Below are 922,746 nucleotides of genomic sequence, written 5' to 3' on the forward strand. Positions count from 1 at the left end.
GCCCCGGTTGATGAGCTGCCGGCCGCACGGGGGTGGGCTTACGAGCCGAAGTGGGACGGCTGGCGGGCCCTGGCGTTCTGCTTCCACGACCGGGTCTACCTGCAGTCCCGCAGCGGCAGGGCGTTGTCCAGCTACTTCCCGGAGATCACCCGCCTGGTCCGTGAACACGTGCCCGAGGGGACGGTCCTGGACGGCGAGTTGATCGTGTGGGAAGCGGACCGGGGCCGCACGAGCTTCGCCGCGCTGCAGCGGCGCGTCACCGCCGGACCGTCCGTGGTGCGGATGGCCCGGGAGTCCCCGGCCCACTTCGTGGTCTTCGATGTGCTGGCCGAGGCCGGCACAGTCCTGTTGGCCCAGCCGTTGGGCGAGCGTCGCGCCCGGCTCGAAGTGCTCCTGGCGGACGCTCCAGCGACGCTGCAGCTGTGCCCACAGACCACCGACCTGAACGTCGCCGACGAGTGGATGCAGTCGTGGCCCGCGGCGGGCGTGGAGGGGATCGTGGCCAAACGCCTCGACGGCCGCTACCAGCCCGGCCGGCGGACCTGGCGGAAGTGGCGGGCCAGGTCGACGACGGAGGCAATCGTCGGCGGGGTGACGGGCAGCGTCAGCGATCCGGCGACGCTGCTGCTGGGCAGGTACGACACCAACGGCCGGCTCCGGTACGTCGGCCGCAGCCACCAGCTCGTCGTGGTGCGGCGGCGCGAGCTCGCGCCGCTGCTGGCCCGCTCCCCGCAGCGACGGCGCGGTGGGATCGATCATCCGTGGCCGCAGCCGCTGCCGGCGTCGTGGTCGGGGCAGTGGGATCGCCCCGAGCCGCTGCCGTATGTCCAGGTGGAGCCCACGGTTGTGGTCGAGATCGCCGTCAACGGGGCGTTCGAGCATGGCCGTTGGCGGCACCCAGTGCACGTGGTCCGGCCCCGGCTCGACATGTCCGTCTTCGACGTGCCGCTTGGCACGCGTGACGAGCCGTGACCGCGCCTACGGTGCCGAGGACCCGCCCGGCGGCGGTACCATGCGGGCCTCAGGGTGCCGGACCTCATTTTTGTGGACGCCGCCCGGGGAAGGTCCCACCCAACGGTGTCAGGGATGTTGATATCTGGTCGTTTTCTTCGCGATCCCTGGCGCGGTTCCCGGCAGACAGGCCCGCTCAGCTGTAGGGCACACAGCTTGTGTGTCGGGTGGCGACATCGGGGCTGTTGAATGCCGTCGGCGGATGCTGGGCGGTCAGGAGTAAGACAGTGAACGCCATCGCTATAGCTGTAGGTACTACTCTCATTACAGTACGCGGCTGCGTGGTGGGTTAGACCGTCTGAGTCGTGTCGGTCCGGAGGTGGTAGGTGTGGCTCAGCCGTCGACTGCCCCGCCGCGCGGTGGCCGGACGCTTCTGGCGCTGTGGGGCTTTATCGCGGCCCTCGGGTTCGCGGGTGCGGCGTTGCTGTGTTCGGTGTCGTCGGAGGTGGCCGGCTCGGCGGTGTTCGGCTCTCCGGGCACCCAGGCGGTCCTTGCGGTTGCCCTGCTGATGACGTTGGCCGGGACCGTGGTCGCCTGGCGACCCGCTGGCTTTCCCGTTCGCGTACGGCAGTTCGCGGTACTGCTTCTGGCCGTCGTGTCAGGGGCTACGACGGTGGTGGCGGTGGGCTTCTTCGCCGGCGGGGAATGGGCGGACGTCGGGATTCTGCTGCTCCAGTCGGCGGTCTTCGCGGCTGTGATCGCGACCCGTATCTCCCGGCTGTCGACCGTCCGCGCCTCTGGTTTGGAGCGCCATGTCGCAGGAGATCCTGGGCAAGCTTCAGCGAATCCAGCAGCAGGCAGAACAGCTGAGTAACTTCGTGGCTAGCCTCCAGGCCGGTGCTCCGCAGGGCGCGGACGGGTATGACGCCACCGAGCAGGTTCGGGTTGAGGTGGGGGCCGATGGGCTGCCGACCGGGATCCGGGTTGAGTCCGGGTGGCAGGACCGGCTCGGCCCGCACGCGGTTGGGCAGGCGGTTGTGGAGGCGTTCGCGGCCGCGGTAGCCAACGGTATGCGGGCATGGTCCGACAGCCTGGCAGCGACGTCCTGGCATGCCAGGGCAGCAGAGCTGGACGCTCAGGGCAAGTTTCCTGCCGCTAGCAATCAGGTGGCGTTCTCGCCGCCTGCTGTTACTGGCTCCGCAGGTAGGCGAGACCCGCAAGAGGTGGCTGAAGACGTCCTACGTGCCAGTGAGCGCCTGCGGCAGCAGACAGCCGCGCAGGCGCTGGTCGGTGTAGGCACCGACGTGTCCAGGAATGTCGCCGTCACCCTGTCCCGGTAAAGGAGCGAGCCGATCCCGCGGTGCGGCTGCTGACGGCCGTCAACGAGGGCGACGGAGCGGCCGCCGCCAAGCTTTCGTGTTGGCCTCCCGGAGCCCTCACGACTCCGAACTCTATTGCGATGTGCTTTGCCGGCTCGACCTCGACGCGGTGCACGCCGCCGTGGCCGCCGGCAGGCCGAGGGCCATCGAAGTCGTGCGCGGGATGAGAGCACCTCCGGGCCGACCTGTCCCGGGAGGACGCTGTCCGGATCGTCACGTGGTTGCACTGGATCCAGGCGTGGGCGGCCGCCAACGGCGACCTTGACCTGCTGGAGGAGGCCGCTGAGGTGCTCCTGGCCTGGGACGCGCATTGGGACCGGTGGCAACCCCAACGGGAAATCCGGGCCTGGATGGCCACCCTGCACGGGGAGCCGGCCGCAGTGGTGGCCCGCCTACTCCGGCGAAACCCCGACGCCGCCCGGCATTTCACAGAGCTCAACGAAAACCGCCGCGTCGACGAGCGCATCCGCCGCGCCGTCCGATGAGGACTGAGCAGCCGTGCAGGGTCACCACGACTCTCGCCGCCGAGTGGTACTGAACGTCGACAGCGGACGCCGACAGGCGGCCAGCCAGGTCGTACGTCCGGATGCCACGGGTCTTCCATCCGACGCCGGACGGGCAGTACGCGGACTCCGCGAGCGGCCCAGACCAGCGCCATGAAGACGCACTTCGGACCGGGTGCTGCGTCCGACCGCGCCGGGGCGATCGCCGTCGTGTCGGGGCCATGGCCGCCTCAAGATCATGATATGAGGCCGAGGATGGCCTGATCAACTGGCGGCTGGCCCATCGGATGCCACGTCATCGAGATCGACGGGCTCGGCGACGGCGCCCGACCCGCCACCCAGACCATCTTCGGACCCGGCCCCGACGGCCGCGCGGTCCCACGGATGCACCCGCAACGCACCCGCGCCGAGCTGGCCGCCACCGGCTTCGACCTGCAATGGCTCAACCAGACCGGTGGCCTGTTCGCCAACGCCGCCTACGCCCGCCCGTACGGCGACCTGGTCGGGCAGCTGGTGTTGTTCGCCGCGATGCTACTGCTGGTCAGTCTGCTGGCCTGGATCCGGCGGCTGACCCAACCCGCCCGGCAGCACCGCTTCCTCAGCGCAGACGGCGGCGGTCGTGCCGGGCTGGGTGGCGCGCCGGCAGTGTTCCCATCCAGGCGGGAGGTGGCCGCGCGGTGAACGTCGCGACCATCATCGTCATCCTCGCCGGCGGCGCCACCGGCGACGGGCGCGAACGCGGCTTCATTGGGGGCCAGGCTCACCTGATCGGCAAGGCAACATCGCCCGATCTGCCTCATCCGATCGGGATATCAATGTCTTTCAACAAGTCATGACGGACGAACGACCGCACGTGCCGCCGCCCGTTGCGCCGTCACATCCGCATCCCGCCCGCCCGCGCCAGCCTGGGGGTCCTCGCCGCAGCCGCCGACGAACCGGCCGCCCACGAAAGGGAGCAACGCTGCCCCTGTTTTGACCGTCTTGGCGTGCCGGTGTCGGTCATCGCTCTGGTGGTATCTGCCGCAGCTTGGCTGTACCCGGACCGTTCCAAACGCGGCAGCTCCCCAGCCTTCATGAAGGGCCCGGGCTAAAGCCATCCTCTGGAGCCGAAGCCAATCGCTGGCCCGGCATTTGTTCAAGCGTGACGGGGTGCCGGCACAATGGTTAGAATCGGGGAAATTTATAGGGTCAGACGGATTTAGTGGACCAGCGCCGCACTGACCAAGGGAGCGTCGTCCTGGAAGGTCAACGGTTGTGGAAGGCCAGCCTGGGTTCGGCCCAGGTACCCGTCAACTCTACCCTGGCAATGTCATTCGTAGTGATAAACGTTGTTAGGTGACGGGTCGCACCGGTCGACCATCGCCGGATGTGGACTTGCACAGGCTGGTTCGCGCCGAACGGAATAAATTGGACAGTATTCCCTCCAATCCACGTCGAAGCGCTTCCTTGCGACGATATGAACCTGAGGTGTAAACCACCACCCTGAGAGTAATTAGCCCCTTCAAATCCGTTCGACTGGACGGAGTTATCGACGAACCTTGCTTGGGCGGGTGCACTGGTCGCAACCATCGCGCCTATAGCCGCGACGGTTGCGGCAAGGGCAACCATTAGTCGCCTGAATTTCGGCAGATCCTGCATAATTCCTCGTCTTTCATTACCGGTGTTGAGAGCTAAACAGTTTCCGACATCGCAAGATTCCGATCTTGCTGCATCAGCACGTCCGAGTGAACTCAACACATCGATTCCTTGGTTTGGGGCGGAGGTATCTCGTCCCGCTGTATTGGACACGATGTTCCTACGACAGGGTCAAGTTCGTGTGAAATTCCTAACGTCGCGCCCGGAGTGGTCGCACGGTGCGGGTGGGTAACAATTAGAGGATCAGATGCTCCCTTAACGCTCGCGACGCTCACGGCATGCCAGCGCTCACGCGACTCGACAACGGCATGGGTGTTCACCACCCATCTCATGCCGCCACCGGCGACTTCCTGTGCGAGACTGTCCTCTGCATACCAAGCGCTACCGAGCCATCGTCAGACCACTAGGACCTTTCCGCCAAACAAAGCGTCCTGGTGCCCGCGAACCCGGGCACAGGAGGTTTCCGATCTACCGACGTCATTTTGTTCGATATCCGGTTGCCCAGGACCGCAGGCGTGAGGGCGAGGGCTCGACGGTTTCACGTCAAGCCCTCACGCTCATCCGATACTTACCGGCAGGCTGCAACTGAAGTCAATTACCAGTAAAAGACATGCCCAGCGACGCGCCTAGGCGCAAGAGTTTCAACGGTAGGTAACTACAAAGCCGGGAAGGTCCCAAGTCCCAGACAAAACCACATATCGAATTTCGTCATTAATCATGACGAAATTCGCGATTGCGCGGTTTGCGCCGGTCGAATGGCGTTTAATGTGCACTTGCACCTGCTGCGCGGGACAATCACTCGGTACCGTGATGAGCCAGTGGCCTTTGGGAAGCCATGACGAAAAACCGGGGTTGTCAGTGCAGAAGTTCCAGACGAACCTGACGTGCAGGCCACCACCCTGAGAATTATTACGTACCTCGAGAAACCGCGCTTGGACAGAAATGTCGGTAGACTCGGCCCGGGCGGGCGGGCTTACCGCCACCATAGTTCCCAGAACCGCGACAATGGTGGCGAGGGCGATCAGCAGGCGCCTAAATGTTGGTACAATCTGCATGGTTTCTCTTTCTTTCGTTACGGGGAATAGCGGGTCGGACAGTATCGACATCGCTAGGTTGTTACTTCACGGCCTGAGCGCAGGCTAGTCAGGGAATTTTACGGCCAAGTCATCAAGTGTCTCACGCAGAAACGACGCCCTTTCGGAAACCTCCAACAATTGCGGTTCGGGACGAAGCATCTCGTCGCGCCTCATTGGACACGATGTTCCAAGGACAGGGTCAAGTCTGGTCGACGAAGGTGTCAAACCGGTCCAGGTAGATGTTCGACAGGATCGGTGACGCGACGCCGCCCTGCGGCGCACCGCTGAGCATGGCGTGCCACCGCCAGTCCTGCAGATACCCGGCCGTGAGCATGTTGGACACCAGCCGCAGGAACCGGCCGTCGTGGATCTTCTCCGCCATCGGCGAACTTCGGTGGTGGCTGCGGCTACGGATTTCGCTGCGTCTGCTGCGGCAATGCCGCACTCCTATGGCAGCGGTGAAGCTGTCCAGACCGCCGAAATGCGACAGCCAGCGGCGGGACCAACGGCGCGACAGCAGCGCGTTCGTGCTCGCCAGAGATCTTGGCGGCTACGCCGGAGGGCCGCGCGCTGTCGGCGGCATGTGCGGATACGTGGTCAAAGCCTGTCTGCGGCCGATGCGCCAGTTGCCGTGGCGGGTTCCTTCGGTCCGTGGGCGAGCGGCAGCCAGGGAGGACACGATCGTCCATCACGCCTCCGCGTCGGCCAGTGCCTCGGCCACCAGGTCAGCAATCTGCTGCGGGTGCACGTACCAGCATGTCACCCCCAACCACACCGTCCTCAGGTGTGACCCGTCCTTCGCCGCGAGGTACACGTTCCAGCTCTCCGCTTCACTCAACGACAGTTGCTGGCCCCCTGCGAGGTTCCACCGGGTCTCTGCATCAAAGACGTCTACGTCGGTGACCTCGATCCCATGGACCCGCAGCTGATCAGACACTTCGGCGATCAGCGTGTCCACGTCGAATGCAACGTCCGCGGTCGGCTGTTTGGTGCTCCGAGCACAACAGGCGGTCAGGGTGACGGAGCATTCGACCGAGGTGCCGCTCGCGGCGGCGGTCAGCGCATAGATTCCGTCGGTGAACTGAGCCGAGATCCGCCCGGCACGGTGAACGCCGAGTTCGGTCTCCACAACCGCTATTCATCGCCCGCGGGTGTCGCAGGTTCGAGCCCTGGGCAGGATTCGAACCTGCGACCCCGGCGGCCAAGTGACGATCAGGCAGAGGATCAAGCTGACACCAGCAAGGCATCTGGACCCAACGCGGGAGGCGGTTAACGTGGATCAGGCCGTGAGCGAGCTGCGCGACGTACAACACCGGAGAGGTTGCTAACCCTCGCCCGGTCCGTCAACCGGGCGCAGCCCACCGCGCGGAATCGCGTTTGGCGGCCCGCGACGTCGCGTCGTCGTGGGCCGTAGCCATGATTCGCGCCGCGACCAGATCGGCCGGTGACCGGACCCATGCTGGACGGGGTGCCCCACTGCCCCTACCATGCGGTTCGGGTATAGGTTCGGCGGGTGGATGTGGTTGCCGCCTGTCGGGCCTTCGTCGCCGTCAGCGGCCACGGCAGCTTCACCTCCGGCGCCGCCGCCGCCGGCATCCCTCAGTCGGTCGCCAGTCGCCGCATCGCCGCCTTGGAGGACCACTTCGGGGCGCGGCTGTTCGACCGGTCGTCCCGGGCGGTCCGGTTGACGTCGTTCGGGCGGGAGATGCTGCCCACGGCACGGCGCCTGGTCGACCTCGCCGACGCCATGGCCGACGACGCCGAGCGGGCACGGATGCGTCCGCTGCGGGTCGCCGTGCCCGAGATCTGCCCGCCGAACCGCCTCGCCGCCCTGGTGACCGCGGGCCGGCGGCAGCGGATCCACCTGCAGGTACGGCCGGCCGGTCCGCAGGAGCGCGCCCGGCTCTGCCAGACCCTGGAGGTCGGCGCCGGGATCGTGGCGGTCCCGGAAGCGACGGCGTCCTGGCGGGTTCCGCTCGGGCTGGCCGCCCGAACGCCCTTCCCGGCGCCGACGGTGTTCCTGGAGACGCTGCGCAGCGGCCGAGCCCGCACGCAGGCACGCCGGCGAATCCTGATCCAACCCGAGGACGACGTCGCCCACCTGCGTGACCCGCTGACCCGCGCCGGCCAGTCCGTCGGGCTGGCACCGGCTCAGGTGACGGTCGCACCGTCCCTCGTCGACGCCGCGGCGGCGGCCCTCGACTCCCCCGATCTGCTGCTCTGCTCCCGCCAGCAGGCCGAGGACTTCGCGCTGCACTGGTGCCCCCTCACCGAACCCCGGCTCCTGCGGGGATACGACATCGCCGCCGGCGTACGCGAGGACCTCGAACAACTCAGAACGGTCCTGTACGCGGACATCGCGCGATGCCTGGGCGCGCCTGACGGCCACCCGAGGTCGACCGGGGGTTCCCCACCCGGCCACCGCTCGGCGGGAAATCCGGCATGAGCGCCACCGCCGTCGTTCGCAGCGCGCGTGACTTGCTCGACGAGGCGGGGCTGCACGGAGCCTTCCTGGTCCGCAACCTCGACACCGGCGAGGAGATCGGCTTCGACGCGGACACGCCGTACCCGTCGGCGTCGCTGGTGAAGGTGCCGCTGGCGGTCGCCGTTCTGGAACGGGTCGCGCGTGGAGAACTCGACCCGGCGATGGCGGTCGACGTCCCGCCCGGCCGGATCACCACCCCGGGCCCGACCGGGCTGAGCCGCTTCCGCCACCCCGCGCGGCTCGCCGTGGACGACCTGCTCTACCTGAGCACCTGCATCAGCGACGGGGTCGCCGCCGACGCCCTGTTCGACCTCACCCCACCGGCCGCTGTCGCCGCCGAGCTGCGGCGACTGCGCGTCGAGGGCATCGCCGTGCGGCACCGGATCAGCGACCTCACCGAGACGCCGGCGGAACACCTCGGCCCCGAGGCGCACCTGGCGCACTCCCTCGCCATCGGTGCGGCAACCGCCGGGCAGGGCCACCCCGTCGCCCAGCTCGACGTCACCCGCGCCAACGCCGGGTCGGCTCGGGCCTTCGTCGACCTGCTGCACGCCCTCTGGCGGCCGTCGGCGATCCATGAGACCACCGCCGCGCGGGTACGCGCGCTGATGGGCGACAACCTGCTCCGGCAGCGGCTCGCCCCCGACTTCACCTCCGACGCGTCCCGCTGGTCGTCCAAGACCGGTACCCTGCTGCACCTGCGCCACGAGGTGGGAGTGGTGGACCACGCCGACGGACAGTCGTACGCGGTCGCCGCGCTCACCGCCTCCCGGGTGCCCGCCGTCGCGCAACCCGGTAGCGAGGCGACGATGGCACAGGTCGCGCGCACACTGCACGACTACCTGCGGACAGGCACCCTTCCGTGGTGGGGGTAGTCTAGTTTTCCTTTGGTCGCCGAGCGGAGCTGCTGCCTGCGCGCCACGCGTACCAAATGTCGAGCCCGATGTCCAGGTCTTGCCGTCCGGGCTGCGGATCTTCTGCACCGGAGTCGGCGCGCAGTACGTGCCGTCCGCGGCCAGGATCGCGTACGCGTTGGCCAGTTCCAGCTGATCTGGGGCGCGCGGGTCACCATCAGCTCGTTCAGGCCGCTTCAGCGCGGCGAAACCGGACGCCTCCGTGCCGACTGGTTGGCAACTCGGCGGCGGCATGGAACGCCCGCCCGGCGACGACCAGGCTTCCCGCCTCTCACCGACGTTGGCGTCGGCCGCATGTAATCAGGTAGTCCCGAGAAATCGGCCGAGGAAGTCTCGGGTGAGCTCGGTGACTCCTTCGAGGTCGCTCTCCAGCAGAAAGTGCCCACCGTCCAGAAGGTGGACTTCGGCGTCCGGCAGGTGTTCGCCAAAGGCCTTCGCGCCTTCCGGCGAGAAAATCTGGTCGTTGCGGCCCCATACCGCCAGCACGGGAACTCGACTGGCCCGCAGGTGCTCCTGGAGCCGGGGGTAGAGCGCGCGGTTCGTCGGGTAGTCGCGGAACAGGCGCAGCTGCACCTCGGCGTTGCCCGGCCGTTGGAGCAGTGCGTGGTCCAGGGTCCAGGTGTCGGGGCTGACCACGCTGGGATCCGGTACGCCGTGGGTGTACTGCCAGACGATCGCGTCGCGCTCCAGGGCGGTGCGTATGGCCGCCTCGGTCTGGGCGTTCGGGTTCTCGCCGTACGCCCAGACCGGTTCCCAGAAGTCAGGGACGAAGCCAGCCTCGTAGCCGTTGCCGTTCTGGGTGATGACGGCGGTGACCGGGGCGCCCGGCTGGAGGGCGAGCCGCCACCCGATCGGCGCGCCGTAGTCCTGGATGTAGATGGCGTACCGCTTCAGGCCGAGTTGCCCGAGCAGTCCGGCGGTGAGTCGGGCGAGCGAGTCGAAGCTGTAGTCGAACTCGTCGACCGTGGGGCTGTCCGACTGGCCGAAGCCGAGGTGGTCGGGTGCGATCACGTGATACCGGTCGGCCAGCCTCGGGATCAGGTCGCGGAACATGAAGGAACTTGTGGGGTAGCCGTGCAGCAGTACCACGGCAGGGGCGTCGGGTTCCCCTGCCTCGCGGTAGAAGAGCCGCTTCCCCTCGACGGTGACGTGCCGGTGAAACACTCGCATTTCTAACCTCCAAAACCTGTTCATGCCCTACAGCACCCGCCTGATCGACGGCGAGCCGCGGGATCTGCTTACTGACCTGTCGAGGCCCGTTTGAGACTGCGAGAGCTCGGCGAGACAGGCACCGGGAGTTGGACGCCGTACGTTCCGCCCTTTGCTGCAAGGGCGTGGCTCGCGGTGATTGGACGGCCGACCCCTCGCGCCACCCCTGACCTGCGTGCATCACGCCCCCGCCTGACGGCGACGCGACTGGGCGGTGTGCTAGTTGAGGGTTTCCCATGTGGGTTGGCTAGGTGAAGCCTGGGCCCAGCCGTCCGAACCGTCCACGCTGGCAACGTAGTTGCGAGGCGCGCCGCCAGAGCGGGGGTGCCCCGGGCCATCCTGGCCGGGGCACCCCCGTACGCGTCGGGCGTCGAGCCTGACTGGGTCAGCCTGCGAGCTGCTTCTGCAGGGCCTCGGCGTCGTGGATGGCGGACATGTGCAGGAACTTCCCGTCGCGAATCCGGTAGATGGCGTACTCGATAATCTCGATCGACTTGCCGGTGGGAGCCGCCCCGAGCCACTCCTTCGCAGGGGTGCCGGTGTTGAGCAGACGGGCGGCCAGGCTGTCGCCGTTGATGGCGAGTTCCTGGGTCTCCCAATGGAAGTCGGGGACGGCGTCGATGATGCTGTTCAGCTGTGCGACGAGGGCCGCGCGGGAACTCGGCTCGCTGTGCATGACGATGGACTCGTGGACGAACTCGTCCATACGGTCGAACTCGTGCGCGTTGAGGGCCTCGATATAGCGTTCGTAGAACTCGCGCAGGTTGGTGTCGGACATGAGTCTTCCCTTTCTGTGGCCTCGGACCGGGCTGGGGCCGAGGGGTATCTCGTCGTGAGGCTCGCCCGTGGAGGGCGTCTCGATAAGCGACAACGTGAGCCTCGCGAATTCTGTTCCGATCGGTACGGAAGAACGCCGAGGCTCCTCCCTGACCAGGCAGCTCGACGACGGCGTCAGCGCGTAGCCGCGCATGGCGCCGCACACGATCCGGCTCGGTCGGTTCGCACCCGGACGCGCGGCCGGTTTCTCGGCACCACCGATCTGTGAACGGCCGTGTGCCTCGCAGGCACCGCGGCCGGTCAAAGCTGGGCGATCACGACCTCCGCCGCTCCGGCGATGAGGGCGTTGTCGTAGCTGGCGTCCTTCTCGTCCCGGCTGGAGAGCACCGCGAGGACGATCGGCGCGCGATCCGGGGGCCAGATCACCGCGATGTCGTTGCGGGTGCCGTACCCGCCGGCGCCGGTCTTGTCTCCGACGACCCAGCCGTCGGGAACACCGGCCCGGATCAACTCGCCACCGGTGGTGTTGCCCCGCAACCAACCGTTGAGGATGTCGCGGTCCGCGGGTTCGAGGGCGTCGGCGACGGCGTACGCCCCCAGATCTTGGGCCAGGGCCCGGGGGTGCTGGTGTCCCGCGTGTCGCCCGGCGTCGCCTCGTTGAGCTCAGTCTCGTAGCGCGCCGCGTCGGTGACCTTGTCACCAATCTTGCGCAGTTCCTTCTCGAACCGCTGCGGTCCGCCGAGGTGACGCAACAGCAGGTTGCCGGCCGTGTTGTCGCTGTGCCGAACGGCGGCGTCGGCGAGAGCACGCAGCGTCATGCCCTCGGCGACGTGCTGCTCGGTGATCGGCGAGTAGGTCACCAGGTCGTCCGCCGAGTACCGCACCACCCGGTCCAGCTCGGCGTCCGTGGTCTCGTCGAGGACCTCGGCGGCGGCCAACGCCTTGTACGTCGAGGCGTACGCGAACCTCTCCTCGGCCCGGTACCCCACGGTCCGACCCGTTCCGGTGTCGATCGCGTAGACCCCCAGCCGCGCGTCGAACCTCTCCTCCAGCCGTCGGAACTCGCGGTCCCGGTCGGCGGCGGTGGACGCGGTGGCCGTCTTCTCACGGTCCCGCGTCGGCTGTTCAGCGGCGTCAGCGTACACGGCCAGGGACACCGCGGTCAACGCGGTCAACGCGGTCACCAGACGGTGTGTCGCAAGAACCATCATTGCTCCTTCTTGGTGCCGTGGACCCGACGCGGGCAGCGCCGCGTCGGCAGGACTCGACCCTGACAGGAATCCGGCATGCGGTCGAAGACCGAAGCGGCGGTCTTCATGCCGATCCGGCATCAGCCGACCCGACGAGGGACAGATCCACGTGGAACTGGCCTGATGTCTGGCGTCCCGGGATGATCCGTTCATCGATCTTGTCCTTGTCATCCGATGGCGAAGCCCAGCCGTCCACGCCATGGACCTGCCGGTGAAAATCCGCACGAACGCCACCGTTACCAGCGACGTACAGAGCACCGCCCTCGCCGAGCTGGGCAACGTACGGGTCAACGTGAGCTTCGACGGGTTCCGTCCCTCATCCCACGGCCGCTTCCGCACGGGCAGCCCGATGCCGATGTCGAGGAACTGGCGAACGCCGGCATCGACGAGGAACCGCACCACCCGGGCGAGAAACTCTCGGTTAGGCGAGCGGGTGTGGTTCACCGGTAAGGGCGGCCAGTGCGGCGGCGACCTCGTGGATGGTGGCCCGGATGTAGGTGGTGGTGGTGGTGGTGGTTCCGGCGTCGGCGCCACTGTCACTGTGGCCGGCCTAGGCTAGGGCGTCGAACGCCGACGCCGTCGTCATCGTCGCCGCGGCGTCCGCCGCCGCGCTGGTCGAGGCGTAGGGCCGGCCGTCAACCTGGCACCGCCAACGCTTCCCCGGCCTGACCGCCCTGCAGGTTCGTCAGGACCCGTCGTGTGTCATCGCGGCCGTGTCCGCGGGAGTGACCGCCGTTGCCGTAGAACACGAGGTCGTCCGGGTGGTTGGCGAGGTGGGGTCGCGCGGGGAGTGGTCTGTTCGGTGATCAGATCGAGGGCGCAGTCCGTGCGGGCCCAACCCGCCAGCGGCCATGGGGCGGGATGCTCGACGACGGTGCGAAACGCGTGGTCCTGACTGTACGGCGACTGTACGACGACTCACCCGACCGCCGGAACGTCAGGTTGCGGGGTTGAGGATGGTGTTTTCCAGGTTGGTGGCGGTTTGGCGGGCGGTGTCGGGGATGATGTGGGCGGCCGTCGTGGAGGGCGATCTCTGGCAGGTCGGTCTGGGCGGTCAGGGTCCGGAACCGTTCGGTGAACGTTCGCGGGTGGTACGGGGTGCCGTCGCCGTTGCAGAACACGTAGCCGTCGTCTTGGTAGTGCCAGCCAGCGTGCGCCTTCTCGCTTTCCTGCCGGGCCCGGTGGAGGTTGAGGATCTCGACCAGTGCTGGTCCGATGGCGATGGTGCGGCGGCTGCTGCCTTTCGGTTCTTTCTCGACGACGCCGCCGGCGATGACGCCAGAGGCGGAGGAGCGTTGCCAGTGCACGTGGATGGCGCCGCCTTTGAGGTCGATCTTGGGCCATTTGAGGCCGGCGAGTTCGCCGCGGCGTAGTCCGCAGACGACGACCAGGGCCCAGGCGGCATATAGCCGGTCGTTGATGGTGTGGGCGAGGAATCTGGCGCATTGGTCGGCGGTCCAGACGCCTTTGCGGCCGCCTTCGGCCTTGTCGGCGCGGGGTTGACGTACTCGTGGTCTTTCGATGTCGAGGTCTTTGAGGGCTTTCATCAGGACCCGGTGGATGTGTCGGACCATGGCGGCTGATAGGGATCCGCCGGTGCGGTTGCCGTGGTGGAGCAGGTGTCGGTACATGTCGTGGATCTGGTGGCGGTCCAGGGTGTGTAGTTGGTGGTCGCCGAGGTGGGGGATCAGGTAGCGGTGCACGACGGTGCGGTAGGCGGCCAGTGTGGTGAGAGCGACGTCGAGGTCGCGATCCCGGAGCCAGCGCACGAGTTCGCCGGCGACCGACCCGGCGGCTGGTAGGGGCAGGTCAGTGCCGGTGCGGCGGCGGGCGGCCTGCACGGCGAGGGCGGGCGGCCTGTTCGCTGGCGAATCCGCGGCGTCTTTGCTGCCGGCGTCTGCTGTCGGGGTCGAACACGTAGAACCAGGTTCCGCGTGCCGGGTCCAGGTACACGGTCATGCCGGACACCCCCAGGGTCGTGTAGGTGGTCGAATGAGCTGTGCCATAGCTGGGAGACGGGTGGTGGTCGGCGTCGATGACGGCGGGGGACCAGTAGTCACCCGGATGGGTGGGCGCCGTTGTCTTTCGGCGGTCGTCGCGTTGTGATGGACGTAGCAGCATGGGCGGTACTCGATTGAACGAGTCAACGAGGACGCTCACAGCAAAGATCAACTCGGGCTGGACGTGGCATCAGCGGACCCCACGGGTCGGCAGCCGGCGGTGTTAGCCTGTGCAGGTCCCTGTACGTGAAGGACATCGACCGACATTGGCCGGCACCATGCGGCAGGACCGGAAGAACACTGGCAGTGTGGAGCGGTAAGGTCTACGTCGCCTATGAGTCATTTTAGTATGTCGACAAGGGCTAATTGTGCGCAAAATTGTGCGTAGGTCGGTGCGGGCCATCCTTATCGATGAGGACGACCGCCTAGTTTTGATCAAGCGGATCAAGCCGGGCTCGTCACCGTATTGGACAACGCCGGGTGGTGGCCTGGAGTCCACGGATGCCACGCTGGAAGCGGCACTGCGTCGGGAACTGCGCGAAGAACTGGGTGCCGAAGCAGACGGGTTTGCCCAGGTGTTTTTGTTCACCGCGCCGGATGGTGATGGCGTTTCTGTGCAGCACTTCTTTGCGTGTCGACTGGTCCGCTTGCACGAGGCTGAGCGCACAGGGCCGGAGTACGCTGATCCGTCTCGTGGTGGCTACGAGCTTGATCGGGTGACGATCGACGAGTTGTCTGCCGTGGATCTTAAGCCGGATGTTCTGAAGGGGTTCATCGCGTCCAACGAGGAAGCCCTGCTGTCGGTGTAGATCGGGCCCAGACCCGTCGACGGTCCTATGCTGAAGTTTGCGGACTGTCTGGAATGGCTCTTCATGAGAGCGCGACCCACCCGCCGCGGCCGGCGGCTGCGGCGGCGCCGCGGAAGCTTTCGGCTTTGGCAAGGCGTGATCGGGCTGGACCATCAGCGCGGCCGGTGGCTGCGGATCCACCGGGCCGCGCCGTCGCCACTGAGCTCCCGTCGGCTGGCCTGGTCAGGTCAGGGCGGTCAGCACGGTGGCCATGTCGTCGTAGGTGCCTCGCACGCCGTCAACGTTGCCCAGGCGGTGACGCTCAAGGCGGATCCCACCGATGTGCCGGGCCTCGTAGATGCCAGAACGGAGCACCGAGGCCGGCGAATGATCCAGCGACCCGTAGGTCTCCCAGAACGCGTCCCGCTCGGTGCCCGGCTTTGCTGTCGCCATACGGATCGTCCAGTCCGCTGCTGGATCTCCCCACCACGTACGGTCCATGTCGAACACCCCGACGATCGTCGGCTCCGTCGCACGGTTAGCGAGCATCACGTTGACAGTCCACAAGTCACCGGGGAGCATGCGCGGCTCCGTGATCTCGTCCAAGGCGGCGTGGTGATGGCTGGCCACTGTGGCGACCTTGCGTAGGTCCGAGGCGTCCAAACCGACGCTGTCGAGGTCGTCGGCGATGTTCTCCAACGACGCAGTTACCGCTGCGCTCCACCGGTCGTAGACAGGGCCGGCGACGGGGCCAAAGTGCGGTCCACACACCGCATGCACCTGCCGGGCGATCACACCCATTTGGCGGAAGAAGCCCGGCCAGGTCGAACGGGGGTAGTCGCCAAGCCGCTTCGCGGCAGGAACGCCGTCAAGCAGGCTCTGGACCATGTAGTCCCGTCCGATCACCTTCTGAGACCAGTCCGCAGCGATGACCCGAGGCATCAACGGCGCCAGTGGCGCCAACCACGGCAGACTGGCGTACTCGTTACGCATCAACTCCCGCTCACTGCGGAACTGCCTGCCAGGCTCTGGCGCAACCCGCAGGACCACCGGGCGCTCCTGCCCAGCCAACGCCACCCGATAGGTGCTGTTGTACATGCCTCCGCCCAACTCGGTGGCTGAGGCGACACGGACGTCAGTACCGAAGACGCGACCGCAGATTGCCTGGATCTGCTCGGCGGTCACCGACTGCTGAAAGGTGTGCGGGGGACGCTCAATCGGGCGGAACTCCATACAACTCCCTGAAGCGGCAGGGGCACGTTCAGCCTTGCCGGCGATGAGCTCGGAGGTCCTCTCAGCCGCTCACATGAGCAGATGCCAGGCGCAATATAACTCGTGGATCACGAGTGGCGGACCAGTACGCTGCTCCCGTGGACAAGCCGGGAATTCGTGTTCGTTTCGCCCCATCGCCGACCGGGATGTTTCACGTCGGAAACGCCCGCTCGCTGCTGTTCAACTGGGTCTTGGCCCGGCAGTCGGGCGGGACGATGGTGCTGCGGATCGAGGACACGGACGCGGCGAGGAACCGGCCCGAGTGGGTGCAGGGGATCCTGGACGCGATGGCCTGGCTGGGGGTCGGCGTGGACGAGTATGAGGGGCCGCTGTTCCAGTCTGACTACGCCTCGCATCATCAGGACGCGATCTCGCGGCTGTTGGCGGCGGGGCTGGCGTACTACTGCGACTGCTCGCGGGAGCAGGTCGTTGCGCGTACCGGTAGTCCGCACAAGGGTTATGACGGCTTCTGCCGGGACCGTGGTCTGAGCGCCTGGCGAGGGCCGGGCGGTGCGGTTCCGGACCCCGGGCGATGGCGTGACCACGGTTGTTGACCTTGTTCGCGGGAAGCCGACGTTCGAGAACGGGTTGATTGAGGACTTCGTGATCGAGCGGGGCGACGGATCGCCGGTGTTCCTGCTGGCCAACGTCGTAGACGACGTGGTTATGGGCATCACCCACGTGGTCCGGGCCGAGGAGCACCTGCCGAACGCGCCCAAGCAGCAGATGCTGTGGGAGGCGCTTGGGGCGCAGCCGCCGATCTGGGTGCATGCCCCGATCCTGGTCAACGAGAAGCGGCAGAAGCTGTCCAAGCGCCGCGACCGGGTGGCGTTGGAGGACTTTCGCGCCGAGGGCTACTTGGCCGACGCGATGCGGAACTACCTGATGCTTCGCGGCTGGGCGCCCGCAGGTGACCGGGAGATCGTGCCCTGGGAAGACATCGTGGCGGAGTTCCGGCTGGAGGAGGTAAATCCGTCGCCGGCGTTCTTCGATGTGGCGAAGCTGCGGGCCTTCAACGGCGACTACATCCGCGCCATGTCGGTCGAGGAGTTCATTCAGTCGTGCCAGCCGTGGCTGCGGGGTGAGTCCGCGCCCTGGCCGGGGCAGCAGTACGACGATGGCGCGTTCGCGGCGGTCGCTGAGCTGGCTCAGACCCGGATGGCGGTGCTGTCCGAGGTCGTACCTATGGTGGACTTTTCTGTTCCTGACCGAGCCCGCGGTTGACGAAGCGGCGTGGGTGAAGGTGATGACCGCGACCGCCCGGCCGCTGCTGATGTCGGCCACAGCCGCTTACAGGACGGTTGAGTGGCGTGCCGAGGTGTTGAAGGCGGCGCTGGAGGCGATCGGTGCAGAGCAGGGGTTGAAGCTGGGCAAGGTGCAGGCACCGGTGCGGGTAGCGGTCACCGGCCGTACGGTGGGTTTGCCGCTGTTCGAGTCGCTGGAGGTGCTGGGACGCGACCGGACTCTCGGCCGGCTGCTGGCTGCGTTGGATCGGCTCGGCTGACACGTCGACGTGCTGACACGTGCTTCGCTGACGGCGGCGTGAGGCGTTCGGTGCCGAATGGAGCGTCGAGATCGCCGGAATCGGTGCCCAGGTGCTCGTCGCTGAAGCGAAACACCTCAGGGGCCAGGACCGCGAGCGGACCGTCGTCCGGTAGGAGAGCGCCTCAAGGTTGCCGTGACTAACCACCCTCGTACTGACGGAGCGATCGTGACGTGTCCCTGCTCGGGCGCATTCTCGGTGGCGACTTAGTGATCCCCTTGCCAGCGGACGCCGGTCCGGAGGTTGGCGGCGTGCGGCGGTACGCGCTGTGTGGACGGCGCGGCCTTTATCGGAGGTGAGCCGAGGTTGATGTCATCTACGGAGCTCGACCGCCGTTAGGCAGGACGTGGCCGATGCGACGAGCGCCCGCGATGTGACGGCCGAGGTGATGGCCGATTCAGCTGTTCGCCTGACCCCAGCTGCGCCTTCAGTGATCGGTGGGCTTGCCCGCTTTCTCCGGAGGAGAACCGGCTCGTCTCCCCGATCGAGGCTGGCGAACTGACGTATCGCTGATGGTCGGCTCGCGCCAATAGTTGATGAGGCGGCGTCAGCCGGCCGATGCCGGGCGGCGGGCGCCCCGCAGGAAGACGCCGGTCATCGCCGCGCTCGCCTCCTCGACGCCGAACCGGCCGCGCAGCACCCGCCGGACCGTCGCCTCGAGTAGGCCGATGTAGATCTCGACCAGGGTCTCGATCGGCAGGTCGGCCCGGAACGCCTGCTCTGCGTCGCCGCGCCGGAAGAGGGTGCGGATCGGCTCGATGAGGACCTGGTCGGCCTCCGCGAGGTCGCTCGGGCTCTTTTCAAAGAGGGTCAGCGCCCGGTACTTGCTGGTCGCGGCGAGCATCGCGCGGGTCAGCCGGGCGATCGCCTCGTCGATGGGGACGGTGTCCACCTTGGCGTCGGCGATCCGGCTCGACAGGTCGGCGAACGCGACCTCGGTGAGCGCCCGCAGCAGTGCCTGCCGGTTGGGGAAGTAGCGGTAGAGCGTGGCCCGGGAAACGCCGGCCGCCTCGGCGATGTCCGTCATGCTGGCCTGCTCGCCACGCTCGGCGAGCAGCGCCGCGGCCACATCGAGCATGCCGGCCGCGATGTGGTCGCGCAGGACGGGACTCCTGGTCATCGCGCTGAAGGCTACGCGTCGCCCCTCGGCGTTGACAATGCTGCGTCGAGATTGAGACAGTGTGTCTCGTAGACGAGTCGCGCTGTGCCTGTATCGATGGAGTGGAGTCTTACTCGTGGCGAGGTACCTGTACCGTCTGGGCCGGTTCGCATTTCAACGGCGGCGCCTGGTGGCGGCCATCTGGGTGGGACTGCTGGCGGTCCTCGGCGTCGCCGGCGCCACGATGGCCGGTACGCCGTCGGACGAGTTCGCCATCCCCGGCACCGAGTCGCAGCAGGCGATCGACCTGCTGGGCGAGCGGTTCCCGGAGGCCGCCGCGGACGGCGCGGTGGCGCGCGTGGTGTTCGCCGCACCGGACGGGCGGCGCCTGACCGACCCGGCGTACCAGCAGCAGGTCCAGCAGGTCCTCGCCATGCTGCGCACCGCGCCGCAGGTCTCCGCCGTGAGCGACCCGTTCGGTGGGGGAGCGGTCAGCCCGGACGGCAGCGTGGCCTTCGCCCAGGTGCGCTACGTGGTGCAGGACGCGGATCTCACCGAACCCGCCCGGGCCGCGCTGAGCGACGCCGCGGCCGCCGGCCGGGCCGGCGGCCTGATCGTCGAGATGGGCGGCGGCGCGGTCGAGCAGGAGGCCGACCTCGGCGCCGCGGAGATCCTCGGCATCGCGGTCGCGGCTGTCGTGCTCGTGGTCACCTTTGGCTCCCTGATCGCGGCTGGCCTGCCGCTGCTCACCGCACTGCTCGGCATCGCCATCAGCCTGGCGGCGGTCACCCTGGCCACCCGCTTCGTCGACCTCAGCGCGGACGCGCCCGCGCTGGCCATGATGATCGGCATCGCCGTCGCGATCGACTACGCGCTGTTCATCGTCTCCCGGTACCGGCAGGAGGTCCGCACCGGCCGGGACCACCTGGACGCGGCCGGTACCGCGGTCGGTACCGCCGGATCCGCCGTCGTCTTCGCCGGGCTGACCGTCATCGTCGTGCTCTCCGGCCTGACCGTCGTGAACATCCCGATCCTCACCCAGATGGGCCTGACCGCCGCCTTCGCGGTCGCGGTCGCCGTGGTCATCGCGCTGACCCTGCTGCCGGCCATGTTCGGCTTCACCGGCCGGCGGATCGCCGGTAGCTGGCTGCGGGGCCAGCGCGAGCCCGACCCGCTGACCGGCGTCCGACCGACCATGGGCGCGCGCTGGGCCCGGTTCGTCGTCCGTCGCCCGGTGGCGGTGCTCCTGGTCGCGGCCGTCGGCCTCGGCGTGCTGGCGGTCCCCGCGATGGACCTGCGGCTGGGCCTGCCCGACGACGGCACCGCCGCGCCGGACACCACCCGGCGCAAGGCATACGACCTGCTGACCAGCGGTTTCGGGCCGGGCTTCAACGGGCCGCTGACGATCGCCGTCGACGCGGCCGGCAACGCCGACCCGCAGGGCGCCGCACGGCAGATCGCGACCGCACTGGCCGAGGTCGACGGCGTCGTCGCCGTCGCCGACCCGGTCTTCAACCAGGCCGGCGACACCGCGCTGCTCACCGCCGTCCCAGCCAGCGGCCCGAGCAGCGCGGCCACCGAGGAGCTGGTCGCCGCCCTCCGCGAGACCGCCGTCGGTCTCGAAGCCCGCACCGGCACCGACATCGCCGTCACCGGGCAGACCGCCATCGACATCGACATGTCCCACCGGATCGGCGACGCCCTCCCGCCCTATTTGGCGATAGTCGTCGGCCTCGCCTTTATTCTTCTGATGCTCGTCTTCCGGTCGATCCTGGTGCCGCTCAAGGCGACCCTCGGCTTCCTGCTGAGCGTCGCGGCCACGTTCGGCGCGGTGGTCGCGGTCTTCCAGTGGGGCTGGCTCTCCGAGCTGTTCGGCGTGGCGGAGCCCGGCCCGATCATGAGTGCGCTCCCCATCTTCCTCATCGGCCTGGTGTTCGGGCTGGCGATGGACTACCAGGTCTTCCTCGTCACCCGGATGCGGGAGGAGCACGTACACGGCGCCGAACCCAGCCAGGCGATTGTGAGCGGCTTCACCCACAGCGCCCGCGTGGTCACCGCCGCCGCGGTCATCATGATCGCCGTCTTCTCCGGCTTCATGCTCGCGCCGAACCCGCTGATCAAGTCGGTCGGCTTCGCCCTCTCCGCCGCGGTCCTCTTCGACGCGTTCGTCGTCCGGATGGCCATCGTCCCCGCAGTCATGGCCCTGATCGGACGCGCCGGCTGGTGGCTGCCGCGCTGGCTCGACCGGCTCCTGCCCGACGTGGACGTCGAAGGCCAGCGGCTGGAGCGCCGGCCGGACCCGCTGCCCGAGCCCTACGTGCCACCACGCGAACCTGAGACCTCACTGCGCTGACCATGAATCCACAGTGGATGCCGAGAGTGCGGAAGGACAGGAACATGGACGAGACACGACAGGCGGACCAGGCCGTCGGTGGCGGTGTCACCCGGCGCGGCCTGCTCGCCGGCACCGCGGTCGCGGCCGGTGCCGCCGCCGGACCGGCCGGCACCACCGCCGCGCCAGCGGACCGGGCGGTGGACGTCACGCTGACGGTCAACGGGCGAGCCAAAAGCCTGCGGCTCGACCCCCGGGTCACCCTGCTCGACACCCTCCGGGACCGGCTGGGCCTGACCGGTACCAAGAAGGGCTGCGACCGCGGACAGTGCGGCGCCTGCACCGTGCACGTCGACGGCCGCCGGGTGCTGTCCTGCCTCACCCTCGCGGCGAGCGTCTCCGGCAGGCGGGTGACCACCATCGAAGGGCTCGCCGACGGTGGCCGGCTGCACCCGGTACAGCAGGCCTTCGTCGACTGCGACGGCTTCCAGTGCGGCTTCTGCACACCCGGCCAGATCATGTCCGCGGCCGCGCTGGTGACCGAGGGACACACCGGCTCCGACCACGAGATCAGGGAGTACATGTCCGGCAACATCTGCCGCTGCGGCGCGTACCCGAACATCGTCGCGGCGGTGCGGGCGGTGGCCGGCTGATGCGGCCGTTCGCGTTCGAGACACCCGCCAGCCTCGACGAGGCGCTGCGCCGGGCCGGCGACGACACCCAGTTCCTGGCGGGCGGCACCACCCTGGTGGACCTGATGAAGCTGGAGGTGATGACGCCGAGCCGGCTCCTGGACATCGGCCGGCTACCGCTTCGCGGCATCCGCGTCCACGGACACACCCTCCACATCGGAGCCGGCGAGCGGATGAGCGACGTGGCCGGGCACGACCTGGTCGTCCGCTCCTTCCCGGTCATCGCGGAGGCGCTGCGGCTAAGCGCCTCGCCGCAGGTGCGCAACATGGCCACCATCGGCGGGAACCTGCTGCAGCGCACCCGGTGCGGCTACTTCCGGGACACCGCCACACCCTGCAACAAGCGCGACCCCGGCAGCGGATGCCCGGCCATCCACGGCGAGAACCGCACGCACGCCATCCTGGGCACCAGCGACGACTGCGCCGCCACCCACCCCAGCGACCTGGCGGTGGCACTGGTCGCCCTCGACGCCTCGGTGCACCTGGCCAGCCGGGACGGTACCCGCCGCGTCCGGCTCGCCGATTTCTACCACCTGCCGGGCCGCACCCCGCACGTCGAACACGACCGGAGCCCGGGCGAGCTGATGACCGCGGTGACGGTGCCCGCACTGCCCTGGGCACGCCGCTCGACGTACGTGAAGGTCCGCGACCGCAGCTCGTACGAGTTCGCCCTCACCTCCGTCGCCCTCGCCCTGGACCTGCATGGCGGCACCATACGGGCGGCGCGGGTCGCCGCCGGCGGCGTGGCGACCAGGCCGTGGCGACTGTCCGCCGTCGAGCGGGCGCTGACCGGGAGACCGGCCCGGCTGGAGACCTACGAGGTGGCCGCCGCGCACGCCGCCGAAGGCGCCCGGCCCTTGACACACAACGGGTTCAAACCCGAGCTGCTGCGGCGCACCGTCGTCCGCGCACTCGTCGAGCTGGGCGGCCGCGCATGATCGCGCCAATCATGGGTACCGCGGTCGACCGCGTCGATGGCCCGGTGAAGGTCACCGGCGCGGCCCGGTACGCGGCGGACGTCGCGCCACCGCACCTCACGCACGGCTACCTGGTGACCAGCACGGTCGCCGCCGGCACCATCCGGGGCATCGACCTGAGCGCCGCCGGCCGCTCGCCCGGCGTCATCGCCATCTACACCCCGACAACCCGCTGCGCCTGAACGACCAGCCACCCGGCCTTTCCACGCTGCTCGGCGAGGCGCGGCCGCCGCTGCAGGACCACGAGGTGCGCTACCACGGCCAGATCATCGGCCTCGTCGTCGCCGCCAGCTTCGAGCAGGCCCGCGACGCCGCCGCCCTCGTCACGGTCGACTACGACGCCCGGACGCCGAACGCCTCCTTCGCCGGCAACCACGACCGCGCCGTCGCACCGCCCCCACCGGCCTGCCGCTCGGCCAGCCGGTCGACATCCTCGCCGACGGCGTCAGCTCGATCGACGAGGCCCTGCGCGCCAGCGACGTGACGCTGACCGGCACGTACGACCTGCCGCCGCGCCACCACAACGCGCTCGAGCCGCACGCCGCGGTCGCCATGTGGCGGGACGGCCAGGTGACCATCCACAGCGCCACCCAGGGACCGTCCGCACACGCGCTGGAGATCGCCGCGGCACTGGGCGTCGGCCCCGACGCCGTACGGGTCGTCTCCCCCCACGTCGGCGGCGGCTTCGGCGGCAAGGCATTCACCTGGGCGCCGACCCTGCTCGCGGCCGCCGCCGCCCGCGAGCTCGACCGCCCGGTCAAGGTGGTGACCACCCGCGAGCAGCTCTTCACCGTCACCGGGCACCGCTCCGCCGTGCACCAGCGCCTCACCCTCGGCGCCCGGGCCGACGGTCGGCTCAACGCCGTCAAACACGACTCCATCAGCGAAGCGATCGTGGAGGATCCCGGCATCCGCGCGACGCTGCATTTCTACGCCACGCCCAACCTGCACGCCGGCCTGCGGATCACGGCCGGCATGGACCTGCCGCGTACCACGATCATGCGGGCGCCCGGCGACGAGACCGGCTCGTTCGCGCTCGAGTCCGCCATGGACGAGCTCGCCGAACGGCTCGGCATGGACCCCATCGACCTGCGACTGGCCAACTACCTCACGCACGCCCACAGCGCCGACCCGGCTGGCCGGCTGCCGTACTCCAGCAAGCACCTCGACGAGTGCTACCGCGTCGGCGCGCGACGCTTCGGCTGGCATCGCCGCGACCCTCAACCACGCGCGGCCAGCGACGGCGACTGGTTCGTCGGCATGGGGATGGCCACCGCCGTCCTCGGCGCCGCGCGAGCCGAAGCGGCGATCCGCGTCCACTTCCACGCCGACGGCACCGCCAGCGTGGCCACCTCCACCGCCGACCTCGGCACCGGCATGTGGACGGTCCTGGCCGTCATGGGCGCGGACAGCCTCGGCATCCCCATCAGCCGGGTCCGGCCCGCGATCGGCGACTCCCGGCTCCCGGTCGGCGCGGGCAACGCCATCTACGGCGCGATCGGCTCCGCCGCCACGGCGACGGTCGCACCAGCCGTCGGCGCCGCTACCCGCGACGCGATCACCGCCCTGATCCACCACGCGGTGACCCACCGCCGCTCGCCCCTGCAGGGTCTGGACCCCGGCGAGGTGCGCTACCGGCACGGAACCCTCACCGGCGGCGGACGCACGGTCGGCTTCGGCGAGCTGCTGACCGCGACCCGCACCGACAACCTCGGCGCCACCACGGCCAGCGGCCCGCCGGCGACACAGCCGCACACCTTCGCCTCGTACGCCGCGCACTTCTGCGAGGTGCGGGTGCACCGGTGGACCGGTGAGACCCGGATGTCCCGACTTACCTCGGCAGTCGACGCCGGCGCGATCGTCAACCGCAAGGCCGCCAGAAACCAGATCATCGGCGGTCTCGTCTTCGGCACCGGTGCCGCGCTGCTGGAGGCCAGCCACGTCGAACCGGCAACCGGGCGGATCGCGAACGCCAACCTCGCCGACTACCTGCTGCACGTCAACGCCGACATCCCCGACATCGACGTGCACTTCCTCGACCACCCCGACACCGCCTTCAGCGCCGTCGGAGCCCGCGGCATCGGCGAGCTCGGCACGATCGGGGCCGCCGCGGCCGTCGCCAACGCCGTCTACAACGCCACCGGTACCCGCATCCGCGCCCTGCCCATCACCCCCGACAAGCTTCTCCAGTGAGTGGTCACGACGCCCGCGCCGATGAGCGTCTATCTGATCTTGTCCCGACCACGGTGCGCCGCGAAGCTCGAAAGACGGCGGCAGCGCCCGCCCGCGAACCGATCTGGTGCCCGCCCGGTGCGCGGGCGGAGCGGCTGACGGTACGAGGCTTGGCGGGACACGTCACGACGCGGGCCAGACGCCGGCCGCCACTCCATAGCCTGGCCAAGATGACAGGCGAAGAGGCGGTCAACGCACACTGATCACGGCGACCGGGAACTTCCGGTCGGTGTTCTTCTCGTACTCGGCGGCGTCCGGCCAGTACGCGCGCCACACGCCGTACAACCGGTCCCAGTCGTCGTCGCGGCCGGGGCGGACCACGCGGTTGTCCGCCTGCACCGTGTCCGTGCCCAGCTCGATGGTGACAGGGCCGTCGATGGCCTCCAGGTTGGCGATCCACTGCGGGTCGTGCGGCGCACCGCCGGCGCTGCCGCAGACGATGTACGAGTCACCGTAGGGCGCCGCGACAAGCGGGTGGACGTACTGTTTGCCGGACTTGCGGCCGCGGATGTGCAACAGGAGGGTCGTCTTGCCCTCCCAGTGACCGCTGAGCACGCCATCGTTGGTCCTGAAGCTCTCGATCACCGTGTCGTTGAAGGACGCCATGTCGCGTACGTTAGTTGACGGCGGGAATTTCCGCCCGTGCTGTGGTTCAACATGGTTCAGCGCACGACCCCAGCTGCGCCTTCAGTGATCGGTGGGCTTGTCCGTTGGCTCCGGAGGAGAACCGGCTGGTCGCCCCGATTGAGGCTGGTGAGCTGACTTATCACTGATGGCTGGCTGCGCGTTGGTGAGGCCCGGGTGACCTTTGCTACGGCAGTTCGAGGAATTCGCGCAATGCTGCTTCGACGGCGTTCATGGTCGTGTACGAGACGAAGCCGTGGTTGTCGCGCAGCGCCGTCCGGTCCAGGATCTGCACGACACTGTGAATTCTGACGTACGCGCCGGTGAGCGGGTCGTCGGCATCGAGACGGACGACCAGGTGGTTGGGGTGCGGTACGTCGCGAACGACGGTCAGGGCCCAGATAGCGAGTTCTTCGACGCTGTTGTACTCGTCGTTGCTGATCACCAGGACGCGATGCTGACTACCGCCGCGTAGGAGGGTCCAGACCTGCCCGCGCCTTACCACTGGGCGTCGCGTAGGGCGATGTCGTTGCTGTGTTCGATCATCGCCTGGTCGTCCTCGGCCTGCTGTGCCGACCGGCGGCGCATGTACTCTCCGTAGGCTTGAGCTGCCGCCCGCTGCCGCTCGCGGCGTGCCTGCGGCAGGACGCGCCGCACGGCGTCGACGATGGCGGCGGACGCGTTGCCCTGGCTTTGTAGGTAGGCGGCGACGTCGTCGGGCACGCTGATGCTGAGCTTGACGGTCATACTTTTATGCTACCGCTCGACCCGCCGAGGCGGGTGCCGTGCGAGGGCCCGCCATCGCCCGACGCGACAAGCGTGCCAAGGGTGACCGAACCAGCTGGTCGGAGGCCCGTCGCCAGCGTCTGGCCTCGCCGACGCTGTGGGCAGTCTTTCAACATTGTGATGCGTACAACCCACCTAGGGCCTTAAATCAATGTCCGACCCCTCGAGGCTGCGGCCGACTCGCGCGGAACAGCCTCGACCGGGGTGCACGACGCAGGCGTTCAGCTGGGGCCGTTGGCGCAGCTCGTACACGACGGCTTCGAGGATGCCTCAGTTGCCGCCATGGCCGTTGACAATGAGCAGGTTGCGGGCTGCTGTGGCGCGCATGTATTCGCCGCAGATTGCGTCGGCGAGTTCGGTAAGTACCCGGATGGGGGAGGTGACGGTGCCGGGCGACCGGGCGTGTTCGGGCGACAGGCCGTATGTGACGGCCAACAGTGCCTACAGGTCGTGGGTGTCGCCGAGCCGGTGCTCAGCACGGTGGAGATCCGTTGGTAGTGAGCCGGCCGATCTGCCAGGCCCGTGCTGCGGTCACAGTTGGCTCCGGCGGCCAATCCGAATGAGGAACTCGTTGTCCTCGTCGAAGGTGTCGTTGGCGCTGAACCTGGCTAGCACGTGGGTAGCAGCCGCTTCGAACTCGGCGAGCCGGTCGCCGAATAGGTGTGGCGCGGCGAAGGAGGTCGAGTAGAGGTAGCCGAGGATGCTCTCGGTGGACCAGGTCCGGTGGACGGGGACGCGTAGCTCGTCGACCTGGTTGAAGGTGGACTCTTGCATGATTTCGCTGTAGGGCCGGTTGTGGTGGTTGAAGACTGCGGCGCCGGCGCGGCGCTGCTCGCCTAGGAAGTCCTGGATGACTGCGCGCATGGCAGCCTTCCATGGGCTGCCAGCGGTCCAGAAGCTGTTGTCGCCGAAGATCGCTACGGCGCCGTCCGGAGCGACCTGGTCATCGAGTCGGGCGAGCACCGAGGGCTGGTCGAGCCAGTGGAACGCGCGGCAGATGGCCACCAGGTCGGCGCGCCAGCCCTCGGGCGGTGTGAACTCCTCGGCGGACCGGCGCTGCAGCACCATCCGCGTTCCCGCGGGTACTGCGGGGCGCACGGCTCTCTCAGCGGCGGCGAGCATCTCCGCATCGGTGTCGATGGCGATGATGTCATCGAACCGAGATAGAAGCGCCTCGACGACTAAGCCGGTGCCGGTGCCGACGTCAAGGAGCCGCCTTGGATGGCGTTCCGGGGCGGCGGCGGCCAGAATCTGGGCCACCTGGTCGGGGATTCCAGGCCGGTACTTGCGGTAATGCTCGACGGTGCCGGCAAACGTGCTCATTGGTGCCTCCTCGCGCATAGGTTACGGATACGTCCAGCGGCGGCTGCAAGGTCCACGGCCACTCGCACGTTGGACCTATCGAGAGGTGTAGTTGGGGAGTTTGGCCGGCCGCCAGCCACCGAGATAGCACGTGCCTCGGCCTGTGCTGCGCCGAGGCGGTCGCCAATATGCATGATCTGGCCGGCCGCTGTCAGCCAGGCTCCGGTAGAGCCGTTCGAACTCGGTGTGTTTCTCGCCAGTACGGATCATCGGCTGCCTCCCCATGCCACCGAGCCGGATCTGCTTAGTCGAAGAGCCGGCCCAGGAGTGCGCCTTGACCGGACTGCAGAATGTGCGCCGCCTCAAGCGGTACCCAGAAGCATTCGAAGTGGGTAGGCTCCCGCTCGCCGTCGTGGTCCTCCTGGCTCGCCCACCGCTCGGGCGCGGACTCAACGAGCTCCAGGTGGAAGACGTGACGCTTCTGAATCTCGAACCGGTACGGGCTGATGTCGTACTCGACCTCGCCCAGCTTGCCGACGACCTTGAACTCCTTCAGCCCGATCTCCTCGCGGGCCTCGCGCAGAGCTGCGTCCTCCGGAGTCTCACCAGCGCGGACACTGCCCGCCGGCACCTGAATGCCCGCTTCTTCGTAGCTGTAGTCGGTGTGCCGGAAGACGAGCAGCCGCCCGTCCCGCACGATGTAGCAGAGCACCTTGTCCTTCATGACCTTCTCAGGCATGCCGTCCTCTCGTTGTTGTCGGAGCGTGAGGCCAAGTCGGCCAGCCAGCCAGGTCTTGAACCGAAAGCGTCACGTCGGCCGCGTCCGTCGCGAACCGTGTGATCTGTCAGCTCAGATGTATCCGCCAGCCTCAACGCTCCACCTCGCCAGCTGTTAGGGCGCGGCGGCGCGGTGACCGTCATGGCGTCAGCTCGCGGCGTAAGACGGTGGCGACCGCACGGGTGTGGACGATGCCTTCGCGTGCGAGCTGAGCGTGAGCGGTTGTGCAGCTGATTATGGTCAGGTGGTCGGCGGTGGGGCAGACGCCGTCGTCGATGGCGACGGATACGTCGGCCCCCGATGCGGCGACGAACTCGCGGACTTCGTCGATGCTGATCGAGGGTCCGGGACCGTCGGTGCCGGAGAAGTTGGCGGAGGTCGCCGCGATGAGGGTCGGGGTGCGATTCGCCAATTCGCCGAGTAGGCCTGGGTCACAGGTGACGAGGGCGTCGGGTGTACCTGCCGCGGCGCAGGGCTCGCCTTCGGCCGTGTCCCGCCAGGGCAGCCGCAGTGCGAGGTCGCCGGGCCAGAATGCCCCTCGCTGCTCATCCGAAAGCGCTGCCGGGCCGTTGCCGTGGAAGGGGTGACCAATACGAGTGACTTGTCTGCTGGCCGCCGCTTCGCGGCAAAGATTCGGGCGCAGCGTCGGCGTTGGCCGCGTTGCAGCACAGCATGTACCAGCGGCGTGTGGGGACGATGGCTAGGCCGCCGGCTTCGATGGTGCGCGCCGCGAGGTCGAGTTCGGCCGCCGTGACTATCCGCATCGGCTGACTCCAGACGAATTGAGTTCTGCGACGGGAACGAGGCGTTCGGTGGCCAGACTGGCGCGTGCCAGCCTCGGCCAGGCCGTCGGTTGGGATGCGTTCCGTACCGCAGCAAGAAGCTGGTCTTCGCAGGCGTTGTGCGCGTCGCCCCACAGACGAATTGACGGAAACTGCGCGCTCCGCAGCGTTGCCATGATTGTGAGCGCCGCGTCTCGGACCAGACCGCATGGGATGTTCATGGGCTAGGGCCAGACCACGGTGGACCGGAGTCCGGTGTATTCCAGCCAAGGATCCCGGAGCGCCTGCAACCGCTGTCTGGCATGTGTTGCGTGGGAGACCCGGAAGTAGGCCATTATTCGCGGTACCGCAGAAGTGTTGTGGCCTACTGTATGTGGCACGAGGTGGTGCATGAGTAGAACGTCGCCGGGCATGCCGAGCAGTGGCGTGCCGTGCTCGGCGTCGATCTGTGGTGGTACCTGGTCTGTCAGGCCCAGTGACCACTCGGTTCGGAACCATTCGGCCATCCGCAGGTGCCCGCCGGGGACGTTCCGCAACGGACCAGCATGCGGTTCGGTGATGTCGGACAGGACGACGCCGACCAGGAGGGTGAAGGTCCGCAGTTCGTCCGGGTCGAGGTGTGGGCAGGCGACGCCGTCGACGTGCATGGCCTTTTCCGGCTGCACGATGCCCGCGTCCGACTCGGGAACGCGGATCTGGATCTGTGCGGTGGTCACGGGTTGGACGTCGTCGACGAGTGAGGTCACGAGGTTGGCGACGCCGGACTCGTGGAATAGCGCGTGCAGATCGTGGTGGTCTGCAAGCTCGGGTGCGAATGTCCGCTGGGTATAGGAGCCGATGAGGGCGGGCTCCATCTCGGCACGGTACCAGGCGTCGACCATCGACCGTGCGCGGTCGACCAGATGCGCGGGACGAAGCCGCGTCGGACGACGGCGCCGTCCCGCATAAAATCGGTCTTCTCCTACGAACTCAGAGCGGCGGCGAGCATTGTTCCTCCAGGCTCCCGTGGGGCTACGGGTCGGGTTTGGCCAGGCGGGCGAGGACGCCGGGGCAGCGGTCGAGTGCGCTGACGACGATCTGCTCGCCGAGCTCGGCGGTGGCCTGTCGCGGGTCACCACCGATGATTCCGAGTTGCGCCATCGACCGGTCGTCGGATTGCCACGGCCAGGTCACGCCCCGATCGAGGACGAGTCCCCGGATACTGGGAGCGTGTGCCGACCGTGCACGCCGAGGCGCGGCGCTGCCCCTCGCCCGGCGTAGGTGCGCGGCCGGGCGTCGTCGACCAGCCACCCGGTTTCCGGATACGCCGCGTCCGGCGCCAGCCGGTGCCCGGCCACCGACCCTCGTGTCCCGGGCAATCCGCGCCCCAGGTACTGGTCCGAATTTGTCGCCGTGGGCCTGATCTCCTACGCCGTTACGCCGTCAACGGCTTTGATTGAGAAGGAGACTCCAAGTTCGTCTTCGACGTGGGGCACGTCGACGGGGTTGCCTTCGGTGATCGTGGTGGCAAGAACCGCCTCGGCGATGGCCCGCTCGTGGCCGCGTACCGCGTCGGCTGTTTCGCCGTCTGCGCTCCAGACGAGGTGGATGCGATCGGTGATTGCGAGATCGGCTCGTTTGCGTGCCTCTTGGACCAGTCGGATCACTTCACGGGCTAGGCCGGCGCGTCGCAGTTCCGGGGTGATGGTGGTGTCCAACGCGATCGTGACGCCTCGGTCCGTGGTGACGGCCCAGCCGGTGCGTGGCGTCTGGGTGACGATCACGTCGTCGTCGGTGATGTCGACTGACTCGTTGCCGACCGCTAGGGACACGGTGCGGCCGTCGCGTACTGCCTCAGCGAGCGCAGCGGGTTCGGACTGCGCGATGGCGGCGGCTACCTGCTGAGTGAGTGAGCCGAAGCGCTTACCGAGCTGCCGGAAGTTGGCTTTGACGGTGATGTCGACGACCTCGCCGGCGCCGTCTAGCGCCGCGAGGTCGCGCACGTTGAGTTCCTCGCTGACATAGGCGAGCAGCTCGGGTGGTGGCATCTGGCGGTCTGATACAGCGATGAGCCCGGCGGCGAGGGGCTGGCGGAGGCGGACGTTGCTGGCCTTGCGCGCGGCGCGGCCGGCGTCGACCAGCGCGCGGACGGTGGTCATCTGGGTGCGTAGCTCGTTGTCGAGGGCGGTCGGGTCCGGCGTTGGCCAGGTGGCAAGGTGGACGGAGTCAGGCGCGGTGGGATCGCCGGGGCGGACCGCGTGCTGCCAGACGTGTTCGGTGATGAAGGGTACGAACGGCGCCATCAGCCGGGTTAGCACGTTGATCGCCTCGTGCATGGTGGTCAGGGCAGCGGGGTCGCCGTTCCAGAACCGGTTGCGGGACAGTCGCACGTACCAGTTGGACAGGTCGTCGACGAACTGGCTCAGCGCCCGTCCGGCGCCGGCGGTGTCGAAGTCCTCCAGGGCGGCATCCACGACATCGACGATGTGGTGCAGTTCGGCGCGTAGCCACCGGTCGAGCGGGCTCAGCTCCACAGTGGTCGGATCGGTTGGTGGAGTCCAGCCGCTGGCGTCGGCGTAGAGAGTGAAGAACGAAACGGTGTTCCAGTAGGTCAGCAGCACCCGACGGACGATCTCGTCCAGGGGCGTGTCACCGACGCGTCGGGACACCCACGGGGAGCCGGCGCAGAGCATGTACCAGCGCAGCGCGTCGGCGCCGTGCTTGTCCATGAACGGGATCGGTTCGATGACGTTGCCCAGATGCTTGCTCATCTTCCGGCCGTCCTCGGCCACGATGTGGCCAAGGCAGAGCACGTTCTCGTAGGACGACCGGTCGAACACCAGGGTGCCGGCGGCCATAAGGGTGTAGAACCAACCGCGGGTCTGGTCGATCGCCTCGGCGATGAACTGCGCCGGATAGGCGGAGGCGAACTCCTCCTCGCTGCCGGGCGCGAAGGGGTAGCCGAGCTGGGCGAAGGGCATTGACCCGGAGTCGAACCAGGCATCGATCACCTCGGGCACCCGCACCGCTTGCGCCTGGCATTGCGGGCAGCTGAAGACGATCTCGTCGATGTAGGGGCGGTGCGGATCCAGGTCGGAAAGGTCCCGTCCGGCAAGCGAGCCGAGTTCGGCACGTGATTGCACGCAGGTCAGGTGACCGGCCTCGCAGCGCCACAGCGGTAGCGGCGTGCCCCAGTAGCGGTTGCGCGACAGCGCCCAGTCGATGTTGTTGTCCAGCCAGTCACCGAACCGGCCGTGCTTGATGTGCTCGGGAAACCAGTTGGTGCGCTCGTTCTCCCGCAGCAGAGCGTCCTGGATTTGGGTGGTGCGGATGTACCAGGACAGTTGCGCGTAGTACATCAGCGGCGTGTGGCAGCGCCAGCAGTGCGGATAGCTGTGCTCGAACTCGCCAGCGCGCAGCAACAGCCCCCGCTGTTCCAGCTCCTTGACCAATACCGGGTCGGCGTCCTTGAAGAACCGTCCACCGACCAGATCAATGTCGGCGGCGAAGCGCCCGTCCGGACCGATCGGGTTGACCACTGGCAGTCCGTACCCGCGGGACGCGGCCAGGTCGTCCGCACCGAAGGCGGGCGCCTGATGGACCAGGCCGGTGCCGTCCTCGGTGCTGACGTAGTCGGCCAGCAGAACGAAATGCGCCCCGGGGATGTCCACCAGATCGAACGGACGGCGGTAGCGCACGTGCTCCAGGTCCCGACCGGGCAGGGCCGCCAACACCTCAGCGTCCTCACCCAGCACTGACCGCAGTAGGGGCTCGGCGACCATAAACGTCCCGGCAGGCACCCGGGCGATGGCATAGGTGACGTCGGGGTGCACGGCGACTGCGGTGTTGGACACCAGCGTCCACGGTGTCGTCGTCCAGATCAGCAGCTCGACACCGCTGAGGCCGGCGACTTCGCCCTCGACCGGCATCCGTACGAACACCGACGGGTCCTTGACCACCTCGTAGCCCTGCGCTACCTCGTGGTCGGACAGACCGGTCCCGCAACGTGGACAGTACGGGGCTACCCGATGATCCTCGGCCAGCAGGCCCTTGTCGAAGATCTGCCGCAGCGCCCACCACACGCTCTCGATGTACGCGGGCGTCATCGTCCAATAAGCGGCGGACATGTCCACCCAGTAGCCGACCCGCTCGGTCATCGCCTCGAAGTCACCGACGTGGCGCTGCACCGACTCCCGGCAGCGGGCGTTGAACTCGGCGATGCCGACCCGCTCGATGTCCTGCTTGCCGGACAGCCCGAGTTCCTTCTCCACCGCGATCTCGACCGGCAGCCCGTGACAGTCCCAGCCCGCCCGGCGCGGAACGTGATACCCCTTCATGGTCTTGAACCGGGGGAACACGTCCTTGAACACCCGCGCCTCGACGTGGTGCACTCCAGGACGGCCGTTCGCGGTCGGTGGCCCCTCGTAGAACACCCATTGCGGCCGGCCCTCGGTCTGGGCCAGGCTACGCCGAAACACGTCGTGCTCCTGCCAGAACGCGAGCACGTCATGATCGATAGCCGGCAGGTCGACCCGTGCGGGTACCACGGTGAAGGGGGAACGGTCTGACACCTGCTACTCCTCGACGAATCGGCCGCTCACGGCGAACGTCCGAGGCAGGATCGTAGCCGCAACCACCCGGTTTGACTGGTTCATTACCGCTACTGCGTTGCCGAACACCCGGATGTCCGGCTGCCGGGTTGGGCATGATCGAGCGTACCCGGGCAGTAGGACTGGCTCTGGGAAGCATCGCCCTGTTCGCCGGCCAGGTATCCGCGGCCCCGGCCGCACCCTTGCTCAGCGACTTTCAATGTCTTTGGTTGGGATGGCGGCCCGCATTTGTCGTGGGCGATAAGACTGGGGGTGGGACTTCGCGGTTATCAGTGCCGGCCGAAGGTCGCCACGTACAAGGGCGCTATTTCGTGATCGGCAACATCAAGCGCTTTGCACATGGCGATATCGTTCATCGCCGGTGTTTGGAAAGCCTTGAGACCAAGAGCGGACGCGATCAACAGGGCAGTTTGCATGAATGCGCCGCATTCGGTCAGGACAAAGCGGTAGGCACGTGAGAACCGGTACTTCCACATGTACTGCTGCCAGTCGACGCAGATGACGAGCATGATCGGTGCGTGGTTGACATAGCTCTGCCGCCACAGGAGTGCATCAAATTGGTCCAGTTCGGTCGCGGTACGGATGAGCCCGAGTTCGTGTGCGTTGGAGTCGTAGTGGTAAACGGCATAGTTCTTCCGCAGTTCCTCTGGGGCGCCTTCCATACCGGTGATTAGGTAGGCGTGGAACGGCGCGCCAAGGCTGTACGACTGGCTGGTGTAGAGGTACGGATCGCTTGCCGGAAATCTCGGCTTGAATGTCAAGCCGAGAATTGTTGCTACGTCATCAATGTTGATGCGGCTGGTACGAAAGTCGCGGCTGGTGCGGCGGCCGTCGTGTGCTCGCCAGTAGTCCACTCCGAGGTCGGTCGGCTCGGGAAGGCTCACCGTCTCGGTCCGCACTGGCCGCCGTCGCATCGGGCGGGGGGAGTCCGGCTGCACATTCTTTGTGACGTGGTATCTCGTCATGACCTGGGGATTGCCGCTGTAGTCGTGGCTCCAGATCATCCCGCGGGTAGCCATGTGGAGATCGAGCGCGTCTTCCCAACCCACGTCGAGCCAACTCCGTTCGCCCAGGGTGAGTATGGCTGGTTCTGGTAGCCAGTAGCCGTAGCTAACAAGGTGGCCGACCAGCGTGGCGGCCTCAACGGTGGAGGTGCGTAGTCCCTGTTCGAGCTGCCGGCGTGCATCGATCACGGTGGTGGTGCGCGGCATGGTAGCGAGCAAACCCGCGAGGTCGGCCGAGTCGGTGATGAAGTACTCGCGGTCCGAGCCCTGTCCCCAAGCGATTTGGTAGGCATCATCACGGGCGGCCCGCACAACAAGGTTGGGGCCAGGTGCAGCGCCGCCTGGTCGTCAAGTGTTTGTGGCACTATCGGACTCCTTCCGCACCGATGCCGATGGCGTATAGCGGCCCCTCACGGCAGTCGTCCTCAAGCCCGAGGAGTCCGAGAACCTCAGCGTCGTTGATGGACGGGCAGTGGTAGGCGCCCAAGCCGTGCGCGCCCGCGACCAGGTTGATCGTCTGGATGATGTGGCCCAGTTCGAGCAGGACCATGCGGTACGACCGGGGGTAGCGGTACTTCCAGTTGTGTCGTAACCATCGGCAGGTCAGCACAAGGACGGCAGGGGCCGTCACGATGCCGCCCTTGCCGAAGCACGCCTGGTCGATCTTTCCCGGGGCCCCGCTGTGAGGCAATGAGCGGAACGCATGGTGTACAGGGTCAAAATGGTAGGTCGCGGGCAGCAGCCCATCGACCGCTTTGGCGATCACGTAGCACTCGCACGGATGCCGGGCTCCGCCGGATGGATGCGCCTTGATCAGGTGGTCGCCAAGGACGCCGCCGACCATGCGCTGCACCCCGACGCTGCGCTGCAGGACCGCCTGCAGGTCGGAGAGGGCGATCTTGGGCTGACGGAACCGGTTGATCGGCGCGGCGCGGTCCAGGACGGCTGAGACTGTGATGGGCGGCGCCGCCGTCGCTGGGATCGCAAGGGCTACACCGTATCCATCGGCCGGCTTGATGGCCGCAGGCTGGGCGCCAATTGGGCCGGGGTCGGCCAGCAGTTGGCGATAATAGTCGGCATAGACCAGCTCGTTGAGGGTGTCCGGGTCAAACCTCTGACCGAAGGTGGCCGAGTGGAACGCTGCCGCATCGTCCCAGCCATACCAGGACCATTGCTCGGCCCGCGTGCGGGCCGGCTCGGTCGACTCCGGTTCAACGAGCACGGCTGCCTCGATCAGTTCGTGCAGGAGGTGCTTGGCGTCGTCGACCGCTACGCCGAGCCGCTTCTGCAACGACACCCTCAGATCCTTTTCCCAGGCGGGGGAGATGCGTCCGAGGACCCAGGCGACCAGCACCGAGGCGTTGTCACCGTTGACTTCAAGGTTCTGACGGTCGTCAGACCCGCCCCAGATCACGGCGGTGTTGTCGGGCCGGAGTCGGCTCACCCTGACGAGAGGAGAAAGTACGTACCTGCCTGAATACAAGACGTCTACACCTGACCTTTCAGCGAAAGCAGACTCCGGTCCCTACCTGTGTCGAACGTCGGTCAGTTGTTCTGCTGGATCGGACGCGCCGCCGACGAGCGCGAACGCTTGAGCGTGATCTTCCCGGTGCCCGTCTGAATCGTGGACTCAACAGTGGTGGCCTTGACACCGCCATCCTGGCCGGTGCTCGGCGTTGACTGAGCTGGTGCTGTCACTGGTACCTCCTTTCGAAAAATGAAGCGGAACTTGGCCGCGACCTGTTACCCGCGCGATGGCCGGCACGACCGCCCAACCACTACAATGCGGTTGGGTTGTCGGTGCCCGAAGTCGGACTCACACATCTTCGTCTCTCGAATGCGGCCACTACGAGAACCGTCGCGGCCGTCTGGCGAACACCCCGTGGGTGTCGACATAGGTCGGTCGATGGATTCCTTGCCGAATGGCCTGGTCGGCCAGCCGGGTCTTGAACCGAAAGCGTCGCGTCGGCCGCTTCCGAAACGCCGCGTCACCAGGCTCAGAGATGATCCCGCCGGTGGCGATAGGCCGATCCACCGGAGCCTCGGACAGCTCCTCGGCGCGAATCGTGTGATCTGTCGGCGCAGATGTATCCGCCAACGTCGGCCCTCCACCTCGCCTCTGTAGCCGCGACGCGCTAGACAGTTGGAGTCGTGAGTACATGGCCATCACTCTGCGTCCATGATTTCTCAGCACGCAGTCTCCTGGGAATGCCGACCTGCGGTCCGACCTTGTGTCCGACCTTTGGTCCGACCGGCCACCGAAGTGCGAAAACAGCGATCCACACCAAAGCTGCCGGAGAGCGATCAAGCCTGCTGTGTAGCATGCCGGAGCGGACATAGAGACGGCCGGATCGATGGTGACCTGCCCATTTTGCCAAGCCGCGAGCGCGCCTCCCGGGGGCCGTGTTTACGCGCGTACGGCGGTGACGGTGATGATGGACGGATGCGGCTGCTCATCCTCGGTGGTACCTGGTTCCTCGGACGCGCGCTTGGCGTGTTGGCGCTCGACGCCGGATGGTCCGTTACGACGTTCAATCGGGGCATCTCGGCGGCTGACCTTCCGGGTGTGCAGGCAGTCCGCGGTGACCGGGAGCGGCCGGAGGATCTGATCCGGCTCGCCGACTATGGCCCGTGGGACGCAGTCATCGACACGATCGGCTATGTGCCGCGTCAGGTTCTGGCTACGGCCACAACGCTGGCTCCGGCCGCGGGTCGGTACATCTTCGTCTCCTCCGTCAACGTCTACACCGGCTGGCCGGACAAGCCGTTGGACGACACGTCGCCGATCTTCGAGTGTCCAGCTGATGCCGATGCTGACTTCGGCGCCGACCTCGGCTATGCCGGCCAATACGGTGCGTTGAAGGCTGGCTGCGAACGTGCTGTAGTGGAGGCGTTCGGGGCCGGCCGTGCCACTATCCTCCGCCCCGGCGTGATCTTGGGACCCCACGAGTATGTCGGCCGCCTCACGTGGTGGCTGGCCCGTGCCGCCCGTGGTGGGCAGCTGCTGGTCCCCGGGCCATCGGACCGGCCGATCCAGCCCATCGATGCGCGAGACGTCTCCGCGTTTGCGCTCGGCTGCGCGTCCAACGGCCACGCCGGCTCGTTCAACCTCGCCGCACCGATTGGACATGCGACTTTCGCTGACCTTGTCAACACCTGCGTCGCCGTAACAGCAGCCGGCACTGAGCCGGTGTGGGCAGACCCTGTATGGCTGGTCCGGCAGGGTGTTCAGCAATGGACCGAGCTGCCGTTGTGGCGAACCCACGAAGGCGTGTGGAAGGTCGACAGCTCACGCGCCGAACACGCCGGGCTGCCAAGCCGGCCACTGCCCCAAACGGTCGCCGAGACGTGGGAATGGATGAACGGTGGCGGCACCGCAATCACCGGCACCGGCGAAGCCGGCCGTGTCGCGGATCATGGCCTCGCGGCAGAGCGAGAGCAAACGCTGCTACAGGCATGGATCAGACGCGACTAAGCCGGCGGCAGCTCCTGCGGCGCAGTCGCGGTAGCGACGAACAGTGCCGCCTCCTCGGCGCCATCCCGCGCCGCGAGCACAGGCTTCCAGCGGGCGGCGGAGAGCATGCCGTAGTCCTTCGGGGTTGTCTACATTTCGCCGCGGATTCTCATCCAGAGCTTGCCAAGCATATTTTGTCCAGAGCCGTCGGCGCCTTCGCCCCAGAAATAGTCGGTCGGTGAATCTTCAATAATTTCTTCGTGTCCGCTCTTGCGCAAGGCTTCTTGAGCCTCTGGGTGCTGCGCTAGCTTGGCTCGTAGGATTTCTTCCAGTACGGCCACTTTCTTTCTTCCCCAGTCGGGATCTTTAGCGGCCTCGTATGTTTCATTGGCTAGGAGCTTGGCTTCAATCGGGCTGCGAGCGTTACGGATTTCCTCCTGGCCGGCAGGATCAGTGCACTTGGCGGCCTGGTAGGCGTGCTCGGACGTTGGGTAGAGCTTCCCTCTAAATTCAATTGCATGCGCAGAGAAATTGTTGAATACGTAGAATTCGGGCGTGTAGAACCTGATTGGCATTGGCTAGGCGTCCTCGCTGTGTAGATCGTCTAGTAGGGCCGCAACGGGTTGCAGCGGTCGATGCGGCGCCAAGTCAGCACCGATACCCTTGATCTCCTCGAAGATGCGGTTCGCTCCACTGCTCCGAGCGATCGGCAGTGCGACGTGTGCGGTGCTGGCTGCTTGTTCCGGCTGGCCGTCCACAAGGTATGCCACGGCGAGGCGACTTAGCGCGGCTGCGCGATTTCGTTGGTAGACCGGTGGCAGGGTACGAAGGGCATCCTCGTACAGCCTGATCGCCTTCTTCGGCTTGCCGGTCGTCAGCCAGCAAGTCGCGCGCTCGATTTCGATGTGGCCGGGTGTGCAGTACGAGCCATGTCCCTCGTGTGCGTCCCCTACAGTGTCGCTAGCGGCCCAAGTGTGCGCCTCGTCAAGTAGCCGTTGTGAGGCGTACTCATCGCCGCCGAGCGCATGTCCGTAGGCTTCCTGGACGCGGATCGCCGCTCGTGTTGGTGTCGCCAGTTGTTCCTCATTGCGCCGCGCTGCTTGGGCGAGCCCGATGGCCTGTGCGGCGTTGGGCGTGGCGGCGGCCTGCTGAGAGCGCCGGAACATTGTCCAGGCCACCATGCGCTCGTCGTCGCCTTCGTGTGCCCACTCCATTGCGAGGTTCGTCCAGTACCGGGTCTGGGCTATGTTGCCTGCGTCCTCGTACAACCAGGCGGCAGATTCGGCGTACTGCGCGCCGAGTCGCACGACCTCGAGTCGCTGCTCGTCCCGCAGGACCGACCGCAGGGCCTCTACGACCGAGATCTGGTTGAGCACCCCTGCCAGCGCGAAACGTGGGCCAAGCAGGTTGTCGGTCTTGACCAACGCATGCCACTGCTCACGCAGGTGGAGCAAGATCTGCTCAAGGTGGGCAGGCGACGTGATCGCTAGGCGTTTTGCCGAACTAGGCTGCTGCGCATTAGGTATCGGTCGAATCGGTCGTGGTGCGAGCTGTGACGGGCGATGCACCCAGCCGCCAGGTGAACCATGAAAAGGCCCCTCCTGGACTCGGTCGCTGCGTCGTTGTACGTAGAGGCCGAGTTGGGTGTCGGTGGTGGCGCCGAGGACGTGGCGGAGGGCTGCGCGGCGTTGGTCGCTGGGCCAGCGGGTTTCGCCGCGTTCGAGTTTGCCGATCCAGCGGAAGTCGACGTAGTGGGCGGTGAGGTCCCGGCCGGGGTAGAGCCGGTCAAGGGCTGCGTTGATTGCGTCGGCCAGTTCGGGCCGGGACATGCGCTGGCCGGGCCGAAGCGGGGACGCCATCTGCAGGCGCGAGTCGCTGAGCAGGGTGTTCGGTGTGATCACCGCGTCGGGATGGCGAGGCATCTACTTCCCCAAAAACAGCCGGTCGAGCAGGGCAGATGCAAGCTGCCCAGCCATCGCTGCGGCGGGGTGCAGCCATGTATCAGCCTATCGGTCGCCTGGGATAGCGCGCACCCGCCTGGGCCGAGTCGACCTAAGCGATTTTGACTCGCATTGGTACCGCATCGGAACGCCGACTAAGCAGTCGGGTCGGAGATCGTCGCCTATTGGGGCGTTACGGCGGCCAACGCCGCTCGCCACGGGAAGGTCGCGAGATGCTGCCCGCCGGTTCCGCGTGGGTGGGCCACCCACTGCCCCGGGCCGTAGATGATCTGGACGCCTTCATCGCGTAATGCCGCTACGGCGCGTTCGAAGGGACGGCGGGCGGCTAGGGCCGAGTTGACAAAGGGCAAGATCGATACGGGCGTTCCGTATCCTATGGATTCGGCGATGACGTTGAGTGCGTATGTGTCGTTTACGCCGAGGGCCAGCTTGTTGATGGTGTTGTAGGTTGCCGGCGCGACGATGAGGGCGTCCGCAGTTGCGCTCGACCGGAGCCGGGGTGTGCCTGCCTGCTGGAAGTGTGCGCGGATGGGTGCGCCGGACTGCTGCTCAAGCGCGGCGGTGTCGATCATTTCGAGGCCGGCAGGGGTGGCGATCAGTCTGACGGTCCAGCCGTCGGCTTGCGCGAGGCTGACGAGTGTTGCGACATGGGGCGCCGGTCCTGCGCCGCACACGACGACGCACAGGTTCTTCGTGTTGCTCGGATGGCTCACGCCGTCGTACCCATCGTCGCTATGTACTCGCGTAGCTGTTGTCGTAGGTAGCGCGGTGAGCGCTGATAAAGGTCTTGCAGCATCCGATGAGTGTGCGGACGAGCTCGCACCTCTCCGGGTGCGTGACGCTCCGCTTGGCGGATGGTCGTAAATGCTTGCTCGAACTTGGCCCATTGCAGGTAGGCCCGTGCGGTGTCGAGCAGCAGCATCGCTTTGCGTTCTGGTACGGCCAGCTGATGCAGATCGACGGTTCCAGCCACGGCGATCGCCGTGTTGACATCACCGAGTTCCACCGCAACCGCAACCCTATGCACTCGGACGTTGGTAGGCCCGAACGCCGTCCAGTAGATGTTGGCGTCACGGCCGACGTGTCGGGCGGCGGCATCGGCCTCGCTGAGCAGTGCGTTCGCGACGTCGTGGTGCTTTCCCCGAGCGGCGGCGATGGCACCTCGAAGTAGCAGCGCTCCGTAGAGCGAGAGCGCCTTGTTGTTGCCCAAGGAGGTCTCGGTGGCCAATGCTGCTGCGGCCGACTCGGCAACGCGCGCAGCAGTATCCGGGTGACCTCCCACGGCCAGACCGTGCACGACTGCCCGCATACTGCTTGCCACCAACAGCGGATCTCCTGTGCTACGCGCTGCGGCGAGACTGCGTTCGGCCGCGACGGCGGCGAGCGTTGGTTCGTCGCACTTCAGCAGGAGCCCACTTGCTATTTGATATGCCTGCGCGCCCAGCGCCACGCCCGCGGTCGCCTCGCTGTCGCGTGCCTGGATGCCAATCTGGTTGATCAGCGGAGGAAGATCGTGAAGTGCTTGCCGATACCGGCCGTCCTGGTATGCCCGATGAACGGCGTTGGTGCGCGCCACGAGCGTTCCCACCTCTCGGTCACGAGCGGGCGTGTCAGTTGGACCGCTACCCGCGGTGGGCATGAGGGCAGCGATCAGCTCGGCCAGGGCGGGCGCTGCCACGATGCGGAGGGCGGTCCGGCGATCCACGTCCTCATCTTCACCGACGCGGGTTCCTGGCCGGGCGGCGCTGACGTCTACCCTCGGCGGTGGCGGTCCGTCGGTGCGGCGTGGGCTGTAGAGGTCAAGCTCGGTGTCGGTGGCGGCGCCGAGGACCTGACGCAACGCCGTACGGCGTTCCTCGCTGGGCCAGCGGTGTTCACCACGTTCGAGTTTGCCGATCCAGCTGCGGTACACGTAGTGGGCGGTGAGGTCCCGCCCAGGATAGAGCCGGTCGAGGGTCGCGTTGACGGCGTCAGCGAGCTCGCCACGGGACATGCACTGGCCCGGCCGCCGGGGTGAGGGCAGGCGTTCACGCGCCTCGCTCAGCACGGTATTGGGCGTGACGGGCGTATCCGGATGGCGCGGCACTCCAGCTTCCTCCCTTCACTGTCTCCTGACCGGGGCCCGGGTTCGGCGAGGCAATGCGGCTGTAGTGATGTCAGCCTATCGGCTGGTCAGTCCTGTTCCACACCGACGGCCACGATGTCAACACGGCAGGTTACGGCTGCTGCAGCAGGACCGCGAGGTGCTCGTCGAAGGCGTCGGCGAGGCTCGCCAGCACCGCGCGGCCCTTTTCGGCCGTGCCGGCGGATGGTCGGCCGATGACACCACTGTGGGTATAGGAGCGCATCCCATGCACCAGGAGCATCGGGCGTTCGTCGGCAGCGTGGTCGGCGTCGACGAAGTCCGCACCGACCGCGTCGGGTTGCACGTGCAGCAGGATGGAGACCTCCAGTTCACCGGCGTGCATGTCGTGGTGCGCGTCGGTGATGAGTTGCGCAGCGGCGCGTGCGTTGTCCCAGTCGGTACGTGTGGGGAACAGGGTCACTGAGCTGGGAGTCGAAGCGTTTGCGGTCTGCACGATGTTGCTGAGCACGTAGTTGCCGCCGTGGGCGTTGACGATGGCCAGGCGCGTGATGCCGGCGGCGGTAAGGGATGCCCGGATGTCCTCCACGACCGCGGACAAGGTTTGGTGGCTGATGCTGACGGTGCCTGGCCACGTGGCGTGCTCGTGGGAGCAGGACACGGTGATCGGTGGCAGCGCCAGAACGTTGTGCCGCTGGGCGATCGCGTCGGCGATCGCCGCGGCGACGATGGTGTCGGTTGCCAGCGGTAGGAAGGAGCCGTGCTGTTCGAAGCTGCCGACCGGCAGCACCGCGACGGCGGGCCGGCGGGTCTGGACGTCGGTGCTAGTGGTGCGCGGGAGGAGGTCCACGGACGCCATCTTGTCACCGGCCCGTGAGGGCGCCGCGGTATGAGGCGAGGAACGCGTTAACGATGTCCAGGTCACGATGCGGACGCAGGCCGACAGCGAGCGGCTGCGCGGCACGGATGATCCGGTACGAGCCGACCGCAAGCGCCATTCGCAGGGCTCGGGTGCCGTGGTGGGCCGCCCCCTCGGGGTCCGCGGTGAGGTAGCACTCGCCGAGGTACACATGCCACAGGCCGGTGTCCAGCACCGCCGCCGCGGTCTGATCGGCGAGGACTTCCTCCAGGATGGAGGCGGCGGAGGTGGTGTCGCCGAGCAGGTGGCGGCAGCGGGCATCAGCAGCGGTGACATAGCGCAGGTCGCAGTGCCGGGCAATCTGGTCGGTGGCGTCCACACCGGCCCTGCGCAGCTGACGGCGAGCGAGGGCGATGACGTTGTGTGCGTCGTCGTCGCCGCTGGCGGCCAGGCTCTCGGCCAGGCGGATAAGGCAGAGCACGTGGGTGCGTGGTGGAACCGGGCCGTGGGTGAGCGAGCGCCGGGACATGCGTATGGCGGTACGGATGTCGCCGTCGGCCAGGGCGCGCTGGCTGTGGCGCATGAGCGTGTAGGCGCCCAGGACTTGGGCGTCGATTTCGGCTGCCCGCCTGTGTGCTCGGGCGAGCCAGAGTCCGCCGTCGGGTTCGCCGGTGTTGTCGCTGATCCAGCTCATGAACTCCGACCAGTGTGCGTCGACGCCGGCGAGGTGGCGGCGTGCGCCGTCGACCTGCAGCCGGTCAAGGACGTCGAGGTATACGCGAATCCGGGTGCTCACGCCCGAGGCGACGGTCGCCGGGGTCAGGAGGGTGAGCTGGTCAAGCTCCCGCAGCCAGGCACCGACCGTCTCCGGCCCTCCCGATGCGAGTTCCTCTTCGATGCCTCCGAGGTGTGGCATCGTGGCCGGCAGGTTCTCGATGCGGGTTGCCGGCTCGCTGCTGATCGGGGTGGCCGAGCGGCGCGGGCTGAAGAGTCCAAGGTCATCGTCGGAGACGGCCCGCAGGACGTCGCGGAGTGCGGCCCGGCGTTCCTCACTGGGCCAGCGGTGTTCGCCGCGTTCGATTTTGCCGATCCAGGTTCGGTAGACATAGTGCGCGGTGACGTCCCGGCCCGGGTAAAGCCGATCCAGCGCCGCGTTGACGGCGTCGGCAAGCTCGCTGCGGGACATCCGCTGTCCGGGCCGGTGCGGCGATCCCAAGCGACCGCGGGCGTCGCTGAATGCGGTGTTCGGCGCGACGACCGTGTCCGGGTGACGAGGCATCTGAGCACTTCCCTTCCCAGCCCGGCATCGGCCGCCCACCCCCGACGGCCCAGCTATCCGCCGCTGCATCGATGATTGCAACACGGCGGCGGTCGTCGACATCCAGATAGTCGCAGATCGCACTGGCCAGATCTATGTCCGGTACGAGGTGCCCATTTTCCAGCGCACTGAGCCCGCTGGCGTGGAAATCCCACGGCACGCGCGAGCGGTTCGGCCAGTTGACCGCGCTCATCATCATGTAACCGCCGGATCTCGCGCCCTAGCCACTGCCGGCGCGCGTACGGACTGGGACAAGTCACCGACGGCCTCCAGCAGGGTCCAGTCGAGCTCAGCCGGCATCAGCCACCGACCGGGCACGGGCTGAATGTAACCCGAAATCCGCCGATGTGATCTCGAAATGATTGGCGAATCGACGAGAATAGGCAGCTCACGCCCCGGTCGGACCCAAAGTCGGACCGAAGGTCGAATCGCAAGTCGGTATTCCCAGCCGCCAGCCGTTCCGTGATCGTTGACTCGCAACAAGCTATTCGTCAATAGTTCCACAGCGCTCACGCGGCGACCGGCGATCCCGTTCGCCACACCAGAGCAAAGATCTACCCCCGTGCGCCTTGGCATGTCAGCCACCGGCGCTCGACGAGCAGACGTCGTGATCAGCGTCGCCCGTCGTCGCGGTCCAGACACGCAACGCATGTGCAAATGAGGGGGCCGAAGCGATGCGGCACATGGTCCTGCGCGGCCTTGACGGCATGGCGGACGCCGCTGGCGAGGAAGAGGCGAGGGCCTGACATGGAACAGCCAAGGCGGGACTTGCTGACGCCTGGCGTGCTGCTGCCGCACCCGCCGGTGCCAGAGACAGACCTGTCGCGTCCGAGCGCTGCGCGCGTGTACGACTACTTCCTGGGCGGGATGCATAACTTCGACGTGGACCGTCAGTTGGCCGAGCAGGTGCTGGCCGTGGCGTCCTGGGTCCGGGACGTCACGTATGCCAACCGGCGGTTTCTCAAGCGGGTGGTCGAGTATCTGGTTACCCGGGCGGGCATCACGCAGTTCCTCGACATCGGTTCCGGCATCCCCACTGTCGGCAACGTCCACGAGACCGCTCAACAGCATTTCGAGGATGCGCGGGTGGTGTATGTCGACGTCGATTCGGTGGCGGTGATGTACAGCCGGGGGCTGCTGGAGGGTGACAACCACACGCTGGTGGTGCAAGCGGACATACGCGATGTGGAAACGGTGCTTGACCGGGCGCGAGAGCTGCTCGACTTCTCGCAGCCGATCGCTGTGTTGATGGTGAGCGTGTTGCTGTTTGTGCCTGAGGACCAACAGCCGCTCGAGCTGGTGCGCCGGTACCTCGATCCGCTGGCGGACGGTAGCTATCTCGGCATTTCGCATGTCACGGACGAGCACGTCACAGGGACCCTACGCGCTCAAACCGAGGCCGTGACGTCCGCGTACGCGGCCGCCGGTACGCCGGTCGTAGCCCGCGCGTACGAACATGTCGCCGCCTTCTTTGCGGGTCTGGAGTTCGTGGAGCCGGGCGTTGTCGCTCTGGACGACTGGCGCAACGGGACGGATGTACGGCTGGCTGATCCTGCCATCGCCGCACTCAGCCTTGGCGGCTTGGCCCGTAAACCACTAGCAGGCCCGCAGCACTCTTCGCGGGCAGGGGAGGCGTGAACGTGGCATTGGCGACGATGCAGGTGGCATCGCATGCGGCGAGCGGCACGCGGCGTGGGCCGGGGCTGCAGCGGCCGGGTGGCTTCGACGCCGGCGTATCCGGTCACAACACGATTTCTTCAGAGCCGACGTTCACGCACATCGGGTCACCCCGTGACGCCTTCGAAACTCCAAGACCGAATGGATTCGGCTGGGTGGGTTGCCGTCGGGTCCGGACGAGACGTGTGCCTGAGAAACCAAGCCAGATCCGACCCAGAGCCAGCGCGAACTTGTGCGGCTCGACGAGCGCGAAGACGTGGAGACAGCAGCGATGAACGAGACCGTGCCCCGTACTCGGCGCGTCCGTACAGCGCGCCATCCGGTTGGTGGCGTGGACGTCCTCGCGGGTGGTGATGGCTCCCCGGCCGCAGGGGACGTGAGGTCCGTGCTGGCGGGTGAACCGGCGGGCGTGTCGCGAGATTTGGAGGGTGCCAGACCGCGACGCGCCCGCCTCGGGGCATGAGTGGGCGGGTGGTGTCGTGGTGAGGGCTCCGCGTGGTTTGGCTCGCCGGAGTGTGGGCGGGTGGTCGTTGTGGGTGGTGGCGGTGGCTGCGTCGAGCCCGATGATCGTGTTCGCCGGCGGTATTCCGACCCTGTATGCCCAGACGGGGGTGCGGGGTGTGCCGTTGGCGTTGCTGGTGACTGCCGCTGCGGTGGCGGTGTTGCTGGTCGGCTACGTCGCGGTGGCTCGCAGGCTGTCGCATAGCGCCCCGTTCTATGCGGTGTGGACGACGCTGGGCCGGCCGGCCGGGGTCGCGGCGGGGGTGCTGGGGCTGCTGGTGTACGCCGCTATCGGGGCCAGCATTCTGGGTCTGTCGGGTGCGGCGTTGGCGGCGCAGTTCGGTGGGCCGTGGCCGGTGTGGGCGGCGGTGACCCTAGCGCTGGTGGCGGTGTTGAACGGGTCGCCGGCAGCGTTGAACACCGGTGTGATCGCGGTGGTGCAGCTGTCCGCGATCACGGTCATCGCGCTGGTCGATGTGGTGGCGTTGCTGACGCCGGCGGACGGAGTGTTGAGCGCCGGGCCGTGGGCGCCGGCGAGCCTGCCGGTAGCCAGTCTCGGTCTGGTTGCCGCGTTCGGGATCGCCTCCTACCTGGGTTTGGATGTGGTTCCGGCGTTCGCGGAGGAGGCCCGGACCGAGTCCACGCTGGCGCGGGCGACCGCGGGTGCGGTGTTGTTCACCGGCCTGTTTTATGCGGTGTCCGCGTATGCGGCGGCGGTGGCGGTGGGGCCGGCCCGGGTCGCGGGCCTGGGCGGCGGGGTGGGGCAGCTGCTGCCGTTCGGGTTCTTGCAGGACCGGTGGTGGCCGCTGGGCGCGGTGTTGGCCGGCCTGGGTGGGGTGGTGCTGATCGCGAGTATCGCGGCCGCGATGGTGGCGTTCGGCACCGTGTTCGCCCGCTATGTGTACGGGTTGGCGCGCGATGAGGTGTTGCCGCGCCGGCTCGCCCGGGTCGGTGCCGGCCAGCGGGAAGGCGCCCCGGTCGGCGGAGCCGTGCTGTATGGGCTCGTCGGTGGGGTTCTGCTGGTGGTGTTCGTGGCGGCGGGCGCGGACCCGGTCACGGGCATGTTCACCTGGTTGTCGGTGATCGCGGCGGTGGGGCTGCTGGTGTTGCTGATCGGCGCGAACGTGGCGGCCTTGGCCTACTTCCATCGGAGGCGGGCTGGGGTGTCGTGGCGGGTCCGGGTCGGATTCCCGGTCCTGGCGGTCGTGGTGGGGGTCGCGGCGTTCGTGGTGACGGTGTCCCATCTGGACGCTCTGCTGGGTGTGCGGTCGGGGTCGCCACTGGTGTGGCTGGTGCCTGGCGTCTGCGCCATTGCGGTGGGGGTGGGTGTGGGGCGGGCGTTGCGGATGCGGCGCAGCAATCCTGTGGCGTTTGCGCGGGTGGGGCAGCGGCCGGATCCGTTCGCGGCGCCGGATCGGCAGTTGTCCGGGTTGGGGGTGTGATGAGCGTCGAGCAGCCAGCTGCGGTGTCGGGCCGGCCTTATGTGTTGCAGGGGCGGGCGGCGGCGGTGCCGCCGGTGCCCGTCGAGGGTGCCGGACGGCGGGTACAGCCGCCGCGGCATGCCCAGCCGGAGGTACCGCCAACCGCGGGACCGGTTTCCCCGCGCTCCATGCCGCCAGGCGGTGGCCGGGAAGGTCTGTCGCTGCATCGGGGTCCGTTGGGTGAGCCGCAGGTTCAGGTGGTGGTGCGTAACCGGGCGGTCGACCTGATGCTGCATGCCGGCGGCATGCACGCCCAGCACGTGTGGGAGGGGCTGCGGCCGGTGCCTGCGTCGCACGCGCTGATGTTCTTGTACGTGGATTTGCGGGCGGTGGCGGATCCGCGGGCGGTCAAGGCGGACCGGGTGGTGTTTGTGGCGCCTCGCTTTCAGGTTGCCGGCCCGGAGGCGGACGACCTTGTCGGGGTGTTGGACGGGGTGACCCGTAACGCGCTGCGGATGCGGGTGACCGAACGCGGTTTCGACGTGCGCACCCATCTGGCGACCAATCCGGGCCGGATGCCGGACGGGGTGGTCTACGCCGGTGTGGCGGCGTCCACGTTGGACACGCCGGCGGGCCCGTTCGCGCGGGCGCGGCAGGTGGCGGCGAATGCGTGGGAGGCGCCGAGCCGGTGTTTCGTGGAGTTGTTCGACGGCACCCGGATCCTGATCGACCGCAATCCTGCTGATCGGCAGAGCCGGGCGGTGATCAGGTCGACGCGGACCCTGGACGGTGCCGGCGGCTACACCAGCCGGCAATGGGTATCGGTGTCGGCGGCGGGCCTGGTCGGTGAGCCGCAGACCCGGAGCGTGTGGTGGTTGCTGCATCTGCTGCACCTGACGGTCGCCGGTCCGGAAGGACTGGCCGATGAACGCTGACGTGGACGCTGACGTCGATGCCAGCCTCGATGGGAGCCTGGATGCCGTCCTGGTCGGGTTCGCCGACCGGCTGCGGCAGGCGACACGGTTCAACATCGGGTTTCCCGGGGCGACGGATATCGACCACACGGATCTGCTGTCGTGGGCGGGTCGGTTGCTGAACAACGTCGGCGATCCGGATGTGGACGGGTTGGCCGCCAATCACAGCAAACTGTTTGAGCGGCGGGTGTTGCGGTTCGTCGCCGAGTTGTTGCGTGCCCCGGTCGGCTGGTGGGGGTATGTCACCTCGGGTGCGAGCGAAGGGACCCTGCACGCCCTGTATTTGGCCCGCCGCCGGTACCCGAAAGCCGTTTGTTACTACACGACGGCGGCGCACCCGAGTGTGGCCAAGGCTGTGGACATCCTCAATGTGGACACGGTTTTGGTCCGGACGACGGCGTGCGGCGAGATGGACTATCACGACCTGGCCACAGTTGTCGGCCAGCACCGGGATCGGCCGGCGATCGTGGTCGCGACCGCGGGTACCACCCTGACCGAGGCGGTCGACGACCTGCGCGAGGTCGAGGCGGTGTTGGACGAGCTCGCGGTGACCCGCCGGTGGGTGCACGTCGACGCGGCGTTGGCCGGCATCCCGTTGGCGTTGCTGAGCCCGGACGAGCGGCCGGGCCTGGACTTCGCCGACGGCGCCCACAGCCTGGTCATCTCGGGGCACAAGTTCTTGGGCGCGCCGATGCCGTGCGGGATCCTGGTCACCGCCACCCGTCCCAACCCTGCGCCGGGGTTGGTGCCGTACAGCGGGAGCCCGGACACGACCCTGCTGGGCTCCCGTAACGGCCACACGCCGCTGCTGCTGGCCCACACCGTGGACCGGCTGGGCTGGGAGGGGTTGCACGCCCGGGCGGGGCAGGCCCGTGCGGTCGCCGGGCACGCGGTACGCCGATTGTCCGGGATCGGCTGGCCGGCGTGGCGGCAGCACCCGCACGCGTTCACGGTGGTGATCCGCACGCCGCCGCAGGTGGTGCGGGACAAGTGGGTGCTGGCCGGCGACGGCCGCGACAGCTCCCACATCGTGTTCATGCCCGGGATCACCCTCGGCCAGATCGACGAGTTTGTGGCCGACCTGCACACTGCCCTCACCCCGCGCCCCACCGATCCCCGTCAATCCATTGTGGACGGCCGTGGGTCGGGTGTGGTGGTGCCGCCGCAGCGAGTACCGGCCAGAGCCGTGACGTGATCTGAACCCGGACGCGCATCGAACCCGGGTCGGCGGGCCGCCACCGACACGGTCTCGGGTCGCATCCGCCTGATCACCCGTTGTCCCAAACACCCCAATTCTCCGCTTTTTTGACCCGACCTTTGGAGGCAATGACATGGCGCCTGCAGTGCTGACCCGCCGAACACTGATGGCGGGCGGTGCCGGCCTGGCCGCCGCCCTCGCGGCCGGCTGCACCGCCGGCAGCCCACCCGGCACACCCGCGCCGGTGCCGGGTGGGTCGCCGGCGTGGACCGGGCCGGTGGAGAAGGTCAGCGTGCTGACCGGTGCCGGATTCGCAGGCCGCGAGGCGGGCCTGGCAGCGGCGAAAAGGCTCTTTTTCCCCCAGGTCGGGCTGGACGTGACGATGGTTGCAGGCCGGGGCACGAACGAGAACCTGAAGCTGCTGCGGTCCGGTGCGGCGACGTTCGCCACCCTGGACGTGTCCGGGGCGATCATGGCGAAGGCCAAGGGCGGGGCCGATGACTTCTGGCTCACCTGCCTGCTACACCGCCGCAACCTGGCCTGTTTCATGGCGCTGTCCGGCAGCGGAATCAACGCCCCGGCCGACCTGGCCGGCAAGAAGGTCAGCTTCGTGCCCGGCGGCATCAACCACCTGCTGTTCGGCGCCTACGCCGGCCTGGCCGGTTTCCCACCCGGCGGGGTGCAGTGGGTGCAGGCCGGCCCGGTACAGGCGGACCACGCGAAACTGTTGGCCGGACGGAAGGTCGACGCGATCAGCCAGTTCGTGCCAGCCCAGGTGGCAGTGGAACAGATCACCGGCCGACCGGTGACCGTGCTGCCATTCACCAAAGTCATGGGCGACATCCACGGTTCAGCGATCGCAGTCACCCAGCAGACGGCCGCGTCCAAACCGGACCTGGTCCGGCGGTTCAACGAGGCGTTGCTGCGCGGCCTACGCTACGCCCTGGACCACCCAGAGACGGCCGCACAGATGTTCCTGGAACTGCCGCAGGCCCGCACGCAGCAGAAGCTGGCGGTCGAAGGCGAGATCAAAAGCCTCGCCGGGTACGTGCACCTGACCACGGCCGAGCCGTCACCGGCACCGTTCGGCCACTTCGACAGAACCCGGCTGATGCAGAACATCGCCATTCTGCAAGGCGCCGGCCAGATCCCCGCCGGTTTCACCCCCGACCAGCTGGTCAAGTTCGACCTGGCCGGGAACCCCATCACATGAGCCCGCCACCCCAATCCAGCCCACCGCGCCGGCTGTGGCCGGCCCGAAAGCGGCACGCGGTCGCGTTCGTGGCCGGCCCGCCGCCCTGGGCCGCCCTCCACGACCCGGCCACGACGGCCGCCCCGCCGGCCGCGAACTTCATGCAGCGGCGGCGGCCACGGGGTGCGCGGACGTTTCAGGAGCGGTCATGACGGCACCACCACTACCCGCCCGGCGCCTCGGCCGGGTTCGGCGTGCCCGCAGGCGACTGCCCGCCCTGGCCGCACCGGTCGCCGGCATGTTGGGGATGGTGGGGCTGATCAGCGGGTGGTGGGCGGCGGTCGCCGTGTTCGGCATCGCCGACTACCTGATCCCCGCCCCACCCGCAGTTGCCGCCGCCTGCAGGCGTGGCCGGGCTACCTGGCCGGCCACACCTGGGCCACCCTCGCCGAGGCCCTCGCAGGGTTCGCGCTCGCGGCGGCCAGCGGGCTGCTGCTCGGTGCGGTGTTGGCCAGCTCCCGGCTGGTGGCCGCCGCGTTGATGCCGAGCCTCCTCGCGGTCGCCGCGGTCCCGAAACCCTCCCTCGCCCCCGTCTTGCAGAGCATGCTCGGGTTCGGGATGACACCGCGAGTGGTCATGGTGTGGGCGATGTGCCTGTTCCCGATCACCCTCGCCGCCCACGCCGGGCTGAGCCAAACCCCGGCCGAGCTCGCCGAGCTGGCCCGCGCCATGTGCGCGTCCCGGCTGCGGACACTGCGGACGATCCGGCTCCCGGCGGCGCTGCCGGCCGTGTTCGTCGGCCTCAAACAAGCCCTGCCGTTGGCCGTGATAGGGGCGGTCGTGGGCGAGCTGTTCGGCGGCACCGAAGGCCTCGGTTTCGTGATCGCGACCGCCGGCACCGACGCCGCCCTCGCGTTCGCCGCGATCGTGCTGCTCGCCGCGATGACGATCGCCCTGCACAGCCTCGCCAAACACGCCGAAACCCTCCTCGTTCCCTGGATCCGCCACACCACCAGCTAACCGTCCCTACCCGCCCCGCCCGTTCACCGTCCATTGAGGAGCATCAGAGATGGCCGCACCCACCCCGGGTACGTGTTCGAGGCCGCACCCACCGACGACCCCGACACCGAACAGACCAGATCGGTGATGATGCAGGCTCTGGCGGCGATGTACGACCCGTACAGCATCGCCCGGCTCGCCGAGCACACCATCCCAGAAACGGCGCGCTGCCTGGTCCTCGGCGTGGGTGCCAGCCGGATCGCCGCGCACCTGGCCGACCGGGCCCCCTACGGCGAGGTCGTCGCGACCGACACCGACCACACCCACACCGTCCGCCACCCGCGGGTGCGGCAGCTCACCCATGACATTGCCACCGATCCGCTGCCGCAGGGCCCTTGGGACGTGATCCACGCCCGGCTGCTGCTGGGCCACCTGCCCCAACGTGACACCCTCCTAGCCACCCTGGCCGACGTCCTGCAGCACAACGGCCTCCTCGTGGTCGAGGAACTCGCCGGGACCTGGCCGTTCAGCGTCCTGGACGCCCCGGATCTGCACGAGGCCGACCGCCTCTACGCCACCTACGGCCGCGCGTTCGGCGCTGTGCTGGCCGCGCAGGGCGTCGACCTGACCTGGAGCCGCCGGGTCCACGCCCACATGCGCAACCTCGGCCTGGACGTTGATACGCAAGTCCACGCCGCCACCTGGACGGGGAACAGCCCCGGCACCCAACTGCCGTGGGCCAGCGCCGGCCTGCTGCGGGACCAGCTGACCGCCCACGGCATGGCACGCGCCGACATCACAGCGTTCCGGGACCTGCTGCGCCGCCACGATCTGCGGGTGCTGGGCAATGCCGCCGTGTCCACCATCGGCCTTCGCACCCACTAACCGACCGGGCAACGGGCCGGCCAGGCCCGCGAGGAGCGTGCCCAAACCGGTTGGGGTGACTGGCGTCGCCGCCCGTCACCCCAACCCCTTGAACTGGGCCGCGGCCGCCCGCATCCGCCTCCGGTTGCGGCGGCTGGGCCCGACGGTGGTGTGCCGCCTACCCCCTATGGGCGGCACACCACCACCCCAACAAGCCTTTGTCTTGCCCGCTATCAGGACGCCCTGGAGAGCGATCGTGACGACCCCTGATTCCCCAGCCGCCCGCCGGCGCCCGCGGCGCGCCGCCTTGGCCACCACGGTCGTGCTGGCCGTGGCCGCCGTGCTTGCCGTGCCGTGGCTGATCGGTGCTGACCAACCTGCCCCGGCCCGGGTCGCTGCGCAGCCGGCCAGCCCACCCGCCACCGCCACCAGTGCCGCTGCGGGTCTGGGATGCCTGCGCGAGCTGGCCGCCGTAGTTGCGGCGGGTGCACCGGAGGCGGCCACGGCGGGCCGGTACGCGTTCGTGCATTCCCGCTGGTGGGGCGAAGACATCGCGTACAGCGAGACCACCGGGTCGACGCAGACGATGAGTACCTACGAGTCGAAGCGGTGGCGCGCCGCCGACGGCTCCGGCCGCGAAGACCAGATCGCCATCCCGGGCACCCACACCCGGCCCGACCAGACGTTCCACCACACGGCGGGCGGTATGCCCGGCATCGTGGCCGAGCCGATCGCGACCAGCCCAACCGTGCTGGCCGCCCAACTCGCGGTGCATGCCGGGCCGCCGGAACTGGGCCCGGTCGGGCTGCTACGGGTGGTCGCCGACGTGTACAAGTACCACACCGTTCCTCGTGATGCCCGGATGGTTTTGCTGCGCCTGCTCGCCAACCTGCCGGGCCTGCAATGCGAAGGACCTGCCACCGACCGGGAAGGCCGTAACGGGGTCGCGGTCGCCGTCGTCACCGATCTGACCCGGCACCGGCTGATCTTCGACGCGTTCACCGGGCGGTTGTTGGCCGAGGAGGAACTGTGGATCCGTAACCCGCCCGCCCTGCAAGGCCCAGTGCCGCGTGCGCGGTCCTACTGGCTGTTTATCGCCGACGGCCGCGTCGACACCCTTCCCCGGTAACGGCGGCCAGCCACGCGTGCAGGAGGGCGGAAGTGATCCCGACCCAAGTACCGGCCGGCACAGGACCGACCAGCGGCGAGCCGATGGAGGAGCGGATCCGACACCTGGTCCAGGCGGCCCACCCAGGCTATGGGCAACCCGTGCCGCCGCCCGAGGCGACCGCCGCCCAGTTGCGCGCCCGAACCCGGCGCCACCAGCGCCCGGTCGGCCGCCACCAGCCACTGGCTGCTTGGTCGCGGGATGTGATGGTGGCGGCCGCGCGGTCCGGCAGGTGGTGGGCCCGGTGGCTCGGCGGGTGGGCCGGGCTGATCGTGGCGGCGGTGCTGGCGCTGACCGCGCTGACTTTCGAAGGCCTTGCGGTGATCGGGCCGACAGGTCACGGGCCGGTACCCGGTGCGGTGGAGCAGCTGCTGGTCGCAGTAGCCACCGTGGTCAGCGTCGGCTGCGCCGGTGCCGTCCCGGCGCGGCGGCGGCGGCAGGGCTCCGCGGGCCTACACGACGGGATCGACCCGGGACGTGTCGCCGAGCCCCTGGACGGCGACCGATGACCACCAGCGCGCGGGGTGTCCCGCCCACCACATCTGCCAACCCTGCCGGCGGAGCGGGCGGCGTCGATGTAGTGGTGCTGGGTCCCCTGACCGCGAGCAGGCCGGGCCACCCGGCCGCCAGGGTGATCCCGGCGGCCAGGGCCGCCGTCGCCAGCGCCGCCACCGCACACGCGCTGGCCGCCTTAGCGCCACACGCGACCCGGCACCCGCCCAGCTCCACCGCCCTCGTCCTGCCCGGCAGGGTAGTCCGGCTGCGATGAAAGAAGACATGCGATGACGACACGTTCCGCGGCAACTGCCGCGAACAGCGCGGTTGTGCAGGTTCGGCCCGCCAACGCGGGCGAGGTCGACAGGATCGCCCGGGTTGTGCTCAACGCCAGCGTGGACACTGTGGACAGTGCCTGGCTGGTCGACGACCGCCCGGATCGGCTGGCCATGTTCGCGATCGTCTGGCCGGCGGTCGTCGACTACGCGTTGGCCCACGGGCGCGTCGATGTCGCCATCGACGCCCCGGGTGTAGTCGTCGGGGCAGCGATTTGGCTGCCGTCCGCGGTGCGCGATCTGGACGCCGAACGGCAGCTGCTGGCTCGCGCTGGCCGGTACGCGGATCGGTTCCGGCGGTACCAGGATCTGCTCATCGCGCAACAGCAGACGGTCCCGACCGGGTGGCAGCTGATCACGGTGGCGGTGCAGCACGGGCGCCGCAGCCAGGGCGTCGGTTCGGCGCTGCTGCGCTACCGGCACGTCGTCCTGGACCGGTACGGCCTGCCGGCCTACGTCGCGGCGGCCGCCGCCAGCCTTCGAAATCTCGCCCGACGCCACGGCTACCAGCCCGCTTCCGACGCGGTCCTGCTGCCCGATGGCGGACCTGCGTTGTGGCCGATGGCCCGCCAACCCGCACCGCCGGGTACCGAGCCCGGCACCGACGCGGGACCTCACCCGCTCCCCGACGACCGGACAGATGCTCCTCACCCCGGCCACGAACCAACCCCTGGATCACGACAGCGCGCTTGGCTGGCAGCCCCGCGCCCATCCCGTGGTGGGCGCCTTTGACAACCGACACGAAAACCGTGGACAGGAAAGAGGTAAGGATGAGAACCGCGTCGTCCCCACCGACGCAGACCACTCCCGCACAGCAGCGGCGGCTCGGACCGGCAGCCGGCGCGTTGGGCCAGGGCCGCGCTCCGCGCCGTCGCACCTCAGCTGTTCCCGCGCGCGGCGGGGGTGGGTCGTGACCAACCGGGCCGCTCGCAGTGCGGTCCGGGCATCGTCCGGGCCGGCCGGTGCGACAGCCGTGACCGGGCCGGACAAGGCCGATGCGCGGTGGCGGGTATGTCGGGTGCTGGAGTACCTGCACGGCGGGTGGGAGGTTTTCGAGGCCGACCGTGAGCAGGGCCGCAGGTTGGCGCGGGCGGTGCCGGGAGTGGCCCGCATGGTGGGGCAGCAGCGCGCGTTCACCGGCCGTGCCGTCCGATACGCGGTCCGGGGCCGGGGTGGACCAGGTCCTGGATCTGGGATGCGGTCTGTTGAGCACCGGCAGCGTCCACGAGGCCTTGCTGGACGTCGCGCCGGCAGTGCGGTCGGTACACGTCGACCTCGACGTCGTCGCGGTCGAACGCGCCCAAACCGTGATCACCGCAAGCGGGCGTAATGCGGTGGCCGCGGCGGTGCGGGGCGACCTGCGCCAACCGCGGCCGCTGCTACAGCAAGCCTCCGGCCGGCTGGACCTGGCCCGTCCCCTGGCCATCTTCGTCGTCGGGGCACTGGCCCACCTGACCGATGACGAGGCCGCCCGACTGCTGGCTGCACTCCGGCAGGCCACCGCGCCAGGCAGCGTGGTCGTGGTCACGCATGCCAGCGCTGACGTGCACCCACAGGCCGCCGCCCTCCAACCGACGGTCGGCGCCCAGCCACGCAGCCGCCGCATGCTGCGGTCACTGCTGACCGGCTTCGATCTGGTCGAGCCGGGCATCACCTGGGCCACCGACTGGCACCCCGACCCGCCCGACCGGCCCGAACCCGAGCCGATCAATCTGCACGCCAGCCGGTACCTCCTGGCCGCGGTCGCCCGCCAAAGGGTGGGCCAATGACCTCGGCGGCCCCCGCCGACAGCCGTACCGACGCACCACCCGCCCTCCTCGAGGAGGGCGGCAAACCGGCTACACCATGGGGTAAGCAGCGGCGGGCAGAGGCGCCGCACCGCGCCCAGATTGCTGACCTGCCCACCACTGGTGACGTGACCGACCCGGACTGGCCGTCCGCGCCCATGGCGACCTCGATCGACCGGTGGCGCTGGTGAAGCTGTGGTCGCATCAGGCCGAGGCGGTCGACGACTTCTGCGGCCAGGTCAGCGACGGCGAGCGCGGCACCGTCGTGGCCGCTTGCGGGACCGGGAAAACTCTTATGGCCGCGGAAACATCCAGGCGGCTGTCCGCCGATGAGGCGGTCGTGGTGGTGGTGCCGACCATCGACCTGTTGGCGCAGACGATCCGGGAGTGGCGTGCCTACCTAGGCCCCGCGATCGGCCCGGTCGTCGCGGTCTGCAACGCGGTCCAGATCAGGCAGGCGGCCCGGGTCGCGGGTATCGGCCTGCACGAGGGCGTCGAGGTCACCACCGACCCGGACCGGCTGGCCCAGATGCTGGGCCTGGGCCGGGTCACCGTGGTGGCCACCTACGCGAGCCTGCCGGTCATCACGGCCGCGCTTCGCCGACTGCCGGCCTGCCGGGTCGGTCTGCTGGTGGTGGACGAGGCACACCGCACCGCCGGCGCCCCAGGCAAACCGTGGGCGATGGTCCACGACGACCTGGCGGTGCCGGCACGGCGCCGCATGTATTTGACCGCCACACCGCGGATCGTGGTAGACGACGACCAGCCGGTCATCAGCATGGACGACGTCAAGGTCTACGGGCCGGTCGTGCATCGGATCAGCTTCGCCACCGCGATCGACCTCGGCCTGCAAGCCGACTACCGCCTGGTCGTCGCCGTCGTCACCCACGAGGAGTTGGCCGGCTGGAAACTCGACGACGACGAGGTCATCGCGGTACACGGCCGCACCCGACCCGCACGGATGCTGGCCAGCCAGGTCGCCCTCGCCCGCGCGATACGCCAGTACCAGCTCCGACGAGTCCTGACCTACCACAACCGCGTCGCGGCGGCGAACTGGTTCGCGACCACGCTGCCCGACGCGGTGGACCTACTCGGCGACGATGAACGGCCCGAGCAGCCGCTCACCGCCTGGTCGGTCAGCGGCGCTTCCAGCTTCGCCCACCGCGCCCGGGTGATCGCCGACCTGCGCGGCAGCGACGACCGCCCAGTCGTGGTCAGCAACGCCAAACTCTTCAACGAAGGCGTCGACCTGCCCGCCGTGGACGCCGTCGAGTTCGACGACCCACGATCGGCGATCAACGACGTGATCCAGGCGATCGGGAGGTCCCTTCGCCTCGGCAGCCAGCCAGGCAAGGTCGCCACCATCATCGTGCCGGTCCTGACCGCAGAGGCCCACCTGGCTCACGGACTGGACCAGCGTGCCTGGCGGACGGTATGGCAGGTGGTCAACGGCCTGCGCGCCCACGACGAACGCGTCGAGGACCAACTGACCACGCTGCGCCGAACCAGCGACACCATGCCGGACGGGCTCGAGCCAGGCTCTGCGGCGCATGATCCACCGAGGGCTCCGTCGTGGCTGACCACCATCGGCCCCCATGTCCCGGACTGGTTCGCCGACCAGATCCGGCTGCGGATGATCACCGCCACCTCGCTGGCCGACCTGTGGCGGCGCCAGTACGCCGCCGCGGAACGGTTCCACACCACACACGGCCACCTCGATGTGCCGGTCGACACCGACGACCCCGACCTGATCGCGCTAAACGAATGGCTGCACGATCAACGAAGCGCCTACAACGCTGGCCGGATGGGCGCGGACAGGATCGCCCTACTCGAGCGCATCGGCATGATCTGGAACCGCCACGAACACCGTTGGCAGACCATGGTCGACCGCTACCGGCACTGGCTCGCCGACGGCAACGGCCACGACAGGCTGCCTGAAGACCTTCGGCTGTGGCGCAACGTCGCGCGCCGGGACCAGCGGCTGGGCAAGCTGACGCCGCAGCGCAAGGCCCAGTTGGACGAACTGGGCATGCCCTGGCAGACCTCAGCGGCGATCCGATGGGTCGACGGGCTGGCCCACCTCCGCGCCTACCGGCGCCAGCATGGGCACCTGAGGGTGCCGATCGAGCACATCACCGAGGACGGGTACCCGCTCGGCGCATTTACCACGCAGCTACGCCAGGCCAAACGCCGCGGAGTCCTTCCCGCCGACCGCGAAGCGGTGCTGGACGAGCTCGGCATGGTATGGAACGTCAACGCCGACGCCTTCCAGCGCCAGTTCCCCAAAAATCTGGCCGTCCTCCGTAAGTTCCACCACGAGCACGGCCATATCCGTCTGCCCAGCACTCACCGACTGTACAAATGGCTTCGGTCGCTGCCGGACAAAGACCTCACCGCTGAACAGCAGGCTCAGCTCGACGCGCTCGGGACCACATGGCGAGGCAAGCCGATGCAAGACGAGGCCCGGAAGCCCCAGGGTCTCGGCATAGTCGCGGGATGTCCGGCTTGACGGGTTGGTGTAGACGCGCCTTTGCTGGTGTAGCAGGGCGGGCATGACCGGTTCGGAAGATCATCGCGGTTCTCGAAGCCTTGTTGATCTGTCCGAAGTGGAGTAATGCCCGCGCTGCCATCATCGCTGATCTCGTCCTTGTCGTTGGCCCCGGCTGGCCCGGTGCCTGAAACCGCCGCTGGGCTTCCCGCGGCACTGGCGGACCTGCCGGATCCTCGCGCCCGCCGCGGTATCCGGCATCGGTTGACGGTCGTGGTGACCGCGGCGGTCTGCGCAGTGTTGGCCGGCTACCGCTCATACGCGGCGATCGCCGAGTGGGTCAACGATGCGCCAGCACCGACCGCAGTTGCGCTGGGCATCGACCCTGACCGGCGGCCGTCCGAAGCGATGATCCGCAGGCTACTGCAGGCCCTGGACCCAGACCTGCTCACCGCGGCGATCGGCGGCTGGCTCGCCACTCGGGCCGCCGCAGCGCAACCTACGGCGAAGCGCGCGATCGCGGTCGACGGCAAGACCCTGCGCGGCTCACGCACCACCGACACAGCGGCCCGGCATGTGATGGCGGCCTGTGACCAAGGAACCGGCATCGTGCTGGCAAGCACCGACGTCAACGGCAAGACCAACGAAATCACCCGCTTCCAGCCGCTACTCGACCAGCTCGACGATCTACGCGACACCGTCGTCACCGTCACGCGCTGCACTGCCAGCGCGAGCACGTCGCCTACCTCACCGAACGCGGCGCGCACTGGATCCTGACCGTCAAGGGCAACCAGCCCAGCCTGCACGCCCAGCTTGCTGCCCTGCCCTGGCGCGCCGTCCCGGACGCCGTCCGCGACACCGACCGCGGCCACGGCCGCCGTGAGATCCGCACCCTCAAAACCCTGACCATCTCCACCGGCATCGGCTTCCCGCACGCCGCCCAAGCACTACAGATCCGCCGCCGGCGGCGCCGCCTCGACCAGCCGCGACGCTTCGCCACCGAAACGGTCTACGCCATCACCAGCCTGTACGTGCACCAGGCCAAACCCGCCCAACTCGCCGCCTGGATCCGCGGCCACTGGAGCATCGAGAACAAAATCCACTGGGTGCGGGACGTCACCTACGACGAAGACCGATCCCAAATCCGCACCGGCACCGGACCGCAAGTCATGGCAGCCCTACGCAACGCCGCCATCGGCGCGCTCCGCGCCGCCGGCATCACCAACATCGCCGCAGCAACCCGCCACCACGCCCGCGACAGCAACCGCCCACTACAGCTGCTCGGCATCATCTGACGCCTCTTGCCGCAGCCTGGGGGCTTCCCGGTCAAGTGTCGGCGTGCTCAGCGTCGGAGACCGGGGAAGACGGACGGCGCCGCCGCGGGCGCAGCCGGCTACTGACCCAGTGCACGGCGCCAATGGTCATGAGGAGGACGGCCGGCCAGATCAGATGCACCCAGCCGCCGCCGAGCAGCAACGCGGCACCGAGCAGGGCCTGACCGCCACCCTCCACTAGCACCAGCCGGCCGTCCATGCCAGTGAAATCACGGGCCGCTGTACCGCGGCGAAGCAGCAGCGTCGCGCCGCGCCACAGGCCGAGCCCTCCGAACACCAGGAACATCCAGCCCGCCACTATCGTCAACCAGCTGGGCATCCCCGACTCCCACATCGTCTTTGTCGCTGTATTGATCGACTGTAGGTCAGAGAAGTCGAAGCGAGAACCCGAAGGCGGCGGCCGCCGTGACGGAGCCCAGCCGGGCACACTCCCGCCGGCTCAGCCGCGTCGCAGCACCGGAGCCCACATCTGCGCAAACCAAACCAACCTGACCGGCGTCACGACTTTGCCGGGGCCCTGCCGGAAGCCCCGACACAGTCCCGCGACGCCCGGCAGCGGCCCCCGTCACCGACGACCGCTCCCGCAGCACCAACCGTCGTCCCGTTCCAGGTACCACGGACGGCATGAAGCCCGGATCCGCAAAGGGTCGGCGGCGAAGCCCAGTCACCAATGCCTGCCAGGAACCGCCTACAACAACCCATCTGCCCTTTGGAGAACCGTGCAGCAGCCCGACATCAGCGACGCCGCCCACAGTGGACGGCACCTGACCGCATCCGCCGTGGTGATCGACCCTGCCCGCCGGGTGGTGTTGCTGGCCGTCCACAACGTCACCCGGCTCTGGCAGTTTCCCGGCGGCCATCTCGAGCCGGACGAGAGCGGCGACGAGGCCGCGATCCGTGAGGCGCGAGAGGAGACCGGAATCCACGCCACCCTCTGGACCCGGGACCGGCTCGATGTACCTGCCGGCGTCTGGCAGCCCTCGCCGATCATGACCATCCAATATGTAGCGCCGGCCAACCCCCGCTGGGACGAACCCGAACATCTCCACGTCGACATGCTCTACCTCACCACCGCCGACAGCCTCGTCGTCCCCATCGCTCAACCCGACGAAGTCGACGACGCGCAGTGGATGCCGATCGACCAACTAAACGGCCCGGACGTGCGGCCTGACATACCGGTGATCGTCGCGGCCGCGTGGCAGCTGCTACAGCCGCGCCGCCCGTAGCAAGCATCCGTCCACCTGCACGGCGCCACCCAACTGATGCGACTGGGCTGGACCGCTTTGTGGCGAAGAAAGGGGCGTAACGTGACCGTCATGCCCGGTAGATCTGACCTGGGTGCGAACAAGCCGATCCCTCCGCCTGGTAGCACTCTTCGCTGCTGCCCGAACGGCGACGGCACCCCGGGGGCGGGCCTAGCGTCAGCTTGACGGCTCCTCGTGGGCATCGACCTGAATCATCGGCTCGCTAGGACGTTCGGCGCTGGCAAGCAGGATGCTGGTGTCGGCGCTGAGGAACCACTCACCGATCTCTTCCTCGGTCATGCTCCTGAAATCTGGCAGTTCACTCATAGCTGGATCCTCCGAGCCTGGTTGGGAACTTTGCTGCGCATAGCCGGGGCTTGACGTCTCGCGCCTGCCAGACGGACGAAACGTTATGACTGACCCACCGGCACGAGTACCAATGGCTCTCTGATCGGCGATCACAGAGTGGACCACGAACACGTTGCTTAGTTCCGCTGCACAGATGTTGGTGCGGATGCGCTTCCAACGCCTGCAGGTCCCGCAGCCGCGTCAGTACGGCGTGGCCCGACGTGGTATACCGATATGTCCACGATGGAGTGGGGGGCCATACCAGGCCCAAGGACGACGTTCCACTGCAGATAACGCCGTCAACGACGATGTTCCGCGGTAGCCAGCGACGTAGTAGCTGGGCGATGTCTGCTGACCCGCCCGCGATTGCAGGTACAGCCGATCCGGCAGGCAGAAGGCGATGATCCGGAGGCCGTCGTTCTCCGGACTTCGCGTGTCTCATGAGACATGTCGTCGCCACCGGCGTACCTTTTCTCAAGGGGCGATACGCCCGCTTCTGCGTGACATCGCGACATGCGGACCGTGAGCCGCTGCGCGCATGGCGCAGCGGTCGCCTGAGAGGCGCTCAAGCACGGTCTCCATATAGGGTCGACGACGTGTCGTGGTTTTGAACTGAACGTTTCATTCCGCCCCTTGCGCTTCTCAAGCGGTTGGTTCCTAATGCGCCCGTTGGTCCGAGGTGGTTCTGAACCCCTTTGTTCCGAGGGTCACATCAGCGACATATTTCTATACGCTTTGGCTTGACGTGGTTGTTGACACATGCCCTTCTCTGGATGGTTGGAGGATGCGGTGTTTCTAAACGCCCTTCGGCGTGACGTGGTTGTAACTCGTCAACAACCCCGCGCAGTGATGCCTGGTTTCTATACGCCCTCCGGCGTGACGTGGTTGTCGACCTCACCATGCACATTCGTGGAGATGGTGTCAGGTTTCTATACGCCCTTCGGCGTGACGTGCTTGTCGAGGTTATCAGGTTTTCTGTGCCTGTGACCTGCGGGAATGCGGGCGGCTTGCGCTGCACGCTCTGGCGGATCGACGCGCGTTCGAAGGATTGCAAGATCATGATTGTGTTTGTGCTGCTTAAGCGGCCTGCGCAGTCGAAGCCTTCCGCCTATGATCAGCCGCCCAGGCCGAAATATGTCGAATTGTTTACTATGGTCTTTTCATAATACTGCCCAGTGGAGTTGGTGTCGGCGGTGGCCTGTCCGAGTAGTGTGATGCCGTTCCAGCATGTGCCGCAGATCGGCGTGATGTGGACGGCGTCGGTGCGTGTGTCGATGATTCCCGTGACGCGCGTGGGTAGGTCGGTCAGGTCGGCGGGTTCGAGGGTGCAGATGAACGTACTGCGTTGGATGCGGTCTCCCCAGTTTTGTAGGGTGGCGGCGGCGCTGGCCCGGCTGTCGTCGCGGGAGATGTCGTAGCAGATCAGTACTGTCGGCATCGTTGTCTTACCGCCAGTTCCGCCCGGTCCACGGCTCGCTGCGTTCGACGTGGGCGGCTAGTCGCTGCGCCTGCCGGTTCAGGCTTCCGGTGTATCCGGGCAGGGCTGCACGGGTGGTGTGTCGTGTCCGCCGTACCCGTCGATGAGCGCCTCCCGCCCGGGCCTTGGACAACAGCACCGCGCGGCCGTGTTCGGTCCGGCCGTGTTCCGGCCTGAGCCGGCCGCTTCCGGGGGCGGTGACGACGACCCGGTCGACTATGAGCGGGCGGGATTCCTCGATGAGGTCCAGGGCAAGGCTGGGTCGCCGGTCGGCGGGGTGTGCAGCGGCCCGATCGCGGGGTCGAGCCCGGCGGCGGCCAGCGCCGCGGTCGCCTCGCCGCGAGCAGCAGCGTGTATCCGAAGGAAAGGGCTGCGTTGACCACGTGCATCGGCGGGCGGCGAGATCGGCTCTCGAACCGCAGCGGTTCGGGTACGAGCGCGTTCATGGCTTGGAAATGCCCCGGGCGGCGGCGCCTTCGACTCCCATGATCTCCTCTATGGCGGCCGCGGGTCAGGGGTTGTACCAGCACGACCTGTTTGCGGATCTTCGCCTCCAGCACCGCCCGCCCGAACGGGGAAGCCGACGTGCCGACCGCGGCTGACCCGTTCGGCCTTCTACGCGGCGATCGCCCCGTGCCATCACCCTTTCGATCGCAAGCGGGCTGGCACGCTTGCCGTCGGTCGGGAAGTCGACCGTGTGGATACGTTGACTGTCGGTCTGGGGCTGGTTGAGTTGAGGGATGGTGTCGCCTGTGGACCACCGGCTGTTCCCCTGCGGGCGGGGTTGATCGGATGGCGGATGTGGTGGTCCTTTCGTGGGAGCCGCAGCGCAGAGTGCTGGTTTATGTTCCGGTCGAGGCTGGCAACGGTGGATCGGCGGTTTCGTTGACGGTCCCGCCGGGGTCTGCGGCGGAGGTGTCGGCGCAGTGCGAGAAGGTGTCGCTGCCACGCGTGGGTGTTCTTGAGGTGGACGACGAGGTGTGTCTGCTGGAGTTGTCCGGTCCGGCGGCGACGCGGTGCTCTGCCAGGTGGCAGAGGGGATCCATCCGGCTGCGGCGCCGTGTCGGTGGTGATGCGGTGGGTGAAGTGCGGCCGGAGGCCGTGGGGTTGACCGACCCGGATCTTGCCGCGCAGGTGGAGCGGATCGGGTCGTTCCTGCTGTTCGAGCGGCCGATCGGCGGGGTTGTCGGCTGTTGGGAGTGCGAGGGCGGCCTGTCTGGCTGGCTGGAGCGGATGCGGGCGCGGCGGGTCGAGGCGGCGGCGCGGAAGGCCGCGCGGCAGGCAGCCGTCGAGGCGAGGCAGGCGCGGGAGGAGGCGGGGCGCCGGTTTATCAACCCCTACACCTTTGTGCCTTTCCCGGAGGCGGTTGTCCGCGAGCCGCCGGCCGGGCATCATCTGCTGGCGGCAGGCCGGTTGGGTGGCATGTTCCGGGTGCGGTTCGAGTTCGCTTCGCCGATGCAGGCGCCGGAGGGTGCGGTGTCCGGGCAGCATCTGCGGCTGCCTGGCGCGTCGGTGAAGGGTGCGGTGCGCTCGCTGCACGAGACATTGGCCGGTGGCTGCCTGCGGGTGCTGGACGAAGAGTTCGTGCCTTCGTACCGGGATGTGGCCGCGGCGCTGGCGGCGCGGTGGACGCTGGCCGTGGTGGAGGAGGTGACCGGGGATGGGCAGCCATTGACGGTGCGGCTGTGCGATCCGGTGGTGTGGGTGCGGGCCGGGCAGTTGCGCCAGGCGTGGGGCGGGCAGCTGGCCACCGGCTGCCGGGTGTCGTTCGACCCGCCAAAGCAGCTGACCAGCCTGCAGCGGTACGAGTTGCCCGAGGACGAGCCGGTCGAGCGCGGCGGCGATTGGGTGGTGCTGCTGACCGACGCGGGGGCACGTCGGCCGCAGACGACGCTGAAGAAGCCGGGGTCGTACTTCGCCGCCTGCGGCCGGGTCGGCGATGACAGCGCGGTGGGTGAGGTGGCCGAGTCGGCGTGGCGGGAGTTCCGGCGCGCGGTCGCGGGCGCGCGGGAGGTCACGCAGCGGCGGGCCAGCGCACGGACTGGTGAGGCCACGGCGGACTGGGTGCCGGTCGAGTTCCGGGGGCAGCAGATCGGCCGCCGTAAGGCGGTGACCGGTTTTTTTGACCGTGGTGACGTGCTGTGGGTCAGGCGCGACGGGTCCGGCACGGGTGTGGACGGGCTTCGGATGGCGGCGATCTGGCGGCATGTCGGCGCGGGGCCGCTGGGCGCCCGGGTGCCGGCGCATCTGCTGGCCTGCCCGCCGCAGCCGCCCGCCGTCCCGTCGGGGGCGGCCAGGCCCGAGCGCGGCCAGCCCGACGAGTTCGAGCGCGGGCACGGTGAGGCTGAGCAGGAGTTGCTGTTGTGCCCGTCGTGCCGGCTGTTCGGCGCGGCGGACACGGTGTCCCGGGAGGCGAGTGAGACGGCCCGGCAGCGGGCGTACGCCGGGCATGTACGTATCGGCGACGCGGTCTCGCCCGGCCCGGTGGAGCTGGCCGTGTTCTCGCGGGCGCCGTTGGGTGCGCCGCGGCCCGGGGCTGGGCAGTTCTATCTGGGGTACGACGACACGGCCGCCGCCTCGACCGGGACGGCGTTGCCGACTCGGGAGTGGGGCGCGCAGCCCGACGCCGGTGCTCCGCGGCCGGTGCGGGGCCGCAAGTTCTACTGGCACGCCGACCCGACGGTGCAGGACGTGCCGCGGCATGCGGCCCGCGACCATCAGGCCAGTTCGAGGATGCGGGTGGAACGCCACCTCGCCCCGGCCGGGACGGTGCTGGAATGCGAGGTGAGTTTCGACAACCTGAGCGAGGCTGAGCTGGGTGGGCTGCTGGCCACGTTTCAGCCCGAGGACGTGCTCGGGCGGGCGGACCGGCTGCGGCTGCACCTGGGTGGGGGAAGCCGCTGGGGTTGGGCAGCTGCCGTGCGTCGGTGTCGCAGCTGAGCGTGTGGTCGGCGGGCAGCCGCTACGGCGACGCGGACCCGGTCCCGGCCGAACCGGGCCGGTTGGTGGCGGCGTTCGTTGGATCGGTGCCGGCCGCGGTGACGGCGACGTGGCCGGCGCTGGCGGCCGTGCTGGCCGCTGACAGCGTGGACCCGGCCCGGGTGTGGTATCCGCCGGGCGCGCACTGGACGGATCAGCGCGATGACCTGAAGCGGTTCGATGAGCCGTTCGCGTTTTTCGTCGGCACTTCTGGGATGCATCTGGCCGAGGGCCCGCAGCGGCGGCTGCAGCCGTTGCCCGACCCGACCGCGCCGGATCAGTCGTTGCCGATCATCCGCAAAGAGGATCTGGGCAAGGGTTCGGAGTCCGGACGGTGATGACCTTTCTGGACGTCGGGGTGCGGCGGATCCAGCCGTATCTGGGTCGGACCCCGGATTTGAAGGGGCGCCGGGGCGCCTCGGCGTGGTTGAGCGACGCCACCGACCGGGACAAGCTGACCGGGTGGATTGATCGGAATCCGGTGTTGCGGGCTGCCGGTGTGCGGGTGAACCGGCAGGCGGGTCAGGCCGATGGGGTGGTGCCGCTGTGCCTTCCACCGGAGGGCGATGCGGGGGCGGTGGCGCGGGAGGTGTTCGACTACCTGCACGACCGGCTGCCCGCGCTGGATTTGGCCGCATCCTGGGCGACAGCTGATTCCTATGTGGAGGCCTACCACGCCTGGAGCACTCGATCAGATCTGACGGCAACATTGCGCAGCGGCCCGCCGGTCGTCGACTTCCCGCCGTTGGAAAGCTGCGGGCAGTGCCGGGTGGACCCGGGACTGCAGCGCAGCCAGATTCACGAGAAGCGGCCGTGGCTGTGCGCCGACTGTTTGCAGCGCTACCACGAGCGGTACCGGTCTGCGGGCCTGCGGGACGGGGCGGTGCCGGTGGGCGCCGAGTGGGACCTGCTGCAACGGTTGGGACGCGATTATCACGACGTGGTGTCGGACTTCGGCGAGCTGGCGGCGCTGGGCGACGAGCACAGCAACGGCAACCATTTGGCGACCGTGTTCGCCGACGGCAACAGCATTGGCGCGCTGTTCGACCGGGTGATCGCCAGCGGCGACCCGGACGCGAAAGCGCAGGCGTCCCGGGCGGTTTCCGAGGCGACCCGCGACGCCCTGCGCGAGGCGACCGCAGCGGTCCTGGAGTCCGGGGCCAGGGTTCCGGTGATCCCGCACGTGGTCGGCGGCGACGACCTGCTGGTGTCGGTGGTCGCCGACCGGGCGTGGCGGTTCGTCACCAGCTACCTGCGCGCGTTCTCCCGGCTGCTGGCCGCCGACCAGACGCTGCGGCCGTTCGTGGCCAGCGGAGCCGGGGAGCAGACCGGCGCGTCGGCTGGGGTGGTGTTCGCGCATAACGCGTTCCCGTTCCGCCGGGCGGTGGAGCTCGCCGACGAAGCCAAGGACACGGCGAAGCGGGCCTACGGGGCCGGCAGCCGGCCGTGCTGTGGCTGGACGTGACCCGCGACGGCGAGCGGGCGCCGGCAAACCGGGCGCCGTGGACGCTGGCGGATCTGGAGCAGCACGCTGAGGCGATCCGGACGCTGCGTACCGTGCCGCCGGCGGGCCGGCAGGTGCTGGAGCGGCTGGTCGACACCGACGATCCCGCCCTGTCCGCCGCCCGGATCCACGAGTACGTTCGGCGGCTGGACCGCGGCGATGTCGTCGAGCCGTTCCTGGACGGCGGCGCTGCGGCGGGGCGGATCGGTGACGCGTTGGCGCTGGCGAGGTGGTGGCGGTGAGGTTCCAGATCGCCTTTCACACCCCGTTCCGGGTGGCCACCGGCCGGGCCGGTGAGGGGGCGGATGCCACAGTGGACCGGCAGAACCCGTTGCCGGCGTCCAGCCTCAAGGGTGTGATGCGCTCGGCCGCCCGCGACGTGCTACAGGTCGCACCGGACTGGGTGGATGCGGTGTACGGCACCGCGTGGCAGCCGTCCGCGTGGAGTTGGTCGGACGCCGCGCCGCAGACCGACACGCCGCCGCAAGTGAAGGTTCGCGCCCGCATCCAGATCGCCCCGGACACCGGCACGGTCGTCGAGGGAGCCTTGGCCATCGCGGAGGAGGTGCACACGCCGCTGGCGCAGTTCACCGTCAGCCGGGTCGGCTGGGTCAACCCGGACCTCGTCGCCGCGCACGAGGCGGTCCTGATCGCCTCCGCCCGCGCGGTCACCGCAGTTGGGGGAGACCGCCGCCGTGGCCTGGGCTGGGTGTCCATCACCCCGACCGACCCGCCCTGGCCCACCGACAACGACCAGATATCGGCGTATGTGGATCGGCTCCTCGCCGTGTTGGCCGACCTGCCACCGACGGGTGAAACGCGGTGAGGCGGCAGGTGCTTCAGGTGACCGTCACCGCGCGGCAGCCGCTGGCGCTGGGGGTCTCCTCGGAGGTGTCGTTCTTCACCGACGGCCACCGTTTCGTACCAGGAAGCGTCCTTCGCGGGGCGCTGGCGGCGGCGTGGATCGCCGAGCACGGCACACCCAACGGCAGCGGGTCGACGGCCCGGTTCCGGGCTCTGTTCGACGGGCAGACCCGGTTCGGGCCGCTGCACCCGGACGGCAGCACTCGGATACCGCTGTCGGTGCTCTCCTGCAAGTATCCGCGCGACGAAGTATGCGCCGCCGCCGTGGTGGACCGGGCGTTCGCACCGGTCGTGGCCTGTCCGGGCTGCGGGCAACGGATGCAGGCCAGCAAAGGCGAACTGGGCCTGCCGGCCGACGCGGAACCGCGGCGGGTGGTGCGCACCTCCATCGACCCGCAGACGATGCGCGCCAAGGAGGGCGAACTGTACGGGCACGACGCGCTACCGGCGGGCACCCGGCTGACCGGCACCGTGTTCGGCACCGACAGCTGGCTGGCGCAGCCCCGCACACTGCGACTGGGTGGACGCCGCTCGGTCGGCGGCGCCGCCGACTACCACGCGACCGCAGCGCCGGCGCCGGCAGCGCCGCCCACCGGCGGGACCCTGGTGGTCCGGCTGGAAAGCCCAGCCGTCTTCGTGGATGTGGCCGGGCGGCCCCGCCTCGACCCGGACCCCGACCTGGACCTGCCGAACGGGGTACGCCTGGACGGGGCATGGACCCGGCCAATGTCGTGGTCCGGGTGGCACGCCGCATCACGACTACCCAAACCCGCCGACGTGTGCGCGATGCCCGGCTCCACCTACCGGCTGGTCGGCGAACCGGCCACAGTGGACGCGTTCGCGCAACGGCTGCTCGATGACGGCATCGGCCTGCGCCGGGCCGAAGGGTTCGGTATAGCGCAGATCGCTACCGGGCCGTGGCGGCCACCATCGGCCGGCGACCACACCCCAGCCCAGGCCAGGCCAGCGGGCGGGGCACACCGGCGGCTGCGGGTCCTGCTCGACCTCGACCTTGCCGCCCGGGAGCGGGCCTGGCTGGTCGGCGCGCTGCGCGGCCTGCAGGTCGAGCAGCACCGCGCCCAAACCACCCCCGGCGGCAGCGCGGACGTGGACGCCGTTCTGGACGCGCTGCTGGCCCAGCCCACGGCGGCCGGGCTGACCGGCCGGCAACGCGAAGGCATCCGGACCGCCCTGGCCGACATCGACCCGGCCACCCTGCGGGACCTGACCACCCTGGCCATCACCGCCTACGGGCCAGACGTCGCCCACGATGGCGAAGGACGACGCCAATGATCACTTTCCTGGTGGCGCAGATCGCCGTCGAACCGGGCTGGGCGGTCGGAACGGTGCCGCTTGACGACCCGACCTTGGACCGGGACGTGCTGGTGGACCTCGACGGCCGGCCGTGGGTGCCCGGCTCGTCGCTGGCCGGGTCGCTACGCGCCCACCTGCGCGCGCACGACGCCACGGCTGGCACCAGCCTGGAAACCACCCTGATGGGCAGCCGCCCCCCAAAGCAGCACGACGAGGCGGCCGACGCCTCCCGGCTGTGGCTGCTGGGCACCCGCTTCGACGCCGACCCCACACCCACCGGCAGGCCAGGCGTGGGCGGCGAGCCGCTGCTGGAGACGGTGGGCCAGACCGGCATCGACCGCCGCCGCGGCGCCGCCACAGCCACATCGTTGCGCTACAGCCGCACCGTGGCCTGCGGCGGGGTGCTCACCGCGTACCTACGCTTCGACGGCGAACTCGACGCCGCGCACCTGACGGTCCTGGCCGCGTGGCAGCCGGCCATCGGCCGTGACCGCAGCACCGGCGGCGGCCAGGCCCGGCTGTCCCGCCTGCGCCACGGCACCATCGACCCCTGCCTCGCCCGCGGTGCGCGGCTGTGGCTGACCCACCACGGCGAAGCGCTGGTCGCCGCGGTGGCCACCACCGACCTACCCATCGCCGCGGTGACGCCCGAAGCGTGGCTGGTAGAGGATTTGCTCATCGAGGACGCGCTGCTGGTCGGCGATCCCCGCCCGACCGGGCCCGCCAGCCCCCGCACCCGCGGCGGCCGGCCACTGATCCCCGGCTCGGCCTGGAAAGGCGTCATCCGGTCCCGGGTGGAGTACATCCTGCGATCCCTGTACGGCGCACACGCCGCCTGCACCCAGCCCGGCGGCTGCGGAACCTGCCCCACCTGCCACGTGTTCGGCCACCAGAAGGCACGCGGGCTGCTGGCCTTCGCCGACTCCACCATCGACACCACCTGGCAGCCGGCGACCTCAGTGCGCACCCAGGTCGGCATCGACCGGGTCACCGGCGGATCCCGCGACAGGATGCTGTTCCAAACCGACCCGGTCACCTCCGGCCGGCTGCAGCTGCGCATCGACGCCCTCGGCCCGGTCGAGGACTGGGTACGGGTAGCGGTCCGGCACGTGCTCCGCGACCTGCACGACGGGCTGATCGGCGTCGGCTCTCAGGTCACCCGCGGCATGGGCACCCTGCGGCTGGCCAACCCGCCCAACCCACCCGGACCGGTGAACGTGCCAGGCCTGACCGCCCCACCCGGCGAGCCGACCCGACCGGAGGTGCACGGGTGACCGAACGCCACACCGCCACCCTGCACGGCTACGGCCGCCTGCCCTGGCCCACCCTGGCCGCAGCCCTGCGCGCGGTACCTACCGCATGGGCCGACTACCACGGATTCCACATCGGCGCATGCCCGGACCAGGCTCCGCCGTACACCCACCTGTGGGCGTGGACCGACGCATGGCTGCTGCGGGCACGCATCGACGGCCCCTCGGCCATCGTCGGCGCCCTCGAGATCGGCCCTGCGGCCCCGACCGGCCTCACCGCGCTGCATGCCGAGCAGGTCCGGTACGTGACCCGCACCGCGCACACCTGGCCCGCCGGCGAAAAACGCGTCGGCCCGCTACCAGCACAGGTCGCCGACCAGCAGGTCACCCTGTACGAGGTGGGCGGGCCGCATCCGATCACCTTCGTCCGGATGGACGGGCGATGACCGCGCCACGGACAGCGGTCGCCCGCTGGTGGTGGCAGGCGCGCGGCACCGTGCTGGTCGCCACCGCGAACTTCGCCGTCGCCGCCACCCTGGCCGGCACCGCCGCGCTACTCGCCCTGGTCGTGCAGGACCTGCTGCCAGTGACCGGACCCCGACAGCTGTCGCCCACACGGGTGCTATGCCTGGCCGCCACACTCGCCGCGCTGTTCGCGGCCCTCGTCTGGCGCGGGTCAGTACACCAGCGCACCGGCACGCTGTTCTACGTGCGGCTGATCGACGACGCCTGGCCAGACTGGCACACCATCCCGCTGCGGGCAGCCAGCCGCCGCCGCATGTCGCTACGGTCGGTCACCCGCTGGGCAGACCTGCCCACCCATACCCGTGACGGGACCATCGACCTGGTCGACATGTGCGCCGACGTCGCCGCCGCACTCGAGGCGGTGGTCAACGGCGACCGGGACGACACCGCCTACACCATCGCCCCCAACATGCCCTGGCCGGCGGCGCTGGCCATCGGCGCCGAACTACCCATCGTGGACAACCTGCGCCTGCTGGAGCTGCCTGGCCGGCCGGATAGCGCCGGTGACGGCATGCCGGAGGTCGTGTTCCGAATGCCTCAACCGGCCACCGGCGGCGCCGCGCTGCCCTCGGCGACGACACGCCGCACCACCGGGAGGAGGGTCGGGCTCCTGCTCACCTTCACAGGCCGCGGTCTGGACCCGGACACCGTCTTCGACGGGATGGACGTCGGCGAGTTCTACGAACTCGGCCCGGCAGCCCTGGGCGTGGCCCGACACGCCGGTCCCGGGTTCACCAGCGCACAGCTGGCCACCCTCGCCCGGTCCCTGCCACCGGCCGTCGCCGCGATCAAACAGGCCACCACCGGGCGGGAGCTTGTCGTGGCCGCCGCCATGCCCAAAACCCTGGCCATGGCGCTGGGCTGGTGCCTGGCCCAAGGTGACTGCCGGTTCTTCGCCGGCACCCACCTGCTGCACTGCGTCGACACCAAATCCGGACACTGTATGCCGATGCGGGTCCACCCGGCACAACCGGTAAACTGCCGCACCGGTCAGGAGGCGTGAGATGCCCAGCCGCTGGCGTCTGCTGCTGCCCGGGATCGACCCCGCCACGGTGCGGCTGGAGCACCTGCACGCGGTCGTCTGCCGATGGCTGGACGACAGCGACGAAGCGCACCGGGCACAGACCAAGCCCTACTCGGTGTCCCCGCCGATCGCCGCGACCGGCGGGACCGCGGTCGAGATCGGGTTGCTCACCGAACCACCAGCCGACCGGCTGTGCCAGCAGGCCCAAGCCGGGACCCGGGTCCGGCTGGGCTCGTCCTGGTCGACCCTGCACACCGCGCCGCAACAGGTTACGGCCGAATCATGGCAGGCACTGGCCGACATCAGCGACACCAACGGCGACCAGGCGTGGTGCCTACGGTTCCTCACCCCGACCACGTTCCGGCGCGGCAACTCCTTCACCCCGGCGCCGACGCTGCCGGCGATCCTCGGCTCGCTGCGCCGCTCGTGGCGCGACTTCGCACCGCCAGACCTGCCACCGCTGGTGCTGGACCTGTCGGCCGATCCGGTGTGGTTGACCGACATCGACGTGGCCAGCCAGACCGTGCGCGTCAACGACCGGGTGATATCCGGGTTCACCGGCCGACTACGGTTCGTCTGCGACACCGACAGCCAGGCCGCCGCCAGCGTGGAAAGGCTGGTGCGCTTGGCCGCATACGCCGGCATCGGCGCCCACACCACCCGCGGGTTCGGGCTGAACCGCCGGGAGCCGACCTGGACACCGGCACCATCGCGCCGCCCCCAAGCCCGGCGGCCTGTCCCGCAGGGATGAGCCTGGGCGCCCTGCACGCGGCCGCGACCGCCGTCGAAGCGTTGACCGCGGCATGGCAGGAACTGCTCGCCGACGACCGAACGGACGGCATGGTCTCGCCCGGCACAGCCCGGGTGTCGTCGCTCACGGAATTCCCCGGGTCTGGGCTCACGTAATTCCCCAGGGTGTGGCCCTCGGTTGATGTTCTACTTGGTGCCGGTCGGTGTTGTCGAGCCGGCTCGGCCGGGTCGTTTGTTGGGGCGGTAGCTGGGTCCGTTCATGAAGACCTGGTGGCTGGTGTTGATGAGCCGGTCCAGCAGCGATTCGGCGACGACGGGGTTGGGGAACAGCGGATACCAGTCGGCCGGTGACCGGTTCGAGGTGGCGATCAAGGACCGGCCGGCCTGGGCGCGTTCGGAGATGAGTTCGTAGAGGTCGTCGGCCTGTTGGGCAGTCAGTTCGCGCATGGCGAAGTCGTCCAGGATCAGCAACGCGGGACGGGCGAGCTCGGCGAGGCGGCGGGGCCAGGTGCGGTCGGCGTGGCCGCCGGCGAGGTCGGCTAGGGCGCGGCTGGTTTTGGTGAAGCGGACGTCGGCGCCGCGGCGGATGGCGAGGTGCCCGAGGGCTTGCGCTATATGGGTTTTGCCGACGCCGACCGGGCCGTGCAGGATGACCGACTCGCCGGCCTGCAGCCAGCGCAGCGCGGCCAGGTCGCGGATCTGCGCGGCGGGCAGTTTCGGGCTGGTGTGAAAGTCGAACTCCTCCAGGGTGGTGGTCTGGTCGAAGCGGGCGCGGCGCAGCCGGCGTTGCATGCCCATGGTTTCCCGGCGGGTGATCTCGTCGTGGCAGAGCACCTGCAGGAACTCCAGGTGGCCGAGCTCGCCGGCTTGGGCTTGGGCCAGGCGGGCGTTGAGGGTGTGCAGCATGCCGGAGAGCTTCAACGCGCGCAGGCTGTCGTGCAGCGCGGTGTCGACGATGGTCACGAGGTCTCCTTGGGCTGGTAGAGGAAGTGGTGCAGGGCGGCCATCAGGTCGGCCCAGTCGGTGCCGGCCGGGCGGGGAAAACCGTTGCGCTGCAACACTTCGGCGACGTCGTGCAGCAGGCCGTAGGTGAACCGGGGATCTGCTCCGCCGGGCTGGGGCAGCGGGTAGGCCGGCTGCGGCGCCGTCGCCGTGGTGGTCTGGTCGGTCATGCCAGCACTCCCGCTGCGGCGCTGGGCTGCTCGTCGTCACCAGCGTCGCCGCGGTCGTCGTCCGCGATGACCGTGTCCATGTCGAGCGTGACGTTCGGGGTGGGCAGGGGGATGACGTTCGCGAACAGCTGCGAAGGGCCGTGCAGGTGCGCTGCGGCGCCGCCGTCACCAGCGGACGGTGGTGGCGGGTCGGTCTCGGCGCCGGCGACCAGGATGCCTTTGACCGTGCGGTAGGACGGGTCGCCAGCCGCGATCGCCTTGGTGCAGGCGGCCTCGAGACGGGCGGTGCCGTGCTTGTCGGCCAGTCCGAGCACGCCCTGCGCGGCGCGGAGCCGGAACAGAGCGTTGACCTCCAGAAGCCCGGCGATGACCTGAGCGCAGGCGGGGCCGATCTCGGCGGAGCGGGTGCGGCACCAGGTCGGCGTCCGCATCCGGAACGCGATCTTCTCGGGCGGATAGTGCCCGAAGTCGGTCTGCTTGCCTTGTGGCTTGCGGCCGTGCGTGGCGATCAGTTGTCCCTTGTGGAAGATCTGGACCACCAGCGGTGTCTCGCGGGCGTCGACACGCTGGCCGATGAACCGCCACGGCACCGAGTAGATCGTCTTACCGACCTTGGCGTGGATGTCCGGTCCCACCACCGCCGTCGACCACGTCGCCAACGCGAACGCCTTGCCAGGCAACGGTTGCAGCACTTCTGCTTCGACAGCCGCGAACACGGACGCCGGCGCCGCACCGCCCAGCGGCCGGCAGGACCTGCGGCCGGCGACCTCGGCGCACCACTGGGTCGCAGCGGCCTGCATCGCCTCCAGCGACGCGAACTGGCGACCGCGCCAGAAACTGTCCCGGATATACGGCATCGGCCGCTCGATGCGGGCCTTGTCCCGCGGCTTGCCGCGTCGGGCCGGGTCGACTAGCACCCCGTAGTGGGCGGCCAGTTCAGCATAGGAGCGGTTGATCTTCGGGTCGTAGAGGTCAGGCTTGTCCACCCCGGTGCGCAGGTTGTCCGGCACCAGCCGCCGCGGCGTGCCACCGAAGAACGCGAACGCCTCGATGTGTGCCTCGGTCCAGGCCCGCTGATCCATGGTCAGGACCGGCCGCACGAACATGTGCCGCGAACACGCAAGGACCATGGCGAACGCCCACACTCGACGCCGCTTGCCGGTCGCCGAATCTACCCAATGGCCCAGATGCCCGTAGTCGATCTGGGCCTCCTCACCCGGCGGGAAGTCCGTCTCATCGCGCAGCACCACGACCCGGTCCCGGCGCACCTGTTCCGGCAGGTTCGCCGCCACATACCGCTTCAACGACGCCACCGACGCGGTCAGGCCGTGCTCGTCCCGCAGCCGCTGGTGGATCGTCGCCTGCGTCACCCCCAACTTCAGCTGGGCAGTGATGTACTCGTGATGCTTAGCGATCTGCGGCCAGGTCACCTGCCGCAACCGGGTATCGGCCAACTGAGGGAACCACCGCGTCACCAGCGCCGCCCAGTCCTGCTGACTCATCGCCGGCCCACCCGGCACGAACCCAGCCGCGACCGCCGGGGCCAGGTACTTGCGGATCGTCTTACGATCCACACCCAGCGACGTGCCCACCTCGCTGATCGACCGGCCCGCGTACCAGTGGATGAAGATCTCGGTCACATCGACCACGTCGAACGTTCTCCTCGCCATCAGCTCCCTCACCCGTCACCCGGACAAGGGAGAACTCTTCAAGATCGCGAGGACCACCCCACTGGGAGCCCTAGGCGCCCAGGCGCCTCACCTGGGGAATTAGGTGAGCGAGCGGGTGGGGAATTACGTGAGCGTCAGACCGCTACAGGTGGGGAATTACGTGAGCGCCGACACGGTTCGCCGCCGAGGCGGACGAACGGATCGCACACCTCGCCGTCGCACTGGCCGACGACACCTTCCAGCCACGGCCATTGACCTCGGTCGAGATCCCTTAGGACGACGGCGGCGTACGCCGGCTCGCCATTCCTCCCGTGGCCGACCGCCTGGTCGAGAAGGCCATCGCCGCGGTCCTGTCCCCGGTGATCGATCCCTGGCTGGGGCCGTCGTCGTTCGCTACCGGCCAGGACTCGGGGTCACCGGCGCGGTGCAACAGGTGTGCCGGCTGCGCGGCGAGGGACTGGGCCTGGCACAGGGCGCACCGCTATCGCCGCTGTTGTCCAACCTGGCCCTGGAACAAACTCGACGACCAGGTACGCGACGCCAGGTTTCCGCTGGTCCGCTACGGCGACGACATGCTGCTACTGGCCAGCTCGCAGGCCGAGGCAAGGGAAGGGCTGAAGGTAGTGACCGAGGCTGCCAAACAGATCCGCATGGATGTCGGCGACGCAGCGGTGATGTCGTTCGAGACCGGGTTCTGCTTCCTCGGTGAGGACTTCGGGCCCCGGTACCCGCCAGTAATCGACGACCACCGCATCGTCGAGCCGGCCACCCGCACCGTCTACGTCAGCGTGCCCGGCGCTGGCGTACGCATCGAGGCCGGGCGGCTGGTCGTCGAGTCCCCGGACGACGATCGAGGCGATCATCTTCTCGGACGGGTACGGTCCGCGCTTCCGCTCAAGCCGCGCGTAGTAATCGGTAGACATGTGGCACAGCGAGGCCGCCTCTTCCCGCCGTAGCCCGTCGGTCCTGCGGCGCTGTCCGCGCGGAAGGCCGACGTCCTCGGGTTGCAGCCACTCCCGCCGGCGCCGAAGGAACTCAGCCAGACCGGCCCGATCAATCACCAATGCGCTGTCCTTTCTCGGTGCTACCCATTCCTACCGTCCGGCGCACTCGAGCAGCCACGGATTGCCGATCCCCCTTCTCGGCAACACGGCGGCCCCGCGATTTACGGACCAGCCAAGGCGCGTCACCATCGATCAGCGCAACGTCCTGTCCGGAGGTCGTGGATCCGGCGGCGGGCCCAGCGTCGCAAGCCCTAAGCCTGGGATCGACAAGTCCTGCCAGGCATCGGCGCCGGTGTTCACAGTGGGACGAGCACCCGGGCCGAGCGGCTATGCCGACGGGTTCCGGTGTGTCCCATCCGGCGGGCAAACCCGGGGAGAGTTGATGAATCCAGATGATGATGACGTCGGCCACAGCCGGTCGGGTGTGTCCCGGCGAACCGTGCTGGGTAGCACTGGCGCCGTTGCGGTAGCGGGGTCGCTGCTTGCGACGGCGACGGCGGCGGACGCGGCGGTGGCCCCTGACGCCGTCGGCGCGCCTGTGGTGACAGTACGGGTCAAGGTCAACGGCGAGCTGCGCACGGTGCAGGTGGACCCGCGGGTCACACTGCTCGATACGCTCCGCGAAAGGCTCGGCCTGCACGGGACGAAGAAGGGTTGTGACCGGGGTCAGTGCGGGGCGTGCACCGTGCACGTCGACGGTCGGCGCGTGTTGTCCTGCCTGACGCTGGCGGCGACGACCGACGGGCGTGAGGTCACCACGATCGAGGGTCTTGCTCGGGGTGACCGGCTGCATCCGATGCAGCAGGCCTTTGTCGAGCGTGACGGTTTGCAGTGTGGTTTCTGTACTCCCGGGCAGATCATGTCGGCGGTCGGCATGGTCCAGGAAGGCAAGGCAAGCTCCGACGAGGAGATCCGCGAACGTATGTCGGGCAACATCTGCCGGTGCAGTTGCTATCCGCGCATCGTGGACGCGATCAAAGACGCGCAGAAGGTGATGCGCTGATGCGGGCGTACTCCTTTACCCAACCGCGTTCTGTAGCCGAGGCCGTCGCGCACGGCGGGGCGGGTACCGCCTTCCTCGCCGGCGGCACGACTCTGGTCGACCTGATGAAGCTCAATGTGATGACCCCGGACCAGGTCGTGGACATCAACCGGCTTCCGCTGCACGGCATTACCCTTGACCGAGATGGGCTGCACATCGCTGCGCTCGAGCGGATGAGCGACGTCGCCGCCGACCGTACCGTGCGCCGGGACTATCCGATGATCGCTCAGGCGCTGCAGCTGAGCGCCTCCGGGCAGCTGCGCAACATGGCGAGCATCGGCGGGAACCTGCTGCAGCGCACTCGATGCGGCTACTTCCGCGATGTCACGACCGCCTGCAACAAGCGGGAGCCCGGCAGCGGCTGCTCGGCACTGGCCGGGATCAACCGCATCCATGCGATCCTCGGCACCAGCGACGACTGCGTGGCGACTCACCCGAGCGATCTGGCCGTCGCGCTGGTGGCGCTCGAAACCGTCGTGCATCTGGCCACGGCACAAGGCGCCCGCACGGTACCGCTCGACGCCTTCTACACGCTTCCGGGCACTACGCCGCACGTCGAGAACGTGCTGCGACCGGGCGAGCTCATCACCGGCATCTCCGTTCCCCGCTCGCCGTGGGCGGCGCACTCCCTCTATTTGAAGATCCGCGATCGGCAGTCCTACGAGTTCGCCCTCGCCTCCGCGGCCGTCGCACTCGACGTGCACCGCGGCATCATCCGGCAGGCCAGGATCGCCGCTGGCGGGGTGGGGACCAAACCGTGGCGGCTGACGAGCGTCGAACGGGCATTGGCTGGCCGGCCCGCCAACGCCGACACGTTCGAGTCCGCGGTCGGCAACGCCGCGGACGGCGCCCGGCCTTTGACGCACAACGCTTTCAAGCCCGCGCTGCTGCGGCGCACGCTGATCCGGGCCCTCATCACCCTGCAGGAACGCGGATGAACCAGCCGACCCCGACAGCCGGCAGAGGCGGCGGTCATGCTTGAACTCGCCGCCGAGCTGCTTAAACGCATCTGGGACCGAACCCCGTTCGTGACTGCCACCGTCACCAGGGTGGACGGCAGCGCTCCCCGCCAGCCCGGCGCGTCACTGGTCGTCGATGCGGACGGTGCCGTACTGGGCAACGTGTCCGGCGGCTGCGTCGACTCCGCTGTCTACCAGGCATGTCAGCAGATGCTGTCGGGGGACAGCCGGCCAAAGGTCCTTCGGTTCGGATACACCGACGATGACGCTATCGGCGTCGGCCTCACCTGCGGCGGGACGATCGAGCTGATCCTGCACCATCACGATCCCCGCACCGAGCCGGAACTCGGGCTGGCCTTCGCCGACGCCGCGCAGGACAAGCCGGTCGCCGTGGCCACGATCGTGGCCGGCCCGAGCGCTCACCTCGGGCGGATGATCGTCGTGCGGCCCGGCCGGCCGCGTGAAGGGACCCTCGGCGATGGGGCGCTCGATCGGGCGGCGGTCATCCACGCGACCGGCCTGCTAAACGCGGGGCAGACCGGCACCGTCGAGATCGGCGTGGCCGACGGCTACTGCCGAGAGCCGATGACGCTGCTGGTGGAGAGCAACACTCCGGCACCGCGGATGCTCGTCTTCGGTGCCATCGACCACGCCGCGGCGCTGGCCCGCATCGGCAGCTTCCTTGGCTACCGGGTGACGGTCTGCGACGCGCGGGCCACGTTCGCCTCGCGGGGCAGATTCCCTGACGCCGACGAGGTCGTCGTCGAGTGGCCGCACCGCTATCTGCGGTCACAGCGTCTCGACGGCGGCACGGTCATCTGCGTGCTCACCCATGACCCGAAGTTCGACGTGCCGCTGCTCACCGCCGCGCTGCGGCTGCCGGTTGGCTACGTCGGGGCCATGGGGTCGCGGCGTACCCACGAGGAGCGTCTGGTGCGGCTGCGCGAGGCCGGCCTGACCGACCGTGAACTCAGCCGTCTGCATTCGCCGATCGGGCTCGACCTCGGCGCCTGTACCCCACAGGAGACCGCGCTGTCGATCGCGGCGGAGATAGTCGCTCACCGGCATCGCGGCACCGGGGTGCCGCTGCGGACCGGGGTACCCATTCACCGTCGCGGCGTCCCGTCACCGGATGCCTTCTGGCCGGCGGTGCATCTCGACCAGGGTGTCGGCATCAACCTGCTCGGCGCCGAGGTGCCGTATCCGCAAGCCCTCTCCAGCAGTCAGGAGTCACGATGACCGTCTCACCAGTCGGACGCGAGATCGACCGGGTCGACGGCCGGTTGAAAGTCACCGGTGCCGCCCCCTACGCGGCCGACTATCCGATCTCGAACGTGGCGCACGCCTACGTGGTCACCAGCACGATCGGGCGGGGCCAGATCCTGGAGATGGACACCACCGCCGCGCGGGCCGCTCCCGGGGTTCTGGCCGTGTACAACCCGGACAATAATCTGGGACTGCTCGCGCCGCCGGCGGGGCCGCCGCCGGGGATCGTCGAGAACTACGCACCCCTGCAGGACCGCGAGGTCCGCTACCGCGGACAGGCCATCGCCGTGGTCGTCGCCGAAAGCTTCGAGCAGGCGCGCGATGCCGCGGCGCTGGTCACCACGACCTACCGGGAGGCGACGCCGAACACCTCACTCGAGGCCAACAGCCCCGGTGTGCCCGCCGTCGGGCCGCCCGGCTTTCCACCGCTCAACTTCACTGTCCTGGCACCCGGCGTCGCTTCGATCGACGCGGCACTGGCCGACAGCGCCGTCGTTGTCGAGGCCACCTTCCACCAGCCGATACAGCACCACATCGGGATGGAACCCCATGCCAGCATCGCCGAGTGGAACGCCGACCAGAGCCGGGTGACCGTCCACACCGGATCGCAGACGCCCATGAACTGCAGGCAGCTGATCGCGGCAAGGCTCGGCATCCCGCCCCAGGCTGTGCATGTGGTGACCCCGTACGTCGGCGGCGGCTTCGGCAGCCGGGTGATGGCGTGGAACGACGCCATCCTCGCCGCTGGCGCGGCCCGCAAACTGGGCCGTCCCGTCAAGCTCGTCCTGACCCGGGAACAGGTGTTCACCATGGTCGGACATCGGGGCCAGGTCAACCAGACCATCAGGCTGGGTGCCTCCCGCTCCGGGGTCCTCAACGTGCTCAGCCACGACTGCGACTCCGAGCTGCCGGCCGTCGGCGGATGGCCCACGCTTCCCGCCCATGACACCTCGGACGCGCTGTACAAGACACCGAACCTGCACATCGGCCAACGGTTCGTCAGCCTTGACCTTCCGCCGACCTGGGCGATGCGTGGACCCAACGAGGCGCCCGGGGCGTTCGCGCTGGAAACCGCCATGGACGAACTCGCCGTAGCCACCGGCGTCGACCCGGTCGAGCTGCGGCTGCGCAACTACGCCACCGTCATGCCCGGCGCGGGCCGGCCGTGGTCGAGCAAGCATCTCGACGACTGCTACCGCATCGGTGCACGACGCTTTGGCTGGTCGGCCCGCAGAGCCAAGCCGCGGAGCCGCACCGACGGGCAATGGCTGATCGGCATGGGGATGGCCACCGCCATCTATCCGACCAACCAGTGGCCCGCCGCCGCCAAGGTCGAGCTGCGCCACGACGACACCGCCGTCGTGTCCACCGCGACCAGCGATCTGGGTACCGGCGCGTTGACCGTGCTGGCGATCACCTGCGCCGACAGCCTCGGCATCCCCTTGCGCAAGGTGACACCCCAGCTCGGTGACTCGACGCTGCCGCCGGGCGCGACCGCCGCAGGCTCCGGGGCGACGACCAGCAGCGTGCCGGCGATCCAAGCCGCCGCCGCCGACGTGATACGCGCGCTCGTCCAGCTCGCGGTGACCGAGCCACGCTCACCCTGGCACGGCGCCGCTGCCAGGGATCTGACCTACGAGAACGGCCGCCTGCACGGGGAGGCCTCTCGATGACCTTCGGACGCCTCCTCACCACCGTCGGCAGAAGTGGCATCGAAGCGACGCAGCAGACCCAGCTCGACACCGAGGTGGCCGAACAGTACGAGCTCCACAGTTTCGGCGCCCACTTCTGCGAGGTCCGCGTCAACTGTTTCACCGGGGAACCTCGTGTCACGCGCTTCACCACGGTCGTGGACGCCGGGCGCATCGTCAACGCCCAGGCCACCCGCAGCCAACTCGTCGGCGGCGTCATCTTCGGCATCGGGCAAGCCCTGCTGGAGGACAACCCCCTCGAACTCGGCACCGGGCGCTTGGCCGCCGCAAACATGGCCGACTACATGGTCCCCGTCAACGCCGACATCCCCGACATCGACGTGCACTGGCTTGACCGACCCGACCCCTATATCGGCGGCCTCGGCACCCGCGGCCTGGGCGAACTCGGCACGGTCGGCTCGGCCGCCGCAGTCGGCAACGCCATCTTCAACGCCACCGGCATTCGGCGGCGCGACCTCCCGATCACCCTCGACAAACTGCTGTAGACCCCTTGCAGACCAACCCGACGCGTCGCGGAAGCGACCACGCCGAGTCGGGGGATCCGGAGGACCGTTCGGAGGAGTCCTCGGCGCGTAACCGGCTGCGGGGCATCGTCACCGCCGTCGTGAAGGACACGGTGATGGCGCAGGTGGACATCCAGGCCGGGCCGTTCAGGTGGTGTCGCTGATGAGTCGGGAGGCGGTCGACGACCTCGACCTGCGGGTGGGGTCGGTGGCCGTCGCGGTGATCAAAGTCGACCACGGTCGTGGTGGAGCGATCCGCCCCAGCCGTCGCTAATAGAGGGAGGACCAGCTAGTGAAACTAGGGATCCGGACCCGTCTGGCCGCGCTGCTCGCGGTGGCGGTGGTCGGCCTGGCCGGCTGCGGCGGCGACAGCGAGGACGCCGGGGCGCCGCAGGCCAGCGCCAGCGGATCGGGTGTGACCGGCGACGTGACGGTGTTCGCGGCGGCGTCGCTGACGGAGCCGTTCACGCAGATCGGCAAGGACTTCGAAGCCGCCAACCCGGGCACGAAGTTGACGTTCAACTTCGCCGGCAGCTCGCAGCTGGCCACACAGATCAACGAGGGCGCGCCGGCCGACCTGTTCGCGGCCGCCTCCCCAGCCACGATGAAGACGGTGACCGACGCCGGCAACGGTGACGGCACCCCGGTCACGTTCGTGAAGAACCAGCTCGTCATCGCCGTACCCAAGGGAAACCCGAACGGGGTGACCGGCCTCGCGGACTTCACCAAGCCGGGGGTGAAGGTCGCGCTCTGCGCGGAGCAGGTGCCGTGCGGCGCGGCGGCCAAGAAGGCGCTCGACGCGGCCGGCGTCAAGCTCACGCCGGTGACGCTGGAGCAGGACGTGAAGGCCGCACTGTCCAAAGTGAAGCTGGGTGAGGTCGACGCGGCGCTGGTGTACCGCACCGACGCCAAGGCCTCCGCGTCCGATGTGGACGGCGTCGAGTTTCCGGAGTCGGCGGGCGCCATCAACGACTACCCGATGGTCGTGCTCAAGAACGCGCCGAACAAGACGGCGGCACAGGCGTTCGCCACGTACGTCCAGTCGGACCTGGGCAAGGCCGTGCTGACCGCGGCCGGGTTCCAGGCACCGTAAATGACGATCGGCACGCACCCGCCCGCGCGGGCCGCCACACCCCGGCGGGTCGCCGGGCGGGTGCCGCTGCCGCTTGTCGTCCCCGCCGGCCTGGGCCTGCTCTTCCTCGTACTGCCGCTGGCCGGGCTGCTGATCCGCGCCGTGGACACGCTGCGTCCAGGTGGGCGGTATCCACCTGGACGTGCCCGCCGGGCCAGTCCGGACGCCTGCTGCCAGCGGAGCCATTTTTCGTGTCCGCTGGCAGGACCGACCTGACGCGACTCGTTTCTCGGCCTGACTACGGGTGAGGTGGCCCCGGTCGTGACTGTGCCCGCCCCAGCCTGGGATCGACAAGTCCTGGCAGGCATCGACCGCGAGTGGACAAAGTGGATCAGCACCTATGCCGGTCGGCCGTGCCGACGGTTCCGGTGTGTCCTAGTCCGGCGCCAACCAGGGGAGAACCGATGGGTCCAGATGATGATGCGGGCCACAGGTCGGTGTGTCGCGGCGAAGCATTCTGGGCGGTGGCGCCGCCGTCGCGGTAGCGGCCACGCTGCTGGCAACGGCGGCGGACGCCGCACGAGCCCTCGACACGGGAATTCGGCACCGTCGGCGCGGCCACCGCAGTCGGCAACGCCAGCTACAACGCCACCGGCATCCGGTCCGCGACGGCTCCTCACCGCGTACACGCAAGGGTGCGGTGTAGGGCACCGGCCCGGGCCGAAGGGTCGCCTTGAACGTTGTCCGCTCCTTTGGAGGAAGTATGAGACTACCGGACGGTGTCGTGGACGCTCTTTACCGGCACGCTTGCGAGCGACCTGAACAGGTCGCCTGTCGGTTTCTCGGTACCGGCGATGTGGACGGCCCGGTGGTCGAGTGGACTTACCGCCGGCTGTACCGGGAAGTGTTGGGCGTGGCGGCGGCGTTGCGCCGGGAACTGCCGGTGGGTTCACGTTGCCTGTTGCTGTATCCGCCTGGCTTGGACTTCATCGCGGGTTTCCTCGGCTGCCTGTGGGCGGGGATGGTGGCGGTGCCGGCGTACCTGCCCGAGGGCCGCCAGCAGCAGCCGCGGGCGCTGAAGCGCATGCTGCGGGTGATGCGAGACTCCGGAGCGGCGGCGGTGCTCTCCGCGCCGGACGAGGTTGGGCTGGCCGGACGCGCCTCAGAGTTCGATCCCGCCTTTGCCGGCCTACGCTGGCTCAGCGGTGACGGGCGGCTGCCGGAGCGGGATATCGCCCCGGTCGGCGGCGGCGAGGATGTGGCGTTTCTGCAGTACACATCTGGCTCGACCGGCTCACCCAAAGGCGTCGTCGTCTCGCACGCCAACCTCATCCACAACTTGCGCAGCCAGCACGCGGCTTGGCGGCAGCCGGCGGCGCGGGTGGTGTCGTGGCTACCGGCCTACCATGACATGGGTTTGGTCGGCAGCCTGTTGTACCCGCTGTTCGTGGGCGGCACGGCGACTGTGTTCGCCCCGGCGGCGTTCATCGAGCGCCCGGTGCGCTGGCTAGCTGCGCTGAGTCGGTTCGCCGGCACGATGAGCCTAGCGCCGAACTTCGGCTACGAGTTGTGCGTGCGCAAGGTGTCCGAGGTTGATCTGGCCGGGGTCGACCTATCGGCGTGGGCGGTTGCCGGCAATGGCGCGGAGCCGGTGCGGGCTACGACGCTGAGGGCGTTCGTGGACCGGTTCGCGCCGTCAGGCTTTGACCCGCGGGCCCTCATGCCCTGCTATGGCCTGGCCGAGGCGACACTGTTCGTCACCTCGGCGCGGCCGGGGAATTGGGCGGCCACCGGCATCGCCTCGTGCGGTATTCCGACGCTGGACACCCGGGTGTTGGTAGTCGACCCGGACACGGCTACGCCGTGCGGTGACGGCGAGGTGGGCGAAGTCTGGGTGGGTAGCCCGAGCAACGCCGTCGGCTACTGGGACCGTCCAGAGGAGACGGTGGACACCTTCCAGGCCCGGCTCGCCGACGGCGCGGGGCCGTTTCTGCGTACCGGCGACCTCGGCGCCTTCGACGCGGCTGGGCTGCACATCCGTGGCCGGCTCAAGGATCTCATCATCGTCGACGGGGTCAACCACTATCCGCAGGACATCGAGCAGACCGTCGAGGCCAGCGATCCAGCGGTGCGCCCTGGCTGTGTCGCAGCGTTCGCCATCGACGTAGATGGCCGGGAGCGCGTCGTAGTGGTTGCGGAGACGGCTGGCGATGAGATGGACCAGATCGTTGCGGCCATCCGGGCTGCCGTGCTCCGCGAGCATCAGGTCAGCCTCCACGCCGTGACGCTGGTGCGGCCGCGGACGATTCCCAAGACCTCCAGCGGCAAGATACAACGGCGGGAGACTGCCGTCCGGTTCGCGGCCGACACGCTGCATCGGCATGACGCGGGCGCTGCCGTCGCCGAACGCTCTACCGACGAGGTCCGCGGTTGGCTGGTAGCACACCTCGCTGCCGTGCTTTGCCTGCCTAGGGATCGGATCGGCGGCACTGAGCCGTTCGACAGCTTCGGGCTGACCTCGCGTGATGTCGTGGCGCTCAGCGTTGAGTTGAGTGCATGGCTGGGCCGGCCGGTCGCGCCGAGCGACGTCTACGGCCACCCTGCGGTGGACGCCCTTGCGCGGCACCTCACCATGGAGCCAGATGACACTGCGTCGGACTGGGACGAGCCCGCGCCCGCGATCCAGCATGATGTGGCGGCGCCGGCCGACGCGGTCGCGATCGTCGGTATCGGTTGCCGGTTCCCCGGTGCCGACGGTCCTGCCGGGTACTGGTCGCTGCTCAGCGGCGGGGTCGAGGCGGTGCGCGAGGTGCCGGCCGATCGCTGGGACATCGAGGAGTACTTTCAGCCCGGCGGCGCGGCGCCCGGGAAGATGTATACCCGCCGGGGCGGTTTCCTCGACGACGTCGCAGGCTTCGACGCGGAGTTCTTCGGCCTGTCGCGGGCGGAGGCAGGGTACCTGGACCCGCAGCAGCGGCTGCTGCTAGAGATGGCCTGGGCTGCGATGGAGGACGCGGGCGTGCCACCGGCCGACCTCGCCGGCTCCGCCACCGGGGTTTACATCGGCCTTACCACAGGCGACTACGGCCAGATGATGGCGGCTGCGGAGGTCAATGCCGGGCCGTACGCCGCGACCGGCAACGTCGCTTGCATGGCGGCTAACCGGCTGTCCTACACTTTCGACCTGCGCGGTCCGAGCCTAACCGTCGACACCGCCTGCTCGTCGTCGCTCGTCGCCGTCCACCAGGCATGCGCCGCCATCCGCGCAGGCGACATCGACGCGGCGCTGGCCGGCGGTGTCAACCTCATGCTGTCACCGACGACCACGGTGGCGCTATGCCAGAGTGGTGCACTGTCGCCCGACGGGCGCTGTTACACGTTCGATGCCCGGGCCAATGGTTACGTACGGGGCGAGGGCGCCGGGCTGGTGCTGCTAAAGCCCCTCGCCCGCGCATTGGCAGACGGTGACCGGATCTACGCGATCATTCGCGGCAGCGCCGTCAACCAGGACGGTCGCTCCAACGGGCTCACCGCGCCCAACCCTCAGGCGCAAGCCCGGGTCATCCGCCAGGCATACCGCAACGCGGGCATCGAGCCCGGTCGGATGAGCTACGTCGAGGCGCATGGCACCGGTACGGCGCTTGGCGACCCGATCGAGGCCAGTGCCCTCGGCCTGGTCCTCGGCGGTGCCCTGCCGCCCGGGCGGCGTTGCGCGATCGGCTCGGTGAAGACCAACGTCGGCCACCTAGAGCCCGCCGCCGGCGTGGCCGGTCTCATCAAGGTTGCGCTGGCCCTGCATCACAGGCAACTGCCACCGAGCCTTCACCACGCCACCACCAACCCGCACATCGACCTTGACCGGCTGGGGCTTCGAGTGTCTGACACGCTTATGCCGTGGCGGTCGGACGGCTCGCCGCGGATCGCCGGAGTAAACAGCTTCGGGGTCGGTGGCACCAACGCACACGTGGTACTGCAGGAGGCGTCGCTGCCCGCTGACCCTGCTGCCGACGGCACACCGGGCCTACTGCTGCTATCAGGGCGCACGCCCGAGGCGGTGGCCGGTCTAGCCCGACAGTTCGCCGAGTTCCTGCCCGGCGCCACCGCCTCCCTGGCGTCGGTGTGCCACACCGCGGGGCTGCGCCGTACACACCACGAGCACCGGCTTGCCATCGTCGCCTCGGCGATCGGAGCTGTCGTCGACAAGCTGGCGTCCGGCACCGCCGGCGGGGTCACCGGGCGGGCGCGGTCCGGCGCCGACGGCCGGGTTGTGTTCGTCTGCCCCGGCCAGGGCGCTCAGCACGTGGGCATGGCCCGCGTGCTGTACGAGCACGACGCGGCGTTCCGGGCTTCGTTCGACCAGTGTGCAGTCCAGATGCGACAGCACCTGGACTGGTCGCCGTGGGAGCAGCTGCACGCCGACGAGCCGGTTGCCCGGCTCGACGAGGAGGAGGTCGTGCAGCCGTTGCTGTTCGCGATCCAGGTCGCCCTGGCCGCCGCGTGGCGCGCCCGTGGAGTCCGGCCGGATGCCGTGGTGGGCCACAGCATGGGCGAGGTGGCCGCTGCTCATATCGCTGGCGTACTCGACCTGGCCGAGGCCGCAGAGCTGACCTGTGTGCGCGCCAGGCTGCTTGCCGAGGTGCGCGGCCAAGGCGCGATGGCCGTCGTCGGCTTGCACCACACGGCGGTGCGGGCGGAACTTCCCGCCTACCGGGGTCGGTTGCACCTGGCCGCAGCCAACGGGCCGGCGCTGTCTGTGGTTTCTGGCGACTGCGATGCCGTTGCCGCGTTCCAGCGCTCTGTCGAGGACCGCGGGGTATTCGCGCGGGCGGTACGGGCCAGCGGTGCCGGGCACTCCCCGGTCGTCGAGCCGGTGGCCGCGGCCGTCGCCCGACGCTTCGCCGGCCTGCGGCCGAAATCGGCCCAGATCCCGCTGTACTCGTCAGTCACCGGCGAACGTATCGCTGGCGAAGAGATGACCGGCCCTTACTGGGGCGCAACCTGCGCGACCCCGTGCTGTTCCACCCGGCGGTGGCTCGCCTGGCGGCCCACGGATATCGTCTGTTTCTCGAGATGAGCGCCAACCCGACGCTTGTGGTGCCGATCCAGCAGGCCCTCGACGAGGTGGGCGGCGATGGCCAAGCGATCGGGTCTCTTGTCCGCGGCAGGGACGATCGCGAGACGATGTTGGAAGCGTTCGGGGCGCTGCACGCCAGCGGTGCCGCAGTCGACCTGCGTCGGGTCCTGCAGCGGTCCGCGGCGGTCACCACGCTGCCGACGGCACCCTGGCAACGGCGGCGGTACTGGTTCAGCGAGGACGGCAGAGGCGAGCCGGCCGCGGTCGACGTGGGGCAGGCGGTGGCCGACGCGTTCGCCAGCGTGCTGCGTACTCCGCAGGTTCCACCCGATGCGAGCTTCTTCGAGCTGGGCGGTTCCTCGCTGATGGCTGCGCAGATGCTGTACGGGCTGCGCACAGCCTTGGCCCGCGACGTTCCCCTGCGTCTGTTGTTCGACAACCCGACCGTGGCAACGCTCACCCATGCCCTCGGCACGACGGCCGCCGATGCGATGTACACGTCGAGCCCGGTGCGCGTGGAGCTTTCCGACTACCCCGTTACCGTCAACCAGGAGCGCTACCTGCTCGCCGAGCTGCGTGGCCGGCCCGGCATCATTGTCACTCAGCACCTGTTGCTCAACGGCCCGATCGACATCTCGCGACTCCAGTACGCCCTGGGCGAGGTCATCGCGACCCACGACGGTCTGCGCACGGTCTTCGTGCAGCGAGGTTTGGGCGAATGGCGTCAACGCTTGACGGCGTCCGGCACGCCGCCGTTGCCGGTGCTCGACCTGCCCGCGTCCGGCGACCGGGACGTAGTCTTGTCCGCGTACTTGAACGAGGTCGAACAATCCTTCTCGCTGTTCGACGGCCCGTTGTACCGATTCGGCCTCGTCCGCCTGGCGCCCGAGCGGCACCTCTTCGCGATAGTCCTGCATCATCTCATCACCGATGGATGGTCGCAGGGCATCTTCTACCAGGATCTACTGAGGGCCTACAGCGGTGAAGAACCGCTGGTCTCCCCGCCCCTACGTCTGGTCGACTACGCACACTGGGAACGCGCCAAATATTCGGGCACTCACCTCGACGACCGCATCGCGTACTGGCGCAATAAGCTCTCCGAGGTTCAGCCACCGATCCTTCGGTTCGTACACGAAGACCGACGAGCGGTCGCACCCGCCTCGATGAAACTTATCGAGGTCGATATCGAACGGACCGTGGAAGCAGCTCTGGAGAACGCCGCCCGCCGCACGGACACAACCATGCAGATGATGCTGCTGACCAGTTTCCTTCTCACGCTGCGGCGCCACAGCGACCAGGACCAGATCGCAGTGCCGATCAACGTGTCGGCGCGCGAACAGCCAGACCTCGAACGCCTCATCGGGTTCCTGTCCCAGCTTCGCCTGGTCGACGTCGATTTCCATGAAAGCTCGACGCTACGGGACTGCCTGCTACGGGTGCGGAACGCCGTACTGAAGGCAGGCGAAGAGCAGGACGTGTCGATGAGCCAGTACTTCCACCTGGACGGCATCGGCCAGGAGGACATCCCGTACCGCGTATCTATGAACTTCCTCCCGTCCGTGGACCTACCCGACCGGCTCGGCGACGCGACGGTCACCATGGCCCCCGGCAGAGCGGGTACGTCCTTCCCCGCGACATTCTGTTGGTAGTTCGCCGTGTGAAGGACTGCCTTCGACTGTCCTTCGGCTACGCGTCCGGCGTCGTTGACGAACAGGGGATCACCGAATTCGTGGCAGACGTGCGGGAGTCGCTCGGCCGACTGGCCGGCGACCTCGACGAACCAAGCGATACCTCGGTTGGCCACCGCAAGGGGTCGCATGACACCACTGAGCCTGTCGACGACCTGATCGCGGCGCCGCCAACGTCGACAGACCAGGTCCACAGCTAGAGAAGGGAGTGCCCGTCATGCACGCTACGGCGTGGATTCTGCCCGCCGGCGACCCCGCCCGGCCCGGACCGGCCACCCTGCATAAGGGACGGGTCACCATCGGTCCGGCGGGACCCGAGGACGCGCTGGTCGAGCCGGTACTCGTCGGCTGGGAGGGCAACTGTTTTCACGCCGTGCAACGCCAGCCGATCGATATCGCGCGGCGCAGGGGCGAGACACAGGTGGTGCTGGGCAACAGCGGCGTCGTGCGGGTGCTGCGCCCACCCCAGCGGCACACCCACGAAATCCTGCGCGAGGGCGACATGTGCCTGGTGCAAGCCAACTGCAAGCCGGACAGGTTCGGCTACGCGCTCAATGGCGCGGCGTTCGGGTACGACGCGACCGGCACGGTCGGGCTGTTCGCCCGACGGACGGTGATCCCCGGCCGCTGCCTCGTGCCCCTGCCGGAAGAAAGCTCCTACACCATCGAGCAGTGGGCGGCGTTCTCCATCCGCTACGTCACCGCGTGGGCCAACTGGCGGGTCGCTTACGGCACCTGGCGGCTGCAGGTGACCGAGGAGGACCAAGCGGCGCCGTACGTGTGGGGGTGGGGCGGCGGGACCAGCTTCGCCGAGCTTACGCTGGCGGCACTACACGGTGCGGAGGCCACCATCATCACCTCCCACGAACGGCGGATCACGACAGCGAAAAATCGAGGTCTTTCAGCGGTCGACCGGCGGGCGTTCCCGAACATCGCCTTCGACGAGCGGCGCCACGAAGACTCCACCTACGTCGCCCGCTACCGTGCATCGGAGCAGGTGTTCCTGGCAGCCGTCCGCGACGCGACCCGGGGACTAGGGGTGTCCATCTTCGTGGATCACCTCGGCGGTTCGCTGCTGCGCGCGACGTTGAAGGCGCTGGCCCGGCAGGGCGTGGTCACCACCGCCGGATGGCGCGAAGGGCTGCGGACCACGTTCGTGCGGGCGGCCGCCTGCATCGAACGCCACCAACACATCCACACCCACTACGCGAGGCGCAGCGAAGTGCTCGACGCGATGGCCTTCGGCGAGCGGTGCGGTTGGATGCCGCCGCCCGAGGCGATCAGTCCGCCTTGGAACTACGACGACATGCCCGACCTCGTTGACGCGTACGCCGCGAACCACGTGGAGACGTACTTCCCGCTCGTACGCGTCAACCACTGACGACCCGCCGGGACAGCGCGCCGGAGCCAGACGACGACCGGGGGTCGCGGACCGCACTCAGGATGCGGATGTTCCATGGTGCTGAGCCTCGGCGTCGCAGGCGTGACACTGGCGGCGGGGCCGGCCTCACCCGCCCTACCCTCTACCGCAACCACCCCGATGTCGTAGCTGACTTCCTCGCCCGAGCCAGGCAGCACCAGACCGCACTCCGACCCCAAGGCCGACGCAGCGCCTCGTCGAGCGGATCGCGAAACTTCGCAGGGAAACGAAGAACTGCGGCTGCACGTCGAGCTTTACGAAGAACACATCCGGCGCCTCACCATCGAGAACAACCGGCTCAGTCAGCAGCCGGCGTTGCCAGACAACCTCACCGACCTCGACCGACACCGTCGACGACAACACGACCTCAAGCCTTGACGACCTATGGACCGTTGGTGTCGAGCCGAGCAAGCGCCACCAGGTACGACCGAACGTGCAACGTCTGTGACCAGCAATGCGGAACCGGCGAAGCGAACACGCAGACCGCTGATTCCGGCACCTTGATTGGGTACAAGTAGAGCAACAAGTTTGCGCACCGGCTGGAGGCTGGAGAGGTCGACGTCCAAGTTTGTCGATTAGGAAGATCGGCATGTTGTGTTGGCGCCGGCACTGGTGAGTGGACCTCCCGAGGGCTATCGAGACGCCGACGCCCTTGACACGTCCAGCTCTGACTCACCTACATGGCCCAGCGACCAGCGCTCGCGCCGAAACCGTGCAGCAGGGTATCGACAAGCCGGGTGGCCAGTGCGTCGGCATCCAGGTCCTCATCCGGTCCTGTCGCAGCCTCGTGGATGAGCGCGTAGTAGACGCGGCGTACCCAGTCGAGATCGGCATCCGCGCGAAGTAGGCCCGCATCCCGCGCCCTCCGGAACATCTCGTCGCACCGGCCTCGGACCTCACTGTGTACCCGCGCGACCTCGGGATCACGTGAAGTGGTCCGACTCATCGCGTATCCCCAGTCGATCTTGACGCGGAGCACGTTCGCGGTCACTTGGTGCAGCGTGACCGGAACCGGCGCCGTGGTTGTGTAGGCCGACTCCACGGCCTCGGCGAACCGCCGTGTGGCCCACGCGGCCATCGCGTCGATGAGCGCGTCGCGCGAGGTGAAGCGGCGGTGCACGGTGGTGCGTGCGACTCCGGCGGCCTCTGCGACCTGCTCCATGCTCGCCGCCGGGTTCCGACTGAAGGTGCGTTCGGCTGCCTCCAGGATCGTCCGCACGGTTCGTTCCGTGTCCGAGCGCAGCTTAGTCACGTGAACCAGGCTACACCGCTGTCCCATTGCAAACGGAGTTGCAACACGTATGACGCATGTGATAGCCTTCTGGCATCAACGTTGTTGCAAATAGATGGGAAGAGTTGCGATGGACTTGGGACTGGACGGCAAGACCGCAGTAGTGACCGGAGCCAGCCGGGGGATCGGCCTGGCGAGTGTGCAGAGGTTGATGAGCGAGGGGGCGCAGGTGGTCGCCGGAGCGCGCACGCTCACGGCCGAGTTGAAGGAGACGGGCGCACTCGTGGTGAGCGCTGACCTGGCCACCGCCGCAGGCGCCACCGTTCTGGCCGAGCGGGCGATAGCCGAGCTGGGCGGCATCGACGTACTGGTCAACAACGTCGGTGGCGGTGTGGGAGAGGGACAGACCGGCGGGTTCCTCCATTTCGATGACGAGCAGTGGTTGGGTACCTACGAACTGAACTTCCTCAGTGCCGTGCGCGTCACCCGGGCCACGCTGCCCAGCCTGCTCGATCGGAGGGGCGTCATCGTGAACATCTCCTCCAACGGTGCGCGGCAGCCGGGGTCGGGGCCGGTCCCCTACACGACCGCGAAGGCGGCACTGACAGCGTTCGGCAAGGCACTGAACGAGGAGTTCGGGCCGCAGGGCGTCCGAGTCAACACGGTCTCACCCGGCCCGGTGCGCACCTCACTGTGGGAGGGAGCGGAGCGATACGGCGCCGAGCTGGCCAGAACGCTGGGGCTACCGCACGAGGAGCTGCTTCGGGTCCTGCCGGGACAGGTCGGCATGACGACTGGCCGGTTCGTCGAGCCCGCCGAGGTGGCAACACTGGTCGCCTACCTGGCCTCGCCGATCACCGCCAGTGTCGCCGGGGCGGACTTCATGATCGATGGTGGCGCGGTCAAGACCGCCTGATCAACCGGCGGCAATCAGCGCGCGGGGCGAGGACTGGATACCCCTCCTCCTGGCGTTCTACCGGTACGAGGGGGCGGCCTGGCACCTGGTAGGCCGGCCGCCCCGCAGTCGGCTCGATGGCGCCCGAACAAGGTGCCGATCGTGACGCACGGCGACGTGGTGCCCAAAGAAGCTATAAACCACTGGCGTTATCCATCGATGTCTTGGCGCAGCCAGTGGTGCCCGAACCGTGGTTGGACCGCACAGTGCGCGCGTGCGCAGCCGCACGTGAGCAGCCGAACGTGGCTGCGGCGGAGCAACTATGGAGTTGTCAACAAACGCTCTGCCGCTGCTGGGCGGGCAATGCGCGGTCTGCGAGGCAAGTCCCGGGAGGGATGGTCGACATGAACCCGGGCGGGGCGCGAGGAACGGAACCGGTCAGAGGACCGGCCATGGACAACGGACAGGAGGAAAACCCGCTCCATAAGTGCGTGGGGAATCCGATCGAGTACTCCAGGCCGGCGTCGGTGATGTGGTGCAGAAACGCTTGCGAGCACGCTCCGGAGTCGGCCCGGACCAGTACCTGAGCGCGTTCGGCTGCTGGTAGTTGAGCGAGGGCGGCGTCCAACACCTGGATGTGGTCGGTCTTAGCCCACGGCGAGGCTTTGCCCGGCCGCAGTTGGGTGATTAGTGTTTCGCCGGTGCCGTACTCGCCGTGGTCGACGAACGCGCACATCGACACGAACCCGAACGTGCGTTTGAACGTCGACTGCGCACCCTGCTTGTCCGAATGCCCAGCCACGAAGGTGGAGTCGCAGCCGGCCCACTCGGCCAGCCGTGCGGCCCCCTCCATCGCCCGGTCGGCCGCGATGACTGACCCGGCCGCCGGCCGCGTCTCCACGAGCGAACTGCTGCACCGGGCGGACGAGGCGATGTACGCCGCCAAGCGCGAACGCAACACCGGTCAGTCCGCGGCCGAGACGGTGAGCAACGGCGCGCACATCTCGTCGGCGGTTCCCTCGCCCCAGACCACGTAGCGCGGCGGCAGTTCCCGCAGCTGTGGCAGCTGCCGGCGCAGGCCGGCGTCGTGCGTGCAGGTCGTGCGCAGCGTGTCTCCGGCCTTCAGGGGCACCGGCTCCGGGAGGACGTGCAGTGCCTGGTCGTCGAAGTTGAATTCGGGCACGTCCAGCAGGGTCTTCGCCTCCGGCGTGCCAGGGTTCAGCTCCACCTTGATGGCGCGGCCGAGCAGGTGCATGTGCCCGCGGGCGGCGTGCACGGTCATTTCGGCGGGGGCCGGTGTGTCGCAGGTCTGCGTGTTGCCGGGTCGCGGGGTGTCGTGTCCGCACCGCGCCAGCAGCCATTCCGACCACCGGCCAATCTCGACGCCGAAGCGCGTCGTCACGTCGGCCACCGCGGCGGCACGGTCGCACAGCGGTCCGGACTCGTCCGGTGTGCAGGGCAGCTCGATCGGGGCGGTCAGGCCCAGGGTGTTGAGCCGTAGTGTCTCCGGGGTGCCGTCGGTCTGCCGGAGCCGGACGCTGGACCGGTCGGTCACCCGCTCACCGCCGGTGGCCAGCAGGTTGTAGTGGATCTGGAGCACGAGCAGGCTGCCCGGCTCCAGCGGGTAGCCCATGTCGCCGTCGAACAGGGTCTCCCGAGCGCCCGGCGTCCAGGTGTCCACCCAGGACGCCGAGCTCACCCGGCCGTCCATACCGAAGCAGGTGTAGCCCTCCCCCGGCGACCGGGCGTCCAGGTCGCGGACCTGGTCGGCGGCCTCCGGAGGGACCGCATAGGTGATGGTGTGGTGGGCGATCGCCGGATTCTGCGGCTGGTACTGGACACCGGTCAGGAACACCGGCCTGGTGACCTGCGGATCGACGATCACGCAGCGGTATTCGTCGCTGCCCCCGTTCGGTGGGACGGGCGTGACCGGCCGCGCCATGGTCAGGTGGATGAACCGCTCGCCGTCGCGCAGCGGCAGGGTCGACGCGTCCGTGGAGGGGTGCTGGTGTGCCGGCGTCGCGGCGGGCTCCGCGGGCGCGTCGCCGCTGCAGGCGGCCGTCGCGGTCAGCAGGGTCGCCGCCGCGACGGCACCGGTCAGGAGTCGTTTCATGGTCGGCTCCCGCATCTCAGACGTAGGAGAAGGACACCTCTGCGAGTTCCTCGGACACCCGCCAGACCCGCTTGGCGTCCTCCTCGCTGGTGATCCGCGAGTAGAGCTTCTGCTCCGCCGGCGGCCCGCCGAGGTGCCCCGGCCCGCTCGGTCCGTAGAACCCGCCATCGACCGCGTTGGTCGCCGTCGCCGCGTAGATGGCCGGCAGCGCCGCGGACTCGGGCGTCCCGACCAGAATCCCGCGGGCGGACAGGAAGCCGATGAGACGCCGGCCCCCGGTCTGTCGGGTCCGGCCGAGCTCGGGTCGGGTGTTCAGCAGGCTCGTCGGCGCGATGCCCGGGTGCGACAGGTTGCTGGTGATGCCCCAGTTGTTGGCCCGGCTGCGCCGGCTCAGCTCCAGGCCGAACATCCCGAACGCGATCTTCGACTGGCTGTAGGCCCGCATCCCGTCGTACGAGCGCTCCCAGTTCAGGTCGTCCCAGTTGATGCTGTGCGAGTTCGCCGCGACGCTGATCTGGGAGGTGACCCGGGCACGACCGGCCCGCAGCAGGGGCAGCAGGTGCGCGACCAGCGCGAAGTGACCGAGGTGGTTGGTGCCGAACTGCAGCTCGAAGCCGTCTGCGGTGGTCTGCCGGTCCGGTGGCGTCATCACACCGGCGTTGTTGATGAGCAGGTGGATGGGCTCGTTCTCGCCGAGCAGCGTCTCGCCCAGGGCCGCCACCGATTCCAGTGACGACAGCTCGAGCGAGCGCAGCGACACTTTCGCGTTCGGGGTCTGGTCGCGGATCTTCGCGATCGCAGCCTCGCCCTTGCCGCGGTTGCGGACCGGAATGACGACCTCGGCTCCGGCCGCGGCCAGGCGGGACGCGATGTGGAGGCCGACACCGTCGCTGGCGCCGGTCACGACGGCGCGCTTTCCGGTGAGGCTGGGAATGGTGATGTCGGGTCGGGTGCGTGGCATGGTTTCACTCCTGTAATCGCTTGATCTGGTGATCTCAGGATGCGCCAGGAAACCGGGACATATCCACGGCCGGTCAATCCGAGGCTCGCCGGTCCACGTCCATCGGCGAAGGTGGGATCGGCAAGCCGTGTTTTGGCTGTGGCATCGGCGGTAGAACGGATGGGCACCGGAACGACCAAAGGGAAGAAACAATGATCGATCGAGCCGGGCTCGCCGCATTTCTGCGACGCCGCCGGGCGGCCCTGCAGCCCGAGGACGTCGGCCTCGCCCGAGGGCGGCGACGCCGAATCGCCGGCCTGCGCCGCGAGGAGGTCGCCGCGCTCTGCCGCCTGTCCGCCGACTACTACAGCCGGCTCGAACAGGGCCGCGGGCCGTTCCCCTCGGAGCGCCTGATCGCCTCGATCGCCCAGGGCATGCATCTCTCCCTCGACGAACGCGACCACCTCTTCCGCCTCGCCGGGCACCGCCCGCCCGCCAAGGACGCCACCAGTTACCACATCAGCCCCGGCCTGCTCCGCATCTTCGACCGGCTCACCGACAGCCCCTCTGAGATCGTCAACGAACTCGGCGAGACGCTGCGACAGACGCCGCTGGGCATCGCGCTGACCGGCGACAACACCCGGTATGCCGGGCCAGCCCGGAGCGCCTTCTACCGATGGTTCACCGATCCGGCAGAGCGGGCGCTCTACCACCCCGGCGATCACGATCACCAGTCCCGCGTCTTCGCCGCCGCGATACGGAAAGCGGTCACCCTGCGCGGGCCGGAATCGCGGGCTGCCCAGCTGGCCGATCTGCTGCTCGCCCGCAGTCGCGAGTTTCCCGCCCTGTGGCGCGAACCCACGGTGGACCTCGACCTGATCGGCGACAAGCGCTTCGCCCACCCGGAACTCGGCGCCCTCGAACTCAGCTGTCACACCCTGCACGATCCGGAGCAGGAGCACACGCTTGTCGTCTACACCGCCGTGCCGGGCAGTGAAAGCTACAATAAATTGCAGCTGCTGTCCGTCATCGCGCCTTTTTGACGGCGGTTTCGCTGTTGAGGAAATTGGGGTGGTTGAGCAGGAACTCGTCAATTCTCTCGGTGCGGATCGCGGCGAAGAGCTGGTCGGTTTCCGCTGTCAGTTTCTCGCCCATATTGGCGCCACCCGCCGGCCAGCTTGGTCGTGGTGATGTTGTCCGGCGGCGTGCCCTTGAGCGCGAACGCGTAGTCGAGCACGGACTTGCCCCGGCCGTTGAAGTCAGCGACCCTCCGGCCGCGGTGAGCGCCCTGTCCAGCTTCACCGGGTTGGCCACCACGTCGCCGCCGCTCGCCTTCTTCGCGATCGCCTTCAGCACCTGCTGCTGGTGGCGCTGCCGGCGCAATCGGTGCCCGCCAGACCGTAGCGTTGGCGCGAAATCGAGCGCCTCCCAGCCTGCCGCGCGGGCGGCGCCGCGGACCGACGGGCTCCGGCGGGAGGAAGTGACCAAGCTCTGCCATATGTCGACGAACTATTGTGCGCGGCGCGAGCGCGAGCGCGGCCCGCACCCGTCCGAGCAGATGATCGCCCCGATCGCACAGGGCCTGCACCTCTCGCTCGACGAGCGTGACCACCTGTTCCGCTTCGCCGGGCACCGCCCGCCGGTGCGGGGCGGGGCCCGGGAGACGCTGCGGCAAATGCCTTGAGCGTCGCGCTGATCGGCGATCTGACCGCCTTCCGCGGCCCGTCCCGCAGCATCGCCTATCGCTGGTGCACCGATCCCGCCGTCCGGGCGCGTTCTGCGCTCGGACTTGGGCGGCCCTTCGATGACTTGGTAGCCGACCATGGAGCGCTGTTGACAACGGTGAGCTGCCGGCGGTCCAGGTCGAGGTCCTGCCACCGTAGCCCGGCTGCTTCAGCGCGGCCTAGGCCGCGTAGGGCGACCAGCCACCGCAGCGCGTACAACGGGTCGTCCTGGACGTACTCAAGGAATGCGGCAGTCTGGGCGACGGTCCAGACCGCGACCGGCGGCCGGACGCCGTCGGTCTGCCAGGACTCGACCCGGCCGTCGGTCCACACCACCGCGTGCGGGCGGCGCGGCTGCGGCATCTCCACCCGCCGGGCCGGGTTGTCGCTCACCGGGCCGTCGCGGATCGCGGCGTTGTACGCCGCGCGCAGCGTGGCTCCGAGCCGCTGCATCGTCGACGCGGTCCGCGGGCGGCCGGTGTCCGGGCTGATAGCGGACTCGGCGAACATCGCGGTCAGGTGCCGGCCGGTCACCTCCGCCGGGCGCAGGTGACCGATCGTCGGGACCAGGTCCTTCTCCACGTGCCGGGCGTAGATGTGGAGCGTGGCGGGTCGGATCGACCGTCGGGTGGTCAGCCAGTACCGCAGCCACTGCGCCACCGTCCACGTCCGCCCGGCGAACTGCTTCCGCGACTGCGCCACCAACTCCACGCTCGACCTGCCCGCGACACCTGCGATAGACCCGCTTGCCCGTCTGCTCGTCACGGCAGCCGCACTGCTTGAAGCCCCCGCCCATCGTCGCCGCACCCCTCATCGCCTTCACCTTGAGACCACGATCGATGAGCCGGCGCGAGACAGCTGCTACCCAAGCGGGTGACGAAGGGCCAAGGCCAAGAAGAGGATCGATCTTCTCATGCCGAGACGAGCCGACCATCGTCGTGGCCGACGCAAGTCCTTGATCGACTCACTCATCTAGCCGATGTGCGGGCATCTGGCTCCTCCGGCCTGACCTCTACTGTGTGGGATAGGGGAGCAGAGTGGCGTCGATCGCTTCCCACGCGGCCCGGAGCGCGGCGAGGTCGGCGGGGCGCTTGCGGGCCAGGTTTGCGCATTCGCGTGGGTCCTGAGAGAGGTCGTACAGGAACGGCCGGCCCTCCGGGTCGCGGAAGTACTTCAGGTTTCCGCGGCGCAGGGCGTGGGCGTTGCGCCTGCGCCAGAACAGGTCGTGGCCGGGCGCTGCCTGCCCTCCCACCAGGTGCCCGGCCAGGCTCCTGCCGTCCAGGGGGTAGTCGGGATGCGGGCGGGCACCGGCGAGGTCGAGGAACGTGGCCGTGAAGTCCATGGTGATCACAGGTGTATGGCTGACTCTGCCGGAGGGCAGGGCGGCCGGCCAGCTGAGGATGGCCGGGACCCGGATGCCGCCCTCGCGGACCTCGCCCTTGAGGCCCGCCAGCGGCCACAGGTAGGAGAACCGTTCGCCGCCGTTGTCGCTGGTGAACAGAATGACGGTGTCGCGGCGCCGGCCGGTGCGCTCGAGCGCGCGCAGGATCTTTCCCACGGCGGCGTCCAGCGACTCCACCATCTCGGCGTATTTCTCCCGGTTGCCGCCATCGAGGTGGAACAGCGGGCCGGGGAAGCCGACCTCACCGGCCAGCAGCCGGGCGGTCAGTTCCTTGCTGGTCTCCTGGTCGTTCGGCCCTTCCCACGGACAGTGCGGCGTGGTGAAGTTGACGTTCGCCAGCCACGGCTCGGAGTGCCGTTCGGAGATGAAGTCAACGGTCTTCTCGGTGACGATGTCGGTGTAGTAGCGCAAGTCCTGTACGGAAACCTCGTTCTCGTACAGATCGTACTCACCATTGGTGTTGATCTTGGAGAAGTAGTCCATCTCGCCGTGGAAGCTGCCGAAGAACTCGTCCCAGCCTAGCCGGGTGGGACTGAACCATGGCAGGAAGCCACAGTGCCACTTGCCGAACATCCTGGTCCGGTAGCCGCGGTCCTTGAGCAGGCTGGCCAGCGTGGGATGTCCGATCGGGATGCCGTTCAGTTCGCTGGGCCTCTCGATCGGCTCGGCGAGGCCGCCGGGCAGCCGGCCCGGGTAGCGGCCGGTGTATAGGCCGATCCGGGTGGGCGAGCACATTGGGGACGCCGAGTAGCCCTGGGTGAACCGGATGCCGGACAACGCGAGCCGGTCGATGTTCGGGGTCTTGAGGTCCGGCGCTCCGTAGGACGACAAGTCGGCCCAGCCGAGGTCGTCGGCCAGGATCACCAGGATGTTGGGTCGTTCAGGGGCGGGACCGCGCTCCCGAGGGCGGAACTCGGTCTCCTGCGCCTCGTTGGCCGGCGCCCAGCCGGGCAGAACTGTCGCGCCAGCAGCGGCACCGGCGGCCGCCCCGAGCAGGCCACGCCGGGTGAACGACGCCGCATGTGAGGAATCCATCTTTTGGTACGACCTCTCGTCGATAAAGCTCTTCTCCGTTCTACCGACGTCGCCGGACCGTAACCACGGCCCAACAATCCCCCTCTACGCCGGGGTGGGAGGCGGCGCGCAACCTCATGACGCGCGCACATCTGCCGCAGACAATGCTCGCCGGGCCCTCCTCCTCGGCCCGTAACCGTGCGTGAGCGGAGGGTCCGGTTGTCCTGTGCCAGTTCAGCTGAGGCGGGCATGGTCCTCTGGGGGTGGGATGCCTCGGTTTTGGTGGCGGGCAGTGAGGTTGGGTTTGCCATTGAAGTTGAGGCAACCCGCGGGACTTGGCTGGTGGGATCTCGGTGGTTCGTGGACGTTCAGGGGTCAGCCGAGCTCGGCTTCGGTGATGAGTTGTGTGAGCAACGAACGGTGGTGGTGCGGGCGATTTCTTCGGCGAAGGGGCGGACGCGGATGCCGGTCCCAGTCGATGACGGCGTTGATGGTGTGGTCGGTCCAGATGATGTTGCGGTGTTGCAGGTCGCCGTGGGTCCAGCCGTAGGGTCCGGCGGGTTCGTCGCTGGTTGGCCGCTCGTGGGCGTGCTTGTCGATCAGTTGGATGCGCTGTTCGAGTAGTTCGATGACTTCGCGGTCGAAGGCGGCGTGGGCGGCTGCTGCGGCGGTGCGGAAGCGTTCGGCTTCGGCGAGGGCGTGGTCGGGCTGGATTACGCGTGCTGCTGGTGGCTGGCCGACCGGTGGTAGGTCGGCGGGCGTGTCGGGGTCGTTGAGGGTGCGGTGGATTTGGCCGATCACGGTGCCGAGGTGTTGTGCCTGCCAGACGGTGAGGTTAGGCCCGGTGGGATGGTGCCCGTCGATCCAGGGCAGGACGCAATACGCGCCGTCGGTCAGGGTGATCACTGGGTGCCCGCCACAGGTGAGCGCGGGTGAGCAGACGAGGATGCCCGCGCGGTGGAGGGCGGCAACCACACGGAGATTGCGGGTCGCGGTTTCGGCGGCGATGTCGCGGAGCCGTTTGATGGCGTAATCGCCGGTGGCGGTCGTGAGCCCCGCGATGTGATCAAGGTGTTGTTGCCTCAGCTGTCTTTGTTGCTGATCGACGAGGTGAGACAGGAAGGGATGACGGTGGTCGTGCGGGCCAGGACGCCATCGGTCGCGGTGGCCTGTCCGCAGTGCAGCCGGCCGTCGCGGCGGGTGCATGGGTATCACGTTCGCCGTCTGGCTGACCTGCCGGCGGCTGGCCGTGGCGTGGTCGTTGAGCTGCGGGTCCGGCGTCTGTTGTGCCAGAGCGGCGATTGCGGGCGGCGCACGTTCCGGGAACAGGTCCCCGGGCTGGCGCAGCGGTGGGCGCGACGGACGAGGCAGCTGACCGCCCTGATCGCAGACCTGGCCGTTACTCTGGCTGGCCGGGCCGGCGCGGCGGTGCTGGCACGGCTGGGTGTGGCCGTGTCGCGTACCACGGTGTTGCGGGTCCTCATGGGCCTGCCGACCGCGAGCGAGCCGGCGCCCACCGTGTTGAGCGTGGATGACTTCGCGTTGCGCCGCGGTCGCCGGTACGCGACGCTGCTGATCGACGCGGTCACGCACCGCCGTGTTGACGTGCTGCCCGACCGCAAGGCGGCGACCCTGGCCGCGTGGCTGCGTGAGCATCCGCAGGTGCGGGTGGTGTGCCGTGACGGGTCGGCTGCTTATGCCGAGGCGATCCGGGACGGTGCACCGCAGGCGGTGCAGGTCAGTGACCGGTGGCATCTGTGGGCCAACCTCGGCAAGGCGGTCGAGAAGACCGTGGTCGCACACAGCGGCCGGCCCGCCTCGCCAGACCCCTGAACTCGACGAGCGGACCCGGACGCGGCACGCCGCCGTCCATGCCCTGCTCAACGACGGGGTTGGCCTGCTGGAATGTGCCCGCCGGCTCGGCTGGGCGCTGAACACGGTCAAGCGCTACGCCCGCGCCGCCACCGCCGATGACCTGCGACGGCCTGCGAAGTACCGGCGCACGTTGGTCGACCCCTATCGTGACCACCTACGCCGCCGGCGCGGCGACGAGCCCGGCATCGCGGTCACCCGGCTGCTGGCCGAGATCCGCGAGCTGGGCTATACCGGCAGCGCGAACCTGCTCGTGCGTTACCTCAACCAGGGCCGTGCCGACGCCGAACGCATCCCGCCGTCACCGCGCCGGCTCGTCGGCTGGCTCATGAGCCGACCCGACAACCTGGTCGACGAGCACCGCAGCCACCTGGACGACCTGCTGGCCGTCTGCCCGCACCTGACCACCCTTAACCAACGGATCCACGAGTTCGCCGGCCTGCTCACCCACCGCCGCGGACAAGACCTCGACACCTGGATGACCACAGTGGACAACGACGACCTGCCAGCCCTGCACGCGTTCATCCACGGCCTGCGAATGGACCTGCCCGCCGTCGTAGCCGGCCTGACCCTGCCCTACAGCAACGGCCCCATCGAAGGCGCCAACACCAAGGTCAAACTCCTCAAACGACAGATGTACGGCCGCGCCGAATTCCCACTCCTACGCCAACGAATCCTGCTCGCATAGACCAACCACCACCACCGTCTCCGCGCCAGAGCCCAAAACCTGACAGGATGCGTCAGGGTTCGATAACCGCACGGCCGCCGCGGCGTAGGCCGTCGACAAGGACAGCGACGATGCGCTGGTTGTGTTCGGGCCCTCGCCCGGGTACGGGCCGGCACAGCGAAGTGATGGCGTGGAGCAGATCCTCGGCGCCGATGTCGTCGCGGACCGTGCCGTCGGCCACAGCGGCGTCGAGCAGTGCCGCGAGGGTTGGGCCGAGCCGCTGAAGGAAATAGTCGGGCAGCCCTTCGAACGCCGGATCGCCCGAGTGCAGCGCTGAGGCGAGTCCGCGTTTGGTCGCGAGCAGTTCGGTGAACCGGTGGATCCACCTGATGAGCGCTTCCGCCGGCGCGTGCCCGGCGCTCAGGGCCGGGCCCGCGTCGGCGACGGCGTCGATCCCGCTCTCCACCACGGCTTTGACCAGGTCAGAGCGCTGCGGGAAGTGCCGGTACAGCGTGCCGACTCCTACGCCGGCCAGGTCGGTGATCTCCTTCGCCGGTGCGTCCACGCCGGAGGTGGCGAAGACGGTCCTCGCGGCCTCGATCAACGCGTCGACGTTGCGTCGCGCGTCGGCACGCCGCCGCGGCGCCAGCGTCTTGTCCTGGGACACCACATCACCCCTGCTTGCATAAGCGGAAAGTCTTTCCGTATAGTTCCGGAATAGCTTTCCGTTTATCGCAGCGTACGGCATCCGCCCGGCGCCGACCACCACAGGGAGATCCCATGCACTACCGCACCCTCGGCCGGACCGGCATCCAGGTCAGCCCCTACGCTCTCGGCACCCTGATGTTCGCCACCGCCATGGGCAATGCCCCGGGGACTCGGCCCGCATCATCCACAAGGCGCTGGACGCCGGCATCAACTTCGTCGACACCGCCGACGCCTACGGCGACTCTGAGGACGTCGTCGGCAAAGCCTTGGAAGGGCGCCGGGACGATGTCGTGCTTGCCACCAAGTTCAGCCGCCCGACCGGGCAGGATCCCAACCACCAGGGCGCCTCACGGCGCTGGATCGTCACCGCCGTGGAGAGTTCGCTGCGTCGCCTGCGGACCGACTACATCGACCTCTACCAACTTCACCGCCCCGATCCGGGTACTGACATCGAGGAAACCCTCTCCGCGCTGACCGACCTGATCCGCGGCGGCAAGGTCCGCGCGATCGGCGCGTCGCAAACCCCTGTCTCCGGAATCGTCGAGGCCCAATGGGTCGCCGAGCGGCGAGGCCTCGCGCGGTTCCACACCGAGCAGCCGGCCTACTCGATCCTCAACCGCGGTATCGAGCGCGAGATCCTGCCCACCACCCAACGCTTCGGCATGGGCACCCTGGTTTGGGGTCCGCTCGGCCAGGGACTGCTGACCGGCCGCGTACGCAAGAACCAGGACAACGACCTACGGCGCGCCGGACTCTTCCAGCATCTCAACGACGAGCGCCGGCTCGACGCGGTCGAAAAGCTCATCCCGCTCGCCGCCGAGGCGGGACTACCCATGACCCACCTCGCGATGGCGTTCACCATCGCCCACCCCGGCGTCACCAGCGCACTGATCGGCGTTCGCACCATGGACCACCTCGACGCCCTGCTCACCGGCCTGGACGTCACCCTCACCGACGACATCCTCGACCGCATCGACGAAATCGTCCCGCCCGGCACCGACATCGGCACGCTCGACCAGGCGTACCAACCCCCGCGCTGGCGAACCCGGACCTGCGCCGCCGCCCAATCACCGCCCGCGCCGCAGCCTGACCGGCTGGGTTAGTGCATGCGACGCTGAACACCGAATCCACACCGGACACCGTCGGCGAGGTCGCCGAGATCACCGACCTACTACCCAACCTGAGCCACCGGCCAGCCGGACTACGGGTGTTGGCCCGATGCATCAAACCGCTGCGCGACACCACCGCAAAACCCTTGCCCGGCCCCGGACAAACTCGAACTCGACCTTCTGAAGCGCACTGGATCTTGTAGAGGGCGACAGCATATGTGCCAGATGCAATGACCGCCGAGGCGATCGGCCGTATGTGGCGAGGAGCGGCCGTGGCCCGGGGGTGGCGAGGATCAGGCCGTCGAACCCGTTGTGTTCGGTGGCCTTTGCGAGCCGAACGAACCGTCGGGTTCTGTGGTGGGTCCGAGCGCGATATAGAGCCGTACCTGCGCGATCACTGCTCTATTTTCGGCTTGAGGTCCGCCTTGGGGGAGCCCGTGTTCGCGACCCCGATTTGAATTCACTTCGGCTGCGTGCGGTACGGTCGCACCTAGCCGACGCGCTGGTCTCGCGTTCGAGTGCGATGCACCGCTCCTGGAACTGCCCCAGGTCGAGTGCCGTGCAACAGCTGGAATGGATTGGCAAGACCCGCGCTGCATCGAGTTCGGGTTCTGGCCGGCAGTTACTCGCGTTTGCGGATCTCCTCGGCGGCCTGCGGGACGACCTTGAACAGGTCGCCGACCACGCCGAAGTCGGCCAGCTCGAAGATCGGCGCCTCGGCGTCCTTGTTGACCGCGACGATCGTCTTGGAGGTCTGCATGCCGGCGCGGTGCTGGATCGCGCCGGAGATGCCCAGCGCCACGTACAGCTGCGGCGACGCGGTCTTGCCGGTCTGCCCGACCTGGAACTGGTGCGGGTAGAAGCCGGAGTCCACCGCGGCCCGGGACGCGCCCACCGCGCCGCCGAGCAGGTCAGCCAGCTCCTCGACAAGCTTGAAGTTGTCCGCGTTGCCAACGCCTCGGCCGCCGGAGATGACCACCGAAGCCTCGGTCAGCTCCGGCCGGGCCCCTTCGGCTCCACCTTGCGCTCGACCACGCGGGCCAGCTTCGCGGTGTCGTCCACGGCGACCTCCAGCGGCACCACCTCGGCGGTGGCCGGGGCCGGTACCGGGGACAGCGAGTTCGGTCGCACGGTGGCCAGCGGCAGCCCTGCCGGACGGCTGGGACAACCGGCAATGCGGATATCTGCTGTTCGGACCGCCGTACGACGCGATGGCCCGGCAGGCCCGCGAGCGCGGCTGGGACGTCGACCAGGTCCCCGGCCGGCACCTGCACCAACTCGTCGACCCCGACACGGTGACCAGACACATCCTCGCCATGACCGCCGGCTGGTCCCGCCCCGCCGACTGAGCCGACACTCAAACCGCGACCAACCAGCGCTACCTAACGCGCCAGCGACACCCGACGCACAGTCATGCCGATGAGCGGATGTGTTGAGGTTGCGGGGTGGTGATGCTTCGCGGTCCTCGGACGCGCCTGGTCGTAGCGTTTCCAGCCGGTAGGGTCGCGGGGTGACGACGAGTGCCGGTCCTGGGGCTAACCGTCCGCTGGAGCTGGGGCGGTGGAGGTGGGAGCATTCGGTCGGCCCGGGTTGGCTGCTGCTTGGTGATGTCGGCTTTGAGGGCTTCTACGAGGACGACATTCCGCTGGCGCTGTGCGCGCAGATCCAAGGACTGTTCGTCGACTTGCCGCCTCGGCCGCGGGAGCGGTTCACGCTCGTCGGCTGCGCCCCGGTCGGTGCGCTTGCCGACCTGCTCGATCGGCTGCCCGCCGAGGCACTCGGCACCGAACGAGCCTGGCTGGGTGACATCTCGATAATGGCGCCACCGCCAGACGTGCCGCCGGTCTGGTGGGGCGAGTACCTCGGCGACGTCGTCGTGGTCGCTTGCCGGCCGAGCATTACGATGCCGGAAGCCGTGGACGTCGATCTCGACGGGTTCGTGGACGTCTATGACCGCACGGAGGCGGTGGTACGTCCTGGCGACGTTGACGAATTCGTCCTTCTAGGCCGGAACGAGGCGCCCTACGGCACGTGTCGGGACGTCACGGGTGTGTTCCGCGAGCAGGCTGCACCGCCGGTGCCGCAGGTCCGGCTGCTCGGTTGCCGACCGGATACTCCGTTGCTGGCCGCGCTGGGCGCGGTCGGGCGGTCGACGGAGGCCGCCCGGCGTCGCCGCCGGATCCACGCCGAGGTGTACATGGTGGCCGCCGATGGTTCGGCCAGCCAGGTGATCGGCGCCGTGGTTTCTGGAACGGTCAATGCAGGTGAGCCGTCGCGGCTCGGTGCCGGACTGTTCGACGTGACCGTCGACAGCGACTCGCGGGAACCGCTGCCGCTAGGGATCCTCGGCATCCTGGAGCATTGGTACGCCCGACGGCCGGCTGAGAAGAATTTGTGGGCCGGCTACGACCGGGAGTTGCGCCACCACTGGGCCGCAGTGGCTCTGGCCCACCGGTCGGATGTGGCCGACCGGCCGGCCGGCGCCACGTATGACCTCGACGGCCGGTTCGTGACCGATATCGAAGGGTTCTACTGCGCGATCGGCGAGGCGATCAACGGCCCGGGCGGATACTTCGGCTGGAACCTCGACGCGTTCGACGACTGTCTCGCCGGGAGGTTCGGGGCGCGGGTACCGTTTCGGCTGGTGTGGCACGACTCGGCCGTTGCCCGCGAGCACCTCGTCGCCGGCTACGACCGGCGTCGCCTGGGTCCGGCGATCACCTTGGAGTACCTGCTGGACATGCTCGCGGCGCACCACGTCGAGATCGACTTGCGCTGAGGCATCAGCCGACGCCGACTACGGCTACGTCACCCGGTCAAACCGACGAACGACCGGAATCAAACGGTGTACTCGGCGGGTCCACCGATCCTCCGTATTAGCCGTCAACGGGGTGTCTCGTCGTCCTAGTTTGCGATCGGGCACGGTTGGCGGCAGGTGGGTCCGTTGGTTACCGCGCCGCACGATCACGGCGGTCTGCGAACCGGCCTAGCTCCGCATGGGCGGACGTCGCGATGATTGCCGTGTCGTGGCCCTTACCCGTTGACGCCTCGAAACCGTTCCGCTTCAAAGCGAGTTGGTTCAGCTTGTCAATGCGGTGCTGCAGGCGGGCGGGACTGACGAGGCAAGGTGGATCGAGTGGAAGGGCACGCTCGACCTGTCTTCTGCAGCGGGACAGCATCACCTTGTTCGCCAGATTCAAGGTTTCGCGAACCGGGACCCAGACTTCGCGGCACGCTGGGCTGGCGGCTACGCGTATCTGATCGTCGGTGCGGAGCCAGGTGTGGGACAGCCTGCTGGGGTGTCCACGGTCGACGCGGCGACGTTGGAGCCGCAACTCGGCAAATGGCTACCCGACGAGATCACCTGGAACCTGGACTACGTCCGAATCGGGACGCAGATGTTCTCGTGATCGCGGTTGACCCTCCTGCGCGGGGAGATCCGATCCATACCTTGCAGAATACGATCGGCAACCACGTCCCGGGAACAGCGTTCGTCCGTCATCAGGCCAGCATCGTCACCCCCACGCCAGCGGTACCGCGGGTGCCGACGAGCCAGAACGTGTAGGCGGGTGCCGTTGAGGATCTGGCTGTAGCTGCCCGCGGCCGAACAGGCCAGGGTGCTGGCGGTCTGGGCGGGCGCCGGGGCGACGAGCAATGCCGCCAGCGTGGCCAACCCGGCGACCACGGCGAGTTTGAGCTTCATGGCTGGGCAACGATATCGGTCAATGAATATCAACGGGTCGGGCTGTCGTTGCGCGGTCTCCTGCAATGTCTGATGTGGATGGCTGGCCCGGCCCCGCGGCCCGGGCCAGCCTGTCGCGTGCCGGTCGGTTCAGAAGACGTGGACGTCGTACCTGTCCAAGGGCTCGCTGATGGGCTGGAACCACATCTCCGGCGCCGGTGACGCGCAGCTACCGCGGCCGGCGGAGACGAGCCCCAGGGCGGTGGTGCCGGCGTAGACCGGGCCGCCGCTGTCGCCGGCCTCGGCGCAGGCGGTGGTGTGGACCAGGTTGTAGACGGTGCCTTCGTCCAGGTTGAGGGTCACGTTGGTCGCGAGCACAAAGCCGGCGCGCGTGCCGGTGGCCCAGCCGCTGCGGTAGATCTGCTGACCCTTGTACGCGTTGCCGGCCCGGGTGATGTCCTGGCCGTTGTTGACGACGCCGAAGTTGGAGGTGCGGCCGGGAACGAAGTGGTAGATGGCGTAGTCGTCGCCGGGGAAGTAGGCGCTGCTGCGGGTGCCGACCTGGTGGCGGCGCGCCGTGTCGCTGTACATGGTCCGGGTGTCGACTCCACAGTGTCCGGCGGTCAGGAAGAAGGACTTGCCGACCCCGTCGTGGACGTGGAATCCCAGCGAGCACCTGCCGTTCGGGCGGTATATGGGGTCGCCCCCGGCGATGCGGGTGCTGATGGCGCCGGGGACCTGTTCGATGTGGACGGCGTCGCCGAGGCGGGCCGCCCCGGCGCGGATCCGGGTGAGCGCGGTGCCGGTGACGGTGCTGTCGACGGTCAGCACGACCTTGTTGATCACCGGGTCGACGCCCCAGGACGTGCCGGGGATCCGGAACTCGCGGTCGAGCTTCCTGATCGCCGCGTTGAGCGTGGCCGTGTCGCGGGGCACGATGCGCGAGATCGCGCCGTAGGCCTTGACCCGGTTGGCCGCCGCCTTGTTGGTGACGGTGATGACCATGCCGCCGGTCTTGGCGTCGAGGTACACGCCGGGGCTGTCCAGCAGTCGCCCGAACTCCGTGGCCGACTCCCCGGTCACGGGCGCGGCGACGGCGGGCGGGGCGTGCAGTGTGCTGATCGCGGTGACGGTCAGGAAGGTGATCGCGGCGGAGCGGAGCAAAACTTGCAACATTTTCTCCTCAGAGTTCGCCGGGAGCCGGCGCGGGACTGCCCATCGGACTCCCGCTCAACGTCGGCGCGGCCGGCGGCGTTCAACGCGGGTCGGAGAAAGGTGCGATGAGGAAGCGTGCCGGCGTGGCCCTCGGCGCGGCGTTGGCGCTGGCCACGGGCTTGGTGGTCGTGGCGGCGGCGCGGGCCAGCGCGGCCACTGGCTGCCGGCACCAACGCGACGCCCACCTCGTTCTCGCTCAACGGGGTTGCCTGCACCGGGTCGACCTCGCCGGGTACGCCGACGACCAACCCGACGACCGCCGCGCCGCCCACGACGCGGCCCGCCGGGTGGGGTGGCCTGGACGTCCTCGACCAGTGGGGACGTGGACCAACGGTGGGTACACCCTCTACAACAAACATCTGGGGCAGCGGCGCGGGCAGCCAGACGATCTGGGCGAACTCGTACAGCCACTGGGGCGTGACGGCCAACCCACCCGGACACCGGGGGTGTGCAGGGCGTCCTCAACGTCGCGCTGCTGCACATGATCCGAGGGCTGAACGGATGCGGCCGGATCACCTCGATGGACTTCCCGCCCGCGACCGGCTGCTGGTCCACGTCGATCAGTCCGTACCGGCGCAGCCCGGTCAGGCCCTTGATCAAGCCCAGCCAGCCGAGGAGCCTCCTGAACGCCCGCATCGTGTCGACTGGCACTGGATGGCCAGCCCCCTCAGCCTGACCACGGTGGCGAGGGCGGCCTCGGCAAAGCGTGACCAGCACGTGTGAGCCGTCGTCGAACGGCGGCCGGCCGAGTGCTGGCGCAGGCGGTCTAGGCCCGCCCAGGCGACTTCGGGCCAGTTCGGCGGTCAGCCAGTGACCAGGCAGAAGGGGTGACCAGCCGGGTCCAGGAGCACCCGCCACCGGTCGCCGCCGGGCTGGTGGTCCGGCCTGACCGCGCCGAGCCCCAGCGCCAGCTTCTCCGCCGCGTCGAGGTCCCCAACCCTGAGATCCAGGTGGAACTGCTGCGGCACGTCCTGGCCGGGCCACCGCGGCGCCCGGTATCCCTCGACCCGCTGGAAGCCCAGGTCGCAGCCGGAACCACCGGTCAGGGCGACGAACCCGTCGGCGCTGTAGCCGAGCTCCATGCCTGTCATCTCTTGGTAGAACCGGGCCAGCGCTCTCGGGTCGGCGCAGTCCAGGGTCACGCCTCGCAGCGTGGCGATCGGCATCGTCCACTCCTCCTCATCCATGTCCGCTGGCCGTCCAGCGGCCGCAGGTCACCATCCAACCGCACTTGGTGGCCCGCTCCGCTCATTTTCGGGCGCTGGACAGCGCTCGTCCCGGGCAGCGGTTGTGCGCCGTCGCGCTACCACCCGAACGGGGCGGTTCCGGCCCCCGTGTCGCGGGCGCCGGCCGGCGGCATGCCTGTGTCGGACGGCGAGGATCGGGCACGACCGTCGCCGATCTTCGGGCCCGGAGGGCGCACCGCGACCTCCCGCCTACACGTCAACGGGTGACTTCAAGGCGCAGCAGGAATCGTCGCCCGTACAACGTCCCGTACATGTCCGCGACGTATTCGTGCAGGTCAGAACACTCTTGATCTTCAATGCGGTCGGAAAAGCCGACGGCACCTACCCCGCCTACAGCCCAGACCGCAACCTGCCCACCCTGCTCGGCTGGCCTGCGTGCCGCATCCGGTTGGGCCCCGCGAACGTCTGACTAAACCTTGGCGGGTGATCTTGCAAGGGTTCGGACCGTTTACTAGCTGCAGAAAATTTCAGCGCTTCGATACACGGCGCGTTGCTTCTGGTGCCGCGGGCCGCTGCGGTGTCGCTGAAGTGAGTACGGCACGCTAGCGGCATGACTGACGCGCTGTCGAGCGAGCTCGGCGAGCAAGACGATCAGCAGGCGAACCGCAATGCCGTCGCCATGATCACCCTGTGCCTGGACGATCCCGACGACACGGAGGCGGTCGCCGCATACCTGCGGCAGGTCGTCCAGGAACGCGGCCCGATGGGGATGCTGGAGTTGTTGCCGGCCCTGGTGTGGGTCAGCGCGAACGCGTTGACGATCATGGGCGAAGCGGCTGGCATCGACCCGCGCGAGACGCTACGTCAGGTTGGGCAATACCACGCGGACGACCGCAACTACGAAGACTGAAGCACCAGCGCCACCTGCGCCGTCCGGAACCTGCTTTGCGTGTGCAGGTCGCCGTCTTGGTCAATCTTCGGCCGGACGCGACCCCGTAGACCCTCACGCAGGAGTCCGCCGGACCGACACGCTTGCCTCCGTTCAGACGAACAGCATTGACAGGTCACGGCTGGCAGCAAAGTGTTCACCGGCAGCTTCGCCCGGCCGCGGGACGTCTATTGGCGGCCGATGGAGTGTCCTTGGCTGCGCAGTCGCCGTGCCCAGCCCGCGATGGTGTGCCTGGGTACACCGAAGTGTTCCGCGACGGCGGTGATCGAGCCGGTCTGCCGGTAGACATCCATTACCTGTTCCGGCTCGGGCATCCGCCGGTAGGCGCGTGCGGCTGGTGCGGGGTCGTGTCCAGCCGTCGCCGCCGCGGTGCTTTTCGCCGCGGTGGCCTTCTTCGCAGTGCTGGGTTTCTTAGCCGGCGCCTTGCGGGCCGCGGATTTGCTGCCGGTGGCCTTCTTGGCCGGCGCGGTCTGTGCGGCGGCCTTGCGGGCTCGCCGCCGGGGAGCGGCGCTGGTTGGTACGGGGGATGTCGGCGCGGGGTTTGCTGCTGGCGGTTCGGACGATTCGGCGACGCGGTCTGCTGCCGAGGTGGGCGTCGAGATCGGGGTGGCCGGTTGTAGCGCTTGGGGTTGACCGGCGACGGTCAGCGCGGTGATCAGCAGGCCCAGGTCGATGGGTGGCAGGTCGGTTGGGGCGAGTCCGCCGTCAGTTTGGGCCCGCACGGTCAGCTCAGTGATGCGGGCCTGACCGGTCGATGTGTCCACCCGTACGGTGGTGTACGCGCTGTCGGCGCCGCCAGCTGCGGCGTCGTCCGGCGTGATCGTGATGACGAATCTACTCATGAAAGCCTCCTTATTGGTCGGCTCAGCTCTCCCACACCATCGCGTCGACTGCTGCGATCACGTGCCATACCGGGGTTGGGAAGAGCCTGGCCCCTACTGGTCGATCACCAGAGCCTACATTTGAATCGGCCGTGCTGTGCCGCGAAAGGCTAGCCGAGGTGCGTGGCTTGGCCAAATCAGACGGCGCTTCTGACGCCCCGATGGGTCCGTGCCCCGGCCGAGGCAGGTGCGTCGGCCGTGCGGCAGAGATGCCGAGACCGACCGAAGTCGCCGTTGCGTCCGGGCCGCGGCTGTGGCATCAGTCATCCGCAGCCGGTGTGCTGTGTGGGCTGTAGAAACCCGGGGATCGGATCGCCGCAGGGTCTGCGCGGTGCGCGGCGGGCAGCGAAGTACAGCATCGCCGGCCCGACGAGCAGAGCCGTCTTGGCTGGCATGACCTGTTTCTTACGGACGGCACATCGGCACATCGGGCCAATCCCGACCACAATGGAGACGCCCCGTGAAAGGAACCACGTTCAAATGCTGCGGATGCCGCGACCCGCGGACCAGCCGGCAGCTCGGCCAGAAATGCCCGCGGTTGCGCCGCGACGGTGGTGCCTGGTCCCGCAGTCACGGCGACTGGTATTGGCAGTACGAGCTACCGGCCCGCGAGGACGGCGCCCGCCCGCCGGCCGCTGCGACACGGAACCTACGCCAGCCAGGACGACGCCAACACGGTCCTGGACCGTGTCCGTGCCGCGTTCGCGGTGCCCGACCCGGCTGACAAGAGTGCCGTGCGGCGGGTCGGCGACCTCATCGAAGCGGCCGTCAAGGCCGGGCACACCGTGCCCTCCCAGGACGAGGTACGCCGCGCTCTGCACCTGGACCTCGATCCGCAGGATCTGCCCACCATGGCGGACTACCTGACCCGCTGGCTGGCCGGTCGCAAGAAGATCAAGGCCGGTACCCGCCGCTCGTACGAGTCCCACATCCGCCTCTACCTGATCCCGTACCTGGGCCAGTGGCGCATCGATCACCTCCGGCCAGGCCACATCGACGCCATGTACGACGCGATCGAGGAACGCAACACCGCCATCCGCACCCTGCGCGCCGGCCGCGACCCCAGGCAACGGGACGAGGTCAAGGCGCAACGGGTCGTCGGCCCGGCCACCCAGCACCGCATCCACGCGACCTTGCGCAAGGCCCTCAACGACCATGCGCGGCCGCGACCGGCTCAGGGATACCAACCCCGCGCTCATGGTCGAGCTCCCGACCGCCAGGGCACCCAAGCCCATGCTGTGGACAGATGAACGGGTCAACACGTGGCGCGAGACCGGGAAGATCCCAGCCCGGTCATGGTGTGGACACCGCAGCACACCAGGGCGTTCCTGGACCACAGCCACGACGCCGACGACCGGCTCTACGCCTTCTACCACCTGACCGTGTTCACCGGGCATGTCGGCAGATCGAGGATCATTCGGCGGCGTGGCGCTCGCCTTGGGTGGTCCAGGTGGCCAGCAGTTGGCGCATCCGGCCGCGGACGCTGGGGTCGGGTTCGATCATGCTCGCGTGCTGCAGCGCGGCGACGACGTGGTCCGCAATGGTGTCTGGGGGCCAGGCAGTGAGGGCCCGGATGGCCATGTTGCGGTTGCGGATGGTGGGGTTGGCCAACGCGATTCTGATCAGCGACCAGCCTTTGCCCGGGTGGGCGTCGAGGCGGCTGACGATCAGGTCGAGGATGTGGTGTGGCTGGTCGGCGCGCAGCCCGACGTCGAGGGTAGGCCCGTTGGCGAGGTGGTCCAGGGGCAGCAGTTGGTGGGCGAGTACCAGGACGTCGTCGATGTCATCGGTGAGTGCCTGCCAGAGGTAGCCGTCGTCGGGATGCTGGTGCACGCGGGCGCGGATACGGGTGCGGGTCGGGATGCCCAGTTGCCGGGCCGGCCAGATCGCCAGCCGGAACTGGGGCAGGTCCGGGCTGTCCATGGCATGGTCGACGGCGAGCAACCAGTCGGATTGCTCGACCAGCCGGTCACAGGTACGCCGCATTCGCGCGCGGTGGGTGTCCGTCCAGTTCAGGCTCACGGCCTGGTCGGAGGTGAGGAAGCGGGCCAGCCGTAGAACGACGTCGACCCGGGTGAGGCTGGGTGGCCGTTGGGTGACGAGGGTGAGGTACTGGTCGATGGTTTCCGGCGCGGCGGGGTAGTCGGTGATGTCTTTGGCCGGCCCGCCGAGGCAGAGGGCGGCCAGGATGTCCCCGGCGCCGTCGAGGAGTTCGTCATCCACGGGCGGCGTCGTCAGCGCGGAAAGCAGGTCTCCGGTGGTGGCGGCGAGATGGGCGAGGTACTCGTCCATGATCCGGTTGCGGAAGCCGTGGCGCAGTAGCCACGCCTTGATCTGTGGGTCTTGGGTGCCGGCCAGTCGTCGAACGGTTTGGATGCGACCCCAGCCGGCTACCCGCGCGGCGAGGTCGAACAGCGCCTGGTCGCGGTCGGGTTGTGAGCGCGTCAATGCGACGGCGGCGTAGAGGCTGAGGTCTTCCAGGCTGCCCAGCAGGAGCAGCAGGTCCCGGTCGCGATGGTCGCCGGCCAAGCCGAGCAGCAGGATGCCCAGGGCGACCGCGTTGCGGCGGGTGCCGTACTCGGAGAGCCATCGCCCAATCTGGCGCAGATGTTCGGCGGGCAGGTTTCGCCCAGTCAGTTCGCTGGTGACGGCGTCCGCGATCGGTAACGGGTCCTGGTCGGCAGCGACGTCGTGCAGGTGCTGGAGTGCGGTGGTCGTGGGCGGGCCGGTCACCAGGTTGTCGATCAGGTGGGCGAGTGTCGTCGCAGCCGGCATGTCGGGGTTGACACCGGAGTGGTGGGTGCGGACGCCGTCGAGGACGGCCCCGGACATGAGCGTCCGTCGCCGGGCACGGTCCTCGTCGGGTAGTGGATAGCCACCGTGGGGCAAGGGGCCAGGTCCGTGCAGGGCTGTCAGTGCGATCGCGTGGGCGAGGTAGGTCGGACGCTGATCGTCGGCGGGTGGAAGCCGCCACGCTGCGGCCGTCATGCCACTGGGCGGTGGCCGCCCTTCACCTTGAGCATCATGCGATCATGATGGAGGACGAGGGTGCCGGCGCGCAACACGTGGTCTGCGGCCCGCGTGGCTCGGAGAGCCCCGCGTGACCCAGAACCTCGCTCGTTAGCCATTCGTACTGACCTGGCCGGCGTTGAGCCTGAGGTTGGGCATGCCGAGGTTGACGATGGTCTTGCTAGCGGCGGCCTCGCGCATCGCCTCCAGTTTCTGCGAGGCTGCGGCCTCGCAGATCCGGGCACACCGTCAGATGGGAGCGCGCTGATCCATCTCTACGGAGCGATGCGGCAGCTTGGCGGGAGTCCACGCCAACTCGTAGTCGCAGGTGGCGCTGGTGGCCAGAAATGGGGCCTTCAGGGTCCGGCAGGGGCGTCGATCAGCTGGCGTGTTTGGCGTGCTGGATGGAGCGTAGGACGCGGCCCCGATGCTGCCGCCCACCACTCACGGCCAGTTTTCATGTCAGGTGCTGGTGAGCACGCCGGCGGCGGGATCAGATTGTGGGCCATCGCGGCCAGGGTGAGCCAGGCGGCATTGGCGGCGCGGATTACGTGAGCGGGCCGCCTCGGCGGCCCGCCTTGAAGATGTGCAGAGGGTCTGCGGTGCCTCGGCGACACGCCTACAGCCTGCCTGGCACCGCTGTCAACCCGGCGGTGCAGTCGCCGCTGCTGCCGAGTTTCTCGCCAGGTCTCACCGGTGTTCGCGGCCAAATGTCGATCCGCGTGGGTCTCGCCTTCCTTTGGGAGCGCTGGGTGAGGGGGTGTGCGGCCGTATAGGTGGAGCGAATTCTGCGGTATGTGTTGCGCTGGGGGAAAGGCCATCTCATTTGGTGCCGTAGCATTGGCTGTGGCGGCGTAGTCGGCCATCCGCAAACACGGCTGCGCCGCCTTTGTCAGCGGACGCGAAATCCTGATGACCGTTGACACCTTTCGCGTGATGTCGACGTCCTGCCACCGCCGTCACGCTCATTCCGTACCGCACCTGAGCGCGGTATCGCTGCGCGTACGGGCCCGCGACACGGCCGGCAACGCGATCGAGCAGGCCGTGCTCCGCGCGTACGGGCTGCGGTGATGCGACCGGCCGGCGCTTGCCCGTTACTCCCGCTGGTAACAGGCGATCGGGCAAAGCGTTCAGCACCTCGTCGCCGACCTCATTAGGGTGCATCGGGTGCGCCCCTCCATTGACCGTCTGATTGCCAACCGGTACCGCCTTCAAGAGCTGCTCGGCGAGGGTGGCATGGGTCGTGTTTGGCGTGCCTGGGACGAAACTCTGCGGCGGGAGGTGGCGGTCAAGGAGTTGCTGGCGCCGGTCGGGCTCACCGAGCAGGAGCTGCGGGGGGCACGGGACCGGGCGATGCGCGAGGCACGGACGATCGCGCAACTGGACCATCCGAACGTCATCCGGGTGCATGACGTCGTGGTCATCGACGGTGATCCCTGGCTGGTTATGGAGCTGATCCGCGGCCGTTCCCTGGCCAAGGCCCTGGGGGCAGGCGGTCCCATGCCTCCCGATCGCGTCGCGGCCATCGGAGCCGGCGTCCTATCGGCCCTGCGAGCCGCGCATGAGGCGGGCGTGATCCATCGGGACGTCAAGCCCGCCAACGTTCTGCTCGCCGATGGCGGCCGGGTCGTACTGACCGACTTCGGACTCGCCATCGGCCACGATGACCCGTCCCTCACCAAGGTTGGACTGGTGATGGGGTCGCCCTCGTTCGTCGCCCCCGAGCGAGCGGCGGGCGGGATCGCGGGACCCGCTTCTGACCTGTGGTCGCTCGGCGCGACCCTGTATGCGGCGGTGGAGGGCAGGGCCCCGTACGCGCGGGACACAACGTTGGCGACGCTTGCCGCGCTGGCGAATGACCCTGCACCAAGACCGCGGAACGCCGGTCCGCTGACGCCGGTGCTCGATGGCCTGCTGCGCCGTGACCCGGACCAGCGGATAAGCGGCGACGTGGCGGAGAAGCTGCTGCGTAGCGCGGCGCCGCCCGCCGCCCCGGCGACCACCGACGAAGGGCCGGGGCCCGCGGCGACACCGCCGGCCATCTACAGCGTCCCGGAGAGTCTTCATCCCCGCGGTACGCCCGCTCCCATCCTCGGCGCCGCGGTCGGTGCCCCCGCGGGGCCGGGCATACCCCGACGTCCAGCGGAGCCCGCCGCATCGACGCCGCCAGTCGTGCCCGCCCCCATCTCAGGACGGCGAGCGTGGCGGCGGCTTGCGGTAGGCCCAGTGGTTTGGCCCCTGGCCGTGGGCGCGCTTGTGACCGCGGCAGTCGCCGTCCCCGTGGCGATCAGGCGGACCAGCGAGCCCGCGCCGCTGGCTCCGTCCCTGAGTCTCCCCGTCGCCGCACCGGACACCGCGGCGCCGCTGTTGCCGTCCAAGGGATCGCCCCTGCGGGAGCCCACCTCGACGCCGGCACCGGAGCGACCTTCCCCGTCCAGGACCAGGCTCCCGCCCCAGGACGTACCGCAGTGGCCTCCGGTCAAGCCAAGTCCATCGACAGCGCCGCCCGCCTCACCGCGCATGGTTAATGACACCGACCTGACCTATGAGCCGTACTGGCCGGCCTCGACGAAGCGCACATATGGCGACTACATGGGCGACGTGCACTACTCGAAGCAGGCCGGAGCGACGGCCACGTACGACTTCCGTGGCACGGGCGTGGAGTTCCTGACCGAACGCAACGACGACATGGGCATGGTCGACGTGTACATCGACGGTGCCTTCCAGGCGACGGTAAACCTGAAGGTGCCAGGTTCGCGGCAAGCCGCGCAGGTCGTCTTCCGCAAGAAGGGCATGCCAGAGGGACACCACACGATCCGGATCGTCAACAAATCCAACACCTTGGGGATGGTCGACGCCCTGCGCATCTTCCCGTAACACATCGCGGGCCGCTGCGACGTAGCGTCCATCGGATAGCGATGCGCCATCAATGATGCGCCATCAATAAAGTCGGGCGCCGTGAGCGACGAAGACCACAATGGACTGAGGAGGCGAAGTTTCCGCCGCTACGGTCACGAGCCATGGCCCGCAGGAGCTCGGTTTCACCCCACGCCGGCCGATCGGCTGGCTGGGCCCGCTCCTGCTGCTGCGCATCGGACTGCGTGCGGCGTTCGCCGGCCTGATCGGCGGGTACCTCGACAAGCGCGATCTGCAAGGTGTGCTACCGGCCGAGGTGTACAAGCAGCCGGGTGACGGCGAGTGGGCACCGGCAAGGTTGGCGCCCGTCAGGTCGCTGTCCGCCAGGTTCGCTTCGAAGAGTCCTGCGCCGGGAGGCGAGCGCCGGACAGGTCCGTGTCGATCAGTGATGTTCCGGTCAGGTCGGCGTTGGTTAGGGTCCATGCCGGACAGGTCTGCGGAGTTGAGGTTCGCGCCGGCGAAGTCCATGGGGGGTGTGGTGGCCGGTCGTCGGCTAAGTACTGCGAGCGCGGCTTGGACGTCGACGGATACCTTGGCGTTGGCGTTGGCGCGGAGGTTTCGTGATCTGTGCTCGCGGACGTAGGCGGAGAGTACCTCCACGATCGTCTCGGCGTCGCGGGGTGAGTCGTCGATCAGCCGTCCCAGGGAGTAGATCCCGCCGAGTCGCACGTCGACCTGGTCGGAGCCGAGCTGGATAGCTGCTGGTTCGGCCCGCGTCTCCCCGATCGCGGATCGGGGGCGGCGCGCGGTCACTGGCAGGTCGGCCTCAGATCGGGGGAATCGACTCCAGGCGGCGCTTTACCTCGGCGGCCAGTGGTAGGCCAAGCTCGTCGAGGATGCCGGATGCGGTGGTCCATGCCTCGTAGGCCAGCGCGAGTTCGCCTGAGGCGAGTCGGCTGTCGCCCAGGGCTACGAGGAATCGTGCCTGATTCGGGGGGTCGGTCATGTCGAGGGCGAGGGCGGCTGCCCGCTCGTAGGCTTCGGCCGCGTCGTCGTAGCGGCGCAGCTTCAGGTAGGCATCGCCGAGGTTGCCCCAGCAGTCCGCCACGCCGAGCGGGTCGTCCAACTCGGCGTAGATCGCCATGGCCTGCCGGCCGTATCCGATGGCGAGTTCGTGGTTGCCACGCTGGTTTTCCGACCAGCCGATCGCGGCCGTCGCGTTCGCCTCGCCGCCGCGGTGGCCCGCCGCGCGGTACAGCTCCAGGGCGCGGCGGTGGTGGCCGACGGACTCGGCGTGCCGGCCCTGCACGCCGGTGACCACGCCCAGGTTGCTGAAGGCGTATGCCTGTTCGGTCGTGTAGCCCAGCTGCTCGTACAGCTGCAGGGTGCGGTCGAGTTCGGCGCGAGCGTCGTCGTCGCGGCCGAGGAAATGGTAGGCGCCGGCCAGGCTCCTGCGGCTGTGCGCCTCGCCGACGACGTCACCGGCCCGCACGGCCGCGTCGAGCGCGATGCTCACGGTGCTCGCCCAGTCGGCGAGGTGGCCGCTGCGCTGGTAGAACTGCTGCAAGGTGAGGGCGATCCGCCAGGCATACTCCACCTCGTCCTGCTCCACAGCCAGGCGGACCACCTCGGCGAGCAGCCGGTGTTGGGCGACAAACCACGCCGTGGCCTGCCTGTAGTCGGTCGGACCGGGCACGGTCACTCCCGCGGCCGGGCGCAAGGCAGTCGGCATCTGGTGTGGGTGCAGCATCACCTGAGCCGCGTGGGCGCTGTGCAGGTGGTGGTGTTCCAAGGCGCGGATCAGCGCCTGCCGGCGCTCCCAGTCGCTGTCGTGGGCGGCGCACACCTCCGCCGCGTACTCCCGGATGAGGTCGTGCATGCGGTAGATACCGGGGTGGGTCTCGGTGATGAGATGGTTGCGGGCCAGGTCGTCGAGCTGCCGGTGGACGGCCTGGGTGTCCTCGCCGGCGAGGCTCGCGGCCACCGGCACCGACAACTCGTAGCCGGGATGCACCGTCAGCAGGCGAAACAACCGGGCCGTACCCGGTGCGAGCATGGCGTACGACCAGGAGAAGACGGCGCGGACGTCGATGCCGGACCCGCCGCCGCTGAGGGCGTCCAGCCGGCCGCGTGTTTGGCGCAGCTCGGCGGCGATGAGGCTGAGCGGAAACTGTGGGTGGGCCACCGCGCGGGCGGTGACGACGGCCAGTGCCAGGGGTAGCCGGGAGCAGGCTTCGATGATGCGGGTGACCGCTTCTGGGTCCTCTGTTACCCGGCGGTGTCCCAGCCGGCGCAGCAGGGCCCGTTCAGCGTCCGCCTGCGAAAGCGGGTCGAGGGTCAGTAGGTGGGCGCCATGCTCGGCGACGAGGCCGCTGAGACTGTGCCGGCTGGTCACGATCGCGAGGCACCCGGGGGAGCCGGGTAGCAGGTGGCGGACGTGTTCGGTGTCGCGGGCGTTGTCGAGCAGGATCAGGACCTTCTTGCCGGCCAAAAGGCTGCGGAACAGGCCGGCCTGTGCGCTCAGGTTTTCCGGGATGCGTTGTGGGGCGACGCCGAGGGCGTCCAGGAAGTCGCGTAGTACTTCGGTCGGCTTCACCGGCCGGGCGTCCGCGTCGAAGCCTCTCAGGTTGGCGAACAGTTGCCCGTCGGGATAGTCGTCGGCGACCTGCCGGGCCCAGTGCACGGCCAACGTGGTTTTCCCGGTCCCTGGCATGCCGTCGATGCCGACGATCGCCACGCTGCGCGGTGGCAGGTCGACAAGAGCCTCGGACAGCTGGGCGATTTCCGCGGATCGGCCGCCAAAGGTCGACAGGTCGGCTGGGAGCTGCGCGGGCCGGACCAATGGTTCGTGGTCGGTCGGTGCGGGCTCGTCGCCGCTGTTCTGCTGGCGTAGCAGCGCCAGGTAGGTCTCCTGAAGGTCCGCACCGGCGTCGACGCCGAGCTCCTCGGCCAGCCGTTTTCGCGTCGATTGATAAACGGTGATCGCGTCGGCCTGCCGGCCGGACATCCCCAGCAGCCGCAGCAGGCCGGACTGCAGCGGCTCGTTGAGCGGATCGACGTGGGCGGCCGCCTCGACGCCGGGGAGGGCCGCCCGGGCGCTCTCCACGTCGGCGCAGAGGTTGGCGAGGTCGATGGCGGCCGACGAGCGTTCCTGGTCGACGGTGGCGAAGGCAGGTACCGCGGATGGCGTCAACGCGACGTTGGTCGCGCACCGGCCCTGCCAGAGGCCGAGTGCCTGGACGTACAGCTGGACACCGGTGCGCCGGTCGTCCGCGCGTGCGGCGGCCCGGGCGCTGGCGACCGCGTCGCGGAATCTCAGCAGATCGACAGCCCGCCGATCGATCACCAGCCGGTACCCCTGCTGGTCACGGCTGAGGAACCGGCCGTGGTCCCGAGCCGGGAGTCCGGGCTCGAGGAGCCGTCGCAGCGTACCGATGTAGCGGTGGATGAGGTTGGTGGCGCTCGCCGGTGCGTCCGATTCCCACAGCGCGTCGATCATCTCGTCCACGCCGACCCGCTGCCCGGCGCGGATGAGAAGCAGGGCCAGGATGGTGCGCTGCTGCGGTGGCCCGAGGTCAAGGGTGGAGCCGCCCAGGGTCCCGGACAACGGGCCCAGTATGGCGAAGGTGAGGGCGGCAGGGTCAGTCACGGCACCCTCGTGCCGACCGGCAGGAATCGGCTGAACACCGGTAGAAGTGTAGACGTGCGGACATGTCTGCGTATGGCTGTCGTCCGCCGTGTCCGCTCACCGGGATCGTGTCGAGCACTGCCGCCATGCTGCGACTCGGCCGAATCACCCGAGAGGCTGGCGGTGCGTAAGCGACCCACCACGGTTGGTTGCATGCCCTCGGGCCTGGCGACGGGCAGAGGTGCCCATCGCCAGGCCCGGAGGTTGCCATCGGCTGTTGTGGTGTGGAGAGATCGCTAGGAAACGATGCGCGCCGACTTGATGACGTTGTCGAACCCGACCTCCGACAGGTCGCCGATGTCCTCGGTGAAGACCTTCAGCTCGCCCTTGCAGTCAGGCTGGGCCCACGTCCGAACGGTGCCCTTGAACACCTGAATCCCGGAGATGCCCTCGATCTTGTCGGCGAGGTTGACGCAGCCGGAGTCCCGCAGCGGGAACGACTCCCCGCCGTCGTTGAAGTTGAAGTCGGCGTAGAAGATGACCTTGATGCTGCGGTCCTCCTCGACCGGCGGCGCCGGCTCCTCCGGCTGCGGCGCCGAAGGCGCGGTCGGGCTGGGCTCCGGCGGCGGAGGGGCACCCTTGCCCTTGGCCTTCTTACCGTTGGGCGCGATGGCGAACCACACGCCGTCCACGCCATGTCCCTTGGCGTCACCGGGCTCGACGTCCTTGCTGAACTCGTAGAGCGCCCAGCCGTTCAGAGTGACCTGATAGACCTTCCTCTGCTTGCCGCCCGGCGTCTGGATCGAACCGCGCCGGAGGAAGCCCACCTTCCCCTTGATACCAACGAAGTGGACCGAGGATCCCTCCGTGACCGTCACCGGAGGCCAGACCTCTTCGCACTTGCCGGTGCAGTTGGACCGCGAGGGGTTCGTCGTGTCCTTGTCGAACCGGTAGAGGGTCCGCCCGGCACCGTCGACCACGACAGGGTTCAGGTCGCCGGCCCGGCTGGCGCGCAGCGCCACCCACTTCATCGCCGTTTCGCGGTCCTTCTCCGCGACCCGACCGTCCACACGGGGCACCCAGTCGCCAGTGCCCTGCTCGGCACCATTGAGCTTCGGCGTGCCAGACACCAGCTTGAGCGGTGCCTCGGCCGCGTCGACCGATGCGGTCGCCGCGGGGGCCGCGCCCGCCTCGCCACTGGAGTCCCCGCAGCCGGTGGCGACGATTGCCACCGCCACGAGCGAGGCCGCAAGCGCGACCATGCGCCTTGATGACATCAATACATCTCCGTCGTCGGCTGGTCCGGTATCTCCGAACCAGTTCGCCCCAGCAACGCCGGCCGCCGGGGATCGGTTCACCGACTTTGGCGCGAATGACAAGAATTTCGGTGTATGGCAGGGAAAACGGCCCTTGTGAAGGTGCCGCGGCACGGCAAAAGCCGGGGTGTGTGCACGCATCACACACCCCGGCTGGCATCTTCCGCGGCGCAGAGGAGGCAACGCCCGGACGACGCAGGCGTGGATGACGGGTCCCCTCGACCTGCGGCCACAGCCACCGCCCTCCCCGGCGCGGCTGTATTCAGCAAGGTAACGGGTGCCGGATATACGTCTGATACAAATCCGATGGATGCTCATTCACCTTGCGGCGACCCTCCGTCGATGGCGCCGGCATACCGTCGGACACGTGAACGCAGCTCAGAATCCTGCTACAACCGTCATACGAATCGCCGGCCACGCTGTGCCGCCGATCAGCGACGCGGTGATCCTCCGGCTTCTCGACGAGGTCAGCGCTGAGCTCACGAACGAGGAGAACAAGTGCGCGCGGGTCCTCGCGGCGCTGGCGGTCTCCAGTGGCGCCCTCGTGACGGGGGTACTGGCATCGGGCTGGTCGCCGTTCGGCCTCTCGGTCGCGGGCGCGATGGTGTGGTGGCTCGGCGCCAGCGCGGTGCTGGCGGCGGTCCTTCTCGCCGGCGTGGCCGTGGTGTACAGCGGCGAGCCGGATTCGGCGTTGCTCGCCGAGCCTCGTCCCGCCGGCTCGGATGCCCTGCCGCTGCAGCAGTGGGCGTTCGCACTTGCCGCGAGCCCCGCCCAGGCTCCGGTCACCCGCCTTTGGCGGGCCCGCCACACGGTCGGCTTCAAACGGCGACTGCTGAAGGCCAGCCTCGCCTTCATGGGAGCCGGCATCGTGGTGTGTGTCGTCAGCGCACTTCCCGCCGCCCTTCCGCATACGGCGGCATGACCTGAGCGCCACGGATAGAGGTGCCGGAACGGCTCCATGGGTGCCCGGCAGCCTCGATACCATGGACTTTTATGACCGGGTTGACAACGACGGAACGGTACCGCCGCGACCAGTTGAGGGATTTCCTGCGCTCGCGGCGGGAGCGGCTGAGGCCCGAGGACGTCGGGATTACGGCGGTGGGCCGGCGCCGGACGCCCGGGCTGCGACGCCAGGAGGTAGCCCTCCTGGCGGGCGTCGGCCTGAGTTGGTACACGTGGCTCGAACAGGGCCGTGACATCCGCGTCTCGCCGGAAGTGCTCGACGCGGTCGCCTCGGCGCTCCGCCTCAGCGAACCTGAGCGCACGCATCTGCACCTGCTCGCGGGTCTGAACCCGCCACGCCCGCTCGCGCCGCATCACCCCGACGTCACTGTTGAACTGCGGCGCCTGCTCGACGGCTGGTCGCCGCATCCGGCGATGCTGCAGGACCGACGCTGGAACGTGCTCGCGGTCAACGACGCCGCCCGTGTTCTGTTTGGCCTTGACGGCACTGACCAGAACTGCCTGGTGGCGTTCTTCGCCGACTCGCGGTACCGCAGCGTTAGGGACCATTGGGCGTCGGTCGCACCGCGCGTCGTAGCGGCATTCCGGGCCGACTCTGCGCGTTTCCCCGACGACGCGGGCTTCCGCCATTTGGCGGAACAACTCTGCCTCGCGAGCCCCGAGTTCGCGCAGATGTGGGGGCGGCACGATGTGGTGGAGGCCGTGCAGATGACGAAGGCCGTGCGCCATGCCGAGGCAGGCGACATTGTCTTCGACGCCACCGCGCTGGCGGTGGCCGACCCGGCTGGGCTGCGCCTGATGGTGTATGCCCCCGTCCGGGCACGGGCAGCGCGGAGAGGCTGCGGAGCGTGATGGATCCCCGGCTCGCGCCTTCGCCTCATCACGGCGACGTGGTCGAAGCCTGGTGGTGATGCTCCCCCGATAGGCAGGCGCTGGTTGGCCAAATCTCGATATGACACGGTCGCGGTATGACGCTTTCACGCTTCAACGACAAGGTCGTGCTCATCACCGGCGGAACGAACGGCATGGGCCTGGGCACGGCTCGTCGATTCCTCCACGAGGGCGCTCAGGTGATCATCACTGGGCGCGATCAGTCTCGCCTGGACGCCGCGGTCGACGAGCTCAGCGGCGGCGACCGCCTGCTCGCCGTGCGCGGCGACGCCGGAAGCTTGCCGGACCTCGACGCGTTGATGGCGGCAATTCATGACCGCTTTGGACGGCTGGACGTAGTGTTCGCGAACGCCGGTGTCGGTTCCTTCCTGCCGACCTCCGAGGTAACGGAGAAGGAGTTCGACCGCGTCGTCGACATCAACTTCAAGGGCGTGTACTTCACCCTCCAAAAATCGCTCTCCCTCGTACGCGACGGCGGCTCGATTGTCATCAACGCCTCGTGGACCATGTACCGCGGGCGCGGGGTGAACTCGCTCTACTCGGCGACGAAGGCCGCCGTGCACAACCTGGCGCGCACGCTCGCGTCCGACCTCGCGCCCCGGAAGATCCGGGTCAACTCGGTGAGCCCCGGCTACATCATCACCGGGATGTTCGACGCCATCCCGCCGAAGGACTACCCCCGCTACATCGCCGAGGTGGCTGCTGATCGGCTCGGTGTGCCCGACGACGTGGCCGGTGCCGTCGTGTTCCTCGCGTCCGAGGACGCAGGCTACATAAACGGGCAGGATCTCATCGTCGACGGCGGCCTGGTCACGGTGTATCCCCAGAAGCCTGAGCGTCTCCAGATCATGCAAACGCCGAAGGGAGAGCAAATGAGCGGGGCCTCAGTCGAGTACGACGTCGCGGTCGCAATGCGAGACGGCGCCGTTCTCCGCACCGACGTCTATCGTCCTCAGGGGGACGGGCCGTGGCCCGTACTCGTTGTGCGAGGGCCGTACAACAAGAAGAACCCTGTGCTTCGCAACTTGATTCAGCCGCTCGCCGCCACCGACCGGGGCTACATGGTCGTGATACAGGACACGAGATCGCGCTTCGCGTCAGAGGGCGGAGCGTGGCGGCCATGGGCCGGCGAGGGCCGAGACGGGGCGGACACGATCGAATGGGCCGCACGCCTGCCCGATTCCACGGGGAAGGTAGCGATTCTGGGCCCGAGCTACCAGGGGAACACCACCTGGATGGCGGCGATCGAGAACCCGAACGGCCTCGTGGCCATCGCCCCGACCATCACCTGGGCCGATCCGTGGGACGGGCTGTTCGGTCGGGGAGGCGCGATCGAGCTGGGGATCTCCCTGCCCTGGTCGCTCGGTCAGGGAGTTGATGTCCTCGTGCGGCGGCTGCGGGACGAGCCGCAGGAGCTGGGGCCGGCCGTAGGCCGCCTCTTCTCCGACTTCGACGGACTTGCGACCGGCGTGTATGCGGAGCTGCCCGCAGGCCGCCACCCGGCCTTCCAAAGGCACCAGATTCCCGACCTGGGTTACGAGGCGGCGACGGCGGACCCGTCGGTCGCGGACTCATGCACCGTGCGTGGACGTCACCACCTTGTCAAGGTGCCGAGCTTCAACACAGCAGGGTGGTTCGACATCTTCCTCCAGGGCAGCCTCGACAACTTCGTTGCGGCGTCACAGACGCAGCCCGCGCAGCTCATCGTCGGTCCCTGGAGCCATGCGGCCGAACCGCACGGGGCGCAGGTGCAGGGCGAGGTGAACTTCGGCTTTGGGGCAGGTATGCCCCTGATCGATCTGCGTCAGTCCTGGCACGACATGCAGCTCGACTGGCTTGACCGGTGGATGCGGCCGGAGAACGACGCGAACGCCGGCGACGTCGGGGCGAAGGTCAAGCTCTTCGTGATGGGCATCAACCAATGGCGCGACGAGGACGAGTGGCCCCTGAGCCGGGCGGTCGACACCTCGCTGTACTTCAGTGAAGGTGGTCAGCTCAGCTCGGCCCCGGACCCGGAACCATCGTCGGCGAGCTTCGACTACGACCCGATGAATCCAGTGCCCACACTGGGCGGCGCGCTGCTCATGTCCCCGGAGTACCCCGCCGGTGTCTTCGATCAGGCCAAGATCGAGGGTCGTGACGACGTTCTCACGTACACATCGGCGCCCCTTGAGGAGGACCTCGAGGTCACCGGCCGTGTCCGTGCGCGGCTCCACGCGGCAACTGACGGGCCTTCGACCGACTGGGTGGTGCGGCTGTGTTACGTCGACCCCGGCGGTGTCTCGAGAAACGTCACCGACGGCATCCTGCGCGTTTCGGCGGCATCCGACCAGGTGACCGAGTACGAGGTAGATCTCTGGTCGACGAGCATGGTCTTCCGCGCCGGGCATCGAGTTCGGGTTCAGGTAACGTCGAGCTGTTTTCCCCGCTGGGACCGAAACCTCAACACCGGGGAGTCGACCGCGACGGCGACGAGGCCGCGAGTCGCACACCAGACCATCCACCATGGCGTCTTTTCACCGTCGCAGATCATCCTCCCGGTGGTACCGCAGAGGGTTTGACCAACCGAATGCGCTTCAGCGCGCTCGAAAGCCGAAATGGACGGCGAGCCGCCTCAAGCTGATGCGGAAGCTGGCTGGACCGTCGGGCCCGCCGGCGGCGGAAATCGTGAGCCCCCGGCAGCGAAGACGGCAGCACACGCGACTACGACATCTCCCCGACAGGGGAACCGCGCCCGGCCGAAGCAGGGCCGGCGCCGTTGTGACCGGGGTAACAATCGAGTCGAGAACCCGCGTCCCGGGCCAGGTCGTCTAGCCGGGTGTGAAACGGGACCCGGCGACCGCCAGCGAGGAAGACCTCGTGCGGCGTGTCGCCCGCGGCGACACAGCGGCGTTCGATGAGTTCTACCGGCGTACCGCCGCGTGGCTCACCGTGCGGCTGCGGCGGCGCTGCGCCGACGACGACATCGTCGCCGACGTGCTCCAGGAGACCTACCTGTCGGTGTGGCGAGCGGCCCACACCTACTCGGGAGCGGCGGTGGGCGGCAGCGCGGTCGGCTGGCTGTGGACCATCGCCGCGCGGCGCCTGGTCGACGCGTTCCGCCGCCGCGCCCGTACCGCGGCGATCCCCGACGCCGCCGCCGAGCCGCTTGTCACGTCTTCGGCCGAGGACGTCGTGCTGGCGGGCGATGTCGGCGGCGAGCTCGGCGTCGCCCTGGCCGAACTCGCGCCCGAACTGCGCCAGGTGATCACGGCGATGGCGATCGACGGCATGACGGTCCAGGAGACCGCCTCCGCGCTGGGACTGCCCGAGGGGACCGTGAAGACCCGCGCCCGCCGGGCTCGGATCGCGTTGAGAAAGGCACTGTGATGGTGGCACGACGGGCGCCGCGGCCGGCAAACCAACCTGGCGGGCACGCCACGGAGGAACAGCTGAGCCGGTACGTGACCGACGCTTCGGCGCAGCTGATGTGGATCGAAGTACATCTGGATCGTTGTGCGCCGTGCCGGGCGCGACTGTCGACGCTTGTCCACGAGCGGGACCCCGGCACCGCGGGCCTGATCAACCGTGTGGGGGAGCGGCTCGCGGCGCAGGTCGCCGCCGAAGCGCCGCCGGCGGCACGCCGGAGGTCCGTGGGCTGGGCGGCTCGGTGGGCCGCGCCGAGCGCGCTGCCATGGCTCGCGATGAGCGTACTCACCATTGTGATCAGCTTCGGCTTCGACCTGCTCGCGCGGCGGTCCGGTGCCGCGAACCCACCGCTGTTGCTCCTACTCGCGCCCGTGGCGCCGTTGCTTGCGGTAGCGGCGAGCTGGGGGCCGCAGGTCGATCCGGTACACGAACTGGTGGCGACCTCCCCGCGCGCCGGCCTGGCGATGGTCCTGCAGCGGACGACCGCGATGCTGGCCGTGGTCCTACCGCTGCTGCTCGTGCTCGGCGCGGTCACCGGCACCTCACCGGCCCGCTGGCTGCTGCCCTGCGTGGCCTTCACCACCCTGACTCTGGCGCTGGGCAGCGCCGTGGGCCTGCCGGCCGCCGCGGGCGTGCTCGGCGGCGGCTGGCTGGTGCTGGCCGTCATCCCCGCCGTGGTGACCGAGCGCATGCCGCCGCCGATGGCCCACCGTGCCATGCCCCTGTGGGCGCTCGTCACCGTGCTGGCCGCCGCCGTCGTCGTACTGCGCCGGCAGGCCTATCACACGGGCTTGGCGCCGCGGCCGCCGGAAGCGATCCAGAACACCGCTCGGTACGAGAACGAACGATGACAGGAGGCCATTCGATGAGCTTGCCGGAGCAGCCCGCGCCGGATCAGGCATGGCACATCAGCGCCAGCTCGCTGACGGTACGGTACGGACGCCGGATCGCCGTCGACGGGTTGGACCTGACGTTCGGTGCCGGCGTGCACGGCCTGCTGGGCCCCAACGGCGCTGGTAAGACGACGCTGATGCGGGTCCTGGCGACGGCATCGCCGGCCACCGGCGGGTCGCTGCGGATCCTCGGCCGGCCGAGCGGCGACCGGCACCATCTGCGGGCGGTCCGGCGCCGCCTCGGCTACCTGCCGCAACGGTTCGGCTATTATGCGCGCTTCACGGTTCGCGAGTTCGTCGAGTACGTGGCCTGGCTGAAGGAGATGCCGGCCGCGGACATACCCGGCGCCGCGCAGCGGGTGATCGAGCGGGTCCAGCTCGGCGACCGGGCCGGGCACCGGATGCGTACCCTCTCCGGCGGGATGGTCCAACGGGTCGGGGTGGCGCAGGCCCTGGTCAACGACCCCGAAGTGCTGCTGCTGGACGAGCCGACCGTCGGCCTGGACCCGGAGCAGCGGGTGCACCTTCGGGCGCTGCTGCGCGACGTAGGGGCGCAGACCTGCGTGATCGTCTCTACGCACCTGGTCGAGGACATCGCCGCCGCCTGCTCCGACGTGGCCATCATCGACGAGGGGCGAGTCGCGTTCCGTGGCTCTGTCGACCAGCTCGCGGCCGCGGGAAGCCGGGAGGACTCCGGCGACAGCGCGGTCGAGCGCGGGTACACCGCATTGCTGCGGCAGCACCGCACACGGGTGGTGGCGGCACGATGACGGCGTTTCGCATCGAGTTGCGGCGCTCCAGCGCGCTGCTGCTGGCCGCTGCCACGGTCGTGGTGGGCGCGCTGCTCTTGTGGTTGCTCGCCGACGAGTGGACCGCCCGGTGGAGCGGCTTGGCGTACCTGATGCGGGCGTTGCTCTTCGCACTTGTCCCGGTCGCGCTGGCGGCCGGGGCATGGCAGGGTGGGCGCGACCGGCGCGCGGGGGTCACCGAGCTGTTCGGCACGGTCGCGCGGCCGTACCCGCAGCGGTTGTTGCCCGTCGCGCTGGCGATGGCCGCCGGCGTGCTCGTGGCCTACGCGGCCCTCCTCGCCGGCGGGTCCGTCCAGGTCGCGCCGTACGCCAGCTACGCCGGCGGGCAGTGGCCGGTGGTCGTCGCGGTAGGCGCGGTGGCGCTCGTCGCCGCCGCCTGGCTGGGGATGGCGGTGGGCCGGTGGGTGCCGTCGGTGCTGACCCCTCCCACGCTGCTGGTCTTCAGCTTCCTGGGCCAGATGCTGAGCCGGCTCGACAACGGCGTGTTGTTGCCCGTGCTGGCCACGCCGAGCGATCTGGCCACGGTGGCGCCGGAGTTTCTGGCCGCGCAGGGCGTGTGGTTTGGCGGGCTCGCCGCGGCCGCCCTGCTGTTGGTCGCCTCGGCGACGGTCTGGGCTCGGGCACTCGCGGCCGCGGTGGCACTCGCCGCCGCTGGTGTGTCGTCAGCCGTGGCACCCGCGACCGCCTTCGTGGTCAGTACCGACGGGGCGACGCTGGTCTGTGCGGATGGCGAGCCGCGCGTGTGCGCACCCCGGATACACGCGGCGGTCCTGCCGGCGTTGACCGAGCCGGCTCGGGAGGCGTTGCGTACGTTGGCGCCGATCCCGAACGCGCCCACCCGCGTTGTCGCCACTGATCTGGGTTGGGCACCCGTCGCTCCACAACGGACCACCGATGTTCTCGTCGTCGATCTGCGGTTCCGGCTGAACGCCACGGGCCGGTTCGAGGCGGCGCCGGCGGGGCTGCGCACAATCCTTCTGAAGGGTGCCGGAACGCAGTCCTGTCCGGACCCGGCATGGGGATTCGAGCGGGACGTCGCCGCGGATCAGGCGGCCACCGGCTGGGTGACCGGCCGCCCGGCGGGACCGGCCACCGACGAGTACGGCCGGCTGGGGGAGCGGACGCTGTCGGAGCTGAAGGCACTGCCGCGTCCCGAACAGCTCGCCCGGCTCGCCGCGTACCGGACCGCGAAGGTGCGGTGTGACCGCGACCCGCTGACCGCGCTCACCACGGGCGCGCCTCGATGAGCGGCCCGGGATGGGCCCGATGGGAGCTGCTGTACCTGCGGGCCCGTGAAGTACCGGCGGCGGCTGCTCTCCTGCCGGTGACCATGCTCGCTGTCGGGGTGCTGGCGAACGCCAGCGCCGGCCCGTCGAGCACGGCGCCGGCCGTCGTCGGGGTTTGCGCCGCACTGCTCGGAGTGGCGTTCGTCGGCACCACGCTGGGCTCGGCGGACGCCGTCCTGGAGCACACCGCCGCGATCAGGTGGTGGCCACGCCGGACCGTACACCTGGTGGCCGGCACGATCGCGGTGGTGCTCCTGCTCCTCGCGGTCGATCTCGCCGGTCCTTCACTGGCTACCACCGCTGAGCTCGTCCGAAACACCCTTGGCCTGATCGGCGTGACCGCGCTCTGTGCGTCGTTCACGGGATCGCGGCTGTCCTGGTGTCCCGCGGCCGCCTGGACTCTTCTGGCCGTCGTCGCGGGTCCGCGTTCGTCCGGAGCCGGACAGGTGTTGAGCTGGATGCTGCAGCCCGCCGATGCCAGGACGGCGGCCACCACCGCGGCTCTGCTGGCCGTGTCCGGTGCGGCCAGCTACATCCTGGCCGGCCCGGCAGGGCTACGGCGGGCGTGATCAGCACGCCCGCCGCGGCCCCAGTCGTGAGTACGACTGGGGCCTTGCGGCGTCACTGCCCGAGCGCGAGCTTGACCTTGTCGTAGCGCCGCAGAAGGGGCCGGCGGAGAAGCCGTACGACGCCCGGGAAGTTCGCGGACATGTCGGCGTAGCCCGGCACCCGTTCGGGATCCACCATGAGGCCGAACACCAGGTGCGGCCCGGTCTTCGGCGCACCGTCCACAATGGCCTTGCGCAGGCGGATGATGTCGTCGTCGGGGACCTGCTGGAACAGCTCCTGCAGCACCGGCTCCTCGGCGTCGAGGTGCTTGAGGAGCACCTCCTCGATCCGCTCGGCGGAGCGCAGCCCGGCGTCGGCCGCCCTGGCACCAGCGCGCAGCGCGTCGACCGCCGCGGCGAGCTTGTCGAGCTCCTCGTCCAGGACCTCGTGTTCGGCGGTGAGGGCGTCGAGGCTGGCGACCGCCTGCGGGAAGAGGCGGCGCAACACCGGCCAGAACAGCTCGTCCTCGCTCTGGTGATGATGATGTACGAAGCCGACGAACCAGCGGCTGGTGCTGATCAGGGTCTTGGCGTCCACCGGCTTGCCGGCGGCGCGTGCGTCGTACGCGTTGGTGATGAGACCCGATCCGCGGCGCATGATCGTGTGTACGGCGATGAGCTCGTTGTACATGCGCGAGCCTTGGCTCTCCGGTGAGCTTCGAGTAGCCATGTGAGTGCTCCTTCCAGGCGACTGCTCGTCCAGAAACGAGACGACCGCCAGCGGGACCTGGTTCAACGCCCGGCACGGCGAGTGCTTGTAGATCCGATGTCTACGGCAGCGCCACATGCTTCATGCGATCTGGACCACATGGCGGCCGTACGGCCGTTCACGGATAGGGAGGGTGGCCGGGTGGCTGCGGACAGCGTGCGGTTGAGCCTTGCGGAGGGGCCGGTGGAGAACGAGCCGCCTCGGCACCGGTCCGTGCTGCGGCGCCGGTGGACACGCGTGGTCGTCGGCGTGTTGGCGGGGCTCGTCACGCTCGTGTCGGTCGCGGTGCTGGCGCTGTATCTGTGGCCACTGGAGCGCAGCGCTCTGCAGCAGGCGACGGCCACGACGCTGGACTTCACCGCCGCGGAGGAGCAGGCCCAGCGGGCCGTGCTGGCGGACACGGCGGACGGCATGGTGACCAGGCAGTGCCGCACCCAACTGCTGTCGCACGGGAAGCGGACGGCAAAGGCGGTGTTGCTGCTTCACGGCTACCGGTCCTGCCCGAAGGCGTACGACGCGCTCGCGCAGGAGTTCTTCAAGCGTGGCTACAACGTCTACGTCCCCAGGGAGTCACGGCACGGCCTGGTCGACGACACGGCCTCCAACGACATCAAGGCGGAGGAGCTTGTCGAGTACGCCAACGATGGCATGAACATCGTCGCCGGTCTCGGTGTCGAAGCCGGCATCGTCGGTATCTCCGGTGGCGGCGTGCTGGCGACCTGGCTGGCGCATTACCGCGGGGACGCGGTCGCCCGGCTTCTCGTGCTCTCGCCCTTCTACCGCCCCGGGGCGAGCCGCGCGCCGGCCTTCGCGGTGCGACCGTTTACCCTGCTGTTCGGCTTCGGCCTCGTGCCGGATCGCATCACCGGTGAGAAATTCTCGTTCCGCGCCTTGGCGCAATACCAGCGGGTCGTGTTCAACTACGCCGACCGTCCACAGTGCCCGGTGCTACGGACGGTCGCCGCCGTGGTATCGCCCAACGACGAGCTCATCGACCGGCGGGTGGCCTTCGACGTGCCCACGGCGCTCGCGCAGGTGAATCCGAAAGCCTCCATCGAAACGCGGGAGCTTCCCGCCGGCTTCGGCCTGGACCACGACATCCTCGACCCGGACGTGGTGCCGCCGGATCGCCAGCCCGATATCTACCGCCTCTACGTGGAACTCTACGAGGGCACGGCGGGCTGACTCTTCCATCCATCTATTTAGTTGTGACATGCTTCGGGTGTCTGACGCCCTTCCGCGCAGTCCAGACGGAAACGCGGGAGGTATCGGTTGTACTCGAAGCGAAAAATTCTGGCGGCGTTTTGCGCCGCGCTGGTCATCGGCGTGGCGCCGCCCGCCTCGGCGGCTCCGCCAGCCGGCGCAGCCGCCACCCGGGACCCGGGAGCGGTGGCCCACACGGTCACGCTTGTCACCGGTGACCGGGTGACGATCCTTTCGTCCAAAGAGGATCGTCCGGTGGTGCGGCCGGGCAAGGGGCGCGAGGGGATGCGGTTCAGTGTTTACCGCGACCGCGGCGCGCTCATGGTCGTCCCGCACGACGCCCAGCGCCTGGTCCAGGCGGGGCGGCTCGACCGGCGGCTGTTCGACGTCATCGGCCTCGTCCGTGCCGGGTACCAGGACGGGGCTCGGGACAGCCTGCCGCTGATCGTGGCTGACCCCGCTGGGCCGGCAGCCGCGGCAAGGTCGCTGCCGTCCGGGATGAGCGCCAAGCGGGTGCTCCCCGCCATCGGCGCGGCGGCCATGGAGGCGTCGAAGGCAAAGGCCGGTGCGCTCTGGGATGAGGTGCGACGCCGGGCCGGCGCGGGACGGGTTTGGCTGGACGGACAGCGGTCCGTCCAGCTTGACCGCAGTGTGCCGCAGATCGGCGCCCCGGCGGCGTGGCAGGCTGGCTTCACGGGCCGGGGAGTGTCGGTCGCGGTGCTGGACTCCGGCATCGACACCGGTCACCCGGACCTGGCCGGCAAGGTCGCCGACCAGCGCAACTTCACCGACGAGGCGGACGGTGACGAGGTCGGCCACGGCACGCACGTGGCGTCCACCATCGCCGGTAGTGGAGCCGCGTCCGGCGGTCGCTACCGCGGCGTCGCGCCGGACGCGACGCTGCTGTCCGGCAAGGTCTGCGGCCTTCGCGGCTGCGCGGAGTCCGCGATGATCGCGGGTATGACCTGGGCGGCTGCCGAGAAGCACGCCGCCGTGGTCAACATGAGCCTGGGCGGTGGCGACGGGCCCGACATCGACCCGGTCGAGGAGGCGTTGAACACGCTGTCCGCCGAATACGGCACGCTTTTCGTGGTCTCCGCCGGCAACGCCGGGATGGATGGCTCGGTCGCCTCTCCGGCCAGCGCCGACGCCGCCTTGGCGGTCGGTGCCGTCGACCAGGACGAGCGGCTCGCCGGGTTCTCCAGCCGTGGTCCGCGGGTCGGTGACACGGGCATGAAGCCGGACATCAGCGCGCCCGGCGTCGGCATCGTGGCAGCCGGGGCCGGCACCGGAGGGTACGTGGGCATGTCCGGCACTTCGATGGCGGCACCACATGTCACCGGGGCGGCGGCGCTGCTGGCCCAGCAGCATCCAGAGTGGACGGCCGAGCGGCTCAAGGGCACGCTGACCGCCTCCGCCCAGGCGAGCGCCGAGATCAGCGGCTTCGCGCAGGGCGCCGGCCGGGTCGACGTGGCCCGCGCCATCACCCAGACGGTGACCGCCGTCCCGGTCGGTGTCTCCTTCGGACGGACACTGTGGCCGCACAACGACGACGAACCGGTGGCGCGGACCATCACGTACCACAACGACGGGCCAGCGGATCGCGTCCTCGATCTGCATATCCAGGCGCTCGGGCCGGAGAACAGGCCCGCCCCGCAGGGGATGTTCCAGCTCGCCGCGGACCGGATCACGGTACCGGCCCATGGATCGGCGCAGGTCACGGTCACCGCGGACACCAACGGTGACGGCCCGGACGGCCTCTACTCCGGCCAGGTGCTGGCCACCGACGGCGCGACCGGAACGAGCGTGAGCACCGCGATAGGCGTGGAGCGGGAGATGGAGAGCTTCGACGTGCGAGTGTCGTTCGTGGACGGTGCCGGGGCGCCGACATCGGACAACTTCTCCCTCTTCTTCTCGCTCGACTCCGACGACGTGTTCGCGCCGACGATCTCTGGCGATCAGGTCACCATTCGTCTCCCGCGCGGCCGCTACAACCACACCGCGGTGGTCGGTACGCCCCTTGCCGACGGCGGCTACGACCGCTCACTGCACGTACAGGCGCTGCTGGACCTGACGGCGGATACGGCCATCACGATCGACAGCCGCCGCGCGCGTCCGATCACGGTCACCGTCCCCGAACCCGACGCGGACAGCGTGCTGGCCGAGGTGTCGTTCAGCCAGGACGGGCTGCGGGCGCCGTACGCCGAGGTGGGCCCGACGTTCGACGGACTCTCCACCGAGTTCCTGGGAGAGCCGCGGCCGGCAGACGAGTTCACGGCACACATCGTCAGCCAGTGGGCGCGGCCGAGCGCGGACGGCACGTTCGCCGACAGCCCGTACCTCTACGCACTGGCCGAAGCGTTCGCCGGCCGGCTGCCGACCGGCTTCAGCAAGCACTACCGCAAGTCCGAACTCGCTACGGTGCACCAGCGGTTCGCCGCGGTGCCGCCCGGTGAGTACGCCCAGCGGAGCGTTTTCCCAGATCTGACGGGTTCCGCCGGCGCCGCCTGGCCGATTCCCACGAGCGCGCCGGGCAGCCGCGTGGAGTATTACACCACCGGCTCCACCTGGAGCACCTTCCTGGAGTTCGGACCGCGTGACGAGTCCGGGTTCCTGCAGTCGCGTGGGATCTTCGCCGACAGCACGCGTGAGTACCGGGCGGGCAGCCACAACCGGGACAGCTGGGCCGGCGCACCGTACGGCCCGGCGATACCTCCCATCGAGGGCGGCTGGGTGTCCCGGACCGGCGAAAACGTCAACGCCTTCATCCCCCTGTACGGGGACCGGGACGGTCACACCGGCTCGGTCGGCGTCGACTCGTCCTACTCGGCGCTCTTCCGCGACGGCGAGCTGGTGGGCGAGACCGACTTCTCCGGCGGCGGCTTCTTCACCACGCCGCCGGGGCCGGCGACCTACCGGCTCGTGACGCGGGACAGCGGCGGGCTCGGCGGGCTGAGCACCCGGGTCGACGCGGAGTGGAGCTTCCGTTCCACCGGCGCGGACGGCGAGCAGATGCCTGTCTCCGTCGTCCGCTTCACACCCGCGCTCGACCCGCACCACACAGCGCGGGCCGGGCGGCGGTTCGAGATCCCGGTCACGGTGCAGGCCCAGGCCGGATCGGCGGCCGGCCCGGTGCGGGAGATCACCGTCGACGTCTCGTACGACGACGGCGTGACCTGGCACCGGGCGCCGCTGCGGCGTACCGGCGCCGGTTGGACGGCCAGGGTCACCCACCCGTCCGGAGCCGGCTTCGTCTCACTCCGCGGCGAGGCCACCGATCGCGGTGGCAACACCGTGTCGCAGACCATCATCCGGGCGTACCGCATCGGGTAGTGGGCGGCACCCCTCCGGGCGTGGCGGGGGCACAAGGCCCGTTACGCCCGGAGGGGATTCCCCCTGATTCCGCTATGCCGAGGCGGGGCGCATGAACGCCAGGTACTGGTCTTGCATGTAATTCGGGTAGGCGGGGGTTGCTGGCGCGCTGGCGGCGTCGAGCTCCTCGATGTCCTTCGGCTCCAGCCGCACGTCGAGCGCGCCGAGGTTGTCGGCGAGCTGCGCGGGCCGCTTGGCGCCGAGCGAGACGCTCGTGACGCCCGGGCGGGCCAGGACCCAGGCCAGGGCCACCCGCGCCACGGAGGTCCCGTGCCGCTGAGCCACTGCCCGCAGGGCGTCGATGACGCTGTACGCCAGCTCGATGTCCACCGGTGGCTGCTGCGCCTTCGCCCAGCGTGCCGTCTCGTCGGTGGTACCGGTGCGGTCGAACTTGCCGGACAGCAGCCCGCCGGCGAGTGGGCTGTAGGTGATGTGGCCGATGTGCTGGTCCTGGGCCATGGGCAGGATCTCCGCCTCGATCTGCCGCCCGACCAGCGAGTAGTAGGACTCCAGCGCGGCCAAACCGGTCAGCCCCAGCCGCTGGACGACGCCGAGCGCCTTCATCGCCTGCCAGGCGGCGATGTTGCTGGCGCCGAGGTAGCGGATCTTGCCTTGGTGTACCGCGTCGTCAAGCGCGGTCAGGGTGTCTTCGAGCGCGGTGTGCTGGTCGAAGGTGTGGATCATGTAGATGTCGATGTAGTCGGTGCCGAGCCGGCGCAGGCTCCGCTCGATCGAGCGCATGACGTGCAGCCGGGACACCCCGAACTCGTTCGGCCCGCTGCCGACCCGCATCGCGACCTTCGTGCTGACCAGCACATCCTCGCGGCGGCTGCCGAGCGTGCGCCCGAGGATCTCCTCGGCTTCGCCGTCACCGTACGCGTCGGCGGTGCTGAAGAGGTTGACGCCCGCGTCCAGTGCCGCGTCGACAAGGTGCTGGCTCTCGTCCTGCGAGAGGGCGCCGACGGTGCTCCAGATCGGGCTCGACTTTCCGCCGAACGTCATCGTGCCCAACGAGACGGCCGATACGAAAACGCCCGTCCGTCCGAGCTCGCGATACTCCATCAGATTCCTCCGGTTGCTGGGCGCCCGGTGTCACCGGGCCTGTCGAACACGCTGTACAACAGAGTGTTCGGCAGGCTGGTGAAGTGCTCGGGAGGGTGCTGCCTACACTTGCCCGCATGCCGTCGATCACTCGCAGCGGTCCGTCCGGGGCCGACCGCCGGGCCGCCGTCGAGGCCCAGATCCTGGCCGCTGTCGGGCGGCTGCTGGCCCAAGGGTCGACGTACACGCAGATCAGCGTGCAGCGGATCCTGGACGAGGCGGGGATCGCCCGGTCGACGTTCTACGCCCACTTCCGTGACAAGTCAGAAATCCTGTCCAAGCTCGCCGAGACATTCCGGCAGCGGCTTTACCAATTCACCGCGAATTGGAGCCCGGAAGGCCCGGATGGTGGACTCGCCGGGCTCGAAAACGCATTCAGGCAGATAATCGCGTTCCATCGCGAGCATTTCCCGGTCCTGGCCACGTTCGCCGAGGTGGCCGCCTACGACGCGAGCGTCCAGGACTTCTACAACTCGGAGCTGCGCGACTTCGAGGCCAACGTCGTCGGCAAACTTCGCGACGAGCAAGCCGAGCGCCGGACGCCCGCGGACGTCGAAGCGGCTGCCGCCGCACGGGTCATCGTCTGGGGCGGGACGCGCGCCATCGAGCAGCACATCCGAGCCGATGACGGCACCGGTGACCACTCCTTCGCCGCCGAGCTCGCACGGATCTGGTGGTACGGCGCCTTCCGGCGGCCTTCATGATCTCGACATAGCCGAAGCCGCCGGGTGGCTCACGCGAGCCGTCCGCCCCCGTCGACGTGCAGGACGGTTCCGGTGGTGAACGGATTGGTGAGAGTGAACAGTGCCGCGTGTGCGAGGTCCGCGGGCGTACCGACGCGGCGGGTGGGCAGCCGGCGCGCGACGGAGTCGAGGAAGCCGGCCTTGTCCGCGCCCATGCCGTCCCAGGCACCGGAGTCCACGATGCCCGGCGAGATGGCGTTGACCCGGATGGGCGCCAGCTCGACGGCGAGCGCCGATACCAGATGACCTAGCGCGCCGTTGGCGGTCGCCATTACGACCCGTTCGGGCGCGGGGCGCCAGCCGACCACGCCGGAGAAGAACAGCATCGATCCGGCCGGGTCGATCCGCTCGGCGAAGTGCTGGGCGAGGAACAGCGGTCCGGACACCTTGGCGGCGAAGGCCTGTTCGACCGCGGCAGGGGTGAGTGCGGCCAGCGGGCCGTTCGCCGCGGCGCTGGCGGTGCTGACGAGGTGGTCGATGTGTCCGGCGCGGTCGGCGAGTGCCGCGATGCTCGTGTTGTCGGCGAGGTCGACGCTGGCGACATCCACCTTCGCGTGCGCGCCGACCTCGCCCGCGGTCCACTCCAGCTTGCGGGGGTCGCGGCCGGCGAGCACGAGGCTGGCTCCGGCCCGGGCGGCGGCGTGGGCGATGGCCCGGCCGATACCGGAGCCGGCGCCGACGATCACGATCCTGCGGTCGGCGAGTGCGACGTTGACTGTGGGTTGGGACATGGCTGGCCTCCAGATTTCGATCGGCCTCCACTCTCGCTGGGTTTACTGGCATGCGTCCAATGCCGGTATCGCCGCCAAGCCATAAGCTGAGTGCATGGCAACTGTCCGGCAGCTGGAGTGCTTTGTCGCCGTCGTCGAGTGCGGGAGCTTCACCGCCGCGGCCGAGCGGGTGCTGATGACCCAGCCGGCGCTCTCGCGCAGTATCCGCGAGCTTGAGCGGGTGGTCGGCGGCGCCTTGCTGGAGCGGCAGCCGCGGCGGGCGGTCCTCACACCGGTCGGCCGGGCCGTGCTACCGGCTGCCCAGGCGGCGCTCGCCGAAGTCAAGCGGGTCCGCGAGCTGGGCCGCCGCGCCGCCAACCTGGACGCGGGGGAGCTGCGGGTGGCGGCGGTGCAGTCGCTGACCCTCGCCGCGCTCCTGCCGGTGGTGCGGGAGTGGCGGCGCCGGCACTCAGGGGTCGAGTTGCGGCTCACCGAGTTCGCGAGCCTGGACCGGTTGGTGGAGGCGATGCGGGCTGGCGCCGCGGACGTCGCGGTGGCACCGCGCCCGGAGGGGTGGACCGGTCCACTGCGCGAGCTGGGTGTCGAGGAGTTCGTCGTGGTGCTGCCGGCCGGAGAAGAGGGGCCGGGGCCAGGCCGCCGGCTGGACCTGCGGGCGTTGTCCAACCGGGCCTGGGTGCACTACGAGCCCGCCAACGGACTCTCCACAGTGGTGGATGCGGCCTGCGCGGCGGCTGGCTTCGCCCCGCGGGTAGCGGTCCGTACCGCGCAGAGCAGCGCCGCCCCCGCCTCGCCGCCGCCGGCCTGGGTCCGGCTCTCGTGCCGGCAAACCTGCTGAGTCCATCGGACCCGGGCACGATCGTGTTTCCCAGGCCGGCGGTGCGGCGGCCGGTTGCCGCGTTCACCCGGCACCGTCCGGACCCGCTCACGGCCGCCTTCATCGAGCTCGTGTCGCGATACCTGGTGGTCGTACCAGATCATCTGCCGCTACCGGGCGAGGCGTGAGCGCTGGGGCGGTCAGGCGGCGACGCGGATGACGGACTTGCCGATGGCCGTCCGGTTGGCGATGCGGCTGATCGCGGTGGGGGCCTCGTCGAAGCCGAACACGGTGCCCAGCGGCGTCCGGATCTCCTTGTGGGCGGCGAGGTCAGCCACGCGGTCCATCGCCGCGGCGTCCACGTTGAGCGAGGCGAAGGCCCCGCCCAGCACGCCTACCAGCTTGGCGTTGCGGGTCAACAGGTCCATCGGGTCGATGGTCGGGAACGAGCCGCCCGCGTATCCGACGAGCATGAACCGGCCGCCGGGTGCGAGGAGCTTGCTGGCCTGGACGCCGAGCTCGCCGCCGACCGGGTCGAAGACCGCGTCCACCCCTGCTCCGCCGGTCAGCCGCTGCACCTCGTCGGCGAACGCCCCGTGCGTGTAGTCGACCGCGTGGTCGGCGCCGATGGAGGCGCAGAAGGCCCGCTTCTCGGCGCTGCTCGCCGCGGCGATGACCGTCACCCCCAGGGCCTTTCCGAGCTGGACGGCGGCCGCGCCGGAGCCGCCCGCGGCACCGAGCACCAAGAGGGTCTCACCGGGTACGAGCGTGATGTTGTCGACCAGCGCGTGATGCGCCGTCTTGAACGAGATGAGGAAGCCGGCCGCCTCCTCGTCGGTCATGCCCGCGGGGATGGGCCGGGCGAAGAACTCCCAGACGTAGGAGTACTCACTGAGCCCGCCGACACCCTCCAGGAACGGAGCGAAGCCCAGGATCCGGTCACCGACCGCGAACCGGGATCCCTCGGGCGCCGCCACCACTTCACCGGCCACCTCCTGGCCTGGTTCGGCCGGCAGCACGCTCGCGAACGGAAACGTGCCGGATGTGATGAGCACATCGGGGTACCCGAGACCCACCGCGCTGACCTTCACGAGAACCCGGCCGCTGGTGGGGGCGTCCCAGGTGGCATCGGTCAGCCGGAGTACGTCGCCTGGGGACCCGAAGTCGATCGCGCGCCAAGCCTTGCCAGAAAACATCCTGTGCCTTTCGGGTTTTGTCGGACCGGCGATGGAGCCTTCGCACGAGCGTGACGGCCCGACGTATGCGACGAGTCGACGCCGGATATACGCCGCGGCGTCGTCAGGGTTCGCAGCCCTGGATCACCCGCGCGTAGGCGTCCACCGCTTCGAAGTACACCTCTCGGCCGTGTGCCGTGATCTCGATGATGCGGACCTTCCGGTTCCCGGCCGTGAACAGCCGCCGTACGAGGCTGAAGTCCTCCAGGTGCTCGACGAGGAGGCGTAAGCCGGCGCGGGACGTCGGCGTGGGCAAGCTGAGCTGAAGGCTTGCCTCGGACAGTGGGGTCGCCGGTTGCTGGATCAGGCAGGCGAGCACATTGAACTGCGGCCGGGTGAGCCCGCAGACGCTGAGCAACGCCGCGTCCACCTGGGGAAGCAGTGCGGCGTCTACCCCCACCAGCAGGCGTAGCTGGCGGTCGCCCTCGTCAGCGCGTGCGGTAGCCATCGATGGCCAGCCATACCAGGTCGCGCAGCCTGTCCGCCTGCTCCGCGCTGAGCGTTGTGAGTACAGGCGAAACCTCGAAGATCAGTCTTGCTTCCCGCCGCCGCTGGAGTCCCAGGTCGGTCATCGCCAGGACCGCCGACTTCGAGCCGGGCAGCCGGTTGCTCCACACGACAAGGCCACCCTGCCGCATCGCGTTGATCACCACGTCGAGACTCGACGGCTCGATGCCAAGTCGTTCGACGAGTTCCGAGCGAGTGAGGAGCAAGTCCGGATCCAGCCGTACGAGGGTCTGGGCCTCAGCGGGGGACAGGTCGATCTCCGCGAACGCTTGTTCCGCCTCGTGACGCATGAGCGCCACCAGAGCCGCCAGACCCAGGAGGAGCGACCGAGTCCCCGGCGCGCTGCCGTTCGCCGTCATGCCAGCTGGGCGACGAGCGCCCCGACGAAGCCGAGGACGTATGCGATGCCGTAGTACCGCAGGATCGGCTGGCTCGGGCGACGCACGAGCAGGACGACGGTGAACGCCGCCACGGCCGCGACGACCCACAGGTCGAGGCCGATCTTCTCGAAGCCGAGGTTTGCCACGATTCCCGCGGCGATGAAGAGTGCGTTCAACACGAGCAGGGCATTGTCGACCCCGCTCGGCCGCCGGTCGTCGAGAAACACGATCTGGGTCAGGATGACCACCACGTTGATGACCATGAAGCCGACGAAGAACAGGTAGTGCGAGAACTCGTCGTCGTTGAAGGCGATGATCTCGCACTGCCGCCCGGTGTCACCGGCCGCGCAGAACCTGTTGTTCAGGTAGTTCGTTACCTCGTGCAGGCCGTACGAGGCGGAGTACAGGTAAGCACCGAGCTGGAAGACAAAACCCAGCCAGCGGTGGCCGGTACCGTCCCGCCGCGGCGAGTCGTACTCCAGCTGTCGCATCAGCAGGTAGAGCACCAACAGTGAGGCCCCGCCGAGGATGAGGTTGTTCAGGTCCACCCAGCGCAGGAACTCGTTGCTGGCCACGAATCCGGTCGTGGCGTCGCTCAGCCGGTTCACCGACACCAGAATGATGATCACGCTTTGTGCGCTGAGCAGTACGTGCATTCCCCTGCGCGCGGGGCGGCGGTGCGCGGGGGCGAGGTGGGTCCGTGGGTGCCCGCTCGCGGTCACGACGTTCACTCGGGCGCCTCCAAGGCGTGGTCAGACGGAAACAGCGGCGATGAGCCAACAGTGAACAGATAGCCCATCGCCACCGACGTTCGATTGATAGGCGATAGACGGGCAGGTAGCCGGGGACTCCGCCGGCCAAGGCCGCCCGTCAGCAGTGGATCGCCGCGACCTTGGTGCTGAGCGGCAAGCCCTCCAGCTTGGTCCGCGAAGCGGGCGGAATAGCCACGTCGAAGGAACTGTACGTCCAGTGGGTACCGGACGGCAGCCGGAAGGACACCGGGCCGGGCTCGCCCGTCTGGCGTAGCGCCGAGAGAACGCATTTGCGGTCGGTGTTGTTGACAAAGGACCTCAGGTTGCCGTCCAAGGGAGTGCCCGAGGGGAACACGAGCCCTTCGAAGTCGCGGACGTTGAACGGCTGCTGCGCCAGGCTGTGGAAGACGAACGCCTGGCCGTTGAACTCGTTGTTCTGGTACCCGCAGACTTTGCCGTCAGCACACGCGAAGTCGGGGTCGATGTCCTGCCGGGGCTTGACCGGCCGGCCGGAGTCGTCGAGAAGGGGCTCGGCCTGACAGACGACCGAGGAGAAGACGTTGGTCAGCCTGAACCGGGAGAGGTCCGACTCCTTGGTCCGGGGGAACAGCTGGAAGCCACCGACGTTCTCCCACGGCACCCCGGACTGGGTGTCCACGTCCGCCATGGCGGGATTGCCGTCCTGGCTGTTCGCGGTGAAGAGGCAGGCGAGGTCGGACCGGTTGCGGATCGAGACGATCCGGTCGTTGACCAGCTCGCCGTTGGGAAAAGTGTGCACGGTGAGATCCGTGAAGGTTACCGGCCTCGACCCTTCCAGCAGGACGTACTTCTCCGCGCTGAAGTTGGGTCCGGAGAAGACGCAGACCTGGCCCTTGTCGCAGTCTCCAGTGGGGTCTTCGGGGTTTGCGTCCAGGTCTTCGGGCAGGTCCAAGTCGAATGCGGTGTCAACTGCGGGGCCGCCGGGGCGGCGCCCACAGCGACCGGAGCGCCTGGCTCGGCGCTGGGCGTGACGCCCGACGGTGCTGGATCCGCGCTACACGCGGCCAGCGAACCGGCGGCGAGCCAGATCGCCACGAGTGACCCGACAAAAGTCAGCTTGCGCAACGTCGTTCCTTCCTGTGGTACCAACCAGATGGCTGGCACCCCAGGGACGTGCGGACTTCCGGGACAGTTCAACGAGTGCGCTCACACGGTGAGCGCGTTCACTTCCAGCGCGGCGCGGACACCCGACTCGAGCGCGCCCTCGATCCAGGAGTGCTTGAGCGAGGTGTGCTCGCCGGCGAAGTGCAGGGCGCCCTCGGCTGTCGGGATGGCGGGATGATGCTCGGTGAACTGGCCCGGCGCGAAGACGGCCGCCTCACCGGCGGCGTACGGGTCGCGGGCCCAGCTCTGCGTAGCGCCGCGGCCGGTGAAGAAGGGGCGGATGCGCTCGCCATGTAGCTGGCAGAGACCCAGCAGGGCCTGCTCGTAGCGGTCCTCGTCCGGCAGCGAGTCCCATCGGCGGGCGTCGTCGGCCCAGGTGTAGCTGGCCAGGACCACTCCACCAGGGCTGCCTGGCACCGGATGCGACGGGTAGTACACGAACCGGTTGGGCTGTCGGTGACCGAGCCGCCGCCGACGATCGCATCAGCGGGCCAAGGCGAGGTCGCTTGATAGTGGTCGTTCAGGCCGGGCCGGACGGCTTCCAGCTCGCGCTTCCAGTCTTCCTCAGTGAACTCCCACCACCGGCGATTGAACTCCAGCAACACCTTTGTCGCCGAGTCGTAGTGCAACTCGATGATCGCCCGGCGCTTCGGGTACGACAGCAACGGCTCGATCTGGACGTGCCGCAGCGCCGCGAAGGGCACCGTCACGATCGCGACGTCGCCCGTGAATTCGTGTACCTCGCTGGCGTCTTCCGTGGTCGCGCGCAGCCACACCTGGGGTCCGGCCGCGCTGACGTGTGCGTACGGCGCGTGCGGGCGGGCGGGGTCGTAGTGCTCGATGCTCACGACCTGGCGGTCGAGCTCGATCTTCACGCCCGAGGCGCCGGCGAGCGCGTACGGCAACCGCCAGCTGCCGCCCTCGATCTCCCAGTAGCGGGCACCAGGGTTGATCATCGCGCGGGTCAGGTAGCTGTGGATGAACGACAGCGGCATCCGGGACGTGATGTTCTCCAGCGTACCGATCGCGTCGACCGCCGCCGCGTCGAGGCCACCGTGCCGGGTGAGGAACTGGCTCATCGAGAGGTGGTCGAAGTCGTCGATCAGGCGCGCCCAGCCCTCGACCCGCCCGGCCGCAGGCAGCTCAACCCATCCCGTGGTGGACCTCGTGGAGTGGTACTCGTGCGCGGGCGCGAGCGCGATGTCGAAGAGATCACCGGCGGTCTGCCGTGCGTGCGGTCCGAGGCCGAAGCTGGCGTTCACGGCCGTCGGGTCAACGGCGTACTCGGCCCGGCGCACCCGGTGACCGTTGACGTCGATCCAGCTCATCAACGCCGGCACGGGGTGCACCGGGTCCGGCAGGTCCGGCCCGTTGCGCCATACCTCTCCCGTGAACGACCGATACACGACGGGTGGGACGACGGCCGGTCCGGAGCCCAGCGGGTCGACGTCGACGTTGTAGAACGGGCGCCGCCGCAGGCCGAGCTTGTCCGCGAGCGCGAGCGTGAGCGGGTGGGTGTCGGGGATGCGCATGCCGCCGGCCTCGGCGTACTGTGTCGGGTCCGCGAACGGCGAGCTGACCCCGCGTGCGGGGTCGTGCCGGAAGGTCTTGAGCCGGCCGCCGAGGCGGTTCGCGTTCGCCTCGATGACCCGTACGTCATGCCCGGCATCCTGCAACAGGTGGGCGGCGCTGAGGCCGGCCATGCCAGCACCGATCACCAGCACCCGCAGTGCCCGCCGAGCCTGCGGCAGCCCGTGGTCGATGAGCGTCTTGAGGTACTCGAGCTTCAGGTCGGTCCCGTCCGGCCCGATCAGCAGGAGCTCACGGGCGAGCCGCACGCTGGTGCGCTCCCGCGTGTCGTCGATTCTGTTCAGCTCCGTCACGCTGTGACCGTCCCTTCGTATTCACTTGATCTCGCGCCGCCGTCTCTTTGCACGACGAGTCGAAAGAAATTGAAGACTCGTCACATCGACGTCCGATCGACGGCGAGGTCACGCCCATCGCGTAGAGCTGATGTCCATCCGCTGTCGATCCCGCGAGGGCAGAATGCTCGCGTCCGGAACGGCCGTCCACTGTGGGCGCTCAATCGTCGAGAACGAGGACCTAGTGGTGGCGGCGACTAATGTGGACGGACCCGCCGGCGGGCAGCGGCGGGTGGCGGTGTCGTTGGTTGTCGGCATCGCGTCGTCGCTGGCCGAGCGCCAGGCGCTCGCGCAGTTGCTGGGTGACTCCGAGGCCTTGCTCATCGTGGCGAGCGTGGAGGCCGCCAGGGAGCTTCTCGAGGCGACCGGAAGGCTGCCCGCGGCGGCGGGTGGACTTGTGGACTCCCGCACGGCCGCGGTCGCGGCACCGATCCCGGAGCTGAACATCGACCCCGACCGGCGGATGCTCCAGTGGCTGGAACGCGAGGTCCCCCTGACCCGGCTGGAGCACGACGTGCTAACCCGCCTGCTGGGGGCGCCGGGACGGATCTGGACCTACGAGCGGCTGCATCTCGAGGTCTGGGGCGAGGAGTACGCCGGTCGCGGCTCGGACGTGCACTCGGTGGTGCGACGGCTGCGGCACAAGCTGAACCAGGTGGGAGCGGCGGCCACCGTCGACGTCATACGCGGTGTCGGGCTGCGGCTCGTGGGGCGGTGATCCGGCCAAGCCGGCGGCCCCGCCCGGTGGATCCGGACGGGGCCGTGTTCGGCTAGTCGCTGCGGGACGTCAACAGCGGGTCGGCGACAGTGTGAAGTCCTCCACGGTGGGCGCGCTGGTGCTGACCCTCACCTGCCGGGTCTGGGGTTTCCAGCCGTCCTTGGCGACGATCAGCGTGAGCGGGTTGTTGCGCCGGTCGATCCATTGGGCGTATCCGCCCTGGGCGTCGGTGGAGAAGGTCCACGACATAGCCCAGGAGTCGACCTGTACGGTGGCACCCCGCAATGGCACGCTGGTGCCGCCGCATTGGGCTCCGGTGACGGTACCGCTCAGCTTGGCCCAGGTGGACGGCGGCTGCACCTCCATCGTCGCCTGGAACGACGGCGCCTGGTACGGCGTGTCCTCCGTGAACTTGATCGGGGCCGTGTACGTGCCTGGCTGGTCGACGGTTGCGGTCATCGTCGCGGTGACCGTGACCTTCTCCCCGGGGGCCAATGTGAAGGCTGTCTTGTCGAGGCTCAGCCAGCCGACATCGACGTTACCGTCGTCGCAGTCGCCGAACGTGGGGAGCACCTCGGCGGCCGTGATGGCGTTGAAGGCGCCGGCGGAACCTCCGATCTTGTAGAACCCGCAGGCCGCGCCGCCGCGGTACAGGGGGTGTTGGCGTTGGGCAGGGCGGACCAGCTGTTGCCGGCGGGGTCGTAGGCGAAGGCCCGGTTGGTCACGGCCCCACCCTGCTGGCCGCCGGCCACCACCAGCTTGCCGTTCGCGACCGCGAACGAGCTCGCCCAGTGGTCCGCGGGGGCGTCGGCGATCGCGCTCCACTCGCCGGTGGCCGGGTCGAAGGCGAAGCCGCCCTTCTGCCCGCTGTTCCCGTCGTTGCCCCCGCTGCAGTAGACGATGCCCTCGATCCCGCCGCAGGAGGCGAAAGCGATCTGCCTCGGGTAGCCGGCCAGCCGCTCCCACGTGTTGGTGGCGAGGTCGTAGCGGACGACGTCCGTGGACATCGGCACGCAGCCCGAGGTCGTGCAGCCGCCGACGGCGTACAGGTAGCCGTCGACCACAGCCTGACCGGCGGCTGACCGTGGCGCGGGATTGTCGGCCAGCTTCGACCAGGTGTCCCCGTCTGGGTCGTACGACCAGGTGCTGCCGTCCGGCCCGTCCTCGGCCCAGCCGCCCGTCGCGATGATCTTCCCGTCGACGACGCCCACGGTCATGGCGTTGCGCGCCTCGGGAAGGTCGGCGATCGGCGCCCAGCTGAGCGTTACCGGGTCGTAGACGTAGTTTTTCCTACTCGAGCCGAAGCCATCGCCGCCGACGATCGAGTACACCTTGCCGTCCAGGTACACGACCCTGTTGTCCATGGTCGCTGAGGGATAGTCCGCGATATCCGTCCACGGCGCGGCCTGCGGGCCGGCGTCGAGCGGTCCGGCAGCGGACCTCTGGGCGGCACGTGCGGCGAACGACGTGGGTACGGTGAGCCGCTGTTCCGGCGCGCCGGCGGAGTCGAGCACCTGTGCGCTGGAGATCCGCGACCCGTCGGCACGCAGTATCTGGAAATCGCCCTCCCGTTCGACGAGGGTGGCCTGCGCCGGGGCGCTGCCGGTGTTGGTCACCGTGAACGTCTTGGCGACCTTGCCGGTCGGCATCCGGACCTTGCCGCTGACCGTGCCCGGCTGGACGGTGAGCTGCCCCGCGGGCAGTTGGAACGTCGCCGCGGTGGTCCCGTCCGCCTCGACCTCGACCGGCTTGGCGTCCGCGGCATATTGCTTCGCCGTGGCCTTGAACTCGTGCGTGCCGCCCAGTGAGGAGAACATCCAGAAGAAGCCGTCTTCGAGACCGGGGTCCTCGGGTGTCGCGGCGCTGGTGGCCCGCTCCGCCGGACGGTCGCCGCTGACGACCGTGGCGCCGTTGACGTAGCCGCCGGTGTTCTTGTCCCGGACGTGGCCGAGCACAAGTCCGCCGTCGACCGGTCCGCAGCTGAAATCGGTACCGACCAGCACGTTGTCGACCTGCCACCACCAGGCGTAGCTTGCCTCGTGGTAGTGGAACCGCACCCGTACCTTGTCCTTGCCCGCGGCCTGCGGAATCGGTACCTCGGTCACCGTCGGCCCGGGCACGTCCGCGTCCTGCTGCCGCAGCACGGTGGTCCAGGTGGCTCCGCCATCGGTACTCAGATCCACATCGGACAGATCGACCACGTGCCAGTTCAGGTCCTGGTTGAAGCGGATCACCGGCGCGGCGACGTCGGTGAGGTCGATGAGCGGGCTGACCAGCGAGGTGTCCTGGCGGCCGGTGGAGCCGTAGCGGTCGCTGTCGACCACGGCGAAACCGCCGGCGCCGCCGGTCCGGTTGCCGTGCTGGCCGTCATCGGTGAACGTCCACACCTGCTCCGTGCCGGCGTGGTCGACGACCGTCCAGCCGGCCGGTGTCGCGGTGGTGTCGAAGGTTTCGTACAGCCCGTCGGAGGCCCACCCGTATCCAGGCGTGCCGGTGCAGGACTCGGCCTCGGTCGGGAGTGCGAAGTTGCTGACGACGTTGCGGGTACCGGTGGTGACGTCCTTGGTGACCGGCAGGTAGCCCGGGTACTGCGGCTCGACCCGCACCGTGTAGGTCGTCCCCACTGGTAGGGCCAGGCTGTAGCGGCCGTTGGCGGGCGTGGTGTAGTCCACGGCACCTGGCACTCCCACCACGCTCACCTTGGCGTAGAGCGGCCAGCCGTGCTCTCCGCCGTCGGTGACCGCGCCGCTGAGCGTGACCCTCGGTATCGGCGACAGCGCCACATCGACCGTCGCGGTGGTGTCCACCGTTACCGTGGCGGTCACGGTCCTGCTCTGGTACCCGAAGGTCGCCACCGTGACCTCGTAGTCGCCGGCGAGCATCGCCGAGGAGTACTTGCCGTCGCCGCCGGTGGTCAGCTGGCGCTGCACCGGGCCGCTGACCGAGACCGTGGCGCCGGCCACCGGTGCGCCGGTCGCCGCGTCGGTCACCGTACCGGCGAGGATGCCCGTGTCGCCCACTGGGGCGGCGTCGAGCAGGGCGAGCGCGTCCAGCCGGCCCTCGCCGTAGACGTTGTTGTCACCTTCGGTGCCGCCGCATGAGCCGTCAGCCTGGTCGACGGCAGTGCCATCCAGCAGCGCGCGCGTGCCCGCGATGTCACCGACCAGGGTCGGGGCCGCCGACCAGAGCAGCGCGATCGCGCCCACGAGGTGCGGCGCGGCCATGGAGGTGCCGTTCGCGCTCCGGTAGCCGTCGCCCGGCACGCTCGAACGTACGTCCACACCAGGCGCGGAGAGATTGGGCTTGGTCTCGCCGTTCTGGCCCGCGCCGCGGCCGGAGAAGCCAGCGACGGTGTTGGCGGCGTCGTATGCGCCGACCGAGTAGTTGCTGACCAGGCTGCCCGGCGACCCGCTGGTCTGGCAGCCAGGGCCCGAGTTGCCGTTCGACCAGACCCCGAAGATGCCGGACGCGGCCCATGCCAGGGTCACGTCCTCCATGAACGGGTTGTTGGACGGACTGTCCGAGCCCCAGGAGTTGTTGATGATGTTCGGGCGCTTGCTGGCGTCCGGGTGCTGGCCGGCCAGGTCGGTCGGCTCGAGCATCCACTGGCCGGAGGAGATGAGCGCCTCGTCGCTGGGACAGCAGCCGTTCGCGACGATCCACTTCGCCCCGGGCGCGACGCCGATCTGGTTCGCGCCGTCAGCGCCCGCCATCGTGCCCATCGTGTGGGTGCCGTGCCCGTCCAGGTCGCAGGGGGCAGCGCCGCAGGCGCCCGCGGCGTCGAACCAGTTGTAGTCGTGGCTGAAGGTGCCGTTGCCGTTGTTGCCCCGGTAGGAGCTGACCAGCGCCGGATGGTCGAACTGGACCCCGGTGTCGATGCTGGCGACGGTGATGCCCTCGCCTCTGACGCCGTACTTGGACCAGACCGCATCGGCGTTGATGTTGGCGATGCCCCACTCGACGGCGTCGACCGTCGCCCTTTCCGCGCCTTCGGTGAGCTTCGGCTGCGTATAGGTGACCGGTGCGTACAGCCCTTCCACCTCGCCGCGAGCGGCCAGCTTCTGCGCCGTTGCCTGGGAGCCGCCGCTGACCTTGATGGCGTTGGTGGCCCAGAAGCTCTGGTACCGAAGTCCAACGGCGTCGAGCTCGGCGCGTATCGCGGCCTGGCTTTGCGCGGCGGTCTTCCGCAGGGCGGCGGCGACCGCGGCGCCGCGTGCGGCCCAGTCCTTGACGGCGCTCGCCTGGCTCAGATCGGCCCGGGGCTTGAAGTGGATCCAGAAGTCCGACTCGCCCTTGGCCTGAAACCGCTCGACCAGCTCGGGGCGGATCTTCGCGGTATCGCCTGCGGCGGCTGCCGCCCCTGACCCGGGTACGGTCACGGCGGCCAACGCGACGGCTATCGCCGCGCCGGCGCTCACCAGGGATCTGGCGAGGCGCCGTCGTTGGACACTTCTCGACATTCGGTGCTGCCTCCTTCGCTTGGGCCAGGGCATGTCTGGCCACAGTGGAGGGAGCAGGAAACCGCGTCCGCGGCTGTCCATACTCCGGGCCTCGTGCGGGTTACGCCGGAGGCCCGGATCGGACACTAAAGATCGAGAACGGTAGTCCTCAAGATCGCTGCATGAGCAATTCGTGACCAACACACGGCAACGAAATCACCAATATCGCGGCAAGCGCGTCAGCCTGGGTACAACGGGCCCGGGCTGCGCGGACGTCAGGACCAGCGACCCGGAACGTAGTCGCTCAGATGGCGGCGCTCGCGGCGTCGGGTGCGCATCGGGATCCTCGCCATGCGGGAGAGCCGCGTGGACATGTACCACGCGCCCTTCGCGATCAGGCGAACGATTGTGACCATCACACTGCTCCTCATCCACGGTCCGGGCATACCCTCGCCAGTGAACGATCGCGTGCTACACAGCCGTTCGACGGCGGATGGACGTACCGTCTAGGAGCTTTGGAGTCAGTGCCTCAGGTCCTGGATAGAGATTCAAAAGCAAGGAGATTGAGCTACCGCGACGTTCGTCGTGGTCCAGACCGTCGCTCCCGCGGCCTCACCCTTCGCGGTTGGCAAGCTCACCTCTTTGGGTCGCGGTCAGCCGAGCGCGACCCTTTGCCGCGGGGTCTGAGCGATCAAGCCCGGGTTGGGCTTGGACCGCGGACCTTATTAGGTCGGAGATCTCGGCGAGCGTCAGCGAGCCGCCGACCTCCGCGGTACCCGCGGGAGCACACGGTCGGCGACTGACTACGCGGACCGGGGAAATCCCCATCTCAAAACAGTAGGCATCCAGGTATCGAGCGGCGTGCGGGCGGGGCCGGGCTCGACCGGAGAATCACCGTCTGGGACGAGCAACGCGACGCCGGTGACGAGCGCCAGCACCGCGCCGCCGATCGCCCAGCCGCGCCGACCCGCCGGTGCCCGCACCTGACGACTCTCCTTCGTGTGAGGAATGCTGCCCTATTTGGCTGGATGACCCGCCAACTACGTCCCACACCGTGTCCGTCTTCACCCGGACCGCGTCGGCTCCGCAAACTAGGCCCGGCGGATACACGCCCGATGGACGCGAAGTCGATGAAACGTCGATCTCGCGCGGCCACTATCTCTGTCTGGGTGCGACGACAGGGGAACCAGGTGTACCACACAGTCACCGGCAGCGCGGATACGACGCGGCTTCGCCTGCGCGTACCCGTACTGCTGCCCTGCGACCCCACCTGCTCGGTCCTGCGGGACGCCGTCGTGGACGTCGGTTCTGACGGCCGGATCGTCTACGCCGGAGCCGCGGCCACCGCACCCGAGTTCCGCGGATCGACGCGGCAGCTCACCGGGATCCTGCTGCCTGGGTTCGTCAACAGCCACGCGCACAGCGCGATGACGATGCTGCGGGGCGCCGGCAGCGACCTGCCGCTCATGCGGTGGCTGAGCGAGGAGATGTGGCCCGCGGAGGCCCATCTGGACGCGAACGACATCTACGACGGCACGCTGCTGGGCGCGGTGGAGATGCTCCGCAACGGCGTGACCACCAGCAACGAGATGTACTTCCACCCCGAGGCGGTGGCGCGGGCGGTCGTCGCGGCGGGATCGCGGGCGGTCGTCGCGGGTGTCATCATCGACCTGCCCGGCAAGCCGTGGGCCGGCATGCTGAGCGCGGCCAACAGCTGGATCGACTCGGCGGGGCTGCGGCACGGCCCGGGCGAGCGGATCGAGATCGCGTATGGGCCGCACTCCGCCTACGCGCTGCCGTACCCGGCTCTGGAGGTGGTGGCCGAGGAGGCGCGGTCCCGGGGGCGCTGGTGCACATCCATGTCGCCGAGTCGGTAGGGGAGGACGACGAGCAGCGGAAGATGTATGGCTCGGTGCCACAGCTGCTCGCGGCCGCGGGCGTGCTGGACGGGCGGGTGCTGGCGGCCCACGGCGTCCATCTGTCCACTCAGGACATCAACCTGCTCGCCAAGCACCGGGTCGGCGTGGCCCATTGTCCGGGCTCCAACGCGAAGCTGGCCTCCGGTGTGGCACCGCTGCTCGTGCTCATGCGCTCCGGGGTGCCGGTGGGACTCGGCACCGACGGACCGGCCAGCAACGACGACCTCGACGTGCTGGAGGAGGCGCGGCTGGCCGCGACCTTCGCCCGCATCGGGGCGATGGACGCCGCCGCGCTGGGGGCGGCCGAAGTGCTGCTGCTCGCGACCCGCGGTGGTGCGGCGGCGCTCGGCCGGTCCGACATCGGCGCCGTGGAGGCGGGCCGGTGGGCCGACCTGGTCCATGTGGACATCGACGACCCGGCGTTCGCCACCGGCACCGACGGACCGGACGAGCAACTGCTGGCGAACCTTGTGTGGGCCGCGGGAGCCCGGCAAGTGACGGACGTGTGGGTCGCGGGGGAGCAGGTCGTGGCCGGCGGTGAGTCGACGCGGGTGGACCGTGCCCAGGCGCAGAGCGCGGTGGGCGCGATCGCGCGACAGCTTCGGGCGGTCCGGTAACAGTAGCGAGCAGTATGCCGGCGAGGACTTCTACAACAGCCGGTATCCGCGCCCGACGACGGTTTGGATGGGGTCCGGGGTGCCGAGCTTCTGGCGCAGAGTTTTCAGGGTCGTGCGTACCGCGGTGGTGAACGGGTCGGTGTGCTCGTCCCACACTCGGGTCAGCAGGTGCTCGGCGCTCAACACCTCGCCCTCGGCGCGCATCAGCTCGGTGAGGACGCCGAACTCCTTGCGAGTGAGCGTGATGGCGCGCCCGCCGCGCTGTACCTGGTGGCGTCCCACGTCGACGTGCAGGTCGCCCCGGCGCAGTACGGTGGGTACCCGGTCCGGCGCCCGGCGCCCGAGCGCGGTCACCCGTGCGATGAGCTCGGTGAAGGCGAAGGGCTTCGGGAGGTAGTCGTCGGCGCCGAGCATGAGTCCCTCCACCCGGTTGTCGAGTGAGGCGGCCGCGGTGAGCATCAGGATGCGCGCCGGGCACTGCTGCCGGATGAGCGCGCGGGTCACGTCGTCGCCGTGCAGCAGGGGCAGGTCCCGGTCGAGGACGATCACGTCCGGCAGCACCTCGGCGGCGCGCGAGACGGCGGCCACACCGTCGTTCACGACGTCTACGACCATGCCGTTTTCGCGTATGCCGGCGGCGATCAGCTCGGCCAGTATCGTGTCGTCCTCGACGACGAGCACTCGGAGCATGGCTGTCACCGGCTGGGCAGGGTAACGGTCGCCGAGAGGCCGCCGCCGACGCGCGGGGTGAGTGTCCAGGCGGCGTCGTGGGCGTCGACGATCGCGCCGACGATCGCCAGGCCCAGGCCGGCGCCGGAGGCACCGCCGCCGCGGCCCTGCCCGCGCTGGAACGGCTGCCGTAGCCCGGGTATGTCCTCGGGGTCGATTGTCGGGCCGGTGTTTTCCACCCGCACCCACGCGGCGCCGTCGCTGTGGCCGGTGGCGATCCAGACCTCACCACCGTCCACATTGTATCGCCTGGCGTTGTCCAGCAGGTTGCGCAGCAGGAGTTCCAGCTGTATCGGGTCGCCCACGCACCGGGCCGGCGCCAGCGACTGGCGCAGCGGCGGGCCAGCAACCGGCCACTTCGCGGCGGCTTCGGCGGCCACCTCGGCGACATCTACCGGCGCGACCGCCATGCCGACCTGCGTCCGGGCCAGCCGGAGCAGGCTGGTGAGCATCTCGTCGCTGCGGGTCGCCGCGGCGGCGACAGTGTCCAGCGCGCGCCGGTACTCCAGCTCGGCCCGGGTAGGGCGGGACAGCGCCATTTCCGCGGCGGTGCGAATGACGGTCAGCGGCGTGCGCAGCTCGTGTGAGGCATTGGCGACGAACAGCCGCTGCGCCTGGAACACGTGCGAGAGCCGGTCGAGCATGCCGTTGAATGTCTCGGCGAGCTTGCGCACCTCGTCGTGCGGCCCGTGCAGCGAGATCCGCGCGTTCATGTCCTCATGAGACAGTACGGCGGCGGTGCTCGTGATCTGCCGCAGTGGCCGCAGCGCGCGGCCGGCGACCAGCCAGCACAGCACCAGCGATACCACGGCCAGCGTGGCGAACACGGCCCCGGTCTCCACGATGATGGTGCGCAGTGCGTCGACGCGGGCGTCGGTCGTGGCGGCCTCCAGGGCGCTGGTCTGCGCCGGGAGGGCGGTGCCGACAGTGGCGCCCGCCGGCAGCGTCACCGCCGAGTCCACCGCGGTGAGCTCGGCCACCACGGTCTGGCTGGCGGTGATCAGCTCGCGGTGGATCAGCAGATACATCAACGTCAGGACCACCGCGCCGGTGGCCGCGAACACGGCCGAATACCACAATGTGAGCCGGGTGCGGATGGTGAGCCTGACCATCTCACTATTGTGCTCGACCCCGTGTGGCATCCGTGTGTTGCCGTGGGACACGCGGCTGCCGCCGCCCGGGTCCCAGGATGGGCGCCATGCTGAACCTCAGAACAGCGGTACCCGCGCTGGCGCTGTCCATCCTCGTACTGGCCGGCGTCGTCGCCTGTGCCACCGGCACGCCCGAGGCGGCCGCGCCGCCGCCCGCGACCAGCGATCGGGAGCAGGGCCTGAAGTTCGCGCAGTGCATGCGCGACCACGGCGTGGACATGCCCGACCCCGGGACCGAGGGAGTCGTCACCGGGCCCGGATCCGGCGCGCTACCAAGTCCCGGCGCGAGCGCCCCGACCCTGACCACCGGCGACGACTCCGCGTTCGAAGCCTGCCGCAAGTTCCTGCCCAACGGCGGCGAGGTGCGTAAGCCGACCGCCGCGGAGCGCGAACAGATGGTGCGGTACGCGGCGTGCATGCGGGAACAGGGCATCGACTACCCCGACCCGGGCCCCGACGGCGCGGCGCCGGTGGCCGGAGTTCCGGTCGGTGACACCGCGGCGATGCAGCGGATGGAGGCCGCCGCCCGCGCGTGCGAGGCGCAGGCGGGCAGCACGGCACCGGCCAAATGACCGCTCGGGTCGTCATCGGCCTCACCGGCGCCGCTGCTGCCGTCGCGGTCGTCGTCCTGGCCACCCTGGGGTACGGCGGCCGGGACGCCAGCTCCGAGGCACCGCTGGTACAGCCGCCGAAGACGGCGCCGGTGACCCGCGCCACGCTTGTCGACGCGGTACACCTCTCCGGAACGGTGGGGTACGGCAACTCCGAACCGTTCCCCGGGCGCCTCGCCGGCACCCTGACCCAGATTGCCGAACCGGGTGACGCCCTCGACCGCGGCGACGTCGCGTACCGGGTCGACGACCGGCCGGTCGTGGTGCTGATCGGAGAGCTGCCCGCGTACCGGCCCCTGGCGGTCGCGACCACCGGCGCTGACGTCGCGCAGTTCGAGCAGAACCTGCGGGCGCTCGGGTACGAGGGGTTCACGGTCGATGAGGAGTACAGCGAGGCGACCGCGGCCGCGGTGAAGCGGTGGCAGGCGGATCTGGGCCTGGACGAGACCGGGATCGTCGACCTCGGGCGGGTCGTCTACGTCCCGGCGCCGGTCCGCGTGGCGAAACGCGAGCAGCGTGCCGGCGATCAGGCCGCCCCCGGCACGCCGGTGCTGACCGTCACCGGTACCACTCGCACCGTCGCTGTACGGCTCGACGACAAGACGGCGGTACCGCTGAAGCCTGGAGCGAAGGTCCAGGTGCGGGCGTCCGGTGCGAAGCCTGTCGACGGCGTCGTCGCCGGGGTGCGGGCGGCGGAGGAGGGCGAGCAGCCCGGGAAGGTGGCGATGGTCGGCATCAAGGACCAACGCGGGTTCAAGGCTGCCGAGGGGGAGCAGGTCGACGTCGCCGTGGTCCGGGCGACCCGCAAGGACGTGCTGACCGTGCCGATCGTGGCGCTGCTGGCCGTCGCCGACGGCTACGGCGTGGAGGTCTTCGGCGCGGGCGGCCGGCGGGTGGTGCCGGTCACCGTCGGCCTCTTCGCGCAGGGGCAGGTGGAGGTCACCGCACCGGAGCTCGCCGAAGGGATGCGGGTCGGGGTGGCCGGACAGTGAACGTGCTGTCCCTTGTGGACGTCCACAAGCGATACCCGGGCGTCGTCGCCCTGGACGGTGTCTCGCTGGAGGTGGAGACCGGTGAGTTCGTCGCGATCGTCGGTCCTTCCGGCTCGGGCAAGTCCACGCTGCTGCACCTGGCCGGCACGCTCGACCGGCCGACCAGCGGCCGGGTCCGGATCGCTGGGTACGACATAGCCGGGCTCGCCGACCGCCACCTGGCGGCGTTGCGCGCGCGCACGATCGGCTTCGTTTTCCAGCAGTTTCACCTCGCGGCCGGGGTGGCCGCCGTCGACAACGTCGCCGACGGCCTGCTGTACCTGGGTGTGCCGCTGCGCGAGCGCCGGCGCCAGGCGCGTGGGGCACTCGAACGGGTGGGGCTCGGCCACCGGCTCACGCACCGGCCGCACGAGCTGTCCGGCGGGGAGCGGCAGCGGGTGGCGATCGCCCGGGCGACCGTCGGATCCCCGCCGCTGCTGCTGGCCGACGAGCCGACCGGCAACCTCGACAGCGCCGCCGGGGCCGGCATCCTCCAGCTGCTTCGGGACCTCAACGGGGCGGGTGCCACGGTCCTCGTCGTCACCCACGACCGCGATCTGGCATCCCAACTGTCCCGGCAGGTGGTCATGCGGGACGGCCGCGTAGTCGACGACACCCGGAACGATCGCGGCGGGCGAGGACCGGCCGTCGCCGCTGGCAGGGGAGGAGACGGGGTATGACCGGCGACTCAGGACCGCGGCGCCGCCAGCGCGGCGTCAACGCTCCGCGGCCGGCCCGGATGCGGTTGGCCGACGTGGCCCGCGTCGGCGTGATCGGCCTCCGCACCAGGCCGTCGCGGGCGGTGCTTTCCGCGGCCGGTATCGCCATCGGTATCGCCGCGATGATCGCCGTCGTCGGCATCACCACGTCCAGCCGGCTCGACCTCGCCAGGAGCCTCGACCGCTACGGCACCAATGTGCTGTCCGTGACCGCTGGCGTCAACCTTGCCGGCGATCCGGCCCGCCTGCCCGCGGAGGCGGTCCCGATGGTCGCCCGCATGTCCGATGTGGAACATGTCTCGGCCACCGGTGCCGTGGAGCGCGCCGTCTACCGTACCGACCACGTCCCCAGCGGCAACACGAACGGCATCGCGGTGCTCGCCGCCCAGAGGGACCTGCGTGCCCCGCTGGGCGCGACGCTCGCCGACGGCGTTTGGTTCAACGGCGCGACCGAGCGCGCCACCGCGGTGGTGCTGGGTGCCACCGCGGCCCGGTATCTGGGTATCCGCGGCGCCGGCCCCGACGTACGGGTGTGGCTGGGCGGGCAGTGGTTCACCGTCATCGGTGTGCTCGCTCCCGTACCGCTGGTGCCGGATCTGGACGCCGCGGCGTTCGTCGGCTGGCCGGCCGCCCGCACGTACCTCGGCTTCGACGGCTGGGCGAGTACCCTCTACACCCGGATAGCGCCGCACGCGGTCGACGAGGTGCGGGCGAAGCTGGGACGCACGGTCAACCCCGAGCACCCCAACGAGGTCCGGGTCGAGCGCCCGTCCGACGCGCTGCGCGTCAAGCGGGCCACCGACAGCACGTTCACCGCGCTGCTGCTCGGCCTCGGCGCGGTGGCCCTGCTCGTCGGCGGCGTCGGTGTCGCCAACACCATGGTCATCTCCGTCCTGGAACGGCGTGGTGAGATCGGCTGGCGGCGTGCGCTCGGGGCCACCAAGGGCCAGATCCGCATCCAGTTTCTCGCCGAGGCGTTGCTGCTGTCCGCCCTCGGTGGGGGCGGCGGTGTGCTGCTCGGCGTCGCGATCACCACCGGTTACGCGCTCACCCAGGGGTGGCCGGTGTCGGTGCCCGGCTGGGCCCAGGCCGGTGCGGTGCTGTCCACCCTCCTCATCGGCGGGCTGGCTGGCCTCTACCCGGCGATCCGGGCCGCCCGTCTGGCCCCCACCGAGGCGCTCACACTGCCGTAGGCCGAGTGCGGTGTCGCTGAGCAGCGCGTCGATCGAGCGTGGATCTGTTGTGTTTCGAGTACCGGTTAGTTGTGAGCATGATTCATAACCTATTGGGCGACCGGTGGGTGCGTCGTTGACCGACCACCGTCCCCGCGTGCGCGACGTGCTGCGGGTACGGGAGTTTCAGGCCATGTGCGCGGCGGAGTTCCTCTCCTACGCCGGTGACCAGATCGCCCGGGTCGGGCTCGCCGTGCTGGTGTTCAACCGCACCGACTCGGCGGCGCTCACCGGTCTGACGTACATGATGACGTTCCTGCCGAGCGTGGTCGGCGCGCTCGTCCTGTCCGGACTGGCCGACCGCAAGCCGCGCCGCGAGCTGATCATCGTGCTCGACCTGGCGCAGGCGGCGCTGGTGGTCGCGATGCTGACTCCCGGCATGCCACTGGCCGGCCTGTGCGTGCTGGTCGGACTCGTCTCGCTGCTGACGGGACCGTACAAGGCGGCCCACCTGGCCCTGCTGCGCGACGTGCTGGACGCCGATCTCTATCCGCTCGGCATGGCGGTGCGACAGAGCCAGAACAACGCCGCCCAGCTCATGGGGTTCGCCGGCGGTGGCGTCCTGGCCGCGAGTGTCAGCCCGCGACTGTGCATGTCCATCAACGCGTTGTCCTTCCTGGCCTCGGCGGCGATCGTGGCCGTCGGCGTCGTACGCCGCCCCGCGGCCAGGACTACATCCGGCGGGGGCGGGCTCCGCAGCGGCCTGGTCGTCGTCTGGGGTGATCCGAAACGCCGGGCCATCTTCCTGGCCACGTTCCTGAGCGCCTGCTACGTCGCCCCGGAGGCCCTCGCGGCCCCCGTGGCCGCCACGCTGAACCAGGATCCGATTATGGTCGGTCTGCTGCTCGCGAGCTGCTGCGCCGGCGCGGTGGTCGGTGTGCCGCTGCTCTCGCGGCTGCTGCCGGCACTGCGCCGGTCGGCCGCCTTCCCGGTGCTCCTGGTCCTCACCGGGTTACCGCTGGCCCTGTTACCGCTGCACGGCGACATCTACCTGGCCATGGTGGTTTTCGCCGTCGGCGGCGCCTTGTGGGCCATCCAGGTGGTCATGCTTTCGGCCAACCTCGTCGAGCTGTTGCCCGACTCGCACCGGGCCCAGGGCATGGGCGTCGCGGCGTCGATGAACCGGACCGCGATGGGCGTCGGCGCGGGGCTGGCCGGGCTGCTCGCCGAGGCGGTCGGTCCCGTACCGGCGATCGGTGTCGCCGGTGTCGCCGCGACACTGCTGGCCGTGGTGCCGGGCGCCTTGTGGATCAGGTCCAGCCGCTCAGCCACGGGCCTGCACGAACCAGCGGTCCACCTCGCGACGGAGCCGGGCGCATGACGCGACGCTGCCGCGGGTGGCCCCGCTCACACCGCCGTCAAGATCGCGTCGGGTTCGCGTAGGCATACTGTCAGCGCAGCCGGTTCTGCCGCCACGTGGGTGTTCACTGGACTCTTCACCCGCTTGGCGAAGGAGCTGTGGCGAACGTGGCCAACCCACCTCATGCCGCACCAGAGGTACCCACGGTCGAGGGATACCGGAACTTCCCGGGATCCCCGCCGGGGTTCGACTCGGTACCGCCGCCCGTCGGATCCGGGCCGGCCCTTCCGGGTGACGCCATCGTAGTGGTTGGCGAGGCCGTACAGCGGGCGGTGTCGCTGATCGCCGCCGCCGCGGAGATGGCCACGGAGGCCGGGGCGCGGATCCAGAATCACCTGGACCTGTCGGTACCCGCGCCGTGGGGCGACGACCCCGCGATGGGCAAGCCCTTCGAGGCGGCGTTCGCGGTACCGAGGGCCGCGCTGATCGAGTCGGCCCACCTGCTCCCGGAAATCCTGCACGACCTGGCGGACGACCTTCGGGAGGCGCTGACTGGATTCGCCGACGCGGAGCACACCTCCAGGCAGCTCGCCGCCTTCATACCGCCCGCATAGATGGCAACCCTCGACGCGCACCATGTGCCGCCGGACCTGCAGAACCTGCTCATGATGCTGGTCGGCAACAAGTGGCCCACCGGACACGAGGAACTCCTGCGCACCGAGTCACTGGCCTGGCACGAGGTCGCCGCGGCCGTCCACGAGTACGCGCCCCGGCTCGCCGAGGCACGCCAGGCGATCCAGGATGGGCTCGCCGGGCCGGTCCGGGAGGTGCTCGACCAGTACATGGCGGGTTTGGTCGGCTCCGGCGAGCACGACGAGCACGCGGTGCTTCCGGTGCTGGCGTCCTGTTGCGAGTCGGCCGCGCACACTCTCTGGGAGCTCGCCGCCGAGATCGAGCGGCTGCGCATCACCATCATCGTGCTGCTGATCATCCTCGCCATCCAGCTCGCGATCGACATGTTCTGGCTGCTGTTCGGCGGCGCAGCTGCGGCCGTCGAACACATGATCGCCACGCGCGTGACCATCATGCAGTGGATCCGGCGCGCGCTCGCCAGCATCCTGACGCGTGTCGCTGAGTCGGTGCTGGCACAGGTCGGTGTGGGTCTGCTGGCGGAAGTGATCCTGCTGGGCCGCGGACACATCACCGAGATCAAGGGCGAGGCGCTGCGTACCGCTGCGATGAACGGCGCGGTGGGCAGCGCGACCGGCTCTGTCTTCGGCCTGGCCGGTGGCGCGGCACGCAACAAGCTGCTCAAGGCGGGCGCGAACATTCGGTGGCTCCAGCACTCCGCCACGAAGTCCGCGATGACGGTCGCGTTCGGCCCGCTGCAGGGGATGATCGAGGCGATAGCGCAGGACGCCGCCGCGGGTATACCGCCATCCAACTGGGTCGCCGGCGCCGCCAACGGCACCTTCAACGCCGCCTGGGGCGCCCGGCACGCCGCCATGAACCCGGCCAACAAGACCCCGATCCAGCCCGGCGACTACTTGGAGGAGGCGCTACACCGGTACATCGCCAAGTCGGCAGGCCCGGCTGGCGCAGCCGGCCTCGGCGTTCCTCCACCGCCGAACGTGAACCCGACTCCGACCCCCGCGCCGGGGACGGCTGGTACGACGCCGCCGCCCAACCCGACGCCGGCCCCGCGGCCGGAGTCCCCTCCGCCGCCGGATGCGGGTCCGCGGCCGGATGGCGGCCCGCAGCCCGCGCCGGCTCAGCCGCCGGGCGCATCCGGGCCCGCGCAACCGGTGCCCGGCCAGACTCCTGTCGCGTCCGGCGCGGCCTCTCCGCCGCGCGGAGCGGCGGAGAAACCGCCGTCACCGGAACCGTCGCCCAGCGACCGGCCGCCCGCGGAGGCGCCGAGTCCGGTGGACGCGCTCCCCGGCAGCCCTCGCGACGCGACACCCGAGCCGTCGTCGCCAGCGGCGTCCACTGTGTACCTGTCGGCGGAGGGCGGATCGCAGATGCCGTCGCCGGACGGCTCATGGGCGTCCTCGCCCGCGACGTCTTCGGCGGACCTGCCGGGGGAGAGCGGCGGCGACGTCGGGGCGTTGCCGTCCGACGGCTCGGCTGGTTCGCCGGCTCCGTCGGTCGCGGCGGGGAGGGGCCGTCCGCGCCCGGGTCCGACGGATCGCCGTCGGCCGGGGAAGGTCCATCGGGATCCGTCTCGGACGGATTGCCGTCGGTCTTGGAGGGTCCGTCCGGGCCAGTCTCGGATGGATTGCTGTGGGCGGAGGAAGGCCCGTCGGGCGGATCGCCGGCCGACGGCAGATGGGCGGGACCGCAGGAAGGCCCCTCGCCATACCTGTACGACTCGCCGCAGGGCTCTTCGCTGTCCCTGTCCGAGCGGTCAGAGCACTCCACTGTGTACTGGTCTGCCGACGAAGGATTCGGTGCCTCGCCTCGGGAGTCGTCCATCTACCTGCCGGCCGACGACGGGTCGGACCTGCCGCCGGTCGCGGCGAGCCCGTCGCGGTCCGATTCGCCACCCGTCAGCCCGGTCCCGTCCCGGCCCGACACACCCACGGAGGCACCGCGGCCGGTCGCTGGCCCTCCGCGCTCGCCGACCCCGCCCCCCACGCCGGTGGAGCCTAGAGCGGTGCCGTCCGAGGACCTGCCCGATCAGGCACCGGCACCGGAGCCGGAGCCGCTGACGGCCCCGGCCGGCCTACCCGAAGCGGCCCGCGTCACGTAGCGGCGGGCGACCAGTCGGCAACGATTGAACCGGGTTTGGGCACTGGACCGTCTCGGGGGCAGGTACGCCAGGCAGCCCGCTGGCGAATGGCCGCAGGGCCCTTGTGCCGGCTGACATTCGACGAACCGGCCGCGTGCTCGTGGACAAGGCGCCCGGCGAACCAGGTCTGCTGGATGGCCGCCGAGAGGTCGAGAGCCTGGCCGGCGGCAAGCGCTCCCTGGAACGCCGGATCCGGGTTGCGGCGGGTAACCATGGTTCGATACTGAGCCACGGGTCAGGTACCGGCGCGGCAACGGGCCAGTCCGACCCCGCCGCCGCTCCGCTCGCCGCGAGTTCACGCAACGGCCAGATACGGCTTATGTACTGGTCCTGGACCTGCTGGGCAATGACCTCGTTCATGGCGTGCGGAAACCAGAGGGCCGGCACCGCGGCTGACGCGGGAAGGGCCCGGGAGCGTGACTGTTCTCCCGGGCCCTTCCGTCGTGGTTCTTACCGGCCGATCAGCTCCTGCAGCTCAGCGCGGGTGATGCTGGTGGTGGACGGCGGCGCGGGCTCGCCGGTCGGGTTCGGCTGCGGTATGGGGTGGCACCGCTTGTCGGACTGGTTGCCGTCCAGCCGCTGCGGCAGGGCGCCGGTCGCCAAGTACGCCGCAACCGTGTTGTCGATGCACTCCGCACCGTTGAGCGACCCGGCGTGCGTCGTGCCGCCGTACCCCTCGACCAGCGCTGAATTCGGGAAGCGCTTGCGTACCTCCAGACTGCCGGTGAACGGCGTTGCCGCGTCGTGCGTCTCGCTGATCAGCAGGATCGGCGGTGCCTTCGAGCCGTTGACCTGGACCGGCGTGCCGGCCTTGGCGCCCCAGGAGACGCACGGCGCGTTGTACCAGGCGTTGTTCCAGGTGGAGAAGGGGTGCTCGGTGTGGATCCGCCAGTTGTCCTGCTGCCAGGTGGACCAGCTTGTGGGCCACTGCACGTCGGTGCACTGCACACCGAGGTAGATGGCGTAACCGTTGTCCGCCCCCGGCGCGCCCGGCGGGGCGTACCTGGCCAGTAGCGGCTCCGTGTCTCCTTCGTTGACCCAGGCCGCGAACGTCGCGGCGGTGTCCTCCCAGCCGAAGACGTAGTAGGCGGCCGAGAGGAAGATGTCGTTCCACTCGGTCGGGCCGATCTTGCCGGCGGCCGGCGCCGTGCGCAGCTTCTCCAGGGTGTCGTAGTACTTCGCCTTCACCGCGTCGGCCGAGGCGCCGAGGTGGTAGACGGAGTCGTACTTCGCGACCCAGGCGAAGAAGACCTCGATGTTCTTGTCGAACTGGACGTCCTGGTCGAGGTTCGCCTCGTACCACACCCGGGAGGGATCAACGTTGCCGTCGAGCACCATGCGGCGCACCTTGTCGGGGTGCTGCGTGGCGTAGACCTGGCCGAGGTACGTGCCGTACGAGAAGCCGTAGAAGTTGATCTGCTCGGCGGCCAGCGCCTTGCGGATGCTCTCCATGTCGGCGACCGTGTCGGTCGTCTTCAGGTGGTCGAGCAGCGGGCCGCCGGCGCGGTCACACGCCTCGGCGTACGCGTTGGTCCTGGCCAGCCAGGTCTTTTCCAGCGACCCGGTGACCGGCACGAAGTAGGGCCGGTTGTACCCGAAATACTCCGTGTCGCAGGTCAGCGACGGCTCGCTGGATCCGACTCCGCGCGGGTCGAAGCCGATCCAGTCGTAGTCCTCACCGACGCCGTCCGGTACGAACTCGCCGAGTACCGCCCAGATCAGGCCGGATCCGCCTGGGCCACCGGGGTTGGTCAGCATGACACCCTGGTAGTCCGCAGCCGGCGACTTCGCCTTGATGCGCGAGATCGCCAGCTTGATCTTCGTGCCGTCCGGCTTGCTGTAGTCCAGTGGGACCTCCACGAAACCGCACTCGGCGCCGCGAGACGCCAGTACGGGGTTCTCGCAGATGCCCCAGGAGATGGGTGGCGGTGTGTACCCGCTGGAGCCCCGACCAGTGGCCTGCGCCGCGCCGGAGCTTACGCCGGCCGTAAGCACGAGCCCGATCGCTGAGGCGACGGTGGCCGCCAGGATCCTTCTCATCCCTTGCCTTTCGGTCCGTCTCGCCACCCGGATCCGGGTGGCGAGACGGACCATATAGATACAGGGATAGACGCGTATCTGGTCGTTTCGTCGACGCTGCGTATGCGCCCGTATCCGCGCAGCAGTCGGGGGAGATCCGTCAGCGAGGTGTGATGGTCAAACGGTCGATCAGGCCGTCGCGGAGAGCGTTGTCCATCAGTCGCCGATCGGATACGTATCCCGGCGGTGTTGGCTTGCCTGACCCTTGAACGGAAGGCGAGTGCTGGTGGACACGACCGGACCCCTGGAACGACTCGCGCTGGCGGTCCGCGCGCGGCGATACATCTCGGCCTGGTCGGCCAGCGCGCAGGCCCTGACGCTGTTGGTCGCGCTGGACGAGCGGGGCTGGACCCGTCTCCTCGCCGAGCCGCGCGACCTCGACGCGCTGGCGGACTTCTCGGGTCTCCCACTCAACCGGGTGCGTGATCTGGTGGCCGTCCTCGATGCGCATGGCATAGCCGAGTGGCACGACGGGAAGGTACGGCTGAGCCCGCCTTTCGAGGCGCTGTCCGCGGACGATGCCTGGGTCGGCCTGCGGGACGTGCTCGACCAGTCCATCGCCATGTCCCAGCTCGTCCGTAGTGCGGCCGTCATGCGCGAAGAGGTGTCGCTCACCGAGGCAGAGGCGTTGACCATCGCCTGCGTGGCGGGCGGGCGGACCACCCGGGTCACCGTGGCGACGTACGAAAAGATCCTCGCTGAGCTGCCCGAGCTGAGGGAGAAGGCCCGCGCCGGACGGTATCTGGACGTCGGCTGCGGCATCGCCGGGGCGACACTCACCATGGCGACGATGTTTCCGGAGATGCGGGCGGTGGCCGTCGAGATCGTGCCCGCGATCGCCGGAGAGGCAACGTGTCGCGCCATGGCGCTCGGCGTGTGGAAGTGCGATGCATGGACGCGCGAGACCTCGACGAGGTGAACGCGTTCGACGCGGCCTTCTGGGCCCAGCCGTTCTTTCGCGAACCCGCGCGGGTGGCGACGCTGCACGTGATCCGGCGCGCCCTCAAGCCGGGCGGGCTGCTCGTCGTGCAGGAACTCGAGCGTGAGCCCGAAGCCGCCGACCTGCCCGCGTTCACCCTGCGGCGGCTTGTCTACCAGGGCTTGGGCGTGCCGTTCGCGCTGAGCGCCGAGCAACTCGCGGTGGAGGCCGAGTCCGCCGGCTTCGAGCTGGCTCGTCAGGCCGCCACCAGCTTCGGCCGCTTCGCGGTCCTGCGCCGGCCAGCGGAGTAGTTGTTTTCGAAATCGAGAGTAGGGAAAGACGAATGGGTACTGTTACGCTGCGCGACGCCGTCGTCTTCGTCAGCGGAGCCAACCGGGGTATCGGGCGGGCGCTGGCCCGCGAGTTCGTCGCACGCGGCGCCGCCAAGGTCTACGGCGGGGCACGGGATCCGAAAAGCATCGAGGATCCAGGCGTGATCGCCGTACCACTCGACGTCACCGATCCGGACAAAGTCGAGGCCGCCGCGCGCGCCTGTGGTGACACGACGATCCTCGTCAACAACGCGGGTATCTTCCGCCGCGGTCCGCTGCTGGCGGCCGACTCGATCCAGGACGCGCGTGACGAGATGGCGACAAACTTCTTCGGAACCTTGCTCATGACGCGGGCTTTCGCGCCGGTGCTCGGGCGTAACGGAGGCGGCGCGATTGTCAATCTCCTATCCGTGCTCTCGTTCGTCAACTTCGCTCCGTGGGGTTCGTACAGCGCGTCGAAGGCGGCCGCCTGGTCGTTGACGAACTCGACTCGCGACGAACTCGCCGGCCAGGGCACGCATGTCATGGGTGTGCACTCTGCCCTCGTGGACACCGACATGACCGACGGCTTGAACACGATGCCGAAGCTGCCCGTGGAGGTGTTCGCCGGGCAGACGTTGGACGGTCTCGAGGCAGGCAGGAGCGAAATCCTGCTCGACGACTTCACCCGCGAGATGAAGGGCAAGCTCGCCTCGCTCCCGGCCGCCTGAACAAGGGCCGCGGCGAATTGCCTCGGGTCTCCGGACGTGAACCGCTTGCGCGGCGTGGACGTCTGGAGGGCGTGGGACCCATACCCACGCGGAACCCAGGAAAGGGAAACATGTTGCGAACTGCGTTCAAGCTATCTGGGATAAGAATCCTGATGGCTGGTCTGCTCGCTGTCAGTGCTCTCGCGGCGTGCAGTTCGGACCCGTCGCCATCGCAGTCGGCAGCGCCGAATCAATCTGCCGGTGCCGCGCCGCCAGCGTTTGCGCTGAATTCTGGCAGTGAGCTGAAGGAGCTTGCCGACTTTCGATGCTTTGCTGGACAGCTATGCGCCTTCTCGGCGAAGGACTTTGGGGGAGGGAAGGTGGTGGTGAACAGCGATGGTCCTGATGACGAGCTGGTCGACGTCCCGTTCAGTGCGAGGCAGGTCGATCTTTTTACCTTTGATTCTGGCGACCTGGTCAACGATGCGATCGTCTCTGTCGTCAACAAGACCGAGATGTACTGCGCCTTCACTGTGAACGCGCAGACCGGCGACACGAGCAAGGCCGACCTGGTAACACAAACCGGCACCCCGTGGGAGGCGGTCGGACTAACCGTAGTCTCGCCTGGTGCGTTCGTGGGCGACCTGTCCAGGTCCCGCCTTGACAAGCTGTTCTCCTCGGTGTTCTGCGACAGCGAGCCGATCGTGGACAAGGACAATCGGATCATCGATCGGAAAACCCCGCTTGACCCTGACTTCAAGTGCCCCGACAACAAGCTCTGCGTATACGAGACCAACGAGTTCGGTGGGAGGCACACGTATTCCATGAGTCGATCAATAGCCCGTTCGAGATCCTGGACGTGTCCCAGCTGGTGTTTCCTGGCGGGACACCTGTAAACGACCGCATCACCTCGGTCATCAACGGCACCAACCGTCAGTGCTTCCTTTCCGCGAGAGTTCAGTCCAAGAGCGGGACGAGCGGAAGCAATACGAGGACGCCGGCCGGCACGCCGTGGAATTTCGACGCCACGGACATAGCGATTCAGGCCAAGGACCTGGTGAAGCTGGAAGGGCGACCCATCAACAACAGCATCTCCGCGATCTTCTGCCAGTAGCCGCGCATCTCACCGTGCTGGGTCGCCGTGCGACGGCCCAGCACGGGCCTGTTCGCGGTCAGGCCTGGAATCGGGCCTTCTCGACGGCATCGGCGGCGTACGAGGCGCCCTCCTCCATTCGCATGGCGGCGGCGAGCGAGGCCGCCCGGCGCCGAGGCTCCTCCGCCATCAGCGCGCTGATCGCGTGCAGCAGCGACGTCTCGGTCAGGCGGGCGAACCGCAGCGCGCGTCCCGCTCCCATGCGCTCCAACCGGCTCGCCCAGAAAGGCTGGTCGAAGAAGACCGCGGCGACAACGGTCGGCAGTCCGGCTCCGACCGACGCGGCGGTGGTACCGGCGCCGCCGTGGTGGACGGCAACGCCGCATCGTGGCAACACCGCGGCGTGGTCGACCGCCGGCGTGACCCGGATCGGACCGTCCGGGTCGGGTGTGCCCGCGAGTTCGGTCCAGCCAGCACTGACCAGCGCCCGCGCGTTGAGCTTCCGGCTGACGTTGGCGATCATCTGGAGCATCGCGTCGGGGTCGAGCACCGGCATGCTGCCGAAGCCGAAGTAGATCGGCGGATCGCCCGCGTCCAGCCACTGATCGAGGCCGGGATCGGTGGTCGCATCACCGAGGGCCCTGCGTTGAGCCTCGGACGGCTGGATGAACCCAGAGATGGGACGCCGCAGGTCCCAGCCGGTCAGCTCAGGTGTCAGGTACCGGCTGTACGCCTGGATCTCCGTAGCGTTGACGCGCGCCAGCCGTACCGAGGTGGGCTCGAACACCGGCGGCAGATTCAGCAGCGAACGCAGCCGTGCGACGTCGCGGCTCATCGACTTCCAGGTGGCCCGCTCGACGTACCAGTGGCTGGCCGCGCGAAGCCAGCCGGGGAGCTGGCGGGTCGTCGCCAGCACCGCGGGGTACGCGGGATTGGCGCGCAACGGTGCGTGGTGCAGGGTGACGATCGGAACGTCGAGGGCCTCCGCGATGCAGGCCGCGTCGTCTTCGCTGTGCTTGCCCGCGATCAGCAGATCCGCGCCCTGAGCGAGTGAGATCATCTCCATCTGCACGGTCGGTGCGGCCTCGCTGCGGATGCTGGCCAGGTGCTTCAGGAACGCGGTGCCGCTGCCCGAGGCCATGAGCTGTTGTCCCTGCGGCGACTGGAAGATGCTCCTCATGTCGACACTGAGGGGAGCGGTCCGTACACCCAGCTTGGTGCCCAGCTCGACCAGATCGACGGGGGTGGCGAGCGTGACGTCATGCCCACGCATCCGAAGTTCGGCGGCCAAGACGGCCGCGGGTTGCACGTCGCCGCGAGTGCCCGCGGCATAGAACGCGATGCGCACGATCTCTCCTTCGACAGCCTCCCTGGCCTCCTAGGCGATCGTGACCGGATGACATAGATGCCTGGTCTACGAGCAGTGGAAGGGGCTGGCACGGCAAAGGCGCGGCGCAGTCGCCCGCGCCGCGCTTTTGGCCTGATTGAGCCGGCTCCGGACGGTCCCCACCGGGATGCCGCACGGCGTCGCGATCTGCTCGTAGGACGAAACGCCGCTGAAGTACCGCAGCAGCGTCACGAGTCGCAGGGGCTCGGACAGGTCTGCCAACGCGCGCCAAAGCCACTCCCGCGTGGCTTCCTTCTCGAGAAGCTCCTCCGGTGACGGCTCTCGTGACGGCAGCTCCGCCTCGTCAAACCAACCCAGGGGAGCCGCATGCCGCGCTCGCAAGCGAGGCCAGCAGATGTTGCGGACGACGGTGCGTAGCCACGCGCCGATCGCATCCGGATCGCGCACGTCCCCGATCCGCCGGAGAGCGATGACGGTCGCGTCCTGCACCGCGTCCTTGGCGTCCTCGGGATCCCGCAGAACGCTGAGCGCCGTGGCCATCATGCTTGCCCGGTGTCTTTCGATCAGCGCGCCAAGCGACGCGACGTCGCCGGCCTGCGCCGCGTACACCAGATCCCTCTCCAGCACGTGCATAGAACTCGCCTCCCGGGACTCCCTTCCGCGGCCGCCTGAGACAAGCGTGAGTATCGTCCATCGGGCGTAGACGCGATGTAGATGACACTTGGCTATGTTCCACAGTGGGCAGCTTGTGGGCACTGCCCGTCGCTGGCGCGAGGTGACTGCCTCTCTCGACCGCCGGTGACTTTCGCCGGCTCATGATTCCCCCCCCGACCTGGGCCGGCGTAGCGGCAGATGAGACACGCGTCAGCCCCCCTTTCGGGTGTCTCATCTGCCGTCCTTTATGCGTTGCCAACTCTGCCCCGGGCCAAACGAGGCTCTCCTTTCAGATCGGTTGAACCACCCCCGGGATCGGCTCGTCTGGAGGTCGTACGGGCCGGAGACGCCGGACCGAGGACACTGTGGAGAGTTAGAAGATGTTACGCAGGCGCATGTTCACGCTCGTCGCGACGATGGCGGCCGGCGCGATGCTGGCGGCGGGTTGCGCCGGCTCGAGCGACGAGGACACGGCAGCCAGCCGTCCGGCACCGAGCGGCGGAGCCAGTGAGGTCCAGCCGCTACTGAAGCTGGTCTCCGGCACCCCGGTGTCGAATCGGGCCAAGCAGGGCACCGGAGACTGGACACCCCGCCGTAACGGCAAGGTTGCCGACAGCGACCACGGGGCGGCACTGGAGTGGGTGGCGGTCCGGAAGGCGCGCGCCGGCGGCCTCAACCCGATCGTCGTCAACGGCGCGGGGCTGACGCTGTACCGGTTCGACAACGACACGGCGGGCGCGAACCCCAAGTCGACCTGCTTCGACGCGTGCGCGGTGACGTGGCCGCCGGTGCTGGTCACCGAGGACACCAGGATTCACCGGGCTGGCGTGAAGCGTTCGAACCTCGGTGCGATCCCGCGCGGGAACGAGAAGGACGCGCAGGGTCGCCAGCTCTACCAGCTGACCATTGGCAGGTGGCCGGTCTACACCTTCAACAAGGACGCCAAGTTCGGCGACGTCATGGGCCAGGGCGTCGGCGGCACCTGGTTCGCCGTGCGGCCGGACGGCGGCAAGTCGATCGCCAAGGGCGGCGGCCAGCAGCCGGAGCCGACGCAGCCGGCGCAGAGCGCCGCCCCCGAGCCGGCCCCGCCGGGTGAGGACCTGCGGGCCGCCTTCTTCGAGGACGTCGATTTCGGCGCACGTACCGAGGGGTCGAGCACCACCGTCGTGCCCCAGGACGGCTGCCGCACCCTGCCCATCGAGGTCTCCTCGCTGACGGTGACAGGAACGGTCCGTACGTGGACCGGGAGGACTGCAAGGGCGAGCTGCGCGTGTTCACCGACGACGTCGCGGACCTGTCGGAGGTCGACTTCGACAAGCGGATCCGGTCCGCCCGGGTCGTCAGCTAGGCGGCGCGCCATGGTGCCGGTCCACTGTGGTGGGCCGGCTACCGGGCGTACGGATTCCATTACCCCAGGCCCGTTCCCGGAAGGTAGAACATGCGTGTAGGAGTGGCGGTGGCGCTGTCGGTCGCGCTACTGGCCGGCTGTTCGAGCGTCGATCCAGTGTGGACGTTTCCGAACGGGAGCTGGACCGCGACCACGGTCGCCGGCCTCGCCGTGACCGATGGCGAGAGTGGGCCCAAGCCAGGCGTCCCCGACGCCGACATCAGGGTCCAGAACAAGAGCGACAGTGAGATCGACAGGCTGGCCGCCAACGCCGTGGCGGACGTGCAGGACTACTGGCGCGCGCAGCTGCCGGAGTCGTTCGGTACCGAGTTCGAACCCATCCGCCGGCTGCTGTCGTACGACTCCACAAAGGACGAGCTGGCGGTGTGCGGTGTCAGCACACGGGACCTTGTCAACGCCCTCTACTGCTCCGCGGACGACACGGTGGCCTGGGACCGCGGGCAGTTGCTGCCCCTCCTCAACGACTCCTTCGGCTCGATGGCCGTCGTGACCGTGCTCGCCCATGAGGTGGGACACGCCGTGCAGACGCGGCTCGGGCCAGCGGCCAACCTCGACGACAACACGCCTTCAATCGTCAAGGAGCAGCAGGCCGACTGCAATACGGGCAGCTTCTTCCGCTGGATGGCGGAGGGCCGGGCCGCGCACTTCCAGGTGTCGACCGGACCAGGGCTCAACCAGGTCCTGCAGACGCTGTTCTTCATCCGCGACTCGGCCGGATCGAGCTTCGAGGATCAGGGCGCCCACGGCAGCGCTTTCGACCGCGTATCGGCTTTCCAGCTCGGCTTCGGCGAGGGCCCGGATCGATGCGCGCAGATCGATCCGGCGGAGATCGAGCAGCGGATCACCCAGCGCACCAGCGACCGCGAAGAGGACCAGGGCCTGGGCGCGGGAAACCTGCGGGTCGACGACCGCGACGCCCTGGCCGACCTCCGGCGCAGCCTCGACAACACGTTCGTGCGCGCCGGTACGACCCGGCCGAGCATGGACACCGAGGAGTCCGGCTGCGCGGATGACACGCCCCGCACGAGCCCGGCCGCGTACTGCCGGGAGGAGAACGCGGTCCGGGTCGACATCGACGACCTGGTGCGGATCGGCACACCGGCGGCTAGCGGCCAGGGCGAGGGTATCGGCGACTTCGCGGCCTTCGCCGAGGTGGCGTCCCGGTACGCGCTGTGGCACCAGAACGCGGATGGTGACGAACTGACCGGGATGGCGGCGGCGCAGCGCACCGCGTGCCTGACCGGCGTCTGGGCGGCCAGTATCCAGCCCGAGCGGGAGGAGGCGTTGCTGCTGTCCCCGGGCGACCTGGACGAGGCGATCGCCGAGATGCTCCTGCCGCAGAGCCTGATAGCCGCCGACGTCACCGGGCAGAGCGTGCCGTCGGGGTTCGCCCGCGTAGCCGCGTTCCGGGAGGGCTTCAACGTCGGCTCCACGAGCGCATGCCGGGAGATGTTCGCGTGAACGGCGTGTATATCGGGGCGCTCTACCAACGGCGACCAGCTATCGATGCCGCGTTGCTTTGCTCGACCGGGCCGGTCCCTCGTCCGGCATCAGGTGAGCGCAGAAGGTGGTTTTCGATGAGGCAGTCCACTTCGCGGCGTCGGCAGGAAGCGGCAGGTGAGTTGCTCGTCCGCTCCCTGTACGAACATCACGGGCGGGCGATGCTGGCGTACGCCACTCACCTGACCCGGGACCGGAGCCAGGCGGAGGACGTCGTGCAGGAGGCGTTGGTGCGGGCGTGGCGGCACGCCGACCTCCTTTCCGGCGAGAACGTCTCGGTGCGCGGATGGCTGTTCACGGTGATTCGCAACATAGTGCGGGACATGGCCAGGGCTCGAAAGATTCGCCCAGTCGAGGTGAATGTCTCGCCGGACGTCATCCCACTCGAGGAGGACCACGCGGACTCGGTGGTCGACTCGATGGTGGTGGCCGACGGCCTGAGCCGGCTTTCCGACGAGCATCGGCAGGTGCTGGAGCAGATGTATCTGCGCGGGAGCACGGTCGTGCAGGCGGCGAAGGCACTGGGTATCCCGCCCGGCACCGTCAAGTCCCGCGCCTACTACGCCATCCGCGCGCTGCGCCAGATGTACCCCAACCTCGCCGGCGAAGGACAGGTTGCTTGATGAACGTCATCGAGCCTGAGGAAGTGTCCCATGTGGACTACGCATTGCTGCTCGACGACACCGGACTCGACCCGGCGGAAGAGAACCGGTCACGGGAGCATCTGACCGGGTGTGCCCCGTGCCGCGAAGAGCTTGCGGAGTCGCTTTCCGTCGTGCGGGCGCTGCGGGAACTGCCGCCGGAGATCCTGCTGGACGGGCCGCCCGAGGACGGGGAACTGCTGCGGCAGCGGGTCCTGCGCCGCGTGCGTACCGAAGCGACAGGTATGCACGGGCGGCAGCGGATGGCACGGGTCGCCGGGGTAGCCGCGGCTCTGGTCGCCTTGACCTCCGCCGGAGCTATCGTGGGACAGGCGGCTGGCGACGGGCCGCGCGAGGCCGCGCTCCCGCCCGCGTCGACCGCCCCGACGGGATCCGGAGCTCGCAAGGCGCGCCGCTCGGGTCCGCCCGGATCGTGGCTACCGTGACACCGTCTGACGGCTGGGTGCGAATCTCTGCGACGGTCTCCGGCCTGCTCCCCGGAGAGCGCTGCCGCCTGCTGGTCAGGACCGTGACCGGTGAGCGGATCCTGGCCGGCGGCTGGGTGGTGTCGCCGGCGGCGCCCCGGGACGACGCGGTCACGGTCCAGGCGACCGCGCTTGTCGCGCCGGAGGACATCGCGGCGATCCAGGTCGAGAACACCGAGGGCGTTCTACTCGCCAGCGTGCCGGCCTAGGGCCTGTCGATCCGCCGTAGATCGGGCATAGATGCGGGCGGCATACCGTGGTTGTGCCGTGCCGGCGGACCGTTCTGCGCGGCGCGGAAACCAAAGAAATGGATGAGGCACAAATGATCGTAGTTGATTCTGTGTACGACGTCGAACCGCAGCTGGCGAACAACCGGGACTACTGGCTCGGCTACGGCCGGGCGGGCCGGTTGGACGGCGACGTGACGCTCTACCGGAGCGATGTGCGGCACCCTCAGCTCAACGGCGTGCTGCGCGTCCGGGAGGGGGCGTTGGAGGCGGCCCTGACTGAGGTGAAGCGGCTCGACGGACTGCCGCGGATGTGGTGGGTTGGACCGGACAGCTACCCCGAGCTCGGCGACGATCTCGCCGCTGCGGGCGGGGTGCAGGTGGGCGCGATCCCCGTCATGGCGGTCGCGCTCGACCGGGTGACGGAGCTGCCGTCGCCGCCGGACCTCTCGATCGTGGAGGTGCCGGGCGTCTACAGCCTGCGCGAGTGGGTGGAGTCGTACGCCCCGTCGATGGGTGTCACCCCGGACCAGCTCGAGGTGGACCTGCTCATGGAGCAGGACCGGCCGGACGGCCCGGGTGAGCTGGTCCGATTCGCCGCCCTGCTGGATGGCAAGGTGGTCGGCACCGCCGCCCTCCTGGACCGGGCCGGCGTCGCCGGCGTCTACGTCGTCACCACCCGCGAGGAGTACCGCCGGCGGGGCATCGCCGCGGCCACGACGGCGGCCGCCCTCGACCTGGCCCGGCTGCGCGGCCTGCGGGTGGCGACGCTTCAGGCGAGCGAGGCCGGGGCCGAGGTGTACCGGCGGATGGGCTTCGAGACCGTGGCCACCTACCAGATCTTCGGTCTGTAGCGCGCTGCGCGGTCCGGTGCCGCCCGCGCCCTGACAGCCGCGATCAGCCCGCGGTAGGCAGGGCCGCTAGGGGTGATCCAGGGCCAGCGGGTCCGCGGTCCCGGGGCGCTCCCGGCGGACGGCCTCGACCAGGTTGGCGGCGGCGACCACCGCATGTTCCTGGTGCAGGCGTCCGGCAAGCTCACGGGCGCGTTCTCGTGACCGGTCCGCCAGCACCGCGCCCACGGTGGCCACGAGCCTCCGCGTGGTGACCGCCGCGAACGGCAGCGTGCGGCCGGCGCGTAGCCGCTCCAGTTGGTGTCCCCAGAACACCTGGTCCGGCCGGCTCGCACAGATCACCGTAGAAAGACCGGCCCGGATCGACGCAGCGGTCGTACCCGCGCCGCCGTGATGGACGGCGGCCAGGCACAGGGGAGTAACTGATCGTGGTCGACGCGCCGGACCACCCGCACGAGTGACGGGTCGAGGCCGGCCGTGTCCACGTCGAAGCGGCTGCTTCGCGTCCCCACCACGGCGCGTACCCCCAGCCTGCGGGTTGCCGCCTCGACTGTGGCGAGCATCGCCGGCACGTCCCGTACCGGCATGCCGTCGAGCCCGAAGTAAACCGGTGCGACCCCGGCACCGAGCCAGTCCCGCAGAGCACCCGGCAGGTCCTCGCCGAGGAGCCGGCGCTGTTCGCGGGAGAGCGAGATGGAGCCGATGGGTGGGCGGGACGGGGCTCGGCCGGCGTGGTCGGGCGCGAGGTGTCGGCTGTACGCCCGTAGCTCCAGCCTGCCCGACCGGGACAGTCGGGACGACCGCGGCAGGGTCGCGCCGCGAAACGGGTCGAGCGCGGTGTTGGGGCAGTACCGGCGGCGCAACGAGGGAAAGCGGCGGATTCCGCGTCCCGGTGAACGCCGTAGAAGGATCAGCGGGACGGCGCGGACTTCGGCGAGGTATGCGGCCTCCGCCTCACCGAGCTGACTGGTCACGATCAGGTCTGGGTTGCGCGTTCCCCGCACCAGCGCCGATTGTAGTTGATTGGCTACGCTGAGCCGGTATTCGATTGTCGGGCGCGAGTTTTGGTGCTTCGCTGGGTCGACAAGCGCCTCGGCCTTGATACCGATCGGCACGGTCCGCAGCCCGAGCGCCACCCCGAAGTCGACAAGGTCGACCGGCGCGACAAGGGTGACGGTGTGCCCCCGGACGGCCAGTTCGGCACCGAGCGCTGCCATTGGCTGGACGTCCCCCGGCCACCGACTCCGAGCAGCGCGATGCGCATCCTCCGGCACCTTCCTCCGTGATCAACAACAGGAAGGTTGCCCGGTCGCCATATACAGCCGATGGACGTGAGCAGGGCGTTGGTGGTCCCGGTGTGGTGGTGACGTCGACGGTAAGTCGATTTCCACTCCCGTCTGTCACGGTTTACGACGAAGGGGGCCGCCGCGTGTGCGGTGAGAGGGGAAAAAAATGGTGGCATCAGGTATCCGGTTCGCGGTATTAGGGCCGGTCCGAGCCTGGCGGGACGGCGTCGAGATCGACCTCGGCTCGCCACAGCAGCGTGCCGTTCTGGCGATTCTGCTGCTCAGGGAGGATGGGCAGGTCTCCCTGGACGAGCTGATCGACGGCGTGTGGGGCGACCAGCCGCCCCGGGCCGCGATCAGTATCGTCCGCACGTACATCTACCGGCTGCGCCGCATCCTCGGACCGGGCGACACGACCATCGCCTCGGTCGGCGGCGGCTACACGCTGCGGGTTCCCGCCGACGCGGTGGACCTGCGGGTGTTCCGGGCCGCGCTGGCCCGCGCCGAAGCCGCCCGTCGAGCGGGCGAGCTCGAGCTGACCGCCGCCTGCTTGCAGGAAGCGCTCGACCAGTGGACCGGACCGCCGTTGATGGGAGTGGGCGGACGCTTCCTGGACGGGCAGCGGGCCGCACTGGCCCAGCACCGGCTGGGCGTGCTTGAGGACCGCCTGGCGGCCGATGTCGAGCTGGGGGAGTACGTCCGCGCGGTCGTCGGGCTCTCCACCCTGGTCAACGAGAGCCCGTTGCGGGAGCGGCCGAGAGAGCTGCTCATGCTCGCGCTGTACCGCTCCGGGAGGCAGGCCGACGCCTTGGCGGTCTATCAGAAGACGCGCGAGCTGCTCGCCACGGAGCTGGGCCTGGACCCCGGCCCTGGCCTGCAGGAGATACATCGGCAGATCCTGGGGGCTGATCCGAGGCTGGCCGGCGAGGCCGCGTCCCAGGCAAGCGCGCCGGTTGTCGGGATGGTGCCGTCTCAACTGCCTGCGGCCGTGCCGGACTTCACCGGCCGCGAGGAGATCATCAAGGAGCTGACCCTGGCCGCCTCCGCACCGGACGGGCCGCGGGTGATTGGGATCACCGGTCTCGCCGGGGTGGGGAAGACCGCGCTCGCGACCCAGTTCGGGCACGCTCTGCGCGAGCGTTTTCCGGATGGCCAGCTCTTCATCAGCCTGACCGATGCGGACGGCCGGCCCGTGGAGACAGGTGAGGCGCTCCAGTTTCTGCTCCAGAGCATCGGCACACCGGCCCACCTCATCCCGGACGGGACGTGTCAACGGGCGGCGATGTGGCGCAGCTCGATCGTCGGCCGCAGGCTGCTGCTCGTCCTGGACGACATCCAGGACGGCGAACAGGCCAACTGCCTCATGCTGGACACCGGATCGCTGGTCGTGGTCACCGCCCAGCGCCGGCTGCCGGAGGTGGCCGGGGCCCGCTGGTTCACCCTCGAAGGCCTGGCGCCAGGGGAGGCGTTGCGGTTCCTACGCGCGATCGTCGGACCGGCACTCGACCGGCACGACCCGCAGGCGGTGGACGACATCGCAGCGGCCTGCTCGTACCTGCCGCTGCCGCTGCGGGTCCTCGCCTCGCGCGTGGCCGCGCGCCCGGACTGGGACCTCGGCCGGGCGGGGATCGGCCTTAGCAGCCGGGTGCCCAACATCGACCTGCGGATGCCGGACTGTGCGGCTGCGGTCCGACCGCTGGACCGCAGCTACGAGCGGCTGCCGCAGGCGGTCGCGCGGGCCTTCCGGCTGCTGGCCGGCGTGGAGGGGATCGATCTGTCGGTCCCCCTGGCGGCTTCGGTGCTCGGTCTGACCGAGGACGAGGCGGACCGGCTCCTGGAGATATTGGCGGACCTGCACCTGCTGCGCCGGGGCCGGCCCGGCCGCTACCGCTATCCGGATCTGGTGCGCTCATACGTGCGGTGCCGGTTCGGTATCGCCGACCACGAGCAGGGCCGCAAGCGGGGGCGCGGCGCGGTGCCCCAGCTGGTGGGAGCCGTCAGCGGGCGTGTCGCCCAGCCGGAGGCGGCCCCCGCCGGAGTCTGGTGAGGCGCGGGTCGCGCCCGTTCAGACCGTAACCGCCACCGGATGCGGAAACCGGTCGATGTTGTCCTCCACCCACAGACGCAGGGCGGCGAGCGGCGCGCAGGCGTCGCGGCCGAGCGGGGTCAGCGAGTACTCCACGTGCAGGGGCACGGCAGGGTAGATGGTGCGATCTACCAGGCCGTGCTCCTCCAACCGGCGCAATGTGTGGGTGAGCACCTTGGGACTGATGCCCTGCAGCCGGGCTCGGATGGCGCCGAACCGCTGCGGGCCCTCCTCGAGCGCGCCCAGGGCCAGCGCACTCCACTTGTTGGCGAGTAGGTCGAGCATGTCGCGGCAGGGGCAGGCGGCGGCGTAGACGTCCCGGGGCCCGCACTCCTCGATCGGAATTCGCATGCGCGCCATAGTACTTCCCTTCGGGAACTATGAGCCCTTGCGGGTTACTACCCACCAAGGGATAGCTTGCGGGCATGAGCGATGCCATGCGCGCGGTGGGATACCGCAAGAGCCTCCCGATCAGCGACCCTGAAAGCCTCGTCGACGTCGAGGTGCCGATCCCCGCGATCGGCCCGCACGACCTGCTGGTGCAGGTCGAGGCCGTCTCGATCAATCCGGCCGACACCAAGGTCCGGCTCGGCAACAACCCGGGCGGAAAGATCAAGATTATCGGGTACGACGCGGCCGGCGTCGTCACAGCCGTAGGGGAGAAGGTGACCAGGTTCACCGTCGGTGACGAGGTCTGGTACGCCGGCTCGGTCCGCCGCCAGGGCACCAACGCCCAGTTTCACGCCGTGGACGAGCACGTGGTGGGGCACAAGCCGGCCAGCCTGAGCTTCGCCGAGGCGGCCGCCCTTCCGCTGGCCACCATCACCGCCTGGGAGACCCTGGAGAAGTACCCACTGGAGTCCCGCAAGCGTGCTGGTGGCACGCTGCTCGTGCTCGGCGGCGCCGGCGGCGTCGGGTCGTCCCTGATCCAGCTGGCCCGCGCACTTACCGACCTCACCGTGGTGGCGACCGCCTCCCGCCCCGAGTCCGCGAAGTGGGCCACCGACCTCGGCGCCCACCACATCGCCAACCACCACAACCTCGTCGAGTCCGTCTTCGAGGTCGCACCCGAGGGCGTCGACTACGTACTGAGCCCGTTCTCGGAGCACGTCATCAACGACCTCGCCACGATCGTGCGCCCGGGCGGCCACGTCGTCGCGATCGACGAGCCGGAAGGGCTGGAGCTGCTGCCGCTGAAGGACAAGAGCATCAGCTGGCACTGGGAGTGGATGTTCACCCGCCCGGTGTTCGCGCCGACTGACCCGGCCCAGCACGAGCTGCTCGAGCAGGCCGCCCGCCTCGTGGACGAGGGCCGGCTGCGCACCACGCTCACCACCCAGCTCGGCCCGATCAACGCCGCGACGCTGCGCGACGCGCACGCACGCGTGGAGGGCTTCACCACCATCGGCAAGATCGTCGTCGCCGGCTGGTAGGTCGACGGTTCCGGGGGTACGGGCGCGGGGGTCGGTTGAACCGGCCCCCGCGCCCTGCCGTTGTGGTCCGGGAACCCGGTGGCGGTGCCGAGGAGGCAACCAGATGACGACCCCATCCGCGACGAGGGGCGGCCGGCTGGCCGTCGCGGCGGCCGTGGCGTGCCTCACCGCGGCCGGCGGCGCACCGGCCTCGGCGGCCGCCCGGGCGCCGGACCTGCCCAGCGCGTCCGACAAGTGTGTCGGCCCGTCACCACAGGTCGAGCAGGAGCCCTTCTGGGCACAGGCGCGGATGGAGCCGGAGCAGCTCTGGCCGCTCTCGCGCGGCCGGGGTGTGCTCGTCGCGCTCCTGGACACCGGCGCGGGCAGGCCGCCCGCGCTCCGAGACGCCCTACGCCCCGGGTTGGACGCCGTCACGGGACAGCCGGCGAACGGCGACTGCCGGGGCCGAGGCACCGCGCTGGCCGGCATCATCGCCGCCCGGCCGCAGACCGGCGCCAGCCCGGTCGGCATGGCGCCCGAGGCCACCGTGCTGCCCATCCGCGTCGTGGACGGCAAGGGAAACATGTCCAGGCAGGCGATCGTGGCCGGCATCCGCGCCGCGGTCGACGCGGACGCGGACGTGATCGTTGTCGGCGGCGGCGTCCCGACCGACGGCGCCGACCTGCGCGATGCCGTGGCCGAGGCGATCGACGCCGACGCCCTGCTGGTCGCCGCGGTCGCCCCCCAGCCCCGCAACGGGGAACCGCCGACCTGGTACCCGGCCGCGTACCCGCAGGCGCTCGCGGTCGGTGCGGTGAACGCGGCCGGCAAGGCGGACGCGGGCGGTCCGGACGCGGGGGTGGATCTGCTCGCCCCGGTGACCGGCGCGGTGGGCCCCAGCCCCTCAGGGCCTGGCCACTACGCGGTCGGCGGTCCCGCCGTCGCCGCCTCCTATGTGGCCGGAACCGCGGCCCTGCTGCGGGCGTACCGTCCGGAACTGAGCCAGGAAGAGGTGCGGCGCAGGTTGATCGCCACCGCCGAGCCCGCGTCCCCGGCCGCCGCCGGCACGGCCAAGCCAGACCTCGCGCCCGCGGATGGTGGTTCTGGCCTCGCGCCGGCAGAAGGCGGCCCCGTACTCGCGCCGGCGGAGGGTGGTTCCGGCCTCGCGCCCGCGGAGGGCCTCCCGCTGGCCACGGGCGCGCCTGGAATCGTCGACGCCTACGCCGCGCTGACCGCCGTCTCCATGCCCCCCGCCGCGGCCGGCGACGGCCGGCAGGCGCCGCTCGTGCTGCCCTCCCCGGTCCCTGGCGACCCGGCCCGCCGGGTCGCCGGCCTCGTGGCCGCGGCTGCCGCGGTCGCTACCGCGGCAGCCTTCGCGCTGATCGCCACTGTCATCCACGGCCGCCGGCGCCGGACCCGACAGCCGTAGCGGCCGGCTCCCGCCAGGCGGTCTGGATCAGCCGGCTGCCGCGCCGCGTGCACAGCTGCGCGCGGCCGGGCGGCAGGTTCCGCGCCTTCGTACCGCCCAGCAGCGGCCCCTCCGAGGGCGGGCAGGACAGTGCGACATCCGGGCTGTTCGTCTCCTGCAGCCGGCGGATCAGTGGATCCATCGACATCCGCATCACGTTCGCCGCACCCCGGGTCAGCACCAGGTGGAAGCCGATGTCCGCGCCCTGCGGCAGGAACGGGAGCAGCGGCTGCAGCGGGCTGTCCATCCCGGCGAGCAGGTCGTAGTCGTCGACGAGGACGAACAGCCGGGGACCCTTCCACCAGTCACGGCGGCGCAGCTGCTCCGGCGTCACATCCGAGCCCGGCATCCGCGGCTTGAGGCCGGCGACCGCGTCGGCCACCGTCGCCTTCGTCGCGTCCGCTGAGACCGAGTACCCCAGCCGGTACTCCTGCGGCACCGAGTCGAACAGCGCGCGCCGGAAGTCCACGATGAGGATCCGGGCCTCGGCCGGCGTGTACCGCTGCGTCACCGACAGCGCCAGATGGCGCAGCAGGTTGGTCTTGCCGCTCTGCGTGTCGCCGAGCACGGTCAGGTGTGGCAGCTCGCCGAAGTTGTGCCACACCGGCGCCATCCGCTCCTCGTCCAGGCCGAGCGCGATGCGGGTGTCCCCCTCCGGTGGCGGCAGCTCGGCCGGGTCGAGCACGCTGGGCAGTACGCGTACCGGCGGGGCGGGCGGCCCGGTCCAGTAGTCGGCGACCGTCGCGGCGAGGTCGCGCGCGCCGTCGGAAACGGACTCCGGATCGCTGTCGCTGTCGACCCGCGGCAGCGCGGCGAGGAAGTGCAGCTTCTCCGGTGTGAGGCCGCGCCCGGGCAGCTGCGGGACGGTCGCCGCGACCCGCAGGTCGATGGCCGAGTCCACCGGGTCACCGAGCCGTAGCTCCAGCCGGGTGCCGACCTGGTCCCGCATCTGGTGGTGCACCTCCGACCAGCGCGAGGCGGTCAGCAGCAGGTGCACCCCGAAGTTGAGGCCACGCGCGGTGATCTGGCGGATCGCCGCCTCGGCGAGCTCGAACTCCTGCCGCAGCGTGAACCATCCGTCGACGACGAGGAAGACGTCGCCGTACGGGTCGTCGACCGTGCCGGCCGCCCGCTGGCGCCGGTACGTGGCCATGCTGTCGATGCCCTGGGCGCCGAAGTCCCGCTCCCGCGCAGCGATCAGCCCGGTCACCTCGGCGACCGTCCGGTTCACCCGGTCGGCGTCGAGCCGGCCCGCGACGCTTCCCACATGCGGCAGCTCGGCGATCGAGGCGAGGGCTCCACCACCGAAGTCGAGGCAGTAGAACTGCACCTCCTGCGGGCTGTGGGTCAGTGCAAGCGCGCTGATCACGGTCCGCAGCAGCGTGCTTTTGCCGCTCCGCGGGCCGCCGGCCACCCCGAGGTGCCCGCCGACCCCGGCCAGGTCGACGGTCATCAGGTCGCGCGCCTGCTCGAACGGCTTGTCGACGAAGCCCACCGGCACCACGAGCCGACCCACTCCCGGCCACCCGCCGGCGTACAGGCCGCGTTCCGGATGGGGCTCGAGTGTCGGCAGCAGCTGGTCGAGGGTGGGCGAGATGCCCAGTGGCGGCAGCCAGACCTGGTGGGCGGGGGTCCCTGCCCGGTCAGCTGTTCCACGACCACGTTGAGCACGGACGGCACGTTCTCCTCGGCGGTCTCCTCCTGCTCCGGCGGCGCGGCCGGCTCGGCCTCCAGCGGCTCCTCCGGGGCACGCAGCGGCACCTGGTCCAGCAGGTACGGGACCACCTGGCGCTGCACCACTTCCTGGCCCACCCGGGCGGTACGGGTCCGGTAGGGCCCGAGACATAGGCCGCCTTGAACCGGACCAGCGTCGACACGTCCATCCGCAGGTAGCCGTTGCCAGGGGCTGGAGGCAGCTCGTACGCGTGCGGCACACCGATCACCGAGCGGGACTCCATGGCTGAGAAGGTCCGCAGGCCGATCCGGTACGACAGGTGCGACTCCAGCTGCCCGATCCGTCCGTCCTCGATGCGCTGGCTGGCCAGCAGCAGGTGTACGCCGAGCGACCGGCCCAGCCGGCCGATCATCACAAACAGTTCGATGAAATCGCGGTGCGCGGCGAGCAGCTCGCTGAACTCGTCCACGATCACGAAAAGGGTGGGCAGCGGGTCGAGCGGGGCGCCCTGTGCGCGGGCCTTTTCGTACTCCAGGAGCGAGGCGTAGCCGCCTACCGCGCGCAGCAGCTCCTGCCGGCGTACCAGCTCGCCGTGGAGCGCGTCGCGCATCCGGCCGACCAGGGCCGCCTCGTCGGCCAGGTTGGTGATCACGGCCGAGGTGTGCGGCAGCTGGTCCAGGCCGAGGAAGGTGGCGCCACCCTTGAAGTCGACGAGGACGAAGTTCAACGTCTCGGAGGAGTGGGTCACGGCCAGGGCGAGCACCATGGTGCGCAGCAGCTCACTCTTGCCCGAGCCGGTGGCGCCGATCAGGATGCCGTGCGGCCCGTTGCCGCCCAGCGCGGACTCCTTGATATCCAGCTCGACCGGCGCCCCGTCGCGGTCCACCCCGACCGGCACCCGCAACCGCTGCGGGGTGGGACGCGGCGCCCACTGCGCCGCCAGGTCCAAGGCGGCCAGGTCGGGGATCTGCAGCAGCGTGCCGAGGTCGAAGTCCGACTCCAGCGCCTCGCGCGTGGGTTCCGTGGCCACGCCGAGGCGGTACGGCGAAAGCACGCGGGCGAGCGCGGCGGCCCGGACCGCGCTCAGCCCGTCCGGGGAGGCGAGCCGGGTGCGGGTCTCCGCGCCGACCCGGTCCTGGCTGACCATCACCAGCCCGTCTTCGTCGCTCACCTCCAGGCAGAGCACTCCCCGGGCCGGCGCCATCTGCGGGTTGTCCAGATCGATCAGGACTGTGTTGCGGTACCCGCCGTTCGTGGCGCGATGGCCGTTCGGGATCCGGCCACCGTCCAGGATGAACACGACGTACGGCTCCTCGCGGCTAGCGGTGCTGCCCGGCTCGAACCGGGGCCGCTCGATGAACTCCTCGCCCAGCAGCGCCTCGAGCTCGTCCATTCCGCCCGCGGCGAGCCGCGCGGCGCCGGCGGCGTCGTATTCGGTCTGGTGCTGGGTGTGCGGCAGCCACTTCGCCCAGTCCCAAGCCGCCACGCCGTCACCGGCCACGCAGAAGGCCAGCCACACCTCCTCCGGCGCGTGCAGGCTCACCAGTTGGGCCACCAACGCGCGCGCCAGCGACCGTACTCGATCGATGTCGCCGGCCACCCGGACCTCCGAGAAGCCGGGCAGATACAGCGCGATCGGCTGGTCGCTGACCGTGCTGTACGCGCGGATGAAGCGCCGCAGTGACTTGGCCGACAGCGGCTCCAGATCCTCGATCGGCTTGGTCTGCAACGGTGTGATGCGCATCGCCAGCCGCTGCGACCCGGTGCCGGCCCGCAGCTCCAGAAAGTCCGGATGGCTGGCGCGGCGCTCCCACCGCCGCGGCGTCATCGCCAGCGACCACAGCGAGGCGGGATCGGGCTGGCGCCACAGGCTCGCCTCCCGCTGCTGGTACACCGAGCGCCGGACCCGCTTGCGGTGCTGCGCCAGATAGCGCAGATAGTCCCGGCGCTCCGCACCGATTTTCCGTTTCCGGTCGCCGCTGCTGGTCAACACGGTGCCCACCAGCATGCCGATCATCGCGACCCCGATGAGGCCGGACATCAGCCACATGACCGGTCCTCCGCGCGACGGGCCGACGAACAGCAGCATCATCACGCCCGACATCAGCGCCATGGGCAGGATCATCATCGCGGAGCGGAAGCCGTTGCCGCCCGATACGTCAGGCAGCTCCGGCGGTTCCTGCAACGAAAGCTCTCCGCCAGGTGCCTCCGGACCGGCCCGCCGAGCCGGCCGCCGGAACAAGACCGTTGCCATGTTCTGCCTTCCTGTCCGTAGCGGCCCATTTCCGCCCAGCCCTACAACGGCCGTTCCGGGCGCTCGGCTCAACCGCCGGCAAAAAAGTCCATCGCGTTGAACCAAACCTCACGGGGCTCGTTGCTAGGGGCGTGACCGCAGCTGGAACCGTGGGTGAGGCGTGCCGCCTGGTCGTGGTAGGACCGGAGCGGCAGGTGGAGGTAGCCGTACCGTCCCATGTCGCGATCGCCGACCTGCTGCCCACCTTGCTCAACCACCTGGGCGCCGCGCTCGCCGACGAAGGCCTGACCCACGGCGGCTGGGTGTTGCAACGCCTCGGCGAATCGCCATTGGACGAGGACGGCAGCGCCGCGTCACTGGGCCTGCGCGACGGCGAGACCGTCCACTTGCGACCCCGATCGGAGCAGCTGCCCGCGGTCGACTTCGACGACCTGATCGACGGCGTCGGTACAGGTGTATCAGAGCGCGCGAGCCGCTGGCGGCCAGAGATGACGCGATGGGCACTGCTCATCTCCGCCGCGGTGGTCCTCGCGCTGGGGCTTGTCGTGGTCGCGTTGCCCGGACCACAGCTCGGCCGGGCCTTGGCTGGCGGCGCGATGGCGATCGCCGGACTCCTCGGCGGTTTCGCGGTGGCGTATGCCACAAGTGAGCGGGTGCTGAGCGCCCTGCTGGCCGCCGCCGGCATGTTGTACGGCGCGTGTGCCGCCGCGGTGGTTGCCGGGGGCGAGGGAGTGCCCGCGGTCGCCGGCCCGACGGTGTTCGCCGGTGCTGCCGCCTTCACCGCGGTCGCCGCCGTGGCGTGCTACCTGCTCGGCGCGGCGCGACTGCTGTTCGCGCCGCTGGCGGTCGCCGGCCTCCTCGCGGTGCTGGGCGGCGCGCTGACGGCATACCTCGACCTGCCGCCGGTGGGATCGGCCGGGATCGTCGCCACGGTGGCGACAGCCACGGTGGTCCTCGTGCCGATGAACGCCTTCCGCCTCGCTGGCCTGCGGCTGAGCCCACTGCCCACCGAGCCGGAACACCTGCAGGAGGACATCGAACCTGTGCCGAGTGGGCCCTTACTCTCCGGCGCAGCCAATGTCGACCGTCTGATGACCGCGTTGTACTCCGGACTGGCGCTTCCGGCGCTGGTGGCGCTCGTCATCGTCGGACTCGACACGGGTTGGGCGGCGCCGGTCCTAGCTTCGCTGCTGGGTCTTGTGCGGCTGCTCGCCGCCCGGCCCATGACCAGCGGCTGGCACCGCCTTACCCACCTGGTCCCGGCGGCCGCGGGGCTGTGCGCCGCGAGCGTGGCCGGTGCCCGCGCGACGCCGGACGCGTTGCGGCCGGTGCTGCTTGTCGCGGTCGTCGTCGTGGTGTTCGGGCTCTCGTTCGCCACCCGGATACTGCCCGAGCGCCGGCTGATGCCGATCTGGGGCAGGGTCGGCGACATCACGCTCACCGTCGCGGCGGTGGCCGTGCTGCCGATCCTCTGCGCCGTGCTCGGCCTGTACGGCTACGTGCGGTCGTTGGGGGGATGAGCCGTGCAGTCCCGCCGTGACCAGGTCCAGGCCCAGTCCTATGTGTTGGGTCGGCTCACCGCGGCCCTCGTGGCCGCCGATCCCGAAGCGCTGGAGCATCCACATCGGAGGGTCGCCGCCGGCATCCTCGCCGGACTACTTGTGGCCGCACTCGTCGTCGCCGGCTTCGGTGTGTACGGATTCCTCGTGCCCGGCGGCTCCAAAGCCTGGCGCCAGCCCGGCGTTTTGATCCTTGAGCGGGAGACCGGAGCCCAGTACGTCTTTGCCAAGAACCAGTTACTGCCGGTCCGCAACTACACGTCGGCGGCGCTGCTGTTCGGCAAGCCGCCGAAGCTCGTCTCGGTGTCCCGCAAGTCCTTGGCCGGTACGCCGAAGGGGCAACCCGTCGGGATCCCGGAGGCACCCGATGCCCTGCCTTCGGCCGGTGGCCTGGGTGGCGCCGACTGGACCACGTGCGCGATTTCCCAGCGGGACAGCGCCGGTACGCTCGCGCTGGCCACCGTACTGGCGGTCGGGCGGGACAGTGGCGGCCAGTCCGTGCCAGACGACCGGGCGCTGGTGGTCCGCGCGGCCGGTGACGACGCTCGCGGCGGATACCTGGTCTGGCGCGGGACACGGCATCGCCTCACCGAGGAGTGGCTGCCGAGGGTGCTCGGCTACCAGGACCGGGCGGTCACTGTCCAACCACAGTGGATAGACCTGCTGCCGGCAGGTCCGGACCTGCGCCCGATCGACGTCCCCGGCCGCGGCGCCGCGGGCCCGGACATCGACGGCGCACCAAGCCGGATCGGCGAGCTGTTCCGCACCCGCCTGCCGGGCACCGCCGAACGCTACTACCTGCTGCGCCGGGACGGGCTCAGCGAGCTCACCGCGACCGAGTTCGGCGTGGTGTCCGGCGACCCGCGCACCGAGCAGGCGTACGGCGGAGGTCCCGTGGCGCCGCGCGAGCTGAGCCCCGCGGCGCTTGCCCAACTGCCCGTCTCCGACGAGCCCGGACTGCCGCGGAGCCTGCCGCCGGTACCGCCGGCGGTCGCCGGCACGGGTGGCGAACGCGCCTGGTGCGTGCGTTGGACACCAGGCGAAGGTGTGTCGGTGGTCGCCGACCCGGCACCCGCCGGTGTGCCATTGGCGACCGCCGGCGCGGCCGGCGGCTCCGCGGCCGCGGCCGTGCTGATCCAGCCGAACACCGGTGGCATCGTGCGAGCCGGCCGGGAAGGCCAGGCACCGGGCACGACACTCTTCCTGCTCACCGACGCCGGCCTCCGGTTTCCGTTGACGTCCCCGGACGTCGCCAAGTCTCTCGGTTACCCGACGGACGACGTGGTGACCGTGCCCCCGGCGCTCCTGCGGCTCCTGCCGACCGGCGCCACCCTCGACCCGGCACAGGCCGCGGGTTGACCTCTCGTCCACCGCACCAGCCCGTACCGCCGCCGCACGGCGGTGGTCCCGAATGGAGGAACTCATGACCATCAGCTCCGATGCACCAACTACACAGAATCTGCTGACCGCCTTCGCGGAGGCCTACAGCGACGCGCAGAACGCCCAACGCGCCGTCATGAACACCACCGACGAGCTCACCCGTACCTGGAGCGGTAACGCCGCGGCCGAGTACCGCAAGGGCCTCGGCGAGTGGCTGGAGGGCTTGAACCAGGTCATGACCGCGCTGAACACGCTGTCCACCAAGATGGCGGAGTTCGCCAAGGAATCCGCCGCCACCGAGGACAACAACATGCTGGAGGCTCTCGGCATCTCGGCGACCTGGACCTAGGAATCCGACAACCACCCCAACCAATTACGACCGATATCCAATTACGACTGATTAGGAGCTCACAATGTCTGCCACCTACTCCTACCGGCCCAACGGCATGCTCGACGCCGGGACCGAGCTCAACGTAATCCAGAGGGAACTGCGAGAGTCCCTGGGGAAGCTCAACGGCGCGGTCCTCACCTTCCGCCAGGCGAACCAGTCCGACGCCGTCGACGCGTACACGGCCGAGCAGCAGAAGTGGAACGAGGGCCTCGAAAAGATGGAGCACGGGCTGGCCAGCGCCCAAATGAGGCTGGAAAACATCCTCGCCAACTACCAGCTTGCCCAGAACCGCGGTGTCGGCCTGTTCGGCGGCCAGGTCTGAACTACGCCCGTAGCCCAACCTAGGAGGAACTGGAATGCCAGGCAAGAAGGTCGTCGTAGACGAAGCATACATCGAGCGTGTCCGAGCCGAGCTGCGAAACCTGGCCACGGACGCCGATGACGTACGCGTCGGCACATTGCCCGACCGGGCCGGTGGTCCTGCCAATCTTGGCCGGACGCCGGGAACGGTGCACGGGCCCGCGTTCGTCGCCGTCGCGTGCAAGGGTGCGGGCGACAGTGGCTTTCCAATTGGTGCCAAGCTGGCCACGAAGATTCCGACGGTCGGAGAAGCGCTCGACGCCCGCATCGTGAACCTGCGCGCCAGCTTCGCCCGGTTTGACCGTGACCTGGGCAAGTTCCTCGCCGAGAACGACAAGATCGAAGACCTCAACAGGGTCGACGCCAAAAAACTGGGCGACCAGATCAGCACACCGGATGCGGCGGCGCCACCGCCGCCAGCCAAGGAGTCGTGACGGCGTGCCGGACAACGACTACCGCAGCTACAACTGGGACGACCTGGTCAACAACATCCTGGGCCTGGGCGAAAAGATCAACCGCGGCGCCGTGACAGGTAAACCGTGGATATGGCTCGATTCGGCTGTCATCGTACCGGTGACAAAACAGACCGCCAAGGAACCCGCCGACGCGCACGGTGACAAGAACACGCTTGTCTACTACCGCCCGATCATCGACAAAAGCAAGAGGCATGCGGTGAACGCGGGAGACGTATTCCAATGGCAGGTCGTTAGGGTCAAAATCGACAGGGACCATCTCGATACGACCTTCCAAGCTTGGTGGAGCGGGATCCAGAATGCGGTAGCGCCAATCAGGGACGGGCGCTCGCACCCCAACATGAGCAGCCTCGACTTCGTCAACGCCGCATATGCGATGTATCATGTGCAGCAGCTTGCCGCATCGACTAGTGTCTATCTGGATCGAGTGGTCAAAGGTATTGACTCCGAGGCCTCCGGCTTCTCCGGTTCGGCGGCCGAGGTCTTCAGTCGGCAGATGGAAAACCTCGCGCACGACGCACGGGACCTCTTCAATGACGTCGGTGGCTGGTGGAAGGAAATGCTGGAAACGGCAAGGGCCATCGATCTGTTCAATGGGTACGCCCTGGCGATGGTGAATAGGGCGGCGGATCGGCACAACATTGTGGGCGACTGGTACGTCAACCCTTACACGATCATTGTCGAGATCATGAACGGCATCAAAGCATCTCCCGATGGTCAGTGGACTATTGAAACAATCGTAGAGAAGCAACGCGCGCACATTTGGAATTTCGGTGTCAATCTGGGCGCTGGCGCTGGCGGAGTTTACAGCCTCATCTCGCCCGACCAGTGGGCTCAGCTCAACCAGACCGCGCAGAAGCGCTGGACCGACGGCGTCGAGACCCAGTTCGACCGGATGGCGCAGAGTTTGGTACCGCTTCTGGGAAATAATCTTGAAAAGCTGTACCTCTCGGTAAGCGGTGACATCACCGCGCCCACACCGCAAAGCGCCATGCCGGATCCCAAGGACTCGGACGGCGATGGGATTCCGGACGACATCGAGAAGAAGGGTGGTGGTGACAACAACGGGTCGCTGGACTTGGACGACATTTTCAACAAGGGCAAGGGTGGTGGTGACAACAACGGGTCGCTCGACCTGGATGACATCCTCAACAACGGCAAGGGCGGTGGCAACAACAACGGGTCGCTGGACTTGGACGACCTCTTCAACAACGGCAAAGGTGGTGGTGACAACAACGGGTCGCTCGACTTGGACGACCTCTTCAACAACGGCAAGGGCGCTGGCGACCCCTCCGGCGGCGCCAGCGACTTCGACGACTTCCTGGACTCCCTCCGCGGTGGCAATGATGGCTCGGGCCTCCCGGGAGGCCTGCCACCCTTCGGCCCGTCCGGCGGCGGCAAAGACTCGGACCGTGACATCCGTCCCCCAGCGGCTCCGGCCTGGGTGACTTCGACGACTTCCTGGACGATTTCGTCCGCAACAACCCGTCCGATGACCAGTTCCCCTCCGGGATCGACCGGGACGACCTGCCCGCCGGCGGCGGAAGCGGCGGGCTCGGCGACATCGATGACCTGTTCAGCGGCGGCGCGTCCGGCGGCAGCGTGGCGGGTGGAAACCTCCTCGGCGGCCCGGACCCGGAGTTCAACTCCCCGTCCGACAACCCGATTCTCAACAGCCCCGACGCCGCCCAAGGCGACGGCCGGCTCGGCGGTGTAGCCGGGGCGGCCAACCTCAGCAGCGGGTATGGGAGCGGCTACCCGCCAATGATGCCGCCGATGATGGGCGGCGCTGGCGCTGGCGCCGGTGCGGGGCAAGAGAAGGAGCGCGAGCGCAAGACCTGGCTGGCGGAAGAGGAAGAGGTCTGGGGCACCGACCCAGACGACATCGCTCCCTCCGTTATTGGGCGCGACGAGGTCCCGGCGCATGCCGGCGACAACCGTCGGACTCCAGGGCCAGGTGCGCCGCAAACACCCCGCACAGGCACTACACGGCCCACCCAACGCCGGGCCTAGCAAGAGGAGGACGTTCAATGTCGATGCCGTTGTACAACGACCTGGAGAAGGCGTTTGCCGAGCTCGAGCGGCAGCGCGAGGCACTGACCGAAATGCAGCAGGAGCTGGCCGGTGCCGAGACCACCGTCACCTCGAAGAACCGTGCGGTGGCCGTGACGATCAACAGCCAGGGCCGCATCACGGAAATCAAGTTTCCGAGCGGCGCCTACCGGTCCATGGCCGCCCCCGAACTGGGCGCACTTCTGGTCGACACCATCCAGCTGGCGCGTGACGAGATGATGCAGGCCACCGCCGCCCGGTTCGAAGGGCTCATGCCCGGTGGGCTCAACCCGCTCGACATGATGCGCGGAAACCTTGACATCGACGCGATGATGCGCGATGCGCTCAAGACGATGAACGCTTCTCGGGCCGAAGATGCCACGGGTCGGAGGGACAGCAGTGGCAGCTGACCAGGTCTCCAACGGCGGCATCCCCCGACAGGCCTTCGACGTCCTTATCAGCCATGTGAGGGGGGAGCTGGAGACGTTCCAGCACGGAGTTGCGACCCACAACCCTCTTACCGGCGAAGAACGCGGCGAGATGGACAAGGTCGTCAATCAGACCGTACGGCCGGCCGAGGTCTGGCTTGTTGACTTCTATCACAGCCTGTTGAGTGCCGTGGGCGGCGACACGGACAACGTAGATATGTACGCGCAAGACCAGAACAACGTGGAAGAGCAGAACGCCGGCGTCGCCGGAGGCCGTCGCACGTAAGGGAAGACCCGATCTGTCCGGTGTGAAGCGCGATGTCCACACCGGACAGAACGGTCTGGGGGACCGAGCGGTATGGGTATCGAGATTTCGGATGAGTTGGCCAACTTGTTGTTGGTGTTGACTGGTGAGGAGTTTCCGAGGTCGGACGAGTCGCAGTTGTGGGCGTTGGCGGGGGTGTACGCGGATGCTGCGGCTGGGATCGATGACGCTGTCCCGTTGCTGGTGGCGGGCATTGGGGCGGTGCGGTCGGAGTCGGAGGGTCCGGCGGCTGATGCTTTTGTGAGTTCGATGGAAGCGTACATGTTGGGCGAGGATGGTTATTTGCCGTTCGCGTCGAGGTATGTGCGTTTGTTGGGGATAATCATGAGGACCTCGGGTTGGAGGTTTTTCATGCGAAGATGATGACGTTGGCGACGTTGATCCAGCTGCTGGCTCAGTTGTTGTTGGCGTTCGCGTTGGCGTGGGCTAATCCGGCTGGTCCGTTTATGGCGATGTTGATGGCCAGCGCGTTGTTGCGTTTTTTGTTGTCGTCGGTGCTGTTCAACTTGTTGTTGAAGTTGTTGGTCAGCGTGATGGCTGGTGTGGCGTTGCAGGTGCTGCTCGAGGTGCTGGTCCAGCGGTACGAGATAGACCAGGGCAAACGCGCAGCGTTTAACCCGGAATCTTTGAAAGCCGCGGCAGGAGTGGGCGCTCTCGGTGGTGTGATCGGACTCGGCCCGGACCTGCTCGGTGACTGGCTGGCAAAAGCACTGAAGAAGAAGGGCTGGCTGGGCCCGCCATCCCCGACCGGCAAACCTTCCACAGTGCTGCCTCCGCCGAGCAAGCCACCAGCGAGCGGGCCAGACGTCCCGAACCCGAAACCAGACCCGAAACCAGACCCGGGCCCGAACCCGGTGCCGGATCCGAAGACGGGTCCGGATGGTGTCCCGGGCAGCCGGGACGCCGGCAGCCCGCGGGGTTTGGACGTGCGCCCGGACGGGACGGTCCGGTTGCCGGGCGGGACAGTGCTACCCGCTCCGGGAAGCCAGCCGAACTGGCGGCAAACGTGGTTCGACTACCTGTCCCAAGCCGGCTCGGAAGCGTTGACCGAGTTCCTGACCGAAGGCAGCTGGCACGCCATCCAAGGCGAAGGCTTCAAAGCCAACGGCGCAGCCGCCGCATCAGGCCTAGCCTCCGCCACCGCCGACCACATCGGCAAAAACGCCGGCCGCCACGCCAACCACAAACTACCCCCACCATGGAACAGCAACAACCCACCCACCCACTCCGACAACCCCACAGGCACCAGCCCTCCCCCAAGGCCACCGGCACCGGCGGTCCCGCCGCCACCAACCCACACAACACCAACACCAACCCAGACAGCATCCACAAACCCCCACCCCCAACAGCTACGACAACCACGGCTCCGACAACGACGGCGGCAGCTACGGCAGCCCCGGCTACGGCGGCTACGGCTCGGACAGCGACAGCTCCGGCTACGGCTGGGATACCGATACCCTGGTCGATCCCGGCGATCCGGACACCAGCCTGCCAACCAGCCCCGAAACGGCCGACCCACCCACCACCGCCTGGCCGCACGCTGGACCTATCAACAGCCCGCCAGCCGGCACCGGACCTGGACACACGCCTGCCACGGCGCCGCCGCAAGCCAGCGCGGGTGTGTCATCGGCACAGCCGTCACCGATAGCCGCCAACCCGAACCCACCAACCACACCCAACACCGACCCGAGCCGACCAGCCTCCAACATGGACACCGGCCCGGCCACTGGCCCAGGCACCGACCAGAGCGTCGGTTCCGTCCTGGGAAGTGGTTCCGTCCCGGACGCAGCGCCCGCCTACAGCCCAGCCACAAACAGCCCGACCGCCAGCGGCCCAGCGGACAGCGGCCCAGCGGTCGGTGGGCCGGCTGTCGCACCCGCCACCCCGGCTACCTCGTCCGCTGGGACTGGTCCGGTTGGAACCGGCACCAGCACCACCCCAGGACCCGCCCCAACCACCGCGCCGAGTTCGGCAACGGGTGTCCGGCCCGGCCCCACGCCGGTGGCGGGTGCTGGATCCGTGCAGGCGCCTGCTGGCGTCCCGGACGGGTCCTCGCCACGGGGTGGCCGGGTGCCGGGTCCGGTCGCTGGGCTCGGCTCGTGGGCCAGCACCACCGGTGTCGTGTCCGATCGCGACAGCGCGCCCGGCCAGACGCAGGCCGACGCGGCCAGTGGGAACGACTCCCCGGCGGCGCGTGCGAAACCCGAACCGCGGAACGAGACTGCCGAGCGGGTGCGTCCCCGGCCGGCGCCGCCGCCGGCGGACTGGGCCGGCCTGGCCCCGGTCAGCCTGGACCGGAACCGGCTGCGGCAGGTAGCCGAATCAGTACGCCGGATGCCGGATGTGGACGCGGACACGGTGCAGGCGTGCTTGGAGCTGGTCCACCGCCTCTCGCGCGAGATATACGGGTCGCGGGTACGGCCGTTGGCCGCCGCCGACGACAGCGTGTCTGGGATGACCGGTGCCGCCGGTGCTCGGGGCCGGTTGGTCGGTGGTCCTGGCTGGGCGCAGGTCACCGATCTGGCGGCGCTGGAGGCGGCGCTGCCCGCGGTCGGGGACTCGGCCCTGCTGCTGGTACGCCGGCCCGCACAGTCCACCAGGTCGTTGAAAGACCCACGCAACCACGCGGTCATGGTGCACCGCACCAGCGACGCCGGTCTGCAATGGGTCGACATCACCCCCACCCAGCCGCCGGTACCGTCCTCGACACCGCCCCAAACCGTGCGGGACGGGGTCGATATCGAAGCGATCGTGATCGGCGCGAACGGCGCCGTACGGCCACCCGACACCTGGGCCAGACCGGCCCAATCAACCTCACTAGCGAGCGCACTCGTCGAAGCACCACGCAGCACCACCTACGGCAGCGGCGGCATCGAGGCCGAGATCCACTGTGGCACGGTGGTCGGAGATTTACCGGACGGCCCGGTACCGACGAACGACCGGCTCGGCCTCAAGCTGGAGTTCGACAAGGGCGCATTTGTGTGGTCGGACGGCGACTTCTATCGGGCGGGCGTACGGCCCGGCCGGGTACGGATCAGACCCATCCTGGAACTAATCATGATGTTGCCCGGTCCGATCTACCCCGGTGAGTCGCACGTCCTGTCGGTGGATATGCGGGAGGTACATGAGCACAACGAGGCCGCGCTAGGCCGTTTGAGGCAGCACGTCAGGGAGGTCTCCGGTAAGGGTCCCACCGAGCGTGCTATTCCCTTGTCGTCGATCTTCCGCCCCGAGGATGGATGGAATTACCCACCCGGCTGGGTTGACCTGCTTTTCGTTCCGGCGGATGAGGTATCCGATCTCGAGATTCTCCTTCAGGTCACCGCGGGTGTGCCGCTGGCGCGCTTCGCTAACTTTGTGCGAGAGCAGTCGCGGGTGCCGCATGACCCGGACTATTCGGAGCTGGAGCCGAGGCGAACCTATGCCCGGGCGCACATGGGGCGGCGCTTGAGTTCACCGACGAAGCTCTGGAGTTGCTGCGAGGCACGCTGACGGGTAAGGACCTGGCCCAGGTACGAGGTTTGCTGGCGCTGACTTATCTGCAGGTCGCTGGGTTCGTCACTGCCCAGATCTCGACGGCGCTGGTCAAGTTGCACACATCGCTGCTGTCCCGGGTCGACCTTGCGGTGGCCCGGCAGTCACTGTCACCGAGGGCCCAGGCGGTCCTGCGGGATCATGCCGACGATCTGCGGGCGGCGTTTGAGCGGGTCTTCGACCAGAGTGTTCCGCGTTACCGCCTGCTGTACACCCGTGAGCAGTTGACGCACATCCTGGATGCCCGGTCCGACGAGGTCACCGCGAGGGAGTACTTCGACTCGGCGGTGGTCGATGGTGTGGTCTCCCAGACGACCGTGTTCGGCGGCCTGACGCCGGTACCGATGCTCGACGAAACCCGTCCCGGTGAAGATCCCTTGGTCGTGGTCGAGATGCGGGATCGCCAGTACAAGCAGGACGGTGCCTATCTGGGAGTCGATGAGCTGCGCCCGGCCTGGGAGAAGGTCACCGCGGAGCTCAGGACGGTGGTCGGCGCCGAGCTGGACATGGGTAAGGCCGCGGACGCCATCGCCGATATCAGGACCGGGATGAGGCGGGGCGACGCGCGTGGCCCGGCATGGCGCCGCTTCGCTGACTGGGAACGTATCGCGGCGGCTGTGCGCAGCGAAGGCATCGGCGCGGCGGCGGTGGTGCCAGTCGGCCGATCCCGACTGGCAACGGGTGACGACCCCGGGCAGACGGTCATCATCTTCCATGACACGGATGGACTCGTCTGGGCTCGCAGCGGTACCGATCACACTCCCGAGGCGACCGGCAATGGCGTGCCTGACCTGCCGGTCCCGATCAGCGGCCTGGATAGCGTCATCATCGGGTACGACGGCACTGTACGGGAGCCGCACGAGGCAGGCCCGCCGGCAAGCGACCCTCTCACCCGTGACGAAACCTCCTGGCTTTTGGATGGTGCGCCGCTGACGGTCCGGCGGGCCGCTTATCGGCGCGGGCGGTCCGCGTTGTTCATCGATCGCAATATTGGGCACCGATCCCGGTGGGTGCTTCCCGCGCACGACGTGACCCCCGTATTGGTGAACGTCGCCGGGGACTTCGCCGAGGCTTCCGTTGTTCGGAACGGTCGAGTCGAAAAGGTGCGGCTGAGAGCCGAGCAGCTGGCCCGGATCGTCAAGGCCGAACTCGCCAACAATCCCACACCAAACGACAACGACCGCGTACAGCTGGTCCCCACCGGCAAGGGACGGCCATCACCCAGGTTCGTGGCGAATTTCGCCACCGCCTCAGGGCTGACCGTCGAACTACCACGCGCAGCTGACCTCGCACACGCCTCGGCGGTGGCGATCCGACGGCTGGCCGCGACTGCTGGCGATCGGCTGTCGGCCGTGCCACGCAGCGTTCGTCACCGTTCGATAGCCGGCCTGGCGGGTGCGAGACGGCGGGCCAGGGACGTGCTGCCGTGGGTGCGGTTGATCGTGAAGCCGCAACCGCGGCTGACGGATCTGCCGCCCGGTGCGGTCCCGGTCGCCCAGAAGTCGAATGTCGCGGAGCGTATGTGGCCGCTTAGGACGTTGGTGAAGCGCGGGCAAAGTGGCCACCTTGCGAAGGCGCCAGGCAGCCGGCCGCGCAAGGCGCACAAGTGGCTGGGTGAGCCGCGGCCGCGGCGGCGTGGTGGGGCGTCCATGAGTACCAGCTCTGTGCCGGCCAAGTCGTGGTGGCCTGGGTGGCGTAAGGCTTGGGGTGAGCCGCGGTGGGGTGGTGGACCGGTGCGGATCCAGGCCACTGTCCAGACCGGTGCGGTGTCGGACGATGCTGGATTGCGTGAGTGGCTGACGGCGGCTTTCGCGGCGGGAACTTCGAGCGGTTCCGGGACGGATTCGCCGGGCGCCGCGTTGATGGGCTTGCTGGGGTCGCACGAAGCGCGTGCTGTTCGTGAGTTGGTGCCGGCGTCGGGGGACGAGCCTTCTGCCGAGCAGGTCGCGGTATGGGCGCGGGAAGCACAGGACGCGTACGTGTTAGCGCACGAAAAGAAGCACCGAACCGATGCGTCGCGCCGTTCGGAGCTGCTTGAATCCGCCGAGGCGCGTTCGGCTGTGGCCGAGGCTGTGGAGCGGCGGCGGCTGGCTGCCCGGATCGACGCTGGTGACCAGGACGTGGTCGCCGCGATGGTCGAGTTCTTTGAGGCTGAGCAGATGCGAAGCCCGCGAGATGTAGCGCTTGTCGTCCTGGACGTGATGCGGTCGCGAGAACAACCCAGCACCGTCGTGGCCAAGCCGGCGTGGCGTTGGCGCCCGCTGGCCGGCCAGATCGGGAAATGGTCCCGCTCACAGCGCCCAACCAGACCCGCGCCCGCCAACCCGGCCGCGCCCGCCAACACCCCGGCGACGGCTGCCAACCCGGCGACACCTTGGGATGCGGCGGCGACCGCTGATTCGGCGACCCCCTGGGAGGCGTCGGCGGACGACGCGGCTGCCGGCCGCCAGGCCAAGCAACAGGACCTGGATCGCCTGAGGGCGCAGGAGTTGTTTCTGGCGTTGGAGGGGGGGCGCAGGATCGGTTGGGAACGACTGGGTGTGCTTGCGCCGCACGAGCAGGAGCCTGGACAGCCGCCGTGGTTTCAGCAACAGCTGCGTCCTCAGGAATCCGATGACCAGCCAGCGGTGGTTCAGCCGCCACCAGCGGTAAGCAACATCGAAACCAACACCAATACCAGTGCCCCGACGGCCCGGAGCGTACGCCGGCGGCTGGAACGGTTGGCGTCCCGCTGGCGGCGCACCCGCCCGGTCCCGGCACAATCAAGCCCGGACTCAGCGCCTGCCGGGCCACCCGCGTCGAGGACGAAGCGTCACAGGTTCGGGAAGGCCGCCGGGCGTTTGGGTGGCCGGCTCCGCGAGCTGGATCGGCCGGTCCGTCCACCTAGGACCAGCGTGGCGCGGGTCGTGCCACCACCGGTCGCCGAGGCGAAAGCACCGGCCGGGCGGGGTGCGGTGAGGTTGTCCCGGGCCGAGTTGGTGGACAGAATGCGCAGGCTGCCGGTCCGCTTGCCCGCAGCGGATCCAGACGGTCCGAGCCTGGCTGTTTGTGTCGAGATCGCGCGGTCGGCCGCGCGGCAGATCTATCCGGGCACGTTGCGTCCGATGCGGGCGACTGATGACAGCGCGGTGGGACTGGGTGGTACGGCTGGGGCGCGGGCACTGCTGGCGGCCGGGCCGGGTTGGCATCGGGCTGCTGGTCACCAGGCGATCGAGGCGGCTGTGCGGCAGGCTGGTGTAGGCGCGTCGGCGCTGGTGCTGATCCGGCGGCCGGGGCAGTCTGGCCGGGATCCGCGCGGCCACGCGATGGTGCTGCACCACACCACGGACGGGCTGGTGTGGGTGGACCCGCTGGCCGACCCGGAGCATCCACGCGCACGGGTGACGGAGGCGGAGAGCACACCCGAGCTGATCCGGCGGGCGGTCGACATCGACGCCACGATCGTCGGCCCGGATGGGAGGATCCGCCCGCCTGATCCCGACTGGGCCCGGGACGAGTCCGCTTCGACGGTGAGCGCGCTTGTCGAGGCACCCCGGAGTACGGCGTATGGGTACGGCGGCGACGAGGAGGAGCTTTACACGTACTTCTTCGTCCTGGACAACCACCGCGGGGAAGCCCTGCCGTACCTGGCCGAGCATCAGCGGCTTGGGCTCGAAGCCACCGCCGACCACGGAGACTTCGCTACGGCCGGCGGCGAGATGTATGCGATAGGCGGACATCAAGAGCCGGCCGGGGCGCGATCGGTCAACCGGGAGATCCTTGAGCTCAAGGCGAAAGTGCCGTTGCCGGTCCTTCCGTTCGAGCAGGACAAGCTCGGCCGTTCGCCAGAGATGGTGCGGGCGGAGATGAAGGCTGTCCATCTGCGGCTGGAGCGCTTGTTCGCGCCTCTGTCCGACCGGCCGCTCAGACAGCGACGCGTGCGGATGTCGGATGTGTTCAGGCAGGAAGATGGATGGAGGCTTCACCCGCAGGCGCAGACCGGCTGGATCTACAGCGCGCGTTCGGATCGGCCCCTCATCTCTCCACAAACGACAGTCGGCGTTGCTCTCGTCGGCATGCACACGTTTATCGCGGACATGGCCGCACAGCGTCCCCTGCCGACGAAATTCAGAGAGGGAAGCTCGGCGCTGTACCGGCGGCTGGGCTACCGTGGCGCCTTGGAGTTTGCCACCCGGGCAGAGTCGACATTGCTGGGACGATACCTGACCGCGGGTGCCGACCTACGCCTGTCGGCGTCGGACTTCGCCCAGTTGCGAGGTCTTCTCGCCCTTGCCTACATTCAGGTCTCCGCCTTCGTTTGGGCGCGGCTGGCGGCCGCCACCGCCAAGAACTACCTCGGTATCGCATCCAGAGTGGACCTGGCCGCGATCACAGCCACGCTTTCTCCTGATGGGGCCCGGCTCTTGGCCGAGTCCTCGGAGCTCGTCGAGGCGATTTTCCTGGAGACCTTCGGCGCGCTGCACCCGGAACACCGGCGGGTACTGCGTCTCGGCATGTATGCGAACGTGCTCGACCTCAAGAGCCGGGGCGAGCCAAGCGCGCGGGAGTACCTCGCCTCGATGATATTCGCCGGTCGGGACGGCGTCCGGAACATAGGCCAGAACGCGGCGTGGGGCAGGATGACCGTGCTCGCGCCCGAGTTCCTCCCGGGCGTGTCCGGAGCGATCATCCCGGTGGAGGTTCGTGATCTGCCCCTGCGGCCCGGCAAGGCGTTCGTCGACCTGGGCGGCCTCGACGCGATCTGGGAGAACATCACCGATGCCGCCCGGCGGGCGGCCGCGACCGCACCCGACACCACGACGATTGCGGTACCGCGGGTCGAAGTGACTGCCCCTGTCACCGCCTTTCCCGTCCCCACCGGGCACTTCAACTTGCTGCATGCCGTCGTCGCCGCCGATCCCGCAGCCGTACTGCGCCTGGTGCGGCTACGGACGCCCGCCCTGCCCTCCGGCGATCCGTCGGTGGCGTGGCTCAGTGATCCAGAGTGGGTTCGCGCGGAGTTGGCAGGGCTGGCCTGGCAGGCGGAGGCGGGCGCCGCGTCCGGCATCGCGGACCATGCTCAGCTCAGCCGGGCAACAGATCTCTTCCACGCCGCGGTGATAGCGGGCGACGCCAATCCCGCGTCGATCGGTACCGGCGAACCGGCCGCCGGTGCGGCGACCCTGTCCCGCATCGCCGACGCGCTCGGGGTCCGGATCCGGGTATTCGGGCCAGGATCCCCGCCAGGACGGGGTTTGCGGTCCGCTACCGAGGCGGGTCAACCCGGCAGGCCGCTCATCTACCTCACGCAGGACGCCAACGGTCACTACAGCGCGGCCAGTCCCAGGGTGCGCCTCAGCCGCAGCGACCTGAGCGCCATCGCGGACGAAGCACCGACCCGGCTTCCCAAGAACGCCCGCCTCGATGTGTGCGTGGCAGTGGCCAACGAGGTAGCTCGGGCGGTCTACGGCGCGCGGTACGACGCCCCGCAGCAGGGACCTGGCCTACGGCCGTTGCGCGCCGTCGATGACAGCGTGGTCGGCCTTACCGGCACCGCCGGCGCCCGGGCCCGTCTGATCAGTGGTGGCTGGCGGCGCGCGGCTGGCGTCGCAGCCGTGACCTCAGCGGTAAGAGATTTGGGGGTTGGCGCGTCCGCGTTGGTGTTGGTACGACAGCCGGGGCAGACGCCAGGAGACCAGCGCGGTCACGCCCTGATGCTGCACCACGCCACAGACGGTCCGATGTGGATGGATCCCGCTGGCGAGGGCGGCCTCAAGGTAGTCGACACTCCGCCGATCTTTCAGGCCGACGGTGCGGTGGATCTCGACGCGGTCATCATCGGCCCGGACGGCGCTGTCCTCGACCCAGACGACAGCCCCCATTGGCAGGCCGCGGAATCCGAAGCACCGCTGAGCGCGCTGACCGAGCGTACGCTCGACAGCCGTTACGGCATGTACCAGCCAGCAGGTGAGCCCACAGAACGCTCACATCAGGACCGGCGCCTCGGTTCCCCGAAGGCCAGCCACCCACGCCGGACCCGCAGGTGGGGGAGCCGGCCGCGTCCCATGGCGGGCAGTCGGCAATCGACGCGGGTGCCTCGGAAGCCATGAGGAGGGCGTTCGCGGAGGTCACCCCGTGGGTTCCCGGCGCCCTGAAGGACCCGCGGGACAGCGTCGTGCGGATCGGGGCGCTGATGACGGGGCTCGGTCTCGGGCACCGTGGGCGCCGGGCGCTGGACGACGGCATGGGTGCGTCCGACGCCGGCTACCTCGCGGCCCGGCTCGGTGGCCGCTTCCGGTACCTGCCGGACATGGACACGGTCGTGGACCACCTACGGAGTCTGCGGCCCGGCGAGGTGACGCCGGTGTGGCTGGACGAGCCGAACCGCGCCAGGCACGTCGTCTTGGTGGAGCGGGTCCGCGGCGACGAGGACGGGATGGATTGGTTCGTCCGGGTCGAGACCCAGGCGACCAGTGACACCGCGTTCCTGCGGTTCGGCCTGCCCCGCGAGGATCGGGGTCGATCAGCCGCCGCGCTCGGGGATTTCTTCCCCAGGGAGGTGCGGCTGCGGCTGGTCACGGACGACACGGGAACTCTCGCCCGGATCAAGCCGACGCCGCCTATCAGGCCCGCGCTCCGGCCCGCGATCGTGAGCCGGAGCGCGACCGCACGGGGTATCAAGCCCGCGCGCCGCGTGATGATCGCGCACCCCACCGCGACCCCGCTGCCCGGACACGATGCGCTTCTCCAAGTTCCGCGAGGCTCCCGGTCGAGGCACTACGCGCTGATCGCCGCCGATCCACGTGCAGTCCGGGACGGTTTGGTCGAGGCGTTGCCTCGCGAGCCCTCGCTCCAGCCGGACGCTCACCTGTTCGCGTGGCTCGGCGACCCGGAGGAGGTACAACGGGACGTCGCGGACCTGCTGAACGCTGGCGAGCCGGTCCCTACCGCGCACCCCCTGACACTGGCGGCACGGCTCATCGACGTCGCGACGGTCGGCTGGCTGCACGACCTGATCACGTCCCGCGTCAATCTGCCTGAGTGGCCCTGGCGACAGTCCGAAGAGCAGAAGCGGAAAGCCTCGGCAGAGCGGATGACCGACGCACAGGCTGCTGCCGCTTTGGCCGCCCTCCACGTCGCCGCACCCGAGCAGCACGCCGACGGCGCCCTCTTGCTGCATTGGGTCGAACAGGCCATCGGGTCGGTGATGGACCAAAAGACCAATGCGGTGCTGCTGGACTGGGTGGCCGACGCGCTCGGTCTGCGCGTGCTGACCCTCCAAGCGCCGCCGAACCTTGCGACGGCCGGCCAGCTCGTGGAACCGGCCGGCGCATCCGGTCCGCTAGTGACGATCTTCAGGGAACCCGGCGATCGCTTCTATGTATCCAGGCTCCTCGACACCTCGCAAGCGGCGGCGGCGGCTTTTGCCCAGTCGCCGCTGTCTCCAGTGGAGGAGGCTGGGCCGGCGGAGGCCGCTTCGCCTGCGGATGGTCCTGCTGCCGCGCCGCCGCCTCCGGCTCCGGCTCCTCTCGATCTGCCTGGATCGGTCCCGCCGGCGGGGGATGCCACCGGCCCGCCGTGGTTCGTCGAGGACAAAGGGCTGCTGGGCGACGGATATGTGGAGGCCGTCGGGCAGATCAAGAAGGATCAGCTCGATGGGATCCAGAAGAAGGTGCGCGAGAAGCTGGACACTTTGCAAGCGCAGCGGAACGCGCTTGCGGCGCTGCCGGGAAAGACGCCGATGATCTTGGGACCCGATCCCAGACTCATCCCGATGTCCTTGGGGCCGGAACCAAGCAAGGTGTCCGCCTGGCTGTCCAAGACGTTGAGCAGCAAGACGGCAACGGACTGGCAAAGGCTGCTGTCGGCCGGCGCGGGGACTGATGTCGACGGCACATTTATCCAGGTGCGGGCCAGGCTCGTCGGGCTTGACCGGAAACCAACGCCCTCCCGCGATCCCGAGGTTACCCCCTACAAGAGCATGTACGGCGACACGTCCAGCTCCCGCAAAAGGGAGACAGTCCAGCCGTGGGGTGCCTCGCTCACGTACAGCATGCTGCACTTTATTGGACATGACCTTGTCAGCTGGGTCGTCGGCCCGGCCATTCGCGCGACCTTTGGCGGGCATCGGGGCCTGGAGGACAAACAGACCCACGAGGTCCAGTCAGGCAACCGAGCCGTAGTCAACGACGTCGACTTGTACGACGCGGCAGTGGAAATCGTCGTCTCGGTCGACGGGGCGAAGCTGGCGCCGGTGACCCTGCCGAAGCATCTCGTCGTTGCGGCGCCAACCGCGTTCGCCCGGCCGCTTGGTGTCCCGCACTCGCCCTCGAAGCCGATCGAGGTGAAGAACTCGGCGGCGTTGCTGGCCGAAGACTTCGTCGTCGGCACGGTCGGCGCCGAACGGCTGTTGACCGACCTCAAGCAGCGTGTGCAACAGACCCTCAAGGTTAGTAAGGGCGATGCGGCCCGCATCGTGCAGAAGCTGGGTGAAAGGATCTTCAACGAGCAGGAGTTCAAGGATCGCAGTCAGTGGTGGACGGCGAACGCTTGGGCTCCACCGGAGATCGAAGTGGAGCTCAGCACCGGCCAGAAGTTGAAGTTCAGGCTCTTTGTCGGCGGATCTCTGAAAAGCCTGAACGTGGTGCCACAAGAGTCGTTGCCGGATGGCAAGCCGCGAAAGATACCACTCCGCAACGACATCGCCTCCACCTTCACCCACATGGTGCGGCAGACTCTGGCGCGGGGGATAGATGTCCGGGCGGGTGCTGAGGTGCCGATGGGCTTCAACCACAACAAGTACATCCTGGCTCCCCGGGTCGGCGGCCGGTACAGCGCGTCGAGCTCAGCAAAGATGTCCGAGGCTTTGCAGTCTCAGGAAAAGAGTGCATTAAGCCGCAACGAGCCTGTGCGACGCTACGAGACCCAGTTCCTGATGAACGTCGGCCTGGTCGTGGGCAGCAAGTCGATCACCACTGAGGTATCCCTTCCTGGTGAGATCTCGATACCCGAACGGCGGGCAGAGGTCTTCGAAGCAGAGCTGAGGAGGATGCCGGAAACCGCGCCGATTCTACATCCGCGCATTGGTGCACCGGACTCACGATTCACTCCGGCGAGATGGCGTCCGCGTAAGAGGAAATTTCTGTTTTTCTTCACGCGCGGCGAGGTCGAGACCAATCTCAGCCGCCCGGCCGCTCCGGCTCCTCCCAAGCCGGCGGGTGCGGGCGATGCTGCGGTGGCTGGGCGGGTCACTATCCCCAACTATTGGACGTTGCCGCCGGCGCCGTTCGGAAAGCGGGGGATCCGGGGACCTGGCGACCTTAAGGTGGAGGCCCGCCGGCGTCCTATCGAGGTCTTCATCGACAACGGCACCAAAGAGTCGCTCAACGGGACCGAATGGGCGTGGTTGGCAAGACATCCGAACGTGGACATCGTCCTTCCCGGCCAGCCAGGCGAACCCGACGAAGGTGCCAAGGGCCGATCCCAGTACCGCTACCTGCTGAAAGATGGCCGGATCGCTGGGGCCTGGCACCTGCACGACAAGAGGCCGCGCGGATTCTCAAAAGGCCCGGTCCCGGTCAGCTCGATGGAGCAGGCGAAGGAGCGCATCCGGCTCGGGCTGGACCAGGCAAAGAAGGGGATCGTTTCGGTCGGCTTCTGGATCAACCCGGCGCGCCTCTTCCGGCGTGGGAGCCCGCAGGCCACCGAAGTCGAGCGCCCTGAAATCAGGTACCGGTGGGAGACGACCTGGACCGACACCCACGCGCCCGGTCAGGAGCTCGCGGGCGGCACGCAGTCGCACCGCCTTGAGCCTGAGGTCGACGAGGCGGTGCTGCTAGCGGGTATGGAGGACGTGACACTCTCGCGGGCCCAGGGCCCTGGCCCGTCAACGGACGGCACGACTGCCACGAGCGGCGCCGTCACTTCGGAAACGCTCCGCGCGCCATGGCACCTGGAGACCAGGCATGGGCTCGGGCGTGGCGTTGTCAAGGAAATGGCAGGGGCGGAGGTGGTGTACAACGCGGCCCTGCAAATGGCGCTCCTCATGGCCGAGACGACCGGAAAGGACCCGAACCACACGATCCTGATCCCGCACGCCAGTGAGATGGCCACGAGGTTCGGTGTGGCGAACCTACGGGCACGCGCACGGTCGCTCTTCGACCGAGGTCCCGCACCCGAGGAACTCGAACCCGACATAGCGACGGGCAGCATCACGTACTCCATCAACGCCGGCAAATACACCTACGGGTTGAGTGTCACAGCGAGCCTGGACGAAGCCCACGTCGAAGAGAGACCACCGGTCGTGCCGAGCCTGCGGCCGGCGGGGAGGAGGAGGTTGTCGCCGGCTCGGAAGGGGTGCCAGGTGCGCTGCCGAGCCTGCGGCCGGCGGGGGAGCAGGAGGTTGTCGCCAGCTCGGAGGCGGTGCCGGGGGTGCTGCCGAGCTTGCGGCCGGCGGCGGAGGAGGCGGCGGAGGCGGAGGCGGAGGCGCTGGACCAGCAGGTGCTCTGGCAGCCGCTGGGGAAGGAGGAGCCGGCGACAACACTAGACAGACAATCCAAGCGGATGAACGACCACGGGGTAGGCAGCGAGCAAAAGAGCGACAAGGGCCCCGAGTTTGACGTCTCGTTCAAGGTCGGGCCGTCCGACAACTACGCCATTCGGGGAGAGCCCTGGAGGTCTCCGGGGGCCAACGAAAAAGCGCGAGCCAGGCGGCCGAGCTGACCAGCAAGGAGTACTGGCGGCGGCAGACGACGGGCAAGGCGGCTACATTCGACTACCGCACTACCTATCGAATCCTCGGCACCGCGAATAGCAAGGCTGACGGAGTGGAAATCGCGGCGGTGTTGCAGCTTCAAGGCAGCGCCATCCACACGGCGGTCCACGTCGCCGAGGTCGACCTCGCGCCTGCGCTTTCACCGCCGCCCCCGTTCGCCACGTCGCCGTGCTGTCCGACAACTGGGGCCCTATCGATGCGGAAAGGATAGAAAGATGGATCGCCGCTACTTCTGGCGGTAAGCGGATGAAAGCCTTCGAGAAAGGCATCCCCGGCGTCAGCGTATGGCTCAGCGGCCTAGGGCACGTAGCCGCCGTCGTGGAAAACCTTCTCCGCCATAACGGCAGCTACACCGAAACTGCCCCCTGGTACCTGCGCGCTTTCCATCGTGCCAACGATAGGCAGCACGAGCAGATGATCTCCCGAGGCTACGAGGCGGGGGCGCGACATTTCGCCACTGACAAGACGGCGGAGATTTTTACGCCGGAGTATCTACACTCGGTGGCAGCCGCTATGGCAAGCTCGGACGGCTACTACGTGCCCGGCCCGTTCGCGAAGATGAGCTCCAGCGAATCGCTGGAGATCAAGTTGCTAGCCTTCGGGGCGACTTTGGAGAATCTCACTTCAAGGGACGTAAAGCACGAACACTACCGCGAGGCGAACCGGCGATACAACGCGGCGAAGGGGCGTGAAAAATACCTCAATACCTTCCTCGGCCTCGGCCTTCTCGCACATTTCGGAGCGCACGGCAAGAGTGCGGACGACGTCCATTCGAGTGACCATTTCTCGGTGGCCGCCGGATACTCATACCTCGGGGCGCACGGCTTGCAGCGGAGCGTGCTCGGTGGCGGATTCGCAATGACTCTCTTCACCGAGAGTGGTGTCGGCGCGAACCATGTCATGGATGCCGTCTATCTGATCACCTACGTCAACAAGTCAACGAATACGAAGAGGCAGGTGGGGGTGTGGATTCCCGCAGGGATGCAGACCTCCGCGTCCGTGCCGCGATCCATGCGACTAGCGCTGCCGATTCCTCCGTCGGCGGAACCGAAGCTGGACCTCTCACCGCGAAAGCCGATCAACAAGCGAGCCGCCCTCGTCATCTCGCACATAACGCTGTACGACTCAGACGTGCTGAAAGTCGTAAACCAAGGGCTCAAAGACATGGGCGTCGACACCGAGCTGCCAGAAATACAGAGCGCGGTCAGGGCGGCCTTTGCCGCGGACAAGCTGGCGGCCCACCACCGCGTTCTTCGACACGAGGGCGTGTCACTGCTCTTGCCAATAAGCCGTAAGGCACCGGGGCTGCGGCGGTGGATCGGCGTGACCGTGACGCTCGAACAAGAGTCCTTCGGGTCGCATCAGGGGAATTGGCCTGGGACCCGAGTTACGGTCGGCGGGCAAGGACTGGCCCAAGTGCATTCGGCCGAGCAGAGCGCGGTTCAGCAGAAGCTCTCAGGAGATCTGCACTTTCGAAAGCGAATGGACGAGCACGCCCTGATCATCGGGCGTTTCGACGCGGGAGTGGAGTCGACGTCCGCCGAGGAGCACGTCGAGATCGAGACGAAACGGGATATCCGTCGTGCGGCCGCAATCGCAGATGGAACGAGCGAGTTCGACGTGGCGCTGACCTTCAAGATCACCTTTGCTGGCCGGAATGATTCGCCCGAGCCCATTGCTTCGGTCGCGAGTTGGCTGAATAGCCTCACGTCGGCGGTGAACTCCGTGACTAACGACAAGTTGCTCGCTGCCTGGCCCAGTATCTTCCCCAAGAAGTTTGCCGACCTCAAGGGCGCGGCCCATTTGCGCCTCCAAGTGAATGATTTTCTTACCAAGGCGCCAGCGAAGCCCGGCACGGCAGCCGCGGACGCTGCCATGGAGGCATTAGGAAATGGGGTGGAAAAGACCTACACATCCAGGCTGACCGGGTCGGTGCCCGCCGCCACGGAGGTCAGCGCCGCACTCGCCACCGAGTTCGGCAAGCGCTGGGTCAACGAGCCAAACCTGAACCGGCGCATCAGGTTTGGCAATGAGCTGGTCGAGTACATCCAGGTCTATGACGTGAGCTCGCTCGCCGAGCACACCAAATGGTTGCCCAGCCTGGCGATGGGGATCATGCCCAACCGGCCGACCGATCCGCCGCCGACAGTCGCTGCCTACGAGACGACCACCACCCCAGGCCAGGTGCTCGGCGCCGGGTTCAACTGGCAGAGCGTCGTAACCAACATCGCCGCTTTGCTGGGTGAGGGCTACGTCGTGCCCGCCCTCTCCGGCAAGGAGTTCGTCAGCCGGCTTGTACTTGGCCGGGCCAGATGGCTAACTCGGGGACCGATCGAAGCGCTCGCCTTTCCCGAGGAAAGCATCGAGCACGAGCATAAGACGGAGAAGAGCCGCACAAGACTCGTGAACGCCCAGCTGCAGTTCGGCAAGGCGGACGGACATGATGAGCGGCCGCTGGGTGGCTTCGGGTATGAGTCCGGCGTCGAGGGCAAAATGGCGAACGCGGAGTCGGCCGGTGACTACGTCGAACACAACCGTTTGCGGAAGGGGCAGTTCGACCTCTACTACTTCGACTTCGCTTTGATTACTTGGATGCGGCCGATTGGGAAGGCTGATTCGGTACCGGAACATCTGCTGGTGACAGAGTCCGAACAGGGCCTACTGGCGATGATCCCGGCGAGCGTCACCGAAATGCTTGTCACCCCACCCAGGACTACCGTTCTCGGCTCGCCCACTGATATTGCTTCTCCTATCGATATTGGTTCTCCCTCCGATAAGCTCCTTTCTCCGACTGACATTGTCTCTCCCGCGGACATTGTTGCTCCTACAGAGGTCGGTTCTCTTCCCGAGAAGCGCGTCTCGTTTGCCGACAAGGCCGGCTCGAGCGCCGACACACATAAAAAGTTCGACGACCTGCTGGAGGCACCGCCGGCAACCGTGTGGGCGATCCGCTCTGTCCCCGCGAGCCCGGCCACCGCGACCACCGAGCAGAAGAAACTATCGATCGGCCAAGCGCTGCAGCCGCCGCTGGGGCGCGAGGACCCAATAGACACGGTTCGGCTGAAGAATGCGATGACGACGTTGCAACCGTGGGATGGGTCCTCGCCAGATTGTGTGGGCCGCGTCGTCGAGGTGTTGCAACGGTTGGGTGCGTCGGCGTCGGCGCCGCTGGAGGAGGGGGTGTCAACTCGGGACAGACTGGCCGAGCGATATAGAGGGCGGTACCTGCCGACTGATCTGTTCGACGGGCTCAGCGGTTTGCGTCCGGGTGCGGCGACTCCCGTGTGGGTGGAGCCGCCGAACCGGCCGATGCATATGGTTTTGGTGCATCGACGTTCTGACAACGGCCAGCTTGTGTTGGTGGAGACGCAAAATGATGGGGACGACCGCCTTGTCGGATTCTCTCCGGCGAGGCTTGTAGCGGGCGAGATGGTCGGGCGATTGCCTGAGGCGCTGCGTGGGACGGTGCGCCTGTTGGTGGACGACGAAAGCCTGTTGCGCCAGATTGTCCTGAGTGGTGCGCAGCCGGGCAAGCTGATCAGCGAAGGGCCGGTGCTGACCCGCAACCGGCTGGCCGGCTTGCTGCTTGCCTCGTCGACTTCCAGTCCGGGGATGATGGTCAGCGGGGGGCCAGTGGCCACGGCGGCCGCGGGCCAGTCGGCGGACGCGGAGTCGGCGCCCGTGACCAACCTTTTCCCCGCAGACACAATCGCCGCGATCCAAGATCTGTACTTGGAAGTTCAGCCGACGTGGACGCCCGCGCGGGCCCTCGAATTCGCGACGCAACAGCTGATGCCTTTGACGAGCCTGTCCCAGGAACGGTTTCAGCTCGTCCTTCAAGCGCTCGAACGCGCACCACAGCTGGCCGCGCTATTTGCGTCCGTCCCTGAGCCGGTCAGCCAACTCGTCTCGCACTGGCCAAACGTGTTCCGAACAGCCACCACGAGTTATGCGGGCAACATGGGGTTGCTGGTGGACCTCGTGGACAGCCCGTACGGGACCGAGGTGCTTGAGCGAATCGAGGGCGACCGGGAGTTCCTGGCCGATCACACACCGTACGTCTTTAAGGCGATGAGGGATCTCGGTCCTCATTGGCCCATCATGCTGGACTTCAGGGAGGGGGCGCTGCTGAATTTGTTCCGCGGGATACCCGCGTTTTCAGATGCGCTCCGGTCATTCGACGGTGATGTCGAGTCGATTTTGCGAAAGTTGGCCGGCAGTACGGGTCTGCTGGAGAACCTCTACAACGCCGCGTGGGGGAGGTATTTGACGGGACCACAGTGGGGCCATGATCAGTTTAGGGCGCTGTTTGACCACCTGTGGGTTCTGGATGAGCTGCAGCGTTCGGTGGTGTTGACCTGGGCTGTGGCCAATGTTCCTGGAATGCTCGACGCTGTCGTTCGGGATAGCGCGAGGATTGTCGACTGGGTTCTGCTGTTGGAAAACAGCCGCGCCTTGGTGGACGTCCTCGCGGTGAGTCCTGACCTGAGCCAGCGCCTGACGCGTGACATCGGTCTTTTCCGTGAGGCAACCAAGAATCCGTCGGTTGTGGACGTCTTGTCGCTCGATCCCGAGCGGTTTGACGGGATCCCTGACGCGGAGCTGCCGGCCGCTTTCCACGCGGCGATCGCACCACGCCCGCCACAGGAGCCGAAGGGCCCTGGTCCCTTGATGGAGGCGCTGCGGAAGAACGAAACGTTCCGCTTGGCGCTACTGAGCAACGACCGGACGAAGGAGCAGCACAGGCGAGCCAGAGAAGCGTTCAAGGAAGCTGCCAACGCGAAGGACCCGGCGATCCAGGCGCTCGTCGCGACCTTGACCGAGCATCCTAAGCTGTTGACCTATCCCCACGAGTACCTGCACCTACTGAATCCCAAAAGCGGTAGCCCGTCACGGCTTCTTCTGAGTCTCCTGGACAAGGCTCGCTGGGAGCCGGAGGTGTGGCAGAGGCTGCCCGAGTCGGGCCTCGTTCCCACCGCACTTCGGAGCATCACTTTAACCACAGCTCTGGTCCCGCAGGAGTTGGGCGGGTCTCGCTACGACGAGACGGCAAAGAGTATCGCCTCGATATCGATGAAGAATCCAGACGCTCGAGATGCTCTGCGTTGGAGCGGCGCGTTGCGAGATCTGGTGGCTCGTGTGCCGGTCAGCGGGACGCAGATCCTGGAGAGCGGTCACGTCCTTCGCCTCCTTCGGCACGACGAGTCAATCCTGACATCCGCCGGCGATGTGTCTCGTCACCTCAAGGAGCTGCCGGAATTCGTGGACGTCCTGACCGCGCATGATGGCTTTCTGCTCCGGTTGTCTTCAGTGAGCCGCTCGTTCCGCCAGATACACGGGCTTGGGAGGGTCCGCCTTGCGAGCTTGTTCGGCGGAATGCGAGCTCTGGCAAAGCATCACGAAGCGACCCGGCTGTTCGTGGATCGGCCAGATGAGCGGCTGACTGTCGCGCATTGGGTCAGGCTGCTGGAGGGGCCGACGTTATTCGAGTACATGGCGCGGGATTCTGCTTTTGTCGCGGCTATGGCACAGATCCCAGATTGTTGCCAGAGATCGCGAGTCGGCCGTTTCCCGAGTCGTGGTCAGAGGTATTCGGAGCGCGGTCGGACGCCCAGGCATCGGAGGGTGGCGCGGCGCGAGACGAGGTCGGGAGCAGAGCCGATCAGATATGGAAGGCCCTCCCCGATTTAGGGAGTCCCGTCTTGCTGAAGGACGGTGTCCGGGTCAGCCTCGACCCCAAGCTTGTCGAGTATCTCTGGGTCGACGATGAATCCTACGCTAGCGGACTACTCGATGAAATCCTGACCTTCGCAGGCGCCCACACGGCGCCCGCGGACCTTCGGCGGGCGCGTGAGGTAGTTCGAGAAGATGGCGACCTGACCAGCCTGGTCGAGGCGAAGCCCGGTTTGGCGTACGGACTGCTACGAGCCCCGGATCTTGCCGATCTCTTTGCCGCGGACAAGAGACTCCAGGCCCTGTTCAACGGCCCGGACGCCGATCTCGTCTCCGGGACGCTGAATGAGTTGCCGCACGTCTTCCGCTGGATGAGAGACCGTCCAGAGATGCGCGCGGACTATGTGAGTTTCAGTCAAATGAGGTTCAACCTCTCTCACGCCGACGTGGCTGAGCTGGCCAGGCAAAATCCAGTCTGGTTCACGCTGGTACAAAGCTTCACGAGATTCGTGGTCAAGATACAGTCGGATCCCGTCGTAGAGATCTTGGTGCAAGGAAGCCGGTCGATCTCGGATGCGTTGATGCGTGATGGTGAGGCGGCGGCTGACTTGTTGCTGCCCCCGGAGGGAGATGCCAAGGTCAAGTTTGCTTCGGAAGGGCTGGCAAGGCTTCTGGAATTCTACGCCACGCCTGGTTCTCCAAACAGGAATGAAAATGTGGTCAAAGTGGTGGTCGGCAGTCTGTCGGCGATGCGGTTCTTCGCGGCGAATCCTCGACGTATCAGACAGCTCGCCTGGCAGCCTGGTCTGGCCGAAGTGTTGGCCGCGCTCCCGTACGGGTTGGAGTCCGTCGGGTTCGAGGCCGTCTTTGCTGATGATTTGTTGACGTCGTTGAGGCGTTATCCGGAGCAGGTGCGTAACGTCTTCGCGACGTTGGATGTGTTGCGTTTGGCGGTAGCGGTCCCTTCGGTGGTGCCAGCGATGGCCGAGGTGGATGGGCTGGCCGATGCCTTGCTGGAGAGTGAGGGCGTTCGTGGGTTGGTGCGGGAGCAGCCCAGGGTGCTCGAGGCACTGAAGTCATCCGCCGGGGACGAGCTGTTGCAGGCCATGCGGGGGTGGCCTGGGCTTGTATCGTTCCTGAGTAAGGACGAAGACCTGGGCTTGGTATTGGAGCGTCCGTTCCTCGTGCCGGTGCTGCGGCGTAACCGGAAGATCCTGTCGCTTCTCTCTGACCGGGCATGGCGAGCGGTGTTGTCGAACCGGGCGCTGGCGGAGGCGTTGGGGTCGGCCGAGCTCAGGCAGCTGCTGCGTCGGCCGGCGCTGCTGGAGGTGTTGTCGCGGACTACCGCAGATCCGGGGAGCGATCGCGCTCCGGGTCGCCACGGCCCTGTGGTGGGTAGCTGGCACACGGCGGAGTCGTGGCGTGATGTGTTGCGGAAGCCGTACCTGGTCGCTTTGCTCGATCGGTCTCAGGATTTCGCGACGCTGTTTTTGACCGACGCTCAGGTGTGGGGCTGGTATCAGAGTAATTCCGAGCTTTTGGTAGATGCGGTCAGCCGTGTGGGGCAGGAAGGCAGGCGGATCGACCGGGATTCGTTGCGGACAGCACTGGGACAGGCCCTCCCGGCGCCAGCCCGGGTCGCGGCGGTGTCCAGCAGACCGCGGGGCGTCGCGGCGGTTCCGGCGCGGCGGGATACGCCGGTCGATGTTTCTGCCGTCCGCGTCGAGTCGGCGGCGGGTAGCTCGGCGCTGGAGTGGTGGCTGCGGGATCTGGCGGGTTCGGAGGAGCTGAGGGAGCTGCTGGCGGCTCCTGGCCGGCGAGATGTGGTCGCGGCGGTGGTGGAGCAGCCGCATTTGTTGGTGCTGTTCGGGGCGCGGCCGGACATCGCGGCGGAGTGGGTTGAGGTTCCGGACTCCGTGTCTGCTTTCGGCTTTACGCCGTCCGACGCGGAACGGCGCGACTTCTGGCCGGCGTACGAGGATCTGATCAATCGTCGGGACCTGCAGATTCCAGACGTTTGGTCCGCTGTCATGCAGGAGCAGGCAAAGGTTTCGTGGGAACGGGCAGTGGTGGCGTGGCGCGGAGAGCAGGCGGCGGAGGCGGAGCGGCGGAGGCAGCGGTTCGCGCGGATAAATTGGGAGAGGCCTGATACCTGGGAGATGAGCGGGCGGATCCTGTTCGGAAACGGCCTTGGTCCTGAGTGGTTTTCGCAGGGCACGCGGAAGGAGGTTCTGGACCGGGCGGCTCAGGGTGTCGGTGCTCGGGAACGCGCCAAGAAGTTGTTTGTGGCTTTGCACGCGCATTTGGACAGCGGTAGCGAAGGGGTGACGTTTGTTTATGTGCTGGCGCCGGATGGGCGGGTGGACATCCTGGTTTACGGCGTTAGCGACAACCGAAGCGGCAACCGCTACGAGTGGTTGGGTACCGGTGAAGGTTTCACCGATGGGCCGCTGGACATCAGCTTTGTGAGTCTTGATCCGCAGTTCGTGCAGGCGCGGGAGCGGTGGGCGCGGCGGGAGGAGTTGGCCAGGGCCGACGGGCAAAGTTCTCCGGCGCAGCCCGAGCGCCACAACGCGGGCCGGTTGGATCGTGTGGGGCAGGCGCTGCTGCGCTACCGTGACGCGCGGGAGAAGTTGCGAGCGGCCGAGGCGGCCGCCCCGGCCGTGGCAAAGGGCAAGGGCAACGCCAAGCGGGCCAAGCAGCAGGCCAGGAAGGAGGCCGAGCTGCAGGCACTGAGGGACGCCGTGAGGCAGGCCGAGGACGAGCTACGGGCGGTTGGCCTGGCCGAGCTCGTCGACCAGCCCGCCACCACCTTCGAATCCTCTTCGACAGCGGGCAAGGACCGCGGATCCAGCGGGACCGCTCCCGACGCCCCAGTCCCTTACGCGCCCTGGGGATCCACCGCGGACACCGCGGGCACAGCGCCGGGCCCGCGCACCTATCGCGTACCGACACCTACTCCCGCGCGACCGGAGCCCGAGTAGACGCATTCACCTTCGCGTTGAACTGCCCACCACACACGGTCGTTGTGGGGGGCGGCAGCGGACTTCGTGGAGGGTGGGAAATGAGCCAGGTGTTGTCGGTGTCCAGGACGGAGCCCGGTTGCTATCCGAGCATCTCGGCGGCGTTGATGGAGGCCGGGAAGGGCGGCACCGTGGTTATCCAGCCTGGGACGTACCACGAGCGGCTGCGGCTTCCGGACGGCGTGACGCTGGTCGCCGAGGACGGCCGCGGAACGGTCACTGTGGACGGTGGCGACGAGGTGGCCGCCTTTGTCGGTGGCGGCCATGTGACGCTGCGCGGCGTCGTGCTCATCGGGGGCGGGGAGAGCTTCCCGGTGGTACAGGTCTCAGGCGGCGTGCTGGAGATCATCGAGGGCGAGGTCACGGCGCGCGGCATCGTGGCGATCCATGCCCGCGGCGGTGAGCTGCGAATGCGGGGCTGCCGGGTCGGCAGCCCGGACGGCGCCGCTTTCCTTTTCGAGGGGGATGCCACCGGCCACGTCCAGGGCACGACCGTGGACGGCACGGGACGCGGTGCGGTGATCATCACCGGGGAGGCTCGTCCGGCGTTCCAGGGCTGTACCTTCACCGACATCCGCGGGCCGGGTGTGCTCTCCAGCGCGCCTGGCGGGCGGTTCGACCGATGCGAGATCGGTCCGGTCGACGGGCCTGGCGTCGTGGTCGAGGCGGCCGGGGCGGTGGAGCTGCGCAAGACGACGATCCGGGATACCACCGGGGCGGGAGCGGCGGTCGCTGGCGGGCGGCCCTTGTTCCAGGAGTGTGTGATCCGGGCGACCGGCGGTCACGGCGTCGCCGTGGCGGGCGACGCCGCGCCGGTACTGCGTGACTGCACGATCGAGTCCGCCGCCGGCTTTGGGCTGCACCTGACCGGTGCCGCGCAGGTCACGGTGACCCGCTGCAGTGTCAGCGAAGCAGGCTGGGGCGGACTCTCCGCCACCGAGCGCGTAGCCATCACCACGAAGGGCGGCAGCTTCACGGCCCAGGCGGGCCAGACGAGCCTGCTTTTCTCCGGCGAGGCCCGCGGCACGCTGCAGGGCACCAGCGTTCACGGCGGCACCGACGGGATGGCGGTCCAGGATTCCGCCACGGTCCAGACGGAGCAAATGGTGGTGGCCGGCACGACCGAGGTGGCTGTACGGGTCACCGGGGGACCGTGTCGCTGTCGGACTTCCGCGCCGAGGGCGGCGGGCAGGCCGCGATAGCGGTCGAGGGTGGCCGACTCTCCGCGCAGAACTCCCACATCCGTGGCGGTGTCAACGCCCTCGTCGTCGAGGCCGCGGGCAGCGCCACCGTTACCGGATCCGACATCGCATTGGCCATGAACGACGGTGTTGTCGTGCGGGGCGGCAAGTTGGAGCTTCTCCGTACCCGTGTGGCAGACGCGAGTGGCGCCGCCGTCCGTTTCGGAGCCGGCTCGACCGGCCGCGTCGAAGGATGCGAGTTCATCAACTCCGCCGAAGGTCTGGCCGTCGAGTCGGACCGGGGTGTTTCCCACACGGGCAACACCACATCCGGCGGCGGCTTCAAACCGCCCAAGCTTACGGGCGTGCAGAAGGCCGAGGACTTCGCCGTCAACGCTCTGATCCCTACCATCCAGGCCGCCTCCGTCGTACCGGAAGGCGCGGCGGTGTCCGTGGTAGGCGGGGGAGGGGACGGCACGGACCCGGTCGGCTCGCTGCTGTCTGAACTCGAAGGGCTTGTCGGACTGGCCGGGGTGAAGCGGGAGGTGGCGACGCTCGTCGGTCTGCACCGGGTGAGCCAGCGTCGTGCGGAGGCGGGCCTGCCGGTACCGCCGATGTCGCGGCACATGGTCTTCGCGGGCGCACCCGGCACCGGTAAAACCACCGTCGCGCGCCTCTACGGCCGTATCCTCGCCGGGCTGGGAGTACTGCCGGGCGGGCAGCTCGTCGAGGCGTCCCGGGCCGACCTCGTCGCCGAACACATCGGTGGCACCGCCGTGAAGACGACGGAGAAGTTCACCTCGGCGATCGGCGGTGTGCTCTTCATCGACGAGGCGTACACGCTGTCCCCTGTGGACGGCGGCGCGGGCGGTGGTGGGCACGACTTCGGGCGAGAGGCGATCGACACGCTGGTCAAGCTGATGGAGGACCACCGCGACGCGGTCGTGGTCATCGTCGCCGGGTACTCGCCGCAGATGCGCGCCTTCCTGGAGTCCAACCCCGGGTTGTCGTCGCGGTTCGCCAAGACGATCGAGTTCGAGAGCTACTCCACGCCGGAGCTGGTCACGATCGTCGAGTCGTTGTGCCGCAAGCATCACTACGCGCTGGAGTACGACACCCGCGCCGCGCTGGGCGAGCTATTCGACGGGATGCCGCGCACGGCCTCGTTCGGCAACGCGCGGGTGGCCCGCCAGGTATTCGAAGAGATGATCGGGCGACAGGCGTTCCGGCTGGCCCAGTCGGCGACCTCGTCCGGTGTGGAGCTGGCCCAGCTGCTGCCCGAGGACCTCGGCGCTCCGGCGGACGGCGGCGCGGAGGAGGCGGCCCGGAACGGCGAAGTGGACCGGCTGCTGGCGAAGCTGCACGGGATGATCGGCCTGTCCGAGGTGAAGCGGGAGGTCTCGGAGCTGATCGACCTGCTGGAGAACGTACGCGCCCGGTTGCGGGCCGGGCTGCCCGCCCCGTCGGTCTCCCGGCACCTGGTCTTCTCCGGACCGCCCGGCACGGGCAAGACCACGGTCGCCCGGCTGTACGGGCAGCTTCTCGCCGCGCTTGGCGCGCTGCCGCGCGGGCAGCTTGTCGAGGTGGCCCGCCCGGATCTGGTGGGGGAGTACATCGGACACACCGCGCAGCGCACGAAGGAGGCGTTCGAGCGGGCCCGGGGCGGCGTGCTCTTCATCGACGAGGCTTACACGCTGGCTCCGCCGGACGCTCGGCAGGACTTTGGGCGGGAGGCGATCGACACGTTGGTCAAGCTGATGGAGGATCACCGCGACGAAGTCGTGGTGATCGCCGCCGGCTACGAGGAAGAGATGGCGGCGTTTCTGGCGGCGAACGCGGGCCTGCAGTCCCGTTTCACCCGCCGCATCCATTTCGCCAACTACGCCGCCGACGAGCTTGTTGCCATCTTCGAAGGGCTGGCGCGCCAGGCCGGCTACGAGTGCCGGGGTGACACGCTTGTGGCGCTCCGGGCCCTCTTCGAGGCCGCGCCGCGCGATCGCACGTTCGGCAACGGCCGCTACGCGCGTCAGGTGCTCGACGAGGTCGTCACCCGGCAGGCCGGCCGGCTGCGCACCGCTACGGCGCCCACTGTGGACGACCTGCGCGCACTCCTCATCGAAGACATTCCACTTGCCGCGACACGCCTTTGAGAGGGCGGATGAGCTGCTCGTATATCGAATGACGAGCTAATCTCTCACGTCCCGAGGCGACCGTGTACGCCATGTTGGCGCTCCCGCTGCGGGACACCCCTGCGAGCCTTGCCGCGACCTCGTCCGAGGGCCGGCTGCGCGCTATCTATGAGGCCCATGGCGAATCACTGCTTCGCTTCCTGACCAAGCGGAACCTGGGCGATGTCGAGCGCGCCAAAGACCTGCTGCAGGAGACCTTCCTGCGTGCATGGCGGCACGTCGACGACCTCCCGGACGAGCCGGGCTTGCTGCGGGCCTGGCTGTTCACGGTGGCACGGCACGTCACCATCGACGCCGGCCGGGCCAGCCGTATCCGTCCCGCGGAGGTCGGCGTGCCGGACCTGCGGGCTTTCGCGTCCGGCGAGGATCCGGCGGAACAGGTGACCGCGGTGTACACGGTCCGGGCGGCCCTGGCGCGACTGTCGCCGGCGCATCGGGAGATCCTGGTGGAGCTGTTCTTCCACGACCGTACGCCGCGGGAGCTCGCTGAGAGGCTGGGCATTCCGGCGGGGACCGTCAAATCCCGTACCTACTATGCGATGCAGGCACTCGCCGCCGCGGTCGAGGCGGACTGAGCCGCTGTTGAACCACAGCTGGGTCTCCGGCCGTTGTGTGGGCGTCGGGCACCCACGCGGCGGTAGAGGGAGGAAGACCCATGGTGGCGGAGACGCTCGTCGGCTCGGCCGTCGTCGCCGAGGTGGTGGCGCACGTGCTGCTGGTACGCACCACCGACGACGATCCTGAGCCCTACACGCTCCTGGCGAACGGATTGCCGGTGGAGACCGAGCGGCCGGCGGTGCTGTTCACACCCACCGTCAGCCGGCTCGACGGCATCTACTCCGTCCTGCCCGAGATCCTCGCCGAGCATCTGAAGGTCGCCGCCACGGCACTGCGGCTTGTGGCACTGAGCGACCCGGACCGGCCGGGCACCCTGTTGTCGTCGGTCTCCTTGCTGGCACGGCGCATCGGCATTGAGATACTCGCGCCGATCGGCCCACTCGTCCCGGGCGGTACCGGCACGCCCGCCTGGGTGCGGTACGGGCCGGACGGCTCGACGGGCTACGAGCCGGCGTGGACGCACCTGCCGGCCATCGCGCCACGCCGGGGCCCCACGAGCGTGTACGACGTTCCGGCGCTGCCAGAGCTGGACCAGCGCACGATGGTCTTGCCCGCGAACCCCGTGGTCGCGTACGACGTTCCGGCGCGGCCAGGCCTGGGCCAGCGCACGATGGTCTTGCCCGCGGACCCCGCGATACCGGCGGCGGGCCCCGCGCCCGCCGCGGCCTCGGCGGTCGCGGCGGCACTGCGGGCACCTGCCGCGCCGAGGGCCGAGGCGGCACCGCCTCGCCCGCCTGCTCCGGCCGCCGCCCGGGAGGAGCCGAGAGCGCCGGCACCGCCATCCCCCGAAACACCGCCCGCCACGAGCGGCCGCAGTCAACAGGCTGCTGCGGAGCGGGCCTGACGGTGTGGACGCCGCCGAACTCGAGCGCCTCACCGCCGTCGCCGGCGGCACGAGCCGGAGGGCGAGCTGCCGCTGCGGGTGCTGATGCGCGAGATCACCTGGTCGGTGCAGGCCAGCCGGCTGGAGCGGGTCCTGGTACGGCTGCGCGCCCCGGTGCCGAGGGCGGTCGTCAGCGCGGAGCCTGTCGACGCGGACATGGCCCCGGGCCTGGATGGCGCGGGACGTGTCTACGAATCACGAGAAGCAGCCGGATAGTTCGGCGACTGTACAATGTGGAGGGTTAGATGAGTGACGATTTCGATCCGGAATCGGATTCTGCGCTGGTGTTCCGCGCCGATTTCGTACACCAGGCCGAGTGGGAGGCGGTCCGGGCGGCGATCGAGGCACCGGAGGACGACGAGTTCCTCGCGTACGTCCAGTTCGTCGAGAACCGGAAGTACGAGGGGCTGACCGCTGCGCGCCTGCTGGAGATCGAGGCGGGGAAAATGGGCGGGTTCGCCTTCATCGTCGACACCGAGACGCTGACCAACCCGGAGCACCCGGTCCTGGTGGTCAACCTCAATAACTGGTCGGAGGACGATGACGACGACGCCGATGACGGCGACGATGACGAAATCCACGGCGAGCAGGATTCGCGGTACGGCGAGACCTTCCGCGTCATCCCCGATGCGATGTGGTCAGTAGAGAACAACCTGTCGTTGGCCAACATGGACTGGGAGGACTTCGCCGACAGCGTCGGGGCGGACGGCGTCTTCCGCGGCTTCTGAAGCCAAGCCGGGCGAACCGCCCGGCCCGACTCCCGCCCAGGCGGGTCAGCAGCTCGCGCAGGATCGCCAGCTCGCCGGGGGTGAGCCCGTCCGGGTCGCGGTCGAGGGCGGCGGCGAGCGTGATGGCCGCCGCCCGCCGTGACGTTGGCCTGGCCGCCGTCCCGCGCCCACCGCGGGGTGCGGCCAGCACCGCAGAGATCGCCGCCTCGCGTACCCGCTCGGCCAGGCCCACATCCCGCTCGCCCTCCGGCTGGGTGATGAGACTCAGCGTCACGCCAACGTTGGCGGCGTAGATCTGCGCGGCGGCATCGGCTGGCGGGACGCTGAGCAGCCGGTGCCCGGCCGCCCTTTTCAGCAGGCGGGTCAGCATCTCCATCGCCGGCGCCGTGACCGCACACGGCTTGCCGGGCTGGACGTCGCCGTAGAGCAGCGCGTAGAAGCTCGGATGGGCCAGCCTGAACTCGACGTGCCGGTCCCAGCCGGCGCGCAGGTCGGCGATCGGATCCGCGGACTCCTCGGGTGACCCGCTCGGCGAGACGTACTGTGTGAAGCCGTACCGCACGACGGCGTCGACCAGACCTTGCCGGCTGCCGAAGTGGTGGTACCTATAGCGCCGCTATCTCCGCTGCGCTGATCGCCTCGTGTGAGCGCCGTCACGACGAGCCCTCCGCGCCTCCTACGTTCACGTGATGCCGGGGCCGGTCAGAACCGGCCGCGCCGCGGGTCAGCGCGGCACTTTCCCGTTGTTCGCACGATCCGCGGGCACCCACCGCGGCGGTTGCATTGACGCCGTGAGCAACCACAACGAGAAGGGCTCTCGACGATGAGCGGCAACGGCAAGCCGACGGTGGTACTGGTACACGGGGCGTTCGCGGACACGTCGAGCTGGTCCGGGGTGATCAGCGAGCTGCGGCGCAACGGCATCACGGCGCGGGCGTTCCCGAACGGGTTGCGCACCGGCCAGGTGGACGGCGCGCACCTCGCCGACTACATCGGCTCGATCGACGGCCCGGTGCTGCTGGTCGGCCACTCCTACGGCGGCATCGTGATCACCGAGGCGGCCACCCGCAGCGACAAGGTCACCGGCCTTGTGTACGTCGCGGCGTTCGCGCTGGAGGAGAACGAGACTCCGCTCGGCTACCTGGGCCAGTTCCCGGCCAACGAGCTGGGCACGGCGCTGGTCGACCAGCACTTCACGACGCCGGAGGGCGCCGACGAGGTGGAGCTGTACCTCGCGACCGACAAGTTCCGCAAGATCTTCGCCGCTGACCTCCCCGCCGAGGTCACCGACGTCCAGGCCGTCAGCCAGCGGCCGATCCTCGCCAAGGCGTTCGGCACGCCGGCCGGCAAGGCCGCTTGGACCAGCACCCCCAGCTGGTACCTCGTGGCGGAGCAGGACGAGGCGATCCACCCCGACGCCCAGCGGGCCATGGCCGAGCGCAGCGGCTCGAGCACCGTCAATGTGCCCGCCTCACACTCCGTCGCCGGCTCCCAGCCGGCGGTGGTGGCCAACCTGATCATCAATGCGATCAAGCAGCTGGAGGAGAAGTGAAGATTCGTAAGCGTTGGGTCGCGGCGGCCGTCGCTAGCGCGGCCGCGGCCGCACTGGCGACCGGCGGTGTCGCGATCGCCAGCGAACGCCCGTCCCACCGTCCCAAGCCGACCATCGTGCTGGTCCACGGCGCGTTCAACGACGGCTCGTCGTGGAGTGCCGTCATCGACCGGCTGCAGCGGGACGGGTACCAGGTCATCGCGCCGGCGATCCCGCTGCGCGGTGTGCAGACCGACTCGCAGTACCTGGCCAGCGTCCTCGACAGCATCGAGGGGCCGGTGGTACTTGCCGGTCACTCGTACGGCGGCATGCTGATCAGCGAGGTCGGCGCCAGCGACCCCGACGTGCGCGCCCTGGTGTACGTCGCGGCCTTCATCCCCCGCGCCGGTGAGAGCGCCGGGCAGCTCAACGGGCAGTTCCCCGGCTCGCTGATCGGTCCGGACACCACCTTCACCCGCGAGTACCCCGGCGGCACCGACATCTACGTGCGGCCGGACAGCTACCGGAAGCTCTTCGCCGCCGGTACGTCGCAGGACGTCTCGGTCGCCGCCGCGGCCCAGCGCCCCATCAACGCGGCGGCCTTCGGCGACCTGGCCACCAAGACGGTGCCGGCCAACGTCCGCGAGTACGCGCTCGTCGCGACCGAGGACAAGGCGATCCCGCCGGCCGCGGAGCGGTTCATGGCCAAGCGGGCCGGTGCCACCACCGTCGAGGTGCGCGGCGCGCACAACCTGCCGGTCGCCCAGCCGCGGAAGGTTGTCGAGCTCATCGAGCGGGCGGCCGGGTAGTCACCCTCCCGGCCGCCGGCGGCCCGCGCGTGATCCGCGCGGGCCGCCATCCCGTTTTACGACTCGGCCCGATCAGACCCTTCGAGGGTACGGAGGACGACATTGGCCAGCTGGACCCGCGAGTTGACGCCGAGCTTCTGGAAGACCGCCCGCAGGTGCGAGTTGACCGTGCTGGGGGAGAGGAACAGCTCGGCCGCGGCGGACTTGTTGGTGTGCCCGTCGGCGACCAGCCGGGCGACGCGGCGCTCGGTCGCGGTGAGCGCGGCCCAGCCGGTCTGCGGGCGCGGCGCCGCCGGCTGCCGCCGCGCGCGAACCCCCGCGGCGCGCAACAGGCCGCGGACCCGGCCGGCGAAGGCGGGTGCACCGTGAACGGTGTATGCCTGCTCGGCGCGCCGCAGCGCGGGGACGCCGCTGTCCCGGTCGCCCGAGGCCAGCGCCAGCCGGCCGGCCTCCTCGTCCACCCGCGCGGCCAGCAGCGCCCGCGGCGCCTGGCCGAGCAGGACCACGGCCGGCGCGAGGTCGCCGGTGACCAGACCCTCGGCGAGCGCTGCGGCGCCAGCGAGGCTTGCCACGCCGTCGTTGCGGGAGGCGAGGTCGGCCAGCGCTTCAGCGGCGGCACGCAGGGTGGCCTCGTCGCCGGTACGGGCGGCCGCACAGGCCAGGTGGACAAGGATCTCGTCGCGCCACACCGCATCCGCGTATGCGGCAAGCTCGACCGTGGCGGGTCCGGCCGGCTTGCCCTCCGCGTCCGCGACAAGCGCCCGCAGCAGGGCGGCTGGATCGCCGCGCCGCTCGACGTTCGCCAGCTGCACGTGGGCGCCGGGCAGGTCGCCGCGCAGGAGTGCGACCTGGGCGAGCACGGTGCGGGCCCGGGCCTCCAAGGTGTGGTCGTGCAGCTCGTCCATCGCCCGGAGGGCGGCGGTGGCCGCGGCGGTCGCGGCATCGAGCTGCCCGGCGCCAAGCTCGAGGTGCGCCCGCACCCACGCCAGCTCCGGCGCCTGCCAGGAGTCGGCGCCCACCCCGCCGCCGGTGGGACCGTCCGGCAGCTCGCCGCGCGCCGCCGCGATCTGGTCGAGATGCCCGCGCACGACGAGCCGGCGCAGCCGCAGCGGTACGACGGGGAGCGCGCCGGTGGTGCCGGCCGCCCGCGCGGCGGCCTCCTCGGCGGCGTGGTAGTGCCCGAGAGCCGCGCGGTAGTACCCGCCCCGCTCGGCGCGAGATGCCTCAGCGGCCCGCGCGGCGGCCGTCGCGGCTGGATCACCGTTTTCGGCGATCTCGGCGCCGGGGGCCAGGAACGACGCGTACGCCCGCAGGCGGGCACGCAGTGCGGGCGAGGCGCCGGCGGCCCGCTCGTCCCGGGCCCGGTCGGCGAGCTCACCGAACCGGCCGGTGGACCAGAGGCCGGGCGCCAGGGACAGGTGGAGAGCGGCGGCGGTGTCGGGCGGCGGGCTGGCGTCGAGAAGCTGGTCGGCGAGCGCGGCCGCCTCCTCCCTCCGGTGGGCGTGCAGCAGCACCGACACGACCTCCTGACCGACGGCCGCCCGTTCCGGATGGTCCTCGGGAAGCAGCGCGAACGCCTGCCGGATCAGCTGCACCGAGGTCACCGACATCGTGTCGAGCAGGTCGTGTGCGGCGCGGCGCAACACCGCGGCGGCAGCCGCGTCGCCCGGGGTGGCGGTCGCCAGGACGTGCGGGGCCGCCTCGGCCGCGCCGCGCCCGGTGCGCACCAGGTGGTCGGCGATGGTGCGGTGGGTGGCTCGGCGGGCGGAGGGTGGTACGTCCTCGTACACCGCGCGCCGCAGCAGCTCGTGCCGGAACACGATGAAGGAGCCGTCGTCGACGAGCAGGCCGGCCCGGATCGCCTCGGCCAGTGCCTCGGTCAGCGCGGGTACCGGCTCGTGGAGCAGCCAGGCGGCGTCGTCCAGCGCGAAGCGGGCGCCGAGCACCGCGCCAGTGCGTACGAGCGCGGCGGAGCCGGCGGAGAGCGTGGCCAGGCGCTGCCGGACGCCGCCGACAAGCCCGGGCGGTACAGCCTCCCGGCGTCCTGGGCGGCGCCCGGCGCGAGGAGCCCGTCGACAAGCTGTACGGCCAGGAACGGGTTGCCCCCGGTCTGCCGCAGCGCCCGCGCCAGCGGGGGTGTGGCTGGCTCGCCGAGCCGGTCGGCGGCGATCGCCTGCAGCGCCTCCTCCGGCAGCGGGTGCAGCTCCAGGTGGTGGACCGGCAGGCCGGCGGCCGAGGCGGCGACAAGCTCCGCCGGCCCGCCGGGGATGTCGCGGGTGGCCACGAGCCAGACCACCGGCGCCGCCGCCAGCCGCGCCGGGACGATCCGCAGCATGAATATGGAGAGCGGATCCGCCCAGTGCAGGTCGTCGAGCACCACGAGCAGCGGATCCCGCTTGGAACGGCGGGTCAGCAGAGTGGCGAGGTGCTCGGCGAGCCACAGCGGCTGCTCGATGACCGGGGCGAGATCCAGGAACTCGGCCGAGGTGACCAGTGGGTCGGTGCCGGTGCGCAGGGCCGGGCCGAGCGAGGCCAGCGGCGCGATGCGGTCACCGTCGTGTGCGGCCGCCTGGCCCACGGTGTACCCGAGGCGGGTAGCCTGCGTCACGGCCTCGGCCAGCAGCGTCGTCTTGCCGATGCCGGGCTCGCCGCGGACGACGACAAGGGCCGCCCCAGACTCACGGCTCCGGCGCAGGGTCCGCAGGACGAGATCCAGCTCGCTGCCGCGGCCGCGAACGGCCAGCGCACCGGACACACTCACCTGCCCCACCAACGCCCTGTCACCTCGCCACTTTACGAGGTCAACCGCGCATGCGGCCGTTGCTGCGCACAAGGGGTGGTGGCGACTAGGCTGCGCGCGTGCTGGACCTCGTACGGGGACTGGTGATGGAGGTGAATGCGACGGACGGTCTTCGGCTAGGCGTACTGGGGCCGATCAGCGCCGTGCGCGGGACGGTCGCGCTCGACCTCGGGCCGCCCCAGCAGCGCGCGATGCTGGCACTGCTGCTGGTGCGCGCCGGCGGGGCGGTGAGCATCGAGGAGTTCACCGAGGCGCTGTGGGGGGCCGATCCGCCGTCCAGCGCGACAAACGTGGTGCACCGGTACATCGGGGCGCTGCGGCGGCTGCTCGAACCCGACCTGCCGCCACGGGCCAGCGGCAGATGGCTGGTCCGCGACGGCGCCGCGTACCGGCTCAAGGTGGACGCCGAGGTCAGTGACCTGCCGCGCTTCCGCGACCTGGTCCGCCGCGCCCGCAAGGCGGTGGAGGTCGGCGATACCGCCGCCGCCACCGCCGACTATGCCGAGGCCCTCGCGCTGTGGCGAGGGCCGTGCGGCGCCGGCGTCGCGGTGTCGGCGGGGCGGCGCTACTTCGCCGCAATCGACCGGGAGCGGTCCGCCGTCGCGCTGGGGGCGGCGGACGCCGCGCTGGCCGCCCGCCGCCCGCAGGAGGTGCTGGCGGGGGTGCGGGGCGCGGCTGCGGTCGACCCGCTGCACGAGCGGCTGCAGGCGCGGCTGGTGACGCTACTGTGCGCGGTGGGCCAGCAGGCCGAGGCGCTGCGCGTCTACGAGGACACCCGGGTCCGGCTCAAGGAGGCGCTGGGCAGCGCACCCGGTCCGGATCTGCGGGACGCCTACCTGCGGGTGCTTCGGCAGGACCAGCACCCGGCGCGCGAGGTGCGGGAGGCCACGGCCGGGCCGGACGAGTGGTACGCACCGTCCCGGCCCGCGCAGCTTCCCGCCGACCCGCCCGGCTTCGCTGGCCGGGAGAGCGAACTGGCCGGGCTGCGGCGCGCGCTGGACAGCGCCCAACCGGGCACTGCGGCGCTGGTCGCCATCGACGGCATGCCAGGCGCCGGCAAGACCGCGCTCGCGGTGCACTGGGCACACCTGGTCGCCGACCGGTTTCCGGATGGGCAGCTCTACGTCGATCTGCGCGGCTTCGGCCCCGGGGACCAGGTGAGTCCCGGCGCGGCGCTGTTCGGGTTCCTGCGGGCTATGGGTGTCCCCACGGGGCAGATACCGGCCAGCGTGGACGCGCGGGCTGGCCTGTACCGGAGCCTGCTGGCCCGCCGGCGGGTGCTTGCGGTGCTGGACAACGCGCGGGACGCACAGCAGGTGTGGGATCTGCTGCCGGGTGGGCCGGGCTGCCTGGCGATCGTGACGAGCCGGCGGAGCCTGGACGACCTCGTCGCCGCCAACGGCGCCTACCTGCGCACGCTCGATGCGCTGTCCATTGAGGACGCCCGTCGCGCGCTGGCCGGGCTCGTCGGCGCGGCCCGGGTGTCCGCGTGCCCGATGGCGGTCGAGCTGATCCTGAGCCACAGCGCGGGATTGCCGCTTGCGCTCGCCGCGACGGCCGCGCGGTTGCTGGCCGACCCGCGCGACTCGCTCGCCGGGGTCGCCGCCGAGCTGCGCGCAAAGGCGTCGATACTGGACGTGCTCCGCGGCGGCCTGTGCAAGTCCTTCAACTGGTCGTACTACCAGCTCGACGCGGCGACAGCCCGGCTGTTCCGCCTCCTGCCGCTGCACCCCGAGCCGGAGGTGACCGCGCCGGACGCGGCCCGCCTCACTGGCACGTCCACCCGGGAAGCGGGGCTACGGCTCGGCGAGCTCGCCCGGCAGCACCTTGTCGCCGAGACCCGTCCGGGCAGCTACCGCATCTCCGAACTGGTCCGCGAGTACGCCGCCGAGCTTGACCGCAGGGAGATCCCGAGGAGTGCGGGGCTCGCCGGCAGGATCGGCGTTCCCACCGCCTGAGGCAGCAGCGGCAGGATGCGGTCCCGCCGCTGCTGCGACTCATTCACCGAAGGGCGCGCAGGAACCGCTCCGCGACCGGCACCGAGCCGGTGCTGCTCTGGCCGCCCTTCTCGACGAAGACCGCGAACGCGAGGTCGCCCTGCCAGCCGATCCACCACGCGTGCGCGTTCTGCGGGTTATTGTCGAACTCGGCGGTGCCGGTCTTGCCGGACACCGGGCCGCCGGGCACGTCCTGCAGGGCGGTGGCGGTGCCGTCGGTAACCACCTCGCGCATCATCTCGCGCAGCGGCCGCACCGAGTCGGGCCTTAGCTGCGGGCCGGTGACGGCCGGCTTTGCCGGTGCGGGCTCCACGACGAGCGTAGGCTGCCGCCATTGCCCCGAGGCCACCGCGGCGGTCGCGGAGGCCATCGCCAGCGGGCTGACCACCGTGGTGCCCTGGCCGAATGCGGCGGCCGCCCGCTCGGCCTCGGAGCCGCCTGTGGAAATCTTCCCCGAGAAGGCGTCGAGGCCGAGGCCGAAGTCCGCCTCCAGGCCGATGCTGCGACCGGCCTGCGCCAGCCCGTCCGGGCCGAGCTGGGGAGCCAGCGCGGCGAAGGCGGTGTTGCAGGACTCGGCGAAGTCGACATGGAACGGGACGGCACCGAGCGAGAATCCCTTGGAGTTGCGGAATTCCCGACCACCGGCCGCGAACCGTGCCGGGCAGTCCACAATGGAGTCGGCACGGACCTCGCCGCGGTCGAGCACGCCGAGGGCGGAGACCATCTTGAAGGTGGAGCCCGGCGGTACCTTCGCCTCGAACGCGGCGTTGAACGACCCGCCGTCCGGCCCGTTGGCGGCCGCCACCACAGCGCCGTCGCTGAGCCGGACGGCGACCAGGGCGCTGACCGTGGGAATGCCGCGCAGGGCCGCGTCGGCCGCGTTTTGCACGCGCTGGTCGAGCGTTGTACGGATCGACTCACCCGGGGCGGGGTCGGTGCGGAAGACCTCGACGGGCTTCCCGGCCTCGCCGCCGCGGCTGACGACCACCGCCTGGCCGGGTTTGCCGCGGAGCCGGTCGTCGAATGCGCCCTGCAGCCCGCCGTGCCCGATGCGGTCATCCGCCGTGTACTTGCCGGGGTTCTTGTCGATGTCCTCTTTGGTCACCGCCGAGACGGAGCCGAGCAGCGCGCGGGCGAACTCCCGGGTCGGCGCGAGGTCCAGGTTGGACTCGACCGCGCTGAGGCCGGGCAGGTTGACGATCTGGGACTCGATCTGCTCGTACGCCTCGCGCCGCAAGGTGACCACCTCGACGGCGGTGCCGGGCTTGGCCCTGCGCCAGCTGATTCGGCAGGTCGGAGAGGTCGACGTTGGTGTCGATCGAGGCGAACGCGTCGCCCAGCTGCTGGACCGTCGTACCGGCATCGGTGACCTCGCCGGGCTCAAGCTGGATGTTGACCACCGGACGGGAGCGGACGATCGGTTCGCCGGCCGAGTCGAGGATGTTTCCACGGGGCGCCTCTTTCCGCCGTACCGCCAGGGCGTCTCCGGCGCCCAGGTCCTTGTGCACCGCGCTGGGTTCCCAGATAACGTCCCAGCCGCCGTCGCGCTCGCGCAGCCGCACCGACGTGTCGTACTTCCAGTGGGCGCCGCCGGGCAGCGTCCAGTCGACCTTCACCTTGGTTGTCGCCACGCCCGCGTTCACGGCGGCGCCGCCGTCGCGGTCCAGCGCGGGTGGTGTCTTGCCGAGCTCGCCGGAGAGGCTCTTGATCTGCTTCGCCACCTCGGCGGCCGGTATCGACCGGCCAGTCGGGTCGACGAAGGTGAGCGTATCCAGCTGCCCGCTGCGCCACCCGCCGAGAAAGGCGTCGGCGGCATCCTCGGCACCGCTACCGCCGCTGCAGGCGGTGAGCATCCCGGACGCCAGCGCCACACCCGCTACGGCGGCCCGGACACGCATTGGACGGCTTTTCCGGCCAGACATCGAACAGAGCTCCTGCCTGCTTCGTGGACACCCCCACAACGCATTCCCAGGGGATCCGGCTCAACCGGCGCCGGCGAAACCTCGGGTCCCGAGGCGGCGCGCCGGACGGCCCCGTTTCTGGCCGGCCAGCCAGCCCGTCTAAGGCCGGCCAGAGACGGGTCTGGACGACGTTTCCAGGCGGTCGTCGACGCCTGGTCGACATCCGATGTACGGCCTCGTCCGCCTCGCCCGCCGTTGGTCCACTTCATGGCGAGCCGGTGTCGACCCCTCGGCGCCATCATTCGGACCGACCGCGGCCAACGCCGCGCCGTCCATCCCGAGGAGAAGAATGCGACGCAATCCTTGGGCCACGCTGACTGTGCTGGCGCTCGCACAGTTCATCACCGTGCTCGACGTCACGATCGTGAACGTGGCCCTGCCCGACCTGAGCGCCGACCTGGAGTTCTCCCAGCACTCGCTGCCGTGGGTGATCAACGCGTACACCCTTCCGTTCGGCGGGCTGCTGCTGCTCGGCGGTCGCGCGGCGGACCTGCTCGGCGCCCGCCGGGTGTTCCTGGCCGGGCTGCTGCTGTTCGGCGTCACCTCGCTGGCGGCCGGCCTGGCCACGTCGCCGGAACTGCTCATCGCGGCACGGGCTGTACAGGGCGTGGGCGCAGCGCTGCTGGCCCCGGCGGCGCTCGCGTTGATCGTCCTCACGTTTCCGCCGGGCCGGCAGCGCAACATCGCGCTTGGCGTGTGGGGTTCGCTGGCCGGGCTGGGCGGCACCCTGGGCGTGGTCGCCGGTGGGTTGCTCGTCGACGGGGCCGGTTGGCGGTGGATCTTCTTCGTCAACGTGCCGGTCGTGGTGGCACTGCTCGTCGCCGGCCCCTTGCTCATATCCGCCGAGCGGCACCGGGCGGCTGGGCGCTCTTTCGACGTCGCGGGTGCGGTGCTGGGTACGGCCGGGCTGCTGGCTGTCGTCTTCGGTGTCATCCGGGCCGAGGAGCGTGGCTGGGGCGCGGCCGAGGTGGTCGGCTGCCTGGTCGGCGGTGTGATCGTGCTTGGCGTGTTCCTCGCTGTGGAGGCGCGTACGAAGGCGCCACTTGTCCCGCTCCACCTGTTCCGATCACGCGGGGTCGCCATCGCCGTCGGCTCCCTCGCGCTCAACGGCGCCACGTTCCTGTCGACCTTCTTCCTGACCTCTGTGTACCTGCAGCAGGGCCGGGGCGACTCAGCGGTCGAGGCCGGCCTGCACCTGCTGCCAATGGGTATCGCCGCGGTGCTCGGCGCTGTGCTGGCCGCGCGGCTGACGCACCGGATCGGCGCCCGCTTCGTCCAGCGAGCCGGGGCGCTGGCCAGCCTCGCCGGGCTGTTGCTGTTGTCCCGAGTGGACAGTGACGACTCGTACACCAGCTCGCTGCTGCCCGGCTTCGTGCTGCTCGGTCTGGGTGTGATCGGTGTCGCCGTCGCCGGCCAGATCACGGCTCAGGCGGGTGCCGGCGCCGGCGAGGCCGGCGGCGTGTCCGGGGTGCTCACGACCGGGTACCAGGTCGGCGGCGCGCTGGGCCTGGCGCTGGCGACCACCCTCCCGGCCGAGCACTCCGGCGGCGTTTCGGGGGTGGTATCCGCGGCGGTGGAGACCTTCCAGGACGGGATCCTCGTCGCCGCCGGGTTCGCGGCCGTCAACCTCGTGCTGGCTCTGCTGGCACCCGCCACGCCGCGGTCGCATTCATGACGGGGCGCGGGCAGTCCATGCACGACGACCCGGCACAGCACCCAACGCGGCCACGGCGGCGAGCAGATCCCTGGACGTCGCGGTAGCGGCGGGGGTGCGGGTCGGTGGTGAGCGTGCCGATCCAGCTCGGCGCGCCGCCACCTCCGGCCGACACCCCGGTGTGATCCAGCTCCGTGTGTCCGTGGCACGGCCCGCCTCCGGTCATAGTCATCAGATCGTCGCAGCTGGGGCGATGCCACATCACGTGCGATCCGATGCCGATCCGTTGTCGATCGGTTGTTGGTACGGCCCGGACCACCTTTGAAAGCCGTGTGAAACACATCGGAAAGGAAAACGTCATGTGGTCTGCCGTGACCCTCGCCGCGTTGGCTGCGGTCGGGTGGGGCATCGCCGAGTTCGTCGCTGGCATGTGGGCGCGCCGCCTGCCGGTACCCGTGGTGCTGGGTTGGTCCAAGGTCGCCGGCATGGTGCTGGCAGCGGCGGCCGTCGCAATTGTCGCGACCCCGTTCCCGGCCGATGCGCGGCTGCTGTGGGCGGCCGCGGCCGGGCTGTGCAGCGTACCGGCGCTGGGCTTGCTCTACCTGGCCCTGCGCCGGGGCTCGACGGCCGTGGTGGCACCGGTCGCCGCCGTCGCCGCGACCGTGCCCGTGCTGTGGGGCCTGGCCAACGGCGAGCGGCTCTCGGCCGAGGAGGCAGCCGGCATCGTCGCGGTCCTGGCCGGCGTCACGCTGGTGTCCTGGCCTTTCGGCGAAAGCATCGACCGGGCCCGCCGGCAAGGGGTGGCAATGGTGTACGCGATGGGGTCGGCGCTCGGTATCGGCATGTTCTACCTGCTGCTGCACGAGGCGAGCGCGGCGGACCCGCTCTGGGCCACGGCGGTCGCCCGGGTCGTCGGTGGTGTGGTCGGGCTGGGCCTGCTGGTCGGGATGTGGCTGCGGCGACGCCGCGTATCCCAGCCACCACCGCCGGCTCGGCGGCAGCCGCGCAGGGCGATCGTGGCGGCGGCCGCGGGGGTCCTGGGTATCGGCCTGGCCGACGCGGGCGCGGACGGGGCCTTCGCCTTCGCATCCACACTCGGAGAACTCGGCTCCGCATCCGTCATCGCTTCGCTGTACCCGGCCGTGACCGTCCTGCTGGGCGTCTGGCTACTACGCGAACGCCTGCACCGGCTGCACATCTGCGGCGTGTTCGCCGCCCTGGCCGGCGGAGCGGTGATGGCCGCGACGTAACGCCACGGCCAGGCGTGTCCAGCAGCGCCAAAAGGTCGCCACCTGAGGCGGCGTCGCCGCGCAAAGCGCGGCCGCGCACCCACTCGATTGTGGACGCTAGTGGTCGTCGGATCCATCTGTTGTATATGCGGTAGCGATGACGTTGGTTCAGCCTGTGTGCCCGAGAGGGAAACCGTCGAGGAGGGCACATGACGGCGTCGACGATGGCCGTGTTTCTGGTGGTGGCGGGCGCCCGCTTCCTGGTTCCGCTGCTCATCCCGCGGTTTCCCTTGCCGGCGATCGTGGCGGCGCTGGTCCTTGATGCCGTCGACCAGACGGTCTTCCAGTCCTTTGGCTACGATCCGCCCGGGTACCAGGGCTACGACAAGGCGATGGACGTGTACTACCTCGCGATCGCCTACCTCGCGACGATGCGCAACTGGACCAGCCAGCCCGCGATCAGGATCGCTCGGTTTCTCTACTTCTACCGTCTGGTCGGCGTGCTGTGCTTCGAGCTCACCGACTGGCGGCCGTTGTTGTTGATTTTCCCCAACACGTTCGAGTACTTCTTCATCGCGTACGAGATCCTCAGGCTGGGGTGGGATCCGGCGCGTCGCAGTGCCCGGTTCTGGGTCGTCACGACGGCTTCCATCTGGATCTTCGTGAAGCTGCCGCAGGAGTGGTGGATCCACATCGCGCGGCTCGACGTGACCGATCTGCTCGGCGAGATGCCTTGGCTGGGCCCGGTTGTGGCCGCGGCGGCCGTGGTTTTGGGGGTCGTGGCGTGGTTGGTGGCCCGGCCGCACGTGCCGGCTCGCGACTGGTCGTGGCGTGTCGCGGCCGAGCGGCTGCCGCTGGCGATGGACTCCGCGGACGAGCGCGACGAGTGGATCGCGGCCAATGGGCGTCTGCGCTCGGTGGCCACCATCGAGAAGGTGGTGCTCGTGGGTTTCCTGAGTGTGATCTTCGCGAAGGTCCTGCCCAGCCGGGAGGCGACCTTCGCCGGGCTGTTCTTCAGCGTCGCGGTTTTCGTCGTCCTGAACGCCGCCATCAGCCTGTGGTTCGCCAGGGAGTCGCGCAGCACGGAGTCGGTGCTTGTCACGTTCGGCCTGCGGACGCTGATCAACGTCGGGCTCATGCTGGCCGGCTGGCAGATGGGCGGTGGCGGCGATCTGAACTATGTCAACGCGTTCTTCTTCATCCTGCTGCTCAGCCTGATCACGCTGCTCGACGACCGCTATCGGCCGGTGTACGGTGCGCGCTTCCCACAGGCTCGTCCGGCGGGCCTGCGGGAAGCCGTGGCCGAGCCGGGGATCAGCCGCTGAAACGCTCGCGCAGGACGGCCAGTAGGGCGGTCCCATCGGGGACGCCCAGGCCGGTGTTGGCGTCCCACCCGGCGGCCGCGGAGTACGCCCCGTTGTTTCCGTCGATGACGTCGCGGAAGCCGGCGGTGACCCGATCTGGTGCGAGATCCCGGTAGATCAACGGCTGGAGCTGGCCGAGCGGCCGGCCAAGTGCCTGTGCCAGCCGGCAGACCAGCGCGGCCCACAGCGGGGTGCCGGCGCTGGTGCCACCGACCCAGCCCAGCTTGCCGTCCGCGTGTATCTGGTAGCCGGTTGCGGGGTCGCCATTGGCCGCCACGTCGGGCACGCCACGTCCTGGCTGATCCTGGCCGGGGCGGTTCGGTACCCCCGCGCCGGCCTGCCACGTCGGCAGGTCGAAAGCACGGCTGACGCCGCCGCCGGTGACGCCGGCAGCACCGGTGTTCCACACCGTCTCCGCCATGATCGTGCCGGTTTGCGGGTCGGCTAGGAGCGTGGTGCCGCCGCAGGCGAGCACATGCGGGCTGGAGGCGGGGAAGTTCACGTGGGATACGCCGTCGAACAGTCCGTTGCTGCTGCCGCCGTCGCCGCTGGCGGCCACCACGGTGACGCCGAGTGCGGCCGCCTCGGCGAAGAGGTCGTCCATCGCGTCCAGCAGTTGGCCGGAGGAGGCGACCTCGGACGCGCCCCAGCTCAGGCTGATCGCGGTGGGGGTCGGGTCGGCGTGGATCGCGGCGTGCAGCGCGTTGAGCGCACCGCGGTCGGAGTTTGGCGCGAAGTAGACGACGATCTGCGCTCCAGGCGCGAGCGCGCCGGCGATCTGGACGTCCAGAACCACCTCGATGGACCCGGCGCCGCCCGGCGTGTTGTCGACGCCGTCGACGGCGACGGTGCGGATCGCTGGCTTGGGCAGGCCCAGACCGGCGAAGTAGCTGTCCATGTCCTCGTCGCGGAAGCCGCCACCCATCACGACGATCGCCAGGGTCTGCCCGGTGCCGTCGGTGCCCTCCGGGAACCGGTACAGGCTGGCCAGCTCCGGCGGCGTGTAGACGACATTGGGCTGGCGCTTGATGGCCAGGAGCTCGGGGCGGTAGCGCGGGCGGGTGTCCAGGCCCAGCACGGCGAGTACGACGCCGTCCAGCTCCGTGGGCAGGTGCAGTTCGCCTTCACGCTCGCGGTACTCGCCACGGACTCCACTGAAATGGTCGAAGTCCTCGACGAGCGAGATCTTCGCGCCGAAGGCCTCAGCGAGCTCGGCGAGGGTGCCGGCGACCGTCACGCGGCGCGAGCCGGGATCGGTGTCGAGGACCTTGAGGCCGTACCCGCCCAGGACCCGCTCGGTCAGGGCCACGTCCGCGGGGTCCGCACCGTACCGCTCGGCCAGCTCCGCGCGGCGCAGGATGCCCAGCCCCGCGGCTAGGTCGCGGCGCAGGTCACGCCGGCGCCGCAGCAGCAACGTCACCTCAGCTCGCGCGTCCATGTCTGGCGCGGGCCGGCGCGCGGCGCCGGTATCGCTGCCGGGCAGGAGAGTGGTTGGCCGGTCGTCACCCATCAGGACCCTCGTCTCGCTCGTATGTCCACTCTGGATGGTCCCGCCCCGGCCGGCCAGCCAGGCCAGACGTGGCCGAGCCGGGAACGGGCCACGTCGATTTTCCCCTTAGCCCTTCGTCGCCTGATAGACGTCTGATACATGGGCCGCAGCAGGCCGAGACCGGCGGTGAACCCGCTTACGAACGGGATCGGGACAGCGGCGCACCTGGCCGGCCGAACCTGCCCGGTACCGGTTCTTGCCCGTGGGCGGCCGGATCGGCCCCGGCCGGGCGTAGGCCCGGGACCGGCTCGGCGCGCGTCGCGGCATCCTGCTCGGCCAGAGCGGTGCCTGCGCTCGGCGCGTCAGCTCGGAAAGCGGCCGACAGTCTCTTGAGTACCACGCGGCGCACGCTAACCGTTGTGAATAGATGTTCCGGCCTACAACCGATGGATGCCCAGAGAATCAGGCTCACCGAGGCTGTCGAGCCGTCGCCGCAGCTCGCCGGCGAGCGGGGAGTTGAGCCCGTCCAGCAGCCCCCACGCCGTTGTCCAGGCTTCCCAGGCGGCACATCGGCGGCCCGAAGCGAGCTGGCTGTCGCCCTGGTGTACCAGCGCGAGGGCCTGGTCCGCGCGGTGGCCGAGTGCCCGGAAGAGGTCGATGGCGCGGCCGTAGGCTTCGGCGGCCTCGGGGTACCGGCCGAGGCGATGGGTGACGTCGCCGAGATTTGCCCAGCAGTCGGCGACGCCCTGCTGTTCGGCGACCTCCTCGTAGATCCGCATCGCCGCCCGGGCGTCCGCGGCGGCCTGCGCCAACTCGCCGAGGCGGGCGCGGCACCAGCCGATCGACACGATCGCGTTGGCCTCGCCCACCCGATGTCCGGCCACTCGGAACCGTTCCCGCGCCTGCTGGTGATGGCCGATGGCTTCGACGAAACGTCCCAGGGCGCCGAGGACAGTACCGAAGTTGATGTCGACGTACGCCTGGTCCGCGGTGAGGCCGAGCTGCGCGTAGAGATCGCGGGTGCGGGCGAGTTCGGCGAGTGCCTCGTCGTACCGGCCCTGGAAGTTGAGGGCACCGGCCAGGCTCCGGCGGGTGTGCGCCTCACCGGTGACGTCACTGCCGGCCACCGCCCCGTCAACCGCGATCCGAGCCGTCGACTCCCATTGGTGCAGGTGCCCGCTGCGCTGGTAGAACGGCTGCAGGGCGAGCGCCAGGCGCCAGGCGTGTGACGGGAGCCCCTCGGTGACCGACCGCCCCACGGCGTCGGCCAGGACCCGGTGGTGGGCGGAAAACCAATCCATGGCCTGCGAGTAGTCGCTCGGCCGCAGGATCACCACCTCCGGCCGGGCTGGCGGCAGCGGGATCGGCTCGCGTTGCGGGCGGAGCAGAGCGTGTGCCGCGTGCGCCGTGTGCAGGTAGTGGTCGAGCATCCGGCCCACCGCGGACTGGCGGTCCTTGGCGCTGTCCAGTTCGGCGCTGAGGTCGAGGGCGTACCCGCGGACCAGGCCGTGCATCCGGTAGGTGCCGGGGTGCGACTCGGTGATCAGGTGGTTGCGGGCGAGCTCGGCGAGCTGCTCGCGTACCGCCGCGGGGGAGCCACCCAGCAGGCTGGCCGCTACCGGCACCGAGACATCCGGGCCGATGTGGAGCTGCAGCAGGCGGAAGAGGCGGGCGCTGGATGGGTCGAGCATCCGATATGACCAGGAGAACACCGCCCGCACGTCGGTGCCGCCGCGCAGCGCGTCCAGGGTGGGCTGCGAACGGGCCAGCTCGTCGGCGATCGCGTCGAGCGGAAAGCCGGGATGGGCGACCGCGCGGGCGGCGACGATCGCCAACGCCAGCGGCAGCCCGGCACAGTAGGCGATGATCTGGTCCACGGCCTGCCCGGCGTCCGCCAGGCGTGTGCTGCCCAGGCGCCGTACCAGCGTCTCCCGAGCTTCCTCGGGCGACAGCGGTGCGAGGGTCATCTGGTGCGCGGTGGCGAGGCCGGTGAGGCTGCGCCGGCTCGTGACGATTGCCAGGTTGCCCGGGGAGCCGGGCAGCAGGTGGCGTACGTGGTCGCTGTCGCGGGCGTTGTCGAGCACGACCATCACCCGCCGTCCGGCGAGCACTTCGCGGAACAGCCGCGCCTGCGCCTCGACGCTGTCCGGTATCCGCCGTGGTGGCAGTCCGAGCGCGTCCAGGAACCCGCGGAGGACCTCCGCCGGATCCAGCGGTGCCGCGTCGGGGGCGAACCCGCGCAGGTCGACGTAGAGCTGGCCGTCGGGGTAGCGCTCGGCCTGCCGCCGCGCCCAATGCACCGCCAGCGTGGTCTTGCCGGTGCCGGGCATCCCGTCGATGGTGATGACACCGGGGCCATCGGCGGAGAGCCGGTCGAGGACGTCCGCCAGTTGGGCCAGCTCGTGCCGGCGGCCGCCGAAGGTGCGCAGGTCCGTGGGCAGCTGAGCGGGACGGACGATCGGTCGGTCCCGGGTCGATGCCGACCGCTCGGTCTGGCGCAGTACCTCCATGCGCGCCTCATACATGACGGCGCCGGGTTCGATGCCCAGCTCGTCGGCGAGGGTGCCGCTCAGACCCCGGTACAGTCGCAGGGCCTCGCCCTGCTGCCCGACGGCGCCGAGCAGCCGCAGCAGCCGCGCCTGCAATGGCTCGTTTAGCCGGTCGGCCGCGGCAGCCGCCCGGACCGCGGGCAGTACGGCCTCGGAACGTCCGGACAGCAGCGCCGCGTCCGCCGCTGTCACGGCCGCCGCGGACCGTTCCTGGTCGATCGCCCGAAAAGGTGAGGGGTCCGCGATGACCGATTCCAGCCCGCTGGCGCAGGCGTTGGTCCAGAGGCCGAGCGCCTCGACGAAGAGCGTGGCGCCGCGCGCCGGGTCATCACGGTCGAGCGCCTCGTTGGCCTGGTCGACAAGCTCGCGAAATCGCAAGAGGTCGAGGTCTGCGGCGCCGACGGTGAGCCGGTACCCGTTGCCGTCCCGCAGGAGCCAGCGCCCTGGTGCCCGGGTCGCGAGATCGGGTTCGAAGACGCGTCGCAGCGTGCTGATGTGCCGGTGCACGAGGTTGGTGGCGCTCGGCGGCGGGTCGCTGGCCCAGAGCAGCTCGACGAACTCTGCCGCGCCGACCCAGCGGCCGGCGCGGACCAGCAGCAGCGCGAGGATCGCGCGCTGCTGCGGCGTGCCGAGGTCGATTGGCTCACCGTCCTGGGCCAAGCCGACCGGGCCGAGTACGGAGAACCGCAGCGGCGCCGTCCGCATCAGGTCGATCAGCTCCATATCGTCGCTCGACCGTGGATGCTGTCTCGACGCCCATGGTCGGGCCCGAAACCCACGATCAAGGAAAGCGTATCCGCGGACCCGTCGATGCTGCCGAGAGCTGGATCGAGGGGGGCCCGTGGTATCTGTTCAGGCCAGCACCCACTTCTGGTGGACCTGCCCGTTACAGCTCCAGATCTGTAGGGGCGAGCCGTTCGCCGTGCCCCACTGCTGCACGTCGACGCACTTGTCGGCGCGCAGGTAGATCAGGTCGTTCGCCTGGTTGAGGCGAAACTTCTGGGCGGTTGACCCGGTGCACGTCGTGAGTGTCAGCCGGGTGCCGTCCGCGGTCGATCCACCGGCCGCCGTCAGGCATTTGCCAAGCGATCGAATAGTACCGTCTGAGGAGAATATCCATTTCTGTCCGGCTCGGCCATCGCAGTCCCAGATTTGCAGCCGCACGCCCTCCGTGGCCGCACGCGATGGGACATCGACACAACGACCGCTGCCGACGCCGCGGATCGCGCGGCCCTGGGCTGGAGCCGTAGTCGGCGCGGGCGGTTTCACGCTCGCGGACCGAGGCGGTGCCGCCGCGGACGTCTGCGGGCGACCGCCCGGTTTGGCCGGCGGCGGGGGCGGCGGAGGCGGCACACCCTGGCTGGCCGGCCCGCCCGGTCCAGACGCCGGGGGAGCCTCGGCTCGTCCCGGTGGCGCGCCCTGCGGCATCGATACCCACCCGACCGGCCGGAAGCCGGCGGCGACGAGCCTGAACGTGTCGCCGTTGGCCGTCCAGTCGCGCTCGGCGCTGGACCAGGTGAGCAGGTACGTGGCATTCTCGCCGGACAACGCCCGGGTCACCGCGTGCATCGGGACGCCGTCCCCGCCGGTCCAGCTGCGCTCCCAATCGACCGCGGTGGCGGACTGCTCGACGAGTCCCACGTAGATCCGCCGGTAGTCCGGTAGCCCCGCCTCCGACCGCTCCCGGTCCAGGATGAGCTTGAGCACGTCCTGCCCGGCGGCACCCGCGCTCTCGACCGAGAACTCCCCACCCCGTCGGGGCGACGGAGCACGACGCGATCGCCGGTGTCCGTGATCTGCCAGGTGTCCGGGACGGGCAGCGAGACCCCCGTGTTGGCCTCGTAACGGCGCCAGCCAGCCGGGACGGCAGCGTTCTGCTCGGCGGCGGCCGGCTGGGTACCCGGATCCGGATCGCCGCTCTGGCCGACGAGGGCGGTCACGGACACGGTGACCGCGAGAAGCAGCGCCGCCGTCGCGGCCCCCGCCGCCCACCAGCGTCGCCGCGGCCGTCGGCCGCGGCGGTCGCCCGCCGATACCGGGAAGACCGCCGGGACGGCGGGCACCGCGTACCGCTTGGGCACTGGCCACGTCGCGGATTCCTCCGGGTGGGGCTCCGACTGCGCGGCGTGGCGCAGCAACTGCTCCGCGACCTCGGTGCTGATCCGCTGGTCAGGATCGCGGCGCAGGAGGCCGACGAGCGCCGGTGCCAGCGGGCCGGCGCGGACCGGCGTGGGTGGAGGCTCGGTCGCCAGCGCGGCAAGTGTCGCCATCGGCGTCGCTCGCGCGTACGGCCCCTTTCCTTCCACCGCGGCGTACAGGGTCGCGCCCAGCGACCACAGATCCGAGGCGAAACCGACCTCGCCGTCCGCCGCGCGTTCCGGCGGAATGAACGAGGGGGATCCGACGACGAGGCCTGCCTCGGTCAAGCTCGGGTCGGTGTCGGCTACGGCCAGACCGAAGTCGGTGAGCACCGCCCGGCCGTCCGTCGCCAGCAGCACGTTGGCCGGCTTGACATCGCGGTGCAGCACGCCGGCCTGGTGCGCGGCATCCAGCGCGGCAAGAATGTCGAGGCCAACCGCCGCCGCTCGCTGCGGCGACATCGGGCCCTCCGCGGCGAGCGCGTCGGCGAGCGAACGGGCCTCGACGTACTCCATGACGATCCACGGGTCGCCGTCGGACACCACGACATCGAGCACCCGAACGATGTTGCGGTGGTCGAGTTGGGCGATCGTCCGCGCCTCGCGCAGCGCGCGGGTGCGCAGCAGCTCCAGGTCCTCCATCGGCAGCGACTGGGCCGGCCGCAGCTCCTTGACCGCGACGTCGCGGTGGAGCATCTCGTCCCGGGCCCGCCACACGCGGCCCATGCCGCCTTCGCCGAGCAACGTGGACAGACGGTAGCGATTGTCAACCAATTGGTTGGCCCGGTCGGACACCTGGCAGAACGTACCGGCTGGGCCAGGCCCGGCGAAGCGCTGTTGCCCCGCAGGACGATACGGGATGGCCCAAAGGGCACCCGGCCCGCTCGCGATTCGATCCGCCGGCTGAACTACGCGCGGTATCCCGTCGTTGTTGGGGCGTCAGAGGTCGACAAGGGAGGGGAGCGGTCCCGATGAACGGCGACGCCGTACCGGTGGAGGCGCACGTCCTGGTCGAGACCGTCGGCCAGGTGCTCGTGATTCGCACGGCCGCGGAGCCCCTGGACGCCTTGGCCGCGATGGCCGACGCCCTGCCCGCTGATCCCGACCGGGCGGTGCTCATCGTCACGGTCGGCGCGGGACGGCTTCCCGGCCTGCCGGCGGTCCTGCCGCGGATCCTCGACGACCATATGAACGAGGCGAGTTCACTGCGCATCGTGGCACTCGGGCGGGCGGAGGAGCCGCCGCTGCTGCTGCCGGCGGTGCGCCAGCTGGCTTGGGATGTCGGTATGGAGATCCTCGTGCCGGCGGGTCCGCTGATCCCCGGGACAGCACCGCCGGTCTGGGTGCGCTACGGCGCGGCCGGCTCGATCGAGTACGAGCCGCCCTGGCCTCCCACACTTGTGCCACTACCCTCCAATGTGGATACAAGCCCACGAGCAGCCCGACCGGAGTCAAGTTCGGACTCGATCACCCGGGTGCTGTCGGTCCCGGCCACACCGCCGCCGGCGTCCGGCAGCCGTTCGCAAAGGCCGGGCCGGCGGGTCATCCGCCGCCTGACCGGCATGGGCTCCGTCCAGCCCGGTCCGGTGAATCCACCCGCTCCTCTTTCGGCCGTGCCGCCTCCGCCTGCGCTCCCGGCCATGAGACCCGCCGTCGCCTCGCCGGTGGCCGTGGCCCGGGCGTCCGTCCAGCAGCAGCGTCCTCCTACGCCCGCACCAACAGTGCCCCCCGTGCCGACCGCCGCTCCTGCGCCGCCCGCCCTCCGGTCCCTGCTGTGCCGCCGGAAGTTCCCGCGCCGGTGTTGCCTCCCACGGTGGCGGCACCCCGGCCGGTACCGGTCAATCGGGCACTGCTAGGCCGTGAGCGCCGCTGGCCGCATGCGGATTCCATCGGCGCGGCGGCGCCGAGGCGGAACCAACCTGGTCCGTCGGCCACGCCCCCGATGCCGCTCGCCGAACCAGTGCTGGCCGTCCCCCGGACACTCGAGCCCGCGCTGGACCTGCATCCGGTGGTGGCTGCTCTGTCCTCGGCCGCGCCGGATCTGCCGATGCCGGCACCGGCGGCGCCGCTTCTGCCAGTCACTGCGGAGGCGGCAGCGCTCGCGCCGCTTCTGCCTGCGACCGCGGAGGCGGCAACGCTCGCGGCGGGGGCGATGCCGGCGGTCGGCGCGCCGGTGAACGAGGTGGCGATGCCGCTCCGGCTGCCCACGAACGAGTGGGGAGCGGCCGACCACGCCGCGCTGCGCCGGGCGCTGAACGGGCGCTACGACGCGCACTCCCGCCAGATCTCCCGCATCCTCGCCGAAGAGCCTGGCCTGCGCGGTACCGGAGCCACGCCGGAGGTGGTGTCCGGCCTTGTCGCCTTACGCGCGTACCACTCCGGCGAACGGGACGCTGTCAACCAGGCATTGCGCACAGGTGGCGGTGGTGGCGCGCTCGACCGGGCGGTCACCATCGCCCGCGGTGCCGCGTACGGCCTGCGGCGACTTCCCACGGTGCTCGGCCCGGTTTTCCGCAGCGGCCGGATACCCGCCGCCACGCTCGCCGCGTACCGGCCGGGCCTCCGGCTCGTCGAGCCCGGATTCCTGGATGCGGAGGTGGGCGCCGTCCGAGAACGGGACGCCACCGTGGAGTTTCGTATCTGGTCTTCCAGCGCGCGCCGCCTCGGCTGGCTCGACATCGAGGACGCACCGGGCGCGATCTTCCCGCCGGCCACCTGGTTCGAGGTGCTCGCCGTCGACGAGCCGGAGAGCGGCCCTCGACAGGTGCTGATGCGCGACCTCACCGGTGGATCCGCCGCGACCCGACTGGAACGGATCCTTGCACGGCTGCGCGGTTTCGCCAGCGACCTCGAGCCGAGCGGCACCACGCTCGTATACGCCGTGCACGCCCCGGGGTGGACGAGCACGGCAACCCGTACCGGTTCGCGGAGGAACCGTAACCTCCCGGCGGCCTCGCCGATCGCCTGCCTATCAGGCGTAGATGCAGGCTAGCAAGACTGGAAGTGTTAATTGCCGACGACGGCGTCGGACAGAAAGGACCAAACGATGGTGGAGTTCAGCCCGGCGTTCGCGGAGTGGATGGCCACGGAACGGCTTGACCGCAGCCGCTCCGGATGGATGGATGAGGAGCGCCGCTCAGCTCGACGCAGGGCCATGCACGCCCGCCGGCAGCAAGGCAAGCGTGCAGAGGGCAGGTAGGGCACGACGCGCGTCCCGGCGGGCTGCGGCCAGCCCGCCGGTTCCGCCTTCACAGGGTTCAGGACGGGGAGGCGGCGTGGGCTCGGGCCAGATCGCGCGCGAACTCCGCCTCCCGCGCCTCGCGCATCGCCGTGGTGGTGAAACTGACGGCCGCCAGTGACTCTTGTGCGGCGTCAGCGATTCGGTTGAGGCCGTTGTAGGAGATGACACCCGTCTCGAACGCGTCTACCGCCGCCCCGACGTAGGTGTCGAAGAAGTAGATCTGGCGGTCGCGCAGCTCCTGCCGCCGCTGTGGCGGCGTGGGCTTGATGTCGTGGATGAACGCGGCTCGGATCGCGTGCGGGTGGCGCTGGTAGGCGCCGATGCTGAGATCAACGTCGCCTTGGCCGCTGTCCCCGACGAGCACAAAGCCGTATTCCGGAAACAGTTGTAGGTACTGGTCGAGGTTTTCGAGCTTCTTGGCGGCGATGCGCCTGTTGCCGACGAGGTGGAGCAGGCTGCCGGAGAGCATGACCGCGGTCGTCACGCCGTGCTGGCGCATGACTTCCAAGGTGATGTTCTCGACGAGTGTCAGGGGATCCTGGGGCCGGCCACTCAGGAACACGATGTTGCGCGGGTCGGCGCTCCGCGTGGCGCCCGGCCCTCTGGTCAGCTCGTCGTAGAACGCGAGGACGCCGGGGTAGACCGTGTCACGTGGATAGCGCCAGTCCTTGAGGCTGGCCAGAAACGTGTCGTCGATGTCGCTGATGACCTTGTTCTCGCCGGCCGGATGGGCGGCGGCCTCGGCTTGTATGTGAGCGAGGAGTTGGGTGCGTATCGCGGGATCATCGATGTCACGGAATACCAGCTGCTGTAGATCGTGGTGGTTGCCGCCAGCATCGACGAGGTTCTTGAAGTCCGTCAGCTCCCGGCCGCTCAGCCCGAGAAAGAGGTTGAGCAGCGCCTTCTCCTGCGGTTTGGGCGTGTGTCCAAACTGGAGTGCCGACGCCAGCGACACGCGCACCGGCAGCGACAGCTCGGCCGATCGGGTGACCGACAGCAGATCGAGCAACGGAGCGGACTCGTCGCTACCCAACAGGCCGCCGTCGAGCTTCGACAAGAGGTCCACAAGGTCGGTGTTGAGGAGGAAATAGTTGAGCTCCTCGTTCGACGCGTCTTTGAACATGTCGACAATCGCCGGTTCGAGTCGCTTGTCTGAGGCGTGCCGCAGGGCGCTTCGCAGAGCCTGCAACTTACTGGCCGCGATGACCTGGTTCATACACAGCTCCATGTTTCGACGGCCGCCACCGTGAGTGCCGGGCGGATCGACGCTAGGAGCCGGCTGTCTACATGAGATGGACGATCCATGGATCCCGGCACGAGTGGCCCACGGTTGCACTTTCGGGCAACGCGGCTGAACGCGAGGGAACTCCCGGCCAAGCAACTCGCGCGCCCGGACGCGATCCATCGCTATGGTCAGGAACGGAGCACAGTGGATGGTCGTGATGTGCGGCGTCCGGTCCGGCATAGGGATGGGAAACGAGTGTGGACGTAGCGGAGTTCTATGCCGTGGTATCCGGCATCAACTTCACCCTCCTCGGCCTCTGGTGGGTGGCCGTACAGGAGCGGCCGCAGCTGCGGGACACCAAGACCGGGACCGACCGCCTGGCGTACGCGGTGTCGCTGCAGTTCCTCCTGCCGGGCACGGCCGCGTTGTTCGCACTGGTGGCCGTGGACGCCCCGTTCCTCTGGCAGGCGGCCTTCCTGCTCGCCGGGGTCGCCGGGAGCGCCGGAATCCTGCTGCTGGCACCCGCGCTTCGCCGTGCGGGAGTCCGCGTGGTGCGGCTGCTGCTCTACCTGGTCGGCCTTCCGCTGTACCTCCTCGTCGCACTGACCGCGATTCTGCCGTTTGAGCTTGGCAACCTCAGCGGCCTGCACCTGGAAGCCATGCTCTTCGGCCTGCTCATCCTCGTCGGCACGCAGACCGCATGGACGGCGGCGATGTTCGTGCCGGAGGAACCGCCAGCCCCCTCGGGGGACGTACCGGCCGCCGCGGAACACGTACCCCCCACGACGGCCCACGGGCACGCACGCATCTACGGCCGCCCCCGCAACGACTGAACCCAGGGCGGTCAGGAATCTCTCAGCCGCCGATGCTGAACCCGGACCGTGAGCGGGGCGTCATGGGGTGTGACGGCGGCTCTACGTGCGGCGCCGCCGCTCGGACCACGTCAACAACTGGGGGAGAAGCTCGTGACCGCTCCGGAATACGTCGAGATCGAGGTCCCATGGCGCTGGTGGCGGGCTGAGCAGCTCGCCGAATCGCTGTGCCGGCAGGCGTTCGGCGAAGTCATGGCCGCTGCATTCGAGACTCGCGCCACGCGTGACGCGCTGGCCCTGACCTTGATGCTCAGTGGCGTGACGGGGGAGACCGCCCGGCCGTCCAGGGTTGTGCTTGGAATGATCCGTGATCGCCTCTCCGCGGTGGCGAGCTGGCGGAGTTGGAGCCAGGACGCGCTTCGGCGGTCCCCGGCGGACGACGTCGACATCAGGTTCGCCGCTGCGAGCTGGCAGTGGTTGATGCGTACCCGGCTCCTCAAAGGACGGTGCCCGACCTGCAGTGCGGGCCAGCGCGAACCGGTCGATGCGCTGGACGTGGGAGTGCGCGGGGCGCGCGAGGTCGTGGATGCGCTCTTGTGGTAGCCAGGAGTGACATGCCGTTGTCGCAGACCCGATGGTAGAGCGGTGAATGACAGAGCTACAGCTGAAGCCCGGTACGACGGCGGCTCGGATTCTGGGGTTGGGCACGTACCGCCCGACAACCATCGTCGGAAACGACACCGTCGGGGCGCCGATCAACTCCAGCGATGAATGGATCCGCCGCCGAACGGGTATCCTTAGACGTCGCCATGCGAACACGGCCGAGACAATCGTGGAGATGGCTGCCGCATCCGGACGCAAAGCGCTCGCCGACGCCGCGGTCGACCCGGGAGAGGTCGGCGTCGTGATCCTGGCCTCGATGTCCTACCTGGACCGAGCACCCACGGCGGCGCCCAGGGTCGCGTACCTCATTGGTGCCACGGCCGCGGCCGGAATGGACCTCGGCGCCGCCTGCGCCGGCTTTTCTCATGCGCTCGCGGTCGCCGACTCGCTCGTGCGCGGCGGGTCGGTCACCTATGCCGTGGTCATCGGCTCCGAACGGATGAGTGACATCGTCGATCGGACGGATCGCGGAACGGCCTTCCTGTTTGGCGATGGCGCCGGCGCCGTAGTCGTCGGCCCCAGCCACACCGCGGGCATCGGCTCAGTCGTCTGGGGCAGCGCCGGCGAGAGTCACGCTCTTCTCGGATACGACCGGGCATGGCGCGAGGTCGGCTATGGAGGCCGTCCGCCGACACTGCGGATGGAAGGGCGGGAGATCTTTCGCTGGGCTGTCCAGGCCATCCCAGAGGTGGCCAGTGAGGCCATGCGGATCTGCGGTGTCACGGCCGAGGACCTGACGGCGTTCATCCCGCACCAGGCGAACGCGCGGATCGTCGAGTCGGTCGCCTCGACGCTGCGACTTCCCGCACGCGTGCACGTGGCGTTGGATGTCACCGAGGTGGGGACCACATCGGCTGCATCCATCCCGCTGGCCATGGACGCGTTGCGGGCCGAGGGGCGTACGGCGCCGGGCGACCTGGCCCTGCTCGTCGGCTTCGGCGCGGGCCTGTCGTACTCCGCGCAGGTCGTCGCACTTCCCTGAACCCGTGTTGAGCCAGTCTCCGGCTACGAAAGACGAAGGGTGCGTAGTAGGTGGGTTTCAATGCCTGGGGTAGTCGTCTGCTCGTAGCCGTGACGGCGGTGACGTTGACCGCGCTGACCGCCTGCGGTTCCGGTACTGGCGGGGACACCGCGACTGGACCGTCAGGAAGGCCCGACCTCGCTGCGGGTGATGCCGCGAAGTGCCCGCCGGGCGCGGTGTGCGTCTTCTCGGAACAGAATCTTGGCGGCGCGATAGCTGTGCTCGACGCGCTGGCGGCGCAGCCATTCCGGATGCTTGACCTGCGTCGAGCCGGCCAGTTCTCCGACGGGTCGCCTATCAACGACAACATTTCCTCGTACGTGAACAACAGCGACAAGTTCTGCCTCTTCACCAACAACGTGCAGACCGGCGCGGCAAACAGGGGTGATCTGCGCGCCAGCGACGGTGCGGCGTGGGACGCCGGCGGTGACGACGGCAACAACATCGTCGAGGTGAGCCCTCAGCGCTCTGGGACGTTCAGTGGAGCGTTCGCCAGGTTCGACAACGTCTTCTCGTCGATCCTCTGCGAGCCGGAAGGCTTCATCGACAGGTCCACCAACGCGTTCGTCCGTCCGTTCGTCAGCCCGGACGGGAGGAAGAAGGGCTGCCCGGAAGACGCGGTGTGTCTGTTCTCGGCCATCGACTACAACGGCCAGATGGAGGTCCTGCCGGAGCTGGTCGGGTCCCCGTTCGAGATTCTCGACTTCACCGGCAAGACCTTCAAGGACGGATCCCGAGTGGACGGGGCGGTATCCTCGGTCGTGAACAACAGCGACCGGTTCTGCCTGTTCAGTACCGTGAAGCAGACCGGAGCTGTCGAGCCGGCGAATGCCATTACTGACAACCGCACCCCGTGGATGACCGGACCGGGCGTCACAGTGGTGAATCCCGGCAAGGCCTCCAATGTGGGCACCGATCCGGCGGCCAACGACACGTTCTTGTCGGCGTTCTGCTCACGGCAGGAGCCCAGGGCAATCCCGACACCAACCTCCTCGAGGGACTGACGCCCTCATCGGGCGGATCCACCACAGCTCGGCGGCGTGACCGGGATCGAACCCGATGTTCCGATCGCCCGTCCTGGGGTGCATGAAGACATTGCGAATTGGCGGTCCTGCTCTGCTGCTGCTCTTCCTGGCCGCCTGCGGCGGCGAGGATCCCACGGGGCTGACCGCCACCCCGAGCGCTCCTGCCACGCCAAGTCCGCCCGCGTCGAGCCCACCTGCCGCGTCGGGTCTGCCCGCGTCGACTTCCCCTGCGCCGAGTCGTCAGGTAGCCAAGCCGCCCGCCTCTGGTGGCTCGAGCCGGGGCGGAAGCGCCAGCGCCATCCTGCGCGGCGAGCGGCAGGTTGTCATCCTGCCGGTTGACTCGTTCGAATCGGTTCTGGCCCTCAATGACGCGGACCGGCTGACCCTGCTGGACGGCGACCCGGACCGCGACCTGTTCGTCCTGGCGCCGGTGGGCGGTGGCCGGTTCCAGATCAAGACGGCGAAGGCAGACCGAGGGGGCGAACCGTCGTGCATGCAGGTGAAGGAGGATGGCGTCAATCCCGCGACGGTCGTCGCCAGAGCCTGTGATGTGGGCGTGCAGAACCAACTGTTCACGATCGAGGAGGCGAAACAGGTGAAGAACGGACGCCCTAGCTACAACATCATGGTCGATGGAGGTGCCTACCTGCTGGAGGGCAGCAGCGGCGGCCTGATCGCTGAGCAACTCGGCGACGGATCGCCCACCAGCTTCACGTTCGTCGACAACGGCCCCTCCGCGTTGCCCAAACTCGGCGACTGAGGGGTCCGTCCAACCTTGACGTCATGAACGCCGAGAGGGTCGGCGTTCATGACGTCGCGGTCGGCGTCTCAGGAGCGAGGTGCGCTGGTCACGCTGAACGCGATGGTGCTGAGCGAATCCTGAAGGCCGCTCCAACCCTCGTTGGCGACGAGCACATCCTCGCCGAAGTCCACGTCCACGTAATCGGGCGTGCCACCGAAACCGTCCGCACCGACGCCGTACAAGCCGGTCCGGTTCCCACCCTGGTCCGAAAGCGTCACCGTGCTGTTGAAGGGCTCGGTGTGGAAGTTGCCGAACATGTGGCCCATCTCGTGGGAGATGAGCGTCGCGAGGGTACGGCCGACGAACCGCACCCGGTCGCTACCGGGGCCGAGGTACGTGTTTACGGACGCGGCGATCGGCGCGGGAGCACTCAGCCGGTCTAACAGCACGAGTGCGCTGTCTTCGGTCTCCATGTTGCCAGCATCGATGTACTGGCTGATCCCGATCGTCGGTATGCCGGACTCGGCAATCGTTCCGCCGACGATCCGGAGGGAGTATCTGGGATTCCCGCCCCGGGCGACGACGTCCGCCAGCAGGTTCTCCTCAACGCTGGCGATTGTGGCGTCGATGACCGCGCTTTCGTCGGCGTCGGTCAGGCCCCAGCCGGCGAGGAAGGAGCGCAGCGGGCTCAGGGCACGCGGTCCTGGCTCGACGCCGCCCGGGAAGGGAAAGATGGATGTGTCGAGAGTCGCACCATCAAAATCCAGGAAGATCGTCTGCTGGCGGCCAGCGCCTTCCAGGGCCGGGCGATACACGCCGATGGTCAGCTGGTACGCGCCCCCGTCGCCTTGCATCGCGACGGCGTACCAACCCGCCTCGTCGGCCACGTGGTCGGTGCCCGCCGTTCCACCCTGCGGCAACGGGCTGGCCGGCGCAAGCCATTGGGATGTGTCGACTACCGAGCCGTGTACCTCGCGCAGGCGCGGGTCGTAGCCGCTCACGCGCTTGCCGGCGCCGCTGACAGAGGCCCCGACGACGTCTCCCTTGTCGAGCCAGACGGCGAAGAAGTTGAAGCGGTGGGCAGTAGGAGGTCCGATCGACTGTCGATGGATTGGCAGTTCAGGGCCCATCTGGTGGTTCGTCGATCGGTTGCGTATCCGCAGTCGAGCTACTCGGTTCAACGTCACCGACGGGGACCTGGCTGGGTGTGCAGCCGACGATTCGGCGCGGCCGGCCGAGGTCCGGATGGTCCAAGCCTGACCTGGGCCAGCGGAACCCTGTGGTCAGGCGGGTGCCCAACTCTTACGCGGCTGGCTCTGACGTCGGGGTGTCGCGGACCGGCCTGTCGCGGGCGGGATCGACGTCGTTGGGTGTGGCTCTGTCCGACGGAGCGACCGTGATTGCCCAGTCTCCGAGTTGATACGCCGACCGTCCCGGCTCTGACTGCGTTGCCGATCGGCCCGGGGCGTGGCTGGGCGATGCGGATTCCACGGGCACCAGCGGGCCGATGGGTTGGGGTTCGTCGGTAAATGTAGTGTCCCCAAACCCCGGAGATCGGATCGTCTCGAGACGGTCCGAGCGCGGCTCAAGGAGTTGCTTGACGGCTCGTCGTAGCTTCTGTATTTGATTGATCAATTGGCTTTCGTCTTCGGCGGGGTCGCGCTGACGCGTGCCCCTCGGCATTTTCAGCCACACCCTGATGGCCTTGTCGATACGCAGCAGCTGCTCATTCCCGTTGCTGTCTGGTGTCCGTTGGACATAGCGTCGGACCGCATCATCGATTGCCTGCAGTTCCGCTGACCGAGAGGGTACCGAGGCGGTATCTTGTCGGAATTTACGCACCGTCTCATAGTTGGAGTCAGGTTCAGTTGCGCCCCCGATCACCGGCGTGGCAGCCCTTCCTGACCCAATGTCGAGAGGCGCGAGACGGCCACCCCGAACCGGGCCGACAAGGTCGGCCGGGTCGACGCTCTCAGGCTCGGTACTTTCGGATGCGAACGGATTCGAGAACTTCGGTGCGTCGGACCGGGAAAGCGAGGATGAGCGGGACGGTGCACTGGGAAAGAGGCGGGTCGGGTCGAAAGATTGGATGGAATCCGTCCGTCCCCGGCTACTGGATTCACTAAAAATTGACCCTTGGCGCTGTGTTCTCGGTTGGGAGATGGCACGGGCGAGATCTGTTGCCGATTGGGAACCGAGCGACCCGATGCTGTCGGTAGTCGACTCGCGACGTGGGAGTGTTGCGTTCTCCAAGGATGCCATCGATTGATTCCGTGAGGGTGTTCCCGATCTCGGAGGGGTAGTTCCGAAGAGGCTGAAGACCGACCCGCGAGACATGCGGCGTACGGATTCGAACAAGCCTGGTCTGACAGAGGATTGCTTGCGACTCGGCGGAGCCGACGTCGATGGTTGTGACGAGTCGGCGATTTCGTTGTCGATCGGAAAACGATGGGCCGCATCGACCGGACCGACCGTCTCCACAGGATTCATCGGTTCCTTGGTGTACGGCTCGCCGTCCCAGTCCACAAGCGATATTTCGGTAGCGGAGGGCGGCGCGGCGGGTGGCGGTGCGCCAGGTTCATGTCTGGACGTGTCTGGCTGGGCAAGCCCTCTTGTCGGAGTGAACCGGACAAGCGGTGCCCTGCCAGGTTGGTACTCTTCGACGATTTCGTTTCGGACCGCGATGTGGGACTGGTTGGTGGGCTGCCATGCCATGTGTGGCGGGTGCTCCACCGCCGCAGGGCGCAGCGTCGCGATGATCTCTTCCAGTCTTGCGCCGGCAACGCGTTCCCCGGTCCGGGCGTCCAGCACGTCGTACAGGTCATGATCTGCGGTCACTGGTTTCCAGGTGTACGTTTGGATCAGCTCTTTGGTTGGTCCCGCTCTGTTCAAGCCTGCCGGCATCCGCCGGTGCACGATTCCATTGATGTTAATGAGATCTGGTCCCAGCACAATTCCGGACGGCCCCGCGCCCGCCCCGTGGAGGCTGTGCTCCCTCTGCCGATACTCGAAGCGGTGCCGTAGCCCTTCGTCCGATGGCGACTGTGGGGATGTTGGATCGAAGATCCCCGCCAGTCCCGCGTAGCCACTGGGCGCACCGAGCTTGACGTCTCTGTCCTGTAGCGTCTTTCCTTTGTGCTCGAGCGGTTTGGGCGCGAAGCCTGCTTCCAGCCACGGTACCGCAGCCGGGTTCGTCGGCCGGACGTCTATTATCACGTCCTTTTCGTCGGCGATCTGCTGGAGCATCTCGCGGTTTTTCTTAGGGATCCCGTATTCCTTCTCCACCGCCTCGAGGGTTACTGGTGCACCCGATCGGATGACGCGCTGCCCCACGGCGGCGTACTGTTCGTCCTGCCGGGCGAGCCGCAAGTGGTATTTAGCGCCCGCTCGCAGCTGTATTGGCGCCTGGCCCGGCTGCTCGACGACGATTGACAGGTCAAACACCGCAGCAAGGGTCGGTACCAGTAGGTCACCGAGCCGCGAGTTCCAGACAGCGCCGTCCTGCAAACCATGGATGAGCAGTTGAAGAAGGGAGGGCAACTGACGCCTGCTTCGCACGAAGTTGTTTGCGAATTCGATGACCGCGGCGTCAGCCGAGGTGCTTCCCGCCTTCGCTGCTGCCGAGTTGCTTTCCCGCCGCGCGTCAGTCCAGATCGCGTGATCGGGATTCAACATGTTTGCTTCGTCGGCCGCAACGGACAATTGGTCAGGCGGCAGGTCGGCGAATAGTATGTAAAGCCTGTAGGCCGCGTCTTCCCCTTCCTCCAGATCTGCCAGTTCCCGTTGCACGGGCCCCTTCGGGAGCATTAGCCGATTCAATGCCTCATTTCGCAGATGCGTCACGGCGGCTGGATTGTCGATTGGCACGCCGATGATGCTCTTGACGAAATTTTCGAGCCCATGTGTACGTGCGCTCCGCAGCACTGCGTGGAGGAGCGCGTCACCGCCGCGTGGGACGGCGATGAGGCCGCGTCCGCTCGGTGACTGCTGTGCTGCGGACGAGGAGGTATCCGTACTTGCAACCGCACCAGACCCGCTCGGCTGCCCTTGGCCCTCCTCAGGTGTACCGGCCGGAATATCCGAGCGCCCGGCACCATACAGGCGCCGGTCGTACGGGCCGCCCGGGGTAGCACGCATCAACTGATCCGCCACCGCGCGAACTAGCGCCCGCTCGGTACCGCCCGGCGGTTGACCCACCACCTGAACCGCCTTTTGAACCTCCGCCTCGCTGTAACGCTCCGTCCAGTTGCGGCTCCTCAACTCGCTGTCCACCCAAACGATCAGATCCTCCATACGCATTGGATTAGACAGAGTGCCGACCGGCACGGGCTGGGATTTCGGACGCGGCACCGCAGGGCTGTCCCCAACGGTCGCATCGGCCAGCGTCTTGCGATCCGAGCCGTCGTCGGACGCGGTGCCGTCGGACATGCCGGCGCTGCCACCAGGGGTCTGCTGATCGCGGCTGCCGCTATTGGACACGGCATCGCCGTCGACGGTGCCGGCGGCCCAAGAGCCGAGCTCCGCGGCTGGGGTCTGGGTGTGGTTCTGTGTTGGCGGGGGAGTGTTGTGCGCACCGGCCGGGGTTTGGTGTTGCTTGCGGCTGGTGGGGGTGGGCCGCGGCTGGTCGGTCATCGGATTCCTGGGGGCGCAGCTGTTGTTGGAACCATGGTGGCTGTCCGGGGTCCTGCTCGTGTGGCGCGAGCACGCCCAGACGTTCCCATCCGGTCCTGCGTCCGCCCTCTAATGCCAGGAACAACTCCTGCGCTCTTCGGTGATCCAGGTCCTGTTGCTTGGCCTGGCGGCCGGCGGCCCCGTCGTCTACTGACGTCTCCCAGGGGGTCGCTGAATCGGCGGCCGTGACTGCTTCCCAAGGGGTCGCCGGGTTGATCGGCGTGGCTGTGGGTCTGGTTGGGCCGGCCAGCGGGCGCGGGCGTGATGTCGGCTTGGCCGTGGCGAGGTTGGGTTGTCCTCGCCCACGCATCGCGTCCAGGACGACAAGGGCTACGTCTCGCGAGCTGTGCATCTGCTGGGCCTCGAAAAACTCGACCACCGCAGCGACCACGTCCTGGTCACCACCGTCGATCCGGGCAGCCAACCGCCGCCGCTCTACCGCCTCAGCCACCGCCGAACGCGCCTGGGCGGATTCGAGTAGCTCCGGACGCCACGGCGCGTCGGTTCCACGTTCCTTTTCATACTTTAGCCGGTACGCGTCCTGCGCTTCCCGCACCCAAACCGCGACCTGATCGGCCGAAGGTTCGTCCGCCAACGGCGGCACCAAGTCACGAACAGCACGCGCTTCGTGCGACCCGAGCAACTCCATCAGCCCGGCACCAGGCGAACCCGTCCCGGACCCGCTCGAAGTCCCCGTTTCGAAAGCCGCCTTCACCCATTCCCGCAGACCAGCATCGTCCGACACACCGCTGGTCTGGACAGTGGCCTCGATCCGGACCGGTCCACCACGCCGCCGCCGACCCAACCACCCACGCATCCTGCCCGGCACAGACCCGGCACCCACAGGCAACACATCACGCCGGGGATGCCCTCGGCGGTTCACCAACTTCTTGAGCGGCCACCTGCGGTCCGGAGCCTTCGACTTCTGGGCGACCGAGACCGGGACCGCACCGGGCGGTAGATCCGTCAGCCGGGGTTTAGGTTTTGCTACTACCCGCACCCATGCCATCACGTTCCTCGGCCGCCGTGTCGCGGATGCCCGGCCGGCCGCCGATCGGTGGCGCACGCTGCGTGTCGCGGCGGATAGCCGGTCGGCATATGTCACGGCGAGCCGTCCAATCGCTGCTGCTTTCGCGCGTGCGAGGTCGGCGATGCCGGGTGGTTCGACCGCCAACTTTGAGGCGTGTGCGAAGTCGGCCAGAAACTTGGGTGATGGTCGGCCCCTGCCGGTGGGGACCAACTGTACGCGCTGTACGCGGTCGTTTCGTCTCGGATTGTTGTCGAGTTCGGTCCAGACGATCCGACCCAGCTGCGCGGCTGTCAGCCGCACCTTCTCGACTCGACCGTGCCGAATCACCGAAACCTCGGCGAAGTCTCCGGCGACTTTCACTATTACCGAGGTCGCTTTGCGTGCCGGAAGCACCCACCGGCTCCCGTAGCCGATGGGGCGACCGATGAACAGCGCGGACCGTCCGCCCCGATGAGCGGCCCTCCGGACAATCAACGGCGCACCGTCCACGAGCCAGGAGGTTTTGCCGAGCGTCAAACGGTCGCTTGCCGGCGGACCCGGGGCCGGACCGGGCCGATCTGCCGGTGGCGGCGCCGGCCGGGCAGGAAGCGGTTGCTGGGCGGTCTCGTTCCGCGGTTCGGGCTTTGTGCGCGCTGGGGGAGGATTGTTCCCACCGTCGGTGTCGGCCGGGCTTGGGCCTTCCGTGCTGCTGCGTTCGGGGAGGACGCCGTCGCGGTCAGGGACGGTGGCCCACGAGCCGGGCCCGGCGGCTCGATCCTGGACACGGCCACGCGGCGGCGAGGAACTGTCCGGGACACCGGCGGGCGCCTGCGTCGACCCGCTCCCGGCCATCGGTGTGGAGCCGGGTGGTGATACCGGGCTTGGGTTCCGGCCGGGCGGCGAACCCGTCTGCGGACCTGGCGTGGTGTTCGGCCCGCTGGTTGGGGCGGGTCCTGAGGTGTTGTTCGTGCCGGCTCCGCCCACCGGACCGCTCCCTGCGGCGGAAGTGGCGGCCGGTGGGCTCGCCAGCCCATCGACCGCCGGATCGCCGATGGTTGGGCCGGGAGCGGGTGCTGTGTCCAGGATGGAGCCCGTGCTGGGGTTGGTACCCGGTTGGCTGTCTGGTTTGGTGACCGGGCCCGTGTCCATGTTGGAGGCTGGTGGCTGGCTCGGATCGGTGTTGGGCGTGGTTGACGGGCTGGGACTAGCGGATGCCGGCGACGGCGGCACGCCAGCGCCGGTTTGTGGCGGCGCCGCGGCAGAGGTGGGCGTGTATCCGGCGGGTCCTGTGCTGGCTGGTGGGCTGTTGACGGGTCCGGCCTGCGGCCAGGCGGTGGTGGGTGGGTCGGCGCGCCAACCGGTGGGTGGGACTGCCGTCTGAGGGCTGCCCGCCCCGCTGGTGTCCGGACCGCCGGCACCGACCACGGTATCGGTATTCCAGTCAGAGCCGTAGCTGTCGCTGTCCGAGCCGTAGCGGTCGTAGCCGGGGCTGTCATAGCTGTCGACGTCGTTGTCGGAGCCGTGGCTGTCGTGGCTGTTGAGTGGTGTGGGTTCGTGAATACTGTCTTGGTTGGTGTTGGTGTTGGTGCTTTTGGGGGTGGGGTTGTCGGAGTGGGTGGGTGGGTTGTTGCTGTTCCATGGTGGGGGTAGTTTGTGGTTGGCGTGGCGGCCGGCGTTTTTGCCGATGTGGTCGGCGGTGGCGGAGGCTAGGCCTGATGCGGCGGCTGCGCCGTTGGCTTTGAAGCCTTCGCCTTGGATGGCGTGCCAGCTGCCTTCGGTCAGGAACTCGGTCAACGCTTCCGAGCCGGCTTGGGACAGGTAGTCGAACCACGTTTGCCGCCAGTTCGGCTGGCTTCCCGGAGCGGGTAGCACTGTCCCGCCCGGCAACCGGACCGTCCCGTCCGGGCGCACGTCCAAACCCCGCGGGCTGGCGGCGTCCCGGCTGCCCGGGACACCATCCGGACCCGTCTTCGGATCCGGCACCGGGTTCGGGCCCGGGTCTGGTTTCGGGTCTGGTTTCGGGTTCGGGACGTCTGGCCCGCTCGCTGGTGGCTTGCTCGGCGGAGGCAGCACTGTGGAAGGTTTGCCGGTCGGGGATGGCGGGCCCAGCCAGCCCTTCTTCTTCAGTGCTTTTGCCAGCCAGTCACCGAGCAGGTCCGGGCCGAGTCCGATCACACCACCGAGGGCGCCCACTCCTGCCGCGGCTTTCAAAGATTCCGGGTTAAACGCTGCGCGTTTGCCCTGATCTATCTCGTACCGCTGGACCAGCACCTCGAGCAGCACCTGCAACGCCACACCAGCCATCACGCTGACCAACAACTTCAACAACAAGTTGAACAGCACCGACGACAACAAAAAACGCAACAACGCGCTGGCCATCAACATCGCCATAAACGGACCAGCCGGATTAGCCCACGCCAACGCGAACGCCAACAACAACTGAGCCAGCAGCTGGATCAACGTCGCCAACGTCATCATCTTCGCATGAAAAACCTCCAACCCGAGGTCCTCATGATTATCCCCCAACAAACGCACATACCTCGACGCGAACGGCAAATAACCATCCTCGCCCAACATGTACGCTTCCATCGAACTCACAAAAGCATCAGCCGCCGGACCCTCCGACTCCGACCGCACCGCCCCAATGCCCGCCACCAGCAACGGGACAGCGTCATCGATCCCAGCCGCAGCATCCGCGTACACCCCCGCCAACGCCCACAACTGCGACTCGTCCGACCTCGGAAACTCCTCACCAGTCAACACCAACAACAAGTTGGCCAACTCATCCGATACCTCGATACCCATGCCGCCCGATACCCCAGCTCAGGCCACAGGCCACAGGACGGGTAGCAGCTCACCCACGCAGCCACCACCGTGCGGGAACCGGCCCCCGCCCGGTTCAAAAACGGCCATCAAGCCCCCCAACGCACCAGCACAGGCCCGGGCCTGGCCAGCCACTGGTCGTCTGCTGTTCAACAACGGGTCAGCCAACAACCCCGACATACCCAGGCCATCAACAACGGATAGACGCCCTGACCAGCGACGTCCCCCTTCACCGCTGCTCGGACCGCTTCACCCCGGCGTTTTGGTGCCGCTTCCCCCTAGACGAGCGAACCCAAAGGTTGGTTCAACCGACCCCTTGACAAACCAAAACCCGATGTTGCAGGCGCCGCCCCGGCGCGCCTGACCGCGCCTCAAACAACACCGCCACGCGGCTTGGCGGTGTGGGCGGCATCGAACCCGATCCTCCGATCGCCCGTCCTCGGGTGCATCAAGCCACTACGAATTGGCGGTCCCGCGTTGCTCCTGCTCTTCCGTGCTGGGCTACCGCGACGCAGGTCGCGGTGCCCAGCGGGAGCCGCCTCGGTCGCCGCTGTTGGCTGGCTGTGCGTCCATCGGTTGCGTATCCGTTGCGTGTCGTCGCTCACGGAATTCCCCGGGTCTGGGCTCACGTAATTCCCCAGGGTGTGGCCCTCGGTTGATGTTCTACTTGGTGCCGGTCGGTGTTGTCGAGCCGGCTCGGCCGGGTCGTTTGTTGGGGCGGTAGCTGGGTCCGTTCATGAAGACCTGGTGGCTGGTGTTGATGAGCCGGTCCAGCAGCGATTCGGCGACGACGGGGTTGGGGAACAGCGGATACCAGTCGGCCGGTGACCGGTTCGAGGTGGCGATCAAGGACCGGCCGGCCTGGGCGCGTTCGGAGATGAGTTCGTAGAGGTCGTCGGCCTGTTGGGCAGTCAGTTCGCGCATGGCGAAGTCGTCCAGGATCAGCAACGCGGGACGGGCGAGCTCGGCGAGGCGGCGGGGCCAGGTGCGGTCGGCGTGGCCGCCGGCGAGGTCGGCTAGGGCGCGGCTGGTTTTGGTGAAGCGGACGTCGGCGCCGCGGCGGATGGCGAGGTGCCCGAGGGCTTGCGCTATATGGGTTTTGCCGACGCCGACCGGGCCGTGCAGGATGACCGACTCGCCGGCCTGCAGCCAGCGCAGCGCGGCCAGGTCGCGGATCTGCGCGGCGGGCAGTTTCGGGCTGGTGTGAAAGTCGAACTCCTCCAGGGTGGTGGTCTGGTCGAAGCGGGCGCGGCGCAGCCGGCGTTGCATGCCCATGGTTTCCCGGCGGGTGATCTCGTCGTGGCAGAGCACCTGCAGGAACTCCAGGTGGCCGAGCTCGCCGGCTTGGGCTTGGGCCAGGCGGGCGTTGAGGGTGTGCAGCATGCCGGAGAGCTTCAACGCGCGCAGGCTGTCGTGCAGCGCGGTGTCGACGATGGTCACGAGGTCTCCTTGGGCTGGTAGAGGAAGTGGTGCAGGGCGGCCATCAGGTCGGCCCAGTCGGTGCCGGCCGGGCGGGGAAAACCGTTGCGCTGCAACACTTCGGCGACGTCGTGCAGCAGGCCGTAGGTGAACCGGGGATCTGCTCCGCCGGGCTGGGGCAGCGGGTAGGCCGGCTGCGGCGCCGTCGCCGTGGTGGTCTGGTCGGTCATGCCAGCACTCCCGCTGCGGCGCTGGGCTGCTCGTCGTCACCAGCGTCGCCGCGGTCGTCGTCCGCGATGACCGTGTCCATGTCGAGCGTGACGTTCGGGGTGGGCAGGGGGATGACGTTCGCGAACAGCTGCGAAGGGCCGTGCAGGTGCGCTGCGGCGCCGCCGTCACCAGCGGACGGTGGTGGCGGGTCGGTCTCGGCGCCGGCGACCAGGATGCCTTTGACCGTGCGGTAGGACGGGTCGCCAGCCGCGATCGCCTTGGTGCAGGCGGCCTCGAGACGGGCGGTGCCGTGCTTGTCGGCCAGTCCGAGCACGCCCTGCGCGGCGCGGAGCCGGAACAGAGCGTTGACCTCCAGAAGCCCGGCGATGACCTGAGCGCAGGCGGGGCCGATCTCGGCGGAGCGGGTGCGGCACCAGGTCGGCGTCCGCATCCGGAACGCGATCTTCTCGGGCGGATAGTGCCCGAAGTCGGTCTGCTTGCCTTGTGGCTTGCGGCCGTGCGTGGCGATCAGTTGTCCCTTGTGGAAGATCTGGACCACCAGCGGTGTCTCGCGGGCGTCGACACGCTGGCCGATGAACCGCCACGGCACCGAGTAGATCGTCTTACCGACCTTGGCGTGGATGTCCGGTCCCACCACCGCCGTCGACCACGTCGCCAACGCGAACGCCTTGCCAGGCAACGGTTGCAGCACTTCTGCTTCGACAGCCGCGAACACGGACGCCGGCGCCGCACCGCCCAGCGGCCGGCAGGACCTGCGGCCGGCGACCTCGGCGCACCACTGGGTCGCAGCGGCCTGCATCGCCTCCAGCGACGCGAACTGGCGACCGCGCCAGAAACTGTCCCGGATATACGGCATCGGCCGCTCGATGCGGGCCTTGTCCCGCGGCTTGCCGCGTCGGGCCGGGTCGACTAGCACCCCGTAGTGGGCGGCCAGTTCAGCATAGGAGCGGTTGATCTTCGGGTCGTAGAGGTCAGGCTTGTCCACCCCGGTGCGCAGGTTGTCCGGCACCAGCCGCCGCGGCGTGCCACCGAAGAACGCGAACGCCTCGATGTGTGCCTCGGTCCAGGCCCGCTGATCCATGGTCAGGACCGGCCGCACGAACATGTGCCGCGAACACGCAAGGACCATGGCGAACGCCCACACTCGACGCCGCTTGCCGGTCGCCGAATCTACCCAATGGCCCAGATGCCCGTAGTCGATCTGGGCCTCCTCACCCGGCGGGAAGTCCGTCTCATCGCGCAGCACCACGACCCGGTCCCGGCGCACCTGTTCCGGCAGGTTCGCCGCCACATACCGCTTCAACGACGCCACCGACGCGGTCAGGCCGTGCTCGTCCCGCAGCCGCTGGTGGATCGTCGCCTGCGTCACCCCCAACTTCAGCTGGGCAGTGATGTACTCGTGATGCTTAGCGATCTGCGGCCAGGTCACCTGCCGCAACCGGGTATCGGCCAACTGAGGGAACCACCGCGTCACCAGCGCCGCCCAGTCCTGCTGACTCATCGCCGGCCCACCCGGCACGAACCCAGCCGCGACCGCCGGGGCCAGGTACTTGCGGATCGTCTTACGATCCACACCCAGCGACGTGCCCACCTCGCTGATCGACCGGCCCGCGTACCAGTGGATGAAGATCTCGGTCACATCGACCACGTCGAACGTTCTCCTCGCCATCAGCTCCCTCACCCGTCACCCGGACAAGGGAGAACTCTTCAAGATCGCGAGGACCACCCCACTGGGAGCCCTAGGCGCCCAGGCGCCTCACCTGGGGAATTAGGTGAGCGAGCGGGTGGGGAATTACGTGAGCGTCAGACCGCTACAGGTGGGGAATTACGTGAGCGCCGACATTGCGTATCTCGGCGTTGTTGGCTTGTCTCGGGTGAAGGGAATTCCGGTGGTGCTGACCAGGCCGGATTCGTGGAGCGACTCGCACCGGGTGGGGTAGCGGGGAGACCACGCGGCCTGGTCAGTCGGGCTGCAAGGGGCCTTGCCACTGTTGATGGGGCTTGTTGCGCCGAGCCTGGATCGGCGGCAAGGGCATTCGAGGGGCCGCGCGTGGGTGACCGTACGTGGTTCACGCTGCTGGGGCCTGTCGGGGCGCGGCGCGGCCTGGTAGAGCTGGCACTTGGCTCGCCACAACAGCAGGCGGTACTCGTGTCATTGCTGCTGCAGGCGGGTGTTCCGGTCTCCATCCAGCAGCTGACGGCGATGGTCTGGGACGGTGAGCCGCCTCGCACGGCGGAGGCCGCCATCCGTACCTGCGTTTACCGGCTGCGCCGCGTGCTCACTCCCGAGGGGGCGGCCATGCCGGTGATCGCATCGGCTGGCGCGGGATACCTGGTCGACGTCGGGCCGGAGGAGCTGGACCTGGCGACGTTCCGGCAGCTTGTCGGCGCCGCGGAGGTAGCTCGGCAGCAGGCCGACACCGCGGGCGCCGCCGACCTGTTGCGTCAAGGGCTGGCGTTGTGGAAAGGCGAGCCGTTGGCCGGGCTGCCCGGGCGGCAGATGCAGCGGCACCGGGCCAACCTGGCCAAGCTGCGGCTCAACGCCATGGAAGCCCTGCTGGCCGCGGATATCGACCGCGGTGCGTACGTATCCGCTGGTGACGAGCTGGCCTCGCTCGTGGCTCAGCACCCGTTGGACGAGCGCTTCTGGCGCCTGCTCATGCTCACGCTCTATCGCTCGGGGCAGCAGGCCGAGGCGCTAGTCGTCTATCAGGACGCCCGCGACACACTGGCGGCGGAGCTGGGGGTGGATCCCAGCCCGCAGCTACAGGCGCTGCATCGGCAGATCCTGAGGGCCCAGCCGGACCCGCCCTCGCCGGCCCAACCCGTGGCTGTTTCATCGTCCCGGCATGCCGCGGCCGCGCCAGCGCCGTCGGTCAACAAGACGGCAACGCTCGCCCTACCGAGCAGCCGCCGGGCGTTCGCGACGCCCGCCCAGCTCCCCGCCGACCTACCCGACTTCACCGGTCGCCTGGCGGAACTGGCCAGCCTCGACGCGCTCCTGCCCACCGATGGCGACACAGCGCCAGCGATGCTGATCAGTACCATCCACGGGCTGGCCGGCACCGGCAAGACCGCGCTCGCCGTCCATTGGGGACACCGGGTGGCGGCGAGATTCCCGGATGGGCAAATCTACGTCAACCTGCGCGGCTTCCATCCTTCACGCGTGGTAATGGATCCGTTGGAGGCCCTGCGCAGGGTCTTTGACGCGCTTGGCGTCGACCCGGGTTGGCTTCCCGACGGCGTCGATGCGCAGGCCGCGCTGTACCGGAGCCTGATGGCCGGCCGCTGGATGCTTCTGCTGCTGGACAACGCCCAAGACGCCGGACAGGTCCGTCCGCTGTTGCCTGGGTCGCCCGGCTGCCTGGTGCTTGTGACCAGCCGGCAGCAGATGCCAAGCCTGGTCGCCATCGAACAGGCCCGGCCGATATCGCTCGACGTGCTGCTTGAGCAGGACGCGCGTGCATACCTGCGCCGCCGCCTCGGCCCCGGCCCTCGGGCCAGCGCGGCCAGCCGGGCCGACATCGACACCCTCGTGGACCGCTGCGGCGGGCTGCCACTGGCGCTCAGCCTGGTCGCGGCCCGTGACGTCCTCAACCCGCGAAACTCGGTCGCCGCGATCCCCGCGCAGCTGTCGACCGACCAGGGCACACTCGACTCGTTCGAGGACACGGACCCCACGGTCGACCTGAGCAGCATTTTCTCTTGGTCGTACGAGCGGCTCAGTCCACCCGGCGCCCGCGTTCTGCGCCTGCTCGCCCTGCATCCCGGACCTGAGGCGTCGGCAGCGACCGCAGCCAGCCTCGCCGGTATCTCGGCCCGGCAGGTTCGCCCACACCTGGACGAGCTGGTCCAGGCGAGCCTTGCCCGGCAGCCGTCGCCGGGTCGTTATCTGCTTCATGACCTGGTGCGTGCGTACGCCGCGCAGCAGGCGCAGGCCGTCGACCCCGAAGCGGACCGCAAGGCCGCACTTTGCCGCTTGCTCGACCACTACAACCAGACAGCGCGTGCTGTGGTGCACCAGCTGGACCCCGAGTCGGACCAGGCATCCGAGCCTTTATCCACCGAGGGCGTCGAGTCCGAGGACATCACGGACCCCGCGGCGGCCCTGATGTGGCTCACCGCGACACACCAGTCCCTTGTGGACGCCGTCAAGCTGGCCGCGCGGCATGGTCCCGGGGCCTACCAGCGCGCCATAGAGATGTTCCATGAGTTCGGCGACCGGTGCGACGAAGCGGATGCCCTGGTTCACCTGGGTTACTACCAGCAGAGCCTGGGCAATGTCGATGCGGCCCAGTGTGCGTGGGGTCGCGCGTTGCGGCTGCTTGAGATCCGCGAACACTCGGCCGCGCGGGAGGCGCGCCAAGCTCACAAATGAGCGGGTGTCCCGACAACGGATGAATGACCGTGGGTCTGTGAGGGCAAGGGCGCCGGTATCGCCGGGCAGGAAACGTATCAGGGTCGTTGTAAACGTATCCCGCGGTCGCCTTTACTTGCTGTGCTCTATCACACACGAGATGTGATCCCCGGCCGGAAAGGGCGTTCGGATAGATGGCAGTGCAGTACGTGGCGACCTGGGCCGATGGCCACCACTACGACCTGGGCAGCCCCGGCGACGTCGCCTCGCTACTGACGTCGCTGCAGCGGCGTCAAAAGCCGGTGGTCGTCACCCTCAAGATTCGCGGTGACGCGGCCGGCCTGTGTGTTGGCCGGGGGCTTCACCTCGGCGTCGGGCACCAGCGGCGGGGCTTCGCCTTTCCGATCGGGCAGCCGTCCGCTGGGTACGCGGTACACCGGGATGTGTGGCCCTGGGCGCGCGACATCTCGTTCGACTTCGACGGCACGCAGACGACTTTCCACCCCAACGAGACCCGCATCACCCCCGAGCATGTCTCGGCGCTGGCCCTGTCATACCTCGCCACAGGCCAGCCCACCGAAGCCGTGAGTTGGGGTTGCCCACCGGCGCGGCTCTGGTAGCGCAAACCCTAGGCGTCAGCTCGCGCACCGGTTCGAAGGCTCCGGGTGGCCGGGGGTGGATATCCCTGGCCACCCGAGACCTTTGTTTACCAGTCGACGCGGGTCGATGGCTTCATCTCCAAGCACCCCCTTCGAGGCCGTCCGTCGCGGCTCGATCGGCTCGCTGGGTCCGGTAAGGGCCAGCCGACGATCACGTGTCAAGTCAACCCGGAGCTCGTCGATGATCGATCATCATTCGATAGTCGTCGAGCCCAGGACGCTCATGCGGCATGCCGCGGCCACCTTCGCCGGTCTTTCGGCCCTGGGCGGAGAGACGGCGACCGGCCTGTCAAACGACACCGCCGTCGGCTGAACCCGCCAGGCCGGCCGGGCGTTTCACCGGCGTGATCAACGCACTTTCCGCCGACCAGCACGACACCGTTCTCGCACAGGGACTCGCGGTCCTCGTCTTCCGGACCGCCGAGAGCCGGGCCTGCCAAAACTTCCAGCCAGAGCTCGACAGCTTCGTGGCGCAGCACCCCGTCGTGCAGGTCTGGTGCGTGGATCCGACGCGTGAGGGCGACCTCGCCAAGGTGCACGGGCTGAGCGTCCTACCCACCATCGTGATCTACCGCGACGGCCTGCCTGCCCGGCGGTTCCACGGTGTCATCTCCGCCGCCGACCTCACCGAGGAAGTGGACGAGGTGGCCAACGCGGACATGGATGAGGAGTACAGGGACTGGATGGTCGAGTCGTTGCAGTCCGGTGTGGTCGGCTCACCCTTCCTGGGCGGGCCCTACTGACGGGTGCCAGCGTCGCGACCGGATCGCCCCGCCAGTGTCGCCAAAGGCGGCGCTGGCGGGCGGCCACAAGCCTCCGACCCGCGTCACGACCAGCATCAACGTGTCCGCGAGGGTTCGGCAGCAGGATCTTCGAAATATACATGTATCGATTCGCTGGCACTTAAGTGACATGGCGCCTTTGCGCGGCCCTGGCGCTAGTGAGGAGCGTGGATCTTGTCTGCATCGAGCCGAATCGCCGCTGTCTTGGTCGGCACGCTGGCGGCCGTCGCCACCGTCGTACCGGCGGGGGTCCACGCGGCGCCCCACCCCCGGTTGACCGAAAGGCGCCGGAGGCCGCGTCCGGCGTACGGGTCACGCTCGTGACCGGCGACATCGTGGATCTCAGTCCGGCCGGCGGCGGCCGGTTTGCCGCCTCCGTCCGGCCTGGACCGGGCCGGGAGCGGATGGTCTTTCACACTCAGGAGGTCGAGGGTGAGCTCCGGGTGCTACCCGCCGACGCGGTCGCGGCGGTCGCCGCCGGCGTGCTGGACGAGGACCTGTTCGACGTATCCGAGCTTGTCGAGGAAGGCTTCGGCGGCGACGCCGCGCTCCCGCTGATCGTCCAATATGGAGCGGGTGAGCGTAGCGGAACGCCGGCCACCGCGAGTGCCGTGCGGGAGCTGCCGAGCATCGGGGTGCCGCATTCCGGGTCGGTCCGGGCGCGCTCGGCGGCTTCTGGACATCGACCGGCCTCGCGCAGGCGCCTGGCGCGGCACGCGCGGCGGGCGCCGGGAGCGGCGTCGCCAAGGTCTGGCTGGATGGCCGGGTCCGGCCGGTGCTCGACCGCAGCGTGGCCCAGATCGGCGCACCGGAGGTCTGGCGGGCCGGGTACGACGGCAGCGGCATCGACATCGCCGTGCTGGATACCGGCGTCGACGCCAGCCATCCCGATCTGGCCGGCAAGGTGGACGCGGCGGTGAACTTCTCCGACAGTCCGGCCGCGGAGGACCACGTGGGACACGGCACGCACGTGGCCGCCATCGCCGCCGGCACGGGTGCGGCCTCTGGCGGCCTGCGCAAGGGCGTCGCGCCCGGGGCGCGGGTGCTCTCGGGCAAGGTGCTCAGCGACGACGGGCTGCACACCGAGCCTGTGCCGGTGACGGAGGACCTCGTCTACACGAACGCAGGACCGAACCCGACCACTGTGGACATCGCCGCGCCGCGTGGGATCGTCCCGTCGCTGACCCCGGTCACCGTGCCGGCCGGCGGGACGGCCACCGTGCCGGTCACCCGGCGCCCGCCAGGACGTGACGGCCGGCACCACCGGCGGTGAAGGCGTGTACAAGCTGGCGTTGAGCGTACGCCGCGGTGAGCCGGGCACCGAGATCCGTGACGAGTGGCTGTGGGGGAGCGCCACGGAAACGGTGTGGGAGTTCCGCTCCGACCGACCGCTGCCCGGGACAAGGGCGCTGCTTCCCCTGCTGCAACTGGACTACGCCCCGCCCACGGACCTGTGCGGCACGGTATCCGCAGGCCACCCACACCGCCTGCCGGTGACCGTGCGCCAGCAGCCCGGCCTGCCCGCGCCGCGCGGCGCCCGGATCACAGTGGACGTCTCATTCGACGAGGGGCTGTCATGGCGGGCGGCGCGAATCAACGGCACCGGACGCGAGGTGGTGGCCACGATCGCCGCCGGCGGCGCGCCAGGAGGCACGGTATCGCTGCGCGTACGGGCCCGCGACACGGCCGGCAACGCGATCGAGCAGACCGTGCTCCGCGCGTACGGACTGCGGTGATGCGGTCGGCCGGCGCTTGCCCGCTACTCCCGCTGCTAAGAGGCGATCGGGCAAGCGTTCCAACCGCGTCGCCGGGCCCATTAGGAGGAGATCCTCACCGGCCGGTGAAACCCTTCACGCGGGCTGAATCTCGGGCGGTAGCGAGCTGGGCGGTGGTGACCTTCGCGTCGGTCAGGTCGGCGTCGGTCAGTGTCGCATTCCTCAGGTCAGCGTCGGTTAGGTCGGCGTGGGAGAGGTTGGCGTATGTCAGGTTGGTTTCGGCCAGGTGGGCTTTGGTGAGGCTGGAGTAGCGGAGGTTGGCGCCTTCGAGACTGGAGCCGGTCAGGTCCGCCCGATCGAGGGTGATGAAGCTCAGGTTCGCTTCGAACAGGCTGATGCCGGTCAGGTTCGCGCTGGTCAGATCGGCGCCGGTGAAGTCGTTGACGGCCAGGTTGGCATGGGCCAGGTTGGCGCCGGTCAGGTCGATGTCCGTTAGGTTGGCGCCGGTCAGGTCTGTGCCGGGTAGGCGAGCACCGGACAGGTCCGCGTCGATCAGCGATGTTCCGGTCAGGTCGGCACTGGTCAGGTCCATGCCGGACAGGTCCGCGGAGTTGAGGTTCGCGCCGCCGAAGTCCATGCGAGGTGTGGTGGCCGGCCGTCGGCCAAGTACTGCGAGCGCGGCTTGGACGTCGACGGATACCTTGGCGTTGGCGTTGGCGCGGAGGTTTCGTGATCCGTGCTCGCGGACGTAGGCGGAGAGTACCTCCACGATCGTCTCGGCGTCGCGGGGCGAGTCGCCGATCAGCCGTCCCAGCGAGTAGATCCCGCCGAGTCGCACGTCGACCTGGTCGGAGCCGAGCTGGTCGGTTGCCCTCCCGAAACGATCCGTAATCTGGCCCTGCGTGTTGAGATCCTGCTGGGCGCGGTTGGCCTCGTTGGTGTAGTAGAGGCCGGCGGCGACGAGCAGGACGGAGACGACGCCGGCAAGGGCTGTCGCCGTCTGCGACCAATGTGGTCGTTGGCCGGCTTCGGGCCAGCGCTGCAGCGTTCGCCGGCGGCGTCCCAGCCGTGCGGAAAGGGTCCTCTGGACCGGGCGGCCCGTCCGTCGCGCGGTGGTCATGTCCTCAGTGGAGCGTGGGTCAATCGACGTCTCGTAGTCATTCGATAGCTGTTTGTTTGGCCCACCGCTATCGCCACATCGCGCGCGATCACCAGTCGGGCCGGCATCCCGATCGCGGATCGGGGTGACAGCGCGGGTCATGGCAGGCCGGCCTGCGGGTGACCCCTTCGAGCCGTCCCTCACAGACCGATCAGCTCGACGGTCCGATGGGCGGCCCCGCCGCCGCGGGCGCACGTTCTGAGAGCGACGTTTCACCTTTCGTGTGACCACGCCCACGTCGCCAAGCCTCGAACCGAATCGCCCCAGTGTGCGTGTCATCCGTGTTCGGCCGTCTCAACGATTGAAGGTCCGCCCCTCGACAGCGCACTGACTGCGCTTGCGGGGCAGGAAGAAGTAGAGAATGAACGGATACGACTACGTCGTAGTCGGTGGCGGTACCGCCGGGAGCGTGCTCGCCGCCCGCCTGTCGGAAGATCCCGCCGCGCGAGTCCTGCTGCTCGAAGCCGGGCCGGCCCGGCCCACCGAGGACGTCTCGACCCCCGGCAACTGGCTCAATCTCCGCGGCACCAGCGCTGACTGGGCCGACCGCACCGTCGAGCAGCCCGGGCTCGGGCGCGCCATCGACTGGCCGCACGGGCGAGGTCTGGGCGGCACCTCCAACATCAACGGCATGGTGTTCGCCCGGGGCCACCGCGCCAGCTATGACGCCTGGGCGGACGCGGGTGCCAAGGGCTGGGGATTCGACGACCTGCTCCCGTACTTCCGGCGGACCGAGACGGCAGTTGGCCGCGACTCGGCGGTGCGTGGCACTGATGGGCCGCTCATCGTCCAGCCGACGGCGAGCCGGCATCCGGCGACCGCGGCGGGACTCGCCGCCGCTGTCCAAGTAGGACACAGGTGGGCGGTCGACATCAGCGGCGGCCTGGAGGACGGGTTCGGTTGGGTCGACATCAACGTCGTCGACGGCCGGCGGCAGACGGCGGCCGACGCGTACCTGCGTCCGGTCCTCGACCGCGCCAACCTCCAGGTGATCACGGGCGCGCTGGTGACGCGTATCCTTGTCCACGATGGACGGTGTACCGGAGTGGAGTACACAGCCGGCGGGGTATCGAACCAGGTGAAATGTTCCGGCGAGGTCGTCCTCGCCGCTGGCACCATCGACTCCGCGAGGCTGCTGCTGCTTTCGGGCATCGGGCCGGCCGATCACCTGCGCGAGGTTGGCATCGATGTCGTGCTCGATCTGCCTGGTGTCGGCGCCAACCTGCACGACCACCCGTTGTCCGTCGTGGCATTCTCGGCCCGGCAACCGATCCAGGTCGGTACCGCCAACCACATCGAAGGGATCGGCCTGCTGCGCAGCGACCCCGGCTTGCCAGCCCCGGACCTGCAGACCCTGTTCATCACGCCTGCGTCCGGTGACAACGTGAACGCTTTCGCGCTTACCGTCGGCCTGCAGACCCCGCACAGTCGGGGAAGCCTGCGCCTGGCCAGTGCGGATCCCAAGGCGCGGCCGCTGCTGGACCCGGGCTACCTCGCCGATGAGCGTGACGTCGCCGCCCTGGTCAGCGGAGTGGAGAAGATCCGCGAGATCGGGTGGGCGTCGGCGCTCGACCCGTGGCGCGCGGGGGAACTCGTCCCCGGACCGAACGCGCGGGACCGGCGTGCGGTCGAGGCTTTCATCCGGGCGAGCCTGCAAAGCATCTACCACTACGTGGGTACCTGCCGGATCGGCACCGACCCGATGGCGGTGGTCGACACCGATCTGCGGGTGCGGGGGGTCGAGGGGGTACGGGTGGCCGATGCCTCGGTGATGCCCTCGGTTCCGACGGCGAACACCTACGCCTCGGTCCTGGCGATTGCCGAGCGGGCGGCGGCGCTGATGACTACGTAGCTTCGATCATTTCTACGCCGTGCTGTCGGTCGACGTGAGCCTCAGGGTCGCGGCCGAACCGCCTCGACGAACTGGCGGGCAGAACCTCTGACACCGGCTCGCCGCCCGCGTTGGATCGCGGGCGGCGAGCTGTTTTAGAGCATCGGGTCGATGATCGTGTCCGGGTTGGCGGGCCGGCGCGAGCGGACGAGCACGGTGGCCTTGGCGGAGGGAAGCCACCAGGGTGTGTTGACCACGGCGTGGACCGGGCCACGCGGGTCGTGGTTGGTGAAGACTGTGCTGCCGCGCTCGCGCCACTCCCACCGGACGGCCTGCCACAGGTGTCGCGCGTCATCCAGGTGTCCGGGGGCGAACCAAACCTTGTCTGCCACCACGTTGCGGAGGCGACCGTCCGGGGGATGACGTGGAGGACGCGGTTCGCCAGCCGGATCGAGAGTGGTGCGTGCCGTACCACGAGCGACTGCAGGCGGCCCTCCTCGCGTAGTCCGAGGCCGGCCAGCAGTCGGCCGGAGCGGTCGGTGGCGACGAGGTAGTGGTTGACCGGTTGTGGCAGCGGGCTGGCGGCCAGCCACGAGCGGAGCCGCTCCGGATCCCAGCGGTGGCCCAGGTCGTATCCGCGGCCGAGGAGCGCTGCGGCGATCTGCTCCAGGTCGGCCTCCTCGGCAGGTCGTATCAGCAGGTCCGGCCGCCCGCGCGGCGGACGGCGCCGCATCGGCACCGGGATGACCGTCATCTGGCCCGCGCTGCCGGTCGCCCACCAGCGGGCGGCAGCCGTCGATGCCTCGTTGCCGGCCTGGATGTTCGCAAGCACGAGCACGTCTTCGCCGGCCGACTCGGTGGCCAGCTGGATGCGGTGGCGGGCGAGGGCGGTGGCGACACCGCGGCGCCGGTGGGCCGGGTGCACCGCGAGCGCGCCGAGCAACCCGTAGCGGGTCCAGGCGCCGGCGAACCGGCACTCGCCGAGGCTGAGCTTGGCCGAGCCGAGCAGGCCGGGCTTGTCCGTTGCCTCGGCGACCACGGTCAGGACCTGGTCGTTGACCCCATCCGGCCCGTAGGCGCCCAATACGTGATGCTCCCGGTTGAACTGCACGGCGCCGCTGTCGGGCGCCGCGTTGGCGATCCGCTGGATCGCCGGATAGTCCTCGTTGCGCGCCGTGCGTACCCGAATGCCGCCCTGCTCCATCTCGATGGTCCTTCTCTCGCCGATCCCGTTCCGCCTGGGCAACGTGTGTTCTTGCGATCTGGTTCACGGTGACAGGGGCAACCACGCCGCCGAAAGACCGACGTGAGTATTCGTCCATCAGACGTAGACGGCGCTGGCCTACGCCCCACAGTGGGCGGGCCGTGGGCGCTGATCGATGTCACGCGTCGCCGATCGTCATCGTCACCCGCAGGACGCCTTCCGTGGCGGGCGTCAACGCAAGGCCGAGCCGTGCGGCCAGGCGCCGCGCCTTGATGTTGTCCGGGCGGATCCAACCTTCGACCGCCCGGGCGTCCATCGCCCTCGCGCGCTCAAGTTGACAGCGGGCGAAGGCCTCGCCGACACCGAGCCCCTGCCACTCGTCGACGAGGAACGTCGACGCCTCGACGATCCCGGGCGTGGCGGTGCGAAGCACACTGCCGAAACCGATGAGCCGGCCGGGGGCCGACTGCGGTACCAGCACGCCGGTCCAGCCCCGCGCCGGATCGGTCAGAAGCCGCCACTCCGCCGGCCGGAGTGCCTCCCGCGGTGAGTGGTACCGAGCCAGCCGGCTGCCGTGCGACGCGCGCCGGTGCAGGTCATTGATCATCGGCAGGTCGGCGACCCGGCCGGCGCGTACGAGCAGAAGCTTTTCGGGTGATCGGCCGCCGGGCAACGCGCACACGGCGGTCTCGGGTGCGGTGTCCGCGCCAGATCTGTACACAGCATCCAGACAAGACCGCCGGGTATCGACGTCGGATCGACGTCGGATCGACAAACGCTAGCCGGTGGCGCGTGGATCGCGCGTCGATCCGGTGTACATCCGGCGTAGACAGCGGCGCCATAGCATGGCCGGCGCCGTACCGGCGGATTCTCGCACCGGCCGGGAACCGAAGAAATGGATGAGGCACCGATGAACGTCGTGGACTCCGTGTACGACCTCGAACCGCAGTTGGCGAACAACCGCGACTACTGGCTCGGATACGGCCGAGCAGACCGGTTGGACGGCGATGTGACGCTCTACCGCAGCGGCGTGCGGCACCCTCAGCTCAACGGCGTGCTGCGCGTGCGGGAGGGGGCGCTGGACACGGCTCTGACCGAGGCGAAGCGGCTCGACGGGGTGCCGTGGATATGGTGGGTCGGGCCGGACAGCTACGTCGGTCTCGCCAGCGACCTCGTCGGCGTTGGAGCCACGCGGGTGGGCGCGATCCCTGTCATGGCGGTCTCGCTCGACGGGGTGAAGAATCTCCCGTCACCGCCGGATCTCTCGATTGTGGAGATACCTGGCCGGTACGGCCTGCGCGAGTGGGTGGAGGCGTACGCACCGTCGATGGGTGTCACGCCCGACCAGCTCGACGCCGACCTGGCCATGGAGGAGGAGCGCCCGGACGGGCCGGTTGAGCTGGTCCGCTTCGGCGCGCTGCTGGACGGCCGGATCGTCGGCACCGCGACGCTCTTCGACCGGGCCGGCGCGGCCGGCATCTACGTGGTCACCACGCGTGTGGAGTACCGCCGGCGGGGAATCGGCGCGGCGGCGACGGCGGCCGCACTCGACGTCGCCCGTTCGCGCGGGCTGCGGGTGGCGACACTGCAGGCGAGCGAGGCCGGCGCCGAGGTGTACCGGCGGATGGGCTTCGAGACCGTCGCCACGTACGACATCGTCGGGCTGTAGCGCGCTGTGCGGTCCGACAGCGAGGTCGCCCACCTGATCGCCGCTCTCTGTCCGGGTGACCGGGGCGCCGTCGACGGCGGTATGCGCCAGGCCGCCTCGTGCGCCGGCGACGTCACCGTCGCCGACCTTGAAAGGCTGCTGGACGGCCTGGTCCGCGCCGCCGCCTGGGACCCGGTGGCGCTGCGGCGGGCGGTGGCGCCGGTCGTCCAGAGCCTCGGCCCGGCCCTGGACGGCCATCAAGGGATCGGGGCGTGCCTGCACGGCCCGATCGGGTTCATGGTGCGGGCGGCGATCGGAGCTCCCCAGGCCATGCCCTGGCGGCCCGCGCTCTACCGAACTCGTGACAAGGCGACCGGACTGCCCGCGTCGCTGCCCGTCGACAGCGCCGTGGGCACGCTTCAGCGGTGGTGGATCCAGCGGATCGTCGAGGTGGGCATCCGGTTCGTGGACGGTCCAGTACCCGCTCTTCTCGCCACGCCCACCGATCCTTCCGGCGCGATCGACCCAGCGGTCCTGCTGGACCGGATCGCCGCCGCGGAGCGCGACGGCTGGGAACCGCCCCGGTACGACCTGGGACAGGCATTGCTGCGGCTGCCACGCGACGTGCCGGCGCCGGTGGCGGGGCAGGCGAGCAAGCTCGAGTCGCCGGCCGGACGGGCGCTAGCCGCCTGGATCGCCGGCGGCGGGCTGCCCGATCCGGTCGCCACGCGGCTGGCCGTGCTCGGGCCGCTGGGCCGCTACGACGGGCCGAACTGGGACTACCGCCGCCTGCCCAGCCGCCGGATGCTGGTCGACCTGGCCCCGCCGCCGGGGTACGAGGACGAGCATCAGGTCCTCACGTTGGCCGCGCCGGCTCGGCTGACCGGCACCGGTCGGCCGCACGGGTACCCGGTGCTGTGGACGGCGGTGCTTCCGGCGCATCGAGAGGTGGTGGCCGCACACGCCCTCGGCGCGGTCGCGGCCGCCGCCGACGCTGACGAGCGCGGTGCCGCCCCGATCTTGACGCAGCTCGCGCGCGCCGCGGGGCCACTGGGCCCGGCCGCGCACCTGGCACTCGCGTACGCCAGCGCCGCCCGGCACGGGACCGACCGGACCGCCGCCGCGGACGCCATCCGTGCGCTGGACGCGAGTGGCGAACTCGACGCCGCCACGGTCGGTAACGAGATCGGCGAGCTGGCCGCCGACCACCTGATCAAGCTGAAGGTCAACCGGATCGCCGGGACACTCGGGGCGGTGAGCGCGGCGGGGGCGCCCGCGCTCGCGTGGCGCGTGGTCGCCGCCGCACTGCCGCGACTGCTCACCGCCCGCGATGCCCGCGCCGGCCTGGCCGACCTGCTTGACCTGGCCATCCGCTGGTACATCGCGGCCGGTGCCCCACCCACCCGGCCGATCCCCGAGCTCGCGCGGCTGTCCGGCGGCGGGCGCACGGCGGCTGCCGGTCGGGCCTTGGCGGCCGCGATCGGTACGCGATAGCTGCGGGCCCGCCGCGGCTCTGCCGGCGAACTGTCGTGCGGGTCGGGCTGCCTTGCCCGCGAGAGATGACCGCGGGCAAGGCAGAACGTGCTTTCATCGCACCAGTTTGACCGGCTTCGCATCGACCTTTACGCGTGCCACCTGGTATGGCGGAATCCGGTGGTCAATGCCGTTGAACAGCGGGGCGCGCGGCAACTGGTTGAGGCTCACGTACAGGTAGCCGTCCGCGCCGAGCGACAGCGTGTCCGGCCAGAGCGCCCCGGGTGCGTGAAGCAGGGTCGACCAGGTGCCGTCCTCGGTCCGTTTGAGCACCGCGCTGTGCTCGTAGGCGGTCACATAGATCGCTCCTGCGGTGTCCGACTCGAGGCCGTCCGAGGCGCCCTTGTCGCCATGGTTGACGACCTGCGCCGCCACCTCGTCGTCGCTCAGGTCGCGATCGATCAGCGCCGCCGTTGGCACGCTGTACAGCTTGCGGCTGGACAGCGGGCAGTAGTACAGCCGCGAACCGTCGGCGCTGATCGCGATGCCATCCGCGCCGACCGCATAGTTCTCCCGCACGACGCCCTGCACGATGGCCCGGAAGCCCGGCTCAGCGTGGGTGCTGACGTGGCCACGCAGCTTCGCCCAGCTCTCGCCGGTGGCGAGGTCGACGACGATCAGTGCACCCTCGGCCTGTGAGTCGGTGATGTATGCGTATCCGCCGTCACCACGCGACAGGTCGAACCGCACGTCGTTCAGGTAGGTGGTCGGCGTGAGTGCCGCCGGCCGCAGGATCCGCAGCACCTGGTTGGTTGCCAGGTCCACCTCCACGAGCTTGGGGCCGTCCTCGACCCACGGGGCGAAGGCGACGCTGCCGGTATCGAGCAGCCACAGGCGCCCGTCCGGCGCCACCACGACGCTCTGTACCGAAACCAGGCCCTCGTCATTGAACTGCTGGCTCGGGTAGGCGATCGGCTTGCCATCGACGATCTCGGCAACGGTGAAGGGCGCCTCGTCACCCCAACGCGGCACGCTGATGAACAGGCGCCCGTCATCCGCGACGGTAACGCCGGTAAGCATAAGGTTTTCGAGGTTGGCTACGATTTCGAAATCGGTGGCCAGCCACGCGCCGAGGGGGTTCACTTCCCGAACCACGGAGTGATGACCGCGCGTGCCAAGGTGTGGCTGGCCATGTTGAAGCCGACAAAGGCCGGCGTGGATTCCTTGTCGACGCCGAGCGACTCGACGTCAAGGGCGTGTACCGCGATGTAGTAGTGGTGCCGGCCGCTGCCGGGCGGCGGGGCCGCGCCGATGTAGCGGCGCAGGCGCGCGTCGTTCGCCACCTGCCAGGAGCCGCCCGGCAGCTGCGCGCCCTCCGCGCCGGCGTCGGCCGGCAGCGAGGTCACGCTGGCCGGGATGTCGGCGACAACCCAGTGCCAGAACCCGCTGCCGGTTGGCGCGGTCGGGTCATAAACGGTGACCACAAAGCTCTTGGTAGCTTCAGGGAAGCCGCTCCAGCTCAGCTGCGGCGAGATGTCGCTGCCGCCCGCGCCGAATACGCCACTGGCCTGAGCGAGGGTCATTTCCTCGCCGTCGCTCACATCGGTGCTCGTGACGGTGAATGCGGGGACCTTGGCAATGTCGTCGTAGGGAGTACTCATTGCTTCTCCTCAAGCGGGCGCGTCGGCCCTGGTCGTCGATCGAGGGACACTGGGATCCCGAACGGCGACGAGGCTAACCGCACATCGGTAGTTACCCGCAAGGGCGCCAAGTTTCCACAAAGAAACCATCGCAGCTCAGCGTCGGGCTCTGACGCAGAAACGGCGGTGCGGCGAGCAAGACGGCGGGCCCGCTGCGGCGCAACCTGCGGCCTGCCCGGACGTGGCACCAGGACATCTTCTCCCAGACCACTGGCTGGGCTCAGGGTGTCCGGTCCGGAGGTGGAAGCTCACACGGACGTGGTCAAGGCGCCCCGTACGCCTGCCTGAACTGGGGTGATATCGGCCTCACCTTCAGTCGTTGCCTGCGGGGAAGAACCAGGCAGAGCTCACCGTTCAGGCTGGCGATGCGCTGATGCGCATGATCCAGAAGGCCTACGGGTACGACGACGAGAAGGCCTACCACAGGGTCGGAATCACCTCAATGATCGGCGAGTCGGACGAGCACGTAATTACGACCCTCGACGACATGCGCCGCATCACCGATTACGCCAAGCAGCACAGCATCGGGCGCCTATCCTTCTGGTCGCTCAACCGGGACCGGAAGTGCCCGGACGGCACCCGCGGGCCCGACGATTGCACATCCATCGACCAAGAGCAGTGGGCCTACACCAAGATTATCCTGGCCAAGATTCGGGTGAAGCGGGTCGGGGGGCGGCCACGCACCCGCCCGGACCGGGTGCTGGCCGGCAAGGCCTACTACCGGCAACGGCACGCCGTCGAGTGCGGCATCAACCAGCTCCAACAACACCGCGCCATGGCCACCAGATACGACAAACTCGCCGTCGGCTACGAAGCCACCGTCACCATCGCCGTGATCAACCAATGGCTATGAAGCCTTCCCAAACACGGCCTACACCCCGACCAAAACGCGGATCGTGTACTGCAAGGACGGTGACCGGCGCGGCGACCTCTTCGCCCACTGGGCATGGGCCCACACCCCTGGCAGTCAGGATGACAAGAGCTGGGGACGGGAGACTGTCATGCCCAGATCTGTGAGAGCCGGGAGGTGAGTCCCCTCCCGGCTACTCGCTGACGCTATGTTCCGCAATGCGTAGATGATCAAGCGGTGGCCGCCTCGCGTTCACTCTCCTCGCGAGCAAGATCTCGAATGGCGGCTGTGTACTAACTCTTGATCTGGCAGGTTGAGCCGCTATCAGTCCTGGTCAATCAGAAGCACGGTATCCGATTCACGCAGGGCCGTGCCGATCGGCTGATAGATCAAGGTGTCGGTGTCGGGGTCCACGCCAGCTCGTGAGCCGCTCGTCAGACCTTCCGCGAAGACTTCGTTGGTCGCAAAGAACGAGTAGACCGGGCCACCGCTGTCGCCGCTGTCGGCGACCACGTTTGCGATCGAGGCACCAACCAGCGGAGCCCCGCCCACGCGCACCTCGGCGTCATGTGCGGTGATCGGGCCGCATGTGTTGCCTGTGGTCTTGCCCTTCTTGCAGATCAGGGAACCGACTGGCGACTTGCGGATCCCCCGGATCGGTGCCTGGCTGTTGTCCGGCAGCAGGAATTGGTTGGTCTCTTGATCTGCGACCCGATTGGCGTCCAGCGTGCCCCAGTCCGATGATGAGAAGTTGTGACTTAGTCGGCTGCCGATCACGGCGCCTTGCGTAGCGTGACTCCAGGTTGTCTGTGGGCCGTCCTTGTCGACGCAATGGCCGGCCGTCATCACGACGGGGGTCGCGAAGCCGTTGGGGTTGAAGGACCTACCACGCACCCACCATCCGAGCGAACAGCGCGTAGCGGCGCTGCTGATCTCGTCTCCGGCGAACATTTCGGTGAACTCGACCCGCCGCTCGACGTAGCGGATCTGCACCCCGTCACCGAGGCTCTCCAGCGCCGCCACGGCGGCGGTCGAGAGGCTCTCCCTGGTCGCCTCGACGACTACCGTGTTTTCTTTGACAGCAATGTATGCGGTCGCCCAGCGAACGTCGTTTCGCCGAAGCTCCCTGCTCACCCGCGTCTGGATCTGTCGCAGCTCGGAGGTCGAGCGACCGACGACGCGCGTCTGCACGTCTTGCCCGCGAAACTGTGCGGCGCGCCTGTCACTGGTCACTGCCACGGTCAGCTTACCCGTGTTCCAGTCGATCCAAGTGCCCGCGGCCCACTCGTCGTCGAGACGACCACTGACGTCCTCATCGAGCTTCACCAGGCGCGACTGAAGTTTCAGCCGTTCGTCCTTCGTCGGGTCGTTCGTGAGGCTCGTGTCGGGGGACGGATTCGCCTTGTTGGCGGGCGCCTGCTCGTTGGAGGCGCCGCAGGCGCTGACAACGACTGTGGCGACCGTCGCGAGAGTGGCGAGAGCAATACGCCCAGCTCTAGTCGGCAATATCCACCTTTTCGGAACGCCCATGTGTCTTCCTCTTCTTCGACGGCTCGTCGCGCTGGCGGCAGCGAGCGGCTGCCCAAACTTGGGTCAGCCACGCCGGAACGTGCGGACGCGTCGACCGGTTCAGCCGCACGCTCGACCAGCCGAAACGTTGCGACATCTACAAGCTTCTCTGCAATAGAGGTAGGGATCGCTCGGAGGCTCAGACACGGGCCTAGTCGACATCCGGTCGGCGTACCTTGGTCGTCGGAGTCGCGCAGACCGTCGTACCCCAGCGGGTGGATGCGCCCAAGCGGCGGGCCAATGCAGCGCCGCAGCCTTAACCCACGCGTCGCCGGGAAAATCGATGTACGGAAAGTAGGGAGCGACGTCACTCATGGCAGACGCGATGCCCTCCACCCCACACGGGCGGAAGCCCAGTCGCCACACCCTCCGACTTTGCCGGCCTGTGCCACCGAGTTGGACGGGACAGCATCAACCTGCGCCCGGGTGGGTGCACCGTTCCAATGTGGACAGGCTCCCCACATCGGACTCGAAGTCCAAGGCGCAGAAGGGTTCAAGGTCGCGAACGAACCGTCTTGTTACAAATCACTATCTTGCGGCGAGCACTCGCCAGAGCACGGCAGCGTCGGCCGCTGACCTGAGCCGACCAACGGCATCGATCGAGGAGCATCTCGACCTCTCCCGCCGCTGAGATTCCACGATTTGAAACAGCCGCAGACGAACGCGAACCCCTCAGCAGCCCGGGGAACACCATCGTGGAAGCGATAGCCTCGCCCGCGGCGACGGCCATGCTCAGCGCGGTGGCGCGGCAGTGAAAGGCGTCCGCGAGATGCCGCAGGCTGGTGTGGGGGCCAGCGTCGGCGAGCACGCAGTACACCCGATGGACTCGTCGACCGCGGTCAGGGCCGCCTGGGCGCGTCCTGCGTGTATCAGAGACGCCGAGGCTGAAAGGGCGCGAAGTTGGGCAGGTCCACGGCGGCCAGGTGGCGGTGGATCGCGACGGCTTCCTGGACCAGGACCAGCGACGCTGAGTAGCGGACGCACTGACATGCCGCTGAGCGCGTGCCCGATCTTGCGGGCGGGTAGCGAAGTGATCAGGCATCGTGCCATCTCAGTAAGTGCTGACATGCAGAGCCGATGCCGCTCGGCCGTCTGAGCGTGCACGAGTACGCTCGCGGAAAGCTTGGCGAACCTACTCCTCTTCGGATGGAATCTGCGGGCTTAATCAACGACTTCATCGCTCGCTACACGAGAGGAGTTCGACTTCCGTAGTCGCCGACGGCAACGTCGTCAGCGAGACGACGCACGGCTTCAGTCGATGTGTGCACGATCGTGGTCGACCGGGCGTTGGGCAGACCATTCCGCGGGCGACGAGCACCGCAGATCTGCCATCCGGCATCCAGCTCTGCTACCAGTCGCGCCACTCGTCGGTAAGTTCACTGCCGTCGCGCCCACGGCGAGCGGTCAGTGCCTCCACATCGACGCCTGTGGCCGTCAGGACGTCGTCGATGTATTCGCACAGTTCCTCGCGGGTGATGGTGTCGATGTGGCCGCCGAAATCTTCGTCGACACCGTTCAGGGCGAGCACGACCCGCTCGACTGCGGCCCAGATGGCCTTGTCGGCCGGGGCGGTCCCCAGCTCAGCGACGTCTCGTTCATACGCCGCCAGCGCCGCGTCGACGCCGACAATGAACTCTGCAGGCCATGCCTTCGCCGCATACGCCTCATCACGAGGCAACGTCCCGGCAGCGACCGCCGCCTCCTGATCGGCCACCTCTCGCCGCCATCGGTCCGTCATTCGCTCGATCACGGGCGACAGCCTAGATGGCGCTCCTCGAACAAACTCACCGTTCTTATCGCACGACTGTCGGGCGTTGGCTGGCCAGTTCGGCCCTGGCCTGGCGGAACTGCTCCGTGCTCAGCGCCGGTTCCGGCAGGTCGTGCCGGTTGCCGGCGCGGAGCCCGTCGATCATCAGCTGTACGTGGCGCCGCCACGCGTTCGGCGCGACCTGGCGGGTCGCCTCGGTGATCCGGCCGTTCGCCCACAGCAGCGTCAGTATGTCGGTCATCGTGATGTCCGGGCGAACGACCCCGGCCGCTTGGGCCCGACCGAGGATGCTGTGCGTGAGCTCGCAGATGCGGCGGTACACCGCATCGCTGCGTTCGTCGCTCGCGAGGGGTTGCGTGATGAACTCGCTGAAGCCGCGATCGCATGCCTGAGTGCCGCACAGCGCGTTGAGGAATGCGCTGAACCCGTCCCACGGGTCAGCCAGGGCCACGGCCGTTTCGGCGTCGGCGAAGAACTGGGTCAGCTTCGGCTCGAACGCGGCCAGCAGCAGATCGCGGCGCGCGGGGAAATGCCGGTAGAGGGTACCGATCGCCAGACCGGCGTCGCGGGCAATCTGTTCCAGCGACGCGTCCATCCCGTTTCGGGCGAATTCCGCCCGCGCGTGCTTCAGAAACAGCTCACGATTGCGCCGGGCGTCCCGGCGAAGGAACGGCGGCGGGTCGGTGGCGGGCGGCACGGCCCAAGAGTACCCGAGGGCAGCCTCACCTTAATGTGAGGCGAGTCTCAGCTTAAGGTGAGGTGGCCCTCATGTAGCTATTGTTGCCCGGGTACTGACCTATCACCAGGAGAGACGCCATGACACAACTCGATGCGATCGGCGTCGGCATCGTCGGGCTCAGCGCCGGCGGCGGCTGGGCTGGAACCGCGCACGTACCGGCGCTGGCCGGCGTGAAAGGCTACGAACTGCGCGCGCTCACGGCGAGTACGCGGGAATCGGCGAGGGCGGCCGGCGAGCGGTACGAAGTGCCGCTGGTCTTCGACAGCGCCGAGGAACTGGCGTCGCACCCGGACGTCGACCTGGTGGTGGTGACGGTGCGGGTGCCGCACCACGAGGCGTTGGTCCGGCCGGCATTACAGGCCGGCAAAATGGTCCTGTGTGAATGGCCGCTGGCGGTCGACCTGCCCACGGCGCGACGGATGTCCGCGCTCGCAGGAGGTATCCGGACGGCAGTGGGTCTTCAGGCCCGCTCCGCCCCGGCGCTGCGGTATCTCCGCGACCTGATCGCGGACGGCTATGTCGGCGAGGTGTTGTCGACAACGCTGATCGCCGCCCACGGCGGATTTGACGGCACCTACAACTCCTCTACCCGGTACCTTCTCGACGCGGCCAACGGCGCCACCCTGCTGTCGATCCCATTCGGTCATGCGATCGACGCGCTGACGATGGTGCTGGGCGAGATCACCGACCTGTCGGCGACCACGGCCTTACGACGCCCGGTGCGGTACCACGCGGAAACCGGCGAACCTGCCACCGCGACCGCGCCGGACCAGGTCGCGGTCACCGCAACACTTGAATCCGGAGCGGTCGCGGTCGCGCATGTTCGGGGCGCCCGGTACCGGGCCGCAGACCTGCACTGGGAGATCAACGGCACCGAGGGCGTCGTCGTGGTGACGGCGCCGCAGGGCGGGCTGCTGGCCAAATCCCCGACCCTGCTGGGTGCCCGCGGATCGCACCCCGAGCTGGCCGAGCTTCCGGTGCCGCCGAGCTACGAGCTCGTACTTGCCGGCCACGCCGATCAGTACGCGTACCACGTCGCGCACGCCTACCGGCAGTTACGCGAGGACATCACCACCGGCAGCAGGACGATCCCGGACTTTGCGCACGCGGTACGACTACACGAGCTGCTCGACCAGATCATTCGGTCCAACTAGCTGGCGGCCTTGTCACGGATGGGTCGCGCGTGCTGGAAGGCGACCAGCAGGGCGGTGACTAGGCCAGCCACTAGCAGGATCCTTACCACGTTGAACAGCACTGTGTCGCCCGTGGAGTGGGACGGGAAGATGTCCTTGACGAGCCAGCCGACGCCGAACCCCAGCCCCAGGTAGGCGTGCATCGCGGCCCGCAGGCGCGGGAAGGATTGCAGGCGGCCGAAGATCCGGGGCGCCGCCGTGCCGCCACGGCTCTTGGCGAGCAGCACGGCGGCGACGGCCAGGTTGGCCACAGCGACCACGACGGCCAGGACCACGTCCGCGGATCTCATGGGGCCACACGCTATCGCACGGATGCCTGCGGCCGAGATCAGCGGAAGTTGAACTCATCGTAGTGGATCGACGCGGGCGGCTCGCCAATCCGGCAGGAGGCGCGGGACAGCGCCCGTGCCATGCGCCACGGGCCGGCCACTACCGCCGCCGCGGACAGCTCGTCCATTAACCGGCATCTACATAACGAACCCGGGCTGCCCTACTAGTACGACAGCCGTGGTTTGCTGAGGGCGCGTCTTCGCTGGTAGTGGCTGTTTTGGCACGGTACTGATGGCGGCGGCGCCATCGTGACCGTCGATCGATGAAGTCGCGGCAACGCCGCTCGGTGATCGGATGTGCCGCTGGCAATCCCACGGCGTGTGGCTCACTCTTCTGCCGCTGATCGATCATTGGACGGCGATGCCTTGCACGGGTCGTGCCGGCTCCGGCTCCGACACGGCATGCTCGTACACCTGGGATTGAACCGGGAGGTGGCGTCGCGACACCACCGTCCACAACAGATGCCAGCCCGTTGGCGGCGAAGTCACGACGTCGGGAACCACGCCCTCGGTCAGCCCGAACCGGTGCCTGGACACCATCACCGAGCCAGCCGTGTGACGGGGCAGCACGTACTCGGCCCGCACCTTCGCCAACACCGCCGCCGCGTACCCGGCAGGCATCGGAACCTCGCGCAGCAGTACCGCCGCGGCGCCGACCGCGACCCCCACGACGGCGGCCGGCTCGTCGACCAGCGGCGGCAGCCTTAGCTTGCTCAGGACGGCGCCTGCCGTGGCCACCGTCAAAGCCAGGTATGCCCGGCCGTGCCCGGCAGCGATCGTCGGCTCGTCGACGGCGTCCGGCCGCACCGCGAGCAGCTCGCTGACCACGCCGTCGGCGGCCAGGCGCCGGGACACCGATGTCACCAGATCCACCGCCCCGGGGTACAACCGGTCCACAAGCGACGATGCCTTGACCGCCTCGCTCTGGTGACTGGCCTCGACGAAGCTGAAGCGGCCCACCGGCGGATCGCCGACGTAGGTCGACAGGTCCGGCACGTCCGAATACTCCAAACCCGCCACCGTCACCTCCAGTGCGCCGAGCAGACGCTCGACCACCAGCGGCGGCAGCGCGCCCAGAGCGTCCACCGCAGCGGAATCCACGGGCGTACGGACGGCGACGTAGCCAGCGGGCACCGGCGCGCCCGCGACAGGCTTCGATCGAGGCCCGCCAGATGGCGCAGGCATCGCCTGGACACGCCGGGCGGCCGCCGGCCGGCGCATCCTTTCCACGACCCCCGCTGCCGGCCCCGGGATCAGGCCTGGATCGGGCGGCGACGCCAGCCGCCCCAACACCGCCGCCGGGATCGCCGGAATCAGGCCCATGACCACCCGCATCGCCGAAGCGACCGGCGCGGCCAGCCGCGCCACCACCATGCCAGGAACCTCACCCATGATGCCGGCCATCGTAGAGGGCTGGGAGCGCCAGCGCGGCCCTCCCACCGGCCGGCCTACAGAGTAGGTACAGGTAAAAAGACGCCGGCGGATAGCACAAGACTGACTGCACGGATCTGCCACGATCCGCTCGTGGCGTTCCTGCCGAGCTGGTCACGCTCGGTAGAGGTGGGCTTTGATTGGCTCGTTCAGTCGAGCGTGATGCGTTGCGCGTCTGCGGGTATCCAGGGGCTCGGCTCCGTGGTCCAGTTGGGATCGTGTTGCTGCACCGCGGCGATGAACGGACTGGGTGGCCGGTAGGCGTGGACCGTGACGTAGTGCACGATCAACGACGGCGCAGCGAACATCGTGTCGCGCCGTGTCGATGGCACCCTGATCTCGCTGTGGCCCAGGACCAGCGTGCCGGTGGCATGGTCGGCTGTCGGTATGGAGCTCATGGACCGTTGCGGGCAGAAGGAGCAGTCGTGATAGCCGCGCATCACGTTGGTCCGTGGTCCGGCGATGATGTCCAGCAAGGCAGCCGCGAACCCATCGGGGATTGGGCCTTGTTCGAACGGGTGCGGGGCGTCGAGCCAGCCTACGTTGATCCGGTCGTATCGAGGCCGAAAACTCAGCCAGCCCCAGTTGAAGCTGATGACGTCCATGTCCCGGTACTGATGCGCACTCAGATCTTCGAAGAACGCCACGCCGTCTTCCTAGCACGCCTGCGCGTCGCACACGCGGCTCTGGGAACGGGCGAGCGGATCTGCCGCTGATCGAGCAGGGACGCGGCCCTGCCCCGCTCGGTTGAGGTACGCGCGAACGGCTGGGTGGTAGTGGCGGCCCGCGTTTCATCGCTGCTCGGGTGGCTCCGAGGTGTTCCGGCCGGATGGGAGTGTCGAGACTTGGGCCAGCACTGCGACTGCGGGGAAGATCAGGGCTGCGAGGGTGTTCCAGACCAGATGCGTCGTCGACATTCGTGTCCAGTCCTGGGCCGATCCGGTTGCGCCGCCGGCTGCGTAGAGGGCGATGACGACGCAGGCGACGTATGCGTAGGCGGTGGCGGTGACGAAGCGGTTCGCGATCTGGTGGCCGGTGCCGCGGCGTGAGCGGATGGCAAGCGTCGCGGCGATCAGCAGGATGCAGGCGAGTAGGACCCAGCCGTATGCGCTGGCGATTCGGACCAGCCAGGGGGGCGTTGTGCCGTGGGCGGCGACGCTGTCGAGGTATTCGACTGCGGTCGCGCCGACGTGGTAGGTGACGATGATCGCGATGACGTAGGTGGTGGTGACGTAGAACCTTGTCATTCGGCCGGCGGTGGTGTCGCTAGTGTCGATGAGCCAGCAGATGCCGGCGAAGATTCCGAGGGCGCCAAGCCCGAGCAGGCCTGCGGCGTGCATCGTTTCGGTCCACGCGCGGGCGCATACGCGTTCGCCCGCGATGACGCCGAACAGGAAGGCGTCGAATGCGAGGACCAGGAAGGAGCTGCCGAAGATGACCAGGGCGTTGGTCCTGCGTACCTGGTCGCTGCGGGAGCTCAACAGCAGCACGATGCCGGCGAAGACGAGGCCGGCGAGGACGCCCGCGAATGCGGAATGCACTGGCGCCGAGGCGATGGGACTCCAATCCAGCGTGTCGCAGTCGCGGTCCACGGCAGAAGCATGACAGGCGCCTACGGTGATCGCGACTAGCCGATCGGACTGGCCACGCTGATCGTACGGTGTTGCCTGCGCGGCTTTGCAGTCGACGGGGTGTCATCTGGGCCGCTGGCTAACGCATGCAGTGGGGTCTTGGCGCCACTTGGTTCGATATGCATCAAGATGATGTCAGCGACGCTATGTTGATGTGCCAGCGACGTGGTCATTCAACCGCAAACACGGTACGTCGCCCCAGCAACGTACGGATCTGCCGATGTGCGTGCGTTCGCTAACCGGCGTATCGGCGGCTTGGCGAACTGGCTACCTATACTTCGCCAGTGGCATCAGTGACGGAGGCATGGGTTCGGATTGAGGACTGGATGCGACGGCACGCGTCAGCGAGCACCAGTGTGCTGGCCCGACCGGCGGCCCAGGAATCGATCGCCGCCGCCGAAGCCGAGCTCGGCCTGCCGTTTCCTGCGGAACTGGCTGAATCGCTGCGCCGGCACGACGGCCTCACGGAGTGGGCGAACATCCTGCCTGAAGCGGCTCCGCTCTCCGTAGTGGGCATCGTCGAGTATCGCCAGATGCGTATGGAGATCGCGCCCGATGTCGATGGTTTCGCTCGGCACGGTGCCGAGGCAGAGCCGTGGTGGCATGAACGTTGGCTTCCATTCGGGGACGGTGGCTCTGGTCTTCAAGTCATCGACTTGCGACCCGGGTCCGGATTCGGCCGCGTGGGCTGGGCGCCGACCAGCAACCCTGCGGACTTCTCGGACTCTTGGCCGTCGCTGGAGGCATACCTGACGACCGTCGCCGACGCCCTCGAAACCGGTGGCGCGGCAGGCGTCTGGTATCCGTACCTGACCATTGATGGCGCGCCCTGGTGGGGCCTAGGCGGAGAGGCCGAGCTCAACGGCGAGCCCTTGCGTGCTGCTCCTCAGCGTTGAATCAGATTAGCCAACCTGGTTGCAGGGGCTGCCCGGCCACGCAACAGCGGTTACCGTCCGCTCATGCCGCGACCCGGGCGCGACGCTGCGTCTATCCGGATGGCGCTCATCGAGTGTCGACGAGGGCGCTGCTTGTGCGGGCACTCCCGCGGGCCCTGATCAGGTGTCCATTCAGAATGGGACGATGAAAGAAGTTGGCGCGGTAGTCCACGATGGACGTGTCGACGAAGGCTGCAGCCTTTTGCCGCGTGCGCGCCCTCACTTGGTGATCTCTTCGCGGTCCGGGCGGGCGGTGACCGGTGGGTGGCCGGGCGAGACCGGGGCCTCGGCGGGCTTTTCGATCGGGAAGAAGAAGCCGCGGATGGCCGGGGCGAGTGCGCCGAGTCGGTTCATCTTCTTCGGGATCACCCAGCCGGCGTACTTCAGGGTGCCGTGGCCGTGCTCGTCGACCGGCGCGAGCGGCTGGTGCACCTCGACGAAGCGGCCGTCGGGCAGCCGCCGGATGATGCCGGTCTCGACACCGTGTGCCAGCACCTCGCGGTCGTGCTGCTGCAGGCCGAGGCATATCCGGTACGTGACGTAGTACGCGAGCGGCGGCGCCAGGAGCAGGCCGATCCGGCCGGCCCAGGTCATCGCGTTGAGGCTGATGTGGAACTTGTCGGCGATCACGTCGTTGCCGCCGGACAGCGTCAGGACGATCCAGAAGGCGATCGCCATCGCGCCGAGCGCGGTGCGCGCGGGCACGTCACGCGGGCGCTGCAGCAGGTTGTGCGACCGGTAGTCCTTGGTCAGCCTGGCCTCGATGAACGGATAGATCGGCGGCAACAGCATGAGGACGCCGGGCAGCACGGCAGCGGGCCACAGCATCGACGGGATGGTGTAGCCACCGAAACGTATCTCCCACGCCGGAAACAGCCGGATTGCCCCGTCGAGGAACATGACGTACCAGTCGGGCTGGCTGGCCGCCGAGACCGTGTACGCCTCGTACGGGCCGAAGAGCCAGATCGGGTTGATCTGGAAGAGACCGCCCATCAGCGCGATAACGCCGAAGACGATCATGAAGAAGCCGCCCTGCTTGATCGTGTACCGCGGCACGAAGCGCTCACCGACCACGTTGTGCTCGGTGCGCCCGGGGCCCGGCCACTGGGTGTGCTTCTGCTTGAAGACAAGGCCCAGATGGACGCTGATCAGCGCAAGTATCGTGAGCGGGATGAGGAACACGTGCGCGATGTAGAACCGGCCCATGATCACGGTGCCGGGAAACTCGCCGTCGAAGATCGACGTGGTCACCCAGGAGCCGATCACCGGGATCGACAACATGATCGCCGAGGCGATTCGCAGGCCGGTGCCGGAGAGCGCGTCGTCCGGCAGCGAGTACCCGGTGAAGCCCATCAGGAAGGCCAGCCAGAAGAGCAGGAGTCCGATGATCCAGTTGGTCTCGCGCGGCTTCCGGAACGCCCCGGTGAAGAAGATCCGGAACATGTGCACCACGATCGCGGCGACGAAGGTCAGCGCCGCCCAGTGGTGCATCTGGCGCATGATCAGGCCGCCGCGCACGTCGAACGAGAGGTTGAGGCTGGACGCGTACGCCTCGGACATGTGCACGCCGCGCAGCGGTGCGTAGCTGCCGTCATACGTCACCGTGGTGAGCGACGGGGTGTAGAAGAACGTCAGGAACGTGCCGGTCAGCAGCAGGATGATGAACGAGAAGAGCGCGATCTCGCCCAGCAGGAACGACCAGTGGTCGGGGAAGACCTTGTTGAGGATGTTGCGCAGGGGCGTGGCAGCTTGGAACCGGTCGTCCAGCCCACCGGCCGTCTTCGCGGGAATTGCGCTGACGTCTACCCTCCGGCGCTTCATGGCTGGGACATCAGCTTTTGTGATCTCGGCTCGCGTGCTACCCAACATTGTTGGCTCCAGGAATACGTCTTCCAGTTCGCGCCGCTCATGGTCCAGACGCGCGCGGCGGCCCTCTCGATCGGATCTGCCGCCGCCCGCCGCAGATCAGCAATGGCCCGTCGCCACTCGACTGTCTTCGATCTACGTTACTACGTCATGTAGTAGTTGTCGAGGTTCGCTCAATTTCCCTTGGTTGCTCGCTATCCGTCGCACCCACCGCGACGAACGTCGGTGTCGTCCTCGGCGGCTAGCTGATGGATAGGAGGGAGGATGACCAGGAAGGCGGTCAGCAGGGGTGAGGCGATGCTCAGCCCACTGATCGGGTTGCCCAGCAGCGGGGGCGTCGAGGTGGAGGCGGGCCTGGGCGTTCCAGCCACTCCTGGTCCGGGAGTCCGTTCTCCGGGTCGCCCAGCGCTACCTCCACCAGGCGAGCTGCGGCGGATCGCCGCGCCAGCAGCAGCGGCACGACGGCGGCGGCGAATACCGCGGCGAAGAACGCACATAGCCCAGGACCGCCGCGACCGGAAAGGTCTGCTCGTCCAGAGCGCCGGAGCTGATCAGGACGATCCGCAGCGCACCGCTTCCAACCCCGTCCCCAACGTCCGAGCGCCTGATCTTGGCGCCCTCATCTGCCGCAGGCAATGCGCGCGACCCTCCGAGCCTCGTCACGATCCGTGAGCCGAAGGATGGTCCGGCGCTTGGACGGCTCCTTGAGCTCGCGCCCCTGCTTGGCGTGAGGCGGCGAGCTACAGCTGGAGGAGCCGGTCGCTGACACTGCCAGAGCGGCGAAGGCGGCCAGGAAGAACGCGCCTCTAGGTGGGTGTTCGCCGCGGACGCTGGAGCGGTGGGTGACCAGGGCCATCCCGGCGTAGGCGGCAGGTGCCTGGCGGTGGGGAAGAAGGTGCCGACTTTGCTTGCGCCGGCATGGCAGAACCTGGCGATGGTGCACGTCAGTGCCCATGCTCGTTTATCGGCCTGTCCGCTCGGCCGCCCGCCGTGAGAACCCGTCTGGGAACTGGTTTATGGGCGGCGGGCGAGGCGTCGGCTCATGATGATGATCATTGACCATTGGACGAACGCGGCGTGGTGTTCGGGGAGGCGTTCGTAGTCGCGTACGGTCCGGCGGCAGCGGCTGATCCAGGCCAGAGTCCGTTCGACGACCCACCGTCGTGGTAGGACTTGGAAGCCGATTTGGCCGGCTAGTTTGGCTACGATCTGCAGGTGTTGGCGGGTAGGTATTGGCGCCATTGGTTGGGGGTGAGGTTTCCGGCGGTGGCGGTACAGATGTGGGTGATGGCGTTTTGTGGGCGTACGTCCCAGAGGATGAGGGTTCGGTCTGAACCGGTGGTGGCGAGGGTTTTGCCGTCGGGGCTGAACGCGAGGGCGTGGACGCGTTGGGTGTGGCCGGTGAGTCGAGCGGTGGCCGCGCGGCCTGGGATGTCCCAGAGGATGACGGTGGTTTCGCCGCTGGTGTAGGCGAGGGTGCGGCCGTCGGGGCTGAAGGCTGCCCCGGTGAAGTCGGCGTCGCTGTGATCGGTGATGGTGGTCAGCCGGGTGTGGGTGGCGACGTCCCACAGAATGATGGTCTGGTCATGACTGGCGGTGGCGAGGGTACGCCCGTCGGGGCTGAACCTGACGGCTCTGACCCAGCCGGTGTGGCCGGTGAAGGTGGTGAGCGTGGCGCCGGTCGCGGCGTCCCACAGTCTGACGGTCCCGTCGTGTCCGGCGGTGGCCAGCAGATGCCCATCGGGGCTGAACTCGACTCCGTTGACGGCATGGGCGTGACCAGCGAGCGTCTTGAGAACAGCACCGGTGCTCGCGTCCCAGATGATGACACTGCGATCGACGCTGGCGGTGGCTATACGGCTACCGTCAGGGCTGAACGCAAGGTCGAGTACCTGGTCGGTGTGTGTGGTGAGCCGGACGGGCGCACCAGTGTCGGGGTTCCAGAGGGTGAGCGTGTTGCCGGCGGTGCCGGGTGGGCAACAGGGCGAGGGCTGGGTGACGGTGGCCACCGTGCGCCCGTCGGGGCTGAACGCGACGGCGTTGGTGAACACACCACTGTCGATGAGGACAGTGTGGACAGTGCGGTCGGCGGTGTTCCACAGTGTCGTCTGGTCGGAGCTGGCGGTGGCCAGCAGCTGCCCGTCGGGGCTGAACGCGACGGCGCTGACCATTGTGGCGTGCTCGGTGACGGCCGGTTGACTGGGATCCCACAGCAGGATGGCGCCGTCTTCGCCGCCGGCGGCGAGCATAGAGGTGCGCGGGCTGAACGCCATCGTGTAGACGCCGGTGCGGGGTCCCATAAGCCGCGCGCGGAGCATCCGGTGGCGTGTGTCCCACAGCAGCACGGCTGTGTCGTCTCCGGCGGTGGCGAGGGTGCGCCCGTCCGGGCTGAACGCCAAGGTCATGACCCGCCCGTCAGGTTTGTGATGAGTGAAAGCGGCGGTACGGGTGCGGGTGACCACGTCCCACACGATCGCGGTCGTGTTGCCACCGCCGGTCGCCAGTGTCGAGCCGTCCGGGCTGAATCCGACGGCGTGCACGCCGTCGGTGTGACCGGTAAGGGTGGCCAGCCGCGCGGAGCGGGTGACGTCCCAGAGGATCGCGGTCGAGTCGTCCGAGGCGGTGGCGAGGGTGCGCCCGTCGGGGCTGAACGCCACCGCACGCACGGTCTTGGTGTGACCAGACAGGGTGGCCACCTGGGTGCGTTGGGTCACGTCCCAGAGGATCACTTCGGTGCCGGCCGCGGTGGCAAGGTGGCGGCCGTCGGGGCTGAACATAACCTCGGTTACCCGGCTGGTATGACCGGTCATCGTGGCGACGCGGGTGCGCCGGCCGAGGTCCCATATCGCGACCTTGGCGTCGTCGCCCCCAGTAACGGCCGTGTGCCCGTCCGGGCTGACAGCGGCGGCGGTCAGCCACGTGTCGTGTCCGGTGAGGACCGCGGTCCTGGTGCGCCGGCCGGTGTCCCATAGCGACACGGTGCGGTCGCGGCCGACGCTGAGCAGCGTGTTGCCGTCGGGGTGAAAGGCGATCTGGGAGACCGCGCCGGTATGGCCGAGCAGTTTGCCGAGGTGGCCTCGATAGGGCGACATACTCAGCAGCGCGCCGCGCGCCTCGATCGTGGGTGCGGTGCGGTACGCCTGCGCGGCGAGCAGCATGGCGGTGCTGGGCTCGGTGGCGGTCAGACGCGACGATTCGGCCGCGAGCTGGCGGGAGATCGCGACCTGCCGCTGCGCGACCGCGTCCCGGCGTTGCACCAGGGCGACCGTGCCGGCACCGACCATGGCCACCAACAGCACACTCAGCCCGGCGACAAGACAGCGCAGCTGCCGGTTGCGGCGGGCAGCGGCAGCGCGTTCCCGGTCGGCCAGCTCAACCGACGCGTCCAGGAATGCCCGCTCCAGCACGGTCATGGCGGCGGAGTGACCGTCGCGGGCGACCCATTCACGGGCCACCGCCAGCCGCGCCCCCGGTACAACGCCCCAGGGTCGCGGGCCAGCGACACCCAGGACTGCGCCGCCTCGGTGAGCTCTCGGTGGGTGCGCAGCCCATCCCGGTCGGTGGACAGCCAGCGGTGCAATCGCGGCCAGGCACGGATCAGTGCTTCGTGCGCGATCTCGACGGTGTCCTCGCCGAGCACGATGAGCCGGGCAACCGCGAACTGGTCGAGCACGCTGTCGATACCGGGCAGGTCCAGCTCTCCGCGCGGGACCCGGCGGCGGGTGTCCTCGACACCGTCACCGAACGCGACCAGCCGCACCAACGCCTGCCGGGCGGTGTCGCGCTGACCGCCGTCGAGCCCGGCATAGACCGCTTCCGCGGTCCGGGCGATCGCGCCCGCAACCCCGCCCGCGGCCTGATAGCCGGCCAGCGTGACCATGGCGCCCTGGCGGCGGTGCCACGCCTCGCGCAGCGCGTGCGCGGCCAGCGGCAACGCGCCCGGCGAGTCAGCCACCTCCGCGACGATCGTAGCCACCAGTGCGCCCTCCACCCGCGCGCCGCGCAGCTCGGCCGGTCTGGTCACCGCCTCACGCAGCTCTACCGGACTCATCCCACCGATCAGAACCTGCGCGTCCGCCAGCGCGGCCAGCAACTGTGGATGCTCGGCGAACCTGGCGTAGTGATCGGCGCGTGCGGCCAGCACCACCCGGGCCCGACCGTTCGGCTCCCGGCACATCGCCAGCAGCGCGGCCACGAAGTCGGTCCGCTCGGCCGGGTCGGCGCAGGTCGCGAAGGTCTCCTCGAACTGGTCCACCACCACCAGAAGATCAACGCCAGGCGATGCGTCGTCGAGGCCCTGCCGGACCGCCAGAGACGCCCGCGTCGGGTCCTCACGCAGCTCGTCCAGCAAACCGCCAGCCGGCACACCGGCATGCCGCGCCAGGTGCACCGCCAGCCCCGCCATCGGATGCGCCCCCGGCGTAAACACCACGACCGGCCCACCCACGGCCGGGACCATCCCCGCCCGCACCACCGACGACTTGCCCACACCCGACGGCCCGAACACGGCCAGGAAACGCCGCTGCCGTAGCCGGCGCACCAACTCGTCCACCACCACACCACGGCCGAAGAACAACTCCGCATCCTCCGGCTGAAACACCGCCAACCCCGGATACGGCGACCGCGCCTGCCCATTCAGCTCCGCGCCCGGGTCCTCGGCCGCAGCCGCGCTCAGGCGATCCGCCTCGCGCCAGCGCCGCTCCCACTCCTGTAGGTCACCGTCACACGCGGCGGCATACGCCAGGGTCACCTCCAACGTCGGCAACCGCCGGCCCGACGCCGCCGCCGAGAGCGTCGCCACCGAATAGTTCACCCGCGCGGCCATCTGCCGGTAGCCCGGCTTGCCAGCCTTCGCCCGCAACTGCCGCAGCCCGGCCGCCAGCTGCGTGACCGGGCCACCGTGCTCGTCCAAGGGTCGCTCCGGCCTCGGCATCCCCGACCTCCCCGTCACGCCGCGACATCCATCGTCCATCTTCGCTGCGCTGTCCAGAGTTGTTTGTCTGACCACCCACGCGGGGGCCAGACATCCCTTGCGCCGCTAAGGGATGTCTCGTAACTGGCGTGTCGTAGCGGGCCTGTCGATGGGTGGTCGTTGATGCTACCGGGGTGCAGGTGATCTCGGCGGCGGACGACCTCCGCCCGGGCCTGCGGCGCGACGGCCCGCGGCTCCACCGCGTGGAGGAGAACCTGCGCCGCGCCGCACGCGTGCAACTCCTCAGAGGGCCCGCCCAACGCCATAGCCCGCAATCGATGCGGCACGCCACGTCATTGATCAATCCAGCCGGCAGAACGCTGCCGCCGGCCGCAGGACCTGTCGCTGTCCCGGGGACGAGCCTCGCTCGCATGCGCGAGTCGATCGTGGCCTGGCGCAGCACGGTCACCCCGACGGCCAGGCCGGACAGGGCCAGCCGCGCGCGCCGCTGACGTGAGCGCGTCTCCCGGGTCTGCCGTTCGCGGCTGGCTTTTAGAAACTCCCGTTCCGCGCCGGTCAGGTCGATGACCTCGACGTCCGCCGCCTCCGACGCGGCCGACAGCCGCAGCCCCCGGTACAGCGCGCCCTCGTCGCGGCCCAGTGACTCCCAGGCGGCGGCCGCCTCGGTTGGCTGGCGGTGCAACCGGAGCCCGGCGCGGCTTTCCTCGACCCAGCCCTGCAGCCTCGGACCTCAGCCGATCTAAGCCCCTGCCCGAGCATCGCCGGACCGGCCGATCGGGTCAGTCGTCATCGTCGACCTCGCCGAGCGCTAGTCCACAACGCGCGAAGGGCCACCGTCGCATTCGGGCTGCACGGCCTGTGCGAGCGGATGGGCGTGGCCGTCTAATTAGGTGCTCGACGTCGAAGCTTTCGACGTCGAGTGGTTCGGCGAGGGTGGCGAGGTTCGGCTCCCGGTCTTGCGGGTCGTCGAGGTGGCGTTCAAAGGATGTCGCGCCGGTCCGGGGGTTCCCGTCATACCGGGTCAGCCTCACTTTTCCGGCCTTTATTGGACTGCGTCGATGGCAGGCACGTGGGCTTCGAGTCGTGGGCTGGAGCGTGATCACGCGATCCTGCTCGATTTTCGATTCCCAGGTTCGGGCGTTCGCGTCGCGGCGTGCGGCCGTGTGGTGGCGCGGGTGCCATTCCGGCCCGAGGTGGGGCGGCGAGGCCGGCCGGGAAGTCCCGGCCGGCCCACTTCGGGAACGTGCGGCTCCAGTTACCGCGGCGCCACCACCGTAGCCGCCACTCGCCGCGATTGCTTCGGCCGTCCTGTGGCTGCGTAGCCTTCTGACTTAGGCGCCACTCCCGCGCTATGCCGCTCGCGTTCTGCTGGCCCTCGCCGCCACGGCCATCCTGGTGGCTACCGTCCGTTTTGCTGGTCAACTCCGGCCGTCCTGATCGCCGCTGCGCTGGTCGTTCGCCGTTTGTCGTCGTCACCAACCATGGGCGGCATTCAGCCTGCTCGCCGATGCCGTGCTCATCGGTGGCGGCGTCGAAGTCATCCGTGCTGGAGAACCCCAAGCCATCGGCGGCGGGCCGGACGCACTCAGGGATACATCAACCACATCCGGCTGAGGTCACTGCTGCAGGGGGCGACGTACGCCTTCGTAGTCGTCCCTTCTTGAGCCAGGCACTGCGCGGACAGCCCGTTCTGGAGCCTATAGAGGCCGGCACCCAAGGAGGTCAAGGTCCACAACTGCTTCGGCTGACCGTTGCAGTATTCCGCGAACACCACGCTGTCGTTGCCGTTCGGAGCGGACAGGCACCAGCCGCTACGCGCGTTGACCACCGTCTCCCAAATGCCCGAATGGTGCTCCACGTACCACGTCTGGTTACCGGCGGAATGACACGGATCCCGCCACGCCCGGACCAAGGTCGTCGGCAGATTGTATGTGTCGTAGTGCTGGTCGAGGCAGTCGTCGGTCCACCCGTTCCAGATGAACGTTGCGTTCGCGGCGGCCGCCGGTGACGCCGTAACCAAGCTGCCGGCCAGGATGAGGACGGCGATTGCAAGCATCCTCCCCACCATGGTGACGACGGACCTCACCTGCCTCGAACTCCGCCGATACATCGGATCACCCCCGTTGACGGCCGGAAGCGGGGCCTTGGGTGTCTTCATTGTTTCTCCGTTTCTGAGTAGTCCCGCATGGCTTTACGAGGTCCGTGTCTAGCGGCGCAGAGATTGTCTGGCCCCTGCTCGTGCCGGTCAGACAAACAACTCTGGACAACACAGCGACGATTGACGATGGATGTCGCGGCGGTGCGAGGGGAGGGTTTCATCGAATGCCGGGGCCGGAGCGGCCCCTGGAGTACCCGGTGACGTCGGTGAGCAGCGGCGCGATGTAGGTGACGATCGCGTGTACCGGTGCCCAGCCCAGGGCCGTGATGGCCAGCGCGAGCCAGACATGGCGGCTGCGGAACACGCGAAGCTGCGGGCCCAGGCCGTCCTCGGGGCGTGCGGTGCGCGGGATGAGCGCCGCGATGCCGGCGAAGGCGAGCACACCGATCGCCGCGATGATCCAGAATGTGCCGCGCCAGCCGAGGTGCTGTCCGACGAGCGTGCCGAACGGGACGCCGAGCACGTTGGCGAGGCTGAGCCCGGCGAACATGGTCGCCAGCGCGCTGGCCCGCTGCTCCGGCCGGACGAGTTGGGCGGCGGCCACGGAGCCGACGCCCATGTAGGCGCCGTGGGCGAACGCGGCGACGATGCGCCCTGTCATGAGTGTCGCGTAGCTGGGTGCCAGGGCGGACAGCACGTGTGCGGCCACGAACAGAGCCACGACGCTCAGCAACATGCCCTTGCGTGGCGCGCGCACGCCGATCGCTGTCATCAGCGGGGCACCCACGACCACGCCGAAGGCGTACCCGGAGACCAGGAGCCCGGAGGTGGGGATCGAGGTGTCGAAGTCGGCGGCCAGGTCGGGCAACAGGCCGGCGATGACGAACTCCGTGGTGCCGGAGATGGTGCCGGCTCACGGGCGCAGGGATGGCGCACCTTGGCCGCGCTCAACGCCCGCATCGAGAGCCGCATCGACCAGGCGCTGGAGCAGGAGCACGGCCTGAGCGTCAACGAGTTCTGCGTGCTGCACCACCTCGCCGGGCCCGACGGGCGGCACATCCGGATGCAGCAGCTGGCGACCGTGCTGGTGCTCAGTCAGAGCGCCACGACCCGCCTGGTGGACCGGCTGGAGCGGCGCGGGCTGCTCACCCGGGTCCTCGCGCCGGAGGACCGGCGTGGGATCTACGCCGAGGCGACCGACGCCGGCCGCGCGCTGCTGGCCGAGGCGATCCCCACCCACAATGCCGCGCTCGACGAGGCATTGCAGGCAGCCGCCAGCCTGCCCGAGCTGTCGCCGCTGGAGACCTTGAGCATCAAGGCCGAAACCCGGTAGTACCCGGTGTCAGCACCCGATCCGGGCCGCGGCCTTCGACACCTGCCTAGACCGACCCGCGGTCCCCACCGGTTGGGCTGCCAGAGCCGGCTCATCACCTGAATGTTCCCGATCTTGAAGCCAGGCCGGCCGCGCTTGCGTTGCTCGCTGCTAACTGGGCGACGTGGGGAGAGGACTCTATTTGTCCCTGCTCGCGGGCCAGATGGGTTTGGTGGTCAGTCCGCCCCTCGACCGGCCCAGAGCGTGATCAGCGGGCAAGTGGTGCACGCCGCCGGGTGGTTCCTTCTGCGGATCCACCACTGTGCAACACGTCAAAGTCCGGTCTCGTAGGCGAGGATGACCGGTTGCGGGCGATCGCGGGCGTCCATGCACCCGTGAGCAGTGGCATGAAAAGGAAGGCGCGATACGTTGGCGGGTCCGAATTTTCAGACAGGGTCACATTCCGTGCTGGTGTGGCTACTATGAGCTTGACATCTTTGGTGTTAATGCATGTATGGGGTCATCGATGACCGCTGCTCGAGCGGACGATGCGGCCGCCGTGATGCCGGACCCGGGGCGGGCCCGCACTCTCGATGAGCTCGTTGGAGGGCTGCGGTCGTTGAAGGTCTGGGCCGGTAACCCGTCCTACGAATGGATCACCAGTAAGGTCAACGACGCGTGGCGGGCCGCTGGTCGCCCGATCGGCGAGCTGACCAAGCGGCCCACGGTCGTGGACTTCGACCCTGGAAGCGTGACGTATGTCCGTCCTCGATGATCGGACTCTTGAGGACCTCCGGTCACAGGATCCGTCCGACATTCGGAGATGGCTGCACCTGCATCAGCCGGCCAGTGGCGATGAACGAGGTTTCTGGTGGGAGAACGTTGCGACCCGAAGTCTCCAGGCGCTGTATCAGTCACAAGACGAGTCTGATCCGCGTCCGTGGGCCATGCTCGTCGCGGCGACCACGGATGAGGCCGTCGATCAGGGCGTACTGGAGCCGACCGACGGAGCGATCCGGCTCGCCAATCTCGCAGCTTTCTTGATCGAACGTGGTTCCGACGTATTTGATCCCAATGTGATCGCGGATCGGTGCCTTTCGCTAATTACATTGCCGTTCGAGGAGGTCGCACGAAAGTCGGGCGATTGGCGCTCGTTGCCGCGCGCAGAGATTGCGGAATTGAGGAAGATAAAGAACCTTGTTTCGCCGTTAATCCCGTTGGGAAACTGGGTCACAAACGCCACTATCCTGGAAGAGGTAGAGCAATGGCGTGGCCTCCGAGAGCTTCTGCCGTAGTGTGATATCGACAGCAACGAGCTCTGCTTCGATGGAGGCGACCCCGCCGCCGCGCGATGGGGCGGTCGCCAAGCGCGGTCGCCTACCGCGACCGCCCGACACGGCCCATTCCGACGAGGATGGTCGCCCGCCTGAACGACCTGCCCCCGGCCTCCGGCGAGCGCTACGACGCGGACAACATGGCCGCCATCGACCGCTGATCGAAGACGCACCATCACGCACGCCGCGAGTCGGCATCCGGGCGAAGAGTGCACATTCCCAATCGTGGCACCGAAACTCGCGAGTGGCGGCGGGCCCGACGAGAGTCTCACGCACCTCTTGACGCGGAGGTGTCAGGCAGCCACGTAAGAGTCCGTCACGGCGCGGACTATATGGGCACGGCATACCGGTGCGGAATACCTGGTCTCCGAATTGCGGCATGCCGACGCGACGTGGCGATGTGCCCGCGTCGGTGACAGGTGGTCACAGCCAGGATCGGCGGCTACCCCCGAAGTTTAGGGAGACTGCTCGGCGGATGCGGCGCTTAGCGTTGTGTCTGTCGCCGTCCTTTGTGCGGCGGAACCTCTCGGCGGTGGCGCCTTGGACCGAGTCCACTATGGACAGCCCCGGCGGGTTGTGTGGACGGCACCACCCTCGGACCAGATTGATTGGTGGTGTGGGAGTGTCGGGTGCGCTATCTGGTTGATGTCATCGGGACGTACCTGCGGATCCTTCTGGAGTTGGAGGAGGAGCAGGTGGTGCCTCGCCAGGCACGTGTCGCGGAGCGTGTGCGTCATAGCCTGGCCAGGGTGAACCAGGTGACGGCGCGGTTGGTGCGGTCCGGGTTGGTGCTTGCGTTGGATGACCGACGTTTGGTGTTGACGGAGGCCGGTCGCGTACACGCGGAGGCGGTGATGCGCCGGCATCGGCTCGCTGAAGCGTTCCTCGTGGACGTCGTCGGGGTGGCGTATGAGGACGCGCATGCCGAGGCGTGCCAGTGGCAGCACGTGTTGTCAATGCCTGCGGAGCGGCGGATCTACCAGTTGCTGGGGCGCCCGTCCCGGTCCCCGTACGGAAACCCGATTCCTGCTCTGGCGGCGCTGGGCGGGCCATCTGCTGTCCACGACGATCTCGACGGCGAGCAGACGTTGCTTGCGTACGGGCGTGGTGGCGAGTTGACCATCAGCCGGATCTGCGAGGGAGCCCAGCGGGATGCCGGGCTATTGCGGGCCTTCCGAGTCGCGGGTGTCGGCCCAGGGGTGCGGATGACCGCGAACTGGGTGGACGGCGGGGTTCTGGTGACGGGTAACGGCACGGCCTCCTACCTGAGCCGGAACATGGCTGGCCTGGTCTTCGTGTTGGCGCAGCGGCCGGCGGACGACTACTGACAGTCTTGGCCTTGTGGTGCTGGCGGTGTTACGGCGGAATGTCCACCAGCGGTAGAGCACGTAGTTGAACACCAGGTTGGTGGCCCCAGCGACGATCCGGGCGGCGATCAGCGGTAGACCGATGGCCTGCAGCGCGAGTACCGCGATCAAGGTCAGCAGGTAGTCGCCGAGCACCTGTGGCACGAACCGGGCCAGTTGCGGCCCGACGGCGTGGCCGTTGGCGCGGAACGCGAGGTGTCGGTTGAGGGCGAAGTTGAGTGTGTAGGTTGCCCAGAAAGCGAGCGTGACCGTTACCGGGCTCGGCAGGGGCGTGTACCGGTTCAGCAGGGTCAGCGTGGTCAGGTCGAAGGCGAATCCGACGGCCGCCAGGGCGGCGAACCGTGGGAACGGATGGTCCCAGACCACGGCGAGGCGCCGGCGATGATCCACGGGCGGCACCGTAGGCGGCCGATCCTGAACGTGGCCTGAACGCCCTGCTCCGGCGTGTTGGTCGCGGCCGTTTCAGCCGAGGTTCAGCTTGCCCTGGCGAGGATGGCCGGTTGTGCGGGTGTTGGTTGTGGAGGACGAGCCGCGGCTCGCCGAGGGGCTACGGGTGGGGCTGGTTGCTGATGGGTTCGCTGTGGACGTCGCGGAGACCGGGACCGATGGGCTGTGGTTGGCCCGCGAGGAGCCGTTCGACGCCATCGTGCTCGACCTCATGTTGCCGGGGCTGAACGGCTACCAGGTGTGCCGCATTCTCCGTGAGGAGCGGAACTGGACTCCGATCCTCATCCTTACCGCGAAGGACGGCGAGTGGGACGAGGTGGAGGGCCTCGACACCGGCGCCGACGACTACCTCACTAAGCCGTTCTCGCATGCGGTCCTTGTCGCCCGGCTGCGCGCGTTGCTGCGGCGTGGTGCGCGTGAGCGGCCGGCGGTGCTGTCGGCCGGGGACGTGCGCCTGGATCCCGCCTCCCGCAAGGCTTCTCGCGGTGCCGTCGCGCTCGACCTGACCAGCCGGGAGTTGGCGCTGCTGGAGTTCATGCTGCGGCGCCGCGGCGAGGTGGTCAGCAAACGGGAGATTCTCGCGCACGTGTGGGACTTCGACTTCGACGGCAGCCCGAACATCGTCGAGGTTTACGTGCGGCGCCTGCGGGACAAGCTGGACCGGCCGTTCGGGCGCGCGTCGATCGAGACGTTACGTGGCTCGGGCTACCGGCTGGCCGCCGATGGCGGCTGAACGGGTACGCCGCGCCGTGGGGGTTCTGCGCGGGTCGGTCCGGGTAAGGACGACCGCCGTCGCTGTCGCGGTGGTCGGCGTGAGCCTGCTGATCGGGGCGGTCGCGCTGGTGGTCAGCCTGGACGTGCTGCTCAAGCGGGAGCTGGGGGCGACGATGGCGGTGCGGGCGGCCGAGACCGCGCACGCGATCGGTTCCGGTGTGGACCCGGTGGTGTCGGTGGCCGGCGACGACGACCTGGTGGTCCAGGTGCTTGGCGGCTCGGGTGAGGTGCTCGCGGCGAGTCCCAACGCGGCTGGCCGGCCGGCGTTGGCCCGCATCGCTCCGGGGACGTCTCGTGAGACGCCGGTACCGTTCGACGACGACGAGTTTCTGGTTGTGGCGGCCGCCGCGGGCGACGGCCGGGTCGTGCTGGTGGGACACAGCATCGACGGTGTGACCGGGTCGACCCGGGCGCTGACCGCCCTCCTGGCGGTCGGCCTGCCCGCGCTGCTCGCCGTCGTCGGCGTCACGGCTTGGCGGGCGATCGGCCGCGCGCTGGCGCCGGTCGACGCGATCCGGGCCGAGGTCGACGAGATCACCGGCACGCGGCTGGATCGGCGGGTGCCCCGCCCACCGTCGCACGACGAGATCGGGCGCCTGGCCGACACCATGAACCGGATGCTCCATCGACTGGAACGCGCCCGCGACCGGGAGCGGCGGTTCATCGCGGACGCCTCGCACGAGCTCCGCTCGCCGATCGCCGCCATCCGCCAGCAGGCCGAGGTCGCGCTCGCCCACCCCGAGGCCCTACCGGATCGGGGCCTGGCCCGTGCCGTACACATTGAGGCTAGGCGTATGCAGACGCTGGTGGACGACCTGCTGCTGCTGGCCCAGGCGGACGAGGCCCGGCTGCCGTTCCGGCGTGCGGTGATCGACCTGGACGACGTGGCGTTCGCGGAGGCGCTGCGGATCCGGACGCAGGCGCCTCACCTCGTGGTCGAGGTGAGGGACGTGTCGGCGGTACGCGTCGACGGCGACCCGCCGGCCCTGCGGCGGGTGTTGCGCAACCTTGGCGACAACGCCGCGCGGCACGCGCGCGAGCGGGTCGCGTTCGGCGTGAGCGAGGTGGACGGCTGGGCGCTGATGTGGGTGGACGACGACGGCCCCGGTGTCCCGCCCGCGGACCGGCAGCGGATCTTCGACCGGTTCGTCCGGTTGGACGACGGCCGTGACCGCGCCGGCGGCGGCAGCGGCCTCGGCCTTGCCATCGTCGCGGAGGTCATCTCCGCGCACCGCGGCACGGTCACCCTCACCGGCAGCCCGCTGGGTGGCGCCCGGCTGACCGTGCGACTGCCCCTCGGCGCCGCGGCTGTGGCCGGTGCGGCGGATCGCGCGCGGGAGGGGTGACAGGTTCAGCGTCGCGTCAGGTCCTGCGGGCCATGCTTCCCAGCGCAAGGAAGACGGCACGAACAGGAGGACGTGGAATGAGAAGGCGCACACGATGGGTCATCGGCGCGGTGGCGGCTGGCGTCGTCGCCTCCGGCGCGGTCAGCGGCGTAGCGATCGCCGGCGCGGGCGAGGTCGACACGCCCATCACCGGAGACGCGCTGGCCAAGGCGGAGGCGGCCGCCCTCGCGTACGTCGGCGAGGGGAAGGTTACCGCTACCGAGGCAGGCGACGAGGACAGCTTCTACGAGGTCGAGGTGACCCTGCCGGACGGCGGCCAGGTCGATGTGCAGCTGGACGAGGCGTTCACGGTCGTCGGAAAGAAGGCAGACGCCGCAGACGGCGACGCCAGCGAGAACGCCAACGGCTGATCGGCGTGGCGGGCGGTTCTGGGCGGCCGGGCACCGTGGGTACCGGTCGCCCAGGCGCGACGCGGACAGCGGCTACGGCGACAGTGCCGGCACCGGGGCGGCTGTGGATGGTCAGGCGGCCGCCATCGTCCGCGACGAGCTGGGCCAATAAGCGAAGGCCGACATGGCCGGCCGATGGCGGTCGGTCCGGGTCGAAGCCGGCCCCATCGTCGCAGACGCTGAGTAGCAGCTCGCTGGTTTCGGTGGTGGTGAGGCCGATCCGTACGCGGCGGCGGGCGTTGGCGTGTCGCAGGGCGTTGCGCAGAAGCTCGGTGGCGATCTGGTGGAGCATTGCGATCGTCGCTGGGGCCACCGGTACCGCCGTGTCGACGGTGAGTTCGACTGGCGTGTCGTGGTCGGGGAGCTCGGCGTGCACCTGGGCGATCGCGTCACGCAGGGCTGCGGCGGGGTCGTCGCCGGCGGCCGGCAGCAGGTCGGTCAGCAAGGTGCGCAGTTGGCTCAGCTCGGCGGTCACCAGCCGGTGTGCGCGAGCGACCAGTTCGGCGCCGGCCGCGGTGGTAGCGGCGCGTTCCAACAGCAGGCCGGTGGCGGACAGGTCGGGGATCACCGTGTCGTGGAGACGGCGGGCGATCCCGTGCCGGGTGCGTTCGGCGGCGGCGAGCCCGTAGCGCAGGGCGGCGTGTCGCTCGTCGTAGTCCCGTCGGACGCGTCGGGCATGTGCGAGCGAGACGGGGAGTAGGGCGATCGTGGCCAGGCACAGGCCGGCCAGGACGATCGGGAGGGCGGCCAGGACGCCGCGCTGGGTGGTTCCGGTGACGTCGAGCGGCAGGTAGAGCTCGAGGCTGGCGTCGTTGCCGCCTGAGTCGCGGAAGCCGAAGAACACCTCCACGTGGGCGGTACGGCGACCAGGCCGACGCGCCGTCGCCGCCACCTTGCGCGCGACCGGCACCACCACCTTGCTGGTCACCCACGACCAGGCCGAGGCGATGACCCTGGCCAGCCGGGTCGCGCTGCTGCGCGACGGCGTGATCCGCCAGCACGGCACACCGCGGGACCTCTACCTGTGCCCGGCAGACCACGACGTCGCCGCCTTCGTCGGCGACGTCACCGTCCTGCCCGCCACCTTCCGTGGCGATACCGCCGACACCCCGCTCGGCCCGGTCGCGCTCCGCACCCGCCACGACGGCGAGGGTCTGGTGTTGGTGCGCCCCGAACAGCTCCAGCCATCCGTCGGCGGCGTCGAGGCCCTGGTCGCCGCGGTCGAGTTCCAAGGAACCAGCGGCCTGGTCCACCTCGCCCGCGCCGGCGATCGGTACACTGCGCGCTGGACCGCCCACCTGCTGGCCGCCCCCGGAACCACCGTTCGAGTCCGGGTACACGGCCCGGCCGTCCTTGTCACCGACACCGCGTCCCCCGACGCCGTCCGGTCCGCGGCCGGCCCAGTGCGGCAGGACAGCAACAGATGATCTCCACGTACTACCGGGCGGGGGTCGACGTTTGCTGGCGGCGGCGCCGCGAGCGCAGGGCCTGCACGGCGATGGGTGCCACGGAGACGGCGACGATGCCGACCAGGATCAGTTCGATGTTGTTCTTGACGAAGGCGATCTGCCCGAGGAAATAGCCCAGGATCGTGACGCCGGAGCCCCACAGGACGCCGCCGACGACGTTGAAGGTGACGAAGGTGCGGTAGGGCATGTGGGCGGCGCCGGCGACGATCGGCGTGAAGGTGCGCACGATAGGCACGAACCGGGCCAGTACCACCGAACGTGCTCCGTGGCGCTCGAAGAAGGCCTCCGCTCGCTGCAGGTGCTCGCGGCGGAACAGGCGGGAGTCCGGGCGTCGGAACAGTCGCGGCCCCAGACGCCGGCCGAACAGGTAACCGACCTGGTCACCGGCGACGGCCGCGACCGCGATGAGCGCGCACAGCAGCGGCAGTGGCAGGTTCAGGTAGCGGCCGTCCGCGACCAGCAGCCCGGCGGTGAACAGCAGGGAGTCGCCGGGCAGGAAGAACCCGATCAGCAGCCCGGACTCGGCGAAGACGATCACCAGGATGCCGAGCACCCCGAAGGTGGACACGAGCCACTGCGGGCTGAGCAGATGCATGCCGCGACGGTAGGAGCGGCGACCTGAAAGCAGCCTGAAGATGCGCTGTTCAGGCTCGCTTCAGGTACCCCTGGCCACGATGTCCCGATGCGATTTCCCTCGCCGAGGGTGATGGCGCGGACGGCAATCGTCGCAGCGGCCGCCTTCGTGATGCTCACCTGCATGGTGGCGCGGTACGGGGCGACAGTCGGCGGTGCCGACCGCGTGGTGAGCGATCACGCGCGGTCGTTCGCCCTGACGCACCCGGGGTGGCGGGTCTTCTGGTCTGCGGTCACGCACACCGCGGATCCGCCGGTGCTGCTGTGCGCGGTCGCCGCCGCGGTCGCCTGGCTGGTGTGGCGCCGCCGGTACCGGGCCGCGGCGTTCACGGTCGCCGCCACGGTGAGCGCGAGGATCGTACGACTCGGCGTGCTGTACGCGGTCGGCCGGCCGCGGCCAGCGGGGCGGCTCACCGCGTCAGCCGGCTGGGCGTACCCGTCCGGGCACACCACGAGCGCCACCGTCACCGCTCTGACCGTCGCGCTTGTGGCGCTACTGGTCGCCCGGAACGCGACGGTGCGCACGCTCGTCCCGCTGGTCGCGGTGGCTTGGGCGGTGCTGGTCGGGTGCAGCCGGGTCGCGCTGGTCGCGCACTGGCCCACCGACGTGGTCGCCGGCTGGCTGCTGGGCGCCGCCGCGACCTTTCTGCTCGGGTGGGCGCTGTCGGGTGCGCCGGGCCGGCCGAGGACGGCGCGGCGCAGCGGCGCGGGCAGCAGGCGCAGCCCAGCGGTCACCGGGCGTAGCGGGGCGGGGATGTAGACCACGCTGGCGCGGCCGTGCAGGGCCGCCGCCACTTGCACGGCCACCTGGTCCGGGCCGACGGTGAACGGCACGTCCGGCAGCCCCGCGGTCATCCGAGTGCGTACCTGCCCGGGCCGCACCACGAGCACCCGGGCGCCCGTGCCACGGACCATCTGACCCAGGCCGCGGGCGTACGCGTCGAGTCCGGCCTTGGCCGCCGCGTACGTGTGTACTTCGCACCGGGGCAGCATCGCGGCGACCGAGGAGAGCACCACGAGGTCGCCGTGTCCCTGCGTGGCGAGGTGGAGCGCGGCGGCGTGGGCGGCGACCGCCGGGCCAAGCAGGTTGGTGCGCAGCGCCCGCTCACTCCAGCGGGTGCAGCGCCGCGGCCAGCGGGACCAGCCGAGGCCGGGCGCCGGTGCGCGCAGTGGCCAGGCGTAGCCAGTTGGCGGCGGCGACAGCCGGCGAGGCGAGCAGGCCGCGCCCGGACAGCCGCGGCAGCGGCATGGCCCGCACCGGCCGGTACGCCCACGCATGGCCGCCGCTGTTGTGCGCGGCGTCGCCGTACGCGCAGCCGCCACCGCGTGGGATCAGGCCGCGTGGGCCAGCTTCGGCCAGCAGCCGCAGCCATTGCTCGTCGCTGTCGGGGCCGCCGTGACCGACCATCCGGCGGTCGCGCGTCCCCAGCCGGTTATCCGCTCGCGGGTGTCTGCCATCGGCTTACGGTCGCGCCTGGCGGGTAAGAACTGCCTGAACCTTCAGCCGCTTCTTATCCCGCGGGGCGTACCACGTGGGGGTGGTCGTAGCGATCCTGGCCCGTGCCGCGCCGCGGACGCTGCGCCGCGCGGCGGCCGTCGCCGCAAGCCCGTGGGCGCGCGGTGCGGTCCTGGTCGTCACGGTGGCCGCCGCGGTGTGGACGCTGAGTCGGCTGCCGGCCGCCTCGCCGTTGCCGCTGTTGCTGGCCGCGCTGCCGTGGATCGCCGGCAAGTACCTGCTGTGCCCGCTGCGCTGGCACGCGTTGGCCGGCAGCGGGCGCAGCCGGTGGTGGCACATCCGGACGTACGCGGAAAGCGAACTGCTCGGTCAGCTCTCGCCTGGCCACGCCGGCGCGGACGTGTGGCGGGTGCACCGGCTGCACCGGGCCGGCATCGGCAAGGCGCCAGCGGTGGCGGGGGTGGCGCTAGACCGGCTGGTCGGCGCGGCCGGGGTGGCGCTCGCCGTGCTTGCCACGGGCACCGCGCTGCCCGGTCCGGTGCTGGGCGTGGCCGGTGTCGTGGCCGCCGCCGTGCTGGCGGCCGCGGTCACCCTGCGGGCCCGCCGCCCGCAGGCACTGGCCGGGGTGCGGCTGCGGCCCGGCCCGATCGCTGCCGGCCTGCTGCTGTCGGTGGGCTACCAGGCGTCCATCGCGGGCCTTGTGTTCGGGGCGGTCGCGGCCGTGGGCGGTCCGGTCGACCCGGTACGGCTACTGGCCGTCTTCGGGGCCAGCCAGGTCGCCGGGATCCTGCCCGGGTTCGCCGGTGCCAGCCCGCGCCACGGCGCCCTCGCGGTCGGTCTCACCACGCTCGGGCTGACCTGGACGGTCGCGCTCGCCGCCGCGGCTCTGGTAGCGCTGCTGCCGTGGGCGCCCGCGCTGCTGCTCGGCGGCGGCAGCCTCGCGGCCAGCCGCCTCTCGGCCACCCGCGCCGCCACCGCCCGGGGTGACCGCCGGCCTGGCGGCGCCCGACCTGGCAGGCTTGGCGGGTAGCCGGGGCAGGAGGTGCGATGCGGGTACTCGTGGTCGAGGACGAGGTCAGCCTGGCCGAGACCGTGCGTGAGGGTCTGGTGGGGGAGGGCTTCGCGGTCGACGTCGTGCACACCGGGCCGGACGGGCTGTGGGCGGCGACCGAGCATCCGTTCGACGTGGTGGTGCTCGACCTCCTGCTGCCTGGCCTGAGCGGCTACGAGGTCTGCCGCCGGCTGCGTGAGCGCAAGGTGTGGACGCCGGTGCTCGGCGTCTGGAACACCACACCCAGCCGGCCCGGTGGCCGCATGGGTGGCCGCCAAGGCCGGGCCAGGCGGCCTCGCCGCTGCTGGGTGGCACCAGTCCGGCGATCACATGCAGCAGTGTCGACTTGCCCGACCCGGACGCGCCGGTGACCGCGATCCGGTCACCGACCTCGATGACGCAGTCGGCGTCGCGGACCGCCGGCACATCGACGGTGCCCTGCCGGTAGCCGCGGCACAGCTTGCGGCCGGTGAACAACGGCAACGAGGCCGTCACGCCGGCACCAGTACGCCGTCGCGAAGCCCGATCACCCGGTCCGCGAGTCGGGCAACCGGCGTGTTGGTCAGCTTCGTCGTCGCGTACGCCTCGATCGCCTGGCTGCTGCGCTACGTCTCCAGGCACTCGATCGTGGTGTTCGCCGGATACCGAGTCGCGCTCGGCCTGCTACTGGCGGCCGGGCTCGTCACCGGCGCGCTGTCCGCGACCTGAGCCAGCCACCCCAGGTTTAAGGGCTCTTTCAGCCGGCGGGCGGCACAGTGTGATGATGCGGATCCTGCTCGTGGAGGACGACGTTGCGCTGGCCGAGACGCTGCGCGGCGGCTTGGTCGACGCCGGCTACGCGGTGGACGTGATGCGCGACGGTGTGGACGGGCTGTGGGCGGCGGCCGAGCATCCATACGACGTGGTCGTGCTCGACATCATGCTGCCCGGCGCGAGCGGGTACGAGGTGTGCCGCCGCCTGCGCGAGCGGGGGATCGGCACGCCCGTGCTGATGCTGACGGCCAAGGACGGCGAGTACGACGAGGCGGACGCGCTCGACCTGGGTGCCGACGACTACCTGACCAAGCCGTTCTCGTTCGTCGTCCTGCTGGCCCGGCTCCGCGCGCTGGCCCGCCGCGGCGCTCCCGACCGGCCACCGGTGCTGACCGCTGGCGACCTGACCGTCGACCCGGCCCGCCACCGGGTAACCCGCGCGGGGCAGACCGTCGCGTTGACCCCGCGCGAGTTCACGCTGCTGGAGTTTCTCGTCCGCCGCCGTGGCACTGTCGTGCCGCGCGCTGAGATCGTGGCCGCGGTCTGGGACGTCAACGTCGGCGGCGACTCCAACCTCCTCGAGGTCTACATCGGCTATTTGCGCCGGAAGGTGGACGAGCCGTTTGGCCGTAACGCGATCCAGACCGTACGCGGTCGCGGCTACCGACTCGCCGCAGACGGCGGCTGAGACCACGGCGGCGCGCCCGAACGCACGGCTTCAGTCGATGTGTGCACGATCGTGGTCGACCGGGCGTTGGGCAGACCATTCCGTGGGCGACGAGCACCGCAGATCTGCCATCCGGCATCCAGCTCTGCTACCAGTCGCGCCACTCGTCGGTAAGTTCACTGCCGTCGCGCCCACGGCGAGCGGTCAGTGCCTCCACATCGACGCCTGTGGCCGTCAGGACGTCGTCGATGTATTCGCACAGTTCCTCGCGGGTGATGGTGTCGATGTGGCCGCCGAAATCTTCGTCGACACCGTTCAGGGCGAGCACGACCCGCTCGACCGCGGCCCAGATGGCGGCGATCGCCGGCGTGGCGATGGTGGGGCCGGTTCAACCGCGGCGAACGCATCGACGGCGTGGTGCTCAACAGGCAGCAGATGGCCGGTGCGGCCTTGGCCGGCGTAAGCGCGAGGGGCGTCGCTGCGGGCGACGGTCCTGGTCGACACCAGGCTCACCGGGGCGGATCTGCGCGGATCCGGATGCCGACGATGCATCCGCACATGCTTCGGCACAGATATGTGACGGCCGCGGACGCGCCTGGTCGTCGCGTCTCCAGCCGGTAGGGGTCGCGGGGTGACGATGAGCGCCGGTCCTGGGGCTAACCGTCCGCTGGAGCTGGGGCGGTGGAGGTGGGAGCATTCGGTCGGCCCGGGTTGGCTGCTGCTTGGTGATGTCGGCTTTGAGGGCTTCTACGAGGACGACATTCCGCTGGCGCTGTGCGCGCAGATCGAAGGATTGTTCGTCGACTTGCCGCCTCGGCCGCGGGAGCGGTTCACGCTCGTCGGCTGCGCCCCGGTCGGTGCGCTTGCCGACCTGCTCGATCGGCTGTCCGCCGAGGCACTCGGCACCGAACGAGCCTGGCTGGGTGACATCTCGATAATGGCGCCACCGCCAGACGTGCCGCCGGTCTGGTGGGGCGAGTACCTCGGCGACGTCGTGGTGCTCGCTTGCCGGCCGAGCATTACGATGCCGGAAGCCGTGGACGTCGATCTCGACGGGTTCGTGGACGTCTATGACCGCACGGAGGCGGTGGTACGTCCTGGCGACGTTGACGAATTCGTCCTTCTAGGCCGGAACGAGGCGCCCTACGGCACGTGTCGGGATGTCACCGGTGTGTTCCGCGAGCAGGCTGCACCGCCGGTGCCGCAGGTCCGGCTGCTCGGTTGCCGACCGGAAACTCCGTTGCTGACCGCGCTGGGCGCGGTCGGGCAGTCGACGGAGGCCGCCCGGCGTCGCCGCCGGATCCACGCCGAGGTGTACATGGTGGCCGCCGATGGTTCGGCCAGCCAGGTGATCGGCGCCGTGGTTTCCGGAACGGTCAGTGCAGGTGAGCCGTCGCGGCTCGGTGCCGGACTGTTCGACGTGACCGTCGACAGCGACCCGCGGGAACCGCTGCCGCTAGGGATCCTCGGCATCCTGGAGCATTGGTACACCCGACGGCCGGCCGAGAAGAATTTGTGGGCCGGCTACGACCGGGAGTTGCGCCACCACTGGGCCGGAGTGGCTTTGGCCCACCGGTCGGATGCGGCCGACCGGCCGGCCGGCGCCACGTACGACCTCGACGGCCGGTTCGTGACCGATATCGAAGGGTTCTACTGCGCGATCGGCGAGGCGATCAACGGCCCGGGCGGATACTTCGGCTGGAACCTCGACGCGTTCGACGACTGTCTCGCCGGGAGGTTCGGGGCGCGGGTACCGTTTCGGCTGGTGTGGCACGACTCGGCCGTTGCCCGCGAGCACCTCGTCGCCGGCTACGACCGGCGTCGCCTGGGTCCGGCGATCACCTTGGAGTACCTGCTGGACATGCTCGCGGCGCACCATGTCGAGATCGACTTGCGCTGAGGCATCAGCCGACGCCGACTACGGCTACTTCACCTGGTCAAACCGACGAACGACCGGAATCAAACGGTGTACTCGGCGGGTCCACCGATCCTCCATGATCGGGTACGTGCTCATGCCGCGATCCGGGCGTGCCAGTCACGAGTAGGGTATGCAGCCCGGCGGACGTTGAGTGGTTTGCCAGAGACGACCCCCGCAGACCGAAAGTGTCCGGTGCGCGCGGCGCACCGGACGATTCATGATCTTGTGGTCGCGCGACAGCGTACGGCTGCGACAGTCACAGATGGCCCCTGAACTGGGAAAATGCGGCCTTATTCTGCCATGTATGGTGCACACGAAACGCGGGGCAGACGCGCCCCGAACGCGGAGGCAGACGCAGGCCGGACTCTGCCGAGGTGCGCTGATCGCGTGGCTTATGCAAGCGGCGGACGGAGGACCCGCACGGGGAAGCCCCCGCCAGGGATCTTGGCGGGGCTTCCTCATGCGGCGGGCGCTCAGCCGGTCAGTTTTCCTTGGGCGGATCGGCGGCGCTGACCTCGACGACGACATCGAGGCCACCGGATGCCTGCTCGGCGGCCGACTCGTAGGCCTTGAGCTCCGCGGCGGGGACCTGCGCACCGCCGGCGAAGACCGTGACAACGACCTTGTCGTCCGCCGGCTCGTAGCGGGCGGCCTTGGCCCGGGCGTCGTAGTCGAGCGCTTTCAGAACGGCCAGTTCGACCGCATTACTCGACCCGTCGGGCTGCTCTGAGGTGACTGCGGGCGAACCCGGGGCCTCCTCGCCGCCGCCCGCGCACGCTGTCAGGGCGACCGTGACGGACAACCCGATCACCAGGCCGGCTATGAAACGTCTGACCACAGGTAACCCCAACTTTACGAATCTTTAGCTGATTTTCACGGACGGACAGCCGGAGATTGAGCACACCCACGCGATAGGTGTGATGTACGAGCCTCCGGAATTGCTGCCGGTCGTGAACGCATAGCCCGTATTCGCGACGAACCACGGGCCTCCGGAGTCGCCGCCCTCGGTCACCTTGTCGGCTGTGTAATAGAGGTTACACCATACGTTCCCCGAGGCGAACGTAACGCATCCGGCGAAGGACTCGACCGTTGTGCCGGAGGAGGTGTAACCGGTCGTCTTGCCGAACTTGAACAGCAGCGCTCCGGTGGTCACGATGCCGGTCGCGGTGATGGTCCGGTAGAGACCGAAGTTATACCGGAACTGGTTCTGCGGAGTGTCCCCGCTCAGCGTCGTGAAGCGTACGTCTCGGTTGTTGGATGCGACGAACGTCGCGCCGGTCGTGTCGCCGTCGTAGGTGGCCGGCTGCGACGTGCAGTGAGCCGACGTGGTGATGCCGTAGCTCGCCCCCCGGTTGGCGATGAACCCGCCGGTGCAGGTGGAGTAGTTCTCGCCGCCCCGCGTCGCGGCCTCGCGGGGCACGTCGTCCGCCGCCGCGTATTCGAAGGTCAGCGCCGGGCCGGTGTAGCTCGCGGCCGCCGGAGCAGCCAGGGCCCGGCTGACGGCGCGAGCGGACGCGGCTCGGTCATCGGTCCGGACAGTGACGACGACCCTGTCGATCGCAGGGTCGTACCGGGCCGCGAGATAGCCGGCGGATGCGGGCTTGAGCATCTTGATCGCTGCCAACTCGACGGAGGTACGGTCGACGTACGGTATGGCACCCGGCACGGAGGTCCGCACCTTCACCTTCACGGCGTTGGCACTGCTCGCGGCGTAACCGCGGACCGCGGCCTCCCCTGCGGGGAAGCGAGGACCACACCATGGTCTCCCGCCCATGAGAAGTCGACAACGTGCTGAGGTGCCTTCTCGAGCAGCCCTGTCAGAAAGTCGCTGAATTCCCGCTGCCCCGGGGTTGCGCGCTGTTCTGCGGCAATCACCTGCGACGTGACCTCGTCAGCGGCTGCGTTTCCCGTCGGGCTGGCCGGCGCCGCGCCGGGTAGCACGACGGCTGCGGCGACTACCGCGACGACCGTCACGGCGATTCCCCCGAGCCGCCGCCGTGCAGCAATAATGGTCATTGGGCCTCCTGGCATTGTCCTGGGTGTTGACATCCCCATGAACCGAAGCGCGGCCGAGGAGAACTGGTGGTCGCGACAGGTACCCCACGCCATGGCCGCGCCGATTGCATGTACCAACAGCCTGTAGTCAAGAGGCGACTTTTTGCAAGCCTCTCGCGGTGCCCTCCTGTGGACCACCCGTCGAGACGCCCGCGGGGAAATGGAAAGTAGCGACCCTCCTCAATGGCCTTCGGTGGCGCCTGACCAGTGTGGCGACAGGATCAAAATGCCGGCGGACCGCGCCCGGGAGTTACTGTCGGAGTACCTAACATTTCGATAACAGTCGATATTGAATGCCTGGCGATCACTGGGGCCAACTCGGGTTGGGTGCGTCTCGTGGTCGCCGCATCGTCCCTGGCAGATGATCACCGCTGCATTGGATAATGTTCGATTCGGCGTGGCCCGGAGCGGAGCTGGAGTCCGACAACCATCTCGTGGTCGATCTGCACCCGAGCACATACCGGGTCCGGGCGACGCACCGCACCGACGGCCACAACTGGATGATCCTGGTTCAGCTCCAACCCGTGACATGAGGACGGATGAACCTCTACGGCAAGGCACGCCGACGGTACTCATTTGCCGCGTCCGCGCGGCGCCGACTGCGAGAACCGGCGCCTGCCTATGCCGCTGGTGAGAGCGTTCGGCGCTCCCGCGGTGGGCGGCTGCCCGGCCGTCGTTGACGGCAAGCTGCCTGTCGGGATGGGAGCAGATTGGGAGCAGCGGCTCGCCTTCAATGGCTCTGAACGGTGTACAACTGCTCTGACCTGCCCATAATGGCGTGCCGTGACCTGCGGCTCCTGGAAAACCGCAGGTCACAGCAGTGCAGCCATTTCGTTGACAAGAAGCGCTCAACGGCTCTGAACATACTGAGCAGGCCCGCGACCGCGCCCGTCAGCTGGATCGGAAGGGGGATGTCGAGGTGGTCATCGGCGCAGGCAACTACCGGCTGGACAAGACCTTCCGGCTCGGTCCGAACGACTCTGGCGTCACCTACCGCGCGGCACCGGGCGCCGTTCCGGTCATCAGCGGCGGCCGGAGCGTCACGGGCTGGCAACTGGTCGATGCCAAGCGCAACCTGTGGAAGGCAACTGTCGGGGCTGTCGACACCCGGCAGTTCTATGTGGATGGCCGGCGTGAAACGCGTGCCCGCGGTGCCGACCATCCACCCGGCTTCAGCAAGACCGCTACCGGATACACGGCGACGGACGCCTCGTACGCGAGCTGGCGCAACCAGGATCGCTACCCGGCAACGTCATCCTGGCCGGCGGCGGCCGCGAGTTTCGGACGTACCTGCTCGGCGTGGGGATGGCCGACCTCGTCCAGGACTTCCAGCGCATTCTGCCAGGCCTTGCCCGCCGCGTGAGGATCGCCGGCGGCGTGGTGGACGTCGCCGAGGCCGGCCAGTATGACGCCCAACAGGGAACGGTCGCCGAGTTTCTGAAGCAGGTCGGCGGCGTGTTGATAGCAGGTCACGGCCTGTCCGTAGTCGGCCAGGCGGCTGTGGATGTAGCCGAGGCTGTCCCAGGTGACGGCGAGACCGTCGCGGTCGCCGACCTGCTGGAACAGGGCGAGGGCCTCGGTGCAGTACGACAGGGCCCGCCGGTGCTCGCCGAGCTGGGCGAGGCACCAGCCGATCCCGTTTAGGCAGCGCGCCTGCCCGGCGCGGTCGCTCGCGGCGCGGGACAGCTCCAGGGCCCGCTCCGTGACGCGGAGCGCCCGCTCGGGCCGGCCCTGCCCGAGGGCGGCCTTGGCCAACCCGATGAGCGTATGTACCTGGCCCGGGATGTCACCGGCCCTCGTGTAGGTGCGCAGTGCCCGCTCGAAGTACCGCTCGGCCTCCTCGTGGCGCCCCGCCCGACCGAGGCTCAGCCCCAAGCCGCGCAGGGCATAGCCCTGCCCGACGGGGTCGCCGAGGCGGCGTGCCGCGTCCAGGGCGAGGTGCTGCATCGCGGCCAGTTCGTCCAGGTACGAGCGGCGCATGAGGAACGCCGTGTGTGCCCACGCGAGCTGCCAGGCCTGCGTGTCGAAGCCGGTTGCCGCGGCCTGTTCGACGGCGGCCTGGAGCACCGGGTGCTCGGCGGTGAACCAGGCCATCGCGGCCGCGAGGGTGTCGAGGGCCTCCGGGCTGACACCTGGCCGCGCCGGCGGGAGCACCAGGCGCTCCCACATCGGATGCATCCACCGAGCGGCGGCGTCCGCGGTCCGGAGGTAGTGGTCGAAGAGGCGGTGGGTGGCGTCCTGTCGGGCGGTGGGTCCGTCGTGGGTGCGCGCCTGCTCGGCGGCGTAGGCGCGCAGTAGGTCGTGGAGGACGTACCTGCCGGGAAGGTATTGGGTGACGAGATGGGCCCGCGCGAGTTCGTCGAGGAGGTGGCGGGCGTTGTCCGGACCGGTCGCGGCGAGACTCGCGGCGGCCGCGGCGGTGACGTCCGGGCCGGGGTGCAGGCCGAGGAGGCGAAAGAGCTGGTTGGCGTCGGGGCTGAGGGTGCGCTGGGACCAGGAGAAGACCGCGCGGAGGTCCGTCGCCGGGTCACCGCCGTCGAGCGCGTCGAGGGTACTCGTGGCGTGGCGAAGCTCGTCGGCGAGCGCGGCGAGTGGGAAACCGGGGCGGGCCGCGGCGCGGGCGGCGACGATCGCCAGTGCGAGGGGCAGGCGGGCGCAGCGTGCCACGATGTCGCGGACCGCGTCGGGCTCGGCGGCGGTACGCGCGGCGCCGAGCCGGCGGGTGAGCAGGCCGTGGGCTTCGGTGGCGGTGAGCAGGTCGAGGGTGAGCGGGTGCGCGGCCTCGGTGGCGGCGAGGCCCGTGAGCTGGTCGCGGCTGGTGATGACGGCGACACAACCGGCGGTGCCGGGCAGGAGCGGTCGAACCTGTTCGGCGTCGCGGGCGTTGTCGAGCACTACGAGTACCCGCCGGCCGGCCAGAACGCTGCGGTAAAGGGCGGCCCGGGCGTCCACTCCGGACGGTATGCGGTCGACGGGAACGTCGAAGGCGTCGAGGAAGCCGCGCAGTGCCTCGGCCGGGTCGAGGACGGTGCCGGACGGATCGTAGCCGCGCAGGTTCACGTAGAGCTGTCCGCCGGGGAAATGCTGGGCGGCCCGATGGGCCCAGTGGACGGCGAGCGTGGTCTTGCCGATCCCGGCGGTGCCGGAGACGGCGGAGATCACCACGGCCCCGGCGTGCCGCAACCGTCATCCCGACCGGGAATAAGGCTGTCGAGTGTGGACAACTCGCGAATCCTGCCGGTGAACCCGGCAGGTGCCAGCGGCAACTGCGCCGGAATCGGCTTGGTCGCCGGCGCCGGGGCTACCCCGGTCCCTGCGGGCGCGGCTCGGGATGTTTCCGGCGGCGGCGGGTCGAGGGCCGGCTCCTGGCGCAGGATCGTGGCTTCGAGGTCGCGGATCGGCCGGCTCGGGGCGATGCCGAGGTCTTCGTCGAGTACGCGTCGCAGCCGCTGATAGACCGCGAGCGCGTCGCTCTGCCGGCCGGACCGGTAGAGCGCGAGCATCAGCTGCCCGTGCGCCGGCTCGTCGTGCGGGTCCTGCCGCACCAGGTCCTCGAGGTCCGGGATGACCTCGGCGCGCTCTCCCGCCGCGAGCCGCGCGTCGATGAGCGCGTGCCTGGCCCGCAGCAGCACCTGATCCAGCCGCTCTGCCTGACCGTCGAACCACGCAAGCCCGGTCAGGTCGACCAGCGGTCGATCCCGCCACAACGCGACCGCCGCCCGCAACAACGACACCGCGTGGCCCGGGTCCGTCGATCGGCGGGCCTGAGCGATCATCTCGTCGGCCACCTGTACGTCCGTGTCGCCGCCGTCGAGGTCCAGCAGGTAGCCCGGTGCGCGGGCCACGATCGACGGGCTCCCGGCCAGCACGCGCCGCAGGTGCGACAGGTGGCTCTGCAGTGTCACCGCCGCCGCCCGGGGTGGCGCGTCCTCCCAGACGACGTCGATGAGCCGGTCGGTGCTGACGATCTCGCCCGGCTGCAACGCCAACGCGGCGAGCACGGCCTTTCGCCGCAGGCCGCTGACCGGCCGCGGGACACCGTCCAGCACGACATCGATCGAGCCCAACAGCCGCACCCGCACGTGCCCGACCTCCGGCCCCCCAGGACAACAGGACCAAAGGTACCGCCGTACCTCGTTCCCCATTGAGCGCGTTTGTAGTGCTTGGCGCGCGGGGCCGCCGGCGTTGCAGCGCGACCGCAGCCCTGTTGCAGCAGGCGGTGCGAGCCTTTCCGCTTGGTGTGCCGGCCGTCCGGGCCGGCCACTCTCGGACGGGGGCGAGAGGCAGCGATGCAGATGGAGAAAGCGACGTGCGTGGACGGCCGCGCGCCGGCCTTGTTGAGCGACGGTCGTGTGGTCGGGCTCCAGCCGTTGCTCCGGGGCGGCACGCACGCCCTGTGGGCGGACGGTGATCGGCTGGCGAGCCGGGACTGGTTCGACAACGCCTACCGGATGGCCGAATCCGAGGGCGACTTGGAGGCGATGGCCTGGTCCGCCCTGGGCCTTAGTGGGCTGTGGCTGCACGAGCATCGCGACACCGCGGCCGCGGTACTGCTGGAGACCCGCCTGCGGCGAGCGCTTGCCACGGTCGCCCCCGACTCCTCGCTCGGCCTCCGCCTCGCGGCACGCCTGGCCGGGGAGGCCGACTACCGCACGAGCCAGCACGCCCGCATCCTCGCCGCGGTGCGGGAAGCCGGCAACGCCGATGATCCTGTTGCGCGGGCGGAGGCGGGCAGCATGGCCCACCAGTGCCTGCTCGGGCCGGAACACCGGGAAACACGCCACGCGCTGGCGCAGGACCTGGTCGCTGACAGCCTCCTGACCGCTCGCCGTGGCGACCTGTTGATCGGCCTGCTGTGGCGCACCGTGGACCTGTTCCTCGACGCGGATCCGCACGCCGAGCGGTACCTGGCCGAGCTGAAGGGCCATCTGGCCCAGGATCGCCACCTCGCGGTCGGGTTCGTGGTAGACGCGATCGACGTCATGCTGAGCATCCGGGCGGGCCGCATCGAGGAGGCCGAAACGCTCGCCGCGACCTGCGCCGAACGCGGCCAGGCAGCTGGGGACGCCGACGCGCTCGGCTGGCACGGGACGCACCTGGTGGCCCTCCGCTGGTACCAGGGCCGGATCGCAGAGCTGCTCCCGGCGTTGCGCGAGCTGGTGAACTCGCCGACATTGAGCGCGAGGGACGACTCCCATCTCGCCGCGCTTGCCTTGGCCGCGGCGGCGACCGGGGACCAACGGCAGGCCTCCGGCGCGCTGGCGAAGCTGGGCGGCGGCGACCTGGCCGGGCTGCCACGATCCAGCACCTGGCTGCTGACGATGTACTGCGTCGCGGAGGCCGCTCACCTGCTGCGAGACGGTGCGACGTCAGCGACGGTCTACGACCTGCTGCGTCCGTTCGCCCATCTCCCGATCATGGCTGGTCCAGGCGTCGCGTGTTTCGGCTCCGCGCACCACGCACTCGGCGTCGCCTCGTTGACCAGCGGCGACGCGGTCCAGGCGGTGGAGCATCTCCGCGAGGCGGTGCGGCACAACGTCGTCATTGGACACTGGCCGGCGGCGACGCTGTCCCGCGCCAGGCTGGCGCAGGCGCTCCGCGCCCGAGCACGCCCGGTGGACGCCGCGGAAGCGCAGCGGGAACTCAGCGTCGCCGCGCAGGACGCAGCGGGCTTCGGTATGGCGTTGCCTGCCTTCGAATGGCGGGCCGCCGCGCGGGCCCAGCCGCGGACCGTGAGCTGCCAGCGTCGCGGTAGCCGGTGGATGATCGAGTTGGGCGCCCGGGCCGCGGTCGTCGACGACCTCCTCGGCATGAGTTACCTCGCGGTGCTGCTGGCCAACCCGGGCTCCGAGATACCCGCGATCCAGTTGGCCGCCGGCCCCGGACTGCTCAGCGCGGCGGCCGTGGACAGAACCGCCAGCTCCCACCAGCCGGTCCTCGACGAGCAGGCCGTGCGCGCGTACAAGCGACGGCTGTCCAACCTGCAAAAGGAGGTCGATGGATACCACGCCAGAAATGACATCGCCCGCGCGGCCCGGGCACAGGAGGAGCTGGACTGGCTGATCGCGGAACTCAAGGCGAACTCCGGGCTCGGCGGGCGACCCCGGACATTCGCCAAGAGCGACGAACTCGCGCGCATTTCCGTCGGCAAGGCCATCCGCCGGGCACTGCAGCGCATCGCGATCGCCGACCCGGCCATCGGCCGGGAACTCCGCGACACCATCACCACTGGTGCGCAGTGCTGCTACCGGCCGAACCTCTCGCGTTGACCTCAATGGAACGGGACGGCACGCCTTTTGGGTATGAGCCGGGCACCGGACCCGGCGTGTTCTTAAGGGAGGAATCGACTTTGAGGCGACATCGACTCGGTGCGGTGTTCCTGGCGCTCGCCATGGCACTCGCCGCAGGCCTGGCGCTCACACCGCCGGCGTACGCGGACACCAGCGGGACAACTCAGAACTATGGAAACGGCCTGTGTCTGACGCCCGATAACGGAGTGACGGGTGCTCTTGTCAGGCAGCAACCCTGCGATCGAATCACCACCGGCGCGCGTAACCTTATGCAGGAGTGGGACCTCATCTGCAAGGACGCGAACTGCGGCGTGCGCCAATATCGCAACAACGGAAGCGGGCTCTGCCTGCGTGCCCGGGGGCCGGGCGGTCCCAGCAACGGCCTACAAATCATGCTGTGGGCCTGCAACCAGATCAGCGACCTCAACTGGATGAACCGGCCGGGTCCGGTCGCCGGGACGTTTGTACTCGAGTCGCGCATAGCCGGCTCGACGGGGTACTGCCTCGACGTTCCGGGCGGATCGTGGACGCCGGGCGTGGCCCTGCAGCTCTACCAATGCAACCAGACTCCGACGCAGGCCTGGCAGATGCTGTTCCCCGTCATCGAGTAGCCCGAGAGCGGTGACCGGGCAACCGCCCGGTCACCGCGCCGGTACCGCCGCCTGCAGGTCGTGATGCAGGGCTTCATCCGCCGGCGCATCCCGATGTTCCTGAGGTGCGGGCTCACGATGCTGCCTGCCCTGGTGGTGCTCGGGCTGGGCTTGCCGACCACCGACAGCCTGGTGATCTCGCCAGGTGGTGCTCTCGTTCGGCATCCCGTTCGCGCTGGTCCTGCTGCTGCTGACCCGCCGCGTCGACACCATGGGCACGTTCGTCAACAAACCGCGCCACGACGGCGGCTGGCGCGATCGCCGCGCTGATCATCTCGCTGAACGTGTACCTGCTCTACGTCACGTTCCTCGGCTAGGCCGATGCGATGCCGGCGCGGAGCGCCGCTCGGCGTGCCCTCAAAGCGTCGCCGTCGCGGCGATCCCGGCTAGGCCGAGCAGGGTGAGCGCGGCGCTCACCAGCAGGACGGTCCCCACGTTGGCGCTCCACCACTCGACCCGCACGCGAACACAACCGGGCACGTCTCGCGGATCGAGGCCGCGCAGCGCAAGCAGGTTGGCGGTCATGCTCAGGGTGGCCAGCGCGCCGATCCCGGCCGCCGTCTCGGCGAGGGTCCGCAACATGGCCGCGTCTATGTGGACTCCCTTGTCGCGCCGAACCTGATGACGCACCGGCTTTCCGGGTGACTACATGAGACCTCGGCCCAGGCCCGAAGCGCGTCTCAGCCTGAGACGGGTCGCCCGACCGCCGCATGCTCTACTGGTACTCCCGGCTCTCCGCACTGTACGGCGGTGCCGGAGTCAGAGGTACTCCATCACGGCCTCGCGCCATGGGCTGTCCTCATTGGACACGGCCGGGCCGTCGAACTGGCGAAACCGCTCGACGACCTCCTCACACAGCTCCCTGATCTCCGCGTAGAAGTCCGGTAGCGCCGCCTTCTCCTCCGGAGTGCGCGCGTTACCCCACGCGGTGGTCTCCTCTGCGCCAGCCCACGTCTGCTGTGCGGTCAAGACGGGCAGGAGCCAGTGCCAGCGCCAGGCGAAATCGACCAACCGCGCGACGCTGGAGTTCAGCAGGACCGGGCGCACGCCGTCCGGAAACATGTGCTGGAGCTGCGGGTGGACTTCGTCGTATGTGAACGTCGGCACGGCCAGCACCTCGCCCGAACCCGCGCGCGCGGCCACCCTGGCCTCGCCGAACCCCCGATCCCGTAGAGCCGGGAGCCGTCGGTCACCAACTCCGGCTCGCGGGCCGACTGGTAGTCAGCGACCAGCCCGTACAGCGAGTCGTCCCGGGCCGGCGGCAGTCCGTGGGACCACAGCGCCTCCCGGTCGGGGGCGGGCAGGTCCCACTCTCCCTCGGGGACGCCGGGGACGACTGAGAGGCGCCGACCTTCGGTCAGCGCCTCCAGAGGGGCGTCGAATATCCGCGATACCTCCGCCCGCGCCTCGTCGATGTCCATCACGGGGTCAGGCTAACAACGGCCGGGGCTCACCCATGTACGGCATTGAGGATCCCCGCCCATGCGTTCTCGCCTTTGTCGAAGCTCCATGAAAGGACCGCCCTCTGGTACTGGCCAACCCGTTTGGCGCACGCATGCTTGATCGCGGAGCAGAAGTTGCGTTCGGAATACCTGCGACGACGGCGGCGCAGCAATGTCAAGGCGAGTAAACCCGACCGCCTCTACGGTCCGTGCGCGCTCGGGCGCCGGGACGATGGCCAGGATGAGGGACAGGCTTGCGGCGGCGTCGACGACCCGTGCCGGCCCGTGGTGTCGGCGTGCACCGTAGCCGGCGCTCGGCATGCGGCCGGAAGACGGTGTCCTGGGGCCACCATGGACGTTGATCGTCTTAGGCGTAGCCGAGGGAAACCTGCTGCTCAAGGACGGGCAGCTGGCCGCCGTCATCGACTTCGGGACATGCGGCGTCGGCGACCCAGCCTGCGATCTGGCGATCGCCTGGACGTTGGTGACCGCCGACGGACGGCAGGCATTCCGGAAACGGTTATCCGTGGATGAGGCGACGTGGGCGCGGTCAAGTGGCCTGGCCACCTGGCCAGTGTTGGCTCGGCGATTCGGGCTATTCGTGGGGTGTGTCCTGGACGGTAGCATCCGCGCATGCCGTATGCGGCCATCGATGGCCAGGCCATCTACTACACGGACACCGGTGGCAGCGGCCCGGTGCTGATCCTGGCGCACGGCTTCCTGATGGACCACGAGATGTTCGCGCCGGTCACCGCGCAGCTGCGTGCGGCGGCCCGGGTCGTGGTGTGGGACCAGCGCGGGTTCGGCCGAACCCGGTTCGACGGTCGCCCGTTCACGTTCTGGGACTCCGCTCGGGACTGCCTCGCCCTGCTAGACCACCTGGGCGTGGAGCGAGCGGTTGTCGGCGGTATGAGCCAGGGTGGGTTCGTGGCGCTGCGGGTGGCGCTGACCGCGCCGCACCGAGTCCGTGGGCTCGTGCTGCTCGACACCGAGGCGGGGGCCTTCACCGCCGAGGAGCGCGCGGAGAACGACGAGATGTGCCGGCGCTGGCTCGAATCCGGTCCGGTCGATGAGCTGGCCGGCCCGGTGGCCGCGCACATCATCGACGATCCGGTCCGCCATCCGTACTGGATCGGCAAGTGGCGGCGGCGGCCGAAGGAGCTGTTCGCCGAACCGTACCGCGCGCTCGCCACCCGTGAGGACGTCACCGGTCGCCTCACCGAGATCGGCTGTCCGGCGCTCGTCGTGCACGGTACCGGCGACGTCGCGATCCCGTTGGAGCGGGCGCGGCTGCTCGCCGCCGGGCTGCCCGGGGCGGCTGACGTCGTCCAGGTCGCCGGTGCGCACGCCGCCGCCCTCACCAACCCGCTGCCGGTGGCGTCTGCGATCCGCGCGTTCCTGACCCGCCTGGAGCGGTAGCCGGCCGCCCGCCCATCCCCCGGCCGGGCGCGCAATGACCTGACCAATCGGCCGGGTAGAGATCCTCGGCGCCACCCGCCCCTCTCATCGACAGCTGCGCGAAGGTGCGCTGAAGTGCCCGGCTACCGGGCAATCCGTAACGTGTCGTTGCACAAAAATCACGAGACGGTAAATTAATTGGCCAGGTCACTTGATGATCGCTCGGACTCGGGCTTACGGTCTGGCCCTCGCCCTCGTCGCCCGGGGCGGGAACCCGAACTGAGGAGAGCACGCATGGTCAGCATCGCGGTCTGCGGGCCGAAGTGGGGAAGGCGTATCGCATTAGGTTTGGTGGTCGGGCTAGTCGCGGCGGTCGCCGCGTGTGGAAACACTGACAGCCCATCGGATTCCGCGGCGGAGGGCGCCAACGGCGCGACCGGCCCGGTCTTCTTCCTCGTCCCGAACTCGACCACGCCCGCGTGGCCGACGTACTACATGCCGGCCGTGCAGGAAGCGGTCGCCAAGCTCATGCCGAACGTCGAGTTCATCACGCAGAGCGCCGACAACAACCAGTCGAAGCAGCTCAGCCAGGTCGAGGCCGCGATCGCCCAGCAGGCGTCGGCGGTCATCGTCAGCCCACCCAACCCCGCCCAGGCGGGCGCCGAGCTCAACAAGCTCGCAGCCGCGAAGATCCCCGCGATCGGCTACCTCAACGACCCCAACGGCGGACCGGTGTACGCGTACGTGTGGGTCGACTTCACCACTGTCGGCAAGCACTGGGGGCAGTGGCTCACGGACAACCTCGAGAAGTCGGTCGGCCACACCCCGGTCAAGCTGGCCGCGATCTACGGCGACCCGACGTTCAAGGTCTACGACCTGTGGCTGGAGGGCATCAAGCCGGCCCTCGACAAGCTCGTCGCCGACGGCAAGATCGAGATCGTGTGCCAGGCCGACACGCCGGGCTGGGACCCGTCGGTCGCGCAGAAGGCGATGGAGCAGTGCCTGACCAAGACCGGCAACCAGGTCGACGTGACGCTCGCGATGAACGACTCGACATCCGACGGTATCTGGGCGGCGCTCAAGGCGCAGAGCCTCAACGGCAAGGTCAAGATGATCGGCGGTCACGACGGTTCGCTGACGGCGGTACAGCGCACGCTCGTCGGTGACCAGGTCGGCACGTTCCACCCGGATGGTGTGCAACTCGGCGAGTCGGTGGCCAAGCTCCTCGACGCCGCTTTGAAGGGGCAGGACGCGAAGAGCGCCGGTGTCGTCAACGGCACCTTCGACAACGGCTTCGTCAAGGACGGGGTGCCCACGGTCTTCGGCAAGGAGAACCTGGTCACCCCGGACAACGTCCAGCAGGAGATCGTCGACAACAAGATCTTCACGAAGGACGAGATCTGCAAGGGAATCGCCGCCCAGACCACCTTCTGTACCTCCTAGTCCGTCCCGATCCTTCGGCCTCGCTCCGGGTCTGCCGTGCGAAACCACCGCGGGCCCGGAGACCCCGCCCCGCCTGGGCGGAAGCCCTGGACAGAAGACGACGAAAGACCGGGAAGACCAGAAAGATCAGGAAGAAGTTGGTATAGGTGAACGCATCTCTACTTGAGGTCCGTGACGTCGCCAAGAGTTACGGCGCGGTGACCGCTCTCAAGCGGGCCAGTTTCTCGGTCCGGTCCGGCGAGGTGGTCGCGCTCGCCGGCGACAACGGCGCTGGCAAGTCCACCCTCATCAAGATCCTGTCCGGCTCGATCAGTGCGGACAGCGGCGAAGTCCGCTTCGCCGGCGAGCCGGTCTCGATCGGCAGCCCCAACGACGCGGCCCGGCTGGGTATCCAGACCGTCTACCAGGACCTCGCGCTCTGCGACAACCTCGACGTGGTCGACAACATCTTCCTCGGCCGCGAGCCCCGGGGGCCGTGGTGGCGGGGCTTCCGGGTGCGCCGGCCGCGGATGGAACGGCTGACGGCCGACGCGCTCGCCTCGGTCGGCATCCGGATCCAGCGGGTCGACGTGCCGATGGGACACCTCTCCGGCGGCCAGCGCCAGTGTGTCGCCGTCTGCCGGGCCATCCTCGGCGATCCCAAGGTGGTGATCCTCGACGAGCCGACCGCGGCACTCGGCGTCGCCCAGCGCCGCGAGGTGCTCGACCTGATCGTCCGGCTGCGGGACCAGGGCCGCGGGGTCATCCTCATCTCGCACGACCTGGTCGACATCCTCAAGGTCGCCGACCGGATCGTGGTACTGCGGCTCGGCGAGACCGTCGCCGACAAGCCAGGCGCGGAATGGACTGAGCACACCCTGGTCTCCGCGATCACCGGCGCGACGGCGGGGGAGCAGCGGTGAACCTCCGCGATGGCCGGCGCACGATCGCGACCGCACTGATGGGGCCCTGGCGCACCGCACCAATCATCATCTCGCTTGTCGCCATCGCCATCTTCTTCAACACCCAGAGCTCGCTGTTTCTGAGCAGCCGCAACCTGACCAACCTCGCCAACCAGATCGCCGTGCTCGCCACGGTCGCGCTGGCGCTCGTCGGACTGCTGGTGGTCCGGCAGATCGACCTGTCCCTGGCGGCGCTGGCCGCGGTCTGCGGCGGTATCGCCGCGAAGCTGTCGGTCGAGTCGAACCTCAACGTCGGCCTCGCCATCGTGGTCGCGCTCGCCGCCGGGGCGGCCGTCGGTGTCGTACAGGCGGTCGTGGTCAACGTTTTCCGGGCCCCGGCGTTCGTGGTGACGCTCGGCGGGATGTTCGTGCTCAACGCCGTGCTGCTCTGGCTGCTGCCGGCGACCTCGGTCATCCCGCTCGCCGACACACCGCTGGAGAAGATCGCCAACACGTTCGTACCAGCCTGGCTCAGCTATGTGCTCCTGCTCGCGGTCGTGCTGCTGTTCGCCGGCATGCGCTTTGCCCACCACCGGGCCCGGCTCGGCGAAGGCATGCCGTCGAACCTGGTGCGCAGCACGGTGATACCGGCCGCCGCGCTCGCCGCCGTCGGTCTCGTGCCGCTGATCTTCGTGTTCAACGCCTACCGGGGCGTGCCGACTCCGGTCGTCATCGTCCTGGCCCTCATGGCTGGCATCGCGTACGTCACCAGCCAGACTCCGCTCGGCCGACAGATCTACGCGATCGGCGGCAACCCCGAAGGCGCCCGGCGGGCCGGCATCTCCGTCCCGTTGGTGACCACCGTCGTGTTCGCCACCGGCGGGTTCCTCGCCGCCACCGCCGGCATCATGGCCGCCTCGCGCGAGTTGGGCGTCTCCTCGGCCAACTCCGACCTGACCCTGCTCCTGGAAGCGCTCGCCGCCGTCGTCATCGGCGGGGTCAGCCTCTTCGGCGGCCGGGGCACCGTCTGGGCCGCCCTGCTCGGCTCGCTGGTGATCGGCAGCATCTCCAACGGGCTGTACCTGCTCAACGCCAGCACCCAGATGCGCTGGACCATCGAGGGCCTCGTTCTCGTGGCCGCGGTCGCCATCGATTCCACCATTTCCCGCAAATCAGGCGCGCAACGGGATTCCTGAGGAGACACATGGACATCCAGGCACCGACCAGCCCGGCGACCGACGCGCAACGGGTGGTCATGGACTTCTTCGCCGCGCTAGGCGACACCGCCGCCCTCACCGGCGTCTTCACCGAGGACGCGACGTGGACCGTATGGGGTGACTCGCCGCTCGCCGGCATCCACATAGGACGGGAAGCTGTCGTGTCCGGCTTCCACGCCGAGGCGGGAAAGCTGTTCGACCCCGACTACCCGGGTGTGCTGACCGTCGAGCGGCTGATCGGCGACGGTCCGACCGTCGCCGCGGAGTTCACGTACCGGACGAGGACCGCGCTCGGGCGCCCGTACCACAACCACTACGTCGAAGTGTTCGAAGTGGACGGTGACCGGATCCGAGCCGTCCGCGAGTACATGGACACCGCGCACTTCGGGGCGGTGTGCTACTGATGGGCGCCACCAGAAGCGTCACCGTCGAGGTCGCGGTCATCGGCGCCGGACCGGGCGGGCTCGCCGCCGCCGCGATGGTCAAGCAAGCGGGCTTCCAGCCGGTCGTCTTCGAACGTGCCGCCGACGTCGCCTCCTCGTGGCGCGGCCACTACGACCGGCTGCACCTGCACACGGTGCGTTGGATGTCGAACCTTCCCGGGCTGCCGTTTCCGAGGAGCGAAGGCAAGTGGGTCTCGCGCGGCGGCGTCGTGTCCCACATGGAGACCTACGTCGCGCACTTCGGGCTCGACGTGCGTACCGGCGTCGACGTGACCCGCATCGACGCCGCGCCCGGCGGGTGGCGGCTGGAGACCTCGCAGGGGCCGGTCCACGCCTGGGCGGTGGTCGTCGCCACCGGCTACAACCGCGTCCCGATCGAGCCCAGCTGGCCGGGCCGCGACACCTTCCAGGGCGAGTTCGTTCGCGCCGCCGACTACAAGAACCCCACGCCGTACCGCGGCAAGAACGTCCTTGTCGTCGGCCCGGGCAACTCGGGCGCGGAGATCGCCACAGATCTCGCCGAGGGCGGTGCCCGTACCGTCTGGCTGTCCTACCGCACCCCGCCGAACATTATTTCCCGCGACCGTCCGCTGCCCCCGCCGGTGCTCGGCGTCGTCATGGAGAGACTGCGGGTCGGGCCCCGGCTCGGCGACTGGATCGCGGCCACCATCCAGCGCCGCACGATCGGCGACATGACCCGGTACGGATTTCCGCCGGCGCCGCGCAGCATCGGTACCCAGATGGTCCGCGACGAGGTCATCCCGATCATCGACCTCGGCCTCGTCAAGCAGGTCAAGGCCGGCCGGGTCACGCCGGTACCGGAGACGAAGAGCCTGGAGGGGCACGAGGTCGTGCTCGCCGACGGGCAGCGACTGGACGCGGACGTCGTGGTCTGCTGCATCGGCTACCGCCCCGGGCTGGAGCCGCTCGTCGGGCACCTCGGGCTCGTCGGGCCCAAGAAAGGCCACCCGATCGTGTACGGCGGCGACACCGCCCGAACGCGCCCCGACTGCATTTCGTCGGTATGCGCGCCGTGACGACTGGTCTGTTCCGCGAGTTCGGCATCGAAGCGAAGGCGGTCGCCGCCGCGCTCAAGCGTGCCAAGACCGAGAAAGGCTGACCCATGAACGACCTTCCCCGCGAGCTGCGGGATCTGCTCGACAAGCAGGCGATCCGCGACCACCTGATGCGGTACTGCCGTGGTGTCGACCGCTGCGACGCGGACCTGATGAAGAGCATCTTCCACGCCGACGGCACCGCGTTCGGCACCAACGCTTGGGAATTCTGCGACCACTTCGTACCCACCAACGAGGCCGACACCACGTTCACCGTCCACATGCTCGGCAACATCCTCGTGGACGTCGACGGCGACGTCGCCTACTCCGAGGCGTACTTCGTCACCTGGGTCGGCCGAGCCGAGGACGGCACCGGGTACATCGACGCGTTCTGCGGCCGGTACGTCGACCGCTGGGAGCGCCGTGCCGGCGAATGGGGTGTGGTGACCCGGCGGACAGTACAGGAGTGGAGCCGGGCGAATGTCGCCGGAACAGAAATGTTCCCGGTCCCGGCCAGCGAGGAGGGCACGTTCGTGACCCCGATCCGTGGCCGTGACGACGTGTCGTACCACGGTTAGGAGGCCCGGGTGCACGCGCGTTTGCTGATTGACGGTGAATGGGTCGAGGCGGACGGCGGCGGCCGGTTCGACGTCTGCGACCCGGCCACCGGTGCGACGGTGGGATCCGCCGCCGCCGGAAGCGAAGTCGACGTCCGCCGCGCGGTCGACGCGGCCGCGGCGGCATTGCCCGGCTGGCGGGCCACCGCGGCCGTGGACCGGTCGAAGATCCTGCGCCGGGCGGCGGCTGTCGTGCGGGAGCGGGCCGAGCAGATCGCCGCGACAATGACGGCCGAACAGGGCAAGCCACTGGCCGAGTCGCGCGGCGAGGTCGAGTACGCGGCAAGCTTCTTCGACTGGTTCGCCGGCGAGGCCGAACGCGCCTACGGCCAGGTCGTACCCGCGATGAACGCGGCCAACCGGGTGCTCGTGCTGCCGCAGCCGGTCGGGGTCGCCGCGGCGATCACGCCGTGGAACTTCCCGGCCGCGCTGGTCGCCCGCAAGCTCGCCCCGGCGATGGCGGCGGGCTGTACCAGCATCGTCAAGCCAGCCGAAGCAACCCCGCTGACCGCCGCAGCGCTGCTGGCGGCCGTCACCGACGCCGGCACCCCACCCGGGGTGGCGAACCTCGTCACGCTCGCCGACCCGCGACCGTTCTCGGCGGCCATCTTCGCCGACCAGCGGGTGCGGAAAGTGTCGTTCACCGGCTCGACCGAGGTCGGCAAACACCTCATCCGGATGTCCGCCGACCAGGTCAAGCGGGTCTCGTTGGAGCTCGGCGGGCACGCGCCGTACGTCGTATTCGCCGACGCCGATTTGGACCAGGCGGTCGACGGCATCATGGCGTCGAAGTTCCGCAACGCCGGCCAGACCTGCGTCTGCGCCAACCGGGTGTATGTCCAGCGACCCGTCTACGAGCAGGTGCTCGCCATGCTCGCCACCCGGACCGCGGCGCTGACCGTGGGACGCGGCACCGAACCCGGTGTCGAGATTGGACCGCTCATCGACGCCAAGGCGGTGGAGAAGGTCGACGCGCACGTCCGGGACGCGGTCGACAAGGGGGCGCGGCTGCTCGCCGGCGGAACCCGCCTGACCGATGGCGCGTTCGCGGAAGGCTCCTTCTACGCGCCGACGGTGCTCGACGGGATCAGCCCGGAGATGCGGATCTGGACCGAGGAGACGTTCGGCCCGGTCGCCGGGGTCACCGCTTTCGACAGCGAGGAGGAAGCGATCCGGCTCGCCAACGACTCCGTGTACGGGCTGTCCGCGTACTTCCATACCCGTGACTACGCGCGGCTGTTGCGGGTCGCCGAACAGCTCGAGTACGGCGTCGTCGGCGCCAACACCGGCATCATCAGCGCCGCCAACGTCCCGTTCGGGGGCATGAAGGAATCCGGCTACGGCCGTGAAGGCGGGTCACTCGGCATCGACGAGTACCTCGAACACAAGTACGTCCTGGTCGCCGATGTCAGCCAAACGAGGAGATGACCCCGTGGTGGGAGAGCTGTTGATCGGCGGCCAGTTCCGGCCGGCCGCCTCCGGAGACACGTTTGCCAGCATCAACCCGACGACCGGCGAACAGGCCGGTCAGGTGGCCCGCGCCGGCGCCGAGGACGTCGACACGGCGGTCGCCGCCGCCCGTGCGGCGTTCGAAGGGACCTGGCGCGACGCCAGCCCGCTCGCGCGGCAGAAGGTACTGCAACGCCTGGCCGGACTCATCGAGGAGAACGCCGAAGAGTTGGCACTGCTCGACACCGTCGACGTCGGTGTGCCGATCGCCCGCTCCCGCGGCAACGTCCTCGGCGCGGCCAACGCGATGCTCGCCTACGCCGCCGGTGCCCGCACCGTGCGCGGCAGCACCATCGAGAACTCCGTCTCCCGGGACATGTTCTCGTACACCCTCAAGGAGCCGGTCGGTGTCGTCGGCGCGATAATCCCGTGGAACAACCCGGTCAACACGATGATCGGGAAGATCGGGCCGGCACTCGCGGCCGGCTGCACGGTCGTGCTCAAGCCCGCGGAGCAGTCGCCGCTGAGCGCGGTCCGGGTCGCCGAGCTATGCGTCGAGGCCGGTATCCCGGACGGCGTCGTCAATGTGCTGACCGGGTTCGGCGACGCCGGCGCCGCGCTCTCCGCGCACCCCGGCGTCGACAAGATCTCGTTCACCGGTTCGGTGGAGACCGGCCAGGCCATCATCCGCGCCTCCGCCGGCAACATGAAACGCCTGACCCTGGAGCTGGGCGGGAAGTCGCCGGACATCGTCTTCGCCGACGCCGACCTCGACGCCGCGGTGGCTGGGGCGGCGATGGGCGCGTATCTGCTGTCCGGCCAGTTCTGCGCGGCCGGCACCCGCCTGTTCGTGGAGCGCAAGGTCTACGACGAGTTTCTGGCCAGGGTGGTCGAGTACGGCCGTGCATTGGAAGTCGGCGACCCGACGGACGAGTCGACCGTGCTGGGGCCGCTCGTCTCCAGCGAGCAGCTCGCCAAGGTACTGTCCTTTATCGACACCGGCGTGGCCGAGGGTGCCCGCCTGCTCAGCGGTGGTAGCCGCGACCCCGGACCCGGGTACTTCCTGCCACCGACCGTCTTCGGCGAGGTCGGCGCCGCGATGACCATCGCCCGCGAGGAGATCTTCGGCCCGGTGCTCGCCGCCATGCCGTTCGACGACATCGACGAGGTCCTGCCGGCCGCCAACGCCACCCGCTATGGGCTCGCGGCCGGCGTGTGGACCAGCGACGTCACGAAGGTGCACTGGCTGGCGCCGCGGCTGGAGTCCGGCATGGTATGGGTCAACACCTACGGCAACTACGACAAGGCGGTGCCGTTCGGCGGGTACAAGATGAGCGGCCTGGGCGTGGAGAACGGCGCCGAGGGCCTCGAGCAGTACCTGAAGTCCAAGTGCGTGTGGATCAACGCGGCCCGGCCGATCGCGTTCCGGTGACCGGCTACGCACCCGCCACCGGCTGGCGAGGATTCCTCGACACCGGCGTCACCTTCCACGGCGACGCCAACGCGGTCGCGGTCACCTCCCGTGATGAGGTGGTCGTGTTCAACCGCGGCCCCGTCCCGGTGACCGTGTTCGACCGGTCGGGTGCGCTGACCGCGGCGTGGGGGACGGGTGAGTTCGCCCGGCCCCACGCCGTCACCGTCGACCGCGACGACAACCTGTGGCTTGTCGACGGCCGCGGCGGCCACACCGTGCAGCAGCGCGCCCTCGACGGTGAGCTGCTCCTGCGCCTCGGTGGCACTCCGGCCGAGCCGCATTCGGGCCAGCCGTTCAACTGCCCGACCGACATCGCGATCCACGAGCCGACCGGCGACGTGTTCGTCTCCGACGGCTACGGCAACTCCAGCGTCCACCGCTTCGACCGGACAGGGCGGCACATCCTGTCCTGGGGAACGCCGGGCGGTGACCCCGGCCAGTTCTATGTCCCGCACAACCTCGCCTTCCTCGACGAGGAACACCTGATCGTCTGCGACCGGGAGAACTTCCGCCTACAGATCTTCACCGTCGACGGCGCGTTCGTCGCGCAGTGGCACGCCTTCCGGCCCTGTGCCATCACCGTCCGGGCCGGCCTCGTCTACCTCGCCGAGCTGGGACCGGCGCCGGCCTATCACGGCCTGCCCGACCTGGGCAGCCGGGTGCGCATCCTGACCGGTGACGGCCGGCGGGTCGGCACTGTCGGCGCCAGCCGCCCGGGGTACGGCGCGGACGAGTTCGTCGCGCCGCACAGCATCGCGCTCGACTCGGCCGGCAACCTCTACGTGGCCGAGGTCGCCCGCACCTGGGCCCGCGACACCCTCCATATCGACTGGCCGGGCACCGAGCCGGTCAGCCTCAAGAAGTGGGAGCTGACCACATGACCACCGGCTTCGCGCACGGCCTTACGTCCTACGGCGACCGGGGATTCAGCCGGTACCTGCGGCAGGCGTTCCTCGCGTCGGCCGGCTATGGCGAGGACGACTGGGACCGACCGGTGGTCGGCATCGCACACACCATCTCCGACTACGTCACCTGTCACCGGCAGATGCCCGAGCTGGTCGAGCGGGTACGGCGGGGAGTCGAGGCCGCCGGCGGGATCGCGATGGCGTTCCCGGTGACCCCCTTGGCGAGATCTTCCTGGCACCGACGTCGATGCTGCTGCGCAACCTGGCGGCGATGGAAGCCGAGGAACTCGTCCGCGCCCAGCCGATGGACGCGGTCGTCTTCGTCGGCGGCTGCGACAAGACGGTACCGGCCCAGCTAATGGCCGCCGCGTCAGCCGGCGTGCCGGCGGCGTTCACGGTCGCCGGGCCGATGCTGACCGGCTCGTGGCACGGCAAACGGCTCGGCGCCTGCACCGACTGCCGCCGGTACTGGAGCGAACACCGGGCCGGTCGGCTCGACGACACCGAGATCGCCGACGTACGCGACGAACTGTGCCAGACCGCCGGTACCTGCTCGGTGATGGGTACCGCGTCCACAATGGCCTGCCTCGTCGAGACGCTCGGGCTGATGGCGCCCGGTGGTGCCACCCACCCGGCCCCGTCGGGCGCCCGACTGCGGCACGGGCGGCTGACCGGACAGCTCGCCACCACTTTGGCCACCACCCCGAGAGAGGTACTCACGCCGGCTGCCTTCCGCAACGCGCTCGTCGTACTGTGCGCCCTCGGCGGTTCCACGAACGCGGTGATACACCTGCTCGCGCTCGCCAGGCGCGTCGGCGTACCGCTGTCGCTGCACGACTTCGCCGACGTCTCCCGGACCACGCCCGTGCTGGTCGACTGCAAACCGGCCGGTGACGGCTACCTGGAGGACATGGACCGGGCCGGGGGCGTACCGGTCCTGATGAAGGCGCTCGAGCCGCTGCTCGACCTGTCCACAGTGGGCATCACCGGTGAACCGCTCGGCGACCTGCTGGCCCGCACGCCGGCGCCGCAGCCGTGGCAGCGCACGATCCGGACCGTCGAGGACCCGCTGAAGCCGGCCGACGGCCTCGCGGTGCTGACCGGATCGCTCGCCCCCGACGGCGCCGTGCTGAAGACCTCCGCGGCCACGGCGTCGCTGCTGCGCCACCGCGGCCCGGCGGTCGTGTTCGACGGGCCGCAGGACCTGGAACGCCGGCTCGACGACGAGACCCTCGCCGTGACCGAGGACCACGTGCTGATACTGCGGAACGCCGGCCCGGTCGCCGCGGGGATGCCCGAGGCCGGTCTGATCCCGATCCCACGCCGGCTCGCCGCGGCTGGCGTGCGCGACATGGTACGGATCTCCGATGCCCGGATGAGCGGCACCGGCTACGGCACGGTGGTCCTCCACGTCAGCCCGGAGGCAGCGGCGGGTGGGCCGCTGGGCCTCGTGGCCGACGGCGACCTGGTCGAGCTCGACGCCCACGCCGGCCGGCTCGACCTGCTGGTCGACCCGGCGGAGCTCGCCGCCCGAAAGGCACGGTGGCAACCACCGGTGCCACCGCCGCGCGGCTGGCGCCGACTCTTCGCGGAACACGTCACTCAGGCCGATGCAGGTGCTGATCTTGACTTCCTGTAAAATGCTGGTTTTCGATCCCAACGCGCCTGCCGACAAGGAGCGTCCCCGTTGACCGTGACGCGAAACCCTCGTGACGCCGACGGGCCCGACAAAGCAGCGAAGTTCGCCCGGGTCACCCGCCGCGGTGCCACCGCTGAGGCGGTTGCTGGCATCCAGGACCTGATCCGCGGTGGCAAGCTCAAGGCCGGCGAGCGCCTGCCCACCGAGCGAGAGCTGGCCGAGGCCCTCGGCCTGAGCCGCCCGACGGTGCGCGAAGCAATCCAGGCCCTCGCCGCCATGAACATCCTCGACGTCCGGCACGGCTCCGGCATCTTCGTCGCCTCGCTGGACCTGTCCACACTCCTGGCCCCGCTGTGGTTCGCACTGGAGCTGACCGAGCCCGCGTTCGACCAGCTCTACGAGGTGCGGATCGTGCTGGAGCCCTACGCGGCCCAGCTCGCCGCCGCCCGTGCCACCCCCGGCGACCTCGCCGCCATCCAGGACGCGTTCAAGCCCATCAGCGATGTCGGCCTCGACCGCGACACCCGCTTGGCGGCGGACGTGATCCTGCACCGCAGCATCATCGAGGCATCACACAACGACCTGCTCGTCGGCGTCGTCGCGAGCCTGGGCGTGCTGGCCCGCAAGAGCCGCGAGCTGACCGTCGAGCTGCCCGATCGCGAGGCGCAGGCGGTCGAGGAACACCGCGCCCTTGTCGACGCGATCCTCCGCCGCGACCCAGAGGCCGCCCGCCACGCGATGCACCGCCACCTCAGCAACGTCTACCTCGACGCCCAGCAGCATCGCACCGAGATGTTCGGATCCGGGGAAGTCCTGGGGACGTCGCTACCCCCGCGCCACGCAACGTGACGAGCCCGGGGATCCTCAGCATCCACTTCTGTCGATGACCGGATGTTGGCTGGCATGCTCGAGGCGTGATTGCCGTCAAGGGACAGGTCGTGCTGGTGACGGGAGCGGGGCGGGGCCTGGGTGAGGCCTATGCCAGGCTCCTGGCCGCGCGTGGGGCACACGTTGCCGTGCATGACGCGGGCGTGGACCGCGACGGTAGCGGCACCGACCCGGCCGTCGCCCGCGCGGTTCGCGACGCGATCGTCGACGCCGGCGGTCGTGCCTCCGCGCACATGCAGAATCTGGCCACCCGATCGGGCTGCGAGGGACTGATCGATGATGTCCTTGCCGAGTACGGACGCGTCGATGCCTTGATCCACAACGCGGGTATCGTCCGCTACCACGGCATCGGCGACGCCCCGGTAGAGGAATACGACAGAACCATGGCGATCAACGCCGATTCCGCGTGGTGGCTGTGCCGGGCGGTATGGCCGTTGATGCGGGCGCAGGCCTACGGCAGGATCGTGCTGACCATCTCCGACTATGGGCTGCGCACGATCGACGGCGCTGACGTCGCCGCCTACAGCGTGAGCAAGGGGGCTCAGTTCGGCCTTATGAACGCTCTGGCTGGCGAGGGCCGAGTACACGGGATTCTGGTCAACGCGATCTGTCCGGTGGCTGCCACCCGAATCTTCCGGCGCGCCGTGCAGCCGCAGGAACTCACTCCCGCTTCGGTGGCCCCAGGTGTTGCCGTACTCGCGTCCCGCGATTGCCCCTTCACCGGATACGTTCTCAAGGCTGCCGGAGGTGCCTGGAGCATCCACCAGATCACCACATTGCGGCGGGCCGACCTCGGCGCCGACGCCTCCCCGGAAGACGTGCTCGCCTGGGCTACCCAACCCACGGACTGATCATTCACCCCTGCCGTCCGGCGGTCGACAAAGGCCGCGGTCCTGGAGCGGTTCGCCGCCGAGGGCGTCCCCGACGGGGTGCTGATGGACCTGACCGAGCTGGTCGCGGCTGCGGTCCGGCGCCCATACCGATGCAAGGACTGCCTATACGCCGGCCTCGTCGTGCATATCCCCGATGCTCTGCTGCGCAGGACGCTTGCGCCTTTGGTCGATGTCATCGACCCGGTTGCGCGGTTGCGCGTCCGGTTCCTCGTGGACCTTTCTGACGATCCGGAGCAGAGGGTGACTCGGACGAGTTGGCGAAGGTGGCTTGCCACGGGACGGAGCACCGGCCTTTATTGACGCGGACCACCGTCACGACCGGGTGGCGCGGCTCGGGCGGACGGTACCCAGATCTGCCGCCGACCGCGCTCGACCCGGTAACCGCTCCTGCGGTGCCTAGACCAGTTCCAGCAGGTATGCCGGTCGATCGCACCCGGACTCGCTCCGGACCGGTGCTGCCCCACGGCGATGTCGTCAGCTCGACCGCCGACCGTCATCTGTCGCCGGCCTGGCGACGCGGATGTCGTTGCAGAGACCGACGATGCCCGGGAGGTTTCGGACCGCGCGTGCAGCGGCCTCCCGCTGCCCGGTCACGGCCACCGCGCCCGAGAGCGTGAGCACGGAGCCACGCACGCCGGCCCGGACGGCACCGGCCGGGACTGCGGCGTCCGTGGCCAGCAGCCGGTTGGCGAGTTTGGTGAGGTCGGCGTCGGAGGCGCCGGGCTTGCCCGGCTCGCGTACCACCATCTCGTCCGCGACCCCGCGCACACCGAACACGCTCATCGCCGCCCGCCTGGTCTCCAGGCGTTCGGCGGCGCTGCCCACTTCGCCGAAGAGCAGCACCATCCCGCCCCGGACCGAGACGCCGACGTGCGCTGTCTCGCCCGCCATGCGCTTCAGCAGGTCAGCGATGCCCGCTTGAAGGTTCCGGTCCGTCCCCTGCGGGGTCTGCGCCATGAGGCTAACGATGGACCCCCGCCGGGAAATGCGCCAGGGCCACCGTCCGGCGGTGTTTTGTCAAATCGTGGTGGCGGCTGGCCGCCGCCGGATACCCGGGCCGTCATCTTCGGCCAGACCGGCTTCCTCGCTCACGGCGCCGGACACCGGCAGATCTCCGGTCCCGGCGCACCAAGCAACTCATCGGCTGCACACGATCGGCGGCCACGTACCGGTGGCGTAGGCTCCTGGTGCGATCATCGGCCCGGACCTCGCTGGGATCGCGGACGCGCAGGGTCAGTCCGCCGCCGCCGAGTGTGCCGCCACCGACCGATGATCGCTGAGGCGATTACAGGGGATGAGACCCTGCGCCCTGACTTGTGCCCGGTATTTCCTGGATCCCCGCGATTCGCTATGTCTATGGAGGCACGGTCTGTGTTCACGTTCGTGATTCCCGCCCGTAACGAGGAAGAGAACATCGCCACTATCGTCCGCCAGGCGTGTGCGGCCGCACAGCCGGGCGACCGGGTTCTCGTGGTGGACAGCGCGTCGAGCGACGCCACGGCGCGGCGGGCGGTGGCGGCGGGGGCGGAGGTGCTCCGCGGGCCGCGCGGCAAGGGAGCGGCCATGGCGGTGGCGATCGCGGCGAGCACGTCACCCTGGCTCTGCTTTCTGGACGCGGACCTGGTCTCGTCCGACGTCAACGTGCCGGCGATGTTGCGCCGGGCCGCCATGTCCGGCACCGCCGACCACGTCGTGGGCGACTACGAGTACGCGGACGTGGGGACTATCCTGAGCAGCACATTCACCATCTACGAGCCGTTGGTGGCCGAGTTCTTCCCGGAAGTTGGCGCGTTGGGCGCGAACTCCCTTACCGGATATCGGGCGATCCGCCGTCGCTACCTCGGCGGGGTGCTGCCGGCCCACTTCGGCGTCGAGTCACATCTCAACATCTCGATCGCTGTGGCCGGCGGCACCGCGACGGTCTGCCAGCTGGGCGTCATCGCCAGCCGGTTCAGGTATAAGCCGGACATGTGCCGGGAGATCGCCGGGTCGCTGCTGGACCTGGCGGTCGCCCACGATCGGCTGGACCCCGGCGACCGGCCGAGCTGGAACAGCTGGGTCGATGGGGTGCCGCCGCCATCGCCACGGTTACGGCCACCGGCGGCCGGTCGGCCGCTCTGGCACGGCTCTTCGCGGCGGTGCGCCGGCCGATGCCGTCCCGCGCGTCCCGTACCAGCCTCCCGGCAGCACCCGAGCCGGCGCCGGCGTGATGCACGGTCAGCGGCGTGCCGGCCGGTCGGGCAGGAGTCGTTCCTCGTGGTCGAGTTCGCGTTCCAGAGTGCGGAGGCCGTCGTCGGAGAGGCGGCCGGCATCGCGCCAGCGCAGTAGTTCTTCGCGTTGGGCGCCGATGGCCACGCGGCGGACGTGCAACGCGGCCTCGTAGCGCGGCGACACCGGCAACTCGGTGGAGTCGGCTTCGCGGAGCTGGTCGAGTCGGCCCTGGTAGCGGGCCAGGCGGGCGCGCAGCTGCCGGCGCATCGTGTCGATCACGTCGGCCTGGATGTCGTCGTGTTGCTGAGCCTCCAGCTCGTCGAGTGTGGCGAGTGCGGCCTCGACGGAGGCCGAACGTGCCTCGTTGCGCTGACGGGCCTGGTCGGTCTCGTTCGCGCGCAGCCCGAGGCCCCGGACGATCGGCGCGAAGGTCAGGCCCTGACCGACCAGGGTGACGAGCACGACGACGAATGTGCAGAACAGCAGCAGGTCGCGATCCGGAAACGGGGCTCCGCTGTCGGTGGTCAGCGGGAGGGTGAAGATGGCCGCGAGGCTGATCACGCCTCGGGTGCCCGACCAGGTCATGGCGACGACCTCGCGGCCGTTGAGCCGCTGGTTCCGGTGCTCCTCCGGCCGTTCCGGTGGCGTCTGGTCGCCGTCGGTGTCGTCCGCGTCCGTTCCTTCGTTGCCGAGCCAGGTGTGCAGCGAACGGGGCAGGGACTGGGTCAGTATGAGCCACAGCGGCCGCAGAAGCAGCACGACGCCGACCGAGATCGCGACCGCGATGACGATCGTGGAGGTGTCGTACTTCGCGAGCCCACGTACGACCGCGGGTAGTTGTTGACCTATCAGCAGGAACACGAAGCCTTCGAGCAGGAAATCGACCAACCGCCAGACGGCGCTTGTCTGCAGCCGGCTCGCGCCCGATGTCGACCGCGGCCGCTGGTGTCCGACGATCAGCCCCGCGACGACCACAGCCAGCACCCCGGAGACGTGGATCCGCTCCGCAATCAGGAAGGCGGCGAACGGAGTGGCCAGCGAGACGGCGTTGACCATCAGCGGATCACCGCTCAATGGCCGAGACAGCAGACGGACAGCGAACGCGACCAGCACACCCACGGCGATCCCGCCCGCCGCCGCGAACAGGAACAGGCCGAGCGCCGAAGGGAACGAGAAGCCGGCACCGGTGGCCGCCGTGACGGCGACGCTCAGGATCGTCAGGGCGGTGGCGTCGTTCAACAGCCCCTCACCCTGGATGAGGGTGAGGAGCTTGGGAGGCAGCCCCACCCTGCGCCCGACCGCCAGCGCGGCCACCGGATCGGGCGGCGCGGCCGCCGCCCCGACCGCGATTCCCGCGGCCAGAGTCGCGCCGGCGACGAACCATGCGAAGCCGAAGCCGATCACGAGCGCGGTGAGCAGGACCAGGACCACGGAGAGGCTCACCACGGTGCGCAGGTGGCGGCGAATCGCCAGCAACGAGGAGTCCAGAGCGGCGCTGTAAAGCAGCGGTGGCAGCACGAACGTCAGGATGATGTCCGGGTCGAGCGCCACATTCGGCCCTGGCAGCAGCGCGTATGCGATGCCGACGATCGGCAGCAGCGCCGCGGCCGGCAAGCCGATCCGATCGGCGACCCACCGCACCACGACGACTACCGCGACTGCGGCAAGGACGAAAACCAGAATCGACTCGACGCTCACCACGCCCATTCTCCCGACTGACGACGCCCGCCTCGCCCGGACGGCTGGTCGGCGTCCGACCGATCGCGGTGGAACGGATGCCGAACCGTGGAGTTTGCCGCAGAGATGGTCACGGCCCACTGCTTCGGTGAAGGCCGTCAGCGGTCGTGGCGTCCCGGGTGCGTCGGTCGTTCGCCCATCGGCCCGGCGCGTGGGATGAGCAGAGCCGCCTTGGCGGCGTCACTGTCGCCCGGTTGGTGGTAGGCGTCAGGCGCACGGAATGCATGTGGGCTCGCCGATTCGACCGTTGTCCACGATGGACGGACATCGTGACCTACGGACATCCCTCTGGCTTAGCCGGTGCGGCTGGCATCTGGGGCGGGATGTGGACCCGTTCCGGAAGGAACCCACCTGTACTCCTGTTCGGTCTGGACGGCCCCTCCGAACCCCACCGAGGGCGCTTTCCGCGGTGATCAGGCGTAGGGTGTTGGGCGTCACTGCGGTCCGGCAAGTGCTGACGGCAGCGAGCCCAGCCGCCCGGCATCGACGTGGGTTCCATGCTGGCCACCGGTTTCGAACTCGCCTCGTAGATAGCCGCCGGGGCCACGCCACGGAACGCACCGGCAGTTGGCTAAGGTGCGCGGCCTACCAGCACCCGAAGGAACGTGATGGTCAACAACGCCGACGGGCACGACACCCCGACCGGCGGCATGACGCCCAAGATGGCGAGCATCCCGCTGAGCCTGGTCCGGACACGGTCGGTGCCCGACCGACGAACCTTCGGGATCGGCACGAGTGGGCGACCACGATGAAGGCGATCGTCCAGGACGTCTACGGGTCGGCCGACGTCCTTGAGCTACGAGAGGTTAACAAACTCCAGACGACCGACACCGAGGTACTGGTTCACGTGCATGCGGCCGGGTAGACCGGAGTCTGCTGCACCTCATGACTGGCGTGCCTTATCCGGTGTGCCACCACGCGCCCCATCCCTGCGACGAAGGCAGCATTGATGCATATCGACAAATCGCAGATCATCGAGGTGCTGCGGTCCAAAGGACTGCACGACAGGGCCGACTGGGTCGACCGGGAGCTTCCCGAGGTCGTCGATACGAGCAAGAACAGTTCCCTGCTGCGGATGCTTCAGATCGACCCGACCGCGATCGGACGAACCGGAAGCTAGTCACCTCGCCAGGCTCAGGTCCGGAGAGATGCCCAGGGCGCTCGCCGCCGCGGAAAGTAGACCACGCTGGTTACGTATCCGTTGCGTTCGGTGTCGTTGGGTGCGAGCAGTGGCCGGGGGGTGGCCAAGGCACCCCTGCGCGAGCCGGCCTCAAGTGAGCGGTACGTCTGCGCGTACGGTTGGGTTCTCCGGGTACGGAAGGCGTACACCCGACCCACCCGGTCGCATTCTTTCGCAAGGGTCTGTGCCCTTCGCATCTATCTGTCTCGCATTGGAGCGCAAATGACTGGTAAGGCGACAACACCCGAGCCCGCCATCGAGGCGCCCGCCTCCTACGGAGAGCTTTTCCTGGCAGCGCCGGACGCGGACACATCGGGACAGCGCCAAACTCTGCCAGACGAGAGCGAGGCCGCGATGGAGCGACTCCGGACACCTTTTGACCTCGGCCCGATCAACGTGGCCAAGACCCGCGGCTGAAGCCCGCAGGCTCCTCCGCCGACCACGCGGCTTCGGCCCGGGCACCCGCTCCTCGTCCAGATCGCCGGCACGCAGCGACGCCAGCAGCGCGACAGCGAGCACGCCTTTTCGCCTGCTCGATCGTGGCGCCGAGGTCTGGAGCGAGCGAACTACCCAAGCTACACAGGCGAGCGCAGGGCGGCGCGGCGGTAGGCGCTGCGGCCTCAGATCGGAGCGGTCAGCGGTCGACCTCGTCGCTCTGGTCTAGGCCCGGGCCGCGTCCGTCTAGATCGCGCACCTGGCTTTCCACGTGCGCCCTGAGCCGCGAGCGGTACTCCCGCTCGAATGCCTCAAGGTCCTCGATCTGGTGCTGCGCCGCGGTGCGCTTGGCCTCTAGGCCGCTCATTGCCTCGTGGTGACGCTGTCTGGCGTCTTGCTCCAAGGCGTCGGCCTTGGCCAGTGCATCGCCGGTAATCTGCCGCGCTGTCGAGCGGGCGTCGGACAACAGGTCGCGGGCCTCGTGCTGGGCTTCGCCGAGGTGGGTGTCGGCGGTGCGCTCGGCCATGGTCAGCACCTCGGATGCCTGCTGACGGTCGCGGGCGGCCATTGGTGCGCCCTGCGTGTGTGCCCGCGCCAGCTCGGCTTGCGTCGCGCGGGCGGCTTGCTCCGCAGCTGCCTTTTCTCGTTGGACGCGGTCGAGCTGGGCGGTCATCTCGTCCAGGGCGGTGGCCAGCTGCTGGTCGGCGCCCGCGCCGGCCTGTGCGCCGTCATGCGCCATCAGGATGCGTAGGTCGTTGTTCTCCTCGATCAGGCGGATCAGCTCGTGTTCGAGCTCGTCCAGGAAGGCGTCGACCTGCTCCTCGTCGTAGCCGCGCTTGCCGATTGAGGGCTTCTTGAAAGAAATGTTGTGGACGTCGGCCGGAGTGAGCGGCATCGAGACTCCTTGGGTTGGTGCGGCCCGCGCGTCGACTGGTCACCGTTCCGCCCATAATCACGCCGCACCACGAGCCGTTAGCACGACAGAACCCAGGTCACGGCCGACACTACCAAGCCCGCAACGGTGGAATAGCCGCGCAAACATCACCAGACCGGCACATTATGTGATCCAGCATCTTGCGGCGCGGCCACCCGTAGTGCTGGTCGTCCCGGACCCGGATCTGGAGGTATCCAGAATCAGCGGCAACCTGCCCTTGCTTGGAGCCTGCTTCCGAAACCCTGCCCGGCGTCGCCCACACCCACCACGCGGGATGGTACGAGGCACGTCAACCAATAACACCTCCGACAAGACGCCTTCGCTGTCCGTTTCACTACACGAAAGCCCTCTATGTAAGCCGTGGGCCTGTACCTGGACAAGGGTCCGGTACGTCGATGGGCTGACGGTGCCCGGTCGATCGCCGTCGATGTTGATGTGGGAGCCGGCCTTCGTGTAGGTCGTCCGAGGCGGTGGAGCGGCCGCCCTTGTTGTCGGTGGCCAACGAAGTGACCCGAGTGCCGCCGGGTTCTCTTACCCAAGCGACACCTGTCGGAATGCCGCCCTTACGTCATGGTTACCGAGGTTGGGGCGCAACTGGGGCCGCTGACCAGCACGCCGCGGTGTTCACGGCAGAAACCGTATGGTTGATCTTGTAGCTATGCCTCAATATGGCAACTGTGCGGGGCCGGGTGGGCCCCCTCGGGGTGTAAGCGTGTCGCAGCCCCGTCGAGTGCCGGTGCGAGCGGTGTCAACGCGGTCCGGATGAGGGTCGGCAGTGACCCCGACGGCACCACGAACCCTTTCATCGATGTAGCCGCACTCGTCGAGTGCAGCCACTGTCGGAGCGCGAGCTTGGCGGCGGCGCCGACGCCGGCGGCGAGTACCTGGGCGGTCAGTTGGTCCACGGCCGGGCAGCGTTCGACGATGGCGGCGGCGAGCGGCTCCTCGATCGTGCTGACCGTGTCGAGGTAGCAGGCGCGCAGGGCGGGACTGGTCGTGATCATCAGTAGGGCGTCGCGGTGGCGGCACGCGCTGGAGTCGGACTACGTCTGGTCGAGTCCGCGGGACTGACCGGCGTGCAGGGTTGGGGAGTGGGTGAGGATGACCCGGGTGGGGTGTCCGTAGATGTCTTTGCGGACCTGCAGGGCGGTCAGGCCGCGGAAGCGTTGGCGGTGCCAGGTTGACGGCCGGCCCTACGCCTCGACCAGCGCGGCGGCGGACGCCGCGGCGACGATGACGACGGCGTCGGCGTTCGACGCCCTGGTGGCTCCACTGAGGACCCTGACGGTCGAGATCATCGTCCCCTTGGCGAGGTAGGCGTCGCAGGCGATGTACGTGGTCTGCCCGGCCGGCTTGCTCCGGTGGCAGTAGGCGACCCGCTGGTCGAGACCTGGGTAGGCGGGCAGGGTGACCTCGCCGAGCAGGGTCGTCTCGCCGTCCCAGGACTTGTACTTCGTGCAGGCCCCCAGGTTGGCCCGCACCTGCTGGACGACGTCGACGCCCTTGGCGGTCCCGTAGGCGTGCGTGATGTTCCGTACCCACAGCCCGGTCGCCGCCCACACGCGGATGTGACTGGCGTGCAAACGATCCGCGTCGGCCGCGGGGTACCTGCCGCACACGTCGGCGGTCCCGAACGTGTCTGCCTCGTCGAGTTTCGGCTTGCGCGCGCCGCCGAGGACGACCAGGCCGCCCGGAGGGATCTGCGCGGCGGCCGCCCGGCGGCGCAGCAGCGCCATGTCCACCACCGGCCCGCGGGAGGCCTCCGGCGTCGGGGTCGCGGCCGCCGGCGTGCCGCTCGGGGCCGTGGTCGCGCTGGTCGCCGGCGGTGAACCGGTCGTCGCGGATCCGACCGGGGAGCCGGCGTCGCAGCCCGCCGCCAGCAGGGCGCCACACAGGACGAGGGCCAGGTAGGCGAGGCGATCGGACATGCCGCACTCCCGTCGGTCGAGCGTGCCGCCAGTGTGGCAGGCGAGGGCGAGGCCGGCGGTTCAAGATTCGCTAGCTAGGTTCTCCCGGGAAGCCACACGCATCTGAAGGCGCTGCCCTGGGCGCAGGTGCCGGTCGGTGACCGGCGCCGCGACCACGGTCATGGCCGGCGGGAAACCCGCACCGTCAAAGCATTGACCGACCGCACCCCGGCGGGCTCGGCTTCCCACACGCCGAACAGGCCGTCCGGATCACCCGAACCCGCACCGTCAAAGGGAAAACCAGCCGCCAGACCGCGTACCTGGCCTTGTCGCTGCCGGTCGAACACGCCCGGCCCGATCAGCTCCAGGACTGGGCGCGGCTGGAGTGGCACATCGAGAACCGGCTGCACTGGATCCGCGACGTTACCTTGCGAGAAGACGCGCACCAGGCCCGGACCGGCAACGGCCCCGCCGTCGCCGCCGTGCTACGCAACACCGCCATCGGATACCACCGCAGCAACGGCGAAACCAACATCGCCAGAGCCACCAGACGCGCCAACCGCCGACCCGACGACCTCATCCACGCCGTGACCAGGAGCTACCCGACTACGCAATAGCCCTGCCACCTGAAACGCTCCGAAACGCCGGCCTTCTGGGGGGCCGACGCCGCGGCACCGGGTCTGGGGCGCGACGGTCGAAGGTTTGAGTGGGGACTGCGACTCGATGCCCGGCCGTAGTCGTGTACCAACCCGTAGCCTTCTCGGTAGGAGGGTTGTCGGGGACATGCGGAGTTTTCGGGTGGTCCTGAAAGGATTGGTGGTGCTGGATGGCGGGTAGGGGCAGGCCGCGGGAGTTCGACATTGATGAGGCGCTCGACGTCGCCATTGTTGTCTTCTGGCGGCAGGGGTACGAGGGGACCACCCTCGACGATCTGACTGGAGCGATGGGTATCAGCCGCCCAAGTCTGTACGCTGCTTTCGGCGACAAGGAAGCGACGTTCAAACGCGCCGTGCAGCGGTACACGCAGGTCGACATGCGCTACGTCGAGACGGCTCTGGCCCAGTCCACGGCTTTCGCCGTGGCGGCGGAGTACCTCCAGGGCAATATTCGGACCATCACGAATCCGGATCGGCCGCCCGGCTGCCTGACTGTTCAGGGCGGGGTCTCCGGCTCGCAGGCTGACCAGCGGATCGTCGAACTCCTCAATACGGTCCGGATTGCGGTCGAGGCGCGTCTTACCGCTCGCTTCAAGCAAGCTATTGCGGACGGCGATCTTCCCGAGACCGAGGACCCGGCAGACCTGGCGAGGTACCTGTTGACGGTGACAAGCGGCCAGGCCATCCAGGCGGGTGCTGGCGCGACTCGCGCTCAGTTGTCGCGCGTGGCCGAGCACGCGCTGGCGGCCTTTCGGCCTTTCGCATCGTGATCCCTGGGCCGCGGCAAGACTGACGGGGCCGCGGTGCGAACGCGCTGGGCTTCTCGCCGGCGGCGGTCGACGGCTCCCCGCGCCCGGGCGTGCAAGGGGGATTCAAGGCCGGGACGAAGCCCCGTCGACCGGAGCAGGACCGGCAGCGAACGGAATCTGATCACCGACGCGCCACCGGCATTCCACTCACCGCCACCCTCACCGGTGGCAACCGCAACGATCTCACCCCGCTCGTCCCGCTGCTACTGGCCGCGCCGCCGGTGCGGGCAAACGCGACCGGTCACGGCGCCGGCCTGGGTACCCAGTGCTGGGTCGTAGAGCGCGCCGTCGCCCACCTGCACTGGTTCCGTCAGTTCACTATCACGAGTACGGCGGTGTGGAGACCCTCATGGTCGAGCACGTGCCGGACCCGCATCCCGGGCCCGGCGAGATCCGCGTCCGCGTCGCGGCGGCCGGCGCCAATCCCGTCGACTGGAAGGTGCGTTCCGGTGCGGTGCAGGAGGTGTTCCCCGTGGACCTGCCCGCGATCCCTGGGCGTGATGCCGTCAGCGTGGTCGACGAGATGGGTGCGACTCGGGCGAGCACCTGAGACATCGTCCTGCGAGATTTGATCTCCAGGAGTGCATGGGTGAGCGCCAACGCAACACGCCGCCAGCGCTCCGATCCGATTCGCCGTGCGCCGCGAGGACCACATCGCACTGCGTCCCTGGCTCGCTCACACGGCTCGTCGTAGCCGGTGCGCCCGTCGTTGAGGGTTCGACTCCGATCGGCGCACCCTCTGGCTGGCGGAGCGAAGCCTTGGGGCCGTCCGCAGCACCCGACCACCCTTTCTGTACTGTGAGGAATAGAATTCGTTGGGCCGCGGTTCCTACCCACTGCAACGGCCGCCACAGCCAGACCGTGGAGGACGTCGCCACCCATCACCATCGCAGTGCACAACCCCCGGACCCCGGGGACAGGAAGGAAGACCACCATGTCCATGTCTGAGAGCGAGATCCGGGACGTCTTCGAGCGCTACATCGAGGCGCTCAACGCTCACGACTTCGACCGCATGACCGAGTTCGTCCACGACGAGCTCGTCGAGAACGGCAAGGAGGTGACGCGCGAGCACATCATCGCGGAGCTGAAGGGGCACGGCGACGCCGTGCCGGACTTCGAGTGGCGGCCCCAGGACATCGCCATCGACGGTGACCGCGTTGCTGCGCGTCTGTACAACAAGGGCACGCACACCAAGGAGTGGTTCGGCGTCGCTCCCACGGGCAAGACGTTCGAGTTCGCCGAGTACTCGTTCCACAAGGTGCGCGACGGTCGCTTCTACGAGATGAACTACCTAATCGACTCACAGGCAGTTCGCGACCAGCTCGACATCTGACACCGCGGCATCCGGCAGGTAGGGCCATCAGCCCTGGTCGGGTCCTGCTTCCCGAGTCGGTGCCGCCGGCTCGGGAAGCAGGACGAGCCTTAACGCTATCGATAGGTAGATATCGATGCGATTCGATTGATGAAAGGTGGAGGAGACATGGCGAACAAGGCTGTCCCGGGCCGGGTCACCCACGAGTACGAGGGGGAGCTGGTGGTGTTCCACATCGGTATGACGTTCAACAAGTGGTGGCGGCCAGACCTGTGGCTGCCCGTCTTTCTCGCCATGCCGGCGATGATGCGTGAGCTTGTCGAGGACCCGGACTCGGGGCTGCTCGGCTTCGAGCTCCTCTTCAACCGCAGAGGGCCGTTCGCCGTGCAGTACTGGTCCTCGGTCGACAAGCTCTACGACTACGCGTCCGCCGGCTCATTGAGCCACCGACCGGCATGGTCGAGGTTCAACGCGATGGCGAGGAAGCACCCCGAGGCAGTCGGCGTGTGGCACGAGACCTTCGTCGTCGAGCGAGCCGAGAGCATGTTCGTCGGAACACCGGCCATGGGCCTGCCCAAGGCCACGAAGGTGGTACCGGTCGGCAAGGGGCACCACAGTGCCCGCGCTCGCCTGGCGGACGGAGCGACGACGGTGCCCGGAAGCCCGGCAGGCCCGCGCCCGGCTGAGGATCACGATGGCCGCCACGGGGGAGTCGGTGCCTGATCTGCAGGCTCGACCCTCCGCTAGACCCCCATCCTCGATGCATTTGCGAACACCCCGAGCAGCCACCAACCCGTCGACTTCGATCGCAGACGAGGACGCGCTCATGTCGTTCAACTCGGTAGCTCCCCTGGAAGGGCGAATCGCCCTGGTGACGGGGGCCGGACGCCCCCGAGGAATCGGGCGCGGTATCGCGCGGGCCTTGGCCGAGGCCGGCGCGGACGTCGTCGTCACCGACGTCGGCGTGGGCCGGACCGACCTCGAGGCTGGAGGAGCCGGGCTCGGTGACAAACCTGAGGACCTCGAAGAATCCGCCCGGCTCGTCCGGGAGCGCGGCCGGCGGTCGATGGCGCTCAGCCTCGACGTCACGGACGGCGCGGCGGCCGCTACTGTCCTCGAGCGGGTGCGCGACGAGCTCGGACCCGTGGACGTGCTGGTCAACAACGCGGGCACCGGGGTCGGCACTGGCCCGTTCCTGGAGCTCTCCGACAAGGACCTTGCCATCTCCTGGCAGGTCAACGTCCTGGGCCAGGTCAATCTGGCTCGCGCGGTCCTGCCAGGGATGATCGAGCTGGGTCGTGGATCGATCGTCAATGTGGCCTCGACCCTCGGCCCCGCCGGAGTCGGCGGGTACGGGGGCTAGGTCCTGGCCAAGCATGCGATCGTCGGGCTGACCCGGCTGCTGGCGCGCGAGTTCGGGCCAAAGGGCGTTCGCACCAATGCTGTGGCACCTGGCTACATCTTCACCGATCTGGGTGAGGCGGAGCTGAGGCTCACCGCGTCCCGGCTCGGTATCGACCAGGAGAGCGCGCTCGACACGATGCTCTCCGAGATCCCTCTCGCCAGGGTCGGCCAACCTGACGACGTCGGCTCGGCTGTGGCCTGGCTCGCGGGCGAGGGCGCGAGCTTCATCAACGGAGCTGTCCTGCCGGTGTCCGGCGGGCAGCCGGCAGGACTGAACTAGCTCCGAAAAGTGCGCGAGGAGGAGTTGTCGGCCGCGTCTGCACGGAGCGGGCTACTCACCCAGTTGCGCTGAGTAGGACGCCCTGGGCTGGACGCAGACTGGCAGGTTCCCACCCGGCACTGAGCCGCCGGACGCCACAGGCCGCGGAACGGTTGGGCTACGAGCGCTACTGGTTCGCGGCTCACCACGGCCTGCCCAACACCATCTCGCCTGGCTGACCTTCCGCCGCGGAGTCGACCCCAACGCAGCGCGCTGTTTCCCACCCACACCGTCAAACCACTTCAGACGCGACACTAGGAATTTCCATGACTCTTGCCCCTGTTCTAGGAACATAGTTTTCAATGTGGCGGGACGAGATGCCTCACCTGAACCGTAATCGTCGGGAGGTGTTCGAAAGGGGCTCGTTTCTTCGTGAGGGTAGGTGATGAACTCGGCGTGAAATACCTTTCCGGGCTGCGCGGATGCTGTGAATCGCAATCTAGCGATGTCGGATATTGTTCGACTCCCTATCGCCCGTAGTGAAAGAAGGAGAAGCTATGCACATTTTACCGACATTTAGGCGCCTGTTGATCGCCCTTGCCGCAACCGTCGCGGTTATGGGCACATTGGTGGCGATGAGCGCACCCGTCCAAGCAAAGTCTGCCGAAATCTCTGTCCAGCAAAGCGGAATCCATATAATTAATCGTTCTGCGGGCGGAGGTCTGCACCTCCGGATCACATTCGGGAACGGCCTCAGTTCGCCTTGGGTAACAGGCGGGCAAGCCATGTTCATTACTCCGCGAGACGAGATATACCAAACTTTTCGAGTCTACATCAAGCGTCATTCGACTGGTGCGACCCGTCAGATCCCCGGAACGCATGTGTACAGCCCGTACAGAGGTAATACAGTAACGTTGACCGGAACCTGGGATGCGCCTGGTGTTTCAGTTTCATCATAGCAACTGACTCTATCCGCCATAAGGTCCGCACTGAACTAACGCTACTCATCTGCCGCTGAACTCGAAATCGAGTGAAGAAAATTCAGTGGCGGCCTCCTGCTAAGTGCCGTTTGCATGTGAGGGCTCGACGCGACACCGTCAAGCCCTCACGTCTGCAGCTCGGTCGGCCTTGTGCTCACGGTGCCGCGGCTGTTGGAGCTGGGCGGGTTTGTCGGCTTGGCGCTCATGGACCTCTTGACTCCGAAGAACGCTCTGCTGGTGCCCTTGATTCGGCGTCAAGGGGTCGTCGGTTCAAATCCGGCCGTCCCGACAGCGTGAGGGCTTCCACAGGTCAGAGCACCACAGCAGTCCTCTTTTCATAGCTCGACATGGATGCCTGGTCTGGTGCGCCGCTGTTGGACCGTTTGACTCGCCGAGGTTGCCGCCATGTTGAAGATCGACATCACCAAGCGCACCGTCGATCTGTCCGGAGTCTGGGCCGGATTCCTGCATGACTGGGACCGGACCCTGCGAGTCGGATCACCCACGACCAGTGACAGTCGGAGGTGGCCATCGTCGAGGCGGTGCGGCTGTGCGTGAGACGACACCCGGCTACCCGCTGGAGGCGGAGTCGGGCGAACCTCCTGCGTTCTGCCTGGTCCTCAACCGGACAAGCACTTGCCGCTGCGCCTGGGTGGCCGGGCACGACGTCCGATGGCGCCCGTTCATGGGCTTGCCGCTGTGGCGCCGAAACGTACCTGCTCGCGGATGTATCCGGCAACGACCCTCACCCCCATCCGATCCTGCCCCGGATCAGCGGGCTGGATCCAGGTCCGCAACGGTGACCCCACGGGACCTGCCGTTTCACCCGGACGGTCTGCCACCGGGGAACGGCCCGTCGCAGCCTCGCCGGCCCCGTCGCCCAGAGGCGAGTCCGTCCAGCAGGCGACTTGTGGCGCACTCTGGTGGGGGTCGGCGTCAAGCAAGGAGCCGTAACCTGCGCCTCCCGCGTGACTCGTCTTCGGCCGCGCGGGTGAAGAGCTCGCCGCCGTTTGAGGCCGCCAGCCCCGTGGCAGACCCCGCTGTCGGCTCCGCCACCGTGGCGGCCGGCGCCAATACCGTGCCAGAATCCGCCACTACCAGCGAAGACTCCGCGAACGCCAACTGCGGCTCGAGTATTAGGCTAGTGAAGGATGTCCCGGAACTCCGGTTGAAGGCCGGCGGTACCGGCGATCTGAGCGCAGCGTGCGTCTGTCGTGCAGGCGTTGATGGCTTGGGTGTCGTCCGTTGGAAGCTCGGTGTTGGCGTCGATTGTCAGGTCCTCGACCGGCCCGCACATCCAGAGTGGACCGTTGTCTGCCCAGTAGTTGCCGCTGAAGCGGATATGGGATATCGCCCCGCCGAGGTCTACGGCCGAGCACCCGCCGGTCGATCCGAAGACGAAGTCGTAGATTACGTTGTCGGTCACTCGGATCCAGCTGGAGCCCCAGTCCGTGTACACCGCCCAGTAGGGCTGCTGCATGTCGTGGACGAGGTTGCGGGTGATCAGGGCGGAGTTGTCCCAGGAGTCACCGTGGCCGAACGTGGTGTAGATGCCACCGCCGTCGTACAGATACTTCATGTAGTCGAACAGGTGGTTGCCGACGATCGTGGCGCCCGTGTTTGTCCAAGTCGGCCCGCGCCGCGTCACCGTCAACACCGTCGCGCCCGGCGTCATCGACACCGACATGCACCAGGGGCGTCTCGTCGGCGACGCGCTGGCCTGGCTGTCATCCCTGACACCCATGGGCCGGATCGGCACGCCCGAAGAGGTCGCTGACGTAGTGGCCTTCCTCGCCTCCGACGACAGCCGCTGGGTGACCGGCCAATGGATCGACGCATCAGGTGGCACACTGCTGTAGCGAGCACGGCCGACCTCGTCGGCGGGCGCGACGCACCGGTCAACCACCTGACCTTCAGCTTCACCTCCACCGGGTCTGAGGAGCCGTGGGTGCGTCGATAGGCAGCTGACTACTCGATCGCGAGGGCCGATTCGGCGGGTCGGCCTCGCGTCGCCCTCCAGGCTGGCAAGAGCGTGGCGGCGAGGGTCAGCAGGACGGTGAGGCCCGCGATCGCGGCGTAGGTGAGCGGCGATCCGGCAGGTATGACTGAGTCGAGGCGCTTGAGGCTGACCGGGATCAGGATGGCGAGCGAGGCCGCGGTGCCGAGCACGACGCCGCTGACGGCCACGATCGCGCCTTCGATGCCGACCATCCGGATCACCTGACCGCGGGTAGAGCCCGCGAGCCGCTGCAGCCCGAACTCCCGGCGTCGCGCCGAGGTGCTCGACGCCAAGGTGTTGATCACGGTGATGGAGGCGTACCCGGCGATCATCAGCACCATGATGTAGATCGCGAAGTTGGCGGTCGTCCGCTGCTCGTCGTACTCCCGGAGGAGGATGTCCCGTCCGCTCACCGTCAGCGCCTTCTCCGAGTCGAGTGATCGGGTCAGCTCTGCGGTGAAGTCCTCGGGGTCGGTGTCCTGGTCGGCGGTGACCAGGATCCGGGTCGCGGATCCGTCGGTCGTGTGGGCGGCCAGGGTCTCGGCCGGGAGCAGCAGGGTGTCGTAGTCGTCGGGGGCGCTGAACAATGCGGCGACCTGCACGTCGAGCGTGGTGTTGTCGCCCATCCGCAGCGTGATCGGGTCGCCGACGTCGATGCCCAGCCTCCGGGCGTGCTCGGTCTCGAGTGCGACCGTGTCACCGACCAGAGCGTCGAGTGCGCCCGCGGTGACGTCGACGGGCGTGGTGGCCTCCGCACCGTCGGCGCTGACGCCCTGGAGGTTCCAGCCCTCGCCCCCTGGCGAGCGGTCGTCCGGCTCCTCGATGAAGCCGGTGCTGCTGATGTACGCCGACGCGCCGGCCACGCCGGGGAGCTCGTCGATCTGCTCGACGAGCTCCGGGTCGACGCCGCCTTCGGCGGTGACCACGGCGTCGGCGACCAGGGTGTCCGCGAAGCTCTGCCGGTCGGCGTGGTCGTTGGTCGTTTGCAGGTAGAGCATTCCGGTCGCCACCCCGGTCAGCAGGATGACCGGCCCCATCACGGCCGCCATCCGGCCGGTCCGGCCGCGGGTGTTGAGCACGGCGAGCTCTCCGGTCACGCCGCCCAGCGCGCGGACCGGCCACTGCAGGAGGTAGGTCATCACCTTGCCGAGGACGGGGGCGAGCAGGGCGAATCCGATTGCGAAGACGATGACCGCAGGCGCGGCGGTGGCGGGGGTGAGCGGTCCGCTCATCGCCACGATGGTCACGAAGGTCAGCGCGACCCCGCCACCGAGCAGGAGCACTGCGAGGAACATCCGCCAGACGCCGATCAGCCTGCCCTCGAGGGAGACCTCCGCGAGGGCCTGGGTGGGTCTGATGCGCGCGGCTCGCCGGCCGGCACTCAGGGCCCCGGCCAGCGCGGCGAGGATCGCGATCCCCATCGAGGCCACCGTCGGTATCCAGCCAAGGTGGAACGCGACCCCCTCGGTGGCGATGCCGCGCTCCGTCAGCTGGTCGAACATCAACTCGCCCAGGAACCGGCCCGGGGCGGTGGCGAGCGCGGTGGCGACCAGCGCGAGGACCGAGGTCTCGCGCAGGATCAGCCGGCGCACCTGACGGGGCGTGGAGCCGATGGCCCGCAGCAGCGCCAGTTCCTGCTGACGCTGCTGGATGGACAGCGCGAGCATCGAGGCCACCCCGAAGATCGACACCATGATCGCGAAGGCGGTGAAGACACCGGCCAGAGCGACCACGTTCACGCTGCTGCCCTTGGCCTCGCGCAACTCTGCCTGGCCTCGTTCGTCGCCGACCAGGGTGGTGGTCTGGCCGTCCAGGTCGGCGTCGATCCGCTCACGGACCTCGCCCAGGTCTGCTCCGGGCTCGAGCACCACTCCGATGGCATCAACGGTCCCCGCCGGCGGCTCGCCGTCGAAGACGTAGGTCCTGGTCCTCTGCACGCCCGGGAGCGCGGAGATCGTGCCCGCCACGTCGGCGTCGACGCGGACCCGCTCGGGCAGGATCGCCGGTTCGTCGGGATCGCCGCCGAGAGCGTCGTACTCCTGGTTGCCGGCGACGACGATGTCGGCCGAGGCCAGCTGCTGAGGAGGTACGGCGGTGCGGATGCCTGTCTCGATCAGGCCACCACAGGCCATCAGGATGGCCGCGGCACAGAACATGGCGAGGAACGCCGCCACGAACGTGCCCATCCGGAACCGCAGGGTACGAAGCGCGAGCTGCAGCATCAGCGGTGCCCTTCCCCGGTCATCGCCGGAGCCGGCAGTGCGTCCTCCTCGGCGAAGGCACCCAGGTGGGTCATCCGCTCGGCCACGGCCTCGGCCGTCGGCGAGCGCAGCTCACCCACGAGGTTCCCGTCGGCGAGGAACAGGACGCGGTCGGCGTACGACGCGGCGACCGGGTCGTGGGTCACCATGACGATCGTTTGACCGGCCGTCTGAGCCGAGTGCTGCAGCAACCCGAGGACACCCCTCGCGGTCCTCGTGTCCAGCGCGCCCGTCGGCTCGTCGGCGAAGATGACCGCGGGGTCACTGATCAGCGCCCGTGCGATGGCGACCCGCTGCTGCTGGCCGCCGGACAGCTCTGCGGGACGGTGCTTGCTGCGCTCGCCCAGCCCGACCTGCTCGAGCACGCTCTTGACCCGGCCTCGGGCCGGCTTGCGACCGGCGAGCCGCAGCGGCAGCGTCACGTTCTGTCGCACGGTGAGGACCGGGAGCAGGTTGAACGCCTGGAAGATGAAGCCGATCCGGTCCCGGCGCAGCATGGTAAGCCGGGTCTCGTTCATGTCGCTGAGCTCGTGGTCCTCGAGGAGGACCGAGCCCGACGTCGGCCGGTCGAGCCCGGCTGCGCACTGCAGCAGCGTGCTCTTGCCGGAGCCCGACGGGCCCATGATCGCCGTGAACGTGCCCCGGCCGAACCGCGTCGTGACACCGTTGAGGGCGACCACCTGGTTGTCGCGCTTGCCGTAGACCTTGCGTACCTCGGTCATCCGGACCGCGTCGGTGGTCGTGCTGCCGTCGTTGGGCATCGCTCGCGCCGCCTTCCTGTCCGGGTCGGCCGGACTGTCGGGCCCAACGCTCCCCTCGGACGCCGCCTGGCGTCGTCGTCTCTGGCGACCGTCTTCCTCTGGTGCGCACAGACCGGCCACCTGCGGGTGCCTAGTGCCTGCGCACCAGATGACGACGGTCGCTGCGGACGATGACCGCCGGGTGGTTGCCGCGTACTTTGGGACGGGTGCTGCCGAACGTGGAGAGCGAGGCATTCGTCCCGCGGCCACGAGCCTCGTGGTGGCGGGAGGGCGCGACCCTCGCTGCCACGTTCGCGCTCTGCCTCGCCGGCGGCGCCGTGCACATCGACGACACCTTCGGCCCGCCACCGGCGGCGGCGTACGTCGTCGCGGGCGTGATGTGCGCGCTGCTGCCGCTGCGGCACCGCGCGCCCCTGGGCGCCCTGGCGGCCACGACCCTGTGCGGCATGCTCGTGGCCCCGCTAGACCTGATGCTGACCCCGCTTGTCGTCGCGCCCGTCGGGGCTACCGCCTATGTGGTTGCCCTGCGCGACGAGCGGCGTACGGCGGTTGGCGCCCTCCTACTGTCAGCGGCGCTGCTGGTCTCGACGGCCGCTCTCGTCGAGACCCTGTCGTGGCAGGACGTGAGCCGGTTAGGCACGGTCGCCGCGGTCCCGCTGGTGGCCGGCGTGCTCGGTCGGTCGGTGCACAACAGGCGGGCCTACCTGGGGGCCGTGGAGGAGCGGGCCCGCCGCGCCGAGAAGACCCGGGAGAGCGAGGCACGCCGCAGGGTCGCCGAGGAGCGCGTGCGCATCGCCCGCGAACTGCACGACCTTGTGGCCCACCAGATCACTCTGGCCAACGCCCAGGCCGTGGTCGCCGCGCATCTGTTCGACGCACATCCCGAGCAGACCCGCAAGGGCCTGGACGACCTCATAGAGACCACCCGTAACGCACTCGACGACCTGCGGGCCACGGTCGGCCTGCTGCGCCAGTCCGGCGATGCCGTCGCACCCACCGAACCAACGCCCGGGCTCTCCCAGCTCCCCGCCCTTCTTGAGTCCTTTCGCCGCGCCGGACTGGAGGTGTCGGTGGACCAGAAAGGCACGGCCAGGCCGCTGCCGCCGGGGGCGGACCTCACCGCCTACCGCATCATCCAGGAGGCGTTGACCAACGTGACCAAGCACGCCGGCGCCGGCAGCGCCCGGGTGCGCCTGGTCTGGAACCGCCACCGTCTCGCCATCACTGTCGCCGACGACGGGAAGGACGCTCGTAACGCGCCGCACGCGTCCACCGGACAGCGCCTCCTGACGCTGCCGGACCGGCCACCCGGCTACGGTCTGATCGGGATGCGTGAGCGGGCCGCTGCGGTTGGCGGACAGCTCTCCGCGGGCAGGAGCCCGGAGGGCGGCTTTCTCGTCTCCACCCACCTGCCTCTTCCGCCCGTGCGGAACATGGGGGCGAGCGACGGAACGCCCGATGCTGACGGGCGGATGGCCGACGCGACGGCGGGCGACGGACGCGCGAGCGAGGCTGAGGTCGGCCCAGGGATCGGCGAGGTCCCGTGACCGTCCGGGTGCTGCTCGCCGACGACCAGGCCCTCCTGCGCCAGGCGTTCCGGACGCTCCTCGCCACCGCCGATGACATCACGGTGGTCGGCGAGGCCGCCGACGGCAGGGAGGCGGTGAGCCTCACCAGGGAGCTGCGCCCCGACGTGGTGGTCATGGACATCCGGATGCCCGGGGTGGACGGCCTCACCGCCACCTCGGAGATCTGCGCGGACCCGGAGCTGCAGGCCAGCCGCATCCTGATCCTCACCACCTACGAGACCGACGAGTACGTCGCCCAGGCGCTGCGCGCGGGAGCGAGCGGCTTTATCGGCAAGGGCATCGGGGCGGCGGACCTGCTGGGCGCCGTCCGCACGATCGCCGACGGCGAGACCCTGCTCTCGCCCGCCGCGACCCGTGCGTTGGTGGCCCGCTTCCTGGCCACGCCGGACGACGCGCCCCCGCACCTGCCCGAGCAGCTCGACGTGCTCACCCCGCGCGAGCGCGAGATGGTGGCCCTTGTCGCGACCGGCCTGTCCAACCAGGAGATCGCAGAGCAGGTGTTCCTGAGCCCCTTCACCGTCCGCGCACACGTGCAGCGCGCCATGACGAAGCTCCAGGCCCGCGACCGTGCGCAGCTTGTCGTCATCGCTTACCAGACCGGCCTGGCCCGCGGCGCTGACCGGCTGCCCTGACCAGCTGCCCGTAGTGCGGAGCCACTACGACCGGTGTGCGGCTGGTCCGGTCGCACCACCAGAGGTCGGTGGCTGCGGACGATGTGCGGCGCAGCCTCGGCGAGCAGGGTGGGAATCGCCCCCATCCACCTGGCTCCCTGGAGTGATCAGCAGTGGCAACGCACGCACTACCGGACCGGATCTCGACGTACGACGAGCCGACGCCACCAGCGGCCCACATCGGCAAGGCGGCCGTCGTGGCCCTCGGCCTGCTGGCGGTCGCCACCGGTGCGCTCGAGTCGGTGGTGACGCCGACACTGCCGCTCCTGCAGGACGAGCTGGACCTGAGTCCGGCCGCCGGGGCGCTGCTGAGCATCGCGCTCCTCATCACCGGCGCGATCACCACACCGGTGGCCGGCAAGCTCGGCGACCGGTACGGCGGCAAGCGGGTCATGGTCGTGCTGATGAGCGTGGTCGCGGCCGGTGGTCTGACGTCCGCGTTCGCGCCGAGCTTCCCGCTGCTACTGCTCGGCCAGATCCTGCAGGGAGCGATGGTCGGCGCGCTGCCGCTGTCTTTCATCCTCGTGCGCGGCCACTTTCCCGCAGCGGAGGCGAAGGTGGCCATCGGAGTCGTCAGCGGGATGTTCGTGGGCGGGGGATGGCGGGAACGCTGTCGGCTGGGCCCGTGGCCGAAGCGCTGTCGCGGCACTGGATGTTCGCGCTGCCGACGATCGCGGTGATCGGGGCGACCGCCCTCGTCCACCGGCTGGTGCCGGCCGATCCGCCGGGCCACGTAGGTGAGACCAGGCTCGACTGGCCCGGCCTCGCTCTGCTCAGCGGGATGCTTGTCACTCTCATGCTCACGCTGTCACTCGCACCCGAGCTGGCCTCGCAGCCCCTGGTGATCGTGGCCCTCGTCGTGGTCCTGGCCGGGTTCGTGGTCGCCTGGACCGCCGTCCAACGCCGCGCGGCCTCGCCGATGATCGACCTACGCATGCTGGCCCGGCCCGCAGTGTGGCGGGCGTGCGTGCTCACATTCGTGATCTGCGTCGGCACCTCGGCGCCGGTCTACCTCATCCCGCAGCTCTTAGCAGTCCCCACCAGCGGGTACGGCTTCGGGGCCAGCGCCACCGAGATCGGCTTCTACCTGTTGCCCGGAGCCATCGCCGCCGCACTGGCGGGGCCGCTTGCCGGGATCGGATCCAAGCGGTTCGGCTCGCGCGCTGTCGTCACCGTCGGGGCCGTCACCATGGTCACCGCCCTGCTGGCCCTGGCCGCCGTGCACACCGAGGTCTGGCACCTCGTCGCCGCCAAGGCGATGGTCGCGCTCGCCAACGGTCTGATCGTCACGGCGATGGTGACCACCACCGCCACGTCCGTCCACCGGGGCGACACCGGCATCGCCACCAGCGTGGTCCTGGTGACCCGCGTCCTCGGCTACGCCGTCGGCACCCAGGTCTGCGGTGCGCTGCTCACCGCCGCGACCCCCGCCGGGGCGGACGTCCCGGCCGAGTCGGCCTTCGTCACCGGCTTCCTCATCGCCGGCACCGTCGCGGCGCTGTCCCTGCTCGTCACTCGCAACCTGAAGGAGTCCCTGTCATGACACTCACCGACCTGCCCACCCACCGCCGTGCGGCGGAGCGCACGGTCCTCGTCTCCGGGGCCAGCATCGCTGGGCCCGCCCTCGCATTCTGGCTCAACCACTACGGATTCAACGTCACCATGGTCGAGAAGTCGCCCACGCCGCGCCGCGGCGGCTACCCGATCGACGTGCGCGGCACTGCGCTCGAGGTCGTGCGGAAGATGGGGATCCTGCCCCGCCTACAGGACGCGCACATCGACCTGCGCCGGCTGACCTTCCTCGCCGGGGACGGCAGCGAGGTGGTCTCTCTCCACCCCCACACGGTCACCGGCGGCGTCACAGGGCGGGACCTGGAGATACGCCGCGGCGACCTGACCGCGGCCCTCCACGCGGCGCTGCCCGCTGACGTCGAGCTCGTCTTCGACGAGTCCATCGATACGCTCGAGCAGTCCGACCACGGGGTCGAGGTCACCTTCCGCGGCGGCGGCCGCCGCACGTTCGACCTCGTGGTCGGGGCGGACGGCCTGCACTCACGCACCCGCGAGCTCGTGCTCGGCCCGGAGGAGCAGTACCACCGCTACCTCGGCTACTGCTTCGCCGGATTCACCGTGCCCAACACCTTCGGGCTCTCCCACGAGACCGTGCTGTGGAACACCCCGGGCCGTGCCGCCGCCCTGTACGCCGCCGGGGACGGCGACGAGCTTCACGCCCTCCTGAGCTTCGCCCGCGCGGAGGCGCCGAACGGCGCGTTCCAGGACCCGCAGGCCCAGCGGGACCTGGTCAACGAGGTCTTCGCGGACGCGGGATGGGAGGTCCCGGGACTGCTGGCGGCCGTACACGAGGCCGAGGATCTGTTCTTCGACGGCGTCAGCCAGATCCGCATGCCCCGCTGGTCGAGCGGTCGGGTCGCACTGGTCGGCGACGCCGCGTACGCACCGTCGTTCCTCACCGGGCAGGGCACCAGCCTCGCCCTCGTGGGCGCCTACATGCTCGCCGGCTCCCTGGCCCGCCACGACCACACCGGCGGCTTCGCCGCCTACGAGCACGACACCCGCGGGTTCGTCACTGCGAACCAGGACCTCATCGGCAACGGCGACCCTACCCTGCTCCCGACCACCGCCGAGGCCCTGCAACAGCGCAACGACAGGCTGCGCAATCTCTCCGCGCTGCCCCTGCGCAGGGGCGAGCAGCGCATTCCGCGCTCACCCTGCCCGAGTTCGCGGCCGCTGGGTGACTCGTCGCCAGTCCACCATTTTGAGCGATCAGATTGGTGACCGCTGGTCACGGACGACCTTCTCGGCCTTGAGCCATCGCTTCTCCAGGACGTCGAACCAGCGGCGTGGAAGTCGTGTCACAACGCGGGAAGGACGGCCGCGGCGATGACAATGTTGTTCACGATCGACCCGGTGACGGTGCGGGCGATCGCTTCGGCGGCGGCGTGAGCTCCCCGGACGCCTCGCTCGAGGTGCTTGGCGCGGTCGATGACGTCGGCCGTCCAGGGGATGTCGGGCTCGAACCGGGCCAGTGTTCCACTTGCCCACAACAGCGCCGCGAGCGCGGCGATCCGGGGTTGCGGTTCGGCGGCATCGACCAGCGCTTCGCGCACACCGGAGAGCAGGACGGCCCGGCGCCCGGACCCGCCGTCCTCTAGGACTTCCGCGCTGCGACGGCCGAGCGTCTCGCGGCTGAACCGCCGGATGTCACCGCGCCGGGCCAGCCGGTCGATTAGCGGGCTGCGCAAGACCGGCCCGATCGCCACCAGCGCCGCCTGGACACCCCAGGGCTTCGCGGCGATGTGGTCCCACGCGACTCGCAGGACGTCGTCCGCCGGCGGGTGATCCGCGACTGCCTCCATCCGGGTCGACCCGCCCATCCCAGGGATATACCGCACGTGGCTGCCGAGCCCGAGGTCGGCGAACGCCGCTCCGGCGAGAACATAGGTGAGTGTGCTCTCGCCGGCGATGATGCCGGGGTCCGGCTGGAACAGGAGAAGCAGGAGATCTTCGGCCAGGGTCGGTGGTCCCAGCCGGACTTCGCCTGGTCGGTGTGCCACGGCAAGGCTCCTCAAGATGCGAGATCCGTCCACCTCCGAGTGAAGACCGTGTTCTCGGTACAGAGTCAACCGTGGTCCCTCATCTGCTTGACTTGACCAAGTCGCTGGAGCACGGCGGCCTTCGGGGCGGTGCCGAGCAGGTCGACGCCAACCGCGCGGATCTCGGCCCAGCCACGTCGGCGACGAAGGTGGTAACCGGTGTGCCGACAGCCGGTCGGTCAGGGCCCGCGTCAGACTTCCCGCAACAGTTCGACGACGCGCGCCTCAGCGCGCGCACTCGCTGGGATCGGTAACCATGCGAAGCCTTCCCCGGGTCACTGATCCGCGGGTCCTCCCAGCCGACACCGAGTCGCCGGAACACAGTCAACAGGCACGACCCGGCCCCTCCATCTCGCCGTCAACTGCGTCTTGACTCGGTTCTGACCGCACAGTCTTCACTGGCCTCATCTACAGGGAGGGAAGACGATGCGCAGAACTTTGTCGATTGCGCTGGCCGTCGCCGTCGCCGCGGGGACGACGGCACCGGTCCAGCGGGTGTCGGAAACGGAGACGTTACGTACGTCGAGCACGTTGCGGTGGGGGCCGTGTCCGGCCGACGTGACCTCGCCCGACCTGGAGTGCACGATGGTCCAGGTGCCGCTGGACTACCGGAATCCGCAGGGGCGGACGATCGACATCGCGGTCTCCCGGCTCCCGAGCAAGAATCCGGCCCAGCGCCGCGGGGTGCTGCTGACCAACCCGGGCGGCCACGGCGCCTATGGGCTTCTCGCCATGAACACCTGCGCCAACGACACGGTGACGACGTTCCTGACCACCGGGCAGCGCCCGCACCGCGACATCGCCTGCGCGGCCGAGCCTGGCTGACCGACGATCGTCGCGTCCTTCCGAACTCACATAACCAACATCCGTGGTCGGCGAGGCCGGGGTCCCACAGGATCCCGGCCGGTCCTCGCGCACGCGATGGGTGGCACGTAGATGCCACTCCCCATACCTGCTCGGCCAACCCGACGCCGTGGCGCTCCGGCCGCTGGGCTGAGACCAGCGGCCGGTGGCGGCCATGCGGGGTTCGATTTCAGCGTCTCTCCAGAACATTCAGGTGGGTGAAAGCGAAGCCGTGGTCGTACTCGGTCTTGTAGTTCACGCTAGCACATGAGATCCGATCGGTACAGAAAGCGCTCGCCGATCGGCCGCCGCGACGACCTACTGGTAGAAGTCGCTCGGATCGCCGGCGAGGGAGGCCTTCACGTGGGCGCTCCAGTCGTCGGCGACCACCTCGATGCGGTCCTGCTCGAGCCCGTCCAGGGCGGCTCGGACAAGCACGGCCGGGTCGCCCTTGGGCCCGTCGTAGTCGCTGAGGTCGGTGTCGGCCGCGCCCAGGTGCAGGGCGGTCACCAGGGTCTTCTGCTCCGCGAGTTCCAGGCGTACGCCGTTGGTCAGGTTCCACTCGGCGGCCTTGGCCACGCCGTACGCGGTGTGGCCGGGGTAGTTGAACCACGACATCGCGGACAGCACGTTGAGGATCGCCCCGCCGGCCAGCCGCGGCGCGAAGGCCCGGATCATCCCGAGCGTGCCCAGAAGTGGGTGTCGAGCTCCAGCCGGATCCGGTCGAGATCGCCGGTGACCAGTCCGGTCACCGTGTCGATGCCGGCGTTGTTGACCAGCAGCGTGACGTCCGTCGCGGCGGCCGCGGCGGCGGCGATCGACGCGGGGTCGGTGATGTCCAGCCGGAGCACCGTGGCTCCGGGGAGGTCGACAAGTTCAGGTCGGCGGGCGGTGGCGTACACCTTCGCACCGCGGGCGAGAAGCTGTTCGGCGAAGTGCTTGCCGAGACCACGATTGGCCCCCGTGACAAGGGCGACTGCTCCTGAGATCTGCATGGCTTCGACGGTAAAACCTGACATTGATGATAGAGACAAGTCTCTGAGAGCACTGTCACGCACCGCATGCCGCCCCGGTTGACCCGGTTTCTGGAACACGGTTTTCCTCATCAGATGTTCAAGCAGTGGCGCAGGCGCCGGGCGATCCAACGGGTCAGGCCCGGCGACGGGCGTGCGGCGCGCACATCGCCGTCGACGGTGGCCTGAACGCGTCGAACGGTTGAATTCCCTGACATTCGTTCCGCCGGCTTGAGCGTGTTCCCAGGCACACAGCCGGGAACACGCACGGGTCCGGCGATGCTGGAACTGTGGTGATCGACAACGGCCTGCGCGTCTCCCTGCTGGATCGGTCCCGGACCCGCGCCGGCGAGGCCGAGTCCGTGGCGCTCAGGGGCACTGTTGCGCGCGCCGTCCAGGCCGAACGGCTCGGCTACGACCGAATCTGGGTCGCCGAACATCACGGTGTCCCCGGGATCGCGGGTGCGGCCCCGGCGGTACTGCTGGCCGCCGTCGCCGGCGCGACGACCACCATCCGGATCGGCTCGGCCGGTGTGATGCTGCCCCACCACCAGCCGCTCGTGGTCGCCGAGCAGTTCGCGACGCTGTCCGCCTTCGCAGCGGGCCGGGTCGACCTGGGACTGGGCCGCTCGCCTGGGTTCACCGCGCCCGTGCGGCGGGCGCTGCGGCAGACCGACGGCGACTTCGCCGCGGACCTGGCCGAGCTGCGCGGGTTCCTCACCGGGACGGCGGAGATCGGCCTGCACCCGCAACCGCAGGGCCCACTGCCGCTGTACGCGTTGGCCACCGGAAGCGGCCTGCGGATAGCGGCCGAGCTCGGGCTGCCGGTGATCGTGGGTGGCCCTCTGCTGGGGGTCGGCGGCGACCCGGTGCCCGGGCTGGCGGCGCTGGCCGGATACCGGCGTGCGTTCCAGCCCTCGCCACAGCAACCGGAGCCGTGGGTGGCGGTCAGCCTGGACGTGCTGATCGCCGACACCGCTGCGGAGGCCGCCGACTTGCTGCTCCCTGAAGCGTGGGCGATGGCTCAAGGCCGGACCACCGGTGTGTTCCCGCCACTGGAACCGGTGGAGGCGGTCCGGTCCGCTCCCCGTACCCCGCGCCAGCAGCAGTATCTCGAGCAGACCGCCGCGGCGGCGATCGCCGGCCCGCCGGTCCAGGTGGAACGCGAGCTCGCCGAGCTGCTCGACCGAACCGGGGCCGCCGAGCTCGTCGCCGCCAGCAGCACCTTCGACCGGGCCGCGTTGGCCGCCTCGGATGCCGAGCTGGCCGCGCTGTTCGGCCGGCCGCGAACCGGCAGCGCTCCCGCGATGCTCGTTTCGGCCGCTTGATCATTCGGACCGGTCATTGGACCGGCTCCAGCCCTGAGCTCAGCCCGAGTCGAGCGCCGCCTGGCGGGTGATGTTCACCGCTAGGCGGTTGCCGTTGTTATCCACTTTGGAATCGTCGGCGCGCAGGACGTTGGACAGCCCGCCCTGCAGGGCGGTGCTGGAAGCTTTCAGTGTCACCAGCGACGGGACCGTGGCGCCGGTCGTGCCGTCGGTGAAGGTGAACGTGCACGACGCCTCGTGGATGACCGCCGAACCGCCGACGGTCAGTTTCGGGTACGACACCTCGGTCACCGGGCCGGCGGTCCACGCCCCGGTGGCGCCGGAGAGCGTTGTGGCGCTGCTGGCCGTGGCGACGACCTCGCCGGTGACAGCTACGCTGGGCATCCGCATCCTCCCCTACCGATGGACATCCATCGTGCCCGAGATCCACGAGGTCTTTACCCCGATGGCGCCGGCCGCGCACGCCTTCGCCGGTCGGCATCAGGCCGCCGATCTGGCCGCCGCGTTGAGCGCGCCGGGCCGGCAGGTGTTGGTGCACGGGCCGAGCGGCGCCGGGAAGACCACCCTGGCGGTGCACACGCTGGGCCGGCTGGGTCTGCGCAGCGCGCTCACGTACTGCCGGCGCACGGGCGACCTGCTCGACGCGGCCCGCGCGGCGGAGCCGGTGCACGGCGTGGTGCCGCCGCCACCGTCCACAGCGGACGGTATCGCTAGCTGGCTGGTTACGCACGACCTGGCGTGGGCGCTCGAGGACGTGCACAAGCTGCCGCCACCGGCCCAGAGCCACGTCGTCGAGGTCATGCGCGCCTGCGCCGCGCACGGCGGTGCCGGCCGTGTGGTCGCGCTGACCACCGCGCCCGCGCTGCCCGGCGACGGCGCGCTGGGTGGTGCGCTGGCCCGGATCGCGCTGGCGCCGATGACCCCGGACGAGCTCGACCGCATGCTCGTCGCCGGCGCCGCCGCGCTCAACGTGGACATTCCACTCTGGATGCGGCTGGGCATCGTCGAGCATGCCGGCGGACACCCGGCGATCTGCCACCAGTTCGCGCTCATGCTCTGCGTGGAGGCGGACGTGTACCAGCGGTCGCCGCAGCGGCGGACGATCCCGGACGAGGCGTTCGCCCGCGCCCGCGCGCGCACCCCGACCACGCTGCTGTGACGGCACCGCTCAGCCCGGCCCGAAGGAGATCCCGTCCAGCGAGATCCACGTCGAGTAGGCGCTGCGAAGGTTGACCTGGCCGTTCTCGACGATGTCCAGGCGCCGGATCGCGTCGCCGGAGGTGTAGGCGTAGAGCACGGTGCGGGCCGAAGGACGGTAGCCGGCCGGCAGCTGGAAGATGACCGAGCTGAAGCCGTTGGCGCTGCTCGGGATCGGGCCGTTGCCGTAGGTGCCGCGCAGGTGCACGCGACCGAACTTGTCCTTGAAGAAACCCGGCGGGTTGTAGTCGAAGTCGGTGTCCGGGTTGCGGCCGGTCCAGCCGTTGAGCAGGGTGGGCGCCCGCCACGCCTCCACCGGCCCGCCGATCCGCTCCAGCTCCACCTCGAGCTCGTTGATGAGCGCGAAGAGGCTGCTGCGCATGCCCGACGTGGACACCAGCGCCCGCCGGGCGTCGTCGCCGAGCGCGTCGAGGTCGGCGATTATCTTGCGGAACCGGCTGTTGAAGCCCTCCTCGGTCGGCGTGGTCTCGGCCTGTACGACGCTGGAGCCGTCGATCCAGGCGACGTGCTCGAAGCTGCGGGTGAAGCGCGGCACGCACTCCGGGTCGGTCTGCGGGAAGTTGGTCTCGAAGTCGAAGGGCATGGGTTCTCCTTGGATGCCTAGGATGTGTCGCCGGGCGCTGTCGCGGTTGCGCCCCGAAACCGCGGGCGGCGAAACTGCCGGTAGGTGCGGGAGATGTTGGAGGGCACCGGCTCGGCGGTGCCGTCGCCGTCCAGGTCGACGTGCCGCTGGCGGATCGACCAGGTGTTCACCCGCGTGCCCATCGGGTGCAGGTGGGCCAGCACGTTCATCAGGTACTCGTACTGGAGCAGGTTGAGGATCGTGCCGTCCGGTAGGTCCACTGTGAACTCGTACGGCTCGGTGCCGGTCTGCGAGCGGATCTGTCCCAGCGCGACGATCGCGTACAGCCCCCACCGGGCCGGGGTGAACTCGGTGCGCGCCCCGAGGTATGTGATCTCGGGGTGGCCGGGTGTCGCGCCGTTGGTGGGCCAGATCCGCACCGCGTACCACCGGAAGTGGGTGGCGGCCCGTTCGGCGAGGTTGAGCCCGGCCAGCGGCAGGGCCACGCCGCCGACGACGACCGCGACGTGGTCCTCGGCGAGCACGAGCAGCAGCGCCGAGCTGAGACCCTGCGAGCTGAGCACGTTGAGCAGGTCGCGCAGGGCGGCGATGGCGGCGTCGCTGCCGGTGGTGATCTGGCGCGCGACAAGGGTCGGCAGGCGGAGCGTGGCCATCAGCTCGGGCGGCACCCGGCGCAGCCGCTCGGCCACGTCCGCCGGCGCGGTGACCATCGGCAGGCCCACCGGTTCGAGCGCGCGTTTGGCGGCCTCGGGTGTGGGCACGGCCGCGTCCCAGGCCGCCTGCGCGGCGGGCGGTTCGAGCACCTGCCAGGGGTCCCGGCCGCGGGCCGCCCACTCCTGCGCGGCGTCGCGCAGGCCGCGTACCAGCAGGATGTGGCTGCCCGGCTCGCCGGCGGCGTGGTAGCGGGCCTGCAGCGCGACCGAGCCGCCCAGCGTCGTCGTCGAGGGCCCGCTGATCGTGAGCCCGAAGGTGGGGATGTGCGAGACGTAGAGCAGGTCGTCGCGTACCCGGTGCACGGTCTCCAGGCCGCAGGCCTGCAGGAGCCACGCGCCGTCCGGGTCCTCGTCCGGTGGGCGGGGCGTGGCGGAGGCGAGCAGCGCGGCGGTCTCGGCCGGGTCCGGCTCGAGGTCGGTCGGCTCGGCCGGGAGCTTCAGGTCGCCGTCCCGCAGCCGGCGCTCCATGCGGGCCAGCTCGGCCTTGCCCGGCGTGGCGAGGTCGGCGCCGAGGCCCAGCTCGTACCGGCTGCCGCCGGCCGGGTCCTGGCACCGCGGCAGCGGCCACGGCGCCGACTCGCCCAGCGCCCGCCGGCAGCGCCCGACCCGGTCGAGCGCGAGCGCGAGCATCGGCCCGACCGCGCCGCGCGCCGGGAAGCCGAACCCGGCCCGGAGCCGCCGCCGCAGCGTCTCGACCTGCTCGGCGGCCGCCGTCGGCAGGTACCGCGCGGCGTGTACCCGGTCGGCCTCGGCGTCGTCGCCCGGCCAGATCAGGGTGGTCTGGCGGGCGTACTCGAAGAATCCCGTGCGGCCGGTGCGGTCGGCCAGAGGGCGTGGCGGGACCGGCCGGATGGGGCCGTCGGGGATCGGCCGGATCGGCGGGATGGGGTTGCGGAGGGCCTCGACGCCCACCAGGTGCACCGCGGCGGCGGCCGGCCGGGCGGTGTCGGTGACCAGGGCGCGCGCCGTGACGCCGATGGCGGCGAGCAGCCCGCGGTTGGGGTCGCTTGGCCGGCCCGGCCCGTTGAGCATGGCCTCGACCTGCCGTCGGGTGGGGTAGAGCCACGGGCGGTAGATGTCCAGGCGGTGCCGGTACTCTTCGTCGGGCTCGCGGCGGCCCTCGGCCGTGATCTCGCCGGACCGCCCGGGGCCGAACCGCCGCTCGCCGAAGGCGAACCGCCCGAAGACCGAGGCGCGTTCGTCCGGCGCCGGGTCGCGGAACCGGATCGTGTCGAAGAACCGGGGCACGCCGAGCTCGGCGCCGATCCGGTCGAGGGCGTCGCCGTGCGCGCCGTCGATCGTCCGGATCCGGGCCAGCTCCCGCGCCTGCCGCCGGATGCGCTGCTTCTCCGCGCCGAGCAGGTACAGCACCCGCCCGGTGATGCCCTCCACGAGGCGTACCGCCAGGTGCTCGGCGAGCTGGGCGGCGGGTACCGCGACCCGCTCGGCGCCGTGGACCGCGACAAGCCGCAGCCGGATCGTGAACGGCGCGGCGGTGCCTGTGTCGGGGTCGGTCGGCGGCCGGTACAGCGGCAGGTAGGCGCCGGCCTCGGTGCCGGGCGCGAAGTCGAGCACCAGGTCGGTGCCGTCGGGCAGGTCGGCGGTGACCGACCAGGCGACACCGTCGAGGGCGCGGGCCGGTGCGAGCACCAGAAGCGGCTCGCGGGTGACCGTGGTCAGCTCGACCGCGCCGGTCGTCGAGATGGCGATCCGGGACTCTACAGCGCCGGTCTGCAACGGCCCGGTGAGGTGCTCGGTCATGTGCCGGTGGGACGCCGACGCGTGGTTGTCGGGGTCGACCGGGGTCAGCAGGTCAGTCACGGGTACCCCCTCACGCCACGACGAGGCGGGTGTCGTCGTCGACGAGCACCGGCACCTGGGTGGGCAGCAGGCGGATGTTCTCGCCACAGGAGAACGTCTCCAGGTCGTCCACAGTGGCCAGGTCGGTCAGGTCGACCACGTCCAGCCCCGGCGGGTACCGCAGCAGCCGTAGGTCGGTGACGTCCGCGACGCCGGGCTCGTTCATCAGCGCGTGCAGCACCTCCGCCCAGCGCACCGGCTCGCCGAAGCGCAGCCCTTCGACGTAGGCGCGGACCCGATCGAGCAGGCGTACCTTGAGCGCCCGGGCCGGGGACGAGGCGTTGACCACGTCCGTCGAGCCGGCCGGCAGCGGCAGGCCCTCGACGGTGAGCAGGCCGGCGATCCCGATGCCGACCTCCTGCGCGCGCTCCACCCGCGGGAAGATGCTGATCGGCCGCAGGTCCTCGATCTCCGCCTCGACCGCTGCGCGCAGCCCGTCCGGCCCCTCCCACAGCGCGGCGGGGGTGGGCGCGACGAGCACGCTGACGAAGTACGGGCTGGCGATGTCGCGTTCGGTGCTGAACAGCCGCTCGACGAACCGGAAGCCGCCGAAGACCGACTCGGACAGGTCCAGCCCGCTCCACGAGTCGCGCACGACCACCTGGCGCACGCCGGGGATGAGCGAGACCGCGAACTCGATCGCGTCCACCCGCCACAGCGAGCGCGGGGCGCGCAGGGCCACCTCCCGGTAACGCACGTCGGGCCAGCGCAGCTCGCCACCGGTCAGCGGCTCGGCGTGCGTGATCGTCACCACCGGTACGGCGAGGCGCTCCTCCAGCGCGAAGAGGTCGGCGAGGGACGGGTCGTTGGGGTGCCAGCGCTCCAGCCGCTCGGTGGGCTCGGCGGCCGGGTCGAGGTTGTGCTCGGGCCCGGGGTAGAACGCGGACACCGCGACGGTCCGCTGCGGCGACGCGGCGGACAGCACGACGGTCTCGTCCAGCGCGGCGTGGTGTCCGCCGGCGGTGAGCATGCGGGCGCCTCGGGGAGGGTCAGCGTGGGTACGTCGTCGGGCAGCGCCGTCGCGAGCGTGAGCGTGACCTGCCCGTGGGCGACCTCGTGCGGCCGGGGCAGTCCGAGTTCCTCGCCCAGCCGGTCCAGCGCCGCGCCGGTCGCGGAGACCACGAAGCTGTTGTCGTACCAGGACGCGAGCGCCGCCCAGGTGCGGGCGTCCTCCAGCGCGGTTACCTCCAGCAGCTTGCGGATGACCGATCCGCCGGTGAGGTCGAGGTCGTCGCCTAGCAGGGCCCGCGCGGTGGCCAGCTTCTCGGCCAGCAGCCGCGCGTACGGCTTGGCCACGAAACCGGACGCGGTGATCCCGAAGCCGGCCGAGCCGGTGCTGGTGATCACCGACTGGTCGATGGCCAGGATGTCGACGGTGTCGGTGCTCAGGTCGTCAGGCAACGCCGGCCGTCCTTCCTAGGTCGATGGTGACCCGGTCGTCGGTCAAGGTCTCGAAGGCGACGCGGACGCCGATCTCGCGGCTGCCCGGCTGGGGTACGTCGAGCCGGGCGTCCTCGAACTTGACGTCGACGATCCGGCGTACGCGGGGATCGCGGCCGAGCACGGCCACGACGGCCACCCGGATCCGCTCCTGTACGAGCACGGGCGTGGTCTCGTCGGCGAGCGCGGCGAGACCGTCGAAGCCGAATGTCGTGTTGAGCACGTCGCTGCCGAGCAACGTGATGAGCGCGAGGGACAGGTCCTGGGTGAGGCAGTCGACGCCCTCGACGGTTGCCAGGTCGAGCCCGTCCGGCCCGCGCCGCAGGCGCAGGTCGCGGCCGATGTCGACGCCGGGGAAGACCGGGTCGCAGCGCAGCCCCCAGCCGAGTGTGCGGCGCCGGGCCAGCGCCTGGTTGTCGGTCGGCATGGTCATGGCGCTCAGCTCACATCCATGGAGTCGGCGACGGAGACGTTCACGTTCTTGGCCTTGAGGGAGATCTCGCCGTCCGACCCGGCGTCCAGCTCGATCTTGGAAGCCTGGATCCGCACGGTGCCGTCGGCGGTCATCACGATCTTGGAACCGGCGTCGGCGTGCTCGATCGTCACCGAGCCGGCGTCGCCGGCCCGTGCCGGCCGGGTGCCGGCGCTGGCGAGGGCGTCCCGGGTGACCCGGATGGTCAGCTCGCCCACCTCGATGACCCGGTTGCCGTCGGCGTCGATGAGGTCCTGCGTCACCGGCCCGGTGTGCGGCTCGGGCTTGGCGCTGTCGGCCAGCGACCCGCGCTGTTCGGCGGGCACGCCGACGGGCAGGATCAGCCACCAGTCGCCCGGCTCGGCGTCCGGGCCGGTGCCGGACTCCCAGAGGGCGCCGAGGTCGACCGGGTCGTCCTGGTCGCCCTTGCCGTGGGCGAGCAGCACGCGGGTGCCGGGGTACCGGGGCACGACCAACCCGGTGCTGCCCCAGGCGAACGGCGTGACGTGCGGTACCCGCTGGCGGATGTCCGGGCTGGTCCGCACGACGGGCAGCCGGGCCAGCCGGTTGGGGTGGCCGTCCGGGTCGGCCAGGCCGCGCCAGACCGTGGCGGTGTGCCGCGGCGGCTCGTCCGCCGAACCGTCTCCCGAGGAGGTGACCAGCCGTACCTCACCGGCCTCGGCGAGGTGGACCCGGCTGAGCGCCTCGCGCACGCCGCTCTGCACGGCGCGGGCCGCGCGTACCGCGTTGTCCCCGCCGCGCGCGCCACCGGTCTCGCCCTTCTCCGGGCCGGCGGGCGGCGGCGGGTCGTACATCGCCTCGGCCGTCGCCGTCTCGACCTCGACACCGCTGACCGTGGTGACGAACGAGGTCGTGCGCCCGAACCGGTGGCTCACCGAGTCGACGTAGAGCAGCCGCGGGTCGGCGAACTCGGCGCCCGGCAGCGACGGCAGCAGCGGACCCAGCAGCGGCCCGGCGATCGCCGCGCCCACGCTCGGCGTGGTGGCCGCCTTCTCGGTCGGCGGCAGGTCGAACTGGACGACCGCGCCCGGCTTGAGGTCCGGCCGTCCTTTGAGGACCAGCGTGTGCCGGCGCCTGGCCGGCGCGGCCGGCTGCTCGGCGGTGCCGGACTGCTCCGGGGCGAGTCCGGCGGCGGCCACCTCGACCAGGCCGGTACGCGGCGACAGCGGCACCGGCTCGCCGCCACCGAGCGGGCCCGGCCGCACGCCGACGTACAGCATGCCGTCGCGGATGAGCAGGACGCCGCGGCCGTACCGTCCGGAGGACTGCTCCACGGCGGTGCCGACCTCGCCGATCTCCTTGCGGTAGGTGTTGCCGCGCACGAAGTTCGTCATCGCGGTGCCGAGGTCGGTGCCCTCCCGCGGCGGCAGCTGGCCCTCGTCGGTGAAGCCGTCGAGGAAGTCGACCTTGACCCCGGCCTCCCTGGTCGCCTGCTCCACAACGGACTTCGGGGATTCCTTGCAGACCGAGTTGACCACGCGCCGGCCGAGGCGCTCGTACACCCGCTCGCGCGCGGTGATGACCGTCTCGTAGTGCCGGGTGCCGACCCGGCGGGTGACCGACACGACCGTGAGCACCGCGACCAGGCGGTCGGCCAGGTCCTCGGCGCTCGGCCGGCCGGCGATGCTCGTCACGCCGGCCACGTTGGCGAGGTACGCGCCCACGCTGGAGGTCGTGTCGTACCAGAACAGGTGCAGCTTCATGACGCTCGGCGGGTCGGCCGCCACGTCCTGGGCGATGGCCTGGTAGTCGGCGTCCGAGAGCCCTTCCACCGTGACGGTGTAGACGCCGCCCTCCAGCCCACCCGGCAGGGTCGCCTCGATCTGGCCGTCGTGGTGGTCCGAGCTGACGCTCAGCACGGTCGGCGCCTCGCCCGGGTCCGCGCCGGTCTCGCGATGGAACGTGAGCGCCCAGCCGGCGTGGGTGCCGACGCCGGCGCTCGCGGTGTCTGCGGGCAGGATCATGCCGCCGGCCCCCCGAACGTCGCCGTGCCGAGGTCGATGCGGCGCCACGCGATGCTGATCCGCGAGCCGACGTCGCCGGGGCCGCGCAGGCTGCCGGCCCGCAGGTCCCACTCGCGGACGAGGACCTCGATCCGGGTACCCGTCGAAGAATCCGCCTCAGGCACGACGGCCCGCAGGCCCGCAACGAGCGGGACCGCTCCGGCGACCGCTCCGGCGCGCAGCACCACGAGCCGGGCCGGTGCGCCGGGCCGCAGCGGGTCGCCCGGCGCCGGCTCCGCGGCCGCCGCGGCGAGCGCCGGCCGGCTGCTGGTCACGACCGCGGTCGGCGGGGCCGCGAGCCACGCGGTGGCCAGGCCGGTCGGCACGACCAGCAGGAGCGAGAACCCGCCGTCGAGCGGGATCGCGTGCGGCACTCCCTGGGTGATCCGCGAGTCGACGAGCGTGGCGCCCTCGGGGACCGGCGGCGAGCCGGCCGGCACGAGGTGACGCCGAAAGTCGGCGCGGGCGACGGGCACCGGCATCAGTTGCCTCCCCAGTCGGCGAGCGCGCCGACGCCGACGCTCACCGCGTCGAGTAGCACGCCGAGTGCGCTCGGCAGCGGCGCGTGGATCAGCGTCATCGAGACGTCGATGGCGTCCCGCTTGCCCGCGGTGACGTTGAACGTCAGCGACTGCACGTACATGTCGGTGCGGATCGTCATCGACGTGACCAGGATGAGCCCGGCCGCGGCGCCCTTGGTGTAAGCGGCCAGCGCCGAGCCGCGCCGGCTGGCCTCGGCGAGCCGTTCGAGCGCGAACTTCCACGCGTACCGCTCGACGCCGACCAGCACGCCGGCCAGCGTGATCGTGTCGTCGTGGCTCGCCACGCTCGCCCGCGCGCCGGACGAGCCGATCGGCGGCAGGTGGTACGCCGCGCCGACCGTCATCGCCGTGACCGCCCACAGTGGAACGGTGAGCAGCGCCCCGTCGGAGAGCACCGCCGACGGCACCGCCGCGTACCGCTGGAAGCTCTTGGTGATCACTCGTCCGCCTCCCGTATGTCCACGCTCTCGCCCTCCACCTCGAGCGCGTCGCGGAACGCGTTGCGGAAGTCCTCGAGGATCCCGGTCTTCGACAAGTCGAGACCCCGCGGTCCGCGCCGCGGGTTGTCCTGCCGGTGCAGGCCCGGCGGCAGTGCGAGCAGGTTGGGGCCGGCGTCCGCGCCACCGGTCCAGAGCTCGTCGACGTGGTCGACCTCCCACGGCCGCCCGTCCGACGTGCGCGGCCACCCGTCGGGCTGGCCGCGGGCGGAGTCGTGGAACGCGACCTGGTAGTCCGCCGGCAGCTCGTGCAGGTGGTCCAGAAACTCCTGGCGCAGCCGCGGCGTCTGCATCACCCGCTCGCCCGCGCTGCGCGGGGACTGCGCCAGGAGCAGGTGCGGCCGGGTGTTCAGGCTGTCCAGGATCCGGCTGTAGAGCAGCTCGCCGATCGGCCCCGCCGCCTGTAGCGGAGCGGCGTGCTCGACGAACCACGCCTGCATCCGGGCGCGTACCGCCGGATCGCTGAGGTCGACGAACACCTCGCCCTCCTTGCGGCGCAGCTGTGCCTCGTGGCGCCGCAGGCGGGTGTAGTCCGGGCCCGGCCGGTAGGTCGGGTCGTAGTCCGGGCTGTTGGGGTCGCTCCGCCGGCGGATCCGGGCGAGCCCCCTCTGGAGGTCGGCGATCTCCGCCTCCATCCGGGTGCGGTCCGCGGACGGCGGGTCGTTGCGGAGGCGTTCCAGCCGCCGGACCAGGCGGGCGTCCATCGCGTCGACCCACTCCGGCGCCACCCGCCGGGTGACGTCGCGGATCGCCCGGTCGATGGAGGCGACGAGCCCTTCGAGGCCTTCCAGCTCGCTCTCGGACACGTGCTCGCCGCGCCGGAGCCGCTCGCGGATCGACCGGAGCTGGGTGTCGACCGCGTCCCGCAGCCGGCCGAAGGCGGGCGGCAGCGCCGCCACGCGGTCGCGCCAGGCGGAGATCCGGTCGCGTACCGCATGCAGCCGCGAGCGGGTCGCGGGCATGGTGTCCCCTGGTGGCCCGACCTGCTCGGTCAGGTCGCCCTCGCGGGCCCGCTCGCGCCCCTCGGCCGGGTCTCCGGTCTCGGTGCGGCGGCGCGGCGCCTCCTCGGTGAGGCCGACGCGGCGCTCCACCTCGCCGACCAGGCGGTCGGCCTCGGCGGTCCGCCCCTCGGCGTAGAGCCGCTCGGCCCGCGTGAGCCGCCCCTCGACGGCGTCCGCGTCGATGTCGGCGGCCACCTCGTGGACGCGGTCGCGGAGCGCCTCCACCCGGGGGTGCGGCCGCGTCTCCGGGCGCGTCCCGGGCCGCGGCCGGCCGGTGTCGGCGGTGTCCCGTACGGTGTCGGCGTCGACCGTCGGCGGGTTCTCCTTCAGGTACTGCCGCAGCGGCTTGAGCTCGTTCAGGTGGGTCTGCAGGTCGGCGAGGAGCGCGTCCACGTTTTCCGCCGGGCGCTCGCCCCGGGTGGCCGCGTCGACGATGTCGGACAGCTTGGTGCGCAGCTCGATGACGGCGTCGATGTGCCGGCCCATGTCCCGGGCGTACCGGACGTTGACGTCGTCGAGCACGCGGCGGACCAGGTCGCCGGCGGCGCGCCGGGCGTCCGCCTCGTCGATGTCGAACGCGCGCATGAGGTGCCGCTGGATCTGGCGCAGCGAGGTGGTGTCCAGGATGGACTCCACCCGCCGGTTGGTCAGCAGCGAGCCCGGGCCGGAGCCGCGGCGCCGTGGGGTCATCGGGCACCTCCCTGGTCGACGGTGCCGGTCTGGCGGATGGCCCGCTGGGTCTGGGTCCTGGTCCCCGGTGGCGGTCCCTGGCCGAACTCGGACTGGATCGCGGCGGAGATCGGCGCGAAGACGAGCGCCTCCAGCAGCTGGTCCTCGATTTGGTCCTCGGCGATCTCCTTGAGGACGTGGGCGGCGGTCGCGGCGCGCAGGGACCGTCCGATGGAGACGGTCAGCTGCCGCCGTGCCGTACGGGTGAGGCTGCGGGTGCCGGCGACCACGCCCTGCCGCCCGATCGTGGTGGCCACCCGGGCACCGCCGCGCAGGATCGTGCCCACCTCTGGCAGGAACGAGAGCGCGAGCTCGAACTCGGCGAAGAACAGGTCCATCTCCACCTCGGCCCGGCTGATCACCTCCTCCGGGTTGATCAGCGCGCGGAACAGGTGCTCACGTTCCAGCGCCTCGGTGTACCGGTAGGTGGCGAGCGCGGCGCCGGCGACGATCGCGGCCGGCGCGCACACGATCGCGAGCAGGGTCAGGCCAGTGAACTCGAAGAACGCGTTGAGCGAGGCCCGGCCCAGCTCGGCGGAGAAGAGCCGGTCGACGCCTTCGCCGTACATCGCGTCGCCGCGGAAGAACTCGCCGATCTGCTGGTGGGTCGCCAGGTGGATGCCGCTCAGGGCGTACGAGGTGCCCGGGATGGTGCGCTGGTCGAGCTGCTCGTAGATCTTCCCGTACCGGAACGCCTCCTCGGAGCTGGAGCGGACCTCGTTGGTGATCTCGACGTTGCGGGCCCGCATCTCGTGCAGCAGCACGGTGATCTCGGCACCGATCGAGGCGGGGTCGCGGCGGAACCGGTCGAGCACCTCGTCGTCGTCGACGATCTGCGCGACCAGCGGGTCGAGGCTGACCGCGGTGCCCCGGCGCAGGCTCACCGCCTCGCGCAGTTGGTCGAGTGTCCACACGCGACCGTAGCGGTCCCGGATCGCCACCGCCTTGCCGTCGCGCCGTACGATCTCGCCCTGGTCGGTCTCCGCGGTGGCGAGCGGGTCGCGGCCGGCGAGGATGTCGGCGAGCCCGTTCTTCGCCTCCTGCCAGGAGCCGTAGACGGTGCGCCCGGCCGCCCGCAGCAGGCTGTCGTCGGACGCCTCCTGGAGCCGGTCGTGGAGGATGTCGAGGTCCTCGACCGACAGCACGAAGCCGAGGATCACTCGCTCCAGCACCGGCAGGTAGGTCGGCAGCCCGGCGATCCGCTGGTCGATCGCCTCGCGCGAGGTGCGCAGCATCTGCAGCAGCAGCACCTGGCAGCCGCGGACGAACAGCCGCCCCACCGAGTACGCGATCGACGGCGTGAACTCCATGAGGAAGTGCAGGTTCCAGCTCGCCGAGCTTTCGTTCCACGGGCCGCCCATGCGGGAGAAGATGGCCGGGTCGGCGTACCGCGCCTGGATCACCTTGGCCAGGTGGGTCACCTTGGGCACCACGCTCGCGAGGTGGCGCAGGAAGAGGATGGCCGGCGAGGCGCTGGGCACGAACCGGATGGCCGCGGGGTCCGGGGTGACCTCCCGCGGCCTGGTGAACTCCGCGGTGCCGACCGCGTGCTCGGCCACGGCGATGGTCCGCCCGGCGATGGCGTCGGCGGCGTTGAGGCAGAACCGGGCCGCGTGGGCGCACGCCGGGATCTGCAGGTCTCGGGCGATCTCGTCGATGAGCTGGCCGAGCAGCGTGCCGGTCTCGCCGAGCTGGTCCAGCGGCAGCTCCCCGTTGAACGAGCCGCAGTCGTAGCCGCCGCCGCTCGCGTACGCCGAGCTGGGGTAGAGCGAACCGCCGGTGGTGGGCTCGCCCTCGCCGGGCAGGATGCCGAACTCGCCTTCGCCCCCGGCCCCGTCGCCGCCGCCCTGGCCGCCGTCACCGCCTTTGCCGCCGCCGCCCTTCTCGCCGCCGCCGCCTTTCTCGCCGCTTTTGCCGCCGCCTCCGCCGCCGGGGCCGCCGCCCTTGGCGGGGTCGACCTCGAAGACGTCGACCAGGGGCAGCAGCTCGGCGTCGAGCTCGGGGACGTCCTGGTCGGTGCCGACCAGCACGCGCTGCGATGCGAACGACAGCTCGACGAAGCAGGCGAACGCCTTCGACTGCTTCGCCAGGTGGGCCAGCAGGGCCTCGAGCTGCGCCTCGACCTGGTCCGAGATGTCGGTGTCCAGCATGTACGGGCCGCCGGTGCGCACCGCCTCGGCCCGCAGCCGCTCGCGCAGGAAGTCGCTCCACTGGATCCGGAACGTCTCGCGGCGGTCGGCCTCGGTCTGGCCCGGCCCGATGTAGCGGATCCGGTAGCTCACGCCGGCCGGGAAGTCGTTCATAGGCGTGTACTTGAGGCCGGCCCGGTTGCCCTCGCGGGCGATCTCCAAGGTGTTGAGGTCGGGCAGCGTGCCGCCCAGCAGCTGCTCGTCGGAGGGCATCCGCCAGACGCTGATCTCCATCCGGCCGGCGCTGTTGCGGAAGATGACGCCGAGCTGGCCGGCGCTTCCGATGCCGCCGTGCCGGTCGAGCGCCTCGCGCATGAGGCGGACCCGCGTCTCCTCGCCGCGCACCTGCACCCACTCGTACGACAGGGGCCGGCCGACCACCGGCTCGGCCTCGAACGTGACGACGGTGTCGGCACCGTCCTGATAGGACGGGAGGATGTAGAGGCCGGCCAGCGGGGCGATGCGGTTGGCGTCGGCGATCTCCGACGGGTCGCCGGTCAGCCGCTCGGCGAGCGCGTCATCGGCCCGGCTCGACCGCGCGTACGCGTCGGCGAGCGCCTCGGCGACGACCCCGGTGATCGCGTCCCGGACCACCTGCTCGCACCGCTCCCGTGTCTGCTTCGACACCTGCGGGAGGGCGGCACCGGACCAGGTCACCACCGGCTCGTACGTGCGGTGCGCCGGGTAGCCGCCGCGGGTCTCGGTGATCACCGCGACGCCGTCGGCCATCGCCCGGCCGGCCGCGGCCGCGACCGCCTCCCCGATCTCGTCGAGGAGTGACGTGAGCGCCGGCGGGTCGACGACGATCCGCAGCGGCACCTCCACCGTCACCGGCACCGGGTTCACGCACCTTCCAGTCCCTGGGCCAACCGGCGCAGCGCGCGGTCGACGAGCTCGTCGACGTCGACCGCGACCGCGCCACGGACTTCGATCTGTACGGGGAAGTGGTAGTGCACGACGGCCCGCTCGTCCTCCAGCACCTGCTCCGCCTGCGCGGCGCTGCCGGCCGCGGGCAGGATGAGCTCGCCCTCGTGCACCAGGGCGATCCCGGTGCGCAGGACACGGGCTCCGCGACCGGTCGCCTCGACCTCGGCCATCAGGCCCCCGCCGGGTCACGGAATCTCCCGGGTCTCTCCGGCCTTCGGGTCGACCGTCGCGCCCAGGCTCATCCCCGAGAACGTGGCCGCCGGCGCACCGGAGATGGTGGCCGGGCTCGGCGTCGCGCTGGTGATGATGCAGTCGCTCAGGACGATCGAGTCGAACGACCAGTCGTCGCCGTCGTCGGTCTCCTGGAGCGTCACGTTGAACCGCTTGCCCTGCAGGGCAAGCAGGGTCAGCTTCGCCGCGGCGTCGCCGATGGCCCGCACGGTCATCGAGAACGTGATGGTCTGCGGCGTGTACACCACGCCGATGTGGGTCTGCTCGATGGAGTGCAGCGTCTCGGCGTTGAGCGAGAACGACGGGCTGAACGCGTCGATCGGCGTGACGTCGACGCTGTTGCCGTCTTCGTCCACATAGGAGACGGCAAGCCGCGAGCGCCAGTCGGGCATCGGAAACCTCCGGAGGTGTCGTGGGTCAGAAGCGAGGGCTGAGCGTGACCTTCAAGCGGTGCACCGCCGGGCCGTACGTGATGCTCACGAACATGTCGACCTCCCGGTTTTCGCGCGCGGTGGCGACCACCGCCGCGTCGGTCGGCGACCACGCCGACTCCGGGATGCTGAGAATGTCGAGGACCGGGATCGTGACCGCGAAGTCGGCAATCACGGCCGTCCGCTTGAGCGGGCCGAGGATGCCGGCGGCCCGGTTGGCGAGCCGGGTCATCCCGAACCTGGTGATCCGCGCGTCGCCGACCAGCCCGATCAGCCCGGCCTTGAGCCGGAACTCGATGTCGTCGAGCACCCGCACGATGTCGATGTAGAGCAGGCTGGCGTCGGTGGTGAAGCACCGGCCCTCGGCGAAGTGCAGGCCCTCGCCGACGATGAGCGCCGGGTCGATGACCGGGACGATGTTTTCGTCGGAGAGACCGACGATCTCGCTGGGGGAGTATTGCGACTCGACCGGCATCGTGACGCCGCGGACCCGCTTGAGCACCATCGAGACGTGCGGCTCGTAGCCGGCGATCGCGGCCATGGCGGCCACGGCCGCGTCGCCGGAGGCCCCCGGGCGGCGATCATGATCATGCGGCTGGAGTCGCTCTTGAGACCGCTGACCGCGTCGCTGACATCCGCCACGTACGTCGGTGACTTCGCCGTCTCCGGGTCGAGCATGGCCACGCCGACGCGCCGCTGGCCGCTGGCGGACATCGTCTCGCAATGTGCCTTGAGGGCGTGCAGTCCGGTCGGCGGGTCCTCGCCGATCGGCTCTCCGACCTGCGTCTCCTCGGCGAGCGCGACGAATGTGACGTCGTCGGCCGCCTCCAGCGAGGCGAGCGCTGCCGCATAGTCGCCATCCGCGACCTTGACCCCGTAGATTTTCGACGGGCGCGGGTCCTGGAGCAGCGCGGTGGCAAGCGACCGGTACAACGGCGTCGGCGTCACCACGCCCTGCGCGCTGACCGTCGCGAACAGCTCCGCCGCCTGGGCGGCGTTGTCGACCGTGAGCGGCAGGTTGGCCGCCGCCGATCCGGACGGGCTCGCCCCGACGACAGCGATGACCCCGGGCGAGCGCGTTGCGGTGGGCTGGAGGCCGGACGTGTCGATCCGGACCTCAACGAAGGGATAAGCGGCCGTGGGCATGCGCGTCCTCCGGTCGGTGCGTCGATGGATGGGTCGAAGTTGCGGCCAGCTCGCGCCGGCCCGGTGTCGGTGACTCAGGCCGGCGGGTCGAGGGTCACGAGGGCGACCCCCTCCGGCGCGAGCCAGGCCGCCGCGGCGGCCCGCCGGGCGAGCCGGGCCGCGGCCGGTGGCGCACCGGGCTCGGCTCCGGGCCACGCCGGATCGTCGAGGACAGTGCTCGGCAGCACCCAGCCGACGACGACCGGGTGTCGCGCCGGGAGCTCCGGGGTGTGTGCGCGCTCGATCTGCGCAGCGAGCAGCCACTGGACCGCCTTGCTCTGGGCGAGCAGGTCGACGAGCCGGTGGGTCTCATCGCGCACGAGCAGCGCGACGGAGACGGGGAAGGAGCGTGGGGTGGGCGGCGGCTCGCTTGGGTCGGCGAACGTCACCCGGACCCGCCCGGTCGCCTGCTCGCCGTGGTGCCGCCCGATCAGCTCACCCACGGTCCGCGCGCCGGCCTGTCGCAGCAGCTTGTCGACCAGCGCGGCGTCGACCGCCGCTGGCTGGGCCGCGCCCGCGCTGAGCCGGGCCCGTAACGCCGCCCGGCGTGCCTGCTCCAGCTCGGCCGGATCGGCCGGCAGCGGAACGATGTCGCTGTCGATGTCGCGCACGGCCGGCCAGACCGCCGAGACGGCCGCGACGGTCGTGGTGGCCACCGCGGCCCGGGCGATGACCGACCCCCGCCAGACCGCGTCGATCCGCGGTGCCGAACCAAAGTCCGGCCAGGTGACGTCGATGCGCGTGTCGGTGCGATCGGCCCCGCCGAGCGCCGACCACCCGCCCTCGACCAGCGCCCTGGTCGGTGCGAACGCACCGAACCGAACCTCGTCGAAGGTCGCGTCGAACGGCCCCTCGACGCCGAGGGTCGAGGTGACGAACGCGGCGTCGAGGATGTGCTCCAGCGCGAGAGCGTCGAACACCGCACGTTGTGTGGCCGGGTCGGCGAGCCGGAGCAGCGCGGCATCCTCGAAGTTCATGGCGGTCCTCGTCGCGTCTCAGAGGGAGTTCCCCGACGGGCGTAAACAACGATGGCACCGGCCTAAAAGCAAAGCAACGTCTTACAAACGACACTCCATCTATGTATCAGCGTCCTTCGTGGACCGATACGGAACCGTTGTAGTCAGGCGTGTATCAGAGTCCGATCTCGCTCCTCTGGACTTCTTTCGGGGTCTCGTCGGGGACGCCGGCGTAGCGTTCGCTCAGCCGGCGGTACGGCCGACTGCGCAGCGCCACCGCCGTCGCCAGGATGCCGATCACGCCGGTCAGCATGAAGACAAGAGCCAGACCCCGCTCCGGGCCGGTGCCGAACCAGCCGCCGATCGCGTCGGCGCCCGCGCCATCCGTCATGAACGGGATGAACACGAACTGGGCCACTGGCGAGATGAGGAACGCGGTCAGCGGCGAGGCCGCCTGCTCGACGCTCTGCGCGAAGCCGAACACCCGGCCCTGCCGCTCGTACGGCACCACCTTCTGCAGGATCGTCTGCTCGGCCGCTTCCGCGTACGGGACGAACAGCATGTACAGGTACATGCCGGCGGCCAGCAGCACGACCGACGAGCGTACCGGGAAAAGGAGGGTGACCGTCCACAAGAGAAGATTGACAGCCAAAAGCAGGCCCACCGGGTTGGCGCCCAGGCCGGTGCGGGCGACGAGCAGGCCGCCCACGATGAAGCCCGTGCTCAGGACGCCCCAGAGCAGGCCCCACGCCTGGACGGAGACGAGCGACAGGCCGTACGCGTCCAACAGCGCCATGAACACGCCGCCCAGGAGGTTGTTGAACGCGGAGAAGACGATCAGCGCCATAAGTCCGGGGACGCCGCGGACCACCCGCACGGTGCCGCGCAGGTCCACTGTGTGCGCCGCCGGCGCCTCGTCGCCGGCGGGGGCGGCGGGCGGACGCTCCGGCACCGGTACCAGGGAAAGGTGGGCGACCGCGACGGCGAGCACCGCGAGCGCGAGGACCAGGACCCAGAACATGTCGCCGACCGCCACGAGGATTCCGCTGATGACCGATGTGACAAGGAATGTCACGCCGGTGGTCGTGCCGACGAGGCCGTTCGCCCGGTCCCGGCTCTCCTCCGTGATCAGCACGGTGACCAGTGTCGGCAGCGCGATCGTGCGGATGTTGCCGGCGATCACGCCGACCATCAGCAGCAGGACCACCACCCACAGGGCGACGCTCGCCGGGTCCGTGAACGACTCCTTCGGCGTGACCTGATAGACCGCGAACGCCAGCGCGTACAGCACGAGCGACGCGACCGTCGACGCCTGCATCATCGTCTTCTTGCGGTGGTGGTCTACCAGGCTGCCGAACCAGATGCCGGTCGACGCGGTCAGCGCGAGGAAGACCCCGGAGATCATGCCGGTCGCGAAGACCGAACGGGTCTGCAGATACACGTAGAAGGTGATCGCGAACCAGACGGTGAAGTTGATCACCGACACCAGCAGCGTGCTCACCAGCAGGTGGAAGAAGGTCCTGCGGTCCCCGTGGATGTTCCTCATGGCCACGACCCTATGACCTCAACCTCCCTTGAAGTCCACCGTGATGGGCCCGGTGGCGGGGTCAGAGTGCGGCATGCGTGCGGGGCGGGTGACCCCGGCTCGACGGGCCGGTGGCCCTGTCGTAGCCGCGATGAGTTTCGGCCCGATGGACGGTCAATACTCTGGGAGAGCAAACCGAGGCGTGAGGGGGGCGCGGTATGGCGGATGGCGAGGAGTTCGCGCGCCTGACCACCCCATTCCGGCGCGAGCTGCTGGCGCACTGCTACCGGATGCTGGGCTCGTTCGACGACGCTGAGGATCTGGTGCAGGAGACATATCTGCGGGCCTGGCGCGCCTACGGGAGGTTCGAAGGGCGCTCCTCGCTGCGGCTGTGGCTGCATCGCATCGCGACCAACACCTGCTTGAACGCGTTGGAGACGCGCGACCGCCGACCCCTCCCGTCGGGGCTCGGCGGTCCGAGCGACACCCCGGAGAGCCCACCGGCCGCCGCGGATGCCGAGGTCCCGTGGCTGCAGCCGTTTCCCGACCGGGTGCTCGGTACGGTGCCCGACGATCCCGCGGCGGTGATCGCCTCGCGAGGCAGCCTACGGCTCGCGCTCGTCGCGGCCATGCAGCACCTGCCCGCGCGGCAGCGCGCAGTGCTGCTGCTGCGCGACGTCCTTGCCTGCTCGGCCAGTGAGGTCGCCGAGATGCTCGGCACCACGACCGCAGCCGTCAACAGTGCCCTGCAGCGGGCGCGCGCACACCTGGAGCAGGTCGCTCCCGACGAGGACGAGCTGGCCGAGCCGGCCGACGGCGAGCGGCGGGTGCTCCTCGACCGCTATGTCGCCGCGTTCGAGAAGGCGGACGTCGCCGAGCTGCTCCAGTTGCTGCGTGCCGACGTCGTGCTGGAGATGCCGCCGCTGCTGAGCTGGTTCGCCGGTCGGGACGCGGTGCGGCGCTTCTTCGGCGCCCACGTCCTGACCCGGCCCGATGCGCTCCGAATGGTGCACACCCGAGCGAACGGGCAGCCGGCCGTCGCAGCGTACGTGCGTGGGCCCGACGACGCGTACCAAATGCACGCGATCCACGTGCTCACCCTCCGCCCCGGCGGCATCGCCCGGATCGTGGTATTCCTCGACGACCACCTGTTCGCCCGCTTCGGCCTGGCGCCGGCGCTCCACGCCGCACCGCTGGCCGCGCTCGGCTCCCGTACCTGAAGATCTTTGGAGTTGGGGTCAGGGTCCGGGCTGGGGTTTGTTCGGATAGATAGACGCTCCCCGGTCCGTGCCAGCTGCGGACCGCATGCTCCCGCGGGCACCGCTGCGGTCGGCGGCTCGCCGGGGCTCGCCGAGTTCCCCGACCTTCGCTGCCGGGTCCGCGGGTCAACGACCCTCGTTTCGGCCGAATCTGGCGATTCTGCAACAGGCTCCATGGCTACAGCTAAGGACCACGGTCTCTGCCGAAGCGACGAACCGCGGCGGGTGAGGCTGCGGGAGCAGCGGCCCGGACCACGGTGAACATCGCGGTAGCTCACGTCGGTCTGGAATAGCGAACCCGAGCGACTGCCTTTCGCCGCCTCGGCCGCCGACGGCGATGATTTCCCGCCCCCGTCCCTGTCTCTATTGGGCGAGCGACATGTGCGTGAGCACATCGGGACGGGGGACGGCATGGCGAATGACGCCATTACCGGCTCGACGGCGGTGGTCACCGGCGCCAGCCGGGGCTTTGGCCGCGTTATCGGTGCCGCGCTGGCCGAGGCCGGCGCGCGCGTGGTCGGCGTGGCGCGCGACGGCGCGCCGTTGGCCGAGCTGCAGGCTCGATACGGGGACCAGTTCACCCCGGTCGCGGCGGACGCGGCGGATCCTGTGGTGGCGGGCAAGCTCATCGACGAGCACCGTCCGCGGATCGTCGTGCTCAGCGCCGGGGCCAACCCACTGGCGCGACCACTGCACCAGCACACCTGGGAGACGTTCAGCCGCACCTGGGAGGTCGACGTCCAGCAGGCGTTCAATTGGTCGCGGGAGGCGCTGTTGGCGCCGCTGGAGCCGGGCTCGACGGTCGTCGCGGTGTCGAGTGGGGCCGCACTGCGCGGCTCCCCGCTCAGCGGCGGATACGCCGGAGCCAAGGCCACCGTGCGATTCATCGCGGCGTATGCGGCGGAGGAGTCGGCTCGGGAAGGCCTGGGCATCCGGTTCATCGCGTTGTTGCCGCAGCTGACCGCGGCGACCGACCTGGGCCGCGACGGCGTGGCGGCGTACGCCCGCCGGGCCGGCGTTGACGTCGCCAGGTTCGTCGAGCGGTCCGGTTTCACGCTGACGCCGGACCAAGTGGCCAAGAGCGTCCTCGACCTCGCCAGCGATCCCAGCTTCGACAAGGTGGCCTACCTGGTCACCCCGGCCGGCACCAACCCAGTCAACTGACTGGCCATCAGGTCCTTCGATCAGGAGTCAATTTCGATGACTGCTAATGGAGCAGCAAAGGCGGGTCCACCCCGCATGGTGCCGACGCTCATCCTAGCGTCGCTAGGCAGTTTCCTGGCCGCGCTCGACGTGGTGGTCGTGGCAACCGCGCTGCCCGCGCTGCGCGTCGACATGGACGCCAGCCTGGGAGACCTCGAATGGATGCTCAACGCCTACAACCTGGTTTTCGCCTGCCTGATGATGACCGGAGCCGCGCTGGGTGACCGGCTCGGCCGCCGCCGGATGTACGTGGTGGGGCTTGGCGTGTTCGTCGCCGCCTCGGTCGCGGCCGCCTTGGCTGGTAGCGCTGAGGCTCTGATCGTGGCGCGGGCGGTGCAGGGTGCCGGGGCGGCCCTGGTGCTGCCGCTGACCCTGACGCTGATCAGCGATGCGTTCCCCATCGAGAAGCGGGGAACAGCGGTCGGCATCTGGGGCGGTGTGACCGGGCTGGGCGTTTCCTCCGGCCCGGTCGTCGGGGGAGCGATCGTCGATGGCATCTCCTGGCAGTGGATCTTCTGGCTCAACGTCCCGGTCGGCATCGTGGTCATGCTGCTGTCCTTGGTGCTGCTGCGGGAGAGCCGCGGTACGCGGCCGCATTTGGACATCGTGGGCCTGATCCTGGTCGGCATCGGCTTGTTCTCGCTGACCTGGGCCCCGGTGCGCGCACCCGAGGTTGGCTGGGGCAGCGCCGAGGTGCTAACGGCGTTCGCCGTGGGCGCGCTCTTCATCGGTCTCTTCGTCGGCTGGGAGCGCCGGACCCCGTACCCGATGTTGCCGCTGGCCTACTTCCGGTCGCGCGGCTTCACCACCGCGAATGGCGTGATCTTCTTCCAGTTCATGTCGCTCATCGGGTCCTTGTTCATGATCACTCAGTTCTTCCAGATCGGCCTTGGCTATGGGCCGCTGGAGGCCGGCCTGCGGATCCTTGTCTGGATGGCCATGCCCATGATCGTGGCGCCGATCGCCGGCGCCCTCGCCGACAAGTTCGGTAACAAGCCGTTCATGTTTCTCGGCCTGCTTCTGCAGGGAGTCGGTCTGGGCTGGCTGGCGCTGGTCGTTAAGCCCGGCGTCAGCTACGGCACCTTGGTGCTGCCACTCATCATCGCCGGGGTGGGCATCGCGATGTGCTTCCCGACCACCGCCAACGCCGTCGTCGCGGCGGTGCCGCCCGACGACGCGGGCGTCGCGGCAGGCACCAACAACGCGCTGCGCGAGGTCGGCGGCGTGTTCAGCGTCGCGATCCTCGCCGCTACGTTCGCGGAGTATGGCAGCTACGTGTCGGCGGAAGCGTTCACCGACGGCTTCAAGGCCGCGATGGTGGTCGCGGCGATCCTGCCACTCGTGGGCCTCGTGGCGGCGGTAATGGCACCGTCGAAAGCCCAGGAGCGCGCCGCGCCGCTCGTGGTGCCGACGCCGCAGAGGCCCTTGGCCCGGGCCGTCGACTAGTACGGCGACGGATGCGGTACGGATTTCGGCCCAGGCGACGAGCCATCGTACGGCTTGGGCGTATCCCTGGCGGGGGAAATTCGTCCGCGACGATCGGGTGCACCGCCGCCCCAGCCACGCCCGCGTGCGCGGGGAGCGGCGGTGGACCCGGGCGACACCGCGGCAGCCTGACCGAGCAGGGCGGCTTGCGGAGCGTCGCGACGGCTGCTTCCGAACGTCGGAAAAGTCGGCGTGGCCAACATGCGTTGTATTGACCTGGAAGCATGGGTCCGGACCGGTCATCGTGTGCCTCATGGTTGGAGTAGCACGACGTCCACTGCCCGCGGGCCGCGTCGCGGCCGACGCCGTAGTGGGCCCGGACAGGCGTCACTACACGGCGAGCACTCCCACAGGAGGCAGCCGATGACTGCTGTCATCGAGGCCGAAGGACTGACCAAATACTATGGACCCCGCCGCGGGCTGGAAGATGTCGACCTGTCCGTCGCCCCGGGCGAGGTGTTCGGATACCTCGGCCCCAACGGCGCTGGAAAGACCACCACTATCCGCCTGCTGCTCGACTTCATCCGGCCCACCCGTGGACGGGTGAGCGTCCTTGGCGAGAATCCGCGCACCGGCGTCGCGGCGCGCCGGCGGATCGGGTACCTGCCCGGCGAACTTATGTTCGAGGGCCGGGAGAAGGTGCGTGACCTGCTCACGTTCTTCGCAGACGCACGCGGTGGTGTTCCGGCGCGGCGGATCCAGGATCTCGCTGAGCGTTTCGAGCTGGACCTCTCCCGGACGATCCGCAGCCTCTCAAAGGGAAACAAGCAGAAGGTCGGCCTCGTTCAGGCGTTCATGCACGAGCCTGAGCTGCTGATCCTTGATGAGCCGACCAGCGGCTTGGACCCGCTCATGCAGCAGGAGTTCCTGGACATGGTGCGTGCGGCGCGGATCGCCGGGCAAACCGTGTTCATGTCCTCCCACGTCCTGGCCGAGGTGCAGCAGGCTGCAGACCGCGTCGGGATCGTCCGGGCCGGTCGCCTTGTCGCCGTGGAGAAGGTCGAGTCGTTGGGTAAGCGCGCGGTCCGGCGGGTCGAGGTTCATTTCGCGACCCCGGTGGTCGCCGCCGACTTCGTCGACCTGCGCGGGGTCTCCGATGTCCACGTCGAGGGCACCGTCCTGCGCTGCACAGTGGACGGCCAGCTCGATGCTCTGGTCAAGGCACTGGCGCAGCACACGGTGGTCGATCTGATCAGTGCCGAGCCGGACCTGGAAGAGACGTTCCTGGGCTACTACTACGACAACGAGGAGTCCAGCCGTGTTGCCTAGCCTGGTGGTGAAGACCCTTCGCGACTACCGGCGCGCGTCGATCGGCTGGCTCCTCGGTATTAGCGCCTTCGTCGCCATCTATGCCGGATCGTGGGCCCAGTTCGACGCCAACCCGGACGCCGCCGCGACCGCGACCGACGGCATCCCGCAGGGGGTCCGTGACGCGTTGGGTGTCCAGGACTTCAGCACCGGGGCGAACTACCTGCAGGGGACCATCTACTCGATCTTCGTTCCGCTACTTCTGATCATGGCAGCGGCGATGTTCGGAGCACGGGCCATCGCCGGCCCCGAAGACGCAAGGGTGCTCGACCTCTACCTGGCGAACCCGATCAGCCGCCGGCAGTTCGTGCTGCAGCGTTTCGTGGCCCTCACCGGGGTCCTCGTCGTTCTGGGCCTGGTGCCGTGGTTGCTGGTAAGCCTGTTCAACGCGTCGCTCGACATGGGTGTGCCGGCGGCGAACGTCGCCGCGGCGTCCCTCGGCCTGCTGCTCATCGGGGTTTGCTTCGGCACCCTCGCGCTCGCCGTAAGCTCGGTGGTCGGTCGTCGTTCGGTGGTGCTTGCCACGACGGGAGCGATCGCCGCCGGCACCTACGTGCTGCGGGTCGTCGGTGACCTGGTCGGTGGCCTGGGCTTCCTTCGTTGGCTGTCGCCTTTCCACTACTACCTCGGCGGCGACCCGCTCCGCGAGGGTTTCGACGTCGCCTACCTGATCGTCCTGATGCTGATCCCGGCGGCGATGCTCGCCTTCGCCGTCATTCAGTTCGAGCGTCGCGACGTATCGACCTGACCCGCGGAACACGCGGCCGTCTGGTGTTGCGAGCCCCCGTCGCAAAGGCAGGCGGCCGCGTCCGCGTGGGGGACACGTTGCCCCGTACGATCGATACCCCATTACGGAACAAAGCCCGCGTGGAGCCCGACCGTGACAAGTAGCGCCCTGTCCGTGGCGGCTGCCACCGTGGCGGCGGAGACGCAGGTTCCCGCGGAGCTGCTGACCAGCTACCTGGAGATCATCGAAGCCGCGGTCCGCACCGGTCGCCGCCCGGACAACACCCGGCTCATCGCCTGCCGCCAGCATGGCAACGAGGCGGCGACCCGAGGAATCGCGCTACGAACGGTGATCAACAGTTGTCTACGTGTCACCGAGCTTGCCGCGCCAGGGCTGCCCGGCCTGGCCAGCGCACCGACCCCCACCGCAGCGCGCTCCGCCGCAGTGGCGCTCGTGGCGACCGTCCGGCACCTCGTGGACGCGCTCACCGAGGGGTACGAGCACGCACAGGCAGAGGCCGCGTTGGCCGGCGTCAGCGACCGCCGGCAGTTCACGTACGACCTGTTGAACGGCAGCACCAGCCCGGGGCGCCTCGTCGAGCTCGCTCATCGCTTCGGGATCCAGCTCGCCGGGCGGCATCAGGTGCTCGTCGCCCGTCTCCGTACCGGCTCCGCGCAGCTGCAGGCGGTGGCTGGCGACGTCGAGGACCGGCTGACCTCTCGATTCGGCCGCCAGAACGTGCTTGTCGCCAGCCAGAACGACCTGCTCGTTTGCGTCACGTCCGGCACGCTCCGGGGCGCCGCCGGCGAGCTCGCCCACCACCTGCTGACCGCACTCGGGGTCGAATCGGACTGGCAGATCGGCGTTGGGCGGCCACATCTCGGACCGCGAGGTGTTCAGGAGTCGTACGAGGAAGCCCGTGACGCCCTGACCCTCGCCGACCGGCTCGGCCTGGCCGCACCCGTCCTGCGGGCAGCCGACCTGCTGGTCTTTCCCGTGCTTCTTCGCGACCGTGGTGCCATCACCGACCTGGTGGAGAGCGTGTTGGCGCCGCTGATTGAGGCGCGCGGGGGAGCCGGGCCGATGCTGGAGACTCTCAGCACCTACTTCGACTCCCACGGCAACACCAACGCGACGGCCCGCTTGCTCTCCCTGAGCCCTCGTGCGGTCGCGTACCGTCTCGAACGCGTTCGCAGGCTGACCGGCTACGACCCGGATGACCCGACGCAACGGTTCACGCTGCAGACGGCGGTGCTGGGAGCCCGCCTGCTCGGCTGGCCCGAGAGCTGATCGCAACGTTGCCCGCAGCCAGGCAGCCGCGCCTACGCGGACTGTACCGACGGCAAACCGTGGTTTGGCAGGGCGAACAGCCGGCGGTTGAGCCACATGCAAGGCTGGATCAGGATATCGACGAAGATCAGAAAACAGACGGTGCCGACGCCGACCGGGCCGCCCATGACATAACCCGATACGAGCAGCACCATTTCCAGGCTGAGCTTCGCGGCCCAGAACGGCCACCGCCACCTCTGCACCATCGTGATCGCGACCAGGTCCATCGCCCGGATCCCCACGCCACTCATGATGATCAGGGCCGAGCCGTAGGTGCACAGCACGGTTCCCAGCAGCATGATCGCGACATTGGGCACCGGCACGTAGCCCGCGGCGTTCAGCCACCGGAGCAGATCGATCAAGCTACCGCAGAACAGGAATGTGAAGAAGGGCGAGACGACGGGGCGACGTCGATTCCACAGCGACCAAATAGCAATGCATACTGCCGCGACCGTGGCCTGCGCGATACCAATGGTTACCGGGAGCTGCTCCTGGAGGCCGAGGGCAAACACGTCCAACGGATCCGTGCCAAGGTCTGAATGGATGAAGAACGCCGCCCCCGTCGAGAAGGCCAGGCAACCGCCCAAGTAGATCAGCAGCCTTCCCCAGGAGTCCGTGAGGCGATTCCGCAAATCCCGACCAGCTCGACCTAACGTTCTCGTGTCCAACGATCGCTCCCAAGAATGTGGTTGTGGACAACGGTTTACCAATCGCGTGGTCAAAGCATTGATAGCGCGCCTGGGCCCTTCAGTGTTGGGCAAGTCCCAGCGCAGCCAGGCCGTCCAACCTGCGGTGATTTCTCATGCGCTCGAGCTGGCCGGATGCGGAGGACCGACCCTACCGCGACAGGGTGGCAAAGAACCTCAAATCTGGTACAGCCGACCGTCAAGCTCGTGCAAAGAACTTTTGACGCAATGCGCGAGGTGTCCTGTCTTTCGTCGTACCCGCGTGCCGAAACGGAGCTTTAGCGTGGGCGACGGAGATGCTTCCCGAGCGGCGAGAGGTGCTGGATGAGTGTAAATGTCACTCCGTTGACGGCGGACGAGCTCGCGTACGTCGACGAGCTGGCGAAGTGTTTCGGCCTGGACGGCTATCCGTTCGAGACCGCGCGAGTCGTCGGCTACCTGTTGATCAGTGACCCGCCGGCGCAGTCGGTGGAGGAGATCGCCGAGGCGATCGGGCGGACGAAGGAGCAGGTCGCCGAGGACGCGGCGCTCATCAAGCAGTTCGGTCTGGCCGAACCGTCCCCACTGACGAGACCAAACTCCGGATCCGCCCGAGCCAGTGGTCCGACATCCTTTCCGGCCGGCGGGAAGGGCTCGCGCAGATGAGCGACCTGCTCGCGAAGGGGATGGAACTGCTTCCGCCGGACCCGGCCCGCCTTGAGCGGCTGGAGTTCATGGCCGAGTTGTACGGCTTCTTCGCCGCGCGCATCCCTGCCCTGATGAACGAGTGGCAGGAGCACATCACCGCCTGGCAGGCGGCACGGGACGCCCGCGTAGCGGCGTGACACCGGCTTGGCCGGTACGTCGGCACCTTCTTCCCCGGAGGCCGCCGGCGTACCGGCCGTGAACGTCGACGTAGGGCGGGTGGCGATGGAACGCGTTCCGTGGTGACACATCAGCTCGAAGACCGGTACACCGAATCGATCGTCGCGTCCGCCCTGGGTTCGCCGGCGTTCCGCGCCGACCACGGTGTACGCCTGGCCTATGCCGCGGGATCCATGTACAAGGGCGTCGCCTCGGTCAGCTCGGTGGTGCGCATGGGGCGGGCGGGCCTGCTGTCCTATCTGGGCGCGGGCGGCCTGCAGATGGACGTCCTCGCCGCGTCGGTGGACGAGATCCAGCGGGCACTGGGCCCCGCCGGACCCTACGGCGTCAACCTCCTCGCCGCGCCGGGCGACCCCGCGCGCGAGCGCCGGATCGTGGACTTCCTGCTCGACCGCGCGGTACCCCGGGTCGAAGCGGCCGCCTACGTCCAGCTCAGCCCCGAGCTTGTGCGGTACCGGCTGGCCGGCGTCCGCCGCACTCCCGACGGTCGCGTGGTCACGCGAAACCACGTGCTGGCCAAAGTCTCCCGGCCCGAGGTCGCGCTCCAGTTTCTGAGCCCGGCGCCGGGTGACATGGTCGACGCGCTGGTGCGGGCCGGCGACGTCTCGGCGGAGGCGGCCGCCCTCGCCGCCCGCCTCCCGGTCGCCGACGACCTGTGCGCCGAGGCTGACTCCGGCGGCCACACCGACCAGCGCCAGTCCTCCACGCTCGTGCCGGACATGGTGCGCCTGGCACAGCGGGCCCGCGCCGAGCACGGGTACGACCATCAGGTCCGGGTGGGCGCCGCGGGCGGGCTCGGCACCCCGGAGTCCATCGCGGCCGCCTTCATCCTGGGCGCCGACTTCGTGCTGACCGGCAGCATCAACCAGTGCACCGTCGAAAGCGGTACCAGCGACGAGGTCAAGGACCTGCTGGCGGCGGCCGAGATCCAGGACACCGCGATCGTCCCGGCCGGTGACATGTTCGAGGTCGGCGCCAAGGTCCAGGTGTTGCGCAAGGGCCTGCTGTTTCCCGGCCGAGCGGCCAAGCTCTACGACCTCTATCGCCAGCACGACCGGCTGGAGGACCTGGACGTCCGGAGCGCTCAACAGGTGGAGCGGTTCTTCGGCCGGTCGTTCGCGCAGGTCTGGGACGAGACCCGCGAATATTACTCGCGGCATCGGCCGGCGGACATCACGCGCGCCGAGCAGGTACCGAAGTTCCGGATGGCGCTGATCTTCAAGTGGTACTTCGTCCAGGCGACCCGCTACGCGATGCAGGGCAACGCCGATCGGCGGGTCGACTACCAGATCCAGTGTGGACCGGCGATGGGCGCCTTCAACCGGTACGTACGCGGCACCGACCTCGAGCCCTGGCGCAACCGCCACGTCGACGAGATCGGGGAGAGGCTGATGAACGGTGCCGCCGAGGTCCTATCCGCCAGGATGTCCGGTCTGCTTGCCGCCTCGCGCCTCGCGACGCGGGCCACGGAGGGAACGCTGCCATGACCGTCGTCTACGTCTTTCCGGGTCAGGGCTCGCATCGCGTCGGCATGGGGGAAGGGCTCTTCGAGCGCTACCCGCACCTGGTACGCCAAGCCGACTCCGTCCTCGGGTACTCGATCGCCGAGCTGTGCCTTCGCGGGAGCGCTGAGCGGCTCACCGACACCCGATACACCCAACCGGCGATCTACGTCGTCAACGCACTGTCCTATCTGGAGCGGGTGCGTGACACAGCGGTCATCCCCGATATCGTCGCCGGGCACAGCGTGGGGGAGTACGCCGCGCTGTTCGCCGGCGGCGCGTTCGACTTCGTCACCGGCCTGGAACTCGTCGACGAGCGGGCGAGGTGCATGGCCTCGGCCGGGCCCGGCGCGATGGGAGCGGTCATCGGACTGCCGGCCCAGGAGCTGCGGGATCGGCTCGCCGACCTGTCCGAGGCCGTCGACATCGCGAACCTCAACTCCGAAACCCAGACAGTGATCTCCGGGCCACCCGACGAGATCGACCGCGTCATCGCCGCGCTGCGCCGGGCGGACGGGGTGACGGCCATCCGGCTCAAGGTCAGCGGCGCCTTCCACTCCCGCTACATGGCCGGGGCGGCCGAGCGGTTCGGCCCCCACCTCGACCGGTACCGGTACGGCCTGCTGCGGCTGCCCGTGGTCGCCAACGCCACCGCCCGCCCGTACGCGGACGGGACTGTCGCCGACCTGCTGCGGCGACAGGTAACCGCACCGGTGCGCTGGGCGGAGACGGTCCGATACCTGCTCGACCAGCCCGACCCCCGGATCGAGGAGATCGGGTCCGGAGACGTGTTGACCAGGCTGCTCCCACAGGGCGTGGCGGCGCCGTACGCCCGCGCCAGCTGACCGGTCCGGCCATGCCACCGAGGAGTACGAGCGTGTCCTCGCACGAGTCCGTCTTGCGTATCCCACGGAACCTGGTCGACAACTTCGCCGCCACCACCGGCGATCGCAGTCCCGTGCACGTCGACGCCGGCCACGCCCGGCGTACCCCGTTCGGCGAACCGATCGCCCACGGCGCCCTTGTCATCCTCGCCCTGATCGCCCGCACGCGGAGCGGGCGTCCGTTCCGTGCGGTCGACGCGCGTTTTCCCGCACCCGTGTTCCCGGACCGGGATTACACCGTCAGCGTCGACAGCCGGGCCGAAGAGACCTCCGTCTTACTCCACGACGGCGGCCGCCCGCTCGTGGACCTGCGCCTGGCGCACCGCGAGCCGGCCGGCGAGCCATGCCTGGATACCGCCTCGGGAAGCTCGCCGGCCGGTCCGGTCGCGCGATGGCCACGGGCGGCCGCACGCCGGATGGACGGTGACGCCCTGAGCGCCGGCGAGCGCCTCGTCGCCGACTACGGGCCGGACCTGCCGGGCCTGGGCGCGCTGTTGGACGCGCTCGGTGACGCGGAGCGGGCCACGGCCGGTCTCGCGGTGCCGCTGGCCGTTGCCAGCTACGTCGTCGGCATGGAGGCGCCGGGCAGCCTCGCCCTGCTGACCCGGTTGCGAGTCGAGCTGCCCGACTTGAGCGGAGCCTGGTCGGAGGGCATTCGGGTCGACGTGCGCGCCGGCGGCTACGACCCCCAGTTCCAGCGGCTGACCATCGAGGGCACGGTGACCGACGGCCACCGCACGGCCGTCCTGCGGGCCGAGTCGGCGGTCCGGACGCCGGCACCGCCGGCGGATCCGGGCCGGGTCCGCGAGCGGGTCGACCCGGACGCGTTCGCGGGTCGGGTGGCGGTCGTGACCGGCGGCAGCCGGGGCCTGGGCGCGGCGCTCGTCCAGGCGCTGGCCCTCGGCGGGGCACAGGTCTACGCGCTCTACCGGGACAGCGCGCAGGAGGCCGACCGGACCCGCGCGTCCCTCGCCACGGCGGCCGATCGGGTGCACCTCGTCCAGGGCGACTGCGCCGACGCCGCCGTCCTCGCCGGCCTCCGGGAGCGGATCCTTCGGGAGCACGGCCGGCTCGACATCCTCGTGCTCAACGCGGCGCCGGCACTCGGCGAACTGGCGCTGCATCCCGCGACCACGGCACGGGCCACCGGCTACGTCCGGGACAGTCTCGCGCTCGCCCAGACGCCCCTGGCGGCGTTCACGGAGGAGGTGACGGCGGGCGCCACGGTCGTGGGCATCTCCTCGGCCGTGATCACCGACCCGGTGCCGCTGTGGGCGCACTACGGCGCGGCGAAGGCGGCGCTGGAGGCGACGCTCGCCGCCACGGCGCGGGTAACGCGAGAGGGTCACTTCCTCGTGGTCAGACCGCCGCGACTCCGCACCGACCTGGTACCGGCTCCCGTGGCCGGCGAGCCCCGCCGGGCCGAGGACGTCGCCGCGGCGATCGCGGAGCGGCTGGGCGAGGGCGTGGCAGCGGGCGAGGTCACGGTGCTGGACACCTTCCCGGCACCCGAGCAACCACCGACCGAGGCGGAGACACCGGCCGCCATCGCCGTCTCGGCCACGTTCACCGCCGAGCCGCTCGCACCCTCGCTGACGTTCTGGAGCGACCACCTCGGCCTGGAGGTCGAGCCGGCGTTCGCCCCGTACGCCCAGACAGTGCAGCAGCTGCTGGATCCGGCGAGCCTGCTCTCCCGCAACCGTCGCGGGGTGGACGTGCTGTTGGTCCGGTTCGCCGACTGGGCCGGACACGTCCGCGAGCGTACCCAGGAGCTGATCGAGTCCGTCGACGTCTTCCGCGGGCGTGCCCACGTGCCGCTGCTCGTCGTGCTCTGCCCGGACCCGCCCTCGACGACCGGCGATCCCGACCGGGACGCCGCGGCCGCCACCCTCGCCGACGGCATCGAAGCCATGGCCGGGGTCTACCTCGTCGTCGCCGGCGACTCGCCCTACACGGCGGCGGAGCCCGGCGTGCTGCACGACCCCGACCGCGACGAACTGGCCCAGATCCCGTACACCGACGCCGGCTTCGCGGCCGTGGGTACGCTCGTCATGCGCGCCGCGCACGCCCTGCTGCGTCCGCCGGCGAAGGTACTCGTTCTGGACTGCGACAACACGCTCTGGAGCGGCGTCTGCGCCGAGGACGGCGCCGAGGGCGTACGGATCACCGCCGAACACCGCGCGTTCCAGCAGCGGGTGCTGGCCTTGAAAGCCACCGGCGTCCTTGTCGCCCTGGTGAGCAAGAACGAGCCGGAGGACGTCTTCGCCGTCCTGCGCCGGCCCGACTCGCCGCTGCGGGCCGAGCACCTGGCCGCCTACCGGATCAACTGGCAGAACAAGTCGGAGAACCTTCGGGAGCTGGCGGCCGAGCTGAACGTGGCGCTGGACAGCTTCGTCTTCCTGGACGACAACCCGGTCGAGGTGGCCGAGGTGCGCAGCGCGGTACCGGACGTGCTCGCCCTCGTCTGCGAGACCGGCGGCGGCTGCCTGGATCACGTCTGGTCCCTGGACCGGCTCACCGTCACCGACGAGGACCGGCGCCGGACCGAGTACTACCGGGCCGCCCGCGAGCGTACCGAGCTGCGCGGTTCGGCCCGGACCTTCGCCGACTACATCGAGGGCCTGGCGGTGCAGGTCGAGCTGTCCGAGTCCACATCGGACGACCTGCCCCGGCTCGCCCAGATGACCCAGCGCACCAACCAGATGAACACGACCACGATCCGCCGTCAGGTCGCGGACATCACCGCCGCGGTCGGCGCGGGAATGCGATTCTGGGCCATCCGGGTCACGGACCGGTTCGGCGACTACGGTCTGGTCGGGCTGGCGGCGACCCGCGTGGCGCCGCACGCGCTGGTCGTGGACTCGCTGCTGCTCAGCTGCCGCGTGCTCGGCCGGGGGTGGAACACCGGGTGGTGGCCGAGCTGGCCGGTGTGGCCTCGGCGGCTGGGGCCACCGACCTGGAAGTACCGTTCGTGGCCACGGCCCGCAACAGCCCGGCCCGGCGGTTCCTCGACGGCGTCGCCGAAGCAGGTCCGCCGGCCGGCGACGGTGCGCTCACCTACCGCGTACCGGTCGCGGACGCGCGGAACCTGCGGTTCCAACCGCCGGGCGAGACCGCCGACATCGGGGACGACGCGGGCGAGACCCGCGCGCGGGCGTCCAGCGGCCTGACCGCGCCGGACCGGCTCGCCGCGATCGCCGAGCATCTGTCCACTCTGGACGAGATCGCCCGCGCGGTACGGGCGCCTGCCACCGGATCGGTCGCCGCGGCGGCGCCGGACGCTCCCTCGCTCGTCGACGAGGTCCAGGCCATCTTCGCCGAGACCCTCGGCGTCCCCCGGTCGCGCCTGGGCCAGACCGTCACGTTCGACGCGCTGGGCCTGTCGTCCTTCTCCATCGTGGATCTGACCGTTGCCCTGCGCCGCCGGTTTGAAGGCGTGCCCGCGACGCTGCTCTTCGAACACCGCACGATCGCGAGCCTGGCGAGCCAGCTCGCGCCGCCGTCACCAGCCGGCCCGGTACCGGCGGCCGCCCCTGCCCCGGCGGCCGACCTGCGCCCGCCGGCGCGAACCGAACGACCTGCCCCGCCGCCCGCCGACGGCGACGTGGCGGTCGTGGGCCTGGCCGGCCGGTACCCCGGCGCCGCCGACCTCGACGAGCTGTGGGCCAACCTCGCGGCCGGAACCGACGCGATCACTGACGTGCCTGGCGAGCGCTGGGACCACCACCGCCACCTGGCCACCGGAGACGGGCCGGTCGCCGCCGACCGTACCTACTCGCGGTGGCTGGCCGCGCTGGACGGCGTGGACCGCTTCGACTCCCTGCTTTTCCGGATCTCCCCGGCCGAGGCGGAGATGATGGACCCGCAGCAACGGCTCTTCCTCCAGACCGCGTACGCGGCGATCGAGGACGCCGGCTACCGTCCGGACACGCTCAGCCGGACAGCCGGCGTGTACGTCGGCGCCATGGCCAACGACTACGGCGTACTCGCCGCCCAGGCGGCGATCGACGGCACGAGCCCATACCCGTACGCCGAGCGGTACCAGATCGCGAACCGCGTCTCGTACGCCTTCGACCTGACCGGCCCGAGCCTCACCATCGACACCGCCTGCTCCAGCTCGGCCGTGGCGCTGCACCTGGCCTGCGAGGACCTGCGGCGCGGCGCGGTCGACGCGGCGATCGCCGGCGGGGTCAACCTGGTCCTGCACCCCGCCCGCCACATCCAGTACGCCCAGATGGGGATGCTGTCCCGGCACGGACGCTGCCGCACGTTCGGCGCCGGCGGCGACGGGTTCGTGATGGGGGAGGGCGTCGGCGCCGTCCTGCTCAAACCGTTGCGCGCGGCGCTGGCCGCCGGCGACCACATCCACGCGGTGATCAAGGGAACGGCCACCAACAGCGGCGGCCGGACCACAGGCTTCACCGTGCCGAGCCCGGACGCGCAGGCCGAACTCATCCGGCGCGCGCTCGCCGCGGCCGGCGTCGCGCCGGACACGATCAGCTACGTCGAGGCGCACGGTACCGGCACCGCGCTCGGGGACCCGATCGAGATCAGGGGACTGAGCTCGGCATTCGGCGCACTGCCGGCCCGGTCCTGCGCGGTGGGGAGCGTCAAACCCAACATCGGGCACCTGGAACCGGCGGCCGGCATCGCCGGCCTGACCAAGGTGATCCTCCAGCTGCGCCACCGGCAGCTGGCCCCGCTACCGGACCACACCGACGACAACCCGGACATCAACTTCGCCGCCACCCCGTTCTACCCGGTCACCGCGCTGAGCCCGTGGCACGGCCACCCCGGCGCCGGGTCCGACCCGGCACCGCTGCGTGCGGGAATCAGCTCGTTCGGCGCCGGCGGCGTCAACGCCCACATCGTCGTCGAGCAAGCCCCGGCCCGGGTGATGCCGCCGGACGGCGGCGGCCCGGAGCTGATCGTCCTGTCCGCCCGCGACCCGCAGCGGCTACAGGCCCACGCCGACGCGCTGCACCGGCACCTGACCAGCGCCGGCAGCGGGGTCAGGCGCGCCGACGTCGCGTACACCCTGCGGGTCGGCCGCGAACCGATGGCACACCGGGTTGCCTTCGTCTGCGCCGGCCGGGACGAACTGCTCGCCGGCCTAAGGTCGGTCGCGGAGGCGGGAACGGAGGCCCCGGTCGCGGTCGCCGCCGGCCGGGTCGACACCGGCGCCGCCCTCGCCGACATCTTCGACGGCGTCGAGCACATCCTGCCCATGCTGGCCGCCGAGAACAGGTGGGACCGGCTGGCCCGGCTGTGGGTCGCGGGCGCCCGGATCCCGTGGGAGGCGATCCCCGGCTCGACCGGCCGGCGGGTACCGCTGCCGCCGTATCCGTTCGCGCCCGTCCGGCACTGGCTGCCCACCCCGGCCGGACCGCCCGCACCGGCGACGGCCGACCCGGCCTGGCACGCCGACGAGCCGTTCATCCGTGACCACGTCGTCGGCGGTACCCCTATCATGCCCGGCGTCGGGTTCCTCGAGATCGCCCACCGGGTCGCCGGCATCGACGACGTCAGCCGGGTGCAAGGCGCGGTCTGGTCCCACCCGCTGCCCGCCGTCGGCGCGGAGCCCGTCGACGTCCGGGTCGACGCCGGCGACGTCCGCTTCGTGGGGCGGCACACAGGCACCGAGTACGCCCGCTGCCGACTCTCCGTGGCGCCGCTGGCCACGCCGCGGGCACCTGCCGGTTCCATACCCGACGGCGCGGTACGCCTCACCGCCGACCGGGTCTACGAGCGGCTGGCCGCCCTCGGCCTCGCCTACGGCCCCGCGCTGCGCAGCATCCGGGACGTGGCCACCTGGCCCGGCGCGGCCGAGGCTCGGCTGACGCTCCCCGACGCCGGCGCGCCGGCGCACTACCGGCTGCATCCGGCGATCCTGGACGGCACGCTACAGACCGTCCTGCTCGGCGCCGGCGCCGGCGCGACCTACCTGCCGTACGCGCTCGGCGAGCTTCGCCGCCACGGCGACCCGGCCGGCACCGAGACGGTCCGGGTCCGCCTTATCCACCGTGACGAGCGGACGATCCGCGCCGACGCGGTCCTGCTCGACCCCGCCGGTCGGGTCCTGGTCGAGCTGGCCGACATCGCCTTGCGCCGTCCCGACCTGCCCGCCGCCGGCCAGGAACCGCCGGTGACGCTGTACGAGTTCCGGTGGACGCCCGAGCCCGCGCCGGTCCGGACCCTGGGCGACGGCCCGGTGGTTTTGATCGACGACACCGTGCGGACCGACGACGACGTGCGCGCCTTGGTCTCCGGGCAGGCCCGCGGCGGGGCGGTCACCGTCCTCGACCGGCGGGAGGTCACCGGCGGGGACGCCACCGACCGGGCGATGCGCCACCTGGCCGCACCGGTCGCCGGCGCCCGCGCCGCCCTCGCGCCGGACGGGCCGCGGATCACCTGGATCGCCGTCACCCGGCCAGAGGCCGTCGACCCGGCCGCGGCGGTCGCCAGCGGCCTCGGCGCCGCCCTGGCCTGGGAGACCGAACGGTTCCGGCTGGTCCGCGTCGAGGTGGGCGACACCGTACCGGCGACGGAGGCGCTGCTGGCCGAGGCGGGCGGCGCCGAGCGCGAGGTGTCGTGGGTCGGCGGTGAACGGAAGGTGCGCCGGCCGATACCGATCCCGGCCGGCGCGGCGCGGCGGCCGTACCGGACCGGCGGGACCTACGTGATCAGCGGCGGCGCCGGAGGCCTCGGCGTGCTGCTCGCCCGCCACCTGTCCAGCCGGTACTCGGCGAAGGTCGCCCTGCTCGGCCGGGCACCGGCGAGCGCGCGTACCGAGGACCTGGCGCGGGAGGTCACCGCGCTCGGCGGAGAGGCGGCGTACCTGTCGGTCGACGTCACCGACCGGGCCGGGCTGGAAGCCGCGCTCACGGCGCTGCGCTCGCGCTGGGGGCCGATCCACGGCGTGTTCCACGCGGCCGGGATCCTCGCCGACGGCCTGCTGGCCGGACGCGACCTGGACACCTTCCGGCCCGTACTGCTGCCCAAGATCGCCGGTGCCGAGACGCTGGACGCGGCCACCCGCGACGACCCGCTGGACCTGTTCCTGCTGATGTCCTCGGTATCGGGGCGCCTCGGCGCGGCCGGCCAGACCGGCTACGCCGCGGCCAACCGCTTCCTCGACGCGTTCGCCCAGTGGCGCGACAACCAGGTCGCCGCCGGCACCCGCCGGGGCCGGACCGTCTCCGTCGCCTGGCCGTTGTGGCAGGACGGCGGCATGCGGCCGCCGGAGGCCAGCATCCGGCAGACCCGCGACCAGTTGGGCCTGGTCCCGCTCGCCTCGGGCCCTGGGCTCGCCGTCGTCGACCGCTGCCTCGACGGGGACCTGGCGCCGTCGATCGGCACGGTCCTGGTGGCGACCGGCGACTCCGCCCTGGTGGCACGCGTTCTGGGCGAGGGCCGTCCCGCGACCGCCATCCCGGTGACCCGGCCACGTCCCTCGGCGGCCGAGGTCGAGGCGATCCTGGTCGACCTCTCGGCCGACCTGCTGCGGGTACCGGCGGCGGAGCTTGACGTCGATGCCGAGCTCGCTGACCACGGGTTCGACTCGGTGCTGCTGGCCCGGTTCGCCGACCGTGTCAACGACGCGCTCGGGATCGCGATCACGCCGGTCGTCTTCTTCGATCACCCGTCGCTCCGCGCCACGGCCCGGGAGCTGATCCGCCGCCACGGCTCCGAGCTGGAACCGGCGAGAAGCGATGACGATCCGGCGGGTACAACGCCGCCGGCCGAGCGCGAGCCGACCTCGGAGCCGGCCCGCGACCGGCAGCCGCTCGCGGCCGAACCGATCGCCGTGATCGGCATGTCCGGGCGCTTCCCGGGCTCGCCCGACCTCGACGCGTTCTGGCAGAACCTGGCAGCCGGGCGCGACCTGGTGACCCGGCTGCCGGCCGACCGGTGGCCCGGTGAGGAGAGCCGACCCTGGGGTGGCTTCCTCCACGACGTCGACGCCTTCGACGCCGAGTTCTTCAAGGTGTCGCCGAAGCAGGCGATGCTCATGGATCCGCAGCAGCGGCTGTTCCTGGAGGAGTGCTGGCACGCGATCGAGAACGCCGGGTACGACCCGACCGCCCTGGCGGGCAGCCGCACCGGCGTCTTCGCCGGCGTCACCCTGCACGACCACCTGGAGGACGTCCTGGCCGCCGGCCTCGAACCGACTGGGCAGATGGCGACCGGCAACGTCCACGCGGTCGTGGCCAACCAGGTCTCGTACCAGCTCGACCTGCGCGGCCCCAGCGAGTCGGTGGACACCGCCTGCTCCAGCTCCCTGGTCGCCCTGCACCGCGCAGTCGGCGCACTGCGCGCCGGTGAGTGCACCACCGCGCTCGTCGGCGGTGTCAACGTCGTCCAGTCACCGACCTGGTTCACCGCGTTCGCCCACGCCGGCATGCTGTCGCCCGAGGGCCGGTGCCGGACGTTCGACCGTGCCGCCGACGGCTACGTACGCGGCGAGGGCGTCGGCGTCGTGATGCTCAAACCGCTCGGCAACGCGCTGCGCGACGGTGACCGGATCGACGGGCTGATCCGGGGAACCGCGGTCGGCCACAGCGGCCGCGGACACTCCCTCACCGCGCCGAGCGCCGCCGCCCAGGCCGAGGTCATCGCGGCGGCCTACCGCGCCGCCGGCGTGAGTACCGACTCGGTGTCGTACGTCGAGACCCACGGCACCGGCACCGTCCTGGGCGACCCCATCGAGGTCGCCGGGCTCCGGATGGCGTTCGGCGACAAGCGCCGCGACCCCTGCTACCTCGGCGCGGTCAAGACCCAGATCGGGCACCTGGAGTCGGCCTCCGGCGTCGCCGGCCTGATCAAGATCCTGCTGGCCATGCGGCACGGCCACCTCCCCGGCAACCTGCACCTGCGCGAGCCCAACCCGCACCTCGAACTCCACAAAGGACCGTTCGAGGCACTACGGGAGGGACGCGACTGGCCGGCCACGGCGCACGGCCGGCGGGCCGGGCTGTCGTCGATCGGGTTCGGCGGCACCAGCGCCCACGTGGTGGTCGAACAGCACGAGGGTCCGCCCGGGCGCCCGGCGCGGCCCGCCTACCCGTTCGCCCGGACCCGACACATCGTCCCGCGCCGAGCGCCGGCTCCCGACACCACGCCCGGCGCCGCACCGACCGTGCTGCTGGTCCCGCACTGGCGGCCCGCGCCGCTGCCGCCGGCCACCGCGCTGGCCGGACGGTCCGCCGCGGTACTCGTCGTCGGCGCCGGGCAGACCCTGGACGTGCTCTGCGACCTGCCCACCGTCACCGACCTCGACTGGATCGTGCTCCGGCAGCGGTCGAGCCTGCCCAGCATCGGCGCCCACGACCGCGAAGCCGACCTGGACGACCCGGACGACTGCGCCCGCGCACTGCGCGAGGTGCTGGCCGAACGTCCGGACGCCACCGCCCTGGTGGACATCGTCGACGCCGACCCGGCGGCCGCCGGTGGCCGGGGGCGTGTCGGCCTGCTGCGCGCATTCCTCGCCGCGACGACCGGGCCAGTTTCCGCGGTGCACGTCGCGGTCGAGCACACCGACCCCGCCCGCGCCGCGGCCGCCGCCCATCTCGCCGCCTACTACCGCACCGCCGCCGCCGAGTACGGCCGGTTCCGCGCCACCACGGCCGAGGTGACCGACCACCGCGTGGCGCACGGCCTGCGGGTGGCGGTCGACGAACTGCGCGGCGGATGCGCCGACGCCCGTACCCGCTACCGGCCCGACCGGGAGGTCATGGACCTGCGGCCGGCCGGCGACGCCACCGCCCGCCGGCAGCCGGATACCGCGCTCGGTCCCTATCCGATCGACCCGGACCGGCCGTACCTCATCACTGGAGGGACCGGTGGGCTCGGCCTGGCCGTGGCCGGCCGCCTGGTCCACCGCGGCGCGCGGATGCTGGCCCTGCTCGGGGAACGGCCGGTGCCCGCCCGACGGGAATGGGACTCGCTTCCCGCCGCACACGAGCGGCGCGGCCTCGTCGACGCCATCCGCCGCCTGGAAGCGGCGGGGGCCCGCGTCGAGCTGCACAGCGGCGCGCTGACCGACGAGCACGCGGTCAGCGCGTTCCTCGACCGGCTGCGCAGCGTCCACGGGCCGGTCGCCGGAGTGGTGCACTGCGCCGGCCGTCCGGCATCCGGCGAGCCGGCCTTCGTCAAGAAGCCGCTTACCGAGGCGGACCGCACGCGACTGCCCAAACTGGACGGTCTGGTCACGATCGACCGCCTGCTGGCCCAGGACCGGTGCGACTTCATGGTGCTCTTCTCCTCGGTCTCGGCCACCGTCCCCGGACTCGGCGTCGGGATGGCCGACTACGCCGCTGCCAACGCCGGGCTGGACGCTTTCGCCACCGCCGCGGGCGGGCGGCGCGACCACACGGCCTACCACGCCATCGCGTGGGGTAGCTGGGCCGAGGTGGGGATGGGGGCGGTCGACGGGGCCCGTTACGGAGGCTACGGGCTCTCGGCACTATCCACATCGGACGGACTCGAACTGCTCGACCGCGCGTTGGCGTTGCCGTCCCGGTGGTCGCTTGCCGCCGCGACGGACCCGGCGGTCTTCCGGCCGGACCTGCTGACCCAGCCAGCCGTCCGACCCACAGAGCCAGCCGTCGAAGCCACCGACCGGCCTGAGATCCAGGCCGCCACCACGCGGTTCCTCACCGAGCTGCTTGCCAGCGAGCTGATGGTCGCGCCGGAACGACTCACCGCCGGCACCCGCCTGGCCGACCTCGGCGTCGACTCCGTCTTCATCGCCGGCCTCGTGCCGCGCCTGGAAACGTTCGCCGGCCGGGCGATCGGCCCATCGGTCGTCATCGAGCACCCCTCCGTCGGCGAGCTCGCCGCCCATCTCGCGACGATCGCCGCACCGGACATCGTGACCGCCCCGCCGGCGCCGGCCCCGGACCTGCCGCCCGCGACGGTCACCCCGGCGCGCCGGCCGGTGCCGATGGCGGTGATCGGGATGGCCGGCCGCTACCCGGGAGCACCGGACCTGGAGGCGTTCTGGGACTTGCTGGTCGCGGGGCGGTGCGCGGTCTCGCCGGTACCGGCCGATCGGCCGCGACCGGCGCCCCATCCGGACCGCCGGGCCGGGTTCCTGGCGGGCATCGACAAGTTCGACCCCGGCTACTTCGGGATCGCCGACGAGGACGCCGCCCACGTCGACCCGGTGACCCGCGTCTTCCTGGAGACCGTCGCCCAGACCGTTGCGGATGCCGGGTACGAGGCCGCGGAGCTCGCCGGTCGCCGGGTCGGGGTGTTCGTCGGCGGCGCGACGAGCTCGTACGGCTGGGGGGTCACGCCCCGCCCCAGCACCGCCGCGGGCCTCAACCAGAACTTCATCGCGGCGTACGCGGCGCAGCTGTACGACCTGCGCGGGCCCAACCTCGTCGTCGACACCGCCTGCTCCTCGGCGCTGACCGCGGCCCACCTGGCCCAGCAGGCCATCACACTCGGGGAGTGCGACCTCGCCCTGGTCGGCGGGGTCGACCTGCTCCTGGACGACGCGCCGTTCGGCAAGCTCGACGCCGCCCGCGCCCTGTCCCCGGATGGGGTCTGCCGCACCTTCGACGCCCGGGCCAACGGGATCGTGCTCGGCGAGGGCTCCGGCGCGATCCTGGTCAAGGCGCTGGACGCGGCGCTGGCCGCCGGCGACCGGGTACACGCGGTGATCGAGGCGGTCAGCGTCAACAACGACGGCCGGACGATGGGGCTGACCACACCCAGTCCCAGCGCTCAGGAACAGCTCGTCCGGGACGCCCTCGAAAAGGCCGGCGTAACCGCCCGGTCAGTCTCCTATGTGGAGGCGCACGGGACCGGCACGATGATCGGCGACCCCATCGAGCTTCAGGCGCTCACCCGGGCCTTCCGGGCCGACACCGACGATGCCGGCTTCTGCGTCGTCGGCAGCGTCAAGCCGAATGTCGGCCACCTGCTGATGGCGGCCGGGATGGCCGGGCTGCACAAGGTGATCCTCGCCGTCGGCCGGCAGGTGGTCCCGCCCAGCATCCACTGCGACACGCCGAACAGCCGGTTCGCGTTCGACTCCTCCCCGTTCCGGCTGGTCCGCTCGGCCGTGCCGTGGCCGGCCCAAGAGGGCGTCCGCCGCGCCGGCCTCAGCTCCTTCGGATTCGGCGGCACCAACGGTCACCTGCTGCTGCGCGGGCTGACCGACGCGGAGCGGGCCGCCCGCACCGCGGTCCGGGAGGCCGGCCCGCCGCCAGCGTTCAAGGGGCGGCGGTACTGGCTCGAGGATCGTCCCGCGCCGCGGCCCGTGGCGCGGCCGCCCGCCGCGGTATCCGCGGCGCCCGCCGGCAACGGCGCCCGCCAGGCGGCCTGGACCGACCTGCTGACGTTCGACGAGGGGACCTTCGAGCAATGACGGCGAACAGCACCTTCCTCGACCGGATGGCCGGGCGCACGTTCCGGACGGTGCTGCGCCCGGACGAGCCGGTCCTGATCGGCCACCTCGTGCACGACATCCCGGTACTGCCCGGCGTGTTCCTGATCGACCTCGTCCTGCGGATCCTGCGGGACAACGGTGTCGACCCCACCACCGTCGAGCTGCGACGGTGTGTGTTCCAGGCACCGATCGCGATCGCCGACGGCCGGCCGCGACAGGTCCGGATCCGGATCGGCCGGCCGGACGCCGAGGGAGCTGCGCCGGTCGAGCTCGACGCCCGGGTGGCGCCCGAGGTGGCGGACTCGTCCACTGTGGATGACTGGCAGCCGACGTTCACCTGCCTGCTGCGTCGACGCACCGCCGCCGCGCCCGTCGCGCCGGCCGCCGCCGGCCACCTCGACGACGCCGCTGACGCCGACGTGCTCTACCGCTTCGCCCGCCAGGTGAGCATCCACCACTCCGGCGTCATGCGGGTCGACGGCGTCGCGGCTGTACGCCCGGACGGCGCGCTGGCCGAGGGTACGGTCGCCGACGGCGCCGCGCGGTTCGTGGCCCACCCGGTCCTGCTCGACTTCGCCACCCTCCTGCCGTTCCTGCTGCTACCGGAGGCGCATCGCGGGCAGGTCCGCAGTCCCTACATCCCGCTCTACATCGACGTGTTCCGGCTGTACGGGCCGCTCGGCCCGACCTGCCGTGTCCACACGCCACGCACGCACCCCCAGGCGGAGATCGGCGAGACGCTCGCGGCGGACATCGTCCTCACCGATCCGACCGGCACCACCGTCGCCGAGGTGGCGGGCTTCCGCGCCAAGCGGGTCCGTTCCGTCGACCACATCGGGGCACCCACCGCCAACGGCCGGCACGACCCCGCCCCGGCGGCGAGTCCGGGCGGGCACCCGGGCGACGCTGACGAGCTGCACCGCGCACTGTCCGCGCTCGTCGCCGCGCGCCTGGGCACCGCCGAGCCGCTCGACCCCGACCGCGGGTTCTACGACCTCGGCCTCGACTCGACCGGCCTGCTCGCGATCGTGGCCCAGATCGAGCGGCGTACCGGTGTGGAGCTCTATCCCACCCTCCTGTTCGAGCAGCCGACCGTCCGCGAGCTGGCCGCCTACCTGCGGGCCGAGCTTCCGCAGGCGGCCGCCGCGCTCGCCGGGCCGCCCGACGAGCCGGACCCGGTACCCCCACCCCCGCCGGCGGCCACCGCACCCGCCACCGTCGCGGTCCCGGCCCGGCAGGTGGAGCCGCCCGCGGACCTGGTCGCGGTCGTCGGGCTGGCCGGCCGCTTCCCGATGGCCCGGAACGTCCGGGAGTTCTGGGCGAACCTGAGCGCGGGCCGCGACTGCGTGACCGAGGTGCCCGCCGACCGGTGGGACTGGCGCGAGCTTCACCACCCCGAGCCCGGCCGGCCCGGCCGCAGCTACGGGCGATGGGGCGGGTTCCTCGACGGCCACGACGAGTTCGACGCGCGGTTCTTCTCCATCACACCGGCGGACGCCGCCATGATGGACCCGCAGGAACGGCTTTTCCTCCAGACCGCCTGGGAGGTCATCGAGGACGCCGGCCACTCGCCCGACACGCTCCGCTCGCAGACCGGCGGCCGGGTCGGCGTGTACGCCGGCGCGATGTGGAGCGACTACCAGCTCTACGCGGTCGACGAGGCAAGCCGCGGCAACAACGTCGTCGCCGGCTCGTGGTTCTCCTCGATACCGAACCGGGTCTCCTATGCGTTGAACCTGAACGGTCCGAGCCTGGCCGTCGACACCGCGTGCTCCTCCGCCCTGTACGCCATCCACCTCGCGGCGCGGGCCATCCAGGCCGGCGAATGTCGTGCGGCGATCGCCGGTGGGGTGAACCTCTCCCTCCACCCGTCCAAGTACGTGAAGCTCTCCGCGCTGCGGATGCTCTCCCCGGACGGCCGCTGCCGGGCGTTCGGCGCGCAGGCGAACGGGTACGTGCCAGGGGAGGGCGTCGGCGCGGTGCTGCTGCGACCACTGGCCGACGCGCTCGCCGCCGGCGACCACGTCTACGCCGTGATCAAGGCCTCCGGCGTGCACCACGGCGGCCGCACCGGCGGGTTCTCCGTACCCAACCCTGACGTGCAGGCCGACCTGATCGGCGCCGTGCTCGACCAGGCCGGGGTACCCGTCGACACCATCACCTGTGTCGAGGCGCACGGCACCGGCACCTCGCTCGGCGACCCGATCGAGGTGGCCGGCCTGACCAAGGCATGGCGCCGGTACACCGACCTGCGCGGGTACTGCGCGCTCGGTTCGGTGAAGTCCTCGATCGGCCATCTGGAAGCCGCCGCCGGCGTGGCCGGACTGGCCAAGCTGCTGCTATCGATGCGGCACGGCACGATCCCGCCGACCCTGCACGCGACCGAGGCAAACCCGCGCATCACGTTCGCGGACACCCCGTTCGAACTGTGCCGGACCGCCCGCGCCTGGACCCACCTGGTCGACGCCGACGGCACCGCGATCCCACGGCGGGCGGCGATCAGCTCGTTCGGTGCCGGCGGTGCCGGCGTGCACATGGTCATCGAGGAACACCCGGCCGAGGCGCGGCCGGCGCCAGAGCCCGGCCGCCGGCACGTGGTGCCGCTGTCGGCGCGTACCGCGGAACGGCTCAGAGCGCAGGTGGAGCGGCTGGACAGTTTCCTTGCCGAGCGGCCACCGCCCGCGCTCGCGGACATCGCCGGCACGTTGCAGGACGGCCGGCAACACCACACCCACCGGCTGGCGCTCGTCGTGTCCTCGACCGAGGAGCTCCGTGCCGCCCTCGCCGCCCAACTCAGCCTCGACGGTTCGCCGGACCCGCACGACGGAGACGGCCCCGCCGCGGTGGCCCGAGCCTGGACCGGTGGCAAGACCGTGGACTGGGACCGGTCCGGCCGCGACCCGCGGTGGCGGCGGACGTCGCTGCCGACCTACCCGTTCCGCCGGGAGCGGCACTGGGTCGTCTCCGCGCCGGCCGAGACGTTCGCGGTCGCGGGCGAGGACACGTGGTTCCGTGACCACCGGTACCACAGCCGGAGCCTGCTGCCGGGCGCCCTCCTGCTGCAACGGCTGCTCGCGGCCGCCGCCCGGGCCGGCCACACCGGCCTAGGGCTCGACCAGGCGTCCTTCCTGGCACCGGTCGATGGCGGCGCCGACCGGACGCTCACCGCGGCCCTGACCGCCGGACCCGAGACCCACACCGGCGCGGTCACCGGAGCGGGGGAGCCGGCCGAGCGGTACGCCGAGGCGACGCTACGCCCGCGAGCCGAGGCACCCGCGCCGGCACCGCCCGACGCCGCGCGTGAGCGGTGCCCCGAGCTCTGGGACGCCGGCCGGTTCTACGGTCACATGGCACGCCACGGCTGGGCATACGGACCGTCCCTGCGCACCGTCCGGCGGCTTTGGCTGGGCGCGGGCGAGCTGGTCGCCGACCTCGACGCGGCACCGGACCTCGACCAGACCCCGGGCGACCGGCTGGCCCGCCTTCTCGACGGCGCCTTCCAGACCACCGGCGCGTTGCTGCCAGGCGGCGATGGTCGCCGGTTGCTACCGGCCGAGGTGTCCGGCGTCGACGTCCACGCCGACCTGCCGGACCGGGTCGTCGTACAGACCCGGGGCAGCGCGGAGACCGGCTTCACCATCACAATGACCGACCCGGACGGCCGAGCCCTGGTCACGGTGGACCGGCTGACACTGCGCCCGGCGACCGGTGATCCGGTGGCCTTCTACGAGCCGGCCTGGGTGCCCGCGGCGGGCGACAGCGGCGAGCAGAGCGGACTGCTGCTGGCCTTCGACACCGACCAGGACCGGGTCACCGCGCTGCGCCGGGACCGACGCGTGGTGCAGGTCCGGCCCGGGACGCGCGGCATCCAGACCATCGACCCGGACACCTACCTGATCGACCCGGTGGACGAGACCGCGCATGCCGCCCTCGTCGATGCGGTCGGCGTCCAGGCGATCGGCGCTGTGAGCCTGCTCTGGCCCCTCGACTCGCCGGACCAGGTCGACCCGGCGCTGCCGTTCCTGCTCTGCAAGGTCCTGGCCAGCCGAGTGCGCAACACGATCCCGGTCGTGTACGCCTACCGCGGCGACCCCGAGCCGGCCGCGGCCGCCGCCGTCGCCGGGCTGGCCCGGACCCTGCGCCTGGAACAGCCCCGGGTCTCCCTACGCACGCTGCACCTCGGGAACGATCCCGCTGGCGCGCAGGAGCTGGCCCGGCGGGTACGGGCGGCGTCGACCGGCGACGAGATCGAGCTGCGGCACGACGTGACCGGGCGTTGGCGGCTGGCCTACCAGCGTGCCGGGGCGGCGCCGGCCGGCACCACGCCGGTGCCCTACGCCCGCGACGGGTACAGCTACCTGGTAACCGGGGGCGGGGAGGGCTCGGCCGGATCGTCGCCGCCGACCTGGCGGCGCACGCCCGGGTCTGCCTGCTCCTGTTTGGACGGTCACCGCTGGACGGAGCCCGCGCCGAGCTGCTAGCCGGGCTGGAGGAGCGCGGCGCCACGGTCCGCTACTTCGCTGGCGACGTCGGGGAGGCCGCCGACGTACAGCGGGCGGTCGAACAGGCGCGGACGCTCGGCCCACTCGCCGGCGTGGTGCACAGTGCCGGCCTCGTCGACGACCGCCTGCTCGTGAACAAGGATCTCGCCGCGCTGCGCCGGGTGGTCGCGCCCAAGCTCGCCGGCGCCCGCCATCTCGACGAGGCCACGGCCGGCGACGAACTCGACTGGTTCGTCCTCTTCTCGTCGCTGTCCGGTGTGCTCGGCAGCATCGGGCAGGCCGACTACGCGATCGCCAACCGCGCCCTCGACGCATTCGCCGTCGAGCGGGAGGCTCTGTCCGCCTCAGGGCGTCGGCGCGGAATCAGCCGATCGATCGCCTGGCCGTGGTGGCGCGACGGCGGGATGCCCATCGCCGACGAACTGCGGGACGCGACACTCGCCCGGTCCGGTACGGCGCCGTTGGAAACCGCGGACGGCCTGGTCGCCCTCCGGCAGGCGCTGCGCCTGGCGGCGAGCCGGATCGTGGTGGCCACCGGTGATCCTGGCGGGTACGAACCGAAGCTCGGCGTCGTGGCTCCGGCCGCGCCGCCCACTCCCGGGCCGCGCGCGGATCACGCTGACCTCAGCCGCGAGGTGCGCGCGGCCCTGGCCTCGGTCATCGGGGTCGCGGTGGACGACATCGACGACGAGGACACGCTGGGCGACCTGGGCGTCGAGTCGGTGGCCGCGACCCGACTGATCGCCTTGCTGGAGACGCGGTTCGACGTCGTGCTCAACCCGTCGATGGCGGTGCCGCACAGCTCGCTGGCGAGTCTGGCGGAGGCGGTGCGGAGCCAGCGCCCCGTCCGCCCGGAACCGGCGGCCACGCCGGTGGCGGTGACCGACCGCCGGCCCGCGGACCCGTCCACAAGAGACCTGCCCGCCGCCAGCCCGCCCCGCGGCGAGCGAATTGCCGTCGTCGCCGTGGCCGCGCGCTTCCCCGGCGCCACAACCATCGCCGACTTCTGGCACAACCTCACCGCCGGGCGGGACACCACCGGCCCGGTACCGGCGGGACGGTACACCATGGACTGGATCCGGGACCTTCCCGGCGACCTCGCCCATCGGGTCACCCACGGCGGATATCTGTCCGATGTGGACCTCTTCGCCGCCGGCGACCTGCGGGTGGACGTCGCCGAGGCGCCGTGGATGGATCCGTTGCAGCGGCACTTCCTGGAGCTCGGCCACGAGCTCTTCGACGCCGCCGGCTATCCGCGCGACGAGGTGGCCGGCCGTTCGGTCGGGGTGTTCCTCGCGGCGACGGGCACCGACTACGTGCGGCGTGCCTTTCGGGACGGTGCAGAGGCCACCCCGCAGCTGCTGGTCAACGGTCTGACCAACATGGCCGCCGCCCGGCTCAACCACGCCCTCGACCTGCGCGGCCCCGCCCAGGTCGTCGACACGGCCTGCTCGTCGTCGCTGGTCGCGCTCCACCAGGCGTGCCGCAGCCTGCGTGCCGGCGAGTGTGATATGGCCGTGGTCGGCGGCGGCAGCCTGCTGCTCGACCCGTTCACCCAGATCGGGCTCGCCCGGGCCGGTGTGCTCTCGCCGGACGGGCGTACCCGGGTTTTCGACCGAGACGCCGACGGCATGGGCGTGGGCGAGGGCGTCGGACTGGTGCTGCTCAAACCGGCCGAGGACGCGCTGCGCGACGGAGACCAGGTATTGGCGACCATCGCGGGCTCCGCGGTCAACAACGACGGGCGGACGCTCGGGCTGACCGCACCCAACCCGGACGCGCAGGTCGACGTGATCCGCGCGGCGCTGCGGGCGGCCGGCGTCTCCGCGGAGACGGTCACCTACCTGGAGGCGCACGGCTCGGCGAGCCCGTTCGGCGACCCGGTGGAGATCCACGCCGCAGCTGAGGCGTTCCGCCGCGACACTGGCCGCCATCAGTTCTGCGGGACCGGTTCGGTCAAGTCGAACATCGGCTCACTGCTGCACGCCGGCGGCGTGGCGGCCCTGATCAAGGTCGTCCTGGCGATGCGGCACCAGTTTCTGCCGCCGACCCTGCACTGCGCGAACCCCCATCCACGGCTCGGCTTCGAGCGGACACCGTTCCGCCCTGTCCTGGAGGGAGCCCCCTGGCGGCCGGAGAGCGGGCCGCTGCGGGCGGGCGTCTCGGCGTTCGGGTTCGGCGGCACGAACGCCCACGTGGTGGTCGAGCAGGCCGATCCCGACCACCAGCCGGTCCGCGCGCCACTGACGCGGAACCGGCCCGAGCGCGCCCGTTTCTGGCTGCCGGCGGCCACCGCGCCCGCGGCACCACCGGCGCCCGACCCCGTCCCGGCGGTCGAGCCGGTACCGGCGATCGTGGCCGCTGGCGCCGAACCGACAGGGCTCGCCGACCTTTACCGCCTGCTGCGTGAGCTCGGCGCCGAGCCGACCGACCCCGAGGCCGGTTTCGCCGATCTCGGCCTGGACTCGGCCGCGCTGCTGCGCCTGACCGACCTGCTCGAACGCGACTCGGGCCGCACCGTCAACCCGACAGCCTTCTTCCGGTACCGGACCCTGCGCGACTTCGCGGCACACGCGATGCGGCCGCCGAGCCGCCCGACGGTTTCCGAGCCGGCGCCGATCGCCGCGACGGCGCCGGGTGCGGCCGACCGGGACATCGCCGTCATCGGCATGGCGGGCCGGTTCCCGGCGGCGGACAGCGTCGACGCGCTCTGGGAGCGGCTGCGCGACGGCGACCTGCTCGTCGGCCCGCCGCCCGCGGAGCGTCCCGAGCTGGGCGGGGACGTTCCCGGCCACGGCGGGTACCTGAGCGACGTCGCCCGCTTCGACGCCAGCTTCTTCGGCATCTCGCCCCGCGAAGCCCGGCGGATGGACCCGCAGATCCGGACCCTGCTCGAAGTGATGTACGCGGCCGCCGAGGACGCCGGCGCGGTCCCCCGCCTGCGCTCGTCGGTCACCGGCACCTACGTCGGCGCCTGCTACCGCGACTACGAGCAGACGATGATCGCACGAGGGGAGCCGGCCCGACCGCACGACGCGACCGGAAACGCGGCCGCCATGGCGGCCAACCGTCCCGCGTTCTTCCTCGACCTGCGCGGCCCCAGCCTGACCGTCGACACCGCCTGCTCGTCGTCCCTTGTCGCCCTGCACCTGGCCGTCGCCGCGCTGCGGGCCGGCGAATGCGAGATGGCCTTCGCCGCAGGCACCAACCTGGTGCTCGACCACCGCCACCACGAGTACCTCTCCGCCATGGGCGCGCTGTCGGCGACTGGCCGCTGCCGCTCCTTCGCCGCCGCCGCCGACGGTTACGTGCCGGCCGAGGCCGTGGTCGCGCTGCTGCTCAAGCCCGCCGCCCACGCTTTGCGCGACGGCGATCCCGTACACGCGATCATCAAGGGGTCGGCGGTCAGCCACGTCGGCCGTACCGCGTCGGTGACCGCGCCCGACGCCGTGAGCCAGGCCGCACTCCTGCGCCGGGCCTGGGCCGACGCCCGGGTCGAGCCGCGGACGATCGGCCTGCTCGAAGCCCACGGCACCGGCACGGTGCTGGGGGACCCGATCGAGGTCGAGGCGGCCCGGGACGCTTTCGGCCCGCCCGGCGACGCCGGTCCGTGGTGCTCGCTGGGCAGTGCCAAGGCCCACCTCGGCCACGCGGAGGCCAGCGCCGGCTTGGTCGGCGTGGTCAAGGCCGTGTTGTCGCTGCGACACCGGACCCTCGTCGCGATGCCCGCCAGCGGGCCGGTCAACCCCTACTGCGAACTCGACGGGGGCCCGTTCCTGATCGAGGAGCGCAGCCGGCCGTGGCCGGCCCCAGCCGGCGGTCCGCGCCGGGCCGGCGTCAGCGCGTTCGGCTTCGGCGGCACCGGCGCCCACGTCGTCGTGGAGGAGGCACCCCAGCCCGCGACCAACAGGCCGGAGACGACCGGCCGGAGGTGGGCGTTCCCGATCTCGGCCCGGAACGCCGAGCGCCTCGTCGACGTGGCGGCTGGGCTGCGCGCGGCGCTCGCCCACCCGCACGGCCCCGATCCGGCCGGCGTCGCCCGTACTCTCCAGATCGGACGCGAGCCGATGCGAATCCGGATCGCCGCGGTGGCCGCGAGCACCGGCGAACTCGTCGCCGCGCTGGACGCCTACCTGTCCGGTACGGATCACCCTGGCCTGGTCCGCCCCGGCGGCGACACCGCACCCGATGGCGCCGACCCGGCCCGCCGTGCGGCCGAGCGGTTCGTGTCAGGGGAGGCGGTCGACTGGGCCGGCGACCCCGGACTGCCACCGGGCTCCCTCGTACGCCTGCCCTGCTACCCGTTCGCCCGGGACCGGTTCTGGCTCGACGGCGCGGTCGAGCGGGCCGCGGCCCCAGCCTCGGTCGACACCGGGGTCGCGCACCTCTTCGTCGCCCGAGCCCAGACCCGCGCGGTGGCCCGCCGCCGGCCCGCCGCGCCGACCACGGTCATGTTCGGCGATGCCACCGCCGCGGCCGAGCCCGACAGCCCGGCGACCGTGGTGGTCACGGTCCGCGACGGCAGCGGGTACCGCCAGGTCGGCCCGCGTCGGTACGAGATGGACCTCGCCGACCCCGACGCGCACCGGCGGCTGCGCGACGAGCTGACCGGCCGCGAGCCTGCCCCTGTCGACCTGGTGTGCCGGTGGGCGGCCGGCGAAGCGGCGACCGGTGGGACACCGGCCGGGATGCTCGCCTCGACGCAGCGCGAGCTCGCCCGGTTCGCCGCCCTCGCCACCGGCTGGCGTCACCGGCCCGGCGACGAGCCGACCCGCTGTGTCTACGCGTACCGCCGCGACGGCCTCGCGGCCCCGTTCGAAGCGGTCGCCGGGTTCGCCCGCGCCGCGGTCGCGGCCGACCCGGGGCTCGGCGTCGCGGTGCTCGGCCTGGGCGCCACCGCGCTGGTATGGCCGGCCGCGGCGGCCGAGCTCGGCGCCGTCCGCCCGGGCGAGGTGGTGGAGGCCGTGGTCGACGGCCCGCGCACCGTGCTCGACTTCGTCGAGGCCGCCGGTGCCGGGGACGTCGGCGGCCCGTGGCGGCCCGAAGGGCGCTACCTGCTGACCGGAGGGCTCGGCGCGATCGGCCGGCTGCTCGCGGTCGACCTGGCCGAAAACCACGCCGCCCGCCTGGTCCTGACCGGACGGCGTGCCCTGGACGACGACGGGCGGACGTTCCTCGACGAGCTGGACCGTGCCGGCGGACAGGCGGTCTACGTCCGCGCCGACGCAGCCGACCAGGGGGCCGCCGAGCGCGTCGCCGGGTTCGCCCGGGCCCGCTTCGGTGGGCTGGACGGCGTACTGCACCTGGCTGGCGTACTCCACGAGGTGCCGATCCAGGACCGGACCGCCGAGCTGGTGACGGCGGTGCTCGACGCCAAGGTCGCCGGTACCGTCGCGCTCGACCTGGCGACCGCCGGCGAGGATCTGGACCTGTTCGCCGTCCTGTCCTCGCTCTCCTCGGTGCTGGGCACGCCGCGCCTGGGTGACTACGCGGCGGCCAACCGCTTCGCGGAGGCGTACCTGGAGCACCGCGAAGGGCTTCGCCGTCGAGGCGAGCGGCGCGGAAGGTCCACCGCGCTGCTGATGCCGTACTGGCGGGACGGCGGGATGCGGATGCCGGCCCGGACCGAGGCGGCAATCGCCGCGCTGACTGGGACCGGCCCCCTGAACGGGCGCACCGGGATCACCGCCTTCGGACGAGGGCTGGCGGTCGCGGCGACGACCGGCGTTGCCAGGCTCGTCGCCGCACCGGGCGACCGGCACAAGCTCGGCCACCTGCTCGCGGCTGGCGCCGGCGCCGAGCTGGAAACCGCCACGGCGCCGCCATCCACCGGGGAGCCGGCTGATGCGCGGGCGCTCACCGCGATCATCGGTCGCGTCCTCCAACTCCCGGACGGCGTCCCGGACGGTGCCGACCTGACCGACCTCGGCTTCGAGTCGGTCACGATCGCCGAGCTGATGCGGGCGGTCAACGCGCGGTGGGGGACCCGGCTGCCGGCCTCCACGTTCTACGAGCTGCGTACCGTGGACGACCTGGTCGCGCGGATCCAGAACAGCCGACCGGAACCGGCCGTCCAGGTCGCCGAGCCCCCGCCCCCCGGCGACGCGGTCGCGATCATCGGGATGGCGGCACGGTTCCCAGGCTCGCCCGACGTCGACACGTTCTGGGCCAACCTCCTCGCCGGCCGCGACCTGGTCGGCACCTATCCACGCGAGGGCCGACCGCCGTGGCCCACCGGAGCGCCGCCGGTGGCCGGCTTCATCGAAAACGTGGCGCTCTTCGACCACGAGCACTTCGGCATGTCCCGCCGGGAGGCGGAGCTGACCGATCCGCAGCAACGCCTGCTGCTCACCACGGCGCACCTGGCCCTGGCCGACGCCGGGCTGCCGGCCGAGCGGATCGCCGGCACCGCGACCGGCGTGTTCGTCGGAGTGTCCAATGTCGACTACATAGACGTCCTGCGGGACGCGGGCCGGGCCGAGGAGAGCTACGGCGTCACCGGCCTGTCGGGCAGCATCGTGGCCAACCGTGTCTCGTACCGGTACGACCTGACCGGACCGAGCGAGGTCGTCGACACCGGCTGCTCCAGCTCCCTGGTCGCACTGCACCGGGCGGTGCGGTCGCTCGCCGCCGGCGAATGCGGCCTCGCCCTCGTCGGCGGCGTCAACCTGCTGCTCAGCCAGCGCCCCTTCGCCGCGTGCGAGGCCGCCGGCATGCTCTCACCCACCGGCCGGTGCCGGACGTTCGGCCGCGAAGCCGACGGCTACGTCCGCGGTGAGGGGGTCGGCGTCGTCGTCCTGAAGCCCTTGCGGGCGGCGATCGAGGACGGCGACCCGGTCCACGCGGTACTTCGCGCCAGCGGCGTCAACCACGGCGGGCACGCGCACGGCCTGACCGTGCCGAGCCCGCGTGCCCAATCGGCGCTGATCGCCTCGGTGCACCGCCGCGCCGGCATAGACCCCGCCACGATCGGCTACGTCGAGACGCACGGCACCGGTACCCCACTGGGCGACCCGGTGGAGGTCAACGGGCTGCGTGCCGCGTTCGCCGACGCCGATCCCGCGGCTCGGTGCGGTCTGGGCAGCGTGAAGTCGAACATCGGCCACCTGGAGTCGGCGTCCGGCATGGCCGGCCTGATCAAGGTCGTCCTCGCCCTGCGGCACCGCACCCTGCCGGCGACCCTGCACTGCGCCGACCCCAACCCCGAGGTGAACCTCGACGGCAGCCCGTTCTTCCTCGTCACCGAGGCTACGGACTGGCCCGCGCCGCCGGGTGCCGGCCCGCGCCGGGCCGGCGTCAGCGCGTTCGGGTTCGGCGGCGTCAACGCCCACGTCGTGGTCGAGGAGCCGCCCGCCCCGCGCCCAGCCCCGCTGGTCGTCCCGTCACTGCGCGAGGTCTACTGCTGGCCGGAGCCGCCTCATGAGCCCACCGGCCTGCAGGAAGTGGCCCGGCTCGGGGTAACCCTGCTGCGTTCGGCCCTCGGCGGCTCGCCCGACCTGTCGACCATCCCGGTCCGGGCGGAGTACACGGCCCTGCGCGACGCGCTCGTCACCCTGCTCGGCCGCGTCCAGCCGGTGCCGGACCCGGACGCGGTGGCCGACCGCATCGAGCGCGACCATCCCGACCTGCGCCCGCACCTGCGCCTGCTCACCCGGTGCGCGCCGCGCATCCCCGCCGTGCTCCGCGGCGAGCTCGACGCACTCGAAGTGCTCTTCCCGGACGGCGACGGCACACTCGTCGCCGACGTGTACGGGGGACCGAGGTCGCCGACGTCTACCACCGTCGCGTGGCGACCGCCGTGCGGGACGAGGTCCGCCGCCGGCTGGCCGAGGGTCAGAACGAGCCGGCCCGCGTCCTCGAAGTCGGCGCGGGCACCGCGGCGACCACCCGGCTGGTCCTCGCCGAGCTGCGCCAGTTCGGGCCGTCGGTCGAGTACACGGTCACGGACGTGGCCCAGTCCTTCGTCGAGCGGGCCCGCCACGACCTCTCCGGCGGCCCAGTCCCGATGCGGTTCGCGCAGTTCGACGTCGAGCAGCCACCCGAGCCGCCCGACACGGGACGCTACGACGTCGTGGTCGCCGCCAACGTCCTGCACGCGACCCGATCGATCAGTGCCGCGCTCGCCGGCCTGCGCGGCACGCTGCGACCCGGTGGATGCCTGGTGGTCAACGAACTCACCGCCGACGACCCGTTCGTCACCCTCACCTTCGGGCTGACCAGAGGGTGGTGGCAGTTCACCGATCCACAGCACCGGCTGCCGGGTTCACCGCTGCTCGACATCGCCCGATGGCGGCGACTGGCGGCGATGCACGGGTTCGGCGACCTCACCGTCGTGGATCCCGGACCGGGTGGGGACGAGGCCCAACGCCAGGCCGTGCTCGTCCTGCCGGCCGCCGCGGCGCCCGCCTCTGGCCGGACTCCTCCTGGTGACCTGAGGGCGGCGCTGCGCCGGCACGTGCGCGCCGTCGTCACGGACTTCCTCCGGGTACCCGTCGAGGCGATCGGCGACGACGACACATTCGCGGCGAAAGGCGTCGACTCGCTCGGCTCGATCGCACTCGTCCGGAGCCTGGAAGCCGGATTCGGGCCCCTGCCCAAGACGATCCTCTTCGAGTACCCGACGCCGCGCGCGCTGGCGGACCACCTGCTGGACCGGGACAGTGACCGCTGCCAGGCCCTGGTCGGCGGCGCACCGGCGGTCATCACGGTACCGCGGTCGCCGATGCCGCGTTTGGAGCAGCCGGCGGAAGGCGACGCCGTCGCGATCGTCGGGATCGCCGGAAGCTTCCCCGGCTCGCCGGACGTCGAGACCTTTTGGCAGCACCTGGCCGCCGGACGCTGCCTGGTCACCGAGGTACCGGCCGAACGCTTCGACTGGCGGGCGGTCGACGGCGATCCGCGCCGCGAACCGCACACCACGAACAGCCATTGGGGCGGGTTCCTGCCGTCGGTCGACCGGTTCGACGCCGAGTTCTTCGGCATCTCACCGGTCGAGGCGGCGCTGATGGACCCGCAACAGCGCCTCTTTCTCCAGGCGGCCTGGCACGCGATCGAGGATGCCGGGCACGCGCCGGCCCGCCTGCGCGGCAGCCGTACCGGAGTCTTCGTCGGCGTCTCCGGCTTCGACTACCACGAGTTGCTCACCACCGCCGACCGGCACGAGGACGCGCACGCCCCGAGCGGGGTCTCCCACGCCGTACTCGCCAATCGGCTCTCGTACCTGCTCGACCTGCGCGGCCCGAGCGAGCCGGTCGACACCGCCTGTTCGAGCGCGCTGGTCGCGGTCCACCGGGCGGTCCGCGCGATGGCGGCCGGTGACTGCGACGGCGCGGTCGTCGGCGGCGCCAACCTGCTGCTCACCCGCGAGCTGTTCGTCGCCTTCGGGCAGGCCGGCTTCCTGTCTCCGGACGGACGGTGCTTCGCCTTCGACGACCGGGCCAACGGGTACGTGCGGGCCGAAGGCGTCGCGGCGATGTTCCTGCGGCCGCTGTCCCGCGCCGTCGCCGACGGCGATCCCGTGTATGGGGTGATTCGGGCCAGCGCCACCAACCACGGTGGACGGACCCAGTCGTTGACCGTCCCCAATCCGCACGCGCAGACCGCTCTCGTGGTCGACGCGTACCGGCGAGCCGGCGTCGACCCGCGCACCGTGAGCTACATCGAGACCCACGGCACCGGTACGGCATTGGGTGACCCGATCGAGGTGGAGGCGCTCAAGCGGGCCTTCACCGAGCTCGGGGCGGGGCCGGCGGACCAGCCGTGGTGCGGGCTCGGCTCGGTCAAGTCGAACGTCGGCCATCTCGAAGCCGCCGCCGGGATGGCCGGGCTGTTCAAGGTACTGCTGTCCCTGCGGCACGACCTGCTGCCGGCGACGGTGGAGCTGCACCGCACCAACCCGATGGTCGAGCTGGCGGGCAGCCCGTTCACGCTCGTCGACCGCCCCCGCGCCTGGACCGTCCAGGACGGCCAACCCCGCCGGGCCGGCGTCAGCTCGTTCGGCTTCGGCGGCGCCAACGCCCACGTCTTGGTGGAGGAGCATCGGATGGACCCGGTGCCGGTCCCGGACCAGGAGGTGGTGCTGCCCCTGTCCGCGCGTACGCCGGGGCAGCTGCACGACCTGGCTACCCGCCTCGCGGCGTTCCTGGCGGCCGAAACCGGTGCGGCGCCGGCCGAAGTCGCCTGGACGCTGCAGGCGGGACGGGATCCGATGGCCCACCGGGCGGCCGTCGTCGGCCGCACCGTGGCGGACCTCGTCGCCGGCCTGCGTCAATTCCTGGACGGCGATCCGTCGCCGCGGGTCTGGTCCGGGTTACCCGGCACCGAGTCGGCCGGCGACACGGCGACCGCACCGCCCGAGACCGGCGACCCCGCGGACTGGGCGCGGCGCTGGGTGGCCGGGGACGACACGCTGCCGTGGGCGCGGCTCTACCCGACGCCGCCCCGGCGGTGCCACCTGCCCGGCTACCCGTTCGCCGCGGACCGGCACTGGGTCTCGGCGCGGGAGACGCAGGGAGAGGCCGCGACCGCGCCGTTCGCCGCCGGTGCCGAAGCTGGCGGACCGGAGCCGGACTGGCTCGCGGTGCTCACCGAGCTCGGTCATGGCGACCGGTCGGTGGACGAGGTGGAGCAGATGTGGGCGATGAGCGAGGTGGCACCGTGACCGATCAGACCCGGCACATCCTGGACGAGGTCCGGCGGGGTGCGCTGTCGCCCGCGGAGGGACTGCGTCTGTTGCGGGACGCCGGCCACGGCGCTCCGGCGCTCGTCCGGTTCGCCCCCGACTGGCAGGTCCGACCGGCGCCGGCGGGTGCCGCGCCCGCGCCCGTCGTGGTGTTCGCCGGGAGCGTGGCCGAACACGCACCGCCGGCCGAGGCGCCCGTCGCGACCCACGCCGACCGGTTCGCGGCGACCCGTTGGGGGTACCGGCTCGATACCAAGGACCGGGACTCCTGGGCGACCCTGCTGGACGCCCTCGACGCCGGCGGCGTACCGAAGGACCACCCCATCGTCCTGGTCGGGGCGCCCGGCGAAGCCGCCGATCGGTGGCTGGACGCCCCGCTGGCCCTGACGCGGGCGCTCGGCGCCCGCCGCGGGCACCGCCCGGCTACCCTCCTCGCCACGGGTGGCGGCGGCGCGGAGCGGGCGGCGGCGTACGGAGGGTTCGCGCAGCTCGTCGCGGCCGAGCATGCCGAGCTGCGGCTCGCCGCCCTCCACTGGGCGTCCGGAGCCACCGGGTCGGTGTGGGACGCGGCCTCGGCCGCGCTGGCCGACGACGCCGGATTCGCCGAGGTTCGGCACGACTCCGCCGGCCGGGCCGTCCGGATACTGCATGAGGTGGCGGCGCCCGTCGTCGCGCTGCCCGGCCCCGCGTTCGCTCCCGGTGGCGTCCTGCTAATCAGCGGCGGCGCCGGCGGGATCGGACCGTTCCTGGCGCGTGGGCTGGTCCGTGAGTACGGGGTCCGGCTGGTCGTGCTCGGCCGCCGGCCGGCGGATCAGGTCGGCGAGCGGCTGGCGGCACTCGGCGACGCGGTCGAGTACGTCGCCGGTGACGTCACCGAACAGGGCGACGTGGCGCGAGCTGTCGTCCGCGCCAACGCCAGGTTCGGCCCGGTGACCGGCGTCCTGCACCTGGCCGGGGTCAACGAGGACGGACCGGTCGCCGAGAAGCGGGCCGAGTCCGCGCGGCGCGTGCTCGGCGTGAAGCTGCTCGGCGCCCGTGCGCTCGACGCGGCGACCCGCGACCAGCCCTTGGACGCGTTCGTCGTCTTCTCCTCGGCGGCGGCGTATCTCGGACGGGCCGGGCAGGCGGACTACGCCGCGGCCAACCGTGCCGTCGCCGAGTGGGCGCGGGAACGGGCCTCGGCCGGCGCGCCCGGACGTACTCGTACCCTCGGCTGGTCGCTGGTGGACGGCGGTGGCATGACCGTGGCGGAGGCGGACCGCCGGGCGCTGTTCGCGCGGACCGGGCTGGCCCCACTGCCAGGGTCCGCTCTCCTCCGAACCCTGGTCGAGGGCATCGCCGGCGACCACGTCGACCTCGTCGTCGGACACGGTGACCCCGGTCGGATCCGGCACTTCGCCGCCGAACGGACGGCACGTACCGCCGGTGCGTACCCGGCGAGCGCACCGACGTCCAGCGGCCCGCCGGACTCCTCCGCCGTGCACGCCGAGCTCACCGCCATGGTGGCGCGGATTGGCGGGCTCGCTCCGTCCCGCGTCGGGCCGGACCTGGACTTCGCCGCGATCGGGCTCGACTCGATCCTGCTGCGGCGCCTCACCGCCGCGGCCGAGGAGCGGTTCGGGCCCCTGCCCGCCACGGTCTTCTTCGACCATCCCACCATCGGCGCGGCCGCCCGGTTCCTCGCCGCCCGGCTGCCCCTGCCCTCGGCGGACGACGCGGGCCCCGAGCACAGCCCGGCGGCGGCCGTGCCGGCCTCCGCGGTCGACCGCCCGTCAGCCGCCGCGCAAAGCCCCGGCATGGCCGAGAACGGTGGCGGTGACACCGCGATCGCGGTCATCGGCATGGCCGGGCGGTATCCGGGCGCCGCCGATCTGGCCGAGTTCTGGACCGGGCTGCTGAACGGTCGGGACAGCGTCACGGAGATCCCCGCCGACCGGTGGCGGCACGAGGACTACTACACCGCCGGAGATCCGCGACCGGGACGGACCTACGCCCGCTGGGGCGGCTTCCTCACAGACGTCGACCGCTTCGACCCGCTGCCGTTCCACATCGCACCGCGTGACGCCGAAACGATGGATCCGCAGGAGCGCATCCTGCTGGAGGTCACCTGGCACGCGCTGGAGGATGCCGGATACTCGCGGGCCGAGTTGCGCCGGCGCAGCGCGGCCGACGGGGAGAACGCCATCGGTGTGTTCATCGGCGCCTCGACCGGCGATTACCGGACCCGGGGCGCGCAGGAGTGGACACGAGGGAACCGGGTCATCGCCGACTCGTCGCTGTGGTCGCTGGCCAACCGGATCTCCTTCCTGCTCGACGCCCACGGGCCCAGCCTGACGATCGACACCGCCTGCTCGGCGTCGTTGACCGCGCTCCACCTGGCGTGCGAGAGCCTGCGCCGGGGGAATGCCGCACGGCCGTCGCCGGTGGCGTCAACCTGATCCTGGACCCCGGCCGCTACGTCGCCCTGGCCCAGCGCCGGTTCCTGTCCACCGATGGCCGGTGCCGGTCCTTCGGAGCCGGTGGAGACGGCTACACGCCCGGCGAGGGCGCCGGCGTCGTCCTGCTCAAACCGCTCGCGGCCGCCGAGGCGGACGGCGACCGGGTCCACGGCGTCATCCGGGCGACGGCGGTCAACCACGGCGGCCGGACGTCGGGGTACACCGTGCCCAGCCCGAGCGCCCAGGCCGCGGTCGTGACCCGGGCGCTGCGCCGGGGCGGCGTCGACCCGGCGACGATCGGCTACGTCGAAGCCCACGGCACAGGCACCGAGCTCGGTGATCCGATCGAGGTCGACGGCCTGGCCCGCGCCCTGGCCCCACGGCCGGGCCGCGAGCCGATCCCGATCGGGTCGGTCAAGTCGAACATCGGCCATCTCGAGCCGGCCGCCGGCGTCGCCGGCCTGCACAAGGTACTGCTCCAGCTCCGGCACCGGACGCTCGTACCCACGCTGCACAGCGAGCGGGTCAACCCGCACCTAGACCTCGCCGGCTCCGGGTTCGGCCTCGTGCGTGCGGCCGGGGACTGGACGAGCCCCCGGGGCCAGCGTCGCCGAGCCGCACTGAGCTCCTTCGGCGCGGGCGGCGCCAACGCCCACGCCGTCGTCGAGGAGTACCCGACCCCGCCGCGACCGGCCCCGGCACCCGGCGGCCCGGTCGTGATCGCACTGTCCGCGCACACCACCGAACACCTGCGGGACGTGGTGGCCAGGCTGCGCGCCTGGGCGGCCGAGGAGCCCGACCGGCCGGCCCTGCGCGACGTCGCCTTCACTCTCGCGGTCGGGCGCGAAGCTCTGGAGCACCGCTTGGCCATCCCGGCCACCACCTACGACGACCTGCTGGCCGGATTGGACGCCTTCCTCGCCGGACGGGCCGACCCGGCGCTGGTCGGCACCGCCGTTATCGGTGCCGTCACGGACGCCGACCCGGCCGGATTGGTCGAGGCGGCCAGGGAGGGTGACCACGCACGGGTCGCGCGGCTGTGGGTGGCCGGCACTGACCTGTCACCGGTCGCGGCGACCGGCGGAACCCCCGGGTCGAGAGTGCCGCTGCCGAGCTATCCGTTCGCCGGAAAGCGGTACTGGTTCCCGGAGGCCACCCCGGCGCCACCGGCCGGCCAGGCCGCCCACCGACGTCGTACCCACACGGTGGGTCTGGACGATGCCGTGGTCCGCGACCACGTCGTGCGAGGCCAGCCGGTCCTTCCCGGGGTGGCGGTGCTCGACCTCGTCCGCGGCGCGGCGGCCGGCGAGCTCGGCGCGGTGACCGCGCTGACGGACGTGCGCTGGCACGCCCCGGTCACCGTCGACGCGAAGACCACCACGGTCCACATCGGACTGGAGCGCCGCGGCGACGGCCTCGCCTTCGTCGTGTCCGACGACGCCGGAACCGTCCACGCCACCGGCACCGCGCTCGCCGGTCCGGCCGGCGCGCCACCCGACCTGGACCTCGCGGCCATCCTCGAACGCTGCCGGACGCCCGTCGACGTGCACGAGCTCTACCACCGAGCGGAGGCCTCCGGCCTGCGCTACGGGGCCACCTTCCGGCGGCTCGCCAGCGTGCGTCGTGGCGCGGACGAGGCGATCGCGACGATCGACGCCGCCGACCCGGCCGACGCCAACTGGCTGCCGGTCGGCCCGGTGGACGCCGCCTTGCAGGTGCTGCGCGCGCTCGGCGAAGGCGAGCTGCTGCTGCCGGCGTCGGTCGGCCGGATCGACCTGCTGGACCGTCCCGTGGGACGGCTCGTGGCACACGGCCGGCTCCGCGAGGTCGACCCAAGGCGGGGATCAGCCCGGGCCGATGTGATCGTGGCCGACGAACGGGGACGGGTCGCCGTCGCCTTCCACGACTTCCACGCGGTCCGCCCGCGTCCGGTCGGGTACCTGCGCAGCGCGTGGCGGCTGGCCCCGCCGGTCGAGCCCGCAGTCCCGCAGGGACCGGCGCTCGTGCTCACCGGCCCTGGCGACGGCGGGCTCGCCGCCGCGCTCCTGGACCGGCACCCCGGCGGCGGGCGGATCGTCGACGTCGCCGCCGCCCGGCCCACCGAGGCCGGTTACCGGGACCTGCTGTCCGAGCTGCGGCCGGCGACGGTCTACCTGCTTACCGGCGTCGACGAGCTCCGCTACGGCGCCTCCGACCTGGCGCACCTGGAGACCGCGCAGGAGATCGGGGTCGTGGCCCTGTTCCGCGTCGTCCGGGCGCTGCTGGCCGGCGACCGTACGCCGATCCGCGTCGTGGTCGTCACCAGCGGAGCCCAGCAGATCGACGACCGCCGCCCGGCGCCGAACCCGTTCGCGGCGGCACAGATCGGCCTGGCCCGGGTCGCCGCCCGAGAGCTGCGGTTCGCGGAGATCAGCTGCCTGGACCTGGATCCGGACGAGCTCGGCCGGCCGGACCTGACCCGGCTCGTCGCCGGTCACCGGCCGGCGGACGACGTCGAGGTCGCGCTGCGCGGCGGCCACCGCCTGGTCCGCCAGCTGCACCCGGCGCTGCTGCCGCCCGACGACCCGGATCGCGCCCCGTGGCGGCACGGCGGCGTCTACCTGCTCGTCGGCGGTGGCGGGGGATTGGGCGCACAGGTGGGCGGGCTGCTCGCGCGCCGCTACGCGGCCAACCTGGTCGTCGTCGGACGGCGCCAGGCCGAAGCGGTCGAGCCGGCGTTGGCCGCGCTGCGGCGGGCGGGCGCGCAGGTCATGTACCAGCGGGCCGATGTCACCGACCCGGTCGCGATGGGCGAGGTGGTACGTGCGGCCCGGCAGCGCTTCGGGCGGCTGAACGGCGCCGTCCACGCCGCCTTCACGCTCGCCGACCGCACCTTATCCACAATGGACGAAGATGGGTTGCGGGCGGCGCTTTCGGCCAAGCTGCGCGGCTCAGCCGTCCTGCACCAGGTACTCGCGGACGAACCGCTCGACATCGTGGCGTACTTCTCGTCGGCCGTCGCCCTCACCGCACCGGCCGGGCAGGCCAACTACGCCGCGGCGTCGACCTTCCAGGACGCGTTCGCCCGGCACGTCGGCGCGCGGTACCGCGTCCCCGTGAAGGTGTACAACTGGGGTTACTGGGGGAGACCGGATCGGTGGCCGGTGCGGAGTACCAGGAGCGGATGGCCAGCCTCGGTGTGCGGGCGATCTCGACACTCGACGGGCTCCGGGCCTTCGAAGAGGTCGCCTCGGCACCGGTGACGCAGGTGGCGCCGATCGCGCTGACCGACGAGGCAGCGGCGGCCCTGGGCGTCACCGCGGTGAGCCACCGTCTGGAGCGGGCCGGTGGACGCACCGACCCCGATGTCGTCGTCGCCGCGCTCCAGATCGCCGCCGACGGTGACGCGACCGACGCCGCCGTGCTGGACCAAATCGACGACCTCGCCGCCCGGATGCTGCTCGCCGCCTGGCAAGAGCGGGGTCTCGCCCGCGAACCCGGCGAGCCGGTCGATCCGCGGGCGCTTTTGCCGGACCGGTCCGCGCCCGTATCGGCGGCCTCGTCCCGGCTGCTCGCGGCCAGCGTCGCCGCGCTGGCCGAGGCGGGCTACCTGGTCGAGCGGGACGGCCGCGTGTACGCGACCGCGGCGGTACGCGGGGTCACCTCGGCCGACATCGGCGAACGCCTGGCCGCGCTCCTGGACGCGCCGGACAGCCGGGCGGTGGCCACCCTCATGCGCGCCTGCGCCGCCGGGTACCTCGACGTCCTGTCGGGGCGCCGCCCTGGCACCGCGGTCCTGCTGCCGGACGGCTCGGACGCGCTGGTCGCCGACGTGTACCGCCACAACCGTCGGGCCGACCACCTCAACGGCCTGGTCGCCGAGGCGGTGTCGGCGCTGGCCCGGGCGTTGCCGGCGGACCAGGAACCGCTGTCCGTGCTCGAGATCGGCGCCGGAACCGGGGCGACGACCGAGGCGGTGCTGGCCGCCCTGCGGCAGAGCGGACTCGTCGGGTCGGTCCGGTACGAGTTTACGGACATCTCGCCGGCGCTGGCGCACCGCGGCGGCGACCGGTTCGCCGGGCAGGGCGTACCGCTGAGCACGCGGATCCTCGACATCGAAGGCGACCTGGCGGCGCAGGGCTTCGACGGCCGGCGGTACGACGTCGTGGTCGCCAGCAACGTCCTGCACGCCACCGGCGACCTGCGGCACACGCTGGCCCAGGTGGCGCGGCTGCTGCGCCCCGGCGGGCTGTTGCTGCTCAACGAGGTCACCCGGGCGCACCCCTTCCTCACCCTCACCTTCGGCCTGGCCGAGGGATGGTGGAAGCACAAGGACGGCCTGCGGCTGCCGCATGCGCCGCTGCTCGACGAGCCGGGGTGGCGCGCGGTTCTGACCGACGCCGGGCTGCGCGGCGGGTGGGCGTTCGGCCCGGCCGACGGTGGCCAGCACGTCATCGTGGCCGAGCAGGACGGCTGGCGGCCGGAGATCGCCGGTGTCACCTCCGAAACGGCAAGCCAGCACCGCACCGCCGAGGAACGGCACACCGACCGTGCCGTCAGTGGGCCCGACGACACCGACGTCGACTACCTGCGCGGGGTGTACGCCGGGGTGCTCCGCCTCGACCCGGCGGAGATCGACCCGCGGGCACCGATGTCCACATACGGCGCCGACTCGCTCGTCGCGATGGAGGTGGCCGCCGTGATCGAGGAGAGGTACGGCCCGGTGCCGAAGGAGTCCCTGCTCGCCGGCGGGTCACTGCTGTCGATCGCCGAGACCCTCGGCGAAGCCCGCACCGGCCGTGTTCCGGCCCCACCCACCGGCCTCCACAATGGAGGACAGGATCGCGTGGACGCCCAACCGGAGGCGCGGCCGGCGGAGCCGATCGCGGTCGTCGGGCTTGCCGGCCGGTACCCCGGTGCGGCCACTGTGGACGATTTCTGGCGCCTGCTCCGCGACGGCCGGCGCGCGGTCACGGAGATTCCGGCCCAGCGCTGGCCGGTCGACCCAGACGACGGCACCCACCGCTGGGGCGGCTTTCTGGAGGACATCGACCAGTTTGACCCGCTGCTGTTCGGGATCTCGCCGCGCGAGGCGGAGCTGATGGATCCGCAGGAGCGGCTCTTCCTGCAGGTGGCCTGGAGCACGTTCGAGGACGCGGGTTACCCGCCCCGCCGCGCCGACGATCCCCGTACCGGCGTCGGCGTCTTCGTCGGCGTCATGTCTGGCCACTACGAACTGCTGGCCGCCCAGTCGTGGGGGAGCGGGGACCGGCGCGAGGGTCACTCCGCCTCCTGGTCGATCGCGAACCGGGTCTCGTTCTGCCTCGGCCTCGGCGGCCCCAGCATGGCCGTCGACACCGCCTGCTCGTCCTCCCTGACCGCCGTGCACCTGGCCGCCGAGAGCCTCCGCCGCGGCGACTGCGACCTCGCTCTCGCCGGCGGCGTTAACCTGATCCTGCACCCGGGCCACCACCTCGGCCTGGCCCGCCGCAAGATGCTCTCCTCCGACGGGCACGCGCGCGCGTTCGACCGGGCCGCCGACGGCATGGTCACCGGCGAGGGGGTGGGCGCGGTCCTGCTCAAGCCCCTGTCCGCCGCCCTGCGCGACGGCGACCGCGTCTACGGCTGCCTGCTGGCCTCCGGCGTCAACGCCTCCGGCCGTACCGAGGGCTACACGGCGCCGAGTGCCGAGGCGCAGACTGTCCTGCTGTCCACTGTGCTCGCGCGGGCCGGGATCAGCCCGGAGAACGTGGCCTACGTCGAAGCCCAGGCGGTCGGCGCACCGGTCGGTGACGCCACCGAGGTGGAGTCCCTCATCACCGTGCACGGCGGGCGCGGGCGGGACCGCTGCGTCGTCGGTTCACTCAAGCCGAACGTCGGGCACCTGGAGTCCGCATCCGGCATCGCCCAGCTGACCAAGGTCCTGCTCCAGATGCGGGCCGGGCAGATCGCCCCGACCATCGACTGCGCGAACCCGGTTGAGGGCCTGACCGGGCCGGATGCACCACTGGAGTTGGCCGACCGGCTGCGCCCGTGGCCGGCCGTCGACGGCGTGCCGCGGTGCGCGGCGATCAGCTCGTTCGGCGCCGGCGGCGCCAACTGCCACGTCGTCGTGCAGGAGCCAGCGGCGAGCCCGCGCCCGCCGGCCACGGAGACGCCGCGGGCGGTACCGCTGTCCGCCCGTACGCCCGCCCAACTGCGCGCCGTCGCCGAGCGGCTCGCGGAACGGCTGCGATCCGCCGACCCGCCCGACCTCGCCGACCTCGCCTACACCCTCCAGCGCGGCCGGACCGAGCTGGCCGCCCGGCTGGTCGTGGTGGCCGGCGACCGCGACAGGCTGGCCGAGGCGCTCACCCGGTTCCTCGCAGGGCAGGCCGACCCGGACCTGTACGCGGGCGGGACGCCACCGCCGGCCGAGCCGCCGGACGGGGCGATTCGAGTGGCGGCGGTGACCTGGGCCGGCGGCGGAACGGTCGACTGGAGCGAGGTGCCGGGCCAGACCCGTGCCACCATCGTCTCCCTGCCGGCGTATCCGTTCGACACAGGGCGGTACTGGCTGTCTATGCCCACCAGCCCGAACGGGAGCACGCCCGGCGCGGCGCCCGTGGACCGTCTCGAGGACGGCCTCGACGTGGTGCTCACCGCTATGTCCGACGTCCTCGGGGTGCGTCCGGGCGACCTGACCGCCGACGACAACGTCAGCGACCTCGGGTTCGACTCGGTCACCCTGGTCGAGCTGGCGCAGCGCCTGGCCGAACTGACCGGCGCCGCCATGAACCCGGCGGAGCTGTACGCCTACGGGTCGGTCGGCGCGCTCGCCCGCCGCGTGGGGACGCGCGCCGACCGCACTCCGGCGCCGGTCGCCGAACGGCCGCCGGTGGCGGTGGCCAGCGCGGCCGACGCGGTCGCGTGGAGCCAACCGGACCCGGCCGCGGCCGACGGTACCGCGATCGCGATCGTCGGGCTGGCCGGCACCTTCCCGGGCGGCACAGACCCGGACGGCCTCTGGGAGAGCGTGGTCGTCGGGCGGGACCTCATCGGCGAGTACCCGGCCGAGCGGCCTCCGTGGTCGGACCCACCGGCTGACACCCGGGGCGGGTACATCGGGATGTCGACCGGTTCGATGCGGCGTTCTTCTCGCTCTCGCCGCGTGAGGCGCGCCTGATGGACCCGCAGCACCGGCTGTTCCTGCAAACCGTGTGGCACGCAATCGAGTCGGCGGGATACGACCCCCGCGCGCTGGCCGGCTCGGACACCGGAGTGTTCGTCGGTGTGGCCGGACGCGACTACGGCCAGCTCCTCGGTGACGCCGACGTCGAGATCGACGGCCAGGCGGCCACCGGAAACACCCACAGCATGCTCGCCAACCGGGTCTCCTTCCTGCTCGACCTGCGCGGCCCGAGCGAACCGGTGGACACCGCCTGTTCTAGCTCCCTCGTCGCGCTGCACCGCGCCGTCCGCTCGATCCGGACCGGCGAGTGCGGGGCGGCCGTCGTGGGCGGGGTCAACCTCATCCTGACCAGCGCCGGCCACCACGCGTTCGGCCGCTCCGGGATGCTGGCCTCCGACGCCCGATGCAAGACCTTCGACGAAGGAGCCGACGGCTACGTGCGCGGCGAGGGCGTGGTCGCCTTGCTGGTCAAGCCGCTGGCCGCCGCCCTCGCCGACGGCGACGACATCCGCGCTGTCATCCGCGGGACCGCCGTCAACCACGGCGGCCGGTCGACGTCGCTGACCGCACCGAATCCGGCAGCCCAGGCGGACGTGATCGAACGCGCATGGCGTTCGGCCGGACTCAGCGCGGCGACGGCCACCTACATCGAGGCGCACGGGACCGGAACGCAGCTCGGCGACCCGATCGAGTTCGCCGGACTCGCCGAGGCGTTCCGCCGCATGCAGGCCACCGGCCGGCGGCACTGCGCGCTAGGTAGCGTCAAGGCGAACGTCGGCCATCTGGAGACCGCCGCCGGCCTCACCGGCCTGGTGAAGGTTGTGCTGGCAATGCGTGCGGGGACCATCCCCCCGCTGGCCCACTTCACCCGACTGAATCCCGGCATCGACCTGCGGGACACGCCGTTCTACATCAACCACCGGGCAACGGAGTGGCGCCGGCTGCGCGGCGCGGACGGTGTCGAGATACCGCGGCGGGCCGGCGTGAGCTCGTTCGGTTTCGGCGGGGTCAACGCGCACGTCGTCGTTGAGGAGCCACCGGCCACCACACCGCCCACCCCGCCGGCGCGGGAGGCGCTGCCGGTGCTGGTGAGCGCGGCCACCGACGAACGGCTCCGGGACCAGGCGCGCCACCTGCTGGCCCACCTGGAACGGCAGCGCTGGCAGCCGGACTTCCCGCGGTTCTCGGACATCGCGTTCACGCTGACGTACGGCCGTCCGCGGCTGCCGGCGCGGTTGGCCTTCGATGCCGCCTCCGTCGACGACCTCCTGGCGGGACTGCGCGGCTACCTGGACGGTGAGCCGGCGTTCGGCGCCGACGACGCGCTGTCGAGTTGGTGCGCGGGCGGCCCGGACGACCTCCTGCCGGCGCCGTGGCCGGCGCGGCGGGTGCCCCTGCCCGGGTACCCGTTCCAGCCCGACCGGCATTGGCTCCCCGAGCGGGGGCCCCGCCGCGCGTGGACGCCACAGTCGTGGCCGATGTCGTCGTGGCCGCCCCGACCCCGGTCGCCCGGCCCCGCGTGGACGCCCCGCCGCCTGTGCCACCGCGTCCACCCGCGCCCGCCGACCCGCATGCGCCGGCCATGCTCGACGACCCGTTGAGCCGGATCGTGGCCCAGGGCATCGGTGTGGAACCGCGCGACGTTGACCCGGACCGTGAGTTCACGGACCTCGGCATCGACTCTATCGCCGGCCTGCGCATCATGCAGGCCGTCCAACTGGAGTACGGGGACCACATCCCGATGCTGACCATCGTCGAGCACTCGACGCTGCGGCGGTTCGTCGGCCACCTGCGTGAGACCTATCTGGACGGACGCGCGGTCCCGCCGGCACCTCCGCGGCAGCCACCCGCGCCGCCGGACCCGGCCCGCGTCGTGCCGATCGCGCCGGGCACCGGTACGCCCATGTACTTCCTGCCGGGGAGACCGGGGAGTTGACCTGGGCGCTGCACCTGGCCGGGCGGCTTGCCGGGGATGGCCCGGCGACGGGACTCGAGTCGCCGTGGTTCGACGCGCCGGCCGCGCCGCCGGATGCGCTCGACGCCGTCGTGGACGCCTGTGTCCGCGCTCTTCGGGACACGCATGCCGGCGGCCCCTACCACCTGTGCGGTTGGGGCCCGGCGGCGCTCCTGGCCATCGAGGTCGCGCGTCGGCTGGTCCTGGACGGCGCCGAGGTCGCACGCCTGGTGCTCGTGGCACCGGCGCCGCTGCCCACGGATACCGGCGAACCGGCGGCGCTGGCCGAGGTGCTCCGTACATTCAGCGCGGTCTTCTCCGCACCCGGCGAGATCGAGCCGCCGGCCGGGAACGACCCGTACCGGAGCGCGGCGGCCGAACTGGGGCGCCGGGCCCGGATGCCGATGCCGGTCGACCAGTTGACCGGCTGGCTCCGCGACGCCGTACGCCACCGGATGCTCGTCGCCGACCTCGCCCGCGGGTGGAACCCGCAGCCACTGGTCGGGGTCGAGGTCACCATCGTCGCCGGCGCAGGCGCGCTGGAGTGGTCGCGGCTGGTCGTGCCGCCTCCGGTCCTCGCAGGCGACCCGACCGGCAGCGACCACGTCCTGTCCGAGGGTGGACCGGCCAACACGGCCGGCCTCTCGACCAGCCCGCCGGGCGACCCGGTGACGGTCGCCGTCAACCGGGGCGGGACGGCCCGGCCGACCTTCTGGGTCCACACGCTGCTGGGCGACGTCAGCTACTGCCTCAACCTCTCGCGGCATCTCGGGCTGGACCATCCCGTGTTCGGGCTCGAGCAGTTCGGACTGGACGCCCAGGTCCGCAAATTCCACACCATCGAGGACATGGCCGGCACCTATGTGCGGGCGATCCGTGCCTCGCAGCCAGCCGGGCCGTACCGCGTCGGCGGCTACTCGTTCGGGGGGTGGTGGCCTATGAGGTCGTCACCCAACTCCAGCGGCAGGGAGCGGAGGTCGAGGGTCTGTTCCTCATCGACTCGATCATGCCCGGCACGGAAGCCTGGTCCGGCATCGACCTGAGCGCCTTCGATGTCGACGAGTTCGAGGTGATGTCGCTTGTCCTCATCGGGAACGCGTACGCCGGCCGGTGGGACATCCGCGACCACCTCATGCTGGAGGACGTGCGCGGCCTCGCGGTGGAGCGCCAGTTGGAGGTCGTGACCGACTTCCTTGTCGGGCGGGCCTCGGTCGATCTCGACCGGAGCATGGTCTCCACGCTCGTCCGCGGCACGTACGAGGTGATCGTCGGCAACAACGACGCCCTCGCTCGCTACCAGCCGCTTCCCCTGCGTTCGAGCGTGCCGACCCGGCTCTTCTACGCGACCCACGGCTTCGTCGGCCCGGGCAACCCGAACGGCCTTCCCGAGATGAAGCGGCTGGACGGCGACCGGACCAACGGCTTCGGCGACTTCGTCGGCGCGGGCCTCACCGTCCAGGACATGCCCGCCGACCATTACACCATCTGCCGGGACGAGTGCATCGCGGAGATCGCCGCCGTGGTCGCCCGCGGTGGCTCCCCGAATCGCGCATAAAGAGGAAGTATTCATGGACTTCAGCGTCTATTTTTTCTCGGCCAACGACGACGTCGACGCCGGCGAGCGCTACCGTTTCGTGCTTGATGTCGCACGGTTCGCCGACACGCACGGCTTTCGCGCACTGTGGACGCCGGAGCGGCACTTCCAGGAGTTCGGTGGGAGCTTCCCTAGCCCCGCCGTGCTCAGCGCGGCCCTGGCGACCGTGACCGAGCGGATCGACCTGCGCGCGGGCAGCGTCGTGTTGCCGCATCACCACCCGGTCCGGGTCGCGGAGGAGTGGGCGCTTGTCGATCAGCTGTCCGGCGGGCGGGTCGGGCTCTGCCTGGCGACCGGCTGGCACAAGAACGACTTCGTCTTCTTCCCTCAAAACTACGACACCCGCCGGGAGTACACCTTCGAGCACCTGGAGACGCTGCGCAGGCTATGGCGCGGCGACCGCGTCATGTTCCCGGGGCCGGACGGCCAGCCGCTACCGGTGGTCACCTACCCGCGGCCGACGACCGACGAACTGCCGCTGTGGCTGGTCCACAGCACCAACCCGCGAACCTGGACGCAGGCCGGCCAGCAAGGAACGAACGTGCTGACGCTGCTCGACAACTGGAGCAGGCTCGCCGCGAACATCGAGCGGTACCGCGAGGCCCGTGCCGCCGCCGGACTCGACCCCTCCGGCGGCACGGTGACGGTCGGTCTGCACACCTACGTCACGGCAGACGACGACGAGGCGCGCCGTACCGTCGAGAAACCGGTAAAGGCGTACCTCAGCTCGTTCCTGACCCAGCGCGGCACGGACGCCGCGGTCGGCGGGTCGTCGGCGGCGCTGTCCGAGCAGGAGCAGGACGTGTTGGTCGAGGCCGCGTTCGAGGACACCTTCCGCCAGCGCTCCCTGCTCGGATCGCCCGAGCGATGCCGCGCGGTGGTGTCGCGGCTGGCCGACATCGGGGTGACCGAGGTTGCCTGCCTGATCGACTTCGGACTGCCGTTCCCGACGGTGATGCGGGCCCTTCCCGCGCTCGACGAGCTCCGGGCGAGTTTCGCGGCCGACGGTGGCGTCCCCGCTTCGGCCGGCGGCGGCGACCTGTCCTGGTACTACCGTCGATGAGCGACGCCTTCGACCTGTGGGTGTTACGCCGTGCCCGCGGTCCGAACGCGGAAACGATGCCCCTGCTGTGCCTGCCGTACGCCGGCGGCGGCATCGCCGCGTTCCGCGGCTGGGAGCTGATCGTCGGGCCGCTGGCCGAACCATGGCTGATCCGCCTGCCGGGCCGGGAGTCCCGGGCCGTCGAGCCCGGCCTCACCGATCTACGGGCCATCGCCGGCCATGTCGCCGCGGCGGTGGCCCCGCGGTTGCGCGGCGCGTTCGCGCTCGCCGGGCACAGCATGGGCGCCGTCCTGGCCTACGAGCTGGCGCACGAGCTCAACGAGCGGTACGCCCTCACCCCGCACCACCTGACCGTCTCGGCGCGGTCGGCGCCGCACCTGCCGCCGCGCCACCCGCCCGTGGCGGACCTGCCGGACGAGCGGTTCCTCGCCGCCCTCGACGAGAGGTACGGCGGCCTACCGGCGGCCCTCCGCGCCGACCGCGAGTTCGTGCGGTTCATCCTCCCCACGCTCCGTACGGACGTGACGGCCTTGGAGGCGTACTCAGCCGTGTCCCGCCCGCCGCTGCCATGTCCGATCGCCGTGGTCGGCGGACGGAGCGATCCCACTGTCACCGTCGACGAGCTGCGCGCCTGGCGTACGCACACCACTCAGAAGTGCGACCTGCGTCTCGTCGACGGTGGCCACTTCTATCTCAACGAGCGCCGGGAAGCTCTGCCGGAGGCCATCGCGGACGAGCTAGCGCGGTTAGCGGTCGCGTGGTGACGGGTCGTGACCGTCCAGCCGACTGCTGTCGAGACGGAACCCGACTCCGCGGATGGTCTCGATCAGGCCGTCCCGGTCGAGCTTGGTACGGAGCGCACTGATGTGCACGTCGAGCGTGCGCGTGGACCCGATCCAGTTCTCGTCCCACACTCGGGCGATGAGCTCGTTCCGACGCATGACAATTCCCGGCTCCTCGGCCAGCGCGACTAGCAGGTCGAACTCCTTGAGGGTCAACGTCACCTCCCGGCCGTCGATGACCACCTGCCGGGCGCGCGGCCGGATCGACAGGGCGCCGAGGATGATCCTGCTCTCGGGTGGCGACTCGTTGGGCTCCCGGCACCAGATGGCCCGCCGGGCGTTGGCTGTCACCCGGGCCAGCAGCACCAGACTCCCACAGGGCTTGACGATGTAGTCGTCGGCCCCGCTCGACAGGCTCAGAACGATGGCCGCCTCGTCGGCCACATCGCTGAACATCACGATCGGTACCCGTGACCGCTGCCGTATCCGTCGGCATACCTCGATTCCGTTCAGGTCGGGAAGGTTCATCCCGAGAAGGACGATGTCGGCGTCGGGTGCGTATTCGACGGCGGCATTGCCGGTGTTGATTTGCTCTACCTGGTGCCCCCCGCGCACCAAAATGGACGCCGCTCCTTCGCGGTGGGTCGAGTCGACATCGACCAAAAGAATGCGCAATTCAATATCTCCCGTGGTCGACGTGATGGCGGGAAATGAGGGCCAGGAATTGAAAAGAAGCGGCTCTGCATAGAGCGTGAACGCAATTTGTTGCGGCCATCAATTCGGTGCTCCCCCGGCGTGCGGCAACAATGCCGACCAGTCTTCCCGGCGCACCTCGCCTCGATACTAGTCAGTGAATCTTGCTCACGCCATCCCTGCTATACGGTGGCATTTAACAGGCTATGGCGGGATATAAGGACGTCAAACTTTGGTCACGAGGAGTATGGGTGTCGGTGGTCATCGATGAATCAATAATTCAAGCAAATGTCGGTCCTTGTCCGACCATGTCGCAGTCACGATGTGCGAGAAGTAGGTGGGAGCGTGACCACCTTCGTTACGACGAGTAGTCGACAGGCAATGGCTTGCGCCAGGTTTCGGAAGGGTTTCGGTGCTGGAAAACATGCGTGACTCAATACCGCGGCGACGCCGGCACAACCAGGGTTTGCCCTGGCGGGTGAGCTGCCGTCGGTAATGCCATGGCACATGGCCTGAGGCTGCCATCAGCGAGGGCGAGGCCGTTGGAGGGCTGCCCGGTCCAGCGCCGCCGTAGTGGCGCAGGCACATCTCCTCCAGTGTCGGCGGGCTGCCGGTCAGGCTCCGTGCGCCCAGCGGCGCCAGCACACGGACCACCTCGTCGAGTCCGGCAGTGTCCACATCCAACCGGGCGTGATGGCAGGGATCCGTGCGGCAGCGCGGCGGGTCGGAGTCTGCCTTGCGCGCCGCGGCGCAAGAGCACCGCATCCGACCTTGCGCCAGGTGGTGCCGCCGTCGTCGCTGTAGACGATCATCGCGCCGTGCGGGTGCGCGCCGCTGGCGGTCGTCCTGCCGGAGTTGACGCGACCATCAGCCGGCCCACGTGTGGGCCACGTTCCAGATTGATGGCGTGCGACGGGCCGATCCCGCGTGCGCGGGAGCAGGGCCGCGGTCCGCGGTCCGCGGTCCGCGAAGATCATATGTCGCTCCGGGACCACCCCCGCGTGCGCGGGAGCAGCACGTCGTTTTGAAAGAGGCCGAGCCTCAAAGACGTTCGATGCCGCCCTATTGCGCAGGCCGTCTACGGGAGACGCGACCGCCGCCCGTCGGAGGGCGCAGCCGTACCACCAGGTCGGCCCAGGCGTGGGCCTCGTCTGGCGTGAGCGGGGCACCCGGGAGGTCCCCGCCGCGCGGCGGCCGTACCGGTTCGGCTGGCGGGAGCGCCACCAACGGGTTTGCTCCACCGGCGAAGCTGCCGATCAGGGACAGCCCCGCGACGAGGTGGCGGAGGAGGCCAGGTATGGCAGCGCGGATCCGTTCCACGGCTGCGCGTCAGGCAGCGACGGACTTGACGTCGGCGACGCGGTCGGTGCGTTTCCAGGTGAACCGCTGCGCCAAGCCGGCGGCGACTACGTTCTTGGCCACCCACCGCATCGCGTACGCCGCCGAATGGTCCACATTGGACAGATCCTTGCCCGAGAACGCTCCACCGCCGTGCCGGGCACACCCGCCATAGGTGTCCACAACGATCTTCCGGCCGGTCAACCTGGCGTCGCCCATCGACCCACCCAACTCGAACCGCCCGGTTGGATTCACCAGCAGCCGGTACCCCTCGATGTCCGGTGTCTCCGTACAGGCGAAGCCGGACGTTATCCCCTGATCGCCAGCGCCTTGCGCATCCAGCGCACTGCCCGACTCACCCGAGCGCAACTCGATCGCCGAGTCGACGCCCTGTGCGATGTCCGGCGACTGTGACCCGATCGCGATGTTCACCCCCCAGGAGGCCCCGTCGAAGCCCTTCTTCGACGAGTCGTACCCGATCCGTAGAATCGTCTCCCACACGATCGCCGGGATATCTGAAAACGCCCGCGTGGTCACCTCACCCGCGACGTGCACCTGACCCGTCGTGATCAACGTATCCACCGTCACCCGGCTGCGTGGGTCCGCACCGATCAACGCGTCCAGCACGCCGCCACTGATCCGATCAGCGATCTTGTCCGGATGCCCCTCCGTCACCGATTCCGACGTGAACAAACGACGCGTCATCGCTTCCCCCTGACGAGTTGGTTCAGGCCATGCTCACCGGCGGGCGCGGCGATCGAAAGTGGCCGTTTGATGACGGCCCCGCCGGCTGTCCCCAACGGACCACCTCAGCGCAGGCCGGCGAAGAGATCTACCTCGCGGGCCGGGGAGGGGACGTCACTGTGCCGGAGGATGAAGTATTCCTGGCCGAATACTGGCCGCAGGACCTCGGGCGGCAGGAGCAGAAAGAACATGTTCTCGCCCTGGCTGGTGTGCGCCTCAAGCGCCTTGCACTTGTTATCCGCGTAGGGTGCGACGTCGATCGTCGTGGTGACCTCGTCGTCCGGGATGCCGAAGTCCTCCGGCGGCTCGAAGCCGAGCTCGATGCCGGCATCCAGCATGTGCTGGAACAGGTCCTTGAGCGCGCCCCGGGGATCGCGGTGTGGTAGAACTTGCGCGGAATGCGGGTCGATCTCGCCGCTTCCAGGGCGATCCGGTGGGCTTGGACGTGATCGGGGTGGCCGTACCCGCCGTTTTCGTCGTAGGTGACGACAACGTCGGGCCGGTACTGCTCCATCAGCGCGGCGAGGCGGGCAGCGGCGTCGGCCACAGGGATGTTGGCAAACGCCTCTGGGTGGTTGTTCGCCTCCCAGCCGGCCATGCCCGTGTCGCGATATCCCAGCAGCTCCACATGATCGACGCCGAGGTGGCCGGCTGATGTCCGGAGCTCCTCCAACCGGAGCCGGGCGACCTCCGCCGCGTCGTGCCCGGCCTGATCCGGCTTCATGCCGTCGGGGCCGTCGCCCTGCTCGCCGTTGGTACACGTCACCAGCACCGTACGCACGCCTTCGGCGGCGTAGCGAGCGAGAATTCCCCCGTGCTGATCACTTCGTCGTCGGGTGTGCGTGTACCGCCATTAATGTCAGTCCCATGCTCTCACCCTAGGTGGCGATCCCTCCGAACCGTCGAGAGCGGAGCGAATGGACGCCGACATGTTGGGGACACCTCATGTCCCTGGCACGAATAGACCACTTCCGCGCAGAAGAGTTGGGCGGAAAATAAACCATCGTTACGGTTGTTGCCCCATCCTCGGAAGGAGTCGCGCGGATGGCCCTCACTACCTCCAGCGAAAAAGCGGGTGTGGGCAGGAAAACGATAAAAGTCCGCAGGCCGTTGAGCCCCGTTGAGCGCTGGCTGTGGATATCGCATCAGATCTCGCCGATGAACGGGTTTGCCTGGGTGCAGGTGCGTGGCAAGATCTGCCCGGAGCAGTTGGCTTGGGCCGCAGCCGCGGTGGTCGCCGAACAGCCCCTTTTGCGGGTGTCGATTCATGCCAAAGCGGATGGCACCGACCCCTGGTACGAGCCCGCCGCCGAACCCGTCATGCCGATTCGCGTCGTGCACGCCGACGCTGACGACGAGCTGGCGGCCGAACGGGAACTCGACACCGTCGAGATGGCGGTGCCGGTGGACACGTCGACCGCGCCGATGGCCCGGCTGGTCGATGTGGTGCGGGGCGCGGGTACTGAGGCGGAAACACACGACCTTGTCCTGATAATGTCGCACACGATCGTCGATGCCACCGCCCGAGTGAACATGCTCGCCCAGCTGCTCGGCTATGCCGCGGAGTGGGACCCCGATAGCGACCGGCCACGTTCGGTGGTTTCCCGAGACCCGGTCCCACCACTTGGCTACGCGCTGCCGCGTGGGGTCCGCGGCCTGCCCCGGGCCATGGCGGCGGTGTTCACCGAGCACATGGCGTCGCTCCGGGCGCGTACGAAGCCCCTCGCACCGGAGCGGTACGTGGCGCCGGCGGAGAAACGCACCCGGCTGCTGCTCCGGAAACTGTCCGGCGACCAGTTGAAGGCACTGCTGAGCACGTGCCGGCGAAACGGCGTGACCGTGCACGCGGTACTGTCCACGGCCGTCGCCAGAGCAGTCGGTCGCGAAATCGGCATCCAGCAGGGCAAGGTGACCATCCGAACGCCCGTCCAAGCACGCGCGGAGCTGTCGCCACCGCTTGCCAGGAGCGACGTCGGAAACTACATGTGCGTTACGCAAACGTACGTGGATGTGGATCCAAATGCCGAATTCTGGGCCGTGGCCCGTCAATTCAACAAGGATCTCAAGAAGCGACTGCGGCTGCGGGCACACCTTTCGTCGATTGCGCTCATGAGGCGGTTCGCACCAAAATCCCTCGCGACCAGCACGCGTTTCGTCGACGGGATCGACGACCGCGCGGCCGGGGCCGTGTTGGTGTCCAACCTGGGACGCGTCGACTTTCCCGATCGAGTCGGTGACTGGGAGCTGTCCGCCGTTCAGTTCTTCTCCACGATGTCGGTCACCGGGCAAATGGCCATCTGCGCTGTGACGAGCAACGGTGTGCTTCACCTAAACACGTGCTATGTCGAGGGCAGACGTCGGCCGAACGTGCGGCCCGGGTCACCGACGACACGCTGGCGATCCTGATGGCAGCGGTCGGTCGGGGAGAGTAGATGATTACCACCGAGGCCTGGGTGCTGTACGCGAATCCGGAGGACGCGGAGCGACCGACGCGCGTCGAGGACGTGCTACGCCGGGAGAGTTTCTCGTTTCCCGAGCCGGACGACCACGAGGTGCTTGTTGAGCCGCTGTACGGCTCGTACGAGGCCAACATGGACCACGCGCTGACCCGCGATCCGATCGACGTGTGCCGGCAGCGCGGCGAGAAGTCCACGGTCATCGGCAACCTCGGCGTCGTACGGGTGCTGCGCCCGGGACCGTCCGCTCCGACTACGGTCCGCGAGGGCGACGTCTGCATGGTCATGCCGTTCGGGAGACGCGATCGCCACGGGTACGCCGAACTGGTCTACGGCTACGACATGCCGGGGACCGTCGGGCTCATGACCAGACGCACCAAGGTCCGGGCGGAGAACCTCCTGCCCGTTCCCGTGGACAGCGCCTACTCGCTGCCGCAATGGGCCGCCTACGCGCGCTACTTCACGGCATGGGACAACTGGAGTGTCGCCTTCCACTGCTGGAAGGCGCAGATGCGCGAGGAGCATCTGGGCGATTACCTGGTGTTCGGCTGGGGCGGCGGCGTCTCCGTCGCCGAACTGGAGTTGGCGCGGCGCGCCGGATTCCGGGTGGCGATGACCGCGAGCACCGACGAGAGGCTGGCCTATCTGCGGGGCAAGGGAATCCAGCCGGTCGACCGCAGACTCTTTCCCGATCTGGCCAGGAGCGGGCACGGCGAAGACTTCGACCCGGTCGCCGATCGCCGCTACCGCGCCTCCGAACAAGAGTTCCTCCGGGTGATCGCCGAACTCAGCGGCGGTGCGGGGGTAGCGATATTCATCGACAACATCGGCGCCCCGGTCTACAAGGCGACGCTGAAATCGCTGTCCCGGGAGGGCGTGGTGGCAACCGCCGGCTGGAAGGGCGGGATGAACCTGCTGAACCGCCGAGCCACCGAGTGCATCAAACGGCATCTGCATGTGCACACGCACGTCTGGCGTTTCCAGGACTCGGCACGGGTGCGCGACTACCAAGAGGAGACCGGGTGGATCGCCGACATCGATCCAGACGCGATCTACGGTTTCGACGAGATCCCCGTGCTCGCCCAGGATTACCGGATGGAAAAGCTGAGCACGTACTTCCCGATCTACCAGGTCAACCCGGTGTGACGTCGACGTCCCACATTGGCCCGCGCGGCGCTGCCCCTGGGCGGACCGAAGAATAGGAGCAGGATCGATGACCGAATCCACCGTCGCCGGAGCCACCGAAGAGCAGTCGCTCGCCTTCCCTATGGCCCGCGGGTGCCCCATGCACCCGCCCTCGGAGTACGCGATGCTGCGGGCGGACCGGCCGGTTTCCAAAGTCACGCTGCCGACCGGCCAAGCGGCGTGGCTGGTGACCCGGCACGAGGAGGTCAGGCAGCTGCTGATCGACCCGCGGCTTAGCTCCGATCGCACCGCACCGGGATTTCCGCTCATGCTGCCGGTGCCGCCGGGCGCTCTCAGGCAGCTGAACCTCTCGCTAATCTCGATGGACCCACCTGAGCACCCCGCGCACCGACGCATGCTGATACCCGAGTTCACGATGAAGCGGATGCAGGTCCTGCGCGAGCGCATCCAGCAGATCGTGGACGAACGTGTCGACGCGCTCCTCGCGGCGCCCCGCCCGGCCGACCTGGTCGCCGAGCTGGCCATGCCGGTGCCTTCGCTGGTGATCTCCGAGCTGCTCGGCATTCCCTATCTCGATCGCGGCTTCTTCCAACCGCTGGCCATGCGCATCGTCAGCCGCGACAACAGTCCCCAGGTAAGGGCGGCGGCGGGCATGGAGCTCGCCACCTACCTTCACGAGCTGGTCGCCACCAAGGAGAAGGACCCGACCGACGATCTGCTCGGGCGGCTGATCCTGAAGAACCGCGAAGACGCCGTCATGAGTCGCGAGGACATCACGAACCTGGCCCGGTTGCTGCTGATCGCCGGACATATCACCACCACGGACATGATCTCGCTCGGCACCCTGGTCCTGCTCGAGAACCAGGACCAGCTGGCCCTGATCCGGGAGAATCCCGACCTCGTCGGCGAAGCGGTCGAAGAGGCGCTGCGCTACTTCGGCATCGCGGACATGTCCCGCGCGGTACTCGAGGACGTCGAGATCGGCGGCGTGGTGATGCGCAAGGGCGAGGGGGTCATCTGCGCCGCGGTGGCGGCGAACTGGGACGGGGAGGTCTACGCGAATCCGGAGAGGTTCGACATCCGTCGCGGAGCCAGGCACCACCTCGGTTTCGGTCACGGCGCACACCGGTGCCTCGGCGACAACCTGGCCAGGCTGGAGCTGGAGATCGTATTCAAGACGCTCTTCTCGCGGATACCGTCCCTGCGACTGGCCGCCCCGGTCGAGGAACTGCCCTTCAAGGCCGACGCCACGCTCTACGGGGTCTACAGCGTGCCAGTCACCTGGGATCCCGACCCGAGAGCGATGGGGAGCTGACCCCTGGCGCGATGCGGTCTCGCGAGCCCTTTCACCGCGTCTGTGGCGGGGCGTGTTCGTGCTGCTCGGCGTCGCGATCGCCGCCCTGCTGACGGTCGTTCGGCACACCCGCGCCGAGGAGGAGATGGGGCGCCGGGAGCTCATCGGCTCCACCGTCGTCGGTCGTCACGCGGCCCTGGGCGGCGCGTTCCTGCTGCGGGTCTGGTTGGCCTGGCCTTCGTGGTGGAGGTCGCCGGGACCTGGGTGCTGGCCTGCTTCCGGCACGGCTCGGCTCGGCCCGGCCGCGGGCAGGCCGAGCCTGCGCAGCCCGTACGCGCTCGCGTGGCGGCTGCACCGCGGCACGCTGCTCGCGTGGACGGCCGCGTTCGCCGTGGCCGGCATGGTCGTCGGCGGTGCTGCGGTTGCGCAGCTAGGAACTACAGCCGGTGTCGACGAGGCTCGCGATCTCGGCCTGCCCCAGTTGCAGGCGTCGGTCCGCGAGTCGTTCCCGCACGGCATGCGCACCGCGCTCTGGGTGGCCGCCGCGGCCATGCTCGTCGGTACCCGGCTCGCCTGCGCGTCCCGGCGCAAAAGGGTCCGGGAACCCGCCGCGCCGCCCGTGTTGCATGCCGTCGACAAAGTAGGCCAACAGTCGGCAGATAGGCAACACGGGCAGCGGATGGGCTCCCGGTTCAACGCGGAAGGCCACAGGACGTCAAGGGGTTCGGGAAAGCTGCGTTTCCCGGGCGGCGCCTTCGGGGCCGTTTGCCTTTCCGCCCTCGCCCCGGCGCATTAGGCCGCGTACTCCGTGGAACGCGCGGCGCACCGCGGTATCGACGACGTCGTAGCCCAGAGCCCACGCGGTGATGGCGAGGAGGAACACTCCGAACGTCTTGGTCACCGCTGGCGGCTTGGAGCCGACCTTGAGGTTGACGAACGAAGGCTCCCGGAGAGCCTTCATCGTCAGGTCCGCCCGCCGCCTGTACCGGAGGAACGGCAGCCGCCACAGCGCGGGCATCGGCGCGTCCGCCCGCATGGCACCGGTGGTCGCGCGCAGGTTGACGCCATGGTCGAGCCGCCAGACGGCGCGACGTGCGGCATTCTCGTGTAACCGTTCGACGAAGCCCGCGACCCGGGCCGGATGGACGAGGCTGAACGGTGCCACCGACTGTGACAGAAACAGCCGCCGGCCCAGGCGTACACGCAGACTGGCCAGATCGGGCGTCTCGTTGCTGGTGTAGCCGTCGGTCTGGGACAGCCACCGGGAGATCCCCCACCGGATGCCGGTCGCCGAGCCGAAGACGAGGTAGTCGATCCAGTGATCGAGAATGAAGAACCGGCTGTCGGCGATGGCCCGGCCGTACTTGGACTTCACCATGCTGCGCATGATCCGCCAGTCGGCGAGCACCGCGTCGTTCACATGCCTGATGTAGTCGGTGTCGAGCACGCCCTCGGACAGGTCCCGTTGGACGATGTTCGCACCGTGCCAGGAGGTAGATAGCGACAGCGAGATGCCCTGGCTGTAGTAAGCATCGATGATCGATGACGCATCGCCGACGATCACGTACCGCTCCGGCGAGACGTAGGTGTCGCTGATGTACTGGAGGTCGCGGTAGGCCGAGAAGTCCAGGGCGTTCTCCGGCTTGAGCCAGTCGAGCATCGGGTAGCGGCGGATGATCTGCCAGAACGCCGTACGCAGGTTGCGGTCCAGGTCGGTCCGGGTCTTGTGCAGGCTGACTCCCACGCTGATCCGGTCGTTCGTGAGCCGGATGAGCCAGATCCAGTAGCCGTCGCCCCACAGGTGAACGGTGTCCAGGTCACGCCGCACGACATCGCCGTCGGGGAACTGGAAGTTCCACCGCTCGTCGAAGAAATCGTCGGTGCATCCGGAGAACTGCCCCCAGACCGACGAACTGTCGAACCCGTCGGCGAGGGGACATCGTGCCCGAAACGCTTGACGAGCAGCCGAGCCCGGCCAGAACAGTCGATCAGCCACCGGGCCCGGACCGTGCCGTCGAGGCTGCCGTCCTTGGCTCTCCAGGTCACGACGTGATCGCAGTCCACTCCCAGCGTGCTGCCCAGTTGCAGGTCGCGGACCAGGCCACGATCGATGAGGGTGATGTTGTCGAACTGCTTGAGACGGTCCCGGAGCACCGCCTCGATCTCCGGGCGGACGATCTGGCAGTCGCCAAACATGGTCCGTTGGAACTTCTTGTCGGTGAACGCATCCTTCCAGCGCTCCGGTATCGCGTGCTGAAAACCCCATTCGGACACGCCCGCGCCGAACGCCGTCTTGCCCTCCAGCCCGTGGGCGAACCAGACGCCTCGCTTCTCGAACGACTCGGAAAGCTCCTTGTCGAGCTCGCCGATGGTGCGCAGGAACGCATTGGAGAATATGAGCAAGGATTCTCCGACCTTGTAGGCGCTCGTGCCGCGTTCGGTCAGCTCGTCGACGATGACCACACTGAACCCGCGCCGCGCGTACTGCAGAGCGTTGTGCAGACCGACGATGCCGGCACCGATAACGCATACGTCAGCGCGCACTGTCTCAGACATCCGTTACCTCTTCTGCTAGGCGTGCGGCTGGCAATTCCATGGAACGCCGGCGCGCCGCGGGGAGTCATCGAATTGTGGGTGGCCTGATCCTGCGGTGCATGAAGAGTCCACCCAGGTCGGAAAGACCGGGTGCCCCAGGCGGGCTTCGCACGTGGAGGCCTACTCAGCCGCTGACGGTGCCCGCTGACCAACGATCTTGGCTGGGAAGATTCCGGCCTTCGCTGTGCCGCTGACGGAGTCGCCGTCGAAGGTCAGCTCCATCGTGGCGGTGACCTTGATCGGCTGGGTGATCGCCGTCTTCCAGGTCAGCTTGTTGCCGCTCAGTTGCGGTTCCGTCAGCTCCTGCGCCTCCTCCTGCTCGTAGCGGCTCACACCGGAGATCTGGTCAGGCCCGTGCTGTACCAGGTCGAGTTCGAACCTCCGGTCGCCTACTGGCGTGGCGATCGAAAGCTGCCAGGTGCCGGTCAACGACATGTCGGTCGTTCCTTTCCGATCGTGTGTCGAGGGAGCCGGGTGATCAGTCGCGGACGGGGACACTGCGGCCTTTTCAGAACATGCTCACTGCCGCGGACGGCGGTCGGCAGTGGACGTTTGATGACGATGGGTCACCTGTCCGCAAGGGACCACTTCATCCGCGCGCGACTGCTCGTCCACACTGGACAGCGGAGGACGTCATGGATTGGACAACCGGTAGGACTGGCGCTGCGACTCGCTCGGCGCGCTTCTGGCACACGCGAGCCAGGTCGCTGTACACGCGCCGTGGTTCGCGCTACCGAGGGATGTGGCCAGACAGGTACTCGCGATCGAGCACTACGTCCTGCGCGACGCGGCCCCCAGCTTGCGCGAAACCGACCTCTTCGAGGATTGGGCGCTATAGGCCTTCCGTGTACCGCCGGACGATTCGCCGGCGCAGCGCGACCGCCGAGGCGAGGGCGGTGGCGGCGCCGGCGCAGCACCCGATCACGACATCCACGGCGCTGTGCGCGGCCCACTGGACATAGGTGACCGCGCCGGGCGGGGTCAGCAGCCCCAGCCACCGCAGCGGCCCCGGCAGCCACCACGGCACGATGGCCAGGAGCAGAACCAGTCCACTGAGGACTTTCAGGAGCCCGACTCCCTGTGTCCGGTCGCCGGCGAAGGCGGTGGCGGTGAGCATGATCAGCGGTGCCTGCGCGGCGCCCAGCACGATTGCGGGCAGCAGTGCGGGCAGGGCATCGGGCGCGAGGCCGCAGACCGGCACGGCGACCACCAGGCCGGCCAGCGCGAGCAGGCCGGTGAAGGCTATCCGGTACCCGAGGTAGCGCTCGAGCGTCACCGGCGTCACACGCAACAACTGGAGCCTGCGCTCTGTCATGTCGTCGAACATCAGGAGTGCGCCCACCATGCCCATGATGAGCGGAACGTGGATGACCACGGCGACGGTGAGCAGCAGTGGCAGGTACGGGTCGAGGCCGAACCCGGTCCGGTCGCGCACTAGCTCGGCGAGCCACGGGTACCCGAACCGGATCGCCGTGGCAAGCGCGACCGGCACCACGGTCAGGAAGGCGGGCAGCAGGTCCAACCCGGCGGTGCGCACATCGGCCCGTGCGAACGTCAGCACCCAACCGCCGCGCCACCGGGCACGCCCCCGCGGGCGACCCGGCCGGCTGGTACGCGCGGCGGCGGGCGCCTGGACCGCGTGCCGGTGGAAGCGCCGCCGTGCCAAGGCGTACGCCGAGGCGATCCACACGAGCAGGTATCCGGTCGCCGCAGCGCCTGCCGCCGGGCTGAGCGGTCGGCCAGTCAGCCCGGCATCGATGAGGTCGGCAGCGCCGGTGGTCGGCAGCGCGTACAGGACGGGATGGTCCACCACGCCTGCGAGATGGGCCAGCGGCGCGGCCAGGAGCGGGGCGATCACCGCCGGCGCCGTGGTGAGGTATCCGACGAGCGTGCGGTGCGGCTGCACGAGCGCGAACGCGAGCAGCAGCGTGAGTACGGCCACCAGACCCACGCCCAGCAGCGCGAGGCCCGGCTGGTGCGGGCGCAGCCGGGCCGCGGACAGGCCGACCGGCACGGCGGCGGCCAGCGACAGTCCGGTCAGCACGGCCAAGCGCACGCCGACGTACTCCCGAAGCGCAGCGGGCTGACCAGCAGGGCGGCGAGCGCGCCATCGGCGCGTTCGCCCAAGAATAGAGCCGGAACGAAGAATCCACCGAACGTCGCGGTGTCCAGCAAGAGGACGCCGGTGCCCAGCCGTCCCGCCGCGGAGGCGGGCACGACCGCCACCGCGACCGTCCACATGACACAGACGACGGCGGCTACGGCGGGGATCTGTGCGCGCAGCTCCAGCCGCCACTCCAGGCGGCCCAGCGCCACCAAGCGCCGCACCGCCGGGGCGGTCACAGGCGCCCACCTGTGATCCGGACGAACACGTCGTCGAGCGACGCCTCCGTGCTGTGGATGGTCTCCACCCGCCCGGTGCGCAACAGGTCAAGGAAGCCAGGATCGCTGGGCAGGTCTTCGAGCCGGAACTCCCTGCGGCGCGTCCCGTCGCCATCCCGGTACTCGACGGCCACGCCGTGGTGTCCGTACCGCAGGCGGAAGCCGCGCGGCGAGTCGATGTCGGCGATCCTGCCGGCGACCACGAAGGCCACCCGGTCACACATCTCGTCCGCGGTCGCCATGTCGTGGGTGGTGAGGAAGACCGTGCGTCCCTCGTCGACCTGTTCCCGGATCAGCGACCGGACCGCCGCAGTGTGCACCGGGTCGAGGCCGGAGGTCGGCTCGTCGAGGAACACCAGATCGGGAAGGTTGACGAAGGCCCGTGCCAGACCGAGGCGCACCTGCATGCCTTTGGAGAAGGTGGCCACCGCCCGATCGGCCGCGTCCGCGAGGTCGACGCGCTCCAGCAGCAGCCGTGCGTCGGCGACCGGCGGCTCGAACAGGGACGCGAACGCCTCGAGGTTTTGCACGGCCGTGAGCTTCGCGAAATGGGCCGGCAACTCGAAGCCGACGCCGATGCGCTGGTAGTAGTCCGGCCCCCATGCACGAACCGGACGGCCGAGCACCTCGGCCCGTCCTTCATAGCCGCGCAGCAGCCGGGTCAGCACCCTCTGCGTGGTGGATTTCCCGGCCCCGTTCGGTCCCAGAAATCCGAACACCTCACCGCGCGCCACGCGAAAAGACATGCCATCGACGGCGTACCGGTCGGCACCACGGTAGCGGACTCGGAGGTCCTCGACTTCGATCACCGCGCCCGCCGCCGGACGCCCGCGTAGCACCGCTCGACCACGCCGGTCACCTTACCGGCGGTGGGCCTGGCGCGGGCCCAGCGCGGATGTTCGGTCATCGATCGATCGTCAGCAGGTCACCGAGCACGTCCCGGTGATGCGCGGCAGTGCCCAGTGCGATCGCGTCCGCCTTAGCCCGCTTGAGGTACAGGTGCGCGGGGTGCTCCCAGGTGAAGCCGATCGCGCCGTGCAGCTGCACGCACTGCTCAGCGGCCTGTACCGCCACCGGCCCGCAGTGCGCCTGCGCCAGCGCCGCCGCTACCGCGGTGTCCGGGTCCCCCTCGGCGAGGCAGCCGGCGGCGTACCGCGCCGTCGCCCGAGCTTGGGTGACCGCAACCCACAGCTGCGCCAGCCGGTGCTTGACCGCCTGAAAGGAGCCGACCGGCCGGCCGAACTGCTGCCGCCGCTTGACATAGGCCAGCGTGGCGTCCAGGCACCACTCGGCGATGCCGAGCTGCTCGCTGGCCAGCAGCACGGTTCCGGCGAGCAGCGCCGCCGCCACGGCCGGGGCGGCGTCCGCCACTCGGGTGGCCCGTGCGCCGGCCAGCGTGACGTCGGCCAGCGGCCGGGTCATGTCCAGCGAGATGACCTCGGATACGTCGGCCGCCTCCCGCGACACCGCCCACAGCCCGCCGTTCGCCGGTACCAGCAACAGGTCTGCGGGCAGCGCGTCGGCCACACCGCCGACCGCGCCGGTGAGCCGCTCGCCGTCGGCGGTGACGGTCCCCGGCAGGCCGGCGCCGGGGCGGGTGGACAGCGGCAGCGCGAGCACCGCGAGCACCTCGCCGGCGGCAGCCTTCGCCAGCAGCCCGCAGTCTTGGCCGGACAGCAATGCGGCGGTGGCCATCGCCGCGCCCAGGTGCGGGACCGGTGCGACCGCCCGGCCAAGCTCCTCGGCGACCACGGCCGCCTCCCGGTACGAGCCGCCCGCCCCGCCCCGGTCCTGCGGGACGGCGAGCCCGGCGCAGCCTACGTCCGCCGCCAGCGTCTGCCATAGGCCGGTGTCGTACGGGTCCGAGCTCTCCACCCGCGCCAGCACCGCCTGCCACGGCGCCCGGTCGGCGAGCACCCTGCGTACGCTGGCGCGTAGCTCGTCCTCGACGTCCGAGTAACGGAGGCTGATCACCCGGCCACCTCGCGAGGCAGGCCGAGCACCCGTTCGGCGATGACGTTGCACAGGATCTCTGAGGTGCCGCCCTCGATGGAGTTGGCTCTCGCGCGCAGGTATCGGTACCCGGACGTGCGCTCCCGCCAGTCTCTTCTGGACGGTCGACGCATCGTCCAGTCGTCGTACCGCAGCGCCTCGTCGCCGAGCAGCTCCAGCTCGAACCCAGAGATCTCCTGGTTGAGATGCGAGTTCGCGTACTTGACCGCGGAACCGTCCGGGCCGGGCTGACCGGCGGCCAGCTCCTCGCGCAGCCGCTGCGCGGTCAGCCGACCCGCCTCGGCCGCGACCCACAGCCGCAGCAGCGCGTCGCGCCCGGCCGCGGTACGCAGCTCCGGCCGCGCACGCCACTTCCGAACCACCAAGCCGATCATCCCGTCCCCGCGCGGTACCGGGTCGCCGCCGAGCGCCACCCGCTCGTTCATCAGCGTCGTTCGCGCGACCTGCCAGCCCTGCCCGACCTCGCCGATACGGTGCGCGTCCGGGATGCGTACCCCGGTCAGGAACACCTCGTTGAACTCGGCCTCGCCAGTGATCTGGCGCAGCGGCCGGACCTCGACGCCAGGTGCGCTCATGTCGCACGCGAAATAGGTCAACCCTTCGTGCTTTGGGGCCGACGGGTCGCTGCGTGCCAGCAGGACCGCCCACTGCGCCTCGTGAGCCGTGGACGTCCACACCTTCTGCCCGTCGACGACCCAGTCACCGTCCGCCTCCCGAACCGCCCTCGTGGACACCGAGGCCAGGTCCGAGCCAGCGCCGGGCTCGCTGAACAACTGGCACCACACCTCCTCCTCGGTCCAAAGTGGACGCAGCCAGCGCCGGAGCTGTGCGACGGTACCGTGGCGCAGCATGGTCGGTGCCGCCATGCCCAGCCCGATGCCGACACGCGGCAGCGGCACGTCAGGCGCCCCGGCGGCCGCAAGCTCCCCGTCCACCACCGGCTGCAGGTCGCGCGGGAGGTCCATGCCGCCCAGCCCTTGCGGGAAGTTGACCCAGGCGAGCCCGGCGTCGAACCGGGCGCGTAGGAACTCCAACCGCTCGGTGGTGGCCGGGGCGTGCTCGGCGAGGAACGCCCGTACCTGCCCGACCAGTTCGTCGCTCCGCATACAGGTCCTTCGGTGAATTCGGCGGCGATGCGACCCAAAATTCCCGGCCAGTAGCACAGCACATTGAATTGTGGACGCCACCGGAACGTGCGAATATGGCGGGTGGCCCATTAGCGTGGCTCATTTCTACCGCATTCGCACAACGACGGCACCGCCGGCGTAGGGCCGTAAGCGGCAGCGGCAAGAAGCAACCACCCAACCGGCCTGTGGCCGCTTCCGGGAGTCCGAACCGGGCTGGCAGCAAGTGTCCACTACCGTCAAAGGTGCTGGCCGGAAAGCATGACTGGGACGGCCGGGTCCGACCGGCGCCGCCGAGTCACTTACTCCGGGGGCCGTAACGCCATGCCCGTAAAGAACGTCTTCCTGTTCGCCGGCCAAGGGTCGCAGTACTACGGAATGGGACGCGACCTGTTGTCCGACCACCCGGTTTTCAGTGCGTCCATGAGCAACTGGAGCACGGTATTCGCGGATCTGGGCCTACCCGGCGTATTCGAAGAGATTTACCGTGCGGACCGTACGGCTGCCGACCCGTTCGATGAAATACGGTTCACCCACCCCGCGATTCTCATGGTCGAGCTCGCCATGGCGGAGACGCTGCGGGCGGAGGGCGTCGAACCGGACTACGTGCTCGGGGCGAGCCTGGGCGAGTTCGCAGCGGCTGCGGCGGCCGGCGTGCTGAGCCCGGAGGATCTGGCCCGTTCGGTCGTGGAGCAGGTCCACATGCTCGAAAGGCACCGCGTGCCAGGAGCGATGCTTGCCGTGCTCGGCGACGTCGCGTTGTACCACGATGACGAGTGGCTGGGCGCCGACGTCGAGCTGGCCGCGGTCAACTCGGACCGCAACTTCGTAGTCTCCGGTGACGCCGCGGGTGTGGCCCGCGCCGAGCGGCGCCTGCAGGAGCTGCGCGTGCTGTACCAGCGGTTGCCGGTCAACCACGCGTTCCACTCCTCGCGGCTGGACGCGGTTGCTGAGCCGTACCTGAGCTCACTGTCCCGGCTGACGCTGCGCCCACCCGCGGTGCCGTTCGTGTCCTGCGAGTCGGCCGGGTACGTCACGCACTTCGACGCGTCGCACTTCTGGCAACTTGTGCGTGCGCCCATCCGGTTTCGCGAGGCGATCCAGTTCCTGGATCGGCAGGACCCGGACGTCGTGTACCTGGACCTCGGGCCGTCCGCCACGATGGCGAACTTCGTGGCGAGCATCGTGCGCGGCGACGGCCGAAACCGCGCGGTACCCATCCTGGATCCTTTCGCGCCGCGCGGCCGGGCCCTGCAAGCCATCAGGACCCAAGCCGGTCGGTCACGGCGCGCCTCCACCTCAGCGCCAGGTCAGGGAGGGAAGCAGATGAGAGCGGTTGTGTTTCCGGGGCAGGGGTCACAGGCGCGGGGGATGGGCGGTGACCTGTTCACCCGGTTCCCCGACCTGACCGCCACGGCGGACCAGATCCTCGGCTACTCCGTCGCCGAGCTGTGCCGCGAGGACCCGCGCGGCCAGCTCGACCAGACGCAGTTCACCCAGCCGGCGCTGTTCGTGGTCAACGCCCTCGCCTACCTGGCCCGCAGGCAGGACGGCGAGCCGGCGCCGGACTACTTCGCCGGGCACAGCCTCGGCGAGTACAACGCCCTGTGCGCGGCGGGGGCGTTCGACTTCGCGACCGGGCTGCGCCTGGTGTGTGAGCGCGGCCGGCTCATGGCGGCCTCGACCGGCGGCGGCATGGCGGCGGCGGTCGGTCTCACGGAGGAGGCGGTGCGGGAGGTGCTGTCGCGCGGCGCGCTGTCCGGCATCGACCTGGCCAATCACAACGCGCCGGACCAGTTCATCGTGTCCGGTCCGCGGGAGGCGGTCGAGTCGGCGCGCGAGGCGGTGCTCGCCGCCGGAGCACGGGCATACCTGGTACTTCGGGTGAGCGGCGCCTTCCACTCGCGGTACATGGAACCGGCCCGGCGCGAGTTCGAGCAGGTGCTCGCCGGCTGCGAGTTCCGCCCGCCGCAGGTACCCGTCGTAGCCAACGTCACGGGGCGCCCGTACGAGCCGGGCTCGGTGCGGGAGATCCTCGCCGAGCAACTGGTTCGGCCGGTGCGATGGGAGCGGAGCGTGCGGCACATGCTCGCCGCCGGGGTGTCCACTTTCGACGAGGTCGGGCCGGGGGAGGTGCTGACCGGCCTGGTCAAGAAGATCCGGCAGGCCGTACCCCCCTCACCGGCTCCCGCGCCGCCGGTCCCGGCCCGGCGGTTGCGGCCTGAGGACCTGGGCAGCGCGGAGTTTCGGCGCACCTACGGCAGCCGGTACGCCTACGTGTGCGGGGCGATGTACCGCGGCATCGCCTCCGAGGAACTGGTCATCCGCGCGGCTCGTGCGGGCATCCTCGCGTTCTTCGGCACCGGGGGCCTCGACCTGCCCCGTATCGCGGACGCCATCGACCGCCTGGCCCACGAACTGGGTGACGGCCGCCCGTACGGCATGAACCTGGTGCACAACCCGGGACAGCCGGAGGTGGAGGACGCAACGGTCGGGCTGCTGCTCGACCGCGGGGTGCGCAACGTCGAGGCGTCGGCGTTCATGAAGATCACCCCGGCCCTCGTCCGGTACCGGCTCTCCGGACTGAGCAAGGGCGCCGACGGCGAGGTGATGGCCGCCAACCGCGTCATCGCCAAGGTTTCCCGGCCGGAGGTGGCCGAGAGCTTCCTGTCTCCCGCGCCGCAGCGGCTGGTCAGCCTGCTGGAGCGGGACGGGCTCATCACCGCTGAACAGGCCGCGCTCGGCGCGGGCATACCCATGGCGGACGACCTGTGTGTCGAGGCGGATTCCGGAGGGCATACCGACCGGGGCGACCCGATCGTGTTGCTGCCCACGATGCTGCGGCTACGCGACCGGATGGTCGCCGACCACGGCTACCCGCACGGGTACGGGTCGGCGCGGCCGGTGGCATCGGAACCCCGGAGGCCGCGGCCGCGGCGTTCGTCCTCGGCGCAGACTTCGTGGTCACCGGTTCGATCAACCTGTGTACGGCCGAGTCAGGAATGAGTCCGGTCGCCAAGAGCATGCTGGAACAGATCAACGTCCAGGACACCGACTACGCGCCGGCCGGTGACATGTTCGAGTTGGGCGCACAGGTACAGGTCCTCAAGCGGGGGTGTTCTTCCCGGCTCGGGCGCGCAAGCTCTACGAGCTGTACCGGAGGCACGAGTCGCTGGACGAGATCGACGCCGAGACCCGTGCCGTCATTGAGGCGCGGTACTTCCGCAAGAGCTTCGAGGAGGTGTGGCAGGACACGCGCGCATTCTTCGCCGTCCGCGACCCCCGCGAGATCGAACAGGCCGAGCAGAACCCGAAGCACAAGATGGCGTTGGTGTTCCGCTGGTACTTCGGGCACAGCCAGCGCGCGGCCATGCAGGGTCTGGAGGAGTACCGGGTGGACTTCCAAGTGCACTGCGGTCCGGCGCTCGGCGCGTTCAACCAGTGGGTCCGCGGCACTGTCCGGGAAAGCTGGCGCAACCGGCACGTCGACGAGATCGGCGAGCTGATGATGCGCGAAACCGCGGTCTGCCTGGAACAGCGGCTGGACGAGCTGGTGAATGCGGGGGCCCGATGACGAACCAGACGGCGGTGGCGGTGACCGGCATCGGCTGCCGGGCGCCGGGCGCCCGCGACCACCGCGAGCTCTTCGACAACCTGTGCCGGGGCGTCAGCACGGTCAGTGAGATCGATCCTCAGCGGTGGGATCCGGCCGACTTCTACTCCCCGGACATCTCGATACCCAACAAGACCGTCAGCAAGTGGTGCGGCCAGATCGACGAGCCGTACGGGTTCGACGACAGCTTCTTCCGGTTGTCGCCCAAGACGGCCAAGCTGATGGATCCCCAGCAGCGGCTGCTGCTGGAGGAGACCTGGCACTGCGTCGAGGACTCAGGCACGCCGCTGCGGGCACTGCAGCAGGCCCGCACCCTCGTCTTCGTCGGCGTCGCCGCCCGCGACCATCTGCAGCAGGGCAGCGAGCCCGGTACCACCGTCGAGGCGTACACCACCTTTGGCGGCTCCGACTACATGCTCGCCAACCGGATCTCGCACGCGTTCGGCCTGCGCGGGCAAAGCATGGCCATCGACGCGGCGTGTGCCTCGTCCGCGGTCGCGATCCACCTGGGCATCCGTGCGCTGCTGGACGGAGACGCCGACTTCGTCCTCGCCGGCGGGGTGCTGCTCAACCTCCACCCGTGGAAGTACATCTCGTACTCCAAGGCGCGGATGCTCAGCCCGTCCGGACTGTGCCGGACCTTCGACAAGGACGCCGACGGGTTCGTTCCGGGCGACGGGGTCGGAATGGTCATGCTGCGCCGGCTGGACGACGCGGTGCGCGACGGCGACCACGTCTACGGGCTGCTGATGGGCAGCGCCGTCAACCACAACGGCGCCGGGCGCACCATCACCGCGCCTTCTGTAGCGGCACAGCGGGACGTCATCACCGCGGCCCTGGACCGTGCCGGCTTCGATCAGGCCACGGTCGGCTACGTCGAGGCACACGGCACCGGTACCCCGCTCGGCGACCCCATCGAGGTGGAGGCGCTGCACCGGGTGATGTCCGGCGTGCCGCGCGAAGACGGCGGCTGCTGGATCGGCTCGGTCAAGCCCAACATCGGGCACCTGGAGGCGGCCGCCGGGGTCGCCGGCCTGGTCAAGGTGCTGATGATGATGGCGCACCGGCGCATCCCACCAAGCGTTCACCTCAGCACCGTCAACCCACTGATCAAAGTGGACGATGGCGTGCTCCGCCTGGCCCGCGAGGCGACCGCGTGGGAACCGGTTGGCGACCAGCCGCTGCGGGCCGGGGTCAGCTCGTTCGGCGGCGGCGGCGTCAACGCGCACCTGTGCGTCGAGGAGCACCGCCCGGCAGCGGATACCGGCGCCGACCCGCTGGCGGGTACCCCCCAGCCGTTCCTGCTCTCCGCGCCCTCCGCCCGGTCGTTGGAACTGCTGCTGGACCGCTGGCGGGCGGGCCAGGCCGGCGACGGCTGGATCCGCGGCCGGGTCACCGACATCTGCGCCACCCTGGCCGCCGGCCGCGAGCAATTCCCGGTGCGAACCGGCGGCCTTGTGTCCACCGTGGACGACATTGTCGCACTGCTAGCCGATCCGCCGGCTCCGATCCACCCGGAGTCCTCGCCGGAGTGCGCGCTGCGGGTGGGCGAGCTGGCCGTGCCGCCGCCCTTGCCGCTCGCCGCGTTCCTTCACGCGCCACCCGTCGCCAGCGTCCTTGCCGCCATGGAAAGCGAGGCTCCGGCAGCCGGTGCGCAGCTCGCCGCGCTGCGCCGCGGGGACGGCGGGCCGGCGGAGCGGTTCCTGCTCACCTACCTCGTGGTGCGGGTGCTGCGGGAGCTGGGAGTGCGGCCGGCGACAGTAACCGGGTACGGCGCCGGCGCGGTGGCCGCGCTGGCCGCGACCGGGGCGCTCGACTGGCCGTCCGGGCTGGAGCTCGCGCGGGGCGGCTCCGCGCAGGTACCTCTGCGCGCCCCGGACGTGCCGCTCGTGCACGCCACGAGCGGCCGGACCGCCTACCCGTACCTTGTCGACAGCGGCTACTTCGACGAGCTGCTGGACGGCCTCGTAGTGGAGCCGGAGGTGGCCGCCGCGGTCGCCAGCCGGGCGGCCCCGATCGTCGGCAGCCAGCGGGTACTACGCCGCGCGATCGACGAGTGGAACCGGGTGCTGGGCCTGCGCGGGCTGGGGGAGTGGCGGATTTCCACCGACGAAGCCGGCCTGGCCGCGGACACCGGCGTCGACCCCCGCTGCACACTGGTCCGCGTCCTCGCCCTGGAGAACGCGTTCGACGAGCTCAACCGGGCATGGAAGCTGTCGCTGGACCGGCTGGCGCCCGACCGGCGGATCGCCGAGCTGCTGGACCTGCTCGCTGGCGGCCTGCTGGACCCGGACGGGCTGCTCGGACTGCTGACCGGTGACCCAGCGGAGCGGGTCGCGATCGCGGACCGGGTGCAGCGTGGCGCCGCCGGGCTCGGCATCTCCAGCGATGGCCGGTACCTCGCGCTGAAGGACCGCGCGCGGATGCCCGCCGGGCTCGAGGCGGCCGCGGCCTGGATGCGGGACGCGGCACCGGGCGCCGCTGACCCAGCCCCTGACGTCGCTGTCGCGGTCTCCGTCGGCAGCACGCCCGACATCCCGGGCGGCGCTGACCACGTGGCGATCGCCGATCCGCAAGCGCTGGCCGACCAGCTCGCGACGCCGCTGCTCGCACTGTGGCGGCGCGGCCTGGCGGTCGACTGGCATCGGTTCTACGCGGGTCGCGGCACCCGCAAGGTGCCGCTGCCCACCACGGAGTACGTGCGGACCGTGTACCGGCACGCGCCGGCCGCACTCGCGGACCAGCCACAGGTGCGCGGCGTGCGGCTGGTGGAGCTGGACGCCGGCTGGGTAACGGACGCCGGCCCGGCAACCCCGGTGCGGGAGAGGACGGCCCTGGTGGTCGCGCCCGCCGATCTGCTCGACGAGGTACGCGAGGCGGCGGCCGCTGCCCTTCCCGCGTACCGCCTGGCTTTCGCCGGCATCGGTTCGCAGTACCGCCACGAGGCGGCCGACGGATGGACGGTACGCACCGAGGAGGGCGACTGGGACCGGCTGTTCGCGGGGCTCGCCGGGCAGGGCCTGCGCCCCCAGTACGTCGTGCGGCTGGCCGGACCCGACGGCGCCGACCTGGCGCGGCGGGTCGAGGACAGCGTGCTGGTGCCGTTCCTGCTCGCGCAGCGCCTGCTCCGGCGGCGCGACGGCGTACCCACACTCATCCTCGACGTTGCCGCGCTCGGCGCGCCGGAACCCGACGCGGCGGCGGCACTTGGCCGGAGCCTGCGCTGGGAGAGCAGCTCGGTGCGGCTGCGACCGATCACAGTGGACAGTGCGCCGGCGAGCGCCGAGACCTGGCGCCGGATCGCCGAGGAGTTCGGCATCGCGGGCGACGACCCGGTCCGCCACCGCGGCGGTGTCCGGTACGCCCGCCGCTTCACCATCCGGGAACCCGAGCAGCCGCCGACCCCGCCGAACCCCGTGATCCGGCCTGGCGGGGTCTACCTGGTAACCGGCGGCCGGGGCGGCCTCGGCCAGGCGGTCGCCGCCCATCTGCTGTCCGTGCCCGGGGTCCGGGTCGCGCTGGCCGGCCGCAGCCTCATGACCACCGAACTCGCCCGCGACCTGGCGACCGTCGCCGAGGCCGCCGGCGACCGGATCGCGTACTTCCCGGCTGACGTGTCCGACCTGGAGTCCACCCGGACGCTCGTCGCCGGCGTACGCCACCGGTTCGGACCGGTCAACGGCGTGGTCCACGCGGCCGGCGTACTGCGTGACGGGTACCTCGTGAACAAATCCGTGGCAGATCTGGGTGCGGTACTGGCGCCGAAGGTGCACGGCGCGGCGAACCTGGACCTGGCGCTCGCCGACGAGCCGCTCGACTTCTTCGCGCTCTTCTCGTCCCTGGCCGCCGTCACCGGAAACCCTGGCCAGTCGGACTACGCGGTCGCCAACGCCCTCATGGAGGCGTTCGCGGCCGACCGGGAGCAGCGGCGCACGGCGGGGACCTGCCGGGGCCGTACCGTGGCGATCGGCTGGCCGTGGTGGGACGCGGGCGGCATGACCGTGCCGGGCGGAACCGGCACGGTGTTCAGCATCGACAACGGCTTCGCGCCGATGCCGGTGTCGGTCGGCCTGGCAGCTCTGGACACCGCGCTGTCCGGCGCCTCCGCCCAGCGCCTGTTCCTGTACGGCGACCCCGAGCGTGCACTGCCCTTCTGCCACGGCGACCAACGCACGCCGGTGCCTGAGCCGCCGTCCCCGCCTGGCGACAAGCCCGAGGTGCCCTGGGCGTCCCGGTACGTATCGTTGCTGTTTTCCGAGCTGCTGGACGTTCCGGAGCGCGACATCGACGCCTCGCGCGGGCTGGACAGCTACGGCATCGACTCGATCCTGGTGCGCAACTTCAACACCCGGGTGGAACGCGACCTGGGCGTGATCCCGCACACCCTGCTGTTCGAGTGCCGTACCATCGCGCAGGTCGCAGCGGTTCTCGCGAGCCGCTTTCCGGAAATCGCCGCCGCGCCCCCCGAGCGGGCCGAACTCCGGGCGGTCGAGCAGGCCGCACCCGCCGCCGCGGCGGCCGTTGCGGTGCGGGCCGCGCCACGCCCGCGTGGCGAGCGGGAGCCGGTGGCGATCATCGGGGTGTCCGGCCGGTACCCCCAGGCTCCGGACCTGGACGCGTTCTGGCGCAACCTAGTCGGCGGCCGCGACTGCGTGACCGAGATCCCGGCCTCGCGGTGGGACTACCGCGAGCGGTTCACGGCGGAGCCGGGGGCCGGCACCTACTGCAAGTGGGGCGGATTTCTGGACGGCGTCGACCGGTTCGACCCGCTGTTCTTCAACATCTCACCCCGCGAGGCGGAACTGATGGATCCGCAGGAGCGGCTGTTCCTGCAGACCGCGTGGGACGCCTTCGAGGACTCGGGCTACCCGCCGTACCGGCTCGGCAGCCCAGACAGCGCGGCTGAGCGCGCGGTCGGCGTCTTCGTCGGCGTGACCACCCAGTCGTACCTGCTGTGGGGACCGGACCAGTGGCGCCTGGGCAACATGGTGATGCCCACCTCGACGCTCTGGTCCATCCCGAACCGGGTCTCCTACTGCCTCGACCTGCGCGGCCCGAGCATGCCGGTGGACACCGCGTGCGCGTCCTCGCTCACCGCGCTGCACCTCGCGTGCGACAGCCTTGCCAAGGGGGACTGCCGCCTGGCGCTGGTGGGCGCGGTCAACCTGTACCTGCACCCGAGCAAGTACGACTGGCTCTGCCAGATGCAGATGGTCTCCCGCACCGGGCACTGCCACACGTTCGGCGCGGGAGCAGACGGCTTCGTGCCCGGAGAGGGAGTGGGCGCGGTCGTACTCAAGCCGCTGGCCGACGCCGAACGGGACGGCGACCGGGTACTCGCGGTCATCCGAGGCACCGCCGTCAACCACGGAGGGCGCACGAGTGGGTTCACCGTGCCCAACCCGAACGCCCAGGCCGACCTCGTCACCCGCGCGATACGTGCCGCAGGGCTGGCCGACACCGGGATCAGCTACCTGGAAGCGCACGGGACCGGCACGTCGCTCGGCGACCCGATCGAGATCGCCGGGCTGGGCAAGGCATTCGACCAGCTCGGACACCGCGAGGTCTGCGCCATCGGCTCGGTGAAGTCGAACATCGGCCACCTGGAAGCCGCCGCAGGCTTGGCCGGGCTGACGAAGGTCCTGATGCAAATGCGGCACCGCCAGCTCGTACCGTCGCTGCACGCGGAACCGGCCAACCCGAGCATCGACTTCGCCGCCACTCCGCTGCGGGTGCAGCGCACGCTGGCGCCGTGGGAGCGTCGCCGCGGTACGGACGGCACGGAACTGCCGCTGCGTGCCGGGATCAGCGCGTTCGGCGCGGGCGGCGCCAACGCCCACGTGATCGTCGAGGAATACCTCGGCCCGCAGCCGGCGCCCGACGCCACCCCGGGCGAGCACCTGGTCGTGGTATCGGCGAAGAACTGGGACCGGCTGCGCGAACACTCCCGGAACCTGGCCGAGAGCATCCGGGCCCAGAGGGAGGACCTCAGCGTCGCCGAGGTGGCGTACCAGCTGCAGGTGCGCCGCGAACCGCTGGCCGAGCGCGCCGCGGTATTGGTATCCACAGTGGACGAAGTGGTCGGCGCGCTCGGGGCGCTGGCCGACGACCGGGCCCCGGACGCACCGTACTGGACGCGTACCGGGCGGCGAGAGCCCAAGCGACCCACCGCCGGCCTGGCCGAGCTCGCCCAACATTGGGTCTCCGGCGGCGATGTGCGGTGGGAGACGCGGTACCACCGCCCGCTGCGCCACGTCGCTCTGCCCGGCTACCCGTTCGCCGAGGAGCGGTACTGGGTCCCCGAAGCCGAGCCGGAGGCCGGGCCGCCCGTGGAGCACCCGTTCCTCACCGGCTCAGGTACGGACGGCACGTTCACCGCCCGGTTCATCGGCGACGAGTTCTTTCTCGACGAGCACCGGGTGCACGGCGAGCGCGTCTTTCCCGCGGTCGGATACCTGGAGATGGTCAGGGAAGCCGCCACCGCCGCCGGGTACGCAGCGCGGAGTCTGTCCGGCAACGTTTGGGCGCACCCGATCACGGTCCCCGAGCCACGGTCTGTCCACATCGAACTGTCCGGCGACCCGCGCGGCGCGCGGTACGCGGTCTACAGCGACGGCGCGGCGGGCGAGCGGGTCCTACACGGCCAGGGCCGGGTCGACGACTCGGACGACGCCCGTGCACCCGAGCGGCTGGACCTCGCCGGCATCCGCGGTCGATGCCCGCACAGCATCCCCGGCGCCGACTACTACCCCTGGTTGCACCGCCTCGGACTGCAGCTCGGCCCGGCCTACCAGGGCGTTCTGGACCTGCACTGGGGAGGCCGGGAGCTGCTGTCCGAATACCGGCTGCCGGACCAGGTCGCGACCAGCGCCGGCCGGTTCGTGCTACATCCCTCTACATTGGACTCCGCGATCCAGGGAGCGCTCTGGCTGTTGGGCCAGCACGACCGCCTGGACCACCTGCATCTGCCGTTCACGATGGGCTCGTGCGAGATATTCGGCCCGACCCCGCGGCACGGGTTCGCCCACGTGGTCGTCCGCGCGTCCAGCGACAGTGGCAAGAGACTCGACATCCAGGTCGCCGACGCGGCCGGCGACGTGGTCGTGCGGATCCGCGACTTCTGGTTGCGGCGCTGGCAGGTTGGTGCACCTGGGCAGCCGGGTACCTTCCTACGACCTGACTGGGTGGCCGCCCCCCGTAAGGCCACCACGGCGGCTCCGGCGGTTTCCCCCGCCGCCGGAGCTCCGCCAATCCTCGTCCTGGCGCCCTCACCCGCGGCTGGGCGGTTGCTCGCCGCGGAACTGGAGCGCTCAGGCGCCGGACCGGCGAGCGTGGTGCTGCCTGGCGCGGACCTGGCGGCGGCGGTCGCCGCCCTGCCGGCGAGCAGCGAGCCGCGCCGCGTACTGCACGCCTGGGGGCGCACCATGTTCACGGGTACCGCCGCCAGTGCGGCCAGGCAGGTCGATGACGGGTTCATGCCGCTGTTTCACCTGGTGGGGGAGCTGCTCCGGTCGGGCGGCAAGGGCCCGGTACACCTGCTCTGCGGATACCCCGCGGTGGACGCGGGCGCACCCGGGTACGAGGCGCTCGGCGGGTTCCTGCGCACCGCCCAGCGGGAGAATCCACGGTTCGCGCACCGTCTCGTCGACCTTCCCGAGGGAGAGTTCGCGGAGCTCATCGAGGGTCGCGGCCCGGCGGCGGCGCGGCTGGCCGCCGAACTGCCCGATCTGCCGGGCGCACCGGAACAGGTGCGGTACCGGTCGGGCGGGCGCGAGGTCCGGCGCTGGACTCGCGTCTCGCCGCCGTTCGTGGCCCGCCCGGATGCCCTGCGCACCGGCGGCACGTACCTGGTTACCGGCGGAGCCGGCGGACTCGGCGCGCTGGTGGCGCGGTGGCTGGCCGAGACCGCGTCGGCCCGCGTGGTCCTCGCCGGACGCTCGCCGCTCGGCCCAGCCGCGGAGGCGGTACTGGCCCAGGTGCACGACGCGGGCGGCGAGGCGCGATACGTGCCGGCCGACATCTCCACGATGGAGGGAGCTGAGGCGGCGGTAAGGGCGGCCCGTGAGGCGTACGGCGAGCTGCACGGCGTGTTCCACGCGGCGGGCGTGCTGCGCGACGGTTTCCTGGTTAACCTCGATGCCGCTCAGGTCGCGGCGGTGCTCGCGCCAAAGGTAGCCGGCGCGCTGCACCTCGACGCGGCGACCCGGAGCGAGCCGCTCGACTTCTTCTGTCTCTTCGCCTCCCTCGCCGGTCCCATCGGCAGCGTGGCCCAGGCTGGGTACGCCTATGCCAACAGCTTCTTGGACGCCTTCGCCGGCTGGCGGGAACGTCAGCGCGCGGCCGGGCTGCGCTCGGGCCGGACCACGTCCATCGACTGGCCACTGTGGGCAGACGGCGGGATGGCCGTCGACGACGAGGTGCGCGAGTCACTGCTGCGGCACTTCGGGATGCGCCCGCTGGACACCACCGACGGCCTCCGTGCGCTCGCCACCGTCCTCGACAACGTGACCGGCCAGATCGCGTACCTGCCCGGCGACGGCAGCCGGCTGGCCGCCCAACTGGCCGGAGAGCCTGAATCCCCTCCGCCTCCAGCCTCGCTGGAGGAGCCCGCCACGGGCCCCGCGGCGCAATCGGAAGCGAAGCTGGTGCGGCTGCTGACCCGCATGGTGGCGGAGATCGTGAAGCTGGATCCGGCGCGAGTGGACCCGGCCGAGCCGATCGGCAGCTACGGCTTCGACTCGCTCGCCTTCAACCGGCTGGCCAACGAGGTCAACAAGGCGTTGGACCTCGACCTCACGCCGGCCACCTTCTTCGAGTACACCACGGTCGCCGACCTCGCCGGCCACCTGCGGGACCGGTACCCCGCACAGTTGGCCGCCCTTGTCACCGCGCGGGTACCCGACAAGGCTCCGGCCGCCCCCGTACCGCCGGCCGTCCCAGCGCGCGAGCCCATCGCCATCGTCGGCATGTACGGCCTGATGCCAGGCTCGCACGACCTGGCCGAGTTCTGGTCGCACCTCGACCGCGGCGACGACCTGGTGACCGAGGTGCCGCCAGACCGCTGGGACTGGCGCGAGCACTACAGCGCGACACCAGGAGCGCCGGGCAAGACCAACAGCAAGTGGGGCGCGTTTTTGCCCGAGGTCGACACGTTCGACGCCCGCTTCTTCGGCATCTCGCCGCGCGAGGCCGACCTGATGGACCCGCAACAACGGCTGTTCCTGCAGACCGTCTACCGCACGATCGAGGAGGCCGGGTACGCGCCATCCGACCTCGGCAAGGGCCGCACGGGACTGTTCGTGGGCGTGGCCAGCCACGACTACTACGACCTGCAGCGCGACGCCGGGCTCCCGGTGGAGGCGTACACCACTACCGGCTACTTCCACTCGATCCTCGCCAACCGGATCTCATACCTGCTGGGACTCAAAGGCCCGAGCGTGCCGATCGACGCGGCCTGCTCGAGCTCCCTGGTGGCCATCCGGTCCGCTATCGAATCGATCTGGGCGGGCAGCTCGGACGTGGCCATCGCGGGCGGCATCAACCTGCTGATCTCGCCGATGATCTACATCTCGTTCTCCCGCGCCGGGATGCTGAGCCCGACCGGCCGCTGCCGCACGTTCGACGAGGGGCCGACGGGTACGTGCGCGGCGAGGGCGCCGGCGCGCTGTTGCTCAAGCCGCTGTCCCGCGCCCTCGCCGACGGGGACCACATCCACGCGGTGATCCGCGGCAGCGCGGTAAACCACGGCGGCAAGGTGAACACACTGACCACGCCGAACCCCAACGCCCAGGCCGACCTGCTCGTGAGCGCCTTCGACGAGGCGGGCGTCGACCCGGCGACCATCGGGTACATGGAAATGCACGGCACCGGCACGGCACTCGGCGACCCGATCGAGGTCAACGGCCTGAAGAAGGCGTTCCGGGAGCTACGCCGCCGAGCCGGACAGACCGAGGTGACGGCGCCGGTCACGCTGATCGGCTCGGTCAAATCCAACATCGGGCACCTGGAGGCCGCCGCCGGCATGGCCGGCGTGTTCAAGGTGATCCTTGCCATGCGGCACGGCCGGATCCCCGGAAACCTCCACATCGCCAACGTGAACCCGCACGTCCAGCTGGACGGCACCCCGCTGCGTATCGCCCGGACCACCGAGGCATGGCCCCGCTCACGCCACGCGCAGACCGGCGCTGAACTTCCCCGCCGCGCCGGTGTCAGCTCGTTCGGCTTCGGCGGGATCAACGCCCACCTGCTCATCGAGGAGTACGTACCGACCGACCGGGCCACCGAGCCGGAGCCGGCCGGACAGGTACTGGTGCTCTCCGCGCGTACCGCCGAGCAACTCGTCGAGCGCGCCCGCGACCTGGCCGCGTTCCTGGAGCCCGGGCCGGACCAGACAGGGCCGGCCGCCGCCGGCGTCGAGGCGGAGCTGTCCGACGCCGCGGCGGAGCTGTTGGACGTGCCCCCAGCCGACGTGCCGACCGCAGAGACCCTGGAAGACCTCGGCTTCGGCCTGGCGCGGCTACGCGACCTGCACGACTGGATCGTCGAGCGGTACCCGGCCGCGGCGGGCGCACCGCTACTGCCGACCGAAACACTGGCCGGCGTCGCGGCGCGGATCGCGGCGCGGCAGCCGGCGACCGCCGCCGGGTCGCTGCGCGAGGTCACTTACACCCTGCAGGTCGGGCGGGAGCCGATGGCCTACCGCCTCGCGCTGGTTGTGAACTCGGCCCGCGGCGCGGCCGCCGCGCTTCGCCGGTACGCGGATTCGGGCGACCTGCCGGCGGGCGGGTACGCCGGGCAGGCCGACCCGGCGCTGCGCGGGACACCGGCCGACCCGGCGGCGGACCTGCCGGAGCTGGCCAGGCACTGGACGGCCGGCGGTGAGGTGGACTGGCCGAGCCGGCACAGCGGGGACCAGCCGCGGCGGGTGTCCCTGCCGACGTATCCGTTCGCGCGGGTACGGCACTGGATCACGACGCCTACGGGTGAGCGGACCGCGCCACCGCGTCCGGCGCCCTGGACAGCGTTCGACGAGCCGACCGGTGACCTCGCGACAGGTCTGGTGTACCGAACCCGGCTCACAGCCACCGACCCGGTCGTACGTGAGCACCGAGTCCACGGCGCGGCCGTACTGCCCGGGGTCGGCCATCTCGAGATCGTGCACGCGGCCGTCGCGCACGCGGTACCGGAGGCGACCCGGCTGACCCGGGTGGTGTGGCTACGCCCGCTGGCCGTACCTAACTCCGGCCTGGACGTCCTGGTGCACCTGACCCGCACCAGCGCCGGCATCGAGTACCAGGTGCGCGCGCTCGAAGGCGCTGAGCCGGTCACCTACTCACAGGGCGTCTGGGACGTGCCGGCGGCCGGGGCGCCGCCGTTGCCGCCACAGTCGCTGGCGCGGCTGCGCGACCGCTGCCCGCGGATGCTGCCCGCAGACGAGCTGTACGCGCGGTTCCGGGCCTGCGGCATCGACTACGGCCCTTTCTTCCGCGGCCTGCGGGAGATACGCGCCGGCGACGGCGAGGTCTTCGCCACCGCGCGGGCGGCCACCGCGGATCCGGCGCGGCCACTGCACCCGACGTTGATGGACGCCGCCCTGCAGGCGGTCGCCGCGCTCGACTCCAGCGGGCCCGCGCCGGCCCGGCTGCCGTTCGCGCTGGAGGAGATGCGGGCGGACGGCCCGCTCGGCACGGCATGCCACATCCACGTCCGGAAGCGGGGCGCCGACGGGTACGACGTGGACCTGCTCGACGAGGACGGCCGGGTACTCGTCGCACTGCGCGAGCTTTCGGTGCGCGAGGCGGTCGCCCGCGAGACGTCCGAACCGTTCTTCTACGCGCCGTACTGGGAGCGGCAGCCGGCACCGGCGGGCGCGCCACCGGCCGGGCACGGCAGCTGCCTCGTGGTGCACCCGGCCGGCGCCTTCGGGCTGGCCCGGGACATCGCCGCGGCCTGGCCGGCCGGGCAGGCTCGCACGCTCCAACTGGACGACGAGGTTGATATCTCGGCGCTCGCCCGGCGACTGCGGGACGTAGGCCCGGTACCACATGTGTGGTTCCTCGGCGGGCTGCGCGAGTCGGCCACCGATTACGGCGACCCCGCGCCGACCTTGTTCGCTCTGGTCAAGGCACTGGCGGAGGCCGACCTGATCCAGGGCGTCGAAACGCTGCGGGTACTGGTCAACGGCGTGCACGATCCGGCCGGCCGGCGTACCACGAATCCCGCCGCGGGCGCGCTCGTCGGCTTCGTGAAGGCCCTCGGCAAGGAGTACCCGCGCATCGCCGCGGGCTGCCTCGACATCGGCGTACCGGTGGGCGCCGCCCTCGCCGAGCCCGACCGGGCCGCACTGGTACGCGCCGTGCTCGCCGAGCCGCAAGGCGACGACGAGGTCGCGCTCGTCGACGGCCACCGGTACGTGAAGCGGCTGCGGCCTGTCGCGCTGGCGGCACCGGCCCGCCCGGTGTTCCGGGAGCGCGGCACGTACGTCATCGTGGGTGGCGCCGGCGGCATCGGCCAGGCGCTCGCCCGGCACCTGGCCTCTACATGCCGAGCCCGCCTGGTCCTGGTGGGGCGGCGCATCGCGGACGCGACGACAGCGGCCGAACTCGCCGCGCTGCAACGGCTGGGCGGCGAGGCGCTGTACCGCGACGCCGACGTGACCGACGCGGTGCGGCTTGCCGGCGTCCTCGCCGAGGCGCGGGAGCGGTTCGGTCGCATCCACGGTGTCGTGCACGCGGCGATGGTGCTTCGCGACGGGATCCTGGAGCGGATGGACGCCGGGGCCTTCACAGCCGTGCTGGCTCCCAAGGCACGCGGCACCGAGGTGCTCGGCGACCTGTTGCGCGGGGATCGGCTGGACTTCCTGCTGCACCTGTCGTCGGTGCAGTCCTTCACCGGCGCCGCAGGGCAGGCCAACTACGCCGCCGCTTCGACCGCGCAGGACGCGCACGCCCGCCGGCTGGCCGGCCGGGGTGCCTACCCGGTGAAGGTGGTCAACTGGGGCTACTGGGGAGAGGTTGGCCGGGTCGCGTCCGAGAGCTACCGCCGCGGCATCACCGCGCGCGGCTTCCACCCGATCGGGACGGCCGAGGGTATGGACGCGCTGGAGCGGGTGCTCGCCTGCGACGAGTCACAGGTCGTCGCGGTCCGGGCCGAACCCGAGGTGCTGGCAGCCATCGGGGTGCGGGAACCCGAGCCGGTACCGCCCCGCCCGCCGGTACCCGACGTGGCGCCGCTGCCGCTCACCGACGCCGGCGAGTGGGAGCGCGCGGCCGGCGAGGACTTCACCGCCCGCGTCCTTCTGCGGTCGCTGCGCCGGGCCGGCCTTTTTCCGCACCCGGGCGCCGGGCACACCGACCCGCACGCCGAGCTCGGCGCGCTGCCCCGGTACCGGCGGCTGGTCGACGCGCTCGCCGCCATCCTCGTCCGGCACGGGCTTGTGGCCTACCAGGATGGGCGGTACACGCTGCTCGACCCGGCCCGGCCGGTACCCGATGGCGCCGGGCTGCGCGCGCGGTTCCCCGACCTGGCCGCTCGGCTTGAGCTCGTGGAGGCATGCCTGGGCCGGCTGCCCGAGGTGCTGCGCGGCACGGTGTCCGCGACCGAGGTGCTGTTTCCGGGCGGGTCGACCGAGCTACTCGGCCGCGTGTACCGGGGCGAACGGCTGGCCGGATACTGCAACCACATCGTGGCCGAGCAGGTGGCCGAGGCGGTGCGGCAGCATCCGGCCGCCGAGGTACGGGTACTGGAGATCGGCGGCGGTACCGGCAGCACCACGGAGGTGGTGCTGGACGCGCTGCGCGCCACCGGGACCCGGGTCCGCTACACGTTCACCGACGTCTCCGACGCCTTCCTGCGCCAGGCGCAACGCACCTTCGCCAACGGCGGGCCGGTGCCGGTCACCGTCCGCCGGCTGGACATCGCCCAGCCGCCGGCCGCGCAAGGGTGGGCGGCCGGCGGTTACGACGTGGTGCTCGCCGGCAACGTGATGCATGCGGTCGCCGACGTGGGCGCCGCCCTCGCGCACACCCGCGAGCTGCTCGCCCCCGGCGGCCGCCTCGTGCTCACTGAGGTGACCCAGGTGCAGGCGTTCCACACGGTCACCTTCGGGCTGCTGGACGGCTGGTGGCATTACGTGGACGAGGCCAACCGGCTGGAGAACGCGCCCCTTCTCGACACATCGATGTGGACGCGCAGGTTGGAACACGCCGGGTACCACGCCGTGCGGGCATTCGGCACCGCCACCGTACCGGCGGACCTGTCTCAGCGAGTCATCGTGGCGCACGCACCCGTGGCGCCACCGCAGCCGCCCCCGGCAGCTGCCAGCACCGACAGCGAGCCGCTGGAGCGTTGGCTGCGCCGGCTAATCTCCGACCTGACCGCGCAGACCCTCAACATGCCAGTCGCCGAGGTGACGCCGAACAAGCCGTTGTCGTCGCTGGGCCTCGACTCGATCGTTGGTGTGGAGCTCATCAACCGGCTCAACGCCGCGCTGGACATCACCCTCAAGACGATCGTCATCTTCGACCACCCGACGGTCGCCGACCTGACCGCGTTCGTCCTCGGCCGGCACGGCGAGCAGGTGGCGGCGCACGCGGCCGCCGCAGCTCCGGCCCCGCCGCCATCGCCTCTGGCTCCGGCCGCGCCGCTTCCGACCGCGGCGGCACCACCTGCGCCGTCGCGCGTGGCCGCCGCGCCGGCGTTGGCCGCGTCGGCAGGGCTCCGGGCGGTGCGGTTCACCCGGCCCGGCAGCCCGCGGGACCTCAGCATCGCGCCGATCGAGCCGGCCGCCCCGGACCCGGCGAGGTCGAGATCCAGGTCAGGGCGTTTCCGATCAACTTCTCGGACCTCCTGCTGGCCAATGGCCTGTACCCGATCATGCCGGACTACCCGTTCACCCCGGGCGTGGAGGTGTCCGGCGTGGTGGGCCGGGTCGGCCCAGGGGTGACCACGCTCCGCCCGGGTGACGAGGTGATCGCCCTGACCCGCCCCGAGATGGGCGGCCAGTCCTCGGTCGTGCTGACCGACGAGAACTTCGCGGTACCCAAACCGGCGAACGTCTCGCACGAGGACGCCTGCGGGTTCCCGGCCGCGTTCCTTGCGATGTACCTCGCCTTCGAGTGGGCCCATGTGCGCGCCGGGGAGCGGGTGCTGATACCGGCGGCCACCGGCACCAACGCGCTGATCGCCGTACAACTCGCGCAACTCGCCGGCGCCGAGGTCGTGGCGACCGCGGGCTCGCCGGCAAAGGTGGATTTTCTGGCCGGGATCGGCGTTGCGGGCGCGATCGACCACAGTCGCGCCGACGTGCCGGCGGAGGTGCTGGCCCGCACCGGAGGGCGGGGCGTCGACGTGGTCGTCAACACGCTCGGCGGCCGGGCCATCCAGCAAGGGCTCAGCGTGCTGGCGCCGGAGGGCCGGTACGTCGAAATCGCGGTCTTCGGCCTACAGTCCTCCGGCCCGCTGGACCTGTCGCGGCTTGTAGACAACCAGCGGTTCTACAGCCTCAACGCCAAAAAGTACTTCCTCGCGCACCCGGACCGGCGCGCCGAGTACCTGCGCACCATGGCCGCATACCTGGAATCGGGGAAGGTGAAACCGTACGTCAGCCACGTGCTGCCGTTCGACCGGATCCACGATGCGTACGCGCTGAAGGAGGACCGCGCGACGATCGGGCGGATCGTGGTGACGGTACCCGATCCGGCGCCCGCCGCCGCGAAGCCGGTCCGGGTGGCGGCGCTGGCACGCGAGAACGCGGCGGGTTCGACGGACATCGCGGTCATCGGGATGGCTGCCCGGCTGCCCGGCGCGCGCGACGTCGACGAGCTGTGGGCCAACCTGGCCGCCGGGGCGAGCGCGATCCGCGAGATCCCGGACAGCCGGTGGTCCAACACGCGCTTCTTCGACCGCGACCCGGCGAACCTGGACACCACGTACTGCCGCTGGGGCGGGTTCCTCGACGACGTGGACCGCTTCGACGCGCCGTTCTTCACGATCTCGGGCAAGGAGGCCGAGCAGACCGACCCCCAGCAGCGCGTGTTCCTCGAAGAGGCGTGGCGGGCGATCGAGGACGCGGGCTACACCGGGGACCGGCTGGCCGGCCAGCCCTGCGGAGTCTTCGTCGGTGCCGGCGCCAGCGAGTACCTCACCCGCATGAACAAGGCCGGCGCGGTCAAGCAGGCACAGGCGTTCTGGGGCAACGAGGCATCCATCCTGGCCGCGCGCATCTCGTACTTCCTCAACCTCAAAGGGCCCAGCATCGCGGTGAACACCGCCTGCTCCTCGTCGCTGGTCGCGGTGCACCTGGCCTGTCAGAGCCTGCTCGCCGGGGAGACCGACATAGCGCTCGCCGGCGGGGCCTTCATCACCTTGGCCCCGGACTACTTCATCGTTGCCAGCAACGGGAACATGCTCTCACCCGAGGGGCGATGCAAAACCTTCGACGCGGCGGCCAACGGGTTCGGGCCGGGCGAGGGCGTCGGCGTACTGGTGCTCAAGCCGCTGGATCGGGCGCTGCGCGACGGCGACCAGATCCACGGTGTCATCAAGGCGACCGCCATCAACCAGGACGGCCGGACCAACGGCATCACCGCCCCGAGCGGGCTGGCCCAGACCGATGTCGAACTTGCCGCGTACCGGCGTGCCGGCATCGACCCGGCAACGATCGGATACGTCGAGGCGCACGGCACCGGTACCCCGCTGGGCGATCCCATCGAGGTCGAGGCGCTCACCAACGCGTTCCGGACATACACCGACCGCACCGGCTTCTGCGCGATTGGGTCCATCAAGACCAACATCGGGCACACCGCAGCCGCCGCTGGCGTGGCGGGGATCGTCAAGGTACTGCTGTCCTTCCGGCACGGGAAGATCCCGCCGTCGCTGAACTTCGAGCGCCCCAACCCGCTGATCGACTTCGCGAACTCACCGTTCTACGTCAACACCGAGCTGCGCGACTGGGCTCCCGATCCGGCAGGCCCTCGGCGCGCGGCGGTCAGCGGGTTCGGTTTCAGCGGTACCAACGCCCACGCGGTCCTCGAGGAGCCGCCGCCGCGGGCGCGGGCAACCCCGCCGGCCCAGCCGCTCGTCGCGGTACCGGTCTCCGCGCACACCACCACCGCGCTGCGGGCGCGCCTGGATCGGCTCGCCGCGTGGCTGTCCGGACCGGGCGAGGCGTTCTCGCTCTCCGAGATCGGCTACAACTACCAGGTCTTCCGGGAACACCGGCCAGTGCGGGCGGTCTTCCTGGCCCTCGACCACGCCGACCTGGCCCAGCAAATCCGGGACCGGGCACCGCTCGGGCCGCCGGCCGGGACGCTCGGCGACCTGGCAACCCGGTACCTGGCCGGGGACGATGTGGACTGGCGCGCGTGGTGGGCCGGGGCGAGCTGCGACCGGATTCCGTTGCCCGGCTACGCGTTCGACCGTCACCGGTACTGGTTCGCCGAGGACGACCAGGTCTACGCGGACGGCACCGAGCCGGCGGATACGCCAACCACACCCCGGTTCCAGCCCGTCGCCGGGAAATCCGCGAACGGCACCGGGACGACCAGCGTGCGCGCCACCTTGACCGGCCAGGAGTTCTACCTGCGCGACCACGTGGTGAACGAGCAGCGGGTACTGCCCGGCGTCGCGTACCCGGAGTTCGCCAGGCGGGCCGCCACCGCCGCCGGGCTGCCGGCCGGCCCGGTACACGACCTGCAATGGCTGCGCCCACTGGAGGTCAATGGATCACCTGTCGACCTGACCGTCCACTTCAGACAAGAGGAGGGCGGGCTCGGCTTCGAGTTCCGGTCGGCGTCGCGCGCCGCCGAGGTGGTGCACGCACGCGGGATGCTGCTGCCCCCGAGGGTACCCGCACCGCGGGACCGGTGGACCTGAGTGCGGTGGCGGCGGCCTGCCCGCGGCAGCTACCGGTCGCCGACCACTACCGTAAGCTGCGCGCCCTCGGCTTGGCGTACGGCCCGGCCCTCACGGCCATCCAGGAGATCCGGGTCGGCGACGGGGTCCTGCTGGCCCGGCTGCGGCTCCCCTCGGTCACCGAGCGGGATGGCTTCGACCTGCATCCGTCCCTTATGGACGGCGCACTACAGACACTGGGTGCGTTCGACGGCCCGGGTCACCTCCAGCTTCCGCTGTCGGTCTCGACCGTGACGCAGTCGGACGCCTTGCCGCCTGAGTGCTTCGCGTACGTGACGGCGATGCCGGCGCAGCCGGGGGACGCGGTGCGCGCCTTCGACATCCGGCTCCTCGGCGACGATGGCCGCGAGCTGGTGTTCCTGCACCATCTCACGATCAAACGGGCGTCCGGTGGCGAACCGGCCCCGCCCGACAAGTTGCGCGCGCTGCTGCACCGCCTGCGTACCGGTGAGATCAGCGAGGCCGAAGCGGAAACGGCGATGGAGGCATCCCTTGCGAACTGACGCGCACGGCCGCCGAGCCGTCCTGAGCAAGGTCAAGACCGGCGAACTCGACGTCGAGGAGGCCACCCGGCTCCTCCTCGCGGGGACGGAGCCAGCGCCCGCGCCGGCGCCGCGGGACCGGGTCCTGGCCTGGCTGGCCGGGCTGGTCGCGGAGGAGGCACGGGTACCGGTGGAGCAGATCGTGCCCGAGGAGCGGCTGGACCGCCACGGGTTCGACTCGGTGATGGCGCTCAACCTTGTACGCGCGCTGGAGCGGGACCTGGGAAAGCTGCCAGCCACGCTGCTTTTCGAGTACCAGACGCCCGCCACCCTCGCGGACTACCTGCTGGACCGGCACGGCGAGGCGCTCGGCCGGCGCTTCGGCGCAACCTCCACCACCGGGGCCGGGCCGGTCGGAGGCGGTGCACCGCTGCCTGAACCGACGACCGTCGCGGCACCCGAAGGACCGCAAGAGCACAGCGACCACGTCGCGATCGTCGGGCTGAGTTGCCGGTTCCCGCTCGCCGACGACCTCGACGAGTTCTGGGCCAACCTCGCCGCCGGACGCGACTGCATCACCGAGGTACCGGCCAGTCGCTGGGACGTCGCGCGCCACTTCGACCCGGTACCGGGGAAGCCGGGCAAGACGTACAGCAGGTGGGGCGGCTTCATCCGCGACGTCGACGCCTTCGACAACGCCTTCTTCAGCATCTCTCCGCGCGAGGCAGAACGGATGGACCCGCAGGAACGACTGTTCCTGCAGGAGGTCTGGCACGCGTTGGAGGACGCCGGCCTGTCCCGCTCCCACCTGTCCGGTGCCGCCGTTGGCGTCTACGTCGGCGTCATGTACTCGCAGTACCAGCTGTACCAGGCGGAGCAGGCACTGTACGGAAACCCGCTGTACCTCGGCTCCTCGTACGCCTCCATAGCCAACCGGGTCTCGCACTACTTCGACTTCCGCGGGCCGAGCCTGGCGCTGGACTCGATGTGCTCGTCCTCGCTGACCGCGCTGCACCTCGCCGCAGACGCGCTGCGCCGAGGCGCCATCACCGCGGCCGTCGTCGGCGGGGTGAACCTCACCATCCACCCGGCCAAGCACGCCGACCTCAGCCAGGGCCGGTTCGCCTCCACGGACGGCAGGTGCCGCAGCTTCGGCGCCGGCGGCGACGGGTACGTCCCGGGCGAAGGGATCGGCGTCGCGGTGCTCAAGCCGCTGTCCGCCGCGATCGCCGACGGTGACCGGGTGCACGCGGTCATCCTGGCCAGCGCGATCGGCCACGGCGGACGGACCAGCGGGTACAGCGTGCCGAACCCCGCCGAGCAGACCCGGCTGATCCGGGCGGCGCTGCGCGACGCGGGCGTGGACCCGGCCGACGTCGGATACGTCGAGGCGCACGGCACCGGTACCGCGCTGGGCGACCCGATCGAAGTGCGCGCGCTCGCCCAGGCGCTCGGCGCCCGGGCGTCGGGTACGCCCGCGTGCGCGATCGGCTCGGTGAAGTCCAACATCGGGCACCTCGAAGCCGCGGCGGGCATCGCCGGGCTCGTGAAGACCGTGCTGCAGATGCGGCACCGCACGCTCGCCCCCACGCTGCACGCCGACCCGCCCAACCCGCACCTCGACCTCGACGCCGCCGGGCTGCGGGTACCGCGGTCGGTGGAGGACTGGACCCCGCCGGAGAGTGGGCTGCGGACCGCCGGGCTCAGCTCCTTCGGCGCTGGGGGCGCCAACGCCCACGTGGTCGTCCGCGAGTTCCGGCCGGCGCCCGCGCCCGCCCTTGCGCCCGGGCCGCAGCTGATCCTGCTCTCCGCCCAGACCCCCGAGCGGCTGCGCACGGTCGCCGCCGGCCTGGCCGCCGAAGCGGACGCTCACACCGGTGGCGGCGCCGCGAGCTGGCTAGCCAGCGCCGCCTACACGTTGCGGGTCGGGCGGGAGGCCCTTGACCACCGGCTGGCCCTGGTTACCGCCGACACCGCCGACCTCGGCCGCCGGCTACGCGCGTTCGCCGGCGCTGGAGCGGCCGGTGACCTCGTCGTCGGCACGGCGGACGGGTCGACCCGACCGGCGGAGGGCGACCAGACGCGCGTCGCCGATCTGCTGGCCCGCCGTGCCCTGGCCGAACTCGGCGAGCTGTGGGTGCGCGGGGCGGCCATCGATTGGTCCACACTGGACAGCCCGCGTCCACCCAAGACAACACTGCCCGGGTACCCGTTCCTGCGCGAGCGCCACTGGCCACGGCTGGCCGGGCCGCCGGATGCGGCGGTGTTTCCCCGGACGTCGTCGCATCCGCTGCTCCACCGCAACGAGTCCACCTTCCATCGGCAACGCTTCGTCACGTCGTTCGACGGAGCGTCCCCGCTGGTGCGCGACCACGAGGTGAACGGCCGCGCGCTGCTGCCGGCCGCCGCCGTGGTCGAGATGGTGCTCGCCGCCGGCCGCCGTTCCGGGCTGGCTGGGTCGCTACGCCTGCAGGACACGGTGCTGGAGGCGCCGATCGAGGTCCCGCCGGATGCGCGCTGCGAGATCGCCGTCGAGCTGGTCCAGGCGGAGCCCGGGATCAGCTTCACGGTCTCGGACCCCGACGGCCGGTCCGTGTACGCCCGGGGCCGGCTGGCCGCCGGCGCCAGTCCGGCGCCGGACAGGATCGACGTCGAGGCGCTGGCAGCGACCTGCGGCCCGCCGCTCGACGCCGAGACCTGCTACCGCACGCTGGCCGGAAACGGGCTGCGGTACGGGCGGGCGCTGCGTGTCCTCGACGACGTGCGGCTCGGCCAAGGTCGGGTACTGGCGCGGTTCCGGCTCCCCGAGCAGTCCGGCACCGCGCCGTACGAGGTGCATCCGGCGCTGCTGGACGGCGCGTTCCAGGCCCTGGTCGGCTTCCGCGTGGACGGACCGGGGCCTGCACGCGTTCCGTTCGTCATCGACGAGGTGGCCACCACCGGCACCGAGCCGCCCGGCACCGGCTGGATCCAGGTGACCGCGCGGGCGGCCGGCGGGCAAGCCGATGTGTTCGACCTCGCCGTCGCCGACGACAGCGGCCGGGTCGCCATCCGCGTCAGCGGCCTTGCCGTACGGCCGGCGGCCACCAAGCCACCGGCTACCCCGGCCACGACACCGTGGTGCTGCGGCCGGTCTGGCGACCCGCCCCGCTGCCCGACCTTGGAACAGCCACTCTGGACGGCGGGACCCTGCTCGTCTTCGACAGCGCCGACCTGGGCGACGAGATCCGCCGAACCTGGCCCGGGACCCGCGTCGTGGCGGTGCGGCCGGGCAACGGTTGGGAGCGGACAGACGGTGACCGTTACCGGATCGACCCCGCCGATCCCGGCCAGTACCACCGCCTGCTGGAGAACGTGGCGGCGGCGCCGGATTCGCCGCTGGGCATCGTCCACGCCTGGTCGTACGCGGCGCCGAGCGCGGACTCCGCGGTAACCGAGGAGCACCTGACGTTCGGTTTTGGTTCCCTCCTCGTGCTGTACAGCACGCTGGCCAACCGCTCGTCGACCGCCCCGATCCGTCTGGTCTACGCGCATCCGCCCGGCGCGCCGGCGTATGCGGCGCTGGGCTCCTTCCACCGGGTCATGACCACAGAACACCCCTCGTACCGCGCCAGCACCGTGGAGCTGCCCGTCGAGGACGGGCTGCGGCGCTGGCCCGAGACCGCGTCACGCCGGCTGCTCGCGGAGCTGGCCGCCACCTCCGCGGGCGGCGACCAGGTGCGCTACGGCGACAGCGGCCGGCAGACGCTCGAGCTCGCCGAGCACACTCTCGCGGGTGGTCCACCACCGGCCCAGGGCGGCGTGTACCTCCTAACCGGCGCCCTCGGCGGGTTGGGCCGGATCGTCGCCCGGCACCTCGCGCAGCGGCGGCAGGCCCGGTTGGTATTGAGCGGCCGCTCAGCGCTCGACCAGCGCGGCGCCGACTTTCTACGGGAACTGGAAACGGCCGGCGGCAGAGCCGTCTACCTCGCCGCGGACTGCGCCACCGAGGAGGGCGCGCGCCTGCTCGTCGATGAGGCGGTGTCCCGCTTCGGCCGGCTGGACGGCGTCGTGCACCTGGCCGGCGTGCTGCGCGACGGGCTGCTCATCGGCAAGCGACCCGGGGACGCGGACGCGGTGCTCGCGCCGAAGGTCTGGGGCGCGTACCACCTCGACCGCGCCACGCGCGACCTTCCGCTGGACTTCTTCGCGATGTACTCCTCGGCGACCTCCGTCATGGGCGTGACCGGGCAGAGCGACTACGCGTACGCCAACGGCTTCCTGAACTGGTTCGCGGGCTGGCGCGAGGAGCGGCGCCGGGCCGGCGAGCGGTCCGGGGCGAGCGTTGCCGTGGCGTGGCCGCTCTGGCAATCCGACGGTATGGACGTGAACGGCGCCAGCAAGGCCTGGATCGAGGAGAACCTCGGGTGGGTGCCGCTGCCTCCCGAGCCGGGCACCGCGTTGTTCGAGGCGTCGCTGCACCAAGGCGCGACTCAGCTGACCGTCTTCCACGGCCACCGGGAGCGGATCCTGCGCACGGTCGGCCTCGCCCGGCCGCTCGACGCCGCGCCGCAGCCGCCCGTTGAGGTCACCACTGACGCGCCACAGGGCGTCGGTATCGACACGGCCGCCGGACGGGCGCTGCTCGCGCACCTGCGGCAGATCGTCGCCGAGCAGCTGAAGCTCCCCATCGACCGGCTGGACCCGCGCGCCCGCTTCGAGCGGCTCGGCTTGGAGTCCGTGATGGTCATGAACGTCACGAGCCGGCTAGGCGAGGTCTTCGGCGACCTGCCCAAGACGCTGTTCTTCGAGTACCAGACGCTGGCCGACCTCACTCGGCACCTACTGGACCGGTACCCGGCCGCGGTGCGAGCCCGGTTCGGCACGGCCGAACCGGTCGTCCCGGACCTCGGCCGGCCACCGGCCGGCGAGGCCGTGCGTCCGGTGCGGCGGGAGCCCGGCCCGATGGGCGACCGCGACGAGCCGATCGCGGTCGTCGGGCTGAGCGGCCGGTACCCGATGGCCAGGACGCTCGACGAGTTCTGGGAGAACCTGAGGCAGGGACGGGACTGCATCACGGAAATACCCGCCAGCCGCTGGAACCACGACCTCTACTTCGCACCGGGCGCCAGCGACGCCGCGAAGGCGTACTGCAAGTGGGGCGGCTTCCTCGACGGCGTCGACGAGTTCGACCCGCTGTTCTTCGGCATCTCGCCGCACGAGGCGCGACTGATGGACCCACAGGAGCGGCTGTTCCTGCAGACCGCGTGGCACACGCTGGAGGACGCCGGGTACGCCCGGGCGGCCCTGAACGGCAGTCGGGTCGGCGTGTTCGTCGGCGTGATGTACAACCAGTACCAGCTCTACGGCGCCGGTGAAGCGATGCAGGCCCGCGGGTTCGTACCCAGCTCGCTGGCCGCCTCGGTGGCCAACCGGGTCTCGTACGTGCTCGGGCTGACCGGGCCCAGCCTCGCGCTGGACACCATGTGCTCGTCGTCGCTGACCGCGCTGCATCTCGCCTGTGCCAGCATCCGCACCGGCGACTGCGACCAGGCGCTGGCCGGCGGCGTAAACGCGATCCTGCACCCGAACCGGTACCTGCAACTGAGCCAGGCCCGGTTCGCCTCCACCGACGGCCGCTGCCGCAGCTTCGGGCTGGGCGGCGACGGCTACGTGCCGGGCGAGGGCGTCGGCGCGGTACTGCTGAAACGGCTGTCGCGCGCCGAGGCCGACGGCGACCACATCTACGGCCTGATCCGCGGCTCAGCGCTCAACCACGGCGGGCGCAGCAACGGTTACACCGTGCCCACGCCGGTCGCCCAGGCGCAGGTGGTCGCCGAGGCGCTGGCCCGGGCGGGCGTCCACCCGGACGCCATCGGGTACGTCGAGGCGCACGGCACCGGCACCGCCCTCGGCGACCCGATCGAAATCGACGGGCTCGCCAAAGCGTTTGCGGCGGCCGGGTCGAGCCGAACGGCACCGTGCCCGATCGGGTCGGTCAAGTCGAATATCGGGCATCTGGAAAGCGCCGCTGGCATCGCGGGCATCACCAAGGTGTTGCTGCAGTTCCAGCACGGCGAACTGGTGCCCTCGCTGCACGCCGAGCAGCTCAACCCGAACATCCGGTTCGCGGACGCGCCGTTGCGGGTACAGCGTGCCGGCGAGCCGTGGCCCGCCCGCACGGCGGAAGGGCGACCGCTTCCCCGGATCGCCTCGGTCAGCTCTTTCGGCGCGGGCGGGGCCAACGCTCATGTCGTGCTGCAGGACTACCCGGCCGGCGCAGTGCCGCCGAATCCCGCGGGGACCGGGGCCCGGGAGCTTGTCGTGCTTTCCGCGCGCACCGCCGGGCAGTTGCGGGTGCTGGCGCGCGACCTCGCGGACCGGATCGACCCGCCGCCGGCACCGGCCGCCGCACCGCCGGTGGACGCCGCGTTGCTGGACCGCGTCCGCGCCGCGTCCGCCCAGATACTCGGCATAGCGCCTGCCGAGATCGACCTCGACGAGGACTTCGAGAGCCTCGGCTTCGACGGCCTGGGACGGATCGAGTTGGCCGAACGGGTTCGTCGTGGCGGCCAAGGACCGACCGGTTTGGAAAGCTGCGCCAACCTGCGCGAGATGGCCGCCCGGCTGGCACCGTACACAGTAGAGAGCCGCCCCGGCGTGCCGACCGCCGCGCCAGCGCCGTCGCTCCGCGACATTGCGTACACCCTCGCTGTCGGTCGCGAGCCGCAGCGGGAGCGCCTGGGCGTCGTGGCCGGTGGCGCCGCGGACCTGGCGGGCAGGCTGCGCGCCTTCTGCGCGGGTCGGGCCGCCGACGGGGTGCACGCCGGGCAGGTATCCGCGCCGGACAGCCCGCTCGACACGCTGTTCGACGGCACCGCGGGGAGTCGTTTCTGGCCGCCCTGCGAGCGGCCGGCGACCTCGACAAGCTGGCGCGGCTCTGGGTCTCCGGCACTGACGGGGCCGCCGCACCCACGGCCGGCGACAGCCCGGCGCGCCGGGTGCCGTTGCCCACGTACCCGTTCGCCCGTGAACGGTACTGGTTGCCCGAACCCGGCGCGGCGGATGAAGCCGATGTGCCGGTGCGGCCAGCGGCGGCACCTGCCGCAGCCTCAGAACAGCCCGCGGAGCGACCCTCCCGGACTGGCGAGGACCCCGTGGAGCGACCCTCCCGGACCGACCAGGAAGCTCCCGCCATGGCATCGACGCCCCCGCTCGAAGCCGTACGGTCCACCCTCGACTGGAACCGTGCGCACCGAGCCATCGTCGATGCCATGGCGGGGGTGCTGGAGATACCAGCCGAGGAGTTCGGGCTCGACATCCCGCACACCGACCTCGGTGTGGACTCTGTGCTCGCCGTGTCCATTGTGGACCGGATCAACGAGGACCTCGGCAGCGAGCTGAAGCCCACCGACTTCTTCAACTACGCGACCCTGCGCAAGCTCACCGACCACGTGGCGCAGGCCGCGCCGGCAACATCTGCGCCATTACCCGAACCGGAGCGGCCGGTGCGGGAGCCAGCGCCCGCCCCAGCGCAACCGGCGGTCACCGCCCAGGACATCGCCGTCATCGGTATGTCCGGGAGGTTTTCCCAGGCACGCAACCTCGACGAGCTGTGGGCGAACCTGCTCGCCGGCACCGATGCGGTCAGGGAGATCCCGGCCAGGCGCTGGGACGTCGCCCGGCACTGGGACCCTGACCCGGGCGCGCCCGGCAAGACGTACAGCAAGTGGGGCTCGGTACTGGAGGACATCGACAAGTTCGATCCGGACTTCTTCGGCATCTCGCCACGCGAGGCGCGGCTGATGGACCCGCAGCAGCGGCTCTACCTCATGGAGGCGTGGCGCGCTCTGGAGGACGCCGGGTATCCGGACCGGGCCCTCGACGGCGTCGAGTGCCACGCCTTCGTCGGTACCTCCGCAGGCGACTACCAGCAACTGCTGCACGCCGCCGGTACACCCGTCGAGGGGTACACGTTTATGGGCTCGCACCCGGCGGTGCTGGCATCCAGGCTCTCGTACCATCTGAACCTGCGCGGCCCCAGCCTCGCTGTCGACACCTCCTGCTCGTCGTCGCTGATGGCCGTCCACCTCGCATGCGAGGCGCTGCGCGACGGCCGCGCCGAGCTGGCGGTGGCCGGCGGGGTGGCCGCCCTTAACACGCCCGAACTGCACATCCTCGCTAGCAAGGCGGGCATGCTCTCGCCCCGCGGCCGGTGCCGGGCCTTCGACGACGGCGCGGACGGCTTCGTGCCGGGCGAGGGCGTGGGCGTCGTCGTCCTCAAGCGCCTGGCCGACGCGATTCGCGACGGGGATCCCATTCACGGCGTCATCGCCGCTTCGGGCGCCAACCAGGACGGCCGGACCAACGGCCTCACCGCACCCAGCGCACCGTCGCAGGCGGCGTTGCTACGGTCGGTGTACGAGCGGTTCGGCGTCGACCCGGGGCAGATCGGTTACGTGGAATGCCACGGCACCGGTACCCGGCTCGGCGACCCCATCGAGGTGGAGGCACTCACCCAGGCCTTCCGCGGGTTCACCCAGCGGCGCGGGTACTGCGCCGTCGGCTCCATCAAGTCCAACCTCGGCCACACACTGACCGTCGCCGGCATCGCCGGCCTGCTGAAGACCCTGCTGTGCCTCAAGCACCGCACGCTGGTGCCGTCGCTGCACTTCGACGTGGCCAACCGGCACATCCCCTTCGCCGACAGCCCGTTCTACGTCAACACCGAGGTGCGCGCCTGGGAGCCGGACGGCGGCGCGGCGCGGCTCGGCGCGGTCAGCTCGTTCGGCTTCAGCGGCACCAACGTGCACGCCGTGGTGCGCGAGGCGCCGGCACCGGCGGCCCGGCCCGCCGAGCGACCCGGCCAGGCCCGGCTCTGCCTAGTGTCCGCGAAGACCCCGGCCGCGCTCGCCGAGCAGCTCGACGAGCTGGCCGGGTGGTTGGCCACGCACGGGCGGCGGCACGAGTGGCGGGACATCGCGCACACGTTGGGCGCCGGCCGCTCCCACTTCCCGGTCCGCGCCGCGTTCGCGGCCACCGATCCGGGCGACCTGCATGACCAGATCAGGGCCTGGCAGCGCGCGGGCCGCACCGGCAGCCCGCCCATGACCGCACCGGGCACGCTCGGCGACGCGGCCCGCCGCTACCTCGCCGGCGGCGAGGTCGCGTGGGAAGCGCTGAACGGCGTCGAGCCGGCCCGGCGGATACCCATGCCCACGTACCCGTTCGCCCGGGAGAGCTACTGGGTTCCCGGCGCCGCCGCACCAGCGGCCGGTAACGGCACCGGCGGCGAACGGGTGTTCCCACACCGCCTGCACCCCGACCTGCCGCTCGTCCGCGACCACATCGTGGACCGGCGGCCGCTGCTCCCGGCGGCCGGGCACCTGGAGCTACTGCATGACGGGCTGCGCGAGGTGCTCGGCGGCGAACCGGTGACGCTCACCCGCCTGGTCTGGCTGCGGCCGGTCTTCGTCACCGGTGAGTGCACCGTCAACGTGGTGATCTGGCCCGGTACCGAGGCCGGGCGGTACGCGTTCGAGGTGCGCAGCACCGGCCCGGACGGGGCCGTCCAGGTACACAGCCGGGGTGAGGCGCGGACCGGCGCGGGCCATGACGAGGCGACCGACCTGCCGGCCCTGCGCGCCCGCTGCCCACAGTGGACAGAGGCGGAGCGGCACTACGCCCGGTTCACCCAGATCGGCGTGCTGTACGGTCCACACTTCACCACCGTCGAGGAAATCCAGCACAACGAAGCTGAGGCGCTGGCCACACTGATTCGCCGCGGCACCGGCGGCCCGCTGCCCGCCAGTGTGCTCGACGGTGCGATCCAGTCGGTCGCCGCCCTGCAGCCCGACACCGAGGGGCAGCGGCCGTACGTACCGTTCGCGATCGACGAGGTACACCTCATGCGGCCGGTGCCGGAGCACAGCTTCGCGTACGTGCGCCAGGTCAAGCCCGGCGAGTGCGACGTGTCCATCGTGGATGGCGAGGGCCAGCCCTGTGTCACCATCCGGGGCTGTCTTACCGGGAGCTGAAGGAGCCGGTGCGCACCCGCCTGTACACGCCGCGGTGGCGGGAGCTCGATCCGCCGGCGACGGCGGCCACGACCGAGCCCGGCAGCGTTCTCGTGGTCGCGCCGTCCCGCGACCATGGCCTCGCCGAGCGCCTCATCGGCCAGTACCGCCCGGGCATCGGGCACGTCGTGCGGCTGCGACTCGGCGAGGCACCGGACGCCCTGGCCGATCGGCTTGGCCGGGTACCGCCGCCCTCGCGCGTGTACTTCCTGGGCGGCTTGGACGACGGGCTCGACGGCGCCGGCTGGGACTCGCTCGACGCGGTGGAGCGCGCGCAGGAGTTGGGCGTGCTGTCCCTGTTCCGCGTGGTGACGTCAATGCTGGCGGCGGGCGGGAGCGAGCGGCCGGTCGAGCTGATCTCGGTCACCGCCCACGCGCACGGCGTCGACGAGCGAGGGCCACTCCGCCCGTTCAGCGCCGCCGTCTTCGGCCTGACCCGATCGCTGGCCAAGGAGCAGAGCTCCTGGCGGGTCGGCTGCGTCGACGTGGCCACCGCCGACCTGACCGGGAACAGCGCCGGCGCGGTCGCCGCCGCGCTGGCCGCCGAGCCTGGCCACCCGGACGGCAACGAGGTGGTGCTGCGCGAGGGGCGCCGGTGGACGCTGGTGCTGAGCGAGGCCGAGCAGGTGGCACCACCTGCCGAGCCGCCGTTCCGGCGCGGCGGCACGTACCTGATCCTCGGCGGCGCCGGCGGGATCGGCGCGGAATTGGCGGTGCACCTTGCCCGCCGGGCCGCCGCGAACGTCGCCCTGCTGGGCCGGCGGCCGCTGAACCCCGAGATCCAGCGCCAGCTCGACCGGGTCGCCGCCGCTGGCGGCAGCGCCGCGTACTTCGCGGTCGACGCGGGCGACGACACCGGCATGGCGGCCACGGTGGCGGCGGTGCGCGCACGCTTCGGGCCGGTACACGGCGCCTTCCACTCGGCCCTGGTGCTGCGCGACGAGCGGCTCGACGCCATGGACGAGGCCACGTTCACGGCGGTGCTGGCGCCGAAGGTACGGGGCGCCGTCGTGCTTGCCCGGGCGTTGCGCGAGGAGCCGCTGGACTTCCTCACGTTCTTCTCCTCCGCCCAGTCGTTCAGCGGCAACCCCGGACAGGCGAACTACGCCGCCGCGTGCACCTTCAAGGACGCGTTCGCCGCCCACCTGCGCGGCACCGGGGTACCGGTCCACGTGGTCAACTGGGGGTACTGGGGCGAGGTCGGCATCGTGGCCAAGGCCGCCTACCGCCAACGAATGGCGTCGGTCGGCGTGCACTCGATCGACGCCGCGGAGGGCATGCGGGCCGTCGAGGCCGTACTCGCCAACCGCCTGCCACAGGCGATGGTGCTCAAGGCCGAGCAGCGGGTCCTGGAGCGCTTCGGAGTGCGGGAAAGCGGCCCGCCACAACCCGCGCCGGCCGCGGCTGACCCGCGCCGCGGCGCCGGCTGGGATCCGCTCGGCGGCCGGGCATTGGACGCCGCACCCGACGGGGACCGGCTACTGGCCGCTCACCGCCGGCTGGACGACCTCGGTGCGGCGCTGCTGCTGGCCGCACTCCAGCGGATGGGCGCGTTCGAGAGCCCGGGCGAGCGGCGGCCGGCAGCCACCCTGGCAGCCGCGCTGGCCGTCGCCCCGAGCCACGCACGCCTGTTCCCGACACTGCTCGACATCCTCGTCGCGGCCGGCTACCTGACACGCGACGGGCAGTGGCTGACCGCGACCAGGGCGGTGTCCGGCATGGCCGCCCGGGACCTGACCACAGAGGGCCAGGAGGTTGCCGCGCGGAACCCGGAAGTGGCCGCTCACGTGGACCTGCTGAGCACCTGCCTCGACCGGTACCCGGAGCTGCTGCGCGGCGACGTGGACGCCACCGCGGTCATGTTCCCGAGCGCGTCGGCGAGCAAGGTGGAGGGCGTCTACCGGGGCGACCCGCTCGCCGACCGGCTCAACGCGCTGGCGGCCCGCGCGGTCGCCGCGTACGTCGACGGGAACGACGGCACCGACCAGGTGCGGGTGCTGGAAATCGGCGCGGGTACCGGCGGTACCAGCGCGAGTGTCCTCGCGGCGCTGCGCGACAGCGGCGACCGGGTGCGGTACGTGTACACGGACATCTCGCTGGGCTTCCTACGCCACGGGCGCCGGTTGTTCGGCGCCGAACACCCGTTCGTGGAGTTCCGCCGCCTCGACATCGAGAGCGACCCGGCCACACAGGGCTTCCCGGCCGGCGGTTTCGACGTGGTGGTCGCGGCCAACGTCCTGCACGCGACCCGGGACCTGCGCGAGACCCTGGACCACGTCCGGTACCTGCTCAAGGGCGGCGGCAGGCTGGTGCTGAGCGAGACGACCGCGTTCAGCCCGTTCGCCACGCTCACCTTCGGGTTGCTGGATGGCTGGTGGCGCGCCACCGACCCCGAGCTGCGGGTGCCCGGTTCCCCGCTGGCCGACGTGCCGACCTGGACCGGGCTGCTGCGCGACGCGGGATTGGGCCGTACCGCCGTGCTCTCACCCGCGGAGGTCGTTCAAGACGAGATGGGCCAGTACGTGCTGGTCGCCGAGCGCACGCCGGGGATGCCACAGCGACGGCGGATCGGGCGGAGACCCGGCGGATCCTGTCGTCGACGGTCGCCGAAGTGCTCGGCCGGGAGAGCGACGACCTCGATCCGGACCGGCCGTTCACCGAGTACGGCGTGGACTCCATCATCCTCGTCGAGCTGGTGAACACCCTGAACGCACGGTTGGGGACCGACCTCAAACCGACCGCCCTGTTCGACCACCCGACGCTCGCCGAGCTCACGGACCACGTGTGCGCCGGCAGCACCGGCACGGACGGCGGGCACCGCGGCAAGGCCAACGGCAAGCGAAACGGACACGGCACGACGCCGACCGAGACCGTATCCGGCGACGCGGATCTGTTGCAGCGGCTCGCCGCCGGCGAAATGAGCATCGACGACGCACTGGCGAAGCTGGGGGCGTGCCATGAACGGCGACCTAAAGCGCGTGCTGGAACTCGTACAGGCGGGGGAGATCTCCCCGACCGAGGGCAATCGGCGGCTCGCCGCACTACGCGCCGAAAAGCCCGCGGAGCCGGTGGCCACGCCCGCGCCCGTGGCCACCAGCGGCCGCATCGCCGTCGTGGGCATGTCCTGCCGATTCAGCGGCGGTGCGTCGCCGGAGGAGCTCTGGCAATCGCTGGTGTCCGGTGCCTGTTCGGTGCGCGAGGTACCCGCCGACCGTTGGGACATCGGCCGCTACTACGATCCCGACCCGCACGCGCCGGGCCGGACCAACTCCCGTTGGGGCGGCTTCCTCGACGACGTCGACGCCTTCGACCCGCTGTTCTTCAATCTATCCGGGCGCGAGGCCCAGAGCATGGATCCACAGCAGCGGCTGTTCCTGGAGGGCTGCTGGACCGCGCTGGAGGACGCGGGATACGCCAGCGACGCGGTGTCAGCGACGAGTTGCGGGGTGTTCGCTGGCGCACCCGCCAGCGACTATGCCAGCGAGTCCGAGCGATGCGGGGCGGACGCCGACGCCCGCGTGATGATGGGCAACGACACGGCGATCCTGGCCGCCCGGATCTCGTACCTGCTCAACCTGCGCGGGCCGAGCGTCGCGCTGAACACAGCCTGCTCGTCCTCGCTCGTCGCCGTCCACCTGGCCAGCCAGGCCATTGAGTCCGGTCAGTGCGAGATGGCTCTGGCCGGGGCGTGTGCCTGTTCGTCGGGCCCGGCTTCTACCTCTCGGCGAGCAAGGCCGGCATGCTGTCGCCGACCGGGCGATGCCACGCCTTCGACAGCCGCGCGGACGGCTTCGTACCGGGGGAGGGCGTGGGCGTCGTGGTCCTCAAGGACCTTGCCGCGGCGCTGCGCGACGGCGACCGGATCCGCGGCGTTTTGCTCGGCGTGGGCACCAACCAGGACGGTAAGACCAATGGCCTGACCGCACCCAGCTCCCGGTCGCAGACCGCGCTGCAACTGTCTGTGTACCAGCGGGCCGGCATCAGTCCCGAATCCATCTCGCTCGTGGAGGCGCATGGCACCGGTACCACGCTCGGCGACCCCATCGAGGTCGAGGCGCTGACCCGCTCGTTTCGCGCGTACACCGATCGGACCGGCTTCTGCGCCATCGGATCGGTGAAAAGCAACATCGGCCACACCGGCCAGGCAGCCGGTGTGGCCGGCCTCATCAAGTGTCTGCTCGCCCTGGAACACGGGATGCTTCCGCCGACGCTGCACTTCGAGCGGGAAAACGAGCGGATCGGTTTCGCCGCCACGCCCTTCTACCCGGTGACCGAGCCAACGGCATGGTCGCGATTGGACGGGGCACCGCGCCGGGCGGCGGTCAGCTCCTACGGCTACAGCGGCACCAACGCGCATCTTGTGGTCGAGGAGCCGCCGGAACGCCCGTGGACCGCGCCGAAAACTGAGCCGCAGCTGGTGCTGGTCTCGGCGCGTACCGGTGAAGCACTGGCGCGGCGCCTCGCGGACCTGGAGTCCTGGTTGGACAGTGACGCTGGGCGGCACCCGCTGGAGGCGGTGGCGTACACGCTGCACGCGGGACGGCTGCACTTCGAAAAGCGGGCCGCGTTCGTCGCCGCCGACGCCGCCGAGCTGCGCGCCGCGATCGCTGCCCGCCGCGCCGGGGCGGCCGGCGGCGACGGACCGGCGGGCGACCGCCAGCGGCTGGCCGAGGAACTGCGCCGCGAACTCCCGGCGGCGGTGCGCGGACCGGAACGGCGGGTAGCGCTGGAGCAGGCCGCCGCGGCGTACGAGCAAGGCGCGCCGGTGCCGGTGGACGCGCTGTACCCGGACGGCGGACGGCGCGTCGGGCTGCCCACGTACCCGTTCGCCCGGGAGCGCTATTGGCACGACACACGTGACAAGTTGGCGACGCCGGCGGCCGGGCTCACACTGGAGCACCTGCCGCACGGCGACGGGCCCCGTTTCCGGTACCGCCCGGCGGTTACCGATTTCGTGGTGGCCGATCACCTTGTCGACGGCGAACCGGTGCTCGCCGCGGCCGCCGCGCTGGAGCTGGCCCGGGCCGCCGGCAGCCGCGCCGGTTTCCTCGTGCGCGCCATCGAGGAAGTCACCTGGCACCACCGCATCGCGGGGCTCGCCGATGAGGGCCTGGAGGTCCGCCTCGCTCCCGGTGACGGCGGCTTGTCGTTCGAGATCAGCCACGGCGGCGGCTCGCGGCCGGGTGTCACCGGGCGGCTCACGACCGTCCCGGAAGATGCCGCGCGAGCGGTCGATCTGGCCGCGGTACGGCGGCGGAGCAACCGGGTGCTGTCCGGTGCCGAGTGCTACCGGCGCTTCCAGGACCTCGGGCTGACCCACGGCTCAGGCTTCCGGGTGGTCCGCGAGCTGCGCACCGACGGCGAACAGGTGCTCGCCGAGCTGACCCTGCCGCCCGAGCTGACCGCCGGGCTGCCGGGCTTCGGGCTGCACCCCGCGCTGCTGGATGGCGCGCTGCAGGCGATGGTCGCGCTGGCGCCGGGAGCCGGCGCGGGTGGACTGCGGGTACCGTACGCGCTCGAGCGCCTGGCCGTGCACGCACCGCTGCCGCCGGCCTGTTACGCGCACGTGGTACCGCGCGGCGAGGCGACACTGGACATCGCGGTGACCGACGAGTCCGGCGCGGTCCTGGTGTCGCTGTACGGCTTGACCGTCGCCGAACTCGGCGTGCGGGCCGGGCCAGGCGGCGCAGGCGTCCGGCCGTACGAGGCGGTGTGGCGGGAGGTGGTCGGCGGCGGGAGCGAGCGCACGGAAGGCGGCGCCACCCTCGTGTGTGACCTCGGCCCGGAACACGCGGACCGGCTGCGCACCGAGTACCCGGGCCACACCGTCGTCCACGCCGCGCCCGGTGCGGCGTTCCGCGCGACCGGGGAGCACAGCTACGAGCTGCGGCCGGACTCGGCCGAGGACTTCGGCCGGCTGCTGGCCGCGCTCGAACCCCCGCGAAGGCCGGACCGGGTGCTCGTACTCTGGCCGCTGCACGACCGCCAGGGCCTCGACGGCACACCCGACCTGAGCCGGAGCTTCCACACCGCGCTCGCGCTGTGCCAGGCGCTCAGCGGCCGTCCCGGCGGGCCGGTAGCGATCCGCGTCGCCCACCCGGTCGACGGGGACGCGGCAGCGCCGCACCTGGCCGCGCTCGGCGCACTGGCCCGGACGGTCCGGCTGGAAGACCCTGAGCTACGGGTGCAGTGCGTGGGGGTGCCGTGCTGGCCGGACGGTTCGGCCCGCCTCGACCTGGCCTGGGACCTGCTGCTGGGCCGCTCCGATCCGGCGGACGAACCCGAGTTCCGGGTCCGCCCGGACGGCGCGGTGTTGCGGCGCGAGCTGCGTGAGCTGCCGCCGCTCGACCGCCTCGAACCGCTCCCCGCAGGTCCAGGCGCGACCTGCCTGATCACCGGCGGAGCCGGTTTCATCGGCCGGAAACTGGCGCGGCACCTGGCGTCCGGGGGCGCGAACGTCGCCCTGGTGGGCAGGTCGGCGATACCCGAGTCCGAAGTGGACAGGCTCGGCGCCGCCGGCGGCCTGGTCGTCTACCACCGGGCCGACGTCGCGGACGCCAGCGCGATGGCGTCCGTCCTCGACGAGGTACGCCGTGAGCTCGGACCGCTGACCGGCGTCATCCACGCCGCCGGTGTGGTGCGCGACAGCCTCTTCGTGAACAAGACGCACGAGACGGTACGCGACGTATTGCGATCCAAAGTGGACGGCGCGCTGGTGCTCGACAGGCTGACCCGCGCCGACCCGCTGGCTTTCATGGTGTTCTTCTCTTCGCTTGTGCCTGCCGTGGGAAACATCGGGCAGGCCGACTACGCGTACGCCAACGCTTTCCTGGACGAGTTCGCCGTGGCGCGCGAGCGGCTGCGGGCCGTGGGCGGCCGGCACGGGCGGACGGTATCCGTGGCCTGGCCGGCGTGGGCGGGCGGTGGCATGGGCGCCCGGGGCACGCATCCGGACCGGAACGTGCCCACAGTGGACGCCGAGGAAGGGCTGGCCGCCTTAGGAGTCGCGTTCCGCGCCGGCTCGCCCTACGTCGCGCTCATGAAGGGTGACCCAGTCGAGATTCGGGCGGCACTGAATCGCCCGCCCGCCCCAGTCGAGGCGCCGGCGGCGAGCGCCGCACCAGCCGCCCCCGACTTGCGCACAGCCGCCGAGTCAATGCTCGCCGAGGTGCTTGCCGAGGAGTTGCGGGTACCGGCCGACCGTATCGATCCGGAATCGGCGTTCGAGCAGTTCGGCATCGACTCCATCATGGTGATGCGGCTGTCCCAGCGACTGGAACGCGAGTTCGGGACGCTGCCCAAGACGCTGTTCTACCGGTACGGCACGCTGCGCGAGCTCGCCGGGTACTTCGCCGAGCGGCACCCCGCGACCGTCGAGAGCAGGATCGCGACACCACTGGGCAAGGTCGTGGCGGCGGTGCACGAGGCGTCCGCGGTCGCCATGGAGCCGAGCCCTCCGTTGCCCGCCGGTGACATCGCCGTCATCGGGGTCAGCGGCCGGTACCCGATGGCCGATCACCTGGACGACTTCTGGAGCAACCTGCTGGCCGGCCGCGACTGCGTCACCGAGATCCCCCCAGAGCGCTGGCCGTTGGCCGGGTTCTTCGACCCCACCGGGGACCAGGCCGCAGCTACGCGAAATGGGGCGGTTTCCTCACCGACGTCGACAAGTTCGATCCGCTCTTCTTCAACATCTCGCCGAAGGAAGCCGGCATGATGGATCCGCAGGAGCGGATCTTCCTGGAGACGGTCTGGCACGTCCTTGAGTCGGCCGGGTACACCAGGGCGCAGCTGCGCGAGGGAACCACTGGTGTCTTCGTTGGCGTGATGTACGGCGAGTACGCGCTGCTCGGCCAAGCCACCGACGGGCGGATGGCGGTGTCCTCACACGCGTCGATCGCCAACCGGGTGTCGTACTTCTTCGACCTTCGCGGCCCGAGCATCGCGCTGGACACCATGTGCTCGTCCTCGCTCACCGCGATCCATCTGGCGTGCGAAAGCCTGCGCCGCGGCGAGTGCGACACCGCGGTCGCCGGCGGCGTCAACCTGAGCCTGCATCCGAACAAGTACCTGCAACTGAGCCTCGGCCGGTTCGCGTCGACCGACGGCAAGTGCCGCAGCTTCGGCGCGGACGGTGATGGGTACGTGCCGGGCGAAGGCGTGGGGGCGCTACTGCTCAAGCCGCTGCCCGCCGCCCTGGCCGACGGGGACACTGTGCACGCGGTCATTCGCGGCACCGCGGTAAACCACGGCGGCAAGACCAACGGGTACACGGTGCCCAATCCCCGCGCGCAGACCGCGGCCGTCGTAACGGCACTGCGGATGGCCCGGGTGAAGCCGGCCGAGGTGGGCTACATCGAGGCGCACGGCACCGGTACACCGCTTGGTGACCCGATCGAGCTCGCCGCGCTCACCGAGGCGTTCCACGAGCTCGGTGCCGCGCCCGACGACCCGGTAACCATCCCCATCGGTTCGGTCAAGTCCGCGATCGGCCACCTCGAATCCGCCGCCGGGGTCGCCGCGGTCACCAAGGTGATCCTGCAGATGCGCCACGGCACGCTCGCCCCGTCGCTGCACGCCGACCGGCTCAACCCGAACGTCGACTTCACCGGTTCGCCGTTCCGGGTACAGCGCGAGGTCGTGGCCTGGCCGCCGCGCGGCGACCGGCCCGCCCGCCGGATCGCGGGGGTGAGCTCGTTCGGCGCCGGGGGCGCCAACGCTCATGTGGTGCTGGCCGACCACCCCCAGCCGCCCCGGGAAGACCTGCCAGACGGAACCCAGGTCCTCGTACTGTCCGCAAAATCAACCGATCGCCTTGTCGCGCTCGCGCGAGAACTGGCCAGCTTCCTCGAACGGCGCACCGCCCCGCCGTCGCCGTCGCTCGCCGAGATGGTCACCGAGGGACTGCTCGGCATGGTCCGGGACATCCTTGGGCTGCACCAGAACGACGTAGGCCCCACCGACCCGCTCAGCGAGTGCGGACTGGACCACACCACCCGGGTCCGCCTGGGAACGGTCGTCGCGCAGGCTTACGGAACGCCCTCGGACGAACTGCCCGCCGCCCTGGACACGGTAGCGGCTCTGGCAGAGCACCTCCTGGAAAGCCAGGGCGAACGGCTGCGCGACTCCTTCCCCCACGCGGCCTGGGCGGCATCGGCGGACCTCGACGTTCCAGCTCTTGCTGACATCGCCTACACGCTTCAGGTGGGCCGTGAGGTGATGCCGGAACGGCTGGCGGTCGTGGCGTCCAACCTGGCGCAGGCGGCGTCCCGGCTCCGGGCTTTCGCGGCGGGCACCGCCGCCGTGGGTGTCTTTGGCGCCCGGCCCGGCGAGGACGCGGAGCCGGACGTGGACGGTTCGCAACTCGACCCGGAAAGCGCCGCGCGGAGCTGGGTACGCGGCGCCGCGATCGACTGGCCGGCGTTCCACCGGGGGCGCGCTCGCCGGCGAGTACCGCTGGTCGGCTACCCGTTCGCCCGCGAGCGGCATTGGATTGACCAGATCCCGCCGGCGGCCGCGCCCGCCGCGCGAGAGGACAGGGAGGATCACATGAACCCAGCGTCGGAGGCGCGGGCACCGCAGACCTCCAGTGAGCACGACCCGCGGCCGGCGCCGGCCGGGCCGGGTCTTCGCGCCTCGATCCTGCGCGAGCTGATCGCGATGACCGCGGACGTGAGCGGGCTGGACGCGGACCGCATCGACGAGACGACGGGGCTCGGGGAGTACGGCCTGGAATCGGTGGCGCTCAAGCAACTCGCCGACCGGATCGGCGAACGGTTCGACGCGGCGCTGTCCCCGACCCTGTTCTACGAACGGCGGGGCCTCGGCGGAGTGGCCGACTGGCTGGTCGAGGAGTACGGACAGCGCCTGACGGTTTCCGAAGAGACCACGCATCCAACCGTTGTGGACAAAGCGCTCGTCGCCGTCGCCGAGTCGGCCGCAGACGTGATATCCGCCCCGGACGCCGAGCCGATCGCCGTCATCGGGATGAGCGGCCGCTTCCCGGGCTCGCCCGACCTGGACCGCTACTGGGACAACCTCGCGGCCGGTCGCGACCTGGTGACCGAGGTGCCCGCCCACCGGTGGGACTGGCGTTCCCTGTGCGAAAACATCCCGAGGATCAGCAGGGCCGGTACCGATGGGGCGGCTTCATCGACGACGTCGACAAGTTCGACCCGCTCTTCTTCGGCATCTCCCCGGCCGAGGCCGAGATGATGGATCCGCAGCAGCGGGTCCTCCTGGAAACGGTGTGGGCCGCCATCGAGGACTCCGGATACCGGCCGTCCCAGCTCGCCGGCCGGGACGTCGGCCTGTTCGCCGGCGTGCAGTTCAGCGACTACCAGCACCTGCTGCACGAGGCCGGTGTGCTCAACGCGCAGGTCGGGCTCGGTAACGAACACTCCATTGTGGTCAACCGCATCTCGTACCTGCTCGACCTACGCGGGCCTAGCGAGCCGGTGAACACCGCGTGCTCCAGCTCGCTCGTCGCGGTGCACCGCGCGGTGCAGTCGATCCGCAACGGCGAGAGCAGCATGGCGATCGCCGGCGGGATCGCCCTCAACCTCGCGCCCTTCTCCACCGTCGCCGCCGCGATGATGGGACTGCTCTCGCCACAGGGCCGCTGCCGGACGCTCGACCGCGGCGCGGACGGGTACGTCAAAGGCGAGGGCGTCGGCGTGGTGGTGCTCAAAACCCTAAGCCAGGCCGTAGCCGACGGCGACACCATCTACGCCGTCATCCGCGGTACCTCGGTCAACCACGGCGGCCGGGCCGCGTCCATCACGGCGCCGAGCACCGCGGCCCAGGCGGCACTGCTGCGCGAGGCGGTCGAAGAGGCCGGAGTCGGACCCGAGTCCATCGGGTACCTGGAGCTGCACGGCACCGGCACCGAGCTCGGCGACCCGGTGGAAATCAACGGCATCAAGTCCGCCTTCCGCCAGCTCGCCGGGTCTCGGGGCAGCCGGCTACCGGCCGAGCCCTACTGCGGGGTGGGTTCGGTGAAGACGAACATCGGGCACCTGGAGCCCGCCTCCGGCATCGCCGGCCTGATCAAGGTGATCCTGTCCATGCGGCACGCGACCCTCCCCGGGCTGGTGCACCTCGACGAGATGAACCCGTACGTCGACCTGCGGGACAGCCCGTTCTACCCGGTCCGGGAGGCCGTGCCCTGGCAGCGGCTCACCAGCCCCGACGGGCGAACGCTGCCACGGCGGGCCGGGGTCAGCTCGTTCGGCTTCGGAGGCGTCAACGCACACGTGTTTCTCGAGGAGTACCCCGCGGGCGCGCCGGCGCCGGCCGCACCGTCACGCGACCGGGTGTACCTATTTTCCGCGAAGACACCGGCCGCGCTGGACAGCGCACTCGACCGGTTCCTTGAGTGGCTGGACCGTTGGGGAGCGGTGCGGCGCCGGCACCGAATGTGGACGACATCGAGTTCACCCTGCGCGAGGGCAGGGAAGAGTTCGCCGAGCGGCTGGCGGTCGTGGCGGCCAGCCTGTCCGAGCTGGACAGCCGGCTGCGGGCCGTCCGGCGCGCCGAGGACCATCCCGATGTCCACCGTGGACACGCCAGGACGGCTGGAACCGGAACCCCACTCACAGGTGCGCCGAACCAGCTCGCGGCCGCGTGGGTGGCCGGTCAGCCGGTGCAGTGGCCCAGCGCGGAGCAGGTCCGGACGCCCTGCCGGATGTCGCTGCCCAGCTACGCCTTCGACCGCACCAGGTACTGGTTCACCGCGCCGGAGCGCCGGGTCGCGCAGGGCGACGTCGGCGGCGAGGAGACACTCACCGGCGAGCCATACATCCGCGCCGTGCTGCGCGACATCCTGCTGGACAGGCTCAAGCTGACCGAGGACGTCTTCGACGAGAACCAGCCGCTGCAGGACTTCGGCGTGGACTCGATCCTCGGCGCGCTTATCGTCCAGGTGGTTCAGGAGGAGTTCGAGATCCAGATGCCGGTCACCGCGCTCATCGAGTACCCGACGTTGCGTAGCCTGTCCGGCTACATCCACAGCGAGTACTTTCAGGGGCGCGAGCCGGCCTCCGGCAGCGCAGCGCGCCGCAAGGACCGCGGCCGCGGCGACGCGGACCGGCTACCGCCCGAGCTGATCCCAGTCAACGTCAGCGGTACCCGGCAGCCGTCGTTCTGGGTGCACGGCGCCGCCGGCTACTCGGCCTGGTTCCAGAACCTCTCCCAGGTCCTGGGGCCGGAGTATCCGGTCTACGCGTTCCAGGCCAGAGGCACCGACGGGCATTCGATGCCGCACACGTTGGACGAGATGGTCGACCACTACGTGGACTGCATCCGCCGGGTGCAGCCGACCGGGCCCTACGTCATCGGCGGATACTCCTTCGGCGGTATCCCGGCAATGGAGATCGCCCGGCGCCTGCAGGAACAGGGCGAGACGATCCGCCACCTCATCATGTTCGACACCTACCCGGCGGCCCAGGAGGTGTTCGACCGTCACTTCGGCGGGTACGACGACGGGTTCCTCCAGTTCTACCTCGCAAACTACTTCCTTAAGCTGGACGAGAACCCGGAGTTGGCCATCCGGCCGGACGACGTATCGCACCTGCCACCCAACCTGCGGCTGGTGGAGATGGCCCGGCTGGCCAAGGAGCGCAGCGGCAAGCTGCTCGATGTCGAGGACGTCTACCGGTACCTGCGCGGCGGGCTGGAGTGCTCCGCGCACGCCGAGGGCATCTACCAGATCTACAAGATGCGTCCGTACGACGCCTCCGATGTGCTTTTCCTCCGTGCCCTGGACGGTTTCACCGGCCGCTCCAGCCAGATGTACTGGCGGGCCCAGAACATCCTCGAAGGGTACGACTACGTGCGCCCGTGGCAGGACATCGTGGCCGGCGAGGTGAAGGTCGTGGAACTGGACAACGACCACCTCAGCCTGCTGGAGGAGCCGACTCTGAGCATCGCGGCCAAGCACATCGAGTCGGTGCTGCGCGATCCGCCGCCGCTGGACGCCGACCGTTACGGCGACTTCCTCACGTCGTTCGCCGCGCTCACCGAGTTCGGCGGGCGGCTGCTCGCCGACCGGTTCCGCACGGCTGGAGTCCTGCCGGCGGACACGTCGACAGTCCCGGTGTCTCAGGCGCGCACCCGGCTGGCCGTGCAGGACCGGTACGACCGGCTCTTCCGCGCCTCGCTCGACATCCTGGTGCGCGACGGTTACCTGCGCCGCGTCGACGACGACCTCGGCGCGACGGAGAAGCTTCTCGTAGCCGGCTTCGACAGCGAGGACGAGGTGGCGCGACGAGCGGCGGAACTTGTCGCCGCTCACCCTGAGATCGGCGACTACGTGCCGCTGCTCGTCACATGCCAGGCGGCCGTGCTGGAGGTGATGCGGGGCGACAGGGAAGCCACTGAAGTCATCTTTCCAGGCGGCTCGATGGAGCTGGTCGCGGAACTGTACAAGGGCAACATCCAGACCGAGTACTACAACCGGCTGGTGGCCGAACAGGTGTGGGAGCATGTGCGCCACTTCACGCGGCGGTTCCCGCTGTCCACCGCCCAGGTCTTCGAGGTCGGTGCGGGTACCGGCGGTACAAGCGCGTACGTGCTGGAAGCGCTCGCCCCGAACGTGAACCGGATTAGGTACTTCTACACCGACATCGGCGCGGCCTTCGTACAGGCGGCCAGATCGCAGTTCGCCACCCAATACCCGTTCACTGAATTCACCCCATACGACATCGAGCGTGCGCCGGCAGCGCAGGGTTTCGAACCGCACTCGATGGACGTCGTCGTAGCCAGCAACGTGCTGCATACCACGCGTCGCATGCGGGTGACCCTCGACCAATGCCGGGCGCTGCTCAAGCCAGGTGGCATCGTCGTCATCAACGAGCTCAGCCAGCGGCTCGACTACAACACCCTCACCTTCGGACTCACCCCAGGGTGGTGGCTGTACGAGGACGAGGATGTCCGGATCGACGGTTCCCCGCTTCTCTCCACTCAACAGTGGCGGGCGTCGCTGCGTACGGCTGGCTTCGACGACGCCGAGTTCCACGGGCTCGCCGGGGTTCCGGACGACGAGCACGCGCAATGCACCATCGTGGCACGCGCGGTATGACGGCCCCTATTCGCTAGGGGATCTACGGGTTAGCACATCGAAGCTAGGGGGTGATACGGGAAAGCCTCGACTTGGCCGGCGGCTACCGTTCCAGGCAGGACAGCGCGCCTACTTGGGGGAACGATGCTTGAGGGACTGGGGCTGGATTTCCAGACCGAAGCCGTGTACCTGGCGATGCTCAAGGCGCCCACCGCCAAGCCACATGACCTTGCTTTGAGCCTCCGGCTAGCGGAGCGCCAGGTGCACGACGCATTGGACGAGTTAGCGCGCATCTCGCTGCTTCAACCGTCCACAAGGGATCCACTAACGTTGCGGCCGGTCCATCCCGAAGCCGCGCTCCAGGCGCTGGTGGCGCGTAGGCAGGCCGAGTTCGCTCGCCTGCAGCAGGAGCTCGAAGAGGGCAAGGCCGCGGTGGCCGTACTGCTCGCTGAGCATGCCGAGTTGAACCCACCGGTGCGGGCGCCCGACGTCGAGTACGTAGAGGGTGCGGACGCGGTCGAGGCCCGGCTCCGCGAGCTGACCAACGCCTCACGGTGGGAGGTCTGCGCGTTCGTACCGGCGCATTCGCAGCTTCCGCTCGCCAGCGACGCCAGCGACGCCAGCGGGGAACCGCAGGCGCGCGCGATCGAGCGCGGGGTGCGCTACCGTACCGTCTTCCTGGACAGCATCCGCAACCACCAGCCCGCGTTGGAGCACGCGCAGTGGCTGGTGGCGCTGGGCACCGAAGTGCGCACGGCGCCGCTGCTGCCGTTGCAGCTGTTCATCATCGACCGGGCGCATGCGCTTGTACCGGTAGACCCAGGCGGCGCCTCGGACGCGGCGGCCATGGTGTCCAGCGCGGGAATGGTGACCGCGTTGCTCGCGCTTTTCCAGGCCACCTGGAACGGTGCGGCACCGTTGGGCGGGCCGCGGCGCAGGGACGGGGACGGTCTGACGCCGCAACGTAGGCAGGTGCTGCGGTTGCTCGCGACGGGGTGCACGGACGACGTCATCGCCCGCCGTCTTGGCGTATCCATCCGCACCGCTCGGCGGGTGGCGTCCGATCTGCTGAGCCGGCTTGACGCGCGTAGTCGGTTCCAGGCCGGCGCCCGGGCGGTCGCCTGCGGATGGTTGGACGTGGACGACCTCGATATGTGCTAACGGCGCGGTCAGCGGTCGAGGGCGGCCGCGTGTCGATGGTCGGCGCGCAGCGGGCCGGGCACGACTATCGCGGTCAGTAACACGCCGCGGCTGAGCACCCACCGGCCCGAGAAAGTGTCGATCTTCTCGCCGGCCACCTCGGGACCGGGCACCAGCAGGTTGGCGGCAAACGTGCCGGTCCACTCGCGCGGGTGCAGGCGCACCAGCGTCGCGTCGAAGCCAAGCCACGCGCCGGTGAGCGTGAACCACGTCTTGTACACCGCTTCCTTGACGGAGAACAGCAACCGGTCCCAGCGGACGCCGGGGTAGGCACGTCTCAGCATGTCCACATCGGACCGCTCATCGAGCTGGCTGATGGACTCCAGGAGGGTACCCGGCAGCGGCTCGTTCGGCTCGGCGTCGATGCCGATAGAGGCTGCCTGGGGTGCCTCACCGACTACGACACCCCGGTAACCCGCGCAATGGGTGATGCTGCCGACGATGCCCGCCGGCCACTGCGGTTCGCCGTGCGCTCCCGGCAGCAGCGGCGCAGCCGGCCGACCCAGCCTGCGCAGCGCGCGGCGCGCGCAAATGCGACCAGTGGTGAATTCGCGCCGGCGCTTCTCCACAGCGTGCTCGACGACCGCGGCTTCTTCGGGGAAGAGCGGCTCGTCGGTGGCGTCGTCGAACGACTCCGCGTACGTCAGGTATGGAGGAAGGATTCGCCTTATCATGGCCTGTCCTCAGATCGGCTGGTTCCCGTGTTTGCGCGGGGTCGGAGACTGCCTGGCACGCAACAGTTCGAGTGGGAGTTGGTTCACGCTAGCCACCGGCCCTGGCTGACAAGAACCCCTAGCGGCCCCTAACGTGCGAGGGCTCGATGCTTCATTCGCGCATCGCCAGATAGGCGGTGTACGAGTTGGGGACAGCAACACCTCCACCTGATGCGAGCGGGTCTCGTCCAGCACTCGGAACGTAACCGCGACCTCCGGGTAGGCGGTGGTGAAGCCGAGATACGTGAAGTAGTGGTCGCTGTTGAGCGTCAGGCGATAGGTGTGCCTGTCCGAGGTCGGCTCGTACCAATCCCTGACGCAGCCTTGACGATCGGTCTCGGCCTGCGCCAGCGGTATCCAAACTCCATCGGCGGCGCGTTCCAGGCGGACACGCACACCCGCTGCCGGCTGGCCATGTACGGCGTCCTGCGCCTTGACGGAAATGCTCACGTGGGCCCCCACCATCTGTCGGGATCCGCTGGCGGCGCCCAGGCTTGTCGCATTCTGGGCGGAAGGATGCGGACACGCTATCCGACAGCGCTATCGATCGAACATCGACCTGCTGCCGATGGGTCGCACCGGCCTGGGCGGTGTCAGGCCGCGTCGGCGCTGCGCGAGCGAGCCCGCAGCCGTGTCCGCAGCCGGGCCCGCATCCGGTCCACGAGGCTGGCGTCGACCGCTTTGGTAAGCGCGAAGGCATGCGCGAACGCCTCACGGGCGGAGGTGTTGTCGCCCTCGGCGAGGTGTGCCTCACCCAGCAACAGCAGCGTGCGAGCCTCATGCAGTGGCATGCCCAGCTCCCGGACCACGGTGTGGGCCTGCCGGAGCAGGCCGGTCGCGCGGGTCGGCTCGCAGCGCGCGAGTGCGAGGTCGCCGAGCCCCTTCAGGGCCAGCACCCGAATGAACCGCTGATCGCTCAACTCGGCCAGCGTCAGCGCCGCGCGGAACGCGTTGTCGGCCTCCTCTGGCTTGCCCATCACCAGACGGGTGACGCCGAGGCCGTGCAGGGCGGTCGCCTCCAACACGGGGTGTCCGAGCTCCCGCGCGAGCTGCAGGGCACGGCCGAACTCGCTGAGGGCGATGGGGTATTGACCAGTCATCAGGTAGGCGTGACCTAGCCGGTGGGAGACTCTCGCCTCGGCGTAGCGGAAGTCGCCGTCGCGGCTGAGGCGCAGAGCCTCGTCGAGCAGGCGCAGGGCCTCGCCGGGCCGCTCGCGATCGATGCTGAGCGCGGCCAGATCGTGCAGCACGTGTGCCGTACCCGCATTGTCCTGGATCCGGCGCAGCGTCGACAGTGCCTGGTCGCAGTGGCTTGCCGCGCCCTCCAGATGGCCGCTCAGCCGGTCGATGTGCCCGATGTGGCCGAGCGCCCGCGCTGCTCCGCGGTCGTCGCGTAGCTCGCGGAACAGGCGCAGCGACTCGGCGAGCTCCCGCCTGGCTTGGGCGAACCGGTGTGTGGCCATGCTGAGGGCGCCCAGCGAGCAGAGGATCGCTGCCTCGCCCCGCTGGTCCCCGACCTGCCGCACGGCGTCGAGCGCGACCTGATGCGTCTCCCGCCAATCGGCGAAGTACGACCGGGCCTGGAAGAAACCGGCAGCGCTGATGGCCAAGCCCCAGCAGAGGTCTGCGTGGCCTGCTCGGGCGGCCTGAGTGGCGGCAGCCACCAGCGTTTGGCGCTCCTGCTCGAACCACGATCGAGGCGAACCGACGAGTTGCTCGATGAGTTCGACCGGTACTTCATCCGCGCGTTCGGGCACGGGCCCTGGCGAGACGCCGTACTCGCGGCTGCCGGCAGTGGTCGCGACGACCAGCAGGGTGCGCAGGACGCGGGTGAGCACTTCGATGCGCTCGGTGTGGGAGTCCTCCATCGCGAGGCGCTCGCGGGCGAACACCCGCACCAGATCGTGCATCCGGTACACGCCTAGCGCGCGCCGGCCCGCGACGGTTTCCACCAGGTGCGCGTCGGTCAGTTCGTCGAGCAGGTCCTGCGCCTCCGCGAACGGGCGGTCGATAATCGCCGCTGCCACCCAGGCAGAGAAGCTGGGGCGGTCCAGGATCGCCAACTGGCGGAACAGCCGGCGGGCCGGCTCGCCGATGTTGCGGTAGCTGACCGACAGGCTCGCCCGGACTCCCATCTCGCCATGGTTCAGCTCGTCGAGCCGGCGGGTGCCGTTTTCCAGACGCTCCACGAACTGGCCGATGCTCCAGTTGGGGCGTGCTGACAGCCGGGCGCCGGCGATGCGCAGGGCGAGGGGCAGCCCGCCGCACAGTTGCACGAGCTTGTCCGCCGCTGCCTCCTCGCTGCGTACCCTTTCGGCGCCGAGGATCCGGGTCAGCAGCTCGACCGATGCCCGCGGATCGAAGACGTCCAGCTCTACGCGCATCGCCCCGGGAAGCGCGGCGAGCCGGCTGCTGCTGGTGACGATGACCGCGCACCCCGGGTTTCCGGGAAGCAGCGGCAGCACCTGTCCCTCGGTGCTCGCGTTGTCCAGCACGAGGAGCACCCGTCGGGTGGCGAGCAGGGCGCGGAAGACCTCGGCGCGCTCCTCCAAGCCTTCCGGCAACATGGTGCCCGGTACGCCGAGGACGCGCAGGAAGCGCTCCAGCACGGCGGACGGCGGCACCGGCGGCGAGTCTGTGCCGTGCAGGTCGGCGAAGAGTTGACCGCCGGGGAAGTGCTCGGCGATGCGGTGCGCGAGGTGGATGGCGAGGGCCGTCTTGCCCACGCCTGCCCTGCCCGATACGACGACGACCGGGACCGCGAAGTGGGTGGGCTGGGCCGCGCTGACCTGGAGGTGTTCCTCGACCGCAGCGATGGCCGTCGCCTGGTCCGTGAAGTCCGCGATGTCGGTGGGCAGCATGCGTGGCGAGGCGATCACCGGGCGGGCGGAGGCGGCGGTCGCCGCGCTGGCCGCACCGGGCACATCAAGATCGCGGTCACCAGTGAGGATCGCATGTTCGAGCTGCTGCAATCGTTTCGGCGGCTCGATGCCAAGCTCCTCGATCAGGATGCGCCGGCCGTCCTGGTAGACCTGTAGGGCCTCCGCGTCGCGTCCACATCGGTACAGCGCGATCATCAGCTGGCCACGCAGCCGCTCGCGCAAGGGATGGGCCGCGACGAGCTCGGTAAGTTCGCCGATCAGCTCGTGGTGGCGCCCGAGCTCGAGCTCCAGATGTAGGCAGTCCTCATTGGACATAATGCGGCCCTCGGCGAGCCGGCTCGATGCGATGCGCACGGGCCGGCTGTCGATGCCGGCGAACGCCTCGCCCCGCCACAGTGACAACGCCTTGCGGTACAAGTCGACCGCCTCGTCCGGGCGGCTGGCCGCACGCGCGTCCCGGGCGGCCAGCACGAGATCCTCGAAGCGCTGGATGTCCAGGGACCGCGCGGGCGCATTGATCGCGTATCCCTGCGGCCGGGTGGCGATGAGATCGACCAGGCCGCGTGCGGCGAACACCCGTCGCAGCGTCGACATGCTGATCTGGACCTGGGCGCGGGCGGTCGCCGGCCTGTGGTCACCGTAGGCGGCTTCGACCAGACGCTCCATCGTCACTGTGCGGTTTGCGCCTAGCAACAGCATCGCCAGCACTATCTGCTGGCGCACGCCTCCGATCGGCACCGGCTGCTCGTCGACGCTGACCTCGAGCGGTCCCAGAATGCGGAACTCCACGCCGCTATCCACACCGTTCCCTGGCCGCATCTCTTTCTGAAACTGAGGACTGCTCTGATCCCTGTGAATGAGCGGCATCGAGGCCCCCACATGCCGTAAAGAGGCACTTGGATCTCATGACGATGAGGGCATCGTAGTACGTACATGGGTCTATTGGAATGGTGTGGCAAGCACCGTGCCCGCTGGCGAAGCGGGCATGGCTTACCGTGTTGTGAGTGCCAGCGGGACGTACGGATTTCTTGGTCCGAATGGCGGATCGCCTGTATTGACGGACAATCCGCATTCTATCGGATGGCCTGGTCCAGATGGTGAGACATTTACGTTTTCTTGACGCCACTGGCCCTTGACGCGATAGGCGGTCGTCGGTCCACGATAACTGACCGCTTGCGGCCATCTCAGCGATTGTCCGGTAGCGGTCAGCTCAGGCCACTATGGAGTGTCAGTGCCCAGGCAGCCTCATGCCCAGGCCGGGCTAGCGACTTTTCGCCGCCCTACGGCTAGAAATGATGACGACGGTGGACCGTAATGGCCGCCGCCATCGTGTCCGTAGGGGGCAGTCATGACGAGCGGAATCGTAGGCGCATCTGGCCAGGCGGTGATCGAGGAGATGGCCGGGCAGGTACAACGCTGGCGCGAGGAGCACGGGTCCTCGACAATGCCAACCTGGACCGAGTCCGGCATCCCGGTGCCCCCTCTGTACGGCCCCGAAGACGCCGTCGGTGACTACGGAACCCAGCTGGGCGTACCGGGCAGCCCGCCCTACACGCGCGGGGTCTACCCGACGATGTACTCCGGGCGCGCGTGGTCCATCCGCCCGCTCGCCGGGTTCGGCACGGTCGAGGACACCAACCGCCGCCTGCGTTTGCTGCTCGACGAGGGCGCGACCGCCATCAACACGGTGTTCGACTACCCGACCAACAGGGGATACGACAGCGACGACGAGTGGGCCCGCGCCGACGCGGGACTCGGCGGCGTCGCGGTAGACAGCATCGACGACATGGTCGACCTGTACGACGGCGTGCCGCTGGACGAGGTGAGCGTCTCACTCGTGCTGTCCCACCCGGTCGCGGCGGGCGCGATCCTCGCCATGTACCTGGCCGCCGCGAAGCGCCGCGGGTTCGATCCGGCCCGACTGTCGGGCACCCTGCAGAACGACTTCATGATGGAGACGGTCGTCCTGACCGCGCCGAGCGTGCTCGAACCAGAGTTCGCCTTCCGGCTTTCCATGGACGTCACCGAGTACTGCACCCGGCACCTGCCGCGCTGGCACCCGGTGAGCTTCACCGGATACAACTATCGCGAGGCAGGTGCCGACGCCGTACTCGAGGTGGCGCTGGTGGTCGCAAACGCTGTCGCCACGGTCGAGGCGATGCGGGCACGAGGACTGCCGGTCGACCCGGTGGCGCGCCGGCTGTCCGCCTTTTTCACCGCGGGCAGTGACCTCTTCGAGGAGGTCGCCAAGTACCGCGCCGCGCGGCGGGTCTACCACGGGGTGATGACCGAGCGGTTCGACCCGATGGACGAGCGCAGCACCCGGCTGCGCTTCCACGTCCAGACCTCGGGTTCGGCCCTCACCGCCGCTCAGCCGCTCAACAACGTTGCCCGGGCCGCGCTGCACGGTCTGGCCGCGGTCCTTGGCGGCGCGCAGTCCCTGCACATCAGCGCGTACGACGAGGCGCTGTGCATACCGTCAGAGACCGCCGCGCTGACCGCCTTGCGAACCCAGCAGATCTTGCTCAGCGAAACCGGAGTCACCCGGTCCATCGACCCACTCGCCGGCTCATATCTCGTCGAGCATCTGACCGACGAGGTCGAGAGCCGGGTGCGCAAGATCCTGGCGAACATCGACGGGATGGGCGGCCTGGTGCGGGCAGTGGACACGGGCTGGGTACACGCCCGGATCCTGGACCTGGCGTGCCAGGCGACAGCCGACATCGACGAAGGACGCCGCCCGGTGGTGGGGGTCAACGTGTCGGCGAACCAGGCACCCACCACTGTGGAGACATTCGATGTGCCGGAGACCCTTCCCAAACAAGGCGAGCGGCTCATGCGGCTGCGCTCAAACCGCGACAACGACGCCGTGACCAACGCGCTGCACCGCCTGGAGCAGTGCGTCGTCGACGGAACCAACACGATGCCGGCGCTGATCGCCGCAGCCGAGGCCGGCGCCACGCTCGGCCAGTGCTGCGACGTATTCCGCCACCACCACGGGGGCTGGCGCCAACCCTTGCGATGAGGTGAGACCGATGCCAATCCGAGTTGCCATCTTCAAACCCGGCCTCGACTCGCACTACCGGGGTGCCCTGACGATCAGCCGGCACCTGGCCTCACGCGGGATGGAGGTGGTGTATCTCGGGAACCAGCTCCCGGCCGGGGCGGCACGGGCCGCGCTCCAGGAGGACGTCGACGTGCTCGGCATCTCCAGCCTCTCCGGCAACCACCTGGCGACCGTGCCGGCAGTGATCGCCGAGTTACGGGCGCAGGGCGGCCAGAACATCCTGGTGGTGCTCGGCGGGATCATTCCCGACATCGACCGGCCGCTGATGTTCGAAGCCGGGGTGCAGCGCATCTTCGGCCCCGGTACGCCGCTGGAGCACATCGCGCAGGAGATCACGCTGCTGGTCAGGGAACGCGACGCGGCGGACGCCTCAGTGCCGATCGGGTCGCCATTGTGACCGCCACGGTCGCCGGACCGCTAGCGCCCGGGACTATCGCGCCGACCGAGCGCACGGTCGACGAAAAGTACCTTGTCTCTCAGGGGCGCATTTTTCTCACCGGCGTACAGGCGCTCGCCCGCGTCGTACTCGACCAGATGCGGGCGGACCGGCGCGCAGGGCTGCACACCGCCGCGCTGGTCTCCGGCTACCAGGGGTCGCCGATCGCCGCATTCGGGCAACATCTCGACGCCGCGGTACGGCTGGAACCCGGGCTGCCGGTGGTGCACCAGCCGGGTCAGAACGAGGAACTGGGCGCCACCGCCGTGTGGGGCAGCCAGCTCGTCGGGACGTTACCCAGGCCGCGCTACCAGGGCGTGCTGGGCGTCTGGTACGGCAAGGCACCCGGGGTGGACCGCGCCGCCGACGCACTCCGCCACGGCAACGCCTGCGGCGCCGACCCGACCGGCGGGCTGCTCGCACTGTGCGGCGACGACCCGCAGTGCAAGTCCTCGACACTGCCCTCCGCGAGCGAGAGCATGCTCGCCACCCTGGGCATGCCCGTGCTGTACCCAGCCAACGTCCAGGAGATCCTCGACTTCGGCCTCCACGCCATCGCCGAATCGCGCGCCAGCGGACTGTGGGTCGCCCTGAAACTGGTCGCCAACGTCGCGGACTCGAACGGCACCGCGGACGTCGCGCCATACCGCATCCGACCGATACTGCCGGTTGTCGAGTACGCCGGCAGACCGTACCGGCACACACCCTCCGGCGTCCTGCTCGCTCCCGCGTCACTGGAGATCGAGGCGACGATGCGCGGCCCGCGCCTGGCCACCGCGAAGGCGTACGCGCGGGAGAACCACCTCGACCGGGTTACCGGAGCCACCGCCGACGCATGGTTCGGCGTCGCCACGGCGGGGGCGACGTACTTCGATGTCCTGGAAGCGTTGCGCCGTCTGGGACTGCCCGAGCCGGAACTGGAGCGGCGCGGGATCCGGCTGCTCAAACTGGCCCAGATCTGGCCGCTCGACGACGAGGTCGTCACCCGGTTCGCCCACGGGCTCGAAGAGATTTTGGTCGTCGAGGAGAAAACGGCGTTCGTCGAGACAGGTATCAAGAACGCGCTGTACCCGGTCGCGCGGCACCCGCTGGTGACCGGAAAGCACGACGAGCGGGGCGCGCCGCTCATCCCCAACGCTGGAACGCTCGACGTCGACCTGATCGCGGCCGCGCTCGCCAGGCGGCTACACCGGCTCGGCGTCCAGCCCACCCGGCCGCGGCCGGCTCCGCTGACTCTGCTGCCCGCCGCACCACGCCGCACGGCGGCGTACTGCTCGGGCTGCCCACACAGCCAGTCCACCGCGGCACCGGACGGAGCGGTCGTCGGCGTCGGCATCGGGTGCCACACGATGGTGATTCTCAACCCGAGCGGTCGCGGCGAACTCGCCGGGCTCACCCAGATGGGTGGCGAGGGCGCACAGTGGATCGGCCAGGCGCCGTTCACCGACACCCCGCACATCTTCCAGAACCTCGGTGACGGCACGTATGTCCACTCTGGATCGCTCGCCATCCGTGCGGCCGTCGCCGCTGGCGTCAACATCACCTTCAAGCTGCTACTCAACGGCGCCGTAGCGATGACCGGCGGGCAGAGCCTGCAGCCCGCACTCGGGATGTCCGGACTGTCACGGCAGCTGGAGTCCGAGGGAGTGCGCCAGGTCATCATCACCACGGACGAGCCCCGTAAGTACGACAGGGTACCGCTGTCGTCCACCACCACGGTCCGCGATCGCGCCGACCTCCTCGCCGCGCAGCGGGAGTTGGCGGCCGTACCAGGAGTCACCGTCCTCGTACACGACCAGCAGTGCGCGGCCGAAAAACGCCGCATGCGCAAGCGCGGCCGGTTACCCACCCCAACCCGGCGGGTGCTCATCAACCCCCGGGTATGCGAAGGCTGCGGCGACTGCGGCCGCAAGTCCGGCTGCCTGTCGGTGCGGCCGGTCGAGACCGAGTACGGCCGCAAGACGGCCATTCACCAGTCGTCATGCAACCACGACCACACCTGCGTCAAAGGCGATTGCCCGTCGTTCGTGTCCGTGTGGCCCGATTCCCAGCGGCGCCCGACCGCTGTCCCGCCGCCGACCGACCTGCCTGCCCCGGCGACACACGTCGCCGGGGACGCCACGGTCCGCCTGATTGGAGTCGGCGGCACCGGACTCGTCACCGTCGCCCAGATCCTCGGCATGGCGGCATTCCTCGACGGAAGGCACGTGCGCGGACTCGACCAGACCGGGCTGGCCCAGAAGGGTGGGCCGGTCGTATCCGACGTGCGCATCTTCGCGCAGCCACCGGCACACGCCAACCGTGCCGCCAGCGCGACCGCCGACGTCTACCTCGGGCTCGATCTGCTCGGTGCCGCCAACCCGCAGAACCTGGCCACCGCTCGGCCGGGCAGCACGGTCGCGGTCGTGTCCACCAGCCAGATCCCCACCGTGTCGATGGTGCTCGACCCAGTACAGCAGTTCGGCGACGCCGCCCAGTACCGAACCGTCATCGATTCGCGGACGAGGCCCGAACACAACGTGTACCTGGACGCACAAGACATCGCCGAGCGGCTGTGTGGCGACGCCATTGCCGCCAACACGGTCATGCTCGGTGCGGCCTGGCAACACGGCGCGCTCCCCGTCTCGCTGCGCTCTCTGGAGCAGGCGATCCGGATGAACGGCGTGGAGGTCGAGCGCACCCTGGCCGCCTTCCGGTGGGGCAGGTGCGCCGTGGCGTTCCCGGACACGGTAGGCCGGCGGCGGGCAGCATCCGGTACACCAGTCTCCGCCGACGCGGTACCGGCGGTGGCGCGTGCGTTCGGTTCCCGCCTGACCGCCGGCGGTGCCCTCGACCGGTTGCTCACCTCGCGCGCCGGAGACCTCATCGCATACCAGGACGACCGGTACGCGGCGCAGTACCTCGCGTTCGTCGCGCACGTGTACGACCGGGAACAGGCTGTCGTGCCGGGCGTCACCGACGTGACCACCGCGGCGGCCCGCAACCTCTACAAGCTGATGGCGTACAAGGACGAGTACGAGGTCGCCCGGCTCAGCCTCGATCCGGACTTCGTCGAGCAGGTGCGAGGCGAGTTCGGTCGGCGCGCCCGCGTGGCCTTCCACCTACAGCCGCCGATTCTTCGTGTGCTCGGGCTGCGCCGCAAGATCACCCTTGGACCGTGGTTCCGCCCGGTCCTACGCATGCTGGTGGCGATGCGCAGGCTGCGCGGCACCCGGTTCGACATGTTCGGGCGCACGGAGGTGCGGCGGCTCGAGCGGCAGTTGGTGGTCAGGTACCGCGAGTCGGTCCTGTACGCGCTGGACCGGCTGCGCCCCGACAACCACTCCCTGGTAGTCGACCTGGCCGAAGCGCCCGACCTGGTCCGCGGGTACGAGCAGCTCAAGCTGGCCAGTACCGCGGAGTACCGGGACCGCGTCCAACGGCTGTTGGCGCAACTGGAGAAGACCAGCGAACACCGAGGTGGCTAGGTGAGTCGCGGCGCGGCAACCGATCGCGCTATCCCATAGCGACCAGCGAGGAGACGCCGTGCCCGTCGCCCCGATCCCCGCACACGAGCTGCTCATCTTCCTGCTACAGGTCGGCCTTCTTCTGCTGCTCGCCTCCTCGTTCGGGCGGCTGGCCACCCGCCTCGGGATGCCCGCGGTCGTCGGAGAGCTGTCCGTCGGCGTACTGCTGGGCCCTCGGTCCTCGCCCACCTGGCGCCGGCCTTGTCGACCTGGCTGTTTCCGCCGCACGTCGAGCAGTTCCACCTGCTCGACGCGGTCGGCCAGATCGGCGTGCTGCTGCTGGTCGGCATCACGGGCATCCACATGGACATGGGCATGGTTCGCCGCCGCGGCGTGGCCGCGGCCGGGATCAGCGTCGGCGGTCTTGTGGTACCGCTCGGCTCCGGTATCGCCGTTGGCCTCGCGCTCAGCGGCTCGCTGATGCCCGCGGACACCGATCCCGTGGTGTTCGCGCTGTTCATGGGCGTCGCGATGTGCGTCAGCGCGATCCCGGTGATCGCGAAGATCCTGATGGACATGCGGATGGTGCACCGCAACATCGGCCAGCTCGTCCTTACCGCGGGAATGGTGGACGACGCCATCGGCTGGGTGCTGCTCTCGATCGTGTCCGCGCTGGCCACCACCGGCCTGCACACGGGCAACGTGGTGACCTCGGTGGCGAGCCTGTTCGCCGTTGTCGCGGTCGCGTTGACCGTCGGCCGGCCGCTGGCGCGCGCCGGATTCCGGCTCGCCGCACGCTCGCAGGATTCCGGGCCGACGGTCGCGATGGCCACCACCATGATCCTTCTGGGTGCCATCGCAACGCACGCGCTCGGCCTGGAGGCGGTCTTCGGCGCGTTCGTCTGCGGCATCCTGATCGGCTCCGCCATCGGGCCCGGCAACGCCCGGCTTGCATCGCTGCGTACCGTGGTGCTCTCCGTCCTCGCGCCGATCTTCTTCGCCACGGCGGGGCTGCGGATGGACCTGACCGCGCTGAGCAGCCCGGATGTCCTCGTAGCGGGGCTGCTCATCCTGGCTGTCGCGATCCTGGGCAAATTCGCCGGAGCGTACCTGGGCGCCCGGATCAGCCGCCTCAACCACTGGGAAGGGCTGGCACTCGGTGCCGGGCTCAACGCGCGCGGCGTCATCGAGGTGATCGTGGCCATGGTCGGCCTACGGCTGGGCATCCTGTCGGTACAGGCGTACACGATCGTGGTCCTGGTCGCCATCGTCACCTCACTGATGGCCCCGCCGATCCTGCGCCTGACGATGGCCCGCATCGAGCAGACCGCGGAGGAGGAGCTCCGGGAGAACAGTTACCTCCCGGACGCCGCCCCCGCTCATGCGCCGACGCGGGCCCGACCGTGACCACGATCTCAGCTGGCTGTACCACACGGCGCGCGACCTTCGCCTGCGCCGAGCGCCAGGTGCTGTGCGACAAGCTGGATGACCTGGGGCCGGCGGCGCCAACCCTGTGCGCCGGGTGGACCGCCGCCGACCTGGCCGCCCACCTGGTGCTGCGCGAGCGGCGCCCGGAGGCCTCCGTTGGCATCCTGGCAAAGCGGCTCGGCGGCTACACCGAGGCGGTGCGGCGCCGCATCCTGGCCGAACACGAATACCCGCGCCTCGTCGACCTGGTGCGCACTGCGCCGCCGCGCTGGGCGCCGCACCGGTTCATCCCCTGGCTGGACGCGGCGATGAACACGGTGGAGTTCTTCGTCCACCACGAGGACCTGCGCCGGGCACAGCCCGGGTGGATGCCCCGGCCGATCACCTCCGAGTACGAGGCGGAGCTGTGGGGGCGGCTGTCGGGGGAGCCGGGTTGCTGATGCGGTCCGCCCCGGTGACCGTGGTTCTGGCCAGTCCAGCGGGAAGGGTGCGGGCCGGCCCGGTTGCCGGCGAGAGCGTCACCGTACACGGCATGCCGTCCGAGCTGCTGATGTTCGCGTGCGGGCGCCAGGGCCAAGCCGAGGTCCGGTACGAGGGCCCGGAGTGGGCCACGGCGGCCCTGCAGGTAGCCCCGTTCGGCGTCTGAACGGCCTCGGGCTGGCCCGAGGGCGGCGTGGCACAGCGCCTTCAAGCAAGCGCCTTCAGGTCGGCGGGCAGGTCGGATCGGCGGGTCACGTCGAGCTTGCGGTACGCCCGAGTCAGGTGCTGCTCCACGGTACTCACCGTGATCCACAACTTCTCGGCGATCTCGCGGTTGCTGTAGCCCAGCGCCGCGAGTACGGCCACCCGCCGCTCGGCTTCGCTGAGCGTGGCCGCGTTCCCCGCCACGTCAGGCGGGGCGGCCTCCTGCGCGCTGAGAGTCGCCGACGTCGCCGGTGATGCCCCGTCGAACTCCGGCATCACCACCCTGGCGCGCCGGGCGATCGTGGCCGCGCGGCGATATTCGCCGAGCGCGCGGTATGCGCCTGCGAGGTCGTTCAGGGCCGCGGCCATCTCGTACCGGTCGCCACCGGCCTGCGACAGGTCGGTCGCGCGGTGCAGCAGGACCGGGCGCTGGTACGGCTCGCGGGTCGCGGCGAGCAGGCGCAGGGCCCGGCCCTCGGCACGGGGCGACATCGGACCGCAGCGTGCCAGCTGGGCCTCGGCCAGGGGCCGCGCCTCCTCCGGCCGCCCCATCCGCAGGTACGCCTCGGCGGCGTCGGCGCGCCACGGCAGGAACGCGGGCGTGTCCATCCGCCATTTGCCCATGAGCTCGCCGCAGAGCCGGAAGTCGCGCAGCGCCAGCGCGGGGTTCCCGGTCGCCAGACTGTGCCGTCCTCGGGCGCGCAGGTACTGCAAGCCGAATCTGGTCTCGAACATGGCCTCGGGTACCGGCAGCCCGAGCTGTTCGGCGGCCGTCTCGTGCCGCCCCATCGCGTCGCACGCGAGGATCAGCGTGCTCAGTGGTTTGCCGATCGCGACCCCCCACCCGGCCGGCGGAACGAGCGCCAGGGCGGTACGGGCATGTCGTTCGGCGGACGGCATGTCCCCCTGGCGGACGGCTATCTCGCCGCGGATCCCGGCCAAGCGGGCACTCCAGCTGGGCGCGCGTTGGGCCTCAACCGCGGCGCTGACCGCCTCGCACCACTCCTGCGCCTGGGCCAGGCAGTCGCCATAGGTGAGCGCGTGCAGCGTCCACACGACCGCGTCGAACGACGTGTCGTCGGGACGGCAGCCGCGCAGGATCTGGTCAGCGCGTGCGGTGAGGTCGCTTTGGCCGCCTGCGGTCAGGACCTCCGAGAGCAGCTTCGCCGCGTCCAGCCGGCGTAGGGCCGCGACCGACGAGTGCACGCCGTTGTCCCGGCCGGCCGGCAGTTCGTGCAGCCGCGGGTGGACGTCGAGCGGGTGGGTGCAGCGCATCCAGTCGCGCAGCACGGTCAGCTCCTGCGCTGTGCACGACCGCTCGGCCTCTGACCGCAGGATCGTGTCGAGCACGTCGCGAGCTTGCTCCGAGCGACCGTGCCAAAGCAGCGCGCGTACCAAGGCGACGGCGTGCCCGCCGGTCATGATGCCGCGCTGGGCCGCCTCGGTGAGCTCGGCGAGCCGGTCGGCGGGTACGGCGGGGTTGAGGCACCACTCCGCGCGAACGAGCTTGATGGTGATCTCGCTGCGGCGCCGCTCGTCGGTACAGCCGGAGCGCGCCTGGCGCAGGTACGCGATGGCACGGTCTGCCCGGCCTTCGTACAGCGCCCGGGCGGAGGCGTCCTCCAGTACCGCAATGCCCCAGGTGGGCATGTTTCTGCCGGCCTGGACAAGATGCTCGGCCACGACACCGGTCGGCATGCCGCGCCTGTGCGTGATCTCCGCGGCCGCGCTGTGCATGGCCGTGAGTTCGTCCGCGCTCATATCGCCAAGCACGGCGCTGCGCGCGGCCTCGGCACGGAAGATTCCGCCAGCGGTGAGTCCTGTGGCCGCGATCGCATGCAGGCCGCGGGCCAGTTGATCGCTCGGGAGGCCGAGCAGGTCGTCGAGACCGTCCTCGCCCCAAGGACCGCCAGACCGCGGGCCACTTGGACCACCCGTTCGCCGCCGCGGTGCAAACAGGCCAGGACCGCCCGCCCGTACCGGGCGCCGGCGACGTGTACCGCGACGGACCGGTCGTCCTCGATTGCCCGCAGGCGCTCGCGATAGTCCTCGGCCAGCGCGGCGACGAGCAGCGGGTTGCCGCCACTGAGTCGAAACCAGGGCAGGTGCAGGCGTTGGCCCGCCTCGTGCCCGACGAGGTCCCACGCCAAGGTCCGCACGCCCTGCTTCGACAGCGGCTCGAGGTGCACGGTGTGGCAATGCGACTGCCGCGCCAACTCCGCGGCGGTGCCGCCCTCGGCGTACCCGCTCGGGTCGGTATGGCTAAGTACCAAGACGATGCGGGCGAAGTGCGTCCGACGCGCCATGAAGAGCAGTGCCCATCGGGACTCCGCGTCGGCATGTTCGATGTCGTCAATGCTGATCACCAGGGGTTGGGCTGCGGACAACCTCAGCAGGGCGGCGCAAATTACCTCGATCGATGGCAGGTCTACCTGCGCCGCCGGCACCGTACCGGACCTGGGGCCTGCCACCGTACTGGCGGCGACCACCCTCGGCGAGGCAATCGGGGCGCGCTCGTCGACCGCGACCGCGGCGGCGTGGAGCAACTGGGAGAGCACCCGAGGGGCAGGTTCTGTTCGGCGGGCGAGGCGGTCGCCGCGAGCGCGACGGCGCCCAACTCCTGCCCGCGCCGCCGGCAGGCGTCCAGTAGCGTGCTCTTGCCGGTGGCAGTCGCCCCAGTGACCAGGACGACGCCGCCGCGCCCCGACGATGTGCCCCGCACAAGCTCGTCGAGCAGCTCAAGTGCATCTTGTCGATCGATCGGGTTCACAATCAGCCTCCCGATGGGCTGAAGGTGTGGTAGACCGTGCCGACCCTATTTGCGTCACCATTCGAGCCGCTATTCGTCGGTTATCGGCTCGCCGTCCGGCGGCGATCGATGTGCTCCCAGCGCGTCGCTCACCAGCGGTAATGGGATGAATACTTGTCGTCGTAAATTTGTCGTGTCGGGCATGCGCAATTAGCCCTCGCCTTGATCAAGGTGTGCGTTCCCGTTCTATCGGTCCCAGCCGCTAATTTCTGCTGAGCCGAGAAATAGACTGATCTTTCCCCTCAAGGCCGCTTCAGTCAGGCGAGAACTAGACAAAGTGTGACTCGGCTTTCCCGGTGAGGTCGCCGCGCGGGGCGGGTCGGTCAACGACCGTACGTCAGGCGCCTGAGCAGCCACTCCGCCGGTCCGCGCTGCCCTCGTGCCTCAAGTGCGCCTGCGGCGAGCACCGAGACGATCCACACCGCGACGGCGGCGGCGAACGCGGTGTAGGTGGAGCCGCCCAGGTCGAGGGTGAACGGGACGAAGAGGGCGGTCCAGGCCACCGACTGGAGCAGGTAGCCGCTCAGGGACCGTCTTCCCAGCGCGGCGACCGCCTCGACCGAGGACAGCTGCCGGCCCTTGGGAAAGCGCAGTGCCAGCAGGCCGAACAGCGCGACGTAGCCCGGGCCGCCGGACATGCCGCTGGCCGAGTGTAGGTACGCGGTGGCCTCAAGCGTGGCGGTGTCGACGTGGATCGCGCCGGCGGCGACCAGCGCGTACGGCAGCCCACCGAGAAAGGCGACGGCGAGGCCACCGGCCGCGACGCAGCGCAGCAGGACGCGGTGTGCCGCGGGGTCCTCCAGGATCCGGCGGCGGCCGGACCACATGCCGAGCCAGACGACCACGATGAACGGCAGCACGGCGGCCGTGTGGGCCGGCCACTCCGCCAGCCGGTCCACAACGGAGTTGCCATAGGACGTCGCGGCCAGGGACGGGTTGGGGAGTTGGTGACCGCCGCGTCGCCGCCTTTGGCGTCGACCACCAGCCTGCCGGCGAGCACAGCGACGGAGGCGAGCTGCAACCCCCACAGCCACAGGACCGCGCTGTGGAACCTGTCGCCGCGGCGCAGTAGTAGGAGCGTGGCGAGGATCCCGACGATGCCGTACGCGCCGAGGAAGTCACCGTAGTAGAGCAACGTGGCGTGGGCGGCACCGAAGCCGACCAGCCACGCGTTGCGGCGTAAGAGGATGCGGCGAGTGGCAGTGCCGGCCGCGTCGCTGCGGCGGGCCAGTTGCACCAAGCCGTACCCGAACATCAACGCGAACACCGGGTATGCGCGACTGTCCACAAAGGCAACCAGGAAGAAGTTGATGACTCGCTGGAACCCGTACGGCGCGCCGTCCAGGCCGGGCTGGCCGGCGAAGGCGAAGTTCGCCGCGTTGGCGAGGGCGATGAACAGCAGCATCCCGCCCCGGGCCAGATCCGGTGCGAGTGCACGGTAGGCGCGGGGCACAGGCCCCTTCGTCGTCGCCGGTAGGAGCGGCATGCCTGTCGTCTGTCCCATAGGCCCACGCTAAGCCTCGCCGGCCCCACCGTCGCCAGGGCAGAACATGCCATGACGGTGGGCCGCCAGATTTACATCTGGCGATCCCTAGAGGTACTTGGAAAGCACAGTCACATCCTCTATCGAACAGTCCAATTCCAAGGCCAAAGTGACTCGAACGATCGTAGTCCGACACCTTCGGGACACTGCCGCCGGTGGCATGAAAAGACCACTTCCGAGATAGGAAGGCAGGCGCCAATGATAGCCATCACGGGGCGGCTGTCTCCTATGCTCGGAAGGAGTCGCGCGGATGGCCGTCGATACAACCACGCGGGATCGCCCTCGGAACCTCCAGCGATACAACGGTGTGTCGGCGCCCGGGCAACAGCCGCATCGCTCGTCGAACAGTGCTGTTGCGGTCCGGGTTCGCGCCGTGGCCGGCGACACCGGTCCATCGTACGAGCCACGCTGCGGACCTTTGCCCCCGCTCCGCATCATGCGTGCCGATGCTCACCACGAGCATGCGGCCGATCGACCGCTCTTGAAGTAGGGAGGTGACCTCAATGAAGAAGCTTTCCGTCCGCCGGCTCGAGCCGGTGAAGACCAGCGCCGCTGCGTCTTGCCCCGCCGAGGCGTAAGTCAGATCTACCGCAGGTCTGTGGGGGCCGGGGCCGTCGCGCCCGGGCCCCACAGGTTCGTCGCAAGCGCGCAGGAAGGAAGGGAAGATGGCCGGGTACACACCTGACTCACTCGTGACCGTTCGTCCGTTCACCCATCGGTCCGAAGGGGACACGGTCATCCTCGGGGACCTCGATCGCCATGTGTTTGTGGCCATTCCTGCCGAGGGGCTGGACATTCTTGAGTCGCTGGCCGCCGGCAACACGGTCGGCCACACGGCGCGGCTGTACCAAGAGAAGTACCACGACACCCCCGACATCGAGGACTTTCTCGAGGCGCTCGAGCAAGAGGGTTTCATCGGTGAGGCCTCCGCCGTGGACGCGGGTGAGGTTCCCGAGGTCCGGCAGGCCCACTGGCGCTGGCGCTTCGAGTGGCTCTCGCCACGGGCAGCCCAACGGTTGGTGAGCTGGCCGGTGTTGGCCTTCTGCGGCCTGCTCATGGTCGTGGCGGCGGCCATGATCGTCGACGACCCCGGCGTGCTGCCCAAACCGGGCAACGCCCTGCTGTTCCCAACCCACTTCGCGGCCCTGACCTGGGCCTGGATCACCTTCGCGATGCTCGGCCTGTTCCTGCACGAGCTGGGTCACCTCGTCGCCGCCCGCGCGGCCGGCGTCCCCGCTGGCATCGGGATGGGAAATCAGCTCTGGGTCCTGGTCGCGCAGACCGACATGACCGCGATCTGGATGAAACCCAAGCGCCAGCGCTATCTCGCCTTCGCGATCGGCATGGTCGTCGACGGCGTCCAGACTGCCCTGCTGGTCTTCTTCATCTGGTCCGCCCACCGGGGATGGGTCAGCCCGCCCGAGTGGGCCGTGCTGCTCGCGACCGCGGTGCTGCTCACACCCTTGGCGCGCATAATCTGGCAGCTCTTCTTCTTCCTGCGCACCGACATCTACTACATCATCGCCACGGCCTTCAAGTGCAAGAACCTGATGACCGACACCGACAACTACCTGCGCAACCGGTGGGCCCGTCTCCGCCGGTCGCCGCACATAGTCGACCAGTCCGGGATCCCGCCCGGCGAGATGCGGGTGATCCGTTGGTACTCGCTGCTCTGGTTCTTCGGACGGTTTGCCTCGATCGTTTTCTACGTCCTGGTCCTGCTCCCCGTCTTCTGGGGCTACGTCTATCAGTTCATCCTGCTGCTTACCGGCAACGACACACAGTTCAGCTCCTTCGACTTCGCCACTGTTGGCATACTCGTCTTTCTCATCAACGGCGGCGGTCTCATGTTGTGGCTACGCGGCATGTATCGCGGAGCCCGCGCGCGACGCCGCGCGGCCCGCTCGCGGCGTGTCGACGAGGCGGCACCGACCCCTGAACCGGCGGGCATCGCTTGACATCCCGGCAACTGCCAAAGCGCGGGGCGGCGTCAATCGCGGTCCGTGGTCGGGGCGTCCGCTGCTGGAGGTGCGGGCGCCACGGCAGGGCCAGCGTCGAGCTGAAGGCGGTAGCCCATGCCCGGTTCGGTGAGCAGATGCTGTGGGTGGCTGGGATCATCTTCGAGTTTGCGGCGCAGCTGGGCCATGTACTGGCGCAAGTACTGGGTTTCGTTCGCGAACTTCGGCCCCCATACCTGTTCCAGCAGTTGACGCTGGCTCACCAGCGCTCCCTGGTGGCGGGCAAGGATCGTCAGCAGATGCCATTCAGTGGGAGTGAGCCGCACCTGGGTACCGTCAGCGTTGTGGACGAGCCGGTTGGCCAGGTTGATGGTGTGTCCACCGACCTCCATCGTCGGCGTGGCGGCGGCGGTGGAGGTGCGGCGGCTGGCCGCGCGGATACGGGCGAGGAGCTCATCGACGCCGAAGGGCTTGGTGATGTAGTCGTCAGCACCGGCGTCCAGCGCGTCGACCTTGTCCGCGCTGCCGCTGCGCCCGGACAGCACGATGATCGGTGCGTTGTTCCAGCCGCGCAGGTTGCGGATGACCTCAACGCCGTCGCGGTCGGGTAGGCCGAGGTCGAGCACGATCAGATCCGGCCTGCGGCTGGCGGCCGCGTGGAGCGCAGCAGTCGCGTCGGCCGCGACCTCGACGTCGTATCCACGGGCATGCAGGTTGATCCGTAACATTCGCAGGATCTGCGGGTCGTCGTCGACGACCAGGATGCGGCTCATCGCCATTCCCGCCGCTGCTCCACGCGATTGCGGCGGTGGAGGCGCTCGACGATGGCCCGGTCAGCCAGCGCCGTAGCGTGCGCTTCACTCGCGGCCGCCGGTGGCTGCGCGGCGGGGAGCGTGAGGATCATGGTGAGGCCGCCTCCTGGCGTCGTTTCCGGTCTGAGGGTCCCGCCCATCGCTTCGGCGAGGCCGCGGGACAGGGCTAGTCCCAGGCCGACGCCAGTGCCGGTGGAGCGGTCGCCGAGTCGTTGGAACGGCTGAAACACCCGGTCCCTGGCCTCTTCCGGGATGCCCGGGCCGCGATCGATGATCCGCAACTTAACCTGGGCCTTGTGGTCGCTGCCAGTGATCGTCGGTGACCTCCCAGGCGGGCTGAACTGCAGGGCGTTGCCGATGACGTTGACCAGGACCCGTTGCAGCAAGACAGGATCGGCAACGACGGCGGCGAGGTCGTCCGGGATACGCACGCGGACGAGCCGGCCGGGCACGCCGAGCTCATCCAGCGCCGCCGGGACGGCGTCTTCCAGCCCTACCGCAGTGGCGAACACGCCGAGGACGCCGGCTTGCAGCCGGCTCATGTCGAGCAGGTTCTCGATCAGTCGACGCAGCCGCTCGTGCGACTCGGCGGCAGTGGCCAGCAGCTCTTCCCGGTCTTCGGCCGAGAACTCGACGTCCTGGCTGCGCAGGCTGGCCACCGCGGCTATTGCCGAGGCCAGCGGGGTGCGCAGGTCGTGGCTGACCGCGGCGAGCAGCGCGGTGCGCATCTTGTCGGCCTCCTCCAGCGGGCGGGCCTTGGCAGCCTCCGCGGCGAGGCGTTCCTGACGTAGGGCAAGAGCAGCCTGAGCGGCGAACGCCTCGACAATGCGCCGGTCGCTGTCCGGCAGCGCGCGCCCGCACAGGGCCAAGGCGAGGTCGTCGTCGACCAGTACGGTGGTCTCACCCTGCCCAGGGGCCCAGCAGGGTGGATCGCCGACCGTGGCCGCGATTCGCCACGCCGCTGGGTCGTCCTGCCGGTCCGGGGCGTCCAGCGTGCCGGGCAGACGTTCGAGCACGGTGACCGAGGCCAGGCCAAAGGTTTCTCGGATCCGCTCCACCAGCGCGGTCAGGGGCGCCCGCCGCGCAACACGCTGCCGGCGACGGTGGCCAGGGTGGAGGCGTCAGCCGAGGCGGCGGCGGCTTCCCGGGTGCGGCGGGCAGCAAGGTCGACCACCGCTGCCACCGCCACGGCGACGACGAGAAAGACGAGCAGGGCCAGTACGTTCTCGCGGCCGGCGATGTCGAAGGCATCGAACGGTTCCGTGAAGAAGTAGTTGAGCAGCCCGAAGCCGATCACTGCGGCGGCCACGGCCGGCCACATCCCGCCCACCAGCGCCACGGCGACCACGGCAGCCAGCACGAGCAGCATATTGCTGGCCAACGACAGGTCGTCCCGCAGCGGGCGCAGGCCGACAGCGAGCAGGGGCAGCCCCAGCACGGTGAGTGCGAAGCCCGCGAGCCGGCGTGACCGGGACAGAGGGCTCGTGCCAGCGGCCAGACGCAGTCGGCCCTGCCCTACCTGTTCATGGGCGACCAGGTGCACGTCGATCGGCCCGGACAGGTTGGTCGTGGTGAGCCCGACGCCTGCGGAGAGGATCTGCGCCAACCGGCTGCGCCGGGAGGCGCCGAGCACGAGCTGCGTGGCGTTGACGCCGCGCGCGAAATCTATCAGCGCGGCGGGGACGCGGCCGCCAGTGACTTGGTGGTACGTGCCGCCGAGGCTTTCGACCAGGACCCGCTGCCGGGCTAGCAGAGCGGGATCCGCACCGATCAGGCCGTCGGCGCGGCATACGTGCACGGCCATCAGGTCGGCGCCCTTCGTACGGGCGGCGACGCGGGCGGCGCGGCGGATGAGCGTGTCGCCCTCAGGGCCGCCGGTGAGGGCGACGACGACCCGTTCGCGGGTTTCCCAGATGCCACCGGCCCGGTACTTCTCCAGTTGCTCGTCGACCTTGTCTGCCAGCCATAGCAGCGCAAGCTCACGCAATGCGGTGAGGTTGCCGACACGGAAGTAGTCGCCCAACGCGGCGTCGACCTTCGCGGGCGGGTAAACGTTGCCGTGCGCCATCCGGCGCCGCAGCGCCTCCGGTGTCATGTCGACCAGTTCGACCTGGTCCGCGTGCCGGACGAAGTCGTCCGGCACGGTCTCCTGGTCGGCGATGCCAGCGATCTGCTGCACGACGTCGTTGAGCGACTCGAGGTGCTGGATGTTCACGGTGGACAGCACTGTGATGCCGGCCTCGATCAGCTCCTGGACGTCCTGCCACCGTTTGGCGTTGCGGGAGCCGGGCACGTTGGTGTGCGCGAGCTCATCGACGACTGCCACCTGCGGACGGCGGGCGATGACAGCGTCGATGTCCATCTCGGTGAAGGTGGTCCCGCCGAAGCTCAGAGTCTTCCCGGGCACAATCTCCAGGTCTCCGATGAGCCGCTCGGTGTGTTCGCGGCCATGCGTTTCCACGGACCCGACCACCACGTCGGTGCCCCGCCCCTTGCGGCGGTGGGCCTCTCCGAGCAGGGCGAAGGTCTTGCCGACGCCGGGGGCGGCACCGAGATAGATGCGCAGCTGGCCACGTGCCATAGACCGATCCTCCCGGTTGCGGACCGATGCGGGAACTCGCAATCGATGGCCAGGTCGAATTCGTGGGAGACCGACCAGCCGGTGTGGACGCTGGCGTTCATGAGTGCCACGGTCCGGTCGCCGCGCTCGCCCGGCCAGGTCTGATGGGAGGCGAAATGCTGAGGAGGCCGTATCTGCGTGACGAGACAGGCCCGCGGCGATACCGCCCGCGGGCTGCAGCCGACTCAGCGGGAACTCGTCGGTGGTGAGTGCTCTGGGCCTGCATGCCGACCAAGCGTTGCTGCGCGCGGCGCGGAAGCGCTCAGAGGCAGGTCAGTAGTCGAGGCCGTGCCCGTACCGGAACAGCGGGTCGTGGTCGTCGAACGAAACGTCGGCTCGCCCGGCCGCTACCGTCGCCATCGATCGGGGCAGGTCGAACGGTAGCCGGCCGCGGGGCTTGTCGCGGCCGGTCAACACGTCCAGCAGCGGCTCGTCGCCGACCGCGAAGGTGACCAGCAGGGCCGCGGCGTGCGCGGCGATCTCGGTCAGCACGGCCGGCCGGTCAAGGTAGATATCCACGATGGACGGTACTGTGTCGAGGACCGCGAGGATCTGGGCTAGTTGGCCGGGCGGGTAGGCGAGCGAGCCGGTATGGAAGAACGCTTCCACGGGTCCGGTGCGAGGCTCGTAGGGCGCTTGCAGCCGCAGCAGCGCCACATCTGCGTCTTCTGGGCGGTCGACGATCACCGCGTGCCGGGCCACCAGTTGACGGGAGACCCCGGCGCAGTACACGCGAAGTCCCGGGCGCAGCGGCAGGCGCGCCGGGCAGTCCGGCGCGGCGTTGCGTAGCAGGGTCACCGAGGCGCGCTGGGCGGCGAGGCCGGCGGCTCGGAAGTCAGCCCGGCCCACGGTCTGCTCGGCGATCTGCGGGTCGACGTGCCGCCGGTCGAAGAGGCCGAGCCTGAACTTCTCCCGCAGCAGCCGGCGTACCGATACGTCCACCCGCTGCTGGCTGACTGCTCCACTGCGGACCAGTTCGACCACCAGGTCCGGGCGGGCCTCGCCACCGAACTGATCGCACCCGGCGTCCAGTGCCCGGCCGGCGCGGTGCACTGGGCTCAACCGCTGCACCCCCCAGGCCCGCGCCGGGCGGCGCTCACCGGAGAACTCGGTGTCGGTGAGCACGCCCCAGTCGGTGCACACGATCCCGTCGAAGGCCAGATCGCCCCGCAGCAAACCGGTGATGACGGCGGCGTTGAAGGCGAAACCGACCTCCTCGTACGGGGCGGCGACCGGCATTCCGTAGCCGGGCATGATTTGGGAGGTGCGGGCCTGGATCGCTGCGCGGAAGGGCAGCAGTTGTTCGGCGAACCTGCCGCTCGGGTAGACCTGCTCCTGGCCGTCGGCAAAGTGCGGATCCTCGCCGTCGCGTTGTGGGCCGCCGCCGGGAAAGTGCTTCGTCATGGCCGCCACGCTGGCCGGGCCCAGGCTGGGGCCTTGCAGGCCGCCGATGTACTTGCGGGCCAGCGCCCCGGTCAGCTCCGGATCCGCGCCGAAGGTACCGACGATCCGGGCCCAGCGCGGCTCGGTCGCGAGGTCGACCTGGGGGTGCAGGGCCACTCGTAACCCGACCGCGAGGTACTCCTGGCGGGCGATGTCGGCGAACCGATGCACCAACGCGGGGTCCCTGGTTGCGGCCAATCCCAGCGGTTCCGGCCATACCGAGAACGGACCGGCCAGCACTTCCGTGTTCGGGTTGGCGGAGCGCGCGTGGCGGGGATCGGTGGACAGGGTGACGGGGATGCCCAACCGGGTACCGGCGGCAAGATCCTGCAGCCGGTTGTGCCACTGCGCCATCTCGGCGGGTGCTGCCACCCCCGTAATCAGGTTGAAGTGGTTCATGTTCCGCCGCTGCACCATTTCTTCCGCGGACAGCAGACCGTAGTCCGGGTCGGCGTCGGCGAGCCGGCCGCGTGGGCCCATGGCGATCATGGTGTGGAACATCAGGCCGGCCTTCTCCCGCAGGGTCATCCGGGCCTGTAACTGCGACACGCGGCGCGACAGCTCCAGCGTGTCGTCGTGGTGCAGCGGAACGCGGTCCTTCACCACCGACACGGTAACGCCGCGCCGGGGCAGGCCCCGGCACAATCCCGCGAAGGGTCCGGTTCGCCCACCGAGCCTGCGCTTCGGAATCGATAATTGCGGCAGGGGTGATCGTGGGTGGGATCTGTGGGGCGGGAGGGCCGCAAGCGGATACTGATCTTCGCGATTCCCAACGACGGGCATCTGAACATCATCAAGAGCCTGGTCCGCGTGTACCGCGACGCGTACCAGTTCCAGTTTGTCCTGGTTGACCGCAACAAGACCGCGCCCGACCTCGCGGACCTGGAGGCTTCGGTGGTCGTCCCGCAGGCGCTTGGCACCTTCATCAACACCCCGGCCGGGCGGGTGTTCGCTCGGGTGCACGACCTGCTCGAGGATTGCCTGGCGGCAGCTCGGGCGTTCCGGCCTGACCTGATCATCTATGACTTCTGCGCAGTGGAGGGGCACTTTGTCGGTCGGATGCTCGGCATCCGGACCTGGTGCTCGATCCCTGGGCTGATCGGGCCGCTTGTGGATCGCGTGTACCTCGACCAGTGCCTGTCCACCACGGCTAACCGAGACGCGCTGGCCGCGATCGAACGCAGGTACGGGGTGTCCGTCCGGCCCGAGCAGGTGGAGCTGATCTCCAACAGCCTGCACCTGCCTGCCGAGCTCAACCTCGTCTGGTCCTACCCGTCGGTAACGCCGGCCAACTTCCTGGACAACCGGCAGCCCGCCCGGTACCAGTTCGCCGGCTACCTGTCCGACGGGCATCCCGGCCGGTGCGATCGGTCTGGCACCCCTGTGGTGTACCTGTCGTTCGGTACCGAGGTGATGGACAACCTCTGGCACGCCGAGGAGCAGACCCGGGATGGCGTCCGGCGGTGTGTGGCCGGACTGGCCCAGCGCTGGGCCTCCCCGGAAATCAAGGTGGTCTTCTCGACCCTGGACCGTCGGGTGCTGGCCGCGTACCCGGCCAACTGGCGGGTGCACCGCAAGGTCAACCAGCAGGAGGTGCTCAGCCGGGCAGACGTTTTCGTCAGCCACGGCGGCGGCAACAGCCTGCACGAGGCCGTTCTATGCCAGGTGCCGATGGTGGTCGTGCCGTTTTTCGGCGACCAGATGCTGATCAGCCGGCGGGTCGAGGAGCTGGGCATCGGCATCGCGCTTGGCACGGCGGAGGGCGTGGACAAGGACAAGCCGAAACATTTCCTCAACGACCGCCTAGCCGACCTGATCGACCGAGCGGTTCGCCAGATCCTCGCCGACGACCGGTACCGACGCAGCTACAGCCGTACCCCGCTGGAGTCGACGCCTCCCCTTGCCGAGTTCGGATGAACGTCGAGGCCACCGCTCGGCGTACAGCAGCTGATCGGCGGAGCGTTGACAATCCGGGGCAGCCCCATCCTGAGGTCGGGCAACAGCGATGCGAATGGTGTCGTGCGAATAGGGTAGGCACGTTTGCATGGAAGCCGGACGGATCAGTGATCACGGGTTTCTGGCTGATGGGCGTACGGCCGTACTTGTCGACCGGGCCGCCTCCGTGAACTGGTGGTGCCCGGCCCGATTCGACGCCCCGTCCGTATTCTGCCGACTGCTCGACAGCGGCGGCGGCCACTGGGAGATCCGACCGGACGAGGACTTCACGAGCGAGCGGGTCTACCTGGACGACACGCTGGTGCTGCGTACCGTTTTCACCACCCGCCACGGGTCAGTGGCGGTGACGGACGCGCTGGCCCTGGAGCCGGGGGCACGGGGACATGAGATCGGTCTGCGCTCACCCGGGGTGCTGGGACGGGTGGTGCAGGGACTTTCCGGCGAGGTCCCGATGCGACTGCACTACAAGCCGCGCTTCGAATACGGGCTGGTTACCGCCTATCTGGTCGAGCGGGACGGCGCACTGGAGGCCACCGCTGGAGCGGACCGGCTGAGGCTGCGCGGCGATGTGCCCATGGTTTGCGGGGAAGGCGAGGCGACCGCCACCTTCACCGTCCCGGCCGAGACCACCCTCCGGTTCACGCTGGCATATTCGCCCACCTACGACGGGGGCGCGCCGGCCGAACTTGACGCTGAGGAACTGGTCGCCAACGCCGTGGAAGGTTGGCGCTCGTGGGCCGGCCTGCACGACGACTACCGCGGGCGATACCGGGACCAGGTACGCCGCAGCGCGATGGTGGTGCAGGCCATGACGTACCAGCCGAGCGGCGCGGTCATTGCGGCCCCCACCACGTCGCTGCCCGAAGAGTTGGGCGGACAGCGCAACTACGACTACCGCTTCGTCTGGGTCCGCGACTTCAGCCTCACCCTCCAGGCGCTCTGGCGCGCCGCCTGCCCGCACGAGGCCGACCGGCAGTTCGCCTGGGCGAGCCGGGCGATGGGCCGCATCGGCAACGAGCCAGCACCCATCATGTACGCGGTCGACGGCCAGCACGACCTCACCGAACGCCGCCTCGACCACCTGCGCGGCTACGCCGAGAGCCGGCCGGTATACGTTGGCAACGACGCGTGGCGGCAGCGACAGACCGACGTACTCGGCGAGGTGCTCGACGCCGCCTGGCTGATGCGGCACTACCTCGACCCGATGTCCCCCGAGGTACGCAACCTGCTGCGCGAGTTGGCCGACCAGGCGGCGATGGTGTGGCGGCGCCCGGACGCCGGTATGTGGGAGGCCCGCGACGCCGAGCGGCACTACGTCTCCTCCAAGGTGCAGTGCTGGACCGCGCTGGACCGGGCCGTGCGCCACGGCACGCGGCTCGGCGACTCCGCCGACGTGGCCCGGTGGGCGGCGGCACGGGACGAAGTACGCGATGCGGTGCTCACCCGCGGCTGGAACGAGCGGCTCGGGGCGTACACCGGCGCCTTCGACTCCGAAAACCTGGACGCCTCCGTCCTGATCATGCCGCTGGTGGGCTTCCTCCCCGCCGACGACCCCCGTATGCGCTCCACCATGCGCGTGGTCGAACAGAAGCTGTCCCACAACGGCCTGCTGCGCCGCTGGGACGGCGATCCCGCCGGCTTCGTCATCTGTTCCTTCTGGCTGGTCGGCTGCCTGGCATTGGTCGGCGAGGTGGATCGGGCGGGGGAGCTGTTCGAGCAACTGGCAGCCCGGACCAACGACCTGGGCCTGTACGCGGAACAGATCGACCCGACGACCGGCGAGCAGCTTGGCAACTTCCCGCAGGCGTTCTCGCACATCGGCCTCATCAACGCCGCGGGCCAGCTCACCGAGGCCGACGAACGCCGGCGCGGGACGGCGCAGCAAGCACAGGAACTCGCGCCGGCTGGCGCGAAAGGGACGAAGGGAGCACGCTCATCAGCGGACGGCTCGACGGCAGGACCGCCCTGATCACCGGCTCAGACTCGGGCATCGGCCAGGCCACCGCCATCGAATTCGGCCGGGAGGGCGCCGACGGTGCAGGGCGACATCAGCGACGAACAGCAGGTGGAGGCTATGCAGCGACACTTGATTGTTGATCATGTGTTGACCTGCTGAGATCGGCCAGTGTCGCTGCGCGACGTGCGGCAAGTACTCGGCGTTCTCGTGACGCTCGATCCGCAGGTCACCGTCGAGACGGCCCGGGCGGCATTGGCGGCGGTCAGCCAGCGCGCGGGCCTGCCGCCAGGTCGCATGGATCGCACTGCCAATGGATCTGAGGCATCCGGCCCAGCAGAATCGAACCCCGCTCGTGACCTGCGGCAGCCCGCCGCACAGTGCGCCGGTTTGCCTCAACTCAGCTGGCAAGACGGGCGTTCTGCTTCTGCCAGTGAAGTTGAGGCACCGCAGGTCACGGCACGTTGCGTGCCTCAACTCAATTGGCAGGCGACAGCCACGCCGTGTCAGGACGCTGCGTTGTGGTCTGGCTCTGCGGCCAGCCACCCGAAGTGGCGAGCGGTGTTCACCAGGATGTCCATCAGTTGTGGTGCGATATCGAACCGTTCGCGGTTGATTGTCAGGCTGGCCGCGAGGTCACCATGTGCGGTGCGTTCGGTGGCCGCCTTCCAGTCCACCAGCATCTCGAGCAGATCGACCAGGGTCATGCCGTTGATCCCGTTGGCAAAGTGTTCTGGGTGATGACGGTTGTGCGCGTAGTGGTGTCGCAGCCCCTCGCCCATCGCTTCGACCAGGGTCAGATACTCCACGCTGCCGTAGTTCGTGGCGCGCAGTGAGGGCACGAACTTGTCGTAAACGGCCCGCTCCGGCTCGCGAGTCTTGCTCAGGTCGTGCCGGACCGACCGGTCAAGCAACTCCTTGATCAGCTCGCCCATCAGCTCGGCGACTCGCAGGCTATGCCGCAGCGTGTCTGGCGTGGAGTCGTACGGCATGACCATGTGGTTCCCCCGTTGATATGGACGTAGATCGAGATCATGTGGTCGGATGGTCCAACTTGGGCTAGTAGATATTAATCTACGCTGATCAACTGTCTTGCCTGGTGCGGGCCGCCCCTGGAGCTGCGGATCACGACGGTCTGGTCACGGCCTCTGCCGGCAAAGACGATGGTGGTGACCATGCCACGATCGACATCCGTTCCTACGCGGCTGCCGATCCGCTGGAAGTCGCACTTCTCGGCGACTCGGATGGACGCGGTGTTCGCCGCGTCGGCCTCGATGGCCAGTCCGGTGATGCCCAGTTCGTCGAAGGCCCACTCGGCGACCAGGCGCACCGCCCGCGGCGCGATGCCCTGACCGCGGTGGGCAGCCGGTCGATCCCCAGCACGCCGAGGACGAGGCCGGCCAGACACCGCTGGTCCAGGTAGAGGCCGATACGGACGTACGCGCGCCGGATAATGCGAACCGGAAGCCGGATGTCGTCACCGAGGACGACGGATCGGGAATGGCCCCGGTGGCTCGTCCGGCACCAGCAGCGGCGGGTCCGGGACGCCGGGCCACCCCGACGCCACGAGGTGAAGCCTTCTCCGTCCGTCACGCCGCGAGACGTCGCAGCCTCAGCGCCGGCAAGCAGGTCGATGCCCAGCGCGGACACCACCTGCCGGTTCTGGCTTTGCGGCACGGTAGCTTCTCTCGGATCGCATGCTGGCGCAGCGCGTCCACGGTGGACTCGCCCAAGCGGCTCGGTGTGCGACAGCAACGCGCAGCAGCTGCGTGCCGAGTTCGCGCAGATTCTGCGCACCCAACTACCGATCTACCAGCAGCGCCGCGGCTGGTCATCGCGGTCCGGTTCCAGCAGATAGCTCTTATTCAATGGACACCTATGGTCCCGGCATCGGCAGAACGTATGCCAATCCCCACTTGCCGGTCACTGCGAAGCGCCCGCCGTCCGGGCTTACAGCTACCGAGTAGAAGTTGGTGTCATCGGCAATCGCCAACAGCTCCGCGACCATGTCACCGGTCGTCGGATCCCAGATGGTGACCTGTTCGGCGGCGCAGACGACGAGTCGCTTCCCGTCGAGCGTGTACGCCGCGTCGGCCACGGTCCCGGCGAAGCCGGTCAGCGTCGGCCCGACCTGTCGCCCGTCGTTCATGCTCCAGAACCGCACTGTACGGCCGTCGCCGCCGGCCGCGAGCGTGTTGCTGTCAGGGCTGAACCGTGCGCCGGAGATGCTGGAGCCGCCGGGTCCGTAAGGCAGCTTATGGACCAGGTGGCCGGTCCGCGCGTTCCAGACCTCCAGGTGACCATTCGATGACCCGGTCGCCAGGAGTCGGCCGTCCGGGCTCAGCTGCATCGCCCACATGTTGTAGTCGGGGATCACGATGTGCGCGCGTCGGCGGCGGGCCGTTGTGTCCCATACGTCGACCGCGTCCGCGTTCCACCGACGCGTCGAACGTGCCTGCGCCGAGGTCGTAGACGACCGCAGCGCCACCGTCCTGCCGGCCTGGGTCCGTGGCGGCGAAGTGGGTCGCGGCGGCGACTGGTTCGGCGACCAGCGCAACCGCGGACATTCCAGCCCGCCGGGCGGCGTCGGCCAGCACCGCCCGCCGCCGGGAGCCCCAAGCCGCCGGATGGGTCAACGTGGTCGCGGCCGGTGGGCCGCCGGCGACCCGCGACGCCTCCCGCACGACCCGAGCCAACACCGCGGCGACGAGGTCGACGACCGGCACCTCCTAGCCGGCGAGCAGCAAGTTGTCGTCGCCGACCCAGCGTTTCGGATGCGGCTCGAATCCCGAAGGATCCTGACGAGCGGCGAACTCGGCATCCCGCCCAACCCGCACCTCGCCGCCAACCCCGACGTGCACCGCCGAACCGAGCACCGGCCACCCGTCGAAAAGTAGTGGCAGCACCCGGCCGTCGGGCCGGACGAGCACCGCGACGGTGTGGGAGGTGCCAAAGTCGACGCCGAGCATACTTCCGTTGACGGGGCGAGGCACCGGTCCACTCTAGAACAACGCCGATCGATGCGAACCGTGCGGGACTTCGCAGTCGGTACTGAGTCCAATCTCTTCGGACAAGCCACAACCCGGATCCGCCACCAAGGAGCCTAAAACAATCTCGCCGTGACCCCTTGACCTAACGGGAGCCAACAATAAGGAGTACACCGCATACGACATAATCAAGACCAGCCTGTGCGCGAGGCCCGGCGACAGCGGCGGCCCGCTCTTTTCAGACCCGTCCGGGACTCGCTTAATGGTGGCGGGCGAGCCGTCGGCTCATGACGATGGTCATTGACCATTGGACGAATACGGCGTGATATCGGGGCGGCGTTCGTAGTCCCGTACGGCCCGCCGTTGGCGGCTGATCCAGGCCGATGGGCCGGCCGCGCAGCGGGGTGCCAGCTTTGGGCTGGTCCTTTCCGCCCGGCCTTCCGCCGAACCGGATTTGATGGTTTCCCGATCGTCCGGCTCCAGCGACTACTGCGTGAGAAGGTGTAGCTGGCTGCCCAATGTGGAGGTGGCAGTGGCAGGAGGCACAGGGCACCAGGGTCTTGCGTCGCCTGTTCGCCATGGCCTTGGCCCGCTGAGGCTGAAGGGGCCCGGGTCGGCCGAGGTCGGCGAGCGTGCGGACGTGGTGGGCTTCCACCTCGCCCGGTTGCTGGCAGATCTCGCAGATGTCCCCGAGGTCGGCGACCCGCACCGGACCGGGTGAGCGGGCGAGCTCGCCGACGGCCTTCACGAAACCTGGCAGCACCACCTCGCCACCGGCCTGCCGGCAGCGCAGGCCGCACGCGCGGCGATCGCCGAGTTCGGCACCGTGGAACAGATCACCGCCGGGTTCGTAGCGCAGTCCTTCGGCCGCCGCACCGCACGGCTGCTGCTGGCACCGGCCCACTGGTCGGCCTGCTGGGGTGCAAGCCTGCTGGCCGGCAAGGCATGGACCTGGCCGGTACCCGCCCCCGCGGTCGCCGCCTACGCACTCGTGCTGCTGGTGACGGTGGCAAACCCTGCTCGTCGCAGCGACCACCCGGCGCAGCTACCGCCGGGCCGGCCTGGGCACGGCCGGCAGCGCCGGACTACTCGGCCTGGACGTCGCGATGCTCGCCGCGACCGTCCTGCTCGCCGCGACCCCGGCATGGCCGATGCTTCTCGCGATCCCGGCCAGCCTGGTCCGTTCGGCCGCTGACTGCCGGTTGACCGGTTCACGAGGTGGCGTGCGGAGGCTCCTGCGTCTGTTCGGTCAGGCGGACGATCGTTTCGGTCCCGTCGTCCCAGCGCCAGGGCAGGTGGCGCCCGTGCAGGTGCACCCCACCGATCCACCGGTCGATGCCGTTTAGCGTCACGTGGTCGGCCGCACCAGCGAGCACCTGTGCTCCCGTGTCGGTCAGGCGCAGGCTGGTTCCGCGCTCAACCGGGCGGTCCGCCGGGTCGGCGTCAAGCAGCGGGACGGGCGCGTGCGCCATCCGGTCCACCATCGCGAAGCACCAGCTGTCGCCGAGGTACGGGCGCGTTTCCCGCGCCGCCGCGCGGACGAACGCGGTCCCGGCGTCGGACGCACCGTCGGCGACGACGGCGAGCACACGTCGTTCGGTCAGCGACAGCCCGTCGCGGGTGGCAGGATACTCGCGGCTGAGCCGGTCGAACGCCTCGCCCAGGAACCGAAGCTCACTGGAGCGGGTACCGGCGATGGCGCGCCATCGGTCCGGCGTGGGCGCCCGGAAGGCGGCCCAGGCATCGGTGGCGAGCTTCAGCGCGGCAGGGGTCAGCCGGGCGCACGCATTCGTGGCGGGCAGTTCGCGTAGCTGCTCGGGGGTCAGCTGGCCGAGACCACCGAAGCGCGCGATGCCCGCGTGCTCGCCGATACAGATCAGGGTGATGCGCTGCGCGGGCACGCCGAGGTCGGCCAGGCGCGCGAGGATCTGGATGATCTGAAGCTGGTCGTACAGGTCCGCCTCAAACCACAGGACGTACTCGCCATCGCGGTTGGCCGCCAGGGTGCGGTCCCGCTCGACGAACATCGCGGTGCCCTCGGCCCGGTCGTCGCAGCCTGCCTGAAGCAGGAAGTTGGCTCTGATCTGGCGGAGTTCGTCCGGCGCCACCGCGGGCACCGGCCCTTCGTGCAGCACGTCGCGCCAGTACAGCACGCGCTTGGCGAGTCCGGTCCCTGGCAGATCCGTGCAATCGCCGTTGCTTACATGCAGCGCCGCTGACATCCCGTCGTCGGCGCGGGCGGCCCCCGTGTCCAGATGTTCGGCAAGGATCTGGCTGCGGGCGGTCGCGTACGACTCGCCGGTCTTGGCCATACGGGCGCGCACGCGCCGTTTGAAATCGCCCTGCTTGGTCATCGTCATCTCCCGCGGCCCGTCCGACGGATCCCCCAGCGACCGGTACGGCGGGCTCACGATCGAAAACGAAGCCCCGGCCGAGAGGTGGACCTCCCTTTGCCTCCTGGGGTAACCCGGCTGGGGCGGGTCGCCGGAGGTTGGGCGCGGACGGACGCCAACCGTCAGAATATCCCACCTCGACGGACCCTCGACGCGCGTTACGCGAGTCGCCAAGATCATCCGCTACCTTGAGCTGGAGACCGCCAGGGCGCGAACAGGACAGCCGCCATCGACGCGCCCGGTGACGGCTTGGCCGACACGGTGGCTCCCGATCTCGCCGATACGGCCGGGACGAAGCCGTCGCGATGGCGTTCGAGGCCGGCCTCGACCTGCTCGTCTTCGCCAACCAGCAGACATACGCCCCGGCCATCGTCGAGGACACGGTCGACAACGTCGTAAACCTGGTCCACGCCGGACGCATCACCGAGGCGCGGATCGACCAGTCCGTTGCGCGCGTCGACGCCCTGCGCCCGAAGAGCTGACACCTCGTACTCAGGTACAGCCTGCCGGCACAGGATCCAAAATGGATCCGCGTCCACAGTGGCCGAGCAACCGCTTCGTCCGGGTCCTCGAATGTCACGACGACAATGGGTCGGCCCCGCGCCGAGCCAGCTCTCGATTGTCCGCACCCGGCCTTCGTCGCCGGCGGCGGGCGAAGGGGGTGGTACCGCGCGGCTTGTAAATGGCCAGCGCGGTCGCCGCCAGAAGCAAGGCCAGCGCCAGCACCGAGTGGATCGTTGGTGAGGCGCCCATGGCGCCGAGCTCGTCGCGGGTCAACGTCGTGCGCGCCGCCGCGTCCGCCAGGCTGGCCAGGGTCTGGGTGTACATCAGCAGCACGAGCACCGCGCCGACGTTGATAGCGAGCTTGAACAGCACCCAGTAGTGCCGCACCAGACCCCACATAGTGCCCAACGGCTGGACCAACCCGCTGGCCAGCGATGCGACGGCAAACGGCAGCAGCACGTACCAGGCGGCCGGCTCCATCACCAGATACGCCGACCGCACGACCTGCAAATCCCGGCTGACCATCGCCAACACTGCCAGGACGAGGAAGACGACGACCGCACCGAGCCACCCGACCGACGTGCTGACATGCACGGTGAGGGCGAACCGGCGCACCCGCGGCGACATCATCCGTGTCCCCCGGCCGGTGGCGCGTGGCCGCCACCGCTGACTCCAACGTCAGGGCTGGAGCCGCCGTCTGGGCTATGTTGGCTCGGCCCGTGCCCGGTCAACAGCATCACGACCAAGAGCGCCACGACCAGCCCGGCGATCGCCCCGGTCACCTTCACCCAGCGCGGTGTACCGGTGGCTCCGGCCCGGTCGCGGGATGGTGCCCGCCGTGAGCCCGGTGAATCAGACATGGATTCCCCCTTGCATCGACATCAGACGCCACAATTTTTACGATACACGGTGTCGCTGCCAAGCCATGATGTCGCGATGATGTCGTCGCGTATGATGGACAGGTGCCGAGGTTGTGGGACGCGACGATCGAGGCGCACCGCTCGCAGGTGCGCGACGCGATCCTGGAGACCACGTCGGCGCTGGTTGCCGAGCGTGGGCTGCTGGCCGTGACGATGTCGCAAATCGCCGAGGCGACCGGGATCGGCCGGGCCACGCTGTACAAGTACTTCCCGGACGTGCCAACGATCCTGCTCGCCTGGCACGAACGGCAGATCACCGCCCACCTCGCCCAGCTCACCCAGATCCGGGACCAAGTCGGGGACCCCGATGCGCGACTGGAGGCGGTCCTGGCCGCCTACACGACGCTGTCCCAGCACGGACACGGCCAGGACGACAGCATCATCGGGTTACTGCACCGAGACGAACACGTCGCCCACGCCCAGCAGCAGGTCCACAACATGATCCGCGAGTTACTCGCCGAGGCCGCCGCCGCAGGGCACGCGCGTGATGACGTGCCGCCGGAGGAATTGGCGACCTACTGCCTACACGCCCTCAGCGCGGCCCGCAGGCTGCCCACACCCGAGGCCATCGGCCGCCTCGTCATGCTGACCGTGGCGGCGGTGCGCCGGCCAGGCTAAGGCCGTCTCAAATGGCGAGTTTGTTGAGGCGGCGGTAGGTCAGTAGGGCGCAGGCGAGGTCGGCGAAGGCCTGGAAGTGGTCGGCCTTGCGGTCGTAGCGGCGTACGAGTCGGCGGTTGCGCAGCAGCCAGTTCAGGCAGGCCTCGACGAAACCGGGCCAGGCCGCGTCGGCTTACGCCGCGGCCGAGCTGCTCGACAATGGCGTGCCCGAGCTGCCCTCGAGTCATTCGGCCGGTGCCTGCGGTGCACCGGCGCCGCCGGGTACGAGAAGGCTGCCCACGTTGGTGGTGAAGACAAACGCGTTCTCGAAGGCGCCGGCCCAGTCACCTTGGCTTACCGCGCGGGTCGGTGAATGCTGCGACCGGCCATGGCGCGGTCATCGGTGTGCTTGATTCCGGCCGTCGCTGGTGGCCCGCAGCAGAACCCCCTTTGACGTGGTCCACGTCGGGTGCGCAGCAGGCTCAGGCGTTGGCCGGTGCGCTCGATCAGCCCGGCACACGTGACCGTGTCAGCGTGGCGCGTGGTCCGGCAATGGTGACGAGGGCCAGCGCCACTTCGCCACCAGCGGCCGCGTGCACCATCTCGGAGCCATTGTGGCGTTGTACGGCCGCGGGACGGCCGTACAACGCCACGTTCTGTCGCGGGCCTACGGGGTGTTGATCCATGCCTGTGTGGAACCGGTGACGGGGTAGACAGCCAGGTAGTCGGCTCGGCCGTCGCCGTTGACGTCGGCGAAGCGGATCCGGGTGGCGTGCTCGCCGACGCCGCTGGCGGCTGTGCCAACCGGGTTCCAGATGTAGCTGTCGTCGCCCGGCTGCGCGCCGCCGTTGAGCCAGGCCTGGGCGGAGCCGTCGGGGTTGAGGTTGATGTAGTCGGCTCGGCCGTCACCGTCTAGGTCGGCGAAGCGGACCTGGGGGCCGGGTACGTTGACGCCGTTGGCGATCTTGCCTTGCGTATGCCAGACGTAGCTGTCGTCGCCTATCTGTGGGCCGCCGTTGAGCCAGGCGTGGACCGAGCTGCCGGGGTTGACATTGATGTAGTCGGCCCTGCGGTCGCCGTTGAGGTCGGCGAAGCGGATCTGGTGGCCGGGCGCGCCGACGCCGTTGGCGATCCTGCCCTGCGAGTACCAGCGCCACTGGCCCGGGCCGACGCTGATGTTGATCCAGGCGTCTACGGTGCCGTCGGGGTTCACGTTGAGGTAGTCGGCCTTGCCGTCGCCGTCGATGTCGGCGAAGCGGATCTGGCTGCCGGGTTCGCCGACGCCGTTGGCGATGGCGCCCTGCAGTTGCCAGACGAAGCTGTCATCGCCTGGCTGCGCGCCGCCGTTGAGCCAGCCTCCGACCGAACCGTCGGCGTTGATCGAGAGGTAGTCGGGGTCGTGGTCGCCGTCGATGTCGGCGTACTCGATCCGGCCGCTGCCCCCGGTGGTGATGGTGCCCATCGGGTCCCAGAAGTAACTGCCGGTCTGCGCCTGCGCGCCGCCGTTCCGCCATGCCTGCGCGGTGCCGGTCACCGCGTCCACATCGACGTAGTCGGCCCTGCGGTCGCCGTTGAGGTCGGTGAGGTGGATCCGGCTGCTGGCGGATCCGACGCCGTTGGCGATCCTGCCTTGTGGAATCCAGGCGTAGCTGTCGTCGTGCGCCTGCGGGCCGGCATTGACCCACGCCCGCACGGATCCGTCCGGTGCGACGTCGAGGTAGTCGGCCCGGCCGTCGGCGTTGAGGTCGGCGAAGCGGATTCGGCTACCGGGCGCGTCGACGCCGTTGGCGACCGTGCCGACCGGGATCCAGGGCCAGCCGCCGATGTTGATTGGGCCGGCGAGCCAGGCCTGTACCGAGCCGTCGGGTCTGACGTTGAGGTAGTCGGGCCGCCCGTCGCCGTCGATGTCGGCGAGCTGGATCTGGCTGCCGGATTCGCCGACGCCGGACGCGATCTGTCCCTGGGAGTTCCAGATGTAGTGGCCCTGGGCGTTGGTGCCGCCGTTGAGGTAGGCGGCCACCGAGCCGTCGGGATTGATCCGCGCCATGTCGGCTCGGCCGTCGGCGTTGAGGTCGGCGACCTGCCACTGTAGTGCCGGTGCGTACGGGGTGCCGTTGCCGCCGTGTGCGTCCCAGGCGATCGCTCCGTCCGGGCCGACGCCGTTGTTAACCCACACGCGTACCGAGCCGTCGGAGTGACTGACGAGGTAGTCGGCCCGTCCGTCGCCGTTGACGTCGCCAAAACGAACCTTGTCGGTGAACATGGACAGGCTGCCCGGGTAGCCGCCCGCGGTGAACGGCCCGTTGGCGATCACACCCGCGGAGGTCCAGCCCCTGGGCGGACCGCCGCCGATCAACGGCGGTGTGATCCATCCGGCGCTCGCCACGGCGAGGACACCCCGAAGGAACGCCGCCGCCATCTTGCGGTAGCCGGCGTCGCTGGGGTGCAGGTAGTCGGCCAGATCGGCGGTCGTCACCGCGCTCATCCGGACCGGCAGCACATGTTTGCCGGAGGCCCGCAGCTGGTCCACCCGGCTCAGCAGCGCCGTGTTGTAGGCGTTGATCCGCGCCTGGGTGGTGGCGTTGCTGGACGGCACGAGCGTGGAGACCAGCAGTGTCACCCCGGGGGCGCCCCGGAAGATCTGGTCGATCAGGCTGGTGAGCCTGTCGATCGCGCCGGACGGGTCGACGTCGCGGTTCATGTCGTTGGTGCCGATGTGCAGCAGCACCACATTGGGCCGGTAGGTGGCCAGCGCCGAGTCGGTGATGTTGGCGATGTCCTCGATCAGCCAGCTCGGATGCCCCTCGCTGGCATTGGGCGCCGGACCCGAGTGCTCGAATGCGCATCCTGCAAGCACTGTTCGACGCCGACCCGCTGACCACGGGACAGCTACGGGAACGCTTGCCGGACATCCCGCCGGCCACCATGTACCGGCACATCGCCGTGCTGGTCGACGCGGGCGTGCTGGAGGTGGTCGACGAGCGGCGAGTACGCGGCACGGTGGAGCGCAGCTACCGGGTACACCAGGACCAGGGCGCAATCGACCCCGCCGCCCGGGAAGCGATGACCCGTGACGATCACCGGCGGGCGTACACCACGTTCGCGGCGTCACTCATGGGCGACTTCGACCGCTACCTCGCCCACCCCGACGCCGACCCCCACCGCGACGGCCTGGTCTACCGGCAGGCCGCGGTCTGGCTCACCGACGACGAGTTCACCGCGATGGTCGCCGAGATCGAACACGCCGTCGTCAGCCGGATCGGCAACACGCGCGATGGCGGCCGTACCCGCCGCGTCGTCAGCCTCGTCGTCGTACCGGACACGCCATTGACCCCACCTGGGCCAGCCACAGCCACCCGGCCCCCGACCGGCTGAACCCGCACCGCTCGGCCACACCGGATCACACGTTCGACAGGGGTGCGGCACAGAGTCGTAGCCAGCCGGTCGCGGTACTCGGCGGCGGACGGGTTCTCGGTAGATAAGCCTTCAGTTCCACGCGAGGCGTGATGAGGTCGCTCAGCTTGTGACTCAATGGACAAACGAGCTGGGGCTATGGCTGGCATACGAGACACTGGCCCCCGCCTTCGGCAACGCGCTGGCAGCGGAGGGGCAACTCTCGGGCAAGCTCCAAATCCCTGACTCGGTTGGGCGGATTGTTTTGAGCCTCTATCCGATCAGCATGGATGCGACGAGTGTCGGCGAGGGTGGTGACTGCGGACAGTACCTCGATCGGGCATGCTGACATCGCGGGTGAGGTCCTCGAAGGTGTCTGGGAGCGTAGAGAACTCCATGATCACCTAGGCGACCTCGCCCGCCCCGAACACCCTCCACAGGGGCCATTCAGCCCACAAACCCGCAGATCAGACCGCCGCACCCGAACGCAACGGCCCTGGCGGTGCCCTGGCCGCTAGGTGACAGGGGTGGGGCGGGCCGCGGTTGTAACCAGTACGACGCGACGTCGAGTCAGGCGAGAAGGCTCCGGCGGGGCAGTCAGGCTCCGGGATGGTGGAAGATCACCACACCCGGCGCGTCTCAGCCAAGAATGTCCAATCAGGACATCCCGCTACCAGCCCGACAACCACCGCTGTGTATTTGGCGAGCTCCCATCGCAGGGGAGTACTTGCAGGCCGCCGGCGAAACTGTCTGACAGACACCGGCCGGTGTGCCTGTTCGACAGAATCCTCCCACTCAACGTTTGGCGATGATCCCACAGTTGAGTGTTTTGCGTGACATCGTGGCAGGGGAGTGCTTGCAGGCCGCCGGCGAAACTGTCCTGCAGACACCGATTGGTGTGTCTATTCCGAAACCAAAACGGCTGATTGTCTCCCACCGCCCAGATATCCTGCCACAATTGTGTGTACGGCCGGCTCTCATCGCAGGGGAGTACCTGCAGGCCGCCGGCGAAGCTGTCCGACAGACACCGGTCGGTGTGTGCGTTCCACTTGACCTCGCCTAGCCCCCATGGGCCCGCCTGTGCAGGCGGCGAACCCACCAGGAGACTGGCTAGGATCGCCAAAACCAGTGCGGCCGTCCATCGCCAAGGGTTTCGGAAAAGCACCGTGCGTGGACCTGTCGCGCGGTGCTCCTGGTTGACCAGCTTCATTGTCCTCCCTCGTCTGTGTGGCTCGCCCGCCGTGTGTCAAAGCCTTAGAACCTTCTACTACCGGTTGCCTTGATCGAGGCGTAGCCAACGACTGGACGATGTTGACCGTACCGTCGCCATCCGCGTCGAGGCATCATCGTTGACCAATAGTTGCGCCACCAGTGCCATACGCTGAACGGCTCTTGACCCATCGGCTGGTTGATGCCGCACTGCGGTATCCGTCGGTGGCACGGTGGGGCTACAGAGGTTGAATGGTCAGGGTTAGACCACGGCTGGTGCGGCGTGTCGTCGTGACGGTGGCCGGTCGATGGCGTATCTGGTTCGGGTGCGTTATCCCGATGGTGGTGGGCTGACGGCCGATGGCCGCGCCCGGCGTGAGGCGGTCCGGTTGCAGGCGGCGGTGCGCGCGTTGGATGAGGGACCAGCCGCGCATGGCTACATCGAGGACCAGCGCTGGACCCTGGCCCGGGTGGCGGAGCTGATCGTCCGGCTGTTCCGGCAGCGGTTCACCCTCCGCGGGGTGTCGCTGTTGTTGCACCGCATCGGTTTCAGCCCGCAAATACCGAGGCATCGGCCGGTCGAACGGGACGAGGCGGCGATCACGACCTGGCGGCGGGGGGTGTGGCCGCAGGCAAAATGATGGCGGCCGAGCGTGGGGCGTGGATCTGCTTCGAGGACGAGGCCGGTCACACGCTTCGGCCGCCAAAGGCACGAACCTGGGCGCGACGCGGCCAGACACCGGTGATTCCCGTGTCCGGCATGGGATCCGGCCGGATCTCGGTGGCCGGTCTGGTCTGCGTCAAGCCCGGACAACGCACACGCCTGCTCTATCGGATCAAGGTCCATCGCCGCCATAAAGGCGAACGATCCAGCTTCGCCGAAACCGATTACGTCGCCCTGCTCGATGCCGCCCACCAGTACCTCAAGGCGCCGATCGTCCTCGTCTGGGACAACCTCAACACCCACATCAGCGCCGCGATGCGCGAACTGGCCGACAGCCGGGACTGGCTCCACGTGATCCAGCTGCCCGCCTACGCCCCGGACCTCAACCCCACCGAGGGCGTCTGGTCACACGTCAAACGCAGCCTCGGCAACCTCGCCGTGACCGGCGTGGACCAGCTCGCCGCCGTGGTGAAGAACCGGCTCAAACGCATCCAGTACCGCCCCCGACCTGCTAACCAGCTTCCTCACCCACACCGGCCTGAGCCTCGACCCCGAACCGCCGTAACCCTGACCAGTGACGAGGGCGGCCCGGTAACCGGTCACGGATGGCGATGCTCACTGACGAGCGCAGCCCTCGGAGGGCCTGACGAGGGTTGGCCGGGGGCTCACGCGATCTGGCGGAGGTCGTTGCCGTAGTCGAAGATGATCCGTGGCCGGGCGCCCAACGCCCGCGCGTGTCGGCTCAGAGGTGGCGACTTCGTTGACGTCCAGGTCGCCGCAGCCGAGATCGCCGTTTTGTGCCACCCTGAGCCCGTCAGTCGAGGCCGCCTCGGGCGGGTAGGGCTGAGCCGGGTGCCGCCGACAGCCATCCGGTGGTGGTGGCGACCACGGGCAGTCCGAAGAGGAGGATCGCGAGGTTGGCGACAGGTATGTCGTGAAGCGCGTCGAGGTCGGTGCGGAAGACCGCGAGCAGCGCCAGGTGGGCGCCGGCGACGCCGAGCAGGGCACCCAGCGCAGCCAGCGTGCCGGATGTCGCTGCGGTGACGGTGCGCCGGACCCGCCGGGTGGCACCGCTGGCGGCCAGGATGCGCATGTCGCGGACGGACTCGCCGCGGATCAGACCGACCGTGCCGGCGAGCACGCCTAGGGCCAGCAGCACCCCGGCCACGGTCGCACCGGCCCGTAGGGTCGCCGCGGACGCCTGTTCCCGCCGGAACTCGACCGTGAGGCCGGCGTCGGCGGCGATGGCCCGTACCCGATCGATGTCGTCGGGGTTGATCGTGTTTCGGCCTTGCACGAACCAGCCGACACGCGCTGGTCGCCACCCGTTGCGGGCGATCACCGCCGGCGTGAGCAGCGCGGTCGGCGTCGACGAGTAGCCCAGGTTGGGCAGCGCCGCGATGGTGGGGTACACGCCGCGGGCCGGGATGTTGACCAGCTCGATCTCGCCGGTGTGCGTGGTCAGCAGGTCGACGCCCGCGGGCGGCGCGGCGAGGCCGTAGATCCGCAGCAGCTCGGGCGTGGCGACGTAGGCGCTGTAGCTGCTCAATACCCCGTCTGGCAATCGGTCGTCGGCGATGCCGAGCTCCACGGCCGGGTGCCCGCCGTTGACGCCGGGCTCGGTGTAGGCCGCGACCACCGCCATGTCGAGCGGGGTGAGCGCGGCCCCGCCGATCGTGTCGGCGATCTCGCCCGCCGCCGACTCGAACGCGGCGAGCTGTGCGGGCGTGTGGTCCGGGACCACCGGCGCGGGCTCCCCGATGCGCACCATCAGCTGGCTGCCGGCGAGGTTTCCGAGGGCGGCGGCGCGCCGGGCGGTGCGTTCCGCGGCGGCGGACCCGACGACCAGTGCGGCGGCGATCGCGAGGGTGAGGCTGATCGCCGCGAGCGCGGCGGCCGATCGTCCCTGGTAGCGGACGAGGTCGGTGAGCGCGAGCCGCACCGGGACCGGCGCCGTCGCCCGCCCGGCGGCGAGCATCCGCAGCGCCAGTGGACCGATCAGCAACAGGCCCGCCGCGACCGCGAGCGCGCCGCCGATCACGGGGACCGGGCGTGCGCCGCCAGCGGAGAAGGCCAGCGCCACGACGCCCGCCGCGAGAAGGGCCACTGCCAGCGCCGCGGACCGGCGGGCCGGTCGCGGACGTGGCGGGCGCGCGGACAGTGCGCTCATCACCGGGGTATGGGCGACGACGCGCGCCGGCCACCAGGCGGCGGCCGTCGCGGTGAGCACCGCGAGGGCCATGCCCGCACCGACGAACTGCCACGGCACGTCGAACCGGTCGATCCGGTGCCCGGCAGCCGTCTCGACCCGACCGGCGAGCGCCAACCAGATACCGAGCCCCACGGTCGAGCCGGCGACCGCGGCGGCGACCCCGACCGCCGCGCCGTTGGCGAGCATGACCAGCCGCAGCTGCCGCGGCGTCGCGCCGATCGCGGCGAGCATCCCGAGCTGGCGTTGCCGGCGCTGGGCGATGACGATGAAGCCGGCGGCGGCGACGAGCGAGACCAGCAGCAGGCCGATCGCCGCGACGGCGAGGGCGAGCACGGCCAGCACCGCGCGGGATTCCGACGGTCGTGACTCACGAACGACGACACCGTCGAGCGTCGCGCGGAATGCCTCCAGGTCGGCGCGGCTGCCGGGGACGAAAACGGTTACCGACTGCGGTGGATCGGCCGTCGGGGCGTCGACCAGGGCGAACTCGTCATCCAGGTCGGCCGGGTTCTCGACCAGCCCGACGACCTCACGGTCGCGGCCGTCGAGCACGACCCGACCGCCGACCGCGGCATGCAGGGTGCGCGCGACCTCGTCGGTGAGCGCCACCTCACCGGATGCCGTGGGATAGCGACCCCGCTGGAGGGCGAGCATCGGCGCGCTGTATACACCGGCCGGGTGCTGCGCGCGGACGTCGATCGGGTCGAACAGCCCGGGCACCGGCACATAGCGGTGCCCCACCGTCTCGACAGTGTCGTAGTAACCGGCGACCGCGTCCAACCGGGCGCGCAACCTGGCCGGGTCGGCGCCGTCGAAGGTGAGCAGGTGGGACGCCGTGCCGAAGCGCGCGTCGCTGGACGGCGCCGACTGGTAGACAGCCGTGACCGCGAACGCCGAGCCGGCCACCACGACGCCGAGCAGCACCAGCACCAGCAGTTGGCGGCGCCACTCGCGGCGGAACATGCGCAACGCCCAACGGACCATGGCCCGGCGGGCCGGCAGCCCGCCACCGGCGCCCCTGCGGACCGGGCGGTCGAGGGTCGCGGTCACCGGCTGAGGTCCTTGTCCAGCAGCACTTCGGGGCCGCTTGGCGGCGCTGTCTCGTCGACCACGCGGCCGTCGCGGATGAAGATCACCCGGTCGGCCCAGGATGCCAGCTGCGCGTCGTGGGTGACGACAACGCCGGCGATGCCACGCTTGCAGGCGGCGCGCAGGATACGCATGACGGCCTCGCCGTTCATCGAGTCGAGCGCGCCGGTGGGTTCGTCGGCCAGGAGCAGCTGGCGGTCGCCGACCACGGCGCGCGCGATCGCGACCCGCTGGCGTTCGCCGCCGGACAGGTCGTCGGGGAAGTGCCCGGCTCGGTCGGCGAGCCCGAGGTCGTCGAGCGTACGGACGGCGTGGGCGTGCGCCGCCCGGCGACCGACGCCGTCGAGCTCGAGCGGCAGCGCCACGTTCTCCGTGGCCGACAGCCCCGGCAGCAGGTTGAAGTCCTGGAAGACGAAGCCGATGCTGCGCCGTCGCAACTGGGCGCGCGCGTTGGCCGACAGCCCGGCGGCGCCGACGCCGCCGATCAGCACCTCGCCCTCGCTCGGCTCCTCCAGCGTCCCCGCGATGGTCAGCAGAGTGCTCTTCCCCGAGCCGCTCGGACCCATCACGGCGACCAGCTCGCCGGCGTCTACCCGCAGGTCGGCGGCGTGCAGCGCATGTACCGCGGACGGACCCGAACCGTAGACCTTTGCCACCTTCCGCAGCTCCAGCACGGTGGTCATGCGCGCACCTGCGCCGGATCCGGCGCCGGCACGCCCGGCCGTGGCGCGGCGGCGCGTGGCAGCTTCGCCAGGCGTACGCCCGCCGCGTCGAGCCAGCGCACCAACCCTTCCAGCCGGAACAGCTCGGCGTCGACGACCAGAGCGAGCCCGATGTCGTCGGCTGGCGCGTCGGCCTTCAGATGGGTGTAGTGCTGCATCGCCTCAATCAGTTGCCGGCGGTGGGTCTGGATCAGGTCGTGGACGTCGACGCCCGGCATGCGCACGGCGACCTGGACCTTGATGACCAGCTCGTCACGGGGTGGGGTGGTGGCGTCGGGCGGCGTGCGCAGCCACCGGTCGAGCTCGGTCGCGCCGCCGTCGGTGATGCGGTAGCGCTTCTTCGCGCCGTCGGAGCCGGCGTCGTCGGACTCGACCCAGCCTTCGCGCTCGAGCCGCTGCAACGTCGTGTAAACCTGCCCGACGTTGAGGGGCCACACGTCACCGGTGCGCGACTCGAACTCCTGGCGCAACCGCAGGCCGTATTCCGGCCCCTCCGTCAACAGCGCGAGCAGCGCGTGACGCACGCTCACCGAACATCACCCAAGGTAATCATACTGGGTATAATACCGAGTATTATTGTTGTGGCAAGACCTCTGGTGCCTATCGTCGCGGTCGAGGGAAATGACGGACGGCCACCCGGGTGGGTATTCCGGACCGGTAAACCTGCCAGGCCGCGGGGACGTCGTCGTCTCACCGGCCCTGCGCGGCCTGCTCGCCGTAACACCGGCCGATGCCCTCGCCGCCCGATGCCCGGCGACGATGTTCATCGTCGCGCTCTGGTTGTGGCCCGACGGGTTTTGCAGGCGACGCTGCGGGACCCGAAACGTTTCGGGGGAGAGGCTGACAGCATCGCTTGCGGCTGACTACGATTTCACGGACGGGCAGGCGTTCCGCACCAACTGCCCGCACCAAGCCAGCGGCGAACTCGCCGGCACACATAGTCGACGTCATGACCGCGATCCAGGACTCGGCCGAGCACGGCGCCTTCAGGGACGTCACGTCGACCTTCACCCGATTGGACCCACTGTCCGGGCAACACTGAGACGGGGCGCCCCGCCGTCCTCGTTGGAGGCGGGGCGTAGTCCGGCGAAGGCGATGGCGAGGATCCGTTCCTGGAGGTGTGCGCCTCGGCACTCACCCACGGACCGTGCCGGCCGGGGGTTGTGAACCGCGGACGGTGAGGCTGCGGGAGCAACGGTCCGGACCACCGCGGACATCGCGGCAGCTCAAATCTCTGGAATAGATCGTCTAAGTGCCGCGACCGAGTAACGGTCCGAGCGCCTGGGCGGCCAGTGCGACGCCACGGGTGTTGAGGCGGGCGTGGTTTCCTGCGGAGCTTGCCATCCAGCGTGCCGACGCGTTGGTCCGAGCGCCGGCGGCGTTCCGTAAGCATGGCGTCTATCTGTCCGTGCATGATCTGAAGGCAGCATGACGGACGCCGACGGGGTCCTTATGGGCCGCGCAGATCTGGAGCGCGCCTTCACCGCTCTGGGTGAGCGGCTGGCCCGTCGTCGCGTCGTTGCGGATCTGTTGCTGTCGGGCGGCGACGAGCGTCGCCGCCGCCTCGCCTGGTGCGCCGCTGGCGAGCTTACGTAGTAGGTCGAGTCCATATTCGACGGTGGCCTCCGTGCTGGCGTGCGGGAAGTCTCGCAGGGTGGTGAGCGTCTGCCGCAGCGCCGTACCGGTGGACCTGTCGGTGCCCCAGATGTCGAGGGCTGCGCCCAGGAGGCGGGGGAGCGGCAGCGAGGCGGTGCGCTGGTTCGCCAACAGCTTCGTGGTCGCCGTCGTGTCCACAGTGGTCTCGGTCGCGGTGGGCACGACCGCCGGCGGCGCGCGCCGTGGAGCACACACCGCGCCGCGCCAGGTTGTGCTGGTCCATGGCCAGGAAGACGGACCAGCGCTGGCCGGAGGTCCCGTCGCACAAGCCAAAAGACTCGAAGCTGACCGAAATCATCTGAAGATCCAGAGTTCATCCGGCTTTGCCCGCGCCGGCGCGTGTGGGCCGGGGCGGGGTGTGGAACCGCAGAGGGGTGGGGCGCGGGAGCAGCGGCCCGACCACAAACCCCCAAAAGGATCTCTAGCGCCGTGGACCTACAGTGCTGCCCGTGACGAATGGCTTCGCACTGGGTGTGGACTTCGGCACCTCGAACACGGCGGCGGTACTGCGCTGGCCGGACGGCATCGTCAAACCTTTGCTCTTCGACGGCTCGGAGTTGCTGCCCTCGGCTGTCTGTTTCACTGGCACGCCACCGTTGTTGGCTGGCCGGGACGCGATCAACGCCGCCCGGGTGCATCCGGAGGGGTTCGAGCCAAACCCGAAACGCTGCATCGACGACGGTGTGGTGCAGTTGGCGGGCGCCGAGCGGCCGGTCGTCGACCTGATCTCGGCGGTGCTGACCCGGGTCGCCACCGAAGCGAGGCGGGTAGCCGGCGCTGCACCGGAGTCGACAACGCTGACCTGTCCGTCCGGGTGGGGATCTCAGCGGCGCGACGTCCTGGCGTCTGCCGCGTCAGCCGCCGGGTTGGGCCGCCCTAGCCTTATCGCCGAGCCGGTCGCTGCGGCCAGCTACTTCGTGGAGATTGCCGGCGGGCGGATGCCGGTCGGGTCGTCGCTTGTGGTCTACGACTTCGGGGCCGGTACCTTCGACGCATCTGTGGTGCAGCGCACGCCCGACGGGTTCCGGGTGCTCGCCGAGCGTGGCTTGGACAACGTTGGTGGGCTCGACGTCGACGCCGCTATCGTGGCCCACTTGGGCGCCAGCTATGCCCGCCGGAATCAGCAGCTGTGGCAGCGACTGACCCTCCCATCCACCAGCGCCGACCGGCGGGCGGCGCGGCAGCTGTGGGACGACGTACGGGCCGCGAAGGAGCAGCTCTCCCGCACTGCCGCGGTCACCGTCCACATTCCGCTCTTCGACGAGGCCGCTACGCTCGGCCGCGAGCAGCTCGAACAGCTGGCGACGCCGGTCATCGACCGTACTGTGCGGGCGACTCGGGCCGCGATCAGAGATGCCGGCGTCGAGAGCGCCACGATCGCCGGGTTGTTTCTGGTCGGCGGCTCCTCCAGGATCCCGCTCGCCGCGACCCTGCTGCACCGCACGCTGGGCATCGCACCAACGGTCATCGACCGCCCCGAGCTTGTGGTGGCTGAAGGCAGCCTGTACACCGCGCTGGAAGCTGCCCCCGCGCCGGAAGCCGCCCCCGCGCCGCTAACCCAGCCCGCGTCGCTAACCCAGCCCGCGTCGCCCCCGCCCCGAAGGCCGCAGCACCCAAAGCCGCGGCTCCGGAAGCCACCGCGCCAGCAAAGGCAGCCAAGGTGCCGGCGCGTCCACCGGTACCCGGAAGGAAGAGGAATCGGCGGCGAGCCGTGGCGGTCGTCGCGGCGGTGATCGTCGCGGTGCTCGCCATCTCCATGTCGATCAACTACTTCGGTCCTGACGGTGAGCCCGGCCCGGGACCGACCGGCGCGCTCGACGGTCCGGTCGACGACCTCGTCAACTGCGTTCCGCTGAACCTGGTTTCCTCCGACGAGAAGACCCCCACGCTGCACGAGCTGGCTGAGCGGTACCGGAACTCCGGTCGAGGGATCGACGGCCGGTGCGTGGACGTAAATGTGGTGACCGGCCACTCCGGAACTGTCGGCGACGCGCTGGCGGCTGGCGGCAAATGGGATGTGCAGGACGTACCCCAGCCGGACGTCTGGTCCCCGTCCTCCAGCGTCTGGATCGAGCGGCTGCGCAGTCTGATCCAGGCGCGGCCAGGCGAGGTACGGCTGCCGGACTCCGCCAAGGTGCCCTCGGTGACCCGTACCCCGGTGGTGATCGCGATGCCCGAGCCGATGGCCCGGGCGCTCGGCTGGCCGGAGGCGAAGATCGGCTGGCAGGACCTTGTGGCGCTGGCGAAGGACCCGGCGGGCTGGGGGGCCAAGGGGCACCCGGAGTGGGGCTCGTTCAAGCTCGGCAAGACCAACCCGCACTCCTCCACCACCGGGCTGCACGCGATGGTGGCGACCGTCTCCGCACTGCTGGGCGGCGTGCCGCTGACCGTGGAGGCGCTGGGCGACCCCCGCGTGATCGAGGACGCCAGGGCGCTGGAGACCGCCGCCGTGCACTACGGCGCCAGCGTCTCGCCGTTCATCCAGAACCTTTACAAGTACCAGGCTGAGAGCGAGGACCAGGGCCTGTCGTATGTCAGCGCCATCGCCCTCGAGGAGCAGGTGGTCTGGCAGTACAACCGGGGTCAGCTTGTCGGGGTGCAGGATCCGAAGCCACCGCCGCGCACCAAGCTCGCGGCGATCTATCCGCACGAGGGCACCATGCTCTCGGACAATCCGTACGCGATCCTGGATGCGCCATGGGTCGACGCCACGAAGCGGCGGGCAGCGGAGGCGTTCCTCGGCTACCTCCATGAGCCGGAGCAGAAAGCGCTCTTCCTGGACGCCGGCTTCCGCGACGAGGAGGACAAGGCCGGGGAGGAGCTGAAGAAGGATCCGGGTCTGATCGCCGAGCCTGGATACAAGCAGGTGCCGGCGCCGGACACCGCGGTGACCGAGGCGGTGCGCGAGCTGTGGGACAGGGTACGCAAACCGGCCAGTGTTCTCATCGTGATCGATGTTTCTGGATCGATGAAGAACACTGTCGAGGGCGCCGGCAAGTCCCGGCTGCGCCTCGCCCAGGAGGCGGCGCGTCCGGCGGTCGACAGTCTCGCCCGCACCGACGAGGTCGGCCTGTGGGCGTTCAGCAGCCCGCTCGGTGACGACCGGGATCCGTGGCGTGTACCGGTGCCACTCGGGCCGGTGACTGGCAACGCCACCCGCTACAAGACCGAGGTGGACAAGCTACGCGCCGAAGGCGACACCGCGCTGTACGCCACCACCCGCGCCGCCGTGAACGCCTTGAGAGAACGATCCAGCGCCGACCGGATCAACGGGGTGGTGCTGCTCAGCGACGGGGCGAACCGGTACATCCGCGACAACGACCTGAAGCAGCTGCTCACGGATCTGGACCCGGAGAACACCGACAATCCGGTGCGGGTCTTTACGATCGCGTACGGGGATGAGTCCGACGAGGCGACACTGACCGGCATCGCGCAGGCGTCGCGTGGCGTGGCGTACAACGCCCGCGACCCCCGCGCGATCCGGGCGGTGATCCAGGACGTGCTCTCCAACTTCTGAGGCTCTACTGCCCGGCAGGCACTGGCGCCGTTAACTCGGGCGGGGTGAACGCGTCTGCAGCACGTACTGACTGAACTCCCAAACTGATTGGCGGGCTTTATGTACGGGCGCTTGAGCTCGCGCGCACCGCGGTGGGTTCACTGTCATGCCGCAATTCGGGCTCTGCGCGCCCGGAAAGCTCCGCGTCGGCGCGTCGGCTGACGACGGTTCCAGAGCCGCGGGTGTAGCTGCGACTGCTTGACGGGATCGAGCGTCGTCGTCCGGGGCTGGGAGGTTGAAGGTCTGTGGGGTCCTCAACCCGGCGGTGCCCTGCATGGGCCGGTCGCTGGCGGTGACCAACCCGGGCGAGTTCCGGGCCGAAGACTGGTTCGGCCCGCGCGGGCTGGAGCTGTCGCGTTTGCCCGGTCGCGCGTGCATCGAGGAGATGGCTGGGGTGCCGCGGGCGTCATCAACCCGGCGGCGGCGGTCGACACGCTCACATCGCTCTTCGCGGACGACGAGGTGCCGGTGGCCCGTTGCCCGGAGGCCGCACCGGGTCGCCAGGGCCGATCACTTCATCGTTCTCGCGGCGGCCGCGTCCCAGGTGCTCACCTGGGGCGAGGAGGTGTTATGAACGCCTGGTCGATGAGCTCGCTGCCCGCGGCAAGGCGCGCGGAACGCTTCGTCCCCCACTCGCCCAGCGGGCGCAGGGCCTCGTTGAGCGACTTACCGTCTTCGGTCAGCGAATACTCGACGCGGGGCGGGACCTCGCGGTAGACCTCGCGGTGGATCAGCCCATCCTCCTCCATCTCGCGAAGGTGTTGGATGAGCATCTTCTCGCTGACGCCCGGCAGCCCGCGCCTGAGCTCGCCGAAGCGGCGGGTGCCGTAGTTGTTTAGCTCCCACAGGATCAGCGACTTCCACTTTCCGGAAACCACGTCCATCGCGGCGTCGATCCCGCAGATGTACGGCCCGCGCCTGGTACTCGACGTCATCGGACCTCCCAGGTCAAGCCCATCCTTACCAGAAGGTAAGTATTGAACAAATTAGTAGGTACTTGTCGACACGAATGTACCCGCCAGAGGATAGCGATCGGCGCGCCACCACTTCACGAGCGAGGCGAAGGAATATCCAATGACCACCAGCACCACGTTCCTGGGACTGGGAGCGATGGGCAGTGCGCTCGCGGCGGCAGCTCTCGACGCCGGACGGCCCACCGTCGTGTGGAACCGCACCCCGCGCCGGGCACCGGCCCTCGGCGAGCGCGGCGCCACTGTCGCCGGCAGCGTCGAGGAGGCGGTCGCTGGCGACGGCGTGATCGTCGCCTGCCTGTTGGACCACCGGTCGGTACAGGGCGTGCTCGATCCGGTCGCCGGCAACCTGTCCGGACGTACCGTGATCAACCTGACCACCACCACGCCCAACGAGTCGCGGGAGCTCGCCGCGTGGGCCGCCGAGCGGGGCATCACCTTCCTCGATGGCGCGATCCTGGCCGTACCGGAGATGATCGGCGGCGCTGGTTCGGTGATCTTCTACAGCGGCTCGGCGACCGCCTTCGAGCAGCACTCGGCACTGCTCGACCGCTGGGGTGAGAGCACGTACCTCGGGCCGGACGCCGGCATGGCCTCGCTCTACGACATGGCGATGCTCACCGGCATGTACACGATGTTCGCCGGCTTCATGCACGGCGCGGCGATGGTCGGCACCGCGGGCGTGCCGGCGACCGAGTTCGCCGAGCGGCAAGCGGCCTTCCTGGCCGCCATGACCGGTGGGCTCGCCGGCTTGGCCGCCGTCATCGACGCCAAGGACTACACCGGCAAGGGCCAGCAGAGCCTGCGGTTCACGGAGACAGCGCTCGCCGCGCTGATGCGGGCTAGCAGCGACGCGGGCGTCGACGCCAAGGTGCTGAAGCCCGTACACGACATCGTCCGCCGGCAGATCGCCGGGGGTTCGGCGACGAGGGCACCGCCCGCATTTTCGAGGAACTGAGGAGCACCCGATGAGCGCCACCAACGACCTCGCACCGGTCACGGTCATCGGCCTCGGCCCGATGGGACGAGCGATGGCCGCCGCCCTGATGCGGGCCGGGCACCCGGTCACGGTGTGGAACCGGACGCCGGGTCGCGCTGACGGCCTCGTCGCCCAAGGAGCCACGCGGGCGGCCTCGCCCGCGGCCGCTGTCGCCGGCAGCGACCTGATCGTCCTCAGCCTCACCGACTACCCGGCGATGCACGACATCCTCGGCCCGGTCGTGGGTCTCCTCGCCGGCAAGGTCCTGGTGAACCTCAGCTCCGACACGCCAGACGCATCTCGCCAGGCAGCGGAGTGGGCCGGCAAACACGGCGCGGCCTTCGTCACGGGTGGGGTGATGGTGCCCGCTCCCGCGGTCGGCGGGCCGGGTGCGTACGTCTTCTACAGCGGACCCCAGGACGTCTTCGCGTTGCACGAGCCGGCGCTGAAGGTGATCGGCGAGCCCAAGTACCTCGGCGCCGATCCCGGGCTTGCCCAGCTCTTCTACCAGGCTCATCTCGACGTCTTCCTCACCGCCCTGTCCAGCCTCCTGCACGCCACAGCGCTCGTCACGGCGGCCGGCGTGCCGGCGGCCGAGTTCCTTCCCGGCGCACTGGACACCCTCACCGGCATCCCGGCGATGATCGGCGACGGGCTGGAGCTGGCCCGCGAGCTGGAGGCCGGCGAACACCCGGGCGACCTCAGCACGGCACTGATGATGGGCGCAACCGCCGACCACATCCTGCGGACCAGTACGCAGGCCGGCGTCGACATCGAGCTGCCCACGGCGGTCAAGTCACACTACGACCGGACGATCGCCGCCGGCCACGGCACGAAAAACTGGACGGCTCTCTACGAGGTGATCAAGGCCGGCAGGTAGGTCAGCAGCCCAGCGCCGGCCTTCCGCCAACCACGGGAGGCGCAGGCCGCTCCCGCTCGGCGCCACCCGTAGCCGGGTGCCGCCGAGCGGGAACAGCTGCTCACGGTCGCCCTGACGCTGCTGATCCCGCTCTACGTGCTGCTCAACGAGGTTGGGCTGGAGAACTCGCTGGTCAGAGACGACCCGTCGTCGCGGAAGGTGAAGACGGAGTCGCAGGCACATGCAGCATGCCGACAGCCAAACTGGTGGCGGTCCGGTCGGGTGCGGGGTCGATGCGCGCCTTGGCACAGGATCTCCCGGCGGCCGCAGCGGCGTAGGCACAGGGGTTGACGAGGCTACTACGCCCTGCGATGCTACGTCGCACGTAGCAAATTGGAGGGAACGTGACCGGACTGTCGCACCTCGGCAGGTTCTCCGAGCCGGCGTTGTTGATCCTGATCAGCCTGGCCGCGGGGCCAAGCACGGCTACGCGATGCAGGAAGACATCGCCGCGTTGACCGGCGAGCGACCAGGCCCGGGCACGCTCTACGGCGCTATCCGGCGTCTGGAGGAGCAGCGGTTGATCGAGCAAATGCCGGAGCAGGACCGCCGTAAGCCGTACCGCCTGACTGATCTGGGCGCGCGGGCGTTACAGGCCGAACTCGTGCGCATCCGCACGGTGGCCAGCACCGGCCTGCGTCGGTTGGCGACAGCCTGATGCGCGCGACGGTGATCCGCCTCGTCATGGCGCTGTACCCGGCACCGGTCCGCGACCGCTACGGCGCCGAGCTCACCGACCTGCTCGCGCACTCGACCCGACCGTGGCGCGACGCCGTTGATGTCGGCCGGTGCGCACTTGCCGATCGGGCGGCGACATGGACGTGGGCCCGTAGCCGCCCGCAGCTTCTCCGGTTGGCGTGGCTCGCCGCCGCACCGTTGGGATTCGGCCTGGCCGCGCTGGTCGTGGCGGTCGGTGTGGTCGGCATCGTCACAGCGTGGGTGGAGGACGGCGGGTACGAGACCGCCGGCGCCGCCCCCTACGCCGGCCGCGACGCGTCCGCTATCGTCCGCGACGGCATCGCCGGCAACCTCTCTCCCGCCGTCAGTCCTGCCGCCTTCAGCGTATCGATCCTGCTGAGCATGCTGGCGGTGTGTGGGATGATCGCCGCGCTGACGCTACTAGTGGCCCCACGGCACCACCTCGTGGCACCGGTTCTGACCCTGCCGGCGTCGTTGACCGTGGGAATACTGGCCATCGCGAACCTGCCGATCGTCGGCGACGTGCTCGGCCAGACACGGTCAGCCACCGTGCTGTCCGCGCTGTGCTGGTGCGCGGCAATGCTCACCCTGGGCGTCGTGATCACCGTGCTCATCCGGCAAGGGCACACCCGCATCGCCGTGGCGGTCCTCGTCATCGGTGGCCTTGCGACGCTCGAACTGACCTCTGCGCTGTACGCGAGCGCCGCTCGACCGGCCGCTGCGGACGGGGTCTCGGCGTTCAGCGTATGGCCCCTGAGCATCGGCGGGTTCGCGGATCCGTCCCGAATCTCCACCGACACGCTCGGGAGCCTGCCAGCCATGCTCACGATGTGCACGACGTTCGCCCTCACACGCGTCGCGGCCATCGCCGTACATCAGCGCAAGGCGCGCTTTCTCAAATCGCAAAAGCCCACCACACGATCCCAGCACGCGTAGGCCCGCGAAAGCTGTGTCACCTGAGCCGCTGCGCACCCGGACCGACGCGTCAACAGCACCAGCCACACGTTGGCTCTCGCCCATCAGCGACAACACCACATCAACAGGACTGGCCGGATGTGTCGATGCCGGTGTGCTCGTGGTTAGGCGGATCGGGCGGTGGCGGCGAGTGCGTATGTGGCGAGGGCGCAGTAGACGACGCCGGCGGCGCGGTCGAGGGTTCGTAGGCGCAGCCGGGGGCTAGGCGGCGTAGGTGTCAGGAAGAACACGGCGGTTTTGGGATTGAGCGCGCCGACAACCAGGCCGTTGCGGAACGCGGCCCAGACCCCGCGGCGGTCTTGCTGTTCAACGGTCATGTTGGCGAGCGTGCCTTCCGCGCGGGATCGGAATGCCTTCCAGGCAAGCCACAGGAGCCATGCGACACCGGCGAGCCGGACGATGGTGAATATCTCGGCGCTGGTTGCGATGATTGCGGACACGCTCGCCGAGCTCGCCGCGAAGATCGTCCTTACGCTGCACTCCGACGAGGCGATCGGCCTGCACCGGCTGATGATCACTGAAGCCCACAGCTTCCCGGACCTGGCCAAGCGCTTCTACCGAGACGGACCCCAGGCCTACATCACAGCGCTGAACGAACGGCTCCCCGAGCCCGACACCGCACAAGCCCAGGCACTGTTCACGCTGCTGCTGGGCGAGCCACACCGGCAGCGCCTGCTCGGGCTGCGCGCCGCACCCAGCCGCGCCACGGCGGCCGCCCATGCGCGCGCCGCACTCGCCCAGCTCAGCCTCACCGAAGTCATTGGTTAAGAAATTCACGGTCACGCTCTGAACCGAGCGCTCCGGGGTTTCGTGGTGCACGCGCAGGCCGTCGACAACGCCTGCCGACAGCGAACCACCGACCCCGCAGCCGCGGGAAAGGAGTGGCACATGCACAGTGTCAGCGATCCCACCACGAGGCAGCCAACGAGCCGGCCGCGGCGCAAGCGGTCGCTTCAGTGGCTCGCCCGGCTCGTCGTCGCGTTCGGCCTACTGGTCACCTCCGCGACGGTTGTCGCGGCTCCCGCCTCGGCATACGTCGGTTCCAACGTTCTCAGGAACCACCAGACCGGACGCTGTCTGACCTTCATCAAGAACGGTATCTACACCGAACCCTGCAATCGAGCGGATCCCAACCAGATCTGGCAGCCGCTGTTTCAGTTCAAGCTGGGAAACGACATCGTGATCCTGTGGAATCCGCGCCACCGCGTGTGCGTGTACCCGTACGGCTGGCTGTCGGGCAAGAACCGCGGCGAGGTCAATGTGGGGCGTAAGCAGAGTGAGTGCGCTGCCGGTCGCCGCGGGTTCTGGGAGGCGAGAGGCACGGGCTGGCATTCGGTGAACTTCGTGACCTATCTGCCCCCGTATCCTTGCCTGGACAGCAACTACGCTGGCGACGCCTATTACTACCCGTGCATCGCGGGCAACAGGCACCAGATGTGGAAGCTCGGACTGTAAAGCATTAGAGTGCGGCGGCGTCCGGCCCGCGAAAAACCTCGCGGTGTCCGGACCCGTCGTGTCTGCTCTTCCTCGTGCGTGTTGTGAACCACGTTACGAGGGCTCAAGTGAACCCGTCGTGGTGGCCACCCGTCCTGCATGGACCCCCGACCAGCTCGGTTCGGGGTCCGAGCAGACCGGGAGGACTCGTGTCTAACGAGGTGCTGGCGCATGCGGACGTGCGCCGCGACGATGTGACGGCGGCGGCCGTATGGTTGCGCGATCGGGTGGTGGACACGCCGCTGGTGCGTTCGGCCACATTGGACCGGATCGCTGGCGCGCGCCTTTGGTTGAAGGCCGAAAACCTCCAGATCGGCGGGTCGTACAAGTTTCGAGGAGCGCTGCGGGCCGTCAGCCAGATCGCACAGCGCGGTGAGCATCGAGGCGTGATCGCGCAAAGTACGGGTAACCACGCGCTCGCCGTCGCGATGGCCGCGGAGTGGTACGGCCTGACCGCCACCGCCGTGCTGCCGATCGATGCCCCGGCCGCCAAGGTCGCCAGCATCAAGGACAGCGGTGCCCGGGTGGAGCTTGCCGGCACGACGGTTTGGCGGCGGCTGGAGGTCGTCGACCGGTTGCAGGCAGCCAGCGGCGACGCCGTGCTGGACGCATACGACCATCCGAGCGTGATCGCCGGACAGGGGAGCGCGACCTGGGACCTCGTCGAGGCGGTCGATCGGCGCGGTACCTCGCTGGATGCCGTCGTCGTCCCGGTCGGCGGCGGTGGCGGCGTGGCCGGGGCGTGTCTCGCGCTTGAGGGTCGTGAAACCGCCGTATACGGCGTGGAGCCCGTCGGTTGTGACTCGCTGGCCCGGAGCCTGGACGCCGGCCGGCGGATCGCCGTACCGCCGGCGCCCACTCTCGCCGACGGGCTCCGGCCGTCGCTGGTCGGCCGGCTTCCGTTCGAGATCCTCCGGACGAGGGTCGCCGGCGTGGTGCCGGTGGACGATGACGACATCGGCTTGGCGGTGTGTCTCGCGCTCTTCCACACCAAGCTGCTGCTCGAACCGTCCGGTGCCGCGGGCCTGGCCGGTGCGTTGCGGTTGGCCGCGAGTGGGTCGTACACCGACATCGGCGTCGTACTTACGGGCGGAAATGCCGAGGCGGGTCTGATCGCGCGGCTGGTCGCCGAGTATGGCGCCACGAGGGCGGGTTCCGGCGGGGGCGGCGAGAAGGGTAGGCGTGCGTGAGCGCCGACTCGAAGGTCCGGGTGGCGGTAATCTTCGGCGGCCGCAGCGCCGAGCACGGTGTGTCCTGTTCCTCGGCCGCGAGCATTGTGCGGTACCTGTGCCGCGAGCGGTACGAGGTGACGCCCGTGCGGATCGACCAGGACGGCGTGTGGACGATCGGAGACGACCGACCCGTGCTCGACGGCCTCGACACGGCCACACTGCTGGACATGACGCGCGACCCGGCCGGGCCCAGGCCCACCGCCCTGGAAAGCATGTGGAGAGCGTTGAGCCGGCTCAGCGACAAAGTCGATGTCGCCTTTCCCGCCCTGCATGGCGGACACGGTGAAGACGGCACGATCCAGTCCGCACTGGACTTCTTTGGGATCCCTTACGTCGGCAGCAGCGTCGTCGCCTGCGGCATCGGGATGGACAAGGAGCTGACTAAGAAGCTCCTCGCCGATGCTCGTCTACGCGTCGCGGACAGCGTGACACTGCGAGGATCCGCAGACGACGTGAGCCCGGAGGACCGGGCGCGGCTCGGGCTGCCGGTCTTCGTCAAGCCGGCGCGTGAGGGGTCGAGTGTCGGTGTATCCAAAGTAGAGGGCTGGGCATCGCTCACCAGGGCCGTCGCGGTGGCACGTAAGACCGGCTTGTCGAAGGTGCTCGTGGAGGCTGAGGTACCTGGACGGGAGATCGATGTCGGAGTGCTGGAGTACCCCGACGGTCGGGTGGTCGCCGGGCCACCGCTCGAGATCCGGTATCCCGACGAGCATTCGTTCTTCGACTTCGACGCCAAGTACCACAGCGACCAGACCATCTTCGACATCCCGGCGGACCTGCCCGCGGCGGTGACGGCAGCCGTTCAGGCACAGGCGGTTGAGGCGTTTCACGTCCTTGGGTGTGCGGGCCTGCTCCGGGTCGACTTTTTCCTGCCCTCGGTCGACGGGAGTGAGGATCCGGTTGTGGTGGTGAATGAGGTAAACACGATGCCCGGGTTCACCGCGATGTCCCAGTTCCCTCGGATGTGGAGCGCGGCCGGCCTGGAGTACCCGGCGCTGCTCGACGTGCTCGTCGAAACCGCCCTCGCGCGGTGGTACAGCCTACGCGCTCCGCGCGGTTAGCCTCAGGCGGCGGGCCGGTTGCTCCTCGCGATGGAGGGGCAACCGGCCCGGGGCGGGACCTTGTGGACAGTTCAGGCCGGGCTAGGCCGGCGTCGAAGGTCCACGGTCGACGAACGAAAACGTGTTGGAGCCGTCGGCGTCGCCGATCTCTTGAGCGATCAGGCCTTCCGCGCTGTCCACAAGGTAGACGCCACCCGAGCCGCCGATGGTGTAAGTGGGGAGTCCGCCGGCAGGCTTCCCCATCGACGCCTCGACGGTGAAGAGCTGCTCCTGATCGGCGGTGTTACATGCCGCGGCGACGATGGTCAGCGGGTTCACCCCGTTTTCCTTCACCCGAAGGCAGGACGTGGCGCCGTTCGCACCCACGTTCGCCGTCTTGATCTGGAACCGGCCGCCGGCCGGCGTAAGGATGAAGAGTCCCCTGTCCGTGCTGCCCTTGGCCAGGACCAAGCGATCCGTGCCGTCCAGCGTCAGGAGCGAGTCGGGTGTACCGGCCGGCGCGATCGCGACCTGCCGCTCGCCGCGCAGGATGGCGCCCTCGCCGCCGCCCGCGCCGTTCGCGGGAGGACTTGAGGCCGGTGGGCTCGACGTGGCGAGGCTGCCCGGGGTCGGAGTGGGCGCGGCGGCCTGGCCGCCGTCATCCCCACCCGAGCAGGCACCCAGCGAGGCGACAGCCGCGGTCAGCAAAGCAGTAGCAGGAATTCTCAGTTTGTTCATAGCCACCACGACGGGCGAACCGGACCGCCCGTTCGGGTGACATACGTCGCATTCCGGTGCCCTGGTTCAGACGGTGCTTCTCGCCCCGGGGACGGGACCTCGGGCGATACGAACGTCGTGGCAGGCCTCGGCGGCGAGTTTGTTGGCGAGTTGATTTGAGTGGACCGCATCGCGGGCGAGGAATACGCAGGTCGGGCCGGAGCCGGCGATGATGCTGGCAAGCGCGCCAGCGGCTTGTCCTGCGCTGAGCGTCCGGGCGAGGTCGGGGCGTAAAGAGAGCGCGGCTGGTTGTAGGTCATTGCCGAGTGCGGCGGCGAGCATGGCGGGGTCACGTTCGCGCAGAGCCACGAGCAGTTTGGCCGGGAGGCTGGGCCGTGTGCGGGGGGTAGCTGCTGTCTCGGCGCGGAGGCGATCGAGTTCCGCGTACACGTCTGGAGTGGACAGTCCACTGTCGGCGATGGCGAGAACCCAGTACCAGGTGGTTGGCCGGTGTGGGATGGCTTTGACGGCCTCGCCTCGGCCGATGCCAAGCGCGGTGCCGCCACGTATGAGAAAGGGCACGTCGGAGCCGAGGGTGGCGGCGATCGAGGCGAGTTCGTGGCCGGAGAGTCGGGTGTCCCAAAGTGCGTCGCAGGCGACGAGGGTCGCGGCGGCGTCCGCGCTGCCGCCGGCGAGTCCGGCGGCGAGTGGAATTTGCTTGCGCAGATGCAGCCGCGCGGCGGCGGGCACGCGCGCGTGCGAGGCGAGCGCGCGTGCGGCGCGGATCACGAGGTTGCTGTCGTCGTGGGCGAGCTCACCGGTGCCCTCGCCCTCCATCGTCAAGGAGAGTGTGTCATCGTGCCAGGCGGTGATCTCGTCGTACAGCGAGATGGCCTGAAAGACGGTGCTGAGCTCGTGGAAGCCGTCGCCGCGCAACGGGCCGACAGCCAGATGCAGGTTGATCTTGGCGGGCACACGGACGTGCACAGGGTTGGGCTGGGACATGGCACCTCCACACAGGACACGTTTCTGCTTACGGAGGGCCCAACGGCCTGAATCACACACTGGTTCAGGACAACCGCGTGCGATCTTCCACACCGCGCCGTCGGAGGCGAGCACGACACGCGGGGCCGCGGCTCGACCTACCGAACCGCGGCCCGACGCGTGTACTGGATCGCTTGAATGCTGTTGGGTTTAGGGCTTGTGCTTGTCCACGCCGTAGCCGTTGCACTGCCGGCCGCCGTTGATGCAGTGCTTGACCAGCTCGACGAGCCTGGCCTGGTCCCACCCGTTCATGAAGTCGTAATGAAAGGAGTAGCTGGCGCCGGAGGAGAACGCCAATCCCTTCGTGTTGCCCCCGGAGAGCTTGTAGGCGATTTTGGACTGGAGCATCGGCAGCGCGACCGGGTGGCTCTGCGGGCAGAGGCCCTGCACCGGATACGTCATGTGGGACTTGTGGTCGGGTGTGTCGAGATGCACGCCGTCCCAGCAGCTCGGCGCCTTGTAGCGGACGACCAGCACGTTGCCCGACGGGCACGAGGAGGCGATTTCCTGTGAAGCGCCCCGGCCGCAGCTCCACTCGCCGCCGAAGGCCGCCGCGTTCGGGGTGCGCATGTCGCCGACGAGCAGGCGGAAGCCGGGCGGAAACGGGCGGACGGTGCGATAGTCCTTCACCCCCGACTTGTAGTAAAAGGTGACGGTGCTGACCTCGACAGGTTGACCGTTGCGCAGCAGCGTCGGAAACCAGTACGACGCGGTGTCGCCCTTGTCCTCGCAGGAGCTCACGCCGGTGCGGACCAGCGACTCCGGTGTGGAGTACGCGTCGACGACGGTATTGCCGACGAACGTGTGGTTGTGCGAGGCGCCGGGCTGGCCGGGAAAGACGATCGGGTCGTCGCTGGCCCGCTTGGTCACCTCGCAGTTGGCATGCATCTCGCGGTATTGCGCGAACGGCGGCTTACCCGGGGGCGCGGCCAGCGGCCGCACCGGGTTGGGCAGCGTGATGTATTTCCCGCCGGTCGGGACGCTCGGTTTGCCGCTCGTGGTCGGCGAGGCGCTCGCCGCGCATCCGGTGTGCGTAGCGTGCGCGCCGCCGGAAGGGCACGCCTGCGGTGCCGTAGTGGTCGGGGTGGGTTGGGTCGGAGCCGCCGTCTGGCGTGGCTTGTGCCGTTCGTGGTCCTCGTGCCGGCTGGACGCCGCGGTCTGCGCGGAGGCGCCACCGCCGTCCGCCTCCCGCAGCACCGGGATGGCCGCGACGACCGCGGCGACGACGAGTGTGCCGAGCACGGCGACCCGCCGACGCATGGCGCGGCGGCCGGGTGGTCTCTGCATCGTTCTAGTCCTCCTTGCGGTGACGGAGGTCTCACCTCCGCGCTAACGGTCGTGGGGACGCTAGCGACGGCTCGGGCCCCCGGTCATGAGCCCAAAGGCCCAGAAACGCCATTCGAGGTGGCCCAATCCAGCGGAATCACGACTGGTCAGTGAACGGGTGAGGGCCGGCGTACGTCGTGATGGCGTACCCATGAGCGAGTTAGGAGGCGCGGGAACCGTGCGAACCGCTTCTACCCTGCGCGTGAGCCAGGTGCTTCGCCGGCTCCGCGGCCGATCGGGGCGGCGACCCGGCCGCCGGCTGGGGCGCCGCACGATGGCCATCGTCCTGGCCTGCCTCGCCGCCCTGCCAGCGGTCGTCGCCGGCATCGGCTGGAGCGTATCCGCGGCGGTCGACGATAACCTCACGGGGCGGCCCATCCCGGATCACCAACTGGCCGAGATCGTCAGCGCCACCAGCTCCTGCCCGATGCTGACCCCCGCCCGCGTCGCCGGCCAGCTGATGGCTGAGTCCGGGCTCAACTCCACCGCCGTCCGCACGAAGTCCGGCGGGCGCGGCATCGCGGGTCTGGACGATCAGGACTGGAAGCGGTGGGCGCCGTGGCCGAACGCGGTGCGTACGGACAGTTCGGCGAACATCCTCGCGCTCGCCCACCAGATGTGTGACCTCAGTGGACAGCTGCGGGTGGCGAACGTGCCCGGCGATCGATGGCGTCTTTCGCTCGCCGCGTTCCGGTCCGGGCTGACTGCGGTCGAGGAGGAGCGCGGTATTCCCGACTCAGCCGCCGACTATGTGGACGAGGCCGTCGGGTACGCGAGCTACTACGCCAGGCAGCCGAAGTTCGGCGGTCCCGGCGGACAGCCTGTCCCGACCACGCCACCGGCCAACGCCAAACCCCTGCCCGCCGAGTACGTCCAGCCCGTACTCGCCGCCGGCAAGGTGTGCCAGCAGGTAACGCCGGCCGCCGTCGCCGCCGTGCTGATGGCCGCGTCCGGGTTTCAACCGAACCTGCTCGGCCGCAACGGCGAACGAGGGATCGCCCAGTTCCGGACCGACCTCTGGCGGCGCTACGGTCCAGCGGACGGTTCCGCCTGGGAGCCCGCCGACGCTATCCCGGCGGTCGGGACCGCGCTCTGCACGCTGATCACCGAGCTGTCCGCCATCAGTGGGGATCCCTACGTTTTGGCTCTCTCCGCCTTCCGTATGGGGCCGGACGCGGTCCGCCAGGCGGGCGGCACACCGAATGCCGCCACCCACGCTTTCCTCGGGAACGTCGCGTCCTACACCCCTACTACCAGCTCGACACCAGACTCGCCGCCGCCCCCACAACGCCGGCGCCGACCACACCATCCCAGCGATCCGCAACATCGCGGCCCTCGACGCCCGCGCCACCAGACCCCGCGCCAACACCGACGGCCCAGGACACGCGGCCGGCGACCCGCGACAACCAGCCTCCGGTCAAGGCTGCGAACGCCGGCAACGCCGTGACCTTCGGGCCGTACTTCATCTACAACGACGCCACCAAGCTCTGCGTCGACCTGCCCGGAACCGGCCCCGGCAAGTTCTCCGGCCCGGTGAACCAGCGGGCATGCGCCAAGACCGGACAGGACAACCAGGAGTGGACCTTCGTGCGGCGCGGCGTCGACGCCGACGGGTACGTGCTCTATTGGATCCGCAACGTGGACGACAACAACTGCTTCGACCCTCCGGGTACCGGGACGGTGCGGGGCGGCAGCCAGCTCGGCGAGACGAAGTGCTGGGACGAGGACAACCAGTACTTCCGCCTCGAGCCACGGTTTGTCAGCGGCGGCTTCCAGTACTACCGGATCCGCAACACCGTCACAGGTCTGTGCGTCGACGTACCCGGCGTAGCGGTGACGACCCCCGACCTCCGGTTGACGCTCAGCTCCTGCCTGGCGGTACCCGACGATCAGGACTGGGCCCTCGTCCAGAAATCGGAGTGGGAGTGATCGGCCGCGTCGTACCGGATGCGCCGCTCGTCGAGGCGGCCGCGATCTGCCTGGCGGCGCTGCTGTTCGCCGCCGCGGCGGCGTTGCTACTAGGCGGTCGCCGGACCGGTCCGAAAACACCCGGGCCGCCGGTCGACAGCCCAACCCAGGAGTTGCCGGCCGTCCGCTACGGCGACCAGGAGCGGCCCGCCGCTCCGCCGCCGAGGGCCGCACCTCCTGGCCCGCCAGCGCAGGTCAGCGTGAGGGAGCCGGCGCAGCCGGCGGCCCAGGAGCGGGTCGCGCTCGTCGGCCAGCTGCAAGCGGGTGGCCTGGCCGTTGCCGTGTCGTTGAACGGGGTACGTGGTGACGCGCTCGCCGCACCCTTCGGCTGGCGGGGGAGGGGCAGGCGGCGCCGCTGGCCGTGATGCCGGTCGTCCTGGGCGAGCGGGGCGGCCAGCGGCTCGTCGCAGACCTCGCCCGCTGCCCGGACGTGCTGACCGTCCTGGGGGCGAAGCCGCACCGCGTGCGCTACGTCCTGCGCCTGGCCCGGCAGGTGCTTGCCATCGGTTGCCAGGTCACCATCCTCGGTGACGTTTTCGGCGGTTCCGTACCGGCGGGCTGCCGTCGCGCCGCGGAGATGTCCGATGTGGACCACTCGGCCGCGCCTGGCATCGTGGTCTGTGGCCCGCTCAGCCGCGCCGCCGGGAGCGCCGCCCTGCGGCTGCGCGCCTCCGGCGGCCCGGTGCCGGTCGTTCTCGGCGATGTGCCAGCATCCCGCTGGTCGGTCTGGCTGAAGGCACCGCGACCGACGGCACCGGCGCTCCCGCGGGCGGGCTGACGAAGATCTGGGCTTCGCCCTGGGCCCCACCGGGACTTTCGACCCACGCGTCCCGATACCCACCGTGATTAGCGTCCCTCGCGAGTCGCAAGTCGACACCCAGGAGGGAAGCAGGCGATGGTTGCCAGCGTTACGAAGCGGACCGAGGCGGACGCCGACCTCGAACGGCGAATGGGAGCGGTCGTCCAGGCCAACGCCGAGCCGCTCCTCTACTTTCTGCTGCGTCTGACCCGTGGCCAGCGCGAGCTCGCCGAGGATCTGCTGCAGGAGACGATGCTGCGGGCGTGGCGCCGGCTGGACGAGCTGCCGGACGACGCGTCCGTGGTCCGCAGGTGGCTTTTCACTGTGGCCCGGCACCTGGTCATCGACTGGTCCCGTGCCCGCACAGCCCGCCCGCCGGAGGTCTACGCCGTCGACCTGACCTGGGTACAGGCGCCCGACCAGCCCGTCGATGGGCTGGTCGACCGCTTCGCGCTGCGCGACGCCCTGCACCGGCTGACTCCCGAGCACCGCGCCGTCCTGGTGGAGCTGTACTACGCCGGGAGGTCGGTGGCGGAGGTGGCCGCGCGGGCCGGCATCCCGGAGGGGACCGTCCGGTCACGTGCTTTCTACGCGCTGCGCGCCGCACGCGGATTCCTCGGCGGCGATGGGTCTTTCTGGTGAGCGACGGGCGCTAGCTGACCGTTATCTTGTCGATGTCCGGTGGCGGGGACGTCTCGCTGTACAGGGTGATGGCAACGCGTCCGGCGGGAACAGCGGCGGTGAAGCTGAAAGTGCGGGGGAGTACCCAGCTCGTGCCGTTCGCCGTGAAGGTTCGCGGCGCCGCGCTGTTGATGGCCACGGTGATTTCGCGCTCGCCGCTGGCCTCGTAGGTGACGGTGACGGTCCGGGTGCCGGCGGTGGGCACGTTCAGGTAGACGACGACCGTGCCGAGGTAGCGCACGCGGGCGCCGCCGTCACACGTGGCGCAGGAGGTGACCCGCGCGCCCCCAGAGATGGTGTTGTCCGGGTCCTCGGCCTGGACGCTGACTGGACTGAACCGTACCGGCGCCGAGGTCCGTGGCGGCGCGGGCTTTGGTGGCGGCCCCTGGGTGCGCGGAGGTGCGGGGTGGCTTGAGGCGGTCGCCCGTACCGGCGGGGCGACGTCGGCGCGGTGGTCGGCCTCGCGGTTGGCGCGGCCGCTGACGTGGGCGTACCGGACGGCGTCGCCGTGGCGTCCACAGGTGCCACGGGATCTGGCAGGTGATGCGGTGTCGTCGGCTGTGGGCTGCGCTCCGCACTGGCGGTCTTGCCGGCCTGGCTATCGAATCGCACAGCGCTTGTCAGCGCGACGACGCCGAGCGCCGCCAGCGCGACGGCGCCGGCCACCCGCAAAGGCCCGGGCCGGCTCCGCTTGGTTTGTCCTTCGTCCGCCGCGTCCATGGCCCAGACAGTAGAGCGCCGACCCCCGCCGATCCTGAGGCGAAAGGCCCAGCCGAGGGCCCAGCATGCGATCGCGGATCAACACGCGCGGGCGGTGAACCGAGGTCGTTCCGGAGCCGTTGTGCCGGCGCGAGATTGCGCGACCATCCCCCGTTCCTACCTCCCAGGAGGGCAAGAATGACTGCGAGCTGGTTGGTCCGGAGCCGAGTGGCTGGCCCGAGTAGGACGATCGCGTTGCTGGCCATCGTGATGCTCGCCCTCGGCTATGTCGTGTTCACCTCGACGAGGTCGGCTGCTGTCGCTGGGGAACGCGTGAGGTTCGTGAACATGACGGGCGAGCCATTGTGGATCGGCTCGGGCGTCAACGCCGACGGCTCACGACCGATCGGCGATCTTCCCAGCCTGGATGCGGGGGAGTCGGACATCGTCGTCATCCCCGACAGCGAGGAGCCGATGCATTGGCGCGGGCGGTTTTTCGCGCGGCAGCGCTGTAGCGGGCAGTCCGGCAGCACGTTCCATTGTCTCGTCGGCGACTGCGGCGTCTACGCGGACCGCTGTGAAAAGGTAGCGGAGCCGGTGAGCCTGGCCGAGTTCAACTTCGACCAGAAGAACCGCGCCGCACCCTGGTACAACGTCAGCTACGTCGACGCGGTGTCTTTGACAATCACCATCGAGGCGCCAGGCTCGACCCGACCGGTCGTGGCGGGCAGCTGCGCGCGGTGGGACTGCTCCGGCGGGCAGCTGCTCGCCGCGTGTCCCCGGGCATACGCGGTCTACGACCCACAGCGTGGTGACAGAGTGAACTGTGTCAACCCCAATCGGGACGCGGAAAGTGACTACACGGCGGCGATCCGTGCCTACGGCCCGCGGGCGTACGCGTGGTCCACTCACGACCGGGTCCCCGGCAACGAGACGATGTTCAACTGCCCCGGATGCGCGGACTTCGTGGTCACCTTCCGCAGCGCGGGAGCTGCGAGGGTCGCACCGACCACGAACAACCAGGTCCAGTCCTACTCCGTCAAAAAGCCCCGTGGCTCGGAGCCGTCCACATTCACTCTGCGCGGATTCGCGGACAAGTGCGTCAATGTACCGGGCGGTGTCTCGGCCGACGGCGCGCAGTTGCAGCTGTGGGACTGCAACGGCCAACGCGCGCAGGACTTTTCGCGCGGCCCCAACGGCTCACTTGTGGCGCTCGGCAAGTGCATGGACGTCGCCTGGGCGTCGCGGGACAACGGGGCCAAGGTCCAGCTCGCGCACTGCAACGGGGGGCCGGCGCAGGTTTGGGTCGTGGACGGATCTGCCCTGCGCAACCCGCATTCGAACAAGTGCCTCGACGTCCGCGAGCGGAACACCGCCAACGGCGCGCCGCTGCAGATCTGGGAGTGCAACCCCGGTCAGGCCGACCAGTCCTGGCGCCTTACTGGCCGCCCGCCGGTAAACCCCGGGCCGAAGCCCGCGCCGAGGAAGTCGACGGTGCGCAAGGTGACTGGTGACAGCGGCCCTGAGGTGGCCGACGAGCAGAGGGTGGTCGACCTCACCAATCAGGAGCGGGCGGCGGGAGGCTGCGGGCCGCTCAGGGTCAACGCCAGGTTGGCGAAGGCGGCCAGACTTCACAGCGAGGACCAGGCGGCACACAACCACATGTCGCACATCAGCAGCGATGGCAGCGATCCGTGGCAACGCGCCCGGCGCTCCGGATACGACAACGCGATCGGCGAGAACGTGGCCATGGGGTACCGCGGCCCGGCGGCCGTTCTGCACGGCTGGATGACCAGTGAAGGTCACAGAAGGAACATTCTCAACTGCGCCGCGAGGTCGATCGGCGTCGGGCTGGCATATGCGAGCAATGGCACGCCGTACTGGACACAAATGTTTGGTTCGACTGACTGACAGGTCACGACGGGGCGAATTTTGAACCTCCCGGACGCCAGTCCGTAGAAGGACGGAGATGGGAGGAACCGAATGGAACGCGGTTGTGGAAGCAGGCTGCTGAGGCTGTGGGCGGCGCTGCTGCTGGCGGTCCTGTCAGTGCCGCTCGGCCCGGCGGATTTGGCTGCCGCCGAGGCTCCGGGCGAGACCGGCAGATACTACATCGTCCGACCGCCGGTCGACGGCCAGCGGGAGTACCTGTACGACATCGCCCTGCGTACCCTCGGCAACGGCAACCGGTTCCGCGAGATCATCGAACTCAACAAGGGCCGGAAGCAGCCCGACGGGGCTACCTTCACCGACGGCGTCGAGCTCGGCCCTGGCTGGATCCTCGTGCTGCCGCGCGACGCCCGGGGTGAGGGTGTGCGCGCCGGTGCGCTTCCGCCGATCGGCGCCCAGTCCGCCCGCCCTCGGCCAAGCACGGCAGCCCCGCGGTCGAGTGCCGCGACACCGCAGGGGTCGCCGAGCCCCACCGCGACGCGACCGCCCTCGCGGAGCCCGGCCACGTCACCCCCAGCGGTCGATCCGGCGGCCACCGTGGCCGCCGGATCGCCGCCGACCACGGAGCCACACCGGCTGGCTACCTTCGGCCGCGTTTTGACCTGGGGCGGTGCCGGTGTGCTCGCCGTGCTGCTCGGACTCGGCCTGCTCACAATCGTCCGCCGGAGCCTGCACCGGATGCGTCCGGTGCCCGTCGAGAACGGCCCCTGGCCGCCCCAACGCCATCACACACCGACGCCGGCCGAGCTCGGCATGCTCGCCGCAGCCGGGGCGCGGGTCCCGCCGGTTCCGCCGCTGGCGGCGGAACAGTGGATGTCCGAACCCTTGCTCTCCGAGCTGTCCATGATGGAGCCAGGATTGGCCGAGCATCAGCTGGCCGCGCACGGGCTGGAAGAGCCGGTGATGGCCGAGCAGCGGCTGGCGGACCTGCGGACGACGGAGCTGACCCAGCTGCACACGGCGGACCTGCGTACGACGGCTCCGGTCGCCACGCCGCCCGCGCCGCACTGGCCTCCCGCGCTCACCGCCTGGCCCACACCCGAGCCCTTCACACCGCCGTCGCCGGGGCTGAACGGAACGGAGGCCGCCGGCGTGCCTTGGGACACATCGGACCTACCCCGCCCGGCGTTGCCGGCGGACGACGACGTGCCCTACGTCCGGGCCGACATGGTCAGCGAGGTCGGACCGATCCTGGTACGCCTGGCCGGGGTCGCGACCGGGCCGACCACGCCGCCGTACGCCTGGCTAGCCCAGACCGAGCTGGCGCCCGCCGCGTCCGTGCCGCTGGTGCTGGGCGGTAAGGGACCGTGGCGGTTCCACGTCGACCTGGGCCGTACCCCGGACGTCTTCACCCTTGTCGGCGCCGCGGAAGACTGCCGCCGCCTGGCCGCGGGGTACGCGCGCCAGCTGCACGCGGGCGGGGTCGCCGTGGCGGTTGTCGGTGACGCACTCGGTCCCGAGCTGTTCGACGGCTGCCAGAGCCTCGCGGCGATTCCGGAGCCGGACGCCCTGCCGGCCGATCCGTGCGTCGTCATCACGGCTGGTCTAGCGGAGGGAGCGGGAGCCGAGATGCGGGGGCTGGTCGCCGCCACGCGTGGCCGCTGTGTGCCGATGGTCATCGGGCAGGTCGCGGACAGCCGGTGGTCGGCTCAGATAGGGCTCGACGACTGAAGCCACGGCAGGACGGCCGGCAGCGGTCCCCGCTCCAACTGCCGGACCCGCCGCCAGCGGCCCGCGTCGACGGCATACGCGTGGCGGACCCGCACCCGCCCGTACGAACGGCTCCCGAGAATCAACTCCACCCGCGCCATGCGCAGCCTTTCCACCTGACTACGCACCCGGGTGAGGGGAGCGAGGGCGTCGGCGGTCGACCACACGTCGATCGCGCGGTCCCGTGGCACCCGCAGGTCGAGCAGCAACCGTCCAACTTGGACCGGTGGCGGTTGGCGGTACAGGCGCAGCCAACCGCGTGGCAGGGGGACCCGGGTTGCCGGCACGAGGGCGTACGCACGGCGGGTGCCGGAGGTAGGCCAGCGGCGCACGTCGTTGGGCAGGCCGGCGAGTGAATGCGCCGAGGAGGTGCACCGGATCCGCAACGACACGCCGTCCGACTCGCCCGCCGGCACAAGCTCACCGGGGCCCTCCACCTGAAATCTGTCCATGGTGGACACCTGGTTCAGGCGGCCCGCGGGTAGCAGGTACGCCTCGTGGAGGCCGCGCAGATGCTGAAGGCGAGCGGGTACGTGCGCGCGCAGCGCCGCCATCGGGATCGCGCCGCCCGGCCCGATCCGGACCCGCAGCAGGTGGCTGCCGGGCGGTACCGACTTGGGATCCAGGAAGGCGACAACGAAGAGTTCGGCGCTGGGTATCCCGTCCGCGACAGACCAGGCGCCCCCCGGCGTGACCACGAACGCCTCGAACTCGTCCGCGTTGACGTACTGCCTGGGCGGCAGCCACGCCGGCCCGTACGCCGGCGCCCGGCGGCCCTCGACGACAAGTGGGGGGCGGGGAAAGGGCGCAAGCGATACGGCCGGCGGCTTCTTCGGCGGCGGCGCCGGCGGCGGGTCGGCCGGGACCGCTTGGTGCCGTGGCGCGGATCGCGGTGGGTCTGGTGCCCGCAGCATCCTGAGCGTGGCCCGGAACGCGTGCAGGTCGGATGCCTCTTGGTGCGGCTCCAGCGGCCCCGCGTGCGGTCCGTCTGGCAACGGGAGCGCGGTATCGCCGCCGCGTGGCACAAGGACGCGTACGTCCGCCGGCGGGGCGGCCTCCGCCACCGGCGATCTGTCCGGCCGCGACCAGGCGCGGAGAACGACGCCAGGTCGTTCCGATGCCGGCACCAGGAGGCCATCCGGTGTTGTACGCAGGACCGGCGGGCCGGTGGCGAATCGTGGGCGGTAGGCGTGCCACTCCACGGGCTCGCCCGCGTGGTCGAGGGCGCGCAGGTCGCGCTGTCCGTCGATCAGTTCGGCGCCACCACCGGGTGGCGGTGTCCACACCGTGGCGCCGGTCGTCTCGGCCAGCGCCAGCGCCTGCGCGGCGAGGACGTGCTGTTCGTCCAGATCGGACGGCCAGGTCAGCCAGAGCCGCAGGTCGCTGCCGTAGAGCGGGAGGTCGCCCAGGAGCGCGGCGAGCTGCCCGCCGCTGTACACCCGCTGCGTGCCGCCGTAGTCGCCGACCAGGAACCCGCCGGCCCGTGCCGTGACCGCGACGGTTACGAGCCCGCCCGAGGCGGTACCGAGCTGGTGGGCGGTGGCGCGCCGGGTGACGAAGTCGGCCCTTGTGGCGAGGACCAGCCCTCCCCGAAGCGGCAGGCCGACGACGCCCTTGCGAGGGTGGACCAGGCCACGGTCCACAGTGAACCAACCGGGCAGCGGGGTGGCCAGGTCGGGTGGCTGGATCACGAGCCAGTCCTTCGGACGGTGGCTGGCCCTGTCGAGCGGTACGGCGTGCAACGGTCCGGTCCCGTCGCGCCCAGCGTGGTGCCGGATCACCGCGCCGTCCGGGCCGACCAGGACGTCGTGCGCGAGCAACCCGGCGACCTCACTGAGCAGGCCGGAGTGGCGGGCTCCGTCGTCGGTGAGGATCCGTACGTCGTTCGCGGCCTCGCCGGAGCGCCGGACCAGGTCGGCGATGGACCGCGGGGTGAGGAGCCGGTCGGGCCGTGCCGGCAGTACCAGGCCGCCGCGCGGCCCGGGTTCGAGCCAGAGATCGAACAGTCCGGTGATCCGTCGATGCTTCCGGGGATCGAAGCGGCGGGTGACCGGCAACACGGGGATGTCCGCGTTGCCCGCCGTCTTCATCGCGTACATGTGCTCTCTCACCACCGTCCGCTCCGGGCGACACACACCGGTGTGCACGGCACACGGCCATCGGGACCCGGGACTCGCCATCGCCTGGTCTCGTGCTGTTCGTCCTCACGACGGATCGCACCGGACGCTGGTTCAGATCAAGTTGAAAGTCGATCGGGATCGGATTGAACGCACCGCGCTCTGATCCGGTGTAGAAGGTGACCGCCCGGCTGATCGGCGGCTCACGGAAGGAGGAGACAGCGGTGTTGGCGAAGCGCTCAACATTCGGACGCCTGCTCGCTGCCGTAGCGATCCTCGGGTGCCTTGTCGTGGGGACCGCCGGGACCGCGGTGGCTCAGAAGGCCCCACAGGATCCGCAGGCGTACGTCAAGTACTACGTCGTCGCCGCGGAGTACCAGGGCCAGCCGGAGAACCTCACCGAGATCGCGACCCGGCTCCTCGGCAGCGGCGAGCGATCGGCGGAGATCTACAACCTGAACGCCGGCCGGGTCCAACCGGACGGGGCGAGCCTGGCCGACCCGGCCAGGCTCAATTCCGGCTGGTACCTGGTGCTGCCGTGGGACGCCGTCGGCGAAGGGGTGGAGATCGGCCAGATCCCGACCGGCCCGAAGCCGACCACGCCGGCGTCCAAGCCCGGAGGGTCGCCCGCCCCGACCGGCAGCGCCAGCCCGTCGCCCACCCAGACCCACCGAAGCGGGGGTACCGCCGAGGGCTGCACCGCGACGGCCGCGTCCAGCGGTCGCTCGGACTGGGCCCAACTGCGGCTGGCGGCCGAAGGCGCCTGGGACCTCAGCCGCGGCAACGGCGTCGTCGTGGCCGTGGTCGACTCCGGGGTGGACGGCATGCTCGAGCAGCTGAGCGGCCGGGTCGCCGTTGGCGCGGACGTGACCGCCGGGTCCGGACGAGGCGACGTCGACTGCCTGGGGACAGGTACCGCGATGGCGAGCCTCATCGCCGCCAACGCGAGCACCAGCAAGACTCCCGTCGGCATCGCGCCGGATGCCACCATCCTGCCCGTCCGGATGGTCGGAGAGTCGGCGAACGGCCGCCCGATGGACGCGGCGAACGCCATCGAGGTGGCGGTGAGCGCGGGCGCCTCCGTCCTGGCCCTGGGTTCACACGTCGACCTGTCCGCCCCCGATGTCGTCGCCTCCCTTGTCACCGCGCTCAACCACGATGTGGTCGTAGTGGCGGGCGCCCCGACCAAACCGTTCACGCTCCCGTCGCCCACCGAGCCCTCCGCCACCGGCGCCTTGCTGCTGGCCGGCGGCGTGGGCGCCGACAACCAGCTCGTCGAGGACTACCAGCCGAATGCGGTGGAGGTGGTCGCGCCCGCGGCGGACGTAGCGGGCATCGGGCCCGGGCACGCGGGCGCGCTGAGCTATACGGGAACACGGTTCGCGGTGGCTTTCGCCGCCGGCCAGGCCGCGCTGATCCGGGCGGCGTATCCGGAGCTCACCGCTGTCCAGGTCGAGCGGCGCATCCAGGAGACCGCAGACAAGCTCGGGACGCAAACACCCGATGGCCGCTACGGCTTCGGCTTGATCAATCCCGGCGCCTCGGTCGCGCAGGCCGCCGACGGCGGGCAACCGGCCCCGAACCAGCCCAACGGCGGTGGCCGTGGTGGCGCGGCCCTCCCGATCTTCTTCGGTATCTTGCTGATCGCCGGCGGCGCAATCACCATCGTCGCCATACGCGTCCGCCGACGCCATGCGTAGCCGGAGCCTGCCCGCGCACCCGGCGAGCTACGTCGATCCGTGTCTACGGCTATCCTCGCGGTGACGACCGTGGTCACCGACGCGTGGCGCGGGCACGACCGTGAATTTGCGATCCGTCCGTCAGGGAGGCCGTCATTGTCGGCGCTGTCCAGCGGGGCTGTTGAACCGTCCGCCCCGGACGAGCCTGACGTCAAGCCGGTCGCGGCTGAGGCCTTCATGCGGCAGATCGTCGACGAGTACCGCCGGCCCCTGCACCGCTTCCTTACCCGCCTGCTGCTGGGGCAGCAGGACCTCGCGGAGGACCTGGTCCAGGAGACGTTCCTTCGCGCGTGGCGTAACGCGGAGGCGCTCGCGGCCGACCCGCCGAAGGTCGCGCCCTGGCTCTACACCGTCGCCCGGCGCGTGGCGATCGACGCGCTGCGGGCGCGGCAGGCCCGGCCGCCCGAGGTGAGCCTGCCGGATCTGAACCGGATCGCGGATACCGACGACGAGATGGATCGCGTGGTGAGTGTCCACGCGGTGCGGCTCGCGCTGGGGCGGATCAGTCAGGAGCATCGCGAGGTGCTCGTGGAGATGTACTACCGGGGCGCATCGGTTGCCGAGGCGGCGGCGCGGTTGGGCATTCCGGAGGGTACGGTGAAGTCGAGAGCCTACTACGCGGTACGCGCTCTGCACGCCGCGATGGGCTCGACCGAGTCATCCTGATCCCGGGCTTGGGATACGCACTTAATTGCATCACCCGGTGAGGAGGGGGCTGGATGCGCGCAGACGAGCACCACTCGACGGCCGAGCAGGAGCGGCTGGCCCTCTACCTGCTCGGCGTGTTGGACGGCCCGGAGCGGGACCTGTTCGAAGAGCACCTTGCCAACTGCTGGCACTGCCTCAACGAAGCGGCCGAGGTCGGCCCCTCCGCCAGCGGCCTCACCGGACTGTCCGATGAGGACTGGGATCTCCTCGGCACAGCCCCGAGCCCGGTCCCCGCGCCGGCCGACCCGCCAGCGGTCGCGCCCAGCGGAGGCGGGCCGGCGGGGGAGGGCGGCCGGAGCCCGGGCGGCCCGGTCGGGCGAGGCGGTGTCCGGCCCGGCGGGGCCCGATCTTCTGGTGCTCGCTCTTCCGATGCCCGCCGGGGCTCGCGTCGCCGGCGGATGGCGATCTGGGCCGGTGCGGCGGTGGCGGCGGTCGTCCTGGCATCGGCCGGCGCGGCGGTCGTCGGCGAGTGGGGCGCGGGCAACACGGTGCTGGCCGCCTCGGGCGAGGCGCCGGCCTACGGCGCGAGTCTCTCGGTCTTTATCACCGGCGGGGACAAGGACAGGTCGACGATCCGGATCACGGTGACCGGGTTGCGGCCGGGGATCCGGTACCGGCTGTTCGCGGTGACCCGGGACAGGGCCACTCACGTGGTGCGGGACTGGACGGCGTCGTCCGGACCGCAGGAGGTTACCGGCGAGACATCGTTGTCCATCGACGACCTGGCGTTTATCACGGTGGGTTTGGTGGACGGCTCCGCGATCGTGACGGCGCCGATCTCGCAGGGGCCAGCCACGCCGCGCTGACGGTAGGTAATCGGCGTCACGTGAACCGTGGCATGACGAGAGCCGTAGGGCTCGGGTCATGGAAACCCGCGAGTCACGTGGAGGTAATGTGGCCGCCCCCGGCCGTTCCCGATCGCCATACATCTACAGGACCTTGAGGTTCTCGCCGGCGGCGGGCGCCAGGTACCACGATGTGGCAAGAGCCGCTTTCAAGCTGCTCCGAGACGACCTCAAACAGGCATCAAGGCAAAACGTCGCTCGCGCCCAGACCGCGCTTCGTGGCCTGGGCAAGATGGAGCAGCGCCACCGTGCGAAGCGGTACCGGGGCGACGATTTGGGTGCCGTGCGGGTCCGGCGTGAGGTGTGGTCGGTGAACGACAAGGAGGCGGTGCTTTACCAGATGGCAAAGGTCATCACCGACCGTGAGTCGGCCCGAGCCGTCTACGGCAACGAGCATCTCCTGCTGGGCCTCTGGGAGCTCGGGTACCTGCCAGAGGTGGAGCGGCTGTGCACCGACGTGGAGCGGGCCCTGGCCCAAGGCCACTCCGAAGAGGTCAAATGGCTGCTGGCCACGTGGATCCCCAGGCGCGCCTCGGACGTCGCCAGCGTCGCCACCAGCCCAAGACTCGACCGCGCTTACCGCGCTGGCCGGTCCAAGGAGAAGGGCAAGCCGCGGGCGCGGGCCAAGGTGAAGACGCCGACGCGTGCCCTCGTCCTGCGGCGGGGCGCCTGAGGTCTCGACACCTGCGGGGTGGTTGCCGCCGCCGAGGGCGGGTCGCGGCTGAGTCGGCACATCTCCGGACCGAATTGGGGTGAACCAGGGTGGGGTGTCATCCGTAGAGGCCGGGCAACGAGACTCGTTGTCCATTGGAGTGTCACATGCCTGACGAGCAGGATAATCGACCCATCCACCCGAGAGCCATGCAGGCCGCCCTTGCTCTAATCAGGGCCGATATCAATATCACGACGATCCCCGCAGATCAGCTCGGCTCCGTCAAGAAGTTTTTGCATAAGAAAGAAAATGACAACTATCGCGGGGTGCGGGAGTGGAGAAAGGAACAGTTCGCACACCGCAATTGGTTCGTCAGAAGATGGAAGGGTATCAATCGGGTCGCTCGGCTATTTAAGTTCCACGGCCGCAAGACAATCAGCCTTTCAAGCGCGCAGGTGGTGCTCTCGACCCCCGAGCTGAAGCCAGACGTCGTGCGTGCGTTGCGCGTGATCGCAGATGCCAATCCGCAAATCGGAAACGCCATTGCCGCTGGGAGGCTCCCGAACGTACGAGATGTCCTGGAACCGGGTGCCGGCCGGACTGCGTCCCCTCACCCCTCCGCCGCTTGGCAGGCAGCCCAGGTCGCGGGAAGCTCGATGGGAGCCCCGCAAGCTGGGCCGCCTTCGATGGGCTACGGGGGCCTCTATCACGTGGATCCTGGCAGGAACCAGGCGTCTCGGGAGCATCTGAGTCGGCTGCGGCCAGCGGCGTACGGGGCTCAAATGCAGGAGTCCGCGCAAATGCCGGCGAGTCCGCCGATGTACTCTCAGCCGGAGCCCCCTCTCCGGGCCAGATGACACACGGTCAGACAGGGCCTGGGCATTCACAGACGCAGCTCCATCACGAGGGAGGGTCATACAATAACAGCTATTTCAACGGTGTAAACGCGAGGCACGGCCAGGGGTATAACCAGAGCGGACCTCCGCGCGGGACCGAGGGCATTCCGCAGGCTGAGGCGATGCCGATGCCGATGCCGCCGCCTTCGCCACCAATGACTTCGCAGGCCGACCCGCATAGGACCAGCGGTGCCGCGGGCCCAGCTGCCAACACGGCGGTCAACCTGTCCAACCCCCTCCGAGCCCCCGATCCCTTGCCGCCGCGACGGCCAGCGTCGTCCAACCGGCAGCACGACCCTCGTCTGGGGACTCGACGTCTCAGCAGCAGGGGCGTCCGGCGCAGCAGCAGAGAAGTCAACAGCCCGCGGCGCCAGCGCCCGGTGGTCCTGCCGGCACCCGGTAGGTCCGAAGTGGATCGATCTGTGCCGGCGGGGAGCGATGCGACCCGCCAGCTTGAACAGCGTGGCAGATCCCTACGTTGTGAGGGCGTGGATGATCAGCCACCGAGCTGGCTCACCGACACAGGTCGGTGGCGGCGTATCGGATCTGCCCTGCACTGGGTCGGCGACCGTGTGGCCGTGGTCGGCGCCGACCCTGGCGACGTGGTGACCGCGATGGCATCGGAGTTCGCCGCGGAGCCCGATGTCGTCACGGTTTTCGGTCGGCTCGACGACTGGTCGTTGGTCGAGACGGTCTGGCCGATCGCGGTACCGCCAGGCAGCCAAGGACGCCTGGCCATCAGCGGCGCGGGCGCCCCCGCACCCGGCTTGGCGGCGCGGCTCGCCAGCGAGCTGACCGCCACGGTCATCGCGCCGCGGGCGGACGCGCTGCTGGTACCGGGCGGGTCGATCTTCGCCGTGGACGGTTGGTTGCGCTACGACGCCAGCGGCTCGACCAACTCGGCCGGGCGGCGTACCCCGGCACCGGAATGGGAGTCCGATGTAGACACTGCGGTCGCGGCACCCGACGGTCTTGTCGTACTCCCCGTACCGGCTGGGCTGTGGATCTTCCCTGACCTTCCCGGCGCGCCGCCGCCGGGTTTGGACGACCTCGCCTACAGCGTGCCTCTACACGGCAGGCGGCCGGTGCTGCTGGTCGGCCGTCCGGGCTTCCCGGCACCGCCCGAAGGGGCGATAGTCGCGGTCGCGCGGGCTCTCCCGCCGCCGCTGCGCCGGCGCTTGGTGCTGGCACCGTACGGCCCGGTCCCCGACCTGCCCGCGGCGGCGGCGAGGCTGGCCAGGGAGGCGGGGCATTCGGTCACGGTGGCAACCGGTGTACCTGTGCTGGCGGCCGCCGCTGGGCTGGTCAGCCTGGCGATCGACGAAACGGCCGCGGGCGGGTGGATGCCCCTCGCGACCACCCTGACGTTCCCGCCCTCGGCACCAGCGCGGCCGTCCGGTCCAGTCCGCGGGCTCGACGGGTACCCGCAGCTCGACGAGCACGTCTTCCAGCTCGACGAGCGCTGGGTGGCCGAGGTGACCCAGTCCGGCCTGTGGGTACGGCCGCCGCGCCGCGAGACCGGTGCGGACCTCGTACGCGGCCACCCATGGACGCCGGCGAGCGTGCGGGTCTTCGTCGGACTGCCCGGCGATCCGCCCGGACCCTCGGTGCTGCCGCTGCTCGGTGCGCTGCTTGCCCGCCTGCCCGCGGCGACGGGTATGCGGGTGCGGCTGGTGCCCGAGCCGTTCGCGGCGGCGGCGCTGCCACCCCCGGCCGGCGGGACCCCGATGGAGCTGGATGTCCGGCGCGCGATAGTGCTCGATCCGTCCGTGGCGGCCCCCGCCGCCCAGCAGGTCACACGGCCACCCGCGGTTCTGGCCAGGCCGACCGAGGTTTCGGCGGCCTCCGCGGAGCCCGCGAACGCGCAGACCGCGATCCTCCCTCGGCCGGCGGTCGCCCCCGCGCTGCCAGGGAGCGCCGCCCGCCGCCCAGAGCCGGAACCGCCAGCACCGGTACCCGGTAAGCATCGGATCCGGGTTCGCGGCCGGTGGGCGCCGGTCACCGCGGCGGCGGCCGTGCTGACGGTGGCGACCACGGCGGCCTACGCGCTGGGCAGGACACCGGCGCCGACACCGCCGCCGCCAGCGGCGCAGGCACCGCAGGCCGCGGCGCCACAGGCGTCGTCGACTCTGGACCCCGGCACGCCGCTGGCGCTCCCCACGGAGGCCACCGCGTCCCCGCAGGCTGGCCCGTCGTCCACATTGGGCACCGTTGCGGCCGCCGGCTCGGCCGGTGCCGCGGGCACACCGAGGCCCGCGGCACCGACCACGACGAGCGCCGTGCCGTCGGGCCGGCCGACGACCGCGAAGCCGCCGCAGGCACCGACCGAGCTACCCGGCCTGGTCAACACGTCGGGACGAAACCTGGCGCTCGACGGCACCGCGACAGCCTCCACTGTGGAGCGTTCGGGTGCACTCGGCGCCGCGAACACCGTCGACGGCGACCCGGCCACCCGCTGGGCCAGCGAGCACGTGTCGGACCCGCAATGGCTCACTGTGGACCTGGGTGCGGTGTGGCAGGTGAGCCAGGTCCGGCTGCACTGGCAGTCGTCGTACGCGACGGGCTACCGCGTCGACCTTTCCACGGACGGAGTGACCTGGCAGACCGTTTACCGGACCTCCCAAGGCTCCGGGGGTGTCAACCAGGTCGCCGTGCCCAAAACCCCGGCCCGGTTCGTCAGGATGATGGGTACCGCCCGCGCCTCGGCCCGGTACGGCTACTCGCTATGGGAGCTCGAGGTGCGATGACGGGTGGTCCGGCCGCGCGGGCAGTGGGGTGGCCTCGCGCATCGCCCAGGTAACGGCCGCCGCGGCGGCGGGGGAGAGCCAGCCCAGCCCGTCGGCGACGGCGTGGACGGCTCGTACCAGATCTGGCGGTTCGATGTAGCCGTAGGTGAGGCAGCCCTGGACCGGCGCCTGGAGCAGCGTGACGATGGCGCCGCGCTCGGTCGCGCCGGTCAGTGCGATCACCAGGGTCCATCGCGCCAGCGCCGCCACCAGGTCCGTGCCGGACGTCAGGACCCGGTCGTCGAGCAGGGATACGGTCGGCCGCAGCCGGCGGGCAAGCGCCAACGCTTCGTCACCGTCACCGGTGACCCCCAGCACCCGCAGCCGGCGGGAGGTGCCCAGCGCCGCACGTATCGCAGCCCCGTCGTGTGGGTCAGGGTGGACGACCAAGACGGTGGTGGGTGATCCGACAGGGCGCCCGTCAAGCCGTTTTGCCACGCGTCCCCGTCCTCGCTCGCCGTTGGTGGCGCGGAGGGACTCCTTCCACCGTTCATATGACGGTGGAAGGGCCGGACGTGTTCAGCGTCAGACCGGCCCGCTATTGCCGCTGTCCGCCCGACCAACGCATGACCGCCTCGGTGCGGTTGCTGGCGTGGAGCTTCGTAAAGATGTGGTGGAGGTGGTTCTTGACCGTCTTTTCGGTCAGCAGCAGGCGCCGTGCGATCGCGGCGTTGGAGTGGCCGACGGTCAACAGCTCCATGACGTCCCGCTCCCGGGCGGTGAGGCCGAAGCCGTTTCGGATCTGGTGGAGCTGGTCCGCGTGGCTGGCCTCCTCCCGCTCGCGTGCGGCCTGGTCGCGCAGGACCGAGATCGTGACCGAGGCACCCCGAGGGGAGAGCCATCCCTGGCCGGCCGCCACGGCACGGACGGCGCGCAGCAGCTCGGGCGGGTCGAACTCGCCGTGGACGAGGTAGCCGCGCGCACCGCCGCGGAGCATCCCGGCGATGAGATCGTCGGCGGCGTCGCTGGTGAGGACGAGCACGGAGGTGTGCTCGGCGAGGTGAGAGACGACGGAGAGGCCGTCGGCGATCGGCATGCGGTGGTCGAGGAGGGTGACATCCGGGCGGAGACGCTGCGCCGCGGTCACCGCGGTCCTGCCGTCCGCGGCCTCGCCGACGACCTGCACGTCGTCGGCGCCGGCGAGGAAGCCGCGCAGGGCACTGCGGACGATGGGGTTGTCGTCGACGATCATGACGTCGATCATCGGCTGCCCCTTTGCCGTGGTGGATTGGCCGCGATGCCCGCGGCGGCCGATGGCACCCGGGCCACCAGGGTGGTGCCCATGCCGGGACCTGAGCGAACCTGGAGGGTGCCGCCGGCGGCCTGGGCCCGCTCGATCATCCCGACGATGCCGAAATGGCCCGCGGCCGGCAGTTTGGCCAGGTCGCCTGGCACTGTGAAGCCGCCGCCGTTGTCCTGGATGGTGAGTTCCACGTGTCCCTCCAGGTGGTGGAGACTTACCTGGACCATGGTCGCGTCCGCGTGCCGGGCTACATTATGCAGCGCCTCATCCAAGATCCGGGCAAGCTCGTACCGCGCGTTGAGTGGTAGGTCCACGGTGGACGCCGAGATCTGGACCAGGATGCCGGTGGCCTCCGCCCACGCCCGGCCGATGCGCTCCACGCTCTCGGCGAACGGCCGGTCGGGCACGTCCAGACGCAGGCCGGTGAGAAGCTGGCGAGCCTCCCGTACCGCGGCGTCGGTCCCTTCCGAGACGGTGGTGGCGAGCTGCTCGGCGACGTCGGGTTGGTGGCGCAGCAGCGAGGGGAGCGCGACCGCGGCGAAGGAGACCCCGCGCAGTGTCTTGGCCACCGAGTCATGTAGCTCGCGGGCTAGCCGGGCCCGTTCCGACGCGGCCGCCGAGCGCTGGGTCGCGGCGATCGCCGCCGCTGACGTGTCGATGTAGCGGGTGAGCGCGGCGGTCATGCCCGCGCCGCCGAACCCGCAGACGATATAGATCATCGGGAACGCGAGCACGAATGGCGCGGTGATCGACATGCCGGTGGTCGTGCTTTCCATCCGCAGCAACTGCACCGCGACGGCCAGGCCGAGCCCCGCGTTGGCGATCCAGAGCGGGAAGGCACGCAGGCCCAGCAGTGCGCCGGCGAGCGCGGCCCACCCGGCGCCGAAACAGAAGTACGCGACCCCGCCCTCGTTGAGGATGAGTACGCCGATCATGAGCGCGGCGTCGACCCAGAGGAAGAGGAGCCGCCACCGGAGCACCGCGGGCCAGCGGCTCTGCACCCCGAATTCCGCGGCCGTGGCAACCGTGATGAGGGCGAGCACACCGATCAGGCGCCATGGGTCGTTGACCACCCGGACCCCGACGCCAGCGGCGGCCAAGGTTACCGCCAGCCGCCCGAGCAGCAGGGCGCGCCAGGTGGCGGAGTACGCAGCGAACCGGCTCATGCGCTGGTCAGGAGATGGTGATTTTGTCGATGTCGGGGGCTGAGCTGCCGTTGCTGCGGAAGTCCAGAGCGACCCTTCCAGCGGGGAGGTTGGCCTCGAACGTGAAGGTCGCGGGTGTCTGCCAGCTCGTGCCGGTCAGGGTGAACAGCCGGAATTCGCTGTTGGCGGTGGACACCTCGATGTGTCGCCGGCCGTCGCACTCGTAGGTGACCGTGATGGTGCGGGTGCCGGCCGCGGGCAGGGTCGCGTAGACCGTGAGCTCGCCGATGTAGCGGACGCGGGCACCACCGTCGCATGTGTCGCAGGAGGTGACGCCGGCGCCGTCCGCCAGACGGTTGCCCGGGGCTTCGGCCTGCACGCTGACCGGCGTGAACCGCTGGCCGCCGGTCGGGCTCGCGGTCGGTGAGGGCGTCTGCGGCCGGCGGGTGGTCGGGGTCGTGGTGGCGTCGCGCTGGAGCGTAGGCCGTGGTGAGGCGCTGGCACCCGGTGTTGGCGCGGGCGCCGGGGTGCTCGCCGGGAACGGGGTGCTCGCCGGAGCCGACCCCGTGGCTCCAGGAGACGAGGAATTCGGGTCCATCGTGGGGGTGATCAGCGGCGGGATCACGACCGCGGCGACGACGATGGCCCCGGCCAGTCCACCGATCCCGGCCCAGTGCGGCGCACGCAGCGACCGCCCCCGAAGCGATGGGTCGAGCAATCGCCCGAACGGGTCACCGTCCGGTGCCGGATCAGTGGACACCGCTCGACCTCCTGGACGTGAACGACGAGCCGGAACCGATCACGAAAGACGGACTGAATTTAGCTCATCCGCCGGGGCGGTGGGCTGCGGGTCGACCTGCCCGCGCGGGCGCGCATCAGACCGGCTGCGAGGGTTTGAACCGAGCCTCGGCGCGCGTCGTAGAAGCGGCAGGTCAGCGTGTCCGTGCCGCACGAGGGGTGGTTGTCCACATGACTCAGCCAGCAGGCCCGCAGTTCAGTCCACAGCCGCCAACCGCCGTGGCGGGCGATGCCACCAGGTCCGTCGCCGGTCCGCCACCCCGTCCTGGCGGGTCGGTGCCGGGCCCGCAAAGGAGGACGAACTCGTGGGCGAAGCGCCAGCGATACCTCGACCGCCGGGCAGCGCCTTCCGAATGGACACGACAGCGCCCGGAACCACCACCGCAACCGGACCTGAGGCACCAACTCCGAGCCGCCTATGACGAGATTGAGCGCCTGAAACAGACTAACAAGGGTCTGACGGAGGAGGTTCGGGCTCTGCGAGCCTATGCGGCACAACGGGCGGCACCCGTCCATATTGTCGAGTACGTATTTCCGCCCTCCTGGGGCGGACATGCGCCAAGGATCCCTTCACCGCGCCGATCCAAGTCTCATGTGGCCGCCGCGGCTGCCAGTCACACCGCCACCGATGCGATATCTCGGCACGCGGGTCAGCCGCAGAGAACCGCAGGGCCAGGGCCGGCGGCGCCCAGGTCGGCGCCGACCCACAGCCCTGGCTCCGCGAGGTAGCGGCCCGTCGCGTCTTACCGCGCGGGAGCCGGCGCGGCAGCGCGAGCCGGGGCCTTGGCGGGAGCGGCCGGGGCGGACCGTGCGACATACCGAGTCGGGTATTGGACGCTGCTGGTGCGCGCGGCGTTGACTACTCGGCTCCTGTCGGCGAGCGCCACGTTCTGTTTGCGGAGCCGTTCGCCGCGGGCTTGGCGCCACTCGGCCCACTCCCTCTGCGCGTCCGGATGGGATGGCGGGGTGGTGACGACATCGATGTGTTCTTTGTCCTCCACGCGTCCGGCTTGTCGGAAGTCGAACTTGGACGCCCGGTATAACGCCACGTGGTCCACGTAGCTCGGGTCCCTGCTGAGGCTGGGCAGCGCGGCGGCTTCCGCGACCGGCGCGTTGGCGTCATGGCCAGACAGTGGGTACATCGCTCCTCCGGAGGCTGGTGTCTTTCTCTGCTACGGATGCGAGGCGGTCAGGTTCGCGCCCATCCGCCGATTTCTGCCCGCAGGCCCGCGAGCGAGCAGTCCTTCTAGGACCCCGTTGAAGGAAAACCGAAACTCGCGCTGAACCGATCCCGGTGGCCCGTCGTAGAGGCGGCCATCACGCGTGACGGCGACCAGTCAGGAAGGAGGGGAGACGGATGGGCAACCGGTCCGCGACGGTGCGGCGACCACGAACACCGGCTCCGGGATCGATACGCGACGAGCCTCCGCCCGTCCGGGCCAACGGCGACGGCCCGGCCCGGCAGCAGGACACGCTCTCCGAGGACGGCCTCGGCTGGATCGGCGCCCACGGCGGCGCCGGCGCGACAACGCTCACGCGGCTGCTAGGCGGCATCGATATCGGCTGCCGCTGGCCGGACGCGATGCTCGCCGAACCCGCCCGGGTCATGATGGTCGGCCGGACGAACATGGAAGGGCTGCGAGCGGTCTCACGCGCGCTGCTCGCCTTGCGGGAGGGTCGGCATCCCGCCGGCATGCGGTTGATGGGCGTGGTGCTGATGGCGGACGCCCCGGGATGGCTTCCGGTGCAGCTGACCAGCCGGATCCGTCTTCTGCGTTCGATCGCCCCGGTGTACCGGGTGCCATGGATTCCGTCGTTCCGGCTGGGGGAGATGCCCAAGCGCCTGCCCAAGCAGTTGGTCCGGCTGTCGCCGATGGCGGATTCCCGTCCTGAGCCGTACCGGAGGCGGTCGTGATCAGAACCCTACGAGCCGGTCTCCTGCTCGTAGTCGTGGGACTTGGCGTCTTGGCGCCCGGCGCCGCCGCTTCCGCGGTCCCCAATCTCGACCCGACTCCGTCCAACCAGCCGGCTACTCCGAGCCCGAGTCCGAGCCTGGAGGGTCAGCCGAGCCGGCCCCCGCCGCTGCCTCCGCCGAGCTTCCCGGAGCAGAGCCCGCCTTCTCGGCTTCCAGATCCTAGGCCTTCTGACTGGTCGCCGACGGGAGTCGGAAAATACAGCTACAGCCTCGATATCCACGGCAAGAGTGTCTGGTACACCTTCATCGCTTGCCTGACCACCACGACCACGGCGAAAAAGTATCCGCAAGGGAGTGAGCGGGTCTGCTCGGGAAAGAAGGGCAGGTTCAACGGCAACTTCACGATGACGATCGAGTACAACCCCGGCGATCGACTGATCCTTGACTTCGAGCACGTCACCGGCGTGGGCACGGAAACCGACGACGACCACGACATCACCGGAGCGACGTACTGCAAGTTCACCGGTAGCGTGCACAACGCCAAGATCCACTGCCCGCGTCCGTCGGCCAGCCCTGAGGCATATCCACTGCCCACGTTCGCGCCGTACGGGATCGGCGCCAACGACCCGAACGAGCCGGTCATCCAGCTGCTCAATCTGATGGCGTGGTGCGTGAGCGCCGCCGCCATCATCGGGTTCATCATCAGCGGCACGAACCTGGCACTGCAACTGCGTCGCGGCGTCTCGGGCGAGGCGGGCGAATACACCCGGGCGCTCTCCATCGTCGCCGGTGCCTGCCTTGTCGCGGCCGGCGCCGGGCCGGTCGTCCAGATCCTCGGAATCACCTAGTGAACGATCCGACGCACCCATCGACAATGAACGACGTCCTAGCCCTGGGAGTGTAAGTGTTTCCGTCCGATATCTACCCCCGCATGCTTCGGATCGTTTACTCCGGCCCCGCTCCCGAGGCCACCAGCTCTCCCCTCCACGTCGGCGTTCCTCGACCCCAGAGTCCTTCCGCGCCCGAGGAGCTGGCAGAGAGTGTGGTGACCGCACTCAACCTCCTGGCCTGGGCGGGCACCGCGGCCGGTGTCATCGGCGTGCTGGTCACCGGCACGGTCATGGCCATTTCGCAAAGGCGAGGCGACGGCGGGGAGCACATGGGCCGCTTGGGCTGGGTGATGGCTGGGTGCGTCCTGGTGGCGAGTGCCGGGCCGATCGTCAGTTGGTTCTTCTCCGGCGCCTTCAGCGGCGGTGCCAGCCCAGCCGCCACCTCCACTCCTTGACCGATGCGAACCGTCCTCGACAGGTGACGCCATGAAGCTGAAACTCGTGCCGGACGAAGTGGCATCCGGCGCGGCTGAGGAAGAGAAACCGTTCTGGCAACAGCGTCGGTGGCAGCTGTCGGCTGCCTTCCTCGGCCTCGTCGTGTGCACGGGCTTGGTCGCGGTGCTCGTCAACGGCGGCAGCTCGAGCGACGCGACCGTGTCCGGGCCGACGATCGGCGGCCTGGGCCCGGACGGGTCCCGACCGCAGGGTTGCCGTACCGACGACTCCGACCAGCGGATCCCAGATGCTGCACCGCCGGACGTCACGTGGCGGCCCCTCAACGGTGCGCAGACGCCGTTTTCCGCTTCGGCCGGCCCGCTGAAGAGCACAGGGCCCATGTTGTGGTGCTTCGCGCACACCCCCATGGGCGCGGTGATGGCGGCACACGTCATCCCACGTCACATGAGCGGTCCCGACTGGCGGACAGTCATCCGGGAACAGCTCGTGCCCGGCTTCGGGCGCGACTATTTCGAGGCGATGCGCGAGTCGCTGCCCGAAACAGGCCAGACGCGGACCACCAACACGCTGGCCGGGTTCCTGGTGCTGAGCTACTCGCCCGCGACAGCCAGCATCCGGGTACTCGTCCGGCAGGCCACGGTGACCTACGTGTCCGTCGACTACACAGTGGACTGGGACGGCGTCGACTGGAAGCTGCGGCCACTGAGCATCGGCGACCTGCACACCCGCGTCACCACCGTCCTTTCACTGGTCGGCTTCGCGTTGTGGAAGGAGGGTTGACGTGGCCGACTGCGCCAGCGGCGACGTGGTGTCCTACAGCGGATGGTTCGGGGACTTCCGCGGGTTCGCCGAGCAAGGAATCGACGGCATCCTCAGCGACATCGCCAGCGCCATCATGAGCGCGGCCGTCGACCTCTTCAGCGACCTCGGAAACATCCCGACGCTCGGCGGCGAGAACATCAACAACAGTATCCACCTGCAAACCAACTGGCTTGTCGTCACCATCGCGGTCGCGTCACTGCTGGCCGCGGCCTTCCGGATGGCGCTAGAGCGAAGGGGGCAGCCGGGCACCGAGGCGCTCAAAGGCCTGGTGCGCCTCGTCCTCACGGCAGGGGCCGCGTGGTGGGTGCTGAGCCTGCTCGCCGAGGAAGCGGACGCCTACTCCAAACACCTCTACGACGAGGGCGTCAAGTCGCAGCTGAAGCTGATCGCTACCTGCCATACCGACGGGTGGACCGCCTTCCTGCTGATCATCATCGGTCTGTTGCTGCTGATCGCTGGGGTGATCCACATTATCCTGATGTACCTCCGGCTCGGCGTGATGACGCTGCTGACCGGCACGCTCCCGATGGCCGCGGCGGCTTCCATGACCGAGTGGGGCGGCGGCTGGTGGCGCAAGCACATCGCCTGGATGGTGGCTTGGCTGGCCTTCAAGCCGGTGGTCGGACTGATCATGTATTCAGGAGCGGCCATGATCGGCGCGACGGGTGGGAACGCCAAACATTTCAGGCTCGCCGGAGCGGGCATCCTGTTGCTGGCCGCCGTCGCTCTTCCCGCGCTGATGCGACTTGTCGTACCGGCGATGGCGGCACTCGGGTCCAAGGACAATGTCGCCTCCGGCGTCGCGGCCGGCGCCGCCGTCGCGGGCGTCGTAGCGAGCGGAGCGAAGACACTCGGTGGAGTCGCCTCCCGGGCCGGGGGGCCAAGCGGCGGCAGCAAGCCCGCTGACGGCAGCGGCGGCGGCACCGGCAGGCGCCGTGCCGGGGCGGCTGTGGGCGGCACGCTCAACGCTACTGGCTGGGTCGTGGCGCAAAGCGCCAGAGTGGCGTCGGCCGCAAACAGGCACGGCCGTGGGCTCACCACGGGAGCGGACGGCGACTGACGCCCGGCTGAGCGAGGAGTATCACCATGACAACAACAGAAACCATCAAGAGCCCGACGTACGGCAACTGGCGGCTTCCCCGAAAGGCAGGGCTTGGTTCGCTGGGTCTGGTTGGGACAGTGGGCTTGTTCGGGGCGCTCGTACTTGTCCTGCTCACCTCCATGTTCTCCCTGAACTCGGCCGTAGTGGTGGGGGTTCCCTTCGTCCTGACGCTGGCGCCGTTGGCGATCCGTACCCAGGACCGCCGCAACCTGTACAACCTCGCCGGCGTCCGGATCGGTTGGCTGCACCGCAAAGCCAATCGGCAGCACCTGTACGTCTCCGGCCCGCTCTCAGCCCGGCCCGGCGGCAGGTTCCGCCCACCCGGACTGCTCAGCCGGGTCACCATGCTCGAAGGACGCGACCCCTACGACCGCCCATTCGGCGTGCTGTACAACCGGCCCCGCAACCAATACACCATCGTGATCGGCTGCGAACCGGACGGCGGGTCGCTCGTCGACCCCGACCAGGTGGACACCTGGGTGGCCCTGTGGGGCGAGTGGCTATCCCAGATGGCGCACGAGCCGGGGCTGCGCGGCGCCGCGGTCGTCGTCGAGACCGCCCCGGACCCAGGCACACGTCTTGCCGCGGAGGTCTTCGGGCGGATCTCTCCGGACGCTCCGCCGGCCGCGCGTGCCGTGATGGAGGAGGTGGTGTACGACTACCCGAGCACCTCCTCGGAGATGAACACATACATCACCCTCACCTACAACGGTGCCCGGCGCGCCAAGGAGGAGACCGTCGCCGACCTCGCACTGCGCATGCACGGCCTGCTCGGCGGGTTGATAGAGGCCGGGGGTGGATGGGCGGAGCCGCTGTCGGCGGAGCGGATCGCCGAGGTAGTGCGGATCGCGTACGACCCGGCGGTCGCCCCTGAGGTGCTCGACGTCCGCGCGCAGTACGGCTACACCGGCATGGAGTGGATCGATGCCGGGCCGGCAGCCGCGGTGGAGACGGTCTCCCAGTACCAGCATGACTCCGGTGTCTCGCGGAGCTGGCTGCTGACGCTGGCGCCGCGCGGCACGGTGCGCTCGAATGTCCTGCGCAGCCTGCTCGAACCCACGCCGGGCCTGCGGCGCAAGCGGGTGGCCCTGGTCTATCGCCCGATCGATCCGGCCACGTCCGCCCGGATCGTCGAGTCGGACCGCCGGACCGCCCAGTTCATGGCCAGCTCCACCCGCGGCCTGGTCCGGGCCCGCGCGGCGACAGAGGTGGAGGCGGCGGAACAGACGGCCGCGGAGGAGGCGGCCGGGGCGGGCCTGGTCGAGTTCTCGATGGTGGTGACGCTGACCGTCGACTCAGTGGCCGAGATGCGCGACGCCAACGTGACGATGCGGAACCTGCTGGGCGCGACCCGGATCGCCATGCGCCCAGCCGACCGGATGCAGGCCGCGGCGTTCACCTGTGCGCTTCCGGTCGGCGTCCTGCCGTGGGAGCAGACGATGGTGCCACAGGAAATCCAGGAGGCGCTGTGATGGCATCGGCTAGCGGCAACGGCTCGCACCCGTGGCCGTCGGATCTCGCCACGGGATGGCCGCCACGCGCGTCCGGACCGACCACGGCCTTGTCCGGTCTTGTCGTGCCGGCGCCGGAGGAACAGTTCCGGGAGCCCGACGAGACCGGCCAGCAGACCGCGCGGACGCTGAAGAGGGAGCGCCGGCGCCGGGCGCAAGCCGAGGCGGACGAGCGGCGGTACGCCCAGCGGCTGGTCCGTTCCAATCGCGACGACAGCGTTCCGAGCCGCGGCTCCTTCGCCCCCGGCGGCGGTCGGGTAGCTCCCCTGGATCCCCCCACGCTGTGGCGGGCTACCACGGTGCAGGCGTGCGGGCTGTGGCCGTTCGCCTCCGGATCAGGCGCCCCGATGACCGGTGTCCCGCTCGGCCAGCACCTCCACACCGGCGCCACGGTGTGCGGGGATCCGCTCAACTGGTTCACCCGGGCCCGGTACATCTCCAACCCGTCCCTGTTCATGCTGGGCATGCCTGGCCTCGGCAAGTCGACTCTGATCAATCGGATGCTGATCGGCCTGGCCGCGCAGGGCGTCGTCCCGCTGGTGCTGGGTGACCTGAAGCCCGACTACGTGGACACGGTCCGCGCCCTCGGCGGCCAGGTGATCTCGATCGCCCGGGGTGTCGGCGGTCTGAACGTCCTGGACCCCGGCGCCATGGGTGCGGCCGCCGTGAAGATCGGCGGGCAGGCTGGGCAGGCGCTGGCCGCCGAGACCCACGGCCGGATCCTCAACATGGTCGCGGCGCTGCTCACGATCGTGCGCGCCCGGCCGATCAGCGACCACGAGCAGTCCGTGCTCTCGGCCTGCCTGCGGCACCTGCGCGAACGCACCCCGCACGGCGAGACATTCCGCCTGCCCCAGCTGCTCAGCGTCCTGGCGGAGGGCCCACCACAGGTACGGCAGGTCACGCTCGACCGCGGCCAGGAGTCGCGGTACCGCGACGCCGTCGACCCGCTGCACCGGTCCCTGCTCGGCATCCTCGATGGCCCCCTCGGTGACACGTTCGCGGCCGAGACTTCCACCCAGATCGACCCCGACGCCACCGCCGTGTGCATCGACATCTCGCGCATCGGCGAGGCCGACAGCCAGCTGACCGCCGCCGCGATGCTCGCGGCATGGTCGGACGGCCTGGGTACGGTGGCCGCCTCGCACGCGCTGGCCGACGCCGGGCTGGCACCGCGGCGCTGGTTCTTCACCGTCCTCGACGAGCTGTGGCGGCCGCTGCGCGCCGCCTCGGGCATCGTCGACCGGATCGACGCCCTCACCCGGCTCAACCGCTCCCTCGGTCTCGCCGACGCGAAGATCACCCACACCCTGAAGGACGCCGAGGCCCTGGGCAACGAGGCAGACAAGGCCAAGGCACGCGGTTTCGTGGAACGTGCCGGGATGGTGGCTTGCGCCGGACTGCCCAGGACCGAGATGGAGGAGCTGGCCCGGGTGGTCGGCCTGACCCGGCGCGAGATCGAGCTCGTCTCGTCCTGGTCCTCGCCGCCCGGGTGGGCTCAGGAAGGCGGGAACGAGGAGCCGCCCGGCCGCGGCCGCTTCCTGATCAAGGTCGGCGGGCGTCCCGGGATACCCATGCAGGTCGCGATCACCTCCACCGAACGCCATCTGCACGACACCAACACCCGCTGGATCGCGAATGGTGACGCCGAACGGCTGATGGCCGAACGCGCCGCGGTGATGCGTACGGTGACCGCCGGTGACCTGCCCGAGATCGGCGCTCCGGACTGGCAGCACGACCCGGAGCCTCGATGACCGGCAAAAGCACGCTCGGCCCGTGGGTGATCCCCGGCCTCGCGGCGGTCAACGTCGTGGTCTTCGCACTGCTGTGGCTTGGCGGCACGGTCGGAGTCGCCGCCGCAGGGTACGGCTGGCAGCCTCCGCCGTTCAGCGCCGACGTGTATTTCGCTCTGGTCAGTGGGTCTTCGGAGCAGGTCTGGCCGGGCGTACCGCCGTTCGCCGTCTATGGCGGGGCGCTCGCGCTCGCCCCCCTCGCCGCGGCGCCGGTGGCCATGGTGGCTCCCGCGGTGATCCGGCGGGCCCGGCGGCCCGACGGCCTCGCCCGTGCCGGCGAGCTCAAGACCCTCACGACGAAGGGGGGCGAGGCCCGCGCCCGCCAACTGCGTCCGTCCCTGAAGAAGATCGCCGACCCGCATCCCGACGAGCTGGGCAACCTGCTCGGCAACCTGGAGCCCTCCGGGCCCGAGCTGCGTTCCTCCTTTGAGGACGTCGAGCTCGACCTGATGGCGCCGCGAGCGGGAAAGTCAACCGGCATCGCCATCCCGCGGCTGCTGCGCGCACCCGGATCGGTCCTGCTCACATCCAACAAGTCGGACGTCTTCACCGTCACCCGGCAGGAACGCATGAAGGTCGGCAGGGTATGGACATTCGACCCGCAGGGCATCGCGTACAGCGAGCGGGAAATGTGGTGGGACCTGCTGGCCGGCTGCGACACCGTCGAGGGGGCACGACGCCAGGCCAGCCACTTCGTCAGCTCGGTCAATGACGACTCGTCCAAAAAGGACTTCTGGATCTCCGCCGCGCAGAACACTTTGACCGCGCTTTTCCTGGCCGCCTCCCGGGGCGGCGCGACCGTCAACGACATGCTGGCGTGGCTCGCCGACCCGGGCGAGCGCGCCCCGATCGACCTGCTTCGAGACGCCGGCATGCAGGCCATGGCCGACCAGCTGCAGGGCACTGTGCGCGGTGCCGTCCAGACCCGGGACGGCATCTACGAGACCGCCCGGCAGTGTGTGGCCTGCCTGCTCGACCCGGGAATCCTCGCCTGGGTCACCTATGACCCGAACCATCCGCAGTTCATCCCGGAGGAGCACGTCCTCGGCCGGGACACCCTTTACCTGCTCTCCAAGGACGGTGGTGGCTCGGCCGCCGGCGTCATCGCCGGCCTGGCGGACGCGACCATCCGCGCCGGCGTCGTCGCCGCCGAACGGATGGGCGGGCGGCTGGACCCACCGATGACCGCGGTCCTCGACGAGGCGGCCAACGTGTGCCGCATCGCCGACCTGCCCGACCTCTACAGCCATCTCGGCTCGCGCGGGATCAGCGTGGTCACTCTCCTGCAGAGCTACCTGCAGGGTGTCCGGGTCTGGGGCGAGCCGGGGATGGACGCGCTGTGGAGCGCCGCCACCATCAAGCTGCTCGGGGCCGGCCTGGACGACGCCAACTTCGTCGACAAGATCGCCCGCCTGGTCGGGCAACACGACGTGAAGACGCGCAGCTACTCCAGCAGCGGCGGGTCGGGCTCGTCGCGGTCGGTGTCGTACCGGATGGAGCAGATCCTGCCGGCGGAGAAGATCCGCGCCTTGCCCAAGGGCACGGCCCTGCTGCTCGCCACAGGTGTCCGGCCGGCCCTGATCCGGCTCCGTCCCTGGTACAAGGAGCCAAACGCCGCGGCCATCTCCGCGGCGGCCAAGGCCGAAGTCCAGGCCATCACCGAACGAGCGGCGGGGAGCTGGCAGCGCCAGCAGCTTCGCCGCCTGGGCTGACACCCCGATGGGCGCAAAGAAGGCCCTGGCGGTGGAAGCGGCGTCCAAGCCGGTGCTCGGCAATGACGCGACAGGGTTCATGTGGCTCGCCATCGCCGGCCTGGGATTGCTCCCCTTCGCGTTGCTTGCCATGCTGGCGTTGATCGTCATTCTCGCCATCCTCGCCATCTTCAGTTTCGGCGGCTCGCAGATGACGGCCCCGCCCGATCCGTCGGCCTCCGGTGTCGCGGGGCCTGGCAGCATGCTCACCGAGCTTGCCGGAGGTGATGGTCGCGGCACGTTCGCCCCGGCGAGAGTGCCGGACCAGAAGCTCGTCGCGCCGATTGTGGCCGCTGCCAAAGAGTGCGACCTGCTCACACCGGTGATCATTTCGGCTCAGATCGGGTTCGCGTCCGGCTTCGACGCGAAGATGGAAGGGCCGGATGGTAGGAAGGGGCTCTCTCAGCTGACCCCGCAGGTCTTCAGCGAGTTCGGCAAGGACGACGACAACAACGGCGAGGCGTCGCCGCTCGATCCTGAGGACTCGATCTACGCCCACGCGCGGTACTTCTGCCACCTGGCCGAGCAGACCAAAAGACTGCTGGACGAGAAGAAGGTCGTCGGCGACCATCTCACGCTGACCCTGTTGGCCTGGGACATCGGCCTGGCGGCGGTCGAGGCGCAGGGCGGCACACCCTTCATCGACCTGGCCAGCTATCCGTTCGTCATCCGTGGTCTCTTCGCGGGCTACAGCGAGGGCTCGGTGACCGCCACCACGGCAGCGCCCGCCACCCCGACGGCGACCGCACCCCCGCGCGCGCCCGCCACCGCGCAACCGGTGAAGGAAACGACCGCGCCGCCGCCCAAGAGCGGGAGCGCGCGGCTCAGCGAGGCACAGTTCGAGTCGATGTTCCCGAGCCGGAACTCCTTCTACACATTCGCCGCACTGACGGACGCGATGGCGAAGTTTCCCACTTTCGCCGCGACCGGCGACGCGACAACCCGGCAACGGGAAATGGCCGCGTTTCTGGCCACCGTCGACCACGAGTCCGGTGGCCTCGTCCACATTGAGGAAATCAACCAGTCCGCGTGGGGCAACTACTGCGACGCCAATCAACCCTACGGGTGCCCGGCAGGCCAGGCGGCATATCACGGCCGCGGCCCGATCCAGCTCAGCTGGAACAACAACTACAAGGCAGCGGGTGACGCGCTCGGAATCGACCTGCTGAACGAGCCGGACCTGGTGAAGAACGACCCCTCGGTCGCGTGGCAGACCGCGCTGTGGTTCTGGATGACCCAGACCGGCGCCGGCTCGATGACGGCGCACGCCGCCATGACCGGGGGTGCCGGATTCGGCGAAACCATCCGCACCGTCAACGGCGCACTGGAGTGCGGCGGCCGCCAACCGGAGCGGGTGCGCAACAGGGTCGAGGCGTACAAACGGATCGCTGGCCTGCTTGGTGTCAAGCCGGAGGAAGAGGGCGAGCTGACATGCTAGAGCAAGAGTCGATGACGCCGGCGTCCCAGGAGGGCGAGCCGGTCCGGGACCAGACGGCCGAAAGGGCACCGGCCGATGCGAAGGGCGCCGGCGGGAAATCGAAGCCGTTCTTCATCCTTTACCTGGACGGGCCGGAGTATGTCGAGGAGCTGCACCGGCTCACCTTCTGGGTGGACAACCTCCTGATCCCGGTGTACGGCGCGGAGGCTACCTCCAGCACGCCGTGGTGCCCCCGCTGGCGTGAACATCCTGAGGCGATCGCCTATCTCCACGGCCTTTGGCTCGCCTGGCAGGACAAGACCGGCAAGGACGCCGCGCCGTCCAACCCCGCAGACTGGCACCAGGTCTATCTGTGGCCCACAATGGACGCGCTACGAAACCCGAACGGTCCCTTCTCGGGCTGCAAGGCCGGGTCGCACCGCCCGAAGGAGCGACCCTACATCGAGCGGGACAACTTCATGGACTAGAGATTGAGCTACCGCGGCGTTCGTCGTGGTCCGGACCGTCGCTCCCGCGGCCTCACCCTTCGCGGTCGGCAAGCTCACCCCCCCGCCTAGTGAGGCGCGCCGCGGCCACTGCGGGCCGCGGCGCGCCTTCGCGGGGAGGCGGCTACCGGCCCTTCGGAGGCTGGGCCACGATCACCCGTGGGCCAGGGCCCAGGCCGCGAAGCTCCTCGGGGAGTTCGGCGCCCATCTGGTCGGCGAGGCGGAGTGCTTCTTCGATCAGCGTCTCGACGATCTGCGACTCGGGCACGGTCTTGATTACCTTGCCCTTGACGAAAATCTGGCCCTTGCCGTTGCCGGAGGCGACCCCGAGGTCGGCTTCACGCGCCTCGCCCGGACCGTTCACCACGCAGCCCATCACCGCCACCCGCAGCGGTACCGGCAACCCCTGCAACCCGGCGGTCACCTCGTCGGCCAACTTGTACACGTCGACCTGCGCCCGCCCGCACGACGGACACGACACGATCTCGAGCCCGCGCTCACGCATCCCCAGCGACTCCAGGATCGCGATGCCGACCTTGACCTCCTCCACCGGAGGCGCTGACAACGAGACCCGGATCGTGTCGCCGATGCCCTCCGCCAGCAACGCACCAAACGCGACGGCTGACTTCACCGTCCCCTGAAACGCCGGACCCGCCTCCGTCACACCCAGGTGCAACGCGTAGTCACACCGCTCGGCAAGCTGGCGGTACGCCCGGATCATCACCACCGGGTCATGGTGCTTCACAGCGATTTTGATGTCGCGGAAGCCGTGCTCCTCGAACAAGGAACACTCCCACAACGCCGACTCCACCAACGCTTCCGCGGTCGCCTTGCCGTACTTGGCCAACAACCGCTTGTCCAAGGAGCCCGCGTTCACCCCGATGCGGATCGACACACCGGCGTCGGACGCCGCACGCGCGATCTCCGCCACCTTGTCGTCGAATGCCTTGATGTTACCCGGGTTCACGCGTACCGCCGCGCAACCAGCATCGATCGCCGCGAACACGTACCTGGGCTGGAAGTGGATGTCCGCGATAACCGGGATCTGTGACTTCTTCGCGATCGCCGGCAACGCCACCACATCGTCCGCCGACGGCACCGCCACCCGCACGATCTGGCAACCGGCGGCCGTCAGCTCCGCGATCTGTTGCAAGGTGGCGTCGACATCAGCCGTCAACGTCGTGGTCATCGACTGCACTGTCACCGGCGCGCCACCACCCACGGGCACCGCGCCCACCATGATCTGCCGCGACTCGCGCCGCGTCGCCAAAGGCGGCGGCGGCATCGCCGGCATACCAAGGGAAACGGCCGGCGCGGACGGTTTGGGCTTGGTCATTCAGGCACCTCCACAAGGGATACGGTTTCGCTGACTCGCGTCCTACGGCGCTGGCCGTAACGACGGCCGCCGCCGGACTGTGGTTCAACACCGGCGCCCAGAAGGCTCGACGTCTGGTTGAACCGGAGGGCGGCCTTCCCCGTGGTAGGGCGAGGTTGGCGGGGCGGTGCGGTCGAGGGGTGCGTCCGGGATGGATCGGGGCACGGCGAGCTGCGCCGCCACGGCTGCCAGGGCGGTGGGGAGTTGTGGGGCTCCCCGCCGTCCGCAGCCGTCACCCCGCCGGCTCCGTCGATCCGTCGATCAGTGAAGGAGGCGCAGGATGGCGCTCCGAGATGTGCTCAGGACGGGACGCATCCGCGTGGCGGCCAGCGTCGCGGCGGCGCTCGTGATGGTGACCGCGGGGTCGATCATTGTCATGAGCGTCCGCGACCAAGCATCCGCACATGGCACGATGCAGTCGCCGCCAAGCCGCGTCTACCACTGCCGGTTCCATGACCTGCCGCAGCAGCCCGCGATACCCGCCTGCCGCGACGCCATCGCGATCGGTGGCGCCCAGGCCGTCTACGACTGGAACGAGATCAGTGTGCCGCAGGCCGCCGGAAACCACCGCGCGGTGATTCCAGACGGCCGGTTGTGCAGTGCGGGGCGGGACAAGTACCGGGGCTTCGACCAGCCGAGGAAGGACTGGCCGGCGACCCGCCTGGTTGCGGGCTCGACATACGACTTCAGGCTCAACGGTTCCGCGGCGCACAAGGGCACCGTCGACCTCTTCCTCACCCGCGATGGCTACGACCCGACCGGTCCGCTGCGCTGGGACGACCTGGAGCCGAGTCCATTCCTGCGCATTCGGGAGGACCATGCGGGCGGCGACTACGCGATGACGGGGAGGCTCCCCGCCGGCAAGAATGGGCGGCATCTCATCTACGCGGTGTGGCAGCGAAGCGACAGCCCGGAGGCTTTCTACGCCTGCTCCGATGTCGTATTCGGCGACGAGCCCCCGCCGAGGGCGCCGGTCGTACGCCCCGTCAAACCGCGCGGCGATGGTCCCCCGGAGCACGACCACAGCCACCCGCCAAACCCCACGCACAGCCCTGACCCCACGCCGAGCCCGAAGCCCACGTCCGGGCACCGGCCACCGGCGGCACCCGCGCCGACCACAGTGGACTCTCGGCCTGCGGCGGCGGCCTGGCAGCCCCACACCAGCTACGCCGCCGGCGCGGTCGTGAGCTTCGAGGGCCGCCGCTACACCGCCCGGCAGAGCCACACATCGCAGCCGGGCTGGGCGCCGCCGGAGGTACCCGCGCTGTGGATCGGGGTTCCCGCTCCGGACGCTGACAAGGCAGCGCAGTGGCAGCCTCAGATCAACTACCCGGCCGGGGCACGGGTGAGCTGGGGAGCAAACGAGTACGTGTGTGTCCTCGGGCACGAGTCGCAGCGCGGTTGGGAGCCGACCGCCGCGACCACCCTGTGGCGTCTGGCATCTTGAAACCAGTACAAGGCCCGCTGCGGCGGGGAAGGAGAGGGGTGAGGCCGCGATGAAGGTAGCGGTGATCGGCGCGGGGGTGGTGGGCCTGGCCTCGGCCGCCGCGCTGCTCGAAAGGGGCCACGACGTCGTGTGCCTCGACCGGCTGGGCCCGATGGCGGAGCGCTCCACCGGCACGTCCCGGATCTTCCGACTGGCCCACGGCAGCGCCGCGCTGGTCGACCTCGCTCGCCAGGCGCGGGCCGGCTGGGCGCGCTGGAGCGAGGCCGCCGGCCGGCCGCTGATCCGGGATGTCGGCTGCCTGATCAGTGGCGCGGTCACGCTGGAGTGGACGGCGTGCATGCGCAAGGCGGGCGCGCCGTTCGAGGTGGTCGGGCCGGACTGGCCCGAGCTGGGCCTGCCGGTGCGGCGGGCGCCCGATGTGCTGCTGCACGACACCACGGGCGGCGCGATCGAGACCGTGAACGCCGGGACGTACCTCGTCGGCCGCCTGGGCGAGGCCCTGCGGGTCGCCGCCGTATACGCGCTGGAGCAACGCGGCTCCGGTGCCCGCGTGCACACCCCGGACGGCCCGTTCGATGCCGACGCGGTGCTGATCGCGGCCGGGGCGGGCACCTCGCCGCTCGCCGCGCAGGTGGGCATCTACACGCCGACCGTGCTACAGCACCACGTCAGGTTCACGTTCGCCACCTCGCGGGGCGGGCCGCTGCGCAGCTGGATCGACGAGACCCCGGGCGTGCCGAGCACCTACCAGCACATGGCCGGGCCCGGCCGGTGGACAGTGGGCGGCCTGTTCGGCAACGCCACCGTCGCCTGGGAGGTGGGGCGGGACGAAGCGGTCCGTACGTCCCGCGAGGCGGTCGTCGACTACGTCCGGGAGCACCTCGACGGGGTCGAGCCGACCGTGCTGGACGAGCTTTACTGCACCACGATGGCCGAGCTCGGCGACGGGTTCCACCTGCGGCGCAACGGCCCGTTCACCGCCGTCTACGGCGACAACCTGTTCAAGTTCGCCCCGCTGCTCGGCGATCTGCTCGCCACCGCGGTGACGGAGGGTACCGACGACGCGGTCGACTACCTGTAGGCACACGGCGGCGGGCTCGACCCGGAGCGGGGTCGAGCCCGCCGTCCGTCTTCGACCCGGCTAACAGCCGTTCGTCTGGGCCGCGGGCGTGAATCGCGTCGGGCCGTACCGGGTCCGGTCGGCTCCGGTGTGGTGGGCCCAGTACCGGTCGCCGAATGACCAGTGCCACCACTGCGTCGGGTAGTTTGCGAAACCAGCACGGGTAAGCGCCGCGGAAAGAATTCGCCGGTGGTGTCGCGCCCGCGGGGAAATGTTGGTCGCCGGCCTGCGGCGCCGCAACTCGTCGCGGTACTCGTCGAAGATTGCCTGCTGCCGGTCAAGCGGCCGGTACGCCTCGGTGACCAGGAAGGACAGCCCCCGGGGAAGCAGCCGGTGAGCGTCCAGCAGGCGCGAGACAACTCCTTCCCGCAGCTGGGCGTAGGCACCGGCGGGGTCGGCCAGACGGGCGTCCACCCGCACTTCCGGCATGTCGCGCAGGTCGACGAGTGGCTCGTCCGAATTCCCCAATGCGATAGCGGCGATACGCGGATCGGAAAACAAGACAGCTGTGTCGCTCAGAGGCATGCCCGGATGACGAGTGAGTCGGGGGTGAGTTCAAAGAGAACCAACATTCTTGCCGAGGAGCGAGCCGTCGCGGAGTCGCTGGAGGCGCGGTGCGGCCGGAGGCCCGCGCGCAGGTCCTCTGAAGACGCAACCGCCCGCGTTGAACCGTGATCCCCGGCCATCCGTAGGGCCATCGCAGCGATCCGCCAACGGCGAATACGGCACCGCCTAAGGAGAAACATGCCTGCTCAGGAACCGGCACAAGACCCAGCCGAGCCGCACAAGACCACACGCCTCGTCGACCAGATCACTGCGGGCGCCGGGGTTATGCGGGAGATCTACGGTTCGTGGCCTCCCGCACGCTCACACCCTTTCAAAGCCAGGAAGGGTCTTGTGCCACCCGGCGTCCCGTTAGCGGTGAGCGGGGGGTTCGCCTCGGCTGCCGGCCTGGCGTTCCGCACGAGCACCAATACGGTCGAGACGCACGCCCGCCGCCAGCTGCCGTTGCTCATCGCGCACCGCGGCGGAACAGCGGACTATCCGGAGAACACGCTGCTGGCCATCGAGCAGTCCCTGAAGGCCGGGGCGGACGGCGTGTGGATGAGCGTGCAAGCTACCCAGGACGGCGTGCCGGTCTTGTACCGTCCCAAGGACCTCAGGGAGCTGACCAACGGGTCGGGGGCGGTTGCCGAAAAGACCTTCGAGGAGCTGTCCGGGCTGAACGCTGGCTACCACTTCAAGAGTGCGGACGGCACTCACTCCTACCGGCAGGCGGACAAGGCCGTGGGTATCCCCGCGGTCGAGGAGGCGCTGAAGCTCATCCCCGAAGGCAAGCAGATCTACCTCGACCTGAAGCAGACTCCGGCGAAGCACGTCGTCGAGGCTGTCAGCAAGCTGCTGGACCGGCATGGCGCGTGGGACAAGGTCCGTCTGTACTCCACCGACGAAGACACCGTCCGCCTGTTGCGCAATGACCCCAGGGCACAGGTGGCCGAATCCCGAGACCGCACCCGCCAACGCCTGGCCGAGCACGCACTCGAAGGCGGCGCCTGCAAGAGCGTCCCTGCCAAGCCCTGGGTCGGCTTCGAACTCAAGCGGAAGATGATCCTGACCGAAATGTTCACCCTCGGGCAGGGCGACTCGCCGGTGTACGCCCAGCTGTGGACCCAGAGCGCCGTGGACTGCTTCCGGAAGGGGCGACCCGACCTGCCCATCGTCATGTTCGGAGTCAACACCCAAAGCGACCTCGAAACCGCCACAGGCCTCGGCGCCCACGCCGTCCTGATCGACTCGCCCAGGAAACTGATTCCCCAGCTGGGCGGCACGAGTCCGGCCCTGGCCAACAATCAACTGCCCGGTTACGCACTGACCTTCGCGGGATACGACCAGGCAAGAACGGCGCGGGCTGCTTCGTCCAAGTCGGTTTCCGCCTGTGAGATCAGACAACAGGCCGGACGCCGCACGCGCTGGGTTCGAGGCGAAATTGAGTGATCTTCGGGGTCGCCGCCTCACGGCGGTCGACTACTGGGATCTCCACAACTTTGGTCCCGAACCCGGCGCGATGGGACTACGGCGACTGGCATCACGCTGTCATGGGCGTCCAACTGGGCACCGACCAGGGGCCTGCGACGGTGACCTGGACCGACACCTTCTTCCCATACGGCGTTGAGGTCTTCCACGCCCCGATCGAGAACCACCTGGCCTTGGGGGCAGACGCCGGCCCGGAGCAGGTCGGCCCCAGGGCCGATGGTGACAGTCCCTGGGCTAAGCATCTGGGGTCCCAGGTCCTCGGCACCGCCTCCCATTGGGACCGGCTGGAAATGCCGACGCCGGCGACACGGCACTCGCCGACGCCCCCAAATGGCGACGCACTCCGAACCCGCGCCCGGAAGGGCGTGAAGGTAGGAGGGCCTTACCAGCAGGTCACATCTTCATCATCGACTTGGCCGCCGACATGACGTCGTCCATCGAGTTGAAGTTGTCCATCGGCATCTTCTTGATCATGTCCATCTGATCGTTGCTGGCGCCATGCTGCATCGCCGAGTTCATCAGATCCTGCTTGCTCGCCGGGAAGCTCATCCCCTCGAGCTGCTGCTGCATCTGCTGTTGCATCATCTGCATATCCATTACGCGCGGTTACCCTCCGGCGACCCCGCCAAACGGTGGCCGCAGCCGAGAAAGCGGATATCCGCGTTGGGTCGACGGGGGCTCCCTCGGCGGGTGTCTGCGTGGCACCGCCGTTCCGCAGTACTGGTGCCGCACCGCGCCGGAGCTGCCGCCCTTGCGCCACAACGATGCCACGCCATGCAGGCGTGGTACCGAAGGGGGCGACTTCGTCGAATCACCGCTTGGGAAAGCGATGGCTCACCTAACCTCTGCAACGGCAGAACTCCTCCCATTCTTGGTCAGGTGAGTAGAAAGGCATGTAAGTGCGCTCAAAAAGGATCATCGCAGCGACGCTGCTCGCCGGCCTCGTCAGCGGCCTGTTCGCCAGCGGCACGGCGGAAGCCGGCGAACGACACAGGCCGGACCACGACGGCACGCACGCCGTGTTCGTACAGACCAACAAGCCCTCCGGCAACACCATCGTCGTCTACGACCGCGAGAAAGACGGCGACCTGCGCCGCGTCCGCGAGGTCCGGACCGGTGGCCTCGGCGGCGCCACCCTCGGACCGCCCGTCGACGCGCTCGCCTCCCAAGGCTCCCTCATCTTCCAGAACGACCTGCTGTTCGCGGTCAACGCCGGCAGCAACACCGTCACCCTGTTCCGGGTCAAGGGCGACAGGCTCGAGCGGCTACAGGTGATCGGGTCCGGCGGCCTGCTGCCGGTCAGCATCGCGGTCCGCGAAGACCTGGTCTACGTCCTCAACGCCGGCGGCGCCGGAGCAGTACAGGGCTACCGGCTCGAGAAGAACAAGCGGCTCGTCCCGATCACGGGAGCGCACCGGTCACTCGGCCTGAACAACACCAACCCGCCGGCCTTCGCCACCTCACCCGCCCAGGTCGGCATCAGCCCCGACGGACACTTCGTGCTGGTCAGCACCAAGACACTCAACATCATCTTCACCTTCGCCATCGGTCGCAGCGGACAGCTGGCCCGGCAGCCGATCGCCAACACCGACGAGGGTGGCCCGTTCGGCTTCACCTTCGACACACGCGGCAAGCTCGTGGTCTCCGAAACCACCGCCAACGCGGCCACCCGCTTCCGGCTACTGCCGAACGGCAGGCTGGCCCAGATCGGTCCCTCCGTGCCCAACGGCCAGACCGCGTCATGCTGGATCCAGCGAGTCGGGCGATTCTTCTACGTCGCAAACGCCGGCACCTCCACCATCAGCTCCTACACCATCGACAGCCGAGGAAACCTGGTCCTGCTCGCTGCCGTCGCCGCCGCCACCGGCGGCGGATCGATCGACATGACGACCAGCGGCGGGTTCCTCTACGTCCAAAACGCCGCCGCCGGCAACGTCCAGGGATACAAGGTCAACCGGAACGGCTCCCTGACACTCGTCACCACCGTCACCGGCCTGCCCCAGTTCGCCAACGGAATCGGCATGGAAGGCATCGCCGCGTCCTAAGACGCCACGACAGCACGCGGTGCGGGCCGAATACCTCGGCCCGCACCAGCTGCCCTTTCCGATAGCGCCGTCTACGACCCGACGTCTTCACCGTCGCGGCGCCCGGTAGTGAACGCTTGCCGGGCAGCTTTCGGGGCGATCCCGATCGCGACCGACATCGCCTCCGTTCGGCGTGCTCGCCGTGGCGGGTCACCGCGTCCAGGTCCGGCTAACGCGGCCGTCTATGGCGGTCACGTCAAACCCCAATGCCTGCTCATCCCGGCCGGTCCGCCTTGGCGAGGCGTGTCCGTTGCTGCGACGAGGGGCTGACGCTGGCTCGATCGCGGCGGCTGGCACTGATGGGGAACTGAGCGAGGCAAAGTCGGACTGTACCTACTGGTATGTACACTGGCGCCGTGGATTCGCGACAACTCCTGGTCGACACGATGAGCGAGCTCATGTGGGAGCGCGGCTACGCCGACACCAGCCCACGCCACGTGCGCGAACGGTCTGGTGTGGGCCAGGGCAGCATGTACCACCACTTCCCGACCAAGCGGGACCTGGCGCTCGCCGCCCTGGAGCGCAACATCGCCGACCTGCTGCCGGCCGCGTCTGAGCTCGACGGTCCGGGCGACCCGATGGCCCGGATCGAGGCCTACCTGATGCGTCCCCGCGACGCCCTCAAGGGCTGCAAGGTCGGCCGGATGACCCAGGACCCACAGGTCCGCGAGGACCCGGTGCTGCTTGCCCCAGTAGCGCACGCGTTCGCCCAGGTCCGCGTCAGCTGGGTCAAGGTGCTACGCGAGGCGGTGGCTGCAGGTGAACTGCGGGACGACCTCGACCCGGAGCGCCTCGCCCACACCCTGATGGCTGTCCTGCAAGGCGGCTACGTGCTCGCGATCGCACAGCAGGACCCGGGCCCGTTCGACGACGCCCTTGCCGGCGCCCTCGACCTGCTCCGGGCGGCGGCACCATCCACGCCCAACCACAAGAACATCAGGAGGAATTGAACGCCATGACGGTACGCATCGGCATCAACGGGTTCGGGCGGATCGGGCGCAGCTACCTACGCGCCGCCCTGGCGAACAACGCCGACGTCGAGGTGGTCGCGGTCAACGACCTCACCGACGCCCGCACGCTGGCCACCCTGCTCGAGTGGGACTCCATCTCCGGCCACCTCGACGAAGTCGCCTTCGACGGCGACGCGATCACCGTTCAGGGCACGCGGATAAGGGTCTTCGCCCAGTCCGACCCGGCCACCATCCCCTGGGGTGACGCCGGCGCCGATGTCGTCATCGAGTCCACCGGCCACTTCACGGACGGCGTCGCGGCCGCGGCCCACCTCAAGGGCGGCGCGAGGAAGGTCATCATCTCGGCGCCGGCCAAGGGCGACGTCCCCACGTTCGTCCTCGGGGTGAACGACGACACGCTCGACCCGGACAGCCATGACGTCTTCTCCAACGGCTCGTGCACCACGAACTCGCTCGCCCCGCTCGCGAAGGTGCTCAACGACTCGTTCGGCATCGAGTCAGGACTGATGACGACGGTCCACGCCTACACCGGCGACCAGCGGCTCCACGACGCGCCGCACTCCGACCTGCGCCGGGCCCGCGCGGCCGCCGTCTCGACCATCCCGACGTCGTCGGGCGCCGCGAGGGCAATCGGCAAGGTCATCCCCGAACTCGACGGGCGTCTGACCGGCGCCGCGCTACGCGTCCCCGTCCCGGCGGGCTCGATCACCGACCTCACCGTCGTGCTGCGGCAGAGCGCCGAGGTCGAGGACGTGAACGCGGCGTTCCGCGAGGCGGCCGCCTCCCAGCGGCTGCAGCACTACCTGCAGTACTCCGAGGCGCCGCTCGTCTCGGCGGACATCGTCGGCAACCCCTACTCGTCCATCTTCGACGCACCGCTGACCCAGGCTGTCGGCAACCAGGTCAAGGTGCACGGCTGGTACGACAACGAGTGGGGATTCTCCAACCGCCTCGTCGAATTCTCCGAGCGAATCGGAAAGACCACAGCCCCCTGAAACAGACAATCGACATGAGTGTGTCGTGGACGTCTCATGGTTCGGGCGTGGCGATGGTCAATGCGGCCACAGCGCGGGTGCGTTCGTCGGACGGTAGGTGCCAGGCAAGGCCGGCGATGGCGTAGGCCTGCCAGTAGGCGTCCTGGATGGCGTCGGCCACGGCGACGGCCTGGGGGAGTTGGCCGGTTGACAGTTGGGGGGCGATCGCGGCCAGTCCCATGGCCCGCCACTGCTCACGCCGGATTTTGGTGATCATGGTCAGTGTTTCGGTGCGGAGGTGGGTTGGTAGGTGCGGTGTGAGACGGGCGAGTTCGATGGTGCGCCAGCTTTCGCGGCGGATGGTGGCAGCGGCGTGCAGTGTGCGGCGGATGACGGCGGTGCACCGGCTGTCGGGTAGGTGGGGGATGAGCGAAGTCAGTGCCTCGACTTGCAGCGCGGCGCCGTATATGTGGTCGGTGATGGTGTCGGCGGCCGCGAGTGCCTGTTCCAGCGCGGCGGCGCGCTGTTCGTCGGGCAGGTGTGCGGCGAGGCTGGCCAGCGTTGTGGCGCGTGCGTACGGATTGGTGAGGGTGCTGGCTGCGGTCAGCGTCTGCTGTAGGGCTGCGGGGCGCCGCTCGGTGGGCAGGTGTGGGGCGACGGCCGTCATCGTCTTGGCGCGGTAGTCGTCGTGGACGATGGCTTCGGCCGCGGTCCACGCTTGGATGATCAGTGCGGTGGTCGGCAGGTGTGGTGCGAGTGCGACCAACGCCTTGGCGCGCCGGCCGACGTCGGTGAGGGTGCATGCGGTGGCTGTTGCCTCGGTGAGCAGGTCGACCGGTAGATGCGGCGCGAGTTCGCCGAACATGTACATCAGGTTCTCGCCGATGCTGGCATCACCGATCGCGGTTACGGCTGGCCGGAGGACGGTGCTGCGCTGATGGTCCGGCAGGTGCGTGGCGAGGCTGGTCAACCCGCGGACCCGCCAGTAGCCATCGGTGACGGCCGCGGCTGTGGCCGTTGCCTGCCGCAGGATGGTGGTTTGCTGCTCGTCGGGCAGGTACGGCACGAGCCCGGCCAACGCCTCGACTCGGGCCGACGGCTCGGTGATGGCGGTGGCCGTGGCCACCGCTTCGGCGTGCAGATCGGCCGTCAGGTGCGGGGCAAGCGCTGTCAACGCCTCGGCACGCGGGCGCTCCTCGGGGATGGCGACGGCGATGGCCAGCGCCTGCCCGAGGTAGGCGTCCGGCAGGTACGCCGCGAGGCTGGCGAAGGCGTCACCGCGGTCGGCCGGCACCGGCAGGCGCTCGACGTGCCACAGCACCCGCTGGGCCGACCATACGCGGGTCGCGACCAGCAGCCCCAGCAGGCCAGCCGGTATGACATCACCCGGTCTGCTGCGGATGCTGATCGACGCCGGATCGCCCGGGGCCGCTGCACTCCACACGCTGTATGAGCTGACCACCAGCACATTGTCCTTGGCAACGACACCGGCGACCATCCATGACCAAGCCCTTGACGACACCCCGCTCGTCCGGCAACGCTTCGCGCACCGGCACGCGACCAGTCCCTGAGCACGCTGACCACATGACACACGCTATTCGACAGATGAGTGGGTCGATCGGGGCTCGGGCGTGCCGGGCTGTGACACGCCGTAGTCTGTCGGCGCTCACGTAATTCCCCACCTGTAGCGGTCTGACGCTCACGTAATTCCCCACCCGCTCGCTCACCTAATTCCCCAGGTGAGGCGCCTGGGCGCCTAGGGCTCCCAGTGGGGTGGTCCTCGCGATCTTGAAGAGTTCTCCCTTGTCCGGGTGACGGGTGAGGGAGCTGATGGCGAGGAGAACGTTCGACGTGGTCGATGTGACCGAGATCTTCATCCACTGGTACGCGGGCCGGTCGATCAGCGAGGTGGGCACGTCGCTGGGTGTGGATCGTAAGACGATCCGCAAGTACCTGGCCCCGGCGGTCGCGGCTGGGTTCGTGCCGGGTGGGCCGGCGATGAGTCAGCAGGACTGGGCGGCGCTGGTGACGCGGTGGTTCCCTCAGTTGGCCGATACCCGGTTGCGGCAGGTGACCTGGCCGCAGATCGCTAAGCATCACGAGTACATCACTGCCCAGCTGAAGTTGGGGGTGACGCAGGCGACGATCCACCAGCGGCTGCGGGACGAGCACGGCCTGACCGCGTCGGTGGCGTCGTTGAAGCGGTATGTGGCGGCGAACCTGCCGGAACAGGTGCGCCGGGACCGGGTCGTGGTGCTGCGCGATGAGACGGACTTCCCGCCGGGTGAGGAGGCCCAGATCGACTACGGGCATCTGGGCCATTGGGTAGATTCGGCGACCGGCAAGCGGCGTCGAGTGTGGGCGTTCGCCATGGTCCTTGCGTGTTCGCGGCACATGTTCGTGCGGCCGGTCCTGACCATGGATCAGCGGGCCTGGACCGAGGCACACATCGAGGCGTTCGCGTTCTTCGGTGGCACGCCGCGGCGGCTGGTGCCGGACAACCTGCGCACCGGGGTGGACAAGCCTGACCTCTACGACCCGAAGATCAACCGCTCCTATGCTGAACTGGCCGCCCACTACGGGGTGCTAGTCGACCCGGCCCGACGCGGCAAGCCGCGGGACAAGGCCCGCATCGAGCGGCCGATGCCGTATATCCGGGACAGTTTCTGGCGCGGTCGCCAGTTCGCGTCGCTGGAGGCGATGCAGGCCGCTGCGACCCAGTGGTGCGCCGAGGTCGCCGGCCGCAGGTCCTGCCGGCCGCTGGGCGGTGCGGCGCCGGCGTCCGTGTTCGCGGCTGTCGAAGCAGAAGTGCTGCAACCGTTGCCTGGCAAGGCGTTCGCGTTGGCGACGTGGTCGACGGCGGTGGTGGGACCGGACATCCACGCCAAGGTCGGTAAGACGATCTACTCGGTGCCGTGGCGGTTCATCGGCCAGCGTGTCGACGCCCGCGAGACACCGCTGGTGGTCCAGATCTTCCACAAGGGACAACTGATCGCCACGCACGGCCGCAAGCCACAAGGCAAGCAGACCGACTTCGGGCACTATCCGCCCGAGAAGATCGCGTTCCGGATGCGGACGCCGACCTGGTGCCGCACCCGCTCCGCCGAGATCGGCCCCGCCTGCGCTCAGGTCATCGCCGGGCTTCTGGAGGTCAACGCTCTGTTCCGGCTCCGCGCCGCGCAGGGCGTGCTCGGACTGGCCGACAAGCACGGCACCGCCCGTCTCGAGGCCGCCTGCACCAAGGCGATCGCGGCTGGCGACCCGTCCTACCGCACGGTCAAAGGCATCCTGGTCGCCGGCGCCGAGACCGACCCGCCACCACCGTCCGCTGGTGACGGCGGCGCCGCAGCGCACCTGCACGGCCCTTCGCAGCTGTTCGCGAACGTCATCCCCCTGCCCACCCCGAACGTCACGCTCGACATGGACACGGTCATCGCGGACGACGACCGCGGCGACGCTGGTGACGACGAGCAGCCCAGCGCCGCAGCGGGAGTGCTGGCATGACCGACCAGACCACCACGGCGACGGCGCCGCAGCCGGCCTACCCGCTGCCCCAGCCCGGCGGAGCAGATCCCCGGTTCACCTACGGCCTGCTGCACGACGTCGCCGAAGTGTTGCAGCGCAACGGTTTTCCCCGCCCGGCCGGCACCGACTGGGCCGACCTGATGGCCGCCCTGCACCACTTCCTCTACCAGCCCAAGGAGACCTCGTGACCATCGTCGACACCGCGCTGCACGACAGCCTGCGCGCGTTGAAGCTCTCCGGCATGCTGCACACCCTCAACGCCCGCCTGGCCCAAGCCCAAGCCGGCGAGCTCGGCCACCTGGAGTTCCTGCAGGTGCTCTGCCACGACGAGATCACCCGCCGGGAAACCATGGGCATGCAACGCCGGCTGCGCCGCGCCCGCTTCGACCAGACCACCACCCTGGAGGAGTTCGACTTTCACACCAGCCCGAAACTGCCCGCCGCGCAGATCCGCGACCTGGCCGCGCTGCGCTGGCTGCAGGCCGGCGAGTCGGTCATCCTGCACGGCCCGGTCGGCGTCGGCAAAACCCATATAGCGCAAGCCCTCGGGCACCTCGCCATCCGCCGCGGCGCCGACGTCCGCTTCACCAAAACCAGCCGCGCCCTAGCCGACCTCGCCGGCGGCCACGCCGACCGCACCTGGCCCCGCCGCCTCGCCGAGCTCGCCCGTCCCGCGTTGCTGATCCTGGACGACTTCGCCATGCGCGAACTGACTGCCCAACAGGCCGACGACCTCTACGAACTCATCTCCGAACGCGCCCAGGCCGGCCGGTCCTTGATCGCCACCTCGAACCGGTCACCGGCCGACTGGTATCCGCTGTTCCCCAACCCCGTCGTCGCCGAATCGCTGCTGGACCGGCTCATCAACACCAGCCACCAGGTCTTCATGAACGGACCCAGCTACCGCCCCAACAAACGACCCGGCCGAGCCGGCTCGACAACACCGACCGGCACCAAGTAGAACATCAACCGAGGGCCACACCCTGGGGAATTACGTGAGCCCAGACCCGGGGAATTCCGTGAGCGACGACACCGTAGTCGGCCTTTCTTGGCGGGTCGGCGTGGTGGCGGTGTGGGATGTCAAGCAGTTGGCCGCGTTCCTGGCGATGGTGAGTGGGGACGGGTTGTTCCCGGAACGTGTGCCGCCCGCAATCGCTGCTCTGGCACAACAGACGCCGGACCCGCAGCTCAACGACCACGCCACGGCCAGCCGCCGGCAGGTCAGCCAGACGACGAACGTGATACCCATGCACCGTGGGGCCGAACGGCCGATGCTGACCGTGTGCCGGCTCCGAGGAGGAGACGGAGAAGCGCGTCGGCCCGGATGTTGCGGGCGTCGCGTCGATGTGTCAGGTAGTACCAGATCCGGGGTGCCCTGCTCAGGGTAACGGTGTGCATGCCGGGTGGCCGGTTGCGGGCTGCTTCGGGATGCAGCGCGAGTGATCCGCCGGTGGATGCGATGCTTCGGTACACGTCATGGAAGGTGCGCGGGGTGATCTCTACCAGCCGGGCACTGCTCAGCGGGCGGGCGTCACCCAGAGACCACAGCGACATGAACTCTGGCGGCATACCCGGCATGTACAGCATGGGGTGGGCGGCGAACTCCTCCACGTCGGCCTGGCCCCGACGCGCGAGTGGATGCCGTGCGGGCACCACACCGACTCGCTCCAGCGGCCACAGCGGCGTCGACACGATCCCTTCGGCGAGCGGCGGTACGGCCGTCAGCGCAAGGTCCGCCCGGCCGCTGCGCAACGTATCGACGGGTTCCTCGTAACCCAGCAGGGAATACTCGATCACGGTGCCCGGGTGGGCGGCCCGTAGCGCCAACGCGGCCGCCCTGATCTGCCGGCGTGCGACCACCCGGTCGAGACCCTGGATCGCGATTCGCAACCCGGGTTCGGCCTCGCGGTGGATCGATCGGGAGATCCGCTCGAAAGCGTCGAGCAGTCCGGCGGCACCGCGCATCAGGGTGTGCCCGGCCGGGGTCAGGCCCCGACCCCGCCGTGATCCCGGATGACCAGCGGGGTACCGAGTCGTCGTTCCAGCGTCTGAACGCGTTTGGTCAGCCCGGACGGCGAGATGGCGAGTTCGCGGGCGGCCGCCGTGTAGCTTCTCATGGTCGCGAGCACGACGAAGCTGCGCAGTGCGGACACGTCGATGTCGAACCGGTTCACAGCAGCCTCCGTCCGGCTCCGTCGCACCCCGCTCGGAGCCTAGGCGAATGCTATTCATCGGCGCAAAGGAAAGCAGTCGGTGATCCAACACCTTCGGTACCGAAGCGGTATTTCCAGATCGGAACAACCTTTCATGGGTACGGCGCGCCCCTGTCCAGACTGAATGTTGAGTAATCGACTGATCTAACCCTGGAGGACTGATGATCAAACTGCTACGGGCATCACTACCAGCCAAGCGCCGCCTTACCCGGGTGCTGGCCCTCGCCGCGTCGTTGAGCGTCGCGCTCGGCCTGATGGCGGTGCCGGCACAGGCCGCGATGATATGCAGTGGAGCACCGGCCATCAACCTCTGCTTGTGGATCGACGGGCAGGGCAACAACCGCTACCGGGTGCATGTCGGCATCGACGTGCACATGAGCCTGGCCGAGGCCCAGGAGTACGTCGACGACGCGGGGGACCCTTTCAGCGCGGTCATCATCGGCAGCGCCGGCCTGATCCGCTTCGGAGTCCCCCAGGTCGGGTTGGGCGCAACTTCCGAGTCGGGGCTCAGCGGTGACTTCGAAATCGTAGTCCTAGGTAGCCAGCTCAACGAGAACCCGGGGGCCAGGACAGGATTCGTGCCCGGGTTCAGTTGATCGACACCGACACCAATCGCATCACCGGAACCTTTACATCTGGGGAGATCATCGGTAACTGGTCCTGACACCTGACACCTGCGTTCCGCGTAATTCCGTCACGGCCAGGTCAGCCGGGAGCGGCGTAGCTGGGTACCGACGTATGAGCCGTGTATGAGACACCTCATACACGGCTCATACGTCGGCTCCGCTGACAAGGACGCCAGCCTCCGGCGCCACGGACCCATCCCGAACCGTGCCGTGCCCCGATCGGGGACCGGGCGGCCAGCCCGGCCCTCGCCGCCGGCCAGGCGGGCTGGGATTGGGTTGTGTGCCGTGGAGGGTGAGGCCGCGGGAGCAGCGGTCCGGACCACCGCGGACATCGCGGTAGCCCAAGTTTTTCTTGGTTATGGATCTGGCTCTCGGCTGCCTGAACCTGCCTCAGCTCGCTTTGTCGTCGTCTTCGGTCAACCAGCCGTGCTTGTGCGCCTGCCAGCCCAACTGGGCGCGGGTGCTGACGCCGGCCAGGTCCATGAGCTGCCGTACTCGGCGCTGGACCGAGCGATGACCGATGCCGAGGTGCGTCGCGATCGCGCGGTCGGGGAGTCCGGCGAGCATGAGTGCCAGAAGCCGCTGGTCCTCGGGCGGCAGGATCGAGGTGTGGTCGCCAGCGGGAGCCTGGCGGAACGGCAGGGGCACCGCCTCGGACCAGACGAACTGGAAGTAGCCGACAAGGGCCTCGAGGAGCGAGCTGCGGTGTACGACCATCGTGGCTGGCGGCCCGATGTCGGCCTGGACCGCGGAAAGCACGGCGATCTCGCGGTCCACCACGATGAGCTTCATCGGCACCCGCTCGTGTACCCGCCAGTCCTCGCCCGGCTGGGCATGGAGCCGCATGAGTTCCGCGATGCCGGGCACCTCCAGGACTCGACGGTCGTACACGGTGCGATTCGCGCCGGACACGTGCACCGGCGTACGGCCGGCGTCCTCGACCGCGATCACCCTGAACGGCGGGGTGACCAGGGCGAGAAACTCGCGGCGCGCGTTGCGCATCATGCGTTGCACCCGGTCGCGTACGGCAACCTCGTCGAGCACGACCTCGACCACGTCGGCGACGCTGCGCACGGCCGAGCTTTCCCGATAGGTCTCGACAAGGTCGAGTAGGTCGGCCTCGGCGCGTGCGAGGGCTTCCCGCTGGCGCAGGATAAGCGCCTGACCGGCAAGGTGCGGAGGTGCGGCCTGGTAGCTGGTCGGCCTCCCGGGCGGCGGATGACCAGACCGTGCTCGTGCAGCGCGGCGAGCGAGGCCATCACGGAGCGCCGGGGCGCGTCAAGTCCCTCGGCCAGCTCGGCACTTGTCGCTGCGGGAACGCGCAGGAGATAGCGGTAGAGCGCGTCGTCGAAATCTGTGCCGCCCAACTCGATAAGCACCGACCGAACCCCTTTGCATGGGGCGGCTTTGCGCCACGGCGCAAAGATCCTCAAGACGCGCCGCCAAGGGTATCAATGTTTGTGCGAGCCTGCGGGCACCCCTGTTGACCTTGGAGGTCCCCATGCTTCGCAGGTCGCTGACCGCGGCCGCCGGACTCATGCTGTCAGTCGCCGTACTGACGCCAGGTTTGCCGGCGGTGGCCAACCCCCGCCCCGACACCGCGCCCCAGCCGCCTCCGGCCGCGCGGTCCACACCGGACGATCTGACCTTCACACTGCTCACCGGCGATCGGATCGAGCTGAGCCGGACGCCCGACGGTCGGCCCGCCGGCCGGGTGGTGTTCGACGCTGGCCCCCAGGGCGACGTTGTCTTCCAGGAGGCGAATGGCAGCCTGTACGCACTGACCGGCCAGGCGGTGCGGCTGATCGGGATGGGACGGCTCGACCCGGAGCTGTTCAACCTGACCCGGCTGGCCAAGGACAGGTACGACGACGCGCACGCCGAGCAGATACCGGTGATCGCGACGTACGGCAAGGAAGGCGCCCGCTCGCTGGCGGTACCGGCCGCGCCGAAGGGCACCGCGCGCACCCGCGCCCTGGCCAGCATCGGCGGCCAGGCGCTGCGCGTCGAGAAGGCACAGGCCGCGCAGGTGTGGTCCAGCCTGGTCGGCGAGACCGGTACCGGTGCGCCCAAGCTGTGGCTCGACCACAAGATGAAGGCTTCGCTCGACGTGAGCGTGCCGGCGATCGGCGCGCCGCAGGCGTGGCGGGCCGGCTACGACGGTGCCGGCGTGAAGATCGCGGTACTGGACACCGGCATCGACCTCAACCACCCCGACTTCGCCGGGCGTATCTCCGCCAGCCGTAGCTTCGTGCCTGGCCAGGAGGTCCAGGATCACTTCGGGCACGGTACCCATGTGGCGTCCATCGCCGCCGGGTCCGGTGCCGCGTCGGCGGACAAGTACCGGGGCGTGGCGCCCGCTGCCCAACTCGTCGTCGGCAAGGTGCTGAGCGACCAGGGCTTCGGGACCATCTCGGACATCATCGCCGGCATGGAGTGGGCGACCGCCGAGGGCGCCAAGGTCGTCAACATGAGCTTCGGCGGCGACCCGAGCGACGGCAAGGACCCGCTGTCCCAGGCGGTGAACCGCATCTCGGCGGACACCGGTGCGCTGTTCGTCGTAGCGGCCGGCAACAACGCGGGCTGGCCGCAGAGCGTCACCTCACCGGCGTCGGCCGACCGGGCACTCGCCGTGGGCAACGTGGCCAAGACGCCTCCGTTCGCCTCGGATCCCAGCTCCAGCCTCGGCCCGCGGGTTGGCGACTTCGCCATCAAGCCGGAGATCACCGCACCGGGTGCGAGCATCGTCGCGGCCAGGGCGGAGGGCACCGACCTCAACCCAGGAAGCCCGGTGGACAACCCCGGCTACCAGAACCTCACCGGTACCTCGATGGCCAGCCCGCACGTTGCCGGCGCCGCTGCGCTCGTCGCCCAGCAGCACCCGGACTGGAACGCGGACCAGATCAAGGACGCGCTGGTGAGCACCGCGAACCCGAACCCGTCCGCCCCGGTAACCTGGCAGGGCGGTGGCATGGTCAACGCCGGCCGGGCCACGTCCAGCGGGCTTGTCGCCACCGGCACGCTGAACCTCGGCGAGGCGAATCCGCCCTACCAGGCCATCGGCGGCACGGTCACGCTGCGCAACCTCGGTGCCGATCCGGTACACGCCGACCTTGTGCCGCAGATGTTCAAGACGGACCAGGAGCGGTACCGGCAGACGCCGCTCGACGCGCCGGACGGCACGATCACCGTCGAACCGTCCACCGTGGACATCGCGCCGGGCGGCTCCGTGACGGTACGGCTCACCGTGCGGACCGCCCAGCTCGACGAGCCGGAGCTGAGCGGCACCTCCTACTACGGCTGGATCGAGGCCCGCGCCGGCGGCACGGCACTGACGCACACCGCCGTCAGCTGGACCAAGCACCCGCCGCGGCACCGCCTTACCGTTCGCGGCGTCGACCGCACCGGAGCGCCGGCCCACACCACCGGCTACTCCCTGCTGACCCTGATCAACCTCGATGCGGCCAGCGGTGGGGGCGACATCGAGATCGGGTGCCTTCCGCAGACCGGCTGCTACCTCGGCTGGTACGACCAGGGCACGGCGAACTTCGTCGGGCTCGGCGCCGACCCGCTACCGGAGGGGCGGTACGCCCTGGTCACAAACATCTCCGACTGGGCGAAGCAGGTGCCGGCCGCCCGGCTGTCGGAGACGCTCGGCGGTGACCCGGAGTTCGTGATGGACCGGGACAGGTCCATGACGATCGACGCGCGCAAGGCCAAGCGGGTGGAGATCCAGACGCCGCTGCCATCCACGCCGGTGCTCGGCATGAAGCCGAACCTGTCGTGGACGCGGGTCAAGGGCGTGCCAGGCTACGAGCAGTTCCGTTACGGGACGTCCTACTACGACCTCGCGAACATCTACCTGCTGCCCACTCCTCGGGCCACGACCGGGGAGTTCAACACGACCATCGGCACCCGGCTTGTCGCGCCACCCGTCACCATGACCGCCGAGGGAGTCCGTCCCTCCACTTTGGATCCCGTGTATCCGCGTTGGTCGTTGGGCGGCAACGACTGTACCGACATCGCCTACCTGCGCTGCGTGCCGGCATTCGCCTCACCGGGCAGGTACACAGTGGTCGACGCCGGCAGCGGGACCCCGCGGAGCTGGCGGCGGCTGGGGTGCGCGGCAAGCTGGCCCTAGTCCATGAGGTGCACCGGCCAGAGTACGACGCGCCCGGGTACTACGACCTGAACACGCCCGCGGCCAATGCCGCGGCGGCCGGCGCCCTCGGTGTGCTCTACGCCATCGGTGACCCTGGTCCGACCCAGCGGTGGGTGGGCGGGCACACAGACATCCCGATCGCGGTGATCCCGCAGGCACAGGGCGACGCACTCGCGCGGGCTCTTCGGGTGCGGCCGGTCACCGTCCGGGCCGGCGGGCAGCCCGACAGCCCGTACCTCTACGACCTGGCTCTTGTCGAGCGGGGCGCGCTGCCGGCCAACCCGGTCTACCGGATCAAGCACGACAAGCTCGCCACGGTGCGGGCGCGGTACCACGCCGACACCCCTGGCCAGGTGATGCACGACTTCCGCTTCACGGCCGGCAACTTCTACGAGCCGTTCAAGCTCATGCGGTTCAAGGCACCGTTCACCCGTACCGAGTACGTCAGCCCGGGCCAGTGGTGGCAGGTCCTCTCCTACGGGCAACCGTGGGAGGGCGACAAGAACGAGTCTGGTATGCGCACCTACACCGCTGGGGCGCGGCTGGTCGAGGACCATCTCAAGGCGCCGATCTACCCGCATCAGGACGCGGGCGAGGTGGCTCTCGAGTCGGCCGGTACCCCGCAGGCCGGCGTCATGTCGATGGCCCTGCCGCTGTTCCACACCGCCGGAGGCTTCGGTATCCCCGAGGGCTTCCCGCCGGCGGACGCGGTCCGGCGGGTCGCCTACTGGCAGGGCGACCGGCTGCTGTGCGAGACGACCGGCACCTGGGGCAGCTGTAGCTGGAAGGACGCCCCGTCGGGCGTGTACCGCGCCACGCTGGACACCACCAACTGGGCACGCCCCGCGGTCAGTACGAAGACCCACACGGAGTGGACCTTCAACGCCACGTTCGACGGCAAGGTGCGGCCGGTGCCGCTGGTCGGGCTCGACTACGACGTACCACTCGACCTGACCAACTCCGTGCGGTCCGGACCGTACGACGTGACCATCACCGCCGGCTACCAGGCCGGGTACACGGGCACCGGTCCGTTCACTGTGGACGCCTGGGTCAGCCATGACGACGGCCGGACCTGGTCGCCGTTGGGCACCCGGCGCACGAACGCGGCCGGGCAGGCGAAGTTCGATGTCCGTACGCCACGGAACGCGAAAGAGGTGACGATCCGGGTGCGCGCCCGCGATGCCGCGGGCAACGCCATCGACCAGACCATCACCAGGGCGTGGCACAGCCAGCAACGCAACCCGTAGAACGGCGGCGCCGGCTCCGCAAACCGCGGAGCCGGCGCCCTTTTCCTGACAAGCACTGTCAGCTGCTGGTGTTGGTACCTATCGTCCCGCTGGGTCCGGCCGCGATGGTGCCGGTGCCGGCGGCGAGGTTGGTGACGAGCCAGGGCGTGGCGGTGGCCTCAGGTCCGACGGCCCACAGGTCCGCGTTGCCGTCACCGTTGATGTCGCCGCCGTGGACGGTCATGTCTTCACCGGTGTTCCAGCTACTGGAGAGTGCGTATTCGGTGTACGCGAAGGTGGAAGTGTCGACGTCGTAGGCGAGGTCGTCCCACAGGTAGAGCTTTCCGGTGGTCGGTTGCCAGAGGAACATCGCGGTCCCGGTCGCCGTCTGAGCGGTGGTGATGGTCCAGGTGTTCCAGTCCATGCCCCGGTCGGGGTCGGCGTGTTCAGCTGGGTGGGGAAGTTGTAGTTGAGTGCGCCATCGGCTTGGCGGGCGTAGTAGTTCAGGTAGTAGCCGACACTGTCGTCGCCGCTGATGGCGATCAGGTCGGGGGCGGTCAGGCCGTGTCCTGAGCTGTTGCCGGCGCTGGCGAGCTGGATTGGGTTGAGGTTGTTGATGTCGCCCAGCATGCCGGCGAAGATCGACACGCTGTTACCGGAGAGGTCCGCCCGAATGGGAGAGCCGTCGCCGTTACCCTTCAGCACTACGCCGCCGCCGGGGTTCTGGCCCGTGGGGTAGTAGACAAGGATGTCCTGTGGGCCGCTGCCGAAGAAGCGGCCGGTGACGATTTGCGCGCCGTTAAAGGCCGTGGGGCTGTTGGTGCCGCCGTTGCCGTACGCGCCGAGGTTGGTGGCGGCGGGCGAGATCGCTCCGGTGCCGTCTCCGACCGCCAGCCACAGGCCGGAGGGCAGCCCGTGGACTCCGCCGACGGTGATCAGGTCGGTGATGTCGTCGCCGGTGAAATCACCATCGGCGGCGGGCGGAGCCGGTGCGGCGGTGAAACTGATGGTGGTGCTGTCGCCGAGGTTTCCGCCGGCGGAGATGCCGGTAACGGCAAGGGTGTTCGTGAACCTGGTCGGCACGACGGTGATGGACGCGGTGCCGTCGGTGGCGGCGGTGACCTGACTGGGTGGGTCAGCGTTGAGCTGGTACAAGTATCCGCTGGGAGTGGAGCCAGTGGGCGCGGGGCTGACGGCGATGGTGACGGGCTTGCCGACTGTGGCGCTGCCCTCGGCGGGCGGCGTGACGACGGGCGCATCGGTGCGGGTCGGGTCGGCCCTGAAGTGGCAGGTGGCCGACCACGCGCTTGTCTTGTGGAAGTCGGTGGCCCGCACCTTCCAGGAGAACTGGGTGATCGCACCGCCGGCCGCGGCGCGCAGTGTCGCGACCGGTACGACGAGCACGGCGGTGCTGCCCGAGCTGACCGTCAGCAGGTGGGGCTTGGAGGAGAGCAGGATCGTGTGGGGAGCCGACGTCTCCCACAGACTGAATTCGACGCCGAGGACACCGCCGTCGCGGTCGTAGACAGGCGCGTACAGCGTGACTTGTTCGTCGCCGACGATCGTGGGGCTTGTCGCGGTGCAGTCCGTCGTCGGCGACGTGGTCAGGCCAGTGGGCTTGTCCGGGCGCTCGTTGTGGCTGCCGGTGAGCCGCTGTGCGGCCGCCGGAGCCGCGACGGCGGCCGAGGTGGGTACGCCGACAATGGTCATCGCAACCAGCCCGGCCAAAGCGTGGGCGACGCTACGGTGTACACGTCTGTGGTTGGGCCTACCGGCCACTGAGCCTCCCCGTCTCGCAAAGCGTTCATTGAATGGGCGCGCTTGGTGCTGATGGCAAGGCTACTGCCGCCTGCGGACGCGGGGATGGTCCCTTCGAAGTGACCACGAGGCTGCGGGCCGGCTAGGAAAGCAGGTAGTCCTCGGCTGAGTCGGTGCGTAGATACCACAGCGACGCGACGGCCAGCAGGAGGCCGCTGACCATCCAGAGGTTGAAGGCGCCGCCGCAGAAGCTGGCGATGTGGTCGAGCACCGCGAGCACGAGCAGCAGCTGGGCGCGGCGGCCGATGCCATACGGCCGGCGGGGCAGGGCGCGGGCGACAAGGACGAAAGCGGCCGCGGCCAGCGCGCCGAGCACGACGAGCGCGACCGGGTGCGTGCGCTGTGCGCCGTAGGTGTTGAGGCCGGCGTGGTCGCCGTCGCGCAGCAGATACGCCAGGGTCCCCACCAGCGCAACCACCCCGTACCCGACGGCCTGCGCGAGCAGCAGGAGGCGCAGGGCGCGGACGGTCGGCGGCATCACGACCTCGGCCGCGGGGCCGTCCACCGGCGGGGCCGGCTGCTGGTAGCCCGGGTCAGGCGCGGCGGGCTCACCGGGTGGCGACAGGCTCGGTTGCTGGTCCATCATGGCCTATCTATTCGGGTGGTCGATACCATACCGGACAACGGTCGCGACTCGTGGGGAGTGTGGCGCCATCAGTCTCTTCGCCGCCGGGGACAGCCCCGACATGGGCAAGCCGACGCCCCGGCCCTGGCTGGGGCAGCTGCGACTGGTGCTCCTGCTCCTGGGAGTTCTCGCCGCGCTGCTGGTCATCCGGCCGATCGTCGTCGCGGCCAGCAACTCCGACGGCGCCCCTGAGGAAAAGCTCGAAGGGGTGCGCTTCGAGGGCCGCTACTTCCCGATCGAGAAGGTGTGCCCGGTCGTCGACGACAGCGACCTTGAGACAGGGCTGGAGGGCAACGCCGCGCTCGTCGAGGAGGGGCTCACCCCGACTGGCAACGGCTTCAGCGTCGACGAGGACGACGGAATCGCCGCGATGGACTGCGGCGTGACGAACTGGCGGTTTAGCCGCGGTGAGGAGAAGATCGCGTTCCTGTTCACCGTCCGGGTGTACGCCGGGACGCCGCCTCCCGCGCCGCCGTGCGCGCCCGAGGAGCCCGGGGAGAAGGCCGCTCCGGTGGAGGTCGGCCCTTACCGGGGCTGCCAGACGGACGACGGCTTCGAGGCCACCACCGTCCTCGTCGACCGCAACGCCTTCGTCTCCTGTGGCGTGAAGTCCATTGAGGAGGATCTGCTGCCCGGCCTGACAGCGGCCACGCAGCGGCAGTGCGGCAGGGTGTTCGACGCACTCGGCAAAGCCCGCCCGATGGGGTACCTGGACAGCAGCTTCCTGACCGTGCGCTGAGCCCGGGGAGCGCCGGACCCGGACGTGGGTTCAGGGCTCAGCTTGGCGCGATGGGCCGGCCGAGGTCGGTGATGATGCGGTCGATTCAGTGAGGGCGAACCCGGCGAGGCTGGATTGGGTCGTCTCGGCTGTGTCGTCGGTCTCTTCAAGGTCGCCGATTGACCAGGTTGGCGAACACCAGGCCGGTGCCGATACCGGAGGGGCATCTGGCCAGGATCACCTCCCACATCCGGTTGTGTACGAGGGTCGCCAACACCTGGACGTTTCACGATCCTGTCGACCATTCACGCGCTACGGCGACTTCCACCGCTCCCCGTGTCCGGGGTGCACGCCTTAGTTGTGGACACGTAGGTTTCGGCGAGCGGGTGGGGCGCCAACCGGCGCCCCGCCCGCGATCGTCAACTACAAACTTCGTCTCCCGCCGGCAACGCGGTGACGACCAGCATGACGACGGTCAGACCCGGCACGCGGGCGCAAGCCGATGGGCTCTGCGAGCGCACCAGGTCGGGCGCCTCGTCACAGTCCACGACGAATTGCGAGGAGACGCCCAGGCCCGCGTTCTGCAACCGCCGCCCGGCCTCGCTGCGCGACAGTCCGATGACGTTCGGCACGGTGGCTTTCACGATCGACCAGGTGAACGTCACGCTGGCGGTCTGCCCGATCGAGTCCGTCACCGTGGCGGTCACCGGGAACGTCCCCTCCGTCGAGGGAGTGCCGGTCGCCGCCCCGTTCGTGCCACCGTTGACACCCGGCGGCAGACCGGTGAAGGCCCAGGCGTACGGGCCGACGCCACCGGTGGCGCTGAGCGACCGGTTGGCCGGGACCCGGACGACGTCGCTGAGATCGCCAGGTGACACCGCGACGACCGGCGGCAGTGGCGGGGGCGACAGCGGAAGCCACCCGCTCCACAGACCGGACGGTTCGACCCGCCGGTTGACGGTCACCTCGCCGTTGTCGGCGACGCTGAACAGGTCGAGGTTGCCGGCCTTGTCGAAGGTGGCCGCCACGCCCAGACGAGGTCCCCGAGAGACATCCACCCTCCGTACACCTCGCTGTTGGCCGAAGTCTGCTTGCGGGTCTGGACATCGCCTGAGGCGGTGATGCCGAACAGCTCGATCTCGCCTCGTGCGTTGGTCGCTGCCGCGAGCGCGGTGAGCACGCCACCCATCGGCTCCCAAGGGCGCCAGCCGCCGTTGGCGTCAGGCCCCGTCTGTCGTGTGCGGTGCAGGACGCCTGCGGTGTCGACCGCGAAGAGCTCGATCCGTCCGTCCCGGGTGGTCGCGGCCGCGACGTTCGTCATGGTGCCGCCGGGGATCTGTTGCCATGGCGACCAGTTGTTGATCGTCAGCGCGCCCGCCTGCACCGGCCTGCTGTCGATGTCGCGTCCGGCGGCGAGGTTGCGTGCCATCGGCGTCTGCTCGGTACCCCTTGTCTGCCAACGGGTCCAGACCTGCCCAATCCGGTTGGTGCCGAAGATCTGCATCGCGCCGCCGAGGTTGCGGGCCATGGCGATGGTGTTCAGGTTTCCGTCCATCTGGGCGAGGTCCGACCAGCTCGCGTCGTCGTTCGGCCGGCCTTGCCAGCGGTGGTGGATGTCTCCCAACCGATCGATCGCGAACAGTTCCACCCGGCCGTCCTGGTGACTGGCCGAAGCGACCGCCTTGATCGTGGCGAACTGGGAGATCCCCTCGAAGGTACGGAAGCCGATGAACTGCGTTGGGCTGGAACGCCGCGTGTGCTGGGTGGCGCCGTCGGCACGGGCCTGGAACAGCTTCACCGGACCTGTCGCGCTTGTCGACGTCGCCGCGGCGATGGGCGAGCCGAGCCTTCCGGTGGTTGCCGGGCGGAGCTTGTCCAGGGCGGCCTTGGCGAGCATGTAGCTGGTGGTGGCCATCGCCTGGTTCGCCGCGATCGAGAGATCCTGGGCGGCCGGCCAACGGTCCGGGTCCAGAATGGAGAACAGGCCGGCGTGCGTGGCGGCGTACACCGGGAACGGCAGCGTGCCGCCCGGGTCGGCCAAGGTGGCGTGATACGGCACACACTTCCACGGCCCCTGCATGATGACCTTGCCGTCCACCTCGGGACTGCCGGGAGTGAAACTTAGCGACCTGACCGCGCAAGTTGGCCTCAGCTTCACAAGCAGCTCGGCGTTGCCGGAGATCAGCGTCTGCCGAAGCGTCTCAGTGGTGAAACCCGCCTCCAGGTTGGCCACCAGAGTCAGCGGACCGACCGCGTTCAACGCGAAGCCAAGCTCGTCCACGGCCGCCTTGCTGTCGGGGCCGAGCGCGGCGATGAGCTCACGGGCCCGAAACAGGCACTCCGCCGAGGAATCCGCGAACGCCTGCTTGTTGTCCGGTGACAGCAGGTGAAGATTCTCGAAGGTATGTACCGTGTTGCTGGCGCACGCGGACACGTCCGCGGCCGCGATGTCACCGATCTCTGCCAGGATTTCGCCCCTGGCCTTTCTGATCTCCGCTTGGAGACTGACGACCGCGGGTCGGCCGGCCAGGTGGTTGTCGTAGAAGTCGAGCCCTCGCTTCAGGTAGCCGAAGAAGGGCGCGAAGCCCGCCGCCTCGTTGAGTAGGTCGTCCAGGACATCGGCACGCGCCGGTGCCGGCGCGGCGACCGACACGCCGACGGACACCGCCGCCGCGAGCCAGGCGGCCATCAGGCGCCGCGCCAGCGACCTTCGCTTGGTAAGCATGAACCCTCCACTTCGGAACACGAACACGAACCCCCGATTGATCTCGGCGTACCTACGGCGTTCCATTCCGTTCCACGGGCCGTGTTAGCCCGCCCGCAGCCGGTTCGTCGCGGCAGCGCCGGCCACGAGCCAGCACCGGCGACCCGGTGGCGTGGAGGTTCGACCGACCACGTCGAGTGTGGACGGTATGGGGTCCCGCGGCGGCGACGCTGCTGTCCGTCGTAACGCTGTTCCGGTTGGCTTCCTGCTCCCGGTGTCTGACATACCGCTGGTCCACGAGGTATTGATGCATGAGAATGACGGTTTCCCGGCCGCACGGCGAGGCCCGAGCGGAGTTGCCCGCCATTGACGAGGTGGATTTGCGCCAGGTGGACGAGCGGCTGCGTGTACTGCTCGTGCCTAACGCCTGGATGATGCCGCGCCGGAAGCGGCGTCCACCCGCCATCTATCTCCGTGTCGGCGAGTGGGTGCGGTGGCGGATCAACTACCGGTCCTCGGGCACCTGTCCATGCGGACAGCAATGGTCGTACCGGTTCGACACGTTGAGCCTCGCCCACGGTCGAATCTCAACAGACACCTTCCTGGCCCAGCCGACGTACATGGTCGACGAGCGCGCCTACCTGCGCGAGTCACCGGCACCTCCCGCCACGCACTGGCCCCGCTGGGAGGGTCGACTCCTCCAATTCGGTGCCGCTGCGCACGCTCGGCCGGGCCATACGCGCATTGCGGTAACGCATGCCGCAAGACCAGGTGCACGGATCTGCCGATGTGAGTGCACTCGATCTTGCGACATGCGGACGGCTGAGCGCGGCACCGTGGCCTTGCAATTTCGCCGGGAGCTACCGTCAGCGGGTAGTTGCCGACGGCCTTCCATCACCTCCCGCATTTAAGCGTTTTCGCCGGCCGACCTGGCAAGTCAGTGCCTCATCGTTCCTGACGTCATCACACTGTTTTGCTGGCCCAGTAGTCCCGGTCGGGCAGTAGAACCCATTGGTCGGCGGGGCCGGTGATGCATTGGGCGTCGACAGGGCGCAGGCCTACGAACGCGCACGCGTATGCGGGGGCCTGCAGCCGGTAGAGGTAGCTGAGCAGGACCATCTGGCTGGTGTCTGTGCTCCACGCGGCACCGCCAGGGTGCAGGTCCCAGCCGATCGTCTCCCCATCGCGGTGGATGCTGCCCTGGTTGCCGCTTTTCGGGTTCGCGTAAAGGCCGTAGGCGACGGTGCCGGCGGATAGCAGCCGACCGATCAGGGGCGTCTGAGGCTGGTATCCCCACGGCTGGGTGATAACGCAGCCGCCAGGCACGTCGGTGACGCCGACGAGCAGCAGATCGTCCATCTCCGAAAGCCAGCCCCAGTCCTCCTCGTCGCCTGGCTCCGGCTCCTCGTCGACGTCGATGTCGTAGTGGGCGAGCAGTTCGTTCTCGGTCATCGGGGTGCCGCCGAGCCGGCGGATTGCCTCGATCGCGTCGATCCCGGCGACGCAGAGAAGCCCGGTCCCGTCGTAGTAGTCGACCTGCAAACGTTCGCCCAGCTCACTGGCCAACGCGACGGCTTCCCGCTCGGCTGGGCTCAGCTCGACACCGGCAGGGGCTGCGCCGAATAGGTCGGGTTCGGGGCCTGCGAGGCTTAGCCGACCGGGTGACCAACCGACCATCATCGGCTGCCATGGGTCCGCACCAGCGGCCGCTAGCACCCGGGCGTTGTCGTGCCGCCGCGAGTGAACCGCCAGCCATAGCGGGGACCGGCCGTTGAACAAGACATCAACATCGGCTGCCGCCGCGGCCATCGCCGCCACGACTGCGGGCGGCCAGTGCTCCGCCGCGACGTGCAGGGCCGAGTCATGCCCGAGTGGCATGCAGGGGTCGGCTCCCGCCGCCAGCCGAGCCCGCACCTCATCCTCGCCGCCGCCCCACAACGGCACTCCATCCCAGCCCGTCATGACCCGCCCTCCCGTCGCCTGTCAACGCGCACGACGTTAAACGGCGCATACGACACTGCCGCGAGTGATTGCCGACAGCTCCAGCAGAGCAGGGGCAATGCGGTCCTCGAGCTGCACACATCTGCCGCGAGTCGCGCGTTGTGGCTGGCTGCGTCCCGATGGCAGGTGTTCCCCACCGCAAACTGCCTCGCGTGGGTGCCGAGGCGGCGGACGCGTGGGAATTGCTGCAACGGTCTGGCTGGGCGCCAGGTCGTCGAGTCGAGGTTGGAGGCACGCTTGGCGAGTTCGCGGCAGCTGATCATGCCTAGTGGCGGCCGCCCGTGAGTTCTTGGCCTGGTTCTCGACGTATGGTGATCGCCGCAGGCGGCGGTAGAGCTGTCCTGCAGATCGATGGGCATGTCGCCGCGCGGGACAGGATCCGGACTGGTGTCGCCTACGCCGAGGGGCATCCCATCCCTGACAGACCTCGACGGCCGACGCCTTGGACTGGCCGACCCACATCCTGACGGTCGCTCGCCGGCTCGAAACGGCTGATCCATTTCGTGGGTGTCGCACAACACGGCTGATCACGTATCCTCCCTGCCACCCCGACGCCTTCTGAGGAAGCAAAGGAAGTCCGTGTCACTGTTTCGCCGCATCTACGCGATCAAGCCACTTCGCCCGGTGCTGTTCATCCTCCTCATGGGAGTCGTCTTGGCCATGGCCTACGGCACGTCGTACGTCGTCGGTTCCCCGACGTAGCCAAGGTCGGCCAGTGCTTGAACGACGCTCCCGCCGCCGTCGCGCGCACCACAGATTGCGACAACGACCGCGCTACGTGGAAGATCATCGGACGCGTCGAGAGCGACGACGTCCCAGCCGAGGAAGCGTGCGCCGCATACCCGCAGACCACGATGACGTTCGAACGCAAGGGCCGCGGCGAAGACTTCATACTCTGCCTCACCGAAATCCAGCGCTGACTTTGAGCAATTCCGGCGATGTGGCTGGGCTGTCGTCCTTCGTCGACTGCAGCTCGATGTCCAGTTCGGCGAGGCTGTTTCCGTCGTCGTAGAACACCTCTTCACCGGGGTTGGCGAGGTCGGGTGTCAGGTCGTGTTCCCGTCCGGGGCCGATCACGCCCCAAGGCAGTGACGGCCGCTGCGGCGATTTGCTCGGCCCGCGCGGGGTGCACCGCGAAGGCATGTCGCGTATTCCATTGGCTTGGGGGCAATGCCACCGCCGCGGTGCTTGATCACGTTCACTCTTCTGCCGCAAAGCGCGCGGTCTACGGACCATTGGGCACAGGTCAGCGCCGTTGGCTGTCGCGTGCCACCTTGGTCGGGTGATTGTCGACCTTGTTTGAACCTGTTCGTGGTCAGGGCATGAGATGGACACGGATCCGCCTGGCTGTGATTGCCGCGTCCTGCAGTACGGCCAACCGGGGCTCGGCGGATTCGAGGAGATGCGGATGACGTAGTCGCGCCAATGGAGACAGACGTCGGTCTGTCAGTACCGCGTCGATCATCGACCGGTCGCCGCCGCAGACCAGGGCACTGACCGCATCGTCGTGCGGGTCGTGCGCGCCAGGGGCGTAGGGCAGCAGGACTCGCGCGGCAATGTCCGTGGCCCGGTGGGTGGCTGCCCCGGCCTGGTTGGCGCGGCGGCGGGCGTAGCGCTGCTGCGACGAACCGCCGGCCGCGGTGCGGCCCTGCACGTAGAAGCGCTCGACCTTGGAGACGGTCAAGGTCGTACCGTCGGCGACACCGGCGGCGACCGCGCCCTTGCGCGCCAGCAGCACGGCGATCCGGGGCGGTCGGAGAATGCCAGCCAGCAGCATGTCGACATCCTGTGCGTCGGCAAGCCCCGGCGGCGGATACAGAGTGGCTGTATCGCCGTTGCTCACCCCGGTCAACACCAGGCCCTGCTCGGTGGCGCCGTCGTGCCGGCCGTAGAAGCCGTCGAGCCAACCACGAATCCGCTCCGGCGAGATCTCCACCCACCGCCCGCCACCCGCCGCGGGCCGCGCCATCACCACGCGAACCCCACCTGTCGAGAACGGCCGGTCTGCACCCTGCCATGCTCACATGCCGCGAACAGGGCGTCGATCGTGACGGGTGGCAAGGACTGGATCTGCCGATGTCAGTGCACCGAGGATGCGTCCTTGGTGCGGAACGGCGGTCTACGCAACGGTCGGCGAATGCATCTTGCCGCCACGGATCATCTAGTCGTCTCCGGAGCCGAGCGCGGTCTGCGCCAGTGTCGAGGTGCCCGACCGTGGGTTTCGGGTCGAGGTGGGTTTCGGGCGGCGCCGCAAGGCCGCGGCGAATGCATGTGCGCGTTCTGCTGCGGGTGGTATTGGTGTGCGACGCTGTCGTCGTGCAGATCGTCGAGCACAGTGTTATCGGCACCCGCTCGAGTGTGCTGCGGCTGCGCCGGCCCGGCACCGAGTTGCAGTTCGTTGTTTTTCCCATGTTCCATGTGGCCAGCCCGCGGTTCTACGCGGAGGTGAGCGAGCGGCTGCGCCGCTGTGACCTCCTCGTGGTCGAGGGGTCTCCGGCCGCTCAGCGTTGGGCTGGGCCATCACGTCCACCTATCGGCTCATCCCGGCCAACAAGCGCTCTGGCCTGGTGGAGGACAACATTCCGTACGGTTCGCTGGGTGTGCCGGTGATCTACCCGGACGTGACCGCGGGCGAGTTCGCGCACGACTGGCGGAGGCTGCCGTGGCGCACTCGGCTCCTCATGTGGCTGGTTATGCCGATTGCGGCCGTGCTGCAGTTCTTCGGCGGCCGTCGAAGGCTGCTCGGCCCCGAGGTGGAGCTGACCGACCTGCCGACCGACCTCGACGACCACGAGCTGGTCGACCAACTCGACGGCGTGTTCGGCGGCGCGCGCGACGAGCGCGTGCTGGCGGCGCTGTCGCAGATCCACCGGGAGCGCGCGGCCGAGCGGATCGACGTGGCGGTCGTCTACGGCGCCGGGCACACGGCGGCGATCGTCCACGGCATGCTCAGGCTGCACGGGTACCGCCCACGCTCCGCGGAGTGGCTCACGGTCGTGACGCCTGCACCACGCCTGCCGCGGCCCGCGCCTGCACCGGAGCCCAAGCCGGCACCGGAGTCCAAACCGGCACCGGAGTCCAAACCGGCGCCGGAGCCCAGACCCGAACCGGTTGGACCCGAGGCGACGGGCGCCCGCTCGCAGCTCGTGCAGGTCGCCATGGCGCGCCGGATGGCGGCCGCGGAGCCGAACGCCTACCAGCCGAAGCTGGCCGCCGCACTGGACGCGCTGGCGCGCCGGCTGAGCGACCTGGGCCGCCGTGAGGAGGCCCTGCGCGCCGCCGACGAGGCCGTGGACGTCTACGAGGAGCTTGAGGAGCGCCACCCCGGCTCGTACCGCGCCGCGCTAGGGGTGGCGACCAGCAACTTCGCGGTACAGCTGGATCGCCTCGGCCGCCACAAGGACGCCCTAACCCTCGACGAGCAGGCGGTCGAGCTGCTGCGCGGGGCAAACCGCAACGACCCCGGCGCGCGAGCCGACAGCCTCGGCCACGCGCTGACCAACCTGGCCGTCAGCCTGTCCCAATTCAACCGTAACGACGAGGCACTGGCCGCCGCACGCGAGGCGGCCGAGCTGTACCGCGCGGCGGGCCGCCGGCCCGCCGCTTACAGCCGGGCACTGGTCATCCTGGCCGCACGGCTGGACAACGTCGGCGCATTCGACGAGGCGCTCGCCGCCGCCGCCCACTCCGCCGCCGCCGCCCGCAACGCGGCCCCGAAGGAGCATGCCGCAGCCCTGCGCACGACATCGGACCTCCTGTTGCGCCGCTTTGCCCGCGCCGAGGAAGCCCTCACCGCCGCCGAGGAAGCGCTGACCCTTGAACGCAGGACGGGCCCACCCGCCAGCGCTGAACTCGCGTGGTCACTGCGGTACGTGGCCAATGCCCTGCACGCCCTAGGCCGCTCGGCCGACGCCGTGGCAGCCGACGAGGAGGCGCTGCCCATCTGGCGCTCCCTCGCCGAACGTTACCCGCTCTCCCACGATGCCGACCTTGCCGCCGCACTGACCGCCCACGCCGAACACGCCGCCCCCTCCGCTGAGCCAACGGCGTCAACACTCCATCTCCGGCTGCTCACAGCAACGGCGGCTGCCAACGCGAGGACGCACGCTCATGCAGGCTGGTCCGACGAGGGCGGTGATGTCGCGGAGGCAGCCGTCGAAGACTTCGTTCATGGCCCGGCTCTCGGCGGCGATCCAGGCCCGGGATTCCGCCAGCTGTTCCTGGAGCGCATGTCCCCGGTCGGCCAACGCGGCGAGGCTGGCCGCGTCGTCACTTGACGAGACCGTGGAGTGGAGACATCTGCAGTACAAGACCCAGCGTTCGTGCGGCTGGCTTGGGCGACACCTTCGCGAGTTACTCCCTCGACACCTGTCCACCGGGTGAGGGAACGAGGAACCGTTGGTCACCGAAGACCTGGAACGGTGTTGCGTCCGTCGGCAACGACTGTTGGTGGTACGCCGATCTGGTCGGTGCTGTCCTTCACGAACCGCCGCAGGTCGTCATCTTCGATCCCGGTATCGGCGACTCCGCGCCGAGGTCGCGCAGCGGCTTGTCAGCTCAGCGGGCGTCCGCCGTGCACGCCGTACTTTGACCAGTGACGCTCCTACGCGCGATCCTCTCCGAGTTGTTCGAGGATGTCGGAGACGTCCAGGGCGAGGATGGGCTTGGCGATGTAGTAGGTGTCGGTGACGTCTTCGCTGGCGTGGCCGAGCTGGGCGGCGGCGCTCTTTCGGTCGGCCTCCTGGTCGATGAGCCCGCGCGGCGCGCTGCCCGCATGTCGAGTCTCAGGACGTGGGTGACAGATCAGTCTCGGGACGTGGGTGACACGTCCGGCTAGACGATCATGGCGTCGGATTGTAGGCGTGTCTCACGTGGTTGGGGAATTTGGCGCCGATCGGATTGCTCAGCTACTGCGGGGACAGACCGCATCGGGGGCAAACCGGGAGGGTGTTCCGGTACCTAATCCACAACCGCGTGATCCATGGGTTGGCGCCTTTGGGTGGCTCTGACGTCACGGGTGGTGTGGGGGCGGATTCCACGAGGTGTAGCAGCGTCCAAGCCAGTCCGAAGCAGTTGTCGTCTCCGAAGCAGGTCGTTAGGAGTCGGGCCTCGTCATCCTCGACGGGCTTGGTGATGGCGTGCAGCAGCCGTTCTCGCAGTTCGAGGTCGGCGTCAGCGCCCTCCGAGTCGTCCTGCTCCGAGGGCAGCGGGCCGTGCCGGCAGAACTCTGCAACTTCGTCCCTAATCGTCACGGCGTCTCCTGTCGGGCGGCTGTTCGCTCGCAGCATTATCTCCGAAGCGGGCGTGGTGGTTCGGGTTTGCGGACCTTGAATCGGGCGATCGGCAGGGTGGTGGTACGGCCGGTCTCGGTGAGCAGTTCGTCGCCGTCGTAGACGCGGAAGGTGTGGTCAGTGGACTCGACCGTGACTGTGTGGCCAGCGTGCATCATCCCGATGTGGATGCGTTGTCGGGCAACGGTGAGGGAACCGCGTCCGGCGCAGCTCACAGGTCGCCGCTTTCACCTCCGGTGAGGGTCTGTGCCGGTGAGGTCCGTGGACGGCTGGACCGGTTCGCCAACGGGTCAAGGGGTCGTCGGTTCAAATCCGGCCGTCCCGACAGCGGAAGGGTTCTCGCAGGTCAGCGACTTGCGGGTGCCCTTTTTTTCATAGCTCGGACTCGTGGTAGTAGGTCGAAAGTCCGTCTGTCTCCTCGCCCGGCGATAGACGTGGTTGATCTGGGGTGGGGCTCATCGTCGCTACCGATGTAGAAGCCTTCGGATTCGTGACGATCCTGACCTATTTCCCGGTCGCGCTCAGCGCCATCTGGGGGCTTAGCGCCGGCGCCTCCGGCCTCGTCATGCTGATCATGACGGCACCGGTGCTCTTCCTGCCGTCGCTGGGCGTACGCCTGATCGCCCGCAACCATCGCATCTCGCCCACGACCCTGGTCTACGTCGCTCTCGCTGGCATGTTCGCCGGAAACGCCTTCCTGCTGATCGTCTCCCCGTCGCTGCCGCTAGCTTGGCTCGTCCTGCCGCTGGTCCTGCTCGGCGTCTCGATGGGGCTACCGCTCGGATTCGTCGACGGTGAGGCGATGGGCGCGGTGCCGGCACATCTGAGCGGAACGGCCTCCGGTGTCTTCAACCTCCTGCGGCTGGGCGGTGAGACCGTCGCGGTCGGCGGTTACGCGGCGGTGCTCGGCGCGCTGGTGGCCGCACGTGTCGATGACCCGGACCTCGCCCACCGCGTGGCGTCGGGCGAGCCAGGCAACGCGGGCATCTATGCGTGCGTCTTCGGCCATGTCCAGCTGGCGATCCTCGCCATCAGCGCGGTTGGCACGATCGCCGTCGCTCTGCTCCATCGCACACGCGTCGGCGCTGACCGCGCATCCCAGGACCCAGGGACGCTTGCTTCCACCACCACCCGCTGACGCCCGCACCACGTTGCTGTCCCCGCCAGCCGTAGGCCCTACGAGCTCGCGGGTCTGAACCCGCCGCGCCCACACCAGCCGGATCATCCGGACGTCACCGAAGAGCTGAGGCGGCTCCTTGGCGGTTGGTCGCCCCGTCCGGCGATTCTGCAGGACCTTCACTGGTTACGCGGCACCGAGAGAGGGCATGTCCGTCAATGGGACATGCCCTCCGAGCTGGTGGGCGGTGGGACGACTGGCCCCATGCGGGGGCCAGTCGTCCTGGTGTCAGTCGGTGATCTCCAGGTAGCCCAGGAGCGGTTTCAACGTCTCCGGGTTGGACCCGCACGGGTTCACGTACTCGACGTAGACCTCGTAGCGACCGTTCGGAATCGTGTTGGCGATGGTATAGCGCTGGGTGTCCTTCATGACGGTATTGCTCGACACCGTGGGCTGCGGGTCGAGGAAGCCACTCGTCGGGCCCTCGAACGTGTATTTCACGATGGTGTTCGCGACCAGGTGGTTGCCGAACGCGGCGACGTACGGGTAGTAGCCGTTGCGGCTCACGTACACGGTGCCGCCTTGGTAGTAGTCGTAGCCGATCCAGTTGCCGGCGCTGGTGTCGACGCTCCCGGAGGTCGAGTGCGCTCGATACAGCCGGATGTTGTCGTCGATGCAGGCCGCCGCCTGGGCCGGTGCGGCCGAGAAGGTCACCACGCCGACGGTTGCGCACAGCATCGCGAACGCGCTGAGCGCTGCCGTGACCAGCCTAGGGGCTCGATCCACGATCATCAATTCTCCTCGTTGATCTGATCGGTGGTATCTAGCGGCTCCGGAGCACGACCGATGCTAGAAGGCCGGGTGTCGACGCCGACAGAACAATCGCAGTACTCAGGGCGCTGCCTCGGCGAGCGCGGTGCGGTCCGCGATGGACAGGCCGCGTGTGCGGGCCGCCGCCCGCAGGGCCTCGGCACGGCCAGGCCAGGGGGCGGGCGGGTGTTGAGGCTGAACGGTTCGCTGTCGCGGCCATCGATGACGAGGCGGCACACGATGCCGTAGGCGTCGCGGCGCATCAGGGTTGCCCGGTGTGCTTGGGTGCTGGACCGCTCATGATCTGCCGCAGCAGCGCGGTCACGGATGGTCACGGGGACGCGGTACGCATGGCTCCTTCTCGGGGCGGGGATCTGGCAACGGGACGAGGCCGCCGGTCTCGGTGCCGCCTCGTCCCGTCACTGGCGGGCGAAGATCAGGCGTTGACGTGCTGGGCGGGGACGTCGAGGATCCAGGTGATGCCGAAGCGGTCGGTCAGCATCCCAAAGGCCGCCGCCCACTGCGCCGGGCCGTATGCCTCGATCGTGGTGGCGCCGTCGGCCAGCCTCGCCCACAGCGCGCCGACCTCTTCGGCGGTCTCGCCGCGGACGGACAGGAAGAACGGGTCGCCGGTCAGTGTCATGCCGTGCTCGCGCCGCGTGGAGGGCGCTGGTGCGTTGCCGGGTCCGGTCTGGCCGGGCACGTCGTAGGCCATGACGCGGAAGCCGTCGCCCGAGACGACTTGGCCCCAGACGACCTTGCCGGCGTCGGGCAGTTCTCTCGGCATCCCGAAGTCGCCGTAGGTGATGACCGTGATCTCGCCGCCAAACACCGAGCGGTAGAACTCCAGCGCCTCCCGGGCGTTGCCCCGGAAGTTGAGGTGGGCGGTGGTGGTGATGCTCATCAAAACTCCTGGTGAGATTAGGACCTGCGTCAGCACCAAGGCTCGACGGCATAGGTGACAGGAAGTGGCACCTACTGCGGCTAGATTCAACCCTCATGCCGAAAACCTCCGCCCGGTTGCTGGCCCTGCTGTCGCTGCTGCAGACCCGCCGCGACTGGCCGGGCACGTTGCTGGCCGAGCGGCTCGACATCAGCCTGCGGACCGTGCGCCGCGACATCGACCGGCTGCGCGAGCTCGGCTATCCCATCGCCGCAGCCAAGGGTCCCGACGGCGGCTACCGGCTCGGCGCCGGCACCGAACTGCCCCCGCTGCTGTTCGACGACGAGCAGGCCGTCGCCCTCACCGTCGCGCTGCAGATCGCCACCACCACACTGGGCGACGGCACCGGCGACGCGGCAGCACGGGCGTTGACCACGATCCGGCAGGTCATGCCGTCCCGGCTCCGGCACCGCATCAACGCCCTCCAGATCACCGCCGTCGAACGGCCCACCACCCGACCAGCCGCCCCGATCGACGCCGCAGCGCTCCTGGCGATCAGCTCCGCCGTGCAAGCCCACGAGATCCTCCGCTTCGACTACGGCTCCGAGAGCACGGACAAGCCCCCGCGCCGCGTCGAGCCACACCACGTCATCACCTGGGACGGACGCTGGTACCTCGTCGCATGGGACCTCGACAGGTCGGACTGGCGCACCTTCCGCGCCGACCGGATCACCTTGCGCATCCCCAACGGACCCCGCTTCACCCCGAGACAGCTGCCCGGCTCAGACGTGACCGCCTTCGTCACCGGCCGGTTCCGCGGCGCAGACGAGGGCACCACCAGTTGGCCCTGCAAGGGCACCGCGATCCTCGACCTACCGGCCGCCACCGTCGCCCACTACAGCCGCGACGGGATCGTCGAGGAGCTCGGCCCGGACCGCTGCCGGCTCACGCTCGGCTCCTGGTCATGGCCCAGCCTCGCCGCCGCCATCGCCCGCTTCGACACCGAGATCACGGCCGTCCGCCCCGCGGAGCTGGTCGACGCCTTCGCTCACCTGGCCCGCCGATTCGCCAGGACCGCCGCCGGCCCCACCCCCGGCGGGACTTGTTGATCGGGTACTCGCTTAATGCCACGATCCGCGCGGTGCCGACTGAGAGAACAGGCTGACCTAGAACATCCCCGCGCCGAGGTGGGTACCTCGGTAAATCCGGCCCTGTCGGTGGGTCGGATCGCGTTGGTCGTTCGTGCGCTGTTGTGGCCGTGGCGGCAGCGGTAGCCGGGCCGGTGGTTGACCCAGTGGGCGTCCATGCGTCGGCGGCAGATGCAGCAGCGCAGCAGCCCGGTTGGACGATCATGTCTCGGTTGCTTACGTATCGTTGGGATCTTGGTCGGGTTGCTCAGCTACTGCGCAGGTTGTATCCGCTTCGGGCTCAAGCTGGGAACGTGTTCCGGTAGCGCTTCCACAACAGTCTGATCCACGGGTTGGCGCTCTCAGGTGGTTCTGATGTCACGGGCGGCGTGGGAGCGGATTCCACGAGGTGTAGCAGCGTCCAGGCCAGTCCGAAGCCTTTGTCGTCTCCGAAGCAGGTCGTCAGGTGTCGCGCCTCGTCGTCGTTGACGGGCGGCGTGATCGCGTGCAGGAGCCGTTCTCGCAGTTCGAGGTCGGCGTCAGCGTCCTGCGAGTCGTCCTGTTCCGAGGGCAGGGGGCCGTGTCGGCAGAAGTGTCGAACTTCGTCTCTAATCGTCACGGCTTCTCCTGTCGGGCGGCTGTTCGCTCGCAGCATTATCACAAAGCGGGCGTGGTGGTTCGGGTTGCCGACCTTGAATCGGGCGATCGGCAGGGTGGTGGTGCGTGCGACGTCGGTGAGTAGTTCGTTGCCGTCGTAGACGCGGAACGTGTGGTCAGCGGACCGACCGTGATCGTGCGACCGGCGTGCATCATCCCGGCGTGGATGCGTTGCCGGGCAACGGTGAGGGAACCGCGCGAGCTGATCCGCCGCTGGCCGCGGATGGGTTCCGGTGCCGGGGTCGGTGGTCCGGCGGGGCGGGCATCGCGGATGCGGGCCTGTTCGGCGGGGGTCAGCGGGTTGGGCAGGCTGCGCAGCAGGATGCCGTTCTCGATGAGCTGCAGCAGGCCGCCGTCGAGACGCACGGTCAGGCGTCGGCCGGCGAGGTGGTAGCTAGACGATGCCGGAGACTGCAACGACGACTAGCACGCCTTTGTGGACGGTGGTAGAGCAGGTGAGATCGCTTAGGTGAGTCGAGCCGGCATGGGGTGCGGTGCGGGGACTGATTTCCCGATGCCGCTGCCGAAGGTGCCGTACCGGTCTGCTGGTAACGGGCACTCTGCCGGGGAAGGGTTCCACCGACCTGCTCGGATAGGACAGAGAGACCGCGGCCTGCGGGCGGCTTGGTGACCTCATTCGCGGAAGCGGCAGTTAAGCCCGGCTTGCTGGTCGTACACCGCCGACCTGGCCGACCACACCGACTCGGCTCGCTGGTCGGTGGGCTCGCCGGTCGTAAGGGCGGCGCGTAGCTCTTGCAGCGCTGTGATGTAGTCGTTGACGGCGGCGCGCAGCTCTACGCCCTTGGCTGGCGGGAGGATGGCCAAGCCGGCCGCGAACTCTTGCCCGGCGGCCAGGGCGGCGTCCGCGGTCTCGACGGTGAGCTGCCGGGTCTGGTCGAGGGTGAGATGTGGGTCGTCCTCTGTCCACACGTCGAAGCTCGTCAGGACCTGGATGCATTCGTCCTCGGTCGGGGCCAGGGCGGCCGCTGCGGCGTCGGCCGCCGCAGCCCGCTCGGCGTCCTGGCGGATGTGACGGTAGCCGGCGATCACCGCGCCGACGGCGACAGCGGACACCAGCAGGAACGCGACAATAGGCGGCCACACCTTTCGGTGCGGGCCTTGCGGATCTGGCTTGCCGGTCTGTATCGGATTCGGATACTTGTCGGTGCTGGAGTACTGGTACGGATGCATGAGACCCCCGAGCGGCAGCGCGATCACCCTAGCGCCGGAGAGCTCGTGCTCGTCAGGCGGCGATGGTCGAGACGGCGGCCGCCAGGTGGAGGCGCCGCCGAAGCAGACGGCGGCGGGGGAGCTTGGCCGGCGCGGACACACTTGATCAGGTGCATGCTTTTGCCGCGATCCGGGCGCGGCGTGTGCTCTGCCGCCGATGCGCCGCGCATCGTAGGTCTTTCCTCGCCGGCATGATGGACGGCGTGACACCGACGAGAGGCATGACGATCAGCATCCGGACACGCCGTGACGTCGTTGATCTGGATCCGGATCGGTTCTTGGCCGCGGCCCGGCGGGCAGTGCGCGATCGCGACCCGGGTTTGACTGAGGCCGAGGTAGCCGATGCGGTGACCGACGTCTACGACGCCATCCACGCCTTGCTCGATCGGGATGGAAACCTTGCCGCCGACGCGATGGACGGTGAAGCAATCGGTGCCGGTGGACGACCGCCCGGCGTGCGAGTCACCGACCGACTGGACGGTCTGTCGCCCGCGGGTTGGCTGCAACACGTGGTACTCAACGAGCGGCCCCTACAGGACTACGGCTGTTTCCCTCCCGACGATCCCTTCGCTGTACCGGACATCCAGGACCGCTCGGAGTAGCTGTGCTGGCTTCCCCCGTCACCGAGATCGGGTGTGCGGATCTGCCGCGAACCGCGGGCTTGTCGATGCTGGTGGCGCTTAGTGGCTGGGCGGTGACCGGCGGGCGCACGCCAAATGAGAGTCCACACCCGAGAGCCCGTGGACAGCCGTGAATGAGAGCAACCCACCGGCCACCTCGACCCAGCCTGGCCGGGCTGAAGTTGTAGATCAATTTAGACAAGTAGCCGCCGAGAGCGTGTTGGCAGCCGGGCGAAGATCGCCACACTTCGTAGGACGTTGTCACCGAGGAGTGGGTCGGTAGATGAGTTCTTGGGTGTGCCCGTCGAGCGTCCGGCTCTCGAGCATCTCGAGGTCGAGGTCGCCCGCGCCTTTAAGGATCGGACTGGTGCCGGTCCGTCCGGAGATGACGGGGAAGATCGTCACCTGCAGGCGGTCGACAAGGCCGGCGGCCATCAGGGCCCAGTTCAGCGACAAGCTGGCCTGCGAACGTAGCGGTATGTCGGACTCCTCCTTTAGCCGCGTGACGATGTCGACGGCATCGCCGCTGACGATATTCGCGTCCGGCCAGCCGAGGGTGTCCGGCAGCGTGGACGAGATCACGGTCGTCGGCATCTGCATAGTCCTGAGGTTCCACTCGTCCAGCGCGTTGGGGTCGATGCCGGAGGACATGATCTGTGCGGTCTCCCGGAAGGTGGTGGCCCCGAAGACCATGCGCTGCTCGATGTCGAACAGGGCAGCGCGGTGCGCGAGCAGTTCAGGGCCCTGCTTGCTCCAATAGCCGCCCCAGTCGCCTGGCGCAGCGTATGAGCCGTAGCCGTCCAGGGTGGAGAAGACGTCCCAGGTGTAGACAGCGGTCATGTCGGTTCCCTTCTTACGTGGCAGTCACGGACGGGACCGGCCCCGAGCCGGGCTGCTCCCACCCTTACTACGAACAGTTGCCAGCCGATCCGACACCGCGCCAGGACTTTTCCGCATGCGAGACCGCAACTTGCCGCCGAGCCGGTCAGGGCAACGCACCCTCACGCCGCTGTGCATGCGCGCCGGCCCGGACGGCTACGGGACGAGGCTTCGCAGAGGAAGGTGGGTGCGCTGGTACTACTTGCTTCGGCGGTCAGCGCCTTGCAGGTGTGCGGGGGTGAGGTCGGTGATCAGGGCGTCGAGGCGGGCTTGCTCGTAGAGGCCGTCGATGACAACCCGGAGATGTCGTACTCGCGACGGACCCGGAAACGGATGAAGCGGCAGCCCAAGAGGTCATCCAGACGTACGTTAACGTCGATACGGAACTGGCCGACTCACGATCAAAACCGCGTCTGGCGGCCTTCAGACGCTCCGTACCACTCAAAATCGCTCCTTTTTGGAGCGAAAGCCGTCGGGGCTGGGTCGAAGCGAGGGTCTCCAAGTCGACGAGCATCTCTACGGATCCGCGGGTCCCGTCGTCGTGGCCGCCGTCGCCTCGTATCTCCACCAGCAGACCTGGTTGGATCGTCGCGGTCCATGCGTGGCCGCGTCGTTGATGTGCCGGTTCAGTCGTCGACGGCCTGTACTGCGGCGGCGATCGGCTGAAGCCCCGCGACCAGTTCGTCGAGCTCGTCCGCGCTGAGCACGTCGTACGCTGGCGCCGCCAGCTTGTCGGTGAGGTCCTCGATCCGCTGCCTGGTCTGCCGGCCGGCCTCGGTGAAGCCGCCGGCGGCGTTCACGAGGCCGCGGCCGCGCCTGTTGTACGCCTACGAGGAGTTCTCCCTATGGACTACGGGCTCGTCGCCGCTGTCGACTCTGCGCTTAGCCAGGCCCGCACCGTCGCGATCTCGTCGCTGGAGAACGCGATCTCTGCAGCTTCAGCTCGCGTGAGGACGTTGTCGACGAAAGCCGCGCGTATCTCTTCGGCCGTCGGCGGCGGTTGGCGGTGCAACGGGCACCCGCCGAACGACGTGCCTCGCGCGACGAACGCGACGGCGCCGCGGCTGACGGGCAGTCCCTGATCGCGAAGCTGGTCTCGAGACCAGCTGGTGCACTGGGTCAGGTTAAACCGGTGGGAATGGGCGTAGTCGGACAGCGTCTGGTAGATCGCGGGCCACCACGGCTGGGGCAACCGGGGCAGGTCGAGCTGGTCAACTAGGCGCTCGACGGGCTCTGGAAGCATGATGCGTTGCGGTGCTGCTGCGGCCGGCTCCCGAGCGAAGTGCCGGCTGTCGTCCCACAAGAAGTGTTGCGACATCCGAAGGTTCGGAAACTCCAGGCTTGCCACGGCCCGGGCGAAACTGCCGAAGCCGAACCAGTTGCTGTCGCTCACCGACTGACCGAGCTGGCTTCGCAGCCGGGAAGCGAGCGATGCCATGTTCAACGGCTCCGACGCCGCGTTGTACTCGCCGGTCACTACCGATCGAAACGCCTCGTACGCCTCGCGGTGGCCAGGAGCAGTGGTGTCAACGTCGACGACACGATCATCGAACTCGCTGTCGATCTCGTCATTGAGATCGACGGGTTCACCTTGAACCAGTGCTAGCAGCTGTTGGCTGTCAAGAACCTGGTCTGCGATCGCGGTGAAGGCCTCGGCCGCATCGGCCGGTGACACGATCATGGTTCGTCGGTCGGAGCGGCGCAGTCGTTGCAGCAACGGCGTCATGTCGGAGTCACCGGACGCGATGACGAACTCGTCGTACCGGGTATCAGCTGACAGAGCGTCAACGGCGTCGACGACGATCCTGATGTCGGCTGCGTTCTTCGTCCCGCTGTAGCGAGGGCAGTCGATCACGTCGAAACCGGCGCGGACGAACCAGGGCCGGAACTTCGAGAAGAACAACCGCGTCTGCTCTCCAGCCGTGTCCGTGTGGTACACCCACCCTGCGGGGTTGAGGTAGCAGCGCAGAAGCAGCCAGCGTCGCGGACCATCTGTCGTGGCCGTCGTCAACAACCGGCGCAGCCACGCTCCCGGATCGTTCGCAAACTGAACCGCCACGTCGGGATCCAGCTTGTAGAGCCCGCCGAATACGTTGTCGAAGTCGAGGTAGAGAGCGGCTCGGACACCCACCGGGGCAATCTAGCAATGGCGCCTCCGCGGACACGAGCCACGGGCGCCTCTGTGACGATCTATGGGGCGAGCAATGCCTGGGTCAGGACCGTGAGGTTGGATACGACCGGGCTCTGGGGGTCGGCTAGGTGTTTGCGTGGATCGCGTCCGCATTCGCAGCCGAGGCCGATGGCACCTGCCCGCTGGACCCGGCGCAGCCGCCCGACCGAACCGCTTACGGCGAGGCAAGAAGCAAGCGGCACGCCGAGCAGATAGGTCGCCCGTTCAGCGGTGTTCCCGGCATCGACTGCGGAAAGGTCGAGACCTTGCCGGGCTGCTACAGCATTGATGTGCGTGTCCAGCGTGTGCGTCCGGATAGCTGCCAACACCGCGTGCTCGGACAGGTCGCTGATCACCGCCACCTTGCGGTCAGTGGCAGCACAGGCGGCGAGAAGTCGGTCCAGGCTCCGCGCCGGCTTGGCGGTGATCGTCGCGTCCAGCTCCAGACCCGACACAAGCGCCGCTGCCTCAGCGGCATGGTCGGGTTCCCGCTCGGCGAGGTATGCCAGCGTCTGGTGGATCCCGAACACTGAAAGTGTGATCGGCACGGGGCGCGGCCGGTACTCACCGAGCGGGAGCACGAGAGCCCGGCTGACGGCCCTTGCCTCAACGCCGGAATTGCAGCAGCGGACGAGGCGCGAGCTACTAGCGTGTGCGCCGCCGAGTTCACGGTCGTGCCCGCCGATCGTGTCGTGCCGCTACCCGACGAGGCAGTCTCGATATCGGCGCCCCGCTCGGCAGGCCCGCGTTCACCGCCCCGCGCGCATCGTCGCCGAGGATGGGCCGCAGCCGTTCCGCTAGGCGCCGCACGGGAACGTCATGCTGTGGCCGGACAGCCCAGGCCCCGTCGCCGGCCGTCGCCAATGGTCAATACGCGTTCCACACGATGTCGGGGTGGCCGCACCCGCGCGGCTCGCGGCTCGCCCTTGCCATCGGTCAGCCCGAGCCGGCCGACGAGCAACCCGTCGCCGCCGTGCGCCGCACGCAGCAGTTCGGTCGACACGTCGCCGAACAGCATGGGCAGGTCCTGCGGGTCCGCATCGCTCGGGACCTGGACGCGGAACGCCTTCGGATTCACTGCCATCGCCACGTCTCCCGGACCGGCGCAGACCAACTCCAGCAAGAAGTGCACCATCCATGCCGTCCACAGTGGTGATGACGCATCCTGCTGGCTGGGCGGCGGTGGTGCATCCGGCGAACTACGAGCCGTATAGACAAAGGTTGACACGCCGCCCCTTCGCCGTTCCGTCTCGAATACCATGAGCCCTGCAGCAGGTCGACGCTCTGCGCGGCGGTGACGGCGGCGGACGTGCCGTCAGTCAGCGTGGTCGGGGACGTTTGCGCGGGCGACGGCGTACCGTTCGCGGACTGCCGGCACGGCGTCTGCGTCGTACACCTCGACCTGCCCGACCGTCCACGCCGGCGGCCGCTGCCCGCCGGACACTACCCAGGCCGCCTGGCGGGCGGCGCCGTCCGCGACGTATTCCCCCAGCGGTGGGGGGACGAGCACGGGGCAGCCGAAGACCGTAGGCGCGATCCGGCGCACCGCCTCCGAGCGGGCGCCGCCGCCGACCAGGATGACCCGGTTGACCGTCGTGCCCTGCGCGATCATCGCATCCAGCCCGTCGGCGAGTGAGCACAGAATGCCCTCCACCGCCGCGCGGGCCAGGTGCGCGGGGGTCGAGGTCCGCAGGGTCAGGCCGTGCGCGGCTCCGGTGGCGTACGGGCGGTTTGGTGTGCGCTCGCCCTCCAGGTAGGGCACCAGGGCCAGCCCGTCGGCGCCCGGTGGGGCGGACAGCGCCAGCGCGGACAGCTCCGCGTGGTCCACCCGCAGCAAGGTTGCTGCCGCGTCCAGCACCCGGGCGGCGTTGAGCGTGCACACCACTGGCAGGAAACGGCCGGTCGTATCGGCGAACCCGGCCACGATCCCGCTCGCGTCGGCGGCCGGCACATCAGAAACGGTGGACACTATGCCGGAGGTGCCGATCGACACGATGACGTCGCCCGACTCGGCGCCGACACCCAGCGCCGCCGCGGCGCAGTCGCCGGCGCCGGGGCCCAGCGGCGCGCCGGTGCGCAGGTGCCCGGCCCGGCCGGTGGGCCCGAGCACCTGCGGCAGCAGCAGGCCATCCCGACCGAACGCCAACCGGATCAGGTCCGAACGGTACTCACCGGTCGCGGCCGACCAGTACCCGGTCCCGCTGGCGTCGCTGCGGTCGGTGCGCAGAGCATCCAGCCCCGGCGCGCCGGCCAGACGCCAGGTCAGCCAGTCGTGCGGCAGACACACCGCAGCCGTACGGGCGGCGTTCTCAGGCTCGACCGAGGCCAGCCAGCGCAGCTTGCTGACGGTGAAGCTGGCCACCGGTACCAGGCCGACCGCCTCCGCCCAGGCTCGCTGCCCGGCCTCGCCGCCGCCGAGATCCGAGATCAGGTCGGCGGCGGCGCCGGCCGAGCGGGTGTCGTTCCACAGCAAGGCGTCCCGAACCACGGCGCCTTCCGTGTCCAGGCACACCATGCCTTGCTGCTGCCCGGCGACCGAGGCGGCCGCCACGTCGTCCAGACCGCCAGCCTGTGCGACCGCGTTGGACAGCGCGGCCTCCCAGGCGGCCGGCGGCACAGCGGTGCCGCGCGGGTGCGGTGCGCGGCCCTCGCGCACCAGCTTCCCGGTCTCGGCGTCGCGGATGACGACTTTGCACGACTGGGTCGACGAGTCGACCCCGGCGACGAGCGGCACCGTTCCTCCCGGGGTTGTCGGTTACGGGTCAGATGGCGTGGTTGGTAGGGGCGGATCAGGTGGGCGACGGCGAGCCGGACGAACCCGAAGCCCTCGGCGCCGACCGTGGCGGCGGCGAGATCCTCGAACGCGTCCCGGTCAACCAGCAGGTCCACGTACGTCTTCTTCAGGCGGATCTCATCCAGCACGTGATGGAAGCGGGCGCTGTGCTCATCGCGTGCGGTCGGGTCCGAGCCGAACCGGATCTGGTCGTCGTCATAAAGGTCACGGCGTACGCGCCGAGCATGGCCAGCTTGCGCACGGTCTCCACGATGCCGAGCGTCGGATGGGTCGGGTCACCGAAGAGATCCTTGGCCCGTCAGCCGACGGTCCACGGACCAAAGGTGAGAGGGTCATCGCGAGTCGGCTGAATCGACATGGTGGACCTCCGTCCGCCGATAGAGCCGGGCAACGCGCAAGATTTGTTCAATGGATGAATTATTTGACGGTGCCACGGCGTTGTCAACACTGTGACCCAGCCGGCCGGCGGGGTCGCCCAGACCCCTGACCTTGTGGCCTGGCCGGAGGCGACCAAACCCCGGGCCAGCTCGTCGGTGATTTCGGCTATCGCGTGGGCGGCCCCCGGGGCCCGAGCCGCCGCGGCTGATCATCCGCAGCGGCCGGGCCGGGAGGCCTCGGCTGGCGGCCCCGCGACGTCGAGTCCGCGATCGTGGAGATCGCCGAGGAGGCTGTTGCAGGACTAGGAATTCTGCCCGGTACGCCGGGGCGGCGTTCGTTCGAGCATGGTGTGGACAGCACATCCGACCTGCGAAGGAACGCAGATGAAGCGCATTGTTTCGTCCCTGGCGGCGCTCGGCACGACGCTGCTGGTGGCCGCCGGGGTCTTGCTGGGCGTGCCGGCGTCGCCGGCCGCCGCCGACGTCTTCGAGGCGGGGGAGGGCCAGCTCGGCAGACCGTCGTCCCTGCTGCTGGAGATCCGCCTGAGCTCCTCCGGCCAGCTACTCACCGTGCACGGCGACAGCACCGCCAGTGGGGCCATTGTCGATGTGCACCGTAAGGTCACCACCGCCGATGGGCTGGCGCAGCGTAACCAGTTGTGGCAGTTCCTGCCCGATGGCGGGCATGACCTCCTGTGGGGAGGTCCGGGCCGGCTACGCAACGTCAACTCCGGCAAGTGCCTCGACGTGGTCGCCGGCGGCACCGACACCGAGCGGTTCCAGCAGGTGGCCTGCGAGGCGGCTGCGCGCTGGCGGGCGAGTGAGACTGGCCCGGGCTCCAAGCGGTTCAGCCTGCGGGCGGCCGGCACCAACCGCTACCTCGGCATCAACGAGCCGTTCTGCGTCGCCCCGGACAACACCCGGCTGCGTAGCAAGTTCGAGACCGGCAACGACTGCGCCGACTGGACGATCGTGCAGATGGGCGGCGACGCCTTCTTCCTGGGCAACAGCTACAACGCCGGCCTGCGCATCGACAGCAACGACCCGGCCAACGGCTGGAACACCCCGGCCCGCCTGAAGCCGGCCAACGACCAGAGCCCGACCCAACGGTGGTACTTCCAGCGGGCCGGCAGCACGACGATCACGCGGCCGCCGGGCCTGATTGCGCCGCCGGGTATGTTTACCGAGCCGGACACGGCCTCGCTGTACCGGATTGTGAGCGTTCGCGGCAACGACTGGGAGCACGCCACGTGCCTGGGCACTCACGGCGACCAGCCGGCCGTCGGCGCCGTCGCCGACACCTGGGCCTGCGGCATCAACGGCGTCAACCAGCCCAACCAGCTGTGGATCATCGGCAACACGTTGATCCACGCATCCCTCCTCGACGGTTCCCAGACGGCGTATTCCGGGGTGACGTCGCTGAACCTGAAGCCTCGCGGCGCCGACTTCGTCATAATGAACGCCGCCATGCTGGCCCCCGACCGCACCACCAAGAGCTACCCGGTGCTCTCGGCTGCGGACACGTCCGCCCCGGTCGACGGGTCCTACCTGCGGATGCTGGAGCAGAACGCGCCTGGTGCGCTGCCGGGTTCCCAGACGTGGCAGCGTGTCCCGCTGCCCGCGCCGGCGCCCCCCAGCACGCCCGGCGGCGACGGCGGCTCGGGCCCGCGCTGCACCGGCTGGGCAATGTTCAAGTGCAAACCTAGGTGAGATCACCGATCATCGCCGTGCCGGGGCCGCGACCCAGCCGCCCCGGCATCTGGGCTCGGCTGCCGCCTCATCAGCCGCGTGGGGCGTACATGATGATCGCGACCCCGGCCAGGCATATCGCCGCGCCGATCAGGTCGTACCGGTCGGGGCGGAACTTGTCGACAACGATTCCCCAGGCCAGCGAGCCGGCCACGAAGATGCCGCCGTAGGCGGCCAGGATTCGGCCGAAGTGAGCGTCCGGCTGCAGGGTGGCGACGAAGCCGTAGAGGCCGAGGGCGACGACGCCCGCGCCGATCCACAGCAGCCCGCGGTGTTCCCGGACGCCTTGCCAGACCAGCCAGGCGCCGCCGATCTCCGCGACGGCGGCGAGCAGGAACAGGCCGATGGACCGGGCAAGTGTCATGGTCGTATGCCAGCACACCGGTGCCGGGCCTGATCAACGGGCTCGGCCGGCGCGGGTCGCGGGTCAGCAGGCACAGTTCCCGTCGGCGCAGCCGCCGCGCGCTGCGGCGGCGGATCCTGCGCTGCGGCGGCGGTGCAGCCACCACATGCCCAGCGCGGCGGTGGCCAGGACGGCCGCGATCGCGATCAGGGCGTTCCTCGCGATCGCGGCGCCGGCACCGGTCAGCACTCCGGCGGCGATCAGCAGCGGGAGGGTGCAGCACGCCGCGCAGGCCAGGGCGGCGAGCGCGCCGGTGACCTTGCTGCGGGCCGGTGGCGCGTTGTCCACCGCTGGTGGCGGGGCGTGCCGCGGGGTGAGTTCGACGGGTTGGGCGGTGGGTTGACTCACGGGCTTCCTTCGGTGAGGTGGCTGATGTCGATGAACGGGAACGGACAGTCGGCGCAGGTGCAGTTGGTCAGGCTGTCGCAGCGGGCCGCGACGACATCGGCCAAAGCTGCCCGCATTGCTGTCAGGTCCGCGATTTTCGCGTCGATCTCGGCTAGCTTGTCTGTCGCGCGTTGCCGCAGATCTGGTGTCGGGTGCCGGCGGCGGCTCGTCTCCAGCAGCTCGGCGACCTCGTCGAGGGTGAACCCGAGGCGCTGTGCGGTCTTGATGACGCCGAGCAGCGCGACCGTGTCTGCCGGATAGACGCGGTGCCCGCCGATTGTGCGGGCCGGTGCGGCGAGCAGGCCGCGACGTTCGTAGTAGCGCAGCGTCTGAATGTTGACGCCGGCCTGTTCGGCGACTTCGCCGGTCCGCAGCCCAGCCGAGCCGTCGGCGGTGGCCATCACGCGGCCCTCACGGCAGCGCCGGTGTCGCTGCACGCTGGGCTAGCGATCCGAGTACGTCCGTGTACTGGGCCGGCACGACAACGTCCAGCCACAGCGCCTCACCATTGCCGGCCGCCCCGGGCGTGATCGTGAAGGAGAAGAACGAGCAGCACTGCGTCTCCCGGGCGGTCAGATCCCGTACCGTCTCGGCCAATCCGGCGGGCCCGGTGAGCCACATCCGCACATGCTCGGCCGTAACCGGCTCGACGCGGCGCACCGCGGTCGCGAACAGCTCGTCGAACTCCGCCAGCCGCAGCGGCCGCTCGGCCGTCGGCAGCGTGCAAGCATCTGGCATCTCGAACGACATGACACACTCCTGGGCACCTCGGGTGGCGCCGGAAGCGGCGCCGTCTCCTCGACGGTAAGCCTGTACCCAGGTACCGAATGCAAGCCCGAGACCCCGTCACGCAACCAGATCCCACCGGACACCGGTCCACGTCCGCGCGCCCCGGGCTTGGCTACCGTCGCGACCGACGAACCGCCCAGCTGACCTGCGGATACTCTGGCCTGCACGAGGAAACGACCCGAGCAGGGTAGATTCCTGATCTAGCCGATACGAGACGAATACCACCGGTACGCCCAGAATCGCTGGGCATCATCCACAACACCGGCACGTGGTTCATCACCGCGGCCAATTCCGCACGCTGGGTATTGGTACCCCGGCGGTTCCGAATGGGCGCATAGCCTCGCGCCACCGGATTGCATAACAACACTCCATGCAGGTACGGAAACGATACCCCTGGTTAGGATCCGGATTCGGAATGTCTGCGACGATCCCTGATCGGGGCACGGCCGCCTCGACCACGGTCGGCTCCACGCCTCCCTTCGGTCTTCTCCGGAAACGCCCACTCGGCGATCGCCGCACCACTCGTCATCGCGAGACTGGAGGGTGACGGCGTGCTCGCCGCCAAGGTCGCCGCTCCCCTTCCTGAAGGGCATTGGCCTCGCCAGACCGACGTTGGAACTATGCATTCGGGCCACACAATTAGGACGTACGAGGGATACCTCATCGAGTCCCGGCTGGCTGCCGATCTCGAAAGCCGCGGGCAGCGAGTCATCTGGCTCCGGCCCGAGGAGCATGAACTGAAACAAGCGTCCCTGGCGAGAATGCTCGCGTCCGTCGACCACCACCCGCCCATTTCCGGGCTGTCAGGCAAGAGCACGGTGGTCGTTCAGTTGGCCGTCGGCGCAAAGCCCGGGCCAACAAGCGGACTGGCTGCCGGCTGCGAGATCGTGCTGGCATCGATCCTGGACGGAACCGGACCCGACGAGGGGGCATTTGCCCGCCTGCCGGCGGACCGTTCCGCCGCCGGCGCGGCTGCCGAACAGCTGGGTTCGTCGCTCCCGGCAAAGGCGCTGGATCGGCTCGTGGCCGTCGCCAGTGGGCGAGCGGCCCTGATCGACTCCGTGCTGCGGGTTTCGCGTGGTCCATCTGCGCGCTCTGCGATGCTGGCCATCGAGCGTGCCCATGACGTTCAAAGTCTGATCGCTGCGACGACCGCCGGCCTGCTGGAAAACGCCGACCCCGTCCGGCTGGACGCGCTGGCACTCGCCGCGCGGCTGGGCTACGCGCACGACCGCCTGAGTGCTCTTCGAGCGGCCGTGGACGCGGCGGAGCGAGAGCCATGGTGGCAGCCACTGGCAGGCGGCTGGCAGCGGCTTCATTACCTGTGGGGCAAGGCACTCCTTTTCCTGCCGGCGGCGATGACGGCGTCCCGTCGGGACCGACTGATTCGCCTCGTTGGCGAGCTCGAGGCGGAGGGTGCGCACGCGGAAGCCATTGAGTTGTGTGCGCGGACGGGCGCCTGGGACACGGCGGCGGAGGTGCTGATTGACTGTCTTGACATCGTGCTGGGCGAGCGTACCGACGCGGTGCGGCGCTGGCTCGATCGATTTCCGCCGACGATTCTCGCCCGCCACCCGGCACTCTCGCGGCTGCGTACCGAGTTGGCGCTTGAGCCGCCGCGTGGCTCGCAGCTGCCGCAGGAGGCGTGGGTCGCGTTGCACGAATCGTGCGTCGCACTCACCGAGATGCGTCTCGACACGGCGCGGACCCACGCGCGCCGCGCCGGCCAACTCGGCCGCCAGACCGGTGAGGCAGCGGTCCACGGATACGCCAAGCAGCTCGTCCGGCTGACCCACGAGGTCGGGCGTATCAAGGCGCCGCACAAGGGGATGGACCAGTTCCTCCGCGCGGTGGAGTTCGCGGCGAGGCTCGATTCGGCCGCGTACCGGAACATGCCGACCGGCTCGATTCAGGTTCCAGCGCGCGCGTCCAATGGCGACAGCAGGGAGGGGCCGCCCGCGCCTCGTCGCGCTGAACCGGCCCGGCCCGTAAGACATCCCGCCGTTGCTGACGTCCGGCCCAGCGACGCAAGTGATCTCGTCGCGTACCTGTTTGGCGACTTCCGCCTCATCCTCGACGACCAAAAGGTCACCAGCTGGTCCGGCGTACTCGGGAAGTCACTGCTCAAGTACCTGATGATTCAGCGGCCGAAGCCTGTGACCCGCGGCAAGCTCCTCGCCGCCTTCTGGCCGGGTGTCCCACTCGCGTCCGCCAAGAATCGACTGCACGTCGCCTTGCACGGCCTGCGCACCGACCTGCGCCAGGTCAGCTCGAAACCCGTTGTCGTCCACAATCGGGACGCGTACACCATCAACCCGGAGCTGACCGTGTGGCTCGACGTGGAGGAGTTCACCAGACTGATGGCGGCGGGCACCATGCTGGCCCGAACCGGGGGACGCGATGACGCGATCCGCGCACTGCAAGCAGCCTGTTCGCTGTACCAAGGCGACCTCATCGAGGACACCCCGTTCGCGGAGTGGTTCGTCCCGGAACGGGACCGACTCGCCACCACCTACCTCGACCTGCTCGCGCAGCTGGCCCGCCTGCATTTCGACGATGGTAGGTACCCGGCCTGTGTGGATACCTGTCGCCGCCTACTTGCCCGGGACCCGTGCTGGGAACAGGCGCACCGTCTTGTCATGCGGTCTTACCTACGGCTCGACAAGCCACATCGGGCGTTGGCACAGTTCGAACTCTGTAAACGACAGTTGCAGGCCAATCTCGGGATGACACCCGATCCGAAGACGATTTCGTTATACGAGTCGATACGCGCCCACCGAGTCGTGTGATCAGCCGTGGTGGGCGACCACTGCCGCTGGGACGCATGGCGGGGGTCGCTCGCTGACGCCCGACAGAACCGGGACGGCATAGTATCGACCATCGTTGTGGTCGGCCGTGACCAGCCCGTCCGGGCCACTGACGACGATCTCGCACAGGTAGTCACCCGGGCCGAGCGTGGTGAGGTCGGCGCGGTGGCTTGTCGTCGCGGCGCCACCGGCCAACGTCGCCAAGGTCTTGCCGACGGCCAGGCGGGTACGCACAGTGTGGCAGTGAACGCTCGAGTCGGCGGGGATGTCGGTGCCGAAGACGAGGGCACTGCCGTCGACGTAAACGCCCCGTACCGCGGGGAAGCGCGCCGCTCGCGCGGCCGCTATCGCGGCTGCGAGGTCGAGCCGGCCCGCGCCCCAGTCGTCGTCGGGGCGTCGGGGCCCGCGCCACCCCGTCGTGCCGCCACCTGGAGCAGCTGCTTGACCTGCTCGCCGGTGAGATCGGGCCGCACGGACAGCACCAGCGCGGCCGCGCCAGCGACGTGGGAAGCGGCCATGCTGGTACCCGACAACGCCGTGTGCCGGGGATCAGGGCCGAAGGGCATGGCGCTGTTGCTACAGCGGGCGGAGACGATCACTTCCCCGGGTGCGGACAGGTCCGGCTTGCGGGCGCCCAACCGGGTGGGGCCGCTGCTGCTGAAGGGCGACAGCCGGCCCAGGCCGGACGCGTCGGTCAGGATGCGTGGCCGGGTCACGTGCGACCCGACAGTGATGACCCGCCGTGCCGTGCCGGGAATGGTGATCGTTCGGGAAGGGTCGCAGGAACCGTCTGCGAAGCGACTGTGTTCCCGCCCGCCGTCGTCCTCCGGTGCGCGCTCGATCCAGGCGTCATAGCGGCCATCGCAGACCTGATCAGCACCGAGGCGGATTTGCCACGTACCGGTCTCGATCTCCTCCGCCATCCCGGCGGTGACGATTAGGGTGACCGAGGTGTCTCCGGTGCCTGCGGAGTCCGGCACACTGTCGATCGTCACGTCGTTGCCGGCGATGGTGGTGAACGTGTGCCGCTGTCCCGGGGCCACAGCCCTTGAGACCAAACCGCTCGGCGCCTGCACCGCGACCGTGATGTGATCATCGCCGCCGAACCAGATCTCCGCGATCTCGTCCTGTCGGTTGCCGCGCGGCACCAGCAGATCGAGGGTCACGCTCTGCCTGGCGCCGATGCGCCCGCCGGCGTGGACCGACCAGTCCCGCTCGTTCCCCGCGGACTTCACGATAACCACTCCAGGTCTGCTGGCCAGCTCGTCAAGCTTCTGCTCAATCAGCGTCTCGCCCGCATGCCCACCACCGTTCGTGCCCTGGCTGATGTTGACGACCACCGGTCGCGGCGCCGCCTGGTTGACGGCGTACTCGACCGCATCGGCCAGCCGAGCCGAAGTGCCGAGCGTCACGCCCGGTGTGCCCTCGAGGGCGACCACGATCAGATCCGCCTCCGGCGCGATCCCCGAGTACATTCCCATGGCGCTACGCTCGTTGCCCGCGGCGATCCCAGCCACATGCGTGCCGTGTCCCACCTCGTCGTCGCTATGCGGCACAACCGCGAAGGGATCGGCTGCGCCCAACGCGCGATCGAGATCCGCCTTTGTGTAGTCGATCCCGTAGGGAACCCACGCGTCGCCCCAAACGCGCGCGCCCTGATCCCACAGGTACAGGATTCGCGACGAGCCGTCGTCGTGGCGAAAGTTCGGATGTGTGTAGTCGATGCCGGAGTCGACGACAGCAACGACGACACCGCTGCCACGGACAGGGGTTGGGTTGTCATGCAGAGCGCCGGCGCGCACGTCATCGCGCGAGACGTTGAGTTCGGGGAACAGCGGTCGGGAAGCCTCCACCCGATCGACGGACTCATGTCTGGCGAGCGTCTCCAGCTGGTCTACCGCCACCCGGCCGGTATACACCCCGATTTTGTTCACGGTGTCGGATGTGACCATATCGGTGGGGCCGAGTTTCCTCGCCCAACTCAGGTCGGCGCTTCGGATCAGAACGTCGACGACTCCCCAGCCCTTGCCGGGCCGCCATGCCACGCGGCTAGCCAGAGCCGGCACGGCGGCTGCGGCGCCGCCCGACGGCACCGGCCGGCCCGCGACCGATCCAAGCAGATGCCGAAGTCGTGGATCGAGCGTGCCCATCTGACGCTTCCTCCTTCAAATCTGGCGGCCGCTCCTGGCCGAGTGAGGCGACAGTTCGGCCATTCATATGAAGGACAGGCCCATGTCAGCTGTAGACCAGCACCCGTACCGGTGTTTCCTCGAGGAAGCCTGGGAGGATGCCCGGCTGACCGAGGAACGGCGGCTGCAGGTCCGGCTGGAACCAGCGAGTGGCGAAGCCGGCGAACGGCGGCAGCCCGGGGCCGGGGCCGAGCATGTCGACCGTCACATGGATCTCCAGCATCCGCGGCTCTGCCCGCGAGGGTGCGGGGATCGGCACGACGGGGAGCACCTCCATGTTGATGAAGCCACCGCCGAACATGTTCGTGATTGGACCCAGGACGGGACCGCTGGTAACCGAGTTGAGATCGAGGGTCCGGCCCCGGACCACGTACTGGAACGGGGACATGATCTGTGCGGCGGACGGCCCGCCCAACAGCGAAACCGGGTTGCGCCACAGCACCGCCAGGAGCAGAGCAGGCTCGCCGGCTCTGATGATGCGGTGGGCGATGAACGGACCGTTCGGTGCGATCGGCTCGAACGGTCCCATGACCATCAGGTCGAACCACAGGTACGGCACCGGCAGCGGCGGGCTTGGCCCCGCCATCGCGGTGTAAGGAGTGCGGGTCGCCCGTTCCGTGAGCTGCGCGTACTTTGCCTCGTATTGACGGGTGTAGCTGGTGAGCTTCGTCGTGACGCGTTCGACGAGCGTCTGCACCCGTGGATCTTCTTGTAGATCCCTGCGTGCCCGCTCCTCTGTGGTTGTTCTGGAAGCCGGGCGCTCGTCGTGTTCCAACTGCGAGGCTGCGACCTGTTCGGTCACCTGCTCGCCTGCGGTGGCGTCGTTGTCCGTCATCTTCCCCTCCTCGCGCGATCGCCGCGGGTCCGATGCCTGTTCACCATGCTGGCAACGACCACTTAGTCGGCGGCATGACGGCGATTAGCGAACGCGCCGGGGTGTCTCTCCTGCGCATAGTTCGCGCTGTGGATCCCGCTTACCTCTGTCGGAGATCCGACTGGCTGCGCGACATCCCTTCACATGTCGTGCACCGAGGACGAATCACCCGGGTTCGGGCGCCGGCATCGCCGGTGCGGCTGCCCTGGACGTCAAATGATCTCCCATAACGATTCCGTGACAATTCCGTGACGATTACGTAAGGATTCCGTAAGTCGGATCCCGCAGGATTCCAGCTGAGGCAATCGATCCTCATGCGGCTCAACACCTAGGCAACACCGTCGCGATGGCGAGGCGACGGGATTCGACCACCAAGCCTCTACGTAGCGGAAGGAAATCCCCGGGGGGGGGCAGGAAGGAGGTCTGGGATGGTCCGCTGCCCGCAGGGGGCTCCATGACCAGGCGTGCCGTGCCCGGCCAGGTTGGCGAGCGCCCGAACGAACCTTCGATCTTCGAACGCCGCGAGTCGGTGGTGCGCAGCTACTGCCGCCGCCTCGACTGCGTCCTTGACACCGCCGAGGGCAGCCTGGTCCGGGACATCACCGGCCGGGAGTACCTCGACTTCGTTGCCGGTGCGGGGTCGCTGAACTACGGGCACAACGACCCGGATATGCGGGCCGCCTTGATCGCCCACCTCGAGCACGGTGGGATCTCACACAGCCTCGACATGTTCAGCTCGGCCAAAGGTGCTTTCCTCACGACCTTCGAGTCGCTGGTATTGCTGCCGCGCGGGATGGACTATCGGGTGCAGTTCACCGGTCCAACCGGCGCCAACGCGGTCGAGGCCGCGCTCAAACTCGCCCGCAAGGTAACCGGCCGTACCAATGTGATCGCCTTCACCAACGGCTTCCACGGAATGTCGCAGGGCGCGCTGGCAGTGACCGGGAACCGGTATCACCGTGGCGGCCCACAGAACCCCCTGTACGGGGTGACCCGGATGCCGTACGACGGGTACCTGGGCGACAGTGTCGACACGGCCGATCTCCTGGACCGTATGCTGCACGACCCCTCCAGCGGGCTCGACGCGCCGGCGGCGATCCTGCTGGAGACCGTGCAGGGCGAGGGTGGGCTCAACGTCGCCTCGCCGGCGTGGCTACGCCGGATCGCAGAGCTCGCGCGGACCAGTGGGGCCCTGCTGGTTGTCGATGATGTCCAGGCGGGCTGCGGTCGGACCGGCACCTTCTTCAGCTTCGAGCCTTTCGATATCGTTCCCGACCTCGTCGTGCTGGCGAAGTCGATCTCCGGTTACGGCCTCCCGATGGCGCTGCTGCTGATCCGGCCCGAGTACGACGTCTGGCTCCCGGGCGAGCACAACGGGACCTTCCGCGGCAACGTTCACGCGTTCGTTACGGCCAGGGTCGCCCTCGAGAAGTTCTGGTCGACCGTTGATTTTACCGCCGACGTCGCACGCCGGAGCCAGCTGCTCGCCCGTCGACTGGCCGAGGTGGGCGCCCTTGTGCCCGGCACGTCCGTCAAGGGGCGCGGAATGATGTGCGGCATCGACGTCGGGTCCGGCCGGCACGCGGATACGGTCGTCCGCGGCTGCTTCGCCGAGGGGCTGATGCTGGAGACCGCGGGTTCGTACGACCAGGTCGTCAAACTGCTCCCGCCGCTGACGACACCCGACAAGGTCCTGCACGAGGGTCTGGACATCCTGCTGTCGGTCATCCGAGCGGCGGCGTCGGGCCGCGAGTGGCGCAGCTCTTCCGGTCCGGTGATCGCGTGAGCGAACAACTCAGGCTGCGTTCGGAAGACACGCGCACGGCGCCCGCGACGAACCAGATCGCGGGACCCGCCGCCGCGCTGGTGCTGACCGCCGACGGTGTTGACAACGGTATCCGTTGGCGACCGGGCGAGCGGCTGCACCACCTGTTCGAGCGGCGCTGCGACGAGTTCAAAACCGAAGGCGATCCCGATCACCTGGCCGTCGACGACGGCGAGCTACGGATGACGTACGCGCAACTCGATGCCCTGGCCAACCAGCTCGCCCGTCACCTGTTGGCCCAAGGTGTTTCTCCTGGGGACCGGGTCGGTTTATTCGTCGACAAGTCCGCCTTCGCGTACCTGGTCATGCTCGCCGCCTCCAAGATCCATGCGGCGTACGTGCCGTTGGACGCCGCCTTCCCGGCGGATCGGATCTCCTTTATCGTCGCCGACGCCGGTGTCCGGACGATCCTCACGATCTCGGCGCTGGCCGGCCGCCTGGATGGCGTGGACGCCACGGTGATCCAAGTGGACACGGTGGTCCGAGTCGACGAGCGGGTGGATATCGATCTCCCCGACGCGCGCCGGATCGGCCCGGACGAGTTGGCACCGGCCGACGACGACCTGGCATACATCATCTACACGTCGGGCACCACTGGCCAGCCCAAGGGCGTCGCCATCAATCAGGTGAACATCTGCAACTTCGTCCAGGTCGCGGCCGAGACGTACGGCCTGCGGGCGGACGATCGCGTCTACCAGGGGATGACGATCGCCTTCGACTTCTCAGTCGAGGAGATCTGGGTACCACTGATCTGCGGCGCGACCCTGGTGCCGAGCACCTCGGCCGGACCACTCGTCGGCCGCGATCTCGCAGCCTTTCTCGCCCAGCACCGGGTCACGGCTCTCTGCTGCGTACCGACACTGCTTGCCACGATCGAGGAGGACGTGCCCGAGCTCCGGTTCATCCTCGTCTCCGGCGAGGCTTGTCCGCCGCACCTGGTCAGCCGCTGGCACCGACCAGGCCGGACACTGCTCAACGTGTACGGGCCCACCGAGACGTCGGTCACCGCCACCTACGCGCGGCTGGCTCCCGACGAGCCACTGACGATCGGCGTCCCCCTCCCGACGTACTCGGTAGTGATCCTCGACGAGAATCAGCGGGCACTGCCGCGGGGCGAGACCGGCGAGATCGGCATCGCAGGAATCTGCCTCTCCCCGGGATACGTCAACCGGGATGATCTCACAGCACGCACCTTCGTCCCCGATAACGTCGGGATCTTGAACAACCCGTCCAGGAGGATTTACCGGACCGGTGACCTCGGCCGGGTCAACCACGACGGGAATATCGAGTATCTGGGCCGGATCGACAGCCAGGTGAAGATCCGCGGATACCGGATCGAGCTGGCCGAGATCGAGTCGGTGCTGCTTCGGCTGCCGAGGGTCGCCCAGGCGGCTGTCACCTCATACGAGCCGGATCCCGGCCGTGTGGAACTCGCGGCGTTCTACACGCAGCATGCCGGTGCGCCCCGCTGGACCACGGACACGCGCTCATTGAGCTGCGGGCCAGGCTACCCAGCTACATGGTGCCGGCGTACCTCGAGGAGCTGCCGGATCTGCCCAGACTGCCCAGCGACAAGGTGGACCGCAAGAGGCTGCCCGCACCGTCCGGGCCACGGTTACAGCCGACGAGGTCGGCCGTCGTCGCCCCTGCGGGGCAACGGAAGCGGCGCTCGCGGACCTGCTCTCCGAGCTGCTGCGGGTGAAACAGGTGTCGGTCGAGGACGACTTCTTCGCCGATCTCGGGGCCGATTCTCTGATCATGGCGCGCTACTGCACGCGCGTGCGGGAACGGTTCAGCAGCGACGTGTCCATCAAGGACGTGTACCTCAACCCTTCCGTCCGCGCCCTCGCCGTGGTGGTCACCGGCGTGCTCGACGCGGACGCGCCGGCGGCACCAGTCGAACCACCGCCGCTGCCCCTGCGGGTGCCTAGCGGCCTGCAGTACTACGGCTGCGGGGCCGCCCAAGCGCTCTTCGGCCTGGCGTTCATGTTGCTTGTATCCATCGTCATGATCACCGGATACAGCTGGATCAGCACCGGTGCCGGTCTGTACGACCGCGCGCTTCGCTCGCTGACATTCGGCGTCCTCGTGTTTCTCGCGGCGACCCTGCTGCCGGTGGCCTTGAAGTGGCTGCTGATCGGTAAATGGCGGGCTCGAACCTTCCCCATCTGGGGGCTCACCTACCTCCGGTTCTGGATCGTCAAGCGAGTCGTTCGGACCAGCCCTCTGGTGCTTTTCCGCGGATCGCCGCTGTACTCCCTCTACCTGCGGGCCCTCGGGGCGAAGGTCGGGCCGTGTGTCGTAGTGCTGTCGCGATCCGTTCCGGTCTGCACCGACCTGATCACGCTCGGCGCCGGCACAGTGATCCGTAAGGACGTGCACTTCCTCGGCTACCGGGCCGAGGCTGGGTGGATCACCACCGGCCCGATCACCCTCGGCCAGAACGTCCAGATCGGCGATGGCAGCGTCCTCGAGATTGACACGGTGCTAAGCGACAACGCCCAACTCTGCCACGCCTCCTCATTGCAGGCTGGAAAGGTCGTACCAGTCGGAGCCACCTTCCACGGGTCACCGGCGATACCGTCCCGGACCGGCAATCCGCTGGCCGCCTGGATGGCCTGCTCGCGGTCACGTCGGGCGTACTACAGCATCGGCCAACTGCTCGGTCGGGTGGTGGTCGACACCCAGTCGATCGTGGTCTTGGTCGTGCTGGCCACGGCCATCAACATCAGTACTGTTCCGGGTTCGCTGCTGATGTACTTCGGCGCGATCCCGATCGGCCTGCTGCTCGCCGTGGTCGTACCCCGGCTGGCGAACCTGTTCCTCGTCGCGGACCGAGCCTATCCGTTGTACGGATGGCACTGGACGTGCTTCCAAATAGTCACCCGGTTCAGCAACGTCCGCCTCTTCAACCTCCTCTTCGGCGACAGTTCCTACATCCTCGGCTACCTCCGCTCGATCGGCTGGCGCTTCAATCGGGTACGGCAGACCGGTTCGAACTTCGGGGTTGAGCAGAAGCACGACAGCCCGTTCCTGTGTGACATTAGCGGCGGGGTTCTCGTCTCCGACGGGCTGTCCATGGTCAACGCCCGGTTCTCCAATTCATCGTTTACGCTGTCGCGGGTGTCGATCGGCTCAGAGAACTTCCTCGGCAACGACATCGTCTTCCCGGCCGGAGCGAGGGTCGGAGAGAACTGCCTGCTCGCGACCAAGGTGATGATTCCGATCGATGGACCGGTCCGGGAAGGTGTCGGGCTGCTGGGATCGCCGCCGTTCGAGATCCCGCGAAGCGTACGCCGAGACGCCCGCTTCGACGAGTTCAAGACCGGGAAGGAGTTCCGACGCCGGTTGTCGCAGAAGAACCGCTCGAACCTCGCCACCATCGGGCTCTTTCTGCTCTCCCGCTGGCTGCTTTTCTACCTCTCGGTCTTGATCGTGGTGCGCGTCGGAGGGCTGCTTGACCCGACCCGGTCGAACGCCTTCACGCTGGCCGCCGGTTCGGTGCTGGCGCTGGTGCAGGCCGTCGTCTACATGGTCCTGCTGAACTGGATCGTCCTCGGCTTCCGCCGACTCCGGCCGCTGTACTGCTCGATCTACGACCGCCGGTTCTGGCGGCACGAACGCTACTGGAAGCTCTGCGACGCCGAGTTCCTTGCACTTTTCAACGGAACCCCGTTCAAACCATTGATCCTGCGGCTGCTCGGGGTACGGATCGGCCGCCGGGTATACGACGACGGCTGCGGCATACCGGAGAGGACCCTGGTCGAAATCGGCGACTACTGCACGCTGAACGAGGGATCGACCCTGCAATCCCACTCGCTGGAGGATGGGACGTTCAAGTCGGACCGGATCCGCCTCGGCAACGGCTGCACCGTCGGCACCGGTGCGCTCGTACACTACGCCGTCGACTTGGCCGACGCGGCGGACGTGACGCCCGGCTCCTTCGTCATGAAGGGCAGTAGCGCACCCGCCGGCACGACCTGGCGGGGTAACCCGGCACGACCAGTACGCACCGCCCCTTACCGTGTCCGCCTCGGCCCGACCGGCCCGGACGCGGCGGCCAGCACTCAGGGCCGATCGGCGCTACCGCGCCGAGCCAGCGGTTCCGCATCTCCCCGGCCGGACCCTTTGGACATCTCAGCCCAGGCCACGCCCGTCGACCCGCCTGCTGCCTACTTCACGCCGGCCAACGACATCGAAGAGCACCTGCCGGCCGTGGCCGGTGGAGGTGGCAGTGATGCGCTGGCGATCTCGGTCGCTGAGGTCGGTTTTGGTGACGGGGTCGAGGGTGGGCCTACGGAGCGCGCACCGGTCGGGGAGAGGACCCCTTGGTCGAGGTATGCGTCGGTTGGCGAGGATCTGGGTCGTCCGACGATGATGCAAAAGACGATTGCGCCGGATCAGGTCGATGACTACTTGGAACGGGGCTATGACCGGGTCTCCGGGTTTGTGCATCGAGTAAGCGAGGTGGCCCACCTGAGGACGCCGGCCGAGTTGCATGCGGCGCTGGGCCTCGGGTATGCGGGCTCGTCGTTGCGGCGGGACGCCGAGACGGCGTACGTGCTGCGTTGGCTGGCCCACCGTTCCAGCCTTTACCGGATTCCCTACGGCGGGCAGAGCGATGTGGCCATGTGGGCGATGGAGGGCTGGGTGATCGAGCGGGCGCCGTTCCGGGGCAACGGTTTCGCGCCGGGCGACAGCAGTGACGTCGTCGCTGAGTTCAAGGTGGACAGTGCCCGGTTGCCGCACGGTTCCCAGCTATGGCGGATCAGTTCCGACGGCACCGAAGCGTTGGTCGGGGTCTTCGACAGCGACATCCCCATCTGGCGGAAAGTGGCCGCGGCCGGTGAAGGCTCCACCGTCCTGCGCGCCACGGTGCTGCTTCCGGTCTTGCCCGCGTCCCCCGCGCGCGGAATGCCTGGTGACGAGGGTCTTGCGTGGCGTACGGAGACACTCGACGCCGAGACGTACGTCGCCATCTTCACCTCGCGCCAGCGTCAGGAGAACCGTACGGCTCGGCCGAGGGAGACCATCGATGTCAAGTTGGCTCGGTTGATCCGCGATTGGCCTAACGAGAGCTTGTCGCTTGCCGTCCACTCGGGCACTGCGGCCGGTGGAGGTGGCAGTGATGCGCTGGCGACCTCGGTCGCTGAGGTCGGTTTTGGTGACGGGGTCGAGGGTGGGCCTACGGAGCGCGCACCGGTCGGGGAGGGGACCCCTTGGTCGAGGTATGCGCCGGTTGGTGAGGATCTGGGTCGTCCGACGATGATGCAAAAGACGATTGCGCCAGGTCAGGTCGATGACTACTTGGAACGGGGCTATGACCGGGTTTCCGGGTTTGTGCATCGAGTGAGCGAGGTGGCCCATCTGAGGACGCCGGCCGAGCTGTATGCGGCGCTGGGCCTCGGGTATGTGGGCTCGTCGTTGCGGCGGGACGCCGAGACGGCGTACGTGCTGCGTTGGCTGGCCCATCGTTCCAGCCTTTACCGGATCCCCTACGGCGGGCAGAGCGACGTGGCCATGTGGGCGATGGAGGGCTGGGTGATCGAGCGGGCGCCGTTCCGGGGCAACGGTTTCGCGCCGGGCGACAGCAGTGATGTCGTCGCTGAGTTCAAGGTGGACAGTGCTCGGTTGCCGCACGGTTCCCAGCTATGGCGGATCAGTTCCGACGGCACCGAAGCGTTGGTCGGGGTCTTCGACAGCGACATCCCCATCTGGCGGAAAGTGGCGGTGAGGGGCTAATGCGTGATGGTTACCGCCGCTTGTTGTGGTCTCGGAAACCACGTACCACCAGTGGGTATGGGAGGGGCCGAGTCTGCTACCGGTCCTCGTCCAGCTGGCGGCGGGGCTCGGCCGGAGGGCGCCTACGTAGGGTGCCGGCGTGCGCCCGCTCTTCAGGGTGGCGTCGCACCCGGTACAGGCTTGTCACGGTGCTGACCGCCAGGACGACGAGGATCACGACCAGTGACACGGGGGTGGCTACGGTCGGTACCGCGCTGGACACGTTCTCGTGCCCGAAAAAGAGGATCAGCTTGACGCCGATGAATGCGAGGATTACGGCTAGACCGAGGGAGAGGTAGACGAGCCGGCTGAGCAAGCCCTCAATGAGGAAGTACAGCGCGCGTAGGCCGAGCAGGGCGAACGCGTTGGCGGCGAAGACCAGGAACGGGTCCTGAGTGACGCCGAAGACAGCCGGGATCGAGTCGAGCGCGAAGATGAAGTCGGTGCCGCCGATGGCCAGGAAGACCACGAACAGAGGCGTCACCACCCGCCGGCCGTCTTCCCGGGCCAGCATCCGCCCGCCGTGCAGCTTCTCGGAGGTCGGCAACACCCGCCGTGTCGCCCGGACAAGCCGGTTGTTCTCGACGTCCGGATCCTCCCGGAAATGCCGAGCGAGCCGCACCGCGGTGAAGATCAGCAGCAGCCCAAAGAGTAGGAACGTCGGCGAGAAGAGACTGATCGCCGCGGCGCCAACTGCGATGAGCGCCGCCCGCATCACCAGCGCCGCGGTGATGCCGACCAGCAGCACCTTTTGTTGGTACTGCGGCGGCACCGCGAACTGCCGCATGATGATCAGGAAGACGAACAGGTTGTCGACCGACAGGCTCTTCTCCACCAGCCACCCGGTGAGATAGGCGGCGGCGCGATGGCCGTCGTCAGTCACCGCAAGCACGATCCCGAATCCGATCGCCAGAGCGATATAGGCGATCGACCAGGCGGTTGCCTCGCGCAGGCCGACCGCATGCGGCCGGCGAGCCGCGGCGGCGAAGTCCAGCGTGATGAGCGCCAGGACCACCGCGACGGTACCCGCCCAGGCCCACCACGGCGCCGACACAGGTCCCTCCCGTCATACTGAGCCGCCATTGCTGTCGGAATAGGCGCGCGGATCAGTCCGGATGGATCCCGATGGCGTTCGGCGGCGTCCAGGTACCACGGTTTCGTCTTGCAGGCATCTCCCTGGGGCTACCCGACCAGGACTGAGCTAAGCACGAGCGCGCCGGGCAGAACGGGGTAGGAAGAGCCGGTCTTTCGGACAGCTTCTCCGCGAGGAGTCAGTCGCGTGTCGGGTGGGCCCAGCGTATCCGTATCGCCTCGGCGCGTTCGGCCTCCTCGAGGCGTTGGGTCTGGTCGCGGAGTGCCTCGTCCAGGCGAGGGATCCACCGCTGTGTGAGGGCGCGGCGCCGGCGCTGGGTGGCGGTCACCTCCGCGCTGATCGCGCGGTAGGCGGCTGCTGCTGCCGCGTGCGTTATCGCGGCTTCGAGGGCCTCGCGGTATGCGGCGGCCGCCTCGACGGTCGCGGTCGTGCCGGGCCCGGGGGATTTGTGGTGGCGGCATGGCAGGTGGCTGTTGCCGGGTAGCTCAGGCCCATGATCGTTTGCCAGGTGATGCCCACGTCCGTGGGTGGGCGGGCGGCTAACCGCAGTTGGCGTCGCCCGCCCAGCAGGGCGGTGCGCAGGCCCCAGGTGTCGGCGGCGCGCCAGGCGGCCTGCCAGGCGGTGCCGGTTTCCCGCGCCCGCCTACGCAGCCGGTCCTGCTCGCGGTACAGGATCCGCAGCTTGCGGTCGAGTAGATCGGCGGCGTGCCGGGCGGCCTCGAGGCGGTGCAGCAGCCACAGGCGGCCGGCCCGGCCGGGTGGGGTCCTCAGCTCAGGCATGGTCGCTGCGGGGGAGCCGGGTGTCCAGCAGTTCGGTGGGCAGCATGGTGAGTTCGCGGCGTGGTAGCGCGGCGAGTACCTGCCAGGCGCGGTCCAGCGTGTCGGGGAGCGCGCGCTGCTCGTCCGGCCGTTGTGTGGCGAAGTCCCGGGTGAAGGTGGTGGTAAAGGCCAGATACGTGCGGTCGGTGTCGTTGAGCGCGTCGGTGCCGATCAGTTCGGTCAGCTCCTGTACCGTCCGCGCGCGGGCGAGTGAGGCGAGCATCTGCCCGGCCACGGCCAGGTGGTCGTCCCGTGTCCGGCCCGGCCCGGCGCCGTGCCGCATCAGTCGCGACAGCGAGGAGAGCGGGTCGACGGGCGGGTAGCCACCGGTCGCCTGCGCCTGGGCGGAAAGCACGACCTGGCCCTCGGTGATGTAGCCGGTGAGGTCGGGGACGGGGTGGGTGATGTCGCCGGCCGGCATGGTCAGGACCGGCACGATGGTCAGCGAGCCGGGCCGTCCACGGATCCGGCCGCAGCGCTCGTACAGTGATGCCAGGTCGCTGTAGAGGTAGCCGGGGTAGGCACGCCGGGCGGGGATCTCGCCGCGGGCCGACGAGACCTCCCGCACCGCTTCGCAGTAGCTGGTCATGTCGACGGCGACGACGAGGACGTGCCGGCCGAGGGTGAACGCCAGGTGTTCGGCGACGGTGAGGGCGATCCGGGGGGTGAGGATGCGCTCGACGACCGGGTCGTCCGCGGTGTTCAGCACCATCAGCAGGTCACCGGTTCTCGCGCGGTCCTCGAGCGCTGCGCGCATGGTCGCCGCGTCGGCGTGGGGCAGTCCCATCCCGGCTACCACGACGCTGAAGGGTTCGCCGCCGGCGGATGACTGTGCGGCGATCTGGGTGGCGAGCTCCAGGTGGGGTAGGCCGGCTACAGAGAAGATCGGTAGCTTCTGCCCGCGTACGAGGGTGGTGAGGCCGTCGATCGCCGAGACTCCGGTGAGGACCGGCTCGGCGGGCGGCTCGCGTAGCGTCGGGTTGAGTGGATTTCCCGCGACCGGCGCGTCGTGTGGCGCCAGTACGGGGGGCCCGTCGTCGATCGGTTCGCCGCGGCCGTTGCAGACCCGGCCGAGCCAGCCGTCGCCGACCGGGATCCGGAACGGCGATCCGTTGAAGGCGACGTGGGTGCCAAGCCGGTCCATCCCGTCCGTGCCTTCGAGTACCTCCACGATGGCGATGTCGTGGTCGACGTCCAGGACCACGCCGTGGCGCGGCGGCCCGGCGTCCAGCCGGATCCGCACGAACTCGTCCCATCCCACACCTGTCACGCCTCGGACGACCAGCAGCGGTCCGCGGATCGCGTCGATCGTGGAGTATTCGACCGGAGGCATCGGGGTCATGGCCCTCCCAGCGCGGCGAGTGCGGCGTCGCGGCGTCGCCGGACAGCGTCCGCGTCGGCAGGGCCGGTCTCCTCGCGTGCCCGGATCACGGGGAGAAGTCAGGTTCTCCACGTCGCCGGGTGGCCGGCCGGCCGCGACGAGCTCCCCGGACCGGTCCACCACGTCGAATACCAGGTCGGCCAGGGCCGCTGACTTGGTCGGTGCGCAGAACGCGTCGTTCGGCGACAGCGCGTTCTGTTGTAGGAACGCTTCGCGCAGTAGTCGCCCGCCGAGGAGGGCGACACGTTCGGGGCCGGGCAGCGCGGCGGCGCCGACGAGGTCGGCCAGGGCGGCCAGCCGATCCGCCTCGGCCAGCATCGTCACCATCCGGCTGGCGCGGGCCGCCCATCCGGGGTCGCCGTTGCCGGCGTACCAGGAGCCGACGGTCCCGCTGTCGCGGGAGTAGGAGCCAGACCAGGAGACCGCCGGGTAGTGCCGGGCGTTGGCGAGGTCCCGGTCGAGTGTCCACAATGTACGGACGAAGCGTTGGGTGTGGGCGGTCACCGGCTCGGTCAGGTCGCCGCCGGGTGGGGAGACCGCCCCGACGATGGTCACCGAGCCTTCGCGGCCGCCCGGGCCGGCGACCCGCCCGGCCCGCTCGTAAAAGGCGGCCAGGGCGGAGGCTAGTCCGGCTGGGTAGCCTTCCTCGGCCGGCAGTGCACCGATGCGGGAGGCGAACTCGCGCAGCGCCTCCGCCCAGCGTGACGTGGAGTCGGCGATGACAACCGTGTCGTACCCCATGTCCCGGTAGTATTCGGCGACCGTGACGCCCGTGTAGATGCTCGCCTCGCGCGCCATGATCGGCATGTTCGAGGTGTTGGCGACCGTCACGGTGCGGTCGGCCAGCCGACCGCCGGTGCGCGGGTCGGTCAGTTGGGCCAGTTCGGCGAGCACGTCAGCCAGTTCGTTGCCGCGTTCACCGCAGCCGACGTAGACGATGACGTCGGCGTCGCACCACTTCGCGATCTGCTGCAACAGCACGGTCTTGCCGGTGCCGAAGCCGCCGGGCACCGAGGCGGCGCCGCCTTTGAGGATCGGAAACACGGCGTCTAGCACCCGCTGGCCAGTCACCAACGGCGCTGTACTAGGTAGCCGGTGCGGATACGGCCGCGGCTTGCGCACCGGCCACCAGGAGGTGAGCGCTACCTGCGTGCCGTCGATGGTGGCGACCGGTTCGTCGTCCTGGTACCGGCCGGCGGGGCGCAATGCGTCGAGGCGACCCTGCACGCCGGGCGGCACCAGGACCCGGTGCTCGACCGGTCCGGCGTCGCTGACCGTCCCCAGTTGATCGCCGGGTCCGACTCGGGTACCTACTGCCGTGCCGGGGTGAAGGTCCAGGCCCGCGGGTCAGCGGGACGGGCCGCGCCGGGGGAGAGCCAGGTGTCCGCGCCGGCGAGTGGGCGCAGCAGCCCGTCATAGACGCCGCCGGTCAGGCCGGGGCCGAGGCGGGCCGCGAGCGGGCGGCTGAGGCGCTGTACCGGTTCGCCCGGGCGCAGGCCGCCGGTGTACTCGTAGGCTTGCGCGGTGGCGCGGCCGCCGGAGAGCGCGGTCACCTCGGCCGGCAGCCCGGCCTCGCCGAGTTGGAGCAACTCGGCCATGGCCAGCCCGGCCAGTCCCTCGATCTCCACGAGAGGGCCGTTGACCCGCCGCACCACCCCGGCATTCACGGCTCCTCCTCGCGCGGCGTCCGCCGGTCGGCCGCCTCCTGCGGCCCGGTCTTCGCCTGCCGGCCGGCCACGGCCTCGACAGCACGGTCGGCGAACCCGGTCAGGGACATGTCGATCCGGCGGCCGGCGGCGGCTCCGGCAATACCACCGTCCGGGGTGTCCGTGATCTGAGCGTCCGCCCCGAGCGTCGCCCGGACAGCCGCCACCATCCGTTGGCGTACCGGAGCGAACCCCGGCTCGGCACCCATCCGGGTGACCGCGCGTCGTGCCGCGTCCCGCAGCCGCTCGTACACCTCCCGCCGCGCGCCCAGCACCAGCGTTCGCGCCTGCTGACGAGCCTGGCGGCCCGCGTCCGCGACCGCCGCCGCGGCCTGCGCCTCGCCCTCGGCCCGGCCCCGCTCGCGGATCTGGTCAGCCTCCAGGGTCGCCGCCGCCACCGCATCCCGGGCGTCCACTTCGGAACGTTCGCGGATCTGGTCGGCCTCCGCGTGAGCCCGCACCAGCAGCGCCGCCCGCACCGGCGCGAGCGCGGAGTCGAGGTGGTTCATGTCATCACCACCACGAATGGGGTCTGGGCCGGGGCCGGGTAGTTCTCCTCGAGGGCGTCCGCGGCCGTCGCGGTCAGGATCACCACCGCCGCGTCGGTGGGAAGGCGCTGCCAGGCCGCCCGCGCCTGCGCCGCGTCCCGGGCTGGCAGCACGACGGCACCGGCCAGCCCGAAGCCCGCCACAAGCTCCTCCTCGCCGATGACCGCGACCGTGCCCACCGCGGTCACGCCCGACCGATGAGAATGATCGCGACGATCAGGCCATAGATCGCGATGCCTTCGGCGAGGCCGACGATGACCATCGCCCGGCCAAACAACTCTGGCCGCTCGCTGATCGCGGCGAGGGCCGCCGCACCTGTCTGCGCGACCGCGATGGCAGCCCCGATCGAGGAGCCAGCGACCGCGATGGCCGCGGCGAGCAGCGCGATCCCACCTGACCCGCCAGCCTTGGCGGCAGCCAGTGGCCCGGCGGCGACGGGCGCACCGATCAGCAGTACGGTCAGGGCGGTGGCGAGCGCCGCCAGCGCGCAGAGCGCGGCTATCGCGCGCTTACGGGACATGCTGCCTCCTCAGGAATATCAGCCGACGAGGTCGGCACCCGCCACGGCCGGAACGGGCGCCCTTCCAGGCGGAATACCCGCGAGAACAGTTCGTAGTAGGCCAGTCGCAGCGCCTGTACCCCGGCCACCAGCGCCTCCAGCCCGAAGTTGAACGCATTGCCGACCAGGAAGACGACGACGGCGACGGCCAGCAGGACGCCGCCGCGGTCCCACAGCGCCAGGGTCGCCTCCCAGACGATCCAACCCAGGACAGCGTGGGTCAGCCCGAACGCGGCGAGCCGGGCGAATGACGCGATGTTCGCGCCGAGCCGCACCGCCAGGTCGAACAACTCGATGGCGGCCTGGGCCGTGCCGGCCGCGCCGCCGCCGCTGCCGGCCCTCAGGCCCACGAACGCCAGGACCGCGCCGAGAAGCGCCAGCGCGCCCGCGGCCACGCCCAACGCGAGCAGGTGCCAGTACAAGGCGGCCACGACCAGACCGGCGGCGACGAACAGCAGCGCCCCCGCGAAGCCCGCCGGTGCGTACAGGGCCACGGCCCAGCCGCCCTCCCGGAGCCGGTTGGCGATGCCCAGCCCGAACGCGCCCGCCAGTAGCACGCCGCCGAGCCCTACAGCAGCCAGCAACAGTGTCACCGGATCGTCCATCGGCGCCAGCCACAGCACCGGCACCACGCCGGTCGGTCCGAAGAACTCCCCGTACGCCAGACCGAACAGAGTGGCGCAGCCGCCGGCCGCCGCGACGAACAGCCAGTGCGGGCGCAGCGCCCGCAACAGCCGCCCGGAGCGCACCAGCAGGGCCAGCAGTATCAGCAACGCGCCGTGTCCCACGTCGCCGAACATGACGCCGAACATGACGACATACGCGATCCCCGCCGGCAGGCTCGGGTCGACGTCCCGGTACGGCACCGTGGCGTAGGTGTCCACGAGCGGACCGAAAGCCCTGCGCGCCCTACCGGCGGCCGGCGCGGTGGGCGGGTCGACGCCCCGCGGCGGCGGCAGCTGCACGGCGGCGGCGCCGATCTCCGTGAGCCGCGCCGACAGCGCGGGAAGCCCTGCGGTCGGGGTCCAGCCGACAAGCGCGGCGACCCGGCCGCGGACAACCGCCTGCGCGGCGTACCCGGACAGCTCCACCTCACCAGCGAGCAGGTCGGCGCGACCGGCGTGGACCAACGCGTCCAGGTCGGGGCGGCGCCCGACAGTACCGGGGACGGCTGGCCGCGACCCGCTACCCGCTGCACCGCCCGGGCCGCGTCACCGAGCGGCAGATCAGCCAGCGGCGTGACCTGGTCGATCTCCACGGTGCCGACGCCCGCGACACGGACCAGAAGGTCGCGCAACGCGTGCCGGGGCACGACCAAAGCCACCCGGGTCATCGCCATCGGTGCCGCCGGCTCAGGCCACCGCATCGAACGCCTCCCGGGTGCCACCGCGTGCCGCCGCCTCGAGCGCGGCACGGACCAGCCGGGCGTCGGCGGCCAGCAGCGCGGCCGCGCCGACCGCCTGCTCCGGCCCGAAGCCGCCCCGGCCCAGCATGGCCGCCCCTTCCGCAGCGATCCGGCGCCACCAGCGCACCTCCGCCGCCCACAAATCGGCGGGGCGGTCGAGCCCGTCGAGCACCCACCGGACCCGCGAAGGTACGGCGGTGGCGAGCTCCGGCAGCGACCCGGCGCGGGCCGCCGCCGGCCCCAGAAGCCGGACGACCCTCGCGGTCGCATCGGCCGCCAGCCGGCCACCGCTGGCCGGTCCCTCCCGGGCCACCAGCAGCGCCGCCGCGGCCCTGGCCCACCCCGCGGCGGCCGGCGCCCGGCTGGCCACCCGTTCGGCCCAGGCCAGCCGCATCCCGACCTGGATGTCGCAAGGGTCGGCTCCGCCCGGATCGTGCCACGGCGACACCTTCAGCGCTGCCCGCAGCTGCGACGGCGAGGTGGCGGCGGCCAACTGCGGCCACGCGGTCGCCAGGTGGCCGAGCCGAAACGGCGGATCAGCAGGTTCGCCGGCGAGCGCCCGCAGGTGCTCGTCGACGTTCGCGATCTCGAACCAGCCCGCGAGCGCGCGCAGCGCCTCGGCACCCTCGCGGGGAAGCCAGCCAGCCAGTACCCGCAGGTTCCACAGCAGGGCCTCCGCCACAGCCCGCTCTACTGCGGCCACATCGTGGTCCGTGTGCATCCGGTCGCCGTACTGGGAGGCGGCCAGCGAACGTACCGCCTCGGCAGCGGAAGGCGACGCGGCGAGCGTGTGGACGCGCTCGGTGTCTAGCCGCCGGCGTGCCAGGGCCTGCGCCCGTACACTGCCGGCCACCCAGCGGGCACTCATGCGGATTCACCCTCGCCCAGAGAGGCCAGATCGGCGTGGACCGCGGCCAAGACGGCGGCGACCTGGCCCTGCATCTGCTCGCCACCCAGGTGCTGTTCGTCCCGGGCCGTGGACTGGCCAGCGGCCTCGATGCGGTCGAGGTCGGCCGTCCCCGCAGCCCACCCGCGGGCTGCGGCGCGGGCCCGTTCGGCGGGCGCGTCGGCGCGAGCCGTGGACAGGACGGCGCGGACCCGTGCGGCCGAGTCGGCGCCGCGCTGTTCGGCCTCGGATGCTGCCGTGTCCCGCAACTCGTCGCACTCCCGTTCCGTCCTTGCCAGCGCAGCGAATATGGGCTCAAGCTCAGCCGCGACTGCCTCGCGCCGGTGGGCGGTCGCCGCCCCCGGACCGCCAGCAGGACGGAAGCGTTCGAGCAGATCGCGGACCCCCGGCACCGGTAGCGCTCCTCCCAGTCGTGCGGACCCCAAACCGTGCGTTCGCGGGGCGGTACGAGGCAAGGCTGGCCAAGACGGGACGGCGGAAACCGCCAGATTTGCAGTCGCGCGCTCGACGGCTACGCCGCCGGGCCGTCGTCTTCCTCCGGCTGCGGCTTCCGCTCCCGCTCGGTTCGGTGGTCGATGCTGTGCGTGCTGTAGAGCACGGTGCCGACGAAATGGGCCATCGCCTCCGTCGGCCGTTTCCGCAACCGGCCGGCATCAGCGGCCACGTCGTGCCGTGCCTCACGGTCGGTGTCGTAACGCTCTTTCTCGTCCACGCGCACCCTCCTCGGTACTCATGGGCCGGAACCGGGACGACGCCGCCCACGGCCAGGAATGCCTAGACCGACTACCCCTCGGGCCGCACGCTACGGGCCGCCGGAGGCTGAGCCACGCCATGCCACGGATCAGGGCGTTTGGCCTGCCCGGCCTACGCCAGAGAGTGCGAACCGAGGGTGAGCGGAGCCCGAAACACCGGGGCCTGCGCTAGCCCATTCCTCGACCGGGACCGGTTCAGCCTGCGCGGCTATCACAGTTGGGCGGTTCACAGGTCAGTCCCACGGCGGTGGTGTAGGCGGCATGGCCGCCGCCCCTTTGCGGCGGCCACGCCCGAACGGGGGCTCAGATGAGTTCGATGTAGTCAAGCTCGGCATACCCGGTGCCGCCGCCGAAGAACGGTGCGCCCTTGGCCAGCCGGATGACGTTGTAGCCGGCACGCAGGTTGACGCCTGTGCTGACCGTCGCGCCAAACTGGCCCCACGCGCCCGTCGGTGGGTAGCTCACCGTGGACCAGCCGCCGCCGTTGTACGCCACGCCGTGCGTCGCGGTGGCGCCGGTCGCGTTGGCGTACCCGATGCGCATCGTGTAGGCGCGTGCGGTCGGCACGTTCACGATGAAGTCGACGTAGCTGGCGGTGCGCGGATCGCCGGTGTTGTCGATTTGGCCGACGTATGCGCCGGCCGAGGCGCTGGAGCTGCCGAAGCGGTTGGCCCGGAAGATGGCCGCGTTCTCCGCCTCGTATCGCTGCTGGTAGCTGGGCACACCGCTGGTCGGCTGGATGACGATGTGGTAGCCGCTGGTCGCGCTCATATTGGGCACGGTGACGGTCATCTCGCCGTTGGTCACGGCCGCGGTCGTGTTGCTGATCGTCGTGGGCGTGGCCACCTGGGTGAACCGTCCGGAGGCTGGCGTCGACTCGACCAGCACCCGCACCTGATTGCCCAATGAGGACAGTCCGGTGACCCGCACGAAGTTGGTGCCGGACTCGCCGCCGAAAACGACGCTGACGATGCGGCGGGTGGGGTCGTGCGAGGCGAAACCGTCCATCCCGGTCTGGGCGCGCGGCGTGGTGGTCACCATGTTGCCGGCCATGTCGCCGTACCACTTGTACAGCCACCAGCTCCCGGTCGGCTGGTTGTTGACGGTAAGCCCGTTCACGGTGCCGTACTCGTACCAGAAGGCGCGCTCGGCGTTGTCCACGCCGCCGCGTTCGAACTTGGCGATGTAGCTGGCCACAGGTCCCGGCTGGTCGATCTCGGTGGGCGTGGCGTACTCGTTGATGGAGATTCGCCGCGGACTGATGCCGAGCGACGCCTCCAGCGCGCGGTAGTTGGCGATGTGGGCGGCGATGTTTGCCGAGGTTTGCAGCTCGTGCCAGCAGATGATGTCCGGCAGCGCGTTGTTGTTGCGCGCGTTTGTGAGGAACGAGCGCATCCACGACTCGTTGTACGATGCGGTGCTCGGGCCGACGATGGGCGTGAGCGCGTCGCGGGCGCGGACCCGCTGGTAGGTGCGGACCCACCCGGCGCTGAAGTCGCCCGCGGCGGAGGTGTTCCAGGTGTAGTCGGGCTCGTTCCACAGCTCCCAGCCGGCGATGTTGCTGGTGCTGGTGGCGGCCAGCCGGTCGTTCACCTGGGTGTCCACCTTGGACAGCCAGTCGTTCCAGCTGACCCACTGGTACGGGAAGTTGGGGTAGATGTCCGGCATGCGGATGTACTCGCCGGCGCCGACCCGGCCGGCCTGTGGCGCGACGAGCAGCGCATCGCCGCCCGGCGGCTGGCCGTTGGGACGCTGGCCGACCCGAGGCGCTGGCTGAGTGAGGGTGTTCAGCTTGAGCGGGAGCAGCATGTTGTCGGCAGGGCGGTTGTTCTCGGCCAGGGCGTAGAGGCCGCCGGCACCGACGTGGCTGACCGGGCGGAACGGGCTGGCGGCGTTGACGGTGAGGGTGGAGTTGGCGGCGCTGGCCGGACCTTCGGTCAGGCCGACGCAGGCGAGGCTGGCCGTGACGGCCACGGCCAGCGCCGCCGCGGGTACGCGGGACGATCGCACGAGGGTGCCTCCTCGGGACGGGCCCAGCGCGGCCGGGGCAGCGCCGCGCTGAACGGGGCGCCCGTGATCCTGTCGATCATGGGCGTGTTGGGAGCGCAGCACGACGCCGGGGAACCTTTCCGACGCGTACGTGACACCGTCGAAGAGCGGGGCGGCAGTGGTCGCTCTCGGCAGCCGCATGGACGTCTCTCCTCGCCGGTGTGAACGCTAACAGGGGTTGCGGAAAAATTTTCCGGCACCGCGATATGGTTTCGCGTAGGTTACGAGGCATCTAGACGTTCGTCAATGCCCGCTTGAGGCAAAGGTTTTCCGCCACTATGGTTGGGCGCGTGGCAGGCAAGCGACCCCGGGTGGGCATCGTCGACGTGGCCCAGCGAGCCGGCGTCTCGGTCGGCACGGTCTCGAAAGTCCTCAATGGCCGGGGCCAGCTACGCACCGAGACCCGCGACCGGGTGCGCACCGCCGCGCAGGAGCTCGGCTTCGTGCCCAGCGCGGTCGCGGCCAGCCTGCACAGCGGCCGCACATACACGGTGGGACTGATCATGACCGACCACCATGGACGGTTCAGCTTGCCGATCCTGCACGGCGCTGAGGACGCGCTGGGCTGGGACGAAACTCTCGCGTTCGTCTGCGACACTCGCGACGACCCAATTCGCGAGCAGCACTACGTGCGCAGCCTGGCCCGCCGCCGGGTCGATGGCATCATCGTGGCCGGCCGCCGCACCGAGCCGCGGCCGCCGCTGTCCGGCGCGCCGCCGGTGCCGGTCGTGTATGCGTTCGCCCGCTCGGCTGATCCCGCCGACCGCAGCGTGGTCGTCGACGAGGAGGGCGGCGCCGCCCTCGCCGTCCAGCACCTGCTGCGCACCGGCCGCCGGCGGATCGCCCACGTCACGGGCCCGAACGGCCACGCCTCGGTGCGCGCGCGGGTCGACGGCACGGCGCGGGCGCTGCGGGAGGCCGGGCTGGAGATGGTCGGCGAGCCCTGGTACGGCGGGTGGAGCGAGGTGTGGGGCCGCTTCGCCGCAGCCATTCTCGTGCGCGAGCATCCCGACGTCGACGCGGTCTTCTGTGGTAGCGACGCGATCGGCCGCGGCGTCGCCGACGGTCTGCGCGACAGCGGGCGACGGGTGCCGGAGGACATCGCACTGGTCGGCGTCGACAACTGGCTGCCCACTGCGGAGGGCTGCCGGCCGCCGCTGACCAGCGTCGACCTCAACCTCCAGCAGGTCGGGCGGACGGCGGGCGCGTTGCTGCTGGAGGCCATCCAGTGCGGCGCCACCGAGCCCGGAATCCAAACGGTGCCGTGCCGCCTGGTGGTACGCGCCTCGTCCGGCCCAGCGGGTCATTGAGCGCGGCTACAGCTCGCCCGTGACTGTGCCTGGCGCGAACGATGAGCTACGAGTCGGCAACGTCGGCGAAGGCTGCGTCGGGGTTGCGGACGCATGCGGGCACGGACGGGCAGCTATCACAAGGGGTTACGTGAGCCAGCTAACGTAACGAGCGGTGGAGGAGGCACCCGTTAGCGCGGTCCCGGCGCGGGGGATTTCGCCCGGCGATGTCCTCCTGGTTGCGACAATGGGTGGATGCGCGCCCGGTGGTTATCGCACTGGATCCACGCGAGGGATCGCCGCTGGCCGGCCGCCCTCGTGATTGTCGTTCTGATCATCCTGCAATGGCTGACGCCGGACAGGCTGAACTTCGAGCCACCGTGGCTGTTGCCGGGCCTCGAACTACTGCTGTTGGCCATCCTGGTTGCGCTGCACCGCTACGAGGTCAGGCGCAAGGCGCAGCTGGTACGGACGCTGTTTACGGCCGTTTTCGCGATGGCGAGCCTCGCGATGGTGTGGTCAGTCGGTCGCCTGATCACGCTGCTGGTGATCGCGGGCGACCCCGATAGCCCGAAGACCGTTATACTCACCGGGGGAGTCATATGGGTAAATGCCATTGGCATCTTCGGGCTCTGGTACTGGCAGATGGACGGGGGCGGCCCCGCCGCACGGGCTGAGGGCCGCCGGCCGTACCCAGATTTCCTCTTTCCACAAACGGCGGTTCAGGGTGCCGCACCCACTGGGTGGAGGCCGAATCTCATCGACTACCTCTACCTGTCATTCACGAACTCCACCGCGTACAGCCCGACCCACACGCTGCCGATCAGCGCATTGGCGAAGCTGAGCATGGCGCTGCAAGGCGCCCTGTCGCTGCTCATCATCGTGGTCGTGGTCGCGCGGGCAATTGGCATCAAGTAGCGCGCCCGCCGGGCACAGAGACACCCGTCCCGCGTCTTCACACTCGCGAGCCAGTCCGCGCCCAGGAGACGAGTCCATCGCCACCGAGCGTGCGCACGGCCGTGGTAGCAGTCCAGGAACTCGTCAGCGAAGGACCGCGCAGGCGCGAGTAGGCGGACCCGGCCCTTTCCGCGATCTGCCGCGATCCGCTCGTCACCGAAGTGACGGCGGGCGCCGCACGCCGGCGTCCGGTCACGCGGATGGAGCGTACGTTGTTCCCGACCAGGCTCGTGAGATGCTGCGGAGATGCCCTCTCTGCCAAGGACGTCGGCCGAAGATGTCATCGATCAGCCTGGTCGGGTTCAGTTTGAGGTGTTCCTCGACGAGCACCGTGATGCGCTCAATCGATGCTTGGATGGGCTGACGGAGGAGCAGGTACGTCGATCCCTGGTGCCCTCGCGGACCACGTTGCTGGGGCTGGTGAAGCACGCGACATTCGTAGAGAAGGTTTGGTTCGACGAAGGCATCACGCGCCGGTCACGCACCGAGATCGGCATCCCCGCGACTCCAAGCGAGTCGTTCGACCTCGATGACGAGGACACCATCGCCGCCGTCCAGTTAGCGCACCGTGAAGCATGCGAGGCATCACGTCGCGCGGCTGCACCTTTGGAGCTGGACGACATTGTGCACGGCAACCGGCGCGGTCCGCTCCCGCTGCGTTGGGTGTACCTCCACATGCTGCGCGAACTCGCCCAGCACTGCGGGCACGCAGACATCCTGCGCGAGCAACTCCTGAATGAGTAGCGCGCCGGCCGGCTTCAGCATCTACACCGCCGCCGGCGGTACACCCACCGTCCTGTTCGACAGCGGCGACGGGCTACCGGACACATTGGCACGTCGCCCGGCTCGCCCACGCGCACGCCACTTCGGCTTCGACGCCGCCGGCACCTACACCGTCAGGTTCAGCGTGACCGGCACGCTCGTCGGCGGCGGCACCAGCAGCTCCGGCTCCAAGCAGTTCACCTTCCAGGTACTCAGCAGCTGACACACCCTCCCCAAAAGCGGGTCCCCGCCGCCCTCCCAACCGCGGCGGGGACCCCCGCGTCCGCATGACAACCGCCTGGCCGGGTGCAACGGTTGCCGGTCCAGATAGTCGCGGCCGCTACCCGGCTGGTGGGGTCAGGTGGGCTGTTCGCGGACGACGGCGACGGGGCAGTGGGCGTGGTGGAGCAGTTGTTGGCTGACCGAGCCGAGCAGCGTTCCGCGTAGTTGGCCCATCCCTCGGGTGCCGACCACGACGAGTTGGGCATCGTGGCTCGCTTCGGCCATCACCCGGCCGGCAGGGCCGTCGACGATGTCGATGGCGGCCGAGACCTGCGGGTACTTGTCCCGCAGCGGTGCGACCGCGCCCTGTATCTCGGGTGGCTGCCCGTTGGGTGCGGGCTGCGGCCGGGCCGACAGGACGCGCAGGCTGACCTTGCGCGTGGCGGCCTCGGCGAAGGCGAAGTCCGCGGCGAGCAGGGAGCACGCCGAGCCGTCCACGCCGACCACGACCGGTGTGTCACCGGCGGCGGCGGTCTGGCGCACGACGACGACCGGGCTGTGCGCGTGCGCGCTGACGTTGATGCTGGTCGATCCGAGGAGCAGTCCGGTGAAGCCGCCGTGCCCGCGACTGCCCAACACCATCAGCCGGGCCTGCTCGGACCGGTCCACCAGCACCGCGGTGGCGGGGCCGGAGGCAACCGTACCCGCGACCGTCACCTGCGGGTGTGACGTGCGGGCTCGCCCGACCCGGGCCGAGACAATCCGCTCGGCGCCGTCATCCGGCCGGGGCGCGGGGATGGGCCCAACCGGCCCCAACCACTCGAACACGTACACCAGAAGGACCGGCGCGCCGGTACGCCAACCCTCGTCCAACGCCCAACCCAAGGCCGCCTCGGCGCCCTCCGACGCGTCGTAACCAACGACGATGGGACGTGATGTCATCATCTGCTCCAAAGGGCGATCAGGGAACGTAAGGCGGCTCTTCGGTTACGCCCTCGCTGGCGCCGTGGTCAGGCCAAACGCCGCGGCCACTGAGACGCGGACGCGGGTCGAGTTCGCGGCGGCTGCGGCCGCCCTCGTTGTCAAGGTAGCCGCGTGGAACGCCGACCGATGCCACAACATCGAACTCCCTGAGGTGCACCCCACAATCAGGGTGACCAACACGAGGTACTGGCCTTCAAGCACGCGGTGCGGGGACACGGCGAGGTGGCCCAGCTCTCACAGTGCCGCAGGCGCCCAGCCAGGTCGCTGACCAGGGATTGCGCGGTGCCGGAGACCGGCCAGCGAAGCGGGGCAGCTACTGCTGGCCGCAGCAGCCGCAACTGCGTAACGGGGCGCCCCCACGATCGAGGGTGCCCGGTGGCGTTCAGACAAGGGCTCAGTCGGGCCAATGATCGGACACTCCAGCGCGGCGGCGGAGATCGGCGATCATGTTGGCGGACAGGTTGCTGCGGGCTGCGAGAATCGCATAGCCGTCGATGGGGAGGCGCTATGGAAAAAACGGAACACTCGTCGGACCTTCCACCCGACGAGGCGCGACTGGCCGCCGAGCGTGGCCTGGGCGACCTGGTTCACAGCTACCGCTACGTTGGAGACGCCTCTAGTGTGATGCTGCCGTCGGCCGGGCCTGTGCTACTCGGGTTGGGGGCCGCGTTCACCGCGTCGGGCGCCTGGTGGGGTGTTGTGCTGCTCGTCGCTGGGGTGCCGTTGACCTACCTGCTAGTGCGCCGGCTCACTGGGTACTTCCGCCAGCGGGGCCGCCGGGTTCACCAGTTCACCGGCGGTCTGGTGATCATCGAGCCTAGCGGCCTGCCGGAGGCGGTCGCCTGGGACGACGTCGAGAGCTTCTCGCACGGTGCGATGCAGATCCACCAGGAGAGCCCGTTCGGGACCAGCTCCGCCCACGTCGGTACCTGGAACTTCTACGCCCTGCGGTGCCGGGATGGCCGGCTGTTCGCGATCTCCAACGAGTTCAAGGACACCGGACCCATCGCCGCCGCCCTCGACCACCAGGTGCCGCCGCTACAGGCGGCCCGAGCCGAGGCGAAAATCGCGGCCGGTGAGGAGGTCGACTTCGGCGCCATCAGAGTCGGCCCACACGACATTTCCGTGTACCGGGACGCCACCCCACCCGCCAATGTGATCGTCCCGCCTACCTCCCCGTTGCCGGACCAACGAGTGCCGTGGACGAACATCGACCGGTTCGAATTCAGTAACAACAGACTCCGGATCTTCGCACGCGGCGACGCTCGCGCACCCATGATCATCCTCAACCCTAAAACGATCTGGAACTTCCCGGCGCTCACGCTGCTCCTCCAGCGGATGCGGCCACCGACGTAGCGCCCACCATCAACACGCCTCCGGCTAGCACCAAGTTAAGTCGTACGACCTGCCGGAGGTCTGCGTCTCGTTCGGGCTGGCCCGCGGCGACGGTGATGAGGCCCATCTCAGCAAGCGGGCTAACCCTCGATCGTGGGGGCGCCCCGTTGTCATGCGCGACCATCGCTAGGCCGCCCGCCCGCCCGGTCGCCGGGTTGGCCGCTTGACCGCGCGGTGCAGCAACGCGCCCAACGTGTCGCGTTGCTCGTCGGACAGCGGCGGCCACTGCTCGACGTTGGCGGTCACGTGGACCATCAACGCTGCCTACAGGCGGGCGACGGCGCTTGGGTTCGGGTTCTGGCTTGTGGCCATGTTCCTCCACGGTGGACTGTCGCGGACCGTTAGCGGGATGGTTCCCGGCGCACGCCGGTAGTGGATGCGCCAGCCGGTAACGGCACGGACCGGTACGGGCCGAGATTTGGGGCCGGAAAAGGTTGGCACACTCGTGCCGTCGCGGCCGGTGTTGCCGCTAACCCGTAGCACCGCCGGCCCGGGCGCTACGGGGGTTAGCGGACGTGTTAGCCCTGCAGGTCATCGGCGCTACGGGTATCCGGGAGCGCTACGGGTGGCGCCACCGTGGTAGCGGCAACAAGGACCCGACCGCCGGCCGGATCGACATCCTCAGCGCAGGGCAGTCACTGGTCGCGATCATCGGTGTGGTCTATGCCATCAAGGAGATCGCTGCCGCGTCCGCGCTCCCGGCCGACCTGGCCGAGTTCGGCCGGCGTCCGGTGTCGATTCCAGCGGTGTCCGCGCGTCGACCAGGTAGGAGCTCCGTTCGAGGAGCCGACTTAGATCGGAGCATGTCGATGAGAAAGGCCGGCCAGGGCTGGTACGAGATCGTCCTCAACCCAGAGCCTGGTGATTTGCACAGCAAACGCAGGTTCGGATCTCGTACCCGACGTCCTGCATCGCAGCGATGAGTTTCGGCGGCTTGATCAATGACTAGTAGCATCGAGACCAATCGGAGGCGCAAGAAATGCGAAAGATCGTCATGTACGAGTTGTTGTCCCTCGACGGGGTTGCCGAGGACCCAGGTAAATTCGTCACCGGCTGGGACGACAGGATGGACGCAAACCTGGCAGCTGTGATCGCGACACAGGACGCGGTCATCCTCGGCCGCCGCAGCTACGACGAGTGGGCGGAGGACTGGTCGACCAGCACGCACGAGCCGTTCGCGACATTCATCAACGGGGTCACAAAATATGTCGCGACATCGACACCCCTTGACCGAGATTGGGCCAATACGACGGTGCTCGACGGCGGGCTGGTCGAATTCGTTCGGGATCTCAAGCAGCAGCGCGGAGGCGATATCGGCGTCCACGCAAGTATCTCGGTCGCGCAGGCGCTGCTCGCCGCCGACGTTGTCGACGAACTCAGGCTCGTGATAGCGCCGAATATCGCCGGAAGCGGACGACGACTCCTCGACGGCTTGCCATCGATTCAGCTCGAATCGATCCGGGGCGAGAGGTCGCCGAGCGGCTCCATGCTCGTCGACTATCGCGTTATTCGGTAGAGCTTGAAAACGACGCTTTGAGGTCGGTAGGCGTCCTGTCGTGACATGAGGAGGGGCCTTCGGCACGAGCACTGGTGACGAAACCTTTGCTCCTCGCCCGAAGGCCCAACCCGTCTTGTCCGCCGCTACGACCACCTCGACCAGCACTTTCCGGGCTTCGTCGCGATTGCCTGTGCCTTGATCTGCCACAACCGGCTCAGCAGGCCCGTCAGTCAGGTTTGGGCATGGTCACCGTGACGGTGAGGCCGCCGCCGGGTCGGGGCTCAGCGGTGACGGTGCCGTGGTGGGCAGAGGTGATCGACGCGACGATCGCGAGGCCGAGCCCGAAGCCGTCGCTGCCGGTGCGACCGTGCAGACGTTCGAACGGCTGGAAGAGGCGCGAGGCGGCGTCGTCGGCGACGACCGGCCCGGTGTTGGCGACGATCAGTGTGGCCTTCCTGTCCACGGTGGACGTCGTGAGCCACACCTCGCCGCCGGCGACGTTGTACCGCGAGGCGTTGTCGACGAGGTTCGCGACCAGCCGTTCCAGGAGCAGCGGATCCCCGAGCGTCGTGCCCGGCTCCAGCGAGGCGTGCAGGCGCAGGGTGCCGCGTTCGGTGGCGTCCAGGACGTCCTCGGCGACCGTGGCCAGGTCGACCTCGTTCCGGACGGTGAGGCCCCGCTCGGTGCTGGCCAGCGTGAGCAGCGCGTTGATCAGCCGTTCGGCGTCGTCGATCACCGTCCGGACGTCCTGTGCCATGCCCGCAGTTCTCCAGGTGTCGGTGATGGCTTAGCGAGGACGACGTCGATGGTGGTCCGCATGAAGGTCAGCGGGGTGCGCAACTCGTGCCCGGCGTTGGCGATGAACCGCCGTTGGCTCTCGAACGCGGCCTGTAGGCGGCTGAGCATGGTGTCGAACGTGTTGGCGAGGACGTGCAGTTCGTCACGCGGCCCGTGCAGCGCGACCCGGGCGGACAGGTCGTGCTCGGAGGCGGCCAGGGCGGCGGCGGTGATCTTGTGGACCGGTCGGAGGACCCGTCCCGCGACGACCCAACCGGCGAGCACGGCCAGCAGGGTCGACGCGGCGAGCGTGATCAGGGAGTACCGCAGCAGATGCGCCAGGGTCGTCTCGCGCTGGTACCTGGCGCCTTCCTGGGCCGCCTCCTTGCACTCCATGGGGCAGGGGCTCCGGCTGGGCAGCTCCTGCCCGCAGGCCTCCTGTGCGCGCAGGTAGGCAGGGTCGGCCGTCATCTCGGCCTTGGTGACGTGCTCCAGCCGTCCGCCGACCGTCATGCTGCCGTCCAGGTCGGGATCGGACATGTCGATGCCGTGGGCACGCATGCACGCTGCGTACGCCCGGAACTGTTTCATCTGCTCCGCCGGGACGGTCGGGCTTCCCACCGGCAGGCTGGCCACCAACGCGTAGGTGATCACGACGATGATCGCGCCGCAGGCGACGAAGAGCCCGGCGTAGAGCAGGGTCAGCCGGACCCGGATTGTCAGTCGTGGTGTGGTCACATCCGGTACCCGCGGCCGATGACGGTATCGATCAGCGGCGGGTCGCCGAGCTTGCGTCGCAGGCGGGCCATCGTGACCGACACGACGTTGCTGAACGGGTCGGCATTGGCGTCCCAGACGTGCTCGAGGAGCTCCTCAGCGCTGACGACGCGTCCGTCCGCGGCCACGAGCATCTCCAGCATCGCGAACTCCTTGCGGGTCAGCGACAACGTGTGGGTGCCGCGGCTGGCGCGGTGGCGGGCCCGGTCGACGGTGAGGTCGCTGCGGCGCACGACCGACGGGCCGGACGGCCCCCTGCGGCCTAGCGCGCGAACGCGGGCGACCAGTTCGAGGAAGTCGAACGGCTTGCCGAGGTAGTCGTCCGCGCCGAGCTCGAGGCCGTCGACCCGATCCGCGACGTCCGCGGCCGCGGTCAGCATCAAAATCCGCGCCTCGCGGCCGGCCAGGTCGCGGCAGACCTGGTCGCCGTGCACCACCGGGAGATCCCGGTCGAGGATGATCACGTCGTAGGCGATGACCGCCGCTTCGGCCAACGCCGTAGACCCGTCGTTGACGACATCAACGGCGAGCCCGGCGTCGCGCAGCCCTTCGGCGATCCGGTCGGCCAGCGCGACGTGGTCTTCCGCCACCAAAACCCGCACGGCGCCATTGTGCCCGGCCGGACATGACAGCAGTCCCACAAGCGTTGTTGCGCTGATGTCATCGGCCCGGGCGTAGACCAACCTCTCATGAGACGAATGTCTGCGGTCCCGGTGCTGATCTGCGTGCTGGCGCTCGCCGCCGCGTGCAGCCCGACGACCGATCCCGGCGTCCCCACGGCGAACAGCAGCGGCAGTGCCGCGCAGAGCGCCGGCTCCGGCGGCCTGACCGCCTACGCCAAGTGCATCCGGGACCATGGCGTGAACGTCCCGGAGCCCGCCCAGGGCGTCGACGCCAGGGCGTGGATCCGGCAGCAGGCCGACGCGAACCCGGCGTTCGACGCCGCCGCGATGGCGTGCGTGCACCTGGCGCCCGCCGACTCCGGCGAACACGCCCAGCAGGTCAGCGCCCAGGAGCTGGAGCAGCTGCGCGCGTACGCCGTGTGCATGCGCGCCCATCAGATCGACGTTTCCGACCCCACCCCGCAGGGCAGCATGACGGTCGGCGGCCGGCTGAAGGACGCCTCCAAGGCGCAGCTGGAGGCAGACCCCGCCTATCGGGCCGCGCACGAGGCGTGCAAAGACAAGCTGCCCACGCAAGGGGCCAAGTAGTGCGGCGGTCCGTGCGCGCCACGCTGATGATCGGTGGCCCGCTGGTGGCGGCCTCGGCGGTGGCCGCCGCCGCGATCGGGTTCGGCGACGGCTCGCCGCCGACGACGGGGGTCGCCCCACCGGCACCGGCGACCGCGACGGTCACCAGGGCGACGCTCACGCAGACGCAGCAGGTGAGCGGGACACTCGACTACGGCAGGCCTGTCACGGTCAACGGACGCGGTGCCGGTGTGATCACCTGGCTGCCGGAGCCCGGCACAGTGATCAGCCGCGGGCAGGCGGCGTACAAGGCCGACAACCGACCGGTGATCCTGTTCTACGGTGGGCTGCCGCTGTACCGGCGACTGCACACCGGTGACAACGGCGACGACGTTCGGCAGGTCGAGACCAACCTCGCCGCACTCGGGTACACCGGGATGACCGTCGACGACACCTACACGGCGGCGACCGCGGCCGTGGTGAAGCGCTGGCAGCAGGACAACCGCCTGCCGTCCACCGGAACGTTCGAGCCGACCGATGTCATCCGCGCCCCGGCCGAGCTGCGGGTCACCACGCTCGCCGGCCAGCTCGGCGACCCGGCCAGCGGCCCGATCCTGACGTACACGGGCACCACCCGGACCGTGCGCATCGCCCTCGACGTCGCCCTGCAGGGCCTGGTACGCCAGAACATCGCCGCGACCGTGACGCTCCCCGACGGCAGAGCCGTCAACGGCACCGTCACCCATGTCGGCGCGGTGGCCACCGCCGGGCGGACACCCGCCGATCCGGCGACGATCGCGGTGACGGTGACGCTGGCCGACCAGTCCGCGCTCGGCACTCTCGAACAGTCGCCGGTCGGGGTGCAGCTCGTCTCGGCACGTGTGGAGAACGTGCTGACCGTGCCGGTCGCCGCGCTCGCCGCGCTCGCCGAGGGCGGGTACGGCGTGCAGGTCGTCACCGGCTCCACCAGCCGCTACGTCCCCGTCCAGCTCGGCATGTTCGCCAACGGGCGCGTGCAGATCACCGGCAACGGCATCGTCGAGGGCACCGTCGTGGGGGTTCCGTCATGATCACGCTCGACCTGGTCACCAAGACCTACGCAGGCGGCGTGCAGGCGCTGCGGGACGTGTCGCTGAGCATCCAATCCGGCGAGATGGTCGGCATCCTCGGGCCGTCCGGATCCGGCAAGTCCACGATGCTGCACCTGATCGGGGCCCTGGACCTGCCGACCGCCGGCACCGTGACCATCGCCGGGCAGAACCTGTCGGAGCTGTCGGACCGCCAGCTGTCCGCGCTGCGCGGGCGTACCCTCGGCTTCGTCTTCCAGCAGTTCCACCTCGCCGCAGGCGTGCCGGCCCTGGACAACGTCGCCGACGGACTGCTGTACGCCGGCGTCCCGCTGCGCGAGCGGCGGCGGCGCGCCAACGACGCGCTGACCCGGGTCGGGCTGGGCCACCGCCTGACCCACCGACCGCATCAACTGTCAGGCGGCGAACGGCAGCGGGTCGCAATCGCCCGCGCCGTCGTCGGCGACCCCGCCCTGCTCCTCGCCGACGAACCCACCGGCAACCTCGACTCCGGGTCGGGCGCCGAGGTCATGCAACTGCTGCGGCACCTGCACACGGCCGGCACCACGGTCGTCGTCATCACCCACGACCACGACATCGCGGCCGGCTTGCCCCGCCGCATCGTCCTGCGCGACGGCGAGGTCGTCGCATGAATGCGCCTCCCGTCACCGGACCACCGACCCCCATGCGGCAGCGCGACACCGCCGCCGCCCCGTCGGTGCTCCTGCCCCGCGACCTCGTCCGGCTCGGCGCCGCCGGCCTGCGCACCAGGCCACTACGGGTGTTCCTGTCCGCCATCGGCATCGCCATCGGCATCGCCGCCATGGTCTGCGTCGTCGGCATCGCCGACTCCAGCCGCGAAAGCCTCGACCGGCAGCTCGCGGCGCTCGGAACCAACCTGTTGCGGGTCACCCCCGGGCAGGCACTCAACGGCGCGCAGTCGCACCTGCCAGCCGACGCCGTGACAATGATCGACCGGATCCCTCCGGTCACCTCGGCCACCGCCACCGCGGCGCTGCCGGACGTCCACGCCTACCGCAACGACCGCACGCCTGTGATCGAGACCGGCAACATCACCGTGGTCGCCGCACACACCAACCTGCTCGGCACGGTCGGCGCACAGGTGGCCAGCGGCACCTTCCTCAACGAGGCGACGGCGCAGTACCCGACGGTGGTGCTCGGCGCCAACGCCGCCGGACGGCTCGGCGTCACAACGCCTTCCCCGGAGACCAGGGTGTGGCTGGGCGGCCAATGGTTCACCGTCATCGGGGTGCTGCAACCCGTCGCCCTCGCGCCGGAGCTGAACTTCGCTGCCCTGGTCGGCTGGCCGGCGGCCGTCGCCAACCTGCAGTTCGACGGATACCCCACCACGGTGTACACCCGCACCCGCGACGACGCCGTCGTCGCGGTCCAGAAGATCCTCGCCGCGACGGCCAACCCCGAGCATCCCAACGAGGTCACCGTGTCCCGGCCCTCCGACGCCCTCGCCGCCAGGCAGGCCACCGACACCACGCTCACCGCGCTGCTGCTCGGGCTCGGCGCCGTCGCACTGCTGGTCGGCGGAGTCGGCGTGGCCAACACAATGGTGATCGCCGTGATCGAACGACGCCCAGAAATCGGCCTACGCCGTTCCCTAGGCGCCACCCGCGGGCACATCCGCATCCAGTTCCTGGCCGAAGCGCTGCTCCTCTCCGCACTCGGCGGGCTGGGCGGCGTCCTGCTCGGCATCGCGGTGACCAGCGGATACGCCGCCTACCAGGGATGGCCCACGGTCGTGCCGCTCTGGGCCACCGCCGGCGGCATCGGGGCCACGCTGATCGTCGGCGGCTGCGCCGGCGTGTACCCGGCATGGCGAGCCGCCCGCGTCTCCCCGACCGAGGCGCTCACGGCCCCATGACCGCCTGACGTTCACCCGGACCACCCCGACACGCTGGCCGTCCGCCACAACCTCGCCCACTGGCGGGGGCAGGCCGACAGCGAATCCGCTCAAGAAGGCAGGCGCCCAAGCACATGCAGCACCGATCGACTGTGTCGCCGAGGGGTCCGGTGGCGGAGGGGCGGCGGATCGCCGCCGCCCTCACCGCGTACGAGGCTGGGAGTTCCAACCCGGCCAGCCCCACCGCACCTGTGGCGGTGGGGCTGACCTGCACGTCGAGATCTCTTGGCTCGCAAGGGTCGGCGTGGCATGCCGGGACCACCGGCGATCCGCGACGGGTTAGTACACACCACTGCCGAAGGTCTGCGCGGGCGACCAGCCGCCACCGCTGGGGAACCAGTACTTGATGGTGCTGTCGGTCCCCCGGGCGAATACGTGCAACACACCGTTGTGGACCGTGCTGCTGACCCCGCCCCTCACGTTGCCGCCGATGGTCTGCGCGGGGGACCAGCCGCCACCGCTGGGGAACCAGTACTTGACCGTCGCGTCGTTGCTCCGGGCGAACACATGCAACACGCCGTTGTGGACGGTGCTGCTCAACCCGCCGGTGGCCAAGCCGCCGACGGTCTGCGCGGGGGACCAGCCGCCACCGCTGGGGAACCAGTACCTGATGGTGCTGTCGCCGGTGATTCCGAAGACGTGCAGTGTTCCATTGTGGACGATCGCGCTCAACGCGCCGACCGTGGTGCTGGCGCCGCCGACGGTCTGGGCGGCCGACCACCCGCCACCGCTGGGGAACCAGTACTTGATCCCCCCGTCGGTCCCTCGGGCGAACACGTGCAGCGTGCCGTTGTGGACGACGGCGCTCAACGCGCCACTGGCCCCACCGCCGAAGCTTTGGGCGGGCGACCACCCAGTGCCGCTGGCGAACCAGTACTTGATGGCGCCATCGGTGCCGATGGCGAACACGTGCAGAATTCCGTTGTGGACGGTGGCGACGGGGTCGCTGGCGATCTGCCAGTCGATGGTCTGGGTGGCCGACCACCCGCCACCACTGGGGAACCAGTAGTGGAGCTTGTTGTCAGACCCTCTGGCGAACTCATACAGGATGCCGTTCCAGACGACCGCACCGGAGGACTGGGACGGGGGCGGGGGCGCGCAGCCGTTGCTGCTGGTGACGTTGACCGGGCCGCTGATCGGACCCTCGACGTAGATCGGGCCTGTGCCCGCGCTGCCGTCGGAGGTGATCCCCGAGGGGACGCCGTTGAACCAGGACTCGGTCTTGTTGCCATCGGCAAGCTGTTCGTAATGCAGGTGGTACGTGTCGCCAGCGGCGCCGGTTTTGCCGACGTTGCCCAACTGCTGTCCCATCACGACCGTCTGGCCCACGCTGACCAGCGGCTGCGCGTTCATGTGGAGGTACAGGGTCTGCCACCCGTTGCCGTGGTTGATTTTGACGTGCCAGCCGCCGCCGTTGTCAAACCCTGAGGACTGGACCGTTCCGCCGTAGGAGGCCACGATGGGGCGGCCGGCGGTCCCGCCGGAGTTGGCATACATGTCAATGTCGTAGTCGTCGTGGCCCTTGTAGGTCTGAAGCTTCCACGACTCCCCGCACGGAAACGGGAGCTGGAACAAGGGCCGTGGACCTGCCGCCTGGGCCGGCGTGGCTAGCTGGGCGGCGGCCGTGAAGGATAGTCCTATCACGACAGCCGCAAGGAGGCTCATTCTTCGTTTCACAGGGGTACCTTTCGTGTCTCGGCGCACGCGAGCGCTGCTGAGGAATTGGCTGACCGTCGCTTTGCCGGTTACAGGCGCTGGCCAAAGGCATGGTGGACAGCCGTCCTCTCTCCCCAGTGGATGGCCTTGAGGCAAAGTCCAAATCAGATTCTGTTGCCTACGTCCAGCGTGGGCTGCCGAGGAGCCGGTCACCAGGCAGCTGACCGGCGACTGACCGGCGGTTGCCGGCGGCGGGCGGCAGGGTCGGTGCACCCGGTGGTGCCCTGGTCCAGGTAGCCCTGGTCGACCTCGCCCCAGCGCTGCTCCGCCGCGCCCCAGTCGACGGCCACTTCTGCGGGTAGCGCGCGTCGTCGTAGCTGGTCTCCAGGAACGCCTTGCGCTGCGGGTCGAAGCGCGGGTTGATCGGGTTGTTGCCCCAGGCCCCCACGGGGGTGCCGTCACCGTGATCCGGGTCCTGAAGGATGCGCAGGGCCGCGGCGAAGTACGCCAGCGAGCTCTGCACTGGCAGCTTCGTCACCGCACGGTTGCGCAGGCGTGGCAGCATGCATTCCGCGTGCACCGGTCGGATGCGGGGGGTATCTACTGTTTGGCGATGTCGTTCGCGCACACCGTCGCCGGCTTGGGCTCACGCAGGAAGGGCTGGCCACGGCTTCAGGATTGAGCGTGCGCAACATCCGGGCCATCGAGAGCGGCCAGGTGACCAGTCCGCGACAGGCGACCGTGCGCTTGCTGGCGACGGCGTTCCGTCTGGAGGGTTTGGACCGGAAACGGTTCTACGCCGCGATCGCCGAGCCGGCCCCCATCCCGACCGGGGGTGTAGCGCTCCTAGCCGGCCGCTCCATTCCGGCCCAGCTACCCGGCGACGTGAGCCACTTCGTCGGTCGCGAGGACCAGCTCCACGAGCTGGACGCGTTGCTTGAGCCACCGGGCGACGCCGGGACCGGGACGGTGATAGTCACGGTCGGGGGCACCGCCGGCGTCGGCAAGACCGCCCTGGCCGTGCACTGGGCGCACCGTGCTGCCGAGCGGTTCCCCGACGGTCAGCTCTACGTCAACCTGCGCGGCTTTGACCGCGACGACGAGGTGGTCGATCCCGCGGACGCGATCCGCGGCTTCCTCGATGTGCTCGGTGTCGAGCCACACCAGGTGCCGACCGAGCGCGACGCACAGGCGACGCTGTACCGCAGCCTGTCGGCGGGGCTGCGGCTGCTGATGATCCTGGACAACGCCCGCGACTCCGACCAGGTCCGCCCGTTGCTGGCCGGCGGCCCGGCCGTGCGTACCGTCGTCACCAGCCGGAACCGGCTAACCGCCCTGGTCGCCGAGGTCGGCGCGCGGCCACTCGTGCTGGACCTGCCGGATCAGGCGGAGGCCGCCGCGCTGCTGCACCGCCGTATCGGCGTCGGATCGCAGGACGACGACGCCACCGAGGCGATCGTCGCGGTTTGCGGGCGGCAGCCGCTCGCGCTCGCGTTGGTCGCGGCGCGGATCCGGCAGACCGGGTTCCCGCTCGCAACGGTCGCCGCCGAACTGCGCCACCCCAGCTCCGCCGCCCTCGACGGGGTGTGGGTGGTGTTCTCCTGGTCGTACCGCGTCCTCGACCCGTTTGCCGCCCGACTGTTCCGCCTGCTAGGGCTCACGGCCGGCGTCGACATCGGCACTGACGCGGTGACCGCGCTGGCCGGGGTCACTGGCGAGGAGGCCCGCCGGACGCTGCGCGAACTCACCGACGCCAGCCTGCTCACCGAGCACGCACCAGGCCGCTACCACCTTCCCGGCCTGCTGCGCGTCTACGCCGCCCAGCTCGCCCACCGGACCGACACCGAGGAGGACCGCCGGGCCGCGCTCACCCGGCTGCTCGACCACTACACGTACACCGCGTACCAGGCGGACCGGGTACTGAACCCGACACGCGCCCCGATACCGATGGGGTCGGGCGTCGCCGCCGACGGCACCGGACCGGCGGCACCGCCCGACGTCGGGGCGGCGCTGGCGTGGTTGGCCGCCGAGCGGGCGGTGCTGCTGTCCACCCTGCGCCAGGCCCGCGACGCCGGGCTGGACCGGCACGCCTGGCAGCTGGGCTGGGCCTTGGACTCGTTCCTTTACGAGCACCGCCACTGGCACGACGAGGGCGCCGCCTGGGCGGTGGCGCTGCGGGCGGCCACGGCGTTGATGGACCGCCAGGCCGTGGCGCACGCGCACCGCTTCCTGGGCGTGGTCGCCGGCCGCCTCGACCGGTTCGCCGAAGCGCACGACCACATGCGTCGAGCAGTCGAGATGAGCCGGGCGGCTGGCGACCGACCCGGTGAGGCGGAGACCGAGTACGTGCTCTCCTACGTGTGCTGGTTGCAGGCCGACCATGAGCGCGCGTTGCACCATGCGCAGCGGTCGCTAGCGCTGTGGGTGGCCCTCGACCACCCCGTCTGGGAGGGGAAGGCGAGTAACGCGGTCGGCTGGTACCACGCCCAACTCGGTGCCCCGCACCTGGCACTGCCGTACCACGAGCGCGCGGTCGCGCTGCAGCGGCGAGCCGGGGACCGGGCGAACGAAGCCGTCGCCCACGACGCCCTGGGCCGGGCCAACCACAATCTGGGGTACCACGAAGCCGCGGCCGAACACTACGACCACGGGCTGCGTTTGGCGCGGGACCTGGCCGATCCGATCCTGGAGGCCCAGCTGAACAGTCATCTGGGGGACACCTACCAGGCCATCGGCGACAGCGCCTCGGCCAGGGAACGGTGGGAGGAGGCGTACAAGGCCCTGATGAACGCCGGTCACCCGCTGGTGGGCGACGTCGCCCGGAAGCTCCAAACGGTGTGGGGTTCAAATTCGCGGTGGAGCCCTCGTATCGAGGCGCCGTGAGCGTGCCCCGCCACCGTCGAGATCAGGTACGGGTTCGTAGCTGCGTCACCCCTCGCCAACCAATGCGCTCCCCGACGCCGCCTCGCCAAAGCCGGACCGATCGCTGGTCGGGCCTTGCCCCGAGACGCTGCTGGTCACGGCGATGGAACAGATCACGGCGGCCATCCCGACCGCCTCGCAGGTGAAGTCGAAGATGGCCGCCCTCGACCCGGCGTTCGACCCGCTCAGCTACGGCTTCCGCGACTTTCTCGCCCAGCTCGGCCACCGTGTCCGCACGCGTCCACGACCGTGACGTCCGCCCCGGCCACCAGCTGCGCCAAGCCCTCTGTGCACGACGCGGCGTCGACGACCACAGGCAGGGCGCCGTCGCCGGTGGCGCGCAGCAATGCCTCGCGCGCGCGTTCCCGCATCGTGGCGTACCCCTCGGTGAGCCCCTTCGACTTCCACGGCGTGCCGCAGCACAGCGATCCGATCGTCTCCGGCACCCGGATCGGCACGCTGGCCCGTGCGCAGAGGGCCAGGAAAGCGGCACGCACACCCGAGTCCCCGAACATCGCCGACGTGCACGAGGGAAAGTAGACCGCCTGCGCATCGTCGGACGCGACGCGCCGCCGGCGGCCCACTGCGAAGGCAGTGGGCGGCCGGCTCGACATCGGAAACATGGTCGCGGGCGGTCCCGGCTTTGATGGAATTCGCCAGCGCGGATCAGTAGTTCGGGGTGATGCCTTCGTATCTCGTGCCCACGCCCGTGTCACAGGCGGCGAAGACGAGGGAGCTGACGTTGGCGTCGTAGAGAACGTTCGTCCAGACCGTGGCGTTCGTCGCGCCGTACGGGACTTGCTTGGATAGGTTCTCGCCGTCCGAGTTGCGGTGAATCGTCACCGAGCAGCCAAACTGGTCTTGGTCTGGGCCCCATGCGGCGCGAATGCGCCCCCAGACTGTGCGACAGTTCGGGCTGTAACGCAGGTCGACATATGGCCCATCTACTCTGCCGGTGTGGATATTCCTCATCCGGACGGTATACACCGACCGCGCATCGTTACCGCAGGACGGGCCGAGGACGTCCGGGTCAACATTGTCACAGTTCGATTGGTCGCCGGGGGTTATCCAATTGCAGACGGCGGCTTGCGCCGGAGTTGCGGAACCGACGATGGTGGCGGTGGTGGCCATCGCGCTGAGTGCAAGCACACCGAGCGCGGCCTTGAGGCGTGAGTACATGGAGCTCGCTTTCTTCTCTGGCTCACGTCGTGGGCAGCACTCGTGAGCAACACAGCGTGGCTATTGGCGGATGGACGTCGTGAATTGCCGTCGAGCGTCTCCCACCCACTGGTCGAGTGCGATCGTGGCTCTGCGTTACTTCTAGCGCCCCGGGCATTTGACCGGAACGGCGAACGGGATACATCGAACAAAATCCGACTCAACCGCTGGTCGCAGCTTTGTTCGACGCGAACGTCGAACATTAGCGATGAGGCCTCCTACTCGATCCCGGCGCCAGGTGCTGGGCGTCGGCGCCGCCACAGCCGCACCGGCCGCTGCCCAACGGGCATGAGGCTTCGCTCTGGCTCAGCCACGTTCCGCTCGCCAATCTCGCCGGCATCCTCGGGTGGCGGGTATCCTGAAGCCGCCGGTCTGACGCGGTACGGCAGCGAAGTACAGCAACGCCAGCAACCGAACCAGGCTGGACGGAATCAGACCTCCCGCCCACCGTTCTCGCGGACCTGTTCGGCATCCACCCCGGCACAGCCCATCGATGGACCCAATTCGCAAGCAACAGCTGGTCTGACTACATCGCAGCCAATCCCTGAACCTCGATCGCGCCGCAGTTGGCTCCACCCCACGCGGCCGCGACGCCGAACAGGAAGGCTGCGGCGACGTCAGCATTGGGCCGCTGAGTCACTCTCCGTAGACCTCGACCGTGATAGCCAGCGACACGATGGATTGCATGCCCGACGCGACGGCACCGCCAACGGCCAATCAGAGGCAGGACCAAGGGGCGCTCAGATGCTCTACCAGAGCCCGGCTGACTTTTGCGCCAAGTACGCCAAGGTGCGCAACCGCGACAAAGCTGGCGGATTCGGTGAGATGTCCACACTGGACAAGGTGACCGTCGTCAGCGAGACCTCAGACACGGCGCGGGTCGAGGCGCTCTGGTACACATCTGGCCACGACCCGGATTCCGGGTACTACGACGCTTTTGAGCGCGTCGCCTTCGTCCTGGTCAAGCGGCACGACGGGTGGCGCCTGCACTCCGAAGAAAATCTCGGCTACGAGGACAACTGATTACTGAAGGAGGGCGCCGCGCTCATGCAGCCGCGATCCGCGCGGGCGAAGCGCGGGCCATGCCAAGGCAGAGGGCGCCCTCGTCGCCTACGACGAGGGCGCAGGTTGGCGCCTGGCAATAGCGGTTGGCCTACCGGTCGGCTGACCTACCGGTACGCGTCTGCGTTCCCATGTTCGGCGCGACCCCGGCGTGTCCCGTTGAACATGGGAACGTCGGTCTGGCGGTGGATGCGGTAGAAATCGTTGGTCGCTGGCGCCCGCCATCGCGATAAGCATTTGGGGTCGCGGCGGCGGGTCCGGCGTCGCGCCAGCCTCCACCTACCGGTAGCCCCCGGACCGGGCGGCTCAGTGGGCAGCATCTGGGTGGCCTGGCATCCCGGATCCACCGCTGCTGCTGCCGGAAGCGCCGCCGGCCATACCGGATCCGTCGTCCTCGGTGACGATGTCAGGCTTCGAGGTGGAATCACCTGGCGCCGGTACTTCCGTATCGGCGGTCACCTGGATCAGCCGGGCCTGTCCGGCCTCGTCCTCGGCGTGCTCTGCATCGACCGGCTGTTTACCCTGACGTGCCCGATATCCCATGCGCCCGTGATACCCCGCATTAACGATCGGAAACCGTGGGCGTAGTCCATCCCAGCGTGGTTGTGACCTGCGATGGTCTTCAGCGCGGATTCCCGTAGCACAGCGGCATGACCAGCAAACCGGCCACCGCTTCCGCGATACCAGCTTGGCCGAGGCGGCCTGAGATCGTGATTAGTGAACCGGAGGCGGGGTATGCGGCTGAGAAACCGTCACCAACAAGCGGCCGGTAGCACCGGCTGATTCTTGCCAACGAAACTGATCCGGGAGGAACCATAGTGTCACACGAGTATCGCAAGGATCCCGAGGCAATCTCTCGGCTGTCGCGGGAGCAATATCAAGTTACACAGGAAGAGGGGACGGAGCCCCCCTTCAACAACGCCTACTGGGACAACAAGGAGCCCGGACTCTACGTCGACATCGTATCCGGTGAACCCCTGTTCTCGTCCGTGAACAAGTACGACAGCGGTACCGGCTGGCCGAGTTTCACCAAGCCGGTCGAACCGGAGAACGTGGTCGCGGTTCAAGACTCGAGTCTCGGCACGATCCGCACGGAGGTCCGCTCGGCGCACGGGGACAGCCACCTTGGGCACGTGTTTGACGACGGTCCCGCGGAGGCGGGTGGTTTGCGCTACTGCCTGAACTCGGCCGCACTTCGGTTCATCGGGCGCGACGACCTCGAGCGCGAGGGCTATGGCGAATACCGCAGAACCTTCGAATCCTCAGGGAGTGTCGAGTAGTCCTGCCGCTGCTTCGGGTTGGCTGGCCGCGTGCGGCGCGTGGCATCGCCTAGCCTTCACCCTGTCACCGCCATCCCACCGGGGACAGCCCCCACTTGTGCGGGTAGGCGGGCACCGCGACGGTCCGGTCCGGCAACGTCCGGTACGTAGCCGCGTCCAACTACGGCGCCGAACGGCTGGACCAGGCGCTGGAAGACCGCGGCTGCCAACGGCTGGGTGCCGTTCGTCGCCTTGCCGACCCACTACAACCCTGGTCGAGCGGGAGGCGGTCGGCCCATGCGACTGGAGTACTAGGGCTGGGTGGGCGAGCGGCGGCGCCTGCCGTCACCCCATGAGGGGTCAGGCGGGACCCGGATCGTCGATCCGGCCGGCCGGGCCGGGCTTGGAGCCGTAGCGCTGCCGGAAGGCTGCGGTGAAGATCAACACGCCGATTCGAACCGGCGGCGCCACCTGCGTGGTACGACTCCTAATACGGTGCAGGACGGGCAGAACGGGCGAGCTGATGACGGCACGTAGGGCGGAAGCGCTACTACGCAAGCCGGGGCAACCGCGAGGAATCAGCTACCTGGAGCTCTTCTTCGACCTGGTGTTCGTCTTCGGGCTTACTCGGCTTTCCCAATGGCTCCTCGAGGACTTCACGTCTCGGCGGCATGTTGCCGTGGCGACCCAGATGGTGCTGTTGCTGCTGGCCCTGATGATGGTCTGGGTGTCGACGGCATCGATCACCGACCTGTACGACCAGCGGCGGCCAGTGATCCAGTTGGTGGTCGCGGGGGCCATGTTCGGCGCCCTGGTGATGGCGGTCACGCTGCCCGAGGCGTTCGGCTCGGAGGGCCTGGAGTTCGCCGGTGCGTACGTCGCGATCCATATCGGCCGTGGCCTCGTACTCGTGCCCGCTCTGCGGGGCCACGAAGTCCAGCGCCGAGCGGCGGGCGTAATGCTGTGGTACGCAGTCTCCGCTGTGCCGTGGATCGTCGGGGCGGCATCTCCGGAGATTTCAACGCGTGCAGCGTTGTGGGCGCTGGCCTTGGCCATCGAGTACCTGGGAGCGGCGCTGTTCTATCCCGCGCCGTGGGTTCACCGCCCGACCCCGGCACGGTGGTCCATTGGGGCGGAGCACATCGCCGAGCGCTACCTGCAGTTCTTCATCATCGCCCTCGGCGAGTTGATCGCGGTCACCGGTGCCACTGACGGCGCGAAGTACTTGGCAAGCGGTGGCGCCGCTGCGGGGTTCTTTCTGGCGTTCGCAACCACCGTGCTGCTTTGGCGGACGTATCTCTACCGGGCTGGCGCGTTGCTGCACGCCGCCATCGCGGCGGCTCCCGTGCCGGCCCGTATCGTCCGCCGGACGCTGCTCGCTCACGTGATCATGGTGGGCGGCGTCGTCGCCGCTGACGCCGGCTTCGAGCTGGCTATCTCGCAACCGCTGGGGCACATCGATCCGACCTGGATCCCCCTCATCGTCGGCGGGCCTGTCGTGTTCCTGATCGGACGGGTCCTGTTCGGGTACACGATATTCGCCCGGGTTTCCCAGTCCCGGGTGATCGGGGCACTACTGCTTGCCGGCGCCTCGCCAGTGATGTTCTTCCTGCCGCCATTGGCCGTCGCCACCACGGTTACTCTTGTCCTGGCCAGCATCGCCTTTACCGATGTCGTCGTTGCCAGGGGACGCCCGCCCAAACCGCCGTCGCCACCCGGCGGATAGCCGTGTGCATCTGTCAGTCGACGCTTGAGTCGCATGTTCCGCCTTGGCGCCGTGCACGAGCCACCGACTTCACCGCCTCGACCATGTACTCGTACCCCGTGCACCGGCACAGGTTGCCGATCAGCGCCTTGCGGATGTCCTCCTCGTCAGGATCGTCGTGCGTGTCGAGAAGCTCCTGGGCGGCGAACAGGGCACCGGCCACACAGAATCCACACTGGAAGGCGTCTTCCTCCCACATCGCCTTCTGCAGCGGGCTGAGTTGTCCGGGCGGCGCGATGCCTTCGAGGGTCACGATCTCCGCACCGTCGGCACTGGCAGCGAGCAGGAGGCACGATTTGACGGCCTGCCCGTCGAGCTTGATGGTGCATGCACCGCAATCGCCGTTCATGCACCCCACCCGGGTGCCCTTCAGGTCGAGGTTGTCGCGGATCGCGTAAACGAGGAGCGTGCGGTCCTCACACACGAAGGTCCGGCGAGTGCCGTTGACCGTCACGCTGACGGTGCTCACGGGCGCGGGGGTCTGGTGGGTCATGCGGACCCGGCTCTTTCGACGGCTCGGCGCGCCAGGACACCGGCGACGTGCTTGCGGTAGTGAGCGGGGGCTTGGGAGTCGTGCCACGGGTCCTCGATAGCCTCGCGCACCGACTCAGTTAGGGCTGCGCCGTCCCAGCCGCCATCGACGCGGAACGCGGAAACGTCCACGCGGACCGGAACTGCTTGGGCGGCGCCGATGGTGACGTGCGCAGCGGAGTCGTCAATGACGGCCGAAGCGGTCACCACGGGCCAGCCGCTGGACGCGGCTTGCATCTTCAAGTAGCCGGTCGACGCTGGTGCGACCGGGATCCGCATCCCGGTCAGTAGCTCGGCCGGACCGAGCGCGGTCTTCTGCGCGTCGAGGAAGAACTCCCCCGCGGGAATCTCCCGCGGACCGTCAGGGCCATGAGCGCACATCGACGCGCCGACGGCGACCAGCGCTCCGGGGACGTCCAAGCAGGGGCTGGCGTAGGCTGCCGAGCCGCCAAGCGTCCCGAGATTGAGGATCTGGCAGCCACCAGTCACGACGCCCGCGAGTTGTTGGAGCAGGACGCTGCTACCGGCAAGCCGCTCGGCGCGCAGGACCGTTCCGTAGGTCACCATCGCGCCGATCTCGACGTGGTCGGTATGCACCGTGAGCTTGTCGATGCCGAGACCGCGGAGGTCGACGACGTCGCGGGCACGCCGCTCGTTCCTGACCATCTGCGGGACAACCACGGTGCCGCCACCGATGACGACGCCCTCAGCACCGGCTCCCAGGAGCACCGCCGATGCTTCCTCGGCCGTGGTCGGGCGGTGGTATCGGATGTCGTATCGGATCATCGGGCGACGTCGCTACTCAGAAGAGCATCGAGAATGCGCGAGGGGGTCAGCGGAAGCTGATGCACGGTGACACCGACCGGCTCGAGCGCATCATTGACGGCGATCGCAACCGAGGCCAAGGCCCCTCCGACCCCGCTCTCCCCTGCGCCCTTCGCGCCAAACAGGGTGAACGGCGAGGGGGTGACCTGAGTGCCGAGACGAATCGTCGGCAGGTCGGTCGCGCGCGGAAGCAGGTACTGCTTGAACGTCAGAGCCTCCGGATGTCCCTTGTCGTCGAAGGGCTGGCTCTCGTACAGCGCCCCACCGATGCCCATGACGATCGCACCGTTGAGCTGGCTGTCGACGAGCTTGGGGCTGATGACCGTGCCGGAGTCATGGACGCAGCTGTAGTCGATGACCCGCGGATAGCCAGTCTCGCGGTCGATCTCCACCACCGCGACATGGGCGGAGTACGGAAAGCACGGATAGGGCGAAATACGCCCGTGCTCGTCGGGGACCATCGTGACGTTGCCCGGCCGGTAGGTGCAAGTGGCCTCAAGCTGAGGCTCGAGCAGACCAGGATTGACATAGCTGGTGCTGTAGATCTGCTCGCACAGAAGCGCGAAGTCCATCGCCCTGGACGGGTTAGCGGCCGATCGCACCTGCCCGTCCGAGAAGACGACGTCGCCGGGCTCCACCTCGAGGAGCACCGATGCGGCGGTGCGCAGCTTGTCCTTGATCTCCCGAGCGGCCAGGACCCCAGCGCCTCCGCCAGCAACGAGGCTGCGCCCGGAGAAGCTTCCGAAACCGTACGGACTGATGTCCGTGTCGCCCTGAAAGACGGACACGGTCGAGGGGTGCACACCGAACTCTCGAGCGACGAGCGCGGCGATGCTGGTCTCGTTGCCTGTGCCGGAACTGGTGACGCCGGTGAGCACACTCACCGCCCCATTCGGGCTGACCCGGACGGTGGTGGTGTCGTGGCCGCGTATCAGGCTGCTGGCGTCCGCGCCCTCGGGAGTCAGGTCGAACGCGACCCCGACGCCCAGAAGCGGCCCGTCGGCCGGTCGATCACGCTGAACCCGTCGCCACTCGTGGTAGCCGCTGAGCTCCACCACCTGGTCGAGAGCTCCTTGGTAGTCGCCACTGTCGAGGTGCTTTGCCCGGGTCCAGTAGGGGAACTGGTCGGAGGCGATGAAGTTGACGCGTCGCACGTCGATCGCATCCATGCCGATCTTCTTGGCGACAAGGTCGACGATCCTCTCGATGACGAGCGTGGCCGACTCCTTGCCGTAGCCACGGGCGCCACTCCAGGGCGCCTTGTTCGTCACCACGCCGTAGGACTCCATTTTGTAGTTCTTGATGGCGTAGGGACCGGGGAAGGACATTCCGTTGGGGTAGACCATGCTCCAGCCGCCCCAGGTGGACAGGCATCCAATGTTGCCGATCGAGCGGTTGTGGACGCCATTGATACGCCCATTGGGCTCGAAGCCCACGCGGAACTCGTGACGGAACTCGCGCGCGCCGATGAGGAGCGATTCAGCCCTCGTCTCGAGCCACTTTACGGGCCTTCCGGCGAGCCGGCTCAAGAGGCACACCAGGGACTCTTCCTGGTAGCCGTGGAACTTGAGCCCGAAGCTGCCACCAACGCGAGGCTGGACGACGCGGATGTTCGCCTCGGTGACGCCGAGCGTGACGGAGAGCTTGGTCCGTACCTGATGGGGCTGCTGGGTGGAGGCGTGAATGGTGATCTTTCCGCCGCGGGTCCAGTCGCCCACATACCCTCGGCACTCCATCGGAGCGGCCTGGAAGCGCTGGATCGAGATGACGTCCTTGATGACGTGGGTCGATGCCGCGATAGCGGCGTCCACGTCCCCCTCCTCGAACGGGAACATGGCAAGGACGTTGTCCTCCCAGTGGTCGAAGACCTTCGGCGCGCCCCGGGCCATAGCCTCAACGGCGTCGGTGACGAACGGGATCTCCTCGTAGACGACATCGATCAGATCCAGCGCCCGCTCCGCGTCGGCGAGCGTTTCGGCTGCCACGGCGGCGACCGGCTCACCGACCCACCGGACCTTCTCGGTGGCCAGGGCGTAGAACTCGGCGGTCGGCAGGCCGAAGATCTTCGGGTCGAACAGGTGCGGTAGCGGGTTGACCATCCCGACGAGGTCGTCTCCGGTGAGTACGGCCAGCACGTTGCGGGCGGCCTTGACCTTCTCCACGTCGATCGCGACGATCCTTGCGTGCGGATGCGGACTGCGCAGAATCGCAGCGTGCGCCACATGACCGAGCGGCAGGTCGTCGACATACCCTGCGGCGCCGGTCATGATGAGGTCCCCGTCGCGCCTCAGCTCACTGACCAGGCCGTCCTGCGGCTCGATGTCCCCGGCTCCCGGCTGATTCGTCGCGTTGGTCAAGGTCGCTCCTAACCACCAACCAGCAGCCATAGCATAAGGTGCAGACTTCCAATACCGTGTGTAATTGCACCAAGGTAACCCGGGCCTGTATCGGTACCCGAACGGTGAACGTCACCGACTCCAAGGGCGGCACCTGGCCGGACGAGGACTGGTTCGCCGTCAACGCCCCGCACCGCCGGCGAGGCGCGCGGCGGCTACGGCGGCGGGCTCACGATCCGGCCCGGGCGGAGATCGGGTCGCGCATCTGCACCCGCAGCTCGGAGGTGTAGCGGCGCCCGTCGGCGTCGGTGAGCCACGCATGGTCCGAGTCGGGCAGCAGCTCCGTGACAGCCAACCCGGTCTCCGGGCCGCCGGTCTTCTGGGCGGCGGTCATCATCGCGCAGAGCACCCTCGCGTACAGCGGGCTGGTTAGGTCGAAGTAGCAGGGCTTGACCTCGGTGTCGACGCGGACGAAGACCCGCTCCGGCAGGCCCAGCTCGCGCCGCCAGCGGCGCACCGCCAGATAGCGCTCCCGCTCGCCGGTGGCACCGGCCAGGCCGGTCTGCCCGACCGTACTGCGCCAGGTCTCGCGGGCGATCACCAGCCCGTCCACCGAGATCCGGGGCGTGTGCGGGCCGAGGCTGGCCAGCTTCCACGCGTCGAAGGCGTGCAGCCAGAGCAGGCCGGTGAACATCTCGATCAGAGGCCAGGACCGCCCGTCCCGGTCCCGGGCGCGCAGCCCGCCCTGGCCTGGTACCACGGTCAGCGCTGTCACCGGCAGCAGCCGGCGCCGGTCGACACCGGGTGCCGGGGCGAAGCCGAGCTGCACGTCGTCGGGGCCGGTCAACCACTCGGCCTCGCGCGCGGTGAGCCGCGGCCAGCTGTCCGGCGCGGCGAGCGCCACCCGGCTCGACGGCACGTCCCGCCCCATCGCCGCGATCATCCCGTCCGGGTCGGGATGGCCGACCGAGAAGAAGTGGGTGTCGAACGCGGCCAGGCCGATGTGCAGCTCGCCGAGCACGATCGTCACGTCACCGCGCTCGGCGGCCTCCTTCGACGACGCGCTGATGTGCAGGTCGGGGCTGTGGATCCGGGCCGCGGCCCAGCCCGGCGCGGTGGCCGGGAACGCGGCCGTTATCCGGTCGGTCAGCTCCGCGCGTGGCAGGTCGACCTGGCTGGTGGTATCAGGCACGGAGTCCAGGTCGAGGACCTCGGTCCACCGCCGCCGGAACTCCTCGATCACCGGCTCGGCGGGCCGGTCCCGGCCGACGAACGCGTCGACGGCCGGGTACCAGACCCGTTCGAACGGCACCTCGGCGACGCCGAGATCGGCCGCGACGTCCTGGTACAGCTCCTCCAGCCGGTCGGTGTACCGGCCGGCCAGCTCGCTGGTCAGCCATCGGGCGGACAGCAGCAGCGGCTCCAGCGGGGCCAGCTTGGCCAGCACCGCGTCGCCGATGGTCAGGTCGAGGTCGCGCACCGTCTCCAGGTGGCACAGGGTGCGGCCGGCCTGGGTCTGGCCGGCGTTGTGCCGCGGCGGCAGGCCGCTGATCTCGGTGAACTCGGCGTCCAGTGCGGTCATCGCCGCGGCCAGCGCTGCCGGGTCGCCCGCGGCGGCGATGTCGTCCCGGCGGGCGCACAGCCGGTCCAGGGCGGCCAGCGCCGGCTCGCGGGCGCCGGGGTCGCCGACCCCTTCGAGCAGCCGGCGCAGCGCCGCCTCGGCGGTGAGGTCCATCGGCAGGTCGGCGCCCCAGGTCAGCAACTCCCGCTGCACCAGGTGGTCGATCACGGCGGCGACGTCCGCGGGCTGCCGGATCCCGGGCGGGGCGTCGGCTAGTACCAGCCGGGTGACCTCCCGGGCGGACCGTATCCCGTCGCAGTGGCCGATCACCGCCGCCTCCGGCGCGGACAGCGGGATCGCGCCCAGGTACGGGTGCCGCACCGCCCGGTCGTCGAGGGTGAGCTGCGGCGCCAGGCCGACCGGGAGCCAGGGGCGGATCCGCGGGTCGGCGCTGAACGCGGCGGCGACGGCCGCCAGCGCCCAGCGCTCGAAGAAGACCCGGCGGTGCCGCTCCGAGCCCGGACCCGGCCGGCTGGTCAGCGGCGGCGCCTGCGGGTCCAGCTCGACCCAGCACAGTGGACCGAAGAAGCCCACCGTGTCGTTCTTGGCGCAGTACCGCTGCCAGTACTTGGCGACGATCTCCTCCCGGCTGCGGTGCCGGGAGTTGCGGGCGGCGCCCGGGCCGGCCCGGAGCAGCCCCTCGATCGCCACCAGCACGCCCGGGTTCTGCCAGATCACCGCCTGCTGGAAGCGCGGGTCGGCGGCGACCTCGTTGAGCGCCAGGCCGGTGTCGGCGACCGCCGCCGCGAACGCCGCGGTGAAGTCCTCGTCGGTCCCGGGCGCCCCGGAGGTCAGCAGCACGTCCGCCGCCTTGGCGCAGGCCGGCATGGAGAGCCTGTCGAGGCCGTCCACGCCGAACCCGGCGGACCGCAGCAGCCCCCACCGCCAGACCTGCCACCGCGTGCCCGGGATTGGGGCCAGGTGATCCGTCATCGTCACTCCTGTCGGTTCGGTCGTCAGGTCATCGCGACGAGGATGCGGCGCGACCCGGTGTACGCGTGCCGGCCGTGCATCACGAGCATGTTGTCGATCGCCAGCACGTCGCCGGGTTGCCAGTCGAACGCGCTCTCCCCGCGCCGGGCGGTCTCGCGGACGTTCGCGAGGTCCTCCGGCGGGATCGGGCTGCCGTCGCCGTACGTCGCCGACTGCGGCAGCTCGTCCTCGGACTCGGCCATGGCCAGCAGCGCCTGGGCGGTGGCGTCCGGAAGGCTGGAGACGTGGAACTGCTCGGCCTGGTTGAACCAGACCTGGTCACCGGTGATCGGGTGGTTGCGGACCGCCGGGCGGACCTGCCGGATGCGCAGGTCGCCGTCGTCGGTCCAGCGGAACTCCGTGTCGCCGGCCTTCAGCAGCTGCTCGACAATGGCCCGGTCGTCGGTCTGGTACGTCTCCTGCCACGACTTGCCCGGGCCGTACCCGCCGTGCAGGGACTGCAGGTAGGCCACCCCCTCGACTCGAACCGCGACCGGACGCCCGGGTCGAGGTCGTCCAGCAGCGCCCGGCCGTCGGAGACCGGGGTGCTGCCGCCGGTCTGCGGCGCCACCAGGCAGCAGAAGAACAGCCGCCGCGGCCAGCGCGAGGCCTGGGAAAGCTCGTTGTGCAGCGAGATGTCGTACTCGGCCGGGTACTCGGTGGAGGTCCAAACTCCATCTTGGACATTCGTGCGCGGCGAGTTGCCGTGGTAGGCGTCGAAGGGATCGCCAAAGCAGGACACGACGTCGTGGAACTCGCCGGCGCTGGTCACCCGAGGCCGCGCAGCAGCACGGCCCCGGTGTCCAGCAGCCGCTCGTCGATGTGGTCGCGCAGCGCGGCCACCCGTTCGCGGCGGTCCGCCGGGTCGGCGGGGTATGGCTCTTTCAGTACGGCTATCTCGGTCATGCGGACGCCTGCACCGGGTCGGGGAGCTCCCTGAGCCGCGGCAGTGGCGAGACGGCCATGACCACGATCGGGATCAGCACGCCGATCGCGAAGACCAGCAGGATCGGCCGCAAGCCGACCGCCGCGCCGAGGAAGCCGGCCGCGAGCGCGCCGAGCGGGGCGAGCCCGAGTGACAGGCCGCGGAACGTGCCGACCACCCGGCCCTGCATGTCGTTGGGGGTCAGCACCTGGCGCAGCGAGGCCATGCCGACCTGCGCCATCGGGCCGGACATGCCGATCAGCAGTTGCGCGCCGGCCAGCAGCCCCACCATCAGCCAGGTCGGCCCGCCGGCGAGCGGGATGAGCAGGAACGCGCCGTTGCCGAACACGGTGGCCCAGAACGCCGACGGGCCGGGGCCGACCATCTTGAGCAGCTTGAGCGACAGCAGCGAGCCGACCACCGCGCCGACGCCCAGGAAGCCCAGGGTGACGCCGATGACCGTGGTCGACAGGCCGAGGTGCTCCTTGAGGTAGAAGACGTACAGCGACTGGATCCCGGCCGTGAACGTCATGTAGCAGGCGCTGGCGATCAGCAGCGGGCGGATCACCGGCTGGGTCCACACCCACTTGAGGCCGTCCCGGATCGCGGTGAACAGCTTCGGCGGCTTGCCGCCGCCGTGCGGCGGCGGCTCCGGCTTGCGGATCAGCGCGCTGGTGAGCGCGCCGACCAGGTACGAGACGGCGTCGATCAGCATGACGGTCGCCGCGGAGAAGAAGGCGATCAGCAGGCCGGCGATGCCGGGGCCGCTGACCTGCGCGACCGACTGGCTGATCTGGAACCGGGCGTTGCCCTCGGGCAGCTGCCTGGAGTCGACCAGCGAGGGCAGGAACGCCTGGTTGGACACCTCGAAGAAGACGCCGAGGATGCCGGCGACCAGCACGATGCCGTACAGCCAGTAGATGGTCAGCGAGTCGGCGAAGAACAGCAGCGGGATCAGTCCGATCGCGACGGCCCGCCCCAGGTCGGTGGCGATCATCGTGGGCCGGCGCCGCACCCGGTCGGCGAACACTCCGGCGAACAGGAACAGCACGAACGGGGCGCGGGCCAGCGCGCCGAGCACGCCCATCTGCTGAGCCGTCGCGTTGAGCAACTGCACGGCCACCAGCGGCATCGCCACGATGGTCACGTACGAGCCGAACACCGAAAGGCTCTGGCCACTCCACAGCTTGAGGAAGTCGCCGTTGCGCCACAGGCTCGGCGGTGCGTCGGGCTCCTTCGCGGGTGCTGCGACGTCAGTGGTCGAAACCATTGTCAGTCCACCTCCTGATCTGGTCGGCCATACCGGCCACGAGCGGTTCGTATACCGAGGTAAAGCGGGTTCCCGGGATCGGCGCGATGGCGAAGCGCCCGCTGACGACGGCGCGCCAGCCGAAGTCGTCGCCAGGGGTGATCTCGGGGTCCTCGGCCGGTTGCAGCAGCACGACGTCGCCGTCGTACGGCTCGTGCCGGTGGTGGCCGACCGCGTGGGCGGTCGACTTGAACACCCTGAGGTAGTGGCGGGCCTGGTCGAGGTCGGCCGTGTCCGGGCGCAGCCGGCGCTCGCGACCCGCGGCGGCCACCACGGCGGCCAGCCGCTCGTCGGTGGGCATGCTGCGCAGCTCGTCGAGGTCGACGCTCTCCAGGATGTCGACCCCGCCGGCGAGGGCGTGGATCATCAGGAACGTCTCGTCCTCCAGCGAGGAACGGACCACCGGCTCGTCCGCCGACGACCAGGTCGGGAAGACCAGCGGGACCTCCTCGCCCTCCGCCTTCAGCCGCCGGCCGATCTCCAGCGCGATGTTCCCACCGATGCAGAACCCACCCAGCAGGTACGGGCCGTGCGGCCGGACCTCCCGGATACGGCGGACGTAGTCGTCCACCATCTCCTCGAGTGTCCAATGTGGCTCTTCGCCCTGGACGAGGCCGCGGGCCGGGATCGTGTAGACCGGCTGGTCGTCGCCGAGCCGTTCGGACAGCGGCCGGTAGCGGAAGACCTGCCCGCCGAGCGCATGCGACAGGAACAACGGCGGCCGGTCGCCGGTGGTACGGAGCGCGACCAGCGGGCCGCCGGCGCCCATGTGCTCGGGCCGGCGCAGCTCGGCGCCGAGCAGGCGGATGGTCGGCGCGGTGAGGACCGTGGTCACCGGCACCTCCTGGCCAAGCTCCGCCCGGATCCGCACTGCCAGCCGCAGGGCGAGCAAGGAGTGCCCACCGAGGGCGAAGAAGTCGTCGTCGATGCCGACGACGGGCAGACCGAGCAGGCGTTGCCAGATGGTCGCCAGCCGGGCCTCCACCTGGTCGCGCGGCTGCCGGAACGGCGGGCGCGGCGACGCATCCGGCTCCGGCAGCGCCGCCCGATCCAGCTTGCCGGTACGGGTGACGGGCAGCGCGTCCAGCGGCTGGAACCGGGTGGGCACCAGCGCCGGCGGCAGCAGCCCGGTCAGGTGCTCGCGCAGCTCGTCGACGGTCGGCGGCTTCGCCGGGTCGGCGGCTACCACGTAGGCGACCAGGTCGGCTCCGGCGGGGCCGGGCCGGGCGACCACCGCCGTGGTCCGGACCGCCGGGTGGCTGGACAGGGCCGCCTCGACCTCGCCCGGCTCGATCCGGATCCCGCGGACCTTGACCTGGTCGTCGGAGCGGCCGAGGTACTCGATCTCACCGTTGTCCAGCCAGCGCGACCGGTCACCGGTGCGGTACAGCCGCTGCCCGGGCTGGCCGTACGGGTCGGGGCGGAACCGGTCGGCGGTCCAGCCGGGCCGGCCCAGGTAGCCCTGGGCGAGCTGGACGCCGGCGATGCACAGCTCGCCCGGGGTGCCCACCGGAGCCTGCCGGCCGAGCGGGTCCAGGACGTACAGGCGTGTGTTGGCGATCGGCGCCCCGATCGGCAGCGGCCGCTCGCCGGGCCGGCAGTGGTGCCAGCTCACGTCGACGGCGGCCTCGGTCGGGCCGTACAGGTTGTGCAGTTCGGTGCCGGGCAGCAGCTCCAGGACCCGGTCGGCGAGCCCAGGGGAGAGGGCTTCGCCCGAGCAGAAGATCCGGCGCAGCCCGCCCGCCCGGCCGACCGCCGCCACGTCCTCGACGAACGCCTCCAACATGGACGGTACGAAGTGGATGGTCGTGGCGCCGGACTCCTCGACCAGGCGGCCCAGGTAGTCGCTGTCACGGTGGCCGTCGGGCTCGGCGATGACGGTGGCGGCGCCGGCGGTCAGCGGCCAGCACAGCTCCCACACCGACACGTCGAAGCCGAACGGGGTCTTGTGCACGACCCGGTCGTCCGGTCCGAGCGGGAACTCCCGCTGCATCCACCGCAGCCGGTTGCCGATCGCGGCGTGGTCGACGACGACGCCCTTCGGCGTGCCGGTCGACCCGGACGTGTAGATCACGTAGGCCGGTGAGCGCCGCGGCGTCATCGGCCACACCGGCTTGTCCGGCCGGGCCGCGATCGCCGCCGCGTCGGTGTCCAGCAGCAGCTTGGCGCCGGGCACCAGGTCCTGCCACCGCGCCGTGGTGACGACCAGCCCGGCGCCGGCGCTCATCAGCTCCAGCCGGGCCTCCGGCAGTTCCGGGTCCAGCGGCAGGTACGCCGCACCGGCGGCGAGGATCGCGTGCACCGCGGTCAGCAGCTGCGGCCCGCGTTCGAGCAGCACGCCGACGGTCTGCCCGACCCGCACGCCGCGGGCGACCAGCTCGTGGGCCAGCCGGTTGACCTCGGCCACGAAGTCGCCGTAGCTGATCTCGGTGTGGCGCCAGACCAGGGCGGTGGCGGCCGGGGTGGCGGCGGCCTGGGCGGCCACCAGCTCCGGCACCGTCGCCCCGTCCGGCCACTGGGTCTCGGTGCTGTTCCAGCCCGCTTCCGGTGCCAGGCCGGCGGCGGTGAGCAGCCCGGCGCTCTCGCGCGGGTCGCCGTCCGGGTCGCCGGCCAGCGCGGCCAGCACCGCCTGGTACAGCGCGGCCAGCCGCTCGATCTGCTCGGCCGGGAACTCCAGCCGGTTGTAGGTCAGCCGCAGCCCGAGGCCGCCGGACCGGGTGCGGGAGAACCCGGCCGCGAACGGCAGGTTGGTCTGCTCGAAGAAGTCCTGCTCGACGATCTCGATCCGGCCGTCGCCGGGCAGCGCGTCGTACACGTGGAAGTCGCGGTAGTCGAAGAGGGTCTCGAACAGCCCGGACCGCCCGGCCACCCGCTGGATCTCGAACAGCGGGAACGCCCGGTGGTCGAGGATCGCCAGCTCCGCGTCGAACGTCGCGCGGACCAGCTCCCGCCAGGTCGGCTGGTCGACCCGTACCCGCACCGGCACCGAGTTGAGAAACAGGCCGAGCACCTGTTCGGCGGCCTCGTGCTCGGGCCGGCCGTGGGTGACCAGCCCGGTGGTGACGTCGACGGTCCCGCTGACCAGGCCGAGCGCGCGCAGGTGGGCGGCGAGCAGGATGGTACGGGTCGGCACCCGCAGCTGCCGGGCCAGCGCCGCCACCTGCCGCACGGCCGCCTCGCCGACGGCGATCTCGACGGTGGCGGTGTCCTCGCCCTGCCCGGTCGGGTGGCCGGGCTGGCGGGGCAGCAGCGCCGGCTCGCCGTCGGCGGTGGCCGCCTCCCAGAACGCGGCCATCTCGGGCCCGGCGACCGCGGCCCGCTCGGCCGCGACGAAGTCCCGGAAGGTGACCGGCACCGAGGTCGCCGGCAGCGCCGTGCCGTCCAGGTGGGCGGCGTACCGCTGTAGCAGCTCGGTGGCGAGGGTGGCCACGCTCCAGCCGTCGAGGATCGCGTGGTGGAAGCTGAGCGTCAGCGCGACCTGGCCCGCCGGTAGCCGGTGCGCGAAGACCCGCAGCAGCGGCGGCGTCGACCAGTCGATCTGTTGCCGCTTCTCCTCCTCGCGCCAGGCCAGCAGCCGCTCCCGGCTCTCGCTCGGCCGGTACCCGGTCAGGTCGAACTCGGTCAGCGGCACCGTCACCGCCCGGTGCACCAGTTGCAGCGGCTCGGAAAAGTCCTTGAGGTTGAACGAGGTGCGCAGCACCGGGTGGCGGCTGGCGACCTCGGCCAGGGCGGCCCGCAGCGCCGGCCCGTCGTACCGGGTCCGGAGCGTCATCGTGTACAGGTCGTGGTAGGTGGCCGAGTCGGCCTGCAACTCGCTGTGATACAGCATGCCGGTCTGTAGGGCCGTGAGCGGGTACGCGTCCTCGGGCAGGTTGCCGTCCGCGGCCGGCGGCCGCTCGGTGCTGCCCGGGGGTGGCGCTGTCGTGGTCATGCTGCGTTACCTCCGAATAGGCGGGTCATGATCGCCAGGTCGGCGCCGTCGACCAGTGCATAGGTGCCCGGTCGCGCGTCTGCCCGCGCCGGCTGGGCCGGGTCGCCGCCGCTGGTGGCCAGGGCGCCGGCCAGTCCCCGCACGGTGGGGTGCCGGTACAGGTCGCTGATCGCGGCCGGCAGGCCGGCTGCCCGGAGCCGGGCGATCACCTTCAGGCTGCGGATGGAGTCGCCGCCGAGGGCGAAGAAGTCGTCCTCGACGCTCACCGTCGCGGCGCCGAGCACAGCGCCCCAGACCTCGGCGACCGCCCGCTCGGTGTCGGTGCTCGCCGGTACGTGCGCCGCGCCCGCGCGCGGGTCGGGCGCCGGCAGCGCGGCCCGGTCCAGCTTGCCGTTGGCGGTCAGCGGCAGCTCTTCCAGCGGTACGTACACCGCCGGCACCAGATGCTCGGGCAGCTGGCCGCGCAGCCGCTGGGCCAGTGCCGGGCCGTCCACCGTGCCGCCCTTTTCCGGCACGACGTAGGCGACCAGGCTCCGGCTGCCGTCCCGGGCCGCCGGCGCGAGCACCACGGCGGAGTGGACGGCCGCGTCCGCGGCGAGCGCGGCCTCGATCTCGCCCGGCTCGATCCGGAAGCCGCGCACCTTGACCTGGTGGTCGAGGCGGCCCAGGTAGTCGAGCTCGCCCTCGGGCAGCCAGCGGGCCAGGTCGCCGGTGCGGTACAGCCGGGCACCCGGCGGGCCGTGCGGGTCGGGTACGAACCGCTCGGCGGTCAGCGCCGCCCGCCCCAGGTAGCCGCGGGCTAGCTGGACCCCGCCGATGCACAGCTCGCCGGGCGAGCCGACCGGCACCCGCTGCCCGGTGGCGTCGAGCACCTCGATCCGGGTGTTGGCGACCGGTCGCCCGATCGGCACCGCCGCCTCGCCGGCCAGGCAGGCGTGGTAGGTCACGTCGACGGCGGCCTCGGTCGGCCCGTACAGGTTGTGCAGCCCGAGCCCGGGCAGGGCGTCCAGGACGCGGGCCGCCAGGGCCGGGGCGAGCGCCTCGCCGGAGCAGAACATCAGCCGCAGGCTCGCCAGCCGCGCCGCCAGGTCCGGCTCCTCCATCACGGCGTCCAACATGGACGGTACGAAGTGGACGACGGTGACCCGCTGCTCGCCGGCGAGCCGGAGCAGGCGGTCCGGCGACCGCTGGTCACCGGGGTCGGCGACCACCATGGCGGCGCCGGTCAGCAGCGGCCAGCACAGCTCCCACACGGACACGTCGAAGCTGGCCGGCGTCTTGTGCAGCACCCGGTCGTCCGGCCCGATCGGGTAGGTGTCCTGCATCCAGGCCAGCCTGTTGGCGATGGCCCGGTGCGAGACCCCGACGCCCTTGGGGCGCCCGGTGGAGCCGGAGGTGTAGATGACGTACGCCAGCGAGTCCGGGTGGATCACCAGCTCTGGTGCGGTGTCCGGCCGCGCCGCGATCGCCTCAGCCTCGGTGTCCAGGTGCACGGCGGTGGTGCCGGGCACCCGTACGGCCAGCGCGGCCGCGGTGACCACGGTGGTCGCGCCGGCGTCGGCCGCCATCAGCGCCAGCCGCTCCGGCGGGTAGTCCGGGTCGAGCGGCAGGTACGCCGCGCCGGCCGCCTGGATGGCGTGCAGCGCGACCACGAAGTCGATGCCGCGGGGCAGGCAGATGCCGACCACGCCGTCCGGCCGCACGCCGGCCTCGCGCAGGTGGTGGGCCAGGCGGTGCACCCGGGCCAGCAGCCCGGCGTAGGTGAGCCGGCCGGTACTCGCGACGAGCGCGTCCCGGTCCGGGGTGCGCGCCGCCTGCGCGGCGAGCCGCTCCGGCACGGTCCAGGCCGGCGGCGGCGCCTGGGTGGCGTTCCACCGCTCGATCCGGGCGACGTCGGGTGCGAGGTAGCCGGTGGCCGGGCGGGGATCGGCCCTCACGTCGCCGGCGATGGCGGCCAGCACCCGCAGGTGCAGGTCGCTGATCCGCGCGGCCTCCGCGGCGGTGAACTGGTCGCTGTCGTAGCGGACCTGGAGGGTGAGCGTGTCGCCGGCGCCGCGGATCAGGTTGACCGCGAACGGCACGTCGATCTGCTCGAAGAACCGGTACCCGGTCACCCGCAGCCGGTCGGCCGACGGCAGCGCCCGGTACACGTGGAAGTCGCGGTAGTCGAACAGCGTGTCGAAGACCGGGCCGCCACCGGCCAGCCGGTGGATGTCGACAAGCGGGAAGGCGCGGTGCGGGATCGCCGCCACCTCGGCCTCGTACACGCCGCGGATCAGCTCCGACCAACTGGGCCGGTCCACCCGTACCCGGATCGGGATGGTGTTGAGGAACATGCCCAGCACCCGCTCGCCGGCCTCGTGCCGGGGCGGCTGGAGGTGACCACCCCGGTGACCACGTCCGGGTCGCCGGTCAGCAGCGCGGTGGCCCGCAGGTGCGCGGCGAGCAGCACCGTGCGCAGCGGCACCCGGCTGGTGCGGGCGGCCTGGCCCAGGGCGGCGGCCACGCCGGCGTCCACCTCGGTGCGCAGGACGCCGACGGCGCCGACGATCCCGATGCCGGCGCCGTCGGCCGGCGCGAGGCGGGGGAGCCGGCCGCCCGGCGCGTCGGTGACGACCTCCCGCCAGAACCCCTCGGACTCCGCCGACGAGCGGCGGGCCAACTCCTCGGCCACGAAGTCCCGGTACGCCGGCACGGGCGCGGCACCGGCCGGCTCGCTCCCACCCGCGTACCCGCGCAGCAGTTCGGTCGCCAGCGTGGCGACGCTCCAGCCGTCGAGGATCGCGTGGTGGAAGCTGAGCGTGAGCGCCTGCTCGTCGTCTGGCAGGCGGTGCAGGAAGACCCGCAGCAGCGGCGCCGCCGCCGGGTCGAACCGGTGGCGCTTCTCGGACTCCTCGAACGCGGCCAGCGCCGCCGTGGCGTCCGCCGCCGCCCGATGGTCCACTTCGGACACCGTGACGGTCGCTTCGGCGTGTACCACCTGTACCGGCTCGTCGAAGTCGCCCACGTGCAGCGAGGTACGCAGGATCGGGTGGACGGCGGCCGCGCGGGCCAGCGCCCGCGCCAGGACGTCCGGCCGGTAGGCGGCGCCGGCCAGCCGCAGCGTGAACACGTCGTGGTAGGTGGCGCCGGAGCCGTCGAGTTCGTTGGCGAACAACATGCCGGTCTGGAGCGCGGTCAGCGGGTAGGCGTCCACAGCGGACGGCCACCGGGACCGCACCGCGTCGGCGACCGCCGAACCCAGCAGGTCGAACGGGACGGCCGGCGCGGTGTCGGCGGCCGGCCCCTCGGCCAGCGCGGCGGCCAGCTCCCGCACCGTCTGGTGCTCGAACAGCTGCGCCAGCTCCAGCCGGTAGCCGGCGTCGCGGAGCCGGGCGACCACCTTCAGCGCGCGGATCGAGTCGCCGCCGGCGCCGAAGAAGTCGTCCGCGGCACCGACCCGCTCCAGCCCGAGCACCGACTCCCAGACGCCGGCGACGGCGCGTTCGGCGGCCGTGGCAGGTGCCACGAACTGCGTGCCGGACTCGTCCGGGCCGGTATCGAGGACCGGCACCGACGGCAGCGCCGCACGGTCGAGCTTGCCGCTCGAGGTCAGCGGCAGCTCGGCGACCGCGTGCAGCACGGCCGGCACCAGGTGGGCGGGGAGCTGGCGGGCCAAGTGCTCGCGCAGCGCGCCGGGCGCGGGCGGATCGTCCGGGTCGGCCGGCACGACGTACCCGGCCAGGGTGTGGCCGGCGCCGGCGGCGAGCACGGTGACCGCGGCGGCCCGTACCGCCGGATGCCCGAGCAGCGCGGTCTCGATCTCGCCGGGCTCCACCCGCATGCCGCGGATCTTGACCTGGTCGTCGAGGCGGCCGTGGTACTCCAGCTCCCCGTCCGGCAGCCACCGGGCCAGGTCGCCGGTGCGGTAGAGCCGGCTGCCGGGTGGGCCGTACGGATCGGGGACGAACCGTTCAGCGGTCAGCGCCGGCCGCTTCAGGTACCCGTTGGCGAGCTGGACGCCGGCGATGCACAGCTCGCCGGGGACACCGATCGGCGCCGGCCGGCCGTGCTGGTCGAGCACCCGCAGCTCGGTGTTGGTGATCGGCGCGCCGATCGGCACCCGGGGCTCGCCCGGCCGGCAGGCGTGCCAGGAGACGTCCACCGCGGCCTCGGTCGGCCCGTACAGGTTGTGCAGCCCGGCGTGCGGCAGGGCGGCCTGGCACCGGTCGGCCAGCGCGGGGGAGAGCGCCTCCCCGGAGCAGACGACCCGGCGCAGGGCCGGCAGCCGCTCGGCGAGTCCGGGCTCGTCCAGAAAGCTGTCCAACATGGAGGGTACGAAGTGGACGGTGGTGACCCGCTCGTCGGCGAGCAGGCCGGCGAGGTAGCCGGGGTCGCGGTGCCCGCCCGGTTCGGCGATCACCAGGGCGGCGCCGATCCGCAGCGGCCAGAACAGCTCCCACACCGACACGTCGAAGCCGGCCGGGTCTTGTGCAGTACCCGGTCCTCGCCGGGCCGCAGCGGGAAGGTCCGCTGCATCCAGGCCAGCCGGTTGGCGATCGCGCCGTGCGAGACGACCACGCCCTTCGGTGCGCCGGTGGAGCCGGAGGTGTAGATGACGTACGCCGGGGAGGCCGGGTGGACCGGCTCCGGGTCGACGTCGGGCGCCTCCGGCAGCTGCGCGCCGGCCAGCAGCGGGTCGACACCGGTACCGGCCAGCCGATCGGCGAGCGCGGCGGTGGTCACCACCATGCGGACCTCGGAGTCGCGGCACTGGAAGGCGAGCCGGGCGGCCGGGTGTTCGGGGTCCAGCGGCAGGTACGCCGCGCCCGCGGCCTGGATCGCGTGCACCGCGGTGACCAGCTCCGGGCCGCGTTCGAGCAGCACGGCCACCACGTCACCGGGGCGGGTGCCCCGGGCCCGCAGGGCGGCGGCCAGTCGGCGCACCCCGGCGGCGAAGTCGCGGTAGCTGGTCGGCTGTCCACGCCAGACCAGCGCGGGGGCGTCCGGGTGCGCCCGCGCCGCCGCCGCGACACCGGCCGGCACCGGGACGAACGGCTCCGGCGCGGCGGTGTCGTTCCACCGGTCGACCAGGGCCAGGTCCGCGCCGCCGGCCATGTCCAGCCGCGACACCGGCGTGTCCGGGTCGGCCAGCGCGGCCTCCAGCACGGCGGTGTAGTGCCCGGCCAGCCGCCGCATCGACGCCTCGTCGAACAGGTCGGTGCGGTACTCGACCGCGCCGCTGAGCCCGTCCGGCTGCCGCCACACGTACAGGGAGAGGTCGAACTTGGCGGTCGGGGTGCCGAACGGGCGCCAGGCCAGCTCGATGCCGTCCGAGCGCACCGCGGCCCGCTCGGTGTCCTCGACCGTGAACAGCGTCTGCACCAGCGGGGTGCCGCCCAGGTCGCGGCGCGGCCGCAGCTCCTCGACCAGGGCCTCGAACGGCACGTCCTGGTGGGCCAGCGCGTCCAGCGTGACCGAGCGGGCCCGGCGGACCAGCTCGCGGAAGCTGGGCTCGCCGGCGAGGTCGGCGCGCAGCACGAGTGTGTTGAGGAAGAAGCCGAGCAGCGACTGCACCTCCGGCCCGGAACGGGTGGAGACCGGGGTGCCGACGGCCAGGTCGCTCTGGCCGGTGTACCGGTGCAGCACGGTCAGGTAGCCGGCCAGAAGCACCATGAACAGCGACGCGTTCTCGTCGACGCCGAAGGAGCGCAGCCGGTCGGCGGTCGCCGCCGGCACCTTGAAGGGGGCGAGCGCGCCGGCGGTGCCGCGGCGGGCCGGGCGGGGCCGGTCCGCCGGCACCGTCAGCTGCTCCGGCAGCCCGGCGAGCCGCTCCCGCCAGTACCGCAGCTGAGTCTCGCCCAGCTCCCCGGCGACCACCCGGTGCTGCCAGGCGGCGTAGTCGGCGTACTGGACCGGCAGCGCGGGCAGCGCCGCGGGCCGGCCGGCCCGCAGGGCGGCGTAGTGCTCGCCCAGCTCCCGGGCGAACAGGTCGGCCGACCAGGCGTCGTTGGCCACGTGGTGCACGGCGACCAGCAGCTGGTGCCGGCCGCCGGTCAGGCGCAGCAGCAGGGCCCGCAGCGGCGGCTCGACGGCGAGGTCGAAGCGCCGGTCCGCGTGCTCGCGCAGCAGGCCCTCGGCGTCGTCCGGCTCGGTCACCACCGTGAACGGCAGCTCCGCCTCGTCGCGGACGACCTGCCACAGTTCGCCGTCGCGGTCGACGAACTGGGTGCGTAGCAGCTCGTGCCGTTCGACGATCGCGGTCAGCGCGCGGCGCAGCAGCTCGACGTCGAGCGCGCCGTCGATCTCCAGGTACAGGCTGGTGTTGTAGACGGCGGCGCCGGTCTCCAACTGGTCCAGGAACCACAGCCGGCGCTGGCCGTACGAGGCCGGCAGCGGCGCGTCCCGCGGCACCGGCGTGATGGCCGGCAGCGTCAGCGCCTTGCGGCGGCGCTGCGCGACCTTCGCCGCGAGGCCGGCCACCGTCGGCTCCTCGAACACCGCGCGGACCGGCAGGGCGACGCCGAGGGCGGCCCGCAGCCGGGACACCAGCTGGATGGCCAGCAGCGAGTGCCCGCCGAGGGCGAAGAAACCGTCGTGGCGGCCGATCGGCCCGTGGCCGAGCAGCGCGGTGAACAGCCCGGCGATCAGCTCCTCGGTGTCACCCACCGGCGCCTGCGTCGCGGGTCCGGCGCCGGCGCCGGCGGCGGTGCTGTCGGGGTCGGGGAGCCGGGCGTGGTCGACCTTGCCGTGCGCGGCGCGCGGCAGCTCGTCAAGTGCGACGAACGCCGCCGGGACCATGTGGTCGGGCAGCAACGCGGCGGCGAACGCCGGTAGGTCCACAGTAGAGCCGACGACGTAGGCGACCAGGCCCTGCGGGCGGGCGACGACGGCGCAGTCGACCACCCCGGGCGCCGCGGCGATAACCTGCCGCACCTCGCCCGGCTCGACCCGGTAGCCACGGATCTTGACCTGGTCGTCGAGCCGGCCCAGGAACTCCAGCTCGCCGCCGGGCAGCCGGCGGGCCCGGTCGCCGGTGCGGTACAGCCGGGCGCCTGGCTGCCCGCCGAACGGGTCCGGGCGGAACCGGTCGGCGGTCAGCGCCGGCCGGCCCAGGTAGCCCCGGCTGACCGTGGCCCCGCCGAGCCACAGCTCGCCGCAGACGGCGTCGGGTACCGGCTGGCCGTGCTCGTCCAGCACGTAGGCGGCGGCATGGGCCAGCGGCCGGCCCAGCGGCGTGGTGGTGCCCGCGTCGGCCGGGTCGGCGCCGGCGGCCAGGGCGACGGCGCCGACGGTGGTCTCGGTCGGGCCGTAGTGGTTGACGACCGCGCGTCCCTGCCGCAGGTCGCGGACCCACGCCCAGTCGGAGCCCTCGCCGCCGAGCACCAGGGTCCGCCGGGGCAGCAAGGCCGCCGGGTCGGGGCGGCCGGCCAGCAGCGCCCGCAGGTGCGACGGCGTGATCTTCATGAGGTCGACCCGGTGCCGGCGCAGGTAGTCGGCCAGCCCGTGCGGGTCGGTGGCCAGCTCGGTGACCAGGTGCAGGGTGCCGCCGGTCAGCAGCGCGCCGTAGAAAACGGTGGCGCCGAAGTCGAACACCAGCGACTGAAGCTGGGCGAAGGAGCGGCCGGGCGCGGTGTCCAGCAGCGGCCGGACCCCGTCGACGTACGCGGCCAGGTTGCGGTGCGCGACCCCGACGCCCTTGGGTTCCCCGGTCGACCCGGAGGTGTACGTGACGTACGCCAGCGCGTCTGGGTGCGGCCGACCCTCGGGCGCGTCCGGTGGCTGGGCGGCGATGCTGGCGGCGTCGCCGCGTAGGTCTACGGCGGGCAGGCCGTGTTCGTCGCGGCCCGATGCGGTCACCACGGCGACCGCGCCGGAGTCGGCGATCAGGCGGCGCAGCCGCTCGGGCGGGTTCTTCGGGTCCAGCGGCACGTACGCGGCGCCGGCCTTGAGCACCGCCAGCACCGCGACGGCCAGGTCGACGCCGCCGTCCACCAGCAGCGCCACCCGGGCGTCCGGCCGGATCGGCGCGACCCGCGCCAGGTGCCGGGCGAGCCGGTTGGCCCGCTCGTCCAGCGCCCGGTAGGTCAGCTGCTCGCCGGTGGCGTCGACGACAGCGGTCAGCTCGGGGTCGGCGGCCACCCGCTCGGCGAACATGTCGAGCACCGACGCGGGCGTGCCGGTCGCGACCGGGCCCGCCAGCAGCTGCCGCCGCTCGGCGGGGTCGAGCAGCGGCAGCCGGCCGATCGGGGTGTCGAGGTCGGCCAGGCCGGCCTCGAGCAGCCGCAGCAGCCGCTCGGTCAGGGCGGTCGCGGCCGCCTCGTCGAACATGTCCCGGCGGTACTCCAGCCGCCCGACGTAGCCGTCCGGCCGCTCGCCGAGGTCGACGAGCAGGTCCACCTTGGCGGTGCCGGTGCCGACGTCGTCGCTGACCACGCCGGGCAGCAGGTTGAACACCACCCGGTGCAGCGGCGACCCGCTGGCGTCGCGGTCCGGCGCCAGGGTCTTGACCAGGTGGTCGTACGGGACCTCCTGGTTGTCCAGCGCGTCGAGCACGGTGCCTCGGACCCGGTCGACAAGCTCGCCCAGCCCCGGGTCGCCGGCGCAGTCGACGCGCAGCACCAGCGTGTTGACGAACATGCCGATCAGCGGCGCCAGCTCCGGGCGGCCCCGGCCGGTGACCGGGGTGCCGATCAGCAGGTCGGTCTCGCCGGTGAGCCGGTGCAGCAGGGTGGCGAACCCGGCCAGCAGCACGGCGTACGGTGTGGCGCGGCGGGCCCGGGCCACCTCCCGCAGGCGGTGGCCGAGCGCGGGGGCAGCGCGAACATGACGTGCCCGCCGCGGTGCGGGCCGCCGTCGCGGTCGCGCCCGGCGCCCATCGCCGGCAGCCGTAGCGATGCGGGCAGGTCGGCGAGGACGCGTTGCCAGTACGCGATCTGGTCGTCGAGGTCGCCGCCAGCCATCCGCTCCCGCTGCCAGGCCGCGAAGTCGCCGTACTGTAGGGCCAGCTCCGGCAGGTCCGGTGTGGCACTACCGGCCCGCAGCGCCCGGTACGCCTCGCGCAGCTCGACGGTGAGGTTCTTCACCGAGGCGCCGTCGAAGACCGCGTGGTGCACGACGAACACCAGGTGGCAGTCGTCGTCGGAGACCTGGATCAGCCGGGCCCGCCACAGCGGGGCGCGGTCCAGCGGGATCGGCGCGGTGCCGTCGGCCGAGGCGAGCGCCGAGGCCTCCGCCCGGCGCCGGTCCACGGGCAGGCTACGCAGGTCGGTGTACCCGACCTCGACCGGCACCTCGGCGTGGACCAGCTGGGTGAGCTGGCCGTCGCGGGTGACCAGGCCGGTGCGCAGCGTCTCGTGCCGGGCGACGACCAGCTCGAGGGCGGCCCGGACCGCGGCGACGTCGACCGGGGCGCCCCGGGTGCCGAGTTCCACCCGGCACGGCAGGTTGTAGACGGCCAAGTCCGGTACCAGCTGGTTGAAGAACCACAGCCGCTCCTGAGCCGGCGACGCGGGCAGCGGGTAGGTGGCCGGGAGGGTCTCCACGGTCAGGCCTCACCCATCGCGACTCGCAGGCTGCGCGGGCGCATGTCGGTCCAGACCTCGTCGATGTGTGCCAGGCACCGGTCGCGGCTGCCGGCGAAGCCGGTGGCCTGCCAGCCGGCCGGTACCGGCGCGTCCTGCGCCCAGATCGAGAACTGCTCCTCGTCGTTGCGGACCACGAGGTACTCCTGCTCAGCCATCAGGCCGTCCTTCCAGTCGTGGTGGTGCGGTCCGTGCGGGCCAGCACCGGGATCGCGTCGGCCTTCTGCTCGGCGCGCAGGGTTTCCACGTGGCCGGCCAGCGCCGCCACGGTCGGCATTTCGAAGATCGACCGCATCGGCAGCCGGACGCCCAGCTCCTTGCGGGCCATGGCGATGAACTGCACCGCGTTGAGCGAGTTGCCGCCGGCGTCGAAGAGGTCTTCGGTGACGCCGATGGGGCGGCCGAGCACCTCCGCCCAGATCCGGGCGACGCCGGCCTCCAGTTCGGTGCGCGGGGCGTCGAGGCTGCCCGCGCCGTTTCCGGCGGCGGCAGCGCCGGCCGCGCCGACGACCAGGTCCTCCTCGATCGTCTCCTGGGTGAGCCGGCGGGTGTCGGTGATGAGCCGGTGGATCGGCAGCACCGAGGCCACGACCTGCGGGCCGAGGTCGGCGCCGGCCAGCAGGCGGAAGCACTCCGCGCCCTCGGCCGGCCGCATCCGCACCGACGGGTCGCCGCCGGCCTGGGTCTCCTGCTTGGCGGCGGCCGGTGCGGCGACCGCGGCCGCCGGTGTGCCGGCCCGCAGCTCGGCGGCGAACCGCTCGGCGTTGACCCGCCGGCTGGTGAACCGGCTGATCGTCACGATCTCCAGCCCGCTCTCGTCCAGCAGCGACAGGTCGGAGACCCGTACGTCGGCGTCGCCCTCGGGGTCGCGGTGGCGCAGGTGGGTCCAGAACCGGGCCGGCAGCGGGCCGCGGACCGTAACTCGGGCGAACCCGGCCGGCCAGTACGACCCGTCGCCGCCGAGGCCGGTCGCCTCGTCCAGCAGCGCCGGGTGCAGCACCCAGCGGTGCAGGTCGGCGGCGGTGGCGGTGCCCGCCTCCAGCAGGGCCAGCTCCTCGTTCTGTCCACCGTGGACGGTGCGCAGGTTGCCCCAGTGCGGGCCGGCTCGGTGCTCGTCGACGGCCTCGGCCACCAGCGAGCAGCGGGCCTTCACCGCTGCCAGGTCCACAAGGGAGGTACCGGCCGCGTCGACCCAGTGCGCGCTGCCCTCGGCGTGCGTGCGCCGGGCCTCGCCCACTTGGCTTCGCACCGTGAAGGCCAGACCGTCCGCAGTGGGCGCGAACTCCACCCGTACCTCCGCGACGCCGCCCTGGGGCACCGTCAGCGGCTCGCGCAGCACCACGTCGCGCAGCTCCACGGCCTGGCCGGGCGCTGGTGGCGTCGAGACGGCCTGGAACGCCTGCCGGGCCACCTCCAGGTGGCTGGTGCCGGGCAGCACCGGCACCCCACCCACCCGGTGCTCGTCGAGCAGCCAGTGGGTGGTGGCGACCGTGCCGCCGCACCAGTCCGGTTCGTCGCCGTCGCCGCCGTGCCGGGCGGTGAGCAGGTCGGAGTCGATCGGGGTACGACGGTCGCCGCGCTGCAGGGCCCGGAACGCCGCCGGCGCCGCCACCTCGGCCGCCACGCCGACTTCCGACCAGCCGCCCCAGTTGACCGAGACGACCGGCGCCCGCCAGCCGTGGTCGCTGGCCGCGTAGGCGTCCAAGAACTGGTTGGCGGCGCAGTAGTCGACCTGGCCGAACCCGCCCGCCAGCGCGTACGCCGAGGAGCACAGCAGCACGAAGTCGAGCGGCAGGTCGCCGAAGACCGCGTGCAGCGCGAGCGTGCCGGCGACCTTCGGCCGGAGCACCTCCTCGGCGACCTCGCGGTCCTTCACCTCCGCCATGCCGCCACCGGGTACGCCGGCGGTGTGCACGATGCCGTCGAGCCGGCCGAACCGGTCCAGCGCCCGTTCGCGTACCGCCCGCAGGTCCGCCTCGTCGCTGACGTCGGCGGCCGCGACAAGTACCTGGCCGCCGGCCGCCTCCATCCGGCGGATCGCGGCGATGGCCCGGCTGACCCGGTGCGGTGTGCCAGGCGTGGCGAGGGCGGCGTCCCATTCCTCGCGCGGCGGCAGCGCGGTGCGGGAGACCAGCACCAGCCGCGCGCGTAGCCGGGTGGCGAGGTCTTCGGCGACGGTGCTGCCGATGCCGCCGAGCCCACCGGTGATCAGGTACGTGCCGCCCTCGCGCAGCCCGCCGGTCGCCGGGTCGGCCCGCACGGTCCCGGCCGGTACCGGCTGGAACTCCCGCTGCCAGCGGCGGCCGGCCCGGATCGCCACCACGCCCTCGACCGGCTCGGCGGACAACTCGGCGGCGAGTCGGGCGGCGTCGGCCGGCGTGGCGTGCGGCCAGGCGGCGGCCGGGTCGAGGTCGATGTGGCGGACGGCGAGCCACGGCAGCTCCAGCGGCACCACCCCGGCGATGCCGGCGACCGTGGCGTGCTGCGGGCACACCAGGTCCGAACCGGTCACGTCCTGGGTGCCGGCGGTGAGCGTGACAAGCTCCACGCCACCGTCCAGCCCGGCCCCGGCCAGCGCCTGGGTCAGGTTGAGCAGGCTGAAGAAGCCTCGGTCCTGTGCCTGCCAGCCGCGCGCGCCGTGGGTGTCCGACAGCGGCCAGGCGTGCACGATCCGCCTCGGCACACCGCCGCCGGCCAGGTCCGCCAGCAGCGCGTCGTAGTCGGCGCGGACCGCCGGCCGGATCGTGTAGCCGCCGTCGCCGTCGCGGGAGTACGCCGCCCCGGAGCGGACCAGGACGACCTCGGTGCCGTCTGGCAGCGGCCCCTCGGGCCGGTTCAGGTCGGCGAAGAGCAGGCACCGGCCCAGTGGCCGCGCCGGTGCGGCGGGCGGCAGCTGGCGCCAGGCGGGCACGGCGAACCACTGGTCCAGCGGGCGCCGCCGCTCGTCGTGCGCGACGTCGTCGACGTGGTCGTCGGTGTCCGGCTTGACCCAGTGGTACGACCGCTCCCACGGATAGGTGGGCAGTGGCACGCGGCGCCCGGCCGGCCCGACCGCCGCCAGGTCGAGGGAGACGCCCGCGACCCACAGCTGGCCGGCCGTGCCGTACAGCGTCTCCACCTCGGACTTCTTCTCGCCGCGGTGCGGCAGGCTGGCCAGGGCGGTGAAGTCGCCGCCCTTGTGTAGCTTGGCCAGCCCGGCCAGCTGCCGGCCGGGTCCGCACTCGACCAGCTGCCAGGCGCCGCCCTCGATCAGGGTGTCCAGGCAGTCGGCGAAGCGCACCGGCTCGCGCAGGTGGCGGGCCCAGTACGACGGGTCGGTCGCCTCGGCGGCGGTGATCCAGGTGCCGGTGACGTTGGACAAGAACGGCTGCGCCGGCGGCGTGAGCGGCACCTGCGCCACCACCGCCCGGAACGCGGCCAGGACCGGCTCCATCATCACCGAGTGGAACGCGTGCGAGGTGCGCAGCGCCCGGGCGCCGATCTCGTCGGCCGCCAGCTCCGCCGCCAGCTTCTCGATCGCCTCCGCCGGGCCGGCGACCACCGTGGCGCCGGGGCCGTTGACGGCCGCGACCGACACGTCGGCGGGCAGCCGGGGGCGCAGCTCGTCCTCGTCGAGCCGAACCGCGAGCATCTTGCCCGGCGGCATGCCCTGCATCAGGCGGCCTCGGGCGGCGACCACGCGCAGCGCGTCGGCCAGCTCGAAGACGCCGGCGACGGTCGCCGCCACGTACTCGCCGATGCTGTGCCCGACCATCGCGGCCGCGCCAAGGCCCCACGAGCGCCAGAGCCGGGCCAGGGCGTAGCAGACGGTGAACAGCGCCGGCTGGGCCAGCTCGGTGCGGCCCAGCTCCCGTTCGGCCTCCGCACCGCCGTCGAGCAGGACCGTGCGCAGGTCCACGCCGGTCTCGGGCAGCAGCAGGTCGGCGCACTCGTCGACGGCCGCGCGGAAGACCGGCTCGGTCGCGTACAGCTGGGCGCCCATGCCCGCGTACTGCGCGCCCTGCCCGGAGAACATGAGCGCGACCCGCGGCGGGGTGGCCGGCGCGGTGCCGGCGCCGCGGCGGGTGGCGTTGCCGAGCGCGGTGGCGGCGGCGGCCGGGTCGCCGGCGACCACGGCCAGCCGGTGGGTGTGCTGGCGGCGGCCGACCCGCAGGGTGTACGACACGTCGCGCAGGTCGGTCTCGCGCACCGCCTCCCAGGGGCCTCGGCCGGTGTCCTCGGTGAGGTGGGCGGCCAGCCGCCGGGCCGACTCGGCGAGCCCGGTTTCGGTGCGCGCGCTGAGCACGATCAGGTGCGCGGGGTGCGCCGGAGGCTCGGCCGGCCGGAGCACCGGGTCCGCCGCCGGCGGCTCGGCCATGACGATGTGGCCGTTGGTGCCGCCCATGCCGAACGAGCTGACCCCGGCCCGGCGCGGCGAGCCGTTCGCCTTCCACGGCGACAGCGCCGCGTTGACCCAGAACGGGCCCGGGTCGATGCGGGGGTTGAGCTTCTCGAAGTGCAGGGTGGGCGGGAGCAGCCCGTTCTCGATCGCGAGCACCACCTTGATCACGCTGGCGATGCCGGCCGCCGGCCCGAGGTGGCCGATGTTGGGCTTGACCGACCCGATCGCGCACCACGCCTCGCCGTCCGGGGCCGGGTCACGCCGGTACGCGGCGCCGAGCGCGGCCAGCTCGATCGGGTCGCCCAGTTCGGTGCCGGTGCCGTGCGCCTCGACGTAGGTGATCGTCGTCGGGTCGACGCCGGCCACGCCGAGCGCCTGGGCGATGACCGCGGTCTGGCCCTGCTGGCTCGGCGAGGTGTACCCGGCCCGGTCGGCGCCGTCGTTGTTGATCGCGTTGCCGAGCACGACGGCCCGGACGTGGTCGCCGTCGCGCAGTGCCGCCGACAGTGGCTTGAGCAGCACCATCCCGCCGCCGTTGCCCCAGATGGTGCCTTCGGCCGCGGCGTCGAAGGTGCGGATGTGGCCGTCCGAGGAGTGCACACCGCCCTCGGCGTACACGTAGCCCCAGCCCAGTGGCAGGTCCACACTGGCCGCACCGGTCAGCGCCATGTCGCACTCGCCGGCCCGCAGCGCCTCGCAGGCCAGGTGCAATGTGACCAGCGCGGTGGAGCAGGCGGTGCCGACCGACAGGCTGGGGCCGCGCAGGTCGAGCTGGTACGACAGGAACGTGCTCAGGAACGCGGGGTGGGTGTTGACCGCGACGGCCAGCTCACCGGCCCCGTTGAAGATCCGGCGGTTGCGGCGCACGTTGCGCCACTCGTAGCTGGCGTCGCCGCAGCCCACGTACACGCCGATGTCGCCCCGGTAGCGGGTGGCGTCGTAGCCCGCATCCTCCAGTGTGGTGTGTGCCAGCTCCAGCAGCAGCCGGTGCTGCGGGTCGCGCAGCTCCGCCTCCCGGGGCGACATGCCGAAGTAGGCGGCGTCGAAGTACTCGTAGTCGTCGAGGTAGGCCGCGGCCGGTACGAAGGCGGGGTCGGACAGCATGCTCTCCGGCACGCCGAACGCCGCCTGCTCGGCCAGCGTGGTCGTCTTGATCGACTCCACGCCGTTGACCAGGTTCTGCCAGAACTGGCCGGCGTCGCGGGCGCCGGGCAGCCGGCAGGCCAGTCCGATGATCGCGATCGGCTCCACGTCCGGGTCGTCGGTCATGATGTTGCTCCCCTCAGGTCTGCGCGGGCGGTGCGGCGGGCGCGGCGGCGCCGCTCCATACCGCGCTTGACGCCCCGGTCGAGTTGGCCTTCTTCGCTTCCGCCGTCCAGGTGGGCCGCGAGCGCGCGGACCGTGGGGCAGCGAAACAGGTCGATGACCGGTACCTCCCGGCCGAGTGCGCGGCCGAGCTGTGCGGCGGCGGCGACCGCCGCCATCGAGTGGCCGCCGGCCTCGAAGAAGTTGTCGGTGGCGGCGAGCGTCGGGCGCACCAGCACGGTGCGCCAGATGCCGGCGATCAGCCGCTCGGTCGCGGTCGCCGGGTCCTCGGTGGCGCCGGGGCCACCCCGGTGCGGCGCGACCGCCGCCAGCGCCGCCCGGTCCACCTTGCCGTTGGTGGTCAGCGGCAGCTGCGGCAGCAGCGCGACGTCGGCGGGCGCGGCGTGGTCGCCGAGGTGGGCGCGGACGTGGGCGAGCAGCTCGCCGGTGCGGACCCCGGTGCGGGCCGGCACCACGAACGCCCGCAGGGTGCGCTCGGCGCCGTCGCCAGCGGTGATGACCGCGGCCCGGGCGACGCCGGGGTGCGCCGTCAGCACCGACTCGACCTCGCCCAGCTCGACCCGGAAGCCACGGATCTTGACCTGGTCGTCGGAGCGCCCGGCCAGCACCACCGTGCCGTCCGGCCGAAACCGGCCCAGGTCGCCGGTGCGGTACAGCCGGTCGTCGGCGCCGTCCGGGTCGGGCGGGGTGCCGAACCGGTCCGCCGGCTCGGCGGCCAGGTACCGGCTGCGGATCACGACGTCGCCGAGCTCGCCCACGGCGGCCGGTGCGCCGTTGCGGTCGAGCACCAGCAGCCGCGCCCCGTCGATGCCCTGGCCGACCGGCACCGGGTGCTGGTCGCCGGCACCCGGCCCGGGCGGCACCTCGTACCAGGCCTGCCCCTGCGGGGTCTCGGTGGCGCCGTACATGTTGGCGACCCGGGTGGCCGGGGCGAGCCGGCGCAGCGCGGCCACGTCGCCATAGCGGAGCTGGTCGCCGCCGACCACGACAAGCCGCAGCCGGGGCAGGGCCGCGGCGGCCGGGGCGGCGTCGGCCAGGAGCCGGGCCAGCTGCGGGGTCAGGTGCGCCACCGTCACCCGCTGTTCGGCCAGCCAGGCCAGCAACCGCGCCGGGTCGCGCAGCAGCTCCTGCTCCGGTACGCACAGCCGCGCGCCGAGCACCAGCGGCGTGAACACGTCGCGCAGCGCCGGGTCGTGGCCGAGCCCGGCCAGCAGGGCGAACCGGTCGTCGGCCCCGATGCCGGACGTCGCGGGGTACCAGTCGAGGAAGTGCGCCAGCGGCCGCTCCGGCGCGGCGACGAGCGTGGGCTCGCCGGTGGTGCCGGAGGTCAGCGAAAGGTAGCCGCGTCCGCCAGCCGGCACCGCGTACAGCTCGCCGTCCGCCCCGGCCGGCGCGTCGGCCACGTCGATCAGCAGGCGAGGGGCGGCGGCGCGCAGCTGCCGTTCCCGGGCGGCCGGCGGAAGCGCCGCGTCCAGCACCAGCCAGCGGGCACCGGTGGCCAGGACGCCGAGCAGCACCGCCGGCAGCCGCACGTCACGGGCGGCGAGCACGGCCACCGTCTGCCCGGCGGTGACCCCGGCGTCGCGGACCACCCCCGCGGTGCCGGCGGCGTGTGCCAGCAGCTCACGGTAGGTCAGCCGGCCGCCGGCACCTTCGGCGACGACCGTGTCCGGCCGGGCCTCGGCCCGCTCCCGGATCCGCTCGACAAGGCCGGGGCCGTGCCAGGGGGCCGGCAGCGGCTCCCAGCCCGGCAGGCCGCTGTCCGGCGGGCGCGACGTCGCCGCGCCGACCGGCCGGTCCGGGTCGGCGCAGAGCCGCTCCAGCAGGTGTACGTAGCCGGCCAGCAGCGCCTCGATCCGCGCCGCGTCGTACAGGTCTGGGTTGTAGGCGGCGCGCAGGGCGTACCCGGTCGCGTCCTCGTCGACGTAGAGGGTCAGGTCGAACAGCGAGCCGGGCAGCACCGGCGTGATCGGCCGCGCGTCGACTCCGGACAGCTCCAGCCGGTGGCCGGTGAATCCGTACATGTTGAACAGCACCTGCACGACCGGGTTGCGGGACAGGTCGCGGGCGCCGCCGCCGGCCTGCACCAGCCGGTCCAGGGCCAGGTCGGGGTGGGCCAGCGCGGCGGAGATCTCGTCGCGGCAGCGCTGTACGTGGCTGGCGAAGCCATCGTCGTCACGGACTGTCAGCCGCAGCGGCATGACTTGCACGAAGCAGCCGATGGTCGGTTCGAAGGCGGCGTGCCGGCGGTCCGCGAGCGGCGTGCCGACGATCAGGTCGCGCTGCCCGGTCAGCCGGCGCAGCTGCTGGCCGAACGCGGCGAGCAGCACCGCGAACGGGGTCGCGCCGGCCTCGGCGGCCAGCGCCCGGATCCGCGCGACGGTCTCCGGGCGCAGCCGGGCCTGTGCGTCGGCGCCGCGGAAGGTCTGCACCGGCGGCCGCGACCGGTCCCGGGGCAGGTCGAGCACGAGCGGCGCGCCGGCCAGGTGCTCGGTCCACCAGGCCCGGTCGCGGTCGGCGGCACCCGTGCGCCCCTCCAGCCAGGCCACGTAGTCGGCGAAGCCGGCCGGTGGCTCCCACGCCGGTCCGTCCGCGCCGGTGGCCCGCCGGTACCCGCGGGCCAGGTCACGGTAGAGCACGCCCCACGACCAGCCGTCGAAGACGATGTGGTGCACGGTGACGGCGAGGATGTGCTCCTGCGGTGAGAGCCGGATCAGCCGCGCCCTCCACAGTGGACCGCCAGCCAGGTCGAACGGGGTACGCGCGGTCGCGTCCAGCAGCTGCTCGACTTCCGGCCCGCCGAGGCCGGTGCGGTCGGTGTACTCGAAGGGGAGGTCGCCGGGCGGGTCGACGACGACCCGGGGCACCCCGCCCGTCTGCGGCACCCGCCAGCGCAGCGCCTCCTGCCGGTCGGCCAGCATCTCCAGCGCCGCCCGCAGCGCCGGCACGTCCAGGGGTCCGTGCAGCCGTTCGGCCAGGGCGATGTTGTGGGCGGCGGTGCCGGGGGTGAGCTGCTCGACGAACCACATCTGGCGCTGGGCCGCCGACAGCGCCGGCGCCGAGCCGGTCGGCACCGCGTCGTCGGTCAGCGGCGGCGCGGCGGCGACCCGTTCGGCGAGCCCGGCCACCGTCCCGCCCCGGTAGACGTCCTCGATCGAGACCTCCCGGCCGGTGCCCGGGCGCAGCGCCGCGACCAGCCGCATGGCCAGCAGCGAGTGGCCGCCGGCGCCGATGAACTCGGTGTCCGGTGCCGGCGGTGCGGACTCGAACACCCGCGCCCAGGTCGCGGTGACGGCCGCCAGCACACCCCGGCCGGCGGGGCTCCGGCGCGGGAGTGTCGGCCCGATCCGGCAGGGCGCGGTTGCGAAGCGCCGCGAGATCCACCTTGCCGGACAGGTTGAGGGGCAGTTGGGGGAGGCGTACCACCTCGGTCGGGGCCATGTAGCCGGGCATCCGGTGCAGGCAGTGCTCGCGCAGCTCGGCCACGTCCGGCGCGTGCGCCGGCGTCAGGTACGCCACCAGGTGCTTGACTCCGCCGCGCTCGGCGACGTCGACGACCGCGTGGTGCACCCGGGGGTGGGCGCGCACCACGGTCTCCACCTCGCCGATCTCGACCCGCTGCCCCTGGATCTTCACCTGCCGGTCGAGCCGGCCGAGGTAGGCGATCGTGCCGTCGGGCTCCAGCCGCACCAGGTCGCCGGTGCGGTAGAGGCGGGCGCCGGGCACCGGGCCGAACGGGTCGGGTACGAAAGCGGTGGCGGTCTGCGCCGGCCGGCCGTGGTAGCCGCGGGCCAGCTGCGGGCCGCCGACACACAGCTCGCCGGCGACCCCGGGCGGGCACGGGCGCAGCCGCTCGTCCAGCACGTACGCGTCGCAGCCGGGCAGCGGGGTGCCGATCGGCAGCGGCCGGTCCCAGGCGCCGGTCAGTTCGCCGCCGACCACGATCACGGTGGTCTCGGTCGGCCCGTACCAGTTGTGGAAGCGCTTGGTCGGCGGCGCGGACCAGCGGTGTACCTGTTCCGGGCCGCACGGCTCGCCGGCCGAGAACAGGTCGGCCAGGTCGGGTAGCTGATCCGGGTCGAGCAGCGGTAGCACCGCCGGCGGCAGCATGGCCGAGGTGACCCGGTGCTCGCGAAGGAACCGCTGAAGCCGCACCGGGTCGACCCGGTCGGCGTCCGGCACCAGCGCCACCGAGGCGCCCCGGGCCAGCGGTAGGAGCAGGTCGAAGACCGAGGTGTCGAAGCCGAGCGAGGCGAACCCGGCGCTGCGACCTCCGTTCAGTGGCCGGTGCAGCGCGGCGGCCTCGCCGAACGCGGTGACGTTGCGGTGGCTGACCACCACGCCCTTGGGCACGCCGGTCGAGCCGGAGGTGTAGAGCACGTAGGCGCTGTTGTCCGGCCGCACCTGGCCGGTCCACTGTGGAATCGGACCGGCCGGGGCGCCGAGCGGTATGTCGAGCAGGCGCAGGCCGGCGTCGGCGAGCAGGTCGCGGCCGGTGGCGTCGACCACGACGGCGCCGATCCGCGCATCGGCCAGGATCGTGTCGAGCCGCCGCCGCGGGTGGTTGGGGTCGAGCGGCACGTACGCGCCGCCGGCCAGCATGATGCCGAGCACGGCGACCGGCAGCCCGATGCCGCGGGTGGCGCAGATGCCGACCCGCACCTCCGGTCCCACGCCGGCGGCCCGCAGCCGCGCGGCGAGCAGTGCGGCGGCGCCGACCAGCTCCCGGTACGTCAGCCGGTGCTCCCACTGCACGACCGCGTCGGCGTCCGGAGTGGACCGGGCCTGCGCGAGCACCAGCTCCGGCAGGGTCGCGGCGCTCATCACAGGTCCTCCACGCGGGTCGCGGGCAACTCGGGATCGCGGATCTGGAGCCGGAGCTCGGAGATGTACCGGTGGCCGTCCGCGTCCGGCACCCAGGCCTGGCTCGCGTCGGGCAGCATCTCCGTGATCACGACCGACACCTGCTCGCCGCTCTCCAGGCGTGCCGAGCGCAGCGCGCTGGCCAGCGACGCGATGTACAGCGGGCTGGTCAGGTCGGCGAACATCGGCTTGGTCTCGGTGCCGATCTTGACGAACACCTGGTCCGGCAGGCCGAGCTTGCGGGCCCAGGCACGGGCCGCGAGGTACCGCTCGGCGTCGCCGACGGCCCACGCCAGCCGGCAGTCGGCGATCGTGGTCCGCCAGGTCTCCCGGGCGACGACCATGTCGTCCAGCACCAGCCGCGGGGTGTGCGCGTCGGCGCCGGCCAGCTTGAACACATCGACGGCCACCTCGGCCAGCAGCCGGTCGAAGACCTCCAGCAGCGGCCAGGCGCGGCCGTCCGGCGCGGTCACCTCCAGCCGGCCATCCTGCTCCGACACGAGCAGGGCGCTGATCGGCACCAGCCGGTCCGGGTCGGCGCCCGGCGCCGCGGCGAAGCCGAGCTGCGGATCGCGCAGGTCCTCCAGGGCGAACGCCAGCCGGGTGGTGTACCTCGGCCAGACCAGCGGCAGCAGCGGCAGCATCCGGTCGGGGCCAAGGTCCTCGCGGAGCGCGGCGGTCAGCGCGGCGGGGTCGGGGTGCGCGCCGACGAACACGCCACAGGCGTTGGTGGCCCAGGCGACGTGCATCTCGCCGAGCACCGCGGTGAACTCGCCGCGGCCGACGGCCTCGGCGCTCTCGGCGCAGATCTGCAGGTCGGGACTGTGGATCCGGCCGGCCGACCAGCCCGGACGGTCGGCGGGAAACAGCTCCTCGACGGTCGGGCCGAGCCCGGAGGTCGAGACCCGCACCACCCGGTCACCGCCGCCGCCCGGCGACGCCGCGTCGAGTCCGAACAGGACGGCCCACCGCTTGGTCAGGTCGGCGGCGACCGCCTCGGCCGGCCGGGTGGCGGTGCCGTAGAACAGCCCCTGGGCCAGGTACCAGAGCTGGCCCAGCGGCACCTGCGGCGAGCCCTGCTCGGCCGCGAGGTCCTGGTACAGCTCGGTCAGCGCGTCCAGATAGGACGCGGCGACGGCGGCGGTGACCCACCGGGCGGCCCGCAGCACCACGTCCAGCGGCGCGGCGATCGCGGTGAGCACCGGCCCGCCGATCTCGACGTCCAGGTCGCGGACGGTGTCCTCCCAGCACAGGCCGCGGCCGGCGTACGTCTGGCCGGCGCTGCGGCCCGGCTCCTGCCCGGTGACGGCGGTGAACTCGGCGTCGAGGGCGGCCAGTGCGGCCAGCAGCGCGTCCGGGTCACCGGCCGCCGCGGCGACGGCGTCGCGGGCCCGGCACAGCCGGTCCAGCCCGGCCAGCGCGGCGTCGCGCAGCGCCGGGTCGCCGATCGCGGCCAGCCGGTCGCGCAGCACGTCCTCGGCGTCGAGGCGCACCGGCACGTCCAGCGTCCAGCGCAGGACGCCGCGCCGGGCGAGCTGATCGAGCAGCGTGTACACCTCTTCCTCGGTGCGGGTGGCCGATCCCGGGTCGGCGGCCATCGCGGCGGCGATCCACTCGGCGGTGTGCCGGCCGTCGCAGCGGGCCAGCAGGTCGGCCTCGCCCGCGGACAGCTCCGCCGGCGGCCGGATCGGGTCGAGCAGCCGCCGGCCCGGCGCCAGTGCCAGGTGCGGCTGTAGCGCCGGCGGCAGGTACCGCCGCACCCGGCGGTCCCGCATGACGTGGTCGGCGTACGCGGCCAGTGCCCAGTGCTCCAGGTAGACCCGCCGCCGCCGGAGGAGACCGTGGCCGGGCCGGGTGTTCGACGCAGGGCCGTCGGCGTCGACTCCGGCCCAGCACACGGGGCCGAAGAAGCCGATGGTCTCGGCTTTCGCGCAGTACCGCTGCCAGTAACGGGCGATGATGCGTTCGCGTTCGCGGTGTTTGCGGTCGCGCCGCGGGGTCGGGCCGGCCGCGGCCACCCCGTCGAGCGCGCGCAGCACCGAGCGGGCCTGCCAGGTGACCGCCTCGCGGAAGCGGGGGTCGGTGGCGATGGCGTGTACGGTCGCCGAGCCGCGGGCGAGCGCCCCGGCGAGGGCCCGGTCGAGCGCGCCGCGGTCGGCCCGCCCGTCCAGGTGGGCGTCGGCGACCAGGGCCAGGTCGGGGGCGGAGAGCTGGGTCAGGCCGCCGGCCGGGAAGCCGGCGGTGCGCAGCAGCCCCTGCCGCCACACCTGCCAGACAGTGCCGGGCAGCGCTGTCAGGTGGGCCGGGACGCCGGTCACCGGTACACCGGCGGACGTGCGGCCGCGCCGTCGGTGACGGCGCTCAGGTCGGCGGCGAGCAGCGCGGCCAGCTCGGTCAGGCAGGTGCGGGTGAAGAAGTGGTCGCCCGGCAGGGTGTACAGGGCGAAGCCGGCGGCCGCCTGGCGCGACCAGCCGGCCATCCGGTCCGGGGTAGCCTGCGGGTCGGTGGCGCCGGCGAGGGCCACGACCGGCACGGTCAGCGGCGGCTCCGGCCGGAAGCGGTACTCGTGCAGCCAGCGGAAGTCGGCGCGCAGCACCGGCAGCAGCAGCTCCCGCAGCTCGGGCAGGTCGCGCAGCTCGGTGGGGGCGCCGATGCCGTCGATCAGGGCGGCGAGGAACGCCCCGTCGGGCAGCTCGACGGCCCGGGCGAGGGGGACCGGCTCGTCAGGTGGCACGGCGGCGGCGACGTAGAGCCGCTCGGGCGGCCGGGCGCCGAGCCGGCGAAGCTCGCGGACGACGTCGAAGCCGAGCCGGGCGCCGAGGCTGTGCCCGTAGACGGCGTAGGGGCGGTCGACCCGTTCGGCGATGGCGGCCGCGATCGCCGGCGGGGAGAGGTCGATGGGTTCGGCGATGCGGTCCTCGCGCCCGGGCAGCCGTACCGGTGCGATCTCGATCTCGGTGGGGAAGGCTGCCCGCCAGTCGTGGAACATGCTCGCTCCGCCGCCGCTGTACGGCAGGCAGAACAGGACGCATCCGGCTTCCGGCCGGTTGCCGGCGCGGGCGAACCATCGTTGGGCCTGACCTGTTGTCATCGGCTACTCCCGTTGTGGCGACCGCTGTCACGGTGTTTTCTATCGACCGCCGCTAACCCCTCGATCTGTTCCAGAGGGGCACCGAGGTAAGGGACCAATGAGGTTTGGCTGATTTCTCGCTGCGGCGCCAGTTCGTGTCCCGACCGCAGCTGGCGAAACAGTTCCTCGGTCGCCGGCTCCGGCACCGCGTCGAACTCGCGGCGCAGGATCTCGCGGCAAAGCCGGTACTGGCTCATCGCCTGGGCGCGCTGGCCGAGCCGGGCGTGGCAGACCATGACCATGCGGTGCCCGTCCTCGCGGCACGGGTCGCGCGACAGCAGCCGCTGGCCGTGGTACAGCGCCCGCAGGTACTCGGCCCGCAGGAGGTGGTGCTCGGCCAGCCGGGCCAGGACGTTGAGGTAGACCCCGCGCAGCCGCTCCCGTTCGATCAGCACCGACAGGTCGGTGTCGCCTGGGCACAGGTCCCCGCGGTACAGCTCGATCGCCTGCTCGTAAGCGGTGACCGCCGCGGCGGTGTCGCCGGCCCGCGAGGCCCGCTCCCCCGGGCGACGCCGCCGGTGAAGCGCAGCGTGTCGACGTCGATGCCGGTCGAGACGTCGAGCCGGTACCCCTCCTCGGTGCGCAGCAGCGGCGGCCCGGTCAGCGCGTCGCCGAGCAGCCGGCGCAGCCCGTGCACCAGCGTGTTCAGCGACTGGCCGGCCCGTTCCGGATCGGTGCCCGGCCAGAGCGCCTCGACCAGGCCGGCCCGGCTCGCCTGCTGGCGGTCGTCGAGCGCGAGCGTGACCAGCAACTGTTTGATCTTGCCGCCGCGCCGCAGCGGCACCGGCCGGCCGTTCTTGACCAGCTGGAAATCGCCGAAGAGGCAGACGAGGACCGGGGCGGCGGGTCTCATCGCTCAGGCCGCCGGTCGTACGTCACATCGGATCACCGAGTAGAGGACCTGGTTTCGCCAGGAGCCGCGGTGGAAGTAACAGCCGCGCAGCACCCCCTCGCGCTGGAACCCCACCCGCTCCAGTGACCTCTGCTCGGCGAAGTTCTCCTCGTCGGTCAGCGCCTCCAGACGGTTGGCGGTGGTGTAGTCGAACAGGTAGTCGACCAGGAGCCGCTGCGCCGCCGTGCCAAGCCCGTGGCCCCGGTACTCCGGGAGCAGGGCGATGCCGATCTCGAAGCAGCCGCCGATAGGGCCGCTGCGGCGGGTAGAGCGGTAGCTCACCACGCCCGCGGCGCTGCCGTCGGCCGCGGCCACGGCGAGTGCCGTGAGGTCGGGGCCGACGTAACCGTCCTTCTCCCACCGCCGCCGCCGGATGTGTGGGTCGATGAAACCGATCCACTCGAACTCACCGACCGCCTCCGGATCGGTGCACAGCCGGTCCAGGAATTGCAGATCCTCTTCCAGGAAAGCGCGCAGCGAAACCTTGCCGTCCATCAGCTCCCCTTGTGCCGTCTGCGTAATCGCGTAATCGCGCGGGCGGTGATCCCCGATGTGTGCACCGGTCGCCGCTGCGTGGTGGGGACGCTACTTTTCGGCGTCGTTCGATGTCTTCCGCAGGACATCGAACGACGTCTCCGTGACCTGATTACTTTGGTGGCGTCGCTCGTCGTCGTGGTGATTACCGCAGGCGGTCTGACCTGCGGTGGCCTGCGGGGTTCAACGCCGTCCAGTCGTTCGTCAATCGATGTCCAGTGCGCTCGGTTACGATCCGCTCACACAAGCGGGAGGAGGTGGCCGCCTTCGCCCGCGTCGCGGCCGACGGGACCCGGGAGCACGGTGGACGAATGATGCTGCGCATCCTGATCTGTGACAGACTTCAGGTGGTTCGCAACGGGTTACGCGCGTTGTTGGAGCCCGAGCCCGACATCGAGGTGGTCGACACCACCGAGAGTGGCCCGCACGCGATCACGCTGGCCCGCACCGCCCGCCCGGACGTGATCGTCACCGGTCTCGATCTGGCCGACCTCAGCGGTGCCGAGCTGATCCGCCAGCTGGCCCGGCTGGAGCGCGGCCCGGTACCCCGCATGATCGTGTATTCGATGGCCGACACCGACGACGCCGTCAGCGAGGCGCTGCGGGCCGGCGCGAGCGGCGTGCTCACCAGCACCACCGGCCGGCAGGAGCTGGCGTACGCCATCCGGACGGTGGCCAGCGGCGAGGCGATGCTGGCGCCCGCGGTGGCCCGGCGCCTCGTCGACTGGTTCCGCCGGCGGGACACCCCGCCCGAGGCGCCGCTCGACGAAATCGTCGAGACGCTGACACCGCGCGAGCGGGAGGTGCTGTTGCTGCTCGCTCAGGGCATGCGGCCGCAGGACATCGCCGGCAAGCTGTTCATCGGGGTCACGACCGTCCGTACGCACATCTACCGGCTGCGCGGCAAGCTCGACCTCGAGGACCGCGCCCAGCTCGTGTCCTTCGCGTACCGGGCGGGGCTGATGCGCTCGGCCTGAGTCACCGCCCGCCGATCGCGGGCAGCGCCAGCGCGAGGGCCTGCGAACCGTCGAGCAGCATCAGCCCGCGCCGCGCGAACTCGGCGAAGACCTCCCGGACCGCCTCCGCCGGCAGCCGGCCGCCCAGCCTCTCGGACACCGCCGCCGCCGTCGTTGGGCGGTCGCTACAGGCCAGGTAGATCTCGGCGAGGGTGCCGCGGAAGGCGTACGTGCCCTCGTTCTCCGGGTCGCGGCCGTCGAAGATCTGCAGGAAGCCGGGCGCCGACCGGTAGGTGAGGACCGGCCGCCGCTCGGAGTCCCACTCGGCCTGCCAGGCCCGGACCGCCCGGCCGAGCTCCTCGTACGCGGTCTGCGGCAACGGATCGACCGGGTCGTACTCGAAGAAGTAGGCGGCCCGCTCGAGGTCCACCCCGCTCGGATAGACGTAGCGGTAGCTGAGCTCCGGCGACCGCGAGCGCAGCGGGAAGGCGGCCTTGTCGGTGTACAGCGGGCTGAAGCGCTCCAGCCAAAGCCGGCCGGCGTTGCGCGGCGGCTGCAGGTGCCGCAGGTGCGGCACCATCGCGGCCTGGTCGGCGTAGTGCTCCGCGGTCTCGCCGGGAAAGCCCCACAGCAGGTTCCACGCCACGTCGACGCCGTAGTAGTGCGCCCACCGGAGCAGGTTGACGTTCTGGACGGCGGTGACGCCCTTGCGCATGAGGCGGAGCACGTCGGTGCTCAGCGACTCCAGGCCTGGCTGGATCCGCCGCAGTCCGGCCAGCGCCATGAGCTTGACCTGCTCGCGGGTGAGGTTGGCCTTGACCTCGTAGAAGAACTCGTACCCGGCCTCCGCGTCGATCAGGGCAGGGAAGAGCCGCTTGAGGTAGGCCGGGTCGAGGATGTTGTCGACCGCCTCGAAGCGAAAGCCGCCGTACCGCCCCGCCTGCCGCCCCAACTCGTCGAGCACCCGTCCCGGCGACTTGGCCCGGAACGCCATCGTCGTGCCGTTGAGCCCGCAGAAGGTGCAGTGGTGCTTGGCCCCCCACCAGCAGCCTCGGGCCGCCTCGAACGGGATCCAGATGTTGCGGCCACTCTGTCTGGGCAGCAGCGAGAGGTCCTCGGCGCGGGTGAAGTACTCGGCGTAGTCCGGCGCGGGCAGGCCGTCGAGGTGGGGCAGCGGCGGCGCGGCCGGCGTGGCCACCACCGAGCCGCCCTCCCGCCGGGCGACACCGGGCACGGCGCCGGGATCGGTGCCGGCGGCGAGCGCGGACAGCAGCCGGGGAAAGGCGACGTCGCCCTCGCCGATGACCGCGAAGTCGACACAGTCGACCGAGCGGACCAGCTCCAGCCCCATCTCGCCGTCGAAGTTGGCCCCGCCGAACACCGTGACCAGCTCCGGCCAGCGCCGCTTCAACCGGCGGGCCAGCGCGAACGAGGCCGCGTTCTGCTGGAACGTGCAGCTGAAACCCACCACGCGTGCCTCGCCCCACGGAACCGTGTCGACAAGTGCGTCCAGATAGGACGGTATGTCGTGGTCGCGGGTGTGTCGCAACCGGTCCCGCACTTCGTCTGGCGAGTCGACGAGGTGCCCGAGCTCGTCGGCGAACTCGTCGAGCAGCTTGCCCTCGGGATCGGGGGCGGCGTCGCCGAAGGCCGCGACCGAGAACAGCCACTCACCGACCATCCGGCCCCGGTGCTCGGAGAACCCGCCGTAGTACTCGGCGCCGATCCGGGCCGCGAGGTCGAGGTTCGCGTGCAGCGTACGGACCGGGAAGCCGTGCTCCTCGGCGATCGCCTTGAGCAGGCCGAGCTGGATCGACGGGCGGTAGATGCCCATGAACGGCATCGAGACCAGCACGACGGGCCAGGCCGAGTGCCGAGCCCGAGCGGCGGGATCCGGCCGGTGCGCGAACGGCGCTTCGACGATCGGCAGGGTGGCGGACACGGCGCTCAGGCGACCAGGCCGATGTCTCTCCGATACACGTTGCTGCGCTCGTCGCCGGGGGTGAACGCCTCGGCGAACTGGGCCTGGATGCTGTCGAGGTCGTTGGCTGCCTGAGTGGCGGCCGTACCAGAGCCGGCTTGGTCGACCGAGCCTGTGGCGGTGTCGGCGACGCCGAGGACGATGCCGGAGAGCACGGCGGCCGCCAGGATCCGCTTGAGCAGCCGGCGCTCACTGGCGCTCAACTGGGATTCAAGCCCGTGTAGCTTGTGCGCCAGGCTCTCCGCATCGCTTTGGCCAGCGTCTACATCAGGCACGAAAACCTCCCGATTTTGCCCGACAGCAATCGACAGGCATTATGCCAGGACATCGGCCCACGTATCGATTGTGGATCGTCAACTCCGCCAATATATATAGCTGGCTTCAACAGGCGATGGCCGCATCCGCACGGTGGAGCTTGGCCCGGATCCCGCTCGCGTCGGGGTGGCCGAACGGGTCGAGGATGTCCAGGGCCTCCTGCCAGGCGAGGCGGGCGGCGTCCACCTCGCCGGCCGCCTGTTGCACGTCGCCGAGGTTGTTGAGCGCGCTGGCCTCGAAGTACCGGTAGCCGACCTTGCGCCGCAGGTCGAGCGCGCGCTGATAGCAGAGGATGGCCCGCTGGCGGTGGCCCTGGAGGTTGTAGATGTAGCCGAGGCTGTCCCAGGCATGCGACTCGCCCATCTCGTCGCCGGCCGCCTGGTAGAGATCCAGCGCCCCCTGGCAGTAGGCGAAGGCGTCCTGGTAGCCGCCGAGGTGGGCGTGGTACCAGCCGACCGCGTTGCAGGCGCCGGCCAGCCCGGACCGCTCACCGGCGGCGCGGAATATCCCGGCGGCCTGCTCCGCGTGGCCCAGCGCCGCCCGGTGCTGCCCGCGCCGCTCGCGGACGAGGGCCAGGTTGAGATGGATCCGCCCCTGCCCACACTCGTCGCCGAGCTCCCGGTACAGGTCGAGGGCCTCCAGCAGGTGGGTCTCCGCGTCGTCGCGCCCCAACCAGAGCTGGAAGTGGCCCAGCCGCCGGTGGGCGTGGGCACGCACCCACCGGTCGTCCAACCGCTCGCCGGCAAGCAGCGCGGCGCCCTGCACGGCGGCCAGGTCGTGCCAGAGCCCGCGGCGCTCGAGGAAGGTCGTCATGGCCCAGGCGAGCTGCCAGGTGTGCGCGTCGAAGCCGGCGGCCGCCGCGGCCTCCACAGCGGCGAGCAGCACGGCGTGCTCGCCGGTCAACCAGGACAGCGCCTGTTCCTGGCCGGCCAGCGCCTCCAGGGCGACGCCGGGCTGCGGCGGCGCCAGCGTGATCGGCTCCCGGTGCGGGTCGATCAGCCGGTCGGCGGCGTACGCCGTGTGCACCCAGTGGTTGAGCAGCCGGTGCAGGGCGGCGCGCCGGCTCGGCTCCGGGTCGAAGGTGTGCACCAGCTCCATCGCGTAGCTTCGCAGCAGGTCGTGCCGGACGTACCGGCCAGGGCTGTGCTCGGTGATCAGGTTTGCGCGGACCAGCTCGGCCAGCACGGGCCGTACCTGCGCCGTGGACATGCCGTCGAGGCTGGCCGCGGTCGGTACCGTGATCTCCGGGCCGGGGTGGAGCCCGAGCAGGCGGAACAGCCGGGCGGCCGTTGGCGTCAGCGCGTGGTACGACCAGGAGAAAACGGTGCGTACGTCGATGGTGGGGTCGTCGCCGGTCAACGCGTCCAGCCCGCCGCCGGCCAGCCGCAGCTGCTCGGCGAGCGTGGCGAGCGTGGAATCGGGGTGGGTGGCCGCGCGGGCCGCCACGATCGCGATGGCCAGGGGCAGTCCCGCGCACAGGGTGATGATCTCGTCGGCCGCGCCCGGGTGGGCGGCCACCCGGTCCGGGCCGAGCCGGCCGACCAGCAGCGCCCGCGCCTCGACCGGCGAGAGCAGGTTGAGCGTGACCGGGTGCGCCCCGTCGGCCGCGACCAGGCTGGTGAGATGGTTGCGGCTGGTCACCAGCACCAGGCAGCCGGGTGAGCCGGGCAGCAGCGGCCGTACCTGCTCGGCGTCGCGGGCGTTGTCGAGCAGCACCAGGACCCGCCGGTCCGCGAGCAGGCTCCGGTACAGGGCGGTCTGCGCGTGCGGGCTGGCCGGGATGCGATCGGCCGGCACACCGAACGCTTCGAGGAAGCCCCGGACCGCCTCGGCGGCGCTCATCACCGACCCGCTGGGGTCGAACCCGCGCAGGTTGACGTAGAGCTGCCCATCCGGAAACCGGTGGCGCACCTGGTGGGCGAAGTGCACGGCCAGCGCGGTCTTGCCGACCCCGGCGGTGCCGGACACGGCCGAGATGACGACGGCCTTGGCCCGGCCGCTGGTCATGTTTTCCAGCAGGTCGTCCAGCTTTCGCATGTGGCGCTCGCGGCCGGTGAACGGCGCGACGTCGGCCGGCAGCTGCGAGGGCACCGGATGCTCGGGCACCGCAGTGGACTTCGCCGCCGCGACCGGTGGCTCGTCCTCCTTGATCAGCGCCGTGTGGGCGGCGACCAACTCCGGACCCGGGTCGATGCCGAGCACCTCGGCCAGCCGGCGGCGGATCTCCTCGTACGCCAGGAACGCCTGGGCCCGCCGCCCGGCCGCCTGGTAGCCGCGGATCAGGCGGGCCTGTGCCGCCTCGTCCAGCGGCTGCTCGGCCGCCGCCTGTTCGAGCACGGGCAGGGCGTCGCGGGCGGCGTTGGTGGCGATCATCAGCTCGCCATAGCGGGCCAGCGCCGCGCGCCGCTCCTCCGCCAGCGCCACCACCTTTGGGTGGCTGGCGAGCATGGGGATGTCGGCCAGCGGGCTGCCGTGCCAGAGCCGCAGCGCCTCGCCGAGATGCGCCGCGGCCAGGCCCGGGTCACCGGACTGGTGCGCGCCGGCCGCGGTCACGGTCAGGTGGCGGAAGCGCACCAGGTCCAGGGCGCCCTCTGGCAGCCGCAGCGCGTACCCGTCGCCGACGCTGGGCAGGATCGCGCTCGGGGTACGGGGCGGCCGGCCCGGCTCCAGCAGCCGGCGCAGGTGCTTGACGCAGGTCTGGATCACGTTCGCCGCGCTCGGCGGGGGAGTGTCACCCCACAGCGCGTCAACGAGCTCGGCCCGCGACAGCGGCTGGCCGCAGGCCAGCGCCAGCAGGCCGAGGAGCGCGCGCTGACCGACCCGGCCCAGGTCGAGTGGCTCCTCGTCGCGCCAGGCGCGCACCGGACCGAGAACCTGGATCCGCAAGGCGACCACTCCGTCCACACGTCCGACCCACGTGTCCGTCCATTGACGATCACCCGTCCGGGCGGGCGACCGGTCTGGCATAACGGTTCACTGAAACTCCTCAATGCTCCAACGATTGGCATATTGTCGATCGGGTGATATCTGCTGCCGATCCGGCCGGCACAGTCTGGAGTTTCGGGCATCCGCGCCGGTAGCGGCGGCGTCACTGAGCTGGGCGTCGATGTCCGTGCTCCCTCCGGTACGCGTTTTTCTGTACCTCCGCCCCGGCCGGAATCCGCATTCCGGGATCGGCCGGGCAGCGGTTGGGGGTCAACGTGGTCGCGTTCTGTGTGTGGGTGTTCGGGCGTGGCCGCGTACGAGTGGCAGGAAGACGTCGATACCGTGCCACGCTCCGCCTCGGTTCTGGGCAGGGTTTGGACCGGTAGGCTTTGTGTGCGCTGCGACGCCGTGTTCGACGGCTGGTCAGCGGACGATCTGTCATGTTCTCGGGGGTCGGCGTGGCCTTGCCAGTTCATCCGGTCCGGCCTGACGACGAGGGGCGGCCGGTCGGTGGCGTTGGCTTGCGCCTGCAGGTCCTCGGCCCGTTACGGGTGTGGCGGGACGGTGTCGAGCTGGATACCGGTCCCCGGCAGCAGGCGTATCTGCTGGCCTTGCTGCTGGCTCAGGTGGGCAGGCCGATCAGCGCGAGCGCGTTGATCGATCTGATCTGGGGCGACGATGTTCCCAGCAGCGCGCTCAACGTCATCCAAAAGTACGTCGGGGCGTTGCGGCGGCTGCTCGAACCCGCGGTCCCTTCCCGTGGAACCGGCTCATACCTGCACCGCCGCGGCAACGCCTACCTGTTCACGGCGCCTTCGGGCATGTTGGACCTGGTCGCCTTCCGGGAGCTCGTCGAGACCGCGAAAGAGGCCCTCGCACAGCATCGTCACGAAACGGCGCTTGATCGCTACATCGAAGCGCTCGGCCTGTGGCAGGGCCGTGCGGGCAGCGGATTCACGCATGGGCCGACCGCGTTGCCGATCTTCGCGGCCCTCGACGACGAGTTCCACGCCGCGTGCGCTGCGGCGGCCGAACTGGCGATGTCGCTGCGCCGGCCGGTGCCTGTGCTGCCGGCGGTGCGGCTGGCCGCATCGATGGCGCCGTTCCATGAACCGGTGCAGGCCAGCCTCATTGCCATCCTCGGGGCTGCGGGACGCCGTGCGGAGGCACTGTCGGCGTTCCGCACGGTCAGAGACTGCCTTGCCGACGAGCTCGGTGTCGAGCCCGGCCCGGCGCTGCAGGCCGCATATCTGCAGGTACTGGCGCAGCCTGCGACGTCGTCGGTCGTGACGGGTGCGGACGTCGGGGGTGCCGCCGCGTCGGCGCGAGCGGCGGCTGGGCTGGTCGGCCGGGCCGAGGAGCTCGCCGTCCTGCGGCAAGCCGTCGAGATGGCACTGACCGGCCGCTCGGCGCTCGCCATCGTCGAAGGCGAACCGGGCGTGGGCAAGACCCGCCTGCTGCAGGAGACCGCCGTTGAGGCGAGCCAGCTCGGCCAGTTTGTGGTCTGGGGTTCCTGCTTGGAAGGTGATGGAACACCGTCGATGTGGCCGTGGGAGCAGGCTCTTCGTCCGATCCTCGACAGCCTGCCGCCGCCGTTGCGGGAGAAATGGCTCGCCAGTGATCTCGGCGGTCTCCTCGAACCGCGAAACGACAGCGCGGCCGCGCCGACGGTTCCTGACAGCGGTGCCCAGTTCCGCCTGCTCGAACAGGTCGTCACCGTCGTCGGGCTGGCCTCGGCGCAGCGGCCCACGCTACTGATCCTCGATGATCTCCAATGGGCTGACACCGCCTCGCTCCAGCTGTTCGGCCACCTCGCGGCCCGGCTACCCGCCGGCACGGTGATCATCGGCGCGCTCCGTGATCGCGCACCCGTACCCGGCTCTGACTTGTCGCGGGTCTTGGCCGCGGCCAGTCGGCTGCCGGATCACCGCAGGATCCGGCTCGGCCCGCTCGGCTTGACCGAGGTGACCGAGCTCATCCGTCGCGAAATCGGCCAGGACCCGGGCGCTGATGTCGCCCGCGGCGTCCATACCCGTACGGCCGGCAATCCGTTCTTTGTCCGGGAGCTGTCCCGGCTCCTGAGCGACGGCGGCTCGCTGCGCGACGGCGAGGCGGCAGTGCCGGCCGGGGTACCGGCCACCGTACGAGACGTGGTCCGCGACCGGATGGCCGGTCTCGACGACAGCGCTCGCGACCTGCTGCATGTCGCCGCGCTCATCGGCCGCGACGTGGACCTCGCCCTGCTCGCCGCCGCAGGCGGCGTCGACGTCGCGGACTGTCTCGAACGCCTCGAACCGCTGCAGGCGCTCGGTCTGCTGGAAACCAAGCCGGAAAGCCCGCACTCGCTACGGTTCGCGCACGACCTGGTCCGCGAGTCGGTCACCGAGACCACGACGCGGCAGCAGACCGTCCACCTGCATCTGCTAGTCGCCGACGCCCTCGAACGCATCCATGTGGACGACGAGTCTGTCGCCGAACGCCTCGCCTACCACCTCTGGGCCGCCGGCCCGCTCGCCGACCCGGCTCGCACCGCGCAGGCACTGGCCCGTGCTGGCCGCCGTGCGGCGACCAAGCTCGCGTTCGCGGCCGCCGCTCGGCACCTGGAATCGGCCGCCCAGATCGCGCGCACGGCCGGCCTGCGGGACCTGGAGCTGTCGGTGCTGTCACTGCTCACCCTTGTTGCCAGCAGGCACGCGGGATACGGCGGTTCGACGTTTGACCTGCTGGAGCGGGCCGAGTACCTGGCCCGCATGCTCGGCCGCGAGACGCAGGCCGTCCACTTTCTGTTCGTTCGGATGGTCGGGGCCTACACCTCGATCGAGAAGGACCGTGGGAGGTGGGCTCGCCGAGTGTACGAGCAAGGACAGGCGTCCGCCGACCCGATCGTCCAGGCGTACGGTCGGCATGCCTGGGGCTTGTACCAGTGGGACATCGGCAACATCGGCGAGGCGTACCGCTTCTTCAGCGAGCAAGGCCACACCAGCCCGCGCCATGGTGCCGGCGACCGCGGACCGTGGAAGGTGCCGAATGAACGGATCGGTTGGCTGGCCGTGATCACCGCGCTGCACGGCGATGTCGAGACGGCACGGTCCGCGATCGACAAGGCGTACCTGGCCGACGAAGACCTGTTTGCGATGTCGGCCTGGGCCTACTACCACACCATGGCGGCCTCGATGGCCGGTGACGCGCCATGGGTGATGCGGGCGGCCGAGCGGTGGATCGCGGCCGGCGCCGACCGCTCCGGCGTCGCGCAGGAGCACTACATCTGGCTGGACTGGCACTGGGCCTGTGCAATCACCGGCGACGACCCGGCCGGCAAGGCGGCAGAGGCCGAACAGCTCCTGGCCGCGACCCTCCTCGACCCGCCGCGATGGGGCATCGCATACCACTACGGACTGATCGCCGAGATGTGGCTGGCCGCCGACATGACCGACGCGGCCGCAACCGCCCTCGACCGAGCCGACCAGGCCCTCACGACCTACGGCCAACGTTTCGCCGAAGGGCTCCTGCTGTTGCTGCGCGCGCGCCTGCTGCACGCCCGCGGCGAACCCGTCGACGTCGTGCGAGCCGCCGCCGAAGCAGCCCGCGCCCGATCGGACGAACGCGGGGCCCACCTCTTCGCGCGCCGCTCCGAGCGGTTCCTGGCCGAAATCGACCAGCAATCGCCGGACATTTGATCGCGCGCTGGACGCGGGAGTCAGCCGCCGACGTGCGCGGCAGCGGCCAGGATCGCCTCGATTGGGCTTCGCCCCGCGCCCGATCCCCGGGTCACCGTCACGGCGTCCTAGCCCAGGCCACGCAAGTCTTGCTCTGACGTGGCGAGTCTTCCTCGATCCGACATCGTCGGAACGTCATCGTCACCTGTCAGCCCGGCGAAGCATCGCGTCTGTCTCGGGATCTTGCATGAGCTCCCGAACCTCCTGCGCGCAGCGGCAAGCGCCGGCAATCTTGGCCGCCCACGTCAGCGCCTCCTCGCGTGTGGCCACGTCGACGACCACGAACCCGCCGATGACCTCCTTGGTCTCCGGGTAAGGGCCGTCGGTGATCATCCCGTCCGTGGCCACGACGCTCGCCCTCTGGCGTTCGAGTCCAGCGCCGAACACAAACACGCCAGCGTTCACGGCCTCCTGGATCACCGCGTGCGAGGCCTTGCCCACGTCGGGCCAATCCTCGTCGGGGATGTGGTCCATCGCGCCGTCATTGAACGAGATCAAGTACCGCGTCATCCCATGACTCCCTTCTCCCAGCGGCCTCGTCCAGCCGCCTCTTGCCTGTTCTACGCACGACCCGCCCCGGATCCGACGCAAATGCCAGGAGAATTCTCACGGGTCTCCGCCGCTCGGCAACAGCGGGCGTCAAGTCGTCCGTGTTCGCGGGGTCGTGGCCGCCGCCACCGGCCACGAATAGTCCCACACAGTCATCCGCCGCTGATCGCGCACGGGACAAACTGCGGCGTCGGCGTGCTGGAGTGGCTGGTCGAGCAAGGCGCCGTGCATGACCTCGGCGGGCGGCGCAACCTACCACGGGTGTGGAGGGTGCGCGAATTGAACGGCCTCTTGCAGATACCTGCAATCTCTTAACGACGGCGGTCCGGATACCGCCGTCGTGCTGCGTGTCCGCGTGATCGATGATCTTGGAAACCGAATTTGCGCCGCAATACGTCGTTCACCATATGAAGGAGCTGTATCTATTGATGTTATGAGTGTTGACGCGATGCGGACCGGTGTGGGAGCTTGAGGAAGCGAAAGCATATGGCCCGACCTGTGGTTCCATGCGGTGACATCGACGCCTGCGAATACCAAGGTCCTGCCGTATGCGGATACCCAAGTTCTGGTCGCGCCGCCGAAAGCGTGTCGGCGACGGTTCGTGCTGAATGGAGGGGGGCTCGCCATGCGTTACATCCACTGACAGGTCAGGGCGTTGCGGCCATCCGGCGTGCCGGCTGGCCGCAGCGACGCCCGGTTCGAAGCGCGTAGCTCACCTCGGGAAGGGATGTGCCCTGTGACAGGAATGGGCCGCACGGCGGTGGGGGACCCGGTCTACGATCCGCTGGCGCCGGCCGTGATCGCCGATCCCCATCCGTATTATCGGCGGCTTCGCGAGGCGAATCCGGTCTATTGGCACGCGGCGCTGGACTCATGGGTGGTTACGGGATATCGGCAGTGTCGCCAGGTCCTTGGGGACACGACAAACTTCGGATCTGATTTCCGTCGAATAGGAATGGATATCCCGGAGGCGCGGCTGAGCGTGCAGTCGCTGGACCCGCCTGAGCACGCCGATATTCGACACCTGCTGGTGGCGGCACTGCACGAACGGTCGCCGGCGGCGATGCGGCGCGAGGTTTCGACGATCGCCCGCAGCGGCATTTCCGCACTCACCGAGCGAGCGGGCACGGTCGACCTGGTCAGCGCGTTCGCCCGTCCAGTGGCCCTACGGACGATCTGCGCCTATCTGGGTATCGACGCGCCGGATGGTTCGTCGTTCGAGGCGTGCTCCAACGCGATCGTGCGGAGCATGGACGCCGGCCTCGACCCGGACCGGGCCGAGCCCGGCGACCGGGCCCGCGCCGAGCTGAGCGCGCTGATCACCGACCAGCTACGCACGGCCGACGACCGGGGTTTCGTCGGCCTGGCCCGCGAGGCCGCCCGCCAGCGCGACGTGCCGGCGGCGGTGCTGGCCAACTCCCTGCGCGCGGTCCTGCACGCCGGCTACGAGTCGGTCAGCCGGCTGCTTGGCGGTGTGCTGGCCCGACTCGTCGGGGACCCGGATCTGCTGGCGGCCGCCGAGACGCCGCCCCTGGTCGATGCGCTGGTCGACGAGACCATCCGACTCGACGGGCCGGTGCAGGCCGACGCTCGGGCATGCGTAACCGATTGCCTGGTCGGCGAGCAACCCGTCCGGCGCGGCGACGTCTTGGTGCTGTTTCTGGCGGCGGCCAACCGCGACCCGGAGGTGTTCACCGCCCCCGACACCGTCGACCTGACCCGGGCCCGAGGCACCCACCTCGCGTTCGGGCGCGGCGCGCACGCGTGCCTCGGCGCCGCGCTGGCAACACTCCAACTGCGGGAGGTGCTGATCGGGCTGCAAGCCGCCGGGGTGGGGTTCGTCCCGTCCGGCGCGACGACGTACGAGCCGACGGCCACGCTTCGGGGGGTGGCGCGGCTGCCCGTATTGGTGCGGGCCCCAGGCCGGCTGCCCAACGCGACAGGGAGCCAACCGTGAAGATCATCCTGACCGCGATGCCGTGGCACGGGCTGGAGACCGCGTCGCTGCCACTGGGCATCCTCAAGTCCTGCGCCGAGCGGTGCCGGGCACGCCACGACGTGGTCGACCACTACGCCAACCTCGACTGGGCCGATCTGTTGCTGGCGGAGAGCGGCGGCGACATCACACCCGAGGACTACGACTACATCGCGAACGTGGGCGTTTGGCACTCCATCGGCGAGTGGGTGTTCGCCGGGGCCCTGTACGACGATCCACAGTGGCGGTATCAGCAGTTCCTGTCCTATCTGAGCGCGCGCCGGGTCGACCCGGGCAGGTCGCTCCAGATGCGGCCGTACGCGGACCGATTCGTCGACGCGACCGTGGCGTACCTGCTCGGTCAGGCGCCGGACGTCGTCGGGTTCACCACGACCTTCTCCCAAAACGCGGCCTCACTCGCCGTGGCGCGACGACTCAAGCGGCACCGCCCCGACCTGCCGGTGGTGTTCGGCGGCGGTAACTGCGAGGGGCCGATGGGCGACGCGATCAGCCGCAACTTCAGGTTCGTCGACTACGTGGTCAGCGGCGAAGGCGAACACGCCTTCGTGGCCCTGCTCGACGCCTTGGACAGCGGCGGTTCCGTCGCCGGGGTGCCGGGCCTGCGCTGGTACGACGAGGACGGAAAGCAACAGGTGAACCCGCCCGGAGCGACGGTGCCCATGACCCTGGTGCCTCGGCCGGACTACGCCCGCTGGCAGCAGGCGTTCACCGAGAGCCGGGTGGGCGCGCTGGTGCGTCCGCAGCTGACGCTGGAGGCGGCCCGGGGCTGCTGGTGGGGGGAGAAGCACCACTGCACCTTCTGCGGTCTCAACGGCACGAGCATGGCGTTTCGCGCCAAGCCCGCCGCAGAGTTCTTCGACGACCTACGCGACATGGTCGCGCGGCACCGGATCCTCGACGTGGTGATGGTGGACAACATCATGAGCCGCGACTACTTCACCGAGTTGCTGCCGCGGCTGCGGACCCTCGACTGGGATGTGACGATCCGCTACGAGGTCAAGGCGAACCTGCGCACAGACCAGCTGGCGCTGCTGTCCGACGCCGGGGTGCGGCACATCCAACCGGGGATCGAGAGCCTCAGCAGCCGCGTGCTGCAGCTGATGGAAAAGGGCGTGCACGCCACGCAGAACATCCAGGTCCTGCGGGACGCCGACGACCACGGCCTCACCGTCGACTGGAACATCCTCTACGGCTTCCCGGGAGAGACCGAGGAGGACTACGCCGAGATCATCGCTCAACTGGGCGCGCTGGTACATCTGCAACCACCGGCCGGGATCACCCGCATCCTCCTGGAGCGGTTCAGCCCGTACTTCGAGCGTCCCGAACTCGGTTTCTCCTGGCGTCGGCCCGCCGAGCAGTACGACCACGTGTACGACCTGCCGCGGGACGAGCTGCACGACCTGGCATACCAGTTCGAAGGAACACCGAAGGGTCTGCGGGGCGAGCCGGAGCGGATGCTGTGTGAGGGCGTGCACGCCTGGCACGACCGGCACGCGGGCAGCAGCCTGGTGGCCACACCGGTGCCGGCAGGGCTGCTGGTCCGCGACCGGCGGCAGGGCTGGCCGGAGCGGGAGTACGTGGTCGAGGCGCCCGGGGCGCTCGCCGCGCTGACCGCCACGCGGAGCCCGCGCTCCACCACCGCCGTGCTCGACCTGATCGCCGCCGCCGACGGCACCGACCAGGCGGCGGCGCGTGCGGTGCTGGACCGGCTGCGAGTCGACGGTCTGGTCTTCGAGGAGGGCGGCCGGCTCGTCGCCCTGGTCACAGGATCGGTGCCGCTGCGGCCGGAGGTGACGGCCGCTGTTTCGGCCGAGCCGGTCGCAGCCGGTGCCGACGCCGGGGGTGCGCCATGACCGCCGGGCCGGCAACTGCGTCGACCGGTGCCGCGCCGAGCGCGCACCAGTCGGTGCGCATCGCCGACCGGGTACGCCTGGACGGCACCGACCCCGACGCCCTGTCCCAGGTGCGGGCGCTCCGCGAGGCGGCCGCGCTGGCCACCACTGTGGACTGGGCGGTCGACCTGCCGCCCGGGCTGCCGGTGTGGACGCTGACCCACCTGCCTCCGCCACGGGAAGCGACCGGGCTCACCCCGGTCGAACTACAGGAGTGGCGGCATCGCTACCGGTACGGCCTGTGCTACTACCGCCGCGGCCCGGACTTCGTGGTGGTCCACGACGACCGCCGCGAGCCGGCGACCCGGCGGGTCGTCACCGACCAGGCCGCCGTCGAGGCGCTCGCCACGCTGCGCCTGCCGCAACTCCCCGATGTGCTGCCGCCGGCGGTGCGGGCCGTGCTGCCCGCCTTGCACCGGCACGGTCTGATCCTGCGGCTGGGCGGCCAGGTACTCACCCTGCCGTGGCGTCCGACTCGTTGGCCCGTCCCCTGCACCCTGTGAAGAACCGGAGGGCACCATGTCCAGTTCCACCACAGCCCCGCGCCACCACTGGCGCCGGCTGGCCGGGCTCGTCGGCGTGCTGTCGCTGTTCGTCGCCACGATGACCGCCGGCGGCGCCGCGCAGGCGGCGCCTGGTCCAGCGGCGGATTCAGCTGGGTCGCCGTTGGCCGACCGGTTGGCGTCCGCGGTCACCGGTGCCGACGTCTACCGTCACCTGGCGGCGTTGCAGGCCATCGCTGACGCCAGCGGCGGTGACCGGGGCTACAACCGGATCGGGTTCACCCGCTCCGCGCGGTACGTGAGCACGCAGTTGCGGGCGGCCGGCTACCGGGTGACAGAACAGACCGTGCCCTACACCGATTTCGCGATCGACACCGAGAGGCTGGCGGTCACCGGCGCGGGCGGTGGCGGCCTGCCGGTGTTGATGATGCGGTTCACCCCGTCCACCTCGCCGGGAGGCATCGACGCGCCACTGGCGACGCCGCCCGCGGGGCGCACCGGCTGCGACCCGGCCGACTACACCGGGGTCGCCGTCACCGGGAAGATCGTGGTGCTGGCCCGCGCCGATTGCGGGTACACCCGCCAGCAACAGGTCGCCGCCGGGCTCGGTGCGCGCGCGGTGCTGCTGTACTACGCCACGCCGTCGCCCGAGAACATCTACCGGTTCATCGCGTTCACCCCGGCGGACTTCACCATCCCCACCGCTTCCGTGTCGCAGCGCGACGGCGAGCGGCTGGCACGCGCGGCGAGCGCCGGTACCGTCCGCGCGCACCTGGCATTGCAGGCCCGTTCCGTGCCACGCACCACGGTCAACCTGGTGGCCGAGACCACGGGCGGCGACCCGGACGACGTCGTGCTGGTCGGCGCGCACCTCGACAGCGTCACCGAGGGACCGGGCATCAACGACAACGGGTCCACCGCCGCGACCGTCCTTCAGGTCGCGCTGGAGCTGGCCGGCACCCAGGACGCGGTACCCAACAAGGTGCGGTTTGTGTGGTGGGGTGCGGAGGAGCTGGTCAACATCGGCTCGGAGTACTACGTCGCCAACCTCTCCGCCGCCGAGCGGCAGCGCATCGCGGCCGTGCTGAACGGGGAGCTGATCGCCTCACCCAACTATGGCCGTTTCGTCTGGGACCCAGGTACCGGCGGCTCACACGTCATCGCCAACGCCTTCGCCGCGTACTTCGACACGCACGCGCTGCCCTACGAGCGGACCAGCCCCGACTCGGTGGGCTCCGATCACCTGGCGTTCCAGGCCGTGGGCATCCCGGTGGGCGGCATCGACGGCGGCTCGATCGGGATCAAGACCCCCGCGCAGCAGGCGCTCTTCGGCGGCCGGGCCGGGCAGCTGTTCGACCACTGCTACCACCAGCCCTGCGACGCCACCGCCACGATCAACCGGCAGGCCCTCGACGCCAACGCGCCCGCCCTGGCGTGGGTGCTCGGGCGGCTCGCCACCGACGTCACCGACGTACGTGCGGCTACCACGCCGGGAGCCCCGCGGTGACGTCGAACCAGGTGATGACCCCCGACACCGCCGCGGTCGAGAAGGACGGGTACGCCGACGTCGCCGGCATCTACGACCTGTTCGCCGCCGCGCAGGGCGACGACGCGCTGCCCCGGGTGCCGGCGTTCGCCGCGCTGGCACAGCCCGGAACGCGGGTACTCGACGTGGGTGCCGGCACCGGACGGGTCGCGCTTGCCGTCGCCGAGCGCCAGGCCCACGTGTGGTGCGTGGAGCCCTCCGCGAGCATGCGCAGCGCGCTGCTGGCAAAGCTCGCCGACCGGCGCCCGCTCTGGCCGTACCTGACGGTCACCGCCGGCAGCGCACCAGGACTCGAGATCACCGGCGTCTTCGACTACGCCTACCTCGCCGGCTCGCTGCAGTTCCTCAGTGCCACCGACCGGCGCCGGACCTTCGCCGAGCTCGCCGCGCACCTGCGACCCGGCGCACCGCTGGCGCTGGACATGGTGGAGGCCAAGCCCGCCGTGCCACAGGTGGGCCCGACCGAGACGGTGGTCGCCGAAGCCGAGGCCGGCCGGTGCCGGTACCAGCTGTCGGTGACCGTCCTCGCGGCCACGGACGACTCGGCCGACATTTTCTACCGCTACGTCGCCGAGTGCGACGGACGCCGGTCGGTGCACCAGATGCGGCGACACCGGTACGTGCACCGCCTCGCCGACGTCCGGGCCGACCTCATCGCCGCCGGTTTCTCCCCGGCCACAGCGACCGGCGGCGCCTCCCAACCGCCCGATCCGACTGAGCCGCTCGTCGCATGGAGGAACCAATGACCGCCGCCACGACCACCGCTTCGGAAACCTCCACCGGCCTGCCCGCGGCCGCACGGCTTGCCGCCACGTTCGACCCCGACCGGCTGCGGGCCGAGCTGACCGCGTTGACCAGAGACGACTGGCGGCGGCAGCGCACCTACTCGGAGGACGGTGCCAGCGAGGAGTACGCCGCGGACTGGCGGGTGCTGCCGCTACGCAGCCCCGGCGGTGACGAACGGCGCACCGACGCCGGCGGGCCCGGGCCGCTGCCCTTCGCGGCCACGTCCTGGCTGGCCCGGGCCCCCTACCTCGCGGAAATCATCGAGTCCGTGCCTACCAGCGTGCGGGCCGCCCGGCTGATGTCGCTGGCGCCCGGAGCCAGCGTCGAGACACATCGGGACACACCGCTTGGCTTCCCGTACGGCATGCTGCGCCTGCACGTGCCGATCGTGACCAACGACGGCGCGATCCTCGTGCTCGACGGCGAGGTGCACCGCTGGCAACCCGGCACCTTCTGGTACGGGGACTTCTCACGCCCCCACTCCATCGCCAACACCGGCACCAGCAACCGGGTACACCTCGTCATCGACTGCGCGATTACGCGGCCGCTGTTCGACCTGTTCCCCCGGGCTTCGTCGACGCGCTCGGGGTCGCCGACGTGCTGTTCGAACGGCCGGAGATCCCCCTGGCGCTGCCCGAACGGGCGACGTTCCGGTGCGCGTTCGCCCTGCCCGAGGACTTCGGCCACTGGTCCGGTGAGGCGTTCGGCGATCGGCCCTCGGACACCGCCGACCGGCGGGCGACGGTGGAGGAACAGCCCAACGGCCTGGTCCTCGACGATGGCACAGCCAGCGCGCCGATCGCCTTGGTACATGTCGGCGGCGGCGAGTTCCGCCTACAGGGGTGGACCGACGAACGCAGCCTGCATCTCGACCGCCACCGCCGCGTGGCCCGGTTCATCATCCGCACTGGCTCGTCCTGGCAGGTCACCGAACGCGAAACGACACCGTTGCCAGCCTCCCACCGGTGAGCGGCGGATCCCCATCGCCGTGGCGCTGTCCCCCGCACCCGTAACGGTTACCGGCCAGCGCCGGGCAACGTTCGGAATCGTCGCCGTCGTATCACTGGTGGCCTTCGAGGCATTCGCCGTCATCACCGCGTTGCCGGCCGCCCTCGCCGACCTGGGCGCCATTGCCGCATACGGTCCGGCTTTCGGCGTCTACCTGACCGCGTCGCTGTTCGCCAGTGTCATCTGCGGGGCGGCCGTCGACCGGCGGGGTCCGCTGCCACCGTTCATCGGCGGGGCCGTCGCCTTCGCCGCCGGATCGCTCCTGGTCGGTCTCGCACCGACGGCCGCGGCCCTGCTGACCGGGCGCGCCGCACAAGGACTCGGCGCCGGCCTGCTGGTGGTGGTCCTCTACGTTCTCGCCGCCCGCCGATTCCCGCCGACGGCCCGCCCGGCGGTGTTCGCCGCGATGGCCAGCGCGTGGGTGGTGCCTTCGATCGCCGGCCCGCCGATCGCCGCGCTCATCACGGTGCACGCCGGCTGGCGCTGGATCTTCGCCGCCGTCCCGCTCGCCCTAGCCCCGGCCATCGCCGTGCTGCTGCCGCACGTGCGCTCCTGCGGAGGCCCACCGCCGGACCAGGATGACCCGGTCCGGTTTTCGCGGATCGCAGGGCTGGCGGCTGGCACCGCCGCCGGCGGGGTGGTGCTTCAGTACGCGATGACCGCGCGGTCGCCCGTCGTGATGTTCGGCTGCGGCGCGGTCGCCGTCGGCGTGCTCGCGGCCACGGTGCCCCGGCTGCTCCCGCCCGGCACATTGCGTGCCCGGCCCGGCCTACCGGCCCTCGTGCTGCTCCGCGGCGTACTGGCCGGAGCGTTCTTCGGCACGGAGATCCTGCTGCCGCTCATGCTCGTCCGCGAACGCGGTGCGAGCGCCGTCGTTGCCGGCCTGGTCCTGGCGTCGGGTTCGGTGGGCTGGGCGGTCGGCTCCTGGCTACAGGCCCGGCCTGCGTACCGTCAGTCGGCGCGGACGCTGCCGGCTGCCGGTTGTCTGCTCCTGGCTGCCGGCATTCTCGCCGCCGCGGCCGGCCTCAGCGACCGGCTGCCGCCAGCGGCCATCGCTACTGGTTGGCTTCTCGCGGGAGTCGGCATGGGCGCCGGAATGACCGCGGTAAACCGCCACGCGCTGGAAGCGGCGCCGCCCGCGCGGCACGGTGGGACATCCAGTGCGCTGCAGGTCAGCGACGGCCTCGCCAGCACGCTGACCACCGGCCTGTGCGCCGCGATCGTCACCACCTGGGCGGCCGCACCCGCCGTGCGCTTCCACACCGCGTTTCTGGTCATGGCTGGGCTTGCTATCGCGGGCACCGTGGTCGCGGCGCGTCAGGCGTAGAGGGGCCTGCGACCCGGGGTGGTCGCAGGCCCCTCGGGTGGGCGCGTCAGCGCCCGGCCGGAGTGAGCTCCTGGGGCCGGTCGGACGAGGACGGGCCGGCGGTCTCGTCCATCCCGACCCGCTCGTGCAGGCGGCGGGCCCAGGCCGGGGCCCACCAGTTGAGCCTGCCGGCGAGCTTCATCAGGGCCGGCACCAGGGTCGCCCGGACGATGAAGGCGTCGATCAGGACCGCGATGCCCAGGCCCAGGCCGAACATCTTCATGAACGTGATCCCGCTGACCGCGAACGCGAAGAACGTGATCGACAGGACCAGCGCCGCCGCGGTGACGATGCGGCCGGTCTTGGCGATGCCGGTGACGATCGCGCGGTGGTTGTCGCCGGTACGGTCATACGCCTCCTTGATGCGGGCGAGCAGGAAGACCTCGTAGTCCATGGACAGGCCGAACGCGACCGCGAACATGAGCAGCGGCATCGCGGTGTCGGTGAACCCGGTGGCGGTGAACCCCAGCAGGCCGGCGAGGTTGCCGTCCTGGAAGATCCAGACCATGAGGCCGAGCATGGCCGTCAGGTTGAGGGTGTTGAGGGCGATCGCCTTCAGCGGTACGAGCACGCTGCCGAACATCAGGAAGAGCAGGACGAACGTCGCGACCGCGATCCAGATGGTGGCCCAGGGCGCGGTGGAGAAGATGGCCGACTTGGTGTCGACGAGCCGGGCGGCACTCCCGCCGACGAGCGCCTCGAACGGCGCGGCGATGTCCCGTACGTCGTGGACCAGCTCCTGCGCCTCCTCCGAGATCGGTCGCACCGACGGCACGATCTCGAACCACTCGCCGGCGTCGGTGGCGTACTGCTGGGACTGCCCGGTCGGCTCGCCGACCCGCTGGCCGCCGGTCCAGGTGCCGCGGGCAGTGTGGACCTCGGCCACGTTGTCCACCTTGGACACCGCTGCCGCGTACGTGTCGACGTCGGCGCTGTTCGGCGAGCCGGCGATCACGACGGGGAACGCCTCGGCGGCGAACCCGAACTCGTTCTGGGCCTTCTCGGTGGCGATCCGCGCCGGGCTGTCGGCGGGGAGTACGCGGGCGTCGGGGTTGCCGAACTGGATGTTGAAGAACGGGATGCTCAGCAGCAACAGCAGCACCATCACGGCGGCGGTGACCAGACGGGGGCGGCGGAGCACCCGCTGAGCGACGGCCGCCCACTGCCGGGACTCGCTGCCTGCCTGGCGCCGCATACCGGGCAGGCGCCACGCATTGACCCGGTGGCCGAGCAGCCTGAGCAGTGCGGGGAGCGTGACGACCGCGGAGAGCACGGCGACCAGCACCACGCCGACGCCGGCGTAGGCGAACGAGCGCAGGAAGAACAGCGGGAAGACGACGAGCGCCATCAGCGCCACGGCCACGGTGACCCCGGAGAAGACCACGGTACGGCCGGCGGACTCCACGGTGCGGATGACCGCCTGGTCGGGCCCCCAGCCGGCGTCCAGCTCCTCCCGGAAGCGGGAGACCATGAGCAGCGAGTAGTCGATGGCCAGGCCGAGGCCGAGCGCGGTGACGAGGTTGATGGAGAACACCGAGACGGAGGTGAACTGCGCGGTCCCCCAGAGCACGAAGAACGCCCCGAAGGTCGCCGCGCCGCCGACGACGAGCGGCAGCAGGGCCGCCACGACGCCGCGGAACACCAGCAGGAGCAGCAGCAGCGTCAGCGGGATCGCGATCGACTCGGCGAGCGTCAGGTCTTCCTCCAGGCCGGTGCCGATCGCCTCACCGATGGCCGCCGGGCCACCGACCTCGACCGTCAGCGGGCCGCGGTCGCGGGTGAGCTCCTCGCGGACCCGTGCGGCCGTCGCGTTCGCGTCCTCGTCGTCGCCGGCCGCGTGGGCGAGCAGCATCGCCGACGACCCGTTGTCCGAGCGCAGGGACGGTGGTTTGCCGGCCTGCCAGTACGACGTCACCTCGTCGATGCCCTCGACGGCGGCGAGCTTCTCGGACAGGGCGGTGCCGGCCGCGGTCGCCTCTGGGGAGTCGACGTCGCCGGCGTTCGGGGTGACGACGACCAGGAGGTTGGGCGAGGCGGCGCCGAGGTCGTGTTCGAGGAGCTGGCTGGCCCGCGCGGAGTCGGAGTCTGGGTCCTCGAAGCCACCGGACGCCAGGCTGCCGAACACCCCGACACCGAGGATCACGGTCACGACGAACGCGACAAGTGAGCCGAACAGGACCAGTTTGGTGCGTCCCGCGACGAGTCTGCCGAGCGCGGTGAACATGACTACCTCCTTCGCGGCCCGGTCCGTCCGGACGCCTGGCGATGAAGTTAGGAGTCGACGGGCCACGATGTCGTCGGAGCGCGGTGCCGCACGTGGCGCGTCCGTGGGCTGGTGACGAAGCGCTTTCTCCTACCACGGGAGGAGGTGGGTGGGCACCGCGGTCGGAACCGTCCGGACCGGCGGCTGACTTATATTCCGGGCATGCCCCCACTGCTGCGCGACGGCGACGAGTTCGTGATCGGGGCGGCCCTGCTGGGCACCGGCTTCGGGGTGCTCAACCTCGCGTACACCCTGCGGTGGGGTTGGATCCTGGCGCTGGTGATGCTGCCGGCGCTGATCGCGCGGGCCTGCTGGCGGTCGATGCCGGGCTGGCTCCTGCTCGCGTGGGTCACGATCCCCACCGTCATCGGCGACTCGCTGGTCGTCACGCAGACCCCGTACATGGTGGTCATCACCGCGCTCGCGGTGGTCGCGGCGGGGCGCAAGGGGCGGGCCGACGTCGTGGCGATGGGCCTGTGCCTGCTGTCGCCGTTCCTGATCTGGTGGTTTACGACCAACGACTGGAACAGGCGGATCGGCGCCTGGCTCTGGTTCGGCGGGCTGCTGATCGGCTGGGGGTTCGGCCACGTGGTCCGGCAGCAGTGGATGCTGATCGACGAGCTCGACCGCACCCGCACTAGGCTGGCTGAGACGGCCGTCGCCGAGGACCGCCAGCGCATCGCCCGTGACCTGCACGACCTTGTGGGGCACAGCTTCAGCGTCGTACTCCTGCACCTCTCCGGGGCACGCATGATCCTCTCGTCCTCGCCCGCCGAGGCCGAGGAAGCTCTGCGACAGGCCGAGGCGGTGGGCCGCAAGGGCATGGACGAGCTGCGCCAGGCGCTGATGCTGATGCACCAGGGCGCGCACGTCACCGCTCCGATCGAGCCAGGCGAGCTGGACCGCATGCTCGACAAGTACCGTGACGCCGGTATGCGCATCGACATCGACGTCGCCGGCGACATGGACGGCGTATCGGCAGCCCCTCGCATTGTCCTCCACGACGTGCTGCGCGAGGCTCTCACCAACGTGGCCAAGCACGCCCGCTCGCCAGAGGCGACGGTCCGGATCGGGGTTGAGCGCGACAGGGTGACGGTGCGGGTGGCGAGCGAGCTCGGCACGAGCTCCGCCAACGGTGGCTCCGGCATGGGGCTGGCCGGGCTCGAGCACCGGGTCGCCGCCATCGATGGCACCTTCGAGGCCCAGCCGGACGCCGGGCACTGGGTGGTCCAGGCCCGCCTTCCCCGCCGCCTCACCGGAGCGTCCGCGTGATCCGGGTCCTCCTGGTCGACGACCAGCCGATGGTGCGCGCTGGCCTCGCGCTGATCCTGCGCAGCCAGCCCGACATCCAGGTCGTCGGCGAATGCAACGACGGCAGCGAGGTCGTCCAGGCCGTGGCCGCGCATGCCCCCACCGTCGTCTGCATGGACGTACGCATGCCGGGCACCGACGGCGTCGAGGCGACCCGCCTGGTACGTGCCGCTAGCGGGCCACCGGTCTGCATCCTCACCACGTTCGGCGATGAGGAGGTGCTCTGGTCGGCCGTCGACGCCGGCGCCGCAGGCTTCGAGCTCAAGTCCGCGACGCCGGAAAACCTCATCGAGGCGGTACGCACTGTCGCGGCCGGCGGCACCTGGATCGACGGCACGCTGCTCGGTCCGATCCTCGACTCGTACCGGCAGGTCGCCCGGCCGCCGGTACGAAAGGACGGACGCCTCGACGCGCTCACCGACCGCGAGCTCGACGTGCTGCGCCTGATGGCCCGCGGCGCCTCCAACCGCGAGATCGCCGAACAGCTCTTCCTCGCCGAGACCACCGTGAAGACCCACGTCGGCGCGCTCTTCCACAAGCTCGGTGCCCGCGACCGCGCCGCCGCCATCGTCTTCGCCTACGACGCCGGCCTGGTCCGCCCCCAACCCTGACCAGACTGGCAGCCGGCCGGTCCTGATAGGACGAAGGGGCCGGCCCCTTGTGGGGTCGGCCCTTGTCGTTTGGTGTGGATGGTTAGGAGGTGGAGTAGCCGCGGGTGGCGATCCAGTCGGCGAGGTTGTCGACGCTGATGTGGTAGGAGGCCTGGTCGGGGTTGGCGGAGTCGGCGATGGTGACGGTCTTGCCGTTGTCGTGGTAGCCGACGACGCTGATGTAGTGGCCGCCTTCGTAGGAGTGGCTGACGCCGTCGGTGTCGGTGGTGGTGCCGGCGATGTTGGCGACCACGGCGCGGCCTTCGTCGACGGTGCGGACGACGTCGGTGCGTAGCTTGTCGGTCTGCTTGTCGTCGGCGTTGCTGTCGCGGATCTCTACCGACTTGTAGGCGTCGGTCTTGCCGGTTTCCTTGTTCAGGACCGGGGTGATGTCGTTGATGCTGTTGGTGCCGGCCTCGGTGGTGCCCATTTGTTTGGCCATGGTGTTGACGTCGATGTTCTTGCCCTGCACGGAGAGGGCGTTGCGGGTGGCGGCGGGGCCGCAGTAGTAGAAGTTCGGCTGGGCCTCGTAGCGCACGTTCAGTTCCCGCTCGCTGGTCGGCTTGCGGTCGGTCTGCACCTGCGCGGCCTGCGCGGCGGGGGCGGCGTGGGCGGCGACGGCGGGGCCGGCGATGCCGCCGGCGGTGGCGGCGATACCGGTAGCGGTGAGGGCGATCTTGCGCATGATGTCGGTACGCATGGTGAGTTCACGCCTTCCGTTGGGGATACACGGCATGCACGCGCCCGGGGGACGCGGATGCCATGCGAAAAGGGGGAAAGTCTTCGGGGGATCGTCGGCGGCCCTGGGGGCCTGCTCAGACGCGCGGAGGATGTAAACGATCCGCGGTGGCGGGTGATTCCCGCGGCCCTGGGGGCCTGCTCAGACGTGCGGAGGATGTAACGATCCGCGGCGGCGGGTGATTCCCGCGGCCCGGGGGCCTGCTGCTCAGACGTGCGGGGGATGTAACCGTCCGCGGTGGCGGGTGATTCCCGCCGGGCGGGGGCCCGTCTGATGGCGGGCCAGGTGCGCAACCCGGGCTGGTGGCGGCCGGGGTTTCGGCGTGCGGCCATGTACAACCGGCCGGCGACCCGGATCCATTCCCGGGCCGGGGGTGCGGGCCGCGGCATCGGGTGATGGCGACCCGCATGTCCCGTATGTGAGGTCTGTGATGGCAATGTGGGGGAACCCGAGCGGGTCTTCCGGGGCCGCGGGCGTCGCCTGCCGCGTCGCCGGCCTGGGCCCGACGGGTCGCTCAGGCGGGTCCACGGACCCGCCCGTCACCGCCCCGAGGGCGACGCCCGACGGGGCCTTCGGGCACCTTGTGCGGCGCTCCGTCCAACCCCTTCGACATGTACCACAAATGCGGCAACGGCCATGAGAGCGCCCGATAGGTGGCAAATACCGTGCCAGAGGGATGTCGACCTTTGATACACCAACCGCCAACGTGTCGGGACCGCCACCGAAACTTCCGGCCATCGATCTAGGAGGGCTCCTCGAAGCGCCGAATAAGCTCGCCGACGCTGCGCAGGCTGCCGCGCACCCGCCGGCTCCACTGCTCCTCGCCGAGGAGGATGACCGCCTCACCGCCCAGAAACGACAAGCCGATCAGAGCCGCGAGGTCGCCGGCTGTGAAGGGACCGAGCGAACCGAACCGGGCCTCCGCCTCGCACGCCACCTCTTCCAGCACGGTGAACCACGCGTTGAGCATCGCCACGACCTGACGCCCGAGCGCCTGGTCGGACCAGCCGGCGGCCATCATCTCCTGAAGCACCCGCACGTATCCCGAGGCGAGGTCGTCCTCCAGGAAATCGCACGCCTGCTCGTAGCGCTTCCACAGCGGGGTCTCCGTGCCGTACATGTGGCGCTGGCGCTCGACCAGCCGAGCGTTCTCCCGCTCGAGCAACGCGAGGATCAGGCCCTGTTTGCCGCCGAAGTGGTAGTGAATCTGGCTGAGCGGCACGCCAGCCAGGTCGGCGACCCGCCTGGTGGAGAGCGCCGCATAGCCGTCGGTGAGCAAACCGGACCGCGCGGCCTGCAGGATCCGGTCCGCCGTCTCACCGCTTCGTTCCGCCATCGCGTGCTCCCGCCGCCAATTTCCGACACTTGTCGGTCGCTCGACCGAATGCTAGCGTCCCACCTTATCGGTCGGTCGACCGAACGGTACGGTAGGGGGGTAGATGTGATTCGCCGCGCATCGGTGCTGGCGTACGGGCTTGTGGCGTACGCCCTGTTTATCGGAGTACTGCTCTACACAGTCGGCTTTCTCGCCGGCGTGGGCGTGCCCAAAGACGTCGACGACGGCCCGGCTGGCCCGGCTTGGCGAGCGGTGCTCGTTGATCTGTTGCTGCTCGGCGCGTTCGCCGTCCAGCACAGCGTGATGGCACGACCCTGGTTCAAGCGATGGTGGACGCGGATAGTCCCGCCAGCGATCGAGCGCAGCACGTACGTGCTGGCGGCCAGCCTCGTCGTGGCGTTGCTGCTATGGCAGTGGCGCCCGCTGCCGGACCAGGTCTGGTCGGTGGAGGCCACCTGGGCGCGGTCACTGCTCTGGGCCGGGTACGGGCTGGGCTGGGGCGTCCTGCTGCTCAGCACGTTCCTGATCGGTCACTTCGACCTATTCGGGCTGCGGCAGGTGCTGGCCCGGGCCAGCGATCGCAGCTACGCGGAGCCCGGCTTTCGCGAGCCGCTGCTCTACCGGCTGGTCCGGCACCCGCTCATGGTCGGCTTCCTGATCGCCTTCTGGGTCACGCCCGACATGAGCGCCGGACGGCTGCTGTTCGCCGCCGTGGCCACGGGCTACATCCTCGTCGCCGTGCGGCTTGAGGAGCACGACCTGCGTCGCCAGCTCGGCGAGCCGTACGAGAGGTATCTGGCGCGGGTGCCGCGCTTCGTGCCACGCCCTAGCGCGCTCGCCAGGAGGCAGCGGCATGCACGCCAGGCGGGCTGACACCGAAGGCTTCGTCGAGCACCTCGGCGTCAAAATCCACTACGAGGTACATGGATCGGGCGGGCCTACCCTCCTCCTGCTGCCGACATGGACGATCGTCCACAAGCGATTCTGGAAGCTCCAGGTGCCTTACCTGGCCCGACATTTCCGGGTCGTCATGTACGACGGTCCTGGCAACGGGCAGTCCGACCGGCCGCTCACACCTGCGGCATACGAACAGTCGGCGCAGGTGGCGTACGCGCTCGCCGTCCTGGACACCACCGGCACCGACCGGGCCGTCGTCGTCGGGCTGTCGCGGGCCGCCTCCTGGGCGCTGGAGCTGGCCGCCGAGCACCCGTCGCGAGTACACGGGACCATCGTCGTCGGCGCGGCGGTCCCGCTCGCGTCGCGCGACCCGGTGCGCGCCGCGCACATGTCGCTGACCGGGCCCGCGCCGCAGCTCGAACCGTCGTCGGTGCCGGCGCTCGGCACCGACCCCGGCGAGCACTGGGCGAAGTACAACCGCGAGTACTGGCTGGAGCACTACGAGGACTTCCTCTGGTTCTTCTTTGGACAGTGCTTCAGCGAGGCGCACTCCACCAAACCCACAGAGGATGCGGTCGGTTGGGGCCTGGAGACGGCCGGCGCGGTACTCGTCGCAGAGTCGGCCGCGTCTTTCCCCAAGCGGGAGACCGTCGAAGGTTGGTGCGCGCGCATCGCCACGCCGGTGCTGGCCATCCACGGCGACGACGACCGCGTGATACCGCTGCGCTGCGGCGAGCGGGTCGCCGAGCTGTCCGGCGGCGAGCTGGTGGTGCTGGAGGGCGCCGGCCACATCCCGATGGCCCGCGATCCGGTCCGGATCAACCTGCTGATCCGCGCGTTCGCCGAGCGGTTTCGCCCGCCGACGCCGGCCCGCCGCACGTGGACCCGCTGGGACCGGCGGCGCAAGCGGGTGCTCTACCTGTGCTCGCCGATCGGGCTGGGACACGCGCGGCGCGACCTGGCCATCGCCCGCGAGCTGCGTGAGCGCCACCCGGATACGCGGGTCGACTGGCTGACCCAGCATCCGGTGACGCGGTTGCTCGACGACGCCGGCGAGCACGTCCATCCGGCGAGCCGGTGGCTGGTCAACGAGTCCCAGCACATCGAGAGCGAGGCGGGCGAGCACGACCTGCACTGCTTCCAGGCGCTGCGCCGGATGGACGAGATCCTGCTGTCGAACTTCATGGTGTTCCGAGACGTGGTCACCGAAGAGCAGTACGACCTGGTCATCGGCGACGAGGCCTGGGACGTCGACCACTTCCTGCACGAAAACCCGGAGCTCAAACGATTCGCCTACGCCTGGCTGACCGACTTCGTCGGCTACCTGCCGATGCCCGACGGCGGCGAGCGGGAGGCGCTCGTCGCGGCCGACTACAACGCCGAGATGATCGGCCACATCGCCCGCTTCCCGCGATTGCGCGACCGGGCGGTGTACATCGGCGACCCGGACGACATCGTGGCGGACCGTTTCGGCCGCGACCTGCCACTGATTCGCGAGTGGACCCAGGCCCACTACGACTTCGCCGGGTACGTCACCGGCTTCGACCCCGGCGACTACGCCGACCGCGCGGCACTGCGGGCGGAGCTCGGCTACCGGCCCGGCGAGCGGGTCTGCGTCGTGACCGCTGGCGGCTCCGGCGTCGGCACCGACCTGTTGCGCCGCGTCATGGACGCCTTCCCGGAGGCGTCCCGCCGCGTCGCCGGCCTGCGGATGATCGTGGTCACCGGTCCCCGCATCGACCCGGCTTCGCTCCCCACCGGCCACGGCTTGGAAGTCCGGCCGTACGTGCCGGACCTGCACCGTCACCTCGCGGCCTGCGACCTGGCGGTCGTGCAGGGCGGCCTGACAACGTGCATGGAGCTGACCGCTACCAGCCGGCCGTTCATCTACGTGCCACTACGCCACCACTTCGAGCAGAACTTCCACGTAGCGCACCGGCTCCGCCGCCACGGCGCGGGCCGGCAACTCGACTTCGCCGACCTCACCCCCGACTCGCTCGCCGACGCGATCACCGCTGAGATAGGCCGCGAGGTCCGATACCGTCCCGTCTCCACCGACGGCGCCGCCCGCGCGGCCGCACTGCTCTCCGACCTCCTGTGACCAAAACGGTGTAATGGTCATGGACCCGCCAACCGACGCCCGGCCGCGCCGGCCAGCATTCTCAGCGACGCGACCGAGCGCGACCTCATGACGGTCTGCGAGGAGCGAACCGGCTCGACGGCGCGAGGCCTGGCCGCCGGCACAGCACGTATCGAGGCAAAACAGCCACAGGCGGAAACCTGACGACGCTCAACACCGAGACAGATGCCACTAACCAATGAACATCCGGATCTGTCGATGCGAGTAGCTTCCGTTCGCGGTTGCCCTCGTATCGGCGGTGGCCTTCGTGATGTCTGCCCCGGTCCTAAGTGACTACGCCCTCATCCGTGAGTTGTGCAAGCAGTCCTCGATTCCCTGCCGCACCTTTGCGAATGAGTTGCCCCACGGAGTCACTCCAATCGCCGATTGTGAGGGCGGTCCCCAAGAGTTTCCGGGATCGGGCTTCGAACGATTGGGCGGCTAGTTCTGTGAGCGCATACGCCTGCAGGTGCGGGTAGGGGATGGTGTGAGCGATCCGCTCGGCCCGGTCGTGGTGGCCGGCCTGCGCGAGCGCCGTGGCCAGTGCGGCCAACACCTGCGCCTGCTGGTTCGGGTCGGTGATGGTGTGGGCGATCTGCTCGGCCCGGTCGGCCAAGCCGGTTGCCCGGTCGTAGTGGCCGGCCTGCGCGAGCACCCTGGCCAGTGCGGCCAACACCAGCGCCTGCTGGGTCGGGTTGGTGATGGTGTGGGCGATCTGCTCGGCCCGGTCGTGGTGGCCGGCCTGTGCGAAGGCTGGGGCCAGTGCGGTCGGCATCCACGCCTGCTGGTTCCGGTCGGTGATGGTGTGGGCGATCTGCTCGGCCTGGTCGGCTAAGCCGGTTGCACGGTCGTGGTGGCCGGCCTGTGCGAGCGCCGTGGCCAGTGCGGCCAACACCTGCGCCTGCTGGTTCGGGTCGGTGATGGTGTGGGCGATCTGCTCGGCCTGGTCGGCTAAGCCGGTTGCACGGTCGTGGTGGCCGGCCTGTGCGAGCGCCGTGGCCAGTGCGGCCAACACCTGCGCCTGCTGGTTCGGGTCGGTGATGGTGTGGGCGATCTGCTCGGCCTGGTCGGCTAAGCCGGTTGCACGGTCGTGGTGGCCGGCCTGTGCGAGCGCCGTGGCCAGTGCGGCCAACACCTGCGCCTGCTGGTTCGGGTCGGTGATGGTGCGGGCGATCTGCTCGGCCCGGTCGTGGTGGCCGGCCTGCGCGAGCGCCGTGGCCAGATCAGTCAACGCCTGCGCCTGCTGGTACGGGTCGGTGATAGTGCGGGCGATCTGCTCGGCCTGGTCGGCTAAGCCGGTTGCGTGATCGTGGTGGCCGGCCTGTGCGAGCGCCGTGGCCAGATCAGTCAACGCCTGCGCCTGCTCGTGCGGGTCGGTGATGGTGTGAGCGACCTGCTCGGCCCGGTCGTGGTGGCCAGCCTGTGCGAGCGCTGTGGCCAGTGCGGCCAACACCAGCGCCTGCAGGTACGAGTTGGGGATGGTGTGAGCGACCTGCTCGGCCCGGTCGTGGTGGCCGGCCTGCGCGAGCGCCCTGGCCAGTGCGGCCAACACCTGCGCCTGCTGGTTCGGGTCGGTGAAGGTGTGGGCGATCTGCTCGGCCTGGTCGGCTAAGCCGGTTGCCCGGTCGTGGTGGCCGGCCTGCGCGAGCGCTGCGGCCAGTGCGGTCAGTGCCCGCGCCTGCTCGTGCGGGTCGGTGATGGTGCGGGCGATCTGCTCGGCCCGGTCGTGGTGGCCGGCCTGTGCGAAGGCTGAGGCCAGTGCGGTCGGCATCCGCGCCTGCCGGGTCGGGTCGGTGATGGTGTGGGCGATCTGCTCGGCCCGGTCGGCTAAGCCGGTTGCACGGTCGTAGTGGCCGGCCTGCGCGAGCGCCGTGGCCAGTGCGGCCAACACCTGCGCCTGCTCGTACGGGTCGGTGAAAGTGCGGGCGATCTGCTCGGCCCGGTCGGCTAAGCCGGTTGCACGGTCGTAGTGGCCGGCCTGCGCGAGCGCTGTGGCCAGTGCGGCCAGCGCCTGCGTCTGCACGCGCGGGTTGGTGATGGTGTGAGCGATCTGCTCGGCCCGGTCGTGGTGGCCGGCCTGCGCGAGCGCCGTCGCCAGATCAGTCAACGCCTGCGCCTGCCCGTACGGGTTGGTGATGGTGCGGGCGATCTGCTCGGCCCGATCGAGGTCGCCCGCCTGCGCGAGCGCCGTGGCCAGCGGGGCCAACACCTGCGCCTGCCTGTACGGGTCGGTGATGGTGCGGGCGATCTGCTCGGCCCGATCGGCCAGGCGTGTAACCCGGTCGTGGTCGCTTGCCTGGCCGACCGCTGCGGCCAGTGTGGACAACGCCTGCGCTTGCTCGTTCAAGTCGGTGATGGTGTGGACGATCTGCTCGGCCTGGTCGGCTAGACCTACGGCCCGGCTGTAGTCGCCGGTCTTCGCCGCTGCTGTCACCAGCGCGGTCAGGGCCTGTGCCTGCCGGTTCGGGTCGGTGATGGCGTTGGTGAGGGCTTCGGCGCGGGTGGTGTGGCCGAGGGTGGCCCATACGGCGGGTAGGTCGGTGGGGATGTTGGCGTTGCGGTCGGCGAGGGTGGTGCGGCGCACGCAGAGGCGGGCGAGGGCGTAGAGGTCTGGCTCGGTGGCCTGAAGGTGGCGGTCTTGGAGGGTGCGGATTTCGGTGAGGGCGGCGGTGTCGCCGCCGGTGATGTCGAGCATGCGGTCGTGTCGGCGTGGGTCGACGGCGAGGTGGAGCATGCGTTCGAGGTCGTGTTGGTCGGTGAGCATCTGGAAGTAGCCGTGCAACGCATACGCGGGTGTGCCGGGCGGCCATCGGCGTTGTCGATAGCTGTCGATCCATTGGTGGATCTTGTCCCGGTAGACGGTGACCAGTTTGCCGAGGCGTTGCTCAGCGTGCGCGCGGAGAGTCTCGTGGGCGAACAGGAACAGCTGCCGCTGTTGGGTGAGGGCGTAGTCGGCGCGGCCAGCGAGGGTCCGGCCGCAGACGCCGTCGAGCATGCCTTCGACCTCGAAGGCGGCCAGGCCGGTCAGTTCTTCCAGTTCGGACAGTGTTAGTCCGCCGCCGCTGGCGGTGATGACACCGACCAGTTCCCGCTGCCGGACGTCGCCGGCCAGCAGTTCGTCGAGCTCCCGTTTGGCGAGGTAAGCGGTCTGCTGGGCGTGCTCCGACGGGGCGAGTGGGCGGCGGCGGCAGGCTCGGATGGGGTGGTCCGGGGGTACGTCGCCGGGGATTGGTGGGTGGGGGCGGCCGGCCAGGATGATCCGCATCCCGTGTGCGGGTTGTTTGGGTAGTTGGGAGGCGATGCTCGGGATCCCGGATCCTGGGCGGCCGCCGTGGTCCTCGTCCAGGCCGTCGACCACGAGCACCAGCCGCTGCCCGCGTTGTTCGGCTTGGGCTGCGGCGGTGTCCAGCAGGTCCCGCCGGTACGTGTCCCGCTGGCCCGGCGGCAGCGAACCGGGTAGGTCCTGTCCGGTCAGGGTAGACAGCTGTTCCAGCAGGGCGTCGGTGAACGCGTTCGAGTCCGCTTGGGCGGCGAGCCGTCCGGTCACGAAGAACGACACCACCCGCACCCCAGCGGGCGGGTTGAGGACGAAGGTGGACATCAGCGCGGACTTTCCCGCCCACGGCGGCGCCTGCCACCACACATACGCCTCGTCCACACCACCACCAGCCGCCGGGGTGGTACAGAAGTCGGCCAACTCCGCCAACTCCTGCTCCCGCCCGAGCGCGCCACCGACAGGTGCAATATCGCGTACCTGCTGCACATACCGGGACCTGGCACCCCAACCAGTCGTTGCAGCCGTACCGGCAGCGTCTTGACCGCCAGCGACCGCTCGCTGGCGGGCCAGGTTCCGGGCGATGGCGATCCGGGCGCCGAGCCCGCGGTCACGCATGTCCGGTTCGGGCAGCGACTTGGCGATCAGCGCCTGGCGCAGGTGGGCGTACAGCGTGCCGACGTCCAAAACAGACGGTCCGTCTTCCAGCCCCGTGCTCAGCAGTCGAATCAGCTCACCGGTGAACGCCGTGTACCGCTCACCCTCCGGCGCCAATGCCTGCCGGGTCGCGGTCGTCGCGGTCAGCACGCAGGTATCGGCGATCGCGAACCGGGCGCCCAGATCTGATGCGGCCATCGCCCGCTGATGCGCCATCCCGCTGTAGCAACAATCGATGATCACCAGCTTGCGGCGGGCCTTGGACCGGCGTACCGCCCGCCGGACCTGCTCGAACGGCAGTGCCGTATACGAGGCCTGCCGTGCTACCGAGGTCGGCAACGCAAGATACAGGTCGCTTTCACCGTCCTCATCCGGCAGACCATGACCCGCGTAGTACACGACCAACGCATCCTCAGCCTGGCCCGCGACCGCAGTCAGTCGATCGATCACGAACCGGGCCGGCTCGCCCGCCTTCTTCAGCTCCACCTCGCCGAGCACGGTCAGATTGCTCTCCGGCAGCCCCCACACCTGCGGCCGAGTCAACGCCTGCCCCAACCCGACCAGATTGTTCCGCACTGCGGGAAGGGCATGCAGACTCGCGTACTCGGCAACGCCCATCAGGACCACCCGCGACGACGCCGGGTCCGGAAGATCCGCGAAAACCTCCACTATCCCGCTATCTCCCGCGCATCAGCAGCATCCGTCTCTTCCGCATCCTCGCCGGCGGCGGTGAGAGCGTCAACGACCCGCCGTACCTCATCCGGCCCCAAGCCCTCAACCGTCACCGCCACCTCGCCAACCTGGAGCCGGATAACCGGCAGCACCGGCCGCGGCCGAGAATCCCGCCACGCCAGGAACGACACCACCAGGCTCCCCAACCCAAGGCTGTTGGCCACGATGGCCTGGATGACCTCGAACCCACCCATCGTCGACCCGGAACTGGACGGCTCGAACGACACCGACGCATCCCGAGCCACCTGCGGATCATCACGAAGCCAGCGATACAACGACACGCCGGCCAACTCGTCCCCACCGCCGTCAACAGTGATCAACGCCCGCATCGCCACTCCCTCAACATCAGCCATGGCGTACCCGCAGACTCTACAAACACCCAACCAGCGCCCCTCTCATCCATCCAGGTGCCACAAGCCGGGAAGGAATGATCCGCAAACCACAGCGAATAAGGGCCACACCAACCAGAGATCAAAATCAGGCCACCAACTCGACGCTAGGCTTCCGGCGGACTCAGCACCGCTTAAGGAGAACAGCAAGCAGCAATTCAAATGCCAAAGTCGGGTCGAACGCACCCTCATGCCGCTGATCGGGCGCTGCGGGATCTGGCCGGCACGCGCGCTGGAGTGCGTACGCGGGTCGGCGCCGAGGAGGCCTCAGGATGTTCCGTCGTCGCGGGTGAGCGTCGATGAGTGCTCACCCGCGTACGGGATCCAGTAGAAGCCCGGGGCGAACAGCACGAAGCCCGAGCCGCGCATCTCCGAGAGGACGTCTTCGGCCAGTACCAGGCCGGGCAAGGTGCCGGTTGCGAGTTCGTCGGTCCACTCCTGCCGCAGTTCGGCCGGATCCACGCGCCATTCCGGGTCCCACCCAACCTGGGCAGCCTGGTAACCGGTGAACCGAGCCAGCAACTGGTACAACCCTCGGCCCAGTTCCGTCAGTTCCGCGGCGGTCAGCCGCACGGGCTCGTGCCCGTCATCCAGGGCGACGCCCCACCCGACGCCGACCGGTATGACACTCATTTCCAGGTACGGCACGTTGTCGGTGCGACGGTTGTGGTTGAGCAGCGGTTTATGCAGGCCGATACGTCGGCGTCCGGCGGCCAGATGCCCGCTGTAGATGACGAGGTCGTGGGCGGCTCGAGCAGCAGTCTCATTCGACCCGAAATTGACCGCCAACTCGAAGGCGATCGCCACGACTCCTCCTTCGCGATAACTCCAGCGCGACGGTCATCACGATCTCGTGGCCGGCGGGGTCGCGCAAGTTCGCGCACATGGAACTGTGGACGTGCGGCAGCGGGATGGTATCCGGGGGCAGCCTTCGCGGATGGGCTTGCCGTCGGGGAAGGGACCATTCGCGGAAACCTCGTCGCGTGTACTGGTGCCGGCTGCCACGCTGTTGTGGTGGCCGACATCGACGAGTTGCTGCCACGCGCGCGTTCGCCTCGCGATTACCTGAATCTGGTCACAGATCCGCGGGTCGACCAAGAGGTGCTGCGCGGCCTGGCCGCCAGCCCGTACCCGTTTGTACGTAAGGCCGTTGCCGCACACCCACTCGCGGACGCTCAGATCCTGACCGCGCTGCTGCGGACCGAGGACCTCGATCGCTGGGATCGCTGTTACCTGCTGGCGACGGTCGCCCATCATCCGAACGCCGACCGGACGGTGCTGCTGCGAGTAGTTCGGCAAACGCTGGCACTGTTGCGGCAGCCAAACGGCAGGCCGTATGCCACGGCTCTCGCCCTTGCGCAACGCCCCGAGTTGGATCCCGCGGAAATTCTCATCCTGGCTAAACAGCAGGGTGCGTCCCACCGGATGCGCCGCGGACTCTTGCGCAACCTGGCCGCTCGGATCCCATAGCCACGCCCTCGCCACAGATCCGCATCACCTCAGCGGAGCCGTCGCGGCGGCCGTACGGTCAACAGCCGAGATGGCTTCCCAGTTCACTCATCTGCCGCCAGGCGGGCGCGCTGCTGGACTGGTGGGGCCGATACCCTCGGGCCTGTGATCGAGTTGGGTAGCCGGATGCGGTCGCAGCCAGCGCCTGCCCGGGTGGTTTGGGCGTCGCTGGTCCGGCCTCGCGATCCTGTGGCTCGGCAATGGCTGGACCTGCTTGATGGCGAGGTCGATCCACAGATCCTGGATTGCCTCGAGCCGAGCCTCGTGGTCTGGTCGTCGCTTTGGCCGGACAGGCTGGACGAACGGATACGGTTCGACATTGAGCCGGATGGCTATGAGAGTCGGCTGCGATGGACGCTGCTGACGCCGGGACCGGAGCCGGCGGCCAGCAAGATTGGGCATATGCGGTTCCGGCTCAACGTCCTCATCAACGAACGGCTGCGCCGATCGTACGGTCAATAGCAAAAGGCATTGCTGGTTCATCTGCCGCTGATCGCGCGCGTTTGGTCGCGTGTCGATGATGACCGAGCATGTGATCTTGGTGTCCGGATCTGATGCGATCCGGGCGTTCGGTGCCGGCGGTGGTGCCGCTGGCGCGCATAGGGACGCCGATGCTGTAGCGGTCGCGCCGCCGATGGTGCCCCGTCGCGGTCGTTTCCAGCTGAGCATCGGGCTGCCGAACCGACACGTCGTGGTGCCCCGGCACCACGACCTGTCCAAGCTCGTGCTACACCCGCGGCTACCGCCCGTTTCGTACCCAGATTGCCGATCATCAATTGGTTGTGAAGTTCCAGTGTGGCGGCAGTGCGCCGCCGCACAGGGCGCAGGTGAAGTCGCCGTCCCGCACGATGTTGCGCTCGCCGCAGGTGGGACAGCGACGGAAGGTGATCTCTTCGGTGAAGCCGCCGGGATGCTGAACGCCCGCCCGGTCGAGTGCTGTGGCCACGGCCGGCCAGCAGTCCGGATCGGGGCAGTACCCGGTCGACTGGTTTGTCACCTCGACGACGCACCAACCGGTCTCGGCCCGCGCGAACGCCATCTCTCCGGCGGCCAGGACGTCCCGACCTTCAGCGAGGGCAACGTGCTCGCCGCGGCGAGGCGCAAGCCGGAGCGAGCCGTCGAGTGCGATGACGAAGGTGAAGGGCTCGACGAGCTCCCCGCGGTCTCGCCCGGCCAGCCAGCCGTCAAGGGCGGCAGACGCCGCTACGACAACAGCATCCACCGCGACAAGCCGGCCGCGCAGCTCGGCCGGACCGACGTACTTGTACTGCCCCGTCAGCGGCACGCGCGACAGTAGCAGGGGCGACTATGCGGGAGACGTGGTACCACGCATCTGCGCTATGACGTCGATGGCACGCGTCGTGAGGTCGCGGACGAGCGCACCGGCGGGGCGGACATCGTGGACGAGCTCGACCGACTGGCCGGCGTAGAGGGCCATCTCCGCCAGGTCTCCGGTCATGCCGGGGACGGGGATCATGTCCTCGTACCGGTGATGGGTGCGGCCGTCGTCGCCGACGGCCACGACGTCGCCCTCGCCTGGGCGCCCAGGTGCGGGAGGGGAGCCGGCGGATTCCCAGCGTCGCAGGGTGGGGTTGCCTAAGGCCCGGTGCGGCGCGTCGGGCCAGCCGCCGTCGAAGCAGCGGGTCAGCGCCGTGTCCGTGGCGCCGGAGGCGACAAGCCGGTCCTGGTACAGGCGGTGCGCGCTCGCCTCGTGGGTGGCTAGGAAGCGGGTGCCCAGCCATACGCCCTGCGCGCCCAGGGCCAGCGCCGCGGCGATGCCACGGCCGTCGCTGATGCCTCCGGCCGCTACGACCGGGATCGAGCCGACCGCGTCGATGACGGACGGCACCAGGACCATCGTGGTGGTCGTCCCGCGCACGTGACCTCCGGCCTCCCAGCCCTGGGCCACGATGACATCGACACCGCAGCCGGCCGCGTGCCGCGCCTCGGTCACGCTGCCGACCGTGTGCATGTGCAGCGCCCCGGCCTCGCGGATCAGCTGGCTGGCAGGTGCCGGGTCGCCCCAGAACGTCGAGACGACCGGAACAGCCTCGTCCAGGCAGACCGCCAGCGTGTCCGCCACCGGGAAGTCGAGCACCAGGTTGACCCCGAACGGCCGGGAGGTGCGCCGCCGCACCTCCCGGATCTGGTCGCGCGCCTCGTCGGAGCGGTGCCAGGTCAGGGCCAGCATGCCGAGCCCGCCGGCCTCCGACACCGCGGCGGCGAGCTCGGGCGCCGCCGCGGAACCGACCGGTGCCTGCACCACCGGCACGGTGATGCCGAGCCGGTCGGTCAGTGCTGTACGCAACCCCGTGGTCATGGCAAACACCCTCTAAGTGCTTCGAAAAAAGAATCAGATCCGAATCGGTACTGTATCGGAAGCAGAAGCGCGGGAGAAGGGAGCGGGATCGCGATGCCGACGCCCACGCCAGGCAGGCCGGTGCGCGGGTCGAGCACCGGCCGACCCCTGATGGCCGCGCTCGACCTCTTCGGGCGGCGCTGGAGCCTGCGCATCGTCTGGGAGCTGCAACGCGGTCCGCTCGGCTTCCGCGCCCTGCAACAGCGCTGCGACAACATGTCGTCCAGCGTCCTCCGGCAGCGGCTGACCGACCTGGCGACGGCCCTCGTCGTCGAGCAGCACCCGGATACGACCTACGCCCTCACCCCGCTCGGGCACGACGCCTACCGCGCGCTGCGTCCGCTCGTCCGCTGGTCCGACGACTGGGCCGCCGCCCTCGCCGACGAGAAGCCAACGTCGCAACACGGCTGACGAGATATCAACCGAGGACGACCGTGAGGCCCCAAGATACCTATCGAAGGCCCAACAGGGGGTAGACAGTATCGGGCGCCGGCACCGCAGCAGGCGGGCGCGAAACCGTAACCGCGGTGCCGAAGCCGCGATATTCGAGGCGCGCCCTCGGCACACCTTGGGAGCCCAGGACGGCGAAGCTCGTCAGCCGGCCCTGACTGTCCAGCGCGGCCCGGAACTCTTGGCGTCGTGCACTGTCGGGAACCGTGCTACCTGGATCGAATCGAAAGGATATCCCGTTTCCGGTACCGATCTTGACAAGGTCAATGGTGCCGGAAACCTCGCTGCCGGTTACCTGAGCCGAGGTGATCGCGTTGATCAGGCGCGCTGAGCCGCCGGGGTCGTTCTTTCCGCGATCGAAGCTCGGGGCGAAGCTCGCCGGGACCTTCGCCGGGTCCAGAATCATCCAGCCTTTAGGGGCGGTGGAAAGAGGCGGGTCGGATGCCAGGTAGACGGCGTCGCCGATCATGCGAATCTGGGTGACGTTTGCAGGAGTCGTAACGGTCACGGCGGCACGTTTGTTCACGTTGTCGGTACGCGCCTCGAACGTAAGTTCACCATCGGTGATCACGACGGTGGCGGCGAAGCTAACCTGGTCGATGAATGCGGTGCCGGCCTTGAGACGATCGATCGCGGTGGTGGTCGCGTCGGCGGCGAGGCTTGTGCCTGGCGGGGACTCCGGGCTGCTGGTCGTGGGCCGGCCAGCAGAGCACCCAATGGCCAGCACCGCAGAGGCCAAGGCAATCCCTACGGCCGGCCGAATGCTCACTCGTTCCACAGACTCTTCTCCCTGTCTTGGCGGGGATTTACGACTAACCCGGCCCCTTCAGCAGGGACGATAGCCGTGCGGCCGGTGGGATGCCGGTGGTGGATATGCCGCTGCGAATTTCCGCTACGGAGGCCCAAGGCAGCGTGGTCGTTCGGAAAAATGATCGCGATTGGAGTCCGTACTCGCTGATCCGACGCGTACGGCCGTTCCCATCGCCTCATGTCACGATGGTCGCCGATCGAATCAAGCCCGTAGGGGATGTTGTCGATGACCGCGGACAGCAGCGCCGATCCCCACAGCAGCAGCATCGAGCGAAAACATCCGGCCTTCGGTGCCGCCCGGGAGATCTCGTCGATGACTCCGGTGTTGACCAGAGCGCTGACCATCACGAACAGGCTGGCGAAGAAGACGAGCGTTGGCCACTCCACGTCCTTGGCGACCTCGCCGGCGTCCAGCCGGGACCACGGCGGCCAGCATGAGCGGCACATCGCTGGCCAACGAAGGGTCGCTCCGCAGCGGGCGCAGGCCTGCGGTGAGCATCGGCAGGCCCAGCAGGGTTAGTGCGAAGCCGCCGAGTCGGCGTGCCCGGGACAGTGGGCCGGCGCCGGCGGCCAGCCGCAGCCGACCCTGCCCGACCTGTCCGTGAAGACGGCAGGATGACAGGTTGGATATAGGTGAAAGTCAATGTATGTTGGAAGCGCTCCCAGGTTTGCGTCCGCCACTCTGCTCAAGGAGCTGAAACATGTCGCCACGGCGTCGTCGCCCGGCCACCGTACTGGCCGTTCTGCTCGTTCTGGCCCTGTCCACGTTCCTGTTGCCACCAGCATCGGTTGCCGGCACCGCCGCAGCCGGCGCGTCCCGCACCCGCGCGGTGCCACTCACTGAGCTGACGGTGGTATTCGAACAGGTGGCTTTCGGTCTCCAGCGTCCGATCGCGCTCACCGGGCTGCCGGACGGCCGGATGCTGATCGCGGAAAAAAACGGCACCGTCCGCGCCTACCACCCCGACACCGGCTTGGCGGCTGAGCCAGTACTCGACCTGACCGCCCGGATCGACACGTCGGACAACGAGCGCGGCCTCCTCGGTATCACGCCCGCGCCGAACTTCGCGCGGACCGGGATGCTCTACGTGGCCTACACCAGCCTGCCCGCCGGCGCGCTAACCCTGGCGCGGGTGCCCATCGGCGCTCCTGAGCGGGTGCAGGTGCTACTGACCCAGGAGCACGCCGAGTACGGCAACCACAATGGCGGACAGGTAGCGTTCGGCCGCGACGGCTACCTCTACTGGTCCCTCGGCGACGGCGGCCACGCGAATGACCCGTTCAAGGCCGGTCAGGACCTCGGCACCCTGCTCGGCAAGATCGTGCGGATCGACGTCAACCGCGCCTGCGGGGCGAAGCCCTACTGCGTGCCCTCCGATAACCCGTTCGTCCGCACGCGCGGCGCGCGGCCAGAAATCTGGGTCTACGGGCTGCGCAACCCGTGGCGCTTCTCCATCGACCCGGTCGACAACTCGCTGTGGATCGGTGACGTCGGCCAGGGCCTGGTCGAGGAGATCAACCACATCCGCCCGTGGCAGCGTGGGGCGAACCTCGGCTGGTCCTGCCGGGAGGGCACCCCGGTCTTCGACCCGGAGCAATGCCGGGCGGGCGTGCGGTACACCGACCCGGTCTTCGAGTACGAACATTTCATGACGGACGGCTGCTCGGTGACCGGCGGCGTGGTGTACCGAGGGTCCGCCACCCCGGAGGCACGGGGGACCTACATCGCGAGCGACTACTGCTCGACCCGCGCGTTCGCCGTGCGCCCCAAGTCCACGGGTGGCTACGAGACCGCCACGATCGGCAGCTTCCCCACCCAGCCGACCGCGATCGACGCCGACGTGCACGGCGAGCTGTACGTGCTCAGTGACCTGCCGGGATTCATGAGCCGGGTACGGTTCGAGCGGGTCCAGCCAGCCCCTGGAGGCGGGCCTGCGAACCGCTGAACCCCGGGGCAAGCGCTCCGCATCCGCAAGACCTCTGAGGACGGCCGCGTGCGGGCGGCCGTCCTCACACCACCCAGCAAGCTACGGGGCCCGAACGCTCACCAGGCGAGCAGTAGCAGCTGTCCGGCGGTCAGCACGTCGAGCACGCCGCACCACTCGGCGTGTGAGCGGGCCACGATTCTTCCGCATCCGTGGGTTGCGGATCGAGAACCGAGACCACACCTTTACGACGGATCGCCTGGTAGCAAACGGGTCGTCGGGGCACTGCCAGCGACCCGGCGTTGGAGGGCACATTCGACGGGCGATGTCATGCGCGAGCCAACACGCTCACGCGACCGGGCTCACCGCTGCACTCGACGACGGTCAGGCCCTGGTCCTCGACGAGACGAGGCAGGGAGTTCGTGTCGTAGAAGCGGACGACGCCAGGCACGAGGTGGTAGCACGCAGCGCGCAGCCGCCAGTACAGGTTCTGGGATGTGAGCGACGTGCGGTTGCGAGCGGGCGCGGTGATCAACAGGTGCCCGCCCGGCCGGAGGCAGCGCCGGATCTCGGCGATGAAGGCCGCGGGACACGGGAGGTGCTGTAGGACGAGGATCGCGAGAACACCTCCGAGCGACGCGTCCGCGAAGCGAAGCGGCGCGCTGACATCGAGCACGTCGAACGTCGCGTCGACCTCGTCGCGCGCAGCTCGTCTCCGCGCGACCTCGACCATGCCAGGTGACCCATCGACACCGACGACGTCATAACCACGCCGGGCCAGCGCGAGCGCGTGCGCGCCAGGTCCGCAGCCGAGGTCGGCTACAGGTCCAGGCGGTGCAACCACGTTCGCGAGCTCATCGGCAGTCCGCTCGACCAGCTCACGATGCTCCGGCTCATCGCGTCGCCGCCCCCAGGCCGCGCTCTCGCAGTCGTACATGAAGCGAAAGAACCAGCGCGGGGCAGGCATGACGGCGACGATACGCGTCGTGGGTAGACCGAACTGGCAGTGTGGGGGCAGGGGTTCGAGTCCCCTCGGCTCCACAACGTAGGGTGATGAGCGAAATGTGGGGTCGGTCGAAATGTCGGCTGGCCCTTCGCCGTTGGTAGGGACGTTGAAGATCGGTATGAGCTGCTCGCCCTGGATCTTGACCTCGGCGATGTGTTCCTCGATGACTGCTTTGCGTTGACCTGCGGTTCCGTGTGCGAGGACTTGCCCCAGTTGGCGGCGGAGTTGTTTGATGGCTTGGGCGCTGGGTGGCTCTGGTTGGGCGTGGATCAGCTCGGCCAACTCCGTCTGGCGGATCTTGAGCCGTTCGAGTTTGGCGGTGAGATCGCGTACCCGTGCGCCGCAGGTGCGCTCATCGAGGGTTTCGTTCTCGAACGCGGTCAGGTACCGGTCGATCGCGGCATCGGTGGTCTTGATCTGGGCGGTGATGGTGCCGAGTTCGGCGGTGTGCTGGTGGCTGCCGGCGGCACGCAGTTCTCGTTCGGCTTCGATGGCGGCGGTGATCAGGTCGGTGTGGGTGTAGAAGTCGATGAGGGCGCTGGCGACGGCGGGGTCGAGGTGGTCGGCGTTGATGCGTGGGGCGGTGCAGCCAGCTTTGCCGTATCGGGCGCGGGAGAAGCAGGTGTAGTAGCGGTAGCGGCGGAGTTTGCCGGTGGCCGCCGTGCCGATGTACTTGTGCCCACACCGCGGGCAGGTGATCCGTCCGGTGAGGTGGTAGTCCGAGTTCGACGCAGCCCGCGCTGAGCCGACCTCGCCGCGGGCGGTGAGGATGCGCTGGCACCGCTCGAACAGGTCGGCTTCGATGATGGCCGGGTGGGCGTCGGGGACGACGACGTCGCGGAAGCCGACTTCGCCGATGTAGAGGCGGTTGGTGAGCATGCGTCCGATGGTGTGCCCGGACCACGGCTTGCCGGCCCGAGTCCGCTTCCCCTCCACGTTGAGCTGGTCGGCGATGGCTCGTGTTCCGGCCCTGGTTTCGGCGTAGCGGGTGAAGATGTCGTGGACGACGTGCTGCTCGGTCTCGTGCGGGATGAGGCGGTGGGTGTCGGGGTGGACGCAACCCCTGGATCCCCACCACCTGACCATCAAGACACCACCCGGGCAATACTTACACCCCTAAATCAGGCACATATCCAGTTACGTTTCTTCCAAGTGAATTGGATGGTTGTTCTCGGCCAACACTATCATCGCAGCACCTTCCTGGATCCCCAAAGGGCTGACAATGATACCCGGGTCTGCGCCGGTATCCATGATGCGATAGGCCAGCACTGCCACCTGTTCTTGCTTCTGTTTGGACCCGAGTGCAGCGACGACGTTCGATAGCGACAAATCCGGCGCTGCCTTCCCTCATGTCGTTGCCGTCGATTTCCCATTCGGGTGTCGGAACGCCGTCCTGTGATCCATTGTTTGTCTTCCACGCGTTCAAGCCTTAGGGTTGATGCGACTTGGGCGAGGAGGAACGCTGCGACCTGCTCGTATGATTACCAGCTCTTGCTGTGGCTGGCCGTCATTCCGCAATCTATCTCCGCGACGGCGGCGTGCCTGAACTCTCGACACGGAACTGGCTGCGCCGCGACGCCAGCGTCGGTGACGCGGTCCCTCGAGTTGCGCGAGTGCGGTCGATGCCAGGTCAACGCCGTCGCTTTAGAGCGACCGCAGCGACTGCCACGCCAGCGACGCCTGCCATCGCACCAACAGCATCCCAGTTAATGCTTGGAAAATCGACCGAAATCGGAAAAGCGAACACACGCGAAATCGCAAAAGTGAACACACGCCAGACATTGAACAAAAGAACAAAGAGGAAAATTCCGCAAACGGTTGCCAACACAGCTAGGATCGCCGATAGGAGAGGCCTCTTGTCGCGCATGCTGCGGATGGTACCTGTCAACGTCAATGATCACGAAACGACTTCAGATGCGTTGCCTCCGATAGCTCGGACCTATGCAGAGGCTGCATGGTCAGGTTTAGACGAGAGTAGATGCGGCGTGTCGTCGTCACGATGCTCTCTGCGTGGCGTATCTGGTTTGGGTGCATTATCCCGATGGTGGCGGGGCTGACGGCTGAGGGCCGTGCCCGGCGTGAGGTGGTCCGGTTGCGGGCTGCGGCGATGTTCGCTCCGAACGTGCCGGTCCCGGAGATCGCCGGACGGTTGCGGGTGTTGCACAACGCGGTGTATGTGGCCACTGTTCCCATTCGTGCGGGCTTCCTGGCTCCCAGTCGGCGTGCAGCAGCAAACCTCGGTTCGACCAGTTCGTTGAACGGCAACTGGTTCCGGAGTACCACCGTGGCGGGCGTCGCCGTACTCACCCCGCGTATCAAAGCGTCGAGAACCAGATCGCGAAGGCGAAACGGCACGGTGACCGGGAGGCGGTGCGGGCGCTGCGGCGTCATCGCCGCACCCTGCCGAGCCAGGACCCCAACGATCCAGGCTGTCGACGGCTTCGATACGTGCGCTACTGCGACGACTTCCTGCTCGGGTTCGCCGGTCCCGGCACGAAGCCGAACAGATCAAGTCGAAGATCCGGGCGTTCCTGCGTGAGGAGCTCAAGCTCGAGCTGTCCGAACCCAAGACGTTGATCACCCACGCCACCAGCCAGGCGGCGCGGTTCCTCGGCTACGAGATCAGGACACAGCACGCCGATACGAAGATCACCCGGCATCGTCGGGCGGTCAACGCCGCGATCGGCCTGTTCGTGCCGCGAGACGTCATCCGGAGCAAGTGCGCCGCCCACATGAGCAAGGGAAAGCCCGCGTTCCGGGCCCGCTGCTGCACGACGATGACTTCACGATCGTCGCGAAGTACGGGTCGGAATACCGTGGGTTCGTCCAGTACTACCTCCTTGCCCAGGACGTGTTCCGCCTGGCGTTGCTGCGTTGGGTCATGGAGACCTCGATGCTCAAGACCCTGGCCGCGAAGCACAAGTCCTCCGTCACGAAGATGGCCCGCAAGTACAAGGCGAGCATCGACACCCCCGACGGTCCCCGGGCTGGCTTCCAGGTCACCGTGCAGCGAGACCGAGGGAGAAAGCCGCTGGTCGCCCGCTTCGGCGGGATCCCCCTCAAACGACAGCGCACCGCCGTCATCGCCGATCTCAAGCCGACCATGGCCACCGTCCGACGCAACGAGCTGATCCATCGGCTCCTGGCCGGACAGTGCGAGCTATGCGAAGGGCGGATAGGGCTGCAAGTCCACCACATCCGCAAACTCGCCGATCTCGACAAGTCAGGACGGCCAGAGCGGCCTTCGTGGGCACGCCTGATGGCCATGCGTAAACGCAAGACCCTCGTGGTCTGCCAAGCATGTCACCAGGACATCCACGCTGGACGGGCCACAGCCACCACCCGGATATGACCACTGGAGAGCCGGATGCGGGGAAAGCTCGCCTGTCCGGTTCGGGAAGGGGCCGACGGAAAAGGACCCGAACCACGGGCACCTCGCCGGCGGCCTACTTCACTCTGTGAGGGCCCGGGGGCTGGGATTCCCCGGGCTACTCGGCGGTCTAGTGGACGTCGATCCGGTCGAGGAGGTCTTGCGCCATCTGGCGCAGGCGCGGCTTGTTCGGGTTCGAGTTCATTGACCGTCTGAATCGTCAGCCGGGCCGCCGCTGCGGCGAAGTCAAGCCTCTCGGCTTGGTGACAGGCCATAGCAAACATCAAGTAAGCCTTCGCCAAACCGGTCATGTGATCACCGGGCTCGTTCTTAGGGCGTGTCCTAGATGGATGGTGGTCCCGCCTGCGGCAGGATCTTTGTTCCGTGGTGGAGGAAATGATCCGTACTTGGGCGCCGGATGACTTCTGGCAGGTTGCGCAGCCGTTGATCCCGGCCCAGCCGGTACGCCGGCAGGGTGGGGGTAAGCGGCGGGCTGATGACCGGGCGGTGCTGGCGGCGATCGTGTACCTGGTCCAGGCGGGCTGTTCGTGGTGGAAGCTGCCCACGCAGATGTTCGGGATCTCCCGCTCCACTGCGCACCGCCGGTTCACCCAGTGGACCGCCGATGGGCTGTGGGAACGGCTACATCAGCAGTTTCTGCACCGTCTGGGTGTGGTCAGCGAGATCGACTGGTCCAGGGCAATGGTCGATTCGATCGCGGTCCGGGCTGAGAAAGGGGGGATCTCACGGGGCCAAACCCGGTCGACCGCGGCAAACCCGGCAGCAAGATCCATGTACTGTGTGACCGCCGTGGTGTACCGCTGACCTGCCTGATCTCCGCCGCGAACACCCACGATTCCCAACTGTTGATCCCACTGCTGGACTCGATCGCACCGATCCGTGGCCGGCGGGGCCGGCCCCGCCGTCTGCCCGACAAGCTGCACGCGGACAAGGCGTACGACCAGCCCGCGCTGCGCGCCGAGGTCCGCCGACGCGGCATCAAGGTCCGGATCGCCCGCAAGGGCATCGAGTCATCCCAACGTCTCGGCCGGCACCGCTGGATCGTCGAGGCCTGCCTGAACTGGCTGCTACGCAACCGCCGACTCGTACGCCGCTACGACCGCAAGCCCCAACATTTCCAAGCCTTCGCCGACCTCGCCTGCGCCCTACTGACCTACCGCCGCCTACTCAAGGCCACCAAGTAGGACACGCCCTTAGCTTGAGTTTTAAGGTCCGAACCGCTGCGGAACGTAGTGATCGCTGACTCTTTCCAGGTCCCGGGAACTTCAGCGGCCACGGTGGGTAACGCGTCGGGGTTTTGGAACATCGGCGCCCGCCAGCCCCGTCCTGCCGGCGTTCCGAAACCTCCTGCCGTCGTCGTGCCCACATCCATTCTTGCCCTGACCTCGCCCTACGTCAGCGAAAGGCTGTTGACCAGGAACGATGCCGAGCCGTCGACGGACGAGTTATTGACCGGCGGCAGTGATCGATGAAGCTTCAGATCCCAGGGGCGTGCCACAAGGGGTTAAAAGCCAAGCTTAGAACGTGTTTGAGAAGGTCCAATGTGGACTGGCGGCGGTGTGCGCAGAGGTGGTGAGCCGGGCAGGGTGGTGCGGTGCCGACCCCTCGCCGTGGATATCCGTCCGACCTGACCGACGACCAGTGGGCGTTGATCGAGCCCCTGCTGCCGGAAGCGAGCACCGATGGCCAGCCTGAGAAGCATCCACGTAGGGAGATCGTGAACGCGATCTTGTACGTGGGTGCGGGCGGGTTGTCCGTGGCGGTACCTGCCCGCTGATCTGCCGCCATGGCAGACGGTGTACTGGTACTTCACCCGCTGGGAGGAGGCCGGCGTGATGCAAAGACTGCTGGCCGCGCTGCGGGTGAAGGTCCGGGCGCAGGCTGGCCGAGCGGCGGAGCCGTCGGCCGGGATCATCGACTCCCAGAGCGTCAAGGGCGCGGACACCGTCGGGGCCGACAGTCGAGGCTACGACGCCGGCAAAAAGATCAACGGCCGCAAACGGTTCATCGTCACCGACACGCTCGGGCTGCTGGTCACCGTCTGGGTCCTCGCAGCCTCCTGGCAGGACCGCGACGGCGCCAAGGGCACCCTGGTCGCCGCGACCCTGGCCGCGCCCTCGATGCGGCACATCTTCGCCGATCAGGGCTTCGCCGGACGGCTGGTCGACTGGGCCCGCGACATCCTCAAGACCACCATCGAGATCGTCCGCAAACCCGCCGACCAGCAAGGCTTCGCCGTACACCCGCGCCGCTGGGTCGTCGACCGCACCCTCGCCTGGCTAACCGCCTGCCGCCGGCTCGAACGCGTACCCGAAACCTCCGAAGCCATCATCCGATGGGGCCGCGATCTCCGCGATGACCCGCCAAATCACCCGCGGCGCACCAGCACACCGCCGGACCCGCCGCACATTCACCTGGACCTGATCAACACCCTCTCAAACACGCTCTTAGCTTGAGTTTTAAGGTCCGAACCGCTGCGGAACGTAGTGATCGCTGACTCTTTCCAGGTCCCGGGAACTTCAGCGGCCACGGTGGGTAACGCGTCGGGGTTTTGGAACATCGGCGCCCGCCAGCCCCGTCCTGCCGGCGTTCCGAAACCTCCTGCCGTCGTCGTGCCCACATCCATTCTTGCCCTGACCTCGCCCTACGTCAGCGAAAGGCTGTTGACCAGGAACGATGCCGAGCCGTCGACGGACGAGTTATTGACCGGCGGCAGTGATCGATGAAGCTTCAGATCCCAGGGGCGTGCCACAAGGGGTTAAAAGCCAAGCTTAGCCCTACACAAGGCGACGAACGTGCGGTCTCTGCCCGTTCACATGTCACCCGCAACGCTGCTGGTCACGCCCCGTGACCTGGCCACCTGTACGGGCAGGGGGTCGCCGGCGACCGTCAGAACGGTGTTCGTATTCTGCTGCGTCAGGCCCACCCTTTGACCTATGGCTATGGCATCCTGTAGCCAGTTGGCTACTTTTCGCGCGTGCTAGTCTGTCCCGATTTGGTACTGAATATCCGAGTGAGAATCGGAGCACCCACGGAGCACCCCCGATCCACCGTGGACAGAGGGGTCACGTTCTCACAGGTGGAAGGCGGGTCGTGCAGAGGATCTCAGCACTGTAAAAAGTCCTCAGCCCTGCTAATTGAGCTAGCGGCCCGTCACGATCACGATACCTGTCCGCCGGGTCCGCTCTGAGTCTAGCTAGCTGGTGTTGAGTATCGGCTGGTAGACGGGCCGACAGGGTTGACGGCCCATCGACCTGGCCGGCCGACGCGCGTGCCCTTGCAAGCCGCGGTTCAGGATTGGACCAGAACTTCTGGGTGGGGCGTCAGTCAGTGACCTGCGCCGGCCACCAGTCCTGCGAGGTCGAAGGGATGCCGGTCGCAGGCATGCTGAAACCGGGGGTGGGGCTGGAGACTTGATCGAGATTCGCTCGAACGGCACACTAATGATCGACTCCGTGTAGGCGCGGGGTGCTCGTGCACCGCGTCAATATCGCCGCCCGGGTCGCCCGCACACCGGCCCTACGCAGCAAAATCTCGGCGTCGAACGTAGATCGCACCGAGAGACTGCGGACCGGTTTTCTGGACTGAGTTAAGAAAATCAGAGTAAGTCCTTTCGTCCCAAGGCGCTGACTGAGCAATCCGAGAGATGCCATGGGACGTTTTCACGACGCATCCTGGCGGGGGCCGTTCGTCAAAGCTCTGGAGGTTCTCGGCCCTTACGGGGAGGGCGCGCGATGACGCACGCGATCACGGTTACACAGGAGACGGACGATCCGGAATTCGTCGTTCTTCTCGGTGCCGACTACGCGGGCAAGTCCGCGACGATGTCCGCATTGGCGGCCGCGCGGTCGCCGTGGCATCTCGTGTCCACCGACGACGCGTTCGTGCCCAGCCGGCACGCGCTGATCTCGCGGCTGCGCCGGGCCGTCCTGGGTGACGTCCTGCCGGCTCTCGGCCGCGACTACTCCCCGGACCTGATGGCCAGCGTGCTCCAGGTCGCCGTGGTGCACCTGCGCGACCGCATCCGGCGCAGCGCGTCGCGCGGCCCCACCCTGGTCGACTCGTACTACTACAAGATCCTCGCCAAGTGCCGGCTGGCCGGTGTGGAGGACAACCCGATGTTCGCGTGGTGGCGTTCCTTCCCGCAGCCGCGCCGGGTGATCTACCTCGACGTGGCGCCGGACACCGCGTGGATGCGCTGCCAGGAGGGCTCGGTGACCAACCGGCTGGAGCACTACGGCGACCACCCCGACCGGGTGTCGTTCGCGACGTTCCAGACGCATCTACGCGAAGCGATGTTGGAGGAGGTCCGCCACTTGCCCGTGAGCGTGATCAAGGAGCAGGGCAGCGTCGCCCGGACCGCCCGGGCCGTACGGGAGGTGCTCGCAAGTGAGGGTTACTGAGTTTCGCGAGCGCGTCTTCGCCGAGCGCGAGCGGCTGCGCCAGGCATTTCCCGACGTGGCCGGCCACCAGCGCCGGGTCCTCGCCGACCTGCTGGCGTACAACGCGGGCACCGAGTTTGGCCGCGCACACGGCTTCGACCGCATCCGGTCGCTGGACGACTTCACGTCGGCCGTCCCGGTGCTCGACTATGCCGCGCTCTCGCCGTACATCGAGCGCATGGCCGCCGGCGAAGACAACGTGCTGACCGCCGACCGCCCCGCGGTGTACTTCACGAGCAGCGGCAGCACCGGAGGGCACAAGAAGATCCCGGTCACGCCGCGCTTCATGGCCACGACCTTCTTCCCGTTCTTCTACGCGGCGTGGGCGCCGCTGGCCGAGCACTTCCCGGACGTGCTGGCCCGGCCGGACGCCGTGCTCAACCTCAAACACGACCCGGTGGCCGCGCCGCCCACCACCAGGTCGGGCCAGCCGCACGTCGGCGCCAGCCAGGTCGACTTCGGCGCGGCGTTCGGTGAGCCGCTCTCCGCCGAGCCCGGCACCTGGGCGCCCTGGGCGACGCTGCCCGTCCCGGTCGCCGCCGACGACCACCTGGAAAAGGCGTACCTGCGGCTGCGCATGGCGGTGCAAAGCGATCTGCGCTGCGTGATCGGCATCAACCCGGCGATGGTCGCGGCGGTGCCCTACCAGCTCAGCCTGTGGTGGCCGCGGATCGTCAAGGAGGTACGGGACGGGACGCTCGGAGGGCACCCGTACGCCGCCCCGGATCCCGAGCGCGCCGCCGAGCTGGAGCGCCTAGCCGAGCGCGCCGACCGGCTGCGCCCGGCACACGTGTGGCCCAACCTGCGGGTGATCTTCTGCTGGACCACCGGGCTGGCATCGCTGTACCTGCCCCGGCTGCGCGAGGAGTTCGGCATCGGGGTGACCGTCCTGCCGGCGCCGGTGGCCGCGTCCGAGGGCCCGGTCGGCGTCGCCCTCGACCGGCACGGCTCGGCCGGCAGCCTGGTGGTGACCGCCTCGGCCTACGAGTTCGTGGACGCCGACACGGACCTTGGCCCAGACGTCACCACGCTGCGGCCGCACGAGCTCGAGGTCGGGCGCGACTACCACGTCCTCTTCAGCCACGTCGGTGGCCTCTACCGGTACGCGGTCGGCGACGTCGTCCGGGTCGAGGACCACCTCGACGGCGTGCCCCGGCTGGAGTACGCCGGTCGCGCCACCCGCTCCGACGCGGCCGGTGAGCGGCTCCGCGAAGCGCAGGTGATCCGGGCCTTGGCCGCCGCCGTCCGCTCGACCGGGCTGGAGCTGCACAACGCGTCCTGCCGGGTCGACACACCGCTCGGGGAGACCCCGCGATACGCGTTCGCCGTGGCGCCGCGGTCACCGTGGAGCCCGGCGGAGACGAGCCGATTCACCGACGCGCTCGACGCGGCGCTGGCCGCCGAAGCACCGCGCTACCGGGAGGTCCGGCAGGCCGGCCGGCTCGGGTCGCCGACGTTGCTGCGGCTCGATGCCGACGCGTTCCTGCGCGACTGGCAGCGCACGGTCGGCACCGGCGTCCGGCCGACACAGGTCAAGGACCGGCTCTTCCGGCAGGATCCAGCGCTCTGGCGACGGCTGACCACATTGGAGGAAACCGACCGATGACCGCACCGCTGGCCGCCGTCGAACGTACGGCACTGCTCACGGCCGCTCTACGCGCTGCCGAGACCCGCCGCGAAGACCGGCTCTACGAGGACCCGTACGCGGCCCGCTTCGCCGGTGACATCGGGCCGGCGCTGCTGGCCGAGGTGTGGCACGCGACGTTCCCGCCGGACCGGCCGCGTACCCTGCCCAGCACTCCCGACTACAACGCGATCCGCACCCGGTTCTTCGACGACTACCTCCAGCGGGCGGTCGAGGATCCCGCGATCACGCAGGTCGTGCTGGCTCCGGCGGGCATGGACTCGCGCGCCTACCGTCTACAGTGGCCGGCGCGCGTGCGGTACTTCGAGGTCGACCGGCCCGCCGTCCTGGCGTACAAGCGGGAGTGCCTCGGCGACGTCGAGCCGCGCGTCGCCCACCGCACGGTCGCGGTCGACCTGACCGACAGCGATTGGGAGGGCCGCCTCGTGGATGCCGGCTACGATCCCGCGCTGCCCTCGGTCTGGCTGCTCGAAGGCTTGCTGTACTACATACCCGAGCCCGACGTGCACCAGATCCTCCGGCGGGTGCGAGCGATCAGCGCGCCGCGCAGCCGGGTCGCCGCCGACGTGGTCAACGCCGCCGCGCTAACCCTGCCGCACATGCGCGGCCTGCTCGACGTCTTCGCCGGCTGGGGCTCGCCGTGGCTGTCTGGCACCGACGAGCCGGAGGCACTCTTCGACGCGTACGGGATCACCGCCGAAGCGGTCCAGCCGGGCGAGCCGTCCGCCGACTATGGACGGTGGCCCGACCCGGTGCCGCCGCGAAGCGTCAGGGACGTACGAAGGGTGTTCTTCGTGCACGGGGTGTGCCGGCCGTGACCCCGACCGCCGTCGTCGTGGGTGGCAGCATCGCGGGGCTGGCCACCGCCCTCGCGCTCGGCGACGCCGGATGGCGCGTGGAGGTGCTCGAACGCGCCGCGCCGCCGGAGGGCGACGCGCACCGCCCCACCGTGCCGCAAGCCCGGCACTCGCACACGCTGACGTCGGCGGGCTTTGGCGTGCTGCGCGAGCGGGCGCCCGACGTGGTCGGCGCCTGCCTGGCAGCCGGCGCCCCGTTCCTGGACCTCACGGTCGCCCTGCCGGCCGGACCCGACGGCCGCACGTCCGAGGTGGACGACGACGATCTGGTCGCCCTCGCCTGCCGCCGTTCCACATTGGAGCGAATGCTGTACCGCGTCGTCAGCGCCCGGCGGTTGGTGTCGATCGGGCACGGTGTGGCGGTCCGCGGGCTGCTGCTCGACCGGTCCCGCACCAGCGCGATCGGTGTCGTGACCGAAGGCGGCGGGCGGATCCCCGCCGACGTGGTGGTCGACGCCACCGGCCACCGGGCGGCCGCCCGCTCCTGGCTCACCGCAGCCGGCGTCCCGGTGCCCGCCGACCTCACCGGCCCGTCCGGCCTACGCGGCTTCACCCGCTTCTACCGGCTTGCCGGCCACGGGTGGCCCGGGCCGCTAAACCGGGGAAACGCCGCCGGCGACATCTGGGACCACTACGCGGGCGTGCTGCACCCGGGTGACGGTGGCACGTTCTCGATCGCCTTCGGCGTGCTGCCCGACGATCCGGCGATGGATGCCTTGCGGCAGCCCGCCGCCTTCACCGCCGTGGCCCGCGCCACGCCGGGCCTGGGTGCCTGGCTCGCCCACGGCGTCGCGACGCCCATCTCACCGGTGTTCGCGATCACGTCGCCGCCCAACCTGCTGCGCGGGCTCGCCACCTCGCCCGAGCCGCCGGTGGCCGGGCTGTTTCCGGTCGGCGACGCGGCGTGCGTCACCAACCCGCTCTTCGGGCGGGGCATGTCGCTCGCGCTCATCCAGGCGTACCAGCTCGCCGACCTGCTGTCCGCCGGACCGGCCGCAGCGGACCAGGGCGGCGCGGCGGCCCGGATGGCACAGGCGCTGTTCCAGCCGTGGTACGAGCATTCGGTCCGTGCCGACGAGGAGCGGATCGCCCGCTGGAGCGCGGCGGTGCACGGCTGGCCGGCGCCGGCCCTGCCCGCGACAGAGCGGCCGACCATGCGCGACGCCGCCCGCGCGGCCGCGACCGACGGCACCGTGTGGCGCGGGCTGGTGCGGGTACTAATGGGCCTGCGCACACCCGCCGAGGTCCTCGGCGACGAGAAGCTCGTCGCGCGGATCCGGCAGGCGCCCGCGCCGCCCGCCGACCCGCGGCCCGCCGCGCCGACCCGCGCGGAGCTGGTACACATCGTCGCCACGGCGGACGGACGGTAACGATGCTGACCGTCCAAACTGGACCGGCCGGCGCCCCGCCCGGCACGCGGACGCGCCGCGTACTGGTGGCACCGGTCACGGTCACCCCGTCAAAGCCGCTGGGGCCGAGCCACCTCAAGGGCCTCTTCTGGACCGACGTGATGGTTCGGGCGACGGCGCACCTGGCCCACGTGACCTACCGCTACAGCCCGACGACCTACCACCTCACCGAGCAGACGCTCGCGTTCTGGGAGTACCTCGACCGCACCCTCGGCGACGTCGACTACTCCGCCATGTCCGAAGAGGACATCGGCGAGCACTACGTAGGCTTCCGCGCGGAGGGGCACACCGCTTCCACCGCCGCGCTCCGGCCCTACGCGCACGCCGTCGAGCTCCACGGCTGGACTCATCCCGCCGGCGCCCGCGTGCTGGAGCTGTGGCGCGACCAGTACACCGCGCTCGGCCTGCATGACCCCGGACTCACCGCGCACCAGCCGCCGGCCATGGGGCTGGACGAGGTCATCGACCGCCTCGGCGCGAGCGGGATGTGCCTCGACCTGCGCCGGCACGGCGGCCCGGTCTACCTCGACGCGACCCGCCACGGGCTGCCGCTGCGGCAGATAGCGGCGGCTGACGGGCGGCCCAACTACGTCGCCTGCGCGCTGCGCGAGCTGGTGCCGCTCAGCCAGGGGCACGACGAGGTGGTACTGCTGTACGACCGCGAGATCGAACCCGACTATCACCTGCTCCAGGTGGTCCTCTCCGACCTCGGCCACACCGTGCACCGGGTCCCGCTCGGCCGCGTGCCGATCGACGGCCACATCCGCTCGGCGCGGCACGGTGGCTGGCGCGACACCTCGGCGCGGGCCCTGCTCGACGCCGTAGGCGCCGAGGTCGATGCGGACGCGGTCCGGCTCGGCATGCGGCTGTACTTCATCGCGGTGCTCGGCCCCGGGCAGCAGCAGTCCTTCCGCCTCGACCTGCTGCGGCAGTGCCTGCACCGCGCCGAGCGGCTGCTCGCCAGCGTCCGGGCGGTCGACCCCGCGCCGGTGGCCGAGGTGCTCGAACGCCACCGCCGCCACCACGTCTACGTCGACCCGTACCGCCTGACCTCTAGCCTGCTCGCCCGCTACCGTCCCGCCCCCGGTCCGGAGCTGTTGTCGGCGGTGTACCTGTGACCCTCACCCAGGAGATCCTGCGCACCGAGGCGGCCCGCCGGATCCGTGGTTTCCGCCCCGACCTGGCCGCCTGCGCCGACCTGTCGACCACCGCCGGGCTGCTGGCCGCGCAGGCGGAGATTACCGGCGCCGACACGCTCACCGTCGTGGTGATGCGCCGCTTCGAGCTCGTGCCGTGGCTCCGCGAGACCTGCCAGTTCGCGACCACTGTGGACGCGGCGCGCGCGGAGCCGTGGCGGCGCGCCTTCACCCGCACCGTCTTCCTCGCCGGCAACCCGATCAACCTGCGCCACCGCTTCTCGTTCGACCACATCGCGCAGGACGGCTCGGTGGCATGGGCCGGCCCGGCACCAGCGGCCACGCTCACCGCCCTGCGTCGGCTGCTGCGCGTCTTCGACTGCTCGGCCGAGCCTCCGGCGCAGCCCCGAACGACCACGGTGGTGCCCGGTGACGTCGACCGCCGGCGCCCGCCGATCCGGCGCGCGCTCTACCTGGCCACCGCCGGCGTAAGCATCGCCGAGTGCCTCGTCCACCTCAACCACCTGCTGGTCGAGGCCGTACTCGACGGTCTGGTCGCGCCCGGAGACGCCCTGACCCTGCACCAGCGCCCGCGCCTGTCGGGCGTGCCCGTACGGTTCGCGGCGCTGCGGGTCGGCGCCGAGCGTGGCCAACCCGACCGGCTCCGGGCGTACGCCGGACTCACCGAGGAGGACACCGATGCCTGACACCGCCGCCCCGACCGGCCCGATCCGGCTGGGATACCACGGCTCACCGGTGCTCACCGCCCGTATCGCGCGCGTGAGTGGGCGAGGGGAGCAGGACGTACTGATGAGCCCGTATGACATCGCCGACCCGTTTCACACCGTGCGCGCCGGCGAGGTCGACGTCATCGTGGTCAAGTTCGGGTTGCGCGAGCCGGACCTGGAGGTCAGCCGCACGCTCGCCTTCGACGAGCGGGCGGTCGTCGTGGGCAGCGGCCACCCGCTGGCCGGGCGCGAGTCGGTGTCCATAGAGGAGCTCGCCGACTACGACGCCTTCGACCGGCCGGGGCGGCTGCCGGAGTACGTGTGGGACCAGGTCGTGCCCGCACGCACGCCGGCCGGCCGGCCGATCCGCCGCCGGCACCGGGTGACCGCCATCCCGCAGATGATGGCCCTGGTCGCGGAGGCCGGCGCGGTGCACATCTCGCTCCAGTCGCTGGCCGACGTGGCGCCCCCCGGGATCCGGGTCCTGCCGATCCACGACCTACCACCGGCACCGGTGGCCTTCGCCTGGCGTCGCGACCCGGCACCGCCCCGCCACGTGCGGGAGTTCATCGCGGACGCCGAAGCCGCCGCGGTCGCCGGGAGCGTCGCGCCATGACCGCGGCGGAGCGCACGCCGGTGGTGCTGCTGCACGCGCTGTCATTGGACTCGACCATGTGGCACGCGCTGTCACAAGCGCTGCGCGAGCGGGGGCACCCGGTCCTCGCACCCGACCAGCGAGGCTTCGGCGGCACCCCGCTCGGCGACGCGCCCCCGTCGCTCGCCGTCGTGGTCGACGACCTCGCCCGCGACCTCGACGAGCGGCACTTCGACCGGGTCGCCCTGGTCGGCGCCTCGCTGGGTGGCTACGTGGCGATGGCCTTCCTGCGCCGCCATCCCGACCGCGTCGCGGCCCTGGGCCTCGTCTCCACGCGGGCGGCCGCCGACACGGCACGCGAGCGGGCGGAGCGTGAGCGTTTCGCCGAACTCGTCACCGACCAGCAGGCCCGTGGCGCGCTGGTGGCCGCCACGACGCCAAGGCTGGTCGGCGCCACGACCCGCGCCACGCGACCGGAGGTCTTGGCCGCGGTGCAAGCGATGGTCGACGCGGCGGCCCCCGAGTCGATCGCCTGGGCACAGCGGGCGATCGCCGGCCGGCCCGACGCGTTCGCCGTGCTCCGCGCCGCCGACATCCCCGCCCTGGTCGTGTCCGGTGCCGAAGACGAGCTGATCGACCGGTCCGAGCCGGAGCGGATGGCCAGCGCGCTGCCGCGTGGCCGGCTCGTCACGATCCCCACGGCCGGGCACCTGCCACCGGTGGAGACGCCGGAAGCGCTCACGGTGGCGCTCCTGCACCTGCTCGACAGCGCGCACCAGGAGGTGTCGGGGTGAGCTGGGCATTCACGTCCTCGACCGGCCAGGGCTTCACCCACGACTCGATCGTCGACGCGCATTTCAAGGCCTGCCAGCCGGCATACCTTCGAAGCCTGAAGCGGGTGGGCATCCAGCCGGGCTGGCGGGTGCTCGACGCCGGCTGCGGGAGCGGCGCGTTCCTGCCATGGCTCGCCCAGCTGGCCGGGCCCAGCGGTCGCGTGCACGGCGTCGACCTCGCGCCGGAGCATGTCGCGCTCGCGTCGGAGCGGGCGCGATTCCTGGCGGTCCCGATCGAGATCCGCGAGGGCGACCTGCTCGCGCTGCCGTACCCCGACGCCTCGTTCGACGCCCTCTGGTGCGCCAATGCGGTCCAGTACCTCTCCGACGAAGACCTGTCACGCGCTCTGGCCGAGATGGTCCGCGTCGTCCGCCCCGGCGGCCTGGTCGCGGTCAAGGAGCTCGATGTCGGCCTGATCACCATGCGGCCCGGGCCGCGGTTTCTGGTCTCCGACTTCTTCCGGGCCGCGGGCACCAAGCCGGGGTACGCCGAGCAGCTGCTGCGCGCCCCCGACCTGCACCGCTGGCTCGCCGGCGCGGGCCTCACCGCCGTACGGCAGCACACCGAGCTCGTCGAGCACTTCGGCCCCCTCTCCGATGTGGCGAAGGCGTTCTACGCGCCCACCTGCGCGGCGCTGGCCCGGCAGGCGGCGGGGCTGGAGGTGGACGTGGACGCCTGGAGCGCCTTCGCCGACCCCGACCACACCGCCAACCCGCTCAACGACCCGGCGGCGTACGTTTCCGAGGGCCTCACGCTCGCCATCGGCACCCGCCCCTGAGGAGCCGAGTTCCGATGTCCAGGCCTAGACGATCAATTCCAAGGGGTCAGTGGTCGTACGCAATCAGGGAACGCATGATCGGCTGTCCTGTGTGCCAGTTGTGCCAGATGGCGGCGGTCAGGGCGAGGACGCGTTCCAGGATGCGTGCGGGTACCGCCGCCGGTGTCGTTGGGCGAGATGGCTGAGCGGTTGGCGACGCCGGCGGCTCCCTACTGGCGTGGTGCCGACTCCGCGAAGACGAACGCTGGTTCAACCTCAAACGAATCATCGCCGTCGAACCCGCCGACCCCGCATGATCGACCACAGCGGCTAACCGCCGGCGCACACCAACTAGGCGGCTCAGCGTCTATCCCTCCTGGCCGGCCCCTTACAATGGGCCCATGAGCGCTGAGGCCGTCGGCATGCACATGCCCGCCGTCGTCACGCTCGACGACGTGGCTGCGATGAACGCTGCCGACCCGAACGGTCATCGCTACGAAACCAGCCCTGAAGGGGTCCTGTCGGTCATGCCACCACCCGACTCCGAGCATGCGATGATCGCCAGTCGACTGTTCGCGTGGCTCATCATGGCGGGGTGGCCGGCGGAACAGGTGCTTCAGGCAGTAGGCGTCAGGATCCCCGGGCGGGATGGCGACGGCGGCCGGATTCCCGATGTCAGCGTCTGGAGGAAGCCGCCCCCTAGAAGCGTTTGGTCCGCGGTGGCGGACCTGGCGCTCGTGGTCGAGATCGTGTCGCCGGGTTCGGAGGCCATGGACCTGATGACGAAGGTCCGTGAGTACGCTCTCGCGGGTATCCCGCAGTACTGGGTGATTGACCGGGACGGTGCCCAGACGGTCACCTTGCATCGGCTGACCGCGGACGGCACCTACGAGGAGAAGGCGAGGATGCCCATGGCGTGGCTGCTGCAGACCTCGCCGTCGGACCACATCGACTGAGCGCCGCGCCTGTGCGGTGCGTCACCGCAACCGCCGCGACCTGGCCATCTGTACCCTCAGCGGGTCACCAGCACCGGTCAGAACCGGTTTCGCATTCGGATACCGGCGGCCCACAGGAGACGCGTGGCAGGCGCGCCTGAGGCGCGAGGCATGTGCAGGCCGGGGAGTTCCGGCCGCGTCGCGGTTAGGTGCGGACTGCCTGGAAGCCGGAGTCGTCTCCGAGGTGGAAGTAGATGTGTCCGTTGATGGTGCGGCTGTCGGCCAGCGTGACCCAACCGCGGCCGTTGGCGGGGTCGCCTTCGTCATTGCCTTCCCAGGTGAACTCGACGCAGGTCTTCCCGTCGCGGGTGGCTTGGCGGCAGTCCATCCAGCCCTCGACGGCGATGAATCCGAAGCGCCCGGTCTGGTCGCCGTCGAACTCGATGTAGGCGGGCTCGGTCAGGTCGATGGTGTCGCTGTCCCAGAGGTCCATGCTCACGATCCGCCACCGACCGGTCAGACCCGCCACGCCTTTGCCGCCCATGTGGGGACGGTACCTGCTAGCTGATCGCATTGATGTTTAGGCCGGGCTATAGTTTCTCTGTGCCTCCCGAACCGGCCCGGCGCTGGGCGATCAGGACGACGACCGACGTCCGTGACTGGCTGCGTGCGCTTCGCCAGGCCGATCCGGACACGTACCGCTCGGTGAACGTCGCGATCGACATGCTTGCCGAGGTTGGTCCTGGCTGGGGCGTCCGTTGGTCGACACGTTGCAGGGTTCGAGCGTCAGCAATCTCAAGGAGTTGCGACCCAGGTCGGCCGTGAGGTCGCGATCCGGGTTCTGTTCGTCTTCGATCCCTGGTCGCAGGCGGTGCTGTTGGTCGCGGGTAACAAGGCTGGTGACTGGTCGGGGTGGTACAAGGTGGCGATCCCGGCGGCGGAGGTCGCGTACGAGGGCTGGCTGGCCTTCGAAAGGAAACGGCGGGAGGCGCCATGACCGAGTTTCACGACTGGGACGATATCCGGGCCGAGTTGCACGACGGGGACGCCGCCGCGGTGGGTGAGGAGCGTGCGCGTACCGAGGCATGGATCAGCGCCTTTCACCTAGCCGAAGAGCGCAAGCGGCTGGGGCTCACCCAGCGTCAGGTCGCCGACCTGATGGGGGTGACACCGGGCCGAGTCAGCCAGATCGAAAACGGTGACCTGGACGTCAACGAGGTCGCGACCCTGAGCCGGTACGCGCGAGCGCTGGGCGCCCGGATGCGGATCATCTTCGACTACGGCAACGACCTTCGCCAGATCGCCTGAGACGGCCGACCAGACCTCATTAGACCTTCCGAAGGCTGCGCGATCTGGCCATCCCTACCGCCAACGGATTGCCAGCCACGGTCAGGGCTGGTTTCGCATTCTGCTGCGTCCGGCCCACCCAACTTGACACCGTGAGGAACCTCCTGGTGAGAGCCCATGATCAGCCGACTATGCGCTCGGCGAGGCTCACGCGCCTTCGGACTTGCGTGCCAGATCTGTGCCGGATGCACTGTCGATCTTCCGCCGGGACTCCTCGATCAGGGCGTCCAGCGCTGTCGCGATCGCCCGGTCACGGTCCGGGTGGCGTGCTGGTAGATCACGGCCGCTCGCGTGCTGGAGTGCCCGATCCGGGCCATCAGTTCCTTGAGCGTCGCCCACTCTGCGCCGCCCACGCGTCGCGCGCCCTGCGGACGACCTCGTCCATCGCCGTTGCAGTCTTCCAAACCACGGGCCGGTAGCGTTGTCGCGATGTCGAAGATCTTGGTAACCGGCATGTCGGGGACGGGCAAGTCGTCGGCGCTCTTCGAGCTCGGCCGGCGTGGTTATCGCGTGGTGGACACCGATGATCCGGGCTGGCGCGAGTATCGCGAGCATGCTGAGCCCATCGACGAGGTGCACCGCGGCGAGTGGCTCTGGGTCGAGGAGAGGATCGCCGGGCTGCTGGACTCCGATGATTGTCGCTCACTGTTCGTTCAGGGGTGCGTGCGAAACCAGTCGAGGTTCTACGGCCGTTTCGACGCGGTCGTCCTGCTCAGCGCCCCCGCTGACGTGATCCTCGATCGGGTCGCGCGCAGAACGACGAACGACTACGGGAAGAGCTCGCTGGAACGGGCCATGATCCTAGACGATCTCGCCAACGTCGAGCCGCTGCTCAGAGCTGGCTGCACGCATGAGCTGGATGCCAGCCGACCGCTCGATGAGGTCGTCGCCGACCTGGTCGCGATCGCATCGCACCCGACCTAGGGTGACGTGCTGATCGGGCGGAGCTATCAGGTGGGCGGCGGTGTACCGGGCAGGTGGAGGGTGAAGGTCGAGCCCTTCCCCAGGGTGCTGGTCGCGGTGATCGTGCCGCCGTGCGCTTCGACTAGCTTGCGCACAATGGACAGTCCGAGGCCGCTGCCGCCGGTTTGCCGGCTGCGTGACTTCTCCGCCCGCCAGAACCGTTCGAAGACGTGGGGCAGGTCTTCGGCGCTGATTCCGCTGCCGGTGTCGGTGACGGCGATTGTCGCCCCGGCGCCGTCTGGGTGGGCGGCGATCGTCACGGCTCCGCCGGCCGGGGTGTGGCGGATCGCGTTCGTGACAAGGTTGCCGACGGCTTGGCGCAGCCGGACCGGGTCGGCGTACAGCTCCTGGTCGCGGTCGGTCCGCGGGGTGAGGGTGACGCCGACCTGGTCGGCCTGGGCCCGGTGCGCGTCCACGACCTGGTCGACGAGGTCGGCGAGGTAGACCTGCTGCGGGTGCAGCCACAGCTCGCCGGCGTCGGCGGCGGCCAGGTCGCGCAGGTCGTCGATGACGTGCTGGAGCAGCAGCGCCTCTTCCAGCAGCGACGAGATGAGCCGCTGGTCGGCGGTGGCGACGCCGTCCTGGGCGGCCTCCAGCCAGCCGCGGATGTTGCTCACCGGTGTCCGCATCTCGTGCGCGACGTCGTTGACCATTGCCCGGCGGAGTTGTTCGAGCCGTTCCCGCCGTTCCGACATGTCGTTGAAGACCGTCGCGAGGCGGGCGATCTCGTCGCGGCCGGTGACCCGTACCCGGGCGGTGATGTCGCCGTCGCGCATGCGCTGGGCGGCGCCGATCAGCGCGTGCAGCGGGCGGACCAGCCGGACGCCGGCCAGCACGGTGATGCCGACCGTCACCAGCAGGACCAGGCTGGTGACGCCGGCGATCCGGGCCTGGTTGGCGCGGGAAATGGTGAAGCCGGTCGGGGTGTTGCCGGTGGGGGAGGAGACGAAGAGGGTCACGGGCGGGGCGACGTACGGGGCCAGCTGCTCCCGCTGGCTGCTGCCGACGCAGGTGTTGGCCGCCCGGTTGGCGTCCGGGTCGGGTGCCGGCGGGATCCGCGTCTCCTGGTCGACCGGTGACGGGGCCAACTGCTGCCAGGTCCAGGTGGGGCCGAGACCGAGCCGTACCGGTGGCAGCTGGCGGCGGGCCAGGCACGTGTTGACCTGGCCGTTGAGCTGTGCAAGGGCCTTGTTCTCGGTGGCTGTCGCGGTCGCGAGGGTGGCCCGCAGGGACAGGCAGCCTTCGTTGCTGGCGAGGTCGGTGCCAGGGGTGTCGACGCGGGGGCGGCCGGTCGGCCCATCGACGACGACGGCGTCGATGCCCACCCTGACGCGCAGGCAGTGGACGGCCTGGTCGGCGGCGTCGCGCAGGGTGGCCCGCTCGCCGGGCGGCAGCAGGTACGGACCGGTGACGCGCGGGTCGATCCGGTCGCCGCTCCCGTCGGCGCGCGGCGCGAGGGCGGTGTCGACCGACAGCGCGTCGATGGTGGCGGACGGTTTCGTCGGGAGCGGGCCGGCCTCGGGCATCGAGTCGGCGATCGCCGCCCCGGAGCCGTCGGTCAGGGCGATCCGCCGCCCGACCTGCGCGCCGAGCTGCCGTACGGTGGCGTCGACGCCTTTCCAGTCCGGGTGGGTCGCCGCGTACCCGAGGAGGGTGTCGTAGATCCGGGCGTCGTCGGCGATCGCCTGGCCCTGTTCCTGCCGGATCGCTCCGGTGGTGGTCCGCGCGGCGAGCCAGGCGGTTGCCGCGATCGAGCCGACGGCGACGAGCACGGCGAGCGCCAGCAGCCGCACGAGCAGGCTGCTCCGCAGCGGGAGGTCACGGGACACGGTATGGCTCGTCGATGAGCTTGTAGCCGACGCCGTACACGGTCAGCAGCCGTACCGGCTTGCGCGGGTTCGGCTCGATCTTCCGGCGCAGGTTCATCATGTGTACGTCGACCGTGCGGCTGGTGATGTACCGGTCGATGCCGTGCAGGTACACCAGGAGTTGGTCGCGGGTGAAGGCCCGGCCCGGCTGGGCCGCCATCGCCGCGAGGAGCTGGAACTCGCCGGGTGTGCACTCGACCGGCTGTCCGTCGCTGCTGACCTCGTGCCGCAGCGGGTCGACGGTCAGCCCGCCGACCCGCAGCACCTGGTCGGCGCTGGCTGACCGCTGGCCGCGCCGCAGCAGTGTTCGGACCCGGGCGACCAGTTCCCGGGGGCTGTACGGCTTGGTCATGTAGTCGTCGGCGCCCAGGTCGAGCCCGAGCAGGAGGTCGTCCTCGCTGGATCGGGCGGTCAGCATCAGCACCGGCAGGTCGGACTCCCGGCGCAGGATGCGGCAGACGTCCAGACCGTCGACCTTCGGCATCATGACGTCGAGGACGAGCAGTTCGACCGGCTGCTGGCGGACCAGGTCGAGCGCCGCGCGCCCGTCGGCCGCCATGACCACGCTGTGGCCCTCGCGCTCCAGGTAGCGGCGGGCCAGCTCAGCCTGTTTCTCGTCGTCCTCGGCGACCACCACGTATGCGCACACAGCGGCGAGTCTAGGCTGCGCCCAGGGCCGCGAATGTGCCGTTGAGCTGGGACCACGGGACCACTACGGGTTTCTTACAGGTTCAAAACATGTCCCCGGGACGCTCGTCGGCATGACGATCTCCATCTATCGGAGCCGTACCGCTGCGTTCTGCGCCGCCGCCCTGCTGGCCGCCGCTCTCACCGGCTGCGGCGGCCCGAAAAGCGGTCGGGAAAGCGGCCGGGACGGCGGCGCGGACGAGGTGGCCTCCCTCGCCACCCTCGCGCCGTCCGCTCCGGCGACCGGTGCCGCGGCCGACACCGGCCGTCCCCAGTTGCGGCTCGACTCCACGGACGAGGAGGAGAACGCGATGTGGGAGGCGTACCGGATATGCCTGCACGACCACGGCGTGAAGGAGAACAAGGACCGGGCCGCGGCGGTCGGCCCGGGCCACGGGCTCATCCTCGACCAGAGCGGCGAGCCGAAGGAGGCGTACGTCGCCTGCGCGAACAAGCTGCCGCTCCAGCCGCCGGAGCTGGACCCCGACAAGAACCCGAACTATGTCAGCCAGTGGAACGACTACGTGCAGTGCCTGCGCGGCCGCGGCATGAAGGTACACGCGCTGCCGGACGGCTCCGGCTGGACCTGGGACGACGGGGTGACCAGCAGCCCGCCGCAGGACGTCCAGATCAAGGCGGAGAAGGAATGCACGATGGAGATCTTCGGTGCCAAGAAGTAACCGCCGCGTCCTGCTCGGCACGGTACTGCTGGCCCTGGTGGCCGCCGCCGGAGCCGGCGCGGTCGTCGCGGCCAACCACGGCGGCGCCACCGGTGCCTCGGCCGGCACCCCGCCACCGGCCACCACGACGAAGGTGACCAGGACGGACCTGTCGGACAGTCAGGTGTTGGCCGGGACGCTCGGCTTCGGCCCCGAGCGGGCGGTGAAGGGCGCCGGCACCGGCACCGTCACCCGGCTGCCTCGCGTCGGCGACACCGTGGCGCGGGGCAAGCCGCTCTACTGGGTCGACGACCGCCCGGTGCCGGTCCTATTCGGCGACACCCCGATGTTCCGCCCGCTCGACAAGGTGGGAGCGGTCGGCAGTGACGTCCGGATCCTGCTGGAAAACCTCAAGGCCCTCGGATATCCCACCGGCACCCAGCCCGAGTACGACCCGACCGGTGCCAAGGTCGGCAAAGGGCAGGCCGTCCTCACCAAGAGCCTGCTCACCGCGCTCAAGAAGTGGCAGAAGGACGCCGGGCTGGCACCGACCGGCACGTTCGCCTTCGGTCAGGTCGCGGTCCTGCCCGGCCCGGTGCGGGTCAGCGCGGTCAAGGCCCTGCCGGGCGACCCGGTCGGCGGAGAGCTGCTCGCCGTCACCGAACAGGCGAAGCTCGTGACCGTACGGGTCGACGCCACCGAGGTCGGCACCATCAAGGTCGGCGCCGCCGTCACCGTCACACTGCCCGACACCACCGAGATCCCGGCCCGGGTCGCGTCGATCAGCCACACCGTCCAAAGTGGAGGAGGCGACGGCGGGCTCGGCCAGAGCGGCCCACCGAAGGTGGACGTGATCGTCACGCCGGCCAAGGCCGCCGATGTGGCGGCGCTCGACGCGGCGTCGGTCCAGGTCCGCTTCACCACCACCACCCACAAAGGCGTTCTCGCGGTACCGGTCGGCGCGCTCGTCGCGCTCCGCGAAGGCGGCTACGCCCTCCAGCTTCCCGGCGGCGGCCTGGTCGCGGTCACCACCGGCATGTTCGCCAAAGGGCTGGTGGAGATCAGCGGCGCCGGCGTCACCGAAGGCCTCGACGTGGTGACGGCCGCGTGAACCCGCCGGTGCTCAGCGCGGAGCGGGTCGGCAAGGCCTACCCCGGCGGGGTCGTCGCGCTGGACGAGGTCTCCCTGACGGTCCACGCCGGTGAGCTGCTCGCCATCGTCGGCCCGAGCGGATCCGGCAAGTCGACACTCCTGAACATCATGGGCACGCTCGACCTGCCGACCAGCGGACGGGTACGCATCGACGGGCAGGACATCGCCGCCCTGACCGACCGGCGGCTATCCGCCCTGCGTGGCAGGCGGATCGGCTTCGTATTCCAGCAGTTCCACCTCACCGACGGTCTCGACGCCACCGAGAACGTCGCCACCGCGCTGCTCTACGCCAACGTGCCCCGACGCCGGCGGCGACCGCTGGCGAACGAGGCGCTGGACCGGGTCGGGCTGGCACACCGGGTGGGCCACCAGCCGTACCAGCTCTCCGGCGGCGAACGGCAGCGGGTGGCGATCGCACGGGCGCTGGTCAACGATCCGGCCCTGGTTTTGGCGGACGAGCCGACCGGCGCGCTCGACACCGCGAACGGGGAGGCCGTCCTGGCGCTGCTGACCAGGCTCAACGAGGAGGGGACCACGATCGCCGTGATCACGCACGACCGGGAGATCGCCGCCAGGATGCCCCGGCGGGTGGAACTGCGCGACGGCCGGGTCGTCGCCGACACCGCCACCGGTGGTCGCGGATGAGCGCGATCCCCAGCCGTCCCGTGCGCCTGGCCCCGGCCGACGTACTCCGGCTCGGCCTGCTCGGCCTCACCAGCCGCCGGATGCGGGCCGCCCTCTCCGCGCTCGGCATCGCGATCGGGATCGCCACGATGATCATCGTGACCGGCATCCCGGCCTCGAGCCAGCGGGCCCTGATCGACCAGCTCTCCGCGCTCGGCACCAACCTGCTGCGCGCCCAGCCCGTACCGGACCAGGACCCGCCCGTGCTGCTGCCGGCGGAGTCGGTCGCCATGGCGGGCCGGATCGGGCCGGTCACGAACGCCAGCGCCGTCGCCAACACACACGCGGTCGTACGGCGCAGCGACCTGGTCGACCGGCACGACAGTTCCGGACTCAGCGTCCTGGCCACCCGCGGTGATCTGCTCGACGCGGTCAATGGCCACATCGGCGCCGGCCGGTTCCTCGGTCCGGGCACCGAGGAGTTCCCGACCGTGGTGCTCGGGTACGTCGCCGCCAGCCGCCTCGGCGTGACCACGCTGCCACCGGGCCAGCCCGCCCCGCAGGTGATCATCGACGACCACTGGTTCACCGTGATCGGCATCCTCGACCCGATGCCGCTCGCGCCGGACCTCGAACGTTCGGTGCTGGTCGGCTGGGACGCCGCCCGTGGCGTACTCGGCTTCGACGGCCACCCCACGGTCATCTACGTGCGCGCCAACGAAGACGCGCTCGAGGACGTCCGCGCGGTGCTGCCAGCCACGCTCAACCCACAACTACCAGGATTGGTACAGGTCAGCCGCCCGTCCGACGCCCTCGCCGCGAAACGCGCCACCGAAGACACGTTCTCGGCACTCTTCCTCGGGCTCGCCGGGGTGGCCCTGCTCGTCGGCGGCATCGGCGTCGCCAACACCATGTTCATATCGGTACTGGAACGGCGAAAGGAGATCGGGCTGCGACGCGCGCTCGGCGCCAACCGCGGCCAGATCCGCGCGCAGTTCCTCACCGAGTCGGTGCTGCTCTCCGCGCTCGGCGGCGCCGCCGGCACCGTCCTGGGCATGCTCGTGACCATCGGGTACGCGACCTACCAGCATTGGCCACCGGTCATCCCGACCACGTCGGTCGCCGGGGGAGTCGCCGGCGCGATACTGGTCGGCGCGGTCGCCGGCGTCTACCCGTCGGTGCGCGCGGCCCGGCTCACCCCGACCGAGGCGCTCGCCGCGTAGCGGTCATCAGGTGAATCGCCTGACCTCCACCGCCGACCTGCACGCCGCCGCTGATAGGCCCGCACCATCGCGTGTGCCCTGCGGGCTTGACCTTGACGCTGCGTCAACCCTCCATCGCGAGACCGCCCGACTAACACGTTCTCAGTCTGGAACGCGAGGACTACCTGCGGACGCAGATCGCGCACCGATTAGGTTTTCGCGCCGCGCCCGTCTGTACGTGTGAGATCGACTCACGGGAGGCTGACGCCATGCGAAAACTGGCATTTGCTATGAATGTGACCCTGGACGGCTACATCGCCGCGCCCGGCGATGACCTCGGCTGGAGTGGGGGTGATGGACCGGACTCGTCGCCGAGCGACGAGCTGTTCCAGTGGTGGTCCGACCGGGTGGCGGCGACGGGCCTGGCGCTGTACGGGCGCAAGCTGTGGGAGACGATGAGTGCCGACTGGCCGACCGCCGACCAGCAGCCCGGCGCCACACCGGCGGCGATCGAGTTCGCCCGCCGCTGGCGGGACATGCCGAAGGTGGTGTTCTCCTCGACGACCAGCACGGTCGACTGGAACACCCGCCTGGTCACCGGCGACGCGGTCACCGAGATTACCCGGCTCAAGGCCGAGGACGCCGGCCCGATGGACATCGTCGGCGCGACGCTCGCCGGGGCGGCCATGCGGGCCGGGCTGATCGACGAGTACGTGCTGGTCACCGCGCCGGTCTTGGTGGGCGGCGGCACGCCGTTCTTCGCCGCGCTGGACAGCTGGGTGAACCTGACCCTGGTGGAGACCCGGACGTTTCCCGGCGGCGTGCTGCTGACCCGATACGAGACGAGGCGATGAGCACGGGCCAGACGATCGGTTCGTGAGGCCAGGTCGAAGTCATTCCTGGCGTGCTCACCGTGACGACGACGGCCTCGTTGATCGTGACGAATTCTTCGGGGCATGAAGACGCCCCGTCGGCAACGCCGGCGGGGCGACGGTGTTCTCGTTGTCGCGTTGGATTTTGCTGGTCGGGTCATTCCGCGGTGATTTCGGTGACGCCCGCCCGTGCGCTGGACTCGTCGACGATGGCGAGATGTGTGATCACAGTGTCGCGGGCAGGTCCAGCCATGGTTTGTCGGTGGCGTCGAATCCGGTGAGCTCGGCGATCTTCCCGTCGGCGATGTGCAGGACCGCGATGGCAAATAGCCGGTACTCCGGGTCGTCGGGGGTGCGGAGGTACAGCACCGCGGCAGGCATGCGGTTGACTGTCGTGGTGATACCGCGCCAGTCGTCGGAGCCTCGCTGGAAGAGCCCACCGGAGACCCAGCCGTCCACCGCGTCCTTGGCCGTCGTGGTCAAGGTGCCCGCATTAGGCAGCATCGCGAAGCGCAGGTCGTCGCGCAGCAGGGACATCAGCCCGTCGAGGTCGTTGCGCTCATGGGCGTCGATATACGACTTCACCACGCCGCGCTCGTCATTCGACAGCTCGGGGCTCCGCCAGTCGAGGCGGCGGTCGGGCAGCTGCTCGCGCATCGTCACGCGCGCCCGCTGCAGTGCGCTGGTCACCGACGCGACGGTCAGCTCGAGGGCGTCGGCCGCCTTCGACGCCGGCCAGCCGAGGACGTCGCGCAGGATGAACACCGCCCGCTGCCGCGGCGGCAGGTGCTGGACGGCGACGATGAACGCCAGCTCGATCGTCTCCCGCGTTACCACCGATTCCTGCGGGTCCTCGGGGAGCATCCGGTCGGGGTACGGCTGCAGGTACAGCACCTCGGAGTCGGAGTCCGAAAGCCCGGACAGTACCGGCGTACGGTCATTGCGCTTCTCCAGGAAGTCAAGGCAGACGTTCGTCGCGATCCGGTACAGCCAGGTCCGCAGCGCAGCGTGGCCCTTGAACGACTCCCGCTTGTTCCACGCTCGCAGGAACGTCTCCTGCGTCATGTCCTGGGCGTCCTCGTAGTTCGCGAGCATCCGGTAGCAGTGCACCTGCAACTCACGCCGGTGGCGCTCTGTGATGAGCGCGAACCGCGCCGTATCGCCTGAGCGAACCACCGCGATGAACGTGGCCTCGTCAGCGCCCAGCGGTCTAGCGTCGGTCATGGTCATTAATCCTTCCACCGGTGCGAGGGGGGCTACCAGAAACTGACGACGTGGCGGAGGATTTCTGATCGGTGAAGCCGCTGACAACGGGCCGTTCGTCAGGGCGGATGGGCCGGGTCGGTTCAGGTGGGCTGGTAGCGGGCCCTGATGTGGAAGCGTTCGCCCTGCGGGCCGACGATGCTCAGGAACTCCACCGGTCGGGCGTCGGCATTGCCGAACCAGTGCGGAAGGTGGGTGTCGAACTCGGCGACCTCGCCGCTGGCCAGGACGACGTCCTGGTCGCCGAGGACAAGGCGGAGCCGCCCGTTGAGGACGTACAGCCAGTGATAGCCCTCGTGTGAACGCGAGTCGGAAGGCAGGCCGGTCGGGCCGGCCGGGAGGATCTGCTTGAATGCCTGCAGCCCGCCGGGTTTGCGGGTCAGCGGGATGACCGTCATACCGTTGTGGGTGAACGGCCGCGGATAGACCCGGGGATCGGCTGTGGCGGGGGCGCCGACAAGCTCGTCGAGTGGCACGCGGAAAGCCTTGGCGAGCGGCAGCAGCAGTTCCAGGCCCGGCCTTCGCTGACCGGACTCGAGCCGGGACAGGGTGCTGATCGGGATGCCGGTGGTCTGCGACAGCGCGGTCAGGGTGACGCCGCAGCGGCGGCGCAACTCGCGCAGCCGTGGGCCGACCGCGGCCAGCACCTCATCGAACTCATCGCTCATACGGACCATCTTGCAGTTTCCGCAAACCTCATTGTCGGCTTGCCGCGAGTGGGCGCAGATTGGTGGACGACCACTACCGAGCGGTGCCGTGGCGAGCGATCGTCAGATAGCCAGCCGACGGGCGATGACGGGGATCACGACTGCGGCGGCGGTCAGGTGTGCGAGCACGAGCGTGCACTCGGTGGCCAGGTTGGCGTCGACTAGGAACGGTGGTACGAGCGACAGCGCGGTGAGTGCCACAGCGGTGCGGACCCACGTGCGTGCCGGCCGGGACGCCCAACGGCGGATCGCCAGGGCGATAAGGATGCCCACGACGCTGAAGGTGAACGTGAGCTGTGTGAAGCCGACCAGCGGAATCGATTTGCCGCCGTCGGGGAGCTCGAGATCGACACCGGCGGCCATGGCGAGGGCCGCGACGGCCGTCGCGGTGACGGCGGCGGCAGCCGCTGCGGCCAGACCGGGCAGGAAAAGCCGGCGGCGCTGCTGGCCGTGGGTGCTGAGCCGGTCGGTGGGGGTGGTGGAGGTCATGGGCATCCTTTCGATCTGTCGGCATTCTCGATGTCGGCTCAGGCGTGGCTGGGCGGGATGTTGTGGTTGAGGTGGAAGACGTTCTGCGGGTCCCAGATGGTCTTGAGGGCGGTGAGCCTGGCGAGTTTGGCGGCCGGGTATGCGCGGCGTACCCCGCGTTGCCCCTCGTCGGCGGCGAGTGAGTTGACATAGACGCCGTTGGCGTACGGGGCGAGCTCGGCTCCGGCGGTGCGAGCCGCTGCCATCCGGTTGTCGTCTTCGATTGGGTCGGTCCAGCGGGAGCCGGCGCCGAACTCGAACATGGTGCCGCGGTGGCTGAACGCGGCGTCGGCGTCGGCTACGTCGGCGATGGCGCCGCCGTGCGCCTGCAGGCCGACGCCGGGCAGTTGGGTGCCGGCGCATAGGTCTGTCGCGCCGCGTAGAAGGAACGCCTCGATCGCGGCGGTGGGGAAATGGCGCAGGTAGTGCGCGCTGGAGTATCGGCGGTAGGCGTGCCCGCCCGTGGTGTCGTCGCGTTGCTGGAGTTCGAGGTATGACGGTGTGGTGACCCGCTCGGCGACGGGGCGCCCGAGTGCGCGCATCGCCGGCAGCAACCGGTGACCCTGTGCAGGGTCACCGACCCATACGAAGCCGACGGTGGCGATAGGGCCGCTGGCCGTGCTGTGGACATCGGCGGTGAAGGTCGCCTGCCGCGGCGCCACGGCGTTGAGGTCCCGCCAGCCTTCGAGCACCGGCACGGCGTCCTCGGCGCGGAAGTCGAACTCGGCGACCAGGGTCAGCGTTCCGGTGTGGTGCAGCTGGAACTCGAAGTCTGTGACGATGCCGAAGTTGCCGCCACCGCCACGCAGGCCCCAGAACAGGTCGGGGTTGTCGGTCCGGCTCGCGGTCACGACGTCCCCATCGGCGGTGACCATCGTGTAGGAGACGACGTTGTCGCAGGCCAGCCCGTGCCGGCGGGCGAGCCAGCCCATGCCGCCGCCGAGGGTCAGGCCGCCGACCCCGGTGTGCGAGACGTTACCCGCGGTTGTGGCGAGGCCGTACGGCTGCGACGCCCGGTCGAGTGCGCCGAGCAGCGCGCCGCCCTGGACCCGGGCGCGCCGCCGGATCGGGTCGACCCGGACGCCGTTCAACGGGGTCAGGTCGATCATTAGGCCGTTCGCGGGGACAGCGAGGCCGGCCACGTTGTGCCCGCCGCAACGCACCCCGATCTCCAGGTCGAGTTCACGGGCCAGGCGCACCGCGGTCACCACGTCGGTGACGCTCGCGGCACGAACGATCATCCGCGGCCGGCGGTCGATCATGGCGTTCCAGACGGTGCGGGCCGCGTCGTAACCCGGGTCGCCCGGAGTGAGGAGGCGGCCGTCGAGGCGGGGGCTGGTCGCTGTCGTCATACTCCGAGCCTGACGGAAATCGGTACACCCGGTAAGGTCCGATTGCATGGGCCAAATCAGGACCAATTCGAGTACGGCGGAGGACCTGCTCATCGATGTGGACCGGTCGGCGGCCGAACCTCTGCACCGGCAGATCGCCGCCTCGATCCGGGGCAGCATCCGGGCCGGCCGGTTGCGTCTCGGGACGTCTCTGCCACCCACCCGCACGATCGCAGCCGATCTGGGTGTGTCGCGCGGCGTCGTGGTCGAGGCCTACCAGCAACTCGTCGCCGAGGGCTACCTCACCAGTCGGGCGGGCGGCTACACCCAGGTTGCGGTCGAGTCGGCTCCGGCGCCGCCGGGTCGCCGCGCCGGGGATCGGCCGCCGGTCCGGATCGACTTCGGGTACGGACGCACCGACGTGTCGTCATTCCCCCGGGCCGCCTGGCTGCGGTCGGTGCGCACGGTCCTCACCACCACACCGAACGAACGGTTCGCCTACCTCGACGGGCGTGGCGTGCCGGAACTGCACGAAGCCCTGACCGACTACCTCAACCGCGTCCGTGGCACGTCGGCCCGCCCGGAAAACGTCGTGATCTGCAGTGGCTACGGTCAGGGCGTCTCGCTGCTGGTCCAGGTGCTCGCGGCGCGCGGTGCCCGCCGGCTGGCCGTCGAGGACCCCTCCCCGGACGACGACGCCCGCCTCGTCGCGGCCGCCGCTGGCCTGGACGTGATCGGTGTCCCGGTCGGGCCGGACGGCATTCTCGTCGAGGAACTGGAACATACCGACGCCGACGCCGTCGTGCTGACGCCGTCGCACCAGTGGCCCACCGGCGGGGTCCTGTCGGCCACCGCGCGTTCCCGGGTGATCGGCTGGGCGCAGCGCCGCCGCGCCGTGGTGATCGAGGACGACTACGACGCGGAGTACCGCTACGATCGCTCGCCCGTCGGCGCCATGCAGGGGCTGGCCCCCGACACCGTCGTGTACTGCGGCACAGCGAGCAAGACCCTGGCGCCAGGGCTGCGACTCGGCTGGCTACTGGCACCGTCACACCTGGTCGACGAGATCACGGCGGCCAAGGTGCTGGCCGACCGCGGCTCTCCCGTCATCGATCAGCTGACCTTCGCCGACTTCCTCAACCGCGGCGAATTCGACCGGCACCTGCGGCGCATGCGCCCTGTCTACCGCCGCCGCCGCGACGCACTCCTGGCCGCACTGCGCACACGGCTGCCCGAACTGGAACCGGTCGGTGTCGCGGCGGGCCAACATGTCGTAACCTGGCTCCCGCGTGGCCTCGACGAGGCCGCAGTCGTGGCCGCCGCTGCACGGCACGGACTGGTCGTGCAAGGCGTCTCCCAGTATCGACTGAGCGCCGCCGGGCCCGGCGGGCTGATCTTCGGCTACGCCACACTCTCCGAACACGCCATCGCAGACGGAGTGGAAGCCCTTGCCGACGCGGTCGCAGAGGTCCGAAGCCCTCGGCGGTCCGCGCCATCGTCGCCAGAAACGCGTACCGGCAGCCGCGAATGAGAGCTACCCCGCCGATCACCTTGACCAAGCCTGGCCGGGCCGTGGACGCAGATTGGTGAGTCGCCTCTGGCTGGCTCGGGCCCGCGTTCCGTTGGCGGCGCCGCGTCCAACCTTCGGGTTCGTCAGTCGGCCGCCGGGAGTACGTCGTGTTCGATGATGGATAGGCCGTCGAACGAGTCCTGGGTGAAATCGTTGGTGTTTGTCGTCATCACGACGACGAGGTCTAGATCCTTGATGATGTAGACCATCTGACCGCCGGACCCCAGGCCATCGCGACGTGATGACCCGCGATGTCACGCAGCCAGAAATCGTAGCCGTAACTGTACGGGGCGCCCGCGTCCACCTGGTTCGTCATCGACGCCTGCACCCAGGCCGCCGGCACGATCTGCGTACCGTGCCAGCGGCCGTCCTGGAGATAAAGCAGCCCGAACTTCGCCAGTTCGCGCGGCGTCAGGTAGAAGTTGTAGCCGCCCGAGAAGTAGCCCTGCGGGTCGCGACCCCAGTGTTCGGCGACGATGCCCAGTGGCGCGAGCAGGTATTGGTGGGTGAACTGGCAGGCCGTTGTACCTGTGGCCGAGGTCAGCACGGCGGAGCTCAGGTGGGTGTCGCCGGTGCTGTAGTTGAACTGCGTGCCTGGCCGCGCGGCTCGGGGGAGCTTGAGGGTCGCCGTGATCCAATCAGGCGTGCGCTGGATCTGAGTCTCGGTCTCATCCTCGTCCCATCGGCTGCCCGAGGTCATCGTGAGCAGATCGCGAACCGTGATCGTCCTGGTCTGCGGGTTCATCACCGTGACATAGCGCGACGGGAGGATCGAGGCGATCGTCGTGTCGATGCCGGGGATCCGGCCCTGGTCGATCGCGATGCCGATCGCGGCTCCCCAGATGCTCTTGGACGCCGAATGAACGTTGTTGCTCTGGTTCTTCGCGCTGCCGTGGTAGTAGCGCTCGAACACGAGGGCGCCTCGGCGGATCACGAGGAAGCTCCGCGTGTACGGCAGGTCGGCCAGCGTGGTCGAGGCGCGCTCGAGCCGGCTTGAGTCCATGCCCTGTGCCGCTGGCGTCGAGATCGTCCAGGACGCACTGTCGTCGACCGGATCCGTATAGGTCGGGTTGTCCTCGTAGAACCTGTTCGTCGACAGAGGACCTTGGATCATGCCGCAGTCGAACGCGGCGATCGCCTTGTCGGATCCGTACCCACCGTCAGTTGTTGCGGGGGACGGCTTGGGCGAGGAACACGACGCGATCGCGCTCACCAACGCCAGCGCACCTATACCCAGGCGAGGAAGCACCACGCCACGCCACCTCCAGCGATCTTCGCGCCCTCAGCCGTGCATTCCATCCAGCGGATCCTATGCCCCGACCAGATCCCGCCCTTTCTCGGCCGTAACAGCACACGCAATAGTTCTGTACCGAGTGGTAGGATTGTGCCATGAGTGGTTCTCGCAGCTCAGTGATGGGCCGGCCCCGGGGTTTCGACATCGACGAGGCGCTGGAGCGCGCCATGCGGGTGTTCTGGGAGCAGGGGTATGAGGGTTCGAGCCTCGCTGATCTGACCGGCGCCATGGGGATCACCAAGACCAGCATGTACGCGGCCTTCGGCAACAAGGAACAATTGTTCCGCAAGGTTCTGCAGCGGTACGCGAATGGTCCGGCCGGTTACTTCGACGATGCCCTGGAGCAGCCGACCGCGCGGTCGGCGGTCGAGGCGCTGCTGCGTGGATCGGTCCGCACCTCGACCCTTCCCGTGGGATTCGCGGGATGCCTGACCATCCAGGGTGCGCTGCCGGCGTGTGACGAAAACCGTCCCGCCCATGACGCGCTCGTCCAGTTTCGCAACGAAGCCGTCGAGCGACTCGAGCTGCGGTTCGGCCGTGCCGTCGAGGAGGGGGACCTGCCGGGCGACGCGGACCCGAGACGGCTAGCCCGTTACGTCATGGCGCTGGCTTTCGGCATCCCCGTGCACGCTGCCAACGGTCTCGGTCGCGCCGAGCTCGACGAAATCGTCGACCAGGTGATGATGTCCTGGCCGGGAGTCTCCTGACCGGGCCGGGGCGTCGTCCTCTCCTGCCGCACGCACGACGCGCAGTTGCTGCTGGGCAAGGACGCTGGCCCGGCCGAGCACGTCGATCTGCGCGGTGTTGTAGAGCCCGACCACGGCGTCGACGAAGGTCTGCTGGGTGACGTGCTCGCTCTTGGACAGGTGCCCGGCCGGGTCGCTCAGCCACGGGTAGTCGATGAGGTGCTGCACGAGGATCGGCGCGAGCTTCTCGGCGAGGTTCTGCCGGGTCGCCTCGTCCGCGTCGGCCGGTAGGGCGTCCAGGTCCGCGTTGACGGGGTCGGTGTCGGCCTCGACCATGCGCTGTAGGTCCTTCAGCGCGTCGTCGTCGTACAGCTGGGTGAAGACATGGATGAGTGAGCTGTCGGATGCGGACAGGCGGCGCGCGACGGACTCGAAGCCCGCGGGCGCGTGGGCCGGGGCGCCGTCGCGCAGAATGACGGCGATGTCAGCGCGGGCCCTGCGCAGGCGCTCGACCTCTGCCGAGAGATCGGCGTCGACCTGGCGCAGTACCTCCGGAGGGATGTCCCCGTCCGACCCGACGGCGCCGATCTGGGACAGTGACACTCCGAGCTCCACGAGCCGCCGGATCCGCAGCAGGTAGACGAGGTGCCGGACGCCGTACTGCTTGTACCCGTTGGACCGGCGCTCCGGCTCCTCGAGCAGGCCGAGCCGGTGGTAGTGCCGGATGGTGTTCACCGTGGTGCCGGCGAGCTCGGCGACTTCCCGGGTGCTCCAGGCCACGTCCGCCCCTTCCTGGATCACGCCGCGCACGGTGGGCGCAAGTCAAAAACTTTTGTTCCGATCGGTCTTGTAGTGCACGGTAGCACATGAGATCTGATCGGTACGGAAGTCGCCCGGCGGCCGGGCGCCGCGACGACCGACTGCTCACTTCGGTGCGGCAGATTCCACGCGCGAGCGCCAACGTCGCGATTCGTTGCCCGGTTTGACTGTGTTGCCGGAACACAGTCTTCACTGATCCGCGCCGGGACAACAGCGTCAAGACCACACCCTGGGAGTGGACATGGAGCGAAGGCGTGGCGTGGGTCTGGGACTGGCCCTGACGGTGACGGTCGGCTGCGCCGTGGCGGCGGTGCCGATCGCGACCGCCGGTCAGAGCCGCGGCACGGGTGTGCCCGCCTGGGGCGCCTGCCCGTCGGAGGTCGCGGCGACATCTCCCGCTATCCAGTGCACGACCGTGCCGGTGCCGCTGGATTACCGGAACCCGGCCGGCACGACGATCGATCTGACGATCTCCCGGATCGCCAGCGTGAACCCGCAGAAGCGGCGCGGTGTGCTGCTGCTCAACCCCGGCGGCCCTGGCCTGGCCGGGCTGGACATGCCGGCCCAGCTGGTCAACCGCGGCATCCCGGCCAGCGTCCTGGACGCCTACGACCTGATCGGCATGGACACCCGCGGGATCGGCCACTCCGCGCCGGTGGACTGCAGGTTCACCGTCGAGCAGGGTTATCCCGGCAACGTTCCGCCATGGGCCAAGGACGCCGCCACGGTCGCCGCGGACGCCCAGGCCGCCAGGTCCGTCGCCGAGCAGTGCGCGGCCAACGACGCGGACGGCCGGATGGCGCACATCTCGACGGCCAACACGGCACGGGATCTGGACCGGATCCGGGCGGCGCTGGGCGAGGAGAAGGCGAGCTTTTTCGGGCTTTCGTATGGGTCGGCGCTGGGCGCCGCGTACGCCTCGATGTTTCCCGCGACGACCGACCGCGTCATCATCGACAGCAACCTCGGTGACACCGCGCTGACCCGTGCCGCCCTGCGCCGGTTCGGGCTGGGCGCGGAGCAGGCGTTCCCGGACTTCGCCAGGTGGGCGGCGGAGCGACACACCGCGTACGGGCTGGGGCGCACGCCGACGGAGGTGCGCAACACCTACTTCGCCATCGGCGAGCAGCTGGACCGGGAGCCGATCCCCGGTCTGGACGGGCGCGTCTTCCGCCAATACGTGTTCCTGGGCCTGTACAACGACACGACCTATCCCCTCCTGGCTCAGTTGTGGCAGTCGCTGAAGGCGTCCGACGAGGCGGCGGCCAAGCGGCTGATGACGACCCGTAGCGGCCTGCCGGCACCGAACGCCCAGCCCATCCCCAGTTCCAACGCCTTCTCGGCGTTCCTGGCCGTGACGTGCAACGACAGCGATTGGGCCGGCAGTGTCGAGGCGTACCAGCGCAGCGTTGTCGAGGACCGCGAGAGGTACCCGGTCTTCGGCGCGGCGTCGGGCAACATCAACGCCTGCGCCTTCTGGTCGCTCGGGCCGTCCGAGCCCCAGGTGAAGATCAACGACAGGGGACCGGCCAACATCCTCATCATGCAGAACCGGCGTGATGCCGCCACGCCGCTGCAAGGTGGACAGATCTACCGCAGGGAGTTCGCCAAGCGGTCCCGGCTGGTCACCGTCGATGACAACCGGCACGGCGTCTACGTCTACGGCGGCAACGCGTGCGCTCTCATCGTCGGCACGGCCTGGCTGGTTGACGGCAAGCTCCCGAGGGACACCGACTGTGCGGCGTCCAGGTGAGCGCACTGCGCACGCCTGCCGTGTGACCGGATCCGCTGGCCGGCTTCGGCCGTGACCGATCGTTCACTGCTGGGGGAGGACGGTGGTCGCGACGACGACGCTGTTGACGACGATCGCGGTGACGGTGCGCGTGACCGCTTCGGCGGCGGCCCCGGCTCCCCAGTTGCCCTGCTCGAGCTCCTTGGCGCGGGCGATCACCGGGGACGTCCAGGGAATCTCGGGATCGAACTGGGGCAGGGTCCCGCCTCCCGAGAGCAGCGCCGCAAGTGCGGCGACCCGGGGCTGTGGCTCCGCACCGTCGACGAGCACCGCGCGTACCTCGGCGAGCAGGCGAGCGCGGCGCCCGGTGTCACCCTCCCCGAGGGCTGTCGTGGTGAACAGGCCGAGCGTCTTACGGCTCGAGCGGCGGAGGTGGCCGCGCTCGACCAGCCGGTCCAGCAGCGGGCCGCGCAGGGGTGGCCCGACCGCCGCGAGCACTGTCTGCACGCCACGGGGTTTCGGTACGACGTAGTCCCACGCGGAGCGAAGGATGCTGTCCGACGGCGGCCGGCTCTCGATGGCCTTGACCAGCGTCGCCCCACCCCGGCCGCGTTCGGTTAGCACGTGATCGCCAAGCGCGAGATCCGCGAGCACCGCTCCAGCCAGCACGTAGAAGAGCGTGTTTTCGCCCGCGATGGTGCCGGTGCCCCGGCCGGGGTTCGGCTGGAACAGCAGGAGCAGGAGATCCTCGGCCAAGAGCTCGTCAGGTTGCTCAGCCATCGATTTCACCTTCCGATAATGGGCGCGCCGAAAGCGCCGACAGAAACACCATCCAAACCCGGCGGGGCGCGGAGGTCAGCTCCAGCAGAAACCGTGTTCCTGCCACAGGGTCAAGCCCAATGTGGAACAGGCCGACGGCTGACTCTCATATTCGTGATCATGGGTACGGCCAGCACCAAATGAGGCCGGTCACAGACCGGACCGTCTTGACTCTGTGGTGACGACATGGTTTCCACTGGCGCCATGTTGACGATGAGCCAGTTGCGGGCGGCCTTGTCAGTGACCCTCGCCGTAACCGTCGCCGCGGGGACAATCGCGTCGGTGCCTGGGGTGTCGGAAGCGGCGACGCCGAGCACGCTCCAGTGGGAGCCGTGCCCGGCGGACAGCGGCTCGTCCACACTGGAATGCACGACGGTCGAGGTGCCGCTGGACTACCGGGATCCGGAGGGACGTAGGATCGACATTGCGATCTCCCGCCTGGCCAGCAAGAAGCCGTCGCAGCGCCGCGGTGTGCTGCTGACCAACCCGGGTGGCCCCGGCGGTTCGGGACTCGATTACCCCAGCCTGCTGGTGAACCCCGTCTTCCCGCAGCCCTTGCCCCAGAGTGTCCAGGACCAGTATGACGTGATCGGGTTCGACCCCCGCGGTGTGGGCCAGAGCGCGCCGGTGACGTGTGACTACACGCCGGGCCAGCTCGCGCGGCTCAACCTGCCGTACCCGCGAAGCTCGGCCGACGTGCTGAAGGACGCCGAGATCGCGAAGACGATCGCCCGGCAGTGTTCGTCGTCGGAGACCGCCGGGATGCTGCCGTACATCACCACCGCGAACACCGCGCGGGACATGGACCGGATCCGGCAGGCGCTGGGCGAGCCGAAGATCTCCTACCTCGGCTCCTCGTATGGCACCTACCTCGGCGCCGTCTACACGACGATGTTCCCGGAGCGCAGCGACCGGTTCGTGCTCGACAGCAACCTGGGTCCGGGCGGATACGACCACACGGCCTTCCAAAGGTTGGCCCCCGGCATGGAGCAGCGGTTCCCGGACTTCGCGAAGTTCGCCGCGGCCAACCCGCAGTACGGACTGGGCACAACGCCGGAGCAGGTGCGCGCGACGTTCTTCGAACTCGCCGCGCGGCTGGAGAAGACACCGGTGCAAGGCATGGACGGCTCGTTGTTCCGCGGGACCACGTTCGACCTGCTCTACAGCGACGTGGGCTTCACCACGCTGGCCTCGATCTGGCAGGCGCTCGACACCGGCCAGCCGTTGCCACCCATGCCGCCTACGAGTGGCCTGGACAACTCATTCTCCAGTCGCCTGCACGTGCTCTGCGGTGATTCGAGCTGGCCGCGAACGGTCCGCGGCTACCAGCGTGACGTTGCCGTCTACCGGGTGAAGTACCCATTGATCGGTGCGGCCGCGGCCAACATCGGGCCGTGCGCGTTCTGGCCCTCCCCGGTCGAGCGGCCGGTGCGCATCGGTGACCGAGGGCCGTCGAACGTGCTCATGGTGCAGAACCTCCGCGACCCCGGTACCCCGCTGGTCGGTGCCCGTGAGCTCAGGAAGGCGTTCGGCGACCGGGCCAGGCTGGTCACGGCCGACCAGGGCGGCCACGGGGCGTACGTGCTGTTCGCCAGGAACAGGTGCGCGAACGACACGGTGACGACCTTCCTGACCACGGGGCAACGTCCCGCACACGACCGCGTCTGCGCGGCCGAGCCCAACTGAAGCGTGGCTCTGTGTCTGACCGGGTTCGGCCCGGCGCGGTGAATCGACAAGTTCAGCAGGGACGGGGAGTCGAGTGACCAGCTATGCGGTGACGGGGTCGGCGTCGGGGATCGGCGCCGCGGTGGCAGGGCGACTCCGCGCCGCCGGGCACTGCGTGATCGGGGTGGATCTGCACGACGCCGACATCGTCGCCGACCTCGGCACACCGGAAGGCCGCTCGGCGGCGGCCGCCGCAGTGCTCGAGCGGTCCGGTGGCCTACTCGACGGCGCGGTCCTCGCCGCCGGGATCGGCCCAACACCCGGTCCTGACCGACCGCGGAAAATCGCGCAGATCAACCATCTGGGCACGGTCGAGCTGCTGACTGCCCTGCGGCCGGCGCTCGCGGCGAGCGGCGATTCCCGAGCCGTGGTGTTCGGCAGCAACTCGGCGACCGTCACTCCTGGAGTGCCCCGCTGGGTGGTCCGCGCCCTGCGCGCCGGTCACATTGACCGAGCGGTGCGGACGCTACGACTTTTCGGGCCGGTCGCACCGAACATCGCCTACGCGGCGTCGAAGATCGCGGTGACCGACTGGGCACGCCGCGCGGCCGTGACTTCGGCGTGGGCCGGCGCCGGGATCCGGCTCAACGTGCTCGCCCCAGGACCGGTGCAGACTCCCCTGCTCGACGAGGAACTCGCGAACCCGGCAGCGGTCGCGGCCAGAGCGTTCCGCGCCTTCCCCATCCCGGTCGGTGGAGTGGGCGACCCCGGACACCTCGCCGACTGGGTGATGATGATGCTCTCGCCAGCGGCAGCGTTCCTGTGTGGCAGCGTCGTCGTCGTTGACGGCGGCTCCGAGGCGTGGCTCCGCCGCGGCGAGTGGCCCCGGCCCGTCGCCCTCCGGCAGGTGCCTCGCTACCTATGGCGCTATCGATCCTTCTCCCGGTCCTCGCCCTCCGGATCACGCTGAACCGTCGAGGCCATCGCGGTCGACCCACTCGACCATCTACGCAGCGTCCGTCAGCTCGCTTCCGGCGAGGTCAGCGCCCGACACAGACGTTCGTACTCCTGCGGCGTTCCGATCGCCGTGCGGTACTGCGGATAGAACAGGTAGTGGTTGATCGCCGCCGCGATGAACGCCGGATGGGTCGCCACCATCTGCGGCAATGACACATCGCGTGCCTTCGGCCGCAACCTGGCCGCGCCGCGTCGCCGCACAAGATCGGATCGGGCCAAGCCGATCCGGTTAACCGCCCACCCCGGCCGCACATGCGGATACGGGCCAACCGCGATCGCCTCCCACGGCACCACGTGCGTGCCGAGGCGTTCGAACAGACCCACGCCATCCGGTCGCAACTCGATCCGGGCCCGATCACGGAACGACGCCAGGACCATGAGCGCCACCAAGACCACGACCGGCACCAGTACGACGAGTGTCACGATGGCAAACACGACATCGTCGGAATTGCCCTCCGTAAGATCGCGCAACGTCGAGCCGGCCGCCGACGTCAACAGCGCGAGTGCCCCGGACGTCAGCGCGGCGACCTGAAGTGCCGCGGGCGGTGCGACGAATGCACCATCGCGGACGTCAAAAGCGGCCGAAAACGCCGACCGCCTCATCGCCCACCAGCCCAAAGCCAGCAACCCGATGGCCACCACGAACGGCATGAGCACACTAACCGTGAAACTCCACCACGCCAGGGACCGGTCGAACCGCCAGCCGCCACCAAGCAGCCACACTCCACCCAACACTGCCGTGGCCGCGATCAGCAGCCGGGCACGCACGACCATCGCATGCAGTCTGGAACCCACCGGCAACTCCGGCAAGGCCCCAAAGCGGGAGACAAGTCAAGCCCTCAAGAGGTTCACAAGGGGGACACTATCCATGGGAGCACAAGTACAAGCGGCCCGACCACGGCCAACCGCCATCCCGCGCCTGTTCCGCAACATGAACCTACGGCCGCGGCATAGCACCGAACAGTGCCCTACCAACAAGATCGACTTGCGTAGTGCAGAGAAGGCTGGTGCGTAACGCCAGCGACGACCCAGCCCATACCGAACCGCAGTGACGCTGCAACTGCTAGGCGGCCGACCCCTCGATCGCTTAGAATCTGCCTCACGCTGCCGTCCAGCATGGGTCGGTTTCCGACGAGGATCACCTCGCCATCGATCCTGTAACGATACGGTCGATTGCTGCCACACAAGCCTTCTTTATACCGACTTTGATAGATTGAGATCTTGGTTGCCAAGCGATCCGTATCGCGTGGGTTCCACACCGCCAGCGTGAATCGGTCGTAGGTTCGACCATCATCGGAACTAACCTTCTGAACTGAACCGGATGCGATCTCAACCCGATCATGCTTCGGAAAACCCATCAGGGTGTGGACTATGTAGTTTCCGCTGTTGCTTGCCAGCAAGCCGTACCCAACGGAAAAGATCATGATCGTAGCGGCGAATACTGGCGTGATTACCGCGAGGTGTGGCCTGCCGGACCGACGGAATAACCACCACGGCGTAACGAGAACTCCGGCCATGAACGCTACGGCGATCATGACGCCGGAAAATGGCCGTCCGGCAACGATGCTGGCGGGGACGCCAATCAACGCCACCCCCGCGCCAACGACGGCGAGGGTTCGGTTTAGCTTCGTGTCAGACATGCAGTCCTCCTCCACAAGGGAGCGAAGGTAACCCCAGGCTAGTGGGCCGCCGCAACTCCAATTCGCCGCCGCCGTCGACGTACACGGCCGAGCAGATGGCTGAGAAAACCCGCCGCGTTCCGGCGTGGCGAGCCAAGGCGGGGTCCAGTCTGGCCTTGCCCATCTCGTTGAGCCGGTGGATGACCGGCCGGATCGCAGCCTTAACGGTCAGGGGTTGGGCGTAGGGCGTCGATGAGGAGGTCCACCAGGCGGGTGGCTTGTTCCTGCTGATCGGGTTCGCCGACGATGAGGGAGATCCCGCCGAGCGCGGTGAGTACGTCGAATGCGGCGATGTCGTCGCGGATGGTTCCTTCGGCGACGCCGGCCGCGAGTAGGGTCGCGAGCGCGTCGCTGAGCCGGTCGCGGGTTTCGAGCCGTTGGTCCTCGTCGTGGGCGAGTGCGGCCTTGAGCGCGTCGGCCATGGCGCGTTTAGTGGCGAGGAACCCGAGGAAGGACCGCATCCAAGCGCGGAGTGCGGCGACAGGTGGGTGTTGCTCGCGCAGGTCCGTGACGGTCGCGCAGATCCGGTCGACCTCGCTGCGGTAGACGGCCCAGACGAGGTCCTCGCGAGTGGGGAAGCGGCGGTAGAGGGTGCCGATACCCACGCCCGCGTCCTTGGCGATCTCTCGGAGCGAGGTGTCGGCGCCGTTGCGGGCGAAGGCGCGGGTGGCGGCTGCCAGAACCCGGTCTTGGTTGATCTGCGCGTCGGCGCGTAGGTGCCCTTGAGCCCGCTGCGCCATTCGACCTCCTCACCGCTGCAAGCGGAGCGTGCTCCGGTTATGGTTGATGGTAAGCGGACGCTGCTCCGCTTATAGGATTCTATCCGGGGGCGAGCTATGGCTGAATCGTTGAAGGGCACGGTGGCCCTGGTTACCGGCGCGAGCAGCGGGATCGGTGCCGCCACGGCACAGACCCTGGCCGCCAGCGGCGCCACGGTCGCCCTGTTGGCACGGCGCGCGGATCGACTCCGCGCCCTCGCACAACAGATCCGCGCCGAAGGCGCGCAAGCGCTGGTACTGGAAGTGGACATCACGGACCCGGGCCAGGCGGAAGCGGCGGTTCAGCGCACCGTCGACGAACTCGGCAGGTTAGACACGGTGGTGAACAACGCTGGTGTGAGTTTCATCGGCCCGGTCGCGCAGGCTTCGGCACAGGAGTGGGACCGGATGGTCGCGGTCAACATCGAGGGTGTGCTGCACATGACCCGGGCCGCGGTGCCGCACCTCATCCGCGCCGCCCAGGACTCGCCGCGCCGGGTAGCGGACGTGGTCACGATCAGCTCGACCGCAGGCCGGGTCGCCCGAGCCGGGCAGGCCGTCTACGCCCTGACCAAGTCCGGCGTGATCGCCTTCTCCGAGGCCCTACGGCAGGAGTTGCAGCCGATGCGGGTACGCGTCGGCGTGGTGGAACCCGGAACCGTGGACACCGAGCTCGCCTCACACATGCCTGACGGGGTGCGGGAAGCGGTTGCCCGGCAGCTCGAGGGCCTGGAGTTGCTGGAAGCGCAGGACATCGCCGACGCCGTCGCCTACATGGTCACCCGGAAACGGCGGGTAGCGGTCAACGAGATGCTCGTTCGAGCAGCAGAGCAGACGTGGTGAGTGACATGACCGAACAACGCGCTTCCCTGCCCGCACTCGTCAGCGACGCGGACCACCTGGCCCTGTCCCGGCTCGTCGTCGAAAGCGGCTGGCGGGTCGACGCCGGCCAGGCCAGCACCGTGCACGAACTCTTCGTCGATGACGGCATCCTCGACACCGGCCAGCCTGCCCAAGGCCGCGACGCGATCCGCGCCTGGGGTGAGGAACTCGACCGGAACAACCCGTACCCCGGCATCCGGCACCTGGCCTCGAACATGCGGTTCGTCGCCACCGCCACCGGCACCGACCCCGACGGCCGCGACACCGCCGAAGGCGTCACCGTGCTCACGGTGTACCTCAACGACGCGGACGGCCGACCGGTCAGCACCCCGTGGGTCGTCGGAGAGGACCACGACCGCTTCGTACGCACCGAAACCGGCTGGCGCTTCACCCACCGCACCTGGACCCAACTGTTCAGCCGAGACGCGGCCCCGCCTGACCACAGTTGAGGCATCAATACCGGAGTCCGCACCACGACCTCAACAGACTCCAAAGCGCTCCTAATATCTCCGTTTCGCCTTGTGCTGCATCCGAACGTCATCTCCTGGTCAGTCGGCCTCGATCCGACTGCGTTGCCACGTGTCGTTCGCGTCGAGCCAGGCCTGTTCGCCGGGTCGCAGATCGGCGACCTCACGGATAAGGGGCCAGCGCCGCCGCGCGTAGATCACCCCGGGCTGCCGTCACCGCCAGCCAACCGGACCGAAAACAACGTACGGCAACCCACCGTCAACGCCGCACGCGATGACGCCAGGTGGGCGCAGGGTTGCGGCAGATCCCGGGCGTCTGCGGCCGATCCTCTGACAGGCTTCAGAACATGGACATCAGAGCGGTCGACCAGCGTGACCAGACCTGGGAGATCTCGCAGCCGAAGTACCGGGTCTACTTCCACGACAAGACCGGCGCAGCCAACGAGCACGAGATCGAGAGGGCCGACGTCGCTGAAGTGATCGCCTGGGCGGAAGCACAGCGGAACGGTCGAACCTTTATTTTGTATGCCTGTGTGCCCCGCGACGGACTCGGACTCCTACGCCTGGCGGGCAGTGACTCCAACGCACCCTGATCGCGGCATGAGCGGACGTTCGCGCCCGATTGGTGGCCGGCCAGGAGCTTGCCGGATTCGCGCCAGCCGGCAGACCGCCGAGCGGGTGGCACGAGATGCTCTCCTAGAGTGCGGGTGTGCGCATCCGGATTGAGGGCAGCGATCTGCCGGGCCGCCGTGGCGGGACCGAGGCTTTGGCGCTGCGGCGAGGCAATGTGCAGGTAGGCGTGCAGCGCCGGGCCGAGGTCGTCGATCGGTTTCCGGCCGACGCGGAGTCGGTGATGTGGGAGTTCGAGGTCGCCAGCCGTGAGATCGACGGTCTGCTGGATGTCGGTGGGCCGTATGTGCATGGCCGGCCCGGTGCGCGGTTCCTCTATCTGTGCTGGGGCGCCGTCAACGGCAACGAGTTCGCCATGTTCAGGCGAGTCAAGCTCATGTTCGGCGACGTGCCGACCGAACTGCTGCGTGCGGCGCACGACGGCGACGGGATGCTCGTCGGCCGGCTCGGCCTGACCGACGGCAAGGGCGAGCCGCGAGCCGCGCGCGTGCGGCCACCCGACATCGTGTGGAACGTGCATTGACCGTTGGCGACGGCGGCCGTCGTTGGGGCCTGATCTCGAAGGCGGGCTGGCCGGTTCGTGGGATGGGCGTGCGTACATGGGATGAGACGCTGGTTGCGTGAGGACCGTGCGGAAGATGTGGACGCTTTTCGAACCCGTGCACGCCGTCACGTACTTCGCGGCCGAGGCGCGGCAGGCGTTCGAGGCGGTTGGGTTACGCGGCTACTGGCGGGGTACTTCGCCGGGCGGACGGCCCCGCTCGGGCCGGTCGGGGCGGCACCGGTCATCGCTGTCTTCTTCAACTTCGCGCCTGCCATGGTCGCCCGCGCCTTGCCCGACGTCTGGGAGCGGGCCAGCCCGGCACAGACGCTCACGGCCCGGCTGGCCGGGGCCACCGGCGCGTTGGCCCGGCTCACCGATGGCATTCCAACCAGCGCAGTCGGGGCTGCCGCCGACTTGTTGACCGAAGCCGTCAGCCGCCTCGACCTGGCCGGCCGGCCACTCGGCGCCGCCAACGCAGCGCTGCCGGTGCCGCGGGACCCGCTGGCTCGGCTCTGGCAGGCCGCCACCACACTGCGCGAGCATCGAGGCGATGGGCACGTCGGCGCCCTGGTCGCAGCGGGGCTAAGTGGCTGCGAGCCGCTGGTTTGGCGGGCCGCACGGGACCTCGGCCGGGAGGTCCTGCAACCGAACCGAGGCTGGACCGACGAGGAGTGGAACGCCGCGACCGGACGGCTTGTCGAGCGCGGCTGGCTCGACGGGCACCACACTCCCACGGCCACCGGTGTCGCCGCATACGAACGGATCGAGGATGTGACCGACAACGCCGCCGCAACAGCCTGGACCGGCGTCGATCCGGAACGTGCCTCCGCCCTGCTAGCCCCGATCGCCCATGCCTGCCGCGCTGCACTGCCCCTAGCCAACCCGATCGGGCTGCCCGCGCACGGCAGCGACAGCACCGCCGCCCGGCCAGACCCGGGCGGGACGACGAGGGTGACGGCTTCGGCGAGGGCGGAAAGCAGGGCGATTGGCGGGAGCGGGGATTTGACGCCGCTCCCGCCAAGCCTGTCTCGGTGCTCCCAGTCGTGCTCACCGCGCTTTCCTCAGGCGGAGACTTCCTCTCCGGTCTGCGGCTGGTGGACCACCAGGCGGTAGTCCGCGACCAGTCGTGAAATGTGGTAGCGACGCGTCACCTCGTCGGCCGCCTGGGAGCCGAGCCGGCGGCTAAGGTCATGATCGAGGAGCAGGCGGCGTATGGCGGCGGCCACCCCCGCGTAGTCGGTCGGGTCGACGAGCAACCCGGTCTTGCCATCGACCACCTGCAGGGCCAGGCCGCCGACCGCCGACGCCACCACCGGACGGCCCTTGTGCATAGCCTCGGTGACGGTCAGGCCGAAGCCCTCCTCAAGGCTCTTCTGCAGCACCACGTCGGCCCGCCGTTGCAGGGCGTTGATCAGCAGGGCGTTCCGCTGTGGGTCACGCATCGACAGGGTTACCAGATGCGCCCGCCGTCGTTCGGTCTCGGGCAGATCGCGGTACGCGGCGCGGACCTCCGCCAGGATGGCCACTCCCTCTGGATCGTCCGTAACCTCATAGGGATCCGGCCCGGCCAGGATCAGGTGGGCGTCCTGCGGCATGCCGGGCAGGCAGCGCAGCACTCCGGTCATGTCCTTCAGCGGATCCCACCGCGACACTTGCAGCACCATCGGCGCGTTCGGGGGCAATGGCCCGACCTGGTCGATCGTGGCGGACGAGTCGTCGCCGGCCGCCGTCCCGACCAACCCGATCCCGGTAAGCAGCGCGTCGACCTCGGCGGTGGTGAGCGGCCGGTTCTTCGGCGAGTCGGGGTCGATCGCCGGGGCGACGACGTGCCGTCGCCGGGGGAACCCGGGCGGACCGAACTCGGGTCGCGTGGCCAGCACGATATCTACGTCATCGAATTCGGGGGCGAGAAACCGCCACACGTGGTCCGGCTTGGTGGCTGACTCGTCGGTCGTGCCGATGTGGCAATGCCACACGACTCGGATCCCACGCGCCGCCAGCATGGGCGCCAGCCCGAGCGTCTGCGGATCGTGCAGGACGACGGTGTCACCCTCACGTAGCTGCCCGGCCAGCCAATGCCCCTGCGGCCGCAACACCGACCGGTACAGCGTCCCCGCGTCCACGCCCCGCAGTGGTGCGGGGTCACCCTTACCGTGTAGCAGGTGGTGCAGGGTCTTCGTCAGGGCGAAGAACTCCGGGTTGCCGGAGACCACAGCCCATCCGACCGCGGTGCCGTCGTCGTGCTGTGCCGGGATGAGTCGGTGGAGCAGCTCGGCGACCCCACCGCCGGTCGAGGTGGTGTTGACGTGGACCAGTAGCGGACGGTCGTTGCTCACAGGCTGCCGTACCCAGCGCGGATCCGGTACGGCGGTCACCGCGTACGCCCCTTGCTCATAGCAACTCTTCCTTTCGTCGTCGAATCGGGTTCACACCCGCAGGCAGAACCCAGACATGTGTCGCCGACGAGGCCGGGCGGGTAGTGGGGCGAATCGCCAGCCGGATCCGATCGGCCAGGTGCGGTAGTACGGCCGAGCTCCGTAAGGCACGCGGCGTCGGTTGGGAAAGCGCGGAAGGTTTGAGCCGACCGTCGACGCGTTCGCGGTTGCTCGGGGCGGGTAGTCCGCGCATCGCTGAACCACCCATCGAGATCAATCGAGTGATCTCTATGCGCTCGCAGCATACGCTGCCTTATGGCCGCACCGCAACGGACTGCTGTTAAGGCCTGTTCCAGACCTATGCCGAGGCCGCGCATACCACCAGTGTCCAATTCGGAAGCTGGCCGGTCAGGACTTGGCAGTCCAGATCGATCGCAGCGAGCACATTGGACACGGACTCGAGCCGGCCGGTGGCCAGGGGACATCGCGGCGGATGCGACAGCTGCCGGAGACGGCGGCCAGTAGTTCAGTCAGTTGTGAGTGTCCACTTGCTCCGCGCGGGCGTACCGTTCGTCGCGGCGGAGGCTAGCGGATCGGGGGAGAGCATGCGTGCGCATCGTCTGGTGCTGATCGCGGCGGTTGTGGCCCTGGGAATAGGCCTGGTGCCGGCGCGAGCCGCTGCCGACCGGCCATTGGACCTTGAGATGACCTCGGCGACGCAGCTTGGGGCGATGATGGCCTCCGGGCGGCTCAGCAGCTACAAGCTCACCCGCGAGTACCTCGAGCGGATCGCGGCGGTCAACCAGCGTGGTCCCGCGCTCAACGCCGTCCGCTCGCTCAATCCGGACGCGCTGGAGGAGGCGCGCGAGTCGGACCGGGTCCGGCGCCGGTCAGGCCCGCGCGGCCCGCTCGAAGGGCTGCCCGTGCTGCTTAAGGACAACGTCGATGTGGCTGGGATGCCGAGCACGGCGGGGTCCATTGTGCTCGAGCACTCGGTGCCGGACAGGGATGCGACCGTCGTGCGGAAGCTGCGCGCCGCCGGAGCCGTGATCCTGGGCAAGGTCAACCTGACGGAGTTCGCCGCCTACGTGTCCAACAATCAGCAGAGTGGCAACAGCTCGCTGGGTGGGCAGGTTCTGAACCCCTACGACACGGCCGCCGATCCCGGCGGCTCGTCCAGCGGCTCCGGTGTCGCCGCCGCCGCGGGCCTCGCCGCGCTGACGATCGGCTCCGACAGCGAGGGTTCGATCATCTCGCCGGCGAGCCAGAACGGCGTCGTGGGCATTCGCCCGTCGACCGGGCTGTGGAGCCGCCATGGCGTCGTGCCGATCTCCGACACTCAGGACACGCTCGGCCCGCTCACACAGACGGTGTCCGACGCAGCCCTGCTGCTCGGGCCGCTGACCGGCGTCGATCCTGCGGACCCCAAGACCGCCGCCAGCGCCGGCGTGGCCGGCACCGACTACACGAAGGCGCTCAAAGCGGATGCGCTGCGGGGAGCGCGGATCGGCGTCATGGGATCCAACAACGCCCAGTACAACGCCGCCCGGGCCGAGGTGGAGAGCCTCGGGGCGACCGTCGTGCAGATCCCGGTGCCCAACTTCCCGACCGCTGATCCGATCCTGCCGCGCGAGTTCCGCCGCGACCTCACCAATTACCTCACGCAGCTGCCGCCCAGCGCGCCGATCAAGAGCTTCGACGAGGCCTATGCCTATCTGAAGGCGCACCCCGAGGAGGGGCTCAAGTACGGCGACTCGCGCATGGGGCCGTCATCGATGTTCCATCTCGAGATCCCGTCGGAGCAGGCCGAGTACGAGGCGACGCGCGACGCCGAGATCGCCCGGGCGAAGGTTTATCTCGACGGCCTGCTGGATCAGGGCCCCGGCCCCGCCGACGACCTCGACGCCGTCCTGCAACTACAGCTCGGGTTGATCAGCCCGGCGTCGTTCGCCGGCTACCCGATCGTCAGCGTCCCCGGTGGCTACTCCGCCAGCACGAACAACCCGGTCAACGTCACGTTCGTCGGGCGGCGCTTCTCCGAGTTCAACCTGATCGGCTACGCCTATGCGTACGAGCAGGCGACGCACAACCGGCGGCCGCCCTCCGAGGTCAACCCGGCGAGCTGGCGCTGCGTGCCCGGGCCGCGCTTCAAACCGCATTCGTGCCCGCCGTTCAGCGGCTCCGCCGGCCCGCTGAGCGACGCACTCGTCCCGCCGACGCTGGACCTTCAGCGCCTGACGATCGCCGAGGTCCAGCGTCGCTTCGCCGCCGGCACGCTGACGAGCGCGCAGCTGGTGCGGGCCTACCTCGATCGCATCCGCTTCGTCAACGCGCAGGGGCCGGGGATCAACGCCGTGCGGGCGATCGACCCGAGCGCGACCGCCCAAGCCGCGGAGGCCGACAAGAAGCGGCGCCGCGGCGTCGCGGGCGGGCCGCTGGCTGGGATTCCGGTGCTGGTGAGCGACACCATCGACGTGGCGGGGATGCCGACCACCGCGGGCTCGCTCGCGCTCGAGCACAACGTGGCGCGGCACGACGCGCAGCTCGTGCAGCGGCTGCGCCGGGCGGGCGCGATCATCCTCGGCAAGGCCAACGTCACCGAGTTGTCGGGGATGATGAGCACGAGCATGCCCGCCGGCTACGGCGGGCTGAGCGGGCAGGTGCTCAACCCGTACGACGTGCGTTCGTCGCTCAACGGCTCCAACGCCGGAGCTGTCGCCGCGGCGGCCGCCGGCCTCGCGGCGGTGACGGTCGGCGTCGAGGCCGACGCGACCACGACCGGCAGCGGCGGCAACGCGGGCAACCCCGCTTCGCCGTCGATCGTCGTACCCGCGACCGCCGGTGGCGTCGTGGGGATGCGGCCGACGTACGGGCTGATCGGTCGCACGGGCGTCCTGCCGGTGGCGCGAAGCCAGGAGACGCCGGGGCCGATCGGCCGCACGGTCCCCGACGTAGCCACGCTGCTCACCGCGCTGGTCGGGCCCGACCCCCACGACGACGCCGCGGCCGGCGCGCAGCCGGCCGACTACACCGCGGCGCTCGACAAGACCGCGCTGGCCGGCAAGCGGATCGGCGTGATCGCGCCCACGAGCGGCGTCTCGGTGCAGCCGTTCGCGAACGCGGTGGCGCTCGTGACGAGCCTCGGCGCGACGGCGGTCCCGCTCACCGCGCCGGCGCGGCCGCGGACGCCGAGCGTGGTGGACCGCGAGCTGGGCCGCGACGTCGCCGGCTACCTGGCGAGCCACCGCGGGCCCGTGCGCTCACTGGCCGACATCGTGGCGTTCAATAACGCGCACGCGGCGGACGAGCTGAAGTTCGGCCAGGGGCGGCTCGATGCGGCCGCGATGATCGACCTGTCCGATCCCGCCACCGCCGCCGGCTATCAGGCCGATCTCACCGCCGGCCGGGCGGCCTCGCGCGCCTACATCGACAATCTGCTGGCCAACGGCGGCGCGCCGGTCGACGCGATCCTCTCGCCGACGGCGACGTTCGCCGAGGTCGGCACGCGGGCCGGCTACCCGCAGATCTCGGTGCCTGCGGGCTACGACCCCACGCGGCGCCGCCCGGTGGCGATCTCGTTCACCGGTACCGGCGGCGACGACGCGAAGCTGATCGCCTACGCCTACGCCTACGAGCGCGCGGCCCAGATCCATCAGCCGCCGTCCGTGATCAACCCGCAGACCTGGCACTGCGTCGCCCCGATCGTCTACGTCCCGCGCACCTGCGGACCGTGAGCCCCCGCTAGCCCACGTCGGTAGGCCTGCACCCGCGCGGCGGGCGTGTGCACAGGGACTGAAGAGCGACTGGACGACCCCGTACCAGCAGTGAATGGGGGCAGGGAACGTCGTCAACTGGTTGTCCAGTGGACGGAGGGAGGATCCGACCCCGGGACTGCCCCCTGCTGCTAGGACGGGACGATGCATCGACAGGCGTACGAAGCTCAGTGTGTTGCGGCGGAAGGCCGGCACACCTCCGCGAGGGCACCCGTCCGCAATCCGAAGTTGACGCTGTTCGCGCTGGCCCTGGGCACCTTCGCGATTGGCACCGGAGAGTTCGGCAGCAACGGCATCATCCAGCTCTTCTCGGCCGACCTGGACGTGTCGATTCCGGCCGCGACGAACGCGATAACCGCGTATGCCTTCGGGGTGATAATCGGCTCACCCGCCATCACCCTGCTCGCCGCCCGGGTCTACCGGCGCGACCTGCTGCTCGGCCTCATGGTGCTGTTCCTGGTCGGCAATGGGCTGTCCGCGCTGGCGCCCAACATCGCGGCGCTCGTCGTGTTCCGCTTCGTCGCGGGCAGTGTGCAGGGCGCGTTCTTCGGCGCGGGCGCTGTCGTCGCCGCCTACGTGTACGGCCCGGGCCGCGGCGGTAAGGCGTTCGCAACGGTGATGGGTGGCCTCACCGTCGCCACCATCGTCGGGTCGCCGCTCGGCACCTTCGTCGGCCAGGCCGCGGGCTGGCGCGTCATGTACTGGACCGTGGTCGCCGTTGGCCTGCTCGCCACGGTCGCGTTGGCGGCCTGGCTGCCGCGCACCGACGACCTGCGCGGCAATCCGATCGCGAACGAGCTGAGCGCCCTGCGGCGGCGGGGCGTCTGGCTGATGGTCACCGTCGCGGCCCTCGGCATATCCAGCATCTTCGCGGTCTATACGTTCATCGGCCCGTTCGTCACCGACGCGGCGCGGCGGGACGCCTCGCTGATCCCGGTGGCGCTGGCAATCTTCGGTCTGGGCATGGCGGTGGGCAACCACCTTGGCGGCCGGGTCGCCGACCGTTACGAGAACAGCGGCCTCGTCTACGGCTACGGCGGTGTCCTGGCCCTCCTGGTGCTGATCGGCGTGGCCGGCGACAACCTGGCGATCCTGCTGCCCTGCCTGTTTGGTGTCGGCGCCACCATGATGTTCGCGATCCCCACCATCCAGGTACGGCTGACCGGCTTCGCCCCCGATGCTCCGACCCTGATGGGCGCGCTCAACCTGGCGGCGCTCAACCTGGCCAACTCCCTCGGCGCGATCGGCGGTGCGATCACCCTCGACGCCGGCTGGGGATCGCTGTCGACCGTCTGGGCCGGCTTCGTCCTCACCACGGCCGGTCTGCTGCTGTACATCGCCGCCGTCGCCCGGGCCAGACCGGCCGCCCTCGACCTGGCCCTGCGCCGGGCCTAAGGGCGTGATGCCCCACGAAGCCTCGCTGTGCGGCCGTTCGGGGTTTTCGCCGGCGGCGATTAGCAGGGTGGCGGCGGTGTCTGAGCCGACGCCGTAGCGTTGCGGCAGGGTCGGATTGTGGGCGGTGACGGTCTCGGTGATCCGGGCGGTGAGGTCGTCGATCGCTGTGCTGAGCCGAGGATCGGCCCATCTTCACGTTCGCCGTAAATCACGCGGGGTGGTGATCAGGGTTTTGCCGAACACGGTGCGGCTTTCGATCGCGGCGTGCGCCGCACCAGCCTGATCCAGCGGAAAAGTCTGCCCTATGACCGGCGCGATCACGCCTGCGGCTGCCTCGCGCAGCGCCTGCTCGAGGTAATTCGAACGGTTACGCCCGGCCAGTTGCGCTGCCTCGATACCGGTCACCGCAATGCCCCGCTCGTTGGCGGCCTGCCTGTCAAGGTACGCGAAACGCCCGCTGGGTGAGCCGTGTGCAGAGAAGCGTCCCCCGCGGGCGACCAGCGTGAAAGCGGCCTCACCGAGCTGGCCGCCGACATTGTCCAGCACCACGTCGGCGCCGTGCCGGCCGAGTACCGCTTGGGCTTGCTCGATCCAGTCCGGCCGCGCGGAGTCGATCAACGCATCAGGGTGAAGTCGAGCGACCCGCTCCAGCTTCGCGCCGCGGGCGACCGCGACCACCCGGCCGGCGCGAGCGCGGGCGAGTTGTACGCACAGCACTCCCAAGCCGCCGCTGGCCCCGACCACGAGCACCCCGTCCCCTGGGCCGACCTTCGTCACGTCGAACAGGGCAAGCGCGGTCACCCCGTCGTGCAGCAACGCGGCAGCCGTCGTGAGGTTGACGCCGTCGGGCACGGTCACCACCGCCTCGGCGGCCACTACGGTCTGGTCGGCGTACCCACCCACCCCCGGGGTATGGGCCGCCACCCTGCGGCCGCGCAGCTCCTGATCGACTCCTGCACCGACCTGCACAATCTGCCCTGCGACCCCGCCGCCCGGCACATACGGCGGGCGCATCGGCCAATACTCCTGGGCCGCCCCGGAGCGCACCGCCGTCTCCAGCCACAACGTGTCGATCACCTCGACACCGATAACGACTTCGCCGGGGCCTGGCACCGGATCGGGCATCTCGACCAGCTGGAACACCTCCGGGCCACCGAATTTCGACACCACGGCCGCTCGCACTGCACCCACACTCCGTTCTGCCGCTTGTTTTCACACGCCTGATCGCCGGGGCCCCGTCCTGCGAGCCATGGTCGCTACGCTAGAAGTTCAACAATGGTTGAAGTCAAGCATCCGGAGGTCACCATGACCGGCAGCGTCACTGCGCAGCCCTCCTTGACGGTGGGGGATCTGGCGCGGGCCAGCGGTGTGGCGCCTTCCGCCGTGCGGTTCTACGAAACACACGGCCTGCTCACCAGCGAACGCACCCCAGGAAACCAACGCCGATTTCGGGAACCAGACGTCTGCCGAGCCAAGATCATCCGCGTGGCCCAACGTGTGGGGCTGTCCGTCGCAGAGATCCGAGGCATCCTCGCCGAGCTTCCCACCGATCCGTCACTCCATGACTGGCAGCACCTGGCCACACGCATAGCGACCGAAGCGAACTACCGCATACAACAGCTGCGGCGAGTTCTCGAAGACATCACAAGCGGGCAAAAACTGTGTGAGCTCCCACCTGACGACCGGACTCCCTGACCTGCGGAACGGCCCCCCACGGGCGGGGGAGCGCCGGGCGGCCACGCCAACACCGGCGTAGCGTCGCTGTGTATACGATGCGCCAGTGCAGCGGATCGAGGTGACCGGTGAGGGCATCACGGTGACGTTAGTGACCGAGCCGCTGGTTTCGATGTACGGCAAGGAGATGCGGCCGGGTGCTACCAGTGTCTACGCGTTGCCCTGGGATGAGATCTCCGGCGTCTCGCTCTCGGTGACCGAGCTTGCGCCCGACGGCGAACGCTGGGTTGATCTGACGGTGGACGTCACCTGGGGTGAGTACTTCGAGGTACACCAGGACGCCGAAGGCTTCGCGGACGCCGTGCGTGAGGTGTGCCGGTTGTCCGGGCTCCCGGTGCCCGACACGGCGGTCTTGACCACGGCCGCGCAGGTTATCTGGCCAGGCCCCGGACCGGCTTGAGCCGACGCACGGGGCATGCGCTCTTTGGGGCGAACAGGCTCAGCTGCGCGCTCATGCCGCCGATAGCGTGCGTTCGTGCTCGCTGCCTGCTGTCGCCGGGCCGCAGGCTTCTCGGGTTTGGTGTTTGCCCGTGAGCATGTCTGGCGCGGCTGAACGCTGGATATGAGTGCGTGTCGCCGGACATCTATGGTCGTGGCGTGCATCGGGTTGCATGGGTCCTTGTCGTTGCCGCCGTGCTGGTTTGTGCCGCGTCGGCGTTTGTCCACCGGCCGTGGTCGGTGGCGGCCCCGATCGCTGCGGTCACGCTGCTTGTCGGCGGGCTGGTAGTGGCGTGGTTCAGCGGTCGCGGGATCGAGCGACGCTGGCGGGACGAAGCGATCAGCGCAACGCTGGAGGTCGAGCAGGCGGTCGCGGAGTTCACCCGGCGCGGCGCGACTCGCTACGCGATCGTCGGCAGGGTGGTCCGCCCGGGCCAGGAGCTGGACCTGCAACGATCGTTTCAGGCGTTCGTGCCCGTTGCCGACGCCCCGCGGCTGGTGGCTGGCGTCTTGCTGCCGGTAAGCGTGCTCGCGGGCGACGACGCGGTGCGCCTGCACCTGCACCCCGACCGCCCGGACAGGTTCGTGCTCCTTCAAGCACGCTAACGACCTTCTGGGCGCCAAGTCGGAAATACACGAGCCAGGGTTTCCGGTTGCGAGGCCCTATGCTGTATTGATGCGACAAGTCACGGTTCTTGGAAGCTGTGGCGCTTACCCAGAGCCCGGCAGGGCTTGCAGTGGTTTCCTGGTGGAATGGGACGGCTTCCGTCTGGTGCTTGACCTCGGCTACGCGACCCTGCCGCGCTTGCTGGCTCATTGTCCAGACGGTGCGGTGGACGCCGTTGTCATCACTCATGAACACCCTGACCATTGCATCGATCTACATGGGTTGTTTCGGATGCGTCTCTACGGTGGAGGGGACGGCTCCAGGGTGCCGCTGTATTGCACGCCGGGTGTGTTGACTCGTCTCGGCGGCTTGGAGCCCGACGTTGACCTGCGTGCCGTTTTCGACGTCCACGAGCTCCCGGGGACGTATCGAGCTGGTCCGTTTGAGCTGAGCGGTGTCCTGCTTCCCCACTATGTGCCCAACGCCGGCGTCCGCCTGCAGAATGACCAGGTCGTTCTCGCCTACACCGGCGACACGGGGCCAGACCCGCTTCTTGCTGAATTGGGTCGAGACAGCGACCTGTTCATCGTGGAAGCCACCGACAGGAAAGGCGAGCCGCAACAGCTTCACCGCAACCTACTTGCCTCCGAGGAGGCAGGGCACTGGGCCGCCCAGGCCGGCGCCCGCAGACTGATGCTCACTCATTTTTGGCCAGGCAACGATCGTGCTGCGTCCGCGGCTGCGGCCCGATCCGCGTTCGGCGGCGAGGTAATCATCGCCGATGAAGACCTCGTTGTTTCACTCGACCCGACCTGATCCTCGGCCGCCTTCACCCGAACCACAGCTCAGTCATGCCGCCGATAGTGCGCGCAGAGCCCAGTCGAGATTTCGGGTGATGTCCTTGACGCGCAACGGCGTGGTGCTATGGGCGGGTGGAGTTCACGTACGTGACGCGGCGCCCGCCCGCGCTCGCGCGGTGGGTGGAGTCGATCTGGTTCGCCCGCGGCCAGATCGACTACCCGCGCGAGCGGATCGCGCCGACCGGCTCCACGGTCGCGGTCGTCGTGCTTGGCGATCCGATTCGCTTGGTGGCCGGTGACGGTCCCGCGTTGGTTGCGCGCGGCGGCTTCCTGCTCGGTCCGCACGACCGGCCGGTGGTGAACGAGCCGCTTGGCGAGACCCACTGCGTCGGGGTCGTGACCACGCCGGTCGGGTGCCAGGCCCTGCTCGGCGTGGCACCGGCGACGGTACGCGGCCGGGTCGTCGACCTGCTGGCCGCGTGGCCGGCTGCCGTACCTTTGCGCCGGGCGCTGCTGGCCGGGGGCACGCCTGAGGAGGCGCTCGATTCGTACCAGGGCGTGCTGGCGCCGGATGAGCCGGGCCCTGGCGTGCGGCGTTGCGAGGCCGCGGTCGCTGCGTTGAAGTCCGACCCGATGCGGCCGATCGCCGGACTCGCCGCGGAGCTGGGTGTGTCGCATGGGCACCTCGACCGCGAGTTCACGGCGATCGTCGGGCTCGCCCCGCGGATGCTCTCCCGGATCCTGCGGCTCCGCGCGCTGCTGGCGGAGATCGACGTCTACGGGCCGGTCGACTGGACCGGGCTGGCGGCGACGTACGGGTGGTTCGACCAGAGCCACTTCATCCGGGACTTCCGGCGGCATACCGGCGTGACCCCTCGCGCTACGTGGCCGCCCAGCGCGCCGCGTTCACCCCCGAGTTGGTGGAGCCGGGCTTCGTGCCAGAGCTGGACGTCGATGTGAAATCCGTCCAAGACGCGGGCCGGCTCGGGCGGGCACGCTCGCGACCGTGACAACAGCATTCACCGCGCACACCATCGTCGAACGGCCCACGCCCGAGGTGTGGGCGCGGCTTACCGACTGGCCCGCCGCACCCGCGTGGATGCCGGGCGTGCAGAGCGTGCGGGTCGACGGCACGCGGCTGACGTTCCGGGCGCGGGGGCGAGAGCGCGCCGGGCGGGTCGAGGTGGTTCAGCCGGGCCGCACGGTCGTGCTGCATTCGGCGCAGGGCGGGGTGACCGCCGCGTACACGTACACCTGCGAGCCGGACGGCGACCACACACGCGTGACGGTGACCGCCGACTGCCGCGCCGGCGGAGTGTGGCGGCCCTTCGGCAGCCTGCTGCGGGCAGCGATCCGCCGCGCCGACGGCGGCCAGCTTGTCGCCTTCAAACGCACGGTCGAAGCCGCCTACCGTTGACGTCGTCGGTACGCTGCGGCCTGTGTGGGAGGTCGTGGGTGCGCTGGGTTCAGCCGGCAGCGCCCTGCTCGCGGCGACGGCCGGGTTCGTCGCGTATCGGCTCTACAGGATCGAGTCTGAGCGTGATCGCCGCACGGAGATGCAACTGGCGAGGCAACAAGCGGCGTCCGTCGGCGTGTGGATTCGTAACGACGTGGAACCGCTGTTTCGTGATGAGGACGAGCCGGAACCCGCACCAGAACCGGAGCTGACGTTTGTAGCGGCGAACATGTCGACGCTTCCCGTCTACCGGCTGTCGGTGCACTTCGACCTGGGACAGGATAAGGCGCTGCGCGTGGTCACCCAGCGGGATGTCCTGCTGCCGGGCGAGCGTTTCGAGACGCAAGTTCCCACCGAGGTGGACGGCGAGCGCCGCCGTCCGGTGTTGACCTTCCGAGACAACGCGGGAGCGGAGTGGCGCCGCGATTCAACCGGCTACCTCGGCCTCGTAAGTGACGGCCGCGTGAATGGCTATGGCCTAGAAGACGAGTCTGTAGCCGACGGGTGAGGCCGGCGTTATCGTCCTCAGACGGTCCGCACATGGGCGTCGACTTGCACCGAACCCTCGACCGCGGCGGCGACCACCACGCGAACGCAAAGTCGGTGCGCCTCCGCGGCCGGCGATGACCGGCGCCGATGAGATCGGCGCCGGTCTGTGGCACGTGCTCGGTCGCCGTGCCGGCCGCGACGGCGCGCCCTAGCGCGACCAGTGCCGTGCCCAGGCTGGTGGGCACGGCACCGGTGTTCCGCCCGCCGCTACGAGGCGTAGATCGAGTACTTCGCGTTCCAGCGGTCGGACGTACCGAACGAGGATGGCCAGGTGCCGAACGGGCGCGAGCTCCAAGCGGCCTGGTTGGCGCTGCCGGTGTCGTAGCTCATGTTGTTGTCACCATTGGTGTTGTACATGAGCCAGTACGCCGTGTTCGGCGCCAGTGCCGCGGTGACCGGCCGGCTGTTCCACGAGTTGGCTGTCAGTGTCCCGGACGTGCTCGACGCCACCAGCGTGCCCGGCGAGCCGTTCACGTCGGCGTAGATCGCCACCTGGTACTGGTTGGCCGGCGCGGCCTGCACCGTCTTGAGGTAGACGGAGATCTGGCTGACGGTGAGCGCGGTGGCGCCGTTGACGAACCGCGAGCCGTTCATGTGGTTCATGTCGCCGAAGTCCGGGGTGCCGCCCACCTGGTCGTACCCGAATCGCGGGGCGCTCGGGTCGGTCGTGGTGAACGAGAACTGGTGGTTGGCCGCGAGCGCGTTGCCCGCCGCGTCGGTCACGCCGGTCCGGACGGTCACCGTGTACTGGGTCGAGGCGGCCAGCGCCGCGGACGGCGTGATCGTGGCCGCCTGGTTGGCCGCGTCGTAGGTGACGCTCCGGTTGACCAGCGTGCCGCCCGGACCGCGTAGTTCCAGGTTCGCCGGCGTGATGGTGCCCGCCGACATGCTCTCGCTGAACCGCACGGTGATCGGCGCGTTCAGGGCCACACCGGTGGCGCCGGCGGCCGGGGTCGTGGAGGTCACCGTCGGCGCGGCGGTGTCCGCGCCGGTGGTCGCGTAGATGGAGAACTTCGCGTTCCACCGGTTGGACGCGCCGAAGGTCGCCGGCCAGGTACCGAACGTCGTGGACGCGCTCCACGCGCCCTGGTTTGCCGTTCCGGTGTCGTAGCTCATGTTGTTGTCGCCGTTGGTGTTGTACATGAGCCAGTACGGCGTGTTGGCGGCCAGCGCGGCGGTGATCGGCCGGGTGTTCCACGAGTTGGCGGTCAGCGTGCCCGACGTGCTGTTGGCCACCCGGGCACCGGGCGAGCCGTTGGAGTCGGCGTAGATGGCGAGCTGGTACTGGTTGTTCGGCGCGGGCCGCACGGCGCTCATGTACACCGACATGGAGGTGACCGTCGTCGGGTCAGACCCGGTGACGAAGCGCGAGCCGTTCATGTGGTTCATGTCGCCGGAGTCCAGCGACGTGCCGACCTGGGTGTAGCCGATCTGCTGCGGCGTCTGGGTGGCCGTGTAGGTCGCGGTGTACGTGGTCGCCGCCGTGGGCGCGGTGATGACGTGGGTTTGCGCGCCGCCGTCGGACCACGAGGCGAACGCCGAGGAACCCTGCGGCGACGGCGCCGACACCGAGTTGGTCGAACCCTGGATCACGGTACGGGAGAACGGCGTGGCACCCGACGACGAGCCGACCGTGAGCTGGAGTCCGGACGGCACGGTGTCGAAGGTGAGGTTCACCGTCTTCGGGTCCAGCCGGCGCGTCACCGCGTGCGTCAGGCCGTCCTGGTCGGTGGCGAGGAGCTTGAGCTCCAAATAGGACGGGTACTCGTGGTCGGGCGCCTCGAACGACCCGGAGGCCACGCCGGTCCAGCCGCGGATCGCGTGCTCGTGGCAGTTTTCCGGCGTGGAGCAGTGGTGCATGACCAGGTCCCAGTTGAGGCGGGACGCGGGAAGGGTGCCCTGCTGCGGATCCGTGGCGTGGCCGGAGAACGTGATTGTGTTGCCGACCGCCCAGGTCGTGCTCGCGGCCGGTGTGTCGATTACCGCCGTCGGGGCCTCGTTGCCGGGCGTGATGGTGATCGTGCTCGTACCTGTCGCGTTCAACGTGTCGGTCACCGTCAGCCGCGCGGTGTAGGAGCCCGCCGTGCTGTAGGTGAACGTCGGGGTCGGCGCGGTGGAGTCGGTGACCCCGTCGTTGGTGAAGTCCCAGGCGTACCGCAGGCGACCCTCGTCGGCCGGATCGGGGTCGGAGGAGCCGGTGCCGTTGAAGGTCACGGTCAGCGGCGTCGGACCCTGCGTCGACGACGCCGCGATGACCGCGCTCGGCGGCTGGTTGCCCGGGAAGTAGCGCACCCGGCGGACGGTGCCACCCAGGTCGACGTAGTAGACCTCGCCGCCGGGGCCCACCTCCAGGTCGACCGGGCTGGCCGCGTCGGAGATGAACGTCTGCACGTTGGCCGGATCGGGAAGGCCGCCCGGCGTGGACGGCAGCGACGCCCAGACGCACCGGCGCGAGTAGTCGGCGAAGAAGACCGCGCCGTTGTACGCGGCCGGGTAGGGACCGCCGGCCGTCGGGTAGAAGGCCACGCCGGTCGAGGACGAGCTGCCGGTCGGGCAGGCCTCGCCCGTGACGAGCCGGCTGGAGTGGTTCCAGGCGACGAACGGCGCGGTGTGCGTACCCGCCGGCGCGGTGTACAGGGTTTCGCAGATCGGCAGGTTGGCGCTGTCGTACCCGGACTGCCGGGCGTTGCCCTCCCAGCAGGGCCAGCCGAAGTTGGTCACGCCCGCCGTGGGGTTGACCACCCGGTTGACCTCTTCCCAGGTGTTCCAGCCGGTGTCGGAGATCCAGACCTCGTTGGTGCCGGGCCGCATGGTGACCCGGTACGGGTTGCGCAGGCCGTTGGCGACGATCCGGCGGGTGTCCAGGTCGGCGGAGCCGATATTCGGGTTGCCGGCCGCGGCCGCGCCGGTGGCCGGGTCGAGCCGCAGCAGCGTACCGTCCAGTTGGGTCTCGTCGCTCGCGGTGCGGATGTCCTGCGATCGCAGCGCCCCGCCCTCGTTGGCCGGGTCGGCGCACGGGTTGGTCGGCGCGCCGGAGGGAAACTGTCCATAGTCGACCGCGCTGAAGCTCGCGCCGTCACCGGCGGCGACGTAGAGCATCCCGTCGGCGCCGAAGGCGAGGTCGCCGATGGAGTGGCTCGGAAACTGTTGGCACCAGTCGTGCAGCAGCACCTGCTCGCCGCCGGTCATCGAGTCGCCGCTGGCCTGGAGGCGGGAGAGCCGGCCGGTGACCACGCAGCGCCCGTCGTTCGCGTTGGCGCACACGTCGTTCCAGACCGGGGCGGTCTGTCCGGGTGGGGCGTCATAGGTGTACAGCACGTAGACGTACGGGCTGGTCGGGAAGTTGGGCGCCAGCGCCATCCCGAGCAGGCCCCGGTCCCACTGGTTGTGCACGTTGGCCGACAGGTCGGCGAACACGGTCGGGGTCGTGTCGGCGAGGTCCTCGAAGACCTTGATCCGGCCGCCCTTTTCGGCGACGAAGATGCGCCCGTCCGGCGCGAACTCCAGATCGACCGGCGAGCTGAGGCCGCTGAAGACGATCTGCTCCTGGAAACCGCTCGGCAGCGCGACCGCGGACGCGGGCGGCGGACCGATAAACGACGAAGACGCGAACACGGCCGCCAACGCGACGAACCCACCCAGCGCACGGCGAAGCACGGGCATTCCCCTCCCCAACTCGCGGAACCCCAAGTCGCGCGTTTCGAGCGGGACGGACGTCCGTCAGCGCCCGAAAGATCGGCGAATCGTAACGGGATACGGAATCCCCGAAGTGTCGGCTGCCCGACTCGACCGCCCACCCACCGGTCAAACCTGCCCGTCAGTCCGATGACGCACCTCGATCGGTGGGCGCGACCGCCCGGACGCGGGGTGGCGCCCCAAACACGAAGGTGCTTCCATGCCCCGGTGACGTGCGCCGCACTCGGCCGTTGGTGTGCCCGCTGGCGGTGGCCGGTGCTCGGCGCCTGGCTCGTCCTGTTCATCGCCGGGCTGGTCCTCGGGGGCCAGGTCTTCGACCGGCTCACCACCACCGACAGCCTGCGCCCGGACGCCGAGTCACAGCTCGCGGACCGGCGGGTTGACGCGTTGCGGCCCGAGGGTCCGTTGGTCATCGCCGTCGTCGGTGGGCGCGACGTGTACGACCAGGCGCTTGTCGACGAGGTCACGGCGGTCACCGCCGAGATCCGCGAGATGGACGGCGTCACGGAGGTCGAGGACCTGTACGGCGCCGCGGGCGGGCGGATCGGCGCCGACAACCGCAGTTCGCTGATCCGGGTCGAACTGGAGCGCGACCTGCCGGACGACCGGCGGGAGCAGGTGGAGGACGCGGTCGCCGGCGCGCTGCACCGCATCGACGCGCCCGAGGTACTGGTCGGCGGCGAGAAGCTCGCGGAGCGCGCGTTCGCCGACCAGGCCATCGCGGACGCGGCCCTCGGCGAGTCGGTCGCGATCGCCGTACTGCTGGTCGTGCTGGTGCTGATTCTCGGCGGTTTCGTGGCCGGCGCGATCCCGCTCGCCGCGGCGCTGGCCACCGTGTCGGTGACGCTGCTCGGCCTGTTCGGACTGACCGCGCTCACCGGCGTCAGCGAGTTCACCGTCAACGTGGTCACCCTGCTCGGCATCGGGCTCGCCGTCGACTACGCGCTGCTGGTAGTCGCCCGGTTCCGAGAGGAGCGCGACGCCGACCCCGACGCACCGGTCGCGGACCTTGTCGCACGCACCACCGCGACCGCCGGCCGCACCGTGCTGATCTCCGGGCTCGCCGTCGCCACGGCGATGGCTGCCCTGTACGCGTTCGCCGAACCGCTGCTCGGCGCGATGGCGCTGGGCGGCGCGGTCGCGGTGCTGCTGGCCACCCTGGCCGGCCTGACCGCCGTACCCGCGCTCATCGCCGCGGCGCACCGCCGCATCCCCGGGGCCCGCGATTCCACCCGGGTGCTCGCGTTCCGCCACGCGGTCGCGGCCGCGCTGCGTCGCCGCGCCGAACCCGGGCCGGGCCTTCTCGCGCGGCTCGCCGCATTCGCGCAGGGCCGGCCGGCGCCGACCGCCCTCGCCGTCACGGCCGGCCTTCTCTCGCTGTCGCTGCCGTTCATATTCGCGGTCAACCTCGAAAACTCCGACGCCCGCGCGCTGCCCGCCTCGGCCGAGACCCGCAAGCTGCAAGAGGTTGTACAGCGCGACTTCAGCGGCGGCCAGGCCGACCCAATCGTCGTGGTGGTCGACGCCGACCCGGCCGGTGCCCACGTCCGCGACTTCATGAACGCGGTCAACACACTGGACGGTGTGCTGCGGATACAGCCGCGGCCCGACATTCTCGCGCCGGCGGCCATCATCGACGTCACGCCGGAGGGCGAGACCGCCGGCCAGACCTCCCGCGACGTCGTACGCGCGATCCGGGCGCTGGACCCGCCGTTCCCGGTGCTCGTCGGCGGCGCCGCCGCGGAACTGGTCGACTACCGCGACTCGGTGGCCAACCGGTTCCCCATCGCGCTGCTGGTCATCCTGCTATCCACGGCGGTGCTGCTGTTCGTGCTGACCGGCTCGCTGGTGATGCCGGTCAAGGCGCTGCTGATGAACGCGCTCACCCTGCTCGCCACGCTCGGCGTGCTGGTCGTCGTCTTCCAGTGGGGCATCGGCGACGCGTTGCTCGGCTTCGACTCGTGGGGCGCGATCGACCTCACCACACCCCTCCTGCTCTTCGTGTTCGTGTTCGGGCTCTCGATGGACTACGAGGTGTTCCTGCTCGCCCGGATCAAGGAGGAGTGGGACGGGCGCGACCTCACCCGCCGCCGCACCGTAAGCCCCACGCGGGCCAGCGACCACGCCGTCCGCGCCGGCATCGAGAAGTCCGGACCGGTGGTCACCGCCGCCGCGCTGTGCATCGGCGTGGTGTTCCTCGGCTTCCTGCTCGGCGACCTGATCGCAGTCAAGGAGATCGGTTTCGCGATGGCGGTCGCGCTGCTGCTCGACGTCACGGTCGTCCGCGGCCTGCTTCTGCCGGCGCTGATGAACCTGCTCGGCGAGTGGAACTGGTGGGCGCCGGCGCCGCTGCGCCGGCTGCACGAACGCTGGTGCACGCCGCGTACCAGCAGCCCGGAGCCGGCGGCCACGCGGACCCCAGCCGTCCGGACGCCGGACAAGGACCGCGCGCTTCGGTAGGGAAAGGCGTTGCTGGGCGAGCGTTCACCGTGGGTGGTGGTCGCCCGCGGCGGGGAGCGTGGCGGCGGCGTCCGTGCCGCCACCTGGTCGGCTGGCGATGGTCAGCCGTCCGCCGGCGTCCTCGACGAGTCGGGCCAGCAGGCGGAGGCCGACGTGGCCCGGCGGGGCGGGCTTGTCCGGCTCGAAGCCGGTGCCGTCGTCGCAGACGCTCAGGGTCAGCCCGCCGGTCTCGCCGGTGGTGAGGCGCACGCGTATCCGGGCGGCGTTCGCGTGGCGCAGGGCGTTGCGGAGCAGCTCGGTGGCGACCTGATGGAGCACCGCCACCGTCTGGGCGTCTGCCCGGCACGCCGGGGCGGCGAGTTCGACGGTCGCGTCGTGGTCGGGGAACTCGCGGTGGACCCGGCTGATCGCGTCGTCGAGAGCGGCGGCGGGGTCGTCGCCGGCGGCCGGGAGTAGGTCGGTCAGCAGCGTCCGTAGCTGGCTCACCTCGGCGGTCACCAGGTGGTGTACCCGGGTGAGCAGGTCGGCCCGGGCCGGGGCGGTGGTGGCGCGTTCGAGGAGCAGACCGGCGGCGGACAGGTCGGGTATCACGGTGTCGTGGAGCCGGCGGGCGATGTCGTGCCGGGTACGGTCGGCGGCGGCCAGCCCGTACCGCAGGGCGGCGTGCCGTTCGTCGAGGTCGCGTCGGGTCCGGCGGGCGTGGGCGAACGACACGGGTAGCAGGGCGAACGTGGCGAGGCAGAGCCCGGCCAGGACGATCGGCAGGATCGTCAGGACGCCGCGTTCCGTCATCCGGGTGACGTCGATCGGCACGTAGAGCTCGAGGCTGGCGTCGTTGCCGGCGACGTCCCGAAACGGGAAGAACACCTCGACGCGGGCTCCGGCCAGCGCGTTCTCGAAGCGGTGCGCGGGGTCGTCGGGCACCGGCCGGACCAGGATCTCGTCGGTGCCCAGCATGGTGTCGACGCGCTCGGTCCGCCGCTCGGCCCGCGGTTCGTCAGAGACGACGACCGTGCCACGTCCATCGTGGACGGTGAACACCTTGACCCGCTCGACTATGCGCGAGCGCAGAAACGGGGTCAGCGGTTCGAGCAGATCGGCGCGGTCGGGGCCGGCGGCGTGGGCGAGGTCGTGAGCGGCGATGGGCGTGAGTACGGCGGCGGCGACCTGGCGCGCGACCCGCTCCGCGTCGCGGTGGGCGTCGCGGTCGGCCAGCCGCCAGACGCCGACCGCCACGAGCACGGTCAGCACCGCCGCGGTGGCGGCGGCCACGGCGAGGTGTCGGGCGACGGTGCGGCGCACGGCGCTCAGTACCGCGAGCCGATGGAGATCAGGCCCAGCCGGTCCGCGGAGATCACGGCTTCGAGCTGGGTACGGGCGCCGAGCTTGCCCATCAGCGCCTTGATGTGGTCCCGCGTGGTGTACACGGACAGGCCAAGCTCGGTCGCGCACCGGGTCGCGTCCCGCCCCTGGGCGAGCTGGCGCAGCACGTCGTACTCACGCGGGGTGAGCATCACCTGGGGACGGTGGATCCGTCTGTCGACCGTTGGCCGGGTCGCGTCGGCGGTGCGGATGGCCGTCAGGATCCGCTGTAGGCCGGTGTCCTTGGACAGGAACGCGACCGCGCCGGCGGCGACCGCCCGGTCGGCCAGGTCGGGGCGCGGGTGGGCGGTGAGGACTATGACCCGGGCGGCCGGGCGCAGCCGGCGGAGGTCGGCGATGACGTCGATGCCGTCCCCGTCGGGCAGGTGCAGGTCGACGACCGCGGCGTCGAAGTGGAACGCGGCGGCCTTGGCCAGCCCGTCGCGGGCCGTCTGGGCGGTCGCGACGCAGCACAGGTCGGGCTCGAGGTCGAGGCTCAGCGCGAGCGAGTCGGTGAAGACGCGATGGTCGTCGATGAGCAGCAGCGACACCTGTGGTGGGGAGCGGGTGGGGTCGCATGGGGCACCCCCAAATTTAGGGAGGCCACCCTTAGTTAGTAAAGCCTAACCTTCGCTTGTTTCCGTCGTCTCCGCAGCAAGGAGTGCCTCTACCGTGCGCCGCCTACTCGTCGTCGCGGTCGTCTGCGCGACTGCCCTCGCCGCCTGCGGGTCCGGCTCCGATTCGGATGCTGGCACGCCGGCCGGCGACGTTGCGCTCACGCTCTACAACGCCCAGCACGAAGAGGTCGGGCAGGCCTGGGCCGACGGCTTCACCGCCAAGACTGGCATCAAGGTCGAGGTACGCAATGGCAGCGACTTCGAGCTGGCCAACCAGATCGCCGCCGAGGGCGCCGCGTCGCCGGCGGACGTGTTCATCACCGAGAACTCGCCGGCGATGTCGCTGGTCTCGAGCAAGGACCTGTTCGCGCCGGTCGAGGCCGCGACGAAGGCACAGGTGCCGGCGCAGTACTCGTCCAGCAAGGGCGACTGGGTGGGGGTGGCCGCCCGGGCCACCGTCTTCATCCACAACACCACGACGCTCCCGATGCCCAGCTCCCGACATCGATCATGGATTTGGCCAAGCCGGAGTGGAAAGGCCGGTTCGGCGTCTCGCCCAGCGGCGCCGACTTCCAGGCGATCGTCAGCGCGGTCTACGCGCTTGAGGGCGACGCGGCCGGTGCGGCCTGGCTCCAGGGGGTCAAGGACAACGCCAAGGTGTACCGCGGCAACAGCACGATCATGAAGGCGGTCAACGCCGGCGAGGTCCCGGCCGGGGTCATCTACCACTACTACTGGTACGGGGACCAGGCTGACGGCGGCGCCAACAGCAAGAACACCAAGCTCGCCTACTTCGGCAACCAGGACCCGGGGGCGTTCGTCAGTGTCTCCGGCGGCGGCGTGCTCAAGTCGAGCAAGCACATCGCGGAGGCCCAGCAGCTGCTGGCCTACATGAGCGGCGCCGAGGGCCAGAAGACGCTCGCCGACAGCGCCGCCCTGGAGTACACAGTCGGGTCCGGTGTGGCGGCGAACTCCGCGCTCAAGCCACTGGCCGAGCTAGGCGCACCGACCGTCGACCTCAATGCCCTCAACGGGCCGAAGATCGTCGAGGAGATGCAACGGGTCGGCCTGCTGTGACCAGCCGCGACGCGGCGGGGGTCGGCCCGCGGCCCCCGCTGTTCCGCACGTCTGCCGCGCTCGCGGTCGCCGCGCTGTCGGCCATCCCGCTCTGGTACGTCGCCAGCGGGGTGGCCGACGCCGGCACGGGGATGGTCGATCTGCTCTGGCGGCCCCGGGTCGGCGAGTTGCTCACCAACACGGTGCTGCTTGTGCTCGCCGGTACCGCCGCGTGCCTCGTGCTGGGCACCGCCGCCGCGTGGCTCGTCGAGCGGACCGACCTGCCCGGCCGTCCACTCTGGACCGCATTGATGGCGGCCCCGCTGGCGGTACCGGCATTCGTCAACAGCTTCGGCTGGTCGTCGCTGGTGCCTTCGTTCGCCGGGTTCGGCGCGGCGGTGGTGGTAACCACGCTGTCTTACTACCCGCTGGTGTACCTTCCGGTCGCGGCGGCACTGCGCGGCACCGACCCGGCGTTTGAGGAGATGGCCCGGTCGTTGGGCTGTGGGCCGTGGCGGGCCTTCACACGGGTCACGCTGCCCCGGCTGCGTCCCGCCGCCCTCGGCGGTGGCCTGCTGGTGGGACTGCACATGCTGGCCGAGTTCGGTGCCGTGCAGGCGCTGCGCTTCGACACCTTCACGACCGCGATCTACGACCAGTACCAGTCCACCTTCAACGGCGCGGCGGCGACCGCGCTGGCCGGCGTACTCGTGCTGCTCTGCCTGCTGTTGCTGGCCGGGGAGCTGCGCCTGGCCGGCAGCGTCCGGCTGGCCCGGGTCGGCTCCGGGACGAGCCGCCAGCCGACCCTGCACCGGCTCGGCCGGGCCCGACCGGTCGCGGCCGCCGGACTGCTGCTATTCGCCGGCGCCGCGCTCGGCGTGCCGCTGGGCTGCATCGGGTACTGGCTGGCGGTCAGCACCTCCACCGCGTTCCCGGCCGCCGACCTGCTCGCCACGGCGGGGAGCACGCTTGCCCTCGCGGCCATGGGCGCGGCGGCCACCACCGCGGCGGCGCTGCCGGTCGCCTGGCTCGCGGTCCGCCGCCCTGGCTGGCCGAGCCGCATCCTCGAACGGAGCACCTACGTGGGCAACTCGCTGCCCGGCATCGTGGTTGCGCTTGCCCTCATCACGGTCGCGATCAAGTACGCGCCCGGCCTCTACCAGACCACCGCGATGCTCGTCGTCGCGTACGTGACGCTGTTCCTCCCTCGTGCGATGGTGGGCATCCGATCGGCGCTGGCACAGATACCGGCGGCACTGGACGACGTCGCTCGGACCCTCGGCGTACGCCCGGCCGGAGCCCTGCTGCGAGTGACGCTGCCGCTGATCGCGCGCGGTGCCGGTGCCGGCGCCGGGCTTGTGTTCATCGCCGTGGTCACCGAGCTCACCTCGACCCTGCTGCTCGCGCCGATCGGCACCCGCACGCTCGCCACCCAGTTCTGGAGCCAGTCCAGTGAGATCCACTACGGCGCCGCCGCCCCGTACGCCCTGCTCATGATCGCGGTCTCCGCACCGATGGCCTACCTGCTCATCCGAACCGACCATGAGGCGGCCCGGTGAACCCCGCCGTGCACCTGTCCGGCCTGCGCAAGGCGTACCGCGGCACGGCCGTCCTGACCGGCGTCGACCTCGACCTGGCCTCCGGCCAGCTGACCGCGCTGCTGGGCCGCTCCGGCTCCGGCAAGACCACGCTGTTGCGCATCGTGGCCGGCTTCGAGCGACCCGACAGCGGCTCCGTCGTCATCGGCGGCCGCACTGTCGACGGCCTGCCGGCAGAGCGGCGCCGGATCGGCTACGTCACCCAGGACGGCGACCTCTTCCCGCACCTGACCGTGGCCGGCAACATCACCTTCGGGCTGCCGTGGCGGCAGCGCCGCGCCCGCCACCGGGTACCCGAACTGCTCGAACTTGTCGGCCTCGACCCGCGCCACGCCGGCCGGCTACCACACGCGCTCTCCGGTGGCGAGCAACAACGCGTCGCCTTGGCCCGGGCCCTCGCGCCCGACCCGGACATCCTGCTGCTGGACGAGCCGTTCTCCGCGCTCGACGCCGAACTGCGCGCCAGTACCCGTCGCGCCGTCGCCGACACCCTGCGCGCGACCGGCACCACCACGCTGCTCGTCACACACGACCAGGCGGAGGCGATGACCCTCGCCAGCCGGGTCGCGCTCCTGCGCGACGGCGTGATCCGGCAGCAGGGCACGCCGCAGGACCTCTACCTACGCCCGGCCGACCACGAGGTCGCCGCCTTCGCCGGCGACCTGACCGCGATCCCCGCGACCTTCCGAGGGGACATGGCCGACACCCCGCTCGGCCCGGTCGCGCTGCCCACCGTCCGCGACGGTCAAGGACTTGTCCTGGTACGCCCGGAGCAGATCGAGGCCGTCGACAGCGGCGCCGAGGCCGTGGTCGTCGCGGTCGAGTTCCAGGGAACCACCGGCCTGGTAGGCCTCGCGTGCGCGGGGAGCGGCTCACCGCCCGATGGCCAGCGCACCTGCTGGTCGCGCAGGGCGCGCGGGTCCGGATCCGGGTCCGCGGTCCCGCCATCGTCACGTCGTCCCCGGCGACCGCCGAGATCCTCAACGGCGGCCACCGCCCAGGGCGACCCGCGCCGGCAAGCGCTACTGAAGCTAGCTGACCGACGCGGCCTGCTGGCGCCGGCGCCGCGAGCGCAGGGCCTGCACAGCGATGGGTGCGACCGAGATGGCGACAATGCCGATCAGGATCAGCTCGATGTTGTTCTTGACGAAGCTGATCTGGCCGAGGAGGTAGCCCAGGACGGTGATGCCGCAGCCCCAGAGCACGCCGCCGACCAGGTTGTAGATCAAGAATGTGCGGTACGGCATGCTGCTGGCGCCGGCGATGATCGGCGTGAACGTGCGCACCACGGGCACGAAGCGGGCGAGCACGATCGAGCGGGCGCCGTGCCGTGCGAAGAACGCCTCGGCCCGCAGCAGGTTCTCCCGTTTGAAGAGCCGGGATTCTGGCCGGTCGAAGAGGCGCCGCCCGACGCTGCGGCCGAACAGGTAGCCGACCTGGTCGCCGGCGACCGCCGCGATGGCGATGAGCGCGCACAGCAGCGGCAGCGACAGGTGCAGGTACCGGCCATCGGCGACCAGCAGCCCGGCGGTGAACAGCAGCGAGTCGCCGGGCAGGAAGAACCCGATCAGCAGCCCGGACTCGGCGAAGACGATCACGAGGATGCCGAGCACGCCGAACGTGGACGTGAGCCACTCCGGGTCGAGAAAACGCATGGTCGCGACGGTAGGGATGGCGACCTGAAAGCAGCCTGAACATGAAGAGTTCAGCTTCGCAGCGAAGTGACGTCGGGCAGGGTGCGCGAGCCCCGGTGGCTGCGGATCGCGTCGGAGATGGCGATGCCGCACAGGACCAGCGCAGTGGTGGCGATGGTGAACACCGGTGGCAGGAACGTCACCGCCGGTGCGATCGCGATCAGTACCGCCATCCAGGCCAGCCGGGACCAGGCGACGACGCGGAACACCACGTATTCGAAGACGGTGCGGCCGAGCAGGAACAGGATCGGACCGCCGACGATGATGGCCACCCAGCTCGTTGGTGTGTCCCCGGTCGGCTGGCCGATGACGAGGTCGAAACCGGCGGCGCTGGAGACGATGCCGGCCACTATGAGGAAGTGGGTGTAGGGAGCCGCGCGTGATATCCGGCCAGGTCTCTGGACTATCGCCACCTGGAGGAACGCACCAGCCCGGAAGACGTAGATCTGCCATAGCAGCAGGGTCGTGACGAACGTGATCAGGAAGGCGACGAACCGCTCCGGCGTGAACTCGGTGGTGCCGATGCGCAGCGTGGGCATCAGGAGCAGGTCACCGAGCGCGAGGATGGTGAATTGCTGGTACCGCTCACCGAGGTGGCCGGCGCTGGCCTGCTCGTACTGCTTTCGCGGCACCCGGCCGAGCCATGGTGTCGGGTAGCGCAGCCCGCTGGCTACGTAGTCGATCGTGATCGCCGCCAGCCACCAGGCGAAACGCGCCCAGTCGGTGGCAAACGCGCCGAGCATCCAGAAGATCGCGGACACGACAAACCAGAACAGGAACCGTGCTGCCCGGGCCCGGACATGGCGGGCGCGCAGGACGGATAGCAGTATCACGCCACGGGTGACGTGCAGGGCCACGTACGCGCTGGCGAAGAGCCACCCGAGCGACCCGAACGCGAACGGGATCGTGCCCGCCAGCAGGATAGTGCCGAACATAGTTCCAGTGATCATGACCTGGACCGGCCGCCGCTCCGGGTGGTAGAAGTCCGTCAGCTGCGCGGTGATCGTCCAGGTCCACCAGATCGCCATTAGCAGCAGGAGGAGCTGGACGGCTCCGGTCGGGGTGGCGTCGACAGACAGCTGTACCGAGGTCACCGCCAGGGCGGCCACGTACGCGAGGTCGAAGAGCAGTTCCAGCAGAGTAGCCCGTTCCGGCGCGTCGCTAGTCCGGATCAGTTCCTCCCGGCTTTCGCTGGTCATCGATCCCCCGATCTGAGTGCGGTCCACGTCAGGCCAAACGATCTAGAGATCTTTCAGAGTTGGGGTGGCCTCGGCGTCTTGGCGCGGATAAAGATCCAAAATCAAGGGAAGTCGGGCTACCGCGATGTCCGTTGTGGTCCAGACCGTTGACGAATTCCTTCTCCGCGTCGGTCAGCCTGCGGCTGGCCGGGCGGGCCATCGAGCCGTTGTGCCGGGGCGGTCCGATGACGCTGCTCGTAACCGAGGGTGGCGACTCCCGTACGGTGGAACAGATCCGGGGCCACGGCGAGGAAGTTGCGGGCGGCCAGCCGCCGGCAGGTCGCCTCGACCGCGTCCCGGACGAACGGGTCCCAGCGCTGGCGGCGGCGGTCCGCAAGGCGGCCGAACGCATCAGCGAACAGTTCGCCGCCATCGACAGCTGAGTACCGAAATGGAGTGTGCGGTGGAAGATTTGCGGCTCGACGTGGCGGATGCGCATCTGGCGCTGGCTGTCGCGGGCCAGGCGGACATGGTGTGGGGACACGCCAGCCTCCGTGACCCTCAGGGCCGCGGCGTGTGGATGAAGGCGGCGGGCTGGGGCTTCGAGGAGATCATCCCGGAGCGGGTCGTTCTGGTCTCGCCGGGCGGCGAGGTCGTCGAAGGCGACGGGCGCCGCCACATCGAGTACCCCATCCACACCCAGCTCATGGCGGCTCGACCCGACGTCGCGGCGGTCGTGCACGGCCATGCCCCGGCGACGTCGGTGTTCGCCTCGCTCGGTGTCCCGCTGCGTGCGCTGTCCCACGACGCGGTGCCGTTTGTCGACCCGGACGTTCCCCGCTTCACCGAGACCGGGGACCTGATCCGCGACGACCGGCTCGGTGCCGCCCTGGCCTCCGCCGTCGGCAGCGCCGCCGGTGCGCTGATCCCGGGCCACGGCTTCGTCGTGGTCGGGCCCAGCCTCGCCGTCGCGGTGATGCGGGCGGTGCTGCTGGACCGAGCCTGCCGCAACCATTTGGCGGCGCTGAGCGCGGGCGGACCGGCCCGATGGTCAGACGCGAGCGAGGTGGCCGCCAAGCGCGAGTCGGTGTGGGCGCCGGCGCAGTATCAGGCCGGCTACGACTACCTCGTGCGGCGCGCACGGGCCGGCAAGGACTCGTAGGCGCACGGCTGGCCACCGGTGGCTTACGGCAGATCGAGGACGGTCGTACCGCGCTTGCCCTGGCGGTCGAGATGACGGTAGGCGTCGGCGATGCGCACCAACGGGATGGTCTGGTCGACCACCGCGACGATCCGGCCGGCCTCGGCGAGTTCCTTCACCAGGGCCAGGTCTTTCGCCTTCGCCGCCGCCGGCCGCAGCCCGGTGAAGGCGATGACCGCCCGCCGGTTGCCGACCACCGCGGTCCATGGTGCCTGGACCATGATGGCCAGCGACGGCACCGTGGTCAGGTAGCGGCCACCGGGCTTGAGCAGGCGCCGGCAACGGCCGTAGGAGCTGGCGCCGGCCACGTCGAAGATGACGTCATAGGTACGGCCTTCCTTGGTGAAGTCCGTGCGGGTGTAGTCGACGACCCGGTCCGCGCCGAGACGCGTGACGAGTTCGGCGCCGGCGCCGCTGCACACGGCCGTGATGTCGGCGCCGAAGTGCCGGGCGAGCTGCACCGCCTGGGCGCCGACGCTGCCGGATGCGCCGTTGATGAGAATGGACTGTCCGCTGTGGAGCTTCGCGTGGTCGCGGAGGAACACCAACGCGGTGCCGTCGACGAGTGTGACCGCCTCGGCATAGCCGAGGCCGGTGGGCAGCGTCGCTATAGCTCCGTCTTCCTTGACACAGACGTATTCCGCGTGGGCTCCGAGGCCGAGGTCGGTGGCACCGAAGACCTTGTCCCCACGGCGTACCGGGTGACCGCCGCGCCCACCGCTGAGACCTCGCCGGCAAACTCCGAGCCGAGCACGGACTTTTTCGGCCGACGCAACCCGCTGAAGAGTCGGGCGAAGCGCGGTGTACCCGACCGGAAGGCGCTGTCGGCCGCGGTTACGGTCGCCGCGTGGACCCGGACGAGCACCTGGTTCGGGCCGGGCACCGGAGTGTCCACATCGGCCTCATGCACGACCTCGGGCGGGCCATAGGTGGTACGGACAGCGGCTCTCATCATTGTCTCCTCAGGACAGCCCGCGTCCGGCGGGACTAGCGGGGCGACCACGTAGTGTTAAACAAACTTGACACACCTAAGGTAAGGTAAATCCGACACGGGGTCAAGAGTTCTTTACACTGCCGGCCGGGGCGACGGTCGTGGTCGGCCGTAGACGAGCGGGCCTGAGCGGAGGCGCTCTTAGGAAAGGTGCTCGATCAGGCTGACGGCGGTGAGCCGCTCGGATTCGGTCCAGAGGCGGGCGTTGGTGGCGTCGTCGAGGGCGCGGCGGGTCGGGCGGACCTTCGTCGTCGGGCCGACAAGGCCGAACCGCCGGGACGGGCCGAAGTAGTCACCCGCGCCGACGTCCAGGGCGGTCGCGGCGTACAGCAGAGGCTCGGCGCCCTGTTCGACGTCCTGGGACGGGATGATGTTGAAGCGCGTCACCCAGGCACGGGTGGCCTTGTCGCGGCCGAGACTGGCTCCGGCGGTCTGGAGGTTGGTCCGTGTGAAGCCGGGGTGGGCGCCGGTGCTGAGCACCTTCCAGCCGCGCTCGGTCGCAATCTTCGCGAGCTGCTGGGTGAACATCAGGTCGGCCAGCTTTGACTGGGCGTAGGACAGCATGGGGCTGTAGCGGCGGCGTTCCCACTGTAGGTCGTCGAAGTGGATGCGGCCGAAGTTGGCTACGCCGCTGCTCATCGTCGCCACTCGCGGTTGGTCGGCGGCCAGCAGGAGCGGCAGCAGGCGCAGGGTCAGCGCGAACGGGCCGAGGTAGTTGCTGCCCAGTTGTAGCTCGAAGCCGTCGGCAGTGGTCATCCGCTGCGGCGGGGCCATCACGCCAGCGTTGTTCACAAGCAGGTCCAGTGGGGTCCCGTCGGCGATGAGGCCGTCGGCAAACTCGCGCACGGACGCCAGGTCGGCGAGGTCGATGCGGCGGACCTCCAGCGTCGCGCGGGGGTGGCGCGCCAGGATGTCCGCCCTGGCCTGCTCGCCCTTGGCGGGACTGCGCACGGCGAGTACGACGCGCGCACCGGCCTCAGCGAGGCGGCGGGCCGTCTCCTTGCCGGTGCCGCTGTTGGCCCCGGTCACCACGGCGAGCTTTCCGGACTGGTCGGGCACGGAGTACATGGCGGACCTCCTTAAAGACTGTCGGTCTGTTATGACTCGACGTTAACAGACCGGTAGTCCTTAACGCAAGAGACCGTCAGTCTGTAGGCTGGGCGCATGACGTCCTTCAAGCGGGCCCGGAGCGAGGAGCAGCGCGCGGAGCGGCGGCGGGACATCCTCGAGACCGCCGCCGCGATGCTGGACGAGCTACCAGTGGCGCAGGTCAGCCTCAACGAGCTGAGCCGCCGCGTGCGCCTGGCGAAGTCGAACGTGCTGCGCTACTTCGAATCTCGCGAGGCCGTGCTGCTCGAACTGCTCGACACGAAGACGCGCGAATGGCTTGCGCAGCTAGGCGGCGAACTCGACAACGGCATCGACCCAGCCGCGACGGCGCGGGAGCGAGCTGATCGGCTCGCCGCGGTCCTGTCGGCGTCATTCGCCGCGAGGCCGGTGCTGTGCGACCTGATGAGCAACCAGGCCGCGGTGTTGGAACACAACGTCTCGACGCGGGTCGCAGCCGACTACAAGCGCGCCGCCATCGAGAACGTGCGCGCCCTTGCGCGGCAAGCGCTCACCCACGTCCCTGAATTCGGCGAACAAGACGCGGAGCGCTTTGCCGCCGCCACGCTGCTGCTGGTCGGCGCGACCTGGACACACTCCCGCCCCGCGCCCGCGATGAAGGCGGCCTACGAGGAGCACCCGGAGCTGGCAGTGCTGCGGATCGACTTCGCCGACGTCCTCCGTCAGCTCCTGGAAGTCCTCGCCTCCGGGCTGCTGAGCCGGCAGAAACTAGGGTCTCTCTAGTCGGAGGTACAACACCGCCTCTCAGTTCATCAACAGCTGGCAATCTAGGCTAAATGCGTGGCGCGGATTGCTAACGCCCTTCCGGACCGTTTTGTGGCAGGATGCCTGGACACGCGGTAGCTCGACAGGTTACCCGGACCACGCGATCCTCCGGAGGATGAGCAACGCATGCCACCCCACAAGCGGGTCCTGATCACCATTACCGCGTCGCTGCTGGTGGGCGCCCTGATGGCCTGTACGTCCGCGGACGACGGCAACGACGCGCCCGGGGCGGACGCCGGCAGTGGACAGAAGGGTCCCGCCGCCGAGTTCCGAGATCAGAACCTGTTGGTCACGGCCGTCTGCTCGGCTGGCGCGGACGGCGGCTGGCGGGTCTCGGTGGACGGTTGGGATCCGAAGACCTGGACGCACGAGGCGCAGGCCACCTTCGCGGTGCCGGCCACGGTCGTCGCCACCAAGCAGACCTCGGGGCCGCGTTCGGCTCTGACCGCACTATGCACACCCAGCGATTACGGGCCGCTGGGCCAGTCGGCCCGGGACGGCGAGGGCGATACCGCGGTCGTCCGGATGGTCCGGTCCCTGTTCGACCGCGACTTCACGAGGCTCGCCGTGGTCATCCAGGACGAGGACGGCGGCCCCGGCCATGTGGGCTACGTCGATCGCGGTGGACAGCTCACTGACCTAACCGCGACTGACACCGGATTCGGGTCCACTCCGAACGAGAGCTACGCGGTCCTCAGCCCCGACGGCGCGGAAGTTTGGTTCACCTACTGGGATACCCAGGTCGGCACGAAGATCGGTAGCCGGGCGGTGGCCGGGGACCACAAGCGGATCGAGCGGGCCGGCAAGGTGCCCAACGGGCGTCCGCTGTTCCTGGTCGGAGACCCGGTCCGCGCAGTGGTGGGCTACGACATCGCCGTCTCACCGGACGGCAGGCGCTTCAGCAGCACCTATGCGCCTGAGGGCGTCTTCGCGGTGCCGGATCAGAGCACTGCGCTCACCGACAGTTCCTCGAAGGCCGGCGACAACATGTGTTCGGACGCCGTCGGGTGGCTCGACGACGATACCTTGCTGTGCCCTTTCGGCAACGGCAGCCTCGCGGCCCTCGATGTCGACGGCGGGACGAGCACGCCGAGAGGCCCCATCCTGCCCGACAACGACCGGGAGACCACCGGCATGGTCATCTCCCCGGACGGCAGCCAGGTCGTGTTCCTCAGTGCGTTCGAAAAGGAGCGCGAGTACTGGATCTCCGCCACTCAACCCAGTTCTACGCCCCAGAAGGTGGAACAGAGCGGCGCGTTCTCCGTCCTGGGTGACACCGCCATCTTCATCGAGTGGCGCTGAGGTGGTTTAGCGTCGGCGGTGCACGTTGCGGTAGTGCGTTGGCGGGATGCCGAACCATGTGTTGAATGCCTGGCGGAGTGTTTCGGCGGATCGGAAGCCGGTTGCTTTCGCGATCGAGGAGATCGGTCGATCGGTGGTGACCAGGGCGGTGGCTGCCGCTTGTAGGCGCGCGTGTCGGACCATTCGGGCTGGAGGTTGGCCGGTGTGTTCGACGACGAGTCGGGTGAGGTGTCGTTCGCTGACGCCGGCGATGGCGGCGAGGCGAGTGGTGGATAGGTCTGCGTCGGGGTGTGCGGTGACGTGGTCGAGGACACGGCGGACGATGTCGTGTTCGGGGCGGCGAGCGCGTATGAACATGCTCATTTGTGCTTGGTTTCCGGGGCGTTGTAGGTAGGTGACCAGGCCCATGGCGACCCAGCGGGCTCGTTCGGCGCCGTGGTCGGCTTCGATGAACGCTAGGGCGAGGTCGAGTGCTGCTGTTACGCCGCCGGAGGTCCATATGCGGCCGTCCTGCACGTAGATCGGTGCGGGGTCGACCCGTATCGCGGGGTATGCGCGGGCTAGTTCGTCGGCGTGGTGCCAGTGGGTGGTGGCTCGTCTGCCGTTGAGGAGGCCGGCCGCGGCGAGGATTGTCGCGCCGGTGCAGACTGACGCCACTCGGCTTGAGGTGCGGGCCAGTCGTTGGATTTGACTGATGAGCCTGGGGTCGGCTGCGGCTGCCGCGTGGCCGAGGCCGCCGGAGACGACGAGGGTGTGCAGTGTGCCGGGCACGTCCGGTAGGGCAACCTGGGCGTGTAGGTCGAGGCCGGAGTCGCAGCGCACGCCCTGGCCGGACAGGGTGGCGAACTGGATGTCGTAGGTAGGTGTGGCGCCGAGCCGGTTGGCCAGGTCGAGGCTGCTTGTCACGCTCGCGACGTCGAGTAGCTCGAGGCCGTCGTAGCCGACGACAACGACGCGCCTGCGGTGCCCCGCGCCGGGGCTGGGCGTGCGTGTCGTTTGTTCGAGCAAGTTCTCACTTGCGGCCATACGGGTTCAGGCCCTCCCAGACGACGACCTCCCGGCCGTTATGAAAACGATGTTCGCATGGCGGCGCTGCGGGATAAGCGTGGCTGGCCGGACACGTTTCCCAGGATTCCAGCCATGGGTGCCGCTGTGTCTTGCCGGGCGCGCTGGCCGGTCATTACGTTCGCTCGGCATGGCCGACCAGAGCAGGCAGTCGGCGCTCGTGGTCGCTTGTGGGAGCGAATGGTGCCGGATCGCCGGCACGTCTGGGAGGTGACCATGACAACGGTGGAGTCGCCTCGGCCGATCAAGCTGGTCGACCGTTGGCCGACGGCATTGGCCGTGGTTGGTCTAGCGGGCGCGATCAGTGTCATCGTGCTGCTTGATCGCGAGGTGGAGCTGTTCGGTCCGGTCGTCGTAATGATGGCCGGGATTTACATGATGGCGTACGCGGTGGGCCGCCCACGGGCGGCGTGGGTCGCGCTGGCGGCCTTGAGCGCCGTCGTGTCGGTGCTGCACGCGCTCCGCCAGGCGGGTGTGCTGCCGGTCGAGCCGGCGGTGGGCATGTCGATAGTCGTGGTGCTGCTGTGGTTGTGGGCCGTGGCCCGGCGGCGGTTCACCGACGGCGGCGTGTTTTGGCTCCAGACGGCCGGCATGGTGGGCTTCGGGGCCGTCACGCTGGTGTGCGCCGCGCTCGCGCCGCGGTGGGGCGTGGTGTTGGCCGGTACCGGATTCCTCGCGCACGCCGCCTGGGACGCGTACCACTTTCGGATCGACAAGGTGGTGGACCGGCCGTATGCGGAGTTCTGCGGTGTCGTCGACCTGGTGGTCGGGCCGGCGCTGATCGTCGCGGCATTCGCGTAGCAGGGCTTCGATCGCACCAGGCGGAATGCTCACCAGGCGAGCAGTAGCAGCTGTCCGGCGGTCAGCACGTCGAGCACGCCGCACCACTCGGCGTACGAGCGGGGCACGACCCGGTCCAGCTTGAGGTGGACGAAGTCCCACACGCCGTGCAGCAGCCAGCCCGTCGCCACCAGGTACAGCCCCAGGTCGGGGTCGACGGCGAGCCCGGCTAGCCCGAGCGCGGCGAAGCCGACCATCCCCAGCGCTTGGACGCGCAGCGTGCTGGGGTGCGGCGTGTGCCCGATCGCGCTCCAGCCGAGCGCGGCCGCCGCGAGCGTTACGGCCACCGCGGCCACCGGCACGTCCAGCGCGCGTAGCCCGATGATCAGGGCGAACGCGATGCCGAGCAGCGGCCAGATCAGGCTTCGCCGGTCGGCGCGCGCCGCGACAAGGTAGAGCAGGGGGAGGAACAGCAGGATTTCGCCGAGGGCGATGACCTGGCTGGCCAGGTCGCTGCCCCCGCCATTACGGCGGCGGACAGGATGCCCAGGGCGGTCGGCCAGCGCCGGGCCAGTGCGCGGATCGTCCGGCCCGGCCCGCCGCGCTTGCCCGTGATCGTCGCGGCGGTCATCCGGCCAGCTCCTCGGCCGCGCGCTGGTCCTGACGGTGCTCGCGGTGGCCGCGGGAGTACTCGGCGCGGCGGCGGAGCATGACGGCGAGCATGAGCGGCAGCATCGCGATGTGCATGACCATCATCAGCGCGTGGCCGGACATGAGGCCGGCGAGCGTGAACGGCGCGAGCAGCACCACCGGCGCGAACATCGCGGCGACCATCTCCATCGTGCTGGCCCAGCCGTGGCCGCGGAAGCGCATCCAGACCACCATGCCGACCGACATGTCGAAGGCCATGAGCAGGGCGGCCAGCTCGGGCTGGCTGGTGCTCGAGAGCTCGGCGCCGAACAGGCCGAGGACGCCGCCGCGGGCGAGGCCCAGCACGAGCATGCCGACGGCCATCGCGATGATCATTTCGACGTAGTGCCAGAGGAAGCGTCCCACTGGAGCGACTCCTTCGAATACTGGTACCGGGTGGGGGTATATCTTCTGCCGTCCATTCAAGAGGACGCCGGCCATCCACGCCAGTACGTAATCCGCACGTGATCTCATGACACTTGTCATGCCGCCGGGCTGCGACAATGGCCGCGTGGCGGACGGGACGGGGTTGGCCAGCCTCCGCCGGTACACGTGGTGGACGCTGGCTGGCGCGGCCGTGAGCGTGCTCGTCCTCTTCGCCGGCGGGTGGCTCGTGGCAGGCGGCACGCCGCTCTGGGCCCGCCTCCTGGGTGGTGCGGCGCTGGGCGTGGCGGTCACGGCGAGCGTGGTGCTGCTGCACCGCCGGCTCGCGGCGGTGGTGCCCGGCGAGGTGCCGCGCAGGTGGCTGGCCGCCGGGGGAGCGGGCGCGGCCGTGCTGGGCGCGGTCGAGCTCGGCTTCGGCGAGTACGGGCGCTGGGCCCTCGCCCCCGCCGTCCTCGTGGCGGTCGGCGCGACGTTCCTGTCCCCGCACGGGCAGCGGTGGCTGCTGGGCGGGGCGAGCGCGGCGGCGGCCGTACCCGGACTGGTGGTGTCGTGGGCCATGGCCGACGGCGGCCTGCTCTACGCGGCGCTCTTCCCCGCGGGCCTCGTGATCTTCAGCGGGTGGTCGGTGCTCGGGCCGCTGTGGGCCTGGGACGTGGCCGGACGGCTGCACGCGGCGCGGCGGCTCGAGGCCGAGCTGGCGGTCAAGGACGAGCGGCTCCGCTTCGCCGCCGACCTGCACGACATCCAGGGCCACCACCTCCAGGTCATCGCGTTGAAGAGCGAGCTGGCCGCCCGGCTCGCGGCCACCGACCCCGACCGGGCGGAGGCCGAGATGCGCGAGGTACGGCGGCTCGCCGCGGACGCGCTGCGGGAGACGCGGGCTCTGGTGCACGGGTACCGCCGCACGACGCTGGAGGAGGAGATCTCCAATGCCACCCGAGTGCTGGCCGCCGCCGACATCGACGCGCGGATGGACCTCGCGCCCGCCCCGTCGGGCCTCTCCGCCACCGGCCGGCACCTGCTGGGGTTGGTGATGCGCGAGGCCACCACCAACGTGCTGCGCCACAGCCGGGCGGCACGCGCCGACGTGGAGTACCGCGTGGACGGCGACCGAGCCCGGCTGAGGGTGAGCAACGACGGCGCGCTGGCGCCCACGGAGGAGGCATCCGGGCTGGCCACGCTCGCCGAGCGGCTGGCCGCGGCCGGCGGCGACCTGACCTGGCGGCACGAGGCCGACCGTTTCGAAGTGGCCGCGACGCTCCCGGTGGGCGCGCCGTGATCCGCCTCCTGCTCGCCGACGACGAGGACCTCCTGCGCGGGGCACTGAGCGCGCTGCTCGGGCTGGAGGACGACATCGAGGTGGTGGCCGAGGCGTCCACATCCACCGATTCGGTGCGGCTGGCAGTGGCGCACCGGCCGGACATCGCGGTGCTCGACCTGGAGATGCCGCCCACCGACGGCCTGCGCGCCGCCGAGGAGATCCGGGCCGCGCTGCCCACGCGGATCGTGCTGGTCACCCGCCACGCGCGGCCGGCGGTGCTGCGGCGGGCGCTGGCCGCGGGGGTGAGCGGGTTCGTGCCGAAGACCACCGAGGCCACCCGGCTGGCCGAGATCATCCGGGACGTCGCGGCCGGCCGGCGGTACGTGGACCCGGAGATCGCCGCCTCCGCCCTCGTCGAGGACCCGTGCCCGCTGACCGAACGCGAGCTGGAGGTGTTGCGCGCATCGCGCACGGGTGCGTCGGTGCAAGAGATCGCCGCGCTGGTGCACCTCGCCCCGGGCACCGTGCGCAACTACCTGTCGGCCGCGATGACGAAGCTCGGCGTGAGGTCCCGGCACGCCGCCGCGCACCGGGCGTGGGAACAGGGGTGGATCTAGATTTCTTTCCCCGGTCCGCGTCAGTGGCGGACCGTATGCTCCCGCGGGCACCGCGCAGGTCGGCGGCTCGCTGGCGCTCGCCGAGGCGCGCGCGATCCTTGTGCAGGCTGATGGGTTTCTTACACTGTCGAAATGGTCCCCGGCGATGGCGCCTCTCCAGTCAGCTACTGGAAGGACGGCGAGCACTGGCGCATCGGCACTGACGCGGACATCGCGTGGATTAAGGAATCGACTGAGCCAGGGCTGACCATCACGTCGGCGATCCCGCCGATCTTCCCGGCCTACGCGACTGTCGTCGTCCCGGACAAGGACGAGGGCCGACCAGAGCATTTCAATCTCGTACTGCGGCTGCTCACCGAGCAGTCCCGCGACCAGCCGTGGTGGCTGGGCTACCTGGACACCGGTGCTGACGACTTGGTCTTCCCTGACGCTCCTCGAGTGACCCTGTACGCGGACTGGCCGTACGTGCTCGTCCAGGCAGGCCCAACCGAGGCAGCACGGTGGCGCCACGACCTGCGATCGTGGCGAGCGCCCGGCCCCGACTTAATCTTCCCGGCGGATCACTCGTGGCTACTGTCGTGGCTCTGGGACGACGACTGGCGATACCTGGGAGGACCTGTCGCGCTCGTCGATCGGTTCCTGGACCAACCGCACCTGCGGGTGCAGAGGGTCAATCTCGGCGAAGACGCCACACCACCAGGTCACGCGGCCCGCTAACAGGTCGAGCGGGCGCGTCACCTGGTGTGGACTGTTTAGCGGTCAGAGGAGTCCGGCGAGCTTGTACAGCACGAGTGAGCCCGCGACGGCGACGTTGAGGCTGTGACCGGTTCCGACCATGGGGATTTCTACGGCGAGGTCGAGTTGGTTCAGCGCTTCTGGTGGGATGCCGGTGGTTTCGTGTCCGAGAACCATGATGGTTCGGCGGTTGGCTGGTGGGAGGTCGGCGAGTCGGATTGCCTCGTCGGCCAGTTCGACGCCGATGATGCGCGTGCCGTTGGCGCGCTCACGTTTCAGCCAGTCGGCTGGGTCGCCGATCCGGTGTATGCAGCTGGGCCGGCGTAGCGTGTTGCCTCGTGCGATGGCCTCGTCGACCCATCGAAACGGTGGCACCGCCAGGCAGGCGCCGACCGCGTCGCAGGTGCGTAGGAGGGTACCGAGGTTTGTCCCGTGCAGCGGCCACAACGCGGCGGCGACCAGGTGGCCCCAGCAGGCGTGGGGGCGGCGGCGACGTGCGGCTTGAAGGTCCTTACGGGAGCGGACCCTGATCGCGGGGCTCACCGAACCGGAGCGGCGTGGCTCCAACATGGGTTAGGCGTCATGTGTTGGGGTACTTCGCGGCGTACCCGGGCCATCGACAGCAGCAGGTAACAGTGAGGATAGTCGACGGGTTTGCTAATGCCAGCCGCCTGGCCAGTCAGACTCGTCTGCGGCCCCCCACGACGTCGTCTGGCATCGATCATGCTTCGCGGGCGTAACCGTCGGCGAGCCTGCGCAGGTATTCGGCTATCAGTGGGTCGGCCTCGGCGCGTTCGCCCGCGATGCGCAGCAGGATCTCCCTGAACTCGACCACGTCCTCGGGGATAGCTCGTCCAGGTAGGCGCCCATCACCTGCTGTAGCTCCACCGCGAAGTCTGGATCGACCTCCTGCTCGGTCGCATGGTCCAACATCTGAATGGCGGACACCATGGCCACGATTATCGGATCGACATTCACGGAGCAATCCTGACGGTGATGTTCGAGACTCCGGCATCGCTCAGCCACCGAAGCGCTCTCGCTCTGACGGCCTCGTCTGGCACCTCCCAGACGGCTTGGAGGCCATGGTACGCGGAGGTCCCCGCCTGACGCCTGGCCTCGTCCACCATCGAGTTCGAGGTGAATGGCAGGACGTTGTGCTTGCGGTCGATGATCTCGTCACCGAGGAGTCCGTCGAACTTCGCGGTCACGTCGCCGTTCAGTCCCGGCATCCTCAGTCGCGGCACCAGAGATTGTCTGGTCAACCGATCGCTGCGGGCGCCGGGCGCGCCTGACTCGTATTCGTAGGCTCGCTGTCGCGCGGCGTTCGCGTATGGGCCCGAACCTTCGCGGGCCCACTCGACGTGGTCCGCGGCGCGCGTGCTCGGCGTGCCGCACATGTTGGTGTTGTGGACGAGCACCGACTCGGCGCCGGCCAGCACGTAGTACGTGTGGATCGCGTCGACCGTGAGGTCGTACGTGATGTGGGAGCTGTCGAACGTCCGGACCGCACTGATCTGCACATACGTGCCGGCCGATGTCCGCAGGAGTTCGCCGGGCCGCAGGTCCCCGGCCGACACCCATCGGCCCCGGGTGACCGACCAGAACTTGTGGTGGTCGGTCGTCGTGATGGTGTGCTTCCCGTCGTCGCCCTCGACCGTGACGTCGACGTATTCCTTGTCGCTGTCCGTACGGATCGTGTGGGTGACCTGCCGTGCCTCGGTGCGACCGGTTTCGGGGTCGGTGGCGATGACCGTGTCGCCCGGTTCGACGTCCTCGATCGCTTTGGTCGCGCCACCGGCGAGCAGAACCCTGGTCCCGGCGACGAAGCTGTTCGTCTCGCAGTCGGGTTTCTTCTTCGTCAGGGCTTTCGCCTTGGCGGCCAGTGCCTTGGCCCGGGCCGCTGCCGCCGCTGCCGCACGGCGGGCCGCGGCTTCCGCCGCCGCCTTGGCCGCCGCTGCCTTCTCGGCCGCCTCACGCGCTGCCTTGGCCGCCGCTGCCTTCGCCGCCTCGGCGGCCTTCTCGGCCGAGCGCAGGATCGCGCGGGCCCAGTCGAGCTCCTTGAAGAAGGTGATGACGGCCTTGCCGGCCCGGAAGATGGCCTCGGCGATCTTCTTCGCCTTGAAGATCTTGCCCCAGGGCAGCGCGCCGATGATCATCATCGCGCAGGCGCCGAGGTCGCCCTTCAGGCAGTTGAGGATGTCGTTGATCCCCAGGATCTCCATGAGGATCTGGCCGCCGGCCTCCAGCACCACGTCGAGGACGCTCTTGCCCTGGACCTGGTTGGCCTTGGCGATGTCCTCGGGGCTGATCGCGGGTTCGCCGCCGGGCGCCGGCTCCGGCGTGGCGCCGGTCGGGTCGGTGTACGAGGTCGGGTTGTTGTCCGCGTACGTGTAGGGAGAGGTGGCCGCACCGCCGGTCGGCATCGGGTCGACCGAAGTGAAGCGTCCGGTGCCGGGGTTGTAGTTGCGGGCGCGGAGGTAGTAGTTGCCGTCGCCGGTCGTCGAGTCCTGGTAGGCGCCGGTGTACTGGAGCGGGTTTTCCGGCGCCGAAGTCGCAGCGGAGTCGCCGTCGCCGGTCAGGGTCGGCCCGGCGCGCGGGTTGCCGAACGGGTCGTAGTCGTAGCCGATCTCCGGCGTGCCGGCCGGCGTGAGCATGTTCGCGACGCCGCCGAGCCAGTCGTGGGTGTACGCGTGCGCGCCGGTCGCCGGGTCGAGGAGGGCGAGCGGCTCGTCGTCGGGCCCGTAGGTGAACCCACGCTTCTCGACCGTGTTGCCGGCGGAGTCGGTGACGGCGTCGACGGCGATCTGCGGGAGGGTGCCGGCGACGTCCCACGACCAGCGTTGCGTCGCCGACTCGGGCTTGCCGGGGTCGGTGGTGCCGGACAGCCGCAGCCCGTCGGCGCCGTACGCGAACGTGGCGACCCGGCCGTCGACAGTGGCCTTGGCCAGCGAGTTGTCGAGGTGGTACTCGAACTTGTCGGTGCCGGAGCGGGTCTGGTTGCCGTTGACGTCGTACGCGTATTCGGTGGTGGTGACGTGCCGCGGCTCGCGCAGCACCTCCTTGGTGAGCTGGTTCGCGTCGTCGTACTCGTAGGTGGTGGTGTCGTCGCCGGCGGTCCCGGTGCGTTTCTGGCTGGTCCGGTTGCCCATGAGGTCGTACCGGTAGTCGATCCGGCCGGCGGGGCGGCCGCGCTCGTCGCAGGTGGTGGCGGCATAGCAGGCTGAGGTGAGCCGGTCGACGGCGTCGTAGGTGTAGGCGACGGACTCGGAGACCCCGCCGCGGGTGGTGACGACGCGGGTGGGGTTGCCGACCTGGTCCAGCGTCAGGTCGAAGGACGAGACCGGATCCTGCGGCAATGCGACCGGGGTGACCGGGTCGGACGGTTGTGACGTCTGGCCAGCGCCGTCGTCGTCGTGGGCGGTGACCGTGAAGGTGTAGGGAGTGCCGGCGTCGAGGCCGTTGAACACGGCGCTGGTCGAGGTCGCGCCGACCGTCGTCGTCTTCCCGCCCGGGTTGGCGGTCACGGTGTATCCGGCGACGTCGCCGTCGCGGGGCGCTTTCCAGGAGACGACGGCGAGGCCGGCGCCGGGCCGGGCGGTGACGTCGGTGGGCGGGTCGGGCCGCTCGCCGAAGGAGAACAGGCCGCCGTCGGGCAGCTCGACGTCCGGCGCCGCCGGCGCCCGTTCGGTGCCGATCCGGGTGAGCCGGCCGGCGTCGTCGTACGCGCGCCGTTCGACCAGGCCGGTCGCGGCGGGCAGCCAGGTGGCCTCGCGCCGGCCGGCGACGTCGTAGTCGAAGCGCCAGGTCGACTCGGCGACGGTGAGCGTCTTCATCTGGCTGTCGGCGTCGTAGGTCGCGGTCGCCGAGGTCCCGTCGGGATACGACCGCGACGTGATGTTGCCCCGCGCGTCGTAGTCGTACGAGAAGATCTCCTCCAGGTCGGCCTCGGTGCGGGTGACCTTTTTGATCTGGTCCTCGTCGTCGTAGACGACGGAGCGGTGGCCGAGCGGGTCGACGTACGCGGTGGTGCGGTCCTTGGCGTCGTACTGCCAGGAGTAGCGCGGGCCTTCGCTGCCGAGGGTGCGGCTGTCGCGGCGGCCGACGATGTCGAACGTGTCGACGACGGTGCGCTTGGCGCGTTCGGTGGACGAGAGCCGCTCGTGCTTCCAGCGGGTCAGGCTCGAGGTCCGGTTGCCTTCGACGTCGTACTCGTACTCGTTGACCCGATCCAACGGGTCGGTGCGGGTGACCAGCCGCCCGCCGTCGTCGTAGCCGAACGTGGTCCGCTCCCCGGCCGGGTCCTGCACCGACTTGACGAGGCCGTCCTCGTAGTAGTCGTAGACGGTGCCGTCGCGGCCGTGCGGGGTGTCCGGCGTCCGGATGGTCCGGGGGAGGTTGTCGTCCCGGTACGTGTAGTGGGTGGTGCGGTTCTTCGCGTCGGTGACGGCGGTGGGCCGGTTGTTCGCGTCGTACCGGTAGCTGGTGACGTGGTCGAGCGGGTCGATGGTGCGGGACGGGTTTCCGGCGAGGTCGTACTCGTGGTGGGTGGTGTACCGCTCCCGGTCGGCGCCGGCGACGTTCCCGCGCGGCTCGGTGGTGCTGACCAGCATGCCGTCGTCGTCGTAGGCGAAGGTCGAGATGCCGCCGGTGGCCCGCTTGGTCTCGATCTTTTGGCCGGCCGCGTCGTACTTGTGCTCGACGACGCCCTGCTCGGGGTCGCGGATGTGGGTCTGCTGCCCGTTGTCGTCGTACTCCATCCCGGTCTTGCGGCCGAGGTTGTCGGTGACCTCGGTGACTTGGCCGAGGTTGTCCCGCTGGAAGCTCGACGTCTTGTTCAGCTCGTCGGTCTTCGCCGTGGTGCGGTCGAGGTCGTCGACGCGGATGTCGCGCTTGACGGTGACGCCGCCCGGGTAGGGGCGTTCCATCCGCAGCGGATTGTCGTTGGCGTCGTAGAAGTAGCTGGTGGTGAAGTCGGCGGGGTTGGCGCCGGGCACGTTGCCGCGCGGCGAGGTGACCTTGTGCAGCAGGCCCTTGGCGTTGTACGCGTACGTGGTGACCGCGTCCTGGCCGTCGAGCTCGAGCCGGGACGAGGCGCGGCGGCCGGCGTCGGTGTAGGTGTGGGCGACGGTGCTCCGACCGTCGTACGTGGACTTGAGCAGCCCGGTGTCGAAGTAGGCGTACTCGGTGCGGGCGCCGGTCGGGGTGGTCTGCGTGCGGGTCCGGCCGACGTCGTCGTAGCTGGTCCGCCACGGGTCGTCCTTGCCGGGCTCGTGGACGGCGACGGGGCGGTCCTGGGCGTCGAACTCGTAGCGGGTCGTGTAGTCACGCCGGTTGGCGCCGGGCATTGTGCCGCGCGGGTCGGTGACCGAGATCTGCCGGCCGACCTTGTCGTAGCCGAACTCGACCCGGCGTCCGCCCGGCGAGACGACCGCCTTCGCGAGGCCGCTGTTGGGGTCGCCGGCCGGGAAGGATTCGTACCGGGTCACCTTGCCGAGCTGATTGGTCCGGGAGACGAGGAGGCCCCGGTCGTCGTAGGCGTAGGCGACGATGTTGCCCTTGGGATCCTTGCTCTGGATCAGCTCGTCGAACTCGTTGTAGGTGTCCTGCCAGACCTTGCCGTTGGCGTCGGTGTGCGTGGTCGGGTTGTTGCGGGCGTCGTACTGGGTCTTCTCGTCGAACCCGCCGACCCCGCGGGGCGCCTGGCGCCGCTCGCGGTTGCCGCGCTCGTCGAACTCCGACGCGTGCTGGCTTTGCTTGCCGTCGACGACGAGGCCGCGGTTGAGGGCTCCGTCGTATCGGTGGTGCTCGGTGTCGCCGTTGCCACGCTGGCTGTGGACGAGGACGTTGCCGCGGTAGCCGTCGAAGACCTGCACGCCGTCGGCGTCGATCGTCAGCGCCTCCTGCTCGGCGGCGTCCCACCGGAAGACGGCCTGCTTGCCGTGCGCGTCGAGCTGCCGCACCACCCGGCCGGTCGCGTCGTACTCGGTGCGGACCGCGACGACCTTGTCGGGGTCGGTCACGGTGGCGAGCCGGCCGGTGGCGTCGTAGCCGTACTTCCAGACCTTGCCCCGGGCGTCGACGTACGAGGTCAGCAGTGTCCCGGTGTAGAAGTACTTCACCTCGCGGCGGTCGGGGAGGCCGATCCGGCGGATAAGGCCGCCCTCGAGGGTCACCTTGGCCACCCGCCCCGAGGCGTCAGTGATCGTGATGGCGTTATCGGCGTAGGCCAGCCGCACACCCATGCCGCGCGGGTTGGTGACCGAGGTGAGCCGGCCCTGGGCGTCGAACGCGAACGCGATGTTGTTCGGCGTGGTCAGCGTCCAGCCGTCGCCGGAGGCGCGCAGGTTCGACCGCACGCCCGGCGGCCGCCGGTAGGTGTCGCCGTCGAGCCGGTAGGTCGCCTCGGCGCCGTCCTCGGCCCGGACCACCGCGCCGCCGTCGACCGGGGTGACGCTCATGCCGTACGACCAGGCCCAGCCGCCGCCGAACGCGCCGGTGCCGTTCGCCGACGAGTAGGCCCGCGACGACGTGAACGGCACGCCGAACGACCCCATCGCGAGGTCCTGGCTGGTCTGGATGAACGCGCCGGTGCCGGTGTTCACACCGTTGCCGCGGATGGCCTGGCCGCCGCTGGTAAGGGCGAGCGCGTTGCCGCAGCCGCAGCCGGCCGCCTGTCCGGTCGGGATCGCGGGCGGGTCGATGGTCTCGCGCGGCCGCTCCTCGAACCGCTCGGAGACGACCTCGCGACCGTCGTCGAGCACAGCGGTGACGGTGACCTCGTAGGTCCGGCCGGCGTCGAGGACCCAGCCGTGCTCCGTGCCGAACAGGCGGCAGTAGGTGCGCTGGCCTGGGCAGGTGTAGCTGTCGAGGTCGGCGCGGGTGAGCGTGGTCGAGGCCTGCTCGGTCTGCGACTCCTTGTCGTAGGCGGTGACCCGCCACGTCGACCAGGGCGGCGCCGCGGCGTCGACGTCGAAGTAGAGGCCGAGCGAGGTGTCGCCGAGCAGGAACCCGGGCTGAAGCAGGATGTTGGTAAAGACCTGCTCGGCGTCGGCCGTGCGGGCGGCGGGCGCGGTGCGTCGGTCCCACTCGGCCCGGCTCAGCGCCTGCGGCGCCCCATCTGCGCGGACCTCCGGCGGCACGACGGGCGGGCGCTTGTCCGGCGGGAACGCCTCGTTCGGGCGTACGCCTTCGGGCATCGGCCGGTCGACCGGCCCTTGCGCGGCCGGCGGTGCGGGAATCGTGGCGGCTGCGGCCCGGGCGCCCTGAATGGGTGGTGTCAGGTTGGCGATCAGCGTCAACGCCAGGGCCGGCGCCAGAAAACGGGTACGACGAAGGACGGTACGACTGGACATGGTCGGCTCCCCCGTGGATAGACCTTGCTCGTGTGCCAGCGTCTCCACGAAAGAGCATAGATGTTGATCAATTGCTATGGGTTGTCGGCTTGGTGACAGAAGGTCACCAAAGATCGAAATCAGGATGCCCCGAGCGCGCCGCGCGCACGCGCCGCCGCTACCGGTGACCGATCGGCACGTCGCTCCCCGATGGCCCTCCCTGCGAGGTCCGATTCTCTTGAGACAGATATTTTCCCCGGTCCGCGTCAGCCGCAGACCGTATGCTCCCGCGGGCACCGCGCAGGTCGGCGGCTCGCTGGCGCTCGCCGAAATCCCCGACCTCCGCTGCCACGTCCGCGGTCCAAGCCCAACCCGGGACCGCCGTCGGACGAGGGGTAAAGAGGTGGGTGCGCAGGCGCATTCGCTCTGAGCGGCCGCACCGGCAATCAGCGGCGACCTTCGCCGCCAGGTCGGGCCCACTGCACTGGTCCTGGCGGCGACCGCGCAGACCCGTTCCTTGATCGGCGCGGTCGGGCTGGTGTGCGCGAGAGATCGTGGTATTTAACTGCCGCTCCAGCGGCACCTAAGTACCACGATCTGCCAGACGGCGGCCCGCCGTAGCGTCGATCAAGGCAACCGGACGCTATCCGGCAGATCGTGGTATTTAGCTGTGGTTATAGCGACAGCTAAATACCACGATCGCTGGCGTGCTCCGACCCCGACGTGCCGATCAACGATTCTGAAGCCCGCGGCATGCGGACAAACCAGCTAAAGCGCCCAACCCGAGGTGCTGTTGTGGCTAAGCCCGCGATCTAGTCGACTTCCTGTCGTCCTGACGGCAGAAAGTCGACTAGATCCAGAGTTTCCGTCGGGAGTGCGCAGACTCGGCGCCGGAAGTCATTCGGGGAAAGTTATGGTCGCTATGGCAGCAACAGATTTCCCCAAAGCCGGACCGGCGCTCAAGGACCCGACCCAACCCGGCGCTCCGCGCAGCCGCGCAGAACGTCCAAGTCATCGCCTTGATCAAACTAGGTCGAGTGGCATTGGGTCTGGACCACCGCGGACATCGCGGTAGGTCGATCTTCTTGATTTTGGATTGTTACCCGCGAAAGGCACCGAGGCCACCGCGACCGCGAAAGATCTCTAGGTGGTGGGCTTCGCGGCTGCGAGGTTGGTGCGGACGGCGGCGACCAGCAGAGGGGCGTCCGAGGCGATCGTGAGCATGTCGAAGCCGCGCTCCGCGTAGTGGGCCGCGGTCTCGCCGTTGGCGCATTGGATGCCGGCGGCGATGCCGTTGTCCTTGCAGGCCGCCAGGATGCCGTCGATGACGCGGACGAACTCGGGGTCCGGCGGGGTGTGGCCGGGCCGCAGGCCCATGGCGAGGGCGAGGTCGCTCGGTCCGACGTAGAGGCCGTGGATGCCGGGGGTGGCGGCGATCTCGCGGACGTTGCGGATGCCCTCGGCGGTCTCGATCATGATGAGGCAGGCCTGGTCGGCCAAGGCGTCGAGGTCGGTGGTGCCGAGCACCTCGCGGGCGCGCACCGGGCCGTACGAGCGGTTGCCGTGGGGTGGGAAGCGTAGTGCGCGGGCGGCGCGTTCGGCCTCGGCGGCGGTGTCGACCATGGGCACGATGACGCCGCGGGCGCCGGCGTCGGCGACGCGCATGATGCGGTCGGGCTCGTTCCAGCTGACCCGGGCGATGGGCGTCGCGCCGCCGGCGTCGATCGCCTGCATCATCGGGATCGCGGTGCTGTGGTCGATCAGACCGTGCTGATAGTCGACGCAGACGTAGTCGACGCCCTGGCGGGCGATGAGCTCCGCCGGCACCGAGCCGGGCATCGTGCTCCAGACGCCGTAGGTCTTGCGGCCGGCCTGCCAGGCCGCGATCAGCGGGTTGCCGCTCACACATCCTCCACTATGGACAAAGACCGCTTACTCCTTGACGGCGCCGGCGGCGAGGCCGCCGACGACGAGCCGTCGCGGGCCGACGAACAGATGGACAAGAGTCGCTCACTCCTTGACGGCGCCGGCGGCGAGGCCGCCGACGACAAGGCGTTGCAGGCCGACGAACAGGATGACGATGGGCAGTGCCACGATCGTGGAGGCTGCCATCAGCGGGGCCCATTCGGTGCCGTACTGGCCGATGAACTGGTTGAGGATCACGGTGACCGGCTGCACCCGCTCGTCGGTCGTCAGCGTCAGCCCCATCGCGAACTCGCCCCAGGTCATCACGAACGCGAAGACCGCGACCGTCAGCAGGCCGGGGCGCACGATGGGCAGCACGATCCGCCAGAACGCGCCGAGCCGGCCGCAGCCGTCTGTGGCCGCCGCCTCTTCCAGCTCGGCCGGCACCCGTAGAAAGAACGGGCGTAGCAGGATCACCGCGAACGGCAGCGTGATGATCGTGTTGGCGATGATGAGCGAGAGTTGGGTGTTGACAAGGCCGGTGCGGCTGAAGATGAGGTAGAGCGGCACGGCCAGGTTGATCGTCGGCACGAGCTGGGAGACAAGGAACGGCAGCATCATCAGGCCGGTCCAGCGCAGCTTGAGCCGGGCCATGCCGTAGCCGGCGGGGGCGGCCAGCAGCAGCGTCATGATGACTGTGCCGACCGCGATGATGGCGCTGTTGCCGAGGGCGCGCAGCATGACCGGGTTATCGAGCACGGCGCTGTGGTAGGCGTCGAAGCGCGGCGGCCACGGCACCCACTTCGGCGGCGAGCTGAAGATGTCGGTGCGGTCCTTCAGCGAGGTCGCGACCATCCAGTAGACCGGGAAGAGGTACGCGGCGGTGATGACCGCGCCTACAGCGGTGAGTCCCCAACGCTTTCTCATGCCGCGTCCTCCCGCCGGCGGTTCCACAGGTACACGATGGACAGCAGCAGCGGGATGACCAGCAGGATGTTGGCGGCGGCCGCGCCCTGGCCAAACTGGAAGTAGTCGAAGCTGAGGTTGTAGACCGAGACCGGCAGCACGGTGGTCGCGCCGGCCGGGCCGCCGCCGGTCATCACGTAGATGATGTCGAACGACTTGAACGTCTGGACGAAGCCGAGCAGCAGGGCGGTGAACATGATGGGCCGCATCAGCGGCACGGTGATGCTGGTGAACTGCCGCCACGCGCTGGCCCCGTCGATCCGGGCCGCCTCGTAGACCGAGCCGGGCAGGCTCTGTAGTCCGGCGTGGAGCAGCAGCATGTGGAACGGGATGCCGACCCAGACGTCGGCGACGATGACGGCACCGAGAGCGGTGTTCGGGTCGGTGAGCCAGTCGTGCTGGAGGCCGCCCAGCCCCACGGTCTCCAGCAGCGAGTTGACCACGCCGAAGCTGCCGCTGAACATCCACCGCCACAGGCTCGCGTTGACCACGGCGGGGAGCATCCAGCCGAGCAGCAGCAGGGCCCGGAAGAGCCGGACGAACGGGAACTCGCGGTTGAAGAACAGGGCGAGCGCGAACCCGATCACGTGCTGGAAGGCGAGCGAGCAGATGGTGAAGGTGAGCGTGATGACCAGCGTCCGTACGAAGGTGGGCGACGACAGCACCGCACGGTAGTTGTCGAGGCCGACGAACGGCGCCGTGCCGCTGAGGAAGTTGACCGCGTTGGCGCCCCGGAAGCTCAGGTAGAAGGTGTACAGGATCGGGTAGACCATGAACACCAGCAGGTAGATGAGCGCGGGTGCCGGGAATGCGTACCGCCCCATGGCGGAGCGGGCCTTCGCCCACCGGCGCCGGGGCGACCCGCTTCGTCGCGGGTCGCCCGTACGCGGCCGGGGTGCGGCCAGGGTTGGTGCTGTCATCGGCTCTCAATCACTTCGGTAGCAGTGGCTTCACGGCGGTCGCGGCGGTGCTCAACGCCTTGTCCACCGGCGCCGTGCCGCTCAACGCGGACTGGATCGCGGTGGTGACAGCCGTGGCGATCTCGGGGTACTTGGTGCCGTAGGCGCGCGGCCGGGCTACCTTGAGCTGCTCGACGAAGACCTGCGAGACCTCGTCCGCCCAGGCGGCGTCGCCGGCGATGTCGGAGCGGCTGGGCAGGCCACCGGTCGCCTTCAGGTACTCGACGAGGTTTTCCGGCTTCTGCGTCCATTCGAGGAGCTTCCAGGCGCCGTCGACGTTGCCGCCCTTGATGATCATGTAGTTCTCGCCGCCGAGGCAGCTGGCCGCCGCGACGTCCTTGGGCAGCTGGGCGACGCCCCACTTGAGGTCGGGCGCGTCCTTCTTGAGCGTCGGCACCATGAACGGACCGTTGATCATCATGGCCGCGCGCTGCTGGCCGAACTCGGTGCCGATGTCCGGCTGCGACCAGTTGAGCGCCTCGCGGGAGACGGAGCCGTCCTTCATCAGGTCGGTCCAGAACTGGAGTGCCTTGTTGGCCGCCGGGCCGCCCAGGTCGGTCAGGTCACCGCCGGCCTGCCACAGCGTGGGCAGCCACTGGTACACGGCGGACTGGTTGTTGGGCGCCGAGTACGCCATCCCGTAGCGGGGCGACTTGGTGAGCGCCTTGGCCGCCGCGCGCAGGCTCGCCCAGTCGGTCGGCACCTCCAGCTTCGCCTGCTCCAGCGCCTCGGTGTTGTACCAGAGGGCCAGGCAGTTGACCTGCTGCGGCAGGCCGTAGTTGCGCCCGTTCCAGGTGGCCGACTGCACCGCGGCCTGGACGTACAGGTCGGTCTGGCGCCATGTCTTCAGCCGGTCGGTGATGTCCTCGGCGATGCCCAGCTCGGCGAACTGCTGGTGGTCCGGGTTGTTGACGACCACGATGTCCGGCAGGCTGCCCTGGCCGGCGGACTGAAGCAGGATCCGCTTGGTGTCGTCGTACGGGATGGAGCGGCGCTCGACCTTGATGTCCGGGTTTTCGGCCATGAACTTCTTGAGCATGTTGTCGACCGGTGCCTGGTCGGTGGTGTAGTCCCACCACCGCACGACCTTGGGGTCGGCGCTGGTGGCGGACTCGCCCCCGCCACACGCGGCGGCGAAAGCGGCAGTCCCGGCGAGTGCGGCGCCGCCGCCGACCGCCCGCAGCAGCGATCTGCGGGATATGTTCCTGTTCATCACTATCCTCGACCTTCGGTGGTGGGTTGCGGAGAGACCGCGGCGCGCAGCCAGGCGGCGGAGACCTCGATGGCCGGCACAAGGTCGGCCTTGCTCTCCTCGTCGGCGCAGAGCCAGCCGGTGTAGCCGGTGCGGCGGATCGCCTCGAGGATCGGCGCGAAGTCGAGGGTGCCCTCGCCGAGCAGCCGCCAGCGTTCCCCGTCGAAGTCCTTGATGTGGTAGTTGTCGATGACGCTGCCGAAGTCGGCGATCAGCCGGGGGATGTCGGTGATGCCGCACTTGAGCAGGTGTCCGGTGTCGACGGTCAGCCCGACGGCCCCGTCGACCACGGCGTCGAAGAAGACGTCGAAGTCGGGCCGGTGCATGACCGGCTGGTCGTAGTGGTGGTGCAGCGAAATGGCCACGCCCTGGTCCGCGGCCTCCTTGCCGACCCGGGACAGGATCCGCGCGGACTCGGCGATGTCGGCGTCGGTGACGTTCTCGCGGCTGCGCTTGTTGCAGTACACGATCCGCTCGGAGCGCACCGCCGCGGCGAACCGCACCAGCGCGCGCAGCCGCTCGACGCCGGCCTCGTCCAGGCTGTCGTTCGAGATGAGGGCGGAGGTGAGGCCGGTGTCGTCGCCGAACTCCGCGACGAAGGCGGCCGGCCGCTCCAGGTACTCCTCGTATTGCCGCGCCTTGAGCTGGAGGCCCTCGTGGCCGGCGGCGCGGAACCGGGCGAAGAGCTCCCGCCGGTCTTCGTCGTTGTACGTGGGCTTGGACAGCGCGATCCTCATGGCGCGACCGCCTCCTTGGGCTGGTGTGGCTCGACCGGCCGGCCGGCACCGGCGGACCGGTACGCGGCGTCCAGCAGGGCGATGGTGTGCAGGTTGTCCCGTCCGCTGTTGGGCGCCTCGCGCCCCAGCGCGGCCGCGTCGAGCAGGTCGCGCAGGCTCTGGTACGCGGCGGCGGGCTTGTCGCCCGCGTACGGGTGGGGGAGCGCGGTCTCGCCCTCCGCGGTGGTGAGGGTGGCACCGGCGTACCCGAGGGCCAGCGTGCCCCGCTCGCCGATCACCACGGTCTCGGTGAGCTTGACCCGGCTGGAGAAGCTCTGGACGTACGAAACCGTGGTGGCGCCGAACGCGATCTGGACGTGGGCGTCGGTGTCACCGACCGCGTCGAGCGCCGGCGACGAGAGCACGCGCCCGGTGACGGTGTCCGCCTCCCGCCCGAGCATGTGGCGGAAGCCGTCGAGCCAGTGCACGCCCATCACCGACAGCGCGTGGCGGGTGGCCTCGTTGCGCCAGCCCTCCTCCTGCCGGTACGCCAGGTCGAGGTGCGCGACGCCGAGCACGTTGCCGAGCCCACCGCCGGCGATCATGTCGCGGGCGGCACCGAAGGGGTAGAAGTGGCGAAAGTTCTGGTTGACCGCCAGCCGCACGCCGGCCGCCTCGGCGATGTCCACCAGGGCGGCAGCCGGCTCGTACTCGTCGGCCAGCGGCTTCTCCACGAGGATGTCCCGGCCCGCTTCGGCGAGCGCGCGGACGGCCTCGGTGCGTACGTGGGTGGGGGTGCAGACGATCGCGGTGTGCCAGCCGGCGACGTCGAGCAGCTCGTCCAGCGACGCGACCACCCGCTCCACCCCGTACGTCGCGCGGGCCCACTCGCGCCGCTCGGCGACCGGGTCACAGGCGGCGACCACGCGTACCCCGTCCGGGTGGGCGGCTGCCCCCTTGAAGTGCATGGCGGACACCCGGCCGCAGCCGACGATGGCGATTCCGTCCGGCTGGCGGGCCATCTCAGTGAAGTCCTTCGCCGACCGCCTGCCGGTCGGCCGAGGAGAAGCAGATGAGGAAGATCGCCTCGTCGGTGCCGATGTTGCGGGCGTTGTGCAGGACACCGGTCGGGATGGAGATGGTGTCACCCGCGCCCATTTCGATGTACTCGTCGCCGAGCCGGTGCGAGATCGTGCCCTGTAGGACGTGCAGGACCTCGTCACAGTTCGGGTGGTGGTGCGGCGGGTTCTGCTCGCCGGGGCTGATGAAGCACTTGCCGACGGTGAGCTCCGTCGAGTTGCCGATCTTCCCGGAGACGATCCACTCGAGATGGCCCCACGGGTGCTCCTCGACCTGGTGCCCCTCGGGCCTGACTACTGCTGGGTGGGTCATCGGATTCCGTCCTGTTCGTTACCAGCTCGGGACACACATGTTTCGCCGCGCGCGGCCCGGCGGGCGAGGGCCATTGAATTGCCAGTGGCTCTCAGCGCGCTTCAGCACCAGACGCGGGCGAGGCGGCGTACCCCGGCGAGGACTTCCTCCAGCGGTCTGGCGAAGCCGATCCGCAGGTGGTCGTCGAGCCCGTCCACGCAGCTGAACGTGGGGCCGGGCAGCAGCCGTACACCGGCTCGCTCGGCCCGCTGCGCGAACGACTGCGCACTGTCCCCGGGGAGCCGGATCCACACCGACGCGCCACCGGCCGGCACCTGGACCTCCCAGTCGGGCAGCAGCTCGGAAAGCGCGGTGAGCAGCGTGTTCCGGGCCGGTTTGAGCCAGGCGGCGCGGGCGGCGCGGGCCTCCTCGATGCGGGGCAGCAGCCCGGCGACGACGCTCTGGGCGAGCAGCGACGTGCCCAGGTCCTCGCCGCCCTTGAGCGAGGCGAGCGTCTGCACGGTGTCCGGGTCGGCGCGGAGCCAACCGACCCGCAGACCGCCCCAGAACGCCTTGCTCGCCGAGCCGATCGTGATGACCGGCGAGCCGTACGCCGCCATCGGCACCGGCTGCGCCCGGTCGACGAGCGTGTCGGCGGGCGAGATGTCGTCGATGACCGGCACCCCGTACGTCTCGGCGAGCGTGGCGATCGCCTTGCGCGCGTCGTCCTCCAGCACCGAGCCGGTCGGATTGTGCACAGTGGACTGAAGGATGACGAGCGCCGGGCGGTGCGCCTGTAGCGCCCGGTTCAGCGCCGGCACGTCCACGCCGTCGGAGCCGCTCGGCACCGGGATCAGGTGGGCGCCGGCGCCGCGCAGCACCTCGATCGCCCCGCGGAACGAGGGCTCCTCGATGAGCACCGTCGCGCCCGGGTCCAGGATCGAGGCGACCGCCAGCCGCAACGCCTGCTGCGCGCCGGAGGTGATGAGGATCTGCTCCTCGGTCGTGGGCAGGCCGAGCCGGGAGTACATGGCCGCGACCTCGGCGCGGAGCGCGTCCAGGCCCGCGGGCAGGTACCCGTGGCTGTCCAGCAGCGGCCGGATGCCGTCGCCGCGGATCCGGTCCGCCTCCTCGGCGACCATGTCCAGACCCGGCACGGCGGCGCTCTGGAGGTCGATCGCGGTGTCCGCCGGGTACGGCCCGCTCAGGAACGAGTGCAGCCGGTCGTCGCCGCGGGCCAGGGCGAAGCGGCGGGCAGCGGAGACGTACGTGCCGTCGCCGCGCCGGCTGGTGAAGACCGCTTCCCCGCGCAGCGTGTCGAACGCCGCGCTGACCGTGTTCCGCCCGACGTAGAGCGCGGCGGCGAGCGCCCGTTCGGACGGCAGGCGGGCACCCGCGGGCAGCGCGCCCGAGCGGATCAGGTTTCGCAGGGTGCCGGCGAGCCGCACGGGCAGCGCGCCCTCCCCGACGCCCCACCCCTCTAGGAGGCGGACCAGGTGGTTTGTTCCGATCCAGGCAGCCATTGCGCTCCGATTGGCCCTCGTGATTCGAATACTGGTAGCGGGATCATGAGTGCCCGGTGAGGTCCACCGCCCACGGTGGCCGAGCACGTGAAGGAGTCCGCCAGTGCGCACAGCCGTCCTTGTCGGCACCCTGGACACCAAGGGCACCGAGTACGCCTTCGTGCGTGACCGGTTGCTCAAAGCTGGTATGTCGGTCATCACCGTCGACACCGGAGTGCTCGGCACTCCCGCGTTCACCCCAGACGTGCCACGGGAGGTGGTGGCCGCCGCGAGTGGCGCCGACCTCGCCGAGCTGGTGCGGGCCGCGGACCGAGGGGCCGCGGTCGGCGCGATGGCACGCGGCGCCGCCGAGGTGGTCCGCCGCCTGCACGCTGAGGGACGGCTGGACGGCGCCCTGGCGCTCGGCGGCACCGGCGGCACGTCGCTTGCCGCCGAGGCGTTCCGTGGCCTGCCGCTCGGCGTGCCGAAGCTGATCGTCTCCACCGCGGCGTCCGGCAACACCGCGATGTACATCGGCGAGACCGACCTGATCCTCATGCCGAGCGTGGTCGACATCGCCGGGCTCAACCGCATCTCCATGCGGATCCTCGCCAACGCGGCGGGAGCCCTCGCCGGCATGCTCGGCGCCGAGGCCGTGCCCGACTCGGACGGCCGCCCGCTGGTGGCCGCGAGCATGTTCGGCGTCACCACGCCCTGCGTCACCCGGGCCAAAGAGGAGCTTGAGCGGCGCGGGTACGAGGTGCTGGTGTTTCACATGACCGGCGCGGGTGGGCGCACCCTGGAGTCGCTCGCCGCACAGGGCTTCCTCGCCGGCGTGCTGGACGTGACCACCACCGAGCTGGCCGACAACCTCGTCGGCGGCATCTTCGACGCGGGCGACGAGCGGCTTACCGCCGCCGGCGCGCGGGGCGTCCCGCAGGTGGTCTCGGTCGGCGCGCTCGACATGGTCAACTTCGGGCCGATGGACACCGTGCCGGAGCGGTTCGCCGGCCGCAACCTGTACGTGCACAACGCCACCACGACGCTCATGCGCACCACGCCGGACGAGTGCGCCGAGCTTGGCGCGCGGCTGGCCGCGAAGGTCAACGCCGCCACCGGACCGACCGCCGTCTTCCTCCCGCTGCGCGGGGTGTCGGCGATCGACGCGGAGGGCAAGCCCTTCCACGACCCCGAGGCCGACCGGCGGCTCTTCGCCGCCATCCGGGACGGCCTCACCAACCCCGCGGTCGAGCTGGTCGAGCTCGACCTCGCCGTGAACGACCCGCCGTTCGCCGACGCGATGGTGCAGAAGCTGCACTCCCTCGTGCCGGCCGCGGCCTAGAGAAACCTGAGAGAAGGCGGCATGCCACGCGTTCCCCGTTCCGACATCCTCGACCGGCTTCAGGAGAAGGTGCGCCAACGCCAGCCGGTCATCGGCGCCGGTGCCGGCACCGGCCTGTCCGCCAAGTGCGAGGAGGCCGGCGGCGTCGACCTCATCGTCATCTACAACTCCGGCCGCTACCGGATGGCGGGCCGCGGCTCGCTCGCCGGCCTGCTCGCCAACGGCAACGCCAACGACCTCGTCGTGGAGATGGCCGCCGAGGTGCTGCCGGTGGTCCGCCACACGCCGGTGCTGGCCGGCGTCAACGGCACCGACCCCTTCTACACCCCGCGGGTCTTCCTCGCCGAGCTTGCCCGGCTGGGCTTCTCCGGCGTGCAGAACTTCCCCACGATCGGCCTGATCGACGGGACGTTCCGGATCAACCTCGAGGAGACCGGCACCCGCTACGCCCAGGAGGTGGAGATGATCGCGACAGCGCACGAGCTGGACCTCTTCACCAGCCCGTACGTCTTCTCCGCCGACGACGCCAGGGCGATGACCGAAGCGGGCGCCGACGTGATCGTCTGCCATTTCGGCGTGACCACCGGCGGGGCGATCGGCGCGGACACCGCCCGGAGCATCGACGAGTGCGCGGCGCTCGCCACCGAGTGGGCGGCCGCCGCCCGCGCGGTCCGCGAGGACGTCATCGTGCTGGCGCACGGCGGCCCGCTCGCCGAGCCCGAGGACGTCGCCCAGCTGCTCCGCCAGACCAAGGGCGTGCACGGCTTCTACGGCGCGTCCTCCATGGAGCGGCTTCCGGTCGAGCGGGCGATCGTCGCGCAGACCCGCGCGTTCGGCGCCATCACGCTCTAACGCCATCGGGGCTCACCGGTTGTAGCTGGGCACCGGACCGCGCAGGTCCTGCCACACCCGGTCGCAGGCTTGCGAAAGCTCGTCCGGCAGCGGGCCACCGGCCGCGGCGGCGAGGTTGGCGCGTAGGTGCTCGGTGCGCGACGAGCCGAGGATCACGCCACCCACGCCGTCGCGGCCGACCAGCCAGCGCATGGCCAGCTCGACCAGGCTCAGCCCGTGCGCGCTGGCCGCGGCGGCGAGCTCCTCGACGGCGGCGAAGAGCCGCGGCGACCAGTACCGATCGCGGTACATGCCGCCCATCGCCGAGCCGGTGCCGAAGCGACCGTCCTCGGCCGGGCGGGCGAAGTCGTGCTTGCCGGTGAGCAGCCCGCCCGCGAGCGGGTTGTACACCACGTTGGTGAGCCCGTACGCCCGGGAAAACTCCAGGTACTCCTCCTCGATCCGGCGGGAGACGAGGTTGTAGAGCGGCTGGCTGACCGTGGGCGCGGGTAGCCCGCCCGCCGCCGCGACCCGGTGCAGGTCGGCGATCTGCCAGGCGGCGTAGTTGGAGACGCCGAGCTCGCCGACCTTGCCCTCGGCGACGAGTGCGGCGACCGCGGACAGGGTCTGCTCCACCGGCGTCGCGCGGTCCGGCTGGTGCAGGTAGAGCAGGTCGATCCGGTCGGTCCCGAGCCGCCGCAGGCTCGCCTCGACGCAGGCGCGCACGGCGGCGGCGGACAGCGGCGCGGCACCGGCGGGCGTGTCCCGGCTGGGCATGCCGACCTTCGTCGCGAGGGTGAACCGTCCAGGGTGCGCGGCGAGCAGCCGGCCGACGATCTCCTCGCTGGCACCGTCCGCGTACACGTTCGCGGTGTCGACCATCGTGAGGCCCGCGTCGGCGGCCAGCGCGATCATTTCGGCCGCCGTGCTCTGATCGACTTGCGCACCGAAGGTCATCGTGCCGAGCACGAGCTGAGCCGGCCTGCGCGCGGAATCATCGGCATTGAGCTGGGCGGATGCGGCGGTCATGGCGGTCGTCTCCTTCTGCTCGGTCCGACCCAACCCTCCTCTCTCTACGTGTTTCGCGCAAGTAACGATTGGACCTTGCGCGTTTCGCGCAACGCCGCCTAGGGTTCGCCCTACACGGGAGGACCGATCGGCCGGGGGTGGATATGCCAGCACGCCAGCTACTGGTGATCGCCGACGACCTCACCGGCGGCGCCGACGCCGGCGTCCGGTTCGCCCGGGCCGGGATGCCCACGCGCCTGCTCATCGATTCCAGGTCCGCGGACCTGGACGGCGACCTGGCGGGCGCGCTCGTCGTCGACACGGACAGCCGGCAGCTGCCGCCGGACGCCGCACGCCGGCTGGTCCGGGACACCGCACGGCGGGTCAGCGCGGGGCACGTGGTCAAGAAGGTCGACTCGCTGCTGCGCGGCCCGCTCGCGGCCGAGCTGCTTGGGCTGCTGGACGCCCTGCCCGGCACGCTGATCGTCCTGGCGCCGGCCCTGCCCGCCGCCAGTCGCACCACAGTGGACGGTGTGCAGCACGTGGACGGCACACCCCTGCACCGCACCGCCGCCTGGGCCGCCGAGCCCCGGCCGCCCGCGCCGGACATCGCCACCCAGCTCGCCCCGCTCAGGGTCACCCAGATCGGCCTCCACTGTGTACGCGGCGGGCGGCTCACCGCGGCGATCGACGCCGCGACGACCCCGATCGTGCTCTGCGACGCGACCACCGACGCCGACCTCGCCGCGATCGTGTACGCCGGTCTCGCGTCCCGGCGCCCGATCTGCTGGGCCGGGAGCGCGGGCCTCACCAGCGCCCTGGCCGCCGCGCTAGCCCCAGCCGAGCCGTCCGGGGCGGCCGACGCCCTCGCCGAGCTGATCGGCACCTACCGGGACGCGGTGGACCGGCCGTACCTCGCGGTCGTCGGCAGCGCGACCCCGGTGGCGCTCGCCCAGGCCGAGGAGTTGGCCGCGCGCGGCGCCCAGCTGCTCTCGATACCGGCGGAGGATCTCGTCGCCGGCCACGGCGACCTGGCCGCACGGATAAGCCGCACCGCGGCGGTCGCGGACACCGTCGTCCGCGTCGACGGCGGTGTGGACCCGGCCGCGACCGGACGGGTCGCCGCCGCACTCGCCGCGGTGACCGCGCCCGCCGCCACCCGTGCCCGCCTGCTCCTGCTCACCGGCGGCAGTACCGCCCGCGGCGTGCTCACCGGCGCCGACGTGGCGAGCCTGTGGCTGCTCGCCGAGCCGGAGCCGGGCGTAGTCGTCTCCGCCGACCCGGCGACCGGGCGGCTCGTCGTCACCAAGGCCGGGTCGTTCGGCGACCCGCACACCCTCGGCCGGGCGGTCGCCGCCCTCCGTCGAACCCCCTCACCCGTACCCCGGGACACTCTGAAGGAGCCAACCCCATGACCCTTCCGATCATCGCCGTAACCATGGGCGACGGCGCCGGCATCGGCCCCGAGGTGATCGTCAAGGCGCTGCGTACGCCGGTGGTGCGCGAACTCTGCCGCCCGCTGGTCATCGGCGACGCGGCCCGGCTCAAGGCCGCCGCCGACCTCTGCGGCGTCAGCGCGGACGTGCGTACCGTGGCGGGACCGGCCCAGGCGGCGTACGAGGCCGGCGCGATCGACGTGGTCGACCTCGGCGTGCTCCCCGCCGACCTGCCGTTCGGGCAGCTCTCCGCGGCAGCGGGCGAAGGGGCGTACCAGTACGTGCGGCGGGCGGTCGAGCTGGCGATGGCCGGGGAGGTGCAGGCGATCTGCACCGCGCCGCTCAACAAGGAGGCGCTGCACGCGGCCGGGCACAAGTACCCCGGGCACACCGAGCTGCTCGCCGAACTGTCCGGTGTGGACGAGGTGTCGATGATGCTGACCACCGAGAAGGTCCGGGTCATCCACGTCACCACCCACGTCGGGCTCCTCGACGCGGTACGCCGGATCGACGGGCCGCTGGTGTACCGCACGATCCGCCGCGGCTACCAGACCCTGCTGGACGCCGGCATCACCGCGCCGGTCATCGCCGTCTGCGGCATCAACCCGCACGCCGGCGAGAACGGCCTTTTCGGGTACGGCGAGGAGGAGGAGAAGGTCGTACCCGGAATCGAGCTGGCGCGCGCGGAGGGCATCGACGCGCAGGGGCCACTCCCGGCGGACACCGTGTTCTTCCGCGCCGGGCGCGGTGACTTCGATCTCGTGGTGGCGATGTACCACGACCAGGGGCACGGGCCGGTCAAGATTCTGGGGCTCGAAGCCGGCGTTAACATCACGGTCGGCCTGCCGGTCATCCGCACCTCTGTGGACCATGGCACCGCGTTCGACATCGCGGGTACGGGCAGGGCCGACGAGGGCAGCATGATCGAGGCGTTGCGCCAGGCGAGCGCGCTGGCCCGCCGGTCGCGCTGACGGCCCGGCGGCCACACGGCAGGGGAGGCGGAGCGATGACCGGCAACGAGCGACGCAGGGCGATCGAGGACCTGTTACGCGACAACGGCGAGGTCAGCGTGGAAGGCCTCGCGACCGCGCTGGCGGTGACCGCGTCCACCATCCGCCGCGACCTCGCCGAGCTCACCGCGGACAAGCGGATCACCCGCACGTACGGCGGCGCGGTCATCACCGCGCACGCCGAGCCGACCATACGCCACCGGTCCAGCCTCGCCACCGCGCAGAAGGACGCGATCGGCCGCTGGGCCGCCGCGCAGGTGCTGGACGGCGAGACCGTGCTGCTGGACGCCGGCACCACGGTCGGCCGGCTCGCCCGGCACCTGCGCGAACGGCCCACCATCACCCTCGTCACCAATGGGCTCACCGCGCTCGCCGAGATCGCCGACGGCGAGGCGGACGTACTCGTCCTCGGCGGCCACCTGCGCCGGATCAGCCAGGGGCTGGTCGGCCCGCTCACCGAGCTGGGCCTCAGGCGGCTCACCGCCGACCGGGCGTTCCTGGGCGCCGACGGACTCCATGCCCAGCACGGCATCTGCGAGGCGGAGCTGGCACAGACCACGATCAAAGAGCAGATGCTCGAACGGGCACGCGACGTATACGTGCTCGCCGACAGCAGCAAGCTCGGCCGGAGCCCGTTCAACGCGTGGACGCCCCTGGCCCGCAGCTGGACGCTCGTCACTGACGAAGGCGCCACCGCCGCCCAACTCGACCCGTTCCGCGCGCTACCCGGCGTCACCGTAGTCACCGTGCCCATCGACTAGAGACCTTTGGACTTGGGGTGGCCTCCGCGTCTTGTAACGGATACAAGGTCCAAATCAAAGAGATTGGGCTACCGCGATGTCCGTGGTGGTCCGGACCGTCGCTCCCGCGGCCTCACCCTTCGCGGTTGGGCAAGCTCACCCCAGGGCCGTGGTCGGCCGACCACGATTGCCTTGATCGACGCTACGACGGGCCGCCGGCTACGGAGCGGCATCGGGTTGCCAGCCGTCGTGGGCGCGTAGCGCGTTCAGCATCAGGCGGGTGGCGCCGCGGAGGCTGTCGTGGACCTCGCCGCGGCGGCGTACCACCGAGGTCCGCCACTCCAGGTCTTCCTGCGCCAGGGGCCGCCACACCACGCCCGGCCAGCGCAGCGCCGACGCCTCGACGTTGAAGCTCACCGCGGCGTCGACCACCAGCAGGCCGTCGACGATCCGGGACGCGTGGTGGATTCGCTGCGGCCGGTAGCCGTGCCGGCGGCAGATCGTGAGGGTCTGGTCGTAGAGCCCGGGGGCCATCGCGCGGTGAAACATCACCAGGGTCTGGCCGCGCAGGTCCGGCAGGCGGAGCCGGGACCGTGCGGCCAGGGGATGGTCGGCCGGCATGATGACCCCGAGCGGCTGGCGCAGCTGCCGCGACGGGCAGAGCCCCTGTGGCGGAAACGGGTGGCGCAGTACGCCGAGGTCGATGGCTCCCTCGCGCAGCAGTTGCACCTGCTCCGCCGTGGTCGCCTCCACCAGCTCCACCTCCAGGCCGGTGCGGCGTAGGCCGCCGGCGACCGCGGTGAGTACAGCGGCGGAGGTGTCGGCCGGGAACGCGATCCGTAGCTCGTGCGCGGCCGCCCGGCTGGGCCGGCTCATCGCGGCCGCCGCGGCGTCGAATGCGGCGACTGCCCGGCGGGCCGGCTGCTGGAGCCGCCGGCCGTGCTCGGTGAGCGTGACGCCGCGGGAGCCGCGCTCGAACAGCTTCAGCCCGAGCTCCTGCTCGAGGTCGGCGATCCGGCGGGACAGCGGCGGCTGGGTCATGCGGAGCCGCTCGGCGGCGCGTCCGAAGTGGAGCTCGTCGGCGACGGCGAGGAAGTACCGCAGGTGGCGGATCTCCACGGCCCGACGATACCAACCTGGTATCGACGTATCGGGATTGGTCTTGGACACGCCGATACCTGATTGGTCTTACTGGTCGGCAACCAGACCGCATCTGCCAGGAAGGTCGCCATGATCGGTATCCAGCCGGACGACCCGGATCCTTACTTGCTGACCAGCCGTGACGGGGAGGTCGCGGTCGTCACGCTCAACCGCCCGGCGAAGCTGAACGCCTGGACGCAGGCCGACCGCGCCGCCCTCACCCGGCTGCTGCGCGCGCTGGAGGCCGACGACGGGGTCCGGGCCGTCGTGCTGACCGGGGCCGGCGACGGCTGGTGCGCCGGGCAGGATCTGGCCGAGACCGCCGCGTTCGACCCGGCGGACCCGGCCGTGGCCCGGGACTGGCTGGACAACTGCGAGTCCCTCTACGACGCGGTTCGGTCCATCTCCAAGCCGACCGTGGCCGCGCTGAACGGCGTGGCGGCCGGGTCCGGCTTCCAGGTCGCGCTGCTGACCGACGTACGCGTGGCGCACGCCGGTGTCCTCATGGGACAGCCGGAGGTCCGGCACGGCATCCCTTCCATCACCGGCACCTGGGTCATCCGCGAGCACCTGGGCCTGTCCCGCACCAGCGAGCTGGTACTCAGTGGACGGTTGATGGACGCGGCCGAGGCGCGCGACGCCGGCCTTGTCCACCACCTCGTCGCGGCCGGCGACCTCATGCCTACCGCGCTGCGCGTGGCCCGCGAGCTCTCCGAACAGCCGCGCGACGCGGTCGCCCGGACCAAGTCCTGGCTGCGCCAGCTGACCGAGCCGGGGTACCGGCGGGCGTTCGAGGCGGCCCGGGCCGAGCACGGCGCGGCGTTCGCCGGTGGCGGGCCGCAGCACGGGATGCGCGCCTTCCTGGGGCGCAGCTCATGATCGTGCCGGAGCGGTACAACATGGCGGTCGACGTGCTGGCGGACCGCGACCCGCACGCGGTCGCGATGCTGTGGGCCGACCACCAGGGGGCTCGGCGGACCGTCACCTGGGCCGAGCTGACCGCGCTGACCGGCCGGTTCGGCGCCCTGCTGCGCGAAGTCGGCACGGGCCGCGGCGAGCGGGTCGCGCTGGTGCTGCCGGCGCTGCCGGAGACCGCGGCGGCGGCGCTGGGCGCGCTGCGGATCGGGGCGGTCATCGTGGTCATGTCGGCGCTGTGGCAGCGGGACGCGATCGCGTACAGGCTGCGCGACTGCGCCCCGACGGTGGTGTTCACCGACCGGGACCGCGAACCGGTGGTACGCGCGGCGGTCGCGGCGGCCGGTACCGGCACCGCTGTCGTCGTCCTGTCCCCGACCCTCCTCGACGGCTTGACCGAGGACGCCGAGGCGGTCGACACCGGCGCGGACGAGCCGGCCCAGATCTCCTACACCTCTGGTACGACCGGGCCGGCGAAGGGCATCGTGCACGCGCACCGCAGGCTCCTGGGCCACAACGAGTTCGACGTCTGCCACGACCTCCGCCCCGGCGAGGTGTTCCACGGCGCCGGTGACTGGGCCTGGTCGATGATGAAGCTGCTCGGCCCGTGGCGGGCGGGCGCCGTGCAGTTCGCGTACCAGCAGGGGCCTCGATTCGACCCGGTCGCGCTGTTTGCCGCGATGGCCGACCACGGCGTCACCAACCTCCTGCTCAACCCGAGTGTGCTGCGGCGGCTGCGGCAGGCGGCCCCAGACGCCGGCGCGCGGATCCCGTTGCGGCCGCGGATCGCGTGCAGCTCCAGCGAACCGCTCCCGGCCGACCTGCTGGAGTGGTTCCGCGACCAGTTCGGCGTCACGCTGCTGGACTACTACGGCTGCACCGAGTCGTACCCGATGGTCTCCAACCGGCCGGGACAGCCGGTGAAGCCGGGCTCCATGGGCACACCCACCCCCGGCTGGCAGGTCGCCGTGCTCGGCCACGACGGCGCTCCGGTGCCGCCCGGCACCACCGGCGAGGTGTGCCTGCGGGCCCGGTCCAACCCGCAGTACCCGCTGGGCTACTGGGGGCGGCCGGAGGCAAGCGCCGCGACGTTCGGCGGGCAGTGGTGGCACACCGGCGACCTGGCCCGCGTCGACGAGGACGGCTACTACTGGTACCTCGGCCGCGCCGACGACGTCATCATCTCCGCCGGCTACCGCATCGGCCCGTACGACGTGGAGAACGTGCTTGACGCGCACCCGGCGGTGAGCGCGTCGGCGGTGGTCGGTGTGCCGGACGTCGAGCGTGGACAGGTGGTCTGCGCCTTCGTCGTCCCGGCCGACGGTGTCGTACCCGACCAGCCGCTCGTCGCGGCGCTCCAGGCGCACGTGCGGGAGAAGTACGCGCCCTTCGCCTACCCGCGCCGCGTGGAGTTCGTGACGGCGCTGCCTACGTCTACCACCAACAAGACCCAGCGGGCCGAGCTACGCCGGCGGCTCGCCGACATACAGGAGGAGAGGACATCATGACGCGACGGAACGCGGCCGCGGTGCTCGCCGCCGTGGCACTGCTGGCGACCGGCTGTGGCGGCTCGGCGGGTGAGGGCGGGCTGCTGGAAACCATGCGCGGCGCGGGCTACGCCCGGGTGCCGCTGGCGCAGACCCCGCCCTACACGGCCATCTCGCCGAGCGGGGAGGCGTCGGGCTACATGGTCGACGTGACTCGACTGGTGCTGGGCAAGCTGGGCGTGCCCGAGATCCGGGCCACCTCCACGACGTACGACGCGATGATTCCCGCGCTCCAGGCGGGCCAGTACGACCTGCTGCCGGGCGCGCTGAACATCACCGAGGCGCGGTGCCGCACCATCCTGTTCTCCCAGCCGGTCACGGTCCAGCATGAGGCGCTCGCCGTGCCGGCCGACAACCCGAAGAAGCTGACCGCGTACAAGGACGTCGCCGCTGACGCGGCGGTGAAGCTGGCCGTGCTCAGCGGGTCGAGCCAGCAGGCCTTCGCCCGCGCCCAGGGCGTCAAGGCCGACCAGATGCTCGCGGTACCCGACGCGCAGACCGGTATCGCCGCGGTCACCGGCGGGCGGGCGGACGCCTTCGCGGCCGGGCAGTTCACGCTCCAGGCGCAAAAGGACGGCACCGGCGCCGCGATCGAGATCGTGGTCGACCTGGCCTCCAAGCTTTCCGGCGTCGGGATCGGCTTCCGCATGTCCGACCGGGACGTCCGGGACGAGTTCGACCGGGTACTCACCGAGCTGCGCCAGGACGGCAGCCTTCAGGACCTGTACACGAAGGCCGGCTTCACCAACGCCGACCTGCTCACCACCGCCACCCGGGCGGACATCGCCGCGGAATGCAAGTAGCGGCGCCGTGTCCGAGATCGAGCCCTACCTGCCCCGCCTGGCCAGCGGCCTGCTGACCACCTGCGGCATCGCGGCGGCGAGCATCCTGCTGGCCGCCGCGGTCGCCGTCGTGCTCGGCGCACTGCGCGCCAGCCGGGGACGCGCTCCCGCGCGAGCGCCGGTGCCGCGGTGGAGTTCCTCCGCGGCACCTCGGTGCTGGTACAGCTCTTCTGGGTCTACTACGCGCTGCCGTCGATCCCGGGCGCACCCAGCCTGACCCCCACCGTCGCCGCCGTACTCGTGCTTGGCCTGAACGGTGGGGCGTACGGCGCCGAGATCGTGCGCAACGGCATCCTCTCGGTGCCCGCCGGCCAGCTCGACGCCTGCCAGGCGCTCGGCCTGCGCCCCGGGGTCCGGCTGCTTCGCGTCGTACTCCCACAGGCGCTCGGGCAGATCGTGCCGGCCTTCGGCAGCATCGCCGTCGACATGGTCAAGTGGACGTCGGTGGTCAGCTTCGTCTCGGTGCAGGACGTCTTCTACGTCGGCAACGCGATCCGGGTCGACACCAACGAGACCGTCATCGTCTACATCGGACTCGCTGGCTGCTACGTGATCCTCTGTGTCGTTACGGCGCTGCTGTTCCGGGCCGTGGAGTACACGCTGCCGGTCAGCCGGGCCCGCCGCCACGTGCGCGTGTTGCGGGGTGCGCGATGAGCTGGGACTGGCGGTACGCGTGGCAGATCGTGCCGACGCTGCTCGACGGCGTGGCGCAGACGTTCCTGGTGACGCTGGTCAGTGCCACGATCGCGCTGCTCGGCGGCCTCGCCGTGGCCGTGACGCGGTGGCTGTCTCCGGCGGTGGTGCGCGCTCCACTGTGGCTGCTGGTGGAGCTGACCCGCGGGGTACCCATCCTGGTGTTGCTCTTCTTCTGCTTCTACGGCCTGCCCGGCCTCGGCCTGCGCCCATCCGCGTTCGTCACCGGCGTCGTCGTGCTCGGCGCGGTATACGCCGCCTATTGCTCCGAGGTGTACCGCGGCGGCCTGGCCAGCGTGCCGCCGACAGTGTGGGACGCGTCGGCGGCCCTGGGTCTGTCCACATTCGTCACCTGGACGCGGGTCATCCTGCCGACCGTGGTACGGGCCAACGTCGGCGCGCTGGGCAACTACGTCGTCATCCTGTACAAGCAGACCGCGCTGCTGTTCACCATCGGCGTGCCCGTACTGCTGACCAACGCGCAGGTGGCCGGCTACGAGTCGTTTCGCTACCTGGAACCGTTCACCCTGGCCGGGGTGCTCTACCTGCTGCTCAACCTGCCCTCGGTCTGGCTCGTCCGACGACTGGAGAAGAGGATGACCCGTGGCGGATTCTGAATCGGGGCGGCCACCGGCCGTCGAGTTCGACGCGGTGACCAAGCGGTACGGCCAGGCCCAGGTGCTCGACGGCTTCACCCTGAAAGTCCAAGCTGGACAGACGGTCACGCTCATCGGGCCGAGCGGATCCGGCAAGACGACCGTGCTGCGGCTCGCGATGGCCCTCGAGCGCCCCACATCTGGCGACATCCGCGTGTTCGGTGAGAGCGTCGTGTACGACGACCCGGCCCGTGGCCTGCCCATCTCCAAAGCCAACGCCGGTCGCCGCAGCCGCCAGATCGGCATGGTGTTCCAGCAGTACAACCTGTTTCCGCACATGACCGTCCTGGCCAACCTCACGCTCGCGCCGCGGACCGTGCTCGGCCTCCGCCGCGACGAGGCCGAGGAACTGGCCATGGAACATCTGGCCGACGTCGGCTTGCGCGACAAGTCGCACGCGTATCCCGGGCAGCTCTCCGGCGGGCAGCAGCAGCGCGTCGCCATCGCTCGCGCACTCGCGCTCCGCCCGAGGCTGCTTCTACTCGACGAGATCACGTCGGCGCTCGATCCGGAGCTGATCGGCGAGGTTCTGGAGGTGGTGCGCAAGCTGACCCGTACCACCGACATCACCACGCTGATCGTCACGCACGAGATGCGCTTCGCCCGCGAGATCTCGGACCGCATCGTGATGTTCGACCGCGGCGAGGTCGTCGAGGACGGCCTGCCGGCGCAGCTCTTCACCGCGCCCAGCTCGCCCCGCACCAGGGAATTCCTGCACTCGATCCTCGACCACTGAAGGAGGCCAGATGTCTGACATCGGTGTGATCCTGCTCGACAGCGACCTGTACCGGCCGGTCGGCGACGTCGGAAACCCCGACACGTTCGCCTTCCCGGTGCGCTACCACAGAGCGACCGGGGCGTACGCTCCGCACGTCGTCGAGCGTGGCGCGTCCGGGCTGCTCGACATCTTCGTCGCGGCCGGCCGTACGCTCGTCGGCCAAGGCGCGCGGGCGCTCTCCACCTCGTGCGGCTTCCTCAGCATCTACCAGCGGCAGATCGCCGATGCGACCGGCGCCACCGTCGCCACCTCCGCCCTTCTTCAGGCGCCGCTGCTGCTCCGGATGCTCCCCAGCGACGCCCGGCTCGGCGTGGTCACCGCGAACGCCGCGAGCCTGAGCGACGCCCACCTCGAAGCCGCCGGCGTCACCGCGGGGAGCGGCCCCGGATCGAGCTGATCGGCCTTGAGGAGACCGCACACTTCTACCCGACCGTCGTGCTCGGCCAGGGCCGCCTCGACCCGACCCGCGCCGCCCCCGAAGTCGTCGCGGCCGCCACCGAGGCCGTCGCCCGAGACCCCGGCATCCGCGCCTTCCTCCTCGAGTGCGCCAACCTACCGCCGTACGCCGCGTCGATCCGCTCCGCGACCGGCCTCCCGGTCTGGGACATCAGCACGATGCTCACCTGGGTACACCAGGGCCTGAGTGGATGACGCGGCGTCGGTTCGCGGCTTGGCCGGCGCATGTGTCATCGTCGCGGGCATGAGCGTCGAACCGACGGCATGGCGTCGGCCCGGGCCGACGGGGGAACAGCGACGCAACGACGTCTTCGTCGGGGTGGCGGTCGCGGCGGTCGCGCAGCTCAATTTGGTATTGACGACGAGCGCCGGCTATTTCGTCCTGGGCGCCCCGCCGAGCCGGCTGGAGCAGGTCTTGTGGACGCTCGCGGTCACACTGCCGCTGGCGGTGCGCCGCCGGTGGCCGGCCGCCGTGGCGATCGTGATCTCGGCCGCCTTCATCGTGGCACAAGTTCGTCACTCGCCGGAGCAGCAGGTGTCCAACGGTGCCCTCTATGTCTCGATCTACACGCTCGGCGCGTGGGGCCGTGACCGGCGGTGGGCCCGGTGGGTGCGGATCGCCATCATCGTCGCGATGTTCGCCTGGCTGGCCATCGCGATCGGCATCTCCGCGTCCGACGTGCCCGAGGGCGCCTTCTCCAACGCCGCCGGTCCGGTGGAGCCGCTGCTCGCGACCATCGCCAACGGGGTGCTGCTCAACGCGCTGTTCTTCGGGTTCGCCTACCTTTTCGGCGAGACCGCGTGGATCTCGGCCCGCCGCCGGCATCAGCTGGAGGTGCAGGCGCAGGAGCTGCGGCGGTTGGCGGCGGAGGTCAGCGAGCAGGCGGTGATCGGGGAGCGGGTGCGGATCGCCCGTGAGCTGCACGACGTCGTCGCCCACCACGTGTCGGTGATGGGCGTGCAAGCCTCGGCCACGCGCCGGGTGATGGACCGGGATCCGGCCAAGGCGCGCACTGCGCTCGCCGCGGTCGAGCAGAGCGCCCGCACCGCTGTCGACGAGCTGCGCCGCATGCTCAACCTGCTGCGGGCGACCGGCGACGTGGAGGAACGGCCCAGCGGGTCCGGTGTGGACCGCCTCGACGCGCTGGTCGCCAACGCCCGCGACGCCGGGCTCACGGCGACACTGGGTGTGTACGGTGAGCCGGTGCCGCTTCCTGAGTCGCTGTCCCAGGCGGCGTACCGCATCGTGCAGGAGGCGGTCACGAACACGCTCAAGCACGCGAACGCGTCCGTGATCGACGTGCGCGTCCGGTACCACGCCGCGGAGCTGGAGGTCGACGTCACCGACGACGGCCACGGCGCCCCGCCCGGCGCACATGCTGGGGTCGGGCTGGGCCTGATCGGCATGCGGGAGCGGGTCGCCGCACACGAGGGCACGCTGGAGGCCCGCTCGCGCTCCGGCGGCGGCTACCGGGTGCGGGCCCGCTTCCCGCTCGCCCAGACCGAGGCGGTGCCGGCGTGATCCGGGTGCTGGTGGCCGACGACCACCACCTCGTGCGGACGGGGTTCCGGGTCATCCTCGAGATCGAGGAGGACATCGAGGTGATCGGGGAGGCATCCGACGGGGCGCAGGCCGTCGACCTCGCCGCCAGCGCCCGCCCCGACGTGGTGTTGATGGACGTGGAGATGCCGGGCGTCGACGGGCTCGAAGCCACCCGCCGCATCGTGGCCGCCGACGCCGGTTCCTCCGTGCTGATCCTCACCACGTTCGACCGCGACGACTACCTGTTCGCCGCGCTACAGGCCGGGGCCAGCGGCTTCCTGCTGAAGAACGGAACCCCGGAGGCCCTGGTCGACGCCATCCGCGTGGTCGCTCGCGGCGACGCGCTGCTGGCCCCCGAGATCACCCGCCGGGTCATCGCGACGTTCACCAAGCGGGGCGGACCCACCCGCACCGACGGCGCGCGGCTGTCCGAGCTGACCCCGCGCGAGCAGGAGGTGCTGGTACTGCTGGCCGGCGGTGCGACCAACGCCGAGATCGCCGCGACGCTCCTGCTTGGCGAGGCCACGGTCAAGACCCACGTCAGCCGGGTCCTCGCCAAGCTGGGCCTGCGCGACCGCACCCAGGCCGTCGTGTTCGCGTACGAGCACGGGGTCGTTACGCCGCGCGGCTGACCCGGGTCCGTCGCGCGGGGGACCTCGACGATCGATCCCACGTCGGAGGCGCCGGCGGTCCGGCCTGCCTAGCGTCGAGACATGACACAGTTGCTGCGTCTCGACGGGCTGAACCGGGCCTTCGGCGAGCGGCAGGCGCTCAAGGACGTCACGTTCGACGTGGCGCCGGGACGGCTGACCGGCTTTGTGGGCGCCAACGGCGCCGGCAAAACCACCACCATGCGGATCATCCTCGGCGTGCTCGCCGCCGACTCCGGCACGGTGACCTGGGGCGGCGCCCCGCTCACCCGGGCCGACCGGCGGCGCTTCGGCTACATGCCGGAGGAGCGCGGCCTCTACCCCAAAATGACGATCCGGGAACAGCTGACCTACTTCGGCCGGCTGCACGGCCTCGACGCCGGCGCGGTCGCGCGGAACATCACCAGCCTGCTCGACCGGCTGGGGATCGGCGAGCGGGCCGACGAGCAACTGGAGAAGCTGTCGCTGGGCAACCAGCAGCGTGCCCAGATCGCGGCCGCGCTGGTGCACCAGCCGCAACTGCTGGTCCTCGACGAGCCGTTCTCCGGCCTCGACCCGATCGCCGTGGACACCGTCGTGGCCGTGCTGCGCGAGCAGACCGCACGCGGCGTACCGGTGCTGTTCTCCAGCCATCAGCTCGACGTGGTCGAGCGCCTCTGCGACGACCTGGTCATCATCGGCGACGGCGCCATCCTCACCGCCGGCCGCCGTGACGAACTCCGCGCGGCGTACGCCCTGCCCAGGTACGAAATCCGGGTCGACGGCGACGCCGGGTGGCTGCGTGACCAGCCCGGCGTGACCATGATCGACCTCGACGGGCCGCGCGCGGTCTTCGACCTAGACACCGGGGTCGAGGAGCAGTCCGTGTTGCGGGCGGCGCTCAACCGTGGACCGGTGCGCGCGTTCACCCCCGTCGCCCCGACGCTGGCCGAGATCTTCCGGGAGGTTGCCCGATGACCACGTTCGACACCGTCCGCCTGGTCGCCGCCCGGGAGATCCGGGTCAAGCTGCGCGACAAGACGTTCCTCTGGAGTACGGCGATCTTCCTGCTCATCGTGGTCGCCTCGACGGTGCTGCCCGGGTTCCTCGGCGGTGGCGCGTCGTCGGTGGCCACCGCCCCCGGCCCGGCCGCGACCGCGCTGGCCGACGCCGGCCTCGACGTCCGTACCGTCCCCGACGACGCCGCGGCCGAGCGGCTCGTCCGCGACGGCGATGTCGACGCGGCCGTGGTCGCCGGCCCACGGGTACTGGCCATGGACGACGCGCCCTCCGACGTCGTGAACGCGCTCAGCGCGCAACCGCCCGTCGAGTTGCTCGACCCGAACGCCGTCGACCAGACACTCGCGTTCCTCGTCCCGTACGCGTTCGCGTTCGTCTTCTTCATCACCTCGCTGACGTTCGGCCTCCAGATCGCCCAGAGCGTCACCGAGGAGAAGCAGACCCGCGTGGTGGAGATCCTCGTCGCGACCATCCCGGTGCGCGCGCTGCTGGCCGGCAAGGTGATCGGCGGCGCCGTGCTCGCGTTCGGGCAGATCGCGCTGATCACGGCGGTGGGCATCGTCGGCGCCCGGCTGGGCGGAGCGCCGGACAACGTACTGTCGCTGCTCGGCCCTGCGATCGGGTGGTTCATCCCGTTCTTCATCGTCGGCTTCGTCATGCTGGCGGCGCTGTGGGCGGCCGTCGGCGCGCTGGTCAACCGCCAGGAGGACATCGCCGGCCCGTCGATGCCCATCCAGCTGGCGATGATGCTGCCGTTCGTCGCGGTCATCGCCCTCCAGGACAACCCGGTGGCGATAAAGCTTCTGTCGTACCTGCCGGTGTCCTCGCCGACGGCGATGCCGGCCCGGCTGTTCGCCGGGGAGGCCGCCGGCTGGGAGCCGCTGCTGTCCCTCGCGATCCTGGCCCTCACCGCGGCCGCGATGGTGTTCGTGGGGGCCCGAATCTACGAGGGCTCGCTGCTGCGCACCAACGGTCGCACGAAGATGGCGACGGCCTGGCGGGACCGCGAGGCGGCCCGGCTGGCCAGCTGACCACGGACCGTTAGGGGCGGAACGTGAGTTCGTACAGGCCTCCGTCGCCGCCGACGGTGAGGTGCTGGCCGTGCGGGTTCCATGAACAGGCTGTTACCGGTTGTTCGACGCGCATCATTGCTTGGGCTTTGCCGGTGGCCGCGTCCCAGATTCGCACTGTGCGGTCGTTGCCGGTGGTGGCGAGGTGGGCGCTGTTCGGCGAGGCGGCTAGGGCGTTGACGGACCCGGTGTGACCGGTCAGGACGGCCCGTGGGCTGCCCGTGGCGGCGCTCCAAACGTGCACCGCGTTGTCGCCGTTGGTGGTCGCGAGCCAGCTTCCGTCAGGTGCGATGATCGCGTTCTTCAGGTGTCGTTGGCGGCTTGCCAGCTGCGTGTGTTGCCTGCCGGTCCGGGAGGACCAGGTGCGTACGGAACCGTCCTCGCCAGCTGTGGCCAGCCAGGTCCCGTCCGGTGCGACCACTAGCCGGCGTATGCGGCCGGTGGCCCGGTCCAGGGCGGCACGCCTCCGGCCGGTGGCTATGTCCCAGATCCGGACCGCGCCGTCGGTGTCCGCGACGGCGAGCCAGGTGCCGTCGGGGGCAGGGGCGGCCACAGTGGGCGAGCTGGGGCCATAAAACATCGTGAGCCGGTGGCCGGTGACGGCGTCCACGACATGGATCGTCCCGTCATAGTTGGCGATCGCGACCCACTTCCCCGCGGCTGAGATTGCTGCGACACGATGCCAGTCGATGCGGCCGTACGCGGTCAGCGGCTGGCGTGCGCCGGCGATCCACAGGCGTGCGAATCCCTCGCCGCTGGCGGTCACTACCCAGGTGCCATCCTTGGCGGTTGCCACCGTGCGGGCGGAGTCGAGGTGGCCGGTGGCGATGATCCGTGGGTGACTGCCGCGGCGATGATCCAGGATTCGGACTTCGCCGTCGGTCGAGGCGGTGACGAGCCAAGTGCCGTCTGGGGCGATGATCACCGCATTGACCCGCCGCATTCGCCCGGTCAGCTTGACGGGTTGTTGTGCGGTGTTGGTGGTATCCCACAGTCGCACCGATCCGTCGTCGCTTGCGGTGGCGAGCCAGGTGCCGTCGGAGGCGATAGCGATCGCATTCACTCTCGCGGTGTGGCCGAGCAGGGTGGCGCGCTGCTGAGCTTTCGCCGCGTCCCAGGTCCGCACAGCGCCGTCGTCGCTGGCGGTGGCCAACCATGTCCCGTCCGGGGCGATGGCTACCGCCCGTACCCTGTCGGTGTAGCCGGTGAGCGTGAAGCGTCGCCTGCCCGTGCCAGCGTCCCAGACTCTTACGGTTCGGTCGTCGCTTGCGGTGACAAGCCAGGTGCCGTCGGGCGCGATCGCCACCGAGTGCACCCGCCCGGTATGGCCGGCCAAGGTGCCGCGTCGCCGACCGGTCGCCGCGTCCCAGGTGCGGACGGCGCCGTCGTCGCTGGTGGTGACGAGCCAGGTGCCGTCGGGGGCGATCGCCACCGCGCAAATCCACCCCACATGGCCGGGGATGAAGAAGCGACGCTGCCCAGTGCGAATGTCCAGGACCAACAGCAGGTCACGGGTGGCGGTGGCCAGCCAGGTGCCGTCGGGAGCAATCGCGAGCACGTTTGCTCGTGCGGTGCGCTTTGCCACCAATGCTCGCTGTCGGCCGGTGCTGGTGTCCCATGTCCGGACGGTCTGGTCGGCGCCGGCGGTGGCGAGCCAGGTGCCGTCGGGAGACATCGCCAGCGCGTTGATGCGGCCGGTGTGGCCGGTCAGCGTGGAGCGGTGCTCGCCGGTGACAGCGTCGAGGATACGTACCGTGTTGCCGGCGGCGACCGCGAGCCACGCACCGTCTGGGGCGATCGCGAGCGTCTTGATCGGACCGGCGTGGCTGATGAGGGTACGTCGCAGTGCCGGGTCGGCAAGGTCGGGAAGTGGCGTCCGGGTAACGAGGGTTCCGCTCGGTCGACCAGGCAGCAGCCCGCTTATCTGGCCGCCCCATTCAGGGTCGTGTCCGATCCGGCTGTACAGGATGTCGATGCGCGAGTGCGCTGGTTCGGTGGGTTCGAGCAGGTGCGCGGTTTGGCCGAGCAGCCGCCTCAGCCGCGCGGTCCGCGCGGTGTCGATCAAGGTTAGGTCGGCGTATGGCGCGGTCGGCCCGGACTGCTCGATGCGATGACCGACCCAACGCAGGTCTGTGGCCATCGCCTCGGCCTCCGCGCTCCGCTCCGCGGCGAGGAGATGTTCGATCAAATGATCAGAGAGGTATCTCGCGGAGTCGGGCAGGTCCCACCAGGTGTGGATCGTCCTCGATCCGGCGTCGAGCGATCCGGACTCGAGCGATTCCGCCGGTGCGACCACTGGTAGTCCTGTGGCGACCGCTTCCAAAAACGTGCGGTGCAGGGCGGCGAGGCGGGCTTGGCCGAGCTCACCCTGTAGGTGTTCGCGTAGGACGTCGTGCAGGCTGATGGTGCCGCCGTCGTCGGTTGGGGTGAGCGTCAGTAGCGCCAGATCGGCGAGCCGAACGCATAGCACGTCGGTAGCCAGCGGATCCAAGCCACCGGTGCCCTGCCATAGCTTGTGAACGAGCCATACGGGCACCGTCTCGTCCTCGGCGAAGATCGCTAGCTCGGCGAAGCGCTCGCGTTCCGCTGACGTGAGAATCCCGGTGCTCGCCTCGATCGTCGCGGCGATCGCTTCCTTGCGCTGCCCCGGATCGGCGACGTCCAGCTCACGGCCGGCCGCCCCGGTCAGTTCGTCAACCTCGAAGGCGCCGCCGAGACGAAGTCTGGTCAGCAACGCCTCGGCCGCGGCGGTGGTCGTGGTACGCAGCCGCAGCTGGTCGAGCAGGATCTTGTTTACCAGCCGGAGCAGCAGCGGCCACCGCCCGGTCTCCACCAGCAGCCCCGCCTCTACCGGTGACGGCAGCGGTGGCATATCGGCGGTCAGGACCGCCCGAGCCTGCGCTTCCGACATCTGATCCACCTTGACTGGTATTCCCTGCGCTCTGACGAGGGAAGGAACCCTGGTGGTCACCAGGCGGGCGCAGCGCCCGGCCATCGGAAAGGCGTCAAGCTGATCCTCGAACCACACATCGTCGAGGATGATCAACCGGCGCGAGCCCAAGGCCAGCACCGCCGCGAGATGCTCTGCTGCCTGGCGCAGGTCGGTGAACGACTCGGCCCGGCCCGGGTTCACCTGCCGGACGAGATCGTTGACCCTGGTCACGAGCGCGCCCTTACGAACGTCGCGACCCAGCGTCACCCAATACACGCGGCCCCGAAACCGGCGCAACACCCGCCGATCCGCCCGAACCAACTTCGCCACCGTGGTCTTGCCGAACCCACCGGCGCCGTGGACCGCCGTCGTGATCCCCACGGTCCCGCCGTCCCCGCGTCGCAGGGCGGCAACGATCTGATCCACCTCGACCGGGCGATCCACTACCCACGACTCCGGACGCTGCGCCACCGGCACCAGCGACACCAGCCCGCGCTCGTACCGGTGCTGCGCCCACCACACCAACAGGCCCGAGGCAGCCACCGCCACCGTGGACCCGGCCAACCACCACAACGGCCGCGACTGCACCATCGGCAGCCACCGGCTGCCCCCGACGCTGGCGACGTTTACCGCTACCGCCGCCACGGCCGCGGCGACTGCTGCGACAAGACCCGCGACGACGAGGAACGCGAAACGCCACCACCGCACGACCGCACCGCCCCTCGCCGCAGGCTACCTATCCAAACCGATCAGCCACCGCCAGTCATCACCCGTGCCGACACAGTAGACAAACAACTCCACGCCAACCTGGCTCACTGATCACATGCGTCCCCATCCGGTGGCCGTCACGGTGGCCGTCCCCGCGCCCAGGTGACCGCCGGTCCTGTCGGCATCGCCGTGCCCGGCCTGGCAGGCTGGCGGGTAGCCGGGGCAGGAGGTGCGATGCGGGTACTCGTGGTCGAGGACGAGGTCAGCCTGGCCGAGACCGTGCGTGAGGGTCTGGTGGGGGAGGGCTTCGCGGTCGACGTCGTGCACACCGGGCCGGACGGGCTGTGGGCGGCGACCGAGCATCCGTACGACGTGGTGGTGCTCGACCTCATGTTGCCCGGCCTGAGCGGCTACGAGGTCTGCCGCCGCCTGCGTGACCGCAAGGTGTGGACGCCGGTGCTGATGCTGACCGCGAAGGACGGCGAGTACGACCAGGCCGACGCGCTCGACCTGGGCGCCGACGACTACCTGATCAAGCCGTTCTCGTTCGTGGTGCTGGTCGCTCGGCTGCGCGCGCTGGCCCGGCGCGGCGCCCCGGAGCGTCCGGCCGTGCTGACCGCCGGCGACCTGGTCGTCGACCCGGCACGGCGGCAGGTCACCCGGTCCGGCCGGGACGTGAAGGTGACCGCGCGGGAGTTCGCGCTGCTGGAGCTGCTGATGCGGCACCGTGGCGACGTGGTGTCCAAGCGGTCGATCATCGACAACGTGTGGGACATGAACTTCGACGGCGACCCCAACATCGTCGAGGTCTACGTCAGCTACCTGCGCAAGAAGATCGACCAGCCGTTCGGCCGGACCGCGATCCAGACCGTACGCGGCGCTGGCTACCGCCTCGCCCCCGACGGCGGCTGACCATCTACCTGGTGTGATCGGCTTCGGCGGCCGGTAGCGGTAGCCGGATCTGGAGCACCGCCCCGCCGCCGTGGTCGAGGCCGGGCACCTCGCCGGTCACGGTGATGTCACCGCCGTGCGCGGTCACGATCTCCCGCGCGATCGGTAGGCCGAGCCCGGAGCCGCCGTCGCCGCGGGTGCGGGCGTCGTCGAGGCGTACGAACCGGTCGAAGATCCGCTGCCGCTGTGCGGGCGGTACCCCCGGGCCGTCATCGCCGACGAGGAGGTAGGCCGAACCGCGCGCGGCTCGTACCACGATCGTGATGCGGGAGCGGGCGTGGCGGGCGGCGTTGTCGACGATGTTGCGGACCGCCCGCTCGAGTTGGTGGGCGTCGGCGCCGATCCGCACCGGATCGATCCGGGCGTGCACCGCCAGGTGCGGGTGCTGGGCGATCAGGCGGTCCCGCTCGCGGTACGCGATGTCGTCCAGGTCCACGTCGGCCCGGCGCAGGGTGAGGCCGTGCTCGTCGACGCGGGCCAGCAGCAGCAGGTCGCCGACCAGCCGGCCGAGCCGCTCCGCCTCGCCCCGCATCCGTTGCAGCTGGGTGCGGTGCGCGGAGTCGGCGGCGAGCAGCAGGTCGAGGCCGACCTGGATGGTCGCCAGCGGGCTGCGCAGCTCGTGACTGGCGTCGGCGACGAAGCGGCGCTGGGCGTCGGCGGCGGACTCGAGCCGGTCCAGCATCCCGTTCATCGTCTCGGCCAGGGCGGCCACCTCGTCCCGCGCAGCCGGCACCGGCACCCGGGCGTGCAGGTCCCGGCCGGTGATCGTGGCCACCCGGCGGCGGATCGACTCCACCGGCCGCAGCGACCGGCCCACGAACACGAACGTCGCCAGACCCACCACCAGCACCAGCAGCGGCATCCCGACCAGCAGGGACCGGGTCACGAGCTCGATGCTCTCGTTGATCGGCCGCCGCGACTGGGCGACCACCACGATCCGGTCGCCCCCGCTCGTGGCTACGCCTTGGGAGAGGATCCGGAACGGATCGTCGTCGCTGACCGGGATCGTCCGCTCCTCGAAGCGGCGCTGTCCCGGCGCGGGGCGTTGCGCGGTTATCGGCGGCACGGCGGCCAGCTCGGGCGAGGCGGCGATCACCGCGCCGGACGGGTCGAGGATCTGGATCAAGGCCTGGTCGTTCGGGTCCGGGCGGACCTCCTCGAGCGGGTCCTCGCCGGCCTGGAGCGCGACGGCGGCCTCGTCGGCGCGCAGGGCGGCCGCCGCGTCGACGTTGTCGGTGAGCGTCGACCTGGCGGTGGCCACGAAGATCAGGCCGGCGACCACGACGGCCACCGCGACAACGCACGCGGCGGCGAGCGCCGACCTCAGCCGTACCCCGCCCAGCCGCGACCACCACCTGGCCCGCTCTGCCATAACCGCAGCGTAGAGCGGCAAACCTGAGGATTCGCTGGTGGAGACCGCCGCGCTTAAGGCTCCTCTCAGCTATCCCACGCCACCTTGTGACGATGCGGATAGGTGCGGGGTGAGGCTGTGCAGTGGTGGCAGACGATTGTCCTCGGCGTCGTCGAAGGCTTGACCGAGTTCCTTCCGGTGTCGTCGACCGGGCACCTGACGATCACCGAGAACCTGATGCACCTCAAGACCGACGACCTCGGAGTCACCGCGTACACGGCGATCATCCAGGTCGGGGCCATCGTCGCGGCCATCATCTACTTCTGGCGTGACATCGTCCGCATCGTCGTGGCGTTCGTGACCGGCCTGGCCAGCGCGGCCGGACGGGAGCAGCCCGCCTGGCGGCTGTCGGTCGCGGTGGTGCTCGGCTCCATCCCGATCGCCGTGGTGGGGCTGGCCGCCAAGAGCGTCATCGAGTCCACGCTACGAAGCCTGTGGTGGGTCACGGCCGGGCTGCTGCTGTGGTCGCTGGTCATGGTGTTCGCCGAACGGGTCGCCCGCCAGGCGCGCAAGGAACGTGACGTCACCGGCAAAGACGGCATCGTCATCGGGCTGGTCCAGTGCGTCGCGCTGATCCCCGGTGTCTCCCGTTCCGGCGCCACCATCTCGGCCGGCCTGCTGCGCGGCCTCGACCGGGTGACCGCCACCCGGATGTCGTTCTTCCTCGGCATCCCCGCACTGACCGCGGCGGGCATCCTCGAAGCCTTCTCGGCCCGCGACGACGTGGCATCGACCGTCGGCTGGGGGCCGACCGCCCTTGGCGCGGTCGTCAGCTTCGTCGTCGCGTACGCCTCGATCGCCTGGCTGCTGCGCTACGTCTCCAGGCACTCGATCGTGGTGTTCGCCGGATACCGAGTCGCGCTCGGCCTGCTACTGGCGGCCGGGCTCGTCACCGGCGCGCTGTCCGCGACCTGAGCCAGCCACCCCACGTTCAAGGGCTCTTTCAGCCGCAGTCTGGGACGTTAAACGTCGGCAGGCTCTGACCAGGCAACACGCCAGCGCGCAAACCCTCGGTAGCCACAGTGGACAGTGTCCGCTGTGGCTACCGGGCCGTTCGGCCGTCGGCGACGGGGGATGGCGGGTCAATGGCGGGTCAACGGCGGGTTCGCGACGTGTCGCCGGGAGCCGCCGGGCCCCGAGCATGGTGTCCGCGGGTCGTGCTGTCGACCCGTTGACATAGACAGGAGCGACGCATGAAACGACGTTCCACCCGGGTATCCCTGGCTTTGGTCTTCGGCCTGCTGCTCTGCATGCTCGTCCCCGGACCTTCCGCGATGGCGGCGAAGCCGGTCGGCGCCACGACGCCCGTGACAGCTCCGGCAGCGCGCACAATGGCGCTCAAGGCGCCCGCCGCGAACGCCGCGGACGACAACCTCGCCTACCCGCTCGCCACCCGGGTCGGCAGCGGCTGTGCGGTTGCGCAGGGCAGTGGCAACGTCTGGGTGAACAAGGCCCAGTGCTATCTGCAATTCGCCGATCAGCACTGGCGGTTCGTCGATGTGGGCGAGGGCTGGTTCGAGATTCAGAACGCGAACACGCCCGCCGGCGCCACCCCTCGGTGCCTGGTGGTCCAGGGCAAGGCCGGGGAGTCCCGCGCTTTGGTCTTCCCATGCGCGGGCTTCGCCGACCAGCACTGGAAGAAGACGTGGGCCCCCAACGGCTTCCAGCTCAGGAACCGGTACAGCGACCTGTGCCTGGTCATGCGGGTCAACAACGCCGACGCCCGGCAGGTGAAGTGCGACAACAGCTTCGCCGACCAGGTGTGGTTCCACGGCATGCCGAATGCCCCGACCAAGTCGCCGAACTCCAACCTCATCCAGCCCGTGTATTTCCTGCACGGCTACGACTCGAGTACAGACGGGCCGGACGGCGAACAGTACTGGGGCAACACGATGGCACAGTTTCGGCAGGTCCCGGTGGCCCGGGCAACCTGACCGGCGCCTTCGGGCAGACGTGGACCTACTGCTATTACAGCCACGCCCGCAACTGTCGGGTCAAAGACCAGAACGGCGACCGGGAGGACACCATCAAGACCCTCGGCTCGGTGTTTGCCTGGGATATCTTCTACCGCTTCTCGTCACACAACGTGGCGGTGGACGTCGTCGCCCATTCGATGGGCGGACTCGTGGCGAACGCGGCGATTACCGGCGTGCAGAGGGGTGATCCAGCCTTCCCGCCGTACCTGTACGTCGATGACGTCGTCGCGATCGCTACTCCATGGAACGGCGTGACTGTCCCGGGCGCTTGTCAGCATTCCACCGTGCAGTGCGCTGAAATGCGTGGGGACGCGCCGACGCTCAACTGGCTCAACGAAAACGCTCAGGCGTCGAGCGGGACGGACTGGACGTTGGTCGGGATCGAGGATGATGGCGTCGTCCATTCGAGCAGCGCCATCGCCCGCAATCGCCCGAGCTATGGCCATAAGCTCGTCTACCACTGGAATCAATTCGGCTGGAACCCCGTCGATGTTCACTCGAACTTCCGCTTTGACAACGGGCGGAAGACCTACATGTACTGTGACTACTACAGGTCATGTGACATGAACGGCGAACTGTCGACCTTCACGCAGGACGGCGTCGGCAATCCGATCGAGAGGGCGCGGATGGCGGTCGCCTTCCACGGCTTGTACTAACCGTGGCGCGTCGGGTCGCGCTCGTTGTCACGGGCGCGACCCGCTCGCTTGGCTGGTTCGGCGCAGTACGGTCAAAACGAAAGGCCGCGAGGTCGCGGCACGCAACGCGCTGGCCCTCGTCGCGGAGCCACGGCCGATCCCGCACCCGGCGCAGAGATCGGCAGTACCGGATGCGCGCTCATCGGCATTTGAGGGCGTGGTCGGCGTGCGGACCCGCCGGGTGAAGTCTTGGCCGGCGCCTGCTTGACTGGCCCGGTGGAGCTATACATCGACGCTGGCGATCGCGGGGAGAATGGCGGCAAAGATTCTGGGGAGTGGTGATGCGGCGATTCGAGGGCAAGGTCGCGCTCGTCACGGCGGCGGCGCAGGGGATCGGGCAGGCCGTCGTGCGGCGGGTCGCCGCTGAGGGCGGTGCGGTGGTCGTCACGGACCTGCGGGAGGACGCGGCCGCGGCGCTGGCTGAGGAGGTCGGTGCGGAGCTTGCGCTCGGGGTCAAGGTCGATGTCACCTCACGCGGCGACGTCGACGCCGCGGTCGCCGCGGCGGTTGGGCGGTTTGGCCGGCTCGATCTGTTGGTGAACAACGCGGGCGGCTGCATCGTCACCTCGGTGCCCGAGGACACCTCAGCCGAGGACTGGCACCGTCAGCTCGACTTCACCCTCGTCGGCGCCGCCCGTTGCATCCAGGCGGCCATCCCACACCTGGTGAAGACTCGCGGCAACGTCGTCACGATCAGCTCGGTAAACGGCATCGCGGCCTTCGGCAACGTGGAGTACGCCGCGGCGAAAGCCGGCCAGATCGCGATGTCGCAGAACTACGCCGCCCGGTACGGGCCGCTCGGCGTGCGCTTCAACGTCGTCGCCCCGGCACCGTCCGGACACCGAATTGGGACTCCCAGCCGGACGCGCTGGAGAGGCTCAAATCGATGTACCCACTCGGCCGCGTCGGCGAGCCAGAGGACATCGCCGCAGCGGTCGCGTTCCTCGGCTCCGACGACGCCGCGTGGATCACCGGACACACCCTGCCCGTAGAGGGTGGCGTACTGACCGGCCCCAACCCGATCGACCTGAGCCCGCCCGACACGCTCCACAAAGGCTTTTAGCAACCGCTGCGGCCTCACATCCGGGATCTCAGCACGTCGAACTCGCAGCCGGGCAGGGATGGGTCGAAGCCGTGCTCGACCAGCCAGCGGGCCGCCACCAGGCTGCGCCACGACCACCATCCGCGGATCACGTCGAGGTCGACATCGGTGCCGTAGCCGGTGACCACGTCGTCAAGGTGCTCCTCGTGTCCGAGCGTCAGGACGGCGAGGTCGTAGTGGGCGTCGCCTTGGGCGGCCTCGGACCAGTCGATCACGCCGGTGATCTTGTCGTCGTCGACGAACACGTGGGTGATCTGTAGGTCGCCGTGGATGAACACGGGTTTCCACGGCCGTAGCGCTGCCTCGGCAACCTCACGGTTACGGGTGACCAGGTCGGGGGGAAGGACACCGTTCGTGACGAGCCATTCGCATTCGCCGTCGAGGCGGGATGCGAGCTCGTCGAGGCGCCGGCCGGGCCATGGTGGCAGGGGCGCGTCGTGCAGCGCCCGTGCGGCCGCACCGGCCGCGGCCCAAGCCGCCGACGACGCGGGCGACGGCTCGCCGAGGCGGCCAAGTGCCATCCCGGGCAGGGCGACGAGCGCGAGCACGGGCGGCTTGCGCCATAGGACCTGCGGGGTCGGGATCGGCGCCAGGGCCATCGCTTCGACCTCGACGTCGGTGCGTGTCTGATCAGCGTCGATTTTCAGGAACACATCACCGACACGCAGGGTCGCCCGCTCGTCATGGGCGACGACGACCTTGACCTCTTCCACGCCGGCCATTATCGCGGGTCGATCGGCGACGCCGCCTCGGGTTTATCGCGCACGATTCGAAATCTCGACCTTCACCCGGTGCCCGCTGACATGGCCGGCGGCGCGCTCGCATCTGTGACCTTCACCAGTGACCCAGCCGCGACCGCAGGCCGCGTCCCCCTGGCCGGCATGGCCGGCGGTGGGGAAGGCGATGTGGGTAGGGCTGGCGCTATTTCAGCAGCATGGCCTTCGACAGCGCGGCACACATGCCCATCTGCCGCGTGCGCTGACCTGAGCTGGTCGAATCGTGACCTTTGGTCCCCGATCATCGCCGGGCGCGCGCCGCCCGTTGCGCTGGTCGCGGATGGCCGGCCTTGCCGCAGGGGGTATGGCCTTGATCGGTGAGTGCTCTGGTCGTCCGTGGCGATCTGTTGCCCTTGCGGGGGCAATTTTTCGCCACGGACGCGGCGGGATACAGCGCCGCTGTGCCGATCAAGGAAGGTCTGCGGCCTGATCAGGCCCAACCTTGACCTCGCTCGACGGCTGGGCTTGGACCGCGGACTCGGCAGTGCAGGTCGGGGATCTCGGCGAGCGCCAGCGAGCCGCCGACCTGCACGGTGCCCGCGGGAGCATACGGTCAGCGACTGACGCGGACCGGGGCAAATATCCATCTCAAGAAAATGGCGAGGGCCGGCTCAAGGGATGCCGGCGCTGTTGCCGTCGGAGCCGCCTCCGCCAGGCCGCGGATGGACCGGGTCGTGGTGGAGGCCTTGGGTTGCCACATTGTGTTTGGCGTTGCCGAACACAATCGCGCCCGGTGGTATGGGCCGGCAACTGTTCTCATGCCTACGATTTGCCGGTGGGCCGCATTAGCTCTTGCCTACGCCATTCTTACTGACCACATAGGAGCGTCCGGACGTGCCAAAACCCTCGTATGACGGTGTCATCGCCTCCGTCCCCGTACCGATGAGTGCCGACATGGAAATCGACCTGGCCGCGCTGCGCTCTTATCTGGCGTGGCTTGAGCCGCAGGGGGTGACGGGCGTTGTCGTGAATGCGGACACGGCCGAAGGTGCGCACCTGACGAGCGACGAACGCGCCCAGGTGGTCGCCGCCGCGCGAGAGGCCGTGGGCGGGCGACTGCCTGTCATTTCCGGCTTGATCTGCGCCCGGACCTCCGACGCGGTCACGCTCGCTTCGCAACTGCGTGACGCGGGCGCGGACGGCTTGCTGGTGTTCAATCCACCGTCGTTTCTCGGTCAGCCGCTGCCCACAGACATGGTCCTGCGGTACTTCGAACCGATACGCGGCATCGGGCTGCCACTGATCGGTTTCAACTTGGCAGCTGACCTCGGAGGCTCCGTTCTGGACACCGGCACCATCAAACACCTCATCGACGAGGGCCTCATAGACGCAATCAAGGAAGCATCGTTCAACCCCGTGACCTACATCCAGAGCAGGGACGCGGTGCGCGCGGCGGGCCGGCCGGTGGGCTTCCTGTCCGGATGCGACAACTTCATCCACGAGTCGTTTCTGCTGGGGGCCGACGGCGCCTTGCTCGGCTTTGCGGCGCTGGCCGCACGGATGACCGTCACGCTGTTGGATCTCGTCAAGTCCCATGCGTTCGATGAGGCGGCGAAGTTGAACGCAGAATCGGTGCAGCTGTTGGCTGCGACCTTGTATGGACCACCGATGCGCGACTCTCGGGCACGAATCAAGGAAGGCCTTGCCGCGCTCGGAGTCATCGACTCGACAGTGGTACGGCCGCCGCTCATGCCGCTTTCCGCACCGGACCGGGACGCGGTAATCGCTGCGATGAGGACCGCTGGGCTTTTGTGAGAACCGGCCCGCCGTCTTTCAGCGGTCGGTAAGGACGGGCGTCGCCGAATCGTAGACGCCCGTCCTACAGGCATCGATGATGCGCAGTGTGTGGATGGATTCCTCGGGTGGGTACGCCAACGGGCTCTCACCCGTGACCGCGCGATGAAACGCCGCCAGTTGAAGTGCGTACTGGTCGAGATCCGCGAACCGCTCGATCTCCACTTCACCCGCGCGCATCAGTCTGAGCTCGAGCGCCGGCTCGGCCGGCACGAACGGCGGGGACGCGAACGGGCGGGTCACCGAGATCGAACCGGTGGTCCCCGCGACCTCATAAGTGTTGCGCGGCGTGACCGTAAGCCCGCAGTCGATCACCGCGAGCCGCTCATCCGGGAACCGCAGGAGAATGGTGCTCAGCTCGTCGGCGCCGGTTCCGGGCAGCTCGACAGTGACGGCCTTGACCTCCAAGGGCTCGCTGCCGAATATCCACCTGGCCGCGCTGATCGGGTAGATGCCCACGTCGAACAGCGCACCGCTTCCCGGCGATGACAGGAACCGGATGTTGTTTTCGGGTTCCGGGAGGCTGACGGTGAAGCTCGCGCGGAACAGGCGGGGTCGGCCGACCGCTCCTGACGCGATCAGTTGGCGCACGCGTTCATGCTGGGGGTTGAACCGCGCCATCATCGCTTCCATCAGCACGACTCCCGCCGAGGCACAGCGCTCGGCTGCGCCGGTGGCCTCGGCGGCACTTGTAGCCATGGGCTTCTCGCACAGGACATGCTTGCCCGCCGCGGCGGCAGCCGCGATCAGCGTCGCGTGATGATGATTGGCGACCGCGATGTAAACGGCGTCGACGTCATCGGACCCGAGCAGCGCCTCGTATGCACCGGCACCGGCGTGCACTCTGGGCCCATCGAGAAGGTGGCGGCGAATCTCGCCGGCGTCGGCACGCTGCGACGCGACGGCGACCAGGCGACCCGAAGCTGATGCGGCGAGAGCCGGGACAAAGGCCCGGCGCGCGATGTCGGCCCACCCGATGACGCCCCACCGAATCGGGTTCCGGCTCCGGGCCGGAGTCTGGCCCCCGCCCGGGGCCGGAAGACCGGCCCCGGTGTCAGACAATTCCATCAGAACGAGAACTCCAGGTACTTGTCGACGTTGGTCTTGTCGACGACGGCCGACCTCAGCTGGATGTAGTTGGGCATCTCCAACTCCCAGGCTTCCTCGAGCCCGCGTCCTTGTGCGATCAGCCTGGCGATGTTGACCGCCGTGCCAGACATGGTCGGCAGATAGAGCGCGGTCCCCTTCCACAGGTTTTCGGCTTTGATCTTCGTCATCACCGCACGCGTGCCTCCGCCACCGACGAGGAACATCCGGTCCTGCCATCCGGCGTTGCGGATCGCCGCCTCGACGCCCACGCCCTGGTCGTCGTCGTGGGTCCATACGGCGTCGATCTTCGGTTGACCTTGCAGGATCTGCGACATGACCTTCTCACCCGTGTCCGGCGTGAAGTTGGCGGCCTGCTGCGCCACCAGCTTCACGTCCGGGTACTTCTTGAGTGCGTCGGCGAAGCCCTGGCTGCGCTCCTTGGTGAGCTGGAGCCCGGAGATCCCTTGAATCTCCACGACGTTGCCCGCCTTGAGCGTCTTGCCGATGAATTCGCCAGCCGCGGCACCCATTCCGTAGTTGTCCCCACCGACCCAGGTGCGGTAGGCCAGCGGCGAGTCGAAGATGCGATCCAGGTTTATCACCGGGATGCCGGCGTCCATCGCCCGCCGAGCGACCGCGGTCAGCGCCTGTCCTTCCTGCGGAAGAATGACCAAGACGTCGGGCTTGCGGTTGATCAGCGTCTCGACCTGCGCCACCTGCTCGGCCGAGGTCGCGTTGGACTCGGTCAGGAGCAACTCGACGTCTGCCCATTTCGCGGCGGCCTTCTTCGCGTTCTTGCCGATCTCGGCGACCCAACCATGATCGGCGCCCGGTGAGGAGAACCCGATCGTCACGTGCTTGCCGAGTGTGGTCGAGTCGCCGCTACCGGCCTTCGGTCCTGCGTCACCATCGTCACTGGTGCACGCCGACACCAACGCGGCCGCACCTAGGGCCGCCGACCCGGCGAGCATCGCCCGCCTTGTCGCTAACCGCCCAACCGTTCGTTCGACTGAAGTTGTCATATCCGTCGTTCCTTTGCTCGTTGTGGTGACCCTGAGCTCTCTCAGGGGCGTTTTGTCTGCGTCGTTGGAGGAGAACCGCGCCAGCGATGATCACGCCCTTGGCAATGTTCTGGACGTCGGTTTCCAGGTTCTTGAGCACGAAGATGTTCGTTATCACCGTGAAGATGAGCACGCCGAGAACCGACCCTGCGATCGTTCCCCGGCCTCCGGCCAGCAGCGTCCCGCCGATGATGACGGCAGCGATCGCGTCGAGCTCGTAGAGGGTGCCGACGGCATTCGAGCCCGAGGTCAGGCGTGCGGTGAGCAGTACCGAGGCGATCGCCGCTGTCAGGCCCGAGAGCGTGTAGAGGATCAGGATGTGCTTACGGATTTTGATCCCTGCCAGGCGGGTCGCCTCGCGGTTGCCGCCCAGAGCGAATGTGCGGCGGCCGAAGGTCGTACGGTTCAACAAGAACCAGCCGACGACGACCACGGCGGCGAACACCCAGACGGGTAACGGTATGCCGAAAGGCTTCGCCGATCCGATCTGGTTGAACGTCTCGTCCAACGAGGTCTGCGGCGTTCCACCGGAAATGAGCTCGGCCACGCCGCGGGCCGAGGCGAGCATCGCCAGCGTCGCGATGAACGGGACCAGATGGCCGTAGGCGACGAGAAGGCCGTTGACCAGTCCGGCTCCCAAGCCGGTCGCGAGCGCGACGGCGATCATCAGCGCCCAGCCGCCTTGCTGGACCGAGTCCATGGTCGCTACAACGGCCACCAGCGCCACGAGGGCCCCGACCGACAGGTCGATCCCCGCCGAGATGATGACGAAGGTCATCCCCACGCTGATGATTCCGATGACTGACGCACTCGTCAGCATCGTGAGCACGTTGCTCCACGTCGCGAAGTAAGGAGACAGCAGCGTGCCTACTACGACCAGGACGACGAGTACGAGCGCCGGTCCCTTCGGTACCGCCACCGAACGGTGCTTGATGCGCTGGAGTGCCACCAGCGCCGGATGCGCACGCGCGACGGTGGTTTCCGCTGTTTTCACAGTGCGCTTCCTTTCATGAGCAGCGACAGGACTTGCTCTTCGTCGGTTTCGTCGGCGGCGCACTCGGCTATCACGCGGCCCTGCCGCACGATGAGGACCCGGTCGGCCAGGCCCAGCACCTCAGGGATCTCGGACGAGACGAGCAGGATGCCGACCCCGGTGTCCGCGAGCTGGCGGATGAGTGCGTACAGGTCGGCTCGGGCGCCTACATCCACGCCCCGGGTCGGCTCGTCGAGCAGGAGTACCCGGCATTCACGTACCAGCCAGCGCCCGACCACGACCTTCTGCTGGTTGCCACCCGAAAGCTGCCTGATGCTCTGTCGAGGCTCCGTCGGACGAACGCCCAACGACTGGATTTTCGCCACCGCTTCCGTCATCTCCCGGCGCCGATTCATCACTCCCGCCGTGGCGAAGCGTTCGAGCGATGCCAGGCTCAGGTTGCGGTAGACCGCCTGGTCCAGCAGGAGCGCCTGGCTCTTGCGCTCCTCGGGGGCAAGGCCGAGGCCGCGGCGAACGGCCATGGCGGGATCACCCGGCCGCAGGGGCTGGCCGTCGAGCGTGACCTCGCCCGAGTCGGGGTGAATCGCGCCATAGATCGAGCCGAGGATTTCCGACCGACCCGAACCCACCAGACCCGCCAGCCCGACGATCTCCCCGGCGCGGATGCTGAACGACACGTCGGCGAACGAACCCGCCCGGTTCAACCGTTCGACCCGGAGGAGCTCCGGCGCGTTCTCGGCCACGACGCGGCGCGGCGGAAATGTGTTCGCGACATCTCGACCGGTCATCAGCCGGACCAGCGTCTCGTCCGAGGTGGCGTTGATGTCCAGGCCGTGCGACACGGTGCGGCCGTCCTTGAGGACCGTCACCCGGTCACCGATCTGCCGGATCTCGGCGAGCCGGTGCGTAATGTAGATCACCGCGATGCCCGCGGCCGTGAGCTCTCCGATGACCCGAAACAGGTTCGCGACCTCGTGACTCGCGAGCGCCGCGGAGGGCTCGTCCATCACGACCAGACGCGCCTCGCGCAACAACGCACGTGCCATGCAGACCACCTGCTGACCGGCGGGCGACAGGTCACCCAACTCGGCGTCGGGCGCTATCTCGGGATGTCCGAGACGAACGAGCGCATCGGTTGTGGCCGCGCGCATGCGCCGGCGCTGTTCCCATCCGGCTCTGGCGAGCTCGTGTCCCAGAAACACGTTCTCGTAGACCCGCAGGCCGGGTACGACATCCAGCTCCTGGTAGATGGTGACGATGCCCAGGTCCAGAGCCGCGCGCGGGTCTGGGATGCGCACCGGTCGGCCGTCCAGGAGCAGTTCCCCGGAATCCGGTTCGTGCGCGCCGGCCAGCACTTTGATCAGCGTGCTCTTGCCCGCCCCGTTCTGCCCGAGCAGGCAGTGGACCTCGCCGGCGATGACGTCGAGGTCTACGGAGTCGAGTGCCCGCACTCCGGCGAACTGCTTCACCGCACCGCGTACGGACAACAGCGTCGTCATCTCGGCGATCAATCGGTGGCGGCCGGGCCCGCGCCGAGGCCGAGTGTGCCTCGCCGCTTTCCGGTCCGGATGTTGATCGACTTCAGCTCGGTGAACTCCTCGAATCCGGCCTGGCCCATCTCCCGCCCCACCCCGCTGGCTTTGTAGCCACCGAATGGCATCTGGGGAGCGCCGTCGATCGTGGTGTTGACGTATACGGTGCCGCTTTGCAGTGCCTTGCCAACGTCGAGCACCTTGTCGATGTCCTTCGACCAGATCGTGTTGGCGAGCCCGTACTCCACGCCGTTCGCGAGACGAACTGCCTCGTCCGCGTCACCAAACCGGGTCACGCTCAACACCGGACCGAAGATTTCTTCACGGAAGACTCGTGCGTCCGGCCGCACACCGTCGAGCACGGTGGGCGCGACGAAAAGCCCGTCGTCATGGGCGGGGCCAGTCAGGCGGTGGCCTCCAGTGAGGACAGTGGCTCCCTGTTGCGCGCCCACCGAAACGTACTGGAGCACCTTCTCCAGGTGTCCTGGGTGGATCATGGCGCCGACGTCGGTGGCCGGGTCGAACGGCTGCCCGACCCGCAACCGCTCGGCGGCCTCAGCGACCTTCTCAAGGAACTCGTCGGCGATGCTTTCCTGAACGAGCAGCCGCGACGCCGAAACGCAGCACTCGCCCTGGTTGAAGAAGACGCCGTACACGACGCCGTCGAGTGCGTCGTCGAGGTCCGCGTCGTCGAACACGATGCTGGCCGCCTTGCCGCCAAGCTCGAGCGAGACCCGCTTGAGGTTGGTCTTCGACGCGTCGAGCACCTTGCGACCGGTGACGGTGGATCCGGTGAACGACAGCACGTCGACCGCGGTGTGCTCGGCCAGCGCCTGTCCGGGCTGCCCGTCGCCGGTGACGACGTTCAACACACCATCGGGTAGCCCTGCCTCGGCCGCGAGCCGGGCGATCTCAAGGGTGCTGCTACTGGTGAACTCCGACGGTTTGACGACGACGGTGCAGCCGGCGGCCAGCGCGAACGGGAGCTTCTGGCAGAGGATCAGCGCCGGGAAGTTCCAGGGTGTGATCAAGCCGGCGACGCCGGCCGGCTGGCGGAGGACGAGTCCCGTGAAGTCCGCGTCGTGGTTGGTGTACGTGGATCCGTGCATCTGGGTGGCCAGTCCGGCGGCGTACCGGGTCAGCCCGACCGCGCCGGCGATGTCGCCCTCGGCCAACCGAAGCGGCTTCCCCACCTCCTCGGCGTCCAGCCTGGCCAACAGGGACGCGTTGGCGGCGATGAGGTCTGCGAGGCGCAGCAACACTTCGGCTCGCGACAGACCGCTCATCCTCGGCCACGGTCCCTCGTCGAACGCGGTACGGGCGGCGCCGACGGCGGCGTTGACATCGTGCGCCGTCCCCGCGCCGAACTCCGCGACAAGCTCACCGGTGGCCGGGGCGCGGCGCGGTATCGAACCGGTCGGCTCCACCCAGGATCCGCCGATGAAATGGTTGTAGTGCCGGGCAACCGTGGTGTTCTTCGCTGTGGTGTGGGTGTCAAGCGGGGCATCGTCTACTCCTCGGTTCAACCAGTGGGGTGGTTGTGCGCCGCGGCACGCCGGTTCAAGAAGTCGGTGACTGCTTTACGCTGAGCGGCCGTCTGGCAGCAGGTGGCCACGGCGTGCGCCTCCGCCAGTTCGCCCGCGGTCATTCCTTCATCCAGCCCGACATGGATCGCGTGTTTGGCGCCGGCGAGCGCGACCGTGCTGTACGCCGCCAGCCGCTCGGCGAGCGCGAGTGCCTCGGAGGTGACCTGTTCGTCCGCGACGACGCGGTTCACCAAGCCGATGCGGCACGCCTCCTCCGCGCTCAGCAGGTCACCCGTGAAGATCATTTCAGTGGCCCGACCGAGACCGACCAGGCGCGGGAGCCGTTGCGTACCGCCCCAGCCGGGCACGTTGGCGAGCCGGATCTCGGGCTGCCCGAAGCGGGCCGACCGGGCGGCGATGCGCAGATCGCACGCCATCGCCAGCTCGAGGCCGCCGCCGAGCGCGTGCCCGTTGACGGCGGCGATCACCGGGAGCGGGAGCAGCTCGAGTCGGCGGAAGACCCTCTGCCCGTGCAGCATCTTGGCCCGCGCGGCCGCTTCGTCGAGGTCGACAAGCTCCCGCACGTCGGCGCCGGCGCAGAACGCAGTGGTTCCGGCGCCGGTGACGACAACGGCGCGGGTTTCGGTGTCGCGTTCAATCTCGTCGATCTGGTCGCCGATTGCGCCGATCAGTTCGTCGCTCAGCGCGTTGGCCCGTTCCGGTCGCTGGAGAGTGACCAGCAGGATGCTGCCGAGCCTGGTGGTCGAGATCGGCACCTTCATCACCGCCTTTCCGGAGAGCTCGCCAGCGTCAGGCCGACGAGTCCGGCACGGAACAGCGCCGGTTCGATGGTCCGTACCCGATGGTGGATTCGAGGGCGGATGTGCATGTGTGCGAGCACGTCGCGCTCCAGGTCCAGGCCCGGAGCGAGCTCGGTGAGGGTGAGTTGCCCATCCGTCAGGCTGAATACGGCGCGTTCGGTCACGTAGCGCACGTCCTTGCCGCTGCGTGCCGCTTCGGGCCCGGAAAAGCTGATCTGGTCGACCTGGCCCACGAACTTCGCCTTGCCCGGCGCCGAGATGGTGGTGCCGCCGTTGCCGTCCAGGCTCACCTGTCCACCGGCGGCGAGCGTGCCGACGAAGACCAGACGGCGCGCGCCCTGGGAAATGTTGATGAACCCGCCCACGCCGGGGGTCCGGCCGTCGAACTTTCCGACGTTGACGTTTCCGGCCAGGTCGACCTGCGCGAACGACAGGATCGCCACGTCCAGACCGCCGCCGTCGTACCAGTCGAACTGGTAGCTGGCGTCGAGGGTGGCGTCGGGGTTGCGGCACAGGCCGAAGTTGCTTCCCACCTGGGGCACGCCCCCGACGTGACCCTGCTCGACGGTGAACGTCACCTGGTCCGAGACGTGCTCCTCGGCGAGCACCGCGGCGACGCCGTCGGGCATGCCGAACCCGAGGTTGACCACGTCGCCCGCGACGAGCTCGCGGGCGGCGCGCCGCGCGATCACCTTCCGGACGGTCAACGGCATCGGCTCGGTCGGCAGGTCGCCGGCGTGGAGCTGCCCGGTCAGGTACGGGTCGTCGGCGGTGGCGGCGGACAGTCGCTGATGCGGGTCCACCACGATGGCGTCGACGAGCACACCGGGGACCTTGACCCGACGCGGATCGAGCGACCCGGCGCTCGTGCGTTCGCCGACCTGAGCCAGGACGATACCGCCGCTGTTGCGCGCTGCTTGGGCGGCGGACAATGCCTCGGCGAACAGGCCTTCCTTGTCCATCGTGATGTTGCCCCGGTCGTCGGCGACGCTGCCCCGGATGATGGCCACGTCGATCGGCAGCGACGGCGTGAAAATCCACTGCCGGCCATGCAGCTCGACGAGATGCACGATCGGGTCGACCGCGGCCGCGTTCAGTCGCCCGCCGGCCTGCCGGGGATCCACGAACGTCCCCAGACCTACGTGGGTGAGCACGCCGGGGCGGTGTCCGGCGATCTCGCGCAGCAGCTGCGACAGCGTGCCCTGGGGAAGGCAGTACGCCTCGATCTCCTCGCGCGTCGCCATCGCCTGCATGCGCGGTGACCATCCCCAGTGCCCCCGATCACCCGACGCACCAGGCCGCGGTGCGCGAACCGGTCTATGCCACCGCCCGCGCCGTCGCCCATACCCGCGACGTGGACGAGGGTCAGGTCGCGCGGGGCGTGCTCGGCGAGGAATCGAGCCTCGACCGCGGCGAGCAGTGCCGAGGCCTCGTTGACGCCGCCGCCGGAGCCGTCGACCAGTACGGTCGCGCCGTCCGGTATCAAGGCCGCGGCCTCCGCCGCGCTGCAAAATCGTGCTGTGGCCCGGCGCGTCATTGGCTCGTCCATCCACCGTCGACGACGACAATCTGGCCCGTGAGGTAGTCCGACGCGGGAGCGGCGAGGAAGACGAACACCCCGGCGAGCTGCTCGGGACGGGCGAAGTAGCCCAAGGGGATGCGGTTGAGCATCGCGTCCGTACGGTCCTTGTCGCCCCAGAGCCAGTCGGCCGTCATGTCGGTGTCCACGTATCCGGGGGCAACGGCGTTGACGCAGATGCCGTGCTTGCCGACCTCGCTGGCCAGGCTGACCGTGTACTGAGCCACCGCGCCCTTCGTGACCGCGTACGCGGTCCGCCGTTCGAGGCCGATCCGGCTGCCCAGCGAGGCCAGGTTGATGATCTTCCCCTGGCGCCGCGCGATCATGTCCCGCAGGTACTCCTGCGTCAGAGCGACCAAGCCCCGAACGTTGACCGCCCAGAGCCAATCCAGGTCCTCGACCGTCGTGTCCCTGATGTCCTTCCGGCGCACCACCCCGGCGGCGTTGACCAGAACATCCAGACTTCCCAGGCTGTCGGTCGCCGCACGGACCCGCCGCCGGACATCCGCATCGGTCAGATCGCCGGCGATCGCGTGCGCTTCGTAGCCGGCGGCGGACAGTTCTTCGGCTGTGCGGTGGACCTGGTCGGTAAGCCGGTCCAGCAGCACGACTCTGGCTCCGTGTGCGGCGAAGGCCTCCGCGGCGACGCGGCCGAGGCCACGCGCTCCTCCGGTAACGAGGGCAAGCTTGCCGGACAGGTCGAACAGACCGGCCGCCATGGATCCAGCCGGACCCGACTGAACTGCCTGTTGGACTTTCTCGCCGGGAAAGTCCTCGGAAACTGGGGTGTTACTCATCGCACCGCACTCCCGTTCAGCGAAATGCGGGCGCCCAGCCGCTTTTCAATGCTCTCGGCGGTCTCGCTCAGCGGCTTCAGCTGTCTCTTGACCGACCTGGGTGTCAGCCGCTGCGCCGGTCCGGCAAGCGTGAGTGCGCCGACGACTTCGCCGGTGTGGTCGTGCAGCGGCACCGCAATCGAGCACAAACCGATTTCGTACTCCTGCCAGTTGCCGCCATAACCGCGCTCCCGAACCACCGCGAGCTGGTTCAACAGCTCCTTCGGATCGGTGATGGTGTTGCGTGAGTAGCGGCGCAACTCGCCATCCAACAGCCGATTCACCACCGACTCCGGCTGCCAGGCCAGCAGGACCTTGCCGCTTGCCGTGGCGTGCAGCGGAGACCTGCGCCCGATGTTCGCGACCATCCGCAGGCCACTCGAACTTTCGGCGCGATCGAGATGCAGGACCGTCTTCTCGTCCAGAATTCCCAGCAGTACGGTTTCGCCCGTCGCCTCCGCCAGTCCGTTGAGCAGTGGACGTGCTGCCCATAGCAGGTCGGAGTCCCGAGCGACTGTGGCGCCTAGCACGTATAGCCCCCAACTCAGCCGATACCGAGCGGTGTCCGGGTCGCGGACAACCACGTGACGCGTCTCCAGCGTCGTCAAAATGCTGTACACAGACGCCTTCGTGAGTCCGGTGCGCCGGGCCAGGTCGCTCACACCGATATCGCGTCCAGCGGCGGCCATCGCATCCAGCACACTCCATGCGTGTAGCACTGCCTGTACGTGTCGCGGGCTCGGGCGGCCGTTATTGGCCGCAAGCAGGGAATTTTCGTTACGATCTTGGGAAGCCATGGCCGTTGCTCCTGCCTATGCGTCCGTCCCGTAGCGAGGAGGATAGATCGCGGCGAGGCGGCTCGGACAGACGTCACTGACGAAGACCGTTTGGTGCTGCCAAACGGTCGTGGCCGAGCACTGGCAGCAGCCGGACGTTTGGCACAGACAAACGGATGTTTGTCCCCGGACCTTCTCGGCTGTCGGCCCGGGAACGTAGCGTCTGGGCTCGGGCGTGTGGCACGGTCGCCACAAATGCCCCAAGGAGGTCGTGATGGTGCTTCAGTTCTCCTCACCCACCAAGGTTCTGATGGGCGACGGCGCTCTCGAACAGCTCGGCACCGAGGTGTCGCGCCTCGGCAAGCGGCCGTTGCTCGTCACCGATCCTGGCGTCGCGGCGAGCGGGCTGGTCGACCTGGTCAAGGCGCCACTGGACGCGGCGGGCATCGAGACCGTGGTCTTCGACGGCGTCGGCGGCAACCCGACGGTGGAACAGGTCATGGCGTGTCTATCGGCGCTGCGGGCCTCCAGCAGCGACGTGCTTGTCGCGGTCGGCGGCGGCAGCGCGATGGACGTGTCAAAGGCCGCCGCTGTTCTCGCCACCAACGGAGGCGAGGTCGCCGACTACGAAGGCTTCGACAGGATCGCCAAGCCAGCGGCACCGGTGATCGCGGTTCCGACGACCGTCGGCACCGGCAGCGAGGTCACCAAGGGAGCTGTGATCACCAACAGCAGCACCAAGGTCAAGATGGTGATCGTCAGCGACTTCATGTTTCCGGCAATCGCGGTTCTCGACGCCCGCATGGTGGCCTCGCTGCCCGGGCACATCGCCGCAGGCACCGGAATGGACGCGTTGACCCACGCGATCGAAGGCTACGTCGCCAAGGGCGCCAACCCGCTCACGGATGCCCTCAACCTCGCCGCGATAAGCGCGATCGGCCGTCACCTACGCCCAGCCGTGGCCGGTGACTCCACGGCCTTGTACGAAATGCTCATCGCTTCCTGTATGGCCGGCGCAGGCTTCCACGATGCTGGACTCGGTCTGGTCCACGCGCTGGCAAACACGCTCGGCGGTCATTTCGGCGTACATCATGGCACCGCCAATGCGCTGTTTCTGCCATACGTGATGGAATTCAACGTTCCCGCCAACCCGCCGAAGTTCGCAGCCATCGCCGTCGCCCTGGGCGAACCCACCGCCGGCCTTTCCACGATCGCGGCCGCCAAGCGCGCCCCGGCGCTGGTCCACGAGCTCGCGGCCGACATCGGCGTCGCGCGCACGCTCACCGAGCTCAACATACCCGCCGATGCGATCCCTCAACTCGCAGAAGATGCTCTCACCCAGATCGACCGGCCGGGCAACCCACGGTCAAACAGCAAAGCCGACCTCGAAGCCTTGTACCGCGCCGCGCTATAAGGCGCCGCGGCAACGGGCGCGGCTGGCGACCGTAGGCACCGGTGTGGCACCGCGACCGTCACCCGGTGCCGGCGTAGGCCGAGGTTGCCCAGCTCGCTTCTTTGGGCCTGACGCCGGAGACCGATCCGACGGTGGCCATCGGCTCCCCGGACGGTCCCCTGCCGATCCGGAAGGTGACATCAGCGGGAGGTACCAGCGGGCGTCTGGTTGAAGCTCGCGCGATAGGCCGTGGGAGTGAGTCCAACCCGGCCGACCATGTGCTTGCGGAGGGAGTCCGCGCTGCCCAGACCGCTCTTCCCGGCTACCTGATCCATGGGCAGCTCGGTGGTCTCCAGCAGCTCTCTGGCCCGGTCGATACGCCGGTGCAGCAGCCATTGGAGCGGGCTCAGTCCAGTCTCTGCGTGGAAGCGTCGGGTGAGGGTGCGCACGCTCGTCTTGGCGTGATTGGCCAAGTCGGTCAGCGTGAGCGGGCGATCAAGGTGTTTGAGCACCCAGACGCGGGTGGGGGCGAGTGAAGTGCCGCGCTCCGGCGGCAGCGGGGTCTCAATGAACTGGGACTGGCCGCCCGGCCGCACGGGAGGGACGACCGCTAGGCGCGCGGCCGCGTTGGCGGCCGACGCGCCGTAGTCGATCCTGATCAGATGCAGGCACAGGTCGATTGCGGCTGCGGCACCCGCCGAGGTGAAGATGCCCCCGTCCTCGACGAAGAGGAGGTCGGGCTGCACATTGATGGACGGAAATCGGGTAGCGAGGTCGGCTGCCAGCCCCCAGTGGGTGGTAGCGCGGAGCCCGTCGAGCAGGCCGGCCTGGGCCAATACGAACGCACCCGTACACAGGGAGGCAATTCGTGCGCCGGTGGCTGCGGCTTTCCGTAGGGTGTCAAGGACCTCCGTGGGCGCCTGCTCACCGCCGCTACCCACGGCCATCACCGTGTCGGCGCCCGCCGTCGCGTCCAGGCCGTCCGGCACCACGATGTCGGGGCCGCCGACCGTCGGCGTCGGGCCCGGCCGCGCCGTGCAGACACGCACGTCATAGTGCTCGACGTTGTTGAACACCATGAGCGGGATCGAGACATCGAAGCTCAGTACGGGCGGCACGATGACTACGGCGACGCGATGCATGGCCCGATCCTCCGGATGGTTGGCATTGTGGCCACTATTCCACGGAGCTGTAGAGCGGCACCGTTGTCGGCATGAAATCTCATGTGATCGTGGGTCGCGGAGCCGCTGCATCGAGGACTGCTCTTCTTCTTGCCGAAGACGGCGAGCGGGTGCGAATGATCAGCCGGACAGGCGGCGGGCCTAACCACCCCCTCATCGACAAGGTCGCCGCGGACGCGACCGACACCGATCGGCTCACCGAGCTGACGGAGGGGCGGGCCACACTGATCACCACCGCCGCGCCGCCGTACCACCGCTGGCCCGAACAGTTTCCGGCCTTGTCGGCGTCGCTCCTCACAGCGGCGAAGCGGACCGGGGTCGCGTACGTCATGCTCGGCAACCTTTACGCCTACGGGCCGGTGAGCGGGCCGATCACGCCGGACTTCCCCCTGACGGCGACCGGTCCCAAGGGGCGGACCAGAAGGCGGGCTTGGGAGGAGGCCGCGGCCTCAGGGGTGAGCGTCACCGAGGTACGGGCCGCCCAGTTCTACGGCGCCGGCGCTGTCTCGGTGTTCAGCCTCATGGTGCAGCGGCAGGTCATAGAAGGCAGGCTGGTCCTGGTGCCGCAAGAACTCGACGTGCCGCACAGTTACTCGGCGATCGGCGACACCGCACGCACGCTGGTTGCCGCGAGCCGGAATGAGCAGGCGTACGGCCGTGCCTGGCACGTACCCACCTCGACGTTGTCAGTGCGGGATTTGGCTGGGCGACTCGCCGATCTCGCGGATGCACCGAAACCGCGGATGGAAGAGATGACCGAACGCGACCTGACCCTACTGACGTTCACCGAGCCGTTCTGGGCAGAAATGCACGAAGTACTCACCAAACCCGGCCACCCGTTTGTCATCGACTACTCCGAGACCGAGAAGATCCTCGGCGTGAGCGCCACCCCGGTGAACGACGTGCTCAGGGAAGTGAGCTATCCGAGGTGACCGGTGGCGGGTCCCGTACCCGACGAGGATGCGGGACCCGCCGCGGAGAGGTCAGGTCACGGTGACCGTGACGCTCGCGGACGTCGTCGCGCGCGTGTTGTCGGTGACGGTGAGCCAGGCGGTGTAGGTGCCCCGCCGGGTGTAGGTGTGGTTCGCCGAGGGCCCGTGCACGACGGCGCTGTTGTTGCCGAAGTCCCAGGCGTGGTCGACGATGGTCCGGCCCGGCGGCGGCGTTACCGTGCTGCTGAAGGCGACCGCCAGCGGCGGCCCGCCGGTCGCGGGGGTGGCGCGGGCGACCACGGTCGCCCCGGTCTCCTGCTTCACGCCGACCCCGTTGAAGCGGAGCCAGTCGAGGGACATGAGGTCGGGCGTCCCGCCGACCTGCGCGGGATTGACGAACACCACATAGAGGGTGACCGTGCCGGCGGGTCTGGTCAGGGCGACGGTGGGGGAGACCACCGCGTCCCAGCCGCCGGTGTTGGCGATCGTGGCCCGGCCGAGCAGCTGCCCGGTCGGCGAGCCGGCCCGGAACTCGACGGCGCCGCCGCTGCTGCCGGAGCTGACGCCGAGCGTGACCGTGTCGATGCCGGTGAGGTTGACCGGCCCGAAGTTGATCCACTCGCCGTTGTCGATGTCGCCGAGGCGTTTGCCGGCGCGGGCGGTCGCGCGGTCCAGCACCTGGACACCGCCGCTCGAGCCGTCGAAGTGCTCTGCCTCCTTGTTCTTCACCTGGAGCTCGCTCAGCGTGGAGCCGACGAGGGGCGGCACGCCGCCGGGGGCGCCGCCGTCGGTGTACTGCGCGGTCAGCACCACGTAGAGGTTCTGGCCCGGGCCGTGGCCGTCGCCGGCGCTGGCGTCGGTGACCGCCACGCCGCTGCACCCGGTGTAGTTGTCGAGCGGGTGGGTGTGCGCGTCGTGGCCGAGCTGGGTCTGCACCACGACCCGGGAGCAGTCGATGGTGCCGTCCTCGGCGTCGTTGACCGTCACCGTGTACGGGATGCGGTCGCCGAACTCGAAGAAGCCGCCGCTCGGCACGCTCAGCGTGACGGTCGGGCGGGAGTTGCCCACCGCGATCTCCTGGGTGGCCACCGCCGTCGCACCGCTGCCGCTGCGCACCGTGAGCCGCGCCGTGAACCGTCCCCCGGTGGTGTACGTGAAGGTGGGGTTGGCGGCGGTGGAGTCGATGCTGCCGTTGCCGTCGAAGTCCCAGGCGTACGTGATCGGTGTGCCGTCGCCGGACGCCGAGCCAGCGCTGGAGAAGGCGACGGTCAGCGGCGTGGGTCCACTGTCGACGTTCGCGGTTATCTTGGCCACCGGTGGTCGTCCACTTGCGACATAGTCGATCCGGTAGATGCCGGCGCCCTCGTTGGTGCCGCCCCGGCCGCTACCGGTGCCGGCGCCGAAGTCCATGACGTAGAGCGAGCCGTCCGGGCCGAACTCCGCTTCGAACGGCTGGATCCAGGACATGCCCGCGAGCATCCCGTTGATCGACTGGAGGTCACCGACCCGGGTGGGCCCAAACCGCGGGTTGCTGAAGGTCTGCGCGGTGTTGTGTACCGAGAGCGTCTTCCACCACTTGCGGGTGAGCTCGTACACGATCCACTTGCCCTCGTAGTACTGCGGGAACTTCGTCGCCCGCGGGTTGGCCGGGTCGTAGTCGTAGACCGGGCCGCTCATCGGGCCACCGCCGCCGGCGCCCAGCTCGGGAAACTGCGTCGAGGCCGGGTACCCGTACCAGACCAGGGGTGCCCTGGACGCCGGCAGGGTGGTGAGGCCAGTGTTGTTCGGCGAGTTGTTGACCGGCGCCGCGCAGTTGAACGTCGCGCCCGACGTGCTGGTGGCGAAGTCGAAGTCGTTGAACGGGGTGTTGTTCCCGATGCAGTACGGCCAGCCGTAGTTGCCGGCGCTGGTGATCCGGTTGAACTCGACCAGCCCCGCCGGTCCCCGGGTCGCGCTGGCGGTACCCGCGTCCGGCCCGTAGTCGGCGACCAGCAGCGCGTCGGTGATCGGGTCGACCGTGATGCGGAACGGGTTGCGCATGCCCATCGCGTAGATCTCGGGCCGGGTCCGCGCGGTGCCCGCCGCGAAGAGGTTGCCGGCCGGGACGGTGTACGTCCCGTCGGCCTGCGGCCGGATCCGCAGGACCTTGCCGCGCAGGTCGTTCGTATTCCCGGAGGTGCCCTGCGCGTCCCAGGCGCGGCGCCCGGCGCGCTCGTCGATCGGCGTGTAGCCGCCGGAGTCGAACGGGTCGGTGTTGTCGCCGATCGCGGCGTACAGGTTGCCGAGCCGGTCGGTGGCGAGCGAGCCGCCCATGTGCGAGTTGGCCCGGCCCTCGCCGCGCCACGTCGGTATCGTCAACAGCCGCCGCTCGCTGGACATGGCGATCGAGCTGCCCGTGACGGTGAACCGGGAGAGGTTCAGCTGGTTGGCCGTCTTGTCCGACCACAGTAGATAGATCCAGTTGTTGGTCGCGAACTGGCGGTCCAGCGTCATGCCGATCAGGCCGTCGGACTGGCTGGTCTGCGCCGGCGTGTACGCGAAGTCGATGAGCGTGGTGACGGCCAGCGTGTCCTGGTTGATCACCTTGACCGCGCCGGTGCGCTGGATGTAAAAGACCCGGCGGTCCGGCGCGACCGCCAGCTCGAACGGGTCGGCCAGGCCGGCGGTGACGAGCGGCACCCGCTGGAAGTTGATGTCCTTGGTGGCCCCGCAGTCACCCGGCACGGCGCCGGCCGCCCACTCGATCCCGCCCCGCAGGTGGCTGAGGAAGTGCGGCTCGCTGAACGAGGAGGAGGCGTGCCCGCCAGCCGTGTACCAGGAGCGGCCGCCGTCGAAGTTGTGGCACCACGAGTACGCGTGGTCGTTTCCCTCGTCCAGGCCGGAGATGCCGTCGCGGACCTTGATCTGGGCGAGGGTGTGCACCTTGCCGGTCGGGTTGACCCGCCAGTTGTACCATTCCTCGCTGCGTTCCCACAGCTCGGGAAGGCCCACTGTGGACGGATGTGCCTTGTCCAGCACCTTGATGCGGCCGGGGAACGTGCCGCCGGTCGAGGAGAAGTCCGGGTGGTAGTCGAAGATGGTGCCGACCAGACCCTCGTACCAGGTCCAGTTCCGCTCGCTGGCGGTGGCGGCGTGCAGGCCGACCCAGCCGCCACCGCCCTGGATGAACCGCTGGAACGCGGCCCGCTGGGCCGCGTTCAGCAGGTCCCCGGACGTCGGGAGCGAGTTGGTGTTGTTGAACACCAGCGCGTCGAAGCGGGCGAGGTTGGCGTCGGTGAACGCGGCGGCGTCGATGGTCGCCTCGACCTCGAAGTTGTTGGCCGCGCCCATCTGCTCGATCGCGGCGACGCCGGCCGGGATCGAGTCGTGGTAGAAGTTCGTGACCTTCGAGAAGACGAGGACCCTGAACCGGGGTGCCGCCTGGGCCGGTGCCGGCATGGCGGATACGACGAGCAGGAGTACCGCGAGGAGGGTGATGGGGACGCTGTGGGCACGTCTCATGATTCGCTCCGGTGGGGGTGAACGGATCAGGTCAGTGGTTGGCACCGGCACCGAGCAGGAGCCGGATCGAGCTGGACAGCCGGTCAAACCGCTCGTCGGTCATCACCTGGGCGTAGGAACGCTCGACGGGCAGGTCGACCGGGAGCGTGCTGACGATGCGTCCCGGACGCGGGCTCATCACCTCCACCCGCGTGCCGAGGAAGACCGCTTCCGCGATGGAGTGGGTGACCAGCAGGATGGTGGTGCCGGTCTCGCGCCAGATGCGATTCAGCTCGGCGTTGAGCTGTTCGCGGGTCAGTGCGTCCAGCGCTCCGAACGGTTCGTCCATTAGCAGGACGGGCGGCTGGTGCAGCAGGGCCCGGCAGAGCGCGACCCGCTGCTGCATTCCGCCGGACAGCTCGTGCGGCAGCGCCCGTTCGAAACCGGTGAGGCCGGTCAGCTCGATCAGCTCGTCCGCGCGCCGGGCGGCCCAGGCCCGGTCCAGGCCACGCATCTCCGCCTGGAGCAGGATGTTCTTACGGGCGCCACGCCACTCCAGCAGCGCCGGGCGCTGGAAGACAAAGCCGATGTCGGTCTGCGGCCGGGTGACCGGCTGGCCCAGCAGCGTGACCGAGCCCGCCGTGGGCGGTACCAGACCGGCCACCGCTCTGAGCAATGTGGACTTTCCACAGCCGGACGGCCCGACGATGGCGACGAACTCGCCGGGCTCTACCCGCAGTGTCACGTCGTCGACGGCCACGGTGCGCCTCCGCCGGGACACGAACCGCACTGTCAGACCGGTCAGCTCGACCGCCGCGCCCGACACGCCGCCCTCACCCCTTGCCGGCGAAGGAGTGATCCCAGTACTTCGCCGGCGCCCCGGCGTCCTTGAGCTCGGCGAACTGGCTCATCAGGTCGATGGTCTCGGTCCACTTCGCCTCGCTGTTGGCCCCGGGCAGGCCACCGGCCGCACCCAGCAGCGGCACCGCCAGGGTGAGCTGCTTGACCAGCACCTCCTTGGCCGGCTCGTTTTCGGCCAGCTCCACCATCGCGTCGGCCGCGACTGGGATGTTGCCGGCCGCCTCCTGCCACGACTTCTGGGTCGCCCGGACGAACTTGCGGACCAGCTCGGCGTTGTCCCGCAGGGTGACCTCGTTGACCACCAGGCCGGTGCCGAGCATGTTCATGCCCCAGTCGGCGTAGAGCAGGTATTCGACCTTCTTGCCGGTCCTCGCCTCGATCGTCGGCGCCTGGTCGTGGAAGAAGCCCTGGATCGCGTCGACCCGTCCCTCGGCCAGCGCGGCCACCTTCCCGGCCGCGTCCAGGTTGACCACCCGCACGTCGCTCTCGGCCAGACCGTTCGCCTTCAACCAACCAGGGAACGTCGCGAAGAGCGCGTCGCCCGGCGTACCGCCGATGGTCTTGCCCTTGAGGTCGGCGGGCTTGCTGATGCCCTTGTCCGCGAGGAACTCGATCGACGCCGGTCCTTTTTGGAGGAAGACGCCGACGCTCTTCACCGGCATGCCGGTGCCGATCGCCTTGAGCAGCGGTGGCGTGTCGGCCCAGCCGAAGTCGGTCTGCCGCTGGGCCACCGCCTGGATGGTCTTGCCGGAACCGTTGCCCGGCCTGATCTCCAGCTCGATGCCCTCGGCAGCGTAATAGCCCTGCTTCAGTCCATAGTAGAACGGTGCGTGCTCGCCGTAGGGGACCCAGTTGAGGGTCAGGGTGACCTTCGACGTGCCATCGGCGGAGGGCGCGGCGTCTTCGGATCCGCCACAGGCAGTGGCCGATCCGAGCAGAACGAGCGCGGCGACGGTGGCGGCGATGCCCTTCATCGGGAGCCTCCAAGGGGTGGGGCGGTTCAGGAAGTGGTGAGCGGCACGCCGGAGCGCCGGCTGGCATGCCACGGGATCAGCAGCGCCTCGGCGACCTCGACGAGCATGAAGAGCACGATGCCGATCAGCGACATGAGGATGAGGTCGGCGAAGAGCAGCGCGGCGTCGAGATTGCCGTTGGCCACCAGCAGCACATAGCCGAGGCCCTTGTCGGCGCCGACGAACTCGCCCACCACCGCGCCGACGACCGCGAGGGTGACGGCCACCTTCAGGCCGGACATCAGGTGCGGCAGCGCGTTCGGAAAACGGATCTTGCGGAACGTCCGCCACGGGCCGGCGCCCATGGTGGCGGAGAGCTCGATGAGCTCGGGATCGGTGGAACGCAGGCCCGCGACACCGGAGATGACCACCGGGAAGAACGCGATGAGCACCGCCAGCACGATCTTCGGCGTGAAGCCCACTCCGAACCACACGACGAGCAGCGGTGCGATCGCGATTTTCGGGATGACCTGGGCGAAGAGCACTATCGGGTAGATCGCCTTCTCCATCGTGCGGGAGTAGGCGATCAGGATCGCGGTGCCGAGTCCGAGCAGCGCCGCCAGGACGAAGCCGATGACGGTCTCGTAGAGCGTGACGAACGTGTTCCGGAGCAGGAACGACCACTCGTCGGTCATCTTGGCCGCGACCTGGGCGGGGGTCGGCACGAGATAGTTCGCCACGTACTCGCGCTCCGCCACGAACCACCAGGCCGCGAAGACCGCGCCGAGCAGGAGGGCGGGCCGCCACAGGGCCTCGACCAGCCGGACGAGTCGGGTGCCGGGTCGCGGTGGCGCGCTGGGCACCTGTCGGGCGCCGCGCGGCGTGAGCTGCCGGTCGACGATCTGCTCGGACACGACCACTCCCTTCTCGCCGCCAGGGTCGGCGCCCGTCCGTGGTCCCCGCTAGGCGCGGTGGGACGTGCGCGAACACCGGCCGCGGTGGCGAGCGGTGTCTCGCCTGGCGGGCTAGGAAAGCGTGTTCCCGCGTGCTTCCAGATTGTTTCCAACGATGTACTTCAAAGTCAATGAGATCTCGCAATAGCTTTTGATCAAACAGACAAAAGCTTCGTCGCGCCCACCTCCTACCCCTCGCCCGGCAGCGACCCCGGGTCGGGGTTGGGCTTGGACCGCGGACCTGGCAGCGCAGGTCGGGGATCTCGGCGAGCGCCAGCGAGCCGCCGACCTGCGCGGTGCCCGCGGGAGCATACGGTCAGCGACTGACGCGGACCGGGGCAAATACCCGTCTCAAGAAATCGAATGTGACCCCGACCCTGAAAGATCTCTAGTTGAGGTTCACGATCAGGCGGCAGGCCCAGACGCCGTCTTCGAGGCTTCTCGCTCGATTGCTTCCACGGTGGAGCGGGCCGCGGCGCGGAAGGTGTCGTCGCGGTGGCCGAGCCCGCGCCGGGTGGCGCTGTCGAAGTCGTCGACGAACGGGCACCACGGGTGCTCCGCGATCGCCCGCAGCTCGGGCAGCGCCTCGCTGGCGGCCGCGCCCATCGCGGCCAGCAGGTCGAAGGAATCGGGCCAGCGAAAGCCGGGCGGCCGCGATGTGACCTCCTTCAGCAGCGGTGACACGAGCCCCTCGCCGTCGCCGGTCAAGCGCCAGATCGCCTGCGCGGCGGGCACCCGGCAGCGCGACGTGGGGTCGGCGAGCAGCGGCCGCAACAGAGGTACGAGTGACGCGTCGCCGAGCTCGCCGGCCAGCGCGGCGGCCTCGTGTGCGGGGTAGCGCGGGCGCTGCTGGCGGAGCTGGCCGGCCGCGAGTTCCAGCACCCGCCGTACCGTCGGCGCGGCCTCGGCCGGGTCGCCGGTCCACCGCCACAGAGCGCGGGCCAGCCCGATGTCGTCCTGACCGGCGGCGACCAGCTCGCGTATCTGCGGCAGCAGCACCCGGCCGTGTTCACCGAGCGCGTCGAGCAACGGCACCACGTCGGCTGTGCTCAGCATTGCCCGCGCGGCTTCCAGGGCCGGCCCAGGGTCGCCGCTGATGCGCAGGATCGCGATGCGTTCGTCCACTGTCGAGCCCAGCAACGGCAGCGCGTCGGCGGCGGCCGGGCCGATCGCGGCCAGCGCCGGCAGGACGAGATGCCGCCCGTACTCATCGATAAGCCGCGGTACCAGCGGGGCCGCCGCCGGCCCCCACGCCGCGAGCAGCCGCCGGATGTGGTTGTCCCAGTCCTGGGCCCGGGTGCCGAGCAGCGCCTCGACGAGGGCGGGGTCGGCCGGCACCTCGATGCCGGCGAGTACGTCGAGGACGTTGGCGGGCGTGACGAGGTCGCGCCACCTCGGGTCGCCAAGCTGTAGCAGCGCGGACGCCGACCGTGTGCTCGCGGAGCCGGCGAGCGCGTCCGCGGCCGGCCGGGCCGCCTCACCCGCCTCGTGCAGCGCCGCCGCGGCGAGGTCGCGCACCTCGACCGACTGGTCAGTCAGCGCGGCGGCCAGCACCGGCACCAACGCCGGGCGGCTGGTCCGCTGCACCCGCATCACCCACACCGACGCTTTTGCCGCCCGCTGACGCACCGATGTGGACGCTGACGCCAGCAGCACCGTGAGGACCCGCGCGGCGTCGGTGTCGCGCTTGCTGATGCCGGTGACGAGGTCCTCGAGCGGGCTCCCGGCCCAGCCCCACCACCAGCACGACTCCAGCGGCTCGCCGTCGGCCCACCCGGCCCGTACCGTCTCGGTGGCCTCGTCCGACCAGGGCAGCTCCGACCGCGCGAGCAGGATCGCTGCGGCGGCCCGTACCGGCATCGGCTCTCGTGCCGCCAGCGCCGC

Annotated in this window: 732 protein-coding genes and 57 pseudogenes (2 of these 789 cut by a window edge); 436 read left to right on the forward strand and 353 right to left on the reverse strand. The window is 69.9% G+C overall.

The window, feature by feature from the left end:
- From Pflav_RS04290 to Pflav_RS04315, 6 genes are all read left to right on the forward strand, one after another.
- Positions 1-972: the 3' portion of an ATP-dependent DNA ligase gene (locus Pflav_RS04290; RefSeq protein ID WP_232070979.1), read on the forward strand. The gene continues 66 nt to the left of window position 1, outside the view; the window shows 972 of its 1,038 coding nt (coding positions 67-1,038); its start codon lies beyond the left edge, outside the window; the stop codon is at positions 970-972.
- A gap of 367 nt (positions 973-1,339) precedes the next feature.
- Positions 1,340-1,825, forward strand: coding sequence for a hypothetical protein (locus Pflav_RS04295; protein ID WP_173033907.1), 486 nt, complete (start codon positions 1,340-1,342; stop codon positions 1,823-1,825).
- Positions 1,764-2,291 (forward strand): hypothetical protein, encoded by a 528-nt coding sequence (locus Pflav_RS04300; protein ID WP_173033909.1) that lies wholly within the window; start codon positions 1,764-1,766, stop codon positions 2,289-2,291. Before Pflav_RS04295 ends, Pflav_RS04300 begins: the two co-directional genes overlap by 62 nt.
- A gap of 260 nt (positions 2,292-2,551) precedes the next feature.
- Positions 2,552-2,815 carry a hypothetical protein gene (locus tag Pflav_RS04305; protein ID WP_173033911.1) on the forward strand — a complete coding sequence of 88 codons (264 nt, stop codon included), beginning with the start codon at positions 2,552-2,554 and terminating at the stop codon, positions 2,813-2,815.
- A 402-nt stretch (positions 2,816-3,217) separates the two neighbouring features.
- Entirely contained in the window at positions 3,218-3,514 is a 297-nt protein-coding gene (locus Pflav_RS04310; RefSeq protein ID WP_173033913.1) for a hypothetical protein, read from the forward strand.
- Positions 3,511-3,669, forward strand: a complete 159-nt coding sequence (locus Pflav_RS04315) for a hypothetical protein (RefSeq protein WP_173033915.1) — start codon at positions 3,511-3,513, stop codon at positions 3,667-3,669. Before Pflav_RS04310 ends, Pflav_RS04315 begins: the two co-directional genes overlap by 4 nt.
- A gap of 1,440 nt (positions 3,670-5,109) precedes the next feature.
- On the opposite strand, the gene Pflav_RS04320 is transcribed toward Pflav_RS04315, so the two are convergent.
- The 3 genes from Pflav_RS04320 to Pflav_RS04330 form a co-directional block, all read right to left on the reverse strand.
- Entirely contained in the window at positions 5,110-5,574 is a 465-nt protein-coding gene (locus Pflav_RS04320) for a hypothetical protein (protein WP_173033917.1), read from the reverse strand.
- A 169-nt stretch (positions 5,575-5,743) separates the two neighbouring features.
- The gene (locus Pflav_RS04325; RefSeq protein WP_232070980.1) at positions 5,744-5,926 is read right to left on the reverse strand and encodes an RNA-dependent RNA polymerase family protein; all 183 of its coding nucleotides are present in this window, start codon (positions 5,924-5,926) and stop codon (positions 5,744-5,746) included.
- Positions 5,927-6,232: 306 nt separating this feature from the next.
- Positions 6,233-6,673: a hypothetical protein gene (locus Pflav_RS04330; protein WP_173033919.1), complete on the reverse strand. Its 441-nt coding sequence runs from the start codon at positions 6,671-6,673 to the stop codon at positions 6,233-6,235.
- A 384-nt stretch (positions 6,674-7,057) separates the two neighbouring features.
- On the opposite strand from Pflav_RS04330, the gene Pflav_RS04335 reads away from it, so the two are divergent.
- Complete coding sequence (locus Pflav_RS04335; RefSeq protein ID WP_173033921.1) at positions 7,058-7,990, forward strand: LysR family transcriptional regulator; 933 nt, start codon at positions 7,058-7,060, stop codon at positions 7,988-7,990.
- Complete coding sequence (locus Pflav_RS04340; protein WP_173033923.1) at positions 7,987-8,904, forward strand: serine hydrolase; 918 nt, start codon at positions 7,987-7,989, stop codon at positions 8,902-8,904. Before Pflav_RS04335 ends, Pflav_RS04340 begins: the two co-directional genes overlap by 4 nt.
- A 339-nt stretch (positions 8,905-9,243) precedes the next feature.
- Here Pflav_RS04340 and Pflav_RS04345 read toward each other — a convergent pair whose 3' ends face one another.
- From Pflav_RS04345 to Pflav_RS04370, 5 genes and pseudogenes are all read right to left on the reverse strand, one after another.
- A complete protein-coding gene (locus Pflav_RS04345; protein WP_173033925.1) occupies positions 9,244-10,113 on the reverse strand; it encodes an alpha/beta fold hydrolase in 870 nt (289 codons plus the stop codon).
- A 424-nt stretch (positions 10,114-10,537) separates the two neighbouring features.
- Positions 10,538-10,930 carry an ester cyclase gene (locus Pflav_RS04350; RefSeq protein ID WP_173033927.1) on the reverse strand — a complete coding sequence of 131 codons (393 nt, stop codon included), beginning with the start codon at positions 10,928-10,930 and terminating at the stop codon, positions 10,538-10,540.
- A 299-nt stretch (positions 10,931-11,229) separates the two neighbouring features.
- Positions 11,230-12,140: pseudogene (gene bla, locus Pflav_RS04355) on the reverse strand (class A beta-lactamase).
- A gap of 378 nt (positions 12,141-12,518) precedes the next feature.
- Positions 12,519-12,602, reverse strand: a pseudogene (locus Pflav_RS44840) (SAM-dependent methyltransferase); the annotation flags it as partial.
- 383 nt (positions 12,603-12,985) lie between these two features.
- Entirely contained in the window at positions 12,986-13,948 is a 963-nt protein-coding gene (locus Pflav_RS04370; RefSeq protein ID WP_232070981.1) for a site-specific integrase, read from the reverse strand.
- Between the two features lie 599 nt (positions 13,949-14,547).
- Between Pflav_RS04370 and Pflav_RS04375 the strand changes: the two genes are divergently transcribed.
- Positions 14,548-14,988 carry an NUDIX hydrolase gene (locus tag Pflav_RS04375; protein WP_173033931.1) on the forward strand — a complete coding sequence of 147 codons (441 nt, stop codon included), beginning with the start codon at positions 14,548-14,550 and terminating at the stop codon, positions 14,986-14,988.
- Positions 14,989-15,210: 222 nt separating this feature from the next.
- Here Pflav_RS04375 and Pflav_RS04380 read toward each other — a convergent pair whose 3' ends face one another.
- Positions 15,211-16,200 carry a phosphotransferase family protein gene (locus Pflav_RS04380; RefSeq protein WP_173033933.1) on the reverse strand — a complete coding sequence of 330 codons (990 nt, stop codon included), beginning with the start codon at positions 16,198-16,200 and terminating at the stop codon, positions 15,211-15,213.
- A 185-nt stretch (positions 16,201-16,385) separates the two neighbouring features.
- On the opposite strand from Pflav_RS04380, the pseudogene gltX reads away from it, so the two are divergent.
- Both gltX and Pflav_RS44845 read left to right on the forward strand, forming a co-directional pair.
- Positions 16,386-17,743: pseudogene (gene gltX / locus Pflav_RS04385) on the forward strand (glutamate--tRNA ligase).
- A gap of 459 nt (positions 17,744-18,202) precedes the next feature.
- Positions 18,203-18,295 (forward strand): annotated as a pseudogene (locus Pflav_RS44845) (DUF1684 domain-containing protein); the annotation flags it as partial.
- Positions 18,296-18,329: 34 nt separating this feature from the next.
- Here the strand turns inward: Pflav_RS44845 and Pflav_RS43285 are convergent.
- The gene (locus tag Pflav_RS43285; RefSeq protein ID WP_197937941.1) at positions 18,330-18,902 is read right to left on the reverse strand and encodes a TetR/AcrR family transcriptional regulator; all 573 of its coding nucleotides are present in this window, start codon (positions 18,900-18,902) and stop codon (positions 18,330-18,332) included.
- Between the two features lie 115 nt (positions 18,903-19,017).
- Between Pflav_RS43285 and Pflav_RS04400 the strand changes: the two genes are divergently transcribed.
- The 6 genes from Pflav_RS04400 (at position 19,018) to Pflav_RS04415 (ending at position 25,075) form a co-directional block, all read left to right on the forward strand.
- Positions 19,018-21,234, forward strand: coding sequence for an MMPL family transporter (locus Pflav_RS04400; protein ID WP_173033935.1), 2,217 nt, complete (start codon positions 19,018-19,020; stop codon positions 21,232-21,234).
- Between the two features lie 179 nt (positions 21,235-21,413).
- Positions 21,414-21,866 (forward strand): (2Fe-2S)-binding protein, encoded by a 453-nt coding sequence (locus Pflav_RS04405; protein ID WP_232072624.1) that lies wholly within the window; start codon positions 21,414-21,416, stop codon positions 21,864-21,866.
- Complete coding sequence (locus Pflav_RS04410) at positions 21,866-22,843, forward strand: FAD binding domain-containing protein (protein ID WP_173033939.1); 978 nt, start codon at positions 21,866-21,868, stop codon at positions 22,841-22,843. The genes Pflav_RS04405 and Pflav_RS04410 overlap by 1 nt, the downstream gene beginning before the upstream one ends.
- A complete protein-coding gene (locus Pflav_RS47120; protein WP_197937942.1) occupies positions 22,840-23,064 on the forward strand; it encodes a hypothetical protein in 225 nt (74 codons plus the stop codon). Before Pflav_RS04410 ends, Pflav_RS47120 begins: the two co-directional genes overlap by 4 nt.
- A 26-nt stretch (positions 23,065-23,090) precedes the next feature.
- The gene (locus Pflav_RS47125; protein WP_269474602.1) at positions 23,091-23,366 is read left to right on the forward strand and encodes a xanthine dehydrogenase family protein molybdopterin-binding subunit; all 276 of its coding nucleotides are present in this window, start codon (positions 23,091-23,093) and stop codon (positions 23,364-23,366) included.
- Entirely contained in the window at positions 23,363-25,075 is a 1,713-nt protein-coding gene (locus tag Pflav_RS04415) for a xanthine dehydrogenase family protein molybdopterin-binding subunit (protein WP_197937945.1), read from the forward strand. Before Pflav_RS47125 ends, Pflav_RS04415 begins: the two co-directional genes overlap by 4 nt.
- Positions 25,076-25,303: 228 nt before the next feature.
- On the opposite strand, the gene Pflav_RS04420 is transcribed toward Pflav_RS04415, so the two are convergent.
- On the reverse strand, positions 25,304-25,720 hold the full coding sequence (locus tag Pflav_RS04420; protein ID WP_173033941.1) for a nitroreductase/quinone reductase family protein: 417 nt from the start codon (positions 25,718-25,720) through the stop codon (positions 25,304-25,306).
- Positions 25,721-25,761: 41 nt separating this feature from the next.
- Here Pflav_RS04420 and Pflav_RS04425 point away from each other — a divergent pair, with 41 nt between their 5' ends.
- A complete protein-coding gene (locus tag Pflav_RS04425; protein ID WP_332107855.1) occupies positions 25,762-25,887 on the forward strand; it encodes a DUF1684 domain-containing protein in 126 nt (41 codons plus the stop codon).
- A gap of 38 nt (positions 25,888-25,925) precedes the next feature.
- Here the strand turns inward: Pflav_RS04425 and Pflav_RS04430 are convergent, their stop codons facing one another.
- The 12 genes from Pflav_RS04430 to Pflav_RS04480 all read right to left on the reverse strand — a co-directional run bounded on the left by Pflav_RS04430 (position 25,926) and on the right by Pflav_RS04480 (position 36,677).
- The gene (locus tag Pflav_RS04430) at positions 25,926-26,243 is read right to left on the reverse strand and encodes a type II toxin-antitoxin system PemK/MazF family toxin (protein WP_173033945.1); all 318 of its coding nucleotides are present in this window, start codon (positions 26,241-26,243) and stop codon (positions 25,926-25,928) included.
- A complete protein-coding gene (locus Pflav_RS04435) occupies positions 26,237-26,485 on the reverse strand; it encodes a hypothetical protein (RefSeq protein WP_173033947.1) in 249 nt (82 codons plus the stop codon). Before Pflav_RS04435 ends, Pflav_RS04430 begins: the two co-directional genes overlap by 7 nt.
- Positions 26,486-26,794: 309 nt before the next feature.
- Positions 26,795-26,959, reverse strand: a complete 165-nt coding sequence (locus Pflav_RS04440; RefSeq protein WP_173033949.1) for a creatininase family protein — start codon at positions 26,957-26,959, stop codon at positions 26,795-26,797.
- A 96-nt stretch (positions 26,960-27,055) separates the two neighbouring features.
- The gene (locus Pflav_RS04445; RefSeq protein ID WP_173042228.1) at positions 27,056-27,847 is read right to left on the reverse strand and encodes a class I SAM-dependent methyltransferase; all 792 of its coding nucleotides are present in this window, start codon (positions 27,845-27,847) and stop codon (positions 27,056-27,058) included.
- A gap of 283 nt (positions 27,848-28,130) precedes the next feature.
- Complete coding sequence (locus tag Pflav_RS04450) at positions 28,131-28,565, reverse strand: NUDIX hydrolase (protein ID WP_173033951.1); 435 nt, start codon at positions 28,563-28,565, stop codon at positions 28,131-28,133.
- A 178-nt stretch (positions 28,566-28,743) separates the two neighbouring features.
- Positions 28,744-29,016, reverse strand: a complete 273-nt coding sequence (locus tag Pflav_RS04455; protein WP_173033953.1) for a hypothetical protein — start codon at positions 29,014-29,016, stop codon at positions 28,744-28,746.
- Positions 29,017-29,610: 594 nt separating this feature from the next.
- Positions 29,611-30,267 carry a phytanoyl-CoA dioxygenase family protein gene (locus Pflav_RS04460; protein ID WP_197937952.1) on the reverse strand — a complete coding sequence of 219 codons (657 nt, stop codon included), beginning with the start codon at positions 30,265-30,267 and terminating at the stop codon, positions 29,611-29,613.
- A gap of 130 nt (positions 30,268-30,397) precedes the next feature.
- On the reverse strand, positions 30,398-30,526 hold the full coding sequence (locus Pflav_RS47130) for a hypothetical protein (RefSeq protein WP_269474454.1): 129 nt from the start codon (positions 30,524-30,526) through the stop codon (positions 30,398-30,400).
- 266 nt (positions 30,527-30,792) lie between these two features.
- Entirely contained in the window at positions 30,793-33,936 is a 3,144-nt protein-coding gene (ileS, locus tag Pflav_RS04465) for an isoleucine--tRNA ligase (protein ID WP_173033955.1), read from the reverse strand.
- 308 nt (positions 33,937-34,244) lie between these two features.
- Positions 34,245-35,291: a SagB/ThcOx family dehydrogenase gene (locus Pflav_RS04470; RefSeq protein WP_173033957.1), complete on the reverse strand. Its 1,047-nt coding sequence runs from the start codon at positions 35,289-35,291 to the stop codon at positions 34,245-34,247.
- A gap of 52 nt (positions 35,292-35,343) precedes the next feature.
- Positions 35,344-36,423, reverse strand: coding sequence for a SagB/ThcOx family dehydrogenase (locus Pflav_RS04475; protein WP_173033958.1), 1,080 nt, complete (start codon positions 36,421-36,423; stop codon positions 35,344-35,346).
- A 101-nt stretch (positions 36,424-36,524) separates the two neighbouring features.
- Positions 36,525-36,677, reverse strand: a complete 153-nt coding sequence (locus Pflav_RS04480) for a hypothetical protein (protein ID WP_173033959.1) — start codon at positions 36,675-36,677, stop codon at positions 36,525-36,527.
- Between the two features lie 745 nt (positions 36,678-37,422).
- Here Pflav_RS04480 and Pflav_RS04485 point away from each other — a divergent pair.
- Positions 37,423-38,454 (forward strand): NAD-dependent epimerase/dehydratase family protein, encoded by a 1,032-nt coding sequence (locus Pflav_RS04485; RefSeq protein ID WP_173033960.1) that lies wholly within the window; start codon positions 37,423-37,425, stop codon positions 38,452-38,454.
- 128 nt (positions 38,455-38,582) lie between these two features.
- Here Pflav_RS04485 and Pflav_RS04490 read toward each other — a convergent pair whose 3' ends face one another.
- The 6 genes from Pflav_RS04490 to Pflav_RS04510 all read right to left on the reverse strand — a co-directional run bounded on the left by Pflav_RS04490 (position 38,583) and on the right by Pflav_RS04510 (position 44,615).
- Positions 38,583-39,008 carry an NADAR family protein gene (locus Pflav_RS04490; RefSeq protein WP_173033961.1) on the reverse strand — a complete coding sequence of 142 codons (426 nt, stop codon included), beginning with the start codon at positions 39,006-39,008 and terminating at the stop codon, positions 38,583-38,585.
- 3 nt (positions 39,009-39,011) lie between these two features.
- Positions 39,012-40,334: a hypothetical protein gene (locus Pflav_RS04495; protein ID WP_173033962.1), complete on the reverse strand. Its 1,323-nt coding sequence runs from the start codon at positions 40,332-40,334 to the stop codon at positions 39,012-39,014.
- Positions 40,335-40,555: 221 nt separating this feature from the next.
- Entirely contained in the window at positions 40,556-41,107 is a 552-nt protein-coding gene (locus tag Pflav_RS04500) for a flavoprotein (protein WP_232070983.1), read from the reverse strand.
- Positions 41,104-42,480: a hypothetical protein gene (locus tag Pflav_RS44855; RefSeq protein WP_232070984.1), complete on the reverse strand. Its 1,377-nt coding sequence runs from the start codon at positions 42,478-42,480 to the stop codon at positions 41,104-41,106. Before Pflav_RS44855 ends, Pflav_RS04500 begins: the two co-directional genes overlap by 4 nt.
- 130 nt (positions 42,481-42,610) lie before the next feature.
- Complete coding sequence (locus Pflav_RS04505) at positions 42,611-43,327, reverse strand: creatininase family protein (protein ID WP_173042229.1); 717 nt, start codon at positions 43,325-43,327, stop codon at positions 42,611-42,613.
- 13 nt (positions 43,328-43,340) lie between these two features.
- Complete coding sequence (locus tag Pflav_RS04510) at positions 43,341-44,615, reverse strand: hypothetical protein (RefSeq protein ID WP_173033965.1); 1,275 nt, start codon at positions 44,613-44,615, stop codon at positions 43,341-43,343.
- A 786-nt stretch (positions 44,616-45,401) separates the two neighbouring features.
- Here Pflav_RS04510 and Pflav_RS04515 point away from each other — a divergent pair.
- The 16 genes and pseudogenes from Pflav_RS04515 (at position 45,402) to Pflav_RS47140 (ending at position 61,048) form a co-directional block, all read left to right on the forward strand.
- Positions 45,402-46,292 (forward strand): SAM-dependent methyltransferase, encoded by an 891-nt coding sequence (locus tag Pflav_RS04515; RefSeq protein WP_173033967.1) that lies wholly within the window; start codon positions 45,402-45,404, stop codon positions 46,290-46,292.
- 602 nt (positions 46,293-46,894) lie between these two features.
- Positions 46,895-48,274: an APC family permease gene (locus Pflav_RS04520; RefSeq protein WP_173033969.1), complete on the forward strand. Its 1,380-nt coding sequence runs from the start codon at positions 46,895-46,897 to the stop codon at positions 48,272-48,274.
- Between the two features lie 239 nt (positions 48,275-48,513).
- Positions 48,514-49,188, forward strand: coding sequence for a hypothetical protein (locus Pflav_RS04525; protein WP_173033971.1), 675 nt, complete (start codon positions 48,514-48,516; stop codon positions 49,186-49,188).
- A complete protein-coding gene (locus Pflav_RS04530; protein ID WP_173033973.1) occupies positions 49,178-50,422 on the forward strand; it encodes a histidine decarboxylase in 1,245 nt (414 codons plus the stop codon). The genes Pflav_RS04525 and Pflav_RS04530 overlap by 11 nt, the downstream gene beginning before the upstream one ends.
- Positions 50,423-50,702: 280 nt before the next feature.
- A complete protein-coding gene (locus tag Pflav_RS04535; RefSeq protein WP_173033975.1) occupies positions 50,703-51,638 on the forward strand; it encodes an ABC transporter substrate-binding protein in 936 nt (311 codons plus the stop codon).
- Positions 51,635-51,829, forward strand: a complete 195-nt coding sequence (locus Pflav_RS04540; RefSeq protein WP_173033977.1) for a hypothetical protein — start codon at positions 51,635-51,637, stop codon at positions 51,827-51,829. Before Pflav_RS04535 ends, Pflav_RS04540 begins: the two co-directional genes overlap by 4 nt.
- Before the next feature lie 115 nt (positions 51,830-51,944).
- Positions 51,945-52,637 carry an ABC transporter permease gene (locus Pflav_RS04545; RefSeq protein ID WP_173033979.1) on the forward strand — a complete coding sequence of 231 codons (693 nt, stop codon included), beginning with the start codon at positions 51,945-51,947 and terminating at the stop codon, positions 52,635-52,637.
- 72 nt (positions 52,638-52,709) lie between these two features.
- Positions 52,710-53,501, forward strand: a complete 792-nt coding sequence (locus tag Pflav_RS04550; RefSeq protein ID WP_173033981.1) for a class I SAM-dependent methyltransferase — start codon at positions 52,710-52,712, stop codon at positions 53,499-53,501.
- Positions 53,502-53,736: 235 nt separating this feature from the next.
- The gene (locus Pflav_RS04555) at positions 53,737-54,609 is read left to right on the forward strand and encodes a CU044_5270 family protein (protein WP_173033983.1); all 873 of its coding nucleotides are present in this window, start codon (positions 53,737-53,739) and stop codon (positions 54,607-54,609) included.
- A 32-nt stretch (positions 54,610-54,641) separates the two neighbouring features.
- Positions 54,642-55,157 (forward strand): hypothetical protein, encoded by a 516-nt coding sequence (locus tag Pflav_RS04560; protein ID WP_173033985.1) that lies wholly within the window; start codon positions 54,642-54,644, stop codon positions 55,155-55,157.
- 273 nt (positions 55,158-55,430) lie between these two features.
- On the forward strand, positions 55,431-56,210 hold the full coding sequence (locus Pflav_RS04565; RefSeq protein WP_173033987.1) for a hypothetical protein: 780 nt from the start codon (positions 55,431-55,433) through the stop codon (positions 56,208-56,210).
- A pseudogene (locus Pflav_RS44860) lies at positions 56,119-57,247 on the forward strand (SAM-dependent methyltransferase). Before Pflav_RS04565 ends, Pflav_RS44860 begins: the two are co-directional and overlap by 92 nt.
- A complete protein-coding gene (locus Pflav_RS04580; RefSeq protein ID WP_173033991.1) occupies positions 57,244-57,456 on the forward strand; it encodes a hypothetical protein in 213 nt (70 codons plus the stop codon). The pseudogene Pflav_RS44860 and the gene Pflav_RS04580 overlap by 4 nt, the downstream one beginning before the upstream one ends.
- Entirely contained in the window at positions 57,453-59,774 is a 2,322-nt protein-coding gene (locus Pflav_RS04585; RefSeq protein WP_173033992.1) for a DEAD/DEAH box helicase, read from the forward strand. The genes Pflav_RS04580 and Pflav_RS04585 overlap by 4 nt, the downstream gene beginning before the upstream one ends.
- Positions 59,775-60,026: 252 nt before the next feature.
- Complete coding sequence (locus Pflav_RS47135) at positions 60,027-60,530, forward strand: ISAs1 family transposase (RefSeq protein WP_269474595.1); 504 nt, start codon at positions 60,027-60,029, stop codon at positions 60,528-60,530.
- Complete coding sequence (locus Pflav_RS47140; protein WP_269474603.1) at positions 60,527-61,048, forward strand: ISAs1 family transposase; 522 nt, start codon at positions 60,527-60,529, stop codon at positions 61,046-61,048. Before Pflav_RS47135 ends, Pflav_RS47140 begins: the two co-directional genes overlap by 4 nt.
- A 31-nt stretch (positions 61,049-61,079) precedes the next feature.
- On the opposite strand, the gene Pflav_RS04595 is transcribed toward Pflav_RS47140, so the two are convergent.
- Entirely contained in the window at positions 61,080-61,406 is a 327-nt protein-coding gene (locus Pflav_RS04595) for a hypothetical protein (protein ID WP_173033993.1), read from the reverse strand.
- A 400-nt stretch (positions 61,407-61,806) separates the two neighbouring features.
- On the opposite strand from Pflav_RS04595, the gene Pflav_RS04600 reads away from it, so the two are divergent.
- Complete coding sequence (locus Pflav_RS04600) at positions 61,807-62,313, forward strand: NUDIX hydrolase (RefSeq protein WP_173033994.1); 507 nt, start codon at positions 61,807-61,809, stop codon at positions 62,311-62,313.
- A 195-nt stretch (positions 62,314-62,508) separates the two neighbouring features.
- Here the strand turns inward: Pflav_RS04600 and Pflav_RS04605 are convergent, their stop codons facing one another.
- The 4 genes and pseudogenes from Pflav_RS04605 to Pflav_RS48460 all read right to left on the reverse strand — a co-directional run.
- Positions 62,509-62,658 (reverse strand): hypothetical protein, encoded by a 150-nt coding sequence (locus Pflav_RS04605; protein ID WP_173033995.1) that lies wholly within the window; start codon positions 62,656-62,658, stop codon positions 62,509-62,511.
- 1,135 nt (positions 62,659-63,793) lie between these two features.
- Positions 63,794-64,117 (reverse strand): CRISPR-associated endonuclease Cas2, encoded by a 324-nt coding sequence (cas2, locus tag Pflav_RS04610; RefSeq protein WP_173033996.1) that lies wholly within the window; start codon positions 64,115-64,117, stop codon positions 63,794-63,796.
- A 7-nt stretch (positions 64,118-64,124) separates the two neighbouring features.
- Positions 64,125-64,421: pseudogene (locus tag Pflav_RS48455) on the reverse strand (CRISPR-associated endonuclease Cas1); the annotation flags it as partial.
- Positions 64,422-64,506: 85 nt separating this feature from the next.
- Positions 64,507-64,602: pseudogene (locus tag Pflav_RS48460) on the reverse strand (CRISPR-associated endonuclease Cas1); the annotation flags it as partial.
- Between the two features lie 631 nt (positions 64,603-65,233).
- On the opposite strand from Pflav_RS48460, the gene Pflav_RS04620 reads away from it, so the two are divergent.
- From Pflav_RS04620 to cas6, 10 genes are read left to right on the forward strand one after another with little or no spacing between them, the layout of a single operon-like run.
- Entirely contained in the window at positions 65,234-67,096 is a 1,863-nt protein-coding gene (locus Pflav_RS04620; protein WP_173033999.1) for a hypothetical protein, read from the forward strand.
- Positions 67,084-67,473 carry a hypothetical protein gene (locus tag Pflav_RS04625; protein ID WP_173034000.1) on the forward strand — a complete coding sequence of 130 codons (390 nt, stop codon included), beginning with the start codon at positions 67,084-67,086 and terminating at the stop codon, positions 67,471-67,473. The genes Pflav_RS04620 and Pflav_RS04625 overlap by 13 nt, the downstream gene beginning before the upstream one ends.
- Positions 67,473-68,600: a Cas10/Cmr2 second palm domain-containing protein gene (locus Pflav_RS04630; RefSeq protein WP_173034001.1), complete on the forward strand. Its 1,128-nt coding sequence runs from the start codon at positions 67,473-67,475 to the stop codon at positions 68,598-68,600. Before Pflav_RS04625 ends, Pflav_RS04630 begins: the two co-directional genes overlap by 1 nt.
- Entirely contained in the window at positions 68,582-68,881 is a 300-nt protein-coding gene (locus tag Pflav_RS04635; protein ID WP_173034002.1) for a hypothetical protein, read from the forward strand. Before Pflav_RS04630 ends, Pflav_RS04635 begins: the two co-directional genes overlap by 19 nt.
- A complete protein-coding gene (locus tag Pflav_RS04640; RefSeq protein ID WP_173034003.1) occupies positions 68,878-69,465 on the forward strand; it encodes an RAMP superfamily CRISPR-associated protein in 588 nt (195 codons plus the stop codon). Before Pflav_RS04635 ends, Pflav_RS04640 begins: the two co-directional genes overlap by 4 nt.
- Positions 69,466-69,482: 17 nt before the next feature.
- A complete protein-coding gene (locus tag Pflav_RS04645; RefSeq protein ID WP_173034004.1) occupies positions 69,483-70,796 on the forward strand; it encodes a hypothetical protein in 1,314 nt (437 codons plus the stop codon).
- Positions 70,793-72,091 (forward strand): RAMP superfamily CRISPR-associated protein, encoded by a 1,299-nt coding sequence (locus Pflav_RS04650; protein ID WP_173034005.1) that lies wholly within the window; start codon positions 70,793-70,795, stop codon positions 72,089-72,091. Before Pflav_RS04645 ends, Pflav_RS04650 begins: the two co-directional genes overlap by 4 nt.
- Positions 72,088-72,513: a hypothetical protein gene (locus Pflav_RS04655; RefSeq protein WP_173034007.1), complete on the forward strand. Its 426-nt coding sequence runs from the start codon at positions 72,088-72,090 to the stop codon at positions 72,511-72,513. The genes Pflav_RS04650 and Pflav_RS04655 overlap by 4 nt, the downstream gene beginning before the upstream one ends.
- A complete protein-coding gene (locus Pflav_RS04660; protein ID WP_173034009.1) occupies positions 72,510-73,595 on the forward strand; it encodes a hypothetical protein in 1,086 nt (361 codons plus the stop codon). The genes Pflav_RS04655 and Pflav_RS04660 overlap by 4 nt, the downstream gene beginning before the upstream one ends.
- Before the next feature lies 1 nt (position 73,596).
- Positions 73,597-74,367: a CRISPR system precrRNA processing endoribonuclease RAMP protein Cas6 gene (gene cas6 / locus Pflav_RS04665; protein ID WP_173034011.1), complete on the forward strand. Its 771-nt coding sequence runs from the start codon at positions 73,597-73,599 to the stop codon at positions 74,365-74,367.
- A 185-nt stretch (positions 74,368-74,552) separates the two neighbouring features.
- Here cas6 and istB (Pflav_RS04670) read toward each other — a convergent pair whose 3' ends face one another.
- The 3 genes and pseudogenes from istB (Pflav_RS04670) to istA (Pflav_RS04680) form a co-directional block, all read right to left on the reverse strand.
- Positions 74,553-75,329 (reverse strand): IS21-like element helper ATPase IstB, encoded by a 777-nt coding sequence (gene istB / locus Pflav_RS04670; protein ID WP_173032803.1) that lies wholly within the window; start codon positions 75,327-75,329, stop codon positions 74,553-74,555.
- A complete protein-coding gene (locus Pflav_RS04675) occupies positions 75,326-75,538 on the reverse strand; it encodes a hypothetical protein (RefSeq protein ID WP_173032598.1) in 213 nt (70 codons plus the stop codon). Before Pflav_RS04675 ends, istB (Pflav_RS04670) begins: the two co-directional genes overlap by 4 nt.
- A 128-nt stretch (positions 75,539-75,666) precedes the next feature.
- Positions 75,667-77,187, reverse strand: a pseudogene (gene istA / locus Pflav_RS04680) (IS21 family transposase); the annotation flags it as partial.
- A 332-nt stretch (positions 77,188-77,519) separates the two neighbouring features.
- Here istA (Pflav_RS04680) and Pflav_RS48465 point away from each other — a divergent pair.
- Positions 77,520-78,164: a hypothetical protein gene (locus Pflav_RS48465; protein WP_415624412.1), complete on the forward strand. Its 645-nt coding sequence runs from the start codon at positions 77,520-77,522 to the stop codon at positions 78,162-78,164.
- Here Pflav_RS48465 and Pflav_RS04685 read toward each other — a convergent pair.
- Positions 78,057-78,272: pseudogene (locus Pflav_RS04685) on the reverse strand (helix-turn-helix domain-containing protein); the annotation flags it as partial. The gene Pflav_RS48465 and the pseudogene Pflav_RS04685 sit on opposite strands and share 108 nt — an antisense overlap.
- 478 nt (positions 78,273-78,750) lie before the next feature.
- Here Pflav_RS04685 and Pflav_RS04690 point away from each other — a divergent pair.
- From Pflav_RS04690 to Pflav_RS04740, 12 genes and pseudogenes are all read left to right on the forward strand, one after another.
- The gene (locus Pflav_RS04690) at positions 78,751-79,215 is read left to right on the forward strand and encodes a (2Fe-2S)-binding protein (protein WP_232072628.1); all 465 of its coding nucleotides are present in this window, start codon (positions 78,751-78,753) and stop codon (positions 79,213-79,215) included.
- Positions 79,215-80,192 (forward strand): FAD binding domain-containing protein, encoded by a 978-nt coding sequence (locus tag Pflav_RS04695; protein WP_173034015.1) that lies wholly within the window; start codon positions 79,215-79,217, stop codon positions 80,190-80,192. The genes Pflav_RS04690 and Pflav_RS04695 overlap by 1 nt, the downstream gene beginning before the upstream one ends.
- A 36-nt stretch (positions 80,193-80,228) precedes the next feature.
- Entirely contained in the window at positions 80,229-81,452 is a 1,224-nt protein-coding gene (locus Pflav_RS04700) for an XdhC family protein (protein WP_173034017.1), read from the forward strand.
- Positions 81,449-83,152 (forward strand): xanthine dehydrogenase family protein molybdopterin-binding subunit, encoded by a 1,704-nt coding sequence (locus tag Pflav_RS04705; RefSeq protein WP_197937954.1) that lies wholly within the window; start codon positions 81,449-81,451, stop codon positions 83,150-83,152. The genes Pflav_RS04700 and Pflav_RS04705 overlap by 4 nt, the downstream gene beginning before the upstream one ends.
- Positions 83,149-83,676, forward strand: a complete 528-nt coding sequence (locus Pflav_RS47145; protein ID WP_197937956.1) for a xanthine dehydrogenase family protein molybdopterin-binding subunit — start codon at positions 83,149-83,151, stop codon at positions 83,674-83,676. The genes Pflav_RS04705 and Pflav_RS47145 overlap by 4 nt, the downstream gene beginning before the upstream one ends.
- A gap of 41 nt (positions 83,677-83,717) precedes the next feature.
- A pseudogene (locus tag Pflav_RS04710) lies at positions 83,718-83,987 on the forward strand (TOBE domain-containing protein); the annotation flags it as partial.
- Between the two features lie 11 nt (positions 83,988-83,998).
- On the forward strand, positions 83,999-84,787 hold the full coding sequence (gene modA / locus Pflav_RS04715) for a molybdate ABC transporter substrate-binding protein (RefSeq protein WP_173042230.1): 789 nt from the start codon (positions 83,999-84,001) through the stop codon (positions 84,785-84,787).
- Complete coding sequence (locus tag Pflav_RS44865; RefSeq protein ID WP_232070987.1) at positions 84,788-85,042, forward strand: hypothetical protein; 255 nt, start codon at positions 84,788-84,790, stop codon at positions 85,040-85,042.
- Positions 85,043-85,499: 457 nt separating this feature from the next.
- Positions 85,500-89,840, forward strand: coding sequence for a beta-ketoacyl synthase N-terminal-like domain-containing protein (locus tag Pflav_RS04725; protein ID WP_173034019.1), 4,341 nt, complete (start codon positions 85,500-85,502; stop codon positions 89,838-89,840).
- On the forward strand, positions 89,777-91,489 hold the full coding sequence (locus Pflav_RS04730) for a condensation domain-containing protein (protein WP_173034021.1): 1,713 nt from the start codon (positions 89,777-89,779) through the stop codon (positions 91,487-91,489). Before Pflav_RS04725 ends, Pflav_RS04730 begins: the two co-directional genes overlap by 64 nt.
- 8 nt (positions 91,490-91,497) lie before the next feature.
- A complete protein-coding gene (locus tag Pflav_RS04735) occupies positions 91,498-91,728 on the forward strand; it encodes a hypothetical protein (protein WP_173034023.1) in 231 nt (76 codons plus the stop codon).
- A 17-nt stretch (positions 91,729-91,745) separates the two neighbouring features.
- Positions 91,746-92,909: an MDR/zinc-dependent alcohol dehydrogenase-like family protein gene (locus tag Pflav_RS04740; RefSeq protein ID WP_173034025.1), complete on the forward strand. Its 1,164-nt coding sequence runs from the start codon at positions 91,746-91,748 to the stop codon at positions 92,907-92,909.
- Between the two features lie 715 nt (positions 92,910-93,624).
- Here Pflav_RS04740 and Pflav_RS04745 read toward each other — a convergent pair.
- A complete protein-coding gene (locus Pflav_RS04745; RefSeq protein ID WP_197937958.1) occupies positions 93,625-94,200 on the reverse strand; it encodes a TetR/AcrR family transcriptional regulator in 576 nt (191 codons plus the stop codon).
- 109 nt (positions 94,201-94,309) lie between these two features.
- Between Pflav_RS04745 and Pflav_RS04750 the strand changes: the two genes are divergently transcribed.
- Entirely contained in the window at positions 94,310-95,095 is a 786-nt protein-coding gene (locus tag Pflav_RS04750; RefSeq protein WP_173034029.1) for an oxidoreductase, read from the forward strand.
- A gap of 310 nt (positions 95,096-95,405) precedes the next feature.
- Here the strand turns inward: Pflav_RS04750 and Pflav_RS48470 are convergent, their stop codons facing one another.
- The 3 genes from Pflav_RS48470 to Pflav_RS04765 are packed head-to-tail and all read right to left on the reverse strand — an operon-like array spanning position 95,406 to position 98,148.
- Positions 95,406-96,035 carry a transposase gene (locus Pflav_RS48470; protein ID WP_173034031.1) on the reverse strand — a complete coding sequence of 210 codons (630 nt, stop codon included), beginning with the start codon at positions 96,033-96,035 and terminating at the stop codon, positions 95,406-95,408.
- Positions 96,036-96,038: 3 nt separating this feature from the next.
- Entirely contained in the window at positions 96,039-97,187 is a 1,149-nt protein-coding gene (locus Pflav_RS04760) for a monooxygenase (protein WP_173034033.1), read from the reverse strand.
- A gap of 16 nt (positions 97,188-97,203) precedes the next feature.
- A complete protein-coding gene (locus tag Pflav_RS04765) occupies positions 97,204-98,148 on the reverse strand; it encodes an SDR family oxidoreductase (RefSeq protein ID WP_173034035.1) in 945 nt (314 codons plus the stop codon).
- 191 nt (positions 98,149-98,339) lie between these two features.
- Between Pflav_RS04765 and Pflav_RS04770 the strand changes: the two genes are divergently transcribed.
- On the forward strand, positions 98,340-99,170 hold the full coding sequence (locus tag Pflav_RS04770) for a helix-turn-helix transcriptional regulator (protein ID WP_173034037.1): 831 nt from the start codon (positions 98,340-98,342) through the stop codon (positions 99,168-99,170).
- On the opposite strand, the gene Pflav_RS04775 is transcribed toward Pflav_RS04770, so the two are convergent.
- The gene (locus Pflav_RS04775; protein ID WP_173034039.1) at positions 99,154-99,483 is read right to left on the reverse strand and encodes a hypothetical protein; all 330 of its coding nucleotides are present in this window, start codon (positions 99,481-99,483) and stop codon (positions 99,154-99,156) included. The two genes, Pflav_RS04770 and Pflav_RS04775, sit on opposite strands and share 17 nt — an antisense overlap.
- A 142-nt stretch (positions 99,484-99,625) precedes the next feature.
- Here Pflav_RS04775 and Pflav_RS47845 point away from each other — a divergent pair, with 142 nt between their 5' ends.
- Positions 99,626-99,811, forward strand: coding sequence for a hypothetical protein (locus Pflav_RS47845; protein ID WP_332107731.1), 186 nt, complete (start codon positions 99,626-99,628; stop codon positions 99,809-99,811).
- 55 nt (positions 99,812-99,866) lie between these two features.
- Here the strand turns inward: Pflav_RS47845 and Pflav_RS43310 are convergent, their stop codons facing one another.
- The 3 genes from Pflav_RS43310 to Pflav_RS48475 form a co-directional block, all read right to left on the reverse strand.
- Positions 99,867-100,553 carry a site-specific integrase gene (locus tag Pflav_RS43310; protein ID WP_197937960.1) on the reverse strand — a complete coding sequence of 229 codons (687 nt, stop codon included), beginning with the start codon at positions 100,551-100,553 and terminating at the stop codon, positions 99,867-99,869.
- Between the two features lie 310 nt (positions 100,554-100,863).
- Positions 100,864-102,288 (reverse strand): sulfatase-like hydrolase/transferase, encoded by a 1,425-nt coding sequence (locus tag Pflav_RS04785; RefSeq protein ID WP_173034041.1) that lies wholly within the window; start codon positions 102,286-102,288, stop codon positions 100,864-100,866.
- Between the two features lie 354 nt (positions 102,289-102,642).
- Positions 102,643-103,173: a phosphotransferase gene (locus tag Pflav_RS48475; protein ID WP_173034043.1), complete on the reverse strand. Its 531-nt coding sequence runs from the start codon at positions 103,171-103,173 to the stop codon at positions 102,643-102,645.
- A gap of 126 nt (positions 103,174-103,299) precedes the next feature.
- On the opposite strand from Pflav_RS48475, the pseudogene Pflav_RS04795 reads away from it, so the two are divergent.
- Positions 103,300-104,827, forward strand: a pseudogene (locus Pflav_RS04795) (ISL3 family transposase).
- 52 nt (positions 104,828-104,879) lie between these two features.
- Here Pflav_RS04795 and Pflav_RS04800 read toward each other — a convergent pair.
- Complete coding sequence (locus tag Pflav_RS04800; protein ID WP_173034045.1) at positions 104,880-105,473, reverse strand: TetR/AcrR family transcriptional regulator; 594 nt, start codon at positions 105,471-105,473, stop codon at positions 104,880-104,882.
- A gap of 113 nt (positions 105,474-105,586) precedes the next feature.
- Here Pflav_RS04800 and Pflav_RS04805 point away from each other — a divergent pair.
- Positions 105,587-106,604 (forward strand): annotated as a pseudogene (locus Pflav_RS04805) (aldo/keto reductase).
- A 641-nt stretch (positions 106,605-107,245) separates the two neighbouring features.
- Here the strand turns inward: Pflav_RS04805 and Pflav_RS04810 are convergent.
- A pseudogene (locus Pflav_RS04810) lies at positions 107,246-107,772 on the reverse strand (electron transfer flavoprotein subunit alpha/FixB family protein); the annotation flags it as partial.
- A gap of 62 nt (positions 107,773-107,834) precedes the next feature.
- Here Pflav_RS04810 and Pflav_RS04815 point away from each other — a divergent pair.
- The 3 genes from Pflav_RS04815 (at position 107,835) to Pflav_RS04825 (ending at position 110,033) form a co-directional block, all read left to right on the forward strand.
- Positions 107,835-107,972, forward strand: a complete 138-nt coding sequence (locus tag Pflav_RS04815; protein WP_180201260.1) for a hypothetical protein — start codon at positions 107,835-107,837, stop codon at positions 107,970-107,972.
- Between the two features lie 161 nt (positions 107,973-108,133).
- The gene (locus Pflav_RS04820; protein ID WP_232070989.1) at positions 108,134-109,402 is read left to right on the forward strand and encodes a barstar family protein; all 1,269 of its coding nucleotides are present in this window, start codon (positions 108,134-108,136) and stop codon (positions 109,400-109,402) included.
- Positions 109,403-109,718: 316 nt separating this feature from the next.
- A complete protein-coding gene (locus Pflav_RS04825; RefSeq protein WP_173034047.1) occupies positions 109,719-110,033 on the forward strand; it encodes a hypothetical protein in 315 nt (104 codons plus the stop codon).
- On the opposite strand, the gene Pflav_RS04830 is transcribed toward Pflav_RS04825, so the two are convergent.
- Positions 110,000-110,326, reverse strand: a complete 327-nt coding sequence (locus Pflav_RS04830; RefSeq protein WP_173034049.1) for a hypothetical protein — start codon at positions 110,324-110,326, stop codon at positions 110,000-110,002. The two genes, Pflav_RS04825 and Pflav_RS04830, sit on opposite strands and share 34 nt — an antisense overlap.
- A gap of 129 nt (positions 110,327-110,455) precedes the next feature.
- Complete coding sequence (locus Pflav_RS04835) at positions 110,456-111,481, reverse strand: S1 family peptidase (RefSeq protein ID WP_173034051.1); 1,026 nt, start codon at positions 111,479-111,481, stop codon at positions 110,456-110,458.
- A 104-nt stretch (positions 111,482-111,585) separates the two neighbouring features.
- Between Pflav_RS04835 and Pflav_RS04840 the strand changes: the two genes are divergently transcribed.
- The gene (locus tag Pflav_RS04840) at positions 111,586-112,005 is read left to right on the forward strand and encodes a hypothetical protein (protein ID WP_173034053.1); all 420 of its coding nucleotides are present in this window, start codon (positions 111,586-111,588) and stop codon (positions 112,003-112,005) included.
- A gap of 318 nt (positions 112,006-112,323) precedes the next feature.
- On the opposite strand, the gene Pflav_RS04845 is transcribed toward Pflav_RS04840, so the two are convergent.
- Positions 112,324-112,686, reverse strand: a complete 363-nt coding sequence (locus Pflav_RS04845; RefSeq protein WP_173034055.1) for a VOC family protein — start codon at positions 112,684-112,686, stop codon at positions 112,324-112,326.
- 631 nt (positions 112,687-113,317) lie between these two features.
- Between Pflav_RS04845 and Pflav_RS04850 the strand changes: the two genes are divergently transcribed.
- Positions 113,318-113,617 (forward strand): hypothetical protein, encoded by a 300-nt coding sequence (locus Pflav_RS04850; protein ID WP_173034057.1) that lies wholly within the window; start codon positions 113,318-113,320, stop codon positions 113,615-113,617.
- A gap of 206 nt (positions 113,618-113,823) precedes the next feature.
- Here Pflav_RS04850 and Pflav_RS04855 read toward each other — a convergent pair whose 3' ends face one another.
- Positions 113,824-114,498, reverse strand: coding sequence for a helix-turn-helix domain-containing protein (locus Pflav_RS04855; protein ID WP_173034059.1), 675 nt, complete (start codon positions 114,496-114,498; stop codon positions 113,824-113,826).
- Positions 114,499-114,997: 499 nt separating this feature from the next.
- On the opposite strand from Pflav_RS04855, the pseudogene Pflav_RS04860 reads away from it, so the two are divergent.
- A pseudogene (locus Pflav_RS04860) lies at positions 114,998-115,931 on the forward strand (tyrosine-type recombinase/integrase); the annotation flags it as partial.
- Between the two features lie 19 nt (positions 115,932-115,950).
- Here the strand turns inward: Pflav_RS04860 and Pflav_RS44875 are convergent.
- Positions 115,951-117,369 (reverse strand): hypothetical protein, encoded by a 1,419-nt coding sequence (locus Pflav_RS44875; protein WP_232070990.1) that lies wholly within the window; start codon positions 117,367-117,369, stop codon positions 115,951-115,953.
- 1,113 nt (positions 117,370-118,482) lie between these two features.
- Here Pflav_RS44875 and Pflav_RS47150 point away from each other — a divergent pair.
- On the forward strand, positions 118,483-118,617 hold the full coding sequence (locus tag Pflav_RS47150) for a hypothetical protein (RefSeq protein ID WP_269474457.1): 135 nt from the start codon (positions 118,483-118,485) through the stop codon (positions 118,615-118,617).
- Positions 118,618-118,713: 96 nt separating this feature from the next.
- On the forward strand, positions 118,714-120,423 hold the full coding sequence (locus Pflav_RS43315; RefSeq protein ID WP_232070991.1) for a serine/threonine-protein kinase: 1,710 nt from the start codon (positions 118,714-118,716) through the stop codon (positions 120,421-120,423).
- Between the two features lie 347 nt (positions 120,424-120,770).
- Here Pflav_RS43315 and Pflav_RS48480 read toward each other — a convergent pair.
- The 3 genes and pseudogenes from Pflav_RS48480 to Pflav_RS04880 form a co-directional block, all read right to left on the reverse strand.
- Positions 120,771-120,875: pseudogene (locus Pflav_RS48480) on the reverse strand (pentapeptide repeat-containing protein); the annotation flags it as partial.
- Positions 120,876-121,228: 353 nt separating this feature from the next.
- Entirely contained in the window at positions 121,229-124,051 is a 2,823-nt protein-coding gene (locus Pflav_RS04875; protein WP_173034061.1) for an AfsR/SARP family transcriptional regulator, read from the reverse strand.
- A 275-nt stretch (positions 124,052-124,326) separates the two neighbouring features.
- Entirely contained in the window at positions 124,327-125,487 is a 1,161-nt protein-coding gene (locus Pflav_RS04880; protein ID WP_173034063.1) for a COG4315 family predicted lipoprotein, read from the reverse strand.
- A gap of 226 nt (positions 125,488-125,713) precedes the next feature.
- Here Pflav_RS04880 and Pflav_RS04885 point away from each other — a divergent pair, with 226 nt between their 5' ends.
- The 8 genes from Pflav_RS04885 (at position 125,714) to Pflav_RS04925 (ending at position 134,165) form a co-directional block, all read left to right on the forward strand.
- On the forward strand, positions 125,714-126,268 hold the full coding sequence (locus Pflav_RS04885) for a hypothetical protein (RefSeq protein ID WP_173034065.1): 555 nt from the start codon (positions 125,714-125,716) through the stop codon (positions 126,266-126,268).
- A gap of 71 nt (positions 126,269-126,339) precedes the next feature.
- Positions 126,340-127,161 carry a helix-turn-helix transcriptional regulator gene (locus tag Pflav_RS04890; RefSeq protein ID WP_173034067.1) on the forward strand — a complete coding sequence of 274 codons (822 nt, stop codon included), beginning with the start codon at positions 126,340-126,342 and terminating at the stop codon, positions 127,159-127,161.
- A 116-nt stretch (positions 127,162-127,277) separates the two neighbouring features.
- On the forward strand, positions 127,278-129,761 hold the full coding sequence (locus Pflav_RS04900) for a CocE/NonD family hydrolase (RefSeq protein WP_269474458.1): 2,484 nt from the start codon (positions 127,278-127,280) through the stop codon (positions 129,759-129,761).
- Between the two features lie 298 nt (positions 129,762-130,059).
- Positions 130,060-130,569: an RNA polymerase sigma factor gene (locus Pflav_RS04905; protein ID WP_232070992.1), complete on the forward strand. Its 510-nt coding sequence runs from the start codon at positions 130,060-130,062 to the stop codon at positions 130,567-130,569.
- Positions 130,569-131,459: a hypothetical protein gene (locus Pflav_RS04910; RefSeq protein WP_232070993.1), complete on the forward strand. Its 891-nt coding sequence runs from the start codon at positions 130,569-130,571 to the stop codon at positions 131,457-131,459. Before Pflav_RS04905 ends, Pflav_RS04910 begins: the two co-directional genes overlap by 1 nt.
- A gap of 14 nt (positions 131,460-131,473) precedes the next feature.
- On the forward strand, positions 131,474-132,271 hold the full coding sequence (locus Pflav_RS04915) for an ABC transporter ATP-binding protein (RefSeq protein WP_173034073.1): 798 nt from the start codon (positions 131,474-131,476) through the stop codon (positions 132,269-132,271).
- The gene (locus Pflav_RS04920; protein WP_173034075.1) at positions 132,268-133,557 is read left to right on the forward strand and encodes a hypothetical protein; all 1,290 of its coding nucleotides are present in this window, start codon (positions 132,268-132,270) and stop codon (positions 133,555-133,557) included. Before Pflav_RS04915 ends, Pflav_RS04920 begins: the two co-directional genes overlap by 4 nt.
- The gene (locus Pflav_RS04925; protein ID WP_173034077.1) at positions 133,554-134,165 is read left to right on the forward strand and encodes a hypothetical protein; all 612 of its coding nucleotides are present in this window, start codon (positions 133,554-133,556) and stop codon (positions 134,163-134,165) included. Before Pflav_RS04920 ends, Pflav_RS04925 begins: the two co-directional genes overlap by 4 nt.
- 52 nt (positions 134,166-134,217) lie before the next feature.
- Here the strand turns inward: Pflav_RS04925 and Pflav_RS04930 are convergent, their stop codons facing one another.
- Complete coding sequence (locus tag Pflav_RS04930; RefSeq protein WP_173034079.1) at positions 134,218-134,874, reverse strand: hemerythrin domain-containing protein; 657 nt, start codon at positions 134,872-134,874, stop codon at positions 134,218-134,220.
- A 276-nt stretch (positions 134,875-135,150) separates the two neighbouring features.
- Between Pflav_RS04930 and Pflav_RS04935 the strand changes: the two genes are divergently transcribed.
- On the forward strand, positions 135,151-136,098 hold the full coding sequence (locus Pflav_RS04935; protein WP_173034081.1) for a serine aminopeptidase domain-containing protein: 948 nt from the start codon (positions 135,151-135,153) through the stop codon (positions 136,096-136,098).
- A gap of 87 nt (positions 136,099-136,185) precedes the next feature.
- The gene (locus tag Pflav_RS04940) at positions 136,186-139,449 is read left to right on the forward strand and encodes a S8 family serine peptidase (RefSeq protein WP_197937962.1); all 3,264 of its coding nucleotides are present in this window, start codon (positions 136,186-136,188) and stop codon (positions 139,447-139,449) included.
- Positions 139,450-139,521: 72 nt separating this feature from the next.
- On the opposite strand, the gene Pflav_RS04945 is transcribed toward Pflav_RS04940, so the two are convergent.
- Positions 139,522-140,550, reverse strand: a complete 1,029-nt coding sequence (locus Pflav_RS04945; protein WP_173034083.1) for an aldo/keto reductase — start codon at positions 140,548-140,550, stop codon at positions 139,522-139,524.
- A gap of 116 nt (positions 140,551-140,666) precedes the next feature.
- Between Pflav_RS04945 and Pflav_RS04950 the strand changes: the two genes are divergently transcribed.
- A complete protein-coding gene (locus tag Pflav_RS04950) occupies positions 140,667-141,293 on the forward strand; it encodes a TetR/AcrR family transcriptional regulator (protein ID WP_173034085.1) in 627 nt (208 codons plus the stop codon).
- 29 nt (positions 141,294-141,322) lie between these two features.
- On the opposite strand, the gene Pflav_RS04955 is transcribed toward Pflav_RS04950, so the two are convergent.
- A complete protein-coding gene (locus Pflav_RS04955; RefSeq protein ID WP_173034087.1) occupies positions 141,323-142,063 on the reverse strand; it encodes an SDR family oxidoreductase in 741 nt (246 codons plus the stop codon).
- Between the two features lie 94 nt (positions 142,064-142,157).
- Between Pflav_RS04955 and Pflav_RS04960 the strand changes: the two genes are divergently transcribed.
- The gene (locus tag Pflav_RS04960; RefSeq protein ID WP_197937964.1) at positions 142,158-142,898 is read left to right on the forward strand and encodes a LysR family transcriptional regulator; all 741 of its coding nucleotides are present in this window, start codon (positions 142,158-142,160) and stop codon (positions 142,896-142,898) included.
- Between the two features lie 179 nt (positions 142,899-143,077).
- Here the strand turns inward: Pflav_RS04960 and Pflav_RS04965 are convergent, their stop codons facing one another.
- The 7 genes and pseudogenes from Pflav_RS04965 to Pflav_RS04990 all read right to left on the reverse strand — a co-directional run.
- Positions 143,078-144,073, reverse strand: coding sequence for an NADPH:quinone oxidoreductase family protein (locus Pflav_RS04965; protein ID WP_173034089.1), 996 nt, complete (start codon positions 144,071-144,073; stop codon positions 143,078-143,080).
- A gap of 103 nt (positions 144,074-144,176) precedes the next feature.
- A complete protein-coding gene (locus tag Pflav_RS04970) occupies positions 144,177-144,560 on the reverse strand; it encodes a helix-turn-helix domain-containing protein (protein WP_173034091.1) in 384 nt (127 codons plus the stop codon).
- Positions 144,541-144,909: a MarR family winged helix-turn-helix transcriptional regulator gene (locus Pflav_RS04975; RefSeq protein ID WP_173034093.1), complete on the reverse strand. Its 369-nt coding sequence runs from the start codon at positions 144,907-144,909 to the stop codon at positions 144,541-144,543. Before Pflav_RS04975 ends, Pflav_RS04970 begins: the two co-directional genes overlap by 20 nt.
- Before the next feature lie 65 nt (positions 144,910-144,974).
- Positions 144,975-145,730, reverse strand: coding sequence for a hypothetical protein (locus Pflav_RS04980; protein ID WP_173034095.1), 756 nt, complete (start codon positions 145,728-145,730; stop codon positions 144,975-144,977).
- 139 nt (positions 145,731-145,869) lie between these two features.
- Positions 145,870-146,682, reverse strand: coding sequence for a peptidase inhibitor family I36 protein (locus tag Pflav_RS04985; RefSeq protein ID WP_173034097.1), 813 nt, complete (start codon positions 146,680-146,682; stop codon positions 145,870-145,872).
- A gap of 254 nt (positions 146,683-146,936) precedes the next feature.
- Positions 146,937-147,332: a flavin monoamine oxidase family protein gene (locus Pflav_RS48485; RefSeq protein ID WP_415624373.1), complete on the reverse strand. Its 396-nt coding sequence runs from the start codon at positions 147,330-147,332 to the stop codon at positions 146,937-146,939.
- A 140-nt stretch (positions 147,333-147,472) separates the two neighbouring features.
- Positions 147,473-148,777, reverse strand: a pseudogene (locus Pflav_RS04990) (flavin monoamine oxidase family protein); the annotation flags it as partial.
- 226 nt (positions 148,778-149,003) lie between these two features.
- On the opposite strand from Pflav_RS04990, the gene Pflav_RS47155 reads away from it, so the two are divergent.
- On the forward strand, positions 149,004-149,534 hold the full coding sequence (locus tag Pflav_RS47155) for a winged helix-turn-helix domain-containing protein (RefSeq protein ID WP_269474459.1): 531 nt from the start codon (positions 149,004-149,006) through the stop codon (positions 149,532-149,534).
- Between the two features lie 69 nt (positions 149,535-149,603).
- Here Pflav_RS47155 and Pflav_RS44885 read toward each other — a convergent pair whose 3' ends face one another.
- The 3 genes from Pflav_RS44885 to Pflav_RS05005 all read right to left on the reverse strand — a co-directional run bounded on the left by Pflav_RS44885 (position 149,604) and on the right by Pflav_RS05005 (position 154,389).
- Positions 149,604-150,107 (reverse strand): hypothetical protein, encoded by a 504-nt coding sequence (locus tag Pflav_RS44885; RefSeq protein WP_232070994.1) that lies wholly within the window; start codon positions 150,105-150,107, stop codon positions 149,604-149,606.
- On the reverse strand, positions 150,053-153,994 hold the full coding sequence (locus Pflav_RS05000) for a S8 family serine peptidase (protein ID WP_232070995.1): 3,942 nt from the start codon (positions 153,992-153,994) through the stop codon (positions 150,053-150,055). The genes Pflav_RS44885 and Pflav_RS05000 overlap by 55 nt, the downstream gene beginning before the upstream one ends.
- Before the next feature lie 254 nt (positions 153,995-154,248).
- Positions 154,249-154,389, reverse strand: a complete 141-nt coding sequence (locus Pflav_RS05005; protein ID WP_173034101.1) for a hypothetical protein — start codon at positions 154,387-154,389, stop codon at positions 154,249-154,251.
- 1,017 nt (positions 154,390-155,406) lie between these two features.
- Here Pflav_RS05005 and Pflav_RS05010 point away from each other — a divergent pair.
- Positions 155,407-156,509 (forward strand): annotated as a pseudogene (locus tag Pflav_RS05010) (amidohydrolase family protein).
- A 30-nt stretch (positions 156,510-156,539) separates the two neighbouring features.
- On the opposite strand, the gene Pflav_RS05015 reads toward Pflav_RS05010, so the two are convergent.
- Positions 156,540-157,199 (reverse strand): response regulator transcription factor, encoded by a 660-nt coding sequence (locus tag Pflav_RS05015; RefSeq protein WP_173042236.1) that lies wholly within the window; start codon positions 157,197-157,199, stop codon positions 156,540-156,542.
- 5 nt (positions 157,200-157,204) lie between these two features.
- Positions 157,205-158,350, reverse strand: a complete 1,146-nt coding sequence (locus tag Pflav_RS05020) for a sensor histidine kinase (protein WP_173034103.1) — start codon at positions 158,348-158,350, stop codon at positions 157,205-157,207.
- 86 nt (positions 158,351-158,436) lie between these two features.
- Between Pflav_RS05020 and Pflav_RS05025 the strand changes: the two genes are divergently transcribed.
- From Pflav_RS05025 to Pflav_RS49255, 7 genes are all read left to right on the forward strand, one after another.
- Entirely contained in the window at positions 158,437-158,961 is a 525-nt protein-coding gene (locus Pflav_RS05025; protein WP_173034105.1) for a hypothetical protein, read from the forward strand.
- A complete protein-coding gene (locus Pflav_RS05030) occupies positions 158,958-159,992 on the forward strand; it encodes a peptidoglycan-binding protein (protein ID WP_173034106.1) in 1,035 nt (344 codons plus the stop codon). The genes Pflav_RS05025 and Pflav_RS05030 overlap by 4 nt, the downstream gene beginning before the upstream one ends.
- A 2-nt stretch (positions 159,993-159,994) precedes the next feature.
- Positions 159,995-160,711 carry an ABC transporter ATP-binding protein gene (locus Pflav_RS05035; protein WP_173042237.1) on the forward strand — a complete coding sequence of 239 codons (717 nt, stop codon included), beginning with the start codon at positions 159,995-159,997 and terminating at the stop codon, positions 160,709-160,711.
- A complete protein-coding gene (locus Pflav_RS05040) occupies positions 160,708-161,943 on the forward strand; it encodes an ABC transporter permease (protein ID WP_232070996.1) in 1,236 nt (411 codons plus the stop codon). Before Pflav_RS05035 ends, Pflav_RS05040 begins: the two co-directional genes overlap by 4 nt.
- 136 nt (positions 161,944-162,079) lie before the next feature.
- Positions 162,080-163,303: an MFS transporter gene (locus tag Pflav_RS05045; RefSeq protein ID WP_173034107.1), complete on the forward strand. Its 1,224-nt coding sequence runs from the start codon at positions 162,080-162,082 to the stop codon at positions 163,301-163,303.
- A 146-nt stretch (positions 163,304-163,449) separates the two neighbouring features.
- Positions 163,450-163,896 (forward strand): hypothetical protein, encoded by a 447-nt coding sequence (locus tag Pflav_RS05050; RefSeq protein ID WP_173034108.1) that lies wholly within the window; start codon positions 163,450-163,452, stop codon positions 163,894-163,896.
- Positions 163,897-163,950: 54 nt separating this feature from the next.
- Complete coding sequence (locus Pflav_RS49255; protein ID WP_462933163.1) at positions 163,951-165,993, forward strand: WXG100-like domain-containing protein; 2,043 nt, start codon at positions 163,951-163,953, stop codon at positions 165,991-165,993.
- A gap of 530 nt (positions 165,994-166,523) precedes the next feature.
- On the opposite strand, the gene Pflav_RS05065 is transcribed toward Pflav_RS49255, so the two are convergent.
- Positions 166,524-168,113, reverse strand: coding sequence for an alpha/beta hydrolase (locus Pflav_RS05065; RefSeq protein ID WP_173034111.1), 1,590 nt, complete (start codon positions 168,111-168,113; stop codon positions 166,524-166,526).
- A 265-nt stretch (positions 168,114-168,378) separates the two neighbouring features.
- Between Pflav_RS05065 and Pflav_RS05070 the strand changes: the two genes are divergently transcribed.
- The 5 genes from Pflav_RS05070 (at position 168,379) to Pflav_RS05090 (ending at position 171,206) form a co-directional block, all read left to right on the forward strand.
- Complete coding sequence (locus Pflav_RS05070; RefSeq protein WP_173034113.1) at positions 168,379-169,071, forward strand: class I SAM-dependent methyltransferase; 693 nt, start codon at positions 168,379-168,381, stop codon at positions 169,069-169,071.
- Positions 169,044-169,382: a class I SAM-dependent methyltransferase gene (locus tag Pflav_RS05075; protein ID WP_232070997.1), complete on the forward strand. Its 339-nt coding sequence runs from the start codon at positions 169,044-169,046 to the stop codon at positions 169,380-169,382. Before Pflav_RS05070 ends, Pflav_RS05075 begins: the two co-directional genes overlap by 28 nt.
- A gap of 32 nt (positions 169,383-169,414) precedes the next feature.
- Complete coding sequence (locus Pflav_RS05080; protein WP_173034116.1) at positions 169,415-170,113, forward strand: SDR family oxidoreductase; 699 nt, start codon at positions 169,415-169,417, stop codon at positions 170,111-170,113.
- 152 nt (positions 170,114-170,265) lie between these two features.
- Complete coding sequence (locus Pflav_RS05085; protein WP_173034118.1) at positions 170,266-170,988, forward strand: peptidase inhibitor family I36 protein; 723 nt, start codon at positions 170,266-170,268, stop codon at positions 170,986-170,988.
- Positions 170,952-171,206, forward strand: coding sequence for a hypothetical protein (locus Pflav_RS05090; protein WP_173034120.1), 255 nt, complete (start codon positions 170,952-170,954; stop codon positions 171,204-171,206). The genes Pflav_RS05085 and Pflav_RS05090 overlap by 37 nt, the downstream gene beginning before the upstream one ends.
- Positions 171,207-171,264: 58 nt before the next feature.
- Here Pflav_RS05090 and Pflav_RS05095 read toward each other — a convergent pair whose 3' ends face one another.
- On the reverse strand, positions 171,265-172,533 hold the full coding sequence (locus Pflav_RS05095; protein ID WP_173034122.1) for a glycosyltransferase: 1,269 nt from the start codon (positions 172,531-172,533) through the stop codon (positions 171,265-171,267).
- Positions 172,534-172,599: 66 nt separating this feature from the next.
- A complete protein-coding gene (locus Pflav_RS05100; RefSeq protein WP_173034124.1) occupies positions 172,600-173,166 on the reverse strand; it encodes an RNA polymerase sigma factor in 567 nt (188 codons plus the stop codon).
- A gap of 401 nt (positions 173,167-173,567) precedes the next feature.
- Between Pflav_RS05100 and Pflav_RS05105 the strand changes: the two genes are divergently transcribed.
- From Pflav_RS05105 to Pflav_RS05130, 6 genes are all read left to right on the forward strand, one after another.
- Positions 173,568-174,635 (forward strand): hypothetical protein, encoded by a 1,068-nt coding sequence (locus tag Pflav_RS05105; RefSeq protein ID WP_173034126.1) that lies wholly within the window; start codon positions 173,568-173,570, stop codon positions 174,633-174,635.
- Positions 174,626-176,056, forward strand: a complete 1,431-nt coding sequence (locus Pflav_RS05110; RefSeq protein WP_173034128.1) for a neutral zinc metallopeptidase — start codon at positions 174,626-174,628, stop codon at positions 176,054-176,056. Before Pflav_RS05105 ends, Pflav_RS05110 begins: the two co-directional genes overlap by 10 nt.
- A 116-nt stretch (positions 176,057-176,172) precedes the next feature.
- Positions 176,173-176,718 carry a sigma-70 family RNA polymerase sigma factor gene (locus tag Pflav_RS05115; RefSeq protein WP_173034130.1) on the forward strand — a complete coding sequence of 182 codons (546 nt, stop codon included), beginning with the start codon at positions 176,173-176,175 and terminating at the stop codon, positions 176,716-176,718.
- On the forward strand, positions 176,718-177,182 hold the full coding sequence (locus Pflav_RS05120) for a hypothetical protein (RefSeq protein ID WP_173034132.1): 465 nt from the start codon (positions 176,718-176,720) through the stop codon (positions 177,180-177,182). The genes Pflav_RS05115 and Pflav_RS05120 overlap by 1 nt, the downstream gene beginning before the upstream one ends.
- On the forward strand, positions 177,179-177,430 hold the full coding sequence (locus tag Pflav_RS05125) for a hypothetical protein (RefSeq protein ID WP_173034134.1): 252 nt from the start codon (positions 177,179-177,181) through the stop codon (positions 177,428-177,430). The genes Pflav_RS05120 and Pflav_RS05125 overlap by 4 nt, the downstream gene beginning before the upstream one ends.
- A 113-nt stretch (positions 177,431-177,543) precedes the next feature.
- A complete protein-coding gene (locus Pflav_RS05130; RefSeq protein WP_173034136.1) occupies positions 177,544-178,302 on the forward strand; it encodes a GNAT family N-acetyltransferase in 759 nt (252 codons plus the stop codon).
- Positions 178,303-178,368: 66 nt separating this feature from the next.
- Here Pflav_RS05130 and Pflav_RS05135 read toward each other — a convergent pair whose 3' ends face one another.
- Both Pflav_RS05135 and Pflav_RS05140 read right to left on the reverse strand, forming a co-directional pair.
- Positions 178,369-178,713: a glycosyltransferase gene (locus Pflav_RS05135; RefSeq protein WP_332107857.1), complete on the reverse strand. Its 345-nt coding sequence runs from the start codon at positions 178,711-178,713 to the stop codon at positions 178,369-178,371.
- Positions 178,638-179,516, reverse strand: a complete 879-nt coding sequence (locus Pflav_RS05140) for a glycosyltransferase family protein (RefSeq protein ID WP_173034140.1) — start codon at positions 179,514-179,516, stop codon at positions 178,638-178,640. The genes Pflav_RS05135 and Pflav_RS05140 overlap by 76 nt, the downstream gene beginning before the upstream one ends.
- Before the next feature lie 235 nt (positions 179,517-179,751).
- Between Pflav_RS05140 and Pflav_RS05145 the strand changes: the two genes are divergently transcribed.
- The gene (locus Pflav_RS05145) at positions 179,752-181,632 is read left to right on the forward strand and encodes an AfsR/SARP family transcriptional regulator (RefSeq protein ID WP_173034142.1); all 1,881 of its coding nucleotides are present in this window, start codon (positions 179,752-179,754) and stop codon (positions 181,630-181,632) included.
- Positions 181,633-181,650: 18 nt separating this feature from the next.
- On the opposite strand, the gene Pflav_RS05150 is transcribed toward Pflav_RS05145, so the two are convergent.
- The gene (locus Pflav_RS05150; RefSeq protein WP_197937974.1) at positions 181,651-182,022 is read right to left on the reverse strand and encodes a winged helix-turn-helix transcriptional regulator; all 372 of its coding nucleotides are present in this window, start codon (positions 182,020-182,022) and stop codon (positions 181,651-181,653) included.
- Positions 182,023-182,096: 74 nt separating this feature from the next.
- Between Pflav_RS05150 and Pflav_RS05155 the strand changes: the two genes are divergently transcribed.
- Positions 182,097-183,104: a zinc-binding alcohol dehydrogenase family protein gene (locus Pflav_RS05155; RefSeq protein ID WP_232070998.1), complete on the forward strand. Its 1,008-nt coding sequence runs from the start codon at positions 182,097-182,099 to the stop codon at positions 183,102-183,104.
- A gap of 103 nt (positions 183,105-183,207) precedes the next feature.
- Positions 183,208-184,512 carry a S8 family serine peptidase gene (locus Pflav_RS05160; RefSeq protein WP_173034144.1) on the forward strand — a complete coding sequence of 435 codons (1,305 nt, stop codon included), beginning with the start codon at positions 183,208-183,210 and terminating at the stop codon, positions 184,510-184,512.
- Here the strand turns inward: Pflav_RS05160 and eccCa are convergent.
- A pseudogene (gene eccCa, locus Pflav_RS48490) lies at positions 184,475-188,480 on the reverse strand (type VII secretion protein EccCa). The gene Pflav_RS05160 and the pseudogene eccCa overlap by 38 nt on opposite strands.
- A 131-nt stretch (positions 188,481-188,611) precedes the next feature.
- Between eccCa and eccD the strand changes: the two are divergent.
- From eccD to Pflav_RS49260, 9 genes are all read left to right on the forward strand, one after another.
- The gene (eccD, locus tag Pflav_RS05175; RefSeq protein WP_173034148.1) at positions 188,612-190,000 is read left to right on the forward strand and encodes a type VII secretion integral membrane protein EccD; all 1,389 of its coding nucleotides are present in this window, start codon (positions 188,612-188,614) and stop codon (positions 189,998-190,000) included.
- Positions 190,001-190,003: 3 nt separating this feature from the next.
- Complete coding sequence (eccB, locus tag Pflav_RS05180; protein ID WP_173034150.1) at positions 190,004-191,398, forward strand: type VII secretion protein EccB; 1,395 nt, start codon at positions 190,004-190,006, stop codon at positions 191,396-191,398.
- A 64-nt stretch (positions 191,399-191,462) separates the two neighbouring features.
- Complete coding sequence (locus Pflav_RS05185; RefSeq protein ID WP_173034152.1) at positions 191,463-191,768, forward strand: WXG100 family type VII secretion target; 306 nt, start codon at positions 191,463-191,465, stop codon at positions 191,766-191,768.
- 64 nt (positions 191,769-191,832) lie between these two features.
- Positions 191,833-192,132 (forward strand): WXG100 family type VII secretion target, encoded by a 300-nt coding sequence (locus Pflav_RS05190; protein WP_173034154.1) that lies wholly within the window; start codon positions 191,833-191,835, stop codon positions 192,130-192,132.
- A 34-nt stretch (positions 192,133-192,166) separates the two neighbouring features.
- Positions 192,167-192,604, forward strand: coding sequence for a hypothetical protein (locus Pflav_RS05195; protein ID WP_173034156.1), 438 nt, complete (start codon positions 192,167-192,169; stop codon positions 192,602-192,604).
- 4 nt (positions 192,605-192,608) lie between these two features.
- Positions 192,609-194,360 (forward strand): hypothetical protein, encoded by a 1,752-nt coding sequence (locus tag Pflav_RS05200; RefSeq protein ID WP_173034158.1) that lies wholly within the window; start codon positions 192,609-192,611, stop codon positions 194,358-194,360.
- 313 nt (positions 194,361-194,673) lie between these two features.
- Positions 194,674-195,105: a YbaB/EbfC family nucleoid-associated protein gene (locus Pflav_RS05205; protein WP_173034160.1), complete on the forward strand. Its 432-nt coding sequence runs from the start codon at positions 194,674-194,676 to the stop codon at positions 195,103-195,105.
- Positions 195,095-195,409 (forward strand): hypothetical protein, encoded by a 315-nt coding sequence (locus Pflav_RS05210; protein WP_173034162.1) that lies wholly within the window; start codon positions 195,095-195,097, stop codon positions 195,407-195,409. The genes Pflav_RS05205 and Pflav_RS05210 overlap by 11 nt, the downstream gene beginning before the upstream one ends.
- A 72-nt stretch (positions 195,410-195,481) precedes the next feature.
- Positions 195,482-195,811, forward strand: a complete 330-nt coding sequence (locus Pflav_RS49260) for a WXG100-like domain-containing protein (protein WP_462933156.1) — start codon at positions 195,482-195,484, stop codon at positions 195,809-195,811.
- A gap of 31 nt (positions 195,812-195,842) precedes the next feature.
- On the opposite strand, the gene Pflav_RS05215 is transcribed toward Pflav_RS49260, so the two are convergent.
- Positions 195,843-196,211 carry a hypothetical protein gene (locus tag Pflav_RS05215; RefSeq protein ID WP_173034164.1) on the reverse strand — a complete coding sequence of 123 codons (369 nt, stop codon included), beginning with the start codon at positions 196,209-196,211 and terminating at the stop codon, positions 195,843-195,845.
- A gap of 1,691 nt (positions 196,212-197,902) precedes the next feature.
- On the opposite strand from Pflav_RS05215, the gene Pflav_RS05220 reads away from it, so the two are divergent.
- The 11 genes from Pflav_RS05220 (at position 197,903) to Pflav_RS05270 (ending at position 224,030) form a co-directional block, all read left to right on the forward strand.
- On the forward strand, positions 197,903-198,940 hold the full coding sequence (locus tag Pflav_RS05220) for a hypothetical protein (RefSeq protein WP_173034166.1): 1,038 nt from the start codon (positions 197,903-197,905) through the stop codon (positions 198,938-198,940).
- Complete coding sequence (locus Pflav_RS05225) at positions 198,922-205,071, forward strand: toxin glutamine deamidase domain-containing protein (RefSeq protein ID WP_173034168.1); 6,150 nt, start codon at positions 198,922-198,924, stop codon at positions 205,069-205,071. Before Pflav_RS05220 ends, Pflav_RS05225 begins: the two co-directional genes overlap by 19 nt.
- Entirely contained in the window at positions 205,068-209,507 is a 4,440-nt protein-coding gene (locus Pflav_RS05230; protein WP_173034170.1) for a hypothetical protein, read from the forward strand. The genes Pflav_RS05225 and Pflav_RS05230 overlap by 4 nt, the downstream gene beginning before the upstream one ends.
- Before the next feature lie 474 nt (positions 209,508-209,981).
- Positions 209,982-215,426, forward strand: a complete 5,445-nt coding sequence (locus Pflav_RS05235) for a hypothetical protein (RefSeq protein WP_173034172.1) — start codon at positions 209,982-209,984, stop codon at positions 215,424-215,426.
- An 11-nt stretch (positions 215,427-215,437) separates the two neighbouring features.
- Entirely contained in the window at positions 215,438-218,392 is a 2,955-nt protein-coding gene (locus Pflav_RS05240) for a hypothetical protein (protein WP_173034173.1), read from the forward strand.
- Between the two features lie 98 nt (positions 218,393-218,490).
- Positions 218,491-219,633: a right-handed parallel beta-helix repeat-containing protein gene (locus tag Pflav_RS05245; RefSeq protein ID WP_173034175.1), complete on the forward strand. Its 1,143-nt coding sequence runs from the start codon at positions 218,491-218,493 to the stop codon at positions 219,631-219,633.
- Positions 219,585-221,762 carry an AAA family ATPase gene (locus tag Pflav_RS05250; protein ID WP_232071000.1) on the forward strand — a complete coding sequence of 726 codons (2,178 nt, stop codon included), beginning with the start codon at positions 219,585-219,587 and terminating at the stop codon, positions 221,760-221,762. Before Pflav_RS05245 ends, Pflav_RS05250 begins: the two co-directional genes overlap by 49 nt.
- 71 nt (positions 221,763-221,833) lie before the next feature.
- Positions 221,834-222,376, forward strand: coding sequence for a sigma-70 family RNA polymerase sigma factor (locus Pflav_RS05255; RefSeq protein WP_173034177.1), 543 nt, complete (start codon positions 221,834-221,836; stop codon positions 222,374-222,376).
- An 80-nt stretch (positions 222,377-222,456) separates the two neighbouring features.
- Positions 222,457-223,263, forward strand: coding sequence for a hypothetical protein (locus Pflav_RS05260; RefSeq protein ID WP_173034179.1), 807 nt, complete (start codon positions 222,457-222,459; stop codon positions 223,261-223,263).
- Positions 223,264-223,347: 84 nt separating this feature from the next.
- Complete coding sequence (locus tag Pflav_RS05265) at positions 223,348-223,518, forward strand: hypothetical protein (protein ID WP_173034181.1); 171 nt, start codon at positions 223,348-223,350, stop codon at positions 223,516-223,518.
- Between the two features lie 29 nt (positions 223,519-223,547).
- Positions 223,548-224,030, forward strand: coding sequence for a DUF6924 domain-containing protein (locus Pflav_RS05270; RefSeq protein ID WP_173034183.1), 483 nt, complete (start codon positions 223,548-223,550; stop codon positions 224,028-224,030).
- Here Pflav_RS05270 and Pflav_RS05275 read toward each other — a convergent pair.
- Entirely contained in the window at positions 223,921-224,592 is a 672-nt protein-coding gene (locus Pflav_RS05275; protein ID WP_173034185.1) for a TetR/AcrR family transcriptional regulator, read from the reverse strand. The genes Pflav_RS05270 and Pflav_RS05275 overlap by 110 nt on opposite strands.
- A 261-nt stretch (positions 224,593-224,853) precedes the next feature.
- On the opposite strand from Pflav_RS05275, the gene Pflav_RS05280 reads away from it, so the two are divergent.
- Positions 224,854-225,582 (forward strand): alpha/beta fold hydrolase, encoded by a 729-nt coding sequence (locus Pflav_RS05280; RefSeq protein WP_173034187.1) that lies wholly within the window; start codon positions 224,854-224,856, stop codon positions 225,580-225,582.
- On the forward strand, positions 225,579-226,370 hold the full coding sequence (locus Pflav_RS05285) for an alpha/beta fold hydrolase (RefSeq protein WP_173034189.1): 792 nt from the start codon (positions 225,579-225,581) through the stop codon (positions 226,368-226,370). Before Pflav_RS05280 ends, Pflav_RS05285 begins: the two co-directional genes overlap by 4 nt.
- 56 nt (positions 226,371-226,426) lie before the next feature.
- Here the strand turns inward: Pflav_RS05285 and Pflav_RS05290 are convergent, their stop codons facing one another.
- Both Pflav_RS05290 and Pflav_RS05295 read right to left on the reverse strand, forming a co-directional pair.
- Entirely contained in the window at positions 226,427-228,316 is a 1,890-nt protein-coding gene (locus tag Pflav_RS05290; protein ID WP_173034190.1) for a helix-turn-helix transcriptional regulator, read from the reverse strand.
- Positions 228,250-229,131: an AAA family ATPase gene (locus Pflav_RS05295; RefSeq protein ID WP_173034192.1), complete on the reverse strand. Its 882-nt coding sequence runs from the start codon at positions 229,129-229,131 to the stop codon at positions 228,250-228,252. Before Pflav_RS05295 ends, Pflav_RS05290 begins: the two co-directional genes overlap by 67 nt.
- 98 nt (positions 229,132-229,229) lie before the next feature.
- Between Pflav_RS05295 and Pflav_RS05300 the strand changes: the two genes are divergently transcribed.
- Complete coding sequence (locus Pflav_RS05300) at positions 229,230-231,128, forward strand: AfsR/SARP family transcriptional regulator (protein ID WP_173034194.1); 1,899 nt, start codon at positions 229,230-229,232, stop codon at positions 231,126-231,128.
- A gap of 43 nt (positions 231,129-231,171) precedes the next feature.
- Here Pflav_RS05300 and Pflav_RS05305 read toward each other — a convergent pair whose 3' ends face one another.
- Both Pflav_RS05305 and Pflav_RS47855 read right to left on the reverse strand, forming a co-directional pair.
- On the reverse strand, positions 231,172-232,413 hold the full coding sequence (locus Pflav_RS05305; protein ID WP_332107733.1) for a penicillin-binding transpeptidase domain-containing protein: 1,242 nt from the start codon (positions 232,411-232,413) through the stop codon (positions 231,172-231,174).
- Between the two features lie 79 nt (positions 232,414-232,492).
- Positions 232,493-233,089: pseudogene (locus Pflav_RS47855) on the reverse strand (NTF2-like N-terminal transpeptidase domain-containing protein); the annotation flags it as partial.
- Between the two features lie 328 nt (positions 233,090-233,417).
- Here Pflav_RS47855 and Pflav_RS05310 point away from each other — a divergent pair.
- From Pflav_RS05310 to Pflav_RS05320, 3 genes are all read left to right on the forward strand, one after another.
- Complete coding sequence (locus tag Pflav_RS05310) at positions 233,418-234,803, forward strand: MFS transporter (RefSeq protein WP_173034196.1); 1,386 nt, start codon at positions 233,418-233,420, stop codon at positions 234,801-234,803.
- A 338-nt stretch (positions 234,804-235,141) separates the two neighbouring features.
- A complete protein-coding gene (locus tag Pflav_RS05315; protein ID WP_173034198.1) occupies positions 235,142-236,032 on the forward strand; it encodes an EamA family transporter in 891 nt (296 codons plus the stop codon).
- Positions 236,033-236,220: 188 nt separating this feature from the next.
- Positions 236,221-237,336, forward strand: a complete 1,116-nt coding sequence (locus Pflav_RS05320) for a hypothetical protein (protein ID WP_173034200.1) — start codon at positions 236,221-236,223, stop codon at positions 237,334-237,336.
- Here the strand turns inward: Pflav_RS05320 and Pflav_RS05325 are convergent.
- The 4 genes from Pflav_RS05325 to Pflav_RS47860 all read right to left on the reverse strand — a co-directional run bounded on the left by Pflav_RS05325 (position 237,326) and on the right by Pflav_RS47860 (position 244,346).
- Positions 237,326-238,885 (reverse strand): S53 family peptidase, encoded by a 1,560-nt coding sequence (locus Pflav_RS05325; RefSeq protein WP_197937976.1) that lies wholly within the window; start codon positions 238,883-238,885, stop codon positions 237,326-237,328. The two genes, Pflav_RS05320 and Pflav_RS05325, sit on opposite strands and share 11 nt — an antisense overlap.
- A gap of 416 nt (positions 238,886-239,301) precedes the next feature.
- Positions 239,302-242,136, reverse strand: a complete 2,835-nt coding sequence (locus Pflav_RS05330; RefSeq protein ID WP_173034202.1) for an AfsR/SARP family transcriptional regulator — start codon at positions 242,134-242,136, stop codon at positions 239,302-239,304.
- A 129-nt stretch (positions 242,137-242,265) separates the two neighbouring features.
- A complete protein-coding gene (locus Pflav_RS05335; RefSeq protein WP_173034204.1) occupies positions 242,266-242,973 on the reverse strand; it encodes an RICIN domain-containing protein in 708 nt (235 codons plus the stop codon).
- Positions 242,970-244,346 carry a serine/threonine-protein kinase gene (locus tag Pflav_RS47860; protein ID WP_173034205.1) on the reverse strand — a complete coding sequence of 459 codons (1,377 nt, stop codon included), beginning with the start codon at positions 244,344-244,346 and terminating at the stop codon, positions 242,970-242,972. The genes Pflav_RS05335 and Pflav_RS47860 overlap by 4 nt, the downstream gene beginning before the upstream one ends.
- A gap of 176 nt (positions 244,347-244,522) precedes the next feature.
- On the opposite strand from Pflav_RS47860, the gene Pflav_RS05345 reads away from it, so the two are divergent.
- Both Pflav_RS05345 and Pflav_RS05350 read left to right on the forward strand, forming a co-directional pair.
- Positions 244,523-245,407, forward strand: a complete 885-nt coding sequence (locus Pflav_RS05345) for a hypothetical protein (RefSeq protein WP_173034206.1) — start codon at positions 244,523-244,525, stop codon at positions 245,405-245,407.
- 86 nt (positions 245,408-245,493) lie between these two features.
- Positions 245,494-246,543 carry a hypothetical protein gene (locus tag Pflav_RS05350; RefSeq protein ID WP_173034207.1) on the forward strand — a complete coding sequence of 350 codons (1,050 nt, stop codon included), beginning with the start codon at positions 245,494-245,496 and terminating at the stop codon, positions 246,541-246,543.
- Positions 246,544-246,808: 265 nt separating this feature from the next.
- On the opposite strand, the gene Pflav_RS05355 is transcribed toward Pflav_RS05350, so the two are convergent.
- Positions 246,809-248,008, reverse strand: a complete 1,200-nt coding sequence (locus Pflav_RS05355) for a phosphatase domain-containing protein (protein WP_173034208.1) — start codon at positions 248,006-248,008, stop codon at positions 246,809-246,811.
- 266 nt (positions 248,009-248,274) lie between these two features.
- Here Pflav_RS05355 and Pflav_RS05360 point away from each other — a divergent pair, with 266 nt between their 5' ends.
- From Pflav_RS05360 to Pflav_RS05380, 5 genes are all read left to right on the forward strand, one after another.
- Positions 248,275-248,850 carry a hypothetical protein gene (locus tag Pflav_RS05360; protein ID WP_173034209.1) on the forward strand — a complete coding sequence of 192 codons (576 nt, stop codon included), beginning with the start codon at positions 248,275-248,277 and terminating at the stop codon, positions 248,848-248,850.
- Between the two features lie 132 nt (positions 248,851-248,982).
- On the forward strand, positions 248,983-249,432 hold the full coding sequence (locus Pflav_RS05365) for a hypothetical protein (protein ID WP_173034210.1): 450 nt from the start codon (positions 248,983-248,985) through the stop codon (positions 249,430-249,432).
- Positions 249,433-249,478: 46 nt separating this feature from the next.
- On the forward strand, positions 249,479-250,474 hold the full coding sequence (locus Pflav_RS05370; RefSeq protein WP_173034212.1) for a beta-ketoacyl-ACP synthase 3: 996 nt from the start codon (positions 249,479-249,481) through the stop codon (positions 250,472-250,474).
- An 89-nt stretch (positions 250,475-250,563) separates the two neighbouring features.
- Positions 250,564-251,517 (forward strand): peptidase inhibitor family I36 protein, encoded by a 954-nt coding sequence (locus tag Pflav_RS05375; RefSeq protein WP_173034214.1) that lies wholly within the window; start codon positions 250,564-250,566, stop codon positions 251,515-251,517.
- 82 nt (positions 251,518-251,599) lie between these two features.
- Entirely contained in the window at positions 251,600-252,298 is a 699-nt protein-coding gene (locus tag Pflav_RS05380) for a hypothetical protein (protein WP_173034216.1), read from the forward strand.
- Positions 252,299-252,366: 68 nt separating this feature from the next.
- On the opposite strand, the gene Pflav_RS05385 is transcribed toward Pflav_RS05380, so the two are convergent.
- The 6 genes and pseudogenes from Pflav_RS05385 to istA (Pflav_RS05405) form a co-directional block, all read right to left on the reverse strand.
- Positions 252,367-253,467: a hypothetical protein gene (locus Pflav_RS05385; RefSeq protein ID WP_173034218.1), complete on the reverse strand. Its 1,101-nt coding sequence runs from the start codon at positions 253,465-253,467 to the stop codon at positions 252,367-252,369.
- Positions 253,468-253,582: 115 nt separating this feature from the next.
- On the reverse strand, positions 253,583-256,759 hold the full coding sequence (locus Pflav_RS05390) for a CyaA/EF/ExoY family adenylyl cyclase toxin (protein WP_232071002.1): 3,177 nt from the start codon (positions 256,757-256,759) through the stop codon (positions 253,583-253,585).
- The gene (locus Pflav_RS44895; protein WP_232071003.1) at positions 256,749-260,765 is read right to left on the reverse strand and encodes a WXG100-like domain-containing protein; all 4,017 of its coding nucleotides are present in this window, start codon (positions 260,763-260,765) and stop codon (positions 256,749-256,751) included. Before Pflav_RS44895 ends, Pflav_RS05390 begins: the two co-directional genes overlap by 11 nt.
- A 681-nt stretch (positions 260,766-261,446) precedes the next feature.
- A complete protein-coding gene (gene istB, locus Pflav_RS05395; RefSeq protein ID WP_173032803.1) occupies positions 261,447-262,223 on the reverse strand; it encodes an IS21-like element helper ATPase IstB in 777 nt (258 codons plus the stop codon).
- Entirely contained in the window at positions 262,220-262,432 is a 213-nt protein-coding gene (locus Pflav_RS05400) for a hypothetical protein (protein ID WP_173032598.1), read from the reverse strand. Before Pflav_RS05400 ends, istB (Pflav_RS05395) begins: the two co-directional genes overlap by 4 nt.
- Before the next feature lie 128 nt (positions 262,433-262,560).
- Positions 262,561-264,081 (reverse strand): annotated as a pseudogene (gene istA, locus Pflav_RS05405) (IS21 family transposase); the annotation flags it as partial.
- 402 nt (positions 264,082-264,483) lie between these two features.
- On the opposite strand from istA (Pflav_RS05405), the gene Pflav_RS05410 reads away from it, so the two are divergent.
- From Pflav_RS05410 to Pflav_RS05430, 5 genes are all read left to right on the forward strand, one after another.
- Positions 264,484-266,811, forward strand: a complete 2,328-nt coding sequence (locus tag Pflav_RS05410) for an AfsR/SARP family transcriptional regulator (RefSeq protein WP_173034222.1) — start codon at positions 264,484-264,486, stop codon at positions 266,809-266,811.
- A 173-nt stretch (positions 266,812-266,984) separates the two neighbouring features.
- Positions 266,985-267,410, forward strand: a complete 426-nt coding sequence (locus Pflav_RS05415) for an Imm1 family immunity protein (protein WP_173034224.1) — start codon at positions 266,985-266,987, stop codon at positions 267,408-267,410.
- A gap of 383 nt (positions 267,411-267,793) precedes the next feature.
- The gene (locus Pflav_RS05420; protein ID WP_173034226.1) at positions 267,794-268,192 is read left to right on the forward strand and encodes a thioredoxin family protein; all 399 of its coding nucleotides are present in this window, start codon (positions 267,794-267,796) and stop codon (positions 268,190-268,192) included.
- A gap of 814 nt (positions 268,193-269,006) precedes the next feature.
- Positions 269,007-269,504, forward strand: coding sequence for a S8 family serine peptidase (locus Pflav_RS05425; protein ID WP_232071004.1), 498 nt, complete (start codon positions 269,007-269,009; stop codon positions 269,502-269,504).
- Positions 269,479-269,967, forward strand: a complete 489-nt coding sequence (locus Pflav_RS05430) for a hypothetical protein (protein ID WP_173034228.1) — start codon at positions 269,479-269,481, stop codon at positions 269,965-269,967. Before Pflav_RS05425 ends, Pflav_RS05430 begins: the two co-directional genes overlap by 26 nt.
- 94 nt (positions 269,968-270,061) lie before the next feature.
- On the opposite strand, the gene Pflav_RS05435 is transcribed toward Pflav_RS05430, so the two are convergent.
- Positions 270,062-271,066 carry a pentapeptide repeat-containing protein gene (locus tag Pflav_RS05435; protein ID WP_173034230.1) on the reverse strand — a complete coding sequence of 335 codons (1,005 nt, stop codon included), beginning with the start codon at positions 271,064-271,066 and terminating at the stop codon, positions 270,062-270,064.
- A 400-nt stretch (positions 271,067-271,466) separates the two neighbouring features.
- Here Pflav_RS05435 and Pflav_RS05440 point away from each other — a divergent pair, with 400 nt between their 5' ends.
- A complete protein-coding gene (locus Pflav_RS05440) occupies positions 271,467-272,957 on the forward strand; it encodes a GMC family oxidoreductase (protein WP_173034232.1) in 1,491 nt (496 codons plus the stop codon).
- Here the strand turns inward: Pflav_RS05440 and Pflav_RS05445 are convergent.
- On the reverse strand, positions 272,950-274,140 hold the full coding sequence (locus Pflav_RS05445; protein ID WP_173034234.1) for a GNAT family N-acetyltransferase: 1,191 nt from the start codon (positions 274,138-274,140) through the stop codon (positions 272,950-272,952). The genes Pflav_RS05440 and Pflav_RS05445 overlap by 8 nt on opposite strands.
- Positions 274,141-274,318: 178 nt before the next feature.
- Positions 274,319-274,861: a GNAT family N-acetyltransferase gene (locus tag Pflav_RS05450; protein WP_173034236.1), complete on the reverse strand. Its 543-nt coding sequence runs from the start codon at positions 274,859-274,861 to the stop codon at positions 274,319-274,321.
- Positions 274,862-275,050: 189 nt separating this feature from the next.
- Here Pflav_RS05450 and Pflav_RS05455 point away from each other — a divergent pair, with 189 nt between their 5' ends.
- Both Pflav_RS05455 and Pflav_RS05460 read left to right on the forward strand, forming a co-directional pair.
- Positions 275,051-275,809: a GNAT family N-acetyltransferase gene (locus tag Pflav_RS05455; protein ID WP_173034238.1), complete on the forward strand. Its 759-nt coding sequence runs from the start codon at positions 275,051-275,053 to the stop codon at positions 275,807-275,809.
- A gap of 6 nt (positions 275,810-275,815) precedes the next feature.
- The gene (locus tag Pflav_RS05460) at positions 275,816-277,282 is read left to right on the forward strand and encodes a hypothetical protein (RefSeq protein ID WP_173034240.1); all 1,467 of its coding nucleotides are present in this window, start codon (positions 275,816-275,818) and stop codon (positions 277,280-277,282) included.
- Positions 277,283-277,375: 93 nt separating this feature from the next.
- Here the strand turns inward: Pflav_RS05460 and Pflav_RS05465 are convergent, their stop codons facing one another.
- The gene (locus Pflav_RS05465) at positions 277,376-278,404 is read right to left on the reverse strand and encodes an L-dopachrome tautomerase-related protein (protein ID WP_173034242.1); all 1,029 of its coding nucleotides are present in this window, start codon (positions 278,402-278,404) and stop codon (positions 277,376-277,378) included.
- A complete protein-coding gene (locus Pflav_RS05470) occupies positions 278,401-278,922 on the reverse strand; it encodes a YbhB/YbcL family Raf kinase inhibitor-like protein (protein ID WP_173034244.1) in 522 nt (173 codons plus the stop codon). Before Pflav_RS05470 ends, Pflav_RS05465 begins: the two co-directional genes overlap by 4 nt.
- 676 nt (positions 278,923-279,598) lie before the next feature.
- Between Pflav_RS05470 and Pflav_RS05475 the strand changes: the two are divergent.
- Positions 279,599-279,814: pseudogene (locus Pflav_RS05475) on the forward strand (IS5 family transposase); the annotation flags it as partial.
- A gap of 321 nt (positions 279,815-280,135) precedes the next feature.
- Here Pflav_RS05475 and Pflav_RS05480 read toward each other — a convergent pair.
- The 3 genes from Pflav_RS05480 to Pflav_RS05490 form a co-directional block, all read right to left on the reverse strand.
- Positions 280,136-281,341, reverse strand: a complete 1,206-nt coding sequence (locus tag Pflav_RS05480) for a S1 family peptidase (RefSeq protein ID WP_173034246.1) — start codon at positions 281,339-281,341, stop codon at positions 280,136-280,138.
- A 1,387-nt stretch (positions 281,342-282,728) separates the two neighbouring features.
- Positions 282,729-283,130, reverse strand: coding sequence for a hypothetical protein (locus Pflav_RS05485; protein ID WP_173034248.1), 402 nt, complete (start codon positions 283,128-283,130; stop codon positions 282,729-282,731).
- 43 nt (positions 283,131-283,173) lie between these two features.
- Positions 283,174-283,845 carry a TetR/AcrR family transcriptional regulator gene (locus tag Pflav_RS05490; RefSeq protein WP_197937979.1) on the reverse strand — a complete coding sequence of 224 codons (672 nt, stop codon included), beginning with the start codon at positions 283,843-283,845 and terminating at the stop codon, positions 283,174-283,176.
- A gap of 119 nt (positions 283,846-283,964) precedes the next feature.
- Here Pflav_RS05490 and Pflav_RS05495 point away from each other — a divergent pair, with 119 nt between their 5' ends.
- The gene (locus Pflav_RS05495; protein ID WP_173034250.1) at positions 283,965-285,041 is read left to right on the forward strand and encodes a Gfo/Idh/MocA family protein; all 1,077 of its coding nucleotides are present in this window, start codon (positions 283,965-283,967) and stop codon (positions 285,039-285,041) included.
- Here the strand turns inward: Pflav_RS05495 and Pflav_RS05500 are convergent.
- From Pflav_RS05500 to Pflav_RS05515, 5 genes are all read right to left on the reverse strand, one after another.
- On the reverse strand, positions 285,038-285,370 hold the full coding sequence (locus tag Pflav_RS05500; protein WP_173034252.1) for a hypothetical protein: 333 nt from the start codon (positions 285,368-285,370) through the stop codon (positions 285,038-285,040). The genes Pflav_RS05495 and Pflav_RS05500 overlap by 4 nt on opposite strands.
- Before the next feature lie 38 nt (positions 285,371-285,408).
- Complete coding sequence (locus tag Pflav_RS47160; protein ID WP_269474460.1) at positions 285,409-285,537, reverse strand: hypothetical protein; 129 nt, start codon at positions 285,535-285,537, stop codon at positions 285,409-285,411.
- Positions 285,538-285,757: 220 nt separating this feature from the next.
- A complete protein-coding gene (locus tag Pflav_RS05505; protein ID WP_173034254.1) occupies positions 285,758-286,801 on the reverse strand; it encodes a hypothetical protein in 1,044 nt (347 codons plus the stop codon).
- 188 nt (positions 286,802-286,989) lie between these two features.
- A complete protein-coding gene (locus Pflav_RS05510; RefSeq protein WP_173034256.1) occupies positions 286,990-287,487 on the reverse strand; it encodes a DUF7919 family protein in 498 nt (165 codons plus the stop codon).
- A gap of 144 nt (positions 287,488-287,631) precedes the next feature.
- On the reverse strand, positions 287,632-288,432 hold the full coding sequence (locus tag Pflav_RS05515) for a hypothetical protein (RefSeq protein ID WP_173034258.1): 801 nt from the start codon (positions 288,430-288,432) through the stop codon (positions 287,632-287,634).
- 395 nt (positions 288,433-288,827) lie between these two features.
- On the opposite strand from Pflav_RS05515, the gene Pflav_RS05520 reads away from it, so the two are divergent.
- Positions 288,828-289,367, forward strand: a complete 540-nt coding sequence (locus Pflav_RS05520; RefSeq protein WP_197937981.1) for an SMI1/KNR4 family protein — start codon at positions 288,828-288,830, stop codon at positions 289,365-289,367.
- Positions 289,368-289,625: 258 nt separating this feature from the next.
- On the opposite strand, the gene qcrB is transcribed toward Pflav_RS05520, so the two are convergent.
- The 5 genes from qcrB to Pflav_RS43320 all read right to left on the reverse strand — a co-directional run bounded on the left by qcrB (position 289,626) and on the right by Pflav_RS43320 (position 299,171).
- Positions 289,626-291,227 carry a cytochrome bc1 complex cytochrome b subunit gene (qcrB, locus tag Pflav_RS05525; protein WP_173034262.1) on the reverse strand — a complete coding sequence of 534 codons (1,602 nt, stop codon included), beginning with the start codon at positions 291,225-291,227 and terminating at the stop codon, positions 289,626-289,628.
- A gap of 1,247 nt (positions 291,228-292,474) precedes the next feature.
- Positions 292,475-294,727: a WD40 repeat domain-containing protein gene (locus tag Pflav_RS05535; protein ID WP_173034266.1), complete on the reverse strand. Its 2,253-nt coding sequence runs from the start codon at positions 294,725-294,727 to the stop codon at positions 292,475-292,477.
- On the reverse strand, positions 294,682-296,205 hold the full coding sequence (locus Pflav_RS05540; RefSeq protein ID WP_173034267.1) for a helix-turn-helix domain-containing protein: 1,524 nt from the start codon (positions 296,203-296,205) through the stop codon (positions 294,682-294,684). The genes Pflav_RS05535 and Pflav_RS05540 overlap by 46 nt, the downstream gene beginning before the upstream one ends.
- A gap of 1,585 nt (positions 296,206-297,790) precedes the next feature.
- Positions 297,791-298,261 (reverse strand): RICIN domain-containing protein, encoded by a 471-nt coding sequence (locus Pflav_RS05545; protein WP_173034269.1) that lies wholly within the window; start codon positions 298,259-298,261, stop codon positions 297,791-297,793.
- 259 nt (positions 298,262-298,520) lie between these two features.
- Entirely contained in the window at positions 298,521-299,171 is a 651-nt protein-coding gene (locus tag Pflav_RS43320) for an MFS transporter (RefSeq protein ID WP_197937983.1), read from the reverse strand.
- 69 nt (positions 299,172-299,240) lie between these two features.
- Between Pflav_RS43320 and Pflav_RS43325 the strand changes: the two genes are divergently transcribed.
- Positions 299,241-299,636, forward strand: a complete 396-nt coding sequence (locus Pflav_RS43325) for a MarR family winged helix-turn-helix transcriptional regulator (protein ID WP_197937985.1) — start codon at positions 299,241-299,243, stop codon at positions 299,634-299,636.
- 181 nt (positions 299,637-299,817) lie between these two features.
- On the opposite strand, the pseudogene Pflav_RS47865 reads toward Pflav_RS43325, so the two are convergent.
- Positions 299,818-299,924: pseudogene (locus Pflav_RS47865) on the reverse strand (IS5 family transposase); the annotation flags it as partial.
- 217 nt (positions 299,925-300,141) lie between these two features.
- Between Pflav_RS47865 and Pflav_RS05560 the strand changes: the two are divergent.
- From Pflav_RS05560 to Pflav_RS05570, 3 genes are all read left to right on the forward strand, one after another.
- Positions 300,142-300,390: a hypothetical protein gene (locus Pflav_RS05560; protein ID WP_173034275.1), complete on the forward strand. Its 249-nt coding sequence runs from the start codon at positions 300,142-300,144 to the stop codon at positions 300,388-300,390.
- The gene (locus tag Pflav_RS05565; protein WP_173034277.1) at positions 300,374-300,910 is read left to right on the forward strand and encodes a hypothetical protein; all 537 of its coding nucleotides are present in this window, start codon (positions 300,374-300,376) and stop codon (positions 300,908-300,910) included. Before Pflav_RS05560 ends, Pflav_RS05565 begins: the two co-directional genes overlap by 17 nt.
- A gap of 668 nt (positions 300,911-301,578) precedes the next feature.
- Positions 301,579-302,277: a metal-dependent transcriptional regulator gene (locus tag Pflav_RS05570; protein ID WP_173034279.1), complete on the forward strand. Its 699-nt coding sequence runs from the start codon at positions 301,579-301,581 to the stop codon at positions 302,275-302,277.
- A 48-nt stretch (positions 302,278-302,325) separates the two neighbouring features.
- On the opposite strand, the pseudogene Pflav_RS48495 reads toward Pflav_RS05570, so the two are convergent.
- Positions 302,326-302,715, reverse strand: a pseudogene (locus tag Pflav_RS48495) (GtrA family protein); the annotation flags it as partial.
- A 103-nt stretch (positions 302,716-302,818) separates the two neighbouring features.
- Between Pflav_RS48495 and Pflav_RS05575 the strand changes: the two are divergent.
- The 3 genes from Pflav_RS05575 to Pflav_RS05585 all read left to right on the forward strand — a co-directional run bounded on the left by Pflav_RS05575 (position 302,819) and on the right by Pflav_RS05585 (position 305,293).
- Positions 302,819-303,496 (forward strand): response regulator transcription factor, encoded by a 678-nt coding sequence (locus tag Pflav_RS05575; protein ID WP_173034281.1) that lies wholly within the window; start codon positions 302,819-302,821, stop codon positions 303,494-303,496.
- On the forward strand, positions 303,459-304,883 hold the full coding sequence (locus tag Pflav_RS05580; protein WP_197937988.1) for a HAMP domain-containing sensor histidine kinase: 1,425 nt from the start codon (positions 303,459-303,461) through the stop codon (positions 304,881-304,883). Before Pflav_RS05575 ends, Pflav_RS05580 begins: the two co-directional genes overlap by 38 nt.
- Positions 304,884-304,960: 77 nt before the next feature.
- Complete coding sequence (locus tag Pflav_RS05585) at positions 304,961-305,293, forward strand: PepSY domain-containing protein (RefSeq protein ID WP_173034283.1); 333 nt, start codon at positions 304,961-304,963, stop codon at positions 305,291-305,293.
- Here the strand turns inward: Pflav_RS05585 and Pflav_RS05590 are convergent.
- Positions 305,229-306,260: a sensor histidine kinase gene (locus tag Pflav_RS05590; RefSeq protein ID WP_173034285.1), complete on the reverse strand. Its 1,032-nt coding sequence runs from the start codon at positions 306,258-306,260 to the stop codon at positions 305,229-305,231. The genes Pflav_RS05585 and Pflav_RS05590 overlap by 65 nt on opposite strands.
- On the opposite strand from Pflav_RS05590, the gene Pflav_RS05595 reads away from it, so the two are divergent.
- Positions 306,250-306,759 carry an ATP-binding cassette domain-containing protein gene (locus Pflav_RS05595; RefSeq protein WP_173034287.1) on the forward strand — a complete coding sequence of 170 codons (510 nt, stop codon included), beginning with the start codon at positions 306,250-306,252 and terminating at the stop codon, positions 306,757-306,759. The two genes, Pflav_RS05590 and Pflav_RS05595, sit on opposite strands and share 11 nt — an antisense overlap.
- A 10-nt stretch (positions 306,760-306,769) precedes the next feature.
- On the opposite strand, the gene Pflav_RS05600 is transcribed toward Pflav_RS05595, so the two are convergent.
- Complete coding sequence (locus Pflav_RS05600) at positions 306,770-307,396, reverse strand: VTT domain-containing protein (RefSeq protein ID WP_173034289.1); 627 nt, start codon at positions 307,394-307,396, stop codon at positions 306,770-306,772.
- A gap of 162 nt (positions 307,397-307,558) precedes the next feature.
- On the opposite strand from Pflav_RS05600, the gene Pflav_RS48500 reads away from it, so the two are divergent.
- Complete coding sequence (locus tag Pflav_RS48500) at positions 307,559-308,194, forward strand: phosphatase PAP2 family protein (protein ID WP_415624374.1); 636 nt, start codon at positions 307,559-307,561, stop codon at positions 308,192-308,194.
- Positions 308,195-308,280: 86 nt separating this feature from the next.
- On the opposite strand, the pseudogene Pflav_RS48505 reads toward Pflav_RS48500, so the two are convergent.
- Positions 308,281-308,637: pseudogene (locus tag Pflav_RS48505) on the reverse strand (SDR family NAD(P)-dependent oxidoreductase); the annotation flags it as partial.
- The gene (locus Pflav_RS05610) at positions 308,540-308,842 is read right to left on the reverse strand and encodes a hypothetical protein (protein ID WP_173032617.1); all 303 of its coding nucleotides are present in this window, start codon (positions 308,840-308,842) and stop codon (positions 308,540-308,542) included. The pseudogene Pflav_RS48505 and the gene Pflav_RS05610, both read right to left, overlap by 98 nt.
- Positions 308,843-308,972: 130 nt before the next feature.
- Between Pflav_RS05610 and Pflav_RS05615 the strand changes: the two genes are divergently transcribed.
- Together Pflav_RS05615 and Pflav_RS44905 are read left to right on the forward strand one after the other, a co-directional pair.
- Complete coding sequence (locus tag Pflav_RS05615) at positions 308,973-309,920, forward strand: lysylphosphatidylglycerol synthase domain-containing protein (RefSeq protein WP_173034291.1); 948 nt, start codon at positions 308,973-308,975, stop codon at positions 309,918-309,920.
- Positions 309,921-309,937: 17 nt separating this feature from the next.
- Positions 309,938-310,165 (forward strand): annotated as a pseudogene (locus Pflav_RS44905) (response regulator); the annotation flags it as partial.
- 121 nt (positions 310,166-310,286) lie between these two features.
- On the opposite strand, the pseudogene Pflav_RS48510 reads toward Pflav_RS44905, so the two are convergent.
- Positions 310,287-310,436, reverse strand: a pseudogene (locus tag Pflav_RS48510) (macrolide ABC transporter ATP-binding protein); the annotation flags it as partial.
- Between the two features lie 30 nt (positions 310,437-310,466).
- Here Pflav_RS48510 and Pflav_RS48515 point away from each other — a divergent pair.
- Both Pflav_RS48515 and Pflav_RS05630 read left to right on the forward strand, forming a co-directional pair.
- Positions 310,467-310,649, forward strand: coding sequence for an undecaprenyl-diphosphate phosphatase (locus Pflav_RS48515; RefSeq protein WP_345075007.1), 183 nt, complete (start codon positions 310,467-310,469; stop codon positions 310,647-310,649).
- Positions 310,650-310,704: 55 nt separating this feature from the next.
- Positions 310,705-311,382 carry a response regulator transcription factor gene (locus Pflav_RS05630; RefSeq protein ID WP_173034297.1) on the forward strand — a complete coding sequence of 226 codons (678 nt, stop codon included), beginning with the start codon at positions 310,705-310,707 and terminating at the stop codon, positions 311,380-311,382.
- A gap of 127 nt (positions 311,383-311,509) precedes the next feature.
- Here the strand turns inward: Pflav_RS05630 and Pflav_RS05635 are convergent, their stop codons facing one another.
- Positions 311,510-311,689 carry a hypothetical protein gene (locus tag Pflav_RS05635; protein WP_173034299.1) on the reverse strand — a complete coding sequence of 60 codons (180 nt, stop codon included), beginning with the start codon at positions 311,687-311,689 and terminating at the stop codon, positions 311,510-311,512.
- A 147-nt stretch (positions 311,690-311,836) separates the two neighbouring features.
- Between Pflav_RS05635 and Pflav_RS48520 the strand changes: the two are divergent.
- Together Pflav_RS48520 and Pflav_RS05645 are read left to right on the forward strand one after the other, a co-directional pair.
- A pseudogene (locus Pflav_RS48520) lies at positions 311,837-311,941 on the forward strand (hypothetical protein); the annotation flags it as partial.
- 57 nt (positions 311,942-311,998) lie between these two features.
- A complete protein-coding gene (locus Pflav_RS05645; RefSeq protein WP_232071005.1) occupies positions 311,999-313,261 on the forward strand; it encodes a barstar family protein in 1,263 nt (420 codons plus the stop codon).
- A 499-nt stretch (positions 313,262-313,760) separates the two neighbouring features.
- Here the strand turns inward: Pflav_RS05645 and Pflav_RS05650 are convergent, their stop codons facing one another.
- Together Pflav_RS05650 and Pflav_RS05655 are read right to left on the reverse strand one after the other, a co-directional pair.
- Positions 313,761-314,090 carry a hypothetical protein gene (locus Pflav_RS05650; protein ID WP_173034301.1) on the reverse strand — a complete coding sequence of 110 codons (330 nt, stop codon included), beginning with the start codon at positions 314,088-314,090 and terminating at the stop codon, positions 313,761-313,763.
- Positions 314,091-314,141: 51 nt separating this feature from the next.
- Positions 314,142-314,969 carry a chymotrypsin family serine protease gene (locus Pflav_RS05655; protein WP_173034303.1) on the reverse strand — a complete coding sequence of 276 codons (828 nt, stop codon included), beginning with the start codon at positions 314,967-314,969 and terminating at the stop codon, positions 314,142-314,144.
- 748 nt (positions 314,970-315,717) lie between these two features.
- Between Pflav_RS05655 and Pflav_RS44910 the strand changes: the two genes are divergently transcribed.
- Positions 315,718-315,867, forward strand: coding sequence for an Imm21 family immunity protein (locus Pflav_RS44910; protein WP_232071006.1), 150 nt, complete (start codon positions 315,718-315,720; stop codon positions 315,865-315,867).
- Between the two features lie 197 nt (positions 315,868-316,064).
- On the opposite strand, the gene Pflav_RS44915 is transcribed toward Pflav_RS44910, so the two are convergent.
- The 3 genes from Pflav_RS44915 to Pflav_RS05665 all read right to left on the reverse strand — a co-directional run bounded on the left by Pflav_RS44915 (position 316,065) and on the right by Pflav_RS05665 (position 319,416).
- Positions 316,065-316,496, reverse strand: a complete 432-nt coding sequence (locus Pflav_RS44915; protein ID WP_232071007.1) for a hypothetical protein — start codon at positions 316,494-316,496, stop codon at positions 316,065-316,067.
- 77 nt (positions 316,497-316,573) lie between these two features.
- Positions 316,574-318,499 (reverse strand): ATP-binding protein, encoded by a 1,926-nt coding sequence (locus Pflav_RS05660; RefSeq protein ID WP_232071008.1) that lies wholly within the window; start codon positions 318,497-318,499, stop codon positions 316,574-316,576.
- Complete coding sequence (locus Pflav_RS05665) at positions 318,493-319,416, reverse strand: AfsR/SARP family transcriptional regulator (RefSeq protein WP_197937990.1); 924 nt, start codon at positions 319,414-319,416, stop codon at positions 318,493-318,495. Before Pflav_RS05665 ends, Pflav_RS05660 begins: the two co-directional genes overlap by 7 nt.
- A 213-nt stretch (positions 319,417-319,629) precedes the next feature.
- Between Pflav_RS05665 and Pflav_RS05670 the strand changes: the two genes are divergently transcribed.
- Both Pflav_RS05670 and Pflav_RS05675 read left to right on the forward strand, forming a co-directional pair.
- Positions 319,630-321,603: a tetratricopeptide repeat protein gene (locus Pflav_RS05670; protein ID WP_197937992.1), complete on the forward strand. Its 1,974-nt coding sequence runs from the start codon at positions 319,630-319,632 to the stop codon at positions 321,601-321,603.
- Between the two features lie 104 nt (positions 321,604-321,707).
- Positions 321,708-322,235 (forward strand): RICIN domain-containing protein, encoded by a 528-nt coding sequence (locus tag Pflav_RS05675; protein WP_173034309.1) that lies wholly within the window; start codon positions 321,708-321,710, stop codon positions 322,233-322,235.
- A 396-nt stretch (positions 322,236-322,631) separates the two neighbouring features.
- Here the strand turns inward: Pflav_RS05675 and Pflav_RS05680 are convergent, their stop codons facing one another.
- Both Pflav_RS05680 and Pflav_RS05685 read right to left on the reverse strand, forming a co-directional pair.
- Positions 322,632-322,856 carry a hypothetical protein gene (locus Pflav_RS05680; RefSeq protein WP_173034311.1) on the reverse strand — a complete coding sequence of 75 codons (225 nt, stop codon included), beginning with the start codon at positions 322,854-322,856 and terminating at the stop codon, positions 322,632-322,634.
- A 177-nt stretch (positions 322,857-323,033) separates the two neighbouring features.
- On the reverse strand, positions 323,034-323,417 hold the full coding sequence (locus tag Pflav_RS05685; RefSeq protein WP_173034312.1) for an SUKH-4 family immunity protein: 384 nt from the start codon (positions 323,415-323,417) through the stop codon (positions 323,034-323,036).
- Between the two features lie 618 nt (positions 323,418-324,035).
- On the opposite strand from Pflav_RS05685, the gene Pflav_RS48525 reads away from it, so the two are divergent.
- From Pflav_RS48525 to Pflav_RS05755, 15 genes are all read left to right on the forward strand, one after another.
- Positions 324,036-324,419: a phosphotransferase gene (locus tag Pflav_RS48525; RefSeq protein ID WP_415624307.1), complete on the forward strand. Its 384-nt coding sequence runs from the start codon at positions 324,036-324,038 to the stop codon at positions 324,417-324,419.
- Positions 324,350-325,135: an alpha/beta fold hydrolase gene (locus Pflav_RS05695; RefSeq protein ID WP_173034313.1), complete on the forward strand. Its 786-nt coding sequence runs from the start codon at positions 324,350-324,352 to the stop codon at positions 325,133-325,135. Before Pflav_RS48525 ends, Pflav_RS05695 begins: the two co-directional genes overlap by 70 nt.
- A gap of 273 nt (positions 325,136-325,408) precedes the next feature.
- Entirely contained in the window at positions 325,409-326,557 is a 1,149-nt protein-coding gene (locus Pflav_RS05700) for a substrate-binding domain-containing protein (protein WP_173034314.1), read from the forward strand.
- A gap of 146 nt (positions 326,558-326,703) precedes the next feature.
- Positions 326,704-327,459, forward strand: coding sequence for an ATP-binding cassette domain-containing protein (locus tag Pflav_RS05705; RefSeq protein WP_173034315.1), 756 nt, complete (start codon positions 326,704-326,706; stop codon positions 327,457-327,459).
- Positions 327,456-328,634: a sugar ABC transporter permease gene (locus tag Pflav_RS05710; RefSeq protein WP_173034316.1), complete on the forward strand. Its 1,179-nt coding sequence runs from the start codon at positions 327,456-327,458 to the stop codon at positions 328,632-328,634. Before Pflav_RS05705 ends, Pflav_RS05710 begins: the two co-directional genes overlap by 4 nt.
- An 8-nt stretch (positions 328,635-328,642) precedes the next feature.
- Positions 328,643-329,059: a nuclear transport factor 2 family protein gene (locus tag Pflav_RS05715; protein ID WP_173034317.1), complete on the forward strand. Its 417-nt coding sequence runs from the start codon at positions 328,643-328,645 to the stop codon at positions 329,057-329,059.
- Positions 329,059-330,135, forward strand: a complete 1,077-nt coding sequence (locus Pflav_RS05720; RefSeq protein WP_197937994.1) for a flavin-containing monooxygenase — start codon at positions 329,059-329,061, stop codon at positions 330,133-330,135. Before Pflav_RS05715 ends, Pflav_RS05720 begins: the two co-directional genes overlap by 1 nt.
- A gap of 86 nt (positions 330,136-330,221) precedes the next feature.
- Positions 330,222-330,731 carry a nuclear transport factor 2 family protein gene (locus Pflav_RS05725; RefSeq protein WP_173034318.1) on the forward strand — a complete coding sequence of 170 codons (510 nt, stop codon included), beginning with the start codon at positions 330,222-330,224 and terminating at the stop codon, positions 330,729-330,731.
- 9 nt (positions 330,732-330,740) lie between these two features.
- Positions 330,741-332,198, forward strand: a complete 1,458-nt coding sequence (locus Pflav_RS05730; RefSeq protein ID WP_173034320.1) for an NAD-dependent succinate-semialdehyde dehydrogenase — start codon at positions 330,741-330,743, stop codon at positions 332,196-332,198.
- A 7-nt stretch (positions 332,199-332,205) separates the two neighbouring features.
- Positions 332,206-333,651, forward strand: coding sequence for an aldehyde dehydrogenase family protein (locus tag Pflav_RS05735; protein ID WP_232071009.1), 1,446 nt, complete (start codon positions 332,206-332,208; stop codon positions 333,649-333,651).
- Positions 333,648-334,574 carry a peptidyl-alpha-hydroxyglycine alpha-amidating lyase family protein gene (locus Pflav_RS05740; RefSeq protein ID WP_173034324.1) on the forward strand — a complete coding sequence of 309 codons (927 nt, stop codon included), beginning with the start codon at positions 333,648-333,650 and terminating at the stop codon, positions 334,572-334,574. The genes Pflav_RS05735 and Pflav_RS05740 overlap by 4 nt, the downstream gene beginning before the upstream one ends.
- Entirely contained in the window at positions 334,571-334,957 is a 387-nt protein-coding gene (locus Pflav_RS47170) for a dihydroxy-acid dehydratase domain-containing protein (protein WP_197937996.1), read from the forward strand. Before Pflav_RS05740 ends, Pflav_RS47170 begins: the two co-directional genes overlap by 4 nt.
- On the forward strand, positions 334,846-336,237 hold the full coding sequence (locus Pflav_RS05745; protein ID WP_197938919.1) for a dihydroxy-acid dehydratase: 1,392 nt from the start codon (positions 334,846-334,848) through the stop codon (positions 336,235-336,237). The genes Pflav_RS47170 and Pflav_RS05745 overlap by 112 nt, the downstream gene beginning before the upstream one ends.
- 54 nt (positions 336,238-336,291) lie before the next feature.
- On the forward strand, positions 336,292-337,086 hold the full coding sequence (locus Pflav_RS05750; RefSeq protein WP_232072634.1) for a FadR/GntR family transcriptional regulator: 795 nt from the start codon (positions 336,292-336,294) through the stop codon (positions 337,084-337,086).
- Positions 337,087-337,151: 65 nt separating this feature from the next.
- On the forward strand, positions 337,152-337,976 hold the full coding sequence (locus tag Pflav_RS05755; RefSeq protein WP_232071010.1) for an SDR family NAD(P)-dependent oxidoreductase: 825 nt from the start codon (positions 337,152-337,154) through the stop codon (positions 337,974-337,976).
- A 516-nt stretch (positions 337,977-338,492) separates the two neighbouring features.
- Here Pflav_RS05755 and Pflav_RS05760 read toward each other — a convergent pair.
- Positions 338,493-338,975 (reverse strand): BON domain-containing protein, encoded by a 483-nt coding sequence (locus Pflav_RS05760; protein ID WP_173034328.1) that lies wholly within the window; start codon positions 338,973-338,975, stop codon positions 338,493-338,495.
- A 399-nt stretch (positions 338,976-339,374) separates the two neighbouring features.
- Here Pflav_RS05760 and Pflav_RS05765 point away from each other — a divergent pair, with 399 nt between their 5' ends.
- A complete protein-coding gene (locus Pflav_RS05765; RefSeq protein WP_232071011.1) occupies positions 339,375-340,346 on the forward strand; it encodes a glycosyltransferase in 972 nt (323 codons plus the stop codon).
- Here Pflav_RS05765 and Pflav_RS05770 read toward each other — a convergent pair.
- The gene (locus tag Pflav_RS05770) at positions 340,236-341,927 is read right to left on the reverse strand and encodes a Na+/H+ antiporter (RefSeq protein WP_415624308.1); all 1,692 of its coding nucleotides are present in this window, start codon (positions 341,925-341,927) and stop codon (positions 340,236-340,238) included. The genes Pflav_RS05765 and Pflav_RS05770 overlap by 111 nt on opposite strands.
- A gap of 647 nt (positions 341,928-342,574) precedes the next feature.
- On the opposite strand from Pflav_RS05770, the gene Pflav_RS05775 reads away from it, so the two are divergent.
- Positions 342,575-342,718 carry a hypothetical protein gene (locus Pflav_RS05775; protein ID WP_173034334.1) on the forward strand — a complete coding sequence of 48 codons (144 nt, stop codon included), beginning with the start codon at positions 342,575-342,577 and terminating at the stop codon, positions 342,716-342,718.
- A gap of 197 nt (positions 342,719-342,915) precedes the next feature.
- Entirely contained in the window at positions 342,916-343,086 is a 171-nt protein-coding gene (locus Pflav_RS05780; protein WP_173034335.1) for a hypothetical protein, read from the forward strand.
- Positions 343,087-343,780: 694 nt separating this feature from the next.
- Here the strand turns inward: Pflav_RS05780 and Pflav_RS05785 are convergent.
- From Pflav_RS05785 to Pflav_RS05795, 3 genes and pseudogenes are all read right to left on the reverse strand, one after another.
- On the reverse strand, positions 343,781-344,476 hold the full coding sequence (locus Pflav_RS05785; RefSeq protein ID WP_173034336.1) for a DivIVA domain-containing protein: 696 nt from the start codon (positions 344,474-344,476) through the stop codon (positions 343,781-343,783).
- Between the two features lie 695 nt (positions 344,477-345,171).
- Positions 345,172-345,528, reverse strand: a pseudogene (locus Pflav_RS05790) (hypothetical protein); the annotation flags it as partial.
- 180 nt (positions 345,529-345,708) lie between these two features.
- Positions 345,709-346,443, reverse strand: a complete 735-nt coding sequence (locus tag Pflav_RS05795; protein WP_173034338.1) for a hypothetical protein — start codon at positions 346,441-346,443, stop codon at positions 345,709-345,711.
- A gap of 305 nt (positions 346,444-346,748) precedes the next feature.
- Here Pflav_RS05795 and Pflav_RS05800 point away from each other — a divergent pair, with 305 nt between their 5' ends.
- The 6 genes and pseudogenes from Pflav_RS05800 (at position 346,749) to Pflav_RS44925 (ending at position 350,883) form a co-directional block, all read left to right on the forward strand.
- Positions 346,749-347,039 (forward strand): hypothetical protein, encoded by a 291-nt coding sequence (locus tag Pflav_RS05800; protein ID WP_232071012.1) that lies wholly within the window; start codon positions 346,749-346,751, stop codon positions 347,037-347,039.
- Positions 347,040-347,248: 209 nt separating this feature from the next.
- Positions 347,249-347,848, forward strand: a complete 600-nt coding sequence (locus tag Pflav_RS05805; RefSeq protein ID WP_173034339.1) for a TetR/AcrR family transcriptional regulator — start codon at positions 347,249-347,251, stop codon at positions 347,846-347,848.
- A 388-nt stretch (positions 347,849-348,236) separates the two neighbouring features.
- Complete coding sequence (locus Pflav_RS05810) at positions 348,237-348,437, forward strand: alcohol dehydrogenase catalytic domain-containing protein (RefSeq protein WP_197937998.1); 201 nt, start codon at positions 348,237-348,239, stop codon at positions 348,435-348,437.
- 384 nt (positions 348,438-348,821) lie between these two features.
- Positions 348,822-349,220: an ester cyclase gene (locus Pflav_RS05815; RefSeq protein WP_197938000.1), complete on the forward strand. Its 399-nt coding sequence runs from the start codon at positions 348,822-348,824 to the stop codon at positions 349,218-349,220.
- A 147-nt stretch (positions 349,221-349,367) separates the two neighbouring features.
- Positions 349,368-349,922: a DUF4188 domain-containing protein gene (locus tag Pflav_RS05820; protein WP_173034340.1), complete on the forward strand. Its 555-nt coding sequence runs from the start codon at positions 349,368-349,370 to the stop codon at positions 349,920-349,922.
- A 103-nt stretch (positions 349,923-350,025) separates the two neighbouring features.
- Positions 350,026-350,883: pseudogene (locus Pflav_RS44925) on the forward strand (SDR family NAD(P)-dependent oxidoreductase).
- A gap of 2,100 nt (positions 350,884-352,983) precedes the next feature.
- On the opposite strand, the gene Pflav_RS05835 reads toward Pflav_RS44925, so the two are convergent.
- Positions 352,984-353,421: a hypothetical protein gene (locus Pflav_RS05835; protein WP_173034344.1), complete on the reverse strand. Its 438-nt coding sequence runs from the start codon at positions 353,419-353,421 to the stop codon at positions 352,984-352,986.
- Between the two features lie 16 nt (positions 353,422-353,437).
- On the opposite strand from Pflav_RS05835, the gene Pflav_RS05840 reads away from it, so the two are divergent.
- Complete coding sequence (locus Pflav_RS05840) at positions 353,438-353,701, forward strand: SDR family NAD(P)-dependent oxidoreductase (protein WP_173034347.1); 264 nt, start codon at positions 353,438-353,440, stop codon at positions 353,699-353,701.
- Positions 353,702-353,810: 109 nt separating this feature from the next.
- Here Pflav_RS05840 and Pflav_RS05845 read toward each other — a convergent pair whose 3' ends face one another.
- Together Pflav_RS05845 and Pflav_RS05850 are read right to left on the reverse strand one after the other, a co-directional pair.
- Positions 353,811-356,063 carry an ABC transporter permease gene (locus tag Pflav_RS05845; RefSeq protein WP_173034349.1) on the reverse strand — a complete coding sequence of 751 codons (2,253 nt, stop codon included), beginning with the start codon at positions 356,061-356,063 and terminating at the stop codon, positions 353,811-353,813.
- The gene (locus Pflav_RS05850) at positions 356,063-356,863 is read right to left on the reverse strand and encodes an ABC transporter ATP-binding protein (RefSeq protein ID WP_173034351.1); all 801 of its coding nucleotides are present in this window, start codon (positions 356,861-356,863) and stop codon (positions 356,063-356,065) included. Before Pflav_RS05850 ends, Pflav_RS05845 begins: the two co-directional genes overlap by 1 nt.
- Positions 356,864-357,069: 206 nt before the next feature.
- Between Pflav_RS05850 and Pflav_RS05855 the strand changes: the two genes are divergently transcribed.
- The 5 genes from Pflav_RS05855 to Pflav_RS05870 all read left to right on the forward strand — a co-directional run bounded on the left by Pflav_RS05855 (position 357,070) and on the right by Pflav_RS05870 (position 361,919).
- Positions 357,070-358,410, forward strand: a complete 1,341-nt coding sequence (locus Pflav_RS05855; protein WP_232071013.1) for a sensor histidine kinase — start codon at positions 357,070-357,072, stop codon at positions 358,408-358,410.
- Positions 358,407-359,084 carry a response regulator transcription factor gene (locus Pflav_RS05860; RefSeq protein WP_173034355.1) on the forward strand — a complete coding sequence of 226 codons (678 nt, stop codon included), beginning with the start codon at positions 358,407-358,409 and terminating at the stop codon, positions 359,082-359,084. The genes Pflav_RS05855 and Pflav_RS05860 overlap by 4 nt, the downstream gene beginning before the upstream one ends.
- A gap of 152 nt (positions 359,085-359,236) precedes the next feature.
- A complete protein-coding gene (locus Pflav_RS43345) occupies positions 359,237-359,803 on the forward strand; it encodes an MFS transporter (protein WP_197938002.1) in 567 nt (188 codons plus the stop codon).
- Positions 359,749-360,666, forward strand: a complete 918-nt coding sequence (locus Pflav_RS05865) for an MFS transporter (RefSeq protein ID WP_197938004.1) — start codon at positions 359,749-359,751, stop codon at positions 360,664-360,666. Before Pflav_RS43345 ends, Pflav_RS05865 begins: the two co-directional genes overlap by 55 nt.
- Positions 360,663-361,919, forward strand: a complete 1,257-nt coding sequence (locus Pflav_RS05870) for an FAD-dependent monooxygenase (RefSeq protein WP_232071014.1) — start codon at positions 360,663-360,665, stop codon at positions 361,917-361,919. Before Pflav_RS05865 ends, Pflav_RS05870 begins: the two co-directional genes overlap by 4 nt.
- Positions 361,920-361,996: 77 nt before the next feature.
- Here the strand turns inward: Pflav_RS05870 and Pflav_RS05875 are convergent, their stop codons facing one another.
- Positions 361,997-362,698 carry a GPP34 family phosphoprotein gene (locus Pflav_RS05875; RefSeq protein ID WP_197938006.1) on the reverse strand — a complete coding sequence of 234 codons (702 nt, stop codon included), beginning with the start codon at positions 362,696-362,698 and terminating at the stop codon, positions 361,997-361,999.
- Between the two features lie 465 nt (positions 362,699-363,163).
- Here Pflav_RS05875 and Pflav_RS05880 point away from each other — a divergent pair, with 465 nt between their 5' ends.
- Entirely contained in the window at positions 363,164-363,562 is a 399-nt protein-coding gene (locus Pflav_RS05880) for an alpha/beta hydrolase (protein WP_173034358.1), read from the forward strand.
- A gap of 336 nt (positions 363,563-363,898) precedes the next feature.
- Here the strand turns inward: Pflav_RS05880 and Pflav_RS05885 are convergent.
- Positions 363,899-364,575 (reverse strand): annotated as a pseudogene (locus Pflav_RS05885) (SDR family oxidoreductase).
- 308 nt (positions 364,576-364,883) lie between these two features.
- On the opposite strand from Pflav_RS05885, the gene Pflav_RS05890 reads away from it, so the two are divergent.
- The gene (locus tag Pflav_RS05890; RefSeq protein WP_232071015.1) at positions 364,884-365,921 is read left to right on the forward strand and encodes an MsnO8 family LLM class oxidoreductase; all 1,038 of its coding nucleotides are present in this window, start codon (positions 364,884-364,886) and stop codon (positions 365,919-365,921) included.
- A gap of 39 nt (positions 365,922-365,960) precedes the next feature.
- Here the strand turns inward: Pflav_RS05890 and Pflav_RS05895 are convergent, their stop codons facing one another.
- Positions 365,961-366,305, reverse strand: a complete 345-nt coding sequence (locus tag Pflav_RS05895; protein ID WP_173034360.1) for a hypothetical protein — start codon at positions 366,303-366,305, stop codon at positions 365,961-365,963.
- Between the two features lie 31 nt (positions 366,306-366,336).
- On the opposite strand from Pflav_RS05895, the gene Pflav_RS05900 reads away from it, so the two are divergent.
- Positions 366,337-367,080 (forward strand): hypothetical protein, encoded by a 744-nt coding sequence (locus Pflav_RS05900; protein WP_173034362.1) that lies wholly within the window; start codon positions 366,337-366,339, stop codon positions 367,078-367,080.
- A 9-nt stretch (positions 367,081-367,089) separates the two neighbouring features.
- Here the strand turns inward: Pflav_RS05900 and Pflav_RS05905 are convergent, their stop codons facing one another.
- The 12 genes from Pflav_RS05905 to Pflav_RS05960 form a co-directional block, all read right to left on the reverse strand.
- Complete coding sequence (locus Pflav_RS05905; RefSeq protein WP_173034364.1) at positions 367,090-367,722, reverse strand: hypothetical protein; 633 nt, start codon at positions 367,720-367,722, stop codon at positions 367,090-367,092.
- Positions 367,723-367,739: 17 nt separating this feature from the next.
- On the reverse strand, positions 367,740-370,256 hold the full coding sequence (locus Pflav_RS05910) for a hypothetical protein (protein ID WP_173034366.1): 2,517 nt from the start codon (positions 370,254-370,256) through the stop codon (positions 367,740-367,742).
- A 10-nt stretch (positions 370,257-370,266) separates the two neighbouring features.
- Positions 370,267-371,184 (reverse strand): hypothetical protein, encoded by a 918-nt coding sequence (locus tag Pflav_RS05915; RefSeq protein ID WP_173034367.1) that lies wholly within the window; start codon positions 371,182-371,184, stop codon positions 370,267-370,269.
- A gap of 504 nt (positions 371,185-371,688) precedes the next feature.
- Positions 371,689-372,168: a hypothetical protein gene (locus Pflav_RS05920; protein ID WP_173034368.1), complete on the reverse strand. Its 480-nt coding sequence runs from the start codon at positions 372,166-372,168 to the stop codon at positions 371,689-371,691.
- A 5-nt stretch (positions 372,169-372,173) separates the two neighbouring features.
- Positions 372,174-374,192, reverse strand: coding sequence for a hypothetical protein (locus tag Pflav_RS05925; RefSeq protein WP_173034370.1), 2,019 nt, complete (start codon positions 374,190-374,192; stop codon positions 372,174-372,176).
- Positions 374,189-374,713, reverse strand: a complete 525-nt coding sequence (locus Pflav_RS05930) for a hypothetical protein (protein WP_173034372.1) — start codon at positions 374,711-374,713, stop codon at positions 374,189-374,191. Before Pflav_RS05930 ends, Pflav_RS05925 begins: the two co-directional genes overlap by 4 nt.
- Complete coding sequence (locus Pflav_RS05935; protein WP_173034374.1) at positions 374,713-375,213, reverse strand: hypothetical protein; 501 nt, start codon at positions 375,211-375,213, stop codon at positions 374,713-374,715. The genes Pflav_RS05930 and Pflav_RS05935 overlap by 1 nt, the downstream gene beginning before the upstream one ends.
- Entirely contained in the window at positions 375,210-376,961 is a 1,752-nt protein-coding gene (locus Pflav_RS05940) for a hypothetical protein (RefSeq protein WP_173034376.1), read from the reverse strand. The genes Pflav_RS05935 and Pflav_RS05940 overlap by 4 nt, the downstream gene beginning before the upstream one ends.
- On the reverse strand, positions 376,958-380,026 hold the full coding sequence (locus Pflav_RS05945) for a hypothetical protein (RefSeq protein ID WP_173034378.1): 3,069 nt from the start codon (positions 380,024-380,026) through the stop codon (positions 376,958-376,960). The genes Pflav_RS05940 and Pflav_RS05945 overlap by 4 nt, the downstream gene beginning before the upstream one ends.
- 5 nt (positions 380,027-380,031) lie before the next feature.
- Positions 380,032-380,286: a hypothetical protein gene (locus Pflav_RS05950; RefSeq protein WP_173034380.1), complete on the reverse strand. Its 255-nt coding sequence runs from the start codon at positions 380,284-380,286 to the stop codon at positions 380,032-380,034.
- A gap of 15 nt (positions 380,287-380,301) precedes the next feature.
- Entirely contained in the window at positions 380,302-380,739 is a 438-nt protein-coding gene (locus tag Pflav_RS05955; protein WP_173034382.1) for a hypothetical protein, read from the reverse strand.
- A 25-nt stretch (positions 380,740-380,764) separates the two neighbouring features.
- Positions 380,765-381,319, reverse strand: coding sequence for a hypothetical protein (locus Pflav_RS05960; RefSeq protein ID WP_173034384.1), 555 nt, complete (start codon positions 381,317-381,319; stop codon positions 380,765-380,767).
- A 372-nt stretch (positions 381,320-381,691) separates the two neighbouring features.
- Here Pflav_RS05960 and Pflav_RS05965 point away from each other — a divergent pair, with 372 nt between their 5' ends.
- Positions 381,692-381,910, forward strand: coding sequence for a hypothetical protein (locus Pflav_RS05965; RefSeq protein WP_173034387.1), 219 nt, complete (start codon positions 381,692-381,694; stop codon positions 381,908-381,910).
- An 88-nt stretch (positions 381,911-381,998) separates the two neighbouring features.
- On the opposite strand, the gene Pflav_RS05970 is transcribed toward Pflav_RS05965, so the two are convergent.
- Complete coding sequence (locus Pflav_RS05970; RefSeq protein ID WP_173034389.1) at positions 381,999-382,940, reverse strand: hypothetical protein; 942 nt, start codon at positions 382,938-382,940, stop codon at positions 381,999-382,001.
- Between the two features lie 154 nt (positions 382,941-383,094).
- Entirely contained in the window at positions 383,095-384,465 is a 1,371-nt protein-coding gene (locus Pflav_RS05975) for an MFS transporter (protein WP_173034391.1), read from the reverse strand.
- Positions 384,466-384,662: 197 nt separating this feature from the next.
- Here Pflav_RS05975 and Pflav_RS05980 point away from each other — a divergent pair, with 197 nt between their 5' ends.
- From Pflav_RS05980 to Pflav_RS06005, 6 genes are all read left to right on the forward strand, one after another.
- The gene (locus tag Pflav_RS05980) at positions 384,663-385,664 is read left to right on the forward strand and encodes a sigma-70 family RNA polymerase sigma factor (protein ID WP_173034392.1); all 1,002 of its coding nucleotides are present in this window, start codon (positions 384,663-384,665) and stop codon (positions 385,662-385,664) included.
- Between the two features lie 420 nt (positions 385,665-386,084).
- Positions 386,085-386,867 (forward strand): SDR family oxidoreductase, encoded by a 783-nt coding sequence (locus tag Pflav_RS05985; RefSeq protein WP_197938008.1) that lies wholly within the window; start codon positions 386,085-386,087, stop codon positions 386,865-386,867.
- Between the two features lie 75 nt (positions 386,868-386,942).
- Positions 386,943-388,352 carry an MFS transporter gene (locus Pflav_RS05990; protein ID WP_197938010.1) on the forward strand — a complete coding sequence of 470 codons (1,410 nt, stop codon included), beginning with the start codon at positions 386,943-386,945 and terminating at the stop codon, positions 388,350-388,352.
- Positions 388,353-388,754: 402 nt separating this feature from the next.
- Positions 388,755-389,660 (forward strand): ABC transporter ATP-binding protein, encoded by a 906-nt coding sequence (locus tag Pflav_RS05995; protein ID WP_173034394.1) that lies wholly within the window; start codon positions 388,755-388,757, stop codon positions 389,658-389,660.
- Entirely contained in the window at positions 389,650-390,447 is a 798-nt protein-coding gene (locus Pflav_RS06000) for an ABC transporter permease subunit (RefSeq protein ID WP_173034395.1), read from the forward strand. Before Pflav_RS05995 ends, Pflav_RS06000 begins: the two co-directional genes overlap by 11 nt.
- Positions 390,448-390,579: 132 nt before the next feature.
- Entirely contained in the window at positions 390,580-391,716 is a 1,137-nt protein-coding gene (locus Pflav_RS06005) for a PucR family transcriptional regulator (protein WP_197938011.1), read from the forward strand.
- Between the two features lie 32 nt (positions 391,717-391,748).
- Here the strand turns inward: Pflav_RS06005 and Pflav_RS06010 are convergent, their stop codons facing one another.
- Entirely contained in the window at positions 391,749-392,423 is a 675-nt protein-coding gene (locus tag Pflav_RS06010) for a YczE/YyaS/YitT family protein (protein ID WP_197938014.1), read from the reverse strand.
- A gap of 342 nt (positions 392,424-392,765) precedes the next feature.
- Between Pflav_RS06010 and Pflav_RS06015 the strand changes: the two genes are divergently transcribed.
- The 9 genes and pseudogenes from Pflav_RS06015 to Pflav_RS06130 all read left to right on the forward strand — a co-directional run bounded on the left by Pflav_RS06015 (position 392,766) and on the right by Pflav_RS06130 (position 423,253).
- The gene (locus Pflav_RS06015; protein WP_173034396.1) at positions 392,766-393,086 is read left to right on the forward strand and encodes a hypothetical protein; all 321 of its coding nucleotides are present in this window, start codon (positions 392,766-392,768) and stop codon (positions 393,084-393,086) included.
- Complete coding sequence (locus Pflav_RS06020; protein WP_173034398.1) at positions 393,083-393,265, forward strand: hypothetical protein; 183 nt, start codon at positions 393,083-393,085, stop codon at positions 393,263-393,265. Before Pflav_RS06015 ends, Pflav_RS06020 begins: the two co-directional genes overlap by 4 nt.
- A gap of 99 nt (positions 393,266-393,364) precedes the next feature.
- Positions 393,365-394,792: a PfaD family polyunsaturated fatty acid/polyketide biosynthesis protein gene (locus Pflav_RS06025; protein WP_173034400.1), complete on the forward strand. Its 1,428-nt coding sequence runs from the start codon at positions 393,365-393,367 to the stop codon at positions 394,790-394,792.
- Positions 394,789-395,652 (forward strand): ACP S-malonyltransferase, encoded by an 864-nt coding sequence (gene fabD / locus Pflav_RS06030; protein ID WP_173034401.1) that lies wholly within the window; start codon positions 394,789-394,791, stop codon positions 395,650-395,652. Before Pflav_RS06025 ends, fabD (Pflav_RS06030) begins: the two co-directional genes overlap by 4 nt.
- A 53-nt stretch (positions 395,653-395,705) precedes the next feature.
- Entirely contained in the window at positions 395,706-398,861 is a 3,156-nt protein-coding gene (locus Pflav_RS06035; RefSeq protein ID WP_173034403.1) for an SDR family NAD(P)-dependent oxidoreductase, read from the forward strand.
- A gap of 140 nt (positions 398,862-399,001) precedes the next feature.
- Positions 399,002-408,070: an SDR family NAD(P)-dependent oxidoreductase gene (locus Pflav_RS44930; protein WP_332107858.1), complete on the forward strand. Its 9,069-nt coding sequence runs from the start codon at positions 399,002-399,004 to the stop codon at positions 408,068-408,070.
- Positions 408,067-412,572: a beta-ketoacyl synthase N-terminal-like domain-containing protein gene (locus tag Pflav_RS06085; protein ID WP_173034405.1), complete on the forward strand. Its 4,506-nt coding sequence runs from the start codon at positions 408,067-408,069 to the stop codon at positions 412,570-412,572. The genes Pflav_RS44930 and Pflav_RS06085 overlap by 4 nt, the downstream gene beginning before the upstream one ends.
- Positions 412,521-419,948 (forward strand): annotated as a pseudogene (locus tag Pflav_RS44935) (SDR family NAD(P)-dependent oxidoreductase); the annotation flags it as partial. The gene Pflav_RS06085 and the pseudogene Pflav_RS44935, both read left to right, overlap by 52 nt.
- A gap of 431 nt (positions 419,949-420,379) precedes the next feature.
- The gene (locus Pflav_RS06130; protein WP_173034407.1) at positions 420,380-423,253 is read left to right on the forward strand and encodes a beta-ketoacyl synthase N-terminal-like domain-containing protein; all 2,874 of its coding nucleotides are present in this window, start codon (positions 420,380-420,382) and stop codon (positions 423,251-423,253) included.
- On the opposite strand, the gene Pflav_RS48530 is transcribed toward Pflav_RS06130, so the two are convergent.
- Positions 423,190-423,924: a hypothetical protein gene (locus Pflav_RS48530; RefSeq protein WP_415624309.1), complete on the reverse strand. Its 735-nt coding sequence runs from the start codon at positions 423,922-423,924 to the stop codon at positions 423,190-423,192. The genes Pflav_RS06130 and Pflav_RS48530 overlap by 64 nt on opposite strands.
- A 63-nt stretch (positions 423,925-423,987) precedes the next feature.
- Between Pflav_RS48530 and Pflav_RS06140 the strand changes: the two are divergent.
- The 9 genes and pseudogenes from Pflav_RS06140 to Pflav_RS06175 form a co-directional block, all read left to right on the forward strand.
- Positions 423,988-428,951 (forward strand): annotated as a pseudogene (locus Pflav_RS06140) (type I polyketide synthase); the annotation flags it as partial.
- 473 nt (positions 428,952-429,424) lie between these two features.
- Entirely contained in the window at positions 429,425-432,856 is a 3,432-nt protein-coding gene (locus Pflav_RS06145; RefSeq protein ID WP_332107859.1) for a beta-ketoacyl synthase N-terminal-like domain-containing protein, read from the forward strand.
- Positions 432,850-433,716 (forward strand): annotated as a pseudogene (locus Pflav_RS47870) (beta-ketoacyl [acyl carrier protein] synthase domain-containing protein); the annotation flags it as partial. The gene Pflav_RS06145 and the pseudogene Pflav_RS47870, both read left to right, overlap by 7 nt.
- On the forward strand, positions 433,693-434,463 hold the full coding sequence (locus Pflav_RS47875) for a ketoacyl-synthetase C-terminal extension domain-containing protein (protein WP_232072636.1): 771 nt from the start codon (positions 433,693-433,695) through the stop codon (positions 434,461-434,463). The pseudogene Pflav_RS47870 and the gene Pflav_RS47875, both read left to right, overlap by 24 nt.
- Positions 434,445-434,798, forward strand: coding sequence for an acyl carrier protein (locus tag Pflav_RS06155; protein WP_173034418.1), 354 nt, complete (start codon positions 434,445-434,447; stop codon positions 434,796-434,798). Before Pflav_RS47875 ends, Pflav_RS06155 begins: the two co-directional genes overlap by 19 nt.
- Positions 434,795-435,859 carry a thioesterase domain-containing protein gene (locus tag Pflav_RS06160; protein WP_173034420.1) on the forward strand — a complete coding sequence of 355 codons (1,065 nt, stop codon included), beginning with the start codon at positions 434,795-434,797 and terminating at the stop codon, positions 435,857-435,859. Before Pflav_RS06155 ends, Pflav_RS06160 begins: the two co-directional genes overlap by 4 nt.
- Positions 435,823-436,371: a hypothetical protein gene (locus Pflav_RS06165; protein WP_173034422.1), complete on the forward strand. Its 549-nt coding sequence runs from the start codon at positions 435,823-435,825 to the stop codon at positions 436,369-436,371. The genes Pflav_RS06160 and Pflav_RS06165 overlap by 37 nt, the downstream gene beginning before the upstream one ends.
- A 13-nt stretch (positions 436,372-436,384) precedes the next feature.
- The gene (locus Pflav_RS06170; RefSeq protein WP_173034424.1) at positions 436,385-437,473 is read left to right on the forward strand and encodes a MupA/Atu3671 family FMN-dependent luciferase-like monooxygenase; all 1,089 of its coding nucleotides are present in this window, start codon (positions 436,385-436,387) and stop codon (positions 437,471-437,473) included.
- Positions 437,470-438,237 (forward strand): thioesterase II family protein, encoded by a 768-nt coding sequence (locus Pflav_RS06175; protein ID WP_173034426.1) that lies wholly within the window; start codon positions 437,470-437,472, stop codon positions 438,235-438,237. Before Pflav_RS06170 ends, Pflav_RS06175 begins: the two co-directional genes overlap by 4 nt.
- On the opposite strand, the gene Pflav_RS06180 is transcribed toward Pflav_RS06175, so the two are convergent.
- The 4 genes and pseudogenes from Pflav_RS06180 to Pflav_RS48535 all read right to left on the reverse strand — a co-directional run.
- On the reverse strand, positions 438,220-438,930 hold the full coding sequence (locus tag Pflav_RS06180) for a response regulator transcription factor (protein WP_173034428.1): 711 nt from the start codon (positions 438,928-438,930) through the stop codon (positions 438,220-438,222). The two genes, Pflav_RS06175 and Pflav_RS06180, sit on opposite strands and share 18 nt — an antisense overlap.
- Positions 438,931-440,331: 1,401 nt before the next feature.
- A pseudogene (locus Pflav_RS06185) lies at positions 440,332-440,991 on the reverse strand (methionine adenosyltransferase domain-containing protein); the annotation flags it as partial.
- A gap of 104 nt (positions 440,992-441,095) precedes the next feature.
- The gene (locus Pflav_RS44945; protein ID WP_232071017.1) at positions 441,096-441,368 is read right to left on the reverse strand and encodes a hypothetical protein; all 273 of its coding nucleotides are present in this window, start codon (positions 441,366-441,368) and stop codon (positions 441,096-441,098) included.
- Between the two features lie 137 nt (positions 441,369-441,505).
- Positions 441,506-441,811: pseudogene (locus Pflav_RS48535) on the reverse strand (PIG-L family deacetylase); the annotation flags it as partial.
- Positions 441,812-442,074: 263 nt separating this feature from the next.
- Here Pflav_RS48535 and Pflav_RS06195 point away from each other — a divergent pair.
- The 4 genes from Pflav_RS06195 (at position 442,075) to Pflav_RS06210 (ending at position 446,722) form a co-directional block, all read left to right on the forward strand.
- Entirely contained in the window at positions 442,075-443,436 is a 1,362-nt protein-coding gene (locus Pflav_RS06195; RefSeq protein WP_173034430.1) for a phthiocerol/phthiodiolone dimycocerosyl transferase family protein, read from the forward strand.
- A gap of 26 nt (positions 443,437-443,462) precedes the next feature.
- On the forward strand, positions 443,463-444,632 hold the full coding sequence (locus Pflav_RS06200) for a zinc-binding dehydrogenase (protein ID WP_173034432.1): 1,170 nt from the start codon (positions 443,463-443,465) through the stop codon (positions 444,630-444,632).
- Between the two features lie 163 nt (positions 444,633-444,795).
- Positions 444,796-445,947, forward strand: a complete 1,152-nt coding sequence (locus tag Pflav_RS06205) for a cytochrome P450 (RefSeq protein ID WP_232071019.1) — start codon at positions 444,796-444,798, stop codon at positions 445,945-445,947.
- A 58-nt stretch (positions 445,948-446,005) separates the two neighbouring features.
- Positions 446,006-446,722, forward strand: a complete 717-nt coding sequence (locus Pflav_RS06210) for a hypothetical protein (protein WP_173032619.1) — start codon at positions 446,006-446,008, stop codon at positions 446,720-446,722.
- Here Pflav_RS06210 and Pflav_RS06215 read toward each other — a convergent pair.
- The 8 genes from Pflav_RS06215 to Pflav_RS06250 all read right to left on the reverse strand — a co-directional run bounded on the left by Pflav_RS06215 (position 446,642) and on the right by Pflav_RS06250 (position 454,022).
- Positions 446,642-447,490, reverse strand: coding sequence for a hypothetical protein (locus Pflav_RS06215; protein ID WP_173034435.1), 849 nt, complete (start codon positions 447,488-447,490; stop codon positions 446,642-446,644). The two genes, Pflav_RS06210 and Pflav_RS06215, sit on opposite strands and share 81 nt — an antisense overlap.
- On the reverse strand, positions 447,487-448,482 hold the full coding sequence (locus Pflav_RS48540; protein ID WP_173034437.1) for an FAD-dependent oxidoreductase: 996 nt from the start codon (positions 448,480-448,482) through the stop codon (positions 447,487-447,489). Before Pflav_RS48540 ends, Pflav_RS06215 begins: the two co-directional genes overlap by 4 nt.
- Positions 448,483-448,641: 159 nt before the next feature.
- Positions 448,642-448,956 carry a hypothetical protein gene (locus Pflav_RS06225; protein WP_173034439.1) on the reverse strand — a complete coding sequence of 105 codons (315 nt, stop codon included), beginning with the start codon at positions 448,954-448,956 and terminating at the stop codon, positions 448,642-448,644.
- Positions 448,957-449,353: 397 nt separating this feature from the next.
- Complete coding sequence (locus Pflav_RS06230) at positions 449,354-450,577, reverse strand: hypothetical protein (RefSeq protein ID WP_173034441.1); 1,224 nt, start codon at positions 450,575-450,577, stop codon at positions 449,354-449,356.
- Positions 450,559-450,864 carry a hypothetical protein gene (locus Pflav_RS06235; RefSeq protein ID WP_173034443.1) on the reverse strand — a complete coding sequence of 102 codons (306 nt, stop codon included), beginning with the start codon at positions 450,862-450,864 and terminating at the stop codon, positions 450,559-450,561. Before Pflav_RS06235 ends, Pflav_RS06230 begins: the two co-directional genes overlap by 19 nt.
- Complete coding sequence (locus Pflav_RS06240; protein ID WP_232071022.1) at positions 450,861-451,742, reverse strand: ABC transporter ATP-binding protein; 882 nt, start codon at positions 451,740-451,742, stop codon at positions 450,861-450,863. Before Pflav_RS06240 ends, Pflav_RS06235 begins: the two co-directional genes overlap by 4 nt.
- 64 nt (positions 451,743-451,806) lie before the next feature.
- The gene (locus Pflav_RS06245) at positions 451,807-452,877 is read right to left on the reverse strand and encodes an acyl-CoA dehydrogenase family protein (RefSeq protein WP_173034445.1); all 1,071 of its coding nucleotides are present in this window, start codon (positions 452,875-452,877) and stop codon (positions 451,807-451,809) included.
- Entirely contained in the window at positions 452,874-454,022 is a 1,149-nt protein-coding gene (locus Pflav_RS06250; RefSeq protein WP_173034446.1) for an acyl-CoA dehydrogenase family protein, read from the reverse strand. The genes Pflav_RS06245 and Pflav_RS06250 overlap by 4 nt, the downstream gene beginning before the upstream one ends.
- A 342-nt stretch (positions 454,023-454,364) precedes the next feature.
- On the opposite strand from Pflav_RS06250, the gene fabD (Pflav_RS06255) reads away from it, so the two are divergent.
- The 17 genes and pseudogenes from fabD (Pflav_RS06255) to Pflav_RS06355 all read left to right on the forward strand — a co-directional run bounded on the left by fabD (Pflav_RS06255) (position 454,365) and on the right by Pflav_RS06355 (position 501,323).
- Positions 454,365-457,046: an ACP S-malonyltransferase gene (fabD, locus tag Pflav_RS06255; RefSeq protein ID WP_197938024.1), complete on the forward strand. Its 2,682-nt coding sequence runs from the start codon at positions 454,365-454,367 to the stop codon at positions 457,044-457,046.
- Between the two features lie 109 nt (positions 457,047-457,155).
- Positions 457,156-457,614 (forward strand): beta/alpha barrel domain-containing protein, encoded by a 459-nt coding sequence (locus Pflav_RS43355; protein ID WP_197938026.1) that lies wholly within the window; start codon positions 457,156-457,158, stop codon positions 457,612-457,614.
- Entirely contained in the window at positions 457,611-467,375 is a 9,765-nt protein-coding gene (locus tag Pflav_RS06260; protein WP_173034447.1) for an SDR family NAD(P)-dependent oxidoreductase, read from the forward strand. The genes Pflav_RS43355 and Pflav_RS06260 overlap by 4 nt, the downstream gene beginning before the upstream one ends.
- Complete coding sequence (locus Pflav_RS06265; RefSeq protein ID WP_173034448.1) at positions 467,294-472,597, forward strand: SDR family NAD(P)-dependent oxidoreductase; 5,304 nt, start codon at positions 467,294-467,296, stop codon at positions 472,595-472,597. The genes Pflav_RS06260 and Pflav_RS06265 overlap by 82 nt, the downstream gene beginning before the upstream one ends.
- A complete protein-coding gene (locus tag Pflav_RS44960; protein WP_269474609.1) occupies positions 472,504-475,527 on the forward strand; it encodes a beta-ketoacyl synthase N-terminal-like domain-containing protein in 3,024 nt (1,007 codons plus the stop codon). Before Pflav_RS06265 ends, Pflav_RS44960 begins: the two co-directional genes overlap by 94 nt.
- On the forward strand, positions 475,518-476,069 hold the full coding sequence (locus tag Pflav_RS47180; protein ID WP_173034449.1) for a polyketide synthase dehydratase domain-containing protein: 552 nt from the start codon (positions 475,518-475,520) through the stop codon (positions 476,067-476,069). Before Pflav_RS44960 ends, Pflav_RS47180 begins: the two co-directional genes overlap by 10 nt.
- A pseudogene (locus Pflav_RS06290) lies at positions 476,014-479,124 on the forward strand (beta-ketoacyl synthase N-terminal-like domain-containing protein); the annotation flags it as partial. The gene Pflav_RS47180 and the pseudogene Pflav_RS06290, both read left to right, overlap by 56 nt.
- Before the next feature lie 44 nt (positions 479,125-479,168).
- The gene (locus tag Pflav_RS44965) at positions 479,169-483,431 is read left to right on the forward strand and encodes an SDR family NAD(P)-dependent oxidoreductase (RefSeq protein WP_332107735.1); all 4,263 of its coding nucleotides are present in this window, start codon (positions 479,169-479,171) and stop codon (positions 483,429-483,431) included.
- Positions 483,347-486,064, forward strand: coding sequence for a beta-ketoacyl synthase N-terminal-like domain-containing protein (locus tag Pflav_RS06315; protein WP_332107860.1), 2,718 nt, complete (start codon positions 483,347-483,349; stop codon positions 486,062-486,064). The genes Pflav_RS44965 and Pflav_RS06315 overlap by 85 nt, the downstream gene beginning before the upstream one ends.
- Positions 486,065-486,420: 356 nt before the next feature.
- Positions 486,421-488,556, forward strand: a pseudogene (locus Pflav_RS06320) (SDR family NAD(P)-dependent oxidoreductase); the annotation flags it as partial.
- Positions 488,557-488,714: 158 nt separating this feature from the next.
- Positions 488,715-488,828 (forward strand): annotated as a pseudogene (locus Pflav_RS48545) (acyl carrier protein); the annotation flags it as partial.
- A gap of 394 nt (positions 488,829-489,222) precedes the next feature.
- Positions 489,223-495,937 (forward strand): annotated as a pseudogene (locus Pflav_RS48550) (SDR family NAD(P)-dependent oxidoreductase); the annotation flags it as partial.
- A gap of 153 nt (positions 495,938-496,090) precedes the next feature.
- On the forward strand, positions 496,091-496,318 hold the full coding sequence (locus tag Pflav_RS48555; protein WP_415624375.1) for a beta-ketoacyl synthase N-terminal-like domain-containing protein: 228 nt from the start codon (positions 496,091-496,093) through the stop codon (positions 496,316-496,318).
- Positions 496,294-497,484 (forward strand): annotated as a pseudogene (locus Pflav_RS06340) (beta-ketoacyl [acyl carrier protein] synthase domain-containing protein); the annotation flags it as partial. The gene Pflav_RS48555 and the pseudogene Pflav_RS06340, both read left to right, overlap by 25 nt.
- A gap of 38 nt (positions 497,485-497,522) precedes the next feature.
- Positions 497,523-497,579 (forward strand): annotated as a pseudogene (locus Pflav_RS48560) (hypothetical protein); the annotation flags it as partial.
- 210 nt (positions 497,580-497,789) lie between these two features.
- The gene (locus Pflav_RS44970) at positions 497,790-500,183 is read left to right on the forward strand and encodes an alpha/beta fold hydrolase (RefSeq protein ID WP_415624376.1); all 2,394 of its coding nucleotides are present in this window, start codon (positions 497,790-497,792) and stop codon (positions 500,181-500,183) included.
- 123 nt (positions 500,184-500,306) lie between these two features.
- Positions 500,307-501,323: a helix-turn-helix transcriptional regulator gene (locus Pflav_RS06355; protein WP_173034465.1), complete on the forward strand. Its 1,017-nt coding sequence runs from the start codon at positions 500,307-500,309 to the stop codon at positions 501,321-501,323.
- Positions 501,324-501,331: 8 nt separating this feature from the next.
- Here Pflav_RS06355 and Pflav_RS06360 read toward each other — a convergent pair whose 3' ends face one another.
- From Pflav_RS06360 to Pflav_RS06370, 3 genes are all read right to left on the reverse strand, one after another.
- Complete coding sequence (locus Pflav_RS06360; protein ID WP_173034467.1) at positions 501,332-502,036, reverse strand: 4'-phosphopantetheinyl transferase family protein; 705 nt, start codon at positions 502,034-502,036, stop codon at positions 501,332-501,334.
- A 9-nt stretch (positions 502,037-502,045) separates the two neighbouring features.
- Positions 502,046-502,540 carry a hydroxyisourate hydrolase gene (locus Pflav_RS48565; RefSeq protein ID WP_173034470.1) on the reverse strand — a complete coding sequence of 165 codons (495 nt, stop codon included), beginning with the start codon at positions 502,538-502,540 and terminating at the stop codon, positions 502,046-502,048.
- Between the two features lie 128 nt (positions 502,541-502,668).
- Positions 502,669-505,746: an AfsR/SARP family transcriptional regulator gene (locus tag Pflav_RS06370; RefSeq protein WP_173034472.1), complete on the reverse strand. Its 3,078-nt coding sequence runs from the start codon at positions 505,744-505,746 to the stop codon at positions 502,669-502,671.
- 559 nt (positions 505,747-506,305) lie between these two features.
- Between Pflav_RS06370 and Pflav_RS06375 the strand changes: the two genes are divergently transcribed.
- The 6 genes from Pflav_RS06375 to Pflav_RS06400 all read left to right on the forward strand — a co-directional run bounded on the left by Pflav_RS06375 (position 506,306) and on the right by Pflav_RS06400 (position 513,980).
- Positions 506,306-507,982, forward strand: a complete 1,677-nt coding sequence (locus Pflav_RS06375) for an acyl-CoA mutase large subunit family protein (RefSeq protein WP_173034474.1) — start codon at positions 506,306-506,308, stop codon at positions 507,980-507,982.
- Between the two features lie 10 nt (positions 507,983-507,992).
- Positions 507,993-508,421, forward strand: a complete 429-nt coding sequence (locus tag Pflav_RS06380) for a cobalamin B12-binding domain-containing protein (protein ID WP_173034476.1) — start codon at positions 507,993-507,995, stop codon at positions 508,419-508,421.
- Positions 508,418-511,927 carry an indolepyruvate ferredoxin oxidoreductase family protein gene (locus tag Pflav_RS06385; RefSeq protein ID WP_197938089.1) on the forward strand — a complete coding sequence of 1,170 codons (3,510 nt, stop codon included), beginning with the start codon at positions 508,418-508,420 and terminating at the stop codon, positions 511,925-511,927. The genes Pflav_RS06380 and Pflav_RS06385 overlap by 4 nt, the downstream gene beginning before the upstream one ends.
- Positions 511,928-512,167: 240 nt before the next feature.
- Complete coding sequence (locus tag Pflav_RS06390) at positions 512,168-513,313, forward strand: cation:proton antiporter (protein ID WP_197938100.1); 1,146 nt, start codon at positions 512,168-512,170, stop codon at positions 513,311-513,313.
- On the forward strand, positions 513,310-513,774 hold the full coding sequence (locus Pflav_RS06395) for a TIGR03085 family metal-binding protein (RefSeq protein ID WP_173034478.1): 465 nt from the start codon (positions 513,310-513,312) through the stop codon (positions 513,772-513,774). The genes Pflav_RS06390 and Pflav_RS06395 overlap by 4 nt, the downstream gene beginning before the upstream one ends.
- Positions 513,774-513,980, forward strand: a complete 207-nt coding sequence (locus tag Pflav_RS06400) for a hypothetical protein (RefSeq protein ID WP_173034480.1) — start codon at positions 513,774-513,776, stop codon at positions 513,978-513,980. Before Pflav_RS06395 ends, Pflav_RS06400 begins: the two co-directional genes overlap by 1 nt.
- Before the next feature lie 41 nt (positions 513,981-514,021).
- On the opposite strand, the gene Pflav_RS47185 is transcribed toward Pflav_RS06400, so the two are convergent.
- The 4 genes from Pflav_RS47185 to Pflav_RS44980 all read right to left on the reverse strand — a co-directional run bounded on the left by Pflav_RS47185 (position 514,022) and on the right by Pflav_RS44980 (position 517,726).
- Positions 514,022-515,779 (reverse strand): helix-turn-helix domain-containing protein, encoded by a 1,758-nt coding sequence (locus Pflav_RS47185; protein ID WP_269474463.1) that lies wholly within the window; start codon positions 515,777-515,779, stop codon positions 514,022-514,024.
- Entirely contained in the window at positions 515,776-516,465 is a 690-nt protein-coding gene (locus Pflav_RS06410; RefSeq protein WP_173034482.1) for a hypothetical protein, read from the reverse strand. Before Pflav_RS06410 ends, Pflav_RS47185 begins: the two co-directional genes overlap by 4 nt.
- On the reverse strand, positions 516,447-516,788 hold the full coding sequence (locus tag Pflav_RS48570) for an ATP-binding protein (protein WP_173034484.1): 342 nt from the start codon (positions 516,786-516,788) through the stop codon (positions 516,447-516,449). Before Pflav_RS48570 ends, Pflav_RS06410 begins: the two co-directional genes overlap by 19 nt.
- A gap of 362 nt (positions 516,789-517,150) precedes the next feature.
- Positions 517,151-517,726: a DUF418 domain-containing protein gene (locus Pflav_RS44980; RefSeq protein WP_232071023.1), complete on the reverse strand. Its 576-nt coding sequence runs from the start codon at positions 517,724-517,726 to the stop codon at positions 517,151-517,153.
- Between the two features lie 297 nt (positions 517,727-518,023).
- On the opposite strand from Pflav_RS44980, the gene Pflav_RS44985 reads away from it, so the two are divergent.
- Together Pflav_RS44985 and Pflav_RS06425 are read left to right on the forward strand one after the other, a co-directional pair.
- Positions 518,024-518,269 (forward strand): hypothetical protein, encoded by a 246-nt coding sequence (locus tag Pflav_RS44985; protein ID WP_232071024.1) that lies wholly within the window; start codon positions 518,024-518,026, stop codon positions 518,267-518,269.
- Positions 518,270-519,137: 868 nt separating this feature from the next.
- Positions 519,138-520,328 carry a hypothetical protein gene (locus Pflav_RS06425; RefSeq protein ID WP_173034486.1) on the forward strand — a complete coding sequence of 397 codons (1,191 nt, stop codon included), beginning with the start codon at positions 519,138-519,140 and terminating at the stop codon, positions 520,326-520,328.
- A gap of 32 nt (positions 520,329-520,360) precedes the next feature.
- On the opposite strand, the gene Pflav_RS06430 is transcribed toward Pflav_RS06425, so the two are convergent.
- The 3 genes and pseudogenes from Pflav_RS06430 to Pflav_RS06440 form a co-directional block, all read right to left on the reverse strand.
- Entirely contained in the window at positions 520,361-521,101 is a 741-nt protein-coding gene (locus Pflav_RS06430) for a response regulator (RefSeq protein ID WP_173034488.1), read from the reverse strand.
- A 98-nt stretch (positions 521,102-521,199) separates the two neighbouring features.
- Positions 521,200-523,721, reverse strand: a pseudogene (locus tag Pflav_RS06435) (sensor histidine kinase); the annotation flags it as partial.
- A gap of 312 nt (positions 523,722-524,033) precedes the next feature.
- Positions 524,034-525,806, reverse strand: coding sequence for a glycoside hydrolase family 3 protein (locus tag Pflav_RS06440; protein ID WP_232071025.1), 1,773 nt, complete (start codon positions 525,804-525,806; stop codon positions 524,034-524,036).
- Between the two features lie 114 nt (positions 525,807-525,920).
- Here Pflav_RS06440 and Pflav_RS06445 point away from each other — a divergent pair, with 114 nt between their 5' ends.
- The 3 genes and pseudogenes from Pflav_RS06445 to Pflav_RS06455 all read left to right on the forward strand — a co-directional run.
- Positions 525,921-527,120 (forward strand): glycosyltransferase, encoded by a 1,200-nt coding sequence (locus Pflav_RS06445; protein WP_173034490.1) that lies wholly within the window; start codon positions 525,921-525,923, stop codon positions 527,118-527,120.
- 127 nt (positions 527,121-527,247) lie between these two features.
- Positions 527,248-529,128: a glycoside hydrolase family 15 protein gene (locus Pflav_RS06450; protein ID WP_173034492.1), complete on the forward strand. Its 1,881-nt coding sequence runs from the start codon at positions 527,248-527,250 to the stop codon at positions 529,126-529,128.
- Positions 529,095-529,193: pseudogene (locus tag Pflav_RS06455) on the forward strand (short-chain dehydrogenase); the annotation flags it as partial. The gene Pflav_RS06450 and the pseudogene Pflav_RS06455, both read left to right, overlap by 34 nt.
- Positions 529,194-529,619: 426 nt before the next feature.
- Here Pflav_RS06455 and Pflav_RS06460 read toward each other — a convergent pair.
- The 6 genes and pseudogenes from Pflav_RS06460 to Pflav_RS48580 all read right to left on the reverse strand — a co-directional run bounded on the left by Pflav_RS06460 (position 529,620) and on the right by Pflav_RS48580 (position 533,004).
- Positions 529,620-530,111, reverse strand: a complete 492-nt coding sequence (locus Pflav_RS06460; protein WP_197938102.1) for a DUF5662 family protein — start codon at positions 530,109-530,111, stop codon at positions 529,620-529,622.
- 71 nt (positions 530,112-530,182) lie between these two features.
- Positions 530,183-530,443, reverse strand: a complete 261-nt coding sequence (locus Pflav_RS06465; protein WP_197938104.1) for a GNAT family N-acetyltransferase — start codon at positions 530,441-530,443, stop codon at positions 530,183-530,185.
- 546 nt (positions 530,444-530,989) lie between these two features.
- Positions 530,990-531,601 carry a WD40 repeat domain-containing protein gene (locus Pflav_RS06470; RefSeq protein ID WP_232071026.1) on the reverse strand — a complete coding sequence of 204 codons (612 nt, stop codon included), beginning with the start codon at positions 531,599-531,601 and terminating at the stop codon, positions 530,990-530,992.
- Positions 531,602-531,608: 7 nt separating this feature from the next.
- Positions 531,609-531,839 (reverse strand): annotated as a pseudogene (locus Pflav_RS48575) (Hsp70 family protein); the annotation flags it as partial.
- Between the two features lie 3 nt (positions 531,840-531,842).
- Positions 531,843-532,082, reverse strand: a complete 240-nt coding sequence (locus tag Pflav_RS06480; RefSeq protein ID WP_232071028.1) for a hypothetical protein — start codon at positions 532,080-532,082, stop codon at positions 531,843-531,845.
- Positions 532,083-532,359: 277 nt separating this feature from the next.
- On the reverse strand, positions 532,360-533,004 hold the full coding sequence (locus tag Pflav_RS48580; protein WP_415624310.1) for an HNH endonuclease: 645 nt from the start codon (positions 533,002-533,004) through the stop codon (positions 532,360-532,362).
- Here Pflav_RS48580 and Pflav_RS06485 point away from each other — a divergent pair.
- A complete protein-coding gene (locus tag Pflav_RS06485; RefSeq protein ID WP_173034503.1) occupies positions 532,927-533,295 on the forward strand; it encodes a hypothetical protein in 369 nt (122 codons plus the stop codon). The two genes, Pflav_RS48580 and Pflav_RS06485, sit on opposite strands and share 78 nt — an antisense overlap.
- 16 nt (positions 533,296-533,311) lie before the next feature.
- Here the strand turns inward: Pflav_RS06485 and Pflav_RS06490 are convergent, their stop codons facing one another.
- Positions 533,312-534,454 carry a DUF1835 domain-containing protein gene (locus Pflav_RS06490; protein WP_232071029.1) on the reverse strand — a complete coding sequence of 381 codons (1,143 nt, stop codon included), beginning with the start codon at positions 534,452-534,454 and terminating at the stop codon, positions 533,312-533,314.
- Between the two features lie 329 nt (positions 534,455-534,783).
- Here Pflav_RS06490 and Pflav_RS06500 point away from each other — a divergent pair.
- Positions 534,784-534,975: pseudogene (locus Pflav_RS06500) on the forward strand (glycoside hydrolase family 3 N-terminal domain-containing protein); the annotation flags it as partial.
- 94 nt (positions 534,976-535,069) lie between these two features.
- On the opposite strand, the gene Pflav_RS06505 reads toward Pflav_RS06500, so the two are convergent.
- The gene (locus Pflav_RS06505) at positions 535,070-535,624 is read right to left on the reverse strand and encodes a DUF2269 domain-containing protein (protein ID WP_173042266.1); all 555 of its coding nucleotides are present in this window, start codon (positions 535,622-535,624) and stop codon (positions 535,070-535,072) included.
- A 335-nt stretch (positions 535,625-535,959) separates the two neighbouring features.
- Between Pflav_RS06505 and Pflav_RS06510 the strand changes: the two genes are divergently transcribed.
- The gene (locus tag Pflav_RS06510) at positions 535,960-536,535 is read left to right on the forward strand and encodes a TetR/AcrR family transcriptional regulator (RefSeq protein WP_173034507.1); all 576 of its coding nucleotides are present in this window, start codon (positions 535,960-535,962) and stop codon (positions 536,533-536,535) included.
- Positions 536,536-537,181: 646 nt separating this feature from the next.
- On the opposite strand, the gene Pflav_RS06520 is transcribed toward Pflav_RS06510, so the two are convergent.
- A complete protein-coding gene (locus Pflav_RS06520) occupies positions 537,182-539,371 on the reverse strand; it encodes an FG-GAP-like repeat-containing protein (RefSeq protein ID WP_173034509.1) in 2,190 nt (729 codons plus the stop codon).
- On the opposite strand from Pflav_RS06520, the gene Pflav_RS06525 reads away from it, so the two are divergent.
- The 3 genes from Pflav_RS06525 to Pflav_RS06535 all read left to right on the forward strand — a co-directional run bounded on the left by Pflav_RS06525 (position 539,353) and on the right by Pflav_RS06535 (position 542,476).
- Positions 539,353-539,889 carry a helix-turn-helix domain-containing protein gene (locus Pflav_RS06525; protein WP_173034511.1) on the forward strand — a complete coding sequence of 179 codons (537 nt, stop codon included), beginning with the start codon at positions 539,353-539,355 and terminating at the stop codon, positions 539,887-539,889. The two genes, Pflav_RS06520 and Pflav_RS06525, sit on opposite strands and share 19 nt — an antisense overlap.
- Positions 539,890-541,424: 1,535 nt before the next feature.
- Positions 541,425-541,757 carry a helix-turn-helix domain-containing protein gene (locus tag Pflav_RS06530; protein ID WP_173034513.1) on the forward strand — a complete coding sequence of 111 codons (333 nt, stop codon included), beginning with the start codon at positions 541,425-541,427 and terminating at the stop codon, positions 541,755-541,757.
- Positions 541,754-542,476 carry a transposase gene (locus Pflav_RS06535; RefSeq protein ID WP_232071030.1) on the forward strand — a complete coding sequence of 241 codons (723 nt, stop codon included), beginning with the start codon at positions 541,754-541,756 and terminating at the stop codon, positions 542,474-542,476. Before Pflav_RS06530 ends, Pflav_RS06535 begins: the two co-directional genes overlap by 4 nt.
- Before the next feature lie 118 nt (positions 542,477-542,594).
- Here Pflav_RS06535 and Pflav_RS06540 read toward each other — a convergent pair whose 3' ends face one another.
- The 4 genes from Pflav_RS06540 to Pflav_RS06555 all read right to left on the reverse strand — a co-directional run bounded on the left by Pflav_RS06540 (position 542,595) and on the right by Pflav_RS06555 (position 547,621).
- Positions 542,595-545,042 carry an FtsX-like permease family protein gene (locus tag Pflav_RS06540; protein WP_173034515.1) on the reverse strand — a complete coding sequence of 816 codons (2,448 nt, stop codon included), beginning with the start codon at positions 545,040-545,042 and terminating at the stop codon, positions 542,595-542,597.
- Positions 545,039-545,764: an ABC transporter ATP-binding protein gene (locus Pflav_RS06545; protein WP_173034517.1), complete on the reverse strand. Its 726-nt coding sequence runs from the start codon at positions 545,762-545,764 to the stop codon at positions 545,039-545,041. Before Pflav_RS06545 ends, Pflav_RS06540 begins: the two co-directional genes overlap by 4 nt.
- Positions 545,761-546,333 carry a PadR family transcriptional regulator gene (locus tag Pflav_RS06550; protein ID WP_173034519.1) on the reverse strand — a complete coding sequence of 191 codons (573 nt, stop codon included), beginning with the start codon at positions 546,331-546,333 and terminating at the stop codon, positions 545,761-545,763. The genes Pflav_RS06545 and Pflav_RS06550 overlap by 4 nt, the downstream gene beginning before the upstream one ends.
- An 868-nt stretch (positions 546,334-547,201) precedes the next feature.
- Positions 547,202-547,621: a hypothetical protein gene (locus tag Pflav_RS06555; RefSeq protein ID WP_173034521.1), complete on the reverse strand. Its 420-nt coding sequence runs from the start codon at positions 547,619-547,621 to the stop codon at positions 547,202-547,204.
- A 287-nt stretch (positions 547,622-547,908) separates the two neighbouring features.
- On the opposite strand from Pflav_RS06555, the gene Pflav_RS06560 reads away from it, so the two are divergent.
- Positions 547,909-549,192 (forward strand): Hsp70 family protein, encoded by a 1,284-nt coding sequence (locus Pflav_RS06560; protein WP_232071031.1) that lies wholly within the window; start codon positions 547,909-547,911, stop codon positions 549,190-549,192.
- Complete coding sequence (locus Pflav_RS06565; protein ID WP_173034523.1) at positions 549,171-550,976, forward strand: substrate-binding and VWA domain-containing protein; 1,806 nt, start codon at positions 549,171-549,173, stop codon at positions 550,974-550,976. Before Pflav_RS06560 ends, Pflav_RS06565 begins: the two co-directional genes overlap by 22 nt.
- Positions 550,977-551,563: 587 nt before the next feature.
- On the opposite strand, the gene Pflav_RS06570 is transcribed toward Pflav_RS06565, so the two are convergent.
- Positions 551,564-551,950, reverse strand: coding sequence for a winged helix-turn-helix transcriptional regulator (locus tag Pflav_RS06570; RefSeq protein WP_173034524.1), 387 nt, complete (start codon positions 551,948-551,950; stop codon positions 551,564-551,566).
- A 139-nt stretch (positions 551,951-552,089) separates the two neighbouring features.
- Here Pflav_RS06570 and Pflav_RS06575 point away from each other — a divergent pair, with 139 nt between their 5' ends.
- The 4 genes from Pflav_RS06575 (at position 552,090) to Pflav_RS06590 (ending at position 555,519) form a co-directional block, all read left to right on the forward strand.
- Positions 552,090-552,944 (forward strand): NAD(P)-dependent oxidoreductase, encoded by an 855-nt coding sequence (locus Pflav_RS06575; RefSeq protein WP_197938108.1) that lies wholly within the window; start codon positions 552,090-552,092, stop codon positions 552,942-552,944.
- A 10-nt stretch (positions 552,945-552,954) separates the two neighbouring features.
- The gene (locus Pflav_RS06580; protein ID WP_173034526.1) at positions 552,955-553,845 is read left to right on the forward strand and encodes an NAD(P)-dependent oxidoreductase; all 891 of its coding nucleotides are present in this window, start codon (positions 552,955-552,957) and stop codon (positions 553,843-553,845) included.
- 472 nt (positions 553,846-554,317) lie between these two features.
- Positions 554,318-554,542: a PadR family transcriptional regulator gene (locus Pflav_RS06585; protein WP_173034528.1), complete on the forward strand. Its 225-nt coding sequence runs from the start codon at positions 554,318-554,320 to the stop codon at positions 554,540-554,542.
- On the forward strand, positions 554,542-555,519 hold the full coding sequence (locus Pflav_RS06590) for a hypothetical protein (protein ID WP_173034530.1): 978 nt from the start codon (positions 554,542-554,544) through the stop codon (positions 555,517-555,519). The genes Pflav_RS06585 and Pflav_RS06590 overlap by 1 nt, the downstream gene beginning before the upstream one ends.
- Before the next feature lie 143 nt (positions 555,520-555,662).
- Here the strand turns inward: Pflav_RS06590 and Pflav_RS43365 are convergent, their stop codons facing one another.
- A complete protein-coding gene (locus tag Pflav_RS43365) occupies positions 555,663-556,076 on the reverse strand; it encodes a LysE family translocator (RefSeq protein WP_332107736.1) in 414 nt (137 codons plus the stop codon).
- Here Pflav_RS43365 and Pflav_RS06600 point away from each other — a divergent pair.
- From Pflav_RS06600 to Pflav_RS06615, 4 genes are all read left to right on the forward strand, one after another.
- Positions 555,958-556,326, forward strand: coding sequence for a TetR/AcrR family transcriptional regulator C-terminal domain-containing protein (locus tag Pflav_RS06600; RefSeq protein ID WP_232071032.1), 369 nt, complete (start codon positions 555,958-555,960; stop codon positions 556,324-556,326). The genes Pflav_RS43365 and Pflav_RS06600 overlap by 119 nt on opposite strands.
- A gap of 45 nt (positions 556,327-556,371) precedes the next feature.
- Positions 556,372-557,013 (forward strand): hypothetical protein, encoded by a 642-nt coding sequence (locus Pflav_RS06605; protein WP_173034534.1) that lies wholly within the window; start codon positions 556,372-556,374, stop codon positions 557,011-557,013.
- 188 nt (positions 557,014-557,201) lie between these two features.
- Positions 557,202-558,242 (forward strand): threonine ammonia-lyase, encoded by a 1,041-nt coding sequence (locus tag Pflav_RS06610; protein WP_232071033.1) that lies wholly within the window; start codon positions 557,202-557,204, stop codon positions 558,240-558,242.
- Positions 558,239-559,345 (forward strand): D-alanine--D-alanine ligase family protein, encoded by a 1,107-nt coding sequence (locus tag Pflav_RS06615; RefSeq protein WP_173034536.1) that lies wholly within the window; start codon positions 558,239-558,241, stop codon positions 559,343-559,345. The genes Pflav_RS06610 and Pflav_RS06615 overlap by 4 nt, the downstream gene beginning before the upstream one ends.
- An 81-nt stretch (positions 559,346-559,426) precedes the next feature.
- On the opposite strand, the gene Pflav_RS06620 is transcribed toward Pflav_RS06615, so the two are convergent.
- The 3 genes from Pflav_RS06620 to Pflav_RS06630 form a co-directional block, all read right to left on the reverse strand.
- The gene (locus Pflav_RS06620; RefSeq protein WP_173034538.1) at positions 559,427-560,062 is read right to left on the reverse strand and encodes a hypothetical protein; all 636 of its coding nucleotides are present in this window, start codon (positions 560,060-560,062) and stop codon (positions 559,427-559,429) included.
- 66 nt (positions 560,063-560,128) lie between these two features.
- On the reverse strand, positions 560,129-561,046 hold the full coding sequence (locus tag Pflav_RS06625; RefSeq protein WP_173034540.1) for a 4-(cytidine 5'-diphospho)-2-C-methyl-D-erythritol kinase: 918 nt from the start codon (positions 561,044-561,046) through the stop codon (positions 560,129-560,131).
- A gap of 189 nt (positions 561,047-561,235) precedes the next feature.
- Positions 561,236-562,372 (reverse strand): DUF1996 domain-containing protein, encoded by a 1,137-nt coding sequence (locus Pflav_RS06630; protein ID WP_173034542.1) that lies wholly within the window; start codon positions 562,370-562,372, stop codon positions 561,236-561,238.
- 241 nt (positions 562,373-562,613) lie between these two features.
- Here Pflav_RS06630 and Pflav_RS06635 point away from each other — a divergent pair, with 241 nt between their 5' ends.
- From Pflav_RS06635 to Pflav_RS06655, 5 genes are all read left to right on the forward strand, one after another.
- Positions 562,614-563,858 (forward strand): lysozyme family protein, encoded by a 1,245-nt coding sequence (locus tag Pflav_RS06635; RefSeq protein WP_173034544.1) that lies wholly within the window; start codon positions 562,614-562,616, stop codon positions 563,856-563,858.
- Positions 563,855-564,340 (forward strand): RICIN domain-containing protein, encoded by a 486-nt coding sequence (locus Pflav_RS06640; RefSeq protein WP_173034546.1) that lies wholly within the window; start codon positions 563,855-563,857, stop codon positions 564,338-564,340. Before Pflav_RS06635 ends, Pflav_RS06640 begins: the two co-directional genes overlap by 4 nt.
- Entirely contained in the window at positions 564,337-564,744 is a 408-nt protein-coding gene (locus Pflav_RS06645) for a hypothetical protein (protein WP_173034548.1), read from the forward strand. The genes Pflav_RS06640 and Pflav_RS06645 overlap by 4 nt, the downstream gene beginning before the upstream one ends.
- Positions 564,744-565,157, forward strand: a complete 414-nt coding sequence (locus Pflav_RS06650) for a hypothetical protein (protein WP_173034550.1) — start codon at positions 564,744-564,746, stop codon at positions 565,155-565,157. The genes Pflav_RS06645 and Pflav_RS06650 overlap by 1 nt, the downstream gene beginning before the upstream one ends.
- A gap of 117 nt (positions 565,158-565,274) precedes the next feature.
- A complete protein-coding gene (locus Pflav_RS06655; protein WP_232071034.1) occupies positions 565,275-565,820 on the forward strand; it encodes a sigma-70 family RNA polymerase sigma factor in 546 nt (181 codons plus the stop codon).
- A 10-nt stretch (positions 565,821-565,830) separates the two neighbouring features.
- Here the strand turns inward: Pflav_RS06655 and Pflav_RS06660 are convergent, their stop codons facing one another.
- Positions 565,831-566,100: a carbohydrate-binding protein gene (locus Pflav_RS06660; RefSeq protein WP_173034552.1), complete on the reverse strand. Its 270-nt coding sequence runs from the start codon at positions 566,098-566,100 to the stop codon at positions 565,831-565,833.
- A gap of 686 nt (positions 566,101-566,786) precedes the next feature.
- Here Pflav_RS06660 and Pflav_RS06665 point away from each other — a divergent pair.
- Entirely contained in the window at positions 566,787-568,469 is a 1,683-nt protein-coding gene (locus Pflav_RS06665; protein ID WP_232071035.1) for a ricin-type beta-trefoil lectin domain protein, read from the forward strand.
- 72 nt (positions 568,470-568,541) lie between these two features.
- Complete coding sequence (locus Pflav_RS06675; protein ID WP_173034554.1) at positions 568,542-570,179, forward strand: hypothetical protein; 1,638 nt, start codon at positions 568,542-568,544, stop codon at positions 570,177-570,179.
- Here the strand turns inward: Pflav_RS06675 and Pflav_RS06680 are convergent.
- Positions 570,158-572,332, reverse strand: a complete 2,175-nt coding sequence (locus tag Pflav_RS06680) for a hypothetical protein (protein ID WP_232071036.1) — start codon at positions 572,330-572,332, stop codon at positions 570,158-570,160. The two genes, Pflav_RS06675 and Pflav_RS06680, sit on opposite strands and share 22 nt — an antisense overlap.
- Positions 572,333-572,559: 227 nt before the next feature.
- On the opposite strand from Pflav_RS06680, the gene Pflav_RS06685 reads away from it, so the two are divergent.
- From Pflav_RS06685 to Pflav_RS06705, 5 genes are all read left to right on the forward strand, one after another.
- Positions 572,560-574,035: a S8 family serine peptidase gene (locus Pflav_RS06685; protein WP_173034556.1), complete on the forward strand. Its 1,476-nt coding sequence runs from the start codon at positions 572,560-572,562 to the stop codon at positions 574,033-574,035.
- A gap of 69 nt (positions 574,036-574,104) precedes the next feature.
- Complete coding sequence (locus Pflav_RS06690) at positions 574,105-574,740, forward strand: sigma-70 family RNA polymerase sigma factor (protein WP_232071037.1); 636 nt, start codon at positions 574,105-574,107, stop codon at positions 574,738-574,740.
- Positions 574,741-574,793: 53 nt separating this feature from the next.
- Positions 574,794-575,588, forward strand: a complete 795-nt coding sequence (locus Pflav_RS06695; protein WP_173034558.1) for a zf-HC2 domain-containing protein — start codon at positions 574,794-574,796, stop codon at positions 575,586-575,588.
- Positions 575,589-575,937: 349 nt separating this feature from the next.
- Positions 575,938-576,300: a hypothetical protein gene (locus Pflav_RS06700; protein WP_173034560.1), complete on the forward strand. Its 363-nt coding sequence runs from the start codon at positions 575,938-575,940 to the stop codon at positions 576,298-576,300.
- 1,363 nt (positions 576,301-577,663) lie between these two features.
- Positions 577,664-579,922, forward strand: coding sequence for a discoidin domain-containing protein (locus tag Pflav_RS06705; RefSeq protein WP_173034562.1), 2,259 nt, complete (start codon positions 577,664-577,666; stop codon positions 579,920-579,922).
- On the opposite strand, the gene Pflav_RS06710 is transcribed toward Pflav_RS06705, so the two are convergent.
- The 4 genes from Pflav_RS06710 to Pflav_RS06725 all read right to left on the reverse strand — a co-directional run bounded on the left by Pflav_RS06710 (position 579,899) and on the right by Pflav_RS06725 (position 583,109).
- Positions 579,899-580,351: a response regulator transcription factor gene (locus Pflav_RS06710; RefSeq protein WP_173034564.1), complete on the reverse strand. Its 453-nt coding sequence runs from the start codon at positions 580,349-580,351 to the stop codon at positions 579,899-579,901. The genes Pflav_RS06705 and Pflav_RS06710 overlap by 24 nt on opposite strands.
- A 148-nt stretch (positions 580,352-580,499) precedes the next feature.
- Complete coding sequence (locus tag Pflav_RS06715) at positions 580,500-581,165, reverse strand: response regulator (RefSeq protein WP_173034566.1); 666 nt, start codon at positions 581,163-581,165, stop codon at positions 580,500-580,502.
- Positions 581,162-582,370: a sensor histidine kinase gene (locus Pflav_RS06720; RefSeq protein ID WP_173034568.1), complete on the reverse strand. Its 1,209-nt coding sequence runs from the start codon at positions 582,368-582,370 to the stop codon at positions 581,162-581,164. Before Pflav_RS06720 ends, Pflav_RS06715 begins: the two co-directional genes overlap by 4 nt.
- Positions 582,371-582,377: 7 nt before the next feature.
- Positions 582,378-583,109: a hypothetical protein gene (locus Pflav_RS06725; protein ID WP_173034570.1), complete on the reverse strand. Its 732-nt coding sequence runs from the start codon at positions 583,107-583,109 to the stop codon at positions 582,378-582,380.
- A 1,395-nt stretch (positions 583,110-584,504) separates the two neighbouring features.
- On the opposite strand from Pflav_RS06725, the gene Pflav_RS06730 reads away from it, so the two are divergent.
- From Pflav_RS06730 to Pflav_RS06775, 10 genes are all read left to right on the forward strand, one after another.
- Positions 584,505-585,062 carry a hypothetical protein gene (locus tag Pflav_RS06730; protein WP_173034572.1) on the forward strand — a complete coding sequence of 186 codons (558 nt, stop codon included), beginning with the start codon at positions 584,505-584,507 and terminating at the stop codon, positions 585,060-585,062.
- Positions 585,063-585,466: 404 nt separating this feature from the next.
- Positions 585,467-585,910: a hypothetical protein gene (locus Pflav_RS43370; protein ID WP_197938115.1), complete on the forward strand. Its 444-nt coding sequence runs from the start codon at positions 585,467-585,469 to the stop codon at positions 585,908-585,910.
- 83 nt (positions 585,911-585,993) lie between these two features.
- On the forward strand, positions 585,994-586,347 hold the full coding sequence (locus Pflav_RS06740; RefSeq protein WP_173034574.1) for a hypothetical protein: 354 nt from the start codon (positions 585,994-585,996) through the stop codon (positions 586,345-586,347).
- A 31-nt stretch (positions 586,348-586,378) separates the two neighbouring features.
- Positions 586,379-587,128: a hypothetical protein gene (locus tag Pflav_RS06745; RefSeq protein WP_173034575.1), complete on the forward strand. Its 750-nt coding sequence runs from the start codon at positions 586,379-586,381 to the stop codon at positions 587,126-587,128.
- 115 nt (positions 587,129-587,243) lie between these two features.
- Entirely contained in the window at positions 587,244-588,230 is a 987-nt protein-coding gene (locus Pflav_RS06750) for a hypothetical protein (RefSeq protein WP_232072823.1), read from the forward strand.
- Between the two features lie 26 nt (positions 588,231-588,256).
- Positions 588,257-589,744, forward strand: coding sequence for an SCO6880 family protein (locus tag Pflav_RS06755; protein ID WP_173034577.1), 1,488 nt, complete (start codon positions 588,257-588,259; stop codon positions 589,742-589,744).
- Positions 589,744-591,537: an ATP/GTP-binding protein gene (locus Pflav_RS06760; protein ID WP_173034578.1), complete on the forward strand. Its 1,794-nt coding sequence runs from the start codon at positions 589,744-589,746 to the stop codon at positions 591,535-591,537. The genes Pflav_RS06755 and Pflav_RS06760 overlap by 1 nt, the downstream gene beginning before the upstream one ends.
- Positions 591,534-593,288, forward strand: coding sequence for a type IV secretory system conjugative DNA transfer family protein (locus tag Pflav_RS06765; protein ID WP_173034579.1), 1,755 nt, complete (start codon positions 591,534-591,536; stop codon positions 593,286-593,288). Before Pflav_RS06760 ends, Pflav_RS06765 begins: the two co-directional genes overlap by 4 nt.
- 7 nt (positions 593,289-593,295) lie before the next feature.
- The gene (locus Pflav_RS06770; protein WP_232071038.1) at positions 593,296-594,765 is read left to right on the forward strand and encodes a glycoside hydrolase family 19 protein; all 1,470 of its coding nucleotides are present in this window, start codon (positions 593,296-593,298) and stop codon (positions 594,763-594,765) included.
- Entirely contained in the window at positions 594,759-595,232 is a 474-nt protein-coding gene (locus Pflav_RS06775) for a DUF4913 domain-containing protein (protein WP_232071039.1), read from the forward strand. Before Pflav_RS06770 ends, Pflav_RS06775 begins: the two co-directional genes overlap by 7 nt.
- 142 nt (positions 595,233-595,374) lie before the next feature.
- Here the strand turns inward: Pflav_RS06775 and ispG are convergent, their stop codons facing one another.
- A complete protein-coding gene (ispG, locus tag Pflav_RS06780; protein WP_173034580.1) occupies positions 595,375-596,586 on the reverse strand; it encodes a flavodoxin-dependent (E)-4-hydroxy-3-methylbut-2-enyl-diphosphate synthase in 1,212 nt (403 codons plus the stop codon).
- A 319-nt stretch (positions 596,587-596,905) separates the two neighbouring features.
- Between ispG and Pflav_RS06785 the strand changes: the two genes are divergently transcribed.
- Both Pflav_RS06785 and Pflav_RS06790 read left to right on the forward strand, forming a co-directional pair.
- On the forward strand, positions 596,906-598,072 hold the full coding sequence (locus Pflav_RS06785) for a lytic polysaccharide monooxygenase (protein ID WP_197938125.1): 1,167 nt from the start codon (positions 596,906-596,908) through the stop codon (positions 598,070-598,072).
- 49 nt (positions 598,073-598,121) lie between these two features.
- Positions 598,122-599,153: an NAD(P)/FAD-dependent oxidoreductase gene (locus tag Pflav_RS06790; protein ID WP_173034582.1), complete on the forward strand. Its 1,032-nt coding sequence runs from the start codon at positions 598,122-598,124 to the stop codon at positions 599,151-599,153.
- Positions 599,154-599,213: 60 nt separating this feature from the next.
- Here Pflav_RS06790 and Pflav_RS06795 read toward each other — a convergent pair whose 3' ends face one another.
- Positions 599,214-599,660, reverse strand: a complete 447-nt coding sequence (locus Pflav_RS06795; protein WP_232071040.1) for a M15 family metallopeptidase — start codon at positions 599,658-599,660, stop codon at positions 599,214-599,216.
- 453 nt (positions 599,661-600,113) lie between these two features.
- On the opposite strand from Pflav_RS06795, the gene Pflav_RS06800 reads away from it, so the two are divergent.
- Positions 600,114-601,187 carry a glycerophosphodiester phosphodiesterase family protein gene (locus Pflav_RS06800; RefSeq protein ID WP_197938127.1) on the forward strand — a complete coding sequence of 358 codons (1,074 nt, stop codon included), beginning with the start codon at positions 600,114-600,116 and terminating at the stop codon, positions 601,185-601,187.
- A 432-nt stretch (positions 601,188-601,619) separates the two neighbouring features.
- On the opposite strand, the gene Pflav_RS06805 is transcribed toward Pflav_RS06800, so the two are convergent.
- Positions 601,620-601,811 carry a DUF2795 domain-containing protein gene (locus tag Pflav_RS06805; RefSeq protein WP_173034584.1) on the reverse strand — a complete coding sequence of 64 codons (192 nt, stop codon included), beginning with the start codon at positions 601,809-601,811 and terminating at the stop codon, positions 601,620-601,622.
- Positions 601,812-602,125: 314 nt separating this feature from the next.
- Between Pflav_RS06805 and Pflav_RS06810 the strand changes: the two genes are divergently transcribed.
- The 3 genes from Pflav_RS06810 to gap all read left to right on the forward strand — a co-directional run bounded on the left by Pflav_RS06810 (position 602,126) and on the right by gap (position 605,276).
- Complete coding sequence (locus Pflav_RS06810; protein ID WP_173034585.1) at positions 602,126-603,271, forward strand: lactonase family protein; 1,146 nt, start codon at positions 602,126-602,128, stop codon at positions 603,269-603,271.
- A 395-nt stretch (positions 603,272-603,666) separates the two neighbouring features.
- Positions 603,667-604,260, forward strand: coding sequence for a TetR/AcrR family transcriptional regulator (locus Pflav_RS06815; protein ID WP_173034586.1), 594 nt, complete (start codon positions 603,667-603,669; stop codon positions 604,258-604,260).
- A 5-nt stretch (positions 604,261-604,265) separates the two neighbouring features.
- Positions 604,266-605,276 (forward strand): type I glyceraldehyde-3-phosphate dehydrogenase, encoded by a 1,011-nt coding sequence (gap, locus tag Pflav_RS06820; protein WP_173034587.1) that lies wholly within the window; start codon positions 604,266-604,268, stop codon positions 605,274-605,276.
- Positions 605,277-605,310: 34 nt separating this feature from the next.
- On the opposite strand, the gene Pflav_RS06825 is transcribed toward gap, so the two are convergent.
- Positions 605,311-606,717, reverse strand: coding sequence for a hypothetical protein (locus Pflav_RS06825; RefSeq protein WP_173034588.1), 1,407 nt, complete (start codon positions 606,715-606,717; stop codon positions 605,311-605,313).
- A 389-nt stretch (positions 606,718-607,106) separates the two neighbouring features.
- Here Pflav_RS06825 and istA (Pflav_RS06830) point away from each other — a divergent pair.
- From istA (Pflav_RS06830) to istB (Pflav_RS06840), 3 genes and pseudogenes are all read left to right on the forward strand, one after another.
- Positions 607,107-608,627, forward strand: a pseudogene (gene istA, locus Pflav_RS06830) (IS21 family transposase); the annotation flags it as partial.
- 128 nt (positions 608,628-608,755) lie between these two features.
- Complete coding sequence (locus Pflav_RS06835; protein WP_173032598.1) at positions 608,756-608,968, forward strand: hypothetical protein; 213 nt, start codon at positions 608,756-608,758, stop codon at positions 608,966-608,968.
- Complete coding sequence (gene istB, locus Pflav_RS06840; protein ID WP_173032803.1) at positions 608,965-609,741, forward strand: IS21-like element helper ATPase IstB; 777 nt, start codon at positions 608,965-608,967, stop codon at positions 609,739-609,741. Before Pflav_RS06835 ends, istB (Pflav_RS06840) begins: the two co-directional genes overlap by 4 nt.
- A 260-nt stretch (positions 609,742-610,001) precedes the next feature.
- Here the strand turns inward: istB (Pflav_RS06840) and Pflav_RS06850 are convergent, their stop codons facing one another.
- Together Pflav_RS06850 and Pflav_RS06855 are read right to left on the reverse strand one after the other, a co-directional pair.
- Positions 610,002-610,745: a LysR substrate-binding domain-containing protein gene (locus tag Pflav_RS06850; RefSeq protein WP_173034590.1), complete on the reverse strand. Its 744-nt coding sequence runs from the start codon at positions 610,743-610,745 to the stop codon at positions 610,002-610,004.
- A gap of 20 nt (positions 610,746-610,765) precedes the next feature.
- The gene (locus tag Pflav_RS06855) at positions 610,766-610,954 is read right to left on the reverse strand and encodes a helix-turn-helix domain-containing protein (protein WP_173034591.1); all 189 of its coding nucleotides are present in this window, start codon (positions 610,952-610,954) and stop codon (positions 610,766-610,768) included.
- Positions 610,955-611,154: 200 nt separating this feature from the next.
- Here Pflav_RS06855 and Pflav_RS06860 point away from each other — a divergent pair, with 200 nt between their 5' ends.
- Positions 611,155-611,589: a hypothetical protein gene (locus Pflav_RS06860; RefSeq protein ID WP_173034592.1), complete on the forward strand. Its 435-nt coding sequence runs from the start codon at positions 611,155-611,157 to the stop codon at positions 611,587-611,589.
- Positions 611,590-612,009: 420 nt separating this feature from the next.
- Here Pflav_RS06860 and Pflav_RS06865 read toward each other — a convergent pair whose 3' ends face one another.
- Entirely contained in the window at positions 612,010-612,693 is a 684-nt protein-coding gene (locus Pflav_RS06865) for a response regulator transcription factor (protein WP_173034593.1), read from the reverse strand.
- 427 nt (positions 612,694-613,120) lie between these two features.
- On the opposite strand from Pflav_RS06865, the gene Pflav_RS06870 reads away from it, so the two are divergent.
- On the forward strand, positions 613,121-615,760 hold the full coding sequence (locus Pflav_RS06870) for a S8 family peptidase (protein ID WP_173034594.1): 2,640 nt from the start codon (positions 613,121-613,123) through the stop codon (positions 615,758-615,760).
- The gene (locus tag Pflav_RS06875; protein WP_173034595.1) at positions 615,739-617,028 is read left to right on the forward strand and encodes a hypothetical protein; all 1,290 of its coding nucleotides are present in this window, start codon (positions 615,739-615,741) and stop codon (positions 617,026-617,028) included. Before Pflav_RS06870 ends, Pflav_RS06875 begins: the two co-directional genes overlap by 22 nt.
- A 58-nt stretch (positions 617,029-617,086) precedes the next feature.
- Here the strand turns inward: Pflav_RS06875 and Pflav_RS06880 are convergent, their stop codons facing one another.
- From Pflav_RS06880 to Pflav_RS06890, 3 genes are all read right to left on the reverse strand, one after another.
- Complete coding sequence (locus Pflav_RS06880) at positions 617,087-617,251, reverse strand: hypothetical protein (RefSeq protein ID WP_173034596.1); 165 nt, start codon at positions 617,249-617,251, stop codon at positions 617,087-617,089.
- Entirely contained in the window at positions 617,248-618,717 is a 1,470-nt protein-coding gene (locus Pflav_RS06885; protein WP_173034597.1) for a hypothetical protein, read from the reverse strand. Before Pflav_RS06885 ends, Pflav_RS06880 begins: the two co-directional genes overlap by 4 nt.
- Before the next feature lie 190 nt (positions 618,718-618,907).
- The gene (locus Pflav_RS06890; RefSeq protein ID WP_173034598.1) at positions 618,908-619,408 is read right to left on the reverse strand and encodes a hypothetical protein; all 501 of its coding nucleotides are present in this window, start codon (positions 619,406-619,408) and stop codon (positions 618,908-618,910) included.
- 103 nt (positions 619,409-619,511) lie between these two features.
- On the opposite strand from Pflav_RS06890, the gene Pflav_RS06895 reads away from it, so the two are divergent.
- Positions 619,512-620,189, forward strand: coding sequence for a hypothetical protein (locus Pflav_RS06895; protein WP_173034600.1), 678 nt, complete (start codon positions 619,512-619,514; stop codon positions 620,187-620,189).
- Between the two features lie 398 nt (positions 620,190-620,587).
- Here the strand turns inward: Pflav_RS06895 and Pflav_RS06900 are convergent, their stop codons facing one another.
- From Pflav_RS06900 to Pflav_RS06910, 3 genes are all read right to left on the reverse strand, one after another.
- Positions 620,588-621,196, reverse strand: a complete 609-nt coding sequence (locus tag Pflav_RS06900) for a putative Ig domain-containing protein (RefSeq protein WP_173034602.1) — start codon at positions 621,194-621,196, stop codon at positions 620,588-620,590.
- On the reverse strand, positions 621,130-622,893 hold the full coding sequence (locus tag Pflav_RS06905) for a PLL family lectin (RefSeq protein WP_173034604.1): 1,764 nt from the start codon (positions 622,891-622,893) through the stop codon (positions 621,130-621,132). The genes Pflav_RS06900 and Pflav_RS06905 overlap by 67 nt, the downstream gene beginning before the upstream one ends.
- Before the next feature lie 942 nt (positions 622,894-623,835).
- The gene (locus Pflav_RS06910; protein WP_173034606.1) at positions 623,836-624,834 is read right to left on the reverse strand and encodes an ankyrin repeat domain-containing protein; all 999 of its coding nucleotides are present in this window, start codon (positions 624,832-624,834) and stop codon (positions 623,836-623,838) included.
- A gap of 618 nt (positions 624,835-625,452) precedes the next feature.
- Between Pflav_RS06910 and Pflav_RS47190 the strand changes: the two genes are divergently transcribed.
- Together Pflav_RS47190 and Pflav_RS06915 are read left to right on the forward strand one after the other, a co-directional pair.
- The gene (locus Pflav_RS47190) at positions 625,453-625,575 is read left to right on the forward strand and encodes a hypothetical protein (RefSeq protein WP_269474464.1); all 123 of its coding nucleotides are present in this window, start codon (positions 625,453-625,455) and stop codon (positions 625,573-625,575) included.
- Positions 625,576-625,592: 17 nt separating this feature from the next.
- Positions 625,593-625,793, forward strand: a complete 201-nt coding sequence (locus Pflav_RS06915) for an LppU/SCO3897 family protein (RefSeq protein WP_173034608.1) — start codon at positions 625,593-625,595, stop codon at positions 625,791-625,793.
- Here Pflav_RS06915 and Pflav_RS06920 read toward each other — a convergent pair.
- A complete protein-coding gene (locus Pflav_RS06920) occupies positions 625,774-625,950 on the reverse strand; it encodes a hypothetical protein (RefSeq protein WP_173034610.1) in 177 nt (58 codons plus the stop codon). The genes Pflav_RS06915 and Pflav_RS06920 overlap by 20 nt on opposite strands.
- Positions 625,951-626,188: 238 nt before the next feature.
- Entirely contained in the window at positions 626,189-626,848 is a 660-nt protein-coding gene (locus tag Pflav_RS06925; protein ID WP_173034612.1) for an acVLRF1 family peptidyl-tRNA hydrolase, read from the reverse strand.
- Positions 626,849-627,440: 592 nt separating this feature from the next.
- Here Pflav_RS06925 and Pflav_RS45000 point away from each other — a divergent pair.
- On the forward strand, positions 627,441-629,150 hold the full coding sequence (locus Pflav_RS45000) for a tetratricopeptide repeat protein (protein ID WP_232071041.1): 1,710 nt from the start codon (positions 627,441-627,443) through the stop codon (positions 629,148-629,150).
- A 1,504-nt stretch (positions 629,151-630,654) separates the two neighbouring features.
- Positions 630,655-631,302: an MFS transporter gene (locus tag Pflav_RS06950; RefSeq protein WP_173034616.1), complete on the forward strand. Its 648-nt coding sequence runs from the start codon at positions 630,655-630,657 to the stop codon at positions 631,300-631,302.
- Between the two features lie 267 nt (positions 631,303-631,569).
- Here Pflav_RS06950 and Pflav_RS06955 read toward each other — a convergent pair whose 3' ends face one another.
- The gene (locus tag Pflav_RS06955) at positions 631,570-632,073 is read right to left on the reverse strand and encodes a hypothetical protein (RefSeq protein WP_173034618.1); all 504 of its coding nucleotides are present in this window, start codon (positions 632,071-632,073) and stop codon (positions 631,570-631,572) included.
- Positions 632,074-632,527: 454 nt separating this feature from the next.
- Positions 632,528-632,995 carry a VOC family protein gene (locus Pflav_RS06960; RefSeq protein WP_173034620.1) on the reverse strand — a complete coding sequence of 156 codons (468 nt, stop codon included), beginning with the start codon at positions 632,993-632,995 and terminating at the stop codon, positions 632,528-632,530.
- A 95-nt stretch (positions 632,996-633,090) separates the two neighbouring features.
- Between Pflav_RS06960 and Pflav_RS06965 the strand changes: the two genes are divergently transcribed.
- Positions 633,091-634,083 (forward strand): helix-turn-helix transcriptional regulator, encoded by a 993-nt coding sequence (locus Pflav_RS06965; protein WP_173034622.1) that lies wholly within the window; start codon positions 633,091-633,093, stop codon positions 634,081-634,083.
- Positions 634,084-634,567: 484 nt separating this feature from the next.
- Positions 634,568-634,843, forward strand: coding sequence for a hypothetical protein (locus Pflav_RS06970; RefSeq protein WP_173034624.1), 276 nt, complete (start codon positions 634,568-634,570; stop codon positions 634,841-634,843).
- Between the two features lie 548 nt (positions 634,844-635,391).
- On the opposite strand, the gene Pflav_RS06975 is transcribed toward Pflav_RS06970, so the two are convergent.
- A complete protein-coding gene (locus Pflav_RS06975; protein ID WP_173034626.1) occupies positions 635,392-635,832 on the reverse strand; it encodes a hypothetical protein in 441 nt (146 codons plus the stop codon).
- A gap of 377 nt (positions 635,833-636,209) precedes the next feature.
- Here Pflav_RS06975 and Pflav_RS06980 point away from each other — a divergent pair, with 377 nt between their 5' ends.
- Complete coding sequence (locus Pflav_RS06980; protein ID WP_173034628.1) at positions 636,210-636,590, forward strand: hypothetical protein; 381 nt, start codon at positions 636,210-636,212, stop codon at positions 636,588-636,590.
- A 279-nt stretch (positions 636,591-636,869) separates the two neighbouring features.
- Here Pflav_RS06980 and Pflav_RS06985 read toward each other — a convergent pair whose 3' ends face one another.
- The 6 genes and pseudogenes from Pflav_RS06985 to Pflav_RS07010 form a co-directional block, all read right to left on the reverse strand.
- The gene (locus Pflav_RS06985; protein WP_173034630.1) at positions 636,870-637,448 is read right to left on the reverse strand and encodes a dihydrofolate reductase family protein; all 579 of its coding nucleotides are present in this window, start codon (positions 637,446-637,448) and stop codon (positions 636,870-636,872) included.
- A gap of 665 nt (positions 637,449-638,113) precedes the next feature.
- Positions 638,114-638,290 (reverse strand): annotated as a pseudogene (locus tag Pflav_RS06990) (helix-turn-helix domain-containing protein); the annotation flags it as partial.
- A 47-nt stretch (positions 638,291-638,337) separates the two neighbouring features.
- A complete protein-coding gene (locus Pflav_RS06995; protein ID WP_173034632.1) occupies positions 638,338-639,618 on the reverse strand; it encodes an NYN domain-containing protein in 1,281 nt (426 codons plus the stop codon).
- A gap of 59 nt (positions 639,619-639,677) precedes the next feature.
- On the reverse strand, positions 639,678-640,205 hold the full coding sequence (locus Pflav_RS07000; protein ID WP_173034634.1) for a hypothetical protein: 528 nt from the start codon (positions 640,203-640,205) through the stop codon (positions 639,678-639,680).
- A gap of 269 nt (positions 640,206-640,474) precedes the next feature.
- Positions 640,475-640,780, reverse strand: coding sequence for a DUF5990 family protein (locus Pflav_RS07005; protein WP_173034636.1), 306 nt, complete (start codon positions 640,778-640,780; stop codon positions 640,475-640,477).
- Between the two features lie 192 nt (positions 640,781-640,972).
- On the reverse strand, positions 640,973-642,391 hold the full coding sequence (locus Pflav_RS07010; RefSeq protein ID WP_173034638.1) for a xylulokinase: 1,419 nt from the start codon (positions 642,389-642,391) through the stop codon (positions 640,973-640,975).
- Positions 642,392-642,450: 59 nt separating this feature from the next.
- On the opposite strand from Pflav_RS07010, the gene Pflav_RS07015 reads away from it, so the two are divergent.
- Together Pflav_RS07015 and Pflav_RS07020 are read left to right on the forward strand one after the other, a co-directional pair.
- On the forward strand, positions 642,451-642,801 hold the full coding sequence (locus Pflav_RS07015) for a hypothetical protein (RefSeq protein WP_173034640.1): 351 nt from the start codon (positions 642,451-642,453) through the stop codon (positions 642,799-642,801).
- 411 nt (positions 642,802-643,212) lie between these two features.
- On the forward strand, positions 643,213-644,538 hold the full coding sequence (locus Pflav_RS07020) for an RICIN domain-containing protein (RefSeq protein WP_173034642.1): 1,326 nt from the start codon (positions 643,213-643,215) through the stop codon (positions 644,536-644,538).
- 70 nt (positions 644,539-644,608) lie between these two features.
- Here Pflav_RS07020 and Pflav_RS07025 read toward each other — a convergent pair whose 3' ends face one another.
- The 4 genes from Pflav_RS07025 to Pflav_RS07040 all read right to left on the reverse strand — a co-directional run bounded on the left by Pflav_RS07025 (position 644,609) and on the right by Pflav_RS07040 (position 646,117).
- Positions 644,609-644,941: a YnfA family protein gene (locus Pflav_RS07025; RefSeq protein ID WP_173034644.1), complete on the reverse strand. Its 333-nt coding sequence runs from the start codon at positions 644,939-644,941 to the stop codon at positions 644,609-644,611.
- A gap of 63 nt (positions 644,942-645,004) precedes the next feature.
- Entirely contained in the window at positions 645,005-645,328 is a 324-nt protein-coding gene (locus Pflav_RS07030; protein ID WP_173034646.1) for a hypothetical protein, read from the reverse strand.
- Positions 645,325-645,768, reverse strand: a complete 444-nt coding sequence (locus Pflav_RS07035; RefSeq protein ID WP_173034648.1) for a MerR family transcriptional regulator — start codon at positions 645,766-645,768, stop codon at positions 645,325-645,327. Before Pflav_RS07035 ends, Pflav_RS07030 begins: the two co-directional genes overlap by 4 nt.
- A 10-nt stretch (positions 645,769-645,778) precedes the next feature.
- Positions 645,779-646,117 carry a hypothetical protein gene (locus tag Pflav_RS07040; protein ID WP_173034650.1) on the reverse strand — a complete coding sequence of 113 codons (339 nt, stop codon included), beginning with the start codon at positions 646,115-646,117 and terminating at the stop codon, positions 645,779-645,781.
- A 590-nt stretch (positions 646,118-646,707) separates the two neighbouring features.
- Here Pflav_RS07040 and Pflav_RS07045 point away from each other — a divergent pair.
- Positions 646,708-648,945 carry a BTAD domain-containing putative transcriptional regulator gene (locus tag Pflav_RS07045; RefSeq protein ID WP_173034652.1) on the forward strand — a complete coding sequence of 746 codons (2,238 nt, stop codon included), beginning with the start codon at positions 646,708-646,710 and terminating at the stop codon, positions 648,943-648,945.
- Here the strand turns inward: Pflav_RS07045 and Pflav_RS07050 are convergent, their stop codons facing one another.
- The 3 genes from Pflav_RS07050 to Pflav_RS07060 form a co-directional block, all read right to left on the reverse strand.
- The gene (locus Pflav_RS07050) at positions 648,946-649,197 is read right to left on the reverse strand and encodes a hypothetical protein (RefSeq protein ID WP_173034654.1); all 252 of its coding nucleotides are present in this window, start codon (positions 649,195-649,197) and stop codon (positions 648,946-648,948) included.
- A gap of 110 nt (positions 649,198-649,307) precedes the next feature.
- Positions 649,308-651,113, reverse strand: coding sequence for a S8 family peptidase (locus tag Pflav_RS07055; RefSeq protein WP_173034656.1), 1,806 nt, complete (start codon positions 651,111-651,113; stop codon positions 649,308-649,310).
- An 85-nt stretch (positions 651,114-651,198) separates the two neighbouring features.
- Positions 651,199-651,987, reverse strand: coding sequence for a hypothetical protein (locus Pflav_RS07060; RefSeq protein ID WP_173034658.1), 789 nt, complete (start codon positions 651,985-651,987; stop codon positions 651,199-651,201).
- Positions 651,988-652,480: 493 nt separating this feature from the next.
- Between Pflav_RS07060 and ectB the strand changes: the two genes are divergently transcribed.
- The 4 genes and pseudogenes from ectB to Pflav_RS45015 form a co-directional block, all read left to right on the forward strand.
- Entirely contained in the window at positions 652,481-653,812 is a 1,332-nt protein-coding gene (gene ectB / locus Pflav_RS07065; RefSeq protein ID WP_173034660.1) for a diaminobutyrate--2-oxoglutarate transaminase, read from the forward strand.
- An 80-nt stretch (positions 653,813-653,892) separates the two neighbouring features.
- Positions 653,893-655,236: pseudogene (locus Pflav_RS45005) on the forward strand (amino acid adenylation domain-containing protein); the annotation flags it as partial.
- Positions 655,237-655,558: 322 nt separating this feature from the next.
- A pseudogene (locus tag Pflav_RS45010) lies at positions 655,559-657,838 on the forward strand (Pls/PosA family non-ribosomal peptide synthetase); the annotation flags it as partial.
- Positions 657,839-658,093: 255 nt separating this feature from the next.
- Positions 658,094-658,687: pseudogene (locus tag Pflav_RS45015) on the forward strand (SseB family protein); the annotation flags it as partial.
- Positions 658,688-659,669: 982 nt separating this feature from the next.
- Here the strand turns inward: Pflav_RS45015 and Pflav_RS07080 are convergent.
- From Pflav_RS07080 to Pflav_RS07135, 13 genes are all read right to left on the reverse strand, one after another.
- Positions 659,670-660,686, reverse strand: coding sequence for a TerC/Alx family metal homeostasis membrane protein (locus tag Pflav_RS07080; RefSeq protein ID WP_173034662.1), 1,017 nt, complete (start codon positions 660,684-660,686; stop codon positions 659,670-659,672).
- Positions 660,687-660,903: 217 nt separating this feature from the next.
- Complete coding sequence (locus tag Pflav_RS48585) at positions 660,904-661,191, reverse strand: V-type ATP synthase subunit D (RefSeq protein ID WP_415624377.1); 288 nt, start codon at positions 661,189-661,191, stop codon at positions 660,904-660,906.
- Positions 661,098-661,505 (reverse strand): V-type ATP synthase subunit D, encoded by a 408-nt coding sequence (locus Pflav_RS45020; protein ID WP_232071043.1) that lies wholly within the window; start codon positions 661,503-661,505, stop codon positions 661,098-661,100. Before Pflav_RS45020 ends, Pflav_RS48585 begins: the two co-directional genes overlap by 94 nt.
- The gene (locus Pflav_RS43385; RefSeq protein WP_332107861.1) at positions 661,498-664,263 is read right to left on the reverse strand and encodes a V-type ATP synthase subunit A; all 2,766 of its coding nucleotides are present in this window, start codon (positions 664,261-664,263) and stop codon (positions 661,498-661,500) included. Before Pflav_RS43385 ends, Pflav_RS45020 begins: the two co-directional genes overlap by 8 nt.
- Positions 664,236-664,592: a hypothetical protein gene (locus Pflav_RS43390; RefSeq protein WP_197938140.1), complete on the reverse strand. Its 357-nt coding sequence runs from the start codon at positions 664,590-664,592 to the stop codon at positions 664,236-664,238. The genes Pflav_RS43385 and Pflav_RS43390 overlap by 28 nt, the downstream gene beginning before the upstream one ends.
- Positions 664,589-665,140 carry a hypothetical protein gene (locus Pflav_RS07100; protein ID WP_173034666.1) on the reverse strand — a complete coding sequence of 184 codons (552 nt, stop codon included), beginning with the start codon at positions 665,138-665,140 and terminating at the stop codon, positions 664,589-664,591. Before Pflav_RS07100 ends, Pflav_RS43390 begins: the two co-directional genes overlap by 4 nt.
- Positions 665,137-665,367 (reverse strand): V-type ATP synthase subunit F, encoded by a 231-nt coding sequence (locus Pflav_RS07105; RefSeq protein ID WP_197938142.1) that lies wholly within the window; start codon positions 665,365-665,367, stop codon positions 665,137-665,139. Before Pflav_RS07105 ends, Pflav_RS07100 begins: the two co-directional genes overlap by 4 nt.
- Positions 665,364-665,699 (reverse strand): ATP synthase subunit C, encoded by a 336-nt coding sequence (locus Pflav_RS07110; RefSeq protein ID WP_197938145.1) that lies wholly within the window; start codon positions 665,697-665,699, stop codon positions 665,364-665,366. Before Pflav_RS07110 ends, Pflav_RS07105 begins: the two co-directional genes overlap by 4 nt.
- Positions 665,678-666,868 (reverse strand): V-type ATPase 116kDa subunit family protein, encoded by a 1,191-nt coding sequence (locus Pflav_RS07115; RefSeq protein WP_197938147.1) that lies wholly within the window; start codon positions 666,866-666,868, stop codon positions 665,678-665,680. Before Pflav_RS07115 ends, Pflav_RS07110 begins: the two co-directional genes overlap by 22 nt.
- Before the next feature lie 222 nt (positions 666,869-667,090).
- A complete protein-coding gene (locus Pflav_RS07120) occupies positions 667,091-668,011 on the reverse strand; it encodes a V-type ATPase subunit (protein WP_173034668.1) in 921 nt (306 codons plus the stop codon).
- Positions 668,008-668,442, reverse strand: coding sequence for a hypothetical protein (locus Pflav_RS07125; RefSeq protein ID WP_173034670.1), 435 nt, complete (start codon positions 668,440-668,442; stop codon positions 668,008-668,010). The genes Pflav_RS07120 and Pflav_RS07125 overlap by 4 nt, the downstream gene beginning before the upstream one ends.
- 119 nt (positions 668,443-668,561) lie before the next feature.
- Entirely contained in the window at positions 668,562-668,762 is a 201-nt protein-coding gene (locus tag Pflav_RS07130; RefSeq protein ID WP_173034672.1) for a hypothetical protein, read from the reverse strand.
- Between the two features lie 343 nt (positions 668,763-669,105).
- A complete protein-coding gene (locus Pflav_RS07135; RefSeq protein ID WP_232071044.1) occupies positions 669,106-670,992 on the reverse strand; it encodes a carbohydrate-binding protein in 1,887 nt (628 codons plus the stop codon).
- Positions 670,993-671,141: 149 nt separating this feature from the next.
- On the opposite strand from Pflav_RS07135, the gene Pflav_RS07140 reads away from it, so the two are divergent.
- The 4 genes and pseudogenes from Pflav_RS07140 to Pflav_RS07155 form a co-directional block, all read left to right on the forward strand.
- Positions 671,142-672,161 carry a LacI family DNA-binding transcriptional regulator gene (locus Pflav_RS07140; protein ID WP_232071045.1) on the forward strand — a complete coding sequence of 340 codons (1,020 nt, stop codon included), beginning with the start codon at positions 671,142-671,144 and terminating at the stop codon, positions 672,159-672,161.
- 234 nt (positions 672,162-672,395) lie between these two features.
- Positions 672,396-673,058, forward strand: coding sequence for a hypothetical protein (locus tag Pflav_RS07145; protein WP_173034676.1), 663 nt, complete (start codon positions 672,396-672,398; stop codon positions 673,056-673,058).
- Positions 673,059-673,343: 285 nt separating this feature from the next.
- Positions 673,344-673,841 carry a DinB family protein gene (locus tag Pflav_RS07150; RefSeq protein ID WP_173034678.1) on the forward strand — a complete coding sequence of 166 codons (498 nt, stop codon included), beginning with the start codon at positions 673,344-673,346 and terminating at the stop codon, positions 673,839-673,841.
- Positions 673,840-674,082: pseudogene (locus Pflav_RS07155) on the forward strand (choice-of-anchor M domain-containing protein); the annotation flags it as partial. The gene Pflav_RS07150 and the pseudogene Pflav_RS07155, both read left to right, overlap by 2 nt.
- A gap of 134 nt (positions 674,083-674,216) precedes the next feature.
- Here the strand turns inward: Pflav_RS07155 and Pflav_RS07160 are convergent.
- Positions 674,217-675,023 (reverse strand): universal stress protein, encoded by an 807-nt coding sequence (locus tag Pflav_RS07160; RefSeq protein WP_173034682.1) that lies wholly within the window; start codon positions 675,021-675,023, stop codon positions 674,217-674,219.
- A gap of 549 nt (positions 675,024-675,572) precedes the next feature.
- On the opposite strand from Pflav_RS07160, the gene Pflav_RS07165 reads away from it, so the two are divergent.
- Complete coding sequence (locus Pflav_RS07165) at positions 675,573-676,421, forward strand: DUF6585 family protein (protein ID WP_173034684.1); 849 nt, start codon at positions 675,573-675,575, stop codon at positions 676,419-676,421.
- 165 nt (positions 676,422-676,586) lie between these two features.
- Here the strand turns inward: Pflav_RS07165 and Pflav_RS47195 are convergent, their stop codons facing one another.
- Positions 676,587-676,715: a hypothetical protein gene (locus tag Pflav_RS47195; protein ID WP_269474465.1), complete on the reverse strand. Its 129-nt coding sequence runs from the start codon at positions 676,713-676,715 to the stop codon at positions 676,587-676,589.
- A gap of 260 nt (positions 676,716-676,975) precedes the next feature.
- On the opposite strand from Pflav_RS47195, the gene Pflav_RS07170 reads away from it, so the two are divergent.
- Together Pflav_RS07170 and Pflav_RS07175 are read left to right on the forward strand one after the other, a co-directional pair.
- The gene (locus tag Pflav_RS07170) at positions 676,976-677,383 is read left to right on the forward strand and encodes a hypothetical protein (RefSeq protein WP_173032623.1); all 408 of its coding nucleotides are present in this window, start codon (positions 676,976-676,978) and stop codon (positions 677,381-677,383) included.
- A 56-nt stretch (positions 677,384-677,439) separates the two neighbouring features.
- Positions 677,440-677,976, forward strand: coding sequence for a dihydrofolate reductase family protein (locus Pflav_RS07175; RefSeq protein WP_173034686.1), 537 nt, complete (start codon positions 677,440-677,442; stop codon positions 677,974-677,976).
- Positions 677,977-678,184: 208 nt separating this feature from the next.
- Here Pflav_RS07175 and Pflav_RS07180 read toward each other — a convergent pair whose 3' ends face one another.
- The 3 genes from Pflav_RS07180 to Pflav_RS07190 are packed head-to-tail and all read right to left on the reverse strand — an operon-like array spanning position 678,185 to position 680,114.
- Positions 678,185-678,715, reverse strand: a complete 531-nt coding sequence (locus Pflav_RS07180; RefSeq protein WP_173034688.1) for a sensor histidine kinase — start codon at positions 678,713-678,715, stop codon at positions 678,185-678,187.
- The gene (locus tag Pflav_RS07185) at positions 678,691-679,473 is read right to left on the reverse strand and encodes a HAMP domain-containing protein (protein ID WP_173034690.1); all 783 of its coding nucleotides are present in this window, start codon (positions 679,471-679,473) and stop codon (positions 678,691-678,693) included. Before Pflav_RS07185 ends, Pflav_RS07180 begins: the two co-directional genes overlap by 25 nt.
- Positions 679,470-680,114 (reverse strand): response regulator transcription factor, encoded by a 645-nt coding sequence (locus tag Pflav_RS07190; protein WP_173034692.1) that lies wholly within the window; start codon positions 680,112-680,114, stop codon positions 679,470-679,472. The genes Pflav_RS07185 and Pflav_RS07190 overlap by 4 nt, the downstream gene beginning before the upstream one ends.
- 96 nt (positions 680,115-680,210) lie before the next feature.
- On the opposite strand from Pflav_RS07190, the gene Pflav_RS07195 reads away from it, so the two are divergent.
- Genes Pflav_RS07195 through Pflav_RS07210 form a run of 4 tightly spaced genes read left to right on the forward strand, consistent with a single transcriptional unit; the run spans position 680,211 to position 683,666 of the window.
- On the forward strand, positions 680,211-680,723 hold the full coding sequence (locus tag Pflav_RS07195; RefSeq protein ID WP_173034694.1) for a hypothetical protein: 513 nt from the start codon (positions 680,211-680,213) through the stop codon (positions 680,721-680,723).
- Positions 680,723-681,772, forward strand: coding sequence for a peptidoglycan-binding protein (locus tag Pflav_RS07200; protein ID WP_173034696.1), 1,050 nt, complete (start codon positions 680,723-680,725; stop codon positions 681,770-681,772). The genes Pflav_RS07195 and Pflav_RS07200 overlap by 1 nt, the downstream gene beginning before the upstream one ends.
- Positions 681,769-682,422, forward strand: coding sequence for an ABC transporter ATP-binding protein (locus Pflav_RS07205; protein WP_173034698.1), 654 nt, complete (start codon positions 681,769-681,771; stop codon positions 682,420-682,422). The genes Pflav_RS07200 and Pflav_RS07205 overlap by 4 nt, the downstream gene beginning before the upstream one ends.
- A gap of 32 nt (positions 682,423-682,454) precedes the next feature.
- Complete coding sequence (locus Pflav_RS07210; protein WP_180201310.1) at positions 682,455-683,666, forward strand: ABC transporter permease; 1,212 nt, start codon at positions 682,455-682,457, stop codon at positions 683,664-683,666.
- Between the two features lie 318 nt (positions 683,667-683,984).
- Here the strand turns inward: Pflav_RS07210 and Pflav_RS07215 are convergent, their stop codons facing one another.
- Both Pflav_RS07215 and Pflav_RS07220 read right to left on the reverse strand, forming a co-directional pair.
- Complete coding sequence (locus Pflav_RS07215) at positions 683,985-685,370, reverse strand: peptidoglycan DD-metalloendopeptidase family protein (RefSeq protein WP_173034702.1); 1,386 nt, start codon at positions 685,368-685,370, stop codon at positions 683,985-683,987.
- Between the two features lie 169 nt (positions 685,371-685,539).
- Positions 685,540-685,926: a hypothetical protein gene (locus tag Pflav_RS07220; protein WP_173034704.1), complete on the reverse strand. Its 387-nt coding sequence runs from the start codon at positions 685,924-685,926 to the stop codon at positions 685,540-685,542.
- On the opposite strand from Pflav_RS07220, the gene Pflav_RS07225 reads away from it, so the two are divergent.
- The 3 genes from Pflav_RS07225 (at position 685,917) to Pflav_RS07235 (ending at position 688,823) form a co-directional block, all read left to right on the forward strand.
- Positions 685,917-688,244: an ATP-binding protein gene (locus Pflav_RS07225; RefSeq protein WP_173034706.1), complete on the forward strand. Its 2,328-nt coding sequence runs from the start codon at positions 685,917-685,919 to the stop codon at positions 688,242-688,244. The genes Pflav_RS07220 and Pflav_RS07225 overlap by 10 nt on opposite strands.
- A 142-nt stretch (positions 688,245-688,386) precedes the next feature.
- Positions 688,387-688,536, forward strand: a complete 150-nt coding sequence (locus Pflav_RS07230) for a hypothetical protein (protein ID WP_173034708.1) — start codon at positions 688,387-688,389, stop codon at positions 688,534-688,536.
- A gap of 80 nt (positions 688,537-688,616) precedes the next feature.
- Positions 688,617-688,823 carry a hypothetical protein gene (locus Pflav_RS07235; RefSeq protein ID WP_173034710.1) on the forward strand — a complete coding sequence of 69 codons (207 nt, stop codon included), beginning with the start codon at positions 688,617-688,619 and terminating at the stop codon, positions 688,821-688,823.
- 126 nt (positions 688,824-688,949) lie between these two features.
- Here Pflav_RS07235 and Pflav_RS07240 read toward each other — a convergent pair whose 3' ends face one another.
- Positions 688,950-689,462, reverse strand: a complete 513-nt coding sequence (locus Pflav_RS07240) for a DUF2690 domain-containing protein (protein WP_173034712.1) — start codon at positions 689,460-689,462, stop codon at positions 688,950-688,952.
- Positions 689,463-690,245: 783 nt separating this feature from the next.
- On the opposite strand from Pflav_RS07240, the gene Pflav_RS07245 reads away from it, so the two are divergent.
- Positions 690,246-690,524 carry a hypothetical protein gene (locus Pflav_RS07245; RefSeq protein WP_173034714.1) on the forward strand — a complete coding sequence of 93 codons (279 nt, stop codon included), beginning with the start codon at positions 690,246-690,248 and terminating at the stop codon, positions 690,522-690,524.
- A 345-nt stretch (positions 690,525-690,869) separates the two neighbouring features.
- Here Pflav_RS07245 and Pflav_RS07250 read toward each other — a convergent pair whose 3' ends face one another.
- On the reverse strand, positions 690,870-691,106 hold the full coding sequence (locus Pflav_RS07250; RefSeq protein ID WP_173034717.1) for a preprotein translocase YidC: 237 nt from the start codon (positions 691,104-691,106) through the stop codon (positions 690,870-690,872).
- Positions 691,107-691,381: 275 nt separating this feature from the next.
- On the opposite strand from Pflav_RS07250, the gene msrB reads away from it, so the two are divergent.
- Both msrB and Pflav_RS07260 read left to right on the forward strand, forming a co-directional pair.
- Positions 691,382-691,843, forward strand: coding sequence for a peptide-methionine (R)-S-oxide reductase MsrB (msrB, locus tag Pflav_RS07255; protein ID WP_173034719.1), 462 nt, complete (start codon positions 691,382-691,384; stop codon positions 691,841-691,843).
- Between the two features lie 412 nt (positions 691,844-692,255).
- Positions 692,256-693,548 (forward strand): low temperature requirement protein A, encoded by a 1,293-nt coding sequence (locus tag Pflav_RS07260; RefSeq protein ID WP_232071046.1) that lies wholly within the window; start codon positions 692,256-692,258, stop codon positions 693,546-693,548.
- A 13-nt stretch (positions 693,549-693,561) separates the two neighbouring features.
- Here Pflav_RS07260 and Pflav_RS07265 read toward each other — a convergent pair whose 3' ends face one another.
- The 21 genes and pseudogenes from Pflav_RS07265 to Pflav_RS07365 form a co-directional block, all read right to left on the reverse strand.
- Positions 693,562-694,080, reverse strand: a complete 519-nt coding sequence (locus tag Pflav_RS07265) for a (2Fe-2S)-binding protein (RefSeq protein WP_173034721.1) — start codon at positions 694,078-694,080, stop codon at positions 693,562-693,564.
- A complete protein-coding gene (locus Pflav_RS07270) occupies positions 694,077-694,904 on the reverse strand; it encodes an FAD binding domain-containing protein (protein WP_173034724.1) in 828 nt (275 codons plus the stop codon). Before Pflav_RS07270 ends, Pflav_RS07265 begins: the two co-directional genes overlap by 4 nt.
- A complete protein-coding gene (locus Pflav_RS07275) occupies positions 694,901-697,300 on the reverse strand; it encodes a xanthine dehydrogenase family protein molybdopterin-binding subunit (RefSeq protein WP_173034726.1) in 2,400 nt (799 codons plus the stop codon). The genes Pflav_RS07270 and Pflav_RS07275 overlap by 4 nt, the downstream gene beginning before the upstream one ends.
- A 208-nt stretch (positions 697,301-697,508) precedes the next feature.
- Positions 697,509-699,833 (reverse strand): lantibiotic dehydratase, encoded by a 2,325-nt coding sequence (locus tag Pflav_RS07280; protein ID WP_173034728.1) that lies wholly within the window; start codon positions 699,831-699,833, stop codon positions 697,509-697,511.
- A gap of 23 nt (positions 699,834-699,856) precedes the next feature.
- Entirely contained in the window at positions 699,857-700,345 is a 489-nt protein-coding gene (locus Pflav_RS47200; protein WP_173034730.1) for a TauD/TfdA family dioxygenase, read from the reverse strand.
- Positions 700,246-700,644 (reverse strand): TauD/TfdA family dioxygenase, encoded by a 399-nt coding sequence (locus tag Pflav_RS47205; RefSeq protein ID WP_173034732.1) that lies wholly within the window; start codon positions 700,642-700,644, stop codon positions 700,246-700,248. Before Pflav_RS47205 ends, Pflav_RS47200 begins: the two co-directional genes overlap by 100 nt.
- Positions 700,641-700,778: a hypothetical protein gene (locus Pflav_RS07295; RefSeq protein ID WP_173034734.1), complete on the reverse strand. Its 138-nt coding sequence runs from the start codon at positions 700,776-700,778 to the stop codon at positions 700,641-700,643. The genes Pflav_RS47205 and Pflav_RS07295 overlap by 4 nt, the downstream gene beginning before the upstream one ends.
- The gene (locus tag Pflav_RS07300) at positions 700,775-702,067 is read right to left on the reverse strand and encodes an MFS transporter (RefSeq protein ID WP_173034736.1); all 1,293 of its coding nucleotides are present in this window, start codon (positions 702,065-702,067) and stop codon (positions 700,775-700,777) included. The genes Pflav_RS07295 and Pflav_RS07300 overlap by 4 nt, the downstream gene beginning before the upstream one ends.
- Positions 702,051-706,037, reverse strand: a complete 3,987-nt coding sequence (locus Pflav_RS07305; RefSeq protein ID WP_173034738.1) for a non-ribosomal peptide synthetase — start codon at positions 706,035-706,037, stop codon at positions 702,051-702,053. The genes Pflav_RS07300 and Pflav_RS07305 overlap by 17 nt, the downstream gene beginning before the upstream one ends.
- Positions 706,034-708,373 carry a non-ribosomal peptide synthetase gene (locus Pflav_RS47210; protein ID WP_173034740.1) on the reverse strand — a complete coding sequence of 780 codons (2,340 nt, stop codon included), beginning with the start codon at positions 708,371-708,373 and terminating at the stop codon, positions 706,034-706,036. The genes Pflav_RS07305 and Pflav_RS47210 overlap by 4 nt, the downstream gene beginning before the upstream one ends.
- Positions 708,313-710,481: a condensation domain-containing protein gene (locus Pflav_RS47215; protein WP_173034742.1), complete on the reverse strand. Its 2,169-nt coding sequence runs from the start codon at positions 710,479-710,481 to the stop codon at positions 708,313-708,315. Before Pflav_RS47215 ends, Pflav_RS47210 begins: the two co-directional genes overlap by 61 nt.
- Complete coding sequence (locus Pflav_RS07320; protein WP_173034744.1) at positions 710,436-714,803, reverse strand: non-ribosomal peptide synthetase; 4,368 nt, start codon at positions 714,801-714,803, stop codon at positions 710,436-710,438. The genes Pflav_RS47215 and Pflav_RS07320 overlap by 46 nt, the downstream gene beginning before the upstream one ends.
- Positions 714,710-715,561, reverse strand: coding sequence for a condensation domain-containing protein (locus Pflav_RS47220; RefSeq protein WP_173034745.1), 852 nt, complete (start codon positions 715,559-715,561; stop codon positions 714,710-714,712). Before Pflav_RS47220 ends, Pflav_RS07320 begins: the two co-directional genes overlap by 94 nt.
- Before the next feature lie 2 nt (positions 715,562-715,563).
- On the reverse strand, positions 715,564-715,758 hold the full coding sequence (locus tag Pflav_RS07330; RefSeq protein ID WP_173034747.1) for an MbtH family protein: 195 nt from the start codon (positions 715,756-715,758) through the stop codon (positions 715,564-715,566).
- Positions 715,758-721,250, reverse strand: a complete 5,493-nt coding sequence (locus Pflav_RS07335) for a type I polyketide synthase (RefSeq protein ID WP_173034749.1) — start codon at positions 721,248-721,250, stop codon at positions 715,758-715,760. Before Pflav_RS07335 ends, Pflav_RS07330 begins: the two co-directional genes overlap by 1 nt.
- Positions 721,247-724,612 (reverse strand): non-ribosomal peptide synthetase, encoded by a 3,366-nt coding sequence (locus Pflav_RS07340; RefSeq protein WP_332107737.1) that lies wholly within the window; start codon positions 724,610-724,612, stop codon positions 721,247-721,249. Before Pflav_RS07340 ends, Pflav_RS07335 begins: the two co-directional genes overlap by 4 nt.
- A gap of 139 nt (positions 724,613-724,751) precedes the next feature.
- Positions 724,752-726,131, reverse strand: a pseudogene (locus tag Pflav_RS45040) (amino acid adenylation domain-containing protein); the annotation flags it as partial.
- Positions 726,131-728,488, reverse strand: a complete 2,358-nt coding sequence (locus tag Pflav_RS07345; RefSeq protein WP_197938164.1) for a lantibiotic dehydratase — start codon at positions 728,486-728,488, stop codon at positions 726,131-726,133. The gene Pflav_RS07345 and the pseudogene Pflav_RS45040, both read right to left, overlap by 1 nt.
- The gene (locus tag Pflav_RS07350; RefSeq protein WP_173034753.1) at positions 728,485-729,261 is read right to left on the reverse strand and encodes a thioesterase II family protein; all 777 of its coding nucleotides are present in this window, start codon (positions 729,259-729,261) and stop codon (positions 728,485-728,487) included. Before Pflav_RS07350 ends, Pflav_RS07345 begins: the two co-directional genes overlap by 4 nt.
- A complete protein-coding gene (locus tag Pflav_RS45045) occupies positions 729,258-730,160 on the reverse strand; it encodes a bacterial transcriptional activator domain-containing protein (RefSeq protein WP_332107862.1) in 903 nt (300 codons plus the stop codon). The genes Pflav_RS07350 and Pflav_RS45045 overlap by 4 nt, the downstream gene beginning before the upstream one ends.
- Positions 730,157-730,687 carry a GNAT family N-acetyltransferase gene (locus tag Pflav_RS07365; protein ID WP_173034759.1) on the reverse strand — a complete coding sequence of 177 codons (531 nt, stop codon included), beginning with the start codon at positions 730,685-730,687 and terminating at the stop codon, positions 730,157-730,159. The genes Pflav_RS45045 and Pflav_RS07365 overlap by 4 nt, the downstream gene beginning before the upstream one ends.
- A gap of 257 nt (positions 730,688-730,944) precedes the next feature.
- Between Pflav_RS07365 and Pflav_RS07370 the strand changes: the two genes are divergently transcribed.
- Positions 730,945-731,703, forward strand: a complete 759-nt coding sequence (locus Pflav_RS07370) for a response regulator (protein ID WP_232071047.1) — start codon at positions 730,945-730,947, stop codon at positions 731,701-731,703.
- A gap of 1 nt (position 731,704) precedes the next feature.
- Here the strand turns inward: Pflav_RS07370 and Pflav_RS07375 are convergent, their stop codons facing one another.
- The 3 genes from Pflav_RS07375 to Pflav_RS07385 all read right to left on the reverse strand — a co-directional run bounded on the left by Pflav_RS07375 (position 731,705) and on the right by Pflav_RS07385 (position 736,864).
- Positions 731,705-733,624, reverse strand: coding sequence for a RiPP maturation radical SAM C-methyltransferase (locus Pflav_RS07375; protein WP_232071048.1), 1,920 nt, complete (start codon positions 733,622-733,624; stop codon positions 731,705-731,707).
- 5 nt (positions 733,625-733,629) lie between these two features.
- On the reverse strand, positions 733,630-733,866 hold the full coding sequence (locus Pflav_RS07380) for a hypothetical protein (RefSeq protein WP_173034761.1): 237 nt from the start codon (positions 733,864-733,866) through the stop codon (positions 733,630-733,632).
- Between the two features lie 178 nt (positions 733,867-734,044).
- Entirely contained in the window at positions 734,045-736,864 is a 2,820-nt protein-coding gene (locus Pflav_RS07385) for an AfsR/SARP family transcriptional regulator (RefSeq protein ID WP_173034763.1), read from the reverse strand.
- A gap of 479 nt (positions 736,865-737,343) precedes the next feature.
- Here Pflav_RS07385 and Pflav_RS07390 point away from each other — a divergent pair, with 479 nt between their 5' ends.
- Complete coding sequence (locus tag Pflav_RS07390; RefSeq protein WP_173034765.1) at positions 737,344-740,580, forward strand: BTAD domain-containing putative transcriptional regulator; 3,237 nt, start codon at positions 737,344-737,346, stop codon at positions 740,578-740,580.
- A 180-nt stretch (positions 740,581-740,760) separates the two neighbouring features.
- Here the strand turns inward: Pflav_RS07390 and Pflav_RS07395 are convergent, their stop codons facing one another.
- Complete coding sequence (locus Pflav_RS07395) at positions 740,761-741,129, reverse strand: YciI family protein (protein ID WP_173034767.1); 369 nt, start codon at positions 741,127-741,129, stop codon at positions 740,761-740,763.
- Between the two features lie 994 nt (positions 741,130-742,123).
- On the opposite strand from Pflav_RS07395, the gene Pflav_RS07400 reads away from it, so the two are divergent.
- From Pflav_RS07400 to Pflav_RS07425, 6 genes are read left to right on the forward strand one after another with little or no spacing between them, the layout of a single operon-like run.
- Positions 742,124-743,125 (forward strand): cytochrome P450, encoded by a 1,002-nt coding sequence (locus tag Pflav_RS07400; protein WP_197938166.1) that lies wholly within the window; start codon positions 742,124-742,126, stop codon positions 743,123-743,125.
- Positions 743,122-745,017: a RiPP maturation radical SAM C-methyltransferase gene (locus tag Pflav_RS07405; RefSeq protein ID WP_173034769.1), complete on the forward strand. Its 1,896-nt coding sequence runs from the start codon at positions 743,122-743,124 to the stop codon at positions 745,015-745,017. Before Pflav_RS07400 ends, Pflav_RS07405 begins: the two co-directional genes overlap by 4 nt.
- Positions 745,014-745,559 (forward strand): DUF5825 family protein, encoded by a 546-nt coding sequence (locus tag Pflav_RS07410; RefSeq protein WP_173034771.1) that lies wholly within the window; start codon positions 745,014-745,016, stop codon positions 745,557-745,559. Before Pflav_RS07405 ends, Pflav_RS07410 begins: the two co-directional genes overlap by 4 nt.
- Positions 745,560-745,575: 16 nt before the next feature.
- Positions 745,576-747,066 carry a M28 family peptidase gene (locus Pflav_RS07415; RefSeq protein ID WP_173034773.1) on the forward strand — a complete coding sequence of 497 codons (1,491 nt, stop codon included), beginning with the start codon at positions 745,576-745,578 and terminating at the stop codon, positions 747,064-747,066.
- The gene (locus Pflav_RS07420; protein WP_173034775.1) at positions 747,063-747,851 is read left to right on the forward strand and encodes a class I SAM-dependent methyltransferase; all 789 of its coding nucleotides are present in this window, start codon (positions 747,063-747,065) and stop codon (positions 747,849-747,851) included. Before Pflav_RS07415 ends, Pflav_RS07420 begins: the two co-directional genes overlap by 4 nt.
- Positions 747,848-750,226 carry an MFS transporter gene (locus Pflav_RS07425; protein WP_173034777.1) on the forward strand — a complete coding sequence of 793 codons (2,379 nt, stop codon included), beginning with the start codon at positions 747,848-747,850 and terminating at the stop codon, positions 750,224-750,226. The genes Pflav_RS07420 and Pflav_RS07425 overlap by 4 nt, the downstream gene beginning before the upstream one ends.
- Before the next feature lie 46 nt (positions 750,227-750,272).
- Here the strand turns inward: Pflav_RS07425 and Pflav_RS07430 are convergent, their stop codons facing one another.
- A complete protein-coding gene (locus Pflav_RS07430; protein WP_173034779.1) occupies positions 750,273-752,489 on the reverse strand; it encodes an MMPL family transporter in 2,217 nt (738 codons plus the stop codon).
- A 201-nt stretch (positions 752,490-752,690) separates the two neighbouring features.
- On the opposite strand from Pflav_RS07430, the gene Pflav_RS07435 reads away from it, so the two are divergent.
- Together Pflav_RS07435 and Pflav_RS07440 are read left to right on the forward strand one after the other, a co-directional pair.
- Entirely contained in the window at positions 752,691-753,800 is a 1,110-nt protein-coding gene (locus Pflav_RS07435) for a sensor histidine kinase (protein WP_173034781.1), read from the forward strand.
- Positions 753,797-754,450: a response regulator transcription factor gene (locus Pflav_RS07440; protein WP_173034783.1), complete on the forward strand. Its 654-nt coding sequence runs from the start codon at positions 753,797-753,799 to the stop codon at positions 754,448-754,450. The genes Pflav_RS07435 and Pflav_RS07440 overlap by 4 nt, the downstream gene beginning before the upstream one ends.
- A gap of 82 nt (positions 754,451-754,532) precedes the next feature.
- On the opposite strand, the gene Pflav_RS07445 is transcribed toward Pflav_RS07440, so the two are convergent.
- The gene (locus Pflav_RS07445) at positions 754,533-755,189 is read right to left on the reverse strand and encodes a C39 family peptidase (RefSeq protein ID WP_173034784.1); all 657 of its coding nucleotides are present in this window, start codon (positions 755,187-755,189) and stop codon (positions 754,533-754,535) included.
- Positions 755,190-755,970: 781 nt separating this feature from the next.
- On the reverse strand, positions 755,971-756,564 hold the full coding sequence (locus Pflav_RS07450) for a TetR/AcrR family transcriptional regulator (protein ID WP_173034786.1): 594 nt from the start codon (positions 756,562-756,564) through the stop codon (positions 755,971-755,973).
- Between the two features lie 105 nt (positions 756,565-756,669).
- Here Pflav_RS07450 and mddA point away from each other — a divergent pair, with 105 nt between their 5' ends.
- Together mddA and Pflav_RS07460 are read left to right on the forward strand one after the other, a co-directional pair.
- A complete protein-coding gene (gene mddA, locus Pflav_RS07455; protein ID WP_197938168.1) occupies positions 756,670-757,437 on the forward strand; it encodes a methanethiol S-methyltransferase in 768 nt (255 codons plus the stop codon).
- Positions 757,418-759,562, forward strand: coding sequence for an alpha/beta hydrolase (locus tag Pflav_RS07460; protein ID WP_173034788.1), 2,145 nt, complete (start codon positions 757,418-757,420; stop codon positions 759,560-759,562). Before mddA ends, Pflav_RS07460 begins: the two co-directional genes overlap by 20 nt.
- A 304-nt stretch (positions 759,563-759,866) precedes the next feature.
- On the opposite strand, the gene Pflav_RS07465 is transcribed toward Pflav_RS07460, so the two are convergent.
- From Pflav_RS07465 to Pflav_RS07475, 3 genes are all read right to left on the reverse strand, one after another.
- Positions 759,867-764,180 carry a caspase, EACC1-associated type gene (locus Pflav_RS07465; protein ID WP_415624311.1) on the reverse strand — a complete coding sequence of 1,438 codons (4,314 nt, stop codon included), beginning with the start codon at positions 764,178-764,180 and terminating at the stop codon, positions 759,867-759,869.
- Complete coding sequence (locus Pflav_RS07470; protein WP_173034792.1) at positions 764,180-764,572, reverse strand: effector-associated constant component EACC1; 393 nt, start codon at positions 764,570-764,572, stop codon at positions 764,180-764,182. Before Pflav_RS07470 ends, Pflav_RS07465 begins: the two co-directional genes overlap by 1 nt.
- 327 nt (positions 764,573-764,899) lie before the next feature.
- Positions 764,900-765,439: a hypothetical protein gene (locus tag Pflav_RS07475; RefSeq protein ID WP_173034794.1), complete on the reverse strand. Its 540-nt coding sequence runs from the start codon at positions 765,437-765,439 to the stop codon at positions 764,900-764,902.
- A 207-nt stretch (positions 765,440-765,646) separates the two neighbouring features.
- Between Pflav_RS07475 and Pflav_RS07480 the strand changes: the two genes are divergently transcribed.
- Positions 765,647-766,102 carry a hypothetical protein gene (locus tag Pflav_RS07480; RefSeq protein ID WP_173034796.1) on the forward strand — a complete coding sequence of 152 codons (456 nt, stop codon included), beginning with the start codon at positions 765,647-765,649 and terminating at the stop codon, positions 766,100-766,102.
- A 144-nt stretch (positions 766,103-766,246) separates the two neighbouring features.
- Positions 766,247-766,603 carry a hypothetical protein gene (locus tag Pflav_RS07485; RefSeq protein WP_173034798.1) on the forward strand — a complete coding sequence of 119 codons (357 nt, stop codon included), beginning with the start codon at positions 766,247-766,249 and terminating at the stop codon, positions 766,601-766,603.
- Positions 766,604-766,913: 310 nt separating this feature from the next.
- On the opposite strand, the gene Pflav_RS07490 is transcribed toward Pflav_RS07485, so the two are convergent.
- Both Pflav_RS07490 and Pflav_RS07495 read right to left on the reverse strand, forming a co-directional pair.
- Positions 766,914-767,426, reverse strand: a complete 513-nt coding sequence (locus tag Pflav_RS07490) for a TFIIB-type zinc ribbon-containing protein (RefSeq protein WP_173034800.1) — start codon at positions 767,424-767,426, stop codon at positions 766,914-766,916.
- A gap of 21 nt (positions 767,427-767,447) precedes the next feature.
- A complete protein-coding gene (locus Pflav_RS07495; RefSeq protein WP_173034802.1) occupies positions 767,448-768,461 on the reverse strand; it encodes an NAD(P)H-dependent flavin oxidoreductase in 1,014 nt (337 codons plus the stop codon).
- Positions 768,462-768,554: 93 nt separating this feature from the next.
- On the opposite strand from Pflav_RS07495, the gene Pflav_RS07500 reads away from it, so the two are divergent.
- Entirely contained in the window at positions 768,555-768,911 is a 357-nt protein-coding gene (locus tag Pflav_RS07500) for a winged helix-turn-helix transcriptional regulator (RefSeq protein WP_173034804.1), read from the forward strand.
- A gap of 40 nt (positions 768,912-768,951) precedes the next feature.
- On the opposite strand, the gene Pflav_RS07505 is transcribed toward Pflav_RS07500, so the two are convergent.
- Together Pflav_RS07505 and Pflav_RS49265 are read right to left on the reverse strand one after the other, a co-directional pair.
- Positions 768,952-769,728 carry a hypothetical protein gene (locus tag Pflav_RS07505; protein ID WP_173034806.1) on the reverse strand — a complete coding sequence of 259 codons (777 nt, stop codon included), beginning with the start codon at positions 769,726-769,728 and terminating at the stop codon, positions 768,952-768,954.
- Positions 769,716-770,207, reverse strand: coding sequence for an SLC13 family permease (locus tag Pflav_RS49265; protein WP_425568100.1), 492 nt, complete (start codon positions 770,205-770,207; stop codon positions 769,716-769,718). Before Pflav_RS49265 ends, Pflav_RS07505 begins: the two co-directional genes overlap by 13 nt.
- 254 nt (positions 770,208-770,461) lie before the next feature.
- On the opposite strand from Pflav_RS49265, the gene Pflav_RS07520 reads away from it, so the two are divergent.
- Positions 770,462-771,706 carry a PQQ-dependent sugar dehydrogenase gene (locus Pflav_RS07520; protein WP_173034808.1) on the forward strand — a complete coding sequence of 415 codons (1,245 nt, stop codon included), beginning with the start codon at positions 770,462-770,464 and terminating at the stop codon, positions 771,704-771,706.
- Positions 771,707-772,013: 307 nt separating this feature from the next.
- Here the strand turns inward: Pflav_RS07520 and Pflav_RS07525 are convergent, their stop codons facing one another.
- From Pflav_RS07525 to Pflav_RS43400, 5 genes are all read right to left on the reverse strand, one after another.
- The gene (locus Pflav_RS07525; protein WP_173034810.1) at positions 772,014-773,777 is read right to left on the reverse strand and encodes a methyltransferase domain-containing protein; all 1,764 of its coding nucleotides are present in this window, start codon (positions 773,775-773,777) and stop codon (positions 772,014-772,016) included.
- Between the two features lie 51 nt (positions 773,778-773,828).
- Positions 773,829-773,966, reverse strand: a complete 138-nt coding sequence (locus tag Pflav_RS07530; protein ID WP_173034812.1) for a hypothetical protein — start codon at positions 773,964-773,966, stop codon at positions 773,829-773,831.
- A gap of 355 nt (positions 773,967-774,321) precedes the next feature.
- The gene (locus Pflav_RS07535) at positions 774,322-774,558 is read right to left on the reverse strand and encodes a hypothetical protein (RefSeq protein ID WP_173034814.1); all 237 of its coding nucleotides are present in this window, start codon (positions 774,556-774,558) and stop codon (positions 774,322-774,324) included.
- Positions 774,559-774,581: 23 nt separating this feature from the next.
- Complete coding sequence (locus tag Pflav_RS43395) at positions 774,582-775,082, reverse strand: hypothetical protein (protein WP_197938170.1); 501 nt, start codon at positions 775,080-775,082, stop codon at positions 774,582-774,584.
- Between the two features lie 62 nt (positions 775,083-775,144).
- Positions 775,145-775,423 (reverse strand): hypothetical protein, encoded by a 279-nt coding sequence (locus Pflav_RS43400; protein WP_197938172.1) that lies wholly within the window; start codon positions 775,421-775,423, stop codon positions 775,145-775,147.
- Between Pflav_RS43400 and Pflav_RS43405 the strand changes: the two genes are divergently transcribed.
- From Pflav_RS43405 to Pflav_RS07595, 12 genes are all read left to right on the forward strand, one after another.
- Complete coding sequence (locus Pflav_RS43405; protein WP_197938174.1) at positions 775,411-776,043, forward strand: HNH endonuclease; 633 nt, start codon at positions 775,411-775,413, stop codon at positions 776,041-776,043. The two genes, Pflav_RS43400 and Pflav_RS43405, sit on opposite strands and share 13 nt — an antisense overlap.
- Before the next feature lie 414 nt (positions 776,044-776,457).
- Positions 776,458-777,266, forward strand: a protein-coding gene (locus tag Pflav_RS07545; protein WP_173034816.1) for an IS5 family transposase whose coding sequence is annotated in 2 segments (ribosomal slippage) — positions 776,458-776,803 and positions 776,803-777,266 — 810 coding nt in all. Because the reading frame shifts where the segments join, the coding sequence is not laid out codon by codon here.
- 410 nt (positions 777,267-777,676) lie between these two features.
- Positions 777,677-778,538, forward strand: a protein-coding gene (locus tag Pflav_RS07550; RefSeq protein ID WP_377309367.1) for an IS5 family transposase whose coding sequence is annotated in 2 segments (ribosomal slippage) — positions 777,677-777,826 and positions 777,828-778,538 — 861 coding nt in all. Because the reading frame shifts where the segments join, the coding sequence is not laid out codon by codon here.
- 1,278 nt (positions 778,539-779,816) lie between these two features.
- Positions 779,817-780,485 carry a hypothetical protein gene (locus Pflav_RS07555; protein WP_173034818.1) on the forward strand — a complete coding sequence of 223 codons (669 nt, stop codon included), beginning with the start codon at positions 779,817-779,819 and terminating at the stop codon, positions 780,483-780,485.
- Entirely contained in the window at positions 780,472-782,130 is a 1,659-nt protein-coding gene (locus Pflav_RS07560; protein ID WP_173034820.1) for a GH3 auxin-responsive promoter family protein, read from the forward strand. The genes Pflav_RS07555 and Pflav_RS07560 overlap by 14 nt, the downstream gene beginning before the upstream one ends.
- Positions 782,127-782,987: a class I SAM-dependent methyltransferase gene (locus Pflav_RS07565; RefSeq protein WP_173034822.1), complete on the forward strand. Its 861-nt coding sequence runs from the start codon at positions 782,127-782,129 to the stop codon at positions 782,985-782,987. The genes Pflav_RS07560 and Pflav_RS07565 overlap by 4 nt, the downstream gene beginning before the upstream one ends.
- Complete coding sequence (locus Pflav_RS07570; RefSeq protein WP_173034824.1) at positions 782,984-784,396, forward strand: FAD-dependent oxidoreductase; 1,413 nt, start codon at positions 782,984-782,986, stop codon at positions 784,394-784,396. The genes Pflav_RS07565 and Pflav_RS07570 overlap by 4 nt, the downstream gene beginning before the upstream one ends.
- A gap of 2 nt (positions 784,397-784,398) precedes the next feature.
- Positions 784,399-785,553 (forward strand): hypothetical protein, encoded by a 1,155-nt coding sequence (locus Pflav_RS07575; RefSeq protein ID WP_173034826.1) that lies wholly within the window; start codon positions 784,399-784,401, stop codon positions 785,551-785,553.
- Positions 785,550-786,278 carry a DUF6182 family protein gene (locus Pflav_RS07580; protein ID WP_173034828.1) on the forward strand — a complete coding sequence of 243 codons (729 nt, stop codon included), beginning with the start codon at positions 785,550-785,552 and terminating at the stop codon, positions 786,276-786,278. The genes Pflav_RS07575 and Pflav_RS07580 overlap by 4 nt, the downstream gene beginning before the upstream one ends.
- Complete coding sequence (locus Pflav_RS07585) at positions 786,271-786,915, forward strand: LysR substrate-binding domain-containing protein (protein ID WP_173034829.1); 645 nt, start codon at positions 786,271-786,273, stop codon at positions 786,913-786,915. The genes Pflav_RS07580 and Pflav_RS07585 overlap by 8 nt, the downstream gene beginning before the upstream one ends.
- Positions 786,912-787,688: an alpha/beta fold hydrolase gene (locus Pflav_RS07590; RefSeq protein WP_173034831.1), complete on the forward strand. Its 777-nt coding sequence runs from the start codon at positions 786,912-786,914 to the stop codon at positions 787,686-787,688. Before Pflav_RS07585 ends, Pflav_RS07590 begins: the two co-directional genes overlap by 4 nt.
- The gene (locus Pflav_RS07595; RefSeq protein ID WP_173034833.1) at positions 787,685-788,506 is read left to right on the forward strand and encodes a class I SAM-dependent methyltransferase; all 822 of its coding nucleotides are present in this window, start codon (positions 787,685-787,687) and stop codon (positions 788,504-788,506) included. Before Pflav_RS07590 ends, Pflav_RS07595 begins: the two co-directional genes overlap by 4 nt.
- 46 nt (positions 788,507-788,552) lie before the next feature.
- On the opposite strand, the pseudogene Pflav_RS49270 reads toward Pflav_RS07595, so the two are convergent.
- Positions 788,553-788,660 (reverse strand): annotated as a pseudogene (locus Pflav_RS49270) (IS982 family transposase); the annotation flags it as partial.
- Positions 788,661-788,886: 226 nt separating this feature from the next.
- Between Pflav_RS49270 and Pflav_RS07600 the strand changes: the two are divergent.
- The gene (locus Pflav_RS07600; RefSeq protein ID WP_173034835.1) at positions 788,887-789,441 is read left to right on the forward strand and encodes a Uma2 family endonuclease; all 555 of its coding nucleotides are present in this window, start codon (positions 788,887-788,889) and stop codon (positions 789,439-789,441) included.
- Between the two features lie 184 nt (positions 789,442-789,625).
- Here Pflav_RS07600 and Pflav_RS07605 read toward each other — a convergent pair whose 3' ends face one another.
- A complete protein-coding gene (locus Pflav_RS07605) occupies positions 789,626-789,964 on the reverse strand; it encodes a hypothetical protein (RefSeq protein ID WP_197938176.1) in 339 nt (112 codons plus the stop codon).
- Positions 789,965-790,291: 327 nt separating this feature from the next.
- Here Pflav_RS07605 and Pflav_RS45065 point away from each other — a divergent pair, with 327 nt between their 5' ends.
- Both Pflav_RS45065 and Pflav_RS07615 read left to right on the forward strand, forming a co-directional pair.
- Positions 790,292-790,417 carry a hypothetical protein gene (locus Pflav_RS45065; protein WP_232071050.1) on the forward strand — a complete coding sequence of 42 codons (126 nt, stop codon included), beginning with the start codon at positions 790,292-790,294 and terminating at the stop codon, positions 790,415-790,417.
- Positions 790,414-790,728, forward strand: coding sequence for a transcriptional regulator (locus tag Pflav_RS07615; RefSeq protein ID WP_173034838.1), 315 nt, complete (start codon positions 790,414-790,416; stop codon positions 790,726-790,728). The genes Pflav_RS45065 and Pflav_RS07615 overlap by 4 nt, the downstream gene beginning before the upstream one ends.
- A 257-nt stretch (positions 790,729-790,985) precedes the next feature.
- Here Pflav_RS07615 and Pflav_RS47225 read toward each other — a convergent pair whose 3' ends face one another.
- The gene (locus tag Pflav_RS47225) at positions 790,986-791,120 is read right to left on the reverse strand and encodes a hypothetical protein (protein WP_269474469.1); all 135 of its coding nucleotides are present in this window, start codon (positions 791,118-791,120) and stop codon (positions 790,986-790,988) included.
- A gap of 76 nt (positions 791,121-791,196) precedes the next feature.
- On the opposite strand from Pflav_RS47225, the gene Pflav_RS07620 reads away from it, so the two are divergent.
- On the forward strand, positions 791,197-791,691 hold the full coding sequence (locus tag Pflav_RS07620) for an AAA family ATPase (protein WP_232071051.1): 495 nt from the start codon (positions 791,197-791,199) through the stop codon (positions 791,689-791,691).
- Between the two features lie 26 nt (positions 791,692-791,717).
- On the opposite strand, the gene Pflav_RS07625 is transcribed toward Pflav_RS07620, so the two are convergent.
- Positions 791,718-793,559, reverse strand: a complete 1,842-nt coding sequence (locus Pflav_RS07625) for a HAMP domain-containing sensor histidine kinase (RefSeq protein ID WP_173034840.1) — start codon at positions 793,557-793,559, stop codon at positions 791,718-791,720.
- On the reverse strand, positions 793,549-794,247 hold the full coding sequence (locus Pflav_RS07630) for a response regulator transcription factor (protein ID WP_173034842.1): 699 nt from the start codon (positions 794,245-794,247) through the stop codon (positions 793,549-793,551). The genes Pflav_RS07625 and Pflav_RS07630 overlap by 11 nt, the downstream gene beginning before the upstream one ends.
- Before the next feature lie 112 nt (positions 794,248-794,359).
- On the opposite strand from Pflav_RS07630, the gene Pflav_RS07635 reads away from it, so the two are divergent.
- From Pflav_RS07635 to Pflav_RS07655, 5 genes are all read left to right on the forward strand, one after another.
- Positions 794,360-794,965, forward strand: coding sequence for a hypothetical protein (locus tag Pflav_RS07635; protein ID WP_173034844.1), 606 nt, complete (start codon positions 794,360-794,362; stop codon positions 794,963-794,965).
- Positions 794,952-796,055 carry an efflux RND transporter periplasmic adaptor subunit gene (locus Pflav_RS07640; protein ID WP_197938179.1) on the forward strand — a complete coding sequence of 368 codons (1,104 nt, stop codon included), beginning with the start codon at positions 794,952-794,954 and terminating at the stop codon, positions 796,053-796,055. The genes Pflav_RS07635 and Pflav_RS07640 overlap by 14 nt, the downstream gene beginning before the upstream one ends.
- Positions 796,052-796,741 carry an ABC transporter ATP-binding protein gene (locus tag Pflav_RS07645; protein WP_173034846.1) on the forward strand — a complete coding sequence of 230 codons (690 nt, stop codon included), beginning with the start codon at positions 796,052-796,054 and terminating at the stop codon, positions 796,739-796,741. The genes Pflav_RS07640 and Pflav_RS07645 overlap by 4 nt, the downstream gene beginning before the upstream one ends.
- Entirely contained in the window at positions 796,738-797,943 is a 1,206-nt protein-coding gene (locus Pflav_RS07650) for an ABC transporter permease (RefSeq protein WP_173034848.1), read from the forward strand. Before Pflav_RS07645 ends, Pflav_RS07650 begins: the two co-directional genes overlap by 4 nt.
- A gap of 248 nt (positions 797,944-798,191) precedes the next feature.
- Positions 798,192-798,776: a dihydrofolate reductase family protein gene (locus Pflav_RS07655; protein ID WP_173034850.1), complete on the forward strand. Its 585-nt coding sequence runs from the start codon at positions 798,192-798,194 to the stop codon at positions 798,774-798,776.
- A gap of 243 nt (positions 798,777-799,019) precedes the next feature.
- Here Pflav_RS07655 and Pflav_RS07660 read toward each other — a convergent pair whose 3' ends face one another.
- From Pflav_RS07660 to Pflav_RS07675, 4 genes are all read right to left on the reverse strand, one after another.
- Positions 799,020-800,018, reverse strand: a complete 999-nt coding sequence (locus Pflav_RS07660) for an RNA polymerase subunit sigma-70 (protein WP_173034852.1) — start codon at positions 800,016-800,018, stop codon at positions 799,020-799,022.
- A 122-nt stretch (positions 800,019-800,140) separates the two neighbouring features.
- Positions 800,141-800,725 (reverse strand): helix-turn-helix domain-containing protein, encoded by a 585-nt coding sequence (locus tag Pflav_RS07665; RefSeq protein WP_173034854.1) that lies wholly within the window; start codon positions 800,723-800,725, stop codon positions 800,141-800,143.
- Positions 800,726-800,827: 102 nt separating this feature from the next.
- On the reverse strand, positions 800,828-801,253 hold the full coding sequence (locus Pflav_RS07670) for a DUF6069 family protein (protein ID WP_173034856.1): 426 nt from the start codon (positions 801,251-801,253) through the stop codon (positions 800,828-800,830).
- Between the two features lie 38 nt (positions 801,254-801,291).
- The gene (locus Pflav_RS07675) at positions 801,292-802,644 is read right to left on the reverse strand and encodes an FAD-binding oxidoreductase (RefSeq protein WP_173034858.1); all 1,353 of its coding nucleotides are present in this window, start codon (positions 802,642-802,644) and stop codon (positions 801,292-801,294) included.
- 46 nt (positions 802,645-802,690) lie between these two features.
- Between Pflav_RS07675 and pdxR the strand changes: the two genes are divergently transcribed.
- The gene (pdxR, locus tag Pflav_RS07680) at positions 802,691-804,154 is read left to right on the forward strand and encodes a MocR-like pyridoxine biosynthesis transcription factor PdxR (protein ID WP_173034860.1); all 1,464 of its coding nucleotides are present in this window, start codon (positions 802,691-802,693) and stop codon (positions 804,152-804,154) included.
- Positions 804,155-804,276: 122 nt separating this feature from the next.
- Here pdxR and Pflav_RS47230 read toward each other — a convergent pair whose 3' ends face one another.
- Both Pflav_RS47230 and Pflav_RS07685 read right to left on the reverse strand, forming a co-directional pair.
- Positions 804,277-804,402: a hypothetical protein gene (locus tag Pflav_RS47230; protein WP_269474470.1), complete on the reverse strand. Its 126-nt coding sequence runs from the start codon at positions 804,400-804,402 to the stop codon at positions 804,277-804,279.
- Positions 804,378-805,406: a serine hydrolase domain-containing protein gene (locus Pflav_RS07685; RefSeq protein ID WP_173034862.1), complete on the reverse strand. Its 1,029-nt coding sequence runs from the start codon at positions 805,404-805,406 to the stop codon at positions 804,378-804,380. The genes Pflav_RS47230 and Pflav_RS07685 overlap by 25 nt, the downstream gene beginning before the upstream one ends.
- A 176-nt stretch (positions 805,407-805,582) precedes the next feature.
- Here Pflav_RS07685 and Pflav_RS43415 point away from each other — a divergent pair, with 176 nt between their 5' ends.
- The gene (locus Pflav_RS43415) at positions 805,583-806,194 is read left to right on the forward strand and encodes a TetR/AcrR family transcriptional regulator (protein ID WP_197938181.1); all 612 of its coding nucleotides are present in this window, start codon (positions 805,583-805,585) and stop codon (positions 806,192-806,194) included.
- Positions 806,195-806,770: 576 nt separating this feature from the next.
- Here Pflav_RS43415 and Pflav_RS47235 read toward each other — a convergent pair.
- Positions 806,771-806,983 (reverse strand): annotated as a pseudogene (locus Pflav_RS47235) (MerR family transcriptional regulator); the annotation flags it as partial.
- Between the two features lie 250 nt (positions 806,984-807,233).
- On the opposite strand from Pflav_RS47235, the gene Pflav_RS07695 reads away from it, so the two are divergent.
- On the forward strand, positions 807,234-808,745 hold the full coding sequence (locus tag Pflav_RS07695; RefSeq protein ID WP_173034864.1) for an alpha/beta hydrolase: 1,512 nt from the start codon (positions 807,234-807,236) through the stop codon (positions 808,743-808,745).
- 63 nt (positions 808,746-808,808) lie between these two features.
- Here the strand turns inward: Pflav_RS07695 and Pflav_RS07700 are convergent, their stop codons facing one another.
- The gene (locus Pflav_RS07700) at positions 808,809-809,504 is read right to left on the reverse strand and encodes a GOLPH3/VPS74 family protein (protein WP_173034866.1); all 696 of its coding nucleotides are present in this window, start codon (positions 809,502-809,504) and stop codon (positions 808,809-808,811) included.
- 321 nt (positions 809,505-809,825) lie between these two features.
- On the opposite strand from Pflav_RS07700, the gene Pflav_RS07705 reads away from it, so the two are divergent.
- Both Pflav_RS07705 and Pflav_RS07710 read left to right on the forward strand, forming a co-directional pair.
- Positions 809,826-811,229 carry an alpha/beta hydrolase gene (locus Pflav_RS07705; RefSeq protein WP_232071055.1) on the forward strand — a complete coding sequence of 468 codons (1,404 nt, stop codon included), beginning with the start codon at positions 809,826-809,828 and terminating at the stop codon, positions 811,227-811,229.
- Between the two features lie 73 nt (positions 811,230-811,302).
- On the forward strand, positions 811,303-812,178 hold the full coding sequence (locus Pflav_RS07710) for an SDR family oxidoreductase (RefSeq protein WP_173034868.1): 876 nt from the start codon (positions 811,303-811,305) through the stop codon (positions 812,176-812,178).
- A 50-nt stretch (positions 812,179-812,228) separates the two neighbouring features.
- Here Pflav_RS07710 and Pflav_RS07715 read toward each other — a convergent pair whose 3' ends face one another.
- From Pflav_RS07715 to Pflav_RS07725, 3 genes are all read right to left on the reverse strand, one after another.
- Positions 812,229-812,999, reverse strand: coding sequence for a hypothetical protein (locus Pflav_RS07715; protein WP_173034870.1), 771 nt, complete (start codon positions 812,997-812,999; stop codon positions 812,229-812,231).
- Positions 813,000-813,193: 194 nt separating this feature from the next.
- Positions 813,194-813,865 (reverse strand): hypothetical protein, encoded by a 672-nt coding sequence (locus Pflav_RS07720; RefSeq protein ID WP_173034872.1) that lies wholly within the window; start codon positions 813,863-813,865, stop codon positions 813,194-813,196.
- A 200-nt stretch (positions 813,866-814,065) separates the two neighbouring features.
- Positions 814,066-814,644 (reverse strand): TetR/AcrR family transcriptional regulator, encoded by a 579-nt coding sequence (locus Pflav_RS07725; protein ID WP_173034874.1) that lies wholly within the window; start codon positions 814,642-814,644, stop codon positions 814,066-814,068.
- A gap of 96 nt (positions 814,645-814,740) precedes the next feature.
- Here Pflav_RS07725 and Pflav_RS07730 point away from each other — a divergent pair, with 96 nt between their 5' ends.
- From Pflav_RS07730 to Pflav_RS07750, 5 genes are all read left to right on the forward strand, one after another.
- Positions 814,741-815,505 (forward strand): SDR family NAD(P)-dependent oxidoreductase, encoded by a 765-nt coding sequence (locus Pflav_RS07730; protein ID WP_173034876.1) that lies wholly within the window; start codon positions 814,741-814,743, stop codon positions 815,503-815,505.
- Between the two features lie 5 nt (positions 815,506-815,510).
- Positions 815,511-815,993: a nuclear transport factor 2 family protein gene (locus Pflav_RS07735; RefSeq protein ID WP_173034878.1), complete on the forward strand. Its 483-nt coding sequence runs from the start codon at positions 815,511-815,513 to the stop codon at positions 815,991-815,993.
- A gap of 365 nt (positions 815,994-816,358) precedes the next feature.
- Complete coding sequence (locus Pflav_RS07740; RefSeq protein ID WP_197938185.1) at positions 816,359-816,604, forward strand: hypothetical protein; 246 nt, start codon at positions 816,359-816,361, stop codon at positions 816,602-816,604.
- A gap of 116 nt (positions 816,605-816,720) precedes the next feature.
- On the forward strand, positions 816,721-817,164 hold the full coding sequence (locus tag Pflav_RS07745) for a DUF5990 family protein (protein WP_173034880.1): 444 nt from the start codon (positions 816,721-816,723) through the stop codon (positions 817,162-817,164).
- Positions 817,165-817,245: 81 nt separating this feature from the next.
- Positions 817,246-818,298: an SCO6745 family protein gene (locus tag Pflav_RS07750; protein ID WP_415624312.1), complete on the forward strand. Its 1,053-nt coding sequence runs from the start codon at positions 817,246-817,248 to the stop codon at positions 818,296-818,298.
- Here Pflav_RS07750 and Pflav_RS07755 read toward each other — a convergent pair.
- The gene (locus Pflav_RS07755; protein WP_173034882.1) at positions 818,247-819,560 is read right to left on the reverse strand and encodes a glycosyltransferase; all 1,314 of its coding nucleotides are present in this window, start codon (positions 819,558-819,560) and stop codon (positions 818,247-818,249) included. The genes Pflav_RS07750 and Pflav_RS07755 overlap by 52 nt on opposite strands.
- A 605-nt stretch (positions 819,561-820,165) precedes the next feature.
- Here Pflav_RS07755 and Pflav_RS07760 point away from each other — a divergent pair.
- On the forward strand, positions 820,166-823,294 hold the full coding sequence (locus Pflav_RS07760) for an amidase family protein (protein ID WP_173034884.1): 3,129 nt from the start codon (positions 820,166-820,168) through the stop codon (positions 823,292-823,294).
- A gap of 267 nt (positions 823,295-823,561) precedes the next feature.
- A complete protein-coding gene (locus Pflav_RS07765) occupies positions 823,562-824,728 on the forward strand; it encodes an MFS transporter (RefSeq protein ID WP_232071056.1) in 1,167 nt (388 codons plus the stop codon).
- Positions 824,729-824,920: 192 nt separating this feature from the next.
- Here Pflav_RS07765 and Pflav_RS07770 read toward each other — a convergent pair whose 3' ends face one another.
- Positions 824,921-825,898, reverse strand: a complete 978-nt coding sequence (locus Pflav_RS07770; RefSeq protein ID WP_197938187.1) for a zinc-binding dehydrogenase — start codon at positions 825,896-825,898, stop codon at positions 824,921-824,923.
- A gap of 105 nt (positions 825,899-826,003) precedes the next feature.
- On the opposite strand from Pflav_RS07770, the gene Pflav_RS07775 reads away from it, so the two are divergent.
- The 7 genes from Pflav_RS07775 (at position 826,004) to Pflav_RS07805 (ending at position 830,271) form a co-directional block, all read left to right on the forward strand.
- Positions 826,004-826,423, forward strand: a complete 420-nt coding sequence (locus tag Pflav_RS07775; protein WP_232071058.1) for a MerR family transcriptional regulator — start codon at positions 826,004-826,006, stop codon at positions 826,421-826,423.
- A gap of 85 nt (positions 826,424-826,508) precedes the next feature.
- On the forward strand, positions 826,509-826,862 hold the full coding sequence (locus tag Pflav_RS07780; protein ID WP_173034888.1) for a hypothetical protein: 354 nt from the start codon (positions 826,509-826,511) through the stop codon (positions 826,860-826,862).
- Between the two features lie 197 nt (positions 826,863-827,059).
- Positions 827,060-827,506 (forward strand): hypothetical protein, encoded by a 447-nt coding sequence (locus Pflav_RS07785; RefSeq protein WP_173034890.1) that lies wholly within the window; start codon positions 827,060-827,062, stop codon positions 827,504-827,506.
- A 70-nt stretch (positions 827,507-827,576) separates the two neighbouring features.
- Positions 827,577-828,323 carry an MBL fold metallo-hydrolase gene (locus tag Pflav_RS07790; protein WP_173034892.1) on the forward strand — a complete coding sequence of 249 codons (747 nt, stop codon included), beginning with the start codon at positions 827,577-827,579 and terminating at the stop codon, positions 828,321-828,323.
- 116 nt (positions 828,324-828,439) lie between these two features.
- Entirely contained in the window at positions 828,440-829,267 is an 828-nt protein-coding gene (locus tag Pflav_RS07795; protein ID WP_173034894.1) for a helix-turn-helix domain-containing protein, read from the forward strand.
- 46 nt (positions 829,268-829,313) lie between these two features.
- Positions 829,314-829,724 carry an SRPBCC family protein gene (locus Pflav_RS07800; protein ID WP_173034896.1) on the forward strand — a complete coding sequence of 137 codons (411 nt, stop codon included), beginning with the start codon at positions 829,314-829,316 and terminating at the stop codon, positions 829,722-829,724.
- A 22-nt stretch (positions 829,725-829,746) separates the two neighbouring features.
- Positions 829,747-830,271, forward strand: coding sequence for a hypothetical protein (locus tag Pflav_RS07805; protein WP_173034898.1), 525 nt, complete (start codon positions 829,747-829,749; stop codon positions 830,269-830,271).
- 248 nt (positions 830,272-830,519) lie between these two features.
- On the opposite strand, the gene Pflav_RS07810 is transcribed toward Pflav_RS07805, so the two are convergent.
- Positions 830,520-833,975 (reverse strand): PQQ-dependent sugar dehydrogenase, encoded by a 3,456-nt coding sequence (locus tag Pflav_RS07810; RefSeq protein ID WP_173034900.1) that lies wholly within the window; start codon positions 833,973-833,975, stop codon positions 830,520-830,522.
- Between the two features lie 240 nt (positions 833,976-834,215).
- Here Pflav_RS07810 and Pflav_RS07815 point away from each other — a divergent pair, with 240 nt between their 5' ends.
- Positions 834,216-836,468, forward strand: a complete 2,253-nt coding sequence (locus Pflav_RS07815; protein ID WP_232071062.1) for an MMPL family transporter — start codon at positions 834,216-834,218, stop codon at positions 836,466-836,468.
- Positions 836,469-836,492: 24 nt separating this feature from the next.
- On the opposite strand, the gene Pflav_RS07820 is transcribed toward Pflav_RS07815, so the two are convergent.
- Together Pflav_RS07820 and Pflav_RS07825 are read right to left on the reverse strand one after the other, a co-directional pair.
- Positions 836,493-837,770, reverse strand: a complete 1,278-nt coding sequence (locus Pflav_RS07820; RefSeq protein WP_173034904.1) for a sensor histidine kinase — start codon at positions 837,768-837,770, stop codon at positions 836,493-836,495.
- Between the two features lie 5 nt (positions 837,771-837,775).
- Positions 837,776-838,381, reverse strand: coding sequence for a response regulator transcription factor (locus tag Pflav_RS07825; RefSeq protein ID WP_173034906.1), 606 nt, complete (start codon positions 838,379-838,381; stop codon positions 837,776-837,778).
- A gap of 121 nt (positions 838,382-838,502) precedes the next feature.
- On the opposite strand from Pflav_RS07825, the pseudogene Pflav_RS48590 reads away from it, so the two are divergent.
- From Pflav_RS48590 to Pflav_RS45080, 4 genes and pseudogenes are all read left to right on the forward strand, one after another.
- A pseudogene (locus Pflav_RS48590) lies at positions 838,503-838,877 on the forward strand (extracellular solute-binding protein); the annotation flags it as partial.
- Positions 838,877-839,524, forward strand: a complete 648-nt coding sequence (locus Pflav_RS47245; RefSeq protein WP_269474611.1) for an extracellular solute-binding protein — start codon at positions 838,877-838,879, stop codon at positions 839,522-839,524. The pseudogene Pflav_RS48590 and the gene Pflav_RS47245, both read left to right, overlap by 1 nt.
- Complete coding sequence (locus tag Pflav_RS07835; protein WP_197938191.1) at positions 839,521-841,062, forward strand: ABC transporter permease; 1,542 nt, start codon at positions 839,521-839,523, stop codon at positions 841,060-841,062. Before Pflav_RS47245 ends, Pflav_RS07835 begins: the two co-directional genes overlap by 4 nt.
- A gap of 8 nt (positions 841,063-841,070) precedes the next feature.
- Positions 841,071-841,478, forward strand: a pseudogene (locus Pflav_RS45080) (ATP-binding cassette domain-containing protein); the annotation flags it as partial.
- A gap of 654 nt (positions 841,479-842,132) precedes the next feature.
- On the opposite strand, the gene Pflav_RS07845 reads toward Pflav_RS45080, so the two are convergent.
- Both Pflav_RS07845 and Pflav_RS07850 read right to left on the reverse strand, forming a co-directional pair.
- On the reverse strand, positions 842,133-842,756 hold the full coding sequence (locus Pflav_RS07845) for a DedA family protein (protein ID WP_173034908.1): 624 nt from the start codon (positions 842,754-842,756) through the stop codon (positions 842,133-842,135).
- 50 nt (positions 842,757-842,806) lie between these two features.
- Complete coding sequence (locus Pflav_RS07850) at positions 842,807-843,994, reverse strand: low temperature requirement protein A (RefSeq protein WP_173034910.1); 1,188 nt, start codon at positions 843,992-843,994, stop codon at positions 842,807-842,809.
- A 146-nt stretch (positions 843,995-844,140) separates the two neighbouring features.
- Between Pflav_RS07850 and Pflav_RS07855 the strand changes: the two genes are divergently transcribed.
- Both Pflav_RS07855 and Pflav_RS07860 read left to right on the forward strand, forming a co-directional pair.
- Complete coding sequence (locus Pflav_RS07855) at positions 844,141-844,416, forward strand: hypothetical protein (protein ID WP_173034912.1); 276 nt, start codon at positions 844,141-844,143, stop codon at positions 844,414-844,416.
- 20 nt (positions 844,417-844,436) lie between these two features.
- Positions 844,437-845,135, forward strand: a complete 699-nt coding sequence (locus tag Pflav_RS07860) for a class II aldolase/adducin family protein (RefSeq protein WP_232071063.1) — start codon at positions 844,437-844,439, stop codon at positions 845,133-845,135.
- A gap of 23 nt (positions 845,136-845,158) precedes the next feature.
- Here the strand turns inward: Pflav_RS07860 and Pflav_RS07865 are convergent, their stop codons facing one another.
- The 3 genes from Pflav_RS07865 to Pflav_RS07875 all read right to left on the reverse strand — a co-directional run bounded on the left by Pflav_RS07865 (position 845,159) and on the right by Pflav_RS07875 (position 847,233).
- Positions 845,159-845,719: an NAD(P)-dependent alcohol dehydrogenase gene (locus tag Pflav_RS07865; RefSeq protein ID WP_173034916.1), complete on the reverse strand. Its 561-nt coding sequence runs from the start codon at positions 845,717-845,719 to the stop codon at positions 845,159-845,161.
- A gap of 62 nt (positions 845,720-845,781) precedes the next feature.
- Positions 845,782-846,129, reverse strand: coding sequence for an alcohol dehydrogenase catalytic domain-containing protein (locus Pflav_RS48595; RefSeq protein WP_415624313.1), 348 nt, complete (start codon positions 846,127-846,129; stop codon positions 845,782-845,784).
- A gap of 177 nt (positions 846,130-846,306) precedes the next feature.
- A complete protein-coding gene (locus Pflav_RS07875; protein WP_173034921.1) occupies positions 846,307-847,233 on the reverse strand; it encodes an SDR family oxidoreductase in 927 nt (308 codons plus the stop codon).
- 96 nt (positions 847,234-847,329) lie between these two features.
- Here Pflav_RS07875 and Pflav_RS07880 point away from each other — a divergent pair, with 96 nt between their 5' ends.
- Positions 847,330-848,016, forward strand: coding sequence for a TetR/AcrR family transcriptional regulator (locus Pflav_RS07880; protein WP_173034923.1), 687 nt, complete (start codon positions 847,330-847,332; stop codon positions 848,014-848,016).
- Positions 848,017-848,184: 168 nt separating this feature from the next.
- Positions 848,185-849,360 (forward strand): hypothetical protein, encoded by a 1,176-nt coding sequence (locus tag Pflav_RS07885; RefSeq protein ID WP_173034924.1) that lies wholly within the window; start codon positions 848,185-848,187, stop codon positions 849,358-849,360.
- 6 nt (positions 849,361-849,366) lie between these two features.
- Here the strand turns inward: Pflav_RS07885 and Pflav_RS07890 are convergent, their stop codons facing one another.
- On the reverse strand, positions 849,367-850,368 hold the full coding sequence (locus Pflav_RS07890) for a GlxA family transcriptional regulator (protein WP_232071067.1): 1,002 nt from the start codon (positions 850,366-850,368) through the stop codon (positions 849,367-849,369).
- A 273-nt stretch (positions 850,369-850,641) separates the two neighbouring features.
- Between Pflav_RS07890 and Pflav_RS07895 the strand changes: the two genes are divergently transcribed.
- A complete protein-coding gene (locus tag Pflav_RS07895) occupies positions 850,642-851,226 on the forward strand; it encodes a hypothetical protein (protein ID WP_173034928.1) in 585 nt (194 codons plus the stop codon).
- Between the two features lie 29 nt (positions 851,227-851,255).
- On the opposite strand, the gene Pflav_RS07900 is transcribed toward Pflav_RS07895, so the two are convergent.
- Together Pflav_RS07900 and Pflav_RS07905 are read right to left on the reverse strand one after the other, a co-directional pair.
- Positions 851,256-851,552: a hypothetical protein gene (locus tag Pflav_RS07900; protein WP_180201262.1), complete on the reverse strand. Its 297-nt coding sequence runs from the start codon at positions 851,550-851,552 to the stop codon at positions 851,256-851,258.
- A 280-nt stretch (positions 851,553-851,832) separates the two neighbouring features.
- Positions 851,833-852,261 (reverse strand): hypothetical protein, encoded by a 429-nt coding sequence (locus Pflav_RS07905; RefSeq protein WP_173034930.1) that lies wholly within the window; start codon positions 852,259-852,261, stop codon positions 851,833-851,835.
- Between the two features lie 145 nt (positions 852,262-852,406).
- Between Pflav_RS07905 and Pflav_RS07910 the strand changes: the two genes are divergently transcribed.
- From Pflav_RS07910 to Pflav_RS45090, 3 genes are all read left to right on the forward strand, one after another.
- Positions 852,407-853,558 (forward strand): sensor histidine kinase, encoded by a 1,152-nt coding sequence (locus Pflav_RS07910; RefSeq protein WP_197938193.1) that lies wholly within the window; start codon positions 852,407-852,409, stop codon positions 853,556-853,558.
- Positions 853,555-854,157 carry a response regulator transcription factor gene (locus Pflav_RS07915; protein ID WP_173034932.1) on the forward strand — a complete coding sequence of 201 codons (603 nt, stop codon included), beginning with the start codon at positions 853,555-853,557 and terminating at the stop codon, positions 854,155-854,157. Before Pflav_RS07910 ends, Pflav_RS07915 begins: the two co-directional genes overlap by 4 nt.
- A gap of 132 nt (positions 854,158-854,289) precedes the next feature.
- A complete protein-coding gene (locus Pflav_RS45090) occupies positions 854,290-854,874 on the forward strand; it encodes a hypothetical protein (protein ID WP_232071069.1) in 585 nt (194 codons plus the stop codon).
- Positions 854,875-854,916: 42 nt separating this feature from the next.
- On the opposite strand, the gene Pflav_RS07925 is transcribed toward Pflav_RS45090, so the two are convergent.
- The 10 genes from Pflav_RS07925 to Pflav_RS07970 all read right to left on the reverse strand — a co-directional run bounded on the left by Pflav_RS07925 (position 854,917) and on the right by Pflav_RS07970 (position 870,915).
- Complete coding sequence (locus tag Pflav_RS07925; protein WP_173034934.1) at positions 854,917-855,462, reverse strand: TrmH family RNA methyltransferase; 546 nt, start codon at positions 855,460-855,462, stop codon at positions 854,917-854,919.
- A gap of 404 nt (positions 855,463-855,866) precedes the next feature.
- Positions 855,867-862,244 carry a polymorphic toxin-type HINT domain-containing protein gene (locus Pflav_RS07930; RefSeq protein ID WP_232071071.1) on the reverse strand — a complete coding sequence of 2,126 codons (6,378 nt, stop codon included), beginning with the start codon at positions 862,242-862,244 and terminating at the stop codon, positions 855,867-855,869.
- 1,122 nt (positions 862,245-863,366) lie between these two features.
- Positions 863,367-864,128, reverse strand: a complete 762-nt coding sequence (locus Pflav_RS07935) for an HpcH/HpaI aldolase family protein (protein ID WP_173034936.1) — start codon at positions 864,126-864,128, stop codon at positions 863,367-863,369.
- Positions 864,129-864,233: 105 nt separating this feature from the next.
- The gene (locus Pflav_RS07940; RefSeq protein WP_173034938.1) at positions 864,234-865,055 is read right to left on the reverse strand and encodes a carbohydrate ABC transporter permease; all 822 of its coding nucleotides are present in this window, start codon (positions 865,053-865,055) and stop codon (positions 864,234-864,236) included.
- The gene (locus Pflav_RS07945; protein WP_173034940.1) at positions 865,052-866,014 is read right to left on the reverse strand and encodes a carbohydrate ABC transporter permease; all 963 of its coding nucleotides are present in this window, start codon (positions 866,012-866,014) and stop codon (positions 865,052-865,054) included. The genes Pflav_RS07940 and Pflav_RS07945 overlap by 4 nt, the downstream gene beginning before the upstream one ends.
- A gap of 10 nt (positions 866,015-866,024) precedes the next feature.
- Positions 866,025-867,266, reverse strand: coding sequence for an ABC transporter substrate-binding protein (locus Pflav_RS07950; RefSeq protein ID WP_173034942.1), 1,242 nt, complete (start codon positions 867,264-867,266; stop codon positions 866,025-866,027).
- Positions 867,267-867,268: 2 nt separating this feature from the next.
- The gene (locus Pflav_RS07955) at positions 867,269-868,042 is read right to left on the reverse strand and encodes a sugar phosphate isomerase/epimerase family protein (protein ID WP_173034944.1); all 774 of its coding nucleotides are present in this window, start codon (positions 868,040-868,042) and stop codon (positions 867,269-867,271) included.
- Positions 868,039-869,043 (reverse strand): Gfo/Idh/MocA family protein, encoded by a 1,005-nt coding sequence (locus Pflav_RS07960; RefSeq protein WP_173034946.1) that lies wholly within the window; start codon positions 869,041-869,043, stop codon positions 868,039-868,041. The genes Pflav_RS07955 and Pflav_RS07960 overlap by 4 nt, the downstream gene beginning before the upstream one ends.
- Before the next feature lies 1 nt (position 869,044).
- Positions 869,045-869,413, reverse strand: coding sequence for a cupin domain-containing protein (locus Pflav_RS07965; RefSeq protein ID WP_173034948.1), 369 nt, complete (start codon positions 869,411-869,413; stop codon positions 869,045-869,047).
- 101 nt (positions 869,414-869,514) lie between these two features.
- The gene (locus tag Pflav_RS07970; protein WP_173034950.1) at positions 869,515-870,915 is read right to left on the reverse strand and encodes an aminotransferase-like domain-containing protein; all 1,401 of its coding nucleotides are present in this window, start codon (positions 870,913-870,915) and stop codon (positions 869,515-869,517) included.
- Positions 870,916-871,018: 103 nt separating this feature from the next.
- On the opposite strand from Pflav_RS07970, the gene Pflav_RS07975 reads away from it, so the two are divergent.
- Together Pflav_RS07975 and Pflav_RS07980 are read left to right on the forward strand one after the other, a co-directional pair.
- On the forward strand, positions 871,019-872,236 hold the full coding sequence (locus Pflav_RS07975; protein WP_173034952.1) for a Tm-1-like ATP-binding domain-containing protein: 1,218 nt from the start codon (positions 871,019-871,021) through the stop codon (positions 872,234-872,236).
- A gap of 21 nt (positions 872,237-872,257) precedes the next feature.
- Positions 872,258-873,088 carry a phosphoenolpyruvate hydrolase family protein gene (locus tag Pflav_RS07980; RefSeq protein ID WP_173034954.1) on the forward strand — a complete coding sequence of 277 codons (831 nt, stop codon included), beginning with the start codon at positions 872,258-872,260 and terminating at the stop codon, positions 873,086-873,088.
- A gap of 12 nt (positions 873,089-873,100) precedes the next feature.
- Here Pflav_RS07980 and Pflav_RS07985 read toward each other — a convergent pair whose 3' ends face one another.
- Complete coding sequence (locus Pflav_RS07985; RefSeq protein ID WP_173034956.1) at positions 873,101-874,096, reverse strand: aldo/keto reductase; 996 nt, start codon at positions 874,094-874,096, stop codon at positions 873,101-873,103.
- A 143-nt stretch (positions 874,097-874,239) separates the two neighbouring features.
- On the opposite strand from Pflav_RS07985, the gene Pflav_RS07990 reads away from it, so the two are divergent.
- Genes Pflav_RS07990 through Pflav_RS08000 form a run of 3 tightly spaced genes read left to right on the forward strand, consistent with a single transcriptional unit; the run spans position 874,240 to position 877,282 of the window.
- Positions 874,240-875,490, forward strand: a complete 1,251-nt coding sequence (locus Pflav_RS07990) for a four-carbon acid sugar kinase family protein (RefSeq protein WP_173034958.1) — start codon at positions 874,240-874,242, stop codon at positions 875,488-875,490.
- Complete coding sequence (gene pdxA, locus Pflav_RS07995) at positions 875,487-876,482, forward strand: 4-hydroxythreonine-4-phosphate dehydrogenase PdxA (RefSeq protein WP_173034960.1); 996 nt, start codon at positions 875,487-875,489, stop codon at positions 876,480-876,482. The genes Pflav_RS07990 and pdxA overlap by 4 nt, the downstream gene beginning before the upstream one ends.
- Before the next feature lie 35 nt (positions 876,483-876,517).
- The gene (locus tag Pflav_RS08000) at positions 876,518-877,282 is read left to right on the forward strand and encodes a DeoR/GlpR family DNA-binding transcription regulator (protein ID WP_173034962.1); all 765 of its coding nucleotides are present in this window, start codon (positions 876,518-876,520) and stop codon (positions 877,280-877,282) included.
- A 198-nt stretch (positions 877,283-877,480) separates the two neighbouring features.
- On the opposite strand, the gene Pflav_RS08005 is transcribed toward Pflav_RS08000, so the two are convergent.
- A complete protein-coding gene (locus Pflav_RS08005; protein ID WP_173034964.1) occupies positions 877,481-878,380 on the reverse strand; it encodes a LysR family transcriptional regulator in 900 nt (299 codons plus the stop codon).
- A gap of 111 nt (positions 878,381-878,491) precedes the next feature.
- Here Pflav_RS08005 and Pflav_RS08010 point away from each other — a divergent pair, with 111 nt between their 5' ends.
- The 13 genes from Pflav_RS08010 to Pflav_RS08065 all read left to right on the forward strand — a co-directional run bounded on the left by Pflav_RS08010 (position 878,492) and on the right by Pflav_RS08065 (position 888,511).
- On the forward strand, positions 878,492-879,280 hold the full coding sequence (locus tag Pflav_RS08010) for an enoyl-CoA hydratase/isomerase family protein (protein ID WP_173034966.1): 789 nt from the start codon (positions 878,492-878,494) through the stop codon (positions 879,278-879,280).
- A complete protein-coding gene (locus Pflav_RS08015) occupies positions 879,277-880,824 on the forward strand; it encodes an acyl-CoA synthetase (protein WP_173034968.1) in 1,548 nt (515 codons plus the stop codon). Before Pflav_RS08010 ends, Pflav_RS08015 begins: the two co-directional genes overlap by 4 nt.
- Positions 880,821-881,666, forward strand: a complete 846-nt coding sequence (ehuB, locus tag Pflav_RS08020; RefSeq protein WP_173034970.1) for an ectoine/hydroxyectoine ABC transporter substrate-binding protein EhuB — start codon at positions 880,821-880,823, stop codon at positions 881,664-881,666. Before Pflav_RS08015 ends, ehuB begins: the two co-directional genes overlap by 4 nt.
- Before the next feature lie 7 nt (positions 881,667-881,673).
- On the forward strand, positions 881,674-881,922 hold the full coding sequence (locus Pflav_RS45095) for a hypothetical protein (RefSeq protein WP_232071073.1): 249 nt from the start codon (positions 881,674-881,676) through the stop codon (positions 881,920-881,922).
- Positions 881,835-882,359, forward strand: a complete 525-nt coding sequence (locus Pflav_RS08025; protein WP_232071075.1) for an amino acid ABC transporter permease — start codon at positions 881,835-881,837, stop codon at positions 882,357-882,359. Before Pflav_RS45095 ends, Pflav_RS08025 begins: the two co-directional genes overlap by 88 nt.
- Positions 882,356-883,015: an amino acid ABC transporter permease gene (locus tag Pflav_RS08030; RefSeq protein WP_173034972.1), complete on the forward strand. Its 660-nt coding sequence runs from the start codon at positions 882,356-882,358 to the stop codon at positions 883,013-883,015. Before Pflav_RS08025 ends, Pflav_RS08030 begins: the two co-directional genes overlap by 4 nt.
- Complete coding sequence (locus Pflav_RS08035; protein ID WP_173034974.1) at positions 883,002-883,790, forward strand: amino acid ABC transporter ATP-binding protein; 789 nt, start codon at positions 883,002-883,004, stop codon at positions 883,788-883,790. Before Pflav_RS08030 ends, Pflav_RS08035 begins: the two co-directional genes overlap by 14 nt.
- Positions 883,791-883,800: 10 nt before the next feature.
- Entirely contained in the window at positions 883,801-884,229 is a 429-nt protein-coding gene (locus tag Pflav_RS08040) for an aspartate/glutamate racemase family protein (protein WP_173034976.1), read from the forward strand.
- Between the two features lie 38 nt (positions 884,230-884,267).
- Positions 884,268-884,483, forward strand: coding sequence for a hypothetical protein (locus Pflav_RS08045; protein ID WP_173034978.1), 216 nt, complete (start codon positions 884,268-884,270; stop codon positions 884,481-884,483).
- 49 nt (positions 884,484-884,532) lie between these two features.
- Positions 884,533-885,810, forward strand: coding sequence for a sensor histidine kinase (locus Pflav_RS08050; RefSeq protein ID WP_173034980.1), 1,278 nt, complete (start codon positions 884,533-884,535; stop codon positions 885,808-885,810).
- A complete protein-coding gene (locus Pflav_RS08055; protein ID WP_173034982.1) occupies positions 885,807-886,463 on the forward strand; it encodes a response regulator in 657 nt (218 codons plus the stop codon). Before Pflav_RS08050 ends, Pflav_RS08055 begins: the two co-directional genes overlap by 4 nt.
- A gap of 81 nt (positions 886,464-886,544) precedes the next feature.
- A complete protein-coding gene (locus Pflav_RS08060) occupies positions 886,545-887,438 on the forward strand; it encodes an ABC transporter ATP-binding protein (protein ID WP_173034984.1) in 894 nt (297 codons plus the stop codon).
- Entirely contained in the window at positions 887,435-888,511 is a 1,077-nt protein-coding gene (locus Pflav_RS08065) for an ABC transporter permease (protein WP_173034986.1), read from the forward strand. The genes Pflav_RS08060 and Pflav_RS08065 overlap by 4 nt, the downstream gene beginning before the upstream one ends.
- A 10-nt stretch (positions 888,512-888,521) precedes the next feature.
- On the opposite strand, the gene Pflav_RS08070 is transcribed toward Pflav_RS08065, so the two are convergent.
- Entirely contained in the window at positions 888,522-892,190 is a 3,669-nt protein-coding gene (locus tag Pflav_RS08070; protein ID WP_173034989.1) for an NB-ARC domain-containing protein, read from the reverse strand.
- A 234-nt stretch (positions 892,191-892,424) separates the two neighbouring features.
- Between Pflav_RS08070 and Pflav_RS08075 the strand changes: the two genes are divergently transcribed.
- On the forward strand, positions 892,425-893,102 hold the full coding sequence (locus tag Pflav_RS08075; protein WP_173034991.1) for a response regulator transcription factor: 678 nt from the start codon (positions 892,425-892,427) through the stop codon (positions 893,100-893,102).
- Positions 893,103-893,106: 4 nt separating this feature from the next.
- Here the strand turns inward: Pflav_RS08075 and Pflav_RS08080 are convergent, their stop codons facing one another.
- Positions 893,107-894,513, reverse strand: a complete 1,407-nt coding sequence (locus tag Pflav_RS08080; protein WP_173034993.1) for a sensor histidine kinase — start codon at positions 894,511-894,513, stop codon at positions 893,107-893,109.
- 102 nt (positions 894,514-894,615) lie between these two features.
- Here Pflav_RS08080 and Pflav_RS08085 point away from each other — a divergent pair, with 102 nt between their 5' ends.
- The 4 genes and pseudogenes from Pflav_RS08085 to Pflav_RS08100 all read left to right on the forward strand — a co-directional run bounded on the left by Pflav_RS08085 (position 894,616) and on the right by Pflav_RS08100 (position 898,286).
- Positions 894,616-895,467 carry an undecaprenyl-diphosphate phosphatase gene (locus Pflav_RS08085; RefSeq protein ID WP_232071077.1) on the forward strand — a complete coding sequence of 284 codons (852 nt, stop codon included), beginning with the start codon at positions 894,616-894,618 and terminating at the stop codon, positions 895,465-895,467.
- 278 nt (positions 895,468-895,745) lie between these two features.
- The gene (locus tag Pflav_RS08090) at positions 895,746-896,486 is read left to right on the forward strand and encodes an RICIN domain-containing protein (protein WP_173034995.1); all 741 of its coding nucleotides are present in this window, start codon (positions 895,746-895,748) and stop codon (positions 896,484-896,486) included.
- A 110-nt stretch (positions 896,487-896,596) separates the two neighbouring features.
- Positions 896,597-897,184 (forward strand): alpha/beta hydrolase, encoded by a 588-nt coding sequence (locus Pflav_RS08095; protein WP_173034996.1) that lies wholly within the window; start codon positions 896,597-896,599, stop codon positions 897,182-897,184.
- A 320-nt stretch (positions 897,185-897,504) separates the two neighbouring features.
- A pseudogene (locus Pflav_RS08100) lies at positions 897,505-898,286 on the forward strand (SDR family NAD(P)-dependent oxidoreductase).
- A gap of 14 nt (positions 898,287-898,300) precedes the next feature.
- Here the strand turns inward: Pflav_RS08100 and Pflav_RS08105 are convergent.
- Positions 898,301-899,047: an aminoglycoside phosphotransferase family protein gene (locus tag Pflav_RS08105; protein ID WP_173034998.1), complete on the reverse strand. Its 747-nt coding sequence runs from the start codon at positions 899,045-899,047 to the stop codon at positions 898,301-898,303.
- A gap of 888 nt (positions 899,048-899,935) precedes the next feature.
- Here Pflav_RS08105 and Pflav_RS08110 point away from each other — a divergent pair.
- Complete coding sequence (locus Pflav_RS08110; RefSeq protein ID WP_269474471.1) at positions 899,936-900,856, forward strand: dihydrodipicolinate synthase family protein; 921 nt, start codon at positions 899,936-899,938, stop codon at positions 900,854-900,856.
- 18 nt (positions 900,857-900,874) lie between these two features.
- On the opposite strand, the gene Pflav_RS08115 is transcribed toward Pflav_RS08110, so the two are convergent.
- The 9 genes from Pflav_RS08115 to Pflav_RS08155 all read right to left on the reverse strand — a co-directional run bounded on the left by Pflav_RS08115 (position 900,875) and on the right by Pflav_RS08155 (position 911,130).
- A complete protein-coding gene (locus Pflav_RS08115) occupies positions 900,875-901,963 on the reverse strand; it encodes a Gfo/Idh/MocA family protein (RefSeq protein WP_173035002.1) in 1,089 nt (362 codons plus the stop codon).
- A complete protein-coding gene (locus Pflav_RS08120; protein ID WP_232071081.1) occupies positions 901,963-902,838 on the reverse strand; it encodes a substrate-binding domain-containing protein in 876 nt (291 codons plus the stop codon). The genes Pflav_RS08115 and Pflav_RS08120 overlap by 1 nt, the downstream gene beginning before the upstream one ends.
- A 58-nt stretch (positions 902,839-902,896) precedes the next feature.
- The gene (locus tag Pflav_RS08125) at positions 902,897-904,039 is read right to left on the reverse strand and encodes an ABC transporter permease (RefSeq protein WP_232071083.1); all 1,143 of its coding nucleotides are present in this window, start codon (positions 904,037-904,039) and stop codon (positions 902,897-902,899) included.
- Complete coding sequence (locus Pflav_RS08130) at positions 904,036-905,538, reverse strand: sugar ABC transporter ATP-binding protein (RefSeq protein WP_173035006.1); 1,503 nt, start codon at positions 905,536-905,538, stop codon at positions 904,036-904,038. The genes Pflav_RS08125 and Pflav_RS08130 overlap by 4 nt, the downstream gene beginning before the upstream one ends.
- An 8-nt stretch (positions 905,539-905,546) precedes the next feature.
- Positions 905,547-906,998, reverse strand: a complete 1,452-nt coding sequence (locus tag Pflav_RS08135) for an aldehyde dehydrogenase family protein (protein ID WP_197938206.1) — start codon at positions 906,996-906,998, stop codon at positions 905,547-905,549.
- 95 nt (positions 906,999-907,093) lie between these two features.
- Positions 907,094-907,873: an enoyl-CoA hydratase/isomerase family protein gene (locus Pflav_RS08140; RefSeq protein ID WP_173035010.1), complete on the reverse strand. Its 780-nt coding sequence runs from the start codon at positions 907,871-907,873 to the stop codon at positions 907,094-907,096.
- A 5-nt stretch (positions 907,874-907,878) separates the two neighbouring features.
- A complete protein-coding gene (locus tag Pflav_RS08145; protein WP_232071085.1) occupies positions 907,879-909,171 on the reverse strand; it encodes a CoA-transferase in 1,293 nt (430 codons plus the stop codon).
- 280 nt (positions 909,172-909,451) lie between these two features.
- Positions 909,452-910,216 carry an SDR family NAD(P)-dependent oxidoreductase gene (locus Pflav_RS08150; RefSeq protein WP_173035012.1) on the reverse strand — a complete coding sequence of 255 codons (765 nt, stop codon included), beginning with the start codon at positions 910,214-910,216 and terminating at the stop codon, positions 909,452-909,454.
- A 74-nt stretch (positions 910,217-910,290) separates the two neighbouring features.
- Entirely contained in the window at positions 910,291-911,130 is an 840-nt protein-coding gene (locus Pflav_RS08155; RefSeq protein ID WP_269474473.1) for an IclR family transcriptional regulator, read from the reverse strand.
- Positions 911,131-911,383: 253 nt separating this feature from the next.
- Here Pflav_RS08155 and Pflav_RS08160 point away from each other — a divergent pair, with 253 nt between their 5' ends.
- Positions 911,384-912,523 carry an iron-containing alcohol dehydrogenase gene (locus Pflav_RS08160; RefSeq protein WP_173035016.1) on the forward strand — a complete coding sequence of 380 codons (1,140 nt, stop codon included), beginning with the start codon at positions 911,384-911,386 and terminating at the stop codon, positions 912,521-912,523.
- 179 nt (positions 912,524-912,702) lie between these two features.
- On the opposite strand, the gene Pflav_RS08165 is transcribed toward Pflav_RS08160, so the two are convergent.
- A complete protein-coding gene (locus Pflav_RS08165) occupies positions 912,703-913,644 on the reverse strand; it encodes a GlxA family transcriptional regulator (protein WP_173035018.1) in 942 nt (313 codons plus the stop codon).
- Between the two features lie 83 nt (positions 913,645-913,727).
- Between Pflav_RS08165 and Pflav_RS08170 the strand changes: the two genes are divergently transcribed.
- Positions 913,728-914,615 (forward strand): NAD-dependent epimerase/dehydratase family protein, encoded by an 888-nt coding sequence (locus Pflav_RS08170; RefSeq protein WP_173035020.1) that lies wholly within the window; start codon positions 913,728-913,730, stop codon positions 914,613-914,615.
- Positions 914,616-914,666: 51 nt separating this feature from the next.
- Here the strand turns inward: Pflav_RS08170 and Pflav_RS08175 are convergent, their stop codons facing one another.
- The 5 genes from Pflav_RS08175 to Pflav_RS08195 form a co-directional block, all read right to left on the reverse strand.
- Positions 914,667-918,116, reverse strand: a complete 3,450-nt coding sequence (locus Pflav_RS08175; RefSeq protein WP_173035022.1) for a ThuA domain-containing protein — start codon at positions 918,114-918,116, stop codon at positions 914,667-914,669.
- 31 nt (positions 918,117-918,147) lie between these two features.
- The gene (locus Pflav_RS08180) at positions 918,148-918,921 is read right to left on the reverse strand and encodes an ABC transporter ATP-binding protein (RefSeq protein ID WP_197938212.1); all 774 of its coding nucleotides are present in this window, start codon (positions 918,919-918,921) and stop codon (positions 918,148-918,150) included.
- 7 nt (positions 918,922-918,928) lie between these two features.
- Positions 918,929-919,930 (reverse strand): ABC transporter substrate-binding protein, encoded by a 1,002-nt coding sequence (locus tag Pflav_RS08185; RefSeq protein WP_173035024.1) that lies wholly within the window; start codon positions 919,928-919,930, stop codon positions 918,929-918,931.
- 26 nt (positions 919,931-919,956) lie between these two features.
- Positions 919,957-920,823 (reverse strand): ABC transporter permease, encoded by an 867-nt coding sequence (locus Pflav_RS08190; protein ID WP_232071087.1) that lies wholly within the window; start codon positions 920,821-920,823, stop codon positions 919,957-919,959.
- A gap of 444 nt (positions 920,824-921,267) precedes the next feature.
- Positions 921,268-922,746, reverse strand: the 3' portion of a protein-coding gene (locus Pflav_RS08195) for a hypothetical protein (protein ID WP_173035026.1). It continues 531 nt past the right edge of the window; only the last 1,479 of its 2,010 coding nucleotides appear in the window; its start codon lies beyond the right edge, outside the window — the gene reads right to left on this strand; it ends in the stop codon at positions 921,268-921,270.

This window comes from Phytohabitans flavus (genome assembly GCF_011764545.1).
Lineage (GTDB): Bacteria > Actinomycetota > Actinomycetes > Mycobacteriales > Micromonosporaceae > Phytohabitans > Phytohabitans flavus.

Bases quoted from the DNA above. Each gene is read 5' to 3' on its own strand.
- Pflav_RS07145 (WP_173034676.1), top strand. From the start codon at position 672,396: ATGCGCGCCCGGTGGTTATCGCACTGGATCCACGCGAGGGATCGCCGC.
- Pflav_RS06715 (WP_173034566.1), bottom strand. From the start codon at position 581,165: ATGATCGACGTCATGATCGTCGACGACAACCCCATCGTCCGCAGTGCC.
- Pflav_RS05970 (WP_173034389.1), bottom strand. From the start codon at position 382,940: ATGAACTTCGAGGATGCCGCGCTGCTCCGGCTCGCCGACCCGGCCACA.
- Pflav_RS06730 (WP_173034572.1), top strand. From the start codon at position 584,505: ATGGGCAACCGGTCCGCGACGGTGCGGCGACCACGAACACCGGCTCCG.
- Pflav_RS07215 (WP_173034702.1), bottom strand. From the start codon at position 685,370: ATGAGCCTCCTTGCGGCTGTCGTGATAGGACTATCCTTCACGGCCGCC.
- Pflav_RS44910 (WP_232071006.1), top strand. From the start codon at position 315,718: ATGTTCGATTCGGCGTGGCCCGGAGCGGAGCTGGAGTCCGACAACCAT.
- ehuB (WP_173034970.1), top strand. From the start codon at position 880,821: ATGACGCGACGGAACGCGGCCGCGGTGCTCGCCGCCGTGGCACTGCTG.
- fabD (WP_173034401.1), top strand. From the start codon at position 394,789: ATGACCGTCGTCTACGTCTTTCCGGGTCAGGGCTCGCATCGCGTCGGC.
- Pflav_RS48595 (WP_415624313.1), bottom strand. From the start codon at position 846,129: ATGATGAGAGCCGCTGTCCGTACCACCTATGGCCCGCCCGAGGTCGTG.
- Pflav_RS06910 (WP_173034606.1), bottom strand. From the start codon at position 624,834: ATGACGGGCTGGGATGGAGTGCCGTTGTGGGGCGGCGGCGAGGATGAG.
- Pflav_RS06480 (WP_232071028.1), bottom strand. From the start codon at position 532,082: ATGCTCGGCGTCGACTTTGGCACCTCCCACACCGTCGCGGTGCTCGTC.
- Pflav_RS05030 (WP_173034106.1), top strand. From the start codon at position 158,958: ATGACCGCTCGGGTCGTCATCGGCCTCACCGGCGCCGCTGCTGCCGTC.
- Pflav_RS04965 (WP_173034089.1), bottom strand. From the start codon at position 144,073: ATGTTTTCTGGCAAGGCTTGGCGCGCGATCGACTTCGGGTCCCCAGGC.
- Pflav_RS07295 (WP_173034734.1), bottom strand. From the start codon at position 700,778: ATGACCGAGATAGCCGTACTGAAAGAGCCATACCCCGCCGACCCGGCG.
- Pflav_RS07895 (WP_173034928.1), top strand. From the start codon at position 850,642: ATGACAACGGTGGAGTCGCCTCGGCCGATCAAGCTGGTCGACCGTTGG.
- Pflav_RS07025 (WP_173034644.1), bottom strand. From the start codon at position 644,941: ATGACACTTGCCCGGTCCATCGGCCTGTTCCTGCTCGCCGCCGTCGCG.
- Pflav_RS07180 (WP_173034688.1), bottom strand. From the start codon at position 678,715: ATGGCACAGGACGTCCGGACGGTGATCGACGACGCCGAACGGCTGATC.
- Pflav_RS08030 (WP_173034972.1), top strand. From the start codon at position 882,356: ATGAGCTGGGACTGGCGGTACGCGTGGCAGATCGTGCCGACGCTGCTC.
- Pflav_RS07445 (WP_173034784.1), bottom strand. From the start codon at position 755,189: ATGCGTACCGACATCATGCGCAAGATCGCCCTCACCGCTACCGGTATC.
- Pflav_RS04450 (WP_173033951.1), bottom strand. From the start codon at position 28,565: ATGCCTGAGAAGGTCATGAAGGACAAGGTGCTCTGCTACATCGTGCGG.
- Pflav_RS05020 (WP_173034103.1), bottom strand. From the start codon at position 158,350: ATGGTCAGGCTCACCATCCGCACCCGGCTCACATTGTGGTATTCGGCC.
- Pflav_RS05195 (WP_173034156.1), top strand. From the start codon at position 192,167: ATGCCAGGCAAGAAGGTCGTCGTAGACGAAGCATACATCGAGCGTGTC.
- Pflav_RS07060 (WP_173034658.1), bottom strand. From the start codon at position 651,987: ATGACGGACAACGACGCCACCGCAGGCGAGCAGGTGACCGAACAGGTC.
- Pflav_RS05260 (WP_173034179.1), top strand. From the start codon at position 222,457: ATGGTGGCGGAGACGCTCGTCGGCTCGGCCGTCGTCGCCGAGGTGGTG.
- Pflav_RS05015 (WP_173042236.1), bottom strand. From the start codon at position 157,199: ATGCTCCGAGTGCTCGTCGTCGAGGACGACACGATACTGGCCGAGCTG.
- Pflav_RS05880 (WP_173034358.1), top strand. From the start codon at position 363,164: ATGCGCAGAACTTTGTCGATTGCGCTGGCCGTCGCCGTCGCCGCGGGG.
- Pflav_RS49260 (WP_462933156.1), top strand. From the start codon at position 195,482: ATGGGTATCGAGATTTCGGATGAGTTGGCCAACTTGTTGTTGGTGTTG.
- Pflav_RS05835 (WP_173034344.1), bottom strand. From the start codon at position 353,421: ATGAAGTATCTGTACGACGGCGGTGGCATCTACACCACGTTCGGCCAC.
- Pflav_RS08145 (WP_232071085.1), bottom strand. From the start codon at position 909,171: ATGCAGGCGATGGCGACGCGCGAGGAGATCGAGGCGTACTGCCTTCCC.
- Pflav_RS06835 (WP_173032598.1), top strand. From the start codon at position 608,756: ATGACCGACCAGACCACCACGGCGACGGCGCCGCAGCCGGCCTACCCG.
- Pflav_RS47170 (WP_197937996.1), top strand. From the start codon at position 334,571: ATGACCACCGGCTTCGCGCACGGCCTTACGTCCTACGGCGACCGGGGA.
- Pflav_RS05160 (WP_173034144.1), top strand. From the start codon at position 183,208: ATGACGACCCCATCCGCGACGAGGGGCGGCCGGCTGGCCGTCGCGGCG.
- Pflav_RS07585 (WP_173034829.1), top strand. From the start codon at position 786,271: ATGCCTGACACCGCCGCCCCGACCGGCCCGATCCGGCTGGGATACCAC.
- Pflav_RS08000 (WP_173034962.1), top strand. From the start codon at position 876,518: ATGACCGGCAACGAGCGACGCAGGGCGATCGAGGACCTGTTACGCGAC.
- Pflav_RS04530 (WP_173033973.1), top strand. From the start codon at position 49,178: ATGAACGCTGACGTGGACGCTGACGTCGATGCCAGCCTCGATGGGAGC.
- Pflav_RS08040 (WP_173034976.1), top strand. From the start codon at position 883,801: ATGTCTGACATCGGTGTGATCCTGCTCGACAGCGACCTGTACCGGCCG.
- Pflav_RS07430 (WP_173034779.1), bottom strand. From the start codon at position 752,489: ATGTTCACCGCGCTCGGCAGACTCGTCGCGGGACGCACCAAACTGGTC.
- Pflav_RS44865 (WP_232070987.1), top strand. From the start codon at position 84,788: ATGACGATCGGCACGCACCCGCCCGCGCGGGCCGCCACACCCCGGCGG.
- Pflav_RS05565 (WP_173034277.1), top strand. From the start codon at position 300,374: ATGTCCGTCCTCGATGATCGGACTCTTGAGGACCTCCGGTCACAGGAT.
- Pflav_RS07660 (WP_173034852.1), bottom strand. From the start codon at position 800,018: ATGACCGACGCTAGACCGCTGGGCGCTGACGAGGCCACGTTCATCGCG.
- Pflav_RS06145 (WP_332107859.1), top strand. From the start codon at position 429,425: ATGCGCGCCTGCGCCGCCGGGTACCTCGACGTCCTGTCGGGGCGCCGC.
- Pflav_RS05560 (WP_173034275.1), top strand. From the start codon at position 300,142: ATGACCGCTGCTCGAGCGGACGATGCGGCCGCCGTGATGCCGGACCCG.
- Pflav_RS04950 (WP_173034085.1), top strand. From the start codon at position 140,667: ATGCCGTCGATCACTCGCAGCGGTCCGTCCGGGGCCGACCGCCGGGCC.
- Pflav_RS05455 (WP_173034238.1), top strand. From the start codon at position 275,051: ATGAACGTCGTGGACTCCGTGTACGACCTCGAACCGCAGTTGGCGAAC.
- Pflav_RS07695 (WP_173034864.1), top strand. From the start codon at position 807,234: ATGGAGCGAAGGCGTGGCGTGGGTCTGGGACTGGCCCTGACGGTGACG.
- Pflav_RS07435 (WP_173034781.1), top strand. From the start codon at position 752,691: ATGCCCCCACTGCTGCGCGACGGCGACGAGTTCGTGATCGGGGCGGCC.
- Pflav_RS07395 (WP_173034767.1), bottom strand. From the start codon at position 741,129: ATGACGCGGTACTTGATCTCGTTCAATGACGGCGCGATGGACCACATC.
- Pflav_RS47875 (WP_232072636.1), top strand. From the start codon at position 433,693: ATGCGTGCGGGGACCATCCCCCCGCTGGCCCACTTCACCCGACTGAAT.
- Pflav_RS06585 (WP_173034528.1), top strand. From the start codon at position 554,318: ATGCAGGAAGACATCGCCGCGTTGACCGGCGAGCGACCAGGCCCGGGC.
- Pflav_RS05995 (WP_173034394.1), top strand. From the start codon at position 388,755: ATGACTGCTGTCATCGAGGCCGAAGGACTGACCAAATACTATGGACCC.
- cas6 (WP_173034011.1), top strand. From the start codon at position 73,597: ATGCCCAGCCGCTGGCGTCTGCTGCTGCCCGGGATCGACCCCGCCACG.
- Pflav_RS07970 (WP_173034950.1), bottom strand. From the start codon at position 870,915: ATGGCTGCCTGGATCGGAACAAACCACCTGGTCCGCCTCCTAGAGGGG.
- Pflav_RS07230 (WP_173034708.1), top strand. From the start codon at position 688,387: ATGGAACAGATCACGGCGGCCATCCCGACCGCCTCGCAGGTGAAGTCG.
- Pflav_RS48530 (WP_415624309.1), bottom strand. From the start codon at position 423,924: ATGCAGTATCCGGACGGCCCGGCCGGCGGAGTCGTGCCGAACCTCGGC.
- Pflav_RS06460 (WP_197938102.1), bottom strand. From the start codon at position 530,111: ATGGTCATGCCGTACGACTCCACGCCAGACACGCTGCGGCATAGCCTG.
- Pflav_RS06195 (WP_173034430.1), top strand. From the start codon at position 442,075: ATGGCCCTCACTACCTCCAGCGAAAAAGCGGGTGTGGGCAGGAAAACG.
- Pflav_RS05700 (WP_173034314.1), top strand. From the start codon at position 325,409: ATGGTCAGCATCGCGGTCTGCGGGCCGAAGTGGGGAAGGCGTATCGCA.
- Pflav_RS05440 (WP_173034232.1), top strand. From the start codon at position 271,467: ATGAACGGATACGACTACGTCGTAGTCGGTGGCGGTACCGCCGGGAGC.
- Pflav_RS04485 (WP_173033960.1), top strand. From the start codon at position 37,423: ATGCGGCTGCTCATCCTCGGTGGTACCTGGTTCCTCGGACGCGCGCTT.
- Pflav_RS05080 (WP_173034116.1), top strand. From the start codon at position 169,415: ATGGGTACTGTTACGCTGCGCGACGCCGTCGTCTTCGTCAGCGGAGCC.
- Pflav_RS06850 (WP_173034590.1), bottom strand. From the start codon at position 610,745: ATGCGCGGTGCCGCCGGACTGCTCGACGCTTTCGAGCGGATCTCCCGA.
- Pflav_RS04740 (WP_173034025.1), top strand. From the start codon at position 91,746: ATGCACGCTACGGCGTGGATTCTGCCCGCCGGCGACCCCGCCCGGCCC.
- pdxR (WP_173034860.1), top strand. From the start codon at position 802,691: ATGGGCCAAATCAGGACCAATTCGAGTACGGCGGAGGACCTGCTCATC.
- Pflav_RS07120 (WP_173034668.1), bottom strand. From the start codon at position 668,011: ATGAGTGCCCGCTGGGTGGCCGGCAGTGTACGGGCGCAGGCCCTGGCA.
- Pflav_RS07675 (WP_173034858.1), bottom strand. From the start codon at position 802,644: ATGACGACAGCGACCAGCCCCCGCCTCGACGGCCGCCTCCTCACTCCG.
- Pflav_RS04675 (WP_173032598.1), bottom strand. From the start codon at position 75,538: ATGACCGACCAGACCACCACGGCGACGGCGCCGCAGCCGGCCTACCCG.
- Pflav_RS06720 (WP_173034568.1), bottom strand. From the start codon at position 582,370: ATGAGCCGGTTCGCTGCGTACTCCGCCACCTGGCGCGCCCTGCTGCTC.
- Pflav_RS07790 (WP_173034892.1), top strand. From the start codon at position 827,577: ATGCGACAAGTCACGGTTCTTGGAAGCTGTGGCGCTTACCCAGAGCCC.
- Pflav_RS05110 (WP_173034128.1), top strand. From the start codon at position 174,626: ATGCGTGTAGGAGTGGCGGTGGCGCTGTCGGTCGCGCTACTGGCCGGC.
- Pflav_RS05815 (WP_197938000.1), top strand. From the start codon at position 348,822: ATGTCCATGTCTGAGAGCGAGATCCGGGACGTCTTCGAGCGCTACATC.
- Pflav_RS06490 (WP_232071029.1), bottom strand. From the start codon at position 534,454: ATGACCAAGCAGGGCGATTTCAAACGGCGCGTGCGCGCCCGTATGGCC.
- Pflav_RS04420 (WP_173033941.1), bottom strand. From the start codon at position 25,720: ATGGCGTCCTTCAACGACACGGTGATCGAGAGCTTCAGGACCAACGAT.
- Pflav_RS05610 (WP_173032617.1), bottom strand. From the start codon at position 308,842: ATGGTCGGTCACGGCGGCCCCGACAGCGACGAGCAATGGCTGCGGCTG.
- Pflav_RS05345 (WP_173034206.1), top strand. From the start codon at position 244,523: ATGAACGGCGACGCCGTACCGGTGGAGGCGCACGTCCTGGTCGAGACC.
- Pflav_RS04490 (WP_173033961.1), bottom strand. From the start codon at position 39,008: ATGCCAATCAGGTTCTACACGCCCGAATTCTACGTATTCAACAATTTC.
- Pflav_RS07535 (WP_173034814.1), bottom strand. From the start codon at position 774,558: ATGCGCGACAAGAGGCCTCTCCTATCGGCGATCCTAGCTGTGTTGGCA.
- Pflav_RS06505 (WP_173042266.1), bottom strand. From the start codon at position 535,624: ATGTCGCCGCGGGTGCGCCGGTTCGCCCTCACCGTGCATGTCAGCACG.
- Pflav_RS07035 (WP_173034648.1), bottom strand. From the start codon at position 645,768: ATGGCCACCGCCGACGGCTCGGCTGGGCTGCGGACCGGCGAAGTCGCC.
- Pflav_RS08105 (WP_173034998.1), bottom strand. From the start codon at position 899,047: ATGGCCGGCGTGGAAGAGGTCAAGGTCGTCGTCGCCCATGACGAGCGG.
- Pflav_RS07715 (WP_173034870.1), bottom strand. From the start codon at position 812,999: ATGGTCGTGCGTGCCCGGCTGCTGATCGCGGCCACGGCAGTGTTGGGT.
- Pflav_RS05930 (WP_173034372.1), bottom strand. From the start codon at position 374,713: ATGCCGGTGCCCGTCGCCCGCGCCGACTTTCGGCGTCACCTCGTGCCG.
- Pflav_RS07655 (WP_173034850.1), top strand. From the start codon at position 798,192: ATGCGAAAACTGGCATTTGCTATGAATGTGACCCTGGACGGCTACATC.
- Pflav_RS07110 (WP_197938145.1), bottom strand. From the start codon at position 665,699: ATGTCCCGTAAGCGCGCGATAGCCGCGCTCTGCGCGCTGGCGGCGCTC.
- Pflav_RS07725 (WP_173034874.1), bottom strand. From the start codon at position 814,644: ATGGCGCAGCGGGCTCAAGGGCACCTACGCGCCGACGCGCAGATCAAC.
- Pflav_RS07460 (WP_173034788.1), top strand. From the start codon at position 757,418: ATGCACGCCAGGCGGGCTGACACCGAAGGCTTCGTCGAGCACCTCGGC.
- Pflav_RS05415 (WP_173034224.1), top strand. From the start codon at position 266,985: ATGGCAGTGCAGTACGTGGCGACCTGGGCCGATGGCCACCACTACGAC.
- Pflav_RS05920 (WP_173034368.1), bottom strand. From the start codon at position 372,168: ATGACCATGCCGACCGACAACCAGGCGCTGGCCCGGCGCCGCACACTC.
- Pflav_RS44915 (WP_232071007.1), bottom strand. From the start codon at position 316,496: ATGGTCGGCACCGCGGGCACGCGTTTCACGCCGGCCATCCACATAGAA.
- Pflav_RS48500 (WP_415624374.1), top strand. From the start codon at position 307,559: ATGGTGGCGCGGTACGGGGCGACAGTCGGCGGTGCCGACCGCGTGGTG.
- Pflav_RS05115 (WP_173034130.1), top strand. From the start codon at position 176,173: ATGAGGCAGTCCACTTCGCGGCGTCGGCAGGAAGCGGCAGGTGAGTTG.
- Pflav_RS05955 (WP_173034382.1), bottom strand. From the start codon at position 380,739: ATGCCCGACTGGCGCTCGCGGCTTGCCGTCTCCTATGTGGACGAAGAC.
- Pflav_RS47160 (WP_269474460.1), bottom strand. From the start codon at position 285,537: ATGGACGAGCTGTCCGCGGCGGCGGTAGTGGCCGGCCCGTGGCGCATG.
- Pflav_RS47120 (WP_197937942.1), top strand. From the start codon at position 22,840: ATGATCGCGCCAATCATGGGTACCGCGGTCGACCGCGTCGATGGCCCG.
- Pflav_RS07220 (WP_173034704.1), bottom strand. From the start codon at position 685,926: ATGCTGCCACGCCTGCGCAACCGTGCGGTGACGAAGCTGCCAGTGCAG.
- Pflav_RS06775 (WP_232071039.1), top strand. From the start codon at position 594,759: ATGCTAGAGCAAGAGTCGATGACGCCGGCGTCCCAGGAGGGCGAGCCG.
- Pflav_RS06175 (WP_173034426.1), top strand. From the start codon at position 437,470: ATGAGCGACGCCTTCGACCTGTGGGTGTTACGCCGTGCCCGCGGTCCG.
- Pflav_RS47210 (WP_173034740.1), bottom strand. From the start codon at position 708,373: ATGTTCCTCAACACCATCCCGATCCGGGTACGGGTGGACCGGCCCAGT.
- Pflav_RS05220 (WP_173034166.1), top strand. From the start codon at position 197,903: ATGACCGGTGCCGCCGGTGCTCGGGGCCGGTTGGTCGGTGGTCCTGGC.
- Pflav_RS04580 (WP_173033991.1), top strand. From the start codon at position 57,244: ATGACCTCGGCGGCCCCCGCCGACAGCCGTACCGACGCACCACCCGCC.
- Pflav_RS04920 (WP_173034075.1), top strand. From the start codon at position 132,268: ATGACGGCGTTTCGCATCGAGTTGCGGCGCTCCAGCGCGCTGCTGCTG.
- Pflav_RS07400 (WP_197938166.1), top strand. From the start codon at position 742,124: ATGGATATCCCGGAGGCGCGGCTGAGCGTGCAGTCGCTGGACCCGCCT.
- Pflav_RS07240 (WP_173034712.1), bottom strand. From the start codon at position 689,462: ATGTACTCACGCCTCAAGGCCGCGCTCGGTGTGCTTGCACTCAGCGCG.
- Pflav_RS05950 (WP_173034380.1), bottom strand. From the start codon at position 380,286: ATGGCCGAGGTCGAGGCGACCGGTCGCGGAGCCCGTGTCCTGCGCACC.
- Pflav_RS07775 (WP_232071058.1), top strand. From the start codon at position 826,004: ATGGTTGAAGTCAAGCATCCGGAGGTCACCATGACCGGCAGCGTCACT.
- Pflav_RS07250 (WP_173034717.1), bottom strand. From the start codon at position 691,106: ATGGGATATCGGGCACGTCAGGGTAAACAGCCGGTCGATGCAGAGCAC.
- Pflav_RS05775 (WP_173034334.1), top strand. From the start codon at position 342,575: ATGGTCAACAACGCCGACGGGCACGACACCCCGACCGGCGGCATGACG.
- Pflav_RS08075 (WP_173034991.1), top strand. From the start codon at position 892,425: ATGCGGGTACTCGTGGTCGAGGACGAGGTCAGCCTGGCCGAGACCGTG.
- Pflav_RS04350 (WP_173033927.1), bottom strand. From the start codon at position 10,930: ATGTCCGACACCAACCTGCGCGAGTTCTACGAACGCTATATCGAGGCC.
- Pflav_RS07615 (WP_173034838.1), top strand. From the start codon at position 790,414: ATGACCGAGTTTCACGACTGGGACGATATCCGGGCCGAGTTGCACGAC.
- Pflav_RS05680 (WP_173034311.1), bottom strand. From the start codon at position 322,856: ATGTTGCGGACCCTCGCCGAGACGGCGGCCGGGATCGGCGCGCTGGCC.
- Pflav_RS04845 (WP_173034055.1), bottom strand. From the start codon at position 112,686: ATGCCGATCGCCACGCTGCGAGGCGTGACCCTGGACTGCGCCGACCCG.
- Pflav_RS04945 (WP_173034083.1), bottom strand. From the start codon at position 140,550: ATGGAGTATCGCGAGCTCGGACGGACGGGCGTTTTCGTATCGGCCGTC.
- Pflav_RS07635 (WP_173034844.1), top strand. From the start codon at position 794,360: ATGACGATCTCCATCTATCGGAGCCGTACCGCTGCGTTCTGCGCCGCC.
- Pflav_RS06360 (WP_173034467.1), bottom strand. From the start codon at position 502,036: ATGATAAGGCGAATCCTTCCTCCATACCTGACGTACGCGGAGTCGTTC.
- Pflav_RS07760 (WP_173034884.1), top strand. From the start codon at position 820,166: ATGCGTGCGCATCGTCTGGTGCTGATCGCGGCGGTTGTGGCCCTGGGA.
- Pflav_RS07620 (WP_232071051.1), top strand. From the start codon at position 791,197: ATGTCGAAGATCTTGGTAACCGGCATGTCGGGGACGGGCAAGTCGTCG.
- Pflav_RS05500 (WP_173034252.1), bottom strand. From the start codon at position 285,370: ATGAGATCCGCGGACGTGGTCCTGGCCGTCGTGGTCGCTGTGGCCAAC.
- Pflav_RS08130 (WP_173035006.1), bottom strand. From the start codon at position 905,538: ATGACGACGCTGTTGTCCGTACGCGGTGCGGTGAAGCAGTTCGCCGGA.
- Pflav_RS05085 (WP_173034118.1), top strand. From the start codon at position 170,266: ATGGCTGGTCTGCTCGCTGTCAGTGCTCTCGCGGCGTGCAGTTCGGAC.
- Pflav_RS04840 (WP_173034053.1), top strand. From the start codon at position 111,586: ATGAGGAAGCGTGCCGGCGTGGCCCTCGGCGCGGCGTTGGCGCTGGCC.
- Pflav_RS04855 (WP_173034059.1), bottom strand. From the start codon at position 114,498: ATGAGTAGATTCGTCATCACGATCACGCCGGACGACGCCGCAGCTGGC.
- Pflav_RS05540 (WP_173034267.1), bottom strand. From the start codon at position 296,205: ATGCCGAGGCCGGAGCGACCCTTGGACGAGCACGGTGGCCCGGTCACG.
- gap (WP_173034587.1), top strand. From the start codon at position 604,266: ATGACGGTACGCATCGGCATCAACGGGTTCGGGCGGATCGGGCGCAGC.
- Pflav_RS05720 (WP_197937994.1), top strand. From the start codon at position 329,059: ATGGGCGCCACCAGAAGCGTCACCGTCGAGGTCGCGGTCATCGGCGCC.
- Pflav_RS07925 (WP_173034934.1), bottom strand. From the start codon at position 855,462: ATGTTGGAGCCACGCCGCTCCGGTTCGGTGAGCCCCGCGATCAGGGTC.
- Pflav_RS05230 (WP_173034170.1), top strand. From the start codon at position 205,068: ATGAGGAGGGCGTTCGCGGAGGTCACCCCGTGGGTTCCCGGCGCCCTG.
- Pflav_RS07565 (WP_173034822.1), top strand. From the start codon at position 782,127: ATGACCGCACCGCTGGCCGCCGTCGAACGTACGGCACTGCTCACGGCC.
- Pflav_RS07730 (WP_173034876.1), top strand. From the start codon at position 814,741: ATGGCTGAATCGTTGAAGGGCACGGTGGCCCTGGTTACCGGCGCGAGC.
- Pflav_RS07245 (WP_173034714.1), top strand. From the start codon at position 690,246: ATGCTCTACCAGAGCCCGGCTGACTTTTGCGCCAAGTACGCCAAGGTG.
- Pflav_RS05355 (WP_173034208.1), bottom strand. From the start codon at position 248,008: ATGAACCAGGTCATCGCGGCCAGTAAGTTGCAGGCTCTGCGAAGCGCC.
- Pflav_RS08160 (WP_173035016.1), top strand. From the start codon at position 911,384: ATGGTGCTTCAGTTCTCCTCACCCACCAAGGTTCTGATGGGCGACGGC.
- Pflav_RS07365 (WP_173034759.1), bottom strand. From the start codon at position 730,687: ATGGACGGCAAGGTTTCGCTGCGCGCTTTCCTGGAAGAGGATCTGCAA.
- Pflav_RS08155 (WP_269474473.1), bottom strand. From the start codon at position 911,130: ATGGCTTCCCAAGATCGTAACGAAAATTCCCTGCTTGCGGCCAATAAC.
- Pflav_RS47145 (WP_197937956.1), top strand. From the start codon at position 83,149: ATGACCTTCGGACGCCTCCTCACCACCGTCGGCAGAAGTGGCATCGAA.
- Pflav_RS05255 (WP_173034177.1), top strand. From the start codon at position 221,834: ATGTTGGCGCTCCCGCTGCGGGACACCCCTGCGAGCCTTGCCGCGACC.
- Pflav_RS07575 (WP_173034826.1), top strand. From the start codon at position 784,399: ATGCTGACCGTCCAAACTGGACCGGCCGGCGCCCCGCCCGGCACGCGG.
- Pflav_RS04850 (WP_173034057.1), top strand. From the start codon at position 113,318: ATGACTGACGCGCTGTCGAGCGAGCTCGGCGAGCAAGACGATCAGCAG.
- Pflav_RS05760 (WP_173034328.1), bottom strand. From the start codon at position 338,975: ATGGCGCAGACCCCGCAGGGGACGGACCGGAACCTTCAAGCGGGCATC.
- Pflav_RS43285 (WP_197937941.1), bottom strand. From the start codon at position 18,902: ATGACCAGGAGTCCCGTCCTGCGCGACCACATCGCGGCCGGCATGCTC.
- Pflav_RS47150 (WP_269474457.1), top strand. From the start codon at position 118,483: ATGTCGACGTCCTGCCACCGCCGTCACGCTCATTCCGTACCGCACCTG.
- Pflav_RS06170 (WP_173034424.1), top strand. From the start codon at position 436,385: ATGGACTTCAGCGTCTATTTTTTCTCGGCCAACGACGACGTCGACGCC.
- Pflav_RS08090 (WP_173034995.1), top strand. From the start codon at position 895,746: ATGAAACGACGTTCCACCCGGGTATCCCTGGCTTTGGTCTTCGGCCTG.
- Pflav_RS07450 (WP_173034786.1), bottom strand. From the start codon at position 756,564: ATGGCGGAACGAAGCGGTGAGACGGCGGACCGGATCCTGCAGGCCGCG.
- Pflav_RS04700 (WP_173034017.1), top strand. From the start codon at position 80,229: ATGCTTGAACTCGCCGCCGAGCTGCTTAAACGCATCTGGGACCGAACC.
- Pflav_RS05495 (WP_173034250.1), top strand. From the start codon at position 283,965: ATGACACAACTCGATGCGATCGGCGTCGGCATCGTCGGGCTCAGCGCC.
- Pflav_RS06895 (WP_173034600.1), top strand. From the start codon at position 619,512: ATGGGCAAGCCGACGCCCCGGCCCTGGCTGGGGCAGCTGCGACTGGTG.
- Pflav_RS06890 (WP_173034598.1), bottom strand. From the start codon at position 619,408: ATGGACCAGCAACCGAGCCTGTCGCCACCCGGTGAGCCCGCCGCGCCT.
- Pflav_RS06785 (WP_197938125.1), top strand. From the start codon at position 596,906: ATGGCGCTCCGAGATGTGCTCAGGACGGGACGCATCCGCGTGGCGGCC.
- Pflav_RS05005 (WP_173034101.1), bottom strand. From the start codon at position 154,389: ATGGTCACAATCGTTCGCCTGATCGCGAAGGGCGCGTGGTACATGTCC.
- cas2 (WP_173033996.1), bottom strand. From the start codon at position 64,117: ATGCCGACAGTACTGATCTGCTACGACATCTCCCGCGACGACAGCCGG.
- Pflav_RS04445 (WP_173042228.1), bottom strand. From the start codon at position 27,847: ATGAGCACGTTTGCCGGCACCGTCGAGCATTACCGCAAGTACCGGCCT.
- Pflav_RS07040 (WP_173034650.1), bottom strand. From the start codon at position 646,117: ATGTCGTTCGAGATGCCAGATGCTTGCACGCTGCCGACGGCCGAGCGG.
- Pflav_RS04955 (WP_173034087.1), bottom strand. From the start codon at position 142,063: ATGTCCCAACCCACAGTCAACGTCGCACTCGCCGACCGCAGGATCGTG.
- Pflav_RS07265 (WP_173034721.1), bottom strand. From the start codon at position 694,080: ATGACCCACCAGACCCCCGCGCCCGTGAGCACCGTCAGCGTGACGGTC.
- Pflav_RS05100 (WP_173034124.1), bottom strand. From the start codon at position 173,166: ATGCACGTGCTGGAGAGGGATCTGGTGTACGCGGCGCAGGCCGGCGAC.
- Pflav_RS06960 (WP_173034620.1), bottom strand. From the start codon at position 632,995: ATGAGCATCACCACCACCGCCCACCTCAACTTCCGGGGCAACGCCCGG.
- Pflav_RS05325 (WP_197937976.1), bottom strand. From the start codon at position 238,885: ATGGGTGACGACCGGCCAACCACTCTCCTGCCCGGCAGCGATACCGGC.
- Pflav_RS05745 (WP_197938919.1), top strand. From the start codon at position 334,846: ATGCTGCTGCGCAACCTGGCGGCGATGGAAGCCGAGGAACTCGTCCGC.
- Pflav_RS08060 (WP_173034984.1), top strand. From the start codon at position 886,545: ATGACACAGTTGCTGCGTCTCGACGGGCTGAACCGGGCCTTCGGCGAG.
- Pflav_RS07525 (WP_173034810.1), bottom strand. From the start codon at position 773,777: ATGGTCAGGTGGTGGGGATCCAGGGGTTGCGTCCACCCCGACACCCAC.
- ectB (WP_173034660.1), top strand. From the start codon at position 652,481: ATGACCAGGCGTGCCGTGCCCGGCCAGGTTGGCGAGCGCCCGAACGAA.
- Pflav_RS07410 (WP_173034771.1), top strand. From the start codon at position 745,014: ATGACCGCCGGGCCGGCAACTGCGTCGACCGGTGCCGCGCCGAGCGCG.
- Pflav_RS47130 (WP_269474454.1), bottom strand. From the start codon at position 30,526: ATGGCGCAACTCGGAATCATCGGTGGTGACCCGCGACAGGCCACCGCC.
- Pflav_RS48525 (WP_415624307.1), top strand. From the start codon at position 324,036: ATGCGGCCGGAAGACGGTGTCCTGGGGCCACCATGGACGTTGATCGTC.
- Pflav_RS48565 (WP_173034470.1), bottom strand. From the start codon at position 502,540: ATGGTGGGGGCCCACGTGAGCATTTCCGTCAAGGCGCAGGACGCCGTA.
- Pflav_RS05150 (WP_197937974.1), bottom strand. From the start codon at position 182,022: ATGCGAATTCCGATCGAGGAGTGCGGGCCCCGGGACGTCTACGCCGCC.
- Pflav_RS04765 (WP_173034035.1), bottom strand. From the start codon at position 98,148: ATGCCACGCACCCGACCCGACATCACCATTCCCAGCCTCACCGGAAAG.
- Pflav_RS47845 (WP_332107731.1), top strand. From the start codon at position 99,626: ATGTCGACGAACTATTGTGCGCGGCGCGAGCGCGAGCGCGGCCCGCAC.
- Pflav_RS05140 (WP_173034140.1), bottom strand. From the start codon at position 179,516: ATGGCAGCGCTCGGTGCCGAACTGGCCGTCCGGGGGCACACCGTCACC.
- Pflav_RS06805 (WP_173034584.1), bottom strand. From the start codon at position 601,811: ATGATGCAACAGCAGATGCAGCAGCAGCTCGAGGGGATGAGCTTCCCG.
- Pflav_RS45020 (WP_232071043.1), bottom strand. From the start codon at position 661,505: ATGCCTGAGCTGAGGACCCCACCCGGCCGGGCCGGCCGCCTGTGGCTG.
- Pflav_RS06905 (WP_173034604.1), bottom strand. From the start codon at position 622,893: ATGCTTACCAAGCGAAGGTCGCTGGCGCGGCGCCTGATGGCCGCCTGG.
- Pflav_RS05270 (WP_173034183.1), top strand. From the start codon at position 223,548: ATGAGTGACGATTTCGATCCGGAATCGGATTCTGCGCTGGTGTTCCGC.
- Pflav_RS05315 (WP_173034198.1), top strand. From the start codon at position 235,142: ATGTGGTCTGCCGTGACCCTCGCCGCGTTGGCTGCGGTCGGGTGGGGC.
- Pflav_RS07205 (WP_173034698.1), top strand. From the start codon at position 681,769: ATGATCACGCTCGACCTGGTCACCAAGACCTACGCAGGCGGCGTGCAG.
- Pflav_RS06750 (WP_232072823.1), top strand. From the start codon at position 587,244: ATGAGCGCGGCCGTCGACCTCTTCAGCGACCTCGGAAACATCCCGACG.
- Pflav_RS05905 (WP_173034364.1), bottom strand. From the start codon at position 367,722: ATGCCCTTCGACTTCGAGACCAACTTCCCGCAGACCGACCCGGAGTGC.
- Pflav_RS48555 (WP_415624375.1), top strand. From the start codon at position 496,091: ATGAGCGGCCGCTTCCCGGGCTCGCCCGACCTGGACCGCTACTGGGAC.
- Pflav_RS07990 (WP_173034958.1), top strand. From the start codon at position 874,240: ATGCCAGCACGCCAGCTACTGGTGATCGCCGACGACCTCACCGGCGGC.
- Pflav_RS06695 (WP_173034558.1), top strand. From the start codon at position 574,794: ATGCGCGCAGACGAGCACCACTCGACGGCCGAGCAGGAGCGGCTGGCC.
- Pflav_RS05585 (WP_173034283.1), top strand. From the start codon at position 304,961: ATGAGAAGGCGCACACGATGGGTCATCGGCGCGGTGGCGGCTGGCGTC.
- Pflav_RS07980 (WP_173034954.1), top strand. From the start codon at position 872,258: ATGCCACGCGTTCCCCGTTCCGACATCCTCGACCGGCTTCAGGAGAAG.
- Pflav_RS07945 (WP_173034940.1), bottom strand. From the start codon at position 866,014: ATGACAGCACCAACCCTGGCCGCACCCCGGCCGCGTACGGGCGACCCG.
- Pflav_RS04750 (WP_173034029.1), top strand. From the start codon at position 94,310: ATGGACTTGGGACTGGACGGCAAGACCGCAGTAGTGACCGGAGCCAGC.
- Pflav_RS47185 (WP_269474463.1), bottom strand. From the start codon at position 515,779: ATGAGCGCGGACGAACTCACGGCCATGCACAGCGCGGCCGCGGAGATC.
- Pflav_RS04515 (WP_173033967.1), top strand. From the start codon at position 45,402: ATGGAACAGCCAAGGCGGGACTTGCTGACGCCTGGCGTGCTGCTGCCG.
- Pflav_RS07950 (WP_173034942.1), bottom strand. From the start codon at position 867,266: ATGAACAGGAACATATCCCGCAGATCGCTGCTGCGGGCGGTCGGCGGC.
- Pflav_RS06545 (WP_173034517.1), bottom strand. From the start codon at position 545,764: ATGACCACCGTGCTGGAGCTGCGGAAGGTGGCAAAGGTCTACGGTTCG.
- Pflav_RS07845 (WP_173034908.1), bottom strand. From the start codon at position 842,756: ATGCGTTTTCTCGACCCGGAGTGGCTCACGTCCACGTTCGGCGTGCTC.
- Pflav_RS06985 (WP_173034630.1), bottom strand. From the start codon at position 637,448: ATGACCGCTGTCTACACCTGGGACGTCTTCTCCACCCTGGACGGCTAC.
- Pflav_RS05155 (WP_232070998.1), top strand. From the start codon at position 182,097: ATGAGCGATGCCATGCGCGCGGTGGGATACCGCAAGAGCCTCCCGATC.
- Pflav_RS05400 (WP_173032598.1), bottom strand. From the start codon at position 262,432: ATGACCGACCAGACCACCACGGCGACGGCGCCGCAGCCGGCCTACCCG.
- Pflav_RS04380 (WP_173033933.1), bottom strand. From the start codon at position 16,200: ATGGAGTTCCGCCCGATTGAGCGTCCCCCGCACACCTTTCAGCAGTCG.
- Pflav_RS04650 (WP_173034005.1), top strand. From the start codon at position 70,793: ATGATCACTTTCCTGGTGGCGCAGATCGCCGTCGAACCGGGCTGGGCG.
- Pflav_RS07520 (WP_173034808.1), top strand. From the start codon at position 770,462: ATGTCGCCACGGCGTCGTCGCCCGGCCACCGTACTGGCCGTTCTGCTC.
- Pflav_RS05320 (WP_173034200.1), top strand. From the start codon at position 236,221: ATGACGGCGTCGACGATGGCCGTGTTTCTGGTGGTGGCGGGCGCCCGC.
- Pflav_RS04320 (WP_173033917.1), bottom strand. From the start codon at position 5,574: ATGTCGATACTGTCCGACCCGCTATTCCCCGTAACGAAAGAAAGAGAA.
- Pflav_RS49255 (WP_462933163.1), top strand. From the start codon at position 163,951: ATGCTGGTCGGCAACAAGTGGCCCACCGGACACGAGGAACTCCTGCGC.
- Pflav_RS05190 (WP_173034154.1), top strand. From the start codon at position 191,833: ATGTCTGCCACCTACTCCTACCGGCCCAACGGCATGCTCGACGCCGGG.
- Pflav_RS04630 (WP_173034001.1), top strand. From the start codon at position 67,473: ATGACCTTTCTGGACGTCGGGGTGCGGCGGATCCAGCCGTATCTGGGT.
- Pflav_RS05960 (WP_173034384.1), bottom strand. From the start codon at position 381,319: ATGGCCGCGATCGCCGGCTACGAGCCGCACGTCTCGATGGTGCTCAAG.
- ispG (WP_173034580.1), bottom strand. From the start codon at position 596,586: ATGACCAAGCCCAAACCGTCCGCGCCGGCCGTTTCCCTTGGTATGCCG.
- Pflav_RS04960 (WP_197937964.1), top strand. From the start codon at position 142,158: ATGGCAACTGTCCGGCAGCTGGAGTGCTTTGTCGCCGTCGTCGAGTGC.
- Pflav_RS06765 (WP_173034579.1), top strand. From the start codon at position 591,534: ATGACCGGCAAAAGCACGCTCGGCCCGTGGGTGATCCCCGGCCTCGCG.
- Pflav_RS06205 (WP_232071019.1), top strand. From the start codon at position 444,796: ATGCTGCGGGCGGACCGGCCGGTTTCCAAAGTCACGCTGCCGACCGGC.
- Pflav_RS07415 (WP_173034773.1), top strand. From the start codon at position 745,576: ATGTCCAGTTCCACCACAGCCCCGCGCCACCACTGGCGCCGGCTGGCC.
- Pflav_RS04695 (WP_173034015.1), top strand. From the start codon at position 79,215: ATGCGGGCGTACTCCTTTACCCAACCGCGTTCTGTAGCCGAGGCCGTC.
- Pflav_RS06430 (WP_173034488.1), bottom strand. From the start codon at position 521,101: ATGAGCCGCATCCTGGTCGTCGACGACGACCCGCAGATCCTGCGAATG.
- Pflav_RS06450 (WP_173034492.1), top strand. From the start codon at position 527,248: ATGGAAGCCGGACGGATCAGTGATCACGGGTTTCTGGCTGATGGGCGT.
- Pflav_RS08185 (WP_173035024.1), bottom strand. From the start codon at position 919,930: ATGAAGGGCATCGCCGCCACCGTCGCCGCGCTCGTTCTGCTCGGATCG.
- Pflav_RS07750 (WP_415624312.1), top strand. From the start codon at position 817,246: ATGAGACGCTGGTTGCGTGAGGACCGTGCGGAAGATGTGGACGCTTTT.
- Pflav_RS05980 (WP_173034392.1), top strand. From the start codon at position 384,663: ATGGCGGATGGCGAGGAGTTCGCGCGCCTGACCACCCCATTCCGGCGC.
- Pflav_RS06770 (WP_232071038.1), top strand. From the start codon at position 593,296: ATGGGCGCAAAGAAGGCCCTGGCGGTGGAAGCGGCGTCCAAGCCGGTG.
- Pflav_RS08050 (WP_173034980.1), top strand. From the start codon at position 884,533: ATGAGCGTCGAACCGACGGCATGGCGTCGGCCCGGGCCGACGGGGGAA.
- Pflav_RS04345 (WP_173033925.1), bottom strand. From the start codon at position 10,113: ATGCGAGTGTTTCACCGGCACGTCACCGTCGAGGGGAAGCGGCTCTTC.
- Pflav_RS06880 (WP_173034596.1), bottom strand. From the start codon at position 617,251: ATGACCGTCCACGGCGGCGACATCAACGGTGACGGCAACGCGGACCTG.
- Pflav_RS04975 (WP_173034093.1), bottom strand. From the start codon at position 144,909: ATGCGTCACGAGGCGGAACAAGCGTTCGCGGAGATCGACCTGTCCCCC.
- Pflav_RS06225 (WP_173034439.1), bottom strand. From the start codon at position 448,956: ATGTCGTTGACCGGCACCTGGCAGCTTTCGATCGCCACGCCAGTAGGC.
- Pflav_RS05630 (WP_173034297.1), top strand. From the start codon at position 310,705: ATGCGGATCCTGCTCGTGGAGGACGACGTTGCGCTGGCCGAGACGCTG.
- Pflav_RS04910 (WP_232070993.1), top strand. From the start codon at position 130,569: ATGGTGGCACGACGGGCGCCGCGGCCGGCAAACCAACCTGGCGGGCAC.
- Pflav_RS06165 (WP_173034422.1), top strand. From the start codon at position 435,823: ATGCCCGGCACGGAAGCCTGGTCCGGCATCGACCTGAGCGCCTTCGAT.
- Pflav_RS05765 (WP_232071011.1), top strand. From the start codon at position 339,375: ATGGAGGCACGGTCTGTGTTCACGTTCGTGATTCCCGCCCGTAACGAG.
- Pflav_RS05310 (WP_173034196.1), top strand. From the start codon at position 233,418: ATGCGACGCAATCCTTGGGCCACGCTGACTGTGCTGGCGCTCGCACAG.
- Pflav_RS04970 (WP_173034091.1), bottom strand. From the start codon at position 144,560: ATGGCTACCGCACGCGCTGACGAGGGCGACCGCCAGCTACGCCTGCTG.
- Pflav_RS06580 (WP_173034526.1), top strand. From the start codon at position 552,955: ATGAGCGCCACCAACGACCTCGCACCGGTCACGGTCATCGGCCTCGGC.
- Pflav_RS49265 (WP_425568100.1), bottom strand. From the start codon at position 770,207: ATGTGCCGCTCATGCTGGCCGCCGTGGTCCCGGCTGGACGCCGGCGAG.
- Pflav_RS05235 (WP_173034172.1), top strand. From the start codon at position 209,982: ATGAAAGCCTTCGAGAAAGGCATCCCCGGCGTCAGCGTATGGCTCAGC.
- Pflav_RS05280 (WP_173034187.1), top strand. From the start codon at position 224,854: ATGAGCGGCAACGGCAAGCCGACGGTGGTACTGGTACACGGGGCGTTC.
- Pflav_RS48540 (WP_173034437.1), bottom strand. From the start codon at position 448,482: ATGTCTGAGACAGTGCGCGCTGACGTATGCGTTATCGGTGCCGGCATC.
- Pflav_RS43415 (WP_197938181.1), top strand. From the start codon at position 805,583: ATGAGTGGTTCTCGCAGCTCAGTGATGGGCCGGCCCCGGGGTTTCGAC.
- Pflav_RS05795 (WP_173034338.1), bottom strand. From the start codon at position 346,443: ATGTCCGATCGCCTCGCCTACCTGGCCCTCGTCCTGTGTGGCGCCCTG.
- Pflav_RS04770 (WP_173034037.1), top strand. From the start codon at position 98,340: ATGATCGATCGAGCCGGGCTCGCCGCATTTCTGCGACGCCGCCGGGCG.
- Pflav_RS05780 (WP_173034335.1), top strand. From the start codon at position 342,916: ATGCATATCGACAAATCGCAGATCATCGAGGTGCTGCGGTCCAAAGGA.
- Pflav_RS06535 (WP_232071030.1), top strand. From the start codon at position 541,754: ATGATGGCGGCCGAGCGTGGGGCGTGGATCTGCTTCGAGGACGAGGCC.
- Pflav_RS05470 (WP_173034244.1), bottom strand. From the start codon at position 278,922: ATGAGTACTCCCTACGACGACATTGCCAAGGTCCCCGCATTCACCGTC.
- Pflav_RS47230 (WP_269474470.1), bottom strand. From the start codon at position 804,402: ATGGTCTACATCATCAAGGATCTAGACCTCGTCGTCGTGATGACGACA.
- Pflav_RS06375 (WP_173034474.1), top strand. From the start codon at position 506,306: ATGACGAGCGGAATCGTAGGCGCATCTGGCCAGGCGGTGATCGAGGAG.
- Pflav_RS04540 (WP_173033977.1), top strand. From the start codon at position 51,635: ATGAGCCCGCCACCCCAATCCAGCCCACCGCGCCGGCTGTGGCCGGCC.
- Pflav_RS05000 (WP_232070995.1), bottom strand. From the start codon at position 153,994: ATGTCGAGAAGTGTCCAACGACGGCGCCTCGCCAGATCCCTGGTGAGC.
- Pflav_RS05265 (WP_173034181.1), top strand. From the start codon at position 223,348: ATGCGCGAGATCACCTGGTCGGTGCAGGCCAGCCGGCTGGAGCGGGTC.
- Pflav_RS06200 (WP_173034432.1), top strand. From the start codon at position 443,463: ATGATTACCACCGAGGCCTGGGTGCTGTACGCGAATCCGGAGGACGCG.
- Pflav_RS06260 (WP_173034447.1), top strand. From the start codon at position 457,611: ATGACGAACCAGACGGCGGTGGCGGTGACCGGCATCGGCTGCCGGGCG.
- Pflav_RS04435 (WP_173033947.1), bottom strand. From the start codon at position 26,485: ATGACCGTCAAGCTCAGCATCAGCGTGCCCGACGACGTCGCCGCCTAC.
- Pflav_RS07165 (WP_173034684.1), top strand. From the start codon at position 675,573: ATGGAAAAAACGGAACACTCGTCGGACCTTCCACCCGACGAGGCGCGA.
- Pflav_RS07495 (WP_173034802.1), bottom strand. From the start codon at position 768,461: ATGACCACGGGGTTGCGTACAGCACTGACCGACCGGCTCGGCATCACC.
- Pflav_RS05870 (WP_232071014.1), top strand. From the start codon at position 360,663: ATGACACTCACCGACCTGCCCACCCACCGCCGTGCGGCGGAGCGCACG.
- Pflav_RS04325 (WP_232070980.1), bottom strand. From the start codon at position 5,926: ATGGCGGAGAAGATCCACGACGGCCGGTTCCTGCGGCTGGTGTCCAAC.
- Pflav_RS07555 (WP_173034818.1), top strand. From the start codon at position 779,817: ATGACGCACGCGATCACGGTTACACAGGAGACGGACGATCCGGAATTC.
- Pflav_RS07810 (WP_173034900.1), bottom strand. From the start codon at position 833,975: ATGCCCGTGCTTCGCCGTGCGCTGGGTGGGTTCGTCGCGTTGGCGGCC.
- Pflav_RS07740 (WP_197938185.1), top strand. From the start codon at position 816,359: ATGGACATCAGAGCGGTCGACCAGCGTGACCAGACCTGGGAGATCTCG.
- Pflav_RS06625 (WP_173034540.1), bottom strand. From the start codon at position 561,046: ATGTCCCAGCCCAACCCTGTGCACGTCCGTGTGCCCGCCAAGATCAAC.
- Pflav_RS04460 (WP_197937952.1), bottom strand. From the start codon at position 30,267: ATGGTCGACGCCTGGTACCGTGCCGAGATGGAGCCCGCCCTCATCGGC.
- Pflav_RS05850 (WP_173034351.1), bottom strand. From the start codon at position 356,863: ATGCCCAACGACGGCAGCACGACCACCGACGCGGTCCGGATGACCGAG.
- Pflav_RS05185 (WP_173034152.1), top strand. From the start codon at position 191,463: ATGACCATCAGCTCCGATGCACCAACTACACAGAATCTGCTGACCGCC.
- Pflav_RS07670 (WP_173034856.1), bottom strand. From the start codon at position 801,253: ATGACCTCCACCACCCCCACCGACCGGCTCAGCACCCACGGCCAGCAG.
- Pflav_RS07965 (WP_173034948.1), bottom strand. From the start codon at position 869,413: ATGACCCACCCAGCAGTAGTCAGGCCCGAGGGGCACCAGGTCGAGGAG.
- Pflav_RS05120 (WP_173034132.1), top strand. From the start codon at position 176,718: ATGAACGTCATCGAGCCTGAGGAAGTGTCCCATGTGGACTACGCATTG.
- Pflav_RS05845 (WP_173034349.1), bottom strand. From the start codon at position 356,063: ATGCTGCAGCTCGCGCTTCGTACCCTGCGGTTCCGGATGGGCACGTTC.
- Pflav_RS07960 (WP_173034946.1), bottom strand. From the start codon at position 869,043: ATGGCCCGCCAGCCGGACGGAATCGCCATCGTCGGCTGCGGCCGGGTG.
- Pflav_RS07195 (WP_173034694.1), top strand. From the start codon at position 680,211: ATGTCTGCGGTCCCGGTGCTGATCTGCGTGCTGGCGCTCGCCGCCGCG.
- Pflav_RS05480 (WP_173034246.1), bottom strand. From the start codon at position 281,341: ATGGGCGTTCCGAAAAGGTGGATATTGCCGACTAGAGCTGGGCGTATT.
- Pflav_RS06155 (WP_173034418.1), top strand. From the start codon at position 434,445: ATGCTCGACGACCCGTTGAGCCGGATCGTGGCCCAGGGCATCGGTGTG.
- Pflav_RS07020 (WP_173034642.1), top strand. From the start codon at position 643,213: ATGAAGCGCATTGTTTCGTCCCTGGCGGCGCTCGGCACGACGCTGCTG.
- Pflav_RS07210 (WP_180201310.1), top strand. From the start codon at position 682,455: ATGCGGCAGCGCGACACCGCCGCCGCCCCGTCGGTGCTCCTGCCCCGC.
- Pflav_RS06015 (WP_173034396.1), top strand. From the start codon at position 392,766: ATGAGTGTAAATGTCACTCCGTTGACGGCGGACGAGCTCGCGTACGTC.
- Pflav_RS05435 (WP_173034230.1), bottom strand. From the start codon at position 271,066: ATGACCACCGCGCGACGGACGGGCCGCCCGGTCCAGAGGACCCTTTCC.
- Pflav_RS04760 (WP_173034033.1), bottom strand. From the start codon at position 97,187: ATGAAACGACTCCTGACCGGTGCCGTCGCGGCGGCGACCCTGCTGACC.
- Pflav_RS08115 (WP_173035002.1), bottom strand. From the start codon at position 901,963: ATGGAATTGTCTGACACCGGGGCCGGTCTTCCGGCCCCGGGCGGGGGC.
- Pflav_RS05445 (WP_173034234.1), bottom strand. From the start codon at position 274,140: ATGGAGCAGGGCGGCATTCGGGTACGCACGGCGCGCAACGAGGACTAT.
- Pflav_RS06600 (WP_232071032.1), top strand. From the start codon at position 555,958: ATGGTGAATATCTCGGCGCTGGTTGCGATGATTGCGGACACGCTCGCC.
- Pflav_RS05330 (WP_173034202.1), bottom strand. From the start codon at position 242,136: ATGGAGCTGATCGACCTGATGCGGACGGCGCCGCTGCGGTTCTCCGTA.
- Pflav_RS04890 (WP_173034067.1), top strand. From the start codon at position 126,340: ATGACCGGGTTGACAACGACGGAACGGTACCGCCGCGACCAGTTGAGG.
- Pflav_RS04705 (WP_197937954.1), top strand. From the start codon at position 81,449: ATGACCGTCTCACCAGTCGGACGCGAGATCGACCGGGTCGACGGCCGG.
- Pflav_RS05350 (WP_173034207.1), top strand. From the start codon at position 245,494: ATGCCGCTCGCCGAACCAGTGCTGGCCGTCCCCCGGACACTCGAGCCC.
- Pflav_RS07470 (WP_173034792.1), bottom strand. From the start codon at position 764,572: ATGCGGGCGTTGATCACTGTTGACGGCGGTGGGGACGAGTTGGCCGGC.
- Pflav_RS06530 (WP_173034513.1), top strand. From the start codon at position 541,425: ATGGCGTATCTGGTTCGGGTGCGTTATCCCGATGGTGGTGGGCTGACG.
- Pflav_RS06650 (WP_173034550.1), top strand. From the start codon at position 564,744: ATGCCGGTCGTCCTGGGCGAGCGGGGCGGCCAGCGGCTCGTCGCAGAC.
- Pflav_RS07055 (WP_173034656.1), bottom strand. From the start codon at position 651,113: ATGGGCACGCTCGATCCACGACTTCGGCATCTGCTTGGATCGGTCGCG.
- Pflav_RS08175 (WP_173035022.1), bottom strand. From the start codon at position 918,116: ATGAGACGTGCCCACAGCGTCCCCATCACCCTCCTCGCGGTACTCCTG.
- Pflav_RS44875 (WP_232070990.1), bottom strand. From the start codon at position 117,369: ATGTCCGGGGCCGTCCTCGACGGCGTCCGCACCCACCACTCCGGTGTC.
- Pflav_RS07930 (WP_232071071.1), bottom strand. From the start codon at position 862,244: ATGTCCAGTCGTACCGTCCTTCGTCGTACCCGTTTTCTGGCGCCGGCC.
- fabD (WP_197938024.1), top strand. From the start codon at position 454,365: ATGCCCGTAAAGAACGTCTTCCTGTTCGCCGGCCAAGGGTCGCAGTAC.
- Pflav_RS07665 (WP_173034854.1), bottom strand. From the start codon at position 800,725: ATGAGCGATGAGTTCGATGAGGTGCTGGCCGCGGTCGGCCCACGGCTG.
- Pflav_RS04410 (WP_173033939.1), top strand. From the start codon at position 21,866: ATGCGGCCGTTCGCGTTCGAGACACCCGCCAGCCTCGACGAGGCGCTG.
- Pflav_RS07500 (WP_173034804.1), top strand. From the start codon at position 768,555: ATGCCGACGCCCACGCCAGGCAGGCCGGTGCGCGGGTCGAGCACCGGC.
- Pflav_RS04880 (WP_173034063.1), bottom strand. From the start codon at position 125,487: ATGCGTGCACACACCCCGGCTTTTGCCGTGCCGCGGCACCTTCACAAG.
- Pflav_RS43395 (WP_197938170.1), bottom strand. From the start codon at position 775,082: ATGACGCCGCAGCGCCCGCACCGCCTCCCGGTCACCGTGCCGTTTCGC.
- Pflav_RS06980 (WP_173034628.1), top strand. From the start codon at position 636,210: ATGACGATCAGCATCCGGACACGCCGTGACGTCGTTGATCTGGATCCG.
- Pflav_RS06590 (WP_173034530.1), top strand. From the start codon at position 554,542: ATGCGCGCGACGGTGATCCGCCTCGTCATGGCGCTGTACCCGGCACCG.
- Pflav_RS05895 (WP_173034360.1), bottom strand. From the start codon at position 366,305: ATGCCCAGCGTAGCTGTCACCGGCGAGGTCGTCGCCACGGCCAGCAGC.
- Pflav_RS05065 (WP_173034111.1), bottom strand. From the start codon at position 168,113: ATGAGAAGGATCCTGGCGGCCACCGTCGCCTCAGCGATCGGGCTCGTG.
- Pflav_RS04605 (WP_173033995.1), bottom strand. From the start codon at position 62,658: ATGAGTGAACTGCCAGATTTCAGGAGCATGACCGAGGAAGAGATCGGT.
- Pflav_RS06870 (WP_173034594.1), top strand. From the start codon at position 613,121: ATGCTTCGCAGGTCGCTGACCGCGGCCGCCGGACTCATGCTGTCAGTC.
- Pflav_RS06020 (WP_173034398.1), top strand. From the start codon at position 393,083: ATGAGCGACCTGCTCGCGAAGGGGATGGAACTGCTTCCGCCGGACCCG.
- Pflav_RS07600 (WP_173034835.1), top strand. From the start codon at position 788,887: ATGAGCGCTGAGGCCGTCGGCATGCACATGCCCGCCGTCGTCACGCTC.
- Pflav_RS07390 (WP_173034765.1), top strand. From the start codon at position 737,344: ATGTTCTCGGGGGTCGGCGTGGCCTTGCCAGTTCATCCGGTCCGGCCT.
- Pflav_RS05785 (WP_173034336.1), bottom strand. From the start codon at position 344,476: ATGCCGCTCACTCCGGCCGACGTCCACAACATTTCTTTCAAGAAGCCC.
- Pflav_RS05075 (WP_232070997.1), top strand. From the start codon at position 169,044: ATGGACGCGCGAGACCTCGACGAGGTGAACGCGTTCGACGCGGCCTTC.
- Pflav_RS07590 (WP_173034831.1), top strand. From the start codon at position 786,912: ATGACCGCGGCGGAGCGCACGCCGGTGGTGCTGCTGCACGCGCTGTCA.
- Pflav_RS05670 (WP_197937992.1), top strand. From the start codon at position 319,630: ATGGAGAAAGCGACGTGCGTGGACGGCCGCGCGCCGGCCTTGTTGAGC.
- Pflav_RS07160 (WP_173034682.1), bottom strand. From the start codon at position 675,023: ATGACATCACGTCCCATCGTCGTTGGTTACGACGCGTCGGAGGGCGCC.
- Pflav_RS07330 (WP_173034747.1), bottom strand. From the start codon at position 715,758: ATGGCTGAGCAGGAGTACCTCGTGGTCCGCAACGACGAGGAGCAGTTC.
- Pflav_RS05105 (WP_173034126.1), top strand. From the start codon at position 173,568: ATGTTACGCAGGCGCATGTTCACGCTCGTCGCGACGATGGCGGCCGGC.
- Pflav_RS04900 (WP_269474458.1), top strand. From the start codon at position 127,278: ATGACGCTTTCACGCTTCAACGACAAGGTCGTGCTCATCACCGGCGGA.
- Pflav_RS04815 (WP_180201260.1), top strand. From the start codon at position 107,835: ATGGCCCGGCAGGCCCGCGAGCGCGGCTGGGACGTCGACCAGGTCCCC.
- Pflav_RS06860 (WP_173034592.1), top strand. From the start codon at position 611,155: ATGATCAAACTGCTACGGGCATCACTACCAGCCAAGCGCCGCCTTACC.
- Pflav_RS44945 (WP_232071017.1), bottom strand. From the start codon at position 441,368: ATGCTGGATGCCGGCATCGAGCTCGGCTTCGAGCCGCCGGAGGACTTC.
- Pflav_RS06675 (WP_173034554.1), top strand. From the start codon at position 568,542: ATGGAACGCGGTTGTGGAAGCAGGCTGCTGAGGCTGTGGGCGGCGCTG.
- Pflav_RS06570 (WP_173034524.1), bottom strand. From the start codon at position 551,950: ATGACGTCGAGTACCAGGCGCGGGCCGTACATCTGCGGGATCGACGCC.
- Pflav_RS07270 (WP_173034724.1), bottom strand. From the start codon at position 694,904: ATGATCCGATACGACATCCGATACCACCGCCCGACCACGGCCGAGGAA.
- Pflav_RS06250 (WP_173034446.1), bottom strand. From the start codon at position 454,022: ATGCGGAGCGACGAACTGGTCGGGCAGGTACGGGCGTTCCTCGCCGAG.
- Pflav_RS07350 (WP_173034753.1), bottom strand. From the start codon at position 729,261: ATGACAACAGGTCAGGCCCAACGATGGTTCGCCCGCGCCGGCAACCGG.
- Pflav_RS07940 (WP_173034938.1), bottom strand. From the start codon at position 865,055: ATGAGAAAGCGTTGGGGACTCACCGCTGTAGGCGCGGTCATCACCGCC.
- Pflav_RS06525 (WP_173034511.1), top strand. From the start codon at position 539,353: ATGCGCATCCTGCAAGCACTGTTCGACGCCGACCCGCTGACCACGGGA.
- Pflav_RS05725 (WP_173034318.1), top strand. From the start codon at position 330,222: ATGAACGACCTTCCCCGCGAGCTGCGGGATCTGCTCGACAAGCAGGCG.
- Pflav_RS04340 (WP_173033923.1), top strand. From the start codon at position 7,987: ATGAGCGCCACCGCCGTCGTTCGCAGCGCGCGTGACTTGCTCGACGAG.
- Pflav_RS05810 (WP_197937998.1), top strand. From the start codon at position 348,237: ATGGTCGAGCACGTGCCGGACCCGCATCCCGGGCCCGGCGAGATCCGC.
- Pflav_RS07700 (WP_173034866.1), bottom strand. From the start codon at position 809,504: ATGGCTGAGCAACCTGACGAGCTCTTGGCCGAGGATCTCCTGCTCCTG.
- Pflav_RS08065 (WP_173034986.1), top strand. From the start codon at position 887,435: ATGACCACGTTCGACACCGTCCGCCTGGTCGCCGCCCGGGAGATCCGG.
- Pflav_RS07875 (WP_173034921.1), bottom strand. From the start codon at position 847,233: ATGTACTCCGTGCCCGACCAGTCCGGAAAGCTCGCCGTGGTGACCGGG.
- Pflav_RS43370 (WP_197938115.1), top strand. From the start codon at position 585,467: ATGACGATCGAGTACAACCCCGGCGATCGACTGATCCTTGACTTCGAG.
- Pflav_RS05370 (WP_173034212.1), top strand. From the start codon at position 249,479: ATGACAGAGCTACAGCTGAAGCCCGGTACGACGGCGGCTCGGATTCTG.
- Pflav_RS06760 (WP_173034578.1), top strand. From the start codon at position 589,744: ATGGCATCGGCTAGCGGCAACGGCTCGCACCCGTGGCCGTCGGATCTC.
- Pflav_RS44970 (WP_415624376.1), top strand. From the start codon at position 497,790: ATGTCGCTGCCCAGCTACGCCTTCGACCGCACCAGGTACTGGTTCACC.
- Pflav_RS45090 (WP_232071069.1), top strand. From the start codon at position 854,290: ATGGTCCCCGGCGATGGCGCCTCTCCAGTCAGCTACTGGAAGGACGGC.
- Pflav_RS05925 (WP_173034370.1), bottom strand. From the start codon at position 374,192: ATGATCCTGCCCGCAGACACCGCGAGCGCCGGCGTCGGCACCCACGCC.
- Pflav_RS07720 (WP_173034872.1), bottom strand. From the start codon at position 813,865: ATGTCTGACACGAAGCTAAACCGAACCCTCGCCGTCGTTGGCGCGGGG.
- Pflav_RS08165 (WP_173035018.1), bottom strand. From the start codon at position 913,644: ATGCATCGCGTCGCCGTAGTCATCGTGCCGCCCGTACTGAGCTTCGAT.
- Pflav_RS05025 (WP_173034105.1), top strand. From the start codon at position 158,437: ATGCTGAACCTCAGAACAGCGGTACCCGCGCTGGCGCTGTCCATCCTC.
- Pflav_RS05715 (WP_173034317.1), top strand. From the start codon at position 328,643: ATGGACATCCAGGCACCGACCAGCCCGGCGACCGACGCGCAACGGGTG.
- Pflav_RS05545 (WP_173034269.1), bottom strand. From the start codon at position 298,261: ATGCTTGCAATCGCCGTCCTCATCCTGGCCGGCAGCTTGGTTACGGCG.
- Pflav_RS06790 (WP_173034582.1), top strand. From the start codon at position 598,122: ATGAAGGTAGCGGTGATCGGCGCGGGGGTGGTGGGCCTGGCCTCGGCC.
- Pflav_RS04595 (WP_173033993.1), bottom strand. From the start codon at position 61,406: ATGCCCAGCTGGTTGACGATAGTGGCGGGCTGGATGTTCCTGGTGTTC.
- Pflav_RS05145 (WP_173034142.1), top strand. From the start codon at position 179,752: ATGGTGGCATCAGGTATCCGGTTCGCGGTATTAGGGCCGGTCCGAGCC.
- Pflav_RS05820 (WP_173034340.1), top strand. From the start codon at position 349,368: ATGGCGAACAAGGCTGTCCCGGGCCGGGTCACCCACGAGTACGAGGGG.
- Pflav_RS06755 (WP_173034577.1), top strand. From the start codon at position 588,257: ATGACAACAACAGAAACCATCAAGAGCCCGACGTACGGCAACTGGCGG.
- Pflav_RS04300 (WP_173033909.1), top strand. From the start codon at position 1,764: ATGTCGCAGGAGATCCTGGGCAAGCTTCAGCGAATCCAGCAGCAGGCA.
- Pflav_RS06575 (WP_197938108.1), top strand. From the start codon at position 552,090: ATGACCACCAGCACCACGTTCCTGGGACTGGGAGCGATGGGCAGTGCG.
- Pflav_RS06620 (WP_173034538.1), bottom strand. From the start codon at position 560,062: ATGAACAAACTGAGAATTCCTGCTACTGCTTTGCTGACCGCGGCTGTC.
- Pflav_RS07280 (WP_173034728.1), bottom strand. From the start codon at position 699,833: ATGACGGATCACCTGGCCCCAATCCCGGGCACGCGGTGGCAGGTCTGG.
- Pflav_RS04510 (WP_173033965.1), bottom strand. From the start codon at position 44,615: ATGCCTCGTCACCCGGACACGGTCGTCGCGCCGAACACCGCATTCAGC.
- Pflav_RS04925 (WP_173034077.1), top strand. From the start codon at position 133,554: ATGAGCGGCCCGGGATGGGCCCGATGGGAGCTGCTGTACCTGCGGGCC.
- Pflav_RS05940 (WP_173034376.1), bottom strand. From the start codon at position 376,961: ATGACCCCACGGCGCCGCGGCTCCGGCCCGGGCTCGCTGCTGACCAAC.
- Pflav_RS07880 (WP_173034923.1), top strand. From the start codon at position 847,330: ATGACGTCCTTCAAGCGGGCCCGGAGCGAGGAGCAGCGCGCGGAGCGG.
- Pflav_RS04310 (WP_173033913.1), top strand. From the start codon at position 3,218: ATGCACCCGCAACGCACCCGCGCCGAGCTGGCCGCCACCGGCTTCGAC.
- Pflav_RS06965 (WP_173034622.1), top strand. From the start codon at position 633,091: ATGCCGAAAACCTCCGCCCGGTTGCTGGCCCTGCTGTCGCTGCTGCAG.
- Pflav_RS08010 (WP_173034966.1), top strand. From the start codon at position 878,492: ATGATCGGTATCCAGCCGGACGACCCGGATCCTTACTTGCTGACCAGC.
- Pflav_RS05975 (WP_173034391.1), bottom strand. From the start codon at position 384,465: ATGAGGAACATCCACGGGGACCGCAGGACCTTCTTCCACCTGCTGGTG.
- Pflav_RS08015 (WP_173034968.1), top strand. From the start codon at position 879,277: ATGATCGTGCCGGAGCGGTACAACATGGCGGTCGACGTGCTGGCGGAC.
- pdxA (WP_173034960.1), top strand. From the start codon at position 875,487: ATGACCCTTCCGATCATCGCCGTAACCATGGGCGACGGCGCCGGCATC.
- Pflav_RS07650 (WP_173034848.1), top strand. From the start codon at position 796,738: ATGAGCGCGATCCCCAGCCGTCCCGTGCGCCTGGCCCCGGCCGACGTA.
- Pflav_RS07175 (WP_173034686.1), top strand. From the start codon at position 677,440: ATGCGAAAGATCGTCATGTACGAGTTGTTGTCCCTCGACGGGGTTGCC.
- Pflav_RS06955 (WP_173034618.1), bottom strand. From the start codon at position 632,073: ATGATCGTGGATCGAGCCCCTAGGCTGGTCACGGCAGCGCTCAGCGCG.
- Pflav_RS08080 (WP_173034993.1), bottom strand. From the start codon at position 894,513: ATGGCAGAGCGGGCCAGGTGGTGGTCGCGGCTGGGCGGGGTACGGCTG.
- Pflav_RS04660 (WP_173034009.1), top strand. From the start codon at position 72,510: ATGACCGCGCCACGGACAGCGGTCGCCCGCTGGTGGTGGCAGGCGCGC.
- Pflav_RS06400 (WP_173034480.1), top strand. From the start codon at position 513,774: ATGCGGTCCGCCCCGGTGACCGTGGTTCTGGCCAGTCCAGCGGGAAGG.
- Pflav_RS05040 (WP_232070996.1), top strand. From the start codon at position 160,708: ATGACCGGCGACTCAGGACCGCGGCGCCGCCAGCGCGGCGTCAACGCT.
- Pflav_RS04520 (WP_173033969.1), top strand. From the start codon at position 46,895: ATGATCGTGTTCGCCGGCGGTATTCCGACCCTGTATGCCCAGACGGGG.
- Pflav_RS07135 (WP_232071044.1), bottom strand. From the start codon at position 670,992: ATGCGGCTGCCGAGAGCGACCACTGCCGCCCCGCTCTTCGACGGTGTC.
- Pflav_RS06740 (WP_173034574.1), top strand. From the start codon at position 585,994: ATGCTTCGGATCGTTTACTCCGGCCCCGCTCCCGAGGCCACCAGCTCT.
- Pflav_RS05205 (WP_173034160.1), top strand. From the start codon at position 194,674: ATGTCGATGCCGTTGTACAACGACCTGGAGAAGGCGTTTGCCGAGCTC.
- Pflav_RS07335 (WP_173034749.1), bottom strand. From the start codon at position 721,250: ATGACCGACGACCCGGACGTGGAGCCGATCGCGATCATCGGACTGGCC.
- Pflav_RS07300 (WP_173034736.1), bottom strand. From the start codon at position 702,067: ATGGTTTCGACCACTGACGTCGCAGCACCCGCGAAGGAGCCCGACGCA.
- Pflav_RS04930 (WP_173034079.1), bottom strand. From the start codon at position 134,874: ATGGCTACTCGAAGCTCACCGGAGAGCCAAGGCTCGCGCATGTACAAC.
- Pflav_RS07425 (WP_173034777.1), top strand. From the start codon at position 747,848: ATGACCGCCGCCACGACCACCGCTTCGGAAACCTCCACCGGCCTGCCC.
- Pflav_RS05695 (WP_173034313.1), top strand. From the start codon at position 324,350: ATGCCGTATGCGGCCATCGATGGCCAGGCCATCTACTACACGGACACC.
- Pflav_RS06630 (WP_173034542.1), bottom strand. From the start codon at position 562,372: ATGCAGAGACCACCCGGCCGCCGCGCCATGCGTCGGCGGGTCGCCGTG.
- Pflav_RS07605 (WP_197938176.1), bottom strand. From the start codon at position 789,964: ATGGGCGGCAAAGGCGTGGCGGGTCTGACCGGTCGGTGGCGGATCGTG.
- Pflav_RS06655 (WP_232071034.1), top strand. From the start codon at position 565,275: ATGGTTGCCAGCGTTACGAAGCGGACCGAGGCGGACGCCGACCTCGAA.
- Pflav_RS04830 (WP_173034049.1), bottom strand. From the start codon at position 110,326: ATGAAGCTCAAACTCGCCGTGGTCGCCGGGTTGGCCACGCTGGCGGCA.
- qcrB (WP_173034262.1), bottom strand. From the start codon at position 291,227: ATGAAGCGCCGGAGGGTAGACGTCAGCGCAATTCCCGCGAAGACGGCC.
- Pflav_RS06085 (WP_173034405.1), top strand. From the start codon at position 408,067: ATGACGGCGAACAGCACCTTCCTCGACCGGATGGCCGGGCGCACGTTC.
- Pflav_RS04785 (WP_173034041.1), bottom strand. From the start codon at position 102,288: ATGGATTCCTCACATGCGGCGTCGTTCACCCGGCGTGGCCTGCTCGGG.
- Pflav_RS07955 (WP_173034944.1), bottom strand. From the start codon at position 868,042: ATGAGGATCGCGCTGTCCAAGCCCACGTACAACGACGAAGACCGGCGG.
- Pflav_RS04915 (WP_173034073.1), top strand. From the start codon at position 131,474: ATGAGCTTGCCGGAGCAGCCCGCGCCGGATCAGGCATGGCACATCAGC.
- Pflav_RS04835 (WP_173034051.1), bottom strand. From the start codon at position 111,481: ATGTTGCAAGTTTTGCTCCGCTCCGCCGCGATCACCTTCCTGACCGTC.
- Pflav_RS05380 (WP_173034216.1), top strand. From the start codon at position 251,600: ATGAAGACATTGCGAATTGGCGGTCCTGCTCTGCTGCTGCTCTTCCTG.
- Pflav_RS05805 (WP_173034339.1), top strand. From the start codon at position 347,249: ATGGCGGGTAGGGGCAGGCCGCGGGAGTTCGACATTGATGAGGCGCTC.
- Pflav_RS05505 (WP_173034254.1), bottom strand. From the start codon at position 286,801: ATGGGTGAGGTTCCTGGCATGGTGGTGGCGCGGCTGGCCGCGCCGGTC.
- Pflav_RS07885 (WP_173034924.1), top strand. From the start codon at position 848,185: ATGCCACCCCACAAGCGGGTCCTGATCACCATTACCGCGTCGCTGCTG.
- Pflav_RS05130 (WP_173034136.1), top strand. From the start codon at position 177,544: ATGATCGTAGTTGATTCTGTGTACGACGTCGAACCGCAGCTGGCGAAC.
- Pflav_RS47195 (WP_269474465.1), bottom strand. From the start codon at position 676,715: ATGGTCCACGTGACCGCCAACGTCGAGCAGTGGCCGCCGCTGTCCGAC.
- Pflav_RS06355 (WP_173034465.1), top strand. From the start codon at position 500,307: ATGCTTGAGGGACTGGGGCTGGATTTCCAGACCGAAGCCGTGTACCTG.
- Pflav_RS06885 (WP_173034597.1), bottom strand. From the start codon at position 618,717: ATGACCATTGTCGGCGTACCCACCTCGGCCGCCGTCGCGGCTCCGGCG.
- Pflav_RS05990 (WP_197938010.1), top strand. From the start codon at position 386,943: ATGGTGCCGACGCTCATCCTAGCGTCGCTAGGCAGTTTCCTGGCCGCG.
- Pflav_RS08150 (WP_173035012.1), bottom strand. From the start codon at position 910,216: ATGGCGGCCGGTCTGTTCGACCTGTCCGGCAAGCTTGCCCTCGTTACC.
- Pflav_RS05645 (WP_232071005.1), top strand. From the start codon at position 311,999: ATGAGCGCCGGTCCTGGGGCTAACCGTCCGCTGGAGCTGGGGCGGTGG.
- Pflav_RS44895 (WP_232071003.1), bottom strand. From the start codon at position 260,765: ATGGGTATCGAGGTATCGGATGAGTTGGCCAACTTGTTGTTGGTGTTG.
- Pflav_RS05600 (WP_173034289.1), bottom strand. From the start codon at position 307,396: ATGCATCTGCTCAGCCCGCAGTGGCTCGTGTCCACCTTCGGGGTGCTC.
- Pflav_RS06380 (WP_173034476.1), top strand. From the start codon at position 507,993: ATGCCAATCCGAGTTGCCATCTTCAAACCCGGCCTCGACTCGCACTAC.
- Pflav_RS07100 (WP_173034666.1), bottom strand. From the start codon at position 665,140: ATGAACCACCTCGACTCCGCGCTCGCGCCGGTGCGGGCGGCGCTGCTG.
- Pflav_RS06745 (WP_173034575.1), top strand. From the start codon at position 586,379: ATGAAGCTGAAACTCGTGCCGGACGAAGTGGCATCCGGCGCGGCTGAG.
- Pflav_RS07735 (WP_173034878.1), top strand. From the start codon at position 815,511: ATGACCGAACAACGCGCTTCCCTGCCCGCACTCGTCAGCGACGCGGAC.
- Pflav_RS04565 (WP_173033987.1), top strand. From the start codon at position 55,431: ATGACGACACGTTCCGCGGCAACTGCCGCGAACAGCGCGGTTGTGCAG.
- Pflav_RS07985 (WP_173034956.1), bottom strand. From the start codon at position 874,096: ATGACCGCCGCATCCGCCCAGCTCAATGCCGATGATTCCGCGCGCAGG.
- Pflav_RS07850 (WP_173034910.1), bottom strand. From the start codon at position 843,994: ATGACCAGCGAAAGCCGGGAGGAACTGATCCGGACTAGCGACGCGCCG.
- Pflav_RS07150 (WP_173034678.1), top strand. From the start codon at position 673,344: ATGCCCTCTCTGCCAAGGACGTCGGCCGAAGATGTCATCGATCAGCCT.
- Pflav_RS07305 (WP_173034738.1), bottom strand. From the start codon at position 706,037: ATGACCACGACAGCGCCACCCCCGGGCAGCACCGAGCGGCCGCCGGCC.